The organism is Streptomyces sp. CA-210063, assembly GCF_024612015.1.
In the GTDB taxonomy this organism is placed as follows: domain Bacteria; phylum Actinomycetota; class Actinomycetes; order Streptomycetales; family Streptomycetaceae; genus Streptomyces.
This window is the reverse complement of sequence record NZ_CP102512.1, coordinates 5,457,496-6,376,777: the sequence shown is the minus strand read 5'-3', so window position 1 is coordinate 6,376,777 and position 919,282 is coordinate 5,457,496. Positions and strand designations below refer to the sequence as shown.

Genomic DNA, 919,282 nt, shown 5'->3' with positions numbered 1-919,282 from the left:
GGTCGGCATGGCCAGACCGTGGTAGCCACGGTGCATGTACCACGCGAGGCGGCCACGGAGCTTGATCTTCATCTTGCCCATGACGATCATCGCGACGCCCTTGTGGAGGCCGAGGCCCGCCACCGCACCCTTGTTGGAGTGCGCGTACTCCTTCTGCGGGAAGCCCCGCATGCCGGAGACCACGTTGTCGCCGAGGACCCGGGCCTGCCGCAGCGCGTGCTGCGCGTTCGGCGGGCACCAGGCGTTCTCGACGCCGGCCTTGCGGGCGGCGACGTCCGGGACCTGGGCGTTGTCGCCCGCGGCCCAGATGTAGTCGGTGCCGGTGACCTGGAGGGTCGGCGCCGCGTCCACATGGCCGCGGGGGCCGAGCGGCAGACCGTAGCGGGAGAGGACCGGGTTCGGCTTGACGCCGGCCGTCCAGACGATCGTGTTGGAGTCGACCTCCAACCCGTTCTTCAGTACGACGTGGCCGTCGACGCAGGAGTCCATGGAGGTGTTGAGGTAGACCTCGACCCCACGGCCCTCCAGGTGCTCCTTGCCGTACAGGCCGAGCTTCGGGCCGACCTCGGGGAGGATCTTGTCGGCGGCGTCGACGAGCACGAAGCGCATGTCCTCGCGGGACACGTTCTTGTAGTACTTCGCGGCGTCGCGCGCCATGTCCTCGACCTCGCCGATGGTCTCCGCGCCGGCGAAGCCACCGCCCACGAAGACGAAGGTCAGCGCCTTGCGGCGGACGTCCTCGTCGGTCGTGGAGTCGGCCTTGTCGAGCTGCTCAAGCACGTGGTTGCGCAGGCCGATGGCCTCCTCGATGCCCTTCATACCGATGCCCTGCTCGGCGAGGCCGGGGATCGGGAAGGTGCGGGAGACCGCGCCGAGCGCGATCACCAGGTAGTCGAAAGGCAGCTCGTACGCCTCGCCGACGAGCGGCGCGACGGTGGCGACCTTGCGGTCCTGGTCGATGGTGGTGACCCGACCGGTGAGAACCTCCGCCTTGGGGAGCACGCGTCGCAGCGGGACGACGACATGCCGCGGGGAGATGCTGCCGGCGGCGGCTTCGGGGAGGAAGGGCTGGTAGGTCATGTACGACCGGGGGTCGACGACCGTGACGGTCGCCTCGCCGTAGCGCATCTTCTTGAGAATGCGCCGAGCTGCGTACAGGCCTACGTACCCACCGCCTACTACGAGGATCCTGGGACGCTCCGTGGTGCTCATGCCATCGAGTATGTACCCGCCATCGGGGGGTCGCTCGTGCGCCCCTTCACAAGCTTCCTCACGCCCTCTGCTACACTGCGCGACCCCCATTGCACAGGTCATGGGCGACCAGGGGAACCGACCTCTGAGACCGACCGTTGTCAATGCCGCGTGAACTGCCGTTCCGGGCCCGCGACCCCTCTGAACCGCCCTCCGGTTTCACACGGACGAGACCCCCGTGAGACCCCCTCGGGGACGCCCCGTTGACCCCCCGGAGCCCGCGCAGGCTCTGCACAGCCTCAAAACATCGCTCAACAGGGCCGATTCTCTTGTGAAGAACTTCACGAACTTTCTCGGCGGCGAGTCGACGAGGGGTGCCGGAGCACCCCTCGGACGCGCTCATACGTTATCCGAACAGCTCAGGCGAGGCTACCGGCGAGTAGTAAACACATGCTCACAAGTGCCCCCGGGGCGCAGGGAGGGCAGCGGAACCCGCCCGGGCCTCAAGCCGGCACTCACGCCACGGACCAGGCGATTCCGTCCAGAATGTCGTGTTCGCTCACCACGACCTCCGCCGCCCCGATCCGCTCCATGATCGACAGGAGCACGAGCGCACCCGCCGCGATCACGTCCACGCGTCCCGGGTGCATCGACGGGACGGCCTCCCGCTCGGCGTGCGTCGACCGCAGCAGCCACTCGGTGATCTCCCGGACGCGGTCGTACGGGATCCGGGAGTGGTGGATGGCGACCGAGTCGTACGCGGGCAGATCCTGGGCGATCGCGGACAGCGTCGTGACCGAGCCGGCGAGACCGACGAGGGTGTGCGCCTCCCGCAGGGGAACCCCCTGCTCGGCGAGGTCCAGCGCGGCCTCGATGTCGGCGCGGATCGCGGCGATCTGCTCCGGCCCGGGCGGGTCGACGACGACCCCGTCCCGTACGAGGTGCCGCTCGGTCAGCCGTACGCAGCCGATGTCCACGGAGCGGGCGCCGGCCACCTGGTCGTCGCCGACGACGAACTCGGTCGAGCCGCCGCCGATGTCCACGACCAGATACGGCTTGGCGAGGTCGGCGCGCCCCTTCAGTTCCTTGGTCGCGCCCGTGAAGGAGAACTCGGCCTCCTGGTCGCCGGAGATCACCTCGGGCTCGACGCCGAGGATGTCGAGCACCCCGCGGACGAACTCGCCCCGGTTCTCGGCGTCGCGGGAGGCCGAGGTCGCCACGAAGCGGATCCGCTCGGCGCCGTGCTCCTTGATGACCGCCGCGTACTCCCGGCAGGCCGCGAAGGTCCGCTCCAGCGCCTCGGGGGCCAGCCGGCCCGTACGGTCGACGCCCTGGCCGAGCCGGACGATGATCATCCGCCGGTCCAGCTCGACGAGTTCACCCGTGGCCGGGTCCGCGTCGGCGACGAGGAGCCGGATGGAGTTCGTACCGCAGTCGACGGCGGCGACCCGGGTCACTTGCCGGCCTCCTTCGCGGGCTCCGGCGCGGGCACCACGCACGGGCCCTTCGCCCACCACTCCGGCAGCATCTCGATCGCCTCGTCGCCCAGCGGGTTGACGCCGGGGCCCGCGGCCAGCGAGTGGCCCACGAGGACGTGCAGGCACTTCACGCGGTCCGGCATGCCCCCCGCGCTCGGGAAGCCCTCCAGGACCTCGATCGCGTCGCGGCGGGCGATGTAGTCCTCGTGCGCGGCCCGGTACGCGGCGGCCAGCTCGGGGTCCGTCGCCAGCCGCTCCGTCATCTCCTTCATCACGCCGTTCGCCTCCAGCGTGCCGATCGCGGAGGCGGCGCGCGGGCACGTCAGGTAGTACGTCGTGGGGAAGGGCGTCCCGTCCGGCAGGCGCGGGGCCGTCTCGACGACGTCCGGCTGCCCGCACGGGCACCGGTGCGCGATCGCGCGCAGCCCGCGCGGCGGGCGTCCGAGCTGCTGCTGGAAGGCCTCGACGTCGGCGTCGGTGGGCTCGGTGCGCGGGGTGGGCGGCGGGGGCGTCTGCATGCCTGTAAGTAAATCTCTCTAGAGCTCTGGTCGGTTCACTGGTCGGCGGCGTCGGCCTTGTCGACCCCGTCCCAGACATTGGTGTACCAGGGGCGGTCGGCCGCCCCCTGCGTCGTACGGGACTGCTTCGCCGCGTCCGGGTCGATCATCGTGTAGCCGGTCTCCCCCGGCATCACATAGTGCAGCCGCTCCCGGATGCGCTGCTCGGCGTACGCGTCGTCCTGCCAGCGCGCCTTGAGGTCGCGCAACTCCTCGACCCGCTCGCGCGCCTCCTCGCGCTGCCGCTGCATGTCGGCGATCTCGGCGCGCTGGGAGACGTACTGCCTTATGGGATAGGCGAGCGCCACGATCAGCGAGCAGAGGACGAGGGCGAGCAGGGCGGCCCGGCCGGTCAGCCGGGAGCGGCGGGCCTGGCGCTTGGTCTGGGAGCGGTAGACCCGGGCCGCCGTCTGCTCACCGAGCAGCTTCAGCCGGGTCGCGGTGGAGAAACGGTCCCGGTCCCGGTCCTTCACGGCCATGTCCCGCTTCCCCTTCTTCCGCTGCCTTCTCCTGCGTGCACGTGCGTACGTCCCCGCACACGGTACGGGACCGAGTACGGGGACGTACGTACGACGCTTCCTACTTGCCGTCCTGCTGGTGCGGCGGCGGTGTCAGCCCTTGAAGCGCGGGAAGGCGCTGCGGCCGGCGTACACCGCGGCGTCGTCGAGGATCTCCTCGATGCGCAGCAACTGGTTGTACTTGGCGACGCGGTCCGAGCGGGCCGGGGCGCCGGTCTTGATCTGACCGCAGTTCACGGCGACGGCGAGGTCCGCGATGGTGACGTCCTCGGTCTCGCCGGAGCGGTGGGACATCATGCACTTGAAGCCGTTGCGCTGGGCCATCTCGACGGCGTCCAGGGTCTCGGTCAGCGAGCCGATCTGGTTGACCTTGACGAGCAGGGCGTTGGCGGCACCCTCCTCGATACCGCGGGCCAGGCGCTCGGGGTTGGTGACGAAGAGGTCGTCGCCGACGATCTGGACCTTGTCGCCCAGCTTGTCGGTGATGATCTTCCAGCCGTCCCAGTCGTCCTCGTACAGCGGGTCCTCGATGGAGACCAGCGGGTACGCGGAGACGAGCTCCTCGTAGTACTCGGTCATCTCGGCGGCCGAGCGGGACTTGCCCTCGAACTCGTAACTGCCGTCCTTGTAGAACTCGGACGCGGCGACGTCGAGCGCGAGCGCGATCTGCTCACCGGGGACGTAACCGGCCTGCTTGATGGCCTCGACGATGAGGTCGAGGGCGGCGCGGTTGGACTCCAGGTTCGGGGCGAAGCCGCCCTCGTCGCCGAGGCCGGTGGACAGGCCCTTGGTCTTCAGCACCTTCTTGAGGGTGTGGTAGACCTCGGCGCCCCAGCGCAGGGCCTCGGAGAAGGACTCCGCGCCGATCGGGGCGATCATGAACTCCTGGATGTCCACGTTGGAGTCGGCGTGCGAGCCGCCGTTCAGGATGTTCATCATCGGAACGGGCAGCAGGTGCGCGTTCGGGCCGCCCAGGTAGCGGAAGAGCGGCAGGTCGCTGGCCTCGGAGGCGGCGTGGGCGACGGCGAGGGAGACGCCGAGGATGGCGTTGGCGCCGAGGGAGCCCTTGTTGTCGGTGGCGTCCAGGTCGAACATCGCCTGGTCGATCAGACGCTGCTCGGTGGCGTCGTAGCCGACGAGCTCCGGGCCGATCTGCTCGATCACGGCGAGGACGGCCTTCTCGACACCCTTGCCGAGGTAGCGGTTGGGGTCGCCGTCACGGAGCTCGATGGCTTCGAAGGCACCCGTGGAGGCGCCGGACGGAACGGCGGCACGACCCGTGCTGCCGTCGTCGAGGCCGACCTCGACCTCGACCGTGGGATTGCCTCGGGAGTCCAGGATTTCCCGGGCTACGACGACGTCGATGGACGGCACGAGCATCTCCTTCTTGGGATGTGACGCGATGGCGACTAGAGCCTAACCGCCCCGGAGCCGTCGACACCCGACCGACCGCCCCATGGGCAGACAGACGGTATCCATTGTTCCCATCCGGAACAAAGCGGGGGTGAACACGAGAAGTGAACAGGAGGGGTGAACAGGAGGGGTGAACAGGAGGGGTGAACAGGAGGAGTGAGCAGGAAAGGGGGCCCCGCGGGAAAGACAAAACCCCGCCCCGGTGCGTACGGGGGAATGCGCACCGGGGCGGGGAGCTCGTGGGGACGGGGGGACGGCCCTCACGAGGCCTTCACTATGGAGGACACGGATGTGAGCGGGCTGTGGTTCAGCTGGGGAGCGGCCATTTTTCGGCCCAGCTCAGCCCGGCCACACCCGGTCCGGCCATGCCGGGTCAGCTCAGGTGGAGCTGCTGGCCCGGGAAGATGAAGTCGGCGTCGTCGATGATGTCCTTGTTCAGCTCGAAGAGCTTCTCCCAGCCACCCTCGACGTTCTCCTTCTCGGCGATGGCGCTGAGGGTGTCGCCGCTGACGACCTTGTACTCGCCGTCGCCCTTCTTGACCTTCTTGCCGGTCGGGGTCTCGACGGTGGCGCGCTCGGAGGAGCGGGAGGCGCGGGTCTCCTGGGTGCTCTCCTGGGTGCTCTCCTGCGAGGAGCCGGAGTTCGAGTTGCCGCTGGAGGCGGCGGCGCCGTCGTACGAGGCGCTGGACAGGCCGGTGCCGCAGACCGGCCAGGCACCCTTGCCCTGGCCCGCGAGGACCTTCTCGGCTGTCGCGATCTGCTGGGCCTTGCTCGCCTGGTCGGCGGTGGAGGCGTACTGCGTACCGCCGTAGGCGGCCCAGGTGGAGGCCGAGAACTGCAGGCCGCCGTAGTAGCCGTTGCCGGTGTTGATGGACCAGTTACCACCGGACTCGCACTGGGCGACGGCGTCCCACTCGGAAGCGGTGGCGGCGGAGGCGCTGCCGGCGACCATCAGCGGGGCGGCGATCGCGGCGGCACCGGTGACACCGGCGACGGCGATGGCGCGAGCAGCCTTGGACGGGCGGCGGTGCTTGCCCTTGCTGGAAAACAGCATGGAGAGATCCCCTCACCGACGCCTGCGAGGTGAGCTGTCGGGTTCGGGCCGGTTGAGTTGCCCGGCCACTCCTCCGTGGGAGGCGTGGCTTCACCCCAAGCCGCTCCGTCAACTGCCCGGTGCGGCACTTACCTTGGGTCCCCCGCTCCTGCCTACGGCGCTTGACGCGACGACTGTTCCATGCGGCCGTTGGCAGGATTCGGCGTACCGACCGCAGGGGCCCGCTGTGGCGAGCGGTCACGACCGTAAACACGTGATTCGCCGAATATCAAAGACGATCAGGGGGTCTGTGATTCATCTCCCACCGAGATCAAATCCGACATTCAGGGGCGAACCCCGACCCGAACTCCCGCTACTTTTCGCCCGTTTCGACGCCGACTTCAAGGGTCTGACCGGGAAGGATGAGGTCCGGGTCAGTTCCGACCGTGCCCTCGTTCTCGGCGTAGAGCTCCCGCCACCCGCCGTCCAGCCCGAGCGAGTTCGCGATGCCCGTCAGGCTGTCGCCCGCCCGGACGGTGTACGAGCCGTCCACGGCCTCGCGCGCCGCGTCGCCACCGCGGGATGCGTGACGGCCGGAGGACGAGGAGTCGGCACGGGAGCCGGTACGGGAGTCGCCGGCCGCGTCCGCGTCGGCATCGGTGCTTTCGTCGGCGCTGGTGCCGCGGTGGCGGCCGGTGCCGTTCTCGGTGTCCTCGGCGGCGGAAGAGTCATCACTCTGCCCCGAGTTGTCCGAGTTGTCGTTCTCGGAGTCGTCAGTGGAGGAGCTGTCGGACCCCTTCGAGGTGTCGCTGCCGGAACCGGTGGAGTCATCCGAGTCGATGTCGGCCTTGGTGGAGCCTTCGATGACATTCGCGGACGAGTCCGATGATTCAGATGAGTCAGTCGAACGGGATGAATCAGACGTACCGGATGTATCGGATGATCCGGATGAACTGTCCGAGTTCGACGAACCGTCCGCGGCGCCGGTGTCCACGTCGGCGGAACCGGAGTCACCGGCGAGGTTGTGGAGCACTCCGCAGACGGACCAGACACCGACGCCCTGGTCGGCGAGCACCTTCTCGGCGATCGCTATCTGCTGCGAACGGCTGGCCTGGTCGGCGCTCGTCGCATAGTCGAGGCCGCCGTACTTCTCCCAGTTCGCCTGGGTCAGCTGGAGGCCGCCATAACGCCCGTTGCCGGTGTCCGCGCTCCACGAGCCGCCGCTCTCGCACTCCGCCACCTGGTCCCAGGTGGTTCCGCTGGCCGCGCTCGCGCCGGTGGCGCCGAGGAGTGGGATGGCGATGGCCGAGCCGGTCACTCCGGCCGCGACGAGGAGGGCCGGAGCCTGACGGGGGCGACGGTGACGACCGTTCCCGGAGAGCATGCGGTTGCCTTTCACGCGACAGCAGGGGCCTGTGCGACGGGTGTGGTGGCCCTTCGCACTGACGTGTGAACGTATCGGCAGTCGATCAGTTGTCACAAGTTAATGCAGCGCAGATCACGTGAAGATCACAGAGCTGAGAGAGTGTCATCTCCTGGCGCGGAATGGGGTACTGCTACGGGCCGCTCACAGACCACTCACGGGCTGCTTCCGCGCGACGAATTCCACCGGAAGCGTGCGCAATCCCCGCATGATGAGCCCTCCGCGCCACCTCAAATCGGCCGAATCCACGGCGAGTCGTAGATCGGGGAGGCGGGTGAGGAGCGTCGCCAGCGCGGTCTGGCCTTCGAGGCGGGCGAGGGGGGCGCCGAGACAGTAGTGGATGCCGTGGCCGTAACCGAGGTGCTGGTTGTCGCGGCGGGAGAGGTCGAGGGTGTCGGGGTCGTCGAAACGGGCCGGGTCGCGGTCGGCCGCGGCGAGTACGACGAGGACGGGGTCGCCGGGGGCGATGTCCTCCCCGCCGATCGTGAGGGGCTGCGTGGCGAAGCGCCAGGTGGCGAGTTCGACGGGGCCGTCGTAGCGGAGGAGTTCCTCGACGCCGGTTTCGAGCAGCGCGGTCTCCTCGGCGGCGAGGGATGCCTGGAGGCGGGCGCGCTGTTCGGGGTGGGTGAGAAGGGCGTACGTGCCGTTCCCGATGAGGTTGACGGTCGTCTCGAACCCGGCGAACAGCAGGATGAACGCCATCGCCGCGGCCTCGTTCTCGGTGAGGTGCTCACCGTGGTCGGAGGCGCGGATGAGCCCGGAGATGAGGTCCTCGCCGGGGGTGGGAGCGTCGGGCAGCGCCTCGCGCTTGCGGTGGATGAGTTCGGCGAGGTAGCCGCGCATCTTCTTGACCGACCGCGCGACGCCGCCGCGCGGCCCGCCCCCGTGCCGGATCATCATGCCCGCCCAGTCCCGGAAGTCGTCCTGGTCCTCGCGGGGGACGCCGAGCAGGTCGCAGATGGCGTAGATGGGGAGCGGGAAGGCGAAGTCGTGGATGAGGTCGGCTTCGCCCTGGTCCGCGAACTGGTCGATGAGGTGGTCGGTGAGTTCCTGGACACGGGGGGCGAACTCGGCGACCCGGCGGGGCGTGAACGCCTTGGAGACGAGGCGGCGGAGGCGGGTGTGGTCCGGCGGGTCGATGTTGAGCAGATGCGTCATCAACTCGGCCTTGCGCTCACCGGGGATACCGGTCTTGCCCTTGGCGTGGGCCGGCTCGTCGTGATGTGCGGGGTTCTTGGAGAGGCGTCCGTCGGCGAGGGCCTGCTTGGCGTCGGCGTAGCGCGTGACCAGCCAGGCTTCCACGCCGCTGGGGAGTTTCGTGCGGTGCACGGGGGCGTGTTCGCGGAGCCAGGCGTAGGCGGGGTAGGGGTCGGTGGCGAATTCCCAGGTGAAGAGAGCGGGGGCCGGGGGCGGGGCGGGGGGCTGGTTGGTCACTCGTCGACGGTAGCGGGCGCGTCTTTCCGCGGTGCGGGCAGTTCGCCCAGCCGGATCTTCGCGAAGTAGTGACCTTGCCGGGCGGCTTCATGGAACAACCGCCCTGCTTCTTCCAGCGCTTCCTCCCCTTCCATGTGCTTTGCCAGCGCGTACGCGGCCCAGCCTCCTTCCTCCTCCTGCGCCATGGCCTCGCGAAGGAGCCTCTCTCCCTCCTCGACGGCACCAGTGCGCAGGAGAAGAGTTGCCAGATTCCGGCGCGCGTTGAGATGGCCGGTCTTCATGGCCTCGCGATACATCTGCTGCGCCGCGTCCAGATCGCCCGACACCTGGAAAACGAGGGCGAGGCCGTACAGCGCGGCCGGGTCCTCAAGGGCGACACCACGCCGGAACCAGAGCTTCGCGTCGTCCATGTTGCGCCGGTAGAACATCAGCCGGCCGAGGCTGGTCGCGACTTCTTCCCGACCCGCGTCAAACGCCCTGACGTACCACCCGAGGGCTTGGTTCGTCTTTCCGCTACCGACGAGCAGGTCACCCAGACGGTGCGCCGCCTCGGCGTCACCGCTCTCGGCCGCCCTCCACAACCACCGCTCCGCACGCTCCCGGTGCAACCGCCCCGTCTCGCGTGCCGCGCTGACGCTTCCGCTCTCCGCCGCGGCCTCCAGATACGGCAGCGCCGCCGGCTCGTCGCCGCTGTCCAGCAGATGCCTCGCCCAGGCTTCGGCCGCCCGTGGGTGTCCCCCCTCGGCCGCCCGGCGCAGCAGTTCCTCGCTCTCACCGCCCCCGACGCGGTCCGCGAAGGCGAACATCAGCTCTACGTCCCCCGCCTCCAACCGCTGGTGCAGCGCCGCACGGGCCGCCTCCAGGACGGCGTCCCGGTCGATCCGCGCCCCGGCCTGCGCCTCGTCGAGAAGCAGCCACCACACCCCGTCCGGGACGGGGTCCAGATCCTCCGACCGCAGCGCCTCCGCCACCAGCGCGCCGTACGCCCGCCACGTGCCGGCCTCCTCCCCGGCCAGGAGGAGTCCCGACACCCCGAACATGCGTGTCGTCGCCCACGCGAGGGCGTCCTCGAACGACTCGCGCTCCTCCGTCCCGTACTGCTCCTGGACCCGTCTGAGCAGGTCGGCCGGTACGGCGCCCGTCACGCCGCATCGTGCCAGGTCCACCGCCGCCCTCACCAACAGCTGTCCACGCGGATGCTCGTCCCTCGTCCCTTCTCGCCGCCACTCGTCGAACAGCAGGTGGCCGACCGCGAAGTACGAGGCGGCGCCCTCCTTGCCGCTCCACATGTAGGCCGGGTAGGCGCGCGGGTCGTCGAGGTGCGACAGCCGCCGTAGCTCGGCGTCGGTCCACTCGCGGGGCAGTCGTACCGTGCGGGCCGTGGCCACAACACGGTCGCCGGGGGCGGTCCGCGTCCGGCGGCGGTAGTACTCGTCGGGGCGCATGGTGCCGAGCACGATCGCCCCGAGGCCGGTGAGCTTGCGCAACAGCCTCGGCTCCAGGCCGCCCTCACCGAGGTGATCGGTCAACTCGTCCAGCGAGATCACGTACTTGCCGGGCCTGCCCTGCAACGCGGCGAGCAGGTCGCGCAGGTCCTCGCCGTGATGGGGCGCGTAGAACACATAGCCGTCCAGCGACCGCACGCCCTGCCACGCCGTGTACGACTTGCCCACGTACCGCTCCCCCAGGATCAGCACCAGGCCGCTGTGCGCGAGCTTGGCCCGCAGGTCCTCGTCGCAGTCGCGGGGGACGTACGGCGGTATGTCGGGCTGCCCGGGTATGTGCAGTGTCGCGCTGACGCCGAGCTCCCAGGGCTCGACATCGGCCACCGGCCGCCAGTCGGCCGGGGCAGGAACGGTGCCGTAGTAGTTGTTCTCCGTGTGGTTGTTCTCCCGGGCGACGACCTTGTCGTGGAATTCGGCGTCCCGGAAGTCGTAGTGGTCACCGGTGTACTGAGGCCCTGTCGAGGCCGTGGCGATGTAGCCGGCCTGGATGACGGAGCCGTCTGAGGTTCCGCCCGAGACGGTGTTGACCGTGGCGCCGTCGCCGGTGACGGCCATGCCTATGCTGCCCCCGGCAGCGACCGACCTGCTGCCGCCGGCCTCCACGGAGCGCTCTTCACCCGTCTCGTCTTCCGACTCCCGCTCCACACAAGCCCCCACGCGTCGCAACCAGTCGTAAGGACAACGGTACTAAGCGTCCAGCCCCTCAGCAGCACGCACCGCGTCCCGGTACGCCCGGGCCGCGGCCCGCAGCGCCGCCTCGGGGTCGACTCCGGCCGCCTCGGCTCGTACCGCCATCGCCAGGAGTTCGTAGCCGGGGCCCTCGCCGACCGGCAGCGGGACGTCCAGGCCCGCCGTACGCACCCGGGACGCGAGCTTCGAGGCCAGGGCGAGGCCCGGTTGGCCGAGGGGTATGCCCTCGGTCACCGACTCGCGCCGCTTCTCCACGGCCTTCGTGCGGAGCCAGTGTTCCTTGACCTCCTCCGGGGTCGTGGCCGTGGCGTCGCCGAAGACATGGGGGTGGCGGTGGATGAGCTTGGTGACGATGCCGGCGGCTACGTCGTCGATGGAGAAGGGCGTGTCGGGGTCGTCCTCGGCGATGCGGGCGTGGAAGACGACCTGGAGGAGGACGTCGCCCAGTTCCTCGCGGAGTTCTTCGCGGTCGCCCTCCTCGATGGCCTCGACGAGTTCGTACGCCTCCTCGATGCCGTACTTGGTCAGGCCCTTGTGGGTCTGCTGGGAGGACCAGGGGCATTCGGCGCGGATGCGGTCCATGACCTGGACGAGGTCGAGGAGGCGGGCGCCGGGGAGGTCGTAGGAGGCGGGGAGGAGTTCCAGGGACGGCATCTGGACGCGGCCGGAGCCGGCGAGGCGGGCCAGGCCGTCCGTGAGGTGGGGTTCGCCCTCGGCGGCGGCCACGACGACCACCGTGCGGCCGCCGGCGCAGGCGTCGACCAGTTCGTCGGCCGTCGCGGTCGCCTGCTCGACCGTTATGCCGGCCTCGCGGAGGTAGGGGAGCTGGGGGTGCGCCCCGTCCGCGCAGAGGACGCGGTCGGCCCCGTGCAGCGCCTGCCAGGCGGGCCAGGAGAGCAGGCCGGGCGCGACACGGTGACTGGTGGTGAGCAGGACGACCCGGCCGGGGCCGGGGGCGGAGGCCGTGGTGTCGGCGGCCGGGGTGGCGGGGGCGCCGTCGGGGCGGTGTGCGTTCACCCCACGAACGTAACCCACGCCACGGACGACCTCCGAAGTTATCCACAGGCCGCGGGAACAGGTCCGCCCGACGCCCGCATGCCATGAGGTGCGGACCCGGGCGCCCATAGGGTCGCTAAGCCGTCTCCTGCGTCCCCGTCCGTGTGACCTCCCGCAGCCACGGTGTCTTTGCGTCCACCAGGCCCACGCGGCCGGACTGGTCGACGCCCCAGCTGCCGTAGCGGGGGTTGAGGTCCACGTCGAGTTTCTTGGACGCGTCGGAGAGGGCCTGCCAGAAGACCGTGCCGCCCTCCGGGGTGTTCAGGTCTGCGCCGAGGGCGGTGGAGAGTTCCTGGACCTCGACGTCGCTGCGGAGGCTCTCTTCGAGCTGCTCCGGGGCGACGTTGTAGCGCTGCAGATAGGCCATCTCCAGAGCCTCGGCGCCGCCGGCGTTCTTCTCGAGGTCGGAACGGTACTTCTGGACGTCCTTGCGGGTGACGGTCACGCCGGCGTCGTCGAGCGCCTGGTCGAGGACCTTCTCCAGGACCATGCCGTTGAGGGTGTTGCGGGTGAGGGCGCTGCTCTGGGCGACGACCTGCTGGTACTGGGTCTCGTCGGTGCTGGCGGCGCGCTGGGCGGCGCGTACCGCGTTCACCCGGTTCTCCAGCTGCGAGACCGTGATCCGCTCACCGCCGACGACGGCCGCCGCGCCAGGATGCGCATCGTTTCCGCAGGCGGTGAGGAGCGGGGCCGCGGCGGCGATCGCGGCGGAGAGGAGGAGCACGGTGCGACGGCGGCGGTGCAAGTTGGCCTCCCGAGGAGATTGTGCGGCGGTGCACAAGGTCTTGCGGTGATCGATGGTAGGCAGTGGCCCTGCTCTCGGCCAGCCATTCGACCAACGATTCACGTCGACTTTGGCACCGCCACATGCCACGTCCGGCTCAGCCCACGATCGCCACGGGCGCGTCCCACGCGTTGCGGTCCACGGTGATCGTGTAGCCGCCGCGGGTCTCCTTGCTGTTGACCATGTACTGGTGGGCGCGGTGGTGCCCGGTGTACAGCTTCGGGTCGTACGGCCAGTCGGTGGTCGTCGTGTTGACCTTGTCCCACTTGGCGTACCAGAGGTTGCCCGGCAGGTCGGTGCGGTCGGTGGCGGTGGCGACGGACTTGGCGCTGGAGCTGCTGAAGCCGTAGAAGCCGGAGCGGTACTGCTTGGCGCCGAGCGCCTTGTGCCAGGCGCGGACGTAGGTGAGGACGGCGTTGTCGCAGGCCGTGTCCGTGATGTCGTACGCCTCCATGTCGAGATAGAGCGCGCTGCCCGGCTTCATGCCGAGGGCTGCGGCCTTGGCCACGGCGTCGGCTCCGTCGGCGGCGCCCTGGGAGGCGGCGGTCGACGCGGTGATCACCTCGGGGCTGGAGCCGGTCTGGCAGGGCGGCTGGGCGCCGACGTAGAGCGGGACGAGCCTCCAGCCGAGGGTGTTGACGGACTTCACCCAGGAGGCGGTGAGGTTGGGCTGGGAGCAGCCTCGGTTCTTGCCGCCGACGTAGACCGCCGCCGCGCCGTAGAGGCCGCCCTTCCATGCCTTCATCGCGGCGAGGGAGGGGGCCGTGCAGGTGTCGAAGGCGCGGCCCGTGTAGATCCTGGCGGCGGGCCAGGCGGTGGTGGTGGCGAGGGAGTTCTGCGCGGCGAGACCGGCACCGGCGAGGACGGCGGCGCCGGCCGCGGTCCAGGCGGCGTATCTGAACTTCCTCGACTGCCGATGGCTGGACTTGCTGGACATGAGTGGCCCCACCCTTTGTTCGCTTCGATGTACGCACAGCCAACCGGAGCCGCTTCCGCGTTCGGGAAACTCCGCCTCCGGATCACGACAAACTTCGGCCAAGGTGGCGCAAAACAAGGCCTCCCGTGTGTCCGCCGTGCGTCAGCCGCGCACCTGGCCCAGCCACTGCAACGTGCGCCGGACCTCGCTCGCCAGCGGATGGCCGGGCCCGCGCAGCCGTTCCACGTCGAGCAGCAGGCGGCCCAGGGTCTCGTGGGCTGCGCCGCGGTCGCCGAGGGCGAGGAGGAGGTGGCCTATGCGGCGGCGGACGTCGAGGGAGAGCTCGGGGTCGCCGCCCACGTACTGGTTCTCGAAGTACGGCAGCAGCGAGCGGTACTCGGCGAGGGCCGCGGCCGGTTCGCCGAGCTGTTCGAGGCACTGGGCGGACTCGTAGCGGAAGCGCAGGGACTGCGGGTCGGCCTGGCCGGCCTCGGCGGCGCGCTCGTCGGCGAGGCGGCGCAGCTCGGGCAAGGCGCGGCGGTACTGGCCGTCGTCCATCAGCGTGGCCGCGTACTGCTTGCGCAGGGTGCGGACGACCGGTGAGTGCTCGCCGTGCTGGGCGGCGGCGGCCGGGAGGATCGCGCCGAGGATGTCGACGGCCTGGGTGATGCGGCCCTCGCCGAGAAGCCGCTTGACCTCGTCGACGGCGCCCGCCACATCGGGCTTGTCGGCCGCGGGCGCGGGGTCGGGCGTGGCGGACGGCTGCGGCGCGGGGATGCGGGCGCGGTCCGGCCAGGGGGCGTGCGGGCGCAGGAACGGGCGCGCGGGGTCGAGCGGGGAGCCGGTGGGCATACCGCGCGCGGGGAGCAGCGGGAGGAGTTGTTCGTACGTCTCCTGCGCGGAGGACGGGCGGTGCTGCGGGTCCTTGGAGAGCAGCCGGAGGACCAGGGCCTCCAGGTTCTCGGGCACCTCGGGGCGCAGCCGGCGGACCGGGACCGGCGGCTCGTAGAGGTGGCGGTGGAGGACACCGAGGGCCGTGGAGCCCGTGAACGGGACGTTCCCGCTGAGCAGTTCGTGTATCAGCACACCGAGGGCGTACAGGTCGGTGTACGGGCCGACCGCGCCGCCCATGGCCTGTTCCGGGGCCATGTAGGCGGGGCTGCCGATGGGCGAGCCGGTGTGGGTGAGACGCGTGGTGTCGGTGTCCATGACGGAGGCGACGCCCAGGTCGAGGACGGTGACCGTGCCGTCCTGCTTGACCATCACGTTCCGGGGCTTGAGGTCGCGGTGGATGATCGGCACCGCGTGCACGGCGGACAGCACGGCGCACAGCTGGGCGGCGACCGAGACGGTCCACTGCCACGGGTAGGGGTCGTGCTCGGCGAGATGGTCGGCGAGGTCGGCCCCGTCGACGTACTGCATGACGAGGAACAGCTCCTCGCCCTCGCTGCCCGCGTCGTGCACGGTCACCAGGCCGGGGTGGTCGACCTGGGCCGTGACACGGCACTCGCGCACGAAGCGGCGGCGCAGCTCGTCGGCCTCCTGGCCCGCGACCTTGTCCGGGCGCAGCAGCTTCACCGCCACGCGCCGGTCGAGGCGCTGGTCGTACGCCGTCCACACCTGGCCCATGCCGCCCTGCCCGATGAGCGTGGACAGTTCGTAGCGGCCGGTGATCAGGCGGCCGGTCCCCTGTCCCTGGATCACCGGTCTCCTTCGTGCTTGCGGAGATAGTCACTGAGCTCGTCGAGCTCGGCGCGCACCTGGTCTATGCGGGCGGGCCCCGGCTGGGGCTGAGCCTGCGGCTGCTGTGGGGGCTGCGGCTGGACGGGCGACTGCTGGACCGGCGGGGCGGGTGTGTAGGGCTGCGGGACCTGGACCGGCGGGTAGCTGTAGCCGGACTGCTGCGAGTACACCGTGGTCTGGGCGTACGGCGACGACGGGACCGTCCCGGAGCGGCTGAAGTGGCGTATGTCCGCGGCCAGGTAGTACGCGACGATCGCGATCAGGCCGCCGAACAGCATCGACATGCCGACGTCGCCGCGCCAGGTGGTGAACTCCTCCTTGCCCGGGTCGGTGCCGATGATGTACAGCGTCGCGACGATGTGGACGATCGCGAGGGCGAACAACCACCAGTCCCGGGTCCTGCGGGTCACCGAGGCGAGCCTCAGCAGGCACGCCCAGGCGAGCACGCCACAGCTCATGACCGCGACCACCACGAAGATCACACGCAGTGTGACCTGGCCCCCTTGGTCGGGGCCGGGGGGCGGTGTCGGCGCATAGCCGTGGCCGTGCATGGCTGCTCCTGAGGGCCTGGTGAGAGCGGACGAGCGATGTCGTTCCGAGGGTATAGGTCGGTCACGACATGAGGTCCAGGGTTGTGGACAACCGTTGTAGTACCGCAGTGCTGGTCACGCCGTCCGACGCGGAGTGGTTCCGTCCGGTAGGCGTGATCGGTAAGGGGAGTTGGCCGTGCCGGGCCGGGTGACCGCTCGGTCCGGCGGATCAGTCCGGGGCGACCGTACCGTCCGTCAGTCCGTCGTACATGCCGCGCACGAGCCGTTCGCCGAGGCGGCCTGCCTGGCGGAGGGCGTCCTCGAAGGCGGCGAGGGCGCGGAACCGTTCGCCGAAGCGGAGCTGCTGGTCCAGGGGGAGCCGGGGCAGTTGGAGGCGGCGTACGTCGAGGCGGCTCGCGGTGGAGGCGTAGCTGCTGGCCTGGCGGCTGTTGGCGGTGCCGCGCAGGAAACCGGCGACGAACCACGCGTCGAGCGCGGCCGGATCGGGGCGCAGCAGGGTGAGGTTGCGGCCGAGGGCGGCGCCCGCGGTCTCCTCGTCGATCACCCGCGCGACACCGCCGCCGCCGAGGACGGGGACGACGACGTCGCCCGGCTCCACGAGCACGGGGTCCTCGCCGGTCTCCGGCAGGGTTCCCGAGGGTGCCGTGCCGGCCAGGACGTCGTGATCGGTGAGCACGCGCGCGTGGGGGCCGTTTCCGCCCGTGCGCAGCAGCAGGGCTCCCCCGCGCGCGAGTTCGCCGACCGTGGTGAGCGGCCAGCGCGCGGGCTGCGCGTCGTCGGCGAGCGGCGGGGTGAGGTCGGCGGCCAGACGGAGGGTCTCGCCGAGGCGTTCGCGTACGGCGGTCAGCTCCTCGGCGCCGCCGCCCGCGGCCGGGGGCGGCAGATGCCGGGCGGGAGCCAGGTCCACGTCGTCGTCGAGCAGGTCGATGACCGGCACCGAACGGCTGAGCCCCGGCCGCTCCGCCACCTCGCCCGCCCGGTCGAAGGGCCGCCAGGCGTCGAGCACGGCGGTGCGCACCGCCGCCCAGTCGAACCCGCTCCGCCCCTCGGCGCCGAGCCGCCCGGTGTCCACCAGCAGCAGCTCGGGCCGCACGGGCGCCTTGCCGGGCCGGCGCAGCACCCACAGGTGCAGCGGGATGTTGTACGGGGGTGCGGCGCCCACCGGCAGGGCGATCACGGCGCGCAGGGCGCCGCGGCGCAGCAGGTCGGCGCGGATACGGCGCCCCGAGCGGCGGCTCGCGGCGGCCGGCGGCATCAGCAGGACGGCCGTGCCGCCGTCCTCCAGGCGGGCCAGGGCGTGCTGCACCCAGGCGAGTTCGGATTCCGTACGGGCCGGGAAGCCGTACTCCCAGCGCGGGTCGTAGGCGAGTTCGTCGTGGCCCCAGTTGCGCTCGTTGAACGGCGGGTGGCACAGCACGGCCTCGGCCCTGAGGTGCGCGTAGGCGTCCGCGCGGAGGCTGTCCCCGGGGGCGGTGCGGATGGTGCTCTTGGTGCGCAGGGCGAGGCGGAGCGCGGTGAGGGCGGCCAGTTCTTGGGCGCTGTCCTGCCCGTACAGCTCCTGGCCGGGGCGGGCGGCGACGGCGCGCAGGAGGGCGCCGGTGCCGCAGGCCGGGTCGAGCACCGAGCGGGCGGGGCCGGCGAGTTCGGCCATCAGCTCGGCGAGTTCGCCCGGAGTGAGCGTGTACTGGCGGGGGTTGGCGTCGAGGTGCCGGGCGAGCAGGAACTCGAAGGTCTGCCGCGCGCCCAGGTCGGCCGCGAGTTCGGTGGCGCCGCGCAACAGGGGGATCGAGGGCAGCAACTCGGCCGGCGTGGGCTGGGGCACGGCCGACTCGCGGACCGGGCCGAAGCGCGGAGTGAGCACCTGCCCGAGCGGCTCGGGCAGGATCCGGGCCAGTTGCTCGTCGTCGGGGCAGGCGCTGAACTCCAGCCAGGCCAGGGGGCGGTCATGGAGGTACAGCAGGGCGCAGCCCGCGTGCACCAGGGCGGTGACGGGGCCCTCCGGGTGGCCGGTGACCTGTTGCCAGACGCGCTCCTTCAGGGGCACCTCGGCGAGCTTGCCCTGGTCGCGCAGCCACTCCTCGACCTCGCTGAGCGCGAAGGCCGGGCTGGTCTCGGTGCCGCCGACCGGTTTGGGGAAGTCGGCGTGCCGACGGCGCCAGTTGCTGACGGCGGCGCGACCCACCCCGGCGAGCCGCGCGATGTCCGCTGCGGTGACCTCTGTCCCGTTCCCCTGCACGCGCCCGGCTCCCCTCGTACCTGGTCTGTGGCGTCGAGCATACCGACGTACGCAAGATCTACCCCTACACGCCGTGTACACACTCAAGCTTGTGAACCATGTTGACTCGGTTCACAAGCTCTGCTGTCATTGACCCATCGAACGACGGGCCGCCCGATCCGGGTGGTCACAGGTCGGCTGCGCTGCGTCCTGACACGCACCGCTCACCGACCCGCGAGAACGACACCGCTCGGTCCACTCACCTCACTCATCGATTCCCAGGGGGGAACTCCCATGCGTCGCACCGCACTCGCCGCTCTCTGCATCGCCGCCGCGGCCACCTTCTCGCTCACCGGCTGCCTGCCCGGGGACAAGGACGAGCCGAAGGGCCCGTTCGCCGGGCTGACCGGCGGCGAGATCGCCGACAAGGCCGTGAAGGCCACCTCGGACGCCGATTCGCTCCGGATGAAGGGCGAGGTCCAGGACGACTCCGCCGGCGGCACGGTCCAGATGGACATGGCGATGAACAAGAAGGGCGACTGCGCCGGCACGCTGAGCATGAACGGCGAGGGCGAGGCCGAACTGATCAAGGTCGGCGACACCATCTACATGAAGTACGACGAGGCGTTCCTGCGGGCCCAGTCGAAGGACGCCCCCAAGGAGGAGGCCGACCTGGCCGTCGAGTGGCTCGCCGACAAGTGGACCAAGACGTCCGCGACCGCCGAGGACTCCAAGGACATCGCGAGCTTCTGCGACCTCGACACCGTGCTCGCCGACTTCGAGGACGTGAACTCCGACGCCACGCGGGGCAAGACCACCGAGCTCGACGGCACCCCCGCGATCGTCCTCGACGAGCGTGACGGCAAGGACCGTTACACGCTGTACGTGGCCACCGAGGGCAAGCCGTACCTCCTGCGGGTCGTCAGCAAGTCCGCCGACGAGCCCGGTGACCTCGTCTTCACCGACTACAACAAGCCGGTCCCGGCCGAGGCCCCCAAGGGCAAGGTCATCGACCTGGACGAGGACTTCAGCTGACGCACCCTCCCGCGAGGCGGCACCGCAGCGGCTTCAGTCCGCGTGGAAGCGGGCCGGGGCCTTGGTGGGGTTGCCGCCGGTGGGGAGTTTCTGGTCGGGGCAGGTGGTCAGGACACGCTTCATGGCGGACTGTTCGGCCGAGGTGACCCAGAGGCCGTACTTCTTCTTCACGGCGACCTGGGCGGCCACATAGGTGCAGCGGTAGGCCTTGTTGGGCGGGAGCCAGGTGGCCGTGTCGCCGTCACCCTTGCCGCGGTTGGTGCCCGAGTCGACCGCGAGGAGGTTGAGCGGGTCGTTGGCCAGGGCTATGCGCTTGCTGTCGTCCCATTGCTGGGCGCCCTTCTGCCAGGCATCCGAGAGGGCCACGATGTGGTCCACGTCGATCTTGCTGCGGCCCCGGACGTACGACACGTCCTCGCCGGTGTACGGGTCCGGGTCGAGCACGCCGGAGACCACCGTGCAGTCCCCGTCACGGAACTTCACGTCGTCCAGGTCGCGCTTGAGTATGTCGTCGCGGGTGCCGCAACTGTTGGAGTCCGTGTCGACCCAGGGGCTGCCGAACTCGCCGCGGTCGTAATTGGTCTTGGGCGCCCGCCCCTTGACGGTCAGCGCCTCCGCGGCGGCGAAGGCGGCGCCGCCCTCACCGGAGCCCTCCTGCGGTCCGGCCGAACCCTGCGTGTCCAGTTCGCAGCCGGTGGCCGCGACCATCACCAGAGCGACGACGGCCACCCCACCCCTCAGACGCACCACGCGACACCTCTTCCTTCGTCTGTGCTCTCACCCGGTCCTGCGTGGGGTTCCCCCGTCTTCCCTGCTCGACACCGTAGCGGCCGCCGGGAACCGCGATACCGGCACCCAACAGGCATCGGGTGCACGCCCGGCGTATCTCCGGTGGTGAGGGGGTGAGCATGGGGAGGAGGTCAGCCGGGCTCGGTCAGGAGTCACTCACACCTTTCCGATGCCGAGGGTCGTCTCCGACGGCAGCAGGCCCGAGCCGAGGACCGCGACCCAGAACTCGCCCAGCAGGTCGGCGAGTCGGGCGGTGTCGGACGGGCCGAGGAACTGCCAGGGGGCGGCGGCCAGTCGGTCGGTGTGCCGCTCGACCTGTCGGCGCAGACTCCGGCCGGCCTCCGTGGCCGTACCGTCCGGATGCACCAGGCCGCGTGCCGTGAGGCGGGCGCGGGCGGCGGCCCATGCGTCGGGGCTCCAGCCGCGGCTCTCGAAGCGCTCCACCGAGGCCGCGCCTATAGCGGCGAAGGAGACGAGGGACTCGGCGGGGTCGAGGTCCGCGATGAGCAGGGCCGCGAGGTGGCCGTCACCGCGGTGTTCGCGCAGGATCGTGGCCGCCCGCCAGAGCTGGAGATGCGCGGGTTCGGGCCAGGGCAGCTCGGCGTTGGCCGCGGCCAGGGGGCGGCCCGCGGTGTTCGCGAACCCGGCGGCACGGCGGGCCAGGGCGGCTGCCTCGGCGAGTTCGGGGCTGTCCACCCGGTCGCCGAATATCGCTCGGCAGGTCCGGTCGATCGCCCGGTCCCGGGCCTCCAGCACGGCCTTGGGAGTCGCGGTCCTCCAGGCCGGCTCGATGTGCTCCGCGACCATGCGGGGGCTGAAACTGTAGAAGGCGGAGGCCGTCCGCTCGACCCCGACGGCACCCAACGGCGCCGCCCGGAACGGGAAGTAGCTCGGCCACCGCTCCTCCACGCCGTACCCCAGCGCGGCCGCCTCCTCGAAGGCCTCCGGTGCGTAGTACAGGACGGCGTGCAAGGGCTCCAGCAGGTGCCACATGCGGCGCACCTCGCCCAGGTCGGCCACCTCGCCCAGGTCGGCCACCTCGCCCAGGTCGGCCAGGTCGGCCAGGTCGGCCGGTTCGACACTCTCGGACACGATGACATCCCCCCTTGCCACTCCCCCGGCCGGACCGACCGAGCCGGAACTTGACACTGACTAGATTGCCCGAGCGCCCCAAACTTGTCAACGACTAGATCGAATGTCGCGAGAGGCCTACGCTGTGCCCATGCCCCGCAGCACCACGGCCGATCAGCCTGAACAGCCCAAGCAGCCGAAGCGATCCGAACAGCCCAAGCAGTCCAAGGGGCCCGACCGCCCCTACCACCACGGCGACCTGCGCCGCGCGATCCTCCACGCCGCCCTCGACGTCATCGCCGCCGAAGGGCCGTCGGCGCTGAGCCTGCGGGACCTGGCCCGCCGCGCGGGGGTCTCGCACGCGGCGCCCGCCCATCACTTCAAGGACCGCACGGGACTGCTGACGGCGATCGCGGCGGAGGGGCACGCGCTGCTGGCGGCCACGCTCGCGGAGGCCGGGGACCTGCGGGAGGCGGGCGGCCGGTACGTCCGTTTCGCCCGCGAACACCCCGCGCACTTCCAGGTGATGTTCAGACCGGAGCTGCTGCGCGAGGACGACCTCGAACTGACCACGGCCCGCGCCCTGTCACGCGAGCAGCTGCGCACCGCCGTCACCACCGCGCGCCCCGAGAACCCCGACACCGACCCCCGGCTGGCCGGCATCGCCGCCTGGTCCCTCTCCCACGGCTTCGCCACGCTGCTGCTCAGCGGCAATCTGGCCGCGGTCGTGGGCGACCAGGACCCCGAGGAGGTCTTCCGCACGGCCACGGAGCTGCTGTTCCGATCCACTGCGCCCACGCCCCGACTCGGCCACGAGAGCTGAAGCGCACGACAACCGCAACCAACCCCCGCGGCCACGCCAGCCACGCAGCCACGCAGCCACGCAGCCACGCAGCCACGGCCGGAACGGCCGGAACGGCCGGAACAACCGGAACGGCCGGAACAACCGGAACAACCGGAACGGCCGGAACAACCGGAACGGCCGGAACAACCGGAACGGCTAAGACCCCAGAATCGAAGCCAGGAACTCCCCGGTCCACCCCAGCAGATCCCGCCCGACCAGCGGCTTGCCGCCCACCTTCGCGGTCTTCGGGCGGGGCACCAGCACCTGATGGGCGGCCGGCTTGATGACCGTCCCCGGATACAACCGCTTGAGGCGCAGCTCCTGCGACTCCCGCAACTCCACCGGCGCGAAGCGGATGTTGGTGCCCTGGAGGACGATCTCGCCCACCCCGCAGGCCCGGGCGAGCATGCGCAGCCCGGCCACCAGGAGCAGGTTCTCCACCGGCTCGGGGAGCTTGCCGTAGCGGTCGACGAGTTCCTCGCGTACGGCGGCGACGTCGGCCTCGTTGTTGATGGAGGCGATCGAGCGGTACGCCTGGAGCCTCAGCCGCTCGCCGGGCGCGTAGTCGTGCGGGACGTGCGCGTCGACCGGCAGCTCGATCTTGACCTCGAGCGGCGGCTCCTCCTGGATCTCCCCCGTCTCCAGCTGGCGGCGGTAGTCCGCGACGGCCTCGCCGACCATGCGGACGTACAGGTCGAAGCCGACGCCCGCGATGTGGCCGGACTGTTCGCCGCCCAGCAGATTGCCCGCGCCCCGGATCTCCAGGTCCTTCATCGCCACGTACATGCCCGCGCCCATCTCCGTGTGCTGGGCGATGGTGGCCAGACGCTCGTGGGCCGTCTCCGTCAGGGGCTTCTCGGGCGGGTAGAGGAAGTACGCGTAACCGCGTTCCCGGCCTCGGCCCACCCGTCCCCTCAGCTGGTGCAGCTGCGACAGGCCGAAGGTGTCTCCCCGCTCCACGATCAGCGTGTTCGCGTTCGAGATGTCGATGCCCGATTCCACGATCGTCGTCGAGACCAGGACGTCGAACTTCTTCTCCCAGAAGTCGACGACGACCTGTTCCAGGGCCTGTTCCGACATCTGGCCGTGGGCCGTGGCGATGCGCGCCTCGGGGACGATCTCGCGCAGCCGGGCAGCCGCTCTGTCGATGGATTCCACCCGGTTGTGGATGTAGAAGACCTGGCCCTCGCGCAGCAGTTCACGGCGGATGGCCGCGCCGATCTGCTTCTCCTCGTACGGGCCGACGAAGGTCAGGACCGGGTGGCGCTCCTCCGGCGGGGTGGTGATCGTCGACATCTCCCGGATGCCCGTGACCGCCATCTCCAGCGTCCTCGGGATCGGCGTCGCGGACATCGTCAGCACGTCGACGTTCGCGCGGAGCTTCTTCAGCTGCTCCTTGTGCTCGACGCCGAAGCGCTGCTCCTCGTCGACGATGACGAGGCCGAGGTCCTTGAACTTGGTCTCGGAGGAGAAGAGGCGGTGCGTGCCGATGACGATGTCGACCGCGCCCTCGCGCAGGCCCTCCAGCGTGCCCTTGGCCTCGGTGTCCGTCTGGAAGCGGGACAGGGCCCGGACGTTCACCGGGAACTGCGAGTACCGCTCGCTGAACGTGCCGAAGTGCTGCTGCACCAGCAGGGTCGTGGGCACCAGGACGGCCACCTGCTTGCCGTCCTGGACGGCCTTGAAGGCGGCCCGGACCGCGATCTCCGTCTTGCCGTAGCCGACGTCGCCGCAGATCAGACGGTCCATGGGGACCGTCTTCTCCATGTCCTCCTTGACCTCGGCGATCGTCGTCAGCTGGTCGGGGGTCTCCACGTACGGGAAGGCGTCCTCCAGCTCGCGCTGCCAGGGGGTGTCCGAGCCGAACGCGTGCCCGGGCGCCGCCATCCGCGCGCTGTAGAGCTTGATCAGGTCGGCGGCGATCTCCTTGACCGCCTTCTTCGCGCGGGCCTTGGTCTTCGTCCAGTCGGCGCCGCCCAGGCGGTGCAGGGTCGGGGCCTCGCCGCCGACGTACTTCGTGATCTGTTCCAGCTGGTCCGTCGGGATGTAGAGGCGGTCGCCGGGCTGGCCGCGCTTGGCGGGGGCGTACTCGACGACGAGGTACTCGCGGGTCGCGCCCTGCACGGTCCGCTGGACCATCTCGATGTAGCGGCCGACGCCATGCTGCTCGTGGACGATGTAGTCGCCCGGTTCGAGGGTGAGCGGGTCGATGGTCTTGCGGCGGCGGGCGGGCATCCGGGCGCCGTCCTTGCCGGCCGCCTTCTGGCCGGTGAGGTCGGTCTCGGTGAGGACCGCCAGCTTCAGGGCGGGGTCGATGAAGCCGTAGTCGATCGAGCCGCACGCCACATGCACGACCGACGGGGAGATCTGCCCCAGCTCGGCCTCCAGTCGGGCCGCGATGCCCTCGCTGCCGAGCACCTCGACCGTGCGGGCGGCGGGGCCGTGGCCCTCGGTCACGAACACCGTGCGCCAGCCGTCGGCGAGCCAGCCCTTGGTGTCGGCCAGCGCCTTGGCCGTGTCGCCGCGGTAGGTCTCCGGCGCGTGCATGCCGAGCTTGAGGGTGTCCGCGTCCAGTTCTTCATCGGCGGCGAACGGCGACACCGACCACCACATCATGTCCAGCTCGCGGGCCCGGTCACGGACGTCCGCGATGGACCAGAGGGAGGCCGCGTCGACGTCGATGGGCGCCTCGCCGCCACCGGCGGTGGCCGCCCAGGAGGCCTGGAGGAACTCCTGCGAGGTGGCCACCAGGTCCGCCGCCCGCGTGCGCACCCGCTCCGGGTCGCACACGATCGCCATCGCGCCCTTCGGCAGGACGTCGACCAGCAGTTCCATGTCGTCGACGAGGACCGGAGCGAGGGATTCCATGCCTTCCACGGCGATGCCCTCGGCGATCCTGTTGAGGAGTTCGCCCAGTTCGGGGTGGCGTTCGGCGAGGGCACGCGCGCGGTCGCGGACCTCGTCCGTCAACAACAGCTCACGGCAGGGCGGGGCCCACAGGCCGTGCTCGGCGACTTCGAGGGAGCGCTGGTCGGCGACCTTGAAGTACCGGATCTCCTCGACGTCGTCGCCCCAGAACTCCACCCGGAGGGGGTGCTCCTCGGTCGGCGGGAAGACGTCCAGGATGCCGCCGCGTACGGCGAACTCGCCGCGCTTCTCGACGAGTTCGACCCGGGAGTACGCCGCTGCCGCCAGGGCTTCGATCGTACGGTTGAGGTCGGCCGTCTGTCCCGTGCGCAGGGCGACGGGTTCCAGGTCGCCGAGGCCCTTGACCTGGGGCTGGAGGACCGAGCGGACGGGGGCGACGACCACCGAGACCGGGCCGGTCTCCGGGTCGTCGGGGCTCGGGTGGGTCAGGCGGCGCAGGACCGCGAGGCGGCGGCCGACGGTGTCGCTGCGCGGGCTGAGGCGCTCGTGCGGGAGCGTCTCCCAGGCCGGGTACTCCACGACGCCGTCCGGCGGCAGCAGCGAGCGCAGGGCCGCCGCCAGGTCCTCGGCCTCGCGGCCCGTCGCCGTCACGGCGAGTACGGGGCGGCCGGCGTCGCGGGCGAGGGCGGCCACCGCGAAGGGGCGGGCCGCCGGGGGGCCCACCAGGTCGACGTGGGTGCGGTGGCCGTCGGCTGCCGCCCTGATCGCTTCCGCGAGGGGGGCGTCCTTGACTACGGCGTCTAGCAGACCGTGGAGGCTCATGAAGGGCGGTTCCCGTCCGGGTGGGCAAGGGGGGTGGGACAAGGGGGTGGGGCAACACGAACACCCGGACTCGTGTGACGGGCCGGGGGTGTCCAGGGTACGACGAGCGGTGTGGGTGGTGTGGGGGCTGTGGACAACCGTGGGGGTCTCGCCCCCGCCGCCCCTACCCGTCCCATCACCAGGGGCTGTGCCCCTTCGACCCCCCTTTCTGGGACCCCCCTTTTCTGGGGGCTGCCGCCCCCAGGCCCCCGCCGGGGGATGAGGGGTGGCCGCGGTGAGTGAGTGCGTGACGGAGCGTCGTGGTTGATCGCGCAGTTCCCCGCGCCCCTCGAGGAAGGGGCTTCGCCCCTTCACACCACGGCGCGCCTAACCTTTAGGGCAGCCGTCGCCCCTGTCCCATACCGAACGTGAGCATCCATGGCCCCGACCGCCCCGACACCCTTGGCGCTCATACCCGGGCCGGTCACGGTCTCGCCCCCGCCCCGTGACCGGCGCTTCTCGCTCCAGCGGCGGGAGCCGTACGTGCTGGCGGTCGTGTTGTTCGTGGCGTACACGGCGGTTTCCGTCGGGCGGTACCGGCGGATGGGGAACCGGTCGTGGGATCTGGGGATCTTCGAGCAGGCGGTGCGGGCGTACGCGCACTTCCAGGCGCCGATCGTCGATCTGAAGGGGCCGGGGTACAACGTTCTCGGGGATCACTTCAGTCCGGTCACCGTCCTGCTCGCGCCGTTCTACCGGGTCTTCCCCTCACCCGTGACGCTGCTCGTCGCGCAGGCCGCGCTGTTCGCGCTGTCGGCGATACCGGTGACGCGGGCGGCCACGCGGCTGCTGGGGCGGGCGCGGGGGCTCGCGCTGGGGGTGGCGTACGGGCTGTCGTGGGGGCTGCAGAAGGCCGTGGACTTCGACTTCCACGAGATCTGTTTCGCGGTTGTGCTGATCGCCTTCTCCCTGGAGGCGCTGCTCCGGCACCGGTGGCGCGCGGCGCTGCTCTGGGCGCTGCCGTTGGTGCTGGTCAAGGAGGACCAGGGGCTGACGCTGGCGGTCATCGCGGTGGTCGTCGCGCTACGGGCCCGGCGGCACGGTTCGCCCCGGGTGGTGCCGTACGCCGTCGCGGTCGCGTCGTTCGGGGCGGTCGCCACGCTGCTCACCTTCACCATGATCATCCCGGCCTTCAACACCGCGGGCGTCTCCGACTACCTGTCCAAGGTCGGCGACGCCGGGCCCCTCACCGGCGCGGACATCAAGATCCGCACCGTTCTCTGGCTGCTGATCCCGACCAGCGGACTGCTCGCCCTGCGCTCCCCGATCCTCCTCGCCGTCCTCCCCACCCTGGGCTGGCGGTTCGTCTCCTCCGACCACCACTACTGGGGCACGGACTGGCACTACAGCGCCGTACTGATGCCGATCGTCACCCTCGCCCTCGTCGACGCGCTCACCACCGCCCGCCACAGCTCCCGCCCGTGGCTGCGTTCGTACGCCGTCCATCTGCCCACCGCCGTCGTCGCTGCGGCGCTCGCGCTGACGACCGTGCTGCCGGTGGGCGCCCTGACCGAGGCCGACGCCTATCGGGTCCCGGCCGATGTCCGGGCGGTGGAAAAGCTGCTGGACACCATCCCGGACGGGGCCACCGTCGAGTCCAACGTCGGCCCCATCAGCCGGCTGACCTCCCGCTGCCGCGTCTTCTGGATCGGCCGGGCCAAGGGCCTCGCCCCCGACTACATCGTCTTCAACAACGCCTCGCGCTGGGTGAAGGACGTCCCCGGGTACGCCCGTCAGCTGCATCCGCGCGACCGGTACGAGCTGCGGGGCGTCATCCAGGGGTACGTGCTGCTGAAACGCACGTCCCGATAGGCGCCTCCCCTCAGGCACCCGGACGCCTCCTCTCAGGCACCCGGACAACGGTGGAACCCGGCGCCCGGAAGCATCCGCTTCCCGGCGCCGGGCTCTCCCCCGGTTCCCCCGGTTCCCCCGTGTCCCCCGTGTCCCCCGTGCTCGGTGGCTACTCGGTCGCGATCGCGTTCAGTACGTTCATGCGGCCCGCCCGGAACGCCGGCACCAGCGCCGCGAACAGGCCCACGAAGGCCGAGCCGATGAAGACGCCGATGATCGTCGGCCAGGGGATGTCGAGGACGTTCAGGCCCTCCAGGGCGAGGAGTTGCTGGGCGGTGGCGCCCCAGCCCATCCCCAGGCCCAGGCCGAGCAGCGCGCCGAAGAGGGCGATGACGACCGACTCCAGGCGGATCATGCGGCGCAGCTGGCGGCGTGAGAGGCCGATGGCCCGCATCAGGCCGATCTCCCTGGTCCGCTCGACGACCGACAGGGCCAGGGTGTTCACGACGCCCAGGATCGCGACGATGATCGCGAGGGCGAGCAGGCCGTAGATCATGTTGAGGAGCTGGTCGATCTGGCCCTTGAGCGCTTCCTTGTAGTCGGTCTGGTCGCGGACCACGTACTGCGGATAGTCGTGCAGCGCGTCCTTGAGGGACTTGTACGCGGCCGCCTCCTGGCCGTCCTTCGCCGAGGCGAAGAGCATCTCGTCCAGGGGCATCTTGTCGGCGGGGACGTACTTGGCCATCGTGTCGATGGAGGTGTACATGGCGCCGGCGTCGATGACGACATCGCTGCTGGTGATCGCGCGGACGGTCAGCTGGGCCGTGGACCCGTCCTTGAAGTCGACGGCGATCTTGGAGCCGAGTTCGATGCCGTGGTCCTCGGCGAACGTCTCGTGGACGGACATCGAGTCGGGCTTGTAGGCGTCCGGCAGCTTGCCCGCGACGACCTCGGTGGCGAGGTCGGTGGCGTAGCTCGGGTCGGCGGCGGTGATCGCCGCCTCCTTGAGCGTCTTGCCGTCGGGGGTGGTGAAGTCGGCCTGCGTCCACTTGTACTGGGTGACGTTCTTGATGTCCTCGGCGGACTTCGCGGCCTTGACGGCCTGCGGAGTGATCAGCTGGCCGGCGTCGGACTGGATGATGAAGTCCGTGCCGACCGTCTTGTCGAGCTGATCGGTGGCCGAGGCGACCATCGAGGAGCCGACGACCGACAGACAGGCGACCAGGGCGAGGCCGATCATCAGGGCGGCGCCCGTGGCCCCCGTACGGCGGGGGTTGCGCAGCGCGTTGCGCTCGGCCATGCGGCCTACGGGTCCGAAGGCCCGCAGGACGACCGTGCCCAGCACCCGCACCACGGCGCCGGCGAGCAGCGGGCCGATGACGACGAAGCCGATGAGGGTCAGGACGACCCCACCGCCCAGCCACAACGAGCCCTCGCTCGCCTTGTCGGCGGCGGACACCAGGTACAGGCAGTAGCCGCCGGCGCCGGTCAGGAGCAGGCCGATCACGGCCCGTACCACTCCGGCCCTGGTGTCCAGCGGAGCGCCGGCGTCGCGCAGGGCGGCCATCGGGGAGACCTTGCCGGCGCGCCGGGCGGGCACGTACGCGGCGAGGACGGTGACGACGATGCCGAGGAGCAGGCCGACCGCCGGGGTGGTCCAGGCGATGGTGAGGTCGTCGGTGGACAGGTTCATGCCGGTGGCGCTCATCAGCTTCATCAGGCCGATGGCGAGGCCGACGCCGCCGGCGACGCCGAGGACCGAGCCGAGGACACCGAGGAGCAGCGCCTCGACGAGGACCGACCGGTTGACCTGGCCGCGGCTGGAGCCGATGGCCCGCATCAGGCCGATCTCGCGGGTCCGCTGGGCGACCAGCATCGAGAAGGTGTTGATGATCAGGAAGATGCCGACGAGGAAGGCGATCCCGGCGAAGCCGAGCATGGCGTACTTGATCACGCCCATGAACTCGCCGACGTCCTTGGCGTTGGCGTCCGCGATCTCCTTGGCGGTCTGCACCTTGTAGGCGCCGCCCAGCTCGGCGGCGACGTTCTTCTTCACCTGCGCGTCCGTGAAGCCGTCGGCGGCGGTGATGTTGACGTTGGTGTACACGTCGGTCTCGCCGACGAGGGTCTTCTGGGCGGTGGCGGTGTCGAGGTAGAAGATCGCGGCGCCGGGGTTGGTGACGGTGAAGTCGGCGATCCCGGAGACCTTCGCCTCGTGCGTGCCGACGGCCGTGATCACGCCGATCTCGTCGCCGAGCTTCAGGCCGTGCTTGTCGGCGGTGTCCGCGTCGACCATGATCTGGTCCGGTCCGCGCGGGGCGTTCCCGGACGCGATCTTCATGGTGCGGGCGTCGTTGGCGTTCCAGTTGCCGACGATGGTCGGGGCGCCGCTGGTGGGCGAGAGGCTGTCCTTGTCGGCGTTCACGACCGTCACCGAGGTCGTGAAGACGGTCCCCTCCGCCGACTTCACGCCGTCCGCGCCGCCCACCTTGTCGACGACGGACGCCGGCAGGACCGGCGGCTTGCCGTTGTCGGACTGGGTCTCACCGCTGTCCGAGGCGCCCTTGGCGCTGACCGTGACGTCGGAGGCGGTGGCCGCGAACAGCTTGTCGAACGTCGTGCCCATCGTGTCGGTGAAGACGAGGGTCCCCGTCACGAACGCGACCGACAGCATGACCGCGATGGCCGACAGCGCCATCCGCCCCTTGTGCGCGAAGAAGTTGCGCATCGAGGTCTTCATGACACTCATGACGTACGCCCCCGGGCGTCGAAGTCCTTCATGCGGTCGAGCACGGCTTCGGCGGTGGGCTTGTACATCTCGTCGACGATGCGGCCGTCGGCCAGATACAGCACACGGTCCGCGTACGAGGCGGCCACCGGGTCGTGGGTGACCATCACGATGGTCTGGCCCAGCTCGTCGACGGACGTGCGCAGGAAGCCGAGCACCTCGGCGCCGGCCCGCGAGTCCAGGTTGCCGGTCGGCTCGTCACCGAAGATGATCTCCGGCCGCGCGGCCAGTGCCCGGGCCACGGCGACGCGCTGCTGCTGGCCGCCGGAGAGCTGGTTCGGCCGGTGCTTGAGCCGGTCGCTCAGCCCGACGGTGTCCACGACCCGCCCCAGCCACTCCCTGTCCGGCTTCCGCCCCGCGATGTCCATGGGGAGCGTGATGTTCTCTATCGCGTTCAGCGTCGGCAGCAGGTTGAACGCCTGGAAGATGAACCCGATCCGGTCCCGGCGCAGCCGCGTGAGCTTCTTGTCCTTCAGCCCGGTGATCTCGGTGTCGTCGAGATAGATCTGACCCGACGTCACATTGTCGAGTCCGGCGAGGCAGTGCATGAGGGTGGACTTGCCGGACCCCGAAGGGCCCATGATCGCGGTGAACTGTCCCCGCGCGATGTCCACATCCACCTGGTCGAGGGCGACGACACGGGTCTCACCGGACCCGTACGCCTTCACGACCTGCCGCGCCCGCGCGGCAACGGCCGTAGTCCCTCCAGTACCCCCGTGCCTGGTGATGGTCACAGCCGATGTCACGGTATGTCTCCTATGTCGGTCAGCAGATGAGCCGTACGAAGTGAGGTGCCGAGTCCTGCGAGGTGATGTGCCCCTGAGTCTGGTCCCCCGAGGGGGCCCGGCGCGCTGGTGCCCAGCGCAGTCTTCTGCGGGGGAAAACCCCACCCCCGCCGGTCCGGTGCACCGCCCCCCACATCCGGTGCACCGCCCCCCAGCGGCGTAAAGCCAGGTTAAGGACCGGAGCCGCCCCGTCTCGTCCTCCGGCGGTACGACCGCTCCCCGAGCCCTTGTACGGAGACACCCCTAAGGGATGTCGGCCAAGGGGAGGAGACGGCCTCGGGGTTCACCTCCTCCTTCCGGCGCGGTCAGCTTGCACCCTGCCGTGGCGTGAGGCTCAAGTGGCATGGTGGTCGGCGGCAGATAGGTGCAAGGGGAAGGCATCCGGTGGACGACACGCGACCCGCGATACGCGATTCGGCACAGCACACCGGAACCGGCCGGCGAAGAACCGTCACCGCCGCCCTCATGCTGGCCATGGGCCTGGCCGCGGTGGACTCCACGATCGTCTCGACCGCCGTCCCGCAGATCGTCGCCGACCTGGGCGGCTTCTCCGTCTTCTCCTGGCTCTTCTCGGGCTACCTGCTGGCGGTGACCGTCACCCTCCCCCTCTACGGCAAGCTCTCCGACACCTTCGGCCGCAAGCCGGTCCTCATCGTGGGCGCCGCCCTGTTCCTGCTGGGTTCGCTGCTGTGCGCGCTGGCCTGGAACATGGGCTCCCTGATCGCCTTCCGGGTCATCCAGGGCCTGGGCGGCGGGGCGCTCCAGGGCACGGTGCAGACGCTGGCGGCCGACCTCTACCCCTTGAAGGAACGCCCCAAGATCCAGTCCAAGCTCTCCACGGTGTGGGCGGTGTCGGCGGTGGCGGGCCCGGGAGCGGGCGGAGTCCTCGCCACCTACGCGGACTGGCGCTGGATCTTCCTCATCAACCTGCCGCTCGGCGCGGCGACACTGTGGCTGCTGGTCCGTCATCTGCACGAGCCACGGCGGGAGTCGACGGGCCGGCCCCGGGTGGACTGGGCGGGCGCCCTGACCGTCTTCGCCTGCGGCGGCGCCCTGCTGACGGCGCTGGTGCAGGGCGGGGTGGCGTGGGACTGGCTGTCGTGGCCCTCCCTCACCCTGCTGGGCACGGGAGTCGCCCTGATCGCCCTGCTGGTCCTGATCGAACGCCGGGCCGCCGAGCCGATCATCCCCGGCTGGGTGTGGCGCCGCCGCCCGATCGCGGCGGTGAACCTGGCGCTGGGTGCGCTGGGCCTGCTGATGGTGGCACCGACGGTATTCCTCGCGACCTACGCCCAGTCGGTGCTGGGCCTGGCGCCGGTGGCGGCCGGTTTCGTCGTCTCCGTCTGGTCACTGAGCTGGCCGGTGTCGGCGGCCCTCAGCCAGCACGTCTACCGCCGCATCGGCTTCCGGAACACGGCGGTCCTGGGCATCGCGGCGGCGGCCGCCCTCCTCTTCGCCTTCCCGCTCCTTCCCTACCCGGGCGAGGCCTGGCAGCCGGCGCTGCTGATGCTCCTCCTGGGCGCCGCGCTGGGCCTCTTCCAGCTCCCCCTGATCATCGGCGTCCAGTCGAGCGTGCGGTGGGAGGAGCGGGGCACGGCCACGGCGTCGATCCTCTTCTGCCGCCAGACGGGACAGACCCTGGGCGCGGCGCTGTTCGGGGCGGTCGCGAACGGCGTGCTGGCGTCCCGGCTGGGTGGCGCGGGAGACCTGGACGCCGTCACCCACTCCCTCGACGCCGGCACGGCCGCGGAGCCCGTCCGCCGCGCCGTCGCGGACGCGGTCCACGCCGTGTACCTGGGCGCTGGATGCGCGGCGACGGTGGCGCTGGTGGTGCTGCTGGTGGTGGCGCCGCGGAGGTTTCCGGTCCTGAAGGACTGACCACCCTCGCACCCACGGCGGTCCCGGAAATCAGGGCCATCGGGACTCCCGGGGCCATCGGGAGGGGACGGCGACACCACGCCCCGGGCCGCCGGTCACGCCACCGACGGTCACGCCTTCGACGGCATCGATCTCACCGAGGCCATCGCCTCGGTCCGTGACCAGCTCGTCGAGGCCGCGACGCGCGCGACCGGACAGCCGGTGGTCTTCGAAGTGGGCACCATCGAGATGGAGTTCACGCTCGAACTGCGCAAGGAGACGAAGGCTGGCGGCCGGGTCAAGGCATGGGTGGTCGACGCCGGGGCCGACGCCGCCCGCGCCACCGGCCGCACCCACCGCGTCGCCTTCACCCTCACCCCGCGCGACTCCCGCACCCACGCTCCCTGGCTGGTCGGCGACGACGACCCGGGCAGCACGGCGGGATTCGGCGAGGCCCCGCCCGTTCCGCGCCCCGCCCACCCCACCCGATGACACCGGCGGACAGCCCCGCGAGCCGTGCGGTCGTGGTCCTCGGCGACCGCCAGGGCAGCGGCGTCGCGCTCAACGGACGCCTCGTGCTGACCTGTGCCCACGTCATCGGCGGCAGCACCGCGCCGCAGGTCGCCCACCCCCGGCGCGCCCACCGCACCACCGCCCAGGTCATCTGGTCCGACGAGGAGCAGGACGCCGCGCTGCTCCTCACCGCCGAGGAACTGCCCTGCGCCGCGTACGCGCACGAGGTGCTCCGCGAGATGCCACCCGACCCCGCGCTCACGGCCCTGACCCTGTCCACCCCGTACATCACCTCCGTGGCATCGATCCCCGTCCACCGAGGTGTCACCCGGCTCTCCCTGCCGGTGCAACGGCTGGTCGACACCCAGGGCCTCGACGCCTGGGAGTCACTGACCTCCCTCATGCTGCCCAGCCCCCTGAACACACGCGGGTTCTGGGACTTCATCCGCGAGTCCGGCCGCGTCTCGGAGGTCGACACGACCGTGCAGTCCTTCTCGGAGTCGTTCTCCGAACCGCGTCACCTCGGCGTCCTGCCCGGCGTCAAGTCCCTGCGCCTGCGGCAGGTCACCGACCTGAGGGGGGGGTGGAGCAACTCACGGAGGTCTTCCCGTCCCTCACCAAGCTCGCCCTCACGGCCCCCACGGGCCACCGGCTCTCCGCCGAGGACCCGAGCCTCACCCTCCTCACGAAAGCCCGGCCGGACCTGGAGATCAGCCTCACGCACCCGGCCCCGGCCGCCCACGGCTGACGCGAGGGAAGAACACGCCGCCCGCCACGGCACGGTGGTGATCACTGCCACGGCGTCTGCTCGCCCGGAGCCTGGCCGGTCAGCGCGGTCAGACTGCTGCGTACGTGGTCCATCTGCGCCCGCACCTCGTCCCACCGTTCCCCGTGCTCCCGCAACACCCGCTCGGTCTCCGCCACCACCCACTGCTCGCGCCGCCGCGCCTCCGCGATCAGCTCGGCGGCGCGGGCCTCGGCGTCGCCCTGCAGCCGTACCGCGGCCGCCTCCGCGTCGGCGAGAGCCCGCTCGGCCTCGGCGGCGGCGGCCTCCGCGCGGGCGGCCCGCTCGGCGAGCCGGGCGACGAACACGGCCTCCCGTTCGGCGACCTCCCGCTCGATGTCGGCCACCCGGTCGTCGAACTCCTTGTCCAGTTCGGCGAGCATCCCCTCGGTCCGCTCCCGCACCTCCCGCAGCGCGGACAGCGCCTCGCCCCGCCCCTCCTTCACCGCGCGCCGGGCCGCGATCCGCAGGTCGTCGGCCTCGGCCTGGGCGGCCAGCAACCGGTGCCGGGCCCGCTCCTCGGCCTCGCCGCGCACCTCGTCGGCGTAGGCCTGGGCGGCACCCCGCAGCCGCAGTCCGGCCTCCTCCGCCTCGGCGACCATCCGCCGGGCCTCCTCGCGCGCGCCCTCACGGACGGCCGTGGCCTCCTCGACACCGAGTTCGAACAGTTGGCGGGCGCGCCCGCCGAGCGCCTCGTACGTCTGCGGGGTCAGCCCGGCGACCGTCTCGCGCAGCCGGTCGAGGTCCGCGCCCATGTCCCGGGCCAGCACGGTCAGCCGGGCGGCCCTCTCCCACGCGGCGTCCCGGTCCCGCCACAGGGCCGCCGCACAGGCGTCGACCTGGTCGGGGCGGTAGCCACGGCGTACGACGTCGAACTCGAAGCCATGGGGTGCCGTCGGTGCGCTGCTCATGCTGGGCCCTCTCCGCCGGACGCACACGAAATGATGATTTCGCGCACATCTTGATGTATCGGACGGAAGTGTTCATAACGTGACACTCCGTACGAGGGACTCGGGAGGCGCGGCCGGGCACGCGGAAGGGCCCGACCCGGTCGTACGAGACCGGGTCGGGCCCTTGCGACGTGCGTGTGGCGCGGCGGCCGTCAGCCGCGACGGATCACAGCAGCCCGTCCCACATCTGCTCCAGCAGCACCGACCACCAGCTCTCCGGCGAGGCGAGCGCCGCCGGGTCGAGGCCGGCGAGCTGCGCCTGGAAGTCGACGGTCCAACGGCCCGCCTGCTCCTGGTTGAGGCCGAACCGCAGCCGCCACATACGGCCGAGGAGAGCGAGGCAGCGCGCGAACTCCGGCAGCCCGGTGTTCACGAACTGCGGCGGTACGGGCGCACCGCCCGGCCCCGCCTCCACCGGCACCGCCACGATGTTCGCCGTGCCGTACTGCACACACAGCGCCTTGCCGAAGTCGCTGCCCATCACCAGGTACGAGCCCGCGTCGGCCGCCGGCTGCACACCCCGCTCCTGCGCCAGCTCCGCCAACGTCGGCACCGGACGGCCCGGCTGGGCCTGCGCCCAGAAGAACGGGCCCATGTCCACCGGCAGTCCCGCCACGACCAGCGTGTGCGCCACGATCGGCGGAACGCCCTGCCGCGACACCGCCTGCTGGTCGAACCGGAACACCCCCGGCCCGAACGCCGCCGCCAGCTCCTGCCCGATCGCCTCCGGCGGGACCGGCGGAGCCGGCTGCACCGGCGGCAACGGCGCACGCACCGGCGCGAGCCGCGCCGGACCGTCCGCGACCTGGTGCAACTCGCCCTGGTGCGCGATGAGTTGGGCCATGCCCTGCTGCCGGCTCGCATGGTCCTTGCCGTACGGGGCGATGGACGTGATGCGCGCGTTCGGCCACTGCTCACGGATCATCCGCGCGCAGTACGCCCCCGGCAGCTCACACGACTCCAGCTCCGTGTGCAGCTCCAGCACGGCCTCCGGCGGGATGTTCAACCCGCGCAGCTCGTGGAAGATCTGCCACTCCGGGTGCGGCGTACCCGGCGCCGAACGCCGGATCACCTGCTGCTCGGAGCCGTCCGGCGCCCGGAACCGCAGCACGGCCTGGTAGCCGGGCCCGACGGTCGGCTGCCCGGCGGGCGGCTGCGGATAGCCGTACGCCGGCGGGGCCCCCATCGGCGGCCCCGGCTGACCGGGCATCGGCCCGGGCTGACCGGGCTGCCCCGGCATCCCCTGGGGAGCCCCCGGCGGCATCCCGGGCGGACCGGGCGGCTGCGGCGCACCGGGACCGCCGGGCCCGCCCACCGGCGGCCCGGCCAGCATCGTCTCGGCATGGTGTACGGGGCCGGGGGCACCCGGCGGCATCCCCGGATGACCCGGCTGCCCCGGAGCCCCGGGCGCGCCCGGGCCGCCCACCGCGGGCCCGGCCAGCATCGTCGCCGCGTGGTGCACGCCGCCTGCGGGTGTACCGCCGGGCGGGTTGGGCGCGCCGGGAGCGCCGGGGGCACCAGGACCGCCCGGCTGACCGGGGGCCCCGGGGACACCGGGCTGACCCGGAGGACCAGGGACGCCAGGACCACCCGGCTGACCCGGAGCACCGGGCGGCCCCGGCGGGAGCGGCGCGCCCGGGCCGCCGATCGCGGGCCCTGCGAGCATCGTCGCCGCGTGGTGCATGCCGCCCGGGGGCGTACTCCCGGGCGGATTCGGCGCGCCGGGACCGCCCGGCTGACCGGGAGCCCCAGGGGAACCGGGAGCTCCGGGCCGACCCGGAGCGCCGAGACCCTCCGGCCCGTCCGGGCCGAGGGAGGAGACCAGTTGGGTCGGCACGTACCCGCCCGCCGGAGTGCCCGGTGCACCGGGCCCGGACTGCGGCGGAGGCGTGGCGCCCGGGCGGGCGCCCGGCGTCCCCGGGGTTCCGGGCGGAGCCGGAGGCGGCGGCGCCCCAGGCCCGGCGCCCCGGCGCGGAGGCGGTGCCGCCTTGCTGGTGGCGGCGTCGGCGATGTCACCGGCATGGGGCGGCAGCGGACGCCCCGGCGGCGGCGTACCCGGACCCTGCGGACCACCGGGACCCTGCGGATAGCCGTACGACGGCCCACCCGGAGGCGGAGTCCCCGGACCACCGAGACCCTGCGGATCGCCATAGGACGGCGCGGGCGGCGGAGTCCCCGGACCACCAGCACCCTGCGGATACCCGTACGACGGCGCACCCGGAGGCGGAGTCCCCGGACCCGCCGACGGCGGCTGCTGATGCTGCTGTGGCTGCGAAAGGCCGCCCGGCGCACCCGAGCCCGGGCCGCCCACAGCCGGCGCCACCGTCGTACGCGGGAGCTGGCTGCCCCCGGAAATCAGCGCCGTCTTGGCCTCCGGCAGCGTACTCGGCGCCGGGGCGTCGTCCCGGTCGTTCACCTCGGACAACTGCGGCGCGAACACGGTCTCCGGCAGCGGCACCGAACGGTCGTCCTCGGCCTCGGCGTTGGTGTCCGTCCCGGCCCACGGAGTCGCCCCGGCGGGCACCCCCGGCACCGCGTCGCGCGGCTCGGCGTCCCTCGGCGGCACCGCGTCCCGCACCTCGTCGTCCGCCGGCGCGGCGGCCGGCCACGGCGTGGCGTCGGCCGGTGCCGCGGGCACCCCACGGCCGGCCGAAGGCGACTGCCCCACCGGCCCCGGCATCGTCTCGGGCATCGAACCGCCGCCCCCGGACACCCCGCCGGCGCCCGAGGAGCCGGAACCACCCGCATCAGCCGCAGCCGGACGAGACCCGGCACCGTCAGAGGCACCCGCACCCGCACCCGACCGGCGGTCCGGAATCCCCAGCTTGTCCGCCGCGTCCTGCAACCACTCCGGCGGAGTCAGCAGGAACGACGTCTGGTTCAGATCCACCCGGGCCGGAGGCGCGGGCGCGGCGGCCGGAGCCGCGTCCGTACGGCCGTACTCCTCCTCGAACCGGCGGATCACCTCACCCACCGGCAGCGACGGCCACAGCGTGGCCTCCCCGCTGTCCCGGGCGATGACCAGCCGCTGCGCGCCACCGTCGGACCGCGGACCGTCCGCCCGGTCCTCGGCCCACACCACGAACCCGAGGTCGAACTCCCGCACCCGCACCTCACGGTGCTGATAGCCCGGCAGATCCCCGTTGATCCACTCCTCTGCGCGCTCCTGCGCCTGAGCGAACGTCACCATCGAAAACTCACTCCCCCACCGAAGACACCGAGGCGCCCGCGGCGACCGGCACGGCCCGTGCGAAGCCACCGTCCACCATCAGGTTCGCCACCGTCTCCAGTTCCGGCGGATTGCCCGCCAGCCGGGACAGGAACGCGTCGAAGTCCTCACCGGCGGGGAGCAGCAACCGCTCCACCCGCTCGGCCGGCGGCCACGACGGATCGACATCACGGGCGTCGTCGTACGCGCAGAACCAGACCGACCCGATCCGGTCGCCCTTCACCTTCACCGCGAGAATCCCGCCCTGCGCGAACCCGACCGCCAGATAGTCCTTGGTGAGATGGTCCCGCAGACACTTGTTGACGTACACGAGGTCGTTGACCGCGGCCTCGTCCCGCACCGTGAAGAACGGCTGGTCCACCAGCAGCCCCAACTCCGCGTCGAGGGCCGCCCCCACGGGAGCACAGCCTCCCGCCGCCTTCAGGAACGACCGGTACGCGCCCGGCAGCCGGTACCCGAGGTCCTCCTCGACCCCCTGCACCTGCGTCTCCGTCACCGCCACCGCCGACGACTTCGGCAGCCCGAAGTGCGCCGGCCGGGTCTCCTGCAACGGCCGCGTGCCCCGCTTGTGCTGGTCCACGCGCGCCGTCGCTATGCCACCGTGATGCCGAAGCAGCGCCTTCACCTCGACCGGCACCAGCTCCAACCGCCGCCCGCCCGGCGCGTGATGCCACGTCCAGCCGTGCGGCGTCGCCACCGGCGGGATCGTGTCCCACAACTCGTGCCCCGTCGCCGCCAACGCCGCGTTCGCGGACACATAGTCCGTCAACCGCAGTTCATCGACCCCGAACCCCTCCGGAGGATCGGCGATCTCCGCCGCGGCACGGGCATAGGGCGAGAAGTCCGGATAGCCGTGCGCGTCAACACGGACACCCCTCGGATGACGCGCGGCCCGGACCGGGTCCGGAAACTGCACGACCTGCCCGGCGTAGGCCGCGTTCGGCGGCGCGGCTTGCTGCCCGAGCCGACCTGTCGTCATGGCGGTTGCCCCCCTGCGGCGTTCTGTGTGACCTGTTCTGGCTGGCTGCGAAAAGGCCCGCGTACGGCCCGTTCCGGTTCCCCCGATCCGCCCCGAACCCACCCTCGATCAGCCCGTGAACAGCCCTCGACCGATCCCTCGGTCTGCTCTCGGCCTGCTCTCGAACTGCCCTCGAACGCGGGACCCGTACGGATCGCGGTTGTCGACAGCCTATGCGGTACGGCGACACCGGTCACCGGGCCTCCGCTTCCGTGACCAGCCGTCACACCACCCTTACGCAACGCCGAAGCCCGGGCGTGTCGCACCGCCCCAGCTTCCGCACCGGCCACACCGTTTGGCACTCTGTGTCCGCTGGCGGGGGATGTAATAGGAGGGGATCACGATCATGAGCGCGACGCAGGCGGGACCTTCGGGTGACCCTCGCATCGGCTGGAGCACCGCGGAACAGCCACACGCTCCCGCCCTCCTCCACCGCCGCGACGGCATCCTGCCCACCGTGGCCGCCGCCCTCTCCGTACGCGGCGAGACCCTCACCGGCACCGCCGCCCGCGGCGACCAGGCCCCGCCCCTGCACCCCCTGGTCCAGGAGTTCCTCGACTCCCTCGCCACCGACCGGCGCGACCGCTTCACCGGCCGCTGCGCCGAGGCCATCCTCATCTCCCGGCACATCACCAGCGCCGACGCCGGCCGCAGCAAGCGCGCCGCCCGCAGACCCATGACCAACGGCGAGGCCCGCAAGATCCTCAAGCAGGCCAAACTCACCACCCGCCACATCCGCGAGGACGGCGACCCCCTCCACGGCGGCTTCGCCCCGCCCTGCCGCTCCTGCACGGCCCTCAGCGCCCACTTCGGCGTCCGCATCGTGGACCCGACCCAGGAGAACTGAGCGGGAACCCACTCCCCTGAAGATCGCGTCTGAAAACAGGAAACCGCCCCGGGAACGCCGGCCCACCTGGTACGCCAATGTCCCAGCGAGACTCCCGACCAGAGTGCGAACCACCGACGAACCCCCGACGAACAAAGGGCAGATGCACACCGACCGCACCTCCACGCGCTTCTCCGTACCCGTCGACGCCGCCCTGCGCGCCGCCGGATGGCAGCCAGGCCGCTGGGACATAAAGCAGGCGGAGATCTGGGCCGACACCCTGCGTGAGCACACCTCCCCCGCCGGCCACCGCCACGCGGTCTTCCCGGCGGCGGTCGAGGCCTGGGCCGAATTCGGCGGCCTCCACCTCACCGCCCAGGGCCCCGGCCGCCAGCTCGCCCCCGCCGACCTCCACCTCGACCCCCTGCACGGCCTCCACATGGCCCGCACCCTCGGCGACCTCGGCCGCGCCCTCGACACCGAGGTCTGCCCCCTCGGCCACGAAACCGCCACCCGAGCCCTCATCGCCATCGACACCGAAGGCCGCACCTACGCCCTCGACCACACCGGCGACTGGTACCTGGGCCCCAACATCGACACAGCCCTCACCACCCTCCTCGCAGGCCTCGACCCCACCCGCCTGACAGCAGGCTGATCGGGCTGGACAAGCCGTCCCAGCTGCGGGCAGTCGCGCCGCCGCACTTCCACATGGCCGTCCCCAACTGCGGGCAGTCGCGCCGCCGCACTTCCACATGGCCGTCCCCAACTGCGGGCAATCGTGCCGCTGGGGCGGCACGGGTGGGCGCAGCGGCACCCTGCACGCGCCGGCAAGCGAAACCCACCCCCGCCCAGCCGAAGCCGCCGGGTGCCCCAAAAACGAGGTCCGGCCCCGGCGCCGGGTCACCACCCAGGCAACCCCTACGCCGCCGGAATCACCGCAGACACCCGAAACCCCCCAGCCTCCGTGGGCCCGGACACAAAAACGCCCCCCAGCTCAGCCACCCGCTCCTTCATCCCGAGCAACCCGTTCCCCCCACTCGGCAACCGCGCGGCCCCCGCCGCCCCCGGCTCCGGCGGCGGCCCGTTCTCCACCTGCATCGCGATCTCCGCCGCCCGATGCGCCAACCGCACATGCGTCTTCGCCCCCGCCGCATGCTTGTGCACGTTCGTCAACGCCTCCTGCACCACCCGGTACGCCGTCTGCTCCACCTCCGCCGCATACACCCGCACCTCCCCCTCCACCGACAGCTCGACCACCATTCCCGCGGCCGCCGACTGCCCCACCAACACCTCGAGCTCAGCCAGACAAGGCCCCTCACCCAACTCGTCCTCGGCCCGCGACGCGGCGGCCGCGGCAGCAGCCCCCACCGCCGCCAGAGGCACCGGCACGGACACCGGCTCCACCCGCGCCATCGACGAGAACCCCTCCCCCGACCGCAACACCCCGAGCATCTCCCGCAACTCGGTCAACGCCTGCCGCCCCATGTCCCCCACGAGCGCCGCGTTCCTGACGGCCTTCTCCGGATCCTTCCGAGCCACCGCCTGCAACGCCGCCGCATGCACCACCATCAACGACACCCGATGCGCGACCACGTCATGCATCTCCCGGGCGATCCGCGTCCGCTCCTCCCCCCGAGCCCACTCCGCCCGCTCCTCCGCCCGCTCAGCGAGCAGCTGAAGCTCCCGTTCCAGGCTGTCGGCCCGCTCCCGCAAGCTCTCCATCAACCGCCGCCGCGCCCCGACATACAGCCCCAGCAGCACCGGCGGCGCGGTCAGCCCGATCGCCATCGTCAGCGCCAGGAACGGCGCGAACGCCTCCCCGCCCCCGACGGCCCCGTCCCCCCGCAGATCGCTCTGCGTGGCCTGCACGAACCACACGATGAACACACCGGCGAACGCCATCCCCGACAACGCCCCGATGATCCGCCGCGGCGCCTCCGACGCCGCGAGCGTGTACAGCCCGACGAGCCCCATCAGATACCCCATCTGAGCAGGCGCGACAGCGATGAAGACCAAGACGACGGCAACGGGCCACATCCGCCGCACCAGCAGCACGGACCCGGCTGTCGCCCCGAACACCACCCCCACGGCCTCCGGCAACGCGGCGTCCCGGGCGAACTCGACACCCTCCACCGCACACTCGACCGCCGACACCAACGCCAGCCCACCGTCGAACAACGCCCCACGCCACCGCTCCCACCACCACGGCCCGGCTCTCTCCCCCGCCCCGGCCCCGGTGTGGTGATCTTCCCCCGTCGTGGTCATACACCCAAGCCTACGTTCGAGCGCCCCCGCTTTTCCGGCGAGTTTCCCGTACTGACCTACACCCCACGGCCACGCCGACTTCGAGATTTCGCGGCTGCCTGGTCGGCTACGCACTCAGCAGCGCCGACCTATACCGTCGCGTGGAAGGCGCCTGGTGCGGCATAGTAGGAGGCGCCACTCGACGGCCTGACTAAATGTCCGGTTTGGTCGAAATTAATCCCCCGTGGTGTAATTGGCAGCACTGTGGCTTTTGGTGCCATCTGTCCGGGTTCGAGTCCTGGCGGGGGAGCTTCCACATGTTCGGGTCCTCACCCAAGTAAACGGGTCAGGACCCACTCACATTTCCCCCTCACAACGCCCCGGTATCCTGCGGATGTCCACACCCCACTTCATCCACAGCCGAAGGGCATCCCCGTGAGCGCAACCCGCCCGGCAGCCGTCGTCGTACTCGCAGCGGGTGAGGGCACCCGTATGAAGTCGGCCACACCCAAGGTTCTGCACGACATCTGCGGCAGATCGCTGGTCGGCCATGTACTCGCCGCCGCGCGCGAACTGGACCCGGAGAACCTGGTCGTGGTCGTCGGGCACGCCAGGGAGAAGGTCACCGCGCATCTCGCCGAGATCGACCCCGGCGTACGTACGGCGCTCCAGGCGGAGCAGAACGGCACCGGGCACGCGGTGCGGATGGGGCTGGAGGAGCTCGGCGGGGTCGTCGACGGGACCGTGGTCGTCGTCTGCGGTGACACCCCGCTGCTCACCGGCGAGACCCTCCGCCGGCTCTCCGCCACCCACTCCTTGGACGGCAACGCCGTCACCGTGCTGACCGCCGAGGTCCCGGACGCCACCGGCTACGGCCGTATCGTCCGCGACGGCGCCTCCGGTGCCGTGACGGCCATCGTGGAGCACAAGGACGCCACCGAGTCGCAGCGTGCGATCCGTGAGATCAACTCCGGGGTGTTCGCGTTCGACGGCCAGCTCCTCGCGGACGCGCTCGGCAAGGTCCGTACGGACAACAGCCAGGGCGAGGAGTATCTGACCGACGTCCTCGGGATCCTGCGGGAGGCCGGGCACCGCGTCGGGGCCTCCGTGGCCGGCGACCACCGGGAGATCGCCGGGATCAACAACCGTGTGCAGCTCTCCGAGGCCCGCCGCATCCTCAACGACCGGCTGCTCACCGACGCCATGCTCGCCGGTGTCTCGGTCATCGACCCGGCCACCACGTGGGTCGACGTCACGGTCACGTTCGAGCGGGACTCCGTGATCCACCCGGGCACCCAGCTCCTCGGCGCCACGCATCTCGCCGAGGGCGCGGAGGTGGGGCCGAACTCGCGGCTGAAGGACACGAAGGTCGGGGCGGGCGCGCGGGTCGACAACACGGTCGCGGACGGTGCCGAGGTGGGACCGCAGGCGACCGTGGGGCCGTACGCGTACCTGCGTCCGGGTACCCGTCTCGGACTGAAGTCCAAGATCGGAACGTACGTCGAGACGAAGAACGCGAACATCGGTGAGGGGACGAAGGTCCCGCATCTCTCCTACGTCGGTGACGCGACGATCGGTGAGTACACGAACATCGGTGCGGCGAGCGTGTTCGTGAACTACGACGGCGAGCACAAGCACCACACGACCGTCGGTTCACACTGCAAGACGGGTTCGGACAACATGTTTGTGGCGCCCGTCACGGTCGGGGACGGCGCGTACACCGCTGCCGGGTCCGTGATCACGAAGGATGTGCCGCCCGGTTCGCTGGCCGTGGCCCGTGGCCAGCAGCGGAATATCGAGGGTTGGGTGGCTCGTAAGCGCCCGGGGAGCGCGGCGGCGAAGGCGGCCGAGGTGGCTTCCCGGGAGGGGGAAAGCGAGAGCTGACCGGAAACGGGTGCGTCTGGGACGGCGTACCGTGATAAGTGCAGATCCGCACCGCAGCTGAGCGGCTGTCGCGTGCCCAGCTGAGACACCTGAGGAGACAGTGCTGTGACCGGGATCAAGACGACCGGCGAGAAGAAGTTGATGTTCTTCTCCGGCCGCGCCCACCCCGAGCTTGCCGAGAAGGTGGCCCAGCAGCTGGGTGTCGGGGTCGTCCCGACGAAGGCCTTCGACTTCGCCAACGGTGAGATCTACGTCCGTTACGAGGAGTCGGCGCGTGGCGCGGACTGCTTTGTGATCCAGAGCCACACGGCTCCGATCAATCAGTGGATCATGGAGCAGTTGATCATGATCGACGCGTTGAAGCGGGCGTCGGCCCGCTCGATCACGGTCATCGTGCCGTTCTACGGTTACGCGCGGCAGGACAAGAAGCACCGTGGTCGTGAACCGATTTCGGCGCGTCTGGTCGCGGATCTGATGAAGACGGCGGGTGCCGACCGCATTCTGACCGTGGATCTGCACACGGACCAGATCCAGGGTTTCTTCGATGGTCCGGTGGATCATCTGTTCGCGCTGCCGCTGCTCGCGGACTACGTGGGCCGGAAAGTGGACCGGGCCAAGCTCACGGTGGTGTCTCCGGACGCGGGTCGTGTGCGGGTGGCGGACCGTTGGTGCGACCGGTTGGGTGCGCCGCTGGCGATCGTGCACAAGCGGCGTGACAAGGACGTGGCGAACCAGGTGACCGTCCATGAGGTCGTGGGTGAGGTCAAGGGTCGGGTGTGTGTCCTGGTGGACGACATGATCGACACCGGTGGGACCATCTGTGCCGCGGCGGACGCGCTGTTCGCGCATGGTGCGGAGGATGTCATCGTGACGGCGACGCACGGTGTGCTGTCGGGTCCGGCGGCGGACCGGCTGAAGAACTCGAAGGTGAGTGAGTTCGTGTTCACGGACTCGCTGCCGACGCCGGGTGAGCTGGAGCTGGACAAGATCACGGTGCTGTCGATCGCGCCGACGATCGCGAGCGCGGTGCGTGAGGTGTTCGAGGACGGTTCGGTGACGAGCCTGTTCGACGAGCAGTAGAGATCGTGCGATAGGCATCGTGCGGTAGGCATCCCGCGGTAGAGATCGTTTTGGGTACGGCCTCCCCCTCCGAGTAGACTGCTCCAGTTGCTCGGCGAGGGAGGCCGTACTCCGTTTCACGGACCGTACGGCGATCCGTTATCGACGCGCTCTTCGTAGCAGGCCGTTCGTGGCCGGGTGACCACGTCCCTTCCTGTTCTACGAGGAGTGATCATGTCTGAGGTAAAGCTCGTCGCGTCGACGCGTACCGAGTTCGGCAAGGGTGCCGCCCGTCGTATCCGTCGTGACGCCAAGGTTCCCGGTGTTCTGTACGGTCACGGTTCCGACCCGCTGCACCTGACCCTGCCGGGTCACGAGCTGCTGCTGGCGCTGCGTACGCCGAACGTCCTGATCTCGCTGGACATCGACGGCAAGACCAACGAGCTGGCGATCCCGAAGTCCGTGCAGCGTGACCCGATCAAGGGTTTCCTGGAGCACGTCGACCTGCAGCTGGTGCAGCGGGGCGAGAAGGTCAACGTCGAGATCTTCGTGCACACCGAGGGTGAGCTGGCCCCGGGTGGCAACCTGCTGGAGCACGTCCTCAACGCGCTGCCGGTCGAGGCCGAGGCCACCCACATCCCCGAGTCGGTCACGGTCTCCGTCGAGGGTCTGACGGCCGGTGACTCCGTCCTCGCCAAGGACATCCCGCTGCCGTCGGGCACCAAGCTGGGCGTCGACGGGGAGACCGTCGTCCTCCAGGTGCTGGCCGCCCAGGCGGAGGAGCCGTCGGAGGAGTCCGCCGAGGGCGAAGCGTCCGCCGAGGCCTGATCCTCAGCTCTGTCATCGGTTCGTCAGCCGCTGTTCCCTTCAGGGAGCAGCGGCTGGCGCGTATCAAGGAGACATGCACGTGACGACCGATCCGAGTGTGCCCTGGCTGATCGCCGGCCTGGGGAATCCCGGGCCCGAGTACGCGGCGAACCGGCACAACGTGGGGTTCATGGTGGCCGATCTGCTGGCGGAGCGGATCGGGGGGAGGTTCAAGCGGGCGGGGAAGGCGCAGGCGCAGGTCGTGGAGGGGCGGATCGGTCCGCCGGGGCCGGGGAACCGTCGGGTGATTCTCGCGAAGCCGATGTCGTACATGAACCTGTCGGGTGGTCCGGTGACCGCGTTGCGGGACTTCTACAAGGTGCCGGTGGCGAACATCGTCGCGATCCATGACGAGCTGGACATCGACTTCGGGACGCTGCGGCTGAAGCTGGGCGGTGGTGACAACGGTCACAACGGGTTGAAGTCGATGACGAAGGCGATGGGGCCGGACTACCACCGGGTGCGGTTCGGGATCGGTCGTCCGCCGGGCCGTATGCAGGTCGCGGACTTCGTGCTGAAGGACTTCTCCTCCGCCGAACGCAAGGAGTTGGACTACTTCGTGGACCGGGCGGCGGACGCGGTGGAGTGTCTGGTGATCGACGGGTTGGAGCGGGCGCAGGGGACGTACAACTCCTGAAGCAGGCCGTAGGTCACCGAGCCGTACGACTCCTGAATCGATCCGGACAAGTCAGGATTCGGCCGTCCGCCGTGCTGGCCTGCGGGAGTTGACCGACCGCACTGTCATGGCCAATGATCCCCGCCATGCCCGACACCAAAGCCCCCGCTCCCCGCTCGCGGCGCCGTCCGCGCCCGGGCGGCGGTGGCGCGTCGGTCGCGCTGCGGTACGCGCGGCTGGGGGCGATGGGTGTCGTGACAGTGGTGATCCTGATCGCCGGGGTGTGGGGTTCCTGGGGCTGCGCCCAGCACGTGATGCTGAGCAAGGGGCGCGAGCAGGGGACGATGACGGTGTCCCGCTGCGGCGGCGAGATCTGCTGGGGACCGTACGAGCCGGTGTCGACCGGCTCGCTGGCCCGGAAGCGGGTCGACATCGAGCGGACGGTGGCGGTGGAGACGGGTGAGACGTACACCGTCGTCGTGAAGCCGGGCAGCAGCGATGTCGTACGGACGGGTCCGGCGGGCCTGTTGCACGCCTGGGTGCCGTTGGGTGGAGCGCTGTTGCTGGCGGCGGTGGTCGTGGCGGGTGGGCTGCGGATGGTGCGGTCGGCGTGGGCGCTGGGCGGGCTGGGCGTCGCGCTGATCACGGCGGCCTGGGTGGCGCTCTGAGGCGGGTTCGCGGCTGACGACCCGGTGGGGGCTGGTCGCGCAGTTCCCCGCGCCCCTGAAAAGCAGGGGGCTGCGCCCGCTGCTTTTCAGGGGCGCAGGGCCTGGTCTTTCAGGGGCGCGGGGAACTGCGCGAGAAGCCCCACCGGCCGTCAGCCGCGAACGAACCCTCCGAAGTCAGCCCGTGTTGCGCAGCCCCGCCGCGACCCCGTTGACCGTGAGCAGCAACGCCCGCGCGAGCAAGGGATCAGCCGCCTCCCCCGCCGCAGCGGTGTCGCGCTGGCGCTTGAGCAGGGCGACCTGGAGGTAGGAGATCGGGTCGAGGTAGGCGTCGCGGATGGAGAAGGTCTGCTGGAGGACGGGGTTGGCGTCCAGCAGCTTGTCCTCGCCGGTGATCCGCAGGACCTCGCGGACGGTCAGCTCGTGTTCGGCCTGGATGGTGGCGAAGACGTGCTTGAGGTCGTCGGGGACGAGGGTGTCGACGTAGTGCTGGGCGATCCGCAGGTCCGTCTTGGCGAGGGTCATCTCGACGTTGGAGAGGAAGTTGCGGAAGAAGTGCCACTGTTCGTGCATCTCGTCGAGCACGGTGTCGAGGCCCGCGTCGCGCAGGGCCTTCAGGCCGGAGCCGACGCCGAACCAGCCGGGCACGATCTGCCGTGACTGGGTCCAGCCGAAGACCCAGGGGATGGCGCGCAGGCCGTCGAGCCCGGCGCCGCTGTCGGGCCTCCGCGAAGGCCTCGACCCAAGGTGCAGGTCGGCGAGCTGGTCGACGGGCGTGGAGGCGAAGAAGTACGACGGGAGGTCGGGGTCCTCGACGAGTCGGCGATAGGCGGACTCCGCCGCGTCGCTGACCAGGTCCATGGCCGCGTCCCAGCGGGCGAGGGCGTCCTCGGACTGGCGCGGGGCGGTGTGCAGGGCGGAGGCCTGGAGGGTGGCGGCGACCGTCAGTTCCAGGTTCTCCCTGGCCAGGGACGGGACGAGGTACTTGTCGGAGATGACCTCGCCCTGCTCGGTCACCTTGATCTCGCCCTCCAGGGTGCCCCAGGGCTGCGCGAGGATCGCGTCGTGCGAGGGGCCGCCGCCACGGCCGACGGTGCCGCCGCGGCCGTGGAAGAGCCGCAGCCGTACGCCGTACCGGTGGGCGACGTCGCGCAGGCGGCGCTGGGCGCGGTGGATCTCCCACTGCGAGGTCGTGATGCCGCCGAACTTCGAGGAGTCGGAGTAGCCGAGCATGACCTCCTGGACGTCACCGCGCAGGGCGACGAGCCGCCGGTAGGAGGGGTCGGCGAGCATCTCTTCGAGGATCGTGTCGGCGGCCTTGAGTTCGTCGGTCGTCTCCAGCAGCGGGACGATGCCGATCTTGGCCCAGCCGGCGTGCAGGTCGATGAGGCCTGCCTCGCGGGCCAGAACCGTGGCGGCGAAGACGTCGTCGGCGCCCTGGCACATCGAGATGATGTACGACTCGATGACCTCGGGGCCGAAGACGGCGAGCGCCTTCTTCACGGTCTCGAACACGCCGAGGGTCTTGGCGCCGGCGGCGTCCAGCGGCGCGGGCGTGGGAGCCAGCGGCCTTCTCGACCTGAGTTCGCGGGCGAGGAGCTTGTGGCGGTACTCGCGGGGCATGTCCTCGTACCGCCAGGACTCCTCGCCGAGACGGTCGAAGAGCTGGCCGAGGGCGTGGTGGTGGGCGTCGGCGTGTTCGCGGACGTCCATCGTGGCGAGCTGGAGGCCGAAGGCGGAGAGCGTCCGGATCGTGCGGTTCATGCGGCCGTCGGCGAAGAGGCCGCCGCGGTGCTCGCGCAGGGAGGTCTGGATCAGCGTCAGGTCGCCGATCAGCTCGGACGTGCCCAGGTAGTCCCGGCCGGGCTCGTGCGGGATGCCCTTGGCCAGGCGCTCCTTGGTGTTCTCCAGCTTCTGCCGGATGCAGGTGGCCTTGAGGCGGTAGGGCTCCTCGGCGTTGAGACGCTTGTAGCGGGGGCTGATCTCGGGCAACGCCTCCAGGTCGGCCTGGAGCGAGGTCAGCAGCTCCTCCGTCGCACCCGTGTAGCGGATGGAGTTGGAGAGGAAGCCGCGCAGCTCGTCGATGAGGTCGAGGGCGTCGTTGATGCCGTGCTCGTGCTGGAGGATGAGGACGTCCCAGGTCACCTGGGGGGTGACGTTGGGGTTGCCGTCGCGGTCGCCGCCGATCCAGGTGCCGAAGGTGAGGGGGCGGGTGGCGTCGGGGAGCACCACGCCCACGCGCTCCAGCTCGGCCGTCAGGTCCTCCAGGACGTCGCCGACGGCGCCCGCGTGCAGCTCGTCCAGGTAGTAGATGGCGTTGCGGGCCTCGTCGGCGGGCTCCGGGCGCACGACGCGGAGCTCGTCCGTCTGCCAGACGAGGTCGATGTTCTCGGCCAGCCGGGTGTCGCAGCGGCGGCGGTCGGACTCGATGACGGGGGTTTCCAGAAGCGCGGCGATGCGCCGGAGCTTGTTGAGTACCGACCGGCGTGCGGCCTCGGTGGGGTGGGCGGTGAAGACGGGGCGGACGTTGAGGTTCGCGACCGTCTCGCGCAGGTGCTCGGGGTCGGCGTCCTTCAGGCGATCGGCGGTACGGGCGAGAAGACCGCCCTCGGCGGCACGCCGTGCCCTCAGCTCGCGGCCGCGGTGCACCTGTTCGGTGACGTTGGCCAGGTGGAAGTAGGTGGAGAAGGCGCGGACCAGCTTGGCGGCGGTCTCCAGTTCGGTGCCGCGCAGCAGGTCGGCGGCGGCTTCGCCGTCCTCGCGGGTCAGGCGGCGGACGCGCTCGACCAGCTCCAGGAGTTCGGGGCCCTCCTGTCGTACAAGGGTCTCGCCCAGTAGATCGCCCAGGCGCCGGATGTCGGCGCGCAGCTCGCTGCTGACCGTCGTGGTCTGGTCGTCGGCACTGCTCACAGGTGCGGCTCCTTGCAGTGTTGAAGCTTCTCTGGAGGGGAACCCGGACAGGCACCCGGCGGCTGGGCGCCTGTACGGGCTTGGCATCCGGGCAGGATTCAGAGCGGACCGCGCTGTCCGACCGACTCCAGGATAGGTGGCCACTTGGACGCGTCTGGCGACAGGTGCCATGTCTGCGGCACTGAGTGCCACATACCCGCCGATGTGGACTGCTCCACCTGGACCCGCAGGTCGGTGGTCTCTTGCCGCCCGGCACCGCGCTGCCATACTTACGATGCCGTAGGTTACGGAACCGTAGGGAAAGCTGACAGGTAGCTCCCTCACGCTGTTGCCACAGGCACCTCCCCCCTTCTCCACCCTCGACCCCACAAGGGGACGCCCCATGAGCACAAGGTCCGATGTGATCGAAGAAGCCTCGAACGCGACCGATTCCCCAGCCTCCGGCGCGACCGACTCCCCCACTCCGTCCGCGACGCTGGGCGGCGAGCAGAAGCGATCGATCGAACAGCTCACGCTGCTCCTCTTCATCACCGTCCCGTTCCTCGCGCTGCTCGCGGCGGTGCCGCTGGCCTGGGGATGGGGCGTGAGCTGGCTGGACATCAGCCTGCTGGTGTTCTTCTACTACCTGGGCTGCCACGGCATCACGATCGGCTTCCACCGGCATTTCACGCATGGTTCGTTCAAGGCCAAGCGTCCGCTGAAGATCGCGCTGGCGATCGCCGGCTCGATGGCCGTCGAGGGCCCGTTGGTCCGCTGGGTGGCCGACCACCGTAAACACCACAAGTTCTCCGACGCCGAGGGCGACCCGCACTCGCCGTGGCGTTTCGGTGAGACGGTCCCCGCGCTGATGAAGGGCCTGTGGTGGGCCCACATCGGCTGGATGTTCGACGAGGAGCAGACCCCGCAGGACAAGTACGCCCCGGACCTGATCAAGGACCCGGCGCTGCGGACGATCTCCCGTCAGTTCATCTACTGGACGATGCTCTCCCTCGCCCTTCCTCCCCTGATCGGCGGTCTGGTGACGATGTCCTGGTGGGGCGCGTTCACGGCGTTCTTCTGGGGCTCGCTCGTCCGGGTGGCGCTGCTGCACCACGTGACCTGGTCGATCAACTCGATCTGCCACGCGGTCGGCAGGCGCCCCTTCAAGTCCCGCGACCGCTCGGGCAACGTGTGGTGGCTGGCGGTCCTGTCCTGCGGCGAGTCGTGGCACAACCTCCACCACGCCGACCCCACCTCCGCCCGGCACGGTGTGGAGCGCGGCCAGCTGGATTCCTCCGCGCGGCTCATCCGCTGGTTCGAAGTGTTCGGCTGGGCGTACGACGTCCGCTGGCCGTCACGCTCGCGTATCGATTCCAGGCGCATCACGGGTGAGGACGGCTCCCGGCAGCGGAAGGCGCCCGTCGAGGCGGCATGATTGACGCCGTGGCGACCGACTCCAGCAGCACCCCGAGCAACGACAAGCCGCGGCGTACGCGCCGCACCCGGATGACGGGCGCCGAGCGCCGAGCGCAGCTGCTGGAGGTCGGCCGCGCCCTCTTCGCCGCCAAGGGCTTCGAGGCCACGTCGGTGGAGGAGATCGCGGCGAAGGCCGGGGTCTCCAAGCCGGTGGTGTACGAGCACTTCGGCGGCAAGGAGGGCCTGTACGCGGTGGTGGTGGACCGTGAGATGAGCCGTCTGCTGGACATGGTGACCAGCTCCCTGACGGCAGGGCACCCCCGCGAGCTGCTCGAACAGGCCGCCTTCGCACTCCTCGACTTCATCGAGGAGTACACGGACGGCTTCCGCATCCTGGTCCGCGACTCGCCCATCCCGCAGTCGACGGGGTCCTTCGCGTCCCTGATCTCCGACATCGCCACGCAGGTCGAGGACATCCTCGGCCGAGAGTTCAAGAGCCGCGGTTTCGACCCGAAGCTCGCCCCGCTGTACGCCCAGGCCCTCGTCGGCATGGTCGCCCTGACGGGCCAGTGGTGGCTGGACGTCCGCCGCCCGAAGAAGGCGGAGGTCGCGGCGCACCTGGTCAATCTGGCGTGGCACGGCCTTGACGGGCTCAACCAGAAGCCGCGGCTGATTGGACACCGGAAGAGTTAGTGGGGGGGGCGCGGTTGTCGGTCGGGTGCGGGTGAGTGGGGGCTGATCGCGCCCACGCGGCGGTAGCCGCAGATCCAACACAGCCCCGCGCCCCCAAGAACCCCGGGCGCCCCACCCATGCCGTCAAGGGGCGCGGGGAACTGCGCGAGCAACCACGACGCACCCGCAGCCCCGTACGCACCCGAACCCCTACGGCGAACCGGGCCCTTCAGCCGGCCTCTTCCACATCCTTCGCGCTGAGCGCCAGCTCGTTGTTCACGGTGAAGTACGGCCTCACCCGGGTCCGCCCCCGCTCAAGGTGCTCGAACACCCGCGCCGGCACCAGATCCGTCTTCCGCCGCTCCACGACATCCCCACCGATCCGCCCCACCGGAACGTCTCCCAGCCGCAGATCCCACAGATCGTGCTCGACACTCCGCCGAGCCATGATCTCGCCGTACGGAACGGTGAACCGGACCCCCCGGTCCCCCACAGCCCACGCGGCCACGGAGAAGTCGTACGCGGTATCGGCCCGGGAGACGACCCGGACCGTGGCCCCCTCCCCCACCGGACCGGCGGCGCCGTACACCGTCGCGCTGACGGTCACCGACGCCTCCCCCACCTCGACCGTGTCGATCTCGGCATGCGCCGGCCGTAGCCACGTCCGCAGGGCGAGGAACCCGTCGGCGGTCGCGTACGGAATCCACGCCCCGACCCCCCGCTGATCGACGCTCGGTGCCCGCCCGACCAGCGCGGCCTGCTCCACGAGCCGCACGGCCGGCCGTACTCGCTTGTTCGTGCCGCGCGGCGCGACGTAGCAGTCCCAGCGGCCTTCGGCGAGGGTGTGCTCGGCCCGGCGCAGGGTCGCCTGAGCCACGGTGTTCGGGGCGTCGGCGCTCGGCAGTACCGGCACGCGGATCTGCCGTTTGGCGGGGTCGCGGCGGAGTCGGGCGATGAGGTCGAGGGGCCCGGCGGGCAGCTCGGCGGGGTCGAGGAGGACGGTCATGCCGCCGTCGGTGGTCGCGCGGGCGTGCAGGGTGGGTGTGGGAGCGCTCCCTTGAGGTGCGGCGACGGCCTTCTGGGAGCGCGGGCGGAGGGTGCGGGCGGCGAGTTGTCTCAGCCGGGCCGCGCCGTCCCATCTGCGGCGCCGGGACTGGGACAGCTCCTCGAAGAGGGCCTCGTAGCGGCGGGCGATGGTGGCGGGCGCGTACGCCTCGGCCCTGTCGAGGGCTCCCTTGCCGAGCCGTTCGCGCAGGGTCTCGTCGGTGACGAGCCGCTTCAGCGCGTCGGCGTAGGCGTCGACGTCGCCGTCGAGGGGGACGAGCAGGCCGTCCTCGCCGTGGGTGATGATCTCGCCGGGCCCGTGCGGGCAGTCCGTGGCGACGACCGGGACCCCGCAGTGCATGGCCTCGACGATGGTCATGCCGAAGGACTCCATGTCGGAGGAGACGGCGGCGACGGCGCCCTTGGCCCACTCGGTCTCGATGGGGGAGACCGCTCCCATGAGGAACACCCGGTCGTGCAGTCCGAGCCGGTCGATCTGCTCCCGCAGGTTCTCCTTCTGCGGGCCGCGTCCGTAGATCCGCAGGGTCCAGCCGGGATGTTCGGCGGCGACCTTGGCGAAGGCGTTCACGAGTCGGTCGTACCGCTTGATGGGGATGAGGCGGCCGGCGGCGACGATGACCTGGGAGTCCAGGGACGACCGTACGACGGCGGGGGCCTGGACCCCGTTGGGGACGCAGACGATGGTCGTGGTGACGTCGGGCAGGGCGGCGCGGTACTGGGCGGCGTCGGCCTCGGAGACGGTGACGTAGGCGTCGAGTCCGGCGATGGCCTCGTTCTGGTGGGTGCGCAGCGGTTCCCGGTACTGGTCGAGGCTCAGGTGTTCCTGGCCGACGCGCAGATAGCGGCGGCGTCCGTCGCGGGCGAGATAGCCGTTGAGGTCCGGGCGGGTGGCGATGACGACGTCGGCCTCGGTGCGGGCGAGGAAGCCGCCGATGCGTTCGTCCTGAAGGGCGGTGTAGGGCAGGTTTCCGGTGGCCCCGCTGTACGGGAACATCGTGCCGGGCAGCTTGGTGAGTGGGTGGTCGCCCTCGTGGCCGGGGCTTTCCTCCCGCAGGTCGATCAGCGAGGTCAGGCGTACGCGCGGGTCGAACGGCAGGGCCGGTTCGTCGCGGGAGATGTGGACGCTGACGACCTCGACGTCGTGCCGGTCGGCGAACGCGGCGGACAGGTTGGCCGTCGAGCGGATGGTGCCGCCGATCCCGAAGGCGTTGTTGATCAGAAAGACGATCTTCACGTGTGTTTCCCCCTGGAGCCCGCCCGGCGCGGGCGGCATCGCGTCCGCGGCTCCTGGCGGTCCGGTCGGGACGCCGGGGCTGTGCGCGGGCACGGCGATTTACATCGTCGGTGAATAGGAATTAATGGACGCAGCACGAATCGACCGACCGGGAGAGACATGTTCGAATGCGCACGGGAACGCATCGGAAAAGAAATCCCGGTCGGCGACGGAAAGAATAGTGACGTGCGTCACGAAACGACGCAGGAACGCGCCGAGCAACTCAGCAGAAGCTCACTGGCCCGAATCCCCCCTGGTCAAGGCAGCCTCCCCCGCTACCCCTGCATGAACATCCAAGACAACAGAAAGTGAAGTGAGGATATAGTCATCACAAACCGAAGCCAAAGAACATTATCAGCCAGACCTGAGCCGGAGATACCGGACTCGGAATATCCCGCTCCACTTCGAGTTACGGACTTTCGAGCGGAGCGGGCCGCAGCGGGGTCGTTTCCAGAACCTCCGCCGCCATTCGCCCGGCCGGGCCCGCCGTCTGTTCCGCGATGCGCCGGAAGGTGTCCTGGGCCTGCCGCGCGGGCCATTCCGCCGGCAGATGCCGGCCGGGCAGCCGGGGGTCGGTGCGAATGATGCGCAGCCATTCGGCGACCAGCCGCAGCCGGGTGGCGATCGGGTCGGCGGCGGCGAGGTCGGCGGTGGTCCACCGCTTGTCGAAGGCGACGTATCGCGCGGCCAGGGTCTCCAGGTCCCAGCTCTCGCGGATCATCAGCCCGACGTCGGTGAACTCGTCGGCCCGCGCGTGGAACACCTTCACATGCGCGTCCAGCCCGAGCCCGGAGACGATCTCCCGTACGTCCACCCGTCCCGGCGCGATCCACAGCCCGCTGTACAGGGCGCCGAACCCGGACCAGGTGAGCCGGGAGCGCAGATCATGCCGCTGGCGCTGCCAGGACTCGGGGAGGGAGAAGCCGAGGAGGGTCCAGGTGCCGTCCCAGTCCTCGTTGACCGCGCCGTCGCGCCAGATGCGCTGACCGCCGTCCCGCAGGACGTCCGCCGCGTGCGGGGTGAGCCCGAAGAACATCTTCCGGCCCTCCCGCTGCCGCCGCAGCAGCCCCCGGTTCACCATCCGCGTCAGCGTCGACCGCACGGCCTGCTCACCCGTGCCGACCCGTCCGAGCACATCGATGATGCTCCCCGAGTACACCCCGAGGTCGCCCTCCCCCCGGTCCAGCACGTGGTTCCCGAAGAAGGAGAGCACAAGCGACTGCGGCCGCGGCTGCGGCGCGTCCACGACCTCGGCGTCCAGCGTTTCCAAGGGGTCCAGGATCTCGTCCTCCACAGCGGTAAGAGTACGGCGACCGCCCACACGTGGTCAGGGATCGGGGCCGGTGCGGTCCGGGGTACGGAATCGGAGCGCCGGGCTCCGACCGCGCCCCGAGAGGGGCGCGGGGAACTGCGCGAGAAGCCCCACGCGGCCGCAGCCGAACGACGCCCCGCAGCCCCCCGACCACCACCCCGAGCGGGGCTCGGCCCACCGACCTAGGAGGCCACCTCCTCCTTCGCGGCCCCCTCCCGGAGGGACACCTCGCCGAGCGACTCCCGGTGCGTCTCCCGTACGAACCACACGGTCACCGCGGTGATCACCGCGCCTCCGCACACCAGCAGCGAGATCGGCGTACTGGACCCGCCGTTGGCCGCCACCAGACTCCCGGCGATCATCGGCGAGAACCCGGCACCGATCAGCGTGGCCAGTTGGTACCCGAGGGACGCCCCGGTGTAGCGGACCTTCGTCCCGAACATCTCGGTGAGCAGCGCCCCCAGCGGCCCGTACATCACGGACTGCGCGAAGCCGTGGCCCAGGACGACCGCGAGGATCAGCAGTCCGGGTGACTTCGAGTCCACCAGCGCGAGCACGGGGAAGGCGAGCGCGGCGGAGGCGATGGCTCCGGCGAGGACGACCGGGCGGCGGCCGACGCGGTCGGAGAGCGCCGACGCGCACGGCAGTACGACGAGCGCGACGGACGCCGAGACGGTGAGCGCGGTCAGCACCTGCGGCCGGGGATAGCCGATACCGGTGGCGTACGAGATGAGGTAGCTGGTCAGCAGGGACTGCGCGGTGAAGGCGCCGATGCCGACACAGGCGGCGAGCACCAGCGCGCGCGGTCGGCGCAGTACGTCGACGATCGGCATCCGGGCCTCGGCGCGGTCCTTCTTGACCTTGGTGAAGAGCGGGCTCTCGACGACCTTCAGCCGGACGAAGAGGCCGACGCCGAGCAGGACGACGCTGAGCAGGAACGGCACGCGCCAGCCCCACGCCGCGAACTGGTCCCGGGGCATCGCCACCACGAGCGTCACGACGACCGAGGAGAGCAGGGAGCCGAGCGGTGCTCCCATCTGCGTGAAGCTGGACCACAGCCCACGCCGCTTCTCCCCGGCGTGTTCGACGACCATCAGGGTGGCGCCGCCCCATTCACCGCCGATGGCGATGCCCTGCAGCACCCGCAGGGTGATCAGCAGCACGGGCGCCCATACGCCGATGGTCTCGTAGGTGGGCAGCAGGCCGATCAGGAAGCTCGCGCCACCCATCAGGCCCATGGTCAGCAGCAGCATGGACTTACGGCCGAGCCGGTCGCCGAAGTGCCCGAAGATGATGCCGCCGAGCGGGCGGGCCACATAGCCGGCGGCGAAGGTGCCGAACGCGGCGATCGTGCCGACGGCCGGGTCGGCGCCGGGGAAGAACAGCTGGCCGAAGACGAGCGCGGCGACCGTTCCGTAGACGAGGAAGTCGTAGAACTCGACGGCCGTACCGAGCAGCCCGGAGAGCGCGACACGACGCAACTGCCTTGTCCGCAGCGCCTGTTCGGCCTGCTCGGCGGGGTTGGGGAGGGGGGACGGGGACATGCGGGTCTCCCTGGAGCTAAGGGGGAACGAGGGAGGAACACCGCGAAGGTAGGCGCGCATCTGCCCGCCGTCAATATTTTGCACAACATCGACATCGCCGACCGGCCCTCCGCGATGCCCCCCGCACACCGCGCGCGGGCGGCTTCGCGCTCTCCGTCATGCCGAGGACGCCGAAGCAGTACGCCTTCAGCCGGCCCTTGACTCCGATGGAGTGGTGATCACCGGCCGGCCTGCGGCTTGTGGGCGATGGCGAAGATGCGGCGGAACGGGTACGGCGTGCCGTGGGGGGTAGAGGGATAGGCCTCGCGCAGGGCCGTGCGGTAGTCGGTGAGGAACGGGGCGGCGTCCGGGCCCAGTTCGGTGAGGACCGGTCGCAGTCCCGTTCCCTTGACCCAGTCGAGGACCGGGTCCTCGCCCTGGAGGAGGTGGACGTACGTGGTCTCCCAGGCGTCGGCCTCGCAGCCGAGGTCGGCGAGGGCGGTGAGGTAGCCGACGGGGGTGTGGACCGCGTCGTCGTGACGGAGGGTGTCGCCGAGCCGGTCCCGCCAGCGGGCGGAGTGGGCGAGTTCGCGCATGAGGCGGTGGCTGGGCGAGTCGAAGTTGCCGGGGACCTGGAAGGCGAAGGTGCCGCCGGGGGTGAGGGCGTCGATCCAGGCGGGGAAGCGGTCGAGGTGGCCGGGGACCCACTGGAAGGTGGCGTTGCTGACGATCAGGTCGTACGGCTCCGGGGGCACCCAGGTGCGGACGTCCGCCGCGGCGAAGTCGATGCGGCCGCCGCCCGGGGTGGGCCCCTCGTGGTCGACGTGGGCCTTGTCGAGCATCTCCGGCGAGTTGTCGTACCCGGTGATGCGCGCGGTGGGCCAGCGGTCGGCGAGGAGGCGGGTGACGTTGCCGGGGCCGCAGCCGAGGTCGGCGATGCGCGGGGCTTTCGCGGGCGGTTCGGGGATGTGGGCGAGCAGGTCGACGAAGGCGCGGGCACGGTGGCCGGCGTGCCGCAGGTACTGCTGGGGGTCCCAGGTGGGGGTGGTGGCGGGCATGGGGGACTACCTCCTCGTGACTCCTCCGGGCTCCGATACCTGCCGGGCGTCACCCGTCGGCTCCGGACGACTCCACTGTCGCGGGGCGAATATCTCGAAGTCAAGAGACTTGGCCCTAACTTTCTCGATCTCAAGAGACTTCATGTCGACACAACCACTACACTGATCGTCATGGAGGACGAGGTCGATCGGCTGGTCGCAGCGTGGCGCCGGGAGCGCCCCGACCTCGACGTGGAGCCGCTGGAAGTACTCAGCCGGGTGAGCAGGCTGGCCCGGCACCTGGATCGCGCGCGCCGGCTGGCGTTCGCCGAGCACCAGCTGGAGCCGTGGGAGTTCGACGTGCTGACCGCGCTCAGGCGCGCCGGAAACCCGTATCAGCTCTCCCCCGGTCAGCTGCTCACGCAGACGCTGGTGACCTCCGGCACGATGACGAACCGTATCGACCGGCTGACGAAGAAAGGCCTGGTCGAACGGCTGCCCGACCCCAGTGACCGCCGGGGCGTCCTCGTCCGGCTGACGGACGAGGGCCGGGACCGCGCGGACCAGGCGCTCGCCGGACTCCTCGACCAGGAACGCGCGATCCTGGCCGAGCTGTCCCACGCCCAGCGGAGCGAACTGGCCGGCCTGCTACGCCAGTTGACCGCCCCGTTCGACAACATCCCCGGCTGAGGGCCTGCCCGGGCGGACCCTGCCGGTGATCAGGCGCTGCTACTTTCCTCCGGCATGATCCGCCCGGCAGGCCCCAGATCGACCGGCCCGACACCCGCCCGGCGCGCGAGCGCGACCGCGGCGAGGGTGGAGTGCACGCCCAGCTTGCCGAGGACGTTCTGCATATGCGTGCGGACGGTGTGCGGGGAGAGGAACAGGCGCTCGGCGACGGCCTTGCGCCCCAGCCCCGCCACCATGCACCGAAGTACTTCCCGCTCACGTGGGGTGAGGGACTCGACGAGCCGCTCACTCTCCGTGCGGTGCTTGCGCGCGGCGGTCAACTCCCGCAGGACGCCGGTGAGAAGCGCGGGCGGCAGATGGGTCTCGTCGCGCAGCACACCGCGAATGACCGTGAGCAGCCGGGACAGCGAGCAGTCCTTGGCGACCCACCCGGACGCCCCGGCCTGCAGGGCGAGCGCGGCCCGGCGCGGATCGTCCTTCTCGGCGAGGACGACGGTCCGTACGCTCGGCTGTCCCGAACGCACGCCCGCGACCAGCGATATGCCGTCCACGAGCCCGTCCTCGCCGCCGTCGGACACGGGTACGGCGGCCGGACGCACGCCTGGGACATGGGCATGGCCCCCCAGGTCGGCGTCGACCAGAAGCACGTCGAACTTGCGCCCTTCCGCCGCCGCGCGGTCCAGACAGCGCAGCGCGGCGGGACCGCTGCCGGCCGCGGACACGTCCACGTCCGGCTCCGCGGCAAGGGCCGCGGCGAGCGACTCGGCGAAGATACGGTGGTCGTCGACGACCAGGACTCGGATGCGAACCACTGAAACCCCCACTGGTCGGGGGACGACCGGCGCGAGTACGGCGCCCGGAGCGCTCCCCGGTTTACACCTGGGACGGGGCGTCGCAGCCGCACGGCCGCCGCCGTGCTGAACCGCTTACCCCCACTCCGGGCGTCGTACCCGACTGTCTCGCCCCCTGATCACACCGGCCCCCACCGGCGCTGTTCATCAGAGTAAGGCCGGGTGGCAGGAGCGGAAGGTAATTTGCAGAACTGGTTGTCCAGCACGTTTATGGTGTGCCACATGTTTCGTATTGAGACAGAAGTCGACAAGGAACGAAGCCAATTGCTGCGTTCCCGACTGCGTGCCGACAACACCGCGGCCTCGCCGGTCCTCCAGAAGCTGCGCGGAACCCCCGGCGCACGGGAGGTTCCGCTCCAGGTCTGGGCCCTGGACGAGGCGGGTGATCTCGCCGGCGGCCTGGTCGGCCACACCTGGGCCACCTGGCTCCACATCACCTATCTCTGGGTCGACGAACACCACCGGGGAGCGGGCCTCGGCTCGCATCTGCTGTCGTGGGCCGAACGCACGGCCGCCCACGAACGCGCCAGCCGCTCGGCCCGCGTGGAGACCTGGGACTTCCAGGCACCGGAGTTCTACAAGCGCCTCGGCTACGAGGTGGTGTGCGTGATCCCCGACTATCCGCCGGGGATCACGGAGTACACACTGACGAAAAGGCTCGGCTGACGGCCGCTCCGGGAAGGACTGCCGCCGAGGTCAGGACACCCGTCGCGCCCCCGCCGACGGCACCGCCACGAAGACGCGGGGTGCCGTGAAGCCGGCCGCGGCGAAGGCCTCCTCGATCGCCTTGGTGATCGTGTCCGCGGTCGTCGCCTCGACGAGGACGATCGCGGAGCCGCCGAAGCCGCCACCGGTCATACGGGCGCCGAGGGCGCCCGAGGCGACGGCGGTGTCGACGACGAGGTCCAGTTCGGGGCAGGAGATGCGGAAGTCGTCGCGCAGGGAGGCGTGGCCCTCGATCAGGACGGGGCCGATCGCGCGGGTCTCGCCCGACTCCAGGAGGGAGACGACCTGTTCCACCCGGTGGTTCTCCGTCACGATGTGGCGGACCAGGCGGCGGACCTCCTCGTCGTCGCCGAGGCGGTCGAGGGCCGCGTCCAGTTCGTCGTACGCGACGTCCCGCAGCGCGTCGACGCCGAGCAGGGCGGCGCCCTTCTCGCAGCCGGCGCGGCGCTTGCCGTACTCGCCCTCGCTGTGGGAGTGCTTGACCTGGGTGTCGACGACGAGGAGCTGCATGCCCTCGGCGGCCAGGTCGAAGGGGATCTGGCGCTGGGAGAGGTCCCGGGTGTCGAGGAACAGGGCGTGGCCGGCCTCGCAGCACGCGGAGGCGGTCTGGTCCATGATGCCGGTCGGGGCGCCGACGTAGACGTTCTCCGCGCGCTGGCACAGGCGGGCCAGCTGCCAGCCCTTGAGGTTCAGGTCGAAGAGGTCGTTGAGGGCGAGGGCCACGACCACTTCCAGGGCCGCCGAGGAGGAGAGGCCGGCGCCCGTCGGGACCGTCGAGGTGAGGTGGATGTCCGCGCCGGTCACCGCCGTGTGGCCGGCCTCGCGGAGGGCCCAGACGACGCCGGACGGGTACGCCGTCCAGGCGCGGTCGGCCTCCGGGGTCAGCCCTTCGAGGGACAGCTCGACCACGCCGCCCTCGACGTCGTCGGAGTGCAGGCGCAGCAGTCCGTCCGTGCGCCGGGACACCGCCGCGACGGTGGTGTGCGGGAGGGCGAAGGGCATGACGAAGCCGTCGTTGTAGTCGGTGTGCTCGCCGATGAGGTTCACCCGGCCCGGCGCGGCCCACACTCCCTCCGGCTCCGCCCCGTACAGCTCCTCGAACCGCTCGGCGACGACGACAGCCTCGCTCATCCCCTGACCCTGACCTTTCCGTACTCAACCGACGAACAACTGGATCGACCGACGAACTGGCCGACCCGGCACACTACTTGGCGTGCGACAGCGCGAAGACGCCCTACTCGGCGTGCGCCTGCGCGAACTTCCAGGCGTCCGCGACGATCTCCGCGAGGTCCGCGCGGGACGGGTTCCAGCCGAGCCGCTCGCGGGCCGTGGCGGCGGAGGCGACCAGGGTCGCCGGGTCGCCGGCGCGGCGGGGCGCGACCACCTCCGGGATGGGGTGGCCCGTCACCTGGCGGACGGTCTCGATGACTTCCCGCACCGAGAAGCCGTTGCCGTTGCCCAGGTTGCAGATGAGGTGCTCGCCGGGGACGGCGGCGTCCACCGCCAGCAGGTGGGCGTCGGCGAGGTCGGCCACGTGGATGTAGTCGCGGATGCAGGTGCCGTCCGGGGTCGGGTAGTCGTCACCGAAGACGGAGATCGCGTCCCGCCTGCCCTGCGCGACCTGGAGGACCAGCGGGATGAGGTGCGACTCGGGGTCGTGGCGCTCACCGCAGGAGCCGTACGCGCCGGCCACGTTGAAGTAGCGCAGCGAGACGGCACCCAGGCCGTGGGCCGCCGCCTCACCCGTGATCATGTGGTCGACGGCGAGCTTCGACGCACCGTACGGGTTGGTCGGCTTCGTCGGCGCGGACTCGACGATCGGGGTCGTCTCCGGCTCGCCGTACGTGGCGGCCGTGGAGGAGAAGACCAGCTTGCGGACGCCCGCCTCGCGCATCGCGCCGAGCAGCGCCATGGTGCCGCCGACGTTGTTGTCCCAGTACTTCTCGGGCTTCACGACGGACTCGCCGACCTGCGAGAACGCGGCGAAGTGGAGGACGGCGTCGAAGGAGGCGTCCAGCCACTTGGCGGCGTCGCGGATGTCGCCCTCGATGAAGGACGCGCCCGTGGGCACGCCCTCGCGGAAGCCCGTGGAGAGGTTGTCGAGCACGACGACCTCGTGGCCCGCCTCCAGCAGATGCTGGGCGACCACGCTGCCGACATAGCCCGCGCCACCGGTGACCAGGTACTTACCGCTCATGAACTCGCTACCTCTCGCAATCGCTCGGCCGCGCGCTCCGGCGGCACGTCGTTGATGAACACGTTCATGCCGGATTCGGAACCCGCGAGGAACTTCAGCTTGCCGGAGGTGCGGCGGATGGTGAAAAGCTCGAGGTGGAGCGCGAAGTCCTCACGCTGCACGCCGTCGAACTCCTCCAGCGCGCCGAACGGGGCCTGGTGCCAGGCCGCGATGTACGGCGTCGGAGGCTCACCTTCGCCGAAGATCCGGTCGAAGCGCCTCAAGAGTTCCAGATAAACCTTGGGGAATTCTGAGCGCGCGTCCTCGTCGAGCGCGAGCAGGTCGGGCACGCGGCGCTTCGGGTAGAGGTGGATCTCGTACGGCCAGTGCGCCGCGTACGGCACGAAGGCGGCCCAGTGCTCGGTCTGGAGCACGATCCGCTCGTCGGCGAGCTCCCGTTCCAGGACGGCGTCGAAGAGGTTCTCGCCGCCGGTGGCGTCCTTGTGGGCCGCGAGCGAACGCAGCATCAGGGCGGTACGGGGCGTGGTGAAGGGGTACGCGTAGATCTGCCCGTGCGGGTGCCCCAGGGTCACACCGATCTCGGCACCGCGGTTCTCGAAGCAGAACACCTGCTCCACGGAGGGGAGATGCGACAGTTCTGCGGTGCGGTCGGTCCACGCCTCCAGGACGAGACGGGCCTGCTCGTCGGTCAGGTCGGCGAAGGCCGCGTTGTGGTCCGAGGTGAAGCAGACGACCTCGCAGCGGCCGGCGTCACCGGCCAGCGACGGGAAGCGGTTCTCGAACACCACGGCGTCGTACGAGGAGTCGGGGATCTCGCTGAGCCGGTCGCCCTCGGAGGGGCAGAGCGGACATTCGTTCGCCGGGGGGTGATAGGTGCGCCCCTGGCGGTGCGAGGCGATCGCGACGGAGTCGCCGAGCAGCGGGTCCCGCCGCACCTCCGAAGTGGTGACGGTGCGCTCCAGGGGCCGCTTGTCCACCGCGTCGCGGACGGTGTCGTCGCGCAGGTCGTAGTAGATCAGCTCACGACCGTCGGCCAGCCGGGTCGAGGTCTTCTTCACGCCGGACTCCCCATCCGTACCGCATCAGGCAATCGATACATCACATCGACTCATCAAACAGAACCGAACACATCAAAGCACAAGTCCCCACCCTCGTCACCATCAAAATTAAACAAAGATCACCAGAATGCCAACTGAAGCGAGCTGCGCATGGAGAAACCCGCCGAACTCGCGGCCGAGCTACGGCTCCCCGTCGACTGGCTCGACTACACGATCCTCGCCCTCTACTTCGTCGTCGTCCTCGGCATCGGATTCGCCGCCCGGCGGTCCGTGAGGACGAGCCTGGACTTCTTCCTCTCCGGGCGGTCCCTGCCGGCCTGGGTGACGGGCCTCGCGTTCATCGCGGCCAACCTCGGCGCCACCGAGATCCTCGGGATGGCCGCGAACAGCGCGCAGTACGGCGTCTACACCACGCACTGGTACTGGATCGGCGCCATCCCGGCCATGGTCTTCCTCGGCCTGGTGATGATGCCCTTCTACTACGGCAGCAAGGTCCGGTCGGTGCCCGAGTTCCTGCTGCTGCGCTTCGACCGGGGCGCGCATCTGCTCAGCTCGGTCCTGTTCGCGTTCGCCGCGATCCTGATCGCCGGGGTGAACCTGTACGCCCTCGCCATCGTCGTCGAGGCGCTGCTGGGCTGGCCCGAGTGGGTGTCGATCGGCGTCGCGGGGGTCTTCGTGCTGGCGTACATCACCCTGGGCGGTCTCTCCTCGGCGATCTACAACGAGGTGCTCCAGTTCTTCGTGATCCTGGCGGCCCTCATCCCGATCACGGTGCTGGGCCTGAAGAAGGTCGGCGGCTGGGACGGCCTGTCCGACTCACTGACGCGAAGCCATGGGCCCGACTTCGTGACGGCCTGGGGCGGGACAGGCATCGGCAGCGACAATCCACTGGGCGCGAACTGGCTGACGATCGTCCTGGGCCTCGGCTTCGTGCTCTCCTTCGGCTACTGGACGACCAACTTCGCGGAGGTGCAGCGCGCGCTGTCCGCGAAGAACCTCTCGGCGGCCCAGCGCACCCCCCTCATCGCCGCCTTCCCGAAGATCTTCATCGTCTTCCTGGTGATGATCCCGGGACTGGTCGCCGCCGTACTGGTCCCGCGGTTCGGCACCGCCGAGTCGGGCTACCAGTACAACGACGCGATCCCGTACCTGATGGAGGACCTGCTCCCGAACGGCGTCCTCGGCATCGCCGTGACCGGCCTGCTGGCGGCGTTCATGGCGGGCATGGCGGCGAACGTCTCGTCCTTCAACACCGTCTTCACCAGCGACATCTGGGCGAAGTACGTGGTGCGGGACAGGGAGGACGCCTACTACGTGCGCTTCGGCCGCCTGATCACGGCGATCGGCGTACTGGCCTCCATCGGAACGGCCTTCCTGGCGTCCTCCTTCTCCAACATCATGAGCTACCTCCAGACGCTGTTCTCCTTCTTCAACGTGCCGATGTTCGTCGTCTTCATCATCGGCATGTTCTGGCGGCGCGCGTCGATGAAGTCCGGCTTCTGGGGCCTGCTGGCCGGCACGACGGCGGCAATGATCAACTACTTCGTCCTCTACAAGCAGGAGATCATCGACATCCCCTCCGACCAGGGCGCCAACTTCGTCTCCGCGATCGCGGGCTTCGTGGCGGGCGCGGTGGTGATGGTGGCGGTCTCGCTCTTCACGGCCCCCAAACCGGAGGAGGACCTCCAGGGCCTGGTCTACGGCACGCGCTCCCCCGGCATGGACGAACCGCCCGGCGAGGGCGACGACGCGTGGTACCGGAGGCCGGCGCTGCTGGGCTGGGGCGCGGTCGTCCTGGCTGCGGCGTGCTACATCCCGTTCTCGTTCTGACACCGGAGGGTTGATCCACATGTCCGAACACCCCGGCTCCTCGGGCTCTTCCGGTCCCCCCGAGCACCCCGGTTCCTCCGGGTACTCCGAGCGCGACGTCCAGCGCGAGGTCACCGAACTCCAGGGCAAGTCCGCCACCGCCGCCCAGCTCTTCGACATCCGCCGCATCATCGGCGGCCTCTTCGTCGTCTACGGCATCATCGTGACCCTCGCCGGCATCACGGCCTCCGACGCCGACATCGACAAGGCGGAGGGGGTCAACATCAACCTGTGGACGGGGGTGGGGATGCTGGGGCTGGGGGTTTTCTTTCTGGGGTGGCTGTGGCTCAGGCCTACGCCTCCACCGGTGGATGTGGAGCGGGTGGCGGGGGAGGACTCCGAGTGAGTGAAGGCCGGAGTTCATCCCGGCCCTCACACGTCACTCGGGGGCGAAGATGTCAGCCGGGTCCGTCACTTCGTAGGCGCGGTCGCGCAAGATCTTGAGCTTGTCCAAGTCGGTGGTCGCCAGGATCTTGCTGCGAACGGCGGGCGGCGCCTCGATATCTCGCCAGTAGAGGAGTCTCAGGACCAGGCGCTGCAGACGGCGCTGCTCAAAGCTTTCCACATAGCCTTCGGTCCAGGCCCTTTCCGCAGCTTCCAGCCATGCTCGTCGTGCCGACGGGTGCCAGATGTGCGGGGGCAGCTTCCATGGAGTCCGGTCGTTCTCCGAGCCCGCGTTCGCCGCATCAGGCTTCGTCGTCATCGAACAGGTCTGCCGCGTCGGTGACGTCGTAGGCGCGGTCCAGCCAGACCTGGAGCACCTCGGGGTCGGTGCAGCTGCGCACGCGCTCCCGCACGGAGTCCGGTACCAGGATGTGACGCCGATCCAGGGTGCGCAGGATGCCCGCGATCCGCTCCTCCACCCGCACCTCTTCTCGCAGCTTCACCGCGACCGGGTTCTTGAAGAAGTAGTTCACCGGCATCATCAGCTCCCTCCACACCTTCTTCGCCTGGGCGTCCACCAAGCCTGACTCGACAAGCTCCGCGAACACCGACGCAGTGTCAGGGTTCACGGTATCCAGAACCGCTGCGAGTGGTTCCAGTATCGCAGCGGCATCCCGGCCTTTACCATGCGTGATCGCCGAAAACACCGCGAGGGTGACATCCCGCGCCACCTCCGCCTCGTCCGCGATCACCGGCACGTTGTCCGGCCCGAGGACGAGCGGCCGTACGACCAGCGAGGCCCAGTCCGGCAGACCGAACCGGATGGGCTGGGCGGCCCATCGGGCGGTGGCACGGCTCTGGGTCATGACGATCAGCACCGGCTCGCAGCGGTACTTCTCGTGGAGGTACGCGAGGTAGTACGGCCAGCTGCCCCGCTTCCTGTCGTCCTTCTCTCCCTGCGATTCCAGGACCAGCAGGAAGGCGCCCTCGTCGGTGTCCACCCGCACCAGGCTGTCCACCCGGCGCTCCACCGGAGCGATCTCCGTCAAGTCCGTGTTGACCACGGAGATCGAGCGAGGCTCCGGAAACGGCACGTGGAACAGCCTCCGGAAGCTGCGGATCATGCCGTCGGTGTCCTTCTGGCAGATCTGATGCAGCGCCTCGTGCGGCGAGCTGACCATCGGATCTCCTTTCTGTCGGCGTGTTCAACGAGCTACGCGGCCATCAGTTCGCACCACACGTATTTGCCCCGGTGCCCGAACCGGGACGACGGCTGCCAGCCCCATACGTCCGTGCAGGCGCGTACGAGGGCGAGGCCTCGGCCGTCCTCCGCGCCGGGCTCCGCCAACCGGCCCGGAGGTTCCGGTGGTTCGGGGTCGGCGTCCCAGGCGCCGATCCACAGCGCGCCACCCGACCAGCGCACGCGGAGGGCCGCGGGGCCCTTGGTGTGGCGTACGGCGTTGGCGATCAGCTCTGTGGCGAGGAGTTCGGCGGTGTCCAGGAGGGCGGTGAGGCCGTGCATCGTCAGGATGAGGCGGAGGGTGCGCCGGGAGACGGTGACGGCTCGGGGGTCCTGGGGGATGTGGAGGACGTACTCCCAGGGTTTGGAGTCGTTTTCGGGCATGGGTCAGCTCCGTGGAGGGGGTGGGGAGTTGGTCGGGGCGGGCGGTGGCATTGCCTCAGCCGTCGTGGCGTGACGGAGTGGTGCGCTTCCGGGGGCCCGGCGTTCCGCAGCGCGTGCTGCGCGTCACTGACAGTAGGGCCACATTTTGGGCCCAGGCAAGTCGTTGCCGTAATCTTCCCCTCGAACGAGACACTGCTTCACAGCAGTTGGGGAGGAAGTCATGCCGCGCAGGCAGCAGCCCACCGCACGTCAGGAGCGCCTCGGTGCCGAACTGCGGAAACTGCGTGAGGCCGCAGGGTTCAAGGGACGTGAAGCCGCCGCCCTACTCGGGACGGACTCGGCACAGATGAGCCAGATCGAGTCCGGCACGGCGGGCGTCAGCAAGGAACGCGTACGGCAGATGGCCGCCCATTACTCCTGCACGGACAAGGAATTGATCGACGCGCTGGTGGCGATGGCCGGCGAGAAGGCGTGCGGCTGGTGGGAGGAGTACCGGGGCCTGCTGCCCACGTCGTTCCTGGACCTCGCCGAGCTGGAGTACCACTCCACGTATCGGCTCGACGTGGAGTTTCTGCACATCCCCGGCCTCTTCCAGACAGCGGACTACGCCCGCGCCGTCTTCGGGTATCGAGTTCCCGAGCTTCCAGAGGCCGACCTCGACCTGCGCGTGCGGCACCGAACACAGCGCCGGGTGATCATCGAGGAACCCGGCCCAGTCTCGTACGAGGCGGTGATCCACGAGGCCGCGCTGCGCATCAGAGTGGGAGACCGTGCCGCCTCACGAAGCCAACTCACGCGCATCCTGGACCTCTCCGAAGCGGAACACATCAGCGTGCGCGTCATCCCCTTCGACCTGGACGGCTTCGCCGGAGCCACGAACGGCATGACGTACATTGGCGGGCCGGTACCCAAGCTGGACACCGCGCTGCGCGACGCGCCGCAGGGCGCCGCCTTCATCGACTCCGAGGCCCAACTCACCACTTTTCGAACGCTTTTCCGTAAAGTGGAGGCTGCGTCACTCGCCCCCGAGCGGTCGCGTGACTTCATCCACAGGTTGACGAAAGAGCTGTGAGGCGTGCCGTGACCACCCGCGACAACTGGCAGAAGTCGTCCTTCTCGGGCAGCGGTGACGGCAACAACTGCGTCGAACTGGCCGCCATATCACCCCACTTGCTCGGCCTCCGTGAATCCGACACCCCCACCGCCATCCTCACCACCACGCCCGTGCCCGTCACGGAACTCCTCCGCGCAATAAACTCCGGCAGGTTCACCCCGCGCCGCCCGTGATCACCGAAGCTCTTCGGACGAAGGAACCGTGAGGCAGCCCATGATGAGCCCCGGCACCTGGCAGAGATCGACGTTCTCCGGAGGCGGCGAAGGAGACACCTGCGTCGAACTGGCCGCAGCCCCCGACTACTGGCAGAAGTCCACCTTCTCCGGTGGCGCCGAGGGCAACGCGTGCGTCGAAATCGCCGCCTCCCCCGCCACCCTCCACCTCCGCGAGTCCGACACTCCCACCACCCACCTCAGCACCACCCCCACCCCCCTCGCCAGCCTCCTCCACCGCATAAAGGCCGGCCGCCTCCGTACGGCGGACTGAGGAAAACCCCCGTCGGCGCGCGGGGGCCCGCCGGATGGCAGGGCCGGAACGGGCGTTCCTACGGTGGTCGCATGCCTTCCCCCACGCCCCACGCCGCCGGCCGAACGACCGCAACGTCAGCCCTCGGTCTCGCCCTCGCGCTCCTCGCAGCGCTCGCCCCAGCCCGTGCCCAAGCCACCACCTCGGACCCCCTGCAACGTGACGCTGACGCCCTACGGGACACCGGCGTGACCGGGGTGTCCGTGCGGCTGGACGCGCCTCGCCGCAAACAGACCGTGCTCAGTGGCGTGGGCAACCTCGCCACGGGGACGCCAGTGCCGCCCGCCGGGTACATCCGTATCGGCAGCACGACCAAGACGTACGTCGCGACCGTGGTCCTCCAACTCGTCGGCGAGGGGCGGCTGTCGCTGGAGGACAGCGTGGACCGGTGGATGCCGGGGGTGGTTCGGGGCAACGGCAATGACGGGCGGCGGGTCACCGTCCGGCAACTCCTCCAGCACACCAGCGGGCTGCCGGACTACACCGCGGACGTCGTCCCGGACATGAGCGCCGCCGGATACCTCAAGCACCGCTCGACGACGTACACCTCGGAGCAGCGCGTCGCGTTCGCCATGACACACCCTCCCGTCTTCGAGCCGGGGGCCCGCTGGGAGTACTCCAACACCAACTACATCCTGGCCGGCATGGTGATCGAGGCGGTCACCGGCCGGACCTGGGACCAGGAGGTGCGGGATCGGATCCTGCGCCCGCTGGGGCTCACGCACACCTACGCGCCGGGCGACGACCCGCGTCTCCCCCGTCCCCACGCCCGTAACTACCAGCAGTTCCAGCCGTCCGAGTCGGGGGGCGGCCTCATGACGGACACCACCCTCGCCTACCTCCCGTTCGACGGAGACGCCGACGGCTCGATGATCAGTACGACCGCCGACACCAACCGCTTCTTCTCCGCGCTCCTGAGCGGCAAGCTCCTCGCCCCCGCCCAACTCGCCGAGATGCGACGCACGGTCGCCGTGCCCGACGCCCCCGACGAGGTGCCGGGCTCGCGCTACGGACTGGGGCTGGCGTGGACGCCGCTGACCTGCGGCGGCGGCTACTGGGGCCACAGCGGCAGCGGCTTCGGCTATCTGGCGTGGCCCGCGACCACGCCAGACGGCCGGGTCTCGGTCACCGTCTCCGTACACAGCCGGCCGGGCGACGAGGCGACCGCCGTACGCCAGATCCGGGGCATCACGGACCTGATCGACCACGCCGTGTGCGCCCAGAAACAAGTGTCCGCACCGTCTCACGACACGCCGTGAAACGGCCGATCGGGATGGGACTCGCGAGCCAATAGGTAACCGTTGGCCGGATGCGCCGACAGCATCGGAAGCAGCCGCCGGGGCCGAGGCCGAACCCCTACCCCCCCACCCCCGGCGGAGCCTGCGGCACCGGTCCCGCCCGGTCCAGCAACCCCGTGCGCGCCGCCAGCGCCGCCGCCTCCAGCCTCGACCCCACCCCCAGCTTCATCAGCACCCGCTGCACGTGCGTGCGGGCCGTCGACGGGGCGATGCCCATGCCCGCAGCGATCAGTCTCGTGTCCTCGCCGTCCGCGACGCGGACCAGGACCTCGACCTCGCGGGGCGTCAGCATCTGCAGGAGTCGTTGGCCCTCGTCGTCCGGCTGGGCGGCGGGGTTCAGCAGTTCGCTGAAGGCGCTCTGCAGCAGTTGCGGCGCCACCGCCGCCTCTCCCGCGCGGGCCTTCATGATGGCCCGCTCGACCCCCTCGATGCGCTCGTCGTGCCGGACGTAGCCCGACGCGCCCGCGGCGAACGCGGCCGCGATGCCGCGCGGGCTGGGTACGGGGCCGAGGACCAGTACCGCCACCTGCGGACGCTCCCGCTTGATCTTCACCACCGGGTCGAATATGCCCGGCTCGGCGGGTGTCGCCGTGCCGAGCAGGCACACCTCGGGTGCCCTTGTGATCACCAGCTCCGCCGCGCCCGCGGCGGGTGCCGCCGCGGCGAGCACCCGGTGCCCCCGCAACTTCAGCGCCGAGGCCAGCGCCTCGGCGAGCAGTCGGTGGTCGTCGACCACCATGAGCCGCACTCCCATCGAGCCAGCCACCCCCCAGTCCCCCCAATGGTTGCCAACTATGGCTGCCCACCGGTGCTCACGGACAGAAGCCCCCCGACTTCCCCGTCTGCTCCCCCGCTCTCATGCCCCCGGAAGCTACACGCTTGTTCGACGTTGCGCTCCCCCTATCGGAGAGAAGTGCCCCGGATTACCGAAATTCCCTCCGATTCGAGCGTGATGAGGGATACGTCCACGGCCCCGCCCCTGAGCTGGGACGGGGCCGTCGAGCGAGGCCGAGGGGGCGCGTGGGGTTACTTCGCCCCGAAGCCGAGCGCCGTGTACTCCTTCTCGTCCTTCGAGTACGGCTGGCTGACGAGTTCCTTGCCCATGAAGAGCCGTCCGTCGGTGTAGAGGAGCTCACTCATCGTCGGGACCATGCTGCTGATCGTGGAGCGGACCGTGTCGGTGGCCGGGGTCTCCAGGAGCACCGTCTGCTTCAGCGTCTTGCCGTCGACGGAGACCACCTGGGAGCCCTTGTCGTACGGGCCGTCCTTCCAGGCGATGATGTTCGGCCCGTCCATGCGGATCGGGAACAGCTCGTAGTCGTCGCCCGCGTCGACCCGGTCGCCGGTGGACTTACCGGTGGCCAGCGAGAAGGAGACGATCTCGTTGGTCGAGCTGTACGAGCCGGTGCCGTCGTGGTTCTCGGTCGGCATGTACACCTTGTCGTTGCCGACGTAGATGCCCTTGCAGGCCCAGACGCCGCGCACCGGGCACTCGTAGTTGTACTTGTCGTCCGGGATGGAGATCTTGGCGCGCAGCTTGCCGCTCTCGTCGAGCGAGAAGATGTCGGTCGTGCCGGTCAGCGGGACGTCGCTGCCCGTCACCACACCGAAGACCACCGGGTTGGTGGAGATGATCTTGGCTCGCTGGATGCCGGACGGCACCTTGTAGGTCCACTTGACGCTGCCCGACTTCGGGTCGAGCAGCTGGATCTCGAAGGTCTCGCTGCCGTAGTCGCCGCACTTGCGGACCGCGATCAGCTGGGCGCCGCCCGCGTAGCCCTCGTCGGTGCACTCGCCGACCTTCGGCGACCACAGCACCTTGCCGGAGTTGACGTCGAAGGCGGCGCCGCCGGAGTAGCCGCCGGCCGCGGCGACCGTCGTACCGGAGATGGTGACCTCGCCGAACGGCACCTTCTCGCCGCTCAGCTCGGAGCTCTTGGTCCACAGCTCCTTGCCGGTCTCCACGTTGAACGCGGTGACCTCGGTGCAGGGCTGGCGGTCGTCCTTGTTCTTGCGCTTGGCCGCCTCCGTCACCACGACGGCGACGCCCTCGGTGGTGACCTCACGGGAGCTCGCACAGGTCTGACCGGTCAGGTCCAGCGTCCACTTGGACTTCCCGCTGTCCGGGTCGTAACCGATGATCTGGTTGACGGCGGCCTTCGCGTACGTGGTCTTCGTCAGCCAGGAGCCCTTGACGCTGTCGATCTGCAGCTTTTCCTTGACCTCGTGCGCGGGCACCTGGAAGAGGATCTTCGCGCCGGTGCTGGACGGCACCTTCTCCTGCGCCTCGGTCGGCACCTCGACGCCGCCGGTGGACGAGCCGCCGGACGACGACGTGCCGCCGTCGTCGCCCTTGGGGTCGTTCTTGCCGCCGGTCGTGCCCTCCGAACTGGCGGTGTCCTTCTTGCCGTTGTCGTCGTCCCCGGCGGAGGTGGCGACATAGACGCCGCCGCCGACGATGAGCGCGATGGCCGCGACCGCCGCGGTGATGATGATCGCCGTGGAGTTGAGCTTCTTCTTGCCGACCGGGGCCTGGCCCACCTGCGGCTGCATCGGCATGGTCTGCGGCTGATAGCCGTACGGCTGCTGGCCGTAGGGGCCCGGCTGCGGCTGCTGGCCGTAGGGGCCCGGCTGGCCCGGCTGGCCCGGGTAGCCGTAGCCGGGCTGGGGCGGAGGCGTCTGCTGCGGGTAGCCGTAGCCGGGGCCCTGCGCGGGCGGGGGGCCCTGCGGCGGCTGGGCCGGCGGCGGGGTCTGCTGGGCCGGGGGTGCCTGCGGGTAGCCGTAGCCCGGCCCCTGGGCGGGCGGGCCCTGCGGCGGGGGCGTCGGGGCGCCGAAACCGCCCTGCGGCGGGGGCGTGGGCGCGCCGAAGCCGCCCTGCGGCGGGGCGTCCTGCGGGGGCTGGGCGGGCGGCTGGTTCGGGGGCGGGCCCGGCGGCTGGTTCGGCGGGGGCGGCGGCTGCGTCATGACGTGGATACCTCGGAGCGGATCTGGGTGGACGGATGGGGGACGAACGGGAAGGGTCGGGAGGTCACTTGCCGTAGGCCAGCATCAACTTCTCCTTCGCGTCGTCGGCACCGTTCAGCAGGGTGTTGGAGATGTAGAAGCGCCCGTCCACGTAGTCGACGGCCTCCCTGTAGAAGGTGCTCTCGATCTTCGCGGCGCTCGCCGGCAGTTGCAGGAGCTTGGTCGCCTTGTGGTTGCCGCCGGTCGTCGGGAAGGACACGACCTGGCCGCCCTCGCCCTGCGACGGCTCCACGTACGCGATCAGCTTCGAGCCGTCGATCTTGACCGACGCCATCACCGCGTCGGAGGAGGGGGACTTGACGCGCCACTTCTCCTTGCCGGTCGCGAGGTTCAGCGCGACGATCTCGTTCGTGCCGTCCTTCTCCTCGGTCGGCAGGTAGACGGTGTTCGCGTCGGCCGCGACGCCCACGCAGCTCTGGATGTCGCGGGTGATGATCCCGCCGTCGCACTCGGGCGCGAACGGCTCGGCGGCGGGGTCGACCTGTGAACGGATCGAGCCGTCGGCCTTCAGGGTCGCGATGTTCCAGGTGTTGTCTTCCTCATTGGTGAGGTAGAGGACGAGCGGGTCCACGGAGTACGCGTGCTCGACCCGCCAGCCCTTGGGGACCTTCCACGTCCACTTGGCCTTGCCGGTCTTCGGGTCCAGCTCCTGGACCTCGTCGTGCTCCTTGTCGGTGGTCACCGCGCAGGAGGAGAGGGAGATCAGCCGCGTGCCGCCCGCGAACCCGGCCGGGTAGCAGGACTGGCCGTAGTTCTTCTTGTCCCACAGCTTCTTGCCGGTGTTGACGTCGTACGCCGTCCCGGACTGCGAGCGGCCCACCATCAACGTGTCACCGGTGACGGACAGCTGCACGCTGCTGGCGCTGTCGAACAGGTCGCTCTTCTCCAGCTCCGCCGACCAGCCCTTCTCGCCGGTGTTCAGGTCCACCTGCTGGAGCTGGTCGCACTCGGCGTTCGCCGAGGTGGTCTTCTGGTACGAGATCACGACCCGGCCGCCGGAGGTCGCCTCCGGGGTGACCGAGCAGACCTTGCCGGGGAACTCGATCGGGTCCCAGGCAGGGTTCCCGTCACCGACGTTGTAGGCGAAGAGCTGCTTGTACGCCGGCTTCACCGCGACCTTGTCGGTCACCCACAGGCCGGGGGCGTTGGCGCCGGAACCGGGGGCGTCGGGCGCGCTCTTGTACCAGAGCACCTTCGCCTCGCCGGCCTTGCGGTCCGCGTTGAGGTCGGAGACGTCGACGTCCTCGGCGCCGTCGCCGCTGCCGTCGCCCTTGTTGACGGGCTGGGTGGGCGAAGGGGTGGGCTTGCCGTCCCCGGTGGGGCTCGCGCTCTCCTTGGCGACCGGCTTCTTCTCGCCGTCGTCACCGAGGCTCGTCACCGCGAACACCGTGCCGCCGACCACGAGCAGCGCGGCCACGGCGGCGCCGACAATCATCGCGGGCTTGCCCTTGAAGGGGTTCTTCGAGCCTCCGCCGCCGTCCGGCGGGGTGGGCCCGCCCGGGTACTGGGGCTGCGGGTAGCCGTAACCGGCCTGCGACGCCGGGTTGTACGGGCCGGGCTGCGCGTACGGCCCCGACTGCTGCGGCTGCGCGTACGGGCCGGGCTGCTGCGGCTGGGCGTACTGACCGGACTGCGCGGGCTGGGCGTACGGGCCCTGTTGCGCGGGCGGTTGCTGGGGGTAGCCGTAGCCGGGGCCCTGCGCGGGCGGGCCCTGCGGCGGGGGCGTCTGCGGGTAGCCGTACGGCGGTTGCGGCGGTTGCGGCTGTGACTGGTGTGGTGGGTGCTGCGGAGTTCCGAAGCCGCCCTGCGGCGGCTGATCGGGTGGCTGAGTCATCAGCGCTTTCCCCCTGTTCGCTGCTTTCGAGCCACCCGTGGTCACGCGTGGTGTCGCTTCTCAGACTGTTGAGACTCTTCTCAGACGGCTCTTTCTATCACTGCGACGCTCCCACGCACGGGGCCGGTCGCTCCCCTGTTCCCAAGGGAGAACCGGCCCGTGATGCCCTCGTTACGCTCCTTCACGCCCCCTTCACGGGACGTGCGCGCCGTGCGCGATACGCCATTTGAAGGCCAGGGAACTTATGAGCGCCGGTCAGGAGTCGCGCCCCTCAAGGGGCGCGGGGCTGTGTCGATATGCGGCTCCGCCGCGTGGGCGCGAGCAACCACGAACAACCCGCACCCGCACCCGCACCCGCACCCGCACCCGCAATCGAACACCGCACCCCACGGCGACTGGGCGAACCCTCACGCTTCCTCGGCGAGTTCCAGCCACCGCATCTCAAGCTCTTCCTTCTCGGCGCCCAACGCCCGCAACTCCCCGTCGAGTTCCCCCACCTTCGCGAAGTCCGTCGCGTTCTCCGCGATCCGCGCGTGCAACTTCGCCTCCTTCTCGGAGACCTTGTCCAACTGCCGCTCGATCTTCTGGAGTTCCTTCTTCGCGGCCCGGGCGTCCGCGGCGTTCTTCTGCGCGGCCTCGGCGGCGGGCTTCACGGCCACCCCGGCGGAGGCCGCGGCGGCCTCCTCCATCTTGTGGCGCCGCTCGATGTACTCGTCGATCCCGCGCGGCAGCATCCGCAGCGTCGCGTCGCCGAGGAGGGCGAACACCTTGTCGGTCGTGCGCTCGATGAAGAACCGGTCGTGGGAGATCACGATCATCGACCCCGGCCAGCCGTCGAGGAGGTCCTCCAACTGCGTGAGGGTCTCGATGTCGAGGTCGTTCGTCGGCTCGTCGAGGAAGAGGACGTTGGGCTCGTCCATGAGCAGCCGCAGAATCTGGAGCCGCCGCCGCTCACCACCGCTGAGGTCGCCCACCGGCGTCCACTGCTTCTCCTTGTTGAACCCGAAGGTCTCGCAGAGCTGCCCCGCCGTCATCTCGCGCCCCTTGCCGAGGTCGACGCGGTCGCGGATCTGCTGCACGGCCTGGAGCACCCGCCAGGTGGGGTCGAGCTCGGCGACCTCCTGGGACAGGTACGCGAGCTTGACGGTCTTGCCGGTGACGACGCGTCCGGCGGCGGGCTGCTTCTCGCCGTCGCTGCGCGCGGCCTCGGCCATGGCCCGCAGCAGGGAGGTCTTGCCGGCGCCGTTGACCCCGACGAGTCCGATCCGGTCGCCCGGCCCGAGGTGCCACGTCAGATGCTTCAGCAGCACCTTCGGCCCGGCCTGCACGGTGACGTCCTCCAGGTCGAAGACGGTCCTGCCCAGCCGGGACGACGCGAACTTCATCAGCTCGCTGGTGTCGCGCGGCGGCGGCACGTCCGCGATCAGTTCGTTCGCCGCCTCGACCCGGAACCGCGGCTTCGACGTACGGGCGGGCGCCCCGCGCCGCAGCCACGCCAGTTCCTTGCGGACCAGGTTCTGCCGCTTGGTCTCCTCGGTGGCGGCGATGCGCTCCCGCTCGGCGCGTGCGAAGACGTAGTCGGAGTACCCGCCCTCGTACTCGAAGACCGAGCCCTTCTGCACGTCCCACATCCGCGTGCACACCTGGTCCAGGAACCACCGGTCGTGGGTGACGCAGACCAGCGCGGAGCGCCGCTCACGGAGGTGCTGGGCGAGCCAGGAGATGCCCTCCACGTCGAGGTGGTTGGTGGGCTCGTCGAGAACGATCAGGTCCTGCTCCTCGATGAGCAGCTTGGCGAGCGCGATACGCCGCCGCTCACCGCCGGAGAGCGGGCCGATGACGGTGTCGAGCCCCTGCGGGAACCCCGGCAGGTCGAGCCCGCCGAAGAGCCCGGTCAGTACGTCCCGGATCTTGGAGTTGCCCGCCCACTCGTGGTCCGCCATGTCCCGGATGACCTCGTGCCGGACGGTGGCGGCCGGGTCCAGGGAGTCGTGCTGGGTGAGCACGCCGACGTGGATGCCGCCGGAGTGGGTCACGCGCCCGGAGTCGGCCTCCTCCAGCTTCGCGAGCATCCGGATCAGGGTCGTCTTCCCGTCCCCGTTCCGCCCCACGACGCCGATCCGGTCCCCTTCGGAGACGCCGAGCGAGACCCCGTCGAGCAGGGCGCGGGTGCCGTACACCTTGCTGACGTTCTCGACATTGACCAGGTTGACGGCCATTACTCTCCTGCCACGGGGACGATCGACCCTCCAGGGTAGTCCGCGGGGCGGAGGGGTGTGACGGGCGGCGGGGTGGGGGGCGGGGGTGGGACCGGGGCGGGACGCCGCGACCGGGGGCGGGGACTGGGGGCGGACATACTCAGGGCCGGGGGCCGGGGGCCGGGGGCCGGGGGCCGGGGGCCGGGGGCCGGGGGCCGGGGGCCAGAGGCCAGAGGCCAGGTCCGCCCCGTCGCCCTCCCAGCGGCAGCGGCCCTCCACACGCCACACCCGGTAGACCCCGTACGACGGTCCCGCGCCACCCGCTCCTACTCGCGTGAGGAATGTCCCGTACTCCTCGGCAGGCGCACGCCCATCTGCGCTTCCAGCTCGGCCGGCGAGTCCTCGGCAAGAGGTTCCTCCAGGCCCCGCCCGTGCCCGAGCTCCCCGAACGCCGCGCCGTCGGCCGACGCGGCACCTAACGCCGCGACCCGCTGCCGTACGTCCGCCCACCCCTGATCACCCAGGCACCGATGGCGCCGACAGGAGCGGGGAGCGGTGGGGGAGCAGCCGTGCCCCCGTCCCGTACGCCGAGCCCAGTAGCCCCGGATACTCCCGCCGGCAGACGACCCCGGCGCCCCCGCCCGGCACCGTGGTGCGCATGAAGACAAGCCGTCCCGTACGCCGGGGCTTCCTCGTCGTCCATGTCGCCGCCTCCGCCTGCTGGCTCGGGCTCACGCTCGGGCTGCTCGCGCTCGGGGTCACCGCGGGCACCACCGGGTCCTCGGAGACGGTGGAGGCGTCCGTCCGGGCCATGAAGCTGTTCGCGGACTGGCTCCTGATCCCGGTCGCGCTCCTGACGTTCGGCAGCGGGCTGGTGCTGTCGCTGGGCACCCCGTGGGGGCTGGCCCGGCACCGCTGGGTCTGGACGAAGTTCTGGCTGACCCTGGCCACCCTCACCGCCACGGTCTTCGCGCTGCGCCCCGGCGTGAACTCGGCGCTCACCGCCGTCGCGGCGGGCGGCCCGCTGCCCGACGCGGGAGACGTGCTGTTCGGACCGGTCGTCTCGCTGACCGCGTACGTCTTCATGACCGCCATCTCGGTGCTGAAGCCCTGGGGCCTCACCAGGCGTGGCCGTCGGCTGCGGCAGGCCACCGCCCGCGGCGAGCGGGCCGCCACGGGGCGCACGACTCGGACCGAGGGCCCCGGCCGCGCGGCCGACAGCGTCGCCGCGACCGCGTCGACGACCTCGACCGGGAGCCGCTCCTCGACGACGCGGGCAAGCCGCTGACCTTCGCCGGCTGGTACCCGGACCGGCACCATGGGGTTGGGATGGTGGAGCCTGCTGCCGGCAACTCTGCTGGTGCCTTCCTTGGCCCTGGCCATGCGCTTCGCCTGGACCGTGCTCCGCCCTGAGTCCGAGGGCCGCCCTGAGCCGGAACCGGAGCCCGAGCCGGAGCCCGAGCCCGAGCCGGAGCCCGACCCACAGCCGGATCCGAGGCGACTGCGAGGGTAGTGGCCCCCACTGCGGCGCCGGCAGGCAAGCGGCTCGCCGCCGACCCGGCCGACCTCGTCGCCCCCGACGGCTCGACGTACCGCCTGAAGAGCAGCAGTTCGTCAGAAAAGTTCGTCGGAAAAGGCCGTGCGCCCCGGGGAATCATCACCCGAGGCGCACGGCAGTCCTGTGGGACCCCTACGGCCGCTGCCGCTGGATCAGCGCCGACGCCGGGGCCAGAGAGCGCCCGTCGGGGGCCGACTCCTGGTGGACGGGCATGTCGTCGCGGATCAGGTTCTCGGGGATGAAGACGGCCGCGGCGACTCCTCCGTTGGTCGACTGGCGCAATTCGACGCGCAGACCCTGGCGGTCGGCGAGCCGGTTCACCACGATCAGACCGATCTGCTTGGCGTCGAGGAGGTCGACCTTCTCCGACTGGATCTTGCGGTTGGCGTCGGCCATCGCCTCCTCGTTCATGCCGAAGCCGCTGTCCTCGACCTCGATGAGGACCCCGTCGCGCAGCCGGGCGGCGCGCAGCTGCACCTTGGTGGAGGGCGGGGAGAACGCGGCGGCGTTCTCGACGAGTTCGGCGAGCAGATGGATGACGTCGGCGACGGAACCGCCGTTCAGCGACACACGTGGTGCGGCCCAGATCTGCACGCGGGTCGCGTCCTCGATCTCGGCGACGGCGGCCCGCAGGATGTCCGACAGCGCGATCGGGTCGCGCCAGCCGCGGCCGGGGGCGATCCCGGACAGGATGAGCAGCGACTCGGAGTGGCGCCGCATCCGCGTGGCGAGGTAGTCGATGCGGTAGAGGTCGTACAGCTCGGCGTGGTTCTGCTGTTCCTGCTGGCGCTGCTCCATCACGCTGAGCAGGTCGAGCTGGCGGTGGAGCAGCACCTGGCTGCGGCGGGCGAGGCTGACGTACACCCCGGAGATGCCGCTGAGGAGTTCGGCGCGCTCGGCGGCCGCCTTGAGCGCGGCCCGCTGCACCGCCGTCAACGCGGTGCCCACCTGGGCGAGTTCGTCACCCGCGAGGCGCCGCATCGGGGCCTCGGCGTCGATGTCGACGCCCTGCCCGGCGTGCAGCTTGCGCATGGCCTGCGGCAGGCGCCGGCCGGCGACCTCGAGGGCGGAGTTGCGCAGGTCGAGGAGTTCGACGATGAGGCCGCGGCCGACGCCCACGGAGACGAGGAGCGACAGGAGCACGCCGACGAGGCCGAGGACGACCGCGACGCCGGAGGCGCCGAGCGAGTCCCAGCCGAAGGCGTCCGCCTTGGCCGCCGCGCCCGTACCGGCGGCCTCCTCCGCCTCGGCGAGGCCCTTGAGCACGGTCGTCGAGGAGGAGTCCCAGTCCCGCAGCACGGCCGCCGACACGGCTCCCGCCCCGGCGTCGGTCACCCGGTCCTCGACCTCGGCGAGGGTGGTGTAACCGTCGCTCTCCAGCAGCACGTTGTAGGCGGGCTGGTGCTCGGGCTTGAGGTCGGCGACAGCCGGCTTCAGCAGCTCGCGCTGGGTGGCGACGGCGCCGATGAACTGCGCGTACTGCTCCTTGGTGAGCGTCCCGGAGGCGGTGGCGGCGGCCAGCAGCGCCTGCTCGCGGGCGACGGCGTCGCGGGCGCGGGAGAGTTCGAGGACGACACGCGCCTCGGAGGTCGCGTCGGTGCCCTTCTCGCTGGTGAGCGCACCGGTCACGGCGAAGGCGTGGTCGATGACCGCCGAGTACTGGGTGTACGCCGTCGACACCGCGTCCTTCGCCCCGGACGCGGTGGTCTCCGCGCGCAGGGCCGCCAGGTCGCTGAAGTCGGCTTCGAGGGCGTCCAGGCGTTTGGGCAGACCGCTGTCGATGAGGCCCGCGTCCGAGCTGGAGGAGTTGAGGCCCGCGCGGAGCTCCGTCACGGCCTTGTCGGTGGTCTGCTGGTCGGCCCGCAGTTCGTCCAGGCCGGTTTCGGTGCGCTTGGCCGCGTACCGGATGGCGGCGGTCCGCTCGGCCTGCAGGGCGGTCACGAACTCCGCGACCGGCGCGAGCAGTTCGCTGTTGACGTCCTTGGCACGCTCGGTGTCACCGATGCTCGCCACGGTCGTCACGGCGGCGTAGCTCCACAGCGCCATCAGCGACACGATGGGCAGCATCAACAGGGCGACGATCTTCGCCCGCACGGATCTGGGTCGCAGCCGGGCGGTCATTCGGAAGATTTGCATGGGGACCTCGCTCGGAAAGGGCGGCTCAAGCGCCCCGTATGGGGCGCGGGGAACTGCGCGACCAGCCCCCACCGGGCCCGCAGATGACAACGGCGCTCAAAGCGGACCGCTCACGCAGTCGAAAGCTCAACCTCACGCAGCAGTTCATCGGCGAAGGAAGACTCCGCACGTTTGCCCGTCGGCGACAGCGCCACATACGCGGAGGTCAGGAAGAGGAACGACCCCAGCAACACGGCGAGCGGGAACAGGAACTCCGTGGCCGTGGCCCCCGCCAACTGGGCCGTGCTGGGCGCGAGATCGATGCTCACGGCGTACATCGCGGTGTAGTGCATGCTGCTGACCGCGAGCCCCATCACGAGCGCGGCGATCGCGGCGAGCACCCCGCCCCGCACGATCAGCGTGAGCGTCAACGCGGCGGTCGCGGCGACGACCGCGATCACCACGGAGGCGATGACCAGGGACGGGTTGTAGCTGACCTCGCCGTGCAGGTTGAGCGCGGCCATGCCGGTGTAGTGCATGGCGGCCACGCCGAGCCCGGTGCCCAGGCCGCCGAAGGCCACCGCCCGGACCCGGGAGCGGCCGTAACCGGCGGTGAAGACACCGGCGCTGACCACGGCGATCGCCATCACCAGGCTGAGGACGGTCATGGGGACGTCGTAACGGATGGGCGTCCCTTCCACGCCGAAGCCCATCATCGCCACGAAGTGCATGGTCCAGATGCCCGAGCCGATCGCGAACGACGCGAGGGTCAGCCAGTTCCGCTTCGAGGCGCCCTCGGCCTCAAGTGCCCTGACGGTGCAGCGCAGTCCGAGTGCGGAGCCGACGCAGGCCATGACGTAGGAGAGGACGGGGGTGACCCATCCGGCGCTGAAGTGGTCCATGTGTCCCATGAAGGAACCCCTCTCGCCCGCCGCGCGGACGACACCGTGCGCACGGGAAGTACCGCCGGTAACGAGTCACCGGGGATCGAGATCATGCCACTCGAAAACGACGGGCATACCGATCGAAAGGGACCACAAGGGACTTGGGTGAACATTAAAACGCTGTGGCGTGGGTTACAAACTGAGAGGTTTGGCAAACCAATGCGCGACGTGCACATTTCCTCCACCGGACCACCCCGGTCAAGCACTTGACCGTTTGGCACGACCAATGAGTTCCACCAGCGACCACCCGGCGACCGTCATGGCCACCGCCATCGGCGCGGTCACCTGGACGGCGATCAACAGAGCCGAACGCCCCTCGAACAGCCCGCCGAAACCGACCATGGAGAGCCCGAGCACACCGAAGAGACACAAGGTCACCCCGAGGGCCGCGGCGGGACCGGAATACGCCCCCGGCCTGCGCGAACCACTCGCCCGGGACGACCGTGCGGCGGGCCGCTCGAAGCTCCGGAAGGCGGTGACGAGGACCGCCGTGAGGACGGCCGCGGCGGCGATCCGCAGGGGCAGTTGGGCCCACCAGGCACCCGTCGCGGGCGCGGGCAGCGGCACATCCAGCGCGAGCAGGACGCCGTACACCCCGAGCATGGCCGAAAGATGCCACAAAAACGCCGTCATCGAGATGCCGTTGGCCGCCACGACCGCCCGCCACACCTTCGGCCGCTCCAGCCACCGCGTCACCGGCCCGCGCAGCCACTCCACCGCGCCGACCAGCCACAGCCCGTGGCACAGCAGCGCGAAGGTCGGCGGCGCCATGTTCGACACCTTCTCGCCCGGCATCCCGACCATCGACAGCGGATACGGCCCGTACGCCACCAGCAGCGCGGCCCCCGCGAGCCCCGCGCCGGCGAGCAGATACGGCCGTGTCAGCCGCCCGTCGGCCCGCAGGAACCCGAGTTGGTGGATCGCGAGCCACACGAAGGCGAAGTTGAGGAACTCGACGAACGGCACGTCGAGCGCGAACCGCAGCACGTCCACGAGCGCGGCGGCCGCGACCAGCCCCCCGAACGCGCCCCACCCGTACCTCTCATGCAGCTTCAGCAGCGGCGGGGTGAAGGCGACCATCGCGAGATAGATCCCGATGAACCACAACGGCTGCGCGACCAGCCGCAGCGCGACGTCGAGCAGTCCGCCGCCTCCGCCCGCGAGTTGGAGAAGGACGGCGGCGGCACCCCACACACCTATGAACACCATGGTGGGGCGGAGGAGCCGCTGAAGACGGGCGCGGAGGAAGGCGGGGTAGACGGATGCCCCCTCATCCGTCTCATCCGTGCTCTTTCGGCTGAGCGAGCGGTAGGAGAGGGCGTGCGAGAAGCCGCCGACGAAGAAGAACACCGGCATGATCTGCAGGGCCCAGGTGAGGATCTGGAGCCGTGGCTCGACGGCGAGGAGGTTCCCCACCTCGACCCGCCCGTCACCGCCGGTGGTCACGGCCGCCATCAGCCAGTGGCCGAGGACGACCGTGCCGAGGGAGGCGACGCGGAGGAGGTCGACGTACCGGTCTCGGGTGGACGGGGTGACGGCGGCGAGTTCTCTCGCACTCACGCTTGCACTCATGGGAGTACGGTCGCGCGGGCGCCCGGGCGGGCATCAGCGCTCCCGTACTCAACTCACGTCTGAGTACGTCGCGTTCGCGGGACTCACCGGACTCACCGGACTTATGGAATGACTGTCGCGCCCGGTGCGGGCGAGGCGGCCACCCGCGCCGCCCTGCACGTGCCGGACGCGAGGAGCCCCTGAGCGATGGCGCGTGCCGACTCGGCGTCCCGGGCGAGGAACGCCGTGGTCGGCCCCGAGCCGGAGACGAGCCCGGCGAGGGCGCCGGCCGCGCGGCCCTCGGCGAGGGTGTCGGCCAGCTTCGGGAACAGCGAGAGGGCGGCGGGCTGGAGGCCGTTGGAGTCCGGCAGGAAGTCCGCGAGGGCGTCTACGTCGCCCTTGGCGAGCGCGTCGATCAGTACCTGGGAGGCGACGGGCTCGGGCACGACGTCGTACTCGTGGAGCCGGTCGAACTCGCGGTAGACGGCCGGGGTGGAGAGCCCGCCGTCGGCGACCGCGAACACCCAGTGGAACGAGCCGCCCACGTCGAGGGGCCTCAGCTGCTCGCCCCTCCCGGTCCCGAGGGCTGCCCCGCCCACCAGGCTGAACGGCACATCACTCCCCAACGCGGCGCAGATGTCGAGGAGTTCGTCGCGCGAGGCGTTCGTGCCCCACAGGGTGTCGCAGGCGAGCAGCGCGCCGGCCGCGTCCGCGCTGCCGCCGGCCATGCCGCCGGCGACGGGGATGTCCTTGGCGATGTGCAGGTGCACGGCGGCCTCGATGCCGTGGCGTTCCGCCAGCGCGAGCGCGGCGCGGGCGGCGAGGTTCGTACGGTCCAGGGGGACCTGGTCGGCGCCGGGGCCCTCGCAGGTGACGGTCAGCTCGTCGGCCGGGGTGGCGGTGACCTCGTCGTACAGCCCGACGGCGAGGAAGACGTTGGCCAGGTCGTGGAACCCGTCGGGCCGGGCGCCGCCGACCGCGAGCTGCACATTGACCTTGGCGGGGACGCGAACGGTGACGCTCACGGCTGACGGGGCTCCTTGTTCCGGGTGCTCGCGACGGTCTGGGTGCTCTCGACGTTCTCGGTGCTCTCGGTGCTCTCGACGTTCTCGGTGCTCTCGGCGTTCTCGGCGTTCTCGGTGCTTTGCGTGCTCTCGGCGTTCTCGGTGACGCGGTTCTCGGCGATGGCCGCGAACTCCTCGACCGTCAGGGACTCGCCGCGGGCCTGCGGGGAGACGCCGGCGGCGACGAGGGCGGTCTCGGCGGCGGCCGCGGAACCGGCCCATCCCGCGAGAGCCGCGCGCAGCGTCTTGCGCCGCTGGGCGAAGGCCGCGTCGACGACCGCGAACACCTCGCGCCTGGTGGCGGTCGTCTTGAGCGGCTCCGTCCGGCGGACCAGCGAGACGAGCCCGCTGTCGACGTTCGGCGCCGGCCAGAAGACCTTCCGCCCGATCGCCCCGGCCCGCTTGACCTCCGCGTACCAGTTCGCCTTCACCGACGGCACGCCGTACACCCTCGAGCCCGGCCCCGCGGCGAGGCGGTCGGCGACCTCCGCCTGGACCATCACGAGGGTGCGCTCGATGGTCGGGAAGGTCTCGAGCATGTGCAGCAGCACGGGGACGGCGACGTTGTACGGGAGGTTCGCGACGAGGGCCGTGGGGGCCGGGCCGGGAAGCTCCGTGACGTGCATGGCGTCCGAGTGCACGAGGGCGAAACGGTCGGCACGCATGGGCATGCGGGCGGCGATCGTCGCGGGCAGCGCGCCGGCGAGCACGTCGTCGATCTCGACGGCCGTGACCCTGTCCGCGACCTCCAGCAGGGCGAGGGTGAGGGAGCCGAGGCCCGGGCCCACCTCGACGACCGTGTCCTCCGGGCGGACGTCCGCGGTCCGCACGATCCGGCGCACCGTGTTGGCGTCGATGACGAAGTTCTGGCCGCGCTGCTTGGTGGGCCGCACGCCGAGCGCTGCCGCGAGTTCGCGGACGTCGGCGGGGCCCAGGAGGGCGTCGGGGGTGGGGCTGGTCACGGCACCTAGGGTACGGGGCGGGGGGTGCGCCTCGGTTCTTGGGCGCCTTGGAGCTCGGGGGGCGGTACGTCGGCGGGTGCGGGTTCGTCGTGGTGGCTCGCGCAGTTCCCCGCGCCCCTTGACGGCATGGGTCGCGCCCGGGGTCTTTCAGGGGCGCGGGGAACTGCGCGACCAGCCCCCACCCACCCGCACCCGAAAGCCCACCCCTCGGGGTCGAAGGGGCGGCAGCCCCTGGGGATGGGACGAGTAGGGGCGGCGGGGGCGAGAAAGCCTGCCTCAGCCGCGCAGGCGGGCCCCGCAGTGCGGCCAAGGACTCGCCCCCCGCTGGACATACAGCTTCTTCGCGCGGAGGGTCTGTTCGGCGGCGGGGGCGTCCTGGGGCCGCCCCTGGCCGCCGAGTCTCTGCCACGTGTGGGTGTCGAACTGGTAGAGGCCGCCGTACGTGCCCGAGGGGTCGACCGCGTTCGGACGCCCCCCGGACTCGCACGCCGCCAGACCCGACCAGTTCAGCCCCTCCGCCCCCCGCACGGACGTGGGCACCGGCTTCGTCCCCACCTTGACGATCCGGTCCTGGGGCTCACGCACGACCTCGGTCCGCAGCAGCCGGGGCCGCTGCCTGACCCCGTTGACCGTGCGGAGCGCGTACGTGACTCGGCGGGTACCCGCGTGCCCGGCGCGTTCGACGACCTCGGTGCCCCGGAAGAGCGAGGGATCCTCGCTGCGGCGCACCTGGAACGGGATCGGCTCCTCCCGGACCTCCTTGGACCCGGTCACCCGCAGCACGGTCACGGTCTGCCCGTCGCGCGGGAAGCTCGACCACGCGACGGAGGTGGTGTCCTCCCCACGCAGAGTGACCCCGGCCTGCTCCACGGCCTCCCCCACGGTCGCCGCGTTCGTACGGATCGTCCGCGTCCGCCCGTCCGCCATGATCGTGACGGTCCGCTCGGTGCGGACGTCCAGTTCCAGCCCCGTCCGCCCGATGCGCTGGGAGCGCGAGGTCGACACGTACGCGCCCTCCGCACGCACCCCGAGCTGCTGGAGCGCCCCGTCCACCGTGCGGGCGGTCGTCCAGACCCTGCGCCGATGGCCGTCGAGGGTGAGGGCGACGGGCCGCCCGTAGTGCACGGCGACCTCGTCACCGCTGCTCAGCGCGGTACCGGGGGCGGGGGCGACGACGTCGTGCGAGCCGAAGGCGACCCCCTCGTCGGCGAGGAGTTCGCTGACGTCGTCGGCGAAGGTGTGCAGCGTGCGCGGCCGCCCGTCGACGGTCAGCTCGATCGCCTTGTCCTCCGCCACGAACGCGGAGGTCCCGCCCGCGAGGAACGCCACCACGAGCGCCTGCGGCAGCAGCCGCCGCAACGAGGTCGGCCGGTCGGCCACCCGTCGGCGGCGCACGGCCCGCCGGGAGCCGCCCCGGCCGGCCGGCGTCGGGGCCGGATCAGGGCGGCCTCGCAGGTCTTCATAGGCGGGCCGGTACGTGTCCTCGTGGACCCCGTACGGCAGCGTCTCGGCGTCGCACGCCGGCTGCCGATCCGTACCGTCCGGGTCATAGGTCTCCTGCGACGACGACTGCACGTTGCTCACGACGACACGCTCCAGAGGGGATCCGGGTCCGGGTCGGGCGACGTGAACCTAGCGGACTCCGGTCACCCTCCAAAGCAACGTGGTCACGCAGTGTCGCGACACGGGCCGCTGATCATCTTTTTGGGTCCCCCTGACGGCTGACGAAACGTGACCCGTCAGTAATCGAACGCCCTCGCCGTGTTCGCCGCGATCGCCGTCGCCAGCGCGTCCTCGTCGATGCCCCGCACCTCGGCCATCGCCCGAACCGTGACCGGAATGAGATACGGCGCGTTGGGCCGTCCGCGGTACGGCGCGGGCGTCAGGAAGGGCGCGTCGGTCTCGACGAGGACGAGTTCGAGCGGCGCGACGGCGAGGGCGTCGCGCAGCGGCTGGGCGTTCTTGAAGGTCATGTTCCCGGCGAAGGACATGAAGTAGCCGTGCCCGGCGCAGATCGCGGCCATCGCCGCGTCGCCGGAGTAGCAGTGGAAGACGGTCCGCTCGGGCGCGCCCTCCTCCTTCAGGATCCGCAGCACGTCGTCGTGGGCGTCGCGGTCGTGGATGACCAGCGCCTTGCCGTGGCGCTTGGCGATCTCGATGTGCGCGCGGAACGACCGCTCCTGGGCGGCCTTGCCCTCCGGCCCGGTCCTGAAGTAGTCGAGCCCCGTCTCCCCGACCCCCTTGACCTGCGGCAACGCGGCCAGCCGGTCGATCTCGGCGAGGGCCTCGTCGAGCGCCGCGTCCCCGCCGGCCGTCCGCGCGCCCTGCCGGGACCAGCCGTCCGGGTCGCCGTGCACGATCCGCGGTGCCTCGTTGGGATGCAGTGCGACGGTCGCGTGCACGGCCTCGTACCGCTCGGCGGTCTCGGCGGCCCAGCGCGAGCCCTTGATGTCACAGCCGACCTGTACGACCGTCGTCACCCCCACGGAGGCGGCCTTCGCGAGGCCCTCCTCGACCGTGCCGGACTGCATGTCCAGATGGGTGTGCGAATCGGCGACCGGCACCCGGAGGGGTTCGGGAAGCGGGGGCGCGGCGTTCTTGTCGTTCTTGCCGGACGCGCTCTTGCCGGAGGCGTTGCCGGAGTCGTTCGAAGGCATGCCCCGATCCTACGAATCGCACGATCGGGGCATGCCCTCCAGGCTCGCTGGGGGAGGGTCAGCTCGCCTTGCGGTGGAACGTGTGCAGCAGGTCGGCCAGGTGCCAGTGGTGGTGCTCCTCGGGCTTCGCCGCGTCGGACGCCGTCGCGTCCGTCTCCGCCGGGCGGGGCTTCGGCAGGTGCCGCCGCCGCTCGGCGTCCCGCACCGACGACACCTGGCCCGCCCGCATGATCCGTACGACATGACCGTCGCAGTTCTGGCACGTGGGCCTGGACAGCGGGGACGGCACGACCTGACCGTCGGCCACGTACATCACGAAGTCGCGCCCCTGGGCGTCGTTGTGGTGCTCTATCTCGTACGACTGCTCCCAGCCGTGCCCGCAGCGCATGCAGGCGAACGCATACGACTCGTGCACGATGGCGGTGGCGGTGTCGCGCAGTACGGCCCGCTCCACGGTTTCGGTCATTGCCAGCTCCTCTTGTCCGCTGGACGGTGAGAACGTGTACGTCCTCACCACCAAGTGGACGCCCGCGCCGACCCCAAGTGCAGCCGATCTGCCGACTGTTGAAGCCGTTTTGGCCTTCCCTTGTGGGAAGGCCGTCTGCGCGAGGGCTGTACTTTGCTCGGCTTTGCCAGGGCATGGGGCGGGGGGTTGTTCCGGGGAGCGCCGTAGGGGTTGGGGGTGCGTTGTCGGGTGCGGGTGGGTGGGGGCTGGTCGCGCAGTTCCCAGCGCCCCTTGGCGGCATGGGTCGCGCCCGGGGTCTTTCAGGGGCGCGGGGAACTGCGCGAGCAACCACGATCCACCCGCACCCGGCGAACGACACGCACCCCCTACGACGCCGAACGCTTGGAAGCCACCACCGCGTCGAACACTTCCCTCTTGGGCAACCCGGCCTCCACCGCCACCGCCGCGATCGCCTCCTTGCGCCGCTCCCCCGCCTCCTCCCGCACCCGGACCCGCCGCACCAACTCCTGCGCGTCGAGTTCCTCCGGCCCCTTCTCCGGCGCGCCCTCCACGACGACGGTGATCTCCCCGCGCACACCGGCCGCCGCCCACTCGGCCAGCTCCCCGAGAGGCCCCCGCTTGACCTCCTCGTACGTCTTGGTCAGCTCGCGGCACACCGCGGCCCGTCGCTCGGTCCCGAACACCTCGGCCATCGCCGAGAGCGTCGCGTCCAGGCGGTGGGGCGCCTCGAAGTAGACGAGTGTGCGCCGCTCCTCCGCGACCTCGCGCAGCCGCCCGAGCCGCTCCCCGGCCTTGCGCGGCAGGAACCCCTCGAAGCAGAACCGGTCGACGGGCAGCCCGGACAACGCGAGGGCGGTCAGCACCGCGGACGGCCCCGGCACGGCCGTGACGCGGATGTCCTTCTCCACGGCCGCGGCGACGAGCCGGTACCCGGGGTCGGAGACCGACGGCATCCCCGCGTCCGTGACCAACAACACCCGCGCACCCCCCACCAGCGCCTCGACGAGCTCCGGCGTACGCGCGGCCTCGTTGCCCTCGAAGTAGGACACGATCCGCCCGCCCGGCTGCACACCCAGCGCCTGGGTGAGCCGGCGCAGCCGCCGGGTGTCCTCGGCCGCGACCACGTCCGCACCGGTCAGCTCCTCGGCAAGCCGGGGCGGCGCGTCCGCGACGTCGCCGATGGGGGTGCCTGCCAACACAAGGATTCCTGTCACACCCCCATCCTCCCAGCCGGCGCGTGATGGGGGCGAAGCCCCCATCAGGGGCGCGGGGAACGGCGCGACCAGCCACAACCCACCCGCAGCCGCCGTACCGCAGGCACCCCCATCCCATGAGGCGCCCACGGCCTACATCCCCGTCCCACGGGACTCCCACAGCCGTGTTCCCTACGATGGCGCGGTGACCAGTACCGCGTCCTCCACGGACACCCGGCAGGACCAGGCCACCGAAGAGCAGCGGCCGTCGTGGCAGCAGCGCCTGCGCCGTTTCGGCTACGCGGCGCCGCCGAGAGTCGACGTCCGCGACCGACTGATGCCCCCGTACACCCGGCCGAGCCCGCGCGTGTGGGCCGTGCTGGGGCTGCGCGAGGAGCTGGGGGCGCTCATCGCCCGCTGGTCGGCGTGGGGCGGTCCGCTGCTGGTGACGCTGGTCGCGGGGCTGACGCGGTTCTACAACCTGGGCAGTCCCAAGGCGGTGATATTCGACGAGACGTACTACGCCAAGGACGCGTGGGCGATCGTCCACCGCGGGTACGAGGTCAACTGGGCCAAGAACGCCAATGAGCTGATCCTCCAGAACAACGGGAACGTCCCGATCCCGACGGACCCGGCGTATGTGGTGCACCCGCCCGTCGGCAAGTACGTCATCGGGCTGGGCGAGCTGATGTTCGGGTTCAACCCGTTCGGCTGGCGCTTCATGACGGCCCTGCTCGGCACGCTGTCCGTGCTGATGCTGTGCCGGATCGGCCGCCGTATCTTCCGCTCGACGTTCCTCGGCTGTCTCGCGGGCGCGCTGATGGCGGTGGACGGCCTGCACTTCGTGATGAGCCGCACGGCGCTGCTCGACCAGGTCCTGATGTTCTTCGTCCTCGCCGCGTTCGGCTGTCTGGTCATCGACCGCGACCGGGCACGGAAACGACTGGCCGAGGCCCTCCCCCCGGACGGCGACGGAGTTGTACGCCCCAACTCCCTCATCGCCGAGACGACCCGCCTGGGATGGCGCCCGTACCGCTGGCTGGCCGGTCTCTGCCTGGGCCTGGCCCTCGGCACCAAGTGGAACGCCCTGTACTTCCTGGTGTTCTTCGGGATCATGGCGGTGCTCTGGGACTACGCGTCCCGCAAGGTCGCCGGCGCCCGCCAGCCGCTGATCGCCATGCTCCAGCGCGACCTGGGGCTCGCCTTCCTGTCCACGGTCCCGGTCATGATCGCCACGTATCTGGTCTCCTGGACCGGCTGGATCCTCTCCCCGGACGACGGCACCGGCGGCTACTACCGCAACTGGGCCGCGACCGAGGGCAAGGGCGGCTGGTTCAGCTGGCTGCCGGACTGGCTGCGCAGCCTGTGGCACTACGAGCACGCGGTCTACGAGTTCCATGTCGGCCTGTCGTCCCCGCACACGTACGAGTCGAACCCGTGGAGCTGGATCGTCGTCGGCCGCCCGGTCTCGTACTTCTACGAGTCCCCGTCCCCCGGCAACGACGGCTGCGCGGCCGACACCGCCGACAAGTGCGCCCGCGAGGTCCTCGCCATCGGCACCCCGCTGCTGTGGTGGGCCGCCGCCTTCGCGGTCCTCTACGTCCTGTGGCGCTGGCTCTTCCGCCGCGACTGGCGCGCCGGCGCGATCGCCTGCGGCATCGCCGCCGGCTACCTCCCCTGGTTCTTCTACCAGGAGCGAACGATCTTCTTCTTCTACGCCGTCGTCTTCCTCCCCTTCCTCTGCCTCGCCGTCACGATGATGATCGGCGCCATCCTCGGCCCCCCCGGCGCGACGGAACGCCGCCGCGTCGCCGGCGCGGCCGGCGCCGGCGTCCTGGTCCTCCTGATCACCTGGAACTTCATCTACTTCTGGCCCCTCTACACGGGCCAGGCCATCCCGATCGACAGCTGGCGGTCACGGATGTGGCTGGATACCTGGGTCTGATGGCCTGAATCCGGTTCTCCCGGTCCGCCGGGCTAACAATCAGGGAACACACAGGAAGCATCCGCCCCACCCGTCTCGTCACCGTGCTTACAGTGAGCCACAGTAAGCGTTTTCTGAACGCGTTCGAAAAAGGGGGGCGCTTCATGCGCAAGGGGGTCAAGGTCGCCATAGTCGGCAGCGTGTTCGCCGCGATGGTGGGGGGCGCCGGGTACGGCGGGTACAACTTCGTGACCGCGCTCAACGGGGGCGGCGGCGGTACGGAGAAACGGACCGGGCCGCCGAGTGCCGACGAGGTCCAGGAGACGTCGGAGAAGTTCTTCGCGGCCTGGGAGAAGGGCGATTCGGCCACGGCGTCGTCGTACACGAACGACGAGGTGGACGCGGGAAAGGTGTTCGGCAGCTTCGTCGTCGACGCGCGGATCGACGATGTGAGGATCGAGCCGGGGAAGCCGACGGGGACCGGCGGCCGGACCGTCCCGTTCTCCGTCGCGGCGACGGTGTCGTACGACGGGAAGAGCAAGGAGCTCGCGTACAAGAGCGAACTGACCGTCGTACGCGGGAAGACGACCGGGCGTGCGCTGGTCGACTGGCAGCCGTCCGTCGTGCATCCCGAGCTGAAGGCCGGTGACACGTTGTTCACCGGGGAGGCCGCGGCGCCGCCCATCGAGGCCGTGGGCCGGGACGGCACCGTGCTGACCAAGGAGAAGTACCCCTCCCTCGGGCCGATCCTCGACACCCTGCGCGAGCGCTACGGCGATGACGCGGGCGGCACGCCCGGTGTCGAGCTGGGTATCCGCCACACGGCCGCGGAGGCCGGCGACACCACGCTGCTGACCCTCGCCGAGGGCAAGGCGGGCAAGGTGGAGACGACGATCAGCGGGCGCGTGCAGGCGGCGGCCGAGAAGGCGGTCAAGAAGTACGCCGAGTCGTCCGTGGTCGCGCTGCGGCCCAGCACCGGGCAGGTGCTGGCGGTCGCCAACAACCGTCAGGACGGCTTCAACGCGGCCTTCCAGGGCGAACTGCCGCCCGGTTCCACCATGAAGATCATCACCGCCGCGACCCTCATCGACAACGGCGTGACCTCGATGAACGGCCCCGCCCCCTGCCCGGACACTGCGACCTGGCAGAGCCAGACCTTCAAGAACCTGCCGGGGCTCAAGGCCGACGAGACGCCGAACGCCACGCTCGCCAACAGCTTCATGCGGTCCTGCAACACGGCCTTCATCAAGCTGATCGACGAGGGGCCGATGAACGACGCGTCGCTGACCGAGGAGGCCCAGCAGCGGTTCGGGCTCGGCAGGGACAACTGGAAGACGGGCATCGTCTCCATGGACGGCAAGGTGCCGCCCTCCAGCGGGCCGAACCGGGCCGCCAACGCGATCGGGCAGGGCGACGTCCTGATGAACCCGCTGAACATGGCGTCGGTGACGGCGACGGCGATCACGGGACAGTTCCGGCAGCCGTACCTGGTGTCGCCGGAGCTGGACGACCGGCAGCTGGCCACGGCGAAGGGGCTGAAGGCCGGCACCTCCTCGCAGTTGAAGCAGATGATGAGGCTGACCGCGACGCAGGGGACGGCCGCGGACGTCATGTCCGGTCTCGGTGGGGACATCGGGGCGAAGACCGGATCCGCCGAGATCGACGGGAACGCCGAGGCGGACAGTTGGTTCACCGGGTTCCGGGGGGATGTCGCCGCCGCGGCCATGTCGGAGGGGGGCGGTCGTGGGGGTGAGGCGGCCGGGCCGATGGTCGTGGATGTGCTGAAGGCGGGCGGGTGAGTTTGCGGGTCGCGCCGTAGGGGTGCGGATTCGTTGCGGGGTGCGGGCTCGTCGTGGCTGGTCGCGCAGTTCCCCGCGCCCCTGAAAAGCAGGGGCTGCGCCCCGTGCTTTTCGGCCCGCAGGGCCGTGTCTTTCAGGGGCGCGGGGAACTGCGCGACCAGCCCCCACCCACCCGCACGTACTTCCGGCCGAACCCACGGAGTGACCCGCGGGACTCTAGGGTGGTGGTTCTCGTTGACGGACGAGAGGCAGCCGGGGGCAGCGGAAGGTCGGGAGCGTGGGTAAGAGAAGGCGTGTCGACGAGCGCAAGACTGTGAAGTCGTCGACGGCGGGCAGGTCACGGCGGCACGTCGTGCTGGGCGGGATCGCGGTCGTGGCCCTCGGCGGCGGGGCGTTCGCCGTGTACACGGTGTTCGGCGGTGGCGCGGCGGCCAACGACCGTTCGGCCGACGCCAAGGCCGTGAAGAGCGGGCCGCTGTCCGCCGGCGAGGTCCGTACGGCCGCGACCGCGTTCCTCACCGCCTGGCAGAAGGGCACCGTCGCGAAGGCCGCCGCCGCCACCGACGACTCGGCGGCCGCGAAGACCGCGCTGACCGGCTTCACCAAGGACGCCCACATCAAGGACGTCACCCTCACCCGCGGCAAGCGCTCGGGTGACAAGGTGCCGTTCACGGTGAAGGGCACGGTCTCCTACAAGGGCACGGAGAAGCCGCTGACCTACGCGTCCGCCCTCACCGTCGTACGGGCGGAGAAGGACGGCGAACCGGTCGTCGACTGGCAGCCGTCCGTCGTCCACCCCGACCTCGACGAGGGCGACCGGCTGGTGACCGGCGAGGCGGGCACACCCCCGGTGAAGGCCCTCGACCGGGACGGCGGCGAGCTGACGACGAAGAAGTACCCGTCGCTGGGCTCGGTGCTGGACGGCCTGCGGGAGAAGTACGGCAAGAAGGCCGGCGGCGAGGCGGGCGTCGAACTGCGGGTCGTCCGGGCCGATCCGGCCAAGGACGCCTCGGCCGAGTCCGACGAGCAGTCGGGGACCTCCGAGAAGTCCACGAAGGAGAAGGCAGCCGACAAGACGCTGCTGGAGCTGAGCGAGGGCACGCCGGGGGAGCTGAAGACGACGCTCAGCCCGTCGCTCCAGGCCGCCGCCGAGGAGCAGGTCAAGTCCACGAAGAAGGCGTCGGTGGTCGTGATGCGCCCGTCGACCGGCGAGATCCTGGCCGCGGCGAACTCCAGCAGTTTCAACGTGGCGTTCCAGGGCTCGCTCGCCCCCGGCTCCACGATGAAGATCGTGTCGTCGGCGCTGCTCATCGACAAGGGCCTGGCCTCGACGGACAAGGTCCACCCGTGCCCCAAGTTCTCGTCGTACGGCGGCTGGAAGTTCCAGAACGACGACAAGTTCGAGATCAAGGGCGGCACGTTCAAGGCGAGCTTCGCGCGCTCCTGCAACACCGCCTTCATCTCCCAGGCGAAGGAGCTGGACGACGACTCCCTGACCCGGGAGGCCCAGCAGGTCTTCGGGCTCGGCCTCAACAACTGGGCCATCGGGGTGTCCAGCTTCGACGGCGCGGTGCCGGTGCAGAGCGACGCCCCGATGGCGGCCTCGCTGATCGGCCAGGGCGGGGTGCGGATGAACCCGCTGAACATGGCGTCGGTGGTCTCCACGGCCAAGACGGGCGTCTTCAAGCAGCCCTATCTGGTCCCGCCGTCGGTCGACGGCCGCCCGCTCGCGACCGCCTCCCGGCCCATGTCGGACGCCGTCCGCTCCCAGCTCACCGAACTCCTCCAGTACACCGCCGCGGCCGGTACGGCGGCCGAGGCGATGTCGGGCCTCGGCCCCGACTACGGCGCCAAGACCGGCTCCGCCGAGGTCGACGGCCAGAAGCAGCCCAACGGCTGGTTCACCGCCTGGAAGGGCGACCTCGCCTCCGCCGGAGTCGTCCAACAGGGCGGCCACGGCAGCGAGTCGGCGGGCCCGATCGTGGCGGCACTCCTCAAGGCGGGCAGCGGAGGCTGAGCGGTACGGCGCCGGCCGCCGGGAGCCTTCAGGTTCCGGGGGCGGCCGTGCGGTGCCTTCGGTTGTGGAGGGGCTTCTTCTCGTACGACTCGGGTGACGGGTCCAGGCACCAGTCGAACATCGACGGCCAGGAACCGTAGCCCGCGTCCAGGTCGAGATGGGCCTCACCCCGCAGCACGTCGGCGGGCAGGTCCAGCGGTACGGCGTACGTCGCGGCCGCGCCCCGCGAGCAGTACGGGTCGTTGTCGGTGCCGACGACCCGGGTGTACGAGGCGGCCGCGGCCAGCCGTGCGGGCGCCGGCTCCGGCGGGGCGAACTCGGCGATCTCCGGGTGCTCCAGGGCGACTTCCGGTGCGGGCGGGGCGACGAGCAGGACGCGGTCGACGGGGCCGGACAGCACGTCGTCCCGCGCGACCGCGTGCAGCCACAGCAGACACGCCAGGCTGTGGCAGACCACGGTGATCCGCCGCCCCGCCAACTCCCCCAGCAGCGCGTCCAGTTCCGCCAGCCATCGCTCCAGATCCGGGTCGTCCGGCTCCGGCAACTGCGGGTACGCGACCTCGTGGCCCAGATCGGTGAGCCGGTCGGCCAGCCAGTGCTGCCAGTGCTCGGCCGGCCGATGGTTCTGCCAGCCGTGCAGGATCAGGAAGGCGCGGGTGCCGTCGGCGGGCGGGGTAGGCGGAGTCTCTGTCATCCCCTGATCGTCAGCGAAACGGATCTGCCGGTCCAGTGCCGTCTCTGTGGCCGGATGGGTTGTCGGTCGGGTGCGGGTCCGGTGGGGGCTGGTCGCGCCCACGCGGCGGAGCCGCACATCGACACAGCCCCGCGCCCCTGAAAGCACCGGGCGCGACCCATGCCGCTCAGGGGCGCGGGGAACTGCGCGAGCAACCACGAACCACCCGCACCGGCCCGACAGCCTCAACAACCCACTCGCATGGCCCGTACACCCACCACTAGCGTGCCGGACATGACCAACGCCGCGCAGGACACCGAGGGCTCCGGAGCCCACCCCCGTTTCGCCGAGGCCCGCCCCGAGGTCGTACGGGAGATGCCCGGATGCGAGCCGCACGCGTGACGCCGGTCGTCACCGCGGCGGTGCTGCTCGCCGCGGTCACCCACGCCAGCTGGAACGCGATCGCGCACAGGATCACGGACAAGCTGGTCGGCTTCACGCTGATAGCCGGCGGCGGCGCGCTGATCGGGTTCGCGATGGTGCCGTTCGTGCCGTTCCCGGAGGCCGACGCGTGGCCGTATCTGATCGCCTCGACGATCGTGCACCTCGTGTACTACGTGCTGCTGATGACGTCCTTCCGGCTGGGCGACTTCGGCCAGGCCTACCCCCTCGCACGCGGCTCCGCGCCCCTCGTCGTCACCGTCCTCGCCGCGGTCTTCGCGCACGAGGTGCCGGACGGCTGGGCGGCGGCCGGCATCCTGCTGAGCTGCGCCGGGCTGACCGGGGTCGCGCTGTGGGGCCTGCGCGGCGGCCGGCCGCACTGGGCGGCGATCGGGGCGGCGCTGGCCACGGGCCTGTCGATCGCCGCGTACACGGTCGTGGACGGCCTCGGCGTACGGGCCTCCGGGTCCACCCTGAGCTACATCGCCTGGCTGATGGCCCTGGAGGGGCTGGCGATCCCCGCGTACGCGGTCTGGCGCTGGCGCGGGCAGACGGTCGCGATGCTCCGGCCGTTCGCCGCCGTGGGGCTCCTCGGCGCCGCGCTGTCCGTGGCGGCGTACGGGCTGGTCCTGTGGGCCCAGACGAAGGCGGAGTTGGCGCCCATCGCGGCCCTGCGGGAGTCGTCGATCATCGTGGGGGCGGCGATCGGGGCGGTGTTCTTCAAGGAGCGGTTCGGGGCGCCTCGGCTCGTGGCGGCGGGACTGCTGGTGGTGGGGATCGGGCTGATGCTGCGGGCCGGATAGGCCGTGCGGGACGGGCAGGCCGTGCATCGGCGGGCGTGGAGGAGCACTCTGGAGAGAGCGGTTCCGGAGGTGATCGTCATGATGAAAACCGCAGTCGGATGGCACATCGAGCTGGAGTTCCAGGAGGACGATCAGCGCACACGGGCGGCGGCCCTCGTACGGCTTCCCGACGGGAAGGAAGTACGTGCCCACGGCTACGCCAGCCGCCACCACACCGACCCCAATCAGCCCCGGGTCGGCGAGGAGATAGCCGGGGCGAGGGCCCTGAACGAGCTCGCCATGAAGCTCCTCACCAAGGCCCACGACGAGATAGACGAGGCATCGGGGCGGACGTCGCACCCGATCGCCCTCTGAGTACGGCCGCGCGACTGGCTCGCAGCTGTTCATGGACGTCCGTGGCTGCGGGCAGTCGTGCCGCCGGGCGCCCAACGGCCCGAATCCGGCGCTGTGGTTGACTGACCCCGTGTTGCACGAGTCGGTCTTCCGTACCGTGGACCTCCCGGTGGGCGGCCGGTTCGAGGCCTGGGCGGAGCTGCTGGGGAAGACGCACGCACCGATGGGGCTCTCCCCGATCCCCCTGTCGGCAGCCGACCGCCCCGACCATCCGCCGGCGGACTACCACGCCCACCAACGCCTGATAGCCCTGGGCGACGTGACGATATGGCCGGCCACCTTCGACCCGATCGTCTTCCGCCGCACCCCGAAACTGATCCGCCAGTCCGACCCGGAGAACTTCCACCTCTCCCTCCTTCTCCGGGGCGAGGGCGCGGCCACCTGGGGCAGACAGCAAGTCGCGTACGGCGCACAGGACTTCCACGTCAACTGCACCTCGATGGCGTACGAGATCCTGACCGGGACCGAACCGGTCACCACCGTCGGCATCGAGATACCGCGCTCGCTCGTCGCCCTGCCCGCCCGGCACGCGGACCAGGTGATCGGCAGCCGCCTGTCGGGACGGGAGGGCGTCGGCACGCTGCTGGCGCAGTTCCTGATGCAGCTGGCGGCCGACACGACCCCGTACCGCCCGTCCGACGCGCCCCGCCTCGGCACGGTCGTCGCCGACCTGGTCACCGCGCTCTTCGCGCACGCCGTCGACGCGGAACCGCGGCTGACACCGGAGGCCCATGGGAGGACGCTGCTCCTGAACGTCAAGGCGTTCATACGGCGCCACCTCGGCGACCCCGAGCTGACCCCCACGACGATCGCCGCCGCGCATCACATCTCGCGCAGTTATCTGCACCGGCTCTTCCAGGCGGAGGGCCTCACCGTCGGCGCGTACGTCCGCGACCAGCGGCTGCGGAACGCTTACCGCGACCTCACCGATCCCGACCCGGTGCTGCGGGCCACGCCGGTCCACGCGATCGGCGCGCGCTGGGGGTTTCCGCGTGCCGCCGAGTTCAGCAGGGCGTTCCGTACGGCGTACGGGGTGCCGCCGAGTGAGCTGCGGCGCGGGGTGACTTCCAGCCGGGTGGCCGGGAGTGGACGCGTTGCCAAGTAATCGTGGACCGTCAGCCAACGACACGGGAGGGACTTCGGCGCATTCTGGTGATCGCCGCCGCGGAGGGCGGCTGTCCGGATCATCGGGGTCGGGCCAGGACACCACGGGGGAGCCCTGGGCCGGTCTGGTCGCTCGTCCGTGACGGTCGCTCCGCGGTGTCGCTCCGCTGGGTAGACCGCCTTATAGCTCGGGAGGACCTCTCGGCGGGCGGGTGCGGGTCGTTCGTGGTTGATCGCGCAGTTCCCCGCGCCCCTGAAGAAGGGGCTGCGCCCCCTTTCAAGCCCCCAGGCCCTCCCTCACCGCCCTCACCAGCGCCTGGGCCCTCGGGTCCGCTGTCACCGTCTTGCGGTAGCCGTTCGTGACGTAGCCGAAGGCGATGCCCGTGGCGGGGTCGGCGAAGCCGAGGGGGCCGCCTCGGCCGGGATGGCCGAAGGAGCCGGGGCCCAGGAGCGGGGAGGCGGGGCCGTGGAGCATGTAGCCGAGGCCGAAGCGGGTGTTGATGACGAGGACGCGGTCGAGGCCGGCGGACTCCTCGGCGCGGGCCGCCTCCATGGTCGTGGGGCCGATCAGCCGTACGCCGTCGACCTCGTCGATGAGCGCCGCGTAGAAGCGGGCCAGGCCGTCGGCGGTGGCGATGCCGTTGGTCGCGGGGAGCGCGGACGCGCGGTACGCGGGGTCGTTCTGGTCGGGGAACGGGGTGATCGCGGCGAAGGCGCGGCGGGTGAGGGAGTCCGGGTCGTCGTAGGCCTCGGTGACCGAGCGCTTGGCGCGCACGCGTAGGCCGCCCGTGGACTCGGGGGCCGATTCCAGGCGGCCGGCGCGGCCCACCCGGCCCGTCGCCGCCACCGACTCCGGAAGCCCCAGCCAGAGGTCCGTGTCCAGCCCCAGCGGGGCGGCGATCTCCGACGCGATCCACTCGCCGGTCCCCCGCCCGGTCACACGCCGGACCAGTTCGTCGAGCAGCCAGCCGTACGTCAGCGGGTGGTAGCCGTGGTCGGTGCCGGGCTCCCAGGCGGGGGCCTGGGCGGCGACGGCTTCGGGGCCCCGGCGCGGGTCCAGCGCCTCGGCGGGGGTGAGGGGACGGTCGAGGACCGGGAGGCCGGCCCGGTGGTTCAGGATGTGCCGGACCAGTACGCGGTCCTTGCCGTGCGTCTTGAACTCCGGCCAGTACCGGCCCACCGGCGCGTCCAGGTCCAGTTCGCCGCGCTCGGCCAGCATCAGCGGTACGGCGGCGGCGACGCCCTTCGTCGCGGAGCGCATGATCTGGGCGGTGCCGTGCTGCCAGGGCTCGGCGCCGTCGACGTCCCGCGTGCCGCCCCACAGGTCGACGACCTTGCGGCCGTGCCGGTACACGACGACGGCCGCGCCCCGCTCGCCGAGCGTCTCGAAGCCTCGTAGGAACGCCGCCCTGACCGGCTCGAAGCCCTCCGCGACAGTGCCGTTCACGTCCACGCCCGCACTCCCTGTCCGTTCGTCCGCGGCCATGGTGGCCCTGGGGGGAACACGCGCTCGCGGGCGGGGATTCCGTGGATGGTCAGCCCAGCAGAATCGTGACCTCGATGTTGTCGCGGGTCGCGTTCGAGTACGGGCAGACCTGGTGGGCCGCGTCGACGAGCTTGGCGGCGAGGTCCTGGTCGATGACCGGGAGGGAGACGCTGAGGGCGACGGCGAGGCCGTAACCGCGCTGCTTGTTGGGGCCGATGCCGACCTTCGCGGCGACGGTGGAGCCGGTCAGGTCGTAGCCCTCGCGGCGGCCGACGAGGACCAGCGCGTTGTGGAAGCAGGAGCTGTACCCGGCGGCGAACAACTGCTCGGGGTTGGTGCCGTTGCCGTCACCGCCCATCGCCGGCGGCATCGCGACCTTGAGGTCGATCTGACCGTCCTGGCTGGTGATGTAGCCGTCCCGGCCGCCGTGCGCGGTGGCCTCGGCGACGTACATGATCTTCGTCGGACGGGTGTCCGGACGCGCCTCCGTCGCGGCGTCGTCAGTCATTCCTTGGCCTCCCCCAGGACGAGCGCGTGGCCTTCCCCAGGACAGGCGCGCACGAATGCATCGTGCACAAGGTACCGGCTGGTAGGGCCATCTTGGTTACCAGGGGGTAGTAACCAGGGGTAACCCAAGGTCACCGCTCAGCGGCCGGCCGCCTTCGCCGCGTGCGCCGTCAGCTCCCACAGTTCCGCGCGCAGCCGCGCCACCTCGGGGCCGTCGAGCCCCGTGGCGGCGGCCAGCGTGGTGGGGACGGCGGCCGCGCGGTCGCGGAGCTGTTCGCCGCGTCCGGTGAGTGCGACGCTCACCGAGCGCTCGTCCCGCAGCGACCGCTCCCGGCGGAGCAGCCCGGCCGACTCCAGCCGTTTCAGCAGCGGCGAGACCGTGCCGTAGTCGAGCCGCAGGGCGCCCGCGAGGTCCTTGACCGTGGTCTCGCCGCGCTCCCAGAGGCAGAGCATGACCAGGTACTGCGGGTAGGTGAGGCCGAGTTCGTCGAGCAGCGGGCGGTACGCGGCGGTGACCGCGCGCTGGGCCGCGTACAGCGCGAAGCACAACTGCTCGTCGAGGAGCAGCGAGCCGTACCGTTGCCCTTCGGGTTCCTCATGAGTCGTCACGGGGCCCATTGTCGCGTGCGGGTGGGTGGGGGCTGGTCGCGCCCACGCGGCGGAGCCGCATATCGACACAGCCCCGCGCCCCTGAAAGATCCCGGGCGCGCCCCATGCCGCCAAGGGGCGCGGGGAACTGCGCGAGCAACCACGACGCACCCGCACCCGGCGTACGGCCCGCACCCCCGAGCTCTAACCCGCCCTCACCGACCGCGGGTCGAACCCGAACGGCAGTTCAAGGCGATGCGCCCGCATCAGCTCGTCGTCGCCGAGAAGTTCCCCCGTCGCCCCGTCCGCCGCGATCACCCCTTCGCTGAGGATCAGCGAGCGCGGGCACAGTTCGAGGGCGTACGGCAGGTCATGCGTCACCATGAGGACCGTGACGTCCAACGACCGCAGAATATCGGCGAGTTCGCGGCGGGACGCGGGGTCGAGGTTGGAGGACGGCTCGTCGAGGACGAGGATCTCCGGCTCCATGGCGAGCACGGTGGCGACGGCCACCCGGCGGCGCTGGCCGAAGGAGAGGTGGTGCGGCGGCCGTTCCTTGAACTCGGCCATGCCGACCTGTTCGAGGGCCTTGTCCACCCGGGCCTCCAGCTCGGGGCCCTTCATCCCGGCCGCGGCGGGCCCGAAGGCCACGTCCTCCCGCACGGTCGGCATGAACAACTGATCGTCGGGGTCCTGGAAGACGATGCCGACCTTCCGCCGGATCTCGGCCATGTGCCGCTTGCCCACCGGCATCCCGGCGACGGTCACCGTGCCCGCGCCCCCGGTGAGGATGCCGTTGAGATGCAGGACGAGAGTGGTCTTGCCGGCGCCGTTCGGCCCGAGCAGGGCGACCCGCTCGCCGCGCCCGACGGTGAAGTCGACGCCGAAGAGGGCCTGGTGGCCGTCGGGGTAGGCGAAGGCGAGGCCGGCGACTTCGAGAGAGAATGTCACGAAACTCTCCGAATGCCACTGCGCGATCGGGTAACGTCGATGGCGAACGGTGCATAGCGAGAACCAAGCATGCGCATCCCTTTTGGCGTTCATATCATCCGGGCTGGTCTCAACCCGACTGGTGTTGATCGTGTGAGACTTGATCATCCGCTGGATGACCGAGCGGCGTGAGCCAGGAATCCCTCTTGTTCGCAAGAGGGAGGAGTCAAAGGGTCCATCCCAGCAGACAGACAACGAGGGCCGCGCCCGGAAGCTCGAAGGCGTAGGACCACTGCGCCCGGGACGCGGTCACCTCGTCGATGACGGGCATGGTGCCGGCGTACCCCCGGCTGATCATGGCCAGATGGACCCGCTCCCCACGCTCGTACGAGCGGATGAACAGCGCTCCCGCCGACTTGGCGAGCACGCCCCAGTGCCGTACGCCGCTCGCCTCGAAGCCGCGTGACTCGCGGGCGATCCGCATCCGCCGCATCTCGTCGGTGATGACGTCCCCGTACCGGATCATGAAGGACGCGATCTGGACGAGCAGCGGCGGCAGTTTGAGGCGCTGGAGGCCGAGGAGGAGTTCGCGGAGTTCGGTGGTGGACGCGAGGAGGACGGAGGCGGCGACGCCCAGCGTGCCCTTGGCGAGGACGTTCCAGGCGCCCCAGAGCCCGCTGACGCTCAGGGACATCCCCAGCACCTCGACCCGCTCGCCCTGCGCCACGAACGGCATGAGCACGGCGAAGGCGACGAACGGGATCTCGATCAGCAGCCGCCGGAGCAGGAACCCGGCGGGCACGCGGGCCGTGTACGCGACCCCGCCGAGGAGCACGGCGTACAGCCCGAACGCCCACATCGCCTCCCGTGGCGTCGACACCACGACCACCACGAAGGCGAAGACGGCCGCGAGTTTGGTGTGCGGCGGCAGGGCGTGCACGGGCGAGTGCGCGTGCCGGTAGAGCTTGTGGGCGTGGCCGGCGCCCATGTCAGGCGTTCTCGGGCACGGAGGCGGGGGACGTGGCGTCGCTCTCGCCGGTACGCCGCTTGCGTACGGCCCAGAAGATCCCCGTCCCGGCGACGACCGTGACGCCGACGCCGATCACGCCCGCGAGGCCGCCGGAGAGCCGGGCGTCGGTGAGGCCCTCGACGCCGTAGTCGGCGAGCGGGGAGTCGGCGGCGGCGTGGTCCTCGGCCTTGGCGTCGATGCCCTTGTCGGCGGCGACCTTCTCCAGGCCGTCGGGGCTGGCGGAGGCGTAGAAGCTGACGACACCGGCGAGGAGGAGGGACGTGCCGAGGCCCGCGAGGATCAGCTTGCGGGGCGATCGGGCGGCGACGGGGGCGAGCGCCGGCTCGGCCGCGGGCGCGTCGACCAGTTCGCCGTTGACGCGCAGCTTCAGCGGGGCGGTCAGGCCGCGCGCGCCGTACACGAGGTCCGGGCGTACGGCGATGACGGCGCCGACCGTGGCGGCGGTGATCGCGGCCTCGCCGATGCCGATGAGGGTGTGGACGCCGACCATGGCGGTGAGGACCGAGCCGAGCGGCACGTCCGTGGTGCCGCCGATCGCGTAGACGAGGGTGAAGGCGGCGGCCGCGGCGGGCACGGAGATCAGGGCGGCGACGAACGCGGAGACGGTGACGGAGCGCCGCACCTTGGGAAGGATCTTGACGAGCCCCCGGAAGACGACGTACGCGACGACGGTCGTGACGACCGCCATGATGCTGATGTTCACGCCGAGGGCGGTGAGGCCGCCGTCCGCGAAGAGGATGCCCTGCATGAGGAGCACCACGGACACGCAGAGGACCCCCGTGTAGGGGCCCACGAGTATCGCGGCCAGGGCCCCGCCGAGCAGATGTCCGCTGGTGCCGGCCGCGACCGGGAAGTTCAGCATCTGCACGGCGAAGATGAACGCGGCGACGAGTCCGGCGAGGGGCGCCGTGCGCTCGTCCAGTTCACGCCGGGCGCCGCGCAGGCTGACGGCGACCGCACCGGCGGCGACGACTCCGGCGACCGCCGAGACGGGGGCGTTGATGAATCCGTCGGGGACGTGCATACGAGGGCTCGCTCTCCTGGTCGGGGGCCGGGCCACCGGGTGGGGACGCGCCGACCGGGGTGCCGGTCGGCGGTGGCTGGAACCTCACGATGATAGAGCCTTATTGCGACTCTCTTGCAAGAGCGCCTCGTAGCTGATTAGCGACCGATGGGCGAGCGCGGTGCACCCCTTCCGGGGGCGCGGCGCGGAAAATATGCGACATTGGAGAGGCAGCGGACAGCGGATTTACAGCTTCCGCATGGGTCACTCAGCGTGAGGAGCCGCCCGATGTCTGTCACGGTCGAGCAGTACGCCCGGGCCCATGTCGTCACGGACTCCCCCGAGGACCACGACACGGTCCCCGTCATCCTCCGCTACGACGCCGACACCTCCGCGGTCCGCGTGGGCCTCCCCGGCCCCGCCGAGTGGGCCTTCCCCCGCGACCTCCTCGAACGCGGCCTGCGCGCCCCCACCACCGCCGGCCAGGTGAGCATCTGGCCCTGCGGCCGCGTCCAGGCCGTCATGGAGTTCCACTCCGCCCAGGGGGTGGCGGTGATGCAGTTCGACACGAAGGCGTTGATCCGCTTTCTGCGACGGACTTATACGGCGACGCCGGTGGCGCACTGACGCGCCCCGCGGGCTGCTGATGTCGTCGTACGCGCTCGGTGGGGTGTGGGTCGTGCGGCATGGGCAGAGCATCGCGAATGTGGCGTACGCGGAGGCGGAGGGGACCGGTTCGACCGGCTTGCCGTTGGCGGGGCGTGACGCGGATGTGCCGTTGTCGGAGCTGGGGCGGGCGCAGGCCGGGGTGTTGGGCGGGTGGCTCGCGGGGGTGGCCCGCGAGGGCGGCGGGCCCGACCTGGTGGTCTGTTCGCCGTACGCGCGGGCCCGGGAGACCTGGGAGGTCATGACCGCCCGTCCTCGGGTGCCCTCCCCTCCCCTCCTGATCGACGAGCGGCTGCGGGACCGGGAGATGGGCATCTTCGAGCTGCACCCACCGGCCGCGCTGCGCGCCCGCGCACCCGAGGAGGCCGCACGGCGCGAACTGCTGGGCGAGTGGGCGTACCGGCCGCCGGGCGGTGAGGCCCTGAGCGATGTGGCGTTGCGCGTACGGGACTTCGTGACCGAGCTGGACCGGGTGGCCCCCGGGCGGCGCGTGCTGCTGATCGCGCACGACGCGATCGCCGTCGCCGTCCGCTTCGTCCTGGCCGGCCTCGGCGCGCCCGCCCCCGAGGCGCTGCCGCCGGTGCCCAACGCGTCGGTGTCCCACTGGAACGGCGACGGCGGGCGGCTGCGTCTCGTCCGGTGGGGCGACACCGGGCACCTCGCCTGATTCGGCAGCCGCCGAGAGACCTCATGATCTGCCGAATCAGCCCGGGTACCACCGTGTACGCCGGGTTACACCGGCACGGTGAGCGTGGCCGTGTAGCCCTTGTCGGTGCTTCCCTCGATGGTGGCCAGCTGCTGGTCGTAGCCGTCGCTGAAGATGTTGTCGGTCTCCAGGGAGAGCTCGCCGAGTTTCTGGACGCTCTCGCTGTAGCCGTCCGTCGCGTACACGGTGTCGCAGACGTCCTTGGGGAAGGCGAGCTGCGAGGTGGCGACGATGTTCTGGGCGGCGGTGGCGTCGTCGATGCTGCCGTACACCTCGAAGTGGATGTGCGGCCAGCGGCCCGTGTAGCAGGCGGGGAAGATCGACGTGAAGGTGACCTGGCCCTTCTCGTCGGTCTCCTGGACGCCGCGCAGGTAGTTCTCCTCGGTGACGCCCTCGGAGTAGAGGGAGTAGAGGCCCGCCCGGTCGCAGTGCCACAGGTAGACGGCGGCGCCCTCCTTCGGCGTCTCGCAGCCGGACGCCTGGTCCACGACGGTCAGGGTGATCGTCAGCGGGATGCCCTCGGCGACGCCGCCGGCCGAACCGAAGCTCTTCGTGATGTCGCTGCGGACGACTCCGCTCTCTTTGAGGACGTTCACTCCGTTCGAGCCGTCGCCCGGGTACGGTCCGGCCGTCTCCTCCGGGATGACCTCGCAGTCCGAGCCGGAGGAGGAGGACGTGCCGGAGGAGGACGAGCCGGAAGGGGACGACGAGGACGCCGAGGACGACGCCGAGTCCTCCGAACCCGGACTGCAGGCCGCCAGGAGCGGGGCCATGCTCGCCCCGGCCAGCAGTCCGATCATGCGGCGACGGGCGAACATGGGGAGGTCGTGGACGAGCCCTCCGTCGATCTCGTGCTCGTCGTCGTGGTGGTGGCCGCGGCCTTGACTACCGGTCTTCTCGCTCATGGTGTGCCTGCGCGCTTTCTCGGGTTCCCGTCATGGAATGCGCGCTGATGCTATGAGCGATTGCTGTGCGATTCCCATCAGCCCGCCCAGAAGTTCTTGAGGAAGCGGATCCGGGGGGGCGAGCGGGTAGGTCCAGAGCACGCAGAAGCCGGTGAGGGCGCCCGTCCCCACGGGCCCTCACCGGCGGTCCTGCTCGGCAGCCGTCCGTCGCGTCAGGCGCGGACCAGCTCCCTGTCCTCGTCGTCCTCGGCCGCGTTCTTCGAGGCGGCTTCATCCCGCGTCCGCAGGCCCTCACCCTCGACGTCGACGTTCGGGATGGCGCGGTCGAGCCACTTCGGCAGCCACCAGGCCTTGTCGCCCAGCAGGGCGAGGACGGCCGGGACGATGGCCATACGGACGACGAACGCGTCGAAGAAGACGGCGATCGCGAGGCCGAAGCCGATCATCTTGATCATCGACTCGCCGGAGCCGATGAAGCCGGCGAAGACGGCCATCATGATCGCCGCAGCGGCCGCGACCACCCGGGCGCTGTACTTGAAGCCGGTCACCACGGCCTGGTTCGGCTTCTCGCCGTGGACGTACGCCTCGCGTATGCGGGTCACGAGGAACACCTCGTAGTCCATCGCCAGGCCGAAGACCACGCCCACCATGAAGATCGGCATCATCGACATGATCGGGCCGGTCTCCTCGACGCCGATGGGTCCCGCCAGCCAGCCCCACTGGAAGACCGCGACCACGGCGCCGAGCGCGGCCAGCACGCTGAGCAGGAAGCCGAGGGCCGCCTTCAGCGGAACCAGGATCGAACGGAAGATCACGATCAGCAGGAGGAAGGCGAGACCCACCACCAGCGCCAGGTACGGCAGCAGCGCGTCGGTGAGCTTCTGCGAGAAGTCGATGTTCATCGCCGTGGCGCCGGTGACCAGCACCTTCGCGTCCGTGTCCGCCGTCACGCCGACGCCCGCGTCACGGATGGCGTGCACCAGGTCCTCGGTCTGCGTCGAGGCCGGCTCGGATTTCGGGATCACCGTGATCATCGCGGTGTCGCCCGCCTTGTTGAACGTCGCGGGGGTCACCGTCACGACGTCCTTGAGACCCTTGATCTCGTCGGTCACCGCGGTGGCGGCTTCCTGCGGGGACGCGCTGTCCTTGGCGTCGACGGCGACCATCAGGGGGCCGTTGAAGCCGGGCCCGAAGCCCTCGGACAGCAGGTCGTACGCCCGGCGCTGCGTGGTGGACGTCGGCTGCGAACCGTCGTCGGGCAGGCCCAGCTCCAACTGCGTGGCCGGGAGCGCGATCGCGCCCAGGCCGACCACGCCGAACAGCAGCACGGCCACCGGACGACGGACGACGAAGCTCGCCCAGCGGGAGCCCATGTTGGGCTTGATCACGGCGGATGCCTCGACGGATTCCTCGGTGGAGCCCTTGACGGATTCCTCGGTGGAGTCCGTCGTGGAGCCCTTGGTGGAGCCCTTCGCCTTGCCGCGTCCGAGCAGCTTGCCCTTCTCACCGGCCGGCCGGACCTTGCGGCCCGCGTAGCCGAGCAGCGCCGGGACCATGGTGAGGGCGATGAGGACGGCGATGACGACCGTGCCCGCCGCCGCGAGACCCATCTTGGTCAGCATCGGGACGTTGACGACCGCGAGACCGGCCAGCGCGATCACGACCGTGAGCCCGGCGAAGACCACCGCCGAGCCTGCGGTGCCGACGGCCCGGCCGACCGCGTCCTCGCGATCCCGGCCCTCGGCCAGTTCGGACCGGTAGCGGGAGACGATGAACAGCGCGTAGTCGATACCGACCGCGAGACCGAGCATCAGGGCGAGGGTGGAGGTGGTGTCGCCGAGGTCGAGCACGTTGGCGAGGGCGGTGATGGTGGAGACGCCGATGCCGACGCCGATGATCGCCGTCAGCAGCGGCAGCCCGGCCGCGACGAGCGAGCCCAGGGTGACGACGAGGACGACCGCGGCGAGGGCGAGGCCGATGATCTCGCCGGTGGCCGCCGTCTCGGGCTCGGCCTGGAGGGCGTCACCGCCCATCTCGACGGTCAGCCCGGCGTCCTGCGCCTTGTGCGCGGTGGTCTCCAGAGCCTCCTTGGTGGAGTCCTCCAGCTCCATGGCCGGGACCTTGTACGTCACCGAGGTGTAGGCGACCGTCCCGTCCTTGCTGACCGCGTTGGTGGTGAACGGGTCGCTGACGGCGCCGACTTGGGAGCCGTCGCCCAGTTCCTTGACGGTCTTCTCGACGGTCGCCTTGTTCTCGGCGTCGGTCATCTTCTCGCCGTCGGGCGCCTTGAAGACGACTCGGGCGGTGCCGCCGTCGGCACTCATGCCGGGGAAGCGCTCCTCCAGCAGGTCGAAGGCCTTCTGCGCCTCGGTGCCGGGGATGGAGAAGGAGGACGGGCCCGCGGCGGGCGCGGAGGCGGCGCCGACGCCCGCGAGCGTCAGCAGTGCCACCCAGAGCAGGGCTACGAAATGTCGTCGCCGGAAGGCGAGCCGACCCAGTTTGTAGAGAAATGTGGCCACGGAGCGGTACTCCCGTTCAAGTCGTGGAGGTGCAGGAGGGCAGGGGTGATCAGCCCGTGTACGGACGTACGGGTGCACGGACGTACGGGTGTACGGGGACAGGGATGATCGGCCCGACGACGTGAGCGGTCGCGTCAGGTGGAGCTCAGCCGCGCATCAGGGACGGCGACTACGCGGGGGGGTCAGTCGGTCGGTGCGGCGAGGGCGGGGAGGACCACGGCGTCGATGTACGAAGCGAGGAAGGCCTGCGTCGGCGGCTGGTCCTCGATGAGGCCCCGGGCGACGAAGGCTCCGATGAACATGTGCAGCACGTACGCGGCGGCCGGGTTGTCCGGGCGGACTTCTCCCCGGTCGACGGCGCGTTGCAGCACACGACGGATCTCCACCATCTCGGGCTCGATGATCAGCTCACGGAACGCCTTGAGGAGGTCGGGATTCCCGTGGATCGCCATGGCCAGCCCCCGCATCAGCGCGGAGTTCTGTTCGATGGCGCAGTCGTCCTGGCTCCTCACCAGCGCGTGCATGTCGCCGTGCAGCGACCCGGTGTCGACGGAGGAGATGTCGGGGCCCGGCTTGTTGTGCCGCATGGCCTTCGCCACCAGCTCGGCCTTTCCGCCCCACTGGCGGTAGAGGGTGGCCTTGCTGGACCGGGTGCGAGCGGCCACGGCGTCCATGGTGAGGGCGTCGTAGCCGACCTCCCGGAGCAGGTCGAGCACGGCCGCGTACAACTCGGCCTCGCGCTCGGGCGTGAGCCGACTGCGTCGCGCCGTCGCGGTCTCAGTCATCCCACTCCCCTTGCTCCGGCTGGACGTTCGAGACGACAAGGCTACCGGCCACGCGCCATCGCCCGGCCTGAACACCCCGCTCCCGAACGAAACGGTTTCGTACGCCTCTGAAGATACCCCGAGAGGCGCCCACCCTGTCAACGAAACGAAACGGTTTCGTTCGTGTCCTGGGTCACCTGGTCACCGTGGTCACGTGGTCACCTCGGTCACGCGGTCGATTCGCCGCGCCAAGTTGCCGGTGTCCGTCCCGAGGAAAAGCATGGGTAGGTGAGCGACGAGTACGAGCAGGCAGCCGGCAGTGACACGTACGGGACCACCGCCGGAGCATCCGGCTACCTCCGCTTCCCCCACCTCAGCGGCGACCGCCTCTGCTTCGTGGCCGAGGACGACCTGTGGCTGGCCCCGCTCGACGGCTCGGACCGCGCCTGGCGGCTCACCGTCGACCGTACGAAGGTCGCCACCCCGCGCTTCTCGCCCGACGGCCGGCACATCGCGTACACGAGCTGGCGCAGCATCGCCCCGGAGATCCATCTGACCCCGGTGGACGGCGGCCGGCCCGCACGACGCCTCACCTACTGGGGCAGCCCCGACACCGAGGTACGCGGCTGGACGCCCCCTGACGAGTCGGGCCGCTCGGAGATCCTGGCCGTCGCCTCCCACGGCGAGCCCTTCTCGTACTTCACCTGGGCCTACAAAGTCCGTCTCGACGGCGAGCCGGGCCGCAAGCTCCCCTGGGGCCCGGTCTCCGACATCCAGGTCGCCGAGATCGACGGCGAGCGCCGCACGCTGCTGCTCACCGGTACGCCCCCGCACGAGCCGGCCTCCTGGAAGCGCTACCGGGGCGGTGCGACGGGCCGCCTCTGGCTGCACGGCGAGCGGCTGCTGGCCGACCTCGACGGGCACCTCCACTCCCCCCTGTTCGTCGGCGGCCGTATCGCCTTCCTCTCCGACCACGAGGGCATCGGCAACCTCTACTCCTGCGCGTACGACGGCTCCGACCTGCGCCGCCACACCGACCACGACTCCTTCTACGCCCGGCACGCGGCGAGCGACGGCACCCGGGTGGTGTACCAGTGCGCGGGCGACCTGTGGATCGTCGACGACCTCGCCCCGGGCTCCTTCCCGCGCCGCCTCGACGTACGGCTCGGCGGGTCGCTCACCGGGCGGCGGCCGTACCAGGTGCCGGCCGCCCAGCACGTCGACGGCCTCTCGGTCGACGACACGGGCCGGGCGAGCGCGGTCGTCGTACGCGGCAGCCTGTACTGGCTGACCCACCGCGACGGCCCCGCCCGGACCATCGCCGACACCCCCGGCGTACGCGTCCGGCTGCCCGAGATGCTCGGCTCCGGCGGGCAGGTGGCGTACGTGACGGACGCGGACGGCGAGGACGCGATCGAGATCGCCTACCTCCCCCGGGCCACCGGCGACCGCGAGCCCCGCCGCCTGGCCTCCGGCGACCTGGGCCGCGTCCTGGAACTGGTGTCGGACCCGGGCGGCGAGCGCCTGGCCATCGCCGCGCACGACGGCCGTGTCCTCCTCCTCACGGTGTCCGAGGAAGCGGCTGCCGCCGCGGGCACCGAGGAATCGAACGGTGAGGTCACCGAGCTCATCACCTCCCTCAACGGTCCCGTCCGCGACCTCGCCTTCTCCCCGGACGGCGCCTGGCTGACCTGGTCCCACCCGGGCATCGGCCGCACCCTCCGCCAGATCAAGATGGCCCGGATGAAGGACCGGCTCATCGTCGACGTCACCAACGGCCGCTTCGAGGACGAGAACCCGGTGTTCACGCGCGACGGCCGCTACCTGGCCTTCCTGTCCTGGCGCGGCTTCGACCCGGTGTACGACGTCCACACGGGAGACCTGTCCTTCCCCCTCGGCTGCCGCCCCTACCTGGTCCCTCTCTCCTCCGCCACCCCCTCCCCCTTCGCCCTGAACCCCGACGGCCGCCCGGTGGCCGGAGGCATGGACCCGACCGAGGACGAGGACACCGGCTCCACGGTCACCGTGGAGATCGAGGGCCTGGAGAACCGCGTCACGCCCTTCCCGGTCACCGCCTCCAAGTACTCGGCGCTCTGCCCGGTCAACGGCGGCGGCCTCGTCTGGCTGCGCTGGCCGATCTCGGGCGCCCTGGGCGAGACCTTCGCCAACCCGGACGACATGACCGGCCGCCCGACCCTCGAATACTTCAACATCAGCAAGGCGAAGAAGTCCGAACTGGTCGAACACCTGGACTGGTTCGCGGTGAGCGGCGACGGCTCGCGGCTGGTCGTGGTGGACGACGTCGAGCTACGGGCCGTCCCCTCCACCGAGCCCGGCGACAGCGACTCGACCGTCTGGATCGACCTGCGGCGCGTGCTGCACCAGGTCGACCCGGGGGCGGAGTGGCGCCAGGCGTACGCGGAGGCCGGGCGCCTGATCCGCGCGTACTTCTGGGACCCGAAGATGAGCGGCATCGACTGGGACGGGATCCTGGACCAGTACCGCCCGCTGGTCGAACGGGTGGCGTCCCCCGACGAGTTCGCGGATCTGCTGCGCGAGGTCCTCGGCGAACTGGGCACGTCCCACGCCTACGTCTCTCCCGCGCGCCGCAACGAGGGCCCACCCCACTACCAGCGCCGCCAGGGCCTACTGGGCGCCAACTTCGTCCGCAGGGACGAGGGCTGGGTGGTCCGCCGTATCCTCCCCGGCGACTCGTCCGACTCCAAGGCCCGCTCACCGCTGGCCGGCCTGGGCATCCGGGAGGGCGCGGCCCTGACCCACGTGGACGGCCGCCCGGTGGATCCGGTGACGGGACCGTATCCCCTCCTCGCCGGCGCGGGCGGTTCGACCGTCGAACTGACCTTCACCCCGGCGGAGGGCGAGGGCCGCTCCCGCCGTGTGGCCGTGGTCCCCCTCATCGACGAGCGCCCCCTGCGCTATCAGGACTGGGTGGCCAAACGCCGCGAGGTCGTACGGGAGCTGAGCGGCGGCCACTGCGGCTACCTCCACATCCCGGACATGGGCGGCTCCGGCTGGGCCCAGTTCAACCGCGACCTGCGCATGGAGGTGTCCCGCCCCGCCCTGATCGTCGACGTACGCGGCAACGCGGGCGGCCACATCAGCGAACTGGTCGTGGAGAAACTCACCCGTACGATCCTGGGCTGGGACTTGACGAGAAACGCCCAGCCGGTGTCGTACGCGTCGAGCGCCCCGCGCGGCCCGGTCGTCGCCCTGGTCGACGAGGCGACCTCGTCCGACGGCGACATGATCACGGCGGCCTTCAAGCTCCTCGAACTCGGCCCCGTCGTCGGCCTCCGCACCTGGGGCGGCGTCGTCGGCATGACCGGCCGCCACCAACTGGGCGACGGCACCGTCATCACCGTCCCCATGAACGCCGCCTGGTTCGACGCGTACGGCTGGTCCGTCGAGAACCGAGGCGTCACCCCCGACCTGGAATCCCTCCGCACCCCCCTGGACTGGGCCGAGGGCCGCCACACCCAACTCGACGCGGCGGTAACCCTGGCCCTCGACCTCCTGAAATCCCACCCCCCAACAGACCCCCCCACCTACACGAACGTCCCCACCAGATCCCGCCCCCCTTTGCCCCCCCGAGCCCCGTAAGGGGCACGAGGAACTGCGGGCCCCGTAAGGGGCGCGAGGAACTGCGCGATCAACCACAACAAACCCGCACCCGCCACCCCACAGAACCCCCCGAGCTATAAGGCGCTCAAGGGGGTAGAAGGGGCACAGCCCCTGGGGATGGGAATGGGTAGGGGCGGCGGGGGCGAAGACAAAAGTGGGGCACCCTCACCAACAAGGGCACCCCACTCGAATCCGGCCGCTAAGCCGAGCAGAACTCAGATGTCATAGTCCTGCTGAAGCCGCTCCTCGGCTTCACGCTGCTCCCGCTCCCGCTCACTCTCCTGCGGCCGACGCTGCGGCTGCCCATGCTCACCGGGCCGCGCACCGGGCCGCTGCCCCGTCCGCTCACGCTCCTGCCGCACACGCTCCTCCGGAGACCGCCCACGCGACTCCTCCGGCGACTGACCGGACTGACCGGACTTGCGCTTGGCCTGCTGCTTCAACTGCTCGGCCTTGTCCTGGAACTGGTCCTTCATGCCCATGTGGATTCACTCCCGTTTCGGGTGAGGGGATCGGGCCTCGACCAGACAAACACGCCCGGACATTCAGCGCATTTCGATCAGTAACGCTCAGTCACCCGCCCCCGGCACGCCAACCCCCCGCCCAACCCCCCGCCGCCGCTCATCCGCGGCCCCACCGGCCCCCACCAACCCCGTGGACACCCCACGAAGCCGCGACTCGAACCGCCGTACCTCCCGCGGCGCGAACGCCCCGATCAGCCCCGGGAGATAGCCGCGCACCCCCTGCATCCCCCGCAGCCACCCCTGCCCGTACACATGACTGGACCGCCGCTCGATCCCGGCCACGAGCCGGTCGACGGCCGGCCCCAACGGATACGTCTTCCCGGCCGGCCAGGGCAGCCGCTCCCGCAACTCCCGCAGCGCCTCGTCCTTGTCGGCCCCGCGCACCATGTCCGTGTCGGTCCAGGACAGATACCCGACCCCGACCCCCACCCCCTGGTGCCCCACCTCGGCCCGCAGACAGTGCGCGTACGCCTCGACGCCCGCCTTGGACGCGCAGTACGCCGTCATCATCGGCGCCGGAGTGATCGCCGCGAGGGAGGCGATCTGGAGCAGATACCCCCGGCTCTCGATCAGCGCGGGCAGGAACGCCCGCCCCGTGACGGCCGATCCGACGAGGTTGACCTCGATGACGCGCCGCCAGGAGTCCGGGTCGGAGTCGACGAAGGGCCCGCTGTTCGCGACGCCCGCGTTGGCGACGACGATGTCGACCCGCCCGAACCGCTCCTTGACCTCGGCGGCGACCCGCGCCATGGCCTCGTGGTCGGTGACGTCGGCGTGCCAGTACTCTCCCCCACTCTCGGCTTCGCTCGAGCGGGAGGTACCCCCACCGCCGTACAGCCGTTCGGAGACCCGCTTCAGTTCGTCCGGTTCGAGCCCGACCAGCGCGACCCTCACTCCGCGCACCGAGAGCTTGCGCGCGAGGAGTTCCCCGACGCCCCGCGCGGCCCCGGTCACGACCGCGACCCGTCCCTCCAGGGTGCTGCCCCTGCTCATGCGCCCGTCTCCTCCAACTCGTCCCGCGTGGTCCGTCCATACGCCGTCACCAGCCCGCGTATCCGGGCGGTGACCGCCTCCGGTGCCTCCACCGGCGCCATGTGCCCGACCCCGGTCAGCTCGCTCACGCCCACGCAGTCGGGCAGCGCGGCGGCCAGCGCCCGCGCGTGCACGGGCGGGGTCATCCGGTCCGCCGTGCCCACGACGACGGCCGCCGGAACCGTCAACTCCCGTACGCCCTGGTCGAGATCGAGCGAGTCGAGGACATGCGACCAGGCGTGGCGCACCGGCGTGGGACACGCGTGCACGATCCGCGCGCACGCCTCGACCATCACCGGCGACGAACCGGGGCCCATCGTCGCGTACTTGAGGATCCGCCGGGCGACCGGTGTGACCGGCCCGAGCGGCGCCCGGGAGCCGAGGATCCTCCGGGTGAGCCAGGTGCGCACCCGACCGGGCCGCAGGGGCACGACCAGCGACTCGGCGACCAGCTTCGAACTGCCCGTGCTGCACAGCAGGACCGCCGCCGCGTGCTCCCGGAAACCCTTCCGCCCGGCGGCCGCCATCAGCGTCATCCCGCCCATGGAGTGCCCGACCAGCACCGCCTTCTCGCCCGGCGCGAGCGTCGCCGCGAGCACCGCCTCCAGATCGTCGGCGAGGGTGTCCGCGGTGCACACGGCGGAGGCGGGACTGCGGCCGTGGCCGCGCTGGTCGTAGGCGACGACGCGGTGGTCGACGGAGAGGTCCCGGATCTGTGCCGCCCAGTACGCCGTCGAGCACGTCCAGCCGTGCACGAGCACCACCACCGGCGCGGCCGTGTCGTCGAGGGGTCCGTGCACCTCGACATGGAGCCGGGCCCCGTCGGCGGACACGGCCGCCGACTCCCGTACGGCGACGGGCGGGGCGTAGGGCCCGTGCTTCACATGGGTCAGTCGGGTCACGCGCCCGCCTCCACCTTCGCCGTGTTCCAGTTCCTCGCCCCGCCGGTGTTCTCCGTGCCCGGCCGGGGCGCCCGCAGCACCTCGTACTCACTCAGCTCGACCCGCCGGGTGGCACTGCGGAACTCAGCTGTCGTCCCCGGCCAGAGGGTCGTGTTGCGGCCGTTCGCGTCGCGGTACCAGCTGGTGCAGCCGCCCGTGTTCCAGACCGTGCGTTCCATGCGCCGCTGGACCCGCTCGTTCCAGGCCGCCACGGCGGCGGGCCGGGCGTCGAGGGCCACCCGGCCGCCCAGCACGTCCAACTGCCGTACGAAGTCCGCCATGTAGGCGAGCTGGGACTCGATCATCAGGATCATGCTGGAGTTCCCGAGCCCCGTGTTGGGCCCGATGATCGTCATCCAGTTCGGGAACCCGGCGGCGGAGGCCCCGCGCAGTGACCGCATCCCGCCGTCCGCCCAGGCCTCGGCGAGTGTTCTGCCGTCGGCGCCCACGACCCGGTCGGCGATGGGCATGTCGGTGACATGGAACCCGGTGCCGAAGACGATGGCGTCGACCTCGGCGGTGGTCCCGTCGGCGGCGACGAGCGTGGAGCCGTCGACCTCGGCCAGCCCGGAGGCGACCACGTCGACGTTCGGCCGGGTGAGCGCCGGATAGTAGGTGTTCGACAGGAGGATGCGCTTGCAGCCGATGCGGTAGCCGGGGGTGAGCCGGGCGCGCAGGGCGGGGTCCTCGACGGTCCGGGCCAGGTGCCGCTTCGCCACCCGCTCGACCACGCCCAGCACCTCGGGGCGCTTGGTGAAGGCCTGGACCTGCAACTCCCGGATGCCCCACAGCAGTCCGCGCCGGGCCCGCGCGGTGAAGGGCAGCTGCCGGTGCAGCCACCGCTCGACGCCGCCGATGGCCCGGTCGACGCGCGGCAGCACCCAGGGCGGGGTCCGCTGGAAGAGGGTCAGCCGGCCGACCTCGGGCTGGATCGCCGGCACGATCTGGATCGCGGAGGCCCCCGTACCGATCATCGCGACCCGCTTGCCGCGCAGGTCGTAGCCGTGGTCCCAGCGCGCGGAGTGGAAGACCCTGCCGGGGAAGGAGTCGAGCCCCGGCAGCTCGGCCCCGGTCGGGATCTTCGGGTCGGAGAGCGGCCCGGTGGCGGAGACGACGACATCGGCCGACAACGGCCCGCCGCTGGTCTCGATGTCCCAGCACAGCCGCTCCGCGTCCCACCGCATCATCGTCACCTCGGAGTCGAAGCGGAGGTGCGGCCGGAGCCCGAAGACGTCCGCCACCTGCTCCAGATAGGCCCGGATGTGCTCCTGCCCGGAGAAGGCGCGCGGCCAGTCGGGGTGGGGCGCGAACGAGAACGAGTAGAGGTGGGACGGCACATCGCAGGCGCACCCCGGGTAGTCGTTGTCCCGCCAGGTGCCGCCGACGGAACCGGCCCGCTCCAGGACGACGAAGTCGGTGATCCCCTCGCGCCGCAGCCGCACGGCGGCCCCGAGCCCGCCGAAGCCGGACCCGATCACCGCCACCCGCACATGCGGTCCCCGCTCCCGCCCGTTCCCGTCCCTGTGCTCGCCCATCCGGTACCTCCACGCCTCATCGCGTGCGCACACCGCGTTCGCACCTCTTGTCCGCGCCAGTAATCACTGGCGCAGTGGGGAGCGTAGGGCAGGACCGTACCGCTGGGTAGGGGTCGGTCGCTGCCGAGTTACCGGCGGTACAACATAGGCTTCCCGCGTGGCAGACGACGGCGAGCGACACGAGTACCGCATGGAGGAGCTGGCCGGGATGGCCGGTATCACCGTCCGCACCCTGCGCTTCTACCGGGAGCGCAAACTGATCCCGCCGCCCCGCCGCGAGGGCCGTATCGCCTGGTACGACGACACGCACCTGGCCCGGCTGCGCACGATCTCGGCGCTGCTGGAGCGTGGCCACACCCTGAGCGGCATAGCGGAGCTGGCCGAGGCCTTCGACCAGGGTCGTCACGTGGGCGAGCTGCTCGGCCTCGGCGCCCCCACCGAGGAGGTCCCGGTCCACCTCTCCCCCGAGGAACTCGCCGACCACTTCGGCGACCAGGCGACGTCGGAGAACCTCTCCGCCGCCCTCGACCTCGGCTATCTCGCCACCGACGGCGGCGAGATCGTCCACATCAGCCGCCGCCTGCTCGACGCCTCGGCCGCCCTGGTCCGCGAGGGCGTCCCGCTCGCCGACGTCCTCGCCGCCGGCCGCCGCGTACGCGAACACGCCGAAGCCCTCGCCGCCCTCTTCACCGACCTGGTCCTCACCCGGCCCGGCCGCACCCCCGAGGACCTCGAACGCCTACGCCCCCTGGCGAAGGCCGTGACGGAGGCGGAGCTGTCGATGGCGCTGGACAGGCGATTGCGGAAGTCGACATATGAACAAAGCCAGAATGGCTAGCCGCAGGCAAAAAATCACCCATTAGAGGGACGGAGAATCGTTAAACCCCGCACACCACGTGGGCTAATGTCTTCCCGAGTCGATCGATCACACGCCCTAACTTCGGATACTCGCTCGAATCGGGAGAGAAGTGCGCACGATTACCATGCTGCTCGCCACGGCCGTCATTTCGGTCATGAACATGACCGCCGCACACGCCGAGTGCATTTGGTAGCCCCACCGGCTCTCACGAGCCGGTAGCACCCCAGTCGTCGAACAGTCGACGCAGCTCAGCAGCCTCCCCGTTCGCCCCGAGACTCCGGTACATCGCCAGCGCCCGTTCCGCGTGGGCGCGGGCGGACGGGGTGCTGCCCATACGAAGATGCGTTCGGGAAATACCAGCCAGCGCCCGCGCCGAACACAGCGAATAACTGTGCTCGTGTGCTATGGAAAGCGCGTTCTGGTAGGTCTCCAGCGCGAGACCGAACCGCCCCTCCTTGTCATACGTGTCAGCAATTCCGAGGAGAGCCCTCTGCCTCTCGTACGCATTATCAATACGGCGCGCGACCTCCTCGGCGGCCCGGAAGTGGGAGAGGGCCTCCTCCGTGCGTCCGGAACCCGCGCAGGTCTCCCCCAGGCAGATCAGAGTGTTGACCTCACCGATGGCGTCCCCGCCCGCCCGGTGGCTGGCCAGAGCCCGCCGGAAAGAGGTCAGCGCCCGCCCCGGCTGACCGGTGGCGGAGTACACGGCACCGAGGTTGGTGTCCAGAATCGCGATTTCCTTCTTGCCGCCGACCTCCCGCATCAGGCCCATGGCCCGCTCGTAGTGGTCGCGGGCCTCCTCATGGAGCCCCAGGGCGAGCCGGATGTCGCCGAGGTTGTTCCAGGCGAGGGCCTGGCCGTGGCGATCGCGCAGCTCCCGGGTCATGCCCAGCATGGTCCGGAAGCAGTGCGTCGCCTCGGCGTACTCCGCCCGGTGCACCCTGGCCGTGCCCTGCACATTGAGGGTCGCGGCCACGCCGTGCCGGTCGTCGACCGCGCGATAGAGCACGAGGCACCGGTCCAGTTCCCGCAGGCACGCCTCACCGCGGCCCGCGCCGAGATGGGCGCGGCCGATTTCGAGGAGGGCGTCGGCGCGGCCCCGGGGATCGCCGAGCTGCTCGAACAGGGTCAGCGCCTCGGTCGCGGCGGCGAGGGCCGCGCTGTGGTTCTCCCGGGCCAGGACGCTCGCCCGTTCCACCAGCAGTTGGGCGAGGGCCGCCCGGTCCTCCCCCGAGCGGAGTGCGGTGAGGGCCGCGGCATGCAGTTCGGCGGTGATGTCGTGCGTACCCCAGCGCTGGAGACAGTGCGCGAGGACGTGTGGGAACAGAGCGGCGAACTCCGGGAACTCCGTCGCGGCCGTGCGCGCCACGGCCAGCAGGTTGCCCCGCTCCACCGTCAGCCACACCGACGCCTCGTCGGCGGCGGAGTCGGCGCGCGGACCCGTGGTGAAGCCCGGCGCGATCGGTGCCGTCAGCTCCGGCGGAACCGGCCTTCTGCGGCGCCGCGGATGAGCCAGCCGGTCCGCACGGTCGGAGGCCGTGAGGTAGTAGGACATCAGGCGCCGCAGTGCCGCGCCACGCTCGGCCGGCGGGTCCTCCCGTCGGCTCAGACGACCGCCGAACGCGCGGGCCAGATCATGGAGTTGATAGCGGTCCCGAACCGGCTCGTCCAGCAGGTGGCGGTCCAGCAGGGACTCCGCCGCCCGGCGCACCGCCCCCGGCTCGACGTCCCCGGACAGCGCCATCGCGGCCTCCAGCGTGATGTCGGGGCCCGGATGCAGCGCCAGCCTGCGGAACAGCCGGCGCGCCGGGGCGTCCAGGTCGGCGCAGGACATCTGCAGGGCCGCGGCGACGCGTTCGTCGAACTCCTCCAGCCTGTCGCCGGCCCCCTCCAGCCGGTCCGCGACGTACTCCAGGTCCCAGGTGTCCCGGTGCCGGAACCGGCTCGCGTGCAGTTGCAGGGTGAGGGGGTGCCGACCGCACAGTTCCACGACGCGGCGCAGGGCCGCCGTGTCGGAGACCCGGGCCGCCCCCGCGATCCGGGCGAAGAGCGCACCGGCCTCGGACACGGACAGCACGTCCAGGAACAGCGAGGTGGCGCCGTCCAGTTCGGTGAGCCGGTTACGGCTGGCCACGATCGCGCGGCAGTCCGGCGAGCCGGGCAGCAACGGGCGTATCTGTTCGGCGTCCCGGGCGTTGTCGAGCACCACCAGCACCCGGTGCTGGGCGGTCCACTCACGCCAGAGCGCGGTCCGCTCGTCCAGCGTGACGGGCAGCGGATCGGGGACCCCGACGGTGTGCAGCAGGAACGCCAGGGCGTCCGCGGGATCGTAGGGCGGCTGGTCGCCGTAGGCACGCAGGTCCACGTAGAACTGGCCCGCCGGGTAGCGCCCACGCAACCGGTGCGCGGCGTGCACGATCAGCGCGGACTTGCCGACTCCGGGCATACCGTGCACCACATCGACCGGCAGCGCCGTCCCGTTGCCGTCGGGAACACGGTCGGCGAGCAGGATGTCGAGCTCGCTCGTACGGCCCGTGAAGTCCCTGGTGTCACGCGGCAGGCTGCTCCCCGGATGCCTGGTCCCACGATCGGCCGCCCGCACGCCACCACCCTGGCCGGCCCCCGGCTCCACGGCCGCCGGGCGGTGCGCCCGCAGGCCCGGGTCCTGGCCGAGGATACGGAGCTGCAGTTCCTGGAGTTCGGTGCCGGGGTCGATGCCGAGTTCCTCGCTCAGCCGGTGACGCGTGGTGCGGTAGAGGTTCAGCGCCTCGCCGTCCCGGCCCGACCGGTACAGGGCCAGCATCAGGGCGGCGACCGCCTGTTGGGCCAAGGGGTTCAGGGAGACGAGCTCATGGAGTTCGCCCAGCAGGTCGGCGTGGCGGCCGAGCTCCAGCTCCAGCCGGATGCGCTCCTGTCGGATGTGGCGGTGGTCCTCGGTCAGCCGTGCCCGGGCGGAGGCGGCCCAGTCGCCGGTGAACTCCGCGAACGGCTCGCCCCGCCACAGTGACGCGGCGGTGTGCAGCAGACCGACGGCGTACTCCCGGTCACCACGCCCCGCCGCCGTGCGAGCCTCGTCGCGCAGCCGTCGCAGCCGTACGAAGTCCACGTCGTCCGCCTGCTGGACACGCAGCCGGTAGCGGCGTGGGGACGTACGCTCCAGCTGCGCCAGCTCACCGACAGCGCGACGCAGCCGGTTGCGCAGCCGGGAGAGATAGGTGTGCAGCGTCTCCACGGCGGTCACGGGCACTTCGTCGTCGTCCCAGACGCGTTCGACGAGCGTATCGACGGCGACCGGATCCCCCTGGGCGTACAGCAGGACCGCCAGCACCCGGCGCTCCTTCAGCGATCCGAGCGGGTACTGCCGTCCCCCGTGCCACAGTTCGAGCGGCCCGAGCGCAAGAAGGTGCACCACTTCCCCCAGGTGGTTCCGCTTCTTCCAGACGTTTCCCAGCGGCGTTGCGTAGAGGCGTCGCGCCACATTCGGGTGGTGCGCGTCCGCCCGGGCGCTGCGCTTCTTTCCTCGCGCCGGCGGTCTCCGCACGGACGCCCGGCGGATCGCACACCTGTCCACCCCGTGTCTCACTGTCGCCACCGCGACGAACGGAACAGAGGTGTAAAGCGGGGCGCATGGTCGCGCGAAGGGGCGCACAGGGCCGACGGGGACCGGCGTACGCGGAAGGTGCAAGTTTTCTGCAAGCCCGCCGTCATACCGCCCGGGGAGACCCCACTCCGTGGCCGCGTACGGCTTTCCGGCCGCACCTCAACTCTGGTGATTCACGGGGGAGTTCACATGAGTCTGTTGATGCAGGACGCCGAACGGCGTCCTGCCGTGCCCTTGCGTCTGGATGTCGAACGCTGGGCGACCTTCCGCATCCGCAAGCGGGTGCTCGCGGTGGTGCACACGGTGACCTCCGCCCGGCGGCTGCTGGACGCGGTCCGGCTGCTGGAGGGCGACCCGCGGGTGCAGGTCCTGTTCACGGTGGCCGGTGACGTCTTCAACCACGGCGTGGACGAGTTCCTGGAGAACACCAGGGCCCTCGTCGTGCCGTGGGGCCAGGCGGTGCACACCCGCTTCGACCTCGCGCTGGCCGCGAGCTACGGCAGCCTGTACGAACTGAGCGTCCCGGTGATCGTGCTCCCGCACGGCGCCTCGTACAACAAGCGCGTCTCCGTGCCCGACGACCGTCGCGGCCGTCTCCCCGCGGTGCGCGAGGTGTACGGACTGGGCCGGCAGTGGCTGGTCCGCGACGGGGTGGTGGTGCCCGCGGCGATCGTCCTGGCCCATGAGGACGACCGCACCCGCCTCGGCCGGGAGTGCCCCGAGGCGCTGCCCGTGGCCGAGGTGGTCGGGGACCCCTGCTACGACCGCGTCGCGGCGAGCCTGCCCGCGCGGGACCTCTACCGCAGGGCGCTGGGCGCGGCGCTCCGGCAGGAGCTGGTCCTCGTCTGCTCGACCTGGGGACCCGACTCGCTGCTCGGACGCCACTGGGACCTGCTGGAACTGCTGGCCGCCCAACTCCCGCGGGAGGACTTCCGTATCGTCGTCATGCTGCACTCGAACGTCTGGAACGCGCACAGCGAGTGGCACATCCGCAGCGCGTTCGCCGGGCTGAGCCGCTGCGGCGTGGGCCTGGTCAGCCAGCACGCGGAGTGGAGCGGTGCCGTGGTCGCGGCCGACTACATCGTGGGAGACCACGGCTCCGTGTCGCTGTACGGGGCGATGACGGGCGCCCGGCTGCTGACCGCCGGCTCCCCCGACACCGATCTCGATCCCTCCTCGCCGATGGCCGAGCTGCGCTCGCTCGCGCCCCGGATCGACATGGGCCGGCCGCTGCTCCGCCAGCTGCGGCAGAGCGCCGCCGCGTACCGCCCGGACCGGTACGCGCGCGTCGCGGCCCGGATCAGTTCGGAACCGGGCCGGTTCGCCCGTCGGATGCGCGCCCTTCTCTACCGGAAGCTGCGTCTGCGCGCTCCCGTCGCACGGCCCGCCCCGGCGGCAGCGGTACCGCCGGTCCTGGTGCGGTACGACGAGCCGGGGGGTGCCGAGTCGTGAGTGCGACGGAGAGACGGGCGCCGGGGCCGTGGGCCCGGTACGTCCGCGTCCTGGCGCCGGGACCGGCCGCCGGACCCGCGGTCGTCGACGAGCATCTGCGGGTGGAACTGCCCGCGCCGCGGCCCTGGCCCGCGCTCGCCGATGTGCTGGTGGCGCCGGGGGCGGGACACGATGCGGCCGACGCGCTCGCCGTCGGCCACCCGGGCGCGGCGGTGGTCGCGGTACACACCGGGGCCGGGAGGTGCTGGCTGCGCGTGGGCCCGTACGGACACGTGCCGATCCGGCTGACCCTGACCGAGCGGCACGCGGCCCGCTGTCCCTGGCCGGTCTGGGCGTCCCTGGCTCATGCGCGGCTGGTCACGGACGCACGGTGAACGGCGTCCCCGGCGACGAGGACCGTGGCCGGGGACACCGGTCCGGTCACCGGAACGGTCGGCCCGGTCGCGGCCGGCGCCGGCTGCGGCGCCACGTCGACCCGGTACCCGACAGCAGTGGCCGCCATACCGCGTGCCCTGGTCACCCACCGGCCTCGCCCTCACCCCCGACCCCGCCCTCGACCTCGCCCCCGCCCTCGACCTCGTCCCCGACCCCGCCCTCGACCTCGTCCCCGCCCCCATCCCCATCCCCATCCCCATCCCCATCCCCATCCCCATCCCCATCCAGCAGCCGCAGGCGCTCGCGCAGCCCCTCGGCCTGGCCCGGCTGGTTCGCCGCGACGGCCAGGGTGAGCGCCTGGTGGTAGCGCTCCCGGGCGAGGGCACGCTCCCCGCGGCCCTCGGCGACCTCGGCCAGGGCCCGGAGTGCGCGGGCCGTCTCGGAATCCGCCCCCACGGCACCGAGATCGGCGAGTGCTTCGGAGAGCAGGCGCTCCGCCTCGTCGAGCCCGCCCCGGAGCAGGGCGGACCGGCCGAGCAGGGTGGCGGCCCGTGCGGCGTTGTAGGGGTCGTCCACGGCCAGCAGCACGGCCCGTGCCGCGGCGGCACCCTCGGCGGCCCGCTCCGCACGGCCGAGGGTGAGGTCGATGTCGGCCGCGTTGAGCCGGGCGAGCCCGCCCGCCCGCTCGTCCCCGTGCCGGGGGAGTTCGACGGCCGCGCGGGCGAACAGCGCGGCCGCTTCGTCCAGTTGCCCCAGGCGCTGGTGGGCCAGTCCCCGATAGTTGAGCGTACGGGCGTGGCCGAGCAGGTCCCCGATGGACGAGAAGAGCCCGGCCGCCTCCTCGAACATCTCCAGCGCCCGCCCGTGCCCGCCACGCCCCAGCTCGCCCTGGCCCCCGGACGTCAGCATCCGGCACGCGGCCTGGGTGTCGCCCACCTCGCGCGCCGCGACCAGCCCCTCCTCGTACGCGGCGAGCCACTCGTCGTAGTGCTTGCGCCGGATGAAGAGCGGCCCCATGGCGTCGGCGAGCTGCCAGCAGGCCTCCGCCGCACCCGCCGCCCTGGCGTGCCGGATCACCGCCATCAACTGGGGCAGTTCCCGCTCCAGCCAGTCCAGTGCGGCCCGTGGTCCGGGTCCGGGGTCCCCCTCGACCACCGGGCCGGGCCCGTAGGACCGTTCCCGCAGCGGGTGGTACGGATCGACGGCCTTCTCCGCCCGGGTCGCGGTGGCCACATAGTGGTCCGCGATGCGCCGGAACACCGCCGCCCGTTCCTCGTCGGGCTCGTCCTGCGCGGCCTTCTCGGCGGCGTGCAGCCGAACGAGGTCGTGAAAGCGGTAGCGGTCCTCTCCCGTGTCGATCAGCAGATTGGCGTCGTACAGGTTCTCCAACGACCTTTCCGCGTCGGGCGGGCCGAGGCCGGGCGCCCCGGAACCCGGCTCACCGGGGGCGTGCCCGCGAGCCAGGACCGCCTCCGCGACCGCACTCCCGAACTCCCTTCCGGGGTGCACCCCGAGCAGCCGGTAGAGCCGCGCCGCCGTCTCGGGCAGACCCCGGTACGACAGATCCAGCGCGGCGCGCACACCGTGGTCGCCGTCGATCGCGAGCGCGTCCAGCCGCCCGTGCTCGGCGGCGAGGGCCCGCACCATCGTGGTGATCCGTCGGCCCGGCCGGGCGGCGAGCCGCGCTCCCGCGACGCGCACGGCGAGCGGCAGTCCCGCGCACAGCCCGACGAGGGCTCGGGCGTCGTCGGTCTGGGTGGCCACCCGGTCGTCGGCGAGGGTCGCCGCGAGCAGTTCCACCGCCGCTTCCTGGGCGAGTGGCTCCACCTGCATCTGGTGGCAGCCCTCGAGTGCCAGTCCGGACATCCGCGTCCGGCTGGTCACGAGGGTGACGTTCCGGCCGCCCGGCAGCAGCGGCCGTACCTGGGCCGCCGTCGCCGCGTCGTCGAGCAGGACCACGATGGCGCGCTCGGCGGTCAAGGAGCGGTACAGCGCCGCCCGTTCCGCCGGACCGTGGGGCACCTGTCGTGGCGGAACTCCCAGGCCACGCAGGAATCCGCTCAGTACCTCGGCGGGGTCGGCGGGCCCGGCCGGCGACTGGCCGCCCAGGTCCGCGTACAACTGGCCGTCCGGGAAATCCGGGCGCAGCCCGTGCAGCCAGGACAGGGCGAGGGCGGTCTTGCCCACCCCGCCCAGTCCGCTCAGCGCGGCGAGGACGGGATGGCCCCGGCCGGCGGCAGCGGCCCGATGCTGTTCCAGTCTCCGGAGTTCGGCCCTGCGGGCGGTGAGGGGAAACGCGGGCGGAAGCTGCCACGGCAGCGGAGCGCGTGGCCGGGGTGCGGCCGGATCGCCGGTGCGGACGTGGACGTCGCCGTGCACGACGGCGGCCTGCACACTGGCACCGTGCACGACGCCGCTGAGCTCGTTGTGGCCGCCCCGTTCCTGCCCCCGCACGTCTCCGCCCCTCCGGCCGGTAAGCACCGTCCTCTGGGGGTGAGTATTTCCGCACAGCAATCGAACAACCGGTGCCGAGCGGCGTAGCGCGTCAGAGACCTGTGACGTTGGTCGCCCGCCGGTGCCAGGTCACTCGTACACCACGGTGACGGGCGCGTGGTCCGACCACCGTTCGGCGTGCGTGGCCGCCCGCTCCACGTACCCCTTGACGGCCCGGGCGGCGAGGCCGGCCGTGGCCACCTGGTAGTCGATGCGCCAGCCGGTGTCGTTGTCGAAGGCCCGCCCCCGGTAGGACCACCAGGTGTAGGGCCCCTCGACATCCGGATGGAGGGCGCGCAGGACATCGACGTACGCCCCGTCTCTCTCGTCGAACACCTGCGAGAGCCACGCCCGCTCCTCCGGCAGGAACCCGGAGTTCTTCTGGTTCCCCCGCCAGTTCTTGAGGTCGGCCTGCTGGTGGGCGATGTTCCAGTCGCCGCACACGACGACCTCACGCCCGTCCGCGGCGGCCCGCTCCCGCAGCTCCTTCAGATGGGCGAGGAACTCCCCCATGAACCGGACCTTCTCGTCCTGCCGCTCGGTCCCGACCTCACCGGAGGGGAGGTAGAGGCTGGCCACGGTGACCCCGGGCAGGTCGGCCTCGACGTACCGTCCGCTGCCGGCGAACTCGGCCGATCCGAAGCCGACCTGGATCCGGTCGGGCTCGCGGCGGCTGTAGAGCGACACCCCCGCGCGCCCCTTGGCGACGGACGGGGCGTGCACGACATGCCACCCTTCGGGCTGCCGCACCCCCTCGGGCAGCTGCTCCGGCTCGGCCCGCACCTCCTGCAGGCACAGCACATCCGCCGAGGTCCCGGCGAGCCACTCCACGAAGCCCTTCTTCGCGGCGGCCCGCAGCCCGTTCACATTCACCGAGGTCACGGTCAGCACAGCACTCTCCTGTGTAGCAGAGGGCACGTACGCTACCCGGCACGTACGCCGCCGTTCGCCTCCCCCACCCGTCCAGCGACCGCGCGCCCCGCCACCGCCGCCCGTTCCCGGCCGAACGGGCTCCTGTCCGGCCGAACCCCCGCGAACACCTGAAACGACATCCCGCATAGATGTACGATGCATGACATGTTTATCCGCCGCGTACCCTTCGACCACCCCGACGCCGTCAAGCTGAACGACGAGGTCCAGGCCGAGTACAGCGTCCGCTACGGCGACGACGGCGACGCCACGTACATGGACCCGGCGCACTTCGTACCGCCGGCCGGGCTGTACCTGATCGCCTACGACGAGCACGGCAGACCTCTCGCCACGGGCGGCTGGCGCTCCCAGGAGACCAACGACGAGGGACACCAGGACGGGGACGCCGAGATCAAGCGTATGTACGTCACCCCCGAGGCCCGCGGTCTGGGCCTGGCCCGCCGCATACTCGCCGAACTGGAGTCCGACGCCCGTGCGGCCGGCCGCACCCGCATGGTGCTCGAAACCGGCACCAAGCAGCCCGAGGCCGTGTCCCTCTACACCTCCAGCGGCTACGAGCCCTGCGCCAAGTTCGGCTACTACCGCTTCCACGAACTGAGCCTGTGCTTCGCGAAGCCGCTCCACCCCTGACCACCGGCGCGTAAATCCCCGTGCCCGCGACGGCGTTGGCCGCCTACGGTGTCCGCGTGACGAAGAACAACCGTCTACGGCGTCTCGTCGTGGGCGACACCACCTGGCACTGGACGGTCCGCCAACTCCGCCACTCCCGACTCCACTCGAGCGGGAGGGACCCCCATCGCGTGGCCTACGACCACTGCCGCCTCAAGCTGTCCCTCTACCCGCAGGGCCCCCGGCGGCGACGCCTGGTCCTGGTCTTCGGCCCGTCCGAAGACCGAGTGGTGTCGAACTGCTACTTCGACTCCGGCGCCCTGGTCCGCCTCCCGGACCACACCTACCTCAACCTCCACGAGCCCGGCACGGTCCGCCGCCTCCTGGACGCCGCCGCCCCGAACCTGGACCTGGACCCGTCGTCCCAGACGGTCGAGGTGGATGGCTGGCCGTACTTCGACGCGATCACGGAACCGGTTGCGGCAAGCTCCTGACGAGCGCCGCCCGCCGCCCGCCTGACAACACGTCAGAGCCCCCAGTGGTGATCACCACTGGGGGCTCTGAGCTGCGTGGACCTGTGGGGATTTGAACCCCAGACCCCCTCGATGCGAACGAGGTGCGCTACCGGACTGCGCCACAGGCCCTTGCAACGAGTGAAACTCTAGCATCCCCATCGCGGTGCTTGGAAATCCGTTCCCGGGCGGCTCCCGGTGCGGCTGCGGACCGGCTCCTGGCTGGTCAGCGGAGTGGAGGCCGGGGGGGGCGAGGGTCACTCGTTGGCCGCGCGGGGGCGGTCGCCGTCCTCGTACTGGTCGAAGAGGGGCGTGCGGCCCCGCTCGCGGGAGCGTCGCGCGGACGCGGCCCGGCGGGCGTCGGAACGGCCGCCGGCGGGAGCGTCGCCCGCGTCGCAGGCACCGCCGTCGTCCGCGCACTCCTCGCCGCCGTGCTCCCCCTCAGCGGTGGTCGAGGCGGCGCCCGACTGGCCGTGCGGGTCGGCCGCGCTGGAGCGCGCGGAACTCCACGCGTCCGGGGCGCCGAGGTCGACACCGGAGGTGGCCCGGGGGGCCACCGGCGCCGTGACGTACGTCGGGAGCGGCACGGGGACCGGGTCCCAGCTGTCGCCCTGGGCGGGCCGCCGCTGGCGCTCGCGCTGCTGGTCGACCCACTCGGCGTGGTCGGTCTGCTCGACGAGGGCTCGGCGGTCGGCCGCGAGCGCGTTCAGCTCGGTCCGGGACTCCTCGTTCTCTGGACCGTCCTCCGGTTCGTCGGTGTCCACCGGGTCCGGCATCGGCCGCCGCCGCTGGGGCTGGCGCTCCCGCAGCCGCTGCGCCGCCGCCTCGGCCTGCCGCCGGTCCATCGTGTACGCGAACCGCTTCAGCTCCTGACGGCGCAGATGCGCGATGTACGTGCTCAGCAGCACCGCCGGTACGGCCGGCGCCCACAGGAAGGCGAGCCCGCCGACCGCCGCGACGACCGCGCCGAGCGTGAAGGCGAGGAAGAGCATCACGGTCGTACGCCGCCGGCGCGCGAGCACCTTCAGGCGCCGGGCCCGCGCGACGGCCTCCGCCGAGTCGCCCCGGCGCGCGCCCGCCGTCTGCTTGCCCGGACGCTTCGCGCGGGCGGGGGCGGGCACTGCGGCCGCGCCCTGCTTGGCCGACGGTTGGCCGCCCTGCTGCGGCACCGGCGCCTGTGCGTGCACCTGTGCCTGTGCCTGTGCCTGTGCCTGGGACGCCGATTTCGCCGCCTGCGCCTGCGCCTGCTGCGGTGGCGACTGCTGCGGTTGCTGCGGCTGCTGCGGTGACTCACCCCGCTCCACCGGCAGTTGTGCCCTCGTGTGCTCCCGGTGCGGAGGCATGGCGAAGGCCCGGACGTCCACCGAGTCGGTGACGCCGTCCGGTTCGGCGCTGGGCTCCCCCTCCTCGGTGGAGCGCGCCCGCAGGTCCTTGGCGTATCGGCGCTCCATCCCCGCCCGGCCGGAAAGCAACCGGATGGCGGTGCTGAAGCGTTCCGTCGGACGGGCTTCGTTCAGCTCGTCCTGCCTACGGAGCCACATCGGCACCAAGTAGGCGGCCCAGGCCCCGACGATGACTGCGTAGATGAGGCCGCTGCTGCTCACGCCTCACACGGTAGAGGGGTTTGCGTGAGGCCATCCGCCAATTGAGCCGGTGTGTCGCACGATCTGGCTGATATTTCGAGCTTTTTTTGTGACCGATCCGATCAGCGGGCCGCCGAGAGCGCGAAATTAACGTGCCGAGAACGGTTCGACTCGTTCAACTCGATCGCCGACCGAACCCTTTATTCGAACACTCATTGCATTTACGGGGACTGTCCGGGCTTGCCCGCGTCGGAGCCCGCGTTCCGGGCGTTCCGTGCCCGTTCCCGCTGCCAGCGGGCGAGCAGACCCTCCGGGACCTCTTCGGCGGTGAGCGCGAAGACGAGATGGTCGCGCCAGGCGCCGTCGATGTGAAGATATCGTGGACGAAGGCCTTCCTCGCGGAATCCGAGTTTCTCCACGACCCGTCTGCTGGGCCGATTCTCGGGGCGAATACAGACCTCGATGCGGTGCAGTCCGACGGTCCGGAAGCAGTGGTCCACGACGAGCGCCACCGCCGTCGGCATCACTCCCCGCCCGGCGACCGACTCGTCGACCCAGTAGCCGACATGTCCGGAGCACATCGAGCCCCAGGTGATCCCTGCGACCGTCAACTGCCCGACGAGACGCCCCTGGTACTCGATCACGAACGGCAGCATCCGGCCCGCGTTCGCCTCCGCCCGCAGATGGCGGACCATCTGACGGTACGTCGGCCGGTGCGCGATCGGTCCGCTGGGCGTGGGCGGCGGAATGGTCGCCTCCCAGGGCCGCAGCCAGTCCCGGTTGCGCCGGTTGACCTCGCGCCAGGCCCGCTGGTCGCGCATCCGTATGGGCCGGAGGACGACATCGCCGTCCACCAGCGCTACGGGCCAGGATGGGCTGTTCAGCTCGCACCCCCGTGGCTGGGTCTGGGGTGGTCGCCGCCGCGGAGCTGGTCGACGGCGTGGGTGAGCAGGGGTCCCAGTACGGCCAGGCCGTCCCGTACGCCACCGGTGGAGCCCGGCAGGTTCACGATCAGCGTCCGGCCCGCGACTCCGGCGAGGCCCCGGGAGAGAGCCGACGTCGGCACCTTGTCCCGGCCGTACGCCCTGATCGCCTCGGGGATGCCCGGCACCTCGTGGTCGAGGACCGCGCGGGTGGCCTCCGGGGTGCGGTCGGTGGGCGAGATTCCCGTACCGCCGGTCGTCACGATCACGGCGTACCCGGCGTCGACGCCCGCCCTGAGGGCCGCCTCCACGGGGTCGCCGTCGGGCACGACCTGGGGCCCCTCGACGGTGAACCCGAACGCCGTGAGCCCCTCGGCGATCAGGGGCCCGCCCCGGTCCTCGTAGATCCCGGCGGCGGCGCGGTTGGAGGCGGTCACGACCAGCGCGCGGTACGGCGCGGCGGGCGTCGACCTGGGTGACGGATCATGGGCAGCACGCGTGGCCCGGGGTGACGGATCGTGCGCGGCGGGGGTGGGCCGGGGCGAAGGGTCGTGCGGGGCGGCGCTCATGACCGGCTCCAGTCGCCCGACTTGCCGCCCGTCTTCTCCTCGACGCGGACGTCCGTGATGACCGCGCCCTTGTCGACCGCCTTGACCATGTCGATCACGGTGAGGGCTGCGACGGTGACCGCGGTGAGGGCCTCCATCTCGACGCCCGTACGGTCCGTGGTCTTCACGGTGGCGAGGATCTCGACGGCGTCGTCCGCGACCGACAGGTCGACCTTGACGCCCGACACCGACAGCGGGTGGCAGAGCGGGATGAGGTCGGGGGTGCGCTTGGCGCCCATGATCCCGGCGATGCGCGCGGTGGCGAGGGCGTCGCCCTTGGGCACCCCCTCCCCACGGAGCAGTTCGACCACCTTGGGTGAGACCAGGACCCGGCCGCTGGCGCGGGCGGTGCGCGCGGTCACGTCCTTCCCGGAGACGTCGACCATGCGGGCGGCGCCCGCCTCGTCGATGTGGGTCAGTCGGTCCTGCGGCGTACTCATGGTGGTGTGGCGCTCCCGGTCGGGGCCCGTCGCGGTGCGGCGCGCGGTCTGTTGTGCGCGACACGGTACGCCACCCTCGACGGTTCAGCCGAGCAGGATGACCTCGACCTCCGCGCCGGGCTCGACCGACTCGGTGTCCTCGGGGATCACGATCAGCGCGTCGGCGTGCGCGAGGGCCGCCACGAGGTGCGATCCGGCGCCTCCCACAGGCGTGACCTGGCCGTCGGCGTACGTCCCGCGCAGGTACTGCCGGCGCCCTGCGGGCGAGGTCAGCGCCTTGGGGGCCTGGAGGGTCGCCATGGCCGCCGGCCGGTGGACGTCCTCGAGGCCCATCAGGGTGCGGATGGCGGGCCGGACGAAGAGTTCGAAGGAGACGTACGACGACACCGGGTTGCCGGGGAGGGCGAGCAGCGGAGTGTGGTCGGGGCCGATGGTGCCGAAGCCCTGGGGCTTGCCGGGCTGCATGGCGAGCTTGCGGAAGTCGATGCCGGTGCCCTCCTCGTCCTCGTCGCCGACGGACTCCAGGGCCTCCTTGACGACGTCGTACGCCCCCACGCTGACCCCGCCGGTGGTGACCACCAGGTCGGCGCGGACGAGCTGGTCCTCGATGGTGGAGCGGAGGGTCTCGGCGTCGTCGGCGACGGCGCCCACGCGGTAGGCGATCGCGCCCGCGTCCCGGGCGGCTGCGGTGAGGGCGAAGCTGTTGGAGTCGTAGATCTGGCCGGTGGCCAGCGGCTCGCCCGGCGGGATCAGTTCGCTGCCGGTGGAGAGCACCACGACACGCGGGCGCGGGCGCACGCGTACGGTCGCCCGGCCGATGGCGGCGAGCAGGCCGAGCTGCGGCGGGCCGAGGATCGTGCCGGCGGCGAGGGCGCGGTCGCCGGCCCGTACGTCGCTTCCCTTCGCGCGCACGTGCGCGCGTGCCTCGGCTGCGCGGTGCACGGCGACCTGGCCGGTGGCGTCCTCGGGGCCGGCGCTGCGGGCGCGCATCCCGGAGACGGGTCCCTCGCCGAGGCCGCCGTCGGTCCACTCCACCGGGACGACCGTCTCCGCGCCGGGGGGCAGCGGGGCGCCGGTCATGATGCGGGCGGCCTCGCCGGGGCCCACCTGCGGCTGCTCGGCCTGGCCCGCCGCCACGTCCCCGATCACCGTGAGCACGGCCGGGAACTCCTCGCTCGCGCCCGCGATGTCCGCGACCCGCACCGCGTACCCGTCCATCGAGCTGTTGTCGAAGGGCGGCAGTGACACCGGCACCGTGACGTCCTCGACCAGGACACAGCCCTGGGCGTCGAGAAGCTGCAGCTCGATGGGTTCCAGGGGGTGGACCGTGGCGAGGATGTCCTCCAGGTGTTCGGTCACCGACCAGAGGTGGCCTGGGCCGGTGGTGCGGGTCGCGGTGGTGCTCAAAGTGACTACATCTCCTCGGCTACGTAACTGCGAAGCCAGGTCCGGAAGTCCGGTCCCAGGTCTTCACGTTCGCATGCGAGTCTGACAATGGCACGCAGGTAGTCGCCGCGGTCTCCGGTGTCATAGCGGCGGCCCTTGAAGACGACGCCGTGCACGGGGCCGCCGACCTTCTCGTCCGCGGCGAGCTGCTGGAGGGCGTCGGTGAGCTGGATCTCGCCGCCGCGGCCCGGCTCCGTCTTGCGCAGGACGTCGAAGATCTGCGGGGCGAGGACGTAGCGGCCGATGATCGCGTAGTTCGACGGGGCGTCGGCCGGGTCCGGCTTCTCGACCATGCCCGTCACCTTGACGACGTCGCCGTCCTCGGTGGCCTCCACGGCCGCGCATCCGTAGAGGTGGATCTGCTCCGGTGCGACCTCCATGAGTGCGATGACGCTGCCGCCGTGCCGCTCCTGGACCTCGACCATGCGCTTGAGGAGGGGGTCGCGCGGGTCGATCAGGTCGTCGCCGAGGAGGACCGCGAAGGGCTCGTCGCCCACGTGCGGGGCGGCGCACAGAACGGCGTGACCGAGGCCCTTGGGGTCGCCTTGGCGGACGTAGTGCATGGTCGCGAGGTCGCTGGACTCCTGCACCTTGGCGAGCCGGCCGGCGTCGCCCTTCTTCTGGAGGGCGGACTCCAGCTCGTAGTTCCGGTCGAAGTGGTCCTCGAGGGGGCGCTTGTTGCGGCCGGTGATCATCAGGACGTCGTCGAGCCCCGCCGATGCGGCCTCTTCGACCACGTACTGGATCGCCGGCTTGTCCACGACCGGCAGCATCTCCTTGGGAGTCGCTTTGGTGGCCGGCAGGAACCGGGTCCCTAGACCCGCCGCGGGGATGACAGCCTTGCTGATCCTGGGGTTCGCCTCACTCATGCGCCGAACCTTATCCGGTGCCTTTGTGGGGAATCTGTGGCTCCGATGAATTCGCTCTCATATGAGCCGATTACGAATATTACTGGAGCAACCTGTGAGCCCGATGAGACCCGAACCGGAGCTTTCCAAGCGATTGTTGCGCCGAGAGATCCTCCTGGTGAGGAATGGGTTGACGCCGGATGACGTCCGGAAAACGACGGGCGCTCTTGCCGACCGGGCCCTCGATCTGCCCGAGCTGGCGCACGCGCGCACGGTCGCGGCCTACGTCTCCGTGGGGAGTGAGCCCGGCACCCTCGCGCTCCTCGACGCACTCCGCGCGCGGGGCGTGCGCGTCCTGCTGCCGATCCTGCTCCCCGACAACGACCTGGACTGGGGCGCCTACGAGGGAGAGGCCTCCCTCGCGCGCGTGCGGCACGGCGGCGGCCGTATGACCCTCCTGGAACCCGCCGGCGACCGACTCGGCCCGGACGCCGTGACCACCGCCGACGCGGTCCTGCTCCCGGGCCTCGCCGTGGACGCGCGCGGGATGCGCCTGGGGAGGGGCGGCGGCTCGTACGACCGTGTCCTGGCCCGACTGGAGCGCGCGGGCGCGGACCCGGCCCTGGTGGTGCTGCTGTACGACACGGAGGTGGTCGACCGGGTGCCGGAGGAGGAACACGACCGCCCGGTGCACGCGGTGGTGACCCCGTCGGGGGTACGCCGGTTCCGGTGATCCGAACGTGAAAGTGGCCTCCACGCGTGCGTGGAGGCCACTTTCCCTGCTCAGGCGGGAGTCACGGCTTCAAGAGGAGCGTGTCGCTCGTGTCGCTCTCGACCGCCTTGTCCGAGAACGACCACGTGAGCAGCTCGCCCTTGGCCCACTTGTCGGTCTGGTCGGTGTAGTGGGCGTTGTACGCGTGCCCGGAGGCGCCGGTGAGGTTGATCCACTTGGACTTGTCGAGGTCCCCGAGGTTCACCACCATGCGCATCGAGGGCACCCAGACGACCTCGTAGCCGCCCGCCGCGTTCCAGCCGGTGGCGTTGACCGTGGCCTCGCCGCCGCCGAGCTTCCAGGGGCCGCGGTTGAGCATGTACTGGAGGAAGCCGGGGCCCTCGGTGCCGAGGGTCTGGTTCTTCAGGAACAGGCGGTGCAGCCGGCCCCAGTTCCACGTGTCGATGTCCTTGCCGAGCTTGGCGGTCAGCTCCCAACGGGCGTCCCGCATGGCCCGCTTGAACAGCTCGTCACGGGTGTCGACGGCCTTCTGGGTGCGGGTCTTCGGCGTGGACCACCAGTCGTTGTCCTCGTCGTCGATGATCCGGCGGACCACCTCGAACCAGCGGTCGCCGCCGTCCGGCTGCGCCTGGTCCGCGTCGCGCTTGCCGCACTCGCGCACCCGCTGGTCCTCGTCGGCGGGCCCGGTGGTGCCGACCGGTTCGACCGACAGGCACTGGCCCTCGACGCGCAGTTCCTTGGGCAGCTTGTCGCCGAAGGCGAGCTTGAGGATGTTGCGCCAGACCGAGTTGAAGTACGCGGCGGCCGCCGAGTCGGCGTCCTGGGTGTAGTCCCAGCCCTCCAGGAGCTTCTGCGCCTGGCGGACTTCCTTGTCGTTGACGTCGATCTTGAGCAGCAGCGGCACCAGCAGCTTGGCGATCTCGCTGCTGTTGTCCATCTGCATCTGCCGCATGTCGTCGGTGGAGATCTTGCCGCCACCCTTGATCTTCGACTCGATGAGGCTGGTGATCCGCTGCGCGCGCGTGCCGTAGCCCCAGTCCTTGGTGAGCGTGTACGGGTACTTCTCGCCGACGACGGCCTGGTTCGCGGTGACGATGTAGCCGCGCTCCGGGTTGTACTCGTAGGGCAGTTCGTCCTGGTCGATGTAGCCGGTCCACCGGTACGTGGTGTCCCAGCCCGGCGCGGGCACCGAGCCGTCGCCCTCACCGCGGGTGGGGATCCTGCCGGGCAGCTGGTAGCCGATGTTGCCCTCGGTGTCGGCGTAGGTCAGGTTCTGCGAGGGGACGTCGAACAGGGCGGCGGCCGCGCGGAAGTCCTCCCAGTTCGCGGCCCGGTTCATCGCGAAGACGGCGTCCATGGAGGTGCCGGGGTCGAGCGCGGTCCAACGCAGGGCGATGCCGTAGCCGTCGCCGCGGTCGGGGGCGTCCTGGTCGACGGTGGCCTTCTTGCCGACCTGGACGAGTTCGTCGTTGCGGTCGGAGAGCAGGGGGCCGTTGTTGGTGGTGCGGACGACGATCTTCTTGGAGGTGCCGCCGGCGACCTCGATGGTCTCCTCGCGGGTGTCGAAGGGCAGCACCTTGCGGCCGTACTCGTAGCCGTCGCCGGTGAGCTTCTCCAGGTAGAGGTCGGTGACGTCGACGCCGGAGTTGGTCATGCCCCAGGAGATGTCCGCGTTGTGGCCGATTATCACTCCGGGCATGCCCGCGAAGGTGTAGCCGGCGACGTCGTACTGACACTTCTCCGAGACGGCCTTGCAGTGCAGGCCCATCTGGTACCAGACCGACGGCAGCTGGGCCGACAGGTGCGGGTCGTTGGCGAGCAGCGGCTTGCCGGTGATGGTGTGGTCGCCGGAGACGACCCAGGAGTTGGAGCCGATGCCATTGCCGTTCACACCGACGGCCTCGGGCAGGTCCTCCAGGACGTTGTAGAGGCCGTCCAGCTGCGTCTGGAGAGCCCCGGAGTCCGTTGAGGTACCGGCGGCGGTGCCCGTGCCCGTTCCCGCGGTGTCGCCGGTGCCCTGTGTGGAGCCGTCGGTGCTCTGCGCGGACTGCGACCCGCCCGTCCCGTCCGACCAGGTCTCGGTGAGCTCGTCGTACGAGCCCTCCTGCACGATCGTCTTGTTGCGGTCGTACGGGTACTGCGGGTACAGGTCGGCGATCTGGCGGGGGCCGAGGCGGCTGGTCATCAGGGCGCGGTCGATCTCGTCCTGCATGTTGCCGCGCAGGTCCCAGGCCATCGCCTTCAGCCAGGCGAGCGAGTCGACCGGGGTCCACTCCTCGGGCTTGTAGTCGTTGGAGAAGCCCAGGGCCGCGTACTCCAGGGAGATCTCCTCGCCGTCCTTGCCTGCGAGGTAGGCGTTGACCCCCTTGGCGTACGCGTCGAGGTACTTCTTCGTCTCCGCCGAGAGCGTCTTCTCGTACTCCTCCTCGGCGATTCCGTGCCAGCCGAGGGTGCGCAGGAACTCGTCGTTGTCGACCTGGCCCTCGCCGAACATCTCCGAGAGGCGGCCGGCCGTCATGTGGCGGCGCACGTCCATCTCGTAGAACCGGTCCTGCGCCTGGACGTAGCCCTGTGCCATGAACAGGTCCTCGTCGGAGGAGGCGTAGATCTGCGGGATCCCGTAGCCGTCGCGCTTGACGTCGACCGGTCCGGACAGACCGTCCAGGGCTATCGAGCCCTTGGTCTGCGGGAAGGAGGCACGCACGGTCGAGACGGACCAGAACGCCCCGAAGCCGACGCCACCGATGATGGCCAGGACCAGGACGATCAGGAGAAGTCGGCCTTTGCGCCCCTTCTTCCTGCCGGACTTGCCGGACTGCTGGCCGGAGGAGGCGGTGGTGTCGGTGGGCATCGCTGTCCTTGCTGTCCTAACACGAGCGGCAGGTCGGGCTGTGCTTTGTACTGAACGCTGGAGCAACCATAGGCGCAGGGCCCGACACGACTTGACGCGGAGTCGGGAACTGGCGCGGACGGCCGTTCGATCTTGCCCTCGAAAGCGTCAAGAAATCGTCAAGAGTTAGGTAAGGTAACGAAGTACTTGCACTGACTTAACCGCAACGCACGGTTTCCGTGATCGGCTTCGCATGCCTCCACGCGCGCGTGCCCTGATCCGGTGATCCGGTGCTCGGCATTCCCACAACCGGAACCACGTGCGGTTCGGCGAGAAAGGTACGGCCCTCTGACTGTCCACGACCTCAACCAGCTCCTGCTCGTCTGCTCGCTCGTCCTGTTGGTCGCGGTCGCCGCGGTCCGGATCTCGTCGCGCAGCGGGCTCCCCAGCCTGCTCGTCTACCTGGGCATCGGCATCGCCATGGGCCAGGACGGCATCGGCGACATCCACTTCAACAACGCCGAACTGACCCAGGTCATCGGCTACGCGGCCCTCGTCGTGATCCTGGCGGAGGGCGGCCTCGGCACGAAGTGGAAGGAGATCAAGCCGGCCCTGCCGGCCGCCAGCTCACTGGCGCTGGTCGGAGTCGCGGTGAGCGTCGGCGTCACGGCCACGGGCGCGCACTACCTGATCGGTCTCGAGTGGCGGCAGTCGCTCATCATCGGCGCGGTCGTGTCCTCCACGGACGCGGCGGCCGTCTTCTCGGTGCTGCGCAAAATCCCCCTCCCCGCGCGCGTGACGGGCACCCTGGAAGCCGAGTCCGGCTTCAACGACGCCCCCGTGGTCATCCTCGTCGCCTCGCTCTCCATGGCCGGACCGGTCGAACACTGGTACGTGCTGATCGGCGAGATAGCGCTGGAGCTGGCGATCGGCGCCGCCATCGGCCTCGCGGTGGGCTGGCTGGGCTCGTGGGCCCTGAGGCACGTGGCGCTGCCCGCCTCCGGTCTCTACCCGATCGCCGTCATGGCCATCGCCGTCGCCGCCTACGCGGCCGGCGCCCTGGCCCACGGCAGCGGATTCCTCGCCGTCTACCTGGCCGCCATGGTCCTCGGCAACGCCAAGCTGCCGCACTGGCCTGCCACGCGCGGCTTCGCCGAGGGGGTCGGCTGGATCGCCCAGATCGGCATGTTCGTCCTGCTGGGCCTGCTGGTCACCCCGCACGAGATGGGCGACGACATCTGGCCCGCGCTCGTCATAGGGCTCGTGCTGACCATGGTGGCGCGACCGCTCAGCGTCATCGTCGCGCTGACGCCGTTCCGGGTGCCGTGGCGGGAGCAGACGCTGCTGTCGTGGGCCGGGCTGCGCGGCGCCGTGCCCATCATCCTGGCGACGATCCCCATGGTCAGCGGGATCGAAGCCAGCCGAAAGATCTTCAACATCGTCTTCGTCCTGGTCGTGGTCTACACCCTCGTCCAAGGGCCGACGCTGCCCTGGCTGGCCCGCAAGCTGCGCCTGGGCGGCTCCGGCGACGAGGCCGCCGACCTCGGCATCGAATCGGCGCCCCTGGAGCGGCTGCGCGGCCATCTGCTGTCCGTCGCCATCCCCGAGAAGTCCCGTATGCACGGCGTCGAGGTCAACGAGCTGCGGCTCCCCGCGGGCGCCGCCGTCACCCTCGTCGTCCGCGACGGCACATCCTTCGTGCCCCTGCCGACCACGGTGCTGCGGCGCGGCGACGAACTGCTCGTCGTCGCCACGGATCCCGTCCGCGACCAGGCGGAGCGCCGCCTCAGGGCCGTCGGCCAGGGCGGCAAGCTGGCCGGGTGGCTGGGGACGGGGAACGGGAACGGGAACGGCGGTACGCATCGCGGCGAGACCGGTCGCGGCGGGGCGGGGCGTTAAGAACACGTTTCACACTGTTCACACCCTCTGAAATCGAGGGTACGACCGCCCGTGGTGCCCCCTTTCACAGGCCCCCCCGCCGGTCGCCCTGTACGATGAAGGCGCACTTGATCGGACCAACTCTGTCTGACGCAGAGCTGGCGCGACCGTATGGCGGCCGAGACGCCCCTCACCGTGGGCCCGGCATCTACCGCAGTGGCGCAAGAGGACAGCTCTCGGCGCCCGATCCCCGTGAACCCGGGGGCGCGCTACCAGGCGGCGGAAAGGCACGGCCGTGGCATCCACGGTCACCTCGAACACCTCTAGGGCGTCCCGCCCGGGCTACGGGCAGCTGCTGCGCACCCGTGGCGCGTGGACGTTCCTCCTCCCCGGCTTCGCGGCCCGCCAGCCGTTCGCGATGCTGACCCTCTCCATCGTGCTGCTGGTCCAGCACACCACCGGCTCCTACGGGGCGGCCGGCGCCGTCGCCGCCGTGACCGGTGTCGCCATGGCCCTGTTCGCCCCGTACAGCGGCCGTCTCGCCGACCGTCACGGCCAGCGCGCCGTCCTGATCCCCGGCATCCTCGTCCACGGAGCGGCGGGTCTCTCCCTGACGGCGCTGGCGCTCGCGGACGCCCCCTTGTGGGCGCTCTTCGCCGCCGCCGTCCCGACGGGTGCCTCGGTGCCGCAGATCGGCCCCATGGTGCGGGCCCGCTGGGGCGTCAAGCTCCAGGACTCGCCCCTGATGCCCACCGCGGCGGCCTTCGAGTCCGTCACCGACGAGCTGACCTTCGTGCTCGGCCCGCTGGTGGCGACCGCGCTGTGCACCGCCGTGCACCCGGCCGCCGGTCTGCTCACGGAGGCCGCGCTCACCCTGATCGGCGGTCTGCTGTTCGCCGCCCAGCGCGGCACCCAGCCCAAGGTCGTCTCCATGGCGCACGCGCGCGTGGAGCACGTTTCCGCCCTGTCCCTCCCCGGAGTGCGTGTCCTGATCGTCACCTTCCTGGGCATCGGTTCCGTCTTCGGCGGTATGCAGGTCTCGCTGGCCGCCTTCTCCGAGTCGATCGGCGAGCCCGGCCTGAACGGCGTCCTGTACGGCGTCTTCGCCGCCGGCAACATGCTCTCCGGCATCGTCTGCGGCGCGATCGCGTGGAAGGCCACCCCTCAGCGACGCCTGATCGTCGGCTACACGGCCCTCGCGCTGGTGGCCTCCGCCCTGTGGACCGCCGACTCGGTCCTGGTACTCGCGGCGCTCGGCCTGCTGGTCGGCATGTGCATCGCCCCGGCCCTGATCACCGGCTACACCCTGGTCGACAGCCTTGTCCCGGCGGGCGCCCGCACCGAGGCCTTCACCTGGCTCACCGGCGCCGTCGCCCTCGGCCAGGCCGCCGCCGTCACGGCCGCCGGACAGCTGGAGGACCGACTGTGGGCCGGCGCCGGATTCCTGGTCCCGATGGCCGGTACGGCACTGGCGCTGGCGACCCTGCTGGCGCTTCGCACGCGGCTGGCGACCAGGCCCCGGAGCCGTACCGTCGCGCGTGTCGTCGGTCACCGAGTGCCGGTGACAGTGGACTGAACCCCTGGGAATAGGTCACTATGGATCGTCGTTAGCACTCATCGAGTGAGAGTGCCAGGAGGAAGAACCAGTGCCGACGTACCAGTACCAGTGCACCGAATGCGGTGAGGGCCTCGAAGCGGTGCAGAAGTTCACCGACGACGCCCTGACCGAGTGCCCCAGCTGCAACGGCCGCCTCAAGAAGGTGTTCTCCGCGGTCGGCATCGTCTTCAAGGGCTCCGGTTTCTACCGGAACGACAGCCGCGGCTCGTCGTCCAGCAGCAGCCCGGCGTCGAAGTCGTCCACGTCGGACTCGAAGTCCTCCTCGGACGCGAAGTCCTCGTCCACGTCGTCTTCGTCGTCCTCCGACTCGAAGCCGTCGTCCTCGGGCTCTTCCTCCGCAAGCAGCACCTCGGCCGCATAGCGCTGCCGTCCGGGACCCTGCCGTCGTACGACGACCGGCGGGGTCTTCGGCGTTTCCGGGCCCGGTTAAGGTGCGGGCATGGCGAACACGGAGCACGTGGGGAACGGAGCGGGGCCGGCGGGCGGGGCGGCGGGTCCGGCGACAGGGATGACGGGGGCGGCCGGCTCGGCCGAGGCGACCGGGGCGGCTGACGACGGCTTCGAGTCTGAGGTGGCCGGGGCTGCTGGAATGGCCGGGGCATTCGGTGCGTCGGGGTCCGAGATGACCAAGGCGTCGGGGACGGTCGGCGCGTCGGAGGCAGGCCTGGCGGAGATCGGTGTCATCGGGGGCTCGGGGTTCTACTCCTTCCTCGACGACGTGACCGAGATACAGGTCGACACCCCCTACGGGCCGCCCAGCGACTCCCTCTTCCTCGGCGAGATCGCCGGCCGCCGGGTCGCCTTCCTGCCCCGCCACGGCCGTGGCCACCACCTGCCGCCGCACCGCATCAACTACCGCGCCAACCTGTGGGCCCTGCGTTCCGTCGGGGCGCGCCAGGTGCTGGGCCCGTGCGCGGTGGGCGGCCTGCGACCGGAGTACGGGCCGGGCACGCTGCTCGTCCCGGACCAGCTGGTGGACCGCACGAAGTCCCGCGCCCAGACGTACTTCGACGGCCTCCCGCTGCCCGGCGGCGCCATCCCCCACGTCGTCCATGTCTCGCTCGCCGACCCCTACTGCCCCGTCGGCCGCAAGACCGCCCTGGAAGCGGCGCGCGGGCGCGACTGGGAACCGGTGGACGGCGGCACCCTCGTCGTGATCGAGGGCCCCCGGTTCTCCACCCGCGCCGAGTCCCTGTGGCACCAGGCCCAGGGCTGGTCCGTCGTCGGCATGACCGGCCACCCCGAGGCGATCCTCGCCCGCGAACTGGAACTCTGCTACACCTCCCTGAACCTCGTCACCGACCTCGACGCCGGCGCCGAGACCGGCGAGGGCGTCTCCCACGAGGAAGTCCTCCAGGTCTTCGCCGCCAACATCGACCGCCTCCGCGGCGTCCTCTTCGACACGGTGGCCTCGCTGCCGCCGAACGGCACGCGGGATTGCCTGTGCTCGAAGGCGCTGGGCGGGATGGATCCCGGGTTCGAGCTGCCGTAGCGGGAAGCCGCGCAGATCCGGGGGTTCGAGCTGCCGTAGCGCGAAGCCGCACAGATCCGGGGTTCAAGCTGCCGTAGTGGAAGGCCGCGCCCGCACGTCCGGCGCGGCGGTGGGGGCGGAACTCCTCGTTCGGGTGGCGGAGTTTTCCACAACCGGTGAGTAGTCCACCGGCCCCGACACGTTCCGCCGCGAAGCCTCATCGTGGGACCGCAAGCCGATCTCACACAGCAGGTGGTGACCCTCCCATGCCCCGTCCCTCATCCTCATCCATGTCCTCGCCCTTGGCCTCGCCCTCGCCCGGATCCACGTCCGCCCGCCTTCCTTCCTGGGCTGCCGGCCCACCCGGCACCGACGCCCCTCCCACCTGCGAGGTCCCGCACTTCGCCCCGCTACGGGTACGCGGCGGCGCCCACCGCCTCCGCCGCCTCGCCCGCTGCCGAAGGCGAGCCATGGCCGCGGGTCTGGCGGTGACCGCCGCCGCCATGTTGGTGACGGGGGCGGGCCCGAGGGAGGCCGAACGGGTAAGGGGACACCCCGTGGCCGACCCCGTCCCCGAACGCCCCACCCCCGCCGAGACGGTGACCGCACCGGTACGCATCGCCGACGGCGCGACGGTACGGCTGCTGCGCCCGGGCGACCGCGTCGACGTGATCGCGGCCGAGGAGTCCGCGACGGGCGTCGGCGCCGCGCGGGTCGTCGCACGCGGCGCCCGTGTGTCCAAGGTGCCGGCTGCGAGCGCCACCGAGAGCGGAGCCCTGGTCGTCCTGACCGTGCCCCGCCACACGGCGGCCCGGCTTGCCGGCGCGGGCGCCACCTCCCGCCTGGCGGTGACGCTGTGGTGACCCCGAACACCGTTGCGGGCACTCGCGCCGGCTCATCGCAGACCGGTCCCCACCCGTCAAGTCCCACGATGGAGGGACCCGATGGGCCACCCGGGTCACGCCCTGCCGTAGGTTGCGGAGTCGTTTGTTCCACAACCAGCGCAGAGAGGCCTCGTGGTGAGCGAGAAGAAGGAGCCGAGCATCCTGGAGGGCTTCAAGGCCTTCCTGATGCGGGGGAACGTCGTCGACCTGGCCGTCGCCGTGGTCATCGGCGCGGCCTTCACCAACATCGTCAACTCGGTGGTGAAGGGGGTCATCAACCCACTGGTGGGGGCGTTCGGCACCAAGGACCTCGACAGCTACAGCTCCTGCCTCAAGGGCATCTGCACAGGCAGCGGTGCCGACGCGACCGGCATCCAGATCCGGTGGGGCTCAGTGTTGGGAGCCACCCTCAGCTTCGTCATCACCGCGGCCGTCGTCTACTTCCTGATGGTCCTTCCCATGGCCAAGTACCTGGCCCACCAGGAATCCCGCCGAAAGGCGAAGGAAGGCACGCACGAGGTCATCGAGCTGACCGAGCTGGAGGTGCTCAAGGAGATCCGCGACGCCCTGGTGGCCCAGCGCGGCTCGGGCCACGACCGCGACTAGCGGCAGGGGCAGTAGGGGTCGGCGAGCGAGACTTCGAAGCCTTTGGCCGACGATGTCGTCAACTCAAGGTCCTGGGCCGACGGTGTGAGCGGCCCAAGGCCTTCGTCCGACGGTGTCAGCGGCTCGAAGCCATCGGCCGGCAGTGTCGGCGACTCAAGACCTTCGGCCGACGCTGTCAGATGTGGTGGGGCGGCTTCTCGTCGAGGAAGCGCTTCAGGTCGGCCGCGCTGTCGCCGCCGTCGCCGGGCCGGTCGCCCCACCCGTGGTCCGTGTCGTCGGACGACGGCCGGGTCAGCGGGTCGTCGAAGACCAGCGCGGCCTTGGGGTCACGCGGTCCGGGGGCGGGAGCAGTACTCATGCCTCCAGAGTACGGCCCCGGGCATGGACAACCTTCCCGCCCTGCCCCTCCCCCAGCCCGCCCGCACCCTCACCGGGCCTGTCCGCGCACTCCCTCTGTCCGCCCCTGCACTTGTGAACACCTGACCGAGAATTCCACCGGGATTTCTGGTGTGCTTGGCCCCATGACGCCCCGTTCCACGCCCTCGCCTCCCCCGGCACCGGAGCCCACCCCGAGCTCCGCCGCGGCCGAGGCGGCGGCTTCGGCTTCCGTCTCCCCCGGCGCCGGCCGGCCACCGGTGCGCAGGCTGGTCGCGCGGGGGCGTGAGGAGGAGCACCGGGTCGCCTCGCCGCTGGAGCTCTTCTTCGACCTGTGCTTCGTCGTCGCCGTCGCCCAGGCGGGCGTCCAGCTGGTGCACGCCGTCGCGGAGGCGCACACGGCCGAGGGCATCGTGAACTACGCGATGGTCTTCTTCGCGATCTGGTGGGCCTGGATGAACTTCACCTGGTTCGCCTCGGCATACGACAACGACGACGTGCCGTACCGGCTGGTGACCCTCGTTCAGATAGCCGGTGTGCTGGTGCTCGCCGCCGGGGTCGCCCGGGCCTTCGAGGACCATGACTGGCTGCTGGTCGTGCTCGGTTACGTGATCATGCGGCTGGGGATGACCGCGCAGTGGCTGCGGGCCGCGCGGACCGCGACGGGTGCCGAGCGGGTCATGGCACTGCGGTACGCGGGTGGCGTGGCGTTGTGCCAGGTCGGCTGGCTGGGGCTGCTGGTCCTGCCGGAGCCGGCGAGACCCTGGCTGTTCCTGGTGATGGCGATCGCTGAGCTGTGCGTGCCGGTGTACGCGGAGAAGGGCTTCCAGACGTCCTGGCATCCGCATCACATCGCCGAGCGGTACGGCCTGTTCACCATCATCGTGCTCGGCGAGACGATCCTGGCGGCGACGGTCGCCGTGAAGTCGGCGGCGAGCGAGAACGACGCGCTGGGCGAGCTGCTCCCGATCGCGGTGGGCGGGCTGCTGATCGTGTTCTCGGCGTGGTGGATCTACTTCACCGTTCCCATCCACGGTCATCTGCGCTCCAACAAGGAGAGCTTCCTGTGGGGTTACGGCCACTACCTGATCTTCGCGTCGGCCGCGGCGATCGGCGCCGGGCTGGAGGTCTCGGTGGAGCAGGCCGTGCACAAGGCGCACATCTCCACGCTGGCGGCATCGGCCGCGGTGACCCTGCCGACGGCGTTGTATCTCCTCTCCGTATGGGCGCTGCACGCCCGCCACTCCAAGGTGGGCACGGCCCAGCAGACCGTCCTGCCGCTCGCCGCGCTGGCCGTGATCGTGTGCACGTTCCTGGGCCACTGGGCGGTCCTGGCGGCGGGCATCGTGTCGGCCGTGACGGTCGCGGTCGGGGTGGCATTCACCGCCCGCGACCACAGCACCCACAACGCCCACGAAGCCCACGAAGCCCACGAGCCCCACAACACTCGGGAGAGCCATGGCGGTTGACGCTCTGACCGATGTCCCCGGTCTGCGGGTCGGCCACGCCACCCGGACCGGCGAGGGCTGGCTCACGGGTACGACGGTCGTGCTGGCTCCGGAGGGCGGCGCGGTCGCGGCCGTGGATGTGCGCGGGGGCGGGCCCGGCACCAAGGAGACGGACGCGCTCGACCCGCGGAACCTGGTGCAGAAGGTCGAGGCGCTGGTGCTGACCGGCGGCAGCGCGTACGGGCTGGACTCGGCGTCGGGCGTGATGGCCTGGCTGGAGGAGCGCGGACGCGGTGTGCGGGTCGGCCGCGATCCGGCGCACGTGGTGCCGGTCGTCCCGGCCGCCTGCGTCTTCGACCTGGGCCGGGGCGGGGACTTCAGGGCCAGACCGGACGCGGCCACCGGCCGGGAAGCGGTCGAGGCCGCCGCCGCGAGCGGGCTCGGTGCCCGGGTGGCGGAGGGATGCGTGGGTGCGGGGACGGGGTCGACGGTCGGGCTGCTCAAGGGCGGCATCGGCACCGCGAGCACGGTGCTGGGCTCGGGGATCACGGTGGCCGCGCTGGTCGTGGCCAACGCGGCGGGCTCGGCGATGGATCCGGAGACGGGGGTGCTGTACGGGGAGTTGTTGTCGCAGGGGCGTACGGCGTATCCGGCACCGGAGGTCCATGAGGTCGCTCGCCGACGGCTCGCCGAGGCCGCCGCGAAGAGCCCGCCTCCCCCGCTGAACACCACGCTGGCCGTCGTGGCCACCGACGCCGATCTGACCCGCTCCCAGGCCCAGAAGCTGGCCGGCACGGCGCACGACGGGATCGCCCGCGCCGTACGCCCCGTGCATCTGCTCAACGACGGGGACACGGTGTTCACCCTGGCGACGGGCGCCCGGCCGCTCCCGCCCGAGGCCGGTCCCCTCGCGCTGAACGAACTCCTCGCGGCGGGCGCGGACTTGGTGACCCGGGCGATCGTACGGGCGGTGCGGGCGGCGGAGTCGGTGGACGGGCCGGGCGGAGTGTGGCCGTCGTACGGGGAGTTGTACGGGAGGGGTTGAGGGGGCGGGAGGGGAGGGGGAGGGGGGAGGGGCCCCCAACGCCCCCGGGGAATGGGGAGACCGGTAGCTCCAGCGGTGTCGCCGGTGGCGATTGTCCCGGTTCTGTCACGTGATGCCGACGGGTGGGGACGGTGGGAACCCGCTCGGCCGTCGTTCGCTCCTTCTTCACGTACCGGAGGGGATCACGTGGATCGCGTGGACATGAAGAAGCTGGAGCAGATCGTGACGAGGCCGAAGATTGCTGTGCGGCGTGCGACGGTGGCCTGTGCTGTGCTGGTGGTCGGTGCGCTGACCCTCACCGGCTGCGGCGGGGACGCCCAGGCCGACAACAAGGGGGGCGGCAAGGGGACGTCGACGCAGGACACGTCGGCGCGGATCACGATCTCGGCGAAGGACGGTGCGACGGACGCGTCCATCAACGCGACCGGAGTGAAGGTCAGCGGGGGCAAGCTGACCGAGGTGACGATGACCGCGGCGGAGGGCGGCGCGGTCGTGGCGGGTGAGATGGCGGCGGACGGGCGGTCCTGGAAGCCGAAGGAGCAGTTGGAGCGCGGGACGAAGTACCGGATCTCCGCGACCGCGAAGAACGCCGAGGGGAAGACGTCGGCGGCCAATTCCATCTTCACGACCGTGTCGACGGCGAACAGCTTCATCGGGACGTACACGCCGGACAACGGCACGACGGTCGGGGCCGGGATGCCGGTGTCGTTCACCTTCGACAAGGCGATCACGGACCAGAAGGCCGTGCAGTCGCACATCACGGTGACGTCGAGCAGCGGGCAGGAGGTGGTGGGGCACTGGTTCGGGGCGCAGCGGCTCGACTTCCGGCCGGAGGAGTACTGGAAGGCCGGGTCCAAGGTCACGATGAAGATCGATCTGGACGGTGTGGAGGGCGCGAACGGCGTCTACGGCGTGCAGGACAAGACCGTCACCTTCACGGTCGGCCGCTCCCAGGTCTCCACGGTCGACGTCAACACGCAGACCATGACGGTCGTACGGGACGGGAAGACGATCAAGACGGTGCCTATTTCGGCGGGCAGCGCGCAGAACCCGACGTACAACGGTCAGATGGTGATCTCGGAGAAGTTCACGCAGACGCGGATGAACGGTTCGACGGTCGGGTTCGGCGGGGAGTACGACATCCCGGATGTTCCGCACGCGATGCGGCTGACGACCTCGGGCACGTTCGTCCACGGCAACTACTGGTACAGCAGGTCCAACCCGCCGTTCGGACGGCAGGGCACCAGCCACGGCTGTGTGGGCCTCGCGGATGCCCAGGGGGCACAGGGCGACACGCTCGGCAAGTGGTTCTTCGACAACTCGCTGATCGGTGACGTCGTGGTCGTCAAGAATTCCCCGGACGACACGGTCGCGCCGGACAACGGCCTCAATGGCTGGAACATGTCGTGGAGTGAGTGGACGGCGGGGAGCGCCATCTGACCTCGGGGTTCCGGGAGTTCGTCGGGCCGTGCGGGAACCAACCGCGCGGCTTCGGCGTTTAAGGGACGTACGTTTTCTCGGTTCCCGGACATGATGTCCGACCGAGGGGCTACGGTATGCACCCACAAGGTGACATGCAGCAACGCCGGGAGAAACCTTGAGCGTTCCGTACGAGACGGCAGCGTACGAGCCACCCGAGTCGCCCGAGTCTCCTGAGGAGCACCTCGCGCGACTCCTCGGCCGCGCCCTGAACTCCTTCGAGCTGCCCGACGAGACCATACGGCAGCTCGACTGCGCTCTCGCGCACGACAGCTCGCTGCACTCCGCGCACTACAGTTCGGGGCTGCACCGGGCGACGTATCGGCACACGTGGCTGCTCGCCGACGGCTCCGCCGTCACCCTGTGGGAGCTGGTGCACAACACGGTGCCCGGCAGTGACACCCAGCACGAGGTGTACACGGACGACGAGGAGCTGCGGGCCGCCACCGCGCGGCTGCCGCTGCCGCCGGACGCCCCCGACTTCGAGTTGCCCACGATGGTGGAGCTGGCGGCGTTCCCGGAGCCGCGCCACGAGTATGTGCCGGACGACTCGGCGGACCACGCCCGGCGGCTGTTGCGGCGCGCGGAGAACCCGGACCCTCCCGGGGACGAGCTGGCCACGCTGCTGCTGCGGACCGCGTTCGCGCACGAGATCACCCAGGCCTTCGGCCGCCCGCGCCGCCCCGCTCGGCGGGGTCGGCCCGGGTTGAGTTTCTCGCTCTACGAGCACGCGTTCCTGCTCACCGACGGGCAGGAGATCTCTCTCTGGGAGGTCGAGCACACGGCCACGCCGGACGGACGCCATATGTGCGAGGTGTACTCGACGGAGGACGCGGCCCGGGACGCGATGGAGCGGCGGGCGGGGATGCTCGGCTGATCCGCGGGGATGCTCGGCTGATCCGGCTGGGGTCTCGGGCGACCTCGGCGGATCGTCTACCGGCGGTCGTCGCTGAACTGGCGGGCCAGGAAGGCGAAGGCGTCCTGTTCCGCCGGGGTCAGTTCCACGTGCTCCACGTGCGGACCCTTGCGGCGCTGGTGGGGCAGGGCGCGCAGGCGCTGCCCACGATTGCGGGCCAGTTCGGCGAAGCGGCCGCGGTGGACCTCGCGGTCCCGGCGCAGAACGCGGACGAGCACGGCGACCCAGATGACCGCCGCGAGGGCGAGGGCGCTCACGCCCACCAGCTGGAGGACCGACACGTGCTCAGGCATGCCCTCCAGTAGACACCACCGGATGGGACTTTGAGCCCGGACCGTGACGTATCTCGCAGGTACGGCGTACAAGTCACAGGGGTTGTAAAGGCGCCCAAAGGGGCGCGTGAGGCTCACTTGGACATGCGAACGGCCGCAGTCCTCTCTGGCGAGGGCTGCGGCCGTCGTACGGTCACGGGTTCAGGCCGTGACCGGCGTTTCCCACGGGTGGTGCTCAGTCGCTCAGGCCGCGACCGGCTCCTTGGTCTCCGTCTTGGCGGTGGCGGGGGCGGATTCGGGTGCCGTGCCCGGCTGGGTCTTGCGCATGCCCTTCAGGACGATGACCAGGCCGGCCGTGATCGCCGTGCCGACGGCGATGGCCAGCAGGTAGAGGAAGGGCTGGCCGATCAGCGGGGTGACCCAGATGCCGCCGTGCGGGGCGCGCAGGGTGGAGCCGAAGGCCATGGCGAGCGCACCGGTGACCGCGCCGCCCGCCATGGAGGCGGGGATCACGCGCAGCGGGTCGGCGGCGGCGAAGGGGATCGCGCCCTCGGAGATGAAGGAGGCGCCGAGGACCCAGGCCGCCTTGCCGTTCTCGCGTTCGGCGCTGGTGAACAGCTTCTTGCGGATCGTGGTGGCGAGGGCCATGCCGAGCGGCGGGACCATGCCGGCCGCCATGACCGCCGCCATGATCTTCATCGCGGAGTCGCTGGGGTCCTGTACGGCGATACCGGCGGTGGCGAAGGCGTACGCGACCTTGTTGACCGGGCCGCCGAGGTCGAAGCACATCATCAGGCCGAGGAGGACGCCGAGGAGGATCGCGTTGGAGCCGGAGAGGCCGCTCAGCCAGTCGGTCATGCCCTTCTGTGCTTCGGCGATGGGCTTGCCGATCACCACCAGCATCAGGAAGCCGACGATCAGCGAGGAGATCAGCGGGATCACGACCACCGGCATGATGCCGCGCAGCACCGGCGGGATCTTGATCCGCTGGATTCCGAGGACGACCGCGCCGGCGATCAGACCGGCGGCCAGACCGCCGAGGAAACCGGCGTTGATGTTGAAGGCGATCATGCCTCCGACGAAGCCCGGCACGAGACCTGGACGGTCCGCCATGCCGTACGCGATGTAACCGGCGAGGACCGGGATCAGGAAGCCGAAGGCGACTTGACCGATCTGGAGCAGCAGGGCCGCCCAACTGTCGACCTGGAGCCAGTCGAAGTGTTCGGTGACCGGCTTGGCCTCGGTGATCTCCCAGCCGCCGATGGCGAAGCCGAGGGCGATGAGCAGACCGCCCGCCGCGACGAAGGGGACCATGTAACTCACGCCGGACATCAGCCACTTGCGCAGCTTGGTGCCGTAGCCCTCGCCGGGCTCGCCCGCGCGGTCGACGGGGGTGCCGGGGCGGGCGGCGGCCGTGACCTCGCCGCGCTCGGCCTTGGCGCGGACGTCGGTGATCAGTTCGGCGGGGCGGCTGATGCCCGCCTTCACGCCGACGTCGACGGTGGGCTTTCCAGCGAACCGGTCCTTCTCCCGTACGGGCACGTCGTGGGCGAAGATCACGCCGTCGGCGGCGGCGATGACGGCCGGGTCGAGGCGGGTGAAGCCGGCGGAGCCCTGCGTCTCGACGACGATCTCGACGTCACCGGCGTCGCGGCCCGCGTTCTCCAGCGACTCGGCGGCCATGTAGGTGTGCGCGATGCCGGTGGGGCAGGAGGTGACGGCGACGATACGGAAGGGGCGGGCCTCGGCGGCGGGTGCCGTCGGGGCGGGGGCCGCGGCGGCGGGCTTGTCCGTGCTGCCCGCGGCGGCACCGGTGGAGGCCGTTCCGACCGGTGCCGCCGCGGAGTCTTCGGTGCTCTCGGGGCTTTCGGGGCTCCCTGTGGGCTGTGCGTCCTCGTCGCCCCGGATGAGTGCGGCGGCGCGGGCCGCGTCGTCCACGGCGCGGAGCGCGTCGGTGAACTCGGTGTTCATCAGCTGGCGGGCGAGGGAGGACAGGATCGTGAGGTGGGCGTCGTCGGCGCCCGCCGGGGCGGCGATCAGGAAGATCAGGTCGGCGGGACCGTCCGGCGCGCCGAAGTCGATGCCGGCCGCGCTGCGGCCGAAGGCGAGGGTCGGCTCGGTGACGTGCTCGCTGCGGCAGTGCGGGATGCCGATGCCGCCGTCGAGGCCGGTCGGCATCTGCGCCTCACGGGCGGCCACGTCGGCGAGGAAGCCGTCCAGGTCGGTGACCCGGCCCTTCGTCACCATGCGCTCGGCGAGGGCACGCGCCGCCGCTTCCTTCGTATCGGCGGACAGGTCGAGGTCGACCAGGTCCGCGGTGATCATCTCGCTCATCGCGGGCTCCTTCGCACGCGTATCGCCCGGGGGGTGTGGTGGGCGGGGGTGGGGACGGAAGTGTGGGGGGCGCGGGCCGCTGGGGCCGACGGGGTGCGGTGCTGCGGAAGGGTGGTGACTAACTCGTGGTCACCGCCGCTCGGGGCCGCCCGGAGCGGGCGTATCGGGCTCATGACACCGGCTCCGTGAGCATCCGGTCCGCCGGTACCTCCGCTGTCACCGTCACCGCGGCCGGGTCCAGGTGGGCCGGGGTCGGCATGACGCTGCCGGGGAGTTGTACGGCGGCGGCGCCGTGGGCGACGGCTGAGGCGAGGGCTTCGGGGCCGTTGCCGCCGGCGATCAGGAAGCCGGCGAGGGAGGAGTCGCCGGCGCCGACGTTGCTGCGGACGACGTCGACGCGGGCGCTGCCGAACCAGGCGCCCGAGGCGTCGACGAGGAGTTGCCCGTCGGCGCCGAGGCTGGCCAGGACCGCGCCGGCGCCCATCTCGCGGAGTTCCTCCGCGGCCTTGACGGCGTCGCCGACGGTGGCGAGCGGGCGGCCCACGGCCTCCGCGAGTTCCTCGGCGTTCGGCTTGACGACGTCGGGGCGTTCGCGGAGCGCGGCCAGCAGGGCGGGGCCGGAGGTGTCGAGCGCGATGCGGGTGCCGGCCGCGTGGGCGCGGGCGACGAGTGCGGCGTACCAGGACGGGGCGAGGCCGCGCGGGAGGCTGCCGCAGCAGGCGATCCAGGAGGCGTCGGCGGACTGGGCGCGGACGGTCTCCAGGAGGAGTTCCTCCTCGGCGGCCGACAGCTCCGGGCCGGGCGCGTTGATCTTCGTCAGGACGCCGTCGGCCTCGGCGAGGGCGATGTTGGAGCGGGTCGCCCCGGCCACCGTCACCCGGGCGACCTCGATGCCCTGCGCGTCGAGCAGGTCGGCGACCAGTGCGCCCGGTGCGCCGCCCAGCGGTAGTACGGCCACGGTGCGGCGCCCGGCGGCGGCGACCGCGCGGGAGACGTTGACGCCCTTGCCGCCCGGGTCCATGCGTTCGCCGGTGGCCCGGATGACCTCGCCGCGGTCGAGGGAGGGGACCTCGTACGTGCGGTCGAGCGACGGGTTGGGGGTGACGGTGAGGATCATGAGCGGTCTTTCCGGCCGTTGGTGCGGTCCGTGGCGGAGCCGCTGAGGGGCTCGGTGCCCGGGACGCGCAGCACTTCGGTGCCCTTGCGTTCGATGGCGAGGGCGTCTTCGGGGCTCAGTCCGGTGTCGGTGATCAGCAGGTCCACATCGCTGAGGTCGCCGAAGCGGGCGAAGTGCTCCTGGCCGTGCTTGGTGGAGTCGGCGAGCAGTACGACGCGCCGGGCGGCGGCCACCGCCGCCCGCTTCACCGCGGCTTCGGCGAGGTCGGGGGTGGTCAGGCCGTGCTCGACGGAGAAGCCGTTGGCCGCCACGAAGAGGACGTCGGCGCGGATCTCGCCGTAGGCCCGCAGTGCCCAGGCGTCCACGGCGGCGCGCGTGCGGTGGCGGACTCGGCCGCCGACGAGGTGGAGCTGGATGCCGGGGTGGTCGGCGAGGCGGGCCGCGATCGGGAGGCTGTGCGTGACCGCGGTGAGCGCGGCCTCCAGCGGGATGGCGGCGGCGAGGCGTGCGACGGTCGTGCCGGCGTCGAGGACGATCGTGCCGTCGCTCGGCAGTTCGGCGAGGGCGGCCTGCGCGATACGGTCCTTCTCGTCGGCCGCGGTGCCCTCGCGTTCGGCGAGGTCGGGCTCGAAGTCCAGTCGGCCGGCGGGGATGGCGCCGCCGTGCACCCGCTGGACGAGGCCGGCGCGGTCGAGGGCCTTCAAATCGCGTCGGATCGTCTCCGCCGTGACCTGGAACTCCTCGGCCAGCGACACGACGTCCACCCGGCCGCCGTCACGGGCGAGCCGAAGGATCTCCTGCTGCCGCTCCGGTGCGTACATGTCCGTTCACCTCCGACCGATGCCCGATTCTGTGGTTTCGATCGGGAGGCTACGCCCGGATTTCCGAAAAGTAAACAGTTTCGGGCGCGACTCGGACATGATCGGGCTTACGGCGGGAGCGGGGCCCGGTACCTGAGGTGCCGGGCCCCGCTCTCGTCGCCGCCGGTCACGGCACCAACTGCCCCTCCCGCTCGGCCTCGTCCACCGATTCCACGGCTTCGGCCGCCTCGTGGTCCGCCTCCGAGGCTCGCCCCGGCAGGGCGAACATCAGGAGGAAGATCGCCAGCAGGACGGCGGCCACCCAGCCGAGCGCGTACTCGAAGGCGTCCACGAAGGCGGGGCCGATCTCGGCGGGGAGGAGGTGGTCCTCCATGACGCCGAAGAAGACGACGGCGACCAGGCCGAGGCCGAGCGCGTTGCCCATCTGCTGGACCGTGCTGATCAGCCCGGACGCGGAACCCGCGTGCTCACGCGGGACCCCGGAGAGGATCGCGTCGGTCAGCGGGGCGACGATGAGCCCCATGCCCGCGCCCATCACGACCAGCGGGAGCGCCATCTGCCAGGGGGTGAGGGCGAGGCCGTACCGTTCGGACTCCGCCAGGTACAGCAGCACGCCGGCCGCCATCAGCAGCGCGCCCGCCTGGAGGACCTTGCGGCCGAAGCGCGGGACGAGCTTCTGGACCGACACCCCGGCCGCGACCGAGACGGCGAGGGAGAAGGGGATGCCGGTGAGGCCGGCCTTCAGGACGCTCCAGCCGAGGCCTGTCTGAAGATAGAGCGTCCAGACGAGGAAGAAGACGCCGAGGGCGATGCCGAAGACGGTCTGTACGGCGATGCCCGCCGCGAAGCTCTTCACCTTGAACAGCGACAGTTCGATCAGCGGGGAGCCGTCCCGCGCGGTCTTGCGCCGCTCGTACGCCACCAGCGCCGCGAACACGACCAGCGAGCCGGCCATGGAGATGTGTCCCCACAGCGGCCAGCCCGTCTCATGGCCCCGGGTGAGCGGGTAGAGCAGCATCAGCAGACCGCCGGTGACCAGGGCGACGCCCACGAGGTCCAGCTTCAGGGCGTGCGGGGCCTTCGACTCGGTGATGAAACGGCGGCCCAGGATCAGGCCCGCGACGCCGACCGGGAGGTTGATCAGGAAGATCGCCCGCCATTCGAGGCCGAACGGGTTCCACTCGATGAGCAGGGCGCCGAGCAGCGGGCCGGAGACCGCGCCGAGGCCCACGATCGCGCCGAACAGCCCGAACACCTTGCCCCGTTCGTGCGCCGGGAAGGTCGCGTGCACGATCGACAGCACCTGCGGCACCATCAGCGCGGCGGTCGCGCCCTGCGCGATCCTCGCCGCCACCAGCATCTCCGGGTTCGCGGCGAGGCCGCACAGCGCGGAGGCGAGGGTGAAGCCGCCCATACCGAGGAGGAAGATCCGCCTGCGGCCGTGGATGTCGCCGAGTCGGCCGCCGGTGACGAGGCCTGCGGCGAAGGCGAGGGCGTAGCCGGCGGTGATCCACTGGATCTGGCTGAACGTGGTGTGTTCGCTTCGCTGGATGGAGGGGATGGCGATGTTGACGATGGTGACGTCGACGAGGTCCATGAAGGCGGCGGTCATGACGATGGCGAGGGCGATCCAGCGTCGGCGGTCGGCTCCGCGGTCGGCTCCGCCAAGGAGGGCTGGGTCCAGCGCCGTTGGGGTGGCTGTCGTGGCGTCACCGCGGGTCGTTTGTGGCTGGTCGCGCAGTTCCCCGCGCCCGTTCGGGGCGCTCGTGGTCGAGGTCATGCTTCGAAACTAGACGCCCATTAGGTCAGATTGCGTCCTACTTCTGCGGCATGCTCGGGTCATGACGACAGGGAAATCGCGGATAGGGAAGGGGCTCTCATGACCACCGACACCCCCGGCCGGCTCCTCCAACTCCTCTCCCTCCTCCAGACACCCCGCGAGTGGCCCGGTGGTGAGCTGGCCGGGCGGCTCGGGGTTTCGCGTCGTACCGTGCGGCGGGACATCGACCGGCTGCGGGAGCTGGGTTATCCGGTGCAGGCGACGATGGGGGCCGACGGCGGATATCGGCTGGTGGCCGGGAAGGCCATGCCCCCGCTCGTGCTGGACGACGAGGAGGCCGTGGCGATCGCGGTGGGGCTGCGGGCCGGGGCCGGGCACGCGGTGGAGGGGGTGGACGAGGCCTCCGTACGGGCGCTCGCCAAGCTCGAACAGGTGCTGCCGTCACGGCTGCGCCACCGGGTCTCCACACTGCAGGCCGCCACCACTCCCCTGACCAGCGGCGACGGGGCGACCGTCACGCCCGAGACGCTGACCGTGATGGCCTCGGCGGTGGCGGGTCAGGAGCGGTTGCGCTTCGCCTACCGTTCCGGGGACGGCACGGACTCGCGCCGCCACTGCGAGCCGTACCGGCTCGTTTCGACCGGCCGCCGCTGGTATCTCGTCGCGTACGACCTCGACCGCGCCGACTGGCGCACCTTCCGGGTCGACCGGGTCGAGGAGCCCTTCGCCACGGGCGCCCGGTTCACGCCGCGCGAGCTGCCGACGGGGAGCGCGGAGGAGTATCTGAAGCAGTCGATGTACCGGCGGCAGGAGACGTACGCGTTCGATGTCACCTTCGCCGCGCCCGTGGAGTTCATCGCGGCCCGGCTGCCCCGCTGGTTCGGTACGCCCGAACCCGTCGACGAGCACAGCTGCCGGCTGCGGGCGTCCGTCGGCGACTCCATGGAGTGGCTCGCGGTACGGCTCGCCATGGTCGACTGCGAGTTCACGGTGCACGAGCCACCGGAACTGGTCGGGTATGTACGGGAGTTGGGGGCACGGCTGACGCGGGCGGCGGGCGGCGCCGAAGAGTGAGGCGGGGGCTGAAGGGGGCCCCCTGACGTGCGCGTATGGCACCGCCGTGCCCGCGGTGGAGTGTGCCGCTGTGACACAATCTGCCCTTCGGGTCACCCCGGGGTTCAGGTCCGGGGTGGCCCTTTGATCTGCCCGGACGCCTTGGGCCGAGCCGGGCCGGGCCGCCCTGACGAAAAGGAGCCGGGCTCCGGCGCCGGGGGGGGAGGCGCCGAAGCCCGGCTCTCGGAGAGTCCCGGCGCTGGGGGGAGAGCGTCGGGACTCGGCCTCGGGTGGCTTCGCATCACTGCGGCTTGCGGTCGGTCGGCTGCGGTTCGCTTCGGCTTCGGTCGGCTCGGCCTTGGTCGGCTCGAGTCGGCTTCTGCCAGCTGCTGTCGGCTCCGGTGACGTACGACGGCGTACGGCGGCACAGGCTTCGCTTCGGTGCGTTGCGGTGCCCCGACTCCCTCGGACTCCGGGTCCCGGGCCTGGCGGCTCCGGGCCCGGTGAAGTCGTGGGCCCGGAAGTCTTGTGCCCCGGGATCGGGGAGTTGAAGCGGCGTAGAACGGCCAAGGTGTGGCGAAGAGTGGCCGACGCAGGGCCGTACGCCGGGCCGGACCCCGCGGCGGCCCCGGGGGGAGGGGCCGTACGGGGTCCTGGTCTGCGCCGGTCTCCGGTCCGGGGAGCCGAGCCTTGGGCCGTGTCGAACCATCAGCCGCCCTCGGACACACCGGCCCTCGGACACACCGGCTCCTTGGACACACCGGCTCCTTGGACACACCGGCCCTTGGACACACCGGCCTCGGGCCGGATCAGGCTGCCGCGTCGAAGCCCGTGTCGCGGGCGAGCTTCTTCAGTTCGAGCAGGGCGTGCTTCTCGATCTGGCGGATGCGCTCGCGGGTGAGTCCATGCTCCTTGCCGACCTCCGTGAGGGTGCGCTCGCGGCCGTCCTCGATGCCGTACCGCATCTTGATGATGGAGGCGGTGCGCTGGTCGAGGCGTCCGATCAGGCTGTCCAGCTCCTCGCTGCGCAGCAGCGTGAGCACGGACTGCTCGGGCGAGACCGCGGAGGTGTCCTCCAGCAGGTCACCGAACTGGGTGTCGCCGTCGTCGTCCACCGACATGTTCAGCGAGACCGGGTCGCGGGCCCAGTCCAGGACGTCGATGACGCGGTCCGGGTTGGAGCCGAGCTCGGTGGCGATCTCCTGGGGCTCGGGGTCGCGCCCGTGTTCACGGTTGAACTCGCGCTGGACGCGGCGGATCCGGCCCAGCTCCTCGACCAGGTGGACGGGCAGCCGGATGGTGCGCGACTGGTCGGCTATCGAACGGGTGATGGCCTGACGGATCCACCAGGTGGCGTACGTGGAGAACTTGAAGCCCTTGCGGTAGTCGAACTTCTCGACCGCGCGGACCAGGCCGGCGTTGCCCTCCTGGATGAGGTCCAGCAGGGGCAGGCCGCTGCGGGGGTAGCGCCGGGCGACGGCCACGACGAGCCGCAGGTTCGACCGTATGAAGATGTCCTTGGCCCGCTCGCTGTCGGCGACGAGGGCCTGAAGCTCCTCGCGGGTGGCGTCCGCCCTGGCCTCCTCCTCGCCGTCGAGGATCTGCTGCGCGAACACACCCGCCTCGATGATCTGGGACAGCTCGACTTCCTTGGCGGCGTCGAGCAGCGGCGTACGCGCTATCTCGTCGAGATACATGCCGACCAGGTCGCGGTCGGCGATCTCGCCGCCAGAGGCGCGAACGCTGCGAGCCGCGTCGGTCCGGCCAGAGGACGAACGACGAGCGGCGACGGCACGGGTTGCCATGCGTGCTCCCTTGCGATGGTGGGCTGGCAGGGTCGTATCTGGTCCTACATAGGTCTTGATGCGGCCGCTCGGACACTCTCCCGAGTGCCCTGCTTCCGAAGGAAACAACGACTGGAATCAGGACAGAATTCCCAACCCATCCCACTATTTTTCTGATCTTGCAGTACCCTGTGCCGCCACGGGAGGTGGCGGGATGTCGGCGGAGTCCGCAGAGGTGCAGGTCAGACCAGGAGTCGAGACCGACCTCAGCGCCCTCACCGACATCTACAACCACTACGTCCGTGAGACGCCCACCACATTCGATACCACCGTCTTCACTCCGGAAGAGCGCCGCCCTTGGCTCCTCTCCCACCTTGAAGACGGCCCGCACCGCCTGATGGTTGCCGTCTCCACGGGCTCACAGCGGATTCTTGGGTACGCCACGAGCAGCGCGTTTCGCGCGAAACCGGCGTACGACACCTCGGTGGAGGTGTCGATATATCTCGCCCCGGACGCGGGCGGCCGGGGCGTCGGCACACTGCTGTACAAGACGCTGTTCGAGGCACTCGCGGGTGAGGATCTGCACCGCGCGTACGCCGGCATCGCCCAGCCGAACGAGGCGTCGGCCCGGCTGCATGAGCGGTTCGGGTTCCGGTACGTGGGGACGTACCGCGAGGTGGGGCGGAAGTTCGGGCGGTACTGGGATGTGGCCTGGTACGAGAAGGAGCTCTGAGCCGGCCGCCCGGCAGCCCTACCCGAACTGCACCGACCGCTTCGCCAGTCCCAGCCAGAATCCGTCGATCACCGACTTCTGGGCGTCCAGTTCGCCGGCGGCCTCGGCCGCGCCCATCGTGACGAAGAGAGGGGCGAAGTGTTCGGTGCGGGGGTGGGCCAGTTGGCCGGCCGGGGACTTGTGGAGGAAGTCGAGGAGGGCGTCCCAGTCGCGGGATTCGAGGGCTCGGTGGCCCCAGTCGTCGAACTCCGTGGACCAGGTGGGGGTGCCGGGCTGGCGGAGGGCGGCGAGGTTGTGGGTGAAGAAGCCGGAGCCGACGATGAGGACGCCTTCGTCGCGGAGGGGGGCCAGCTTGCGGCCGATGCCCATCAGGCGGACCGGGTCCAGCGTCGGCATGGAGATCTGCAGGACGGGGATGTCCGCGTCCGGGTACATCTCCACCAGGGGGACGTACGCGCCGTGGTCGAGGCCTCGGTCCGGGATGTCCTGGACGGGGATGCCGGGGGCCTGGAGGAGCTTGCGGACCGAGGCCGCCAGCTCGGGGGCGCCGGGGGCTCCGTACCGCACCTTGTAGTAGTGCTCCGGGAAGCCCCAGAAGTCGTAGACGAGGGGGACCGGGTCGACCGCACCGAGGGCGAGGGGGGCCTCCTCCCAGTGGGCGGAGACCATGAGGATCGCCTTGGGGCGGGGCAGGGTCGCGGACCAGGCGGCGAGTTCGCCGGGCCAGATCGGGTCGTCGGCGAGCGGTGGGGCCCCGTGACTCAGATAGAGGGCGGGCATGCGCTCGGCGGTGGCGGCGGACATAGGGGTGACTCCCTCAACACACGCGCGACGCACACGGCACACACCTGTACTTCTGAGCTCACACGCCTCGGCGGGGACGGTGGTCGCTTCTTGTCTCCATGGTCTTCCTTCGCGCCTTCCGGCGCTTGAGACTCCCCCCAACTCCCCAGTAGTTGAAGTCTCAATATTTATTATTTCACCTTACATCTCTATAGTTCAAATTTCAAGAAGAAGCCTCGTACAGTGGGGGTATGAAGACCGACTCCGCCGATCAAGAACCCCGCTGGCTCAGCGAAGAGGAGCAGCGCACCTGGCTTGCCTATGTGCACGCCACGACCCTTCTCGAGGACCATCTCGACCGCCAGTTGCAGCGCGACGCGGGCATGCCCCACCTCTACTACCACCTTCTCGTGGTCCTGTCCGCGGAGCCGCAGCGGCGGCTGCGGATGACCGAGCTGGCGATGCGGACGAAGATCACGCGGTCGCGGCTGTCGCACGCCGTGGCCCGGCTGGAGAAGAACGGGTGGGTGCGGCGCGAGAACTGCCCCGTGGACAAGCGGGGGCAGTTCGCGGTGCTGACGGACGAGGGGTTCGAGATGCTGTCGAAGAGTGCGCCGGGGCATGTGACGGCGGTGCGGCAGGCGCTGTTCGACCGGTTGTCGGCGGAACAGCAGAAGTCCCTCGGCGAGATCATGGGGATCATCGCGGAGGGACTTCAGCCGACGGAGGCCGGTGCGGATTTGCCTTGGCTTCGGTAGGGGCGATCTAGCGCGCTGGTGAAACCGTCAGTGAGCGATCACCGGGATCTTCGCCTCGTCCGTCGCGTTCTCGCCGTCTCCCGTCGTCGCCGTCATGTCCGGCTTGCCCGTCGTGACGAGGGTGAAGGCGATGGCGGCGGAGGCGACGAGGATGGCTACGGCGAACCAGATGGCGTTGGTGTAGCCGTTGACCATGCCCTGGAGTTGGACCAGTTGGGCGGCCGACTTCGAGGTGGCCGAGCCGATGTGGTCCTCGATGTAGGACGTGGTCGCGGAGGCGGCGATCGTGTTCAGAAGGGCCGTGCCGATGGCGCCGCCCACCTGCTGGGAGGTGTTGACCATCGCGGAGGCGACGCCCGCGTCACGCGGCTCGACACCGTGGGTCGCCAGCGACATCGCCGGCATGAACGCCGTGCCCATGCCGAGGCCGAGCAGCAGCTGGGCCGGCAGGAGCAGACCCGTGAACGAGGAGTCGATCTCCATCTGGGTGAGCAGGAGCATGCCCAGGCCGGCGACCAGGAAGCCCGGGGCCATCAGCAGGCGCGGCGGGACCCGGGTCATGAGGCGGGTGCCGATCTGGGTGGAGCCGATGATCATGCCCGTGATCATGGGCAGGAAGGCGAAGCCGGTCTTGACCGGGGAGTACCCCTTCACGATCTGCAGGTAGTAGGTCAGGAAGAGGAAGAGGCCGAACATCGCGATGATCGCGAGGCCGAGCGAGAGGTAGACACCACCGCGGTTGCGCTCGGTGATCACGCGCAGCGGCAGCAGCGGGGCCTTGACCTTGGACTCGACCAGCACGAAGGCCGCGAGGAGCGCCACGGAGGCGACGAACAGGGAGACGGTCGTCGAGTCGCCCCAGCCGTCGGACTCGGCCCGCGTGAAGGCGTAGACCAGGGTGACCAGGCCCAGGGTGGACAGGACCACGCCGGGGATGTCGAGCGGGGAGCGGTTGCGGCCGCCCGCCGGCTCACGGATGACGAAGTACGCGCCGACCGCCGCGATCACCGCGAACGGGATGTTGACGAAGAACGTCCAGCGCCAGTCCAGGTACTCGGTCAGGAAGCCGCCGAGGATCAGGCCCACGGCGCCGCCGCCACCGGCGATCGCGCCGTAGATGCCGAACGCCTTGGCGCGCTCCTTGGCGTCGGTGAACATCACGGCGAGGAGGGAGAGCGCGGCGGGCGCGAGCAGCGCGCCGAAGGCGCCCTGGAGCGCGCGGGCGCCCAGCATCATCGCCTCACCGGTGGCCGCGCCGCCCAGCGCGGAGGCGCCGGCGAAGCCGATCAGGCCGGTGACGAAGGTGCGCTTGCGGCCCCACAGGTCGGAGATGCGTCCGCCGAAGAGGAGCAGACCGCCGAAGGCCAGCGCGTACGCGGTGATGACCCACTGGCGGTTGCCGTCCGATATCCCCAGGTCCTGCTGGGCGGACGGGAGGGCGATGTTCACGATGGTCGCGTCGAGCACGACCATCAGCTGGGCGAGGGCGATGAAGACGAGCGCTTTCCAGCGGTTGGAGTGCGAGTCGTCCACCGATTCGGGGACGCTGCGGACTGTTTCAGACATGGGGATACCCACTTCGGGACTTCGTGACGGAAAAATCGGTATCGGGTGGCGGAAAGCCGGTGGCGGAAAGCCGGTGGCGAAAAGCCGGTGGCGAAGAGTCGACGGTGAAAGGTCGACCGTGAAAGGTCGATGGCGAAAAGAGCGTCTAGAAGTGGCGGCTTGTCGTCGTCGACGGCCGTGAGGTCGGTGAGTCGGGTCGAGCCCGGGTCGGATCAGGTCAGGTCAGGGCCGGCACGGCCTCCGCAGGTCCTCCATGGTCACGGCGGTGCCGGGCAGCGTGGAGGGGGCCGGGGCCCGCAGACCGTCCAGGAACAGCTGCAGGTGGCGGTGGACGAAGCGGTCGACGCCCGTGCACTGGGTGCCGGCCGGAGGCCTGCTGAGCTGGCTGACGGCGATCATCAGGTCGCCGACTCCCACGTCGGCGCGGAGCTGACCGGCGTCCCGGGCACGCTTCATGATCCCTTCGACCTGTTCCTCCAGCCGCTCGCGCGCCGCCTCCAGGTCGGGGTGGTGCTTGTCGAACGTGCTCTGGACCATCGGGCAGAGCGCGCTGACCCGCTCGTCGGCGGAGGTGTGCACGAAGCGCGACAGCGCCTCGAACGCGTCCCCGGTCTCGGTCAGCGCGACCTCGGCCGCGAGGGCCGTACGGTCCATGACCGAGCAGATGACCTCGCGGACCAGTGCGTCGCGGTCCGGGAAGTTGCGGTACAGCGTGGCGTTGCCGACGCCGGCCCGGCGGGCGATCTCGTCGAGCGGCACGTCGGGGCCGAACTCCACGAACATCTCCCGGGCGGCGGTGACGATCCGCTCCCGGTTGCGCAGGGCGTCGGCCCGCGGGCGGGCCACCTTGCGACGTACGGCGGTGGCGGTCTCCACGACGTACTCCTCTTCCTGATCCAGTGAAGTGGGGGGATGTCCGGTGACTATCCGGGGATGGAGTCCCCGTTTCGCTCGGACACCTGGCTAAACGGGGAAACGGTCCCCGGTTATTTCCCGCCCCGGAGCACTTCCTCTGTGACCTGCGTCACTGTGTCACGACGGGCCCGGGTCCACGTTCGGCCCTTCCAGCGCGCGCCCGCGCACCCCTCGACACAGGGTGATCGAAAGGGTGCAGTCTCGTCACCGGGCGGCTGCCGTGGAGCGAAGGGCGTGTGTATGCAGCAGCCGTTCCGCAGAAACGGGATACCTTCGCGCCGGATACGTCCGTCCCAGCCGCCTCGCGCGCGGCGGAGGGCGCACCGGATACGTCCGCGCCGCGTCGTCGCGCTCGCTTCCGTGACCGCCCTCACGCTCGCGGTCAGCACCTCCGCCGGCACCGGGCACCTGATGGCGAAGGAGAGGACGACGGCCGCGGGGGCCACCGCCCTCCCCCGCGGTTCGGCACTCGGTCCCTGCATGATCCGCGGCCCGCTCGGCACCCAGATGTCCGAGGGCATACCGACCCCGCCCGGCTACTCACGCTCCACCGGCACAGTGCGCGCCCTGAACCTGATGATCGACTTCTCCGACGCGCCCGGTGAGGGCAGCGCGATGGACCGCTTCGCGGAGTTCGCCCCCCAGACCCAGAAGTGGTTCCGGACCAGCAGTTACGGCCGTATCGACTACCGTCCCGAGGCCCCGCTCACCGAGTGGCTGCGGATGCCGAGGTCCTTCCGTTCGTACGGCATAGAGCGCGGCGCCCCCTTCGACCCCGGCTACCGCCGGCTGGTCCAGGACATGGTGCGGGTCGCCGATCCGCTGGTGGACTTCCGGTCGTACGACCTCGTCAACGTCCTCGTCACCCCGAACGCGGGCCCCTCCGCCCTCGACACCGTCCTGTCGGTGACCTTCGCCGGCAACCGTGAGGCGCCGGTCGCGGACGGTGTCCCGGTCGCCAACACGTCCTTCGTCTACAGCCGCCAGGACGACGGCTCGGGCTCGTACGACGAGACCGGCTACCGGGTCCTCCCCCACGAGAACGGCCATGTCTTCGGGCTTCCCGACCTCTACACCCACGAGGGCGGGGGCGCGGTCGGGCACTGGGACATCATGAGCGAGGACTGGGGCGTCGACAACGATCTGCTGGGCTGGCACAAGTGGAAGCTCGGCTGGCTCGACGAGAGGCAGATCGGCTGCGTGGCCGGAGTCGGGAGCGCCGAGTACACGCTGTCCCCGCTGGCCGAACCCGGCGGCGGGAAACTGGTCGTGGTCCCCCTCAGCTCCCGTACCGCGTACGCCGTCGAGCTGCGTACGCGGGCCGGGAACGACGCGGCGGTGTGCCGGCCCGGTGTGCTCGTCTACCGGGTCGACGCGACCGTCGACACCGGGAACGGGCCGATCAAGGTGTACGACTCGCGGCGTGACAGCGGGGGGTGCACGCGCAGCCCCAATGTCCACGCCGAGCTCTCCGACGCGCCGTTCGTGCCGGGGGAGTCCTTCAAGGACGTGCGGGCGGGGGTCGAGATCGCGGTGGAGGGGGTGGATGGCGGGGGGAACCATCGGGTGGTGGTGAGGCGGGAGTGACGGTGGGTGGGGGGGGAGACAGGGGTGCGGTGTCTAGGGTGGGTGGGTTTGTGCGGGTAGGTGGGGGTTGCTCGCACAGTTCCCCGCGCCCCTGAAAGACCAGGCCCTGCGGGCCTGGAAGACGACCGTCCTGCGGGCCGAGAAGCACGGGGCGCAGCCCCTGCTTTTCAGGGGCGCGGGGAACTGCGCGAGCAACCACGACGAACCCGCACCCGCCCGATCACAGGCACCCCCGACACCTTGGGCACCCGGCCCAGCTGCGCAGCATTACCGTGGCCCCATGCTCCCGAACGTCACCGCGGCCTCCCTCTCCGCACCGCCGGAGGCCGTCGCCCCTCTCATGCGGGGAATCACCGTGCTGCGTCGGCTCACCGAGGCGGACGGGACGCTGAGTCTGAGCGGGCTGGAGAAGGCCACCGGGCTCGCGCGTTCCACGGTGGACCGGATCACGGCGACGCTGGCCCGGATGGGGTACGTACGGCTGGACGGGCGGGACGCGGTCCTCGCCCCCCGTCTGATGGAGCTGGGCAACGCCTACCTGGCCGCTATCCGTCTCCCCCGCCTCCTCGACGCCCACGCGGACGCCCTCGCCGACGAGCTGGACGAGTCGGTGTCCCTGGCGGTCCGCGACCGGGACGGCATCCGTTTCATCCACCAGGCGACCCGCCGCCGCGCGATGTCCCTCAGCTTCCGTATCGGCGACCTGCTCCCCGCCGAACGCACGGCGCCCGGCCCGCTGTTCGCCACCGAGTGGGACAGCGCCGACTGGGCACGCTGGCGGGCCCGCCGCGAGGCCGATCCCGAGGGGCGCGGATTCCCGGCGGTGCCACCGCGCGGCGGCGCGTACGACGACTTCGAGGCCCGTACGGCTCGGGCGGGCGCCCAGGGGTGGGCGCTGGACGACCAGTTGATCGAGCCGGGACTGGTGGCGGTGTCCGTACCGGTGCGGGATCCGCGTACGGGGCGGGTCGCGTGTGTGGCGAGCGTCGTCAGCCACACCAGCCGGCACACCGCGGAGTCGCTGCGCTCGACGTTGCTGCCGCGGCTGCGGGCGACCGTGGCGGCGATGGAGCGGGCGCTGCGGGAGCGCCGGGCGGTCGCCACCGCGGTGGACGGTTCCCCGGCGCCCTCCGGGCTCGCCGCCTGGACGGGGGCCTCCAAGCAGGAACTGGGCCGGGAGTTCATCGAGTCGCTCGCCCGGGGGCTCACCGTGATCACCTCCTTCGGCGAGGGCCGGGCCGAACTGACCCTCACCGAGGTCGCGCAGGCCACCGGGCTCGCCCGGGCGACGGCCCGGCGTGCGCTGATCACGCTCGAACACCTCGGATACGTCGAGTCCCGCGACCGTGTCTTCCGCCTCACGCCCCGGGTGCTGGGCCTGGGCTTCCCGCCCCTGTCGATGCTGCCCCTCCCCCGGATCGCCGCCCCGCATCTGGCCGAGCTGTCCGAGCGCGTCCATGACTCGGCATCCCTGGCGATCCTCACCGAGGGTGGGGACGAGGTGCAGTACACCGCGCGGGTCGCCACCAGCCGTGTCATGAGCGTCAACATCACCCTCGGGACGCGGCTGCCGGCGTACGCGACCTCCCTGGGGCGGGTGATGCTCGCCGATCTGCTCCCGGAGGTCTCCCTCCCGGAGCGGCTCATCCGGCTGACCCCGCACACGGTCACGGACCGGCGGGAGCTGCTGGCCGTCCTGGAGGGTGTGCGGGTCGCCGGGTACGCGCTGGTCGACGGGGAGTTGGAGGAGGGGTTGCGGTCCATCGCCGTGCCGGTGCGGGAGGGGGGTGGGGGTGGGCGGGTTGTCGCGGCGGTGAATGTGGCGATGCACAGCAGTCGGCGGAGTGTGGAGGAGTGTGTGGGGGATGTGCTGCCGGAGCTTCGGGTGACGGTGGGGCGGATCGAGGGGGAGTTGGGGGTGGCGGGGATGTTTCGGCGTGTGCCAGGGGTGTGACCCGTTTTTTCTCGCCCCCGCCGCCCCTTCCCGTCCCATCCCCCAGGGGCTGCGCCCCTTCGACCCCCAGCTGCGGGTGCGTTGTGGTTGCTCGCGCAGTTCCCCGCGCCCCTGAAATGCAGGGGGCTACGCCCCTGCATTTCACCACCCACGGGCCCTCAACCGTCCCTGAACACCTACCCGTTGACGCCCGTGTACCGGCGCAGGCTCCAGTTCCACAGCAGCCGTGACAGGACGAAGGCCGTGAGGCCGATGAACGGGGAGGCCACCGCGAGCGCCTCCGGTACGCCCATCGCGTCGCCGTGCCCGGTGAGTACGCCGGCCGGGAAGTAGGCGATGAAGGCGAGCGGTACGACGAAGGTGAACGCGGCGGAGGCGGCCTTCGGGAGGATGCTGAGGGGGTAGCTGCCGAAGGTCCCCATCAGCTCCTCCAGCCACTGGCTCCAGTACGAGGTGGCCGGGAAGTGGAACGCGGCGGCGGCGAGGGCCGTGAAGAGCGCGGCCTCGACGAGCATGCCGCCGAGCACGCCCGCCACCACGTACGTGATCCGGCCCGCCGTCCAGTCGAGGGAGCTGCGCTGGAGGGCGGCGACGAACAGACCGACCGCGACGACCAGGTCGCCGATGGCGTTGACCGGGAAGAAGGTCAGCTGGATCTGCCGGTAGACCGGCATCGGACGGATCAGGCAGGGCTCGACGATCCCCTCCTGGACGAGGATGTTCATGTACTGGACCCGGCCGAGGAACAGCACGTACAGCCCGTGGGCGAGCATGCGCATGCTGGCGATGAGCAGCACGTCGGAGCTGGACCAGCCGCCGAGGCCGGGGAACCGGGTGAGCAGTACCGAGGCGAAGACGACGATCGAGACCTGCCAGATCGCCCCGACGGCGACACCCATCAGGAATTCGCCCCGGTACTCCAGCCGGGCCTTGAAGTTGAGCTTGGTGATCCGCCAGACGACCCGCCAGGCGTGCGCGGTCCCGGGCGTAGCGGTCCCGGGCGTAGCGGTCCCGTGTGGAGTCGTCATGGTCATCCTCCCTGGGCCACGACGCGTCGGCCGGCCCGGTCCCAGAGCCGGCGGGTGAGCAGCGCGAGCAGCACGATCCAGACGGCCTGGATCGCCAGCTGCCCGAAGGCGTCGTCGACGGTGATCCGCCCGACGTAGAGGGAGAGCGGTACGCCGAGGGTCGCCTGGAACGGCAGGAACGCGCTGAGCGTGATGAACCAGTCCGGGAAGTACCAGAGCGGCGCGTACACACCGGAGAGCAGGTTCTGCGCGAAGATGAGGATCAGCAGCGCCGACTCGTTGCGCAGGGTCCAGAAGCACAGCAGGTCGACCAGCATCATCACGTAGTACAGGACGACTTGGCCGAGCAGCATGCTCACCGCGAAGACCCCGGCCACCGCGAGGGAAGCGGGCGGGGCGACGACCCCCACGGCGAGACACAGCACGTATCCGGCGAGCACCCAGCCGAAGCCGTACAGCTGGTCGCCGAGGGCGCGCAGCGCGTAGTAGCGCTGGGGTTTGATCGGCCGCAGATACCAGTAGACGATCGTGCCGAAGCGCAGATGCTGGATCACCATGTCGCGGCCCGCGCTCCGGTCGAGGCCGCGGATACGGTTCGCGAGCACGGCGAGTACGGCGTAGCCGACGGCCTGGGTCTCGTTCAGCCCAGCGCTGGAGTCGGTGTTCGCGTACAGGCCGCGCCAGAGGTAGACGACCAGGCACACCTGGACGAGGAGCCGTACGGCGGTGGCGGTCATCCGGGGCGGGGTGAGCAGTTCGCCGCGTGGCGTGATCCAGGCGATGCGGTGGGCGCGCGCCCACCAGGTGGTGGTGGTCGTAGGGGTCTCGGCCGGTGTCCCGGTCGTGGCCGGCATGGCTCAACCGCCCTGGGCGGCGGCGGGGGTGACGGTGGCCGGTTCCTGGGCCGGTACGTCGCTGAGGTAGGCGGCGCGCATGACGTCCTCCAGGTCGTTCTCCTCCAGTGCGAGGTCCGCGACGCGGAACCGCCCGATGATGACCTTCAACGCCTCGTGCACGGTGGGCGCGTCCTCCCCGACCGGCCCGAACACGACTCTCGGCCCCTCGCGCCGCAGCACACCGATGCCGGCGAAGCCGGGCAGCGGGACGGGGCCGGGCAGTGCGGCGGTTCCGTCGGGAGAGGCGGGGCCGCTCGTTCCCTCGCCGCGCTCGATCTCCTCGACGTCGGCCGGGTCGGCGAGGGTGGCCCGGACCTGCCAGGTGCCGCCGAAGCGCCGTCGGATCTCCTGGAGCGGGCCGTCGAGCACGATCCGGCCGTGGTTGATCAGCACGACCCGCTCGGCGAGGCGTTCCACCTCGGTCATGTCGTGGGTGGTGAGCAGGACGGTACGGTCGCGCTCCTCGACCTGGTGCCGCAGGAACCGCCGTACCTGCTCCTTCACCACCACGTCCATGCCGATGGTGGGCTCGTCGAGGAAGACGACGGGCGGGTCGTGCAGCAGCGACGCGGCGAGATCGCAGCGGACCCGCTGGCCCAGCGACAGATGGCGGACGCGGGTGTCCCAGAACTCGGAGAGTTCCAGCAGCCCGTCGAACTCCTCGATTCTCGCTCGGAATTGAGCCTCGGGCACCCCGTAGATGTCCCGCAGGATCTCGAACGACTCCCGGGCGGGCAGATCCCACCACAGCTGCGTCCGCTGCCCGAACACGGCCCCGATGTTGTGGGCGTTGCGCTCCCGGTCCCGGTGCGGGACGACCCCGGCGACGAGTGCCTCGCCGGAGGTGGGTGTCAGAATCCCGGTGAGCATCTTGATCGTGGTGGACTTCCCGGCCCCGTTGGGACCGAGCAGAGCGAGCAACTCCCCCTTGCCGACACTGAATTCGACGTCCTGCACCGCGGCCTTGGCCACGCGCTGCGGACTGACGAGCGACCTGAGCGCACCCGCGAAACCGGGTCGCCGAACGGTCGTCTGGAACACCTTGGACAGCCCGCGCGCCTCGATCACGGCAGACAATGGCATCACATCCGTTCACATCGATACGTCCGGAGATGCATCCGGAGATACACCCGCAGATACACCCGGAGATATGTTCGGAGATACGTTCGGAATTTCGAACACCTTCCGGAACAACGGCGGCATGCTAGGCCCCGCGCACCAGAGGAGAGAAACGAATTGTTGGCCGTCATCGTCACCGAGAGCCTCAAGGACCCCGCCCTCCTGCGGAAGGTCCCGGGCATCGAACTCAAGCGCTACACCCTGCCGCTCGATGACGGCCCCGTGGAGATCATCGAACTCGACATACCCAGACAGGCCACGCAGGAAGCCTGCCTCCAACTCGCCGCGGCACTCCGCCCCGAGCGCTACTACGCGCACCTCCAGGACGCCCACGTCATGTACGTCGTCTTCCCCCACACGATCTCGGTCGTACGCCGCTCCGACCCCGCGTCCGAGGCGGCGGCCCAACGCGTCGGCGCCCTCTTCTCCGTCCCGCTCGCCCAGATGAACTTCCTGGAGATGTTCACCACCACCCGCCCGGGCATCTCCACCCCGTGGTGACTCGCGCGGTTCGTCGGGGTGTCGCGCCAAAATGGAGAGGGCGATCCGATCGCTAGACTCGCGGTCATGACCCCTGGCGCCCAGCACCCCGACGGCCCCGCCGCCCAACCCCTGCGCAGTGACGCCGAGCGCAACCGGGAGCGGATCATCGCCGCCGCGCGGACGGTCTTCGGACGGGACGGTCTGGGCGCCTCCATGGCCTCCGTGGCCCGCGAGGCCGGCGTGGGGATCGCCACCCTCTTCCGCCGCTTCCCGACCAAGGACGACCTGTTCGACGCCGTCTTCTCCGACCGTATGGACGCCTACGCCGACGCGGTCACCACCGCCCTCGAAAACCCCGACCCCTGGCAGGGCTTCACCGGCTACATCGAGGCCGCCTGCGCCATGCAGGCCGCCGACCACGGCTTCGCCGACGTCCTGACCACGACCTTCCCGGGCGCCAAGGCGATGGAGAAGCGCCGGAACGAGGCCTACGAGGGGATGGTGCGGCTCATCGACCGCGCCAAGGCCACGGGCCGGCTGCGCGAGGACTTCGACTCCTCGGACCTGGTGCTGCTGCACATGGCCAACGCCGGTGTCGTCAGCGCCACCGGCGACGCCGCCCCCGACGCCTGGCGCCGCGTCGTCGCCCTGCTGATCCAGTCCCTGGAGGCCCCGGCCCGCGGCCCCCTGCCCGCCTCGCCCGAGCACGACGCCCTCTACCAGGCCATGCTCCGCGCCGGCCGGGCGGACGTCACCGCACCGGAGCCGGGGAAAAGCAGCTGACTTCGGCAGCGCAAGCGTGAAGCCTCTCGGCCTCCGCGTAGGAGGACATGGCGTCCGGCACGCCGCCGGCTCGCCTCAGTCCGCCAGCATCTTGAACGTCCGTTGGTGCCAGACGAGGGGACTGCGGTCGTCGTCGGCCATCAGGGCGAGCACCCGCAGCACGATGATGTCGTGGTCGCCGGCCGGATAGGTGTGCTCGATCGTGCACTCCAGCCAGACAGGCGCGCCCTCCAGGAAGATCGCGCCGGATGCCGATTCCGCCGTGCCGAGGCCGGCGAACCGGCCTTCCTTGCTGGGGGAGGCCAGTTGCCGGGCCTTGCCGCTGTGCTCCTCGCCCAGGACGGACACTCCGATCGCCTGCGCGCGGGACAGCACCGGCCAGGTCGTCGAGGTGTGCTGCACGGCGAAGGAGACCAGGGGCGGGGAGGCGGAGACGCCGACGGCGAACGACGAGACGATCATGACGCTCGGGTCGCCGTGGACGCGGGCCGAGAGGGCGGCGACTCCTGAGGGGAAGGCGGCGAACGCTCTCTTCAGCTCGCCGGGATCCGAGGTGAGGGCTTCCATCGTCGTCATCGTGCGGTCCTCGTCTTCGCGGTGTCGAGCACGGTCCGGCCCCACCGCCCGACCCAGCGGGTGAGGGAGTCGTCCGTCGTGTAGGTGGAGTCGAGCTGGTAGAAGCCCTGCGCGGGGCAGGTCGCCCCGAGTTCGACGAGCACGGGTTTGAGCGTGAGTTCGGGGGCGAGCGCGTGCGCGGGTCCCGCACCGAGCATGAGGGGCAGCGCGACCTGGCCGGCGAGGCCGGTCTCCGTGGGGAACTGGTCGAGGAAGAGCTTGAGCAGACCGGTGTAGGTGCCCTTGTAGGTGGGGGACGCGGCGATCACGAGGTCGGCGGAACGCACCCGCTCGACGGCCGCGGTGACGTCCGGGTCGCCCCAGCCGAGCAGGCCGGCTCCGAGCGCGGTGACTTCGAGGACCTCGCAGTCGAGGTCGAGGGCCGTGGCGAGGCGTTCGGCGGCATCGCGGGTGCGCGAGCCGGCCTTGGGGTTTCCGATGACGGCGACGGCCTTCATCAGGCGACTCCTGTGGGTAGGTGGGGCGCGGCGGCGGACGCCGCGGGCGAGTCGGCCCCGGGACGGTCGACTCGCAGGGACACGGAGGCGAGGAGACAGAGCAGTCCGGCGGCGGCGAGTCCGCCGAGGGTGGCGGCGTAGCCGAACCCGGCCAGGAGGACGGCGCTGACCGCGCTGCCCAGCACCGCGCCGAGTTGCTTCATCGCGTTGAAGGCTCCCGAGGCCGCCCCGACCTCGTCCGGGGCGACCGTGGTCACCGCCGCGATCGACAGGGGTGACCAGACGAACGAGTTGCCCACTCCGTACACCGCGAAGGCCGCGGTCAGGGCGGGGATGGGCGCGTCCGTCGCGACGAGCACCGCCGAGGCTCCGATGGACAGGACCAGCGCGGACGATCCGACGGCGGCGACGGCACGGGGTCCGATTCCGTTGTTGAGCCGGGCCGAGACCGGAGCACCGAGCAGGCACACCACACCCATCGGTACGAGGGTGAACGCCGCCGCGCCCGGGGCGAGCCCGCGCTCCTGCTGGAGGTAGAGCATCAGGGGGATCATGGCCGAGCCCGCGCAGAAGGCCGCGGCGGCGCCGCCCCAGGCCGCGATGACGAAGCCGCGGCTGCGCAGCAACGCGACCGGCACGAGCGCGCGTTGTCCGTCGCGGCGCTGCAGCCAGACCACGGCCGCGACGACCAGCGTGCCGGTGACGGTGAGCAGCCAGCGGGGTACGCCCAGCACGTCGGCGCTCGCGGCGTCCGTGCCCTGGACGCCGAGGACGAGCGCGCCCACGCCGGTGGCGTTCGCGCAGATCGCCCACACCGGGATGCCCGCCTTCTGCCGGGGAAGGGCGGGGACGAACACGGCCACGGCGGCCATGGCGGCGACACCGACCGGGACGTTGATCCAGAACACCGCGGGCCAGCCGCCGACGGCGACGAGCAGGCCGCCGACGAGCGGCCCGGCGGCCACCGCGGCTCCGCCGACCGCGCCCCAGATGCCGAGCGCGACGGCGAGACGCGGCGGCTGGAACAGCGCCTTGATGAGGGTGAGGCACTGCGGTGTCATCAGCGCGGCACCGATGCCCTGGGCCACCCGCCAGCCGATGAGTGCCTCGACGGTGGTGGCCAGCGCGCACAGCAGCGACCCGAGCGTGAAGGCCGCGAGTCCGATCAGGTGGACGCGCCGGTGGCCGTAGCGGTCGCCCAGCCGTCCCGCGGTGATCAGGGGGACCGCGTAGGCGATGAGGTAGCTGCTGTTGACCCAGATCGCGAGGGTCTCGCTGGTGTGCAGGCCGGTGATCAGCGCGGGCAGCGCGACCGAGGTGACGGTGCTGTCCAGCAGCAGCATGAAGAACCCCGCGCACAGGCTGCCGAGGGCGAGCCAGTGGCGTCGCTCGCTCCCTGCGGTCATCTCACACCGCCAGGTTCTCGCGCAGCGTGGCGCCGGCGTGGGCCGGTGCGAGGGCACCGCGGCGGCGCAGCTCGGGCAGCAGCAGCTCGCTGATCTCGGTGAATCCCGAGGGCATGGCCAGCGGGCTGGAGATCATGTAGCCGCCGCGTGATCCGGTCGCGGCGAAGTTCTCCTGCAACGCGTCGGCGACGGTGGCGGGGTCGCCGATGACGCTGTGGTCGAGACCTGTGGCCCTGCCGCGGCCGTGCGCGAAGAACTCGCCGCGGCTCATCGTGTGGTCCTCGCCGAACTCCGCGATGAGCGAGCCGACGAGGCCCGCGGGGCTCGCGTTGGCGGCGACGATCTCGTCGCGCAGCTCGGCCAGTCGGAAGGACCTCGGCAGCGTCGACAGGTCGTAGCCGGCGTTGTGCGACAGGTAGGTGGCGACGGCTTCCTCGTTCCAGAACTCGTGCACCGAGTCGCGGCGTGCCCGTGCCTCGGCCGTCGTGCGGCCGACGATGACCTGGGTGGCCCAGAGGATGCCGGTACGGTCCGGGTCGCGCCCCTCGGCGAGGAGCGCCTCGTCGAGCAGCTTGCGGTGGCGCTGCTGGGCGTTGAGGTTGCCGCCGAAGCCGAAGACGAGATCGGCGAGCCGTGCCGACGCGGCGATGCCGCGGGGCGAGTTGCCGGCCTGCACGATCAGCGGGTGGTGCTGCGGACTGGGTACCGACGCCAGCGGGCCCTTGACGGTGAAGAAGCGTCCCTCGTGGTCGATCGGGCGCACCTTCGCGGGGTCGGCGAAGCGGCCCGTGTCCCGGTCCCGCACGATGGCGTCGGGCGCCACCGAGTCCCACAGGGCGCGGCAGACCGCGACGAACTCCTCCATGCGCTCGTAGCGCAGGTCGTGGTCCATCAGCTCGCCGAAGCCGTAGTTCGCCGCGTCCGCGCCGCGTGTCGACGCCACCACGTTGAAGGCGATGCGGCCGCTGGTCACGTGGTCGAGCGAGTTCAGCAGCCGGGCGACGTAGAAGGGGTGCATGAACGTCGAGGAGTACGTCAGTCCGAAGCCGATGCGCTCGGTCACGGTGGACATGGCCGCGATGACCGGGGACATGTCGTGGCGCGGCCACTGGATGCCCCACTCCACGGCCGGTTCGATGCTCCCCCGCCAGGTGCTGGGGATGCCGCTGCCGTCGCCGAAGAACAGCATGCCGACGCCGGCCCGTTCGGCCGTCCGCGCCAGCTCCATGTACATGCGTACGTCCGGGAAGTCCAGCCCGACCCAGGAGCCCTGCCGGGCCCACGCGCCCTCGGTGTGGGTGAAGGAGAGGTCGTAGCCGATGTGCATGCCGGTCACCGTGCCGCCTTCTTCCACAGGTCGACGACCTCGTCGGTGTCGCTGAGCACGGCCACGTTGAGTTCCAGCTGGGTGAGGGCCGCGGCGTGGACGTCGAGGTCGTAGGCGGCCGTGGCGTCCCGGGGGACGACGACGGGCCAGTCCAGTTGCAGGGCGTCCTGGGCGGTGGCGTGGACGCAGCACTCGCTCGTCAGGCCCACGACGGTGAGCCAGTCGCAGCCGGCCGCGCGCAGCCGCGCGTCGAGGTCGGTGCCGAGGAAACCGCTGTAGCCGCGCTTGACGACGCGCGGTTCGCCTTCGGCGGGCGTCACGCGGTACCACTCGGCTCCCGGTGTACCGAGGACGCAGGGCTCGGCAGGGCTCATGGGGGCGTCGTAGTCGCCCCCGCGCAGCCAGTTGCTCGAACGCCACGGCCGTGCGGGCTCACTGCCCAACTCGACCCAGACGACGGGTACTTCGGCCGTGCGGGCGGCGTCGACGAGGGCGCCGACGCGGGTGACCGCCTGGTCGAGGGCCGACAGGGCGGCATCCGTCAGGCCGTGGTCCTTCAGGCATCGCGGATCGGCGAAGTCGCGCTGCACGTCGACCACGACCAGTGCGGGCCTGCTGCCGGGCCGGGTGAGGTGGGCGAGCTGTCTGTCCCGCAGGTCGGACGTCATCCCGCCACCTCGTCACGGGCGCGCAGGGCCGGCAGCACGGTCTCGCCGAACAGCAGCATGTCCTCGTCGTACTCCGGGAAGATCAGCATGAGCCCGTCGAGGTCCGCCTCGCGCACGATGTACTCGATGTGCTCGGTGACCGTCCGCGTCGATCCCGCGACGTACGGGGTCTGGAACGCGGCCTCGCCGCCCGCGTCATCGGCCCACGCGCGGGCCTGGTCCTCGGGGATGCCCCAGGTGCGGCGCATATGGGCGAGTGCCTCGCGGTCGAGGCCCGCGCCCCATTCCCTGACCTTCTTGGCGGCCAGCTCGTCGGTCTCGTCCTGGACGACGGTGAGCATCGAATAGGTCTTGCAGACACGTCCGTTGGCCTTCGCCCGGGCATGGACGTCCGCCGAGAGCACGCGCATCTCGTCGAGGCTTTCGGCGGCGAGGAAGGCACCGTCGGCGTACGTGGCCTGGAAGCGTCGGGCCTCCTCGGACCTGCCCGCGTTGATGAGGGTCGGGCGGGTGGCCGGATGCGGACGGGACTCGCAGTCGACGAGGTCGAAGTACGGCGTGCGCATGGTGACGGAGTCCTCGGTCCACAGCCGGGTGACCGCCTCCGTCCACAGCTCCGTCATCCGGTAGCGGTCCTCGTGGCTGAGCCGCGGGTCCCACTCCCCGAACTGCTCGAACTCGCCCGCGTAGGAGCCGTTGACGATGTTCAGGCCGGCGCGGCCGCCGGAGATGTCCTGGAGGGTGGCGAACATCTTCGCGGCGACGGCGGGGTTGTGGACGTTCGCGTGCAGGGTCGCCCAGATCTTGACGCGACTGGTCGCCTCGGCGAGCGCCGCCATCATCGTCATCGACTCCAGCGAGCGGCCCCAGTGGTCGGTGCTGCCGCCGAAGCCGCGCCACTTCGCCATCGACATGACGAAGTCGAGGCCGATGTTCTCCGCGTGCAGGGCGGCTCGCTTGTTCCACTCGTAGCTCGCCTCGGGATGCGGGGCGGTCGTGGACAGCATCCATCCGCCGTTCCCGATGGGGAGGAAGATTCCGTATTCTTTCGCGGGCACGTGTGTGCGCCTTTCCGTGAGATTCCTGCGGCTACGGGGCGGGCCAGACCAGCTTGTCGGCGGCGTGGATGTTCTTGACGTACGAGGTGTCGAACCATCCCTCGGCCCGGTCGGCGGTCACGCTGTCGGGCACGATCTCGAACCGGTGCAACATGTCGACGATCCCCTCGACGTTCTTCGGGTCGACGGCGCCCAGCGGCTGTCCGGCCGTCGGATGGTCCTTCACGACCTGAGTCTCGGTCTTCCAGATGGCCGTGTTCAGTTCCTTGTCGTACGTCGGCCCGGACAGCTGCGCCGCATACCCGACGCACTCGGCGATGTGCTCGTCGCCGGCGCCGCAGTAGTCGTAGGCGTGCAGGGCGGCGCGCAGGATGTCCTCGACGGCGTGCGGGTGCGCCTTGGCGAACGCCGGGTCGACCGCCATCGCGCCGAGCGAGCTCGGGACGCCGTAGTCGATGGGTTTCCACACCGTGACGGCGTCGCCGGCCGCCTTGAGCTGGTTGGGCTCGTTGGAGACGAACCCGGTGAGGGCTTCGAGGCCGCCCTGTCCGCGCGGCAGTACGGAGGGGTCGTAGCCCTGCTTGACCAGCTTGAGCGAGTCCCACTGGACTCCGGCCTTGATCAGCATCGCCTGGACGGTGGCCGGTACGTAGCCCTTGTGGCCGACGACCTTGCCGTCGAGCTGGGTCAGCTTGGTGATGTCCTTGTTCGTCATCAGGACTTCGAGGCCGGCGTTCGAATATGAGGAGATGCCCGTGATGTCGATGCCGTTGGCCCGGGCCTGGATGACGTCCTGCTCGGCGACCGGACTGACGGTCGCCTGTCCGCTCGCGAGCAGCTTGGTGTTCTGCGCCGTGTCGCCGGTGCCGGGCTTGAGGACCACGTTCAGGCAGAGGTCGTTGAAGTAGCCGAGCTTGCTCGCGGCGATGTACTCGAGGATCGACACCGACGACTGGTACTGGTAGCCCGACAGATAGGTGATCGTGCCGGCGGCCTTGTTCTCGGCGCACCGCTCGGCGGAGATCGCGGATCCTTCCGGGCCGGTCGAGGTGCCGGCGCCGGCCTCCGAGCCGCATCCGGCGACGCCGGTCGTCAGCGCGATCGCGGCGAGGGAGGCGAGCCCGGATCTCATGAGACGGGACTGCACGGGTGACATGGGTGACTCCGAACTGGCGGTGGCCGCCGGGGAACGGTGCGGATGAGGGCATGGGTCGCCGAGCCCCCGCCATCGCGGGCGACGGGTTGCTGTGCTGGGGTGAGCCGGGTCAGTTGTGGGCGCTGTCGTGCCAGTGGAGGACGCGGCGCTCGACCAGCGTCACGGCGAGCAGCAGCAGCACACCCATGACCGCGAGGACGAGGATCGAGGCGTATACGACCGGCAGCTGGTTCATGGACGAGGCCACGCTGATCGCGGTGCCGAGGCCGTGGGTCGATCCCGACGCCGACATCTCGGCCACCACGGCGCCGACGATCGACAGGGGGAGGACGATGCGCAGCGCCGCGAACAGGTACGGCAGCGCGTTGGGGACGCGCACGTGCCACAGCAGCTCGAAGCGGCCGGCATCCATCGTCCGGTACACCTGCAGCACCTGCTGCGGCACGGACCGCAGACCGGCCGCGGTGTTGATGAGGATCGGGAAGAAGCAGATCAGGCCGGCGATGACGAGTTTGGGCAGCGGGCCGAAGCCGAAGGCCACGACCAGGGCGGGTGCGATCGCCACGAGCGGGGTGACGTTGAGCACGACGGCGATCGGCATGACGGCCCGGCGCAGCAGCGGGAGTTCGGTCGTCAGCACCGCCAGCGCGAACGCGGCGACGAACCCCATCGCGAGGCCGGCCACCGCCTCACCCAGGGTGACCAGGGCGTTGTCGACGTAGTAGCCGAACTGGGTGGTGAACGAGCTGCCGATCTCGGGCAGCGGCGGCAGCAGGTAGGGCAGTTGCCCGGCTCCCCACTGCCACAGGACGGCGAGGAACGCCAGCATCACCAGGAGGGGCGCCCACACGGAGGGACGGATCCAGGCGATCCGGGACCTCGGATGCCTGAGGCTGAAGCGCGACGGTTCGGTGGGCTGTTCCGTCTCGGTCGCCAGGGTGGTGCGTTCGTCGGTTACGGTCATCTCCACGCCCCGCTCATGCGGCTTCGCCGTGCCAGGCACGGCGCAGTCGGTCTCGGATCAGGTCCTCGTACTCGTGGAAGCGGCGCTCCCCGAAGAGGCGATCACCGCGTGGCCGGGGCAGGTCGACGTCGATGACGTCCACGACGCGGCCGGGGCGCGGGGCCATGACGACCACGGTGTCGGAGAGCCGGACGGCCTCGGACACGGAGTGGGTGACGAACAGGACCGTCGTCTTCAGCTCGTCCCACAGGTCGAGCAGCTGGTCCTGCAGGCTCTCGCGGGTGAACTCGTCGAGCGCCGAGAACGGCTCGTCCATGACGAGCACGTCGGGCCGCAGGCCGAAGGCCCGTACGATCGCGGCACGTTGCCGCATGCCGCCGGAGATCTGGGCCGGAAGCTTGTCCATGGCCTCGCCGAGACCCGCCTTGACGAGGAGTTCCCGCATGTCGGGGGCGGACGGCGCGGTCTGGCGCTCCCCGAAACCGGCGATGCGCTCACGGCGTCTGGCCGACCCCTTGTTGATCTTCTGCGGCAGAGTGACGTTCCGCAGCACGGACAGCCACGGCAGCAGGGCGGGGCTCTGCGGCACGAGCCCGATCATCTTGGCGGCGCAGGCCTGCGCCGGGGGCACGCCGTGCACCCGGACCTCGCCCCGGTCGGGCTGTTCGAGGCCGGCCACGATGCGCAGCAGTGTCGACTTGCCGCAGCCGCTGGGCCCGATGAGGCTGACGAAGCGGCCGGGCGGCACCGTCAGATCCACGTTGTCGAGGGCATTCGTCGCGGACGACCCGAATCCGTAGACCCGGTGCACCGACCGCAACTCAAGTGCTGGCGTGCCAGTCACCTTCACGCTCCCATCCATGTCGCGAGCACGAAGGCCCGATCCTGGAAGTCGGAGAGCGTGCGTAGCGAGTGCGGGAGACTGCCACGCGGAAATCCGCTTAGGTGCCTCCGACCGTAGGAGCCCTGTGTTTCACCGCCCCACCCCGCCGCGTTTCGGGGACTTTACGTCCGGGGCGGCAGTGTTACGGCCGTGCTGCCGTCGAAGACGTAGATCTCGATCCCGAGGTCGGCCGCCGCGCGTGTCACCCAGCCGCCGAGTGCCTGCACGATCAGCTCGGTGACGAGGAGTACGGCGCGCTCGGCGGTCGGGACCGAGTCCCGCAGCCAGAGCAGCTTGAACATGTCCGCCATGACCTTGTTGCGGTAGGCGGGCTTGTACGCGCCCTGATTGCTGACGAGTTGGACGAGCACGCGGCCCGCGGTGTCGATTCCCTCGACCTCGACGCGGCTGCCGTCGGGCAGCATGAGCGGCTTCGGACGCAGCTCGGTGCCGAGCCGGTCGCCGAGGGCGAGCAGCATCCGGCGCTCGACGGAGCCCTCGGTGAACCGGCTCCACTCCGTGGGGGCGTCAAGGATGGTCAGGTGGCGCATCTGCCGGAGTCTAGGAATCGCCCGTTTCGCTCGTGTTTCACGCCGCCGGCGCCGTACTCGCCCACAAGCCGCCGCACCGCCCCAGTCCCGGCAGCCGGTTTCGGCTACCGAGTTCCCTTGTACAAATATGCTTAGCTTCACGTAAGGGGTTCTGGCGGCAGGAGGTTCATGGTGGCTCGGTACTCCCAGCGCGGGGTTGAGCGCCGGTGAGGGCGTTCGTCCTTTTCGGTCCCGGTGAGGCCGGGGTGGTGGAGGTCGACGCTCCGGTGGCCGCACCGGGCGAGGTCGTCGTCGACGTCGCCCGTGCCGGTGTCTGCGGCACCGACGTCGAGTTCTACACCGGGGAGATGGAGTATCTCCGCGAAGGTCACGCGCGGTTTCCCATGCGCTTGGGACACGAGTGGTCGGGCACCGTCTCCGCCGTGGGGGACGGGGTCGACCGGTCGTGGATCGGACGGCGGGTCATGGGTGACACCATGCTCGGCTGCGGTCACTGCCGCCGGTGCCGAGGCGGGATCCAGCACGTCTGCGAGGCACGCCAGGAGGTGGGCATTCGCGGCGGCCGGGCAGGCGCCCTCGCCGAGCGGCTGGCCGTGCCGGCCTCGTCGCTGCACGTCCTGCCCGACACCGTCGACGACGCCATGGGCGCGATGGTCGAGCCCGGCGGAAACGCGCTGCGGGCCGCGCAGGCGGCCTCGATCAGGCCCGGAGACCGGGTGCTCGTGCTCGGACCGGGCACCATCGGGCTTCTGGTGGCGATGTTCGCGCGGCGGGACGGCGCCGAGGTGCACCTCATGGGCCGTCCGGGGGGTTCGCTGGAGTTCGCGGCGACGCTGGGCTTCGATGCCGCCTGGACGGAGGACACGCTTCCGGATCTCCCCTACGACGCCGTGATCGACGCGTCCAACGCGCCGGAACTGCCGGCGAAGGCACTCGAACTGATCGAGCCGGGAGGGCGGGTCGTCTACATCGGCGTCGCGGGGAGCCCGAGCCTGATCGACACGCGGTCGCTGGTGCTCAAGGACGTCACGGCCATCGGGATTCTCAGCGCGTCACCGGGACTCGACGCGACGATCGAGGCCTACGCGAAGGGCGAGGTGGACCCACGTCCGCTGATCGCCGAGACGGTCGGCCTCGACGGGGTCGACGCCGTGCTGGCGGGAAAGCGGCCGACCGGCGCCGGTCCCGGGCCCAAGATCCACGTCGCACCGGACCGGCAGGGCTGAGCTGCGGGGCGGCGACAGGCGGGGCGACGGCAGGCGGGGCGACGGCAGGCGGGGCGACGGCAGCCTGATGGCCGGCGTCCTCTTCGTGGGCACCCATCGTGATCATCCACCGTGATCAACCACCGTGATCAACCACGTCTTCCGACGGGGTCGGTGAAATGACGACCGTCGCGGCCTCGCGGCTGCTCAGGCCGAGTCGCTCGGGGCGGAGCCCGCATTCCACCCGTCGGCCTCGGCGAAGCGCTCGACGACCTCCTTGAGCAGGATCCGCAGCAGTTCGGCGGCGCGGCCGCCCTCCCCGTCGAAGATGGCTTCGGCCACCCCGAGGTGGAGTTCGATCGACTTCTCATCGGGCGTACTGGGCATCAAGTGGTAGTCACTACGGCCTATGAGGCCGGTGGTGAAGGTCGGCTCCAGCGCCGTGAAGAGGTGGTTCCGGGTGCCACCGAGAATGAGCGAGTGGAACCGGACGTCCTGTGCCGTGAAGGCGGCGATGTCATCGGCCTTCGCAGCCATCTCCTCCGCGCAGAGCAGCAGTTCGGCGCGTTCTCGTCGTGTGGACGCCGCGCACATGTACTCGGCCGCGACAGGCTCGATCGCGTAACGCAGCTGAGCGAGCGCGTGCAGTTCGGTGGCGCGGGTCTTCTCGTAGGCGAGCCGCCATCCGATCACGCGCGGGTCCAGGGCGTTCCAGTCGCGGTCTTCCCGCACCGTCACACCGACGCCGCGCGCGCTGCGCAGCAAGCCGAGGAACTCGAGGACCCGGACGGCCTCACGCACGACACTGCGGGAGACACCGAACTCCTTCTCCAGGTCCTCCACGCGAACCAGATGCCCGGGCGGCAGAGCGCCACTGCTGATACGGAACCCCAGTTCATCCAAGAGTGACTGAAATCTTCCGCTCGCCGCGGATCCTCTGGGCACCTCGGGCTCGGACACAAGAGCACTCTACGCGACGAGATGCGCACCAGCTGCCGAGTGCCGGGACATGAGCATACTTACCCGGAGCCTGCGTTGCTGAGGCCGTGATGCTTGTATCTACTTGTCTCCCCTGGCATCCATGCGTGTCTCTCCTGGCATCCATGCGCTCGCCAGCAGGAGACAGCTCTGGCCACAGCAAGAACCTGCCAGGGTCGCAGGGTGGCTCGTATGCTTTTCTCCGTTGTCCGTACGGGCCTGGTTCCCGTTCACCGAGAGGACGTCCGCTGCGATGCGTCTGTTGCTCACCCGTCATGGCCAGACCACGTCCAACCTCACGCATGCCTTGGACACCGACGCACCGGGAGCGGAGCTCACCACGCTCGGGAGGCAGCAGGCGGAGGAGCTGGTAGGGCGTCTCGCGAACGAGCCGATCGACGCCTTGTACGTCTCGACGCTGCGGCGCGCCCGGCAGACGGCGGCGCCTCTGGCCCGGGAGCGCGGGTTGCGGCCCGTCGTACGGGAGGGCCTGCGCGAGCTGAGCGCGGGCGATCTGGAGATGAACCGGGACGCCGAGTCCGTGCAGCTGTATCTGAAGACGGTGATGGCATGGGCCTCGGGGCAGACGGACCTGCGCATGCCCGGAGGAGAAACGGGCGAGGAGGCCCTGACCCGTTATGACGAGGTCATCGAGGAGATAGCCGGATCGGGGGCGGACGGCGCCGCCGTCGTCAGCCACGGCGCGGCCATCCGCACCTGGGCAGCCGCCCGGTCCCGCAACGTCGACGCCGCGTACGCCGCCCGGCACCCGCTGGAGAACACCCACATCGTGGCCATGGACGGCGATCCACGGCGCGGCTGGACAGTGACGCACTGGGGCGGACAACCGGTCGGCTGACCACCGCCCCGACGCGATCACGCAGAACCACGTGGCCGTCCGGGAGCACGATCGTCGGCGCCGAACCCACCAAGGGGCGGGGCCCGTGGAGCGGGGAGGCGGTGGCCACGGACGGCTCTGCGGCCAGTGATGACCACCTCCGACATCGACGACTACGTCTACGAGGCGCTGCACGCCGGGGCCGACGGCTTCCTGCTCAAGGGAGCGCAGGTCGGCGAACTCGTTCAGGTGATACGGGTGGTCGCCGCCGGTGACGCGCTGCTCGCGCCGTCCATCACCCGCCGCCTCATCGAGGACGTGGCCCGGCGCCGCCCCGTCGCGTCCACAGCCCCCCGTCTACGGCTGAACGGGCTTACGCCCCGGGAGAGTGTGACGTGCGCACCCCTGCCCGCGCCCCAGCGTCACCGCGCCCTGACCACGGACCGGTTTCGCAGGAGCGTGACCCATGCCCCAGCCCATCGACCTCGATCTTCCACGACTGCTCCCCCACCTGGATCCTGCGCGCCCCGCGCGACGACGGCACCGGTTCCGATGATCCTCTTCACGCCGCGATGACGCCGGCGTACCACCCCCTAGCCAGGGTTCAGTCGCATGGAACCCGGGTGGTCTCACGCTGGTGCGGATGGTGATCAGCCGGTTCGGGTTGTCCTCCGCACGTCTCTTCTCGTGTACGCCGGGAGTCGTAGCGAGATAGCACCACAGTGTGTTTCGCCCGCCTCGGCAGTCACGAAATGGTCGCTCCGTCCCGGAAGTTGATCGAAAGGAACGGCCATCGTGCGAATAGGACGCATAGCCCCCCTGCTCGCCGTGGGGGTCACGGCGACGCTGGTCCCCGCCCTCGCCCCGGCGCAGGCATCGGCGGCGGAACCGCTGAAGAGATTCGAGAACCAGAAGCCCGCGTGGCACCGATGCGACGCGTCGCAGCCCGCCGCGTACCAGTGCGCGACGATCAAGGTCCCGCTCGACTACAGCCGCCCCGGCTCCAAGACGATCAAGCTGGCCATCTCCCGAGTGAAGACCAGCGTCCCCGGCAAGCGGCGCGGCGTGATCCTCTTCAACCCCGGCGGTCCGGGCGGCGAAGGCCTGAGCATGCCGGTCGGAATGAAGCCGTTGATGCCCAAGAACGTCCGTGAGCGGTACGACCTCATCGGGTTCGACCCGCGCGGCGTGGGCCGCAGCAGCCCGGTCACGTGCGGTCTCACGGACACGGAGCAGAACGACGAACGCCCCTACAAGCCGGAGACGTTCAACCAGGACGTCAAGTGGGCCCGCACCGTCGCCGACAAGTGCCGTGCCAAGAACGGCGACAGGCTGCCGTACATCACCACCCGCAACACCGCCCGCGACATGGACGTCATCCGCGCCGTTCTGGGCGAGAAGAAGATCTCCTACCTGGGCATCTCCTACGGCACGTACCTGGGTGCCGTCTACGCGCAGATGTTCCCCAAGCGAACCGATCGCTTCGTGCTGGACAGCGCGGTCGACCCCGCACGGGCCTGGCGCGGCATGATCCAGATCTGGGCGGAGGGCGCCGAGCCGGCCTTCACCCGCTGGACGAAGTGGACCGCGCAGCGCCACCGCACCTACAAACTCGGCAACACCCCGGCCAAGGTGAGGAAGACGTTCTGGAAGCTCATCGCCCAGGCCGACCGCACTCCCCTCGTGACCGCTGACGAAAAGCTCACCGGGGACGACATCCGTGCCACTCTCCGCGACGTGTTCTTCTACAGCCCCAAGGACGCGGCCGAGACGGTCGTCGAGTACAAGAAGATCGCCGGCGGCCACGCGACCTCCCACCGCTCCCCCACGCTGGAAGATCAGCAGGGACTGCGCCGGTCCGCGGCTTGGGCCGCGGAGGTCCCGGACGACAACCAGCCCGCCGCCTTCTGGGCCGTGGTCTGCGGCGACACCGCGGCCTGGCCGCGCGACCCCGAGCAGTACCGGCGTGACGCGATCCGGGACAAGGCCAAGTACCCGCTCTACGGCGACTTCGCCTCCCACATCAAGCCCTGCGCGTTCTGGGACAAGCCGGCCGAGCCCGTCACCACGGTGAACAACAAGGTCGGCCTGCTCACCGTCCAGAACCAGTGGGACTCCCAGACGCCCCTGGCCAGCGGCCTCGGCATGCACCGCGCCCTGAAGGGCTCGCGCATGGTGTACGTCAAGGGCGGCCTGGACCACGGCGTCTACGGCGTACACCCGGGCTCCTGCGCCGACCGCACCGTCAACGCCTACCTGAGCAGCGGAAAGCTCCCTGCACAGGACGTCACCTGCAAGCCGCCCGGCCGCCAGAACCCCGGCGCCAACCAGCACATCACCCCGACGCCGCAGCACACATCGGATACGCCCCGCTTCTGACACTCGACCGAAGCTGGCGCCGGCGCCCGTACCGAGCCCAGCCCAACTGCCCCCCCCTTCCGCCCACCCCGCACGGACGGCCGCACCACCCAGGAGTCACCTGCCACCACCAGGCCACCCGCTACACTGTCGGCGGTGGCGCAGCCGTTGTCGGCCGTGCTACCACAGACCTGTCGGGACCCAACGGATCGAGATTCATCCAGCTTCGGACGAATTTCAGACACGTTTTCCGACAGATCCCCGCCTTCGTAGCTCAGGGGATAGAGCACCGCTCTCCTAAAGCGGGTGTCGCAGGTTCGAATCCTGCCGGGGGCACAGCGCATTACTGCTCTGACCTGGTGTTTCTCCCCCAAGGAGGACTCCTACTCGGCCTCGGACGTCTCGTCCGGGGCCGTTTGCGTGAGCGGTGCGTGAGCGGATGAGTCGCCAGGCCCCGATATTTCCCCCGACGGATCAGCATCATCCGGCATGGACTCCGGGCCAGGCTTTTCCTCGCCGTCGGGTTCAGGCTCCGCCTCCGGAGTGGTGTTCTCGGAGGTGGCGCGGGCGCGCGGTACGAGACGAGCAGCGGCCTCGGCGATGGCGAGGTCGGCCTCGGGGAGCAGGCTCGTGTACGTGTCGGCCGTGATGATGATCGAGGAGTGGCCGAGCATCTCCTGGACGTCCTTCAGGTCGGCCCCGGCCGCGTGGGCGAGGGTCGCGGCGCCGTGGCGGAGGTCGTGGAGCCGGACCGGCGGGAGGTCGATCTCCTCGTACAGCTCGATGAACCGCCGTGTGACATTGGCGGGGTGGAGCATCTCACCGTTTTCCTGGGTGAAGACGCGGCCGGTCTCCACCCAGGCGTTCTCCCACTCCTTACGGTCCTGGTCCTGCTGAGCGCGGTGCCGCTTGAGGGCCTGGACCGTGTCGGAGTCGAGCGCGATGGTCCGTGCGCCGACGTCGGTCTTGGGGTCGTCCTCGTACACCTCCCAGCCGTCCACGACGGGTTGCTTGGCGACGGTGATGAGACCGGCGTCCAGGTTGGTGTCGGTCCACTTCTGGCCGCACGCCTCGCCCCGTCGCAGCCCGCGGCCCGGCCCATCACCACCACCCGGCTCGCACACGCCCAGCTCACCCAGGGCGCCCCCGACGCCGCCACGGCCACCGCGATGAAGGTCCCCGCCGAAACCGCCACCCAGCACGCCCGGGTAACGCGCATGCTGCAGGAGTTCGGGGCCGCGCTACGCGCCACCGCGCCGGGCAGTTCCACCGTGCAGACCTGGACCGAGCACACCGCGCCTGGAGGATGGCCCATGACCACAGCGCCCGCCATCGAACTGCGTACGTTCACCGACCTCAACGCCGTCCGCGGAGATCTCCTCGACGTGTACGCCGAGGTGCGCGCCCCCCTGCTCCATATGCCGAACCACGCGGTCACCGCGTTCGGCGAACGCCTGGACCGGCACGGCACCGAGCCGGGGTTCGTTGCCGTCCTCGCGTACGCGGACGGGCATCCGGTCGGCTACGCCTACGGCAACACCATCGAGCACGGCGACCGCTACTGGCAGCGCACCAGCCCAGCGCCGGCGAACAAGTACACCAAGCATCCGACCATGGCCCTGAAGGAGATCGGCGTCCGGGACGCCTGGCGGAAGACCGGCACCGCCCGGCGTATCCACGACGCCCTCCTCGCCCTGCGCCGCTACTGGGAGCACAACCACCCGGGCGAACCGATCGAGGACTACCTGCGCCGAGGCGGGCTGCTGAGCCGCTTCAGCGCCGCTGCCGCCCTGCCCCAGCAGATACAGTCCGCCCTCAGCGACGTCGCCCAGGGCCATGCTCCTGCCCGGCACCGTCGGGGGCGCGCTCGGCCACGGGGCCGGTGCGCTCATCAAGGCGTCACGCGAGCGGCGCCAGTCCGTACGCGCCCTTGCTGGCTGCTCGCGCCTTGCCGACCTCCTGGAGGCCGAGCCCGACCTGGAAGCCCTCAGCTTCTACCCGCACCTTCTCGCCTGGGACCTGGCCCAGCTCCCGGCCGACAGCGGCGCACTGCCGGTGATCCTGTTGGACACCTTCGAGGACACCGGTGACCGCACCCACCGCGACTTCGAGCGCCTGCTCCAGCGCGTCGTATGGCTGATGCCCAACGCATTCTTCGTCGTCACCAGACGCAACCGCCTCCAGTGGGCGGAGACGAGCCTGGAAGGGCAACCGCCGGACCGGCCGTCTTCGAGTTGGCGGCTGCATTCAGCCGGGGGAGGTGGGCGCGTCGTGAGGAGGTCACGCAAGGAACCTCAAGGGAGTTGCTGGCTGGCTGGCTACGGTCAACACGCTCACCTGGCCTTCGCTGAGGGCTGCCGGCGCGCGTGGCTAGCCGGTTCTTCTTCCTCCGCCTCGGGCTCTTCTTCCTCCTCCTCTTCCTCCTCCTCTTCCTCTTCCTCCGCCTCGGGCTCTTCTTCCTCCTCCTCTTCCTCCGCCTCTACCTCCTCCTCGTCACGCGGCTCCTCTTCCTCCGCCTCTTCGAATTCGTCCTCGGGCTGCTCTTCGCCCTGCTCCTCCTCGTCCGCGGCCTCCTCGTCGCGCACTTCCTCATCGCTGCGCACCACCTCGCCGTCGCGCACCTCGCCCCGCCACCCCTCGACCTCCTCGGGGTGCAGAAGTACCTGGCTCATGGCCTGCCGGCGGAAGTGCTTCAGTTCGAGCCGTGCCCTGCGGCCCTGGGCACGCCAGAGGTTCCCGGTGTGCTCGAACATGCCCTGCGGGTGGTACTGCAGAACCAGCAGGATCCTGGTGAGGTGCGGCCCGGCCTCATGGAAGGTCACCGCCCCGTCGACATGGCCCTTGTCACCCTTCGACTCCCAGACGATCAGCTCGTCCGGCACCTGCTCGATGACGGTCGCCTTCCACTTGCGGTGAGAGAGGAAGATCTGCGCCTTCCAGTTCGTCACCGTCTCGGATTCCTGCTCGACGTCCTCCACCTTCTTCATGAAGTTGGGGAAGTCCTCGAACTGCGTCCACTGGTTGTAGGCGTCGGAGACGGGAAGGCCCACGTCGATCTGTTCAACGATGTTGACGACCTTGAGCTTCTTGTTCTTCTTGTCACCGCCGCCCAGGGCGCCGGACAGCGTCTCCTTGACCTTGTCCTTCGCCTGGGAAATGGCGCCGCCAACGGCGGACTTCAGGAAGTGTTTGCCCCCCGCGAGCGCCAATTTGGATTTGAGACCGCCACCCAGTCCCCCGCCGTGAGCCAGATCCTGGACCTTGTCCGTCATATTGGCGACTGCTCGCTCTCCGAGGGCGGCGAGGAGGTTCTGCGTTTCTTCCAGCAACCGGTCGGTAGGCAGTTCTTTGGTCAACGTGCCCAGGCCGCCCGAAGCCTGACCGTCGGTTCGTTCAGCCATACGTCATCACCCTCGGCCTCGCTGTGCGGACCCGCCACTACCGGACGACCCGGAACTCGCGGTCCTGCGGCTACTGGCGGTCTTGCGGCTCGTGCTCTTACTGTTGCTCCCGCGGGTCTTCTTCTTGTCCGCAGCGGGAAGAGTGGCCCGCGTCCTCGTACGGCCGCCGCTGGGGGCCCGGGTCTGCGCAGAGCGCCCCTTCTCCCGCTGCTTGGCCTTCTCGGCCGGCTCTTCCTTCTCTTCTTCCTCGCCCGGCTCCTCCTCTTCCTCCTCTTCCTCGCCGCGCGGCTCTTCTTCCTCGTCGCGGGGCTCCTCCGCCTCCGGTCCGGCGCGAAGCGACGAAGCTCGTCGTTGCATCCGGTCGCTCAATGAGTCGATGCGACTGCCGACCGCAGCCACGGCGGCCGTCTTGCCCGCCGACAGCAACTCGTCACGCAAGGTCTGCGTGAGCTTGTTGATCTCGGGGGACTTCAGGAGATCTGCCCCTATCCCGCCGCCGCCAGAACGGAGGCGACTGCCCGCCGCTATGCCGGCAAGCGGCAGCGCCCACCGCATCTTGTGCGAGCGTCCGAGGAGGTAGGCGCTGGCGAGGGCTACTGGTACCTGACCGTTCTTCATGGTGTCTGTCTCCTCCTGCATCGGATCGATGCACTGCCGGAGACCCCGCACTCGCGTCGGATCGTTTCAGGCTCTGGCCACGTGTCGTCTGCGAGGTCTTCCCGAGGCGTCCCGAATCTCGTTCTGTCACCTCCCGACCCCTCCCACAGAATGCACACTTATATCCGATTATTCAGCATTCGGCATGTTTGTCCACGCGCAGGTCTACAGGGGCCTCGCGTCGCGTGGATCGCCTGGCCGGCGGGCGGGCTCCTCCACGGCAAGTCGGGCCTGCCACCGCAAGTCGGGCCTGCCACCGCACCTGGCACGGTTCCACCTGGTCGGCGAGCCTCTGCTGGAAAACGTCAGGCGGGCCGTTCGGTCGCAGGCTCCCCGACAATGCGACACCAGTACCAGCAGAGACAACGACACGGCTCTCAGCGGCGGACCTTGGCCCGCTCCTGTCGACCTTGCGCTGAGCATCCTCCACAGCCTGGATCTCGATCTCCCGGAGCACCCGCCGAGGATGTCCTCCGGCAACCGAGCGCTTGCGATCAGCCCAAGTGCACTGCCGACCGGACGTGCTGTAGCCGAGCTCGATCACGAGCTTCCCGGAGCGCTCCGGATCAGGGAACTGCGGATATTCCTGCTGGACCGTGACGGCGTAGGTGAACCCGCAGACGAGCACACCCAGCTCGCCTTCGTGTCGCGAGTAGCGCGAGGGGAAATGCTGCCTGTTGTAGGTGTACGTACGGCTGCGATGGTGATCGGCGACCGGGTGATCCTTGATCCCGTGTCCCCGCCGTACGGCTTCCGCGACAAAACCCTGGAACAGCAGTAGCGCCCGCCCGAGCGCGGACGGCATCGCCAGCCGCCCCTCGTCATCCCGCAGAGCCACCGCAACCGGGTGTGGGGAACGAGTTGCGCGGGCACTCGGACCGGTGGCGGGCGATGCGCTTGCCCTGCGGGGCAGGCCGTGCCGCTTCGCGCAGTCGATGACGAGTCGCCACTCCGTCAGCTCGTCCTCGTCGGGCTCAGAAATCGTGACGCGCCCTTCGGCGACAAGCCGCTCGACGAGGTCCCTCGCCTTGGCACGCCGCGACCCGGGCGACGGGCCTCTCGCTGTACGGCATTGGGCTCTGCCCGTTGCCGCGGAGCGGGGGCTGTCGCCAGCTACTGAGGCGGCACCTGGCCTTCCCCGACCGGAAGCGCCCCCGTGTCACCATCGGCGTGGTCAGGGTGATCCGGGTGATCCAGGTGATCCGGGTGATCCAGGTGATGGCCGTGCTCAAGATAGAAGCCCCCGGCCTGCGTGACCCGCACCCGGACGCCCGCATCACCGCATTGACCGTCACCAACCCGCGGTCACGCAACGCGTACACCGAGCGCGATTCCGGCGATGAGCAGGGTCAGGAAGAGGACCATGACGGGATGCCTCCGGCAAGGAACTGCGCGGGATCTGCGTGGCCTCTCGAGTACGGCGGGACACGCTGTGACTGTGCTCGGTGTCGCGTCGGCCTTGGAGTGGTACGTGACGGCCCCTGCACACAGGCCGCTACCAAACAGCGGCGGCATCCGCTTTGGCCCAGGGATCTCAGGCGGTGCGTCGGGCGCGGTGGCGGGCTTCCCGGAGTCGGACCTTCGAGGGGAGGTGGTCCAGGCCGGCCGAGTCCCGTGCGTGTGCGAGCGTTTCCCGGCTCAGGTGTCCCAGAGTCCGCGCTGGATCGGCGTGAGGCTCCAGCAGCAGCCGTACGCGTGCGGTGGGAGCGGTACGTCGGCCCGTCAGCCGTACATGAGCCCGTGAGACCCCGTCCAGGGCTTGCGCCTCTTGCTCGATGGCGTCCTCCAGCGTGCGGCCGTTGAGTCGGGCCGCCGCGCCGTCCTCGCTGTCGACAAGGACCTGGCCCAGGCGGTGTGCGCGTTGCGCGAGGAGCCACCACAGCAGCAGGGCCAGCAGCACGGCGAGCACCGCGATGACGGTCGGCCACCACCAGCCCTCGTCCCGCCACCGGGTGCGTCCCTCGATGCCCAGCACCACATCGTCCGGTCCGAGGAAGGGCCACCAGCCCGGCATGCCGAAATCCCAGTGGCGCTGCAGATCCAGCCCGCCCAGCAGGACGCCGCCGCCCAGGGCGAACAGTCCGAGGCCGAGAAGCCCCAGGAGCACCCGGTTCACTGTCTTGAGCATCAGGATCGCCTCAGTCCTTCGGGCGCCGGACGTGCACGGTCAGCGTGGGTTGCCGGGCGAGACGCAAGGACCTCACGGTTTCCCCCAGCGTGGCGTCCAGGTCCGCGCGGACCTCCTCAAGGTCGCGGAAATGTGCCCGGGCCCGGGCTTTGACCTTCCGCCGGCCGACAGCGATCCGTGCCGACCGGACACCGGGTACCTGCACGGCCCGGTCGCGCAGAACCAGGGCGGCCGCACGGCGGTCGAGCCCGGCGCGGACCTCCTCCGTCCTGGGGATGCCGGTGGGCCGCCGCATGGACAGCAGCCTGCGCAGACCCGGCGTCACCGCCAGCAGGAAGAGCCACAGACCGAGGGCCATCGCCACGGCGGCCCCGACGATCATCCAGGTGTCGTCCAGTGGCCGTGTGGCCAGTTCCTCGGCGAGCCGCCGCCGCCAGCGCATCGCGTTTCGGCCTGCCCGCACCGAGACCACGTCGTACAGGAGCAGTCCCGTGGCCGCGGCGGACAGCAGGGCAACCACGGCGGCGGGAATCCGCCGCGCCGACCAGAAGCGGCGCGCCGGCCGGCCTGATTCGTCCCTCGCCGCCGTCGCATCCGCGCCCGTCCCCGGGGGGTCGTCGGCGGACGGAGCCGCCGGTCCGGAATCGGCGGGAGGGGCGCTGTCGCCGGTCGGCTGCCGCCAGGTGTTCGCGCTCATCTCACCCTCTCCCCGTCCGTGTGCCGCGTATGCGCCGAGTGCAGCCTCTCGACCGTCACCACGAGGTCGGACACCTCCATGCCGGCCCATGCCCTGATCCGCTCGGTGACCTCCCGGCGCACCGCGGCGCACTGCGCCCCGATGTCGGACGGATAGCCGAGCTCGACGGTGATACGCATCCGCGCCTCGCCGAGCACCGCCTGCCGCCTGTCGGCAGACTCGGCGTCCGGCCCTGCGGGGTTCCGCTCCGGTGCCCGCCGCACGGATGTGTTCACGTGTGGCGTGCGGCGGCCGGGTGGTACGTGGCCGGTCGGCTCGGTGAACCTGCTCAGCGCCTCACGCGCCACCCGGGAAGCGATCTTCGCGACGACCCGGTCGGCGACGGTGATCGCGCCCCGCTCCCCACGGGGGACACCCGGACGCCGATCCACTTCACCGGTCACTGCCGCCAGTCCCCCCGAGTCCGCCGCCGGTCGTCACGAATCCGCTCCTGCCGATCCCGGCGGCGGACGAAATCGCCCGGCTCGAGATCACCTTCCATGAAACGCCCGAGCACGAGACCGACGACACCCAGCCCCAGCACCAGCACGAAAGCCCAGAAGTCACCGAAATACGCGGCGAAACCCAGCGCCATTCCGGCCATCAAGCCCACCACGGCCCTGCTCATTTCGCGCTCCTTCACTCAAGCGGGCTGCCGCCCCGGCTACTGGATCCGCTGCCGCTCCTCCCCTTCGTCCTCCTCGTCGGGCAGCTTCACGTCGCTGACCATGATGTTGACTTCCACGACCTCCCGACCCGCCATCCGCTCCACCGCGGAGATCACGCTCTCCCGCACCGCAGCGGCCACGTCCGTGATCGCGACGCCATATTCGACGACGAGCTCCAGATCGATGGCCGCCTGCAGCTCTCCGACCTCGACACTGACCCCGCGCGTGACGGACTTGCCACTACCGGCACCAGGCATGCGCTCCCGCACGGACCCCATCGAGCGCGCGAATCCGCTGCCGAGGGCATGGATGCCGCGTACGTCCCGTGCCGCCATTCCCGCGATCTTCTCCACCACCACATCGGCGACGGTCGTCCGGCCGCGAGAACCGGGCGCGACGCCCTGCCTTACGCCGGTGTTCTCTGTCATCGAGGTCATCGAGGTCATCGAGGTCACCCCTCCCTCAAGAAGCCCACTTTGCACCCTTTACTAAGATTATATTCTCGTTAGGGCGTTTTGCTCGATATGCATACTGTGAGGCGGAGTGGTCCAACGAGGGGCCCGAGCGTCCCTGCCCGGAGCCCTCGCGGACACTCCGGGCTCCGCAGTGCGGCAGGAAGAGAACCCGCGGCCATGGAGAAGGAGGGTGAGAGGCCGGTGAAAACCGAGGCGTGGACGCAGGCAGTACGGCATCAACTCGACCTGGGCAGACTGCTCCCGCTCGGCGGGCCCGACGACGGGACATGGATCACCGAGCAAGCGGCCGTCCGGGCCCTCGGGCGCGCGGCCGCTGAGATTCCCAGTGTCCGGCTGGAGACCCTGCGCATCGGGTCGGCACCGCTCGAGCCCGTATCCGAGCCAGCCGTCCGTCCGCCGGCCAGCGCGCTACCACCCGGCCCGCTCAGGATCGAAGCCGCCTTTACAGCATCCCTCGGGCAGCCACTGCCTGAGACCACGGACCAGTTGAGGAGCACACTGCTCAACGCGGCCACCGAACGGCTCGGCCTGGCCACCGTGACAGCCGACCTGCGCGTCACCGATCTCCATGAGGGCCCGGAGACAGGCGTGAAGCCGCGGACCGCAGAGAAGGCCATGAGGCCCCCGCCGGAAGCCGCAGCCGCAGCCGCGCGAAGCTCGGCCCCGGCGACCGGAACAGGATCCATGCGGGGGCCCATCAGTGAGCTGGCCGACGTCGCAGCGGCCGTTCCGGGCGTCGCCCGCCTCACCACCATGCTGGGAAGCCACCCGGTCAAGGTGGAGAACCATGACGATCCACCCGGCCGACACATCGAGGTCCACCTCGCGGTCGCCTCCGGACACCATCCACTGGAAGTCGCCCGCGCCGTCCGGGCAGCGGTAGCCAGCGAAGCCACCAGTAATACCCCGGGCCCGGTGACCACCGCCGTCCTCATCACAGAAACCGCAGCCTAGCCAGACGTCAACGGCAGGCTCGACGCGCTGGGCCTGATGCCGGTCCCACTTCTCCGGCCTCACCCTCGGCGCAGGCCGCACCGCGGCCACCGCCTGGCCCCGAACACGCAGACACCCGCCTCGGCCTTGCCATTTCTACTGTCGAGGCTTCAGCGCTCTCCGGATCAGCAGGAAGGCCGCAATGGCAATCAGAGCGACCCCCATGAGGATCACGATTGCCCCGAGGATGCCCAGGAGCGTCCCAAGCAGAATCAGGATGGTCCCGATGATGAGAAGAAACATCGCGAGGACGGTCACGGTCGCCTCCTGTCCCCCTCCGACTCTGACTCCTCCCGGCCATCTATCGCAACATTTACGGACAAATCAACCAGTTTACCGCCCTCGCCGGTGCCCGCCTCGCTGAGTCCGGCCCACTCACGGGCTGGCCTCGGTTCTGCCATGAAAGCGCGCGGACCGCTCCAGAAGCCCTGCCTGTCCTGTCACGGTGTGAGACATGCCCGGCAGGGAGATCGCACTCAGATAGAGGGCCTGCACTCGAAGCAGACGTCATCCTTGTTCCAAGGTCGCGCGATGCGCTTCCCTCAGGGGGCAGCGCATCCCTACCTAGGCACGGTCTCAGCGGCTCCCGGGGCGGCGCAGAGCCATCTACATCCTTGGGGGAGCGTTTCACCATCATGAACAGAAACATCATGGTCCATCCCCCGCCCTCGGAGACGTCGGGCAGTGACTTCGCCCGATTGTCGAGAAAGATCGCTGATGTCGGCCTGATGGGACGCCGTCCCGGCTATTACGCACTGCGGATCACAGTGGTGGCCGGCCTCTACGTCAGTGGGTGGGCCGCCGTCGCACTCATCGGCGACAGTTGGTGGACGCTGGCAGTCGCCGTCTTCCTGGCCGTGGTCTTCGGTCAGGTCGCCCTGCTCGCCCATGACGCGGCACACCGTCAGGTGTTCCGCCGACGCCGGGCCAGCGAGGTGTCCGGACGGATCGCCGGTGCCGGTATCGGGATGGGATACGGGTGGTGGCAGGACAAACACACCCGCCACCACGCCAACCCCAACCATGCAGCCGGCCTGCATGGGCACAAGTACGCCGTCGACGCCATTCTGGCGGCTGTGGCCGGGCGAGAAGCCGTGCAGGGAGCTCAGGCAACCGTCTTCACCTCCGACACCGACGACATGAATCAACTCCTCGCGGGACGCCCCGTGCGAGTCGAGAAGGTCTGACGAGACGCCGCCTGTACCTCACTCCGGCCCCTCGCCGCCCCCTGAACAACCCGTGCCCTCGTCGGACAGCATCCACCGGCTACACCGCCTGAGGCAGGTGTTGACTCTCCCTCCAACTTGAAGATGGCGGCTGGCTCTGGATCGCTCCTCAGCGGTCAGCGGTCAGCGGTCAGCGGTCAGCGGTCAGCGGTCAGCGTGCGAACGGGCCGCCCAGCCGCGCATACGACAGCTTCAGGGTCGTCACGGAGTACGTCTTGGAGCCCGTCGTCGTGATGCCCGACGTGGAGCCCTTGAGCTGGTGGACGAGGCCCCAGCGGTCCTCGTACCCCAGCTGCTCGTTGGTGTCGATCATCAGGTCGGCGCGGCCGTCGCGGGTGTAGTCGGTGAGCTTGAGGTAGGCGCCGAACTGGTCATCGGTCTCGGGGGCGCCCGCGACGCCGGAGGTGTCCTGGGTGTAGGACTTGGCGCCGGTGCCGGTCAGGCCACCCGCGCGGCCGAGCAGGACGGTGACCGAGCCTGCGTTGCGCTTGGTGCCGATGTCCTCGCCGCGGGCGCCGACGGCGAGGTCCGCGTAGCCGTCGCCGTTGACGTCGCCGACGGCGATGGCGGAGCCGAAGTAGTCCTCGTTCTCCGAGGAGCCGGGCACTCCGGTGGTGTTCTGGCTGAACTTCACCGGCTTGCGGGCCGTGTTGGGGCCGCCGGAGCCGCCGTACTGGACGGTGACGTAGCCGCGCTCGCCGTCGCCCGGCTCGTAGCCGCGGCCGATGGCGAGGTCGCCGTAGCCGTCCTTGTCGAAGTCGCCGATGGCGAGGATGTCGCCGCCCTGGTGGCCGCCGTCGTCCGGCACCAGCACCTCGCCCGCACGCTGGGTGAAGGTGCTGCCGCCGCGGTGGAAGTAGGCCCGCAGGTTGATGTCATTGCCTGCCTGGAGATCCAAGCCGAGCATGTACAGGTCGGTCGCGGCGTCGGCGGTGACCCGGCCGGCGACGAGGTTGGGGGCGTGCAGATAGCCGTAGCCACCGCCCAGGGAATCCCAGCCGCTCTTTCCGCCGGTGCGCGTGAAGGGGCCCTTCAGGAGGACCACGCCCGCCCGGCTGTTGCTGGTCACGGCGAGGTCCGGGTCGCCGTCGCCGTCGAAGTCGCCGGAGACCACGTCCTCGCCGAGGTGGTCGCCCTGGTTCTCGTACTCCTGCGGGACGGGCGAGTTGAAGACCGTGCCCGAGCCGAGACCGTTGGCGCTGCCCCAGACGACGGTCAGCCCGCCCCGGGACTGGATGGTGCCGACGTCCTCGCCGGGCGAGGAGACGACCAGGTCGGCGTAGCCGTCCCGGTCGAGGTCGGCGGTGACGGCGGCGGCGCCCCACCAGTCGTCCTCCTCCACCGCGCCGGGGATGCCGGGCGAATCCTGGTGGATGGTCTGGACGCGGGTGCCGGGGCCGGTCGACGTGCCATAGACGACGGTGACCCGGCCGTCCTTGCCGTGCGAGCCGCCGAGCATGACGAAGTCGCGGTAGCCGTCGCCGTTGAAGTCGTCGGACAGCTTGGCGGGGGCCGCCGACGCCGCGGGGGCCGTCAGGAGCGGTGTGCAGACCGCTGCCGCGAGGGCCACGGCAGCGGCGAGGGCGGTACGTCTGGCGCGCATGGGTCTCCGTTGTCGAGATCGTGCTGTGAGCGACCTGTTGATCTGATCGACTGCGCTCTACGACGTACGCGGCGGCCGAATGGTTGTACCTACGCTCTGGGACAGCTCGAGAGCAGCTCTCCGGCGACGGCTACCGCGACAGGGAGAACCGTGGCTCACACCGTCAGCGGCACCGGAGGGACCTACGGCCTTGGGCGAACGCGCCAGGCAGGGCCGGCTCCAACGGCTGGGGCTTTGGGAGCCGCCCGTCAGAGGCTGATCACTTCATCAAGGCTGTCCCGCCATCTCGACTGTCCCGCCCGATACAGCGAAGAGGTACAGCAACCCCAGCAACCAGCAGCGCCCGACACTGGCCCTCACCGCTCTCCGCACAGCCTGTATGACCTCCGATGACAGATCGCTGTAGAGCTACGGATCAGAAGGCTTCGACATTCGTGGCTGACATCAACGACGCCGGACACGGGCGTACCCCAGCGGCTCTGTCCGGCCGTCGCACCAGCCGACGGCCGCAGCGGGAGCGGGAGCGGGAGCGGATCGAACTCCTAAAGCGGGTGTCGCAGGTTCGAATCCTGCCGGGGGCACAGAGAAAAGGGCCAGCTCAGGAGGGGTTTCCTCCCAGGCTGGCCCTTCGGCGTTTCAGGGCGGGCCACTACGGGCCTGCAGAGTCCTCGCCGGAGGCGTCGGAGGTCGCTCCCCCACCACCCCGGATCATGGCGCCGAGCCGGTCGGCGATGGCCCGGTCGCGGTCGCTGGTCATGTGTTGATAGATCAGCGCGGCCCGGGAGCTGCTGTGTCCGCGTCACGGCGTTCCGCCCAGTCCTTCAGCGGTTCGTCGTCCATCCTGGCGCGCAGGGTGGTGAGGATGACGCCGCCCGGTCGCACCTGTCCCAGTGAGCCCGGGGAAATGACGTCGCCGTTGAGCAAGGTGATGCGTTCCCTCATCTGGTCCGGACTCTGAACGCGGAGCCATCGCGAGGTGTCGGGCGCCTTCCCGAGATCCCGAAGTCCAGGTGGATCCCGCTTCCCTCGCCCTCTCGTGCCTGGGCCATGTGCCGACCCGTCACGAACGCCGTCGGTCCGGGCGAGTGCGGGGTTTCTCTGGATCGGGCTGCCGCGAGGGGGAACTGTTCGGCTCCGTCATGCGAGCCATCTTCTGGGCCGGCGCACGTGGTGCCGTACTCGGGCGGTCGCTTTTGAGTGCTTCACGTACCGTGCGATGCCTCGGATATGCGCGCGCCACCGCGTTTCTGCACTGTCCACATCCTGGGATTGGGCGGCTTCGGACCGTCCACCACACGACGCGAGGACTACGCTGCTGTACGAACGTCCCAGACCCCGGCGTCATGCTGTTGCTGAACACAGATGGCTGCGGGGTGCGGACTGTTCGTCTGTCACCCGGCGCATCCCTGGAGGGAACTGGGTGGGTCCTCTGTCCTGCCGCGCAGGCTGTCGGACCGGCCGTTGCTCCGCCTCCGCCGAACGTACGCCCCTGCCGGGAGGACGCCCAGGATGCCGGGACTCCGGCACCACCGCGCCCGCTGCCGGAGGGTCTTCTGAACCGAGGCGTCATGCCCCTTCCCCAGCTCACCGTGTACCGCCAGGACCGAGAGAATCGGGCGCTGATCACCCTGTCCGGTGAGATCGACCTGGAATCCGTGCCCTTGGTACGCGCGTCCCTGGAGCGGTGTCTGCGGGACGGTATCCGCGCCATCGACGTCGACCTCATCTCCGTCACCTTCTGCGACTGCACCGGACTCAGCGCATTCCTCCGCGCCGCGCAGCAGGCCACCGTGGTCGGCGGGACCCTGCGACTGCACCATCCGCCACCGACGCTGGCTCGGATTCTCGACCTCGCCGGCTGCGGGTTCCTGCTCCTCGGCCTACCGTTCGGACACGAGCCACCTCCTCTCGTGGACACCCCGGCCACGCCCGTTCCAGCCTCGCCGCACGGGCCTGTCCCACTTGCGCCTGTTCTCTCGGGCGATGCGCGATGACGGCCGAACCCGGGCGGGGACAGTCACGGAAGCCGGCGGAAGGTGCGCCCTCCGCCATGGCTCCGGTGCGGTTGCGTCGGCTGAACGGTTGGCTGGTGGAGGGCCTGCGTGAAGAACTGGCGGATCTGTATGGGGAGTCCCGCGTAACGGCGCCGGGTGACGCATACCGCCGTCCCGGCCGCCAGAACTTCTTGGCCCGTCTCACCACGGACATGCGCCGGCCGGGATTCGCCATGGTGATCGGCGAGATGGACGGACTGATGGGATGCGCCTTCGGATTCCCGATACGCGGCGACGGCTCCTGGTGGTTCGACTTCGAGGGAGCATTGCCGTGCCGCATCGATCAACTCACGGTGTCCGGCAGCGTCTTCGCGTTCGGCGACATCATGGTCCGGCCGCACCCGCAGGACCGGGCTCTGGCCCGTCGTCTGCTGGAGCGGCTGCTGACCGACCACCAGGCATCAGTCGGCGCCACGCTGGTGGACCGGGCCGATCGCCCTACTCTCGCTGCGCTTCGCTCCTGGGGGTGGACGGACGTCGGAGAGCTTCGCAGGCCGGCCGGTCCCACCACGTTCCGCGCGCTGGTATTTCCCGTCGGGGAACGAACCGGGGCGAGGGTGGACGGCCTTGTCGTGACGCGTGGAGGCGGTGGCCCGGGTGGGGCCTGACAGGCGGTCGGTCCGCATTCGGATGCTGGTGGCCGAGCAGGCGGTCAGGCATGGTGCCCGGGTCGGTGTGGTGGACGTGTGCACTGCGGCCGTGGCCGCGCTGCCGGTCGGCGGGGCCGGGCTGTCGGCGATGTCCCGGTCCGCGCCGAGCCATCCGTTGTGCAGCACCGACGACATCAGCGAGCAACTGGAAGAGCTCCAGCTCACCCTGGGCGAGGAGCCCTGCGTGGACGCCTTCCTGCACGGCTCGGCCGTCCTGACACCCGATCTGCTCACCCGTGACCTGCAGGACCGCTGGACGGTGTTCGCCGACGCGGCCCTGGAAGCCGGAGAGGAAACCTGACGCATGGGTGCCGACCGACGAACATGCCGTACTTCCCGCCCCTTCAGACAGGGATTAGTCTCAATCGAGGGTGCCCACGATGGATCAACAGCTTCTGGCCAAGACCTTCGTCGAGCTGGCCGACAATCTGGTCGCCGACTTCGACCTCATGGACTTCCTGCGCCTGCTGACCGACCGCTGCGTGGGCATGCTCGACGCGAGCGCCGCCGGGGTGCTGCTCGCCGACCGTGACGGCAAACTCCGCGTCATGGCCGCCTCCGACGAACAGGTGCGACTGCTGGAGCTCTTCCAGCTCCAGAACGACGAAGGCCCCTGCCTCGAGTGCTTCCGCACCGGCGCACCGGTGATCATCCACGACCTGACCCGGGAGGTCGACCGCTGGCCGCGTTTCGTCACGGCGGCCCACCGCAGCGGATTCGGGGCCGTCCAGGCCCTGCCCATGCGCCTGCGGGACGAGACCGTGGGCGCCCTGAACCTCTTCCGTGCCGCCCCCGGCCCCTTCGACCCGCCCGCCACACTCATCGCCCAGGCGCTGGCCGACGTCGCCACCATCAGCCTGCTGCAACAACGCACAGTCCACCGCGGCACCATGCTCAACGAACAGCTGCAGGCGGCGTTGAACAGCCGGGTACTGATCGAACAGGCGAAGGGGAAACTCGCCGAACGCCAGGGCATCGACATGGAGCAGGCGTTCACCGCGCTGCGTGGTTACGCCCGCGCCCACAACCGGCGCCTGGCCGACGTGGCCCGCGCACTCATCAGCGGATCCGAACCCCTCACCGGTCTGGGGGCCTGACCGGCGTCACGGCAGGGCCACCAGCCTGCACGGCCGCAGGGGCCCGGCCTGAACACTTTGGTGATGGCGTCGGCGATGGGCAGTTGGGCGTCCCCGGCACAAGACTGTTGCGGTGCGCAACCACTGCTGGGTGCTGCACGGCCTGATCGGGCGGCGCCAGTAGGCGCAGCGGAGGCCATTGGGCTCAGCCACCAGGGACGTCGTCACACCGCCCTCCTGCGATCGTGGGCCTCGGCCATCACCTGGTCGCGCAGGCGCGCACAGGTGCGGGTGATCAGACGGGAGACGTGCATCTGCGAGAGACCGAGTTGCAGGGCGATCCGATCCTGCGTCATCTCGCAGAAAAACCTCATGTAGAGGATCTGTCGTTCGCGTTCGGGCAGTGCCCGCAGCAGCGGGCGGAGCGCCTCACGGTTGACGATCAGGTCGAAGCCGGGCTCCGTGGCACCAAGGGTGTCGGTCAGCGGGTGGCTGTGCTCAGAGCGGCCGGGTACGGCGTCCAGGGACAGGGAGGTGAAGCTCTCCAGCGCCCCCTCGCCCAGCCGCACCTCCGCCTCGGTAAGGCCGGTGTGCGCGGCGATCTCGCGGACGGAGGGGTCGCGGCCGTAGAGCGAAACGCACTCATGGCCGGCCGTGCGGACCCGGCCGCGCAACTCCTGTACACGTCGCGGCACATGCACGCCCCAGAGGTGGTCCCGGAAATGTCGTTTCACCTCGCCGAGGATCGTCGGTATGGCAAAGCTCGGGAAGGCGGTGCCGCGGCTCGGGTCAAAGCGGGTCACCGCCTTGACCAGCCCCAGTTGGGCGACCTGCTTGAGGTCTTCGAAGGACTCGCCGCGATTTCGGAAGCGCCGGGCGAGCCGTACGGCCATCGGCGCCCAGGCGCACACCACCTCCTGCCGCAGCGCGGACTTCTCCAGACCGTCCGGGAGAGCGGCGATACGGCGGAACGCGGCAGCGGTGTCCGGGGCGTCGTCGTAGGGGTCTGCGCTTCGTGGGCTCTGCTCACGTGCGTACGTCATCTGTGTGCGTTCGTACGACATGGGCACGTGTCTCCCTGATCGGTGGCGTCGCTCACCGTGGGAGCCGGCAGACCGCAGCACATTGGGGAGCAGCGACAGCTGCTCCCACGGGCGTGCCTCCGGTCTGAAGCACAGCGGACGAGTGCCCGGCATGCCGTTCTCAAACGGGTCTGCACAACGCAACTGCGGCTGCTCGGGGTTGGTTGCGGGCGAAAGCAACGGGCGCGGCGACGCCCCGGCCGACATCCGCGCCGTCGGCGACGGCCGTCCCTTCGCCCACCCCGGCGCGTCGCCGTGTTCCTCACCGCCCTGGACAAGCCGGCCGGCGCCGTCACCGTCCATCCGCCGGCGCCACAGTGGCCCCCCGCACCCAACGAGCCCCGGCGCGGCACCGGTCGGGGGCTATGCTGCTGAACAGACGTCCCAGACCCAGGCGCCGCACCGCCCATCGGCCACGATGGCACTCCCGCACGTTTCCGGTCTCCTGAACCGAGGCGCCCCATGCAGACTCCGCGGCAACCCCACGAACCCGAAGGCTCGAAGCCGTCCGCCATGGACACGGTGCGGCTGCGCCGGTTGAACCGCTGGCAGGCCGAGGGGATGCGAGAGGACCTGGCGGATCTCTACGTGGAGTCCTCCGCCACCCCGCCCGGCCAGGAATTCCAGGATCGGCAGGAGTTCCTGCGCCGTCTGGCACACGACGTACAACAGCCCGGATTCGACATGCTGGTCGCCGAGGCGCAGTCCCTGACCGGCTGTGTCTTCGGATTCCCCGTGCCGCGCGACGGCTCCTGGTGGCGGGAGTTCGAGGGACCTCTGCCGCAGAACCTCGAGCAACTGACCGCCTCCGGCCATGTCTTCGCCATCACTGAAACCGTTGTCCATCCGCATGAGCACGCTCACGGGCTCGCTCGCCGCCTGCAGGAGCGTCTGCTCGCCGACGATCAGGCTTCGCTCGGCGTCACCTTGGTGGATCAGTCCGACCGTCCGGCCCGTGCCGCCTTTGAGACCTGGGGCTGGCAGGAGGCGGGGCGGATCCTCCGCGCACCGACCGTCCTGTGCGTAGTGCTTCTGCCCCTGGGAGAGCGCACGACGGAGCATCCGGACGGCCTCGCCCACAACGCCCGGACCCAACGGCCCGAGTAGCCGCCCGCGCCAGGCCGGACGCGGCGCCTACGCAGGCGTGGAGGGGCGCCGGAACGGGAGCGACGGAGGATCGCGGCAGTGCCTCGTTGTGACATCCGTCGATGTTTGAGATTCTCCGGCCGGGCTACTCAGGAGGGGCGTCCGACGGCCGTCCTGGACGAAGACACCGGAGAGTCGAGCTCACAGCTCCCGGTGTCGTCCTCTGGAGCACGCACACCGTCAGTCATCTCCGGTCCGCCAGATGGAGGCTCCGCAGTGTTCGGCGCAGCTCCCGCTGCATCGGCTCCGGAAGCGTCCGGTCCTTCGTCGTGGCGACCAGAGCCGCAGCCACGTCCCGGAGCTTGATGTTGCAGTGCTGCGACACGTCCACCAGCACGTCCCAGGCCCTCTCGCTGGAACACGGCGCCAGGGCCATCACCATGCCGCGCGCCTGGTCGATCACCGCACGGCTCACCAGCGCGTGCTCCAACTGCTCGTTCTTGGCACGTAGTTCGACGACCTCGGACAGCAAAGCCGCGTCCCCCGCCGAAGGCACAGTTCTCAACAGTCCCTGTTCTTCACTGGGCGTGGTCAGCTGGTGCATGGTGCGTACCTCACAGGGCAGTCATCCTGTCCGTGGGCGGTCAGCGACGCGCCAGTTGCCGTTCGCCGGCCGCACCGGGCTTGTAGGCCAGTCCGTAGTGCTTGAAGATCGCTTCCTCCTGCTCGGCGGGCAGCACGTCGTCGGTGCCGATCGAAGGGGCCTGCTTCACCAGCGCTTTGACATAGCCGACCCTGAGATAGCCCGGCCCGGCGATCGCGTCCTCAAGGGGCACGAAGACCAGCCGGTGCCGGGTGGGCAGTCCGGTCCGTACCGTGGCCATGGCCGGCTCATCGGTGGTGGTGTCCACATAGACCGCCTCCAGGACACCGATCTTGTGCGACTCGGTATCGACGACATCGCGGTCGCGCCATTCTCGGACGTCGGCTGCGTGAATCATGGCCTCTCCCTACCTGGACGATCCGCCTGGTTGTCGTGAGCCGCGCCCCTGGTTTTCCGCGTGAAATCGCCGCAGCGTACGACGTAGCGCCCGCTGCATGTGTTCCGGGAGCTGCTTGCCCTCCCAGGCGGCGACCAGGGCCGCGGCCACCTCCGGAAGTCTGGCGTCGCACTGCCGTGAGACATCCACCAGCAGCTTCCTGGCCGCCCCGCGGCGGCAGGGGGTCAGGACCATCACCATGCCGCGGGCCTGGTCGATGACCGCACGTCCGGCCAACGCCCGCCGCAGCTGATCGTTCTCGGCGCGCAGTGCGACGACGTCCTGTCCCGCCGGCGTGTTCCCCCACGTGGCCTCGGCCCGCAGATCCCACCACTCCTGTTGGATCATGGTTGTGCGTTGCATGGCATGCACCTCTTGACGATCTCGACGTGTCCGGCCCGGCTGAAGCCGTCCGGGAACCGCTGGCTGCCGAACCGCTTCACGGGTCACCTGCGATGTTCGTGGTCCCGACGGTCCTCGCGCCGCCAGCGCGCCCGGTGCTGACGGCTGTAGCGGCGGTCCCAGCGTTCCTGACGATTCCGGCGCTCCTGGTAGTCCCGGTAGTCCCCGAGATCGGAACTGCCGCCACGGCTCAGGCCTCCGCCGCGATCGCGGCGGTAGCGGGTGGCGCCGTAGACCAGCACCGCCGCGGCCACCCACCAGATGGGATTGAGGAAGCCGAAGCCGAACAGGACCACGATGAGGGCGAGGAGCAGGACGAACACGGTGGGCCTCCCCGGGAGCAGAACACAGCATCGATACCGGGGACTGGGGCCTCACCCCACAGCGTAGCCCTGCCCGAAGGTTACGGATACCGTGCGACGTCAGCGCGTCCTGCCGGGCACGGATGGCTACTTGACACCTGTCGGGGAACTGCTGCGAGGACTAGCGTGCGACATGCCGCCCCTGCCCCCGGCAGCGTCGCACCGCCAGCGCGCTCCCCAGAGGGCGCACCCTCTGCATCGGTGCCGGAACCCGCCGCGTCACGAGCGAGGCCGTTCCCGCGCGCGCCCGTCGTCACGATCCCGGCGCAGCTGATGCGCCCCGAGCGGGCAGCGATCTGCTGCCCGCCGCGTCCTGGCACGCCTGGCAAGGGACCGCGGCTTCCCCGACGGCGGAGCAGTTCGAGGACCAGATCGCCGCCCGGTCTCCCCTTCCGGATGCTGCGTCCCCACGCGATGGCCCAGGAGCGGCCGTGGTGGAAGGCGACGGTGCGGTCGCTGTGCTGCCCGTTGGCCAGGTGGATGAGGAGCCAGCCCGCCAGGTTTCCATGGTCCTCACATCCCCATCGGCCGATTCGGGGTCGCGACGGGTGCAGCGGCTCGATCTCCGCCCTCGGGCATGGCTGCCGGGATCCGTGGCCGTGCGGCGGGATCGCGGACCCCGTGCCCTCCCTCGGAGTCCCAGACCGCCTCCACGGCCCGGTCGGTCTCCGTCACCGTCCGCAGACGCGCGGCCTGCTCCATCAGCCGGCTCGCGGTCGACGTGCCCAGGGGGTCGCTCGCGGCGGCCATCAGCCAGGCGGCCGAGACGGGGTCCGTCCGCGGCGGGACCACCAGCAGGTCCCAGCGGCCCACGTGGTACGAGAGCAGCAGCAGTTCGTGCGGATCCTGCTCCGGCAGGAACCAGCCCACCTTCACGACATGCCCGGCGACAGGCACCTTGCGCGGGACGACCGGCCAGTGGGTGGGATTCACCGTGACCCGCGTGATCCGCCCCCACAGCGGTTCCAGTACGGCTGTCAGGGCCGGGAGTTCCGCCCCGAGATCGCGGGAGCGGGGCCACCATGCGCCGTCCAGAAGAGCCGGCGCGGCGCCGACGGGAGCCAGCGACAGGCGGAGAGGAGAAGAGGTGGGGGAGGTCGACGAGAGCCGGTCTTCGTGTGTCGGCGAGAGGGAAATCGTCGCAGTCATGACGCGAACCCTGCCCCGGGCCGACCGCTGCCGACCCGGCCTATTCGATCGCCGAAAACGACACGAGCGTGGTAGCCGGTGCGCGAAATATCCTCGGTACTTTGAGCGTACTCCTCGGCCAAATCGAACGGACGGTGCCGTCGACGGATGAATCGCCCCCTTGCGCTCCCCCTCCGGACGGGCCCGACCCCAAGGTGCTGTCCGGAGAGGACGAGGATCACCAAGCCAGAGACACACGATGCCCGATGGCAACACTGAGCGAGCGGAAGAACTACCGTGAGGCGATCCTGAAAGCCCTGTACGAGGCCACGGAGGGTCATCGGCTCCTTGGCATCAGCGGGACGAAGTTGCGCAGCGAACTCCAGATCCCCCAGCAGGATCTCCCGCCGCCTGCGCTTATCTGGCAGGCGAGGGACTCGCCACGGTCGACTGGGAGCAGGGAAACACACCCGCGTTGGTCTCGCTGACACACCAGGGGATCCGGCTGATGGAAAGCGGGGAGGAGGAACGCGGGTGACACAGGGCGAAAGCCCTTCCCGGGCCGCGCGGAACCGAATGGACACGAGAACCGCGAGACACCGGATGCCTGAAATGTGCACCAGGCATAGCATGAAAGCGGGTCGGCACACTCTCACGTGCGACCGGCCCGGAAGGGCGACCCCGGTGTGTATACGCCGGGGTCGTTGGAGCACGGCGGACGCGGCCGCCGGGGGCAGGGCGTGGTCCGTTCCGCCGATGTCCGGTAGTGGCGCGACCCACGACGTCGTGGACCCGAAGGGGGCGCAGGATCGGCACTCTGGAAGCGGTCTACGCGAACACCACTACCGACCAACCGGCCATGGCCACCGTCTGCCCCTTCGATCAAGACCAGTACCCTCACCCTGGCCCGCTCACCGGCCGACGTGCCCCTGTCCCCGTCGAACCAAGCCCCTTGTGGTGACCGGCGTTTGGGGGCGACGTGCCGGTCATGACGTGATGGGCTCGTTGGACCGGTCGGCGATGCGAGCCTGTACCGGTGGACAGCGTCGTGCCACGCTGATCGCCGTTGCCTGCCGGGTGGATCCAAGACCTGCCGAGTGGATCCAAGAGGGGTGGGGTGTGCGTTGCGACGGGCACCGTGTCGGGATACGCGGTCGGGTGCCGGAGGGGCCAGTGCCATTCCGGCCGGCACCGCCCGCACCGGCTGCGGTTCGACGAGGCCAAGGCACCGGGCCCCCTGGTGAACACCACGTGGACGCAGCCACCCCGATGAGTTCCCCATGCCCCGGGATGAAGGGAAGCGGACAGCGATGACGGACGGTGGGCGGAAGCCGGACCGGATCGGGGTGGACCGGTCGGAGGGGTTTGGCGAACGACTGCTGGGTGTGCTCCTGGACCGGGCCCACGAGATGCCGCCGGAGTTGATCGCCCCGCTCGTCGCGGAAGAGGTGGCCAGGGTCGGGGGGCGGGAGGTCTCCATCCTCCTGCAGGACTACGAACAGGAGCTGCTGGTCCCGCTGCCGGGCCGGGGGCTGAAGGTCGGCGGCCCCGAGTCGGTCGAGGACTCCCCCGCCGGCGAGGCGTTCCTGACCCTCAGAACGGTGGAGGTGCCGCAGGACGGCAGTGTGCGGATGTACCTGCCGCTGCTGGACGGCAGTGACCAGATCGGGGCGATGGCCGTCACCCTGGACAGGGTCGATGACGACGACCGGCGACTGCTGCGCAGACTCGCCGGTCTGGTCGCGGACATGATCGTCACCAAGGACGCCTACACCGACCTGTTCTTCCAGGCCCGCCGCAGCGCCCCGATGAGCGTGGCCGCGGAGATCCAGTGGTCGTTGCTGCCCCCGCTGTCGATGACCGTTCCGCAGGTCGAGGTGGCTGGAATCCTGGAGCCCGCCTACGACGTGGCCGGCGACAGTTTCGACTACGCCCTCAACGGCGACATCCTGCACGTGGCCATGATCGACGCGATGGGCCATGGCCTGGACGCGGCGACCATGGCGACGGTGGCCATCGGCGCCTACCGCCACACGCGACGGGCCCACACCGATCTGTCCCAGGTGTACGCGTTCATGGACAGGGCCGTCAACGAGCAGTTCGGCCCCGACCACTTCGTCACCGCGCAGATGATGGTCCTGGACATCACCACAGGCCGGCTGCAGTGGGTCAACGCCGGCCATCCGGCCCCGCTCCTGATCCGTGACCGCGCCGTGCTGGACCGGCTGGAGGGCCCGACCACGTTGCCGGTCGGCTTCGGCGGTGAGGAGCCGGTGGTCAGCGAGCGGATGCTGCGACCCGGGGACCGGTTGCTGTGCTTCACCGACGGCCTGATCGAGGAGCACCAGGCCGGCGGGGAACAGTTCGGAGAGGAACAGCTCATCGAGTGGACCAACCGGATCCTCCACGACCGCACCGAGGTACGGGCGGTGGTACGAGCGCTCTCCCACGCCCTGAAACACGAACGCGGCGGCACCACGACCGACGACGCGACCATCCTCCTCATCGAGTGGCGAGGCGGCGACGCCGATCACCTCGCCACCCTCGACTGAGCCCGCAACGATGCACCGGCTCCCTCGCTGAAGCCGGCCGCTGACCTGGATTTTCGTACCCAAGGTCGCTGTCAGGCGGACAGACGCGCGGCGATCCCCTGGATGCGGAAAGGGTGGTGGCGGCGCATGAGACGGACCCTGGCCGTCAGGCCGCGGAATCGGTAGCCGTGGCCGGGCAGACGGTAGCCGTGGCCGGGCGGGGACTCCGTGGTCGTCGAACCGCTCGAAGGTCCGCCAGTGACGTGAGGATCGGGTAGGGCCCGGGACTGGTCGGGGGCTTTCGGGAGCCGGTCAGCAGGCAGGGCGCCGGGTGGAGCGCCAGATTGAGCGGGCCGCCAGGTAGAGCAGATCGACGATGAGAAGCAGTACGCCGATGGACATCAGGTGGAGCATGCCGTCGACGGCCGCGCCGATGGCGACCAGAGCGATTCCGGCGGTGAACAGGATCAGGAAGAGGACCATGACGGGATGCCTCCTGGGAAGAACCGTGCGAGATCTGCGTGGTCTCTCGGTACGGCAGGACACACTGTGCCTGTGCTCGTGTCGCGTCGCGTCGCGTCGCGTCGCGTCGCGTCGCGTCGCGTCGCGTCGGCCGAGGGGTGATACGTGACGGCCCCGGCGCACAAGGCCGCCACCATGGTGGTGGCGGCCTCCGCCGACGGCGTGCCCCACCGACCCCAGGGTTCTCAGGTGATGCCGACGACGGCCAAGGCCGGTGTCTTCGAGCACGCCGTCAGCAAAGCGAGTGCGCCAGGCAGCGTGCTGTTCGTTTGATCCTCCGCGTGCCAGAACGCTCGCGTTCCAGGAGTCCTGGGCGCCTCGCGGCCGGTACCCCACGGGGCTTCGGCCCAGGGGATCTCAGGCGGTGCGTTTGGCGCGGTGGCGGGCTTCCCGGAGTCGGACCTTCGAGGGGAGGCGGTCCAGGCCGGCCGAGTCCCGTGCGTGTGCGAGTGTTTCGCGGCTCAGCTGCCCAAGAGCCCGCGCTGGATCGGCGTGAGGCTCCAACAGCAGCCGCACGCGTGCGGTCGGAGCGGTATGTCGGCCCGTCAGCCGGACATGAGCCCGCGATACCCCGTCCAGGGCTTGCGCCTCTTCCTCGATGACGTTCTCCAGTGTGCGGCCATTGAGGCGGGCTGGCGCGCCGCCTTCGCTGTCGACGAGTACACGGTCCAGGCGGTGTCTGCGCTGCGCGAGGAGCCACCACAGCAGCAGGGCCAGCAGCACGGCGAGCACCGCGATCACGGTCGGCCACCACCAGTCCTCTTCCCGCCACCGGGTGCGTCCCTCGGCGCCCAGCACCACATCGTCCGGCCCACGGAAGGGCCACCAGCCCGGCACGTCGAAATCCCAGTGGCGCTGCAGGTCCAGTGCGCCCAACAGCACGCCGCCGCCCAGGGCGAACAGTCCGAGGCCGAGCAGTCCGAGCAGCACCCGGTTCGCCGTTTTGAGCATCGGATCACCTCAGCCCTTCTTGGGGCGCCGGACGCGCACGGCCAGTGTGGGTTGCCGGGCCAGGCCCAAGGACGTCACGGCTTCGCCCAGCTCGGCGTGCAGGTCCCCGCGGACCTCCTCAAGATCTCGGAAATGTGCCCGTGCCCGGGCTTTGACCTTCCGGCGGCCGACATCGACGTGTGCCGACTGGACACCGGGCACCTGCATGGCCCGGTCGCGCAGAACCAGGGCGGCCGCGCGGCGGTCAAGCCCGGCTCGGACGTCCTCTGCCCCAGGGATACCGGTGGGCCGCCGCATGGGCAGCAGCCGGCGCAGTCCCGGCGTCACCGCCAGCAGGAAAAGCCACAGGCCGAGGGCCATCGCCACCGCGGCCCCGACGATCATCCAGACGTCGTCCAGGGGCCGTGTGGCCAGTTCCTCGGCGAGCCGCCGCCGCCAGCGCATCGCATTCCGGCCTGCCCGCACCGCCACCACGTCGTACAGGAGAAATCCGACGGCCGCGGCGGACAGCAGGGCTGCCAAGGCCGCGGGGATCCGCCGCCCGGACCAGAAACGGTGCGTCGGCCGGCCTGATCCATCGATCACCTTCGTGGCGCCCTCGGCCGCCCCAGGGGTGCCGTCGGCGGACGGAGCCGCCTGTCCCGGACCGGGGGAGAGGTCGCTGGCACCGGTCGGCTGCCGCGAGGTGTTCGCGCTCATCTCACCCTCTCCCCGTCCTTGTGCCGCGTATGCGCCGAGTGCAGTTGCTCGACCGATACCGCGAGGTCGGACACCTCCATGCCGGCCCATGCCCTGATCCGCTCGGTGACCTCCCGGCGCACCGCGGCGCACTGCGCCCCGATGTCGGACGGATAGCCGAGCTCGACGGTGATGCGCAGCCGTGCCTCGCCGAGCACCGCCTGCCCTCCGGCGGCGGACTCGGCGTCCCGTCCTGCGCTGGTCCGTTCCGGCGCCCGCCGTACGGATGTGCTCACGTGTGGCGTCCGGCGACCGGGTGGTACGTGGCCGGCCGACTCGGCGAACCGGCACAGCGCCTCACGCGCCACCCGGGCCGCGATCTTCGCGACGACCCGGTCGGTGACGGCGGTCGCCCCGCGCTCCCCGCGGGGGACGCCCGGACGCTCATCGGCTTCCCCGCTCACCGCCGCCAGTCTCCCCGAGCCTGTCGCCGGTCGTCGCGGATCCGATCCTGCCGGTCCCGGCGGCGGACGAAATCGCCCGGCTCGAGATCACCCTCCATGAACCGCCCGATGACGAGACCGACGAGGCCCAGCCCCAGCACCAGCAGAAAAGCCCAGAAGTCACCGAAATACGCGGCGAAACCCAGCGCCATTCCGGCCATCAAGCCCACCACGGCCCTGCTCATTTCGCGCTCCTTCACTCAAGCGGGCTGCCGCCCCGGCTACTGGATCCGCTGCCGCTCCTCCCCTTCGTCCTCCTCGTCGGGCAGCTTCACGTCGCTGACCATGATGTTGACTTCCACGACCTCCCGACCCGCCATCCGCTCCACCGCGGAGATCACGCTCTCCCGCACCGCAGCGGCCACGTCCGTGATCGCGACGCCATATTCGACGACGAGCTCCAGATCGATGGCCGCCTGCAGCTCTCCGACCTCGACACTGACCCCGCGCGTGACGGACTTGCCACTACCGGCACCAGGCATGCGCTCCCGCACGGACCCCATCGAGCGCGCGAATCCGCTGCCCAGGGCATAGGCGCCGCGTACGTCCCGTGCCGCCATTCCGGCGATCTTCTCGACCACCACATCGGCGATGGTCGTCCGGCCGCGAGAACCGGGCGCAGCGCCGAGCCTGACGCCGGTGTTCTCAGTCATCGGGATATTCCTCCCTCGCGAGGCCACAGAGCACCCATTACTCGGATTATATTATCTTTAGTACCTTTTGCGCGGCTCTAGAGCGTGAGACGGGGTGGTCCGACGAGTGGCCTGAGGCCCCTGCCCCGGCCTCTCGCGGACACTCGGGCAGAGCGCCGCGGGAAGAGAACTGCGGCCGTGGAGAAGGAGGGTGAGAGGCCAGTGACCGAGACGTGGACGCAGGCAGTACGACGTCAGCTCGACCTGGGCCGTCTCCTCCCGCTCGGCGGGCCCCACGACGGGACGTGGATCACCGAGCAAGCGGCCGTCCAGGCCCTCGGGCGCGCTGCCGCCGAGGTCCCCGGTGTCCGGCTGGAGTCCCTGCGCATCGGGTCGGCGCCGCTCCAACCCGTGTCCGAGCCGGCCGTCCGTCCGCCGGCCAGCGCGCTACCGCCTGGCCCGCTCACCATTGAGGCCGCCTTCACCGCATCCCTCGTGCGGCCGCTGCCGGAGACCGTCGACGAATTGAGGAGCACACTGCTGGGCGCGGCCACTGAACAGCTCGGGCTGGCCACGGTGACGGCTGACATGCGCGTAACGGATCTCCGCGAGGTCCCGGAGGCAGGTATCACGTCTCGGACCGCGGCGACGGCCATGAGGCCCACGCCGGAAGCTGCGGCCGCGCGGAGCTCGCCTCCGATGACCGGAACAGGGTCCATGCGGGGACTCGTCAGGGAGCTGGCGGACGTCGCGACGGGTGTGACGGGCGTAGCCCGCCTCACGGCCGTGCTGGGCAGCCGCCCGGTCAGGGTGGAGGACCATGATGATCCACCCGACCGACACGTCGAGGTTCACCTCGCGGTCGGCCCCGGACACCATCCACTGAAAGTCGCCCGCGCCGTCAGGGAGGCCGTAGCCGAGGCAGCCACCGCTGACACCCCGGGCCCGGCCACCGTCGCCGTCCTCATCACGGAAACCGCGGCCTGGCGACGGACCTCGCCGGCCACCGTGACGAGTGCCCCCCAGTGATCAGCCGGCCCCCCTTCCCCGGCCTTCCCGCTCCCCTGAAAGCGCGCGGCCGTCGCTCCGCCAGCCCTGTCCTGCCACGGTGTGAGACCTGCCTGGCAGGGAACCCGCATGCGGAGAGGGACGTCGTCCCTGCTCCTCGCGCGATGTGTATCCGCAACGGCGAAAGCGCACTCCTGCCTGTGGCCCGGTCTCAGCAACTCCCGAGGCGGCGCCTGACCATCTGCCTCCTTCGGAGAGAGTTTCAGCGACATGACCACAAACACCACGGTCCGCCCCCCGCCCTCGGAGACGTCCGGCAGTGACTTCGCCCGATTGTCGAGAAGGATCGCTGATGCCGGCCTGCTGGGGCGCCGTCCCGGCTATTACGCAGTGCGGATCACAGTGGTGGCCGCGCTCTACGTCGGTGGGTGGGCCGCTGTCGCGCTCATCGGCGACAGTTGGTGGACGCTGACCCTCGCCGGCTTCCTGGCCGTCGTCTTCGGCCAGGTCGCCCTGATCGCCCATGACGCGGCCCACCGCCAGGTGTTCCGCCGACGCCGGGCCAGCGAAGCATCCGGCCGGATCGCCGGCACCGGCGTCGGGATGAGCTACGGATGGTGGCAGGACAAGCACACCCGCCACCACGCCAACCCCAACCACGAGGAACTCGACCCCGACCTCGACCCCGACCTGCTGGTCTGGTCCCAGGACCAGGCTCGGGCCGCCAAGGGGCTCCCCCGCCTCATCGGCCGCTGGCAGGCGTTCCTGTTCTTCCCGCTCCTCACCCTGGAGGGCTTCAACCTGCACGTGTCGAGCGTGAAGGCGCTGGCCAACCGCTCGTTCAAGCACCGAACGCTCGACGGCACCCTGCTGTTCGCGCACTTCGCGGTCTACATGACCGTCCTGCTCTGGCTGCTGCCGCCCGGCATGGCGATCGCCTTCATCGCCGTCCACCAGGGCCTGTTCGGCGTCTACCTCGGCTCCCTCTTCGCTCCGAACCACAAGGGCATGCCGATCCTGACGGGCGATGACCGCCCGGACTTCCTCCGCCGCCAGGTGCTCACCTCACGCAACGTGCGCGGCGGCCGGTTCACCGACATCGCACTGGGCGGGCTGAACCACCAGATCGAGCACCACCTGTTCCCCAGCATGCCCAGCCCCAACCTGCGCAAGGCCCGAACCATCGTCCGCCGCTACTGCGAGGAACTGGGCGTGGACTACGTCGAGACCGGGCTGATCACCTCCTACCGGCAGGCCCTCACCAGCCTCCATCGGGCCGGAGCACCACTCAGGCGCCCCCGCGTCCCGGCCTAGAGACGCGCTGCCGCAGCCGTCGGTGTCCGTGATGCGGTGACTGACACGGCACACATCGGTCCGCAGGAGCACGGCTATCCGGCATACGGCGACGACTGCGTCACCGTCGACGACGAGCTCTGGTCGGCGGTCGCGGACCCGGCCCGGCGCTACAAGGTTGCCGTCGACTCGTCGTCGGACGAGGCAGGCCCATAATGGTCAGCTTCCAGCGGCGACTACGACGCCTACGGAACAGCGGCACCGACGACACAGTCAGAACCGCAGGGGTTGCGCTCCTCCGGGATCGGAGGAACGGGCGAGGCTTTCCCGGATCACGCTGTCGCTGGCGCGCAGAGCCGCCGGCGGAGGAACCGGCACGGCCCCCAAGGTCGAGCACGAAGACGACGAGGCTGAACATGGCCGATGCTTGCTTTGGTCAGCGTTCTTGGGCCTGCGCACATCGCCGCGCCGGCTGACGAGATCCCACATGCTCTGCGCCGGGAGATGAGGACAGCGGAGCAGCAGCCAGGCGGGCCGCTCTCAGCCGTCAGAGACTTGATGATTCAGCGTCAGCAAGCCTCGCGAGTTTCGCATCCAGCGCTCGTAGCCTGATGGAGGACATCGCCGGACCTGTACGCGGTCAGACCTCAGCTGAGGTGACTGGCGCGACCGTCCCCGGGCAGTCCTAGGCGGACCGACGTCGATAGATGATGAGGCTCCGACCCGCTCAGGCCGGCCCTCACCTCGTACGCAAGCATGCGGCGGCTGTCACCCCGCACGCCATACCGGCCCAGATGGAACGCGCTGAGTGTCCAACTGCGTGACAACGCCGATGCGCTGCGGCGGACAACCACGCACACCTGCGGACCATCACAGCAGGTGAGAAGCACACCGGCCCAAGGACGAGGCACACCCAAGTTGCTTCGGGGCGAAGAGGGAGCCGGGTGTTCCTTCCTTCCCCTTAGACTCCCGGTCGTGGCATATGAGCTGAACTCCCTACTCAGCCGCCTCGTCGGCTTCCGGCTGTACTCGGTGCAATTTGTCTTGGACTATGTCCAACTCCGGTTCGACGGCCCGACGGACGAGATGCCCGTGCTCACATGCGACGTGCTGCCCACCGTCACCCTGTCCGGACAGTGGTTCTCGCCGACGGAGACCGGCTGGACCGACGCACTACGTGGACTCATCGCCCAGAGTGTGACCGCCACTCACGAGAAGACCGGCATCGGGGTCAGGGTCGACTTCGTGACCGGTTGCATCCAGTTCGACCCCGCCGAGAGCGAACTCGTCGGTCCAGAGATCGCGACGCTCAACGGTTTCAGTGATCGCTCCTGGATGACCTGGCGGCCCGGCGAGGATGCCTTCAAACACCTGTAGCCGCAGGTACGGCAGCCCACACGGCCCGCAGTCACAGTGTCGAAGTTGGCGGGGCGGGGGAGATGGACGTGCCAGATGCGTGCCAGCTCGTACGGGGAACAGCGGGGAACAGCGGGGAACACCGGGCACCAACTCTGCGGCGAATCAGCCTCTGTCACCGTTGCGCCACTCCACGATGAGGCGAGAGGCGGCGAGGACACCGGGAGCGGCTGGTCAGGTCGCGCAGGGTGAGCCCTGGGCCTTGCTCGACTCGTCCTGGCGGTAGGCGCCGCAGGCGAGGACGGCCTGCGGGTGGTTGCCCGACTGGCGTAGCAGGACGAGGGTCTTGTCGTGGGGTGGGGCGTTGGCGCCGTCGTAGGAGACGTATCCCGTCGCTCCGTCGAAGGCGATGCCGCTGCCGAGGACCAGCAGGACGGACTTGCGGTCGATGTCCGGGTCGTGCAGTCCGGCCTCGCGCACCGCCTGCGACAGGACGTGGAAGGCGTCGTACGAGACCGCCGAGTGCCCGTCCTGTCGCCAGGGGTCCGTGCCCTCGGTGGTGGCCTTCACATAGGCGTCGTACTCGGCCACGAACTGGCGGGTCCTGTCGCTCGCGCCCGGCGCGTCGGCGGGCAGCCGGTGCGCGGAGTAGTACAGGCGCAGCCAGTCCTTGTTGGCGAAGGCCCCGGTCTGCGCCACGTTGGTCAGCTCGTTGCCGCCGAGCACGGTCAGGTCGCGCCCGGTGCAGGTCCCGGCGGTGTCCATGGAGTTGATGAGCGCGGTGAAGTCCTTGGCCCGGGCCGACCAGTACACGACCGAGTCCGGTTTGTCCTCGAGCGCGTCGCACAGCGCCCGCGCCAACAGGCCGGCGTCGGGCTGGCTGATCGCGCCGCTCAGCGGAGCGGAGCCGAAGTCGCCCTCCTGATTGAAGTCGAACACGTCGTGCGTGCCCTTGAACGCGCTGATGAACTGGCCGGCGAGGCTGTGGCTGTACAGGTCCACGGAACTCTCGATCACGATCGCGTGCCGGGCCGGGGCGCAGACGTTCTCGGCGCCCGGCTCGGCCACGATGTTCTCCGTGTACGCGAAGTCCGCCTCGATCCTGGCCTCGCGCGAGTTGAACGGCGTGGACGGCCAGTAGGTCCGGGTGGCCGGGCCGGAGAGCATCTCGTCGGCGGTCGCGGTGGTGCCGATCGTGGGGATGCCCGCCTCGCCGAGCACCCGGAGGGCGGCCCGGGTCTCGTTCCGGCTCTGCGCGAAGGCGAGGACACCGACGACCCGCTCGCGCGCCGGAACGCTCTCCTCGTCCGCCGTCTCCGCCGTGTCCGCCGTGTCCGCCGTGTCCGCCGTCTCCGCCATCTCCGCGACCAGCTTCTTCGCCTCGCTCTCGGCGTCGCGGAAGGCGACCCCGGCCTGGCGTACCTCCACGTGCAGGGGTATCAGGGAGTCGTCCGCGGCGGCCTCTCTGTTCAGCTTCTCCTGCCACATCGCGATGCCGCGCAGCTCCGGGATCGTGCCGTCGAAACGCGTCTCGTCGTCGGTCTTCGGCGGGTCGGACACGAAGGCGACGACGGTCCGTACGGTCCGGCCCTGGTCGGCGTACTGCGCGACCCGCTTGTTCTGCTCTTCGATGGTCTGCACGGCCGCCTCGTACCAGCCGGTGGTGTCCACCTGTATCGGCTCCGCGGGGGCGGACTCCGCCACGGACCCCGTGCCGCCGAGGCAGTCCCGGGGAGCGGGAAAGATGGGCGGGAGCAGCAGCGCCACCGCGAGCAGGGCCAGGGCGGTCACCCCGCTCGCGATCGAGGACGGAACATACCGGCTGAATCTGAATGTCCGCGTCTTCACGGGCGGTACGGCTACCCCGCGCGCCGCGAGGGCTCCCTCCGAGACGGTGACCAGGACCGGGGGTTCGCCGACGGAGGCGCTGTCGGCGAGCCGCACGCTCGCATCCGGAAACGTGCTCTCGGACGGGCTGCCCAGCTTCTCCAGCAGGGCGTCGGAGGGCACGCCCACGGCGATGACGAGCGGGCCCGGCGGCTTGGCTGTGCCCTGGGCCCGGTGCAGAGAGCGCAGAAAGCGCTCCGCGGCGCGGGCGCCGGGCTCTCCCGCGGGAGGGATCTTCACGAACAGGACCGGACGGCAGGTCCGGCGGCGCCTGCCGGGCAGGATCCGGCCGATACCGGGTCTGCGCAGGTCCTCCAGGAGGGCCCGCAGGACGAGCCAGTCGAACTCCTGTAGCGCCTCCTCGTCGGCCGGGTCGTCCATGAGCTGCACGGAACGCACCGCGGCCACCTGGTCCATCACCCGGAACAGGTTCTTGCTGCCCTGCGCGACCCGCTCCGCGCCGAGCCAGCTCCGCACGACTGTGCGGGAGATGCGGCGGGCCCAGAGCCACCGGGGCAGCAACTGGACGAAGGACAGCCAGCTGAGCTTCGCCAGGAAGCCGGCGATCCCGCCCCCGTCGTCCGGGCCCCCCATCCTGGTGAACGCCAACAGACCGCCCCGCTGGGCCCGCCGCTCACTGGCGTCCTTCCGCAGCGCCGCTTCCATGTCATCGGTGGTGGCCCACCTGCGCGGGTTCGACCTGATGTACTCGACGAGGCCGCACATGACGTTGAACTGCGGGAAGCGGTCGGGCGTCATGTGCTCCGGAGCACTGCGGAACAGCTGTCTCCCCGCGTCCACGGAGAGCAGACCGGAGTCGGGGTCCGCCCTGGCGGAGCCGGCGTCCTCCCTGGTTCCGATGGGCAGATGGGCGTACGGCACGCGCTGACTGAGCGCCCCGGTCAGGGCGGCCACGACGCGGTTCACGCCATTTTGGTACGACGCCTGCGGCACGCGCAGGATGAACAACGGCGGACTCGTCCTCAACTTCGCCCGGTTCGCGTACCTGGGGGCCACGGTGGCCCGGAACTCCCGTACGAAGTCGGTGGCCTGGTCGTTCGGGAATCTGGGGGCGTCGAGAGGTGCAGTCATGAGGAACTCCCCTGGTCGTCCTGATGAACCGCGCCACGAGACGACACTGGCTCCTGGCCGACTGGGCGTGCTGCGAAGCAAGTGGAAAAAGGGATGCGGAGAAAGGGAAGTTGAAGGGTAGCCGCGGTGTGGGCGGGGTCACAATAGGTTGCCGGAAGCGCTTCGACACTCTTCACAACTGTCAGCAGGATCGTGTGGGAGTCGCGGGCAGGGCCGACCCGGGACATGCCCGAGCGGTACGGTTCCCAGGCCGCCCCCGGCCGCCCCGGCCGCCGTGGCTACGCCGCCCCGGCCGCCGTGGCTAGACCGTGGTCCGGGGTGTGGAGTTGAGTTCGCGGATCAGCTGTGGGGTGAGCAGTTCGCCGGCGCGGTCGGCGAGGACGGCCATTTCGTAGCCGACCAGGCCGACGTCACATCCCTCGGCGGCGAGGACGCCGAGGCAGCTGCCGTCGCGGATGCGACCGACCATGAGGAAGCCCCCGAGCATTTCGATCATGACGAGCTTCATGCCGTGGAAGCCGTGTGCCGTCGCCGCGTTCTGGGCGAGGCTGGTGATGCCGGAGACGACTGCGGCCAGGTGGTCGGCGCGATCTCGGCCGAGGCTGTCCGAGGCGGCCATGAGCAGGCCGTCGCAGGAGACGGCGACAGCGTCGGTGACGCCGTCGGTGGTGCGTACGAACTCGGAGATGAGCCAGCCGAAACTCTGGACGGCGGTGGTCATGATGACGCTCCTTGTGTGCTTCTGGCCTCGGCACGGGCGACACCTGCTCGGAAGCCGTTGAGCAGGGTGGAGACAGCGGGCCTGGCGGGTGGGGGTGTGGTGGAGCTGTCCTGCGCGGGGGCGAGCAGACGCCCGGGAAGGACGAGGAGTGCGGAGAGGCCGCCGCCAGGGGTGTCGAAGAGGTGGACCTGCGCCCCTTCGCCGAGGCGGTGGGCGAGTCGGCCGACGACGAGGTGGCCGAGGAACCGGGTGGGCGCGGCGAGCAGGGCTTCCTCGCCGGAGTCGGAGAGACGGGCGCCCGCACGTTCCTTGTCGGCTTCGGACATGCCGATGCCGTGGTCGACGACAGCGAAGCAGTAGGTGTCGTCCTCGGTGTCGTACCAGCCGTGCACCTCGACCTGTTCGGTCGGCGGTGAGAAGTTCAGCCCGTTCTCGATGAGTTCGGCGAGGAGGTGGGCGACATCGGCGACGGCGTGCCCGCGCACCCGCACCGGCTCGACGGCCGCGATCAAGACCCGCCGGTACTGCTCCACCTCGGCGACGGCGGACTGGACGACCTCCAGTCCGTCGGCGGGTGCCGCCGTGGGCCGCGGCGGATTCTGCCCGGCGAGGACCAGCAGGCTTTCGGCGTTGCGCCGCATGCGGGTGGCGAGGTGGTCGAGTTCGAAGAGCTCGGCGAGGGCGTCCGGGTCGAGTTCCTGCCGTTCCAGGCGGGTGATGAGGCTGAGCTGGCGACGTACGAGGTTCTGGTTGCGGCGGCCGAGATTGGCGAGCGATTCGGTGGTGTTGCGGCGCAGGCCCGCCTGCTGGGCGGCCAGGTGGAGGGCGGTGTGTTCGACCTGGCGCAGGGACGCCGCGACCTCGGCGATCTCCGCCGCGCCGCCCAGCGACTGTGCCTCGGGGGTGTCCGGAGTCCCCGTCTGCGGGATGAACTCCCCGAGGTCATGCGGGTTTTGCGGGGACTGCTGGATACGGGCGACGGTCGCGGGCAGCCGATGCCGCGCCACGTCGTGGGCGGCCTCGGCGAGGGCGCGGAGCGGGCGCGTGAGGGAACGCGAGGCGAAGGCGGCGAGGCCCGCGACGAGGGCGGCGATCAGCGTTCCCGCGACGAGGTACGCGGCGAGGCCCAGTTCGGCGTCGTGGCTGAGCCGGTCCGCCCGGTCCCGTACGTCGTCGCCGACCGACTGCTGGACGGCGTACAGATCGTCGACGAGTACGGTCATCGCGTCCCACCAGGGGCCGGCGTCGGCGCGCAGCGCGGAGCCGTCGGCGGCGCCTTCCGCCTGGTTCTCGTAGACGGTGGCGCGTCGGGCGTCCTCGGTGCCGAAGGCGTTCTTCAGGGCGGCGCGCTGGGGCGCGGTGGCGACCTGGCGGAAGCGGGTGAGGGCGGCGACGCGCGTGGCGCGCACCTCGGTGAAGGTGAGGTACTCGCGGCCGTGGAAGGCGCCCTCGGCGAACACGCCGTTGAGCAGACCGCGTTCGAGGGCGACGGACTCCTTGGCCACGGCCAGTTCCTGTAACGCCGCCAGGCTGTCGCGCAGTTGGCGGTCGGCGCGCGTCGCGGTGTCCGCCACCGGGTCGACGGCGTTGAGAGCGTCGACGGCGGTGGTGTAGAAGGCGAGCGTGGCGGCTCGGTCGGCGGTGGCCCTACCCGCGGTGGCCGTATCCGCGGTCTCCGTACCGGCGGTCTCCGTACCGGCGGTCTCCGTACCGGCGGTCTCCGTACCGGCGGTTCCCCTGTCGGCGGCGGCGCGGATGGCGGTGAGGCGGCGCAGGTGTCGCTGGATGACATCCTCGACGGCGGGTTCGGGGCGCATGTCGCGCAGCGCGGTGTCAACGCGGTCGCGCGTGGCGGCGAGCGGTGTGCGGAAGCTCTCCTCGCCGCCCAACAGGCCGTTCGTCAGGCCGCGTTCGCGTTGCAGCTGGTGTACCAGCGCCTGGACCCGCAGGCTGAGGCCGACCTCGGCGCGGGTCGTCCGCGCGTCGCCGAGGGCCTCGGCGCGGTCGTACACGGCCAGACCTGCCACCGCCAGCAGCAAGCAGATCGGCACCGTGATGACCACCGCGACACGGCCTCTGATGCTGCGCCAGCCAGGTATCGGCCGACGGCCTGGCGTCGGTTGGCGGCCTGGCGTCGGTTGGCGGCCTGGCGTCAGTCGGCGGCCTGGCGTCAGTCGGCGGCCAGACGTCAGTCGGCGGCGGCCAGACGTCGGCCGTTCGCCGTGAGTCGGCCGCTCGCGGGAAGTCGATCGGTCGCCGGGGGCCGTTCGGTCGCCCGGGGCCGCCCGGTCGTCAGGGGCCGCCCGGTCGTCGGGAGTCGTTCGGTCGTCGGGAGTCGTTCGGCCACCCTCGCGGCGTCCTGAACCGCCCTTGCCACGACTGCCCTTGCCGATCGCGCCGAGCTTGCCGCGCAGTGGTCGGGATGGCGTCCACACCCTCATGGCTCGACGGTAGTCCGACCGCCGTAGCGGCCGGTTTCCGACCTGTTAGGCCCCGTGGGGACTTCAGTTGCGCCGCCCTCACATCAGAGGCCAGGAGACTGTGACCGCGACGCAGGACAGGAGAGGACTGGGCGTCAGGTGGTCGTCAGGCCGTCGATCAGGCGGTTGAGGAAGCGGGTGAAGGTGGCTTCGGGGGTGAGGGGGCGGCCGGGGGCGGAGAGGACTTCGGCGAGTTCGGGGTGGTGGCCGTCCGCGGCGACGGCGGCGAGATAGCCGGCCTCGGCCGCGGCCCGGTCGGGGGACTGGGCGGTGGCCGCCTGGGTGATCTCGTGGGCGACGTGTCCGGCCACGAACGCGGTGAGCTGGGCGAAGACCTCCAGTTTCGCCGTGCCGTCCAGTCCGGTGGGCCGTAGCGCGGCGGGGGCGTACTCCAGGAAGGCCAGGGTGTTGGGGCCGAGGGTGCGGCGGGTGGAGACGGCGGCGGGCAGCCAGGGGTGCCGGAGCATGAGAGCACGCTGGAGGTGGGCGATGCGCTTCAGGTCGGCGCGCCAGTCGCCGGTCGGGGCGTCCGTGGTGGACAGTTCGCCGCTGACGTGGTCGACCATGTACGGCCTGCTCTTCGCCGAACAGGGCTTCCACGTGGTCCTGCAGAGCTGCCGCGGCACCGGCGGCTCGGGCGGCGTCTTCGACCTGTGGCGCAACGAGGCCGCCGACGACCTGGCCACGGTCTCCTGGCTGCGCGCGCGGCCGTGGTTCGGCGGAACGCTGGGGACGGTCGGCCCGAGCTACCTGGGACATGTGCAGTGGGCCCTCGCCCTGGATCCGCCGCCGGAGCTGAAGGCCATGGTGGTGCAGGTGGGGCTGCACGACCCGTACGCCCTGTTCCACACGGACGGCGCCCTCCTGCTGGAGAACGCCCTCGTGGTCGGCGCGGGCATGCAGTACCAGCACCGCGGCGTCGCCCCCTTCGCGCGAGCGACACTGCGCCTGCAGCGCCGACTGCGTTCCATCGTCGCCGCGGAGCCGCTGCGCGGGGCGTACGCGTCCGCGCTCGGGGACGTGACGTGGCTGGACGAGGTGATGACGCACCCGGACGCCGGTGACCCGTACTGGAGCGGCGCGTCCCTGGCGGAGGCGGCCGAGCGGCTGACGGTCCCCACCAGCCTGATCACCGGGTGGTACGACGCCCTGGCCGACCAGACCTTCGAGCAGTACACCCGGCTCCGGCGGGCCGGCCGCGAGTCCGCCCTGCTCGTCGGCCCCTGGACCCACACCTCCGCACTGCAGCAGGGCTGGCCCGAGGTGTTCGCCGAGAGCCTCGCCTGGCTGCGTGCGCATCTGTGCGGCGAGCCCGCCGGCCTGCGACCGACCGCCGTACGCGTGCACGTCGGCGGCGAGGACGCCTGGCGCGACCTCGCCGACTGGCCGCCCGCCCCCGCCACGACCACCTCGTGGTTCCCGACGCCGGACGGCCGACTCACCCGGCAGGCGCCCGCCCTTCCCGGCGGCGCCACGACTCCCGGCGGCGCCACGACTCCCGCCGCCTCCGCACCGGTGGCGTCCTTCCGCTACGACCCCGCCGACCCCACACCTTCCCTCGGCGGGCCCCTGCTCTCCCGCACCGCCGGCCCTCGCGACAACAGGTCGCTGGAGAGCCGGGAGGACGTCCTGACGTTCACCGGCCCGCCGCTCACCGAACCCCTCGACGTCCTGGGCCCGGTCTCCGCGCGGCTGAGCGTTTCCACCGACACCGGGTACGCCGATGTCTTCGTCCGCCTGTGCGACGTGGATCCGCAGGGCCGCTCCACCAACCTCTGCGACGGGTTGGCCCGCCTGCGGACGAAGGGGGAGGCGCCCTCGGAGGTCGTCGTGCCGATGAGCGTCACCGCCCACCGTTTCCTGCCCGGCCATCGCGTCCGCTGGCAGGTCAGCGGCGGCGCCCATCCGCGCTACGCCCGCGGTCCCGGCACCGGCACGCCCCGGGTGGACGCCGTCGACTTCGTACCGGTGCGGGTCACACTGCACGCCGACTCGTCCCTGATGCTTCCCCACAGCTAGCTAGGGCCCGGACGCGATCGCGATCAGTCACGGGGTGGGCGACGCCGCTCGTCGTCACGGGGTGAGCGATCTTCACCGGCGACGTGAAGCAGTGAGGGACGGGCACACTTGATGGCAGTGTGTGCACTGTGCCGGTAGGCACCACCCGGGAAGGACCGAGATCGTGATCATCTTTGGCACCAAGGGATACCTGTACCAGCTGGCGATACTGACGCTGGTGTGCGGTCGGTGCGGGAACCCCGCCGCGCACACGCTCAGGAAGCGGGTCACGAAGTTCACGCTGTTCTTCGTGCCGCTGTTCCCGATCTCGACCAAGTACCAGACGCAGTGCACCTTCTGCGGCGCCGAGCAGAAGGTGGACGCGGAGCAGGCGGAACGCCTCCAGGCACAGGGCGCGGGCGGCCAGGCCGGTCAGTACAACGGGCAGTCGCAGCAGCAGCCGTACCAGTCCTGAATCCACGGGCCGCGCGGCGGCCGTACGGGCGGCTGAACCGTCGTCCGCGCGGCAGCCCTGTGAGTCCTGAGCCTGTCGGCTGTGGGGAAGCTGTGAGTTCTCTGATTCTCATTCTTCCCTCAGTACTCGCTCAGCGTCGCCCCAGAAGCGGCCTCGACAGTCGCTGCCATGAACGAAATGAACGCGGGAGGCGTCCGGCAGCGCTCGGTCGAGATCGTGGTGCCGGTCCCCACGTCCACGCCGTCCATCTGGACGCCAAGGGCCGGGGCCGCGCGCTGACCCACGTGTGGACCTCCGGTGGCCCGCCCGTACTTGTTCCGTTGCTGTTGGCGAATCCCGCCAGGTGACCGGCAACTGGCTTCTCAGTCTCAGCGACACACCGCGTTCACGGCGTGTCGCTGAGACTCGCGAGCCACTTGACCGCCACCCCGTGAAGGCGCCGACAGCGTTGACGGCGCATGGGGACGCGTGCGCTCGGGCTTCATCCATGGGCCGTCGGCTCGGTGCGGGCGTCGGGGTGGCGGCGGGGCAGTCGGGGGGCCGCCGCCCGGCGTGGGCGGGGTGGCTCCAGCCAGGCCCCCGCGGCCGACGCGGCGGCCAGCAATACGCTCATGTGTTCCGCGAAGTCGGGGCCCGGTAGAGGGAGTTCGAAGTCCGGGTTGTCGACGTAGCCGAGGGCGACGGCTCCGGGGACGTAGTGCATGACCGCGTCGACCAGCTCCGTCCGGGGCGTGGCGGTGCGGTCGAGGTGGGTGAGGGCGCGCAGGACCGTGGGGAAGCTGGCGTCGTACGCGGTCGGGACGCCCGGGTCCGGGACGGCCAGCAGGAACTCGGGGGCCGGGCGGGTGCCGATCTTCGTCTGCTCGCGCCACCAGGCGGCCGCCTCCGCGTCGCCCAGGACCAGGTGCTGGAGGTAGAGGCAGTACGAGGCGAGGTCGTCGCCGGCGCCGGCCGCGTACTGCCACCAGGAGCGGGCGCTGTCCTCGGCGTCGGCGAGTTGGAGGACGCAGCCGAGGACGCGCGCGCCGGGCGGTTCCGGCAGGTGCTCGGTGACGAAATCCTGGAGGGAGTCCGGTGTGGTGTGGGCCAGCACCGTCTCGCACAGGGTGCGCAGATCGCGGGCGGCCATGGCGCTCGTGCCGTCACGCTGTCCGCCGCCGGGGGCCCGGCAGGGAGCGCCGGGCACTATGTCGTGCGGGACGGCCGGCTCGTCCAGGAGGAGGGCCCGGGCCAGAAGTTCGTCGATCGGGGACATCGGAGTTATCGGGGTGGGGATCATTCTGGGGTCTCTCCCAGGTCGTTCTGGGGGTGGAGCGCGGCGGTCAGGGTCTTTCGGGCGTAGCGGTCGGCCGTGTGGACCGAGGCGATCGGGACGCCCAGGACGTCGGCCACGGCGGCGTGGTCCATGCCGCGCAGGTACGTGAGGACCATGACGTCCAACTGGTGCGCGGGCAGCCGGCTGATGGCCTTGAACAGGGCCATCGACTCCTCGATCTGCGCGAACCGCGCCGCTGGGGTCGACAGCACGCTCAGCGCGACCGTGTCGAACGCGGTACGGGCCAGCTCGGGGCAGCCGTCCACATGACAGGCCCGGGCCATCACGCTCTTGCGCAGCACCGACCACGCGAACGGCACCACGTCGGAACTGGCCAGCGCCTCGTCCCACCGGAACCACAGCACGTCAAACGTTTCCGCGACCACCTCACGCGCCTCCTCCTCGCTCACGAAGAGCCGGGCGTAGGCGAGATAGGCGGAGCGGTTGAGTTCGGTGAACGCCTGATGCTCCAACGGGGGTACGGCGGGCCCGGTCGACAGGGCCGCCCTCCGGTGCGGGTTCTGGCTGCCATGACGGCTCTGGATGCAGCCGTCTATCCAGTCCGGCTTCTTCTGCGCCTCCAGCGCGGCGGCCATCCACAGCCGCCGCATCGGCCAGGTCGGTACGTCGAGGACGTCCAGCAGGCCGTAGGTGATCTCCCAGCGCGGGTAACGTCCCGTGCCGCGCAGCAGTTCGGAGATCTTCGACTTCGCCCAGCCCGACCGGTCGCTCAGCTCGCCGATCGTCAGGCCGCTCGCCAGGAACCGGATCCGCAGGGGCTCCAGCCAGGCGCGGTGGGCCGTGCCCACGCCCTCCGCTATCGGCCCCAGCTTCCGGCCCGGCTTACCCGCCGGCGCGCCCCCTCCGGGCCGCCGCGACAGGGACGGCGGGGTCACCCGACGCGCTCCTGGTCATCCGCCACGCGCAGTCGTTCGCCGTTCGCCACGCCCGCTCGTGTCATGCCGGTCAACGCCGTCACAACCTGCTCCGCGCTCAGTACGAGCGTGGGGACCACGGCGGCGGCCGCGGCCGTCTCGCCGACGGCGGCCAGCACCACGCTCCACCCGAGGACCGTCAACAGCACGAGGACGGATAAGACTTGCCTTCTGGACATCGGTACCTTCCAAGCCACATACGTACGTCCGAGAGGCCCCCCTCAGCGGTGCCGACGCGTCGTCGGGGAGCCGGACGTCAGCATGCTGGGCCCACTCACCCTCACGCCATGGCATCCGGGAATCGCGGAACAATGCGGCCGCCCCGCGACAGCGCGCACGGTACCGCCTCCTGGCGCACATCAGCCGTAAAACGTCTGGCAGTGCAGGCTTTCGGGGCGAAGTTCCCGGTTCTCCGGGCGTCCGTTCCGGCGCCACGTCGCATCATGGGCACGCGGGCGCTCCGAGCGCCGAAACCTTCCAGTCCGGGAGGCCGTGCCCCTCGTGCCGATCGAGGAGGGGCAACCCGCTCCCGCCCTGTCCGGTCAGGACGGGCGGGAGACGGGTGGGAGACTGGTGGGAGACGGGTCGGGAGCGGCGGGCCGGCATCCACAGCCCCAGCGTCACCACCACCGACGCCCCCGCCATCACTGTCATCGCCGCGCCCGGTGAGTTCGGGTGAGGCCAGGGCAAGGAGCCCGTCTCCTACGGGTCGGCGACGGTGCCTCACCCGGAGAGGCATGCACGAGTCCTCGTCCGTCCTGCGGCGCCCCGCGAGCCGCCGCTGCGGCCGGTGACCGCTTCCCCGGTCACAGAATTGGTGGAGCCGGAGGGACACGGTCGCTTCGAGCCCTCGCAGATCGCGCGCGGTGCGCCGTGGACGGTGAGGCGGTCGACGACCGCACCTTCCAGCGCGGCCCGCAGCGCGAAGGCCGCGCCCCGGCACCGACTCGCCGTGGTGGCGGTGAGCACCGTGGGCGAAGCGGGTAGGACCGTGACGGGCCCGGCCGTGGTAGGGCCGCCTACGTCCGCGAGGAGCAGTCCGGCGGTGTTGAGCAACTGACGGATCGTCGCGTTCACTGGGTGGCCTCCTCCGCAGAACGCGCGGGACCGGGCGGCTGTCCTCTCGTAGCCTGTCGACGTGACCCGTCATACCCCGCCGCGCCCAGTGGACGTTGAGCAGTTGTTTCCTGAGGTGGCGCCCCTCCGGAAGGAGACTGTGAGGCTTCACCCGCGTGCAGGTGAGCCGACGTGCCGAGACAGCTCGGTCGGAGGCCCGCTGCTGTGGCCAGCCGAGGAGGCCTGGCCGCTCTGCCCCGAGCACGAGAGGTCGCCGATGGTGCCGGTCGTGCAGATCTACCGCAGCGGCGTTCCTGACATCGTCCCGTTTCCCGACGGATGCGATCTGCTCCAAGTCCTGTGGTGCCCACGGAAGCACAGCGGCTTCCGCTGGGTCGTTCCGCACGTCCAATGGCGGAAGGCTGACGCGGTCCGGAAGATGCTGGATGCGCCGCCAACCCCAGCTGAGAGGTGGGAGAACTACGTCCCGCGTCCTTGCGTAGTACATCCGGAGCTGGTGACGGAGTACCCCTACTGGGACCTGCATGACGACATGTGGGACGAGTTGGAGTTCCGATTCCTGGAACTGGACCAGGAGACGGGCTGGGATTACCAGAGCCACCTCTCCACCGCGCCCGGCACAAAGCTGGTCGGATACCCCGGCTGGTGCCAGGACCCAGAGTGGCCTGACTGCGCTGGATGCGGGAATCGCATGGAACACCTGCTGACAGTGGAGAGCACCGAAGCCGATGCCGTGTCCGGGCACGCCTGGACTCCAGTCGAAGAGGGCCCCACGCCTTACGAGGGGCCGGGCCTGGTGCTGGGTGACCTGGGTGGTGTGTACCTTTTCGAGTGCCACACTTGCCCCGGGCGTCCATTCACATACCGCTACGACTGCCCGTAGTTATCGAGGACCCGGCATTGGTTTCCTGCGAGGTCACAGATCGTAGGCGCCCGCTGACCTGCGCAGGGACTCATAGGCCACCGAGGTCCTGGCAGGTCGCGCGGGGTGCTGTGGCGCAGCTCAAGGGGTCTGTGTACGGCCGGTCCGCGTGACGCGTGGCCGCAACCTGCCTGCTCCGGCACCTCCTCTCACGGAGAGGCGAGTTCTCGCACCTGATGCGATTCACATCCCTTTTTCAGCGATAACCTGGGTTATCGCAGATCTCAGCCTCTACAGGTGAGTTGATGCCTCGATGGGCACATCCGCCCATACCGTCTTGCCCACGGGGCGACGGGGAACCGACCCCCAGCGCACGGCCAGGGCGTCCACCAGGAGTAGCCCTCGACCTGACTCACCCTGGGGGTACGACGAGGGCGGGGCCGTGGGCGGCCGCTTCGCGGAGGCGGCGTCCGCGACCTCGATACGAACCAGGCCCGCAGCCGCGTCGAGGGCGAGCCGGAGGCCGAAGTCGCGTCCGGGGACTCGGCCGTGCTGTACGGCGTTCGCCGCGAGTTCGCCGACGACGAGGGCGACCGTGCACGACACGTCCGACGCGGGCGGGTAGCCCCACTCCTCCATGCACCGGACGGCGAGACGTCGGGCGTGTTGCGCACCTCGCGGTGAGGAGACGAACTGCTCGGTGATTGAGGGGAGTTCACGCGACTCGTCTCCCACGGCGGTCGTTCCTGTCAGCACGGCTGGTCCGTCCTTGTCTGTCGAGCTGAGGCATCCCGCGACGTACACGATTCGTCACGTTCCGTGCTCAAGAGTCGTCCGATCGCCCTACGCTCGACAGGTGACACAGCCTTACTTTTCAGGCCGTAAGGAACGGAAGTGACGCTTTGGCCAATGGAATTGACCCCAGCGCGTCGATGGCGGCGCTGTTCGGCGCGCGGGTGCGCAGGCTCCGTACGGCGGCCGGACTCACCCAGGCCGAACTCGGCGACAGGACGCACGTGGTGAGCACCCGGATCACGCAGATCGAGCGGGCGTCCGGAGCGAAGCCGACGCTGGAGCTGGCGCGTGCGCTGGACGCGGCCCTCGGCGCGGACGACCTGCTGGTCGAGTTGTGGCCGTACGTGTACCGGGAGGCGTTTCCGGACTGGTCGCGGAAGTTCATGGAGTACTCGGCGCGGGCGGTGGCCGTCAGGCAGTACGCCGCTCACGTGGTGCCGGGTCTGTTGCAGACGGAGGACTACGCGCGGGCCGTTCTCAGCCTGGACGCTCTGTTGGACGGCGAAGAGCAGTTGGAGGAGCGCGTCGCAGCCCGTATGGGACGTCAGCAGCGGCTGAGTTCGCCCGACCGGCCGGAGCTGTGCGTGATCCTGGATGAGGCGGTACTGAGGCGTCCGATCGGCGGCCATGCCGTGATGCGGAAGCAGTTGGCGCGACTGCTCGACGCTGCGGCGGAGCGTCACATCACCGTGCAGGTACTGCCGTTCGACCAAGGCGGACACGAGGCGATGGGCGGCTCGCTGACGATCCTGACCCTGCCGGACGGCTCAGAAGTGGCCTACACAGAGGGTTCGGACTACGGCCGGCTCATCGAGGAACCAGCCAACGTCAGTCGCTACAAGGTGATTTACGATCGGCTGCGGGCGGCAGCCCTGCCCCCGCTCATGTCACTCGACATGATCCGGTCCACGATGGAGGGCAACTACCGTGGCTCGAATCTCCCGTCCCGATCTGAACGGCGCCGCCTGGCGCAAGAGCAGCTACAGCAATCAGGCGGGGGGCGACTGCGTGGAGGTGGCCGACCAGTTCCGAGGGGCCGTCGTCCCGGTCCGTGACAGCAAGGTCCCGCACGGTCCGGCGCTGTATTTCGACACCGCCACCTGGGCCGCCTTCATAGGCGAGTTGAAGGCCGGGCACCACCGTCCCTGAGGCGGCCGGGCCCCGGCCGCCGTCCGCCTTCCGGGTTCACCGGGCCCTTGTCCGCGAGGGTCCGGCGGGCCACTGACCTCCCCAAAGAACCGGGGGAAAGAACTACCCGCCCACCCACCCTCCCTGGCCGGGAAGCCCTCCGTCACCCGTCCGAGTGACCGGCTTGCAGGCGCGGGACACGGGCGGTTACGTTCGCCGCGACAACCGCAAACAGATACGGCCCCCGGCCGGGATTGCCGTCCCGATCGAGGGCCTGACCGATCAGGAAGAAAGCACCTTCCCGATGGCTGACCCGCAGTCTAACGCGCGCCTGCGCGCCGACGCCGGAGCTCCGACCTCCGGCGTGATCCACGTACGGACCCGCCTCACGGCCGACTTCACCGTGATCTCCAACGCCCTCGCCCAGCGGCGCGGCAGCGCGGTCACGGTCGGCGTCGCGGTGTACATCCTCTCCCTGCCCACCGGCACCCCCGTGAGCATCGCCGCCCTGTGCGAGCACTTCAGCGAGGGCGAGATCCTCATCTCGCGGGCGCTCAGGGAACTCGAAGAGGCCGGATACCTGGAGCGCCGCCGCGAGCGACTGCCCACCGGGCAGATCCGCACCCGCACGTACTTCTATGACGTCCCCGGCGGCGGTCCGGACCTGGATCCGGACCCGGACGGGCCTCCGGAGCCGCCCAAGCCTCGTCGGCCCCGGAAGCAGCCCGCAGCCGCAGCCGTGGAGGAAACGGTGGCCGCGCCCGTCCAGGCCGAGGCGGAGACACCGATCCCGCTCGCCGACGCCGACCCGCAGGCCATCGCCGTACTCGCCTCCCTGCGCCGGGTCGACCCCCGCCTCGTCCTGTCCGCGCGGGAAGCCGTCCGTCTCGCCCCGGCCGTCACCCGGTGGCTCGCGGCAGGCCTCCTGCCCACACAGATCACGGACCACCTCACCGCAGGACTCCCGGACGACCTCCTGGTCCGCCCGGCGGGCATCCTCGCCTACCGGCTCAAGGAGACGCCCCTGCCCGCACCGGCCAGAAGCATGGAGCGCGCGGAACCCGCAGTACGTCCGGCGGTCGGGCGCATGCGGAACTGCGACGGTTGCGACCGGGGGTTCCGCTCGGCGGGAGACAGCCGTTGCCGGGACTGCCGATCCCATGACCAGCTTCGGGCGGCTGGCTGAGCCATGACTCATTCGCTCTTGACCAGCCGAGACACGAGGATGACACTGGTTGTACGACATTTGTCATACACAATGGGAAGGGAGGTAGGAATGGTTCCGAAGACCGAAAAGAAGAGCCGGGCCTCCGGTGCCACACCCAGGAGGCGCACACCGACCGCGGCCTCGACCTCACAGGCGCGCCAACAGCAGGGCGGCAGTGGTGCGACGAGCGTGGCCCAGGTGCGGCTGCGCCCGGATGAGCTGGCGGATCTGCAACAGGTGATGCAGACCCTCAAGCTGCACTCGCTCTCCGACGCCTTGCGCGAAGGGCTTCGGCTGCTCTCTCGCGAGGCGACCGAGGTTGCCGCCTCGCAGGAGATCCGCGACTTCTACCAGGGCGCCCAGGCTCCGACTCCCTCTGGCGTTCTGCCCGCGACGGCGGACGAACTGGCGGCAGCGGACGAGACCGAGTGGTGAACATCGGCTCCGCCCTGAGGGGCGAGGTGTGGGGTTGCGCCCTCCCCAGCCCCGTCGGCCCGCATCCGGTGGTCGTACTCACGGTGAACCGCATTGCCGAACCGCTGTCGGCGCTGACTGTCGCCGTGATCACCGGAACGAGTGGCCCCACCTCCACCCACGTTCCGATCGGTCGTGACTGCGGGGTGACCAAGTACGACGAGTCGTACGTGAACTGCACCGACCTGCACACCGTGGACAAACCAAGGCTTCGGCGGCGTCTCGGCCTGCTGGACCCGGGCGAGATGCGGCGTGTGGAAGAGTGCGTGCGCATCATCCTTGGGCTGGTGTAGCCGGGTACCCGTACCCATAGCGCATCACTCCAGCTACGAACAGGCCATCAAGACGTACACGCCGGTGACGTGAGCCCTGTCCTCTCATCTCGCCCCGCCGCCCACAGCCCCAGCGTCACCGCCACCGACGCCCCCGCCATCACCGTCATCGCCGCCCCCGGCGAGGTCAGTTGGGCCACACCGCCCGCCAGCCCCGCGCTCACGCCCTGCAGCGTGAGCATCCCCGCGGAGTGCAACCCCAGCGCGTGGCCGGTGAGTTCGGGTGGGGTCAGGGTCAGGAGGTGCTGTTGCTGGACCAGGCTCGCGCCGAAGCCGACGGAGGCGAGGGTCGCGCAGACGGCTGCCACGGGAGTGGGTGGGTCGAGGACGAACAGCAGGTACGGGCCGGCCAGGAGCAGCAGAAGGGGCGTGGCGAGGCGGGCCCGCAGCCCGGGCGGGAGGAGGCGGCCGACCGTCACATCGCCCGCCAGCATGCCGAGCGCCGCGCAGGCGAAGAGCAGGCCGGCGCGGTCGGGGGCGTACGCGACGAACAGGGACTCGCAGCCGACGACGAGACCGTTGGGGATCCACAGGCCGAGGTAGAGGCGGCGACGTGGGGCCGACGACCAGAGGAGGGCGTTCGTGCGCCAGGTCTCGGCGACGGACGGGCGGCCGGAGGCGCGCGGGGCGCGACGGGTCAGGCCCGCGAAGGAACAGAGGGCGGCCGTCGCGTACAGGGCCGCCGCCACCAGCAGCGTGACCGCCGGGGACAGGAACGCCACCAGGGCGCCGCCGGTCGCGTACCCGGCGATCTGCGTGACCCCGTGCATCATGTTGAACACCGAGCGGCCGAGCAGATAGCCGTCCTTCGGGAGGATCTCGTTCAGCAGGCCCCAGCGGACTCCGCCGCCGAGCGACGCGACCAGGCCCTGGGCCGCGATCACCGCGAAGACCGTCCACAGGGGCAGACCGGGCAGCGCCAACACCGCCGTACTCGCCGCGAAGACCACGGCCAGGCCCGTCATCGTCGCTCTCGGCGGCAGCCGGTCCGCCGCCGAGAGCAGGGTCGTCGCGCCGACCACCTGGGCGAGGGACGGGCCGAACATGCTGAGGGCGGACAGGAGCGGGGAGCCGGTCGCCTCGTAGACGGAGGTGCCGAGGGCCAGGCCGCCGATCGTGGAGGCGGCGACCTGAAAGGTGGAGGAGAGGAAGAGAGTCGTGAACTCCCTTGTGCGGAACAGGGCTTGGTAACTGCGCATGGGCAATGACCCTCGGGGCCGCCACCCGTCCACCGTAATGTTTCGCGCACACGCGAAAGCCGAGACGAGCTCGCGCCGAACCCCGGAGGTGTCCAGGTGGGCTGGTGGCAGGTCAACGCCGACACCCTCGCGGGCAGCCGTTTCGTCGTCTCACCGCTCGCCGAGACGTTCGCGAGCCTGAAGATGCTGCACGCCGGGACGGGAACGCACCCCGGTGAGCGGACCTGGCTGACGGCCCATCTACCGGCGTACCGAGCCGAGTTGGCCCGCCGCCCCCTCACCGCCCTGCTGATCCGCTCCGGGCTCGGCCAGAAGTGGATCGCCGACTTCCTGACCCCCACGCCCCGCGAGGACGAGACCTTCGCGGACGAGATCGCCCGGGTCCGGGACGCCGATCCCGCGGCCGCCCGCGCCCACCTCACCGTCTCCCTGCGCGGCCCCCTGCCCGCCGCCCTGCACCGGGACGACCTCCCCGCCCGCGCGGCCGACCTCCTGACCTTCGTCTGGGAGGAGACCGTACGTCCGTACTGGGAGCGGCGGCGGCGCGTACTGGAGGCCGACGTGCTCGCCCGGACCGCGCAGTTGGGGCAGGGCGGGTGGGCGGCCGTGCTGGACGCGATGCGGCCGGGGATGCGGTGGCTCGGGGAGAACCGGCTCCAGGTCAATCTCCATGAGTACCCACCTCGGGAGATCTCCGGCGCGCGGCTGGTCTTCGTGCCGGTCACCCCGCAGCGCACCGGGTGGGTGGCGTGGGAGGAGGGGCAGCGGTACGCGGTCGTGTACCCGTGCTCGGGCGTCCTCGCCGACGCCGACGGCAACGGCAACGGCACGACGGCCGTACCCGCCGCCCTCGGCCCGCTCCTCGGTGAGGCCCGCGCCCGGGTCCTCGTCCTCCTCGACTCCCCCATGAGCACCACGCACCTGTGCGCCGTGACCGGGCAGCGGCTGGGCTCCGTCGGCCGTCACCTGAAGGTGCTGCTGGACGCCGGGCTGGTACGGCGCGGCCGGGCCGGACGATCGGTGCTGTACGCACGGACAGCGGCAGGGGAGGTACTGGTGCGGGCCACCCCGTCAGCCCATCCGACGGCCACCCCGTCAGCCCGTCCGACGGCGACCGCTTCAACCCGTCCGGCGGCCACCCCTTCAACCCGTCCGACGACCGCCCCGTCAGCCGATCCGGCGGCCACCCCTTCAGCCCGTCCGACGGCCACCCCTTCAACCCGTCCGACGGCCACCCCTTCAACCCGTCCGACGACCGCCCCGTCAGCCGATCCGGCGGCCACCCCTTCAGCCCGTCCGACGGCCACCCCTTCAACCCGTCCGGCGGCCACCCCTTCAGCCCGCCCGGCGTTTGAGGACACGGAGAACGAGGCCGAAGGCCGACAAGGGGGGTCTGGGGGCGCAGCCCCCAGGGATGGGACGGGTAGGGGCGGCGGGGGCGAAACCTCTTCCGGAGATAGCATCCGCTTATGACTACAGACAACGCTGGCACCTCCGTCCTCGACGTAGAGATCGATGCCCTGAAGGGCGGTTCCGCGGACCTCGCCCAGTACGCCGGGCAGGCCGTTCTCGTGGTGAACGTGGCCTCCAAGTGCGGTCTCACCCCCCAGTACACGGGCCTGGAAGCGCTGCACGCGCGCTACGCCGCGCAGGGCTTCACCGTGCTCGGGGTGCCGTGCAACCAGTTCATGGGGCAGGAGCCGGGCTCGGCCGAGGAGATCGCGGAGTTCTGCTCGGCGACGTACGGCGTGACCTTCCCGATGACCGAGAAGGTCGAGGTCAACGGGGAGGGACGGCACACGCTGTACGAGCGTCTGGTGGGCCACGCGGACGCCGAGGGCCACACCGGTGACATCCGCTGGAACTTCGAGAAGTTCCTGATCGGCCGCGACGGCTCGGTCGTCGCCCGCTTCTCCCCGCAGACCGAACCCGAGTCGGCGGAGCTGGTCGCCGCCGTGGAGAAGGCCCTCGGCTGACGCCCGGCGGGCCGCCGTTGACCTTGCCCCTGGGGTAAGGGGCACCGTCCTTCTCGCCGGGCGGAAGGCGCCCGGCGACGGAGGATGGCCCAGTGAACCCAGTGAACCCAGTGGACCCAGTGGACCCAGTGGACCCAGTGGACCCGCCGGACATGGACGACCTGCTCACCATCGGCGCCTTCGCCGCCCGCGCGCGGCTGTCGGCGAAGGCGCTGCGACTGTACGACCGGCTGGGGCTGCTCACACCGGCGTACGTCGACGAGGTGAACGGCTACCGGTACTACCGGACCGACCAGGTCGAGCGTGCCCGTCTGGTGGCCCTGTTGCGGCAGCTCGACATGCCTCTCGCGCGGATCGCCGAGATCGTGGACGCCGTCGAACTGGACGGCACCCTGGCCGCCGACCGGCTCGCCGCGTACTGGGCCGGGGCCGAGGAACGGTTCGCGTCCCAGCGGACCCTTGTCGCCTACCTCCGTGGACGGTTGTCGGGAAGGGACCCTGGAGTGAACGGCATGGACGAGACATATGGGAAGTTTGTCGTCGAAACGGTCGATACGGCGCCGCAGGTGCTGTTGACCCAGTCGAGGCACACCCTGGCGGACGAGTTGCCGGCGTGGATCGGGGCGTCGCTGGGGCGGCTGGAGGAGGGTGCGGCGGTCTGCGGCGGAACCACCGGGGCGCCGTTCGTGGTGTACCACTCCGAGGTGTCCATGGAGAGCGACGGCCCCGCCGAGTCGTGTGTGCCGGTGGCGGACGAGGGTGCCGCCCGGGCGTGGGCGGCCGAGCACGGGCGGGCCTGGGAGACCGAGGTGCGCGTCGAGCCGGCGGGGCGGCTGGTGTACACCCGGATCACCAAGGCCCAGGTGGCGCATCCGCAGATCCTCGCGGCCTTCGAGGCGGTCGAGCGGTGGATCGCCGGGCAGGGGCTGGAGGTCGTCGGCCCGTGCCGCGAGATCTACTTCGCGGACTGGGACGCGGCGGGCCCCGAGGACCCGGTGTGCGACGTGGCGTTCCCGGTCGCATCCTGACCCTGACACAGCCGTGGCCGCTGCGGCCGTAGGGGTTTCCCTACGGCCGCAGCGGATCGCACACGTCCTGTCGGCCAACTGTCAGTGAGTGATTAGCGTCTACCTCAACACACGGAGAACGTCTGGGAAGACGTCTGTGAAGACCCGCACCCGCCCGCACGAGTCGAACGGAACGGAAGAGCCGCAGTGGCCTTTGCCGAACTGACCCCACGGCGACCCGTCTCGCGCGCCGACGAACCGTCGCCGACGCGCGAGCCGTGGCGCGAGCGCCACCGAGTGCCCCTCCTGGCCGCCCTGTGCGCCCTGCCGCTGTACTTCGTGTGGTGGGCGGTCTTCGCGACCGGTGGTGGCGATCTGGCGGCCCAGGTGGCGTGGGCGGAGTTCGCGAAGACGTACCCGGACTCCGCGGTCAACCTGTTCTGGTACGGCGGACTGCACGCGGCGAACTACAGCGTGCTCTCGCCGTATCTGATGGCGGTGTGCGGCGTCGTCCCGGTCACGCTGGTGTCGGGGCTCTCCGCCTCCTGGCTCGCCGGCATGGTCGTCACCCGCACGGGCGTACGCAAGCCGGTGCCGATCGCGCTGGCGGCGACGTTCTCCCTGTGGTGCCAGGTGGTGTCGGGGCGCTCCACGTTCATGCTGGGCACGGCCTTCGCGATGGGGGCCCTGGTCGCCGTGCTGAGCGGGCGCGGCCGGTGGCGGTTCGCCGTGGCGGCGGTGTGCGCGACGCTGTCCACGATGGGGAGCCCCGTCGCCGGGCTGTTCCTCCTCGTGGTCGGCGCCGCGTATCTGCTGTGCCGCGAGTGGGGCCGGGCGGCGGCGCTGCTCGTGCCGCCGGTGACCGTCGTCGCCGTCACCACCGTGCTGTTCCCCTTCGAGGGCGAGCAGCCCATGGCCTTCAGCCGGATATGGCCGCCAGTCGTGCTGTGCTCCCTGGTCGTGCTGGTCGCGCCGAGCGCCTGGCGGGTGCTCCGCCTGAGCGCCGCGATCTACGCGCTCGGCGTGGTCCTCTGCTATCTGATCCCCACCCCCATCGGCACCAACGTCGAACGCCTCCTGGAGCTCGCGGGCCCGGCGGCCGCCCTGGCGATCTGCCTGCACCGGGGCCAGGCACGCACGGACGACTCCCGGCTGCCGCTGTCCTGGTTCACCCCCCGGCGGCGGATCGTGGCCGGCGCGGTGGCCCTGGTGTTCTCCGTGACCTGGCTGACCGGCAAGACGACCGCCGACATCGTCACCAACACCAAGGTGCCCGAGTGGGCCGTGAAGACCGACGGTGTCGTGAACGAACTGAAGCGGCTCGGCGCCTGGAAGACCCGCGTCGAGGTGGTACCGGCCCGCGACCACCGCGAGGCTGCCATCCTCGCCCCGTACATCAACATGGCGCGCGGCTGGAACCGGCAGGCCGACGTCGAACGCGGCCGTCTCTTCTACGAGGGCCACGGCGGGACGGAGGTGCCCGAGGGCGCCTTCACCCCGGCCGCCTACAAGGCCTGGCTCTCCCAGTGGGCCGTCGGCTTCGTCGTCCTCGTCAACGGCGAGCCGGACGGGCCCGCCGAGCTCGAACACGCCCTGGTGACCAGCGGGCCGGACTATCTGGAGCCCGTCTGGCAGGACGCCAACTGGAAGATCTACCGGGTGAAGAACGCGACCCCGCTGGTCGACGAGCCGGCCTCCGTCGTGAGCGCCGACGGCGCCAACCTCGTCGTCCATATGCCGGAGCCCGGCGAGGTCATCGTCCGCGTCGCCTACTCCCCCTGGCTCTGGGCCGACAACGGCTGCCTCACCGCCGACCGCGAGTCCGACGGCGACCTCACCGAGTTCACCCGTCTGACGGTCCACGAGGCGGGGGACGTCCGCATCAGCTCCCAGTACGGGGGGCCTTCACGGACGACGGCGCTGGAGTGCGAGAAGGAAGCGGACGAGAAGGCGGAGCCGTAGGGCACGCCCTCACGAACGGAAGAGGCGCCCCTCCTGGCTCGGTGGCCTGGAGGGGCGCCTCTTCCGTTCGTGCCGCCCTCTTCCGTTCGTGCCGCCCTGTTCGGTTCGTGCTGCCGTACCGCGGTGGTCAGCTCACTCGGGTCAGCCTCGTGCCGAAGCCGGGTTCGGTGAGGTCCTTCTGGAGGGCGACCGGTACCACGACGCCGTCGCCGGAACCGTCGCCGACGGTCAGGGAGCCCACCTCGGTGCCCGTCTTCGCCTCGTTCGGGATGGACTCGCTCGGGTCGAGTTCGAGCTTGACGGTCTTGCCGGCCCAGCCGACCGCCGAGACGTCCTTCGTGACCACGACCGGGGTCTGTCCGCCGAGCCCGTCGTCGACATATCCGACGACGTCGCCCTTCTTCAGGATCGTGCTGGAGGTCAGGGCGTCCTGGGCGGCGACCATGGCCGTCTTGCTGACCGCGTTGACCGTGTCGATGATCGGCGGCGTGTGCTGCCCGAGGATCGCGCCGACGACGATCACCGTCTCACCGCCGACCTCCTTCGTGGCCGCGAAGAGCAGGTTGCCGCCGGCGGCCGTGGTGGAGCCGGTCTTGATGCCGATGGCGTTGTCGTACGGGACGAGGGTGTTGTAGTTCCGGTGTTTCAGGCCTGAGGGGTCCGTCCACTCGGGCAGCTTGGTGATGTCGGTGAGGGCCTTCATCTGTACCAGCGCGTTGCCGAGCTTGACCTGGTCCTCGGCGGTGGAGACCGTCGTCTCCTTCAGCCCGGAGGGGTCGGTGTACGTGGTGTTGGTCATGCCGAGGTCCTTGGCGGCGGCGTTCATCTTCTTGACGAACTCCTCCTCGGAACCGTTGCTGTCCCAACGGGCGAGCAGCCGCGCGATGTTGTTCGCGGACGGAATCATGATGGCCGCGATCGCGTCGTACTGGGTGAGCTTGTCGCCCTCCTTGACGGTGTTGAGCGTGGACTCGCCCTTGCCGTCCTCGTCGTATCCGCCCTCGGTCTCCGCCTTCGCGTCGACCGGGATCGTCGCGCCCTTCGAGCCGACCTTCATCGGGTGTTCCTTGAGGATGACGTACGCGGTCATCGCCTTGGCGACGGAGCCGATGGCCACGGGCTTCTGCTCGCCGAAGCTGTCCACCGTGCCGATGCCGTTGACGTCCATCCAGCCCTGGCCCTCGCCGGGCCAGGGGAGGGAGACCTTCTCGCCCTCGAAGGCGTACGACGCGTCGGTCGTCAGCGCGAGCGTCGGGGTCGGGAGCGGGCGCACAGCCTGTACGACCGCAAACACGATCGCCAGCAGGATCGCCAGCGGCGTCCAGATCTTGACCCGGCGGATGACCGTCCGCACGGGGGTCTGCCGGGGCGGCGGTGTGTTCGTCAGCTCCGCCAGGAGATCCAGCGGCGGCTTCGGCGGCAGCGGCTGCTGCGTGGTGCGCTCCGGCCCCACCTGAGGAATGGCCCGCGTCGCCTCCGCCGGGCTGAGGGCGGCGGGGCCCTCCGGGGGCTTGGGCGCGGTGGGTTCGTCCAGGGACTTGAGCGCTACGAATTTGCTGGTGCGCTCGACGGGAGGCGCGGCGTCAGCGTCGTCACCCTCGTCACCCTCGGCGTCCTCGGCGGGCTTGGCTGCCCCGCCCCCCAGCTTGAGCATGGTGGTGGGCTGATCCACAGCGGGCGGCCGGGGAGCCCGGAAGATCGCGGTCGGCTGGTCGACCGGCCGATCCGCCTCGGCTCCGCCATCGCCCCCCGACTCCCCACCCGCACCACCCGTGCGACTTTCGTCGTCACCTGCGGGTGGCCCCTGTGGAACGTCCTCACCGTCGGCGGCTTCCGGCTCGTCGTCAGCGACTTCCGGCCCATCGTCCACCACAGGATCGCCGACGTCCGAACCGCCGCCGGTACCGGACGCCGACTCGTCAACAGCGCCGGCCCGCGCGTCGACGGCGAAACCGGGGCCCGCCGCGTCGACGGCGGCGCCGGGCCGTGCGTCGAGGGCGGAACGGGGATCCGCCGCGTCGGCGGAACGGGGGTGCGTCCCATCGGCGGAACGGGGGTCCGTCCCGTCGTCGGCGGCGCCGGGCCGTACGTCTGCGGAGGCGGAGGCGGGTGCGCTCTCGCCCTCCTCGCCAGGCCCCTTGTCAGCGGCGGAGCCGGGCGCTGTGGCGGTCTTCGGCTCGGTGCCGACGGCGGAGCCGGGTGCCGTGGCCGCCTTCGGCTCGGCGTCGGGCTCCTGAGCAGCCTCGGGTTCGGCGTCGTCCTGGGTTTCCACGTCCTCCTCGGAGTCCGCTTCCTCCCCCGCCCCAACTGCGGGCAGTCGTGCCGCTGGGGCGGCACGGGTGGGCGCGACGGCACCCCGCACGCGCGGGTCAGCGTCACCGCCCCCGGCCTCAGCCCCGGCCTCCGGCCCAGCTTCGGCAGCCTCGTCGTCCCCGCTCGGCTCGACCTCGTCGGCGTCGCTGCCGGCCCGCGCCCCCGCGTCGCCGCCAGAGGCACCGTCCAAGCCCTCCACAGCCTCGTCAGCCCCGCCCGGCTCGTCCCCGCTCAACTCCTCGGCGTCGGCGTCGGCCTCACTGCCGGCCCGCACCCCAGCGTCGCCGCCAGAGGCACCGTCCAAGCCCTCCACAGCCTCGTCCGCCCCGCCCGGCTCGTCCCCGCTCAACTCCTCGGCGTCGGCGTCGGCCTCACTGCCGGCCTGCACCCCAGCGTCGCCGCCAGAGGCGCCGCCCGAGCCCTCTGCGGCCTCGTCAGCCCCGTCACCGCCGCCCGAGTCGGCGTCCGACCCGTCGGCGTCCGATCGCCCGGCATCCGAGCCCTCGCCGTCCGCAGCATCGCCCCGGCCTGTCTCCGACTCACCGGTCCCCGGCCCAGCGGCCTCCGACTTGCCGGTCCCAGCCCCAGCGGCCCCCGACTTGCCGGTCCCAGCCCCAGCGGCCCCCGACTTGCCGGTCAACGACCCAACGGTCCCCGGCTCGGCGGAGCCTGCCTCGCCGGTTCCCGGCCCAGCAGTCCCAGCCCTCTCGGCCCCCGACCCCTTGGCCCGCGCCCCCTCGGTGCCCACCCCGTCGGCGTCCTCCGCCCCGGTCGGCCTCAGAGCCTCAGCCTTGGACGCCTTGGACGCCTCGGCCGTCTCGGTCGCCTCGAGGAGTGCCCGCCGGGAGAAGACCGCCGTTGCCTGGTCGACTTTTGGGGCCGGTTCGCGGGACATCGAGATGCGGGGGTCAGGGGTTGGCTCGGTGGAGCCGGAGGACTGGCCCGGGAGGGAGCCGGTGGCTCCGGGGGCCGGGGCGTCCGGGATCGGCGCCTCGCTCCCCGACGTCGACCCCGTCGACGACTCGTACCGCTTCGACCTGTCGGGGGACGTGCCCGCCACCGATGCCTCCTCCCGCGCGCCGCCCGTCCTAGGAGCGCGCGCCCAACCGAACGTGAATCCGAAATCCGTGAAAACCCGCCGCCCGGACACTAGTCACCGCGCGCACCACCGCGCCTCGCCGCTGTCCGAACCATGTACCAGTGTCCTGTGTGCGGGCTTAACCCCTGCGGTAGACGAGAACGACATAGCTACTGGTTCCACTACATTCCGGTCACGCACTCTCGACAGACCAATGTGAGAGGGGTCACCCTGTCATTCATCCACGCGGGGAGGCATGGATGGGCAGGAGCCGCAGAAGTATTCCGGAAGAGCTTCTACTGCTGGCGCTGGACCCGGCCACGGGTACCACCGCACAGCCGCAGTCGCTCGACCTTGGTCTGGCCGGAGCACAGCTAGTGGAGCTGGCGCTGGCCGGACGGATAGCCCCGGACGGGGATCGTATCGCCGTGGTGTCCCCACGGCCGACTGGAGATCCAACACTGGACTGCGCGTTGGAGTTGCTGCGAAGGCGTGGCGCTCCCGTACGGGCGGTCAACTGGATTGGCGGGCCGCGTCTCGGGCTCCGCCAGACCTACCTCTCGCATCTGGAGCGGTGCGGCATGGTGCATGCCGTGGCGGGCCAGATGTGCGGAGTGCTGCCGACGACTCGCTATCAGGCGAGTCAGACCGAGATCAGCCGGGAGATCCGAGCCCGGCTGGACTCCGCGATCCGCACCGGCGTCCCGCCGGACCCGCGGACCGCGGCGCTCGCCGCCCTGGCGCACGCGGTCGGCCTCGGCAAGCACCTGTATCCGGGGAACGAGGGACGCTCGTCCCGCTCCCGGCTGCGGGACCTGATCCGGCACGACCCCATGGGCGGCCTGGTGGCCCACGCCGTCATGGACGTGCAGAACGGCGTGGCCGCGCAGCCACGCCGCAGCCCGGCACCGACCGGCCGTCAGGCCGCCCCCGGCGCCAGGCCACCCGCACCGGAACCCGCACGCGGCGTTCCGATGCAGCCACGCCGCGGCTCCATGGCACGCGTCGTGGCGCACTGAGGCACGGAGGACTGAGGCACGGAGGTGTGAGGTGCCGGGCCCAGAGCCGCGGGCCTGACGCCGACCGCACCAGACGTTCCACACGCTCCACACGTTCCACAGCACCGCTTGCACCGCCGGCACCGGACCAACCGTAGGGACCCCAGGACCCGGTTCGGGAGCCGCAGGCTCGCGCGGGGCGATGAGGCCGTACGTACGACTCCGTACGACGCGACCCCATCGCCCCGCGCGGCCGCATGTCCGGCGAAAGGGGCGGGCGAGGGCCATCCATCCGGCGGAGATCCCTCCGCGGCGGAAAAATACCGGCGCGAACGGCGCATGCGCAGCGCATATCCGCTGTTTTCCAGCGGTACTCGGCACCTTGGTGGCAATCTGCTCAACAGCAGATACGCAATGTAGAGGCACGCAGCCGGAGGTGCACGTCCCGTGGCGTCCAATGTCAATCCCACTGTCAGGCGACGCCGACTGGGCATGGAGTTGCGTCGGCTCCGTGAACAGAAGGGCATGACCGCCGAGGAGGTCGCCGAGCGGCTGCTGGTCTCCCAGTCGAAGATCAGCCGCCTGGAGAACGGCCGCCGCAGCATCAGCCAGCGCGATGTCCGCGACCTCTGCGGGGTCTACGAGGTCGAGGACCAGCGCCTCGTCGACTCGCTGATGCAAATGGCCAAGGACTCGCGTCAGCAGGGCTGGTGGCACGCCTTCGGCGACGTCCCGTACAGCGTCTACATCGGCCTGGAGACGGACGCGGCCAGTCTGCGCGTCTACGACCCCCAGGTCGTCCCCGGGCTGCTGCAGACCCGCCCGTACGCCGAGGCGCTCATCGCGGGCGCGCTGCCCGAGACCACCCCCGGCGACATCGACAGGCGCGTCCAGGTACGGCTGCGGCGACAGGAACGTATCTCCGCGCCGGAGAGCCCCCTGCGGCTGTGGACCGTCCTCGACGAGGCCGCGCTGCGCCGTGTCGTGGGCAATCGCTCCCTCATGCGCGAGCAGTTGGAGTATCTGGTCGAGCAGTCCCAACTCCCGCACGTCACCGTGCAGGTGATCCCCTTCGACCTGGGCGCGCATCCCGGCCTGAACGGGCAGTACGCGATCCTGGAGTTCCCGGACGCGTCGGATTCCAGCGTCGTCTACATCGAGGGCGTCACCAGCGACCTGTACCTGGAGAAGCCCACCGACGTCCAGAAATACAGCGTCATGTACGAGCACTTGAGGGCACAGGCCCTGAATGTGGATCAATCCCGCCAGTTCATCGCGGGTATCGCGAAGGAGTACGCGCAGCTTCGGCCGCAGTGAGTCCTGCCCAAGTCCCACTGAAGGGCCGGAAGATACACCTTCGACACACTCGGAGGGAAGACCCTCATGGAATATGCCACCCACCCGAGTGAATAGTCGCTTCGTCGGCCGATGTTGGCGAGTAGCGTCGATCACGCCAAGGAAATCAACGACCTTGGCGGAAACCGAACTGTGGTCTCCGGAAACGGTCAGCAACGTCCACGGCTCGGCGACAGCAACTCAACGACCAACCGGCAAGCGGAGCAGAAATGGCAATTCAGCAAGGCGCCACGGACACGTGGGTCAAGTCCTCTTACTCCACGGGCAACGGCGCGTGCGTCGAGGTCAAGTCCCCCGTCCTCTCGGCCCTGTCCGTGCGTGACTCCAAGGTTTCCGACGGTCCGACGCTGGCGTTCCCCGCCGACTCGTGGAACGCGTTCGTGACCGAGGTCAGCCGGGGAGCCTTCGACCTCGCGTGACCATGGTTCACCCCAACCATCATCACCACTCCGACAACTTCACATACATCCACTGACAGAGCCCTCTCGACCGGCCCGCCGTCCTGGCCGAGGGGGCTCGGCCTTGCCCGCCCCTCAGCCCGGGGTCACCGCAGCCGGTCCACGTACTTGTCGGTCCCCGGCACCGTGGGAACGAACGGCGCCAGCAACTCCAGTCTCCCCAGCCCCGATTCCGCGAGCGCTTCTTCCCACCCGCCGAAGCACGCCTCCCAGCACTCCCGCGGATCGGCCTCCAGGAACCACAGCAGGGTGAGGCGGGTGTCGACGCCCTCGACCTGCTTCACGTACGACATCCGGTCGAGGGGCAGCGGGGTGGGCCGGAAGACCGTGACCATGGCGGCCGGCGACCCGGCGAGCCGCTTGGGCAGCTGCCGGGCCCGCAGCCACTCCAGCAACTCGGCCCGTTCGGCAGGCCCTTCGGCGTCGATCACCTCGAGGACGAGGCCCGCGTACGGGTGGTCGAGGGCGTGGAAGTCGCGGGGCCCGGCGGCCCCGTCGCGGTAGACGGTCGCCTCGTGGTCCTGGAACGCGGTGAAGACATGCGTACGGTCCTGGTAGACGCGTGCGTCGCGATTCAGCCGTTTGTTGATGGCGACGGTCCACCGCATGTGGTCGTCGTAGCGGCCGTCGGTGATCCAGTACGTGGACAGGTAGCAGCCGGCGGTGACCGGCTGGGCGATCGCCGACTTCTCCGGCGTACGCAGGAGTTGGAGGTCGCGGGTCGCCACCCAGCGGCGGCCCGCGAACATCCAGGGCATCGCCATCGCGCCCGCGTAGTAGTGGTCGTCCTCGTACCAGCGGTTGTACGCGTACTCGTGGCCCGGGTGCGGCTCGACCATGGTGATCAGCGCGTGGCCGGGGTGGACGCCGTACGGGCCTACGGCAGCCAGTTCGGCGTACGTGGCGCTGCGGGTGTCCTCGCTCATGTGCTTCCCCTTCCGTCCACCTGCGGTCGCCCCTACTCTGACGCTCCGTCAGATAGTGCGCCAGAGCCGGGAGGTCTCCGATGTCATTGCTCGCGGGCAAGACCGTCGTCGTCTCGGGGGTCGGGGCCGGGCTCGGACAGCGGGTCGCCGCGGCCGTCGTACGGGACGGCGGGAACGCCGTGCTGGGGGCGCGTACGGAGGCGAATCTCGCCAAGGCCGCGGCGGGCGTGGATCCGGACGGCGCGCACACGGCGTACCGGGCGACCGACATCACCGACGAGGCGCAGTGCGCGGCGCTGGCGGCGCTCGCGCGGGAGCGGTTCGGGGGTGTGGACGCGGTGGTGCATGTGGCGGCCCGGGACAGCTATTTCGGGGGCCTGGAGGACGCGGACTTCACCACGTGGCAGGCGGTGCTGGACGTGAATCTGCTGGGCACGCTGCGGATGACCCGGGCCTGCCTGCCCGCCCTGAAGGCGGCGGGCGGCGGGTCGGTCGTCATCATCGGCACACAGTCGGCGGTGGCCGCGCCCTCGCAGGTGTGGCAGGCGGCGTACGCGGCGTCCAAGGGCGCGCTGACGAGCGCGATGTACTCGCTGGCGCGGGAGCTCGGCCCGCACCGGATACGGGTCAACACCGTGCTGCCGGGCTGGATGTGGGGGCCGCCGGTGGAGGCGTACGTCCGGTTCACCGCGCACGGCGAGGGTGTGCCCGAGGCGGAGGTGCTGGCGCGGCTCTCCGAGCGGATGGCGCTGCCGGAGCTGGCCACGGACGGGGATGTCGCGGACGCGGTGGCCTTCCTGGCGTCCGACCGCGCACGGGCGATCACCGGCCAGTCGCTGCTGGTGAATGCGGGGGAGCTTATGCGCTGACCTGGCCCGTCGATGGGGGAAGCAGGCGCGGGGCTGATCCTTCTCGGCTCCTTTTCGGCCAACTCGTGGTTCATATACATAAACTCAGGTCACCGCTCGGAACTTTTTTACCCGCTCTTGACCTTCCACTTGCTTGCCGTGGGCATGCCACCGAACCCAGAGTTCACATGCCTGACCCTGGCGGCGGACCCTGGAAGGGGGCCCATGAATAGTCTCGACTGGGCCGTGCTCATCGGCTACTTCGGTGTGATGGTCGCGATCGGCGTCTGGTCGCACAAGCGCGTGGACAACGTCAGCGACTTCTTCACCGCCGGCGGCAAGATGCCCTGGTGGCTCTCCGGCATCTCGCACCACATGTCGGGCTACAGCGCGGTGATGTTCACCGGGTACGCCGGTATCGCGTACACCTGGGGCGTCACGTCCTTCGTGACGTGGTCCTTCCCCATCGCCCTCGGCATCGCCATCGGCTCCAAGCTGTTCGCGCCGCGCATCAACCGGCTGCGCTCACGGCTGCATGTGGCGTCCCCTCTCGAATACCTGAAGAACCGTTACAACCTGGGCACCCAGCAGGCGCTGGCCTGGTCCGGCATGCTGCTGAAGATCGTGGACGTCGGCGCGAAGTGGGCCGCGATCGCGACTCTGCTGTCGGTCTTCACGGGCATCTCCCTGAACCAGGGCATCCTGATCACCGGCTCGATCACGGCCGTCTACTGCACGATCGGCGGCCTCTGGGCGGACGCGCTCACGGAGTTGGGCCAGTTCGTGATCCAACTGCTGGCGGGCATCGCGATGTTCATCGCGGTGGTGGCGAAGCTGGGCGACTACGGCGGCTTCTTCGGCGTCTGGGACCGTCCGGAACTGCAGGGCCACGGGGAGCCGCTGGTGGGCCCCTACGGCACGGTCTTCCTGCTGGCATTCCTGTTCATCAAGCTCTTCGAGTACAACGGCGGCATGCTCAACCAGGCCCAGCGCTATATGGCCACGGCGACCCCGCACGAGGCCGAGCGCTCCGCCCGGCTCTCGGCGATCCTGTGGCTGGTCTGGCCGCTGGTGCTGTTCTTCCCGATGTGGATGTCGCCGCTGCTGGTGACGTCGGAGAAGGGCGACGGTTCGGACTCGTACGCCCTGATGACCGAACAGCTGCTGCCGCACGGGCTGTTGGGCCTCGTGATCGTCGGCTTCTTCTCCCACACGATGGCCATGTGCTCGTCCGACGCGAACGCCATCGCCGCCGTCTTCACACGGGACTGCGCGCCGGTGATCTGGCGCCGGGCCCGTACGTGGAGCGAGGGGCAGGGGCTGCGGGTCGCCCGGATCACGACGGTCGTGTTCCTGGGGCTGTCCATGGCGGCGGCCACGCAGGTCAACTCGCCCGCCTTCAAGGACATCATCACCGTCGTCATCAAGTGGGTCGCCGGGCTCATGGGCCCGATGGCCATCCCGATGATGCTGGGTCTGCTGCGGCCGTTCCGGCGGTCGGGGCCGACGGCGGCGCTCACCAGCTGGGCGTGCGGGTTGTTCGCCTTCTGGCTGGTGAACTACCCGATCCACTGGAACGTCGAGGGCGGGGTTCCGCTCCAGTACCAGGTGTCCATCCCGCTGGCGGTGTCGCTGGTGCTGTACATCGTCATCGGCTTCATCAAGCCGGAGGACACGCCCGAGCGGCTCGCGATCATCGAGAAGATCAACACGGATGGGGACGGCGACGGCAGGGGCGGAGCGGGAGCCGCGGCCGCGGTGCCGGCTCCGGGGAAGGATGCGTCCAGTCCTACGGGGGTCTGAGGATCCGATGCCGGCCTGAGCTTGAGAGTGAGGGCCGCCCCGGTGCCGACCGGGGCGGCCCTCGCTGCTGCGCCGGGCGTTGGGGCGGTCCTCGCCGCTGCGTCGGGCATTGGGACGGTCCTCGCCGCCGCGTCGGGCATTGGGACGGTCCTCGCCGCCGCGTCGGGCGTTGTCAGTGCGCGTCGCTAGGGTGCCGCGTATGCGATCGCTGATCACCGCCGTCCGCGAACAGGACGAGGCCGCCCGGTTCCTCACCTGGCCCGGCGACTTCGACCTGGACCGGGGCGACCACGGCGAGGAGGTTCATCTCACGTCGGGCGCCACGCTGGAGGGCTTCGCGGGTGACGGCGCCGGGGGCACGTTCTTCTTCTGCGGCGAGGGCGGCGAGGGCGGCGAGGGCGGCGAGGAACGCCCCGTCCTCTACGCGGACTCCGAAGGAGGCTACTACGTCCTCCTCTCCACGGCGGAGAACGAGCCGTACGATCCGCTGATCGAGAGCTGAGACGCGACCGTCAGTGGGTCGTGGTGTGGCCGTCAGCTGACGTGGGCGGCGATGGTGCGGGCGCACGTCAGGGATTCGGTGTGGGTGGTGTCGACCTCCAGGTCGTAGTGGACGCCCTCGTGGACGATGTTCGCCTGGGCGGCGGCCATTCCCCGGACTCGGTCGCCCCGGGCGATCTCGCGGCCCGCGGCTACGGCGCTGTCGCAGCGGACGCCGACCCACAGCACGTCCAGACCGTCGAGGAGCTTCTGCCAGCGTCGCTGGGAGGCCGCTCCGCCGAGGAAGATGTCGTCGATGATGATCCTGGCGCCCGCGTGGGCCATGGCCACGACACCTTGGGCCCAGGCCTGTTCCAGTGCCCTGAAGTCCGCGCCGATGGCCACCTCGCCGTCCGTCGAGATCTCGATCCCGCCGTCCGACGTCTGCATCCTCGCGGGCATCGCGTCGATGAGGGAGTCGGCCCCGAACGCCAGCCACTGGTCCGGCAGTTCGGCCTGCAGGCACCGTACGATTCCGGACTTCCCCGCGCTGGAGCCGCCGTTGAGGATGATCATCTGAGTCGTCACCGGGTCACGGTAGGACGCCCCGCACGCGACGCGAAACCTCTTTCGGACGCGGCTCTGCTCACGGCGGTGCGCGATCCGCGCGTGGACGTCGTCGTCGCGCTGTCGCCCACGTCCCGGGTCCGGTGCGACGTCGGACCGGGCCGGGACGGAGCGCGACGGCCCTACCGGTCGTTCTGGACCTAGGGCCGGCGTTCGGCCGGGGTCGGGGTGCGGCTGATCGCCCGCGACGGCGCCGGCCACCGGCCGCGTCTGCCCGGCGCCGGCCCACGCACCATGAACACATCCACCGCGTCCTCCGTCTCCAGCCTGAACCCGAGCCGCTCGTACAGGCGGCGGGCCGGGCTTCCCTGGAGCACGTTCAGGCGGACCGGGACGCCGTCGCGGTCGCAGCGGTCGAGGAGATCGCGGAGTACGGCCGTGCCGATGCCGGTGCCCTGGAGTTCCGGGGTCAGGAAGAAGTGCTCCAGCCAGTGGGCGTCGGGGGACGGGCGGAGGGCGACGCAGCCGGCGAACGTGCCGCTGACCTCGATGATCCAGGCGTGGGCCGGGTCGAAGGAGTCGCGGAGGCGTTGGCGGACGCGGTGGGGGTCGTAGCGGCCGAGGCGTTCGAGGTCCGGGCGCATCACGACGGCACGCAGTTCGGCCACGGGTTCGATGTCTGTCAGGGACGCCGGTCGTAGGTTCCAGTCGGCCATGATCTTTCGCTTCGTACCTCTCCCACACTGTTCGTGCTCTTCGGGTCCAGTCGTTCCCGACCCGTTCCTTCAGCCTCGCGGGTACCGCGTCAGCCATCCCGGTACCGCCCCGCCCGGGCCGTGCAGGGCCGGTCCCTGCGTCATCTCCAGGGCGAAGTCGTCGGCGAGGACGAGGATGGTGGGGCGGCCTTCCAGCTCCGCCAGCCAGGCGGGAGGGAGGGCCGTCTCGCCGTGGAGGGCGCCGAGGAGGCCGCCTGTCAGGGCGCCGGCCACCCCCGAGGGGCCGCCGTGGTTGACGGCCAGGCGCAGGCCGTGGCTCACGTCCTCGCCGACCAGGGTGCAGTACACGGCGACGGCCAGCATGCCGTCGGCGGTGCCGTCGGCGGCCAGTCGCTCGACGACGGCCGGGGTGGGCGTGCCCTGGCGTACGGCGGTGACGGCCAGTTGGAGGGAGTCGGCGACAGGCTGGTGGCCGGGGCGGGCGGCCAGCAGCACCTGGGTCTTCTGGACGGCGGCGTCGAGGCTCTCGCCACGGGCGAGGGCGTGGACGATGACGGCGTAGGAGCCGGCGGCGAGGTAGGCGGTGGGGTGGCCGTGGGTCTGGGCCGCGCACTCGACGGCCAGTTGGAAGACGAGCTGGGGCTCCCAGCCGACCAGCAGTCCGAAGGGGGCCGAGCGGGCGGCGGCCTCGGCGCCGCACGCGCCGGGGTTCTTGGGGGCGTCGAGGGTGCCCATGGTCCCGTCGGCGAAGCCCAGGAGGCAGATGAGGGAGGGGTCGCGGCGGGCGTAGAGCCACTCCTCGCGGGCGAGCCAGCCGTCGTCCTTGCGGCGTTCGTCGGGGCCCCAGTCCCGCTGGGTGGCGGCCCAGCGCCGATACGCCCGGTGCAGATCGGTCGGCGGGTGCCAGACGCCGGTGTCGCGGCGGACCTGGGCGCGGATCAGACCGTCGACGGTGAACAGGGTGAGCTGGGTGAGGTCGGTGATGGCGCCGCGTCTGCCGTACGCGGAGACCAGATCGGTCAGCCACTCCGGGCCGTACGCCTCGCCGATCTGTGGCAGGGTCAGCTGGTCGACCGGCGCGCCCAGCGCGTCGCCGACGGCCGCGCCCAGCAGCGTCCCGCGCACCCGGCTGCGGAAGTCCTGCTGTTCGGCCCGCCCCCAGACGGCACCGGCTGTCGCACCCACCCCGGCCTCCTCACGGCCCACCCGCACGTCAGTACGTCAGTACATCCGTACGCCCGTACGGCTCGACAGTCCAGCACTGTAATCGAATGGGAACGGTCCGTTCAGGGCTCTTGACGAGCGCAATTCTCCCGTAAACCACAACCGTTTGGCACTCTCGGTCGTCAAACGATCGAATGTGAACAGCCGATGTAACCGAGTCCAACTCCTGGAGAACCCGTGCCCCTTCGCCACAGCCGTCGCACGACCAGCCTCCCCACCCTCCGTACGAGCAGCCGCAGCAGCAGCCGCAGCCGTACGGTCGCGGGATGCGCGGCCGTCGCCGCCGCGTTGCTGGCTGCTCCGCTCGTCGCCGCCGTGCCGGCCGCCGCGGTTCCGACGGCGCCGATCGCCGACTTCAACGGCGACGGTTTCGCCGACCTCGTGATCAACGCGCCCCGCGCCACCGTCGCGGGCGCCGAGAGCGCCGGCTACGTCTCGGTCGTGTACGGCTCCGTCGCGGGCGCCGACACCGCGCGCCCCCAGGTCATCTCCCGCACCACCTCATGGCTGCCGGCGACCGCCGAGGCGGGCACCTCCTTCGGCCAGACGACCGCCGCGCGCGACCTCGACGGCGACGGCTACACCGATCTCGCGGTCGGCGGCTTCGACGACGCCGACGCGATCCTGTGGGGCTCCCCGAGCGGCCTGGCCTCGGCCACCGCGTTCACCGGCCGGGTCAACCGCGCGGTCGACGGCGACTTCAACGGTGACGGCAAGGGCGACCTCGTCACCACCGGCGACGGCGGCCTCCAGATCCAGCTCGGCCCGTTCACCCGCGCCGGCGCCCCGGCCCAGACCTCCACCCTCGCGAACGACGAGGAGGACGAGATCTGGGACATCACCGTCGGCGACATGGACGGTGACGGCAAGGACGACCTGATCACCACGGGCGGCTTCGAGGAGATGTCGTACCAGGCGCAGTGGCGCAAGGGCACGTCGACCGGCGTGAGCCAGACCGCGAGGTCCACCGGCCACTTCACCCTCGGCGGCGTCGTCGCCGACGTGAACCTGGACGGCTACGGGGACTACGTCGCCCGCGACGTCGGCCAGGTCTCGGAGGTGAGGAACGGCGAGGCCGGCAACGTCCGCGTCGTCTACGGCTCCGCGAACGGGCCCTCCACCCGCACCACGAAGATCACCCAGAACACCGCGGGCGTTCCCGGCGTCTCCGAGTCCGAGGGGCCCGACAGCGACTGGAACGGTGACCAGTTCGGCTACTCCGTCGCCGCCGGTGACGTGACCGGCGACGGCTACCCCGACATCGCGGTCGGCGTCCCCGGCGAGGACATCGGCTCCGTCAAGGACGCCGGGTCGATCGTGCTGCTGAAGGGCGGTGCCGCCGGTCTCACCGGCACCGGCGCCCAGGCCTTCGACCAGTCCGACTCGGGGGTCCCCGGCGCCTCCGAGGCCGGCGACACCTTCGGCGCGTCCGTCTCCCTCCTCGACGTGAACTCCAACAACCGCGCCGACCTGGCCGTCGGCGCGCCCACGGAGGACGGCACGTACCAGGACTCGGGCGCCGTCTGGCTCTTCCGCGGCTCGAAGAACGGCCTGGTCACGACGAATATCGCGTCGTTCGGTCCGGCCGTCCTCAAGGCACCGGAGCAGGACGCGCGGTTCGGGCTCGGGTTCGCGAAGTAGGCAACCGGGCCCCTGCTCCGGCCGGGTCGCCGCCTCGGTGGCCCGGCCATGGCCGTATCTCCGGCCGTACTCATCTCCGGCCATCCTCGGTTTTCCGCCATCAGCGCCTCACATGGTGATCCAACGCGCCGAAAACCACCTGGGGTTGATCCATGCTCACGCACATAGTTGGTCCATGGCTGAAATAAAGACCCCCCGCATCTCACCCCTCCCCCTGGCCTCGACACTGCTCGTCGGCACGGTCGCCCTCTACATGGCGCTCGTCGCGTTCAGCAACATCACCGACTTCGGCACGAACCAGCAGTTCGTCCGCCATGTCTTCGCCATGGACACCACGTTCAAGGACGAGGACCTCATGTGGCGGGCCATCGAATCGAAGGGCATACAGGACGCTGCCTACGTCCTCATCATCATCTGGGAGACGATCTCCGCCCTGATCCTCATCGCGGCCACCTACTTCTGGGCCAGAGCCCTCGGCAACCGCGCCTTCCCCACCGCCCGCCGCTACAGCACCCTCGGCCTCCTCATGGTCCTCCTCCTCTTCGGCGCCGGATTCATCGCCATCGGCGGCGAGTGGTTCGTCATGTGGCAGTCAGACGACTGGAACGGCCTCGACGCCGCCCTCCGCGTGTTCCTGCTGAGCGGCGTGGTCCTGCTGGTGACCTGCCTCCCCACGAACGACCGGACGGCCGACTGACCGACCAACGGCCACACACCCGTCAGCCGTACCACGTCACGTCGCAGACGTACACGCACTCGTGTCGGGGTACGGCGAGGAAGCTGATGAAGCCCCGTCCGCCCAGGAGGTCGAACTCACGCAGACCGCCCTCCCGGTCGGCGGGCCTTCCGACCCGCACGGAACCGTGTCCGAGAGCGGCGAGTTCGGTGGCGAGCCGCTCGATCTCCGCCACGACGCCGGGTGGCAGCCCTGCGGTGATGTACTCGGCGCTGGGGTTGTAGTCCCAGGACCAGTCCGTGGCCGGGCCACGAGCCCACTCCGTCACAGACCTGCCTCGGCTTCGGCGGCCTCCCGGATCGCCCGGATCTCGGCGATGGCCTCGGAGGGATCCTGTTCACCCGTGTCCACGATCCGCTCCAGCTCACGCAGGCGCCCAGCGCGCGCCGGGTGCCGCTCAATCGCGACGAACACGGCCCACGAATGCACGAACGCGCGCAGCGGCGCGAGACTCTGCGTCTGCTGTGCGTTCGTCGTCGCCTCGAACAGGTGCTGGGTGAGTGCCGGGACACGGCTCGGCGCGATCCGGGTGACCGCGGCGCGGAGCGCGTCCGGAGTGAGCTCAGGCATGGGGATCAGCGGTCCGTACGGGCCGTCGCTCTGAGCACTCACGGTGACCTCCGGTGCTGGTGGTTCGCTCCTCGTACGGTACCGGCGGAGGCTCCGGCGCGATGCCGGGACGGCGCGGGCCACCTGATTCACTCGCCGCATGTCCTATGCCACCGCCCGTTCGGCCGCGTGGCGACGGCAGTCGCGGCAGCGGCCCGGGCCGTGGGCGCGGAACCCTCTGTCGCAGCCGTCGCAGTTCTGCATCCGGGCAGGCAGGGCCGTGGCGGCGGTAGTGGTCGACAGCGGCGGACGGGGCGGCGAGACGGCGGGTGGCAGGTCGACGGCGAGGCGATGGGCGAGGAAGGCCGCCGGGCGCCTGAGCGGTTCCTCGGGCAGGCCCTCCGTCAGGGCGCGGAGTACGGCTGTGGGAGAGACCCCGCGCTCCAGCCAGGTGACCACGGCCGATGTGAGGCGGCGTACGTCGCGCTCGGTCAGCAGGAGGCGTGAGTCGTACGTGCGCAGGTCGGCGAGGAGGCGGGCCGCGGTGCGGCGCTGGGGCGAGTCGGCGGTGGGCCGAGGTTCCGCCTCGTCGTCCACCTCATGGTGGGCCGGGACGGGCTTGTCGCCCTCCTTGTCGCCGGTGTCGTCGGCCTCGACCGGCTTCGGCTCGCGGCCGGACTGCTCGGCGTGCGGGTTGTTGTACGAGATCGTGCGTGTCACGATCCGCCCCGACGGCAGACGCTCTCGTAACCGCTTCAGATAGCCGTGCGCCTCCAACTCCCGCAGGGCCGAAGCGATACGCACCTCCCCCTCGCGGAACTTGGCGGCCAAAGCCTTGATCCCGACCGGCGTGCCCTTCGGAAGCGACTGGATGTGGGTCGCCAGGCCGATCGCCGTCAGGGACAGCTCCGGATGCTGGGCGAGGTGGTTTCCGACGACCGTGAAGTGCGTGTCGTGCCGCTCGTTGACGTGTTCGACACCCGATCCGGGAACGGATCCGGGATGCGGGGACTTGGCGCGCGCGGGCGCGCTAGGCTGCGATTCAGCCATGGGGAAGGTCTCTTCTTCCTGATTGGTCAGGCCCTCGTCCGGGATGCCAGTCCCTGCGAGGGCCGAAGTATGTGTGGAGTTGTGTCGCTCGGCAGACGTTGCACCATCGACGGCCCCGCGCGCCAGCCAGATCCGCCACGATCACTCGGGAGGGTGACCGCGCGGGGATGGCGGGGCAGGGCCGGGCCGGTTTCTTTCCCAAGTTCCTTTGGTCTTTGGCGCCGTGACCTGCCGCATCACGGAGTCCCGCGACCCAGCACCGTCAACTCGGCCCACACCGTCTTGCAGCCCGCGGGCGCCTCGTCGACGCCCCAGCGGTCCGCGTAGGCCGCGACCAGCATCAGGCCCCTGCCCGACTCCGCGTCCGTCGCGCCCGGGTCGGGGGTACGAGGGATTCGGTCACCTCGGGCGTCGGTCACTTCTATCCGGAGGCTGCTGCCGGGGCCGGGATCGAGCTTGATCCTCAGCCGGAAGTCCCGCCCCGGTACCCGCCCGTGGAGCACGGCGTTCGACGCCAGCTCGGCCACGACTTGCGCCGCGCCCTGCAACGGCACGCCCCAGTCGTCGAGTTGGCGTTCGGTGAGCAGTCTGGCCAGTCGAGCACCTCTTCGAGTGGCGGACAACTGCACCGTGAAGAGGTACGCACTGCTGGGGACTTGGCGAAGGGTTTCCTGGTTCACGTCACTCAGCGTGGCCGCTCGTTCCTACGCTGAACAGTGACGACCCCGGTACTCGGCGTGACTGTCCGGGTGTCGTGGAGGGCCGTACGGCTCGTACGCGGGAGGCGGGAGGCGGGAGATGAGCAGCATGGAGGACGAGGAGTCCGCGGCCGTACTGAAGGCGGTCGGGCGACAGATCAAGGCGTGGCGCGAGGCTTCGGGAATGCGGCAGTCCGAGCTGGGTTCCGCGATCGGGTACGGCGAGGAGATGGTCTCGTCGGTCGAGCGGGGGCGGCGGGCGCCGAAGCCGGAGTTCCTGGACACGGCGGACGAGGTGCTCGGGGCGGGCGGGAAACTCGCGGCGATGAAGGAGGACGTGGAGAGGGCGCGGTATCCGAAGAAGGTTCGGGATCTGGCGAGGTTGGAGGGCGAGGCGGTCGACCTGGGCGCCTACGCCAGCCACCACATACACGGCCTATTGCAAACCCCGGAGTACACACGGGAATTGTACGCGATGCGGCGCCCCCCTTACACGGAGGATGAGATCGACCGCCATGTCGCCGCGCGTATGGCTCGGAAGACCGTCTTCGAGCGCGTGCCCCGCCCGCAGCTCACCTTTGTCCAGGAAGAGGTGACACTTCGACGGCCGATCGGGGGCAAAATGGTGCTGCGACGACAGCTCGAACGCCTGTTGGAGATCGGTAAGTTAAGACACGCGGTGATCCAGGTGATGCCCACGGACCGTGAGGACCACGCGGGCATGGGCGGCTCGTTTCAGCTGCTGAAACTCCAGGACGGCAAGGCGCTGGGGCACTTGGAGGTCCAGTTCCTCAGCCGACTGATCAGTGATCCACGTGAGGTCCAGACCCTGGAAACGCACTATGGAATGATCCGGGCGCAGGCTCTCCCGCCACGGGATTCGCTGGCGTTCATTGAGAAAGTACTGGGAGAAGAGACATGACGCCCACGCTGAAGTGGTTCAAGAGCAGCTACAGCAGCAACGAAGGCCCTGAGTGCGTCGAGGTAGCCATATCCCCCACCGCCCCCACCGTCCACGTCCGCGACTCCAAGGACCACCAGGGCGCACAACTCGCCTTCACGAACGGCTCGTGGACGGCGTTCGTCGACTCCTACTCCGCCGCGTAACGCGCCTGGAAGCGGGGCCGCCACGAGGAAGCCAAGTGGGCGCGTAGTCCCAGCGACACGCCGCCTGCACGGCGTGTCGCTGGGACCCTCACGCCACTTGTCAATAGGCGAACGGCACTCAGCAGAGGCAGGGCTCCGTGCCCGACCCCAGTTGGTTGATGTCCCTGTCGTCCAGGGCGCCGGCGAAGGCGTGCACCTCGTCGACGTCTCCGTGGAAGTACTCTCCCCAACCGTCGCCGACCTGGGCCCGGCCGACCTGGAGCGGGCCGGAACTCGGCCAGCCGTTGGAGAACCCGGCGGTCGCGCCCGTGTCGATGACACCGTCCAGGTAGAGCTTGATCTTGTCGGTGGCGTCGTCGTAGACGACCGCGATCCGATGTCCCTGGCCCTCGCCGCCGTCAGCCATCGCCAGCTGAGCCACGACCGTCTCGGCGGCGCCGGGCTCGTCCGCGACCGGCATGAGCAGTTGCCAGGCGTACGTGGAAGGCTCGTAGCGGACCCTGAACGCGTCGGTGTGCTCACCACCCTGGGAGAGCACCGTCATCGGGCGGGTCGGCTCGGCGTCCGCGAGGCGTACGACCACACCGATGGAGAAGCTGTCGGACGTGTCGACGACGGGCCCCTCCGTGGCCGCGTGCCCCGTCTCGCCGTCGAGCGCCAGATGGCCGTCACCGACGAGCGCGTACGGCACCACGGGGCAGTCGGGGTCGAGGTCCGGGAGGCAGGAGCCGTCCGGGCCGCGATGGATCGTCGCACCGGAACCCAGCTTCAGCGGCGCACCGCCGCCCTGGTCGGGGCTGGCGCCGTCCGACGCGTCCTCCAGCGACCAGTGGCCGAGCGACCGCGGTGTGCGGTGGGCCAGTTCGGCCGCCTCGTCGGGGACGACGACCCGGTCGTGGACCCTGACGTCACCGAGGCCGCCGTGCCAGTGGCCACGGTAGGAGTCGCCGTCACGGACGCGTCCGATCTGGAAGGCGCCGACGGCTTCGCCGGGTGCGGCCTCGGCCGTCGTACCGACCGCGTCGCCGTTGACATACAGCTGGGCCTCGCCGGTCTCGGCGTCGTACACACCCAGCAGGTGGGCCCACTCCCCGGTCTCGGGTACACCGCCCGACACGCGGGCACCGCCCACGGTGAACGACCAGACGGGCGCCTCGTCGCGGGCCGTCAGACCGAGGGCGAAGCCCGAGGACCCGTCCGCGTCCTGACCCGCGACGGTCATGGTCCGGTCGGTCCGCGCGGGCCGTGCCCAGGCGCTCACCGCGAAGGTCTTCCGCGGGTCGGCGACGGCCGGGACGTCCGGCGTCAGATAGCCGTCGCCGCTGCCGTCCAGGGTGGCCGTGGAGGCGAGGCCCGTGCCCGTGGGAGCCGGACCGCCGAAGGTCACGCCACCGCCGGCGTCGGCCGCGGTACCGGTCTCGGCCGCCGCGGTCGTGGAACCCGCCGGGTCGCCGAGCTTCCAGTGCGCGACGGGGGCCCGGCCGGACTTGACGAAGAAGCGGTACGACGTCTCGCCACTGCTCCGGCCGGCGCGGTCGATGGCGCGTACCGTCAGCGTGTCGGGGCCCGAGGTGAGCGGCAGGAAGGGGAGGGTCACGGAGCCGCCGGGTTCGTCCGGCCGGGCGGTCCCGCCCGGGCCTCGGAGGAAGTCGTAGCGGTAGGCCACGACGTCGTCGGAGGGCGAGTCCATGCTGAAGTGGCCGTACACGCCCACTCCGTCCACCCACAGCACGTCCTGCGGGTACTCGGGGGACGTGACCTCCGCCTTCGCCGGATTCACGTTGTCGTACACGAACTCGCAGGCCGAGCCGCCCCCTTCGGAACTCCAGGGCGACTTCGCCGTGCCGTCGTCGGCCCGGACGTGCCATGAGATGACGGTGTTCGCGGGAAGGTCGTCCCACGGCAGTCCGAAGGTGAACGGGCTGCCCGACGACTTCGCGGTGGTCGTGAGGGTCCTGCGCTGCTCGGTGCCCTCGGCGTCCGTCCACCAGAGCTCGAACTCACCGCTGACGCGCCCTCCGTCGGTGTCGTACAGAACAGCGTTGACGAGAGGCTGCGACTCGGCGAGGAACGCCTTGCCCTCGCCCGCCCCGCACGCCTTGCCACCCGTCTTCAGATCCCGCACGAGCGGCTGCTTCGGCGGCAGGTTCTCCGCCGCGTGCGCCATGCCGGACGTGGTCGCCACCATCGCTGCCACGGAGCACCCCATCGCCAGCAGCACACGGCCACCGGATCTCTTTAACCTCTCCAACTGTCCCCTCCCCTGTGAGCTTCCTCGTGCCCGTGGGTCGCACGGGCCGGAGGAGGCTAACAGGGGGCACGGACACCGCTGAAAGGGTTTTCCGACCTGCTCGCCGCAGACGTCAGTCCAGCACCGGCAGCAGCTCCGGCAGATGTCCGTCGGAGACCTGCGCCGCCTTCTGCCGTTCCTCCGGGACCTCGCCGTACAGCGTCGTCCGCGGCCTCGCCGGGCGCCCCGCCGCGTCCGCGACCGCGATGAGGTCCTTGACCGACTTGTAGGAGCCGTACGACGAGCCCGCCATCCGGGAGATCGTCTCCTCCATCAGCGTGCCACCGAGGTCGTTGGCGCCGGAGCGGAGCATCTCCGCCGCACCCTCCGTGCCGAGCTTCACCCAGCTGGTCTGGATGTTGGGGATCCACGGGTGCAGGAGGAGGCGGGCCATGGCGGTGACGGCTCGGTTGTCGCGCATGGTGGGGCCGGGGCGGGAGATGCCCGCCAGGTACACCGGCGCGTTGGTGTGGATGAAGGGGAGGGTCACGAACTCCGTGAAGCCGCCGGTGCGTTGCTGGATGCCGGCCAGGGTGCGGAGGTGGCCCAGCCAGTGGCGGGGCTGGTCGACGTGGCCGTACATCATCGTCGAGGAGGAGCGGATGCCCAGCTCGTGGGCGGTGGAGACGACCTCGATCCACGTCGCCGTCGGCAGTTTGCCCTTCGTCAGGACCCAGCGGACCTCGTCGTCCAGGATCTCCGCCGCCGTGCCGGGGATGGTGTCGAGGCCCGCCTCCTTCGCGGCGGTCAGCCACTCGCGGATGGACAGGCCCGTCCGGGTCGCGCCGTTCACCACCTCCATCGGGGAGAAGGCGTGGACGTGCATGCCGGGGACGCGGGACTTCACCGCCTTCGCGATGTCGAAGTACGCCGTGCCCGGCAGGTCGGGGTGGATGCCGCCCTGCATGCACACCTCGACCGCGCCGAGGTCCCAGGCCTGCTGGGCCCGGTCGGCGACCTGGTCCAGGGAGAGCGTGTACGCGTCGGCGTCCGTGCGGCGCTGCGCGAAGGCGCAGAAGCGGCAGCCGGTGTAGCAGACGTTCGTGAAGTTGATGTTCCGGGTGACGATGTACGTGACGTCGTCGCCGACCGCCGCCCTGCGGACGTCGTCCGCGATCCGGGTGAGGGCGTCCAGCGCGGGGCCGTCCGCATGCAGCAGGGCCAGCGCCTCGTCGTCCGACAGCTTCGTCGGGTCGTCGGCCGCCGTGCGCAGCGCCTCCCGTACGTCCGTGTCGATGCGCTCGGGCACCATGCCGGGCGCCGCCGCCTCGCGCAGGGCGCCCCAGTCGCCGTAGACCTCGTCGAAGTCGTCGCGGCGGTCGGACGTACGGCCCTCGGTGTCGATCGAGGTGTGCAGATCCGTACGGCCGGCGGCGACGAAGACCTCCTCGGGCTCCTGCCACGGGTGCCCCTCGACGACCGCGTCCGGCAGGGCGAGGCCCGTCTCGGGGTCCGCGAGCGCCCGTACGTGCGGCAGCAGGCGCGGGTCCAGCCACGGCTCGCCACGCGTGACGAACTCGGGGTACACGCAGAGCCGTTCCCGCAGCTCGAAGCCGGCGGCGCGGGACCGCTCGGTGAGTTCCTCGATCTGCGGCCAGGGGCGCTCGGGGTTCACATGGTCGATGGTGAGCGGGGACACGCCGCCCCAGTCGTCGATCCCGGCGCCGATCAGCCGCTCGTACTCGCTGTCGACGAGGTTCGGCGGGGCCTGGATACAGCCGGCGGGGCCCATGATGTGCCGGGCGACGGCCACGGTGGCGACCAGCTCGTCCAGCTCCGCGTCCGGCATACCGCGCATCGCGGTGTCCGGCTTGGCGCGGAAGTTCTGGATGATCAGTTCCTGGATGCCGTGGTACGACCGGGAGACCTTCCGGAGCGCGAACAACGACTCCGCGCGCTCCTCGTACGTCTCCCCGATCCCGATGAGGACACCGGACGTGAACGGGACGGAGGAACGGCCTGCGTCCTCAAGGACGCGCAGACGGACGGCCGGCTCCTTGTCCGGGGAGCCGTGGTGCGGGCCGCCCGGCTCGGACCACAGCCGCGTCGCGGTCGTCTCCAGCATCATGCCCATGGAGGGGGCCACCGGCTTGAGCCGCTGGAAGTCCGTCCACGACATCACGCCCGGATTCAGATGGGGCAGCAGCCCCGTCTCCTCCAGGATCCGGATCGAGATCGCCCGGACGTACGCGATCGTGTCGTCGTACCCGTGCGCGTCCAGCCACTCCCGTGCCTCGGGCCAGCGGTCCTCCGGCTTGTCGCCGAGCGTGATCAGCGCTTCCTTGCAGCCGAGCGCGGCCCCCTTGCGGGCCACGTCCAGCACCTCGTCCGGCGACATGAACATCCCGTGCCCGGCCCGGCGCAGCTTGCCCGGCACGGTGACGAAGGTGCAGTAGTGGCACTTGTCCCGGCACAGCCGGGTGAGCGGGATGAACACGCTCTTCGAGTACGTGATCACGCCGGGCCGCCCGGCCGCCTCGAGCCCCGCGTCCCGTACCCGCGCCGCCGAAGCGGCCAGATCCTCCAGATCCGCGCCGCGGGCCTGGAGCAGCACCGCCGCCTCGGTCACATCGAGCGCCACACCGTCCCTGGCACGTTTCAGCGCGCGCCGCATGGAGTTCTCGGTCGGGCCGGTCCCAGAGTGCGCGGAATTCGTCATCCGTCGAGCATACGAGCGGCTTGGCTCCGCCGGTCGGGCCGGGCGCCTGATAGCTCGGGGGTGCGGGTTTCGTCGGCGGGTGCGGGTCCGGTGGGGGCTTCTCGCGCAGTTCCCCGCGCCCCTGAAAAGCAGGGGCTGCGCCCCATGCTTTTCGGCCGCGACGACCGCTGCTCCTTCAGGCCCGCAGGGCCTGGTCTTTCAGGCCCGCAGGGCCTGGTTTTCAGGGGCGCGGGGAACTGCGCGAGAAGCCCCACCGGACCCGCATCCGCCAGCGAAACCCGCACCCCCGAGCTATCAGGCGCCCTCTGCCACAAACACCCCGTACTCGTCCAACAACCGAAGCACCTCCCCCTCCCCGGCCGCAGGCAACTGCAGCACAGCCTCCTCGATCCCCAGCTCCGCGTAGTACGCCAGCTTCCCCGCACTCGGCAACACCGCGTACGGCACCACCTGGAGCCCCGCCGGATCCCGCCCCGCGTCGGCCCACGCGGCCCGCAGCACCGGCAGCGCCTCCCCCAGCCCCCGCCCCCCGATCGGCAGCCACCCGTCGGCGTACTCGGCGATGTGCGCGAACAGCTTCGGCCCCGCCGCCCCACCGATCAGCGTGCGCGGCCCGACCACCGGCCCCCGTGGCTTCTGCACCGGCTTGGGATGGGCCTCGCTCGCCCGCACGCTCCCGAACTCCCCCTCGTACGCCGTCGGCTCCTCCGCCCACAGCGCCCGCATCAGCGCCATCCGGTCCCGCACCAGCTCACGCCGGGTGCGCCAGTCGACCCCGTGGTCGGCGGCCTCCTCCACGTTCCAGCCGTAGCCGAGGCCGAGGGTGAGGCGGCCGCCGGAGAGGTGGTCGACGGTCGCGATCTGCTTCGCGAGGTCGATCGGGTCGTGCTGGGCGACCAGCGTGATGCCGGTGCCGAGGCCCAGCCGCTCGGTGACGGCGGCGGCCTGGCCGAGCGCGACGAAGGGGTCGAGGGTGCGGCCGTACTCGCGCGGCAGCTCACCGCCCGCCGGGTACGGCGTCGTCCGCTCGACGGGAATGTGGGTGTGCTCGGGGAGGTAGAGCCCCGCGAAACCGCGTTGCTCCAGCTCGCGGGCGAGCCGGGTCGGAGTGATCGTCTCGTCGGTGAGGAAGATCGTCACGGAGATGCGCATGCGTCATCCATAGCGGCTCACGGGAGGGATGTCCATACCGACCGGTCGGCACCCACCCGCCCGCGCCCCCGCCCGCGCCTCCCGGTCGAGCTCCACCGGCGCCGCCCGGGGTCATCGCGCCGGAGGCGACGGCGACGGGACGGCCGCGAGGAGGGTCTGTCTCGCGAGCTCGTCCGTGCGGGCCCGGTCGCCGAGACGGTGGAGGAGGATCCACCGTCCGTCGTCGTGCGCGGCGGCCACGACGGACGAGCCGCGGGTGGCACCGTTGTGCCACCGGATCGAGGGGCCCCGCTGCCAGGAGGGGGCCGGGTCGCCCAGTCTGCGTTCGATGAGCAGGGCGACCAGGATGTGCGCCAGCGTCCGGCAGGTGGACCACATGCCGCCGGCCGGCAGGATCGGCCCGGTCAGCGTCCACAGGGGCCGTGGCCGGCCGAACAGACCGCGCGGTACGAGGCGTTGGCCGGCCGCGGGGGACGCCGTCACCGCGCCCGCCTCCACACCGAGGGGCAACAGGACGTAGGTGTCGACCAGTTGCTGGTACGAGCGTCCCGTGACGGTCGTGAGCGCGTGCCCGAGCACGGCGTAGCCGAGGTTGGAGTACTCCTCCTCCCCCAGCCGGCCGGCCGTCAGCCGGTCCAGGTCGCGCAGCGTCTCCCGCAGGGCCGTCTCCGTGAAGTCGACGTACGGGTCGTCCGGGGGGCCGGTCGGTCCGGCGGGCAGGCGGGGCAGACCCGAGGTGTGCTCGGCGAGGTGCCGCAGGGTGACGCCCGTCCCCCTCGGCACCTCCTCGACGCACTCCTCCAGCGGGGTGTCGAGGCCGACGGCCCCCTCCGCCGCCAGCCGGGCCAGGACGGTTCCCGTGAACACCTTGGTGAGGGAGCCGATCTCCACGAACCGGTCCGCGTCGTGACCGTGGGCCACCCGGTCGTCGATGCCGGCTCCGCCCAGCAGGCAGGTCGGTGTCCGCACGTTCGGTGTCTCCTGTCGGTTGGGGGGCACGGCACAGCAAAAGGTGTAGCGAACTACACCTTGGTTCCGGGAGACCGCTCCCTCATGGCAGCGGGCGCGGCGAGGAGATCATGATCGGCGGAGAGGCCGCGAGCAAACCCATAAGGAAAACTGGCGATTCCCTTCCCTTGCCCCGTCGTTCACCACCGCATACGACAGTGGGACGCACCATCCCTGCACCACCCATGCCATGTCACTCACGACGACCTGGGGAGCAGCAGCATGTGCGACGACCATCACGGCGACGGGTCCGGACTGGGAAGGCGTGCGTTGTTCGTGACGTCGGCCGCCGCCGCGCTTACGTTGGGGAGCGTGACCTTTGGGACGAGCGGCGCCGAGGCCGTCGACGGCGACCAGGAGACGAAGACCATCCGGGGCACCCTGCCGACCGGATCCCCCGATTTCGTGTATCTGCCGGTCGAAGTGCCGGGCGGTGTACGGGAGTTGAAGGTCTCGTACACCTACGAAAGACCGCCCGTCCCGGTCGGCACCGCGGGCAACGCGCTCGACATCGGTGTCTTCGACGAGCGCGGCACCGACCTCGGCGGCAAGGGCTTCCGGGGCTGGTCGGGCGGCGCCCGCTCGGAGTTCTTCATCCGGGTGGACGAGGCGACCCCGGGCTACATCCCCGGCCCGGTCCGCCCCGGCACCTGGCACATCGCGCTGGGCCCGTACACGGTGGCGCCGGAGGGCCTGCCGTACGAGATCACGATCACCCTCACCTACGGCCGGCCGGCCACGCAAGTGAAGCCCGTGTACCCGCCGGAGCGGGCCAAGGGGCGGGGCCGGGCCTGGTACCGGGGCGACTGCCACCTCCACTCCTGGTACTCCGACGGCCGCCGCACCCTCGCCGAGCTGGCGGCGCTCGCGCGGGCCGCCGGGCTCGACTTCATCAACAGTTCGGAGCACAACACCCAGGCCGCGCACGCCCATTGGGCCGAGCACGCGGGTGACGACCTGCTCATCCTGCTGGGCGAGGAGGTCACGACGCGCAACGGCCATGTGCTGGCCCTCGGCGTCGACCCGGGGACGTTCGTCGACTGGCGCTACCGGGCCCGGGACAACCGGTTCGGCAAGTACGCCCGGCAGATCCGCCGCGCCGGCGGCCTGGTCGTCCCGGCCCACCCGCACGCCACCTGCATCGGCTGCAACTGGAAGTTCGGCTTCGGCGAGGCGGACGCGGTGGAGGTCTGGAACGGCGCGTACTCGCCCGAGGACGAGGTCGCCCTCGCCGACTGGGACGGCATGCTCGTGGCGGCCGTGCGCGAGGGCCGCCAGGACTGGATCCCGGCGATGGGCAACAGCGACGCCCACCGCGACCCCGACCCCGTGGGCCGCCCCCAGACGGTCGTGCTCGCCGACGATCTGACCAGGGAGGCCATCCAGGAGGGCCTACGGGCCGGCCGCTCGTACGTCGCCGAGTCCAAGGACATCTCCGTGACCTTCACGGCGTCCGGGGCGCGCGGCGAACACGCGGGCATCGGCGAGCGGCTGAAGGTGGACCCCGACACCCCGGTCACCGTCCGTCTGGAGGCCACGGGTTCCGCCGGCTGCACCATCCGCTTCGTCACCGACCAGGGCGTCCTGTTCACCTCCGCCGAGATCCCGGCGTCCGGCACCGGCTCGGCCCAGTGGCGTACGACGGCCTCGTACGCGGCGTACGTACGCGCGGAGGTCCGCCGGCCGGCGGTGGTCCCGGGCTTCCCTGGCCCGTTGGCGGCCTTCACGAACCCGATCTTCCTCGGGCGGCGATAGGGCGGCGATGGCAGCCAGCGGGAAGTCAGGGGGAACCCGCGTACGAAACACCTGTGTTGGGCCGTAAATTTGGCTCGACACAACTCGTGCGTCTGTACGTCCGTACCGGTGACGCACCTGCACGGTGGAGGAGACGGCGCCCATGACCGATCACGCGACCACGCCCGACGCGGCGGCGGCTACGGCGGCGAAGGAGAAGGTCGACACTTCGGTGCCCGCCTCCGCCCGCATCTGGAACTACTGGCTGGGCGGCAAGGACAACTACCCGGTGGACGAGGCGGCCGGCGACGCGTACGCCGGCGCCTACCCCGGCATCGTGACCATCGCCCGCAGCAGCCGCGCCTACCTGCGGCGCAGCATCCGGCATCTGGTGGAGGTGGAGGGCGTCCGGCAGTTCCTGGACGTCGGCACCGGGCTGCCCACGGCCGACAACACCCACCAGGTCGCCCAGCGCAGCGCGCCGGAAGCGAGGATCGTCTACGTCGACAACGACCCCATGGTCCTCGCCCACGCCCGCGCCCTGCTCTACTCCTCCCCCGAGGGCGCCACGGCGTACGTCGACGCCAGCCTCTACGACCCCGAGGGCATCCTGGAGGCCGCCGCCAAGACCCTGGACCTGTCCCGGCCCACGGCTCTGATCCTCAGCGGCATCCTGGGCCACGTCGGCGACTACGACCAGGCCCGCGACATCGTCCGCCGCCTTCTGGCCGGCCTGCCCTCCGGCAGCTACCTCAACATCAACGAGGGCTCCCGGGGCACCGACCCCGACTACGAGCGCGCCCAGGACGCCTACAACGAGACCGGCGCCGTCCCGTACTTCCTCCGCCCCATCGACCAGATCGCGGCGTTCTTCGAGGGCCTGGAGATGGTGGCCCCCGGCGTCGTGTCGGTACCGCTGTGGCACCCGGACGACACGACCCAGGGCGAGCCGAAGCCGATCGGGCAGCACGGGGGGCTGGGCAGGAAGCCGTAGGGCACGTGGGTGGGCGGCTGGGGTCAGGCGGCTCCGGCCGCCGCGTCGAGGGTGGTCCCGTCCGCCAGGTCGGCGATGACGGCCGCGTGGTCGGAGGGCCATACGCCGTCGACGGGGCCGTCGCCCGCCCGCCGTACGCCGCGCGCGTGCCCCATCCCGCCTGGCCCGGGCGGTCCGACGTGGATGTAGTCGACGCGCACGCTCGGCCCGAAGGTCCCGGCGACGTACGGGTTCGCCCTGTCCCAGGTGGCCGACGGCGCGCCCGCTTCGGCGTACTCCCAGACGTCGAAGAAGCACTGCCCGGGCAGGGCGGGCGCGGTCTTGTAGCCGCCGAGCAGCCGGACCTCGTCGGAGTCGGGCCAGGCGTTGAGGTCCCCGGTGATCACGGGCGGGAAGCCGCCCCCGCCCCGGTGGCGGGCGACGAACTCGACCAGCGTGGTGACCTGGCGGCAGCGCACGGCGGACGCGTCGGTCGCGGAGCTGAGGTGGACCGTGAAGAAGGGGACGGGCGCGCCCGGCGCGTCGAGGAGGGCGTGGAGCGCGCCGCGCCCGCTGTCGCCCTCACCCGTCGGCAGCCCGATGGCGGCCTCCGCCAGGACGGGCCACCGGCTCAGCACGGCGTTCCCGATCCCGACGCTCGTGTCGCCTATACGCCGCTGCCACGCCTCGGGATCGCCGTACGCGCCCCAGGCCCAGTGCATCCCGAGTTCCCCGGCGAGCCACGCGGCCAGATTCTCCCGGTCCCCGTTCTCACCGTCGTGCTCCCACACCTCCTGCAACCCGACCACGTCGGGCCGCAGTTCACGCAGCACGGCGAGGATCGCCTTCTGCCGCTCCTGCCACGGCCCGAACCGCCACCACAGATTCCACGTCATGACCCGCACCGCCACCCACCGCCTTCACCCGTACCCGATCCTGTACCCCGTACCTCCCACACCCCGAGGAGAACCACGCCGATGTCCCGCAATGCGGACCCCGCCGACCATCCGGGCCGTCCGGGCCGTTCAGGCCGTCCAGGCCTCAAGCAGCGCGTCGTCACGGCCTTCCAGCGCCACGTCGCCAACCCGGTCCTCCGCCGCGTCCCGCTCCAGACCGTCCTGGAGACCACCGGCCGCACGTCCGGCCTCCCCCGCCGCACCCCCATCGGCGGCCGCCGCATCGGCAACACGTTCTGGCTCGTCTCCGAATACGGCGACAAGTCCCACTACATCCGCAACATCAAGGCCGACCCATCGGTCCGCGTCCGCATCCGTGGCCGCTGGCACGAGGGCACGGCCCACCTCCTCCCGGACGACGACCCGATCACCCGCCTGCGGACCCTGCCCCGCATGAACAGCGCGGCGGTACGGGTGCTGGGGGCGGAGCTGCTGACGGTGCGGGTGGATCTGCGGGACTGAGGGTGCCGCGGGCTCAGTCCACCACCTGCGGGTCACGAAAGTAGTAGACGACAGTCACGCCCATGCCCCCGGTGTGCGTGTACACGACGGTGATCGCCTCGGCCGAATCGGCGGCGAGCGGTGTCGTGTACGTGTACTCCACGGACGGCGGCCGCCACCCCGGGATCTCACGGCCGGCCGCCGGGTCCCGCGCGATGACCGAAAGCGCGTCCCGGACCACTTCCCGCTCTCCCTCCGTAAGGTCGCCGTACGCCTTCCTGGCGGGCTCGGCCTCCTCCAGCGGGACCTCGCTCATGTGCCGCCGCCTCCGGCACGTGCTTCTTCGAGGGCTGTCATGATCTCGGCCGAGTTCCTGATACGGACCCGGTGGCGATAGGCCCTGACCACGGCCGTGGCGCCCTCGAAGTCGTCCGTCGGGGAGGCACCTATGGCCGCCGCCAGTTCCTCCTCGAACCGCTCCCGGTCACCGGGGAACCCGTACCGGCTGAGCGCGCTGCGCAGGTCGTCCACGGTCCGGATCTCCGGGAGGGGCATCGCCACCCAGTCGTGCTCCTGCGGTGCGCTCATGGTCTGCTCCTGCTGAACGGTCATGGCTCCACCTCCCAGTATCCCTCCGCACGCCAAACCCGTCCCGGTCATCACGCGACGCCCCCGCAGTCGGCCCAGAGCAGCTTTCCGTCGTACGAGACGCCAAGGTCCCGCAGCACGGAGACGCCCAGCTCCTCGGCGCAGGCTCGTACGAGGTGCAGCCCCCGCCCACACTCGGCATCGGCCTCCACGGGTACGTCCCCCTTGAATCCGGGCGGCACCCTCCGGTCCCTGTCCCACACCCCCACCCGAAGCCGCCCACCGGTCTCAAGGACCCGCAGGGCGTACTCCCGCTCGGTGTGCTGATGCGCGTTGGTGAGCAGTTCGGTGGCCAGCAGCTCGGCGGTGGGGGTGAATTCGGCGAGGTCGTGGGCGGCGAGGACGGCACGGAGGGTGGCGCGGGCGACGCCTGGGGACCGCAGGTCACGCGGAAGGCGGAGGATGTAGTCGAGCGACGGGGATACGGTGGCCATGGAAGTCTCCGGTCACTGAGGGGAGTTGAATGGTGCCGATGAGGAGTCGAAGTCGGTGTCGAGTCAATGCCCAGTGGCCGTCGCCGCTCCGTCGAGCGGGGCGCTTCTGGGCGGGGCGCCTACCAGTAAGCTAGCGGCTCCCCACTTAATACATTTCCCATTTCTGCAATCACGTGAGGTTTTACCTCGTGTGGGTGACAGCAACGTGCTGCTTTCCGAGGAGAGTTGGCCCATGGCTCCCAAAACCGCCAGGACCGCCCGCCGCATTCGTCTGGGCACGGAGCTGCGGAGACTCCGGGAACGGGCGGGCTTGTCCGTCACTGAAGGGGCCCGTCAACTCGGCGTCAGTCAGGCGCAGCTCAGCAACATCGAAGCCAGCCGGTTCGGCGTGAGCGCCGACCGGCTGCGTGCTCTGGCCCGCATCTACCGCTGCTCCGACAAGGCCCACATCGACGGCCTGATCGAACTGGCCTCTGAGCGCAAGGGCGGGTGGTGGGAGACATTTCGCGAGGCACTCCCGGCGGCTCTGCTCGACCTGGCGGAGATCGAGCACCACGCCGTCCGGCTCCAGGCGGCCAACACGGCGCACATCCCCGGCCTTCTTCAACTCGCCGACCATGCCCGCGCCATCTATGAGCAGGGCGTGCCGGAGTTCAGCCGCCGTGACATCGAACTCCGGGTGAACCACCGACTACAGCGCCAGGGACTACTGGACCAGGAGCACCCGGTGCCGTACCAGGCGATCATCCACGAGGCCGCCCTCCGCGTGCCCGTCGGCGGTCCCACCGTCGCCAAGCGGCAGCTGAAGCACCTCCTGGTGCAGAGCGAACGCGACACCATCACGATCCAGGTGATCCCCTTCGCCATCGGCGCCTACCCGGGCTCCGGACAGACCTTCCTCTACATCCATGGCGCTACCCCTCGGCTGGACACGGTCTCCCTGGACCAGTCGCACGGCCCAGCCCTTGTCGATGCCGAATCCGCGCTGGACACGTACCGAAATCTGCTGCAACGCATGGAGTCCGTAGCACTTTCCCCGGAACAGACCCGAGACTTCATCCACAGCCTGGCCACCGAACTGTGAGAGGACCCGTATGACCGCCTACGCCTGGCAGAAGTCGTCCTACTGCTCCCAGGGCGAATCCTGCGTCCACGTCGCCGCCACCGCGCCGAAGTCGTCCCACTGCCAAGAAGGCAAAGCCTGCGTCCACATATCCGCCGACCCCACCACCATCCACCTCACCGAAAGCGCCGACCCCACCCAAGCCGTACTCGACGCCGCTCCTTCCGCCTTCGGCGCCCTGCTGCGCTCGCTGAAAGAGAGCCAACACCGCGGCTGACGCTCAACTCCGCGTTCGAAGTCGTCTGGGAACTCGGTGCCCCCACACGGCAGTTGGAGCGACGGTGACGCAGCACACCGGCGGGCCGCCCCCCGTCGCCGCCCCGCCCCCCCCTGTCGTCCGCCCACGCCGCCTCCACGATCCGCAGCCGCACCTCCGGCCCGTAGACGGGCGGCCGGCACGAGCGGGGCCGGTCCTCCAGCCCGGCCAGCCCCTCCCCGGCGTACCGGTCCCGCCACCGCACCACCGTGGAGACATCCTCCCGGACGATCTCCGCTGCCCGCCACGCCGGGCACCCTCCAGCAGTCAGCAGGACTATGTGCGCACGACGGGCAGCACGCTGCGGAATGGTATGCGCACGTACCCGTTCCTCAAGCGCACACCGATCGTCAGGATCAAGCACCATGCCCGGTCAACGGGCCGATGGTCATCGGCGGAACTTCCGCGGCGCACCACTAGGGTCGGTCACCGGTGGTTGGAGCCGAATCTGTCGTCGATGTCCGGAATCCAGAAGCAGAGCTCCAGCGTCTTCAGGCGGTCCCAGTGCCGCACCCGGCGCCCGTGTCTGATTGCGGCGGTCAGGCTTACGAGGAACAGTGCGGCACAGCCTCCTGCCAGCACACGATCGGGCCCCATGACGAGCTCGATCACCGCGACGACGAGCGCGAACACCAGGGCGAGGGCCGAGTTCCGCAACATCAACGCGAGGCCTTGCAGCCGAGTGATCTCGCCCGCTGCCTCCTTGTTGTGGAGTTCCGCCGCAGCCAACAGCAGAGATGCATCAGCGCGCACGAAGGCTCGGTCCCGGGCTTCTGGCACTCTGGCCACGAATTCAAAACGAGCGTTCTCGACACTCCAGTTCCAACGCGGTGCCACCTTGTCCAGGAGGGCACTCAGAGGATAGGCGAGATGCCCCAACAGGTAACTGGCAACGGCGGCTCCGATCACCTGTAGCACTGACGGTGCCGAGGCCAGAGTTGTGGGATCCATGAGGTTCAAGCGTGCGAGCACGTAAATGATCAAGGATAGATGCAGTGCTCCGGGAATGGCATAGGTGAACAGATCGAAGATGCCTACAGCTACGGTCACGATGCTCCCCCTGACTCGCCAAGGCCCCTGACTCTAGTGAGCCTTCGAACGGTCAGGCAGGCTCGTCCCCCATCACCGCCGCAAGGTGGTCGACATCTCGACCGACATATCACGCGGCTGGTGGGGAGACGTTTCGCGAAGTACTCCCGCCCGCAGAAGTCGTCCTACTGCGGCCAGGGCGAATCCTGCGTACAGGTCTTAATCGGTCATACCGTCGGTGGCCGACGCGCCACAAACACGAACTCCTTCCCGGGTCGGTCAGGAGCCTCCCGTACGTCTTCCCGTACGTATCCGCAGGCTGCCAGATCCGCCTCGATCTCGTGTCGCTCGCGGAATCTGAGGGTGGAGTCGGAGGTGAGGCCGGTGCCAGTGCCATCGTCGAAGTCGTGGTGCCAGCGGAACGTCACCAGCGGGCCGGTGACCTCGATCAGCTCGACCCAGCTCTCGACCGTGCCGAAGCCCGGTACGTCGGTGACCGTGTACGAGTCCTCGCGATTCCACGTCTCCCAGGCCCGCCCGGCCGGGTCGCGGGTCTCGAAGACGAGACGGCCGCCCGGTCGCAGTGCCTCGTGGGCGCCCGCGAGGGTTCGTCGCCATACCTCCGGGTCGACGATCGCCTGCGCCACGTTGGCCGTCATCGTGACGAGGTCGACCTGGAGCGGGGGAAGCGCCGTTGCGTCACCGTGGATCCAACGGACCCCGTCCGCCCCCGGTTTGGCCCGCGCGACGTCGAGGGAGGCTCCGGCCGGGTCGAGCCCGACGACCTCCACCCCGCGCTCCGCCAGCAGCAGCGCGAACACGCCCGTCCCGCAGCCGATGTCCAGCACCTGCCTCGCGCCGAACTCCTCCGCGAGCAGAAGGTAGGCGTCCAGGTCACTGCGGTCGGGGTCGAGAGGGTCGTACAGCTCGGCCAGCCGTCGGTCATGGAAGATCTCGTCAGCCATGCGGCCGAAGGTATCGGGCAGAGCCAGCCATCAACTCCCCTCCGCCCGGCCAGAATTCAGGGGACACAGACGCGGAGGCCTTGAAACGCTGTGCGTCGACCGCCGACCGCCGACCAGAGGAACCCGAACCCATGCCTTCTCGCCCGACGACCGTATCCATCACGGAGTTCACCGTCTCCGACGCCGAGGCGGGGCCGTACGGGATCACCGCCGGGCCGGACGGCGCGCTGTGGTTCACCATGGTTCATGCCGGGCGGATCGGCAGGATCACGCTCGCCGGTGAGACCACGTCGTACGCGCTGGAATCGAGCTCCGGTGGGCCGTCGGTCATCGCTGCCGGGCCCGACGGGGCGCTGTGGTTCACGGAGTTCCGGGGGCATCGGATCGGTCGGATCACGACGGACGGAGAGGTCACGTCCTTCCCGTTGCCGACGCCGGACGCCGGCCCGTTCGGGATCGCTGTCGGCCCCGATGGCGCGTTGTGGTTCACGGAGGCGGGGGTCGACCGGATCGGCCGGATCACGACCGAGGGGGAGGTCGGCGAATTCCCGCTGCCGCTCTCCGGGGCGTTTCCGTCGGCCATCGCCGCCGGGCCGGACGGCCGGCTGTGGTTCACGATGAACCAGGCGAACGCGATCGGTGCCATGACGCTCGACGGGGAGGTCACAGTCCATCCGCTGCCGACGCCGAGCGCCGCGCCGGTGGGGATCGCCGCCGGTGGTGACGGGGCCCTGTGGTTCGTCGAGATCGGGGCCGGGCGGATCGGTCGGATCACACCGGACGGGAAGATCGACGCATTCCCCCTCCCGGACCGCGCGTCACGCCCGCACGCCATCGCCGCGGGCGCCGACGGCAGTTGCTGGTTCACCGAGTGGGGCGCCAACCGTGTGGGCCGGATCACGACGGACGGCCGTAGCCACGACATCCGGGAACACGACCTGCCCACCCCGTCCTCGGAACCCCACGGCATCGCCCTCGGCCCGGACGGCTCGCTGTGGACGGCGCTGGAGATCGGCACCGTCGCCCGCGTCACGACGGTGACAGCGGGTCATTCATAGGAGTTCCGAGGGAGCGGCGGCAACCTCAGATCCAGCTCTGAACTTGCGCTTTCGCCTTGTTGCCGTTCCGGGCCCGGTGTCACGATCACGACCTGGCCCGCCACCGACGGGCCGACTGACGGGGGTCGTTCATGTCACGCATGCCACGCCGCACACTCGCCGCCCTGACGCTGCTGTCGGCGGCCACCCTCCTCTCCACCACCGCCTGCTCGTCGGACGGCGACACGGGGACGAACACGCGGTCCGTACGATCGGCCGAGCCGAGCCCGGCGAAAGCGACGCCGGCCGCGGACACCGACGAGGTGTCCGCGGCCGACGAGTTGGCCGAAGGCGCCCCGGACTTGATGGGCGACCGCATGGTCCTGCGTCAGGACCGGACGCGGGACAGCGCGTCCCTGGAGTTCGGCAAGGCGAAGAAGGGCGACGGCGAGGCCCTGGGCATCACGGTGAGCTGCGAGGGCAAGGGCAGGATCGAGGTCGTGCTCCGCCCCATGGACGCCTCCTTTCCCGTGAACTGCCGCGAAGGCCAAGTGACCAGCGTCCACAACGTGTTCGGCCTCGATGGAGCGGACCGCGCGGGCACCGTCTCCGTCACCGCCGCGCCGGGCGTCCGCTGGTCCCTGTCGGTCGGCCGCGGGGAGCCGCCGAAGCAGGACCTCAGCGACTAGGACCGGGCCCGGCGCACTACACCCCTCACCCGGCGGCCACATGGCGAAGCACGACGTCGGCCAGCTCGCCGGGGCCGGCTTCGCCGTCCAGGAAGACCGTGTCGGCGGGCAGGGTGTCGACCGCGGCCGCGCAGGCCGCGATGCGGTCCTTGCACCACCGCCGGACGCGTTCGTCCTGCTCGGGGCGGTCCGGTGTGAAGCTGCGGCCGTCGATCCGTGCGATCAGTACGTCCTCGGGCACCTTGAGGAAGAAGTGCTGGACAGTGAGGCCGGCGGCCCCGATCGCGCCGAACACCTCTTCCACGTAAGAGGGATTGACCAGGGTCATCGGCACCAGCACCGGCCGCCGGTACTCCTCCACCAGCCCGACCACGAACTCGGCCACCTGGCGCCGCCACAGCCGTAGATCCTGGAAGTCCCCGGTGGGCACCTCCACGATCTCCCGCAGGACATAGCCGACCATCTCCGGATCGAACACCACCGCCTCGGGCCACCGCCCCCGCAGCTCCTCCACCAGCGTGGTCTTGCCGCTCCCGAAGGCCCCGTTCACCCACACGATCATCCGTCGACCATCCCTCTGTCGCCTGTTCCGTCCGTGAGTGTCTCCCGTCCGAAGGCCGTGAGTGCGGCGAAGTCCGGTTCGCGCAGGCCGAGTCGGGGATCCACGTGGTGAAGCAGCGCGGAGGCGGCGTGGTGGGCCGTGACGAAGGCCCGGTCGGCGGCGCCGAGTTCGTCGTCGACCCAGGCGAACGGGCGGCCGGCCGCGTGCTCGACGAGGTGCGGGGTCTTCCAGAACAGCCTGGGCACCCTGGCATTCGTGTCCGGCTGCTCGTCGCGTCGTGGCTCCGGCCAGGGGACCACGGGCAGTTCCGGCAGCCCGATGACCGGCCCGATGAACGTGTTCGCCTCGCTGCCCCAGGTCGTCGCCCACACCAGATCGAAGAGTTCGGTCAGGTCGAGCAGCCGGCGCCCGTGGTCCGGGTTGAGCCAGACCCGGAGCGGCTTGACGTACGCCGGGGGCTCCCCGGGGTGTTGGGCGAGCCAGCCGTCCGGCTTCATCCGGTGCGTGGTGTACCCGGCGGGCCGCCGCTCCGGCTTCGCGGCGTACGGGTTCAACGGCCCGTCCACGTCCAGGTAGAGGAGGGGGCGCCTCCTCACCACGGCACCCGGAGCGGCCCGCCGACCGGCAAGAAAAGGGGGCCCGTCACGGCGGCCGGCAAGCCGCCCAGGCGCCGGCGCCATGCCTTCGCCGCACGCTGAACACGCCGCCCAGGCCGCCCACGCCGCTCACCCTGCATTCGAACATCATTGCGCCACCGGCGATCAAAGGGGAAGGGAGCACCCTCGGCCGCGACCACGTTCGTGGCCGCAGACCTCACCCCGGCCAGACGATCGCCTGCACCTCGCTGTACGCGTGCAGCGCGTACGACCCCACGTCCCGCCCGACCCCGCTCTTCTTGAAGCCCCCGAAGGGCGCCTCCATGTTGCGCCCGACCGTGTTGACGCCGACGCCGCCCGCGCGGAGGCGGCGGGCCACTCGGAACGCTCTGGCCACATCCCCCGACCAGACGTAGTCGATGAGCCCGTAGTCGCTGTCGTCGGCGAGGGCGACCGCCTCGTCCTCGTCGTCGAAGGGGAGGACGACGACGACCGGGCCGAAGATCTCCTCGCGGACGACCCGCATGTCGGGGGTGCAGTCGGCGAGGAGGGTCGGCGCGACATAGAAACCCCGGTCGTACGGCGGCCGTTCACCGCCCGTCACCACGCGCGCGCCCTCCTTGCGGCCCAGTTCGACGTACGACTCCACCCGGTCCCGGTGGGCGGCCGAGATCACCGGGCCCACCACGGTGCCCTGAGCGCGCGGGTCGCCCACCGGCAACCTCCCCGCGTACGCGGCCAGTTGGGTCACCAGCCGGTCGTACACCCCGCGCTGCGCGATCACCCGCGTCGGCGCCGTACAGATCTGCCCGCTGTAGAAGGAGAAGGTCGTGGCGATGCCGGCCACCGCCGACCCCACGTCCGCGTCGTCGAAGACGATCGCCGCGCCCTTCCCGCCCAGTTCCATCAGTTGGCGCTTCATCCCGCGCCCGCACACCTCCGCGATGCGCTGTCCGACCGCCGTCGACCCGGTGAAGCTCACCATGTCGACGTCGGGGGAGTCCACGGCCGCCTCGCCGGTCGCCGCACCCGACCCGCTCACGACGTTCACCACACCCGGCGGAACACCGGCGGCCTCCAGGGCCTCCGCCATGCGGTAGACGGAGAGCGGGTCCTGAGGGGCCGGCTTGACCACCACCGTGTTGCCCATGGCCAGGGCGGGGGCGATCTTGCCTGCCGGGTTGGCCCAGGGGTTGTTGTACGAGGTTATGCAGGTGACCACGCCCACGGGCTGGCGTACGGCGAGGGCTCCCATCACGGCCGCCCTGCCGAAGGGGCCCGCCTCGTTGATCTGCGGGGCGATCGGCTCCTCCACCGGCTCCACCCGGGCGTACCGCTGGAAACGGGCCGCGCCCACCCCCACCTGCATGCCTCGTGCGGTGCCGGTCGTCGCACCGGTCTCGGCCTGGGCGAGTTCCGCATACGGGGCGAGGTGGCGTCGTATGTGGTCGGCCGTACGGGCCAGGACGGCCGCCCGCTCGGCGGCCGGGGTCCGTGACCACGGGCCGAAGGCCTCGCGGGCAGCGGCGGCGGCGGCGTGCACCTGTTCCCGCGAGGCCTCCGGCGCCCGCCCGACGACGCCCTCGGTCGCCGGGTCGATCACCTCGTAGTGCCCACCGTCGGGTTCCACCCAGGAGCCACCGATGAACAGCCGCTGGGCGTCGGTCACTTGAGGCTCACCTCGTACTCACCGTCCGCGTGTCCCGCCCGCTGCGCAGCACCTTCCCGGGTACGGCCCCGGTCACCACGTCGTCGCGGATCGCCTCGACGCCGTTGACCCAGACCGCCCGTACGCCGATCGCCCTGGAGTCGAGGCGCGGGCTGTCACCCGGCAGGTCGTGCACCAGGGTGGCCTTGCCGGCGTCGACGCGCTCCGGGTCGAAGAGGACGAGGTCCGCATGCCACCCCTCCCGCACCTGTCCCCGTTCCCGCAGGCCGAAGAGCCGCGCCGGGTCGTCGGTCAGCATCTTCACCGCCTGTTCGAGCCCGACCAGTTTCCGGCCGCGCAGACAGTCCCCGATGAACCTGGTCGTGTACGGGGCACCGCACATGCGGTCCAGATGGGCGCCCGCGTCCGAGCCGCCGAGGAGGACGTCCTCGTGCCGCCAGGTCTCGGCGCGCAGGGTCCAGGAGTCGGGGTCGTTGTCGGTGGGCATGGGCCACAGGACCGTACGGAGGTCGTCGGCCGCGCAGATCTCCACCAGGCAGTGGAAGGGGTCCTGGCCCCGCTCCACCGCGATGTCGTTGACCACCCGCCCGGTCAGCCCCTCGTTCGCCGCGCTGTACGTGTCCCCGATGACGTACCGCCCGAAGTTGGCGAGCCGCCGGAAGACGCCCGCTTCCTTCGAGTCCGCGCGCCGCAGCATCTCCGCTCGCACCTCCGGATCGCGCAGCCGCTCGATCCGCTCGGGCACCGGCAGGCCGAGGATCGGCCCCCACCCGGGGATCAGGTTCAGCGCGCAGAACGTGCCCAGCGACATGTTCATCGGCGTGAGGATCGGCATCGTCAGGGCCACCACGCGGCCCCCGGCCTTCCGCGCCCGCTCACTCGCCTCCAACTGCCTCGGCACGCGTTCGGGGACGGTCGAGTCGATCGTCAGGACGTTCCAGTTGAGGGGGCGGCCCGCCACCGCGCTCATCTCCACGAAGAGATCGATCTCGTCGTCGCTGAACTGGTCCAGACAGCCCGCCACGATCGCCTCGATCTGCGTGCCCTCGTGCTCGCCCACCGCCCGGGAGAGGGCGATGAGTTCGGCGGGCTTCGCATGCCGGGACGCCACCGGCTTGCCGTCCCCGTCGCTGTGCGTCGACGACTGCGTGGTCGACAGCCCCCACGCCCCCGCCGCCATCGCCTCGTGGAACAGCCGCAGCATCTCGGCCAGCTGCTCATCACTCGGCTGCCCGCCGATCGCGTCGGGCCCCATCACATACCGCCGCAGCGCACAATGCCCCACCATGAAGCCCGCGTTGACGGCGATACGGCCTTCGAGGGCGTCCAGATACTCCCCGAACCCGTGCCACGTCCAGGGCGCCCCCTCCTCCAGCGCTACGAGCGACATCCCCTCGACCTTGGACATCATCCGCCGCGTGTAGTCCGCGTCCTCGGGCCGGGACGGGTTGAGGGGCGCGAGCGTGAACCCGCAGTTCCCGCCCGCGACGGTGGTCACCCCATGATTGAGGGACGGCGTCGCGTACGGGTCCCAGAACAGCTGCGCGTCGTAGTGGGTGTGCGGATCGACGAAGCCGGGGGCGAGCACGAGCCCGGCCGCGTCCTCGGACGTACGGGCCTCTTCCGTGATCGTCCCGATGACGGCGATACGGCCGTCCCGTATCCCCACGTCGGCGGTGTACGCGGGCGCGCCGGTCCCATCGACGACGGTCGCACCTTTGATGACATGGTCGAGCATGCCTCTCCCCTCTGGGCGCCTGGTAAGTGTTTTCAGGGGCGCGGGGCTGCATCAATATGCGGCTCCGCCGCGTGGGCGCGACCAGCCCCCACGAACCCGCAGCCGCCGTACAACCTCACCCCGCCGCCCGGAACCGCGAAGTCCTGTGCACAGGATCCGTGTCGATCTTCGGAATCACGTGCTCCCCGACCAACCTGATCGTCTGCAACGTCGCTTCCTTCGGCACCCCCACCGGCAACCCGAAGCTCAGCTGATCCGCCCCGGCCTGCTCCCACCGCTTGCACTGCCGGACCACCTCGTCCGGATCCCCGCAGATCAGCAGCTCTTCCTCGATGAGCAGTTCGATGAACTCCTCGTTGTACTCGGGAAGCGTCTCCGGCCACACCGGGAAGCCGTCCGGCCGCGGGAACGTGTCGTGGTACCGGAAGACGAGCGACGGCAGGTAGTGAAGCCCGCCGTTGACCGCCACGCGTATCGCCTCGTCGTGCGTGGGCGCGCAGATCGCGGTCGTCGTCACCATCACGTTGTCGTTGACGAAGTCCCCGATCGGCTCGGCGTCCACGATCGCGGTCTTGTACTGCTCCAGCACCCACTCCATGTCGGAGACCTTCTGCACACTGAAGCCGAGCACGCCGAGCCCCTTGCGTGCGGCCATGGAGTACGACGGCGGCGACCCGGCGGCGTACCACATCGCGGGGTGGGACTTCCCGTACGGCTTGGGCAGGATCTTGCGCGGCGGCAGTGACCAGTGTTTGCCCTGGAAGCCGACGTACTCGTCCTGGAGCCACATCTTGGGGAACTCGGCGATGGTCTCTTCCCAGATCTCCTTGGTGTAGTTCATGTCGGTCACCCCGGGGATGAAGCCGAGGATCTCGTGGGAGCCGGCCCCGCGTCCGCTGCCGAACTCGAAGCGGCCCTCGGTGAGATGGTCGAGCATCGCGACCTTCTCGGCGACCTTCACGGGGTGGTTGACCTGGGCGAGGGGGTTGAAGATGCCCGACCCCAGGTGAATCCGGTCCGTCGCGTGCGCCAGGTATCCCAGGAAGACGTCGTTGGCCGACAGGTGCGAGTACTCCTCCAGGAAGTGGTGTTCGGAGGCCCACGCGTACTTGAAGCCGGACTTGTCCGCCTGGATGACGTACTCCGTCTCCTCCATCAGCGCCTTGTGCTCCGCGAGCGGGTCGGTCTCGGCCCGCTTGCCCACGTATCCCTGTACAAAGAGCCCGAATTCCAAGGAGGTTCACCGTCCTCAGCCATACCCGGCAGTCGATCTGACAGTACGTCAGATCGCGATACGGCCGACTGTTCCACCGGCCCCGTGGAGCGTCAATAGCTGACGAGCCGTCAGATTAGGCTGACCCCGGCCAGCCAGCCCCCGTCGATCACGAACGGCTGCCCGGTGATGTAGGAGGAGTCCTCGCAGGAGAGGAAGAGGGCCAGCCGGGCGACCTCCTCGGGCCGGCCGATCCGGCCGAGCGGGACGCGCTTGCGGTACAGCCTGTCGACGGCCTCCGCATCCCCTCCGTCCCCCGGATCACTCATCGCGGTGTCGATGGCGCCCGGGCAGACCGCGTTGACCCGGATGCCCTTGCGGGCCAGCTCCAGCGCGGCCACGCGGGTGAGGCCGACGATCGCGTGCTTGGTCGCGGCGTACGCGCCGACGTACGCCATGCCCGTCATCCCGGTGTACGAGGCGGTGTTGACGATCGTGCCGCCGCCGGCCGCCTCGATCTCGGGGGCGAGGGCCTTGATGCCGAGGAAGACGCCCACCTGGTTGACCCGCACGACCTGCATGAACTCGTCGAGGGGGGTGTCGACGAGAGAGTTGAAGCGCAGGACGCCGGCGTTGTTGACGAGGCCGTCGACGCGGCCGTACGCCTGCTTGGCGGCAGCCACGGCGGCGCGCCAGTCCGCCTCCTCGCTCACGTCGAGGTGGACGTAGCGCGCGCCGATCTCCTTGGCGAGGGTCTCGCCCTGGTCGTCGAGGACGTCGGCGACCACGACCTGCGCCCCTTCCGCCCGGAACAGCCGGGCCTCCTGCTCCCCCTGGCCGCGCGCGGCACCTGTGACGAGGACGACACGTCCGTCGAGCTTGCCCATGTGGACTCCCTTCGGGGTGCGTTGGCCGAGGTCAGCGTACCGCTTTGTCTGACGCAGCGTCAGATGCGCGAAGGACGCTTGCATTCGTGACCTCAACTAACCCTCAAGTACTGGGGAGTAGGGATATTTGACCCTGCCGAAGCGATCCGCAAGACCTCAATAATTGTCCATCGAGAGGTAAAGCCACCCCCAAGGAGACAGCGGAACATGGCCAGGAGACGTTTCAGGAACAAGAAGGTCCGCTATGTGGCGATCGGGGCGTCACTAGCGACTGGCGCGGCGGCCGTCACCATACTGCTGCCGTCGGCCAACGCCGCCGAGGAGAAGACGCCTGCGCAGATCATGAGGATGTGCCAAAGGGCTTCGGTACTCAACGGGAAACAGCAGTCGGTCAGGGATTTCAACGGCGCCTTCGCGGACGGTTTCGAGTCCGACAACTGCGATTTTGTCGAGACCAAATTCGAGACGTTCAACGGCCCCGCAGAGAAGGCCTCGATCGACTTCCCCAACTGTGAGCCGAACGCCACAGAGCCCTCCAAGGTGTCCATTTCCTGGGAGTCCGAGGTGGCCCAGGGCAAGGGCAAGCAGATATCCATCGTGCAGGGCGCATCAGCGGGCCTGTTCGGTGCGCTGAGCGGCTCCTGGCAGGTACACAAGAGCAGCCTCGACATGACGACCAACACCGCCAAGGCCGGCAGCAAGGACGCCGTCGAGGTGCCGGTCGGAAAGGTCGCGCACATCGAGTTCACGCCAAAGATGCAGCGCATGACCGGCGAATGGCGCGTGCGGATCGACGCCCGTGAGCCAACCACCGTCCTCAACGGCTCCCCCGAGCAGAACTTCGTCCTCGAAGACGTCGTCGAGGGTCCGAGCATGCTGCCCGGCGCCGCCGGCGCCCCCGGAGTCGTGGACGGCGTCGCCAAGACCGTCTTCGAAGACTGCTGACCCGACCTCCAGCCCTGAACCTGCCCCTCACCAGGAGAAACCCTCATGTCTCGCACCAGTCGTACCAGAAGCCACGGCCACCGCAGCCGGAAGAAGCGGCTCACCTTGATGATCGTCGCGCCCGTCGCCGCCGTCGCGGCCGGCGTCACGCTGATGAACTCGGCCGGCGCCGCCACGCCGTCGGAGGTCTCGGCCGACTGCAAGTCCGACTCCGACAAACTGGAGAACTGCGAGTTCGTCGACGTCCAGTTCAAGCGGAACAGCCTGGGACCCAACGAGCGGGTCTCCGGCATCTCCAACAACTGCGGAAACACGACGGACACCACCAAGTCCTTCAGCGTGAGCGCCTCCGTCACCCGGACCACTCAACTGGAAGAGGGGTTCATCAGTGACAGCGGCATCAAGTTGGGCAATTCCTTCTTCGAGATCGGCGCGAAGTTCCAGACGAAGGAAGTGAACATCACACGCGACGACAAGAAGACCACGTTGGCCTTCGAGCGCAGCGACACCGTCAAGTCGGAGCACATCGGCTTCTTCATGTGGTCCCACAAGCGGACCGACGTGAGCGGATTCATCAAGGCCACGTACAAGGAGGCACAGGACGGCAAGACCGTGTTCTTCTCGCCGAGTGAGGGATCCACCGCCGTCCACGTCTTCTATCCGCAGATCCTGAACAACGGAACCCCGGACGGACGGCTCTGGCTGCGCAATGTGAAGTGCGGCACTCCCGAAGCCTCCGCGCTGCTGAACTCCAGCGGTGGCGTGAGTACGCAGTCCGTGGAGGATGGCGCCGAGGACATCCGCGTGGAGCCCGGTTTCGGTGAGGGCGGCGACGCGGTCACCGATGTGGAAATCCCGCTGTCGGAGATTTCCGCGCAGTAATGGGATGTGAATGGCACCGAATTGAGCCCCCGCAGTGCGCGGGGGCTCTTTTCATTCTCATACGCGAACCACCGGTCTCACAAACGAACCATCGGCGCCGCTCCCAGCCACCGCAGGACCGCCTCCGTACCGCCCCGGGCGTCAAGCTTGGCGTAGATGTTGCTGAGGTTGTTGCGGACGGTCTTCTCGCTGAGCCGCAGCCGCAGTCCGATCTCCTGGGCGCCGAGGCCGGTGGAGAGCAGCTCCATGATCTGCCGTTCGCGGGGCGAGAGCAGGGACCGCAGCCGCTCCCTCGCGTCCTCCTCTTCACCCGGCATCCGTCTGGCCGCGTCCCGGAGAGCGGCGCAGGCGATGGGCGAGAGGTAGGTGTGGCCGACCGTGGCGGCCATGACCGCCGAGGAGAGCATGCAGGTGCAGTAGTCGCCCTCGACCAGATAGCCGGCCCCGCCCCGGAACACCTCCACGACCGTGTCGGTGTCCCGGCGAGGGCTGACGACGATCACCGGCGCGCTCATGGAGCCCATGGCCTCCAGCAGCCCCGCGAAGGAGACCGACGGATCCTCACAACGCAGGACCACGACATCCGCCTCGGTCCGGTGGAGCGCGCGATAGGGCGGCGAAATGAGCAGCGCGCTGCTCACGTACTGGTCGTCGAGGGCCGGCCAGTCGTCGTGCGGCCACTCCCCCTCGGCACAGGCGAGCACGACCGACAGCCCCTGCGAGGACTGCGTCGGCACACGGGGAGAGTTCGCCGGGACGCTGGGAGGGTTCGCCGGGACACGGGAGGGACGTGCGGGTGCAGCCGAAACGGTGGTACCTACATGCTCGTGCTGGGAAGTTCTGACGTGCCGGGGGGATCGCACTTCGCGTGTCCTTCCGCCGAAGCCATGACTCCCCTACATACGTGACTCCGGCGCAAGTTGTTCGAAGTTTCAATAAGGAAGAGCGTGGCTGTCAGACAGGACCCGCCCCACCACGCCGTCACCACAACGGAACCGCCGCCGCGCCGAACTCCCCTTCCTGGCCGCAGAGTTCACTCACGCGGCGACTGAACGGCGGTAGAGTCCGCCCGTGCGTTGAGTTTCCGGGCGGTGGCCGAGTGCCGCCGCAGACGGTGCGGGCGACCCCGATGAGCCCCGACGGGCCAGGGGCCGCCGGTCGGCATACCCGTCGTCACCCCACCGGAGATCACGCCATGACTGCTCAACAGCCCCTCACCTACGACGCGTTCGTCGAACTCGCCACCGCCGACCCAGCTGTCGTCGGCCTCGTCCTCAAGGGTTCCCGGGCCCATGAGGGCATGACCACCGAGCACTCCGACCACGACCTGTACGTCGTCCTCGCCGAGGGCAGGGCGACGGCCCTCACCCGGTTCACCGGACACCGCACACCCGAACTCGACCTCGTCGTCCTCTCCCTCGACGAGTTCCGCGCCGCCGGAATGCCCGGCTTCGAGCGGTACGCCCTCGCCCGCGCCCGGGTCGTGCTCGACCGGCTCGACGGAGCCATCGCCCGGATGCTGGCCGACAAGGCACGGCTCGGCGCCGATGAAGCCTTCCGGGAGGCGGACGGATGGCTCGACGCCTACGCCAACTCCCTCTACCGCTCGGTCAAGAACGACCGCGACGGGCAGGCGCTCGCGGCCCGGCTCGACGCCGCCGACAGCGTCGGGGCTCTGCTGGAGACGCTCTTCGCTCTGGACCGCCGCCCCCGCCCCTACAACAAGTACCTGGAGTGGGAACTCGCCCGCTTCCCGCTGCCCGGCTGGGACACCGGCCTGCTGCTCGACGCCCTGAACCGCGTCTCCGGAACGGGCGACGTGCCCACACAGCGTCGCCTCTTCGCCCAGGCCGAGGCAGCGGCCCGGCGGGCCGGCCACGGCGCGGTGCTGGACGCGTGGGGGGAGGACCTGGACCTGATGCGACCGCGGTAGGAGAGGAGTGGCTGAGGATCTCGGAGATCTCCACCGCGGGCCGGGGGCAGTGGCAGTGGCAGTGGCAGTGGCAGCCCGGAAATCATGTCGCCCGTGCTCGCCTCCTCCGGTACGGTCGCCGGGATCGTTCCCAGGCTGAGAGCAGGTTTCGTCCATGGCATGTCGTATCAGTGAACTCGTGCTCGGTTGCCGCGACCCCGAGGTGCTGGCGCGGTTCTGGTGCGAGGTCCTGGACTTCGTCGTGCTCGATCGGGAGACCGACGGCCCGGTGGTGGAGATGGTGGAGATCGGGCCGCGCGAAGGGTTCGGCGGCCCGCAGCCGACGATCATCCTCAGCCGCAGGGACGAGCCGGAGCCGGGGAAAACCCGGCTGCACATCGACGTCAACGCCACCGACCGCGATCAGGACGCCGAACTCGAACGCCTTCTCGAGCTGGGTGCTCGCCCGGCCGACATCGGCCAGACAGGGCAGGAGCAGTGGCACGTCCTGACCGACCCCGAGGGCAACGAGTTCTGCCTGCTCAAGGCCCGCCTCAACCCACTCTGATCCGGCCCGGCGGCAGCGGTCTGGCGGGCAGCTCCCAGAACGGCCCCTCGGGGGAGCCGAGCCAGACCCGCTGACGGTCGGGGGTGACGGTGAGCCCGAACTCGGTCTGCGGTGGCGCTCCGGCATTCCGCCACATGCTGATCGCCTCCTCGACGGTGTCCCACAGCCCTATCGGGCCGCCCTGTCGCACCAGGAACCCGCCCTCGCCGTCCGCCACAAGCGTGGCGAACGAACTCATGGCCATGGCCACGACGTGGCGCAGCATCGGGCCGCCGCTCGTACTCATCCCGATGTGTTGGGCCCCCGGTACCGCGAGCTGGGCGACGAACTGAGTGGTCCCGTCGGCCAGTACGCCGGGGCCGGCCTGGGCCGGGCGCTCGTCCGCGTCCTGGGCCAGCAGGTCCGCGACGCCGGACAGGGAGGGCGCGGCATGCGGACGGGCGATCATGAACGACACCGTGCCGGGCAGGAACCGGCCTTCGGCCGTCCCGCCCTCGCCGACGGTCAGCTTCACCAACCCTGTTCCCCGTCCGTGAGGCCGCCGGAGGCAGGCGCGGCGCTGCGCGAGGACGGGACCCTGTGAAGGCTGGGCGGTATACCCCGAGAACGGGGCCTCCCGACTCACCATCCGCACCTACCGGATCAGCGCGGACGGCGAGGCCGACGGCCACGCACAGCAGCTCACGGTCTCCAGCGAGCATGACACCGAGCGCCTGCCGAAGTCGCACGAGTGGCCGCCGTGCCGCTGCCCGCGCTGCCGGACCAGACAGGAAACAGAACCCCGGTAGCAAGCCCGGCCCCTCCACAGCCCCAACGATGTGGTTGGCGAATCCCGTCACGGCTGTCAAGTGGCGTGAGAGTCCCAGCGACACGCCGCCTGCACGGCGTGTCGCTGGGACTACGCGCCCACTTGGCTCCCGCTTGGCGATTCGCCAGCAGCATCCCGCCACGGACGGAGGCGGGTGGCTTCTACAGCAACGGCCCCACCTCGGACCCGAACTCCCCCATTTGGTCGACAAGTTCGGTCCGGCTCCGGCTCCGGAACCGCACCTGGATCTGCCCCACCCCCATCGCCGCGTACGCCCGCAGCGACTCGGCGAGCACCTCCGGCCGTCCGCTGACGGTGCGACGCCCGACGTCCCAGCCCGGCTCCCCGACGTACAGCGGCTCGGCGATGGCGCCGATGGTGAGGGGAGCGGTGATGCCGGCCTCCTCGCGCAGGCGTCGTAGGCGGGCGATCTGGGCCGGAAGGCGGTCCCGGGGGTCGCCCTGAGGGAGCCAGCCGTCGCCGCGTACGGCCGCCCTGCGCACGGCGGCGGGGGACGAGCCGCCCACCCAGAGCGGGACGCGCTCCTGGGTGGGGCGGGGGCGCTGGCCAAGGTCCTCGAAGTCGTACAACTTGCCGTGGTGGGAGGGGAATTCGTCCGGGCCCAGGGCCGCTCGGAGCGCGTCGACGCACTCGTCGAGGACGGCTCCCCGGCGCTCGAAGTCGACACCCAGCGCCTCGAACTCCTCCCGTACGTGTCCGGCGCCGACGCCGAGGATCAGTCGGCCGCCCGAGAGGTGGTCGAGGGTGGCGTACTGCTTGGCGGTGAGGAGTGGGTGGCGGAGTCCGACGACCGCGACGTGGCTGAGGAGCCGGACGCGCTCCGTCACCCCCGCCAGGAAGGCGAGGGTGGCGACCGGGTCGTACCAGACCGTGCTCATCGCGGGTGCGAGGCGGCGCGGGATGGCCACGTGGTCGCAGGTGGCGATGTACGCGAACCCCGCCCGGTCGGCGGCCCGCGCGATCTCGGCCAAGTCCTCCGGCCCGGCGTCCGCCTCCCAGGGCTCGGCGTACAGGGTGCTCTGCGACTGGACGGGGAGCTGCATCCCGAAGCGGAGCATCCCGCCGGTCGTGCTCAACGGGCGCTCCCCGGCCCCGCCCACAACCCCTCCCCCGTCAGCCCCAGCAGCTCGATCGCGTTCCGCCGCACGATCCGGTCGACGACATCCGGGTCCAGGTGCCCCATCTGCGCCTCGCCCACCTGGCGGGACTCGGGCCAGGTGGAGTCGGAGTGGGGGTAGTCGGTCTCGTACAACACGTTGCCCACGCCTATCGCGTCGAGGTTCTTCAAGCCGAACGCGTCGTCGAAGAAGCAGCCGTAGACGTGGTCGGCGAAGAGTTCGGACGGCGGTCGGTGGACCTTGTCGGCGACGCCGCCCCAGCCGCGGTTCTCCTCCCAGACGACGTCGGCGCGCTCCAGGATGTAGGGGATCCAGCCGATCTGGCCCTCGGCGTACATGACCTTGAGGTGGGGGAAGCGCTCGAACTTGCCGCTCATCAGCCAGTCGACCATCGAGAAGCAGCAGTTGGCGAAGGTGATGGTGGAGCCGACGGCGGGCGGGGCGTCGGCGGAGGTCGACGGCATGCGGCTCGACGAGCCGATGTGCATGGCCACGACCGTGCCGGTCTCGTCGCAGGCGGCGAGGAAGGGGTCCCAGTCGTCGGTGTGGACGGAGGGCAGGCCGAGGTGCGGGGGGATCTCGGAGAAGGCCACGGCCCGGACTCCGCGGGCGGCGTTGCGGCGTACCTCCGCCGCCGCCAGCTCCGCGTCCCAGAGGGGGACCAGGGTGAGGGGGATCAGACGGCCCCGCGCCGCCGGCCCGCACCACTCCTCCACCATCCAGTCGTTGTACGCCCGGACGCCGAGCAGCCCCAGCTCGTGGTCGGCGGCCTCGGTGAACGTCTGGCCGCAGAAGCGCGGGAAGGTCGGGAAACAGAGGGCCGACTGGACGTGGTTGACGTCCATGTCGGCGAGGCGCTGCGTGACGTCGTACGAGCCGGGGCGCATCTGCTCGTAGGTGATGATCTCCAGTTTGATCTCGTCCCTGGAGTAGCCGACGGCGGTGTCGAGGCGGGTCAGCGGGCGGTGCAGGTCCTCGTAGACCCACCAGTCGCCGATCGGGCCGTCGTCGCCGGGGGCACCCATGACGGGCTTGAAGCGGCCGCCGAGGAACGTCATCTCCTTCAGCGGCGCGCGGACTATGCGGGGACCGATGTCCCGGTACTTCTTCGGGAGCCGGTCCTGCCAGACGTTCGGGGGCTCCACCGTGTGGTCGTCGACGGAGATGATCTTCGGGAAGGGGGTGGTCGTCGCCGTGGCGGTCTCCATGGTCTCCATGTGCGCCACGGTAGCGCCGATCTGACGGCCCGTCAGCTGGTGCGGTGAGGCGTTGATGTGTACGGGGTTCGGCGGGGCCCGTGTCCCGACGGACCCCGGTCCGCCCCGTCGGGGCACGGGGCGCGACACACAACCCCTCGGGTGCGAATCCGCGAGGAAAGCTTGTGTGGACCTGGTGATGTCCCGCGTGGCGACCTGTGATCGAGCTCTCGCACGGCTGACGGATCTGCCATGAACAAGGCAAACTGGCTTCCCTGGGGCCGCTCAGGGGTCAGGGAGGCTGGGGGGACGTCGATGGGTGGTGAACCGGGAGTGCCGGAAGTCGGTGTGCCGCGAGTGCCGGAGCAAAGGGGTCCCGTGGACGATCGGATTCCGGAACCGGACGCCCAGGCCGCGGCCGAGCTCCGCTTCAGCGTGCTCGGGCCCGTGCGGGCCTGGCGCGGCGTCGAGCCCCTGGCCACCGGTTCGCCCCAGCAACGTGCGCTGCTGGCCGCGCTGTTGCTGCGCGAGGGCCGTACGGCCACCGCGAGCGAGCTGATCGACGCGCTGTGGGGCGACGAGCCGCCGTCGCAGGCGCTGGCCGCCGTACGGACGTACGCCTCGCGGCTGCGCAAGGTCCTCTCCCCCGGTGTGCTGGTGAGCGAGTCCGGGGGGTATGCGATCCGGTCGCTGTCCGGCGGCGCGCTGGACCTCGCGGTGGCCCAGGACCTGGCGGCGGACGCCGAGAAGGCCAAGAACTCCGGGGATCCGTGCCAGGCCCGGCATCTGCTGAACAAGGCGTTGGGGCTGTGGGACGGGGAGGTGCTGGCGAGCGTTCCGGGGCCGTACGCGGAGACGCAGCGGGCCCGCCTCGACGAGTGGCGGCTCCAACTCGTCGAGACCCGGCTGGACATGGACCTGGAGCAGGGCTGCCACGCGGAGGCGGTCTCCGAGCTGACGGCCCTCACCGCCGCGCACCCTTTGCGGGAGCGTCTGCGCGAACTGCTGATGCTCGCCCTGTACCGCAGCGGCCGTCAGGCGGAGGCCCTCGCCGTGTACGCGGACACGCGCCGGCTCCTCGCCGACGAGCTGGGCGTGGACCCGCGCCCGGGCCTGCGGGAGTTGCAGCAGCGCATCCTGCAAGCGGACCCGGGCCTCGCGGAACCCTCCGCCCCGCTGGGCCCCGAGCCCGCCGCCGCCCCCGTCCGCCCCGCCCAACTCCCGGCGACCGTCCCGGACTTCACCGGTCGTTCGTCCTTCGTCAACGACCTGTGCGAGGTGCTGGCGGAGGCGTCCGGCGCCGAGGGCCAGGTGATGGCGGTGTCCGCGCTGGCGGGCATAGGCGGCGTGGGGAAGACGACCCTCGCGGTGCATGTGGCCCACCGGGCGCGGCCGTCCTTCCCGGACGGCCAGCTGTACGTCGACCTCCAGGGCGCCGGTTCCCGGCCGGCCGAGCCGGAGACGGTCCTCGGCTCCTTCCTCCGCGCGCTGGGCACCGCCGACTCGGCGATCCCGGACTCCCTGGAGGAGCGGTCCGCGCTGTACCGGTCGGTCCTGGACGGCCGCCGGGTGCTCGTGCTGCTCGACAACGCCCGCGACGCCGCCCAGGTACGGCCCCTCCTGCCGGGCACGGCGGGCTGCGCGGCCCTCGTCACGGCCCGGGTGCGCATGGTGGATCTGGCCGGGGCCCACCTCGTCGACCTGGACGTGATGTCCCCCGACGAGGCCCTCCGGCTCTTCACGAAGATCGTCGGCGAGGAGCGGGTCGCGGCGGAACGCAAGGCCGCGCTCGACGTCGTGGCCGCCTGCGGTTTCCTGCCGCTCGCCATCCGCATCGCGGCCTCCCGCCTCGCGGCGCGCAGAACCTGGACGGTGTCCGTCCTGGCCGCCAAACTCGCCGACGAGCGGCGGCGGCTGGACGAGCTCCAGGCGGGCGACCTGGCCGTGAAGGCCACCTTCGAGCTGGGCTACGGCCAGCTGGAGCCGGCCCAGGCCCGCGCCTTCCGCCTGCTCGGCCTGGCCGACGGCCCGGACATCTCCCTGGCCGCCGCGGCCGCCGTACTCGACCTGCCGACGGAGGACACCGAGGACCTCCTGGAGATCCTCGTCGACACGTCCCTCCTCGAATCCGCGGCTCCCGGCCGCTACCGCTTCCACGACCTCGTACGCCTCTACGCGCGTGCATGCGCCGAACGCGACGAACAGTCGACGGGCGAGCGGGAGGCGGCGATGTCGCGGCTGCTGGACTTCTATCTGGCGACGGCGGCGCAGGTGTACGCGATCGAGCGGCCGGGGGACCGGCTGGTGGACCATCTGGAGCCCACCGAGTATCCGGGCCTGCGCTTCACCGAGGGCTCCGCCGCCCTCGACTGGCTCTACAACGAGGCGGCCTGCCTGCTGGCCTGCGTACGGCAGTCCGCGGGCACCGACCGGCTGCGCCGCGCCGTCGACCTGCTCTGGGCGGCCAAGGACCTCACCGAGTCCGGCGCCAACTCCCACCAGTACGAGACCACCGCGCGCGCCATGTGCGACGCGACGCGGGCGGCGGGGGACGTACGGGCGGAGGGGCGGGCGCGGACGATGCTGACGAACGTTTTACTGGTGTCCGGCCGTATCCAACAGGCGGGAGACCAGGCACAGCTCGCCATGGACCTCACGGCCTCCGCGCGGGACGTCGCCACCAGTTGGGTGGCCAACGACCGGGGTCTCATCTCCATGCACCAGGGCCGCTACGCGGACGGCAAGACCTTCCTGGAGCAGGCGATCGAGGGCTACCGGGCGGCCGGCAACCGGCTCAACGAGGCGGTGACGCTGGCCAATCTCTCCCGCGCCCATCTGGGCATGGGCAACGTCGACAAGGCCATCGACATCGCGCGGCACAGCCTCGACGTGCACACCGAGATGGGCCGGCCGATGCGCCGCGCCAACGCCCATCTCGCTCTCGGTCTCGCGCTGACCAGTGCGGGCCGGCACACCGAGGCGCTCGAACAGTTCTCGGACGCCCAGGGCATCTTCGCCGAGCACCGGCAGCGGCTCTGGGAAGGCAACACGCACTTCCGCATGGCCGAGGCGCACCTCGCCGCGCAACGGCCCGCGCGCGCCGCCCAGCACGCCGAACAGGCCCTCGCCCTGGGCTGTGTCGGCGGCGACCGGATGCGCGGTCACATCGTGACGCTCCTCGGGCGGGCCCTGTCCACGCTGGGGCAGACCGACCGGGCGAACGCCTGCTGGCGGGACGCGATCAGCCTCTACGAGCAGAGCGGCGCCGCCGAGGAGGCCGCGGCCGTACGCACACTGATCGCACCGGCCGCGGCGGCCTGAGGCGACGGGCAAGGGCACGGGCACGGGTAAAAGCGCGGCCCCAGGCGACCAGCGGCCGGCGGCGGTCTGCTCGCACCGGGCGATTGCGGACGTTCAGCATTCGTTTATCTCCGCCCGGCACTCTCATACCTGCCAGACCGTCGCGTCGGGGGGCAGGCGGTCCGCACGGGGGGCGCAACCAGTTAGGGTGCGGCCTCGCATCGCCCGTCCGGCGGCCCTCGGGGGAGCTTCCGGACGGGCGTTCCTGACTCGTCACCACAGCAGAGGAACTCAGGCCATGAGCGACAAGAAGACGGACGCGGACGTCACCACGCTGGACAACAGCATGCCCAGCGAGCCCGCCAAGACCGAGGCCGAGACCATCACGACGATGGACAACAGCATGCCCACGCCGCCGAAGAACCCGGTCGTCAAGCCGCTGGACAACAGCATGCCCAGCGAGCCCGTCAAGACCGAGGCCATCACGACGATGGACAACAGCATGCCCGCCCCGCCCGCCCTCGACCTCGACCTCGACAACGGCAAGTAGGGCCGGCGGCACGCACGACTTCCGTTCCCACGGGGATCGGCCGCGGTGGCGCGGAGGGGGAGCCACCGCGGCCGAGGCATGTCCGGACCTCACCTCGCCACCACCGGCCCCGACAGCAACAGGAACGCCCCCTCATCCCACCCACACCCGCTGGCATCCGTTCGCGCGCCCGACACCCGGGCTTCGCCCCGGCGCACCACCCTCGGGTGTCATGGCTTCCGAGCACACGGGCATCGCGCACGGCCCCGGTACCGCGCATGGCCCCGGTACCGCGCACGCCCCCGGCCGGGCGTACGCCCTGCGTCAGCTCGTACCGCTGATCGCGGTGTTCGTCGTGCTCGTGGACGCGGCCACCGACTTCTTCCCCGACGACCCCCTCACCGGGGTCCTGACGCCGACGCGCCTCGCGGTGGTGGCGGGCCTGGTCGCGCTGGTCCTCCCGGGCGGCGGGCAGGGGTGGGCGCAGCGGGTCCGGAACTTCCGTACGCGGCTCGACGTGCCCGTCGCGGTCCTGCTCCTCGCGGCCCTCACCACCACGTTCCTCGGCGGGCACCCCACCGCCCCGCTGCGCGGCCTGCTCACGGTCGTCGCCTGCTACTACCTCGTCGTCGGCCTGCGCCGCACCCAGCCGGAGTCCTGGCGGGCGATCGGCCTCCTCGCCCTGGCCGGTATCGCCGCCGCCGGGACGGCCGCCTTCTCCCAGTTCACCAACGGCACACCGACCGGTTTCTGCCGTACGGGCCTGCTCACCGACGTCTCCTGCGACGGCGGAGGCACCGGCACGGGCGCGGGCAGCGGTGATGTGCTGATCCGGACCATCGGCACCTTCGCCAACCCCAACCTGCTGGCGGCCTTCCTCGTCCTGCTGCTGCCGTTCGCGCTGCTCGCCGCCGTCTCGCTGGACGAGCGCACGGCCCGTACGGCCGTGGTCCTCGTGGCGGTCGTCGGTTACGGCGCCCTGCTCACCACCTTCTCCCGCGCGGGATACGTCGCGGGTGCCGCCGGACTGCTCGTGCTGGGCGGCGCGTACTGGCTGGCCCCCCGCCTCGCCGACCGGGCCCAGCGGCGCCTGGTGACGGTGCTGGGGTTCGGGTTCCTCGTGGGGGCCGCCGCGCTGATCTCGTTCGTGTCGCGGGCCGGGAACTCGCTGGGCGTGCGCGGACAGGCCTGGAACGCGGCCCTCGACGTGGCCGTCAGCAACCCGCTGGGCGTGGGACTCGGCCGCTCCGGTGCCGTCATCTCCGCCACCGCGCCCGGCGAGCGGACCTTCGTCCACGCCCACAACATGTGGCTCAACTGGCTCGTGGAGACGGGCCCCCTCGGCCTGCTCGGCATCGTCTCGGTGACCGTGGTCGCCTGGTACTCGGCCGGCCGTGCCGCCCGCGCCAAGTCGGTCGTCGGCACCATCGGGCTGGCCTCGCTGACCGGGTTCTTCCTGATGGGCATGATGGACCACCCGGCCAACCTGGACCGGATCGAGACGCTGTTCTGGTTCGTACTGGCGGTGGTGATGGCCGAGGCGCCGACCGGGTGGCGAGGCACCACCGGGCACTCCGCCGTCTCCACCACCTCCACCGCGTCCCGCCCGAGGCAGCCCCGGCACGGCCTCCCCCAGCACGGCAGCGCAACCCCCGGCGCCCCCGTACCCGCACAGCGCTGACCGCCGGCCCAGGCTCCGAGGCCCCGTCAGCCGGTCCTCCGCCCCCGCAGCTCCCCCTTCACCACCTTCCCGCTCGCGTTCCTCGGCAGCTCCCGCACGAAGTCCACCGCCCTCGGCACCTTGTAGTTGGCCATCTCGCGGCGGGACCAGGCGATGAGGTCGTCGGCGGTCAGCAGTGACCCCGGGCGGCGTACGACGTACGCCTTGCCGACCTCGCCCAGGCGCGCGTCCGGGATGCCGATGACCGCCACGTCGGCCACGTCCGGGTGGAGGCCGAGGAGTTGCTCGATCTCGGCGGGGTACGCGTTGAAGCCGCCGACGATGAACATGTCCTTGATGCGGTCGGTGATCCGGAGGTTGCCGGCGTCGTCGAGGACGCCGACGTCGCCGGTACGCAGCCAGCCGTCGGCGGTGACGGCACGGGCGGTCTCGGCGGGGTCCTCGAAGTAGCCCCGCATGACGTTGAAGCCGCGGACGAGGACCTCCCCCGGGGAGCCGGGCGGCAGCGGGGCGCCCGACGGGCCGACGACCCGCACCTCCGTCCCCGGGATCGCCCGGCCGGACGTCGACGCGATCACCGACGGCTCGTCGCCGCGCCGGCACATCGTGACGATGCCGCTGGCCTCGGAGAGGCCGTACGCCGTCAGGACGGTGTCCACGCGCAGCTCCGCCCGCAGGCGTTCGACCAGTTGGAGCGGCACCACCGCCGCGCCCGTCACCACCAGGCGCAGGGCGCTGAGGTCGTAGTCGTCACGGGCGGGGTGGTCCAGGAGGGACTGGTGGAGGGTCGGGGGGCCGGGGAGGACCGAGACCCGCTCGGCCGCCACGTTGGCCATCGCCGTCTCCACGTTGAACACCGGCTGCGGGATCATCGTCGCGCCCCGCATCAGACAGGCGAGCACGCCCGCCTTGTAGCCGAAGGTGTGGAAGAAGGGGTTCACGATCAGATAGCGGTCGCCCTGCCGGAGACCGGCCAGTTCGCTCCACACCTCGTACGCCCGCAGGGTCTGCGCGTGGGTGATCACCGCGCCCTTGGGGCGGCCGGTGGTGCCCGAGGTGAAGACGAGGTCGGACGGGGAGTCGCCGGTCAGCGCCGCCGAACGCGCCCGTGTCTCCGCCGCCGCGACCCCGTCGCCGCTCGCGAGGAAGTCCTTCCAGGTGCGGAAGTCGGCGGGGGCGTCGTCCGCGAGGACCACCACCTGCTCCAGATGCGGGAGTCCGGGCAGCGGGCCCGGGCTCTCGCACACACCGCCCGCCCCCGCCGCCCTCGGGCGACCGCTGTCCGCCCCCGCCGCCCGCCGCAACGACGCCACGTACGACGTCCCCAGGAACGTCCCGGTGATGAACAGCAGCTTCGCCCGGCTGCGGGCCAGCACGTCCGCCGCCTCGCCGCCCTTGAAACGGGTGTTCAGCGGGACGAGCACCGCGCCCGCCGAGACCGCGCCGAGTGCGGAGACGATCCAGTCGAGGGAGTTCGGCGCCCAGATGGCGACGCGGTCACCGACCCGCACCCCGTTCGCGACGCACGCGGCGGCCGCGCGCTCGACCCGCACGCCCAGTTCCGCGTACGACACCCGCGTACGCCCGTCGACGACGGCCTCGACCCCGCCGAACCGCCGGACCGCCGAGCGGACCAGCCCCGGCACGGTCCCCCACTCCACGTCACCGCGCCCCTCCACGTCACCGCGCACAGCAGGCCTCCGTACCCGAGAACCAGCAGCCGGCCAGGTGGCCGACCACTCGGCCGGCCGCTCAGCGCCGACCACTAGCTGACTACCCGTCAGATTAGCTGTACCCTGACGGACTGTCAGCCTCTGGCCGTTTCGGCCGGACAGGCCGGACAGCCCCTGGCCCATGCCCCTGTGCGGAGGTGTGCCCCATGGCCGTGCTCAAGGACGCGACAGCGCTCGTCGGCATCGGCCAGACCCCCTTCGCCAAGCAACTGCCGGAAACAGAACGGGCGTTGGCGTGCCGAGCGATCCTCGCCGCGCTCGACGACGCCGGGATCGCGCCGGACGAGGTCGACGCGCTCGCCTCGTACACGATGGAGGAGACGGACGAGGTCGAGGTCGCGAAGGCACTCGGCCTCGGTGACCTCACCTTCTTCAGCAAGGTCGGCTACGGCGGCGGCGGTTCGTGTGCCACGGTCGCGCATCTGGCCGCCGCGATCGCGACCGGGCAGGCCACGGTGGGCGTCGCCTGGCGGTCCCGCAAGCGCGGCTCGGGCCCCCGCCCGTGGAAGAACACGACGGTCCAACTCCCCACCCCGGCCCAGTGGACCCGCCCGTACGGCCTGCTCCGCCCCGCCGACGAGATAGCCATGCTCGCCCGCCGCCACATGCACGAGTACGGCACCACCCGCGACCACCTCTTCAACGTGGCGCTGGCCTGCCGGAACAGAGCGAACCAGAACCCGGCCGCGATCATGTACGACCGCCCGCTGACCCGCGAGATGTACATGAACTCCCGCTGGATCAGCGAGCCCCTCTGCCTCTTCGACAACTGCCTCGAGACGGACGGGGCATTGGCGTGCGTCCTGGTCTCCGCCGAACGCGCCCGCGACTGCCGCCGCGCGCCCGTCTACGTCCACTCCGCCGCCCAGGGCCTGCCCGCCCAGCACCACGGCATGGTCAACTACTGGAACGACGACCCGCTGACCGGCCCCGCCTGGACCGCCGCCCGGCACCTGTGGAAACACGCGGACCTCACCCCGGACGACATCGACGTCGCCCAGATCTACGACGCCTTCACCGCGCTCATCCCGCTCTCCCTGGAGGGCTACGGCTTCTGCGGCCGGGGCGAAGGGGGCGCCTTCACGGAAGGGGGCGCCCTGGAGATCGGCGGCCGGCTGCCCCTCAACACCTCCGGGGGCGGCCTCAGCGAGGCGTACGTGCACGGCTTCAACCTGATCACCGAGGGCGTACGGCAGTTGCGCGGCACGAGCACCGCGCAGGTGCCGGGGGCGGCGAGTTGTCTGGTGACGGCGGGCGAGGGAGTACCGACATCAGCCCTGCTACTGAGGAGTTGAGGCAGTTGAAGGAGTCGAGGGAGTTGAGGGAGTCGAAGGAGTTGAGGGCATGCTGACCCCCGTCGTGGATGTGGACGGCGCCCCCTTCTGGGAGTACGCCGCCCGAGGCGAACTACGCGTCCAGGCCTGCGCCGACTGCGGCGAACTCCGCTTCCCGCCCCGCCCCTGCTGCCCCCACTGCCGCTCGTTCGCGACCGAGTGGCGCCGGGTCTCCGGCCGGGGCCGCGTCTGGTCGTACGTCCTCCCCCACCCGCCCCTCCTCCCCGACTACGCCGAGCAGGCCCCGTACAACGTCGTCCTCGTCGAACTGGCCGACGCCCCGCGCATCCGCCTCGTCGGCAACCTGGTGAGCGAGCCGGACGCCCGGCTGGACTCGGTACCGGTGGAGCGGATCCGGATCGGGGCGCGGGTGCAGGTGGTGTTCACGTCCACCGGCCTGCCCCAGTGGGTACTGGAGCGACCGTGACCCTGCGCACCACGACGGACAAGGACACAGGCGTAGCGCTCCTGACCCTGGACCGCCCGGAGAAACTGAACGCGCTCGACCTGCCCACGGCGGCGACACTCAGCTCGTTCTGGCGGGAGTTGAGGTTCGACGACTCCGTACGGGCCGTCGTCGTGACCGGCGCCGGGGACCGCGCCTTCTGCACGGGCCTGGACCGGGACGCGGCGACCGCCGTACCGCAGCCGAGCTCCCCGTACACGATCGAGGACCCCCTCCTCAGGATCGGCCCCAAGTCGAACGACCTCTGGAAACCGGTGATCGCGGCCGTGAACGGCATGGCCTGCGGCGGCGCCTTCTACCTCCTCGGCGAGTCGGACTTCCTCGTCGCCGACCCCTCCGCCACCTTCTTCGACCCCCACACCACCTACGGCATGGTCAGCGCCTTCGAGTCCGTCCTCATGGCCCAGCGGATGCCGTACGGGGAGGCCGCGCGGATGGCGCTGATGGGCACCGCCGAGCGGATGTCGGCGCGACGAGCGTACGAGGTGGGCCTGGTCTCGGAGGTGACGGACCCCGGCGAGGCCGTCACCGCGGCCGTACGGTGCGCCGAGGTGATCGCCGGGTATCCGCCGGAGGCGGTCCAGGGCACGGTCCGGGCCTGCTGGGCGGCCCAGGAAGCGGCCAGGGCGCACGCTCTCGCGTACGCCCCACACCTCGTGTCGCTGGGCAACCTGCCGGGAAAACGGCAGGCGGAGCTGTTCGCGGGGCGCAGGCCGGGGGGATTCCGGGTGCGGTGAAGTGAGACCTCGCCGAAGGTCAGCTGGTCGGCTCGGCCTCCGGTTCCGCCACACAGTGGTCGAGCGACGACGCCATGCTCTTCCTCGCCATCTCGATGTCGACCGTCACCTTGTCATCGGCAGGCACGTCGATCTTCCACGTCTCGTCCTTGATCGTGGTGCCGTTCTTGTCCTTGAACGAGACGGCGACCCAGAACGCGGCGTCACTCAGGTTCGGGTTGGTCACCTCGACGGTCGCGTACGGCTCCTTCACGGTCGCGCACTTCACCAACCGCACGGTCGCCGGCTCCAGTTGCTCTTCACCCGAGCCGGTGTCCTCGGTGGACGAGTCGCCGTAGGAGTCGTCGTAATCGTCGTCGTTGTCGTCATAGTCGTAGCTCTTGCCGGACGTACTCCCGCCCGAGGACGAGGAGGACGTGTCGTGGTCCTGGGAGGACGAGCTGCAACCGCCCCCGCCGCCACCGTCGCTGCTGCCGCCGCTGGAGCTGGAACTGCTGCCGCCGCTGGAACCGCGTCCCGTCGAGAACCCGGTCAGCGTGAGCACGACGATCACCGCCATCGACGCGAACTTCAGTCCGCGCGCCCGTGTTTGCCCGTGCATGAGCGGCCCCTTCACTCGGCGGTACGCGACAGGTCGGTCAGCTTGCAGGTGCCGCCACGCGCCGCGAAGGCGCTGTCGTCCACCGAGCCCTCGATCACCTTGACGTTGAGGACCTCGGAGGAACCGGCGGGCACGGACCGGATGACGCCGCCCTCGGTGGTGGCGACGCTCTTGCCGTCGGTGTCCGTGAACTCGACCTCGAACCTGTAGGTGTACGTGCTGGCCGAGCTGCGGTTGGTGGCGCGGACACGCGCGACGAGGCCGTTGTCGTACTCACAGCTCTCGATCTTCAGATCCCTGGCGGCACCCTTGGAGCTGGACGTCCCGCCCGTCCCCGTGGTGGTGCTCCCACCCGTGGTGGTCGTACTGCCGCTGTCGCTGCCGCCGCTGGAGCTGGAGGAGCTGGACGAGGAGGAGCCGCCGGAGCAGCCTCCGCCGCTGGAGCCGCGCGCTCCGGTGAGCGCGAACACGGCGATACCGAATACCGCGATGGCCCGGACATGACGAGACTGCACTTGCTCAACCCCCGTTGAGTAGCGTCGATGTGATGTCGCACCTGCAAATGGGATCACTCCGGTGGGCAGGTGCACGACACCCTAACAGCACGTGGAGCACCCGAAGTCCGTGCTGCCCGGCGCTCACCCGGGCCGTTGGTCAGCGCTCAGAGGTCGTCCACGTCGACCAGCCCGTCCTGGACAGCGCGGGCCACCAGGCTTGCCTTGGTCCGCGCGGGGCGGCCGACGTTCGCGTACTTGATCCGCACCCGGTCCAGATACGAGTTGACCGTCCGAACGGAGATGCCGAGACGCTGCGCGACCAGTTCCTTCGACTCCGACTGGAACCATTCGATGAGCACGTTCTCCTCGCGCGTGGAGAGCTGGGGGCGGTCGGCGCGGGTGTTCGTTCCCAGCGCGCCGGCCAGCGCGGGCGGCATGTAGGGCCGCTCATCGGCTGCTGCCAGCGTCGCCTCGACCAGGTGCTCTCGGCCCTCGCTCTTGGTCAGAAAGGTCGCGGCTCCCAGGTCCAGGCAGGTGAGCGCGGTCTTCTCGTCATCCCGCATCGAGTAGACGACCACGTGTCGCCCGGCGTCGACGAGTCTTCGGAGGCTGCCGAAGGCGGGGCCGCCTTCACCCAGTTGCAGATCCAGGACGACGACGTCGGCCGTGCTGCCCGGCGCGGTCCAGGCCTCCCCCACGGAGCCGCCGGCCGCGACCACGGTGATGGGCCGCCGTGATGCGGCGTACCACATCTCCACACCCGCGAGGATGGCGGGATGGTCGTCGATGACGACCACGCTGACTGGTGCATCGCTACTCATGTCAGGTCAACTCCCGAGGCCGCCGATCTGCTCCAACTGGCCTCCACCCACACACTTCCACCGCGCGTAGTTCTGGCCACGGACACCTTCGCGTCCGTGACCCGGCCGCGCGACGGTGCAGCCTCTCCCGTGTGGCGGCCGTCCGCGCAGTCCACGCCGACCACGCTCACGCGTACCGCCCGGGGGGTCCACACGACAGTCACGCGCGCGGTCGAGCGAGTACGGCCCAGGGTCACCGCCACCGGGTCGATCAACTCCCTGCGTACCTCCACAGGCACCTCACCCGGCCGGCCTCGTACGGCCAGGCTCACCGTCACCCCCTGCTGTTCGGCCACCTCGACGCATGCCCGCAACTCGTTCAGCAGCGGGTCCGTGACGGTATCGCCCTCGGCGAACAGGCGGCGCATACGGGTGGCTTCCACGCCGCACCGCAGCCTGACCTCCTCGTCGTGCGGACTCAGCACACCGTGGCCGAGGCCCACCAGCAGCGGCACGGTCGTCGCCGTCAGCGCGCGGTAACGCTCCTTGTGATCACGCTGCATGTCCTCGTGGATGCGTTCCCGGGTACGCAGTTCCTCCTCCCGAGCGGCCGCGGTCCCCGCTGCCGGCGCCGTACCGTGGAGCAGACGCGCCATGAGGACAGCGACGGAGAGCTGGAAGCCACAGTTGGATATCGCGGAGATCCCCATGGTGGCCGACTCCGCGGCGGTCGGTGCCCCGGACAGCAACACAGCGATCGCGTTGATCCCTACATGTGCCCCGAGAAACGCCGCGAACATCCTGACGCGCAGGTCCGCTGCCAGCAGGAACAGCGCATGCCAGCCGACCGTTGCGAACGCCCAGTCCGCCTCACCCGTCAACCGCTCCGGCGGGAGCGTGAAGGCGCCTACCGCCGAAACGGCCAGCACCCAGCCCAGGCTCCACCCGCGCACCCTCGGCGGGATCCGCCTGCCACGCAGCAGATAGGCGCCCCCGATCGCCACGACGGCGGTGAGGCAGACGAAGGCCGCTGTCTGTGCCCACGCGGGGCGGTACACACCCTGGTAGGTCGTCAGCTGGCGGAGGGAGATGGTGAACTGCCACCCCAGGCTGACCAGCAGCACGGCCAGTTGGGCCCCGTAGCGGAGCTGCCCGCGGATGAAGCGGACGACAGCCGTGTGCTGTGCCTGGACGCGGGACGGGCGCGGTACGTCCGTCACATGCGCTCCACCCCCTGTCCCTGGCGCCCGAGCCCGGTCGTGCCAGCGCCACTGCACGCGGGTCCCCGTGCCGGGATGTGAGGTGACCGTGGCGGAGCCTCCGGCCGCGTGCATCCTGCCGATGATGGAACCGGAGATGCCCCGGCGCCGTGCGGGGACGGACTCCGGGTCGAAGCCGCGTCCCACGTCGGACAGTTCGACGACGGCGCCGTCCCCCTCTGGCCATGCCCTGAGCTCTGCTTCCCGCACCCCGGCATGGCGTGCCACATTGGTGACGGCCTCCCGGACCCCGTTGAATATCGCGAGCCCAGGGCCGGACGGAATCGCGAGCGGGCCGTCGATGTGCGTCTTGAGCCGCACCCTGGCCGGTCCCTCGCCCTCGGGCACGCAGCTGAGCAGCGCCGCGAGGTCGACGCTCCCGGTCTCGAATCCGGGCACGGCTGACAGTGCCTCCAGATCCTGTCTGGCACGTGGAGGCAGCCACGACCAGTCCCGGCCGTCGCCCTGGGAGACCATCAGCAGCGTCGCGCTCGCCGTGTCGTGCAGGGTCGCCAGGTACTCGCGCTCGGTCGCCCTCCGAGCGGCCGCGACCTCCACCTCCCGGCGCACCGCCGCCCTGACCGCGGCCGACCGGTCAGCCGCCCTGGCCAGCGCCCGAACAACGAGGTAGGCGGCCCTCGACAGGACCACCTGGATCAGCATGCGCACGAGTGGGACGACATCCGGGCCGTGCCCCGGCGAGGAGAGGACGTCGCCCATGGCGCAGCCGGCAGCCCCCAACGCGGCCAGGGCAACCCCGGCCACTGGGCGCGTCGCCCACTCGTACTGGAAGGTGATGACGCTGATGCCGACAATCGCCTCCACCATCACATCCGCGCCGTCACCGCCGATCACCGGCTGGGACAACCCCGTCAACACCACCACGGCCGCGTCCAACGTCCACAGCAGGGCGAGCGGGAGCAGGCGCGGGCGGCGCAGCGAGTAAAGGCGCACACCACAGGCGAGGAGAGCGGGCACCAGCAGAGACATCGCCAGGGGAACGTCCGCCGCGTCCGCCGAGACGACGCCCAGCGCACCGCACAGGCAGACCACGGTGGACCGGAACCACACTCCGTACCGCTCGAGGGTCAGGATCAACAGGCGCTCGCTGGACTTGGGGCCGTCCAACGGCAAAGCGACTCCGCGCTTCTTCCCCCCGTGCCCCCCGAGCCACATGGGATCAAGGGTAGTTGAGCCGCGATTTTGTGGGGCGAACGACCGGCACACCCAGCGACCGGGCCTGGCTACTGTCCCCGTAGTACGGGGCCGACGCGGCCATCTCATGGGGGCGACCTCGGTCGCCCAGTCACCTTGAAAGGACCATTCCATGCAACGAATCCGAAGATTTGCCACGCTACTCATAAGCAGCCTGGTGGCCATGGCGATTGCGTTCGCCTCGGCCACTCCGGCGAGTGCCGCCCCTGGTCGGAGCAACAGCGAGGGCACCGTCATCTTCATCCACGGATACGCGTGGAACGGGCATCACGACTGCACCGATTACTTCAAGAAGGCTCGAACCTTCTTCAAGAACAAGCACTGGGACGGAAACCTGTACACGTATGGGTACTACAGAGGCAACTCGAACTGCTCCTACAACTACAAGGGCAGCCGCAACACCTCGCTCAACGAAATCGCTAAGGCGTTCGCGCAGCGAATTGCCAAGAATTACGAGGCGAACCACAGGAAGGTCGACATCGTCGCCCACTCCATGGGCGGCCTGATCGTTCGCACCATGCTCCGCCACGTCGCACTGAAGGGCGGGAAGGATGGCTGGCCGAGGCGCCTCTACATCGAGGATGTCGTGACCCTCGGCACCCCCCACGATGGCACGAGTTGGGCCGAGGGGTGCGACGGGTTCCGCCAGTGCCGCCAGATGGAACCGGGGAGCGATTTCATCAAGACCCTTGGGGAAGGACTCTACCGGTCGGATATGGACACCGACTGGACCCTGATTTCGTCGTTCGACGATGGGGTCGTCAGCGAGGGCTCCGGTGTGGGCGCGAATTCCCAGCACAAGATTCAGTACAGGAATCTGCCCAACGACGATCCCGCCACCCGTGACCACAACTCGCTGACGAAGGTCGACTCAGGCTGGCACACGGCCCGCATCAAGCACAGCAGGTGGAGCGGCTATGCCGAGCACAAGGCACCGCTGGAAAGAGCACGCCTGGCGGTGTATCAGCACTCCGCGAACTGATCTCCACAGCGGCTCGAACAGAAGGAACAATTCCTTTGCGGAAACTCAGAACAACCCTGAGCGCTCTTGCCGCCACGGCCGCGGCAGTCGGGGGTGGCCTCGTCGGCGCACCCGCCGCCCAGGCCGCGGCCACCTGGCAAGCCCACGACAAGATCTGCAAGACCTTCACAGACGCCAACGCCCAGCGCCTCGGTTCGGCCTGCGCGGAGGTGCAGAAGCGCGTCACCGACGCCGGCTCGGTCAACGGTTACCGCGGGAGAGTGACCGTCAACCCCACTGCGGGTAACTGGATGAAGCCGACCACCTACGTCTTCAGCTCGGAACTCGGGCAGGTCTGCTCGGGCGGCTGCGCCCGGCAGACCTCCGCGTGGACCTCCGCGTGGTCCCCGGTCGAGACCTGGGCCGGGACGTACGAGGTTCGGGGCGAGCTGCCCGGCGGCTATACCTTCGACGTCGCTGCCTCCTGGAGCAGTTGGGCACAGGTCGCCAAGAAGTGCGCCACCTACGCCGCCGGCAAGTTCTGTGTCTACCGGCATGAACGCGGCTACCGGGACACCATGCAGGAGCGTGCCAAGCTGACGGTCACCCCGGCCGCCGGCAAGTGGATCGAGCCGCGGTGGGTCCGGGTCGGCACCGTCATGAACGGCACCAACACCTTCAAGACCCGCGAACTCTGCGAACCGTCCTGCACCCGGCGCACCGCCACCTGGTCCGCCACCGTGGCCCGGACCATCCCCGGTCTCGCCAGCCCTCTCCAGCTCTACGCGTCCGCCCAGGTCGCACTCCCCTCCGGAGGCGTGAAGACCATCAAGGCCTCCCTCTCCGACTGACTCCGTCACCACCGCAGGGCCCGGCGGAGCGCGTCGCCGCCTCCATGACCTCTCACGGAACACCACCCCGCCCTGTCACCCATGGACAACTGTCGGTGTCCGAGGCGGCGTGGTTTCCGGCTTCCGGGAATCTGCACAGCGAATACATAGCGGCATCACGCCGTGCGATGCCGCTGCGCAAGGGCATGCGGGATGCCGCTGTGTTGGTGCGAAGTGTCCTGTTCGGGATTCCGTGGGTTCCGGTGGCCGAATTCAGTCGCGTCCCGATACCGCACGGTAGGTAGAGAACGTGTCCCCAAATCGTGTGCGCGCCTGCACGATTGCGTCGTCTGAGCGTTCGACTTCCTGGAGGTGCCGTCCGGTTGATTGGATGCCCGGCCTGCTCCGTGCTTTGATCCTGCGGCCGAGGCCCGCTAGTCCCCAGCGGGGCCGCCCCCCTTATGGATCATCCATACGAAGGGAAGTTTCCCCATGAACTCCGCTCTCCAGGTCGAGACCGTCGAGATCTCCGACGCCCAGCTCGACAACGTCTCCGGTGGTCTGGCCCCGCACGCCAGCCTCGTCGTCGGCCCCACGGCCGTCAGCGACGCGACCGTTCTGACCCAGGTCGAGGGTGTCAAGAACGAGGTCCTGGGCACCGTCGCCCAGTACAACCACCTCAGCGTCAGCGCCTCGCTCTGACCCACAGCCCCGGGCCCCTGAAGGAGCTTCGCTCTTTCAGGGGCTTCGCCCGTCAGGGGACCGGACCCGCCGCCCTCACGACGTCCGGGCCGTCCCCGTCCCCTTCTCCGCGTCCAGTGCGTACACACACCGGTCCTTGCTGCACGCGTACACGACGCCGTCCTTGACCACGGGTGAGCCGGTGATCTCGCCGCCCGTCGCCAGCTTCCACCGCAGTCGGCCGTCGTCGGCCTTCAGGGTGTACAGCAGGTGGTCCGTCGAACCGAAGTGGATGCGGCCCTCGGCCACCGACGGCGCCCCCACGATCTCGCCGCCCGCCTGGAAACGCCACTTCGGCGTACCGGTGACCGCGTCGAGCGTGTAGAGGCCCTTGCCGCTGCCGACGTGGACGTGCCCGGCGGCGACCAGCACCGGCTCGAGGGAGGAGCGGGACTCCGTCGCGATCCTCCACCGGTCCCGCCCGTCCGTCGCGTCGAGGGCGTAGACCGTGCCGAGGTAGTCGGCGAGGTACACCCCGCCGCCCGTGACCGCCGGGCCCGGCGCGAACGTCGGCGCGGACAGGAACACCGCCGGTGCCTCGAAGTGCCAGCGGACGTGCCCGCTCGCGATGTCGATGGCGAGGACGCGGCTGCCGGCGGAGACGTACACATAGCCGTCCGCGGCCGGTGTCATCCGTACCGGGACACCACCGCAGGACGCCGCGTCGCCGATGGGGTACGACCAGCGCTCGTCGCCCGTGCGGGCCTCCAGGGCGCGCAGCCGGGCGTCCTTCCAGACGTAGACCGTGCCGTCCTGGACGACCGGGCCCGCCTCGGGGGACTCGAAGTCGCTCTGGGCGCCGGTCAGCTCCCAGAGCTTCTGCCCGTTGGACGCCTCCCAGCCCTGGACGCCGCCGCCCCGGGTCGCGGTGACGACCGTGCCCCGGTCGGCCTTCAGGGAGTACACCCAGGCCTCCGTCGACAGCCGCCACAGGTCGGCGCCCTCACGGGCGTCGAGCGCGAAGAGGGTCGGGCCGTCGGAGGCGTGGATACGGCCGTCCGCGACCGCCATCGACCAGGCGACGTCCCGGGTCTTGAAGCGGCGGCGGCCGGTGGCCACGTCCAGGGCGTGCACCTCGAAGGAGGTGACGTAGACGAGGTCGTCGGCGACGGACGGGGTGCCCCAGACGTCGTTCGACATGCGGAAACGCCAGGGGCGCCAGCCGGAGGCGGTCGGCTCGGGAGCGGCGGGCGGGGCGGTCACGGAGGGCGCGGGGTCGGCGCCGTTCACGCCGGTGCGCGGCCGGGACCAGGACGCGGCGAGGCCCGCCTCGGGAGGGGGCGCCTTCACGGCGGCCGCGCGGGCGTCGGCGACGCGCGGCCCCGGGCCGATGGGCACCTGACCGCCGGCGAGCCGTACCGGCCCGGTGTCGGGGGCGCCGAGGGAGACGGGCGACATGGGCGCGGGGTCGTACGAGGGCGGGGGCGGCGGTACGGGGGCGGGCGGGCGCGCACCGGCACCCGCCCCGGCACCGCCGCCACTGCTGCGGCCGCCGGAGGTCTGCTGCTTGGGCGCCGGGCGTCCGCCCCGGCGCGTCTCGATCATGCTCACCGCCTTCTCGGGCAGCCACGCCGACGCCGTACCGCTGTCGTCGGAGCCGGAGCCGAAGAGGTGGGGGGCGAGCTGGGCCTGGAGGTCGGCGGGGTTGGGGCGGGCGGTCGGGTCCATCTGCATACACGACTCGATGAGGGGGCGCAGATCGTCCGGGAGGCCGGAGAGGTCGGGGCCCTCGCGCAGCAGCATGAAGACGGTCTCGACGGGGTTGGCGCCATGGAACGGCGCGTGTCCGGTGGCGGCGAACACGAGCATCGAGCCGAGCGAGAAGACGTCGCTCGCTCCGGTGACGCTCCGCGAGTCCTTGGCCTGCTCGGGCGACATGTAGGCGGGCGTACCGACGGCGACGTTCGTCATCGTCAAGCGCGTGTTCGAGACGCCGGACGCGATGCCGAAGTCGATCACGCGCGGCCCGTCCTCGACGACGAGCACGTTGGAGGGCTTCAGGTCCCGGTGGACGAGTCCGGCCCCGTGGATGGACTGGAGGGCCTCGGCCACACCCGCCGCCAGCCAGCGCACGGCCTGGACCGGCATCGGACCGCAGTCATTCACTATTTCTTCGAGCGAGGGCGCGGGGACGTACGCGGTCGCCAGCCACGGCACGGCGGCGCGCGGGTCGGCGTCGACCACGGCCGCCGTGTAGAAACCGGACACCGCGCGGGCCGCCTCGACCTCGCGCGTGAAACGGACCCGGAAGAGCTGGTCCTCGGCCAGCTCCGTCCGCACCGTCTTGATCGCGACGCGCCGACCCGACGCCGAGCGCGCCAGATAGACCAGCCCCATGCCGCCGGCACCCAGCCGTCCCAGCACCTCGAACGGCCCGATCCGCCGCGGATCGTGCTGCGTCAGCTGATCCACCACTTGCCCTGCCACCTCCCCGTACGGACCGCGTCACCCACGTTGTGCACGCGACCCCGTGCAGCGTCTCACCACCGCACCGCCATGGCGGCACGCACCCCGATTCTTCCTGCTACCGGGGGCAGGTTGCTAACCCGGGAGCGGAACGGGGTGTCTCAGGACAAAACCACGTTGTCCGCCTCTCGGGAAGCGGGAGCCCGGATGGTGGGACAACGCGGCGAGCCGCGTACCACCGGCGCACAACCTCGTACGTCTGCCCGCGCCACGGTCGCGGTACTCCTCCCGCGACGGTCTTCACCGGCCCTTGTCCTCCGGCCGGACAGGTGTCGTCTTCTCGCTGGTCAGCCGAGGTCTCCCGGCCGGTGAGGCGTCGTCCTCCCGCTGCTCATCCGGCGTCTGCCCGCTGCTCAGCCGGCGTCTTCGCGCTGGTCGTCCCCCTGTTGCCGCAGATCATCGGGGCGCTGTTCCGGCTGATCGGCCTCCCACGGCGCCTCCCGCCAGGTGTTTCCCTCGCTCTGCTGGAGCAGCGCGAAGGACGCGCCCTGATTGTCCGTGACGACCGCCACATTTCCATACGACGTGTCGAACGGCGGCACCTGCACCCGGCCGCCGAGCCGGCTGACGGCCCCGAGCGCGGCCTCGCAGTCCTCCGTCCCGAAGTGGACGAGGAAGTGCGGCGGCATCTCGGCCGGGTAGACGTCCGTGAGCGTGGCCCGGCCGAAGTCCGGGGCCGCGTCCGGGCCGAAGAGCGCGTCGTGAAACAGGTGCGCGTAGAAGGAGTTGGCCGCCTCGGTGTCGCGGGTGTACAGCTCGGCCCACGCGAACGTGCCGGGTGCGTGGCGCCGCCCGAAGCCGCGGTGCGTACCGGCCTGCCAGAGGCCGAAGACGGCGCCCTCCGGGTCCGTGGCGAGCACGGCCGTGCCGAGCGTGCCGACCGGAGTGGGCGGGGTGATCACCTGGCCGCCGGCCGCGGTGATCCGGGCGGCGAGGGCGGCCGCGTCCGGGGTCGCGAAGTGGACGGTCCAGACGGTGGGGAGGCGGCCGTCGGGCTTGGGGGCGAGGGCGGCGACGGGGGTGAGGGTGTCGGTGGGGGTGACGGCGCTGGTGGGGGTGACGGCGCTGGTGGGAGCGTCTGTGGGGGTGGGAGCGTCCGTGGGGGTGAGGGTGTCGGTGGGAGCGCTCGGGGTGTACGCCCACACTTCGTGTGCGCCGTCTCCGGGGGCCACCCTGAAGGTCCATCCGAAGAGTTCGCCGTAGAACCGTTTGCCCGCTTCCAGATCGGGCAGCTGGGCGTCCACCCAGCAGGGGACGCCCTCGGGGTACGCGACGGCGGCTCCCGTCTCATCGGCCATAGGGCCAAGCTAACGGGCGCTCACGCGGGGCGCTCGTCGGAGGGGTCCGCGCCGGGGGCGGAGATTTCCTCGCCCCCGCCGCCCCTACCCGTCCCATCCCCCAGGGGCTGCGCCCCTTCGACCCCCGGCCGCGGGTGCGTTGTGGTTGCTCGCGCAGTTCCCCGCGCCCCTGAAAAGCAGGGGCTGCGCCCCGTGCTTTTCAGGCCCGCAGGGCCTGGTCTTTCAGGGGCGCGGGGAACTGCGCGACCCAGCCCCCACCCACCCGCACCCGAACAACCCACCCGGCCGCCTTGGCGAAAGAAACCCGCCAAGGTGCCCGCCGGTCACGTCGCGAACCCCTTGGTGAAGCCCGTACTCCCCATTTGCAGTCGGCCGAATCGCGCTCCGATCACCCCTCGGTAAGCTGACGGCATGACAGGACAAGTGCGTACCGTCGACGGCCGCGTGGCCGGCCGGCGAGGGCAGGCGACTCGGCAGAAGCTGCTCGACTGCCTCAGCGAGATGCTCAGCTCGTCGCCCTACCGGGACGTCAAAGTCATTGATGTCGCCCGGAAGGCGGGGACTTCGCCCGCCACCTTCTACCAGTACTTCCCGGACGTCGAAGGCGCCGTCCTGGAGATCGCCGAGCAAATGGCCGCCGACGGCGCCACGTTGACGAATCTCCTCGAGGGCCGCTCCTGGGTCGGCAAGGCCGGCTGGCAGACGGCCCAGGAACTCGTCGACGGTTTCCTGGAGTTCTGGCGCAAGAACGACGCGATCCTCCGCGTCGTCGACCTGGGCGCCGCCGAGGGAGACAAACGCTTCTACAAGATCCGTATGAAGATCCTCAACTCGGTCACCAACTCCCTCAAGGAGACGATCTCCGAGCTTCAGTCCAAGGGCCGGGTCGACAAGGACGTGAACCCGGCGGCCGTCGCCGGTTCCCTCGTCGCGATGCTCGCCTCGGTCTCCGGGCACCAGAAGGGTTTCCAGACCTGGGGCGTCAAACCGGCTGAACTGAAGCCCAATCTGGCCCTGTTGGTCCACCTGGGCATCACCGGCAAGAAGCCCACGAGGTAGCCAGGAGCACCCGGGCTCGCCCCCCGGACGCGATTCCTGTCACTCGGACGGCACCCACCCATGAGGCGTGCCGCCCGCCGCGTTCAGGGGCGACTCGGAGACCCTTCTCGCCGTACGGCCACCACGCCCCGTACGGCCGGCATCACCGACCGTACGGCAACCGGCCCTCAGACCGCCGGCATCACCGCCGTACTATCCGGAACACCCGTATCTCCCGGTCCACCCGTGCCTGATACGTCGAGTACGGCGGCCAGAACCTCAGCAACTCCTTCCATACGGCAGCCCGTTCCTCCCCCTCCAGGAGGTGGGCGGTGACCGGGATGTCCTGGCCCTTCCAGCTGATCTCGGCGTCGGGGTGGGCCAGCAGGTTGGCGCTCCAGGCGGGGTGGCCGGGGCGGCCGAAGTTCGACCCGACGAGGACCCAACTGCCGCCCCCCTCCTCCGGCATACAGGCCAGCGGCGTACGGCGCGGCACCCCGCTCCTCGCCCCGGTCGCGGTCAGCACGACGCCGGGCAGCAGTTGTGCGCTGAGCAGCACCCTGCCCCGGGTCACCCGGTGCACGGCCCGGTCCAGCGCGGGGATGACATGCGGCGCGACCCGGGCGAACACCGGGGCCGACGACACCTTCTGCACCAGCCGTACACCCAGGTCCTTCATCCCCGCCGTCATCCCCGCCGCCATCCCCTGCCCCATCCCCTGCGCGCTCTTCGAAGCCATCAGCCCCGCACCTCCCGCCGCTCGTCCCGCCCGTCGACCGTGAAGACCCCCGCCGCGTCGGCCGCCCGCGCCCGCAGCCGGTGCACCGGCCCGAAGAGCAGCTCGTCGCTCGCGGCCCGTTTGAAGTAGAGCTGCGCCTCGTGCTCCCAGGTGAAGCCGATCCCCCCGTGCAGCTGGATCCCCTCCCCCGCGGCCACCCGCAACGCCTCCAGGGCCTGCGCGAGCGCCAGACCGCCGACCCGCTCGCCCTGCCCGCCGGGGCCGGCCGTGGCGGCGGACCAGGCCGCGTAGTACGCCGCCGAGCGGGCCGCCCGCACCCGCACATACACATCCGCGAGCCGGTGCTTCACCGCCTGGAACGATCCGATCGGCCGCCCGAACTGCTCCCGCTGCCCCACATACGCGACGGTCCGCTCCAACACCCGGTCGGCGGCGCCCACGGCCTCCGCGGCGAGCACGGCGGCGGCCGCGTCCCCGACCTCGGCCAGCGCGGACAGCACATCGACGTCATCATCGGCGCCCAGCAACTCGCCTTCCACGTCGCGGAGTTCGAGCCGAGCGACCGGCCGCGTCTCATCCACCGAGGTCTGCCGCGCCCGCACGAGCCCCGAGCCGGCCGTCTCCCTCCGTACGAGGAAAAGCAGTGTCCGCGAGCGGGCGAACCCCCCGGCATGCGCGGCCACCACCAGCATCCCCGCGCTGTGTCCGTCGAGGACCTGCCCGACCTCCCCGTACAGCCGCCACCCGTCCCCGACGCGTCGTGCCTGGACACCGCCGGCCCGGCCACCGCCGGCCCACTCACCCCGGTTGCCGCCGGTCAGCGCCAGCGCGGCGGTGAGGGCCGTGCCCGGTACGGCGAGGGCGGCGGTGAGCCGGCCGGAGGCGAGGCGGGGCAGCAGTGTGGCGCGCTGGTGCTCGGTACCGAGGGAGAGGATCAAGGGGGCGACGAGGACGGAGGTGGACAGCAACGGCGAGGGGGCCAGCGTGCGCCCCAACTCCTCGACCGCCAGCGCCAGTTCGGTCACCGAGCAACCGACACCGCCGTATGCCTCGGGGAGGGCGAGCCCCGGCAGGCCGAGCTGATCGGAGAGGGCGGCCCACAGGGCGCCGTCGTATCCCTCCCCCGTCCCCACGGCCGCCCGGACCTCCTCCGGACCGCAGCGCTTGAGCAGCAACTCCCGTACCGTGCGCCGGATCTCCTCCTGCTCGGCGGTGAAGCGGGCATCCATGGGCGGTCCCCCTTCTGCTCCTGCTCCTGCACCGCAGCGTCGCAATGCAGTAACTGACGGTCCGTCATATTAGGACGGAAGGCGACCGAAGCACAGGGCAAGCACAGGGCCACCCCCTCGCGATCTGATGTACCGTCAGATTCATGACTGCTGTACCCGGTACCGGCCACGGAAGGGCGACAACCGGCGGCCACCGAAGGGTGGCGATCGTCGGGGCGGCCCTGTCCGACTGCGGCCGGGTGGACGACGCGACCCCGTACGCCCTCCACGCGCAGGCCGCCCGCCGGGCCCTGGCGGACGCGGGGCTGGAGCGCACCGCCATCGACGGTCTGGCCTCGACCGGCCTGGGCACACTCGCGCCGGTGGAGGTGGCGGAGTATCTGGGACTGCGGCCCACCTGGGTGGATTCGACCTCCGTCGGGGGGTCGACCTGGGAGGTCATGGCGGCGCACGCGGCGGACGCGATCGCCGCCGGGCACGCGAACGTCGTCCTCCTCGTCTACGGCTCCACGGCCCGCGCCGACATCAAGGCGGGCCGCCGCACCGGCAACCTCTCCTTCGGGGCACGCGGCCCCCTCCAGTACGAGGTCCCCTACGGGCACACCCTGATCGCCAAGTACGCCATGGCCGCGCGCCGCCATATGCACGAGTACGGCACGACCCTGGAACAGCTGGCCTCGGTGGCCGTCCAGGCACGGGCGAACGCGGTGGCCAACCCCGAGGCGATGTTCCGCACCCCGATCACCGTCGACGACGTCCTGTCCTCCCCGCCGATCGCCGACCCGTTCACCAAGCTCCACTGCTGCATACGTTCCGACGGCGGCGCGGCGGTGCTGCTGGCGGCCGAGGAGTACGTACGGGACTGCCGGCCGACGACCCCCGTCTGGATCCTCGGCACCGGCGAGTGCGTCTCCCACACCACCATGTCCGAGTGGCCCGACTTCACGGTCTCCCCGGCGGCCGTCAGCGGCCGCCTGGCCTTCGAGCGGGCGGGTGTCGGCCCCGCCGAGATCGACTTCGCCGAGATCTACGACGCCTTCACCTACATGACCCTCGTGACGCTGGAGGACCTCGGCTTCTGCGCCAAGGGCGAGGGCGGCGCCTTCGTGGAAAAGGGCCGCCTGACCCTGACCGGCGACCTCCCCGTGAACACGGACGGCGGCGGCCTGTCGGCCCAGCACCCGGGCATGCGCGGCCTCTTCCTCCTCGTCGAAGCCGTACGCCAACTACGCGGCGAGGCCGGCACCCGCCAGATCCGGGCAGCCGACGGCCACCTGCCCCGACTGGCGGTGGCCTCGGGCACGGGCGGGTGGTTCTGCTCTTCGGGGACGGTGGTGCTGGGGCGGGGGTGAGGCTGGCCCCGGCTACCCGTTCGGGTGACGACCGTACGGAGGTGGCCACTCTGCGGGCCTACGTCCGGGCGCTGGGCGGGGAGCTGCGGGTGGTGGCGGACTTCGGGGACGCGGCTTACACGGTCGGCTGACGGCGGTCGGTCGGCGAGGAGGAGAAGTCGACTTCACCGGCGGGACCTGGGCGTGGGCCCTGGCCCAACCCCCGGCTGCACGGCGTCGACAGCCGCCCCGCCCAGCCCACGGACCCGCTCGCCAACGGCCAGGACTGGTATCCGGTGCTGTGGCTGCCCGCGCGGGAGGAGACCACCGCCGGAATATGAGGTGGGGCCGGCGCGCTGAACCGAACCGGCAGACGAAGACGTCCCCGTAGTGGTCCTGGAGGAAGTGGCATGGCACTGTCCCGCAAGGAGCGCGAGGAGTTTCTGGCCGAGGCGCATGTGGCCGCGTTGGCGGTGGACGCCGAGGAGGGGCGGGCGCCGCTCACGGTCCCCATCTGGTACCAGTACGAACCCGGCGGCGACGTCTGGGTCATGACCGGACTGGACACCCGCAAGAACCAGCTCATCCAGGCCGCCGGCCGCTTCACCCTGATGATCGACCGCCTCGAACCCACCATCCGCTACGTCTCCGTCGAGGGCCCCGTCATCGACACGTCCCCCGCCACCCTCGACCATCTCCGCGAGATCTCCGCCCGCTACCTGCCGGCCGAGAAGGTCGACGGCTATGTCGATTTCGCCTCCAAGAACCACGGCGAACAGGTGATCATCCGGATGCGCCCGGAGAGGTGGGTGTCGTCGGACCTGGGCACGGTGTGAGACCGTCCCACCCATGATCGAGCCCCCTTCCCCGCCTCAGTCCCCCTCCCGGGACCAGGACGGGGACCAGGACCAGTCATCCGAGTTCACGCAGGCCCTGCGGGGGTTGCGGGTGTGGGATCCGCAGGTCAGCGCGTTGCCGTTGTTCGACGTGGACGCCGCCCCCGCCGAGCCGCTGCCGCTCTTCACCGCGTGGTTCGGGGAGGTCGTGGCGGCCGGGGAGGTGGAGCCCCACACGATGTCGCTGGCCACGGCGGACGCGGAGGGGCGGCCGGACGTCCGTACGGTGATGTTGCACGACGTGGACGAGCGGGGCTGGCACTTCGCCTCGCACGCGGGCAGCCGGAAGGGACGGCAGCTGGCGGCCCGCCCGTACGCGGCGCTCGGCTTCTACTGGCCCCTCCTCGGCCGCCAGGTACGGGTGCGGGGCCGGGTCACGGTCGAACCCGCCGAGGTCGCCCACGCCGATCTGCACGCCCGCTCGACGGGGGCCCTGGCCGCCGCCCTCGTGGGGCACCAGAGCGACGTCCTGTCCTCGTACGAGGAGTTGGAGCGGGCGTCGGAGGCCGCCTGGACGCGGGCCGAGCGGGAGCCGGACGTGGCCGTGCCGTCCTGGACGGCGTACGTCGTGGAACCGGACGAGGTGGAGTTCTTCCAGGGCGACGCGCGGCGACGGCACGTACGGCTCGACTACCGGCGGGGAGTGGACGGTTGGAGCCGGGAGCTGCTGTGGCCGTGAGGAAGGCTCAGTGGTCGTTCTCCAGGTGCAGCTTGAGGAGGTCGATGCCGTAGTCGCCGCCGTTCGGGGTGCGGATGATGGTGTGGATGTGCTGCTGGCTGGGCGTGCCGCCCATGCCGCCGCCGTTGCCGCCGCTGTCCTTGTTGCCGTAGGCGATCGGGGACTGGGCGTCGTACTCGATGAGGACGACCGGGCTGTGCACGCGGTAGTAGAAGGCCGAGTCGTCGTCGGTCTCGCCGATCCAGTGGAAGTACGTGTCGTCGAGGTGCTCCTCGACCTCCTTCATCTTCACGTCGGCGTGCGCGTCGGCCATGTTGCCGACGTAGACGCGGACGAGGGCGAGGAGCTTGTCGCGCTGGGCGTCGGTCCAGTCCGCGGCGGCGAGGCCCTGGTGGGCGAGCTGGAGGTTGTCCTGGCCGGCACCGGCCTTCAGGTTGTCACCGGCCTTGGACTCGGAGGAGATCACCTTCTTCCGCTGGGCGTCGGAGAGGGCGCGCAGCACGGTCAGACCGGCCGTGGTCTCCTTCTCGAACGTGGTGATCTTCTCGCCGTTGTACGTGGCGGACGTCGGCTCGGAGCCCATGAAGGTCGGGGTCATCACGACCTGGTCGCCGAGGACGAAGTAGTTGATGGCCAGGTGATGGCCCTCGTACTGGAAGCCCCACGGCTCGCTCGTGGACGGCGTGCCCATGAAGGTGAAGAAGTAAGCACCCTCGGTGAGGGTGTCCTTGCCGCCGCCGTTGTACTCCCCGAGGAACGCGTTCAGCTTCATGATGTTCCGGGACTGGGTGAGCCCGTCGGCGGAGAGCGCGGCGCCGAGGAGCGCGTAGCCGAGTTCGCGCTGCTTCTCGGTGAGGTCGCCCATACGGGCGCCCTCACGCTCGTAGCCGTCGACATTGCTCCATGCCAGCCACTCGTCGTCCTCGATGTCGAAGACGGAGGCCTTGCGTTCCGCGCTCGTCAGCCCGTCGAGGAAGGCCTGCGCCTTCTGGACGATCTTGTCGGTGGACACGTCCGTGGAGTGGATGGAGTACAGGTCGTCGATGACCTTGCCGTCGGTCGTGACCCCGACGAAGTCCGCGTACTTGACCGCGCCGGCGCCCGGCCCCATGCCGCCTCCGCCACCGCCGGGCCCTCCGGAGGGCGCCCCGCTCGGGGCGGCCGAGGACGCGGACGAGGACGAAGACGAGGAGGAGGAAGACGAGGAGGAGGAAGACGAGGACGAAGTCGCCGTGCTGGACGAGCCGGAGGAGCAGCCGGTCATCGTCGCCACGGCGGCGACACCGCCGGCGAGCAGCGCCTTGTTCATGAACCAGCGACGGGTGCGCTGGGCTTCGGGGGTGCGGGGGCGGTGGCCGTGGTCGTGGCCGTGCGGGTGGCCGTGGCCGTGGCCGTGCGGGTGGCCGTGAGCATGCTCGTTCTCAGTCATGCGCCCAAGGTCGGGGGCGAAGCTGAAGCATTTCTGAAGTGCGGCTGTGGGCGGGCTGTGCCGGGGCCGTGCAGCCGTTGTCAGGCCTGGTCAGGGCCTGGTCAGGGCCTGACCAGGCCGTCGTCCGCCGCGCCTCAGACCTTCTCCCACACGGACACGTGTGTGGTGCTGTCGTTCGTGAACGGCTCCCTGTTCCAGCCCGACCACCGCTCCCGCAGCCGCATCCCGGCCAGCCGGGCCATCAGATCCAGCTCGGCCGGCCAGACGTAGCGGAACGGGAGGGACCAGTACACCGGCCGCCCGTCGACGACCCTCATGTGGTGCGACCGCATCCCCTGCGTCGCCACGTCGTACGTGTCGAACCCCAGCCGCGTCGGCCCGACGTGGTACGGCACCGCGTCCTGTCCGGGCGGCAGCCGCCGCAGGTCCGGCACCCCGACCTCGATCACGAAGCAGCCGCCGGGCACGAGATGCGCGGCGGCGTTGCGGAAGCAGTCCACCTGGGCGTCCTGCGTGGTGAGGTTGTTGATCGTGTTGAAGACGAGGTAGGCGACGGTGAAGCCGGGGCCGTCCACCCGGGTCGTGGCGAAGTCCCCGATCGTGACACCGATGTCCTCGCCGCCCGGCTTGGCGCGCATCCGCTCCACCATGGCCCGCGACATGTCGATGCCGTGCACCGGCACGCCCCGACGGGCGAGCGGAAGGGCGATACGCCCGGTGCCGACCCCGAACTCCAGCGCCCGCGCCCGCGCCTCGCCCCGTTCCCGCGCGAGACCGGCGATCAGCTCCACGACCGGTTCCACGGCCTCCGTGCTGAACATGTCGGCGGAGGTGTCGTCGTAACGCGCGGCGACGGCTTCACCGAAGTAGCCGTCGGGGTCGTCGCCGTCGTCGTATCGGTCGTCGTATCCCTTGTCGTCGTGGTTGTCGTCGTCGTGGCCGTCGTCGTATCCGTCGTCGTGCCCCTCTTCACGCATGCCGGGACCGTACCGATGCGCACGGAGCGGCCGCACGCGATTTTCTCCGCTCTCTCTCCTCAGAAGGGCCCTAGGGGGTGTTTTGAAAGTCCAGTGCGGTGCCCGCGGTGTTCGGTGCGTGCCCTCGGCGTGCCGGACGAAGGCCCTCGTAGCGGAGCTACTTGGGTCTTTGGCCGGTGCGGCGAGGGTGCGTGCCGGGCGCCGCGGGTGCTGTGCGGGGCTTTCAAAACACCCCCTAGATCCCGGCCGGTCCCGGGTCCGTGGCCAGCCGCGCGTGCAGGTGTGCGTCCCGGAAGGCGTCGTGGCGCCCCTGCTCGAACGCGGCCCCGCGCAAGGTCCCCTCGTAGGGAAACCCGCACCGCTCGGCGATACGGCAGGACACGGCATGACCGACGGCATGGTCCAGTTCGAGCCGGTGGATGTCGAGTTCGGCGAAGGCCCAGCGGGCGGCGAGGTCGAGGGCGCGGGTGGCGACGCGCCGGCCGCGGGCCTCGGGCAGCACCCAGTAGCCGACGACGGCCCTGCGCATGAACCCGTCGATCCCGCTCAGGCCGACATGCCCGAGCGTCACCCCGCTCTCCGCGTCCGTGACCCGGAAGGCCACGGTCTTCCCCTCCATGTCGGACTCCGCCCGCTGCCGCAAGGACTCCCGGGCGCCTTCAGGACTCCCGTCCAGCATCAAGGGCGTGTTCCACCGCTGGAACTCCGGATCGGTACGCCCCCGGAACCACGCCTCGACATCCGCGTCGGACTCGGCGTCCCAGGCACACAGCCGCAGGCCGTGACCGTGCGGCTCGGCGGACGCTCGACGGGCAGGATCAGGGAATCGCTCATCAGTACGGCTCACACCCCCATTGAAACGCGCGGCACCTCATGCCCGCGCGCGGAATACGGGCACCGCGAAGCCACCGGCCTCCCGGAACACGACCTCCAGCGCCATTCCCGCCGACAACCCCCCGTCCCGCTCCCCCCATTCCACGACCTCGCTCATCATCCGCGGCCCCTCGACGAGATCGACGACCGCGGCGACGTACGGTGTGCGCTCCCCGAAGGGCGGCAGATCGTTCCGGTGGACGACGGACCAGGTGTAGAGCGTGGCGCGCCCGGACGCCTCCTCCCACCGCACGTCCTCGCTCCAGCAGTACGGGCAGAACTCGCGCGGAGGGTGATGCACGCGCCCGCAGCCCACCGCCCCGCAGCGCCGCAGGAGCAGCCGCCCCTCGGCGGCCGCGTCCCAGTACGTACGACTGAAGCCGTCGACCTCCGGCAGATCGAACCGCGCGGCGCCACCGCCCACTGGACCCACCCCCATCAGAACAGCCGCCCCATCAGAACAGCCGCCCCATCAGAACAACCCCAGCGCACTGTCGACCGACCACGTCTGCCAGGACATCCCGAACAGCCCCACCACCGAGATCAGCGCCATCATCGAGTTCTGCCCCTGCTCGGCCCAGTCGTGAATCATCAGCACGAGGTAGAGGAGGTTCAGCAACAGCCCGCCGACCAGCGCGACCGGCGTCAGAACGCCGAGGATCAGCCCGAGCCCGAGGGCGAGTTCGGCGTAGGCGACGACATACGCCATGGCCTTGGGCCGAGGCTTGACCACGACATCGAACCCACTCCGCACCGCCTCCCAGCGATGCTTCCCCGCCACCCCGGCCGCCCACGCGATCCCGGCCCCCTCGAACCAGGTCTTCTTGTCCTTGTGCCGCCAACTCTCCAGCCACCACAGGCCGAGCCCGATACGAAGGACCGCCAACCATTCGGCACCAGAGAGCCAGACCGAGTCCATCGACGCCGCCCTTCCGCATCCGGGTGGAGTTTCTGACGGTACGTCAGTTCAGCGGATGGGGGGTGGATGTGCAAGAGGGACGTCAGCGCCGGGTCAGTCGGTACTTCGGGAAGGCGTCGGCACCGCGGATGCGGTCGTCGTCGGGGGCGAAGCCGACGAGACGGAGTTGGAGTCGCGTCACGGAGCCGAGGCTTGTCACATCGACGATCTGGCGGCTGTCGAAGCGCGTGATGACCACAAGTTCGGTCAGGGCGGGAAAGGCCGTCGTCAGATGCGTCAGATCCAACTCCCAGGACGCATCGCAACAAATGACACTCACATGCGTCACACCGGGGTGAGCGAGATTCCGGGGTATGGAGTACTCGGACTCCGACGCGACGAGCACGGAAGTGAGGGCGGGAAGGTCCCGGAGTCGATCCATCCCCTGCGCCGCCCAGCCGAAGAGTCCCAGGTGGGTGAGCCCCGTCCAACCCGCGGCCTGTTCCGCCCAGTCGTCAGGCATGGCGATGAGACTCAGGTCGGTGACACTGGGCAGTGCTGGTGTGGTGAACGGGAGTTCACGGGAATGCGCCGTCCAGAGGCTCGCCAGGGCAGGATCTCTGGTCATATTGCCCAGCGCAAGGCCAGGGCCCCCGAAGAAGAGTTCGGACACCGTGTGTACGGCGGAAAGACCGGCGAATGAAGGGCGGTTCCGCAGAGCCTCCTCACCCAGGTAGAGAGTGTGGACGGAGTGATCATTGGCAAAAGCGGCTGCCGCTTCGGCGGAAACCGCTGTGGCCAACACGAGGGAGCTCACCTGGCCGATGGCCTGCCCATGGTCGAGCTGTTCGGCGGAAGTGATCCTCAGCAGACCCACGTCCAGGTCGACGAGGACCTCGCTGGGGTACTCGGTGCCCGGGAAGCCCTTCCAGACCTGGACGAGGTACATCGCCAGCTGCGGCCGTAGTTCGCGTGGTATCCGCGCCAGGAAGCGGACCGCCTCAGGACCGCCGACCTCGCCGGCCAGGAGGACCACGTATACGCAGAGCGTGGAATCCTCCCACTCGAAGCCCGTCTCGAGCGCCGACAGCAGGTCGGGTCCCGCGGCCGCGTACTGGTTCAAGTCGGAAGTCCCGAGGCGTCTCTTCTTCACGGCCGAGAAAAAGGTCTTCGCGACCCCGGAAGCCAGCGCCCGCCGGTCCGCCTCGACCATCTGCACCGCATACGGAATGCACGACCCCGCCGCCAACCGCATCCGCGCCCGTAGCGTGCGATCGGTCACCAGTCGCAACTTGCGCCGGAACTGCGCGACGAACTCCCCCGTGTCCGCGAGATTGCACTGGCTCATGGCGAAGCGAAGAACATCGCCCCAGGTCTCGTCCCCGGAATGCCCGGCCAACTGCCCGAAGGCCCGCCGGGCCACCATGTCCGTGGCGGCGAGATAGTCCTGGAAGGTCCGGTGGCTGAAGCGGAGGCTGTCCTCGCTCGGCGCGACGAGCAGGCCGCTCCGCTTGCGCAGGGCCTCGCGTATCTCCTCGGCGGTGTAGGTGTCGGCGTCGCGGCCGAGGCTCCGCAGCCGTTCCTCCACCTTCTCGTCGAAGCGCTGGAGGGTGATCTCCCGTTCGCCCTCGGTCGTGAGATACCCGGCGATCCAGGACAGGATCGCGCGCCGCTGGTCGACGTCCAGGTGGGGCAGCGGGTCCGGGACATCCCGTTCCTCGTCACGCAGGCCGAGCATCATGTTGATGGTGCGCGCGTACAGCTCCTGGCGGAAACGCGGGAGCCGGGCGCCGTGCACCTCGTGGAGCTTGCACAGCACCGCGCACAGCAGCGGCGTCGCGGCGAGTGCCGAGAGGTCCTCGGAATCCTCGATGTGCCTGGTGAGGGCGGCTTCCAGATCGGTCAGTCGGCTGATCCGGCGCTCGCTCTCCTCCGCGCCGAAACGGGCAGAGCGCACGCCGACGGCGGCCGCCTCGTGCCACTTGTGGATCAGCTCGGCCCGTTGTCCGCCGTTCAGTTCGAGAAGCTTGAGCTCGGCGAATCCGAGCCGCTGCGGCGGAGGCCAGTCGCGCAGGGCCTCGGGGCGCCCGGTGACGATGATGTGCAGCTGAGGGTGGTCACGGAGCAGACGACTGATCCAGCCGATCACGCCGTCCCGGTGGGCCTCCAGCACCTCGTCGAGGCCGTCTACCAGGAGCAGTGCCCGCTCCTGGTAGAGCATGCGACGGGCCCAGCCGTCGGGCGGCGCGGAACCCACCGCCATCCGGTTGAAGTCGAGGAACCGCTCGGGCTCCGGCGGAATCCCGTCCAGCCCCTCGATCTTCTTCCAGTGCGGCGCGTACATGTCGCGCAGCCTCAGCAGAAAGGGCACGCACCGGTTGAACGGTTCCAGTGGGCCCTGGCAGGAGCGGCGCGCCATGGAGACGGCCAGCCATTCGAGCAGCGTGGACTTCCCGGCTCCGGGATCGCCCCTGAGCAACAGCCGGGTGTTCTTCGGTATCAACTGCTCGATGGGCCGCGCTTGGTCGGGCGCCGTGCTTCCCGAGGCGAGCCAGCCGGGGGCGGGCAGCCCCGCCCGCAGGCTGACGTAGGCGTGCTCGATCCCGATCTCGTCCTCGAGCCCCCGCAGTCCGAGCCCGAACAATTCGATGTGCCCGTACCGCCGGACGACCTCTCTGCGGTACGAGTCCAGGAACCCGGCATCACGGGCGTCCGACTCCGTGATCGGCCGGGACACCCCGAACAGCATGTCGAGCTCGGGCACTGCTTCGAAGAAGGGCGCGATCCGCGCCGCTTCCAACCGCGAGTGCTCCCACCCCGCGGAGTCCCGCAGCACCACCCCCACCAGCCACCGCCCGGCATGGAACACCGGCGCTCCCGACATCCCGCTCCAGGGCGCCGCCCCCTCTGGCGGATGACCGACGAGTTCGAGCGACAGATAGTCGTGGCTCTCGGCACTGTTGGAGGCCACACGGAACGCCGGCTCCAGCGGTGTCACACCCGCCGCGGCCCTGGTCGTGACGGCCGGCAGGCCGAGCGCGGCACAGTCCTCGAACCGGGCGTCGGCCGCCAGCGCGCTGATCTCCACGTCACCCAGCTCACCCGGATCGGCCAGGTCCTCGGCCAGCCGGATGAGGGCGACGTCGCCCTCGATCCGCCACCCCTCCGCCGCCACACTGCGCAGCGTCTGCATCCGGCAGACCCGCACCTCCCCGGCCCCGACGGCTTTCACGACATGCCCGGCCGTCAGGACGAGACGGCCGCCGAGCAGATAGCCACTGCCCCGCACCTCGTCCCCCGCCGTCGTGACGGCGACCAGATGCGCACGGCTGGGATGGCGGACGGTCTTCATCGAACCCCCGGCTCTCGTCGGACGGCACTCGCCCTCACCGGACGATGCGATGACCGGAGTCGGAGTTGTTGATCTCGGGACTCTCCCCGGTGGCCGCCGATATCGGTGTGAGGCTGAGCGTCACCCGGTGCGTGTGCGCCGTCGACCGCTTGCCCTCGGCATCGGCAGTGACCACCCACGCCTTGACCCCGCCCTTGACGCTCCGGTCCCGCGTCAGCGCCACCGTGAATTCGAGTTCGATCGGCCCCACCTGGAATCGGATGTCCGACTCGGGGTCCGAGGCGGCCGCCTCGGTGATCTGCGTACGAAGGGCCTTGACGGCCGAGACCAGATCGATCGGCGCGACGCCGAGGCCGACGTCGTCGGGAGAGTGCGTCATGTACGTGAACCGACCTTTCCACAGGGGAAGTTGCCCACCGCCCATGATGATGCAGCCAACGGCACCACACCCGGAAGATCCAGGCATTCGGCGAAGGGCCGTCCCAGGTCAGCGCCCGGCCGCGGCGTCCGTTCCCACCTCGTACCGGTCTCCTCCGGCCCCGTACAACTCCTCCAGCCCGACGAGCGCCACTCCCCCCTGCTTCGCCTCGGCCCTCAGCGCGTCGCTGAACCCGGCCGCGCTGAAGCACGCCAGCAGGCAGTCCTCCGTGTCCATGCCCCGCGCGGTGAGCAGTTCCCCGGCCCGGCGCAGCCGCTCCAGATGGCCGAGCCCCATCACCGTGCCCCACTTCGCCTCGCCGAGCAGCGCGACCGTCGGCCGGCTTCCCCCGGAGCCCTGCTCGACCGCGGCCACGTCGACCTGGATCTGCCGACGTGCCTTCGGGTCGCTCACCACGCCGCCACCGATCTCTCCCAAGGACGTACGGAGCAGGGAGCGGCCCGGACCAAGGACGTACTCCCGACACATGCCCTCGAAGTGCGGCCCAGCCACCTGCGCCGCGAAGCGCTCCGCCGACCCCGCCCACACCTCCGCCGCCTGGCCGCTCTCCAGCCGCGCCCAGGAGGGGCGCATGACAGCCTCGTAGAAGGTGATCAGCGGTTCGGTGATCCGGTACTGCGACTTCCCGGCCCGGAAGATGTCCGCCTCACGTGCCAACAGGTGGCTGTCTTCCAGGACGTTGAGCGGGTGCGAGATGTCGACGGACTTGCGGCCGATGTATCCCGCGATGCCGCCGCGCGTCGTGTTGCCCTGGGCGACCGCGGCCAGCACCGAGTGGTAGAGCGCGGTGTCGCGGATGTCCGCCTCCTCGGCGAGCAGATAGCGCGCCTCCCGGAAGAGGGGACTGAACGGCGAGAGGACCGTACGGCAGATCCAGTCGTCGAAGTCCCCCAGGCTCGCGGGAACGTCGTCCGCCAGGAACTGGCGGCGGTAGGCGGGCGTGCCCCCGAGAACGGCATGCAGCCGGGCGGCGAGCGCGGGTTCGGCCGTGACACCCCAGAAGTCGGCGGCCGCCCGGTATCCGAAGGGGCGTACGACGAGTTCCAGTTGGGCCCGGCCGCGCAGGGGTGCGGTGCTCGCCAGGAGTCCGCCCATGACGGACATCGCCGAACCGCACAGGAGGAGCCGCATGTGGCTCCGCTCGACCTGGAAGCGGTCGATCTCACGCTGGATGAGCGAGGGAAGCTCCGGGGCGACCTTGGCCAGGTAGGGGAACTCGTCGATGACCACGAGAAACGGTGCGCCGGACGTCGCGGACGAGCCGACGCTTTCCCGGCCGGGAGCGCCTTCCCGGTCGAGGGCACCTCCCCGGTCGAGGCCACCTCCCCGGTCGAGGGCGCCTCCCCGGTCGAGGCCACCTCCCCGGTCGGGGGCGGCGAGCCCGAAGAGGTAGGAGACCGCGTCGCTCCAGGTGGCGAAGGAGAAGGGCACGGGGGAGCGCGCATGATCGGCGAGCGCGGCACTGAACTGGCGGAGGGACTCCGCCTCGGTCCCGGCCGTGGCCCCGAAGTAGAACCCGCCCCGCTCCTCGACGAGCGCCCGCAGGAGATAGGTCTTGCCCATCCGCCGTCTGCCGCTGACGATCCCGAGCATGGCGTGCGGCAGTGGCCGCCCCGCGAAGGCGGTGAGCCCCTTCCACTCCGCGGCGCGATCGAAGACGTGCGACGGCTTTCCCGGCAATCCTGGATGCTGCACATCGACTCCTTAGGAGTGCACTCCTAAGGACTGTACTCCTAATAAGTACACCCGGCACATCACCTCCTCCCCGCATACCAAGCGACCTACGTCACAGACCCCACGCACCCCTCCTACATCCGTGATCAATCCGCAATCAATTCCCGGCTTGACCGAGACCCATCAAGTGAGGGCGCGCATACGCTCAGGCACATGGCCGACTCCAGAGATTCCGCTACCCCAGTGTCCGACCGCCCCGTGTATGTGATCGGCGGCGGGCCCGGGGGGCTGGCCGTGGCGTACGCGTTGCGTGCGCAGGGGGTGCGGGCCGTGGTGCTGGAGAAGGCGGACGGGGTCGGGGCGTCCTGGCGGCGGCACTACGACCGGCTGCGTCTGCACACGACCCGGCGGCTGTCGGCGCTGCCCGGTCTGCCGATGCCGCGCCGCTTCGGCCGGTGGGTGGCGCGGGACAACGTGGTGCGGTACCTGGAGAAGTACGCCGAGGTGCACCAGTTGGAGATCGTGACCGGCGTCGAGGTGTCCCGCGTCGAGCGGAGCGCGGACGGCGGCGGCTGGCTGCTGCACGCCACCGGCGGCCGCGAGCTGACCGGCAGCGCGGTCGTCGTCGCCACCGGCTACAACCACACACCCCACATCCCCGACTGGCCGGGCCGGGACTCGTACGAGGGCGAGCTGGTGCACGCCCGCGAGTACCGCAACCCGAAGCCCTACGCCGGCCGGGACGTCCTGGTCGTCGGCATCGGCAACACCGGCGCGGAGATCGCCGTCGACCTCGTCGAGGGCGGGGCGGGGCGCGTGCGGCTCGCGGTGCGGACGGCCCCGCACATCGTGCGCCGGTCGACCGCCGGGTGGGCGGCCCAGTACACGGCCGTCCTCGTACGGCGACTGCCGGTCGCCCTCGTGGACCGGCTCGCCAAGCCGGTGGCGAAGCTGAGCGTGCCGGACCTGTCGGCGCACGGCCTGCCCCGGCCCGACACCGGCCTCTACTCCCGCGTGAACGAGGGGTCCGTCCCCGTGCAGGACGTCGGGCTCATCGACGCCGTACGGAAGGGGAAGGTCGAGGTCGTCGGCGCGGTCGAGGGGTTCGAGGACGGCAAGGTCGTCCTCGCCGACGGCAGCCGGGTCGAGACCGACGCCGTGATCGCCGCCACCGGCTACCGACGTGCCCTGGAAGGTCTCGTCGGACATCTCGACGTCCTGGACGGACGCGGGAAGCCGGTCGTGCACGGACCGCGCTCCCCCGAGAACGCCCCCGGCCTGTACTTCACCGGCTTCACCAACCCCATCAGCGGCATGTTCCGCGAACTCGCCCTCGACGCCGAGAAGATCGCCAAGACGATCGCCCGGACGGGCGGCGTCGCCACGCGCGACGCGCTCACCGTACGGATCCGCGTCGAGCGCTGAGCGGACGCCGGGACAGCCAACCACGGCACCGGCGGCACTGGCGGTACCGGCGGTACCGGCGGATGGCTGTCCCAGTGAGTCAGACGATCGGATCGAGGGGCTCGATCGGCTCGATCGGCTCTATCTCCGGGAGTTCCGGCAGGGTCGGAAGGTCGGGATACCCCGGGTAGCTGCTCTCGCTCACGACGTACGTGCAGTTGGTGTACGTGTAGCCGGGATCGATGCTCATCCCGTCGGCCTTGTTCTCCACGGCCTCTGTGTCTTCGACGGATTCGTCGGCGTACTTGATGAGGGTGTGGTAGTCGCCGGCGGGCAGGTTGAGGTAGTTGGTCGGGTAGTCGATGCCGCTGTTCGCGCAGGCGGCGTCCGAGGCCTCCGACTCGCTGGAGTACTCGGTGCAGTCGGTGCACGCCGGGAGGTAGACGCTGCCGGTGACCGGGCCGGTGTAGAGAAACTCGACCGCCGTCGGGGCGTCGTTGCTGATCTCCATCGGCATCGTGGCGCCGCCCGGGCCGCGGGAGGGCGGCAGCTTCCGGCCCGCCTCGGGCCGTTCCTCGGCGATCTCCGCGGCGATGGCGATCTGCCGGGCACGCTTCGCGTTCTTGTTGTCCTCGTACATGTCGGCGAAGTCGTTGAGTGTCGCCGCCGCCGCGCCGAACTTGTCGTCCTCGAACTCGTCCACCCCGCAGGCGTAGGCGCCGGACTCCACCGCCTTGCCGGCGGCCGTGCGCAGCCCGTCACCGGGGCTGCCCTCGGGCAGGTCGGCCACGGTCTGGCTGATGACCTGCAATTCCTCGCGGGCCGGGCAGGGGTCGTCGCCCTTCAGCGCCTTGGACTTCTTCTCGATCTCCGCGCTGACGGCCGGTTCGACCCTGGCGGCCGGCGCCGAGTCGGCGAAGTCACGCAGGAGTTCGGCCAGTGCGCCGCCGTTCGCCTCCGCTTCGGTCACGGCGTCGGAGCCGAGGTTCGTGATGCCGCACTCGTAGAGCGACGTGGCAAGGGGCCCCTCTGGCCAGGAGGTGAGGGCGCCGAACCGCATGCCGCTCATCCTGTCGGGCAGCTTCCACAGATACCTCAGCGGTTCCAGAGCCTCGCAGTACTCCTTCTCGCGGTACGGCGCGGCGACGGTGTCGTAGAACCGGTCGAGGCGGTCGGGGATGCGCTGGGCCGCCCGGCTGCCGGGGTGGTCGTCGCCGAGCGCACGGTAGGCCTTCAGCGCCCGCTCGTAGTCCTGCTCGGCCTCGGCGAAGCCGTCCCGCTGCGAGGCGGCGGTGACCAGCCGGTCCGTCCTGGCGAGCCGGTCGAGCAGCATCTGCTGGTACGCCTCTTCCCGCGCCGCCTCGTACCCCACCGCCCCACCGGCCGGCACGGCGAGCAGCACGAGCCCGAGCCCGGCGGCGACCGTCGACCGCCACGGCAACGTCAGCCGCGTACGGCGCGCCAGCCACGCCCCGTGGATCGCGGCGAGCACCAGAACGAGGCCGTACGCCCACACCGCCCCGCCCGGCACCCCGTCCGGGTCGGCGGGCAGCGCGGCCACCAGCAGCCAGCCGGTCGCGATCCAGCACACGGCGGCCTGCGGCCAGCGCCGAAGGAGCACATACCCGAGCCCGAGCCCACTGAGGTTGAACAGCCCCGCCGCCGCGGCCCGCCACGGGTCCCCGGGCACGGTGTCCTCGGGCGCGGCGTCCTCGGGCTCCTCCGGCAGCGTGTAGGTCAACCACTCGGAGGGCGACGGCTCGACGGCCGGCGGTCCATCGGCCGGCGAACCAACGGCCGGCGGACCAACGGGCGGCGGACCAACGGGCATCGGGGGTGGGGGCGGGGGCGGGGGCGGGGGCGGGGGCGACGACGGAGGCTCGGGCAGCGTGGACTCAGGTCCGCCCGACGGCTCTCCCGTGCCACCGACACCCGACGGCTCGACACCCGACGGCTCTTCGGACCCACTCATAACGACTCACTCCCCCAACTGCCGTACAGACAGGGCATCTTGCTCGGTCATAGGCCCTGATGTTCCCGCGGGTGGCCGGGGAGGGGTCCCGAACACAAGGAAGCCGAGGCCCCGTGGCGACCCCGCCGCCAAGCACCCGAAGGCGAACGCAGACGGATGCGGCCGTATACGTCTGACCGCCGCCCGCGCGGGTACAACTTCCTTACTGCCGCGTAACTTTGCTCGCAGACCCATTCCCTGACAGAGCGTCAGTTCAGTAGTCTGAAATCTGACGTAGCGTCAGATACGTGAACGTGAAGGCACCACGCCACTGAATTGGCTGTCATGGCTGTCACACAGGAGCGGGCGGACCGATGCTTGGATCAACCCACGGCACCCTCACCACCGACTCCCGCCGGGCCCGCGCCATCGCCTGCGGCGAGCACCCCGCGCAGGTCGTGCACGGCAGGCCCGCCGAGGCCGGCGACCTGGACGTCAGCGGGCGTCCGCTGTACGCCGCCGTCCCCGATCTGGACCGTTTCTTCCGCCCCGAGTCGGTGGCCGTCGTCGGCGCCTCGGACACGGAGGGCCGGCCGAACACCGGGATCACCCGGCAGTTGCTCGCCTGGTCCGAACGGGTCGGCGCCCGGCTGCACCCCGTGCACCCCACGCGCGAGTCGGTCTTCGGCATCCCCTGCTCCCCTTCCGTCGCCGACCTGCCCGAACGGGTCGATCTCGCCGTACTGCTCCTCTCCGACCCCCTCCCCGTGATCGGCGAACTGGCCGAGGCCAAGGTGAAGTTCGCCGTCGCCTTCGCCTCCGGCTTCGCCGAGACCGGCGCGGAGGGCGCGGCAGCGCAGGAACGGCTGGCCGCCGCCGTGGCCCGCGCCGAAGGCCTGCGGCTGCTCGGCCCCAACACCAACCTCAACGCCTTCGAGCGCTTCCGCGACGACCTCGACGGACCGGCGATCGCGCTGATCACCCAGTCCGGCCACCAGGGCCGCCCCGTCTTCTCCCTCCAGGAACTCGGCATCCGCCTCTCCCACTGGGCCCCCACCGGCAACGAGGCCGATCTGGAGACCGCCGACTTCATCTCCTACTTCGCCGAACGCCCCGAGGTGGGCGCCATCGCCGCTTACGTCGAGGGCCTGAAGGACGGCCGCTCCTTCCTCCTCGCCGCCGACCGGGCCGCCCGGCGCGGTGTGCCCGTCGTCGCGGTCAAGGTCGGCCGCACCGAGACCGGCGCCCGCACCGCCGCCTCCCACACCGGCAAGCTGACCGGCGCGGACGCGGTGGTCGACGCGGCGATGCGGCAGTACGGCGTGATACGCGTCGACGGGCTCGACGAGCTCCAGGACACGGCCACCCTGCTGGCCCGGGCCCGCCGACCCCGCACCCCGGGGCCGGCCGAACCGAGGGCCGAGGGCGTCGTCGTCTATTCGATCTCGGGCGGCACGGGCGCGCACTTCGCCGACCTGGCCACGGAGGCCGGACTGCCCCTCCCCACCCTCTCGGAGGCCAAGCAGGCCGAGCTGCACCAGTGGATCCCCGACTATCTGAGCGTGGCCAACCCCGTCGACAACGGCGGCCACCCCGTGGGCGACTGGCGCGGCCCCCGCATCCTCGACGCGATCCTCGACGACCCGGCCGTGGGAGTGCTGATCTGCCCCATCACCGGCCCCTTCCCGCCGATGAGCGACAAGCTCGCCCAGGACCTGGTGGCCGCGGCGGAGCGGACGGACAAGCTGGTGTGCGTGGTGTGGGGGTCGCCGGTGGGCACGGAAGCCGCGTACCGCGAGACCCTCCTCGGGTCGTCCCGGGTGGCGACCTTCCGTACCTTCGCCAACTGCATCACCGCCGTCCGCGCCCATCTCGACCACACCCGCTTCACCGCCGCCTACCGCTCCCCCTTCGACGAGGCACCGCGCTCCCCCTCGCCCTCCTTCCGCAAGGCGAAGGCGCTGATGCGACCCGGGCAGCAGCTGAGCGAGCACGCGGCCAAGCAGCTGCTGCGCGCGTACGGGATACGCGTGCCGCGCGAGCAGCTGGTGACCAGCGCGGCGGCGGCCGTACGCGCGGCGAGCCTCGTCGGCTACCCGGTGGTCATGAAGGCCTCCGGCGCCCGCATCGCCCACAAGACGGAACTCGGCCTGGTGAAGATCGGCCTGACCTCCGCGAGCCAGATCCGCGACGCCTATCGGGAACTGACGGACATCGCCCGCTACGAGGATGTCTCCCTCGACGGGGTGCTGGTGTGCCAGATGGTCGAGCGGGGCGTGGAGATGGTCGTGGGCGTCACCCACGACGACCTCTTCGGGCCGACGGTCACGGTCGGCCTCGGCGGTGTCCTCGTGGAGGTCCTCCGCGACTCCGCCGTACGCGTGCCGCCCTTCGGCGAGGACCAGGCCCGCGCCATGCTCTCCGAACTGCGCGGGCGGGCCCTGCTGGACGGGGTGCGCGGGGCTCCCCCGGCCGACGTGGACGCCCTCGCGGAGGTCGTGCTCCGCGTGCAGCGCATGGCGCTCGAACTCGGCGACGACATCGCGGAGCTGGACATCAACCCGCTGATGGTGCTGCCGAGGGGACAGGGAGCCGTGGCGCTGGACGCGCTGGCGGTGTGCCGCTGAGCGCCGCCGCACAGCGAGGGCGTCCAGCACACCGCTGACGACCAGCACACCACGTACGACCAGCACACCGAAGACGACCGTCGCACCACGGACGACCAGCACACCGAGGGCATTCATCACTCCCCGTAAAAACAGGAGCACCCACATGTCCGCTTCCCCCCTTGAACATCCCGAAAAATCCCGTGACTCATTGATACTGCACGCCACTGACAACGCCGTCTCGTGGATCACCCTCAACCGCCCCGAGGCGATGAACGCCCTCACCCCTGACCAGCGGGAACACCTCATCCACCTCCTCTCGGACGCCTCCGCCGACCCCGCCGTCCGCGCGGTCGTCATCACCGCGACGGGCCGAGGCTTCTGCGCGGGGGCGGACCTGCGCGGCGCGGCAGCGGGCAGCGGGCAGCGGGTGCCCGGGGACGTGGCGCGCACCATCCGGCTCGGCGCCCAGCGCCTCATCGCCGCCGTCCTCGACTGCGAGAAGCCGGTGATCGCGGCGGTGAACGGCACGGCGGCCGGCCTCGGCGCGCATATCGCCCTCGCCTGCGACCTCGTACTGGCGGCCGAGGAGGCCCGTTTCATCGAGGTGTTCGTACGGCGCGGCCTCGTCCCCGACGGCGGCGGCGCGTACCTCCTGCCCCGCCTCGTCGGCCCCCATCGGGCGAAGGAGCTGATGTTCTTCGGCGACGCCCTGCCCGCCGCCGACGCGGAACGCCTCGGCCTGGTCAACCGTGTCGTCCCCGCCCAGGACCTGGAGAAGACGGCCCGCGAGTGGGCGGAACGCCTCGCCGCCGGCCCCACCCGCGCCCTGGCCTTGACCAAACACCTGGTCAACACCTCCCTCGACACCGACCGCGCCACCGCCTTCTCCGCCGAGGCCGCCGCGCAGGAGATCAACATGACGACGGCGGACGCCCAGGAGGGCGTGGCGAGCTTCGTGGAGCGACGGACACCGCGCTTCCAGGGCCGCTGACAGGACCACTGACGGGGCCGCACGGGGACTTCCCTTCTGACGGACCGTCAGTTTCAATGGGCGATGTGATGGGACACGCGGGAATGGCAGCCGCCGCCGTCCGCTATCTGCGGTCGGACCGGACTCGTACGGCCGCGAGGATGACGACGGGGCCGGTCGAAGCGCTGCCCCGCCCCGAACTGCGCTGCGTCGGCGAGAACGAGCGCGCGCCCGTCGACCAGGCCGAATTCCGGCGCGTACTGGGCAACTTCGCGACGGGTGTCACAGTGATCACCGCCCCGGGGATCACGGCGGTCCCGGCGGCTTCGGGGGCACCGACGGTTTCGGGGGCCCCGGCGGCCGACGACTCCGAAACCAGCGAACGCGCGGGCGGACACCCCAGCGGACACCCCGCCGAACGCGCCGGCGGACACCCCGACGCCCGCCCCGCCGGCTTCGCCTGCCAGTCCTTCTCCGCCCTCTCCCTCGACCCGCCCCTCGTCGTCTTCATGGTCGGCCGTACGTCGACGACCTGGCCCCGTATCGCCCGCGCGGGCGTCTTCTGCGTGAACGTACTCGGCGCGGAGCAGGGCGAGTTGTGCCGGCGCTTCGCGGTGAGCGGCGCCGACAAGTTCGCGGGGGTCGCCCACGAGCCGGCCCCCGCCACCGGCTCCCCCCGCCTCATCGGCGCCCCCGCCTGGATCGACTGCACGATCCACGCCGTGCACACCGGCGGGGACCACCTGATCGTGGTGGGCCGGGTGGAGGCGCTGGGCACGGGCGGCGAAGAGAGCGCGCCCTTGCTGTTCCACCGGGGCCGCTTCGGCGGCTTCACCACCGACTGGTAGTTCGTGCACCAGTCCCCGTGGCAGTGGGCGCCGGTACGCATGCGCCGAGTACGAGACCTACGCCGGGTGCCGGAGAGATCCGGGACGTGCCGGTGACGGGCGACGGCCACACGGCAGGGGCGGACCTCACGGACCGTCCCTGACCACTTGGTTGGCCGCTCCGTCGCAGTTGAGGCACGGTGTCCGCGGAGGCCGGTGGTGGCTACTCTCGGGAAGGAGGCGATACGCCAGCGTGTGCCGAGGGGGAGCCGCATGACCGATCACCCGGACCGTCGCCTGCGCCCCCGAGGTCACAAGGTCACCAACGCGGTCAACGCCTCCGCCGGCGTGGTGGTCCAGGCAGGCCGGATCGACGGCGGGATCCAGGTGACCGGAAGCGCGCCGGGAACCGAGATACCTCGCCAACTTCCAGTGAGCGCGGGCTTGTTCGTGGGGCGCGCCCGCGAACTGGAGGAGCTGGGAAGCCTGCTCCGGCAGCCTACGGTCGGGCAGCCGAGAATCGTGCTGCTCTCCGGTGCCGCCGCCACGGGTAAGACGGCGCTGGCCGCGTTCTGGGGTCACCGGGCCGCCCCCCATTTCCCGGACGGCCAGCTCTATGTGGACCTGAGGGGTTTCGGTCCGGAGGAACCGCTCTCCCCTCTCACCGTCCTCAGCGGCTTTCTGCGCGCTCTGGGGCGGTCGTTCGCCGCCGAGAGCGGGCCGCTGGAGGAACGGGCGGCCACCTTCCGTACGGCGCTGAGCGGCCGCCGGGTACTCGTCGTCCTCGACAACGCCTCCTCCACCGACCAGGTCCGCCCCCTCCTGCCCGGCTCGGACACCTGCGCCGTGGTGGTCACCAGCCGACGGAAGCTGAGCGGACTGGGCGTGCACCATGCGGTGCGGACCGTGGCACTCGGCGTGCTCGGCGGCGCCGAGAGCCTCGCGCTGCTCAATGCCGCGATCGGGGAGCGGGCGGCCGCCGAGAAGGAGAGCGTCGGCCGGCTCGCCGCCCATTGCGCGGGCCTTCCGTTGGCCCTGCGCATCGCGGCGCAGAAGGTCGCCACGCGTCCCACCCGCAGCATCGCCTCGCTCGTCGGCGAGCTGAACGGCATCGGCACGGGGCTGGACCTCTTCGACGCGGACGACGACACCCGCTCCACCCTGCGCGGTGTGTTCTCCTGGTCCTACCGAGGCCTGCCGACGGCCGTACGCGACGCCTTCGCACTCCTCGCGCTGCACCCCGGCGACACCTTCGACCTCCCCTCGGCCGCGGCGCTGCTCGGAACGTCGGGCGACGAGGCTGTCCGTCTGCTGCGCCGGCTGGCCGACTCGCACCTCGTGGACGACACGGCCGGGGACCGGTTCGCGATGCACGATCTGCTGCGCTCCTACGGGCGCGAACTGCACACGGCTGCCGCCGACCCGCCGACGCACGACCCGCACCCGCACCCGCACCCGCACCCGCACCCGCTCGGCGGGTTGTACGACTACTACCTGTCCATGGCGGACCGGGCCGGACGCATCATCATGCCGTACCGCCACCGCTTCCCCCTGGAGACCGGAGGGCGTCCGATCGCGGTCGAGCCGCCGATGACGAGCAGGGCCGACGCACTGCGCTGGATGGACGCCGAGTGGCGCACGCTGGTGGCGCTCTGTCGGCTGGAGGACCCCGTCTTCGACGTACGCCGTTGGCAACTGGCCTACACCCTGCGTGACTACTTCTACCTGGCCAAGCACCTGGACGGCTGGTCGGAGAGCCACTATCTGGCATTGGCCGGATGCGAGCGCATGGGCGACCGCCGTGCCGAGGCCATGACGCGCAACAACCTCGGGCGTGCTCTGCTGGAGTCGGGCCGCGTGGAGGAGGCGGCCCGTCAGTACCGGCTGGCGCACGACCGGTTCGCGGAACTCGACGACGAGCACGGCCTCAGCGATTCCCTGGCCAACCTCGCCTCGGTCCGTCGGCGTCAGGGCGCGTACACCGAGGCGCTGGACCTGCAGCAGCGTGCCCTGGACGTCTATCGCAGGACCGGGGCGATGCGGAAGGTCGGCATCACCCTGCGCAGCATGGCCAAGGCCGAGACCGAGCTGGGTCGTGCCGCAGACGCGACGGGCCACGCGGCCGAGGCGATGACCCTGTTCTCCGCGCTGGGCCTCGACCTCGACGTCGCCCAGTCCGCGTACACGCTCGGTCTGGCCCGGGCGCGGGACGGCGACGACGTGTCCGCCGCCCGGGCCTATGAACAGGCCATCGAGTTCGGCCGCAGGGCCGGAAGTCGGTACGAGGAGGCTCGGGCCCTCCGGCAGCTCGGCTTCCTGTACGCCACCGGGGGACACATCGACGCGGCCCGTGACCGGTGGCAGGCATCGCTGGAGCTGTTCACGTCGCTGGGCGCGTCGGACGCCGATGCCGTGGCCGCGCAGTTGGCGGGCCTCGGCGACGGGCGGCCCGGTTCAGTGGGTGGGGTCCTCGCCCAGCCGGTCGAGGATCCAGTGGTGCAGGATCCTGGCGACCTCCTGGTCCCTGGGACCGACGGTCTCGGGTGACCGTACCGCCCAGTCGTCGATGCCCTCCCGGGCGTCCTGCGCCAGGACCAGAGCGTCGTCGCGCTGCCCTTCGTACTGGTTGGCCGCGGCCAATCCGTGGGCGAGGCACAGGGTCGCGCGCAGCGTCTCGGGGGCGTCCGGGCCGTGGAGCGCGACCTGCCGTTCCTGGAACTCGACTGCGGCGACCAGGAGTTCGGAGAGCAGTTCGTCGTGATCGCCCTCCAGATGGACGTCTTCGGGGCCGACGCCGTCGGGAAGATCGCTCGGCTCGCCGACGGTGGTGCCGGCGCCCTCCGGCGCGGGCAGGTCCGTGAGGCCTCCGTGCAGCAGGGCCCACAGGGTCGTCACGGTGGCCAGATGATCCGGACCCTGTACGCGCAGCCGGTCCGCGTAGAGGGCGTAATGGCTCCAGTCGTCGGGAGCAGCGGTCACGATGCGGTCCTCCTGCGTGCGGTGATGATGTTCTCGCGTGCGTCGAGTGTGTCGGGGTGGTCGTCGCCCAGATGGGACCGGCGTCGCTGCCAGACCTCCTCGAACGCGGTGAGCGCCGCCGCGGCGTCACCGAGGCGGAGGTGGTTGGCGCCGATGCTGAACAGGCTGTCCACCGTGCCCCGGGCGTCACGTCCGGCCGTGTTGGTCCATCGTTCGTGGGCGCAGGTGGCGATGCGCAGCGCGGTGGGCGCCGCGTGGCGGCCGGGTCCTCGGCCGATCGCTATCACCAGGTTGTTCAGGGCCGTCAGGGCTTGCCGGGCGGACGGGCCGTAGCGTCCGTGCCAGCCACGGTAGGTCTCCCACAGCAGCGTGCGGGCCGTGTGGTGGTCGCCGAGCGCCTGATGGGTGTTGGCGAGGTTGTTCATCGCCCACAGGGTGTCGGGATGGGGGTGGTCGAACCGGTCTCGGCCGTGCAGGGCGTCGAGTTCCTCGACGGCCCGCTCCTGGAGTTCGCGCGCTTGTGTGAGTGCTCCGTTCTCCTGCAGGACAGCGCCGAGCCCGACCAGCGCGCGCAGCGTGATGTACGGGTCGCAGAGCGGCGAGGCACGGCACGAGGCGTACAGGGCGCGGAAGTCGTCGACGGCGCCCGCGCTGTCGCCCAGCTCCGAGCGCAGACGTCCGGACTGCGCGACGAGGGACCACTGGCCGTTGTCGACGGCCCAGCCTTCCGGAGCCGCCAGGTTCGCCGCGGCCTGGACGTGCGCCAGCAGGCCGAGCGTACGGAGCCTCGACGCGGCGTCGGTTCCTGTCCGGTCGAGGAGGTCGGCCAGCGTGCGCACGGCCCGTTGGGAGACCTGGCGTCGCGTTCCGTCGCGCAGCAGCACGCGTGCCGCGCGACCGACCAGCGCGTGGACGGAGTAGGTGGCGCCGGAGACGTCCTGGGCCTCCTCGACGAGTCCTCGGCTCTCAAGAGTGCGGATGCCCTCCGTCATGGCCGTCGCGGCGGCGTGCGGGTTCTCGTCCGCGCCGCGGAGTACGGCCGTCAGGAGGTCGTGGGGGATGGGCGCCGCGGCGAGTACGCTCGCGGCGGCGAGCAGGCGGACGGCAGGGGCCGGCAGGGCGTCGAACGCGCGCAGCAGGACTCCGCTGAGCGGGCGGGCGGTCTCCGCGGGCAGATCGTGGCCCAGGTGTTCCGCCAGTTCGAGCACGGGCCCGGCGTCCTCGCGCAGGTCCGCGAGGAGGGAGCGGTAGCCGGTGAATCCCTCCGCCGTCGTCAGCCCGGCGGTGATCTGCAGAGCGAGGGGGTGTGCCCGCAGGTCCGCCACGATGCCGCGAGCGGCGTTGCGTTCCTCGATGTCCTCCTGGTCCGGTCCGCGGTGTGCGGTCAGCAGACGCAGTCCCGGTCTCGGGCCCAGGCCGGACAGAACGATCTCGGTGCGGCTCGTGCCGCGGACGCTGCCGCGGGTGGTGACGAGTGACCTGCCATTGGGGCTGGGGGCGAGCAGGTACGGGTGCTCGCGCAGGCTCACGGAGGCGGGGAGGTCGTCGACGATCCAGAGATAGGGCGGCAGACCGCTCAGGTGGCGGCCCACGAGCTGCCTCAACTCTTCGTCGGTGCCCGCGCGTCCGGACAGGGAGAGACGTGCCGCGATACGTCGCATCTCCGTGTGGAAGCCGGCCTGGACGGCACCGGAGTCGTGCCGGCCCAGGGGGTCACTGCCTGACAGTTCGACGACGAAGACACCGCCGGGATGATCCCGCGCCGCCCAACGGCCGTACTGCTTGCACAAGGTGGTCTTGCCCGAACCTCCAAGTCCCCGTACGGAGACGATGGGTGCACCGCGGTCCAGTGTCCCGCCGGGCTCCTGCAGTGCGTCGTGCAGGGCCCAGAGTTCCTTGCGCCGTCCGACGAATCCGGACTCGCCGGTCAGTTCGTCGGCGATCCAGCTCTGCCCGTCGGTCATCGCGTCGCCGAAGCGCCGGTCGTCGGCTTCCCGTACCTCGCCGACCACGTGTGCGACATGGTCCGCCAGTTCCTCGACCGAGCGGCCCTCTCGGGTGAGCTTGCGCTTCTTGAGCGCCTTGGGCCTGACCTTGGCGGGCGGCACCTTCCAGGTCAGCGGCATGATCCGGCGCATCGCGGTCCCGCCCAGAGCCTTCCCGCAGGACAGGGCGAGGTGCAGTTCGGACCAGCAGTGGTCGCTGTCGTCGAAGCACGGGGTGAGCAGGGGAACGAGGACCCGTGAGCCCAGGAGGGCCGCCTTCACCGACGGCAGCATTTCGTCCTCGGCCCACTCGGGCACCGACAGATCGTCCTGGAAGACGTCCAGCCCCCTGGCACTCAGGGCCGTGTACATGTCGTCGGCCCATTCCTTGCCGTCCGCCCACGTGTAGCAGAGGAAGACGTCGTACAACGAATCCGGGTCTGGAGCAGCGCCACCCTGGTACACGGTCACGTGGGGTCCCATCAGATTCCCGTTCGCTCGGAACGTGACGGCATTCCGAGCAGTACTTGGTCAGGGTGGTGGTGCCGGCCGCGCCAGGTGCGGCCCTCGACATGGTCCATGCCCAGCCCCCGCAGACAGCACTCGCCCTGGCCCGCTGATCCTTGCGCCTAGGGCCCTTCCACCACCACCCCACCCACCACCAGCACGCACAACACGCCCAACGTCCCCCACGTGAGAATCGCCGCGCAGGGCTGGACGGGGCGGCCCGCGTCGGCGCGTACGACCGTGTGGTGCGCTGCCAGGGTCGCGGGCAGGACCGCCGCGTAGAGCGCGAGGCCTGCGAGGTGCCAGGCCGGGACGACCGTGGCGGGAAGTACCCACAGGGTGCAGGCCGGCGGGATCCACCACCAGGCGGTGCGGCCGGTGAGCTGGCGTGCGGTCCAGTGGGCGAGCAGTACGGCGGGGAGGACGTAGCCCACGGTCAGTACGGCGGCCGCGAAGAGGATGAGGAGGAGCAGCAGCGGGGAGAGCAGGAGAGCCCCGAAGGACCCCCCGGGCGCGGTCCTCGGCCCCGGGTCGGCGTCGAGCGCGGAGAGGAACAGCGCGGCGCAGACCAGCGCCCCCTCCACCCCCAGCACCGCCATGGACACCGCCGACGGCGCGGCACCCTTGCGGACCGCACCCTCACCCGCCACCCCGGCCGTCACCATGGACATCACCAGCACCCCTCCCCGCCTACAGGGAGTGTGCCCCGGCCGAAACGGTTGCGCTTCCGGGCCCCCCGCCGAAACGGTTGCGCTTCCGGGTCCCCGGCCGAAACGGTTACCCCGCGCGGCCCCCGGTCGAATCCGCGGCGCGTCGGTCAGGCGACCGCCGCGCTCGCCGTCCCGGCCGGCCGTCGCCGGATCACCAGCGCCATCAGCGCCGCCGCCGCGCACAGCGCGCCCGAGGCGTACCAGACGACGTCGTACGAGCCGAAGATGTCGCGGGCGAGACCGCCGAAGAAGGCGACGAGGGCGGCGCCGACCTGGTGCGAGGCGAGGACCCAGCCGAAGACGATGGCGCTGTCGTCGCCGTAGTGCTCGCGGCACAGGGCCATGGTGGGCGGGACGGTGGCGACCCAGTCGAGGCCGTAGAAGACGATGAAGAAGATCATCGGGAGGTGCACGGCGGGGGCCAGCAGAATGGGGAGGAAGAGGAGCGAGATGCCTCGGAAGGCGTAGTACACGGCCAGCAGGCGCCGGGAATCGTAGCGGTCGGTGAACCAGCCGGAGGCGATCGTGCCGAGGACGTCGAAGACCCCGATGACCGCCAGCAGGGAGGCCGCCGCGGTGATGGGCATGCCGTGGTCGTGGGCGGCGGGGATGAAGTGGGTCTGGATGAGGCCGTTGGTGGAGGCCCCGCAGATCGCGAAGGTCCCGGCGAGGAGCCAGAACGGCCCGGTCCGCATCGCCGAGAAGAGCACCTTCACCGCCCGCCGCGCCGCCCCCGGCACGGGCGCCGGCTTCGGCACGAACTCCTTCGCGCCGTACGGCTTCAGCCCCACGTCCGCCGGATGGTCCCGCAGCAGCAGCCATACGAAGGGGACGACGGCCAGGGCGGCGAGGGCGACGGTGACGGAGGCGGGCCGCCAGCCGCGCTCGGAGACGATCCACGACAGCAGAGGGAGGAAGATCAGCTGCCCTGAGGCGGAGGCGGCGGTCAGGATGCCCGAGACGAGGCCGCGCCGTTCCGTGAACCAGCGGTTGGTGACCGTCGCCGCGAAGGCCAGCGCCATCGAGCCGGAGCCGAGCCCCACCAACAGCCCCCAGCAGAGCATCAGTTGCCAGGGCGAGGTCATCCACACCGTCGTACCGGCCCCGACCGCGATCACCGTCAGCGCGACCGCGACCACCCGGCGGATACCGAAGCGGTCCATCAGTGCGGCGGCGAAGGGGGCCGTCAGGCCGTACAGCGCCAGGTTGATCGACACGGCCGACGCGATCGTGCCGCGCGACCAGTCGAACTCCTGGTGCAGCGGATCGATCAGCAGACCCGGCAGCGAGCGGAAGGCCGCCGCCCCGATGATCGTCACGAAGGTTACGGCGGCGACGAACCAGGCGCGGTGGATCCTGCCGGCGGAGCGCGACTCGGTGGGTTCCTGGCCTGCTGCGACCGTACTGGCGGCTGTCTGGGTCATGCCACCAAGCTTCGGACCTGCGGTGACCGCGAACGAGTGGCCCGAGGGACAGCATTCGTTAGGATCAGGCCATGCCCCAGTCCCTGGCCCGCCACCGCGTCGTCGTCCTCGCCCTCGACGGGCTGCTCCCCTTCGAACTGGGCATTCCGCAGCGCATCTTCGGCAAGGCGCGGGACACGGCCCTGCGACCGCTGTACGACGTCGTCACCTGCTCGGTCCGGCCGCCCGGCCGAGTGGAGACGGACGCCGACTTCGCCGTCCTCGTCCCGAACGGCCCGGAGACCCTCGCCACCGCCGACACGGTCGTCGTCCCCGCCGCGTACGAATACGGCCCGGTCTACGAGGACGGCGTCCTCACCCCCGAACTGGCCGCCGCCCTCGCCCACATCCGCCCCGGCACCCGGCTGGTCTCCATCTGCACCGGTGGCTACGTCCTGGCCGCGGCGGGTCTTCTGGACGGCCGCCCGGCGACCACGCACTGGTACCACGCCGAGCACTTCCAGCGGCTCTTCCCGAAGGTCCGGCTCGACGCGGACGTCCTCTTCGTCGACGACGGCGATGTCCTCACCTCGGCGGGCGTCGCGGCCGGGATCGACCTGTGCCTGCATCTCGTACGCCGCGACCACGGCACCGGCGTCGCCAACGACGTGGCCCGGCGTACGCTCGTACCGCCGCACCGGGACGGCGGACAGGCCCAGTACATCGAACGCCCGCTGCCCGAGCCGCAGACCGCGACGACGACCGCAGCCCGCGCCTGGGCCCTGGGCCGCCTCCACGAGCCGATCCAACTCCGCGACATGGCCGAACAGGAGTCCATGTCCGTCCGCACCTTCACCCGCCGCTTCCGCGAGGAGGTCGGCATCAGCCCCGGCCAGTGGCTCACCCAGCAACGCGTCGAACGCGCCCGCCACCTCCTGGAATCCACCGACCTCTCCATGGACCAGGTGGCCCACGACGCGGGCTTCGGCACGGCCCAGTCGATGCGCCAGCATCTACAGGGAGCACTGGGGGTAACCCCGACGGCGTACCGGCGGACCTTCAGGACAGAGGGGGCTCGACGGTACGAGGGCGCCCCGTGACTCAGCTCCGAGAGTCGGCACGGCCCGTGCCACCCCGCCCTCCCCCGCCTTCCCGGAGTTCACCATCGAAGGTCAGCGGGATCACGTTCCAGGTACCACCGTGCGCGTCCTTGTGATCCCCGGTGTGCCCCTTACCGAGGACGCAGGAAGACGTCTCACTGAAGATCGGAGCCCGGTAGAGCAAGGAGGCCCGGACCCTCCCGCATGTGCCGGTTGTGTCAACGGTCATCGGATCCCACCCCCGACCGGTACTGCGTGGATGTCGCGCGTATCGAGGTCGATGCCGAAGTCCGCAGCCATGACCAGGGCGGCCCGCCTGCTCAATCGGGTGACCCGCTCACGCGCCGCCCAGTAGGGCCGCACCCGAGCCGTATGCGGACCCGTCACCGCCTCGGCGGCTCACACACCCGTGCGGCGCGCGGCCCACTCCCGCGGGCGGCGGTGAGTGCGGCGCGGTGTGGGAGCGGGCGGGAGCGCTCCCAGTCTTCGCGCAGCTCGACACTGAGGGCCCCCGCGCAGAGCCGCGAACTGCAGTGCCATGACGGTTCGCTCCGTCTGCCGGAAACCCGGGATCTGCTGAGACAGGCGCGCAGCCGCGCGGTCAGGCCGCCAAGGCACGGACAAGCATCGTGCCCACTGCCCTGCCGTCTGGAGGGTCGATCAGAGACACGCACACGTGAGAGAAGCCGTGCCCCGTCAGGATGCGCTCCCACTCATCCGGGGTGCGGTCGTGCCGCAGTCCGGCTTTGGCAGGCTTGGGCTCCTGACTGCCTGGAGGCAAATGCGAGAAGGCCAGGATGCCGCCCGGCGCCATACGCGAGCGGATCAGCGGGAGCAGGGTGTCCGGATCGACGAACCACACAGCGCCGAAGATCGAGAGCACTACATCGAATGTCTCGTCCGTCTCGTTCAGGAACGCCGTCGCCTCCGCCGTACGGAACTCAAGGCCCGACAGATCGCCCCAGCGCTCCCGCGCGACCGTCTCGCGGACGGGGGCTACATCCACGCCCAGTCCTGTCGCACCAAGCGTCACCAGATGTGTGAGGTTGCTGCCGCTCCCCGAGCCGAGTTCCAGCACCCGGCGTCCGGCCACGGGACCGAGAACGCTCTCGTTCGGCCCGTGATCGGCGTACAGGGTCCAGTTCAGCCAGGTCGTATCACCCTTGGCGTTCACGGTCCTGCGTGGTTTGCTCCCGACCGCGTATCTGTCCCAGGACTCAGCCAATGACATGCGGTGATCCTTTCCGGCGAGAGGGGCCCACCCTCCAACGTACGGGGGTAGGCCCCAACTCATCTGTTGCTCACTACTACTTCGGCGAGTCGTGACACCCGGCGTGGCACTGGTTGCAGTCGGCAGATGTGAACACGGGCCCGTGGGAGCTGCGCCTACTCGACCGATCGACAGGCCGCGCGAGCATCGAGCGGTACTCGACCACGCCGCAGTGAGGGATCGGGCGCTCCCCCTGGGGGCCGCCCCGTGCGGGCGCCTGGCCGCCGAATCCGCCTCGCCCGGCTGGAAACTGGCAGAGCCGCAAGCCCGCTTTCAAGTTCCCCAAAGCGTCACCACGTTCCCTGCAGGGGCCGGAGGAACGTGGACATCAAGGCGGCGGTGGTGAAGACGACGATGTCGTAGAGGATGTGAACCACGATCGCCGCCCACAGCCCATAGTTGAACAACAGGTAGAACAGCAGCATCCCGATGAACCACGCGTTGACGAGGCGAAAAATGCCCCCAATGCCTTTCTGGTCGTTGTGCATGGCGCGGAAGCCGCCGTTCACCGAGACGATCGCCGCGCCGACCAGCCATTCGTCGCTGGTGAGCTGTGGAGCGAGGATTCCGAGCGTGACCGTGTCGGCCAGTGGCACGAGCACGACCGTGTACAACCACTCCACCAACCCGAATGTGATCAGGTTCAGCAGCGCCAGGCCCGGCGGCGCGCTCAGCAGGAAGAGCCACCGGTAGCGGAGTTCCTCGAAGAATCCCGCGTTCACGCTCTCCCAGACTCCCAGGCCCACGGCGGTGCCGGGTGGGACGAGGCGGGGTATGCCCTGCACGATCGCGATGACGCTGATCAGCAGCGTGACAGCCAAGCCCCAGAGGAACAGGTACCAGGTATCGGCGATCCCACCCGGGATGTCGTTGGGTATCCGCCACACCTCCAAGAACCCGAACGGCTGGTCGATCCAGATCGATCCCACGAGGTAGACGACCGTCACGGAAGCCATGGCGCCCGCGGTGAACTGGGCCTGGAGGAAAGCGGCCCGGAGGCCGATCACGTTGGTCGGCGGGGGTGCGAAGTGCGGGTCGTTGATCCAGGCCATGGCGTCCTCTCGGATGGACAGGTCCGAGATCGCCGACGCAACTGCGGCTCACCACGGTCAGCCGCCGAAGTCGTCCCCCCTCCCGGTCCTTCCAGGGTAGGAGGCGGGCACCGTGGAGACGAGCATTCCGACCTGCCTTTCGCGGCTGTCGGAATTCCCTCAACTCCTCTGGCGAGAAGCGCGGTTCACCGCCCGCGCCGAGCGGCGACATGACCTTGGCCGCCTCTTCGTTCCAGGGCCGGCTCCGTTCGGACATCGGCCGATCGATTTCGGGCTCGGACACTGGCTGCGAAGTCCGGCTGTCGGGGAAGCAGGACGTGGCCGGCGCCTGGCCGCCAAGTCTGGCCCGACTGGTTCGCGCTGGCGAGTGCGCGAGATCGACCGCTTTTGGATCACCCCAGCATCACCACGCGGGGGTACGTGTTCGTGTGGCGGTCAGAAGGTCAGCACCGCCCGTGCCACCCGCCCCTCCCCCGCGTCCTCCGCCGCCTTCGCGAAGTCCTCCACCGGATACGTGGCCGTGACCAGCTCGTCCAGCAGCAGCCGCCCCTCCCGGTACAGCTCGGCGTACAGCGCGATGTCCCGCTGCGGCCGCGACGACCCGTACCGGCAGCCCAGAATCGACTTGTCCAGGTAGAGGGAGGAGACGAGGAAGGACGCCTCGGCGGTGGCGGCCGGAACACCCAGCAGCACGGCCTGGCCCCGCCGGTCCAGCATGTCGATCGCCTGGCGGATGAGTTCGACGCGGCCGACGCACTCGAAGGCATGGTCGGCGCCCGTGGGAAGGATGTCGCGCACGCCCTCCACGGAGGTCAGGAAGTGCGTGGCCCCGAACCGCCGCGCCACCCCCTCCTTCTCCGCGTTGGCGTCCACGGCGACGATCCGCGTGGCCCCCGCGATCCGCGCGCCCTGTACGACGTTGAGCCCGATACCCCCCGCCCCGATCACGACGACGCCGTCCCCCCGGTCGACCCGGGCCCGGTTGAGCACCGCCCCGACTCCGGTCAACACCCCGCACCCGATCAGCGCGGCGGAGGTCAGCGGAATGTCGTCCGGTATCCGTACGGCCTGCACGGCCTTGACCACCGTCTTCTCCGCGAAGGCGGAGTTCGCGGCGAACTGGAACACCTCCCGCCCGCCCCGCGAGAACGGCCGCGTGGGCCGCCCGATCGCCCGACGGCACATGGTCGGCCGCCCCCGGTCGCAGTCGGCGCAGGCCCCGCAGTTGGCGAGGGTGGACAGGGCGACATGGTCCCCAGGCCGGACATGCCGGACCCCCGCGCCCACCGCCTCGACGACCCCCGCTCCCTCATGCCCCAACACCACGGGAACGGGGAAGGGTATGGTCCCGTCCACCACCGACAGGTCGCTGTGGCAGAGCCCGGCGGCCGACACGGCCACCCGCACCTCGCCCGGTCCCGGGTCCCGTACGTCCAGGTCGTCGACGACCTCGGCCCGCGTCCCGTCGAACACCACTCCGCGCATGGCTCCACCCCTCAGCTCAGCCTCTCGGCTCCTTCGGCAGACCGAGCACCCGCTCGGCGATGATCGTGCGCTGCACCTCGTCCGAACCGCCGTAGATGGTGTCGGCCCGGCTGAACAGGAACAGATGCTGGAACGGATCGAGTGCGTACGGCTCCTCCACCGACCACTCCCGTGGCCCGACCGCCGCCCCCGCGCCCCGCACCTCCATCGCCAGCTCCCCGAGCCGCCGATGCCACCGCCCCCACAGCAACTTGGCCACACTCGGCGCACCCGGCTCCGCGCCTCCCTCCAGCCCCCCGAGCGTCCGCAGGGCGTTCCACCGCATCACGCGCAGCTCGGCCCACTGCCGTACGAGACGGTCGCGTACGACGGGATCGTCCGCGGCCCCGCTGTCCACGGCAGCCCGTACGACGTCCCCCAACTCCTTCTCGAACCCGATCTGTTGGGCGAGGGTCGACACTCCGCGCTCGAAGCCGAGGAGCCCCATGGCGACCCGCCAGCCGTTCCCCTCGCCGCCGACCACGTGCTCCGCGCGGGCGTGCGCCCCGTCGAAGAACACCTCGTTGAACTCGCTCGTCCCGGTCATCTGCCGGATCGGCCGTACCTCGATCCGCCCCGGCTGGTCCATCGGCACGAGCAGCAGCGACAGCCCGTGGTGGCGCCTGGACCCCGCCTCGGTACGGGCCAGCACAAAACACCAGTCGGCCTCATGCGCCAGCGAGGTCCAGATCTTCTGCCCGGTGACGCGGTACGACCCGTCCGCCGCCCGCTCCGCCTTCGTCCGTACGCCGGCGAGATCCGACCCGGCCCCCGGCTCGCTGTACCCCTGGCACCAGAGCTCCTCGCCCCGCGCGATCGCCGGCAGAAACCGCCCCTTCTGCTCCTCGCTTCCATAGGCGATCAGGGTCGGCGCCAGCAGCTTCTCCCCGATATGCCCCGACCGCGCGGGCACCCCGGCCCGCGCGTACTCCTCGGCCCAGACAACCTGCTGAATGAGCGTGGCGGTCCGATTCCCGTACCCGCCCTCGCCCCAGCCGATCCCGATCCACCCGGCGGCCCCCAGCGTCCGTTCCCAGGCCCGCCTGTCCTCCCCCACCCCGGCGTGCGCCCCCAGCCACGCCCTCGCTTCCGCCCGGAACGCCTCGTCCTCGTCACTGAACCCGAAGTCCATGCCACCTCCCAGGTGAACACCGCTGATGCCGCCTCGCGCCGCGGGGTAGGCGAGGGGGTGCGTCAGCTGCGGGTGCGTTGTGGTTGCTCGCGCAGTTCCCCGCGCCCCTGAAAAGCAGGGGCTGCGCCCCGTGCTTTTCGGCCCGCAGGGCCGTGTCTTTCAGGGGCGCGGGGAACTGCGCGACCAGCCCCCACACACCCGCACCCGCCAAACCACCCGAACCCCCGAGCCACTAGGCACCCGCGTTCGGCCGCTCCCCGGCGGTCGCCGCCCGAGCCATCCCCTCCACCCGCTCCAACATCGGCATCGGATCCACCCCCACCGCCCCCGGCAGAACCTCCGCGATCCGCTCCGGAGTCCAGCCCCCGTCCGCATACGCCGAGCGCAGCTCCCCCGGCTGCGCCCACACCGCGATCTTCGGCCCGGCGACCGTGTACACCTGCCCGGTGATCCGCTCCCCCCGAGCCCGAGCCCGATCCGACAGCAGGAACACCACGAACGCCGCCACATCCTCCGGCTCACCGATCTCCGTCAACTCGACCGGCACCCCGGCGGACATCCGCGTCCGCGCGACCGGCGCCACCGCGTTCGCGGTCACCCCGTACCGGTGCAGCCCGAGCGCGGCGCTCCGCACCAGCGAGATGATCCCGCCCTTGGCCGCGCTGTAGTTGGCCTGCGAGACGGACCCCTGGTGGTTGCCGCTGGTGAACCCGATCAAGGTCCCGGCCCGCTGCTTCCGCATGACGGCTGACGCGGCCCGGAACACCGTGAACGTGCCCTTCAGATGAGTGGCGATCACCGGATCCCACTCCTCCTCGGTCATGTTGAACAGCATCCGTTCCCGCAGGATCCCGGCGACGCACACGACCCCGTCGATCCGCCCGTACGTCGTGACGGCCGTGTCGACGACCCGCTGTCCGCCCGCCATCGTGGAGATGTCGTCGGCGACGGCGACCGCCTCGCCCCCGGCCGCCTCGATCTCCTTGACGACGGTCTCGGCGACGGAACTGGTGGGCTCGGAGCCGTCGACGGACACGCCGTAGTCGTTGACGACGACCCGCGCCCCCTCGGCGGCGGCGCCGAGGGCGACCGCCCGGCCGATCCCCCGCCCCGCACCCGTGACGGCGACGACCTTCCCTGCCAAGAAGTTTCCCACCCCGGCCCCTTCCCCTCATCGCGGTTCCTGACGGACCGTTAGATCTAACCGGGCCCCGTCAGGCTAGATCTGACGGTCCGTTAGATCTGCTCGCACGGCGATTCTACGACCCGTCAGATACACCCACACAAGCCCCGGGGAGGGCCGATGTCATCGCCCACGGAGTTCACCGCGTTCACCGACATCGCCAAGCGCGTGAACAACTGGGGGCGTTGGGGTCCGGACGACGAGATCGGCACCCTCAACCTGATCACCGACGAGGTCGTACGGGAGGCCGCGGCCGCCGTCCGTTCCGGCCGTCGCGTGCCGCTCGCGTTGCCGCTGCGACAGGACGGCGTGCAGACGGGGATGATGCCGGGCCGGGTGAACCCCCTGCACACCATGGTGCAGATCAACCAGGAGATCTTCGGCCCGGGCACGGTCGCGTGCAGCGACGACGTCGTGACGATGGGGCTCCAGGCGGCCACCCACTGGGACGCGCTGCCCCATGTCTCGCACTCGGGCCGGATCTACAACGGCCGCCCGGCGGACACGATCACCCCGCACGGCGGCGCGACCTTCGCCGGTATCGACAAGGCACGGCACATCGTCTCGCGCGGTGTCCTTCTGGACATTCCGCGAGCCCTGGGCCGTAGCGACGACCGCCTCCCCGGCGATCACGCGGTCATCCCCGAAGACCTGGACGCGGCCGAGGAGTTGGCGGGCACCCGGGTCCGCGCGGGCGACATCGTCCTCGTCCGCACCGGGCAGATCCGGACCTACCTCGCCGGCGACAAGCACGCATACGCCTTCCCGTCACCGGGGCTCTCGCTCCGCGCCCCGGAGTGGTTCCACGCGCGCGATGTCGCCGCCGTCGCCAATGACACCCTGACGTTCGAGATCTTCCCGCCGGAGATCGAGGGTCTGTGGCTGCCGGTGCACGCGCTCCACCTGGTCGAGATGGGCATGCCGCAGGGGCAGAACTGGAATCTGGAAGAGTTGTCCACAGCCTGTGGACAACTTGGGCGGTACGACTTCCTGCTCTCGGCGATGCCCGAGCCGTTCGTCGGCGCCACGGGCACGCCGGTGGCGCCGGTCGCCCTCTTGTGAGCCTCTGTTCCCCGGGTCGGCTGGCGGCGCGCTGCTGCCCGCCCCGAGCACGGCACCGCGCGCCGCCATCCAGCCTCGGCGTACCCGCCCCGCTCCCTGGGCCCAGTCGGGAGCCGACGCCGAAACACGACCCACGCTCGTCGAGGGCCTCCGTCACCCAGACCCTCGTCGTCCCCTCGCGGCGAATCGCTGACCACAAGCGTGATCAAACGGACACGACGCGTCAACACCCGTTCAGGGATCAGCCGGGCAAAACCCGCATGGCGACGGTGCGTACGGAAGCACGTCCCGGCGCACGTTTCGGCTACCCCCGCCGAGCCGCTCACCGCCGTGCGCCGACGCGCAGGCGCGTGCGGCGCCAACGCGACGAGGGTCGGGCGACCCATGCGCCCAATAGCTCGGGAGGACACGACAGACCCGCCTGTCACTGCTGCGGGCAATCGTGCCGCCAAGGGCGGCACGGGTGGGCGCAGCGGCACCCTGCAAGCGCCGGAAAGCACGACCGACCCCCGGCCCACCGCACCCCGGCCCACTGCACACCGGCCCCCGGCCGCCACGAATCAGACCACCTCGCACGAACCAGACCACCTCGCACGAACTAGACCACCTCGTACGCCAACCCCTCGCGCACCGCCAGCCCCTCCCGAGTCACCGCCGCGACCCCCGTCACCGCGCTGCACGCCGGATAGACGGCAGGGGTGACTACCCCGCCCCCCGCAGCCGGCGCCCCACCGGACGCATCCGAGACACCCACCGCCCCGGCCACCCCCGGCACGACCCGGTCCAGCTCGCACCAGATGTGCTTGCCGACGCCCTCGTAGGACCAGCCCCAGCGGTCGGCGAGGACCTCGACGAGGGCAAGGCCACGCCCGCCCGTCTCGTCACCGTCGGCGCACCGCGGTGTCGGCGGGCACGCGCTGGTGTCGGCGACTTCGAGGCGGACCTTGCCGATCGAGCCGTCCCGGAGGCCGGACAGCAGCAACCGCAGCACCGCCGGACGCCCGGTGTGGACGACCGCGTTGGTGACCAGCTCGGAGACGAGGAGGATCAGCGTCTCGGCGAGCGGTTCGTCAACTCCTATCCCGGCCCCGGCGAGCCGTGAACGGGCCCATCTCCGCGCACGACCCACCTCTGAGGGGTCGGGCCGGATCTCCAGCTGCACTTGAAGCACCTGCACCGCTCACACCATCCGAACCGGCGGACACATCGCCGCACGCCCCTCAGGGGCCACGATCGTGGTCATCTGCTGCCTGGCCGACGCCACCGCCGTCGACACCATCGGCACCGGGATCACGGAACGTGATCCCCTTACCGGACAGCATGGTTGACGTACAGTCACCCCAACAAGCGCTTCGGGCATATTCCAGCGCGAAGGAGTACGCATACGGCATACTGTGCGACGCTCATCGCGGGGAGTCGAACAGACCGGAGCGATGAGACTCCGGCCCACTTCACGAGCGGCAGGCACCGCCGGATCCGGGGCCGCCACAGGGGCAACACCGGCTCGGCTCGACCTCTGAACCACTCGCATCCCCCAGAAGGTACCGGAGTACGACTCCGACTCCAGGCCGTGACAAGTCACACCTAGGACACAACCCGGTATCAACGCTCGGTAATTCCGGTATGCCACGTTCCGCGACATTCGGCCGAAGCCCTGCCACACATTTCGCTTCCCATCCTGGTCAGCGCGATCAGCCCGCCTCGGCCAGCAGCTCCCCCGCCAACAACTCCTCACTCTCCGTGATTGATCCGCCACGTTCTGCCCGCACCCACGCGCGCTTCAGACACAGATGTACGTCGGCCTCCCAGGTGAATCCCATACCGCCGTGCACCTGAAGACAGTCGCGCGCGCCGCGCACCGCCGCCTCGTCGGCCAGCAGCCGAGCCGCCGCGATGTCCACCGGATCGGCGGTCACGGCCGCCGCGTACACCGCCGCCCGCGCCACCTCCACCCGCACCAGCAACTCCGCGCACAGATGCTTGACCGCCTGGAACGCCCCGATCGGCCGCCCGAACTGCTCCCGCGTCCGCGCGTGTTGCACCGCCAGCTCACAGGCCCGGACGGCCGTGCCCAACTGCTCGGCCGCGGTGAGCAGCACGAAGAGATCACCCGGGCGGGCAGCAGAGACACCCGCCGGCACCCGGTGCAACGGCGTCAACGGGTCGACCGACCGCAACGCGACCGCCCCGGCCGCGTCCCCCACCACCACATCCGCCTCGTCCAGCCACTCCACCAGCTCCCCACCCCCGACGGCGGTCACCACGACCTCCCCGGTCGCCGCCCCCGGCACGACACCCGCCGCGAGATGCGTGGCCACCAGCGGCCCGGGCAGCAGCACCCGTCCCGCCTCCTCGAACACCAACACCGCCTCCGGCAGCCCGAGTCCGACCCCGCCCTCCGCCTCCGCCAACCGCAACCCGAAGAACCCGGCCGCCCCCAACTCCCGCCACAGCCCCCGGTCCAGCCCACCCCCGTCAACGGCCGCCCACAACGCCTCCGACCCGAAGAGCCGCGCCAACAGCCCTCGCACCCCGTCCCGCAACGCCCGCTGATCCTCGGTCAGTTGAAACCGCATACGGCAACAGCCCCTTATCAACGCCGAGCACGACCTGCCTTTAAGGGGCGCGGGGCTGTATCGACATGCGGCTCCGCCGCGTGGGCGCGATCAGCCACACCCAACCCGCAGCCGCGAATCCACAACACCCCCAGCCCATCAGGCGCCCCACCGTCACCCCTTGGGCAGCCCCAAGATCCGCTCTCCCACGATGTTCCGCTGAATCTCCGACGTCCCCGCCGCGATCGTGTACGACAACGAACTGAGCCGATCAAGAACCCACGGCCGCCCGAGATCGAGCGCACCCGGCCCCAGAACATCCGCGGCCACGTCGTACAACTCCTGACGCACACGCGAGTACCTCAGCTTGAAAACCGACCCCCCCACCCCCGGCACCCCTCCGGAGGCCTCCGCCTCACTCACGTTCCACTGCGTGAGCCGCCACAGCGCCCGGAACTCGGCGTTCAGCCGCCCCAGCCGCCGCCGGACACCGGCGTCGTCCCACCGCCCGTTCACCCGCGCCTCCCGCGCGACCTCCCCCAACACCCGCCGACAGGCGACCACTTCCCCCACGAAGGCGGTCCCGCGCTCGTACGACAGGGTCACCATGGTCACGCGCCAGCCGTCGTTCTCCTCCCCGACCCGGTTGGCGACCGGCACCCGCACCTCGTCGAGGAAGACCTCGGCGAACTCGGTGGAGCCGGCGAGGGTGCGCAGGGGCCGTACGGTCACGCCGGGCGCGTCCATGGGCATCGCGAGCCAGGAGATCCCCCGGTGCTTGGGCGCCGAGGTGTCCGTCCGCACCAACAGCTCGCACCAGTCGGCGACTTCGGCGTGCGAGGTCCAGATCTTCGACCCGCTCACCACGTACGCGTCGCCGTCCCTACGCGCGCGCGTGCGCAGCGCCGCGAGGTCGGACCCGGCGTCCGGCTCGCTGAACCCCTGACACCACACCTCTTCGCCGCGCAGGATGGACGGCAGCCAGCGGGCCCGCTGCTCGGCCGTGCCCTCGGCGGCGATCGTCGGCCCGGCGTGCAGCAGCCCGACGAAGCCCGCACCCACATACGGCGCGCCCGCCTTCTCCGTCTCCTCCAGGAAGATCAGCCGCACGGTCGGGGAGGCGTCCCAGTGGACGTCGGCGTACCCGGCGTCGTACAGCATCCGCTGCCAGCCGAGGTCGTACGCGCGCCGCCCCGGCCAGTCGTCGGGCGACGGCTTCGGCGGCAGCGTCGGCAGCACCTTCGCCAGCCACTCCCGCAGCCGCCCCCGGAACTCCTCCTCCTCGGGGCTGTACGCGAGATCCATTACCCGAGATCCGTCACTTGTCGAAGGCCAGGTCGAGCATGCGGATCGCGTTGCCCCGCATCAGCTTGTAGACCGTCTCGTCGTCGAGGCCCTTCACATGGTCGAGGGCGACCTCCTTCGTGTGCGGGAAGGTCGAGTCGACGTGCGGATAGTCGGTCTCGAAGGTCGCGTTGTCACGCCCCACGACATCCAGCGAAGCGATCCCGTGCTTGTCGCGGAAGAAGCAGCAGAACATCTGCCGGTAGTAGTACGTCGACGGCGGCTCGGGGATCAGGTCCCGCACCCCGCCCCAGGCGCGGTGCTCCTCCCATACGTCGTCGGCCCGCTCCAGGGCGTACGGGATCCAGCCCATCTGCCCTTCGCTGTAGGCGAGTTTGAGGGCCGGGAACTTCACCAGGACCCCGCTGAAGAGGAAGTCCATCATCGAGGCCATCGCGTTGTTGAAGGAGAGCGAGGCCTGGACGGCGGGGGGTGCGTCGGGGGAGGCGGCCGGCATCTGGGAGCTGGAGCCGATGTGCATGTTGACGACGGTCCCGGTGTCCTGGCAGACCGCGAAGAACGGGTCCCAGTAGCCGGAGTGGATGGAGGGCAGGCCGAGGTAGGTGGGGATCTCGGAGAACGTCACCGCCCGGACGCCCCTCGCCGCGTTCCGCTTGATCTCCTCGACCGCCAGGTCGATGTCCCACAGGGGGATCAGGCACAGCGGGATCAGCCGGCCGCCGCTGTCGCCGCACCACTCCTCGACCATCCAGTCGTTGTACGCGCGCACACAGGCCAGGGCGACCTCCTTGTCGTGCGCCTCGGCGAACGTCTGCCCGCAGAAGCGCGGGAAGGTCGGGAAGCAGAGCGAGGCCTCGACATGGTTGAGGTCCATGTCCGCCAGCCGCGCCTTCGGATCCCAGCAGCCGCGCCGCATCTCCTCCCGGGTGATCCCCTCCAGCGTCATCTCGTCCCGGTCGAACCCGACGGCCGCGATGTTCCGCTTGTACGGGAACTTCAGGTCCTCGTAGATCCACCAGTCCGTCGGCTGCCCGTCCGGGTCCATCGTGATCTGGTACTTGCCGGCGATGTACGCGAGCTCGCCGATCCCGGCGGTGAGGGGCTTCGGACCTCGGTCGCGGTACTTCTCCGGCAGCCAGGTGTCGAAGAGGTGCGCGGGTTCGATCACATGGTCGTCGACGCTGATGACGCGGGGCAGTTCGGTCATGGGTTCCCCCACTCGGTTGCCTCAGTTATCCGATTAGAGTATCTGATGGGTCGTCAGATTGCTCCCTGGAACAGGCTCACGTGTTTCTTTTGGCATCCGTAGCGATGCGTTGCCGGTCGATGTCGCCGCGTGTTCGGTATCGGTCCCGGCCTCGGTGTCGCATCTGAGTGCGTGAATCGAATACGTGACCTTTTCACGGGAGCGTCGTTGATCGGATGACAGCACCACGGGCGCGAAGGTGGGGACAGGTGAGCCGGAAGCTGCCGCTCAGCGAGGGCGAAGTGGCCCGGACCGCGTGCGCCCGCGGACTCCTGCGTACGGGTGTGGTGGAAAAGACCGGCGAGGTCCTGTCGGCCGCTGCGCTGACACAGCGGGTCGACTGGGCCGCCGAACCGGTCTCTGGCATGGCCGCCGAACTGCTGGCCGGGCACTGGAACGCCACCGATGTGGACGTGCTCGCCTCGGGTGAGGACGTGGGCGGACGGAAGCTGCCGTCGAACGCGTGGATGGCGCTGCGACGGCTGGGTTGGACGGCCGCCCCGGCCGACGGCGTGAGGGTCAACGACCGGATCGTGCGCATGGCCCAGGAACAGGCCGGGCGCGCCCTGCGCTCGGCACACTGGCGGGCCGAGCTGACGTCCGCGGTCCTTCGGACGTGGCCGTGCGATCCGGGCAGGCGCACACCTGAGGAGTGGGAGCGGGTGCGGGAGGCGGTCCCCGGCGGTCGGCATCTGCCGTCGAGTGTGATCCGCTCCCGCACCCGGCAGATCACCGCCTTCGCCGGCAAGAACGGCCGCCTGCCGACCGGCGTGTTCGAGCTGGAGGCCCCGCCCCGGACGGCGCGGATGCTGCTGCTGTCGGCGTGTGACGGGCAGCAGGCCACCATCGAACGCGGCGAGGAAGACCCGCAACGCGCGCTGCTGCGCCTGAAGTTGCCTACCCGGCCCGACCCGCGCTCCTACCGGGACCGGACCTGGGTAGCCTGCCCCGTCACGCTGCTGCCCACGGTCCCGCCCGGCGCGGTGCTGCACCTGCCCACCCTGCGCATCACGGGCAGCACGGTGCGCGCCGATCTGGCTTACACCCATGCCGTCCCCGGGTCCCGCCGTACCGGCCACATCGTGGCGCTCGGGGTGGACTGGGGCCTGAACACCCTGCTGTCTGCGGGCGCGGCCCGGCTCCACGACGACGGCAGCATCACCGCACTCGGTACAGGAGCCCAGTTCCGAGCCGCACCCCGACCGGGCCGGATGCGGCTGGCAGGGCGACGGCGACCACGGCGCCTGCAACGCATCACCGCACGCGGCCTTGCCCACCAGGCCAGGACCGTCACCGACCGGGCCACCGGGCAGATGATGATCCGCACGGTGGTCGACACACTCGAAACCCAAGCGGTCATCACCCCGACCGCCCAGACCAGCCGGGCCGACCGGTCCAAGACCGGCCCCACCCGGCGGAAACCCACACGCCCCGCGCCCAGGCGACGCAGGGCACCCTCCCCCACCGGCCCCACAAGCCTGGCGGGCAAGCGTCCGGAGGGGCACGCACCAACGGACCGGAGGACACTGCCCCGCGCAGCCCACCGGAACCAGGGCGTGACCACGATCAGCACCCCGACCACCAGCCGACACCGGCCACGAGGAGCAGCACTGGGAGCAGGTTTCCACCTGCACGCTCACGCCCCCCCTCCACAGTGGGCACAACCCATGCCAGACGCTTTGTCTGGCATGGGATGACTGAGCTGATCAGAGACGCTAGTCCCGACCCCCTGGACCGACAAGGCGCCGAGCCCTACGCTCTGCCCACAATCTGACTACCCGTCAGCTTCACGAGGGGGCCGCCGTGAACGACACCGCCCACGCGCTCAGCGAGTCCCGCACGCTCTGGGAGCTGGTCTCCCGCCGCGCCGACCTCACCCCCGACCTGCCCGTCCTCCTCCAGGACGACCGCACGCTGAGCTTCGGCGAGCTGCGTGCCCGCGCCGAGCGGGTGGCGGCCGGGCTGTACGGCATGGGCGTACGCCCCGGCACGGTCGTCGCCTGGCAGCTGCCCACCCGCATCGAGACGGCCCTGCTCTCCTTCGCCCTGGCCCGCCTCGGCGCCGTCCAGTCCCCGGTCATCCCCTTCTACCGCGACCGCGAGGCCGGCTTCGCGCTGCGGGAGTCGAAGGCGGAGTTCTTCGCGGTGCCGGGCGAGTGGCGGGGCTTCGACCACACGGAGATGGCGCGACGGCTGGAAGCGCGGGGCGTCTTCGAGGCGTACGACCGCCTCCCGGACGGCGACCCGTCGGTACTCCCCGCCCCACCGGCCGACGGCACGTCCGTCCGCTGGATCTACTGGACCTCGGGCACCACCTCCGACCCCAAGGGCGTCCTGCACACGGACCGTTCGCTCATCGCCGGCGGCTCCTGCCTCGCCCACGCGCTACGGCTCACCCGGGACGACGTCGGCTCGATCGCCTTCCCCTACGCGCACATAGGCGGCCCGGACTACATGGTGATGCTGCTGCTGTACGGCTTCCCGGCGGTGATGTTCGAGCACTTCGCGCTGCCGGCCGCGCTGGAGGGCTACCGCAAGCACGGGGTGACGGTGGCGGGCGGGTCGACGGCGTTCTACTCGATGTTCCTCGTCGAGCAGCGCAAGCAGCCGGGCGTCCCGGTCGTCCCTTCCCTGCGGCTGCTCGCGGGCGGCGGGGCACCGAAGCCGCCGGAGGTCTATCACTCCGTCGTACGGGAGATGGGCGTGCAGCTCACCCACGGGTACGGCATGACGGAGGTCCCGATGATCACCATGGGGGCGCCGGACGACTCGGTGGAGAACCTGGCGACGACGGAGGGGCGGCCGCCGGCGGGAATGGAGATACGGATCGTGGACGGGGAGGTGCGGCTGAAGGGGGAGGCCGTCTGCCAGGGGTATCTGGATCCGGCGCAGTCGGCGGCGGCCTTCGACGCGGACGGGTTCTTCGTCACGGGCGACCTCGGACATGTCACCGACAGCGGTCACCTGGTGCTGACCGGCCGTCTCAAGGACGTCATCATCCGCAAGGGCGAGAACATCTCGGCGAAGGAGATCGAGGACCTGCTGCACCGGCACCCGGCCGTCCAGGACGTGGCGGTGATCGGACTGCCTGACGCGGAGCGGGGGGAGCGGGTCTGCGCGGTGCTCGAACAGCCGCCGGGGGCCGACCCCCTGACGCTGAAGGAGGTCGGCGACCACCTGCGCGCGGAAGGGCTCTCCGTCCACAAGCTGCCGGAGCAGGTGGAGGTGGTGGACGCCCTTCCGCGCAACGAGACCCTGCGGAAGGTCCTCAAGTACAAGCTGCGCGAGCGCTATGCGTGAACGGCTGTTGACGCACCGTTGTTGGCGAACTGCTATTCGGGCACGGTGAAGTAGCGCGCGAACGCCGTCACGATCTCCGACTCGCTGACCATGCCGTCGGTGTCGGTGTCGAGGGCGGCAGCGGTCGCGGTGGCGATCTGCTCGGGGACGCCGAGGGCCTTGAGGACCCGGGCGGTCTCCGCGACCGTGGCCGTGCCGTCCCCGTCGGTGTCCGCGACGGCGAGGGCCGCGTGCAGGAAGGGGCGGGCGATCTCGGCGAAACGGTCGGGGTTGTCGCGCAGCCGCTTGACCGCGCCGTTCACGAACTCGTCCCGGGTGATGCGCTGGTCGCCGTCCCGGTCCGCTATCCCGGCCATGCCCTGCCAGAAGGCCTCGGCGCCGACGTACAGCGCCTGGCCCTTGTCGGACCGGGCGGTCGTGCCGAACTCGCTGAGAACCGCCTTGGTCGCCACGTTGAAGTCCTCGCGGTCGATCCAGCCGTTGCCGTCCTGGTCGAAGGTGGCGAACCGGGCGGCGATCCTGCGCTCGTACTCGCTGCTGACCATGTCTCTTCGGGCCCGCCTTACGTCAAGTGGGGTGCTTCTCGGACGGAGCGTACGACGTCAGGGCCCGGGGCGGAGCGGGAAAGCGGCGCTTGTACCAAGACTGCGGGAATTCTGGGACAACTGTGTGGCCGCGGTGACGCCGACCGGTGGGGAACGTCATACGTGGGTGCTGTTCAGGCCGACAGAGGGCCGACCTCGTCGTCGGACTCCGTCGCGACCGCCGAGGGGACGTCCGGGTGGACGTCGAAGAGGCGGCGGACGCCGAGTGCGGCGAGCACGCGGTTGACGTGCGCGCCCTCGGCCGGGCCGCCGCCCGCGTGGCCGTCGGCGGGGAGGATCAGCCGGAGATGTCCCCGGCAGGAACGCATCAGCCGCCTGGTGGCGACGAGCACGCCCACACCGCTGGAGTCGCAGAAGACGACGCCGGAGAGGTCGAGGACGAGACTTCGGCGGCCCTCCGCCACCGCCTCGTGCACCCGCTGGCGCAGCACGGGCGACGTCACCAGATCCATCTCTCCCGACACATGCAGCACGGCCCACTCACCGTGCCCGCCATCGGTCACTTCGAACGCCACCGCGATGCCTCTCAGTCGCCGAACCGGAAGCCAATGCACCGCTTCCTGCTGCGCGGCTGCCCCGCCGTCGTTCCATGAAACACCCATGGCCCATCGAAAGCGCGTGGTAAGCGAGCCATTTCAGGGGCCTTTTCGGTGCGATTTCCATCGAGTACGGTCGCATGTGATCGACAATTGATCGTGAACTGATCTGACACGGCCTCAACACGATGGCAAGCCGTCGGATTCGTGCAGGATAGACGCCATACGGTGTCGTACAGGCATACGAAAGGCGGGCAGACGCCCACGTGGGTGGTGTGGAAACAGCTTGCGGAGGAGGTTCATACCACCTTCAACCTTCTGAGGGGCGCACATTGCCATAAAGGGGCGTGCGCGGTCAGCGGTGCCGACTACATTCGGGACGGCAGTGCACACAGGCTGGAACCGGGCATCAGGAACGGCGCAGGTACGAGCAGGGTGAGGGGGCCGCATGGCGACGAAGGACGCACCGCCCCGCTGGGACCGCAGGATGCAGCAGCGACTGGCACACGGCGAGGCGGCGGCACTCGGTGAGTTGTACGACCGGTTCGCGTCCCTCGTGCACGGTCTCGCGCATCGCGTCCTCGGCGACGAGCGGGCCGCCGACTCCCTCACCCGCGAGGTGTTCCTCCACCTCTGGGAGAACCCCGAGGCGTACGACCCCAAGCAGAGCCCCCTGCGCTCCTGGGTCGCGGCACTGACCCACCGCCTGGCCGTGCAGCGGCTGCGCGCCACCGAGACCGCCGCGCTCGCCCGGGGCGGCGAGGGCACCACCGAGGACCTGGAACGCAAGGTCCAGCACGCCTCGGTCGCCGCCCGCGCCGACTACATAGTGCAGGCGATGCCCACGCCGCTGCGCGCCGCCCTGGAACTCGCCTACTTCCAGCGCCGTGACTACCGCCAGACCGCCACCGACCTCGGCGTCACCGAGGACGAGGCTCGCCGCCGCCTCCGCCTCGGCCTCCAACTCCTCTCCACCGCCCATGACACCCGCCCCTCCGGAGCCCCGCCCGAATACGGCGGTGCTCTGTGACCGGCGGGCCGAGCCCCTCGGGGGCCTACGACGAGGAGCCGGACGGCCCGGAGGCCTCGGGGCGGGCGCCGGCGTGGCCCGAGAGCGGGAGGGTGCCTTCGGCCGGGGGGCCACTGAAGGACGGGCCGCCCGACGCAGTCGGTGCTGCGACCAAGGGGCCACTGGACGACGGGCTGGCGGACGCAGGCGGTGCGCGGGAGACCGGCGATTCCCATGGGCCGGAGGGACCAGACGGATCGGAGGGACCAGACGGACCGGAGGGATCGAACGGATCCGACGGGCCGGACTTCGGCGACCCACCAGGCCGCAGTGAGGCGACGGGCGGTGACCGCGACGGGGACCCGGTAGGTCCCGGCGGCCGTGGCAGCGGCCTCGGCGAGCCGTCCGCGCCCGGTGGGCCCCGGGAACCCGACAACGGTGACGGTGGCGGTGGCGGTGACGAGCCGGTCGGGCCTCCGCGTATACCGCTGCCGCGCGCCTCCGTGGAGGACAGCGGGCTGCCCCTGCCGGACCCCGCGCCCGAACCGGCACCGCAGACGCCGCCGGCACCCCCGGCACCCGAGTCGGCCGTACCTCCCTCCCCCGCCCCCCTCGTCCTCGAGCACCGGGTGCTGAAGGCGCTGCTCGGGGCCTGGGCGTTGGCGGTCTGTTCGGCGGAGGAGGCGTTGGCCGTCGAGGAGCACCTCGGGGAGTGCGGGTCGTGTGCGGACGAGGCGCGGCGGCTGCGGGAGGCCGTGGGGCTGCTGCATCCGCCGGAGAGCCTCGATCTCGATCCGTCGCTGCGTACGCAGGTGCTGGACGTCTGTCTGGGCCGGCGTCCGCCGCGCATCCCCGTGCCGCTCTGGGCCGCCCCGTACGACGCCGAGGCCGCGCGGCTGGACGCGTTGCTGCAGGACATCGGGAGCGCGGACTGGCACGCGCCCGTACGGCTGCGCTGGTTCGAGGGCGAGGGGCCGGTGAGCCGTCGTACGACCGTCGCCGGGGTCATCGCCCACCTGCTCACCGTCGACGGCCTGATCGCGCTCGCCCTCGGCCTGGACGACCCGCTGGGCCTGCTCAAGGCGGACCCGGACGACGGCACGCCCATGGCCCGCACCGAGGCGTACTGGAAGGCGTCCCACTTCCCGCCCACCCGAGCCGTCCGCGCGCCCTGGCGGGAGCAGAGCCACGACATCGTCCGCACGACGTCGTTCGCCGACGGCGGCCGCCCGGGCGACTCCGACGGCTCGGGCCTGCTGCCGGTCTCGTACGGCGGCTTCGAGCTCCCCCTGCGGGACGCGATGCTGGACCGGGCGTTCGAGACCTGGATCCACGCGGAGGACATCGCGGAGGCCGTGGACTACCCGTACGAGCCGCCCTCCGGCCGCCATCTGCACAGCATGATCGACCTGGCGGCGCGCATGCTGCCCTCGTCCTTGGCCGAGCGCCGCCGGAACGGGCTGGCGTCCCCGCCCCCGCCCGGCCGCCACCTCGTCCCGGCCGGCACCCCCGGCCGCAGCCTCCGCCTGGAGATCGAGGGCTCCGGCGGCGGCGAGTGGCTCATCCCCCTGGACTCCCCCGCGGCCCTCGGCTCCGCCGACCACGAGGTCGCCCACGTGGCCCTGGACGGCGTCGAATTCTGCCGCCTGACCGCCGGCCACGTCCCCCCGGAGGAGGCGGCCGCGGGCCAGGGCGGCGACAGGCAGGCGATCAGAGACGTCCTGTTCGCGGCGGCGGCGCTGAGCAGGATGTAGCGGAAGGGCTCCTGGTGACCGCCTGGTTCTCAAGGGGCGCGGGGAACTGCGCGATCAGCCACCACGCACCCGCAGCCGCGATCCCGCACGCACCCCCGAGCTACTAGGCGCCCCAGCCCGGCGGAGCCCCTACGCGAAAACGACCGTCCGCCGCCCGTTCATCAGAATCCGACGCTCCGCATGCCACTTGACCGCCCGCGCCAGCGCCTGGCACTCCACATCACGCCCGACCGCGACAAGCCCCTCGGGCGTCACCCCGTGCCCCACCCGCTCGACCTCCTGCTCGATGATCGGCCCCTCGTCGAGGTCGGCGGTGACATAGTGCGCCGTCGCCCCGATCAGCTTCACACCACGCGCGTGCGCCTGGTGGTACGGCTTCGCGCCCTTGAAGCTCGGCAGGAAGGAGTGGTGGATGTTGATGATCTGCCCGTTGAGCTGCTTGCAGAGGTCGTCGGAGAGGACCTGCATATAGCGGGCCAGCACCACCAGCTCGACGTTCTCCTCGCGCACGATCGCCAGCAGCCGCGCCTCCGCCTCGGCCTTGTTGTCCTTGGTCACCGGAATGTGGTGGAACGGGACGTCGTACGACCCGACCAGCTCGGCGAAGTCGGTGTGGTTGGAGACCACGGCCGCGATCTCCACCGGCAGCGCCCCCGTGCTGGCCCGGAAGAGCAGGTCGTTCAGGCAGTGGCCGAACCTGCTGACCATGAGGACGATGCGCATCTTCTCGTCGGCCCGGTTGATCTGCCAGTCCATCTGGAAGGAGTCACCGATCGCCGCGAAGCTGGCCCGCAGCTTCTCCACGCTCACCGGCGCCTCCGCCGAGAAGTGCACACGCATGAAGAACAGACCCGTGTCGTGGTCCCCGAACTGCTGACTGTCCTCGATGTTGCAGCCGGTCATGAAGAGGTAGCTCGACACGGCGTGCACGATGCCCTGCTTGTCCGGGCAGGCGAGGGTGAGGACGTACTGGTCGGCGGGGGCCGCGGCTCGGGTGGACTGCTCGTTCATGCCCGACAGGGTCCCATATGGCGTACCCATGTCGGCAACCGTCCCGAAGACCGGACCACCCGCCCCCGGCAGCCGACGCCCGGTCCGAGCCCCGGCAGCCGGCGGCGAGCCGGCAGCCGAACGCCGCTCTACGCCGCCCTGGTCATGATCCGCAGTACCTCCAGCGTCCGCGGCGGCGCGTCCGGGTCCTCCCCGTCGCTCGCCGAGAGGCGCACATGGGCCTCGCGGGCGGCGCGGACGGCGTCCGGCCAGGCCTCGTGGTCGAGGTACGCGGAGACGGGGGCGTCCGGGCCGACCTGGTGCATGATCCGGAGCACGCGCAGCACGGCGGAGTCGACGAGGGCCGCCTCCTGCGCGTCACGGAATATCGTGCCCACGTACTTCTCGGCGGACCAGTTGTCGAGCCAGGTGTCCTCGACCAGGCGGTACACGGCGTCGGTGACGTCCCCGTACCCGTCGACACCGGCCAGCCAGACGTTCTGCTGGAACGCGGGGTCGGAGAGCATGTGCAGCGCGGAGCGCACATTGCTGCGCCAGCGCCACCACGGCATGTCGTTCAGTGGCATGCCGCCCATGGTGGATGAGCGACGCCCGCGACGGGAAGGGTTCTCCGAACCTTGAACGGTCATCGATCGTGCGTTCCTCTCTGAAACCACTCGAAAATGCGATCGTAGCTCCCCGTAATTCACCTCTCGGCCACCTCGCGTTGACCGTCCGTCACGCCCGGGTTGGTCATGTGGCGGAATCGTGCGGAGCCATGACCGGCTTCCAGGCACGACGGACCACCCTGCCCAAAGGCCTTTCCAAAGGCCTGGTCAGAGCCACCACACTGGCGGCGTGCGCGTCGTTCGTCGCCGGATGCGGGGTCATCCCTGGTACCGCGGGGGGTTCCGGGGACGGCCCCGTCACCGTCATGACCTGGGCCCCGGAGAAGACCGCGGCGACGAACAAGCCGGGCATGCCCGCCATGGCCAAGGCGTACGCCCGCTGGGTCAACGCCAACGGCGGCATCAACGGCCACGAGCTGAAGATCCTCACCTGCAACGACAAGAACGAGACGGTGGCCGCCGCGAAGTGCGCCCGCCGCGCCGCCTCGGAGAACGTCGTCGCGGTCGTCGGCTCCTACAGCCAGCACGGCCGCTCCTTCCTCGCCCCGCTGGAGTCCGCGGGCATCCCCTACATAGGCGGCTACGGCGTCACCGACGACGAGTTCGCCAGCGCCCTGTCCTACCCCGTCAACGGCGGCCAGGCCTCCCTCATGGCCGGCCTCGGCGAACAGCTCGCGAAGGCCTGCGGCCCGGTCGCCCTCGTACGCCCCGACTCGATCGCCGGCGACCAGCTGCCGCTGCTGCTCGACTCGGGGCTGAAGTCGGGCGGCCACGGCAAGTCCGAGGACCAGCTGGCCGCCGAGGACGCGACCGAGTACGGGGGCCACGCCCGGGAGGCCCTGCGGCGGGCCACCACCGACCCGGCCGCCGAGGGCTGCGTCGTGCCCGCGCTCGGCGACCGCACCTTCACCTTCATGGACTCCTTCCGCCGCGACCGCGACGACTACGCGGATGTCCGCACCGGGACCGTCCTCGGCAGCGTCGACCAGACGGTGATCGACGCGACCGGCGGCCGGTCGGGGCCGTACGAGGGGTCGTACGTCACCGGCTGGTATCCGGTGGAGACCGACAAGCGGTGGGACGAGATGAAGAAGGTGATCCGGGAGCACGCCTTCGGTGACAACCGGATCGACCCGGCGGACCCGGGTGTGCAGACCACATGGATCGCGTACACCGTCCTGAAGGCCGCCATCGAGAAGATCGGCGACGGCGAGGTGACCTCCCAGTCGGTCCACCGCGTCCTCGACGAGGGCCTGAAGGTCACCACGGGCGGCCTGACCCCCACGCTCAGCTGGCGCTTCGAGGACCTCATTCCCGCCGCCGGCTTCCCCCGCCTGATCAACCCCGAGGTCACCTTCCAGGTCGTGCGCAAGGGTCAACTGGTCGCCGCCCGACGAGGCTTCGTGAACGTGGAGCAGACCCTGGTGGACGCGGAGGACTGAGCCACCGGGCACCGGGTCCGGGCGCTGGGCCAGGACCGGTGCGGCCGTCTCGGGCGCGGCCACAGGCCTGCTCGGCCGCGGTCCGGCTACAGCTGGACCGCCTGGCGCTCGGTCAGGCCGTACGTCGTGGCGATCGAGTTCCACAGCTTGGCGGCCTTGTTCTTCTCGGCGCTCGCGGTGCCGCTGGCCTGGTTGCCGGCCTGGGTCTGGCCGGTGGTACGGGCCTGGCCCTTCTTGCAGCCCTTCTTCCCGGCTGCCTGGTCGGCCCACGCGGCGTAGTGGTTGTCGGCGGAGGCGGAGGCCTTCCAGGCGTTGGTGAGCGCGGTGGTCAGGGCCGCGTTGTTCGGCAGCTTGTCGACGGACAGCCCGCCGAGCCGGGTGACGAGGTCGTTGCGCTGCTTGGCCGCGTTCCGGAGGTCGGTCGCGGCCTGGCCCAGGTTGGTGCAGGCCTTGATGTTCGCGACCGCCTTGATCACGCTGCTCCGGCTGTCGCCGCTGTCCGCCAGCAGCTTGTCCAGCGCGACCGCCTGCTCCTTCGCCGGATCGGCCGACGCGGACGCCGACTCCTCGGGCGCCCCGGTCGCCGCCGCGGGCTTGTTGTCGCTCTGCGACGAGTCGTTCCCCGACCCGGCCATCAGGGCACCCGCCCCGATCCCGAGAACGGCGATCCCGACCCCGACGAGCGCGATGAGCGGCACCCGGGATCTCGTACGCCCTCCGCCGCCCCCGCTGTCCCGTCTCGCGGAGGCCCGCCCACCGTGGCCGCCGTGGCCCCCATGGCCGCCGTGACCCTGCGGCGTCGGCGCGGCATGGGGGTGCTCGATCTTCGGCAGGTGCTGTGTGGCCCCGGCGGCTCCGCCGTCCCCCGGCTCGCTCCGGAAGAGGCTGTCGAACACGTCCGGCTGCTGCGGCGCCTGCCGCTGCCCCGGCGCACCGTACGGCTGGGGCCGCGCCTGCGCGGCCACCGGCGGTATGTACTGCGTCGCCTCGGCGTCCGGGTTCCCGGCGGGCGCCGAGGGCATGGGCGGGGCGGGCTGTACGGGGTTGCTGGTGGGCGGCAGGGGCCCGGCACCATGGTGGGGCACCCGCCCCAGATACGTCGTCGCGTCGGCCGGCGCCTCCGGCGGCAGCGCGCCCGGCCCGACCGGCGGCAGATACTGCGTGGCGGCATCCGCGGCGGGCGCCGCCGGAGCCACCGGCGGTATGTACTGCGTCGCCCCTTCGTCCACGGGCATGGGCCCGGCGGGCGGCACATACGGGATGTACTGGGTGGCCCCCTCGTCCACGGGCGGCAGCGGCGCACTCTGCTGCGGTGCCGACGCCGCCTCCGACGCCAGGGACACCTCCCCCGCGACCGGCGGCAACGGAGCACCCGACCCCGCCCCGCCATACCCCTCGGCACCGTACGACGCCCCCTGCGCGCCCTCCGGCGGCAACGGCATCCCGCCGCCCTGCCCGCCTTGCCCGCTCTGAGGGCCGTACACGTCCTGCCCACCCTGAGCGCCGTACGCGCCGTACGCGTCGTACGTCCCCTGGCCGCCCCAGTCGGGGGCGGGCGGCGCGCTGTTCCACTGGTCGGCCGCCGGCGGAGTCGGCTCGGCGGCCCCCTCGGGGCCCCACTGCCGCTGCTCCCACGACTGGGCCGGGGCCGGCGGCAGCTGTGCCGGCGGCAGATCACTCGGATGGAGCGGCGCGCCACCGTCCGAGGGCAGCACGATGCCTTCGCGCGCGGTCCGCGCCGAGGGCTCCTCGCCCTGTCCACTCTGCGTCACCGAGACTCCTACGAATGGGGGACTTCCGGAATCATCGCCTCACGCTACCGGGTCCGAGTGACAGCCCGAGCACCACCCGCGCCCCAAGGGGCGCGGGGAACTGCACGACCGGCCACGACGAACCCGCACTCGCGAGACGACCGAAGTACCCCACCCGGAGCGCTCTACGCCGCCTGCAGATCCATCCGCGCCCCGAACTCCCGAACCACCGCCTCCTCCCTGAACGGCTCCAACCGCTGCTGAAAGTCCTCCACGTACTCGGCGCCCCGATTCGACCGAAGCGACCCCAGCAACTCCACGGCCCGCAGCCCCGTGTGGCAGGCCTGCTCGACCTCCCGCTGCTGCACCTGCGCCGTGGCGAGCAGCACATACCCGATCGCCCGCCGCCGCGCCCGCGACTCGGGATGTTTGGCCAACGCCTCCTCGGCCCGCCGCGCCGCCGCCTCCGCCTGCCCCAGATCCCGGTGGCAGTGCGCCAATTCGTCGGCGAGATAGGCCTCGTCGAAGTGCTTGATCCACACCGGGTCGTCCCCGGACGAGGGATCCGCCGCCTCCAACGCCTCCACGGCCCGCCCCGCCGCCGCCTGCGCGGCCCGCGCGTCACCCATCAGTGCGTGCCCCCGCGCCTCCGCCGCGTGGAACATCGACTCCGCACGCGGCGTCGCCCGCCCCCGCGCCCCTTCCTGCGCCGCGCGCGCCAACTGCGCGATCTCCCGCGGGTTTCCGAGCTGCGCGGCGAGATGGCTCATGGACGCGGCGAGCACATATCCGCCGTACGCGCGGTCGCCCGCCGCCTGGGCGAGGCGGAGCGCCTGGATGTAGTACCGCTGGGCCAGCCCGGGCTGCCCGGTGTCGACGGCCATGTACCCGGCGAGCTCGGTCAGCCGGGCGACCGCGGCGAACAACTCCCGCCCCACCGCCTCCCGGTAGGAGCCGGCCAGCAGCCCCGAGACCACGCTGTTGAGGTAGTGCACGACGACCGGCCGTACATGCCCGCTGCCGTACTGGTGGTCGAGGTCGACGAGCGCCTGCGTCATCGCCCGTACGGCCGCCACATCGGCGAGGCCCACCCGGGGCCCCGCCGAGCGGGCCACCTGGGAGTCCGGCGCGGAGATCAGCCAGTCGCGGCTGGGCTCGACGAGCGCGGAGGCGGCGACGGACGACCCCGAGAGGAAGTCCCGCCGCCCCACGTCGCTGCGCCACAGCTCGCAGACCTGCTCGATGGCTCCCAGTACCGTCGGCGAGAACTGGAGGCCGACGCCGGACGCGAGGTTCTTGCCGTTGGCCATGCCGATCTCGTCGATCGTGACCGTGCGGCCCAGCTTGCGGCCGAGGGCCTCGGCGATGATCGCGGGCGCCCGGCCTCGTGGCTGCTGTCCGCGCAGCCAGCGCGCGACGGACGTCTTGTCGTAGCGGAGATCGAGTCCGTGCTCAGCGCCGCACATGTTGACCCGCCGGGCGAGCCCCGCGTTGGAGCAGCCCGCTTCCTGGATGAGTGCCTGCAGTCGTTCGTTCGGCTGCCTGGCGACGAGCGGCCTTGCGGCCATGGCGTACCCCCTGTGGCTGTGGTGCCTTGCCCACGCACCGAGTTGACGTGTCTTCAGCGGTCGATCCCCGTCGCATGGGTGTACCCATGTATCGAAAAGATCCGGCCTCGAAGATCAATGCCCCGCCGACATACCGAAGATGCGAGACATGCCAGGATTGCCGGGGTAAACACGCATGCTGTACCCCACACGTGGCTACCCGGCTCACTCCGTGATCCCGCCTGCGCGCCCCCGACCGTGCACCCATGCGCCCCGGCCCCGAGAACGATGCTCTCCCCCGCGCATGTGACTTCCGTAACCCCTGATGACCGCTAGAGTTGTGTTCATCGTGGAAGAGACCATCGCGGGCCCTGAAGCTGCCCACATCCCGAAGCAGCGTGGTGAATCGCTGCTGGACACCGCCGTTCGATACGCCGAAGAGCGCCACTGGGACGTGTTCCCCGGTACATGGCTGGAAGCCGTCGACGGGGTGCAGCACTGCTCCTGCGGCAACGCAGCGTGCGCCACCCCCGGCGCGCACCCGGCGCGCGAGGACTGGGGGACCCAGGCGACAGGCAGTGCGACCGTCGCACGCCGCCTGTGGTCGAAGCAGCCCACCGCGTCGATCCTGCTGCCGACCGGCCGTACATTCGACACGATCGACGTTCCCGAGACAGCCGGGCTGCTGGCCCTCGCCCGGATGGAGCGCATGGAGCTGACGCTCGGCCCGGTGACCTGGACGCCGGATCGTCGTATGCATTTCTTCGTGCTGCCCGGTGCCTCCGTCAAGGTCCCCGACCTCGTACGGAAGTTGGGATGGTCCCCGCTCGCGCTCGACCTCAAGGCACTGGGTGAGGGCGAGTATGTGGCGGCTCCACCGACGCGGTACGGGTCGCGGGGGGCCGTGCAGTGGGCACGCCGTCCCACGCCGGCCAACCGATGGCTGCCGGATGCCGAGGAACTGATCTCGCCGCTCGCTTACGCCTGCGGCAGGGATGGGCGGCGGTAACGCTCCGGGTGGGGTGCTTCGGTCGTTGCGCGACTGCGGGCTGGATATGGCTGGTCGCGCAGTTCCCCGCGCCCCTTACGGGCGTTGGGCACCCCTTGACCACCGGAAGGGGCAACCGGTGTGAGTGAAGCCGTCGCCGTACGTGTCCACGGGCTCTGGAAGCGGTTCGGGGCCCAAGTCGCCGTCGCCGGGGTCGATCTGGAGTTGCCCGCCGGGCGGTTCATCGGGCTGGTCGGGCCGAACGGGGCCGGGAAGACGACCACACTGTCGATGGTCACCGGGCTGCTGCGACCCGATCAGGGGTCCGTGGAGGTCGTCGGACACGATGTGTGGCGGGACCCGGTCGAGGTGAAGGCCCGGATCGGGGTGCTCCCGGAGGGACTTCGGCTCTTCGACCGGCTCACCGGTCGCGAACTCCTTTCCTACACAGGGCGGTTGCGCGGACTGCCCGGCGCCGAGGTCGACAAGCGGGCCACCCAGCTCCTGGACGTCCTCGACCTCGCGGGCGCCCGGCACAAGCTCGTCGTCGACTACTCGACGGGCATGCGCAAGAAGATCGGCCTCGCCGCGGCGCTCCTGCACAACCCCGAAGTCCTGTTCCTGGACGAGCCGTTCGAGGGCGTCGACCCCGTCTCGGCCCAGACCATCCGGGGCGTCCTGGAGCGGTACACCGCCTCCGGCGCCACGGTCGTCTTCTCCTCCCACGTCATGGAGCTGGTCGAGTCCCTCTGCGACTGGGTGGCCGTCATGGTCGCCGGCCGCATCCGCGCCCACGGCCCCCTCGCCGACGTACGGGGTGACGCGCCCTCGCTGCAGAAGGCGTTCCTGGAACTGGTGGGCGCGAGGGAACGGGACACGGGGACGGATCTGGACTGGCTGGGCGGCGGGGCGGGCGGCCGATGAGCGCGGCGGGCGCCGCGGGCGCCTCGTCGGTGACCTCCGTCGTCGTACGCCTGAAGCTGTCGCTGCTGCGGAACGGTCTGCGGCAGTCGGCCGGGCGGCGTGCCGCGTACGTCTTCTCCGTCGTGTTCGTGCTGCTGTTCGCGGCGCTCCAGCTGATCGGGCTGATCGCGTTGCGCGGCGACGAGCACGCGGCGGCCGTGACCGTGCCGCTGGTGGCGTTGCTGGCGCTCGGGTGGGCGGTGATGCCGCTGTTCTTCCCGAGCGGGGACGAGACGCTGGATCCGACGCGGCTGGTGATGCTGCCGCTGCGCCCGCGCCCGCTCGTACGGGCGCTGCTGGCGGCCTCCCTGGTGGGCATCGGCCCGCTGTTCACCCTGTGCGTGCTGGTGGGGTCGGTCGTGGCGACGGCGCGGGGGGCCGCGGCGTACGCCACCGCCGTCGCCGCCGTACCTCTCGCGCTCCTCGGCTGCGTGGCGCTCGCCCGGGCGGTGGCCGCCGCAAACATCCGCCTCCTGACCAGCCGCCGGGGGCGCGACCTCGCCGTCCTGAGCGGCCTCGTGATCGCGGTCGGCGCCCAGGTCGTCAACTTCGGTGCCCAGCGGCTGGGTTCCTCCGGGCTGGGCCGGCTGGAGCCGGTGGCGGATGTACTGAGCTGGGTCCCGCCGGCGTCGGCGCTCGGCGCGGTGCGGGCGATGAGCGAGGGGGCGTACGGGGTCGGGGTCGCCCAACTGCTGCTGAGCGCGGGCGCGTTGGCGGGGCTGTTGCGGTGGTGGTCACGCACGCTGACCCGGCTGATGACGTCCCCGGACGGCTCGACGCTCCCGGTCGTGGAAGCGGGCCGGACGCGGACGCGCTCGACCGGCCTGAGCCGCCTGCTGCCCGCCGGGCGCACGGGCACCATCATGGAACGCGGCCTGCGCTACATCTGGCGCGACCCGAAGACGAAGGCGGCGTGGGTGACGTCGCTGGCGATCGGTCTGATCGTGCCCGTCTTCAACGCCCTGCAGGGCACCGGCTCGGTCTACTTCGCCTGCTTCGCGGCGGGGATGCTCGGGATCCTGATGTACAACCAGTTCGGGCAGGACACGTCGGCGTTCTGGATGGTCGCCATGACGATCTCGTCCACGCGGGACGCGTACGTCGAACTGCGCGGCCGTGCACTGGCGTTGCTGGTCGTCACGCTGCCGTACGCCACGTTCGTGACCGTCCTGACCACCGCGCTCCTCGGTGACTGGGCCGCCCTGCCCGAGGCACTCGGTCTCTCCTTCGCGCTCCTCGGCGCGATGCTCGCCACCGGTGCCTGGTCCTCCGCGCGCTTCCCCTACTCCATTCCCCAGGAGGGCTACAAGAACGTGGCGCCCGGGCAGGCCGGACTCGCCTGGATCTCCATCTTCGGCGGCATGGTCGGGGCGGCGCTGCTCTGTCTGCCGGTCATCGCCCTGACCGTCTGGGTGAACGTGGCGGAGGGCGGCGGCGCGTGGGCGTGGGTGCTGCTGCCGGTGGGGGTGGTGTACGGGGCGGGGATCGCCGAGCTGGGTCTTCGGTTGGCCGCGCCCCGGACGGCACGGCGGCTGCCGGAGATTCTGGCGGCGGTGAGCAAGGGGTAGCTCTTCGACTGCGGGTGGGTGGGTGGGGGCTGCTCGCGCAGTTTCCCGCGCCCCTGAAAAGCACGGGGCTGCGCCCCGGCTTTTCATCGGCCCGCAGGGCCGTTCAAGGGGCGCGGGGAACTGCGCGAGCGACCACGAACCACCCGCACCCGCGACATCACGCGCACCCCCGAGCTACCAGGCGCACGGCCTCACTCCGACAGGCCGTCCAGGAACGGCTCTATCGCGGAGCGCCACGCGTCCGGCTGGTCGTAGTGGACGAGGTGGCCGGCGTCGGCGACCTCGGCGTACTGGCCGTGGGGCAGGACGCGGACCATCTCCTGGGACTCGGCGCGGCCGAGCTCGCCGTCGAGGCCGCGGACGACGAGGGCGGGGCAGCGGACCTGGGCCAGCTCCTCCCAGTGCGCGTCGTACACCCAGGTCTCGCGGGTCTTGAGCATCTGCTCGGGGTCGAAGACGGGCCGCCAGCCGTCGGGCCCCTCGTGCATGACCTCGGCGTAGAACTCACCGCGGGACGGGCTCGGGCGCTCCACCCAGGGGTCGTCCTCGCCGAACCACTTGCGGACGTCGGCGAGGGTGGCGAAGGGCAGCGGCCAGGCCTTGAACCAGCTCTCCCACTCTCGCTGCGAGGCAGCGCCCAGCGCCGAGGCCCGCATGTCGCAGATGATCAGGCCGCGCACCAGGTCCGGGCGCTTGGCGGCCAGCTGCCAAGCGGTCAGCGCGCCCATCGCGTGGCCGATGAGGACGACCGGGGCGAGGCCCAGCTGTTCGATCGCGGCCTCGACGTCCTCGACGTAGGCCTCACGGGTGTACGCGGCCTGCTCGGGCTTCGCGCTCTGGCCGTGGCCTCGCTGGTCGAGTGCGACGGCACGGTGCCGTTCGGACAGCCAGCGGGCGGTGGGTGCCCAGTGCGAGGCGCGGCCCATGAGGCCGTGCAATAACAGCACCCCGGACCCCGGCGCGTGGTCGCCGGCCCGGTCCGTGCCGCCCTCGCTGCTCCCGCCCCCCGTGATGTCGCCGGCCTTGTCGCCGGTCTTGGGCGGGTCGCCGAACTCCCAGGCGGCGAGACTCACGCCGCCCGCTCCGGTCACGTCGATGCGCCGCACCATTGGCACCCCCCAGACTCTCGCCCGGACCGCTCGCTCCCCGTCTCTCGCTCCCGCTTCGAGCCGGCCGGTCCACTCGTCCCAACTGCTGTCGTACCGCTGTCGTACCGCTGTCGTGCTGCTGCTCCTGCTGCTGCCTTGCCGTCGCGCGCCGCTCGGACGACGGGCACTTGTGTTACAGCGTGCATATCGGTTGACACGTTACGTGTGGGGTGTGCGCGTCGGGTCGGGCACCGGGTCACGCAACGCCACGCCGGTACACGTTATCGAATACACATTCGAAGATGCCGCTCCTGGCGGCAACACCCCTCATTCGAGTGACCCCCCTCGGGGATTGCCCGCCGCCGCCGAGGGGAGATCTTCAACGGGAGGCGGACCGCTCGGGGAAAACGGTCCGAGGGGGATGACCCTGGGAGCTCGGGGCTCCGGGTCAGCACAGGGGAGGACAGGCCCCGGCGCCATACGGCGCCGGGGCCCTCCTCATGTCCACGGCACATCCGCCCCGCCCCTTCCCCTGTCACCCGGAGATCGTCGTCTCGGGCGGCCAAGAGCCCCTCAGGTCATATGCCTCACGCGCAAGCCTCGCACGCGAACGGCCCGAGCGCTGCGATTCGGCGCACTGAGTCTTGGATTCGACGGGATCGCGGACATCGACTCCAGTACGTCACAACTCCCCCGCCCGCAACGGGAGTTGGCGGCCGATACGGACACGCACCGACATGTGTCGAACGACCGCCGACAGGGGGCGACATGGGACGACACCGGATGGCTGGAATCGGTCGGAATCGGTCGGTGCGGCGGTGGCGTGCACGTAGGTCGGCGCGGCGGTGGCGCGTACGCGGGCCGGTGCGGCGGTGGCGCGTGCACGGGTCAGTGCTCGGCCACCCGCACGCGACTCAGCGCTTGGCCACGAACACGTGGGAGGCGACGTCCGCCTCCAGTTCCGCGGCCTCGCCGCCGCTGCCGACGAGGACACCGCCGGCCGCCTCCGTCACGCTCACCACCGAGCCGGGCTGCACGCCCGCGCGCCGCAGCGTGTACATCAGCTGGGCGTCCGTCTGGATGGGCTCACCGATCCGGCGTACGACGACGGTCTTGCCCTCCGTGCCCGGGTCGAGGTCCGCCAGCGACACCATGCCCTCGTCGAGGAAGGGGTCCGCGCCGTCCTTCTCGCCCAGCTCCTCCAGGCCCGGGATCGGGTTGCCGTACGGCGACTCGGTCGGGTGGCGCAGCAGTTCGAGGACGCGGCGCTCGACCGCCTCGCTCATCACGTGCTCCCAACGACACGCCTCGGCGTGGACCTGCTCCCACTCCAGGCCGATCACGTCGACGAGCAGGCACTCCGCGAGGCGGTGCTTGCGCATCACGCGCGTCGCCAGCCTGCGGCCCTCCTCGGTGAGCTCCAGGTGGCGGTCCGCGGCGACGGACACCAGGCCGTCACGCTCCATGCGCGCGACCGTCTGGCTCACCGTGGGGCCGCTCTGGTCGAGCCGCTCGGCGATCCGGGCGCGCATGGGGACCACACCTTCCTCCTCGAGCTCGAGGATGGTGCGGAGATACATCTCCGTCGTATCGATCAGTCCGGACATACGTGCCCCTCGATGAGATTCAGCCGGAGGCTTCGACGGCCACACCGGCTTGCTGCGGCTTGCTGCGCTGGCCTGGACTCAATTCTTACGCATCCGGCTGACAACCGGGCCGCGCCGGTGCGACCACGGCGTTACAACGACCGTCCGAGGCGGGATTTGGCCCCCTTCGACCGCATCGCCGTACGCGGGAGAGCTTGGGGATGAGGGTACGTGGGCGGGTGCGGGTTGTGTGTGGCTGGTCGCGCAGCTCCCCGCGCCCCTTGACGGCATGGGTCGCGCCCGGGGCTTTTGAGGGGCGCGGGGAACTGCGAGACCAGCCCCCACCCACCCGCGGCCGACGAACGCACCCATTGACACCCCAGTGGTCCAGACCTCTAACGTGATCCACGACACTGCGGGCGCCGGGAAGAGGCTGAGGGGTTCACATGGACGACGGGACGCTGGGCGGACGCTTCCTCGACGCGGCCATCGGACTGCTGGCTCGGGTGCGGGACGAGGAGGCGGAGAGCGTCACCGCGGCCGGGGAGATGGTCGCGGACACCGTCGCCGGCGGGGGGCGTCTCTTCGCGTTCGGGGCCGGGCACTCGTCGCTCGCCGCGCAGGACCTCGTCTACCGGGCCGGCGGCCTCGCGCTGATGAACCTGCTGGCCGTACCCGGCGCGGTGGGCGTGGACGTGCGGCCCGCGACGCTCGGCTCGGCGCTGGAGCGCGTCGACGGACTGGCGACGGCCGTGCTCGACACCAGCCCGCTGCGGGCCGGCGACCTGCTTGTGATCATCTCGCTCTCCGGCCGCAACGCGCTCCCCGTGGAGATGGCCACGCATGCCCAGGATCTGGGCGTGAAGGTCATCGGCGTCACGTCGGTCGCGTATGCCACGCAGACGACATCCCGCCACTCCTCCGGCACCTTCCTCAAGGACCACTGCGACCTCGTCCTCGACTCGAAGATCGCGGTCGGCGACGCGGAACTCACCCTCGACACCATCCCCGCGCCCTTCGCCCCGGCCTCCACCGTCGTCACGTCCGCGATCCTCCAGTCGGTCATGGCCACCGCCGCCGCCTCCCTCGCGGACCGGGGCATCGAACCGCCGCTGCTCCGCTCCGGGAACGTCGACGGCGGGCTCGACTGGAACGACCGGGTGATGCGGGAGTACGGCGACCGGATCTTCTACCTGCGCTGACTGCGCCCCTGGGTTCGTGGGAACGTTGAGAAGGGAGGGAAGGAAATCCGGCGTACAACGATTTCGTCCATATCTTGCGCGAAGCAGATGTGGGCTGGGTCACGTTCGAGTTGAATGATGGTGAGTGAGCGAACCGACGCGCCGTACATGCCGTACATGCGGACGCAACGCAGCCTGCAGGGGGTTCAGGTGAGTGCTTCCCGGCGTAGAGGGACCACCGACGAGCTCGGGCCCGACGAGCCCGAGCGGGACGGTCCGACGAACGAGGACACCAAGGACACCAACGACATCGAGAACACCGAAGGCACGGAAGACACGGACTCCGGTGGATCGGATCTTCTCGCCGCCCTGCTGGACGGCATGGACGCCGCGCTGTGCGCGTTCGACGCCGACGGCGTCGTCACCCACTGGAACCGCGAGGCCGAACGGATCCTGGGCTGGACCGCCGAGGAGGCGGTCGGGCGCCGGGGATTCGCCGGGTGGGCCGTACGGACGGCGGACGCCGAGGAGGTCGAGGGGCGGCTGATGGCCGCCATGCACGCGGCCGGCCGGCAGGTCCACGAGTTCGCCCTGGTCACCAAGGACGGCGGGCGGGTCCTCGTACGCACCCAGTCCGCCGCCGTACGCGGGCCCGACGGCAAACCCGCCGGCCTGTACTGCGCCTTCAGCGAGGTCCACGCGCAGATCGACCTCGAACGGTCCATCGCCCTCAGCGAGGCCCTCTTCGAGGACGCGTCCTGGGGCGTCGTCCTCGTCGACGCCGATCTGCGCCCCGCCGTCGTCAACGCGCACGCCGCGCGTGCCCTCGGCATCGGCCGTACGGCGGTCCTCGGGCGCCCGATCGGCGAACTGCTCGCCCAGGGCGTCGAGGAACTGGAGAGCGCCCTCACCCACGTACTCGCCGAGGGCGCACCGCCCGCACCCGCCGAGATCTGGGTCGGCGTCCGCACCCCCGAGGGCGAGAAGCGCCGCTGCTGGCGCAGCGGCTTCCTCCGCCTCGCCTCGCCCCTGGCAGAGGAACCGGTTCCCCTCGGCGTCGGCTGGCTCTTCCAGGACATCACCGAGTCCAAACAGACCGAGCAGGAAGCCGCCCAGCTCCGCTTCCGCGTCAACCAGCTCCACCGGGCCGCGCGCGCCGCCGCCGAGTGCGAGGACCCCGGCGAGGCCGCCACCGTCCACCTGGACTTCGCCCTCGCCGGCTTCGCCGACCACGCCCTCATCGACCGCGTCGCCGGCGGCTCCCTCGCCGACGGCGAAGGCCCCGCCCGCCTCGTACGCGCCGCCGCCACCCCCTCCGGCCAGCCCGGCCCCAGCCACCTCACCGGCCACGCCGGCATCCCCGTGCGCTACGGCCACGGCCACCCCGCCCTCCAGTGCGTCGAACGAGCCGGCTCGGTCCGCGCCAGCGCCGGCACCGCCACCCCCGAAGCCGCCCGCGACTGGGCCACCGGCCGCCAGTGGCCCCCGAACACCGTCCACGCCCTCTGCGCCGTCCTCCGCAGCCGAGGCCGCACCCTGGGCGTCGTCACCTTCCTCCGCAGCGCGGGCCGCAGCCCCTTCGAACGCACGGACGCCGTGTACGCGGAGGACATGGCGGTACGGATCGCCATGGCGCTGGACCTGGAGGCGCTGGAGAGGTCGGTGGAGTAGAGAGGATCGGAGCGGCGAGGAACCGAGCGGCGAGGATCGGAGCAGCGGAGACAGCAACCGGACGGCAGCCGCCGTGGTGCTCGCTGGAACTGACTCGCGTCCGCTCAGCGCCCCGGCGGAGAATCCCCACCATGGCTGTCATCCACCGCACCACCCTCACGCCCACCAAGCTCGAACTGCTCACCGCCTGGCTGCCCACCCGCCCCTGGTACCGGGGCGGCCCCGCCACACCCGAACTGACCAAGGCCGGCGGCTTCCGTCTCGACGACCCCGAGGGCGAGGTCGGCATCGAGTTCATGGTCGTCACCGACACCTCCGGCCCCGCCCCGGTCCACTACCTGGCCCCCCTCACCTACCGAGGCGCCCCTCTCCCCGACGCCGAGCACGCCCTCATCGGCACCACCGAACACGGCGTACTCGGCAAGCGCTGGGCCTACGACGGCTGCCACGACCCGGTCATGATCACCCAGCTCCTGGCCCTCTTCGAGGGCAAGGCCGAACCCCAGACCCAGAGCCTCACGGACACCCCGGACCGCGAGGTCACGTGGTCCTACAAGGGCGACAGCCCTCTGTCCGTGGCCACCCTCACCGCCACCGACACCGACGAGGCCACCGAGCTGCCTGTCCAGCCCGGCACGACCGTCCTCCGCCTGAACCGGGTGCTACGGCCCGGCCCGGTCGACCTGCCGGAGGGGGCGAAAGGCCACGTCACCGGCCACTGGAGCCTTACCGACGACATCCCGGCCCGCGCGGTCTTCGCCGTACTTCGGTAATCCCTCGGCAATCGCCTCGGAAAATCGCTTGAGCGTTCCCGTAGCGCTTCTTAGGGTGTGCAGTACACGAGAGAGGAGGTGGTTCGGCAGATGTATGACAACCGGACGCGTGAGGTGGCTGGGGGCTAGCGGCCCTGCACCACACACAGTGCGGTGCCGGACCAGCGCGTTCAGCGTGCAGCCGGCCCAATCTCCAGCAGTCACCCGACCCGCAGGCTCGCCGGTACGTCCGGCCGGCTCCCCCGTCCTTGTGGCGGAGGGACCCAGAGTCTGCGGGTCGTCTGCGTTTTCCGGCCCGGCGGAATCGGCTAGCGCGCGATGTCGCCGTAGCCCTCGATCTCCCTCGGGTCGCGGGGGCCCGGGCCGATGTAGCGGGCCGACGGGCGGACGAGGCGGCCGGTGCGCTTCTGTTCCAGGATGTGGGCCGACCAGCCTGCCGTGCGGGCGCAGGTGAACATCGAGGTGAACATGTGGGCCGGGACCTCGGCGAAGTCGAGGACGATGGCGGCCCAGAACTCGACGTTCGTCGCCAGGACCCGGTCGGGGCGGCGGGCGTGGAGTTCCGCCAGGGCCGCCTTTTCCAGGGCCTCGGCCACCTCGAAGCGGGGGGCGCCGAGCTCGCGGGCGGTGCGGCGGAGGACTCGGGCGCGGGGGTCCTCGGCGCGGTAGACGCGGTGGCCGAAGCCCATGAGGCGTTCGCCCTTGTCGAGGGCTTGTTTGACGTAGGCGTCGGCGTCGCCTGTTCGTTCGATCTCCTCGATCATGCCCAGGACTCGGGAGGGGGCGCCGCCGTGGAGGGGGCCGGACATGGCTCCCACCGCGCCCGAGAGCGCCGCTGCCACGTCCGCGCCCGTCGACGCGATGACCCGCGCCGTGAACGTGGACGCGTTCATGCCGTGTTCGGCGGCCGAGGTCCAGTACGCGTCCACCGCCGCCACGTGTTTCGGGTCCGGCTCGCCGCGCCAGCGGATCATGAAGCGTTCGACCACGGACTGGGCCTTGTCGATCTCGCGCTGCGGCACCATGGGCAGGCCCTGGCCGCGGGCGGACTGGGCGACGTAGGAGAGGGCCATGACGGCCGCGCGGGCGAGGTCGGCCCGGGCCTGCTCCTCGTCGATGTCCAGGAGGGGTTTGAGGCCCCAGACCGGGGCCAGCATGGCCAGTGCGGACTGGACGTCCACGCGGATGTCACCCGAGTGGACCGGGATGGGGAACGGTTCGGCGGGCGGCAGACCGGGGCGGAAGGCGCCGTCGACGAGGAGGCCCCAGACGTTGCCGAAGGAGACGTGGCCGACCAGATCCTCGATGTCGACGCCCCGGTACCGGAGTGCGCCGCCCTCCTTGTCCGGTTCGGCGATCTCCGTCTCGAACGCGACGACTCCTTCGAGCCCGGGCACGAAGTCGGACATCAGGCGGCTCCTCTTGATGTGTGCGACAGGGGGCTTCCGGCGGGGCCGCGTATATGCGGCCCTCGCCAGAATGTTCCAGCACCTTACGCCTGAGTGCCAGGTTTGGGGAGGGTGCGCGGCACTCAGTGCCACCAGCCTTCCGGTCGGCCGTCGATACGGCAAGATGACCACCGTGAACGATCCCGGTCTGGAACCCGTGCCCGACCCCGCTCGTATGCGCAAGCAGTACCGGGCCGACGGGCTCGACGAGAGCGAGCTGGCCGGTGATCCGATGGAGCAGTTCGGGCGGTGGTTCCGGCAGGCCGCGCAGGAGGGCGCGGTGTTCGAGCCGAACGCCATGGTGGTGTCGACGGCGAACGCCGAGGGGCGCCCCACCTCTCGTACGGTGCTGATGAAGGCGTACGACGAGCAGGGCTTCGTCTTCTACACGAACTACGACTCCCGCAAGGCCCAGGACCTGGCCGGGAACCCGTATGTGTCGCTGCTCTTCCCGTGGCATGCGATCGCCCGGCAGGTGATCGTGACGGGTACGGCGCGGCGGACCGGGCGGGACGAGACGGCGGCGTACTTCCGTACGCGTCCGCATGGTTCGCAGCTGGGGGCATGGGCCAGCGCACAGTCCTCGGTGATCTCCTCGCGGGCCGAACTGGACGCCTCGTACGAGGAGTTGCACGCCCGCTATCCGGAGGGCGAGCAGGTGCCGGTGCCGCCGAACTGGGGTGGTTTCCGGGTGGCGCCGCAGCGTGTGGAGTTCTGGCAGGGGCGGTGGAACCGGCTGCACGACCGGCTGCGGTATGTGGCGGAGGCGGACGGGTCGTGGCGGGTGGAGCGGCTCAGTCCGTGAGGGCTCTTCAGCCCAGTACCTCGTCCAGCAGTGCCGCCCACTGGGCCACCACCTTGTCGCGGCGGCCGGTGTCGTCGGTGAGGAGGTTGGCGAGGCCGAGGCCTCGGGCCATGTCGAGGAGGCCCTGGACGGTTTCGCGGACCCCGGGGACGGTTTCGTCGGCGCGGAGGAGGTCGACGGCGATGCGGTGGGTCTCCCGGCCGACGTGGGCTTCGAGTTCGGTGACGCGGGGGCGGAGCTGGTCCTCGTTGGAGGCGGCGACCCAGAGGTGGAGGGCGGCGCGGAAGAGGGGGCCGGTGTAGAGGTCGACGACGGCGGCGACGACGGCGCGGCGGTCGGCGGGGCCCTCGGGGAAGAGGGCGCGCAGGGCGAGGGAGCGCTCTTCGGCGACGTATTCGACGGCGGCGGTGAAGAGGTCCTCGCGGGTGCGGAAGTGGTGTTGTGCGGCGCCTCGGGAGACGCCGGCGCGTTCGGCGACGACCGAGACCGTGGAGCCGGCCCAGCCGTGTTCGGCGAGGCAGGCCACGGCGGCCTGGAGGAGTCGCTGCCGGGTGGCCCGGCTGCGGTCCTGCTTCGGTGCACGGTCGAACGCGCTGACCATGGTCACACCACCCATTGCGGATCCCGTCTTTCTCGGAAGGCCCTCATCCCCTCGTCCGCCTCCTCGGAGTCGAACAGCCGGGCCGAGAGCCTGCTCAGCCTGCCCGCGTCCAGGTCGAAGGATTCCAGCACCTTAGCCGTGAGCAGCCGTTTCGTCTCCGCCAGGGCTTTCGGGGAGGCTCGGCGCAGTCCGTCGAGGACGGGTGCGAGTACGTCGTCCACATCGGCGCCGTCCGCCGTCAGCAGGCCGATGCGGGTGGCCTCGGCGGGTCCGAACTTCTCGCCGGTGAGGTAGTAGCGGCTGAGGGCGCGCGGGTCGGTGCGGGGCAGCAGGGGCAGCGAGATGACCGCGGGGGCGACGCCGATGCGGACCTCGGTGAAGGCGAACGTGGCTTCGGGGCCCGCGGCGGCGATGTCGCAGGCCGCGAGCAGGCCGAGGCCGCCCGCCCGTACGTGGCCGGTCACCCGGGCGACGACGGGCTTGGGCAGCTTGAGGATCTGGCCGAGCAGTTCGACCAGTTCGTCGGGGTGGGGAGGCTGGCGCAGGTCGGCGCCCGCGCAGAAGGTGTTTCCGGTGTGGGTGAGGAGGACGGCGCGTACGTCGTCGTCCTGGCCGCACCGGGTCAGTGCTTCCGTCAGTTCGCGCACCAGCCTGACGGACAGGGCGTTGCGGTTGGCCGGGGAGTCGAGGGTGAGGGTGGTGACGCCCCGGTGGTGGGCGTGGTGGATCAGATCGGTTTTCGGGTCTGTCATAGGCGTTCCCTGAGTTCGCGGCGGAGGATCTTCCCGGAGGCCGCGCGGGGGACGCCGTCGATGAAGGTGACGAGGCGGACGCGTTTGTAGGGGGCGACGCGTTCGGCGACGTACATCATGACGTCGCCCTCGGAGAGCGTGGCGGCGGTGGGATGGCGGACGACGAAGGCGTGCGGGACCTCGTTGCCGTCGTCGTTGTAGTGGCCGATGACGGCGGCGTCGGCGATGCCGGGGTGGGTGACGAGGAGGGCTTCGAGTTCGGCGGGGGCGACCTGGAATCCCTTGTACTTGATGAGTTCCTTGACGCGGTCGACGACGTACAGCCAGCCGTCGGCGTCGCTGTAGCCGATGTCGCCGGTGGAGAGCCAGCCGTCGGCGTCGATCATGTCGGCGGTGGCCTGGGGGCGGCCCAGGTAGCCCTTCATGACCTGGGGGCCGCGGATGACGATCTCGCCCTGTTCGCCGATGCCGACGTCCTTGCCGGGGTCGTCGAGGGAGACGATCCGCATCTCGGTGCCGGCGATGAGCTTGCCGACGGTGCCGGGGGGTGCGGTGGCGGCCTGGGCGAGGGGGACCAGGTGGGAGCAGGGGGAGAGTTCGGTCATGCCGTAGCCCTGGACGACGGGCGGCAGGCCGAGGCGGGCGGAGCAGGCGGCGGCGAGCTTCGCGTCGAGGGGTGCGGCGGCGGAGAGGACGTGCCGGACCGTGGAGAGGTCGTGGCGCTCGGCGGCCGGGTGTTTGGCGAGGGCGAGGACGATCGGCGGGGCGACGTAGAGGTGCGTGATGCCGTACTTGGCGATGGCCGCGAGGTAGACCTCGAGGTCGAAGCGGGGGAGGACGACGACCGTGGCGCCGAGCCGCAGTGGGGCGTTCATCAGGGCGGTGAGGCCGTAGATGTGGAAGAACGGCAGTACGGCGAGGATGCGGTCGCCGGGGCCGGCCGGCATGACCGGTTCGAGCTGGGCGAGGTTGGTGGCGATGGACCGGTGGGTGAGCATGACGCCCTTGGGGACGCCGGTCGTGCCGGAGGAGTACGGGAGGGCCGCCAGGTCCGTCACCGGGTCGATGTCGACGGACGGTTCGGGGGCGGCGGAGGCGAGCATGTCGATCAGCGAGCGGTGGCCGGGGGCGCTGTCGCAGACGAAGATCTCCCGGATGCCGCCGACGCGTTCGGCGGCCGTGCGGGCGGTTTCGAGGAGGGGCGAGACCGTGACGATCCAGCTCGCCCCGGAGTCCTGGAGCTGCTTCGCCAGCTCTCCCGGGGTGGCCAGCGGGTGGACGGTGGTGACCGTGGCGCCCGCGCGGGTGGCCGCGTAGAAGGCCGTCGGGTAGGCGATGGTGTTGGGGCTGTGGAGGGCGAGCACATCGCCCTTGCGGACACCCGTCTCGGCGAACGCGGCCGCGAGGCGCCGGTGGAAGCGGTCCACCTGTTCGTACGTGAGGGTCGTGCCGTCGATGCCGTCGATCAGCGCGGGCAGGTCGCCGAACTCGGCGGCTCGGCCCAGTACGGCGTCGTGGATGGGGATGTCGACGGGTGGGACGTCTGCGTACTCGCTGCGGAACATGGTTCCTCCTCGCGCCATACGGTGCAGGTGCCGGTCAGTACGACTTGGGCAGGCCCAGGGTCTGGTGGGAGACGTAGTTGAGAATCATCTCCCGGCTCACCGGTGCGATACGAGACACGCGCGCCGCCGTTATCAGCGAGGCGAGGCCGAACTCGTGGGTGAGGCCGTTGCCGCCGAGGGTGTGCACGGCCTGGTCGACGGCCTTCACGCAGGCCTCCCCCGCCGCGTACTTGGCCATGTTGGCGGCCTCGCCCGCCGCCGCGTCGTCGCCGGCGTCGTAGAGGTACGCCGCCTTCTGCATCATCAGGCGGGCCAGTTCCAGTTCGATGTGGGACTGGGCGAGGGGGTGGGCGATCGCCTGGTGGGCGCCGATGGGCTGCCGCCATACGGTGCGGTCGCGGGCGTAGTCGACGGCCTTGGCGAGGGCGTACTGGGCCATGCCGATCGCGAAGGCGGCCGTCATGATGCGTTCGGGGTTGAGGCCGGCGAAGAGCTGGAGCAGGCCGGCGTTCTCGTCGCCGACGAGGGAGTCGGCGGGGAGGCGGATGTCATCGAAGGTGAGTTCGAACTGCTTCTCTGCGGCGCGGAGTTCCATGTCTATCTGGCGGTACTCGAAGCCGGGGGTGTTCGTGGGGACGATGAAGAGGCAGGGCTTGAGGGTGCCGGTGCGGGCGTCTTCCGTGCGGCCGACTATGAGGACGGCGTCTGCCCTGTCCACGCCGGAGATGAAGACCTTGCGGCCGGTGAGCAGCCAGTCGACTCCGTCGCGGCGGGCCGTGGTGGTGAGGCGGTGGCTGTTGGAGCCGGCGTCGGGTTCGGTGATGCCGAAGGCCATGAGGCGGGTGCCGTCGGCGAGTCCGGGGAGCCAGGCTTGTTTCTGGGCCTCTGTGCCGAAGCGGGTGATGACGGTGCCGCAGATCGCCGGGGAGACGATCAGCATGAGGAGGGGGCAGCCTGCGGTGCCGAGCTCTTCGAGGACGATGGAGAGTTCGGTGATGCCGCCGCCTCCGCCTCCGTATTGCTCGGGGAGGTTGACGCCTAGGTAGCCGAGTTTGGCGGCCTCGGACCAGAGTTCGTCGGGGTGGCGGTTCTCTTTGTTGATCGTGGCTATGTATGCGCGGCCGTAGCGCTTGCCGAGGGCGGAGACTGCGGCTCGTAGGGCCTTGTGTTCTTCGGATTCCAGGAGGGGGGACACGAGGGGCTCCTAAGGGGAAGGGGACGTCTGCCAGTAGGAGGGTGCGGGTGGTTGTGTGGCTGGTCGCGCAGTTCCCCGCGCCCCTAGGTGGGCTGGTCCTTGACTACGGCCAGAAGGGCGCCCACCTCGACCTGCTGTCCCACAGCCACGTGCAGGGCTGTCAGGGTGCCCGTCGCCGGGGCCGCGATTCTGTGCTCCATCTTCATCGCCTCCAGCCAGAGGAGGGGTTGGCCGGCCTGTACGGCTGACCCCGGATTCAGGCCATCCGCCACGCGTACGACCGTGCCCGGCATGGGGGCCAGGAGGGAGCCGGGGGCTTGCTGGGTGGTGGGGTCCGGGAAGCGGGGGAGGGCGGTGAGGTGGGTGGTGTTGACGTAGCGGTGGGTGCCGTAGCGCGTCACCTCGAACTTTTGCCGTACGCCCTCTACTTCGAGTACGACGAGGTGGCTGTCGGCGTGGATGACCGTGACTCCGTCGGCCTCCAGGCCGGTGCGGGTGTGGCGGTAGGTGGGCTCGTGTTCCTTGCCTGCCAGGGCGTAGCGCCTGGTCCGGGGCTGGGAGGGGACGTTGCGCCAGCCGCCGAAGCGGGGGTCGCCCTGGGTGTGGGCGTCGGCGAGGGCGGCGGCCAGGGGGGCGTACGGGTCCGGGGTGGGGCTGGTCAGGTCGGGCAGGTGGCGGTCGTAGAAGCCCGTGTCCATGCGGGCCGTCGTGAACTCCTCGTGGCGCAGGGAGCGGGCCAGGAGGTCGCGGTTGGTCGTCGGGCCGTGGATCGTGGCACGGTCCAGGGCGGCGGCCAGGCGGCGGATCGCCTCGGCGCGGGTGGGGGCGTGGGCGATGAGCTTGGCGAGCATGGGGTCGTAGTGGACGCCGATCGCGTCGCCGTCCTCGTAGCCGGTGTCCAGGCGGACGCCGGGCACGGACAGGCGGTGGAGGGTGCCGGTCTGCGGGGTCCAGTCGTGGGCCGGGTCCTCCGCGTACAGGCGGGCCTCGACAGCGTGGCCGCGCGGGCGTGGGGGGTCGGCCGGGAGGGGGTGGCCCTCGGCCATGCGGATCTGTTCGGCGACCAGGTCGAGGGCGAAGACGGCTTCCGTCACCGGGTGTTCGACCTGGAGGCGGGTGTTCATCTCCAGGAAGTGGGCCTTGCCGGCGGAGACGAGGAACTCGACCGTGCCCGCGCCCACGTAGTCGACGGCTCGGGCGGCGCGTACGGCCAGGGTGTGGAGTTCCTCCGTGAGTGCTTCGGGGAGGGCGGGGGCCGGGGCCTCCTCGATGACCTTCTGGTGGCGGCGTTGGAGGGAGCAGTCGCGGGTGCCGAGGGGCCAGATCGTGCCGTGGGTGTCGGCGAGGATCTGGACCTCTACGTGGCGGCCGTTCTCGACGTAGGGCTCGACGAAGACCTCGCCGTCGCCGAAGGCGCTCGCGGCCTCGGCTCGGGCGCTCTCCAGGGCGGCGGTCAGGTCGTCCAGGCGGCGTACGACGCGCATGCCGCGTCCGCCGCCGCCCGCCGCGGCCTTCACGAGGACCGGCAGGTCGTCCTCGGTGACCTCGTGCAGGGGGGTGAGCCCCATCAGCTCCTTGGCGCGGGTCTTGGAGGCCATCGCCTCGATCGCCTCCGGGGGCGGGCCGATCCAGGTGAGGCCCGCGTCGAGGACCTGGCGGGCGAAGTCGGGGTTCTCGGAGAGGAAGCCGTAGCCGGGGTGGACCGCGTCGGCGCCGGCGGCGAGGGCGGCCTTCACGATCAGGTCGCCGCGCAGGTAGGTGTCGGCGGGTGCCGCGCCCGGCAGTCGTACCGTCGCGTCGGCCACGCGCGCGTGGAGGGCGTTCTCGTCGGCGTCGGAGTGCACGGCGACCGTGCGGATGCCCAGCGAGTGGCAGGTGCGGAAGACGCGGCACGCGATCTCGCCCCGGTTGGCGACGAGCACAGAAGTGATCACTGAAGGTTCCTCACATCCGGAAGACGCCGAAGCCACCGCGTGCGCCCTCGTAGGGCGCCGTGTGGATCGCGGACAGGCACAGGCCGAGGACGGTGCGGGTGTCGCGGGGGTCGATGACCCCGTCGTCGTACAGCCGCCCGGACAGGAACATGGGGAGCGACTCGGACTCGATCTGCTGCTCCACCATCGCGCGGAGTGCGGCGTCGGCGTCCTCGTCGTACGGCCGGCCCTTCGCCGTCGCCGACTGCCGGGCCACGATCGAGAGCACGCCCGCGAGCTGCTGCGGGCCCATCACCGCCGACTTGGCGCTGGGCCAGGCGAAGAGGAAGCGGGGGTCGTAGGCGCGGCCGCACATGCCGTAGTGGCCGGCGCCGTACGAGGCGCCCATGAGGACGGAGAGGTGGGGGACCTTCGAATTGCTGACCGCGTTGATCATCATCGCGCCGTGCTTGATGATGCCGCCCTGCTCGTACTCCTTGCCGACCATGTAGCCGGTGGTGTTGTGGAGGAAGAGGAGCGGGATGTCGCGCTGGTTGGCGAGCTGGATGAACTGGGCGGCCTTCTGGGACTCCTCGCTGAAGAGGACGCCCTGGGCGTTGGCGAGGATGCCGACCGGGTAGCCGTGGAGGGTGGCCCAGCCGGTGGTGAGGCTGGTGCCGTAGAGGGGCTTGAACTCGTCGAAGTCGGAGGCGTCGACGATGCGGGCGATCACCTCGCGGGGGTCGAAGGGACTGCGGAGGTCGCCGGGGACGATGCCGAGCAGCTCCTCCGGGTCGTACTTGGGGGGTGCGGCCGGTGCCGGATCGGCGTACGCCTTGCGGTGGTTGAGGCGGGCGACGACGCGGCGGGCCTGGCGGAGGGCGTCGTGCTCGTCGACGGCGAAGTGGTCCGCGAGGCCCGACACGCGCGCGTGCATCTCGGCGCCGCCCAGCGACTCGTCGTCGCTCTCCTCGCCGGTGGCCATCTTCACGAGGGGTGGCCCGCCGAGGAACACCTTCGCCCGTTCCTTGACCATGATCACGTGGTCCGACATGCCGGGGATGTAGGCCCCGCCGGCGGTGGAGTTGCCGAAGACGACGGCGATGGTGGGGATGCCTGCGGCGGAGAGCCGGGTGAGGTCGCGGAAGATCGCGCCGCCCGGGATGAAGATCTCCTTCTGGGACGGCAGGTCCGCGCCGCCGGACTCCACCAGGCTGATGCAGGGCAGGCGGTTGGCGAGTGCGATGTCGTTCGCCCGCAGGGCCTTCTTCAGGCTCCACGGGTTGCTCGCGCCGCCGCGTACGGTCGGGTCGTTCGCGGTGATCAGACACTCGACGCCCTCGACGGTCCCGATGCCCGTGACGAGGGAGGCGCCGACCGTGTACTCGCTGCCCCAGGCGGCGAGCGGGGACAGCTCCAGGAAGGGTGTGTCCGGGTCGAGGAGCAGCTCGACGCGTTCGCGGGCGAGCAGCTTGCCGCGCTCGCGGTGCCGTTCGACGTACTTCTCGCCGCCGCCCGCGAGGGCCTTCGCGTGCTCGGCGTCGAGTGCGGCGAGCTTGGCCAGCATGGCCTCGCGGTTCGCGGTGTGGTCGGGGCCGCCCGGGTCGAGGGCGGAGCTGAGGACGGTCACGGGTGCACCTCGGGAGAGTCCGGGCGGCGGGCGGTCACGGGAGAAGCTCAACGTCGGGAGAGTCCGGGCAGCGGGCGGTCACGGGAGAACCTCAACGTCGGGAGAGTCCGGGCAGCGGGCGGTCACGGGAGAACCTCGACGTCGGGAGAGTCCGGGCAGCGGGCGGTCACCGCAGGGCCTCCGATGAGTCCGGACGGCGGCCGGTCACGGCAGGGCCTCTGGAAGTCCGGGCGGCGGGCGGTCACGGCAGTGCCTCCGGTGAGACCGGACGCGGGCCGGTCACAGGAGGGCCTCCGGTATGTCCAGGTGGCGGGAGCGGAGCCATTCGCCGAGGGCCTTGGCCTGGGGGTCGAAACGGTGTTGGGAGGCGACGCCCTCGCCGAGGATGCCCTCGATCACGAAGTTGAGGGCGCGGAGGTTCGGGAGGGCGTGCCGGGTGACGATCAACTCGGCTGCTTCCGGGAGGAGTTCGCGGAGGCGGTCGGTGGTGAGGGTGTGCGCGAGCCACCGCCAGGCGTCGTCCGTGCGGGCCCAGAGGCCGATGTTGGCGTCGCCGCCCTTGTCGCCGCTGCGGGCGCCGACGACGAGGCCGAGAGGTGCGCGTCGGCTGGGGAGCCCTGCCGGCAGGGGCTCCGGGAGGGGTGGCTCGCCGACCGGCCGCAGTACGAGGGTGTCGGCGGCCGGGGGCACGGGGACCCGGCGGCCGTCGTGGAGGACCGCCGTGTGCTGGACGGCTCCCTGGTCTACGTAGGCCGCCTCGAACACGCCGTAGGGCGCGCCCCTTCCCGGTGGGGCCAGGACGTGGAAGCCGGGGTAGCTGGCGAGGGCCAGTTCCACGGCGGCTCCGCTGAGGGCGCGGCCGACCGCATTCCGGTCGGGGTCGCGGACGACGAGGTGGAGGAGTGCGCTGGCGGTCTCCTCGGTCGGGGCGTCGGGATGGTCGGTGCGGGCCAGTTCCCAACTCACGTGTTCGGGGCGGGACTTGGCGGCGTAGAGCGCGGTCTCCAGCTGGTCGCGGACGAAGGCGGCCTTGCGCTCGATCTCCAGGCCGGTCAGGACGAAGGTGACCTCGTTGCGGTAGCCGCCGAGGCGGTTGAGGCCGACCTTGAGGGTGGGGGGCGGGGCCTCGCCGTGTACGCCGTCGACGCGGACGCGGTCGGGGCCGTCCTGGGTGAGCCTGACGGTGTCGAGGCGGGCGGTGACGTCGGGGCCCGCGTACCGGGCGCCGCCCGTCTCGTAGAGGAGCTGGGCGGTGACCGTGCCGAGGTCGACGAGGCCGCCGGTGCCGGGGTGTTTGGTGATGACGGCCGTTCCGTCGGCGTGGATTTCGGCGAGGGGGAAGCCGGGGCGGCGGAGGCCGGGGCGCCGAAGGCCAACCGGGGCGGACTCGTGGACCTCTTGAGCCTCTTGGACCTCTTGGACCTCTTGGACCCCGTTGAACCCATGAACCTCGTGGAAGAAGGCGTAGTTGCCGCCGGTGGCCTGGGCGCCGCACTCCAGCACGTGCCCGGCGACGACGGCGCCCGCTAGGCGGTCGTACTCCCCCGGGCCCCAGCCGAAGTGGGCGGCGGCGGGCCCGGTGACGAGCGCCGCGTCCGTCACCCGGCCGGTGACCACGATGTCCGCGCCCTCCCGCAGACAGGCCGCGATGCCGAAGCCGCCGAGGTAGGCGTGGGCGGCGAGGGTGCCGGGGTGCAGGGTGGTGAGGTCGTCGCCCTCGACATGGGCGACGCGTACGGGGATGCCGAGCCGGTCGGCCAACTCCCGTACGGCGTCGGCGAGTCCGGCGGGGTTGAGGCCGCCGGCGTTGGCGACGATCCGTACGCCCCGCTCGTGCGCGAGGCCCAGGCACTCCTCCAGTTGGCGGAGGAAGGTGCGCGCGTACCCGGCGGCGGGGTCCTTCAGGCGGTCCCGGCCGAGGATGAGCATGGTCAGCTCGGCGAGGTAGTCGCCGGTGAGGACGTCGAGTTCGCCGCCGGTGAGCATCTCGCGCATGGCGTCGAAGCGGTCGCCGTAGAAGCCGGAGGCGTTGCCTATGCGGAGGGGCCTCACTCGGACTCCTGCTGGGGCTCGCGTCCCTTGCCGGGCGGGCCGGCGAAGGCCTGGGCGATGTCCAGCCAGCGGTCGGCGTCGGACCCTTCGGCGTGGAGGTCGAGGTCGGCGCGGTGGGCCCGCTGGGTGACCAGCAGACAGAAGTCGAGGGCGGGGCCGGTGACGCGGTCGGTCGCGTCCTCGGGGCCGGACGCCCACACCTCACCGGCAGGACCGATGAGTTCGACTCGGAACTCCTCGAACGGCGGGGTCAGTCCGTGCACGCCGAACGCGAAGTCGCGGGTGCGGACGCCGAGGCGAGTGATGTGACGGAGCCGGCCGGTGGGGGCGATCCGGGGAACGCCCAGTGCGTCGGCGATGTCCAGGCCGTGCGCCCAGGTCTCCATGAGGCGGGCGGTCGCCATGGAGGCGGTGGACATGGGCGGGCCGTACCAGGGGAACCGCGCGCCGTCGGGTGCCGCGCGCAGGGCGTCCTCCAGGGCCTCGCGCCCGGCCCGCCAGTCCGCTAGCAGTCGGGCGGGCGGCTTCCCCGCCCCTTCCTCCGCACCGTTGTCCACGAAGTCCCCGGGCGAGGTCAGCGCGTTCTCGACCTCACGGGCGAAGGCGTCCTGATCGGTCACCGCCAGCACGGAGGAGTGGTCGGTCCAGGCGAGGTGGGCGATCTGGTGGGCGACGGTCCAGCGCGGGGCGGGCGTCGCGAGCGCCCACTGCTCCGGGCTCAACTCGGCCACGAGCAGGTCGAGTTCCTGACTCTCGGCGCGGAGATCGTCGATCACGGGCGTGGGGTCGGCCATGGGGGGAGCATGGCAGCGGGACCGGAAACAAGCAAGCGTGCTTGTATTTTTGGGGCGGATTTCTGGGTGCGGACGGACTTCCGGGTGCGGACTTCCGGGTGCGGACTTCCGGGTGCGGACTTCCGGGTGCGGACTTCCGGGTGCGTAAGCTCCAAAAGTGGTTTACAGACCTGACCCAGTCCATTACCTTGAACTACTAAGTTCCACATACTGAACGAAGCGCTCTCGCTCCCCGCTCTTCCTGGACGGCTCCCGTGACACTCCCCAGCGCTGAACAGTCCGCGCCCGCCACCACCACGACGACGACACCGGCCGGCCCCGCGTCCGGCGGTGCTCGCGGGCCGCGTTCCCTCGGGCCGGTCGGCCTGGTGCTGGCCGGTGGGATCTCGGTGCAGTTCGGCGGGGCGCTGGCGGTGAGTCTGATGCCGCGGACCGGGGCGCTCGGGGTGGTGACGCTGCGGCTCGCGGTGGCCGCGCTGGTGCTGCTGGTGATCTGCCGGCCCCGGCTGCGCGGGCACTCGCGTACCGACTGGGGCACGGTCGTCGCCTTCGGCGTCACCATGGCCGCGATGAACGGCCTCTTCTATCAGGCCCTCGCCCGTATCCCCCTCGGCCCCGCCGTCACCCTGGAGGTGCTCGGCCCGCTGGCGCTGTCCGTCCTCGCGTCCCGCCGAGCGGTGAACATGGTGTGGGCCGGGCTGGCCCTCTGCGGTGTCTTCCTGCTCGGCGGCGGGGGCGGCTTCGGCGGCCTCGACCCGCTGGGCGTCGCCTTCGCCCTCTCCGCCGGGGCGATGTGGGCCCTGTACATCGTCTTCAGCGCGCGTACGGGCCGACGGTTCCCGCAGGCCGACGGGCTGGCGCTGGCCATGGCCGTCGCGGCGGTGCTCTTCCTGCCGCTGGGGCTCGTCGAGTCCGGGACGCGGCTCCTCGACCCGACGACGATCGCGCTGGGCGCCGCCGTCGCCGTACTGTCCTCCGTCCTCCCCTACACCCTCGAACTCCTCGCCCTGCGCCGCCTGCCCGCGTCCACGTTCGCGATCCTCATGAGCCTGGAGCCCGCGCTCGCCGCGACCGCCGGGTTCCTGATCCTCGACCAGACCCTCGCCGCCACGGAAGCCCTCGCGATCGCGCTGGTCATCGGGGCGAGCATGGGGGCGGTGCGGACGCAGGTGGGGCGGGGGAAGGCGGGGCGCGGGAAGGCGGGGACTGCGGGGTGAGCCGGGGGTGGTTCGGGCTGGTGGGGTGAGGGCAGTCGCTTTGCGGTGCGGCTCCAGGTCCGGGGCCGGGGCCCGCTGTCGCTTCGACTCAGGCACCGTCCCGCTGCGGCTGCGGCTGCGGTGGTCGTAGCCGCCGCACTGTTGCCGAATCGGCAAAGGGGTTCGTGTGGGGGGTGCGGTCCGCCGGAGGATCGGGGGCACGCACCGCTCACCCGCCCTCGGGAGGATCCATGCCGCAGACGACCGCCGGCACCACCTCGGCCCCCACCTCCGCCTCCGCCCCCAACGCTTCGTCGCTCTCCCCCTCCAACCCGGCCTCCGATCCCCACGCCCGTACGCACCGGCTCGTCCCCTCACCCGCCGGTCGGATCCACCTGGTGGAGCAAGGCAGCGGGTCACTGGTGCTACTTGTGCACGGTTTCCCCGAGTCCTGGTACTCGTGGCGGCACCAGCTGCCCGCGCTGGCCGCCGCCGGCTACCGCGCGGTGGCGATCGACGTGCGGGGGTACGGCCGTTCGTCGCGGCCCTCGGCCGTGGAGGCGTACCGGATGCTCGACCTGGTGGCGGACAACGTCGCCGTGGTGGACGCCCTGGGCGGGGAGCCCGCGGTGATCGTCGGGCACGACTGGGGCGCGACCATCGCCGCCACCTCCGCCCTGCTCCGGCCGGACGTCTTCCGCGCGGTCGGCCTGCTGAGCGTGCCGTACACCCCGCCCGGCGGGCCCCGGCCGAGTGAGGTCTTCGCGCGGATGGGCGGCACGGAGGAGTTCACGGAGGAGTTCTACGTCTCCTACTTCCAGCGGCCCGGCCGGGCCGAGGCGGAGATCGAACCCGATGTACGGGGCTGGCTCGCCGGTTTCTACGCCGCGCTGTCGGCCGACACCATGCCCGCGTCCGGCGCTCCGGACCCGCACTTCGTCGGCCGCGGCGGGGCGCTGCGCGACAGATTCCCGCAGGGCCGCCTGCCCGCCTGGCTCGGCGAGCACGAACTCGACGTCTACGCCGGGGAGTTCGAGCGGACCGGCCTGACCGGGGCGCTGAACCGCTATCGGAACATGGACCGCGACTGGGAGGACCTGTCCGAGCACGCCGGCGCGCCCATCCCCCAGCCGTCCCTGTTCATCGGCGGCACCCGGGACGCCTCCACGACCTGGCTCGCCGACGCGATCGAGGCCTACCCCACGACCCTGCCCGGCCTCACCGCGTCCCATCTCCTCGACGGCGCCGGCCACTTCATCCAGCAGGAACGCGCCGAGGAGACGAACCGCCTCCTGACCACGTGGCTCGCGTCCCTCACCAACTGACGGACCTCGCCCGGCAGTTCGGCCCGTGAACCGGGCTGGGCGGGCGTACTGGCGTACTGGCGGCCACCCGGCCCGGCACATCGCCGGCGAGCGTCGCCGGCCCTAGCGCGCCCCCGCGCCGCCCGGCACGAAGTGGACGGGGATGTACTGGTCGTACAGCCGCACGTTCGTGGCCGTGAAGTCGGCGCGGGTGACGATCGCGCAGCGTACGGTCTCGCCGCAGACCTTGCCGTCGGCGATCTCGGGCCGGAGGTTCAGCGTCGTACGGAACGTGCCGCCCTTCTCGTACGGGAGGGTGATGCCCGGTGTCCCCGTCCCGGTGTCGGTGATGCGGCGCGACGATCCGTCCTGGGCCTCACGGCCACCGAGACAGGGGCCGGGGAGGGTGGTGTAGGTGGTGGGGTCGCCGACCTTGACACCGTCCGGGATCACACAGAAGGCGAGGAAGACGCCCTGCGCCCGGTTGTATCCGGCGCCCTTGACCTTGACGGTGCCGCCGGCGGCGGGCAGGACGACGGGGTTGGCCTTCAGTCGCAGCCGGAAGGTGTCACCGTCGGCGGTGGTGACGGTCCGCTGCGCCTTGCCGGTCAACGGCGTGGCGGCGGCCGTTCCCGCCAGCGGAACCACGGCGGCGAGCCCGGCGGCGATGACGGCGAGGGCGCCGCGCAGCAGGTTCCTGGGCCTCGGGGTGGGGGGTTTCATGGGGGCGGAGGCCATCCCTTCACTTGTGTCACTCGTGCATTACTTGAGAACTGAAGTTCTTGATCCCATGCCTAAGACACGACTGACCAGTAGGCAACGCCGATCAGAGCCATTCACCATTCGGACACGAGACCATCACGGCGGACGGTGACGTCCGGGCGGGCAGGCAGGCAGGCAGCCGGGAAGGTTCATGCAGGGAGCGGCGGTCGGGGCGTCGGGTTCGGCCTCGGTCTCGGCCTCGTCATCCGACTCCGTTGTCGATCGCGATCTCGTAGCGCAGTCGCTGCCGTAGCGCCGGCATGACCATGCGGTCGACCTGGAGGGGGCGGTCGTCGTGGTCCAGGGTGACCCTGGTCAGCCGGAGGACCGGCTCTCCCGGTGCGGTCCTCAGGGTCTCCCGCTCCTCGTCGTCCGGGAGGTCGGCCGTCACGTCCTCGCGGACGAGGGCGCCGACGTGGCCCAGTTCGGCGAGCAACGTGACGGCTCCGCCGGGGATTTTGGCGGTTCCGGCGAGGCGGGTGCCGCGGGCGATGTCGACGGGGTAGTAGGTGTCGGTCAGTTCGTTCGGCTCGTCGTCGAGGAGGATCAGGCGGCGGCGTACGACGACGGTCTCGCCCTCGGCCAGCCCGAACAGCCGCGCCACCTCGGCGGGTGCCGGCACCTCACCGGCGTAGAGAATCCGCTGGGTGCCCCGGCGCCCCTGGGCCGCCGCGTCGGCGCCCCAGGCGTCGCCCTGCCCCTTCTCCCGCCGGGTCAGATACGGCATCGAGGTGCTGACCCACTTGTTCGCGCTCACGGAGCCTCCCGGACGACCGGCCTACATCTCAGCGGACCCTGCCACTTTCGGTCCAGGACCATGCCTCGCCCCGTTCCGGTGACTGATCGAGGTCGGACCGCGCCGTATGCCCCGGGCTCCGGGCTCCGGGCTCGACGGTTCCGCGAGCCCGGGCGGACGTGGTGGGGGGACGCCGGGGGACGTGTCAGCGTGGGGCGTCGGCGAGCAGCGCGTCGATCTGGCCCATGGCCAGGCGCATGCCCTCTTCCATGCCCATGGCCGACATCTTTTCGAGCTGCTCGGTGCTGACGAACGTCGTGACCGTCGTCATGCGCGAGCGGGTTCCGAGCGCCTCGATCGTCACGACGGCATGGGTGGGCTCGATGGTGGTGACGGGCTCGCCGTCATCACCGGCGAAACCGTCGTCGAACTCCAGCCGGTGCGGCGCTTCGATCGCGGTGATCGTCCACCATCCGCGCGCCTTCTCGCCCTCCGGGCCGGTCATGAAGTAACGGGACCTGCCTCCCACCAGGAACTCGTGCTGCTCGAAGGTGGCCGGCCATGTGGGCGGTCCCCACCAGCGCTCCAGCTGGCGCGGGTCCTCCCATACCTGCCATACGCGCTCGGGGGCGGCGTCGAACTCGGCGACGAACGTCAGCGTCAACGCCTCGGTGTCCTTGTGCGAACTGATCACAGTCATCGTTCTGCCTTCCCTTCACCTTCTCGGTCTTCGGCCAGGATCTGTTCGATGCCTGCCGCGCGATGCCGCCAGAGCTCCTCGTACGCGTCGAGGAGACGGGCCGCCCGGCCGAGCGCCGCCATGTCGGCATGCACGATCTGCTCCCTTCCGCGCCTTCTCTTGGTGACGAGCGAAGCACGTTCGAGAACCGCCACATGCTTCTGCACCGCAGCGAAGCTCATGGGGTAGTGCTGCGCGAGCGCCGACACGGACTCCTCCGCGCGGATCACCCGGGCGATGATGTCGCGGCGGGTCGCGTCCGCCAGGGCATGGAAGATACGGTCGGCATCCGCCTCACTCAGCTCTTCTACAACCATATGGTTGTACGTTAGTCCCGGCCGGCCGCCCACGCAAGGACGAACCCCGCGACGCACCCCGCGACACACCCCGCATCGAACAGCGTCCTCACGGCCTCATGCGCCGGCCCCCTCGGTCATCACCGCATCGAGCGCAGAGGTGGGTGTCGGGTGGTGATGCCCGGGGGCTGGAGAAGGGGTGGGGGTTCGGGGCCGGGGTCTTCCGTGGGGACGAGGCCGGCGGTGGTGGGGTCGAAGTCGGGGGGCCAGCGGGTGTGATCGCTGGTGAGGGCACCGGTGAGGCGGGCCTCGGTGAGGTCGGCGGTGGTCAGGTCGGTGCCGCGGAGGTCGGCCAGGCGGAGGTCGGCGCGGTGGAGGACGGCGCCGGACGCGTCGGCCTTGCGCAGGTTCGCCTCGCGCAGGTCGGCCTCGGTGAAGTCGGCCTCGCGCAGGTCCGTTTCGACGAGTCGCGCGCCCCGCAGGTCGGCCAGGGCGAGGCGGGCGCGGCGCAGGATCGCGGTCTTGAGGTCGGCGTGCCGCAGGTTGGCGGAGACGAGGGAGGCCCGGGTCAGGTTGGCGTGATAGAGGCCCGCCGCTTCCAGGCAGGACCGGTCGAGGTTGACCGCCGTCAGCCACAGTCCGTCGCAGTCGGCCCGTCGCAGGTCGGTGACGCTCAGGTTGAGCCACGACTGCTCCCGGGGGTGCAGCAGCAGCACGCCGAGTCCGGTCAGCGCCACTTGGGCGTCGGCCGTCCGTACCTCCAACGGCACGACGTCGTTGATCGGCGTCTCCGCCGCCGGGGCCTCCGGTCCGGTGGGCGGCCAGGGCAGACGCGTACGCAGGTACGCGGCCAGGATGGAGAGGATCGCCTCGCGGTCCCGCGCCGAGTGCTCCGCGATCCGCCACAGCGCGTGGAGCCCGCCGATGCGTACGTCCGGCTTGTCGCTGCCGAGTTGGTCGACCGCCCGGCTGAACCGGTCGGTGACGTAACCCTCCTGGGTCGCGCGCAGACCGTCCTGGCTGACCCGGAGTTGGCGCCAGGTGGCGTACGCGCCGAAGAGCACGGCCAAACCGCCGATGGCTTGCAGCAGCGTCGTACGGACGTCGCTCACGGCCTTCAGCCTGTCCCGCGCGTCCACGCTCGCCCCGGCGAGATCGTGGTCGACCACCGCGCCCGGCAGGACGACGAGTATCGCGCCGAGCGCTATGAGCCCCACCAGTCCGGCGACGGCCACGACGGCCGTCCGTCGCCACCCGGCCTGACGGTCTCGCCACGGTCGACGTCCGCGCTCTGGCCGCCCGGTCTCCATGAGCACGGGAGCCTAGGCGCGGGCCCGCAACCGATCAAGGTGCGTCTCGCGGTGGCGGACTCGGCGACCCACCCGGCTGCCGGGCCGGCGACACGGCGTGTGAGGGGCGGTGAGGGGGGCCACCGGCGGGGTGGGCGGACCTGCCGCTCGGCTTCTGGCGCCGACACCTGTTGTATAACCGGGCGATGATCCTCCACGTCGTGTCACTTGAGGCCTGGTACGCCGAGCCGGACCAGCCGTACGCCCCCGCGTCCCTCGCGGCGGACGGTTTCGTCCACTGTTCTCCCGATGAAGCGACCACCCTGGCCGTCGTCAACGCCTTCTACCGGGAGGCACCACGGCCGTTGCACGCCCTGCTGCTCGACGAGACCCGGCTCGACGCGAGGGTGGAGTTCGAGGCGGCGGACCCGGCCCCGCCGCCCGGTGTTCCCGACGACGTCCTCTTCCCTCACGTCTTCGGGCCGATCAACCGCGACGCCGTCGAGCGGATCCAGGAGATCGAGTGGGACGAGGAGGGGCGGGCGACGGGGCTGCGGGATACGGATGACGTGGGCTGAACGAGCGGCCACCGCCACAGAGGGCCACAAGTCCGGCCTGTGGGAGGGCCGGTCGGCGCCGGAGCGGTCGTAAGACGTGCCGACGCTGCCGGGGTCTGAGCTGCTTCCAGTGGAGTGCGTTCAAGAGCATTCTGGTGATTGGGGGTGAGCGTGGGTGGTCTGTGTCGTGCCGGGCCTCGTCCGTGAAAGCTGTTCGCGGTGGGGAACTGACGTTCTTTCATCGAATGCGTGACCTTCCTGGGTGGCGCTCGTTGGCCTTGGCGAGGAGATCTTCAGGTGGGGCCGGACGGGGGTGACGGGGTGGGTGGGCTGAGGAGCCTGGCGGAGCCGTTCGTCGCGTCCGGCCCCAGTGGCGTGGCTGTCCGTACCCGCCTGAAGCAGCTGACGCCGGACGATGAGAAGGTGTTGCGTCTGGTGGGCGGGCATCTGGGGTCGCTGGCCTCGAAGGACCTCAAGACGCGCTGCCGGGACGGCGTGTCGCATTCCGGTGAGACGTGGGCGGTGCGTAAGCGGGAGCTGACGCCGCTGTCGTCGTCGCGGTGGGCGGGCAGCATCACCAAAGCCACGCACGACCAGTGGGCGCTCGCCCGCCGCTGCCAGCTCGCCCACATCCAGAACCTGGAAGCAGTCGTCCGCACCATCGAGGACCGGCTGACCACTGCGCCGGCCGAGGCCGAGGAGACCCTGGAACGGCTGGTCGACGCACAGTTGGTGGAGCTCGTCGGTGAGGAAGGCGGCTCTTTGCGGTACCGCCTGCACGACCTGACCCGCGTGTTCGCACGGCAACAGGGCGAGGAGGAGGAGACAAGGGACGAGGTGCTGGACTGCCTTGACACCTGCAACGAGATGCAGGACGGCTTCGGCCAGGCGTTGATGCTGCGCACCCTGGGTGAACTCGATCTCGCGATGGGCCGGCCCGAACTCGCGGTGGGTTACCTGCACCGTTCGTTGCAGTGGTGGACGGCGCTGAAGCTGCCCGTGTGGCACGCGCGCGCGTTGCGGGACTTCACGGCCGCCCACGACGCGTTGGCGCGGTCCGACGAGGCCGGCACCGCCCGGAGCGAAGCGGGGGAAGATCCTCTGGCTGCGCGGTAGGAGAAGATCCTCTGGCTGCGCGGTAGTGCAGGGGCGCGGGGGCCACCGCCGCCCGGCGTCGGACCGGTGTGAGGCGGCCACGTGACGCGTGTGCATTTCCGGACGTTTTCCGGGGCGATCATCGGGAGGAGGCTCCCGGCCGCGGCTGCTCCTCCGTCAGTCCCGCCGCCAGCACCTCCGCCAGGTGCAGCCCCCTCCTCCCCGCCAGCTGCTCCAGCTGTGTCCGGCACGAGAAGCCGTCCGCCAGGACGATCGTGTCGTCGGTCGCGTCCCGCACCGCCGGGAGGAGTTGGTCCTCCGCGCAGGCGACCGAGACGTCGTAGTGGCCCTTCTCGAAGCCGAAGTTGCCGGCGAGGCCGCAGCAGCCGCCGCTGAGGTCGCCGGTGAGGCCGGCGGCGGTGCGGAGGCGGCGGTCGGGGGCGTCGCCGAGTACCGCGTGCTGGTGGCAGTGGGTCTGGCCGACGACCGGGCGGTCCACGGCGGGCGGGGTCCAGTGCGGGGCGTGGCGTTCCAGCGCTTCGGCGAAGGTGAGGACCGAGGCGGCGAGTCGGTGGGCCCGGGGGTCGTCGGGGAGGAGTTCGGGCAGGTCGGTGCGGAGCGTCGCGGCGCAGCTCGGTTCGAGGACCACGATCGGGATGGGAGGTACGGCAAGATCCGGGTCCTCCTCCGGCATCCACTGCGGGACGGGGTTCAGGAACAGTTCGAGCAGGTCGAGCGTGCGGCGCAGCACCGCGCGGGCCCGGTCGAGCTGGCCTGTGGAGATGTACGTCAGGCCGCAGCAGACCCGGCCCTGCCGCATCGTGAACAGGGTGCGGCTGAGCTTCAGTTGGGTGAGGGCGACCTCCTCGCCCGCCTCCGCCCTCCGCAGCCAGGCCGGCTTCCGCTTCATCCGGAACGTCGGCGGCACGATCACCTGCAGCCCGGCCGCCTCCAGCACCCGTAGCGCCGCCTGCCCCACGGACGGCGAGAGGTATTCCGTGAAGGTGTCCGTCCACAGCAGCACCGTCGTCGGTGCCTCGTCGTCCTCGTCGTCCTCGAAGTCGTCGGCGGCCTCGAAGTCCACGTCGGCGCCCATCTCGGCGAGCGTGTCCGCCAGTTCCTCCGGACGGAGGGGACGGCCCCTGACATCCCGCTTCCGCCACTTCCAGAAGCCCGAACCGCCGAAGGGGATCTCGATGACCGGCTCATCCCCCAACAGCTCCTCCGCCTCCGCCGCGTCCACCTCCTCCAGCTTGGCCTGTTCCCTGAGCCTCCGCTCGTACCACCGGACGAACGGCACCCTCGCCAGCCGCGGCAGCTCCCGCTCCCCCGCGATCCCGCCCAGCCGTTTCGCCAGGTCGGCCAGAGGGCGTACACCGGCAAGGAAGTTGACCAGTCCGGCCGTGCGTGTGCGGGCGACCAAACGGAGCCACAGCGGCAGCCGGCCCATCGTGTAGTGGGCGGCCGGGCGGCGGCGGCCGTCGTAGTGGTGGTGGAGGAACTCCGCCTTGTACGTGGCCATGTCGACGCCGACCGGGCAGTCGGAGCGGCAGCCCTTGCAGGACAGGCAGAGGTCGAGGGCGTCCCGTACCTCAGCCGAGCGCCAGCCGTCGGTGACCACCTCGCCGGCCAGCATCTCGTGCAGGAGGCGGGCCCGGCCCCGGGTGGAGTGCTCCTCCTCGCCCGTGGCGCGGAAGGAGGGGCACATGACGGCTCCGGACGCCGGACTCACCTCCGTCGTACGGCACTTGGCGACGCCCACACAGCGTCGTACCGCCGCCGAGAAGTCACCGCCGTCGTCCGGGTACGCGAACTCCACCGGCACGGGCTCGCGTGGCAGGACCGCGAAGCGGAGGTTCGAGTCCAGCGGGGCCGGGCGGACGAGCATGCCGGGGTTCAGGAGGTCGTCCGGGTCCCAGACGCCCTTCACCTGCTCGAACAGCCGGACCATCTCGGTGCCGTACATCGTCGGCAGAAGCTCGGCGCGGGCCTGGCCGTCGCCGTGTTCGCCGGAGAGGGAGCCGCCGTGCGACGTGACCAGTTCGGCCAGGTCCTCGGAGAAGCGGCGGAAGCGGGCGACGCCCGGGGCGGTCATGAGGTCGAAGTCGATGCGGACGTGGATGCAGCCGTCGCCGAAGTGACCGTAGGGCGTGCCGCGCAGGTCGTGGGCCCCGAGGAGGCGCCGGAAGTCCCGTAGGTACGCGCCGAGTCGGGCCGGCGGCACCGCGCAGTCCTCCCAGCCCGGCCAGGCCTCGCTGCCGTCCGGCATCCGCGTCGCCGTGCCGCTCGCGTCCTCGCGGATGCGCCACAGGGCGCGCTGGGCGGCGGCGTCCGTCACCACGAGGGAATCCACGAGCGTGTCGGACGCGTCCGCCTCGCGGACGATCGCGTCGGCGTGCGCCCGTGCCTCGGCGGCCGTGTCGCCGCCCGTCTCCACGAACAGCCAGGCCCCGCCCGCCGGGAGGCCGGTCGCCCCCGGCGGGACGAGGTCCGCGGCCATGCCCTCCACGGTCAGTGGGCTGTGCGGCAGCAGGCCGGGGGCCGCCTCGGCCGCCGCGCTCTCGTCGGCGTACGCCAGGACGGCCAGCGCACGCGCGCGGGGTGCCTCGACGAGGCGTACGACCGCCTCCGTGAGCACTCCGAGTGTGCCCTCGGAGCCGCAGAAGGAGCGGGCCACGTCCGCGCCCTTCTCGGGGAGGAGTGCGTCGAGGGCGTAGCCGGAGATACGGCGGGGGAGGTCGGGGAAGCCGGTGCGCAGGCGGGCCAACTCCCGCTCCACCAGGGGGCGGAGGCCGTCCGGCGCCCCTGCCCAGTCCTGCCCCAGTCGTCGTACGTCCCCTCGCGCACCGAGCACCGACAGCTCGCGCACGCTGTCCGCCGTCGTGCCCCAGGCGACCGAGTGGGAGCCGCAGGAGTTGTTGCCGATCATGCCGCCGAGGGTGCAGCGGCTGTGGGTGGAGGGGTCGGGGCCGAAGCGGAGGCCGTGCGGGGCGGCGGCCTCCTGGAGGCGGTCCAGGACGAGGCCGGGCTGGACGACGGCCGTACGCGCCCCGGGGTCGAGGGAGACGAGCCGGTTCATGTGGCGGGTGAAGTCCAGGACCACGCCCGTGCCCGTGGCCTGACCGGCGATCGACGTGCCGCCACCGCGCGCGACGACCGGCACGCCGTGCTCACGGCACACGGACAGGACGGCCGCGACGTCGTCCGCGTCCCGGGGCGCGACCACGCCGAGCGGGACGCGCCGGTAGTTGGACGCGTCCATCGTCATCAGCGCGCGTGCGGTCGCGTCGAAGCCGGCCTCGCCGCGCACGCCGGCCTTCCGCAGCGCGCTCCGCAGCTCCGCCGTGTCCCCATGACCCCCGAGTTCCGTCATGCGTCCCAGGATGCACCCGACCACTGACAGTGACCACGAGGTGACCGAGTGACCGGTGGAAAGACGGCGCGCCGCGCACAGGGAACGTTGGCCGGATTCCGGGGAGCTAACCGGAAACCGGCCAACCGTAGTCACGAAGTCCCATATAGTGACGGCCAATTGAGCACCGATTGAGTACCAGACGTCGCTTCTCGTTCAGGGACCGACCGAGTTACCGCTTCCAGGAACCGACTGCGTTACCGAGTTCAGAACCGACCGAGGACACCAGCCGATGACCGCGCCCAGCCCCCCTCGCTCACCAGGCGAACGCCCCGCCCCGCGCTCAGTCCTTCCGTTACCGCTGGTGACCGCCCTGTTCGCCGCCACCGCGGCCGGCGCCGCGGTCGCGCTGGCGCCGCAGTCCGTGCGGTTGCCGCTGGCGGGCGGCGCGGGCGCGGCCGCGCTGCTGCTCACGCTCGCCGTCGCGGTCGCCGTGCACGCGCGCGCGTCGGTGAAACTGCTGCGTCACCGTCTGGACGCCGTCTCCCGGGACGCCGGTCTGCTGCTCCAGGAGCGGGCCCGGATGGCCGAGGAGTTCGGGCAGGAACGGGGGCGGCTGACCGAGGAGTTCGTGCAGGAGCGGGCGCGGATCGCGGCCGAGTACGCGCGGGAACGGGTCCGGCTGACCACGGAGTCCGAGCGCGAGCGCGAACGGCTGTCCGACGAGCGGGACCGTACGGTGGAGGAGACCGCCCAGGAGCGGGCCCGGCTCACCGAACGCGCCGAGCGGGCCGAGGCCGACCGCACCGCCGTCCTCGCCGTCACCGCCAATGTGGCGGGCCGGATGCAGGCCCTCGCCACCGGCACCCTGGCCGACCTGCGCGCCATGGAGGAACGTCACGCCGACGAGGACGTCCTCGCCGACCTTCTCCACCTCGACCACCGCACCGCCCAGGCGGGCCGTCTCGCCGACTCCGTCGCCGTCCTCGCGGGCGCGCGCTCGGGCCGCCGCTGGGCGCGGCCGATCCCCATGGAGTCGATCCTGCGCGGCGCGATGGGCCGCATCGGCGCCTACCGCCGGGTCCGGCTGCACTCCTCCAGCGAGGCCGCCGTCGCCGGGCACGCCGCCGAGGGCGTCATGCACGCGCTCGCCGAACTCCTCGACAACGCGGCCAACTTCTCGCCGCCGACCGCCGAGGTCCATGTGTACGTCGAGGAGGTCCCGGCCGGCGCGATCATCTCCGTCGAGGACTCGGGCCTCGTGATGAGCGACGTCCAGCTGCGGCGCGCCGAACGCGCCGTGTCCGGCGAGAGCGCCGACCTCACCAGTCTCTCCGGCACCCGCCTCGGCCTCGCCGTCGTCGGCCGTCTCGCCCGCAAGCACGGCCTGAAGATCTCCTTCCGCCCGTCCGCCCGCGGCGGCACGGGCGTCCTGATGCTCATCCCCCAGGACGTCCTCGCGAGCACGACCCCCTCCGCGCCGCCCGCCACCGCGCCCGGCCGGTCGCGCCCCTACGACACCGTCCGCGCCCCGCACGACCTGGACGCCGCCGAACCGACGCCCATGCACGCGTTCCCGACGGACGCCCCTGCCGCGCCCGTGGCCGACCCGGTGGCCGACGCCCTGATCGACTCCCTGTCCGGCTTCAGGCCCGGGACTCCACCCCCTGCCGACACCCCGACCGGCTCCCCGACGTTCGGCTCCTCGTACGACGCCTCATACGGCGCCCCCTACGACGCCTCACGCAACGCCTCGCACGACTCCTCCTTCACCTCGTCGTTCAGCTCTGAATTCGGCTCCGGGTTCGACTCTGGGACCGGCCACGGGATCGGCTCCGGGACCGGCCACGAGGTCGGCTCCGGAGTCGGCTCCGGTTCCGACTCCAGGGCCGGCTCGGGGGCCGTCCCCGACCCCGGCTCCCACCTTGGCTCCGGGCCCGGCTCTCCGACCGCCGCCGATGAGCCCCCCACCGCCTCCGACGCCCTCCCCCGGCGCCGCCGCGGCCGGTCCCTCTCCGAGGCGGAGGCCCGCAGCCGCGCCACCGGAACCTCCGCCCGCCCGGAACGCGCCTCCAGCCCCGCCGAGGACGCCAGCACCGGCGCCATCCGCTTCAGCAGTTTCCGCCGCGCGGTCCGCGGCACGGGCGGCCTGGACCAGGCGTTCGTCCAGGGGACAGCCGCGGGGGACGAGGCTTCCACCGGGATGCCGGGGGCGGCCCCCGTACAGGAGGGCGCCCTGGAACCCGTACGGGATGCCGCTCCGCGTGAAGAGGTCGTACGGCACCCCGAGTTGGAGCCGGTGCGGGAGCTTGAGTGGGGTGCCGTAGGGGGAACGGCCTGGGAACCCGAGCCCGTGCGGGACGCCGAGTGGCAGCCCGAGGCCGTACGGGAGGCCGAGTGGCAGCCCGAGGCCGTACGGGACACCGAGTGGGAACCCGGGGCCGTAGGGGACACCGCGTGGGAGCCCGAACCCGCGCGCGGACTCCCGTGGCAGCCGGAAGCCACACCAGAACCGGCGGCGCGAGGACCGGAAGCCGGGCGAGAGTCGGCGCAGGAGCGGGCCGGCGGGCGAGAGCAGGCGTGGGACCCGGAACCGGCGAGAGAACCGGCGCGGGAACCCGAACCCGGGCGAGAGCAGGCGTGGGAGCCGGAACCCGCGAGCGAACCGGCGCGGGAGCCCGACTCTGCGCAGGAACCGGCAGGGGGACTCGACCCCGCGGAAGCGTCGGCGTGGGGATCCGGACCCGCGGAAGTGCCGTCGTGGGAGCCCGGAGCGGCGACAGCGTCGGCGTGGGAGCCCGGAGCGAAAGGGCTCGCGTGGGAAGCGGAAGCGGCCAGAGAGCTGACGTGGGCGCCCGAACCCGTACGGGAAGCGAAGTGGGAGCTCGATCCGGTACGGGAACTCGCGTGGGAACCCGTACGGGACACACGCCCCGACCCTGACGACGGCACCACTCCCGGCCCCAGCCCCTCTTACCCGGCGACGGGCCCGGACCTGGACCCCGACCCGGCCAGAGCGCGGCCCCCCGCCCCGGACCCGCGCACGCACCCCCACCTGGAAGGCGACCACACCCCATGACCGGCACCGGCATCAGCGCCGACGACAGGCTCACCTGGCTCATGGAGGGGTTGCTGGAACGCACTCCGGGCGCCCGGCACGCGCTCGTCCTCTCGCGGGACGGCCTGAAGCTGTGCCGTACGCCGGAGCTCTCGATCGACCAGGCCGACCAGCTCGCCGCGATCGCCGCCGGCATCCAGTCGCTGTCCCACGGGGCGTCCGTGGAGTTCGGCGACGGCAGCGGGGGTGTGCGGTCGGCGATGGCGGAGTTCTACGGCGGGGTCCTGTTCATCGTGGAGGCGGGCGAGGGCGCGCATCTGGCCGTGGTGACCGACGAGGAGGCGGACGCCGGGCTCGTCGGACACAACATGAGCGAGCTGGTCGAACAGCTGGGCGAACACCTGAGCGCGAAGCCGCGCCGCCCGACGAACACGGCGAGCACAGCCGGCACGACCGACACAGCCAGTACGAGGAGCACAACGAGCACCACGAGCACCACGAGCACAGCGAGCAGGACGAATACGACGAGTACGGCGAGTACGGCAACGACCTCCGCTACGGCTCTGGCGCCCCGTACGTCATGAGCCGGCCCGGCAGGGACGACCTGCCCGACCGGCTCTACACGCTCACCGGAGGGCGCAGCCGGTCCGCGCCCGGAACGCCGTTCGACCTGGTGACGCTGGTGGTCGCGGAGAGCCAGCCGGTGCCGGGCATGCAGTCGGAGCATGTGACGATCCTGCGGCTGACGGAGCGGCCGACGGCGGTGGTGGAGATCGCCGCCGAGCTGCGGCTGCCGGTGAGCATCACCAAGGTCCTGCTCTCCGACCTCCTCGCGGCGGGCCGGGTCAGCGCCCGGCATCCGAACCAGGCCGCACTGATCGATCTGGACATTCTGGAGCAGGTGTTAGTTGGACTTCGCAACCTCTGAGAACGGCAGCGGCACGGGCCACTCCGTACCCGTACCCCTACCCGTCATCGGCGCCCGCCTCCATGCCGAACCCCGCACCTTCTACCGGGAGTTGCGACGGGACCACGGCGAGGTGGTGCCCGTGCTGCTCGACGGGGGCGTACCGGCGTGGCTGGTGCTGGGCTATCGCGAGCTGCACCAGGTGACCAGTGATCCGGAACTGTTCAGCCGGGACTCCCGGTTGTGGAACCAGTGGCCGAACATCCCCGCCGACTGGCCGCTGTCGCCCGTGATCAGCCGGGAGCAGCCGTCGATTCTCGGCACGGTCGGCGAACGGCACCGGCGGCGCGCCGAGCTGATCGGCGAGGCGCTGGAGGCGGTCGACCCGCTCGAACTGCGCGGTCACGCCGAGCGGTTCGCCGACGAGCTGATCGACGCGGTGTGCGGGGTGGGCGCGGCCGACCTGGTGGCGCAGTACGCGGCACTGCTGCCGGTCCGCGTCCTGGCGTACCTCTTCGGTTTCCCGGAGGAGCAGGGTCCGGGCCTGGTCACCGCGTTGAACGACATCCTCGACGGCCAGGACCGCGCGCGGCCGGCCGAGGCGCGGCTGGGGGCGGCGATGGCCCGGCTGGTGGCGGAGCGGCGGGAGCGCCCGGCGGACGACGTGGTGTCCCGTCTGCTGACGAACGCCTCCGCCCACGGTTTCACGGTAGAGGAGGTCACCCATGACGTGATGGTCATGCTGGCAGCCGGGCACCAGCCGACCACCGACTGGATCGGCAACTCGCTCCGCCTGATGCTGACCGACGAGCGCTTCGCGGCCTCCCTCTTCGGCGGGCGCAGCAGCGTCGCCGAGGCCATGAACGAGGTGCTCTGGGAGGACGCCCCCATCCAGAACGCCGCCGGCCGCTGGACCACCCGCGACACCCGCCTCGGCGGCCGCGCCCTGCGCACCGGCGACCTCGTCCTCCTCGGCCTCCAGGGCGCCAACTCCGACCCCCGCGTCCGCACCGACGGCTCCGCCCTCACCGGCGGCAACAACGCCCACTTCTCCTTCGGCCACGGTGAACACCGCTGCCCCTTCCCGGCGCAGGAGATCGCCGAGGTCATCGCGCGGACGGGCATCGAGGTCGTACTGGACCGGCTGCCGGACCTCGACCTCGCCGTACCGGCGCGGACGCTCACGCGGCGGTCCTCGCCCTGGCTGCGGGGGCTGGTGGAGCTGCCGGTCCGTTTCTCGCCCGCGCCGGCGGTCGGCGGCCGGTGAGCCAGGATCGCGGCCGCATCGCGATCTCGGCCGCGTCGCGCCAAGTGGCGAGCTCATGCCTCGGCTGGTGAACTGAAGGCAGGGATCCCTCCACCTCGACATCCCCAGCCCGGGAGCGTCGGCTCACAGCCGGTCCCGGCGGAGCCGACGGAGGGTCATGGGATACGTACTCCACGCCCGCAAGGTCAAGGTCGTCACGGGTCCCCCCGAGGCCGGCCCCTGTCGGGAACTGTGGGCGCACGCCCGGCGCCCGTTCGCCGCCGCCCTGTGGCACCTGCGTAGCCGGTGGCTGCTCCGCCGGGGCGTGAGTCATGCCAGACGGTGGTGGACTCCGCCGGGGACGACCGTGTTGCTCGTGCTCATCATCCTGTTGACCTTGGCGCTCGTCGCGTACGTGTTCAACGCGCTGATGGCCGTCCTTGAGGTGAAATGGGCAAAGAGCCCGGACGACGTCTGCACGGACACGGGCAGAGAGGACGAGGACGACAAGGACGCCGCTTGCGACGCGCTCACCAGCGTGGCGCTCCCTCTGCTCGCCCTGGCCTCTTCCACCCTGTTGTTCCTGGCCTGGCGGCTGTGGGAAGTCCGCCGGTTCTGCACACGTCGGGCGAGGACCGAGCCCGGTCGTCTGGTGCAGACGGCGGGCAGTCTGATGGACGAGGTGGTCGGACGCGACCAGCTGTGCAACGCCATCATGAAGAACCTGGGCGACAAGAAGGTCCGACGACCCCATGTCGTCGTCGGGGGCGTCGGCGTCGGCAAGACCGCGCTGTTGGTCCGTCTCACGCAGAAGCTCGCGGCCGTGGGGGCCGTTCCCATCCCGGTACGGCTGCGCGACATCCAGGGTGAGGAGCCGCTGGACTTCGACGAGTTGGCGCTCGCTCGTTTCCACGAGATGGTGCGGGCGAAGGTACGGTCCGACGGCGATGTCGACAGGATCTGGCGGTGGCTCCGGCAGCGGGCCGACCAGATCGTGGTCCTCGCGGACGGTCTGGAGGAGGCGTACAGCCAGGACCATGCGAGTGGCCGCCGCGACAACCTGATCCGGGAGGCGATACGACGGGCCGGCGAGGAAGGGCTGCCGCTGGTCATCGCCTCACGGCCGCACGACCCGCTGCGCGCGATGCAGGCGGCCGTCTCGGAGCTGGAACCGCTGAGCAACGAGGCGGCGTTGCGTTACATCTCGCGCAGCGGCAGTTGGCGCTCCAACTCGACCCTGCTCGACCGGATCGTGGAGGCCGCCGACATGGCGGAATCCCCCATCTACCTCAAGCTCGCCAGGGACCTGCACAGCAAGGACCTGTTGGAACCCCTGTGGTCCGAGGGCAGGGATCCGGACATCCAGCTGCGCGACAGCTGGAAGTGGCGGGCGGGACTCATGGAGAAGTGGATCGCCGCGCTGGTCGACGGCGACGTCCACCCCGAACTTCCCATCGACCACGACACGAGGCTGGCGGTCGTGGAGTACGTCTCCGCGCTGGCGTGTGTCGGTCTGGCCTCGGACAGCGCCGACGTGAGGTTCGCCGAGCTCGACCCCGACGCAGGCGGCCGGGACGGCAGGCCCGAGCACGACGGCCCACACGGGCGAACGGCCCGGGCGGGCGGAAGGGAGTGGAACGACCTCGTCGCCCAGGAACTGGACCGACGGATGCGGAAGCTGCAATGGCGGCCGGCGGATTACGCCGCGAACCACGACGCCTCTTCCTCCCGTCCGGAGCACAGCTGCTACTTCGAGGAAGCGTCAGGCGGCGACTGGTGGGTGCGCCCCAGGGTCGACATCCGGATGGCCGCGACGTGGGCCACTCGGATGGGTCTGGTCAACGAAATCGGTGACAGGGTCCGCTTCCAGCACAGCATCGTGCAGGCCTATCTCGGTTCCCGCTTCCTGGGCAAGATCTTCGAGTGTCCGCCGGCCGACGGGCAGCCGGACAACGCACACATCACCGGGGCTCTGAAGCAGGGCGGACGGGAACTCCTCATCGCCCTGACGTTCCACTCCCGCTCGCAAGGCGGGAAGTGCACCTGCCGTGATGCCGAGACAGCTGAACTGCGGTGCCCCGTCGACAGGATGCGCGAGCTGTTGAAGAACCAGGCCCGGAACCTCCTGACCGATGCGGGACACGCCTGGTACGTGACCGGGCCGGCCCCGGAGGCCGGAGACGGCGAGCCCGACGACCGTGGCAGTCCGCGTCTGAGGGCACTCGAGGTGTACGGCGCCGCCGTGGAGATCGACAGTGTCGCGGCCGTGCCCAGGCAGGAGCACCTCATCAACGCGATCGAGGAGGACTGGCACCAGCTGGGCCAGGACGAGGACCCCGCGCGGCTCCGCGAGGCGAAACTCGCCCTGGTCAAGCAGTGCGGTACGGCGATACACCGGGTGGCCGCCACCCGGAGCCGCGACCCGGAGAACACGCACACGGCGTACATGCCGTACGGCCTCATGTTCCGGATCGGCCGCAAGGAATCGGACCGCCGCGTGCGCGAAGCGCTGGTCAGGGAGGTGGGAGCAGGCGGCGAACCGGCGTTTCAGGCGGTGTGCGGCTCACTGCAGGCGGCCTGTGCGACGGTGGCGACCCATCGTCAGTGCGGCGGCCAGAGCGTGACGCCCTCGCCGGGAGAGACGGGGGAGACGGGGGAGACCGACCCCGGTGCTCAGCAGTGTCCGGACGAGGAGAAGGAACGGGAGGAATACAGGGCGGCCGAGGCGGAGGCCCTGGCGGAGCGGACGAACTGGAACTGCAACGCCATGCGCGCCTGGCTCCTCCCCCTGCTCGTCGACTCCTCCCTGATGTCCCGCCACCTCGCCAGCCCCCGCGACGACCTGGACAACTGGGTCCGGGTGGCGACCGGGAAGGCCGAGGCCGCGATCCGCGACAGGGCCGGGATCCTCAAGGACGGCTCCGGCGCACCCATCGGCCTCGGGGTGACGCTGGCCCAGGGCTTCAAGTACGCGGCCAACCGGCGCCCCGGCCCCCGGTCCAACAGCAAGGCCCGGGAGTACCTCATCAAGCAGGCCCAGGAGCTGCTGAAGTACAGCACCTTCTGGTACACGCGCCTGACGCTCCTGCACGCTCTGACCTTGTGGAGCCTGCCCGACGACGTCATGGCGGACCAGCCGCTGCGCGGCCACGGGTCGGACCCGAAGGGCCAGGTCAGGGAGTGGCTGTCGCTGGGCGAGGGGAGTCAACGAAGCCGCAAGGAGCACCCGCTGGTGGCGGCGGCCGCGAAGCTGGCGGTCCGCGCGCTGCAGACCCGGCGGCCCGAGCGGTTCCTGTGGATCGACGAGGCGACCGTGGCCTCCAGCATCGGCACCGAGGTCGGGCTGCCCGGGGAGCAGCGCGCCCACAACCTGTGGATACCGCCGTCCAACGGCTGGGGCACCCTGGATCCCACGGCCCAGCAGTTGTTGGCGGACATACTGCTGCTGATGATCCTCGGCGAGCGGTCGTACCGGCCGAAGGACGGTTTTCGCCACCTGGACCTGTGTTCGCGTGAACCGACCCAGATGCCCTCCTGCCTGCTCGGGAACCGCACCCGGCTGGACCCCGTCCGGGGCGCGGAGCGCGCCTCGCAGCCCGGCTCCAACTGCACGGACGACTGCCGGCTGAAGATGTGCCCCTACCCGGCCAAGGTGGAGAACCTGCGCATGGAGTTCAGCGAGGTCTTCTGCCTGCACCAGCGGGACCTGCTGAAGAAGTGGCAGCCCTCGGCGTGGGCTTCCCTGCGGTTCCGGCGGGAGGCCCCGTGGCAGCGCGCGGTGCCCGTCGCCGGTATGCGCCGCTTCTGGGACCAGATGAGCGACCGGGCCCGCGACATCGACCCGGGCACGGGTCCCGTCTCATCCGACGGACGACATTTCGCCCACGTTTCGCGGAGCCGATAGGCTCGCACCCGTGGCTGATATCCAGATCCCCGCTGACATCAAGCCCGCCGACGGACGTTTCGGCGCGGGCCCCTCCAAGGTGCGGACGGAGGCGCTGGACGCGCTGGCCGCGACCGGTACCTCTCTGCTCGGCACCTCCCACCGCCAGGCCCCGGTGAAGAACCTGGTCGGCCAGGTCCGCGAGGGCATCAGTGAGCTGTTCTCCCTCCCCGAGGGCTACGAGGTCATCCTCGGCAACGGCGGCTCGACGGCCTTCTGGGACATCGCGACGCACGGCCTGATCGAGAACAAGAGCCAGCACCTGACGTTCGGTGAGTTCAGCTCGAAGTTCGCCAAGGCCGCGAAGCTCGCCCCCTGGCTCGCCGAGCCGACGGTCGTCTCCTCCGACCCCGGCACCCACCCGGAGCCGGCCGCCGAGTCGGGCGTAGACGTCTACGCCTTCACCCACAACGAGACCTCGACGGGCGTCGCGGCCCCCCTGGCCCGTGTCCAGGGCGCCGACGAGGGCGCTCTCGTCCTGGTCGACGCCACCTCCGGCGCCGGCGGCCTCCCCGTCGACATCACCGAGACCGACGTCTACTACTTCGCCCCGCAGAAGTCCTTCGCCTCCGACGGCGGCCTCTGGATCGGCGTCTTCTCCCCGGCCGCCATCGAGCGCGCCGAGCGGATCCACGCCTCCGGCCGTCACGTCCCGGAGTTCTTCAGCCTCCCCACGGCGATCGACAACTCCCGCAAGAACCAGACGTACAACACCCCGGCGCTGGCCACCCTCTTCCTCCTCAACCAGCAGCTGGAGTGGATCAACGGCCAGGGCGGCCTCGCCTGGTCCACGGCCCGCACGAAGGACTCCTCGACCCGCCTCTACACCTGGGCGGAGGAGTCCAAGTACGCGACCCCGTTCGTCTCCGACCCGGCCAAGCGCTCCCAGGTCATCGGCACGATCGACTTCGCCGACGAGATCGACGCCGCCGCCGTCGCCAAGGTCCTCCGCGCCAACGGCATCGTCGACACCGAGCCCTACCGCAAGCTCGGCCGCAACCAGCTCCGCGTCGCCATGTTCCCGGCGATCGCCCCGGCGGACGTCGAGGCCCTCACGAAGTGCGTCGACTACGTGATCGAGAAGCTCTGATCACTCCCGTACAACCCCGTACGACCCCGCATGAACCCCGTACGAACCGTATGACACCGACTCCCGTACGACGCTGAAGGGCGCCCGGCGACCACCGCCGGGCGCCCTTCGCGTGTCTCACGTCGCCGTACAACTCCTCCCCCTGGCCGCGTGTCTAACGGGGCGACCGGAAAGACCACCCGCGAACCAATCGCCTCGCACAGCCCCGCCGAAGGGTTACCTCCGAATGCGCTCGTACAGAACCCGCTCGTACAGAACCGTCGCCGCCACCGCCTCTCTCGCCCTCGCCCTGGGCGGAGCCGCGCTCGCGGCGCCGACCGCCCAGGCGGCCCCGACGAGCACGGCCGGCGTCGTCTTCGAATCCGGCCTCCTGCGCTACCAGGCCGGCGCCGGACAGTCGAACCGCTTCACGGTCTCCGTGGCGAGGGAGGAGAGGCCCGACTGGGAGTGGGGCTACTGGATCATCACCTTCCGCGACCGGGTGGACATCACCATCGACGCGAGCGCGGCGGCCCAGCGCGACTGCGTCTACCCCGAGGCGACCGATCACAAGGTCGTCCAGTGCGCCCAGGGCGTTCACCCGAGCGGCGAGGACGAGTTCGTCTACGACGTCCGCCTCGGCGACGGCGACGACTCCGCGACGATTCCCGCCGGCTCCCTGTACGCGGGGATCTACGGCGGCTCCGGCAACGACGTCCTGCTGGGCAACGCCGAGGTCGAGCTCTACGGCGAGGACGGCAACGACCGCATCTCCGGCGGCGGCGGTGTCTGGGGCTTCGGTTCCCGGGGCGGCAAGGGCCACGACACCATGACCGACTGCTCGAACTGCGGCGGCGGCGCCGGGAACGACACCCTCACCGGAAGCACCAAGGGGACCTTGACGAGGAACACCCTGAGCGGGGACTCCGGCAACGACACCCTGTACGGCAAGACCGACGCCGACGACCTCTGGGGCGGCGAGGGCAACGACAAGCTGTACGGCGGCCGGGGCGACGACACCCTGCGCGGCCAGCAGGGCAACGACGTGCTCTACGGCGACCAGGACGACGACACACTCTGGGGCAACGGCGGCAACGACGTACTGCGCGGCGGCCAGGGCACGGACAAGCTCTCGGGCGGCCCGGGCAGCGACAAGGTCCACCAGTACTGAACGGGACCGTCGGCTTACGCGAGGCCGGCGGCCTCGATCGCCTCGCGGAGCCGGCGGACCGCTTCGTCCACCATGCCGTCGGCGAGATTGCCGTACCCGAGGACGAGGCCGTGATCGGCGTGGTGGTCGGTGGCGTGATAGGCCGTCAGGTCGGCGACGCGCAGGGAACGGGAGGCCGCGGCGGTGACGACGGCCGCGGTGTCCACGGCGGCGGGCAGCCGGAGGATGAGGTGGAGACCGGCGGCGACGCCGGAGACCGAGGCGTCGGGCAGCTGATCGGCGAGGGCTCGGACGAGGGTGTCGCGTCGGTTGCGGTACCGCTGCCGGCAGGCGCGGAGGTGGCGGTCGTAGGCGCCCGATTCGAGCAGTGCGGCGAAGGCGAGCTGGTCGAGTGGGGAGGGCTGGATCGCTGCCTGGTCGGTGTGGTGGAGGTGATCGGTCCAGCGGGGTGGTGCCACGATCCAGCCGATGCCGAGCGCCGGGGACAGGATCTTGCTGAGCGACTTGAACAGGACGACCCGGGACGGGTCCATGCCCTGAACGGTCGCCACCGGACGCCGGTCGTAACGGAACTCCGCGTCGTAGTCGTCCTCCAGGACGACACCGTCCACCTGGCGCGCCCACCGCAACAGGGCGGCGCGGCGCTCGGGGACGAGCACGGTACCGAGGGGGAACTGATGCGCCGGCGTCGTCAGCACGGCCCGCAGGTCCGGGTGCCGGGCGAGGTCGTCGGTGCGCAGACCGCCGGCGTCCGTGCGGATGGGCACCGTGTCGAGGCCGGCGGCGCCGACCACTTCGCGTAGCCGTGTCCAGCCCGGCTCCTCACAGCCCACGGCGGTGATGCCGTGGGCCCGCAGGGCGTGGCAGACACGGCGTACGCCGTCGGTCACACTCGTGCACACCGTGACGTCCTGCGGGGTCGCGGAGACACCGCGCGAACGGCCCAGATACTCGGCGAGCAGCCTCCTGAGCCGGGGGTGCCCGCCGGCCTGCGGATAGCCGAACTCCGTGAACTCCATGGTCGTCACCTGCGCGCGAACCGCGTCGGCCCACCGCCGACGCGGAAACGCCCGCAGGTCCGGCAGCCCCGGTGCGAGGTCGAAACGGGCCGCGGACGCCTGGTGCGTCGCGGGCCGCCGGGCGCCGCCGTCGGACTCGTTCGACCACCGCACTCGCGTGGCCGACCCGGTACGAGCCTCCAGATACCCCTCGGCGACGAGCTGGCTGTACGCCTCGGTCACCGCCCACCGCGAACAGCCGAGGTCGGCGGCGAGCTGCCGACTGGGCGGCAGCGCGGTACCGACCTCGACCCGCCCCTGCCTGATCACGACCCGCAACGCCCGCTTCACCCGCTCGTGCAGCGGCCCGTCACCGGCCTGTCCCAGGTTGAGCAGGAGGTCCCCGGCCAGATTGGTCTGTGATTCCCGCATGCCATTGGACGGTATCAGCGAGCCATTTCTCCGTAACGTCGAAGACGAACGAAGACGAGCACGAAATGACGACTGCGAGGAGAATGTCGTGGCTTCCGTAAGGCGCTCCCTACCGACCACCCAGACCCACCCCCTGTTCCGCGGCGTGTTCGACACCTGGCTCACCAAGGCCGACGCCCTGTCGGCCCTCCCGAACGCCCCGGTCGTACCGGACCCACCGACCACTCCGGACGCTTCCCGTCAGCTACGGCTGCCCACCTGGCGTCGACTGCGCTCCCGCTTCGGCCGGTACGCCGTGGCCGGGGTCCAAGTCGGACCGCCGTGACACGTCCGCACGTTCGTAGGGCACCCGGCGACCGCCGCCGGGCGCCTCAGCGCTCACGGGCCAGGCGCCGCCCTCGCCCGCGCCTCATGCACGGCTTCACGCAGAGGGACCGCCTCAGCGCACTCCACGCCCAGGCTGACCCGACACCCATTGCCGCACCTCCGCACATGCGTGGCCCAGGCGAGGAACTCCCGCTCATCCACCGCGCGCAGTACCCGAGCGGCACGATCACCCATGGCCCGCCCCCTCGCCCAGGGCGACGATCACATACGTACGCACCGGGTGCCCTGTCTCCCACTGCTCCCAGTCGGTCAGCCCGACAGGACGCCGCCGGCACCCGCCAGTCCCCCGCTGCCAGCACTCCTCCTCTGGCAGCAACGGGAGGCTCCGCCCACTCCACCGCAGCCGCTCGGCCCGCCTCGCCCAGCGCGCCCAACGGGCCCTGCCGGGATTCAGGTGCCATTCGCGGGGCGTCTCCGGAGGCGTATCCGATGCCGGTACGGCGTTGCTGGGGTCCGGCAGGGGCCCGCCTCGGCTGCGTGGCCGTCTGATGCGCAAAACGGCCAGGCTGCCGAGCAACCAGACGATAGGGTTCCGCACGTCGACAGCTCCTTCGCTTGCTGTTGGCACACCGCCCCGCATCGGCCCGCTACGCCGCTGCGGGGCACCTTTGTTTCACTCGCCGACGTTCCCCGCGCCGAATTCCTTCTCGGCCCACACGGTTTTCCCGACACCTTCCGGCCGCACGCCCCACTTGTCCGCCAGGGAGTCGACGAGCCAGAGCCCTCTGCCCCCGCCGTCCAGGCCAATTCGCGCCTCGCACAGCACGGGCATCGCATCGCTCTGGGTGTCCCGCACTTCCACGCGGAAGACGTTGCCGTCCTTTTCGATGGACATGCCGACCCGTCGGCCGGAAGTACCCGGCGCCCGACCGTGAGTTACGGCATTCGTCACCAACTCGCTGATGACAAGCACCAGATCACCCGCGAATTCCTCCTCCCGGCCGATACCGCAGAAGGAGAGGAAGGCGAGGCTGTCCGAACGGGCGCGGGCTACCGAACGGTTGGTGGTGGGATACTGACGGTGTGTGGTGGGTCCAGGCATGGCAATCAGCCCCTCGGGGGGTGCGGCAGAGCGGACAGTGAGCATCCAACTACGGATGCAATCCTGCAACCAGCTCGGCGGGCATGCAACCATGCAGCCCACATGCACTCGTTCGAGTGCTCACCAAGTCACGGGGCAGACAGGTGCCCTGCACTCTGTTATCGCTGCCCAGACCAAGAAGGGGGCACCTCATGGCCACGCGCCGGATCTTGCAGCCGACTGCGCGTCAAGTGCGGCTCGGGTCCATCCTGCGAGGTTTGCGCGAGGACGGAGGGCACGGGAGCCAGGACACCGTTGCCCGCGGACTCGGCTGGTCGGAAGCGAAATTGTCGCGCATCGAGTCCGGGCGTATCGGCATCTCCGATTCGGACCTGAGCTCGCTACTCGATCGCTACAAGGTGCAGGACCGAAGCCTTCGCGGCTACGTGATCGACCTCCGCCGCCGGGGAAATGTCCGCGGCTGGGAGACCGACATCCGCTCGGTGGTGAGCACCATGTACGCCGACTTCATCGGCTACGAATCGGATGCGTCGGACACGTACAACGTTCAGACCACACTGGTTCCCGGGCTGTTGCAGACGTACGACTATGCGGCTGCCGTTCTTGATCAGCACTTTCCGGGCATGGCCGAGGAAGAGCGAACCGAGCGGCTGAGTATTCGAGCAAAGCGGCAGAGCGTCTTCGATCGGCCAAACCCGCTGGTTTTCTGGGGTGTCATCTCGGAGTCGGTGTTCCGGCATGCCGTCGGCGGGCCCGAAGTCATGGCAGCACAACTCGAACATCTCCTCATCATGGCCAAGGAATACCCCGGCACAGTCAACATCCACGTATTGCCAGAAGCCTCAGAGTCTCACGCAGCACTGTTCGGGCCGTTCGTAGTACTCACATTTCCCCAACGCTGGGAGCCTGACGTCGTCTACCTGGAAGGTCTGACCGGCAACAGGTTTCTGGAAGAGACCGACGAAGTCCAGGCGTACAGCCGACTGTTCAAACGGCTCATGATGTCGGCCTCCCTGAGAGGAGCCGAATCATTGGAACTCATCGAACGTCACCTCAATGGATACCGCGAAGGATAGTCAGCCATGTCGCAGCACATAATCCCCAACGCCTCCGAACTGACCGCCACATGGCAGAAGTCATCGGCCTCCGGAGGCGACGGCGATTGCGTCGAGTTCGCCGCCCACGAAAACGGCATAGCCATCCGACACAGCAAGGCCCCGAACGGCCCCGCCCTCCTCTTCACCCACTCCGAGATCGCCGCCATGCTCGCGGGCGCGAAGGCCGGGGAGTTCGACCACTTCACGCAGGGCTAGGGGCCGTTGGCCCAAGGCCCGGCCGTCCCGTCCCGCCAGCCCGTCGCCCCATCCGGCGGGGCGGAGCCACGCCGGACATCAGTGCAGCGCCTCGATCGCCTTCAGAATCAACTCACGCGCCTCGGCGCCGTACACGGTGTGGCGATGCAGTTCCGCCGCACCGTCTTACAGAGGTGTCACGGAATCCCAGCCGCTCGCCGCTGGCCAGGCCACATGTCATCATACGCCGCGTCAAAGAACTGCACCTGCGGCCCGCGCAGCGCGGACCCATCGGCTATCTCGCCCCGGGCCGCCTCGGCAAGGCGGGCTGCATAACGGTAGGCGGCCCCCCGCAGGGGCTCGCTTCTGGCCGCAAGGTCGATCTCCGCCTGCGCCAACCACAGATCATCGACGAGCTGGTCGAGCACGGGATCGGCCGCGGCGTCGCCACTGCTCAAGCGCGCGAGCGCCGCCTTCTCCACCTGCGACGCAATGCCCAGGAACTTCAGGACCGCGCTCTTGAGCTCCGCCCGGTGCGCGGCTGACTCCTGCACTTCGAGCTGCCGGGTACCTGCTCGCGAGACGAGGTACTGACCAAACAGCGATCCGCCCGCGCCGAGCGCAACACCTGCCAGAGACAACAGCGCCGGCCCCAAGGTTCCCCAAGATCCCATGGCTTGAGTCTCTCAACATCGGTTCGCCGCAGCGCGAGCCCGGCTGTCCGCGCGGAATCCCATGGCGCGACGCAGCTCCGGCGTCAAGAATCGCCGGATGCATGAAGTGAAGCTGTCCGACGGGATCATCACGCTGTCCCCGCTGCGCCTGGACGATGTGGAGGCGCACCTCGCGGGCGAGGATGAGCCGTTGGTTCGCTGGCTCAGCGGCGGTCCCGGCACACGCGAGGGTGTCGAAGCGTACATCCGGCACTGCCGGGAGCAGTGGGACACGGCCGGACCACTCCGCGCTTTCGGTATACGGGTAGGCGCCGACGAGACGCTCGCGGGGACGATCGATCTGCGGTTCGCAGCAGAGGGCTTGGCGCCAGGCCAGGTGAATGTCGCCTACGGCCTCTACCCGTTCTGGAGAGGACGCGGCCTGGCCACCCGCGCGGTGCGCCTGGTCTCCCGATACGCGGCAAGTGAGGGCGGACAGGAGGCGGTGATCCGGGTAGAGCCGGAGAACGCCGCATCTGCCGCAGTCGCCCAGCGGGCAGGGTTTACCCCTGGCAAGCACACGCACGGCGAGGACGGGACAGCACTCGACTGGTACATCCGGAGCCTGCGCATCGACAACCAATGACGCCCCCGCTGACCCAAGCCCAGCATGAGGGCGTTGGACACGTGTGACCAGCGATCACGGGACAGCCCTTAGGAACGCAGCACCCGAACGACACTTCAGTCGGGGCCAGGGCCGGATATCCGATGGCCGTCGGGACATTCGGTTGGCAGGCTTCGGTCATGGACTCCCCGCTCAATGACGTGCCGAGTCGGTCCTGGCTCGGTGCCCCGATCGACGCCCGCTCTCTGTTCGCTCCGGAACACGCCGCGCTGATGGCCACGTTGCGCGGCCTCGCGCCCGCAGACTGGGGCAAGGAAGCGGTGCCGGGCTGGACCGTCCACGATCTCGCCGCACACCTCCTGGGCGACTGCTACGGGCGCCTTGCCCGCCACCGCGACGCCCACCGGGAAGGTCCCGCCTTCGCACGGGGCGAGACGCTGGAGGCGTTCATCCACCGCGTCAACCAGGAATGGGTGGACGCCTTCTCCCGGGTGAGCCCGGCCGCGCTCACCGACACCCTCGGCCTCATCGGCGGTCAGACCGCCCGGTTCTTCGAGGCCACCGACCCCGATTCCCTGTCGCTGGGGGTGTCCTGGGCCGGCGTCGACCCGGCACCGATGTGGCTGGACAGCGCCCGCGAGTTCACCGAGTTCTGGACCCATCGCCAACAGATCGGCCACGCGGTCGGCCAGGACACCGATCCTGATCCGCGGTTCCTGACCGTGGTGCTGGACACCTTCATGCGGGCCCTGCCCCACACCCTGCGCGAGGTCGTCGCGCCGGTGGGCACGCAGGTCCAGGTGCGGATCGACGGACCGGCCGGCGGCAGTTGGACGGTCACGGCAACCGGCCACCGCCGCTGGTCACTCGCCGAGCCGGACGCCGGACGTCCCGCCGCGCTCGTACGTCTGGATGCGGAGGCCGCCTGGCGCCTGTGCACCCGCGGCATCCAGCCCGACACCGCCCTCTCTCGCGCCCGCATCGACGGCGACCGCGAGCTGGCCGAGGCCGCCTGCCAGATCGTGTCGATCGTCTACTGACCGACGCCTCAACACGCCGCCCCGGCCATGGCATCCGGTGCGATCCGATCGGGAGTCCCGCATCGCCCCACGCAATGACAAGGGCGCCCGGCGTATCGCCGGGCGCCCTTGTCATTGCCGTACGCGGTGATGCTCAGGCCCGTACGAGGTGATGCTCAGACAGGCGACGCGGTCAGCCGCGGAAGCCGAGGATGCCGTGCAGGGTGTCACCGTTCGTCGCGGCGGTTTCCGGGGCCGTGCTCAGCGTCGACTGCGCCGAGCTCTGCTGCGCGGCCTGCGGCTTCGGGTCGGGCAGCTTCTTGCAGACGGCGTCGACCTTGCCCTTGCCACGCGGCACCTTGCCGTTGGTGAGGTACGTCGCCAGGTACTTGTCGAGGCAGGTGTTGCCGCTCAGCGAGATGCCGTGGTTGCCGCCGCCCTGTTCGACGACCAGGCTGGAGTTCTTGAGCAGCTTGTGGACGGTGACGCCGCCCTGGTACGGGGTGGCCGCGTCGTCCGTCGCCTGGAACAGCAGCACCGGCGGCAGCTTGGAGTTGGCGACATTGACCGGCTTCAGCGACTTGGTCGGCCAGAACGCGCACGGCGCGTTGTACCAGGCGTTGTTCCAGGCCATGAACGGCGCCTTCTTGTACACCGCCCAGTTGTCCTTGGTCCACTTCTTCCAGTCGCGCGGCCAGGCCGCGTCACGGCACTGCACCGAGGCGTAGACGCTGTAGCCGTTGTCGCCGGAGGAGTCGATGGCGGCGAAGTTCTCGTACGCCTCGACCAGCGGATCGGCGTCGCCCTTGTTCACGTAGGCCGCGAACGCCTCGGCGAGGTACGGCCAGTAGCCGTTGTAGTAGCCGCCCGGGAGGAAGGTGTCCTCCAGTTCGGAGGCGCCCACCTTGCCGCCCGCGGGCTTCTTGGCGAGGGCCGCCCGCATGGCGTACCACTTGGCCTCGATCTTCGCCGGGTCGGTGCCGAGCTTGTAGGTGGAGTCGTACTTGGCTATCCACGCCATGAGCGCCTTGTGGCGCTTGTCGAAGGCGTAGTCCTGGTCGAGGTTGTCCTCGTACCAGACGCCCGTCGGGTCGACGATCGAGTCCAGCACCAGGCGCCGCACCCGCTGGGGGTACAGCTTGGCGTAGACCGCGCCGAGGTACGTGCCGTACGAGTAGCCGAAGTAGTTGATCTTCTTCGCGCCGAGGGCCTTCCGGATCGAGTCCAGGTCCTTCACGGCACTGATGGTGTTGATGTACGGCAGGACGTCCTTGTACTTCGTGCCGCAGGCCTTGGCGAAGGACTGGGCGCGCGAGAGGTTGGCCTTCTCGATCGCGGACGTGCTGGGCACGGAGTCCGGGCGCACCGGGTTGAAGTAGCCGGGCTTGCAGTCCAGGGCGGGCTTGCTCTTGCCCACGCCGCGCGGGTCGAAGCCGACGACGTCGTACTGGGCCGCCACCTTCTTCGGCAGCGAGGACGCGACGAACCCGGCCAGCGTCAGACCGCTGCCGCCGGGACCGCCCGGGTTGACCAGCAGCGGGCCCTGGTACGTCTTCGAGGTGTGCGGCACGCGGGACAGAGCCAGCGTGATCTTCTTCCCGCCCGGCTTCGCGTAGTTGAGCGGCACCTTCACCGACGCGCACTGGAGCGTCGGATAGTCGTCCGTGGCGCACTTCTTCCAGGCGACCTTCGCGGCGGCGGCCTGGACGGTGTTCGCGGACTGCGACGCGCTGGCGTTGGCGGGGACGGCTGTGAGCGTCCCCGCCAGGACGACGGTGGCGCCGCAGAACACGGCTGCGCTTCTTCTCATGGCGTTCTCTCGCAACGGTGAGGGGGGTTCAGGTCCGCGAGGTACGCGGCCCGTGCCGCATGGTTCCGGAAGAACGCGCCACACAAGAACGTATTCGACCAAGACTTGACTGAATTGAGTCATTGAGAACGCTCAAGTGACCCACAGAAAGGGGGTGGTTGGGTCAATCCTGAACATCACGCCCCCCACCGACGAGCGCGCCCGGCGAGCACCGGGCGCCCCCATCTCACGCCACGGTCACCCCGCCGCACAGCTCACGCTCGGCGCACCCCCGCCCCCGGGCGCGCCCCCGAAGCCGAAGCTCGCCGAACCTCCGGCGGCTACGGCCCCGTTGTGGGCGGTGTTCGTCGCCGTCACCGTCGCCCCGCTCTGGGTGTACGACGCGTTCCACATGTTCGTCACCTGCTGGGACCCGGGCCAGGTCCAGGTCACCTTCCAGGAGCTGATCGGGGTCGTGCCGGTGTTCGTCACCTTCACGTCGGCGTTGAAGCCGGTGCCCCAGTCGCTGGTGACGGTGTAGGCGGCGGTGCAGGCGGCCGTTCCGCCGCCGGGGCCGCCCGGGTCGTCCGGGTCATCCGGGTCGTCGGGGTCACCGGGGTCGCCCGCCGGGAAGCCCGGGGCCTTGATGCTCGCCAGGTAGCCGTCCTTGACCGTGTCCACGGTCTGCCAGTCGTCCTTCAGAATCCCGCCCGTGTCCCCGGAGTTGGGGTTCCAGGACCAGAAGGTCCAGTGGAAGGAGTCCGAGCCGTGGGTCGAGGTCGAGCGGAGGTAGGTGACCAGGGCGGCCAGCCATCGCTGGTCCACGGTCGACTGGAGCGTCGTACCGAACTCGCCCACCCACACCGGCGCGATGTTCTGCTTGAAGATGTAGCCCCAGTACCTGTCCCAGACGCCGGGCATGTTCGCGGGGAAGGACGGGTCGCTGAACCAGCTCTGCTGGGCGACGCTCGTCGCGTAGTCGTGGGCCGAGTACACCACCCGGTTCGCCACATCCAACTGCACGGGGTACTGGGCCACGCCCATCAGGTTGCCGCCCCACCAACCCGAGACGCCGTTGTACGTCTGGACGCCCTCCACGAGGATCAGCAGGTCGGGGTTGACGGAGAGGACCGCGTTGCCGGCGCGTTGGGCGGCCAGGCGCCAGTCCCTGGCCGTGTCGCCGCAGCCCCAGCAGGCGGGATCGTGGGGCTCGTTGTGGAGGTCGATGCCGATGACCGTCGAGTCGCCTTTGTAGCGGGTCGCCAGCGCCTTCAGGTTGGTGATCCACGTCGTCTCGGGGACGGCCGAGGTGTACCAGAGAGCCGACTGGCCGGCCGCGTCCGGGCGGTGGCGGTCAAGGATGATCTTCAGACCGCTCCGACCGGCGTACGCGACGATCCTGTCCAGAACCTGAAGGGACGTCAGGCCTTGCAGATCGGCGTTCTTGCCGTCGGCGTGGTTGATGCTGTCGGGCATGGTGCCGGACTTGAGGATGTCGTCGCTGTAGGGCATCCGGATGGTGTTGTAGCCCAGCGACTTCATCTGGTCGATCATGCTCTTGTAGTCGCGGGACCAGAGGCCGTGGGTGACGTGGTTGGCGGTCTCGAAGCCGAACCAGTTGATACCGGCGATGCGGACGGGCTGGCCGGACGCGTCCAGGATCTGACGGCCGCTGGTGCGCCAGTAGCCGGCACCGGCTTCGGCCGCGCCGATCTCCGCCGCAACCGCCTCCGGCGCGGTGGCCGCGTGCGCGCCGCCGGTCAGGGGCAGCGCCAGCACGGCGGCGGCCGCGCACAGAACGCCCAGGGTTCTCCGTAAGCTGCGGAACATTTCGCTGCTTCCTCCTCGGGAGGCGCGGGCCCGGAAACGGTGGGAGCGCTCCCACCACCCGCACCCCCCATGGAAGAGGCGCCACATGGACACGTCAAGGCGTCCGGCGTCACCTGGTACACCGGACGCCCTTCCCAGGGCAGGAGCCCTGCCTCACCGGCTCAGCTTCTGGAACCTCCGCACCGCCAGCGGCAGGAAGATCGCCGTCAGCACCACCGGCCAGACCCCGGCCATCAGCAGCGCGTTCTGTTCGATCCAGGCGTCGCCGCCGCCGACCGGCGTCCCGAACAGTTCGCGGGTCGCGGCGGCCGTGGAGGAGATCGGGTTCCAGGCGGCGATCCAGCCCAGCCAGTCGGGCATGAGCTGCGGGGCCACGAAAATGCTGGAGATCATGGTCAGCGGGAACGCGACGGCGAAGAGACCGCCCGCCGCCTCCGGGTTGGGGACCATCAGGCCCAGCCAGACGCCGACCCAGATCAGCGCGAAGCGGAGCCAGAGGAGCAGGCCGAACGCGCCCAGGAAGCCGAGGCCCGCGTCCGGGCGCCAGCCCATCGCGAAGGCCGTCAGCATCATGATGGCCAACTCCGCGCAGGCGACGAGGAGATCGGTCACACCCCGCCCCGCGACCACCGCCGACGGCGCCATCGGCATGGAGCGGAAGCGGTCGATGACACCCTTGGTGGAGTCGTAGACCACCAGCGTCGCCGTGTTGATGAACCCGAAGGCCATCGTCATCACGAACATCCCCGGCATCAGGAAGTCCCGGTAGTCCCCACCACCGGGCACCTGCATGGCGCTGCCGAAGACGTAGCCGTACAACAACACGGACAGGATGGGAAAGCCCAGCTGCCAGGCGATGTTGACCGGCTGGCGCCGGTAGTGGGTGAGGCCGCGCCGGACGATGTTCCAGCAGTCGGCGAGCAGCCAGTACGTACGGCCGTGCGTGCTCGGCGTACTCAGGTCGACGGCGGTCATACGGCGGCCCCCTTGTCGGTGTTCCCAGTACTCCCGGTGTTCGCGGTCTTCTCCGTGCGGTGGCCGGTCAGGCGCAGGAACACGTCGTCGAGGCTCGGCCTGCGCAGGCCGATGTCCTCGACCCGTACGCCCTCGTCCTGGAGGGTGCGCGCCACCTCGGTGAGGGCCGAGACGCGGTCGGTCACGGGTGCGTGGACGCGCAACTCCGTGTCGTCCGACTCCGGTTCGCCGTCCGAGACGCGGGCGACGACCTTCACCGCGCGCGGGATGTCGGCGCGCTCGGCGACGACGACCTCGATGCGGTCACCGCCGACCGTGCTCTTCAGCCCGTCCGGGGTGTCGTCGGCGATCGCCCGCCCCTGGTCGATGACGGTGATGCGCGAGGCCAGCTTGTCGGCCTCCTCCAGATACTGCGTGGTGAGCAGGACGGTCGTACCGCTCGCCACCAATGCCCGTACGGTTTCCCATACTTCGCCCCGGCTGCGCGGGTCGAGGCCGGTCGTCGGCTCGTCGAGGAAGAGGACGGCCGGGGCGAGGATCATCGAGGCGGCGAGGTCGAGCCGGCGCCGCATACCGCCGCTGTACTTGCCGACGCCCTTGTCCGCGGCATCGGTGAGCTCGAACTGGTCGAGGAGTTCGGCCGCGCGCAGCTTCGCCCGCCTCCCGCCCAGATGGAACAGCCGCCCGAACATCTCCAGGTTCTGACGCCCCGTCAACACCTCGTCCACCGCCGCGTACTGGCCGGTGAGGCCGATCCTGGCGCGCACCTCGCGCGGATGCCGCGCGACATCGAGGCCGGCCACCGTCGCCCGGCCGCCGTCCAGGCGCAGCAGCGTGGACAGGATGCGTACGGCCGTGGTCTTGCCCGCGCCGTTCGGGCCGAGGAGGCCGTGCACCGTGCCCTCGCGGACGGTGAGATCGAAGCCGTCGAGCGCCCGCTTCTCGCCGTACCGCTTCTCCAGCCCCTCCGCCCGCACGGCGTACCCGTCGCCGCCCCGGGCTCCGTTTCCGTCGCTCATGAGTCCCCCTTCTCTTCAATTGGGTACACCGTACCCGATTACGCGTACGCCGTACCCAGTTTTTTCCTCGAGGACATAAACTCAGGCCATGACAAGGGGCAAGGGCAGTACGGGTGACGGCGCGAGCAGCGGCCGTACCGGTGGCGGTGCCGTCGGCGGTACGGAGACCAGCGGCAGCGGCGACATCGTCCGCACCCTGCAGCTGCTGTGGGACACCGGCCGGCGCCCCAGCCGTGGCCCCAAGCCGGGGCTCACGCTGGACCGGATCGTGGAGGCGGCCGTCCTGGTCGCCGACGCCGAGGGCCTGGAGGCCGTCTCCATGCGCCGCGTCGCCACCGAGCTCGGCACCGGCACCATGTCCCTGTACCGCTACGTCCCTGGCAAGGCCGAGCTGCTGGACCTGATGCTCGACCGCGTCCAGCGGCCCTCCGAGAACCCCGACGACCTCGGCGACGGCGGCTGGCGCTCGGCCCTGGAGGCCCTGGGCCGCGCGACCCTCGCCCTCTACCAGCGCCACCCCTGGCTGCTCCAGGTCAACCAGTCCCGGCCGCTTCTCGGCCCCAGCGCCCTCGACGGCATGGAGAAGGTCCTCGCCCGTATCAAGTCCATGGGTCTGACCGACCCCGAGCTGATCTCCGCGATCATCGCCGTCGACGGCTATGTCGTCGGCGCCGCCCGCACCCAGCTCTACCAGCGGGAGGCCGAGCGCCGGACCGGCCTGACCGACGCGGAGTTCTGGCAGGCCCACACGCCGGTGATCGAGGAAGTCATGACCTCCGGCCGCTACCCGCTCCTCGCCGGCCTCTCCGAGGACGCCTTCGGCACGGACTTCGACCACTTCGAGTTCGGCCTCCAGCGCATCCTGGACGGGCTGGAGGTGTTCGTCGAACAGCGGGGTGGGGGCGGGGAAGGTGCCTGACAGCGAGGGCGTTCGAAAGGCTGTCTTGCTCGGCGAAAGGCCGCCCAGTCGGCCCAACAGGGCGTCACAGGCTAGGAGTTGACCATGGACGCACCGGACGCACCGGACGCACGCGACCCATCGAACGCACCGGACGCGCAGGACACCGCCAAGCGGCAGCGGGCGATCGGTGACGAGCTGTCGGACCGTTTCTACGAGCGGGCCGACGTGGTGCGGACGCTGGTCGTGACACTGCTGGCCGGACAGCACTCGCTGGTGCTCGGCCCGCCCGGCACGGCGAAGTCCGAGATGGCCAGGGAGCTCACCGGCAGGATCGAGGGGGCGTCCTACTGGGAGATCCTGCTGTCGAAGTTCACCGCGCCGACGCGGATGTTCGGCCCCATCGACGTCGCCGCGCTGGCCCGGGGCGAGTACCGCCAGGTCTACGACAGCCGCGCCACGACCGCGCACATCGCGTTCATCGACGAGATCTTCAAGTGCTCCACGACGGCACTGAACGAGACGCTGGGCTACCTCAACGAGCGGATCTACCACCGTTCCTAAAGGCTGAGCGGGAGTGAGTCCTGTTGCCAGGACTCATGCTCAGCCGAACACCCCGAACGGTGTTGGGTGTTCTGGTCGCCCGCGTTCGCTCCGCGTCCGGGCGGCACGCATCTGGTGCGTGGTCCGGGGATGCGGGGGCGGGTTCGCTCACGCCCGGGGATGCCTGGTCGGGCCTGGGCGGTCCGATGCCCCGCAGGCCGCTGACGGCGGCCGGCGAACTGCTGGCGGAGGAGTTCGACGACGCGGCCCGCAGACGCGGCGACATCGTGATGATCACCGACGACGACTGCGGTGTCACCGAGGAATGGATGCGCGGCTGGAACGACGCCAAGCACCGGCTGGGCTTCCGCGTCTTCGGGGTGGCCGTCGGCGCCCCGCGCGTCGCCGAGGCCGACTCGGTCCTGGACGCCCTGTGCGACAACCTCCGCGCCATCGAGGACCTCACGGACGTCCACGCCGCCGCCGACCTGTTCCGCGTGATCTGACCCGGTCTGCCACCCACCTGGTCGCCGGCGGGCTCAGGACGGCCGGCGCAGCAGCCGCTTGAAGCCCCATACGACGACCACGGCCCCGGCGACGGCGAGGACGCCGACCTTGACCGTGGAGCTGGTGCCCTCGCCGTCCGCCTGGGAGGTTCCGGAGGAGCCGTCCCCGTCGGAGGACTCGGACGACGAGGAGCCGGAGCCGCCGCTTCCGGAGCCTGGCACGTCCCGCGCGACGACCGTGCTGCCCGACCCCTCACTGCCGTACATGATCGTGGAGCCGTCGGTGGTGAAGGTGACCGACTCCCCCTGCCGCTGCAACGGCACGCTCAGCCGCTCGGCCTTCTTGATCTCGCCGTCGTTCCAGTCGTAGAGGATGGCGCCGAAGTACGCGCGCAGGGCGAGCTGCTTGCCGTCGGGCGAGAACGCGCCGTCGGTGACCTCCAGGTCGGGGACGGCGGCGACCTTCTTGAAGACGTTCGTGCCGGAGGCGGAGAGCTCGGCCGGTCCCTCGTACAGCGACCCGCCCGCCTCGTTCTTGTCGGCGATGTAGACCCGCCCGGTCTTCTGATGCACCATCAGCGCCTCCGCGTCCCGTGCCCCGTCCTCGTACTTCACGACGTACTGCGTGGCCTTGACCGTCTGGTCCGTCAGCTCCTTCGGCTCCGGCAGCTCGTAGATCCACACGTACGCCCAGGTGCCGCCGAGGTTGTCGCCGATGTCGCCGACGTAGAGCCTGTTGTCCGGGCCGATGGAGATCGCCTCGACGTCACGCGGGGTGCCGACGCCCGTCAGCGTGACCGTGGCGACCGTCTCGCCGGTCTTGCTGTCCACGGCGTAGAGGAACGCCCCGTCGTCGCTGTCGTTGTGGGTCCAGTAGACCCCCGGGTGCTGCCGCGACGCGGCCAGACCGCTCGACTCGGTGATCCTCGAGTCCTTCATCGTGAACCCGTCGTCGGCGGCGACCGCGGGCGCGGCCGACACGGCGGCGAGCAGGACCGCGGCGAGCCCGGCGAAGCCGGCGAGGAACGGGTGGAGGAAGGGGAGGGGGCGACGGCGCATGGTCCCAAGCCTGCCATCTCACTCCGCTGGGTGGGGTGGGGAGCGCCGTTGGGGTGTCCGGTGGGTGGTCGGGTGCGGGTTGTTCGTGGCTGGGCGCGCAGTTCCCCGCGCCCCTGCGGGGCGCCCTCCACGTGGCAAGGTTCACAGGGCTGTCGGCCCGGACGGCCCCTACCAGCCGGTAGCGATCGTTCATGATGTGCGAATGCTCAGGTTCATGCCCGTAGGCGACTCCATGACGATCGGGAGCGCGGGCGAACACACATGGCGCTACCGGTTCTGGCAGCACCTGTGCGCGACGCACAACGGCCCCTTCAAGATCGTCGGCCCGCGCGAGACGCTCTACGACAAGACGCTGGACGCCCCGACGTCGTACGAGTACGCCGACACCGACCCGCGTTTCCCCCGCGCCCATCTCGCCGGCTGGGGCGAGGGCTGGCTCCACATGGCCCCGCTGATCGCCGGCGCGATCCGCGAGCAGCGCGCCAACGTGCTCCTCGTCTCCCTCGGCCTCATCGACCTGGGCTTCTACACCAACGCCGAGCAGACCGCCGAGAACACCCGCCGCTTCGTCGCGGCCGCCCGCGAGGCGGACCCGCGCGTCCGCATGGTCCTCCTCCCGGTCACCCCGAACGTCCGCGCCGAGTCCGACGCCCCCTTCGCCGCCCAGGTCGCCCGCTTCAACGAACTCCTCGCCAAGACGGCCGCCGACCTCGACGAGCCCCGCTCCCCGCTCCTCCTGGCGTCCCCGCCCCCGTCGTACGACATCCACTGGGACACCTACGACGGCACCCACCCCAACGCCTCCGGCGAACACAAGATCGCGGCGGCTTTCGCGAGCGCGATGCACGAGGCGTGGGGGCTGGGCGGACCGTACGAGCTGTCGTGACGGCCGCGGGAACCCGCTGGGTCCCGAGCGGTCCTCCCCGCGCGCCTGGGCAGGCTTCCTGACCCTGGCCGTCAGCAGCGCGAACGACAGGTTTTCGCCCTACCGGCCGTGTCCTGGCCACCGAACGTATCGTTGTACTGCGCGGCTGTGTGCGACCGAGCGGCAGCCGGGGAGGAGCGCCACGATGACCGTCCTTGAAGACAGGATCGCGATGGCCGAGAGCGACAACACGAGCTGGCTCGACGAGATGTTCGAGCGGCTCGAGAAGATGCCCGTCCCCGAGGGTTACAAGGTCGAGATCGTCGAGGGGACCGTCTACATGTCGCCGCAGCGGGACGTGCACTGGGAGACCATTCTCCTGATCATCGATGCGGCCAGGGATCGCTTCGGGCGACGCTCGAAAGTGTTCTCGGATGTCCGCATCGACTTCCCCGGCTACAAGAACGGTCTCGCCCCGGACGTGGCGAAGCTGCGCGACGGCTCGACGAAGGACGCCGAGGGCCGTTGGCGTCACCAGGACGTGGAGTTCATCGCCGAGGTCATCTCCAAGGACACGGCCATGAACGACTACGGCCCCAAGAAGACCGCGTACGCACTCGCCGAGGTCCCCGTCTACCTCATCGCCGACCCCTATGTGGGCAAGTGTCGCCTGTTCACGCAGCCCAAGGACGGGGACTATGTCAGCGACCTCTCCATCACGTACGGCGGGGACGTCGATATGACCATGACACTTCTCGACCTCACCCTCAAGACCGACGAGTTCCCCCGCGACTGAGCCCGTCGCGTCAAGCCGTCAAAGGCCTGGCCAAGAACCGCTCCCCGGCCGGCCGGTGGCTTGATCGACCGCCTCCCGCCCGCTTGGATGACCCGGTCGGACGCGACCCGCACGGACCGCGTCGAGCGGCGCGACGGCGGGGGTACCGGAGATGGTGGGGGCCGGGCGGGGCGGCGCGCTGGGGCGGGAGTTCCGGTGGCTGTGGGCGTCGTTCGCGGTCAGTTCGTTCGGTACGCGGCTGGCGTTCGACGCGTTCCCCCTGATCGCGGTGCTGGTCCTGGACGTCGGCCCGTCGGAGGTCTCCGCACTGGCGGCGACCGGCCTGGCGGTCGGCGCGGCGGTGGCCGTACCGCTCGGCCCCTGGGTGGAGTTCCGCCGCAAGCGCCCGGTGATGATCACGATGGACCTGGTCCGCTGTGCGGCCCTGCTGACCGTCCCGGCGGCGTACGCCCTCGATCTGCTCACCTTCCCCCAGCTCCTGCTGGTGTCGACGGTCGTCGCCGCGGCCGACATCACCTTCACCGCGGCGAGCGGCGCCTGTCTGAAGTCCCTGGTCCCCCCGGAACATCTCCTGGCCGCCAACGGCCGCCTGGAGGCCACGACCTGGACCACCACCATGCTCGGCCCACCACTGGGCGGAGCCGCGCTGGGCATCTTCGGCCCGGTGACGACCCTCGTGGCCGACGCGGTCAGCTACCTCCTCTCGGCGGCGGGCATCCGAGCGATCGGCGGCAACGAGCCCCACCCGACACGAAACGGGGCGCTACGGAAACCCGCGCCGGGGACCGGACCGCGACCCGAACCCACGACGAGGACCGGCCCGTGCCCGGAACCCACGCCGGGGACCGGACCGCGCCCGGAGCCCGCGCCGGGGGACCACCCGCGACCGGAGCCCACGACGAGGACCGGCCCGCAACAGGAACCCTCGCCACGTGAGCCCGCCACGGGAATCGTCCCGCCACGGGAACCCGAGCCGGGGAATGGACCGCTACGTGGACCCGAGCCGGGGAATGGACCGCCACGAGGGCCCGAGCCGGACAACGCGCCGCCACCGGAGCCCTCGCCGCAGCAGCCCGCGCCAGGAAGCGGCCCGCCGCGCCCCGCCCCCTTGCCCCGTCTCCGCCCCAGCGACCTCCTCGACGGCTGGCGCTACATCCTCACCAACCCGGCCCTGCGTCCCCTCTTCCTCAACACCGTCCTCGTCAACGCCCTGATCATGGTGGCCTCGCCGCTGATGCTCGTCCTCATGGTGGGCCAACTCGGCTTCTCCGCCTGGCAGTACGGCCTCGCCTTCGCCGTGCCCTGCGTCGGCGGTCTGATCGGCTCCCGCCTCTCCCGCCGTCTGGTCGCCCGGTACGGCCCCCGCAGGGTCCTGCTGACCGCCGGGACACTGCGGGCGTGCTGGCCGCTGGGGCTGGCGTTCGTCGGCCCCGGTACCGCCGGTCTCGTCCTCGTCATGGTCGTCGAACTCGGTCTGATCACCTGCATAGCCGTCTACACCCCCGTGCTGGCCACGCGACGCCTCAACGAGACCCCACCGGACCGCGTCGTCCGCACCCTCTCCGCCTGGTCCGTCACCGGCAAACTCACCACCGCCGCCCTGACGGCCCTCTGGGGCCTCCTCGCCGCCGTCACCACCCCCCGCATCGCGATCACCGCCGCCGGCGTCCTCCTCCTGGCGACCCCACTCCTCCTGCTCCCCCACCGCCGACCGGCCCGCCCCACCGAGCCACCCATCAAGAACCCCCGAAACCCCCCTGACACCCAGAACTCTCAGACCGCCCAGAGCCCCCCTAGCCCCCAGAGCCCCCAGAGCCCCCAGAGCCCTCAGAATCTGCCGAAGACCTGAGCCCGAGCACGGCGGCGAACGCCGAGAAGGTGGGCGCCACCACCCGCCACGCGCCATGCCTGGGGTCCGTCCAGAAGTCGCTGCCCACGACCCTGGGGTCCGCCGGATCGGTGCGGTAGTCGAGCGCGAGGGCCACGTCGTCGCCCGGCCGCCGATTGACGGCGACGAGGTACGCCTTCTCGACGTCCATCCAGGGCAGTTCGACGGGCGCCTCCCGCCGGCTGCCCCGCAGCACGTGAAACAGATCGGAGGACGAGTCGTCGGCGAACATGTCCATCGACCGGGACTCCCGCTCCATCTCGGCCACGCTGCCGCAGAAGTGCAGCGGATCCTCGAACCACGGAATCACCCGGCCCATCTCCGCGTCCCCCGGATGCACCCACCGCCCCTCCCGCAGCAATGACACCAACAACGGCGGCACGACCAGTCCCCGAATCCACACGCGCTCCATGGCGCACAGGGTGGCACGGCCCTGTACGCCCGTCGCCGTCAGAACATCGTGGTCAGAACATCGTGGTCAGAGCATCGTGGTCAGAGCATCGTGGTCAGAGCATCGTGGTCAGAACATCGTGTTGTCGTTCGCCGAAGTCGCCGGTACGTCCTGGAGCGCGTCCCAATGCTCGACGATCTTCCCGTTGCGCACCCGGAAGAGGTCGATGACGGCCTGGCCGCGCTCGCCCGGCGCGTTCACGTAGTGGCTGTGGACGGCGACGAGGTCACCCTCGGCGATGACACGCTTCGGGGAGACGGAGAGCTGGGGGAACTGCTGGAAGTAGGCGCCCAGCCCGGCCTTGACCCCCTCCACCCCGTTCGGGATGTTCGGGTTGTGCTGGTGGTACTCGGGGCCCCAGTACTTGTCGACCGCCGAGAGGTCCTTGCGCACCAGCAGCCGGTCGAACGCCTTCGTCACCAGCTTCTCGTTGTACGAGGTCAGCCAGGCCGGCCCCGGCTTGCTGGTCCGCGGCCGACTGACCGTGGAGAACATGTCGTTGCCGTTCGCCGACGACTCCGGCACCTCCTGCACCACGTCCCAGTGCTCAGCGATCCGCCCGCCCTGGAACCGGAAGATGTCGAACACGGCGGAGCCCCGACTGCCGGGCGTCAGCACGACGTTGGAGTGCACGAGGACCAGGTCGCCCTGCGCGAGGACCCGCTTGACGTCGTACTCGGCGTCCGGGAACTGCTGGTTCATCACCCCCGCGAGACCCTTCAACGTCTCCGCCCCGTCCGGCGCGAGCGGGTTGTGCTGGATGTAGTCCGGCCGCACGTAACGGTCCACGACCGCCGTGTCCCCCTCCTCGAACACCCCCTTGAGCACGCGAACGGCGACGGCCTTCTGGTAGCCGAGGCGCGAGGCATCCCCGTACGAGACCCGCTCGGCGGCGGCCGTCGGGGCCGCGACCGCCGGTACGACGGCGACGGTCGACGTGAGCGCCGCGGCCACGAGGGCGGCGACAAGGGTGCGGCGGGCAGGCGTGGTGGGGGTCACGATGGCTCCCATGAATAACTTGAAGTTTCAAGGTGGTGGTACTTACCGAAGGAAAGCACTAACCGTTGGATAGCGTCAAGGTCCCACCCATCCAGGCCGCCACACACCCGCCCCCGCTTGCCTAGAGCGCACTCCACGGCCTTGGCTAAGGAGTCATGAAGTACACACAGCTCGGACGCACGGGACTCAAGGTCAGCCGGCTGGTGCTCGGCACCATGAACTTCGGTCCGCAGACGGACGAAGCGGACAGCCACGCGATCATGGACGCGGCGCTGGACGCGGGGATCAACTTCTTCGACACGGCGAACGTGTACGGCTGGGGCGAGAACAAGGGCCGCACCGAGAGCATCATCGGCACCTGGTTCGCGAAGGGCGGCGAGCGCCGCGACAAGGTCGTGCTCGCCACCAAGGTCTACGCGAACATGGCGGCGGACCCCGACGCCTGGCCCAACCACGACAAGCTCTCCGCCCTGAACATCCGGCGCGCGGTCGACGCCAGCCTCAAGCGGCTGCGGACGGACTACATCGACGTCTACCAGTTCCACCACATCGACCGGGCCACCCCCTTCGAGGAGATCTGGCAGGCGATCGACGTCCTCGTACAGCAGGGCAAGATCCTTTACGTCGGCTCCTCCAACTTCCCCGGCTACAAGATCGCCCAGGCCAACGAGACCGCCGCCCGCCGGGGCGGCACCATCGGCCTCGTCAGCGAGCAGTGCCTCTACAACCTCGCCGAGCGTCGCGCCGAGATGGAGGTCATCCCGGCGGCTCAGGAGTACGGCCTCGGGGTCATCCCCTGGTCACCGCTGCACGGCGGACTGCTCGGCGGTGTCATCAAGAAGGAGGTCCAGGGCGGCCGCCGCACCTCCGGCCGCGCGGCCGAGACCCTCGCCGACCCGGCCGCCCGCGCCCAGATCCAGTCCTACGAGGACCTCCTCGACAAGCACGGCATCGAGCCCGGCGAAGCCGCCCTGGCCTGGCTCCTGACCCGCCCCGGAGTCACGGGCCCGATCGTCGGCCCCCGCACGGCGGAACAGCTCGAATCCGCGATCCGGGCCTCGCAGCTGGACCTGAGCGAGGAGCTCCTGAAGTCACTGGACGAGATCTTCCCCGGGCCCGGCCCGTCCCCCGAGGCCTTCGCCTGGTAGCCCTGTGAGCAGCGACGCCGCCGTCTTCTAGGGGCGCGGGGAACTGCGCGACCAGCCCCCACCGGGCCGCAGATCAGTACGGTCCGCAGTTCCCCGGCTCACCCCACCGAGCGGTCACTTTCCAAGCGCCGCCGCGAGAGCAACCACCGCGAACATCAGCACAAGCACACCGGCCATGATCCGGTTACGGGTCTTCGGGTCCACACCACCGAGCCTAACCGGCCACCCCCGGCCCCCTCAGGCGCCCCCTCAGCCCCCGGCAGCCAGGCCCCAGCGCCCAACGACCTCGTACCGCGGCTGCTCCCCCGGCACCCCCGAGGTCGGCAGGTTGCTGCGCACCAACGCCAGCTCGGCGACGGTCCACGTACGCCCGACGAAACGACCGAGCGCCTCGACGTACGGCCGTACCTCGAACGCCTCCCGGCTGCGGGCCACCGTCAGATGCGGCTTGTACCGGCGGTGCTCCCCCATGTCCACCCCGGCCTTGCGCCCGGCCGCCTCCGCCCGGTCGGCCAGCAGCCGCAGAGCACCCAGGTCGCCCTCCGCCCCCGCCCACAGCGCCCGGCCGTGACCGAACTGCCCGCCGCCCGCCACCGCCAGCGGAAACGCATCAGTCCGGTGCGCGACCCGCGCCAACCGCTCCGACAGATCCGTTACGACGTACGCCTCGACCTCCCCGTAGAAGGCGAGCGTGAAGTGCCACCCGGGCGGCTCGGTCCAGCGCAGCCGGTCAGCATCCGCCCGGCCCTTCAACTCCCCGATCATCAGCCCGAGTTCATCCACGACGTCGGCAGGTGGCAGCACCGCGGCAAACAGTCTCATACCTGTCACCCTTCCAGGGAATGGATCACCTGGCGAGCGCCCCACGACCATGGACGTACGACAGGACGTTCAGCCGTACGCTCCCGCCGGCCGAGGGCGACCGCCTCGCCGGGCTCACCGAGCGGTACACCGCCCGGGTCATCCGGGACGAGTGGCCGCTGCTGGCCGAGCAGCGGGACGACCCGGCGGCCTGGCGGCAGTTCACCGAGATCCGGACGATCATCAACGAGCAGGAACCGGCCACCGGCACCGCCGAGGTCCGCTACAACGGCGCGCTCACGGCCGTGGCCCAGCTCGGCGACGCGCGCCGATGGGGGTCCCCCCGCTCGAGCGAAGCCGAGAGTGGGGGAGTGTGAACGAGGCGGCCACGGCCGGGGTCCCCCTGCTGCTGTGGGCCGCCCTGCTCATCGGCGCCCTCGTCACGCTCGCCTTCGTCTACCTCTTCGGCATGGAGAGCCTGCGCGCCCACACCGGGGTGGTCTTCGCGCCGGCCCTCACCATGGGCGTGATGCTGCTGATCGTGTACGAGTTCGACTACCCGTTCAGCGGCCCGATGAAGGTCGGCCCGACCGCCTTCGAGCTGGCCCTGGAACGGATACGGGAGATCACGTAGCGGAGGCGGACACCGGCTGCTCCTTCGATTCCACCGGCTGCTCCTTCGATTCCATCGAGCCCTTCGGCTCCACCGGCCCTTTCGGCACGAATCGCATCTGCGGACGCCCCTGGTTCCACCCCACCGACAGCCGCATCCCGCCGGCCCTGACGAGGATCAGGCCCACGGTGACCGCGGCGGCCGTCGCGACCGCGCCGCCCGCCAGGAAGCCGACCCGGGGGCCGTACGCGTCGGTGACCCAGCCGGCGATCGGCGCGCCCAGGGGGGTGCCGCCGAGGAAGACCATCATGTAGAGGGCCATGACGCGGCCGCGCATCGCGGGGTCGGTGCCCATCTGGATGGCCGTGTTGGTGGTGACGTTCACCGTCAGCCCGAACATCCCTATCGGCACCATGAGCAGGGCGAACATCCAGTACGCCGGTGCCAGCGCGGCCACGATCTCCAGCAGGCCGAAGGCCAGCGCGCCCCCGATCAGCACGCGCAGCCGCGCGGTGCCGCGGCGGGCCGCGAGCAGCGCGCCGGAGACCGAGCCGACCGCCATGAGCGTGTTGAAGAGGCTGTACGAGCCGGCGTCCGCGTGGAACACGTCGTCCGCGTACGCCGACAGCCAGACGGGGAAGTTGAAGCCGAAGGTGCCGATGAAGCCGACGAGGACGATGGGCCAGAGCAGTTCGGGGCGGCCGGCGACATAGCGCAGGCCCTCGCGGAGCTGGCCCTTGGCGCGTGGGGCACGGCGGACGGGGTTCAGGTCGCGGGTCCGCATCAGCAGCAGGCCGGTGAGGGGCGCGGCGAAGGAGAGGCCGTTGTAGAGGAAGGCCCAGCCCGTGCCCACCGTGGTGATCAGCACACCGGCGACGGCGGGGCCGACCAGACGGGCCGACTGGAAGTTCGCGGAGTTGAGGCTGACCGCGTTCTGCAGGTGCTCCGGCCCGACCATCTCCGACACGAACGACTGCCGGGCCGGGTTGTCGACCACGGTGGCCATGCCCACGGCGAATGCGGCCACATACACGTGCCACACCTGAACATGCCCGGAGAGCGTCAGCACGGCGAGCGCCAGCCCCGTCAACGCCATCGACGTCTGTGTCACGAACAGCAGCCGCCGCTTCGGGAACCGGTCGACCAGCACTCCGCCGTACAGCCCGAACAGCAGCATCGGCAGGAACTGCAGCGCCATCGTCACACCGACCGCCGTAGACGAACCCGTCAGGCTCAGCACCAGCCAGTCCTGCGCGATCCGCTGCATCCAGGTGCCGATGTTCGACACGACCTGCCCGACGAAGAACAGCCGGTAGTTCCGAACCCGCAACGACCGGAACATGGACACCCGCTCACGGGCGACGGGGGCCTCGGGGGCGCTCGCGACCGGCTCGGGCGGCGGCCCGGAAGGTGTGGGTGCGGCGGCGGCATCCGGCCGAGCCGGAGCGGGCCGCTTGAGCAGGCCGGTGGTATCCGGCGGTGCTTCCGGGACGGCGGGCGTGGGCGGGGCCTCGTGGAGGGGCGGGGGCTCGTGGGTGGGTGTCGGTGCGGGGACGGAAGGTGCTCCGGGGCCCGTACTCAAAGGGGTTCGCCTCCTTGCGTGGAACGCGTGCGTGTCCTGCGGTTGCGTAAGCCTCACCGCTCCTGTTCTGTCTGCTGGTTTTCGGGTCGCCCCATGCACGCCTTCTGACGGCGCACGGGCTGTAGGCCGGGGCGTACCGGCGGTCGATCCGGCGCGTCCCCACGGCTCCGGCGCACCCGGTGGCCCGGGCGCCCGGTCAGAGATGGGCGAGCCTCTCCAGCACCGGCGCGGCCGCGCGGAGCTTCTCCCACTCGTCCTCGTCGAGGCCCTCCACGAGGGAGGTGAGGAACGCGTTGCGCTTGCGCCGGCTCTCCTCGAGCATCGCCTCGGCCCGCTCGGTCTGGGTGACGACCTTCTGCCGCCGGTCCTCGGGGTGCGGCTCCAGCTTCACCAGCCCCTTGCTCTCCAGCAGGGCGACGATGCGGGTCATCGACGGCGGCTGCACATGCTCCTTGCGGGCGAGTTCGCCCGGTGTGGCGGTGCCGCAGCGGGCGAGGGTGCCGAGCACCGACATCTCGGTCGGGCTCAGCGACTCGTCGACCCGCTGATGCTTGAGCCGACGGGACAGGCGCATCACGGCCGAGCGAAGCGCGTTCACAGCGGCCTCGTCGTCGCCATGGTTTAGGTCAGGCATGTTCCTTAGCGTAACTCATTACTCTCCCTAACGACCACCGGAACCCCACAGCCGCCGCCGTGAGCCCCGCCACTCACGCCCCTTTACATCCCCGCACACCGAACCGCCCGTCGTCCTCACTCATACGAGTGACTCATACGCAGATCGTGACACGACAGACCAGAGCACCCCTGACCCTCGTACACATGGGGACCACTGTGCTCAGCCTGCGGATAGACGGGGAGCTGCTCGACCGGCTCCGGACCCGCGCGGCGAAAAGGGGAATGAGCGTCCAGGACTACGTGATCGGGACGCTCATTCGCGACGACTTCGACGAGCGCTTCCAGACCGCCGTCGACGAGACCGAGAAGTTCTACGGGGTGACGTGACCCGGGCCGCTCACAAGTGACCGGCCCGCTCCCGGCGGGCCGGCGGCGACGCGTGACGCCGTTCGCGGCCATGACATGCGCGACCGCCCCGGATCTCGCGCGACAGCGTGCTGCCCCGCTCCGAGATCCTGACATAGCGGTCTTCGCGCGTAGACCCATCCGCCTCGTAAGCTGTGCCCCATGGCGAAGTGGATCCCCAAGCACGAGGCACCGGAGCCCCTGGAGGGCCCCATCGTGTCGACCATCATCGGCGGCACGATCCTCTGGCTCGTCCTCTTCGTCGTCCAGCTCCCGTTCTACGGCTGGTACGAGGACCACGGGCACACGTGGTGGGTGTGGACCTGCCTGGCGGGAGGCGGGCTGGGATTCATCGGCATCTACTACGTGCGCAGGCGGGACGCGGCCATCAAGCGGGACGCGGCGCGCAAGGCCGAGGCCGAGGCCGACACGAACGCCGGAGCGGCTGACGTAACGCCGGTCGAACCCGTCGAGTAGCACCTCGCATAGGAGATCCCCACCGGGTCGTACGACCACGGCACCATCCCGCCCCTCCCCCGTCCTCCCCAGGTCGGAACTTTGGCGCACTCGGCGGGTGAACGCCCAAATCCGCACGTACCGTCGAATGCATGACGCACATCGACGCGGGCGCCGACCTCGATCCTGTGCACCCCACCCCCGTCCCGGCCGCCTCGGCCGACGGACGGGCGCGTGGCCTGACGGCCGCCGAGGTCGCGGAGCGAGTCGCCCGCGGCGAGGTGAACGACGTCCCCGTACGGAGCAGTCGCTCCACGGTGGACATCGTCCGGGCGAACGTCCTCACCCGGTTCAACGCGATCATCGGCGTGCTCTGGCTGATCATGCTGTTCGTCGCGCCGATCCAGGACAGCCTGTTCGGCTTCGTGATCCTGGCCAACACGGGCATCGGCATCATCCAGGAGTGGCGCGCGAAGAAGACCCTCGACTCCCTGGCCGTGATCGGCGAGGCGAAACCCAGGGTCCGCCGGGACGGCGTGGCGGCCGAGGTCGGCACCTCCGACATCGTCCTCGGGGACCTCATCGAGATCGGGCCAGGGGACAAGATCGTCGTCGACGGCGAGTGCATCGAGACCGACGGCCTGGAGATCGACGAGTCGCTGCTCACCGGTGAGGCCGACCCGGTCGTCAAACAGCCCGGGGACCAGGTGATGTCGGGCAGTTTCGTGGTCGCGGGCGGCGGGGCGTTCACCGCGACGAAGGTCGGGCGGGAGGCGTACGCCGCCCAGCTGGCGGAAGAGGCGAGCCGCTTCACCCTCGTCCACTCCGAGCTGCGCTCCGGGATCTCCACGATCCTCAAGTACGTGACGTGGATGATGGTCCCGACCGCGATCGGCCTGATCATCAGCCAGCTGGTGGTGAAGGAGAACGACTTCAAGGACAGCGTCGCCCGCACCGCCGGCGGCATCGTCCCGATGGTCCCCGAGGGCCTGGTGCTGCTGACGTCCGTCGCCTTCGCGATCGGCGTGATCCGCCTGGGCCGAAAACAGTGCCTGGTGCAGGAGCTGCCCGCCATCGAGGGCCTCGCCCGGGTCGACGTCGTCTGCCTGGACAAGACGGGCACGCTGACCCAGGGCGGCATGGACGTCACCGGACTGCATCCCCTCAACGGCAGCGAGGAGTCGTACGTACGCAAGGTCCTCGGCGCCCTCGGCGAATCGGACCCCCGCCCGAACGCCTCGCTCCAGGCCATCATCGACGCCTACCCGGACAGCGAGGACTGGCGCTGCACCGAGTCGCTGCCCTTCTCCTCGGCCCGCAAGTACAGCGGCGCGTCCTTCAGCGAGGGCGACGGCGCGTCCAGCACCTGGCTGCTCGGCGCCCCCGACGTCCTGCTCCCCGACGACGACCCGGCCCTCACCGAGACCGAACGCCTGAACGAGGAGGGGCTACGGGTCCTCCTGCTCGCCCGCGTCACCCGCGAGCTCGACGACCCCGAGGTCGCCCGCGGCGCCCGCCCCACCGCCCTCGTCGTCCTCGAACAGCGGCTGCGCCCCGACGCGGCCGACACCCTCCGCTACTTCGAGGAGCAGAACGTACAGGCCAAGGTCATCTCCGGCGACAACGCGGTGTCGGTCGGCGCGGTGGCCGGAAAGCTGGGCCTGAACGGACAGGTGGTCGACGCCCGGCGGCTCCCCGCCGAACGCGACGACATGGCGACGGCGCTCGACTCCGGCACGGTCTTCGGCCGGGTCACCCCGCAGCAGAAGCGGGACATGGTCGGCGCCCTCCAGTCCCACGGCCACACGGTCGCGATGACCGGCGACGGCGTGAACGACGTACTGGCGCTGAAGGACGCCGACATCGGGGTGTCGATGGGCTCGGGCTCGGAGGCGACGAAGGCCGTCGCCCAGATCGTCCTCCTCAACAACAGCTTCGCGACGCTGCCGTCGGTGGTCGCGGAGGGCCGCCGGGTGATCGGCAACATCACACGGGTCGCGACCCTCTTCCTCGTCAAGACGGTGTACTCGGTGCTCCTGGCCATCCTGGTGGTGTGCTGGCAGGTGGAGTACCCCTTCCTCCCCCGCCATCTGACCCTCCTCTCCACCCTGACGATCGGCGTCCCGGCCTTCTTCCTCGCCCTGGCCCCCAACAGGGAACGCGCGAAACCCCACTTCGTACGGCGGGTCATGCGGTACGCGATCCCGGGGGGCGTCCTGGCGGCCGTGGCCACCTTCGCCACGTATCTGATCGCACGTCACTATTACGCGGGCGAGGGCGCGTTGGAGGCCGAGACCAGCGCCGCCACCCTCACCCTCTTCCTGATCTCCATGTGGGTGCTGGCCATCATCGCCCGCCCGTACACCTGGTGGCGGCTCGGCCTGGTCGCCGCCATGGGCGCCGGTTTCCTGCTGGTCCTCGTCGTGCCCTGGCTCCAGGAGTTCTTCGCGCTGCGTCTGGTCGGTACGACGATGCCGTGGGTGGCGGTCGCCATCGCGGCGGGGGCGTCGGCCGCGCTGGAGTTCCTGTGGAAGTGGGTGGACCGGCGGTTCCCGGCATAGCGCCTGCTCGGATCCGCATGACGGAACGGAAATTCCGTTGACCGGGAAGTTACGTGCGCGGCATCCAGGAGAAATGTCGCGACCGTTCCCTGTACGCGATCGAGCGCCGTTGGGGCGGCCCGCGCAGGGAGAGAAGCACGATGACGGAAACCACGGACGCCACCGGCGCGGAGACCGGGAGCAGAGGTACGACGCCCGTACCGATGCCCGAGGGGTACTCCCCCAGGCTCTACAACGAGGACCTGGCCCCGGCCACCGAACGCAAATGGGGCGCGTTCAGCATCTTCAACGTCTGGACCTCCGACGTACACAGTCTGTTCGGCTACTTCCTCGCCGCCAGCCTGTTCCTCGTCGCCGGGAACACCTTCAAGTTCCTCATCGGCATCGGCGTCGGCTCGCTGATCATCTACTGGCTGATGACGCTCATCGGCAACGCGGGCGTGAAGACCGGCGTCCCGTACCCCGTGCTGTCCCGCGCCTCCTTCGGCACCTTCGGCGCCAACGTCCCCGCGCTCGTCCGGGCGGTCGTCGCCACCTTCTGGTACGGCGCCCAGACCAGCGCGGCGGCCGGCGCGATCGTCGCCTTCCTGGTCCGCTACGACGGCCCGAAGAACCTGCACGAGACGAGCACCCTCTTCGACCACACCGGTCTGGAGGTCATCTGCTACCTCGTCGTCTGGGCCGCCCAGCTGCTGATCATCAGCAAGGGCATGGAGACCGTCCGCCGCTTCCAGGACTTCGCGGGCCCGGCGGTCTGGCTGATGATGCTGATCCTGGCGGTGGGCCTGTCGGTCAAGGCGGGCACGCTCTCCTTCTCGGTGGACATGTCCGACGGCGAACTCGCCACCCTGGCCAAGAGCGCCACCGGCCTGGACGTGACCCCCGGCTCCTTCGCCGCGATCGCCGCCATCGCGGCCACGTGGGTGACGTACTTCGCCGCCCTCTTCCTCAACTTCGGTGACTTCGCCCGCTTCACACCGGACGAGAAGACCCTGCGCAAGGGCAACGTCTGGGGCCTGCCGGTCAACCTGATCCTGTTCTCGCTGGTCGCGGCACTGACCACGGCCTCCGCGAGCAAGGTCTACGGCGAGGTCATCCTCGAACCGGCCGCCATCTCCGCCAAGTTCGACAGCGCGTTCCTCGTCCTGCTGGCCGCCCTGACCTTCGCGGTGGCGACCCTCGGCATCAACGTCGTCGCCAACTTCGTCAGCCCGGCCTTCGACTTCGCCAACGTCGCCCCGAAGCACATCACGTTCCGCCGAGGCGGCCTGATCGCCGCCGTCATAGCGCTGCTGTTGTACCCGCTCCACCCGTGGGACAACGCCCCGAGCTTCGTCAACGCCATCGGCTCGACCATGGGCCCGATCTTCGGCGTCCTGGTCGTCGACTACTACCTGCTCCGCAAGGCCCAGCTCAACGTCCCCGACCTCTACAAGGAGCACGGCGAGTACCGCTTCCAGGGCGGCTGGAACATCCGCGCCTTCGTCGCCGCCGCCATCGGCGCGGTCTTCTCCAGCATCCTCCCGGTCTACGGCCCCACCACGTACGGCGCGACCCTCGGCCCGTACTCCTGGTTCATCGGGGTCGCGGTCGCCGGGGTGATCTACTTCGCGATCAGCGGGGCGAAGAGCCCCCTGACGCCGAAGACGGCCGAATAACTCCACACACGAAAAAAAGGGCGTTGCGACCGGTAGCCGGTCGCAACGCCCTTTCCATGCGGCGCGTGGGCCTTACTTCACGTCGACGGCGTCGGCCGCCGCAGTCACGGCCGCCGTGCTCGCGCTACCCGAGAAGACGTAGCGGTACGTGCCGTCGACGGTCGCCTTGACGGTGGTCTTCAGAACGCCCGTGGAGGACGTCTTGACCGTCTTGACGTCCTTGTAGACGGACGTGCCCTTCTTCTTGAACTGCAGCTTCACCGACTGGCCGCCGTAGCCCGCGTACTTCTCGGTCTCCCAGTTGACGCGGGTCAGCTTGCTGGTGACCGTGAGGGTCTTGCCCTTCTTCACCGGCTCCGGCGAGGCGTTGGTGCCCGTCAGCTTGGAGTGGCGCTGGAGCTTGCTGGTGCCGAGCTTGCCCTGCCACTTCTCGCCCGTCAGCTCTCCGCTGCTGTCGTCGGCCTGGATGGCGAGGGCGCCCGCCTTCCAGGTGGCGGCACCGGAGTTCAGGAGGTCACCGGCGGCCGGCCGGATGTCGATGAGCGCCTTGCAGCTGGCGGTGGTCGCGGAGGTGGCCTTGCAGGTCGCCGGCTCGTCGCCGAAGAGGACCGGGTCCGTGAAGGCCTGCCCGACCGAGGTGGGCAGCGACTTGAGGTACAGGAACGGCCCGTTGAGGAAGTTCTCGGAGGTGACGTCGACGCCGGCCGCGTGCTTGAGCGTGTACGTCACCGGCACGGAGACCTTCTTGGTGCCGACGACAATGGCCTTGCCGTTGTTCACCTTCATGCCGGAGAAGGAGACGTCGAGGGTCGCCACGTCCGCGTCGGCGGCGGTGGCGGCACCGAAGGCGGACTGCCCGGCACCGGCGGAGACCGCCTGCCAGTCCGGGACCGCCGAGCCGTCGGCCTGTGCGGCCGGGACGGCGAAGGCGGAGAGAGCGAGGGCGCCGGAGACGGCGGCCACGGTGGCACGAATACGCATGCGTTCCCCCGGTGGAGAAGTGGGCCCGACGGGTGTCGTCACATGGGGCCCGGGGTGACCGCGAGTCCGTTGACCCGCGTGATCTGGTGCGTCGGGGGACGCGCCGGTTCATCCGGCGCGTCCCCTGCCGCGTGAGCCCTGGGGCTCGCTGCTTACTTCACGTCGATGAAGTCACCCGCGGCGTTCGAGGCCGCCGTGGCCGCGGTGCCCGCGAAGACGTAACGGTACGAACCGTCGACGCCCGCCTTGACCGTGGTCGACAGGGCGCCCGTGGAAGAGCTCTTGACCGTCTTGACGGTCTTGTACGAGGACGCGTTCTTCGCCTTGAACTGCAAGACCACCGGCTGGCCACCGAAGCCGCCGTTCACGCCGGTGTCCCAGTTGGCGCGGGTCAGCTTGCTGGTGACGGTGACGGTCGCGCCCTTCTTCACCGGCTCCGGGGCAGCGTTGGTTCCCGCGAGCTGGCTGGCGCGCAGGACCTTGAAGGACCTGGCGTTGTCCTTCTGGACGTAGTTGTTGTCCTTGGCCTGGGCGATCAGCCAGGTCTTCCAGGTACCGGCGACCTTGTTGATGGCGTTCGAACCGGGCGTGAAGGTGAAGTTCGCCGAGCAGGTCGACTTGGTGGAGGTCACCTTCTTGCAGGTGAACGGGTCCTTGCTCGGCAGGACAGCGCTGTCCGCGGTGTCGATGTTCTTGCCGTGGAACAGGTAGCCGGTGGCCATCTTGACGCCGGAGTTGTCCGTGACGGTGAAGGAGAGCTTGACCGTCTTCTTCGCCGTTGAGCCGAGGACGATGGCCTTGCCGCCGTTGACGGAGACGCCGGAGACCGAGATGTTGCCGTACTTGTCATCAGCCTGCGCGGCCGGAGCGATGACGGCGGTCAGAGCCAGGGCACCGGTGATGGCGGCGCCCAGAGCAACACGCTTGCGCAATGTTTTCCCCACGTGGAAGGGGTCCCGCGGCAGGAAGCTGTCACGCGGGGCCCGATGGTCTGGTGAGCCTGGTGGCTCACCAGACACGACACGCGGCTCGGGGGAATGGTTGTACGAGTTGTGAACTAGTTTGGTGAATGTTGCGCAGATCACATGCGCAGGGTTTAAAGCTCCCGTCAGTCGAACCAGCGGTCCCGCGCCAACTCCTGAGTCCTGGACGGGTCCTCCAGCAGCGCGGCCACCTCGAAGCGGCGCGGCCACTGGCCCGCCGCCCAGGCCAGGCCGGCCGCGACGCCCTCCACGGTCGAAGCGTGCAGCACGCCGTCCCGGGTCCGGCGCCAGTCCAACTCAACGCCGTCCACGACCAGTTCCTCGTGTTCGACGTACGACGAGGGCGTGGCCGGGCCCAGCAGGACCCGTACCGACTCCGGTACGTCGTGTTCCGTGCCCTCCGAGTCCACCTCGCCCGTCACCGACTCGCTCAGCCGCCGCACCTGGAACAGCTCGGCCAGCTCGGCGGCCCGCGCGGGCCGTACGGGGAGGAGGGGGACGCCGGAGGTGAAGGGCAGCAGGTCGGGGGAGTCGACGACCACGGCGTCGGCCGCGTCCACGACGGTCACCTCGCCGTCCACCACGGCCCGCAGGTCGTCCGGCAGGGTCACCTGTTCGGGGTCGAGGTCGGCCAACGCGCTGTACAGGCCGTGCAGTTGAGCCGAGCTGACCGGGCGGTCCGGGTCGGCCAGACGGTCCAGCAGCTCGGCGGCGCCGCCCGGCTCGTCCAGGAGCGCGGCCACCGACGTACGCACGCCCAGCGCCCGCAGCACCTGCTCGTCGTCGAAGCCGGTGGCGTCGGCCTCGTCGTACAGGCCGTGCAGAAGCGGGTCACCGCCGGCCGCGAGGAGGCCCGCCGGGCGGCGGCCGTCCAGGACCGGGTTCCCGCGCAACCACCAAGCCGTGTACGGGCGTACGACCTCGTGCGTGCCGTCCGGGAGCAGGATCCGTACGGGCTGGACGAGGGCGTCGCGCAGCGGCGGCCGGGCGAGCAGGGCGAGCGCCTCCGGCCAGCGGTCCTCGTCGACGAGGTCCAGGTCGCGCACGGCCACGAGCTCGGTCGCGACGGGCGGTACCGGGCTGTCCGGGAACCGGTCGAGGATGTCCTCGCACCACACGTCCACCGCGTCGAGCAGCCCCGCGTCGTCGGGTTCGGCGAAGTCCCCGTCGCGCGGCTCCAGTTCGTCCGGGTCGAGGACGACGTCGGTGGCGCGTACGAGGGCGAAGTCGGCCAGGACTCCGCAGGCGGCCAGCGGCTGTTCGCCCCAGCGGTCGGCCAGCTCGGCGTCCACGAAGGCGAGTTCGTCCTGGCGCATGACCTGGGCGAAGGGGCTGCCGGGGAGGACGAGTTCACCGGCGGGGGCCAGTTCGCCGTCCTCGTCGGGGAGGGCGAGGGCGCCGAGCCAGGGCTCGTCGCCCGGGTCGAGGGCGGCGTCGCGGACGAGGGTCAGGACCAGCTCCGCGAGTTCGTCGGCGTCCGGACGGCCGTCCTCCTCGTCCCACACGCCGCCCTCGTCGTCCAGGGAGGCGGCGACGGCGGCCCGCACCTGCGGAGTCGTGAGCACGGCGCGCGGGGTCGCGGGCAGGGCGCCCAGCTTCTCCAGCAGCGGATGCGCGGCGTCCGGGTGCGCGACCTTCAGACCGAGGCGGGCGAGGATCTCGGGGCCCGTCTGCGGCCCGTCGGGGATCGGCAGGAGCACCTGCCGGGGCCCGATCGTGGTCCGCCCGTCCGCGAGCGGCACCGGGAGTCCGGACAACCGGTCCGGGTCGACGCCCGCGAGGCTGTCGTAGAGCCGCCGCCACCAGTCGGGCGCCTTCTCCAGGCCCGCGAGCCGGTCGATCGCGTCACCCAGCGGCACACGCGCGACACCCAACGTCCGCAGCTCGGCACGCCGTTCGAGCCCGGCGGGCAGAAGGCTGGGCAGGACGTCCGCGAGCACCAATACGGTCTCGGCCCCGGCACCCTCGACGACCTCGGCGTCCCGGGGGCAGAGCGCGAAGGGTGCGTCGGCCCACTCGTCGGTCTCGGCGCCCTCGGCGGACGGCATGCCGGAGTCCTCGCGGCCCCGGAAGGGATTGGGGACGTCGGGCCAGGTGTCGGCTTCCGGGGCTTCCACCGCCGCCGCGGCGTCCTGGAGCCGGCCGTCCCGCGCGGGCGGCGCCACCGCACGCGGCAGGAACGCGGTCCGCGGCAGCCGCTCCAGGATCGCCTGACGCAGGGCGCCGTCCAGCTCGCCCTTGCCCAGCGGGCCGGGCACGAGGTCGATGATCCCCTCGGTCACCGGCTGCCAGGCGGCGAGGAGTTCGGCGTACGCGTCCGCCGCGCGCTGCACGAGGAAGTCGGTGAGCGGCCCGGGCGCGGCGTGCCGCCGGGTCGTGTCCAGGGGGAAGGAGGCGATGAGCAGCGCGGGCACGCCGAGGGCCTCGTCGCTGGGTGTGGGCGCGTGCACGACGGGGCTGGTGCGCGGCCGTACCGGCGCGCCGTCGGGCCCGGTCGGCACCGCCCAGGTCACCGACCAGTACGGCCGCAGCCGCTCCTCGACGGGCCGGTCCGCGAGCAGCGGGGCCTCGATCGCCCCGTGCCCGGCGACGGTACGCCAGCGCGTGACCCCGTCCCGCGAGTCCTCCACGACGACGTACGGCCCCTCCACGCGCCGTCGCAACGTCCGTACCTCGCTGGGGCCGTTCTCGACGATCACCTCGTCGAGGCCGGGCAGGGCGAGGAGCAACGCGTCGTCGATCGCGTGCAGCAGCCGCTCGGCGAGATCGGCGGCGGCCGCGTCGCGCAGCGGCAGGATGACGACGGTGTCGTACGGGTCCGGCGCGCTTCCCTCGGCCGCGAACGGCAGCCGCAGCAGCGGCACATGCCCGTCCCGTCGGCGGATCTCGTCCCCCAGCCCCGGGCTGTGCCGGGCGACGTCGGCGGCCAGCAGCCGGGCCTCGGCGAGCGACCACCGGATACCGCCGTGCCGCCCGACGACAGCGGGCTCGTCGGTGACGGCGAGCACGGCGGCGAATCCGACCCCGAACCGGCCCACCGCGCCGACAGCGCGGTCAGTGCTGCCCGTGCTGCCCGTGCTGTCAGCGGGCTCCCGTTTCGCGGACGCGCGCAGTGTGGACAGCGACTCGACGCCGGCCGCGTCGAGCGGGGCGCCGGTGTTGGCGGCGACGAGGACGCCGTCCCGGAGGGTGAGCCGCAGCCGCCCCGGGACCTTCGCCCTGGCCGCCGCGTCGGCGGCGTTCTGCGCCAGCTCCACGACGAGACGGTCCCGGTAGCCGCCGAGGACGAGATCCTCCTCGGCGTTGGCATCCTCACGGAACCTGGCCGGACTGGTCGCCCAGGCATCGAGCACGCCCCGCCGCAGCCGAGCCGTCCCGAACGGGTCCGCACCCTCGGCCGCCGGCCGCACGAACTTGCTCACGGTTCACCTTCCCTGTCGCCTGGATCACGAAGGTACCGCGTCGCTGCGCCGCTTAGGCCGGGCGCCCAGGGGGGTGGGGGTGCCTGTGTGTCGGGCGGGTGCGGGTTGTGTGTGGTTGCTCGCGCAGTTCCCCGCGCCCCTTAACGGCATGGGTCGCGCCCGGAGTCTTTTGGGGGCGCGGGGAACTGCGCGATCAGCCCCCACTCACCCGCACCCGCCCGACAACCCCACCCACCCGAGCTCTCAGGCGAACCTACGAGTGCCCCAGGTCGGCCTCGGCCTCGGTCTCATCGACTCCCACCGGCACCGACCCCGAATCCGGCGACGGCCGCAGCGGGAACGGATCCACCCGCGTCTCGTCGAGCCGCGGCGGAGCCGGCTGCGGCGGCTTCGGCATGACCGCGGCCTCCGAGTGCCCCCCGCACCCGTACGTCAGGGAGACGATCCGCCCGTCCGCCGGCGCGTACTCGTTCGCGCACACCCCGAAGGCCTGCCCGAGCGACCCCCCGATCGGCACGAGGAAGCCGCAGCTCACGCAGGACGCGGGTGCCGCCTGGGCCATCGCGGTCTTCGCCCCGAACCCTTCCTCCCACCGGTCCGCGGCCGTGTGCAGCCCGTACCGGGACAGGACGCGGGCCCGCCGCATGCCCAGTTCCTCGGCGACCGCGGCGATCGACCCCCGGGTCGGCGCGAGCGGCAGATGCGCCGGCGTACCGGCGGTGACCTCGGCGTCCTCCGCCTCGACCAGTTCGGCCATGTCGTGCGAGACCGGGGAGTTCGGCAGCGGCTCGTCCTCGCCGGTGTACCCGGGCTCCAGCCGCAGGTCCTCGGCGTCGGTGGGCAGCAGATCGCCGGGACCCATGTCACCGGGCCGGAGCCGCTCGCTCCACGGCACCCACTCCGGTGCGAGCAGCGCGTCGGGGCCCGGGAGCAGGACCACCTCGTCCAGCGTCACGGACTTCGCGCGGGAGGCCCGGGCGACGGTGACGGCCCAGCGCCAGCCGCGGTAGCCCATCTCCTTGCACTCGAAGAAGTGCGTGACAACACGGTCGCCCTCGGAGACGAGCCCCGCGTGCTCGCCCACCACACCGGGGGCGGCGGCCTCCTCGGCGGCGGAGCGGGCAAGGTCGACGGCCTCGGCACACAGGCGGTCGGGGGTGCGGCTTCGCGTGGTCGCTGCGCTCACAGGTATCGCTTCTCTCCTACGCCGTCTCACGAGTGCGCCTCCCTCGGCGGGGGTGCGGACGGAGCGGACCGGAGGGCCGCGTCGACGTCCGCGCCCGATCGCACTCGGGCGCACCTATGTCATCCATTCTGCGGGATGAACGAGAGGCGCGCGGCCGAGAACAACCGCCGCAGGCGCGCTATGCACGCTACCTTCTCCGAGGCTCCGCGCCCACACCGACGTAATGGTTCCGCGATTCCGCTGCGCTTGGCTTTGGCCGGGGAGGGGGTGGGAGGGGGCTTTGGGAGGCGGGGTCGGCTGTTGGCGGGAAACCGCCGGGGGCTGTGTGAAGGGGGCGCCTTCGAGCTCGGGAGGTGCGGGTCGTCGGGCGTCCGCGGGTGGATCGTGGCTGATCGCGCAGTTCCCCGCGCCCCTTGAAGGGCCTACGGCCCGTCCAAGGGCCTGCGGCCCATCCAAAAGGCCCGCGGCCCGTGCAAGAGGCCTGTGGGCCTCCGAAAGGCGATCGGCCCGCAGGGCCGTCGGCTTTCAGGGGTGCGGGGAACTGCGCGACCAGCCCCCACGCACCCGCAGACAACAAGCGCACCACAGACACCCCCACCCTCGCCCGCCCCCACCGCTCCGGGGCCATATGAGCGGTAAACGCACTACGGCCCCCTTTCTCGGGGCACTATGACGAGGTGACCGGCGCCGAGCGGAGCGAAGCGCGCGGATCGGGTCGGGTGACCGGGGCCGTCCGCTCGGTGGGCCGTGCCCTGCATCTGCCGGTGACAGGGCCGGCCCGCGGCATCCGCAGGGCGACGCACGCGCACGGCGCCGGCGAATCCGGCCTCGGCAAACTCATCGAACTGCACGGTGTGAACGGCGCGGGCGACGTGATGATCACCGTCTCCCTCGCCTCCACGGTCTTCTTCTCCGTCCCCACGGACGAGGCCCGAGGCCGCGTCGCCCTCTACCTCGCCATCACCCTCGCCCCCTTCGCCCTCCTCGCCCCCGTCATCGGCCCCCTCCTGGACCGCCTCCCGCACGGCCGCCGCGCCGCGATGGCCGGCGCGATGCTGGCCCGCGCCCTGCTCGCGCTGGTCCTCGTCGGCGCCGTCGAGACCGGCAGCCTCCAGCTCTACCCCGCCGCGCTGGGCGTCCTGGTCGCGTCGAAGGCGTACGGGGTGGTGCGCAGCGCGGTCGTGCCACGGCTGCTCCCGCCCCGGTTCTCCCTGGTGAAGGCCAACTCCCGGGTCACCCTCTGCGGTCTGCTCGCCACCGGCGTGGCCGCGCCCATCGGCGCGGGACTGCAGGCACTCGGCTCCCAATGGCCGCTCTACGGCGCCTTCGTGATCTTCATCGCGGGTACGGTCCTCTCCTTCACGCTCCCCTCGAAGGTCGACTCGGCGAAGGGCGAGGACATCGCGCTGCTCGCCGCCGACCCCGAGCATCTGCACGGCCCGCACCGCAGCAGCACGCGTCTGCGCCCGGGGCTGCGGACGGTCGGCCCGGCGGTCACCCACGCGCTCGGCGCGAACGCGGCCCTGCGCTGTCTCTCCGGCTTCCTGATCTTCTTCCTGGCGTTCCTGCTGCGCGAACACCCGCTGCACGGGCAGAGCGCCGCCGTCTCGCTGGGCATGGTGGCCGTGGCGGCCGGTACGGGAAACGCGCTCGGCACGGCCGTGGGAGCGTGGGTGAAGCAGCGTTCGCCGGAACTGATCGTCGTCACCGTCGTCGCCGTCGAACTCGGTGTGGCGATCACGGCGGCCCTGTTCTTCGGCACGTTCTTCATCGCCGCCCTCGGCGCGGTCGCCGGCTTCTCGCAGGCCCTGTCGAAGCTGTCCCTGGACGCCCTGATCCAGCGGGACGTCCCCGAACCGGTCCGGACCTCCGCCTTCGCCCGCTCCGAGACCCTGCTCCAGATGTCGTGGGTGGTCGGCGGCGCCATCGGTATCGCCCTCCCCCTCAACGGCACCCTCGGCCTGTCCGTGGCCGCCACGATCGTCGCCGCCGGCTGGCTCACCACGGTCCGCGGCCTCCTCTCCTCCGCCCGCCACAGCGACGCGCCCCGCGCCCGGGTGGCCTGACCCGGCCCGGTGCCGAAAGCGCTCGGGGCCCGGCGAAACGGGGCCCGCCCCGGCCGCCGGACACGGCACGCCGCACCCCACGTAGGGGCACCCCTGGACATGCCCGATAGCCTTCGCCCATGACCTCCCAGCGTTCCCGTCGCGCCGCAGCCACTCTCGGCGCCGTTTCCGCCGGACTTCTCGTCCTGTCGGCCTGCGATGAGCCGACGCCGATGGCGACCGTCACGATCGGCACCGACTCGATCAGTTCCGAGGCCGAGTGCTACCGGACCCTCGACGCCGCACAGGCCAAGGAGTGCGCGCAGGAGAAGCCCTCCGAGTCGATCGAGCTGCCCGAGGGCGAGGTCCTGCGCATCGGTGTCGACCCCGAGGTGGCGGACACGGGCTGGGCCCTGTGGATCAACGGGGAGCAGGCCACCAGCAACACGTTCAAGAAGACGTACTTCTCCTTCGAGGACGCCGCCCTCTTCGCCACCCAGCCCGGCCAGACCGCCGCGAAGTCGCTGACCATCAGCGTCGTCGAGCAGAACGAGGCCGGTTCGGACATCAAGGGCGTGTGGAACTTCAAGCTGACGAACCCGGACGCCTGATCCACGCCCGCCGACGATGCGCATCCTCGTAGCCACCGCGGTCCCCGCCGAACGGGACGCGGTGGCACGGGCGTTCCCGGGCCCCGGCACCGACGTACCCCTCCCGGCAACCACCCTCCACCGCTTCCGGCACACCGGCGACGACGCCCCCGGCTCCCCGCCGTCCCATGACGACACCGGTTCCCTGCCCCCGTCTCACGCCAGCCGGGACAACGGCTCCCCGCCCTCCGGCCCCGTCTACGATCTCCTCGCCGCCGGTGTGGGGCCCGCTCTCGCCGCCGCTTCCACCGCCGCCGCGCTGACCGCCGCGGCCCTGGACGGCAGGCCGTACGCGCTGGTCGTCTCCACCGGGATCGCGGGCGGCTTCCAGCCGGAGGCCCCCGTCGGTTCCCTGGTCCTCGCCGACGAGATCACGGCGGCCGATCTCGGCGCCGAGACCCCCGACGGCTTCGTCCCGGTCACCGAGCTGGGCTTCGGCACGGTCACCCACCACCCGCCGCGGGCCCTCGTCCACGCCGTCGCGACCGCCACCGGCGCCCGCACCGGCACCGTGCTGACCGTCTCGACGGTGACCGGCAGCGCGGACCGCGCCACCGCGCTCCGCGCCCGGCACCCGCGCGCCCTGGCCGAGGCGATGGAGGGCTTCGGAGTCGCCGAGGCCGCCGCCGCGCACACCGTCCCCGTCCTCGAACTACGGGCTGTCTCCAACCCGGTCGGCCCGCGCGACCGCGCCGCCTGGCGCATCGGCGACGCGCTCACCGCACTCACCGAGGCCTTCGGGAAGCTGACGCCCGTACTGGAGAGTTGGGATCCATATGACCCCCATGACCCCCGTGAACCCGGTGATCCCCATGAGTTCTGAGGCGCTGAACGGCACGCTGCGGATGGCGTATTCGCCCTGCCCCAACGACACCTTCGTCTTCGACGCCTGGGCCCACGGCCGGATTCCCGGCGCGCCCGCGCTCGATGTGACGTTCGCGGACATCGACGTCACCAACGCCATGGCCGAACGCGGTGAACTCGACGTCCTGAAGGTGTCGTACGCCGTCCTGCCGTACGTCCTCGACACATACACGCTGCTGCCCTGCGGCGGCGCGCTGGGGCGGGGCTGCGGTCCGCTGGTGCTGACGCGGGAGCCGGGCCCGGACGGTCTGGACCTCACCGGCCGTACGGTGGCCGTGCCGAGCGAGCGGTCGACCGCGTATCTCCTCTTCCGCCTCTGGGCGGCGGACACACTGCCCGGCGGCGTCGGCGAGATCGTCGTACTGCCGTTCCACGAGATCATGCCGGCCGTGCGGGACGGGAAGGTCGACGCCGGTCTCGTCATCCACGAGGCCCGCTTCACGTACCAGAACTACGGCCTCCACAAGCTCGCCGACATGGGCGAGCACTGGGAGGGCACGACGGGTCTGCCGATCCCGCTGGGCGCGATCATCGCCAAGCGGGCACTGGGCGAGGAGACGTTGACGCGGATCGCCGAGACGATCCGTGCGTCGGTCCGCGCGGCTTGGGACGACCCCGAGGTCTCCCGCCCGTACGTCCTCGAACACGCCCAGGAGATGGACCCGGCTGTCGCCGACCAGCACATCGGCCTGTACGTCAACGAGTTCACGGCGGATCTGGGCGAGGACGGCTACGCGGCGGTCAGGGGCCTGCTCACCCGCGCGGCGGCCGAGGGGCTGGTACCGCCCCTCGGCCCGAACGCGCTGGATTTCCCTTAGGTGTGAGGGCTACACGTCCAACTGGTCGGCCACGGCCCGGAGCAGACCCGCGATCTTGTTGCCCGCGGCACGGTCGGGGTAGCGGCCCCGCTCCAGCATCGGCGTGATGTTCTCCAGAAGTGTCGTCAGATCCTGCACGATCGAGGCGAGCTCGTCGGGCTTCTTGCGCTGTGCGGCGGCGACCGAGGGGGCCGGCTCCAGGATCGTCACGGAAAGTGCCTGGTCGCCGCGCTGACCGGCGACGACCCCGAACTCGACCTTCTGGCCCGGCTTCAAGGTGTCGACACCGGCGGGCAGTACGGAGGAGTGGACGAAGACGTCACCGCCGTCGTCGCGGGAGAGAAAGCCGAAGCCCTTCTCGCTGTTGAACCATTTGACCTTGCCAGTCGGCAAAGCACACACTCCCTCGATCGGTCCCGGACGCTCCTGGACACCCGGTTGAACTGCCGTCATGCAACCCTACCGGGGGTCTCTCCAACCCAACACGCCTTAAAACGAGACTGAGCCCCTGCCTGTGTCGGCAGAGGCTCAAAGTGGTGCAGGAAGTGTGAGGGGATTAGCTCTCCTTGGCTTCCACCTTGCTACGGAAGACGGTCGCACGGCCGATACCGTGCTTGGCCGCAACCTTCATGACGCTCATGCCGCCCTCAAGGTCTTCCAGGATTGCCGTACGGTCAATCTCCCTGGGACGTCCCCACGTCTTCAGAGGCACGGCGCCACGCTGGCACTTCAACTCAAGCTGAGCCACCACAGAGCCCATATCGATAGCCAAGAGGGTCTGAGGGTCATCGTCACCGTTGCGAGTGTCGAACGGGAGAGCACCCCCGAGGACCTTGCCGGTAGGCACGTCTGCCGCGTACTCGTCGGAACCTGCGTCTGAGAAGTGTTCTAGTGCAGCACCGCGTTGATCTTTCGGGGGTTCATGCGGCTTTGAGTGGGTGCCGTCGTAGGTCCAGCGGTAGTGCTGAGCGTCCGTGGTGTCGTTTTGGAGCACGAAATCGTCGATGCGGTCGCCGAGGTCCTGGCGCGATGTGAACGCGCCCCGACGTAGTAAACGCCGGGTGAGCGCGGAGAAAAAATCTCCACTTGGTTCAGCCAGGACGCGTGCTTCGGCGTCCAGTGGATGTGGAACCGTGGATACGCCGCGAGCCAGGACCGGGTCTTCTTCGCGGTGTGCGAGGAACCGTTGTCCAAGACCAGGTGGATGTCCAGGTGCGCAGCGATGCTGGAGTTCAGCAGCCGCAGGAACCTGATGAACGTGTCGGCATTGTTCCGGGCGATGGTCTCGGTGATGACCTGGCCGGTGTGGACGTCGAGGGCGACGACGGGACACTGTGCCGTGGCGGAGGTATTCGAACTCCCGGCGGGTGCGCCGTCCCGGTCGTCCGGGCTGGTCGGGATGCTTGCCGGAGCGGGCGGTGATCCCGGTCTTCTCATCGACCGACAACACCACCGAGTCCGCACGACAGTTGCGGTAGACGGCGCAAATGTCGGCGGCGCGGGTGAAGAAGTCCGGGTCGGCCAGGCGCGTGAGCCAGCCGCGGACCAGGTGGGGCTTGAGGTCGACGGCGCCCAGGATCCGTCCGACCTGCGAGGCGGAGACTGCCGGGCCGAAGAGCCGGAGGTGGCAGGCCGGCCGTAAGTGAATCCATGTGCCGTCCGGGCCCGGCGGAGCTGCGGTCGCGGCCGCGATCACGCGCAGCCGGTCGGCGGGGCTGAGCCGGGGACGGCCGCGGGGCCGGGGACGATCGGACAAAGCGGCCATCCGCTCGGTGGCGAAGCGTGTGCGCCAGGCCCGGACAGTGTCCACATGCCGGCCGATCCGCCGCGCTATCGCAGCGTTCGACATCCCTTCGGCACAGGCCAACACCGCCGCGGCCCGTTGGACCGGGCCCGCCTGCTCCGTCCGGGATGCGGCCAGCTCCTCGAACCCGGCCCACTCGTCAGCCTCCAAAACGATCGCGAACGGACTCGCCGGCACCAATCCCCCACCCCCGAGAACAGCCCACCGGTCCGCAGACCTTGGCAGCCCGGCCCGGGGCCCCGGACAGAGCGGCCCCGGCATGATGGAAGCCATGGCGACCCAGAACACGGTGAAAGCCCAAGTGCTACGACAACGCCTTGCCGAGCGGGCCTGGCGCTGGCCGCCCATAACCGAGCTCACAGTTCGCTACCGAGCCGGATTCGCCTACCTCGACGCGCTGCTCGACAACGGCGACGAACTCCCGCTGTGCCGCCTGCGCGACACCGGCGACCCCGACCGGTGGGGCTTCGCCCTCTACACCGACAACACCGGACGCTACGAGGACACCATCCTGCCGACCGGGCACCCGGTCGGCACCCCCGAGGAAACTCTCGACTGGTCCTGCGGCCTGCATCTCGGCGCCCCGGTCACAGCACACCTCGCACGCGGCGAGGACCTCGCCGCTGCGGTGGACATCTGGCGCCAAGCCAATACTGCTCGCGGACGACCGCCCACCGAGCAGCGCATCGCCCGGGTGAAAGACAAGCTCGCCGAACCCGATGCGCTCGTCCTGGTGGCCTCGGTCGGTGATGAGGTGCTCGGCATGGCCTTGGCCGAACCGGGACGCGACCAGGACGGCCACGGAGCGCGGCTGGAAGAGCTGTGCCACATCTCCATGGTTTTCGTCCACCCCGACCACTGGGGACGACGTTTGGGACTGCTCCTTCTCGAAAGCATCTCAGGACACGCCAACAAGCATGGGTACGCACACCTCCAGGTATGGACCGGCGAGAGCAACGACCGGGCGCAACACCTCTACCGACGCGCTGGCTTCACTCCCAGCGGACGCACCCTCCTGCCCGACAGCGGGGAACCAGTGCTCCATTTCGTCCGCCCTGCTTCATAATCCCGAAAGATCAACGCGGTGCCGCACTAAGTGTGCGCAAACTGCTCTGGATAGCGCTACAGCGGGCCGTCGGACCCGCCGGTACCAGCGTCTCTAATCAGCTTACTGATCCCATGTCAGATATAGCGTCTGGCGTGGGTTGTGCCCATCGTGGAGGGGTGGCGTGAGCGTGCAGGTGGAATCCTGCGCCCAGTGCTGCTCCTCGTGGCCGGTGTCGGCTGGTGGTGGGGGTGCTGATCGTGGTCACGCCCTGGTTCCGGTGGGCTGCGCGGGGCAGCGTCCTGCGGTCCGTTGGTGCGTGTCCCTCCGGACGCTTGCCCGCCGGACCCGAGGGGCCGGTGGGGGAGGGTGCCCCGCGTCGCCTGGGCGCGGGGCGTGTGGGTTTCCGCCGGGTGGGGCCGGTCTTGGACCGGTCGGCCCGGCTGGTCTGGGCGGTCGGGGTGATGACCGCGTGGGTCTCGAACTTGTCCACGACCGTGCGGATCACCATCTGCCCGGTGGCGCGGTCGGTGACGGTCCTGGCCTGGTGGGTGAGGCCGCGTGCGGTGATGCGTTGCCAGGCGCCGTGGTCGCGGTCGCCCTGCCAGCCGCATCCGGCCCGGTCGGGGCAGACGGCCCATTTCCAGCCCGGTGTGGTGGGGAGGTCGGGGGCTTTGCGGTGCCGCAGCGGGGTCAGGCACCGCGGGCAGTGGCGGGAGGTGTTGCGGGGCGGGGCGGTGACGACGGCGATGCCGGCCTCGGCGGCCAGTTGCCGGATGCGGTCGACGATCTGGCCGCGCACCGTCTGGGACAGGCGCGTATTCGTGGTGCGGCCCATGCCGCCCGCTTCCATCGACCGCAGGTCTTCCAGGTAGATGACCGTGGCGTGGGCGGCGATGGCCTGGTCCACCACCCAGCGGGCGGCGGCCCGGGCCAGGGCGTCGTTGAGGTGCGAGCGACGGTCGGACACGAAACGGATCTCGTCCCGCAGCACCCCATGTCTGCCGGACAGCTCGTGCTGCTCGTCGGCTCCGATCAGCCGCTGGTACTGGTCGGCCTTGGTGTGCAGGTGTTCCGACAGACGCCGCAACCGGTGCTGCCTGGACAGAACTCCGGCGGCCCGGAACTGGGCCCCCGCCCCCAGCGCGGTGATGCTGCCGTCGTCGTGGAGCCGGGCCGCGCCCGCAGACAGCAGGGTGTTCAGGCCCCAGTCCACCCCGAGCGCCACCATGTGGCCGGTACGGCGGGACCCGGGGACGGCATGGGTGTAAGCCAGATCGGCGCGCACCGTGCTGCCCGTGATGCCCGTGATGCGCAGGGTGGGCAGGTGCAGCACCGCGCCGGGCGGGACCGTGGGCGGCAGCGTGACGGGGCAGGCTACCCAGGTCCAGTCCCGGTAGGAGCGCGGGTCGGGCCGGGCGGGCAACTGCAGGCGCAGCAGCGCGCGTTGCGGGTCGTATTCGCCGCGTTCGATGGTGGCCTGCTGCCCGTCACACGCCGACAGCAGCAGCATCCGCGTCGCCCGGGGCGGGGCCTCCAGCTCGAACACGCCGGTCGGCAGGCGGCCGTTCCTGCTGGCGAAGGCGGTGATCTGCCGGGTGCGGGAGCGGATCACACTCGACGGCAGATGCCGACCGCCGGGGACCGCCTCCCGCACCCGCTCCCACTCCTCAGGTGTGCGCCTGCCCGGATCGCACGGCCACGTCCGAAGGACCGCGGACGTCAGCTCGGCCCGCCAGTGTGCCGAGCGCAGGGCGCGCCCGGCCTGTTCCTGGGCCATGCGCACAATCCGGTCGTTGACCCTCACGCCGTCGGCCGGGGCGGCCGTCCAACCCAGCCGTCGCAGCGCCATCCACGCGTTCGACGGCAGCTTCCGTCCGCCCACATCCTCACCCGAGGCGAGCACGTCCACATCGGTGGCGTTCCAGTGCCCGGCCAGCAGTTCGCCAGCCATGCCGGACACCAGATCAGCTGCCCAGCCCACCCGCTGCGCCAGCACAGCAGCCGACAGCACCTCACCCGTCCTCTCCACCACACCCGCGCGCAGCAGACCACGGGCACAGGCGGTCCGGGCCATTTCACCCTCGCCCAGCGGCAGCTTCCGGCTCAACGGTTCCCCCTTCCCCGCCCATCGTGCTGTCATCCGGTCAACGACACTCTCGAGAAAAGGTCACCCATTCGATCCACGCACTCATATACGACCCGAGACCGACCGACACCGGACACACGGCACGACACCGACAGGCGACACATCGCTACGGATACCAAAGGAAACGTATGAGCCTATTGGTCCGGGAGCAGGTGACAAGACGTCGGCCGACTGTTCCCTCGCGCTGGGAACTACCCTGGTCGGGTGCGTGACAAAACCCAACCGAATTCCGCCGAACCCGGTGACCGGCTGATCCGTGCCGGAGCCATCGTCTTCTTCGTCGGCGCCGTGGCCACACTCGTCACCGTGGCCCCGCTGTTCCTCGGAACGACTCCGTTTCCCACCTACATGTTCGTCCTGAGCATGCTCATGGGCGTCGGATTCCTCATCGCCGGCGCCGGAGTACTCCAGTCCGTCGCGGCGGGGCGCAGAAGGGCGCGCGAGGCGCGTTTCTAGCGCCTACCGGTGGCCGTGACGCGCCAGCCACTCCGGGAAGACGGTCAGGTCCGTGAGGACGACGTCGGCGCCGGCCTCCTGGAGCTCCCGCTCGTCGCAGGGTCCGGTGGCGACGGCGACCGAGTACGCCTGTGCCGTGCGGGCGCCGCGTACGTCGCCGGTGTGGTCTCCGACGTACACGCTCGCGCCGTGCTCGCGCAGCGCCACGGCCTTGGCCTCCGCCCAGAGGTCGCCGACGACCACGTCCGGCTCCATCCCGAGGTGCTCCAGGTGCAGCTTGGCGTTCGGCTCGTACTTGGCGGTGACCACGATCGCCCGGCCACCGGCCGCCCGGACCGCCGCGATCGCCTCCGGCGCGCCCGGCATCGCGGGGGTCGCGGCGATCGCGATCGCCGGGTACATCTCGCGGTAGAGGTCCGCCATCGAGGGGATGTCCGCCGCCGGGAACCAGTACGCCAACTCGTCCGCCAGCGGCGGCCCGAGCCGGGTGATCGCCAGGTCGGCGTCTATGTACGTCCCCGTCCGCGCCGCCAACGCCTCGTAACAGGCGTGGATCCCCGGCCGCGAGTCGATCAACGTCATGTCGAGATCGAACCCGACGGTCAGCACGCGAGAGTCCATGCGGTCCATTGTGGGGCCGGCGAGGTTGTGGGTCGGGTGCGGGTGGGTGGGGGCTGGCCGCGCAGTTCCCCGCGCCCCTGCTTTTCAGGGGCGCGGGGAACTGCGCGAGCAACCACAACGCGCCCGCACCCGCCCACGAACCCCCACCCCCCGAGCTCTCCCGCGTGGCGGGGTCGAAGGGGCGGCAGCCCCTTGGATGGGACGGGTAGGGGCGGCGGGGGCGAGGAAACGCCTGGTCAGCGAGCCCGCTGGGAACGCCAGAGCAGATACAGCGCGGAGGAAACGGCAGCAAGTCGAAGCACCCAGGGCCAGGTCTCCACCAGTGCATCGTTCATCTGCCCCTGAGCGATCGGATCCCCCCACCGCCCATCACTCCGCCCCCACAGCCAGACGATCCCACCCCCGGCCACCACCCCCGGAATCCCCATGACCGCCCATTTCGACTCAGCGGGCGTCAACCTCCGCGAGAGATAGGCGATCAACCATCCCAGCCCCAACGGCACCAGACTCCCCATCACCGCCCCCGCGACCAACAACACCGCGGCCAGCAGCAACAGCGGATTGCTCCACCCCCCACCGACCCCCCGCAGCCGAGGCAACCGGCGCCGCCGAGGCACCTCCTCCTCCGCGTCGACCGCAGAAAGCGCCTCCCCCTTCTCGACGGCCGTCTTCTCGACCACCGCCTTCTTCGGCGCCCCCTCCCCCTCCTCCTTCACCGGCGGCGGCTTCAGCAACTCCGGGATCTCCACACCCCCGACGAACCCCGGCACGGCATCCCCGAGCCCGAACCCGAGATCGTCACCCCCGGGGCCGGCACCCCCACCGACCCGCCACCAGTCGGGCTGCACACCCCCGTCGCCCAACTCGTGCAGCGGAGCGAGATGCGGCGGGGCGGCCCCGTCCCGCACCACCGGCGGCGGCACGTCGTCCGCGGGCCGCGGCCGGGGAACGACCCGCCGCAGACTCTTGGCCAACCCCTTGGGCGGCTCGTCGTCCTCGCCCTCACCGCTCGTCGCCCGCTGTACGGGCACGGCGGCGGCCCTGGGCTCCGGTACGTCCCCGGGGGCGCCCGCGGCCTCGACGACCTCGTCCGGGGTGCCCAGGCGGGCGATGATGCGGCGTACGGCGGCCGGACTGTCGACCGGCGCCTTCGCCCGCCGCCGGTCGATCTCGTCCCGCAGCCCCGACACGAGCCGCATCCGCGTCGCCGACGGCAACTGCCGCTGCTGGGCCAGGTCACCGACCCGGCTCAGGTACTCATAGACGACCTGGTCGCTCTCAATCCCCACGAAGCCCCTCCGGGGTTGGCGCGCATACTCCCCCGACGGTATCGCTTCCAGGCGCCCGGGGTTGATGGGCCACGGCCGCCCCAGCTCGGGTCAGGCACCCGGCCCCGGGCTGAACGAAGTGCGGGGTTCCGCTCACCGGCGCTGCCCGGGTGCCGCCGCCCCCACCCGCGCCGCCCCAGCGGCACGACTGCCCGCAGCCAGGACGGCTGGGACCGCTGGGACGACTGGGGCCGCAGGCACGCTGGAGCCGCAGGCGCGCTGGGCCCGCAAGGCCAGCAGTCCCCGCGCCCCGTAAGGGGCGCGGGGAACTGCGCGACCAGCCACGACCCACCCGCAGCCGCCACACAAGAACCCGCCCCCAGCTACTAGGCGCCCCTGCGGTTCCTGAGGCCGCAGGGGCACAGGAGCCGCAGGCACGCTGGGCCCGCAGGCACGCTGGGCCCGCAAGGCCAGCAGGGCCCGCGCCCCGTAAGGGGCGCGGGGAACTGCGCGACCAGCCACGACCCACCCGCAGCCGCCACACAAGAACCCGCCCCCCGAGCTACTAGGCGCCCCAGTTCGGCACAGCCGCTACCGTTGGCCGGATGAGCCCCGAGCAGCACACCCCCACGGAGACGGCGCCCCCCGGCGGCACCCCCCGTTCCCTGGCGGAAGCCCTACGCGGACGGGACGACCGTTCGCTCGCCGTGCTGCTCCGGGCGCGGCCGGACCTCATCACGCCCGTGCCCACGGACCTGACCCAGCTGGCGACCCGCGCCGGCACGCGCGCGTCGGTCGTACGGGCCCTGGAACGCCTGGACCGGTTCGCCCTGCAGACGGCCCAGGCCCTGGCCGTCGCGGCCGACCCGGCGTCGTACGACGAACTCGCGTCCCTGCTGGCCGGCGACGAGGCGGACCCGGCCGTCACCGCCGCGCTGCCCCACGCCCTCGGCACGCTGCGCGACCAGGCCCTCGTCTGGGGCCCCGACGACCGGCTCCGCCTCGTCCGCACGGCCCGCGAACTCCTCGCCCCCTCCCCCCAGCACCCCTCCCCCACCGGCCTCGGCCCGACCGTCGCCGAGGCCACCGCCGGCATGTCACCGGGGCGGGTCCAGGAGATCGTCACCGAGGCCGGTCTGGCGAGCACGCACGACTCCGTCTCGGCCGTCACCGCCCTCAGCGAACTCTTCACCGACCGTCGCCGTATGGCCGCCCTCCTCGCCTCCGCGCCCGCCGAGTCCCTCGACGTCCTGACCCGCCTGGTGTGGGGGCCGCCGTACGGCCAGGTCACCGCCAACCCGGCGGCCCATCTGCGCTGGCTCCTGGACCGGGGCCTGCTGCTGCCCACCGCCCCGGGCACGGTCGTCATCCCCCGCGAGGTGGCCCTGCATCTGCGGGCGGGCCGCGCGCACCGGCAGGTCCAGCCGGTGCCGCCGCCCGTCGAGGCGGCGGCCGCCCACCGTCCACAGGTTGTGGACGCGACGGCGGCCGGCCAGGCGTACACCGCGCTGGCGACCGTCGAGGAGCTGCTGAAGGACTGGGACGAGGGCGGCCCGGGCGTCCTGCGCGCGGGCGGACTGAGCGTGCGCGACCTGAAGCGGACGGCCGTGGCCCTCGACCTGCCCGAGCCCGTCGCCGCCTTCTGGGTCGAACTCGCCTACGCCGCCGGGCTGTTGGCCTCGGACGGCGAGGCCGACGAACGGTACGCCGCGACCCCCGCGTACGACGAGTGGCTGGAGCTGCCCCCCGCCGAGCGCTGGGCGCGGCTCGCCACGGCCTGGCTGACGGCGACCCGTACGCCGGGGGTGATCGGCGAACGGGACGCCAAGGAGCGGACGTTGTCGGCGCTGGGCCCGGGCCTGGACCGTTCGGCCGCGCCCGAGGTACGCCACCGGGTCCTCGCCCTGCTCGCCGGGCTCCCCGAGGGAACCTCGGCCACCCCCGACTCCGTACTGGCCCGCCTCCACTGGGAACGCCCCACCCGCGGCGCCCAGCAGCCCCCGCAGGCCCAGCAGGCCCAGCAGGCCCAGCAGCAACCCTCGCAGTCCCCGCAACCTGGCGGTCAGCCGCGCCAGGGCGAAGACCTGCGCTCCCGTATCGCCCGCTGGACCCTCTCCGAGGCCGAGTCGCTCGGCGTCACCGGGCGCGGGGCGCTGTCCACGCACGGCCGCGCGCTCCTCGGCCTGCCGCACGAGGCCCCCGCCCCGGCCGAGCTGCCGGAGACCCCCGGCGACAAGCTCCCCGCCCACCACGCCCCCTCCCCAGACCTCGTCGCCGAGCAGGCCGCGGCGGCCTCCCGGGCGGCCCGGCTGCTCGCGCCGCTGCTGCCCGAGCCGTTGGACCACGTCCTGCTCCAGGCGGACCTGACGGCCGTCGCGCCCGGCCCGCTGAAGCGGCCGCTGGCGGACATGCTGGGCGTTCTGGCGGACGTGGAGTCGAAGGGTGGCGCGACGGTGTACCGGTTCACGCCGGGGTCGGTGCGCCGGGCGCTGGACGCGGGCCGCAGCGCCTCCGACCTGCACGACTTCCTGACCGCCCACTCGCGTACGCCGGTCCCGCAGCCGCTCGCGTATCTGATCGACGACGTGGCCCGGCGCCACGGTCATCTGCGGATCGGCGCGGCGTCGGCGTACGTGCGCTGCGACGACGACGCGATGCTCAACGAGATCCTCGCCGACAAGCGGTCGCAGGGGCTCGGGCTGCGGCGCCTGGCGCCGACCGTGCTCGCCGCCCAGGCGGACCCGGCGGCGCTGCTCGACGGGCTGCGCGCGATGGGCTACGCGCCGGCCGCCGAGTCCGCGGAGGGCGACGTCCTGATCACCCGGGCGCACGCCCACCGCACCCCGCCCCGCACGGCCCCGGAGCCCGTCCCGGACGGCCCCCCGGCCCCGGACGACACCCTGCTGGGCGCCGCGATCCGCGCGATCCGCGCCGGTGACCTCGCCTCCACCGCGCCCCGCAGGACGACGGCCGGCGGCCCGGCCCCGGCCGGCGCCCTGCCGCGCACCAGCTCCGCCGAGACCCTCGCCACCATGCAGGCCGCCGTCCTCACCGGCGAGGCCCTGTGGGTCGGCTACGTCAACGCCGAGGGCTCCGCCAGCCAGCGCGTCCTCGCCCCGGTCCGTGTCGAGGGCGGCTTCGTGACGGCGTACGACCACACCGCGGACGAGGTACGGACGTACCCGCTGCACCGGATCACCGGGGTCGCGGAGCTGGCGGACGACACCATCTGAGCGCCCCTCAGCGCCCCGATCCGACCGAGTGGATCAAGCGGTCTCCCGCTCCTCACCCGTTCGGGCGTATGCCGGATTTCATGCAGGCCACCCGGCCATTTCCCCCCGATGAGCGGTCGCGCGGGGGCGTACGCATCGTGGCGGGGGTGGCGGGGCAGCCACCCTGTGTCCGATCGAGATCGACTCCTGCGCTCGAAAGGCCCACACGCACGCATGCGCCCCATCGCCACGCTTCTCGTCTCCGTCGCCGCCGTCGCCCTGGTGGGCGTGCTCGCCTCCCCGGCGGCGGCGAACCCGCCCCTGCCCCTCCCCGAACTCGGCACTCTGGTCGGCGACAGCATCACCCTGGAAGGGCCGTTCGTCCAGAACATCAGCCTGCTGAAGTAGCGCGCCGCAGCCGGTAGCTCTCCCCTTCGAGGCGGACGATCTCGGCGTGGTGCGCTAGGCGGTCGACCAGCGCCGGGGCGGCCCCGCCGAAGATCTCCTCCCAGCGGCCGAGCGGGCGGTCGCTGGTCACGATCAGCGAGGCCCGCTCGTAGCGGTGCGCGACGAGCTGGAAGAGGAGCCGGGCGGTGTCCGGGTCGAAGGGGAGGTAGCCGACCTCGTCGACGATCAGCAGGGGGCATGAGTCGAGGGCGGACAGCTCCTCGGCCAGCCTGCCCTCCGCCCGCGCCCCGGCCAGCCGCGCGGCCCACTCGGTGGCGGTCGCGAACAGCACCCGGTGCCCGGCCTGGCAGGCCCGTACGCCGAGCCCGATCGCCAGATGCGTCTTGCCGGTGCCGGGGGCGCCGACGAACACCACGTTCCGCCCGGCGGCGACGAAGTCCAGCGTCCCGAGCCGCGCCAGCAGCCGCCGGTCGAAGGAGCGCGGGTGCCCCTGGTCGAACTCCTCCAGCAGCTTCCGCGCCGGGAACCCGGCGGCCCGAACCCGCCCCTCGACCCCCGCGTCGGCCCCGGAAGGACCACGCCGGATCTCGTCCGCGTACAACGCCCGCCGGACCTCACCGCCGTACGGCGCGTACGGCACGGGTCGCGCGTCCTCCCCGTACGGCACCCGCTGTGCCCCGTCCCCGTCTCCGTACGACGTACGCCGCGCCTCGTACTGCACGAGCCGCGTCCCGCCCTGCGTGAACCGGGTCTCGTAGGGGGCGACCCGGCTCTCGTACGTCTCGTAGTTCTCGTACGAGGTGGCCTGGGCCGGGATCGGCAGGGGCGCCCGCAGGAGGACGGGGGCGGAGGGTGCGGGGGCGGTGGCGGGGGTCGCCTGAGGCCGGGAACCGGCCGTTCCACCGGCGCCGGGGCCCTGCGGCTCGGCCGGCTCCGTGGGTTCCGTCGGCCGCCGCGGGCCCTTCGGATCGCCGGGCGGCGGGTCCTGCGGTGCCCCGTGGTGGGACCCGTGCCCCTTGTCCTCGCGCAGCATCGGCCCCGACATGTACGCCAGGAGCACCGCCGAGGCGATGAAGGCCATGTGGATCACCGTGCCCCACAGCAGCGCGTGGTGCGAGGTGTGGTGGACGTCCACGAACATCTGGAGCAGATGGACGGAGGAGATGCCCACGATGGCGGTGGCGAGCTTGACCTTCAGCACGTTGGAGTTGACGTGCGAGAGCCATTCGGGCTGGTCGCGGTGGCCCTGGAGGCCGATGCGGGAGACGAAGGTCTCATAGCCGCCGACGATCGTCATGATCAGCAGATTGGCGATCATGACGACATCGACCAGCTTGAGCACCGCGAGCATGACGTACGTCTCGGTGGCACTCCCGCTCACGCACCGGACGATTAACGTCCACAACTCGTTGAAGAACTTGTAGACGTACACCCCCTGCGCGGCGACCAGCCCGAAGTACAGCGGCGCCTGGAGCCAGCGCGTGGCGAAGAGGGCGTAGCCGAGCGTGGTGCCCTGCGGGGAGGCGGACGGGATGACCGGATCGGCGGGGTCGGCCGGTGTGGGTGGCTGCACGGTTCGCCATTCTTCGGAACCATTGCCGCAAATCTGAATTCCGGCCACTCAGGGGAATGAATAGACATCCAATAACACTGGCGAGATGGGGCGGGTTGTACGAGGAAGACCCGGGCAGGACCGGCGGCCGGGCGGAACGATCAGGCACACTGGACGTTTGGCTGTAGCGCCGGAGAGCCCTCGGGCCTAATCGAAAGGGTGTCGCGCGTGAATGGTCCACTCATCGTCCAGTCGGACAAGACTCTGCTCCTGGAGGTCGGCCATGAGCAGGCGGACGAGTGCCGTCGGGTCATCGCGCCGTTCGCCGAGCTGGAACGGGCGCCGGAGCACATCCACACCTACCGGGTGACGCCGCTCGGGCTGTGGAACGCGCGGGCGGCCGGGCACGACGCCGAGCAGGTCGTGGACGCGCTGGTGCAGTACAGCCGGTATCCCGTGCCGCACGCGCTGCTCGTGGACGTCGCCGAGACCATGGACCGCTACGGCCGTCTCACCCTGTCCAAGCACCCGGTCCACGGTCTGGTCCTCACCAGCACCGACCGGCCGGTGCTGGAGGAGATCCTGCGGTCGAAGAGGGTCACTCCGCTGGTCGGCGCGCGCATCGATCCGGACACCGTCGCCGTGCACCCCTCCGAGCGCGGGCAGATCAAGCAGACACTGCTGAAGCTGGGCTGGCCGGCCGAGGACCTCGCCGGGTACGTGGACGGCGAGGCGCACCCGATCGAGCTGGCCGAGGACGGCTGGGCGCTGCGGCCGTACCAGAAGCAGGCCGTGGAGAACTTCTGGCACGGCGGCAGCGGCGTCGTCGTGCTGCCCTGTGGCGCGGGGAAGACGCTGGTCGGCGCCGGTTCCATGGCCCAGGCGAAGTCCACGACCCTCATCCTCGTCACCAACACCGTCTCCGCGCGGCAGTGGAAGCACGAGCTGGTGAAGCGGACGTCGCTGACCGAGGAGGAGATCGGCGAGTACAGCGGGACGAAGAAGGAGATCCGCCCGGTCACCATCGCCACGTACCAGGTGCTGACGACCCGGCGGAAGGGCGTCTACCCGCACCTGGAGCTGTTCGACTCCCGCGACTGGGGCCTCATCGTCTACGACGAGGTGCATCTGCTGCCCGCGCCGGTCTTCAAGTTCACCGCCGATCTGCAGGCGCGGCGGCGGCTGGGGCTGACCGCGACGCTGGTGCGGGAGGACGGGCGTGAGTCGGACGTGTTCTCGCTGATCGGGCCCAAGCGGTTCGACGCGCCGTGGAAGGAGATCGAGGCGCAGGGGTACATCGCGCCCGCCGACTGCGTCGAGGTCCGGGTGAATCTGACCGACTCCGAGCGGCTCGCCTACGCCACCGCCGAGCAGGAGGAGAAGTACCGCTTCTGCTCGACCACCGCGACCAAGCGGAAGGTGGCCGAGGCGATCGTCCGCCGTTTCGCGGGGCAGCAGATCCTCGTCATCGGCCAGTACATCGACCAGCTCGACGAGCTGGGCGCCCACCTGGACGCGCCGGTGATCAAGGGTGAGACCAGCAACGCGCAGCGCGAGAAGCTGTTCGACGCGTTCCGCCAGGGCGAGATCAACGTCCTGGTCGTGTCGAAGGTCGCGAACTTCTCCATCGACCTCCCGGAGGCCACGGTCGCCATCCAGGTCTCCGGTACCTTCGGCTCCCGCCAGGAGGAGGCCCAGCGCCTCGGCCGCGTCCTGCGCCCCAAGGCCGACGGCCACCAGGCCCACTTCTACTCCGTCGTCGCCCGCGACACCATCGACCAGGACTTCGCCGCCCATCGCCAGCGCTTCCTCGCCGAACAGGGCTACGCCTACCGGATCATGGACGCGGACGAACTGCTGACGGAGGGGGCCTGAGCAAAGGCTCCACAGGGCTCCGATCACCCGATCGAGGCATGGCCAGCACCGTCATGCCATCGGTGAAGGGTCCCCCAGGGTCCGTGCGGGCAGGCCCCGCAAGGAGTGGTTGTCGACGATCCAGGTCTTGCCGACGCGCTCGGTCTCGTGCAGGCGGCGGGTCCAGAAGTCGACGGAGGCGGCGGGGAGGGTCAGGGTGCCGAGGGCGACGGTCGCCAGGAAGGCGGTCAGGGCGGTGAGCATGGTCGGGGCCGGGAGGGGGCCGGCCCCGACCATGCTGGCGGAGAGATGGACCAGGAGCGCGAGCAGTGCCGTGTTGCCGAGGACGAAGGCCGCCTTGAGTGCGGGCAGCGGGAGCCAGGTCGTCGGGACGAAGAGAAGGGCGGCGAAAGGGGGATAGGTGGCGGGCAGGCGCCACTCGGTGACCGTGAAGCCGTGGAGATCCGTGCCGTTGCGTACGGCCGCGCCCTGCGCCCGGTGCACCAAGGTGTCGGCCATGGGGGCGCCTTGGGTCACGCACAGCGCGACGAAGGCGGAGAGGGAGGTGGGGAGGAAAACGCCTGACGCGAGGAGTGATCGGTCGGTCACGTGGCGTCGGGTCACGCGACCGGACCTTGACGGTCCGCAGGGGTGTGCACCCCGCGGCTCACCCGGAGGTCACGGAAGCGAACGTCGCCTCACCGGCGGCGTATGCCCGCTTCCTCCGCGTACTCGCCGAGGACGATCACGCCGAACGCGGCGCCCGCGAAGACCTTGACGGCGCGGAGGGCGTCGGCGAGGCGGTGGCGGTGGTGGTGGTCGTCGAGGCCGGTCGCGCCGGGCGGCGGACCGGGTCGGCCGGCGGCCGAGGCTGGGATGAAAGTCGCTGCACTCATGTCTCCATGGTGGAACTTCCGCCGTGGGATTACGTCGGTCTCCGGAGTGAACCCGCTGGGCCCTCTACTCCCTCTCAGGTTCAGCCCACCCGTAATACCCGGGCAGTACGGACCCCCTAGGGGTACGACGCAGGCAGATCCAGGGCAGATCCGGGGCGGCGGAGAAAACCCGTTGGCCTCCGCCCCCTTTCCTCACCTAAACTCTCCGCTCTTGCCCGCCTCCCGTCAGTGGAGTGCCGCCGCCCGGACGGAAACCGGCCGGCCACCGCCGCCAGGCAGAACCCGCCCTCAGGCGGCCCCCAGGTCCCGTAGGCCACCGGAGGCACCCGCATGTCCGCGCACCCCACCGACCCCCTCTCCCGCGAACGCTCCCACCTCGCCGCCTCCCGTTCCGCGCTCCGGGCCATGCGGGAGGACGTGGAGGCGCTGGACATCAGGGACGTCACCGCGAACTGGGTGAACGCGGAGGTCCTGGCGCACCAGATCGGCGAGCGGATCAAGGCGCTGGCCGACCTGAGCCACACCCCGCTCTTCTTCGGCCGGCTCGACTATCTGCACGCCCCGGCCGCGGATCAGGCGGAAGGAGCGGAAGGGGAGCGGTTCTACATCGGGCGGCGGCACGTCCACGACGCCGACGGCGATCCCATGGTCATCGACTGGCGTGCCCCCGTCTCCCAGCCCTTCTACCGGGCCTCCAAGACCGACCCGATGGACGTCGGGCTGCGCCGCCGCTTCGGGTACACCGGCGGCGACCTCACCGCGTACGAGGACGAGCACCTCTCCGACCCCGCCGAGGCCGCGACCACCAGCAAGCTGCTCCAGCGGGAGATCGAGCGTCCGCGCGTCGGTCCGATGCGGGACATCGTGGCGACGATCCAGCCGGAGCAGGACGAGATCGTCCGGTCCGACCTGTCCGGCAGCCTCTGCGTCCAGGGCGGCCCCGGCACCGGAAAGACCGCCGTCGGCCTGCACCGCGTCGCCTACCTCCTCTACGCCCACCGCGAGCGCCTCTCCCGCACCGGCACCCTCGTCATCGGGCCGAACCGCTCCTTCCTCCACTACATCGAGCAGGTCCTCCCGGCGCTCGGCGAGTTGGAGGTCAAGCAGGCGACCGTCGACGACCTCGTCGCCCACGTCGAGGTGCGGGGCACGGACGAGGCGGCGGCCGCCGTCGTCAAGGGCGACGCCCGGATGGCCGAGGTGCTCCGCCGGGCCGTACGGTCGCACGTCACCCTCCCCACCGAGCCCGTCGTGGTCGTCAGGGGGTCGCGGCGCTGGCGCGTACCGGCGTACGAACTGCAGGACATCGTGCGGGAGTTGCTGGACCGGGAGATCCGCTACGGGGCCGCCCGTGAGGCGCTGCCGCAGCGGATCGCGCACGCGGTGCTGGTGCAGATGGAGCGGTCCGGCGAGGCTCCCGACGACCGGGTGCAGGACGCGGTGGCCCGCAACACCGCCGTGAAGGCGGCCGTCAAGGCGATCTGGCCGCCCGTCGAGCCGGCCAGGCTCGTCCTGCGTCTCCTCTCCGACGCGGACTTCCTCGCCGTACACGCGGACGGGATCCTGACCGAGGACGAGCAGAAGACGATCCTCTGGGCGAAGCCCGTGCGGAGCGTGAAGTCGGCCAGGTGGTCAGCCGCCGACGCCGTGCTCATCGACGAGACCACCGACCTCGTGCGGCGCACGCACTCGCTCGGGCATGTCGTGCTCGACGAGGCGCAGGATCTGTCCCCCATGCAGTACCGGGCGGTCGGGCGCCGCTGCACCACCGGTTCCGCGACCGTCCTCGGCGACCTCGCGCAGGGCACGACCCCTTGGGCGACGAAGAGCTGGGACGAGGCCCTGACGCACCTCGGCAAGGCGGAGGCCCATGTGGAGGAGCTGACCGCCGGTTTCCGCGTCCCGACCGACGTCATCACGTACGCCTCCCGTCTCCTCCCCCACATCGCGCCCGGCCTGACCCCGGTCGCGTCGGTCCGGGAGAACCCGGGCTTCTTCGACGTACGGCCGAGCTCGGGGGACTCCGAAGTGGTCGCCGCCTGCGAGGAGTTGCTGCGCAACGAGGGGTCGACCGGGCTCATCGCCGCCGACGCCCGCGTGCCCGCCCTCGCCGAGGCGCTCACGGCGGCGGGCATCGGCCATCTCGCGCCGGGCGAGGAGACGACGTACGAGACCCGCCTCACCCTCGTACCGGCGTCGCTCGCGAAGGGCCTCGAGTACGACTACGTGGTGCTGGACGAACCGCGAGCGGTCGTCGACGGCGAGCCGGACGAACGGACCGGCCTGCGCCGCCTGTACGTGGCCCTCACGCGTGCCGTGTCGGGCCTGATCGTGACCCACGCGGCCCCGCTGCCGCCGCAGCTCGCCTAGGCCGTGTTGGGGAGACCGGCACGGGTGAACGTCAGATGCGTGACCCCGCTGGGCGAGGCGGCGGCCTCGACGTCGTAGTCCTTCTCCAGGCCCTCCAGTCCGTCCCAGAGGCGTACGCCTCGGCCGAGCAGGACGGGGGCCACCACGACGTGCATGTGGTCGATGAGCCCGGCGGCGAAGAAGTCACGGACCACGGTGACCCCTCCGCCGATGCGTACGTCCTGGCCGCCCGCGGCCTCGCGGGCCGCCTCCAGCGCCTCGGCGGGCGGGGCGTCGAGGAAGTGGAACGTCGTGCCGCCCTCCATCTCGATCGACGGGCGGGGGTGATGGGTGAGGATGAAGGTCGGTGTGTGGAAGGGCGGGTTGGGCCCCCACCACCCCTTCCACTCCGGGTCCTCGTGCCATCCGGGATAGCCGAACTTCCCGGCGCCCATGATCTCCGCGCCGATCCCGGGTTTGAACTGCCGTGCGAAGGCGTCGTCGAGGCCGCCGGTCCCTCCGGGCCGGCCGGTCGCCTCGTGCCACCACCGGGTGGCGAACATCCACTCGTGGAGCCCTTCACCGGCGTGGCCGAACGGCGCGTCGCGGCTCTGGCCCTCACCGGTGCCAAAGCCGTCGAGCGAGACGGAGAAGTTGTGGACGCGGGCGAGTGACATGGCTGGCGACTCCCCTTCTTCTGCTGGTCGAGTGCGGCTCGTCGAGTTCCGCTGGTCGAGTTCCGCTGGTCGAGTACGGCTGGCGAGCTTCGTCGGGTCAGCTCGGCCATGAGGGAGATGATGGCCGCCCCGACGCGCTTCGCCTACTCCCGTGACGCCATGGCCGTCACCCGGGGCCGGTGGCCACCCGGATGGGTGTCGCCGTGCTCGACACTCGACGGACTCGCGTCGCGCTCCTCCCCCGTCACCCGGTCCACCTGGCCAGGTCGTCCGGGGTGTCGGGGCTCGCGAAGTGGAAGGGGACCGAGAGGCGGGCGGCCAGGGCTCTGCCGCAGCGGTCGGCGGCCACGGCCGACGGGTGGCCCTCGGTCCCGTCCCCATCCCCATCCCCGTCCCCGTCCCCGTCCCCGTCCTCCCCGAGGTACCGCTCGGCCGTCTTCCAGTGGATGGTGGCCAGTCGGTGCTCCCCGGGCGGGTCGGTCGTCAGGGCCAGCAGCTGCACGAACCAGCCGTGGACCGTGTCGCCGTCCCACACCGCCTCGATGGCGACGACGCGGCCGGGGCAGCCGGCGGCGAGGGCGGCCAGCGACTCCGGGTCGAGGGGGCTGTCGGGGGTGCGGGCGACGCGGTCGCCGTGGTGGGCGTAGCGGTCGTGGACGACGCGTTCGGCGTCATGGAGGCCCAGGCCCAGAGCGCGACCGGCCATGAAGACGACGTGGACCGCCTGGATGTAGGCGTCCTGGAGGACGTACCCGTCGACCTGTTCACGGATGCCGGCGGGCAGCGGCTCCCACCACTCGGACGTGTTCATGCCGCCGAATGTACGTGCACACGCGACGGCCCCCGGCGACCGAGGTCACCGGGGGCCGATCAGGCACGAGCCCTGTCCATCTGCCTACGACACGTGGGGCCTACTTGAACTTGTTGCTGGTCGCCAAGTAGACCTCCTTGGCGTTCTTCCCGAGGCGCGGCCCGGTGATGAACGTGGAGCGGTCGCTCAGGGAGTTGTTGGAGACCAGGTAGGTCTTGCCCTTGTGGCTCATGAACCAGGGGCCGCCGGAGGCGCCGCCGTTCATGGTGCAGCCGACCATGTACTGGGCCGGGTAGCTGCTCGGGTAGCTGTAGCCGAGGACGAAGCGCTTGGTGGCGCCCTGGCAGTGGTACATCTTCGAGCCGTCGTACTGGGCCTCGGCCGGGTAGCCGCGCACCTTCATGTTCTTGACCTTGTTGGCGGCGGGGGCGTTGAACCACACCGGCAGGGCCGAACCGAGGCGCTCCTCAAGGGACTTGGCGCCCTTCTCGGGCTTCACGTGGAGGACGGCGTAGTCGTACGCGGCGGCCACGGTGCCCTCGCTGGCGGCACCGCCCTTGATCCAGGTGCCGGAGGTGGTGGCCCAGTCGGCCCAGGCGATGCCGTACGGGGAGACGTTCTTCGCGCGGTAGTTCTTCGACGCCTGGGCGATGTTCAGCTTGGCGGTGTTGTTGAAGGACGGGACGAAGGCGATGTTGCGGTACCAGCCGCCGCCCTTGCCCGCGTGCACGCAGTGCCCGGCGGTCCACACGAGGTTGGACTTGCCCGGGTGCGCCGGGTCCTTCACCACGGCGGCGGAGCAGACGCTCGAGCCCTGGGGCGTCGTGAAGAAGAGCTTGCCGACCGGCGGGGCGTACTTGTGGTAGGTCGCCTTGACCTTGGCGGCCTTCTGCTTCTTGACCGTGCCGTCGGGCAGCCAGACCTGGGTGGTCTTGCCGCCACCCTTCGCCGTGTTGCCCGCCTCCGCGATCGTCGGCAGCTGGGCCATGTTCTCCTTGGCCTCGGCGATGCGCTCCGGGGTCCAGAAGTCCTCGATGTAGGGGTTGGCGAAGTCCTCCGCCTTGGAGGCCCAGTCGCTGTCGAAGTCCTGCCAGCCACCGTCCTTCCACTTCTGCAGCGCGTCACCGGTCAGCTCGGTGGGCACGCCCTCCGGGAGCTTGAAGCCGCCGACGGTCGTGTCACCGCCGCTCTCGTTCTCACCGGTGTCGATGGTGTCGCCCGCGTCCGCCTGGGCGGTCGTCGGCGCCGAGGCGTTCGCCCCGTTGTCCTCGGTCTTGCTGCAGGCCGTGGTGGTGACCATGACCGCGGCGATCACGGCGGCTGCGGCCGTGAGGCCGCGGCGGCGTATGGATGGCATGGAGCCCGTCCCCCGTTATGGCTGAAAGTTGTCATGCCCCCGCTTGGCCGGGGCGAGACAACTATGCACGCGGGCGGGCGCGGAATGATCTCCGGGAGGCCTCTCGCGGCGACTTCGCACATAACAACTACGTGGCGGATATCGATCCGTGATGTGACGTCATGTCATGGCAGATCCGGGGTTCCGAAGCCCTCGGCCCCCAACTCACAGCGTTGCCACAGTGATTGAGTCTTCATCACTCCGACACCTTCCGACACTTGTGGACTACCGGCGAGTAAGGCGAACCTGACCTGCGCATGCCATCCCCCACCTCGGGATCCCCCCCGCATGGGGATTCCCCGCATCGGCATCCCCCGCGCCGCGGTCCACCAGGAGGACGCAGTGAAGACAAGCTCCCGCACAGGAAGATCCCTGCTCACCGTCGGCGGCGCCCTCGCGCTGGTCGTCGGTTTCGCCGGCAGCGCGTACGCGGCCCCGCCCGCCGCGCTGCCCGCCAACGCGGAGACCCTGGAGACGACCTGGCAGCCGGCCTACGACTACGACACCGACGGCTGCTACTCGACCCCCGCCATCGGCCCCACCGGCACGGTCAACGGCGGGCTCAACCCCACCGGTTCGCTCAGCGGCGACTGCCGCGACGCGTCCGACCTGGACAACACCAACGGCTACTCGCGCTACAAGTGCAACAACGGCTGGTGCGCGATCATGTACGACCTCTACTTCGAGAAGGACCAGGCGGTCGCGGGCAGCAGCATCGGCGGCCACCGGCACGACTGGGAGCACGTCGTCGTCTGGGTGCAGAACGGCACGGCCCGGTACGTCTCGACCTCCAACCACGGCGACTTCACCGTGCACGCCGCGTCCTCCGTCCGCTGGGACGGCAACCACCCGAAGATCGTCTACCACAAGGACGGCATCAGCACGCACTGCTTCCGCCTCGCCACCTCCGGCGACGAGCCGCCGGAGAACCACGAGGGCACCTGGCAGTACCCGCCGCTCGTCGGCTGGAACGGCTACCCGTCGACCGCGATCCGCGACACCCTCGTCGCGTACAACTTCGGCAGCGCCAACTTCGGCCTCAAGGACGGCAGTTTCGCCTCCAACCTCGCGGCGGCGATGCCTTCGGGGATCTCGTTCGACCCGAACGCCTGACGACACGAACGGTCGCGGACCGACGTGAGCACCCCGGGGACGCCTCACCGCCCCGGGGTGGCCCACGGCTGGTGAGCCCTGAGCGTCCCCAGGCGGACGTTCGCCCGCTCGCTCCCCGTGTCCCTCCGATCGGTTGATTCATCCCTCCGCCTGCCGCCATGCTGTCGAGGTATGGGGGAAGCGACGACACCGGTGGCCATCGGCGCCGGCACCGGGGCACAGGTGGTCTTCCATCTCTTCGCCGCGTCGGATCGCGGGGAGACGGGCGCCGCGAGGGATGTGTTGAGCCGGGCCGGTGTCGCGTACGCGGACTTACGCCCGCCGGGCGCCGACGCCCTGGGCGATGACATCCTCACCGGCACCGCCACGGCCGCCGCCCTCGCGGACGTCGTCGCCGCGCTCCGTCACTTCTTCCGGTACGGCATCGCCGTACGCCTCGCGGGGCCGACCGATGTCGTCGTGCGGTCGGATCCCCGCGTCGAGCACGGGCAGATCGTGATCCGCAAGCCACGACGCGACGTGCCCGTACGAGACGCCGGAGCCCTGCGCTCCGCTCTCAACGGCCTCTTCGCACAGGGGGTGCCGGACCCAACGCCCCTCCCCTACGCGCCCAGCATCATGTTCCGCGACCACCAGAACGCCGAGCTCGCCGCCGAGGCCACCCGGCTCGCCCGTGTCTTCACCGACCCGGACTTCGTCAGCGGCGCCGACCCCACCGGCACCCTGCTCGACAACCCGGAGAAGCTGGCCGACATGTCCGGCGGGCCCCGCAGACTGCTCGACCTGCTCCTGCTCGCCCACGCCTTCTCCCGTACCGACGACGGCGATCACCGCGTGCGCGACCCGCGCCTCCCCGACGTGGACGAGGTCCGACGAGCGGCCTCCACCGTCGAGGTCTTCGTCCAGCCCTCCACCGAGCCGGAGTCCCGGGTGCTGGCCCGCCCCCTCGCCGACGGCCGGCAGGGCTTCGTCATCGGACTGGCGCCGCAGACCAGTGATCTGATGGCCAACATCTCCTGGGCCCTGCCCACCCTCTTCGCCGTCACCGGGGAAGCGGCATCCGGCGCCGCCGATCCCGGCTCCTTCACGCCCGCCCCCTTCACGCCCGACCGTGACAGCACCTGGGCCGATGTCGACGACACCGTCGCCTCGTACCTGCGCTCCTGGCGACCCCCGCGCTCCGCCACCCTGCTCCCACCTCGGCCGCTCATCCCGATGGCCATGCCGGAGGGCGAGGTCCGGTACGGGTCCGGGGACCCCTACCTGGTCTTCGACGCGTGCACCCTCTTCCTCATCGCCCGCGAACTCACCCCGATCCTCGAGGGCAGGCTCAGCGACGGGGCCGAGCCGCCCCTGGTGCCGTTCACCGAAGGGCTGCCCCGGGAGGTGCGCCTGGCGACGCAGGCGGACTGCGCGGCATACGTCCACACGATGAACGCCCTCATCCTGGGGGCCGGCAAGGACGGCCCCTTCGTACCCGACTTCGACAACATCCGGCGCCACTTCCATCACGGGCGGCCGAGCCGGTTCGGCCGGACCCGGCGGCTGGAGGAACAGGCGCGGCACGAGGCCGCAGTGGTATTGGCCTGCGTGAGCCGCACGACCGAGGCCGTGCTCAGCTACTACGCCGTGGTCGACATGTTCGCCGCGCTCGCCCGCGCCCGCCGCGACGGCGCCCTCGCCCGCCGACTGGAGGCGATCGGAGACCGGCGCGAGGCGGTGTGCCGCTACATGCTGTGGATCAAGGAGCACGAACTGCCCAAGGCCTGGGGGCTGCGCACCCGGCGGGAGGGGGAGGAGAACGGGTGGGAGCGCGTAGGGGAGTACGTCCGCCATGCGCAGCGGCATCTGGTGCCCACGCTGGTCGATCCGTCCGGCTGACCTTCCGCCGGAGCGGGGACAGCCGCCTCGGTCCGTCGCTACGGTGGCCGTATGAACGACATCACCGTCGGCGAAGCCATCGACCACCTTCGAGCCGAACTGACCGCCGCCCGCGATCGCGCCAGGGACTCCGGTGTGCGCTTCCAACTCGGCGACATCTCCCTGGAGTTCACGGTCGAGCTGCGCCGCGAGCAGAGCGGGAAGGGGTCCGTCAAGGCGTGGGTCGTGTCCGGGGAGGCGGGGGTCGTGAAATCCGAGACCGCCACCCACAAGCTGGCGTTCACGCTGCGCGCGGTGGACCAGGACGGCGAGGGCATCCACATCGGCAACAGCGACGCTCCGACGGGCGGTTTGGCCGGTGGGGGCGGGCTGACCCGGTAACCCGCCCGCAGGCGTACGACGGTGAACGGGGGCACGGATGGAACTGAGTCGTATCGTCGCGGTCCTGCTCCCGGGTGCGGAGCAGCGGTACGGCGGCAACGGAACCGGCTATCTCCTTGGCCGCAGGCTGATAGTGACGGCCCGTCATGTGCTGAAGGGGCGGGACACCTGCCACGTACAGGTGCCCGGCGGTCGCGCCGTACCCTGCACCGTCGTCTGGCGTGGCGCCACTCACGTCGACGTGGCCCTGCTCCTCGCCGAGGCAGACGTCCGCGAGCAGGTCGCCCCGGTCCGCTGGGGGCGGCTCGTCACCGCCCGGCACCAGCCCTGCGACGTCGCCGGCTACCCCGAGGCCGGGCGCCGGGCCGACGGCGGCCTCGATCTCCAGCAGCCGCGCGCCACCCTCGCCCCCGGCACCGGCGCCCTGTCCCACCGCTACACCGTGGAACTCGCCAGCGCGCCGCCCGCCGACCCCGCCCGCCGCACACCCTCCCCGTGGAGCGGCCAGTCCGGCGCGGCCCTCTTCAGCGGCGCGCTGCTGACCGGCGTCGTCGTGACCGACGTCAGCGGCTGGGGGCTGCCGCGCTGGGAGGCCGTACCGGTGTACGCGCTGCTGGCCGACCCGGAGTTCACGGACCTGGTCACCCGGCACACCGCCGCCGCGCCCGTGTGGGAGCCGGCCGACCTTCAGGGCCTCGTCACACCCGCCGAGGGCTGGCGGGTCCGGTCCCCGGCGACGCTGCTGGACCAGCGCGCCGAGGTGGTCCGCTTCCACGGCCGCGAGCACCTGCTGGGGGAGCTGATCGACGACTGGTGCGACGGCGACGGCGTACGGCTCGCCGTCCTCACCGGGCCCGGCGGTGCCGGCAAGTCCCGGCTCGCCCGCGAACTGTGCACCCGGCTGCGCGACCGGCACGGCTGGGTCTGCGGCTGGCTGGACGAGCGCGGCCCGGCCGAGGACCTCGGTGTGCTCGCCGAGGTGGACCGCCCGCTGATCCTGGTCGCCGACTACGCCGAGCTGCGGATCGCCCAGCTGACCGCCCTGCTCACCGTGCTGGACCGACGGCCCGACGGCCGCCCTCCGGTACGGCTGCTGCTCACCGCGCGGGGCAGGGGCGACACCACGGGCGGCTGGTGGGACCAGCTCAGGACCCGCACGCGCGAGACGAGAAACCTGACCTACGACGCCCCGCACCACGAACTGCCTCCGCTGACGGAGTTACCGGACCGCGACGCGCACTACCGCGACGCCCTCACCGACCTCGCCCGGCGCCTCCCCGAGGCACTGCCCCGGGCGCTCAGGGATGTCACCGGTGACTGGACGGGACGCGTCGCCCTCGTCGCCCCGCGCGATGTGAGCGCCCCCGAGTACGGCTCCGCCCTCACCCTGCACATGACCGCGCTCACCGACCTCCTCGCCACCCACCCCGCGACCCGCCTGGACGACACCGGTCTGCGGGTCGAGGAGCAACTCCTCCTGCACGAGCGCGCGTACTGGGAGGACAGCGCCGCCGGCCGTCCCCGACTGGCGGCGGCGGGCCCCGTGTCCCTGGCCGACGCGGTCGGCACGGCGGTCCTCACCGCGGGCGCCGAACCCGCCCTGGCCGCCCCGCTGTTGCGCTCCTCACCCGGCTTCCGCACGGCGGACGCCCCGACCGTGGACCAGGGCACAGCCTGGCTCGCCGAGATGTACCCCGCCCCGGGCGACAGCTGCTGGGGCGCCCTCCAGCCGGACCGCCTCGGGGAGTACCACGTGGGGGACCGGACACGGGCGGACACGGACCTGGTGACGCTGCCGTTGCTGACGTTGGCGGGGGCGGGGGCAGGGGCAGGGGCAGGGACGGCGCTGTCGCGGTCCCCAGCCGACGAGCCGACGCCCGCCGGGGCCCCCGACTCGCGACCCGCCCCGCCGGGCCCTGAGCGCCGCACCGCGTCAGTGGCCGCCCGCACCGGACAGCCGACGTCCACGGGGAGTCCCGAGTCGCCGCCCGCCCGCACCGGACAGCCGACGTCGGCCGACCCCCCGCCGCTCCCCTCCGCCGCCCCCACTCTCCTCGCCACCCCCACGCTCCTCGCCGCCCCCACCCTCCTCGCCGCCCTCGTCACTCTCTCCCGCGTGGCCGAACTCCCCCGCCACTGGGGCCCCGTCGCCCGCGCCCTGGACGAGGCCCTCGCCCGGGACTCGGCCCTCGCCGGCACGGTCATGGAGGCCACCACCCTCACCGAGTCCCCCGAGCCCCTCCTCGACGCCCTGCACCGGCTCACCGACGCTCCCGACACCGACCCCGAGCTGCTGCTGGAGCTGCTCGGCCGGCTGGGCGCGGGGCGCAGCCGGGTGCTCGCCGGGTGGGCCACGCGTACCGCCGCCACGGCCGCGCGGGGGCTTCCCCCGACCCCGCGGGCTACGGCGCTCGTGCACGAGGCGGGGTGGCGGCACGCCGCCGGGGACCACTGGACGGCCGTACGCCGATGCGACGAGGCGCTGCGGCTGTACGACTCCGGCGAGGCTGAAGCCACCCCCGCCGCACGGTTCACCGCGCTGCTGACCATGGCCCGCTCGCACCGCTGGACCGCCGAGTTCGACAAGGCCCGGGCCGCGCTGGACAGGGCCGCCGACCTGGTCGGCACACTTGCCCCGGCCGACCGGGCCCCCGCCGAGGCCGAGATCCTCGGCGAGCGTGCCCGTGTCCTCGTCGGCGCCGGTGACGACGATGCCGCGCGCCCCCTCCAGGAGCAACGCGTCACCCTCCTCAACACCCTTGCCGACGGCGACGACGGTGGCGGCAGCAGCGATCCCGTCGTACTCGAACGTCTCGCGGACGCCGAGGCCGAGCTCGGGCGCACCCTCAATCGCCAGGGCGAGTTCCGTGCCGCCGCCCAGATGCTGTCCGAGCCCACCGCGCAGACCCTGCGGCAGATGGCCGACGAGCGGCCCGACGCCCTCGGCCACGACGCCGTGGGCAGCCTCGTCGGCCGTGCCAACCGGCTGCGGCAGCTGGACCGGTTCGAGGAGGCACTCGCCGTGCTGCGCGACGCGCTCGCCGTCGTCGACCGGCCGGAGAGCCTGGCCACCCCGGTGGCCGCGGAAGGCCTGGCCGTCGTCCTCAACAACATCGGTGGCACGCTCGTCTCCATGGGCAGACCCGAAGAGGCGCTGGAGCCGATCCGCCGCGGGCTGGCCATCCGACGACGCCTCGTCGCGGACGCCGGCGTGCCGAACGAGCTGTTCTGGAACTCCCTCCTCCAGCACGGGTCCGTCCTGACGGAACTGCGCCGCCTCGACGAGGCGCGGCAGGCCTCCGAGGAGTGCCTGGAGGTCGGCTCCGAACTCGTCCGCCGCAAGATCTCCCGCCCCAGGGTGGAGGCCCAGGCCCAGATCATGCTCGCCGAGAACCTGATCGACCTCGCCCGGAGGAACCCCGACCAGCAGGGTGACCTGCGCAGGGTGAAGCGACTCGTCGACCGGGCCGTCCGCAACTACGGCCGCGACATCAAGAACCTCCCGGGCGACCACCTGGGCGAGTACACCGCCCTGCTGTCCGTCGCCGTCGACCTCTACTTCGCCCTCGGTCGGCCCCGGGCGGCGCGCTCCACGATCCGCCGGGCGATGTTCGTCCGCCGCCTCCTGATCCGCCGTGATCCCGAGCAGCACGGCGACCTCGTGGCGGCTCGGCTCGAAGACCGGGCCCAGGAAAGTCTGCGGGCCGGGCAGATGGACAACGCGGAGAGCCTGTTGGGCCAGGCGGTCGCCATCCGGCAGGTACTCCTCGACGTGTGCGGCCTGCCCACCGACCGGTCCGCCCTGGCCGGCGCCCTCAGCCAGTACGGCGGCGTGCTCTCCCAGATGGGCCGTCAGCGCGAGGCCCTGCCCGAGCTGTACAAGGCGCTGGAGCTGACCCGCGAGGTGGAGCCGCACATCGAGCCCGACCAGTACGCGCTGGCCGTCGCGACCTGCCACTACAACCTCGCGGACACCCTCCCCTGGACCGGCGCCTTCGACGAGGCGCTGCGCGAGGTGGCGGCCTCCGAGAAGAGCCTCGCCCCGCTCGCCGACCTGAACCCCGATCTGTACGCGCACGAGATGGCCGACTGCGCCCAGCTGCGCGACTCGATCGTCAGGGCGGCGGAGCACGGTCTTCCCGAACGACGTCAGCCCTGATCCACGGCCGAGCCGTCCCGGTTCAGTCGCCCCGGGTTCTGTTTCCCGCGCGGGCGGCGCGGGCGTCCAGTGCCGTACGCCATTCCCGTACGGCACCGGCGGCGACCGGCGCGGTCCATCCCCCGGGGCGGGCCGCGCCTCCGATGTGGAAGGCGTCGACGCGGGCGGCGCGCAGGCGCGGGACGTGGTCGAGGCGGAGGCCGCCGCCGATCATGAGGCGCTGGGCGTAGCCGGGGTCGCCACGGCGGGCCGCCTCCGCGAGGAGTACGGGCAGACCGTCGTCCACCCCCGCCGCCGAGCCCGCCGTGAGGTAGGTGTCCAGCCCCGGCAGGTCCGCGAGCTGCTTGCGCAGGGCGTCCCGGTCGGCGGCGCGGTCGATCGCCCGGTGGAACGTCCACGGCCGCCCGTCCAGCTCCGCGACCACCCGCTCCACGGCGTGCAGGTCCGGTTCCCCCTGCGGGTCGAGGAACCCGAGCACGAACCCCTCCGCCCCGGCCGACCGCATGTCGCACGCCGCCCGCACCAGCGCGTCCACGTCCCCCGCGGCGAACCCGTCGGCGAGCCGCAGCATGACCCGGACCGGGATGTCCACGGCGGCCTGCACCTCCACGAACGTCGCGACCGCCGGGGTGAGTCCGTCGGCCCCCATGTCCGTGACCAGCTCCAGCCGGTCGGCACCTCCGGTCTGGGCGGCGACGGCGTCCTCGGCGTCGAGGGCGATCACCTCCAGAAGCGCGCGCGTGGCCATGGGGCCCCTTTCGTCGGGCATTGATCGAGTGACGACTACAGGTCTAGTCCAATTTAGCAACAACCCGGACTGTTGGATGCAGTCGTAACGGTTCGCAGGCGGGCGACCACCCTCCGCATCTACCCTCGTTAGGGCGCGCTGCAACAAGACCGGCTGTTCGAGAGGGAGTTGCCCCATGCCCAAGCCGAAGACCCTCGACCCGTCCGAGTCCACCCGCGCCCTGTACGGCGCTGAACTCCGCCATCAGCGGGAGCGGGCGGGGATGTCCCAGGAGGACTTGGGGGCGGCGATGTTCGTCTCCGGGTCCTTCGTGGGGCAGTTGGAGGCCGGACTCCGCCGGATGCGACTGGAGTACGCCAGGTCGGTGGACGAGATCCTGGGGACGGACGGGTTCTTCGTACGGAACCTGGAGGCGGCGCGGAAGTCGCCGTACGAGCACCACTTCGCGGATGTGGTGGAGTTCGAGGGGCTGGCTCAGACGATCAAGGAGTGGGGCCCGACCCTGGTGCCCGGGTTGCTTCAGACGGCGGCGTACACGCGGGCCGTGGTCCGGGCGTACGACCCTGTACTGACGGAGGACATCGTCGAGGAGCGGGTGGCGGCACGACAGGCTCGCGCGCACATCTTCGACGACCCTCGGACGCCCCGGTACTGGGCGATCCTGGACGAGATGGCCCTACGACGCCCGGTGGGCGGCCCGGCGGGCATGGCGGAGCAACTCCGGCACATCGCGGGGATGGTGAGGCGCCACCGGATCATCGTCCAAGTGCTCCCGCTGGCGGAGGGAGCGACCGCCGGAATGCAAGGCATGTTCAAGCTGATGACGTTCGAGGACGCACCTCCCCTCAGCTACACCGAAGGGTCCGAAACTGGCCGCCTGTTCGACGATCCGGCTGTGGTGACCCGTTCCGTGCTGACCTACGATCTGCTTGGGGGTGCGGCGCTGTCGCCTGGCGCGTCCCTCGCCCTGATCGAGCAGGCGGCCAAGGAGTACGAGGATGCGCACCGCTCCCGACCTGAGGACCGCGACTTGGCGTAAGAGCAGCTACAGCGGGGGAACCAGCGGGGACTGCCTGGAGGTCGGCGGCGACTTCACCGGCGCCGCCCTCTCCTGGCGCAAGTCCAGCCATAGCTGCGGCGCCGGCGATGAATGCGTCGAAGTCAGCAACGACTTCCCCGGCATCATCCCCGTCCGCGACAGCAAGAACGTGACCGGCGGTGTGCTCGTCTTCGGCGCCGCCGCCTGGTCGGGCTTCGTCGCGGCGGCCCCTCAACTCCCCGTCGGCGAAGCTCAGGCGTAGAGGTTGAGCTCGGCCTCGGTCGTGCCGGCCAGTTCGTACGACGTGTCGGCGGGCAGGCGGCGGCCCGCGTAGAGCCGTACGAGGGTCGTGGCATCGCCGATGTAGCGCGCGGGCGGGCCGTCGCCGGTCGCCGCGCCCAGCCGCAGGGGCTCGTCCAGGTCGTCGAGGTCGGCGTGGAGCGGAAGGGTCCCGCGTACGCGGGTGACGTGGGCCAGCAGTTCCAGAGCGGGCCCGAGCTGCGCGCCGCCGTACGCCCCCGGCAGGCCCCAGGCGTCGCGTACGTCACCGGCGTGCACCCACTCCCCCAGCGCGATCCCGTCCAGCGCCCCACCGGCCTCGGCGATCACGGGCCCGGCGTCGGTCATCCCCCGCTCCAGCTCGTCCACGACCCGGGCGACCAGCCAGCCGTCCCGGTCGGCGATGTCCCGGTCGTTCGACTCCGGGCTGAACACCCCTTCCTCGAACCGGCCCTCCACCACCCGCGACAGCACGGCCCCGCAGTGCGCGAGCACATGCCGCACGGTCCACCCCGGACAACAGGTGGGCGCCGCGAAGTCCTCCTCCGGGCGCTCCCGCAACAGCGGCACCAGCGCGTCCCGCTCGGCGGCCAGCAACCGGCCGGGCAGCTCGGGGTCCCGTACATCGTGCGTATCGGCAACAGTCATGCCACCCACGCTAGGAGGAGGGGGCCCGCCGTGTCTCGTGTCGGGTCCGGCCACGGCACAATGCCTGCATGTCCGACGCCCTAGACGCATGGGAAGCCCGCTGGGCCCAGGCCCTCGTCTCCGCCCGCGAGGGCGCCCGCGACCCCGACCCGGCCCCCTACGCCGCGAACCTCCTCGAGCGCTGGTCCGAGCCGCAGCGGAAGTACCACACGCTCGCCCACCTCACCGCGGTCCTGGACCACATCGACGTGCTGGAGGAGTACGCCGACGACCCGGACCTCGTACGCCTGGCCGCCTGGTTCCACGACGCGGTCTATCTGCCGGAGCGGTCGGAGAACGAGGAGCGGTCGGCGCGGCTCGCCGAGCGGGCGTTGGCCGAGGCGGGGGTGACGGAGGAGAAGGTAGCGGAGGTGGCGCGGCTGGTGCGCCTCACCGTCACGCACGACCCGGCCGACGACGACCCGAACGGGCAGGTGCTGTGCGACGCGGATCTCGCGGTTCTCGCGTCGGCGCCGGACGCGTACGCCGCCTATGCCGCCGCCGTGCGGGAGGAGTACGGGTTCGTGCCTGACGACGCCTTCCGTGCGGGCCGGGCGGCTGTGCTGCGGCAACTCCTCGACCTGCCAAGGCTGTTCAGGACGCCGTACGGGCAGCGGGAGTGGGAGGAGCGGGCGCGGGAGAACCTGCGGGCGGAGCTGGACGGCCTGGAGGAGGGCTGACGGCGGACCGACGACGGACCGACGACGGACCGACGACGGACTGGCGGTCGGCCGACAGCAGGCCGGTCCTGGTGCGACAGCAGGCCCGGTCCTCGTGAGGGAATGCGATCCCTCAGCCGTCGGTTGCCCATGAACATGCCCCCATCCGCCGCCGCACCTGACCATGACCATGCCCACGCCCGTTTCCGGATTCCGCTCTCCGTCTACGTCCTCGGGCTCGCCGTCTTCGCGCTCGGGACGAGTGAGTTCATGCTCTCGGGGCTGCTGCCGCCCATCGCGGAGGACATGGACGTGTCGATTCCGCGGGCGGGGCTGCTGATCTCGGCGTTCGCGATCGGGATGGTGGTCGGGGCGCCGCTGCTGGCCGTGGCGACCCTCCGCCTCCCGCGTCGGACCACCCTCGTCGCGCTGATCACGGTCTTCGGGTTCGGGCAGGTCGCGGGTGCGCTCGCGCCCAGTTACGGCGTTCTCTTCGCGTCCCGGATCGTGAGCGCGCTGGCCTGTGCGGGGTTCTGGGCGGTCGGCGCGGCCGTGGCCGTCGCGATGGTGCCGGTGAACGCGCGGGCCCGGGCGCTGGCCATCATGATCGGCGGGTTGTCGATCGCGAATGTGCTCGGCGTACCGGCGGGGGCGTTCCTCGGGGAACACTTCGGGTGGCGGTCGGCATTCTGGGCGGTGGCCGTGGCCTCGGCGATCGCGCTCGTCGGCGTCGTCACGCTCGTGCCGGCCATCCCGGTGCCCGACGAGCGGCCCCGGCTCGCCCAGGAGGTCCGGATCTACCGCGACCGGCAGGTCTGGCTGTCCATCGCCGTCGTGGCGCTCGCCGCCGGCGGTGTCTTCTGCGCGTTCAGTTACCTCGCGCCGCTGCTCACGGACGTGGCCGGGCTGGACGACGGGTGGGTGCCTACGGTCCTCGCGCTGTTCGGGATCGGCGCGCTGATCGGCACGGCGGTCGGGGGACGGATCGCGGACGCGCACCTCTTCGGCGTACTGCTCAGCGGAATCACCGCCTCCACGGTGCTCCTCGTCGGCCTGGCCCTGCTCGCCGAGTACGCCGTCGCCGCCATCCTCCTCTCCTTCCTCCTCGGCGTGTCCTGCTTCTACACCGCCCCGGCCCTCAACGCCCGTCTGTTCAACGTCGCCGGAGCCGCCCCCACCCTCGCCGGTGCCACCACCACCGCCGCGTTCAACCTCGGCAACACCGGCGGCCCCTGGATCGGCGGGGTCGTCATCGACGCGGACTTCGGCTACACCTCCACGGCCTGGGCGGGCGCCGCCATCATGGCCGCCGCGATCGCCACCACGGCCGTCTCCCTCCGCCTCCACCGGCGTACGAGCGCCTCCCGCCTCGTGGCCGGGACCGGGTCAGGAACGGAGACCGGGACCGGGACGAGCGGCAGCACCGTAAATCCGGTACGTACGGACGTCTGATCCCTTCTATCCTCGCCGCCATGCGACCAATGGGCGGGGAACAGGTACAGCAAGCCGTCGAACACAGCCTCACGGTGCTGCGGACGGTGGTCGATCAGGACTGGGAGGGCGTCAAGGCGGGGCGGCTGGAGTGGAGTTGCCGGAAGACCGCCGAGCACATCGCGTCGGATCTGATCGCGTACGCGGGACAGCTGGCGGGGCGGGCGACGACGGCGTACGTGCCGTTCGAGATCGACATGGCCGAGTGCGAGGACAACGCCGACGTACTGCGGGTGATCGAGACGACGGGGGCACTGCTCAGCGCCGTCGTCCGTACGACCCCCCGCGAGGTGCGCGCCTTCCACCCGTATCCGTTCCGCTGGGCCGACCGCGAGGGCTTCGCGGCGATGGGCGTCGTCGAGGTGCTGCTGCACACGTACGACATCACGGAGGGCCTGGGGCTCCCGTCGTCCTCGCACGTACCGCCCGTCGGGCTCTGCGAGTCCGTTCTCGCCCGCCTCTTCCCGCACGTCAGGCCCGGTGACGACCCCTGGGCGACGCTGCTGTGGGCCACCGGCCGGGGCGATCTGCCGGGGCGGGTCCCCGTCACCGAGTGGCGGTGGAGCAACCCGCTGCACATCGACGCCGCGCGCATCGTCCTGCAAGGCGTCCATCCGGCCGCCGCCGCCGACCTCGCCGAGGGCGGCACCGGCGGCTTCGACTGGATCGTGGGCGGGCCGGTCGAGGGGACCCGGATCGGCGCGGGGCTGGTGTTCCAGGCGTACGAGGCGGGGGTGCACCGGCCGGAGTGGGGCATGTTCGTGCTCGTACGCAAGGAGGACGGGCTGGCCGTCGGCGCGCTGGGCTATCACGGCGCCCCGGACGAAGAGGGCCGCGTCGAGGTCGGCTACGACCTGGTCGAGGGGGCGCGCGGGCGCGGTTACATGACCGAGGCGCTGGGCGCGCTGGCCGGCTGGGCGCGGGAGCGGGCCCGGGAGCGGGGGGACGTACGGTCGCTGTTCGCGGTCGTCGACAAGGCCAACTCCCCTTCGCAGGGCGTCGTTTCGCGGGCCGGCTTCGAGAAGGTGAGCGAGGACTGGGGCGACGGGGGGCACGGGGAGCAGTGCGCGTACGAACTCCGTCTGCACGCCTGAGGTACGGCTGTAGGGCTATAGGGCTCCCTCAGGCCGAGGGCCCCCGCCGCTTCGGCCTGCGCAGCCCCGCCCCCGTCAGCCGGCGCAGCAGTTCCTTCGAGCCCACCTCCACGGCACCCGCCCGCACGACCTCCGCGTAACGGTGGGACGGGATGTCGTAGTGGTCGCGTTCGAAGGCGCGCTCGGGGATGCCCGTCCGCACGGCGAAGGCGTGCAGTTCGTCGAAGGACACATCGCTCACCAGGTGCGACCACATGCGGCCGTGCCCCGGCCAGGTGGGCGGGTCTATGTAGACGGTCACGGGGACGGGGCCTCTCCGAAGGCCGCGCCCAGCGACCCCAGCGCCGCGACCCGCACGCCCGCCTTGTGGCACACCCACTGCGGATCGGGCCCCAGCTCCGGCTCGACGTCGAGCGCGTGCGGCTCGCCGCCGCCGCAGACCGGGCAGAGGGGCCAGCGGCCGTACCGGTCGAGCAGGGCGTCCTGGACGTCCTGCGCGACGAGCCCGGCGACGTACGCCGCGCCGTCCGGCCACTGCTCGACCCACCAGCGGCGCTGTACGACGGACTCCTCGACCATCGAGACGACGTCCGCCTCGGCGACCTCGCCGGCCGCCAGATCGGCGAGCACGAGGGCGCGGGCCGCGTGCAGCGCCTGCTCGAGGGGGCTCACGGGGTCCACTGGGCCCACGGGGTCCGCGGGATCACTGCTGGGGCTCATGCATCCATTGTGCGCAGCCTTGACCACCCGCCCGAACAGAAAATATCTTTCATAGGTGAGCGATGACGTGAAGGAAATTTTCTCACCGCCGGGAGCCACGGGCACAGGCCGCTCGGCCGACGAGCAGAGCGCGACCGGCGGGAAGAGCGCGGTCGGCGGGAAGAGCGCGGCCGCGCCGCCCGCCCCCGCCGCCCTCGCGGCGAAGGTGCGTACCCTGGCGCCTTCCATGACCCGCTCCATGCAGCGGGTCGCGGAGGCCGTCGCGCACGACCCGGCGGGCTGTGCGGCGCTCACGGTCACCGGCCTCGCCGAGCTCACCGGCACCAGCGAGGCGACGGTCGTCCGCACCGCCCGCCTCCTCGGCTACCCGGGCTACCGCGACCTGCGCCTCGCCCTCGCCGGCCTCGCCGCCCACCAGCAGTCGGGCCGCGCACCCTCGGTCACGGCCGACATCGCCGTCGACGACCCGCTGCCCGACGTCGTCGCCAAGCTCGCGTACGACGAACAGCAGACCCTCGCGGACACGGCGGCCGGACTCGACATGGTCCAGCTCGGCGCGGCGGTCGGCGCGCTCGCCGGGGCCCGCCGCATCGACATCTACGGCGTCGGGGCGTCCGGCCTCGTCGCCCAGGACCTCACACAGAAGCTGCTCCGCATAGGGCTGATAGCCCACGCGCACAGCGACCCGCATCTCGCCGTCACCAACGCGGTGCAGCTCCGCGCGAAGGACGTCGCCATAGCGATCACCCACTCCGGTTCGACGGGCGACGTCATCGAGCCGCTGCGGGTCGCCTTCGACCACGGGGCCACGACGATCGCGATCACCGGGCGGCCGGACGGGCCGGTGTCCCAGTACGCCGACCACGTCCTGACGACGTCCACGGCCCGGGAGAGCGAGCTGCGGCCGGCGGCGATGTCGTCCCGGACGAGTCAGCTGCTGGTGGTGGACTGTCTGTTCGTCGGGGTGGCGCAGCGGACGTATGAGCAGGCGGCGCCGGCGTTGTCGGCTTCGTATGAGGCGTTGGCGCATCGGCATCGGGTCGGGGGGCCTTCGCGGTAGAGCGGCAGAAGGTCCGGGGACGAAACGCCGTAGTCGTCTGCTGGTTCGTCGTGGTTGATCGCGCAGTTCCCCGCGCCCCTGAAGGGGCGCGCTGCCCCCAAGGCACAGTCACACCGCACCGTACGGAATGAGCCCGTCATGCCCACCTCCCCCCACACCTCCGCCCTCCCCAACCACCTCGCCGTACGAGCCGAGTTGGAGTCGCTGACCACCGAGGCGTTCCGCCCGGAGCTGGCGGACATCGATCAGCTCCCCACCCTCGACATCGCGAAGCTGATGAACGCCGAGGACGCGGCCGTGCCGGCGGCCGTCTCCGCGCGGTTGCCCCTCATCGCCGCCGCGATCGACGCGATCGCCGAGCGGATGGCCCGGGGCGGCCGGCTGATCTACGCGGGCGCGGGCACGGCCGGCCGGCTCGGCGTCCTGGACGCGTCCGAGTGCCCGCCGACCTTCAACACGGCCCCCTCCAAGGTGGTGGGCCTGATCGCGGGCGGCCGGGAGGCCATGGTCACGTCGATCGAGGGCGCGGAGGACTCGGCGGAACTGGCCCGTGCCGACCTCGACGCGCTCGCCCTCACGCCCGACGACACGGTGGTCGGCGTCTCCGCCTCCGGCCGCACGCCGTACGCGGTCGGCGCGGTGGAGCACGCGCGCGCGGCCGGCGCCCTGACGGTGGGCCTGTCCTGCAACGCGGCCAGCGCGCTCGCGGCGGCCGCCGACCACGGCATCGAGATCGTCGTCGGCCCCGAGCTGGTGACGGGCTCGACCCGCCTCAAGGCGGGCACGGCGCAGAAACTCGTCCTCAACATGCTCTCGACGATCACCATGATCCGCCTCGGCAAGACCTACGGAAACCTCATGGTCGACGTCCGCGCCACCAACGACAAACTCCGCGCCCGTTCCCACCGCATCGTCGCCCTCGCCACCGGCGCGACGGACGACGAGATCGAAACGGCCCTCACCGCGTCGAACGGCGAGGTGAAGAACGCCATCCTGACCATCCTCAGCGGAGTGGACGCCCCGACGGCCACCCGCCTCCTCACGGAGAACGAGGGCCACCTGCGCGCGGCGCTGGCGGCGGCGACGGCACCGTGAGGCGGGGCCAGGACATGCGTGCATGTCCTGGCCCCGCCGTGGTTGCCGCGGTCAGCGGACCGGGTTCCAGCCGTCGGTGCCGGCCAGGTACTTCTGGGCGGTGTAGTCCGCGGCCTCGGCGTCGGTCAGCTTCGGTGCGTTCGGGCCGACGCCGGCTCCCTTACCGAAGTTGTGGTACTCCCGGAACCGGGCCTGCTGCCAGTGATAGTCGGGCATCATGTCGGTCCACGGCTGCGTTTCCTTGATCATGTAGTCCAGCTCGGTGTCACGGACCACCGCCTGGGGCCAGGCGTCCGGCGAGTTGTGCCACGGCCGGCCGAGGAAGTACGAATCGTTCGGGACGCCGCTGGAAAACACCTGGCTGCCGGTGATGAGGATTCCGTACTTCTTGCGGCGGTCGGTGTTCGGCGCCACGACCGTGCCGCCGGGCCAGTCGTACACCTTGATGAGGGACCGGTCGATCACCGCGGTCGCGTTACCGAAGATGAAGTCCACCGTGCCCTCGATGTAGCAGTCGTAGAAGTACTGCCGGGCCTGGTCCGTGGGTGCGTTCCCCTTGACCAGCAGGGTGTCCTGACGGCCGATGATGTCGACGTTGCTGAACACCTGCCGGTCACCCTTGGCGGCCACCGCGACGGCCTGGGTCTCGTACGGGCTGACCTCCGGGTGGGCCTTGGGGTCGAACCTGTTGGCGATCGTGACGAACGAGACGGTCAGGTCGTCTGCCTTGAAGGTGGCCGTGGCACTGCCCTCCGTGCCCCACTTCGTACCGTCGGGCCTGAGCAGCCCGTGGGCCCTGTTGTTGTAGATGTAAACGTCCTTGTACCCGCTGGCGGACGTGATGGTCAGATGGGTCTTGTTGCTCGGGACGGTGATGGCCTCGCGGTAGATGCCCTTGTCGATGACGATGGTGTGCGCGACGCCGTCCGCGGGCACGGCGTTGATCGCGGCCTGGATGGTCCGGTAGTCGCCGGAGCCGTCGGGCGCCACGATGAACGTGCGGTCCTGAGTGAGCTGCCTCCTGGGCTTGCTGTACCCGGGGAAGGCGTTGGCGACGTACAACACGCTCGCGAACTGGTAGGCCCAGCGAAGCGTCTGCTCGACCATGTCCCCGCGGGAATTCACGGTCCATACGGTCAGGAGGTTCTCGGAGGGGTCGAAGCCGTCCGGGTTGGCCTGGGCGCGGGCGAAGTGATCGCTGATCGTGCCCCACTCGTTCTGCAGGTCGACGAGGCGGCGGTCGATGGTCGTGTGCATGTTGTACGACTCCCAGTCCTCCTCGCCGAACGCTCGCTCTTCGAGCCATTCGCCGGTGTCACGGAGACGGGTGGCCTCGGAGACGAACTGGGCGAAGTACAGCGCCGCCGCGGCCCCGCGCTGTCGACTGGCGTCGGTACCGTCGGCGTTCCACAGGCTCATGGCGTGGTTCTCGGTCTCCACCCGCCCGTACTTCATGGTGTAGCGGGACACGTTCCCCTGGGTCTGCAGGTTGACGTAGCTCGGCGACCTGATCAGCTGCCGAGGTTCGAGCGGCCGTCCGTCAGGGCCGCGCCGAGGTTCCGCCGGGACCTGCGCCTCCCCTAGGGGGCCGAGGTAGTTGTAGCGGCCGTCGCGATCGAACCAGCCCACGAGGTACATGTCGCTCACCCGGAACCGGAGGACGACCTTGTGGCCGTCCTCCGTGATGACGGCGACCTCGGTGTAACCGGAATCCGCGGGGTTGGTGTGCTCGACGGTGAGGCCCGTGCCCTGGACCCGACCGTCCACGCTCGTACCGTCCGGAGACCGCCCGTGATAGGCCACGTTGGCACGGAATTGGTCGAGGAAGCGGCGGTAGTTGTCGCGCGTGGCGGTGGGGCCGTCCAGTCTGAAGATCGGTGTCTCGTCGTCCGCGGCGCTCGCGCTCTGCAGGACGCCCAGCGGGCCGAGCAGGGTGGCGAAGATCGACAGGACGAGCGTGGTCACGATCGATCCGACGGCGCCCGAGCGGGCACGGCCCCTGGTGCGGGGCGGCGGCTGAGGTACCCCCTGTTCGGGGAACGCCGTGATGTCGGTTGGGGGCATGCGTTGTTCTCCAGGTCTCGCTGGGGCTGACATGACCGAGGCTGACAACGCCGCCGTTGGTTCTCACCCCCCTTTCATCAGGGAAAACAATCCCGGGCGGTGCCGCCGGATTGGTTCCGGGACCGTTCCGTGGCTGTCATCAGCGCCACATCTCGGGGGAAAACGGTGACTCCCCGGCGGCGGGAAACGTATGTTTGCCGAGCTTGTGCGGAGCTTTCACATGCTCTGCGGTGCCTGTACGAAAGTGGGGGAGTTGTGGCGCGTCCCGAGAGACCGCTGGACCCGGCGGCCGGCCCGGTGCAGCGCCTCGCCCACGAGCTGCGGGAGCTGCGCCGGGCCGCCGGCAGCCCCTCGTACCGGACCATGGCCGACACCGCGGGGTTCTCCCAGGCAACGTTGTCCAAGGCCGCGGCCGGGACCCGGCTGCCGTCGCTCGCCGTCGTCCAGGGATACGTGCGCGCCTGCGGGGGCGACCCCGGCGAGTGGGAGCCGCGCTGGAAGGAGGCCGAGGCCGAGGTCGCGGGGGAAGCCCGTCACGATGCCGAGGACGCCGCACCGCCGTACCGGGGGCTGGCCCGCTTCGAGCCGGGCGACCGCGACCTGTTCTTCGGCCGGGACCGGCTGGTGGAGGAGCTGCGGAATCTGGTGTACGAGCACCGGTTCGGGGTCGTGTTCGGGGCGTCCGGCAGCGGCAAGTCCTCGCTGCTGCGGGCCGGGCTGATCCCCGGGCTGAGGGAGCAGATCCGCGAACAGGGCTGCCCCGCGGTGCTGCGCATCCTCACCCCCGGCCCACGGCCCGCCACCACCTACGGCCATCTGCTGGCCCCGGCCGAGGGCGAGCCGGACAGCTGGGTGGTGGTGGACCAGTTCGAGGAGGTCTTCACCCTGTGCCGGGACAAGGCGGAGCGGGACCGGTTCATCGACCTGCTGCTCGCCGCCCGCGACCCGGACAGCCGACTGAACGTGCTCATCGCCGTACGCGCCGATTTCTACGCGCGTTGTGGCGAGCACCGGAATCTGGCGGACGCCCTGCGCGGCACCGGCCTCCTGGTCGGCCCGATGACGGCGGACGAACTGCGCGAGGCGGTCGTCAAGCCGGCACAGGCGGCCGGGCTCCTGGTCGAGCGGGAGCTGACCGCGCGGATCATCGAGGAGGTGCTCGACGAGCCCGGCGGCCTGCCGATGCTCTCGCACGCCCTCCTGGAGACCTGGCGGCGGCGCCGGGGCCGGACGCTGACCCTGACCGCCTACCAGGCGGCCGGTGGGGTGCGCGGCGCGATCGCGGCGACCGCGGAGGAGGTGTTCGAGCAGCTGTCACCGGAGCAGGCCCGCACCGCCCGGCACCTGCTGCTGCGGATGGTCGAGCCGGGCCAGGGCACCCCCGACACCCGGCGCCCGCTCACCCGGGCCGAGATCGAGGAGTGGGCCGAGCCCGAGGTGGGGGCGGTCGCGGACCGGCTGACCCGGGCCCGGCTGCTGACCGCCGACGAGGACGGCGTCCAGCTCGCCCACGAGGCGCTGATCACCTGCTGGCCGCGGCTGCACGGCTGGATCGAGGAGGACCGCGAACGGCTGCGCCACCACCGCCGCCTCGCCGAGGCCACCCGCGCCTGGCTGGAGCACGACCGCGACCCCGGCGCCCTGTACCGGGGCACGCGGCTGGCGCGCGCGGAGGAACTGTTCGCGGACGACGACGGCATGCTCACCGCGACCGAGCGGGACTTCCTCACCACCGCGCGGGACGCCCGCGAGGCAGAACTCCGCGCCACCGCCCGCTCAGCGCGGCGGTCCCGGGCGCTGCTGGTCACGCTCTCGGCCGTCCTGGCCGTGGCCCTGGTCGCCGGCCTGGCCGCCTGGGGGGAGCACCACGACAACCAGCGGCGTCGTACCGAAGCGGCGGCCCGCCGCGTCGCCGAGGTCGCCGACGCCCTGCGCACCACCGACCCCCGCACCGCCCAGTTGCTCGGCGTCGCCGCCTGGAACGCCGCCGAGCTGCCGGAGACCCGCCGCGCCCTGCTCGGCGCCCTCGCCCAGCCCGAAACGGACACCTTCACCGACCCGACGCCCGGCAGCAGCCCCACCCGCTTCCTCACCCGCTCCGGCCGCACGTTGCTCCACGCCGACGGCGACACCTGGCGCACCTGGGACGTGGCCACCCACCGCCGGCTCGCCTCCGGACGGCTGCCGGACGGAGGCATCGCCGGGGCCGGTCCCGACGGGCGGCTACTCGCGATCGCCAGGGACGCCGACGTACGGCTGTGGGACACCTCCGCCGGGCGGTGGACCGGGGCGGTCCTGCCGGCCGACAGCGTCGTGGACTTCGGCCCCGACGGCCGCAGCTATGCGGTGAGCAGTCCGTACGACGACCGGGTGCGGCTGCACTCGACCGCGGACGGCACACAACGGTTCGAGACGCGAGCGTCCGGCTTCACGAACGTCACGCCAAGCACCGACGGCCGACTGCTGGCCGTCTGTGCCTCCGGCCGCGCACCGCAGGTGTGGGACGCCGACCGTCGCCGTACAGTGCCCGGCGCCTGGGAGGACGCGGGCGTCCGCTGCGACGACTACTCGACACTCGTGTTCGACGGCCCGGGTGCCGGCGCCGACCGGTTCGCGATGGCCTCCCCCAGCGGCGTCCACATCTGGGACGCCAGGTCAGGACGCCTGATCGCCGACCTCGACAACGAGGGTGTGCACAGCATCGCCTTCAGCGAGGACGGCACTTTCCTGGCCACCGCCGACGCCGGCGAGATCAGGGTGTGGCGCCTCACGGCGGGGGCCGCGACAGACACCCCCACCCCGGTGTTCCGCCACCCCCTGTACAACGAACACCTCTACGGCGGCCTCGCCTGGGACCCCGACCGGCCGCTGCTGCGCTACCTCGAAGGCGGCACCGTCCACACCCTGGACCTCGCCGGCGCCGTCACCGCCGCATGGCGCGAGACCCCCCTGGACGCGGTGCTGCTCAGCCCGGACGGCCGCACCCTCGCCACCGCCGAACTCCCCCACTCTCGGCTTCGCTCGAGCGGGGGGACCCCCATCGGGGACACCGGCTACCGCGTCCAACTGCGCGACAGTGCGGACGGACATCTCCTGCGGACGCTGCCGCCGGTACCCTTGCCCGTGTCGCGCGACCCCGACCAGCCGGTCATCGCACGGGACACCACGCCCCTGCTGGCCTTCAGCCCCGAGGGCGGCACCTTCGCCTACGGCGTCTCCGCACCCGGCCGCCTGACCGCGCCGCAGCGGTTCATGCTCTGGGACATGGCCCGCGGCCACGCGCGGACCACGCTGGACCTGGCGACGCCGTCGTCCGACGGGGCGGTCGTCACACTCGCCCTGGGCCCCGGCGGTCACGCCCTGTACGCCACGCGCACACCCGGCATCGGCGAGCTGAGCCACGAAGTGTGGGACACCGCACGGCACCGCCGAACCGCCCAGTACCCGGACCCGGTCGGCCCTCAGCTGACCGTCCACCCCGGCGGACAGCTCCTCGTCACCTCCGGCCGCAGCGTGCGCCTGCCCTCCGGCACGGTGCGCGCCCACGACCTCGTCCAGGGCGCCGAGATCGGCGCCCTCGCCTTCGCCCCCGACGGCTCCCGGCTCGCGGCGGGCGACCGGACCGGGCGGGTCACCCTGTGGGACGGCGACCTGAAACACCGCGCGGGCGTGCTGCGCAACGTCTTCCCCACCCCGCTCGGCGACACCGCCGAAGCGGTCAGCGCCCTCGCCATCAGTCCCGACGGCCGCACCCTGGCCGTCGGCGGTGACGCCGGCACGCTCCAGCTGTGGGACATCGCCACCCAACAGCCCCTCGGCGGCCCGCTGACCACCCCCGGCGACGCCATCACCTCCCTCGCCTTCAGCCCCGACAGCACCACCATCCACACGGCCGGCACCCACGTCCCACTCCAGCGCCACACCATCGACCCCGCCCGGGCCGTCACCCAGATCTGCGCCCGCACCGACGACGCCGACCTGACACCCGCCCAATGGCACACATACCTGCCCGACGCGCCGTACCGCGAGGTGTGCGGCCACTGAGGCGCGGGGCTTGGCCGAGGCGGCGATGTCAGTGGCGTGTGCGAGTGTGTGTGCCAGAAACGACCTACGTACGGGACACGGGATACGAAACGGAGCCGCACGCCGTGAATCACGCCCAGCTCACCGCCCTCGGCCGAGCCCTGCGCGTCCTCGGGGAGCATGGGGAGGCCCTGACCGCCGAGACCCCCGACGCCCGGCTGCACGAGGTGAAGGCGGACATCAAGCGCGCCTTGGAGCTGCTGGACGACACGGTCACGGCGGCCAAGCCGACGACCCACTGCGCCGAGCATCCGAACGGCCCGGTCGACGAGGAGGCCCCCGACCGCTGCCTGCTCTGCGAGACCCGCCGCCGCGCCGCCCGCCGCTCCCAGCTGAACGACAGCTACGGCCCCGCCCACCCCACCGGCCCGGTCACCCCGACCCCGTCCCGGTACGGCGTACGGGACGACCGCCCCCAGCCCCAGCAGCGCTGGCTCCCGGAAGCGTGGAACGGCCAGGTCTGGCAGCTCTGCGGCACCCCCCGCCGCGACCGCCGCGAGGCCGAGCTCTACCTCACCGCCCAACGCCGCGGCCCCCGCCCCGCCATCGCCTACCGCCTGGTCTACGAGTTCACCGACTACGAGGTCCTGCGCATCTGGGGCGAGCCGGTGCGGGTGGACATCGAGCCGATGGGGAACCTGTAGTGAGGGGGCGGGGCCGATCCGTCGACTCCACGGCTCAGCACGGCAGCCGGCCCTCCCCGTTCACCTGCCGCACCCGCGCCCGCAGCACCTCCCCCGGTGCCGCTTCCCGCGCCGCCTCCGGTGGACAGTCCCACTCCCGCCCGCCACCCACGGGCCGTAGCTGCACATAACCACCCACCTCCCCTATCACCTCGCCGAGCCGCCCATCGCGTACGTCCACGGCGTACGACCGCCGCCGCCCGGTCACGTCTCCGCCGCCTTCCGCAGTACGGCGGCCAGGCGGGCGGCGACCTGGAGGTTGCAGCAGCCCAACTCGACGAGTGGGAAGGGGAGTTCACTGGCGCCGGTCACCGGGTCGACGCGCAGGGACGGCAGGATGACGCCGACGCCGCGCAGGGCCTGGTCGAGCTGTTCGACGGCCTCCTCGGTCGTCCGCGCCAGGATGCGCCCCGTCGTGCCCCGCCCGTTCGCCGCTCTGTTCTTCACGTCCACGCCCTCCACGCTGGGTTTCCGATTCACCACACAGCGTGGCGGACAGCCATCTAGCCTGGCCAGATACGACGCCCCAACATGGGGACTGCTGGACAGGGAGTTGGGCCATGCCGGGACCGAAGGATCTCGACCCGTCGTCGTCGCCGCGGGCGTTGTTGGGGGCGGAGTTGCGCCACGCCAGGGAGAGGGCGGGGCTCAGTCAGGAGGAGTTGGGCCAGCAGCTGTTCGTGAGCGGTTCGTTCGTGGGCCAGCTGGAGTCGGCGGTACGGCGCTTGCAGCCGGAGATCGCGCGACTTATCGATGTCGCGCTGGATACGGGGGACTTCTTCAGCCGGAACTGCAAGGCGGTGGCCAAGTCCAAGTATCCGGAGCACTTCGCGCAGGCGGCCGAAGCCGAGGCTGTCGCTACGAGGATCAGGGAGTACGCGCCCATGCTGATCCCGGGGTTGCTCCAGACACGTGCTTACGCGCAGGCCGTGTGCATCGCGCATCAGCCGACGGCTCCCGACGAGGAGATCGACAAGCTGGTCTCGGCGCGGCTGGAGCGGGCCAAGCTCCTCGACGATCCAACAAAGCCGCTGCTGAGGGTCGTACTTGACGAGGCGGCCCTGCGCCGCGTGACGGGCAGCCCGGCCGTCATGGTCGAGGCCCTACGCCACGTCGCCGGACTGGTTCACCGGCGCCGAGTCATTGCACAGGTGCTGCCGTTCAGGGCGGGTGCACACACGTCGATGGGCGGGGCGATCAAGCTGATGGCCTTCGACGACGCGCCGCCGCTCGTGTACTTCGAAGGCCCCGGAACCGGCAGGCTGGAGGACGACCCGGCCACCGTCACCCGCTACGAACTGGCCTACGATTTGTTGGGGGCCACCGCGCTCTCGCCCCACGAATCTCTGGCCTTGATCGAATCGGTGGCGGAGGATTACGCCCATGAAGATCAGCCCTGAGTACCACCTCCACTCGGTGACCTGGCGCAAGTCGACGTACAGCGACGGCAGCGGCGGCAACTGCCTGGAAGTCGCCGACGGCCACCCCGCTGTCATCCCCGTTCGCGACTCAAAGACCCCCCTCGGCCCGAAGCTCGTGTTCCGGGCCGAGGCCTGGTCCGCGTTCGTCGAGAACCTCAAGCGCGACTGACCCGCCCAAGTGGCTAGAGGTCAGGATCTGACCTACATCGCTCCTACCGTGTGGCCATGAACACCACCACGAACACCCCGACCCCCACCGTGACCACCGGCGAGCGCAGCGACCTCCTGGAGACGCTGGCCAAGCACCGCGACTTCCTGCGCCTCACCACCCGCGACCTCACCGACGAGCAGGCCGGGCGGCGAACGACCGTCAGCGAACTGTGCCTCGGCGGCCTGATCAAGCACGTCACGTCGGCGGAACGAGGCTGGGCGGACTTCATCCTGAACGGCCCGTCGCCGTCGGACGACTTCACCGCCATGACGGAGGAGGACTGGGCCCGGCGGGCCGACGAGTTCCGCATGCTGCCCGGCGAGACGCTGGCCGGGGTGCTGGCCGAGTACGACGACGTCGCCCGCCGGACCGACGAACTGGTCGCGACCCTGCCCGACCTGGACGCCTCCCACCCCCTGCCCAAGGCCCCGTGGTTCGAGGCCGGCGCACGGTGGTCGGCCCGGAGGGCACTGCTGCACATCATCGCCGAGACCGCCCAGCACGCCGGTCACGCCGACATCATCCGCGAGGCCCTGGACGGCTCCAAGAGCATGGGCTGACGCACCGGCAGGCAGGCCCCGAAGCTCAAGCCCCCAGCTCCGAGCCCTCTTTTCAAGGATGGGGAGGTGGGCCTCAACCCACCCTCCCACCCGGTGTGTTGACTTGACGCGTTCGGCTTGCCACGCACGGTGACGATGCTGATACGGTGCCCGCAGACGAAACAGCCCCCGCCAGGTGCTACCAACACCTGCGGGGGCTTGACCTACGAGATCGAAGGATTGATTCGATCCCCATGGCTGATGCCAATCTTAGTGCTGCCTTCCTGCCCGCGCACGCGGTCCCGCACCCTCCGAGCCCCCACCCCATGGCCAACCCGGGCTACGGCAAACGCACCGCCCCCGGCCAACACCCCCGCACGGCCCACGACTTCGCCGACCTCCCACCCCGCGAAGCAGCCATCGCCGCGTTCATCGACCGCCTCCCCGACGGCGCCGACATCTCCGTGAAGACGCTGGCCAAGACACTCCCGTACGGCCAATGCGCGCTCCGCACGGCCCTCAACAGGCTGCAGGAGGCCGGCCACTTGCGGCGGGGCCGCGAGTGCGTGACCACGGACTCGGGCAGCTCCCGCTGGACCACCCGATCGTGGTTCTCCCGTACCGCGCGGGACGACGCCTGGTGGGCGAGATTCACACGGGGCGACGTACCGCAGGAGCAGGAGCCGCAGAAGGCCCCCACTCGTTCCCGCGCCCACATCCTCCTCGCCGCCCTGGGCCGCGCGACCCCCGCGCTCTCCCTCTCCCAGGCGGACTGCGCGGCGCTGGCCCCACTCCTGCTGCCCTGGTTCGAGCGCGGCGCGACCGACGAGTACATCCACCGGGCCCTCACCTCCGGCCTCCCCACCCCGGTCCACAGCCCGGCGGCCATCCTCCGCACCCGCCTCATCAACAAGCTCCCGCCGGAGCCGGAACCGGTCCGCACGCCCGCCCCCGTACGCCCACCCCTCCGCATGCTGGAGTGCGCCAAGTGCCGCACCCCGGGCCACCCGGAGGCCCTGCCGGGCGGCACCTGCGGCGCCTGCCGAGGCGAACGCGCCCCGGCCCGCAGCGACGCGCCCCTGTCCGCCTCCGCAGTCCACACCCGCGCCGCCGCAGCCCGCGCGGCGATGCTCCCCCGAGAAGAAAGGCCGCGCGTATGACCGCTCCAACGATCCGCCGACACCGCCCCGGGGCACCATGGAGGGGAGGAGGCGAGGACATGACCCCCAGCACCACTCAGCGCCCGCACATCTCCGCCGAGGACTTCGAGGAACTGGCCAGCCAGGCCCCCGAGCACGTAGAGCTCGAATTCATCGAAGGGCGGCTGTATGTAAAAGGCGATCACATCGAGATCGAGGACTTCGAGGAACTGGCCCGAAAGGCCCCCAAGGGAGTCCGGCTCGAACTGATCAATGGAAAGCTAGAGGTCAAGCCCATGCCGGACCCTCGGCACGGCGCCATCGCCATGTGGCTCATCCGTCTGTGCATGCAGGAGCGTCCTGAGCTTGCCCTGTACCCGGACCAGGGGCTGAGGATCGGTACCTACCGTAAAGGCCACGCCCGCCCGGACGGCGTCCTGGCGCCCCTCGACCACTTCATCGCCCAAGGGGGCGAATGGTGCGACACCGACGGTGTTCTCATGGTCGTCGAGGTGACATCCCACGACCGTGACACCGACCGACGCGACCGCGTCGAGAAGCCCCAGGGCTACGCGGAAGCGGGCATCCCCGTCTATCTCCTCATCGACCGCGACAACCGCACAGTGGTCGTGCGCAGCGAACCCGAGAACGGGGAGTACCGACAGAGCCCCGTGTATCACTTCGGAGACGTCATCGAACTCCCCGCCCCCGTCAACATCACCCTGAACACCGAGAAGCTCAAGGACTACGCCGACTGACCCGTCCCCGATGCCGGGCCCCTAACACTCGCGGGCCCGGCGTCGTCACCCTGCACTCAGCTCAGCGACCCCAGCGCCGCCGGCTCGAACGCCTTCAGCTCGCCGAAGCGGCCGTCGAGCACCTTCGCCGCCCACTCGGGGTCCTGGAGCAGCGCGCGGCCCACGGCGACCATGTCGAACTCCTCGGCCTCCAGGCCGTCCAGCAGGTCGTCGATGGCCTTGGTCGAGGACCCCTCACCGGCGAACGCGGTGAGGAACTCGCCGTCCAGACCGACCGAGCCGACCGTGATGGTGGGCTTGCCGGTGAGCTTCTTCGTCCAGCCCGCGAGGTTGAGCTCGGAGCCCTCGAACTCCGACTGCCAGTAACGACGCGTGGAGGCGTGGAAGGCGTCGACACCGGCCGCCGCGAGCGGGGTCAGCAGCGCCTCCAGCTCCTCCGGCGTCTCGGCGAGCCGCCCGTCGTACGCCTCCTGCTTCCACTGCGAGTAGCGGAAGATGACGGGGAAGGTCGCGGACACGGAGTCCCGTACGGCCGCCACGATCTCCGCCGCGAACTTCGTACGGGCGACGAGGTCACCGCCGTAGGCGTCCGTACGGCGGTTGGTGCGCTCCCACAGGAACTGGTCGATCAGGTAGCCGTGGGCGCCGTGGAGTTCGACGCCGTCCATGCCGATGCGCTCGGCCTCGGCGGCGGACTTGGCGAACGCGGCGATGACCTCGTCGATGTCCGCCTGCGTCATGGCCCGGCCGCCCTCCGCCTCGGTGCCGTCGACCCGCAGGCCGGACGGACCGAGAACCGGGGCCTCGGGGAAGAGCTTGCCCTGCTGCCGGACGGTCCCGATGTGCCACAGCTGCGGCACGATCGTGCCGCCGCCCGCGTGCACAGCCTCCGCGACCTTCGCCCACCCGGCGAGCTGCTCCTCACCGGCGAACCGCGGCACCCCCTCCTCGTCCCCGGCCGTCTCGTGCCCGACGTACGTCCCCTCGGTCACGATCAGGCCCACCCCCGCGGCCGCCCGCCGTCCGTAGTACGAGGCCACGTCCGCGCCGGGCACACCGCCGGGCGAGAACACCCGCGTCATGGGCGCCATGGCGATCCGGTTCGGAACGGTCAGGCCGTTGATCGTGACGGGGCGGGACAGGATCTCGGCGGCACGGGAGGTGGAAGGGGAGGCGGAGGTGGTCACGTAGGGGCTCCTCGGAGTCGGAGAGGTCGGCACCGGACAATAAGCGGGATACGCACTACATGCGCACGCATATAGTGCCTCTCCACACAACCGCCCCGCCCGCCACCGCATTCCGCCGCCACGCCCCGCCCGCTGTGACCCCGGTCATGCCTACGGGAGTGCTCGGCGGTTCCGGACACGCCCGAGGGCGGCACCCCCTGCGTCCAGGGGGTGCCGCCCTCGGTACTGAAGGACGGTTGATCGACCAGGGTCGATCAGAAGTCCATGTCACCGCCCGGCATACCGCCACCGGCGGGCGCGGCGGCCTTCTCCGGCTTGTCGGCGATGACGGCCTCGGTGGTGAGGAAGAGCGCGGCGATGGAGGCGGCGTTCTGCAGGGCAGAGCGCGTGACCTTCGCCGGGTCGATGATGCCCTCGGCGATCATGTCGACGTACTCACCGGTCGCGGCGTTCAGGCCGTGGCCGACGGGCAGGTTGCGCACCTTCTCGACGATGACGCCACCCTCGAGACCACCGTTGACGGCGATCTGCTTGAGCGGGGCCTCCAGGGCGAGCTTCACGGCGTTGGCGCCGGTCGCCTCGTCACCCTCCAGGTCCAGCTTCTCGAAGACCGTGGAGGCCTGGAGCAGGGCCACGCCACCACCGGCGACGATGCCCTCCTCGACGGCCGCCTTCGCGTTGCGAACGGCGTCCTCGATGCGGTGCTTGCGCTCCTTGAGCTCGACCTCGGTCGCGGCACCGGCCTTGATGACGGCCACGCCGCCCGCGAGCTTCGCCAGGCGCTCCTGGAGCTTCTCGCGGTCGTAGTCCGAGTCGCTGTTCTCGATCTCGGCGCGGATCTGGTTGACCCGGCCGGCGACCTGGTCGGTGTCACCGGCGCCGTCGACGATCGTCGTCTCGTCCTTGGTGATGACGATCTTGCGGGCGCGGCCCAGGAGGTCCAGGGTCGCGTTCTCCAGCTTGAGACCGACCTCCTCGGAGATGACCTCGCCGCCCGTGAGGATGGCGATGTCGCCGAGCATGGCCTTGCGGCGGTCACCGAAGCCCGGGGCCTTGACAGCGACGGACTTGAAGGTGCCACGGATCTTGTTGACGACCAGGGTCGACAGGGCCTCGCCCTCGACGTCCTCGGCGATGATCAGCAGCGGCTTGCCCGACTGCATGACCTTCTCCAGGAGCGGGAGCAGGTCCTTGACCGAGGAGATCTTGGAGTTGGCGATGAGGATGTACGGGTCCTCCAGCGAGGCCTCCATACGCTCCATGTCGGTGGCGAAGTACGCCGAGATGTAGCCCTTGTCGAAGCGCATACCCTCGGTGAGCTCCAGCTCCAGACCGAAGGTCTGGGACTCCTCGACGGTGATGACGCCTTCCTTGCCGACCTTGTCCATGGCCTCGGCGATGAGCTCGCCGATCTGGGTGTCGGCGGCGGAGATGGAGGCCGTGGAGGCGATCTGCTCCTTGGTCTCGACCTCCTTGGCCTGGTCGAGCAGGGCACCGGAGACGGCCTCGACGGCCTTCTCGATACCGCGCTTGAGAGCCATCGGGTTGGCGCCGGCGGCTACGTTGCGCAGGCCCTCGCGGACGAGCGCCTGGGCGAGCACGGTCGCCGTGGTCGTTCCGTCACCGGCGACGTCGTCCGTCTTCTTGGCGACTTCCTTGACCAGCTCGGCGCCGATCTTCTCGTACGGGTCCTCGAGCTCGATCTCCTTGGCGATGGAAACACCATCGTTGGTGATCGTGGGCGCGCCCCACTTCTTCTCGAGGACGACGTTGCGGCCCTTGGGGCCAAGGGTGACCTTGACGGCGTCGGCGAGCTGGTTCATCCCGCGCTCGAGACCGCGCCGTGCCTCCTCGTCGAACGCGATGATCTTGGCCATGTGAAGTGGTCCTCCCGGACAGGGGGTGGATTTCTCCGGACCGCGCTGGCGCCCGCGACGGACGGCCTGCCTGCCTCGTGGTTCCTTGCCCCACATGGCCTGCGGGCCTCACCGACCCGGTCCTCGTTGTCACTCTCACCTTCAGAGTGCTAACGCCAATGATTAGCACTCGGCATGGTCGAGTGCAAGCGCCTCCGGATGATCCGCAGGTGAACGCGCCCCCGCGCGCCTCTCGGCACCCCTCGCACGCGGGAGGGCCCGCACCACAAGCAGGAGGGCCCGCACCCCTGTACGGGGTGCGAGCCCTCCCGAAAAGAACGAAGAACGTCGCTGCGTTGAAACCCGGCGCGTTACTTCAGCCGGCCGCGAGTCGGACCATGTCCGCCTGCGGCCCCTTCTGACCCTGCGAGATCTCGAACTCGACCCGCTGGCCCTCTTCCAGGGTGCGGTAACCGTCCATCTGGATCGCGCTGTAGTGGACGAATACATCCGCACCACCGTCGACCGCGATGAAGCCGTACCCCTTCTCCGCGTTGAACCACTTGACGGTGCCCTGAGCCATGCCTAACTCCCCTATTACTGGCCCTTGCACAGACCCGCACTTCGCGGATCCGGGTCAGACCTCACCCCCCAACGGTTGGGGGTGTGCGCCGGAACGCGTCGACCGCGGCCGAATGTATCTGTCCAACTGCCCTCTGCAACAGGTCAATCGGACGAGAATTCTGGACACGACCGGTCGGGAATGTACGAACAATTCCCCCGAATTCAGGGCAAGTCGGGCCCTACAAAAGGAACGAAACACGCAAAAGCCCTGTGCACTTTGGCTACTTCATATAGGGCGTGCGGCGCGATCAAATATGCGCCCGGCATGGAATCACTACGCCGGTCGATCCGGGTTCCCCAACTCTACCGTGCTCAATCATAGAGAATTGCCCCCTCCGCTTCTCTCGCGGAGGGGGCAATTCGATGAACACTCGGTAATCAGCGTTACCGACGGTTACTACCGACGGGTACTGACCACGGGTCAGCCGCCGGCGACCGCCGGGATGATCGACACGCCCGCACCGTCCGGCGTAGCCGTCTCCAGCCCCTGCTCGAACCGGACATCATCGTCATTCACGTACACATTCACGAACCGCCGCAACTTGCCCTGATCGTCCAGGACCCGGGCGGCGATCCCGTTGTGGTTCTTCTCGAGGTCGGCGATGACTTCGGCGAGGGTGCCCCCTTCCGCAGTCACCTCGGCCTTGCCGCCGGTGTAGGTGCGAAGGATGGTGGGGATGCGAACGTTGACAGACATGACGTGAAACCTCCGGGTACGTGCAGCAGGGTCAGGGGCGCGGGGAACTGCGCGACAAGCCCCCACCTGCCCGCAGCCAAGCGACTAACCGGTCTTACGCAAGACCAGCCTCGCGGAACGATTCAAGGTTGGGCCGAATAGTCGCGGTCAGCCCGGTCCCGGCCACCGCGTCCAACGTCTTCAGACCATCGCCGGTGTTGAGTACAACCGTGGTCAGCGAGGGGTCGAGAACCCCGTCCTCGATGAGCTTCTTCGTGACGCCGACGGTCACACCACCCGCCGTCTCCGCGAAAATGCCCTCGGTCCGCGCCAGGAGCTTGATCGCCTCGACGACCTGCTCATCGTTCACGTCCTCCACGGCCCCACCCGTACGCCGAGCGATGTCGAGCACATACGGCCCGTCCGCCGGGTTACCGATCGCGAGCGACTTCGCGATCGTGTTCGGCTTCTGCGGCCGTACGACGTCGTGCCCCGCCTTGAAGGCCACCGACACCGGCGAGCACCCCTCCGCCTGCGCACCGAAGATCTTGTACGGCTTGTCCTCGACGAGCCCGAGCTTGATCAGCTCCTGCAGACCCTTGTCGATCTTCGTGAGCTGGGAGCCGGAGGCGATGGGGACGACCAGCTGGTCGGGCAGCTGCCAGCCGAGCTGCTCGCAGATCTCGTACGCGAGGGTCTTGGAGCCCTCCGCGTAGTACGGCCGCAGGTTGACGTTCACGAAGCCCCAGCCCTCGCCGGCCGGGTCGCCGATCAGCTCGGAGCAGAAGCGGTTCACGTCGTCGTAGTTGCCCTCGATACCGACGAGCTCGCCGCCGTAGATGGCGGCCATGACGACCTTGCCCTGCTCCAGGTCGTGCGGGATGAACACGCAGGACCGGAGGCCGGCGCGCGCGGCGGCGGCGCCGACGGCACCGGCGAGGTTGCCGGTGGAGGAGCAGGAGAGGGTGGTGAAGCCGAAGGCGCGGGCGGCCTCCAGGGCCTGGGCGACGACGCGGTCCTTGAAGGAGTGCGTCGGGTTGCCGGAGTCGTCCTTGATGTACAGACCGCCGGTCACGCCCAGCTCACGCGCCAGGTTGTCGGCCTTGACGAGCTGGGTCCAGCCGGGGTTGATGTTCGGCTTGGTGGCCACGTCGGCGGGGACGGGCAGGAGGGGCGCGTACCGCCAGATGTTCGCGGGGCCGGACTCGATGCGCTTGCGCAGCTCCTCCGTTTCGTATGCGGAGTAGTCGTACGCGATCTCCAGCGGCCCGAAACACTCCTCGCAGGCGAAGACCGGTCCGAGGGGGACGCGGTGACCGCACTCGCGACAGCTGAGCGCGGCGGCGGGGCCGAGGTCTACGGTGGAGGTAGCCGAACCGGTGGTGGTGTCGGTGGTGCTTGCAACAGTCTGCGCAGCCATGTGAGGCGAGGCCCTTTCTCCTCATCTTCCTCACGACGCACTTCGCCGTGAGACGGATTTGGCACCTTCCCGAGCCGGGAGCCTCGCGGTGCGATCGGCAGTGATCGTCACGAGACCGGCTGGAGGGTTGCCGGGGCTTCAACGGGCCGTATCCCTCTGCCCCTCTGGATGAGCGGTATTTGGTTGTATACGCGGACGAGCCATGACATGTGATGGTCACCAGCGTTGTCCAAGACTGTAACCGAAGGCCAGGACAGTTGAGGAAGCTGTCCGAACCGCGAGATGAACGCAGAGGAGCCGCGCACTGTGCTGAAGGAAGTCGAGCGCTGGCTGAGCACCCGCTCCTGGTCCATGTCCGACCGCCCGCTCCACAAGATCATGGCTGCCAAACGAGCCACGGGCCGGACGGTCAGCGTCGTCCTGCCCGCGCTGAACGAGGAGGAGACGGTCGGCGACATCGTCGCGATCATCCGTCATGACCTCATGCGGCAGGTTCCGCTCGTCGACGAGATCGTGGTCGTCGACTCCGGTTCGACCGACCGTACGTCCGAGGTCGCCGCGGCGGCCGGGGCGAGGGTGGTCCACCGTGACGAGATCCTGCCCCGCCTCCCGGCCCTGCCCGGCAAGGGCGAGGTGCTGTGGCGGTCCTTGTTGGTGACGACGGGCGACATCGTCTGCTTCATAGACGCGGACCTCAAGGAGTTCTCGTCCGACTTCGTCTCCGGGATCGTCGGCCCCCTGCTGACCGACCCCGGCGTCGACCTCGTCAAGGCGATGTACGACCGCCCCCTCGGCTCGGCGGCCGGCCAGGGCGGCCGGGTGACGGAACTCATGGCCCGCCCCCTGCTCAACATGCACTGGCCCCAGCTGGCCGGCTTCGTCCAGCCCCTCGGCGGCGAGTACGCGGCCCGCCGCTCCCTGCTGGAACAGCTGCCCTTCCCGGTGGGCTACGGCATCGAACTGGGCATGCTGGTCGACGCGCTCCACCTGGTCGGCCTCGACGCCCTCGCCCAGGTCGACGTCGGCGTCCGCAAACACCGCCACCAGGACGGTGCGGCCCTGGGCCGTATGTCCGCGGCCATTTACCGCACCGCGCAACTCCGGCTGGCCCGGGGCCACCTGATCCGTCCCGTCCTGACGCAGTTCGAGCGGGGGGCGGAGGGCTTCGAGCCCCGTACGTATTCGGTGGATCTGGAGGAGCGGCCGCCGATGGTGGAGATCGCGGAGTACGTGCGACGAAGGGCCGCGTGATCGAGGAGGGTCGTGGGGTTGTCTGGCGGCTGCGGGTGAGTGGGGGTTGCTCGCGCAGTTCCCCGCGCCCCTAAAAGATCAGGCCCCTGCGGGCCTGAAAGACGACGGGGCTGCGGGCCGAAAAGCCAGGGGCGCAGCCCCTGCTTTTCAGGGGCGCGGGGAACTGCGCGATCAGCCACGACGGACTCGCACCCGCCGTCCCACACGCACCCCCCACCCCTGTAGGCGCTCCTGTATACGGCCGAACCGTACGTTTGACCGGTTCGGCCGCTGGCTAGGGTGAGCCGTATGGCATCAACGCACGGCGCGCGCATCCTCGTCGCCTCCAACCGAGGCCCCGTCTCGTACGCGCTGGACGAGAAGACCGGCGAACTCACGTCCAAGCGCGGCGGGGGCGGACTGGTGTCCGGCCTCTCCGCGATCGACTCGGAGGCAGGCGCGGTCTGGGTGTGTTCCGCACTGGGCGACGGCGACCGCGAGGCCGTACGACGCGGGGTCGGCGAGCCCGGCGTCCGCATGCTCGACATCCCCGCCGACGTGCACCACGACGCGTACAACGGCGTGGCCAACTCCACGCTGTGGTTCGTGCACCACATGCTCTACCAGACCCCACTGGAGCCCGCCTTCGACGCGGAGTTCCGGCGCCGGTGGGCGTCGTACGAGACGTACAACCACGCCTTCGCCGAGGCGCTCGCGGAGGAGGCGGCGCAGGGCGCGGCCGTGCTCGTCCAGGACTACCACCTGGCCCTGGTCCCCCGGATGCTGCGCGCACTCCGCCCCGACCTGCGGATCGGCCACTTCTCGCACACCCCGTGGGCGCCGGTCGACTACTTCCGGCTGCTGCCCGACGACATCGCCGCGCAGGTGCTCGGCGGGATCCTCGGCGCCGACCGGGCCGCGTTCCTCACGCAGCGGTGGGCGGACGCGTTCACGGAGTGCTGTCACGCCGTACTGGGCCCCGGGATCCCGTCCGGCACCCGGATCGGCGTGCACGGCCTGGGCGCCGACGCGGACTTCCTGCGGGCCCGCGCCCACCAGCCGGACGTCGACGACCGCATCGCCGCGCTGCGGGAGCAGATCGGGACGGCCCCCGACGGCAGCCCGCGCCGCACGATCGTCCGCGTGGACCGCACGGAGTTGTCCAAGAACATCGTGCGCGGCCTGCTCGCCTACCGGCAGCTCCTCGACGACCAGCCGTCCTGGCGCGAGCGCGTCGTGCACGTCGCCTTCGCCTACCCGTCCCGGCAGGACCTCGCGGTGTACCGGGACTACACCGCCGAGGTCCAGCGGGTCGCGGACGAGATCAACGAGCGGTACGGGACGCCTGGTTGGACCCCGGTCGTGCTCCATGTGAAGGACGACTTCGCACGGTCGCTGGCGGCGTACCGGCTGGCCGACGTCGCGCTGGTGAACCCCATCCGGGACGGTATGAACCTCGTCGCCAAGGAGGTGCCGGTGGTGTCCGAGGAGGGGTGCGTGCTGGTGCTGTCGCGGGAGGCCGGGGCGTACGAGGAGCTGGGTGACGACTCGGTGGTGGTGAACCCGTACGACGTGGTCGGTACGGCTGTCGCTCTGCATCAGGCGTTGTCGATGGCGGCGGGTGAGAGGGCGGAGCGGACGAAGCGGTTGGCTGCGGCGGCTACCGCGTTGCCGCCGACGCAGTGGTTCTTGGATCAGTTGCGGGCGTTGGAGGGCGCCTGATAGCTCGGGGGGCGAGGTTGTTCGGCGGGTGCGGGTCCGTTGTGGCTGGTCGCGCCCACGCGGCGGAGCCGCAATCGACACAGCCCCGCGCCCCTAAAAGCACAGGGCTCGCCCTCTCGTCATAGGTGCTCGGCGATTGCCGCCAGTAGGTGGACGACTCCCTGCGGGCCGTCCACCACCACGTCCGCCCTCTCCGACAGCTCGGTGACCTCCGGGCTGCCGCTGCAGACCAGCAGGCCCGGGGTGCCCTCGGTCCGTAGCTTTTCGATGGTGGCGAAGGCGGGGAGGTCGCCCAGGTCGTCGCCGGCGTAGAGGACCGAGCCGGCGGCGGTTTCCTTCAGGTGGTCGCGGAGGGCGACGCCCTTGTCCATGCCCGGGGGGCGGAGTTCGAGGACCATGCGGCCGGGTTCGACGATGAGGCCGTGGCGGGTGGCGAGGTCGGTCAGAGGGGCGCGGAGTGCTTCGAAGGCGGCCTGGGGGTCGGTGGCGCGGCGGGTGTGGACGGCCAGCGCTCGGCCCTTCTCCTCGATCCAGGTGCCCTGCCAGGCGCCGACGCGGTCGAGGAAGCCGGGCAGTTCGGCACGGACGGCGGCGACGCCGGGGTGCGGGGCGGGGGCGCTGACCGTGCCGGTGACGGCGTCCCAGCGCTCGGCGCCGTAGTGGCCGAGGACCACGAGGTGTTCCAGGCCGGGGACGCCGGCGAAGCCGCCGTGGCGGACGGCGACAGCGGCCGGGCGGCCGGTCACCACGGCGACGGAGGCGACCTTGGGGGCGAGCGCGGCCAGCGCGGCCACCGCGTCGGGGTGGGCGCGGGCCTGTTCGGGGTCGGGCACGATCGGGGCGAGGGTGCCGTCGAAGTCGAGCGCGATCACCGTACGGCCGGGGCCGGCGAGGATCGCGTCCAGCGCCTCCCGTCCGGCCGGGGTCACGGGGGTCGGCAAGGTGGCCTTGGGGTTCTCTGCGTCCTTGTGGCTGCCCATGGGTCCGACCCTATCCGTCATCTCTCGGCCCGGCGGGCCTCCCGCACTCTCCGCAGCCGGTTCACCGTCACCGGGTCGTGGGCGAGGGCGCGCTCGTCGTCGAGCAGGGCGTTGAGCAGCTGGTAGTAGCGCACCGGGGCCAGGCCCAGGCGCTCCCGTACGGCCCGCTCCTTCGCCCCCGGCCCCGGCCAGCCCTGGCGCTCCAGCGCGAGGATGGCCTGTTCGCGCGCGTTGAGCTCATCCATGCGGACACGGTAACGGAGGGGTGGGACATTGCGCCGGGGAGCTCGGGGGGTGCGGTTGTGTGGCGAGTGCGGGTGGGTGGGGGCTGGTCGCGCAGTTCCCCGCGCCCCTTGACGGCATGGGTCGCGCCCGGGGGCCTTTTAGGGGCGCGGGGAACTGCGCGAGCAACCACACACCACCCGCACCCGCCGAACAACCGAACCCCCCGAGCTCATAGGCGCCCGGCGGCCCGGCGGCCCCCTCAGTCCTCGCGGTCCGCCACAGTCGCCGTCTGCTGCAGTTGCTCCAGCACCGCCCGCGGCTTCGCGTCCGGCCGCACCGCCCGCCCGATCTGCTCCTTGACCGCCGCGCTGACGTCCGCCCAGGACGTCTTGCCGACGGGCGGCAGCTCGGCGTTGGGAAGCTCGTCGAGGAACGGCGTGAGGCCGACGTCGTCCTTGTCCGAGGCCATGGCCTCGGACGCGGACGCGGTCACCGGCAGCAGGTCGTACTCGCGGGAGAAGGCGAGCACGTTCTCGTCGCTGTAGACGAAGTCGAGGAAGTCGCCGATCTCGTCACCGTGGCCGTTCTGCTTGAAGGCCATCATCCAGTCGGCGACCCCCATCGTGGCGTGCTCCCGGCCGTCGACGCCGGGCATGGCGGCCGTGCCGTACTCGACGCCCTGGTCGGCGGCCATGCGCATCAGGCTGGGGTGACCGTTGAGCATGCCGACCTCGCCGCGCGCGAACGCGGCGAACGCGTCGGCGCGGTTGAGCTCGGCGGGGGCCGTGGGCCCGGTGAGGCCCTTGTCGACGAGCTTGTCCTTGAGCCAGGTGAAGGTCCGGACGTTCTCCTCGGAGTCGAGCCGGTAGGTGCCGACGTCGTCGGTGTAGCCGGCCCCGCCGCTGAGCAGCCACTGCATGGTCTCGGCCTGGGCCTCCTCGGGCCCGAGCGGCAGCGCGTACGGCGTCTCGACCCCGGCCTTGTCGAGGGTCTCCGCGTCGGCCGCCAGCTCGCTCCAGCTGCGCGGGGCGCTGTCGATGCCCGCCTCGGCGAAGAGCTTCTTGTTGTAGAAGAGGACGCGGGTGGACGCGGCGAACGGCATCCCGTACGCGACCCGCCGTATCTTGCCCGCGTCGGCGAGCTGGGGGAGGAAACCGGCCTGGACGGGGATGGAGAGCAGGTCGTCGACCTCGTAGAGCCGGCCGGCGGAGGCGTAGTCGGCGTAGGTGCCGATCTGCGCCAGGTCGGGCGCCTCACCGGCGGCGACCATCTCCTTGACCTTGCGGTCGACGTCGTTCCAGGAGTGGACGCTGACGTCGACCGTGATCCCCGGGTTGTCCTTCTCGTACGCCTTGACGAGCGCGTCCCAGTACTTCTGGGAGCTGTTCGCCTTCGAGTCGCCGTAGTCGGCGGCGACCAGCTTCAGGGTGACGCCCGGACCGTCGGCCTCCGAGGCACCGCAGCCCGCAAGCGTCGCCATCAGTCCCAGCGCGGTCAGTGCGGCGAGTGCCGCTGTTCCGCTGCTCCTGACGCCGGTCTTCGTCCGCCGCTGCCACTGTCGCACTCGTACTGCCCCAACCTGTCGTACGGCCCCGCGCACAACAGCCTGGATCACCGGCCCTGCGTCCAAGGCCGTTAATCTCTCAACTTCTCGAACTTCTCCATAAGGTCTACACCACGTAAGTGGACTAGACCTCTCATGGGTCGAAGGGTCACACTGTCCCCCGTGAGACATGTCATCGCCCTCGATGTGGGCGGCACCGGGATGAAGGCCGCGCTGGTCGGGATGGGCGGCGAGCTGCTGCACCAGGCACGGCTCGCCACCGGACGCGAGCGCGGGCCGGACGCCGTCGTCGCGTCCATCCTCGACTTCGCCGCCGAGCTGCGCGCCTACGGCGAGCGGCGCTTCGGCGAGCCCGCGGCCGCCGCCGGGGTCGCCGTGCCCGGCATCGTCGACTCCGAGCAGGGCATAGCCGTCTACGCCGCCAACCTCGGCTGGCGTGACGTCCCGCTGCGCGCGCTGCTCGCCGAGCGCCTCGGCGGCATCCCGGTCGCCCTCGGCCACGACGTGCGCACCGGCGGGCTCGCCGAGGGGCGCGTGGGCGCGGGCCGGGGCGCGGACCGCTTCCTCTTCGTGGCGCTCGGCACCGGGATCGCCGGTGCGATCGGCGTCGACGGCCGGGTGGAGGCGGGCGCCCACGGCTTCGCGGGCGAGATCGGCCATATCGTCGTACGGCCCGGGGGCACTCCGTGTCCCTGCGGCCAGCACGGCTGTCTGGAACGGTTCGCCTCGGCGGCGGCCGTCAGCCAGGCCTGGGCGGAGGCCTCCGGCGACCCCGGGGCCGACGCGGCGGACTGCGCCAAGGCCGTCGAGTCGGGCGACCCGCGCGCCGACGCCGTCTGGCAGCACGCCGTCGACGCCCTCGCCGACGGCCTCGTCACCGCCCTCACCCTGCTTGACCCCCGCACCCTCATCATCGGCGGCGGCCTCGCCGAGGCCGGTGACACCCTGTTCACCCCCCTGCGCACCGCCATCCGCCACCGCGTCACCTTCCAGAAGGTGCCGGCCATCGTCCCCGCCACCCTCGGCGACACCGCCGGCTCCCTGGGCGCCGGCCTCATGGCCTGGGACCTCATCACCCCCACGGCCCCTTCGGAGGTACGCACCTGATGCCCCCCCAACAGCAACGTCCCGACTCCGGTACGACCAGCGCCCCCAAAGGGGCGCGGGGAACTGCGCGACCAGCCCCCACAAACCCGCAGCCGCCACTCAAGGGCCCCTACGTCCTCGAAGGCGCCAACGTCGTCCTCCCCACTGGCACGGTGAAAAACAGCCGAGTGATCATCGACGGCACGAAAATCACCGCACGCGCCCCCGAGAACGCCCACACCATCGACGTCCGTGCCCACTGGGTGGTCCCCGGCTTCATCGACATCCACAACCACGGCGGAGGCGGAGCCTCCTTCACCTCAGGCACCGTCGACGAAGTACTGAAAGGCATCCACACCCACCGCCTCCACGGCACCACCACCCTCGTCGCCTCCACCGTCACCGGCGACATGGACGGCCTCGCCCACCGCGCCGGCCTCCTCTCCGAGCTGGCCGAGCAGGGCGACATCGCCGGCGTCCACTTCGAGGGCCCGTTCATCTCCCCCTGCCGCAAGGGCGCGCACTCCGAGGAACTCCTCCGCGACCCCGACCCGGCGGACGTCCGCAAACTGATCGACGCGGCACGCGGCAGGGCGGCCATGGTCACGCTGGCCACCGAACTCCCCGGCGGCCTCGACTCCGTACGCCTCCTCGCCGAACACGGCGTCATCGCGGCGATCGGCCACACGGACGCGACGTACGAACAGACGGTTCAGGCCATCGACGCGGGCGCGACCGTGGCGACCCACCTGTTCAACGCGATGCCCCCGCTCGGCCACCGCGAGCCCGGCCCGATCGCGGCGCTCCTGGAGGACGAGCGGATCACGGTCGAACTGATCAACGACGGTACGCATCTGCACCCGGCCTCCCTCCAGCTGGCGTTCCGTCACGCGGGCGCCGACCGGGTCGCGTTCATCACCGACGCCATGGACGCGGCCGGCTTCGGCGACGGCCTCTACTCGCTCGGCCCGCAGGCGGTCGAGGTCGTGGACGGTGTGGCCCGTCTGGTGGAGGGCGGCTCCATCGCGGGCTCGACCCTCACCCAGGACCGCGCCTTCAACCGCGCCGTCACCCTCGACCGCATCCCGGTCGAGGACGCCGTCGCCGCCCTCTCCGCCAACCCGGCGAAGCTCCTCGGCCTCTACGACCGCGTGGGCTCCCTGGAACCGGGCAAGGACGCCGACCTCGTACTCCTCGACGCGGACTTCGAGCTCAAGGGTGTGCTGCGGAAGGGCGAGTGGGTGAAGGCGCCCCAACTGACCTGATCGGCCCGGTTGTTGGCATGTGGTGAGCAATGCGGCGGTTGGCCCGGGGGACTGGGCCGACCGCCGCTCTTTTTGGCATGATCGAGCCTCCGCAACAGCTTCCGACGATCGCATTCTGGTCAGTGACGACCGAACGCGCGCAGTCGAATCTCAAGGGGGGTAGGCCCAGGTGATCCTCACGGTCACGCTGAACACCGCTCTCGACATCACCTACCGCGTACGGGACCTGAGTCCCCACGCCACGCACCGGGTGACCGATGTGACCGAACGGCCCGGCGGCAAGGGCCTGAACGTGGCCCGCGTGCTCGCGGCGCTCGGCCACGAGGTGACGGTGACCGGCTTCGTCGGCGGCGCGACCGGCCGGGCCGTCCAGGACCAGCTCACCCACACACCGCGTGTCGTGGACGCGCTGGTCCCGGTCGAGGGAGCGACGCGTCGGACGATCGCCGTGGCCGACGCGAGCGGTGACACGACTCAGCTCAACGAACCGGGCCCGCTCATCGCCCCCGCCGAGTGGTCCGCCTTCCAGGAGGCGTACGTCGATCTGCTGCGCTCCGCCTCGGTGGTGGCCCTGTGCGGCAGTCTGCCGCCGGGGGTGCCGGTGGGCGCGTACGCGGGCCTGATCCGTACGGCCCGTACCCTCGCCGTCCCCGTCCTGCTGGACACGAGCGGCGAGCCGTTGCGTCGCGGGGTGGCGGCCCGCCCGGACCTGGTGAAGCCGAACGCCGACGAACTGGCCGAACTCACCGGCTCCCACGAGCCCGTCCGGGCCGCCCTCGACGCCCGCGGCCGCGGCGCCCAGTCGGTCGTCGCCTCCCTGGGCCCCGACGGCCTCCTCGCCCACACCCCCGAAGGCCACTGGCGTGCGATCCCGCCCCGCCGCTTCCGGGGCAACCCCACCGGCGCGGGCGACTCGGCGGTCGCGGGCCTGCTGTCGGGCCTCGTCGACCGCCTCCCCTGGCCGGACCGCCTGGCCCGCGCGACCGCCCTCTCGGCGGCGACCGTGCTGACGCCGGTGGCGGGCGAGTTCGACCGCGAGACGTACGAGGAGCTGCTGGGGCAGGTGACGGTAACGGGGGAGGTCACGGCGGCCTGAGCGCGTCCTTGTCTCAGGCGCGGACCGTGTCCGGGATCAGCCGTTCTTCAGGTACAGCTGGTCCAGGTTCACGTCGCAGGAGTTGCCGTCCTCGCAGGAGATCTTGATCTCGTTCGTACCCTTGTTGAGCTGGACGGACGCCCAGGTGTACGTCCAGCCTTTCTGGTAGTCGCCCTCCGGGGCGTTCGCGAAGTTCTTGAGGTTGAGCGCGCGGCTCTGGGCCGTGCCATTCACCGTGAGCGTCGCGTTGCCGTCCTTGCCGGGGACGCCGTAGACGACGTACAGCCGGTAGGACGTGGCCTTCGGGACGTCGTCGACCTTCCACGTGATGGACGAGCCGACCGAGTTGAAGTTGGTGACGTAGAAGCCGCCGTCCGACTTGGCGCCGGGGATCGAGGAGTCGAGGCTGGCGGTGCCGCCGAGGAGGAGGGTCTTCGCCTCGGCCTTCGGCAGTTCGGCCGTCTGCGCGTCCGACGACTTGCTGGCCGACGGGCTGGGGTCCTTGCTCTCCTCGGTGGTGGGCGTGGTCGAGGCGCCGGTGTCGTTGCCGGAGGCGTTCTCGTCGTCGCCGCCGAGCATGGCGACGCCGATGCCGATCACCACGGCGGCCACGACGGCGATCGCGCCGATGAGGAGGCCCTTGGTGTTGGGGCCACGGCCGCGGCCACCGCCCCCGCCGTTGCCGTACCCCTGCTGACGGGTCGTCGTGGCGCCGCCGGGGAAGCTCTCGGGAGCCTGGTAGTGCGCGTTCGGCTGGCCGGGGCCGCCCTGCTGCTGGCCGTACGGCGCCTGCTGCTGCGGGACCTGTCCGTACTGCGCCGTGGGGGCCTGCGGAGCCTGCTGGGTCTGCTGCCCGTACTGGCGTTCGCCGACCGGTCGCGCCCGGTTGACCGCGTTCGGGTAGCCGTAACTCGCGCTGGGCGGCTGGGCTCCTCGGGCCTGCCCGTCGGCGTAGAGGTAGCCGAACGGGTCGTCGTCCTCGGGCGTGCTCGCGCCGTTGTTGCCGGGCGTCATCCCTAGGTCTCCTCAGCGGTGCGGTACATACGCGTACGGGTGGCGGGTGGTTGCGTGGGGGTGCAGGAGAGCGAGCCTACCCGCTCGGGCTGGCCCAAACAGGTGACTCAGACCTCATCGTCCCGCCGACGCACCGCCCACCAGGTGTTTTCCAGCCGTGATCAGGCTCTGACCTGGGCATCTCTCCGACTGTCACCGGCGTCACTCCGGCCGTGCGCGGGGTCACTCCGGGCCGCTATCCGGCCCGCCGGTGCTGCCTGGGACGAGATCGTTTCTCGACGTACATCCGCTCGTCAGCTGATTTCAACACCTCGTCCGCCGTGATGCCGCAGTGCGCCCATCCGATGCCGAAACTGGCACCGACGCGCATCGCGCGGCCGTCCACCCGGATCGGCTGGATGATCTCGTTACGGAGGCGTACGGCGAGGTCCTGGGCGTCGGCGCGGCCGAGGCCGTCGGCGAGGACGACGAACTCGTCACCGCCGAGCCGCGCCACGGTGTCACCGTCGCGCACGCCCCGGCTGAGCCGCCGGGCCACCTCGATGAGGACGGCGTCGCCCGCGTTGTGCCCGAACCGGTCGTTGATCGACTTGAACCCGTCGAGGTCGCAGAAGAGCACCGCGAGCCCCTTGGTCCCGTCGTCCCGCTCGCCCTCGGGCGCGACGGCGTGCACATGATGATCGAAGGCGTCGTACGGCCCACCGGCCGCGTGGAAGTCGAAGGCGTGCCCGCCGGCCTCGTACGCGTCGAACGACGGGTGCGGCAGCCGCGGCGGCTGTTCGCCGGCGCCGTGCTCCCCGAACTCCCCCTGCTCCCCGAACTGCCCGAAGGCCGCGTTCATCGAGTCGGCGGCCGCGCCGGCCGGGAGGGACTGGGGGCGCTGGCAGATCCGGGCGGAGAGGCGCGAGCGCAGCTCGGCGGAGTTCGGCAGGCCGGTGAGCGCGTCGTGCGAGGCCCGGTGCGCGAGCTGGAGCTCGCGCCGCTTGCGCTCCTCGATGTCCTCGACGTGGGTGAGCAGGAAGCGGGGCCCGTCGGCGGCGTCCGCGACCACGCTGTTGCGCAGCGACACCCACACGTACGTCCCGTCGCGCCGCCCGAGCCGCAGCTCCGCGCGCCCGCCCTCGGCGGAGGTCCGCAGCAGGGTGCCTATGTCCTCGGGGTGGACGAGGTCGGAGAACGAATAGCGCCGCATGGCGGAGGCGGGCCGCCCCAGCAGCCGGCACAGCGCGTCATTGGTCCGGAGAATCCGGCCGTGCTGCTCACCGCCCATCTCGGCGATGGCCATGCCGGAGGGGGCGTACTCGAAGGCCTGACGGAAGGATTCCTCGCTGGCGCGGAGCGCCTGCTGCTCCCTTTCGAGCCTGACCAGTGCACGCTGCATGTTGGCGCGAAGGCGAGCGTTGCTGATCGCGATGGCGGCCTGGAAGGCGTACATCTGGAGCGCTTCTCGTCCCCATGCGCCCGGTCGCCGACCGTTTCGCGGCCGGTCCACGGAAATGACCCCCAGCAGCTCACCGCAGGAGGCACCACCGGCGCCCGGGGTGTACATGGGCGCGAAGAGCCGGTCGGAGGGGTGCCACTCGTCCTCGAAGCGGGGCGCGGGCCCGTCGGTGTACCACTGCGGTACGTCGTCCTCGTCCAGCACCCAGCCCTCGGTGTGCGGGATGAACCGCAGGTCACCCCAGGACTCGCCCATGGACAGCCGGCGGTCCCAGGAGGCGCGGGAGCCGACGCGGCCGCTGATCAGGGCCTCGGCGGCGGAGTTCCCGGAGAGGGCGGCGACCACCAGGTCGCCGTCGGGGCGGACGAGGTTCACGCAGGCCAGTTCGTACCCGAGGCCGTTGACCACACCGTCGGCGACGGTCTGCAGCGTGTCGGCCAGGCTGCGTGCGGTGTTCATGTCCGCCATCACCTGGTGCAGCTGCCGCAGCGTGGTCAGACGGACGTAAGGCTCCGACTCGGATTCCATGCGTCCTCCCCCCGAGATCTCGTGGCAGCTCCAGGCTCCAGGGTCGTTGTAACCTGCGTAACTCGCGGGCTTACTCCGCTTACAGTTCCCGCTTACAGCTTGCAGCGTCCCCGCCACTGAATCACAGCGCGAAGCCCACTCGGTACACAGGGTCAACAAAATATGGCTCCTGTGACTCAAGTCACAGCAGAAGATGAGCAATTGAGTGGAGTTTATGCGTTTCCCTCGTGCGCTTACTGAACAGAATTCAGAACTCTGTGTAGGCACTGTGCACGGGGTTGACCGGGGGTTTGTCGGCCGCCCTGAGGGGGCCGTGGGAAGGGTGCCGTGGGCGTCCTAGGTCGTAGGTCCGGGTAGAGGGTCGGGCCCTGGGCCGATGTGGCGGGCGGTCGCCGAGGATTAGCGTGCGGGCGTGCCCAAGACTCCGCCCTCGGCTCCGCCGATGACACCGACTCCCTCCGCCGTTCCTCTCGCACCTTCGCCTGTGTCGGCGGAGGGCACCCCTGGCGCCCCCGGTCCCGTCGGCGGCGGGCATGCTGAGGGGGTGAGCGAAGACGAGTTCCGTGCCGCGATGTCCCGGCTGGCGGCGGGTGTGGTCCTGGTGACCGCGCACGAACCGGCGCTGGATCCGGAGGGACCGCGTGGTGAGGACGTCGGCATGACGGCCACGTCCTTCATGTCCGTGTCCCTCGACCCGCCCCTCGTCATGGTCGGCCTCCGCGAGGGCTCCCGCATGGACGACCTCCTCGCCGAGCAGCCCCTGTGGGCCGTCTCCGTCCTCTCCGAGCACCACCGCACCATCGCCGGCCGCTTCGCCATGAAGGGCCGGGTGAGCGACCGCCTCCTCTTCGCGGACATCCCGTACATCCGCGGCGAGGCCAGCGGAGCCCCCCTGATCGCCGACGCCCTCACCACCCTCGAATGCCGCACCGAACAACGCGTGCCCGCCGGCGACCACACACTGGTGATCGGCCGCGTCCTGACCACGAGGGTGCCGGGCACGGACGGCGGCCCGCTGACGTATTTCCGGGGCCGGTACAGGCAGTTGGGCTGAGGTTGCCCCTGATCGGGCTCCGCCCCTTCAGGGGCGCGGGGAACTGCGCGACAAGCCACGACGCTCCGCCACGTACGAACTCACGACAGCCACCCCTTCATCCCCAGCGGGGGCCTGGGGGCGGCAGCCCCCAGAGGTCGGCCCGGGGTCGAAGGGGCAGAGCCCCTGGGGATGGGAACGGGTAGGGGCGGCGGGGGCGAGAAACGAGCCGCTGCACCAAGCCGCCGCGGTGAACCCGTCCGGCGGCCCAGGGTCTGGCCTCACCCCCAGTCGCGCCCCGACCGCCCCCGCTTGGTGTCGGACCGCTGCTTCTTCTCCCGCAGCCGCCGCTCGTTGATCCCCCTCGGGATCCGGGTCGCCCGCCGCGGCCTGGGCGGCGGCGCGGTCGCCTCCGCGAGCAACGCGGCGAGACGTACGGCGGCGGTCTCCCGGTTTCGCCACTGGGAACGGTGCTCGGAGGCCCGCACGCTGACGACCCCGTCGACGAGCCGACCGGCGAGCCGCTCCAGCGCCCGCGCCTTCCACACCTCGGGCAGCGCCTCGGTGTTCGCGAGGTCGAACCGCAGCTCGACCTGCGAGTCGCTGGTGTTGACATGTTGTCCGCCGGGACCGGAGGACCGGGAGAAACGCCACATGAGCTCGGCCTCGGGAAGCGAGACGGAGCCGCGGATGACGTGGGGACCGGACATGCCCCCATGGTCGCGCGAATGTCCGGTCCACGTCACGCGCTTTTCCCCGCCCGGCCCCGAGTAAAGAAAGTAAAAACCGCAGGAACCTCTGGCGCCCCTCCCGACGTTCATAGGGGTACAGGTAGCTTCGTCCCCGGCACGAAGCCCGTAAGGCACGTAAGCAACGAGGGAAGGACTCCCAACCATGGCTGTAAGCCTGTCCAAGGGTGGCAACGTCTCGCTCACCAAGGAGGCTCCGGGCCTGACCGCCGTCACCGTGGGGCTCGGCTGGGACGTCCGCACCACCACCGGCACGGACTTCGACCTCGACGCCTCCGCGATCGCGGTCAACCCCCAGGGCAAGGTCTACTCGGACGGCCACTTCGTCTTCTTCAACAACAAGCAGACGCCGGACCAGACCATCGTCCACACCGGCGACAACCGCACGGGTGAGGGCGCGGGCGACGACGAGGCGATCAACGTCAACCTGGCGGGCCTCCCCGCCGACATCGACAAGATCGTCTTCCCGGTCTCCATCTACGACGCGGAGAACCGCTCGCAGAACTTCGGCCAGGTCCGCAACGCCTACATCCGCATCATCAACCAGGCCGGCGGCGCCGAGCTCGCCCGCTACGACCTCTCCGAGGACGCCGCCACCGAAACCGCCATGGTCTTCGGCGAGCTCTACCGCAACGGCGCCGAGTGGAAGTTCCGCGCCGTGGGCCAGGGCTACGCCTCGGGCCTCGTCGGCATCGCCCAGGACTTCGGCGTCAGCGTCTGACGTCCGGGGCCATCGCCCCACGCCACACCACTGAAGGCCCCGCCGCGACACACCGTCGCGGCGGGGCCTTCGGCTGTCACGTCCACTGCCACGGCGGGGGCCTTCGGGCGCCGTCACACCCGCCAGTCGGCGGTGTACTGGATGTGCAGCGGGGCGGGTACGCGCCGCCGGTGCCGGATCCGTGACCAGGGCCCCGGGCCCAGCTCGACACAGAAGTGCCCGGCGTTCGGGTACCGGTGCGGGAACGACGGGGCCTCGTCGACGAGGCCCCGCAGCGCGGTGCCGTACTCCCGGAACGCGGTGGGGCTGCCCACGACGAAAAGGGTGTGCGCCGCGATGTCGAAAGCGAGATGGTCGCGGTACGACCGGTATCCCCGCCGCCGGTGGTCGATGGCGGCCTTCTCCGGGAAGTCGTGGTCCGGGGTGGCCGTCGTATGGGGCTTGCCGGCGTCGAGCCGTGACCGCACGTCCTTCCACGAGGCGGTCGGAAACCGCAAGCTGTGGTGGACCAGAACCAGGTCGAGCGAGACGGGTTCACCGTCGCCGACGACACCGTCGGGAGCGGGGTTGGCCCGGATCGGCAGATGGATCAGCGACCGGGCGGACCGCGCGGCCAACGCCCACATGGCGACGAACTGTTCCGCGCCACCCCGGTCGGCATACATGGACAGCCAGTGATGGTCGTCATGCAACGCCAACCGTGCCGGGGACGCGGCCGGCCTGACCACCCGGTACTCGTCGCCGCCCAGCCGGACCTTGTGCACACGCACCCGCTGTTCCACACGCCTCCTTCGGACCCAGTGCGGCCGAGGACGAACTGTAGTTCCCGGCACACGACAGGGGATCGAGAAGCTCAGCCCGCCGCCTGGTGTCGGACCTGGTCGATAGCGTGCGGGCATGCTGCTGCTCGAAACCCTCCGCACGGCCGAGGACGGGACCATCCCCGGCCCCCTTCTCGCCGAACTCACCGCCCTGCACGCCTCCAACCGCGACTTCTACGCCCTGAGCGGCGACTTCCCGGACGCGGACGACATCCGTCCCGAGCAGGTGGGCGCGGCGCTGAGCGTGGAACTGGCCAACCCGGACGTGGAGGTCCTGCTCGCCCGCGCCGAGGACGGCAGCGTCGTCGGGGGCGCCATCACCCTCGCCCGGCATCCCGACCCGGCCGACCCCGACCCGTGGATCGGGCTGCTGCTCATCCACGCGGGCGTGCAACGCCAGGGACACGGGCGGCAGTTGGCCGCGCTCGTCGAGGAACGGTTCCGGCGGGCCGGGCGTACCGCCGTACGGCTGGCCGTCCTCGACAACAACCCCGGCGCCCTCGTCTTCTGGACCTCCCTCGGTTACGAGGTCGTCGAGCACCGCCGGGACCGCCAACTGGGGCGTCCCTGCACGGTGTTGCGCAAGACGCTGCGTACGCGACGCCCGGCCGCGCGTGTCGCCGTCCTCGACCCGGAGGGCGCGGTCTTCCTCTTCCAGTACGTCAACGACGAGGTGGGCGCGCACTGGGCCCTGCCCGGCGGCGGCCTGGAGGCGGACGAGACACCGCGCGAGGGTGCCCTGCGGGAGCTCCGCGAGGAGACGGGCTGGACGGACCTGGAGCCGGGCGCCTTCCTCTGCACCTGGGAGCATGACTTCACCCGCGCCGGCATCCCCGTCCGCCAGCACGAGCAGATCTACGTCACCCGGGGCCCACGCCGCGAACCGGTCGGCGGCCCCCTCGCCGCCGCGCGCGCCGAGGAGGGCATCCTGGCCTGGCGCTGGTGGAGCCGCCGGGAACTCGCCGAGGCGGAGGAGGCCGTATGGCCGCCCGAACTGCCGCGGCTGCTGGCGGAGTTCCAGGAGTCGGAGACCTCCGAGAAGTGAGGACCCGGCTCACGCCCCCGGCGGCCTGCCCTCCCCGTACAGCCAGTCCTCCCACACCGGGGTCAGATCGGCATCCGGGGCCGTCTTCTTCGCGTACTTCTCGGCGTACGCGGTGAAGTCGGCCGTGTCCGCGTTGCCGTGGCGGTGGGCGGTGGCCCAGCCCTGGAGGAGGCCGAAGAAGGCGTCGTCGCCGATGGCCTCGCGGATCTTGTGCAGGACCATGGCGCCCCGCTCGTAGACCGGGCTGTCGGAGATACGGGCGGCGCTCGGGGGCTTCGCGGGCGGGAAGTCCCAGAGGGCCTCGTCCGAGGCGGCGTCCTCGTAGTGGTCGCCCTCGTAGAGCGCGTCGAAGATCTCCTGGGCGGTGTCGCCGCCGTGATCCTCCTGCCACAGCCACTCGGCGTACGTGGCGAAGCCCTCGTTGAGCCACATGTCGCGCCAGGTCTTGGGGGTGACGGAGTTGCCGTACCACTGGTGGGCCAGCTCGTGGACGAGGAGCGAGATGTCGGGGACGCCGGGGAAGACGGGGCGGTTCTGGGTCTCCAGGGCGTACGCGACGTCCCCCGGCCTGTCGACGATCGCGCCGGTGGAGGAGAAGGGGTACGGGCCGAAGTTCGCCTCCGCCCACGCCACGACCTCCGGGATACGGCCGAGGACCTCACGGCCGTCCTCGGCCTGGGCCGGGTCGACGGCGACGTACACCGGTAGTCCGCCGCCCTTGCCGACCCCCTTGCCCGCCCCCTCCTCCGCGCTGTCGTCCGCGCTCCCGTCCGCTCCTTCGTCCGCGCTCCCGTCCGCCCCTTCGTCCGCCCTCTCCCCCGCCTTCTCGCCCACCGTCGAGCGGCGGATCTCGTACGTGCCGATCGCGATCGTGACCACATAGCTCGCCATCGGTTCGGCGGTGTGCCAGGAGTAGGTCGTACGGCCGCTCTTGGTGTCCTCGCTCTTCAACTCCCCGTTGGAGACGGCCCGCAGGCCCTCGGGGACGGTCACCGTGAGGTCGTAGGCCGCCTTGTCGGAGGGGTGGTGGTTGCCGGGGAACCATGTCATCGAGCCCGTCGGTTCGCCGAGCGCGAGGACCCCGTCGGCGGTCGGCAGCCAGCCCTCCCGGGAACCGTCCGGGTCGGTGATCGTCTCCGGGGTGCCCGAGTAACGCACCGTCGTACGGAACGTCTCTCCCTCGTCGAGCCCCTGCTCGGGCGTGACGGTGAGCTCCTGCCCCGCCCGCTTCCACCGCGCCGCCGTGCCCTCGACGGTGACCGACTCGACGTCCATCCCCTTCAGGTCGAGGTTGAAGGCGTCGAGGGCGCGCGTCGCCCGTGCGGTGACGACGGCGGTGCCGCTCAGGTGGTCGACCGACTGGGCACCGGTGTCGGTCTCGGACTCGGGCTCGGCGTCGGACGGGGGGTCGTACTTGAGCGTGAGGTCGTAGTGCGTGACGTCGTAGCCGCCGTTGCCGAGCTTCGGGAAGTACGGGTCCCGCAGGCCGGCGGAGCCCCGCGTGCCGGCGTTCCCGCCGCCGCGATCGGCGTTGTCGCCGCCCTCGGTGCACGAGGTGAGGGTGAGTGCCAGCGCGACGGTGAGCAGGGCGGCCGGGACAACCGGTGCGGATCGGGACACGTCGGAGATCCTATGAGGCCATGACACCATCGCCTACGTGCTCGACATCGGCTACGCCCTCTCCAACCGCTTCCCCGATCCACCGCAGACCGACTACCGCCGCGCGGACGTCTACGCCCTGCGACACGACCTCTTCTGCGGTGACGTCTACCTCGCCGACACCAAGGCGGACCGGGAGCTGTCCACAGCCTGGGGATGGGTGCCGGTGCTGGACTTCGCGTGGGCGCTGTGCGACATCGTGGAACAGCTGGACCAGGACCCGGCGGGCTCCCGTGCCTCCCGGCCCCAGTACGCGGAGCTCGACTTCACCGAGTCGACCGACCGCATGCTCTTCATGCGCCGCTTCGGGTGGGTGGACGTCGAGGCGGACTGGATGCCGGCGGACGAGCCGCCGCTGACCTTCTCCCACGCCGAGCTCCGCAAGGAAGCGAGGGACTTCCTGCACGACCTCGTCGCCGACCTGTGCGATCTGCACGACGCCCTCAGCGAGAACCCCGCGATCTGGACCCTCCAGGCCCGCTTCCCCAGGGTCGCCTAGGGCCCGGGATGAGAGGTGTCATCGGTGAGATCGGTGAGATCGGTGAGATCGGTGAGATCGGTGAGTGGGTACGTGCCGGAGCGTCGTGGCTCGTCGCGCAGTTCCCCGCGCCCCCTAAAAGCAAAAAGCACGGGGCGCAGCCCCTGCTTTTTGAGGGGCGCGGGGAACTGCGCGAGCAACCCCAACCCACCCGCACCCGCCCGACAACCCCATCCCCCCGAGCTCTATCGCGTGCGGGGTCGAAGGGGCGGCAGCCCCTTGGGATGGGAATGGGTAGGGGCGGCGGGGGCGAAAAACCACCCCGCCGACACCCCCCTCACCCCTCCACCCGAATCCCCATCTCCCCCGCCAGCACCGGCGCCAGATCCATCAACTGAGCCGCGCTGATCACCGCCCCCGACAACCGATCCACCCCCCGGGCGATCTCCACCGACGCGGCCTCCCGCAGGTCCACGTCGACCAACGTCACCCCAGTCAGATCGGCCCCCTTCAACGCGCACCCCACAAACGCGACCCGCTCCAACCGCGCACCCCCGAAATCCGGCTCGACAAGCACGCAGTCCTCGAAGACGACGTCCCTGAGCCGGGCCTCACGCAGGTTGAGATAGTCGATCTTGCCGCCGCGGACGAGGACACGCTCCAGCACGGCGCCATGCAGCCGCACCCCGCCCAGGCGCGCGTCGACCAGCTCCACGTCACGCAACGTCGCCTCGGCCAGATGCGTGCCGACGCCCCGTATCCCCGTGAGGACGCAGTCGAGGAAACGGGCGCGACGCAGCCGCGTCTCGTCCAGCGCGCAGCCCGTCAGCGCGCAGTCCATGAAACGGGCACCCCCGCCGTCCTGCCCGACGAAGTCCTCGTCCCGGAACTCCAGCCCGTCGTAGTCCCCGTCGGGCTCCAACTCCCCGCCCGCGTACGCCTCCAGCACCGACAACCGCACCTCCGGCCGCCGCGCCGCCTTCACCACCGACCTCGCCCTCACCATGCCCCCCATCGTGCACCCCACCACTGACAATCCACCTGACCTGCGCAAATGAACCGGTGAAGCCCCCACCCACAGCCCCATGTCACATTCCGGCGCCCTCGACCTGTCGTACTCACGGACAGGCCACACAGACCCGAGGGAGCCCAGCCATGCACCGCGCTCCAGCCACGCACGACCCCTCCACCCGCACCCCCGTCCCCCTCACCGTCATCGGCGGCGGTTTCGCCGGGCTCACCGCGGCGATCACCGCCGCCGAGGCGGGCGCGAAGGTCACCCTCTACGAGGCGCACCACACGCTCGGCGGCCGGGCGCGGACCGCGGAGGGGCCGTACCGGACGAACGAGGGGCCGCACGCCCTGTACAACGGCGGCCCGCACTGGACCTGGCTCGGCCAACGGGACCTGATCGGGCCGCTCGCGCCCCTCCCACCCCTGGAGGCCGCCCGGCTGCGGCTGCACCACCGGGGCGCCCTGCGCCGGACCCCGCCGTTCGGAATGCTCAAGCTCCTCCGCCCACGCCGTACGAGCCAACAGGCGCCCGTCGACGTCGACTTCCTCACCTGGGCGACCGAACAGGCGGGCGAGGAGGCCGCGCGTGCCGCCGCCGCCTACTCGGCGGTGGCGCTGTTCCACCACGACCCGGGCTCGCTGTCCGCCGCGTTCGTGCAGGAACGGCTGCGCCGGGCCACGAAGTTGCCCCCGGAGGCGCACTACCCCCGCGGCGGCTGGGCGAGCGTCATCGACCGGATGGCGGCCCGCGCCTGGAACCTCGGCGTCCGCATGGAGACCCTCAGCCGGGTCGACAGCCTCGACGCCCTCCCCGGAACCGGAACCGGCACCGGCACCGGCACCGGCACCGGCAACAGCCCGGTCATCGTCGCCACCTCCCTCGACGCCGCCCGCCGGCTGCTCGGGGACGACTCGCTGACCTGGCCGAGCGGCCGTACGGCACTCGTCGACCTCGCCCTCCGCACCCGCCGCGGCGACGCGTTCGCGGTCTCGGACCTGGACGCGCCCGGCTGGATCGAACGGTTCACCGCACAGGACCGCACGCTCGCCCCGGCGGGCGAGCAGTTGCTCCAGGGACAGTTCCCGATCGCGCCCCACGAGTCGAGGGCCGACGGGGTCGCCCGGGCCGAGCACCTGCTCGACCTGGCCTTCCCCGGCTGGCGGGACCGGGTCACCTGGCGGCGCGAGGCGACCGCGAACGGCCGTACGGGCGCGGTCGACCTGCCCGGCACCAGCTGGCGCGACCGCCCGGCCGTGGACCGGGGCGACGGCGTCTACCTCGCGGGCGACCAGGTCGCGGCGCCGGGAGTGCTCTCCGAGGTCTCCTTCAACAGCGCCCTCGCGGCCGTCTCACTGGCGCTGGGCAGGAGGTCGAAGAACACCCTTGACCTCAAGCGAGCTTGAGGTTGGAGGCTGGGTCCACCGACCGAATTCACCCAAGGGGGGGCCCTCCATGCACGCCATCCGTCTGCACGCCTTCGGTCCGGCCGAGAACCTCACGTACGAGAAGGTCGCGGACCCCGAGCCCGGCCCGGGGCAGGTGCGTATCGCCGTCGCCGCGGCGGGCGTCCATCTGCTGGACGCGGCCATCCGCGAGGGCCTTCCGGGCCCCGGGCCGGCCCCGGAACTGCCCACGATCCCCGGCCGCGAGGTCGCCGGAGTCGTCGAGGCGCTCGGCGAGGGCGTCCCGGAGCTCTGGCTCGGCAAGCGCGTCACCGCCCATCTCGGCTTCGTACCCGGCGGTTACGCCGAGCTGGCGGTCACGGAGGTCGAACGCCTTCACGAAGTACCGGAGAACCTCGACTTCGCCGAGGCCGTGGCGATGATCGGCACGGGCCGTACGGCGATGGGGATCCTGCTCTTCGCCGAACTCGGCCCGGACGACGTGGTCGTGATCCCGGCCGCGGCCGGCGGCCTCGGCACGCTCCTCGTGCAGTACGCCAAGAACGCGGGCGCCACGGTCGTCGGTCTCGCCGGCGGCCCCGAGAAGACGGCCCGGGTGGCGGCGAACGGCGCCGACCTCGCCGTCGACTACACGGACCCGGCGTGGCCGGAGAAGGTCGCGGCGTACCGGGGCAGGACCACGGTCGTCTTCGACGGGGTCGGCGGGGCCGCGGCGCGGGAGTCCGTCGCCCTCCTCGCCCCCGGCGGCAAACACCTCGTCTTCGGCTGGTCGGCGGACGGCATCAAGGACGGCGGACCGTACGTCGTCGAAGGCGTATCGGAGACGGTCCTGGGCGAGGAGATGCGCCGCCGGGCGGGCGGCCCCGACCCCATCCGCACCCTCGAACTCCGCGCCCTCGCCGAGGCCGCCGCCGGCCGCCTCACCCCGGCCGTCCACCGCTTCCCCCTGGCCGAGGCGGCCGCCGCCCACCACGCCCTGGAGAACCGGGCCACGACGGGAAAGGTGGTACTGGAACCGTGACGTCCCCGCCGCCCGGCAGCCCGGCGGCCCATCGGCACGGCCCTGCTGAAGACCATCGGCGGGGCCCCGCTGAACAACCGTCGGCACGGCCTGCCGCACACCATCACCACGGCCCCGCTGAACAACCGTCGGCACAACCCTGCTGACCACCACCACGACCGGCAGCACCGCCTACCGATGCCCACCGATGCCTACCGATGCCGGGCGGGAGATCCGGCCGAATGCCCTGCGTCGCCCTCAGCGCCACCCCGCCACCCGATCGCCCCTCAGTGCCGCCCCGCCACCCGATCCGCCAGCCGCGCCAACCGCGACGACTCCCCCCGACGCGAGACCGCCTCCCGCCGGTCGGCGGCGCGGTACGTGGCATACATCCCCTGCACGCCCACCCAACGCAACGGCTCCGGCTCCCACTTGCGCACCGGGTGGTTCACCCAGGGCAGCGAGGTCAGCTCGGTCTCCCCGCCCTGCCCCGAATCCCGCTGGACGAGATCGCGCAGGGTGCGGGCAGCGAGGTTGCCGGTCGCCACGCCCGAGCCGACACAACCACCGGCCGCGAGCCGCCGCTGGGCCGGAAATCCCATGAAATCCGGGAAGGCGCGCGCGTAGTGTCGGCGGCATGGTCGATGACCTCTCTGTCCCGCCGGACCTGGCCGCCACCCTGGAGATGTTCTTCGACGAGGAGGGCCGGGCCTTCGCCGCGTCCCTCCCCGACCTGGCGGCCGGCTTCCTGGACCGCTGGGGACTACGCCTCGACGGCCGGCCCATGCACGGCATGTGCGCCCTGGTCCTCCCCGTGGTCCACACAGCCGACGGCACCCCGGCGGTCCTCAAGCTCCAGATCCTCGACGACGAGAGCGAGGGCGAACCGGTCGCCCTGCGCGCCTGGAACGGCGACGGAGCCGTACGGCTCCTGCGGTACGACGACGAAACGGGCACCATGCTGCTCGAACGCCTCGACCCGGCCCGGATGCTGTCCCACGAGCCGGACACCCGCGAAGCCGTCCTGGTCATCGCCCGCCTGCTGGCCCATCTGACCGCCTCACCGGCGCCGCCGGCCCTGCGCCGCCTGGGCGACATCGCGGCCGACATGCTGAACCGCACCCCACCCGTCCTGGCCCGTATCCCGGACCCCGCCGACCGCCGCCTGATCGCGGACTGCGCGGCAGCGGTGGGCGAGGTCATCACCGAACCCGGCGACCGCCTCCTCCACTGGGACCTGCACTTCGACAACGTCCTCGGCGCCGACCGCGCCCCCTGGCTCGCCATCGACCCCAAGCCCCTCGCCGGCGACCCCGCCTTCGAACTCTGGCCCGCCCTCGACAACCGCTTCGACCCCGCCGAGGTCCGCTGGCGCTTCGACGCGATGACCGACGTCCTCGCCCTGGACCGCGCCCGAGCGCGAGCCTGGACCCTCGGCCGCCTCCTCCAGAACGCCATCTGGGAAATCGAGGAAGCCCGCCCCCTCCAGCCCGACGACCTGGAAATCGCCCGCCGCCTGCGGTGAACCCCCGGCCTCCAACGGAAAATCCCGGACCTCAGAAGCGCTACCTGAACGGCTAGGGCTCGTGACCGTGCGAGGCGACAACTGACCATTCAACAAACGCGACTTGACGCTCCGACTCAGAATGCACACGGATGACCCAGGGCGTAGCTTGGAAAGACGAGGGGGGGCCTTGAGCGCCGAGTTTCGATCTCGTGCGCCCATTTTCATGGAGGGAGCCCCCATGAAGGAAAAAGGTATACGTCGCGGCGCCTATCGCTCCGCACTCTGGCGGGCGCTGATCGTTCCCGCCGCAACGGTCATAGCAGTCCCCGCCCTGGCAACGAGTGCCCAGGCCACCCACCAGCGGACGGTAACCGGAAGCGCCTCCTTCAGAATCATGGATTATGAGGATTTCGGCTCGAACACGGTCTGCAACCGCAACGTCTCGCTCACCCCTCGCGTAATAACAGTCGGAACTCCCAGGAGTTTCGTGGTCCAGGCCACGTGCGGTGGAGAGATAAGAGTCGAAGTCCACTACAAACTCACACACCAACAGGGTGGCTTCATTCGCGTGACCGAAGGTGTGGTCAAGCTCTTTGAGGGCGACAGCGAAAACACGGGGGACTTGGACGGCGCGTCAGCCTTCGCGAATATCTTCCTCTACCCGGGGCAAAGCGCCTCCAGGGCGATACACGTCCAGAACTGGAATGAAGGGCAGCCCGACGACAAGGCCGACGTGACGCTCACTCTCCGCAACTAACGGCCGGAACGTGCGGACCGGCGTCGACGTCCGCATGGCACAAGGCTCCCGCGCCGTTGCCGGCATGACGGCGATGCCGTCGGCGGTGCTGTCCCAGTCGGGAGTACAGGGCGCGGGCCGGAGCGAGCCAACACCATGAACCCTGGCTCCATCCAGCCGCTGACGACGAAACCCCAGGTCAGAACGTATCTGACCTGGGGTTCCAGTGGAGCCCCCTGTCGGATTCGAACCGACGACCTACGCATTACAAGTGCGTTGCTCTGGCCATCTGAGCTAAGGAGGCGTGGCCCCTCGCGGGGGCGCCCGTGCAGTCTACCCACGCCACAGGGCGCACTCGTCGAAAATTTCCGCGAAGTTCACAGGGGCCCAGGTACTGACAGACCTGGTGAACGGAAGGTACCGTCCTGACCCAATCCACTCCCGTGGACTACACCACCGCGGCATCGCCCGTGGTGGATCACCACCTTTACAACGGATCGTCCGGCACGTTCCTGCCGGTGAAGGGGGCCTACGACCCATGGCCACAGTCTCGTTCGACAAGGCGACCCGGATCTACCCGGGTTCCACGAAGCCCGCCGTAGACGCGCTCGACATCGAGATCGAGGACGGCGAGTTCCTCGTTCTGGTCGGCCCGTCCGGTTGCGGCAAGTCCACCTCGCTCCGCATGCTCGCGGGCCTCGAGGACGTCAACGGCGGCGCCATCCGCATCGGTGACCGCGACGTCACGCACCTGCCGCCGAAGGACCGGGACATCGCCATGGTGTTCCAGAACTACGCGCTCTACCCGCACATGTCCGTCGCCGACAACATGGGCTTCGCGCTCAAGATCGCCGGCGTCAACAAGGCGGAGATCCGGCAGAAGGTCGAAGAGGCCGCGAAGATCCTCGACCTCACCGAGTACCTGGACCGCAAGCCGAAGGCCCTCTCCGGTGGTCAGCGCCAGCGTGTCGCCATGGGCCGGGCCATCGTGCGTGAGCCCCAGGTCTTCCTCATGGACGAGCCGCTGTCGAACCTCGACGCCAAGCTCCGTGTCTCGACGCGTACGCAGATCGCGTCGCTCCAGCGCCGCCTCGGCATCACCACCGTCTACGTCACCCACGACCAGGTCGAGGCCATGACGATGGGCGACCGGGTCGCCGTGCTGAAGGACGGTCTGCTGCAGCAGGTCGACACCCCGCGCAACATGTACGACCGCCCGGCCAACCTCTTCGTCGCCGGCTTCATCGGCTCCCCGGCCATGAACCTGGTCGAGGTCCCGATCACCGACGGCGGTGTGAAGTTCGGCAACAGCGTCGTCCCGGTCAACCGTGAGGCCCTCAAGGCCGCCTCCGACAAGGGTGACACCACCGTCACCGTCGGTGTCCGCCCCGAGCACTTCGACATCGTCGAGCACGACGGCGGCGTCGCCTCCACCCTGTCGAAGGACGCCGACGACGCCCCGGCCGGCCTCGCCGTCACCGTCAACGTCGTCGAGGAACTCGGCGCCGACGGTTACGTCTACGGCACCGCCGAGGTCGGCGGCGAGACCAAGGACCTCGTGGTTCGCGTCAACGGCCGCCGGGTCCCGGAGAAGGGCGCGACGCTGCACGTCGTGCCGCGTCCGGGCGAGAACCACGTGTTCTCGACGTCCACGGGCGAGCGCCTCTCCGACTGAACCGGTCACGTCCGTCGACGCGACGGTTCGCGAAACCACCGACCCGGGATAAATCACCCAGGTTGACGAAAAAGGCCCCGCAAACGCCTGCGGGGCCTTTTTCACTGTCACCAACTACCCCGGCAAATCTGGTCATTTCGACCAGCGTTCGTCAACCCGGTACCCAGAAAACAGCGCTTCAACATCCCCCGTATCGGTGACCTAACGTCGCCATATCACTACCCCGCGCTACCCTCACTCGCGTGAAGCACACCCACACCTACACCCAACGGACGCGGCGCGGCCGCGGCCCCGCCCGCCGGATCGGCCGCTCCCTCGCCCTGGTCCTGCCCGTCGTCCTCGTCCTCTCCGGCACCCTCGCGGTCACCCGGGTCAACTGGTCGGGCGCCGACCCCGCCGACTCGGTGCTCGCCGCCTCGGAGGTCTCCCAGCGCGCCAAGACCCGCGCCCCGCACGAGGTGCTGCGCGACAAGCTCCTCCTGGAACTCCAGGAGGAGGACCCGGGCGTCGCCCTCACCCACCTCCAGCAGGCGGTGAACGGCCGCCCCGCGCTGGCGAGGCACTGCGCCTCCATCGCCCGCGCCCTCGGCCGCGCAGCCGTCCGCGCCTACGGCCCCACCCGCGCCCAGTCGTACGCCCGCCCGGTCTGCGACACGTCCTTCGCGACAGGAGTGGCCGCCCAGTTCAGCTGACGGCCCGCAGGGCACAGGCCAAGCCCCGCAGCGCACAGCTGAGGGCCCCGCAAGGCCCGTACCGGCTCTACCCGGCTCCACCGGCTCCGCAGGACCCCCCAAGGGCTCCAGGGCTCGCACCCCCGTATACCGACCCGTTTCCTCTCCGTATACCGATCCCAGGGCCGTGCTCCCGCGAACGGGGCGCCACGTACAGTTCGGTCATGACCGATCCGAACGCCGCGTCGCGCCCCGTTCAAGCCGTGGTCCTCGCCGGTGGCCAGGGCTCCCGGCTGCGCCCGTACACCGATGACCGGCCCAAGCCCATGGTCGAGATCCCCGGCACGGGCACGCCGATCATCGGCCATCAGCTCGGCTGGCTCGCCGAGGAGGGCGTGACCGACGTGGTCGTCTCCTGCGGCCACCTCGCCGACGTCCTGCAGAAGTGGCTGGACTCGACAGACCTCCCGGTCCGCGTCACCACGGTCGTCGAGACGGAGCCCCTGGGCCGAGGCGGAGGCCTCAAGTACGCCGCCTCCCACCTGCCCCACCCCGACCGCCCCTGGTACGCCACCAACGGCGACATCTGGACCCGCTTCTCGCTCCGCGACATGGCGGACTTCCACACCGAACGCGACGCCCTCGCCACCCTCGCCCTGGCCCGCCCCCGCATCCCCTGGGGCGCCGTGAAGACGGACGGATTCGGCCGCGTGACGGACTTCATCGAGGCCCCGCCCACGACGTACGAGATCAACGCCGGCGTCTACGTCTTCTCCCCGGAGTTCACCGACCTCCTCCCCGCCCGAGGCGACCACGAACGCACCACCTTCCCCCGCCTCGCCCGAGAACGCCGCCTGGCAGGCTTCCCCATCCCCCAGGGCGCCTACTGGCGAGCCATCGACACAGCAAAGGACCTGACAGAGGCAGCGAAGGAACTGGCGGCGCTGGGTCGTTAGAGCGTTAGGCCGTCAGAGCGCTAGGCCTCAGGGCGCTTGACCGTTAGGCGCCGGACCGTCAGACGCCGTGCCGCCAGGCACTGGGGCACTGAGCCGTCAGGCGCCCGGGCGCCAGCCCTGGGGCGTGGGGCGCTGGACCGTTAGACGCTGAGGCACTGAACCGTCAGGCACTGGGGCACCAGGTCGTTAGGCGCCGGGGCGCCAAGTGACCGCCGGTCCCTCAAGGGGCGCGGGGAACTGCGCGACCAGCCACAAACAACCCGCAGCCGCCACCCCACAGCTCCCCCACCCCATAAGGCGCCCCACCCACTCCCCCTCCCGCCAGAACACACAGCAATGGGCCCCGCGCACCACACACGCGGGGCCCATCCACAGAGCAACGCCTCGGCGCAGCCGGCGAAACCTACCCGAGCAACCCCCCCACCAGCCCAGGCTCCCCACCCGAAGAGCTCCCCCCAGTGGACCCCCCGGTGGACCCAGTCCCCCCACCGGTCGTACCGCCGGAGGCCCCCCCACTGGAGCTCGGCCCAGCCGTCGTACTCGGCACCTGCTCAACCGGCGAGGACTGCTGCGGCGGTGCCTGCCCCGCCGTCCCCTGCGTCTGACTCGGCTCCCCCCCGGTGACCGCCCCGGTGTCCCGCGTGGCCCCCGGCGTCGTGGCCTCTTGTGAAGGGCTCGCCGAAGTCGCGCCCGCGGTGGGCGTGTTGGACGCGGAGGGGCTGTCCTGGCGGCGCTTCGTCGGCTCACCCGGCAGCGGCGACCCCGGCAGTTCGTTGCGCGGCGCCTCCCCGGGCCCGGGGACGACGATCCGGTCGGCGTCCCGCACGGCCCCGCCGAGCACGGACCCCACGAGCAGCGTCAGCCCGACGACGATCGCGGTGACGAGCGCGCCCCGCCGCAGCACATAGCGCCGCAGGTCCCAGATGTCGGCGCGCGGCCCGAGCCTGCGCCAAGCGCCGCCCGCGAGCCGCCCGTCGACGGAGTACACCGGCGCGCCCGCGATGACCAGCGGGGACCAGGCGGCGAGGTAGATGATGTCGGGCGTCTCGTAGACGGGAACGGTCTTCCAGCTGACCGTGACGAGCAGCGCGGCCGACAGCAGCGCTCCGATCCCGGCGGCGACCCGCTGCCACAGTCCGAGGACGGTCAGCACGCCGACGACGACCTGGGCGAAAGCGATGACGAGTCCCGAGCCCACGGGGTGTTCGAGGGCGAACTGCCGCAGCGGCTCGGCGACTTCCCACGGGTGCAGCGTGTTCAGCCACTTCACCATGGAGCCGCGCTTGCCGCCGTCGAAGTAGTGCGGGTCGCAGAGCTTGCCCATGCCGGCGTAGATGGAGATGAAGCCGAGGAAGACGCGCAGCGGCAGCAGCACCACGCCGAGGTTCATGCGGCGGCCGGGGTAATAGGCGTGCCGGACGGGCTCGTTGCCGGTCCGGCGCCCGCTCCGCTCGTCCTCACCGCCGTCGCCGCCGTCGCCGTCGCCGTACGACTCCGCGAACTCCCCGTCGGCGTAGGCGTCCTTGCCGTAGCGCGCCTGGTCGTACCGGGGTTCGTCGTACGCGCTGCCGACGCCGCGCATGGTGGGCAGCAGCCGGGTGCCGTCGGGGGCTGCGTGGTCGCCGTGGGTGCGCTGGCTGCCGACGATGGGCGTCTCTACGGTCTCGACGGTCAAGTCGGCCCCGTAGCGCCCACTTTCGGCGCCGTAGCGCCCACTTTCGGCGCCGTAGCGCCCACTTTCGGCGCCGTAACGCCCGCTTTCGGTGTCGTAGCCGCCGCTGCGCGGGCCGTCGACGCGTGGGATGACCTGGGTCGAGCCGGTGTCGCTCAGGGGGTCGGGGGCCCCGCGACCGACGCCCGCGCCGCGGACCGCCTGGAGGAGCCGGTGGGCTCCGGTGTCGTCCGGCGCGGACTTCCCGCTCCAGACGACGGGCGCGCGGCGGCGCCCGGCGGCGGGCGCGCCGGACCGGCCCGCCGTGCCCAGGACGGGGATGCGCGTGGTGTCGTCGCTGGTGCTCAAGTGCCGTGCGATGCGCGGGGACGCCCGCGTGGAGGCGCTCAACTGCACGCGGAAGCTCGCGTGGTTGACGATGACCTGCGCCGGATCGCTCGGCACCTTCACCATGCTCAGCGCGGGAGCGTCGTCGAATCCCGAGTCGAATCCCGACGAACGGTCCCCCGTGGGTGTGCGGGGTGTTCTGGTGTCCACACTCATCTAACCGAGTGACGTGTCGTTAGGACACTGCTTTGACCGCCCGGATCTGTCCGGACCCCGTCAAGGTGATCCAGAACCCCCCGAACCCCAGGCCAGAACCCCTTTTACGCCCGACGCCGAGCCGCCTCGTACAACACAACTCCCGCCGCCACACCGGCATTCAACGACTCCGCCCCACCCGGCATCGGAATCCGCACCCGGTAGTCGCACGTCTCGCCGACGAGGCGGGAGAGGCCCTTGCCCTCGCTGCCGACCACGATGACGACCGGGCCCTCGAGGGCCTCCAGGTCGCCGATCTCGGACTCGCCGTCGGCGGCGAGTCCGACCACGACGACGCCGGCCTTCTTGTAGGCCTCCAGCGCGCGCGTGAGGTTGGTGCAGCGGGCGACGGGCGTACGGGCGGCCGTGCCGGCGGACGTCTTCCAGGCGCCGGCGGTCATGCCGGCCGCGCGCCGTTCGGGTACGACGACGCCGTGGCCGCCGAACGCGGAGACGGACCGGACGACGGCGCCGAGGTTGCGCGGGTCGGTCACCCCGTCGAGGGCGACGATCAGCGGGTCCTCACCCTCGTCGAACGCGGCGTTCACGAGGTCCTCCGGGTGCGCGTACTCGTACGGCGGGACCTGGAGGACGAGCCCCTGGTGGTTGAGCCCGTTGGTCATCCGGTCCAGTTCGGGCCGCGGCGCCTCCATGAGGTTGATGCCGCCGCGCTCGGCCGCGAGCTGCAGCGCCTCACGGACCCGCTCGTCGTTGTCGATGAACTGCTGGACGTAGAGCGTCGAGGCGGGCACGCCCTCGCGCAGCGCCTCGACGACGGGGTTGCGTCCGACGACCATCTCGGACGTGCCCTTGCCGCCCCGGCCGCGCGGCGTGGGGCGGCGTGCGGCCTGCTTCGCCTTGGCGTTGGCGATGCGGTTCGCCTTGTGCTTCTTGCGCATCTCGGCGGGCGGCGTCGGCCCCCTGCCCTCCAGCCCCTTGCGCCGCTGGCCGCCACTGCCGACCTGCGCGCCCTTCTTGCCGGACATGCGGCGGTTGTTAGCGGCCATGACCTACCCGTCTCTGAGAAGCGTTCGTGTGTACGTACGTAATGCAGTGTGCCGCCCGGATGGCCGGGCGGCACAATCGATCAAGAAAGGCTCAGCGCGGGCCGAGCGTCCAGCGCGGCCCGTCCGGACCGTCCTCGATGACCAGACCCGACTGGTTGAGCTGGTCGCGGATGGCGTCCGCGGTGGCCCAGTCCTTGCGGGCGCGGGCGGCCTCGCGCTGCTGGAGGACCAGCCCGACGAGCGTGTCGACGACGCCGTGCGCGCTTTTGTTGAACACAGTCTCGCCGCGGTCGCCGCCGTCCCCGGCCCAGTGCGGGTCCAGCGGGTCGAGGCCGAGCACGCCGAGCATGGCCCGTACCTCGGCGAGCCGTGCCACGGCCGCTTCCTTGTCGTCGGCGGCCAGCGCACTGTTGCCCTGCCGGACCGTGGTGTGCACGATGGCGAGCGCCTGCGGCACCCCGAGGTCGTCGTCCATCGCCTCGGCGAACGCCGGCGGCACCTCGGCCGAGGGCTCGACGACTCCGCCGGCCTTCTCGACGACCCGCTGGATGAACCCCTCGATACGGGCGAACGCCGACTCGGCCTCGCGCAGGGCGTCCTCGCTGTACTCGATCATCGACCGGTAGTGCGGGGTGCCCAGGTAGTAGCGGAGCACGATGGGCCGCCACTGCTTGACCATCTCGCTCACGAGCACCGAGTTGCCCAGGGACTTGGACATCTTCTCGCCGCTCATGGTGACCCAGGCGTTGTGCACCCAGTACAGGGCGAACTCGTCGCCGAAGGCCTTGGCCTGCGCGATCTCGTTCTCGTGGTGCGGGAAGATCAGGTCGAGGCCGCCGCCGTGGATGTCGAAGGCGCTGCCCAGGTACTTGTGCGCCATGGCCGAGCACTCCAGGTGCCAGCCCGGCCGCCCTCTGCCCCAGGGCGTCTCCCAGGTCGGCTCCCCGGGCTTCGCCGACTTCCACATGGCGAAGTCACGCGGATCGCGCTTGCCGGTCTCGCCCTCCCCGGAGGGCTGGAGAAGGTTGTCGAGCTCCTGGTTGGACAGCTTCAGATACTCGGGGAACGACCGCACGTCGAAGTACACGTTCCCGTCGGCCTCGTACGCGTGTCCACGCTCGATCAGCCCGCGCATCATCTCGACCATCTCGGTCACATGCCCGGTGGCCCGCGGCTCGTAGGTCGGCGGCAGGCAACCGAGCACGCTGTAGCCGTCGTTGAACGCGCGCTCGTTCTCGTAGCCGATCGACCACCACGGGCGGCCCTGGTCGGCCGCCTTCGCGATGATCTTGTCGTCGATGTCCGTGACATTCCGGATGAACGTCACGTCGTACCCGCGGTACTCGAACCACCGGCGCATGATGTCGAAGTTGAGCCCCGACCGGATGTGCCCGATGTGCGGGGCCGCCTGCACCGTGGCGCCACACAGGTAGATCGAGACACAACCCGGCATGAGCGGGGTGAAGTCACGAATCTGCCGGGCGCTGGTGTCGTACAGGCGAATAGTCACGAGTCCCAGGGTAGTAGGCCATAGCCCATGCCCTGAGCCCTTCCCCCCAAGGGCCACACATTCGTGACGCATACCCGCCCGCACCCTTGATGGGCCGCAGGCCCAAAAGGGGCGCGGGGAACTGCGCGACCGGCCACGACGCTCCGACACCCGAACAACTCACTCGAGCAGGGGGCTCGGGCGGGGGCCTGGGGGCGCAGCCCCCTGGGATGGGACGGGTAGGGGCGGCGGGGGCGAGGAAATCCCCCGGGTCACCCCAGACGTACGACCAACGCCGTCGCCACCGCCATCAATCCCTCGCCCCGCCCCGGAAATCCCAGCCCGTCCGTCGTGGCGCCCGACACCGAGACGGGCGCGCCCACGACATCGGACAGAACCCGCTGCGCCTCGTCCCGCCGCTTCCCGATCTTCGGCCGTGGCCCGACCACCTGAACGGCCACATTGCCGATGGTGAACCCGGCCGCCCGCACGATCCGCGCCGCCTCCGCCAGCAACGTCACCCCGGACGCCCCGGACCACTCCGGCCGCCCCGTCCCGAAGTGCTGCCCGAGATCACCGAGCCCGGCGGCGGAGAACAACGCGTTGCACGCCGCGTGCGCCACGACATCCGCGTCGGAGTGCCCGGCCAGCCCCGGCCCCTCCCCCTCCCACTTCAGTCCGGCGCACCACAGCTCCCGCCCCTCCTCGAAGGCGTGGATGTCGGTACCGATCCCGACCTGCGGCAACACCACCTGGGGGGCCTCAGAACCCATCGTTCAGCCTCCTGCGCGCCAGAACCGCCTCCGCGAGCACCAGATCCAACGGCCGCGTCACCTTGAACGCCTCCTCGTGCCCGGGCACGACCACGACCCCCAGCCCGAGCCGCTCCACCATGCTCGCGTCGTCGGTCACCTCCCCGGTGACCGTCTCGTGCGCCCGGACCAGGGTCGCCCGGTCGAACCCCTGCGGCGTCTGCACCGCCCGCAGCCGCGCGCGCTCCGGCGTGGCGACGACCGGCTCCGGCGCGCCCTGCGCGTCCGCCGGCTCGACCTCCTTGACCGTGTCGGCGAGCGGCAGCGCGGGCACCACGGCCGGCGCCCCGTCCCGTACGGCCTCGATGACGGCGTCGACCGTGTCGACGGGCACGAGTGGACGGGCCGCGTCGTGCACCAGCACGATGTCGTAGCCGGGTGGGAGCGCGTCGAGACCGAGCTTCACCGACTCCTGCCGCGACTCACCTCCGGGCACGACGAGGAAGTCGGTCCGCTCGGGCAGCGCGTGCGCGTCGAGCAGGGTCTTGACCTCGGGGGCGCCGTCGGGCGGCGCCACGACGATCACCAGGGAGACGGCACGGGACGCGGCCATGGCCCGCGCCGCGTGGATCAGCATCGGGGTGCCGTTCAGCGCGCGTAGCGCTTTGGGGGCGCCCGGACCGAGGCGTACGCCCCGGCCGGCGGCCGGAATCACGGCCGCTGTACGGGTCCCCGTACCGGTTCCGGAAGGCGAAGGGCGCGAATCGTCAGACATCGGTTCCTGTCAGGTTTGTGTGCTCGGCCTACGTGGGTATGGCCACAGCGTGCCGGGCGCGACACCTTGACCGGACCCTTCCGTGACATCTGGTCGAGCCAGCTGCCCGGGCCCGGCACGCCAAGTACGCGTACGAGTACTGATGAGGTACCTGTACTGATGAGCGTCGGGGCACGCCAAGTATCCGGGATCCCATTCCGGCGTACGGCATCCGGGTACGGACATGCCGCAGCGCCCGGCGACAATAGCTACGTCATCGGGCACCGCGGCATTTCCATGTGCTGCGCTGAACGGCTGAGCGGGCTGGCTGCCTGCCTCAGGAGTCAGTTCAGGACGCGAGGACCTCGTCGAGCAGTGCCTCGGCCTTGTCCTCGTTCGTGTTCTCCGCGAGGGCGAGCTCGCTCACCAGGATCTGGCGGGCCTTGGCGAGCATGCGCTTCTCACCGGCGGACAGTCCGCGCTCGCGCTCACGACGCCACAGGTCACGCACGACTTCCGCGACCTTGATGACATCGCCGGAGGCGAGCTTCTCCAGGTTTGCCTTGTAGCGACGCGACCAGTTCGTGGGCTCCTCGGCATACGGCGCGCGCAGCACCTCGAAGACCCGGTCCAGGCCGTCCTGCCCGACCACATCACGTACGCCGACGAACTCCGCATTGTCCGCCGGCACACGCACTGTCAGGTCGCCCTGAGCGACCTTGAGCACCAAGTAGGTCTTGTCCACGCCTTTGATCTGGCGAGTTTCGATGGCCTCGATCAGCGCGGCCCCGTGATGGGGATAGACCACGGTGTCGCCAACCTTGAACGTCATGTGACAGGTACCCCTTCCGTGGCTATCCAGGGTAACACGGAAACGGCGGGTTCTGAATGGCGTTTTCGCAGGTCAGGGCATATCTCGGGGCTTGACAACAGCAACAGGAACGTGCTGCGGGGGCCGAACGGAAGTGGGTATTCGCAGGTCGGAGCGGCTCTCCGGGCGGAGCGAAACGCGTACGGTACACGCACCCGGAGGGCTGCACGAGCGGCCGAACGTCCCGCTTTGTCCGGCTCCAAGTGTGCGACTTCCGCTACTCCGTTCGGTGAGTGGAGTCGGGTACGAGTCGAATCCGGAATTGATCAAGAAGGTTGATCTACGGGGGATGTTCCGCCGTTACCGGATCGTGTTCCTACGCCGTTCTGCCGGGTGATCGATTTTCTGTGGCGCCCCGCATTCCTTACCGGAAATCCGGGACGGCGGCGAAGGGGGCGACAGCGGTATCGGGGGTGGTTATGCGAATGCCGGAGGAGCGTGTGCGTGGTGCGTCCACTCAATTGCTTCCCGTGACTCGTCGGGGACTTGGGGAGGGTCGGGTGCGGCGGCGGCGGAACGGCTCGGTAACCTGAGCCCGCCACAGACCATGTACCGCCCCCGTTCAAGGAGATGCCGCCGCCGTGAGCAGCAGCCTTCGACGCGGCGCCCTCGCCGCCGCCGCCCTCGCGTTCTCGATCGCCTCACTCGCCGCGTGCGCCGCCGGCAGCAATGCCCAGACGCTGGAGATCAAGCCGGACAACGCGGCCACCAGCGTCGGCGACATCAAGATCCAGAACGCGATCGTGGTCACCCAGCCGGGTACCGAGACCAAGGGCCCGGCCGTCGTCTCCGCGACCCTGTTCAACACCAACGCCAGGACCGACCAGACCCTGGACTCCATCACCGTGGAGGGCGCCGGTACCGCCGAGATCACGCCGGTCAAGGGCGAGGGCAGGGGCGGCAAGGTCGTCGTCCCGGCCGGTGGCTCCGTGGTCCTCGGCGGCGAGGGCAACGCCTCCGCGGTCCTGGCGGACGTCTCCGACGCGGTCAAGGACGGCAACGCCCAGCGGGTCACGTTCAACTTCAGCGAGACCGGCGAGGTCGGCCTGCGCGCCTTCGTCGTGCCCGCCGAGCACTACTTCGAGAAGTGGGGCCCGACCGACATCCCCGAGGCCCCCGCCACGAGCGCCTCGCCGTCCGAGGAGACCACCGGCTCCCCGTCCCCGTCCGGCACGGGCTCGCCGTCCCCCGACGAGGGCACCGCCGAGGAGGAGGGCACCGCCGCCGGCTCGACGGCCTCCCCGTCCACCTCCGCCGCGGGTTCCGGTTCCCAGGAGTCTTCCGGCCACTGAGCGCCGTACGCCCGCACACGCCGAAGGGCGGCACCCCTGGGAGGGTGCCGCCCTTCGGCGTAGAACGAGCACGTGGTCGTAGGTCCACGGCTCACAGTCGGTTTACGGCTCGAACTTGTAGCCGAGGCCGCGCACGGTGACCAGGTACCGCGGCGCGCCCGGGTCCGGCTCGATCTTGGCGCGGAGGCGCTTGACGTGGACGTCGAGGGTCTTGGTGTCGCCCACGTAGTCGGCGCCCCAGACTCGGTCGATGAGCTGCATACGGGTCAGGACGCGGCCCGCGTTTCGCAGCAGCATCTCGAGCAGGTCGAACTCCTTGAGGGGGAGGTCGACCTTGGAGCCCGAGACAGTGACCACGTGACGGTCGACGTCCATGCGGACGGGGCCGGCCTCCAGCGCGGCAGGGGTGACCTCCTCGGGCTCGCCGCGACGGCGCAGTACGGCCCGGATACGGGCGACGAGTTCGCGGGAGGAGAAGGGCTTGGTGACATAGTCATCGGCTCCTATTTCCAGGCCCACGACCTTGTCGATCTCACTGTCCTTGGCGGTGACCATGATCACCGGGACATTGGAACGGCCGCGCAGCTGACGGCAGACCTCGGTGCCCGGCAGGCCGGGCAGCATCAGGTCGAGGAGGACGAGGTCGGCTCCGTTGCGCTCGAACTCGTCGAGACCGTCGGGCCCGGTGGTCGCGATGGCGACCTCGAAGCCCTCTTTGCGGAGCATGTAGGACAGGGCGTCGGAGAAGGACTCCTCGTCCTCGACGACGAGCACTCGGGTCACGGAAGGACCTCCGGGGCGGGAAGCGGTTCGTACGGGGATGGGGCGGTGTGAGGCTGTCCGTCCTCGGCGTCGAGGTCCGGGTGCTGGGCCGCGCGGTCGCGGGCCACGCCCGCCTCCGGCAGCCTGAGGGTGAACGTGGAGCCCTGTCCCTCCGAGCTCCACACCGTGACCTCCCCGCCGTGCGAGGCGGCCACGTGCTTGACGATCGCGAGACCGAGACCCGTACCGCCGGTCTGGCGGGAACGGGCCGGGTCCACGCGGTAGAAGCGCTCGAAGATGCGCTCCTTGTCCTTGTCCGAGATGCCGATGCCCTGGTCGGTCACGGCGATCTCGATATGGTCCCCGCCGGGCGCGCTGACCCTGCGGGCGGCTATGCCGACGCGGGTGCGGGCCGGCGAGTAGTTGACGGCGTTCTCGACGAGGTTGCCGAGGGCGGCGGCGAGCTGCCCGCGGTTGCCCCAGACATGCAGCTCGGCGGTGCCGCCCGCCCGTCGCCCGCCACCACCCTGCTCGAGCCCTTCGGGCGCCCCCATGTTCGAAGCCATGGTGATCTGCTTGGTGCCGGCCTGGTGGCGGCAGCGGTCGACGGCCTCGGCGACCAGCTCCTCCACCCGTACGGGCTCGGCGTCCTCCAGCGGGTCGTCGTTCTGCACCCGGGAGAGGTCGATGAGTTCCTGCACGAGGTTGGTGAGCCGGGTGGCCTCGATCTGCATGCGCCCGGCGAACCGTTCCACCGCCTCGGGGTCGTCCGACGCCCCCATGACGGCCTCCGAGAGGAGGGAGAGGGCGCCGACCGGCGTCTTCAGCTCATGGCTGACGTTGGCGACGAAGTCGCGGCGTACGGCTTCTATACGGCGGGCCTCGGTGAGGTCCTCGACGAGGAGCAGGACGAGCCGGGAGCCCAGGGGCGCGACGCGCGCGGAGACGGCGAGCGCCTCGCCGCGTCCCGTGCCGCGCCGGGGCAGATCCAGCTCGACCTGGCGTATCTCGCCGTCCCGGCGCGTGTCGCGCGCCATCTTCGACATCGGCTCGACGGCGAGCTTCCCGCCGCGCACCAGCCCGAGGGCGTACGCGGCGGAGCTGGCCTTGACGACGGCGTCCGCCTCGTCGAGCACGACCGCGGAGGAGCGCAGCACGGAGAGCACGGTGTCGACGCCGGGCGGAAGCACCGGGTCCGTGTGCAGGGAGGTTCTGGTGGGACGCTTCTGCTCGCGCTCGCTGACGCGGAACGCCAGCATGGCGATGACACCGGTGAGCACTCCGGCGATCGCTGCCGCTGCGGCAACCGCCGCGTTCACGTCCATGCATCCAGGTTAGGCACGAGGTCGGACATCTCCACAGCGGTCGGAGGGCGACCTCGAACACTCGTCGCCCAGAGTTCACCTTGGAGCCAGTATTGATTCATTTGGGGTGGCGGAAACGGACGCGTACGGGCCGGAACGTGGGAGCGTGGGGTTCGTCCGGGACCCCGGTCACCGTTCATTCGGTCGTCCTGGCCTGGCGGAACGGCTTTCGGCACGGCTTTTCTGGTTACCCACGAGCAGACGTATGCAAGAGAGGGACACCCTGATGCGGGACGCGTACCACGAGGAACTTGACTCGATCGGTGAGGGCCTTGTCGAGATGGCCCGACTGGTGGGGTCGGCGATCGGACGTGCCACGACGGCGATGCTCGACGCCGACCTGAAGCTGGCCGAGAGCGTGATCGAGGCCGACAAGAAGGTCGACGACCTGCAGCACGACCTGGAGGCTCGCGCGATAGCCCTGCTGGCGAGGCAGCAGCCGGTGGCGACGGACCTCCGTATCGTCGTGACCTCCCTGCGCATGTCGGCCGACCTGGAGCGCTCCGGCGACCTCGCCCAGCATGTGGCCAAGCTCACCCGGCTCCGCTTCCCCGACCGCACGGTCCCGCGCGACCTGCACGCCACGATCCTGGAGATGGGCCAGCTCGCGCAGCGCCTGATGGCCAAGGCCGCCGAGGTGATCATCACCAAGGACGTCGACCTCGCGCTCCAGTTGGAGACGGACGACGACGCGATGGACCTCCTCCACCGCGCCCTCTTCCAGCACCTCATGGACGACCGCTGGCAGCACGGCATCGAGACCGCCGTCGACGTCACCCTCCTCGGCCGCTACTACGAGCGCTTCGCCGACCACGCGGTGTCCGTCGCCAAGCGTGTGGTGTACCTGGTGACGGGCGAGCACGCGGACGAGCTGCAGGCGGACATCCAGCCGGTCACTGGGGTGGAGGGGGCGTAGGGCTTCGGCGGGGCGCCGACGCCCGGGGCCCTGGGCGCCTCCGGCGGTCGGTGGTCCGGCTGCGGCTGGCTCCGGCCGACTGCGGTCCGGCTGCTCGATGCTCCCGGCGCTTCGTGCTCGGGCAGGGCGTGTGGACGCCTCTGTGCGCCGTTGATGCGCCCGGCTGAACGGGCATGCAATTGGGGGCATCCAATGGGCACAGGCACCAGCCTTCGAGGAGGGACCATGGCCGAATCCCCCGCCAGCCCCAGCACGCCCGACCCGACGCAGGTCCGGGACACCCATCAGCCCGCCGACATCAAGATCCTGCCCCTCGTCGGCGCCTGCGGCTGCGGCTCCGGATGTGCGTGCGGGTGCCAGTCCGGCAACCCGTGCCAGTGCGGCTGACCGGCACGCGGTTGCTTTCGTACGCCTCTTCGTACATGGGAGAAGGGGGCCTGTCGCTCGCGACGGCCCCCTTCGCTCACGCCTGGGACAGGTGCGTCACTCATGCACTGGGACAGCTGAGTGTCACTCATTCGGGGGATGGGTGAGCGTCACTTGTCCCGCGTCTCGGGACTGGTGAACGCTCAGCACCAGGGCTCCGAGTCCTGGCGGGCGGCGACGATCTCGACGTGGAGGGAACGGTCGCCCGGCCCCGGCCCTTCGAGGGTCAGACCCGCCATGGCCCCGTCGATCGACTTGGTGAGGCAGTCGCCCGTCCGGTACCGCCACCCATGGGCCTGCGCGGCATCCCGATAGTGCGCGAGAACGCTCTCCCGGTCCCCGCCGTACCGGTACGTCTTCCCGGCGACGGCCGTCAGATCGTCGTCGTCGCACTCCTGGTACGACTCCTCGACCCGGGCCCCGTCCACGCCGTCGTCCAGCACGGGATCCTCGGCCAACGCCTCCCCCAACCGCTCCTCCTCCCGCCCGCACCCGTACTCGACGAGGAAGTACCCGACGGGGAGCCCCACGCCCAGAAGCGCCACCGCGGCCACGACTCCGGCAGTGGACATCCCCACCCTCTGCATACGCATGAGGGGGACGCTAGCGCACGGCCGTTCGATGCCGGGTCACTTCCAAGGGGCCGTCTGCCGAAGGGGTGTCTGCCATCAAGGTGTCTGCCACGAAGGTGTCTGCCACGAAGGTGTCTGCCACGAGGTCGCCCGCGCGGCCGTACGGGAGCAGCATGAAGGGGGAGGGCAAGGAATCGGAAAGGCCGGAAAGGGAAGAAGGAGGTGCGAGCCATGACCAAGTTCATGGACGTCCACCACGGGATGAAGGGCATCACCGCCGACCAGCTGCAGGCCGCGCACAAAGCCGACCTCGACATAGAGAAGGACGAGAACGTCCACTTCGAACGCGCCTGGGCCGACCCCCAGTCCGGCACCGTCTACTGCCTCTCCGAGGCCCCCTCGGCCGAAGCCGTCCAGCGCATCCACGAACGCGCCGGCCACAAGGCGGACGAGATCCACCCGGTACCGCTGACGGTCTGAGCCACCGCACACCCCGTTGGCCGCTCCTCCGCCTGCGCGCGCCCGCGGGCGGGTGGGTGGATAGGGGGGTTTCACATGGCTGTAGTCATGTCGATGCACTGGGCAAGGGCGGCTCCGGAGCAGTACGACACAGTGCGAGACGCGGTCGACTGGGAGGAGATCCCGGCGCCCGGCGGCCAGGTACACGTGGCCTGGTTCGACGATCAGGGGCTCCACGTCACCGACGTGTGGGAATCCCAGCAGGCGTTCGAGACCTTCTTCACCGAGCGCCTCGCCCCCGCGATCCAGAAAGCCGACATCCCGGGCACCCCCGAAACCACCTTCAGCCCACTACACCGCCGCTTCATCGCCCCCGACGTCAGGGGCGCCGCATAGGAACCTCCCACACCGCCCACGGACCCAGCTCACCAAGGTCCGACAAAGCCCCCGACCAACGAAGAATCGCAGATCGGGGGCTTGATCAGCTCTGGGCTCAGCCCTGAATCGGCATCAGTGCCGGTTACTTCTTCTTGCCCTGGTTCTTGACCGCCTCGATCGCCGCTGCGGCAGCGTCCGGGTCGAGGTAGGTGCCGCCCGGGTTCAGCGGCTTGAAGTCGGCGTCGAGTTCGTAGGACAGGGGGATGCCCGTCGGGATGTTCAGGCCCGCGATGTCGGCGTCGGAGATGCCGTCGAGGTGCTTGACGAGGGCGCGGAGGGAGTTGCCGTGGGCGGCGACGAGGACCGTGCGGCCGGTCAGGAGGTCGGGGACGATGCCGTCGTACCAGTAGGGGAGCATGCGGGTGACGACGTCCTTGAGGCACTCCGTGCGGGGGCGGAGCTCCGGGGGGATGGTCGCGTAGCGTGCGTCGGCCGCCTGGGAGAACTCGGAGTCGTCCGCGAGCGGGGGCGGCGGGGTGTCGTACGAGCGGCGCCACAGCATGAACTGCTCCTCGCCGAACTCCGCGAGGGTCTGCGCCTTGTCCTTGCCCTGGAGGGCGCCGTAGTGGCGCTCGTTCAGGCGCCAGCTGCGGTGGACCGGGATCCAGAGGCGGTCGGCGGAATCGAGGGCCAGCTGCGCGGTGCGGATGGCGCGCCTCTGGAGGGAGGTGTGGAGCACGTCCGGGAGCAGGCCGGCGTCCTTCAGCAGCTCACCGCCGCGCGTCGCCTCCTTCTCTCCCTTCGGCGTGAGATTGACGTCCACCCAGCCGGTGAACAGGTTCTTCTCGTTCCACTCGCTCTCGCCGTGGCGGAGGAGGATCAGCTTGTACGGTGCGTCGGCCATGGCTCTGAGCGTAATCGACGGCCTGGATCCACTACACGCCCGGCCGACAGGTGGACAAGCGCACAGACGGGGCCCACCCTCACCGTTCACCGCCGACAGTTGACCGGGGTTGGTAATTGGGTGGCCCCGTTCCAGACGGTCTTCGTAAGGTGTGCTAGCCGCCTTAGCCGCTTACGTTCGTGGGGGACCTTCATGCCACTCGTCGCTGCCAGACGTGCCGTCCGGGAGTCCGTCTCGGGGCTGCCCCGGGAGTTCTGGTGGCTGTGGACCAGCACGCTCGTCAACCGGCTGGGCGCGTTCGTCGCCACCTTCATGGCGCTGTATCTGACGCTGGACCGCGGGTACTCCGCCTCGTACGCCGGGCTGGTGGCCTCGCTGCACGGTCTCGGCGGGGTCATTTCGTCGCTCGGCGGCGGCGTCATGGCTGACCGGCTCGGGCGGCGGCCCACTCTGCTGATCGCGCAGGCCTCGACGGCCGTGTCGGTCGCGCTGCTCGGCTTCGTACAGGATCCCGTCGCGATCGCCGCCGTCGCCTTCCTCGTCGGCGCCACCAGCAACGCCTCCCGGCCCGCCGTGCAGGCGATGATGGCGGACATCGTCCGGCCCGAGGACCGCGTACGGGCGTTCTCCCTCAACTACTGGGCCATCAACCTCGGCTTCGCCATCTCCTCCATGGGCGCCGGGTTCATCGCCGAGGTCAGCTATCTCGCCGGGTTCCTCATCGAGGCGGGGATGACGCTGGCCTGCGCGATCGTCGTCTTCCTGAAGCTCCCGGAGTCACGACCGGAGCGTACGGCGGTGGAGAAGGCCGGCGATGACGAGGTAGGGCTCGGGACCGTGGCGCGCGACGGGCGGTTCATGGGCGTCGTCGGGTTGTCCTTCCTGGTCGCGCTGATCTTCCAGCAGGGGTCGGTCGGACTGCCGGTCGCGATGGGGGAAGCCGGCTTCACGCCTGCCGACTACGGCCTCGCCATCGCCGTCAACGGTGTCCTCATCGTCGCGCTGCAGATCCCCGTCACCCGTTTCATCGAGCATCGCGATCCCGGGCGGCTTCTCGTCGTCTCGTCGGTGCTCGCGGGGTACGGCTTCGGTCTCACCGCCTTCGCCGGGTCGATCGGCGTCTTCGCCCTCACCGTCTGTGTCTGGACCCTCGCCGAGATCGTCAACGCGCCCACCCAGACCGGCGTCGTCGTCCGGCTCTCGCCCGTACAGGGGCGCGGGCGCTACCAGGGCATGTACACCATGTCCTGGTCGGTCGCCGCCCTCGTCGCCCCGCTCATGTCCGGCGTCGTCATCGACCGGTGGGGCGCGGAGTGGCTGTGGGGGTTGTGCGCGGTGATCGGGACCGTGGCGGGGGTGGGGTACTGGGCGCTGATGCGGCGGATGCCGGAGCCTGAGGGGGAGGCCGCGGCCGCCGCGGCCGCCGCGACCGCGGCGGATGCCGCGACGGCCGAGAAGCCCATCGGGGAGATCGTCAGGGAGCCCGTCGTGGAGATCGTCGGGGAGCCCGCCGTGGAGGCCGTCGTGGAGCCCGCCATGGAGGCCGTCGTGGAGCCCGTCGTGGAGGCCGTCGTCGGTGCGGCCGTGGAGGCGCAGGCTCGTACCGGCTCGGTCTGAGCATCCTCACGGATGCGTCCGCGCCCGCTCACGGATGCGTTCGCGCCCCCCTTACGGATGCATCCGCGCCCCCTTCACCACCTTGTCCACGCCGTTCCGCGGCCCGTAGACCGCCAGCCCCACCAGGTCCAACTCCCCCGTCCCCACGGCCCGTACGGCCGCACGGTTGTCCCGGTCGTTCCCCGTGCTGAAGAGGTCGGAGGTGAAGACGGCGCGCGGCAGGGCCCGGGAGAGGGCCCGCGCGTGGGCGGCCTTCAGCACCTCCTTCGTGGCCTCGAAGACCACGACCGGCTGGCGGAACATCGGGAGATACTGCGTGCCGTCGGCGTCCTCGTACGGGTCGCCGATCACCTCGGGGAGCGTCGATCCCAGGCCGCTCACCAGGAAAGACGTGACGTTGAGGCGCTGCCAGGTTTCCAGGTCGTCGCGGAGGAGGACGGCGATCTTGGTGTCGAAGCGGATGGGGGGCTGATCCGGGGAGGTCTCGCTGCTCATGAGATGAGACTGCCGAATGGCGTACGACCCCGTCTTGTACGTTCTTTGCATGCGCCCCCTGCGGCCGAAGTCCCCTCAGCAGTCCCGTCAGCAGTCCCGCCGGCCGTCCCCTCAGCCGTCCCCCCAGCGTGAAGTGTCCGCCTGGCGGCCGCGTGTGCCCGGGATCGTCGAGGTCTTCCACGCGCACTACACCGAGTACGCGTACCCGATGCACGTCCACGACGCCTGGACCCTGCTCATCGTCGACGACGGCGCCGTGCGGTACGAGTTGGACCGGCATGAGCACGGGACGCCGAACGACACGGTCTCGTTGTTGCCGCCGCATGTGCCGCACAACGGGGCGCCGGTGACGGAGGAGGGCTTTCGCAAACGGGTGTTGTACCTGGCTCCGGATTCGAGCGCGCTCGACGAGAGTCTCATCGGGGCGGCCGTGGACAGGCCTGACCTGCGGGATCCCGTACTGCGGCTGCGCGTGGGGCAGTTGCACGCGGCGCTCGCGCGGCCGGGGGACGAGTGGGAGGCTGAGAGCCGGCTGACGCTGGTCGGGGAGCGGTTGCGGAGGCATCTACGGCCTCGGGCCACCCGGGAACCACGGCCCGTCGGTCGTACGGTCGCCCATCGGCTGCGTGAGCTTCTCGACGAGCACGTCGCCGACGGGGTGACCCTGGAGGAGGCCGCGGGGATGGTGCATGCCCACCCCGCGCATCTCGTACGGGCGTTCGGGGCGGCCTTCGGGATCGCGCCGCACCAGTATCTGATGTCACGGCGGGTGGAGCGGGCCAGGCGGCTGCTGCTGGAGGGGATGCGGCCGGGCGAGGCGGCGGTGGCGGCCGGGTTCTACGACCAGGCACATCTGACCCGGCACTTCAGGCGGTGGGTGGGGGTCACCCCTGGTCGCTATCGGGCTGGTCGGCCGCCCCTCGCGTGAGGTGGCTGAACGCGTCCAGGTTCCGCGTCGACTCCCCCCGGGACACCCGCCACGCGTACTCCTTGCGGATCGCGGAGGCGAAGCCCAGTTCGAGGAGGGTGTTGAAGGCGCCGTCGGCCGCTTCCAGGACCTGGCCGAGGAGGCCGTCGATGCCGTCGGGGGTGACGGTGGAGAGCGGCAGCCGGGCCGTGACGTAGATGTCGCCCAGCCGGTCGACGGCGTAACTCACGCCGTACAGCTTGAGGTTGCGTTCCAGGAGCCAGCGGTGGACGCCCGCCTCGTTCTCGTCGGGGTGGCGGATGACGAAGGCGTTGAGGGAGAGGGAGTGCTTGCCGACGATGAGGGAGACGGTCGTCGAGAGTTTGCGGGTGCCGGGGAGTTTCACGACGTAGGTGCCGGGTCCCGGGCTCTCCCACGCCAGCTCGGCCTCGGTGAGGACCTGCTCGATGATCGACACTGCGTCAGCCATGGGGCGAGCGTACCCGCCGGTACGAGCGGGTCGACGACTCACCGGTTGTCGACACTCACCGGTTGTCGACACTCACCGGTTGTCGACACTCATCGGTTGTCGACACTCATCGGTTGTCGGCACTCACCGGTTGTCGACACTCACCGGTTGTCGGCACTCATCGCCAGTCGACACGCATCGGTAGTCGGCGCTCACCGGCAGTCGCCCCTCACCACCCATGACCGACGGCTCACCCGTAGTGGGCCCGTGCCTCACCCGTAGTGGGCCCGTACCCGGTGGCGGCGGTGATCCTGCATGGCCCCCGTGTACACGTCCGCGGTGGCGGCGGCGGCCCTGTCCCAGCCGAAGGACTCGGCGTGGCGGGCGGCGGCCGCGCCCATGCGGGCGGTGAGGTCGGGGGTGTCGGCGAAATCGCGCAGCACGCGCGCGTACGCGACGGGATCGTGGCCCTGGACCAGGAAACCGGTCTGCCCGTCCCGCACGGCGACCGGGAGGCCGCCGACCGAGGCCGCCAGCACCGGCGTACCGGCCGCCTGCGCCTCGATGGCGACGAGCCCGAAGGACTCGCTGTACGACGGCATGACCAGCACGGACGCCGCCCGGAACCAGTCCGCGAGCTGCTCCTGTCCGACCGGCGGCCGGAACCGTACGACATCGGCGATGCCGAGCCGCGCGGCCAGTTTCTGCAGGCCTTCCGGCTTGGCGAGCCCGCTGCCGCTCGGCCCGCCGACCACCGGCACGACCATCCTCGACCGCAGCTCGGGGCGCTCGTCGAGGAGCACGGCGACGGCCCGGAGCAGGACGTCGGGGGCCTTCAGCGGCTGGATACGGCCGGCGAAGAGGGGGATCAGGGCGTCCTGGGGCAGGCCGAGGCGGCTCCGGGCGGCGGCGCGGCCGTCGGCCGGGCGGAAGCGGTCGAGGTTGACGCCCGGGTGGACGACGGCGACCTTGGCCCGGTCGGCCTCGTAGTGGCGTACGAGTTCGTGGGCCTCCTCGGCCGTGTTGGCGATGAGGCGGTCGGCGGCGCGGACGATCTGGGTCTCGCCGATGACGCGGGCGGCGGGCTCGGGCGTGTCGCCGACGGCGAGCGCCGCGTTCTTGACCTTCGCCATCGTGTGCATGGCATGCACCAGGGGGACGCCCCAGCGCTCGGCGGCGAGCCAGCCGACGTGGCCGGAGAGCCAGTAGTGCGAGTGGACCAGGTCGTAGTAGCCGGGGCGGTGGCCGGCCCACGCCTGCATCACCCCGTGCGTGAAGGCGCAGAGCTGGGCCGGGAGCTCCTCCTTGGCCAGCCCCTCGTACGGGCCCGCGTCGACGTGCCGGACCAGCACCCCGGGGGCCAACTCGACCGTCGGGGGCAGGGCGCCGGTCGTGGCCCGGGTGAAGATCTCCACCTCGATGCCCTGCGCGGCCAGGCGCTGCGCCAGCTCCACGATGTATACGTTCATGCCGCCCGCGTCGCCCGTACCGGGCTGGTGCAGCGGCGACGTGTGCACCGACAGCATCGCGACCCGACGCGGCTTCCGGTGCAGCCTCAGCCGCGCCGCCGCGGCCGGGGAGCGTCGCCCGAGCCTGCTGACGTACTGGCTCACGTGGCGTTCCTCCTCGCTCCGGGCATGCCGTTCGGAGGGCATCCGGAGCCCTCTGGTGTGCGGGAACGCCGGAGCAGCCCGTTCCATTTCCTCTTTGCAGAATTATTACCGAGCTTCGCTCAACCGTTCGAGCACTTTGGGGGTGGGGCTGCCCTTCGTCTTTTGACGGGGCTGTCCTTCGTCTTGCAGGGGCGCGGGGAACTGCGCGATCAGCCCCACACAACCCGCACGGCCAGGACGACGACGACAACGGCCAGGCAGCTCGAATGGCACGGGGCCTGGGGTCTGGGTCTGGGGTCTAGGTCTGGGTCTGGGGCCTGGGGCCTGGGGCCTGGGGCAAAGCTCCAGAAAAAGGGCCCACCCGAACTGGCGACACCCTGCAACCCCCGGCCCACATACCCTCGACCCATGGCCCCCCATCCCATCGGCACCGTGACGCGCGGCACCACCAACCCCAACCGCCTCCGCCGCATGGACCGCTGGATCGCCGCCACCCACGGCGCCGAACTCCGCCGCGCGACCACCCCCCTCGCCGTGGACCTCGGTTACGGCGCCGCCCCCTGGACCGCGGTCGAGCTCCTACGCCGTCTCCGCGCGGCGGCGCCCCGTACCCAGGTCGTCGGCATCGAGATCGACCCGGCGAGGGTCGCGGCCGCGGAACCGTACGAGTGCGAGGGCCTGACCTTCCGGCACGGCGGCTTCGAGGTGCCGGTGCCGGGCCGCCCGACCCTCATCCGGGCGGCGAACGTCCTGCGCCAGTACGACGAGGAAGAGGTCACCGCCGTCTGGGCCCGCCTGTGCGCCCGCCTCGAACCGGCCACGCACCACTCCACCGGCGGCACCCACTCCACCGGCGGCACCCACTCCATCGACGGCACCCACTCCACCGGCGGCGGCCCGCGCTCCTCCCACAGCCCCTCCTCCAGCGGCCCGCGCTCCCCCCACAGCCCCTCCTCCTCCAGCGGTCCCCACTCCACCGGCGGCCTGCTCGTCGAGGGCACCTGCGACGAGATCGGGCGTCGGCACGTCTGGGTCGCCCTCGGCCCGGAGGGCCCCCGCACGATCACCTTCGCCACCCGGCTCGGCTCCCTGGACCGCCCCTCCGACCTGGCCGAACGCCTCCCGAAGGCCCTCATCCACCGCAACGTCCCGGGCGAACCGGTGCACGCCTTCCTCCGCGACTTCGACCGCGCCTGGGCCGCCGCGGCCCCGTACGCCTCGTACGGCGCCCGCCAGCGCTGGATCCGCACGGTCCGCGCCCTGAGCGCGGACTGGCCGGTGCGGGACGGGGAGACGCGCTGGCGGCAGGGCGAAGTGACGGTGACGTGGGAGGCGTTGGCGCCACGGGGCTGAACTCCCGCCCAGAGCCACCTTGGTGACACAGAGCAACATTCTCGTGACGCACGGGAACGATCTCCGCGGGTCGTTCGTCACACAGGCGAGGGCAATGTCATGCAGGTGAGAGCAAGGGGGAAACAAGAGGGAGCGAGGAGAAGTGAGTCCTTGCCCACCCCTGTCGCATTGCGCGACGCCATGACACGATCACCCGGGCATCAGGAAGTTACTGACGGTTAACCAGTTCTGTTGGGGTTGGGGGCAAGGGGTATGGGAGCCGGCAAGCGGAGCCTGACCATGGCGGCCGTGGCCGTGGTCTGCGCGATGACCGTGCTGGGCGCACCGGTCACCGCGTACGCGAGCCAGACGAAACCGACCGAGCCGACCCCGAGCCCCTCCCCTTCGGGGACTTCGGACAGTTCCGATACTTCGGGTGATTCAGGTAGTCCGGATACGGCCTCGACACCCGCCTCGACTCCCGTGACGAACGAGGAGTTGGAGGCCGTCCGCGAAAAGCTGGAGAGCCTCTACCACGACGCCGCGGTCGCCACGGACGCGTACAACGCCGCCGAGGAGAAGGCCGACAAGCAGTCCGCCGAGATCGTCGATCTGGCCCACGAGATGGTCAAGGGCCAGGAGAAGCTGGACAAGTTGCAGGACCTCATCGGTGCCGCGGCCCGCGCCCAGTACCGCGGCGGCGGCCTCCCGCCCGAGGTGCAGCTGTGGCTGAGTGAGAACCCCCAGGACTTCCTGGAGGGCGCCGACCGCCTGCGCCAGGGGCAGCTCGCGACCAAGGGCCTGCTCGCCGAAATGACTCAGACCCAGCAGGACTTGGAGCAGTACTCCAAGGACGCCTCCGCGCGCTGGGAGAAGCTGGAAGCCAACCGCAAGGCCAAGGACAAGGCCAAGAAGAAGATCAAGAAGCAGATCGCCGCCGCCGAGGAACTGGAAGCGCAGCTGGAGGACGACGAGCTGGAGCGGCTGGCACAGCTGGAGGAGGACGCCGCGCAGCAGTCACAGGCAGCGTGGTTGGACTCCGGCATCCTCGACGAGATCAACGGCAAGGCGTCCGAGCAGGGCAAGAAGGCCGTGAAGTTCGCGACGGACCAGATAGGCAAACCGTACGAATGGGGCGCCGAGGGCCCCAAGACCTACGACTGCTCCGGCCTCACCAGCCAGGCCTGGGCCGCCGCCGGCCTGACCATCCCCCGCACCTCCCAGGAGCAGTGGAAGCAGCTCCGGCACATCGACATCCAGGACATGCGCCCCGGCGACCTCATCATCTACAACTCCGACGCCAGCCATGTCGCCATGTACATAGGCGACGGCTCCATCATCCACGCCCCTCGACCGGGTCGTACGGTGACGATCGCGGGGGCGGGGACGATGGAGATCCTGGGAGTTGTACGGCCGGATGCGTAGGCGCTCCGCTTGGGGTGGGGGCGCCTAGCGGGTTGGGGGCGACTGTGGTTTGGCGGGTGCGGGTGTGTTGTGGCCGGTCGCGCAGTTCCCCGCGCCCCTGAAAAGCAGGGGCTGCGCCCCAGGCTTTTCGGCCCGCAGGGCCGTGTCTTTCAGGGGCGCGGGAAACTGCGCGAGCAACCACAACGCACTCGCACCCGCACCCGCACCCGCACCCGCCCACGAACCCCATTGCCCGAGTTCTTCCGCGCCCCGAGCCCTTCCGCGGCAGCGGCGCCGCAGTGACCCATCGCACGTGACTCTCACCACCTTCCCCCTCCGGCTCAACCTCGGCCGCGTGACATTCGTCATCCCAGGAGAAAGCCCTGCCATGTCCAAGTGCGGTACAGGATGCGGCATATGACGCTGGCCGATTGCCGCCCGGCGTGCCGCCAACCATTCCGTTGCGGCGGCGCCTGGCGCTAAGGTCCCCGTCGGTGGGTCGAGGTCCCTCGCCCCACCGTGCCCTCGGGGGGAGGGAAGGAACCCAAGACGATGCCCGTACCCGTACCGCGGCAGAGAGCGATCCCGGCCGTGGAGAGTGGTCAGGCGCACGCCGTGTCCGCACCCAGCGGCCCGTCCGGAGAGGGGGCGGCCCTGAACGCCTCGGCCCTGACCCCTGCAGACAACTCCACAAACCCGCCCGGCGCCGCGGGCCCGACGGGCCCCATCGGTCCGACCGGGCAGACCGGCCCCACCAACCTCACGGTCCTCCTCATCGAGGACGACCCGGCGGGTTCCCTCAACGTGCCCGAGCTGCTCGACTCCGCGGGCAAGCCGATCCGCGTCCGCGCCGCCCGCAACCTCACCGAGGCCCAGCGGCTGCTGACCGACGACGTCAACTGCATCCTCCTGGACCTGGCCCTTCCGGCCCCGACCCGCCCCACCGACTCAGGCCCGGGCCCCGGCCCTGGCTCCGGCCCCGGCGCAAACACAGGCACGCACGCAGCCACGGGCACGGGCACGGGTACGGGCACCAACCCCACCCCCGGCACGGACGCCGACGGGGCCGGCCGCCCCGACGACGAACTCTCCGTCCTCAAACACGTCCTGGAACTGGCCCCCCGCCACGCCGTACTCGCCCTCACCGACTCCGGCGACGCCGAACGCGGCGCGGAAGCGGTACGGGTCGGCGCACAGGACTACCTCTTCCGGGACGAACTGGACGGCCGCCTCCTCAGCCGTGCGATCCGCTACGCCGTGGAGCGAAAGCGGTCGGACACGGCCGAGCGCCGGCTCACCGAGTCCAAGCTGCGCGCCCAGGAGAACGCCCGCCTGGAGCGCGGCCTGCTGCCGACGCCCCTCCTTGAGGGCTCGTCGCTGCGGTTCGCCGCCCGCTACCGCCCGGGCCGTTCCCGCGCGCTGCTCGGCGGCGACTTCTACGACACCGTCCGCACCCCCGACGGCACCGTGCACGTCATGATCGGCGACGTCTGCGGGCACGGCCCCGACGAGGCGGCACTCGGCGTGGAGCTGCGGATCGCCTGGCGCGCGCTGACGTTCGCGGGGCTGTGCGGCGACGAGCTGCTGTCCACGCTGCAGCGCGTCCTGGAGCACGAGCGCGAGAACGACGAGATCTTCGCGACGCTCTGCACGGTCGACATCGCCCCCGACGGCCGCCGCGCGGGCCTCTGCCTCGCCGGCCACCCGTCCCCGTTGATCGCCCGCCACAGCCGGGGCGGAGCGACCCCGCCGGCCGAGCTGCTGCCGTACGACAACGGCGGCCCCGCCCTCGGTCTGCTCCCGAACGCCCGCTGGCCGCGCACCCAGATCGAGCTGGGCGCCGCGTGGAGTCTGATGCTCTACACCGACGGCCTGATAGAGGGACGGATCGGCGAGGGCAAGGAGCGGCTGGGCCAGGACGGCATGGTGGAGATGGTCCGCCGCCAGCTGGCCGAAGGCCTGCGCGGCGAGGAACTGCTGCGCGCCGCGGTGAACGAGGTCCGCGACCTCAACGGCGGCGAACTGACCGACGACGTGGCGGTACTACTGCTGGACCGCGACGGCTGACCGACTGCGGCCCTTTCGTACGGCTCGGGTCACCGGCCGCCGCTTCGTACGGCTCGGGTCACCGGCCGCCGTTGTACGGGCCGTACGGACCGTCGCTGCTGGAGCCGCCGCGGCGTCCGCCGCCCCCGCCGGACACCTGCTTGACCGCGGGCCGCACATCCACGATGTACACGATGCTCGCGATGGCGCCGATGATCGGCAAGAACGACAGGAGATGGAACAGATAGCTCACGACGAGGGCGATCCCAAGGATGATCAGCCAGAACACCTTGGTCTGCTTGTCGGCCGCACGGAACGCGTCCTCACGCCGGAACGCGGCGTCGAACAGCCCGAACGCGGCGAGAGCCATCAGGACGATCTTCAGAAGTCCCAGGAACCCCGCGAAGCCCGTCATCAGCATGCCGCCCACACCACCCGTTCCATTCGCTCTTCCGACTGCCGACCGATTCGGCTGATTCGGATGATTCGACTGATTCGCCGATCAACCTGCCGCCGCTACCGACGGCACTCCCACGCGGCCACCGTACCCGTAGAACGGGCCGGCCACCCCAAAGGTGCCCGGCCCGTCTCCGTACCGCGACGTACTGCGGGGATACCGCTCAATCTGTCGCCGGCCCCATCGCCGGCTCCGTCGCCCACTCGGCAGGGTGCCCTGCCGCTTACTTGGCGGGCGGGGTGGTCTTGTTCGAGGTCGTCGCCTTCCGGGCCGGGGCCTTCTTCGCCGGGGTCTTCTTGGCGGCGGGGGCGGGCGCGGCCTGGGCCTCGGCGGGCTTCGCGGCCGCCGGCTCGTCCTTGACCTCGACCGGCTCGGACTTCGGCTCCACGGCGATCGCGAGCTCCTCGATCTCCTCCGCGGCCTCGCCACGCCAGGTCTTCACGGCCTGCTCACCGTGCTCGGCGACCTTCTCGTACGCCTCCCGGGCCTTCACGGCGTACTCGGCGGCGACGCCGACGCTGCGCAGCGCGAAGTCCTGGGCGGTCTCACCGATCTTCTTCAGGTCGGTGTCGAAGGTGCCGAGGATTTCGGTGACCTTGGTCTGGAGGTTCTCCTGAGTCTCCTTGACGCGGGCGGTCGCCTTCTCCTGCACGGCCTTCGGGTCGGTCTGGCGTACGGCGTCGATCCGGGCCGGGGCCTCGGCGCGCAGCTGCTCGACGATGCCGGGGACCTTCTTCGCCTGCTGGAGGGCGAGGTCGGCGGTGCCGGCGGCGAAGTAGAGGGGCGTCGGGTCGGTGACGGCCTTGCGGATGTCGTCGGTGATGGCCATGGTGAGGGTCCTCCCGGTTGGTTCAGCTGAGGGTTTTTTCTGTTGTTCCGGTCCGCGTTCGACGCCTTCGTCGAGTCGTCCGAGTCGTTCGAGTCGTTCGAGTCGTCCAAGTCATCGAGGTCGTCGAAGTCGTCGAGCTCGTCAACTCGCCGTCTGCTGCGGACCGGCGTCGCCGCCGTCGGCCGTACGGGGGCCGGGGTCCGAGGGTTCGTCCGCGTCCGTCGCCATGCCGGCACCGAGGTCGACCTCGAATCCGTTCTCCTTGCGGAAGGACTCGTAGATCTGGAGCAGCACCTGCTTCTGCCGCTCGTTCAGCGTGGGATCGGCGAGTATGACGGCGCGCGTCTCGATCTCGTCCCGATCCCGCTCGGCGTCGAGGATGCCGGCCCGCACATACAGCGTCTCGGCGGAGATCCGCAGCGCCTTGGCGACCTGCTGCAACACCTCCGCGCTCGGCTTGCGCAGCCCGCGCTCGATCTGGCTCAGATACGGATTGGACACCCCGGCGGCGTCGGCGAGCTGCCTGAGCGACAGCTGCGCGTTTCGCCGCTGTTCACGCAGGTACTCACCGAGATTGCCGACGTTGAGCGATGCCATGCCTCCACCATGCCCCACCCTTGCTAACTTTTGCAAGCACCCGCTTGCAAAAGTGCGCTACGCCACGGGGGGCATGGGGCTCGGGGAACTGCTAGACGATGCCCTGTCTCTGCAGAGCAGGTCAGCCCCTGCTCTGGAGCGCGTCAAGGACGTGGGGCCAGGCGGCTGTCCCCAAGAGCGCGTCAGCTTCGGGCGTGCCTCCGTACTGGAAGCGTGGGGATGTCGACGCCGGGCTCTCGCCGGGAAAACGTGGCCGGTGGCCCGCATCGTGGCGGGCGATCAGACGCACCGTGGCCCCGACTGAGCGTCGGCGTTGCGCCAGTTGTTCGGCGAAGGGCAGAGACGGCCACATCGCATCGTCGCCGCCTGCGACAAGCAGCAGATCGGCCCGCGCGTTGTCCACGGGGATCTCCGCTGAAGGGAGCAGATCAGCAAACGTCCGCTCGCTCAGTTCGTACCACCCGCGGATGGCGACCGGCCCGCCGTCCGGCCCTGCAGAAGTCCAGGAATCGTCCAACGGGACGAAGGGCAGCGCCCGCTCTCGCCATGTCCAAGACGATCGATAAGGGTGTCGTGCTCCGTCGCGGCCTGGACCAACGTTGCACCAGACCCGAGAGGTGGGCGACATCGCGATGACGACGTCCACGCGTGGATCGTGCACTGCCGTGAGCAGAGCTGCCTCAGCCCCCTTGGAAGTGCCCACGATGCCGATACGTCGTGCCCCGTTCAACCGGAGGAGGTCGACGGCGGCGGTGAAGGTTTCCAGTGGGATCTCGCAGATCCCCGGGGACTGCCCCGGTCCACCGAACCAGCAGATCGACATGGCCGTCATGCCCTGCTTGGCAAGGATGCGTGCTCTTTCTCGTTCGACACGCCCGCTTGATCCCGCCAGGACCAGGACACCGATGTCACTACCGCGGACGGGAGCTACCAGCACGCCCTCCCAGGGATCGGTCAGCTCGCGCTCAGTGACATCCACATGGCCCCCGTCGGTCCACCTCAACCTGTCAGCGCCGCCCAATCCGCCGCAGAACGCCCGCTCCAGCCAGCCAGGGGGAAGGCGTCGACCGCTTCGAGTAGATCCAGCTCAGCTGGAACCGCCTGCTCGATCTCTTCGTAGTACGGCCGCAGGTAATCGGCGACGAGGGCGACCACCAGGCCGTTCTTGCTCCCGAACAGAGTGGTCAGGGCCTCCTGTGGATCAAAATCCAGGTGCGTATGAGCTGGTTCACACTCGTATACTCGTGCGAACTCAGGGAGGGGGAGGTGGAGACAGTGAAGCTTGCTGAGGCACTGGCGGAACGTGCGGAGGCGACGCGCCGGGTAGAACAGTTGCGAGCGCGCGTCGTCAGCAGTGCGCGGTATCAGGAGGGGGAGGCGCCCGCCGAGGATGCCGCCCAGTTGTTGGCTGAGGCCGGTGAGGTGCTGAGCGCTCTGGAAACGTTGATCCGGCGGATCAACCGGACCAATGCCACCGTGGAGATGGGTCCCGACGGCACGCTCACCGATGCCCTCGCACGCCGGGATGTCCTGCGGTTGCGTCACTCTGTGGTCACCGCGGCGGCGGACGCGGCGGCGGGTAGCGGCGAGCGGGGATACGGCCGGCAACTCCGGTCCGAGCTGATGATGCTGTCCGCGCTTCCGGTCGCGGAACTGCGCGGTCAGGCGGATGTTCTCGCGCGGGAGATCCGCGAGGTCGATGTGCGGATCCAGCGTACGAACTGGGAGGTGGATCTGCTGGACTGAGTAGTCCAGCAGGCGGGGACGATGTGGAGCAGGTAGCAGCTTCGGAGGCGTGCACACACCGAGGGTCGGCGGTTCCGGTCCACTCCTGGTGCGTGAAGAGCAACGCGGGGGTTCGACTCCCCATCAACAGTGCAGCTCAGCACGGCGTACAGGTAAAGGTGCACATCGCACAGCACATCACCACGTGCAGATCCGAAGCGGTGAGGGCGGGTTCGGGGCTTTCCACATCGCGGCACCATGGACAACGGCGATCCGAGGACAACGGGGGCGTGCGATGGCTGATCCGTACATCGTTCTCAACGAGCTCGCCCAGGAGCTTCGGCCGATGCCACAGGGCATCGAGTGGTTCGAGAGCCTCTCCGCTGAAGAGCAGTCCAACACCCTGCGCCTCCTGTCACATTTCTGCGTTCAGGCCCGCGCCACCGCCGAGGACGGCCCGGAAAGTATCCGACGTTCCGGACTTCGCGCCACGCACACACCGGCAGTTCTGATCACACGAGGGCGGATCGACCAGCAACTCGGGAAGATCGCCGGCCTCACTCCCCACGACGAGCGCCTCAAGTCGTTCCGGCTGCTGATCGCGGTGCTGGCCGTAGCCGACGGACGTCGACGGGAGCGCTTCTGCTCCGACGGTTGCGGCCACGAATGGCATCGCCTGTCTGTCGACACCCTTGCCGAAACGCTGACCTGACTCCTCGCGCTGTCGCCCCTACCGGGCCAGCGGCGGCAGGGGAAACATCGCGCTCAGCCGAGGTAGTTTGCGCGCCGCCTCGTCTTCGCTCCGCACGTCCCACTGCTCGCCGAGCGGCCCTCGGCTACGCCCCGCATCGCAAGCCGACCTCGGCAGCCGTGCCCTCTCGTAGCGGACGGCGAGTCTGTTCTCTCAGATCCTCCGGGGCCGATGGGCCGACGGAGTCAGCGGGAGACCGGAGGGTTGCCGCCTCCTGGGGCGGGTTCCTGCGGTAGGCGCAAGGTGAACGTTGCTCCCTTGCCCAGCCCAGCGGATTCCGCGGTGATGTCTCCGCCGTGGGCTCGGGCGATGCCCCGGGCGATGGCCAGGCCGATGCCGCTGCCGCCGGCGGCAGCGGGGCGGCCGGGATGCTCAAGGCGTTCGAAGCGGTGGAAGATGCGCTCGAGGTCGTGTGCGGCGATGCCGATGCCGTCGTCCATGACGCGGACGATCACGTGGTGGCCGGGCGACGGTTCGGTGTGCACGGACAGTGCCACGTGCCCGTGCGGATCGGATGCGGCCAGTGCGTTGCCGAGCAGGTTCACCAGGACCTGGGTGATCCGGTCCGGGTCGCAGAAGGCGACGACGGGGTTGTCCGCGTCCACGACGAGGGTCACCATCTGGTCGTCGTACTGAGGGCGCAGTCGCTCGACGGTGGTTCGCGCCACCATGGCCAGGTCGGTGGGCTCGCGGTGGAGAGCGAAGGCGCCCTCCTCCGACCGGGACAGGCTGGAGAGGTCGCCCGCCAGGCGCTGCAACCGGTGAAGGTCGTCGGTGAGGGAGGCGAACATCGCCTCATCGGGGATGAAGATCCCGTCGGCCATGCCCTCGATCTGGGCGCGTAGGAGGGTGATGGGGGTGCGCATCTCGTGGGCGACCTCGGAGATCAGCCGGGCGCGGCGGCGTTCGGTGTCGGCGAGGGCTGCCGCCAGCGTGTTGACGTCTTCGACCAGCGCTGCCAGGCCCGGCTCGCTGGGGAGTTCGAGGTTGTCGTCGTAGTGTCCCTCGGCGAGCCGGTGTGTGGCGGCGCGCACCCTGTCGAGCGGACGCAGCAGAAACCGGGACAGGGCGACGGACGCCGGGAAGGCCGCGGCCACTCCGAACAGAAGGCCGACCTGCAGGACCACGTCGGCCTCGACATCGTCAAGCCCGAGCCACACCTCGATCAGCGCGCTGATTGCCGCCATGGCCAGCAGTGCCAGGAGGAGCACCGTGACGTGCGAGAGCACCAGCCGGTTGCGGAGCGACAAACGCTCCTGGAGTCGGCGCAGCCGCGCACGGCACCCGTGGTAGGCCGGGAAGCGGGAGGGCGGCATGGGTGGGTGTCCCCTCTAGGCGGGGCGTCCGATGAACCGGTAGCCGATGGTGCGGACGGTGCCCACGAACCGGGGTGCGCTCGCGTCGTCGCCCAGTGCGCGCCGCAGGGTACGGATGTGCACGTCCACGACGCGCTCGTCGCCGAAGAAGTCCTCGCCCCACACCTGGGCCAGCAGGCCGCGCCGGGTGAAGACCCGCCCGGGGACCCGGGCCATCGCAAGCAGCAGGTCGAAGTCGAGGGCGGACAGTTCCACCGTCCGGTCGGCGTCGACGAGGACGGTTCGCGTATCGGGATCGACACTCAAGCCGTCGAAGCGCAGCACCCCGTCCTCGTGGGCCGCCTCAGGCCGGTTGTCGGCGCGCCGCAGGATCGCGCGCACGCGCAGAGCCAGTTCGCGGGGGCTGAACGGCTTGGTGACGTAGTCGTCGCCGCCGGTGGTGAAACCGATCAGCCGGTCGACCTCCTCGTCCCGGGCGGTGAGAAGGATCACCGGGATCTGGCTCGCCTCCCGGATGCGGCGCAGGACCTGGAACCCGTCCAGCCCCGGGAGCATCACATCAAGCACCACCAGGTCCGGCCGGTCACGGGTGACCGCCTGGAGGGCGGACGGTCCGTCCGCGGCTTCGATGACGTGGAACCCGTCCGACTCCAGGTAGCCGCGCACGGTCATGCGGATCTTGGGTTCGTCATCGACGACCAGAACGCGCTGCGTACTCATCGTGCTCGCTTTCCATCGCCGAGGTGGGGGGAAGGGGGAGGGCCGTCATGGCCGCGGGGTGACCGGCGCCGCGGAGGTACAGGGCTTCGAATGCGGCCAGCGTACGGTCGCTGTCGTGGTCGACGACGATCTCCCGGCCGGCCTCGCCCGTCCGGCGCCGGGCCGCTTGGCCGCCTGGCCGCCTGGCCGCCGGATCGTCGAGCAACTCCATGAGGCGGGTGTCGACGGCGCGCACGTCACCGGACGGGAAGAAGTAGCCGTCGCGGCCGAGGCGGACCAGGTGCGGCAGCGCCATCGGCCGCGACGACTCGCTTGCCCGCGGCCACGGCCTCCATGGTGACCAGGCCCCGCAGCTCCGCGCGGCAGGAGAGACGACCCGCCACGTGCGAAGCGCACCTGCGTGAACCGGCTCCCCCATCCTGCGGGCCGCGTTCGCCCGGCGCCGACGCCGACGCCGATTTCCGTCGACGGCCTCCCTGTCGGCCGGCGCCGGCCTTTGCACAGAGCGCCGCCCGCGCCCCGTCGGCGGGGCAGCGGGCGGCGGGCTGGGCGTTCGGTCGCGGCTCAGCGCGAGCCGGCGCGGCGTATACGCGCCCGCAGCTTCGGGAACTGCTCGAGGGCGTTGGTCCGCTCGAGAGCGATCCGCTGGCGCCGGTTGTAGATCTCGTCGACGGTCGGTTCGGGGTCGCCTGCCTTGGGAAGCGGCAGGCTGCCCTTGAGGAAGGGCATCGTCTCGACGTTGTCGGCCGCGTAGAGGTGCCGGGTCGCCGGCCAGTCGCTGCCGAACATGATGTGGTTGTCGGGCACCAGCGACGACAGCGGCTGCAACTGCGCGGCGGTGAACGCCTGCGCGTCGTCGAAGTACATCCGCGAGAGGTACGTGAGGGGGCCTTCCGGCAGCACCTCGTTGAACGGCGGGAAGGCCGAGTGCCGTGTCGCGAGCCGGTAGGCCAGGAACGGCAGTGCCCCGCCGCAGTGCGTGAAGTGCCAGCGGATGTTCGGGTAGTCCCGCAGGACACCGTTGTAGATCAGGCTCGTCATCGCACGGGTCGCGTCGAAGGTGTACTCGAAGACGTTGTTCCCGGCCGGGATGTCGGGGCCGAAGCAGAGCTTGGGAGCCGGGTTGTTCTCCGGGCCCGTCGGGTGGACGTAGACGTAGGCACCGCGGTCATTGAGGATCTCGTACAGAGGCGCGAACGAAGGATCCCCCAGGTAGGTGCCCTTGTAGTTGGTGAGCAGACAGATGCCGTCGAGATCCAGTTCGCCGAGCGCGCGGTCCACCTCGGCCACCGAGCCCTCGATGTCGGGCATCGGGGTGACCGCGAAGATCCCGAACCGGTCACCACGGGTCTGCACGAGGTCGCGGGCCCAGTCGTTGACCGCGCGGGCGGTGGCGCGCCGGTCGTCGACCGGGCCGACGGTGACCTGGAGGTCGCCGAACGACAGGACGCTGGCCTGGATCCGGTACTGGTCCATGAAGGCCAGGTGCCGGTCGACCGACCACGGACCGTACGCCCCGGTGATGGCGCCGAGGAGGCCGTAGCGCTTCAGGTAGTCGTTGTACACGTCGGGGGAATAGTGCGCGTGGGTGTCGATACGCCAGTTGCCCTTCGGCAGCCCCGGACCGGACGCTGCCGCCTCCGGACTGGCCATGGCGGCCGGCACCGTGGCCGCCGCCGCCGTGACAAGCGCCGCGGCCGATGCCCCTTCGATCATCCTTCGACGCGAGATGTTCCGTCGCAGGTTCATTTCCAGTTCCCCTCTTCATTCTGTGCGCGAGTCAGGTCGTATGTGCGTGCGTCAGGTCGTATGTGCGTGCGTCACGGCGCCGTCGCCAGGCCGGGCAGGGCCTGCGCGGGACGGTGATGGTCCCCGCCGTCATGGAGACCGCTGCCTCCACGCGCGGGCGTGCGCGCGGTGCGGGCCGATCGGGGAGCGCAAGCGGGTAAGTCGCTCCTCGGCCGGGCCAGTCGCCGTCAGCAGATCGATCCGGCGCTCATGCGTGGGATGCGGCGCGTCATCGCCGACCCGCCTGCCCAACGGGGTCCACGCGGCTGGCCGACCCCGGACGAGGGAACGCGCCGAGCACGACGGAACCGGGCAGCGCGGTGTCAACCGCCGTAGTCAGGTGTCGAACAGCAGGGTGATCAACGCTGTCCACCGGCGGGACGAGGAGTACGTGCATGACCGCCAGGCAACAGCCGCCTCATAAAGCACGAACCACTCAGCCCATGAAGCTTCCATGAAGCCGATCACCGGACTGGTGCCGCTTCCTGCGGCGGTCTCCTGCTTCTTCCGGATTCAGGTGCCGGCCCCGGCCGCCATGCGGAGGAAGCTGATGCGGCAGGTGAGGCGCTGTCAAGAGCTCTCGGCGACTGCTACTGGGAGTCCTGCTGTGCGTCGGCACGCTCCAGCAGGGGGAGCCACTGGGTCACGACGGCGTCGATGAAGGCGTCGGTGACCTGGCCACGGTCGAGGAAGAGCCGGGCGAGGACGGGCCCGTAGAGCAGGGTGAACTCGTCGTCGCTGATCTGGACGCCCGAAGGCTCCAGCAGCTTGTTGAAGCCGGCGTAGCGGTCCTCGCCTATGCGGACGAGTGCCTGGGCGCTGTCGGGGTCGTGGTCGGCCTGGGCGGTGACGGCCAGAGCCGCGGTTCGCACGGCCGGCACGCTGACGCCGGCGCGCAGGCTCTTCAGCCAGGCGGTGGCCACCTCACGCACGTCGCTGCCCGGTTCGGGGTAGGTGCCGAGGTCGGGGCCTTCGAGGATGAGGTCGAAGAGCAGTGCGGCTCGGGTGGGCCAGTGCCGGTAGAGGGTCTGGCGGGTGACGTCCGCTCGCTCGGCCAGCAGGGCGTAGGTCAGCCCGGCCGGTCCGACCTGAGGCAGCAGTTCTCGCGCGACGGCCAGCACGCGGTTGCGGGTGCGCTGCACGCGCGGGTTGCCCGGGGTCGGCCGGCGGCGATGGAGGGGCTGCGTCATGCCGCCACCCTACCGGCAAATCATACATCAAGTGTGATTGAGGTCACAGTTCGATCCGAATCATACATGGCGTGTGATAGACCTTGGAGAGCAATCACACGCACTGGATGATTCTTGAGTGACGGTGCACATTCGAAAGGCGGATGACCATGTCACCTCGCAACCTGCCCGAACCCACGCTCTCCCGCACGCGCCTCGGTTCCGGCCCCGGCCTGCTCCTCGCCCACGGCGCCGGCAGCAGCCTCGCCGGCACCTACGGCCCCGTCCTGGAAGCACTCGCCGCCCGCCACACCGTCGTCGGCATCGACTACCCCGGCAGCGGCGACACCCCCCGCTCCACCACCCCGCTGTCCGTCGACGACCTCGCCGACCAGCTCATCGCCGCCGCCGACGCGGAGGGCCTCGACCGCTTCGCCGTGTCCGGCTTCTCCCTCGGCGGCCCGGTCGCCATCCGCGCCGCCGCCCGCCATCCCGAGCGCGTCACCGCACTCATGCTGACCGCCGCCTTCCCGTACCGCGACAACCGACTCGCTCTCGCCACCTCGGTCTGGAGCAAGATCGCCGCGTCCGGCGACCGCGAACTGCTCGCCGAATTCCTGCTCATGATGGCCCTGGGCACCCAGGCGCTGGAGTCCATGCCGGCCGAGCAACTGCGGCAGACCCTCGGCTACACCGCCGCCGCCGCGGCCGACGGCAGCTCCGAGCAGACCGTTCTCGTCGGCCATGTCGACGTCCGGGACGACCTCGCCGACATCAGGATCCCCACTCTGGTCATCTCGACCACCGACGACCGGCTCACGTCCACCGCCCTGCACCGCCAGGTCGCCGAGACCATCCCCGACGCCCAGCTCGTGGAAATCGCCACCGGCCACCTGCCGATGCTGGAGCGGACCGACGAGTGGCTGCAGCTCATCACCGACTTCCTCGGCAAGCACGACGCCTGAAAGCGCACCACGGGTGGAGCCACGCAGCGAACGGCGGTGTAGCCCCTCACCCGGACCGCCCATGGGGTTCGTGGACCCACTTCCCCTCTCGAGTTCATGGAGGAATCATGCTCAAGTTCGGCAACCTCGACGAGTCCGCCCACTTCCGCGACCAGCAGAAGGAGAAGGCCGGCCCGGTCACCATCATCAACACGTTCGTCGCTCCGGAAGGCAAGGAGGACGAGGTGGTGGCCGCCTGGACGGACGACGCGGAGTACATGAAGAAGTCGGGAAGCCTTCTTTCGGTGCAGCTGTACCGGGGCATCGGCGGCAGCCGGCTTTTCACCAACGTCGCGGTCTGGAAATCCACCGAGCACCTCCGTGCGGCGCTCGGCACGCCGGAGTTCGCCTCGCACCTGGAGGGCTACCCCGCCGGCACCGTCGCCTACCCGCACCTGTACCAGAAGGTCGCTGTCGAGGGCGTCTGCGAAGGGGAATAGTGACCGCTCCTGCCGGCCGGTACTCGACGTCAGCGGTCGGGACGGGTCGGCGGTGATGGCGGTACCTGGAGCTGTTCCCCAGGTACCGCCATCAGGGCAGGCGAAGCAGCTTTGACTCCCTCAGGGGAAGCGGCAGCATCACCGCAATGTCGTCGGCCCGCTCGACGGGGCAGGACACACGTGGCCATCGGGCACCTGTCGTCGCTGATCGGCACTTCTTCGACCGTTCTGCGGGCGGCCATCCGTCGCCACCAGGGGCTCGTGCGGCTGCGGGGTCACATCCCGGTGGAGCCGTCGATGCATTCGCGCAGGAGATCGGCGTGGCCGTTGTGTCGTGCGTACTCAGCGATCAGGTCCACCATGATCCTGCGCAGTGAGATCGGCTCGCCGGTCCTCTTGCGGATCCCTGTCTCATCCAGCGACGCGGCAGCGGCCGTGATCTGCCTGGAGTGCTCGCACTCCGTCCGCCAGACGGCGAACGCCTCCTCGGCGTCACCTTCCAGGCTGTCGAAGTCCTGGTCCGGGTCGTCGTCGGAGTAGTAGAGGAGCGGAACGTTCTCTCCGGCGAACTGGATGCGGAACCACCAGCGCTCGACGCCGGCCAGATGCCGCACCATGCCATGCAGAGACAGCCCGGAGGGCGGCACCGCCCGTGCGGACAACTGCTCCGGAGACAGGCCGGCGCACTTGAGCTCGAAGGTGGCCCGGTGCCAGTCCAGGACCGCGCTCAGGGTCTCCCTTTCGCCACCGACGGCGGGAGGGGTCGGGCGGGTGTCGTTGTTCCACCGGGTCGCATAGTGCTTGGGGGTGGCTGTGTCGGTCATCGTCTGCCTTCCTGGCCGGGGGACGAGCCGAGTCTGGCAGGCACCACTGACATCGGACCTGATACCTGCGGGCTGTTGCAACTGCGCTGCACTGCGTCTCGGATGAGCGGAAACGCCGAAGCCGTACCGGGTTTCTGCCGCGCCCGTTCCCGCGGCCCGCACAGCGCTAGTGTCGGATCCCGTGATCGTATGGCTGAACGGCACCCACGGCGCGGGCAAGACGACGACCAGTCCACTCGTGCAGCAACTGATCCCGGATTCACGGGTGTTCGACGCCGAGAAGGTCGGCGAGACACTCATGGACATCACGCCCGGGCTGCCCGGGACGGACAACTTCCAGCACTGGCCGCCGTGGCGGCAGCTCGTGGTCGAGACCGCCCGCCGCGTGCTCGACTACACCGGCGGCACTCTGGTGATACCCATGACCGTCCTGGTCGAGCAGTACTGGCGTGAGATCAGTTCGGGCCTCGCCCAGCACGCCATTCCGGTACGGCACTTCGTCCTCCACGCCGACCAGGACACCCTCCGCGGGCGCATCGCCGGCGACACTGTTCTTGGCCCCGACTCCCCGTTCCGTCTCCGATACCTCGAGCCCTACGCCGAGGCGGCCCGCACGTGGCTGCACGGCGAGGCCGAGGTCGTCGACACGACGCACCTCACGCCCGCCCAGGCCGCCCTGCGGATCGCGGAGGCCGTCAGGAGTTGAGGCGGGAGGATCCACGCCTCGTCGCTGCCGCTCTCTTCACCGGCTGCAGGCAGGTGTCGTCGACGTCTGGCGTTTTCAGGACAACGATCTCGGCGGCCGTCCGGTGTCCCTCGTGTCCCGCCCGCTCCCGGCGGATCGGATCGTCGCGCTGCTGGACCGGGCCGGGCTCGTCGTCACCGCGCGCCTGGCCCTGGCGGAAAAGCACTGGGCACACCTACAGCCGGGGAATCATGAAGCATGCGCCCGGATGACTGGCACCTCACCGAAGACGTCGACGACTTTCTCGCCCGAGCCGGAGACTTCCTGCGCTCACAACCCGGCCGGCACGTCATGCCGCTGACGTGGGCCGAGAGAGTGCGAACACGTGGGGCGGAGGCGTTCGGCACCGAAGCCCCGGTCTTCGGCGTGCTGGAGCGAGCGGGCGAGGTCCACGCCGCCTTCCACCGCCTCCCGCCCCGCGCTCTGTGCCCCACCCCGCTCTCGCCCGAGCAGGCCGACTCCCTCGCCGCCCACCTGGCCGCCGCCGGGCACTCCCTTCCCTCCGTCAGCGCGGACCACAGCACCGCCAGCGCTTTCGCCGAGGCCTGGCAGCGGCACACCGGGGCCACGCCGAAAATCCGCGACACTCGGCTCCGTCTGTACCGCCTCGGCACGCTCACCCCACCGGAGCCGATGCCGGCGGGCCGGGGCCGCGTCCTGGGCGAGCAGGACCTCGACCAAGTCATGTTCTGGTGCGGGGAGTTCGCCAAGGCCGTCGGGGAGGACGTCTCCATCGACGCCGGCTCCTGGGCCGGCACGCGCTACGCCGACAAGCGCTACACACTCTGGGAGACCCCGGACGGCACTCCCGTCTCCATCGCGGGCATGAACCCGATGATCGGCGGCCAGGTCCAGGTGGACATCGTCTACACCCCGGCCCACCTGCGCGGTCACGGCTACGCGGGCGCCGTGACCGCGGAGGTGAGCCGGGCCGCGCTGGCCGCGGGCGCGAAGGACGTCGTGCTGTTCGCGGACCGGTCCAACCCCACCAGCAACGCCCTCTACCAGCGCCTCGGCTACCGCACGCTCGCCGACTGGGCCGCGTACGACTTCTCGTAGGCCGCACCGGAAATGCGGTTCGGTTGAGAACCAACGAACTCGCGGCGCAGGACTCCGGTGGGAACGGAGTGACAACGAGCCTACTGACCGACTCGCGCGGGGTGGACAAAGATCACGTGAGCGGCAGACTGGCCCCATGACCTCCGCCGTATCGGACGCCAAGGCCGACCTCCGCTTCTATCTGCAGTCCGCCCGTGACGCCCTGCTGTGGAAGCTCGAAGGGCTCTCGGAGTACGACGCCCGCCGCCCTCTGACGCCGACCGGCACCAACCTCCTGGGCCTGGTGAAGCACGCGGCCGGTGTGGAACTGGGCTATCTCGGGGACACCTTCGGGCGGCCGTCGGGCGAGCCCCTGCCCTGGCTCGACAGTGACGCCGAGCCCAACGCGGACATGTGGGCCACCGCCGACGAGTCGCGCGAGTCAGTCGTGGGGCTCTACCGCCGGGCGTGGGCGCACGCGGACGCGACCCTCGACGCGCTGGCGCTGGACACGGTCGGCAGGGTGCCGTGGTGGCCGGCCGGCAAGGACGAGGTGACGTTGCATCATGCCGTCACCCGGGTGATCGCCGACACTCACCGCCACGCCGGCCACGCCGACATCCTCCGCGAACTCATCGACGGCACGGTCGGAATGAACAAGGGAAACACCAGCGTGCCGACGAGCGACCCGGCGTGGTGGGAGGACTATCGCGACCGCCTGGAGCGCGCGGCCAAGGAGGCCGACCGGCAGGCGTGACTTCGGGCCCCGGCTGACGAGATCGCCGCCCAATACGGGAGGTCGCCGCCCAATACAGAGGCCGCCGCCGAATTTCGTCCGAGTACCGTCGGAGTACCGTCCAAATTCCGCCCGCCCACCGTCCGAATAAGCGTTGCCCATCCCCATCCGCTCCCCTTACCCTTGTCCCCATGACTGCCGGGTCGGCCTTGAGCCGTGAGCGGATTGGTTGCCCGGCCTCCGAGTGAGGCCGAGGCGGGCCAGGGGTCCGCCTATCGAGTTCCGCGCGCTGAACACCGTTCTTCTCCGAACGCCGTTCTTCTCCTCATGCCGCGCTGAGCTGCGCCGCCGCGCGATTCCACACCTTCCGTATTTTCACCGCACATTCCATCGGAACGCGCTGCGGAAATCACCCCTGCCCGAATTCTGCGACAGACCACAGACCACAGACCACAGACCACACCCCTGTCGCCATCCACAGAAAGCAGAGAATGCCCAACCCCTTCAACCAGCAAGTCATCGAAGAGTTCCGCGCCCACCACGGCAACGTCGGCGGCTATTTCGAGGGCGCTCGTCTGATCCTGCTGACCACCACCGGCGCCCGTACCGGCACCCGGCACACCACTCCCCTCGGCTACCTCCCCGACGGCGACGGCACGATCCTGGTGATCGCGTCGGCCGGTGGATCACCCAGGCACCCCAACTGGTACCGGAACATCACGGCCGACCCCCGGGTCACCGTGGAGAGCGGGGCGTTCACCTACGAGGCCGAGGCCGTCGTACTGGACGGCGAGGAGCGGGACCGGGCGTTCGCGCGGGCGGTCGAGGCGGAGCCGGGGTGGGCCGAGTACCAGGCGAAGACGGACCGTACGATCCCGGTCGTCGCCCTGCGTGAACTCCCCGTGGCCGGTCCGCCGAACATCAACGCCGGTTCCCTGGGCGAGGCCATCAAGGTGGTCCATGACGCCTTCCGCCGTGAACTCGCCCTGATCAAGAAGGAGTTGATCGCAAGCAACGGGAAGGCCGGCCTCGGTGCCCAGCTCCGCGTCAACTGCCTCACCTTCTGCCAGGGCCTCCACAACCACCACACCGGCGAGGACATCGGCCTGTTCCCCTTCCTCGCCGACCGTCACCCCGAGCTGGCCCCGGCCCTCACCCGCCTCCACGAGGAGCACGAGCGGATCGCCGCCCTCACCGAGGAACTGCGCCGGGTCGTGACGACCGAGAACGCCGACCCCGTCGCCGTACTCCCGGAGGTGGAACGGCTCATCGCCGAGCTCGAAGCCCACCTCACGTACGAGGAGGAGCAGTTGATACCCGTGCTGGACGCTGTGGCGGTGCCGACGAAGTCCTGAGCGGTGGGATGAGTGACCGGGTGCCGGTGAGCGGCGTGCGAGCCCCCCGGGGGGAGGGGAGATCGGGCTCGCGTGTTCCGCCGCTCACCGGTACCCGATCACCGTAGCCACGGACCCGATCACAAAAGGTGCCAGTACGGTCATGACTCCGCCGTCTTCCGGTAACGGCCGCCGCACGCCCTCACACCCGTACGCCCTCACTCCACACGCATCACCACGGCAACGCGCGCGCGTGCACCACGTCCAGCCGTGACACCGCCCGCGTGAGCACGACATACAGCCGGTGCAGCCCTCGCCCCTCCGCCGCCACGATCGCGGCCGGCTCGACGGCCACGACATGGTCGTACTCCAGACCCTTCGCCTCGCCCGCCCCCAACACGGCGACGCGCGCGCCGAGTTCGCCGGGACCGGTTGTCTCGACCCCGGCCTCGCCGAGCGCCTTCCGCAGCCGTACGACATCCGGCCCATCGGCCGCGATGACCCCGATGGACCCCTCCCGGGCGAGCGCGTCCCGCACGGCGGCGACGGTCTCGACGACGACGCCCTCGCCACCCTCACCCCCTGCCTCCACCCCGTCCATCCCATCCACCCTCCTGATCCTCAACTCCCCGTCCCTCCGCAGGGATCGGGCGGCGGGCACGTCCACCCCCAGACGGCCCAGCAAGCCGTTGGCCAGTTCCACGACGGCCTGCGGCACCCGGAAACCGGTGGTCAGAGGGACGACGTGGGCGTCCGGCTTACCCAGGTGGGTGAGGAGCCGAGGCCAGTCGGAGGCGGCCCAGGGGGTCGTTCCCTGGGCCAGGTCGCCCAGTACGGTCACCGAGCCGAAGGCCGCCCGGCGGCCGATCGCCCGGCACTCCATCGGGGAGAGGTCCTGGGCCTCGTCGACGACGACATGGCCGTAGCCGTCGGGGTGTTCGAGGAGCCCCGCGACCTCGTCCAGGAGGACGAGATCGGCGGCCGACCAGCGGGCCGACCGCCACGTACGCGGGGGTTTCGCCCAGGTGAGCGCCTGCTGCTCGGCCGGGTCGAGCAGCCCCTCCGCCGCGGCGGCGAGCGCGTCGGGGTCCCCGAGCAGCCGCGCCACCACCTCCTCCGGCCGGACCCGCGGCCATACGGCGTCGACGTACGCGCCGACCGGCCGCGACCGGGAGAGGCGGTACAGCCACGCGTTCGGCGGCGGGCCGGCCCGCCGCTCCACCTGCGTCTGCACGAGCCGGACGACCCGCGCCCGGACCCGCTCCCGCCCGAGGCCGTACGGCGGTTCCTCCGCCCGTACGTCCGCCACGATCCGCCGCAGCTCCTCACCGGACACCCGCCAGCGGTACGAACCGTCCGGTACGACAAGGGAGTCGGCGTACTCGGCGGTCACGCCGGCGTACAGGGCCCGGCGGAGCACCTCCGCCATCCGGGCGTCGTGCTTGACGACCGCGGCACGTTCGTCGTCCTCCGCCGTGACCGGGTGCCGGGCGATCTCCTCCGTGATCGTCGACTGCCGTACGCCCGTCTCGCCGAGCGCCGGCAGGACCTCCGAGATGTACGAGAGGAAGGTGCGGTTCGGACCGAGGATCAGCAGGCCGGCGCGGCGGATGCGCTGGGGATAGGTGTAGAGGAGGTACGCGGCGCGGTGCAGGCCGACAGCCGTCTTGCCGGTGCCGGGGGCGCCCTGCACACAGACGGACGTGGTGAGATCCGCACGCACCAGGTCGTCCTGCTCCGGCTGGATGGTGGCGGCGATGTCCCGCATCGGACCGAGGCGGGGACGCTCGATCTCGGCGGCGAGGAGGCCTCCGGGTGGGGCGGAGACCTGGTCATGTGGGGCTCCCTGACCGAGGTGACCTGGATGGCCGGGATGGCCGAGCTGCCCTGGATGCTCGGGATGACCGAGGTGCTCGTCCTCCAGACCCGTGAGGTCGGCCGAGTCACCGCGACTTCCCGGCGCCCACCCGAAGCGCCGCCGGACGGCGACACCCCGGGGATCACGGAGGCTCGCCTGATAGAAGGCGCGGGACACCGGGGCCCGCCAGTCCACGACGAGGGGCGGCGCGGCCGGGTGCTCACTGATCCGCAGCCGACCGATGTGATAGCTCTGCCCGGCGTGATCGGTGGACGCCTGCGCGGCGAAGTCGAGTCGCCCGAAGAACAGCGGTCCTTCCGGTAGTTCCCGCATCTCTTTGGCGTGGCTGCGCAGCCGGTACCCGAGCACCTCCGCGTCGGCCCCCGACGCGGAGACGTCCTCACCGACGACGACCTGCTCCCCCGCTCCCTCGACCATCGCGGCGAGGGCGGCGCGGCAGGTGTCGTGGTAGGTGCGTTCGTGGGCGAGGGCGGAGTGCAGAAGGGCTGGGTCGTGGAGGGCGGGGTCACGCTCGGCAGACGTCATTCCGCCGAGCGTACCGAAATAATGTAACCGAGTTAAATTTCTTACCGTGACTCACCGGGGAGGGTGCGGGCCCCCTCAGCCCGCCGCCCCGAGGGGCAGTGCCTTCTCCAGCCGCCCGAACACCCGCTCAGCGGCGGCCACCGCGTCCCGTTCGACCTCCTCCAGCGCGTCGCCCCGTTCCATCCGCCGCCAGTTCTCCTCCGCCAGCACCCGTCGTACGGCCACGATCTGCCCGGCGGCGACCCGCGCGTCGAGCCCTCCCCCGAGCACCTCGGCGAGCGCTTCCTCGGCCCGCTCCAGATGGCCGTACAGCCGCGCGACCAGCGACGGAGTCCCGTAGACCAGTCGATGGAACGCGAGCACGTTCGGATGGTCGTTCAGCCCGGTCACCGGATCCCGCCGGGCCAGCCCCGCCAGAAAGTGCTCCCGCACCGCCCCCACCACCGACTCGCCCTCGGCCCTCCCCGCGACCACCCGCGCCGTCTCGTCCTCGTGATCGGCGATCCGGTACAGCACGAGGTCCTCCTTCGCCGGGAAGTACCGGAAGAGCGTCGGCTTGGAGATCTCGGCGGCCGCGGCCACCTCGGCCACGGACACCGCGTCGAACCCCTTCTCGACGAACAGCCGAATGGCGACCTCGGACACCGTCTCGTACATCCGCCGCCTCTTGCGCTCCCGCAGGCCGATCTCGTTCATGGGGCGAGCGTACGCAGGTGGGGCTGTCGCGGCGCCCGGCTGTGTGTCAGCCTCCCGCGGCTCTGCCCGTCCTGCCGGTTCCCTCGTCGAGGCGGGGCAGTGCCTGGGCGAGATAGGGGTTGGTCGGCTTGATCCCGAGCCCGAGTGACGCGGTCGCCGAGGCCAGGGTCATGGCGTAGGTGTCCACCGCCCGACGGACGTTCGGGGCGTCCAGACTGTCGCCGGTGACCAGCCGGTCCAGGTCCACGTAGGCGGAGCGGACGGTCTCGATCCACCGGTACACGCGCCAGTCGTCGCGCCATCCCTTGGTGCAGTCCTCCGGCAGCGTCCGGGACCAACGGGTGAACAGCCGGTCCCGGATCTCCGGGAGCGTGGGAGTCAGGTGCATGTGGCGGACCAGGTCGTACAGCGGGTCACCGACCATCGCCATCTCCCAGTCGATGAGGGTCAGACCCGTACCGCCGTTTCGGCGCACCAGGTTCCAGGGGTTGAGGTCGCCGTGCAGCAGAACGGACCGGCGCGGGGTCACCATGTGCCGGTCCAGCAGCTCGCCGAGCCGACGGATGTTTCCGGGCAGCCCCAGCTCCCTCGCGAGCGCGAGCGTCTCCTTGGGAAGTTCGTCGACCATACGCAGCAGTTCGTTGCGCAGCCCCTGCCAGAAGTCATGGCCCAGCGTGTCCGAGCCCAACTCCTCGCAGTCGACCTCGGTCAACTCGCGGAGCTGGTCGACCAGATCGTCCGCCTCGTGCGGCAGCAGGCCCTCCTCCGGATGGTCCGGATGCCGGATCTCGTCGGCCGGGCCCTCGTACGTGTGGATGGTGAACCGATCACTCAGGCTCGAATGGCTGTCCCCCAGGGCCAGCACCCTCGGGGCCCGCACCTTCACCCCGGACTTCTCGATCGCGATCAGGACGGCGTGCTCGTTCAGGAACCGCCGTTCCCGGGGGTTGGCCGAACCCACCTTCCGTCGCACCATGACCGGGAAGGGGATGCCCCGGACCCGCACAGCCGTACTGAGATGGGCGGTCCCCTTGAACACATGGTCCGCCGAGGCGGCGCCCTCCGAGAACAGCGCGTCCCTGACGGCCCACGCGGGGAAGTTCGGGCGCAGGGGAACCCGCTTGTCGGCCTGCCAGGGGATGGACTGCACTCTCCTGTCCCCGATGTGCGGCTTGCCGGTGGACACATACCAACTCACGAGAATCCGTTCGATGGCTCTCGGGTCCGGCACGCTCTTGAGCCGCAGGGGCTCCTCCGCCACCAGCAGGGCCCGATGCACCGCTCGGGTCGCGGCATCGAGGTCCCGTTGATCGAGGTGCCCGCCGAGCGAGGTCACGGCGCGCATCACATCGGGGTAGACGGACTGGGCCTGTTCGAAAGCGACGTAGTGCCTCAGATCGCGCTCGACACCGTTGACCGCCTTGCTGCGCCGCTGCTCCATGGCCGCACGCCACGCGTCCGTCACCTCGGCCCGCTGCTCCCGGGGGTATCCCATCCGCACGAGATGGGTGGCGAGGTCGTGGACCGGGTCACCGTAGGTCGCCAGTTCCCAGTCGACGCAGATCAGCGGGGGGTCACCGTCGTAGGAGAAGATCACGTTGTCGCGGTGCAGATCCGTGTGGAGCAGGCTGAAGGGACGGCTGACCATCGCCGGCACGCGCTCGGCGAACCGGACCATCGCGTCCTCCGGAATGCCCAGGGAGGCGAACAGCCCGCCGAACCTACGCCAGTTGGGCTGCCTGATCTGTTCCTCTGTCGCGAGCGCCAGCGTCCGGAGGAAGGCCCGGCTGTCCCGGTTGGTCCGGGGCCAGGACTGCGGCAGCGGCGGCAGGTCCTTTCTCTTCACCTGGGTCATGTCCGCCAACAGGCCGGCCAGGGCGGAGATCAGATGTGGTTCCAACGGCTTGCCACTGGGGCACATGGTGGACAGCGGCACACCCTGCACATAGCTCAGGACCGTCATGTCCCCGTGCCTGACCAGGCATTGCGGAACATGAGGCAGCACACCGCGGATCGCCCTGAGGATCTCCGCCTCGTCCTGCCAGGTCCTGATCACGACGGGCAGCGCGTCGCGGATCCTGCGCCGGACGGTGACCCGGTCGTGGCCGGCCAGGGCCGGAAGTCTGGAGCCGATCTCCGCCGGCGGCCGCACGACGTGGTTCAGGTTGTGGTGGCCCCGGCTGGACTCCCCCTCGGCCCTCGCGTACGCCACAAGGCTGCTGAACGCGTCGTCCGGCTCCGACCTCGAAGCGGAAGGCCCGGGCACTGGCGAACGGCCCAAAGGTCACTCCTGAAAAATTGTGCACCGCGGTGATGTGCATGCGCCGCGTCATGAGTGGGCACACTGTAGTGCTCCGAACTCGGGCGGCTTGACCAAGTCGGGAAAACAATGCCGGAGTGTGACACCCCCCACCAGCGGGCGGCGCGCGCTCAGGGCGTCCCGGCAAGCCGCCGCCACCATGCGTCGAACCAGGCCTGCCAGCTCTCTATGAACACCGACCCGGTCGAGTTCGGGTCACCGTCGTCGTTGACGTGGCGGGTCAGCGTCGAGCCGAGGCCGAGGACGTCCCACGCGTCGATGCCCGCGTCGTCGTCCGTGGCGTCGTCCAGGAGGATCGGCCGCAGCACCAGTTCGTACGGACCGAGCAGTGCCTCGGTGTTGCGCAGCAGGTACAGCTTGAAGGCCGGCGCCAGCGGGATCTCCTGGATGTCCACCCGCACGGACGGCACCAGCCCCTCGGTCTCCAGGTCCCGCAGGGCCGCGTGCAACGAGGCCGTGTGCCGCTCGGTGATCGTGCGCAACCGCTCCTGGAGCACCCGGTTCAGCTCGGCGATGTCCCGGAGGTCGTCGCTCTCCACCTTCGCCTGCGGATACGGCAACTGGACCGACGCGTCGGGCAGCATCATCCGCAGCTCGATGTGCTCGGGGCTGATCTCCTTCAGGCGGATCCGCTCGGCCTGCAGCCTGATGTGCGCGTCCAGGCTCTCGGAGGTGAGGGTGAAGACGTCCAGTTGCACGACGCGCTGAGCGAAGGCCCGGGAGATGAAGGACCCGAGTGCGGCACGGAGCCGTGGTGTCGCCTGCGGCTGCGTCGTGGAGTGGATCGGCGGCTTCACCACCCGTGACCCGCTGCCCTGACGGGATTCGATCCAGCCCTCGCTCTTCAGCTCCCGCAGCACCCGCTGCACGGTGTCGCGCGAGACCTCGAACTCCTCGGCGAGTTCCCGTTGCGTGGGCAGCAGCGAGCCCAACGGGTACTGCCCGTCGGCCATACGGGCACGCAACGTCTCCAGCAGGGCGAACCCCCTGCCACCGCCATCGCCACGTTCCGCGTTCACATCGCGACCGTACCGCGCCCGGAGAGCCGACAAACCACCCCCAGCCACATTGACAGTCCAATTGGAAGGGTTGCCGCATCTCACCCTGCCGTTAGTTAAGGGATCAAGCAGTCAGGGCACAACCAATTCAAGGCAAGCAGTCCAATTGGGCCGGTTGTTGATCGGTCCACCGGAGACGGGCAGGGGTGGGGTCCCATGGTATTGATCCAACTGGTAGGAGCTGCGGTGATGTTCAGCATGGAGCAGCTCCTCAAGTCGCACTACGGAGTCCTGGGACTCCTGTTCCTGACCCTCTTCGGCATCGGCGTCAAGGCTCGCAACACCACGTGCCTGTTCGCCGGCGCCGTGGTCCTGCTGCTGCTCATGGCTCAGGCCTGACCGCGCACCACCCGCAGCACGGGCTCCAGTGACCTCACCACGACCTGGGCTCCCGCGTCCCTGAGCTGCTTCTCCTTGCAGTCGTTGCGCGCATAGCCAAGGAACGGCACTCCGGCCCGCTCCGCGGCGACCAGGTCCGTGGGGGCATCGCCGATCATCAGAGCGTCGGACGGCGGGGCTCCCAGGGCGCGCAGTGCCCGCATCAGACAGTCAGGGTCGGGCTTCAGCCGGTCGAGTTCGCCGGTACGGCCGTAGACATGATGAGTGAAGCAGTCGTCCAGCCCCCGGGCCTTGAGGTAGTCGGTCACGGTACGCGGGGAGTTGTTGCTGGCCACGGCGAGTCGGCTGCCCATCGCGGACCAGGTGCGTATGAGTGGATCGGCGTACGCGGTGGGCATCGCGGAGGGAACCGCCTTGAGTTCCTGCCGGGTGAGGAGTTCCTCCAACTCGGCCACCAGGTCGCTGCGCGGGTGCCTCCTGTTGACGGCGTACAGCACGACCATGGGGTCCGGATGGACCCGCTCCTCCTCGGTGAGCAGGCCATGCAGCCCTTGCCGTTCCAGCCACGCGACCAGATCCCCGGCCACCCGCTCCGCCGAATGGCCGGCGAACAGACGGCAGACGGGGCCGTCGAAATCGAAGAGAACATAACGAACAGGGGTGATCAGCTCTCGCAGGATATCTGTCTCCACGGTCACCCGTTCAGTCTGCGCTGTATCAGGAGTCACTAGGAGAGTGTCAGGTCCGTCGTGATGGTTTCCCAGAGGGCGTTGAACCACAGCTGGGACTGCTCCACGAACGCGGCGTCACGCAGCCCGGTGCCCTTCTCGAAGGAGAACAGGAGGGACTGGCTGCCGAAGGCGTCGTACATCTCCAGGGTTTCGCCCTCCATCTCCTCCTCGCGCTTCATGAGCATGTAGTAGGCGATCAGGGCTTCCTGGCCGTTGAGGAGGTAGAGCTTGACGGGCGGGGTGAAGGGGAGGGCGCGGAAGGTCACGCGGACGTCGAGCTGGTGGGAGGTGCGCAGGGCCAGGAGGTTGTGGCGCAGGACGCGGATCTGGGCGTTGCGCTGATCGAGCCAGCGCTTGTGGACGGGGTCCTCCTCGTCGGCCTCGCCCCGGCTCTCCACCGGGACCGGGAACGCCAGGTTGATCTTCCGAGAGGGCAGGAGGATGCGTACGTCGATGGATTCGGGGCGGATCGTTCCCTCATGGATGCGGCGGACCGGTTCACCGAGGGCCAGCATCAGGGTCTCGGCGGTGAGGCAGGCCGCGTCGACGCGGACGTGCGGCGCGGAGAACGCCTCGGCCAGGCGGGGGGCGAGGCCCACCATCGTCGGCTGCGGCTCGTCGTCGCGCGTGGTGTGGGTGGCCTCGGCGACCCTGGGCGGGCTGCCCTTGCTCACGTTGCTCAGCAGCCCGTCGTCCTGCAATGCGCGCAGGGCCTGACGGACCGTGCCGCGCTCCACGCCGAACTCCTCCGCCAGTTCGGCCTGGGTGGGCAGGCGCTCGCCCGCCCTGAGGACGCCGCTGCGGATGCGGTCCCGCAGGGTGTCGGCGATCTCCTGGGACGAGAGCTTTCTGCTGCCGTTCACTGCAACGTTCTCCTGGGTCACGACCAAACGCTACAACTCTCACCCATCTTTGGGGAGTTCACGCGAAGGTGGTTACGAGGATCAACCAATTGGGAACCATCTAAGCAGAGTTGGTTGCCAACTTGGTCAAGTTGGCGATAGTTCCCCTCGTCCCGACCCCCCGGTCGTCCCAGCCCCTCGGAGGAGGTACCACCATGCCTGCTGCCATCGCCCTCGTCTCCGCCCTCGTCGTCGTCGCCTTCCAGCGATTCGTCGAGTGGCGCTTCGGCACCATGGGAATCATCGGCCTGCTGTTCCTCACGATCGGGCTGAAGGCGAACAACCACACCTGCAGTTCCATAGGCGCGGTCATTCTGGCACTGATGTTCGCCGGGCCCGCGATGTGATGTCCATCAGCTGGTGAGCAGCAGGTCCGAGCTGATGGTCTCCCAGAGCGCGTTGAACCAGAGGTGGGACTGTTCGACGAAGGTGGTGTCCCGCGGGGCGGCGGTCGCGCCGCGCTCGAAGGCGAAGAGCATGGACTGGGTGCCCTCGGCGTCGTACATCTCCAGCTGTTCGCTGTCCACTTCGGCCTCCTTCCGCTGGACCGTGTAGTACGCGAAGAGCGCCTCCCTGCCGTTCAGGAGGTACAGCTTCACGGGTGGCGTGAAGGGCAGCGCACGGAAGGAGACATGGACGTCTATGCCGTGCGTGGACCGTAACGCCAGCAGGTTGTGCCGCAGGACCTGGCCCTGGGCGTTGCGCTGGGCGAGCCAGCGGCGCTGCAGCCGGCCGTCGACCGAGGCGTCGACCGGGGTCGGGAAGGCGAGCGGGATGTCGCGGCTGGGCAGCATCACCCGGACGTCGACCCTGGCCGGTTTTGTACGCCCCGCGTGAATCTCGCGCAACGACTCACCCACGGCGAGCGTGAGGGACACGGACGTCAGACAGAGGGCGTCGATCTCCACGTGCGGGGCCCCGAACGCGGCGGACACACGCGGGGCGAGCTCCACCATCGTGGGCCGCGGCGCCGCTCCCGGCCCGCCGAACGGGGCCGTGCCGAAGCGTGGGGCGACAGTCGCCGGACTGCCCTGGGAAACGTTGGTGAGCAGGTGCTCCGACTGCAGGATGCGCAAGGCCTGCCGTACGGCCCCGCGCTCGACGCCGAACTCGTCGGCCAGCTTCGCCTGCGTGGGCATGCGCTGTCCCGGTCGCAGCTCGCCGGACCTGATCCGGCCGCGCAACACGTCGGCCACCTCGTGATGTGACCTCTGGGGCCGCCGTGACGACTTCCGCCCATCGACGGCCGCGCGTTCCCGCTCCACGAACAAACACTACAACTTCGCGCCATCTTTGGGCAGTTCAAGGGAAGGTGGTTATGAGACGACTCCACGTGGCAATAAGTAAGGTGGAGTTGGTCGCCAACTTTCACAACATGGTCAAACTTTCAGATGGTTGGTGACACTGGCAACTGCCACACAGACCGACCGATCGACCTCCCTTCCGGAGGGGAGCCGGGAGTTCGACCGGTCCGCACAGCCACAACTGAATGGTCCAGCCACAACTGAATGCGCAGCCACAACCACAACTGAATAGCTACGGATACCGCACACACCAAGGAAAGGTCCCAGTACAGGTCCTCGTAGGGCCTCAGAAGATGTCCGGGCACCACGGGCGCCTGGACGTCCGCAGCAGGGCGTCGGCCACGGAGGCGGCGCCCTTCCGCTGTTCCCGCACCCGGCCGAGCGCGGCGAGCCGTACGGCCGACTCGTCGCCCAGCCACAGCGTCGCCAGGTCCGCGGCCTCCAGGACGAGATCGCCGTCCTCGCGCGTCGGCACGCAACGCGCCCCGTCGGGGCCCGCGTCCAGCCGGTAGCGCCCGTCCGCGAAGCCGTCCCTGTCGACGATCTCCAGCACCAGCGTCCCGGTGGCCGTGTACGTCCGGGCCTCCAGCGCCCGTACGACGTCCAGGATCCGCACCCACAGCCAGTCCGCCTGGGTGGTGACGCTCGCGGCGCGCGGGTCGGGGAAGAAGTGCGGGAGGAGGTCGTCGGGGGCCCGCCAGCCCGACTTGACCTTCGTGATCCAGTCGATCGAACAGAGGTAGTGCCACAGGGCGCGCTCGGCGGCCGAGGTCGTCGCGATCAGCCAGTTCACGTCCGCCGTGTCGTGCGGCTGCTTCCGCTGCCAGTTGTCGTCCGCCTCGTACGAGACGAGGCCCTCGATCTCGCCGGCCGCCGAGCGGTACACCGCGTAGAACGGCTCGTCCCAGGAGGAGCTGACCCGCAGGTCACCGGTGTTGATCCGCCACCAGCGCTCGTCGCGGCTCACCGCGCCGGGCTGGGCGTGGCGGAGCCGGTCGTGGAGGGCGGGGCCGAGGGCGCGTACGGCCGCGCCGTCGACGAGGTCGACACGGCCGCCGTCCGCGGGGCCCGACCAGCGGGGGTCCAGGCCGGTGCGGGGGACGTCGATGGTCCACTCGGTGGCCGAGGTGGCGGGGCCGAAGCCGTAGCGGCCGTAGATCGGGTACTCGGCGGCGATCAGGGTCGCCACGACGTCGCCGCGTTCCCTCGCGGCGGTGAGGTCGTGGGCCATCATCCGGGTCAGGATGCCTCGGCGGCGGTGGGTGGGGCTGACCGTGACGTTCGAGATGGCGTCGGCGGGGACGGTTCCGCCGCCGACGGTGGTCAGCTCCTGGGGGAAGGAGCGGAAGGTGGCCACGGCCGGGGAGGTTCCACCGGTGAGGAGTGCGGTGTGGGTGCGGGACTCGTCGAACGCGGCGAGGGTGCGGGGTGGGGTGATGTGGGACGTGCGGTCCTTGAGCTCCTGGGGGGAGAGGGGGGTCGGAGCGCGTAGGAAGCCGGTGTCCAGGGCGTGGAGCCAGGCGGGGATCTCGTCCTCGGATATGGGGCGTACGGCGATGTCGTGGGAGGAGCTCATGGGGTCACGCTAGGGGGGTGCCGACGGTGGTGTCGCGGAGTTTTCGCCCCCGCCGCCCCTACCCGTCCCATCCCCCAGGGGCTGTGCCCCTTCGACCCCCTTCGGCCTGCGGCCGGGCCTTTTGGGGGCTGTTCGTGAGTCAGTCGGGTGCGGGAGCGTCGTGGCTTGTCGCGCAGTTCCCCGCGCCCCTGAAAGGGGGCTTCGCCCCTTTCAGAAGGTCGGGCGGAGTTCTCCCACCTCTCTGCCTCCGCCCAGCAGCGGGGTGCGGCCGATGGGGGACGCGACCTCGGGGTTCACGCCCAGCAGCGTGAGGGCACGGGCCAGTACGGGCCCCAGGGCCCTGGTCGCGCCGTCTTCGATTTTGAAGGCCAGGGCCCGGCCGTCGGGGAGGGCTGTGGCCTGGACGGCTTCGGCGCCCATTTTGCTGAGGGTGCCGGGGAGGGCGCGCATGAGGTGGGTGTCGTGGCGGCGGGTACCGGCCACGTACTCGGGGTGGGCGCGCATGGCGTCGGCGACACGGCGTTCGGCCGAGTCGGGCGGGGCGAGGACGAAGGAGCGGAAGGCCCGGGCCAGGCCGGTGAGGCTGATCGCCATCAGCGGGGCCCCGCAGCCGTCCACGCCCACCGCCGCCACCCGCTCGCCCGCCGCCTCCTCCACCACCTCGCGGATTAGGCGCTGAAGGGGGTGGTCCGGGTCCAGGTACGACTCGGCCGGCCACCCGCGCAGGGCCGCCGCCGCCAGCATCGCCGTGTGCTTGCCGGAGCAGTTCATGGCCACCCGGTCGCGTACGCCACCGGCGGCCAGGTACGCCTCCGCCTCCACCCGGTCCAACGGCAGGTCCGGCGGGCACTGGAGCCGCGCCGCACTCAGCCCGTGTTCCGCCAGCATCTTCCGTACGAGGTCCAGGTGGAAGTCCTCGCCCGAGTGGCTCGCGGCGGCCAACGCCAGCCGCTCTCCGGTGAGTTCGAGCCCCGCGCGGAGCACCCCGGCCGCCTGCATCGGCTTGTTGGCCGACCGGGGGAAGACCGGCACCGTCACGTCCCCCAGCGCCGCCTGCACCGAGCCGTCCGCCGCCAACAGCACCATGCTGCCCCGATGCCGCCCCTCCACGAACCCGGAACGTACGACCTCCGCGAGCACGGGAGGGGCGACGTCACCGGGGAGTTCTGCGGGCGGGGACGGTATCGCGGGGTTCTCGGACATCGGCGGGGACCTTCCTGTAGGGCGTCATCCGTGCCGCAGCGGCCCCGGGTGCCCCGGAGCCGCCGCGTCAAGCACGTCCCCTACATCACATACGTCGGATACGTCAGATGAGCAGGTCGTCCACCTGGGCCTCGCCCTCACGGTACCGGCGGGCGATCTCGGCGCTGCAGTCGTCGGCGGTGCGCTGGAGGCGCTGGCGACGGCCGGAGATCTGTTGCTCGTGGTGGACGAGGCGGGCCAGGCCGGCGGTGAGTTCGTCGTCGGTGCGGGCCTCGAGGTCGGAGAGTTCGACCTCGTCGAGCATCTCGGCGGCGAGCCGGCGGTACTCCTCGCCGTACGGCGTGCCCACCGTGACGTGGCGGGCCGAGGAACGGTGCCGGGCCGGGGCGTCCGTGAGGATCGCCGAGAGCCGGTCGACGAGCGCCGAGGGCTCTCCCGGGGCCCCGGGGTCCGCCGCGCCGCCCCGGCGGGCCAGCTCGGCCCGCAGGATGTCGATACGGCCCTGGAGCAGCCGCCGCAGATAGCTGAGGTCGGCCTCGTCCCGCTGGGCGTCCCGGCGCAGTGTGCGCAGTGCGGGCAGCCGCAGCCGGGACAGGTCGTGCTCGGCCGGGTCCGGCGGCGGCAGTGGTCCGCTGTCCGTGCGCTGGACCGGTGGCCGGCGGACGCCGGGGGCGGGCCCCGGACTCGTACGGGTAAACGTCGCAGTTCCCGGGGGCTGCCCGGTACTCGATGTGCTCATGCGCCTCAACCGTCCCCTCGACCGGTGTGTGTGAGCATGGTGCCACTCCCGGTGGCCGCTTTGTGACCGAGTCCCCGCGATCCACCCCAGATGGGCGGTAATGGATCAATGAGAAAGACCGGGCAAAGCGCTCTTCAAACCCCCGTGATCACGAACCCCCCGCAAGGATGACCCCCTCGCGTACGGCTGTGGACGTCGGCGGCATGATGGTCGGCATGCGTGCGGTGGTGCAGAGGGTCGACGGCGCGAGCGTCGTCGTGGACGGTGAGACGGTCGGGGCGATCGAGGGCGAGGGGTTGTGCGTCCTCGTCGGCGTGACGCACGACGACACCATGGAGAAGGCGGCGCAGCTGGCGCGCAAGCTGTGGTCCGTGCGGATGCTGCACGACGAGAAGTCGTGCAGCGATGTGGACGCGCCGTTGCTGGTGATCAGCCAGTTCACCCTGTACGGGGATGCGCGCAAGGGGCGGCGGCCCACCTGGAACGCGGCGGCGCCCGGTGATGTCGCCGAGCCGCTGGTGGAGGAGGTCGTCGCCCGGTTGCGGGCGTTGGGGGCGACGGTGGCGACGGGGCGGTTCGGGGCGAAGATGCGGGTGTCGCTGACGAACGACGGGCCGTTCACGGTGCTGCTGGAGATGTAGGGCGCCGGAGCTGTCGCGGGCCGGCGGGAGGGGTCGCCTCCTTGCGGGCGAGTAGGTGGATCTCCTGGAACTGCCGTCGGTCGGTGGGCTGGGGCTCGCGAACCATCCGGGCCACCTCGGCCAACCCGGACTCGCGCAGCATCGCGGCGAGGTGATCAGGGGACCACCGGTAGGCGGGCGCGACCGCGTGATCGAAGACCTGCGTCGGGTGGGACGGATCCTCGCTCGCCGAAAAGCCGACCAGAAGGTGGCCGCCGGGCGCCAGCACACGGTGGAACTCCGCCAGGATGACGGGGAGTTCCCGCGGCGGAGTGTGGATGATGGACCAGCGTGAGAGTACGCCGCCGAGCACGCCGTCAGCGATGTCCAACGCCGCCATCGAGCCCACGTCGAACCGCAGGTCCGGATAGGCCTGCCGAGCCAACTCGATCATCGCGGGAGAGGCGTCAACACCGAACGCCGCCAGCCCCAACTCGTCCAGATGAGCGGTGATATGGCCAGGCCCACACCCCAGGTCCGCGACCTGACCGTCCCCACTCGCACGGACGACCTCGGCGAAGGCACCCAGGATCGCGCGGTCCAGGGGGCTGTCCCGCAGCGAGTCGCGGAACAGCCGCGCATACGTGTCGGCAGCGGCGTCGTAGGCCTCGCCGGTGGCACTGAGGGCATCGTGTTCGACCATGCTCGCGACCGTAGACGTCCCCGCCGCTCCTACGGCTCGACCACGACCTCCTGCGCCGCGGCCGTCGTGTCCGCCAGGAGCCTCGCGTCGATCGCCACGTTGCGCTTGACCAGGGCCAGGGCCACGGGGCCCAGTTCGTGATGGCGTACGGACGTCGTGATGAAGCCGATCTTGCGGCCGTCGGGGCCGTCGTCCGCCAGGCGGAGCTCCGCGCCGCGCGGCGGCAGGTGGACCTCACTGCCGTCGAGGTGGAGGAAGACGAGGCGGCGGGGGGGCTTGCCGAGGTTCTGGACGCGGGCCACGGTTTCCTGGCCGCGGTAGCAGCCCTTCTGGAGGTGCACCGCCGTGCCGATCCAGCCCAGCTCGTGCGGGATGGTGCGGTGGTCGGTCTCGAAGCCCAGGCGGGGACGGTGGTGCTCGACGCGCAGCGCCTCGTACGCGAGGAGGCCGGCCGCGGGGCCCGCCTTCTCCGCGTACGACTCCAGGTCCGTGCGCGGGAGGAACAGATCACGGCCGTACGGCGTCTCACGGACGGCCACGCCCTGAGGGACCTCGGCGATCGAACCGGCGGGGAGGTGGACGACCGCGAAGTCGTCCGTCCGGTCGGCGACTTCGACCCGGTAGAAGAACTTCATCGACTCCAGGTACGCGAGCAGCGCCTCCTGGGTGCCGGGCTCGACGTGGGCCCAGACGGTCGTGCCGTCGTCGACCAGGTACAGCGCGTGCTCGATGTGGCCGTTCGCGGAGAGGATCAGCGCTTCGGTGGCCTCGCCGACGGGGAGTTCGCTGACGTGCTGGGTGAGCAGCAGATGCAGCCAGCTGAGCCGGTCCTCGCCGGAGACGGCGAGGACGCCCCGGTGGGAGAGGTCGACGAATCCGGCGCCGTCGGCGAGGGCCCGCTGTTCGCGGAAGAGGTCGCCGTAGTGGGCGGCGACATCTTCGTCCACGCCCTCGGCGGGGACGGCTCCGGGCAGGGACAGCAGAGGGCTCTTCATACGCCTAAGCCTACGACTCGGTAGTTGAACTCTTGGTTGTCGAATTCTTGCTGGCCGCACTCTTGCGGGAGCAGTCCTCGCAGCGGCCGAAGATCGCGAAGTGCTTCATGTCCGTGTCGAAGCCGAAGGTCTCGCGCAGCTTGGCCGTGAAGTCCGCCGCCACCGACACGTCCGCCTCGATCACGTTCGTGCAGTCGCGGCACACGAGATGGAGGTGGTGGTGCCGGTCGGCCAGGTGGTACGTCGGCGCCCCGTGCCCCAGGTGAGCGTGGCTGACCAGCCCGAGCTCCTCCAGGAGCTCCAGGGTCCGGTAGACCGTCGAGATATTGACCCCCGACGCCGTCTTCCTCACTTCCACGAGGATGTCGTCGGGGGTCGCGTGCTCCAGGGTGTCCACGGCTTCGAGCACGAGTTGCCGCTGCGGCGTCAGCCGGTAGCCGCGCTGCCTGAGGTCGCTCTTCCAGTCGGTGCTCACCACACCACGAGTCTAGGACTACTTGAAGAAGGCGATGCCGTCGTCCGGCATGTCGTCCGGGAGGGCCTTGGCCCAGCGCTCGACGTCCTCGGCGGTGACGACCTTCTTCAGGTGCGCGGACATGTAGGGGCGCAGCTCGACGTCGGGCGTCGACTTCTCGCCGACCCACATCAGGTCGCTGTTCACATAGCCGTACAGCCGCTTGCCTCCGCTGTAGGGACCGGAGGCCGCCGTCCGCGCGACCGCGTCCGTGACCAGGTCGATCTGCGGCTTCTGCTTGGCCAGCTCGCCGTACCAGATCTCGACGACCCCGTCGTCGCGGGTCATGACGATCTCGACCTTGCGGTCGGCGTCGACGCGCCAGAAGCCGGACTCGGTCTCCAGCGGACGGACCTTGTTGCCGTCCTGGTCCAGCACCCAGGTGGCGGAGTGGTACTCCAGGAAGTCCCGGCCGTCGTGGCTGAAGGTGACCTCCTGGCCGAAGTTGCACTTCTCGGCACCGGGGAAGTCGTGGACGCCCGCGCCCGCCCAGTCGCCGAGCAGGAAGGCGAGGGGGACGAGGTCCTTGTGCAGGTCGGACGGGATCTCGATCATGAGTGGCGGTTCCTGGATGTCCTGGGGGTCCTTGGCGTCGGTCGGACGCCGGTCAGCGCTGGCCCTGGTACAGCTTCTTCACGGCCAGACCGGTGAAGGCGAGAACGCCGACGCAGACCAGGACCAGCAGTGCTTCGAAGAAGATCTCCACGGGGTGCTCCTCGGATGAGCGGAGGTTCGGTACTACACAAGGCCGGGCCCCAGCTTACGCGGCTGGGGCCCGGGGCGGTTCGCCAGGTTCGGTGTTCTGCCCGGTCGAGGTTTCGCTCAGTCGACGTTCCGCTCAGTCGAGGAGCTGGCTCTGCAGGACGACCGTCTGCTGGAAGGGGATCGCCTCGGTGGCGCCCTTCCCGGACTGGACGACCACGGCGAGGGTGTCGGCGGCGGAGAGATACGCCTGCCGCACTTGTTCCTCGCCGTACGGCATGCTCTCGACGTACGCGGCGCGCTCGATGTCCAACAGCTCGGAACGTGCGGAGAAGTCCCCGTCCCGGGAGATGGTCCCGTCGGTGCCGCGCAGTTCGTAGCGCGGGCTGTTGTAGCCGGTCAGTTCGAGCGAGAACATCTCGTCCGCGACGGCCGCCGTGTTGAACTGCAGCAGGTAGATCCGGGTGCGGGTGCCGTCCGGCATGGTCCAGCCGCGCGCGGCGATGTGCCGTACGCCGTAGTCGGTGAGCACCTGGCCGAGCTCGTCGGCGGCGTCGTCCTCCGGCGAGAACTCCTTGAGGAAGTCCTTCGTGGGCAGCCAGCCGTCCTCGCCGCGCAACGCCGCGTCCGCCTTCGCGCCCTTCGGCGCCGGCAGGACCAGGTCCCGCAGGTCGGCGTGGTGGGCCCCCGCCTTGTTCGTCTCCGCGAACGGCCCCGGGCTGCCCGACGGCAACGCCGGCTTCGTCAGCGTCGGGTACTCCCACCGCCCGTCCGACTCCGTCGCCAGGCCCGGCACGTCCGTCCGCTCCATGCCGAGGACCCCGATCGCGGCCGTCGTCCCGACCGCCGCGAACACGACGACGGCGGCGGTCCAGCGCAGGACGGCCCGCAGGACGCGGCGGTCCTTCTTGACCGGGGGTGTGGTGGGGAGGGGCTGCGCCTCGGGCATGGGGGGTGCGGATGCCGGTGGTACGGCGGCCGGCGGCTGGGGGGTGGGCTGCTCCTGGGCGGGGACGACCGTGTCCCCCGCGTCGGGAGCGGGCTGCGTGACCGGGGCCTGTACGGCCGGCGGCGGCTCAACAGGCGTGACCGGGGCCTGTACGGCCGGCGGCGGCTCAACAGGCATGGCCGGGGCCTTTACGGCCGGCGGCGGCTCAACAGGCATGGCCGGGGCCTTTACGGCTGTCGGCTGCTCGGCGGCGTTCGTCGGGGTGCGTCGCTCGGCGGGCGGGGCCTGTTCCCGGTCCGCTGCGGGGCCTTCCCGGTCCGTCGTCGTCTGCTGGTCGGTCATACCGCCTCCCCCGGTTCGGAGATGCGGTCGAGCTGCTCGCGGACGAGCCGGGCGACCGCCTTGGTGTCCATCGGCTTGACGCCGTACGCGTCGACGGTGACCAGGACGTCTCCCTGGGCGGCGATGCAGAAGACCGCGTCGAGCTTGACGTCGGAGTCCTTCGGCGGCAGGAAACAGTTCGCGTTCTTGTGACCCTCGATCTTCGGGCCCTTACGGAAGACGTCGAGGATCTCCAGGAAGTCCTTCTGGAACGTCGCGATGTCCTTGACCGCGCCCTTGTTCATCTGGACCAGTTCGACGCCGGCGGTGAACTGGTCCTCCGAGGACTGGGACTCGGCCTGCCCGAGATAGCTGCGCATCGCCATGCCCTGGATGTCCTGGCGGTCGATCTGCCGTTCCAGCTGGCGACGCTGGGAGCGGGGAAGGTCGCGGAGGGACTCCTTGCGCAGGTCCGTGGCCTGGGCGCCGCTGAGCACGGCGTCGGAGCCGAACTCGCCGATGTCGGGGCCCCGCGTCCAGGCGTCGTCGTCGTACGGGACGAGCATGGCGGCGAGGCCGGTCCGCTCGGGGGCCTTCTTCTGTTCGGCCGTGACCTTCGGGAACTTCCAGAGGGGGGCGCCCGGGTCGCGGTCGGCGGCGTCGACGGTTCGCGCGGTGTAGCCGACGGCACCGATGGTGGTGGCGAGCAGCAGCACACAGGCCGCGACGGCGGCGATACGGCCGCGTCGGCGGGGTTTCTTCTCGCTCACGCCGGGGAGTTGCGGCTGGGCGGATTGGTCCGCAGGTGCGTGGGTGGTGGATCGGCCTTCGGCCTCGGCCTCGAACGCCGGACGGGCTGAATCGGTCGGCTCGTGCTCACCCGCCGTATCGGCCGGAAGCTCCGGAAGCTCCGGAGAAGTCTCGTTCACAGCCGCTCCATCTGACGCTCGGCCACGTCGAGGATCTTGGACTTGGGGATGGGCTTGGTGTCGGTGAGCCAGATTTCGAGGGCGATGTCGCCGCGCCAGGCGTGCGCCTCGGCGGTGTAGTAGGGCAGGTAGCCGGGCTCGGTCTCGGGCTGGTTGTGGACGTAGGCCATGCCGTCGCCGGTGCCGGGGACGGGCCAGCTGTCGGTGTCGTCCTCTTCGGTGGCCCAGTAGTAGGCGTTGTCGGCGTTGTCGGAGGCGGCGAGGAGCTCCTCCTGGTGGTACTGGACGAGGCGGATCTCCACCCGGAACGTGCTGCCGACCTGCCAGCCGGTGACGGCCACCCTGCGGAACTCCTCCTCCACGAGCGAGGCGAACGCGCCGTCCGGCTTCTTGTAGAAGCTCGCGTAGCCGGCCATGTCCACCCAGCCGTCGTCACCGGACACGGTCCCGAACCCGGTCGCGCCCCTCGGCTTCTTCAGCAGCAGCTTGCGCAGGTCCCCGTCGGTGCGCACCTTGCGGTCCTGCTCGGCCGAGAGCGGCTCGGGCCCCTTCCCCTTCGCCTGTGCGAGCACCGGCTGCGACAGCGGGGGCAGCTTGGTGGGCTCCCGGTCGGCCTGTACGAGGAAGCCGGTGCAGGTCCCGGCCACGAGCCCGAGGGCGGCCGCCCCGGCGATCAGCGCCGCCGTACGCCCACGCCGCCGCCGCGGCCGGCCGGCGGGAACAGGGGCGTCAGCCGCCTCAGCCGGCGCCGCGGCCATCTCAGCGGCATCGGGCGCTTCCGAGACTCTCGACGCTTCCGGCTCTTCCGGCACTTCCGGCACTTCAGGTACTTCCGCGACTTCCAAGGCGATCCCCCACAGAACGTGAAGCGCGGATTCCGTATCCGCGCACAGGAGACCCATGGCCCACACATCGGGTTGCGCGGGGGTTGATTACGATTCGGACTACCATTCGGCCATGGCGAAGAAGCTCGTGATCAAGGTGACAGCGGGGGCCGATGCCCCCGAACGCTGCTCCCAGGCCTTCACGGTGGCCGCGGTCGCCGTGGCCAGCGGAGTCGACGTCTCCCTCTGGCTGACCGGCGAGTCCGCCTGGTTCGCCCTCCCGGGCCGCGCCGCCGAGTTCGAACTCCCGCACGCCGCCCCGCTCCCCGACCTGCTCGACTCGATCCTGGCCGGCGGCCGCCTCACCCTGTGCACCCAGTGCGCCGCCCGCCGCGACATCACCGAGCAGGATGTCATCAAGGGCGTACGGATCGCGGGCGCGCAGGTGTTCGTGCAGGAGACCCTGGCGGACGACACCCAGGCGCTCGTCTACTGAGACGCCCGTCTACTGGGACGCCCGTCTACCGGGATGCCCGTCCATCGACGGTCAAGGCTGCCGCCTCGGCCGCCTCTTCCCGTCCAGCTCGTCCCACCACTCGTCGGACTTGGGGTCGCCGGAGGGGTCGTCCCACCAGCGGTCGTCGGGGCCCCTGCGGTTGGCGACGACGGCGGCGAGGGGTGGGATGACCATGGCGACGACGCACATGCCCACGGCGACCGGAACCGACCAGAGGCGTACGACACCCCAGGCCAGGACGAAGAGCGCGAGACACGTGCCCATCATGGCGAAGTAGAGGTGGCGCCGGCGGGCGTACATGTCTCCAGCGTAGGCCCGGGCACGGCGAAGGGCCGCACCCCACGGGCTGGATACCCGGGGTGCGGCCCTCAGCTGATCGGGGCCTGCCTCAGACGGCGATCGCGACCTCGGCCAGGCCGCCCTTCTGGGCGACGACCGTGCGGTCGGCGGTGGCGCCGGGGACGAGGGCGCGGACGGTCCAGGTGCCCTCCGCCGCGTAGAAGCGGAACTGCCCCGTGGCGGAGGTGGGGACCTCCGCGGTGAACTCGCCGGTCGAGTCCAGCAGACGGACGTAGCCGACCACGGGCTCGCCGTCCTTGGTCACCTGACCCTGGATCGTGGTCTCACCGGGCTTGATCGTCGAGGCGTCCGGGCCGCCGGCCTTCGCTCCACACATGTCGTACTCCTGAAGGGTGATGAAGATGAAAAGGTCGGTCGGGTCGGTTACTTGTTGGCGCCGAGCTCGATCGGGACGCCGACCAGGGAGCCGTACTCGGTCCAGGAGCCGTCGTAGTTCTTGACGTTCTCCACGCCCAGCAGCTCGTGCAGGACGAACCAGGTCAGCGCGGAGCGCTCACCGATACGGCAGTAGGCGATGGTGTCCTTCGCCAGGTCCACCTGCTCCTCGGCGTAGAGCTCCTTGAGCTCCTCGTCCGACTTGAAGGTGCCGTCGTCGTTGGCGTTCTTCGACCACGGGATGTTGCGGGCGGACGGGACGTGGCCCGGACGCTGCGACTGCTCCTGCGGCAGGTGCGCGGGGGCGAGCAGCTTGCCGGAGAACTCGTCGGGCGAACGCACGTCGACCAGGTTCTGCGAGCCGATCGCGGCGACGACGTCGTCACGGAAGGCGCGGATCGCGGTGTTCTGCGGCTTGGCCTTGTACTCGGTCGCGGGGCGCACCGGAACCTCGTCGACCAGCTCGCGGGCGTCCAGCTCCCACTTCTTGCGGCCACCGTCGAGAAGCTTGACGTTCTCGTGGCCGTAGAGCTTGAAGTACCAGTAGGCGTACGACGCGAACCAGTTGTTGTTGCCGCCGTAGAGGACGACGAGGGTGTCGTTGGCGATGCCCTTCTCCGACAGGAGCTTCTCGAAGCCCTCATGGTCGACGAAGTCACGGCGAACCGGGTCCTGGAGGTCCTTCGTCCAGTCGATCCGGATGGCGTTCTTGATGTGGTTCTTCTCGTAGGCGGTCGTGTCCTCGTCGACCTCGACGACGGCGATGTTCGGGTCATCGAGGTTGGCCTCGACCCAGTCTGCGTCGACCAGGACGTCGCTGCGGCTCATGCTCTTTCTCCTCCGGGGCAGTTACGGCGGGGCGTGCGAGGCGCCTGGCGGCGGTCGGGCCGGGCGCGCACGAGTGTCCCCTGACGGGGCAGGGCGACGGGAAACGCGACAGTCGGGGCTGCCGCTCAGAAAGTGCGACAGAGCATGGCGGCGACGCGGCACAGGTCTACTGCCCGCCGCTTCGTGAGGTCCGCCTGTCGCTTCATGGTTGTCGATCGTAGGGAGCGACGGGCGGGCGTGTCACCGGCATGTCGTATTCTGAGACGCGATCGTCCGGCATGTGAGATATGGGGAGCGTGGGGGCTGCGGTGGCGTTGCGGTGAGCCCCGTCGCTGCCCGTGCGGCCGTCATCACCTCTACGGTACGGACTGCGGCGTCTCGCCTTTCGGACGCCGCCCCGGTACACGGGGGACGCCGTCCGTCGTCCTACCCGGCGAGCTTGACGTTCGAACCCTGCACCGTGATGTCGACGCCGTCCGGGGCCGCCTCGACCTTGTCGAGCTTGATGCCGCCGGGGAGGTCGTCGATGGCCTGCTGGAAGTCGGTGATCGAACGGGCGGCGTCCTCGGCGAGGTCGAGGCCGCCCGCGGAGGGCAGGGAGTCGGCTTGCACCTCGACCGTGTCGCCCTTGACGCTGACGGTGCTGAGGACGGAGACGGTCTGGGGGTCGAGGGCCGGCGGGTCGATCTCGACCGCGACCTTGATCTTGCCCTTGCCGCCGTCGGAGAGGCCGACGACGCGGGCGGTGAAGCCGAGACCGACATCGGTCGGCTCCGACTTGGCGGCCTTGAGGAGCTCGGCGTACGAGATGGTCGCGGTGCCGGTGGCGCTGTCGGCCGTGGCGGAGGAGTAGTCGCTGGAGAAGGCGACGCCGCGCATGGTCGCCTTCAGGTCGGCGATACGGATGCTCTCGCCGGCGTTGCCGGTGCTCGCCTCGTAGTTCTCGATGCCGACCTCGACGTCGTCCAGTTCGCCGCTCGCGACCTGGGTGAGGAACGGGAAGCCCTTGATGGACACGTCGGGGGTGGTGGCCAGGCCCTCGCTGGTCTTCAGCTGCTCGGCCGCCTCGTCCTCGGCGAAACCGACGGCGACGCGGTCGGCGACCACGAAGAGGCCGCCCAGGATCACGGCGACGATGACAAGTATTCGCAGTGCGCGCATGTCTCGGGGTTCCCCACGTAGTCCACTGGGCGGTCCGTCCCGAGACTAATCGCGCCGGGAGGGGCCTGGGGTGGGTTCGTGTGCCTTGTTGATCACCTGTGACAGGACGAATGGGCGCGCCTGACGGGTTTTCGCCCCCGCCGCCCCTACCCGTCCCATCGCCAGGGGCTGCGCCCCTTCGACCCCCAGCCGCGGGCCCGGTGGGGGCTGGTCGCGCAGTTCCCCGCGCCCCTTTTAGGGGCGCGGGGAACTGCGCGAGAAGCCCCACCCACCCGCAGACGACCGACGGCCCCGGGGCCGAAGGGGCAGCGCCCCTGGCGATGGGACGGGTAGGGGCGGCGGGGGCGAGGAAAAGCCCGGTCAGGCCAGCGTGCGGCCCAGCAGGTACACCGCCGGGGCCGCCGCCGTGAGGGGCAGGGCGACGCCCGCGGTGAAGTGGACGAAGCGGGAAGGGTAGTCGTAGGCGGCTACTCGGTGGCCAATGAGGGCGCAGAGCCCGGCCGCGCCGCCGAGGAGGGCACCGGACGTGCCCAGGTCGGTCGCGCCACCCACCGCGATACCCGCGCCGGTCGCCGCCAGCAGGGCGACGACCACCGAGGCCGGTGTGGGGAGCGGCAGCGCGCGGGCCAGGACGGCCACCGCCACCGCGATCCCGCCCACCGTCACCGCGTCCGCCACGGCCGCCAGGTACCCGGCCGCGATGATCGACAGCGCCGCCGAGGCGACCGTCGCCATCAGGCCGTACATCCGCTCGTCCGGGTCCGCGTGGCTGCGCAGGCCGAGCACGATCCCGAGCAGCACCCACACGCCCAGCGTCCCGAGGATCGCGGCGGGTGCGTGCCCCCGGCCGGCCGCGAAGAGGGCCACGTCCGCGGCGAGCGCGCCCGCGAAGGCCAGCACGATGCCCTGCCGGGCCGGCCACATGCCGTTCAGCCGGAACCAGCCCGCCGCCGTCACGGCCTGCAGGATCACCAGGGGTACGGCGAGGGCGTACTCCCCGATCGCGGCGGCCCCGGCCAGCAGCAGGCCCAGAACGGCCGTGATCAGCGCGGGCTGCATCCCGGGCTCGATGATCGGCGACCGGCCCTCGGCCCGCGCCCGCTGGGCGTCGGTGACCCGGGTGTTGCCGGTGACGGTCGCGGGGCCGTAGCCGGGCTCTGGCTCCGCCACGGGGGCGGTCCGGGGCTGGGCCTGAGCCTGCGGCTGGGGCTGGGGCTGGGGCGCGTACTGGCCGTACTGCGCGTACTGGCCGTCCGCCTGCGCCGGCACGTACGCCGTCTCCGTCAGGTCGGCCGCGGCCGCGGTCTGGGCCTGGGCCTGGGCCTGGATCTGGGTCTCCCAGGTCTGGCCCTCCCACTGCTGGGTGTACTGCTGGCTCTCGTCGTAGCCCTGCCACTGCGGCTGCGCCTGGGCCCCGTAGTGCTGGGCCTGCTGGGGCTGCTGGTACCCCTCGTAGCCCTGGTGCCCGTGGTGCCCCTGGTGGCCCTCGTGCCCGTACGGCTGGTTGCTCATGATGTGGGGGTCACCCTCCTGCGAACGGCGGGAGCACCTCGACCGTGCCGCCCTCGGCCAGACGTACCGTCTCATGCTCACGGGTGCCCACGGGGTTTCCGTCGACCAGGAACGAGCATCGCCGCAGTACGCGGGTGAGTTCGCCGGGGTGTCGCTCTCGGGCCGCGGTCAGGGCGTCCGCGAGGGTGGCCGCGTCGTAGGGCTCCTCGGCGATGCCGGCTGCGGCCTTGGCCGCGGCCCAGTAGCGGACGGTGCCCTTTGGCATCTGCGTTCCTCTGTGACTAGTCGTGACAGGGATCAGGCTACGGGGGAGTTCGCGTAGCGGGGAAACCGCGGGTCGGTGGGGGCTGATCGCGCAGTTCCTCGCGCCCCTGAAGAGCCCTGGATCATCAGGCGCCATCGGCTAGCGGGGCGCCGCGCCCGACCCCTTCTTCGTCACCCATCCCCCGATCCGCTCCAGCAGTTCCTCCCCCGCCGCGTTCTCCGCGTGTCCCATCCCCCTCTCCAGCCACAGCTCCCCGTTCTCCCCCGCCGCGGCCGCCAGCATCTCGGGGTGGTCGACCGGGAAGTAGCCGTCGCTGTCGCCGTGGACGATCAGGAGCGGGGTCGGCGCGATGAGCGGTACGGACTCCACCGGGGAGAGCGGGACCGGGTTCCAGTCGCGGTGGTGGATGCGGGTGCGGAAGCCGTAGCGGCCGAGGAGGCGGCCGGTGGGGCGGGTGACGAGCCAGTGGACGCGGCGCATGGGCGCCGTGCCCCGGTAGTACCAGCGGGCGGGGGCGCTGACGGAGACGACGGCGTCCGTGCCCGCGTCCGGGTCCGCCGCGTGGCGCAGGACGATCGAGCCGCCCATCGAGAAGCCGACCGTGGCGATGTGGTCGTGGCCGAGTTCGCGGGCCCAGCGGACCGCCGCGGCCAGGTCGAGGACCTCGCGGTCGCCGACCGTGGAGTGGCCGCCGGATCGTCCGTGGCCACGGAAGGAGAAGGTGATGACGGACCCGTACCGGGCGAGCATCTCGGCCACTCTTCGAACATGCGGACGATTGGCGTCGCCCGTGAAGCCGTGGGCGACGACAACGGCAAGGTGGCCGGAGGATGGCGCTCCGGTGTTGCCGGAGGCGTTGTATACAACGGCTTTCGGGTCGTATACGGCCTCGATGTTCACCCCGTCGTCAGTGCGCAGAAACCTGCGCAAACGGGCTCGGGGCGGCCGCGAAGGGGTTTGATCGGCCGTCTCAGAGTTCGGAATGTCGAAAGATCGCGTCACATGACCTGCCGGACCAGCACTCATGTGGGCTATTCTGCTGGACAGAGGACTCGGGCAACGTAGCCCCCGGGTCCTTTTGTGCTTTCGGTAGCGTTGTATACGAGCGGGAAACGCCAGGTGACCGCAGGTGTACGGGCCCGGGATCGCAGAGCAGAACGCTGTGAAGCTCCACAGTCGCAATCGCTGTGCCGCAGTGCCGCACATGTCCTCGCAGGGACCGAGGAGGAACCAGACGTATGAGTTCTCTGCTGCTCCTGACCAACGCCCTTCAGCCTTCCACAGAGGTGCTTCCGGCCCTCGGCCTGCTGCTGCACAACGTGCGCGTGGCTCCGGCGGAAGGCCCCGCTCTCGTCGACACCCCCGGTGCGGACGTCATCCTGATCGACGGACGCCGTGATCTCCCGCAGGTCCGCAGCCTGTGTCAGCTGCTCCGCTCCACCGGGCCCGGCTGCCCCCTCATCCTCGTCGTGACCGAGGGCGGTCTCGCCGCCGTCACCGCCGACTGGGGCATCGACGACGTACTCCTCGACACGGCCGGCCCCGCGGAGGTCGAGGCGCGACTGCGACTGGCCATGGGCCGGCAGCAGATCGTCAACGACGACTCCCCGATGGAGATCCGCAACGGCGATCTCTCCGTGGACGAGGCGACCTACAGCGCCAAGCTCAAGGGCCGCGTCCTCGACCTCACCTTCAAGGAGTTCGAGCTCCTCAAGTACCTCGCCCAGCACCCGGGCCGTGTCTTCACCCGCGCCCAGCTGCTCCAGGAGGTCTGGGGCTACGACTACTTCGGCGGTACGCGGACGGTCGACGTCCACGTACGACGGCTGCGCGCCAAGCTCGGCCCCGAGCACGAGTCGCTGATCGGGACCGTCCGGAACGTCGGTTATCGATTCGTTACGCCGGAGAAGGCGGAGCGCGCGGGCGACGACGCGAAGGCCAAGGCGGCCCCGCCAAAGGCGGCGGATGCGGACGAGACGGCGTCCCTGGACCCCGCCGAGATCGCGGCCGAGGCGTAGTGGCCGACCCCATCGGGTCCCCGGCGGGCGCCGTACGCACAGCTCCCGCACAGGGAAGCCGGCGTACGCCCTGCCCAGGGGCGTTCCATCCGCGTAGACTCCGCGCGTGGCCAAGGTGACTCGGGATGACGTGGCGAGACTGGCGGGTACATCGACCGCCGTCGTCAGCTACGTCATCAACAACGGACCCCGGCCGGTTGCCCCGGCCACGCGCGAGCGTGTCCTCGCCGCGATCAAGGAACTGGGGTACCGGCCCGACCGCGTCGCCCAGGCGATGGCGTCGCGGCGCACCGATCTCATAGGCATGATCGTGCCGGACGCGCGCCAGCCCTTCTTCGGGGAGATGACCCACGCGGTCGAGCAGGCCGCCGCCGAGCGCGGAAAGATGGTGCTGGTCGGCAACACCGACTACGTCGCCGAGCGCGAGGTCCACTATCTGCGGGCGTTCCTCGGGATGCGGGTCTCCGGGCTGATCCTCGTCAGCCACGCCCTCAACGACAACGCCGCTGCGGAGATCGACGCGTGGGACGCGCGGGTCGTGCTGCTCCACGAGCGGCCCGAGGCGATCGACGACGTGGCCGTGGTGACCGACGACGTCGGCGGGGCGAAGCTCGCCGTGGACCATCTGCTCTCGCACGGCTACGCGTATGTGGCCTGTATGGGTGGCATCGCCGAGACGCCGCTCGTCGGCGACCCCGTCTCCGACCACGTCGAGGGCTGGCGCCGGGCGATGGACGAGGCCGGGATCTCGACCGAGGGGCGCCTCTTCCAGGCGCTCTACAACCGGTACGACGCGTACAAGGTGGCGCTGGAGCTGCTCTCCGGGCCGGATCGGCCGCCGGCGATCTTCTGTTCCACGGACGACCAGGCCATCGGTGTGCTGCGGGCGGCGCGTGAGTTGCGTATCGAGGTGCCGAGCGAGTTGGCCGTGGCCGGGTTCGATGACGTCAAGGAGGCGGCGCTGACTGATCCGCCGCTGACGACGGTCGCGACGGATCGTACGGGGATGGCTCGGGCCGCGGTGGATCTGGTGCTCGATGACGGGATTCGGGTGGCCGGGTCTCGGGGTGAGCGGGTGAAGCTGTTTCCGTCGAAGCTGGTCGCGCGGCGGTCTTGCGGGTGCGGATAGCGTCGTAGCGGGGTGGGTTCGTTGTCGGCTGCGGGTTCGTCGTGGCTGGTCGCGCAGTTCCCCGCGCCCCTTGAAAGCACGTGGTTGCCCTCGTGCCCAAAGCGCACCAAGGCCCACGCCCCTTAAAGGCCCGTTGTTGGCCTCGACCCCCAAGCGCACCAAGGCCCGCGCCCCGAGAAACGGGGCGCGGGCCTTGTCGTGATCGGTTTTCTTAGAACAGCGCGTTGTACTGGTTGTAGCCCGTGCCCAGCTTGATACGGCTGGCGAACAGGGAGGTCGAGGCCTTGTTCGTGCCGGGGTAGAGCCAGAGGGTGCCGCCGGAGTCGCGGGCCATGACGTCGGCGATGGCGTCGCCGGTGACGTCGCCGTTGGTGACGTAGGCCGTGAACGTCCAGCCCGTGCGGGCCTTGATGCGGGGGGACCAGGGGGTCGAGGCCTTGCCGGTGCCCTTGTAGAGGTAGAGCGAGGCGTCGGAGAAGCGGACCAGGAGGTCGGGCTTGCCGTCGCCGGAGAGGTCGCCGCGGCCGAGGAGCTTGGCGCCCTTCCAGGCCTTGTTGATCACCCGGGTCTTGGCGTTGAACTGGCCGTTGCCCTTGCCGGGGTAGAGGTAGACCGAGCCGTCGGCGTCGAGCGCCAGAAGGTCGGGGAGGGCGTCGCCGGTCATGTCACCGGGGATCGCGTACGACTTGTAGCCGCCCCAGACGGAGCTGATCTGCATCCACGTCCACTCCCAGGTGGAGTGGTTCATGTAGCTGCGGTACAGCTTGCCGTCGTTCTTGTCCCGGATGATCAGGTCCTGGTAGAAGTCCCGGTCCAGGTCGGCCTGCATGCCCCAGCTCGCGCTCTGCCAGCCGTTGCCCTGGTACGCGCGCGTGGCGAGCGACGTGCCCTTGCTGTCCTGCTGGAAGAGGTTCCCGGAGGGCGTACGGGCGAGGAGGTCGGCGCGGCCGTCGTACGTCAGGTCGGTGTCGTCGATCCGGGGCTGGGCGGCCCAGGTGTACGCGGAGACCTTGGTGAAGACCGGGTAGGCGCCCTTGGCGGTGCAGCCCGAGACGCCCCACGAGACGATGCCGACGACCTTGCCACCGACCACGAGGGGGCCGCCGGAGTCGCCGTTGCAGGTGCTCGTGGTGCCCTCGTCGCCGCCGGAGGCCGGGGTGCCGGCGCAGACCATGGAGCCCTCGGCGAAGTAGTCCGTGCCGAGGATCGACTTCATGGCGCTGTCGCAGGTCGTGTCCTTGACCAGCGGCAGCGTCGCCTTCTTGAGCTTCGCGGACAGCTGGGCGTCCGCACCGCCCGAGGTCAGGCCCCAGCCGTACACCGTGGCGTTGGTGCCCGCGGTGTAGAGCGCGCTGTCGTCGGACGCGGCCAGGCGCAGCCACTTCTGCTCCAGCGGGCGGTCCAGGGTGAGGACGGCGACGTCGTTCTTGATCGTGCTCTCGTCGTACTTCGGGTGCTCCCAGTCGCGCAGGACGCCCGCGACCGTGCCCGTGGTGTCGTCGTAGAGGTCGGTCGTGCCGGCCAGGACCGCGCCGTTCGTCTCCCAGTCGAGGCCCGAGACGCAGTGGGCGGCCGTGAGGACCTTGTTCGGGGCGACCAGGGTGCCGCCGCAGAAGTAGCCCTCGTCGGTGGTCGAGTCGTAGTAGGCGAGCTGGACCATCCACGGGGCGGTGGAGATGGTCGTCTCGCTGCCGCCGATGATGAAGGGGGACTGGTTCGAGGCGTCCGACGAGTCCTCGGACGCGTCGGCGGAGTCGTCCGTCGCCGGTCTCGCCTGGTCCTCCGCCGCCTTGATCACACGTTGGCGGAGTTCCTTGGCGGAGGCCTTCGGCGCGGTGGGCTGGTCGAGGGTGACGGAGGGCCGGTCCGACGCGTCGGCGGCTGTCGCGGGCTGCGCCGCGAGGACGCCGGCGCCGCTCAGCGCGAGCGCGAGGGCGGCGGCCGGAAGTGCCTTGAAGGCACGTATCACGCAGGGCTCCTGGGATGCGAGGGTGCGGGTGGGTGTCGTGGGCAGCCCGAGCAGGGCGTTACGACGCCGACCGCCCCGTACCCGGTTGTCCCGGCCACGGGTCGTATCGCGGAGCCCCCCTCCGGCTGGGTGATCGTAGGACTCGTACGTCCCGTCGTACACAGGAATCACAGGAATCCCAGGGGTCGGACAAGTATTCGGATGCCGCGTTCCGCGATATCACCGCACGGCAACCTTTTGTTTCCCTTCCGGGCAGTGGCCCAGCGCCTTTACAGGGGGCGTACGAGGTTCTGGCGGGCTTCTCAGGAAGCACTCAGGAAGGTCTCATGGTCGGGCGGCAGGCTCTGAGTCATGACCGAGAGCTTCCGCCGCAGCGGCGAGTACGAGAACCCCCTCCAGGGTCAGCAGCAGCACTCCGGGTACGCCGAGGGCGAGACCCCGCAGCAGCCCGCGTACCTCCAGCAGCAGGCCTCCGCCCCGGTGAACCCGGAGTGGCCGCCCCCGCCGGCGTATGACCCGGCCGCGGCGGCCTCGGCCCCCACCGCGCTCCTCACCGAGCCGGTCTCCTCCGCTTCCGACTCGGCCTCCGTCTCCGCCCCCGCGTCCTCGCCCTCGCCCTCGCCGAGGAAGCGCGCCCGGGGTCCGCTCGCCCTGCTGGCTGCCGTGGCGATCGTCGCGGCGGCGATAGGCGGCGGGACGGCGTACGGCATCCAGGAGCTGACCGGTACGAACACCACCGCCTCCAGCTCCACCAGCACGAGCGTGGTGCCGACCAGCCAGAAGGGCACGGTCTCCGGGGTCGCCACGGCGGTCTCCCCCAGCATCGTGGAGATCAGCGCCAGTTCGAACGCGGGTGAGTCCACCGGTTCCGGTGTGATCATCACCAGCGACGGCGAGATCATCACCAACAACCACGTGATCTCCGGCGCCTCCGAGATCAAGGTGACGACCAGCGACGGCAAGTCCTACACCGCCGAGGTGGTCGGCACCGACAGCAAGAAGGACCTCGCCCTCATCAAGCTGCGGGACGCCTCCGGGCTGAAGCCCGCCACCCTCGGCGACTCCGACGGCGTCAAGGTCGGCGACGAGGTCGTGGCGATCGGCTCCCCCGAGGGTCTGACCGGCACGGTGACCAGCGGCATCGTCTCCGCGCTCGACCGTGATGTGACGGTCTCGACGGACGAGAGCCAGGGTCAGCAGCAGCAACAGCAGGGCGGCGGGCAGTGGCCGTTCGAGTTCGGCGGCCAGGAGTTCAACGGCGACACCGGCTCCTCCACGACCACGTACAAGGCGCTCCAGACGGACGCCTCCCTCAACCCCGGCAACTCCGGCGGCGCCCTCATCGACATGAACGGCAACATCATCGGGATCAACTCGGCGATGTACTCCGCCGCGGACGCCACGTCCTCCAGCGCCGGCAGCGTCGGCCTCGGCTTCGCCATCCCGGTCAACACGGTCAAGTCCGACCTGAGCACGCTGCGGGCGGGCGGCTCGGACTGAGGTCCAGCCCTCCGACCAGGTAGTTCCCTTCCCGTCCCGCTGAGTCCAAGGAGTTCGACATGAACAGGCAGATCGCGCGGATTTCGCACACCGTCGGGACCGCCGGCGACCCGGCCGGGCTGGGCCTCGCCCTCGCGGTGGCGGCCGCACTGCACCCGCCGGTGACCCGCGCCCCCGAGGTGGCCACGGCACCCGCGACCGCCCGCCGCAACACGGCGGCACGGCCGCACCGCCGTACGGTTCGCGGCTGATCCTCACGGGCTACTGCGTGGCCGAGGGAACGTGCAAGGCTAGGGCCGGTACGCGCGCCCCGTAGGGGCGCGGGACTGTGTCACCATGCGGCTCCGCCCCGTGGGCGCGATCAGCCACAACGCACCCCGCCCCGGACCACGCCCCCGAGCCCCCACGGCGCCCCCGGCCCGTAACCGACCCCACCCGAGGAACGACACCACCATGAGCCCCACCGAAGGCGCCCCCGAACCCCAGCGCATCCTCATCGTCGACGACGAGCCGGCGGTGCGCGACGCACTCAAGCGCAGCCTCGCCTTCGAGGGCTACGGCACCGAGGTCGCCGTCGACGGCGCGGACGCGCTGGAGAAGGCGACCGCGTACAAGCCCGACCTGGTGATCCTCGACGTCCAGATGCCGCGCATGGACGGTCTGACCGCCGCCCGGCGGATCCGCGGCGCGGGCGACACCACACCCATCCTGATGCTCACGGCCCGCGACACGGTCGGCGACCGCGTCACCGGCCTCGACGCCGGCGCGGACGACTACCTGGTCAAGCCCTTCGAGCTGGACGAACTCTTCGCCCGTGTCCGCGCGCTGCTGCGCCGCAGCTCCTACGCGGCCGCCGTGGACGAGACGGCCGAGGTGGACGAGGCGCTCACCTTCGCGGACCTGCGGATGGATCTGGCGACGCGGGAGGTCACGCGGGGCGGGCGGCCGGTGGAGCTGACCCGTACGGAGTTCACGCTGCTCGAAATGTTCATGGCCCACCCGCGCCAGGTCCTCACGCGCGAACAGATCCTGAAGGCGGTCTGGGGCTTCGACTTCGAGCCGTCCTCCAATTCCCTGGACGTGTACGTCATGTACCTGCGCCGCAAGACCGAGGCGGGCGGCGAGCCGCGGCTCGTCCACACCGTCCGAGGCGTCGGGTACGTCCTGCGACAAGGCGGCGCGGAGTGAACAAGCTGGTACGCCGGTACCGGTCCCTGCCGATCCGGGCCCGGTTGTCGATGCTGGTCGCGGCGGCGGTGGCGTTCGCTGTGGCGGCGGTGTCGGTGACCTGCTGGTTCATCGTGCAGGGGAAGCTGTACGACCAGATCGACGCCGAGCTCGACAAGTCGCTCCGCATCGGCGGGGCGATCCAGGAGCAGGCCGTGAACGCCATCAACGACTGCACGCAGACCCCGAGCGAGGAGAACCCCCGCTTCGGCCCCCGGAACACCTACTTCCAGGTGGTCCTGGAGAACGGCACACCCTGTGTACTGGAGTTCTCCGCCGGTACGGTCAAGGTCACCCAGACCGACAAGGACGTCGTCAACGCCACGGAGCGCACGCGGGCGATCTACCACAACAGCACCGACTCCGACGGCAACGACGTGCGCGTCATCGCCCAGCCGGTGAGCTTCACCAACGCGCAGACGGGGGAAACGTCCAACGCGGCCATCCTCGCGGCCCTCCCCCTCAAGGGCACCCAGTCCACCCTCAACGACCTCGCCCTGATCCTCCTCCTCGTCTCCGGCATCGGAGTCGTCGGCGCCGGAGCGGCCGGTCTGGCCGTGGCCCGGGCGGGTCTGCGCCCGGTCGACAAGCTCACCGAGGCGGTCGAGCATGTGGCGCGGACGGAGGACCTGGGCATCCGTATCCCGGTGGAGGAGGAGAGCGAGGACGAGGTGGCCCGCCTCTCCCGCTCCTTCAACTCGATGACGAGCGCCCTGGCGAACTCCCGGGAACTGCAACAGCAGTTGATCGCGGACGCGGGCCACGAACTCCGTACGCCCCTGACGTCCCTCCGCACGAACATCGAACTCCTCACCCGCAGCGAGGAGACGGGCCGCCCGATCCCGGCGGAGGACCGCAAGGCCCTGCTCGCCTCGGTGAAGGCCCAGATGACCGAACTGGCGTCACTGATAGGCGACTTGCAGGAACTGTCGCGCTCGGAATCGGGCCAGCAGGGAGGCCGTCACCTCCAGGTGGTGGACTTCCAGGAGACCGTGGAAGCGGCCCTGCGCCGGGCCCGGCTGCGCGGCCCCGAGCTGACGATCACGGCGGACCTTCAGCCCTGGTACGTCCGCTCCGAGCCGTCCGCGCTGGAGCGCGCGATCGTCAACATCCTCGACAACGCGGTGAAGTTCAGCCCCGAGGGCGGCACGATCGAGGTCGCCCTGGACACGGGTGTCCTCACGGTCCGCGACCACGGCCCGGGCATCCCCGCCGACGAACTCCCCCACGTCTTCGACCGCTTCTGGCGCTCACCGAGCGCGAGGGCCCTGCCGGGCTCGGGTCTGGGTCTGTCGATCGTGGCGCGTACGGTGCAGCAGGCGGGCGGCGAGGTGTCGTTGTCCCGTGCGGAGGGGGGCGGGACGGTGGCTACGGTGCGGCTGCCGGGGGCGGCTACGGCTCCGCCGGACGCCTCATAGAGAGATCTTGGCTCATTGCCAGAAAACCTCGTCCACGACAATCTGCGGGTCCTCCGTACGAGGCACGAAGTCGTAGATCAGCCAGCCGTTACAGTCGTCGAAGAAGAAGATCCGGCGCCCCTTCGGATCGTTGGACCGCAGCGGCCGGACACTCATGCCCGCAGGAAGATCCGCATCGGCGTCGACGCCGCGGAGTAGGGGTCCTTGGCCGTGACCAGCTCGGCGCGCGCGTCGTCGACCATCTTCCGCACCTGCTCGGGCAGCGAATCGCGGACAGCCTGGGCTTTGAGTGTCCAGTCCATCTGCCAGGGCGGCCCCATGAATCCGTCGTCGGTCACTGGCCAGGCTCCAGCCGATGTGCCCGGTGTCGAATATTGGACGACTCCTCGATAAGTGCCTTGGCCTCAGCAATGTCGGTGGCCTCTGCCGCACGGTGGTGGAGATCGGTCACGTAGGCGTCGAGCTTCGGATCACGGGCGATCGCGTATTCGACCCACCAGCGGGCCATGAACGCAGGCACGGGGCCAAGATCGTACGTGTCGGCAATCGCCCGCTTCCAATGCTCGTCGAAGTCGGGGAGGAGGAAGGGGGCGTTCTCGACGATGGCCCTGCGCAGCGCCTTCGGGGTCCGCTCGGGCATGGGAGGGATCGCCGGATCGGATTCCGTAGCGTGGGGAGCCATGATCGAGGGCCTCCTTCGTCGTGCCGTGTCTACGACCATAGTCACGCTCACCGCCCCCGCGTGGTTCGTCCACGCACCGGCTCCGGCCACGACGCGTACGGGTCGGCCGAGACGTCCGCCCGTCGGTCGAACTCTTCATCGAAGATCGCATTCACTGCCATGAGGTCGTGCACACCAGTGGCGTTGTCTGGAGCGCCAGGCAACGGGGAGGGGTGACATGGGCGAAGTGGTTGACGGGGAGCGGGGATCGGGGCGGGCCGCGCTCGGTCGGACGCTGCGATTCCTGAGGGAGAAGGCGGGCAAGACGCTGGCGCAACTGGCCGCCGAGACGTCGTACGACAAGAGCTATCTCTTCCGCCTGGAGAAGGGTGAGCGGCTTTCCAAGCGGGCGGTCATGGAGGACCTGGACACCTACTACGACTCCGGTGACCTGCTGGTTCGCTTGTGGAAGGACACGCAGAGAGAGGTCATCAAGGACAAGTACAAGGCGTACATGGAACTGGAGGCGACGGCTCGCATCCTGTGGATGTTCCAGCTCCGCGTACCCGGCCTCTTGCAGACCGAGGACTACGCCCGCACGGTGTTGTCAGGGTTGTCCAGAGCCCAGACAACGGCAGACAACGGCGAGGAGTTCGAGGAACAGGTGGCCGCGCGTATGGGGCGGCAGGAACTGCTCCACCGGCAACCGGCGCCGAGTGTTCGCGTGATCATGGACGTAGGGGCGGTGCGGCGGCCTGTCCGGCCTGCGTCTGCTGCCGTGGACCACCCCCGACGGCAAGCCCTGTTATCTCGACCCGGACACCGCGCACCCCGGGGCCCTCTCCCTCCTCGCCGACAGTGTGGAGGTGTCCCAACTGGGGTCGGCGGAGGAGGTGTTGGCCGGGAGCAGGGCCGTACTCGGGGACGCGGCGGCCGGTGAGAGGGCGGTGCGGTTCGCGCTCACGCGGGCGGCGGAGTCGTTGGAGGACGTGTTGCGGATCGCGGTCAGCAGGGGGCGGCGGATCGGTGCGGATGCCGAAGGTGGTGAGGACGGGGTCTAGTCGACGGCGTTGAGGTGCAGGAACCCGTCGGCGGATGTCGGCTCGGGGGCCTGGGCCAGGGCCCAGGTGGTCGTAGGGCCTTGCACGGCACCCTCGCGGCCCAGGCTGCCGGCGATGAAGGCGTACCGCTCGCCCACCAGCGGCCCCAGGATGGCGCCGGCGCCGTACCAGTTGAGATCCAGGTCGCGCATGCGCATATGGCTGAGGTTTCGCTGGAGGTGGAGGTTGTGGCCGAAGACCAGTGTCGGGCCTCGGCCGGCCTCGATGTCCCGGATGTCGAGGAGGTTCTGGACCATGAGGGCGTCCCGGGTGGCGAGCAGGCGGGATATCCGGACGCTCTCTTCGATGGGCTGCGCCAACTGCCTGTGGTAGCGCAGCAGGCCGAGGCCGGCGGTGAGGTGGGCCCTCGCCCTGAACCACTCGGCGCGTGACGTCGCCGCGATCAGTTCCGGTGCGCGGGCGTGGAACTCGGTGAGCATGTCGTCCGCGAGGGAGCGGAGCGTCTCGGCCTCCGCCGTGGCGCCGATCGACATGGCGGGGTCCAGGACCGCCTCCGTACGGCTCCACCGTTCGTCGTCGCCGGCGAGGCTTGCGATATCGACGACGGAGGCGGCGGAAACGGCGGAGAGGGCGAGGCTTCCTTCGTTGCCCAGGTAGGCGCGGGCGTGTTCGAGGTAGCGGCGCGGGCTGGGAGCGCTCATGTTCTCCATCTCGGCGTCGAAGCCGTGGAAGGAGAGGCGTTCCTCTGCCGGTCGGTCACGGTTGTACTCGCGCATCCAGGTGATCAGTTGCCTGTTGGGGGCCAGTTCGCCGCGGCCGTGGGCGATGCCTTCGCTCATCACCGTGTCGAAGTCGCCGGTTCCCTCCCGGACATGGTCGTTCAGGGCGAGCGCGGGCACGCGATCGGTTTCCAGGGCGATCGAACGGAAGCCGTGGTCGACGAGTTGGGCGAAGAGCTCGTTGCGGATGCGGGGGAAGGCCGGCTCCATGTGCGTCGGTTCGCCGAGGGCCAGCAGGTCGCACGACGGGGTCACGAAGTCTCGAATGTCCTGACTCATGAGACTCAATCGTATCCTTGAAGGTTCCGTTGAGGGTTGGGGAGCTAACGACGAGGAGATCTCGCGTAAAGTCTCAAAGCGGTGACCACCATGCGACCTTCCGACCTCGCCCGCGAGCACGGCCTCTCGACCCAGGCGGTCCGCAACTACGAACGGGACGGGTTCATCCCGGCCGCCGAGCGCACGGACAGCGGCTACCGGATCTACACCGAGGTGCACGCGGCGGCGCTCCGCGCCTTCCTCGCCCTCGTCCCGGCCTACGGCCACTCCGCCGCCGGCCGGATCATGCGCGCCCTCCACGACGACGCGCTCGACGACGCCCTGACGCTCATCGACCGTGGGCACGGCCAGTTGCGCCGCGACCGGGAAACCCTGGATGCGGTGCGCGAGGCGGTGGATCATCTGATGGCGGAGTCCGATGGCGCGGGCACTCCAGGTCGGCCGGTGGACCTCCGCAGCCGGTCAGCGGGCTCCGACACGCTGACCGTCGGCGAACTGGCCCGCCGGCTGAGCGTCACCCCGGCGACCCTGCGGAAGTGGGAAGACTCCGGCATCCTGGCGCCCGAACGCGACCCGCTCACCGCATACCGGGTCTACCGCGCGAGCGACGTCCGCGACGCCGAACTCGCCCATCTCCTCCGCCGCGGCGGTTATCCCCTGGACCGCATCTCCACCGTGGTCCAGCAGATCCGAACGGCCGGCGGCACCGACACCCTGTCCGGCGCCCTGGACGACTGGCGACGGAGACTGACCGCCCGGGGCCTCGCCATGCTCGACGCGGCGACGCACCTCGGCCACTACCTCAGCCACTGCCCCGGTGTGCCCACAGCTCAAGGGCCGGGGCCGTACCGCTAGGCGGCGAGCGCGGCCGGCTCGCCGAGCTGGGCGGCGGCTGTCCGCCAAGCCGCCGTCACCGCGCTGTGCGCGTGCCGCGTGTTCGCGGTGTGGCCACCGGTGAGGCTGAGCGGGGCGCCCACGTGGACGTGCAGGTGCGGGCGGCGCAGCGGTGCGGTGACCAGCCCCGCGAGTTGCTTGGCCGTGTTGCCCGAGGTGACCCGGCGTGCCCCGGCCTGGCCGACCGGGACGACGGGCGCGCCGGTGCGTTCGGCGAGCCGGGACAGGCCGCTGCGGAACGGTTCGGGTGCCGCTTCGGCGGGGTCCTTGCGGAGGGGGATGCCGCCTTCGGCGTAGATGAGGACCGTTCGGCCCGCTGCCAGTGCCGCCGCGGCGAGGTCCAGCGCGCGGGAGGCGCGCGGGTCCCCGCGGTGGACGGGGATGTGTCCTTCGCGGGCGAGCGCGCGGCCGAGCAACGGGGTGCGCCACAGGCCGGCGGCCGCCATGACGACCGGCTGGACGCCGAGGCGGTGCAGCGCGGCGAGAACGATGGCGGGGTCGGCGAGCGAGGTGTGGTTCGCGGCGATGATGCTGCCCGGCGCCAGGCCGGGGCCGGTCTCGGCGGTCACCGTGAGACGTCCGACGGTGGGCACCAGGACGTCGGCGAGGCGGCTCAGCATGCGGGTCTCCCGGTCTCGACGATGATGACCTTCATCGTCGGCGGGCACGCCGCGACCTGCCTGAGTGCTTGTACTCAACTTCGCGGGGGTCCGGTACCCAGACCGCACGCCGGGCTCGGTCGACATACGGGGTGTTCGGGGTGTTCGGGGCGTTCGGCGCGTACGGGGTGTGCGGGGTGTGCGGGGTGTGTGGGGTGTGCGGGGGCGCAAGCCTTGTGGATCTTGCGTGGCGGTTTCGTGACGAGCTTCTGAGGGGGGTCTGAGAAACCTCTGAGGCGGCTGTGATGTCGGTCGTGTTCGCTGCTGGTGAGCTCTTCGAGTTCTCCGTTCCCCCAGACGACAGAACCGGTGACCGCCGACGCCGGCGTACAGCAGTAGGAGCGCACACCCATGCGAACTGCACTCAAGGCACAGCTGAAGAAGAGCGCGCTCGGCGCGGCGGCCACCGCGCTGGCGGTGTCCGGTGTCCTGGCCGGCACCGGCTCCGCCCAGGCGGCCACCGGGCCGGGCGGCGCGACGAACATCCGGGGCGTGGACCCCGGCAACACCGACTCGATGATCGAGCGGCTCTGCGCCCAGAAGACGAGCCTGACCGGCGTGTACGGCGCCCTCAACGTCCGGACCGGCGAGTTCAAGACCCAGGACGAGTACCTGCGGGACATCGTCGGTCTGTGGATGCCTGCCGGTGACTGGGAGATCTTCCGCGGCTGGTGCGGTTACGCACAGTCGTCGACCTGGTCCACCAAGGGCACCCCCGTCCGCACCTCCCCCTGGATCGGCAACCGGGGGTCGAAGGACGACAAGGAGACCTTCGTCAGCAGCTACAGCACCAAGACGTTCGCCAAGAAGAGCGTCGGCGGCTCCATCAGCCTCTCCCTCGCCAAGAGCATCTTCAGCGGCGAGCTCGGTGGCAACATCAACTACGAGTGGGGCTGGGAGAAGACCTCGTCGTTCGAGCGCCGGAGCGAGAAGACGATCCCGCCGTGCCGGCAGATCGCCGTGACGTGGACGCCGTACCAGCGCGTGGTGCGCGTGAACCCGATCTTCTACGTCGAGGACTACCAGTGGAACAAGGGCAACGGCGAGAAGACCGTCCACACCTGGCGCAACCGCTCCTACCGCACGATCTACTCGTACGGCTACTACATTGACGGCACCTCCGACAAGCTCCTCCCCAACGGCCAGCCCGACGGCCGCGACGACAAGTGGGAGGAGAAGCTGGACCCGAAGAGCTGCGCCCGCTGAGGGGGGCCTAGCGGAGGGGGCTCCCGCCGGCGGGGCTGGGTGCGGAGGGGCCCGGGTCGGCGGGGCTGGAACCCGCAGGGCTGGGGCCCCCAGGGCTGGAACCCCCAGGGCTCGGGCTGGGCATCGCGGTGTCGTCGGCCGCGGTGTCGTCGGCCGCCGTGGCGTCAGCCGCCCTCGCATCCGTCGCCGTCTCGTCCGCCGCCAGGCGTTGTTGGAGGCGGAGGTGGCTGAACTCATAGTGCGCGCCCCACTGGCGCAGTACGCCACGGCGGTGGGCCTCCTTGAGGAACCGCATCAGCCGCCAGGGTGCCCGCCCGGTCAGCGCCAGCCAGATGCGGGCCGCGCCCAGCCGCCCCCACGCGCTCAGCGCGAGCGCGTTCGTGCCCACCTGCACCCATACCTCCGTGTGCATGCTGCCCAATGTCGTACCGCGTCCGCTCGCCGAGATCAGCACCAGACAGACCCCGCCCGCGAGCAGCGCGGCGATCGCGCTGCGCACGAGGGTCGCGGCACGGTCGGTACGCAGGGTGCTGCGCGGGCCGGCGGCACGGATCGTGTCGGAGGGGGTGTTCAGGGCACGGTAGACACCCGAGGCGCAGCCGCCGATCAGCCCGACGAGCAGACCGAAGCCGACGAGGGGGCGCATGGCGTCGCACACGATCGTCGCGACGGAGCGGCGTACGAGCCACACCTCGACGTCGTGCGGCAGGGCGACGACGAGATTGTGCGCGTCGACGGGCTCGCCCTTCCACTCGTCGGCCTCACGGCCCGCCCGCGGACTCGGTTCGCCGTGCCAGTCGAACACCCACCGCTGGTCCTTCTGGTAGATCCGTACGCTCCCCTTGGACACGCCGATTTCGCGGTCGTACGAGATCCGGGCGCCGTCGTACACGACGAACGGTGCGGCGAGGGCCGTACGCCGTACGAGCAGGACCTTCCTCGGCTGCGTCGAGCGGACGGAGCGGTTGCCCCCGGTCTCCTGGAGGTGCCAGCCCCCGCTCGCGACGTGGTCGGCCGAGTGGATCTCGTACGCGGCGAACGCGCCGGTGATACCGCCGACGACCGCCCCGGCGCAGGTGCCGATGAGGGTGCAGGCCAGGAGGCCGCGCAGCAGGCCCGTCCGGAAGGCGCGCAGGACGGCGGCCGGGGTGGTGTACTGACCGGCCGCCCGTTCGCCGCGCCGGGCGCCCGCGAGGAGGAGCAGGAGTCCGGCCACGAGACAGGTCAGGGCCGGGACGACCTGGGTGAAGGTGAAGTAGCCGCAGATCGCCAGGCCGGCGAAGAGGACCGCGCCGCCCAGCGCGCGCACGGCCCGTGGCCCGGCCGGGCTGTACGCCCACGGCAGGCCCAGCGGGAGGGGGCGTCGGGACAGGCCGCCGACGGCGAACATCATCGACAGGCTCAGGCCGAAGCAGCAGCCGTTGAGGAACCAGGTGGGGCGCGAGGTCAGTACGGCGCCGAGTCGTCCGCCGACGAGGGGCGGGGCGAGGACGCCCAGGGCCACCGCGACGACCGCGCCCGCGGCCGTCATCGTCAGCGCCATCCGCGCCAACTGCCGTGGCCCCTGCGGCGATCGGGCCGTGGCCGGCAGCAGTCGGGCGAGGCCGAAGCACAGGCCCACCAGAATGCCCGCGAAGTTGAGCACGGCCGACAGCGGGCTGTCCCAGTTGGCGACCACGCCACGGCCGTACACCGCCAGCGGCACCAGCAGCGTGGCCGTGGCGAGCAGGGCCAGCAGCGCCGGGCCGAGCACCCGCAGCCCGGGCGGCATCGCGGCGGGCAACTCCCACCAGGCGAGGCGCCAGACGTCGGTGGCCGTCGGTCCGTTGCTCGTGGTGGCGGGTGTGGTCGTGCCGCCCGTCGTGCCGGGTGGCGTGCCGTCCGTCGTACCGGATGCCCCGCCGCCCGTCGTGCCGGGTGGCGTGCCGTCCGTCGTACCGGATGCCCCGCCGCCCGTCGTGCCTGTGGTGCCGGTCGCGCGTCCGCTGTCGGCCGGTGTGCCCGTGCCGCTGTCGTCCGGGCGGTGGCACGGGAGTTCGCGGGCCAGGCGGCGGAGCCAGCGGTCGGCGCTCTCGGGGGACCAGGGGCTGGTGCCGTCGGCGAACGCGGCCGGGACGAAGGCGTCGAGGAGGTGCTTCTCGATGGCGTCCGGCGTGGGGAAGCGGTCGGTGTCGTTGAGTTCGGAGGGGTCGCGGGAGGTGTCGCCGTAGACCCTGCGGGCCAGGGTCACCATCAGCGGGGAGCGCAGTACGGCGGTCAGGGGCGGGGAGGCGTGGGGCAGGACGCCCGACCAGACCGTGTGCGCGTCGCCGCCCGTGTTCACGCCTCCGCTCGGGTCCCGGTCGCCGTCCGGGTCCCGCTCGCCCGTGGAGCGGGCCGTGCTCCGCAGATAGGCCTCGGCGGCCGCCCGGTCCAGGGGACGCAGCCGCACGACCTCGGCGGACGTCAGTACGTCGGCCCCGCCGCACACGGCTGCCTCCCAGACCGCGGTACGGCAGGTCAGCAGGACGGGGAGCCGGTCGTCGAGGCCGGCGTTCAGGCGCTCCAGCGCCCTCGGGTGGGCCGCCGCGGGGAGTTCGTCGAAGCCGTCGAGTACGGGCAGGATCAGGCCGGCGTCCAGCAGTTCGCGGGCGAGGGTGCGCTCGGCTCGTACGGCGGCCAGGGGCCGGTACTCCGCTGCCAGCCGCTCCGCGAGCCACTCGCGCAGGTCGGCCGCCTCGGGGTCCCAGCCGGCCAGGGAGAACAGCACGGGGACGGGGGCGCCGGCCTGTCGTCCTTCGAGGACGGCCAGGACGAAGCGGATGGCGAGGACCGTCTTCCCGGCTCCCGGCTCGCCCAGCACGACCACACGGCTCGACGGTGGCTCCCGGAACGTCTCCACGATGCGGTCGAGCGACTGGTCGCCATCGCGTGGGACGGGGAGGGAGAGGCCGCCGCGGATGTTGTGGGGGTGGTCGGCGAGCGGCGGACCGACGCGGGTCCAGTGGATGTCGAGGGGGGCGGGGTCCTGTAGTCGACGGCGGCGGAATTCCGTCGACCACTGTTCGTCCACCGCGTCGGCGAGTTCGTCCGCGGCGCGTTGGCGGCGGTCGGTGGTCGGGGTGGGGTCCGGGGCGGGGTCACGGAGGAGGTCGGCGGCGAAGGCGCAGGCGGAGATGACTGCGGAGATGGCCGAGATCCACATCGAGACGCGGTCGGACCTGCTGCCTCCCGTCGCGAGTACGGCGGTCAGGGTGATCAGGGCGGTGGCTGTGATGGCCAGGCCGATGCGGCGTTGCAGGCGTGGTTGGCGTAGGCGTGCCCACATGGTCGTCCCCCCGTGGTGGTGATCCGCTCACTGGCTCTGATGTGAACGAGTGGGGGGTCGGGGGTGCGTCGGGGGCGGGGAGGCGCGCGGAAGCATGCCGGGGGCATGTGCGGCGCGTTTTTTCGCCCTCATTGGATGAGGCCGCAAAAGACAGTTCCCCGCGCCCCCGAAGGGGCGCGGGGCTCTGACATATGCGGCTCCGCCGCGTGGGCGCGATCAGCCACGAACGAGCCGCACTCAACCGACGGCCCAAGACAGCTAGCTGACGATCGTGATCCGGTTCGCCACCGGCGGCGCGATCGGGCTCGCGGCCGAAGAGTTGGCCAGCAAGTACTGCTCAAGCGCGGCGAGGTCATCCCCGCCGACCAGGTCGTTCGTGCCCTGGCCCAGCGTGGGGAAGCCGTCGCCACCGCCCGCGAGGAAGCTGTTGGTCGCGACGCGGTACGTGGCGGCCGGGTCGATGGCGGCACCGTTGAGCTTGATGCTGTCGACGACGACACGGTCCGCGCCGGTCTTCGTGAGGTCGAGCGTGTACGTCAGACCGGACGACGGCAGCAGCACCTTCGGCGAGGCGGCGTTCGTACCGCTCACCTGCTCCTTGAGGACCGAGACGAGCTGAGCGCCCGTGAAGTCCTGCAGATTGACCGTGTTGGAGAACGGCTGGACGGTGAAGCCCTCGGCGTACGTCACCACGCCGTCGCCCTCGGTGCCCTTGGCCGCGTAGGTCAGCGGCGCACGCACACCACCGGGGTTCATCAGCGCGAGGTCGACCTCGGGGTCCAGCGCCTTGCCGTACCAGTACTGCGCGTCGGCGATGAGGTCACCCATCGGGGACTCCGTGCCGGCGTTCGGCACATCGGCGGATATGTAGCCGATCGCACGGTTGCCGATGGGGGCGGCGAGGGTGTTCCACTTGCTGATGAGGTCCGTCATGTCGGCGGCCTTCGCGACGTCACGGGTGACCACGTGGTTCGCGGACTTCACGGCCGTACGCGAGATGTCGCCGGTCAGGCGGTCGTACGTCAGCGTCGTGTCGGTGTAGAGGCGGCCGAAGGACGCGGCCGAGGTGACCATGCGCGGCTTGCCCGCCGGGTCGTTGATCGTGCAGGCGTACGCGGCGTGCGTGTGACCGGTGACGACGGCGTCGACCTTCGACGTCATGTTCTTGGCGATGTCGACGATCGGACCGGAGATGCCGTCACCGGCGCCGGGCGAGTCGCAGTCGTAGTTGTACGCCGTCGAGGCCGGGAGACCGCCCTCGTGGACCAGCGCGACGACCGACTTGACGCCCTGGCGCTCCAGCTCCTTGGCGTACTTGTTGATCGTCTCGACCTCGTCCTTGAACTTGAGGCCCTTGACGCCCTCGGCGGAGACGACACCGGGGGTGTCCTCCAGCGTCACGCCGATGAAGCCGATCTTGACGCCGTTCTTCTTCCACACCCAGTAGGGCTTGAGGAGCGGCTTGCCGGTCTTCTCCTCGATGACGTTCGCCGCGAGGTACGGGAAGTCGGCGCCCGCGAACTCCTCACCCTCGACGTAACAGCCGTCGGTCGGGTGGCAGCCGCCCTTCTGCATGCGGGCCAGTTCCTTGGCGCCCTCGTCGAACTCGTGGTTGCCGACGCTCGTCACATCGAGGTCGAGCCCGTTCAGCGCCTCGATGGTGGGCTCGTCGTGGAACAGGCCCGAGATCAGCGGCGAGGCGCCGACCATGTCACCGGCGGCCGCCGTGATCGAGTACTTGTTGCCCTCGCGGGCGGTGCGCAGATGCGTGGCGAGGTACTCGACACCACCGGCGTTGATCGTCTCGGTGTGGCCGTCCTCGTGGACGTGCGTGACCCGGCCCGAGGAACCGGCCGGCGGCTCCAGGTTGCCGTGCAGGTCGTTGAACGACAGCAGCTGTACGTCCTGGTACCGGCTCGGCTTGTGCTTGCCGGGCTGGTACGACTCCGCCTCACCGGCGCTCGCCGGGATCGCGGCGGCCAGCGCGCCGACGGTCGCGAGGCCGGCGCCGACGGCGAGGATCCGGTTGCGGCGGCTTCTGCGGCGTTGCGCATGGGGTGTGGCTGACATGTGCCCCCCTGAATTCATGAGAAGTAAGAGAAACGTGAGAACAGGCCCCGTCCGGCGGAAGCCTAGAGTCAACGCGCGTAGCGCGGCAGGGGGTTGATGGTTACGACCTGGTTGCCTTCGAGTAGGACTCGTAGCGAAAGGGGACATTCGGCGCCCCGTCAGGGGCGCGGGGAACTGCGCGAGAAACCACAACGAACCCACGGCCGCAAGACCACATGTCCCCGCCGAGCTCGTAGGCACCCCCCACCCCCTCGGGGCTAACCTCATATCCATGACCAGCGACGACACCGCCCGGCCCGCCGGAGGCCGCCGTATCGAAACCCGACTGGACCTCACCCCCAGCCAGAAAGAGGCCGTCCTCACCCTGCTGGACGACGCCGCCCAGGTCGACGGCCAACCCGCGGTGTCCGAGCAGGGCCGCCTCCAACTCCGCGGCGGCCCCCGAGAGGGCGTACGCCACCTCCTCCTCTCCGTCGGAGACGACCTGGTCGGCTACGCCCAACTGGAGGACACCGACCCCGTCGAGGCCCCCGCCGCCGAACTCGTCGTCCATCCCTCCCAGCGGGGCCACGGCCACGGCCGGGCCCTCGGGTCCGCCCTGCTCGCCGAGTCCGGCAAGCGTCTGCGCGTGTGGGCGCACGGCGGCCACTCCGCCGCCCGCCACCTCGCCCAGGTCCTCGGCCTCACCCTCTTCCGCGAACTGCGGCAGATGCGCCGCTCCCTGGCCGATTTCGACCCGCCCGAGCCGGTGCTCCCCGAGGGCGTCACCGTCCGCACCTTCGTCCCCGGCGAGGACGACGCGGCCTGGCTCGCCGCGAACGCGGACGCGTTCGCCCACCACCCCGAACAGGGCTCCCTCACCCAACGCGACCTCGACGACCGCAAGGCCGAACCCTGGTTCGACCCGGCCGGCTTCTTCCTGGCCGAGCGGCGCGGCGGCGAGGGCGAGAGCGGCGGCGCCGAACTGCTGGGCTTCCACTGGACGAAGGTCCACGCCGCCGAGCAGCTCGGCGAGGTCTACGTCGTCGGGGTCCGCCCCGGCGCCCAGGGCGGCGGCCTCGGCAAGGCCCTCACCACGATCGGCCTGCGCCACCTTGCCGCGCAGGGCCTGCCCACCGCGATGCTCTACGTCGACGCGGACAACAAGGCGGCGGTGACCGTGTACGAACGCCTGGGATTCGTGACGTACGAGACGGACCTGATGTACCGCAGCGAAACCTGAACCATCTGCGCGTACCCGGAGTTGTCCACAGGCTGGGGGCGGTGTTGTTGACACCGCCCCCTCTCTTGCACCACCCTTTCACTACTCAATTAGTGAAAGGGTGGTTGTTCGAGTGGTCGAGTACCGCATCGACCGGCGCAGCGGTGTCGCCACCTATGTGCAGATCGTCCAGCAGACCAAACAGGCCCTGCGGCTCGGCCTGTTGGAGCCCGGCGACAAGCTCCCCACGGCCCGCGAGGTCGTGGAGGCCACCGCGATCAACCCGAACACGGTGCTGAAGGCCTACCGCGAGCTGGAGCGCGAGGGCCTGGTCGAGGCCCGCCGCGGCCTCGGCACGTTCGTACGGAAGTCACTGGGCACCACGCCGGTCGACTCCCCACTGCGGGCCGAGCTGGACGCGTGGGCCGTACGGGCCCGGGAGACCGGGCTCGAGCGGGACGACGTAGAGGCGCTTTTCACGTCCGTACTGGACGAACACTTCACGAAAGACCAGCGAGACCAGAAAGATCAGGGGGACGAGGCATGACCGGGACCGCGATGGAGGCGGCCGCACTCGGCAGGAAGTTCGGGTGGCGGGACAAGGGCTGGGCACTGCGCGACTGCACGCTGCGGCTGCCGATCGGACGGGTGTGCGCGCTCGTCGGACCGAACGGCGCGGGCAAGTCGACCCTGCTGGCCCACGCGGCCGGCCTGCTCGCCCCCACCGAGGGCGGCATCAGCGTGCTGGGCACGACCCCGGCGGCGGCCCGCGAGCGCATCGCCTACGTCGCCCAGGACAAGCCCCTGTATCCGCAGCTCACCGTCGCCGAGACCCTGCGCCTGGGCCGCGAGCTCAACCCCCGGCGCTGGGACGCGGCCGTCGCGGAGCGGGTGGTGGACGAGGGCGGTCTCGACCGCGACGCCAAGATCCGCTCCCTCTCCGGCGGCCAGCGCACCCGGGTCGCCCTCGCCCTCGCCCTCGGCAAGCGGCCCGAGCTGCTGCTCCTGGACGAGCCGATGGCCGACCTCGACCCGCTCGCCCGGCACCAGCTGATGGGCACGCTGCTCGCGGACTCCGCCGAGCACGGCACCACGGTTGTCATGTCCTCGCACGTGGTGGCCGAACTGGAGGGTTCCTGCGACCACTTGTTCCTGCTGGGCGCCGGGCGCGTCCGCCTCGCGGGCCCGCTGGACGAGATCCTCGCCGCGCACACCCTGGTCTCCGGCCCGGTCGGCGATCTCGCCCCGCACACCGTCGTCGAGTCGCGTACGACGGGGCGTCAACTCACCGCGCTCATCCGCCCGCGGGGCCCGGTCGGCCCCGGCTGGCAGACCGCCGAGCCGACCCTGGAGGAACTGGTCCTCGCCCACCTGAGGGCACCTCAGGCCCCGGCGCTCACCCTCGACGACGAGGGCGACGCGGACAACGGGCATGACGCCGGCGAGACCGACGGGGCCGACGCGCGGGAGGCCGCCGTATGAGCACCACGACCGTGAAGACCGTGAAGACCGCCGAGGCCCCGGCCTCCCACTCAGTGAAAACGGCCCCCTCCATGACCCCTGCCCGAGGGCTGATCCGGGCGACGCTCCGTCTGCACCAGTCGGCCCTGTGGTTCTGGGGACTGCTGGTGGTCCTCATCGGCGGCGCGCTGCTGTGGGCCGCCGGACCGGGGGTCGACGCGGCCTGGACCGAGTACGTGAAGAGCGGCTGCGCGGAGTCCGACTACTGCCCGGTGAGCCCCGCGTACGACCGCTACGCGCTGGCCGTCACCCTGGGCTCCGTGGTCCTCGTCGTCGCCCCGGCCCTCATCGGCGCCTGGGCGGGCGGCGCCCTGATCGCCCGCGAGCTGGAGAGCGGTACGGCGGAGCTGGCCTGGACCCAGTCCGTCACCCCGGCCCGCTGGCTCGCCGCCAAGCTCGCGGTCCCGGCCGCACTGATCGTCTCGGGGACGGTCCTGCTGACCCTGCTGAACCGCCTGGTGTGGTGGCGGGAGGAGCGGCTGCGCCACGCGCTGGCGACGCGGGACTGGTTCGACTACAGCACCTTCGTGGGCAACGGCATCCTCGCCACCGCCTACGCCCTGCTCGCCCTGGCCCTCGGCGTCCTCGCGGGCCTGCTGCTCCGCCGTTCCCTGCCCGCGCTCGCCGTCGGCTTCCTGGCCACGGCCGCCGCCCTCGGCGCGCTCCGGTCGAACCGTCACCTCCTGTGGCCGGTCGAGACCCGCGTCACCAAGACCGAGCGCCCGCACTGGACGGGCGAGCTGGTCGACCGCGGCCACATCACCACCTCGGGCGAGCGCGTCTCGAACGCGGTGTGCGCTGACGTCTCCTGCGACCGGACCGACGCCGCCGGCTTCTACACCGACTTCCACCCCTCCTCCCACTTCTGGCCCCTCCAGCTCGTCGAGACCGGCATCGCCCTCGCCGTCACCGCCCTCCTCGTCCTGGCCGCCTTCCGTGTGCTGCGCCGCCGTACGGGAGGTGCCCGATGACCGCCACGAGCACGCCCGCCGTCGCCGCGGCACCCGGCCCCCGCCGCGGCCTCCGTCTGCGCGGCACGGCCTGGACCGTGTGGCGTGCGCACCGCTCGGCGCTGCTGGTGTGGTGCGCGTATGTGCTGGCCATGGCCGGATGGCTGCTCTGGCTGCGGATCGTCACGCTGCACGAGATCGACCAGGAGGCGGCCTCGTGCGGAGACAGCGACCCGTGCATCGACGTCCTGGCGGCGATGACGTACAGCTCGGACCTGAGCATGATCGGCACGCTCGTCTCCTACCTCTGCTACGGCGTGGCCGCCTGGGCCGGGGCCGCACTGACCGGCCGTGAGCTGGAGCGGGGCACGGCTCAGCTGGCCTGGACCCAGTCGGTGACCCCGACGCGGTGGCTGGCCGCCAAGCTGGCCGTGCCCGCCGTCGTGCTCGTCCTCGGCACCACCGCGCTGGTCCTGCTCTACCGCTGGGCCTGGGCGGCGGACCGGGGCATGGTGGGCGACGAGTGGTTCTACCCCGACCCGATGGTGAACCGGGGCCCGCTGCTCGTGGCGTACGCCCTGTGCGCGCTGGCCGTCGGCGCCCTCGCGGGCCTCGCCCTGAGGCGGGCGCTGCCGGCGCTCGCCGTGGCCCTCGGCTTCATGGCCTGGTTCCACGTGTTCCTCGACCAGCACACCAGACAGCTGTGGCCCACCACGACGCTCACGGACACGGCCGCGAGCAGGGTGCCGGAGAACGCCGATCAGATCGCCCTCGGTTCGATCACCGACTCGGGCGCCCGGGTCTCCGACCTGAGCTGCTTCAACGACGACGGCGCGAGCGCGGACGCCGTCCGCGCGTGCATGGCCAACCACGAGTTCACCGGCCTGTACGCCGAGGTCCACCCGCCCTCCCACTTCTGGCCCCTGCACCTCATGGCCACCGGCGTCGTCCTCGCCGTCACCGTCCTGGCCACCGCCGCCGCCTTCCGGCTGCTGCGCCGCCGCACGCGCTGACGCGAGACGCCCCGGACTGGCACGCCCTTCCCACGGGGGGAGGGGCGTGCCGGCGGCGTACGAAGGGCAAGGGGCGCACGACGGAGAAACGGCGTGCGCCGGGGCCGCGAGCGTGCCTCCACAGAACCGGCGGTCCTCCCTGCGCTATCCCGCACGTAAGGTCGCCGTAACCGGCCATTCAGACGACCTTGCGACGCTTCCGCAATGAACCCCGTCGTGCCCGAGCCCTCGCCTCCCCCACGCAACGGCCCAAGCAACGGGAAGAGCGCGGGGAGCGGCCTCCAGGAGACCGCGGTCGTCGTCCCGGACGTGACCGCGGACGTCGTCGCGCGCATCGACGCGGACATCGCCCACAACGACGCCGCCAACGCCACCTCACCCGTCCCAGCACTCCCACGGGCCTCGTCCGACGCGCCGGTGATGCTCGCGGCGCGGAAGAATGGTGCCATGAGCCAGTCCAACGCCCAGGCAGCCCAGATCCAGCACGCACAGCCGTCCGTCGGCTCCATAGCCGCCCACCGCCCGCACACGGTGGCGGCCGTGGTCTCCGACCTCGAACCCGACATGGATGCCGACCTCGACGGCTACGAGGAGGCCCCCTACGACGGCGCGCAGCTCCCGCAGGGCCGTTTCCTCGACCGGGAGCGGAGCTGGCTCGCGTTCAACGAGCGGGTCCTGGAACTCGCCGAGGACCCGGACACGCCCCTCCTCGAACGGGCCAAGTTCCTGGCGATCTTCGCCAGCAACCTGGACGAGTTCTTCATGGTCCGGGTGGCCGGTCTCAAGCGCCGTATCGCCACCGGCGTCGCCACGAAGTCCGCCTCCGGCCTCCAGCCCCGCGAGGTGCTGGAGATGATCTGGGCGCGCTCCCGCGAGCTGATGGCCCGGCACGCCGCGACCTTCCACGAGGACATCGCCCCCGCGCTGGCCGAAGAGGGCATCCACGTGGTCCGCTGGAGCGAGCTGACGGAGAAGGAGCAGGCCCGCCTCTTCACGCTCTTCCGGCACCAGATCTTCCCGGTCCTCACCCCGCTGGCCGTCGACCCGGCCCACCCCTTCCCGTACATCTCGGGTCTCTCGCTCAACCTCGCGGTCATCGTCCGCAACCCGGTCTCCGGCCACCGGCACTTCGCCCGCGTCAAGGTCCCGCCGCTGCTCTCCCGCTTCCTGGAGGCCTCCCCCAACCGGTACGTGCCGATCGAGGACGTGATCGCGGCACACCTGGAGGAGCTGTTCCCGGGCATGGAGGTCCTTGAGCACCACACCTTCCGCCTCACCCGCAACGAGGACCTGGAGGTCGAGGAGGACGACGCCGAGAACCTCCTCCAGGCCCTGGAGAAGGAACTGATGCGGCGCCGCTTCGGGCCGCCGGTGCGCCTGGAGGTCGAGGAGTCCATCGACCGGTACGTCCTCGACCTGCTGGTACGGGAGCTGAAGATCTCCGAGGCCGAGGTGTACCCGCTGCCGGGTCCCCTGGACCTCACCGGCCTGTTCGGCATCGGCGCCCTGGACCGGCCCGAGCTGAAGTACCCGAAGTTCATCGCGGGCACCCACCGCGACCTGGCCGAGGTCGAGTCCTCGTCGCCGCCCGACGTCTTCGCCGCCCTGCGCGAGCGCGACGTCCTGCTGCACCACCCGTACGACTCGTTCTCCACCTCCGTGCAGGCGTTCCTGGAGCAGGCGGCCGCCGACCCGGACGTCCTCGCCATCAAGCAGACCCTGTACCGGACCTCGGGCGACTCCCCGATCGTCGACGCGCTGATCGACGCCGCCGAGTCCGGCAAGCAGGTCCTCGTGCTGGTCGAGATCAAGGCCCGCTTCGACGAGCAGGCCAACATCAAGTGGGCCCGCAAGCTGGAGGAGGCGGGCTGCCACGTCGTCTACGGCCTGGTCGGCCTGAAGACCCACTGCAAGCTCTCCCTGGTGGTCCGCCAGGAGGGAGACATGCTCCGCCGCTACAGCCACGTGGGCACGGGCAACTACCACCCGAAGACGGCCCGCCTCTACGAGGACCTGGGCCTGCTGACGGCGGACCCGCAGGTCGGAGCCGACCTGTCCGACCTGTTCAACCGTCTCTCCGGCTACTCCCGCCGCGAGACGTACCGCCGTCTGCTCGTCGCCCCCAAGTCCCTGCGCGACGGCCTGATCGCCCGGATCAACAAGGAGGTCCAGCACCACCGTGCCGGACGTCCCGCGCATGTCCGTATCAAGGTCAACTCGTTGGTGGACGAGGCCCTCATCGACGCCTGCTACCGGGCCTCGCAGGCCGGTGTGCCGGTCGATGTGTGGGTGCGCGGCATCTGCTCCATCCGACCCGGCGTCCCCGGCCTCTCGGACAACGTCCGGGTCCGTTCCGTCCTCGGCCGCTTCCTGGAGCACTCCCGGGTCTTCGGCTTCGGCAACGGCGGTGAGCCCGAGGTGTGGTTCGGCAGCGCCGACATGATGCACCGCAATCTCGACCGCCGGATCGAGGCCCTGGTACGGGTCACCGACCCGGCCCACCGGGCGGCGCTCAACCGCCTGCTGGAGACCGGTATGTCCGACACGACCTCCTCCTGGCACCTCGGTCCCGACGGCGAGTGGACCCGGCACTCGACCGACGCGGACGGCCAGCCCCTGCGCAACGTCCAGGAGATGCTCATTGACGCCCGGAGGCGCCGGCGTGGCACAGCAACACCTTGACCCGACGGACTCCATGGCCGTGACCGCCGATGCCCTCGCCGGCTATCTGCGGGCCCAGGCGACCGAGTTCCTCCGCGCGCTGCGCTCCCACCGCGAGACCGGTGGGGGCGGTGGGGGCACCCCCGCGCGAGCGCAGCCGCGAGCGGCGGAAGCCGGAACCGAGGATTCCACCGCCGCGGCCCTCGCGCTGCGCCGCTCGGCCCGCCGCATCAGCGGCACCCTCCACACCTTCCGCCCCCTCCTGGACGCCGACTGGTCGGAATCCCTCCGCCCCGAACTGGCCTGGCTGTCGGGCACGTTGGGACGCGAACACGCGTACGCGGCCCGCCTGGACCGCCTGGTGACGGCCCTCAACCGCCTGTCGGGGGCGACGCCGTTCCCCTCCCAGGCCACCAAGTCCAGCTCGGCTACGGGCAGTTCCCAGTCGGCGCTGCCCGCCCGCTCCGCCTCTGCCTCCGCATCCGCCTCCGCCGTGGGTGGCCGTTCCACTGCCGCCGCCTCCGCTGTGGGCAGTCGTTCCGCCGGGGCGGAACGGGTGGGCACAGCGGAACCCGGCACCGCCGGCCCAGGTAACCGCCCCGCAGCAACCCCCGACCGCGGCAACCTGACCGTAGGCGCCGCGAAGGCGGGCGCCCTCTTGGACCGCCAGCTCACCCTCGCCCGCACCCGAGCCCACTCCGCCGCCCTCCAGGCCCTCGGCTCATCCCGCTTCCACGCGGTCGCGGACAGCGTCGCCGTCCTCGCCAGCGAGGTCCCCCTCACCCCCACCGCCCCCACCACGGACCTGCGCCCCCTCGCCGCCGCCGCCCACGACCGCCTCTGCGACGCGATCACCGGCCTCCCGCTCCACACCGCCGGCCACCCCTACAACGCCGAGGCCCTCATCCACGGCCTCTCCCCCGACACCGCGCCCCACCCCCAGGACGCCCCCTGGCACCAGGTCCGGCTCCTCCTCCGCCTGCACCGCTACGCCCTGGAGGTCCTCCACCCCGGCGCGGTCCCCGTCGACGTCCGCCTCCTCACCGCGGGCGAGGCCCTCAACCGCCACCGCGACGCCTCCGAGGCGGCCTCCGCGGCGGCCTCCGCGGCCCGCACCCCCCGCATCGCCCCGGCCACGGCCTACGCCCTCGGCGTCCTCCACGCCGACCAGCGCCACGAAGTGGAGGCATCCCGCTTCGCGTTCCAGCAGTCCTGGCAGAAGGAGACGGTGAGCACGCCGTGACCGAGAGCACCGACGCCATCCCGGAATGATCGCTAGTCACGGTGAAAGAACCCGCAGGTCAGAGCCATGACGAGATCGAGGTAGTGATGGACGTCACACCGTTGGTACGTGCCGCAGGCTGCGCCCTGTGGCGCCGGTCGCCCTCCGGCCAAGGCATCGAGCTGGCCTTGGTCTACCGCCCGAAGTGGTCGGACTGGTCACTGCCGAAGGGCAAGCTCAAGCGCGACGAAGAGGCCCGTGACGGGGCCCTCCGTGAAGTCCTTGAGGAAACCGGCATGGAATGCGCCCTCGGCCCGGAACTCCCCACCGTCCACTACACCGATGCTCAGGACCGCCCCAAGCAAGTGCGCTATTGGGCGGCCGAGGCAACCAACGGCATCTTCGCCCCGAACCACGAGGTGACCCGCCTCCTCTGGCTGCCCCCTGAGGCCGCGACGCGGCGCCTCACGCACGAGAGGGACCGAACGGTGGTGTCCTCACTCCTCGAAGCGCTGCACAGGACCGGGACGGACCACTAGGGAGCGTAGGTGGTTGTGATCAGGGGGAAGCTCGCGCCTTGGACCGTCCAGGCAATGACCTGAAGAGGGAGGGATCGTTGAGCCGGGCATGAAGCACACCAAGCGGATCCTTGCCGGGCTGGCCGGCGCAGTGACGGTCCTGAGCATGGCGCCGGTCTCCCCGGCCCACGCGGCTGACGGGTACGACCGATGCCCTGACGGCTACTACTGCATGTTCTCAGGTCTCGACGGCACCGGAGACATGATCGCGCTGAGGACGAACACTCCGGACCTCGCGGCACTCGGCATGAACGACCGGGCCAAATCCGATTGGAACCGGACCGCTTCGACCATCTACCTGTGGTCCGACACCAACTACACCGGCTGCACGGCTGTCACGTCCGCCGGCCCGACCGGCAAGGGCAACCTCTTCCCGACCTATCAGGACTTCTTCAGCTCGGTGCAGTTCGACGGACCGGGCGGCCCGAACTGCGGCACACCGCCCGGCGAAGCCAGCTAGTGCCGCGGAATCAAGAGCGCCCCCCGCTCGACCCAGACAAGCAGAGAGGCGCCCGCTCAGCATAGAAAAGACCCCGACCGCCGCCTCGGCACACGGCCGGTAGTCGGCGGAGAAGGGCCGGTGGCCGGCAGCCCGAAGGCGGGACGTAGCGCGTATGAGTCGCGACCGCCGAGGATGCCCCTCATGGCCACTGACGAGGAAATCGCTCCGACGCGTTCGACGCACTCAATGCCCCTGGTGTTCGGTGCGGGAGCGGTCATCGGCGTTCTGGGCGGGATGATCGGTCTGGGCGGCGCGGAGTTCCGCCTGCCTCTGCTGATCAGCCTGTTCGGGTTCGCCGCACTCTCAGCGGTCATCTTGAACAAGGCCATGAGCCTGGTCGTGGTCCTGGTCGCGCTGCCCGCCCGCCTGGCGGCGGTCCCGGCCTCCGAGGTGGCCGCACACTGGTCCGTCGCGGTCAACCTGCTGGCCGGGAGTCTGCTGGGCGCCTGGGCCGGGGCGGCCTGGGCGGTGCGCATGCGCAGCTCCACCCTCTACAAGGTGCTGGCGGCGCTCATGGTGCTCATGGCCGCTGCCCTGCTGGTCACGCACACGACCACCCTGGGAACCCTTGCGCTGCCGCTGTGGGCTCAAGTGACTTGCGGCATCGTGGCCGGCTTCGGCATCGGGGTCGTCGCGGCGATCATGGGCGTGGCCGGGGGCGAGTTGTTGATTCCGACGATCGTGCTGCTGTTCGCCGTGGACATCAAGACCGCCGGGAGCCTCTCTCTGCTGGTGTCACTGCCGACCATGCTGGTGGCCTTCACCCGCTACAGCCGTGACAACGGCTTCGCGGTGCTGCTCAGCACCAACCTCCGCTTCACCATGGTCATGGCCGCAGGATCGATGGCCGGTGCCGTGCTGGGCGGGCTACTCCTCGGTGTCTTCTCCGACCTGGTGCTCATCCCCGCGCTGGCCGTGATCCTGCTCATTTCTGCCGTCAAGCTCGCCCGCCACGGCTAAGCCTCAGTCACAGCCGTGGCCTCATACGGGTACCGAACGAGCTGGGCAATAGACAGCCCCGCCTCCCCGATCAGGCGGGAGACGGGGCTGGAAGATCTTCCGCGACTGCCGCGGATGACAGAGAAACCAGCAGGTCAGCCATCATCCCGTAGATCTCACACCCCGCTCGCCTCGTGCCCGGCCGCGTCCGTCCGGGCCAGGCTCCGGGCCCGGCGGGCCGGGCCGCGCCAGCCGCAGGTGCATCTCGCCACGCAGAAGCGGCCCTGGTCGACGGTGGTCGTACGGTGCTGCTGCGGGGGTGCCGGCTCGTCCTGGTGCGCCACACCCACAACGTTACCCAAGGCAAGTAAGCGCATTCCGCTTCGCCTCCCCTGCGACGGCCTCACGAGTGCCCCGCGTGACGACCTCCCCCACCCGTCGTTATCCGAACGAGCAGGAGGACCCGGTACGGACCCGGCCAGGGGGTTGGCAGGCGATGGTGACGCGGCGGCACAGCAGGACGGGCGCGGTGCTCGTCGCGGCGGGACTCATCGTCGGCGCATCCGGTGTCACCGGCTGCGCGGGCCGCGGCACCGCAGACGACCCCCTCGCCTCCGACCCCGTCGACCTGCTCCACCGCGCCGCCCCGGCCCTCGTCCGCGCGGGCAGCTCCAAGGCCCGTACGGAGATGGAGATGGCCACCGGCGGCACCCGCGTGACCATCCACGGCGAGGGCGTCTACGACTACGGCAAGCAGCTCGGCAGGCTCAAGGTGCTGCTGCCGCACGACCCCGCCGGCCGCAGCGAGCACCGCCCGATCACCGAACTCCTCGCCCCCGGCGCCCTGTTCATGAAGAACCGCGGCGCGGGCGTGCCCGCCGACAAATGGGTCCGCGTCGACACCGGCACCCTCTCCGACGGCAATCTGGTCACCGGCGGCGCCACGGACCCGTTCGCCGCCGCCGAGGTCCTGCGCGGGACCCGTACGGCGACGTATGTAGGGGAGACCGAGGTCGACGGCACCCGGGTCCGGCACTACCGCGGCACCGCCGACCTCACCACGGCCTCCCGCGCGGCCTCCGAGGGCAACCGGGCCCCCCTGCGCGCCGCGGCCAAGGGCTTCGCCACGGCCAGCGTCCCCTTCGACGCCTACCTCGACGACGAGGGCCGCATCCGCAAGGTCCGCCACCGCTTCAGCTTCGTCAACGGCTCCCAGCAGGGCACGGTCGCCGTCGCCTCGACAACCCTGCTGTACGACTTCGGCGTCCCCGTCTCCGTACGGCTGCCGAGGCCCGAGGACATCTACGCCGGGAAGATCGCGGAGGAGTAGTCCCCGAGGAGGACCGGAGAGGAGGAGTAGCGGAAAGTACGGAGCCGGAAATGGTCCGTTGGTGCCATGCGCCGACTGTGGGCCGCTGCCTACCCTAGGGGGTCGGTGACGGCAGAGAAGAGGTGATGCACGTGGCTCCGGCAGGCGGTACGGCGGTTCAGGACCACGTGGCCCTCGCCGAGATCGAGCTCTGCGGCGACCTCATCATCGCGGCCTCGGCCACCGACGGCGACCGCCTCAGCCCCGACCGCATCGACGAGGTCCTGCGCGTCTGGGAAGAACGCGCCCACGAGGACGAACCGCCCCGGTAGGCGGACAGGCACGCCGGGCGCCGTACGCGGTGGCCGAAAAGCGACCCACGGCAGCACGGCCCCCCAAGTCCGTCCGGTCCTCAGGTCCGCAGCAACCGCCCGATCGCCTTCGTGGCCTCCTCCACCTTCGCGTCGATCTCGGCACCGCCCTTGAGGGCCGCGTCGGCGACGCAGTGCCGCAGGTGCTCCTCCAGGAGCTGCAGCGCGAAGGACTGCAGCGCCTTGGTGGAGGCGGAGACCTGGGTGAGTATGTCGATGCAGTAGACGTCCTCGTCGACCATCCGCTGCAGCCCACGGATCTGGCCCTCGATGCGCCGCAGGCGCTTCAGGTGTTCGTCCTTCTGCTTGTGGTACCCGTGGATTCCACGGTCGTGGTCGGTCACGACACCCGGCTCCACGCCGTCCACGGCGGAGGGAACCTCAGCGCCGGCCCCTGTGGTCGTCATCGCATCCTCCAGAGATATACCCCTACCGGGTATATGGTATCGAAGTTTGGCGGGTATACGCCCTGCGGGCGGCCCCCCTGCCGGTAAATCTGCCTGATGGGCGACACTGGGGGACGGCCCATTAGCCGTGGCCGGATGATGCGCCTAGCATCAGCCTGACCGAAACCAATGCATACCGAGGACCCCACGTGCGCTTTCGTCTGACCCCCAGGGAGACGAGCTTCTACGACATGTTCGCCGCATCCGCGGACAACATCGTCACGGGCTCGAAACTCCTTATGGAACTGCTCGGGGCGGACACCGCCGGCCGGGCCGAGATCGCAGAGCGTATGCGGGCCGCTGAACACGCCGGTGACGACGCCACACACGCGATCTTCCACCAACTGAACTCCTCGTTCATCACGCCCTTCGACCGCGAGGACATCTACTCCCTCGCGTCCTCCCTCGACGACATCATGGACTTCATGGAGGAGGCCGTCGACCTGGTCGTCCTCTACAACGTCGAGGAACTGCCCAAGGGCGTGGAGCAGCAGATCGAGGTCCTCTCGCGCGCGGCCGAACTGACGGCCGAGGCGATGCCCAACCTGCGCACGATGGACAACCTCACGGAGTACTGGATCGAGGTCAACCGACTGGAGAACCAGGCGGACCAGATCCACCGCAAGCTCCTGGCGCACCTCTTCAACGGCAAGTACGACGCCATCGAAGTCCTCAAGCTCAAGCAGATCGTGGATGTGCTGGAGGAGGCGGCGGACGCCTTCGAGCACGTGGCGAACACGGTGGAGACCATCGCGGTCAAGGAGTCCTGAACCCTTCATGGACACCTTCGCTCTGGTCGTGACCATCGGGGTCGCGCTCTTCTTCACGTACACCAACGGCTTCCACGACTCGGCGAACGCGATCGCGACGTCCGTGTCGACCCGCGCGCTGACGCCCCGCGCCGCCCTCGCCATGGCCGCTGTCATGAACCTTGTCGGCGCCTTCCTCGGCAGCGGCGTCGCCAAGACGGTCAGCGAGGGCCTGATCTCCACGCCCGAGGGCTCCAAGGGGATGGGCATCCTCTTCGCCGCACTGGTCGGCGCGATCACCTGGAACCTCGTCACCTGGTACTTCGGCCTCCCGTCGTCCTCCTCCCACGCGCTGTTCGGCGGCATGGTGGGCGCGGCGCTCGCGGGCGGTACGACGGTCTACTGGTCCGGCGTCCTGGAAAAGATCGTCATCCCGATGTTCGTGTCGCCGGTGGTCGGCCTGGTCGTCGGCTATCTGGTGATGACGGCGATCATGTGGATCTTCCGCCGCGCCAACCCGCACAAGGCGAAGCGCGGTTTCCGTATCGCGCAGACCGTGTCGGCGGCGGGCATGGCCCTCGGCCACGGTCTCCAGGACGCCCAGAAGACGATGGGCATCGTCGTGATGGCCCTGGTCATCGCGGACGTCGAGGACTACGGCGACCCGATCCCGGTCTGGGTGAAGATCGTCTGCGCGGTCATGCTGTCCCTCGGTACGTACGCGGGCGGCTGGCGCATCATGCGCACCCTGGGCCGGAAGATCATCGAACTCGACCCCCCGCAGGGCTTCGCCGCCGAGACCACCGGCGCGTCGATCATGTTCATCACGGCCTTCATCTTCAAGGCGCCCATCTCCACGACCCACATCATCACCTCGGCGATCATGGGCGTCGGTGCCACCAAGCGCATCAACGCCGTCCGCTGGGGCGTCGCCAAGAACATCATCCTCGGCTGGTTCATCACGATGCCGGCCGCCGCCCTGGTCGCCGCGACGAGCTTCTGGATCGTGAACCTGGCGTTCCTGTAGGCCGGGTCGGCCCTCCGCCCCGGCCCCGAACGGCGACGGGCCCTCGGCCCCTGCCCCGAACGGCGACGGGCCCGCCCCCGGGAGCCGGGGGCGGGCCCTTATCTACCTCGCGGTGGCACCGCCATGCAGCACCGTGAGGGGTCTTGGGAGGTCGGCCTAGCCGAAGCGGCCGGAGATGTAGTCCTCCGTGGCCTGGACGGACGGGTTGGAGAAGATCCGCTCCGTGTCGTCTATCTCGATGAGCTTGCCGGGCTGCCCGACCGCGGCGAGGTTGAAGAACGCCGTACGGTCCGAGACACGCGCCGCCTGCTGCATGTTGTGCGTCACGATGACGATCGTGAAGCGCTCCTTCAGCTCACCGATGAGGTCCTCGATGGCGAGCGTCGAGATCGGGTCGAGCGCGGAGCACGGCTCGTCCATCAGCAGGACCTTCGGCTCGACCGCGATCGCGCGGGCGATGCACAGCCGCTGCTGCTGACCACCGGAGAGGCCGGAGCCCGGCTTGTTGAGGCGGTCCTTGACCTCGTTCCAGAGGTTCGCGCCCTTGAGGGACTTCTCGACGATGTCGTCCAGCTCGGACTTCTTCTTGTTGCCGACCAGCTTCAGGCCCGCCGCCACGTTGTCGTAGATCGACATCGTGGGGAACGGGTTCGGGCGCTGGAAGACCATGCCGACCTCACGCCGCACGGCCACGGGGTCGACCCCGGCGCCGTACAGGTTCTCGTCGTCGAGCATGACCTTGCCCTCGACGCGGCCGCCCGGCGTGACCTCGTGCATCCGGTTCAGGGTGCGCAGGAACGTGGACTTGCCGCAGCCGGAGGGGCCGATGAAGGCCGTCACCGTACGGGGCTCGACGGCCATCGAGATGTCCTCGATGGCCCGGAAGGAGCCGTAGTACGCGTTGAGGCCGCTGACGTCAATTCGCTTGGCCATGGAAATCACTGCTTCTTTCGCGGGGAACTGGTCGCTGTATGGCCGCGTCAGCGACCGGTCTTCGGGGCCTTCCAGCGGGCGATGCCACGGGCCGCCAGGTTCAGGATCATGATGAAGGCGATGAGCGTCAGTGACGCCGCCCAGGCACGGTCGTACGCCGCACCGGAGCCGCCGCTCTGCTGGAACTGCAGATAGATGTACATCGGCAGCGACGCCTGCGGATCGGCGAAGGGGTTCGCGTTGATGTAGTTCGAACCCCACACCAGCAGCAGGACCGGAGCGGTCTCACCGGCGATACGGGCGACCGCGAGCATCACACCCGTCGTGATACCGCCGATGGCGGTCGGCAGCACGACCTTGAGGATGGTGCGCCACTTCGGCACGCCCAGCGCCAGCGAGGCCTCGCGCAGCTCGTTCGGGACGAGCTTGAGCATCTCCTCGGTGGAGCGGACGACGACCGGCAGCATCAGGATCGTCAGCGCCATCGCGCCGGCGAAGCCGGAGTAGCCCATGTCCAGGATCAGGATCCAGGTACTGAGGATGAACAGGCCCGCGACGATCGACGGAATACCCGTCATGACGTCGACGAAGAAGGTGACGGCCTTGGCGAGCCTGCCGCGGCCGTACTCGACCAGATAGATCGCGGTCAGCACACCGACCGGCACGGAGATCGCCGTGGCGAGGCCGACCTGCTCCAGGGTGCCGAGGATGGCGTGGTAGATACCGCCGCCGGGCTCGGAGGTGGAGACCACGCCCATCGAGTGACTGAGGAAGTAGCCGTCGAGGACCTTCACACCGCGCTTGACGGTCTCGTAGACCAGGGAGGCCAGCGGGATGACGGCGAGGAGGAAGGCGACCCAGACGAGGCTGGTCGCCACGCGGTCCTTGGCCTGTCGGCGGCCCTCGACGCGCGTCGTGATGACGAACGACCCGAGGACGAAGAGGACTCCGGCGATCAGGGCCCACTGGATGGAGCTCTCGAGGCCGGCCGCGGCGCTGATACCGAGGCCCAGGGCGATCGAGCCGGCGGCGACCGCCCACGAGAACCACTTGGGCAGGGACGCGGCGCGCAGCGTGCTCGGGCCCTTGTTGGAGAGGGTTGCGTTGCTCATGCGTTGGCCCCCGAGAACTCCTTGCGGCGGGCGATGATCATGCGGGCCGCGCCGTTGACCAACAGGGTGATCACGAACAGAACCAGACCGGAGGCGATGAGGGCGTCACGGCCCATCTCGGTGGCCTCGTTGAACTTGCTGGCGATGTTCTGGGCGAACGTGCCGCCGCCCGGGTCCAGCAGGCTGGCGTTGATCTCGAAGCTGGAGGAGAGGACCATCGCCACGGCCATCGTCTCGCCGAGCGCGCGGCCGAGGCCGAGCATCGAGGCGGAGATGACACCGGAGCGCCCGAAGGGCAGGACGGCCATGCGGATGACCTCCCAGCGCGTGGCGCCGAGGGCCAGGGCGGCCTCCTCGTGCATCTGCGGGACCTGGCGGAAGACCTCGCGGCTCACGTTGGTGATGATCGGCAGGATCATGATCGCGAGCAGGATGCCGACGGTGAACATCGAACGGGGGGCGCCGCCCTGCCATTCGAAGATGCCGGTCCAGCCGAGGTAGTCGTCCAGCCAGCCGTAGAGCCCGTCGAGCTGCGGTACGAGGACGAGGGCGCCCCAGAGGCCGTAGACGATGGAAGGCACGGCGGCGAGCAGGTCGATCACGTACGCGATGGAGCCGCCGAGCCTGCGCGGGGCGTAGTGCGTGATGAACAGGGCGATACCGACCGCGACCGGGACCGCGATGGCCATCGCGATGACCGACGAGACGACGGTGCCGAAGGCCAGGACCGCGATACCGAAGGTCGGCGGGACCGCGGTGGGGTTCCACTCGAAGGTGGTGAAGAAGTTGGCCTCGTCCTTGCTGATCGCGAGCGCGGCTCGGTAGCTGAGGAACACGGCGATGGCCGCCATGAGCGCAAGGAGGAAAATGCCGGAACCCCGGCTCAGGCCGAGGAAGATCCGGTCGCCGGGGCGGGTCGCCGCGCGTGCGGCGCGCTTCTGCTCGGCGTCGGAAGGCTGTGGGGTGGGGGGAGCAGGAGTGTCTTTTGTAGATATGTCCATCGGGTTCTCCGGTCTGCGGAGCCGTCACGTTGCGGGCGGCGGCTCGGGGCGGAGCCACCCGCGGTGGCGGAAGGCTCCTGGCGGCGGTGCACCGGACGGTGCGGCCCAGTCCCGGTGGGGACTGGACCGCACTCAGGTCAGCTCAGTTCCGAGATGGTCGTACGGACCTTGGTGATGATCTCCTCGGGCATCGGGGCGTACCCGGCCTCGGAGAGCAGCGCCTGGCCGTCCTCGGACGCGATGTAGGTGAGGAAGGACTTGGTGGCGGGCAGGGTCTCCGCCTTGTTGCCCTTGTCACAGACGATCTCGTAGGTGACCAGGGTGATCGGGTAGGCGCCCTCGGCGGTGGGCTCGTAGTTGACCTTCAGCGCGAGGTCCTTGCCCGTGCCCACGATCTCGGCCTCGGCGATGGCCTTGGTGGCGTTCTCGACGGTCGCCTCGACCGGGGCGGCGGCACCGGTCTTGACGTCGACCGTGCTGATGCCGTCCTTGGCGTAGGAGAGCTCCATGTAGGAGATCGCGCCCTTGGTCTCCTTGACGCCCTGGGCGACACCGGAGGAGCCCTGCGCGGACTGGCCGCCCTTGGCCTCCCACGCCTTGCCACCCTCGTACTTCCAGTTGTCGCCGGACGCGGCGATCAGGTACTTGGTGAAGTTGTCCGTGGTGCCGGACTCGTCCGAGCGGTGGAAGGCCTGGATCTTGAGGTCGGGCAGCTTCGCGTCGGGGTTCAGCGCCGCGATGGCCTTGTCGTTCCAGTTCGTGATCTTGCTATCGAAGATCAGGGCGAGGGTCTTGGCGTCCAGGATCAGGTTGTCGACACCCGGGACGTTGTAACCGACCGCGATCGGGCCGCCGACCATCGGCAGGTCGATGCCCTGACCGCCGGAGCAGATCTCCTTGGAGGCCGTGACCTCTTCGGGCTTCAGCGCCGAGTCGGAACCCGCGAAGGCGACCTGGCCCTGGGTGAACGCGGTGATACCCGCGCCCGAGCCGCTGCCCTTGTAGTTGATCACGACGTCCTTGCAGACGCTCTGGTACTGCTTCACCCAGGCGTCGATCGCATTCTTCTGCGCGGAGGAGCCGTCGGCCAGCAGCTGGCCCTTGGCGTCGCCGCAGTCGATGTCGCTGGCGGACGCCGAGCTGCCGCCGGTACCGCTCGCGCCACCAGTGGTGTCGTCCGACCCGCACGCCGTGAGGGTCAGGGCGCCGGTGACGGCGACAGCGCCGAGAGAAAGGGCGCGCAGCCGGTTCTTGCGCTGAAGCTTCACTTTCGGGAGTTCCTTCCAGGAGCCGCCGTCCAGATGGCGGCGTGCGAAGTCGTCGTATCAGCCTCGGGACCTGTCCTGCTGATGCCTCTGGTCCCTCAAACTGCTGTCGCCACGGATCGCGCCGCCCTGTTCAGGCCCGCGCCCCGCACCGGGTAAGGCCGAAATTAGGCAGATCAGGTGAAGCCGCCAATGGACGGAAGTGAACGGCGAGTGAACCCCTGCCGACAGTGCGGTGAGGTAACGGAATGCTCACGGGGAGAGCACGTGAGGATTCCGATCCCGAAACCCCCGAACCACCACATCACCAGCCCCCACGCCACCCACACGCCCCGGGGGTCGACCTGTCCCGATCGCCTCACTGATCCCACGGGGGAGGGGGGCGCCGCCGTGCCTCAGGGGGTCCGGGGGACGGGCGTTCGATGGGGCACCGCCAAGCCAAAGGGCCTCGGGTGGACGGACATTCGGCGGGGCACCGCCGTGCTTCACGGACTCCGGGGGAACGGGCTCGGCGGGGCGCCGCCGCACCTCACGGATCCCGGGGGAACGGGCTCGGCGGGGCGCCGCCGTGCTTCACGGATCCCGGGGGAACGGGCTCGGCGGGGCGCCGCCGCACCTCACGAATCCCGGGGAAACGGGCTCGGCGGGGCGCCGCCGCACCTCACGAATCCCGGGGAAACGGGCTCGGGGGGTGCCGCCGCGCCTCAGGGGTCTTGGGGGCGGGCGTTCGATGGAGTGCCGCCATGCCTCAGCTTCCCCGGGGAACGGGCGTTCGGTGGGCTGGGGGTTGGCGGGAGAATGGCTCATCAGGGAGGGGCTTTCGGGGACGTAGGGGCCCTGAGGGGGGCTCCCGGGGGGCGGAGGGAGGGAGCTCCGGGGGGCAGGGGGTCGTCATCGGGGAGGCAAGCTCCTGCGGGGCGGGGCTCCCGGGACCACTGCCGCCGGCATGCACCGCCTCCGGAAGCCGGTCGGTCACCCGGCGACACCGCCAACGCGGACCACCGCCGCCGGCATGCACCCCCTCCAAAGCCCACCGGCCACCCGACGACGCTGCCAACGCTCCGGCACCTACCCACTCACCACAGCACCCCTCTCCCCCCAGCGGGGGCCTGGGGGCGGCAGCCCCCAGAAGGGGGGTCGAAGGGGCGCAGCCCCTGGTGATGGGACGGGTAGGGGCGGCGGGGGCGAGGAAATCCCAAGAAATGCCCACGCTCACGCACCATGGGAACCCCCATCCCGCCAACCCCGTCTCGTTCCACGACCCACCGCGCGGCGCCCCGGGAGGCACACATGGAACGACGCACCTTCATCGGCGGCGGCGCAGCCGCACTGACCACCCTCGCCACCTCCGCCTGCACAGCCGAACGCACCGGCACCACCACCCAGTCCACGGACACCTCCCTCCGAACAGCCACCGGCACAACAACCGGCGCAGGCGCAGCCGCAACCGCAGCCCCCGACACCGCCTCCAAATCCACCGCCGCCAACTGGTCCGCCCTCGCCCGAGACCTCGACGGCCCCCTCATCCGCCCCGGCGACAAGTCCTGGTCCACAGCCCGCCAGCTCTACAACACCCGCTTCGACAACCTCAAACCCACCGCCGTCGCCTACGTCGCCCACCCCGACGACATCCGCACCACCCTCACCTACGCCAAGGCCCATGACATCAAGGTCTCGATCCGCAACGGCGGCCACTCCTACGCCGGCTGGTCCTCCGGCAACGGCCGGCTCGTCATAGACGTCTCGAAACTGAACAAGGTCCGCGCCTCCGCGAACGAAGCCGTGGTCGGCGCCGGCGCGAAACTCATCGACGTCTACCGAGCCCTGGCCGCCAAGGGCGTGACCATCCCGGCCGGCTCCTGCCCCACCGTCGGCGTCTGTGGCCTCACCCTCGGCGGCGGCCACGGAGTGGCCTCCCGCGCCTACGGCCTGACCTGCGACAGCCTCACCCAGGCCACGCTGATCACAGCGGACGGCACACAACTGATCGCGAACGCCACCACCAACAAGGACCTCTTCTGGGCCCTACGAGGCGCCGGCAACGGCAACTTCGGCGTGGTCACCGAACTCCGCTTCAAGACCCACCCGGCCGCAAAGGGCGTCACCGCGTACCTCACCTGGCCGTGGTCGAAGGCCGCCGCCGTACTGAAGGCCTGGCAGGAGTGGGGCCCGACCCAGCCCGACGAGATCTGGTCGTCCTGCCACATCCAGAACGGAGGCACCCCGTCCGTCTCGGTCGCCGCCTTCTCCCTCGGCACCTACGGCGACCTCGAAAACGCCCTCGACCGCCTGGCCGACCGCGTCGGCACCCCCGCCCGCAGCGTCTCCCTCAAGCGCCGCTCGTACGAGGACGCCATGGAGGGCTACGCGGGCTGCTCCTCCTTCTCGACCGACGCCAAGTGCCACCTGCCCGGCTCGACCCCGGGCCGCTCCCCCGAGGGCGCGCTGCGCCGCGAGACGTACGCGGCCCGCTCGGACTTCTTCGACCGCTCGATCTCCTCGGCGGGCATCCAGACCCTCCTGACCCAGATCACCGGAGTACGAGGCGGAGCCGGCTCCATCCAGCTGACAGCCCTCGGCGGCCAGGTCAACCGCGTCTCCCCCACAGCCACGGCCTTCGTCCACCGCCGCTCCCGCATGCTGGCCCAGTACCTCGCCTCCTGGAAGCCCGGCACCTCCGGCACGACAGCCCAGTCCTGGCTGAACACGGCCCACAAGTCCATGACCCGCCACGCCTCCGGCGCCGCCTACCAGAACTACACCGACCCCACCCTCCCCAACTGGAAAAAGTCCTACTACGGCGACGCGGCCCCCCGCCTCACCACCCTGAAGAAGAAGTACGACCCCAAGAACTTCTTCAACTTCCCGCAGTCCCTGTAGCAGCCAGCCCGCAGCCCTCTTCCCGTGAAGGGCCGCAGGCCCCTTCATGGGGGCGCGGGGAACTGCGCGATCAACCACGACGATCCCGCACCCGCCAACGAACAGAACCCCCCGAGCTATAAGGCGCTCAAGGGGGTCGAAGGGGCACAGCCCCTGGGGGACGGGACGGGTAGGGGCGGCGGGGGCGAAAACCCAGACACGACCCTCAGGCCGCCAAATCCCGCTCCTCCGCAGAAACCCCCTCAACCCGAGCCCCAGAAACCACCGCTCGCCCCTCATCCCGCCCCCGACCCCGCACAACCCACCCCACCCGAGCCGACCGCTCCACCGCCTTCATCACCGGCGTGAGCAGAGCCATGGCAAGCGGCGACAGCAACAGGACAACAGCGGTCCCCAACGCGAACCCACCGATCACATCGGTCGGATAGTGCACCCCCATGTAAACCCGGATGAACCCCCCGAGCAGCCCGACCACCAGCCCGACCACCCCGAACTTCCGGTCGGCGACGAACAGCCCCACCGCCATCGCCATGATCAGCGTCGCGTGATCACTCACGAACGAGTAGTCGGTCTTCCCGGCGACCAACACGTCCAGCCCCTCGTGATCGCGAAAGGGCCGAGGCCGCTCGACGAACCCACGTATCGGCACATTGACCAGCACGGCGATACCGGCGGCGAGCGGCGCCCACACCAACGCGGCGACGGACGACGCGGCATCCTCCCCGCCCCGCCTCCGCACGCTCCACCAGCACCCCAGGATCAGCAGCACCATGACGATGAGAAGCCCGTACTCCCCCACGAACTCCATCACCCGGTCGAGCCAGGCGGGCGCGTCCTTGGCCAGACCATTGATGTCGTAGAGCAGCTCGACGTCGGGATTGGATCCGGATTCAGCGGCAAGTGCGGCATGCGCGGCGAGTCCAGCCATCGTGCTGCGGCCCTTTCGTCGTCGTTCCCGCGACCGCACCCGTACGTGCGCCGCGCTCTGCCACCCCCGTGGTGTGCGTAGTGCTTCCGCGTAAGCGTCAACGCGCTACGTCAAACAGGAACGCACACTCTTCTTCAATGCGTTCCACCCTCCACTGAATGATCACTCAGACGTTATCGAAGAGAGACACGTCTCCGCAGCTCAGGGCAGGGGTTCACGGAGAATTACGCCACCGTCAGACCGTCGTGGGCAGCGCTTTCGCGCCATCTTCGGTGACCCGGGTGGCACCGAAGTAGTCGGGGGTATCAATGGGGTCGAAACGGATGACGGCACCCGTCCGCGGGGCGTCAATCATGTATCCGCCCCCCACATAAATTCCGACGTGCCGAATGGCCCGGGAGTTGGTGAGGTCGTCGGAGAAGAACACCAGATCGCCCGGCAGCAGCTCGTCGCGCGACGGATGCGGCCCGGCGTTGTACTGATCGTTCGCGACGCGCGGCAGCGTGATCCCCACGCTCTCGTACGCCGCCTGCGTCAGCCCCGAGCAGTCGAAGCGTCCGCCCTGCTCAGCGGTACCGGTCCCGCCCCACAGATACAGCGTCCCGAGCTTCTTCTGCGCGTACGCGATGGCCCCGGCCGCCTGCTCGCTCGGATCGACCCGGGTCGTGGGCGCCGCGAAACTCTCCTGCAGCGTCGTGATCGTCTTGACGTAGTTCTGGGTCTCCTTGTACGGCGGGACACCCCCGTACTTGATGACGGCGTACGCCCCCGCGTTGTAGGAAGCGAGCATGTTCGCCGTCGGATCACCGGGCACGTCCTTCACGTACGACGCGAGCTTGCAGTCGTACGAGGCGGCCGACGGAATCGCGTCATTCGGGTCCCAGACGTCACGGTCGCCGTCGCCGTCCCCGTCGAGCCCGTGCGTCGCCCACGTCCCCGGAATGAATTGCGCGATCCCCTGCGCGGCGGCATGGCTCTGCGCCTTGGGATTGAACCCGCTCTCCTGATACAGCTGCGCGGCGAGCAGCGCGGGATTGATCGCGCTGCACAGATTGCCCCACTTCTGCACGAGCGTCTGATAAGCGGCGGGTACGGCCCCCTTGGCCAGCCCGACCGACTTCCCGCCGATCCCGTTGGCAAGGTTTCCGGCGACCAGGTAGACACCCACGACCAGCAGCATCACAAAGCTGAGCCCGGCGCTGCCGGCAGCGATCGCCACGATCCACGCCTTACGCACCGTCAACCGCCCCTCACCGCCCGCCAGTCCGCCGCGGCTAAGTGTAAAGGCGGACTTCCCCCTTAGGAATGATCACCCGACGCCCCCGCAATCAACCCACAACAGCTTCCCGCCCAGACAGACCCCCGACTCCACCATCGCGGAAATCCCCCACCCCTCGGAACAGGCCCGCACCAGCCGCAGCCCCCCGCCCACCCTCGGCATCCTCTTCGACGGGTACGTCCGCCTCGAACCCGGCGGGCACCCGCCAGTCCCGATCCCACACCCCGACCGTCAACCGCCCCCCGCTCTCGAAGACCCGCAGCGCGTACTCCCGCGAGGTATGCAGATGAGCGTTGGTGAGCGGTTCGGTGGCCAACAGCTCGGCGTTGGGGCTGAGTTCGGAGAGCCCATGGGTGGCGAGCACGGCGCGGAGGGTGGCGCGTCCGGCACCGGGAGAGCGGGGGTCGCGGGGAAGACGAAGGGTGTAGCTCCAGGACGGGGATACGGTGGCCATGGAAGTCTCCGATTACAGAGGGGAGTTGGTCGGATACTGCTCCTGACCACTACGGTGGCGGCGAACGGTAAATACATTCACCATTTACTCGTAATTCCATTCACCACCACCCGTGTGGGTGACCAGCGACAGCGAGGAGGCGGGCAGGCCCGTGAGGACCAACCCGACGGGTAGGCAACTCCGCTTCGGCACAGAGCTGCGCAAACTCCGAGAGCGCGCGGGCCTGAGCGTCACGGAGGCCGGTCAACTCCTGGGCATCAGGCAGACCCAGGTCAGCAACATGGAGGCCGGACGCGGGGGAGTCGGCACCGAGCGCCTGCGCACGATCGCCTGCCACTACGACTGCTCGGACAAGGCCCTGGTCGAGGCGCTCACCACGATGACGTCGGACCGTAAGCGAGGCTGGTGGGAGGAGTACCACGAGCTACTCTCCACTCCGCTCCTCGACCTGGCCGAACTCGAGCACCACGCCAGATCGTTGCGCGACGCCACCACGGCCCGCATCCCCGGCCTGCTACAGACCCGCGAGTACGCCCTTGAGATCTTCCGTCAGGCGGTCACCGAACTCTCGCCGCCCGACATCGAGCACCGTCTGTCGTTCCGCATCAAACGACAGGCGATCCTCTTCCGCGAGGACGACCCGACCCCGTACGAGGCAGTCATCCACGAGGCCGCCTTGCGCATGCGGGTCGGCGGTTCCACGGTGTCCCGACACCAGTTGCAGCATCTGCTCGACATGAGCGACCGGGCCCACATCACCCTGCGCGCGATCACCTTCGAGGCCGGGGCCTACCCGGGGTCCGGGCAGTCGATCCACTATGCCTTCGCCCACGTGCCACAACTGGACACCGTCTATCTCGACCAGTCCCACGGCCTCGCGTTCCTGGACGCCGAGGCACAGTTGCACAAGTACCGCATGCTGTTCGACCGGATCGAAGCCGTAGCGCTCGCTCCCGAGAAAACCCGAGACCTCATCCACAACGTGATGCGAGAGCTGTGAAGGGAACGCCCATGAACACACGCTGGCAGAAGTCGTCGTACTGCTCCGAGGGCGCCTCCTGCGTCCACATAGCCGCAGGCAGAGCCACCATCCACATCACCGAATCCGCCGACCCCACCCAAGCCATACTCACCACCGCCCCCTCCTCCTTCACCGCCCTCATCCACACCCTCAAAGAGGAGAAGTCCCCCCGTGTCTGACATCCCCCCGGACCTCGACTGGATCCGCGCCGCCCCCGACGACGCGACCGGCCCCGGCCCCTGGATCGAACTCGCCTTCGGCGAGGGGAACGGCGAGGACGACCCCGAGGCCCCGGTCTACATCCGCGAGACCAGCGACCCGGACAACGTCGTCACGACGAACCGCCGAAAGTGGGACGCGTTCGTACTGGGCGTACAGGCAGGGGAGTTCGACCACTTCGTAGAAGGAGTCGAGGGCTTCGAGCCGACGGTGCGGCAGCCGGAGGCCTAGGAAGGCACCCCGGAGGCCAGACGCGGTCTTCACTCGACCGCGGTGTTGATCACGCAGAAGAGATTGCCCTCCGGGTCCGCAAGTACGACGAAATCCGCACCCTCGGGATACTCCCACTCCACCCGAGCGGCTCCGAGCCCCAACAGGCGCTCCACCTCGCTCTGTTGCTCCTCCGCGCTGTCGGTCCAGAGGTCGAGATGCGTGCGGTCGTCCTCGTCCAGCCAGAGCAACGGCCCGGTGCCGTCGGACGGGGGCAGCACTTCGGGCCGGCCGGGGCGAGGGGTGTGGCCGAGGGCGGTGCTCCAGAAGGCGGAGGCGCGGTCGAGGTCAGAGACGTTCAGAACGATCGATCCGATTCTCGGCATCGGCGCAGGATGGCACGGAGGAGCGGAGGCAGTCAGCCACCCCGAAGCCTCCGGAGCTGACCGGAGACCAACCACGGCTAATCCGCAGCGCGCGGCGCCGGCAAGGCCCGTACGCGGGAGAGCGTCAGCCTCCGCCGCTCCCGGTCGACCTCCGTGACCACAACCACGATCTCGTCTCCCACCTCGACGACCCCGTCCGGCGTCTCGACGGGCTCCTCCGTGAGCTCGCTCAAGTGGACGAGCCCCTCGATCCCGTCGGCCACCTCGACGAAGACGCCGAACGGAATCACCTTGGTGACCCTCCCCCGCAGACTCCGCCCCGCCTCGACCCGGTCGGCGAACTCCTGGAAAGGATCGGGCTCCAGGGCCCGCAACGACAGCCGGGCCTCCCCGTTCCAGGTGTCGAACTGCAGGAACTCGCAGGACACCCGCTGCCCGACCCGGACGACGTCCGAGACCGCCTCGATGTGCCGCCAGGAAAGCTCGGGCACGGTGATGAACCCGACGCCGGGAAAGACCGGATGCCCGGGCCCGTCGTCCAGCGCCACGAACACCCCGAAGCTCTCGATCGACGCGACCGTGCCGGAAAGAACCTCGCCGAGCCGGAGCCCCTTCAGGAACGCCCAGAGTTCCGGCTGCTCGGTGGCGGCCAACGACATCCGGACCACTTCCCCGCCCAGATCCACGGCCGTCACCTCGGCGATGACCCGCCGCCCGACCTCCAGCGCCTCGGCCGCCCGCTGCCCCCACGGCGCGTCCAACGGCCCGATCGACGCCAGCGGACGGTCCGGAAAGCCGTCCAGTACCACCGCCGCCCCGCGCGAACGCGTCACCTCCGCGACGACCCCGCCGCAGACATCACCGACACGTATCCCCTCCAGAAACGCCCGAGCGGCGGCGCCCTGATCACTCACGCTCTCCGGTCCGCTCACCCGCTCCGGCATCCGCCCCCGCGTCCGTCCCCTCGCCGCCCTCGGCTTCGGCTCCCGCCCCGGTGTACGCCGCGATCGTCCGATCCGCGGCCGCCCGGGCGGCCCCCGCCTCGTCCCCATCGGTGACGGCGGCCTCGTACCACCCCTCCCCGCTGAGCGTCACGAACCGCCGCCCCTCGTCCGTCCCCATCCAGGCCATGGCCTCCTGGGAATCGACGGCCGCGCCGGTGGAGAGATGGAGGGCGAGCCCGATGAGCCCCATGTCCCACCCGATCCCGACCGCGCCGGGCCCGAACTCGGCCCACCGCTCGTCGTCGACATGGGCGATGTGTTCGAGCACGAACCGTGCGCGCCCCTCCCCCTCGGCGGTGATCCGCACCTCGATCCAGCTCACCTCGCCCCCGTACTCCCAGGTCGCGGTGAACTCCTTGGGCGGATCGCAACGCTCGACCGTCCCGCCGGCGTTGCCCTCCAGCTGGTACCGCCCGCCGAGCCGAAGCTCCCCGGAGACCGGCAGGAACCAGCGTGGAATCCGCTCTGGATTCGTACAGGCGTCCCAGACGTCCTCGACCGTCGAGTCATATGCCTGACTCACGGTCACCACCCGCGCCTCTCCCGCCTTGAACTCCCGGGTTCCGACCCGACGCCGTACGGCACTGATCTGATGGCTCACGTCGATCACGGTGCTGCTCCTGTCGCTAAGGATGTCGTCAGGGGTCCGGCGCTTCCTCGGCCTCCCGAAGCCTCCGCTCCCGCTTCCCCCGGGCCAGCTCCGTGGCCAGGGCGTCCAGCCGAGGGGTCCAGAAGCGGCGGAAACGGTCCAGCCAGGCGTCGATGTCCCGCAACGGCTCCGAGTTCACCGCGTACAGCCGCCGGGCTCCCTCCGGCCGTACCGTCGCGAAGCCGTTCTCCCGCAGCACCTTCAGATGCTGCGAGACCCCCGGCTGCGATATCCCGAACTCACCCCGGATGACCTCCGAGACCTCCCCGGCGGTCATCTCCCCGTCGACGAGCAGCTCGAGAATCCGACGCCGAACGGGGTCCCCGAGCACATCGAACGCGTGCATGGCAGCCAACGTATCACCACCCACTTATATAAGCCACAGCGAATATCTGTTCCGCGCTGGAACCGCCTCACCCGTTCCTCGGCACGGTCGGCTCAGCGCACGCCGGGCATCGTAGGTACCGCGATCGGTCGGCAGCGTCAGGAGTGTTCGTCGGTGTCAGCAGTGTTCGCCGCGGGACGGATGCGTCGGTACGCCGATGCCCGGCGCCCACAGGTCGCCGTCGTCCCCGGCGCTGATGTCCCACGCCCTCAACTCGTCCGGGCACGTCGCGCCGCGGGCCCGCTCCTCCGCGATCGCCAGCCGTGCCAGGACTCGCGGAGCCCGCGGGTCGGTCTCGGCGAACTCGGCCCGCCACCAGCCGTGTTCGTCCAGCTTCTGCCAGCCACGCTCGCGCATCCGCGTCTGCCACTGGGGTGTCTGCTCCCGGCCCCGGTCGTCGATGGCTATGTGGAACTCACACCCCTCGTCCTCGTGCGTGTACGAGAGGATCATGGAGCGGCCCCACTCCCGGGCGTTCCACAGCTTGAACCCCACCCAGTCACCCGGCGCCTGCACGGGAATCTGCTCGGCCCAGGACGCGAGCATCAACTCCAGCGCGCTCTCGGCGTGTGCCCACGACCCGGCGACCGGCGTCCCGTTGAAGGTCCACGCCGACTCCTCGCCGGGCCCCTTGCGATCGAGCTGCCAGGTGTACGGCAGGTCGCCGAGGCGGTGTTCCCCGTCCGGACCGCTGCGGAGCCCGCCGTCGAAGACGGACCACTCCTGCTTGCCGAGGGCCCAGGAGTCGTACACGGACAGTGCCACCCGCTCGTGGTCCCCGCGCAGCAACAGGGTCCGCTCCCGTGTGGACCAGCGCACACTCGGTCCGTACGCGGCTCCCCCGAGCAGCGTCGGCGCCCCGATCCGCCCCACGATCGCGTCGTACACCGGCCGGAACGCCTCACGGCGCCCCACGAGATCCGCCCCCGGCTCATGGGTGAGCACGACGGTGGGCTCCTGCCCCGACTCCACCGCGGCGTCCGTGAACATGGCCTGCGCGAGATCGGCGGCCCGCACCGCAGCCGTACCGCTTCCGTTCCCGTCTCCCGTGATCGTCATACGAGCCGCCTCAGGACTTGAAGCCGATGACGCCGAAGCCGGGCCGCGACTGCGCATGCCGCAGCCACTGAAGGCACTGCATGACGGCCTCCACGACCTCGGGCTCCAGCGGTGGCGGAGCCCCGTCCTTCGCCTTGGTCGCCTCGAACTGCTCCAGCGCCCGCAGACACCGTTCGTGCGTCCACTCACCACAGCCCGGCATGTACGTCCATGGCAGCGGAGCCGGCAGATCGCTGTCCTCGAACGCCGCCACAGAGACGGCGGTGATGCCCAAGGCGGTCAGCCCCTTGTCCACCACCGACAGCCAGTCGCCCCGGTGCGGGGTGAAGCAGCTGTTGTCCAGGAACGAACCCGTGAGGGAACACAGCCGCTTGTACGCGTACCCGTACTGAAAGGCATGTCCCCGGTCCTCGCTGAAGGGACCCCCGTGCACGACCGCCCGCAGCGCCTCGTAGGACGTCGGCGCCCCGGCCTCGATCTCGGACCGGGACCAGTCGTCGTCACGCGCCATGTCGTCCGCGAACTCGGCCCGTATGACGTCCAGCAACTGCCCATCCCCGGACCCGACCAACGCCCGCGTGGCCCCCACATCCAGCAGATACACACTCAGCGAAGAACTCATGCCCCAAAACGTAGCCCCACCCACTGACAACGCCCCAGGCACACCTCACGTCTCGAACTCGCCCACCCAGGACCGTTCGAGCAGATGCCTGGGCAGGTACTCGGACTCGACCTGGACGGGCATGCCCACGTCGTAGGCAAGGCAGGCGACAGCGAGGGGGCCGAGGGCGACGGCGCCGTCGGTGCTCTGTTCGCGGTCCTCGTCCGCGGTCCAGTACTCCTTGTGGAGCTGGAGCGCCTCGGCGAGTCCGACGTTGAACTGCTCCTCGTCCCGCTTGAGGAATTGCAGAAACAGGTTGAGCGGCGGGTAGAGGACCTTCAGCATCAACTCACGGTCGGCAACCCGGAGCCGGTCCGGGTCGGTGCCCTGAAAGGCTGCGGTGAACTTCTCGCCGAGCCCCGGACGTTCCATCCAGTACGTCTGCAGAGCGTCGACCCAGTCATAGATGTATTCGTCGTAGACCGCCCCGGAACGACGCAGCAGATCGACCGGCACGTCGGACAGGTGTGTCATGCGCTCCTGGTCACGGCAGATGACCGCCAGCCAGAACGCGGTGATCCAGTTACCCGCGTCGGTGAAGTGCTGCGCGCCGATGGCCTGGATCGTTCGCGCCTTGTGCGCGATCCGGCACTCCACCGACTCCTGGTCCGTGGTAGCCGCCTCAAACAGAGCGGAGCCGACCTGCATCGCCGCCACCCAGGCTTCCCAAGTCTCGGATTTGTCGGCGGTGGCATCGTGGAGGCAGTGCAGCGCCGCTTTGCTCAAGGCACTGCTGAAGATCAGACCGAACATCTCGGGATGCTCCGAGAGGACCTCGATCTCTTCGAGCAAGCGCCGGTCAGCCGACTCGATGAAGTCCGTCGGATCCCCGGGCGAAGGCTCCTCGTCCCGTGGCACACGTACGATCATCAGTTGCTCCCGGGTTTGCGGATGTTGAACTGCTGCATCTCGTAGCCAGCATATTTGCCGTCCGGCGTGGCATCCGCCTTGACGAGGACGTAGTCGACCTTCCCTGTGGCGAGGGCTATGCGCAGCTTGCTCGCGAGGTCCGCCTCGGCGCTGTTCTTCGTCCTGTCAGCCCGCTTGTCCATTTCCTTCAGGATGGTCTCGAAGTACTCCCGGGTGCCCTGCTGGACGCGATTGCCCAGATGGCTCGTCCGCTCGCCGATCTTCGCGGTTGTCGACCCCTTGGCCTCGACCACGACGTAGCCCCCACCGGGCTTCTCATAGATCTGATCGAACCGGTTGTTCCCGAAGGCCCCGTCGTCGACGCGCTTCGCTCCCGAATAGCGCTCCGGTATGGCGTGATGCTCCGCGACCCGCTCACCGAACAGCTCGCTCTGCTTGAGCATGTCGCCGTGCAGCGGTGAGTGCGCGGCCTCGGCGGCGTCCATGGCCGCCTCCGCCTCGGCCGTTCGGTTCGCCATGTACTCCTTCTCAGCCCGGGTCAGCGCCTTCTCCGCCGCCTTGTCGGCGGTGATGGCGTCGCGCCGCGTCATCGCCCATTCGTCGAGACGCTTCAGCACACCGCTGTCGACATCCGTCCGCATTCCTTTCCCGTGCGGGTTGGGGTCCATGTACTTCGCCTGGATCGCGGGCGGCAGGTCGCTCTTGGAAATCCATTTGGTGGGATCCGCCGGGTCCCGGACCAGAATGGGCAGACGCTGCCCGAACACCTCTGTCGAGGCGGACCTGCGATAGCCATTGGACCGGTAATGGTCCTTGAACCAGCGCGGATCGTTGTTGGCGAGATCCACATGCCGTTGCATGACGGCCCGCGCGTCGGACTGATCGGAACGTCCCGTCCCCGGCTCGCCTCCGTCGCCGGACCCTTCCTTCGCCCGACCGCCAGGACCGGCCGACTCCTCCCCGAGCCCACCCACGTCACCGGCCGCGTCGTCACCGCCCCGCCCCACATCGTCCAGCCAGCCCGACCCGCCCGAGCCACCCGCCCGGAGCGGCAGACCGCTGCCGCGGCCGCCGCCCGGGGCAACGGTGTCGCCTCCTCGGCCGACGGCACCCGCCCCGTCCCCCACCCGCGTACCCGCCCCGACCCCCGCGGTCTCCCGCACGCCCGACGCGCTCGCAGGCTCCTCGGCCCGAGCCGCGGCCTCCCCCGCCCGCCGCTCCGCCGTAGCCTCGTGCCGGATGCTGTCCAGGGACTCCCGCACCGTCCCGTCGGCGTTGTGCATCACCAACGTCTTGGTGTCGAGGTAGACGACCTCGCCCTTGGGCGTCTCCATGCGGACGGTGTTCTCGGCGGTGAGCCCGGCAGGCAGGTCGTCGGCGAGATTCGGCTGGTCGGCGATCTGATACGTCCCCTCGCCGAGCCTGATGCGCGTGCCGTCGGTGATGCCGCGCAGACTCGCCATCACGTCACTGATCTTCACCCCCGCCGAGCCGACGCCCTTCGCGATGTACGTCATCGGATCGACGATCCGCCCCGCCTTGCCCGCGAACGAGATCGCCTTCGCGATGGCACCCGCCTTGCCGGTCGCCGCCACCGCGCCACCCGCACCGCCCGTGAAGACGGTCGTCAGGACGTTGAAGGTGACGGCCCCGGCGGCGCGGGACGGGTTCTTGCCCCACTGGTCGTACGCGACGAGCGCCTTACCGGTCTCCACCACGGCCGTACGGGAGTCCCGCAGCCAGGACGGCAGCTTGTCGGCCGGAGTCAGCCAGTACGCGGCGCCGAGCGGCGTTCCCGTGATGACGATGCCCGTCAGGAGCTTCCCCAGCCCCGTCCACGCCTGGCCGGCCGCGTCCCAGCCGTCGACGCCCACCAGCGTTCCGAGCCCCCGGATGGTCCCCCACACACCGTCGACGAAGAACCCGACGGCGAAGTCCCAGGTGTGCTCGTGGAAGTAGTACCAGGGGTTGTCCTCCTCGACGGCGTCACCCCACGGCAGTCCGGAGGCGGCATTGAGGTCCTCGGCGCGGTAGCCGTACATGTTCTCTTTGTTCGAGCCGTCGTTGACGACGAGCGGCTCGCCGCCGACCAGCGCGACGATCTTGTTGTAGCAGGCCAGCTCGGCGGCCTGGAAGGCGGTCCAGGCGGCGTTCACCGCGTTGCGGCGGGCCGTGTTCTCGTCGATGAGGTCGCCGTCCGCGACCCACTCGTCGTCGTCCGCGACGCGCCGTTCGAAGGCCGCCGCCTCCTCGCGGAGCGAGTTGAGCTTGTCGACCAGGGGCCGGACCTCGGCCGCGTAGTCGAGCAACGCCTTGGAGACCGTGCCCAGCTCGGTCTGCAGGTCGTAACCGGCTGCCGCGACCGGCGCGGTCGTCGCGAAGAGCTGATCGGCCTCGGGGGCCTTGTAGAAGGGCGCCAGTTGGTTGAAGTTGGCGTCAATCAGCAGACCGGCCGCACCGACCGCCATCCCGTCGAACGCGATGTCCCCGGCGTCCGTCTCCAGCTGCTCCAGATTCCCCGTGAACTCCGGTATCTCGGCCGAGACAACGGGCCTGTCCTCGCTCACGCCTACCCCCGTGGACGCCCTCGCAGATTCGTTCCGTCAACTCGGTGTCCAGCCCCCACACCTGACGCGTGGACAAACAGGGACCCCAGTCGATCATTTGTACCAAAATTGCGATCGCGATCGCATGCACTTTTGGCCAAAGCTCGACCCACACAGACATCCGGGACCCACACACGACCCTTACGTCCACATCAGGCACACTCGAACCCCGGAGAACACCGGATCGACAGATGCCGACAGGTCAGGCCCGACACCCCGTCAGAAGCGGGGCCAGGCAGGGAAAAGGGGACTAACGACGGAACCACACCACAGGTTCCGGTTCACCCTCGTTGCCCGTCGTGATCCGCCGTGATACACAGAGTGACGATACGACCCTTCGCTTACCGTCCCACGTACCCCGTTAGGGGCCCACACGGGCCGGCGGCAAGGGATCCGTACGAAACCCGCCAATCAATGACGCCAAGTCGACATACGACAGCGTCATTGTCGGCGAGAATGGGCCCGACCTCTGCGCACCCGCGCGGAGGCGTGCGATGCGGACGCCGAGGCGCACGCGCCGCACAACCAGCGGAGACAACAGAACTACCCACTAGGGGCGGTGACCTACATGTTCGTTGCGGCCGACAAGGGCGACATCACCACCATCATCGGCGGAATCGCCCCGGACTGGGGGCCTTTCGGCAGCCTGGGCAACGAGGCGCGCGTGATGATCGAGGTCGTGATGGCGGTCGCCATCCTCCTCTGCCTCGGCATCGCGATCTGGGGCGCGGCCAAACAGCGCATCGGCGCGACCGCCCTGCGTGACACCTTCAGCGCCGAACAGGGCAAGGGCCTCATCGTCGCCGGCCTCACCGGCGTCTTCATCATCGGTTCACTGGGCACGCTCTTCACCATCGTGTACGGCATGGCCGTGTAGCGCGGCGGCCTGCCCTCGTCCCGGCCGGGCCGCCGGCTTCGCCCGGTTCCCCTCCCACCCCACCCGTCCGTCGAGCCCACCGGCTGAGGTTGCGTTTCCCTGATGTCGAGTCACCACACCGCGCCCGCGCGGGAACCAGCGCGGCTACCGTCGTACTGCTACGCCTTTCCGTACGACGTCGAAGTTGAAGGGGCGACTGCGGCATGAGTCTCGGCGACGAGCACGGGCACGGCGAGTCCTCGCGCGCCGGTGACGACGGAGCGTACGGGGGCTACGCCGGCACCGGCCAAACCCGCACCCGCCTCCCCGAAGGCGGCGGCGCCCCCCGCCGCCCCCGCTCCTCCTCCAGAAGCCTCGTCACCATCGTCGGCGTAGTCGTCCTCCTCATCGCAGCCATCGCCTTCGCGAACCGCGGAGGAAGCGACCCCGACACCGACAGCACCTCCGGCGGCGACAAGGCGGAAACGGCCCCTACGGCGGCTTCGGGGGAACGACCGGTGGAGACGAAGACGGCCGGGATTCCCTCCGGCTTCGCGCACGACCAGCAGGGCGCCGAATCGGCCGCGGCCAACTACTCCGTGGTGCTGGTCTCGGCCGACATCCTCAAGCCCGTACGGCGAAGTGAGATTGTCCAGCAGGTCTTCGTGGCCGACAAGGTCGCCGATCTGGAGGACAGCCTCGACAAGGCTTATGACACGGACTTCCTGGCCAACGTCGGCTTGGACGAGAACGGCAATGCCCCGTCCGGCAGCACCTACGTCTCACGAACCATGCCGGTCGGCACCAAATCCACGAGCTACTCGGACAACATCGCGACCGTCGAGGTCTGGTGCACCGGTGTATTCGGCATGGCGTCGGAAGACACCACCAGCCCGGTCACCAGCGACTGGTTCACCATGACCCTCCAACTTCGTTGGGCCGACGATGACTGGAAGGTCGACAGCTTCGCGCAAAGGGAAGGCCCCGCGCCGGTCAACGGCGACAACAAGGTCTCAGCTGCCGACGAGATCTCGAAGGCCGCCGAGGAGTACGGAGGGTTCACTTATGCCCGGTAGGTCACACCACGTACTCAGGCTCGCCGCCGTCCTCACAGCCGTGCAGACCGCAGCCGTCCTGCTGGCCACCAAGGCAGCTGCAGCACCCACGCCCTCGCCCTCTCCCTCAGCCTCCGATGACCGCTGCGACCTCATCGTCGGCCCCGCCAAAGACTACTGCGAACGAGAATCCGGCGAAAAAGCCGACACCAGCACCCTCCCCAACGACGTAACCACCACCCTCGACCCCCTCTCCTCCCTAGCCCAAGGCTGCGCCGACGCCGCCTCCTGGACCGTCGACAAGCTCTCCGAAGCCGTCAACGAGACCGCGGACGTCGACTTCACGAACATGACGTTCCTGAAGCAGTACGCCGTCGTCTTCGCGGCCTCGGCGATCCTCACCCTCGTCCTCTGGCTGCTCGCGGTGACGAAGCGAGCAGTACGGGGCGTGCCGTTCACGACCGCGATCTCGGAGGCCATCGGCTTCCTCTGGCTCACCGTGCTGGCGTCGGCCTTCACCCCGCTGATCCTCTACACGGTCGTCTCGGCCACCGACGGCGTCAGCGACGTCATCGCCCAGACGACCGGCAACCAGACGGACACGTTCTTCGGCACGTTCTCGGAGGCCCTGAAGCAGGGCAACGACATCGGCGGCGGCCCGATCATGCTGATCCTGGTGTCGCTGATCTCCATCGTCGCCGCGGGCGTGCTCTACATGGAGCTGTTCCTGAGGGCCGTCCTGCTCTACGTCGGTGCCCTCCTCGGCGTCGTGGTCTACGCCGGCCTCGTCGACAAGGACCTGTGGGGCCATGTCCGACGCTGGGCGGGGATCATGATCGCGATCATCCTCGTCAAGCCGGTCATCGTCATCGTGCTCGGCCTGGCAGGCGCCCTGACCACGGAGGAGGGCCCCGACTCCCTCGCCGCGATCGTCTCCGGCCTCGCCATCATCCTCCTCGCCATCTTCGCCTCCGCGATGATCTACCGCTTCGTCCCGGGCTTCGGCGACGAGATCGCCAACTCCCGCAACAACCGCATCATGCGCGGCGCCGAAGGCAAGGCCGCGGCCGTCATCAGCTCCCCGGCCACCCTCGTCGCCCAGGGCATCAAGACCCACAGCTCCCGGGCCGACAACAACGGCGGCGGAGGCGGAAGCAGCACCCCCCGCCCCTCCAACCCCGCATCCGGCGGCGTGGCCGCCCACAGCTCGCGCAACGCGAACGGAGGCGGCGGACCGGTTCCCGCCACCGCACCCCCGCCCCGTACGAGCCCGGCCAACACCCCCCACGCCAGCAACGCCCGCAACAGCAATCGCACGGGAGGTGAAGGGCGTTGACGACCGAGTCCCACCTGTCCCATCCGGTCACGCCCCGCCGTACATATCTGATCGGCCGCGCCCGGCCGAACGCGATCATCGGCCGGAACCGCGAGTCCGGCGAGATCGCGCTGATCATCGCGGGCGCGTTCCTCGGCATGATGTGCGGCCTCCTCGTCCCGGTGCTCGTCCCCCGCATCGCCCTGCTGACGGGCTTCCCCATGCTGGCGCTGGCCGCGGTGTACGTGCCGTACAAGCGGCGGACGTTCTACAAGTGGTTCGAGATCAACCGCAGTTACAAGCGCAGCCTGCGCAGCGGCACGACGTACCGCTCCACGGCCATGGAGGCCGGTACGCGCCTCGACGGCCGTGAAGTCGAGGTAGGGCCCCCGCCCGGCATCGGCCGCATCACCTGGCTGGCCGCCCCCTTCGGCCCGGACGAGATCGCCGTACTGCTGCACGCCGACCGCCGAACCGTCACCGCGGCCATCGAGATCGAGGGCCCGGGCGTCGGCCTGCGCGACTCCGAGGACCAGGAAGCCCTCGTCGACCGCTTCGGCACCCTCCTCAAGCACGTGGCCAACGGCGACGGCTTCGTCACCCGCCTGCAGATGCTCGCCCGCACCCTCCCGGCCGACCCGGACGCCCACGCCAAGGACGTCGCCCAGCGCGGCGACGAGCGCGCCCCGGGCTGGCTGCAGCAGTCGTACGACCAGCTCCAGTCCATGGTCTCGACGAGCAGCGAGCAGCACCGCGCGTACCTCGTCGCCTGTATGCACTACAACCGCGAGCTGGCCGCCGAGGGTCACGCCATGGCCCGCGCGGCCCGCCCGCAGGGCCGGAAGATGGACAAGGACGCGGGCCTCGCCGTCGTCATGGCCCGCGAGCTGACGGACATCTGCTCGCGCCTCCAGGAGGCCGACATCCGCGTCCGGCAGCCGCTCGGCCAGGGCCGTCTCGCCTCCCTCATCCACTCCATGTACGACCCGGACCACCCCATCGACCACATCCAGGCCATGACCAAGCGCAACGCCTGGCCGGCCGAGCTGGACGCGATGGAGCCGGACTACCTCCAGGCCAAGACCCGCGAGTCCTCCACCCGCGCCCCCTGGTGCCACGCCACAGCCTGGGTGAAGGAGTGGCCCATGACCCCGGTCGGCGTCAACTTCCTGGCACCGCTCCTGGTCCACACCCCGGACGTCATCCGCACGGTCGCCGTCACGATGGACCTCGAACCCACCGAGGTCGCCATCGAGCGCATGCTGACCGAGAAGACGAACGACGAGGCGGAGGCGTCCCGCGCCGCGAAGATGAACCGCACGGTCGACCCCCGCGACGTGGCCTCCCACTCGCGCCTCGACCAGCGCGGCGAGGACCTCGCGAGCGGCGCGGCCGGCGTCAACCTCGTCGGCTACATCACCGTCTCCTCCCGCTCCCCGGAGGCACTGGCGCGCGACAAGCGGACAATAAGGGCCTCGGCCGGCAAGTCGTACCTGAAACTGGAGTGGTGCGACCGCGAGCACCACCGCGCCTTCGTCAACACACTCCCGTTCGCCACCGGAATCCGAAGGTAGGGCTGCCGCGATGCGGGATCATTCGCGCCACACGCAGGTGCCACCGCCGACACCCTGCGTACGGCCACCGGTACGGGGCGTACGGGCCACGGCACCGGGCGTACGCCTACGCCCGGAAGTGCGCGGCGCACGCCCTGAGGGAGGACACTGATGCGCGACCCGCTCTCCGCCCTCACGGACGCCTTCACGTCCTTCCTCTTCGGCAAGGTCGAGACGACCCGCCTCCCGGTGCGCACCTCCACGGGCCAGGCCCAGGCGGTCTACCTCCCGACCGCCGCCCCCGGCCTCGGCGACTCCGGTGTGATCATCGGACGCGAGGTCTACTCCGGCAAGGGCTACATCTACGACCCCTTCCAGCTCTACGGCCAGCAGCTCCCCGCCCCGCACTGGCTCGTCCTCGGCGAGTCCGGCAACGGCAAGTCGGCCCTGGAGAAGACGTATGTCCTACGGCAGCTGCGCTTCCGCGACCGCCAGGTCGTCGTCCTCGACGCCCAGGGCGAGGACGGTGTCGGCGAATGGAACCTCATCGCGCAGGAGCTGGGAATAACTCCCATCCGCCTGGACCCGACGGCCGCCCTGGACATGGGCATCCGCCTCAACCCGCTCGACCCCTCGATCACCACGACGGGCCAGCTCGCGCTGCTCCGCACGATCATCGAGGTCGCGATGGGCCACGGCCTGGACGAACGCTCCGGCTTCGCCCTCAAGGTCGCCCACGCGTACGTCAACGAGACCATCATCGAACGTCAGCCGGTCCTCACCGACATCGTCGAACAACTCCGCCACCCGGAGCCCGAGTCCGCGGAGGCGATGAACGTCGCCATAGACGACGTACGGGCGTGGGGCCTGGACGTGGCGCTGGTCCTGGACCGCCTGGTCGACGGTGACCTCAGGGGCATGTTCGACGGCCCCACCACGGTCGGCATCGACCTCGACGCCCCCTTGATCGTCTTCGACCTGTCCCACATCGACCGCAACTCCATCGCCATGCCCATCCTCATGGCGATCGTCGGCGTGTGGCTGGAGCACACCTGGATCCGCCCCGACCGGAAGAAGCGCATCTTCCTGGTCGAGGAGGCCTGGCACATCATCAACAGCCCCTTCGTCGCCCAGCTCTTCCAGCGCCTGCTGAAGTTCGGCCGACGGCTCGGTCTGTCCTTCGTCGCGGTCGTCCACCACCTGTCGGACGTCATCGACGGCGCGGCGGCGAAGGAGGCGGCCGCGATCCTCAAGATGGCATCAACACGGACGATCTACGCCCAAAAGGCGGACGAAGCACGAGCGACGGGCCGCGTACTGGGCCTGCCCCGCTGGGCGGTGGAGATCATCCCCACCCTCACCCCCGGCATCGCGGTCTGGGACGTCAACGGCAACGTACAGGTGGTCAAACACCTGATCACCGAGACCGAACGCCCCCTGGTCTTCACCGACCGCGCGATGACCGAATCATCCGCCGACCACCTGCTCGACGAGGACGACGCCCTGCGCGCCGCCGAGCTGGAGGCGGAGGAACGGGCAGCCGCGTTCATGGAACAGCACCTGAGCGAGGTCGACGGATACGGCTCCTCCGAGTCCACGGTGGCCTGAGCGGGCCTAACGAGCGGGTCCGGTCGATGACCGGCAGGAACAGGCGAGGGAACGGCGTGAACGGCGGCGGAGGAAACGGCGTGAACGGCGGCATGCGATGAGACCGGACGACCGGCGCCCCGAGCAAAGCGGAGGCGGCATCCCCGACGGGCTGCTGATCGCCCTCCTCGGCTTCCTGGTGGGCATGACCCTGCTGGTCTGGTCGGCCACCGGCCTGGCCGGCCTCTTCTCCCACGGCGCCTGGCCCGACGCCATCACCTTCACCCGTACGCCCCTGGCCGTACGCAGCCTGATCACCGCCCCCCAGGACCTCCCCGCCGCCTGGCCGGACACCCCCGCCGACCAGCTCTCCGGCTACGGCCTCTTCTGGGGCCTCTTCATCAGCCAGCTCATGGTCCTCCTCGTCCTGACCGTCTTCGTGATGGGCACCCTGGCCCGCTGGAGGGCCGTACGAGCGAGAGAGAAGGCGGCCCGGGCACAGGGCAAGGGCTGGCCCCCGAGCGCGCCGACCGAGTCCCCCGGCCCTGCCGCCCCGCACGCCGGGGATTACGTCCACAACACGGGCCAGGCCCCCACCTCGGCGTCCGGAGCCCTCGGAGCGCCGGCAAACCCTGTCCCGCCGCCCGCCGGAGGCCACGGCCAGCACGGGGCTACGACCGCTGCCTCGCCCGCCGGGTCCCCCGCCACACCCTCCACGCAGGTCCCCGAACCGCGCGACGGCGCCACCTCGGCTCCGTTCGCCGCGGTGGCCGGGGCCGCCGCGAACCCCACCGCTCCGCTGCCGACCACGAACGGTACGGGACCCGACGCTCCCCTCACCCACCCCCGCCCCGGAGCCACAGAGCCCTCAGCGGCTCTCTTCACAACGGGCGGCAATCAGCTGAGCGGTTGGGCACAGGCGACCCCCTCGGTGATCCTCGGCCCCGCCCAATCCCGCCGCCCCGCCGCCACCCAGGCCGTACGCGACGCCGAGGGCCCCGCCCTGGTCGTCACCTCCGACCCCACCCTCTGGTCGGACACGAAGGACGCCCGCGCGAAGCTGGGCCCGGTCCTCCTCTACGACCCCGCGCACCGCTGCGACACCCCGGCCCGCCTCCACTGGTCCCCCATCACCGGCTGCGAGGACAAGCCGACGGCGGCGGCCAGAGCGACCGCCCTCCTCGCCCCCATCCGCCCCACGGCGAAGATCGACCAGGCGATGGCGGACACGGCGGAAACACTCCTGCGCAGCTACCTGCACGCCGCCGCCATAGACACCCGCACCATCCGCCACCTGCACCGCTGGGCCCAGGGCAGCAACGTCCAGGAAGCGGTACGCACCCTCCGTACGAACCCGAAGGCGGCCCCCGGCGCGGCGGGCGAACTGGAGTCGGCCCTCACCTCGCACCCCGAACGCCGGGACATCGCGCAGGAATTGACCGCCAGGGCCCTCTCCGCCCTCTCCACGGTCAACGTCCGGGAATCCTGCACCCCGAACCGGGCGGACTCCCTGGTCCTGGATTCCTTCGTACACGAGGGGGGAACGCTCTATGTGGTCGGCGACCCCATCGAGGACCCCAAGGCGAACCCTTCCGCCATGCCTCTTCTGACGGCCCTCGCCTCAAGCGTGGTCGAGCGCGGCCGGCGCATGGCCGAACGGTCATCCTCCGGCCGCCTCGACCCACCACTCACCCTGGTCCTGGACGACGTGGCAGCCGTGGCCCCGCTCCCCCAACTCCCCGGCCTCCTGACCAGCGGCCCCGACCAGGGACTGCCCACCCTGGCCCTCCTCCGCTCCCGAGAACAGGCCAGATCCCGCTGGCCGAACCACGAACTCCCGCTGCCGTAACAGCCGTACGTGCCCGCGGATCAGGAACCGTCACCCGGCCGACTGCTGTCCTCCTGAGACACCGCGTACCCGGGAACGGACGGCCACCGCACGGTCAACACCACCGACTCCTCCTCCGCGACCCAGGAGTGGTCCACCCCGCGCCCCCAGACGACGTAGTCGCCCTGGCGTTCCAGCACGACGCTACGGCCGGGAAAGTCGACACGGAAGCGACCGCTGATCAGCACCTGCAGGGCGGTACGTTCCTCACCCCGGACCCACTGCGCGCGCGTGTCGCCTTGTGGGTGGACACCCCATTTGATCTCCACCTCGTCACTCCGGCGAGGATCACCATCCGCCTTGAAATGTCCGAGCAGCCAGCCCCGGTCCAGCGCCGCGTCCTTGCCCGCATTGCCCACATACACGCTGTCGTCCATGCCGCCGAACGCTAACACCAGCCCGCCCGGCGCCCCCGCCTACGCCAGATCCAACCCATACTCCAGCTCCCGCCCGGCATCCCCCTCCACGATCACTCCGCTCGCCACGAACCCGACCCTCCGGTAGAAGGCCGCGGCCCGCCCGTTCCCCTCATGCACGAACAACCGCGCCCGATCGACCCCGACCTCCCGAGCCCACTCCAACGCGGCCGCGAACAACGCCTCTCCAACGCCCTTCCCCCGATGCCCCTCCCGCAGGAACACCCCCACCAGATGCCCCTGTCGCCGCTCGACGACCTCCCCGAAGAAGTCCCGCACGCCGGCTTCCTCCACGAGCACGGTCACCGTCCCCACCCAGCCGTCGCCCCGGGTCTCCGCAACGAACTGCTGCCGCTCCCGAACCCCCTCCGCGGCCCCCTCGGCCCTCTCCTTCCAGTACGCGTCCGACCGGGCCACGGCATCCTCGTACGTCTCCAGAAAGGCGAGATGCGCGACCGGATCCAGAAGCGCCGCCAGCCGCAGCTCCCGTACCTCCCGCCACTCACCGGCACGAACGGACCGGATCACGTATCCCTCGGGAACACCGCTCTCAGAACTCGACACCACATCCATGCCAACCACCGTAATGGCACCGGAAATGCAGAAAGGCCCACACCGTGAGGTGTGGGCCTTTCTGTAATATTTGTTCGGCGGTGTCCTACTCTCCCACAGGGTCCCCCCTGCAGTACCATCGGCGCTGTAAGGCTTAGCTTCCGGGTTCGGAATGTAACCGGGCGTTTCCCTCACGCTATGACCACCGAAACACTATGAAACTGTCAAACACCCGCACCACCCGCTGTGACCCGGGCGGGGTTGTTCGTGGTTTCAGAACCAACACAGTGGACGCGAGCAACTGAGGACAAGCCCTCGGCCTATTAGTACCAGTCAACTCCAGCGGTTACCCGCCTTCCATATCTGGCCTATCAACCCAGTCGTCTACTGGGAGCCTTAACCCCTCAAAGGGGGTGGGAATACTCATCTCGAAGCAGGCTTCCCGCTTAGATGCTTTCAGCGGTTATCCCTCCCGAACGTAGCCAACCAGCCATGCCCTTGGCAGAACAACTGGCACACCAGAGGTTCGTCCGTCCCGGTCCTCTCGTACTAGGGACAGCCCTTCTCAATATTCCTGCGCGCGCAGCGGATAGGGACCGAACTGTCTCACGACGTTCTAAACCCAGCTCGCGTACCGCTTTAATGGGCGAACAGCCCAACCCTTGGGACCGACTCCAGCCCCAGGATGCGACGAGCCGACATCGAGGTGCCAAACCATCCCGTCGATATGGACTCTTGGGGAAGATCAGCCTGTTATCCCCGGGGTACCTTTTATCCGTTGAGCGACGGCGCTTCCACAAGCCACCGCCGGATCACTAGTCCCGACTTTCGTCCCTGCTCGACCCGTCGGTCTCACAGTCAAGCTCCCTTGTGCACTTACACTCACCACCTGATTGCCAACCAGGCTGAGGGAACCTTTGGGCGCCTCCGTTACTCTTTAGGAGGCAACCGCCCCAGTTAAACTACCCATCAGACACTGTCCCCGATCCGGATCACGGACCCGGGTTAGACATCCAGCACGACCAGACTGGTATTTCAACGACGACTCCACCCGAACTGGCGTCCGAGCTTCACAGTCTCCCAGCTATCCTACACAAGCCGAACCGAACACCAATATCAAACTGTAGTAAAGGTCCCGGGGTCTTTCCGTCCTGCTGCGCGAAACGAGCATCTTTACTCGTAGTGCAATTTCACCGGGCCTATGGTTGAGACAGTCGAGAAGTCGTTACGCCATTCGTGCAGGTCGGAACTTACCCGACAAGGAATTTCGCTACCTTAGGATGGTTATAGTTACCACCGCCGTTTACTGGCGCTTAAGTTCTCAGCTTCGCACGCCCGAAAGCGCACTAACCGGTCCCCTTAACGTTCCAGCACCGGGCAGGCGTCAGTCCGTATACATCGCCTTACGGCTTCGCACGGACCTGTGTTTTTAGTAAACAGTCGCTTCTCGCTGGTCTCTGCGGCCACCCCCAGCTCAAGCAGCAAGTGCTATCACCGGTGATGGCCCCCCTTCTCCCGAAGTTACGGGGGCATTTTGCCGAGTTCCTTAACCATAGTTCACCCGAACGCCTCGGTATTCTCTACCTGACCACCTGAGTCGGTTTAGGGTACGGGCCGCCATGAAACTCGCTAGAGGCTTTTCTCGACAGCATAGGATCATCCACTTCACCACAATCGGCTCGGCATCAGGTCTCAGACTATTGCCAGGCGGATTTACCTACCTGACGTCCTACACCCTTACCCCGGGACAACCACCGCCCGGGATGGACTACCTTCCTGCGTCACCCCATCACTCACCTACTACAGGTCTGGTCCGTCGGCTCCACCACTTTCCTTTCCCCGAAGGGTCCGGAACGGCTTCACGGACTTAGCATCGCCTGGTTCAATGTTTGACGCTTCACAGCGGGTACCGGAATATCAACCGGTTATCCATCGACTACGCCTGTCGGCCTCGCCTTAGGTCCCGACTTACCCTGGGCAGATCAGCTTGACCCAGGAACCCTTGGTCAATCGGCGCACACGTTTCTCACGTGTGTATCGCTACTCATGCCTGCATTCTCACTCGTCAACCGTCCACAACTCGCTTCCGCGGCTGCTTCACCCGGCAGACGACGCTCCCCTACCCATCCCAGCGGGCGTTGGCCCTCATGCTGAAATGACACGACTTCGGCGGTACGCTTGAGCCCCGCTACATTGTCGGCGCGGAATCACTAGACCAGTGAGCTATTACGCACTCTTTCAAGGGTGGCTGCTTCTAAGCCAACCTCCTGGTTGTCTGTGCGACTCCACATCCTTTCCCACTTAGCGTACGCTTAGGGGCCTTAGTCGATGCTCTGGGCTGTTTCCCTCTCGACCATGGAGCTTATCCCCCACAGTCTCACTGCCGCGCTCTCACTTACCGGCATTCGGAGTTTGGCTAAGGTCAGTAACCCGGTAGGGCCCATCGCCTATCCAGTGCTCTACCTCCGGCAAGAAACACACGACGCTGCACCTAAATGCATTTCGGGGAGAACCAGCTATCACGGAGTTTGATTGGCCTTTCACCCCTAACCACAGGTCATCCCCCAGGTTTTCAACCCTGGTGGGTTCGGTCCTCCACGAAGTCTTACCTCCGCTTCAACCTGCCCATGGCTAGATCACTCCGCTTCGGGTCTTGAGCGTGCTACTCAAACGCCCTATTCGGACTCGCTTTCGCTACGGCTACCCCACAACGGGTTAACCTCGCAACACACCGCAAACTCGCAGGCTCATTCTTCAAAAGGCACGCAGTCACGAGGCAAGCACAAGTGCTCACCCGACGCTCCCACGGCTTGTAGGCACACGGTTTCAGGTACTATTTCACTCCGCTCCCGCGGTACTTTTCACCATTCCCTCACGGTACTATCCGCTATCGGTCACCAGGGAATATTTAGGCTTAGCGGGTGGTCCCGCCAGATTCACACGGGATTTCTCGGGCCCCGTGCTACTTGGGTGTCTCTCAAACGAGCCGTTGACGTTTCAGCTACGGGGGTCTTACCCTCTACGCCGGACCTTTCGCATGTCCTTCGCCTACATCAACGGTTTCTGACTCGTCCTGTCGCCGGCAGACGACAGAAGAGAGATCCCACAACCCCGTATACGCAACCCCTGCCGGGTCTCACACGCATACGGTTTGGCCTCATCCGGTTTCGCTCGCCACTACTCCCGGAATCACGGTTGTTTTCTCTTCCTGCGGGTACTGAGATGTTTCACTTCCCCGCGTTCCCTCCACTTGCCCTATGTGTTCAGGCAAGGGTGACAGCCCATGACGACTGCCGGGTTTCCCCATTCGGACACCCCCGGATCAAAGCCTGGTTGACGACTCCCCGGGGCCTATCGTGGCCTCCCACGTCCTTCATCGGTTCCTGGTGCCAAGGCATCCACCGTGCGCCCTTAAAAACTTGGCCACAGATGCTCGCGTCCACTGTGCAGTTCTCAAACAACGACCAACCACCCATCACCCCCGGCAACAACCGGAGTTCACTGGGGCCGGCACTGAAGGCAGCCACACGGCCATACCCTCAGACACCCAACAGCGTGCCCGACACCCTCGCCTCTCTCATCCGTGTTCCACGCCGAAGCAGTACTAACGAACCCGAGAAGACCGAGTGTGCCGAATAATCAACGTTCCACCCTTGAGCAACCACCGCAGAACATTCGCCTGCGTTGTGGCCCTGGACCACCGAGCAAGCTCGACGGCCTAGATGCTCCTTAGAAAGGAGGTGATCCAGCCGCACCTTCCGGTACGGCTACCTTGTTACGACTTCGTCCCAATCGCCAGTCCCACCTTCGACAGCTCCCTCCCTTACGGGTTGGGCCACCGGCTTCGGGTGTTACCGACTTTCGTGACGTGACGGGCGGTGTGTACAAGGCCCGGGAACGTATTCACCGCAGCACTGCTGATCTGCGATTACTAGCAACTCCGACTTCATGGGGTCGAGTTGCAGACCCCAATCCGAACTGAGACAGGCTTTTTGAGATTCGCTCCGCCTCACGGCTTCGCAGCTCATTGTACCTGCCATTGTAGCACGTGTGCAGCCCAAGACATAAGGGGCATGATGACTTGACGTCGTCCCCACCTTCCTCCGAGTTGACCCCGGCAGTCTCCTGTGAGTCCCCATCACCCCGAAAGGCATGCTGGCAACACAGAACAAGGGTTGCGCTCGTTGCGGGACTTAACCCAACATCTCACGACACGAGCTGACGACAGCCATGCACCACCTGTACACCGACCACAAGGGGGCGACCATCTCTGGCCGTTTCCGGTGTATGTCAAGCCTTGGTAAGGTTCTTCGCGTTGCGTCGAATTAAGCCACATGCTCCGCTGCTTGTGCGGGCCCCCGTCAATTCCTTTGAGTTTTAGCCTTGCGGCCGTACTCCCCAGGCGGGGAACTTAATGCGTTAGCTGCGGCACCGACGACGTGGAATGTCGCCAACACCTAGTTCCCACCGTTTACGGCGTGGACTACCAGGGTATCTAATCCTGTTCGCTCCCCACGCTTTCGCTCCTCAGCGTCAGTAATGGCCCAGAGATCCGCCTTCGCCACCGGTGTTCCTCCTGATATCTGCGCATTTCACCGCTACACCAGGAATTCCGATCTCCCCTACCACACTCTAGTCTGCCCGTATCGAATGCAGACCCGGGGTTAAGCCCCGGGCTTTCACATCCGACGCGACAGACCGCCTACGAGCTCTTTACGCCCAATAATTCCGGACAACGCTCGCGCCCTACGTATTACCGCGGCTGCTGGCACGTAGTTAGCCGGCGCTTCTTCTGCAGGTACCGTCACTTTCGCTTCTTCCCTGCTGAAAGAGGTTTACAACCCGAAGGCCGTCATCCCTCACGCGGCGTCGCTGCATCAGGCTTTCGCCCATTGTGCAATATTCCCCACTGCTGCCTCCCGTAGGAGTCTGGGCCGTGTCTCAGTCCCAGTGTGGCCGGTCGCCCTCTCAGGCCGGCTACCCGTCGTCGCCTTGGTGAGCCGTTACCTCACCAACAAGCTGATAGGCCGCGGGCTCATCCTTCACCGCCGGAGCTTTCCACCACCAGGCCATGCGGCCGGTGGTTGTATCCGGTATTAGACCCCGTTTCCAGGGCTTGTCCCAGAGTGAAGGGCAGATTGCCCACGTGTTACTCACCCGTTCGCCACTAATCCCCACCGAAGTGGTTCATCGTTCGACTTGCATGTGTTAAGCACGCCGCCAGCGTTCGTCCTGAGCCAGGATCAAACTCTCCGTGAATGTTTACCCGTAATCGGGTGCACACATCACGAGAGCGGAACAGCCAGGCGGAATAAGCCCGGCCGTTCACAGCGTCCTCGCTGTGTTTTTTCAAAGGAACCTCGCCCCAACCACATGGCCGGGAACGGGGTATCAACATATCTGGCGTTGATTTTTGGCACGCTGTTGAGTTCTCAAGGAACGGACGCTTCCTTTGTACTCACCCGAGCAACTTCTCGGACTTTCCTCCGGGCGCTTCCCTTCGGTCTTGCGTTTCCGACTCTATCAGATCGTTTTCCGATCCGATTTCCTCGGTGCTTTCCAGGTTTCCGCTTCCGCGTTTCCCTTTCCGGCGGTTCCGACTCTATCAGATCCTTTCGGGCCTGATTCCCAGTCAGCGGGGGTTGTCTTCCCGGCTGTTGGGCCGTTCCGACGTTCCAAACCTTAGCGGATCTGCTCGGCAGTTCCCAATCGGGGCTGTCGAACCCAAATCGAATTGAATTCGGGCGCGCCGAATTCATCCCGGCTGGGAGATCGTTCTGGTTGGTTTGTGTGCCGCTTGAGCGGCGGAGGTGCTGTCGCAGAACCGTTACAGCTCCGTGGCAACCCGAAGAACTCTACGGATCGCGGGGTGGACTGTCAAGCTTCCCCAAGGTGACCCACGACCAAACCTCGGGCGCCCTTCAAGCGTACGACTTCAGCCGAGGTCCGTGAGCCGACCGCCGGCATCCGGCTGGGCGTGCTCGACGCGGCGGAGGAGCCGGGTCAGGACCTCGCCCAGGACGGTGCGTTCCAGAGGGGAGAGGTCCTGGAGGAGGTCCTCCTCGAAGACAGAGGCGAGGCGCATGGCCTCCAGCCACTTCTCACGGCCCTTGGGGGTGAGCTCGACGATGACGCGTACGCGGTTGGTCTCGTCGCGCTCCCTCGTCACCAGCCCCTCGGCGACCATGCGGTCGATGCGGTGGGTCATGGCGGCCGGGGTGAGGCCGAGCCGCTTGGCGAGCTCGCTCGGGCCCATGCGGTACGGGGCGCCGGAGAGGACGAGGGCCTTCAGGACCTCCCACTCGGCGTTGCTGATGCCGAGCGCCGAGGTCTGACGGCCGTAGGCGACGTTCATACGGCGGTTGAGGCGGGAGAGCGCCGAGACGATCTTCTCGACCTGGGGGTCGAGGTCCTGGAACTCGCGCTGGTAGGCGGCGATCTGCTCTTCGAGTGTCGGCTCGGCGGTGCCGGGGGTGCCTGGGGTGTCGCCCATGGGCGCAGTATGGCATGCCGTCGCTTGGCCTCGAAGTCCTTCGAGGTGTACTGTTTAGGTTCTAAGTTTTATCTTCGAAGTCTTCAGTGTTGACGCTTGGGCTGGAGAGCTTCCCTTACCTAGGCAGGTGAACGTGACCAGGGGGATGGGCGCAGCGATGCGTCGGATTCATGTGGGCAACGCGCTCGGCGCGTTCGGACTCGGCTTCACCGTCCCGTATCTGTACGTCTATGTGGCGCAGGTGCGGGATCTTGGTTCGATGACGGCGGGGCTCGTGCTCGCGGTCTTCGCCGTGGCCGCGCTGGTGGTGCTGCCGTTCGCCGGGCGGGCCATAGTCCGGCGCGGGCCGCTTCCGGTGCTGCTCGCCGCCCTGGTCACCGCCGCCGTCGGGTCGCTGAGCCTCGGGCTGGCGGCCGGTGCGACGACCGTGCTGCTGTCCGCGGCGGCGCTCGGGGCCGGGCAGGCCGTGACGCAGCCGGCCCTCGCGACGATGATCGTCGACTGTTCGAGTACGGAGAACCGGTCTCGGGCCTTCGCCACGCAGTTCTTTCTGCAGAACCTCGGGCTCGGGGTCGGTGGGCTGATGGGCGGGCATCTCGTCGATCCGTCGCGGGCGGGTTCCTTCACCTTGTTGTTCTCCATCCAGGCGGCGATGTTCCTGCTGCTCGTGGGTGTGATGGCGACCGTGCGGACGCCTCGGGCGCCGAAGGTCGAGGGCGCGTCGGCGGGGGCGGCGGCCGGGGGGAACTGGAAGCGGCTGCTCGGCGATCGGGCCATGGTGCAGCTGTGTGTGCTCGGATTCGTGTTGTTCTTCGCCTGCTACGGGCAGTTCGAGTCGGGGCTCAGTGCGTACGGGGTCGAGGCGGCCGGGATATCGACGTCCGCGCTCGGGACGGCGTTGGCCGCCAACACCGCGGTGATCGTGGTCGCGCAGTTCGCCGTGCTGCGGTTCGTGGAGCGGCGTCGGCGGTCGCGGGTGATCGCGTGTGTGGGGCTCATATGGGCCGTGGCCTGGGGTGTGGCCGGGTTCGCGGGGCTCGGGCAGGTGAGTCAGAGCATGGCGACGGCGGCGTTCGTGTCGACGTATGCGCTGTTCGGGTTGGGGGAGGCGATGTTGTCGCCGACGGTTGCCCCGCTGGTGGCGGATCTTGCGCCGGAGGGGGCGGCTGGGCAGTACAACTCCGCGTTCGCGCTGGTGAAGCAGCTTGCGTTGGCTGTGGGGCCGGTGGTGGGTGGGCCCATGGGGGCGTCGTTGCCTGCGCCGTATGTGGTGGTGTTTCTGCTGTTTTCCCTCGGGATCGTCGTTCTGGCGGTCCGGTTGGGGCGGGAGCTCACGGCGGTTCAGGATCAGCCGGCGTTGGCCAAGAGTCGGGTGGTGGCTCGGGGTGGGGTGGCTTCGGATCCCGCCGTGGTGCGGGGCTGACTTTTTCGCCCCCGCCGCCCCTACCCGTCCCATCACCAGGGGCTGCCGCCCCTTCGACCCCGCACGCGGTCGAGCTCGGGGGGCATGGGTTGTCGGGCGGGTGCAGGGGCGTTGTGGTTGATCGCGCAGTTCCCCGCGCCCCTTAAAAGCATGGGGCGAGCCCGGTGTCTTTTAGGGGCGCGGGGAACTGCGCGGCCAGCCCCCGTCCGCCCGCGCACACCCACGCACCACAGACACCCCCACCCGTGAACTACCCACCCACCTCTCGGGGTCGGAGGGCGAACTCGCACCAGACCGACTTGCCGCCGCCGGGGGCTCGGCGGCTGCCCCAGTTGGAGGCGATGGTGGCGATGATGGCGATGCCGCGGCCTGACTCGTCGGCGGGATCGGCTCGGCGGCGCCGGGGAAGGTGGTCGTCGCCGTCGGTGACCTCGACGATGAGGCGGCGGTCGGTGCGCCGGAGGCGTAGGCGCATGGGTGGGGTGCCGTGTTGGAGCGAGTTCGCGACGAGTTCGCTGGCTGCCAGGACGCCCAGGTCGTGGAGGTCCGGGGGGAAGCGCCAGCTCGTGAGGACGCCGGAGGCGAAGGCCCGGGCCCGGGGGGCCGCTTCCACGCCGCCCAGGAGTTCCAGGGCCGCGTTGCGGAAGAGTTCGCTGTCGGAGCCCGTGCGGGCCGGGTGCTGGAGGACGAGGACGGCGACGTCGTCGTCGTGGTCGGCCGTGACGCCGGTGGAGCGGACCAGGCGGTCGCAGACGACCTGGGGGGTGCCCGTGGCGCCGGCCAGGGCGCGTTCCAGGGCCGCGATTCCCTCGTCGAGGTCCTCGTTACGGCGTTCCACGAGGCCGTCCGTGTAGAAGACGGCCGTGGAGCCGGGGCCGAGGGGGATCGAGCCGGAGGAGTGGGTCCAGCCGCCGGTGCCGAGTGGGGGGCCGGTCGGTTCGTCGGCGCGCAGGACGGTGCCGCTCTCGTCGCGGACGAGGATGGGGAGGTGGCCTGCGGAGGAGTAGACCAGGCGGCCCTCGTTGGGGTCGTGGACGGCGTAGGCGCAGGTGGCGATCTGGTTGGGGTCGATCTCCGTGGCGAGGCCGTCGAGGAGTTGCAGGACCTCGTGCGGGGGGAGGTCGAGGCGGGCATAGGCGCGGACGGCCGTACGGAGCTGGCCCATGACCGCGGCCGCGCGGACGCCTCGGCCCATGACGTCGCCGATGACGAGGGCGGTGCGGCCGCCGCCGAGGGTGATCACGTCGTACCAGTCGCCGCCGACGGCGGTCTCGGTGCCGCCGGGGTGGTAGACGGCGGCGATGCGCAGGTCGTCGGGTTGCTCCAGCTCCTGTGGGAGGAGGGAGCGCTGGAGGGTGACGGCGGTTTCGCGCTGGCGGCGTTCGCTGGCGCGCAGGCGCTCCGCGGCCTCGGCGTGGTCGGTGACGTCGGCAGCGAAGATCAGTACGCCGCCGTCGCTCTGCTCGGCGCCGCTCGGGACGTCGACGGGCGTGCAGGTGATCGTGTAGCTGCGGCCGCTCGGGGCCTTGCGGGACTTGACCGTGCGGGGTCTGGAGCTGCGCAGGACCTGGTCGAGGAGCGGGAGGAGACCGAGAGTGTCCAGCTCGGGCAGGGCCTCGCGGGCGGGTTCGCCGAGCGGGCGTACGCCGAAGGCCGCGGCATAGGCGTCGTTGACGTAGGCCGTGCGGTGGTCGGAGCCGTGCACGAGGGCGACGAGGGCCGGGATGCGGTCGAGGATCTCGCGGGTGGGGAGGTCGTCGACGGCAGGCACGGTCGGCGTGTCGTCCGGGGGGGCGTCGGTCTGCCGTTCGACGCGGGCTGCGGGCACGGAGCCTTCCCCCCGCCGGTCCGGGGTGACCGTGTGTTCGGTCCGCGCTGCGGCGCGGCGCTGCGTACCGGGGAGCCGGGCGCTCCAGCGCGTGAAGTTCACCGAATCCTTGCCTCGTGCCTCGTGTTGTTGTCTGTGGCCGGCTCCGGATCCGGCCGGTGGCCCGGGGGGTTGCCCCGGGGTGCGGCGGTGGGGGACGCCTGGTCGTGGGTGCCGAACGGGTGCTGGGCGAATGTCGAGCGGGTACTGAAGGGGGTGGTTCGTACGGGCTTGGTGGGTGTTGCGTGGGCAAGGGGGTGGCCCCGCCCGGGATCGTGGATCACCTCGCGGACCAGTCTGGCCGACCGGACCGACATCCGTCAGACGTCGGTCTGAACGGTGGAGTTCCTGGATCCGGTCAGGACGACCCCTTCGGGTCCCCAGGAGGCTTTCCACCGGCCGCGAGTTCGAACTCCGCACGGGGATGTTCGAGTGATCCGAGCGAGACGATCTCCCGTTTGAAGAGCCCGGAGAGGGTCCATTCGGCGAGGACGCGGGCCTTGCGGTTGAAGGTCGGCACCCTGCTCAGGTGGTAGACGCGGTGCATGAACCAGGCAGGGTAGCCCTTCAGCTTCCGCCCGTAGACATGGGCGACGCCCTTGTGCAGGCCCAGGGAGGCGACCGAGCCGACGTACTTGTGGGAGTACGTCTGGAGCGGCTCGCCGCGCAGGGAGCGGGCGATGTTGTCGCCGAGGGCACGGGCCTGGCGTACGGCGTGCTGGGCGTTGGGGGCGGTCTCCTTGCCGGGTTCGGCCGTGACGTCGGGGACGGCGGCCGCGTCGCCCGCGGCCCAGGCGTGCGCGACGCCCTCCACGGTCAGTTCGGCGGTGCACTTCAGGCGCCCGCGCTCGTTCAGCGGGAGGTCGGTGGCGGCGAGGACCGGGTGCGGTTTCACACCGGCCGTCCACACGACCGTACGGGTCGGGAAGCGGGCGCCGTCGCTGAGGACGGCGACGCGGTCGGCGCACGACTCCAGGCGGGTGTGGAGGCGTACGTCGATGTTGCGGCGGCGCAGTTCGGTGACCGTGTAGCGGCCCATCTCCTCGCCGACCTCCGGGAGGATGCGGTCGGAGGCTTCCACGAGGATCCACTTCATGTCCTCGGGTTTGACGTTGTGGTAGTAGCGCGCGGTGTAGCGGGCCATGTCCTCCAGCTCGCCGAGCGCCTCCACGCCGGCGTAGCCGCCGCCCACGAAGACGAAGGTCAGGGCGGCGTCGCGGATCGCGGGGTCGCGGGTGGAGGAGGCGATGTCCATCTGTTCGATGACGTGGTTGCGCAGGCCGATGGCCTCTTCGACCGTCTTGAAGCCGATGCCGAAGTCCGCGAGGCCGGGGATCGGCAGGGTGCGGGAGATCGAGCCGGGGGCGAGGACGAGTTCGTCGTACGTCAGCTGCTCGGAGCCCGTGCCCTCCTCCTCGGTGGCGAGGGTGTTGAGGGTCGCGATGCGTTTGGCGTGGTTGATCTCGGTGGCCTCGCCGATGACGACCTTGCACCGGTCGAGGACGCGGCGCAGGGGCACGACGACGTGGCGGGGCGAGATGGAGCCCGCGGCGGCCTCCGGAAGGAAGGGTTGATACGTCATATAGGGGTCGGGGGACACGACGACGATCTCGACGTCACCACGCCCGAGTTCCGGTTTGAGCTGTCGCTGCAGACGCAGCGCTGTGTACAGCCCGACGTATCCGCCGCCGACGATGAGGATGCGCATCGGTTCCTTCACCATCCCATGACGCACCTTGCTCGTTGGTTTGTCCACAGGCCCGGCAATTTGTGTGACCGGTCGCCGTGGGGGCGCGGGGTTGGCCGATTTACCGGCGTGTGAGGCAGATGCGCAGGTCAGATGGTGTGAGCCGGGTGGCAGGAGGGGGCGCAAAGCGGACGTAAACCGCCCGTACTCCGTTCGGGGGGCGCTCCGTGCGGAACGTGCCCCTTCTGAATTGACTCCCTCTCAACTATGTTCGTGTGTCGACGGGGTGTAGGGGGATGCGTTCAAGAGGTTCGGGGCCGGCTCTCCGACGAAGGGAATCGGGGGACCACCGAGGACCTTGGACGCTCGTTCCGCCGCTCCGGCTTTCGATGACGGGGAGAGTCTCCGGGGGGAGACGTCATTACCGGGGGAACACGTATGCATATTCAGGAGTCTCATTGGTCGTCCGCGTCCACCATCGCACCCGGTGGTGCGATCGGCTCGGCGGGCGGCAACGGACGCGGTGACGGAGTGCGTTCCACTCCGCTCCGCGTGGACGCACAGCGCAACCTCGAGCACGTGCTGCGTGCGGCGCGCGAGGTCTTCGGCGAGCTGGGTTACGGCGCGCCGATGGAGGACGTGGCCCGCCGCGCGCGGGTCGGTGTCGGCACGGTGTACCGGCGCTTCCCGAGCAAGGACGTCCTGGTCCGCCGGATAGCCGAGGAGGAGACGTCTCGGCTCACCGAACAGGCCAGGGTGGCGCTCGGGCAGGAGGAGGACCCGTGGCAGGCGCTGTCGCGGTTCCTGCGGACGTCGGTGGCCTCGGGTGCCGGGCGGCTGCTGCCGCCGCAGGTGCTGCGGGTCGGGGTCGCGGAGGACGGGTCCGAGGAGGTCGGCGGGATCGTCGTGGACGAGGCGCGGGTGCCGCAGCAGCGGGTTCAGCCGGGGGCCGAGCTTCGGCTGGTGTCGGCGGATTCCGGTGCGGGTGCCGGGGGCGCCGGTGGCGGGGCCGTGGATGATGCCGGGGCTTCGGCGCTGCTCGAGGTGGTGGGGCAGTTGGTGGAGCGGGCTCGGGCGGCGGGTGAGCTGCGAGCCGGTGTGACCGTGGCGGATGTGTTGTTGGTGATCGCCACGGGGGCGCCTTCCTTGCCGGATGCGGAGCAGCAGGCTGCCGCGTCGGCTCGGTTGCTGGACATCCTGTTGGAGGGGTTGCGGTCTCGGCCTGCCTGATGGTGGGCGGGTGAGGGGTCGTCAGGGGTGGTGTGGGGTGTTTTTTCGCCCCCGCCACCCCTACCCGTTCCCATCCCCAGGGGCGCTGCCCCTTCGACCCCGGATCGCGATCCGGGTGCTGCCGCCCCCGGGCCCCCGCTGGGGATGAAGGGGTGGCTGCCGTGAGTTCGTACGTGGCGGAGCGTCGTGGCTTGTCGCGCAGTTCCCCACGCCCCTTAAGGGGCGAAGCCCCTCTGCATGGCCCCCTCCCATATGCGCATCACTCGTTTGAGTGAACGGCTGTACTGATGTCCGGGGAGGCCCCTCGGACGAGTGGTATGCCCTTGCTGCTAGGGACTGAACAAAAGCCAATATGGCACTCTGACCTGGTGTTCGGGACTGGGTCGGCTGGCGGCGGGGGCTTCCGCGATGGGTGTTGACGGGCGGGACGAGTCGAGGCCGGAGGCGGAGCCTCAGGTGCCCAGCCAAGGGGGGCGTGGGGTTCCGGCGCAGTGGGATCGGTTGGACTTCGGGGTGCTGCCGCCGCCGCGGGGGCCTTCCGATGCCGATCTGATCGAGCGGATGCGGTCGGGGGACGACTCGGCGTACGAGGAGCTGTACCGGCGGCACGCCGAAGCCGTGCGTCGGTATGCGCGGACCTGTTGCCTGGACGCCCACACCGCGGACGATCTGACGGCCGAGGTCTTCGCCCGGATGTTGCAGGCCGTGCGGGGCGGGTCGGGGCCCGAGCACGCCGTACGGGCTTATCTGCTGACGTCTGTGCGGCGGGTCGCCGCCACCTGGACGAGTTCCGCCAAGCGGGAGCACCTGGTCGACGACTTCGCGGTGTTCGCGGCGCAGGCGTCGCGTGGGGCCGAGGTGTCGGACACGACCGCATCCATGAGCTCCCTCGGAGCGGGACTCGATCTCGGGGCGGATGTGCGGGCGATGCACGAGGCCGAGCAGTCGATGGCGATGCGGGCGTTCCGGTCGTTGCCGGAGCGGTGGCAGGCCGTGCTGTGGCACACGGAGGTCGAGGACGAGTCGCCGAGCGAAGTCGCCACGCTCTTCGGGCTGGACGCCAACGGGACGCGGGTGCTGGCCAGTCGGGCACGGGAGGGGCTCAAACAGGCGTATCTACAGGCCCATGTGAGCGCCACGCTCGCGGGGAACTCGGCGGAGTGCGGGCGTTACGCCGACCGGCTCGGCGCGTACGCCCGTGGCAGTCTGCGTACGCGGGCCGAGCGAGGGCTGCGGGCGCATCTGGAGGAGTGTGCGGCGTGCCGGCTGGCCGTCGGGCAGATCAAGGAAGTCGCCGGCGGTATCCCCGCCGTCGTACCGGTCGCGGTCATCGGGTGGTTCGGTGCGGCCGGGTACGCGAAGGTGGCCGCGCTCGTCGCCGGTGGCGCGGGGGCCGGGGCGGCCGGGGCCGCGGGTGCGGCGCCCGCGGCGAGTGGTGGGTCCGGTGGCGCGGGTGCGGGGGGTGGGGCTGCCGCTGAAGAGCTCGGCGCGCCGGCGAAGGTCGGTATCGCGGTGAGTGTGGCCGGGATGGTCGCCGCCGCGGTGGCGCTCGTGCTGGCGGGCGACGACGTGGAGAAGAAGGAACCGTCGGCCAAAGCGCCGTCCTCCCAGCCCGTCGAGGCTTCGCCGGAGCCGGAGCCGTCGGCGCCGCCGGAGGAGGAGCCCGCGCCGGGCGCGCCGCCGGTGGTGGTGGCGATGTCCAAGCCGTTGCCGACGCCGACACCGACACCATCGCCGTCGGTATCACCGGCGCCCTCCGCGAAACCGGCGCCTACACCTACGCCCACTCCGACTCCTTCGCCGACCAAGTCGTCGCCCACACCGACGCCGACGCCCCCTCCCCCGCCTCCACCGGCCGTCCATCAGTGGAACGCGCTGCGGTACGGCGTGCTCGGCGACGGCACCGCGCCCGAGATGCGGTTCGGGGAGAGCAGTTGGGTGTGGCAGCGGTACGGGGTGTCGATCGGTGGGAAGCAGTACGCGAACGGGGTGACCGTGCACGGTCGGTCCTCCGTGACCATCGACCTCAACCGGCGGTGCGGCGCGTACGACGCGCTCGTCGGCGTCGACGACATGACGCACGGCCTCGGCGAGGTCTACTTCTCCGTCTACGGCGACGGGGTCCGGCTGTGGCAGTCCGGGCTGGTGCGGGGTGGGGAGCCGGCGGTTCCGGTCCATGTGGATCTCCGTGGGCGGGAGACGGTACGGCTGGTCGTCGAGCCGCACAGCCACTACGACCTGGTGGCGTTGGCGGACTGGGCGGAGTCCGGGTTCACCTGCGAGTGAGGGCTCGGCGGCGAGGGTCGGCAGTGGTTGGGAGTCAGAGCGGGCGGGGTGATCGCCGCGTGCGCCGGCTGGTTCCGGCGGCTAGGGCTGCCGCCCCCAGGCCCCCGCTGGGGGATGAAGGGGTGGCTGCCGTGAGTTCGTAGGTGCCGGAGCGTCGTGGCTTGTCGCGCAGTTCCCCGCGCCTCTTAAGGGGCACTCCCGTGCGGGGCTAACCCCGTCTCGCCGTCGCCCCCGCTCCCAGTGCGCCTCTCTGCGGCTTGATGCCGGCCGGTACCGCGCGTTGCCTCGCCGGTGTGCCTGTCCAGCAGGTGCCGCGGCGGGAGAGGAGGCGGCGGAGCCAGAGTTCCAGGGAGACCAGGTCGGCCAGGCCGTCCAGGGGGAGGGGTTCGCCCTCGGCCGCCGCGCGGAGGGCCTTGCGGACCACTCGGGCTTCGACCAGACCCGCCTGGGCCAGGAGGGGGGTGTCGAAGAGGGCGATCAGGGTGTCGGCGGCTGCGCGGAGGCCGGTGCGGGCGGCGGCGGCGGAGTTGGCGTGGGAGGGGGCGCCCCAGCCGGGCGGGAGGTCGGTGATGCCGGCGCCCTCCAGGACCGTACGGAGGATGGCGGCGCGGGCGCCCGGCTGGACGCGCAGGGCCTCGGGGAGGGCGCGGCAGGCGCGGACGACCTGGTTGTCGAGGAAGGGGGCGTGGAGGCGTTGGGAGCGGATCTCCGCGGCCTGTTCCAGGATCCTCAGGTCCGTGGCGTGGCGGGCCAGGGCCGCGCGGGCGCGGAAGTCTCCGGGGCGCTGGCCGGGTCCCACGCTCGGGCGGCCGGTCATCGCGCCCAGACGAATCGATACTTCGGCCAGGGCCTCGCCGGTGAGCCAGCGGGCCGCCGGGCCCGGTCTGGCCCAGTTGAGGGCTGCCAGGGAGGCGCCCACCGCGCCTGAGGGTTCCTCGAAGCGGCGTTGCATCAGACGGTCGGCGAGGACTTCCACGCCTGCCCGGTACGGGGTGCGGGCCAGTTTCCGGGCGGCGCCGTACACGCGCGCGGGGACCATCACCGAGCCGTCGGCCCTGGCGAGGGCGGCGACCGGGCGGACCAGGTGGCGGCGTTTGCGGTCCATGAGGAGGTCGGCGAGGCGGGCGGGGTGGGCGTCCAGGACCTGGCGGGCGCCGTAGCCGGTGAAGTGGTCGGCGCTGCCGGAGGCCAGACGGGCGCGGTGCCGGGCGGCCGTCACGAGGGACGGGCCCGGTTCGTCGGTCAGGGGGCCCTCGAGGTCGGCGTACGGGAGTACTTCCTCGCCACCCGTCACGACCACGTGGTGGAGGCGGGGGTTGGCGGCCAAGGTGCCCGCGCGTTCCAGTTCGGCTTCGCGGCCCGAGGTGGCCAGGTCGTTGAAGGTGACGGCGAGGAGGCGTTCGCCGGCGCCCGTGCCGTGGCCGAGGACCGTGCCGGGGGCGCCGGGCAGGCCGGCGGCGAGCAGGGCCAGGGTGCCGGAGGCGGGGCCGCCGGAGAGGTCGGCGCCGATGCCGGGGACGGGCATGCCGCGGGAGGCGCGGCGCTCGGCGGGGCCCATGCCGGGGACCGGGCCGGGGTCGACGTCGGGTACGTGCCGGGGCGCGGACAGGCGGGCCCGTACGGCTTCCACGAGGGCGTCGCGTACGGCGTCGACCGCGCTGGCCGGGTCGGCGGAGGGGGCGGCGACGGCGAGGGACGCGACCGGCTCGTAGCCGGCGATCTCACGGGAACCGGCGCGCAGGATCAGCGCGTGCCCCGGGGGAATGCGGCGCACGCCGTCGTACGGAGTGGAGTCGTGGAGGGCGTCCGGTACGTCGGGGGCGGCCAGCAGGGCAGCCAGGTGCCCGAAGTCGAGGTTGGCCTCGATGAGGTCGGCGAGAGGGAGAGCGGCCGTCGCGTACGCGGTGCCGCCGGCCCAGGGGGTGTAGAAGACCGGGCGCGCGCCCGCGAGGTCGCCGCAGACCGTCAGCCGGCGGCCGACCTGGACGATGGCGGTGTAGCTGCCGGGCCAGGCGGTGAGGTGACGGAGGGCGCCGCCGCGGGCGGCGAACAGGCCCACGCGCAGCTGCTCGTCGGAGGCGCCGCAGATGCCGAGAACGGCGATCTTGGTCTGCGCGTCGGCCTGGACGACGCGCACCTCGTCCGGGCGCCAGTCACCGACGGCCCACAGCGGGTCCGGGTCCCCCCACAGGAGGTGCGAGCCGACCGGATGCACGGTCTCGCCGTCGAGTCCCGTGGCGCCCGCGGACCCGATCACGGGTGCGCCGGCGGCGGTACTGCTCCATCCCACCAACCACCGCATGGACGCCTCCACAGGCTGTGGACAACCAGTGCACCGTACGAACCGGCTCCCATGCTGCCACGAAGGAGGCTTGTCGGAGGGCGTGTGCGATGGCTTGCACACCGGTAAGTGCGCCCCTGGCGAGCCTTGAGCGCTCCCCCGTCAGACCCTCAAGTCGCCCTGGAAGAGGGGTGGTCGACAAAGGTGGACCCCGGGTCTACGACGTGAATGCGCCCCCGGTACGCTCCCCCAGACCACCTAACGCGCCCTGAACAGACGTGGTCGGAGCGGTATTCACCCTCGACGACCACCGTCGATTTTCGGCCAAATCGGGCTCGACGGGCGGAGTGCGCACACCCTCCATACCGCCCCCGATGGCGACTCAGCGTCAACGCACAGTCCGGGAGGCGGAGTTCGCCTCCCGGACCGGTCCGCCGCCCGCGGGGATGTAGGCGGCGGTGTCCCCCAGCCCACTGGATCCAGTACAGCGGGCCGACCCACGCACGACCATGGAACCGCTCCCCCGGTGGCCGGAGAAGAGCGCACGGGCGGGCGCACGGCCACACAGCGGGAGCACGTGACAACACTCCGTACTCTGTCCGCAACTTCGTACGTACCACAATCCCGCCATCCGGATTTGGGCCCCTTAACGCTTGGGATGCGGCGAACTACGCTGGGTTTACGAATGCCGCGTGCCTATGCCGCCGCGGCAGCCGTCTGTTCGAGGGGTGGCGCAATGTCCAGGGAGCAACGCGGGCCGAACGAAAAGCTCGGCGCCGTTCTCGCCCTCGCGGGAATCAGCAACGCAGGACTCGCGCGTCGCGTCAACGACCTTGGCGCTCAACGCGGGTTGACACTTCGCTACGACAAGACCTCGGTGGCGCGGTGGGTCTCCAAGGGCATGGTCCCCCAGGGCGCCGCGCCCCATCTCATCGCGGCCGCGATCGGCCAGAAGCTCGGCCGACCCGTGCCGCTCCACGAGATCGGCCTGGCGGACGCGGATCCCGCCCCCGAAGTGGGCCTCGCCTTCCCCCGTGACGTCGGACAGGCGGTGCGCGCGGCGACGGAGCTGTACCGCCTCGACCTAGCCGGCCGCCGCGCGGGCTCCGGCGGCATCTGGCAGTCCCTCGCCGGATCGTTCGCGGTGAGCGCCTACGCGACACCCGCCTCACGATGGCTGATAACCCCGGCCGACAGTTCGGTGGCGCGCGAGGCGGGCTCCGCGGAGGACTCCGGGTCGCCGCTGAAAGTCGGCCACAGCGATGTGCAGAAGCTGCGGGAGGCCGCCGAGGACGCCAGGCGCTGGGACTCCAAGTACGGGGGCGGCGACTGGCGTTCGTCCATGGTGCCGGAGTGTCTGCGCGTCGAGGCCGCGCCGCTGCTGCTCGGGTCGTACTCCGACGAGGTGGGCCGCGCGCTGTTCGGAGCGTCCGCGGAACTCACCCGCCTCGCCGGCTGGATGGCCTTTGACACGGGTCAGCAGGAGGCCGCGCAGCGGTACTACATCCAGGCGTTGAGGCTCGCGCGGGCCGCGGCCGACGTGCCGCTGGGCGGGTATGTGCTCGCCACGATGTCCCTGCAGGCGACCTACCGAGGGTTCGGCGACGAGGGTGTCGATCTCGCGCAGGCCGCGCTCGAACGCAACCGGGGGCTGGCCACCGCCCGCACGATGAGCTTCTTCCGGCTCGTCGAGGCGAGGGCGCACGCGCGCGCGGGTGACGCGGTGGCCGCCGGGGCGGCCCTGAAGGCCGCCGAGGGGTGGCTGGAGCGGGCCCGTGACGGCGACAACGATCCGACCTGGCTCGGGTTCTACGGCTACGACCGCTTCGCCGCGGACGCCGCGGAGTGCTACCGCGACCTCAAGGCGCCGCGTCAGGTGCGCCGCTTCACCGAGCAGGCGCTGTCGCGGCCGACGGAGGAGTTCGTACGCTCGCACGGGCTGCGGCTCGTCGTGTCGGCGGTCGCGGAGCTGGAGTCGGGCAACCTCGATGCGGCGTGCGAGCAGGGGGTACGGGCGGTGGAGGTCGCGGGGCGCATTTCCTCGGCTCGTACGACCGAGTATGTGAAGGATCTGCTGCATCGGCTCGAGCCGTATGGGGATGAGCCGCGGGTGATCGAGCTGCGGGAGAGGGCACGACCTCTGTTGATGACGCCTGCGTAGGTTTTTGGGCACCTACTCGTCTGCCGGGTTTGTGAGGGTTTTGCGGCTGCGGGTGCATTGTGGTTGATCGCGCCCGCGCGGCGGAGCCGCATATCGATACAGCCCCGCGCCCCTAAGAGGTCGTGACCGGCGTCATGAAGACGTCCCCCGGGTTTGAGGGCATTGTCAGTGGTGCAGTGCACTATCGGAGTCGGGAGGTGGGGCGCGTGCGGAGGCAGGGCGCTTACGACTGTGATGTGCTCGTGGTCGGTGGTGGGATCGTCGGGCTGTCCACCGCGTATGCGATCACGCGGGCGGCGCCGGGCACGCGGGTCACCGTGCTGGAGAAGGAGCCCGGGCCCGCCCGGCATCAGACCGGGCGGAACAGCGGGGTCATCCACAGCGGGATCTACTACCGGCCCGGGTCGCTGAAGGCGCGGTACGCGGTCAAGGGCGCCGCCGAGATGGTCAAGTTCTGCGCCGAGTACGGCATCGACCACGCGGTCACCGGGAAGCTGATCGTCGCCACCGAGAGGTCGGAGCTGCCCCGGCTGCACGCCCTCGTGCAGCGCGGGCGGGAGAACGGGATTCCGGTGCGGGAACTGGGCGCCGCCCAGATCGCCGAGTACGAGCCGGAGGTGCGCGGGCTCGCGGCCATACACGTCGGGACCACCGGGATCTGCGACTTCGTCGGGGTCGCCCGGCAGCTCGCGCGGGCGTCCGGCGCCGAGATCCGCTACGGCGCCGAGGTCGAGCGCATCGACCGGCGGGCCTCGCTGGGGGTCGCCGTACGGATCCGGGGCGGCGATGTCGTACGGGGGCGGGTGCTGGTGAACTGCGCCGGGCTGCACTGCGACGAGGTGGCGCGGCTGACCGGGGACGAGCCCGGGATGCGGATCGTGCCGTTCCGGGGGGAGTACTACGAGCTGGCGCGGCCCGAGCTGGTCCGTGGACTCGTGTATCCGGTGCCCGATCCGGCGTTTCCGTTCCTCGGGGTGCATCTGACGCGGGGCATCGACGGGGGTGTCCACATCGGGCCGAACGCCGTGCCCGCGCTGGCCCGCGAGGGGTACGGGTGGGGGACCGTGCGGGTGCGGGAGCTGGGGGCGACGCTGGCGTGGCCCGGGGCCTGGCGGATAGCTCGGCGGCACTGGCGGTACGGGGCGGGGGAGCTTCGGCGGTCGGTGTCGAAGAAGGCGTTCACCGGGGCGGTGCGGCGGTTGCTGCCGGGGGTCTCTGAAGGGGATCTTGTGCCGGCGGCGGCCGGGGTGCGGGCGCAGGCCGTGCTTCGGGACGGGACGCTGGTGGACGACTTTCTGATTCGGGAGGGGGCGCGGGCGGTGCATGTGCTGAACGCGCCTTCGCCTGCGGCTACCGCTTCGCTGCCGATCGGGCGGGAAGTGGGGAGGCGGGCGCTGGGGGTGTTGGCTCAGGTGTGAGAGGTCGCCCCCGCCGCCCCTACCCGTCCCATCCTGTCCCTGGGGCTGCGCCCCCAGACCCCCCTTCGGCCTGAACGGCCTCGTCCTCAAACGCCGGACGGGCTGGAGATGCCTGAGCCCGGCTGGAAAGCCTCGGGACGTTGCTGGAAAGCCTCGGGACGTTGCTGGGACGGCTGAGGACAGGGCTGAGTCGGCTTGAGGGCAGCGCTCGGTCGGCTTGAGGGCAGGGCTGGGACGGCTTGAGGGTGTTCGAGGCGTCGTAAAATCGACCTCACTGTGTCTGACTCCGCCAATACCCCCGAGACCCGCACCCCCGGTGCCCCCCTTCGGCAGGCCCGGGCCAAGGGTGAGCCTCGGTTTCCCGATGGGCCGAAGGCTGATCCGGCCGGGGCGCACTTCGAGCGGCGGATCAGGAGTTTTCAGCCTCGGCGGAGTCGGGTGACGGCCGGGCAGGCGGACGCGTTGCAGCGGCTCTGGCCCAAGTGGGGGCTCGACATCGATGGGCGGGCGCTCGATCTCGTCGAGCTGTTCGGGAACGAGAAGCCCGTCGTGCTGGAGATCGGCTTCGGGATGGGGGAGGCGACGGCGCGGATGGCCGCCGCCGATCCGGAGACCAATGTGCTGGCCGTGGATGTGCACACACCGGGCCAGGGAAACCTGCTGAATCTCGCGGACCGGGAAGGACTGTCCAACATCCGGGTCGCGAACGGGGACGCGATCATTCTGCTGCGGGAGATGCTCGCGCCCGACTCGCTGGACGGGCTGCGGGTCTACTTCCCCGACCCCTGGCCGAAGAAGCGGCACCACAAGCGGCGGCTGATCCAACCGGAATTCCTCACGCTCGCCGCGTCGCGGCTCAGGCCGGGGGCGATCGTGCACTGTGCGACGGACTGGGAGCCGTACGCCGAGCAGATGCTGGACGTGCTGAGCGCGCATCCGGATTTCGAGAACACCCGGGCCGACGGCGGATTCGCGCCACGTCCCGACTTCCGGCCGCTGACCCGTTTCGAGGGGCAGGGACTGGACAAGGGTCATGTGGTGAACGATCTGCTCTTCCGCCGCGTACAGCAGCGTGAGCAGGAGCGTGAGCAGAAGCAGGACCAGGAGTAGAAGTCCGAACAGCCCCCCACAGGCGCCTGACGAATTGCCCTCACCACCCGGCGGGCCGCACCACGTGCCGTCGCGGGCGGCGCCCATCCCTCGTTAGGGTCAATGCAATGGCCACCAGTCCCCCCTATCCGACGCACCCCGGCGGATCTGCCGGTGGGTATGCGTTCAGGCCCACGCGCTGGTGGCAGCGGAAGAGCGTCCAGTACGGCGCGCTCATCGGTCTGCTCGCGGTCTCCGGGCTCGTCATCCTCGCGCTTGTCCGCGAGCAGACCGGCACGGAGGGGTTTCTTGTCGGGCTGGGGCTCGCGGTGCTGCCCGTGCCGTTGCTCATGTCCGCGTTCCGGTGGCTGGACCGGGTGGAGCCCGGGCCCTGGAAGAACCTGGTGTTCGCGTTCGCGTGGGGGGCGTGTGCGGCGGCGCTGATAGCCATCGTGGCGAACAGCTTCGCGACCCGGTGGATAGCGACCGCTACCGCGGATCCTTCGCATGCCGACGCCTTGGGTGCCACCGTCATAGCGCCCGTGGTGGAGGAGAGCGCCAAGGCCGCGGCCGTCTTACTCGTTTTTCTGTTCAGGAGACGGGACTTCACCGGGATCGTGGACGGGGTGGTGATCGCGGGGGTCACTGCGACCGGGTTCGCGTTCACCGAGAACATTTTGTACCTGGGGACCGCTTTCGGGACGGATCAGCTCAGTGGGGGGAGTGGGCTGGCGTCCGTCACCGCCGCGACCTTCTTCGTGCGGGTGATCATGTCGCCGTTCGCGCATCCCCTGTTCACCGTGTTGACCGGGATCGGGTTCGGGGTCGCGGCGTTCTCCGCGGAGAGGCAGCGGGTGCGGCGGGTGGTCGTGCCGGTGGGTGGGCTGTTGCTCGCCATGGGGATGCACGCGGTGTGGAACGGGTCGGCGACGTTCGGGGAGTACGGGTTCTTCGCGGTGTACGCGGCGTTCATGGTGCCGGCGTTCGGGCTGCTGACGTGGTTGGTGATCTGGGCGCGGCAGCGGGAGTTGCGGAAGGTGCGGGAGGAGTTGCCGGCGTATGCGGCCGCCGGGTGGCTCACGCCGCCGGAGCCGTATGTGCTGGGGTCGATGCGGGCTCGGCGGGTGGCGCGGGAGTATGCGGCGCATCACTTCGGGAAGGCGGGGGCTCGGTCGGTCACGGAGTATGAGGCGTACGCGACGAAGTTGGCGTTTCTGCGGTATCGGGGGCGGCGGGGGCGGGGCGGGGGTGACTTCGTCCTGCGGGAGCGGGAGTTGCTGTTCGAGCTGTGGCGGAGGCGGGAGTTGGCTCGGCCGGCCATGGGGTATGCGGGGCGGGAGGTTGGGCCCCGGGGGTGGTCGGGGTACGGGTACGGCACGTTTGGGTCGGCGGCGTATCCGCAATCGGCGGTTTATGGGGTGCCGACGTATCCCGTGTACAACCCGTATCGGTATTAGGGGAACGCCGGCCGGGTGGGGTGGGGTGTGCTTCTGGTGGGTGGGGCGGGAGCGCCTGGGTCCGGTGGGTGGGGCGGGCGCCTGGGTCCGGTGGGTGGGGCGGGCGCCTGGGTCCGGTGGGTGGGGCGGGCGCCTGGGTCCGGTGGGTGGGGCGGGGGCGCGCCGGGGGGTATCCGTCCTCGGAACGGCGCGGAATCGGTCGCCTGGGAAGTCCAACCTGTTGACGCGCCAACCGCTGCGGGCGGACACCCCCCGACACGCCCCCTTCGCGCCGTACGCGGCCGCCCGCCGTCGGGGTGAGGGTCACCGTCCGTCGCGGCCGCCCGGCAAGTGCCGGTGGGGCGTGCCTCAGTCCCTGCCCCAGCGGACGGTGTCGAAGCTACGCCGAGGCCTCGGTCAGCCTGGTGAGTTCCTCGGGGGTGAGGGTGAGGTCGGCGGAGGCCAGCAGGGGCGGGAGTTGGTCGACGGTTCGGGCGGAGCTGATGGGGGCGGTGACGGTGGGCTGGGCGGTGAGCCAGGACAGGGCGATGGTGGCGTGGGCGACACCGCGGGACTCGGCGATCTCGTCCAGGGCGGTGAGGACGCGGATGCCGGCCGGGGTTTCGAGGTAGGCGCCGGCACCGGCGGCCCGGGGGCTGTCGATCGTCGTGCCGGGGCGGTACTTGCCCGTGAGGAAGCCCATGGCGAGGGCGAAGTAGGGGACGGCGGAGAGGCCCGAGTCGGCGGCGAGGCGCTGGAGGGGGCCCTCGTAGGTGTCCCGGGAGACCAGGTTGTATTGGGGCTGGAGGGCGACGTAGCGGGCCAGGCCTTCGGCCTCCGAGAAGTCCAGGGAGGCCTTCAGGCGCTCCGGGGTGATGTTGGACGCGGCGATCGCGCGGACCTTGCCGGCCTTCACCAGGTCGTCGAGGGCGGTGATGATCTCCTCGACGGGGACTTCGGGCTTGTCGAAGTGGGTGTAGTAGAGGTCGATGTAGTCGGTGCCGAGGCGGGTGAGGGAGGCGTCGGCCGCCGCCTTGATGTTGGCCGCCGTCAGGCCCTGGTACTCGGGGTGCTGGCTCACCTTGGTCGCGATGACCACGTCGGCGCGGTTGCCGCGGGACCTGACCCACTTGCCGATGACCGTCTCGGACTCGCCGCCCTTGTTGCCCTCGACCCACGCCGAGTAGGAGTCGGCGGTGTCGACGAAGTTGCCGCCGGCGGCCGCGTAGGCGTCGAGGACCGCGAAGGACTGGTCCTCGTCCGCCGTCCAGCCGAAGACGTTGCCGCCGAGGGCGAGCGGGAAGATCTCGATGTCGGACGTGCCCAGCTTGCGAAGAGAAGTCATGTGCGACGTCAACCGGTGGGCCAGACGTTCGCATTCCGCCTCAGCGTGAACGGTGCGTGAAGCATCCGTCATCCGTCATCCGTCAGGAGGAGACAGAGGAGAGGCCCCGGGCCCCCGCCGCCCCGCATGACGAACGCCGCGCAGCCCTCATGGGGTTGCGCGGCGTCTCGGGTCCCTGCCGGCCCAACGGCCTTGCGGGGTTGCCGTTCGTTCGGGTCTTACGGGTTCAGGCCCTTGCTGCGCAGCCATGCCGCCGGGTCGATGCCGTTGGCGGAGCCGGCGGCGTGGACCTCCATGTGGAGGTGGGCGCCGGTGACGTTGCCGGTCGCGCCGACGCGGCCGATGACGTCGCCGGTGGCGACCTTCTGGCCGACGCTGACGCCGATGGAGGACTGGTGGGCGTACCAGATCTCGGTGCCGTCATCGAGGGTGAGGACGGTCTTGTAGCCGTAGGAGCCCTCATAGCCGGCCCGCGTGATGGTGCCGCTGTGGACGGCCTTGATGAGGGTGCCGGTGGGCGCGGCGAAGTCGAGGCCGGTGTGGTAGCCGGAGGACCAGTAGGGGCCGGCCTGACCGAAGGTGGAGGTGAGGGTGTACGAGGAGGTGGGAAGCGTGAACTGCTTGGCGAGGGCCTCGAGGCGCTCGGCTTCCCTCTTCGCCGCGGCCTCCTCCTCCGCCTTCTTCTTGGCGGCGGCTTCCTTCGCCTCGGCTTCCTTCTTCTCCTGGGCGGCCTGCTCGGCGGCCTTCTTCGCGGCGGCCGTCTGGGCGGCCTCGGCGGAGGCCTTGTCGAAGGCGTCCTGCTGGGACTCGGCCTGCGCCATGATGCGGGCGCGCAGCGCCTCGCCGGCGTCCGCCGTGCCCTGCTCTGTGTCGGCGGCGATCAGGCCGGCGCTGCTGAGGGGGGTGGTGGAGGCCTGCGGCTCCGCCTCCTCCTCCTTCTCCGTGTCGTCCTCGAAGACCGAACCGACGTCGGGCATCGATATGGACACCGGGGCCTTGCCGGACTGCGCGCTGGCCATACCGGCGCCGCCGACGGCGGCTATGACACCGACGCCGAGAACCGTGGAGCTGCGGGCGAGTCCGCCACGGGCGAGTCCGCCGCCCTTCTTGGCGACGCGGTGCCGGCCGCGAGCGGGGCGAATGGACTCCTCGTTGGGGTTCCACTCCTGCCAGGGGCCCTCGTTGTCGCTGTTGTAGCTGCCGTAACCGAACGTCTGGCTCTCGCCGTCGCGTTGGCTCGGTACGAACGGGGCTTCGGTCGCGGACCGGTTGGACGCCACGTGGGCGTACTCCTTTCCTTCCTTCTCGCCTACCGGGTTAGCTGACGGGTTCGGAGCAGGAAGGTCTCCTACGCGCGTAAACCTGACGTGCTGCCACGACGGTTTCCGCGCGATTCACCCCAGGGTGGTGGTTCCCCGGTTCCCTTGCGGGATTCGGCGCGTGAGCACGGAGCCGTCTCTTGTGACGGCTGGGACGACCGCGCTGCGTTATCGAACGTTAATAGACGCGAGTACTCCATTCCAAGCTGTTCTGGATGATCGTTCCGGCTTTCGCGCAGGACTTACGGGTCATGAGGGGCGGAAAACGGGCGAGTTGACCTTGCCTCTGGAGTAACAAGAGTTCTGACGGCACGTCAGTTGGTATACGGAGAAAGGTCGGGCGGACACGTTCGGTGACATCGATCGTGAACGATGTGAGAGAGACGTGTGGGGAGGCACACGGAGAGGTGCCGAGAAGGGCGCGAGAAGGGCGCGAGAAGGGCGTCAGGGGCGGCGGACCGCCAGGAGCGCCATGTCGTCCGTCGTGCGGTCGCCCGTGTGTCGGCGCACCTCCTCCGCGAGGGTTGTCAACAGGGCGCGCGGGCCGGGGAACGTACGACCGGACAGCCGCTCGGCCGGGTCGTAGAAGACGCCTCGGCCGTCGCGGGCCTCGGAGAGGCCGTCGGTGTAGAAGAGCAGCGTGGCGCCGGGCGGGAATCCGGTCTCCTCGGCGCGGTCCGGCCAGGTGCCCAGGTCGTCCATGCCGAGCGGGAGCGCGGGCTGCGGGGCCTCCACGGTGCGCAGGACGCCGTCGGCGTACAGCAGCAGTGGTGAGGGGTGGCCGCGGTTGACGATCCGGGCGCGGCCGGCGCCGTGCGGGAACTCCGCCAGTACGGCCGTGACGAACCCCTCGCGCTCCACGGCCGCGTCCCGCCGCGCCGCCTCCCGCCGCGCTCCCTCCCGGGCCAGCGCCCGTTCCAGCCGCTGGGCGACCGCTTCGAGCGTCGACTCCTGCTCGGCCGCCTCCCGGAACGCGCCGATCAGCACCGCCACCGCCGACACCGCGCCGAGCCCCTTGCCGCGCACATCGCCCACGATCAGCCGTACGCCGTGGGGGGAGTCCTGCACCGCGTACAGATCACCCCCGATCGACGCCCCGGCCTGCGCCGCCTCGTACCGCGCGGCGATCTCCAGCCCGCCGATCCGCTCCTGCGGCACCGGCAGTACGGCCCGCTGCGCCGCCTCGGCGATCTCGCGGGCGGTGGCGAGCCGGGCGTCGCTGCGGCGGACGAGGCGGTTGATGAGTACGGCCAGTACGGCGACGGTGGTCACCGTCGCGATCTCGGTGATCGCGTCCACGTGGCCCGTGTCGCCGTAGCGGATGTGTACGGCGGTGATGCCGGCGATCGAGACCACACCGGTGATCACCGTGCCGTGCAGCGAGAAGAGCGGGGCCGCCACGAGTGGCGCGGCGGTGAAGAAGGGGACCGCCGTGAACTCGCGCGGGGTGAAGTGGTCGTAGAAGAGTCCGATGGCGATCAGCAGGACCGGGATGACGCGGACGAGCGTACGGGCGTACGAGAAACGCCGGCCGACCGGCTGCCTCGCGCCCTCTCGCTGCCCCACGGATACAGGGTTCACGGGGGTGGGGTGCGGGGCCAGTCGGCGGGGCCGAGTGGGCTAGCGGGCCGGTCGCACCGGTCCGCCCCTGGCTCGTTCCCCGCGTCCTCGTTTCCGTCCCCTTCCCGTCCCCTTCCCGTCCCCTTCCCGTTTCCTCCGGGACTCAGCCGGCCGTCAGTTCGGTCAGCTCCGGCAGGGGGAGCGTGTGCTGGGTCTGGAGGACCTTCGCGCGGAGGTAGCGGACGTTGTGGGCGGTGGTGAAGACGCCCGTGGGGACGCGGTGCCGGACGCCGACACCCAGGTCACGGAGCTGCTGCCCCTTGTCGGGGTTGTTGGAGAGCAGGTCCAGCTCGTCGATGCCGAGGGCGCCCAGCATCTGGGCCGCCGCCGTGTAGTCGCGGGCGTCCTCCGGCAGTCCGAGCGCCGCGTTCGCCTCGTAGGTGTCGAGGCCCTGGTCCTGGAGGGCGTACGCGTCGAGCTTGTTGTAGAGACCGATGCCCCGGCCCTCCTGGCGGAGGTAGAGGAGGACACCGCCACGGTCGGCGATCCGCTCCACCGCCTCGCGCAGCTGCGGACCGCAGTCGCAGCGGGCCGAGCCGAAGACGTCGCCGGTCAGGCACTCGGAGTGCAGCCGGACCAGCGGGGCCGTGCCGGGCGCAGGGTCGCCGAGGACGATCGCCACGTGCTCCTGGCCGTCGACGAGGCCGTGGAAGGTGACCATTTCGGTGTCGACGCCGTAGCCGTCGTGGAAACGCAGCGGTACCCGGACGCGGGCACGCGGGGTGGCAGCGGGAAAGTCGGGCATGCGGGTTCTCCGGTCCTGGTGCGGGTGCCGCCGTGCTTCAGATTTGAAGCACCACGCTCGGCAGGACTCTAACCCCTGCTTCAAATTTCAAGCAACCCGTTTTGAGGTGCCTCACATTCCCGCAACACAGGGAACTCGCGGTGGGCCTACTGACCGGCCTGGCTCGACGGACACGCACGGCGGCGCCACGGCAGGTCGTCGGAGCCGGTGGCCCGGGGAGCGCCGCCCTGGATCGCCGTCGCGATGGACGCGCAGATCTCCTCGAACTGGCCGATCTGCTCGGGGCTGAGGTGGTCGAAGACGGCCTTGCGGACCGTCTCGACATGGCCCGGCGCCGTCCGCTCCAGCAGGGCCATGCCCTCGTCGGTGAGCACGGCGACACTGCCCCGCTTGTCCCACTGGCAGTCCTCGCGCCGCACCACGCCGTCCTTCTCCAGCCGGGTCACGGCGTACGTCAGACGGCTGCGCGTGATCTTCAGGCGCTCGGCGACATCGGTCATCCGCATCCGGCGGTCCGGCGCCTCGGAGAGGGCGGACAGCACGGAGTAGTAGAGGTGCGGCAGACCGGCTTCCTGCTGAAGCTGCCGGTCGAGCGCGTCCTCCAGGAGGGAGCTCGCGGCCACGTAGGCGCGCCAGGCACGCTGTTCCTCGGGGGTGAGCCAGCGGGTCGTCATACGTACAGTGTAGTTATTGTTTAAAACTTGAACCAAGCCCACCGCCATCACGGTCACCGTCAGGGAGCGCGTCCATGCCCCAGCCCTACGTCCTGTTGTCCGCCGCCGTCTCCCTCGACGGCTTTCTGGACGACACCGGGCCCGAACGGCTGCTGCTCTCGGGCCCGGCCGACTTCGACCGGGTCGACGAGGTGCGCGCGGCCAGCGACGCCATCCTGATCGGCGCCGGCACCCTGCGCACCGACAACCCCCGGCTGCTGGTCAACTCCCCCGAGCGCCGCGCGGCCCGCGTCGCCGCCGGGCTCCCGGAGTACCCGCTGAAGGTCACGGTCAGCGCGTCCGGCGATCTGGATCCGGCGGCCCAGTTCTGGCACACGGGCGGCGAGAAGGCCGTGTACACGACGGACAAGGGTGCGGAACGGCTGCGCGGGCTGGGCCTGCCGGCCGGACCCAACGGCGTGGACGTGGTGTCCCTCGGCCCCGACCTGGAGTGGACGGCCGTCCTCGACCACCTCGGAGACGTACGCGGCATCCGGCGCCTCATGGTCGAGGGCGGTGGCCGCGTGCACACCCAGCTGCTCCAGCAGGGCCTCGCGGACGAACTGCAACTGGCCGTCGCCCCGGTGTTCGTGGGCGAGTCGGACGCGCCGCGCATGTTCGGCACGGGCGCGTACCCCGGCGGACCGAAGAGCCGGCTGCGCCTGCTGGAGACCCGGCCGGTCGGCGACGTCGTCCTCATCCGGTACGTCCCCACCGTCCCCGGCACCGGCCCTGCCGTCTCCGCCGCCGACCGGCACTGGCTGGCACTGGCGTGCGACCTGGCCGCCGAGTGCCCGCCCTCGCGGACCGCGTTCAGCGTGGGCGCGGTCGTGGTCGCCGAGAACGGTACGGAACTGGCGCGCGGGCACTCCCGCGAGGACGGCGACCCCGTCGTCCACGCCGAGGAGGCCGCCCTCGCCAAGCTCGACCCCGCCGACCCGCGCCTCGCCTCCGCCACGGTCTACAGCAGCCTGGAACCGTGCGCCCGCCGCGCCTCCCGCCCCGCGCCCTGCGCGCGGCTCGTCCTCGAGGCGGGCGTACGCCGCGTCGTCACCGCCTGGCGCGAGCCGGACACCTTCGTCGCGGACGCCGCCGTCGGCAATGCGGTGCTCTCGGCGGAGGGGGCCGACGTCGTCGTCCTGCCGGAGTACGAGGAGCGGGCGAAGGCACCCAACAACCACTTGGTGGGCTGAGTGAATCCGTGGTGATCGGCGGTCGTCGTTAACCCGTGTGCTTGGGGTCCCGCGGATGGCGTACACTGGTTTCAACGACGCGGGGTGGAGCAGCTCGGTAGCTCGCTGGGCTCATAACCCAGAGGTCGCAGGTTCAAATCCTGTCCCCGCTACTCAAGGCCTGGGGCCCGGAATCCGACAAGGATTCCGGGCCCCAGGTGTTTGTACACACTCTCCTGATGTCTGTACTCCCCTGATGTCTGTACCCCTGTACTCCCCTGATGTCTGTACCCCCTGATCAGGCGCTGCGGGCCGCCGCCACCGCGTCCGTGTAGAGCTCGCGGGTGAGGTCCTCCGGGGTGATGCCGAGGTCGGCGAGTACCGAGCGGATGTCGTCGAGGGCCGCGGTGAGCTCGGATTCCTCCTGGACCAGGGTCTCGACCTCCAGGAACGTGCCGTCCAGCTCGGGGACCCGTACGAGGGTGGCGAGCAGCTGCCGGCCGTACGCCTCGAAGGCATGGCTGCGGCACCGCTTCTCGAACACGATCGCCGGTACGTAGCCGAGGTGCTCCAGGATGGCGTGCGCGATCTGTGAGTCGCCCACCCGCGTCTCGTACTCGGGCTTCGAACCGGACGCCTCGTCCACCACGGCCGCCTTGAAGGTGAGCAGGGTCCGCCGGTCGCCCGTGCCACGATCGACCACGAACCGCAGCCGCAGTTCCTCGTCCCGCGCGCGCAGGCTGCCGTCCGGCAGGTCGTAGTACGTGTCCTGGTACGTCTCGGACCGGCCCTCGGCCCGCTCGTCGAGCGCCCGCGCGACCGCCTCCGGCGCGCGGACCCGCGCCTTCAACTCCGCCTCGATCACCAGCCGTTCCTTTCCTCACACCGCTCTCCCCTCCCTCTTACTGTCCCGTCCGACGGCCCTGGGACGGGAGATGGTCGGCGGTCGCGCCGACCTTCCCTCCGGGGTGTGGCTCGTTACACCCCGGGGCGGGTGAAAGCGCGGCTCACCGCTGGGCGGGGATGTTCAGCGGTTGACCGCGAAGACCGTGCCGCTGTCGTTGCCGACGTAGACCGTGGCGTCGGTCGCCGTGGGGGAAGAGCGGATGTCCGCGCCGGTGCGGTACGTCCACAGGCGCTTACCGGTGTCCGTTCGTACGGCGTAGAGGTTGCCGTTCTTGCTGCCGACGTACACGGCGTCGCCGAGGACGGCCGGTGAGGAGTAGACGATGGCGCCGACGGTGAACTTCCACTTCTGCTTCCCGGTGAGGGCGTCGACGGCGTACAGGTTGCCGTCGTCGCTGCCGACGTAGACGACTCCGCCGGACACGGCCGGCGAGGAGCCGACTCCGCCCCGGGTGGCGAAGCTCCAGAGGAGCTCGCCGGTGTCGCAGTTGACGGCGTAGAGGTTGCCGTCGTAGCTGCCCACGTAGACGACGCGGTCGGCGACCGCCGGTGAGGACTTCACGTCGCCGTCGGTCTTGAAGGCCCAGCGGCGTTCGCCGGTCGCCGCGTCGACGGCGTAGAGCCGGGAGTCCTCGCTGCCGACGTAGACCTTGTTCCAGGCGACGACCGGGGACGAACGGATCCGGCCCTCGGCGGCGAACGTCCACTTCCGGTCACCCGAGCGGGCATCCACGGCGTACAGCCGCGCGTCGTCACTGCCCGCGTAGACCACTCCCCCGGCGACCACGGGTGAGGAGTTGACCTCGCCGCCGGCGCTGAACTGCCAGCGCTGCTCGCCGGTCTTCACCTCGACGGCGTAGAGGTGGTAGTCGGCGCTGCCGAAATAGGCCAGACCACCGGCCACGGCGGGACAGGTGTAGACGCCGTTGCCCGTGCCGAACTGCCAGCGCGGCTTGCCGGTCTCGGCGTCCAGGGCGTACATGCTCCCGTCCTTGCTGCCGGCGTACACCAGCCCGCCCACGGCGAGGAGGGCGGGCGCCACGGGGCCGCCGGTACCGCGCCGCCATCTCAGGTCTCCCGGGCTCGGCACGCCTCCGGGGTCCTTCAGGGTGCCGTTGTCCGAACCCTTGTCGGGGTCGTTCTCGCCGCGCCCCAGCAGGTACGTGCCCACACCGACGGCGGCGACGCCGCCGGCTCCGGCGAGCACGGCCAGCACGCGGCGGCGGGTCGGGGCGGGGGCGGCACGGTCTCCCGCGCGGGCCGGGCTGAGCGGATCGGAGGCCGGCTGGGGTTGCTCGGGGCCGTTGGTGCCCTCGATGCGCTCGGGGCGCGGCTGTGACCGCCCGTCGATCCAGGTGGGCGGGCCGGCTGGGGATACGGGACCGGAAGCGGGACCGGGAACGGGAGCGTCGACACCGGCACCGACGCCGACACCGACACCGGCATCGGCATCGGAGTGGCGGGGGTCCGCAGGAACGCGGGGGTCCACCCGGCCCCCGGTCGGCGCGGTCCGCGTAACGGGTTCCGGCACCAGCGTCCCGCCGATCCCACCGGCCTCACCGGCCCCGCCGGGCCCGGCTGTCTCCCCCGCACGCCGCACCGAAGAGGCGACGGACTCGGGGAGCCAGGCTCCGCCGTGGAGGGCGAGGGTGACGGTGTCCGTGCTGTACTCCGCTTCGGGCGCCGGGAGGATACGGCGGGCGAACTCGGCGAGCAGTTCCGCGACGGTGGGCCGACGGGCCGGAACCTTGTCGAGACAACGGCCGAGCAGGGGACGCAGACCCGCGGGGACGCCGGACAGGTTCGGCTCGTCATGGACCACGCGAAAGCCGACGCCGAGGGACGGACCGGACCCGAAGGCGCCCTCGCCGGTGGCGGCGAAGACGAGTACTCCACCGAGGGCGAACACATCGGCGGCCGTACCGGCCCGGCCACCCGTCAGCTGCTCGGGCGACATGTACGCGGGCGTGCCGACGACGACTCCGCTGCGGGTGAGCGAGCTCGATCCGGCGCTGATCGCGATCCCGAAGTCGATCACCTTGGGCCCGTCCGGGGCCAGCAGCACATTGGAGGGCTTCAGATCACGGTGGACGAGGCCCGCGGTGTGAATGGCCTGGAGCGCCTCGCTCAGGCCGGCCCCCAGGGCGAGCACCGAGGACTCGGGCAGCGGTCCGTGGCGCGCGATGGTGTCGTCGAGCGAGATGCCCGCGACATGGACGGTGGCCAGCCACGGCGGGTCCCCGTACGGATCCGCGTCGACGACCGCGGCCGTGAACGCCCCGCTGACGGCCCTGGCGGCCGCCGCCTCCCGGGCGAACCGCTGCCGGAACTCGGGGTCGTAAGTCAGTTCGGGCCGGATGGTCTTGACCGCGACCGCGCGGCCGCCCGGCGACAGCCCGAGGTAGACCCGCCCCATCCCGCCCGCGCCGAGGCGGCCCACGATCCGGTACGGCCCCACCTGCCGAGGGTCGCTGTTCTCCAACGCCTGTGCCATGGGCCCCCCTGCCCCACCTGAGGGCTTTCGGCCCCCCGGATGCCATCTCGTCCATGATGTCCGCCACACACGGAATCCGCACCTCACTGTGCGGTCGGACGCGGCAGACGGACGCGAAGGTTCCCGTTCTTCGACGTGAGCCGTACGCCGAGGCTGTCTCCCCTCTGCCTCCGCTCTGCCTCCGCTCTGCCTCCGCTCTGCCTCCGCACGCTCGGCGTCAGCTCCGCCGCCCTGCCGTCAACTGTGGGCCCGTGCCGTGAGGTAGGGGTCCCGGCGGAGGACCTCGCGGCTGCCGAGGAGGGTGCCGGCGGCCAGACCGACGGCGGGCATCAACAGCGCCGCGGCCACCCAGGCCGGTCCGGGCAGGGCGTCCGTGCGGGCGATGGGCAGTCCGAGCAGATCGCTGAGCGGACCGGCCAACCCCACGGACGCACACGTACCGACGACCACACCCAGTACACCGGCCGCCCCGCCGGAGAGCATGGCCTCACCGAGCAGGATCCGCCGCAGCTCGGGCCGCCCGGACCCGAGGATCCGCAGAACGGCGAACTGCCCGACCCTCGCCCGCGTACTGTCCGCCGCCCGAACCACCCCGAGCGCGACGGCACCCACCGCCAGAACCAGCACCCCGACCCGCATCGCGAGATCCGCCAACCCGAAGAGACCGGGCAGGTTACGTACGCGATCGGACACCGGAGACGCCGAGAACCCGTCCCTCTGAAGCGACTCGGTGACGGCGGCCACCTGCTTCTGATGCCCGACCAGCACGACGGCGGACCGCGCACCCTCCCTCGCCCGGAAGGTCTCCGGCGTCTGCCCGGCCCGTGCCGCGGCCAGCAGCGCGGCCGTGTCCTCGGACACATAGGCCACGTCGGGCCCGTCGGCCTGCCAGGAGGGGTCGTAGAGGGCGATGACCTTCAGCTTGATGATCTGGGTGGTGCCGGACGCCACACCCGTGGCCTTCGTGTACCCGAAGGCCACGGTACGGCCGAGGAGCGGCGCGAAGTCGGTCCCCTGCGCGGTGGCCGGCAGCACCACCTGGTCCCGACCGAGCCCTTCGGAAGCCGCCGGAACCTTCCCCTTCACGGCGGGCAGATCGTCCCCCGGCGTCAGCGTGTGGGCGGCCAAGTCATACGTCCCGTCCTCCTCGGCATACAGCACGGACGGGTAGTCGGCGACGACCTGCCGTACACCGGATACCTGCCCGGCGTCCCGCAGAGCCGAGGTGGTGAGCGGGCGGACCGACGCGTCACCCTCGAACGAGGAGAGTTCGATCTGGGTGAGGCCGCCCGACCCCAGTACGTCCCGCTCGACGGCACCGGCGGCCCCGGCCGCCACCCCCGCGGACGTGGTCAGCAACGCGGCCAGAACCGTGAGCGTCGGCAAGGCCCTGCGCAGCGAACGCCCGTCACGCGTCCACGTGTACAGACTCCAACGACTCATCCGAGGCTCTCCTCACGGGCATCCTCAAGGCCCTCCTCACGGCTGTTCCCGAGGCTCTCCTCACGGCTGTTCCCGAGGCTCTCCTCACGGGCGTTCTGCCGGGGAACGGCGGACAGCACTCCCCCGTCGAGCACATGCCGCTGGTCACAGGTCCCGGCGACGGCCGCGTCATGCGTGACGAGCAGCACGGCCGCGCCCCGCTCCGCGCACGAACGCAACGCGTCCATCACCGAGTTCGCCGTCCTGGGGTCGAGGCCCGAGGTCGGCTCGTCGGCCAGGATGAGCACCGGCTGCTTCACGGCCGCCCGTGCCACGGCGATACGTTGCCGCTGCCCACCCGAGAGTTCGGTGACCCGGGAGTCGGCCAAGTCCTCCATACCGAGGTCACCGAGCAGCGCCCGGGCCTCCCTACGGTGCCGGGCGAGCCGGGGGCCGAAGGCGGCGGCCACGTTCTCCCACGCGTTGAGGAAGGGCAGCAGCCCGAGATCCTGCAGAACGATGCCGATCGACCGCCGCCGCAGCAGATCCCGGTCGGCCGCGGCCAGCGCCCCGGTGTCCTTGCCGGTGATGTGCAAGGAGCCCGCGGCCGGCGACAGGATCAGTCCGAGCAGGGCGAGCAGGGTGCTCTTGCCGGAACCGGACGGCCCTTCGACGGCAGCCGTCGTTCCCGCGTCGAGAGTGAGATCCGCACGGGTCAGACCACCGCCGGACGCGTAACCGAAGGCCAGGCCTTCGGCTACGACGGCGGGTGGGGAGGCGGTGTTCATATGACGGTGTCCTTCTGGAGTGGGGGGACGGAAACCGGGTGGGGCCAGGAGGCGAGGGCCGCGGGCTCTGAAGGGTCGAACAGGCGAAACAGACCAGGCAGGCCAGGCAGGCCAGGCAGGTCAGGCGAGGAGGTAGTACGCGGCCCTGGTGGCGTCCGCCGAAGCGGTGCCGCCCGGCGAGGCGGCGTACAGGTCGGGGAAGTTCGCGTCGCGGTAGCGCTGAAGAAGCCCCGGCAGCTCGTCCCACAGTTCCTGCGGAATGCTCTGCTCGGAGACGAGCGCCGCTTGGACCGCGTCCGAGGCGGTCACCAGGTCCCCCTCTCGCAGCGCCTTCCGGGCCTGGGCGACAAGATCGGTCCCTTCGGTGAGCCGTTCCGCCTGAGCCGTACACCCGGCATCCGCGAGCACCACGACGATGCGCAGAGAACGGGCCGACAGCGCGGCCCCGCCCTCGCCGTCCGGCACCTCGACGGCCGTACGCCCACAGCCCAGCCCGAACTCCGCGCGCGCGGCCAGGGCGCCGTACCAACCACGCTCGTTCGCCGTCGTCAGACGTGCCGGCACCCCCAGCCGAGCCGCCTCCGCGATCCCCTTCTCGGCCTGGGGCCCGCAGTTCAGGGCCAGTCGATGGCAAATCATGGCGAGCAGCAGCCGGTCGGACGGTTCGAGACCGGCGTCCGAGCCCATCCGCGTCAGCCGCCTCTTGAGCCAGTACGGCGTGTGCTCCCGCTGGGCACTGGCGGTCAGGGCCCGCGCGGCGTTGTACGTGGCGGTCAGTGTCCCCAGTTGGGTCGGCGACTTGGCGACGAGGCCGTCGGACCGGACACGCGCCACCGGCGCGGGAAGTGAACCAGCGATGGTGTCGGCCCCGTCGCCGCCGACCGTGAGTGCACGGCGGACCAGCCATCGCGTCTGCGTGTCGGAGTCCTTCAGGTAAGGCATCAGGCAGACACGCGTCTGCCGAGTCAGCCGATGCCTCAGCAGGGTCAGAGCGGCTCGCTGGATGGGCTCGAAGCCGGTGCAACCGGCCGCCAACCACCTATCGGCACCCCGAACAGCCCCTGTCGCACGAGCCCGTACACCAACGGCCCGCAGCGCCTCGACCGCGTAGAGCACCGGCACGGCCTGCTCGGCCCGAGCGGTGTCCGCCGCGAGCGTCTCCACCGCGGCCCGAGGCACGTCACCGTCACGCCCCAGGCAGGTCAGGGTGTGGAGGAAGGCAGCCCGTGTGGCGAGCGAGGTCGGAGCGTCGTCCTCTTCGTCCGGCGCGGTCAGATAGCCGAACGCCTCGCGCTCGGCCCGCTCGCGAAGCCCGGCCTGTTCCAGGACGGTTGCCGCGCCGTTGGTCTCGGCCCCCTCGGAGTCCGGGGATCCCGTCAGTGAGAGGCACACGTAGTGGGCCCGCCATGCCGGGGTGTCCAGGACGTCGGTACGGGCGAGGTCGGCCAACGCGGCGTGCCGGAGCTCGGGTACGTCGGGCACATCGGCCGCCCCGCCGCCTCCTCGGTGCCGAGCGGCGAGGGCAGCCTCCAGACGCCCGTACGCGGTCGGGTACAACGCGGGATCACGCCCCACATCGGCGCGGGTGGCACGTACGAGGTCGTTCGCTCCGCGCAGGGCGTCGAGTTGCTCGGCCAGATCACCACCGGGCGGCTGGGGCCGATCCACCGGCCCGCCACCGAACACCGACGCGCTGAGAGCCGCCGCGGCGGCCACCACCCCCACGGCCATGAGGCCCCGGCCACGACGATCCACGCGCTCAGTCACCGCTCAGTCGTTGGCACAGGCCGAAGCGAACGCCTTGACACCTGACTTGAAGGCACCGCCGTCGGAGCAGGTGGTGATGCTCGTGTTGAGCGAACCTCCCGGGTCGGCGATGCCGCTGATGTCGGCGATCCAGGTGTTCTCGTTCGTCCAACTGACCTGCCGGGTGCTCTCACTCACCTGCGTGCCGCTGGGGCTGAGCGCGAGCGTCGCCTGCCAGCCGTTGGCCTTCACCGTCGCCGTATTGCTGATCTTGCTGACCCGGTACTTCGCGCCGCCCTTCATGGTCTTCGTGGACGTCTTGAAGGAACACTTGTCCGTATAGGCGTTGCACTGCCACGCAGTGACTTCAACCCTCGCCCCCGTCCCGGGCAACGGCGTCGCCCCGGCATCCGAAATGGCGACGGTCGGCACAGCGGACCCCACCACCAGAATCCCGACGAGCCCCGACGTCAGCAGAATCCTCTTCATATGCCCCTCCCCGCGTTCACGGCACACACATGCAGACATGTCGCCCCAACCAGGCGACGAACTGTATATGTTGCGCAAATACTGAAGAGTGACCGAAAAGTGACGCAGAGAATCCCCACACAGCCCCTGAAGAAACCATCAAGCGGCAAGCGCAGCCCCCACTGACGACCACAGCCCGAAAGCCAGATGACCGGTTTCAGCCACCGGACAGTCGGCATTGTTCACACCTGAGCGTGACGGCGACTGTCAGCGGAAGCGGCGGAAGAAGGCCCGGACGTCTGCGTCCCTACCCTGGGCGCCGTAACGGTCGTAGCCCCGCCGCATGCCCTGCGACCAGCCGGGAGCGGTGGGTTCGTCCGGCCACCGGGTGGCGTCGAGCCGTGCGGCCAGGTCGTTCAGGCGTACCGGGCCGCAGGCGACCAGCGCTCCGAGGTGGTGCGACGTCAGCGACCGTGGGCAGCGGCGCTGTGTCAGGTCGACATGTATGAGATGAAGGCGCTGACCACCAGGAGCGTCAACACACCGACGCCCACCCAGCCGAGCACGATTCCGGCGGTGGCCATGCCCCCACCGCTCTCGTCGCGTTCCCTGATCTGTTTGCGGGCCACGTAGCCGAAGACCAGCGCGAGGATGCTGCCGATCCAGTAGATCCACAGGATGCCCAACACCATGGACGCGACGGCCAACCCGTTGGTCTGAGGGGGTCGTGCGTAGTAGTGGGGAGGGTAAGCGGGCCCAACGGCGTACGTCGGCGCTTCCTGCGGCGGCGTCGGCGGCACCGGGGCACTCGACGGGGACTGGGACGGGTTCGGGTTCGGGTCGTTCACCTGCGGGTCCGGGTCGGATGGCGTGGTCCCGGGGCCTCCTCATGACGCGAGCGTGACGGGAGGTTGCCATGCCACAGGCGGGAGGGGTCCCGGATGCGGGGACGCCCCAGAGGCCCGGAAACGAAAACAGCGCCCGAGCCGGCCGAAGCCGACTCGGACGCCGCGTGCCCCGGCGCGTCCGACAACCGGCTGCCTACTTGCCCCAGATCTCGCGGTACGCCTGGCGATAGCCCTCGGAGTCCCAGGACAGTGCGCCGCCGCTGTTGGAGGCGGTGGCGATGTGGACAGGGGCGACGTATCCGCTGTCGGCTCTGCCGGAGAAAGCGCGGTTGAACTCGTCGATGATCTGCCAGCTCTGTTCGGAGAGGGGCTCGGGCACGGTGGCGGCCTGGTACTCCCTGCCGTTGATGCGCCGGAAAGCCGACGGGTCGCCGTCGCCGGCGCCGATGTTGAACGGGGCCCCGGCGCCCTGCCGGCCGCCGGCGCGCAGAGCGGTGGCGGCGTGCTCGAAGTAGAGGTCGTTGATGGCGGCGGAGTGGGTCCACTCGCTGCCGAAACGGGAGAGAAGGGAAGAGACCGCCTCAACGGTGCGGCTGTTGGCCTGGGGGATGGGGATGTCCTCGTAGCTCAACAGCCTGACGTCGGAACAGGTGGCGAGCTCCTCCTTGATCAGTTCGGACTTGCGCTTGGCGAAAGGTATCGACGCATCGGTGAACAGGACGACGCCCGCGCGACCGTTGGACCGGGCGATGATCCAGTCGGCGCTGATCTTCGCGACGTCCTCGACCCTGGTCGTGATGTTGCTGAAGAGCTCCGGGTCCTCGCTGGGGCCAGGGGCACCGACGGCGTGCCAGCCGATCAGCGGGATACCCGCGGCGTTGGCCTGACGGACCTGCTGGGCAGTGGATTTGGGGTCGAAACCGCCGATGACTATGCCGGCGGGCTCCAGGGCCACGGCCTCGTCGAAGGCGGCCTTGATGCCGGCGGACGTGCCCTGGCCGTTGATGACGCGGACCTTCCAGCCGATGACCTTGGCGGCCTCCTCCACACCCTGGGCGACGCCGGTGACACCGGGGTTGGCCAGGGTCTGGGCGACGAAGACGATCGTCTTGCCGGGAACCGCCCGGGGGCCGGTGGTGGGACCGTCCCACGGTGCGTCGACGTCTTCGGCCTTCTTCACCGCCGACTTGGCATGGGCGAGGACAGCGGGGCAGCCGGGCTTGGCGGAGCCGGCGGTGGCTGCGGCGGTGGTCGAACCGCTGTCGCAGCCGACGACGGCGGTGGCCAGGGCCAGCAACGCGGCGGCCGACGCGGTCGCCTGGCGGGTGGCGTGCACGGGGGTCTCCTCAACAGGGCAAAAGGGGGGACGGGGCGAGTGGGGGGAGGAGATGGCCGAAGGCGCCGACGGTGCCCACGGAGGCTGCCAGGGCGTAAGCCGGGGGGAATGTAGCAGGGTGCGCGTGAACGTCCGACGACACGACGACACGACGCCGCACGCCTCCGCACGACGCCGAGGTGACGATCTGCCACCGAGCCACGGCGAGCAAGGCGCCGAGCCGCGGCGCGTAAGGCGCCGACGATGCCGACGACTTACGCGCCTCTGATGCCGTCGACCCTCGTCAACTACGCCACCCCGCACCGGACATGGATCGGCTGCGGACCCTACGGCGACGAAGCATCCATGTCCGCACATAAACCGAGAAACATTTTGTAATCAACTCTTGATGGCATATTGCCAGTCGAACCTCCCGCCCGAACGATAGTCTCCGCACGGCCAGTTTCGGACACATGGCGCAATCACTTCGTACCTACCAGCGATGGGCGCGCCAAAAGTGTCACGCTCCGCTCCCGGCAGTTCGCGGTCCGGCACGAACGGCACCTCGGTCACCGCTCAGGAACACGACGAAGGAGGCCCCGGGTGTCCGCGAAGACAGTGGACCCTCCCCCGCTCTCGGCTTCGCCCGAGCGGGGGGAACACGACCTCGCACCCGCCCCGCCGGGGCCCGCGCAGGCGACGCCGCCGTTGCGCCGGAGAGCGGGAGCCGTGCTCGACCGATGGCCGTTCCGGCGGAAACTCAACGTCCTGGTGAGCGCGCCCATCCTGGTCGTCGGCCTGCTGCTCGGCGCCGGTGTCGTCGACCAGGTGGGACGGGCCCGGGACGCCGGCCGGATCGCCGACCTGGTGCGCGACAGCGAGCAGGTCGCGAGGCTGATCAACGACGTACAGGCCGAACACCGGCAGGCGCTCGTGCTGTCGGTGCGGTACGAGTCGGCCCGCCCCGGAGCCGCCCTGCCGTCGCCCACCGACTACCGCCAGGCGCAACAGGACACCGACGCACGGGTCGCCGCCGTGCGTTCCGCGTTCGGGTCGGACCTGCCGGCCGAGGAGAAGCAGGCCCTCGAGTACATCAGCGGTCTCACCGTCCTGCGCGACAAGCTCGGACGGGGCTACGTTCCCGCCGCCAACATCGATCCCGCGTACGCCTCCGCGGTCGACTATCTGATCGACGGCATCGGCCTCGACCGTTTCTCCGGCACCTCGTCGTCGTCGGTCACCACGCTGCTCGACACGCTGTTGCGCGCCGACTCCGCCCACGCCGCCTATGAGAGCGCGGTGTTCTCCGCGCAGACCCGTGACGCCAACGCTCTCACCGAGTACTCCCGCGCGGTCGGCGCCCACGCGCTCTACGACCACCAGTCCGACCGGTTCGGCCGGATCGCCACACCGGACCAGGTCCTGAGCCTCAGCGGCATCGAGCGCAGTGCCGAGCAGAGCGGTATCGAGTCCCAGTTCGCGGCGCTCCAGATCGATCCGAGTTCCCTTCAGAACCAGACACCGCAGCAACTGCGCAAGGAGATCGCCGCCGGGGCTCAGCAGGCCGAAACCCGCCTCGGCATCACCCGGTCGCTGATCCGTCAGATCGCCGCCCGGGCCGACGCCGTCTCCGCGAGTGCCCTGCGGGAGGCTCTCGTGCTGCTCGGCCTGGCCCTGCTCGGCTTCGCCGTCTGGCTGGGCTTCTCCATCCTGGTCCGGCGCTCGGTCGTACGCCCGCTGGCGGCACTCACCGGCGCCGCCCAGCAGGTCGTCGACGTGGCGGGGGAGGAACTCGCGCGCGTCGCGGACGACGAGGCCGCCGACAGCACTCCGCTGCGTCCGCGGGCGATCCCGGTCCCGGTCCGTGACGAGATCGGCGAGTTGGCCGAGGCGTTCAATCAGGTGCAGGTCACCGCGGCCGCGCTGCTGGAGCGGCAGGTGCTGAGCCGCCGCAACGTCGCCGAGATGTTCGGCAACGTCGGCCGAAGGGTCAGCAACCTGACATCACGTCAGCTCTTGCTGATCGATGCCGCCGAACGCGAGGAGACCGACCCCGAGCTCCTCGAACAGCTCTACCGCATCGACCACATCGCCGTACGCCTCCAGCGCAACGCCGACAGCCTGATGCTGCTCGCCGGCATCCGGGAGACCGGCGTCGAGGCCCGGCCGACCCCTCTGGCCGACGTCATACGCGCGGGGCTCGGCCGGATCGAGGGATTCCAGCGGGTGTCGCTGCGGGCCGAGGCGGACGTCACCATCGCCCCCGACATCATCGGCGACCTCACCCTGATGCTCGCCGAACTGCTGGAGAACGCGGTCGCCTTCTCCCCGTCCCATACGCCCGTCGAGGTGGCCGTCCGCCCCGGCACCGACGTCACTTCGGACGGCGGGGCGCTGATCGAGGTCATCGACCACGGCCTCGGGATGAGCGCGGAACGCCTCGCCGAGGAGAACGCCCGCCTCGTCCGCCGGGAACGGCTCGACCTCGTACCGACCAGGGTGCTCGGGCTCTTCGTCGTCGGCAGCATCGCCCGGCGCTGGGGCATACGGGTGATGCTGAGCCGCACGCCGGGCGGCGGGGTCACCGGCACCGTGTGGATCCCCTCCGCGCTCCTGTTGACCATGAGCTCGGTGGACCCGGTCCCGCCCCGGGCCACGGGCCCGACCGGAGCCGTGGCGGCCTTCCCGACGAGGTCCGCAGCAGCGCCCGAGCAGGAGGCCGTCGCACTCGTGAGGACATCCAGGACAACGCCGCCCGCGGCGGAGCCATTGACCGACGCGACGCAAGCGCACGAGGACGCGGCGCCGGCGCACACGGCGCACAAGGACGCGAGGTCGGCGCACACGGCTCACGAGGACGCGACGGGCGACGAGCAAGGCCGCCCGGGAAGCGTCGGCACCGGAACCGGGCACCCGGGCCCGGACGAACACCGGAACCGGGAGCCCCGGCCCGCCCGGCCGGCCCTCGCCACCGAAGCCCAGCCGACAGATCCGTCGCCGCAGGTCCTCCCCCGACGCGTCCCCGCCCGCACCCGCACCCGCACGGACGGGGTCACCACCACGGACAGGGTCTCCACCACGGACAGGGTCGCCCCCACAGACGGGGTCGCCATCGCCGAGGAGCCCACGACGGATGCTTCCCGACCGCTGCGGAGGCGGGTACGCGGAGCGACCCTCGCCAGGACCGCCCCACCGGCCGACCGGGGGAACCCGGCCGTACGGCCCCCCGTCGACGCCGACGCGGTCCGCGCGGAACTCGAGGACTTCGAGGCCGCCGTACGCAGGGCGGAGCAGGACAGCGCCCTGAGCGGGACGGAGTCGGCACCATCAGCGCACCAGGAAACCCAGAAGGAGTCGGGCAGTGACCACGTCGACAGGTGACAGCAGTTCCGAACAGGCGATACCCACCGATCTGCGAACCGCCGCGGCCGATTTCACCTGGCTCCTCGACCGGTTCGCCTCGGACACGGCCGGCGTCGTCGACGCCATCGCGGTGTCGTCCGACGGCCTGCTGATCGCAGCCTCCCGACTACGCGACCATGCCGACTCCGAGCGCCTCGCCGCGATCGTGTCCGGTATGACGAGCCTCGCCGCTGGCGCCTCCGGCAACTACGGCCTGGGCGGGCTCAACAAGGTCATCATCGATCTGGAGGGCGGCCATGTGCTGGTGTCGGCCATCGGCGGCGGCGCGGTCCTCGGCGTGGTGACCTCGAAGGAGGCGAAGCTGGGCAACATCGCCTATGAGATGACCCTCTTCGCCAACCGGGCCGGGGCCGCGCTCACCCCCCAACTGGTGCTGGAGCTGAAGAAGAGCGTCGGTGCCACGCCGGCCGGCTGACCGTCCGAACGCCAGGGCACGGTTGCAGGGACTTCGGAAAGGGATCGTGATGGCCGTCGGTGGACCAGAACCACACGATGCGGCGGAAGCCGTCGGCAACTCACCGGAGCATTCCCCGGAGCCGGTCGGCCGCGCCCCCGCCATCCGTCCGTTCCTGCTGACCGCCGGCCGGGTGTCGGGAGGTGGCACCGCGCTGCCCATCCCCATCGAGACCCAGGTCGTGTCGACGTCGGCCGGGCTGTCCGTCCTCCACACGCTCACCTTCGAACACCGCGACATCATCGCCGCCTGCCGACAGCCTCAGTCCGCGGCGGAACTCGCCGCCCAGCTGCGGTTGCACCTCAACGTGGTCCGTGTGCTGGCCGAGGACCTGTGTGCCGCCGGGCATCTGGCGATCCACAGGCCGAACGCCAGAGCGGCCCAGGATCTCTCCGTACTGCGAAGGGTTATCGATGGTCTCCGCGCCGTCCCCGATGCACGGGGCACACTCCGTGACTCCGGTTGAACAGCCTCCGCTGCCGGTCAAGTTGGTCATCGCCGGTGGCTTCGGGGTCGGCAAGACCACGGCCGTGGGCTCGATCTCCGACATACGACCGCTGACCACGGAGGCCGCCATCACCGAGGTCGCGGCCGGCGTGGACGATCTCACGCACACTCCGGGCAAGACCACCACCACGGTCGCCATGGACTTCGGCTGCATCACCATCGACCCGACGCTGAAGCTGTACCTGTTCGGCACGCCGGGCCAGGACCGGTTCGGCTTCATGTGGGACGACCTGGTCGAGGGCGCCCTCGGCGGTCTGGTGATCGTCGACACCCGCCGCCTGGACGACTGCTACGCGGCGGTGGACTACTTCGAGCACAAGGAGCTCCCGTTCGCGGTCGCCGTCAACGCGTTCGACGGGGAGGTCGGGCACGATCTGGACGAGGTGCGGTGGGCACTGGACATCTCGGAGCACGTACCGCTGATCGTCTTCGACGCCCGAAGAACCGGCTCGGTACGGGACGCGCTGCTGGTGGTACTCGACATCGCCCTGTCCCGCGCCCAGGAGGCGGCGGCAACCTAAGGGGTCCCCCCAGCAGCGCATTCACTCCGGGGCCGGAGGCGAGCGAGATGTCAGGGCACCGTTCAGCCACGAGGGCCGTCGCTGCGCGCATTCCGGTCAAGCACGTGGTGAGGGCCCGCCGATACCGGCGGGCACCCTCACCTCAGGCCGCGGCCGATGGATTGGGCGATCCGCCGACGCGGCGGTATTCGGCGTTGATGCGCTGAGCTTCTTCGAGTTGGTCTTCGAGGATGATGATCCGACAGGCGGCCTCGATCGGGGTGCCCTGGTCGACGAGTTCACGCGCGCGGGCTGCGATGCGCAGCTGGTAGCGGGAGTAGCGGCGGTGCCCGCCCTCGGAGCGCAAGGGTGTGATCAGTCGTGCTTCGCCGATGGCGCGGAGAAATGCGGGAGTGGTACCGAGCAGTTCGGCGGCCCGGCCCATCGTGTAAGCGGGGTAGTCGTCGTCATCGAGACGGCCCAGTGACTCGTCTGCTGTCATCTCACCTCTCTGTGGAACGCGTGGAGGGGCCTTGGTGCCGTACGGCACCAAGGCCCCGAAGGAACTACAACACCATCTGCCGGCCCTCGTGCTGCACCGGCCTTCTGTTTCCACACACCCGTCCGATACGCCGACGGGGGTACGGGGATCGCGGATGCGTGACCGGAGACCACCTACCTATCGATGTCCTGCGGTACCCGGGCTCAGGTCTTCTGCCCGGGCGATCCTGATGGCGCTCGACTCCTCCGTTTCTTCCCTCTGAACCAATCGACTGCGGTCCTACTCATGGCGGCCCCTGATCACCGCGGGCCACCCGGTCCGGCCGTGAGTCCCGTCGCCATGTGCAACAACCTGGGCTTCGAAACTCCACCACCGCACCGTCATGCGTGTACTGCTGCCCGGCAGTTCGTGTCTGCCGGGCTTCGCTCGATCTCGGCTACGAGAGAAACCATAATGATCCGAGAACCCAATGTCTACTCCGGCAAGCATAGATTTTCGCGATCTCGACGATGAGGTATTGCCCTCCGCCCGTCTACGGATGTGGGGACAGCCCGCAGCGCAGGCCCGGCGGCCGGCTGAGACTCACAGCCGGCCGCCGGGCTTCCGGTGAGGCCGTCGACCGGCGCGGCGCGTCGGCGGTGTTCCCCGGTCCCCGGCGCGCACCTGCCGCCACCGCCCAAGCCGCCTGGACGGACCGCTGGATAGAATCCGCTCTCATGCCGAAGCCTGACGAGCTGATCGTTCACATCGCCGCCCTGGTGGAGTCCGGGCGAAGCAATCAGATGTCCCTGACCGTGGTCACCGGTGGTGCTGTCATCACCGGTCGACTGGCTCCCGAAGCCCTGTGGAGGCAGAGGGTGTCGGAGGTGCTGACGGATTCCACCCACCTGGCCGGGTTCTCCACCGTTTTCGACACCCCCGCGAAGGGGGACGGGCCGCCCACGCATCTGCACTTCCATGTCGCCCGGATCCTGCAGGGCACGGTGGGGATCCCGGAGACGGGCGGAATGTACCGTGTTGCGATCGAGGACGTCAGTGCCTGGACCGTGGGTGATTTCAGCTACTCGGACCACTGACCCGCCACCGCACCGCTCACCCGCGGGCCCGAAAACAAGACAGCGCCCGAGCCGGCCGAAGCCGACCCGGACGCTGCGTAGCAGGTCAGAGGGGGTACCCCCACCCGCGAACCGTAGGCCCTGTGGGACTCGAACCCACAACCAATGGATTAAAAGTCCTGGCCAAAGCTTGTTGGGTGGTTCCGGTCGCTGGTTCGGTGTCCGGAAACAACTGGTCAGAGCATGTGCGCCGTGAGTGCCGATCCGCCGCGCGGCGGGTTGTGTCACACCGTCCGCTCACGCATCGCTCACGCATGTGGGGCGTTCTCACCTGCGGCGGAGTGGGTGTCTCTGGGCGGCTGTCGGACGTGCGTCTGTAGGATCTCGTGACTCCTACCCTAGGCTCAGGCTGTGACCTGCGGCTTCTCGTGAAATCTCACGCCGCGTCTGGCAGTTCAGCTCAGGACCGTGTCCAAGTCCTCGCCGTGCTCGCCGAGCCGTATCCGCTGGCGTGTGAATACCAGCTGACGCGGCCCCTGACGGGCCGTCGGCTAGATCATGCAGGCCACACCGGTCGAATCGGAAAGACCGTCAACTCCCATGCTGCGGCAGCTCGGATGGCTGTACGCTCGTATCATCGCCGCCGCTGAGGGCGATCTGTTTGGCAGTTGGTGGACACCGCGGTATCCACCGGCAGGACCTGAGTACGCCGCTCGCACGGGCGGGTACCCGGATTCCGCCTACAGATCACCGAAGCGACGCCGGGTCAGCCCCGTGATGGACCGCGGTCCTCACCGAGGCGGGCACGGGTGCGTTGCGCTCCGATGGCGCTCTGCTCGCGTACGCCGGTCACCGGCCGCGAGCCCGCCTCGCGCCGGCCCATTCGATTAAGGCCCTGTGAGCACCATCGACATCCCTGACGAGCACGACGACATCGACGGTATCGAGGTCATCGATATCCGCTCCGGCGACCGCTCGACGCCGTTCGAGCACCGCGTCGAGCCGGTCAGCAAGACCACCAAGGTGATCAAGTTCCTTGAGAACCACCCCGACGTCCAGATCTCCCCGGCCGCTGTCCGCCGGATCGCGTACGGCGCGGTCGAGCCCGGACTCCTCGAAGGCGCCCGCCTGGAGCGCCACCGCGTCGAGACGGGCTGGCTGAGCGTCCTCACCTACCGCGCGTACACGCTGATGCTGTCCCCCGCGATCGAGAACGACCGGCTCCTCGACGAGGCCCACTACGCGGCCGACCCGGACACCAGCAACCAGCAGCGGGTCCTGTCCATGCCCACCGCGCACGACACCGACGCCACCCTCGTCTACGCCGACGCCATGGACGACCTCCTCGCCGCCATCGACCGGGCGTCCAAGAGCGTGAGGAAGAACAACCCGCAGGAAGTCGGCCGGCGCATCGTGGAGCGGTCCCTGACGGCCGTCCCCGCCACCTTCCGCAACCCCGGACGCCACCCCGACGACGACCTAAGCCTCGTCGACGGCAACAGCCGCTGGGCGGCCTGCACAGCCGACATCAAGGTCCCGGCCAGCTCGATCCGCCCCACCAACGCCAAGGACCCCGACAGCTTGCTTCCGTCCCACCTCATGCGGCTTCCCCTCGCCGAGCGGCGGGACCTCGTCCGGGAGATCGTCAAGAACGCCCACCGCGACATCAACGCCAACACCGGCACGAGCAAGGCCGCCCGCGCCAAGCGCGACCAGGCCGCCCGGCTCCTCAACGCGATGACCGTCCCGGTGCAGGTCATCGTCGGCTACACCGACGACAACCCGTCCATGCGCATGGGACGCTTCCCCGTCGCGGTCCGCTCGCTGCTGATGCGCATGAACATCGGAGTGAAGGAGTTCAAGGAGCCCTCGAAAAACGGTGTCACCGCCGAGGAGATCGTCACCGCCCTGTTCGACGCTGGCGAGCTCGGCGACAACGCCCAGGCCGTGCGAGACGTCCTCCTCGGCCGCGCCGACGTCACCGACGCCATGAAGTCCCTCGGACTCAACCCCGCCTTCCGCGACCTGCGGTTCACGTTCGTCGTCCAGCAACTCACCCGCAAGGAGCCCCGGCTGAACGCGGTCATGGCCGCGAAGCTCGACAAGCGCCGCCTCCAGGTCACCCACCGCAGCGGCCCGATCGTCGAACTCGGCCTGCGCTCCTACTCCAGCTTCCCCAAGGAGAAGCTGGCGCCCGTGCGCACCGCGCTGGACACCGGCTGCCTGTGGCAGGCCCTCGCCAACCACGAGTGGACCGTCGAGAACATCGACAATGACCAGGCCGTGGACGACCTCCTGGAGCGCGCCGACAACGGCGACGTCCCCGCCCGGCTGCTCCTCGGCGTGCTCGCCATGGTCACCCTCGTCACCAGCGGCTACCTCCTCGCGCCCGGCGGCTCCGCCGAGCAGATCGTGGGCAACATCAAGATCATGCGCGCCGGCGTCGGCACGGTCATCAAGACCGTCCTCGACACGAAGGAGGGCCGGCAGGTCCTCGCCGACGCGATCAAGCGGATCCGGGCCAGCCTGCCCCCGCGATGGTGGGCCGACGGCCACCTAGTCGAGCGCGAAAAGTGGAAGGGCAGCGACTTCAACGCCCACCTGCGCCTCGCCGCCAACCACGGGTTCAACCCCGAGGGCCACCAGAACGACCCCACTGCCACCGAACTCGAGGACAAGGCCCTCACGGCCTTCCAGACCTCCCTCACCACGGCCGCCTCCGACCTCGACGACCTGATCGCCCTGCGCAAGATGAACGGCACCACCACGGAACTCTCCTGGACCGTCGTGGAGCCGTCCTTCAAGCAGCTCAGCTTCATGGGCAACGACCTCGCCCGCATCGCCGAGGGCGAGCCGCGCTGATGACCGAGACCACCTGGGCCGGCGTCGTCACCGTCACCGACGAGCGGTACGCCATGCTCGCCCGCCTCGCGGGCCCGTGGCTCCTCGAACCGCAGCCCGAGCCGATCCCCATCGGCGAGGACTCCGGGTACGAGGACAAGGCCATCTACATCGCGGTCAACCGCAACGGCAACGCCTGCTACTGCGGGAAGACCGCCCCCACCCGGATTCTGAACCGAGGCGCCACCGCGACCAGGCTCAGCCAGCACATCAACGGCAGCCCGTCGAAGCGGGACGAGTGGGTTGAATACTGGGTGATCCCGCTGCGTGACGCTACCCCAGGCCATGTCGTCTCCGTCCTGGAAAAAACCGTGGCCGCCCGCCTCGGCATCCCGCTCGTGCACCGGACGCGCGTACTGCGCCAGCGCACCTGATCCCCGGCCGGTCGAAAACACGGCCGGTACCTGAAACCCACGTGGGCCCCGCACCGGGAAAACGGTGCTGGGGCCCTGCGTGCTGCGAAGGGCCCCAGCCGGACCTTATGGACTCGGGCGAGGACTCCAACGGCTAAGCCGCCGTCAGTGGATGTGTAGTCCGTGTGAATCGGATCGCTTCGAGTCAGTGCGCTTCCTGCGGTTCACCGCAGACGGTACACACGCCAGGCTGCATGATCCCGTCGTGGAAGTCATGGTAAAAACGGCCTGGCCCGTCGTAGTCGCGCAGCGCCTTGCCCGCGCAGTCCCGGTAGTCCGCGATCCGGCACCGGCCACAGCAGTCGTGACTTGTGATGGAATCCTTCGCTTTCTTGCTGCACGCATTGTGGCCGCACGCCCGATACCCGCCAGAGCCGCTGTTCCAGTGGGTTCCGAAGCTGCCCGGGTCGTCGCGAAATCTGCGGATGACCGCCTCGTCTGACTCGCTGGCGGCACGCGGCCGTGCGTTAACGACGAGTTGACCGACTACGGCTGCGCCCAGAGTGGCCCATAGCCATTTGCTACGCATCTGTTCCCCCTTGGGGTGGGTTCAGCAGCGACGGTATCGACTGCCGCCGCTAGCCGCGATAAGTACCTGACAAGAGGCACCTCCACCCCACATCTTTCGTGTCGACTGGGAGGTGCCCCACGGCGCCACCGTTGCTATCGCCGTCGGCGTCTACGGCAGGTGACGCGTCTTTTGGCGCTTCGGTCGCTTCTCAACCGGGATCAAACCCCGGCGGATCTTCATCAGATGCTCGTCTTTCGTGTTCTCGCGCACTGCGAGACGGCTCAGGATTCGATGCTGCGTTTCCGGAGTCCAGAACACCTCGAGACGCTTCCGAGCGCGTGTGATAGCGGTGTAAAAAATACTGTGGGAGATGCTCTCTTCATTGGCATCCGTGATGACAACCTTGACTGAGTCGTACTCAACACCCTGTGCCTTGTGGATCGATACGGCGTAAGCGATCTGAAACGGCACAATGGTGGTGACGGAGTCGTCGTCATCATCACTATTACCGCGCTCGAAGACATCGAACTGGACAGTCGATCCTTCCACCCAACGCAGACCTGTGAAGAGCACATCGTCTTCAGTGACATCCCGTTCGAGATTCACATCGAAAGTGATACGGCCGGGCGCGCGATCGATCTTAACGATCCTTCCCTTTAGGTTGTTGAAGATGACTGGGCTGAACCGATCAGACTCATTGAAAAGTACGGGATCTCCGACCTTGTAGGTGGACTCGCTCCAGGTCACAGCTGAATTCGGGTTGCTCGCCTGTAGGAACCGGTTAACGTTGTTGATGCCATACAGGCCGTCATAGTTAAGGCAAAGCACGATCTCGTCGTCGCTTCTATGTTGGAAGAGTGAGTCTCCCAGAATCGTCGAGTAGCCATTCTTTGAGAGCGACTCCTCGATATGGTCGTCGAGGTTCCGCACTCTGTTCCACAGCGTGAGGAGGCCCTGATCGGTCGTCCTGAAGGGCTGTGTGAGTTCGAATACAGACTCGCTCGGGATGTACGACCGGATGATGCTGAACCAGTTGCCAAACTCAATCGACTCGATCTGGTATACGTCGCCAACCAGCACGAGCAGATCGAAGGGTGTGTTCTCAAGTACATCGAGCAGGCTTGCGTTGCTCACGGTGCTGCACTCGTCGATTACCAGAACGTCGTACGTGGCTCCGAACGACGTGCCGCTGCGCACGTACTTGCTAATCGTGCTGAACTCGGAATTCGGCGCCTGTACTCGTCTCTTCAGGTTGTCGACGGCCGGATTGGTATGTGCCAGGAAGAGTTTCCGCGCGCCCTCGAAGTAGTTCGCGATGTGATTCACCATCGTCGATTTTCCCGTACCGGCCGCGCCGTAGATAAGTGCAACATTTGAGTGCTCGAACAACTTGGTCAGAGCTGTAGCCTTCAACGGGTCATCAATGACGCCGGGGTTCGCGTTAATCCATGTCTGCACGTCGCTGCTGTGGTGGGGGACGCCGCTAGCAGAGATTTCCCGGAGTTTGTTGATGATCGAGACCGTGTCGTCCTCATAACCGACGATGAACACATGCCCATTTGATTGAGCCAGCTTCCTTCGCGCGTGTCGTTCTGTTGGTGGAAGCATGCGGTTGTGTTGCGCGATCAACTCGCCGAGGTCACCGAGGTCCTCCAGCTCAGCTATCGGCGTATAGATCACGCCGTGCTGCTCGACATTGCTCCTGACCCGTCTGGCTAGCAGCTCGTGAGGCCGAGTCCTGGCATCCAGACTCTCGGCAAGGTCCCCAAAGCGCGGGTTATGTCCGCGTGGTGATGTGCAGAACGGCATCGTGTCGAAGGGCCTGCAACCCCAAGATACGCGTAGCCCGGAGAGTGCAGAACACTTTTCGACATCGAACTGCGCCTTGATAATGCGGTTGTTCATCCGCAGCATGAGATAGCGCAACAGGTTAGAACCTGGCCGGTTGTTGCGGATGAGGGACCGTGCACGGTCAAGGACTGGAAAGATGACCTCAGCTCGTTGAGTGCCGACTAGTGCTGCTGCCGAGCAGCGGACGCCGCCCTGGGGCACAACATCAGACGACAATAGAACCACTCAAGAGCCGACAAACGCTCCTATTCTCAAGACTGCCCTGCTTGCCACACCGGCTCATGACCCGACCTGGACGGTCCCGAGACCAGAGGCGGCTCGCGCCACCCTGACCGCCCGTATGAGGCCACAAGCGGCTGACAGATGCGGGGGCATCCATGCGGCTGCGCGCGCCAGATCAGAGTGGATGTGTGTGCATCCGGGTCGTGTCCCGCTTCGTGGTGTAAGCGACCTTGCTCGGCGCGTTCCGGTAAGCCGCGCGTCGGCCACCCCATGGGACACGGCTGCCGGGTCGCGAAGCGGCTGACCTGCCGTCAGCGCCATCCGCGGTCCCGAGCTGCGCCGATGCGGCGATGACCTGCGGATTCCGGCGCCTTGATCCGCTACACCACCTGGCGGGACACCACCTGCATCCGCGCCAGACAGTGCGGGGTCGGCGCGCAGCATGGCGTCCTGCGCCTGCTCGAACGCACGGCGGGTGCCGGTGCGGTCCTGTGCCGCTCCGTGGATGGCGCCCTGGCGGGCCAGGCCGAGGGAGGCGAACAGAAGGTCTCTGCGGGGGTGAGGTGCAGGTTGCGGGCGACGTCGTTGGCGGCGAAGGCGTCCGCCGGTCGGCCCATATGGCGGCCGTTCCGGAAGATCACCGGCCCGGCATCCCGTCAGGCGATACGCCGAACCTTGCGCGCGGCCCTGAACTCCGCGATCGCCCAGCAGCTCATCACCTCCAACCCGGCGTCCCACGTCGAGTTGGAGTCCGGCAAGCGCCCGAAGCCACTCCTCGGGACCGATGAACGAGTCCGGCGCTGGCGCGAGACGGGCGAGATCCCCGGGCCCGTGATGGTGTGGACTCCGCAGCAGTTCGGCGCCTTCCTCGACGCTGCCGAGGGAGATCGCCTGTACGCGATCTTCCACCTTATGGGTACTCGCGGCCTCCGTCGCGGCGAGGCGGTCGGCCAGGACTGGCACGAGATCGACCTCAACGCCGGGCTCATCACTCCCGCCAAGGAGATCGTGGTGGACGGCTGGGACCTCTACGAATCCGAGCCGAAGACGGACGGCAGCGCCAACACAATCGCGCTCGACAGCATGAACATCGTCGTCCTCCGTGACCACAAAACTCGCCAGGAGAAGGAGCGCGCCAAGTGGGCCACCGCCTGGCAGGACACCGGGAAGACATTCACCAAGGAGGACGGCTCCTGGCTCCACCCGGAGACGGTCTCGGAGACCTTCCGCCGCATCCTCGCCACGACCGATCTGCCGCCCATCACCCTGCGGGACCTGCGCCACGTCGCCGCGACGCTCACGCATGGAGGCGGCGGCGACATCCACGCCGTGAAGGAGACCCTGCGGCACTCCACCATCACGCTGACCTCGGACACGTACACGAGCCTGCTACCCGAACTGGACCGTGAGATCGCGGAGAAGGCTGCCGCTCTGGTTCCCCGTAGCCACCGTTCCGGAGGCCAGTGAGCCTCAGGCTTCTCAGGAGCGGCCGGGCCCGCGGAAGACGAGGAGCAAGCGGGCAGTCAGTTCCTCGGCAAGTTCGCCGCTACGGCCGACAAGCATCGTGGCGGTGACCGCTTCCTCCGGATCGACCCTTACGGGAGCATCACTCCTGTGCGAGAAGGTGGCGTGAGTGGGGTTGACCGCGCTAAGGCGCTCAACCATGACCATCCTCGGGTTCTCAATACCGACCGCCGGCGCATAGGCGGGAGCGGTAGGTACGTCGATGGCCTCCAACAGTGACAGCAGGGTGGCGATTCGCTCCTGGGTGTGTTCCTGATCGAGCACGAATCCAATACCCGGATGCGGCAGGGACTCCCAGGCACTCCGCTGGCCGGATCGAGTGATCGCCAGCCCTGCTGATCGTCCGTTGCGCCCGGTCACCGAGGCAACCGTCACCTCGGCGCTGCTTTGTGTCTCGACTCGTTCGGTGTTCGAGAACAACCCGTTCCCGCGCCCCAGGTTCACCAGTTCATCGGCCAACTGCTGCATGCGGGTCGCGGTGACTCTGCTCGTCACCGAAACAGGCGCCAGGTGAATCTCCAGCAGGGCAGGAGCACTCGTGTACGCGCTCGATGGCACGAGGTCCCGGTGCCAGGCCAGGCTGGTGGGCTGATCGAGGGGTTGCCAGATCAGCTCATCGGTAGGCTCATCTTCACTGACAGCCGTTTCTGGGGCTGACGGGACATCTGCCGGGGTGAGGTGAGCAATCACTTCGGCCGTGAATGACGCGGCATTCTCAGCGGCGATCCCTTGCAGACCGACGCTGTCGGTGCTCTGTTTGGTCCCGTCCGCCCGATCGCTGACGCCTCGAATCATCAGATGAGGGACCCCTTCAGCCTTATGAGCGGCATTGGCGAACCCCGCAGCCTCCATTTCGACTGCGACGGCGCCGTTGTAGTGCTCGTCCAAGAAGACCCGCAGCGGCGAACCAGCTGGAGCGTTTACTACGACGTCGCCTGTCACGATGGGCTTGAAGTGCACCTCCGCAGAGCCCCCAGAGTCCTGTGCCAAGTTCGCGGCCCAGGCGCCCACGTTGTCCACGTACATCGCCACTTGTTGAAGCGAGTAGGAGGCTTCCCAACCCCGCGGGCGCGCCTTGAACCCGTCCGGATCCTGCTTCCCGCCGTGATACGAGTACACCTCAATGGCGACCACCACATCGCCAGGGGAGACATCCGCCTTGAGCGATCCTGCGATTCCAGTGAAGAAGACCGCCTCGGGCTGGAAGAAGTTAATCGCTCGCTCGGTGATGACAGCTGCTGAGTCGTTGCCAGCCCCTGTGACCGCCAGGCAGACGGTCGTGGATGTGCCAGCCAGTCGCCCACACTCGAAGATGGTGCCAGCGTGATCGACCCGCCTAGGCTCCTCCAGCAAGCGGCGCATCGCCCGGTACTCCAGGGGCAGCGCAGTCAGTACGACGACCTTCTTCGTAGGTGGAACCACGACCGCCCCCTTGCCACTGCCTTCGCGCACGTCTCGCGCTCCTACCGTAGACGGAGCGGGACCGCACCAGACTGGCAAGAGTGGCGTGTCACCAGTGGTATCAGAAGCCGCGCGGATACATGCGTGTCCTGTCCCTGCTCGAACATCCGCTCACGCATCGCTCACGCACGTACCCGGAAACGAGTCAGCGCCCGAGCCGGCCGAAGCCGACCCGGACGCTGCGTAGCAGGTCAGAGGGGGTACCCCCACCCGCGAACCGTAGGCCCTGTGGGACTCGAACCCACAACCAATGGATTAAAAGTCCACTGCTCTGCCAATTGAGCTAAGGGCCCAGGCGATGTTGCGTGATGTTGCCTCCCCGAGCATAGCCGGACGCGGCCGGGAGTCCGATCGGGTATCGGGGTCCCGGCCGCGTCGAAGGGCCGTAAAAAGGTTCGCCGCAGAACAGAACGGGCGGAAGATCGGCGGAAGTCGGGCGAGTTGGCCGCGCCCGGGCCCCGACTACGGGTCGATCGGCTCCGGCGCCCCCTTCCGCGCCGCCTCCCGGGCCATGCTCCGTTCGTGCCCGGGGTTGAGGAACCAGTGGCGGGCGGAGGCGGCCCACCAGATCGCGGCGAAGCCCAGTACGACCAGCACGGCGATGGGGGCGTAGTTGAAGTTCTCCCAGGTGACCGGGGACAGCTGCGGAAGCATGAACAGGACGGTGATCACGAAGACCCAGATCACCGCGATGACGCCGATCGTGCGCGACCAGCGGCCCAGATGCCAGGGTCCCCGCTCGAAGGCGTCGCCCTTGCGCAGCCGCAGCAGGGTCGGGATGACGTAGGCGATGTAGAGGCCGATCACCGCGATCGATGTGACCGCCGCGTACGCCGTGACATTGATCAGGTAGGGGAGGCCCAGCAGCAGCGCACCGCCCGCCGCCAGCCAGACCGCCGCCACGGGGGTGCGGGTGCGGGGGCTGACCGTGTGCCAGACGTGGGAGAACGGCAGGGCGCCGTCGCGTGAGAAGGCGTAGATCATGCGGCTGTTCGCGGTCACGGAGGCCATGCCGCAGAAGAGCTGGGCGCCGATGATGACGAGGAGCAGCAGTTTGCCGCCGGTCGCGCCGAGCGCGTCCAGGAGGATCTGCGCGGGCGGCACGCCGGTCTCCGAGGCGAGGGCGCCGTCGTAGGACTGGATGGCGAAGGTGAAGCCGAGGAGGAGGACGAAGCCCGCCACCCAGGACGTCCAGATGGACTGGACGATGCCCTTGGGGCCGGCCGTCGACGCGTCGTGCGTCTCCTCGGTCATATGGGCGGACGCGTCATAGCCGGTGAAGGTGTACTGCGCCATCAGCAGACCCAGCAGCACCACGTACAACCCGCTGCTCCAGCCCGTGTTGTTGACGAACTCGGTGAACACGAAGGACGCCGACTGGTGGTCGTCGGGGACGATCACGAGCGCGCCGACGATGACCACGACGCCCACGACGTGCCACCACACGCTGATGCTGTTCAGCAGACCGACGATGCGTACGCCGAACGTGTTCAGGAGTCCGTGCAGCAGCAGGATCGCCGCGAACAGCAGGATCGTCCGGCCCGGCGTCACCTCGAAGCCGAACTCCAGGTTCAGGTACGCCGCCAGGAAGGACGCCGCGCCGAAGTCGATGCCGGCGGTCACGGCGACCTGACCGAGCACGTTGAACCAGCCCGTGAACCACGCCCAGGCGGCCGCGCTGCGCTCGGGGGCCAGTCGATGGGCCCAGAAGTACAGGCCCGCGGAGGTCGGGTAGGCCGAACAGATCTCGGCCATGGCCAGGCCCACGAAGAGGGTCATCAGGCCGACCGCGACCCAGCCCCAGGTGATCACCGCAGGCCCGCCGGTGTTCATGCCGAACAGGTAGAGCGTCATACAGCCGGACAGGACCGAGATGATCGTGAAGGAGACCGCGTAGTTGGAGAACGCGGACATACGGCGGGCGAGGACCTGCGTGTAGCCCAGCTGGGCTAGCCGTTCCTCGTCCGACATCGGTGCCGGCACCGAGACCGAGTCCGGTGCCGAGGCCCCGGGAGCCCCACGGGCTATGTCGTCATCTGTCATGCCCCCAGCAATTCCCTCACCGGGGACGTGACATGCGCCACACCGTGGCCGAAAACCGGCTGGGACGCGGGGGAGGCAAGACAGAAGGGCCCGTACGACCGGAGTCGTACGGGCCCTTCCCTGTGTCAGCCGTCAGCCTGCATCACACATCAGCCGGCATCACACGCGCATCGGCTCAGCCGTTGCGCTTCCAGCGCGGCTTGTCGTCACGACGGCCGAAGGAAGAGCCGGTGCCGGTGCCGGTGCCAGTACCCGTGCCGGTGCCGCGGTGGTCGTCACGACGGCCGTACGGGCGCTCGTGGCCGCCGGAGCGGAAGCCCGGGCGGTCGCCCTGACGGTCACGGTTGAACGGACGGTCGCTGCCCCGGTGCCCGCCGCGCTCGTCGCGACGCTCGAAGGTACGGCCGCCACGGTCGTTGTCCCGACGGAACCCACCGGCACTGCCACCACGGTCGTCGCGGCGCTCGAACGTACGACCGCCACGCTCACCGTCACGACGCTCGAACCCACCACGGTCGTTGTCCCGACGGAAGCCGCTGCCGCCGCTGCCACCGCGGTCGTTGCGGTCGTTGCGGTCGAAGGAACGCCCACCACGGTCACCGTCACGACGGTCGTCCCGGCGGTCGTTGTCCCGGCGGAAGCCACTGCCACCCCGGTCGTCGCGACGCTCGAAGGTACGGCCGCCACGGTCGTTGTCCCGACGGAACCCACCGGCACTGCCACCACGGTCGTTGCGGTCGTTCCGGTCGAAGGAACGCCCACCACGGTCACCGTCACGACGGTCGTCCCGGCGGAACCCACCACGGTCGCCACGGTCGTTGTCACGACGCTCGTAACCGCCGTTGCCCCGCTCCTCGCGGCGCTGACGCGGCTGGTCGTACGAGGGACGCTCGTACGACGGCTGCTCGACGATCGCGACCGGGGCCTCGACCGACGCGCCGTCCTCAGCGACGGCGACGGCGGCGGTCTCCGCGGCAGCGGCGGCGACGGCCGCCTCCGGGTCCTCGCCCCGCTCCCGCGCGGCACGCGCGGTCAGCCGGTCGGCCTCCTCGCGCAGTTCGGCGGCGCGGCGCGTGGCCCGCTCCAGCTGCTTGCTGAGGTGAGCGACCTCACGCTCGGCCTGCTGTGCGGCGTTGCCGGCGGACTCGGCCTGGACCTCGGTCATCGACCGGGCGCCGGTGATCTCGGCGACCTCGGGTTCGAACGTCGTACCGCCCTGGATGATGTGACGCCCGGCGTCGACGCCCGCGTCCTCCATCAGCCGGAAGATCTGGCGGCGCTGGTGCGGCAGGGAGAGGGACACGACCGTGCCCGTACGCCCGGCACGCGCCGTACGGCCGGCCCGGTGCAGGTAGTCCTTGTGGTCGCCGGCCGGGTCCACGTTCAGGACCAGGTCGATGCCGTCGACGTGGATGCCGCGGGCGGCGACGTCGGTCGCGACGAGCGCGTTGACGTAGCCCTTCTTGAAGTCCTCCAGCACACGGGTACGGGCGCCCTGCGTCATACCGCCGTGCAGCGCGTCGGCCTTCACACCGGAGTCGCAGAGCTGCTCGGCGATGCGGTCGGCGCCCAGCTGCGTGCGGACGAAGATGATCGTGCGGCCCTTGCGGGAGGCGATGGCGGCCGTGACCGGCGCCTTGTCCTTCGGCTTCACGATGAGGATGTGGTGCGACATGGTCGTGACGTTGCCCTGGGCGCTGTCGACCTCGTGCGTGACCGGGTTGGTCAGGTAGCGCTTGACCAGGGTGGAGATCTCGTTCTCCATCGTCGCGGAGAACAGCATCCGCTGGCCGCCGGCCGGGATCTGGTCGAGCAGCTCGGTCACCTCGGGCAGGAAGCCCAGGTCCGACATCTGGTCGGCCTCGTCGAGCACGGCGACCTGGACGTTCTCCAGCGAGCAGGCACCGCGGTTGATGAGGTCGCGGAGACGGCCCGGGGTGGCGACCAGGACGTCGACGCCCCGCTCCAGGGCGTAGATCTGGTTCCCCATGGAGGTACCGCCGCAGACGACCTTCATCTTCAGCCCGAGGACGTCCCCGTACGGCTGCAGCGCGTCCGCGACCTGCATCGCGAGCTCACGGGTCGGCGTGAGGATGACGGCGCGCGGCTTGTGCTTCTCGGTGCGGCCGCCGGCCAGCGAGGCCAGGGTCGGCAGACCGAAGGAGAGGGTCTTGCCGGAGCCGGTACGGCCGCGGCCGAGGATGTCCTTGCCGGCCAGGGCGTCCGGGATGGTCGCGGCCTGGATCGGGAAGGGGACGGTCACGCCGTTCTGCGCGAGCTTGCGCACGATGCCGTCGGGGAGACCGAGGGTCGCGAAGGTGACCTCGGGGGCCTTGGGGGCCTCCTCGACGGAGACGTTGTCGATGCTCTCGACGTTCTCGACGTCTTCACCGTTCTCGGGCACGACGACGTGATCAGTACTGGAAATGGACATGCGTATGCGAAACCTTCCGGAGTCTCGTCGGCACGCGCCCGTCAACTCCGTGATTCGCACACGACCGCCTCTATGCGGTCCGCCACGGCAAGGGAGAGTACGCGCCACACGGCGCGCTCTGCAGTGGCGCCGGGCAAATGGGATCAAACGATCTACCACCATACGCACCCACCACCCCTCAAGGCAAACCGAGCGGATACCCGCAGGTCAGGCCAGGAACTGCCCGGCCCGGATGTGTGCGATCGGGCCGATCGGAGGGGGGAGGAGCGAGCGGTGAGAGGTCGCTGGGGTGTGGTCCGGCACGGGGAATCGTGACGGGGTTCTCAGTACAACTTACGGGGGAGGCCGATAATTCCGCGGCCTGACGAATGACAGGACTCAGTGGGGGTCCCGGGGGCGCAGCGCCCCTGGCGGGGTCCGGGGCGGAGCCCCGAAAGGGGCGCGGGGAACGGCGCGACCAGCATCCACCCACCCGCTGCCGCCGAACCACCCCACCCGACCAGCCCCGCCCAACCGCCGGAGGCCTACGCCGCTTCCCCCGCCCGAGGCGCCGGCTCCCGCTCCACCAACTGCGCCCCCTGCTCGTGCGCGGACGACGACGGCTCGGCCGAAGGCTCCGGCGACGGCGACTCCACCGGCTTCGTCGGCTCCGGCTCAGGCTCCACCACCGTCGGCGTGGGAGTCGGCTCCCCCTTCGTCGGCTCGGGCTTCTCCGGCCGCTCCCCCTTCCCCTCCTCCTTGCCCCCCTTGGGCGGCGCCGCCTTCCCGGACGGCTTCGCGGCCCCGGAGGCCGACGCCGACGGGGACGCCGACCCGGACGCGGAAGGGTCGGGCGAGGCGGAGGCACGCCCCTTCCGCTTCCCGGCCTGGTACCCCGTACCGCCTCCGCCCGTCACCGCGGTGCCCCCGTCCGGCTTCTCACCACCCGGCTGTCCCGCGGAGGGCGACGGCCCGGGCTTCCGCCCGTCGTCCCCCACGCTCATACAGCCGGCGGCTGCCGCGACGGCCATGACCGTGGCGGCCAGACGGACGGATACGTTCAAGGCGCGCACAGCGGCCACCTCCGAAGGGGGGCGAAAGAGGAGTCCCCCTGCCCAACTCCCGCCGCCCACAAGAAGACACGCGCCGACCGAAGCCCCGTGCCCCTACGAGTGCCGTGCCTCACAACCCCCGGTCGAAGCCGCGCCCCGGAGAGGCGCGGGGAACCGCACGGACCAACTCCCCCACACCCGCACGTACCGGGAGCCCACGCCCCACCCCGCGGCTATCCGTACCCCAGCGCGTGCAACCGCGCGTCGTCGATCCCGAAGTGATGCGCGATCTCATGCACCACGGTCACCTCGGTCTCGGCGACCACGTCCTCCCGCGTCTCGCACATCCGCAGCGTCGGCCCCCGGTAGATCGTGATCCGGTCCGGCAGCACCCCCGCGTACCACTCCCCGCGATCCGTGAGCGGAGTCCCCTCGTACAGCCCGAGCAACTCGGGGTCGGCGGTGGGCGGCTCGTCCTCGACGAACACCGCCACGTTGTCCATCAGCCGCGTCAGCTCCGGCGGGATCCGGTCCAACGCCTCGGCGACCAGTTCCTCGAACTCCTCGCGCGTCATCTCCAGCACACGGCCATTGTCATGCACGACCCGCGCGTACGAGAGACACGAGCAGCAAAAGCAGCACCACTCCCCGACCCCCACCCACCCCGCCGCATATCCACCCCCACCCATGGGCATACGGGACCAATGGCCCGCGTCCCCGCCGCCCTAGCCACCGCCGCCAACGCTCTGCGTACGACCCTGAGCCGTATCCCCCAGGCCATGCCGCAGGCCCCCCGCGCCCTGGCGCGGCACTATCGCTCGCGCCGCACGCTCCCGACCCTCGAACTGGTCCACCACCCCCACCCCTGGGGCCGCGCGTTCGGACTGGTCGCGGTCGTCCTGCTCGGCGCCTGGCTGGGCCTGCTGATCGTGGGGAACGTACGCACCCCGGTCGGCCCCATGAACACCACGATGACCCTGCGCCCGTCCTTCACCGGCGGCACGAAGATCAACGTCTCCCCGCTCGGCGCCCTGGAACTGCGCAGCCACAACGCCCCCGTGCGCCTGGACGTGAACGTCGACCAGCTCGACCCGGACCGCGCCCAGGCCCTGGTCGACCACCCGGAGCGGATCTCCGGGCTGCAGGAGGAGATCGCCTCCGACGTCGAGCACGGCACCCGCGACCTGGCCATACGCTCCGGCGTCGCCGTCGTCGCCGGGGCCACCACGCTCGGCCTCGCCGTCTACCGCCGCCCCCGCCGCGCCCTCGCCGCCGGCGGCCTCGCCTTCGTACTCCTGGCGGGCGCCGGCGGGACCGCTGCGGCCACCTGGAACCCGAACTCCGTCCTGGAGCCGAAGTTCTCGGGCCTGCTCTCCTCCGCGCCGTCCATCGTGGGCAACGCGCGCAGCATCGTCACCGAGTTCGACGTCTACCAGAAGGAGTTGGCGCGCCTGGTGACGAACGTGACCAAGCTGTACGACGTCACGTCCACGCTCCCCGCGTACCAGCCCGACCCGACCACGATCCGCGTCCTGCATGTCTCCGACATCCATCTGAACCCCGCGAGCTGGAAGATCATCGCCTCGCTGGTGGAGCAGTACGAGATCAACGTCATCGTCGACTCCGGCGACACCATGGACCACGGCACCGCCGCCGAGAACGCCTTCCTCGACCCGATCGCCGACCTCGGGGCGCCGTACGTCTGGGTCCGCGGCAACCACGACTCGCGGGAGACCCAGCGCTATCTGGAGGGCATCGACAACGCGCACGTCCTCGACGAGGGCAAGGCGGTGAGCGTGGGCGGGCTGCGCTTCGCGGGGATGGGTGATCCGCAGTTCACCCCGGACCGCTCGGGCGGGAAGTCGGGCCTGCCCTCGGAGGAGGCGGCCGGGCAGCGGCTGGCGGAGTCCCTGCGCGCCCAGAAGGCGGCGGGCACCCCCGTGGACATCGCGATCGCCCACAACCCGGACGCCGCCCGGGAGACGGACGGCGACGTCCCCCTCGTCCTCGCCGGGCACCTCCACCACCCCGAGATGGAGATCCTGGACGAGGGCACCCGCCTCCGTATCGAGGGCTCGACCGGCGGCAGCGGTCTGCGCGCCCTGGAGCAGCAGTACCCCGACCCGATCGAGGCGTCGGTCCTCTACCTCGACCGCGACACCCGCCGCCTCCAAGCCTGGGACGAGATCAAACTCGGCGGCCTGGGCCTGACGACGGCCGAGGTCAGCCGCCACCTGCCGAAGGAGAACCAGCCGGGGGCCGAACCCGGGGACGAGCAGTCCCCGTCGCCCTCCGGAAGCACGGCGACCGAGGAGTCCCCCAGTGGCCCGTAAACCGCCGCGCGAGCGGTCCCGTAAACCGTTTTGGCGATACCTCCCGCCACCCCGTATGCTTCTCACGTCCCCGACGCGCTGAGAAGCGCCCAGGCGGGCCGATAGCCCTCATCGTCTAGCGGCCTAGGACGCCGCCCTTTCAAGGCGGTAGCACGGGTTCGAATCCCGTTGGGGGCACGCAACACTCTGTGCGAGACTAGTCCCGCACAAGCTTGGTCCTGTGGAGCAGTTTGGAGTGCTCGCCACCCTGTCAAGGTGGAGGCCGCGGGTTCAAATCCCGTCAGGACCGCTGGTGTTTCACGTGAAACACCGCGGCTGGGTAGCTCAGTTGGTACGAGCGATCGCCTGAAAAGCGATAGGTCGCCGGTTCGACCCCGGCCCCAGCCACATCGAACGAAGACCCCCTCCGGGCAACCGGAGGGGGTCTTCGTGTCTCACGAAGCGGGCACGGAGCGGGCATGTAGCGGACCGGACGCAAAAGCGTTCGCCCCTCGTTTCCCGGAGGTGAGATCCTGGGTCGCGTATGTCCACTCACCCCGCCCCCGCCTTCGGCGCCCTCGCCCCCCGCCTGGCCGAGCTGTCCCTGCGCGACGCGCACCGGCTCGGGCGCAGACTCGAAGGCGCACGCAAGATCCGTAAGCCCGAGGCCCGGGCCGCCGTTCTCGCCGAGATCGAGGCGGAGGTCGCCAAGGGCGAGGTCCGTATGGCCGAGCGCGCCGCGCGCGTGCCGGCCGTCTCGTATCCCGAGCAGCTGCCCGTCAGCCAGAAGAAGGACGACATCGCGGCCGCCATCCGCGATCACCAGGTCGTCATCGTCGCGGGTGAGACCGGCTCCGGGAAGACGACCCAGATCCCCAAGATCTGTATGGAGCTGGGGCGCGGCGTGCGCGGCATGATCGGGCACACGCAGCCCCGTCGTATCGCCGCCCGTACGGTCGCCGAGCGTGTGGCGGAGGAGTTGCGGACGCCCCTGGGCGAGGCCGTCGGCTGGAAGGTCCGCTTCACCGACCAGGTGAACCCGGACGCGACCTTCGTGAAGCTGATGACGGACGGCATCCTGCTCGCCGAGATCCAGACGGACCGCGAGCTGCGCGCCTACGACACGATCATCATCGACGAGGCCCATGAGCGGTCCCTCAACATCGACTTCCTGCTGGGCTACCTGGCCCAGCTGCTGCCCAAGCGCCCCGACCTCAAGGTCGTCATCACCTCCGCGACCATCGACCCCGAGCGCTTCTCCCGGCACTTCGGGGACGCACCGATCGTCGAGGTCAGCGGCCGTACGTACCCGGTCGAGGTGCGCTACCGCCCGCTCCTCGAAGAGGACGGCGACGACTCGGACCGCGATCAGATCACCGCGATCTGCGACGCCGTCGAGGAGCTTCAAGGGGAGGGCAAGGGCGACATCCTGGTCTTCCTCTCCGGGGAAAGGGAGATCCGCGACACCGCCGACGCGCTGATCAAGAAGAACTACCGCTTCACCGAAGTACTCCCCCTCTATGCCCGGCTCTCGCACGCCGAGCAGCACCGGGTCTTCCAGCCGCACACCGGCCGCAGGATCGTTCTGGCCACGAACGTCGCCGAGACCTCCCTCACGGTCCCCGGCATCAAGTACGTGATCGACCCGGGCTTCGCCCGCATCTCCCGCTACAGCCACCGCACCAAGGTCCAGCGGCTGCCGATCGAGCCGATCTCCCAGGCCAGCGCCAACCAGCGCAAGGGCCGCTGCGGCCGTACGTCCGACGGTGTGTGCATCCGGCTGTACTCCGAGGACGACTTCGAGGCCCGCCCGGAGTTCACGGACGCCGAGATCCTCCGTACGAACCTGGCGAGCGTCATCCTCCAGATGACCGCGGCCGGCCTCGGTGACATCGAGAAGTTCCCCTTCATCGACCCGCCGGACCACCGCAACATCCGCGACGGCGTCCAGCTCCTCCAGGAGCTCGGCGCGCTCGACCCGGCACAGAAGGACGCTCGCAAGCGTCTGACCGAGATGGGCCGCAAGCTCTCCCAGCTGCCCGTCGACCCGCGCCTGGCCCGGATGGTCGTGGAGGCCGACAAGAACGGCTGTGCCCGCGAGGTCATGGTGATCGCCGCCGCGCTGTCCATCCAGGACCCGCGCGAGCGCCCCGCCGACAAGCAGGCGCAGGCGGACCAGCAGCACGCCCGCTTCAAGGACGAGACCAGCGACTTCCTGGCGTTCCTCAACCTCTGGCGGTACATCCGCGAGCAGCAGAAGGAGCGCGGCTCGTCGTCCTTCCGCCGGATGTGCAAGCAGGAGTATCTGAACTTCCTGCGCATCCGCGAGTGGCAGGACATCTACAGCCAGCTGCGCACGGTCGCCAAGCAGATGGGCATCCATCTCAACGAGGACGACGCGCCCGAGCAGCATGTCCATGTGTCGTTGCTCGCCGGCCTGCTCTCGCACATCGGCATGAAGGATGTGAAGGAGGCCGGGGGAGAGGGCGGGAGGAACACGGGGAAGAACGAGTACCTGGGCGCGCGGAACGCCAAGTTCGCGATCTTCCCGGGCTCCGCCCTCTTCAAGAAACCCCCGCGGTTCGTGATGTCGGCGGAGCTGGTGGAGACGAGCCGCCTCTGGGCGCGCGTCAACGCCAGGATCGAGCCCGAGTGGGTCGAACCGCTCGCCGAGCACCTGCTGAAGCGCACCTACAGCGAGCCGCACTGGGAGAAGGACCAGGCGGCCGTGATGGCGTACGAGAAGGTCACGCTCTACGGCGTACCGATCGTCGCCCAGCGGAAGATCAACTACGGTCGCGTCGACCCGGAGGCCAGCCGCGAGCTGTTCATCCGCAACGCGCTCGTCGAGGGCGACTGGCGTACGCACCACAAGTTCTTCGCCGACAACCGCAAGCTCCTCAGCGAGGTCGAGGAGCTGGAGCACCGGGCCCGGCGCCGGGACATCGTGGTCGACGACGACACGCTCTTCGACTTCTACGACCAGCGGGTCCCCGAACACGTCGTGTCGGGCGCCCACTTCGACTCCTGGTGGAAGCACAAGCGGCACGAACAACCCGACTTCCTGGACTTCGAGCGGGAGATGCTCATCCGGGAGTCGGCGGAGGCGGTCACGAAGGACGACTACCCGGACTCCTGGCGCCAGGGACAGCTCAAGTTCCGTGTCACCTACCAGTTCGAGCCGGGAGCGGACGCCGACGGCGTGACCGTCCACATTCCCCTCCAGGTCCTCAACCAGGTCACGGACGAGGGCTTCGAATGGCAGATCCCGGGTCTACGGGAGGACGTGGTGACGGAGCTGATCCGTTCCCTCCCGAAGCCGATCCGCCGGAACTACGTACCGGCGCCGAACTTCGCGCAGCGGTTCCTGGCCCAGGCGGTGCCCCTGCAGGAGCCGCTGACCGTGACGATGGCCCGTGAGCTGAAGCGCATGGTGGGTGTACCGGTCACGCCCGAGGACTTCGACTGGGCCCGGGTCCCCGACCATCTGAAGATCACCTTCCGGATCGTCGACGAGCGACGGCGGAAGGTGGCCGAGGACAAGGACCTGGAGTCGCTGCGCGTCGAGCTGAAGCCGAAGGCGCGCCAGGCCCTCTCCCAGGCGGCCGCGGCCACGGCCGAGCGCCAGGGCGGCGAGTCCCTGGAGCGGAAGGGTCTGACGGACTGGAGCATCGGCTCCCTCACCCGCGTCTTCGAGACCCGCCGGGCCGGGCAGCCGGTGAAGGCGTATCCGGCGCTCGTGGACGACGGACCGACGGCGAACACCGTCTCCGTACGTCTCTTCGACACGGAGGCGGAGCAGACGGAGGCGATGTGGAAGGGCACGCGCCGGCTGATCCTGCGCAACATCCCGGTCAACCCCGCGAAGTTCGCGTCCGAAAAGCTCACGAACGCTCAGAAGCTCGCTCTGTCGGCCAATCCGCACGGTTCGATCCAGGCGCTGTTCGACGACTGCGCGATGGCGGCGGCCGACAAGCTGATCGCCGACTTCGGCGGGCCGGCGTGGGACGAGTCGTCGTACCGCAAGCTGTACGACAAGGTGCGCGCCGAGATCGTCGACACGACCGTGCGGACGGTCGGGCAGGTGCAGCAGGTCCTCGCCGCCTGGCAGGCCTGTGAGCGCCGTCTGAAGTCCACGCGGAGCCCGGCCCTCCTCGCCAACCTCGCGGACGTACGGGGGCAGTTGGACGCCCTCGTGAAGCCCGGGTTCGTGACGGAGGCGGGGCTGCGCCGTCTCCCGGACCTGATGCGCTATCTGGTGGCCGCGGACCGCCGGCTGCAGCAGATGCCGACCGGCGTCCAGCGGGACACCTCCCGCATGGAGAAGGTCCACGAGATGCGGGACGAGTACGCCTGGCTCCTGGAACAGCTGCCGCAGGGACGGCCTATCCCCTCCTCCGTCCTGGAGATCCGCTGGATGATCGAGGAACTGCGCGTCAGCTACTTCGCCCACGCCCTCGGCACGGCGTATCCCGTCTCCGACAAGCGGATCGTGAAGGCGATCGACGCGGCGGTGCCGTGACGAGGCCCGCACGCTGAGTGAGTTCGACCGCGAGGCTCCCGCTCCTGTACAGTCTCTTCTCGCAGGCCAGCGCGGCAACACGGCGCGGATCTGCGAAACCTGGTCCTGTGGAGCAGTTTGGAGTGCTCGCCACCCTGTCAAGGTGGAGGCCGCGGGTTCAAATCCCGTCAGGACCGCACGATGACGAGAGGCCCGCATCCGGTATGGATGCGGGCCTTTCGCCGTGCTGCGGGCAGCCGGCTTCTCCCGCCTCCGCCCCGCCCAAGAGCTCGGAAAAACAGGGTTGTTGGGTGAGTGCGGGTCACGTGTGGCCGATCGCGCGGTTCCCCGTGCCCCTGAAGGGGCCTGCGGCCCTTCAGGGGCGGCGCTGGGGGTTGACGGCGTCACATTCCACCGGTACCTCAGATTCAGGGCCCACAGACCCCCGGAGGTGGCGCATGGCGGCGTCCGCTCGGCACGAGACCCGCGCACTGCTCCGTGCTCATCTGTCGGCCGCCTCCTCGTACCGCCACCTCACCCCCCACTGCCCGATCTGCCACCGGCTGCTGCGGCTGGCGACGGAGCCCGGGGCGGGCGGCGAGGACGGCATCGAAGGGCCCGCGGAGGACGAGACGCCTTCCAAGGCGTGAGACTCGCCCGACAGGGAACACACTCGGCGAGGGCGTGTCGCGCTCAACTCCCGTACCCATTACCGCAGATGCCGCTCGGGCAACAAGGACCCCGACATGTGACGGGTGTCACTGCAAGAGTTTCCAGAAGGTCGCCGTTTACAGGTCCCCTACAACTGGTCAATTTAATATGTGCAATTGCACCACTCACCGAGAGCCTGCACAGGAGATCCGACACCCCTCCCCAGAGTCCGACAAGCCCGCGCACAACCTGCCGCTCCCAGACCCGAAATCGGTAGGCACGCGCCTCCCTCGCCACCCCGCCGCACGCCCCGCGCGCCCCCACCACACATCCACACGCCCCCGCGCACAAAAAAAGATCGCGCTGGACCCGGCGGAGTCCAGCGCGATCTACGACGCACCCTTGTTGCTTGCCTGACGACGTCCAGGAGGCGGGTGGCCTCCTGGAAAGCTATGAGTGGCTCGGGCGTGGGACCTGTTGGGGCAGGACCCGCGTCGCTTGGAGCTGTGTGAGCGGTGCTTCTGGGCTCTCGGCCGATTGGGGGACCAGCCGAAATGCCCTGCTATGCGGCGGTTCAGGCCTCGCTGCGCTGCTGCGGAATGCCCGCGAGCAGTGCGCGGACCTCAGCCTCGCGGTAACGGCGGTGTCCGCCGAGCGTACGGATGGACGTGAGCTTGCCGGCCTTCGCCCACCGCGTGACCGTCTTGGGGTCGACGCGGAACATGGTGGCGACCTCAGCCGGGGTCAGCAGCGGCTCGGCATCAGGGGTGCGAGCGGTCATGAGCGGCCTCCTCGGGAGAACCGAACCTTCTCGGTTCTTTCCTCTAAATTCTGCACCTTGACCCGCGTTGCCCGAAATGGCGGACGCGAGTCGAGTCGGTTATAGGACGAACGGCTTGTCCTCGGCACTACAACTACACCATCTGTCCAGCCGCGTCGGCCAAACCGATGGAATTGCCCTCCCAGGTGTTCATCAGCGACGGATGCCGATGGACCATGCCATAGCGGACAGTCACGCCACTGTGACGATCAGTCACAGTGGCGTGCAGGAGTCACAAGACCCCCCAAAGCGTGCAATGCTGAGATTCCACCCATACGTGGGCAGAAGGAGCCTCCCCCGGGCTCCTTGTCCTATTTTGACACGAGGAGGTGCGTAAGAGGCAAGGCCCGCGTAAGTGCAATCCGTCACGCTTGGCGCCTGCTTGATACAAAAGCCCGGATCGGGACCTACGTCCCGTGATGGCGCCCCTGTGGAACTTCGGTGCGTCAAGTCTGGGCCAAGGGTGGACAGTTCACCATGCTTCGGCTTTCGTGGAAAGCCTTTTCCCACTGGCCTCACAAGTCACAAGTACGGCTGAGAGGTTGAGCCGGTTCAACCGGTTCGGCCCGGTTCAGCTCACCGAGCGCCGACTCAGTTCGCCGAGCGCCGGTCCCGTACCGCCCGCCAGCGCTCGACCAGACGCCCGTACGCCTCCCCGGCGGCGAGGCCGTCCCCGGTGCGGAGGGCCTCGATGCCCTCGGCGACGTCGGCGGCGGAGTGGTCGCCGTCCAGCTCGTCGGCGGGCAGGACGTGCACGAGACCGCCGTAGTCCAGCTCGACCAGCGAGCGCGGGTGGAACTCCTCCAGCCAGCGGCCCACGTCGATCAGACCGTCGATGAGCGGCCCCTCGTCGATCGCGTCCCGCAGCGCCCGCAGACCGCGCGCCACGCGCCGCCGGGCCTCCACCATGGGCGTGCGATAGCGAAGCACGGGCGAGCTCTCGCCCGAGCCCTTCTCGTACGTCCGCTCCTCGTCCGAGACGAGGACGAACCAGTTCAGCGGCACCTGCCAGGTCGAGGTGCGGATCCACGGCCGGGCGTCGGGGTTGCGGACCATCCAGCGCTCGTAGTCCTGGCTCGCCTGCCGGCGCACCAGCGGCGGCAGCACCGCGTCCAGGACCGGGGCGGGCAGCTCCTCGGCCAGGTCGCCGAGCGCCTGCCAGCCGCGCAGCCGGGTCCGCCAGGGGCAGATATGGACCACCCCGTCGACGTCCAGCACGAAGGCGTCACTGCTCTCGTGCACCGGCACCGGGACCGGCGGGACGGGCAGCAGATCGGCCAGCGAGCGGCGCAGCTCCTCCTGGTACGAGGGCCGGTCCGGGCGCCGGGCGTAGCGGGCCCAGTGGCCGCGCTCGGGCTCGGGGAAGGCCGCCAGCGGCTCGTACACGCGGAGGTAGGACGCGTACGGGACGATCACCGAGGACACCTTGGGCACGCCTGCTCCCTCCCCCGGCTGCCACCGGGGAAACCTGCCGAACCCGCACACCGGCGGGCCGGAAAACTGTGCGGATCCCACCACGGCCGTACTCCGGAAGTGGGGTGATCCTGAGGCTGCGCCGCTGTACGGCGGACGCAGGCTCTAATCTCATGCTCACAGACCCCGCCACCCGTACGGGAGCCTGTCACCCCACCGCCGCTTCTTACCCAGGAGTCACCACAGTGACCGACGTATCTGACGGCGTCCTGCACACCCTGTTCCAGTCGGACCAGGGCGGTCACGAGCAAGTCGTGCTCTGCCAGGACCGGGCCAGCGGCCTCAAGGCCGTCATCGCCATCCACTCCACCGCGCTGGGCCCCGCTCTCGGCGGCACACGCTTCTACCCGTACGCGACCGAGGCGGAGGCCGTCGCCGACGCGCTGAACCTCGCGCGCGGGATGTCGTACAAGAACGCCATGGCCGGGCTCGACCACGGCGGCGGCAAGGCCGTGATCATCGGTGACCCCGACCGGATCAAGAGCGAGGAGCTGCTGCTCGCCTACGGGCGGTTCGTGGCCTCGCTGGGCGGCCGCTACGTCACCGCCTGCGACGTCGGCACGTACGTCGCCGACATGGACGTCGTGGCGCGCGAGTGCCGCTGGACGACGGGCCGGTCCCCGGAGAACGGCGGCGCGGGCGACTCGTCCGTCCTGACCGCCTTCGGCGTCTACCAGGGCATGCGGGCCTCCGCCCAGCACCTGTGGGGCGATCCGTCGCTGCGCGGCCGCAGGGTCGGCATCGCGGGCGTCGGCAAGGTCGGCCACCACCTCGTGGAGCATCTGCGGGCGGAGGGCGCCGAGACCGTGATCACGGATGTGCGCGAGGACGCCGTACGGCGGATCCTCGACCGTCACCCGGAAGGGGTCACCGCCGTCGCCGACACCGACGCGCTCATCCGCACCGAGGGGCTGGACATCTACGCGCCCTGCGCGCTCGGCGGGGCCCTGAACGACGACTCCGTGCCCGTGCTCACCGCCAAGGTGGTGTGCGGCGCCGCCAACAACCAGCTCGCGCACCCCGGTGTCGAGAAGGACCTCGCCGACCGCGGGATCCTCTACGCGCCGGACTACGTGGTGAACGCCGGCGGGGTCATCCAGGTCGCCGACGAGCTCCACGGGTTCGACTTCGAGCGGTGCAGGGCGAAGGCCGCGAAGATCTACGACACCACGCTGGCGATCTTCGCACGTGCGAATACAGATGGTGTTCCGCCGGCCGCCGCGGCCGACCGGATCGCCGAGCAGCGGATGCACGAGGCGGCCGCCCGGCGCCGTCGCTGACCCTGCGCGGGGGCGTCGTACGGCGGTCTCGCGGCGGTCGTACGGCGTCGGCCGGTACCCGTCGGCGGCTTTAGAGAGAACTCTCACTTCCGTCGGCGGGTCGCTCGCCGAGAAACGGTTAAAATCGCGGTTGACCAGCGAGGACAGGGCTCATCGCGGGTTCTGGGTACCGGCACGTCCTGCGGGCGACGTACCGTATGGGCGTGGGCTCAGGTACCGTGGAAGCCCTACGGACCGGTCTCTCCACGGAGAGCCCGTTCCAGATCATGAACGCGTGTCAAGACTCTGGGGCCGTCGAGCCCCGTCACCGAGGGGGTCGAGCCATGGGGCGCGGCCGGGCCAAGGCCAAGCAGACGAAGGTCGCCCGCCAGCTGAAGTACAACAGCGGCGGGACTGACCTGTCGCGTCTGGCCAGCGAGCTGGGCGCATCGACTTCGAGCCAACCTCCGAACGGCGAGCCGTTCGAGGACGACGAAGACGACGACGACCCGTACGCCCAGTACGCGGATCTCTACAACGACGACGATGAGGACGAGGACGACGAGTCCGGTCCCGCGTCGCATCGTCGCGGAGCTTGACGCCGTACCGCTGCGCTTTGCCCGGTCCGGGCGGGTTACCACCGCCGGACCGGGTTTTGTGCGGTTGCACTCCGCTTGGGGCAGGGGCGCCTAATGGGTTGGGGGCCACTGTGGTTTTGGCGGCTGCCGGTTCGTCGTGGTTGCTCGCGCAGTTCCCCGCGCCCCTTTTAGGCCTTCGGCCCATCAGGGGCGCGTTTACTGTTCAGCCCCGTGCGTAGTCGCCCACCAGTTCCGCGCCCGTTGCGTGGTCGTTGCGGTCGGTGATTTCGCCTGCCACCCAGGCCTCGACGCCGCGGTCGGCCAGCGTTGTCAGGGCCACGTCTGCCGACTCCTGCGGGACGATCGCGATCATGCCTACGCCCATGTTGAGGGTCTTCTCCAGCTCCAGGCGTTCGACCTGGCCCGTCTTGCCGACGAGGTCGAAGATCGGGGCCGGGGTCCACGTGGTGCGGTCGACCGTCGCGTGGAGGGTGTCGGGGATGACGCGGGCCAGGTTGGCGGCGAGGCCGCCGCCGGTGACGTGGCTGAAGGCGTGGACCTCGGTGGTGCGGGTGAGGGCCAGGCAGTCCAGGGAGTAGATCTTGGTGGGCTCCAGGAGCTCCGCGCCGAGGGTGCGGCCGAGTTCGGCGATCTCGGCGTCCAGGGAGAGACCGGCCTGGTTCAGCAGGACGTGGCGGACGAGCGAGTACCCGTTCGAGTGAAGGCCGGAGGCCGCCATGGCGATCACCGCGTCACCCGTACGGATACGATCCGGGCCGAGCAGCCGTTCCGCCTCGACCACGCCCGTGCCGGCGCCGGCGACGTCGAAGTCGTCCGGGCCGAGGAGGCCGGGGTGCTCGGCGGTCTCGCCGCCGACGAGGGCGCAGCCGGCGAGGACACAGCCCTCGGCGATGCCCTTGACGATGGCGGCGACACGCTCGGGGTGGACCTTTCCGACACAGATGTAGTCGGTCATGAACAGCGGTTCGGCGCCGCAGACCACGATGTCGTCCATCACCATCGCGACCAGGTCGTGGCCGATGGTGTCGTAGACGCCCAGCTGACGCGCGATGTCGACCTTCGTGCCGACGCCGTCCGTGGCGGAGGCGAGCAGCGGGCGCTCGTAGCGCTTGAGGGCGGAGGCGTCGAAGAGGCCGGCGAAACCGCCGAGGCCGCCGAGGACCTCGGGGCGCTGCGTCTTCTTGACCCACTCCTTCATCAGCTCTACGGCGCGGTCGCCCGCCTCGATGTCGACGCCCGCGGCTGCGTAGCTGGCACCAGTTGTCTCAGACATGACGGTGAGAACTTTCGTGTCGTACTGCAGATAAGCGCAGGTAAGAAGGTGTTACCCGCTGTCTACGGGCTGTCTTACGGGCGACGGATCGCGTCGGCCGCGGCCGTGGCGGCGGGCCCGGCTGCCAGCTCGGTCTCCAGGAGCTGCTTGCCGAGCAGCTCGGGGTCCGGCAGGTCCATCGGGTACTCGCCGTCGAAGCAGGCGCGGCAGAGGTTCGGCTTGGCGATGGTGGTCGCCTCGATCATGCCGTCGAGGGAGATGTACGCCAGGGAGTCGGCGCCGAGCGAGGTGCCGATCTCGTCGACCGTCATGCCGTTGGCGATGAGCTCGGCGCGGGTGGCGAAGTCGATGCCGAAGAAGCAGGGCCACTTCACGGGCGGCGAGGAGATCCGGATGTGGACCTCGGCGGCGCCCGCCTCGCGGAGCATCCGGACCAGGGCGCGCTGGGTGTTGCCGCGGACGATCGAGTCGTCGACGACCACCAGGCGCTTGCCCTTGATGACTTCCTTCAGCGGGTTCAGCTTCAGCCGGATGCCGAGCTGGCGGATCGTCTGGGAGGGCTGGATGAACGTACGTCCGACATAGGCGTTCTTCACCAGACCCGCACCGAACGGGATGCCCGAGGCCTCCGCGTAACCGATGGCGGCGGGGGTGCCGGACTCCGGGGTCGCTATGACCAGGTCGGCGTCGGCGGGGGCTTCCTTGGCGAGCTTGCGGCCCATCTCCACGCGGGAGAGGTACACGTTCCGGCCGGCGATGTCGGTGTCCGGGCGGGCCAGGTACACGTACTCGAAGACACAGCCCTTGGGCTTCGCGTCCGCGAATCGGGAGCTGCGCAGACCGTTCTCGTCGATGGCGATGAACTCGCCCGGCTCTATCTCGCGGACGAAGCTCGCGCCGCAGATGTCGAGGGCGGCGCCCTCGGAGGCGACGACCCAGCCGCGCTCCAGCCGGCCGAGGACCAGCGGGCGGATGCCCTGCGGGTCACGGGCGGCATACAGGGTGTGCTCGTTCATGAAGACCAGGGAGAAGGCGCCGCGGACCTGCGGGAGGACCTTCGGGGCGGCTTCTTCGACGGTCAGTGGCCGGCCGTCCTCGTCGACCTGGGCCGCGAGGAGCGCGGTGAGCAGGTCGGTGTCGTTGGTGGCCGCGACGCGGGGCGTACGGCCCTCCTGCTTGGGCAGGTCGGCGACCATCTCGGCGAGCTGGGCCGTGTTGACCAGGTTGCCGTTGTGGCCGAGCGCGATGGAGCCGTGCGCGGTGGCACGGAAGGTGGGCTGGGCGTTCTCCCAGATGGAGGCGCCGGTGGTCGAGTAGCGGGCGTGACCGACCGCGATGTGACCCTGGAGGGAACCGAGCGAGGTCTCGTCGAAGACCTGGGAAACGAGGCCCATGTCCTTGAAGACGAGGATCTGGGAGCCGTTGCTGACCGCGATACCCGCGGATTCCTGGCCCCGATGCTGGAGGGCGTAGAGCCCGAAGTAAGTGAGCTTCGCGACCTCTTCGCCCGGAGCCCAGACACCGAAGACGCCGCATGCGTCCTGGGGGCCTTTCTCGCCGGGGAGAAGGTCGTGGTTGAGTCGTCCGTCACCACGTGGCACACAACCGAGTGTAGGCGAGATCGCGCACCGGTCCGAATCCGGTGATCTCGCCCGACCCGGTTCCCGACTGCGGGCGGCCGCAGGTCACTTTGCGGCGACGGCACCGATGCCCGCGTTGTTTTCGCTGGTCAGCGTGATAGCGCGGTGATCGATCCGGTACTCCACCGTGCCCTTGAAGAGCTCCAGGAGGCTCCGTTCGGCGGCCATGAGTGAGTCGGAGCACATCTTGCGGGTGGTCCGCGGATTGCCGAGGGTGATCTTGTCCTCGCTCACCGTGGCCTTCGCCGACACCTCGTTGCAGCCGAGGCTTCCTTGGAGCGTTCCGGCCTTCTTGTCGAGGGTGAACCAGGCCTTGCCCTGGGCGGCCTCGGGGAGGGAGGTGGCGACGTCGTGGTCCATGAGGGAGTCGATCCGCCACTTCGTGCCGTACAGCTCGGCGGGCTTCTCCTCGCTCAGCTTCACGGTGTCGCCGTCGCCCGTGGTGAGCGTGAGCGTGCCGTCGGTGGTCTCGGCCGTGAACTTCCCGGCGTCGAGTGTGCGGGCGAAGCTCTCCTCGAACTTCATCGGGACGTCGCCGCAGGCCATCTCGGTGGACCGGGCGGTGTCGAAGTCGATGCCGTCGTCCTTGAAGGCGGCGGTCGAGCCGAAGGTGTTGCAGCCGTAGTTGCCGTCGACCTCGCCGTTGTCGGCGATCTTGAGGTACGCGCCGTCGGGGGCCTGTTCGGTCTTCCCGCCCACGGTGAGGCTGTCGACCTTCCAGCGGACCCCGGTGACCGAGGCCTTCGAGGTGTCCGAGCCGACGTTGCCGCTGCCGGAGTCGCCGGCCGACTCGGTGCCGCAGGCCGCGAGCAGCGGAAGCGGAAGCAGGGCCAGGGCGGTGAGGGTCAGTCGCTTGTCCATGGCGGTGGGACGGGTGGGGTGCATGGGTGGTTCCACCGGGTTTTCCTGGGTGGTGCCGCCGGGCTCTGCGGGAGCCGGGCTCAGCCCATGAGGGGCAGCAGCCCGCTCAGGTCCGCCCGTTCGCCGCTCGCGGAGACCTTCGCCTCGTCCAGGGCGCCGGCCCACCCCAGGCGGCCGGTCGCGAGGCGGATCCAGGTCAGCGGGTCGGTCTCGACGACGTTCGGCGGGGTGCCCCGGGTGTGCCTCGGCCCCTCCACGCACTGCACGACGGCGTACGGCGGGATCCGCACCTCCGTCGAACCGCCGGGCGCCCGCGCGGCGAGGGTGTCGGCGAGCAGCCGGACGCAGGTGGCGAGGGCGTGCCGGTCGTACGGGATGTCGAGGCCGGGGACGGCGGCGTTCAGGTCGTCGGTGTGGACGACGAGTTCGATGGTGCGGGTGAGCAGATAGTCGTCGAGCATCATGCCGCCGGCGCGGGTGTCGATGACCCGGTCCTTCGGGGTCACGGCGAGCGCGTCACCGATGCGCTGCCCGGCGCCGGCGTAGAGGGCGACGAGGTCGGGGTTGGCCTCGGCCAGGTGGTGGCTGCCCTCGGCGACGGCGTCGGCGTACGTGGCGGTCACGGAGGCGTAGTCGAGCGGGCCGAACTCGGCCTTGGCGGGCTCGTCCCGGCCGAGGGCACGGCTGACGCTCTCGACGGCCATGGTGAGGTGCGCGGCCAGGTCCCGCACGGTCCACTCCCCGAGCCGGGTCGGCAGCGCGAGCTGCTCGGCGGTGAGGGTGCCCACGGCCTCCCGTACGTTCCCGAACTGGGCCAGCACGGCCTTGCGGGTCTTGGCCGGGTCGTAGGTGCGGGGGCGTTTCTTGGCCGGGGGCATGGTGGGGAGCCTATTCCGAGGGGAGCGCGGCCGGGGTACTGATGGTGTGGACGGCGGGGTCGCCCTCCCGAGGAGGCCGGTGTCGTCCGGCAGGCCGCCGACGCATTCGGCGTACCAGTGGCAGGATCCCTTCGCCGACGCGGCTCCTTCAGCTGCGCGTCCGGTATCCACAGCCTGGGGAAAGAGGTGTGCTTCAGGGTCCTGACGGCGTTGGCCTCGCCGTCGCCGGGTTTCGTGCGGACGGTGAGCGCGAAGTGGCCGTACGAGGGGCCGAAGCCGGCGCCGGTCACTGACAACGAGACCACCCGGCTATCGGCGGGCTGTCACCGGATCGGCACCGTCCGTTCTCCGGGTGGACAGTGCGACGTGGTGTGACGTAAGTCTCCCTGATCGATCATTCGTTCCTCTTGGGGCGCATGCTCGATCAGGGGGACGAGAGGTGTTCGAGACCATCGCCGACTTCTTCGGCGGGCTGAGCAACGGACAGATGTGGGCGGGCGCCCTGGTGTGTGCCCTGTCCGCGAGCCTCGGGGCGTACTGGCTGGACAAGTACCAGGGTTGGCGGCGGATCAGCTGGAGCGAGGTCTACAACGGGCCCATCAACAAGCACATCAACAACCAGCCGCCGCCCGGCATGTGGGAGATCCACTGGCAGGGACGGCAGATCAGCGAGGGCAGTCTGGTCATCCTGGAGGTGCGCAACTCCGGGGTGCAGCCGCTGGAGCCGGAGCACTTCGCCGCTCCGCTGACCTTCCGGTTCGAGGGCAAGAAGGTCGTCCACTTCAAGGTGCGCGACGCCCACGAGCCCCTGGAGAGCGCCCTGCGCCCCTTCGTGCGCGCCGCCATCCAGCCCGAGCCGGCCGACGGCGACGACGCGCGGCAGCCCGTACCCGAGCCGACCGACACCATCACGCTGCCGCTGTTCACCCTCAACCGGGGCGAGCACTTCCGGCTGCTGGTGCTGGTCGAGGACGACGGCACCGGCACCACGAACAAGCCCAAGATCACCCACACCGGGAAGCTGCGGGGCGGCCGTATCAAGTGGAGCTTCGGGCGGGCCAGGCGCCGGTTGGCCACCGCCATCGTCATCCTCCTCGTGGCCTCCCTCAGCGTCGGCACCGGCGTCTACGCCAACAACAGAAGCCTCGCGCTGAACGCCACGTGCTCCCCGGGCACGCTCACCCTGACGGGCTCGACCGCCTTCTCGCCCCTGGCCCACCAGGTCAAGGAGGCGTACGAGGAGCGGTGCCCCGGGGCCAGGGTGGAGCTGCGGCCGAGCTCCAGCGAGGAGGGGCTGCGGGCGCTGGCGGAGCACCCGGCCGACGAGACCATCGCCATGGTCGACAGCGTGGCCGGGCAGAAGCCGGAGCAGGGCTACGACGCCCACCACGTCGGGGTCCTCGTCTTCGCGGTCGTGGCGAACGAGTCGCTCGGCAAGGACCTCACCAACGGCGAGTCCCTCTGGGACAAGGGCCTGAGCCAGGAGCAGCTCCGGCAGATCTTCTCCGGAGGCACGCTCGGCGACACCGAGGGCCGCCTCACCAGCACCCCCGTGGCGGTCATCCGCTCCAACGGGTCGGGCACCCGGAACGTCTTCGAGAACCGGGTCCTCGGCCCCGTTCCCGCCCTGTCCAGCGCCGACGCCTGCCCCCGCCCCGCGCCGGGCCAGGAGGACACCGGCAACGAGAACCCGCCCCGGATCTGCTGGGTGCGGTCCACGCTGGAACTGCTCGACTACGTCAACCGAACGCCGAACGCCATCGGGTACGCCGAGGCCGACGCCCTCCCCTTCTACCCCAACGTCCGCACGGTGCCGATCAACAGCACGGCCCCGACCCGCGAGAACGTCCTCAACGGCAACTACAAGTTCTGGGCCTCGGAGGTCCTCTACACCCAGCCGGGTGCCACGGGCCTCCCCCGCAACTTCCTCGACTTCCTGCGCAGCCGGGGCGTGTCCAAGCTGCTGGAGGGCCAGGGGTTCCTGCCGTGCCGGGATGTGGAGGACTCCCGGGACACCGCGATGAGGTGCTGAGCGGCACAAGGCCGCCGCTCCGGACCCACTAGGGAGCCCGGAGCGGCGGCCTTGAGGCGTCGTGCCGACCGGCGTTACGCCAGCAGCGCCGGGATCGTGCCCTCGTGGGCGGTGCGCAGCTCCTCCAGGGTGAGGGTGAACTCGCCCTGGACGTCGACCGAGTCGCCGTCGACGACACCGATACGGGTGGCCGGGAGGCCCCGGGCGCCGCACATGTCGTTGAAGCGGACCTCTTCGGAGCGGGGGACGGCGACGACCGCACGTCCCGCCGACTCCGACAGCAGGAAGGTGAACGCGTCCAGGCCGTCCGGGACGATCAGACGCGCGCCCTTGCCGCCGAGCAGGGCCGACTCCACGACCGCCTGGATCAGGCCGCCGTCGGAGAGGTCGTGCGCGGAGTCGATCATGCCGTCGCGGGAGGCGGAGATAAGGATCTCGGCCAGCAGGCGCTCACGCTCCAGGTCGACCTGCGGGGGCAGACCGCCCAGGTGGTCGTGGACGACCTGGGACCAGGCCGAGCCGCCGAACTCCTCACGGGTGTCGCCGAGGAGGTAGAGCAGCTGGCCCTCCTCCTGGAAGGCGACCGGCGTGCGCCGGGCGACGTCGTCGATGACGCCCAGGACCGCGACGACCGGGGTGGGGTGGATGGCCACCTCGCCCGTCTGGTTGTAGAGCGAGACGTTGCCGCCGGTCACCGGGGTGCCCAGCTGCTGGCAGGCGTCCGCGAGACCGCGTACGGCCTCGGCGAACTGCCACATGACCGCCGGGTCCTCGGGAGAGCCGAAGTTCAGGCAGTCGGAGACGGCGAGGGGCTTGGCGCCGGTGGTGGCGACATTGCGGTACGCCTCCGCCAGGGCCAGCTGGGCGCCGTGGTACGGGTCCAGCTTGGCGTAGCGGCCGTTGCCGTCCGTCGCGATGGCGACGCCGAGGCCGCTCTCCTCGTCGACGCGGATCATGCCGGAGTCCTCGGGCTGGGCGAGCACCGTGTTGCCCTGCACGAAGTGGTCGTACTGGCTGGTGATCCAGGACTTGGAGGCCTGGTTCGGGGAGGCCACCAGCTTCATGACCTGGTCACGAAGCTCGTCGCTGGTCGCGGGCCTCGGCAGCTTGTTCGCGTCGTCCGCCTGGAGCGCGTCCTGCCACTCGGGGCGGGCGTACGGGCGCTCGTAGACCGGGCCGTCGTGCGCGACCGTGCGCGGGTCGACGTCGACGATCTTGCCGCCGTGCCAGTAGATCTCCAGACGGTCGCCGTCGGTCACCTCACCGATGACCGTGGCGATGACGTCCCACTTGTCGCAGATCTCGAGGAACCGGTCGACCTTCTCCGGCTCGACGACCGCGCACATGCGTTCCTGCGACTCGCTCATGAGGATTTCCTCGGGCGAGAGGGTCGAGTCACGCAGGGGTACGTCGTCGAGGGTGACGAGCATGCCGCCCGAGCCGTTCGAGGCCAGCTCGGACGTGGCGCAGGACAACCCGGCCGCGCCGAGGTCCTGGATGCCGACGACCAGCTTCTCCTTGAACGCCTCCAGGGTGCACTCGATGAGGAGCTTCTCCTGGAAGGGGTCGCCGACCTGGACCGCGGGGCGCTTCGACGGCTTGGCGTCGTCGAAGGTCTCGGAGGCGAGGATCGAGGCGCCGCCGATGCCGTCGCCGCCGGTGCGGGCCCCGTAGAGGATGACCTTGTTGCCCGCGCCGGAGGCCTTCGCGAGGTGGATGTCCTCGTGCCGCATGACGCCGATGGCACCGGCGTTGACCAGCGGGTTCCCCTGGTAGCAGGAGTCGAAGACGACCTCGCCGCCGATGTTCGGCAGGCCCAGGCAGTTGCCGTAGCCACCGATGCCGGCGACGACACCGGGCAGGACGCGCTTGGTGTCCGGGTGGTCCGCGGCGCCGAAGCGCAGGGGGTCGACCACGGCGACCGGGCGCGCGCCCATCGCGATGATGTCGCGGACGATGCCGCCGACGCCCGTGGCCGCGCCCTGGTAGGGCTCGACGTACGAGGGGTGGTTGTGCGACTCGACCTTGAAGGTGACCGCGTAGCCCTGGCCGACGTCCACGACACCGGCGTTCTCACCGATGCCGACCAGCAGCGCGTCGCTCTGCGGGGCCTTCTCGCCGAACTGGCGGAGGTGGACCTTGGAGGACTTGTACGAGCAGTGCTCGGACCACATGACCGAGTACATGGCGAGCTCGGCACCGGTGGGCCGGCGGCCGAGGATCTCCACGACCCTCTCGTACTCGTCCTTCTTCAGGCCCAGTTCGGCCCAGGGCAGCTCGACGTCGGGGGTCGCGGCCGCGTGCTCGACCGTGTCCAGAGGCGTCCGGCTCATGCGTTGACCAGCTTCTTGAGGATCGAGGTGAAGAAGGGGAGGCCGTCGGTGCGGCCGGTGCCGATGAGCGGCTCCACGGCGTGCTCCGGGTGCGGCATGAGACCGACGACGTTGCCCGCCTCGTTCGTGATGCCGGCGATGTCGTTGAGCGAGCCGTTCGGATTGAAGTCGAGGTAGCGGAAAGCGACGCGGCCCTCGGCCTCCAGCTTGTCCAGCGTGTACGGGTCGGCCACGTAGCGGCCGTCCATGTTCTTCAGCGGGATGTGGATCTCCTGGCCGGCCTCGTAGTCGGCGGTCCAGGAGGTCTGCGCGTTCTCCACCCGCAGCTTCTGGTCACGGCAGATGAAGTGGAGGTGGTCGTTGCCGAGCATCCCGCCCGGGAGGAGGTGGGCCTCGGTGAGGATCTGGAAGCCGTTGCAGATGCCGAGGACCGGCAGTCCGGCCTTCGCCTGCTCGATGACCGTCTCCATCACCGGCGAGAAGCGCGCGATGGCACCGGCGCGCAGATAGTCGCCGTAGGAGAACCCGCCGCACAGCACCACGGCGTCCACCTGGTGGAGGTCCTTGTCCTTGTGCCAGAGAGCGACGGGTTCAGCACCGGCGAGCCTGATCGCACGCTGCGTGTCCCGGTCGTCGAGACTGCCGGGAAAGGTGACGACGCCAATACGAGCGGTCACTTTCCTGCCTCCGCGACTTCCTCGACCTTGACGGTGAAGTCCTCGATCACGGTGTTGGCGAGGAAGGATTCCGCCAGTTCGTGGATGCGGGCGAGCGCGGCGCCGTCCACCGGTCCGTCCACTTCCAGTTCGAATCGCTTTCCCTGACGTACGTCGGAGACACCCTCGAAACCGAGGCGCGGCAGCGCGCGCTGCACCGCCTGGCCCTGGGGGTCGAGGATCTCCGGCTTGAGCATGACGTCGACTACGACGCGTGCCACTGGCACTCCCGGTGTGTGGTGCTGAGCAGGTTCCTTCAGACTACCCGTACAGAATTTCTACGCGAGTAGATTCGTAGGAAACTACAGGGATTCCCCGTGACGGCGGTCACGATCCGGTATCGAGTGATCACCCTCGCGAAAACTTCTGGGAAAGATCCCGGATCCCTATTGCGCGAGGGACACGCGGGCGGATTAAGTCTGTCTTCACATTCCAATGCCGGGCACTGTACAAATGAATTGGCAATAGCCGATACTTTGCCCAAATAACAGCCGGACAGCCGACATCTTCCTGACGTCAGGGCACGTCAACGGAGAGATGTCGCACGAAGGGACCGATATTCGTGGCGCAGCGTGTCGTGGTCACTCTCTCCGACGACATCGACGGCTCGGAAGCGGCGGAAACGATCGCCTTCGGACTAGACGGCAAGTCGTACGAGATCGACCTGAACGAAGCCAATGCCAAGCAGCTGCGTAAGGCGCTCGCGCCCTACGTGGAGGCCGGCCGCAAGCGGTCGAAGTCGGGCAAGGCGTACAAGCAGACCCAGATCGCCCCGGACCCGGCGGCCGTCCGCGCCTGGGCCCAGGCCAACAAGATGGAGGTCCCCGCACGCGGCCGGATCCCCAAGAAGGTCTACGAGGCGTTCGCCGAGGCGCAGTAGGCGCCCTCAGGCCGGCCGGTTCTCAGGGTTCGTCAGCGAGCCCCGAGGACGGTCGACTCGAGCCCCGGGGACAACCGACTTGCGTTGCACCCCGGCGGATCAGCTAGAGTCTGGAGCACGCCGAGGGGCAAGGCCGAAAGGCCCGGCTCACCGGAGTCACGCGGGTGTAGTTCAGTAGCAGAACATCCCTCTTCCAGAGGGAAGGCGCAGTGTGCAATTCCTGTCACCCGCTCTGGATCACTTACCGACCACTGTTGTGGATGAGGTAAAGTAGTCCTAGCGCCGATCGGTGAGAGCCGGTCGGAGGCAATGCGGACGTAGCTCAGTTGGTAGAGCGCAACCTTGCCAAGGTTGAGGTCGCCAGTTCGAACCTGGTCGTCCGCTCGTGAAAGAAGACCCCGGTCCAGTGGACCGGGGTCTTCTTCGTGTTCCCCTGCCGTATCCCGCGTCATCTCGCGTCATCCCGCTTCTGACATTTGTCATGTCGAGTGATGACACCGCGCACTGCTGTCCGGCCCGTGGCGCCGAGACGCTGAAGGCATGAAGACGAACGGGCACGAGGGCGTGAACACTCACGATCACGAGAACGTGATCGAGGTCACCGACCTGCGGCGCGTGTACGGGGGCGGTTTCGAGGCCGTACGGGGGATCACCTTCTCCGTGGGCCGGGGAGAACTCTTCGCGCTCCTGGGCACCAACGGCGCGGGCAAGACATCGACGGTCGAGCTGCTGGAGGGACTCGCGCCGCCGTCCGGCGGCCGGGTGCGGGTCCTCGGGCACGACCCCTACGGGGAGCGCGCGGCCGTACGCCCCCGGATCGGCGTGATGCTCCAGGAGGGCGGCTTCCCCTCCGAGCTGACCGTCGCCGAGACGGTACGGATGTGGGCCGGCTGCACCAGCGGGGCCCGGCCCGTCGGGGAGGCACTGGAGATCGTCGGGCTCGGGCGGCGGGCCGGCATCCGGGTCAAGCAGTTGTCCGGCGGTGAGAAGCGGCGCCTCGACCTGGCGCTCGCGCTCCTCGGGCGGCCCGAGGTCCTCTTCCTGGACGAGCCGACGACCGGGCTCGACGCGGAGGGCCGCCAGGACACCTGGGAGCTGGTACGGGAGTTGCGCGACGGGGGGACGACCGTGCTGCTCACCACGCACTACCTGGAGGAGGCGGAGGACCTGGCCGACCGGCTCGCCATCCTCCACGAGGGCACGGTCGCGGCGACCGGCACCCCGGCCGAGGTGACCGCCTCCCAGCCGTCCCGCATCTCGTTCGAGCTGCCCGCCGGGTACTTCCTGGGCGACCTGCCGCCGCTCGGCGAGTTGGGCGTCACCGGGCACGAGGAGGACGGGCGCACGGTGGTGCTGCGCACGAAGGAACTCCAGCGGGCGGCCACCGGGCTGCTGCTGTGGGCCGAGCGGGCGCGGGTCGAGCTGGCGCGGCTGGAGGTCCGGTCGGCCTCCCTGGAGGAGGCGTTCCTGCGGATCGCCCGGGAGACGGCCGCCAAGTCGCGGGAGAAGGAGCCGGTCTCATGAGCACCCTCACCCACACCGGTCGTACGGACCTGAAGAGCGGTACGACCCTCAAGAGCCGGATGACCGCCCTCGCCCGCGCCGAGCTGACCCTGCTCGGCCGCAGCCGGGCCACGCTGTTCACGGCGCTGTTCGTGCCGTTGCTGCTGCCGCTCACCGTGCGTCAGGCGGCCGACGGGATGGACCTCGCGAAGGCGGGGCTGAGCGTCGGGACCGTCATGCTCCCCGCCGCGATCGGCTTCTCGCTGCTCTTCGCGATCTACACCGCCCTGACCAACGTCTACGTCGTACGCCGTGAGGAACTCGTCCTGAAGCGGCTGCGGACCGGTGAGCTGCGCGACCCGGAGATCCTGGTCGGGGCCGCGCTGCCCTCCGTGGGGATCGGGCTCGCGCAGTGTGTGCTGATGGCGATCGGCTGCACGGTCCTGCTCGACGTCGGCGCCCCGCCCGCGCCCCATCTGGCCGTGCTGGGCGTGCTGTTGGGCGTCGTGATGTGCGTGGCGCTGGCGGCGGTCACCGCGAGCTTCAGCCGTACAGCCGAGAGCGCGCAGGTCACCAGCCTGCCGGTGATGTTCGTGTCGCTGCTCGGATCGGGCATCACCGTCCCGCTCGAAGTGCTGCCGGACCGCCTGGCGTCCGTCTGCGAACTGCTGCCGCTCAGCCCCGTCATCACGCTGGTGCGCGGCGGCTGGACCGGCGACCTGAGCGCGTACGACGCCCTGGGCGCCGTCGCCACCGCGCTGGCCTGGACCGTGCTCGCGGTGTTTGCTGTACGACGGTGGTTCCGCTGGGAACCGCGCCGATGAGGGGAGTTGGGCCATGCGGGGGCCGGGGCCATGGTGGCGGGGGAAGAGCACACCGGCCAAGGTGGAGACGTATACGCGGTGGTCGTTCCACTCGTTCGCGGTGATCGAGGTCTTCGCGTTCGGGCTGCCGCTGCTCAGCAGGGTGCCGCTGCCGCACTCGGGCTGGCTGTTCGTGCTGGTGTGCGCCCACGGGGTGCTCGGCGCGACGACCGGGGCGCGGGCACTCGACTGGGTGCGAGGCACCCGCGAGCAGCCCCTGCGGCTGATGTGGGCGCTGGGCGTGGTCAGCGTGCTGCTCGGCAGCGTCGCGTTCGTCCTCGCCGACCGCGGGAAGGCCGACGACACCGCCACCGTGCTGGGCTCGATGTTCGCCGGTGTGATGACGTTCGGCCTCGGCCTCATCACACTCGGCATCCGCAGCCGACGGCGCGTGCTGTACCTGATCGCGGGCTTCGCGGGCGGCTCCGGAGCGCTGGCCCTCGCCCTGGGCGCACGCCCTGCCCACGCGCTGGCCACGTCGGTCGCGGTGCTGGCCGGCACCTCGTTCTTCGCCTTCACCTCCGTCTTCTCCGTCTGGCTTGTCAGGGCCGTCTACGAACTCGACGCCGCCCGCGAGACCCGTGCCCGGCTGGCCGTCGCCGAGGAACGGCTCCGGTTCGGGCGCGACCTGCATGACGTGATCGGCCGCAACCTCGCGGTCATCGCCCTGAAGAGCGAGCTGGCCGTCCAGCTGGCCCGCCGGGAACGGCCCGAGGCCGTCGAGCAGATGATCGAGGTCCAGCGGATCGCGCAGGAGTCGCAGCGCGAGGTGCGCGAGGTCGTACGGGGCTATCGCGAGGCCGACCTCGCAGTCGAACTCTCCGGTGCGCAGGGTGTGTTGGAGGCGGCCGGCATCGGCTGCTCGGTCGACGGGGAGGACACCGCCGGGCTGCCCGGCGAGGTGCAGTCCGCGCTCGCCTGGGTGGTGCGGGAAGGGACGACGAACGTGCTGCGGCACGGGAACGCGGGGCAGTGCTCGGTGGTGTTGAGGGTGACGGAGGGGCAGGTGGTGCTGACCGTGGAGAACGACGGGATACGGGCAGTCGGGGACGGGGACGGAGAGGGGACCGGGGACGTCGGGCGTTCCGTCGGCGCCGGGTCCGGGCTCGCCGGGCTGCGGGAGCGGCTGACGGTCGTGGACGGGACGCTGGAGGCGGGGCCGGTGGGCGGGGACGCGTTCCGGGTGGTGGCCCGGGTGCCGCTGGCCTCGGGGGGCTCGGCGTCGGCGGGGGGCTCGGCGTCGGCGGGCTCGAGATCGGGATCGGGATTGGGCAAGGCTTCGGGATCGGCTTCGGGATCGGCTTCGGGATCGGCTTCGGGGGGCGCGGCGGCTGTGGCCGGCTCGGCGGTCGTACGAGGGGGCGCGTCATGACGGCCGTACCGGAGGCAGTGGCGGGGGCGGGGCGGCCCGTGCGGCTGTTGCTCGCCGATGACGAGCATCTGATCCGGGGGGCGCTGGCCGCGTTGCTGGCGTTGGAGGACGACCTGATGGTGGTCGCGGAGGCGGCGAGCGGGCCGGAGGCGCTGGCGATGGCGCTGGCGCACGAGCCGGATGTGGCGGTGCTGGATCTCCAGATGCCGGGGGCAGACGGTGTGAAGGTCGCCACATCCCTGCGGGCCGAACTGCCCGGCTGCCGGGTGCTGATCGTCACCGGACACGGGCGGCCGGGGCATCTGAAGCGGGCGCTTGAGGCGGGTGTGCGGGGGTTCGTCCCCAAGACCGTCAGCGCGCAGCGGCTCGCGGAGATCATCCGGACCGTACACGCGGGGAACCGTTATGTGGACCCGGAGTTGGCGGCCGACGCGATCTCCTCCGGGGACTCGCCGCTGACCGCCCGGGAGGCCGAGGTCCTCGAATTCGCCGCCGACGGGGCACCCGTCGCGGAGATCGCCGAGCGGGCCGCGCTGTCCCAGGGAACCGTACGGAACTACCTGTCCTCCGCCGTCTCCAAGCTGGGCGTGGAGAACCGGCACGCGGCGGTGCGGTTCGCACGGGAGCGAGGTTGGGTATAGTAGGCCTCGCGCCACGGCGCAGCGCGGACGTAGCTCAGTTGGTAGAGCGCAACCTTGCCAAGGTTGAGGTCGCCAGTTCGAACCTGGTCGTCCGCTCGTGAAAGAAGGCCCCGGTCCATCGGACCGGGGCCTTCTTCGTGGTGCATGGCCTTACGACCAGCTCGTTCCGGTCAGGCGCTCGTACGCCTCCACGTACTTGGCGCGGGTCGCGGCGACGATCTCGTCCGGGAGCGGCGGCGGGGGCTGCTCGCTCCCGCGGTCCCAGCCGGAGGCCTCCGAGGTCAGCCAGTCGCGGACGAACTGCTTGTCGAAGGACGGCTGGGCACGGCCCGGCTCCCACAGATCAGCCGGCCAGAAGCGGGAGGAGTCCGGGGTGAGGACCTCGTCGGCGAGGACGAGGGAGTCGTTCTCGTAGCCGAACTCGAACTTGGTGTCGGCCAGGATGATGCCCCGGTCACGGGCGATGTCCCGGGCTCGGCTGTACACGGCCAGGGTCGCCTGGCGCAGGTGGGCGGCGGTCTCCGCGCCGACCTGGCGGGCGACCTCCTCGTACGACACGTTCTCGTCGTGCTCGCCGACGGCGGCCTTGGTGGCCGGGGTGAAGATCGGCGCCGGCAGCTCCGAGCCGTCGACCAGGCCCTCGGGGAGGGCGAGACCGCAGACGGTACGGGTCTGCTCGTACTCGGCGAGGCCCGAGCCGGTGAGGTAGCCGCGGGCCACGGCCTCCACCGGGATCATCTTGAGCGACTTGCAGACGAGCGTGCGGCCCGCCCAGTCGGCGGGGGCGCCCGGTGGGAGTTCGGTGCTCAGGACGTGGTTCGGGACCAGGTCGACGAGCTGGTCGAACCACCAGAGGGACAGCTGCGTGAGGACGCGCCCCTTGTCGGGGATCTCCGTCGGCAGCACCCAGTCGAACGCGGACGTTCGGTCGCTGGCGACCATCACGAGGTCGCCCGCCTCGTTCTGGTACAGGTCGCGCACCTTGCCGGTGTGCAGATGCACCAGGCCCGGAACCTGAAGAGGCTCGGGCTTTTCTACGAATCCGGACACGGTTCCTCCCCGTGGTGATGTCCAAGTGGCTCGATTGTCCCGTATCCGGACGACCGATCTCGGCCAGGGGTTGGGGTGTGTGCGCTCAGTCCCGTTTGCAGATGCGGTCCAGAAGGTTTGCTGTGGCGCGCTGGACGCGGGTGTCGACGTGGCCCGGGCGGTCCAGAGCCGGGGACCAGGCGAACGTTCCGGATGCGAAGACCCAGGCGCCGGAGGGGGCCCGGTAGAGGGAGGTCTCCTGGTGGCGGACGACGTCGTCGGCGTCCCGGTACGGGGAGTGGGCGAGGAGTATGCGGCCCTGGTGCTCGGGGAGCGGGGTGCGCGGGAAGTAGCGGTCGGCCTCGCCCGCGACCATGCCTTCCAGCTCGTCGTTCTCGTGGGCGCCGGTCGCGTCCCAGAGCCAGTGGTCGGCGTTGCGCACGACCAGGGGGTGGGGTTCGGGGACCCGGCCCTCGTACTGGATGCCCATCAACTGCTGCTCGGGGCGGTCGATTTCGCGCCACAGTGCGGGTTTTCCGGGGCCCCGGCGTTTTCGGCAGGTGAGGAGGCGGTCGGGGACACCGGACGGGGACGGGCTCAGCTCCACCTGCCAGTACATGGTGTTGGAGGAGAGGAAGACGAGGGAGGTGCCGGTGTCGCGGGCGAGCTCGGTGGTGCGGCGCATCCGCGGGGACCAGTACTCGTCGTGGCCCGGGAAGACCAGGCCCCGGTAGCGGGAGGGGTCGACGCGGCCGGAGTGCAGATCGCGGGCGTCGGCGTAGGCGAGGTCGTAGCCGTAGCGCTCGGCCCAGCGGATGAAGTCGTAGGCGTGGCCGACGTGGAGGGGGAGGCCGGCGCCGGCGTACGGGCGGTCGAAGGAGACGGTCGTCGCCGCGTCGGACTCACCGAGCAGCCGGCCGTCCTCGTCCCAGGCGTGGTAGAGGCTGGCGCCCGTGCGGCCGTCCTCCGGGTACAGGTTGTACGCCTGCCAGGTGATGTCCGGGAGCAGGAGCAGCAGGTCGGCCTGGCGGTCGTCGCGGATGGTGAACGGCACGTGGGAGCGGTAACCGTCGGCGGTGGTGAGGACCGCCACGTACGCGCCGACGTTCCAGTAGCTCGGGATCTGCAGCCGCCAGGAGAGCCACCAGTGGTGGCAGGAGACCGTGCGGTCGGCGGTGAGGGGTGGCGGCTGGACGATGCCGGAGAGGCGGGGGCTGGTGGTGATCTTCGCCGCGCCGTCGCCGCTGTAGTGGCCGACGCGGTAGATGTCGACGCCGAATTCCTGGGGCGGGTCCACGGTGATGTGGAAGTCGATGGACTCGCCGGGGGCGGCGACGCCGGTCGCCGTGAATCCCTTGATCTGCCGGTGCACGTCGTCGGCGGAGCGCGGGCCCGGTGGGGTGCGGGGGGCGGGGATGTGGGTGCGGGTGCGGGTGCCTTTGGTGGGTGCGTCGGGCTCCGGCGGGGCTGGGTCCACGTACCAGGGGACCACCTGGCCGGTGTCGTCGAAGTACGTCACATTGCCCCGTAGCCAGGGGACCGGGCCCTGGCCGAAGGGGTCCGTCACGGCGTGGGCGAGTGCGCCCGATTCCCAACGGCGGATGTGATGGTGCTCCGAGCCCATGAGTTCTCCCCTCCCTCGTCCCCCGCCAGCTGTCGCAAGCCCTTGCTACGTACGCGATCGGTTCCCAGCACATCACATTACGCACGCACTCCGTCACCGTTCGTTGTGAATTGGTGGGAGTGGAACGGGGGGGTCCGGATGGGGAGTCGGGGAGTGGGGGTGGGTGGGGGCGCGGTGGGGGGTCGTGGTGGGTGCTGTGGGCGGTGTCGGCTGGGTGGTCGGTGGGGTTGGCCGCGTGGGGGGGGCGGGCGGTGTGGGTTGAGGCCGTGGTCGGTCCCCGGGGGGGGCGGACCACGTGGGGTGAGGCCGTGGTCGGTTGGGCTCAGACCAGGCGGACCGGTTTCTCCGGGCGGACGCCGAGGCGGCGGAGCCAGTCGCGAAGGGGGGCGGGGTCGCCGTCCTCCAGCAGGGTGAGGACCCGGGGGGTGAGGTCGGCTGCCCGTTCGCCGTTGACGAGGAGGGAGGGGCCGTCCAGCCAGTCGAGGCCCGGGGTGGCGCCCGCCGTGTCCATCGCCGCGCAGCAGACCATCGCGGTGACGTGCTCCGCCAGCAGCTCGCGGCCCGTACGGGGCGGCTGCATCGGGAACAGCGGCAGCAGCCCGTCGTCCCACAGGGCCCGGTCCGGGCCTTGCGCTTCGGCTCCACCGGGCCCTGTGGCTACGGCCACCGGGGCCGCCGCCTCCTCCCGCGCCAACTCGGCGGTCAGGGCGGCGGCGAGGGCGGATGACTGCGCGTTGGCGAGGCCGGGTTCGTCCTCGTCGTCGGGGTGGTCGTCGACGTGGCCCTCGGCGTCGGCGTCGGCGTCCCGGTGGGATATGTGGTGCCCGTCTGGTTCGTGGGCGGGGTGGTGCTCGTGGTCGTGGGCGTGGGCGGCTTCGGGGTGCGGCTCACGGTCGTGGGTGGCTCCGGCGTCCGGCCCGCGCCCGGCGACGGCATCAGTGTCCGGGGATCGCTTGGCGGCGTCAGCGCCAGCGGCTCGCTCGCCGACGACTTCAGGGCGCGACTCACCCCCACCAGCAGCCCCATCACCCGAGGCGCGCTCAGCGACGGCACCAGCGCCCATGGCTCGCTCACCGACCGCTTCAGGGCGCGACTCACGCCCGCTGGCGGCTCCGGCGTCCAGCTCACGCCCGCCGATGGCTCCAGCGTGCGGCTCACGCCCGCCGGCGGCTCCGGCGTCCCGCTCACGCCCCCCGGCGGCTCCAGCATCCCGCTCACGTTCGCCGGCATCAGCGTGCGGCTCTCGACCGTCGGTGGCCTCGGGGGCGTGGGTGGTGGGGGAGGCTGTCAGGTGGTCCAGTACTCGGGACAGCGTGGGGCCGCCGGGGGCCGGGCCGGTCGGGTCCGTGCCTGTGCTGCCTGGTGTGTGGCGGACGCCCAGCGCGTCGAGGACGCGGTGGAGGCGGGACGCGTCGGTGCGCCATTTGCGGTCGACGACCTCGTCCGGGTACTCCTGCCAGTTGACCGGGGCCCAGTCGGGCCCGGACTCGGCGGGGCCGCCGTGGAAGAGGCGGGCGGCGAGGAGGGACGCGGCCTCGTCGATCGTGCCGGGCTCTTCCAGGAGATCGCAGGCGGGGCGCTCGCCGAGCCGGGAGGCGAAGCCCTCGGCGAGGCGGTCGCGGCGGGACAGCTCCGTGAGCGCGGCGACGACACCCGCGTCCAGGCGGGACGGCCAGCGACCCATCCGCCAGGCGGGCAGCGCCACCCGGGTCAGGAGGCGGTCCCAGCCCGCGTAGGCCAGGCCGACCTGCTCCTGGGCGACGATCCGCAGCCCGTAGTCCACAGCCTGTGCACGCTCGGCCGCCGCGGCGGCGACCCCGCGCTCCATCTCGGCCGCGTGCCCTCGGCAGCCGCGCAGGAGCAGCCGGGTCACCCAGCCGACACCGGCCAGCACGGTCCGGACGAACGGACCACGCGTCGGTGCCGAGCTGACGGCCACGGCGGCGTCCAGCCCGCGTACGAAACGGCGGGCCGCGGCTATGTCCGGGTGCGCCGACGGTCCCGTACCCGCGACGACCGGTGCCAGCACCGCCCGGAGCTCACCGACCCGCATCCACCACAGGAACGGTGAACCGATGACGAGCACGGGGGCGGTGGGCGCGCGGTGCCGCCCCGGCGAGGACAGTCCGGACGGCGGTCCGGGCGACGCCGATCCGCGTGCGTCGGCCATCTCGTCGCCCCTGTCGCCGGTGGCACCGCCGGCGCGACTGTCGGCTTCGTGGGTCGAGGACGGGGCGGGCGGCGCGTGGGACGGGTGGGTGCGGTCCTCCAGCCAGCTGTCGCAGTCCGGGGTGAGCGCTATCGCGGAGGGCGGCGGGACGTCGAGGCGGTCGGCCAGGTCCCGGACCAGGCGGTACAGATCGGGCGCGGCCTCCTCGGTGATCGAGACCGTGGGGCTCACGGCGGGCCGGGCACGGGCGACGACGAGCGCGATGCCGGCGGCGGCGAGCAGCACGCCGGCGGCGAGGCCGGACACGATCCAGCTCGCCACGGACCAGCCAGAGCCGGTCAGATGGCCGGTGGACCCGCCGACCAGCAGGACGACGGCGACGGCCGCGGGCAGCAACGCCACGGCCAGGGCCCTGCTGCGGACGCGCAGCACGGCGAGGGCCCGGGAACGCGCGGCCTGCGCGCCCGCCTCCTCACCACCTGCCATACCGGTCACGACCCGACGTCACCCCCTGCTGTCCCGTGCGGCGCCCACCGCGACGACTGCTCGTCACCGTGGTCGCCGCCGAATGCCCTGTCGTTGCTCACTCCCCCACTGTGGCACCCACCACTGACATCGCAATGCCGGTGGGCCAAGTGCCGGAACACTTGCGCCGCACCCTAGTTGGGGCCCCGGCCGTCGTCAGCCGGATAGGCCATCGCTCACTCGATGGAATGGCTTTGGGGAGAGGTGAATGACGCTGGGCAAGGATGGGGCCCCGGCTTCCGGCGGATTTTCCAGGGGTATCTGGGGTGTCCGAGGGATTCCGGAGCCTGGGGTTCGTACCCGTTGATGATGCTTCGCAAGCGGATGTCGCGAAGGGGACGGATGCGTGCGGAAGGGCGTGGAGGGGCGTGGAAGGTCACGGGCGCGCGGCGGGGGCGACGGGCTGCCGAGCGCACCCTGTTCGGCCGCCGTCAGCCGGTCGGGGCGGGGTTGGCGACTGCCGGTCAGTGCACCGACCGGCACCGGTCAGCACGCCTCGGTGGCCGCCCCCACCAGCCATCACGCCTCGATTGCCGCCTTCGCCGCGATGTCCGAGCGGTGCTGGGAGCCGTCGAGGTTGATGCGGGCGACGGCGGTGTACGCGCGGTCGCGGGCCTGGGTGAGGTCCTTGCCGGTGGCGGTGACGGAGAGGACGCGGCCACCGGCGCTGACGACGTCGTCGCCGACGCGCTTGGTGCCGGCGTGCAGGACGTACGCGTGCGGGGCGTCCACGGCGGCGACCTCGTCGAGGCCGGTGATGGGGTCGCCGGTGCGCGGGGTGCCGGGGTAGTTGTGCGAGGCCACGACCACGGTGACGGCCGCGTCATCGCTCCAACGGAGGGGTTCGAGGTCGGCGAGGGTGCCGTTCGCGGCGGCGAGCAGGACGCCGGCCAGCGGGGTCTTCAGGCGGGCCAGGACGACCTGGGTCTCCGGGTCGCCGAACCGCGCGTTGAACTCGATCACCCGTACGCCTCGGCCGGTGATCGCCAGACCCGCGTAGAGCAGACCGGAGAACGGGGTGCCCCGGCGCCGCATCTCGTCGACGGTCGGCTGCAGCACGGTCTGCAGGACCTCGTCGACCAGCTTCGGGTCGGCCCACGGGAGCGGCGAGTACGCGCCCATGCCGCCGGTGTTGGGGCCCTCGTCGCCGTCCAGCGCGCGCTTGAAGTCCTGCGCGGGCTGGAGCGGGAGGACGGTCACGCCGTCGGTGATCGCGAAGAGGGAGACCTCGGGGCCGTCCAGGAACTCCTCGATGACGACCCGGCCGCAGGCGAGCGCGTGCTCACGGGCCTGGGCGAGGTCCGACGTCACGACGACGCCCTTGCCGGCCGCGAGCCCGTCGTCCTTCACGACGTACGGCGCACCGAACGCGTCCAGGGCCTCGTCGACCTCGTCGTGGGTGGTGCAGACGTACGACCGCGCTGTGGGTACGCCGGCGCCGGCCATGACCTCCTTGGCGAAAGCCTTGGAGCCCTCCAGCTGCGCGGCCTCCCCTGAGGGGCCGAACACCGGGATGCCCGCCTCGCGCACGGCGTCGGCGACACCGGCCACCAGCGGGGCCTCCGGCCCCACGACCACCAGGCCGACCTCCAGCCGGGTGGCCAGCGCGGCCACGGCGGCGCCGTCCAGCGCGTCGACCGAGTGCAGCTCGGCCACCTCCGCGATGCCCGCGTTGCCGGGCGCGCAGTGGAGTGCGGTGACATCGGGGTCGAGGGACAGCGAACGGCACAGCGCGTGCTCACGAGCACCGGTACCAATGACGAGGACCTTCACGGGGTCAGCCTAACCGGAGGGGGCGGGGGGCTTTGTGGGGGCTTCCGAAGAGTGGGATGGCGGGGGTTTGTTGGATCGCATGAAAGTCCGTGCGTGCCCAGCACACAGGCATCGTGGCAGGCGTCTCCCCACGGCGAGGGGTGCACGAGGGGTGCACTGGGGGTGCACTGGGGTGGGGGACTTCGCCGACGGCGCGCGCCCCCGCCCCCCGAGGTCCCCTATTTCCCGTACGTGTTTCCCGTACGGGAAACACGTACGGGTGGCGCGACACCCTCCGACGCGCAACCGCCCGCAACCGACCGCAGGTGAACCGGGAGCTGGCGCAGGTGAACCGGGACCTGGCGCAGGACCGGGGACCGGGTGGGACACACGCCGCCGCGCACCGTCAGCTGCCGGACCTGGCCCGCGCCTCACGACAACCCCGCTCGCTGCTCGCCCCCTACTCGTTCGCGATCTCCTCCACCACCGTCGCCCCCAGTTCCCGCACGATCAGTTCGTGGCCGGAGAGGGCGGACTCGTCGAGGTCGGGGTCGTCGTCCTCGGGTGTGTCGTCCTCGGGGGAGACGGGCGGGGGTTCGGGGGCCGGGGGCGGTGCGGCTGCGGGTGGAGCGGCCGGGGTCGGCTGGTGGGACGCGGCCGGGCCCGGGGATGCCGGGCGGGGAGCCGGGGCCTGGGGCGCGGCGGGACGGGACGCCGGGGCCGGGGAGCCGCCGTAGCCGCCACCAGCGCCACCGCCGCCGTAGCCGCCACTCGCAGCGCCACCGCCGCTTCCGTATCCGCCACCGCCGTAGCCACCGGCGGCCGGCGCGGGAGACCCGTAACCGCCGGGGGCGCCCGGCGGAGGGGCCGAGCCGCCCGAGGTGTCGATGACCGCCTCGATCTTCCAGTGCACGTTGAACTGCTCGGCCAGCGCCGCCCGCAGTACGTCCTCGCTGCCACTGCTCGCGAAGTTGTCGCGCGCTCCCGCGTTGACGAAGCCGATCTGCAGGGTCGTGCCGTCGAACCCGGCCACATGCGCGTTCTGGCTGAGCAGGATCCAGGTGAAGCGGCGGCGGTTCTTCACCGTCTCCAGGATGTTCGGCCAGAGCATGCGGGGGTCGGGGCCGCCGGGGGCGGGGTTGTAGGCGGCCGGTGCCTGGGGGGCCGACGGGGAGCCGGACTGGGCATACGCGGCGGGCGGGCCCGACGCGGCAGGCGCGGCGGACTGGGGCGGAGCGGTCGGGCCGGGGGCGGATCCACCACCGGCGGGCGCGGCCGTCGGCCACCCGCCGGGCCGGCGCCCACTGCCCGCGGCGGCCGGGGTGGGCCAGGAGCCGGGGGAGGAGCCGGCAGAGGTGGGGGCGCCTGGTGGGGAGGCGGGCGCGTTGGGGTGGGCGTTCGCGGGCGCGGCCGGAGCCCCCGTCGCAGCGGCCGGCGCGATCGGCGCGGTCTCCTGAGGGGTGGCCGGAGTCACCCCGGCAGGGGCACCCCCACCCGGACCAGCCTGGCCGCCGCCGGCGCCCCCGGCACCGTACGCATCCGAACCAGCACCCGGGCCCCCACCGGGACCCGGCGCGGCACCACCAGCACCCGTCACACCTGTCACATCCGACGCGCCAGGCGCACCCGGCGCCCCAGCCCCCCGGACCGCAGCCCGGGCCGCCGCGGCCCCGCTCCCCGCCGGAACCTGGTGGGCCTGCGGAGTCGGCGAGGCCTGCGGAGCCATGCCGCCCATGGGGGCGCCCGCTCCCCCGTGGACGTCGGGCCCGGGCACGTACCCCATCGCGGGCCCTGTGCCCGCGCCGGAGAAGTTCACCCCGCGCTCCAGGCGGTCCAGGCGGGCCATGACGGACCGTTCGTCGCCGTAGGTGGCGGGGAGGAGTACGCGGGCGCAGATCAGTTCGAGCTGGAGGCGGGGTGAGTTGGCGCCGCGCATCTCGGTGAGGCCCTCGTTGACGAGGTCGGCGGCGCGGCTGAGCTCGGCGGCGCCGAAGACGCCGGCCTGGGCCCGCATCCGCTCCAGGACCTCGGCGGGCGCGTCGATGAGGCCCTTGTCGATGGCGTCGGGCACGGCGGCCAGGATCACCAGGTCCCGCAGCCGCTCCAGCAGGTCGGCGACGAACCGCCGCGGGTCGTTGCCGCCCTCGATGACCCGGTCGACGACCTCGAAGGCCGCGGCCCCGTCCCCGGAGGCGAAGGCCTCGACGACCGAGTCGAGCAACGACCCGTCCGTATAGCCGAGCAGCGACGTGGCCATGGCATACGTCACGCCCTCGTCCGTCGCCCCCGCCAGCAGCTGGTCCATGACGGACATCGAGTCACGCACGGAGCCGGCCCCGGCGCGCACGACCAGCGGCAGGACACCCTCCTCGACCGGGATCTTCTCCTTGCCGCAGACCTCGCCGAGGTACTCCCGCAGCGTGCCGGGCGGGACGAGCCGGAACGGATAGTGGTGCGTACGCGACCGGATCGTCCCGATGACCTTCTCGGGCTCGGTGGTCGCGAAGATGAACTTGAGGTGCTCCGGCGGCTCCTCCACGACCTTCAGCAGCGCGTTGAAACCGGCCGACGTGACCATGTGGGCCTCGTCGATGATGTAGATCTTGTACCGGCTGCCCGCGGGCCCGAAGAAGGCCTTTTCCCGCAGCTCACGGGCATCGTCCACACCACCGTGCGAAGCCGCGTCGATCTCGATGACGTCGATCGAACCCGGCCCGTTCCGCGCCAGGTCCTGGCAGGACTGGCACTCCCCGCAGGGCGTCGGCGTGGGCCCCTGCTCGCAGTTCAGACACCGCGCCAGGATCCGCGCGCTCGTCGTCTTGCCACACCCACGCGGACCGCTGAACAGGTACGCGTGATTGACCCGGTTGTTCCGCAGCGCCTGCTGCAGCGGGTCGGTGACATGCTCCTGCCCGATGACCTCGGCGAACGACTCCGGGCGATAGCGGCGGTACAGCGCGAGAGACGACACACATACGAGGTTATAGGCGCCCACTGACAACGCGGACCGCCACGGGACGGCCACAGGACCACTGCGGGATCGCGTGGGACCGCCGTGGGACGAGGGCTGAACCCGAACCGGCGCCAGGACGTGCGCGGTGGCCTCCCCCGCCGCGACCCGCCGCCTCGACGACCTCCGTGGACGAGTGGGTGTTCCTGCGGGCGCACCACGGCGGAACATCAGTGAGAGCGGGGTCACGGCCAACAGCGGCAACGGCTGAGGCGATCGGCGGTGGCAGTACCGGCGGCCATGAGTGAGGCCTGGAACCCATCGGCCAAAGGCCCCCAGAACAGCGAAGACCCCTCACGCACCCGCCAGAGCCAACCTACCCTTGCTGCCTTCCGGCCCTGGGGGAGTTCAGTCAGATAGCGCCGCGTGAGGGGCTGACCCCAGCCTACCCGATCCCCGGGGGCCGCCGACCCGCCTCCCCGCCCTCCCTCTCCCCTTGATCACCCGCCCTCGAACGAGTTCGCAAGCACCCTCCGCCGTCATGTAATGTTCCTGGCGGAGGATTCGCCTAGAGGCCTAGGGCGCACGCTTGGAAAGCGTGTTGGGGGCAACCCCTCACGAGTTCGAATCTCGTATCCTCCGCCAGTGCCTCACCGGGCACGATGTCGAAGGGCCCCACCGTTCGCGGTGGGGCCCTTCGTCGTTGTCCGTCTCAGTTTCCGTCTCAGTTCGTTTTCGGGAGCTCCCACAGAGCGTCGCCGACTTGCTGCGCGACCTGACGGAGCATGGTCCCCGTCACGTGCATGTACCGAGCGCGCATCCGGGCCGCTCCCCCAGGCTCCCAACCCATGATCGAGTCGATCACAACGTCCGGGACACCGAGGATCAGAAGGACGGTCGCGGCGGTGTGGCGAGCGTCATGGAGACGGCCGTCCCGTACGCCCGCGTCCCGAAGCAGCCGCTTCCAGACGTGGAAGTCGGTGTTCGGGCTCAATGGTCCGCCGACCGGCGAGGCGAAGACGTAGCCCTTGCCCTCCCAGTCACCACCGGCCGCGATCTGCTCCCGCTCCTGGGCTTCCTGGTGCTGGCGGAGAATCTTGATCAGCGGATCGGGCAGGCCGATGGTTCGCCGTCCCGCACGTGACTTGGTGGACTTGTGCTCGCGCCGGGTCTGCTCGCGCTTGGGGCAGTAGCCCGCCTTCCGGCCGCACGGGTTGGCACCGCAGCCGTGCGCGTACTTCGGGCGGAGCCGGTTCTTACGGATGCGTGCGTATCCCGCCTCCAGGTCGACGTCTTCCCAGTGGAGGCCGAGCGCTTCCCCTTGGCGGAGGCCGAGGGCCAGGGCGACGACCCAACGCGCGCTGTTGCGAAGCTTGGCCGCCTCGACGAGGAGTCTTTGCACCTCCTCGATCGTGTAAGGCTCGATGTCTTCTTCTTCGAGACGGGGAGCCTTGGCGATCTCCGCCGCGTTCGTGGCGACGTGCCCGCGTCGGACTGCCTCGCCGAGGGCGACCCGGATCGTCCGGTGGGCGTGGTGGGCGGTGCCGGCGGAGCTCCCGGACGCTTGCATCTTCCGGTAGAAGCGCTCCAGGTGCTCGGGCTCCAACTTGGCGAGCTTGTGAGCGCCCAGGCCGGGCACGAGGTGAACGCGTACGTCGACCTCGTACCCGTCGTACGTGTTCTCGGAGACGTACGGCTTGGCGATGTTCTCGACCCAGTGCTCAAGCCAGGCTTGGAGCGTCCAGCTCTGTCCCGGCTTCCTGAGCTTCTTGTCATCTCGCGCCCGCTCCATCTCGCGGACGGCCTTGGTCACTTCGGCCTTGGTCTTGCGCTCGATGTGGCGGCGGTCGGGCTTGCCGTCATCTCGGACGCCAACGGTCACTCGTCCGTGCCACTTGCCGTCCTTGCCGAGGTAGATCGACGAGGCACCGTTGGGCTGACGGGTGCGGTTCTTCTCTGCCATGGCGTCGTCCCCCTCAGGCCGCTTGAGCGGGTCGGTGGCGCAGCTTGGCCACGTAGGCGGGCACGGCATCGGACGGGACTCGGCGCAACCGTCCCACCATGACCGACTCGATCTCTCCGGCCAGGACGAGCCGGAAGCACGTCGTACGGCCGATACGGAGACGTCGGGCCGCCTCCTCCACTGTGAGGAGAGCCAAGGACGGGTCGCAGGGGTCAGTCCTGAGGGTGGTGACTTGGGGCTCAGCCATGGGTGGGCTCTCCTTCCGTTCCGGGGGCGGGTTCGAGGGATGCGGCAAGCCAGGCTTCGGTGTCGGACAGGCCGGTTCCGGCGAAGACCCAGTGGGCGAGGACGTACGTCGTGTCGGGCGTTGGTCCGTCGGCCGTTGCGGCTTGGGTACGGCGCCATTCGGCGCGGGCGTCGCGGAGGGCGCCGAGGGTGGTGGAGTAGCGGCGGGATTTGGTGGAGAAGTGGCCGCGGAAGCCGAGCATGTGGGCCCAGGCGCGGAGGCGGAGGTGTTCGAGGCTTTCGCGTGCGCCGAGGGTCCAGGCGGTTCGGATGAGGCGGCGGGCGTGGTCGCTGATGTCGAGCTGGGCGAGTTCGGCGGCGAACTTGAGCGGCCGGTCGAGAGCTCCCGTGGCGGTTTCGGCGCCCTTGGTGGCGTACTTGGCGATGTACGACGCGACCGCGCGCTCGGTCAGCTCCTGGCCGTCGTTGAAGTCGGCGGAGCGGATGGTGCGGACGTCGAGTTGGCGGCCGAAGGTGAAGATGTGGGCGCGGCCGTCGATGACCGGGCCGTCCACGCGGACCCTGGCGGCGGCGGTGCGGATGGCGTCGGTGAGCAGTTCCGGGGTGGCCCAGGCCGGGGGTGGGGTGTCGCCGCCGCGGGGCCGTCGATGCGGATGACGGCGTGGAAGTGGACGGCGCCGCGCTTTTGGTACTCGGCGACCTTGGCGAAGGAGACGCGGGCGTGGTCGCGGAAGCGGCGTTGTGACAGGCCCGCGCGCTTGGCGACCTCCCGGCGCAGGTAGGTCGAGAAGCGTCGCCACAGCGGACCCGCATGCGCGTTCCAGAGAACGGCCGCTTCGTAGTCGTAACTCTCTGGATCGAGCGAAGTACCGAGTGCCTCGTCGTCCTGGTCGTGGCGGATGCCGCAGCGACACGGGCGCCCGCTGGAAGGGCGGTTATGGACCGGGCCGAAGCTCGGCGCGGTGAAGGTGGCGAAGACACGCGGGTGGGTGGCGACATGTTCGGGGACGCCCTTGCCGCCGCGCAGGCCGGAGGTGATCAGGTGGAAGGTGTCGCGGCGGTAGACCTCGGAGCAGGCCGCACACCGAGTCGTACGGCGGTTGTTGCAGCGCACGAGGAGTTGGCCGGCCGGGAGGTCGGCGGAGTCGAGGTGCTGGAGGACGCGGCCGATCTCACCGGTCGTGGTGTCGACGTCGTGCTCGGTGCGGTGGCCATCGAGACGGATCGGGTTGACGCAGCCGCCGAGCCCGGAGAGCTGACGGAGGATACCGGGCAGGGTCCCGTGCTCGGCCAGCTTCGCGAGTTCCGGGAGCGGGGGCGGTGTGGTGCGGGTGAAGATGGCGATTCTCCTTCTGACTGGCTCGGTCAGGAGTGATGGCCCCGGGGCGGCGGATGCTTGGTCGTGTGTGCCGCCCCGGGTGCCGGGCGCGTTCAGCGCCGGTTCTGCTCGCGGATCAGGGAGCGCAGGACCACGGCCGCGATGGCCACGGAGACGGCCGAGACGGCGACGGCGGCCAGGAGCGCGGTGAGGACGACACCGCCCACGACCACGGCCGCCACGACTCCGGGGCTGATGGAGACCGCCGGGAGTGAGCGCCGTGCGGGCGCCGGATCGGCTGGGGCGTGGGTGTGTGCGGGCGGCGGGGTGGGGCTGTCGGGGTATTTGGGCAGGAACACGGTCCGACTCTCCTCATCTACTCGTCTAGGCATGTGAGCCGTTTATGACGTCCACGCCGGAGCGCGTGCCGGATTCGATGGCGGGGGCGAGGAAGGTCTGCGAGAGGTAGAAGCCGAAGAGGGCAATCAGTACGACGACCCAGGTGCGGACGCCGAGGAACTTGACCGCGCCCCAGGCGAAGAAGCCGAGGACGACGACGAGCGGCAGGCTGACGGTCACGGGTGCGGGTCCCTTCAGCGGACGGGGCAGCGGTGGGTGCGGGCGGCCAGCTCGGCGGCGGCGCGGCTGTCGTAGTCGGCGGAGAAGCCGCAGCGCGGAGCCGTGCAGGCGGCGGTGTGCTTCTCACGGCCCCGGCCGTCGTACGACGTGGCGACCTGGACGGGGCCGATGCGGGTGACGTTGCGGAAGCGGCGGTTGGGCATGATCAGTCCTCCTGTCGCAGGCTGGGGCCGGGGAAGTCATGCAGGATGCGGGCGGCTTCGGCGGGGTCCGTGACGCGGTCGGCGGCTTCTTCGGCGAGGAGCCGGGCCAGCGTGGTACGGCCGCTGACGGCCATCTCGCGGGCCGCTTCGAGGTAGTCGGCGGCGGTGTTGAAGCAGAAGAGGGGCACAGGTCAGCTCCCGGTCGGGGCGAGGTGGGCGGCGATGGCTTCGGCCATGGGCGCGGGGACGCCGAGGCGAGCGCGGAGAGTCGAGGTGTCGATGGGCGTTCCGGTGCGGCTGTGGTGCTCGGCAGCGACCTTGCGGGCATGTTCGACAAGGGCGGCCGGGACGGGCACGGCGGGCAGCTCGGGCGGCGGCTCGATGGCCGGTGGTGTCGGCGGCGGTCCATCGGGAACGAGTTCGGGCGCGTCCTCCTGGTCCACGGTGCCGTCCGTGTCCTCGGCGTCTTTCTCGGCCGTCGTCGGTGTGGAGTGGGCGAGCAGTGTTCCGCCGAGGAAGGCGACGGCGGGCCAGCCCGCGACGAGGATGCGCAGCCAGGCCGGTACGTCGTTCAGGTCGAGTAGGCCGGCGGTGGCGACGTTCGCACCGAGGGAGGCGGCGAGGGCGATGACGAACCAGCACCACCCGGCCGCTTTCGCCTCACCCGAGCGCAGTCGGCGCCAGGCGGCGACGAGCAACAGGTCGACCGAGACGGGATAGGCCCACGCTTTCCACCCGCCCTGACCGGCCGCCATAGCGATGTCGTGCAGGTGGGCGAAGGACAGCGCGGCGGCGATAAGCGCCTGGACGAGCACCGCGTCGACACGGGCCAGTTGGGCGCGCATGATGCGGCTCCTTTCCGGATTCAGGCATGGCAGGGGTAGGGAGTTGGCGCGAGTCGGTCACGCCGACCGGGGTGACGGGTGAGCGAAGGTCAGTCGGTCACCGGGTGCGGCTGCACTGCCGGGGCCGAGGACTCGACGGGCCGTACGGGGGTGTCGGGCCGGAAGGGCTTCAGCGCGGGCAGGTCGGGCACCAGGTGGGCCGAGTCCCGACAGATCCCGGCGGCGGCGCCGAGGGAGAGGTACGGCGTGCGGATGCGGGACCAGCCGCCGGAGGTGTCACCGGCCACGGCCAGGCCGGGCAGTTCGGGAGCGATGGCGCAGGCGGCGAAGACCGCTTCGGGGGCGATGTCACCGAGGGCCATCTTCGCGGAGGCTTCGTCGTTGACGCGGTGGCAGACCCGGCCGGTGAGCTGGGCGCGGAGCATGGTGGCGCCCTTGCCCAGCTCAGCGCCGAAGCGCTGTCCGCAGACCTCCAGGTAGATCCCGGCAGCGCGGCCGAGCTGGGCAAGGCGGATGAGCTGAGTGACCATCTCGTCCCGCCGTTCCTCGTCCCTCTTCGTCGCGACGAGGAAAAGTTCCGCCACCTCGTCGACGAACAGCACAACCGGCACGGGGCGTTCGCTCTCGGGCAGGCCCCAAATGTCGGAGGTGATCTCCTCGTCGGGTGTGCCCGGGGCGATGCCCTGCCGAGCCTTGATCAGGTCGTATCGGACCTCCATTTCCTTGACGATCACGGGCAGCAACTCAGCCGCCTCGTCGGGATCGGTTGCCAGGGCCGAGAGCCGGGAGGCGAACGGCGCCAGCTCCACACCCCGCTTGCAGTCGATGCCGACCAGAGCGACGGACTGTCGGGCGAGTCCGGTGATCAAGTGGCGCAGATACATGGACTTGCCCGACAGCGTGGCGCCGAGGGTGAGTTGGTGCGGGATGGTGCGGTAGTCGCGCACGAACGGGGTCGCGTCCTCCCGCAGCGCCACAGGAACCTTGAGGAATTCGGCGATGGACTTACGAGGCATCCGCACGTTCCGCAGCACGTCGAACCCGACGATCCGAAGTTCGACCACACCCGGCCTGACGGTCGAGACGTACACGGCGTGAACGCCCCAGGCATGCCGCAGCCGTTCGGCCGAGGCGGCGACATCGGCGGGTTCCTGACCGGGAGCGAGCCGGAGGCGAAGCCGCAGCCCGGTCGCCGTGGGCCGGATGATGCCCCAACGAGGCGGTACCGGCCGGACCTCCCGGCGAGTGGTGGCCTTGACGGCGAGGACCCGCAGCCGGGACGGCGCCACGGTCAGCCCGCACGCCTCCATGACCGAGCCGTACGAGCCGAGGAGCCGGGCGGTGGATATCGGCAGGCCGACCGTGGGCCAGTACACGCGGGGGTGCTTGGCCCGGGTGTAGGCGGCCCCGCCGCCGAGTGCGGCGACAGGACCACCCACTTCCAGAAGTGTCACCAGATCGGACATCAGGCGGTGGCCCCCATGGCGGCCGGGAAGGCAGCCGGAGTCACGGCGGCGGCGCGGAAGGCGATGCCGTGTCGCTGCTGCCCGTTGAACACGGATTCCCACGGCCGGGCGACCAGCCCCGGCAGCGAGACCGGCGCCCCCAGCGTCAGCCCTTCGGCCACGCCGCCTTCCGGCACGGTGACCTTGACCAGAGACGATTCCCCGTCCTCGATGTAGACGACGCCGAGCGTCATCAGCGCTTCCCCACTGACGGCGTCCTTGGCGATCTCGCCCGTCTGCCGGTCCCGGACCTTGGGTTCAGGAGCCTCAGTCAGCAGGATCGTTGCGGCCGAGGTCTCAACCCGAATGGTGCGCAAGGCAATTCACCCATCTACTCGTCTATACATGATGCGGTCTGCGAACCCGATCTCCGGGCTCATGCGGACCACCCTGCCACACCACTTACCCACTCGTCTATACGAGTATGCCTGTTGGGGTGTACGAGTCGGAGAAATGTCCCCCACGCACCACCGCAAATCACCTCATCACGTCGCAGGAAGCTGATACGACAGCACGTACGCATCCGCCGCCATGACGGTGTCGCAGACCTCCACGGCTCGCCCTTCGGCGTCGAAGGCGGTCCGGATCAGGTGGATCACCGGCACGCCGGAAGCCAGCCGCAGCGTCTTTACCTCAGCGGGCGAGGGCATCCGGGCACGAATCTCCTCCTCGAAGTGGTCGAGGCGGTGGCCCAGCTCTTCGAGGCGGGCGTAGATGCCGCCGGGCCCCGGGTTGGGCTCAGCGATGGGAGTACCGCGCGCGATGTCGAGCGGTAGATACGAGGTGGCGAACTCGACCGGCCGCCCATCGAGCAGATACCGGCGCCGACGCGCCAGCACCCGCCGCACGGACCCGAGCCGTGTCGAGACGTCCTGACTGGCCTTCTCTTCCTTCACCTCAAGGCTGTCGACCTGGGGGTGACTGCCGGCCGCGTTGGCCTCGACGATGAAGGCCGCCTTGCCCTGTTCCCGGTGGCGCCGGGCGAACCGGTCGGAGGCGAGTCGCCGCACGGGCGGCCGTGGCCGGACGAAGACACCCTTGCCGTGCTCGGCGTGCACGAGTCCTTCGCCCTGGAGGACGGAGAAGGAGTTGCGGACCGTCATCCGGGATACCCCGTAGTGGTCCACAAGCTCGGCTTCCGAGGGCAGTTTTTCACCCTCCTTGAACCGCCCGCGGTCGATGGCCTCGCGCAGCTGGTCGGCGATCTGCCGAAAGACCGCACGATCACTCGTGGGATCGAGGTCACCGAGGAAGCCTGAGGGAAGAGAGGGCACGTGTACTCCTTTAGATATCTAGACGAGTGGGCGTTTGTTGTTGCTACGGTGGAGAGCCTAGCCAGCCGAGAGGGCCGAGGAACGTGAGCACCGACCGTCCGCACTCCGTGAGCGTCGCCGGAGTCATCGTCGACGACCAGGGCCGTGCCCTCTTGATCAAACGCCGTGACAACGGCAAGTGGGAACCCCCGGGCGGAGTCCTCGAACGCGAGGAAACCCTCCTCGAAGCCCTGCAGCGCGAAGTGCTCGAAGAGACCGGGATCAAGATCGCGCTTCCCGCGACCCTGACCGGCGTCTACAAGAACATGACGGGCCTGATCGTCTCGCTGGTCTTCCGCTGCGAGGCGGCCGACGGCACACCGACCACTGGCGATGAGACCCGCGCACTGCGCTGGGCCACCCGTGAAGAAGTCACCGAGCTTGCCGACGAGGCATACGCGATCCGCGTCCTGGACGCATTGGACGCGGCATCCCCGCCGGCCATCCGCGCCCACGACGGCGTGAAACTCGTCTAGCCCGAACCCGCTGCACATGGCGGCCTACCAGCATGAAGGAACTTGTATGCACGAGTATACGAGCACCGCCCGGGTCTGGGGACTCACTTGCCCAGGATTTCCGGAAGAGGTGAGCCGGGCCCGCCGCTGGACACGCGACATCCTGCGCGGATCGCCCATGGCCGAGGACGCCGAGCTGATCGTGAGCGAGCTGAGCGCGAACGCGATCCTCCACACGGCCAGCGGCATGGAGTCCGGCAGCTTCCATCTCGCCTTGGCGGTCTCCCGGCAGGTCATCGCTCTGTCAGTGACGGACGGCGGAGGAACCGGCACTGCACCCAAGGCCGAGCACCAGGACGGCGAGGCCGAACACGGCCGGGGCCTGGGCATGGTCACCGCACTCGCCCACCGAGTCGTCATCCACGACAGCAACGGCGGATACACGGTCACCGCGGAACTGTTCACCGGCACCCGACCGGGAGACCACCTGTGCTGAACGGCGAAGCCCGCCGGGGCTACTGGTGCGAGTGCTGGACCGAAGACCTCACCGACGAGGGCGAGTTGGTACTCCGGGCATCCTTCGACGCCTACTCCGCGCCCCAGGCCGACCGATGGGTTGCCGTCGCGCTCCGCACCATCTCACCGGCATTCGACCCGGAAGCATCCGAGCAGGCATGGCAGTGGCTGTACGACGGCCGCATAGAAACACGACGAGCCCTCCTGCGCTCCGAGCCCTGCACCGTGTCGGTCACCTTCGACTCGACCCGCATCACCTGGACGATCCGACCAGTGATTTTCCTGCCACTCGCACACCGACAGGGCACGGAACTTCTGGCCTGCGCATACGACTTCAAGCCTCACACCGGCCGCTCGAACCAGCCGCCGAGGTGCGGTTGAAGCGCCTGCTCTAAACGATCTCCTGCTAGGCGATCGCCGAGATTGTTTGGCGAGCTACCACCCGAACTCAGAGGGCCCGACGACTCGGGCGTTGACCTGTGCCGCCAGCCAGGCGGCACGATCGTCATGGCCGGGTCGCGTGTGGACGAAGACCGTGTGCTCGGCCGCCCACTTCTCGCAGTGGATGTCCCGGCTGTTGCACGCGACCTGCAACTCGGCGTACTTGTACTCCTCGTCCAGTCCGAGTTCAGGCACGGCCGGCCACTTCATGTCATGCCACAGGACGTAACACCTGGTGACGGCAGCCCAAGATTCCATGGCCTCACGCGCCTGCTCGAAGCTCTCCACGGCCAGGGACACACTCGCGGGCCAACCGGTACGGCCCTCCCCGTACCACTCAACCCTCGCTTCAGGCGAAGCCTCGCTCAGGCGCCGCAACACATCCTCGTCGCGTGCCCATGCGTCAAGGTAAGCGCCACCCGATCTGTACCAGGACGCGACTGACAGCAGCTTCTCGGCAAGCCCCAACGCTTCATCCAGATCCACGGTATGCAGCACAGGCCACGCACGTGTGTTCCCCATGGCGGCATCCTGCCAGAACGATCATCCTCCCTGGCGGGCCCAGACAGCCAGCCCGAGGAACGCGGTGTCAAGCATCAGGTGAAGCCGAAATGTCAAGCATCTCCCGGGACCAGACAAGCCCCAGCAGTCCGACTGCGTTACAACTTTCTCTACTGGTTCAAGCCCCGGCTGCGCTCCGCTCCGCCGGGCGCGCTCCCGGCTCCGCTCCGCCCTGCGCTCCTGCCTTCGGCCCGCTCCGGGCGCGCTGCGCCGACGCGCGCCCACATGTGGGTAGGGCCGGGGGGCATGGGGTGATCACCGCAGGGTGGCAGCACGTCACAGCAGTGCCTCCGGCGGGGGCGCTCAGGCTCCGAGATGGCGGGGGCGCCGTTCGCGGGTGCCGGCCGTGAGTGGCGTGCGTGGGAGGCTCCCATCCCGCCTGCCATCGACCCAGGCAGAGCCGAGCAGACGCGGCCCATGGCGTCCAGGTCGTTCGTACAGTGGCGCGCTCCACCTGGACGCCATGAACCACGCCCGCTCCACGGTGTGTGGGCCGACGGCAGACGGGATGGGAGCCGGGGAGCGTGGTGGTTGCTGCGCAGAACCGGCGATCCGGGCAGCCCTGATCTGACAAGCTCTGATGGCCAGTGGTAACTCCCGGGGGAGGAGACTTTTGCCTGTCAACGCGTGGTGGTTGGGTGACCCCGCCGAACGATTTTGGCTGGAGATCACCAACAGGCAAGACATCGGACACGATCTGCTTGCACCAAAAGTCAACGACAGTGGCGCCGAGTATTGGTCATATTCACTAGTTCAATACGTCCGACCCGGCGACTTTGTCTTGCACTGGGACAAGAACCACGGTCCCGGTATCGTTGGTTATTCGCGTGTCGTAGGGGATCCGTTCTCCTCCACGATTACATGGCAGAGTCGCGGCACGTATGGTCGTCAGCGCACCGCATCAGGTCCCGAGCCTGCATGGCAAGCACCTCTCGGTGGTTACCAGCGACTCAAAGTACCTCTGAAACAGGAACGCTTGCGGGCGCTTGAGCCTGCGATAAGGCAGGTGCGGGACCTGCTTGCTGCCTCTGTCGAGGGTCCGACTTACTTTCCATTCGCCATTTCTGAGAAACGACCCGTTCGAGCAGCTCAAGGGTACCTGACCAAATTGCCCCGCGCTCTCGTAGAGGCTATTCCGCTGCTATCCGAACTGCACCAGTCCGCCGCATCCGAACCATACGAGGCCGAGTCCTCGACGCACATCCGGGCGTCCGGCAAGAAGTCGAGCAGCAGCGGGTACGGACGGCAGCAAAACACGGCACGTCGGCGAGCAGTTGAGCGATATGCGGTAGACCTCGTGATGAACCACTATGGGTCGCTAGGCTACGAAGTTGATGACGTAGGCGACCGATGCCCGTGGGATATCACAGCCCGCCGCGACGGAACCGAGCTGCACATAGAGGTGAAAGGCAGCACGACCGAGCGGGAAGTCATCGACCTTACAGAAGGCGAGGTTCGCCACGCAGAGGACAGTTCCGCATGCCTCATTGTCATAGACCGCATAGAGATCGACAGTGAGTTGCGCTGCTCAGGCGGCCGTTGGCGAGTCTGGCAGAGCTGGACGCCGGCGCGTGACTCTCTGGTCCCCACGGCCTATCGCTACCCACTACCCAACGGTGGGATATCTGGCCCACCTCCAGGGTGACCGGGCAGCATCCCAGGCCAAGGACCCTCCGGAGTTGCCTGCTGTACAGCAGCGAAGTACAGCAACTACGGCGACCGCAAGTGACCGTCACCGCCCCCAGGTGACCGGCTGACCAGCCGAGGTGACCTGAGGCGACCGCCCCGCCGGTGGTTCGCATCGATTCGAAATGGAGATTTTCTCTATGGCCAGCAGTGCAGGACCAGAGCCCGCGCCAACATGTTCGTTCGACGGCTGTTACCGGGCTCATGCCGCCAGGGGACTCTGCCAGACCCACTGGGCCCAGAAGCGTCGCGGAAAGGATTTGCAGCCCATTAAGATCAGATCTAAGAAGACTGGAAAATGTTCCTTTCCTGGATGCGACCGACCTGACGTAGCCTTAAACTTGTGCAGCGGCCACTATGTACAGCAGAAATCAGGAAAAAGCCTGACACCAATTCGTCAAATAATCCCACGACAGGGGATCTGTAAATTTCCCGACTGCCCCAAGAGCGTGCATACAAGCGGTCTATGCCGCGGACATTACGGACAGTGGCAGCGAGGTGAAGGGCTTAGAGCTTTCAGGCAGCCACAATTGACATGCAACATCGAAGGGTGCGCCGACCGGCACTACGCCCTCGGGTGGTGCAAGAAACACCACGGGCGCTTTAGGAAGCATGGAGACCCCACTAAATATCTCGTGAAGGTTGAAAAGAAGCGAAACTTGGAGGATGGCCGCCGCCTGTGCTCTGCATGCCGACGCTATCTGACAGTCGATCAATTCACCGGAACGACAGAGCGAAGAAACACATACTGTATCCGCTGCAGCGTTCTTAGGAATTATGGAATGAATCACTGGGACTATATCATCATGTTGATTTCCCAGGGGATGGGATGCGCCATATGCGGAACGCGGGATCCTGGATACGGTAAGAAATCATTCGCCGTCGACCATGATCACGCCTGTTGCTCAATCGAGAGACCCGTAAACAGTAAACGCACTTGCGGTAAGTGCGTCCGGGGGCTGCTTTGCGATTCCTGCAACACGGGGATTGGCAGATTCAATGATAATCCAGACGCTCTACGTATCGCGGCCAACTATCTAGAGGCACGAAGCCGTCCGAAACGTGTAACCAGCGTAGGAGCAAGATACGACAGGCGTGATTAGGCGCACCCGTGGACTACCCGTGGACGGATCCGATCCGACCACACGAGTACTGAGTACTGGGCGCCTACCAGCAGCTTCGCCTAAGGATGAGTGCGGGCCCTCCGGAGCCGTGTGTGCAGGTTCGAATCCTGACGGGGGCACTCAATGCAAGAGGCGCCTATAGCAGCGTGCCCTGGTAGGCGCTTCACGGACCTTCCTTCCCATGTTTCCGACTTTCGGTTGCGATCGCTTCGAGCTCTGGAGGGAGAAACTGAATGAAGTGCGATGCCCTACCCCAGCCGCGGAAGGATACGAGACCTCGAATCACTCTAGAGGCGAGTTCCTCATCACCAGCCGAAGCTGCAATTGACACAAATTCGGCCACCTCACGATCAGCGACTATCTCAACCAGCGACTGGATCATTCCCTCTCGAACCTCCCACATCGCTTTCTCACCCAGCAGCTGGTAGAGATCCCATCGATGCTTACTTGAGTGGCCACTTCCGTAACGAGCGACAAGGATGGGAACACCCTCGGGACAATCAAGCGAGAGGAATTCTTGGATCATCAGCAGAACAGTGTTCGGAGAATCAGGCCAAACATTGTCAGAATTCCAAGTGTTTCCCACCTTCCAGCCGTGGCCGCCTTTGTGTAGCGAGACGAAGAGCTCGGCTGTTTCCGCAAGGGGCCTTTCATCCCGAACGACCCTGACCAAGGTAGCTGCATAACTTGCGGCACCAGCTCGCATCATCAGGTCAGCAAGTTGGCAGACGTCGAAGATGGGTCGCACTCTGGCGAATGCGCCCACGAAGATTCCACCCTCTGCCGGAAACCATCCGTCGTCTGAAAAATCCGGAAGAAGGGAAGCCAAAGCTGGAACACGAGAGGGTTCTAAGCGTTCAGCTAGCCCTTCCAGCAGTCCCTTGGCGAAATTAACCCAAGCCCGCTCCTTCAGTTTGTTCAAAATCTCGACGATGGATTCTGGAGGCCGCTTTTCGGCCAGCTCCACGACGGGAGTTACATCACCCGAAGCGCTAGCTTCCTCAAAGGCTCGGCCTATGGGATCTCTCGAGTAGGTTTCAGTGACCGCCTCCACAAATGGTTCCTCTGCCGCAGTCCAGAGAGCAATGAACCGCGAACTCTCGGCATCCTCTCCGGGACTGTTAATCGCCTGACTGGCCAAAACGCGAACTAGGCTGTCCAATTGCTTGACCGTAGGCCACCGCCGCCCAGAGAGGATCTGTGAGACCAAATCTCTGTTCATAGTCGCACTGAGATCGTCTCGCTTGTGGACCTCGGTACTTATGCTGCGGACGCCCGGGGTGTCAGCTAGGCGGTAGAGCTTGTGTAGCTCAATGAGCACGTCGCGTCTTGGACCTGGAGACACTTGGTCCGTTCCGGGCAGGGAGACCCCCCGAGCACCTCTGGTGGACATGCGTCGTACCCCGTCTGTAAGTGTCTGTAAGTGTCAGCAGGTGTCCAATACGCTAGATGAGTCAAAGGCTCTGAACTGCGCGAACGACCAATCTTGTCTTGAAGCTGTCACCGAGTTGCCAGCCACTCCGCGCGTCGCCGCTCAATGGAGATGCAGTCGCGGGGCCCTCCAAGGAACGGGCTTCCCCACGCCGCGCTGCGAGCTGGCCAACCAACTGGAGGACAGGTGACAGGACAGCGCCCGAGTGAGCGCCATGAGACGGGACGTCGGACAGTAGGGAAGCAACTGCTTCTCGCAACCCTCGGCGGGCTCTGCTCTACGGCCGGCAAGCGAGCCTTGGAGTGGTGGCTGGGTTGGTGGGGCGGAGACTGAGTCTGCCGCTCGGCACAGCTGACACCCGGGCGATGGAAGCCCCTTCGTGTGAGGGGCGTGATGATCAGAGAAGCCCGCGCCCCTTGCGTGGCTTCTTCGCAGGTCGAAATCATCGGCAGGGTCTCAGTGAGCGTGCTTTCCGGAGCCGTTGCAGTACAGCAACCATCATGGCCTCAGCTGACTGCCAACAACCGGAGACAGCCGGCTGGCCAGCCCACCAGACCTCAATAGCCACCCAGCCGAGAGTTCGGGACAGAGGGGTTGCGCCGCTAAGGGGCGTCGCATGGCCGACGACGCCCCGGCTTGTCCTGAGTGCAGACAACCCTTGGAGTCCGGCAGTCTCGTCCTGTCCAGGCGAGACGACGGCCGGAGGGTCTGCCGATCTTTGTGGCGGGGTGCTGGCCGGCACACCTGGTGGCGGTGGACGGATCGGCCAGAGGAACCGTTGGAAGTCTGCACAGCTCCGGAGCTGTGCAGACTTCCAACGCTGACATCAACGAGGCCGGACGGCGGCATACGACAGCAGCCTTGGACGACCGCCTGATCAGCCGACGGAGGCCCCAGGAGCGAGCGTAAATAGAACTCCTGAAGCGGTGCTCATCCGTCGCGATCACTTGGAAGCCATGCGCGCCGTCCGTGATTGGCCCAGGACTCCTGGGTCGGGAGTCAGACTGCTGTCTGAACCGCTCCCAGGAACTCGGTCCACGAGGGCGTCTTCTGGCGGGGCAGGGCGTGTTTCAGGCTGAGTTGCAGTGTGCGGCGCAGGGGATGGGGGGACTGCATGATTGCGTCATTCCGGGCCGCGAGGCGGGCGAGTTCGGCCGGGGTGGGTAGTCGGTCGCTTTTGGCTCCGTTGCAGGTGGCATGTGCGGGGGCAAGGTTCCACAGGGCGTCCAGATCTGGACCGTGCCAGGAGCCGACGCTGTCGAAGCGACGCATCAGGGAGAACGGGAAGACATGGTCGACGGCTATGGCATCGTCCGGGGTCAGAACATCGCCACAGATCAGGCAGCGGCCGTGTTGAAAACCGACCGTGGCGTCAACGATGCCGGTCACCGAGCGGCGTCGGCGTTTGTCGGTGATCTTAAGGGTGTCCCAGTCGACCGTGACGCCCTCCTCGACGAGGCTGCGCCCGACGCCGGCAGCGAAGGAGCTCTCCACGACGCTCCAGCGTGCACCCAGCTCCGCGGCCAGGCTTGATGCTTGCTCCGACTGCGCCAGTCGCAGCAGGTCAGGAGTCAGGCGCACGATTCGCTGCCGTCCCGTCCCTGCCAGCTCGTAGAAGGTGTGGGGCACCGCGGTTTCACCGCGGAGATTGTGGAACTTCTGCATCACCATCATCGGCATGGAACGCACTGCGGCCGCCAGCAGACGCTCGGTGGGCCGACCGGCCTCCAGCGTCACGGCTCTCTCCTGCTCAACGACGGTGAGGAAGTCTTTCTCGCCCAGCTCCACCGTCGGCGGCGCCTGCGGGTCCTGGGCCAAATGCTGCACCAGGCCCAGGCTGTAGGCAGCGGCGAGCTCGGCAATGGAGATTTCCTCTCGCCCGGTCCGCCCGAACTCCAAAAGCGCTTGGCCGAGGGCGAATTTGTAGGTGCGCGAGTTGGCCCCCATCAGCACTGCCAACCGCCACGACGCGCGCGCCGAGGAATCCTGGGCGTAGAACTCGCGCCCGCTCACGCGGCCCCCTTGCGCAGGACAACCGTCTGCCACCACACATCGGCACGGCCGAGCCGGTCCGCGCCCTCTTCTACCAGTCGCACCAACCGCAGCGTCGCTCGCTCCCCGTCCCGCACGACCTCCTCCGCGGGCACATCGAACATCACCCGGTCTGTCGGCGGGACTCCGCGCCGAAGCGAGACGACCAGCAGCCCCGCCGGAGCCAGCAGCGTGATCAGCCGCTCCATCGCCTGCCCACGCTCGGCCGGCGCCAGGTGCATCCACACAGCCGACAGCAGCACCAGCTCAAAAGGCCCTTGCAGGTGGGACAGTGCGGGCAGCGAGTCCTTGACCCAACGGACGTCCTCGCACGGGTTGAGGCTCTGCGCGACCTCCCGAAGCTCACGGACCGGCTCCGCTGCCACCACCTGGTAACCGCGCCGTGCGAGTGCCACGGCGTCCCGCCCAGTGCCAGCACCTACGTCCAGCACCTTCGCCGGCGCCGGCGGAAGCAGATCCAACACCCCGCCATGCACTTCCTCGAAGGTGACGCTCCCGTACCTCTGCCCCAGCAATGCGGCACGCTGCGCGTAGTAAGGCTGGACGCCCGCAGCGGGATGGCCCACCGCCGACGGCTCGCCGAGGTGAGGGAAGTTCTCGCCTGTACCAACCATGGCCTCAAGCTACGGGACCGCACCGACAACGGCCGACGCATGAAGACGAAGGGTGGGTGCGGAGTCATTCAGCACCCCGGCAGACGTGCCAGCACCGTGCCAGGTCGTGCGGGAAGCCACGGGGAACACCGGGGCTTGCAAGCCGTGGACGTCAGGCGTCGACACCGTCACACCGCAGGTCAGCATGCTTCCAGCCCCTTAAGCACCCAAGCTTCCCAGGCTCAGGGCTTCGGCCTCCGGATACGCAGTGGCCACCTGACGCGTGGTTCTGTAGCTTGCCCCCATGACCGACAACCGAAGGGGCAATGCCGCGTAGGCGCCCGTCAGCCCTGCGGGGCGACCTCGCTATCCGCCCCTGGAGGCGGCGACGGTACCCGTTCATTGATCGCCTTTCAGGATCTTGCACAGCTGACCTGCGTCGGCTAGAGCGGACCCGCTTCTGGCCCGAAGCCACAGAAGAAGCGTTCTGGCACTGGCAGGCCTATGCCCATGGCCCCCTCAGACAACTTGTAGACCCACTCACAGGTCCCGATTGCGGCATCCCTGAGTGCGGGTGTTACGGCGCCAGCTTCCGCGAGCACCTCGAAGCCGTGCTTCACGCACTGCCCAGGAAGAGCGCGCGTGAGTTGCGCGCCCTCGTTTGGGCCCTCGACGGGAAGATTCTGGCAAGGGCCAAGGTCATCCCGGCTGACAGCCTGAACGTGCCATGGTGGCGAGGTCAGCTCTAGGACCACAGGCGGCCGTCTCAGTTTCCGTCTCATTCAGCCCCGTTCACGGCCGTTCAGGCGAGACCCTCAGCCGTCCCCGCGTCGACAGCCGGCCGCTCATGAACGCAGGTGAACGCCCCCGTACACACCCCACGACCCCACCAACACAGTTGGAAAGCGTGGCGGTCGCCGTGGACACCTGGGCCCCGACACCACGAGTGAAGGCAGCTAGGTTGAGGCCGTGGACGATGACGCGATCACCATCAGGCTCACGCACGATCAAGCGTTCGTGCTGTCGGACTGGCTGTACCAAGTGATGTTCCGGTCCGACGACCTTGAGGGGATCATTCGCGACCGAGCCGTCTGGTCACCGATCCACACGATCTCAGGCACGCTGGACGGGACGCTGGCCGAGGTCTTCATGCCCGACTACACCCAGCGGCTCGAGGCTGCCCAGGAACGCCTCCGGGTCAGCATGTACGGAGAAGCCGACGAGTCGGCGGCATCAAGCGAGGACGCGGCCACCGCACCACAAGCGCACCAGATAGAGCGGGGAACAACGGGGAACGACGGTGAATGCGGCCAAGGGCAATGAGACCTGGTCCTGGACATCAGCCCAGCTCAGTGCCTGAACGGGCCGCGAATGATCGCAGCTTCCCAAGCTCAGAGCGCGAGTTCGATTCTCGTCACCCGCTTCACAATGAAAGCCCAAGTCAGCGACTTGGGCCTGTTTGTTGTCTAGACCTGTCTAGGTGTCTCGTGCCCGCTCCGTGCCCGATGCCTGTTCATCGGCCTTGGCCGCAGCCTTCCGCCGTTCAGCCTGCATCAGGGAGTCGAGCCCGGAAGCGACCTCACGTTGGCGCTCGGAGTCCGAGTGCTGATAGATGCGCGCGGCCCTATCCGTGGACTGGCCGACACGCACCACCGTGTCCTTGAGCGTCGCGCCCAATCGGGTGGTCAGGGTGTGTCCGGTGTGACGAAGATCGTAGAACCGGACATCGGCCGGCAGTCCGACCACGCTACGGGCCTTGCGCCACTCCCGGCCGAAGGTCGAACGACGGAAAGGCTTGCCCCGCTCGCCCACGAACAACAACCCGCCCGGGGTCTTCTCCGCGTACCAAGCGAGCCAGGCATGGATCAACATGAGTCGATTGAGAGTGGTGGCGCCCTCCCGTACCTTCTGGAACATGGGAGAGGGACGGGACGTCACCAACAACGTAAGTAACGGCGTGAGCGGCCATGTGAACGGGCCCGTGGTCCAGGCTGGATCCATCAACGGCAATGTGATCCTGCCTGCTACGCCGAGCCCAGAGGAGGCAGAGTTACGTGCTCGCTGGTCGGCACGCACGAAACGAATCCTGGACGCCGAAGATGCAGAACGTGCAGCACGCTACGCCCAGTCTCAGTTTCAAAGACAGAGATTCCTCAAGAAGGCACGTCGTGGAATCTACGGGTCTGTCGTATGGATCCTTTTCGGCCTGTTCCTGGTTGTCGGTGGTCACGGATCCGGGGGCGACAGCACGCGAGTGATGTGGGCGTCGATTGGGTGGTTCGACGTGGTGATCGGTTTCGGATTCCTGGCGAAGCACTGGTTGGCTCTTCGACGCTACCGCTGAGTCCCGGATTGAGCAGCTGATCAACCGTTGTCCTTCAATACGTCTGACACTTGGCGCCACACGTGCGCAGTCGAGTGGATCACGTACCGCAGCCCGTCGCAGGAGCGGTCGTGGCACTTGATCGGCTTGTCCTCGCCGCGTGCTGTGGTCTCTTCTGGCCAGGCGTAACCGGGCAGCTCGTCGAGGAGTCCCCGGCATGATCGATGTACGCGCAACAGCCCCGAACCGAGCGCGGTCGACACGCTGCGGATGCCGTTGAGCACCTCGTTGTTCGCAAGGGCGACGACGGGATGCCTGTCTGTCCACAATTGAGTGGAAAAGCTCGTCGCGGACGGGTCAATAAACGTCCACTCGGGAACGACCTGCTGCTCGTCGAGCCATGCGCTCACGGCGCGGCTGAACTGCGCGTCGGTCATCTGTCGGTGTGCGGCTCACGAGTTGGGGCGCCACTCGTTGACCGCGTACAGCCGGTCGTTGGCGCCGAGGCCGTACAGGATCGCCGAGAACTGGTTCGCGGTTCCGTAGTCGATGGCGACCCAGTACCGGCGCATCGGCGGCAGTTCGTCAACGACGTGCCGCTGCTCGTCGAACATATCGTAGACCGCGCCCTCGGCGATCACCCAGGTGCCCTCGATCATCCGGCGGCGCCAGAGTCCGACGCACTCGGCCCGCAGCGCGTCGATGTAGGCCGCGGAGAGGCTCGGGTTGTCGTCGAGCCGGATGTGCCACGAACGCGGGTCGACACGGTGCACAACCAGCCGGTTCCCGCCGAGCAGTGCAGCGACGTTCGCCTGCTCGTACCCGGTCACAGCGAGGTACCACTGCGTTTGCGGCGTCGGCCCGTCCGGCACACCGGCGAGCCACTCATCGAGCTGGTACGCGCTGCAGGTTTTGATCTCCAGCAGGCTGGACGGTCGAACCACGAGCGCTTTCGAGAGGGGTTGTACGAACGGTTGCCGAGGTTCTGGGACGAAACCAGGAAAGTACGAGAGGCCAATCCTGCATAGCTGATGGGCGAGCAGGTGGCGCCAATCGTGTGCAGTGGCATGGACGGCGTAGCACAGGGCGTCGACGCTGTGGTCGTCGAGTGTCAGGGGGTACGGTGGCGGCCTCAGATGCTGCAAAGGTGGTTCGATGGAAGCGGAGTTGGTGGCACTTGCTGCCGCAGGCGCTACGACATTGGTTCAGCAGATGGCGGTGGACTCCTGGGCACAAGCTCGTGACCGGATGGTGTCGTTCTTCTCGCGTCGCGGTGGTGGTGAGGAAGACGTGATCGAGGGGGAGCTGGAGACCTCGCGCGGAGAACTGACGGCGGCAATGGAGGCCAGCGACGAACAGACCGCCTTGGATGTCCAGGCGGAGTGGCGTACACGATTGCGGCGCACTTTGCTGGCAAATCCGGCCGCAGCTGCCGAACTGCGGTCAATGATTGATGACTTGGCGCCCCCAAAGGGTGATCAACAGGTCGCGGATGTCCATAACACGATCAGTGGGGGCGTACAGCACGGCCCAGTGATTCAGGCTGGCAACGTGGGCTCGCTGAGCTTCGGGACACCTTTCGGTCAGACCTGAGCCTGGCGGCAGTACGGGGCCCACGCCGGCGACGGCCACGGTACGCCGCTCTCCGGGAAGGCGAAGGGGGCGGTCACCAAGTGTGCTCGCGGGCATTGGCATCGGCCGCTTCGATGGTGATCTTGTGAGTCAAGCGCGTATCTTCCGCCTCATGAGCGAACAGCCGTCCATACGCAACGAGTTGAGTGGAAGCGTCGGGGGCCACGTCGTGCAGTCCGGTGCTATTCACGGCGACGTTGTGTTCACTTCGCCCGCTGCGCCGGTGGACCCGGAGGCAGTGGAGACGCAACGACGTTGGAGCGAACGTCAGCGGCGCATCCTCGATGAAGGGACCGCCAAAGAGGCGGCAGAGCAGCGCAGGTTTGAAGACTACGTCAGGGTCATTCACAGGAAGCGACGTTGGAACTTGTGGTTGCTGTTGGTTGAGGGTCTGGCCGTGGCGCTGGGGTATCTGCGCGCGTTCCCCTCGGCTGCGCTCGTTGGCGCCTTGGGTATTCTGTTTGGGCTGATCTCCCTGTTCGGCTGGGTCCACTGCTCCGTGCTCTTGTGGAGGGCCCGGACGGGGCGGACTATCCCGGTTCCCCGGCATCGGTGGATGTGGTGAGCCGGTGGCGTCACTCGTGCGCATTGGAGTGCACGACGTAGCGCAGCGCGTCGGCGCTGTGGTCGTCACGCTTGATCGGCTGGTCCTCGTCGCGGTCGGATGCTGCGGGGTCCCATGCGTAGCCCGGTAGCTCGTCGAGCAGCCCGGTGCATGGGCGGTGGATACGCATCAGCCCGAAGTCGAGGGCGGTCGACACGGATCGGATGCCGTCGAGGACGTCGTTACGAGCCGGTGTAGTGCCGAGGTGCCCGCCATCGTCCCGCTTGATTGCGGGGCGCCGGTGGTGCTTCTAGGGCAGACACCGAGATCAGCCTCATGACCGAGGCATCCGACCTGGCGGTCCTCGAAGTCAGAACCCGAGAGCTGAGCGCCGACTACGTACGAATCACCTCTACCGACACACCGATGGCGAGCAGGTTCTACGAAAGGGCCCAGCAGCGGATACAGCAAGGCGCGGCCGAGTAGTCGAGTTCGGGACAAGCAGCCAGTACCAAGCAAGAGCTTGGGCCAGGCAATGGCGGTTCACGACGAGACGGGGATTGTGGACTATCCGTGGACTCGTCCCGCCTGATCAGCTAGGTGCAAGGCCGTGACCTGCCGCGTTGCCCTGCTCCCAAGCGGCCTCCGGAGCCGTTTCCTCTGGCCCATTGGGGACCAGCACGGTACCGCTGCGCACCAATGGGCACCCACGCTCATGCTCGCTGCTGCTCAGACGAGCCCTCGCCGAGTATGTCGCGACCATTCTCGAAGGCGCCCTTCAACGAGCTCTCCAAAATGCCCGCCATAATAGACAGAATGCCGCCGGCTGCCCCCGGCTGAGAGCTGAGCGGTGCTTCAAAAGTGGTCAGCCGGATGATTGCCCCGATGGCCGACTTTTTCTGATACAGCAGGACATCAGATGTCTCCACCGCGGGCAGCGGGCATGATCCCCGGTCATGGCCGTCGTGGGCTCCGGGACACAGGTATCCGATGTCTTGGGACTGCAGCCACTCCTGCAGCTCGCGGCGCCGTGACTCGCTCAGGCGCTCCCAGGTTGAGTCGAACTCATTCTTGATCCATTTCATGTTAAAGGCCGAGATACCGTTGTTCTCGGTGAGCTTGTCGTTAATGGCTTGGGGAGGCATGGCGGCTCCAGGTAGCAGGTGCAGAAAGAGACCAGGATGCCCGAAAGTAGCCAGACGCGGAGGGGCGATGGCCCATCCTGCGACGTCTGGACAGCGAGCCCAAGGCGGTACCGGATGGCAACGGAGTTCTAGCGCACCAGATCGGGGGTGCATCGAGGCACACGCGCGCCTGATCGGTTGGCGTACCCGCCATCGTGGCTGGCTTCGTCGGCTGCGGCACAGACGAACCGCGCACCGCACCACTCAGCAGATGTCAGCCCACCTAGCCCGGCTCGAACGGGCTGGCCCCCTCCACAAGGGGCCGATGGTGCGGGTGTACAGCGAGCCGGCCGACGCAGGCAGACTGATCGTAGGGCAGCGATCAGCGCGAACGCACCGGTGTTTCCCGTACCGGAGGAACACCAAGGGTGAGTGTCTAACTGCGTGACAACGCCAGCAAACAACGGCGGACGAGCGCGGACGGCAGCGGACCATCAGCGCAGGTGAGAGATGCACCAGCACAAGGACGAGTGCCCGCCCAAGTTGCTTCGGGACGAAGAGGTCGCTCCGTTATGGTGCGCCGCGTGATCAACGAGGCCCCGACCTGTCCTGCATGCAGCCAGCCCATGAAGTCTGGTGGCCTGCTGCTCACCGAACGGGAGGACGACGGCCGGCGGACCTGCCGGTCGCTGTGGCGGTGTGCCGATCGGCATATCTGGTGGAGCTGGGCAGACCGGCCGGATGAACCATTGGAGGTCTGCCCGGCCCCAGGGCTGTTCCGCTGACATCCAACGTTGACATCAACGAGCACGGACGGCGGCGACAACCAGCGGCCATGCACGGCGCCAGTGCGCGAGGCGAGTCCCCACCACGCCGGGCTCAGATCGAACTCCTAAAGCGGGTGTCGCAGGTTCGAATCCTGCCGGGGGCACCAGTCCAGAAGGGGGGCCACCTCCGAAAATTTCTGAGGTGGCCCCCCCCCTTCTGACATCCAGATCTTGCCGCTAACTGGTTGGCAGGAGTGCGACCGGGCGGACCGCAGTGAAGTCCTGAGACTCGTCGCGGGTGGCGGAGAGCAACAGCAGCCACTCGTCGCAGCCCTGCCACGGAGATAGGTCGCCGCCACCTCCTCGCACCACCCGCGGTCCGTCGCCGGTACGGGCACGTGCGTCCGCCGGCGCGTCCGTGAAATGCGGGATCCACACATCGGCGCAGACCTCGTTCGCCGACCCCATCGCCGCCAAGCCGAAGGCGTTCTCAGCCGCGGCTGTGCGCTCCTCGTCGGCAAAGTCGTCCAGCACATGGTCCTCGTCCGGCTTTCCGTCCCCTCGGAAGGTCAGAGTGGTCGTCCCTGCCCGGGCCGCGTACTCCCACTCCGCCTCGCTGGGCAGCCGGAAGGGCAACGCCCCGAGCAGGTCGTCCAAGTCGTCCTCGAAGCGGGCCGTGCTTGCATCCGAGTCGGCGAAGCTGTCCTCGTACTCGGGCAGCCAGTGCCGCGCTTGCGCCACCGTCAGCGGATGGCGGGCGATCAAGAACGGCTCAACCCGCACTTCTCGTACCGGCCGGGCATGGACAGCACCGGCGAAGAACGCTTCGAGGTCGTCATCGGCGCCGTCGGACCGCTCAATGGCACGAACCGCGTCCAGTTCCGCGTCGGACAGACCCATCAGGAACGTCCCACCGGGGACAGCCCGGAAGACCACTCCGGAAGGGGTGTGCCGCCACGCCGGTCGACCGGCCACTATCTCGTGAGCCCACATGGTGCCGGACGCTAGCAGCCGGGCATCCCGGGCGAGGGAGGAGGTCCGGGAAGGGAATGTGGTCAGCTGATCACCTCCTGGAGGCCGCAGCTCCGCACCACTACCGCACCAGATCGAGCGGGGAGGGAACCACGGTGAAAGCCGACAGCACCTGCGAGAGTGCAGGTCAGCCATCAACGCAGGTCAGCGCCCCGATTCAGCCTCGAATGATCGCAGCTTCCCAAGCTGAGAGCGTCCCGGCAGGTGCCGTTCTTGCTGTCGGCAGACACCCCTCGTGGAGTCAATACAGTGCCTCTCATGGACTGGACTGCACCTCTGAGTGCCATAGCCGGTGCGCTTGCCGGCATCGTCGCAACGTTCGTCGTGGACCGGGACCGCTGGAAACGCGCCCAACAGGCCGACGCACAGACCGTTCTGCGCGAGACCTTCGTGACCTACCTCGCCCACTTGGCCCGCGCGACCGAAGGCATGCGTTTTGCCGCCGAGGCAACCTACGACATGCCGGAAGAACGCAGGCGTGCAGTCCGCGCGGCATTCTCCGAGTCTGGTCTGTTCGAGCAGCGCTTCGGCCTAACAATGCTCGCTCCGCCACGTGTAGTGGAGTTGGGCGTCGACGCGTTCCGCACCGTCCGTACGCTACGTGACCTTCTCGCAGACGGCGCGCACGTCACTGACGGAACCTTCCAGACCGCACAGCACACGTACTACAAGGCCGCCCAGGCCGCAGCAGCGGCCATGCGCCAAGAACTTGGCATCCCCGAGCTCCCGTTCGTCCCTCTGGCATCCAGCCACGATGAACGCAGTCAGACACAGGCCTGAGCTCCAGAGTCTGCAAGCCCTCATAGCCTGCCCGGCCGTCTCAGTTTCCGTCTCGTTCAGCCCCGTTCACCACCGTTCAGGCGAGACCCAGAGCCGCGCCAGCGCCGATGGCCAACCGTCCATGAACACAGGTGAACGCCCCCGCACACACACCACCGCCCCACCAACACAGTTGGAAAGCGTGTTGGGGGCAACCCCTCACGAGTTCGAATCTCGTATCCTCCGCAGCCGCCTGACCAGGCAAAACGAAGTGCGGGACCGCGAATCGCGGTCCCGCACTTCAGTGTGGGTGGTTGCAGTTTTGGCTGCATTTATATCGGACATTGCGGCTATTCCGATCACGCTTAGTGGTGTACGCCCGGAACCGCCTGCTGGATCGACTTCGCTGGGGATCTCTGCTGCTACGGGGGAGGCTGCGAGGACTGCCCGGGGCGGGTCATCTCCGCCAGAGGGCTGCGGACCGTGGCGCCTGACAAGGCTGGGAGGCCCAGCTACGGGAGTAGACGATCTTCGCTTCACCCGGAGCCCGTTGGTGTGTTCGAACCCGCGCCTCGCCTTGCCGGGCGCTGACACGCCGATGCGCTGACATCACAGCGCGGCGAGCTGACCGCCGTCGACCGCGACGCAGGAACCGGTCTGGAAGCTGAAGCCCGACGAGGCGAGGGCGAGAGCGGCGGTCGCCATTTCCTCGGGCTTGGCCATGCGGTGGAATGCGGGGACGCCCTGCTGCGCGAACTGGGCTTTCAGCTGGGCCCACTGCTCGTCGGACACCCCGTCCGGCCGGTGCACATCCAGCATCGGGGTGTCGGTCATCCCGGGCGACAGGGCGACCACGCGAATGCCGTGCTCGCCGTTCTCCAGGGCGGCGGCCTGGACCAGACCCGTCAGGCCGTTCTTGGCCGCGGTGTAGGAACCCAGACCGGCACGGGTGGCCCACTGGTTCGTGGAGCCGGTCACCAGGATGACGCCGCCGCCGAGCCTGCGCATGTGCGGAATCTCGAACTTGAGGGCCAGGAAGACCCCGCGCGTGTTGGTGACGGCGACGTCGTCCCACTCCTCGACCGTGACCTCATGCAGGTCCGTGAAGGGCTTCTGGATGCCGGCGTTGTTGAGGGCGACGTCCAGCCCGTCGTACGTCTCGACCACCCGGTCCACAAAGGACTTCACCTCGCCCGGGCGGCGCACATCGGCCTTGATGTACGTCGCTTCTCCGCCTGCTTCGCGGATCTCCCGTTCCACCTGCCTGCCCAATCGCTCCCGGCGTCCGCAGAAGCCGACCTTGGCGCCTTCCCCGGCGAAGGCGACGGCCGCAGCTCGCCCGATACCCGAGGTCGCCCCGGTGATCAGGACCGTCTTCCCCGCGTACGCCCCGCCCTTGTCCGGGGCGTTCGGGGCAGCCTTGGCGCCGCCTGCCCCGAACGCGAGCCCCGCGGCTGCTGCGGTCGTACCCCCCAAGACGGTCCTGCGCTTCATGGTCGCCCTCCCAGTGCTCGTGTGGTGCCGACTGCCGAGCACTCTCCGCCGACTCATGCTCCCGTGCACCCGCGGAAAGGAGGTCGGCCGTGACCTACGAACGGTGGTGGTGCAGTGCGTGAACACCGACTTTCGTCGACTGTGCGCACGGGCCACGGTCCCTACGATGTGCGAATGGCAACCACGGTGATGAGCGCGATCACAAAGCCGCGAGGGCGCGGTTGGCGGTGGAACGGCCGGGAACTGAGCGGCGGCCAGCTGCGGCTGCTGCTGGCCGCCGGCTTCGCGTTGGTGTCGTACAAGTCGGTGCGCGAGGCGCTGACCGTCGATGCCGGGATCATCGCCGGCCGGGGGGCCGGCCTGGCCGTCGCTGTCGTGCTGTGCGCCTCACTGCTGCTGTGCCGCAGACTGCCGGTGGCGGTCACGGTCGTCGCCACGGCCGGGTTCCTGCTGGAGAGCCAGATGTGGCCGGCCCTGGTCGCGCTCTACAACCTGACCGTGCGGCGACCACCGACCCTCGCGCTCGCCCTGACCGGTGTGGCCGTCCTGCCCGTCCTCTTCGGGCCGGTGCGGGAGCTCCTGAACATGCCGCTGCTCACCTTCATGCCGTGTTCCTCCCTGCTCATTCCGCTCGCCTTCGGCCTGGCCTCCCGCAACCAGCGGGACATCAACCGGCTCCTCGCCCGCCGTCTCGACGACCTGGCAGCGGCGAACCGGCTGCGTGACGACCGGGTACGGCTGGCCGAACGCGCCCGTATCGCCCGTGAAATGCACGACGTGCTCGCCCACCGCCTCAGCCTGCTCGTGCTGCACTGCGGAGTGCTCCAGCGGCGCGGTGCGGAGGTGTCCGAACCCGTACAGGAGCGGCTCGGCCTGCTCCGCGATACCAGCGCCCGCGCACTGGACGACCTGCGCTCGGTGCTGGGCGCGCTGCGCGACCAGGAGGGGCCGGTGCCGCTGGCCCCCACCGCCGACGACATCCCCGCGCTGATCGCGCAGGCCGAGACCGCGGGTACCCGGGTACGCGGCACCCGCGCCGACACCAGCGACTTGGCCGCGCTTCCGGCGACGGTGCGGTTCGCCGTGCACCGGATCGTCCAGGAAGCGCTCACCAATGCCCGTAAGCACGCCCCGGGGAAGCCGGTGGACCTCACCGTCGCCGTCGAACGCACGCGGGTGGAGGTACGGGCCGAGAACGCCTGCCCGGTCGTCCCGGAAGGTTTTGGGACGGAGGAGGCGGCTCCGCACGGCTACGGGTTGGTGGGGGTCGCCGAGCGTGTGGCCGCCCTGAACGGCGAGTTCGCAGCGGGCTTCGCCGGGGCGGACCGCTTCCTCCTGCACGCCGTGCTCCCCGTGACCTCGCGCACGCCTGAACCGGACGCCCAGGAGACCAAAGCGGGAGCGGCAGCACAGTGAACGCAGTGGGAGTGATCCGGGTCCTGGTCGTCGACGACGACCCGTTCGTCAGAGCGGGACTCTCCGACCTGGTGGCGACCGACGACGGCCTGGAGCTGGTCGGCGAAGCCGCGGACGGGCGCGAGGCCGTGGACCAGGCGCGGCGGCACCGTACGGATGTCGCGCTGGTCGACATCCGTATGCCCGTCATGGACGGCATCGCCGCGACCAGCGCGCTGCGTGCGCTGCCGCACCCGCCGTCGGTGGCCGTCCTCACCACCTTCGACCTGGACGAGTACGTCTACGGGGCGCTGGAGGCGGGCGCCGCGGGCTTTCTACTCAAGGACACGCCCCCGGACGACATCCTGCGCGCGATACGTGTCGTCGCCGACGGCGGCGGCATGCTCTCCCCCGCCGTCACCCGCACCGTCATCAACCGCTTCCACCGGCCCGACGCCTCCCGCACCCGTGCCGCCCGCACGGCCGCCGCGCGGCTCACCCCACGCGACCGCCAAGTCCTGGACGCCCTCGCCGACGGCCTCACCAACGCCGACATCGGCGCCCTGCTCGGCCTCCGCGAGTCCACGGTGAAGGCGTACGTCAGCCGCATCCTCACCGAGCTGGGCGTCACCAACCGCGTCCAGGCGGCCATGGTGGCCCACGACCTGCGCGCGTGACAGGCGACGGGGCGGGGACCGTGCCGGACATCGGCGTGCCCGCGGACGAGTACAAGGATCTCGGCTGGTGACGTTTGCACGATCGGACGGTGAATCCGGCGGATGAGGATCTGGGCTTCTGACCAGGCAGGATGCGCTATACCGTGGTTGCAGTTCTGGTTGCATTCACCGCCGTACAGCACCGTTCGGAAGCCTCACCATCCCCGGCTGCACTGCAGGTCAGGACACCCCCGGCCACCGTTGAACACACAGACGAACATTTGGAAAGCGTGTTGGGGGGCAACCCCTCACGAGTTCGAATCTCGTATCCTCCGCAGCCGCCTGAACAGGCAGGCGCACGCCCCGCGACTCCCGGCGGACGGGGCGGGATCGTGCTGCCGTGCGACACGCACCGCCCCTTTAAAGCTCGCTGGTTTCGCACTTCCACGGCTGGAGCGGGTCGCGTGCGCGGCACCTGTGCGGGTCGCGATGGTTGTGACCGCCCAGGCTGCGGACTGCTTGAGCAGTACGGGTGGCGGTCTCCCGCAACGGTGCCGGCTGTACCGGGCTTCAGGCGGCGTACGGCCCCGAGGAGCTGCTCAGCGCCTGGCGGCGCAAGGCGTGAGCAGAAGCTGGGAACCTGGGCACGTACCGCGATCAGCCATGTCCAGCCCAGCGGTGGGGCCGGGACAGTCGTGCTGTCCCGGCCCCGTCGTGGTTCACCTCGCCGCGGGGGCGAGGGTGCCGCCGGTGGATGGTGGGCCTGTCACCTCACGTGCGGTCACTTCTTGCCCGGCCAGACGGGGTTCCATCCGTCGGTGCCCGCCAGGTACTTCTCGGCGGTGTAGTCGGCGGCCTCGGCGTCGGTCAGCTTCGGCGCGTTCGCTCCGGCGCCGGCTCCGAGGCCGGAGTTCCGGTACTCCTTGAAGCGGGCCCACTGCCACTTGTAGTCGGGGACCATGTCGGTCCACGGCTGCGTGTCATTGACCTGGGGGTACACCACGGAGTTGCGGACCACCGCCTGGGGCCAGGCGTCCGGCGTGTTGCGCCACGGCCGCCCGAGGTACATCGAACGCAGCGGCGACTTGCCGTCGGAGACGATGTCGCTGTCGGTGATGAGGATGCCGTACTTCTTGCGGTAGTCGGTGTTCGGCGCCAGGACCGTGCCGCCGGGCCAGCTGAGCATCTGGATGTCGGACCGGTCGATCACCGCGGTGGCGTTGCCGAAGATGAAGTCGACCGTGCCCCTGATGAAGCAGCTGATGAAGTACTGCCGGGCCTGGTCCGTGGACTTCGGCGCCTTGACGAGCAGGGTGTCCTGGGTGCTGATGATCCGGTCGTTGACGAACACCTGCCGGTCGCCCTTGGCGGCGACCGCGACGGCCTGGGTCTCGTACGGGCCGATCTCCCGGTGGGCCTTGGGGTCGAACGTGTTGACGATCGAGATGCCCGAGACGGTCAGGTCGTTCCCCTGGAAGGAGGCCACGGCGCTGCCCTCGGTGCCGTACGGGGTGCCGTCGCGCTTGCGCATCCCGTGGGCCCTGCTGTTCCAGATGACGACGTCGGAGGGGTTGCCGGTAGCGCCCTGGATCATCAGGTGAGGCTTGTTCTTCGGGACGCTGATGACCTCGTGGTAGGAGCCCTTGTTGATGCGGACGACCTGCTGCTTGGTCGCGTTCGCGGGAACGGCGTCGATCGCGGCCTGCACGGTCCTGTAGTCACCGGAGCCGTCGGGGGCGACGACCAGCGTGTTCTCCTGGTCCAGCTTTCTCCTGGGCGGCATCTTGCTCATGGGCCCGAGGACGGTGAAGAGCAGGCTCGTGTACACGCTCGGGCTGGTGAAGTAGACGAGGTTCCACTCGAACGTCTTCGTGTCGGGCATGTACTGCCAGATCCACTGTGACCGGGCCTGCTCCGGTGGGACGCTCTGCTGGTTGCCCTCCATGGTGTTGACGTCGTCGCTGAACTCGCGCCACCGGTTCTGCATCGACGCGTAGCGGCCGTCGAGCTGGTTGTGGGCGTGCGGGACCTGGGAGGCGGCGATGAAGTTGGCCATGGGCCGGAAGCGGGCCGCCTCCGAGACGGCCTGGGCCATCGTCAGGAAGGCGCCGGCCTGATCCCGGGCCTCCCGCCCACTGGCGTTCTCGCCGGCGTGGATCAGCGTGAGCACCGCGCTGTTGAACGTGCCCTGGCTGTAGTCCCTGTGGGTGCGGTCGTTCCGTTCACCGACCATCCGCTCAAGCCGGATGTAGCTGCCCCCGAACGGCGCTCGCACCGGCTGGCGGCCGTTGTCGTCGCCGTCGCCGCGGACCGGCGGCATGGGCTGGTCGTCCACGTAGTGGTACTGCTCCTGACCGCGAGCGCCGGCCCACCAGCCCATGAGGTACAGGTCGGAGCTGCGCAGCCGCAGTGTCACGAACCGCTCGCTGTGCTGATCCTCGACATCGACGTTGATGTAGTCGTCCATGTGGAGGTAGTCGGAGCCACTGGTGTCCGCGCTGCCGCTGGTGTGCATGATCTGCCGTGAGCTGCCCGGAACCGAGGGGTCCCGCTCAACGTTCACCGCCCTGCTGACAGCCTCGATGAACACCTTGTAACTCTGCCTGTCGGCGACCTTCCAGCGGGCGATGCTGGCCTTCTCCGGCGCGGACGCGCTCGCGCTCTGCAGGACGCCCAGCGGGCCGAGCAGGGTGGCGAAGATCGACAGCACGACCGTGGTCACGATCGATGCCACGGTGGCCTCGCGGGCGCGGCGACGGGGCGGTGACGGCGGTGGCTGAGGTGCCCCCTGTTCGGGGAGCGCCGTGATGTCGGTAGGGGGCATGCGCTGTTCTCCAGGTACTCGGTGTGCCGGGGATCCAGGGACTCCGGGAGGCCCGGGAGTCCGAGGTCCGGGCTGATGTGGCCGAGGCTGACAGCGCCCACGTTGTTGCTCACCCCCCTCTCATCAGGGAAATCAATCCCGCGCGGCGCCGCCGGATTGATTCGCGGGCCGGTTCCGCGGCTGTCATCAACGCCACATCTCGGCGGAAACCGGTGACTCCCGAGCGGCTGAAGAAATATGTTTAGCGGCCTTACGAATCACTTTCACGAGCCTTTCACCGCTCTGCGGAACCTGTACGGAAGTGGGTGAGCCGGTGGCGCGTCCCGAGAGGCCGCTGGATCCCGGGGCGGGCCCGGCGCAGCGCCTCGCCCATGAGCTGCGGCAGCTGCGCCGGGCCGCGGGCAGCCCGTCGTACCGGACCATGGCCGACACCGCGGGGTTCTCCGCGGCGACGTTGTCCAAGGCCGCGGCCGGGACCCGGCTGCCGTCGCTCGCTGTGCTCCAGGGGTACGTGCGCGCCTGCGGGGGCGACCCCGGCGAGTGGGAGCCGCGCTGGAAGGAGGCCGAGGCCGAGGTCGCGGGGGAAGCGCGGCAGGACGCCGAGGACGCGACGCCGCCGTACCGGGGGCTGGCCCGTTTCGAGCCGGACGACCGCGACCTGTTCTTCGGCCGGGACCAGCTGGCGGAGGAGTTGCGGGAGCTGGTGTGCGGTCACCGGTTCGCGGTCGTGTTCGGGGCGTCAGGCAGCGGCAAGTCCTCGCTGCTGCGGGCCGGGCTGATACCCCGGATGCGGGAGAAGATCGCGGACCAGGGCGGCCCGGCGGTACTGCGCATCCTCACCCCGGGCCCACGGCCCGCCACCACGTACGGCCATCTGCTGGCCCCGGCCGAGGGCGAGCCGGACAGCTGGGTGGTGGTGGACCAGTTCGAGGAGGTCTTCACCCTGTGCCGGGACCGGGAGGAGCGCGACCGGTTCATCGACCTTCTGCTCGCCGCCCGGGACCCGGGCAGCCGGGTGCGGGTGGTGATCGCCGTACGCGCTGATTTCTACGCCCGCTGCGCCGAGCACCGGGGGCTGGCGGACTCGCTGCGCCGGGCGTCCCTGCTGGTCGGCCCGATGACGGCGGACGAACTGCGCGAGGCGGTCGTCAAGCCGGCACAGGCGGCCGGGCTCCTGGTCGAGCGGGAGCTGACCGCGCGGCTCGTCGAGGAGGTGCTCGACGAGCCCGGCGGCCTGCCGATGCTCTCGCACGCCCTGCTGGAGACCTGGCGGCGGCGCCGGGGCCGGGTGCTCAGCCTTGCCGGGTACCAGGCGACAGGTGGGGTGCGCGGCGCGATCGCGGCGACCGCGGAGGAGGTGTTCGAGCAGCTGTCACCGGAGCGGGCCCGCACCGCCCGGCACCTGCTGCTGCGGATGGTCGAGCCGGGCCAGGGCACCCCCGACACCCGGCGCCCGCTCACCCGGGCCGACATGGAGGAGTGGGCCGATCCCGACGTACCGGTGGTCGTGGACCGGTTGACCCGCGCCCGGCTGCTGACCGCCGACGAGGACGGCGTCCAGCTCGCCCACGAGGCGCTGATCACCTGCTGGCCGCGGCTGCACGGCTGGATCGAGGAGGACCGCGAACGGCTGCGCCACCACCGCCGCCTCGCCGAGGCCACCCGCGCCTGGCTGGAGCACGACCGCGACCCCGGCACCCTGTACCGGGGCACGCGGCTGGCGCGCGCGGAGGAACTGTTCGCGGACGACGACGGCATGCTCACCGCGACCGAGCGGGACTTCCTCACCGCCGGGCTGGACGCCCGCGAGGCGGAGCTCCGCGCCGCCGCCCGCTCAGCGCGGCGGTCCCGGGCGCTGCTGGTCACGCTCTCGGCCGTCCTGGCCGTGGCCCTGGTCGCCGGCCTGGCCGCCTGGGGGGAGCACCACGACAACCAGCGGCGTCGTACCGAAGCGGCGGCCCGCCGCGTCGCGGAAGTCGCCGACGCCCTGCGCACCACCGATCCGCGCACCGCCCAGTTGCTCGGCGTCGCCGCCTGGCGCGTCGCCGAGTCGCCGGAGACCCGCCGCGCCCTGCTCGGCGCCCTCGCCCAGCCCGAAACGGACATCTTCACCGACCCGACGCCCGGCAGCGGCCCCACCCGCCTCCTCACCCGCTCCGGCCGCACCCTGCTCAGCGCCGACGACGGCACCTGGCGCACCTGGGACGTGACCACACGCCGCCCGCTCGCCTCGGGCCGGCTGCCGGACGGAATCGTCGTCGGAGCCGGTCCCGACGGGCGGCTGCTCGTGATCGCCGCCGACGACGACGTACGGCTGTGGGACATCTCCGCCGGGCGGTGGACCGGCCCGGCACTGCCGGCCGACGCCATCGTGGACTTCGGCCCCGACGGCCGCGGCTACGCGGAGAGCAGTCCGTACGACGACCGGGTGCGGCTGCACTCGACCGCGGACGGCACACCGCTGTTCGAGACCCGGGTGACCGGCCGCGCGAACATCGCGCCGAGCACCGACGGCCGGCTGCTGGCCGTCTGCCCCACCGGCCGCGCACCGCAGGTCTGGGACACCGCCCGCCACCGCACCCTGCCCGGCGCCTGGGAGGACGCGGGCGCCCTCTGCGACGACGACCACTCGATACTGGCGTTCGGCGGCCCGGGCGATGCCGCCGACCGGTTCGCCCTGGCTTCTCCCAGCGGCGTCCACGTCTGGGACGCCGCGTCCGGACGCCGGATCGCCGACCTCGCGGACCCGGGCGTGCACAGCCTCGCCTTCAGCGAGGACGGGGCTTTCCTCGCAACCGCCGACGCAAGCGAGATCAGGGCGTGGCGCCTCACCTCCTCCACGACAGACGCTCCCGCCCCGGTCTTCCGCCACCCTCTGTACAACGAGCATCTCTACGGCGGCCTCGTCTGGGACCCCGACCGGCCGCTGCTGCGCTACCTGGAAGGCGGCACCGTCCACACCCTGGACCTCGCGAACGCCGTCACCCCCGCTTGGCGCGACGCCCCCCTGGACGCCGCGCTGCTCAGCCCGGACGGCCGTACGCTCGCCACCGCCGAACTCCCCCACTCTCGGCTTCGCTCGAGCGGGGGGACCCCCATCGGGGACACCGGCTACCGCTTCCAGCTGCGCGACACCCGCGACGGGCGCGTGCTGCGGACGCTGCCGCCGGTACCCCTGCCCGTGTCGCGCGACCCCGAGCAGCCGGTCGTCGCGCAGGACACCCTGGCCCTGCTGGCCTTCAGCCCCGAGGGCGGCACCTTCGCCTACGGCGTCTCCGCACCCGGCCGCCTGACCGCGCCGCAGCGGTTCATGCTCTGGGACATGGCCCGCGGCCACGCGCGGACCACGCTGGACCTGGCGACGCCGTCGTCCGACGGGGCGGTCGTCACACTCGCCCTGGGCCCCGGCGGTCACGCCCTGTACGCCACGCGCACACCCGGCATCGGCGAGCTGAGCCACGAAGTGTGGGACACCGCACGGCACCGGAGAACCGCCGTGTACCCGGACGCGGCCGGCGCCGAGCTGACCATCCGCCCCGACGGGCAGCTCTTGGTCACCGCCGACCGCACGGTGCGCCTGCCCTCCGGCACGGTGCGCGCCCACGACCTCGTCCGGGGCGACGACATCGGCGCCCTCGCCTTCGCCCCCGACGGCTCCCGGCTCGCGGCGGGCGACCAGACCGGGCGGGTCACTCTGTGGGACGGCACCCTGAAACACCGCGCGGGCACGCTGCCCAGCGTCTTCCCCACGTCGCTCGGCGACACCGCCGAGGCAGTCAGCGCCCTCGCCATCAGTCCCGACGGCCGCACCCTGGCCGTCGGCGGTGACGCCGGCACGCTCCAGCTGTGGGACATCGCCACCCAACAGCCCCTCGGCGGCCCGCTGACCACCCCCGGCGACGCCATCACCTCCCTCGCCTTCAGCCCCGACAGCACCACCATCCACACGGCCGGCACCCACGTCCCACTCCAGCGCCACACCATCGACCCCGCCCGGGCCGTCACCCAGATCTGCGCCCGCACCGGCGACGCCGACCTGACACCCGCCCAATGGCACGCGTACGTGCCCGACGCGCCGTACCGCGAGGTGTGCGGCCACTGAGGCCGGGGCGCCGGGCCGGGCCGCTGGGTCTCGGAAGGGTTGATTCCTCCCTTGGACGGGGTTGGGCACCAACTCGCGCCGACAAAAGACTGCTCGCAGCCGGCCTCACGGCTACCGACCGACCGCCCGGCCCCACACGTGTGGTCCCGCATCCAACGCGCAAGGACGTAAGAATCGTGCCCACCATCAAGAAGTGCCTCCTGACAGGCGCCGCCTTCGGCATGGCGATCAGCGGCCTGACCCTCGCCTCCGCCCCGGCCGCCATCGCGTCGACGGACGTCAACGGCGTACACGACTGGCTGCTCCCGAACATGTGCCAGAACGGCTCCAACCGGAGCGGACAGAGCCTCTGGTACTACAACGTCGACACCAAGCAGCTGCTCGACAGAAGCCGTGGAAGCGTGGGGCACACGCCGGTCTGGCGGTACATCGGCGGCAGCAAGGCGGGAAACCGCTACGCCATGAACCCGGGCTGGCGTGAGATCAAGGGCCACTGCTTCTACCCCGCCTCGTCCTCCTGGACGTATGAGGGGAGGCAGACGGCGTACTCCGACCAGGTGACCAACTGCTCGCAGGGCGGCAACGTCAGCGAGCGGGTCGACCAGAGCTACAGCACGACGACGACCACCACGAAGACGGTGAACGGCAGCCTCAGCGTCAGCCCCAACGTCAGCAAACTGTTCGGGGTCGGCCTCGGTGCCGAGTTCTCGTACTCGTGGGCCTACGGCAAGACCGTCGGCTGGGGCCGTTCCGTCAACATGGACGTCCCGCCCGGCCGGACCGCGTGGCTCACCGCGGCGCCCATCAAGCGCGTGGTGCGGGTCAACCCGCACTTCTGGATCGACGAGTACAACTGGTACGACGGGACCCAGAAGAAGGGCCACGACAAGTGGGGCATCAACGGCACCCAGCGAGACATCGTGGACCGCAACTACTACTACGACGGCACGTCCGACGTGCTCCGCAACGGGCAGCCGATGTTCAAGTTCTACAAGCACGACCGTGCGAACAGGTCGGGTGAATGCCGGCGCTGAGACGCCGCCGCTCCCGAAGACCCGGAGTGCCCGCCGGCCCGTGGCCGGCGGGCACTCCGGGTCTCTCGTATCCTCCGCAGTCGTCTGAAGAGGCTCGACGAAGGGGAGGCGGTGCTTGTCAGGCGGGACCGAACTCGCGCTCGTGTGCGACGCGGTCGGCGGTTTGCTCGGTGTGTCGGGAGCGGGTGAGAGCGCGGCGGCCGAGGGCTGTGGCGATCAGCCCCAACGCGATGGCCCCGATGGCTCCCACCATCCCGTTGCCGGTGCCGGGACCACCGCTGGAGGTGGCCAGATGCAGCGCCGCGAGGGCCGTGCCTACCAGCCCCACGGCCATGGCTGACCTGGCGGCGGTGCGCGCGCTGCCGGTGCTGATGCGGCCGGCGACGCGGGACAGGGCCAGCCGGCCGAGGGCCACGCCGATCAGCGCCACCCCGAGGGCGAGGTTGGCGCCTGTCCGTCCGTCACCGATGACTCCGCCCTCGGCGGCCGTCATCAAGGCATCTGTCGCGCTCATGCCACTCTCCTCCTTCATGCTTGGCATACTCCGAGATGTGCCTGTGCCTTGAGCGTGCCTGTCGACCGCCCTGCCGGTCGTCCGGCGAACGCGGTCACTTCGGACTGCCGCCGACGCCGCAGCCCAACGCCGCGGATACGGCAGGCGCCGTGCGACTACCGCGGGTGCGGTAGCCGGCCACTCGTCCGCGGGCGGGACTCGCCCGCGGCGGCGCCCGGCTAGGGTGCGCGCATGGACACAGGGCGTTTTCGTGTCCCGGCCGGTGCCATGGACTGGGCGATCGCCGTCAGCGTGGCGGCACTGCTGCTGGGAACCGGGTTGTCCGGGCAGCACCCGGCCGGGGAGCGCGCGCTGTTCGGCTCCGTGCTGCTGGCGGCGGGCGGTCTGGCGCTGGTCGCGCGTCGTAGGGCTCCGATTGCCGTGCTGGCTGTCACCGGCCTGTGCGCGGTGGCGTACGAGGCGGCGGGTTTCGAGGTGCTCGCCGTCTCGTACCTGGTCGCGGTGTACGGCGCCGTGCGGGCCGGGCACCGTGCCCTGACGGTGGCGGTGTCCGTGTCCCTGCTCGTCGTCCTCCCTCTCACGGCGCTGGTCTTCCGCGACGGGCCGACGCGCGAGGCGTTCGCACAGGCCCGGACCGTACTGGAGATCGCCTGGCTGATCGCCGCCTTCGCCGCCGGGGAGGCGCTGCGGCAGGCCGAGCGGCGGGCGGACGAGGCCGAGCGCACCCGGGAGGAGACCGCGCGGCGCCGCGCCGACGAGGAACGGCTGCACATCGCGCGGGAGCTGCACGATTCCCTCACCCACCAGATCTCGATCATCAAGGTGCAGTCCGAGGTCGCCGTCCACGTGGCCCGCAGACGCGGCGAGCGGGTGCCCGAGACGCTGCTGGCGATCCGGACGGCCGGACGGGAGGCGACCCGGGAGCTGCGCGCGACCCTGGAGGCCCTGCGCGACGACGACACGACCCCGCCGCAGGGCCTCGAGCACGTACCGGAACTGGTGGAGCGCGCCCGTTCGATGGGCCTGGACGCGACGCTGACGATCGAAGGGCAACGGCACGACGTGCCGGCCGCGGTCGGCCGGACCGCCTACCGCATCGTCCAGGAGGCGCTGACCAACACCGCCCGGCACGCCTGTGCCACCACCGCGGCAGTCCGGATCGAATACCGATTCGACACGCTGTCTGTCCAGGTGGACGACGACGGCAAGGCCACCCCCGATGACACCCCTGCCCCCGGCCTCGGGCTGCTCGGCATGCGCGAACGCGTCACCGCCCTCGGGGGCCGGCTGCGCGCGCGGCCGCGCGCCGAGCACGGTTTCACCGTCCAGGCCGAACTTCCCGTGGAACGAGCCTCATGATCCGTGTCCTGCTGGTCGACGACCAGCCGCTCATCCGCAGCGGCTTCCGCGCGCTGCTCGGCCTCGAAGACGACATCGAGGTGGTGGCCGAAGCCGCTGACGGCGCAGAGGGTCTGGCGCTCGTCGAGGAGCATCTGCCCGACGTCGCGCTCATCGACATCCAGATGCCGGTCATGGACGGCATCGAGGCGACCCGGCGCATCGCCGCGGACCCGGCCCTGGCCGGCGTGCACGTCGTCATGCTGACCAACTACGGCATGGACGAGTACGTCTTCGAAGCGCTGCGTGCCGGCGCCGCCGGGTTCCTGGTCAAGGACATCGTGCCGGAGGATTTCCTGCACGCCGTCCGGGTCGCCGCCCGCGGCGACGCCCTGCTCGCCCCGTCCATCACCCGCAAGCTGATCCACCGGTACGTCACCCAGCCCCTCCCCACCCCCGGGACGGCACTGGAGGAGCTGACCAGCCGTGAACGCGAAGCGGTCGCCCTGGTCGCGCGGGGCCTGTCCAACGACCAGATCGCCGACCGCATGGTGATCAGCCCGATGACCGCGAAGACCCACGTCAACCGGGCGATGACCAAACTCCACGCCCGCGACCGGGCCCAACTCGTGGTCCTCGCCTACGAGTCCGGCCTGGTCGCCGCGCGGGGCCGCTGACATCCGGCCATCCGGGCACCTCCGGCTCTCGGAGGTACGGAGTTGTTCGTGATCGCCGACTGGGCTCAGCGTTGTTCATGATCGCCGCCTGGGCTCAGCCCGTTACCGAGTCCCATGGGATCGTCCGGTACGGATCCGGCTCCTGGTCGGGGGTCAGGGCGGTGGGGCCGTACAGCCAGTCGGTGAAGCCGTAGTCGTAGGTGTCGCGGGAGCGCAGGAGGGCGTTGCGTCGCAGCCGGTTGATTCCCTCGTGGTGCCAGAGGTCGCCCCATGCTCGTGCCGTGGTGACCACACGGCGGCAGTGCTCGGGGCGTACGGCCTGATAGGCGGTGAGGACTTTCTCCCAGTCGACGCCCGAAGGGGTGTCGTACGGGTCCGCCCGTTGGGCGTCGACGTGTTCGGCGAGGACCCAGCCGTCCTCGATGGCCATGACGGCGCCCTGGGCCAGGTACTGCAACGGTGGATGGGCCGCGTCACCGAGGAGGGCGATACGGCCGCGGACCCAGCCGGTGATCGGGTCGCGGTCGAACATGCGCCAGCGGCGGTCGCGCCACATCAGGGGCAGGCCGCGCCGGATCGGGTCGCACATGCCGTCGAAGGCACGGTCGAGTTCGTCGGGTGTGCCCCAGTCCGCCTCGCCGGCCAGGGCCTTGGGCGACTCGAAGACGGCGACCTGGTTCAGCATCCGGCCGCCGCGCAGCGGGTACCGCACGAAATGGCAGCGCGGTCCGACGTAGACCACGACGTCCTTCTCGTGCTCGTGCACGCCGTTGCCGCGCGCCTGCTCGACGGGGATCGCCGCGCGGTAGGCGACGTACGCGGAGTTGACGGGCTCGTCGTGGACGAGAAGCCGTCGCGCGACCGAGTGGAGCCCGTCGGCGGCGATCACCACGTCGGCCTCGTCGGTGCGGCCGTCGGCGAACACCGCCCGGGCGCCGCCGTCGACGTTCTCGTACGAGACGCAGTGCGCGTTCGTCACCAGGTCGACGCCGAGGCGGCGGCAGGCGCGCAGGAGGAGGCCGTGCAGGTCGCTGCGGTGGATCACCAAGTAGGGGAAGCCGTAGCGGCGTTCGAGGTCGGCCAGGTCCAGGCGGGTCAGTTCGCCGGCGTCGACCGCGTCCTTCATGAGGATGTGCTCGGGGAGCACGCCGAGCGCGACGGCCTCGTCGAGGAGGCCGTACGCGTCGAGGATGCGGGTGCAGTTCGGGGCGAGCTGGAGGCCCGCGCCGACCTCGCCGAACTCCGCGGACCGCTCGTACAGCCGTACCCGCAGACCCTTGCGGGCGAGGGCGAGGGCGGCGGAGAGGCCGCCGATACCGCCGCCGATGACGAGGACGTCGGGACGGCTTGGCGTCAGCGGACTCATGTCCTTCTCCTTGATGGCACGGGCCTGGTCACAGCCATGGCGGCAGGGGTTCGGCCGGGGTGCCGTCCGGCGTCGTGACGCCCTCGTACGGGCGGCCGGCCAGGTACGCCGTGACCTCGGCCGGGGTGCCGTGGACCGTGGGGACGGCGGTGCCGCCGCGCTTGGCGAGGATGTCGACGCGGAGTTCGGCACGGAACTCCGCGGGCAGGTCGGCGAACCGCACACCGTCGTCGAGGTCGACGGCGTGGACGAGGACCTCGCGGGCGCGCAGCCAGGGGATCTCGCTCGCCGGGACCGTACGGCCCTGGGCCGTCACCACCTCCGCCCGCCACTGTTCGGCCGTGAGCGCGGCCATCGCGTCGGTCAGGGTCTGGGCGGACTCCTCGAACCAGGCGGTGAGCCGGGCGCCGGAGAGCCGCGCGCCCGTCTCGATGTCCGCGCCGCGTTGGCCGGGGGACGTGTACATGGGGGTGGGTTCGCCGGTGCGCGCCCAGTGCACGAGGTTGCCGAGGGCCTCGGCGTTGCCGGCCAGGTGGGCGACCAGGTGCTTGCGGGTCCAGCCGGGGAGCGTGGAGGGGGCGTCGTAAGACGTTTCGTCGAGGCCGACGAGGACCTTGCGGCACAGGGCGGTGCCCTCGGCGGCCCAGGCGAGAGTGGTCTTGAGCTCCCTCATCGCGGGCCGTCCCCTCGTGGGCCGTCCGCGATCACGGTGTTCTCCAGTCGGCCCAGGCCCGTGATCTCGGTGATCACCGTGTCGCCGGGGTCGAGGAACACCTGGGGCTCGCGGGCGTGGCCGACGCCGCCCGGGGTGCCGGTGGCGATGATGTCGCCGGGGTTCAGGCGGATCATCGTGGAGATGTAGCGGACCAGGTCGACGGGGTCGAAGAGCAGGTCGCCGGTGTTGTCCCGCTGCATCAGGCGGCCGTTGACCGTACAGCTGATGTCGAGTGCCGGGCGCGGGCCGCCGAGCTCGTCGGATGTGACGAGGTACGGGCCTACGGGGGTGGTGGCGTCCCAGTTCTTGCCCTGGAGCCATTCGCGGGTGCGGAACTGCCAGTCGCGGCACGTGATGTCGTTCAGGACGGTGAAGCCGGCGATGGCGGCCGCCGCCTCCGACTCGTCCGCGCGGCGGACCGGTCGGCCGATGACGACGGCGAGTTCGGCCTCCCAGTCGAACTGCCCGGTCTCGGCGGGGCGGCGGATGTCGTCCCGGGCGCCGATCAGCGTGTCCGCGAACTTGCTGAAGAGGGTGGGGTGTTCGGGCAGGTCGCGGCCCATCTCCTTGATGTGCTTCTGGTAGTTCAGGCCGACGCACACCACCTTGGTCGGGCGCGGGACGAGCGGGGCGAACACGGCACCGGTGGAGGGGTGGCGAGGGCCGTCGGCGGTCGCGGCGGCGGCGAGCCCGCCAGGTGCGGCGAGGACGGCGCCCACGTCGGGCAGGCCGAGGTCGACGAGGGCGTCGCCTTCTACGCGTACGGCGGCGGTACGGCCGTCAAGGCCGCCGGGGGCGGCAGGGTCGGCAGGGTCGGCGGCGGCGTCGAGGCGGATCGTGGCGAGCTTCACGCGTGGCTCTCCTCTACGTGGCTGCGGAACAGGTTGAGCTTCGTGAAGATCGGCGCGTCGCCGAACTGGAACAGGTCGAGGGCGCCGGAGTCGGAGTCGGACGGGGAGGCCTCGGAGCGGATCGAGAGGGGTGCCCAGGAGGGGACGACGAAGAGGTCGCCGCGCTGGACCGACCAGGAGAAGTCGCCCACGGTCACCCGGCCCGACCCGTCGAACACCTGGTAGACCGACGACCCCGTCTCCCGGCGCGGAGCCGTCTGCGTACCGCTGCCGATCCGGTGGAACTGCGCGCGGATGGTCGGCAGGACGTCCTGGCCGGTGGTGGGGTCGGTGTAGCGGACCAGCGCGTGGCCGGGCTCGACGGTGCCGGAGTACCCCGCGCGTTCCAGCTCCAGCTGGTCGGTGAGGGCGGCGTCGGTGGCGGCCCAGGGGTAGCGGAGCAGCGGGGTGCCCGCGCCGGACTCGGTCCGGGGCCCGAGCTGGGAGACCGGTGCCAGCCCGGGGTGCCCCCACAGCCGCTCGGAGCGGGAACGGCCGGGCGCCCGGCGCTCCTCCTCCGACAGCTCCTCCCGCCCGAAGTCGAAGAACTGCGCCTCGACGTCGTACTGGAAGGGGATGTCGAGGCCGTCGATCCAGGCCATCGGCTCGTCGGCCGCGTTGTGGTGGGCGTGCCAGTGGAGGCCGGCCTGCGGCAGGAAGTCGCCGCGCCGCATGGGCACCGGGTCGCGCTCGACGACCGTCCACACGCCCTCGCCCTCCACGACGAACCGGAAGGCGTTCTGGGTGTGGCGGTGCTCGGGCGCGTTCTCGCCCGGCATCAGGTACTGGATGGCGGCCCAGAGCGTGGGGGTGGCGTACGGCCTGCCGCCCAGGCTCGGGTTGGCCAGCGCGATCGCGCGCCGCTCCCCGCCCCGCCCGACCGGCACGAGGTCACCGGACCGGCCCGCCAGGTCGAGCAGTGTCCGCCACTCCCAGCGGTGCGGCTGGGCCTTCGACCGGGGATGGGGCGGCATGAGGTCGCCGATCCGCGTCCACAGCGGCACCAGCAGGGCCTTCTCGAAACCCCGGTACAGATCCTCCAGCTCCGGGGTGACGGGCGGCTGGTCCGGCCGGTCCTCGGCGGTGAGGGAGACGGGAGAGGTGGCAGAGCCGGGAGAGGTGGCAGAGCCGCGAGAGCCGGCGTGCGGCTCCATGTCGGTGGCGGTGCCGGTGGCGGTGTCGGTCATACGGGAACGGTGCGCCGCACGGGCCACGGGAGAACAGTAGATTCTGCACAGCGGAACAGCGGAACAGCGGAACAGCGGACCGACGGAACAGCGGAACAGCGGACCGACGGAACAGCGGAACAGCGGACCGGCGGAAACAGCGGACCGGCGGACCGGCGGACCGGCGGAACACACGGAGATGGAGGCCGGCGTGGCCAAGCCCATGAAGAACCCGCCCACCTACGGCGTCACCAGCGTGGACCACGCGCTCCAGCTCGCGGTGATTCTGCAGGTGGAGGGCCCGATCACGGTGTCCGAGGCGGCCGAGCGGCTCGGGGTGGCCCGGTCGACCGCCCACCGTCTGCTGTCGACGCTCGTGTACCGGGACTTCGCCGTCCAGAACGAGGACGACCGCACCTACCGCGCCGGGCCCGTCCTGGAGGTCGCCGACCGGGCGCAGTCGGACGTCACGGCCCTCCGGGCCGCCGCGCTCGGCCCGCTGCGCACCCTCGTCGACACCCTCGACGAGACCGCGAACCTCACCATCCGCACCGGCCGGACCGTACGGTTCATCGCCTCGGTCGAGTGCTCCCGGGCGCTGCGGGTCGGCAACCGGGAAGGCATGGTCTTCCCGGCCCACCAGGTGACCGGCGGCCTCATCGCCCTGGCCGCCCTGACGGACGACGAGCTCACCGCCCTCTACGCCCCGGCCCCGGCCGATCCCGCCGAGGAACGCCCCGACCTGCCCAAGCTGCGCGCCGAGCTCCGCGCCGTACGGCAGACCGGTGTGGCCCTCAACGTCGAACGTTCCGAACGCGGCCTCGTAGCCGTCGGCAGGGCGGTCACCGACGCCGACGGCCGCACCGTCGCCGCCGTCTCGGTCTCCATGCCGAGCGTCCGCCACTCACCCGACCGGCTGAAGGAGGTCGTCACGGCCCTGACCACGGCCGCGGAGGCCATCTCGGCCGCCCTCGCCGACGCTCACTGAGCCGTACCGGCCAACAGCCGGCGCCGTACGTTCTCACTTGTGCGGGTGGCGGGTGTCGGTCGGGGCGTTCTCGGTCGTGCCCGGTATCGGTCGTGCCCGGTATCGGTCGGGGCGTTCTCGGTCGTGCCCGGTATCGGTCGGGGCGTTCTCGGTCGTGCCCGGTATCGGTCGGGGCGGCGGATCACTCAGGCGTGCCCTCGACGTCGACGACCTCGTCGAAGCTGGCGAAGTACGCGGCGGCCATGTCCTCGTCGGCGTGGCCCTGGGCGGCGGCGCGGGCGAGGCGGTCGGCGCCGGCGGCGGCCAGATCGAGGCGTACGCCGTGCCGCTGCCCGGCCTCGACGATCAGGCGGGCGTCCTTGGCGGCGGTGGCGACGGCGAAGGAGGCCGGGGAGAGCCGGCCGTCGAGGATGAGGGCGGACTTGGCACGCAGATAGCCCATGTCGAGCGGACCGCCCTCGATGAGCTCGAAGAAGGAGTGCGGGTCGACGTCGAGGGCCTTGGACAGGGCCAGGACCTCCCCGGCCGCGTTGGTGGCGGCCAGCACCCAACTGTTGGCCACCAGCTTGAGCCGGGTGGCCGTGCCCGCCGCGCCGTCCTCGCCGGTCCAGACCGTACGTGCGCCGACGGCGCCGAAGACGGGCGTCACCGTCCCCCGGCCCTCGACCGGCCCCGCGGCCAGCACCGTCAACTGCCCGGCCTCCGCGGGCTGGCGCGTGCCGAGGACGGGCGCGTCGAAGAACACCAACCCGTGCTCACCGGCCAGCGCGGCCAGTTCGGCGACGGCCTCGACACCGGCGGTGGTGGACTGGACCCACGCCGCGCCGGGGCTCAGCCCGGCCGCCGCCTCACCCATCACGTCCAGGACGGCGGCCCCGTCGTACAGCATGGTGAGGACGACATCCGCCCCCCGCACGGCCTCGGCCGGACTCCCGGCGATCCGCGCACCGTCGGCGGCGAGCGGCTCGGCCTTCTCGCGGGTACGGTTCCACACCCGTACGGCGTGACCGGCGCGGACGAGGTTGCGGGCCATCGCGGCACCCATGATGCCGGTACCCAGGACACTTACGGTGAGCTTGTCGGTCATGAGATCAACTTCCTGCCGCGTACAGTGCGTTCGCAGTTTCGCAGCCCGGGGTGGGCGTGGGGACGGTACGACACCGGGCACGAACCTAATCGTCGGCCGCGGCGACGAGACCGTCGAGCCAGGGGCCGGCCGCCACGACCTGGTGATCACCACACGGCGACCACGCGGCCGGGCGTCGGCCTCGGTGCCCCTCACGGACGAGGAGTACGTGCTGGTCGCGGGCCGGACGTGGGGCGAACGGGTCGGGCGGCACCCGGCGGCGGACGACCTGTGCACGGTCCTGCGGGACGTCCCGCTGGTGGCCTACGCCGAGGACCTCCCTATCGCCCGCCGTTACTGGCGAACCGTCTTCGGCAAGCCCCTCACCGCCCGTGCCGCCCTCACCGTCCCCGACCTCCACGCCGTCGTGGCCGCCCTCACCGCGGGCTCCGGCTACAGCGTCCTCCCCCGCTCCCTCTGCGAGCAGCACCTCACCGCCGGCACGCTCACCCTCCTCCACGACCCGGAAGAACCCCCGCTCAACACCCTGTTCCTCGTACAACGCCCGGGCGCGGACACCAACCCGGACGTGACGAGGGTGGGGGAGGCGCTTCGGGGGGCGGCGCGGGGTTGGTAGGTGGCGCGCAGGCGGGGTTGAAGGGGCGCGGCCCCTGGGGATGGGAAGGGGGAGGGGCGGCGGGGGCGCAACAACCCGTGCGACCGACACGGCAATGGGTGAGGGTGAGCCATGACAACCAGCGAAGCGGTGGAACCCCCCGACGGCCTCGACGTACGCCCGGCCTCCGGGTACATCGGCGCCGACATCCACGGCGTCGACCTCGCCGGCCCCCTCGACGACGACACCATCGCCGGCATCCGCGCGGCCCTGCTCCGCTGGAAGGTCGTGTTCTTCCGGGAACAGAAACTGGACCACGCCGGACAGATCACGTTCGCGCGCCGCTTCGGTGAGCCGATCCGGCTGCGGTCGAGGGGCTCGGTCTCACCCGCCGAGCACCCGGAGATCGAGACGACGGCCGACCGTCAGGAACTGGGCCGCAAGCACGGCATGGACCAGGCCGAATGGCTGGAACGCCGCCGCCACTCCACCCTCCGTGGCTGGCACGCCGACCACACCGCGCGCGTCGACCCGCCCGCCCTGACCCTGCTCCGCGCCGAACGCGTGCCCCCGTACGGCGGCGACACCACCTGGGCCAACCTCGCCACCGCCTACGCGGGCCTGTCCGAGCCGGTACGCCGTTTCGCCGACGGGCTGCGCGCCGAACACCGCCTCGGTGTCGGCTATCTCGCCCGCTCCGGCACCGATCCCTACCTCCGCCACCTCCAGGACCACCAGGTCGCGTCCGTCCACCCGGTCGTCCGCGTCCACCCCGAGACCGGCGAACGGATCCTGTACGTCAACCCGTACTACGTCGAGAACATCGTCGACGTGACCAGGGCGGAAAGCCGGCTCCTCCTCGAGATGTTCGTCGAGCAGATCACGCGCCCCGAGTACACGGTCCGCTTCCGCTGGGAGCCGGGTTCCGTGGCCCTCTGGGACAACCGTGCCACCGTCCACCTCGCCCCCAACGACACCGCCCACCTGGACTTCCCGCGCATCATGCACCGCGTCATGGTCGCGGGGGACCCGCCCGTGGGCGTCGACGGCACCCCGTCGAAGTCGCTCTGCGGCGCGCCGCTGCACGACCGGAGCGAGTAGCGGCCGGTGGAGGACGAGTAGCGGCCGGTGGAGGGCAAGCAGCGGCCGGTGGAGGGCAAGCAGCGGCCGGTGGAGGGCAAGTAGCCGACCCCCCGATTCCGGGTAACCGGCCCCCATGGGTCACGTACTCGTCGGAACCTGCTCCTGGACGGACCGCGCGCTGCTGGCCAGCGGCTGGTACCCGCGCGGCCGTCGCGACGCCGAGCCCCGACTCCGTTACTACGCCGAACAGTTCCCGGTCGTCGAGGTGGACTCCAGCTACTACGCCCTGCCCAGCCGCCGCAACAGCCTCCTCTGGGCCGAGCGGACACCCCCCGGATTCCGCTTCGACATCAAGGCGTTCTCCCTGCTCACCGGCCACCCGACCCGCCCGACGGCCCTGCCCGAGGACCTGCGGGAGGGGCTACGGGAGGGGCTACGGGAGAACAGGCGCGACGGGACCCCCGAGTTACCCGAGCTACGCGAGTTACTGGACCGGGTGTGGGAGCGATTCACCGATGCCGTCGAGCCCCTGCGGACGGCCGACCGACTCGGCGCGGTCCTCTTCCAGTTCCCGCCGTGGTTCGCACCGGGGCGGCCGGCGCGGCGGGCGGAACGGACGCTGGAGGAGTGCGCCGAGCGTACGGCCGGCTGGCCCGTCTCGGTCGAGTTCCGGCACCCCGGGTGGTGGCGGGGCGAACAGGCCGACCGGACGACGGCGTTGCTGGCCCGGCTCGGCCTGATCGCCGTAGGCGTCGACATGGCACGGGACCTGGACGCCTCCCTGCCTCCCCTCGCCCCCGTCACCTCGCCCGAGCTGGCCGTCGTACGGTTCCACGGGCGCAGCCCCGCCTGGGGCACCGGCAGCAAGGAGGACCGTTTCCGGTACGCCTACTCCGAGCCCGAACTCGCCGAGTGGGCACCCCGGTTGAGGGCCGCCGCCGAACAGGTCGACGAACTGCACGTCCTCTTCAACAACTGCTGCGCCGACGCGGCCGTACGAGCGGCGGAGACGATGCGCCGGGTGCTCGCCGCGACGTGACCATCTAGTGCCGCGTCAGCCAAGGTTTGTCCGTCAAGGAGCGGCGTCCGGTGCGTGCTCTCGGCGTGCCGGCCGGAAGTCCTCGTCGATGGACCGGACGTACTTGGGCTTTCGGCCGGTGCGGCGGTGGGGGCCCCTCCCGTTCGAGCGAAGCCGAGAATGGGGGAGCGTGCCGGGCGTCGCGACGGGGCGAACCTTGGCTGACGCGGCACTAGCTCACGCGTACGGACTTCTCCACCGTGACCTGGTCGATCTCCGTCGTCCGGACCGTGAGCTTCATCGTCCACTTGCCGGGCAGGGGGAGCTGGAGGGTGTCGGTGGCCCAGTAGCCGCCGCGGTTGGTGAGCTTCGCGTCGATGGGGCCGATCTTCTGGGCCCGCAGGGTGAAGGTGAGGCGCAGTTCGGGGACGGTCGCGATGCCGTCGTCGGGGCCGAAGACCACGGCCTGCACGGAGTTCTTGCCGACGCGCCCCGGGCCGAGGTCGATCTGGACCTTGCCGTGACCGTTCGGGGTGCCGACGTCGAAGGGGACCGTCGTCGAGGAGGACGTGACCGCACCGGCCGCCGCCCCGCTCGCACTCTCCTTCGCGATCTCCGCCGCCGCCCGGCCGGGCAGGGTCCCCGTCAGCACGGTGGTGATCACCAGGACCACCACGGCGACGGTGAACTCCGCGAGCACGGAACGCCGCAGGCCCTGGCGCCGCTGATCGGCCGACGCGTCAGCGTCGCCGCCACCCTGGTGACCCGGGCGTACGTCGTCGGCTGCCTCGTCCTCCGCGACCCGCGCCACGGCCCCCACCCGCTCGGGCACCCGCGCCGCAACGGCAACGGCCACGGCCACGGCCGATCGCTCGGTGACCTCGGGCTGCTCGACGGCCTTCGTCGACACGGCGGTCTCAGCCTGCTCGACGGCCTTCCCCGAAACCGTCCCCAACCGCCCCGTCCCCAACCGCCCCGTCCACCGCCGCGAGACCCCCGCCGCCGCCAGCAGAAGCGCCACCGCGACGAGCTTGGCGACGAGGACCTCCCCGTACGCCGTGGAGGTGAAGGCGGACCAGGAGCCGAGGCCGCGCCAGGACTGGTAGACGCCGGTGACGGCGAGGACGATCACGGAGGCGAAGGCGAGGCGGGAGAAACGGTTGACCACGGCAGCCGACAGGGACCTCGGCTCCCGGTACAGCACAGTGAGCAGGGCGGTCAGCCCGCCCAGCCAGACAGCCATGGCGAGCAGGTGCAGCACGGAGGAGGTCATCGCGACCGGCACCTGGATACCGGCGGAGGCGTGCTCGGCGGCCGCCCAGGTACCGGCGAGGCCGACGGAGAGCAGGGCCCCGCAGACGAGCGAGCCCCTCCCCCATGCCGCCGCCTGCTCCTGCCGCTCCTGCAGTTCCTGCAGTTCCTGCTGCTCCTCCCGCTCCTCCCGCTCCTGCCGCTCCTGCCGCTCCTGCCGCTCCTGCCGCTCCTGCCGCCGCCGTACTCGTACGAGGAGGAACGCGGCCGCCGCGAGCAGCGCCAGCCGGGCCAGCAGCGCGAGTCCCGGCCGGCTCGCCATCGTCTCGCGCAGGACGGACGGGTCGAGAGCGGCCCCGATGCCGCTGCCCCGCTCGTACGGCCCCCGGAGCAGCAACAGAACCGCCGTGGCGAGCAGCAACGCCAGCCAGCCCGCCGACAGCAGCTTGCGCAGTACCTCGCTGGAGCCTCCGAGCACGACCGTCAGGAAGAAGGTCACACCGATGAGGAGGGCGAGGGCGCCGTACGCGAAGTAGCGGGTGATGTCGTAGAGGGAGGCGGTGAGCGGGTCCTCGGCGAGGTCGGCGGGGAGGACCGCCGAGGTCGCGGAGGGTTCGCCGACCGAGAAGATCAGGGCACCCGAGATCGGGTGGCTGTCGGCGGAGACCACCCGCCAGGCAATCGTGTACGTGCCGTCGTCGAGGCCGGTGGGGAGGGTGACACGTGCCGTGTCGGAACGGCCGCCCGCGCGCCCCGGCTTGCCGGTGTCGACCGCCCGGTTCTCCGGGTCGACGACGCGGATGGAGTCCTCCAGGAGGCTTACCGACTCGGTGAAGCGGAGGGTGACGTCCCGGGGAGCGGAGTCGAGGACGCTTCCGTCGGCGGGGTCACTCCCTTTGAGAGCGGCGTGCGCGGACGCCGTCCCCGCCCCGCCGAGGAGGAACAGGACCAGCACGGTGCCCAGCAGCACCAGGCGCTGAACCCCTCGGCCCCGGCCGCCGGTTCGGCGTCCGTACCCACCGATGGCCCCGCCTGTTCCGCCATATCGCCTCGTGCCTCTTTCCTTGCCGGCGTGCCTGACGCTGCTCCCGCCGCTGCTCCCGCCGCTGTTCCCGCCGCTGTTCTTGTCGGCGTGCTTGACGCTGTTCCCGTCCGTGTCCGTGTCCCTGGCCCTGTTCTCGACCAGGTCCCTGTCCCTGCCTTGGCCCACGTCTTGCTCCGGATCCACTGTCGCCGGCTCTCGGACTCCTCGGATACGTACGCACACCGCGCACACCGCGTTCAACGCGACCGGCCCCGGCCTGCCCCCCGCCCGGGCCTACGCCCGCCCCAGCTCCGCTATCAGGTCGGCCCGGTCCGGATACAACCTCGCCAACTCCCCGGCGTCCCCGTGCTCGTACCCCTCGAAGGTGAACCCCGGCGCCATCGTGCACCCGAACAACGTCCAGCCCCCGTCGCCGCCACCGCCCAGCACCCGCGCGCCCATCCAGGTCCCGGCAGGCACGACGTACTGCACGTACTGCCCGTCCAGCACATCCGGTCCGAGGACGACGACCCGCGAGGAGCCGTCCGGGGCGAGGAGCAGTATTTGGAGCGGATCGCCGAGGTAGAAGTGCCAGATCTCGTCGCCGGGCAGCCGGTGCAGCGCGGAGTAGTCGCCCGGCTCGGTGGTGAGCAGGGCGACGATCGCGGTCCCCTCCGGCCGCCCGTCGCCCCGCACGGGCCCCGCCCAGGTCTGGCGGAAACGCCCGCCCTCGCGCGGTATGGGCTCCAACTCGTAGTGCGCGATGAGGTCTTCAGGAGTCACCCGCCCGAGGCTACGCCCCGCGCCCTGACTACTGACCGATCACCGTCTCTCTCCTCAGGAACGCCAACCGCGCCCGCTTCTCGGGCAGATACACATCCGGCAGATCGATCTCCGGCAGCACGACCACCGGCCCGCACTCGAACCCCTGCCGCGCGAACCGCGCGATCGCCTTCTCGTTCCGCTCGTCCGGATCGACGACGATCCGCCGCCGGTCCAGCCCGACCAGCGCGTACGACGTGAAGGCCGCGAACACCGAGGCCGACCACCCCGGCCGCGCCCCGCCCTCCCCGGCAGGCGCCAGCAGCACATGGACGCCGATGTCCCCGGGCTCGACCTCGTAGCACTCGCTGACCCGGTCGGCCTCCGGCTCGTACGTCTGCAGCAGCCCGACCGGCTCGCCGTCGCGCACCGCGAGATAGGCGTGGTGCGTGTCGAGGGTGTCCAGGTGCTCGTAGACCTCCCGCACCTGCTCCTCCGTGAGCCCGTTCATGCCCCAGAACCCGGCCCGCGCCTCACTCACCCACCCATGGACCACCTCGGCATCGGCCTTCGCGTCCAACGGCAGGATCCGCACGGTCCCGAACCCGTCGACCACCTGCTCATGGACGGCCGCACGGCCGCCGTACGACTCAACGGTCATGGCGCTTCTCCTCGCTGTTCCGGTTGCTGTCGTGGCTGTTGTCGTCTCCGTGGCTGTCGTCGTCGTCCTTGGTGAGGCGGGCCCAGTCGGTGACAACAGGCACGAGATCTCCCTTGAGCCACAGGGGGAGTTGGTCGCGGTGGTGGGCCGATCCGCCGACGCCGGACGCCCCGAACGGCACCACCCAGAGGCTGTCCTCGCGCCGGGCCAGGTCCCAGACGTACCGGGCGGCGGGCCCGCGAGCGCTGAGGTCGGTGACACCGGGGACGGCCGAGGTGCAGAGCACACAGTCGTGGTCACCGGCCAGCCCCGGCTCGTCGTAGGAGTGGGAGGAAGCATGGGTGTCGCCGTCGCCCGGGAGCGCGCGCCACGGCGCGAGCCGATGGCTGTCGCCCCAACGCCCGGCCTCGACACAGGCGACCTCCTCCAGCGCCTCCCGTACGAGCGCGGCCCGGTCGATCCCGTACAACTCCTCCGCCCTGAGCAGATGTTCGAGCGCGAACCCGATCCGAACGGTGAGTGAGAGCCACGGCCGGAAGACCTCGGGATACGTCGGCGGTACGGCCAGCGCCGCGAAGGCGGGCTGCGCCGCGAGCCGCCGTACGACCGCCCCGCGCAACGCCGCGTAGGCCGCCGCCTCGACACTGTCGGCGTCCATCCGCCGGTCCCACCGCAGCAGCCGCTCCCGCAGCCCGGCCGCGGCCGCGGTGAGGGGCGCCGGTCGGTCGGGGGCGGCCTCGGGGGTGGCGGCCTCGGGGGTGGCGGCCTCGGGGGTGGCGGCCTTGGGGGTGCCGTGGGCGTCGACGAGTGCGGCCACATGGTCCAACAGGGGCCCGGCGGAGGCCAGATGGGTGTCCATGTGGATGGTGGGCATGTCCGGGGCGGACCACATCCGCTTCTCGTCCAGCATCGCGCGGATGCGTTCGGCGCGGTGCGGCGGGGCGAACTCCACGCCCAGCGGGGTCGCCGGGCCACGCTGGTTGGCCATGACGGCGACGCCGTCCTCGAACGTGCCGTACGGCGTCTCGTGCCATCCCTCCCACTCGTGCCCCGGCTCCCAGGCCGCGACGATCCGCGTCCGGTTGTCCCGGCTCCGCACGGGCACGCGTCCCGCCACCCGGTGCAGTACCCCGCCCCGCGTGTCCGCGGCCTGCACGACGTTCACGGGCTCGGCCCACCGGTCGAACGCCCGGTCCACATCGCCGACTTCCCGGGCCCGGAGCAGGGGGAGGAGCGCACTGAGCCCGAGATCCTCGGTGACGCGGGGCGGGTAACGGAGGCTGATGGGGCCGACCGGCTCGGAGTCGGAGCCGGTGCGGCCGTCGGAATGGAGGTCGGAGTGGAGGTCAGAGTGAAGGTCGGCGTCGGGATCCAAGCCCCCGATGACGACGGGACCGCGCGCGGTCTCGATCACTTCCACCTCGACGGGCTCCCCACCCGCGACCTCGATGATCTCCACATGCCGATGCACGGCCGCCCGCCACTCGCCGTCCGGATCGAGCGCCTCCACGACGCCCCCGTCCCCGCCCTCCTGAATGGCGCCCCCGTCGGTCCGGCGGATGCGCAGTCGCTCCCGGTACAGGTCCTGGTAGTCGGCCATGGCGTTGGTGATGGCCCAGGCCACGTCACCCGTGTGACCGAAGTGGGCGATGCCGGGCATGCCCGGGACGGCGAGGCCGACGACGTCGAACTCGGGGCAGGAGAGGTGGATCTGCTGGTAGACGCCGGGCTCCTCGATGAACCGGTGTGGATCGCCGGCGATGACGGCCTGCCCGGTCGCCGTACGGGAGCCGTCGACGAGCCACCCGTTGCTGCCGGAGGTGGCGGGCCCGTCGGTGGCGAAGAGCCCGACCGCGTCGGCGCCGAGATGCCGTACGGCCTCCTCGCGCCAGAGCTTGGCGGGGAACCCGGCGAACAGGACGTGCGTGGCGAGCCAGACACCGAGCGGATGCCAGGCCTCCCAACGCCCGGGGACGAGCCCGACCCGCTCGAACTCGGGCGCGCGCCGCCCGCCTTCGACGAGCCCCTCGTTCACGCCGTCCACATACGCCTGAACCCAGTCGGCGGTCTCCGGGTCCGTTCTCTCCAGCCTGGCGAAGCATCTTCGGGCGGTGTCGGCGAGGCGGGCCCGTCTCGCGAACCGGTCCCAGCCGAGGGCGTCGACGCCGAGGAAGGCGGCCGAGGTGCCCTGGACGCGGTGGCGTTCGACCTCCAGTTGCCAGGCACGGTCGAGGGCGGTGACGCGGCCCTGTGCGCGGGCGAGTTCGCGGACGTCGGCGGCGCGGAGGTGAGGAATACCCCAGGCATCGCGATAGGTCCCGCATGCCTCGTGGCTCAAAATGTTCGCCTGGGCGCACCCCTGCGTCCGACCGATGTCACGCATCCCCATCTCCCGCCTGTGATTTAGGTAAGCCTCACCTAAGCAGCCTGTGATCGAAGCGTACGTGAAGGGTGCAGAAGCCATGGGGCAGGGGCACGGCTGGAAGGGAGCGGTCCTCGAGCTGCTCCGTGCGAAGGACTTCGTCTTCACGGTGACGGGTGCGGAACAAGTCACCGAGCACTACCGCCGGCTCCACCTCACACACCCTGGTCACCCCCGACCCGACCGCCGGCACCTCCAGCCTGCCGGAGGCCGGGCTGCGGGGTGTCGCTCGGCGCGCGATCATCGGGGCATGGACGTCACCCTGCACCTCGCCCAGGACCCCGAGGCGGACGAGCTTCTCGGCCGCAGTCCGCTCGCCGCGCTGGTCGGCATGCTGCTGGACCAGCAAGTGCCGATGGAGTGGGCGTTCAAGGGGCCCTGGACCATCGCCCAACGGCTCGGCGCGGACGACCTGGACGCCCACGAGATCGCGGCGACGGACCCGGAGTCCTTCGCCGCCCTGCTGTCCGCCAAACCGGCCGTGCACCGTTACCCCGGCTCCATGGCCAAGCGGATCCAGCAGCTGTGCCAGTACCTCGTCGACCACTACGACGGCGACGCGAGCGCGGTCTGGCAGGACGCGACAACCGGCAAGGAACTCCTCTCCCGTCTGGAATCGCTGCCCGGCTTCGGCCGCCAGAAGGCCCAGATCTTCCTGGCCCTCCTCGGCAAACAACTCGGCGTCCACCCCACCGGCTGGCGCGAGGCCGCCGGCTCCTACGGCGACCCCGACTCCTTCCGCTCCGTCGCCGACATCAAGGGCCCCGACTCCCTCGCCAAGGTCCGCGCCCACAAACAGGAAATGAAGGCAGCCGCCAAGGCCGAAAAGGCCGCGAAGCCCTCCGCCAAGTAACCCCCCAAGCACGCGAAACTGCCGCCCGGCCCCGAAAGGGGCGCGGGGAACTGCGCGACAAGCCACGACGGACCCGCACCCACCCACGCACCCAAGACACCCCCACCCGGAACCCCCTCGCGAGCACACCCTCGCGGCGCCCCTCCGGCAAAACCCCGGAGAACCCCAGGAGAAGCCCCGGCAAGTCACCGGCGACACCGCACAGGGACCACGTAAAGAACGCGCGGACAACCCGAGAGTGCCCCACCAAGCACTCACGACCCCCACCGAACCCCCACAAAATTACCGTTTCACCCCGTTTTGACGGTCTTTTCCGGGCCCCCACTCCGCCGCCATGGCTGCGCCCGGAACGTCTCGACCGGTAGGCTTTCCGTGTGATCTTCAAGCGCATCGGAAACGGCCGGCCGTACCCCGACCACGGCCGGGAAAGCACCCGGCAGTGGGCGGACGTCGCGCCGCGCCCGGTCCGCCTCGATCAGCTCGTGACGACCAAGGGGCAGCTGGACCTGGAGACCCTCCTCGCCGAGGACTCCACCTTCTACGGCGACCTCTTCGCGCACGTGGTGAAGTGGCAGGGCGATCTGTACCTGGAGGACGGCCTCCACCGCGCGGTCCGCGCGGCCCTCCAGCAACGCCAGGTGCTCCACGCCCGCGTCCTCGAACTGGACTAGCCAGCCCCGCACAGGCAGCCCAGCCCCCCGGTCAGCCGTCACAGCAGCCCCGTAGACAGCCGCCGCGACAGCCGCCACGGGCACCTCCGCGACGATCCGGACGCCCCGCGGTTGGCCCTTTCGGGTTGGACTGCAGCGCGGTCAATGATCATCTAGTAGGCATCGCCGTCCAACGGCACTACGCTGCGCCCATGAGCATGCTGACTCCTCCCGGCATGGGTGGCCAGTACCGGATCACGGGGGCCAAGTACCCGCGGCTGCGGCGACCCAGGAGGCGCCGCAGGCTCGTGCTCGCGGTCGTCGCGTCCGTGACCGCGCTGGGCCTCGTCGGCTGGGGAACCCTGCAGCTCATCGACGTCTTCACCGGCGACACCGACCAGGCGGCCGCGGCCGGCCCGAAGGCGGATTGCGCGTCCCGGGTGAGCCCGTCCCCGACGGCGAGCGGATCGGATGGGAAGTCCGGGGACTCCGGGAAGTCCGGGGCGTCCAAGTCATCCGGGGCGTCCGGGTCATCCGGGGCGTCCGGGAAGGACCTCCCCGCCCCCGGCAAGATCACCGTCAACGTCCTCAACGCCACGCCCCGCGCCGGCCTCGCCAAGGAGACCGCGGACGAGCTGAAGAAGCGCGGCTTCCGCATCGGGAACGTGGGCAACGCGACCGAGGAGTACGACAAGAAGGTCAAGGGCGCCGCGCTACTCCTCGGCGCGAAGGCCGCCGAGGAGGCGGCGCTGCCCGTCCTCAACACCCAGCTCACCGGCGCCCAGCTGAAGACCGACGGCCGCGCGAAGGCCACCGAGGTCGACCTCATCATCGGCACCGGCTTCAAGTCCCTCAGCAAGCAGAAGGACGCCGACAAGGCCCTGGCCACCCTGACCAGCCCCGAGCCGACGTCCACCGCCACGAAGACCTGCTGAACCGAGCCCCCTGACACGAAGACCCGCTGAACCGAGCCCGTGAAGAGCCCCCGTACGAAACCGTACGGAGCTACTCGGCGGAGCCGTACAGCCGGTCGCCCGCGTCTCCCAGGCCCGGCACGATGTAGCCGTGCTCGTTGAGGCGCTCGTCGATGGCGGCGGTCACGACCGTCACCGGCGCGCCCGCCAGCTCGCGCTCCATGATCTCGACGCCCTCGGGGGCGGCGAGCAGCACCACGGCGGTCACGTCGTCCGCGCCACGGGCGATCAGCTCACGGATCGCGGCGACCAGGGTGCCGCCGGTGGCGAGCATCGGGTCGAGGACGTACACCTGACGCCCGGAGAGGTCCTCGGGCATGCGCGTGGCGTACGTGGAGGCCTGGAGCGTCTCCTCGTTGCGGATCATGCCCAGGAAACCCACCTCGGCGGTCGGCAGGAGCCGGACCATGCCGTCCAGCATGCCGAGGCCGGCCCGCAGGATCGGCACGACGAGCGGGCGCGGGTGGGAGAGCTTGACGCCCGTGGTCGAGGCGACCGGCGTCGTGATGTCGACCTGCTCCGTGCGCACGTCCCGCGTGGCCTCGTAGGCGAGCAGGGTGACCAGTTCGTCGGCGAGACGACGGAAGGTCGGGGAGTCGGTGCGCCGGTCGCGCAGCGTGGTGAGCTTGTGAGCGACCAGGGGGTGGTCGACGACATGGAGACGCATGTCCACAACAGTAACTGGGGCCACAACGCCCAGCGCCCGTCCCCGCCCCCTCCCCGCCCCCTCCCCGCCCCGCCACCCGCTTCACCCTCCCGATCACCCTTCCGATGGCATCAATCCCCCCGCCGGAGGGAAAGTGGGATGAACGTAGACGGACTGCCGAGCCGACGCCGGACGGTGGTGAGCCCATGGCAGACGTGGACGACGGTTCCCCGCGACAGCGTGACAGCGGCAGGGGGGACGACAGGCGGACCGATCAGGAGCATGCTGCCGACCAGCGGCAGCGGGCCGAGCGGGGGCGCATGGTCGACGGAACGACACGGCCGACGAACGACGGCACGACACAGACGACCGGCAGGACGGCGCATACGTCTGACCGGGCGGCACAGACGACCGGTGGGACGGCGGGGAAAGGCGCACGGCCCGCGCAGACGCCTGACCGGGCGGCACGCACGACAGGGAAGGCGACACGCACGCCCGGGAAGGCCACACGCACAACCGGCGGGGCAGCACCCACAACCAGCCGGGCTCAGACAGCCAGTGAGGCACAGGAGCTCCAGGGGGAGAACGACGCCGCTCGTCGGCGGCGGCGGGCGCAGTTCCTGCGGGAGCTGACCGAAGCGCGCGAGCTACGCGACCGGGTCCAGCCGCGACGCGCCAAGGCCGCCCGGCTCCGCCACGCCATGCGCATGCGCACCTTCCGCTGGTGACCTCGGCCGGACAGCACCCCGCCACCCTGGGCCCCCACCCACCCCTTGGCTTCCAGGGCCTTCCCCCCTCCCCACTCCGCCCAAAGGACCCCCCACCCCGTCTCCCGGGGTACGCGTGGGCCGTTCACGGGGTGGCCGTGCGGATGCGGCCAGGAACTCCGCGTACGATCCGCTGGTGGCGGCAACAGGTGCGCAGGTGAACGGCGGACCAACCGGCGATCAAAAGAGCCGGACACAGGGAGCCGAAGACGTCCCCTGGGCGCTCTGTTTCTGCCACGATTCCGAGTGGGTGGGGCTCGGACCGCAAGCCTCCCCACCCACAGCCTCCGCCGGGGGGACCCCCAACCGGCACACCTATGACCAGTGGGAGAGTCACGGTGTACTTCGCCGCACTGCTCGCGCGCACCGAAGACGGGTGGGAAGCGAGCGACACAGAGCTCGACGATGTGGAAACCCTGTCGGATCTGGCCGACCTGGCCCGTGAAGCCTCGCCCGACGACGACACGGTGCTGGTGCTCATCGAGCAGGAGGACGCGTGGTTCGGCGTCGTCCGCATCGATGGCGAGGAAGACCCTCGTATCTACGTGTCCGATGCCGCCGCCGCTGCCCGCAGCAGCTACGGCGAGATCCTGCTCACCGACGAACTGCTCGGAAGGGAGCCCGGCGACGACGACCCCGACCTGGACGCCCTCGACCTCGACGGCACGGAGGACGGTGAGACCGACGGAGCCGACGACGATGACGACGCCGCCCCGGCCGCCGAGGCCGTGCCGCACAGCCCGGTCGGCGACAGCGAGATCCTCGACGACCTGGGGGTGAGCGAGAAGGAGCTGCGCGCCCTCGACGCCGACGACGCCCTCAACTCGATCGCCGAGGCCCTCGGAGCGTCCGAGGTCCTGGAGACGGTCCGCTAGGACCATCCGCTACGTTCCCGGAGTGACCGAAGCAACCGACCCAGAGGCACCGGGCCCCGATCCGGTACGCGACCGCTGGCGGGCCGCGATGCGGCTCGCCCTGGCCGAGGCAGGGCGGGCCGCCGAGGGCGGTGACGTACCGGTCGGTGCGGTCGTCCTGTCCCCGGACGGCACGACCGTTCTGGCCACCGGTCACAACGAGCGCGAGGCGACCGGCGACCCGACCGCCCACGCGGAGGTGCTCGCCGTCCGCCGGGCCGCAGCGGAACTCGGCGCATGGCGGCTGACCGGCTGCACGCTCGTCGTCACCCTCGAACCCTGCACGATGTGCGCGGGCGCACTCGTGCAGTCCCGGGTCGACCGGCTCGTCTACGGCGCCCGCGACGAGAAGGCCGGCGCCACCGGCTCCCTCTGGGACGTCGTACGCGACCGCCGGCTCAACCACCGTCCCGAGGTCGTCGAGGGCGTACTCGCCGACGAGTGCGCCCGCCTCCTCACCGACTTCTTCCGCACCCGTTGACGCCCCGTCGACACCACCCCCGTACCGGGCCCGATACCGATTTCAAAGCACGCCCCACCTTGTTGTAAGGTCTCTCTCGGTAGCGTGTCCGAGCGGCCGAAGGAGCTCGCCTCGAAAGCGAGTGTGGCGCAAGTCACCGAGGGTTCAAATCCCTCCGCTACCGCAGGTAGAAGGGGCGCCCGGTTCATCGAACCGGGCGCCCCTTCGGTTTCCGTCTCAGTTTCCGTCTCAGTTGCTCCGAGTGGAACCCCGATGAAACCCCTTCCGCCTCGTCTCTCGACCTTGTTTGGCGAACCGCCCACGCCCGATCGGCGGGACCCATAGGCTTCGTCCGGGTGGCCGTACGTCACGCCAACCAGTCCCTCAGATCACGTCCCATGCCCGACAGTCGGGCTTCGATCTAGAGGAGACTCATGGAAGGCAACAAGTGCGAACATCCCCCCTCCGAACCGACTCGGGAGACCGAGACGGCGAAGGGGAAGCCGGAACCGACTCGGGAGACCGAGACGGCGAAAGGGAAGCCGGAACCGACTCGGGAGACCGAGACGGCGAAGGAGAAGCCGGAACCGACTCGGGAGACCGAGACGGCGAAGGAGAAGAAGGGCCTGAACTGGGCTGCGGGCTCATTCGCGCTCAACCTGTGGCGCACTATGCGCGACTGGTGGAACAACAGCGAGTGACCACAACCTCAGCTCAGGCCCTCCCGGTATGACTGCGTTAGCAGTCTCCCTGCCTAGAAGCAGGGATTAGTGCGTCCTGGTACGACGCACCGGAGGCCGCACGCCGAATGGCGCTGCGGCCTCCGTCTTTGGGGGAACAGCGTCTGAGTAAGTCAGGTACCAGCTTGGTGGCGGGTCCAGAGCTGGTCTGTCGGGTGTTCCTCTGTTTGGGTTTTCTCTGGTTGCTCTCCAGAGATCGTTGCAATCAGTGCCTTGGCGGGTGACACGAGGTTTGCACCGTCAGCGTAGCGGCCCTTCCTCCCTTGCGAGGGAGGAAGGGCTCACAAAGTTGCTTGCCGGGAGACGTTTCCACTTGAGGCCCCCAATCGCTTCGCTGGGCTGACCTGCGAGAACCGGTAGCAAGCCAGCATTACTCCCTGCTTACCTCCGCAGCAACGCCGCAGGCTCAGCACCAGACAGAGCAGGCTCCACCTGCCTACCTCCGCAGCAACGCCGCAGGCTCAGCACCAGACAGAGCAGGCTCCACCTGCCTACCTCCGCAGCAACGCCGCAGGCTCAGCACCAGACAGAGCAGGCTCCACCTGCCTACCTCCGCAGCAACGCCGCAGGCTCAGCACCAGACAGAGCAGGCTCCACCTGCCTACCTCCGCAGCAACGCCGCAGGCTCAGCACCAGACAGAGCAGGCTCCACCTGCCTACCTCCGCAGCAACGCCGCAGGCTTCAAGCCTGCATGCTCACTCTGTCGAGGACGCGTCTTCGCCGGTGTGCTCTGGCTCAGGAGCCCAGATCAGCCCATCAACCCGCCGGGCGACGTCGTTCCGGACGGAGTCCACCATGTGTTGGTACCGCGCGGCCATGGCCGTAGTGGACCATCCCATGAGCCCCATGACAGCCCGCTCAGAGACTCCGAGAATCAGCAGAACCGTGGCGGCGGTGTGCCGGGCGTCGTGGAGTCGTCCGTCTCGCACCTTCGCGTCACTGAGGAGGTCCTTCCAGTCGTCGTAGTCTGTTCGGGGGGATGTGCCCTGCCCGGTCGGCGTCGCAAACAGCCACCCCTCATCCGTCCAGTCGTCTCCAGCCGCCGCGCGTTCGGCGGTCTGCTTGGACTGATGTACCCGGAGCAGATCGACGAGCTGTGCGGGTAGACCGACCGCGCGCCGTCCCGCACGGGACTTCGTGTCGGCCGTCTCGGGGTTCGTCCGCTTACGCTGCGGGCAGTAGCCAGCCTTCCTGCCGCAGGTGTCTCCGCACCCATGGGCGTAGCGTGGCCGGCGGCGACTACGCCGGACCATCATGACGCCCCGTTCCAGGTCTACGTCAGACCACTTGAGGCCCAGTGCCTCCCCCTGCCGCAGACCGAGCGCGAGCGCCACGGCCCAGCGTGCGGAGTTCCGGCGGTCGTCGGCGGCCCGCAAGAGCCGCTGTACCTCGTCGACGGTGTAGGGCTCGACTTCCTCTTCCCGGACGCTGGGGGCCTTGGCGAGTTGGACGGGGTTCCGCCCCAGGTGGCCACGGCGTACCGCCTCGTTCAGTGCGGTGCGGAAGGTGCGGTGAATCTGGTGGATTGTTCCGGCCTTACGGCCGTCGATCATCATGTTTCCGTAGAAGCGCTCGATGTGTTCCGGCCTCAGCTTGTCCAGCCGGTGTGAGCCGAGCGCGGGGATCAGGTGCTTCCGGACGGCGACGCCGTAGCCGACCATGGTGTTCTCGTTCACCGCGAGGGGCGCGATCGTCTCGACCCAATGGGTCAGCCACGTCGTGACGGTCCACGCCTTGCCCGGCTTGGCCAGGGTCTTGGCCTCGCGCTGCTTCTCCAGTTCACGGACGGCCGCTGTCACTTCGGCGCGCGTCTTGCGTTCGACGTGGCGCCGGTCGGGGCTGCCGTCATCGCGTACGCCGACGGTCACTCGTCCGTGCCACTTCCCATCGTTGCCCAGGTAGATGGAGGATCGGCCGTTGGGCTGGCGGGTGCGCTTCTTCTCTTCTGCCATGCGTACTCCTCAGGCGGCCTGGACGGCGGTGACGGTGGCGGTGCGGTTCTGCTTCTTGCGGAGGCGGGTGACGAACTCGGGGATGGCGTCGACGGGGACCCGTCGGAGGTGGCCGACGGTGATGGACTCCAGCTCTCCGGAGCCGACAAGCGCGAAGCACGTGGTCCGGCCGATGCGGAGACGTCGGGCGGCCTCTTCGACGGTGAGCAGGGCGAGGGTGGGATCGATGGAGTCGGCGAGTTGGGCCGTGTCCATGTGGTAGCTCTCCTTCGTCGCATCGCAGCGGGGTTAGCGGACTTGCTGAGGCAGAGGAGTTGTTTCGGGGGCGCGCCTGTCCGAGGCTTGGATTTCTGCGTCATTGCGTCATCAGCGTCACTCGCGCTTCTGACCTGCCGTTTTGCGTGACGCGGCGGTAAGGGGGTGCGTCATCGCAGCGTCATGGGCTGCGTCATCGCATGACGCAGATGACGCAGGATGACGCAGACACCGCCGTCTGCGTCATGCCTGTTGCCGCAGGCCAGGGGCCGTTTCTCCGCCTGCATGACGCAGATGACGCAGCGCTTCCCTCTTAGGACAAAAAAAGGGGGTGTCTGTTGTCGTTCGGTGCGCCTCACAACGTGAAGAAGGAGCCGCACGCGGCACGACCTTTGAGCGGCGCACGCGCCGAACAGCAAGAGGAGCACGCGTGGGCGGTGGTGCTCCTCTTGCTTGTCCGTGCGGGCGATGGTCGCGGGTCAGACCACCCGTTGCTGCTCGTGTGGGGGCGGGGCGGTCGGGCGGGTCATTTCGAGGTAGCGGCCCTCGCTGGTGCGGCCCGTGTCGATGAGCAGACCGCGAGCGGCAAGGGTGGGCTGGAGGCGCTTGAGCCGGTCGGAGAGGACTTTCCCGGTGGTCGGCCACCCCTTGGGCAGGGCACGCAAGTCCTCGCCGCTGTAGAGGCGACTGAGGCAGTGCAGCCACTCCGTGGACGTCATCCGCTGCGCCCCGCCCGGCTCGATGGTCTCGGCATGCCGAAGGACGGTCTGCGCGAGGAGGTCACCCTCGATGACGTCGTCGTTGAGGTCGTCCAGGCTGGCCCGGTAGGCGCTAAGAGCTCCGAGACCGGTGGCCGCGTCGAGCTGCGCGCACAGGTGCGCGAAGTCCGCCATCCGCAGATCGGTGGGCGTCTCCGCCTCCACCGCACGGACCTTGACCGTCAGGTCCAGAAGAGACCCGAGAACGACGGGCAGCACCTCCGCGTACTCCGCCCAAAGCTCCGCCTCGGTCCGCCGCACGCGGGGCCGCTCCAACCGCAGGGGCAGGAGCCGTTCGGCGAGGTCGGGGCGGATGACGCCCACGTCGATACCGGTGAGCAGCAGGGGGCGGCGGTAGCCGACGCGGAAGACGTCCCCGTCGGTGAACAGGGCCCGCTTGACGCTCTCGGCTCCGGTGACGATGCAGCACATGGCGTCGGACAGGTCCGGGGTCATGTGGGAGAGGTTGTCCAGGGCGGTGACCCATCCGGCCGCCACCGCTGCGATCAGGTTCTCCTCATCCTTCGGGGCCCGCCGAAGGTCGCCGCTCATGCCCTCAATGATCCGCACGAGCATTCGCCCGCCGGTGGACTTGCCCGCGCCCTGCGGGCCGGTGAGGAACGGCGCGGGGACCGGCACGGAGGGTCCGAGGCAGCCGATGAGCCAGGCGATGGCCAGGCATTCGGTCTCGGCGTTGGCAAAGTTGCACAGCCGCATCAGCAGGTCGATGCCCTTGCCGTCGGTGTCCTTGACGGGCAGGGGCAGTTCCCCTGTGAGCTGGGTGCGCCGCCAGCAGACTTCGCGGGGGTCGGGGGTGAGGATGTCCCATCCGGTGGGGTGGATGCGGACGGACTGCCCGTCGTCGCGGCCCAGGTCGAGCCACGTCGCCCCGTCGAACCCGGGCGCCACGCGGATGTTCACGGCATGCGTGTCCTCGTACAGCGCGAGCGCTTCGATCAAGTCCAATGCCTCCTTGAGCGCGGTCCCGTTGAACACGCCGACCCCGTCCCTGTACATGCCGACGATGAGTTCTTGGCGATGACTGCCCGTCGTGCCCTGGGAGCGCATCGGCCGGGCCACGGGGTGGCCGTTGCGCTGCGCGTACACGGTTCCGTCGGCGGTGCGGAAGTAGCGGAAGTGCGCCTGCGCGTAGTCGGCGATGATCTCGCGGGCAGGGTTCTTCTCGTCCTCGGCCATGGTCACAGTCCCAACGTGGTGCGGGCGTTGGTCCACGCGTCGGTGCAGTGTCGCGCCGATTCGCCCTTGGCCTGCGCGGCGGTGAACAAACGCGACACGTGGGCGTCGGTGAGGCAGCCACACCGGCCATGGGTGGACAGCACGGCGAGGAAGGCCCGGTAGACGGTGGCGTGGACCGCGCTGCGAGCCTCGGTGATCCGCTGCTCTGCCATGGCGATGCCACGGTCCAGATAGGCGGGCGTGCGGTGACGGCACTGCCCGCTTCCGGACCGCGAGGGCACGGTGACGGCGGGCGGCGCCGGCCGGACCGTGCAGGGCTTGCTCACGGCCAGCGCGCGCACGGCGTCCGGCAGGTGGGCCATGGTGCCGGTACCGAATCCACGCCAGCGGGCGTAGGCCATCGTGGACTTGATGTCCACGCCGGGGCGGACCGCGTTCGCGGACTGCATCCGGCCGAGGTAGAGCCAGTGCTCACCCCGGGTGGTGGGCACCGTCTGCGTGGCGGGCAGGTTCTCGTGGGCCCACGAGATCGCGTCGGCGTTGTCCAGGTCGACGACCGTCAGCCCCGCCCCGCCGGGGTGGTAGGCGACCGCGCTCGCGCGCAGCCATGCCCGGCGCCAGATGCCGGAGTTGATGACGTCCGGGTCGGTGGTCGCGGCGGCCCAGCCGTGGCAGGGTCCGGGGCAGGTGCACGGTCCGAAGTTCTTCATGTTCGGCCGGCCGCCGCACGCGTTGTCCTGGCAGCGGCGGCAGTTGCCGAATGGGACCTTGCCCGCCCGCAGCGGCAACACAGGGATCTGCGAGGCGGCCAGATCGAGGGCGGTGCGCAGGTGCTCGCTCATGCCGCTACCACCTCCTTGAGCGGCCTGGCCGCGAATGTCGGCGGGGTGCGTCATGCGGCTGCACCTCCGTCCGTCCACAGGCTGAGGAGGCGGGTGCTGTAGTTGTCCATGGCGGCGTTGAAGGCTTCCCGGTCGCCGGTGTCCAACGCGTGCTGGAGGGCGGCGGTCTCGGGGGTGGGTCCGGGGTCCGGGATGCCGTCGAGGTCGCGGTCGAGGGTGTGCAGCAGGGCGCGGGTCAGGTACCGGTCGAGGAACATGCGGTGTTCGATCAGGACCATGGGCGGTCCGGGGGTGATCAGGACCAGGACGGTGCTGCCGTCGGGGCGGGGTTCGGTGCGGACCATGGTCACCCGCTCGGTGCCGTCCGGCACTCGCGGAATACTGGTGTGGTCGGTCATGCTGAATGTCTCCAGTTCCTGTGACAGGTGCTGAGTGACAAGGGCGGCCCCGCTTCTTTGGCGAGACGTGGGGGCCGCCCTTGGCGTAGCTAGGTGTTCTTGGTGCGGGACAGGCGGAAGGTGAGGCCGCCGACGCCGATGGGTCCGGCGGCGGTGGCGATGGCAGTGAGGGCGTGGGCGGTGGCGTCGAGCAGCGTGCACAGGGCGACGACCAGGCCCCAGGTGCCGACCGCCGTGGCGCCGGCGACACCGATGGCGATGACGACGGGGCGCCACGGAATGCCGTTGCTGTCGGCGGCCTGGACGACGATGACGACCGCGTGGCCGGTGGCTTCGGCGCGGCGCCAGTCGTCGGCGGGGACGTGCGGGGCGATGATCCCCGGCGGGTCACGGTGCGACATGCGGAATCCCTTCCGGTGCTGGGTTGGGGAGGCAGGGGCACCCCTACCGGGAGGCTCCTTGAGGGGGTTCTCGGGGGTTGACCTGGGGTGCCTCCCCGCCTCCCCGAAACGTTGTTTTTGCTGATCAACGCGGGGGAGGCAGGAGTGGGGAGGCGGTTGGGGAGTTCTCCCCGCCTCCCCACGGCGGGAGGGTGCGCCTCCCCGCTACTGGGAGGCGGAAGTGGAACCGTCCGCGTCACGTTCGGCGAGAGCGTGGGCGATGTCCTCGGTGCGGACGACCATGCGCCCGTGGGACTTCTTCGCCTCGGTGCCGGCCGCGTCCAGGACGCGCGTGAGGTCGCCGAACGACCAGCGGCCGTAGGCCTCGGTGTCGAGGGCGGACAGGCCCTTGATGACGTCCTGGGTGAGCATGCGCTTCTCCGCCCCGAGGACGGTGAGGATGTCGGCGAGCGGGTCACGCTGCTCGCCACGCTCGACGGCGCGCAGGGTCGTCACTCCGTCGCGCAGGGCCTTGGCGCGGGCGGCGACCTCGGCGGCCGGTTCGTCGTCGATGAAGTGGGTGCGGACGGTGATGAACGACTGGCCCTTGGGCATCTTGATGCCGTCGGTGGAGACCACCAGGGTTCCCTTGTCCAGGCCCTGACGCAGCATGTGCGGGGCGGCGCCGTCCTCGACCGCCTTGTCCCCCAGCGCCATCTTCGACTGTGACTCCGAGCCCAGCACGAGGGAAGCCCGGGTGTGGGCACCCTCGCGCACCAGCTTGGGAAGGTTCTGGTCGGTGGGGTCCTGGGTGCCCTGCCACATCAGGACGTCGACCGCGCGGCCCTGATTGTGGATCGTGCGCACGGCCATGAAGTAGCGGGAGGTGGCCTTGGACCCGCCGTAGGGCCGCTTCTGGTCGTCGACGGCCGGGCACATGAACGCCTTCTGCGCTTCGTCCACCAGGACGATGAGCGGCGGGAACGTCGCGGCGGGGTCGTCACGGCGTACCTCGATGCGGCGGTTCATCTCCTTCACCGCGTCCTCGACCATCTCAGTCGCCTGGATAACGTGATCGTCGGACGGGCCCTCGATCAGGATGTCGGCCACGCCCTCGAACATGCTCCAGTCACCGACACCCTTGAGGTCGGCAAGCCAGAACTGCACCGACCGGTCCAGCGCCACCCACAGAGCGAGCGCGCGCAGGGCGGCGGTCTTGCCCTGATTCGAGCGACCCGTGATGAGCAGGTGCCGCTGATACACGCTCAGCTCAGCGGCATCCCCGCGCAGGTCCTGCCCCCACGGCGCCTTGCCCTTGGCGTAGTCGGCGGTCATCGTCTCGTCGGTGACCAACGGGGACGGCCCGATCGGCTCATCCAGCGCACCCGAGTCCGCGATCCACAGCCGCACCGTGCGGGCGGCCTCGGGGATCGTGATGAACACCTCGTGCTCGTGCCGGGACAGGTTCTCTGCCAGCTTGCGCCGACGCTGCTGCACCTCGACCGTGGAGACCTCCAGCGGCAACAGCACGTCGACTTCGACACCGCATCCGGCCATCACAATCGGCGAGAGCATCGCGGCGCCCCCGTCGTCCATGTCCTTGATGGCCTTGCGTAGCGCGGACAGTCCCAGGTGCCGCAGCGCCTTGACCACGATGGACGGGGTGATCAGCTCACCCTCGCTTGAACGGACCCGGGCGGGAAGCGCCCACTGCGGTGCGGCCTGCTGCTTGCTGCCGACCGCCCACAGCGCGAGCAAGGCGAGGAAGGGGCCGATCGAGATGAGCGGGCCCCACACGACCTGAACGATGCGGATCAGCAGGGCGATGAAGTCGATGGTGGCCGACAGCGGGGTGACGACGTCCTTGACGTCGCCGTTGCTGATGGCCATGACCACACCGAGCCCGACCAGGACACCGATGCTCATGCCGGTGCCGACGGCCAGGCCCTTGGCGGCCTCCACGGGGGAGTGCAGCAGGTCCATGCGGCGGTGATGGCGGGCGGCGCGGAAGCGCTGCAACCGCTCCTCCCACTCCTCCGCCGCCTCCAGGTTCCCCGCCGCTTCCGCCGTGCGGATCATGCGCTCGTAGCGCGACCCGGTACGCCCGTCCCAGGTACGACGGGCCACAATCCGCGCCCCACCGGCGATGTAGGCGCCGTGACGGACGACCACGCGCCCGGCGTTCTTGGTGCGCTCATCGGTGGCCACCCGCTTCACCGCGCGGCCGGAGCGCACCCACAGCGGAACCGGCCGCACCGGGGCGGGCTCGGGGACGACGGTCAGCACCGTAGGCGCCGTCTCGTCGACGGTGGCCGGGTCGGTGGGCTTGTGGAGGTGAACGACGTTCTCAGACATGCTGGAACTGCTCCTGACTACCCCTTCGGGGGCGGGAGTTGAGGAAAAAGGGCCGGGGTGGCCGTGTCCGTGGAAAGAGGCGGCCACCCCGGTACGGCTGGTCAGAACCAGCCGGACGACTTCTTGGCGGCCTTGGCGCGCGCGGCCTCGGTGATCAGCCGCTGACGCTCGCCGTGCAGGGCCATCAGCTCGGCGCTCAGCCGCGTCTCGACGGCGGAGCCGATGGAGTCCATGCGGTTCTCTGCGCCGGTCGTGCTGCGACCCTTGTGGACGCTGCGCGCACCACTGGCCATGGCGCGAGTCATCGACAGGCGCTCACGGCTGGTCAGCGGCCACCACTCGCCCCGGCGGACCGCTTCCAGCTTCTTCGCCGTCCGCTCGATCTCACGGTCCAGGCGGCGGATCTCGGAGTTGCCCATGGTCAATGGCTCCCTTCCGGCCCGTGCGAGCCGGGGTAGGCGCAGGGCACGCAGGTGCCGAGCGAGGTCGGGATGCAGTAGCTGTAGGTGATCTGGCACTTGGGGCAGGTGCGGCGGGCGAGCATCGCCAGGGCGAGCGCGCCCCACTTGCGCGAGGTCATCGGCCGTACCGGCTTGGCGAGGTCGATCCGGTAGAGGTAGGCGACCAGCGGGCCGCGCCGATGCCGGCCGCGCATGACCTGAGCGGCCACCGGCTGACCACCCGGACGCAGGCCCAGCGCCCGCAGACCGCGCCGGGTGGCGTAGCCTTCCGGCGCGTACTTCCACGGGTAGGTCGGGATGCCGTAGTGGTCGCCGTCTGGGTCGAAGAACGCAGCACGGGCCACCATCACGCGACCTTGGCGGCACGCTCAGCGAGCAACGTGTCCCGCAGCGTCCGCGCGTTCACCGGAGAGGTGCGGAGCGTGCGGCGGATGCCCTCTGCGGTCACCTTGGCGTCCGGCCAATCGGCCGTCGCCGTCCGTGCCTCGTCCAGGAGTTGAGTCGCCGTCCGGCGCGGCCGGGCGGATCGAGCCGACTCGGGCACTCGACCGGTGGCCCGACGGGTCGGGGTCGACTCCGCCGCGACCGTCCGCTTCTCGATCGAGGCGACTGGCGTCCGGTCGACCGCCGGGGCGATGACCGGTACGGGCTTGAGCGGGAGGGTCGACTTCGTGAAGTCGACCGCCACCGGATCGGGCACCCGCACCACCGTCGCCGTGATCGGCTCCGGGGTCGATTCCGGCAGGTCAGCTATAGACCGTTTACTCACTATCTCGGTAGATTCCTCCGCATTCGCGACCGGGGTAGGAATCGGGGTGGGGCGGTGGTGCAGCACCTTGGCGACCAGGTCGGAGCCGAAGTAGATCGACCCGACCGGAAGCGATGTCGCAAGCAGCACCAGCGCGTAGTTCGCCGCGTCCCAGTCGGCCAGCCGTCCCCAGTCGACCGATGCGCCGTGCAGATCCGGCACGAGCCCGTGCACGTAGTTGAGGACCAGCGAGGCGAGGGTGTAGGTGCCCAGCACCCGCAACGCAAACTTACGGTCGTCGTCGACCAGCACCAGCGCCGCGACCAGCGCGAGCGCCATCAGACCGTCGACCACGAACGGGTACAGCGTCGCGGCCGTGGCATCCGCGCCGATCGCGCTCGCCACATCCCGCAGCGCGTTCCACGACACCCGAAACGCCATGCCGACCACGACGACCAGCGCCAGGACCAGCGCTGCCTTTCCCTTGCGGTTGAGGTTCATCGCGCACCGCCCCGCAGGCGCCGCAGACGACGAGCGTGCAGCAACCATCCGGCGACTTGAACGGCACCGCCGCCCGCGACCACGACCTTCCACACGTGCTCGTGCGTCACCAGCGATCCGACGGTGGCGGCCAGCATGACGGCCCCGCCCAGCACGATCAGCAGCAGGGCGAACCCCTGCGGAGCCGAGGTGGCGCTCATGCCGCACCCCTCACCACAGCGATTACAACGGCGAGCACGAGCAGCGCCCCACCGACGCAGGTCAGATCGATGGCGCGGCGCAGGCCGGTGAACTTGGCGACCGCGAGCCGGGACAGGCCAGCGATGTCCGCGCTGCGGTCGACGTCGGCGAGCGTGGCGGTGATCTCCTCGGCGGTGAGCGTCGCCCACAGCGGGAAACCGTGCCGGCCCCGCAGGTTCGGCCGCACCGACCGCAGCAGCAGACCAGCCGCCACAACCAGCGCCGCCATCCCGAACCCGCCCACCACGTAGGTGACGGAGTTGAGCGGCATGTCCTTGGCGACAGTCCACGCACCGGCCAGCACCGCGCCGATGAACGCCAGCAGCAGACCGGTCTTCGCGTCGGTCCGCGCGATCTCCGCCTTGACCTCGGCGTGCGCGGCGGTCAGGTTGTGCTCGGCGGCGCTCACAGGTCCGCCTCCCACGACTCACGGCACTTCGCGCAGTCGGGCGGGCACCCCTCGGCGCCGGTTTGCGGACCGAGCAGGTAGCGGACGGCGAGGACGCCCAGGGCGAGGACGGCGAACACCGTCGTCCACCGCTGGTCGCGGGCGACGAACTGAGCCCAGACCTCCGCAGCGAGCAGCGGGAGGACGAGGGCGTACATCAGGCCCCGGCTCATGCGGCACCGCCTGCCGTGCGGTCGGCGGCGGTGCGGTTGGCCAGCGCCCGCCGCTCCTCCAGCACCTTGCCGAACGCCCGGCGCAGACGCTTGGCGTCCACCTCGTTCGGCGCGTGGTTGAGCGCGATGATCTGCGCGTCGATCAGGTCGACCTCCGCCAGGATCAGCGGGGACTCCAGCTCGATCGCGTCCAGCTCCGCGTTCGTCGGCTCGATCCAGTCGGTGAACGCGGTAACAACGTCCTGAACAGTGACGATGGTCTTCATGGGTCGTGGTCTCCCTAGCAGGTGAAACGGCCCGAACAGCGGCTCCGGTGTTCCAGCACCGGAGCCGCACGCCGTTGAAGTCGGAAACCTTCCGGCTCCCCTCAGCCCCGCCCGTACGACAACCGCGCAGAACGCGGTGCCGGACGGGCGGAGGAGGCAACCGGCCGCAGGCGCCATTCGGGCACTGCGGACATGCGCGGTTCGTATGCCGCGCGGCCGTCTTTTCGACTCGGGGAGACGGGGCCCACCTATGCAGTTCTCAATCCCTTGGCGCTCACTTCGTACTCACCCCTGCGGGCTTTCCTCCGGGCACCGTCAATGCAGGTCAAGCAGCCACGGCGGAACCTCCCCGACTTGCTTAGGGGGGGTTGCCGTCCCGCTTGATAGGTACGGTAGGCAAACCCAGCGCTGCGCGCAACCCCCTCTCGCGATAGAGTCTGATAGCCCCCCTAGGCGACGATTGGAGAGTTGTGCACGACGACGTGGAGCAGGTGTCGGGGATCTCGGACCCGGTCGACCGAGCCAAAGCCGCAATCGACCTGATGGCGCGGTATCAGAGCCGGGTGAATGAGCTGTCCCGCATCCGGCGCGAGGCGATCGAAGAGGCGCAGGCGGCCGGCATGACCCAAGCCGAAATCGCGACCCGCCTAGGCGTCAGCCGGGGGCGAGTGGGTCAGCTTGCGTCCGCCGGCCCTCCGCCAGAGCGGGCGTTCTTCGGCACGGACATGGTCACCGTGTCGGTCGCCGGCATGTATGAGGCGGGCAAGGGGCCCGATCAGAACCCCAGCGAAGTGATCACCCGCGAAGACCTCAACAACTTCGAGCACCTGCGCAAGCTGGTGATCGGCATGAAACTCGACGCACAGTACGAGGTGATCCCACCGACCGGGATCGTCAACCTCAACCGGGACAACCACGTCGTCATCTGCGGTCCGCGCCGCTCCCCGATCGTGGCCCAGGTGCTCGAAGGAGACGACAGCCTTCGGTTTGCGAAGGACACCGCATGGCACTTGGTGGACCAGGTCGCAGGAAAGGAGTACCGGTCGCCCGCCGACGAAGACGGGTCGGACGGCGACATTGGTTACCTGGGACGGCTCCCCCGCCTGGACGGCAAGGGGACGTTCCTCTATATCGCAGGCATCCACGCCATCGGGGCGAGCGGAGTCGTTCACTTCCTCGAAAACAATCTGGCAGAGCTTTACCGAGAGGTCCGTACGCGGCGCTTCTCCACCCTTATTTCGTGCCGTTACGACCCGCAGACGCTCGAAGTGCTGGAGAGTCGACGCGTCACCCCGCTGTACCGACACGAGGGCTGAGCATGCGCGTCGCCATTGACACCCAACCTGGTGGAGCCGGTCCCAACGAAGATTGGGTGGCCGGTACGCCGACTCTCGCCGTGGTGCTGGACGGACTCAGCACGGCGGGTCTGGACACGGGATGCCGCCACGGCGTCCCGTGGTTCGTGGCCCACCTCGGCAGTCAGCTTGTCGCCGCACTGGCAGAGCCGAGCGCTTCGCTCGCGACCGGCTTGGCGGGTGCGCTCGAACGGGTGGCGGCGCTGCATCCCGAATGCGACTTGAGTAACCCAGGAACGCCCTCGGCAACGGTCGCAGTCCTCCGAGAACGGGAAGACTTCATCGATCACCTGGTCTTGGCTGACTCCCCGGTCGTTCTCGAAGGACACCAGGACTTCACCGTGATCACTGACCTTCGCGTGGACGAAGTGCTTCCCGAGCTACGAGCCGAAGTCGAGCAGTACGAGACCGACACGGCAGACCACAGGGAGGCTCTGCGGCGATTCGTGACCGCACAACGCCAGACCCGCAACACGCCTGCCGGTTACTGGGTCGCTGCCGCCGGCCCGGAAGCGGCAGATCACGCGCTTGTCGGCAGCACCCCCACCGAGGACGTACGCGCCGCAGCGGTCCTGTCCGATGGCGCGTCGCGTCTCGTCACTGAGTACGCCATGGCGACGTGGCGCGAAGTCTTCACGACGCTCCGAACCGAGGGACCGCGCGAGCTGATCGATACCGTCCGGAAGGTCGAAGCCACAGACCCGACGGGGCGACGGTGGCCGCGCTACAAGTCGGGCGACGACGCCTCCATTGCCTTCTGCCAGTGGTGATTGCCGCAGGTCAGTAACGACCGGCGCCGTCTCAGTCCGTCTCAGTTTCCGTCTCATTCACCCCGGTCCAGCGCCGTTCATAGCCGTTCGCGCGTCGGGCGGGAGTACGGGAATGAACGGGGTTGAACAGTCCCGGATCATGCCCTGACCAGCACGAACAGACCTCGAAAGCGAGTGTGGCGCAAGTCACCGAGGGTTCAAATCCCTCCGCTACCGCTGAAGAAGGGTCCCGTCGTCAGACGGGGCCCTTCGTGCGTTTCCGGTCTCTCGCGCGAACGCATGATCGGGTTACACTCGCCGCCGACAAAGAGGACCCATGGGGCCCACAGGGCACAAGAGGCGGGGGAGGCCGCGGTGGCGGTGCAGGGGAAGAAGATCGCGCTGTATGTGCTCGTGGTCTTCGTGCTCTACGTGATCATCACGGACCCGGCCAAGGCCGCCGACTACGTCCAGATAGGGTTCGAGGGCGTCTCGAACGCCGCCCAGTCCATCGGCGACTTCTTCACCTGGATCGCCGACGGGGCCGACTAGCACCAGCACGTCGTACGACCTTCCCGGAGCGCCCATGATCCGCCACCTGGTCCTCTTCAAGCTCAACGAGGGCGTCGAGCGCGACGACCCGCGCGTCGTGAAGGGCGTGGACGCCTTCCGCGCGCTCGAGGGCAGGATCGAGGGCATCCGCTTCTGGGAGCTGGGCTGGAACGTCAGCGACCGCCCCATCGCCTACGACTTCGCGATCAACTCCGCGTTCGACGACACGGACGCGCTGCGCGCCTACGTCGAGCACCCGGACCACCAGGCGGGCGTGGCACTGTGGCGCGAGTTCGCCACGTGGGTCATCGCCGACTACGCGTTCTGAGTCGCACGACGCCTTCCGAGTCGCACGACGCGTTCTGAGTCGTACGACGCCTTCCGAGTCGCACGACGCGTTCTGAGTCGTGCGACGCCTTCCGAGTCGTACGACGTATGCGCGCCGTACGACGCCTTCCGATCCATACGGCCGTATCTTCCGCCCCACGCCCGAACAATGCCGGGCTTTTTACACCCAATTGCCCTTCCCACCCTCAACTCTCGCTCAACACGGCGATATGCGGTGCTTGATCACAGTGCACATGTCTTGTGATGCTATGACCGCTTTTGACGGTTGAGTTGATGGATGAAGAGGTGGCGTTGACCGTGTCGGCCAGTACTGCGCCTCCCCAGGAAGACGTCCCGACTCCCGATCCCGCGCCGGCCCAGGTCACGGCCCCCGTCCCGGAGAAACGTCGCGGCGCCGACACCCGGGCGCTCACCCAGGTGCTCTTCGGTGAGCTGAAGCATCTGGTGCCGGGCACCCCCGAGCACAACCGTGTGCGCGGGGCGCTCATCGAGGCGAACCTGCCGCTCGTGCGCTACGCGGCCGCCCGCTTCCGCTCCCGCAACGAGCCCATGGAGGACGTGGTCCAGGTCGGCACCATCGGGCTGATCAACGCCATCGACCGGTTCGACCCGGACCGGGGCGTGCAGTTCCCGACCTTCGCGATGCCGACCGTCGTCGGCGAGATCAAGCGGTACTTCCGGGACAACGTCCGTACGGTCCACGTCCCGCGCCGGCTGCACGAGCTGTGGGTGCAGGTGAACGGCGCCACCGAGGACCTCACCACCGCCTTCGGGCGCACCCCCTCCACCGCCGAGATCGCCGAGCGGCTGCGCATCACCGAGGAGGAGGTCCTGTCCTGCATCGAGGCGGGACGCTCGTACCACGCGACCTCACTGGAGGCCGCCCAGGAGGGCGACGGAATGCCGGGGCTCCTCGACCGGCTCGGCTACGAGGATCCCGAGCTCGACGGCGTCGAACACCGCGACCTCGTACGGCATCTCCTCGTCCAACTCCCCGAACGCGAACAGCGGATCCTGCTGCTCCGGTACTACAGCAACCTCACGCAGTCGCAGATCAGCGCGGAGCTGGGGGTCTCCCAGATGCATGTGTCGCGGCTGCTGGCCCGGAGCTTCGCGCGGCTGCGGTCGGCCAACCGGATCGAGGCGTAGGCGCTCCGCTTGGGGGGCCGGGTGCCTATTCGCCTGCCGGGTCCTGTGGGTTTGCGGCTGCGGGTTGGTCGTGGCTGGTCGCGCAGTTCCCCGCGCCCCTTTGGGGCACTGCCCCAGCCCTCCTGGAATGAGTGACCGTCGGTAACCAAAAACCGCCGCACCATCACGGATGGACCATGGGGCACACGGGGCGCACAAAGGCAGGCGGGGCGCACAGAATCGGCCAGCGGGACGCGTGTGCAGGCCATGGGCGTAACCGAATGCGCTGTCGAGGTATCCCCGGGGAGAGCGAATCGCTCATCACCCCTCTTTGTGGCCGTTCTGGGCTGAAAGCCCATCAGACCTCCTGTTTCCAGGGCCTATTCACCCTCTCCATGTCGACATGTCACTACATCGTGTTGCCGACGTGTGACATTCTCTCCCCAGCGCGTTTGCCGTGGCCTCGCCGCCGGTATTCAGGTGGAGGCTGCGTTCCTTACGACGGAGCGTCCGCCGCGACCGTCCGCGACCCAAAGGGGGTGGCATGTCCGCAGACCAGGGCAGCTCGAAGGTGCTCACGCTCGACAAGAGCGAGACCGCGCCCGACGCTATCCAGGCCCCTCAGGACCTTCAGGCGCTTGAGGACCTTCCCGGTCCCCAGGCTCCTCCGGTGACTGACCTTCCGGCCTCGTCGGCCTCGGCGAACATCGACACCCGCACCCTGTCCCGCTCCCTGTTCCTGCGGCTGGCCGCACTCGACGAGAACAGCCCCGAGCGTGCCTATGTCCGGGACACCCTCATCGAGCTCAACCTCCCGCTGGTGCGTTACGCCGCCGCCCGTTTCCGGTCGCGCAACGAGCCGATGGAGGACATCGTCCAGGTCGGAACGATCGGCCTGATCAAGGCGATCGACCGCTTCGACTGCGAACGGGGCGTGGAGTTCCCGACGTTCGCGATGCCGACGGTCGTGGGCGAGATCAAGCGGTTCTTCCGCGACACCTCGTGGTCGGTCCGCGTTCCGCGCCGGCTCCAGGAGCTGCGCCTGGCCCTCACCAAGGCCAGCGACGAGCTGTCCCAGAAGCTCGACCGCTCCCCGACGGTCACCGAACTCGCCGCCGTACTGGGCGTGTCCGAGGAGGACGTCGTCGACGGCCTCGCGGTGGGCAACGCGTACACGGCGTCGTCGCTGGACTCCCCGGCCCCCGAGGACGACGGCGGCGAGGGCTCCCTCGCGGACCGCCTCGGCTACGAGGACACGGCGCTGGAGGGCGTGGAGTACCGCGAGTCCCTGAAGCCGCTGCTGGCCAAGCTCCCGCCCCGCGAGCGCCGGATCATCATGCTCCGCTTCTTCGCGAACATGACGCAGTCCCAGATCGGCGAGGAGGTCGGCATCTCCCAGATGCACGTCTCCCGCCTGCTCACCCGGACCCTGGCGCAGCTCCGCGAGGGCCTGATCTCCGACTGAGTCCCTCGGGACGCGTTGACACGTGACCGCCGGGCTGCCCTTGAGAGGGCACCCCGGCGGTTGTCGTGCATATAGGTAGGTACGTAACAGGTGGGTGGACGAGTGCGGGTCGTATGGGGTCGCTCGCGCAGTTCCCCGCGCCCCTAAAAGCGCCGGGTGCCACCCATGTCCTCAGGGGCGCGGGGAACTGCGCGACCAGCCACGAACAAACCGGCAGCCGCAAGATCACAAGAACCCGGCAGCCGAGTAGGCACCCCACAGCCGGGCCAAGCGCTTACACCAGCGCGAGCCACACCACGGCGGCCACCACAGCCACCGCCGCGATCACACCGACGATCACACCGACCCGCGGCCCCGATGGCGCCGCAGCCGTCTGCCGACCCCCCGCAGGCGTCTCGTCGACGAAGGCGCGGAACATCTGGGTGCTGCCCGCGGGGTCGTAGTTGCCCTGGGGGCCCTGGTTGTCAGCCATGGCCCGAGACCTTAGCGAATCGGGTATCCGGGGCCCAACCCCGCTTCCGCCCGCGTGACCTTCGGATCGTTCTCCTTTGCCAAGACTTGGGCCGTGAACGTCCGATTTCGTTTGCCTGTAGCAACCATCCAGTCCTATGGTTGCTCTAAGCAACAATAAGGGAGGGGCTTCATGGCCGGGCAGGCGCACTACGAGGAGCTGGCCCGTCAGCTCAGTGCCATCGGGGCCGTGAAGCGGGAGATCGGACGGATGCTGCCGTACGACTGCCCGGGCGGATCGGCGGGAGTCCTGACCCTGCTCGGTCGGCACGGCGACATGCGGATGAGCAGGCTCGCCGAGCTGCTCTCGGTGGACATGTCGGTGACCAGCCGTCATGTCGCGCATGTCGCCGAGCGGGGCTGGATCGAACGCCTCCCCGACCCGGCGGACAAACGCTCGCGCATCCTCCGTCTGACCCCCGAGGGCCGGGCCGTGGTCGCCGAGCTGTACCGGCGCAGCAGCCGGCTGATGGCCGAACGGCTGAGCGACTGGTCCGACGACGAGGTCGGACAGCTCGCCCGGCTCCTGGGCCGGCTGCGCGAGAGCTTCGACGCCACCGCGCCGCCCCGCACGCCCGTGTAGCGGGCCGCGAGCGACAGACCAGCAACCCGTACACCCGCAAAGAGCACAGGAGAAGGAAGCCCCATGGCAACAACCACACCGGCCGGTGTGCGGGCTCACGCCAAGCACGGAGGCGGCACCGCCAAGGGTGCCCCCCACAGCGGTGGCGACGACGCCCCGATGACGCACCGGCAGATCATGGAAGCGCTGACCGGGCTGCTGCTCGGCATGTTCGTGGCGATCCTGTCGTCGACGATCGTGTCGAACGCGCTGCCGGACATCATCAAGGACCTGGGCGGCGGGCAGAGCGCGTACACCTGGGTCGTGACCGCGTCGCTGCTCGCGATGACCGCGTCCACCCCGCTGTGGGGCAAGCTCGCCGACCTGTTCTCCAAGAAGCTGCTGATCCAGCTGGCCCTCGTCATCTTCGTGCTCGGGTCGGCCGCGGCCGGACTGTCCCAGAACGCCGGGACGCTGATCGCCTTCCGCGCCGTCCAGGGCATCGGCATGGGCGGGCTCTCCTCGCTGGCGCAGATCATCCTCGCGGCGATGATCTCCCCGCGCGAGCGCGGCCGGTACAACGGCTACCTCGGCGCCACCTTCGCGACCGCCATGGTCGGCGGCCCGCTGGTCGGCGGTGTCATCACCGACACCGACTGGCTCGGCTGGCGCTGGTGCTTCTACGTCGGCGTGCCCTTCGCGATCGTCGCCCTGATCGTGCTCCAGCGGACCCTGCACCTGCCGGTCGTCCGGCGCAAGGTCAAGGTCGACTGGGCGGGCGCGCTCCTCATCACCGCCGCGGTCTGCCTGCTGCTGATCTGGGTGACGTTCGCCGGTGACAAGTACGACTGGGTGTCCTGGCAGACGTACGCGATGGTCGGCGGCACGCTCGCGCTGCTCGCGGTCTTCGTGCTGGTCGAGGCGAAGGCGAGCGAGCCGATCATGCCGCTGCGGCTGTTCCGCAACCGGACGATCGCGCTCGCCTCGCTGGCCTCGCTCTTCGTCGGTGTCGCGATGTTCGCGGGCACCATCTTCTTCAGCCAGTACTTCCAGCTGGCCCGCGACAAGTCCCCGACCATGTCCGGCGTCCTGACCATCCCGATGATCGCCGGCCTGTTCGTCTCGTCGACCGTCTCCGGACAGGTCATCACCCGCACCGGCCGCTGGAAGGCCTGGCTGCTCGCCGGCGGTGTGCTGGTGACCTCGGGCCTCGCACTGCTGGGCACGCTGCGCCACGACACCGAGTACTGGCACGTGGCGATCTTCATGGCCCTGCTCGGCCTCGGCGTCGGCATGATGATGCAGAACCTGGTGCTGTGCACGCAGAACCAGGTGGCCCCGAGCGATCTGGGCGCCGCCAGCTCGGTCGTCACCTTCTTCCGCTCCCTCGGCGGCGCGATCGGCGTCTCCGCGCTGGGCGCGGTCCTGAGCCACCGGATCACCAACTATGTGGAGGAGGGCATGGCCGAGCTGGGCGTGTCCGGCTCCTCCACGGGCCACGGCGAGATCCCCGACCTGGACGCGCTGCCCGCGCCGGTCCGCACGGTCATCGAGAGCGCCTACGGCCACGGCATCGGAGACGTCTTCCTCTACGCCGCCCCCTTCGCCGCCCTCGCGCTCGTCTTCTCCCTCTTCATCAAGGAAGTGCCGCTGAAGACCAACGGGGCGCTCGCCCCGGCGGCCGAGACCAAGGCGACGGGGACCGACGGGGAGAGGGACGTGCCGGACGCGTCGCCGGCTCCGGCCATGGCCATGGCCGCGGTGACCGCCGCTTCCGCCGAGACGCAGGCTTCGGCCGAGACGCGGTCTTCGGCCGCCGCCCCGGGATCGGGCGACGGCAGCGGAAGCGGTGACGGTGGCGATGGCGGTGGCGGGATTCCCGTACGGGGTCACGTCCGCGGCGCCGAGAGCGCGCCCGTGCCCCGGGCCGCCGTCACCCTGATCTCGCTCGGCGGGCGGCAGCTCGGCCGTTCGGTCGCGGGGGCCGACGGGGCCTACGCGGTGGACGCGCCCGGCGCCGGGTCGTATGTGCTGATCGCGGCCGCCGACGGGTTCCAGCCGCAGGCGTCCACGGTGGTCGTGAACGGCGAGCCGGTCGCGTACGACATCCTGCTGAGCGGTACGAGCGGGCTGAGCGGTGTGGTGCGGGCCGCCGGGGCCGGGGAGCCCGTGAAGGACGCCATGGTCGTGGTCACCGATGTGCGCGGAGACGTGCTGGCCGGCGGGATCACCGGTGAGCAGGGCGAGTTCGGCTTCGGCGAGCTGGTGCCGGGTGGGGTCACCGTCGCGGTGAACGCCCCCGGGTACCGCCCGCGTGCCCTGCCCGTCGAGGTCGGCGGCACCGGCGTCACCCGGATCGAGGTCGACCTGGAGGCCGGGGCCCGGCTCCAGGGGGTCGTACGGGCGCCGGGCGGGCCCTTGGCCGACGCCCGCGTGACCCTCGTCGACGCGGCGGGCAACGTGGTCGGCACGGCCACCACCGGCGCGGACGGGGCGTACGCCTTCAGCGACCTGGACGGCGGGGAGTACACGGTGATCGCCACCGGGTACCCGCCGGTGGCCACGGCCCTGACGGTCGCCGGCCCCGGCGTCGATGGCCACGACATCGAACTCGCCCACCCCGGCGAGTAGTTCGAGTAGATGAACCACCGGCCGGTGGAGCCACCCCCGCTCCACCGGCCGGTCGCATGCTGAGGAGTGGGACCGACATGGGACTGACCGGACTGACCGCGAGGATCCGCACCCGGGACGGATGGGCCGTGTCGCACGCGGTCGTCACGGTGACCGACATGACCGGTACGCAGCTGCTGCGGGCCGAGGCGGACGCCGAAGGGGGCGTGCACGACCCCACGGCGCTCGCGCCCGGCGCGTACACCGTGATCGTCACGGCGGTCGGATACGCGCCGTTCGCCGCGGGCGCCCTGGTGACGGCGAGCGGTCGGGCGGAGATCGGGACGGTCACCCTGTCCCGGCTCGGCGGCGCGGAACTGCCCCCGCCCGGGCACTGGACCATCGACCCCGCCCACTCCTCCGTCGCCGCCATGGCCCAGCACCTCGGCATCTCCAGCGTCCATGGCCGTTTCACCGACTTCTCGGGATCGATCGAGATCGCCCCGAGCCCGGACGAGGGGACCAAGTCCCGGGTGGAGGCGGTGATCCGGGCCGCCTCGATCGACACGGGGAACGCGATGCGGGACCAGCATCTACGGTCCCCGGACTTCCTGGACGTCGAACGGCACCCCGAGCTCACCTACGTCTCGACAGGCCTGTCCCCCGCCGGCCCCGACCGCTGGACCGTCCACGGCGAGCTGGGCATGCACGGGGTCGTACGGCCGGTCGACCTGGACCTCGCCTACCTCGGCACCGGCGCCGACCCCTGGGGCGGCACGCGAGCCGCCTTCCGGGCCACCACCGAACTCCGCCGCGAGGACTTCGCCATGAACTACAACCAGGTGGTGCGGGCGGGCATCGCGGCGATCGGTACGACGCTGAGGGTGGAGCTGGACATCCAGGCGGTCCAGGGCGAGACGCTGCCGCAGGCGCAGGCATAGCTCCAGGTACGCATGACAGGGTCAGGCTCGCGGGGCGGTGAGGGCCTAGGCTGCGCCTCATGGCACGGAACATCGCGACCAACACGACCGTCTCCCTCGAAGACCTGCTCGACTTCGTACGCCCCCGGCACCGGGCGCTCCTGCTCACCCGACGAGCCGACGGCAGCCCTCAGGCCTCCCCCCTGACCTGCGGCGTCGACGACGCGGGCCGCATCGTCGTCTCCACCTATCCCGAGCGCGCCAAGACCCGGAACGCCAGGCGGGACGAGCGCGTGAGCGTCGTCGTCCTCAGCGACGACTGGGACGGCCCCTGGGTCCAGATCGACGGCACGGCGGAGGTCATCGACTCCCCCGACTCGGTCGAGCCGCTGGTGGAGTACTTCCGGAACATCTCCGGCGAACACCCGGACTGGGACGAATACCGGGCGGCGATGATCAAGCAGGGCAAGTCGATCATCCGGATCACGCCGGTGAAGTGGGGTCCCGTGGCCACGGGCGGTTTCCCGGCACGGCTGGTGGCCGGGGAGTAAGGGGTCCGCGGCTGGTGGCCGGGGAGTAAGGGGTCCACGGCTGGTGGCCGGGGAGTCGGGGCTCCGCGGCTGGTGGCCGGGGAGTCGGGGCTGGTGTCCGGGGGCGGTCAGCCCCGTTCCGCCATCACCTCGATGCCGGCGACGAGGGTCTCCAGGGCGTAGGCGAAGTCCCGTTCGCGCATCTCCTCGACGGTGTCGCCGCCGCGGGCCTCCATGAGGTCCGCGGACTGCTGGACGACCTCGTGGTACTCGGGGCTGTCGGACACCGCGCTCATGGCATGCCGGAAGTACTCCTCCTGGGTCATCCCGGCGGTGGCGCAGCGCTGCACGAAGTGGCCCTCGATGGTGCCGAAGCCGTACACGAACTGGAAGACCGCCGAGATGGCACCGGCCTGGCCGCGCGTGGGCAGACCGGTGCGGCGGATCACGCGCTGCACGGCGAGCGAGAAGTCCAGCGAGTGCGGGCCGATGTTGAGGAAGGTGCCGGCGAGGGGCGACACCCAGGGGTGGCGGACCAGCACCGCCCGGTACTGCCCGGCCAGCGTGCGCAGCTGGTCCCGCCAGTCCTCGTCGGACTCCTCCGGGGGCAGCCGCATCTCGCCGAACGCCCGGTCCAGGGCCAGTTCCAGCAGGTCGTCCTTGGTGTCCACGTACCAGTAGACCGACATCGCCGTCACGTTCAGCTCGGCGGCCAGCCGGCGCATCGAGAACTTGGCCAGCCCCTCCGCGTCCAGCAGCCGCACGGCCGTCTCCGTGATCCGCTCCCGGTCCAGCCCCGACGGCTGCCCGCCCCGCCCCGCCCGCGCCTCACCCTCCAGCCAGACACTGGCCCGCGCGACGCCTTCGCCCCGCCCGGCAACCCTCACCATGACGCACCTTCCGAGATGTGATGCTGACGTTCCTTCACTGGTGACGATGCTAGGCGGGTGGCGGCGGTGAATGCGCGGCGCATGCGCCACCTGGGGGCGCGCGCAGCGCGCTTCCAGGGGCGCGGGGAACTGCGCGATCAGCCACGACGTACTCGCAGTCGCACACTCACCTCACCAACCGAGTCAGTGGGCGACCACCAACTCCGCATCCCCCTTCTCCGCCCTGCGCAGCAACCCCGCCGCCACCAACCCCCCAAGCAACACAGCCACCGCCCCCACCAGCAAACTCGTCTCCACCCCGGAGGAGAACGCGGACATCACCTCCGCCTTCTCCGCCGCCGTATCCGCCACCGCCAGCGCCGCGGGCAACGACGCCGCCGCCACGGAAACCAGCGCCGCGAACCGGGAGTTGAGCACCGCCCCCAACACGGCCACCCCCAACCCCGTCCCGAACTCCGCGAGCGTGCCGTTGATCCCGGCCCCCACCCCCGCCTTCGCGGGCGGAATCGCGCTCATGATCGCGTGCGCCATCGCCGGGTTGGCGATCGCGCAGCCCACCCCGATCAGCACCAGCCCGAGCAGGGTCCCGGTGTAACCGCCGGAGGCCATCGTCGCGATGGAGACCAGACCGCCGGACATCAGCACCATGCCCAGCGCGATCGACACCGGCATCCCGAGCCTGGCCGTCCACTTCGCCGACAGCCCGGAGAAGTTGAGCGCGACGACGACCAGGGCGAGGGGCGCGGTCCGCAGCCCCGCCTCCAACGCGTCGTAGCCGAGCACGAACTGCAGATGCTGGGTCAGCAGGAAGAGCGCGCCGCCCATGCCGAAGGTGATGAGGACCGCTCCGGCGACGGCGCCGGTGAACCGCCGGTCGCGGAAGAAGTGCGGGTCCAGCATGGGGTACGGGACACGGCTCTCCCAGTACGCGAAGGCCGCGAGGACGACCACGGCGACGGCGGCCGTGGCCAGTACCTGACCGGACGTCCAGCCGTGCTCGGGGCCCGAGATGATCGCGTAGACGAGGGCGGTCATGCCTATGGTCGACAGCAGCGCGCCCAGCAGGTCCGGCCGGTCGCCCTGCGGGTTCTTCGACTCGGGGACCAGGGCGATCACCGCCACCAGGCCCAGCGCGGCGACCGGCAGGTTGATCAGGAAGATCGCGCCCCACCAGAAGTGGCCCAGCATGAAACCGCCGAGGAGGGGACCGGCCGCGAAGCCGAGGGCGTTGACCGCGCTCCAGATGCCGATCGCCTTCGGCTGCTCCTCGGGCGCGAAGATCTGCATGGCCACGGCGAGAGTCGTGGTGAGCAGCAGCGCACCGCCGACGCCCATCCCCGCCCGTGCGGCGATCAACTGCCCGGTGGACTGGGCGAGTCCGGCCACCAGCGAGCCGATACCGAACAGCACCAGGCCCGCGATCAGCAGCTTCTTACGGCCGTAGCGGTCGGCCGCGCTGCCCGCGGTGAGCAGCAGACCCGACTGCACCAGCGAGTACGCGTTGATCATCCACTGGATGTCCGACGTGGTCGCCCCCAGCTCCTCGGTGAGGGAGGGGATCGCCACGTTCAGCACGGTGTTGTCCAGCAGCACGGTGAGCTGGGCGAGACAGATGACCCCGAGGATCAGCCAGCGCTGGGGGTGGCCCTGGGCTATGGCGCCAGGAGACTCGGTCGGGGTGGCGGGGGTCGGCATGTTGTACACCGTAGAACAGCTCCTATACGGCGTACAAAATGATGTCCGGCGGCGCACAAATCGGCATACAAATCGGCGTGTGGCATCGGTACGCATCGTTACGCATTGGTACGCATTGGTACGCATTGGTACGCATTGGTACGCATTGGCGTACGAAAAGGGCGGTGGCCCGGGGGTTCGTCCGCACCCCGGGCCACCGCCCCGCTCACCGGCCGACCGTCAGCTGTCGCTCTTCGGCTGCGTCAGGTCGTAGAACGTCGTGCCGTCGACCGTCACCGACTCGAAGTTCTCCTGGACCCAGGAGGTGATCTGCGAGGAGGTGCCATCGCTGCTGCCGCCCATGCCGCCGCCGGAGCCGCTGGAGATGAAGTAGTGGATCTCGCCGCCCTCCACGTACTTCTTGAACTCCGCGAGGGTCGGGGACGGGTCGGTGCCGTTGAAGCCACCGATCGCCATGACCGGGTCGCCGGTGGAGAGCTGGTAGCTCGCCGCGTTCTGGGCGCCGATGGCGGCGGCCGCCCAGGTGTAGTCCGACACGTTCTTCTCCAGCAGTTCCTTGGCCTCGTCGCTGACGGAGGTGCCGTTGATCAGGCCGCCCATACCGCCACCACCACCACGACCGTCGCCCATACCACCGCCGCCGGGGCCGGTCTGGGTCTGGCCGGTGCCCTGGCCCTGCTGGTTGCTCTGGCCGCCGCCGGTCGGGGGCTGGCCCATCTGGCCGTTGCCGGTCTGACCGTTGCCGTTCTGGCCGCCCTGCTGGTTGTTCTGGCCCGGCATACCGCCGCCACCGGGACCGCGGCCCATGCCGCCACCGCCGCCGGGGCCGCCGCCCATGCCACCACCGGTGGACGGACCAGCCGTCACGATCGAACCGGTGTGCCCCTCGTTGAGGGTGGTGAGGGTGTACGCCGTCGGGCCGGCGACCGCCGTGACGAAGCTGAGGCCGACGACCGCGAGGGCCAGCTGCCGGCTGAGCCTGCCGACGAAGACCAGGCCGAGCGCGGCGACCAGACCGCCGACGAGCACGACCCACTTGAGCCAGGGCAGGTAGTCGGAGGAGCGGTTGAGGAGGACGTAACCCCAGACCGCGGTGGCCGTCATGGCCCCCGCCATCGTGATCGTCGCCCAGAACTTGGTCCGCCGGTCCCACAGGAGCGCGGCACCCATACCGATCAGCGGTGCGATGTAGGGGGCGAGGGCCACGGTGTAGTACTCGTGGAAGATGCCCTGCATGAAGCTGAAGACCACCATGGTGATCAGCAGCGAGCCGCCCCAGAGGAGGAAGGCCGCGCGGGTGGCGTCGGTGCGCTTGAGCTTTCGCGTGGCCCAGATCGCGGCGCCCAGCAGGATCAGCGCGGCCGGGATCAGCCAGGAGATCTGGCCGCCGATGGAGGAGCCGAACATCCGGTCCCAGCCGGTCTCGCCCCAGTTGCCGCCGCCACCGCCACCGCCACCGACGCTGCCGGTCTCCTCGCCGTTGAGGCGGCCGAGACCGTTGTAGCCGAAGGTCAGTTCAAGGAAGGAGTTGTTCTGCGAGCCGCCGATGTACGGGCGGGAGGACGCGGGCCACAGCTCGACGATCGCGACCCACCAGCCACCGGCGACGACCATCGCGAGCCCGGCGAGCAGCACCTGACTGACCCGCTTCTTCACCGAGGCCGGTGCGCAGAAGACGTACACCAGTGCGAGGACCGGCAGGATCAGGAAGGCCTGCAGGGTCTTGACGAGGAAGGCGAGGCCGATGGCGACACCCGCCCAGACCAGCCACTTCGTCTGTGCCTTCTCCATCGCGCGGAGCGTGCAGTGGACCGCGGCGGCCATCAGCAGCGCGAGGGCCGCGTCCGGGTTGTTGAAGCGGAACATCAGCGCGGCGACGGGCGTGAGCGCGAAGACCGCCATGGTGATGAAGCCGGCCGTGGCGTTGAAGCGACGGCGTACGGCCGCCCACAGCACCCCGGCGGTGGCGACGGCCATCAGGACCTGCGGGAACAGGATCGCGAAGGAGTTGAGGCCGAAGAGCCGCACCGAGAGCGCCATCGGCCACAGCGAGGCCGGGGGCTTGTCGACGGTGATGGCGTTGGCGGAGTCCAGCGAGCCGAAGAAGAAGGCCTTCCAGGACTGGCTGCCCGCCTGTACGGCCGCCGAGTAGAAGGAGTTGGCGTAGCCGGAGGCCGTGAGGTTCCAGGTGTAGAGGCCGCCGATCAGCAGCAGCGTGAGGAGGAAACCGGGGCGTATCCAGCGGTGGTCCTCCGGGCGGCCTCTCCACAGCCGCTTCGCGAAGGGCTGCCTGGGATCACCGGCGTCGGGGGCCGTAGGCGCGTCGGGCGCTTCCGGAACCACCACTTCCTGCACGGTTGTTGTCGCCTCGGGCGGTCCCCAGGAGGGCTCCGCACCCCCCGGCCCGCTCGTTGTCTCGAACTGCGTGGTCATCGTGCGTTCCTCGAATCCTGATCGTGCGGGCGCACCGGCCGCATCTGCGTGGTCGCGTCCCCCCGCGTGCGGTCCGCGGCTTCACCGGCGCGGAACTGGGTCGTGGTGTACGGGGCGTTCGTGTACGGGGCGTTCGTGTACGGGGCGTTCGTGTACGGGGCGTTCGTGTACGGGGCGTTCGTGTACGGGGCTTGGGGCGCCGTCGCGTACTCGGCGCGGTGGTTCTGGGGCGCCGCCGGGCGCTGGGCCATCGGCCGGGCCATCGGCTGGACACGGTCCTGGTGGCCGTAGGGCCCGGGTTGTCCCGGGCGCACCGCTGCGGACGTCGCGTACGTGGGCGCGGCCGGGTGGTGCGTGGTGACGACGGTCGAGGCCGCGGAGGCGCTCCCGTCGCCGCGGTCCGGGAACACCCACGCCCGGAAGAGCAGGAACCGCAGCACCGTCGCCGCGAGGTTGGCGGCGATGAGGACCGCCAGTTCCGTGGAGTGCGCGGGGTCGGAGGTCGCCGCGTTGAGGGCGGCCAGCGAGCCGCTGGTGAGGGCCAGGCCGATGCCGAACACCACCAGGCCCTGGACCTGGTGCTTGACGACACCGCTCCGGCCGCGGACGCCGAAGGTCAGGCGCCGGTTGGCCGCCGTGTTGGCGATCGCCGAGACCAGCAGGGCGAGCGCGTTGGCGATCTGCGACCCCGAGAACGTCCGGAAGCCGCTGTAGAGGAGCAGGTAGAAGAGAGTGGAGAGGCCGCCGACGACGCAGAAGCCGAGGAGTTGGCGGGCGAGGCCGCGCGGCACGTCCTGGATCTCGCGGTCGCGGGGGTCGTCCCCGAACGGCCGGGCGAGCCGGTCCAGTGCGAGGGACCCGGTGGCCAGCGCCTTCCCCACCCGCCAGACGCCCTTGAGGTCGTCGGTGGCGGTCTTCACGATGTGGACGGTGGAGTCCGGGTCGTCGACCCAGTCCACCGGCACTTCATGAATCCTGAGCCCGGCCCGCTCCGCGAGCACCAGCATCTCGGTGTCGAAGAACCACCCGGTGTCCTCGACGAGCGGCAGCAGCACCTGGGCCACGTCCCGGCGTATCGCCTTGAACCCGCACTGCGCGTCCGAGAAGCGGGCCTGGAGCGAGCCACGCAGGATCAGGTTGTACGCGCGGCTGACGAACTCCCGCTTGGGGCCGCGCACCACCCGCGAGGAGCGGGCGAGCCGGGAGCCGATCGCGAGGTCCGAATGGCCGGAGATCAGCGGGGCCACCAGCGGCAGCAGGGCGTTCAGATCGGTGGACAGGTCCACGTCCATGTAGGCGAGGACCGGCGCGTCGGACACGGACCACACGGTCCGCAGGGCCCGTCCGCGCCCCTTCTGTTCGAGCCGGAAAGACGTGACCTCGGGGAGCTCCGCCTCCAGCCGCGCGGCCACCTGGGGGGTGGTGTCCGTGGACGCGTTGTCCGCGATCGTGATGCGGAAGGCGTACGGGAAGGTGCGCGCGAGATGCTCGTGCAGTCTGAGGACGCACGGCTGGAGGTCCTTCTCCTCGTTGTAGACGGGGATCACTACGTCCAGGACAGGCGTACCGGCGTTTCCGGCCGGGAGGTGCTCCCGCGCCGGCAGGGTGCCGGGAGAAGAGTCGGTTCGCATGACAAGTACATTCGCGAGCCGCTCTGTTATGCCCGTGTGCTCACACTGTGCTGTGACTGTGAGTCCGGTTGCCAGTGTGTTGCGTCGGTCGCATCGAGCTCGCCGTCGTAGTGCACGTCGTCGAGCTGCCAGTTCGCCGCGTCGTCGTACAGCGGCACATCCCGTCCGAGGGCGGGCAGATGCACCGTGAACACGGTCCTGCCGGGCACGCTGTCGACCGTCACGGCACCGCCGTGCGCGTCGGCCACGGCCTGCACGATGGCGAGCCCGAGCCCGGTCGAGCCGGAGGCCCGGGAGCGCGAGGAGTCACCCCGCGCGAACCGTTCGAACACATGCGGCAGCAGGTCCTCCGGAATGCCCTGTCCGTCGTCCTCGACATCGACGCACAACCACGGCCCACGCCGCTGGACGCGTGCGGTGACGGTCGTCCCGGGTGGGGTGTGGGTACGCGCGTTCGCCAGGAGGTTGACGAGCACCTGCTGAAGTCGTGCGGCGTCGGCCGACACGAGCGCGGGTACGTCCGGCAGGTCGAGCCGCCAGTTGTGGCTCCGCCCGGAGACACGCGCGTCGCTGACGGTGTCCACGACGAGCGGGATGAGGTCGGTCTGCTCGAACTGGAGCGGTCGTCCCGCGTCGAGCCGCGCGAGCAGCAGCAGATCCTCGACGAGCATGGTCATACGCCCGGACTCGGACTCGATCCGGCCGAGCGCGTGCCGCGTGTCGGGCCCGATCTCCTCTCTGCCGCGCCTGGTCAGCTCGGCGTAGCCACGGATGGACGCGAGGGGTGTCCGCAGCTCATGGCTGGCGTCCGCCACGAACTGCCGTACGCGCGTCTCGCTCTCCTGCCGCGAGTGCAGGGCGCCGTGGATGTGGTCGAGCATCCGGTTGAGGGCGGCACCGACCTGGCCGACCTCGGTGTGCGGGTCGGTCTCGGACGCCGGCACCCGCTCGTTGAGGGTCACTTCGCCGGTGTGCAGCGGCAGTTCGGAGACACGGGTCGCCGTGGAGGCCACCTTGCGCAGCGGGCGCAGGGCCACGCCGACGAGGACGGAGCCGGCGATACCGGCGGCGATGAGACCGGCGCCGGTGACGCTGAGCTCGACGGCGATGAGAGTGTTGAGGGTGTCCGTGACGGTCTGGGTGGGGAGGGCGACGTAGAAGTTGCCCCTGTTGCCCTCGATGTACGTGACCCGGTACTCGCCGAGGCCGGGGATCTCCACGGTGTGGACGCCGGTCTTCGACACCTTGCCGAGAGCGGTCATCTGCTCGTCGTCGAGGGCGTTGGTGACCATGCCCTCGAAGCCCTCACTGTCGGAGGTCTTCTCCTTGGCGACCACGGCGTCGGTGATCCCCCCGGCGCTGCTCACCTGGGCGACGACGGTGTTCTCCTCGGTACCGCCCTTGTTGATGAACCCGTACGGCCCGTCCGGCGGGGGCTGGCCGCCGCCGCCCCCGAACTTCTTCGGGCCCCCGGAGGCGCGCATGGCGACCTCCGTCACCTGATCGTTGAGCTGGTCGTTCAGGCGCTCGCTCAACGCGACCGTGGTCACCGTCCCGATGACCGCACACACCACCGCGACCAACGCCACCACGGAGACGACGAGCCGCGTACGCAGCGTGCGCGGCTGTCGTCCTCGCCTCAGCTTCGGCTGCTTCTGCGTACGGGTCCGTCGTCGTCCGCTCATGACGCGGCGGGCTTGATCAGATAACCGGCCCCACGCCGGGTGTGGATCATCGGCTCGCGCCCCGCGTCGATCTTCCGCCGCAGATACGAGATGTACAGCTCGACCACGTTGGCCTGGCCGCCGAAGTCGTACGACCACACACGGTCGAGTATCTGGGCCTTGCTGAGCACGCGCCGCGGGTTCCGCATGAGGAAGCGGAGCAGTTCGAACTCGGTGGCGGTGAGGTGGATGTTGTCCCCGCCGCGCGACACCTCGTGGCTGTCCTCGTCGAGCATGAGGTCGCCGACGACGAGCACGGAGTCGGAGCGGCGGTCGGCGGCGCCGGAGCGGCGGATGAGCCCGCGCAGCCGGGCCACGACCTCTTCGAGGCTGAACGGCTTGGTGACGTAGTCGTCACCGCCGGCGGTGAGCCCGGCGATCCGGTCCTCGACCGCGTCCTTCGCGGTGAGAAAGAGCACAGGCACGTCCGGCAGCTCGCGCCGCAGCCGCCCGAGGACGGTCAGCCCGTCCATGTCGGGCAGCATCATGTCGAGTACGACGGCGTCGGGCCGGAAGTCCCGGGCGGTCTGGATGGCACCCGTGCCGTCCCCCGCACTCCGGATCTGCCATCCCTCGTAGCGCAGGGCCATGGACAGCAGTTCGGTGATCGACAGCTCGTCGTCCACCACAAGCACGCGGACGGGGCTCCCGTCCGGCCTCAGCAGTTCGGTGCGCCCCTGGGGCGAGGTCGTGGTCATGCTGGACACCTTGTCGGGGCCCCCTGAGAACACCCTTTCCGGAACCTGTGATTTTTCTGAGAAACGCACAGGCGCCTCTCAGGCAACCCTTGGGAAGATCCCCGACTTCTCGGACAGCAAATCCGCCGACCAGCGCCTTTCTGATCTTTCCCACGGCATTCGTTGGGCCCGCTCACCGCGAACGCACAGTTCCACGGCCGCAGGAAGCGCTTCGTACGGCCATGATCTGACCCCGCCTTTACGCAAGCACCGTCATGCTTCGCGCTCTCCACTCTCCGCGCTCCCCTCTCCCCCTCACAGAGCCGCGTCTCAGAACAGCCCGTCCTGCACGCCCCCGTCCCCTCGGCTCTTCAACTCCCGTACGGGCACGGTGACTACGTCACGGGCTCGCTCACCGACGGGAGCGGTCAGCTCCCACCCGGTCATGAGGCGCGTATCGAGAACGAGGACTCCCCGCCCGGTGGCCAGATGCAGATCGGGCCCGGCGGCGGCTAGCACCTCACCGCCCACGACCCCACCCGCGACCAGCTCACTCACCACCCCGTCGGCGGCCGGCAACCCGTCCAGCCCGAACACCCCGAAGTGATCGACCGCCCGGAACGGCACCGGCTCCAGCGACTCGGGCCACCCATGGAGCCCCAGGGCTCGCCCGTGCAGCGCCGCCAGCTCCCCGACGCGTTCCTCGACGGCGGGCAGGCCGGCCCTCACGATCCTCTTCTCGGCGTACGGAATCCGGTCCGGCACCTTGAGCGCGGCCCGCAGCACCTCCTCCGCCCGCCGCGCGGCCATCAGCGGCCCCCGCCCGAGCCACCCGAAGCAGACCGCCCCCTGCTCCAGCAGCCGCGCCGACCCCCGCTCGACCGCGGTGATCCCGACCTTCACCATCCCGGGCCCGAACCACGCGAGATACACGTGATACGGCCGCGGATCATCGGCGATCGTGTCGGCTGCCACGGAATGCGCCCGATCGAGTCGCGCACACTCCTCGCACCGGGCCCCGGTACTCCGCCCCGGCACTCCCGCCCGCACCGGACACGCGTTCCCCCGGGCGCCGACGCAGGTCCGCCGCCCGGCACCGACCACCTCGAACGCCACCACCTTCCCCCGGGGCAGAGCGCTCCTCCGCCCGCCTTCCCAACCCAGCAGCGGCCCGTCCCCACTCCACCGCAGCCCCGTACATCTCCACGCGTGTGCCATCTCTCACGACATTAGAGGGCACCACTGACAACGGCCGTGCCCGGCGATGACGCCGTTCCCCGGACACCATGGACCGACGCACCGCCATGAACACACCGAGGGCCCCGGATCTCTCCGGGGCCCTCGGCCCACTTCTCCGTCGCTGTGCGCGCTTTCCAAGTCTGTCGGCGGGGCGGCGGGCGTCCCGGGGGAGGGGACGTAAACCGTGGCGGGCCTTGCCGTGCGGGACTGTGCTGATGTCTCGGGCCTACGGACCACGAAGCACCTCGTGGTGACCGTCGTAGACGCTCCAGCGGATGTCTGGTGCCGGCACGGCCCTGCCGGCGGTTGCTCGCGCGCCGTCCCGTGAGGGTGCGGCCGCGCTGTCACGTGCCGGAGCTAGCCGGCCTTGCGTCGAGTCATGCTCATGTCCGGGATGAACGCCGTCTCGTCCTCGGTCGGGAAGAACTCGACCTCCCCGAAGTCCGGGGCCTGGAAGGGGTTCATCGTCGGGGGCGGCGATGCCGCAGTGGCATGGCGGGGCGCCCCTTCCGGAGCGGAGAACAGCGAGGTCGGTTCGATGAGAGGTCTCCCATTCGGTACAGGGCCGTCGAGGCACCTGGCGTGCCGTGACCGGGCACAGCGGTTCTACAGCTTGCTCATCTTGGTGTACGGACTCAGGATCCGCTGCTGCGCCGACCCGAAGTCGACGAGCGCCGCGATCCCGTCCTCGATGCCGATCACCCGGCCGAGGCCGTACATGTCGTGTGTGACCTGGTCGCCCACAGCGAACTGCTTGGGAGGCGGTGCCACCGGGGCCTTGAAGGGACTGGTAGGCAAATAGCGCTTCTGTGCACCTGGCTTTGTCATTGTGACCAGTATGCGCCTCGCGGGGGCCCTTGCGGCCAGTACTTACGCCGAGGGCCCCGGATCACTCCGGGGCCCTCGGTCTGTGTGCACTCGGCAGGATTCGAACCTGCAACCTTCTGATCCGTAGTCAGATGCTCTATCCGTTAAGCTACGAGTGCTTGTGTTGTTTTCCTGCCGGTCCTGGTCCTTTCGGCCCGCTCGCGGCGACAGGAAGAACATTACATGACTGCCGTCGCCATGTGAAATCCGTTTGCCATACCCCTTGTGACCTGGGGAAACGGCCTGTGGGGCCCTGCGAAGCAGGGGTCGCGACGACTCGGAACGACGAAGCCCCGGTCGGGTGGACCGGGGCTTCGGTGATCAAGCGCGGAGGCGGAGGGATTTGAACCCTCGATGGGATTGAAGTCCCAAACCGCATTAGCAGTGCGGCGCCATAGACCGGACTAGGCGACGCCTCCAGCACAACCGCCCGCGCGAGCGCGAGTGGTGCGTGCAGATGATGACACAGCCGAGTGGGCTGTCACCAATCGCCTCCCACGGTACTAGGCGGAGAGGCCGCAGGGCAAAGCCGTATGGCACGTGGGGAGGGGGTCTGGGGAGGTCGGGGCGGGGTGGACACGGGGCACGGCGGCGCCGCAACCGTGGGGCCGGCGTGGCGTTAGTCAGGTCATGTCGCAGAGCCCTCCCACCCTTGTTCCCGCCTCCCCTGTTCCCGCCTCCCCTCGTCAGGCCGTCGCGGCGGAGAGGACTCCGGCCGTCCTGGGCCGGCTGTTCCTCGGTGCCGCCGCCTCGCTCGCCGCGGCCGCCGCCGGCACGCTCTCGCCGGTGGCGCCGGCCGCGTACGCCGCCGAGGCGTTGTCGCGTACCGCGCTGCCCACACCCGCCTTCGGTCCCGGCGACCGGCTGACCGTCACGGTGCGGGAGGCGGGAGGCGGGGCGGACGGGACGTTCGAGTTGCGGTGCCATCCGGACGGGGGCAGCCACCCGGACGTGCGGGAGGCGTGCGGCCGGCTCGACCGACGGACGACGTGGGGGAAGGATCCGTTCGCCCCGGTCCGGCCCGGCACCCTGTGCACGATGCAGTACGGAGGACCCGCCACCGCGTATGTCACCGGGACCTGGGCCGGGCGCCGCGTCGACGCCCGCTTCGGCCGGGGCAACGGCTGCGAGATCGCCCGCTGGGACGCGCTGGTGCCCGTACTGCCCGACCTCCGCGTATAGGCGACGCGGCTGCGGCTGCGGACGGGAAAGGGGAACGGGACCGCGGCCTCGGCCTCGACGATGGAAACGAGCCACACGACGAGCACGACGGCTGACCCCCTCGGCGCCCGCCCACAGTCCGTACGTATGTGCCGCGAGAGGGGCCGTCCGGCAAAACACACGGTCACGGCATCCCCGTTCGCACAGTCACGGCATCTCCGTATGTTCGGTGTGCGACCTCCCTCTCATCCGGCGTCGCGAGCGCAACCTCTGCCCGTAGACTCCCTCGCGTGACACGTTGCGGGCCGGTTGGCAAGATGGCCATGGCCCCCGCGGTCGGCAAGGTGCGGTAACAGGGAGGAAGCGTCTCGTGAGCAGCAGGCCATCCCGAGGCGCTGCTCGCCTCGCAGCCATACTGGACGCGCTGCCCGACGCGTTGGTGCTGGTCAACGCCAATGGGACCGTCGTCAACGCCAACACGATCGCGCTGGAGGCCTTCGAGGCCCCGGGGACGGCTCTCGTGGGGCGCGGGCTGCTCGATCTGCTGCCGGAGTTCGACTCCCGGCTCATCCCCGGATCCATGCGGCGGCCCGCCACCATGGACCCGGCGGGGCGGACCAAACCGACCCGCATGATCGCCCGCCGGACCGACGGCAGCGAGTTCCCGGTCGAGGTAACAAGCGCGAATCTGGAGAACGGCCAGCAGGCGTACGACGGTTACGGCTCCGCCAATGACGAGCTGCTCATGCTGGTCGTACGGGATCTTTCGGGCACCGTCGACACCGAGGCCGAACTCGCGCGTTCGCAACGGCAGACCGAGATGATCCTGCGGGCCGCGTCCGAGGGCGTGGTCGGGACCGATACGGACGGGCGGATCGTCCTCGTCAATCCGGCCGCCGCTCAGATACTGGGTTATCGGGCCAGTGACCTCGGAGGACGTGAGCTGCACACGCTGGTGCTGCACTCGCGCGAGGACGGCGCTCCCTTCCCGTACACCGAGTCGCCGCTCGCGGACACCTTGCGGTCCGGACGCAAGCACCGGGTGCGCGGGCAGGTGCTGTGGTCGAAGAACGGCGAGAAGGTGTCGGTCGATCTGACGACCGCGCCGGTGCGCGACGGGGACCAGCTCGTCGGGGCCGTGATGACGTTCACCGACCGGCGGCCGTACGACAGGCTCGCCGAGGAGAAGGACTCCGAGGCCGAGGCCCACGCGGAGGAGTTGGAGCGGCTCACCAAGGAGCACGCGGAGGAACTCGAGAGTGTGCGGGAGAAGCACACCGCCGAGCTGGCCGAGCTGAGCGAACAGCAAGCCGAGGAACTCGCCGCCGGGGACGAGCGGTACGCGGCGCTCGGGGAGCGCGAGAAGGACCGTTACGAGGCGCTGGCCGCGCGGCACGAGCAGTTGCTCGCCGTGCTGGGCACCTCGCTGCGCGGCCCGCTCGACCAACTCCGCGCCGAACTGGGCACGCTCGCCGCCGACGACGCCGGGCAGCTGTGGCCCGAGGCCAACCAGGTGCTCCACCATCTGACCGCCGGGTACTCGCGGATCACGACGCTCATCGACAACGTGCTCGGCTATCAGCGGATCGACGCGGGCGAGGACGTTCTCGACCGCAGGGCCGTCATGCTCGACGCGGTCGTCGCGGCCGGTGTCGACGGGGCCGTGGAGCTGGTCGGGCCGGGGCGGGTGCAGTTCGCCGTGCACGCGCCGCCCATCGAGGCCGAGGTGGACCAGACGCGGCTCGCGACCGCGCTCGCGCACCTCGTCGCGGATGTCGCCGGTGTCGACGCGACGGGCAACGCGCCCCTGTCCGGCGGCGGCTACATGGACAACACCGTCGTCGTGGCGGCCGCGCAGCGCGGGGAGGTCGTGCGCATCGAGGTGCGCGGGCCGTACGCCGGGGGAGACCCGGTGCACCAGCCGATCGTCCAGGGGATCGTGCGGGCGCACGGCGGTGTGCTCCAGACGGTCGAGGTGCCGGGGATGAGCGGCAGCGCCTATGTGCTGGAGGTGCCGCTGGGCGGCGGTGCCGGGGCGGTGCCCGCCCAGGCGCTTCCCGCCGCGGTTGTCGAGACCGAGCCTGACTCCGGGGCTGGTTCCGGGTCTGTGGCGACCGGTGCCGAGGTCTCCCTCCCCGAGCAGGCCGGCGGTGGTGGCGGGCGCCGACGTGCGCGGCGGTCGTCGGTGGACGCGTTCCTGGACAGCGAGGACGCTCCCGAGGATCGTGAGGCGGAGACCGCCGTCGCGCCCACCGGGCGGCGCAGGCGACGGGCGGCGGACGCGGCGGGCGAGGTCCCGGCCGCTGCCGGTGAGGGTCCCGTGCCCGCGCAGGTCGCCGAGGGCGAGGGCTCCGGGGGTGGCGGGCAACAGCGTGGACAAGCCGCCTCGGCCGACGCCGCCGGTGAGTCCGTGGCCGCCGAGGGTGCGGTCGTCACGGCGGCCGAGCATGCGGCGGGTGCCGCTGCCGCCGCCACCGGGCTGGGCGGGACGGTGCCGCCGCAGGGCGTGCCCGCGCCCAGCGGGCGCCGCGCGCGCCGGGAGCCCGGACAGAACGCGTTGCCGCCGGCGCTCCCCGCCGGGCCGAGCCCCGCCGACGCCGCTTCCGGCGAGGCGGGCGGCGCCCAACAGCCCACCGGGCGCCGTCGTCGCGCCCTCGCCGGCCCTGAGGAGCGTGCCGCCGCACCCGAACCGGGCGCGCGAGCCGTCTTCGCACTGCCACCGGCCGAGGCCGACCGGGGACCCGAGTACGGGCAGTCGGCCGGGCTCGGGCCGGTGCCCGTGCCCCCGGGGCCGGGCGCGCCCATGCCGATGCCCATGCCCATGCCCATGCCGATGCCCGCTGGAACTGCCGCGCCTGCGCAGGGCGGGGAGGACGGGTACGAGGGTGAGGGCGGCCAGGGTGTGGCTGCTGCGGCTGGGGGGATGGGGGCCGCCGGTGGTGGGGCGGTTTCTGCCGGAGGGGCGGTTCCTGCCGGAGGGCCAGTGCCCGCCCAGGGGGCTGCGCCCGCCCAGGGGGCTGCGCCTGCTGGAGTGCCCGCGCTCGCCGGAGGAGCTGTGCCGGGCGGAGGAGCTGTGCCGGGCGGAGGGCTTGTGCCGGCCGGTGGTGTCGGGCAGCAGGTAGGCCAAGGCGCCGGGGCGGCGGGCGTCGTTGCCGGGCCGGGGGGCGTTAACCCGCAGGGACACGTTGCCGGGCCTGGAGTCGTCGCCGGGCCGGGTGGCGGTCAGGCGCACGGTGGGGGCCAAGTCCCCGGTGCCGGTCAGGCGCACGGTGCGGGTCAGGTCGCCGGTGCCGGTCAGGCGCACGGTGCGGGCCAAATCCCCGGCGCCGGTCAAGCGCACGGTGCGGGTCAGGTCGCCGGAGCCGGTCAAGCACCCGGCGCGGGCCAAATCCCCGGCGCCGGTCAAGCGCACGGTGCGGGTCAGGTCGCCGGAGCCGGTCAAGCACCCGGCGCGGGCCAAATCCCCGGCGCCGCTCATGCTCCCGGTGCGGGTCAGATCGCCAGTGGCGGTCAGGCGCCCGCTGCCGGTCAAGCCCCTGTCGCGGGCCAAGTCCCCGGACCCGGCCAAGTCCCCGGACCCGGTCAGGCCCCCGGTGTCGATCAGGCGCCCAGTGCGGGCCAAGTCCCCGGTGCAGGCCAAATCCCCGGCCCCGCTCAGGCCCCCGGTGCGGGACAGGTCGCCAGTGCGGGCCAAGTCCCCGCCGCGGGCCAAATCCCCGGCGCCGCTCAGGCGCCCAGTGCGGGCCAAATCCCCGCCGCAGGCCAGCTTCCGGGTGCCCCGGCCGGTGGTGTCGACGACGGTCGGCATGACGCCGCGCCGCACAATCCGGCTGACGACCACACACCGCCGCAGCCGCACCCGGTGCCCACGCCGACGGGTCGCCGCCGGGCGGTACGGCAGCCCGCGCCTCAGCAGGGTGACGGCGTCGCCACCGTGGCGCCCGGGCAGGGGGTTCCTGCCCAGGGCGTTCCCCCGCAGGGAGGACCGGGTCAGGCGGTGCCCGCGCAGGGCGTACCGGTGGGCGCCGCGCAGCCCGTGCCCGCCCAGGGTGTTGTTCCGGGTGGCCCGCAGCCGACGCGGGCAGCTCCCGGCCAGCCCGTTCCGGGTGCGGTCACCGCCGCACAGCCCGTTGCTCCGCAGGGAGTTCCGGGGGCCGCCGGGCAAGCCCACCCTGGGCAGGCCGCCCCCGGACAAGTGGTCGCACGCCAGGCCGCCGCTGGACAGGCAGTCGCCGCACAGGGCGCCGTACCGCCCCAGGCGGTCCCCGGTGGTCCGCAACCGGTGCCCGCCCCGGCCGGAGCCCTCGGCCGGTCCGTCACCGTGTCGGGAGTTCAGGGCGTTCAGGGCGTACAAGAGGTGCAGGGCGGCCCGGCCGTGCAAGGCGGCCCCCAGCCCGTGCCCGCCCAAGGTGTGCCCGGTGCCCCGCAGGCCGTCCCCGCTCAGGGCACGGTCGGCTCTCCCCAACCGCAGCCTCAGCCCCAGTCCTGGCCGGACGCCCACCAGGGGACTTCCGGCGCCGGCATCCCCGTAGCCGCTCCGCAGGCGGCGCTGCCCCCGCAGTCCACCCCTTCCTCGGGCACTCCCCTGCCGCCGGAGGTCGCCGTACAGCAGCAGCCGCGCGCCGCGCAGCCGTTGCCCGCCGAAGCCTCGGCCCCGGCTACGCCCGCGACTCCGGCCGCCTCCGCCACCCCCTCAGCACCCGCTCCCGCTCCCACCCCCTTCGACCCCAACTCGACCCAGGGACGGGCGATCAGCGTGCGGACGCTCGGCCAGGGCGTACCGTTCGCCCGCCACGGCGGCCCTCAGGCACAAGCCCAGGCCCAGGCCCAGGCGCAGGCCCAGGCGCAGCCTCAGACCGGAGGCACTCCCGCGCCGAACCAGCCCGGTGGGTCCGGCAGACGTCGCAAGCTCGGGACGCGGCCCCAGCCGACGGCCGACCGCCCGGAGTCGGGCGCGCGCCCGCACCCGCAGTCCACCCCGTCCAACGGCACCGGCGTAGGCACCGGCCAGACCCCGCCCCCCGCCCAGGCGGCCCAACCGCAGCAGACGGCGGCTCAGGCGCCGCAGCCCTCCCTGGCCGGACAGGTTCCGCTGCCCCAGCAGCCCTCACTCGCCGGGCAGGTCCCGCTCCCGCCGCAGCAGCCCTCACTCGCCGGGCAGTCGCGGCTGACGGGTCGTACGGAGGGTGCCGGGCGGTCGTACGCCATAGGGGCCCCCGACGAGAACGCGGACGAAGGGCCGGAGCCGCTGGACGGTCCCGGGGGCGCGGTGGAGGTGCCCGACCAGCCGCATCCGCAGCCGATGGACGACGAGTTGCCGCCGGAGCCGCTGGACAACCCGCGCCGGCTGCTGGTGTGGCCCGCGCCGGACGTGTCGACCCACCAGGCGCTGAGCGACCGCGGCTACCGGCCCGTCATCGTGAACTCCCGCGAGGACGTCGACGCCCAGATCGCCGCCTACCCGGCCGCCCTGTTCGTCGACCCGCTGACCGGGCCCATCACCCGTACGGCACTCCAGTCGCTGCGTCAGGCCGCCGTGGCTGCCGAGGTGCCTGTCCTCGTGACGGCGGGGCTCGGCCAGGCGACACGGGAGGCGGCGTACGGGGCCGACCCGGCCATCCTGCTGAAGGCGCTCGCGCCGCGCGACTCCGAGCAGCATCCGCCGCGTGTCCTGCTCATCGAGGAGCACGCGGAGATCGCGCTCGCCCTGACCGCGACGCTGGAACGGCGTGGCATGCAGGTCGCGCGAGCCGCGTCCGACGCGGACGCCGTCACGCTGGCCGCGCAGATGCGGCCGAACCTCGTGGTGATGGATCTGCTCCAGGTGCACCGCCGCCAGGCCGGAATCATCGACTGGCTGCGGACGAACGGCCAGTTGAACCGCACCCCGCTCGTCGTCTACACCGCCGCCGTCGACCCGTCCGAACTCCCGCGCCTGGCCTCGGGGGAGACGGTCCTCTTCCTCGCGGAGCGCTCGACGAGCCCCGAGGTGCAGACCCGGATCGTGGACCTGCTGTCACGAGTAGGTACGAACTGAGTCAGGTACGAACTGAGTCAGGTATGAACTGAGTCAGGTAGGAACTGAGTCCTCGTGTCAGGGCAGTGGGGGCGGTGTTTCACGTGAAACACCGCCCCCACTGCCCTGTGCGCAAGCCCTACGTCAGCCCTAGATCTGCGTCACGTCCAACGCGCCCTCGGCGTACTGCCTCCGCAGCACCTTCTTGTCGAACTTGCCCACGCTCGTCTTCGGCACGGCCTCGATGATCGTCCAGCGCTCGGGCAGCTGCCACTTGGCGATGTGGCCTTCGTCGGCGAGGAAAGAACGGAGGGCGGCGAAGTCGGCGGTCGAGCCCTCCTTCAGCACGACGGTGGCGAGGGGACGTTCGCCCCACTTCTCGTCCGGTACGGCCACGACGGCGGCCTCGGCGACGTCCGGGTGGGCCATGAGCGCGTTCTCCAGCTCGACGGAGGAGATCCACTCGCCGCCCGACTTGATGACGTCCTTGGCACGGTCGGTGAGGGTGAGGAAGCCGTCGGGGCTGATCGTGCCGACGTCGCCCGTCTTCAGCCAGCCGTCCTCGCTGAACTTGTCGTCCGGGCGGACGGGTTCGGCGCCCTGACCGCCGTAGTACGCGCCCGCGATCCAGGGACCGCGCACCTCCAGCTCACCGGCGGATTCGCCGTCCCAGGGGATGCGTTCGCCGCCGGGACCGGTGAGGCGGGCCTCGACGGAGGCGGGGAAGCGGCCCTGGGTGAGGCGGTACGCGAACTCCTCCTCCGAGCCGGCCTCGATATGGGCCGGCGGCCGGGCGATCGTGCCCAGGGGGGAGGTCTCCGTCATGCCCCAGGCGTGGCAGACGCGCATGCCCAGCTTGTCGAAGGCCTCCATGAGGGAGGGCGGACAGGCCGAGCCGCCGATGGTGACCTGGGTGAGCGAGGAGACCTCACGCGGGCGGGCGGCCAGCTCGGCGAGCAGGCCCTGCCAGATGGTCGGGACGGCGGCGGCGTGCGTCGGCTTCTGCGTCTCGATCATCTCGGCGAGCGGGCCGGGCTGCAGGAACCGGTCCGGCATCAGCATGTTGACGCCGGTCATGAAGGTCGCGTGCGGCACACCCCAGGCGTTGACGTGGAACTGCGGGACGACGACGAGGGAGAGGTCCGCGTCCGTCAGGCCCATGGACTGGGCCATGTTGATCTGCATGGAGTGCAGATAGATCGAGCGGTGGGAGTAGACGACGCCCTTGGGGTCGCCGGTGGTGCCGGAGGTGTAACACATGGCCGCGGCCGTGCGTTCGTCCAGCTCGGGCCAGTCGTACGTGGTCGGCTTGCCGGCGATCAGGTCCTCGTACTCGTGCACCTGGACGCTCGCTCCGGCGAGCAGCGACCGGTCGCCGGGCCCGGAGACGACGACGTGCTCCACCGGCTTGAGGTGCGGGAGGAGCGGCGCGAGGAGGGGGAGCAGCGAACCGTTGGCGATGATTACCCGGTCGGCGGCGTGGTGGACGATCCAGGCGAGCTGCTCGGGGGGCAGCCGCAGATTCAGGGTGTGGAGGACGGCCCCCATGGAGGGGATCGCGAAGTATGCCTCGACATGCTCCGAGTTGTTCCACATGAGAGTCGCGACCCGTTCGTCGCCGTCGACTCCGAGGTCGTCGCGCAGGGCGTGTGCCAGCTGCGCGGCGCGGGCGCCGATCTCGGCGAAGGAGCGGCGATGAGGCTCAGCCTCGCCGGTCCAGGTGATCACCTGCGACGTCCCGTGGATGACCTGTCCGTGGGTCAGGATCCTGGAGATCAACAGCGGTACGTCCTGCATGGTGCTCAGCACGGCGTCCTCCCGGGGCGGCTCTGCCAACGCGGTGGTAACGGTCGCGCTGATTCTGCTCGCATACCGAGCGGTATGTCACTAGGTCACAGGATGATCGATCAGAGAGAGTCATCCGGCGAGCCGGTTGCGTGAAGCCGCCTGACCGGCCAACGAACGAGCTACCGCACGGGTTCCAGCTCGGGGTCCTCGCGCAGCTTCCCCAGCGCGCGCGACACCGCCGACTTCACCGTGCCGACCGAGACGCCGAGGACCTCGGCCGTCTGTACCTCGCTCAGGTCCTCGTAATACCTGAGGACGACCATCGCCCGCTGCCGCGCCGGCAGCTTCATGATCGCCCGCCACATCGCGTCGTGCAGCGCCTGCTGTTCGGCCGGGTCCGCGCTCTGGACCCCCTCGGGCTCGGGCAGCTCGTCGCACGCGAACTCGTCCACCTTGCGCTTGCGCCACTGCGACGTGCGCGTGTTCAGCAGCGCCCGGCGCACATAGCCGTCGAGGGCCCGGTGGTCCTCGATGCGCTCCCAGGCGACGTACGTCTTGGCCAGCGCGGTCTGCAGCAGGTCCTCGGCGTCGCTCGGGTTCGCGGTCAGCGACCTGGCGGTGCGCAGCAGCACCGGCTGGCGGGCCTTCACGTACGCCGCGAACGACGGGTACGACAGGTTCGTCAGGCTCGACAGGGCCGGCCGGGTCGAGGTCGATCGGGCCGAGGTCGGCCGGGTCGAGGTCGCTCGGGCCGGGGTCGAGAGAGTCCGCGTCACGGGTGCAGCGGCCTTCGAAGCGCTGGTGCAGACGGGTGTGGTCATGGCTCCACGCTAGGAGCGGGCCCCGCCCGGCGGATCGGCCGCAGGTCCCGAAGACGAATCCCCCTCAGGTTGTAGGAGTGGGGCAGGCCCCACCTACTGAAGGTGGATGAACGGCCCCCATGTACTGAGGGTGTACCCCTGAGAAGCACCTGCCCGGGTTGTACGGCACCGGGCCCGGGGTACCTGATGCTCCCCTCAGCCGCCGCACCCCGACCGCTCACCCGTCCGTTCCCAGCACCAACCCCGAGGTCGGCACGCCCGTACCCGCCGTGACCAATACCCGTTCCGCCCCCGGGACCTGGTTCACCGCGGTGCCGCGCAGCTGCCGTACCGCCTCCGCGATGCCGTTCATGCCGTGCAGATACGCCTCGCCGAGCTGCCCGCCGTGGGTGTTGAGCGGCAGCCGCTCCTCCGCCACGAAGTCCGCCGCCTCCCCCGGCCCGCAGAACCCGAACTCCTCCAGCTGCATCAGCACGAACGGCGTGAAGTGGTCGTAGAGGATGCCCACGTCGATGTCGTCCGGGGTGAGCCCCGAGGTCCGCCGGAGCTGGCGGGCGACGACGCCCATCTCCGGCAGCCCGGTGAGGTCGCTGTCGTAGAAGCCGGTCATCTGCTGCTGCGCCCGGCCCGCGCCCTGGGCGGCCGCCACGACCACGGCCGGCGGCCGGGGCAGGTCCCGGGCCCGTTCCAGGGAGGTCACGACGAGCGCCTGGCCGCCGTCCGTCTCCTGGCAGCAGTCCAGCAGCCGCAGCGGCTCGACGATCCAGCGGGAGGCGGCGTGCTCGGCGAGGGTGATGGGGCGGCCGTGGAAGTACGCCGCCGGGTTCGTCGCCGCGTGCCTGCGGTCCACCACGGCCACGTGCCCGAACGCCTCGGGGGTCAGCCCGTACGCGTACAGGTACCGCTGGGCCGCCATCGCCACCCAGGACGCGGGCGTGAGCAGCCCGAACGGCAGGGTCCAGCCGAGCGCCACACCCTCCGCCGACGGCTCCCGGTGCCGTACGCCCGACCCGAACCGCCGCCCCGACCGCTCGTTGAACGCCCGGTAGCAGACCACGACCTCCGCCACGCCCGTCGCCACGGCGAGCGCCGCCTGCTGGACGGTCGCGCACGCGGCGCCGCCGCCGTAGTGGACGCGGGAGAAGAAGGACAGCTCGCCGATTCCGGCCGCCTGCGCGACCGTGATCTCCGGGCTCGTGTCCATCGTGAACGTCACCATCCCGTCCACGTCCGCCGGCGCCAGCCCCGCGTCGTCGAGCGCCGCCCGCACCGCCTCCACGGCCAGCCGCAGCTCGCTGCGCCCCGAGTCCTTGGAGAAGTCGGTCGCGCCGATCCCGACGATCGCCGCCTGTCCGCCGAGCCGGTCCTTGGTCCGTACACTCATTCGACGTCCTCCGTCGTGACCGGAAGCGTGCCCCGGACTGTGACCGGTCCCGGGCTCGGGCTCGGGCTCGGTCCCAGGCTCGGTCCCAGGCTCGGGCTCGGGACCGTGACGGTGACCGTGCCGGTGACGTGTCTGCCGATACCGTTGTCGCCGATGACCCTGACCGTGGCCGTGTGGCCGTCGGTCGCCTCGATCGTGCCGGTCAACACCATCGTGTCGCCGGGGTAGTTGGGGGCGCCGAGCCGGATCGCCACCTTGCGAAGGACGGCAGTCGGCCCGAAGTGGTCGGTGACATAGCGTCCCACCAGCCCGTTCGTCGTCAGGATGTTCATGAAGACGTCCGGCGACCCGCGCCGCCGCGCCAACTCCGGGTCGTGGTGCACGTCCTGGTAGTCGCGCGAGGCGATGGCCCCCGCGACGACGAGCGTGCGGGTGATCGCGATCTCCAGCGGCGGAAGCGCCTCCCCGGCCCTGGCCCTCACGCCCGCGCTCCCTCGTCCGCTGCTCCCACCGCTCCCACCGCTTCCGCCACTTCCACCGCTTCCACCGCTTCCGCCGACTCCTCCGCGCGGAACACCGGCAGCTCCAGCTCCTCGTCGTAGCGCACGAATTCGAGCCGTACGGGCATCCCGATCCGCACCTTGTCGTACGGCACCCCGATGACGTCGCTCACGATCCGGACCCCTTCCGCCAGCTCGATCAGCCCGACCGCGTACGGCGGATCGAAGGCCGGGAAGGGCGGGTGGTGCATGACGACGTACGAATAGACCGTGCCGTCGCCGCTCGCCTCGACCGTGTCCCACGCGGGCGAACCGCACGCGTTGCAGCCCGGCAGCCAGGGGAGACGGAGCGTGGCGCAGTCGGCGCAGCGCTGGATGAGGAGACGGTGGCGTGCGACGCCTTCCCAGAACCCGGCGTTGTCGCGGTTGACGACGGGGCGGGGACGCCGGGGCTGTGGTTGCTCAAGCTGGGGCTGGGGCTGTTCGGACTGGGGCTGGGGCTGCTCGGGCTGGGGCTGGGGCTGTTCGGACTGGGGCTGGGGCTGCTGGGGCTGGGGCTGGGGCTGTGCGGGCGGGGGTTGGGGCTTCTCGGGTGCGGCGGTCGGCGCGTACTTGAGGATCCGGAAGCGGTGGGTGCCGACGAGTTCGTCGCCCACGCGCACATCCATCCGGCTCGTGACGAAATACCCGGTGCCGAGCTTCGTGGTCTTCCGCTCCGACACCGACTCGATGACCGCGTCGAAAATGATCTCGTCCCCCGGCCGCAGCGCCCGCAGATACTCCTGTTCGCAGTCGGTGGCGACGACGGAGGTGCACCCGGCGCGGTCCAGCAGCGCGAGGAGTTCGTCGTACGCCGGCGCGCGGGTCTCGTGCCCGCTCAGCCCGCCCATCGTCCACACCTGGAGCATGGTGGGCGGGGCGATGGCGTCCGGGCCGGTGTAGGCGGGGTTGGTGTCCCCCATGGCCTCGCACCAGTGCCGGATCATGGGCGAGTTGACGGGATCCTTGCCACGGCCGCCGAGGACGGCCGCACGCCCCTCATAGGCCTTGAGTCGTACGGACAGGTCCTCGACCATCGTGCCGCAGCCCCCTCCGAAGTATCTGACTGTCCGTCAGATTGAAGGAACTGTCGCCCCAACTGTCAAGGTCGCCGAAACGCCTGTGCGGCGGTGCCGAAGCACCGCCGCACAGGCGTGTCACACCCCACAAACATGTCCCACACGTCCTGCGTCCGAGGGGCGGGACCTCAGGACCGGGGTGACCTCATCCGTCCCCACCCCCGGTCCCCCGAACCGCCCCCGGTCGCCTCACCAGAGGTTGGTGAAGCTGACGACGGCGTTCTTCTGGTCGATCGCCGTGAGGCCGGAGCCGTTGACCTGGGCGGTGTTGTTCTGGTTCGAGGCGCCGGAGCCGTTCGCCTGCTGCTGCGAGGTCGACGAGTTGCCGTTGTTGTCGTGACCGACACCGCTGCCGACGAGGTTCGCCACGCCCGCGTTCGATCCGTTGTCCGCGATGGCGCCGTTGTCGGCCGTCGCGACGCCGGTGAACAGGGCGGCGGCGAGCGGAAGCGCCGAGACGGCGGCCAGAACGCGGGCTGTACGGATGCTTGCCATGTGTGTTTCCTCCAGGGCTTTCCACAAGTACGGGTTGCCCCAAGGCAGTTGGCCGACCGCCTCGGTACTGGTCTTCGACGTCGCGAATCCAGAATTGCCCACCGAATCCCCGGCGAACCATCCCGGAAGCCCTGATTCCCCCTGAAGCGTGATGACAAGTCGATAAACCCTCTTGGATCAAGGAACTCGCAGCTCAGGCGCGATAAGCCCGCCGAACGGCAACAAGGTCGAGCGGAACAAGGGGAGTTGCGTTCCGACACCTTTCCAGCCAATCCACGCACGGACCCCCACGACCGAAAGGAACCCCCGAACCCCCCTTCCCTTTATCGAACATGCGTACGAACATAGAAGCATGGCCACCATGGACCGGCAGGCCACCACCCTGGCCCTGGCGCACGCCCTCTCCGCCGCCGAACGCGGACTGGCGGTGATCCCCCTGTCCCGCTCAAAACTCCCGGCCCTACGCTCCCCCCACCGGGACGACCCCGCCCCCTCTCCTTCTCCCTCTCCCTGCCACGGCGAATGCGGCCGCTTCGGCCACGGCGTCCACGACGCCTCCACCGACCCCCACCGCGTCCGCGAACTCTTCGCCGCCGCCCCCTGGGCCACCGGCTACGGCATCGCCTGCGGCGTCGGTCCCCACCACCTGATCGGCATCGACCTCGACACCAAATCCGGTACGGACTCCTCGACCGCCCTGCGAGAACTGGCCCTCCGCCACCTGTTCACCATCCCGGAGACGGTCGTCGTCCTGACCCCCAGCGGCGGCCGCCACCTCTGGCTCACCGGCCCGCCCGACGTCGTCGTCCCCAACTCCGCGAGCCGTCTCGCCCCCGGCATCGACATCCGCGGCGCCGGCGGCTACCTCGTCGGCCCCGGCTCCCGCACCGACCACGGCGTCTACGGCACGGCCCCCGGCACGGCCCACCTGCCCCCGGCCGCCTGCCCCCCGGAGCTGCTCCGCCTGCTCCTCCCACCGCCGCGCCCGAACACCTCCCACAGGGCCGGCGGCCACGGCCACGGCCTGATCCACTTCGTCCGGACCGCCCAGGAGGGCCAACGCAACACCCGCCTCTTCTGGGCCGCCTGCCGCGCGTACGAGAACGGCCTCGGCCCCGACCTGACGAACGCGCTGGTCGAGGCGGCCGTCCACACGGGGCTCACGGAACGGGAGGCGAGGTCGACGATCGCTTCGGCGGCGCGGATGTCGGGGCGGGGGGTGTGATGCGGATCAACCGAACTGCCCCCTCACACAGACGACCGGCGCCCATGTCACAGGCGCCGGTCGTTGGAAGAACTGGGCCTACGACCCCCGTCACCACGGAACCCCCCGGGCGACGACCCCACTACCGCGGCGGATCCTCGCGGCCGGGCTCTGTCTGCCCCGTCTGCCCTGTCTGCCCTGTCTGCTCGGAGCCCATCTGCCGCCTGAGCCTGTCCTGAGCCGTGTCGACCTGGCCGCTGTACTTCCCCTGCGTCCGCTCGTCGACGTAGTCGCCGGCCTTGTCGACGCCCTTCCCGGCCTGCTCCTCGTGGCCCTTCAGCATCTGCTTGAGCTTGTCCATCACAGACATCACGGCTCCTTCCGCCGTTCGCCATCCCCTCCAGAATCAGCACCCCTCCCACAGGCCGCATCCCGTACACACGCCGAAGGGGCGCCCCGTAACCGGGACGCCCCTTCTGACCAGCAAGTTTCACTCACCTACGGCGGTGGGTGTGGGATTTGAACCCACGGTGACATCGCTGCCACGACGGTTTTCAAGACCGTTCCCTTAGGCCGCTCGGGCAACCCACCTACGCCCCGGCCACCTGGGACGGAGCGGGTACAGCGTACCGGCACCGAGCGTTTCGCGGGGGCGTGGTCCACATCGGGGCCGCGCCCCCGCCGCGTTACTGCTTCCAGGCCCAGTGCAGGCGGTCGAGGCCGCTCTGGTTGTTGAGCTTCAGGGTGAGGCGGGTGCCTGTGCCCTGGAGGGTGGTGAGGGAGTAGGTGTCGCCGTTGCGCAGGCCGGGCCAGTAGACCGAGCCCAGGCCCAGCTCCCGGATGGTGTCGGTCGCGGCCTGGATGTAGGCGACTTCGTTGGAGCCGTTGACCGGGCCGTTGTAGTCCAGGCCGGTCGTCATGGAAGCGCCGAACTCGTCCAGGATCGTGCGGGAGGCGCAGTCGCCGATGCGTTCCTTGAAGTCTGCCTTCCACTGGTCGACGCTGGTCCAGTCGGTGTGCCAGAAGCCGTAGTTGTGCAGGGCGATCCGGGTGCCGTCGAGCCGGCTGTCGGCGCACACGGGCTTGACGTCCTCGCTGTACTTGATGCCGCCGACGAGGACCCGGTCGCGGGGGATGAAGCGGTGCCTGGTCAGCCAGTTCGCGGCCACGTCGCGCCACTCCTGGGAGGTGTAGCCGAACGGCTCGTTCATCGGCTCGAAGTACACCTTGGGGTTGCCGGCGTAGGCGGAGGTGATCCGCGCCCACATCCGGTCCCACGAGGCCTGGTCGTCGATCTTGCCGTCCTTGGCGTTGTCGGCCTCCCAGTAGCCCAGGACGACCTTGAAGCCCTTGGCGGTGGCCGCGTCGATCGCGCCCCGGTACGACTTCCAGAAGGAGCCGTTCACGGAGGTGGGATTGACGGGCAGACGGACCGTGTTGGCGCCGAGCTCGGCGAACCCGCCGATGATCGCCCTGGACTTGGCGTACGTCGTGGCGTAGCTGTCGGAGGTGGACAGGCCCGAGGGTACGACCGCGTCGTCGGCGTAGTTGTCGCGCGGATCGGCCCAGTTGACCCCTTGGAAGTCACTGACGGGCGGCGGCGAGGCGTGGCGGGAGGCGGCTGCGGACGCGGGGGAGGCGAGGGCCCCGCCGAATGCCGTGACGCCGGCCAGGAACGCCCCCAGGCAAGCTGTCCCGCGATGGCTCTTTCGTGACACGACATCCCCTTCTGGGCAGTTGCGTCCGCGAAACCTCGACTGCAGGTCGGCGGCTCTGTGGCTCCCGCAAAGTAGAAGAGATCCCGAACAGAGGTCAACACATCTGCACACCAAATTTCATCAAGAACCCAGGGTCACGGATGCAGGCCCGCTAACTGCCCACGGCCAGCCCCGAACCCGTCAGCCGTACCCGGACGCCGTCCTCCTCCACGCGGACGTCCCGCAGCCGTACGTCCCCGTGCTCCGGCTCCGGCAACTCGAAGGACAGCGACAGCCGTTCGGCGAGGACCGGGCGGGTGAGCCGGGACAGGGCGTCGAGGAGCGCCGGGTCGAGGCCCAGGCCGCGGAGCACCTCGGGGTTGTCCAGGGCCAGGTCGATGAGGTTGAGGCCCTGGGCCTGGCGGGTGAAGCGCGGGGAGCCGGTCAGTTCGGCGAGCTTGCCGTCGTCGTTCAGGGCCTCGCGCACGGCCGGCCGGGACATCCCCAGCCGCCGCACGATCGCCGGGACCGACAGCAGCGCCTTCGCCTTACGGGTCTCCCGGGCGAGGTCGGCGGATGCCTTCGGCGTCAGGTGCAGGCCCTCCGAGGCGCGCGTGCCGGGGCGGTAGGTGGCCAGGTCCCCGATGTCCAGGCGCATACCGCCGATCTCCGTGGCGATGCCCCGCTCGCCCTGCCGCTGGATCGTGGCCTCGGCGCGCAGCCTCAGGTCGTGCCCGGCGACCGGCAGGGTACCGCGGGCCCGGACCCGGTCACGGCCGTCTCCGGTGAACGTCACCTGGGACGCGCCGAGTTCGCGATTGAGGTCGGCGAAGGACAGCAGGACGTCGCCGTCGAGCCGGGGGACGCGGGCGCCGCGCACGGAGGTGAGGCCGTCGGCGTCCAGCCGTATGTCATGGGCCGTGGCCGACACCTTCGCCAGCGACACCCGGTCGGCCGCCACGTCCGGCACGGTCAGCCGCACCGAGTCCAGCCGCTGGTCGGCGAGTTGGGTGAGGAAGGGGAAGCCGCCGATCTCCACCTCGGGCGCCGCGGCCAGGTCCAGCCGGTCCTTGAGGGTCTCCGCGGTCCTGTGCTCGGCGTACAGCAGTGCCCAGCGGTCGCCGAGGGTGACGAATGCGGCGAGCACGACCAGGCCCACCACCGCCTTCACCGCGAACGGCAGCCCGGCGAAACGGCCCCGCCGACGCCGGCCGCCCCGCCGGTGGACGGGAGGGGTCCACTCCGGTTCCCGCTCCGGCTCCGGTTCCCGCTCCTGTTCGGCCCACTGACCGGTGGTGCCCTCGCCGAAGAAGACCTCCAGAGAGGTGTCCTCCAGGGGGCCGTCGTCGAGGGCGCCGAGTTCGTCGTAGGGGTTGCGGGGCGCTTCCGAGCGGTCGTGGGGTGGCGCTTCGGAGCGGTCGTGGGGACGGTGACGCGGATCCATGCGGTGGGGGTTGCGCATCGATTCATCCGAACACGCGCACCACCCCCGCCCGCAACCTGAACCCCGGGGATGCGATGTAGTTCACGATCGCGATCCGGGCCGCCTACGGGGATTCAGGTCGTCAACGCGCCCTGGAGGAACACGACTGACTGGAGAACGCGGTCGCTGTCGGCGCGGTCCGCTGCCCGCAACACCGCGCCGCAGCACCCGTGATCAGGAGTGCCGCGGCGCAAGGGTGTGACGACGGAGAACGGGTCAGCTGTCGCCCTCGCGTTCGCCGAGGGTGACCTCCGCTGTGCGGGTCTTGCCGTCGCGCTCGTAGGTGAGGGTGACCTTGTCGCCGGGGAGGTGGGTCCAGATCTCGCCGATGAGGGTGGGGCCGCTGTCGACGACGTGGTCGTCGAGCTTGGTGATGACGTCGCCGGGCTTGAGGCCGGCCTTGTCGGCGGGGCCGCCCGGGGTGATGGAGTCCTCGCCGGACTCGGTGATCTTCGCTCCGCCGGTGCCCTCCTCCAGGGAGACGGAGGCGCCGATCACCGGGTACACCGGCTTGCCCGTCCTGATCAGCTGCTGGGCCACGTTCTTGGCCTGGTTGATCGGGATGGCGAAGCCGAGGCCGATGGAGCCCGCCTGGCCGGAGCCGAAGCTGCCGTTGCTGGCGGACTGGATGGCCGAGTTGATGCCGATGACATTGCCCCGGGCGTCGAGGAGGGGGCCGCCGGAGTTGCCGGGGTTGATCGACGCGTCGGTCTGCAGGGCGCTCATGTACGACGCCTTGCTGCTCGACGAGCCGTCGCTGGAGGCCACCGGGCGGTTCTTGGCGCTGATGATGCCCGTCGTGACCGTGTTCGACAGGCCGAAGGGGGCGCCGATCGCGATCGTCGAGTCGCCCACCGCCACCTTGTCGGAGTCGCCCAGAGTCAGGGGCTTCAGATCCGTCGGCGCGTTCTTCAGCTTGATGACCGCCACGTCGTAGCCCTGTGCGTGGCCGACGACCTCGGCGTCGTACTTCTTGCCGCTCGGGAAGGTGGCCGACACCTTGCCGCCGTCGACGGCCTCCGCCACCACGTGGTTGTTGGTGACGATGTGGCCTTCCTTGTCGAACACGAAGCCGGTGCCCGTGCCGCCCTCGCCGTCGCTGTTCGACGCCTCGATGGTGACCGTGCTCGGCAGCGCCGCGGAGGCCACGGCGGCGACCGTACCGGCCGCGCGCTTGACGTCACCGCCGTTCTGCGAGGCCGAGACGGTCGTGGAGCCGGTGGAGGTGTCATTGCGGTCGGCCAGCGTGTAGCCGATGCCGCCGCCGACCCCGCCCGCGACCAGCGCGGCCACGAGGATCGCGGCGATCAGACCGCCGCGCTTGTTGCCCGGCTTGGGGGCCGGCTGCTGCGTCTGCTGCCACGGGGAGCCCCAGCCGCCGTCGCCGGAGCCTCCGTGGCCACCAGGACCACCGGCGCCTCCGGCCGCGCCCGCGTTTCCGTACGCGCCGCTGCCGTCCGCGTACGCGCCGCCGGCGCCGTTGTCCGCGTACGAGGGGACGGCGGGCGGTGGCGGGGGCGGCCAGGCCGCGTCGGGCGCGGAGGACCCACCAGGCCCACCGGGCCCGCCGGTTCCGCCCACGCCACCGGTCCCGCCGGTCCCGCCTGCGCCACCGGTCCCGCCGGGTGCCTGTCCGTAGCCCCCGCCGACCGCCTGGGCCACGCCCTGGTCCTGTGGCATGCCCTGGCCCTGGCCCGCTGCCGCCGCGTAGCCGGGCGCCCCTGCGGACACCAGCTCGGGATGCGGCTGCTGTGCCGTCGGCTGCTCCGCATGCGGTACCTGCGCCACCGGCGGCTGCACCGCGGTCGCGCCCGGCTGCGGGGCCGTCGGCGGGACCGGCGGGAGCTGCGTCGTCGGCGCGTTGTCGGCGGGGATACCGGCCGGGGCCGCCTGGGCGGTGGTCTCCGCCGGTGCCGCGCTCGGCTCGTGCGCCGGGGCCGGCGCGGAGGCAGCGGGAGTTTCCACCGGCACGGGAGGTGCGGACGGGGCCGGGGGTACCGCGGTGCCCTCGTTCTCGGTGCTCACAGCTTTTCTCCTCGATCCACGGCTTCAGCTTGTCGGCGGTCGACTGTTCTTGGTCGCACATGAGGCTGTGCGTGACCGTTGTATGCGGTCAGCTTTTCCCACGAGCCGTCAGGGCACCATAAGCGGTTTCTGTGGGTCCGGGACCTTCCTTTATATAGGATCTATCGGACTAATGGCGTGTACTGTGCGTACAGACCAGGTCGTCCACCGTCACCACCCCCACGCGTACCCCGCCACGGTGGCACCATGACGCGGTGACCCACGCACCACAGCTCCCGATTCAGGTCGTCGCCCACCGGGGGGCCTCCGAGGCTGCCCCCGAGCACACCCTGGCCGCGTACAAGAAGGCGATCGAGGACGGGGCGGACGCCCTCGAATGCGATGTCCGGCTGACGGCGGACGGCCACCTCGTCTGTGTCCACGACCGACGCGTCAACCGTACGTCGAACGGTCGCGGCGCGGTCTCCGCCCTGGAACTCGCCGACCTGGCCGCCCTGGACTTCGGCTCCTGGCGGAACGGCGACGAGGCCCCCGACTGGGAGGTCACCCCCGAGGACCGGGCGGACACCTCCGTCCTCACCCTTGAACGCCTGCTCGAACTCGTGGCCGACGCCGGACGCCGGGTGGAGCTGGCCATCGAGACCAAGCACCCCACGCGCTGGGCCGGTCAGGTGGAGGAGCGGCTGCTGGTCCTGCTGAAGCGGTTCGGTCTGGACGCGCCGGAGCCGGCCGCCGAGTCGGCGGTACGGATCATGAGTTTCTCGGCGCGCTCCCTGCACCGCGTCCGGGCCGCGTCCCCGACGCTGCCGACGGTCTATCTGATGCAGTTCGTCTCACCCCGGCTGCGCGACGGGCGACTGCCCGCCGGTGTCGGGATCGCCGGCCCCTCGATCCGGATCGTGCGCAACCACCCCGCGTTCATCGAGCGCCTGAAGAAAACCGGCCACCAGGTGCACGTGTGGACCGTGAACGAGCCCCAGGACGTCGACCTCTGTGTCGAGCTGGGCGTCGACGCCATCATCACCAACCGTCCACGCGCGGTCCTCCACCAACTCGGCCGCTGACCGCACCCCCTCCAGGTCACCACCGAGCGAACGGGCTCCAACAACTCCGAACACCCCGATATCGACAACTCCGCACACGACCTCCCCGACGGCTTCGAACACGCTTCTGTTCACATCTGCGAGCACTCCGCCGAGCCCTGCCACCGCCGCCGACCGCTCTTGACGGAGGTAAGAATTCCGCCAAGACGGCCGGACCACACCCGAGGACAAGTCGGCACATCGGGGGCGAAATTCAGCCAGACGGCTACGGGGAGTGCACCGGCGCGTTCGGTCCGTATTCGATCGTTACGAGTGCGTCAGAGCACGTGTGTTGGCCGGTTTCCAGTCCAGTCCAATGGGGCATTCACACCGTGGCGTGGGGCGAAGGAGGTCTCGGGGGTGGCGTTGGTGGTGGCACAGGAGGTGCCCACGTCGTCGAGCATGGCCGTACCCCATGGCCCTGCGGGCGTGGGGGAAGCGAGGCACCGGATGCGCGATCAGTTGCGCGACGGTGGTGTGGCGGAATCGGTCATCGACGACGCCCTGCTGATCCTTTCCGAACTACTCAGCAATGCCTGCAAACACGGCAGGCCGCTCGGCGACGCCCTGGCCGGTGACGGCGATGTGCGCTGCGCCTGGCGCGTGGACCCCTCGGGGCGGCTCACGGTCGAGGTGACGGACGGCGGTGGTCCGACCCGTCCGGTTCCGTCCACGCCCTCGGTCACCGCACACGGCGGCCGCGGGCTGAACATCGTGACGGCACTGGCCGACGACTGGGGCGTGCGCGACGACGCCCGCGGCGAGGTCACCGTGTGGGTCGTCGTCCAGCACGACGTCCTCCGCGCCCACCGCCGGGACGACTTCGCCACCCGCGTGGCGGCCCCGTCGGTCTCCGCCCTCCCCGACCTGGACTTCGCGGACGCGTTCGACGACATGGACTGACCGCCGGTCGGGCGCGACCCGGCCTGAACGACCCGGCTTGAACCACCGGTTCCGGGACGACTCGGTGCGTTGTCCACAGGGTCCCGTCGGGCGTCGTACGAGCGGCTAGGCTCGCGCCAGTACGAGACGAGCCGTGATCGGGAGACACCCACGATGGCCAAGAAGCGACCCCACACGAAGGCCAAGCGCCCACAGGACACCGGCGGAGTCGGCGCCGTAGGCGCTGATGGGCAGGTTCCGGTTGTCGGCGCGCGCGAGCAATGCCCCTGCGGCAGCGGCCGCCGTTACAAGGCCTGTCACGGCCGGGCCGCCGCCCAGGCGGTGACCGAGCTGGTGCGGCGACCCTTCGAGGACCTGCCGGGCGAGTGCGACTGGGTCGCGCTGCGCGAGCTGGTGCCCGCCGCCACCGTCGAGCTGAAGCTGAAGGACGCGCTCCCCGAGGGCGTCCCCTCGGTCACGCTCGCCACCGTCCTGCCGATGGCCTGGCCCGCGCTGCGCCGCGACGACGGCACGGTGCTGCTCGGCCTGCAGAACGACACGGCGTCGGGCGACATCAGCCGCGACCTCGCCGACACCCTCCAGCGCGCCCTGGTCGCAGAGCCGGGCACTCCGGTTCCGGGCCGACGCGCCCCGGCCGACGGTCCGCGCCTGCAGGACCTGCTCGACCCCGAAGGTGAGTTCGAGCCAGTTGTGCACTCGGGCTTCGAGTTCTGGGTCCCGGACACGGAGAACGCGACCCCGGAGGTGACCGCCTCCCTGGAGCGCGCCAACTCCGCGGCCATCCCGACCGTGAAGCTCGCGGGCGTCGACTCGGCGTACTGGTGCGAGACCCCCGAGAAGAACCACCTGCGCTGGGTCATGCCGCACGCCGAGGAGCGGCTTCTGGACGCTCTCGCGCGGCTGCACGCGGCCGGGCGCTCCGGCCTCGGCGAGGGCACCCGGCTGGTGGGCTCCTTCCGTGCTCACGGCCTCACCGTGCCGGTCTGGGACCTGCCGAGCGGGGTCGGCGCGGACGACATCGAGAAGCCAGCGGCCGAGTTCGCCGAGCGGCTCGCCGCCGCCCTGGCCGACGAGTCCCCGCTCACCGCGGACGAGCGCCGGGCACGCGGCGGACTCACCAACCGACAGGTCACGCTCAGCTGACATTCGCTCCCGGGCCGACCGCGCGGCCGGCTGATCGAGTGCGTTCGAAGTGTGGTGACTCCTGTCACAACTCCCCTACGTGACAGGCAAATTCGTGTCCGAATAGCCAAGACCGAATTTGCGAAGCGCCGATCTCTTGTTACGGTTCCATTAGCCCGGTTGCTGGTGCATCCCCCGTCGCCAGCAACCGGGTCTTTTCATGCCCGGGCTCCGGAGCGCCTCCGCTGTACGGAACCCCTCTGGGCGTCAACCCCCTTACGAGCGGCCCGAGTTGCTCCCTGAGCGCAGCAACAGCGGCCCACTGCCGTCGGGTGCCGCGAACTCCGCCACGGCCGTGTACGCCCCCGTACCGCCCCGCGTGCGCTCCCTCGGCGTCTCGCACGCCCCCGGCTCGTCGTGCGCGCCCACGGCGCAGTGCATGCGTACGGTGCGCCCGCCGGGCGCCATCAGGCTGAGGACCGAACTCAGCTCCCGCCCGGTCGCGTTGCGGTAGTAGGTGCGGGCCCATGTCTCCTCACCCTGAGTGAGGACACACGTCTGCGCCTCGATGCCGTCGGGGGAGGTGAGTTCGGGGCCGCAGCGGGCGGCGGTGGCGAGTCCGAGGCCGAGCGGCTCGCGCGAGGACCGCTCGGGGCCGTCCGCCGCGTCGACCCCGTCCGCCGCCTTCTCGTCCGCCCCGCCCTCCTTCGGATCCACGCGCCCGGAGGACTCCTGGACATCCCCGCCGGGCCCGTCCGCGCTTCCGTCGGCACCGCTGCCGCCCCCGGCCCCGAGTCCGGCGGCAGCACCGACGCGCCCGGCGGCACGATCGAGTGCGGAGGGGAGAGCGGGCTCGGAGGTGAGGGCGCGTTCGGACGTACGTACGTCGCCGAGCGGGCCGGCGGAGGCGGCGAGCGGCAGGCCCAGCGCGACCGCGACCGCCGCGGTCAGTCCCGCGAGGCGGAGTCGGCGCGGATCCGGCCCGCCGTCCGCCGGCTTCGGTGCTCGGTGGCTCCGGAGCGGGGGAGCGCTGTGGCGACCGCGCGACGACGGAGCCCCTTGGCCCCCGGGAAGACGCTGCATGTGCGGAAGATAACGACCGACCGGGGGCGCCCGGTCCCCCGCGCGCCGGGCGGGCTCAGAACTCGGGCGCGCTCACACCCGTACGAGTGAGGGCGTCGACGACCGCGTCCACGACCGCCTCGACGTCGGGCACCCAGGGCGCGGCCGAACCGGGCAGCGGTGCGCGCTCCCAGCGGATCGAGCCGTGGCCGGTCTCGGAGGGGGGCAGGGCCAGATAGCCGCCCTCGCCGTGGAAACGGAGGGAACCGGGCACGAAGTCCTTGGCGTAGAGCAGCTCGCCCAGCTGCTCCATCGAGTACGGCGCCACCAGGATCGCCCAGCGGTGCGGGGCCGCGACCACGGGGCCGAGGCGCATCCCCGTGCGGTCGAGCGCGGCGAGGGCACGGGAGGCGGCCAGGGCCGGCAGGCTCACCGCGCAGGGGGCGCTGCCCCCGGTGGCCAGCACGATCGGCGCCGTCGGCCGGTTGTTCCACCACCAGCGGACCATGCGCTCATCGGTGGTGGCGGCCAGCAGGCCGGGATCGAAGGGGTGAGCGCCGGGCACCACGCACTCCGGGTCCGGGCAGCCGCAGCGGGCACGCCCCTGCGGGTCCGGCGCCACCCCCGGGAGTACGGGCCACTGCCATTCCGTCGCGAACGTCAGGGCCTGCTCAAGAAGCTCGGGCCTCCCGCCGTTGCGCCTGGACAGGAGCCTGCGTCGCTTTCCGGGGATCTCGCGCATGAGCGCTCGTCCTTTCCGTTGCACGCATGGCAACACCGTGGGGTCACTCACAACATGTGTCGTTCACTTCACTGTGCGTACCTGTCGGCGCGTCACACCCCTGTCGCGGACAAGGGGAACTCCTGCGGGCCGAGCTCGGTTACGTCCGCGTCCATCGCTTGCGTCGACTTGCGTCTGTCAAAAGCATGGCCATGGCGCAGGGGTGGCGGCGCCTGGCGTTTTGCTGTCCCGCGTGTGCTCGCCGCCTCCGCCACGGGAGGATGGGGCTCGGTCGTCGGTGGATAGGACGCCCGGTTCCGTCGCCAGGTTCCGGGTGGCCTCCGCCACCCCTGGTCTTCACCGAGTACGTACCCATCACGACCGCTGTGACGCTCTGTTGAACAAGGCCAGTCGACCTCAATACACCGTTCACCACAACACTTTTTAGCCAACTTCGCATTTTCCAGAGGACTGGACAAGAAGGGGACAGGAGTCCAACGGTGTCTCACGGACACCAGATATCCCAGCAGGACAATGCTGGACATCCCCTCACGAGTGCGTGTACATGTGGAGACACTGCTAGCGGCGCAGAATGACATGGGGGTTTGCGATGCTTTTGAGCAATACGCACCGGTCGGAAAGCCGGACACCATGAACGCCCCTCACCCTCCGAAAGTGGCTGGAATCGATTCAACGGTTCCCTCCCCCGCACACACTGTCGCGCCCACGCCCGTGGCCCCGGGCACCCCCTCGGCCACTCCCGCCACAGAACCGGGCACCGCTCCGGGCGCCGTTCTGCAGGACAGACTCGCGGGCTGGGTCTCGGACCTCACGACGCTGCACGAACTCACCGAACGTCTGACCCGCACGAACTCACTCGACAGCGCCCTGAAGGAAACCCTGCACGCCGGAGCCGCCCTCGTCGGCGCCCGACGCGGTCTCGTCGTCCTGGAACCGGGCGACGGACTCGGCCCGGACACCACCATCGGACTCGGCCTCGGCCGCGCCGATCTCGGGCACATCGAGACCGTGCCGCGCAGCTCCCTGCCGTACGGCCGCATCCTCGACGGACTGCCGGGCGGCGACGGCGAGATCGCCCAGCCCGACCTGTTCGCCGAGGACGGGCTCCACCCCCGCCACCGCGAGGTGGCCGCCCGGCTCGGATACGCGGCGAGCTACGCGCTCCCCCTGTCCACCGAGGCGGCCGGCCGCCGCGGCGCCGCCGTCTGGCTGTACGACGAGCCCGCGGAGCCGGTCGAGCGGCAGCGGCACCTCGCCGGGCTCTACTCGCGGTACGCCGCCGAGCACCTGGCGCGGCTCGTCGAGGTCGAGCGCACGCGCGCGTGCATGGCGACGATCGCCGAGGAACTGCTCCCCTCCCGGCTGCCCCGCGTCCCCGGCGTCCAGCTCGCCGCCCGGCACCGCACCGTGCCGCGCGGCGGCGGCGACTGGTACGACGCGCTGCCGCTGCCCGACGCCGCGCTCGGCCTCGCGGTCGGCTCGGTGACCGGGTCCGGGCCCAGCGCGATCGCCGCGATGGGCCGGCTGCGGGCCTCGCTGCGCGCGTACGCCGTGATGGAGGGCGAGGACCCCGTCGCCGTCCTCTCCGACCTGGAGCTGCTGCTGCGCCTCACCGAGCCCGCCCGCTCCGCCACCGCGCTCTTCGCCTACGTCGAGCCGGCGCTGCGCAAGATCACGCTGGCCGGGGCCGGGCACAGCCCGCCGCTGGTGATCGGCGAGCGGCGCACCGAGTACGTGGAGACGTCCCTGTCGGCGCCTCTCGGCATGCTCGCCTGCTGGGAGGCGCCCAGCGTCGAGCTGACCGCCCAGCAAGGAGAAACCGTCCTGCTGTACACCGACGGCCTCCTCCAGCGCACCGGCGAGCCCGTCGACCGCGCCTTCGCCCGCCTCCACGCGGCCGCGGCAGGCGTCCCCCGGGCCCTGCGCACGGACCCCGGCGCGATCGCCGACCACGTGCTGCGGACCGTCCTGCCGCACGGGCTCGACGAGGGGGCATCTCCCGGTCGAGCGAAGCCGGGAGCGGGGGAGGGCGGCGCGGAGGACGTGGTGCTGCTGGCGGCACGGTTCGAGTAGGCCCTCCTGGAGGACCTCCGGTCGTGCCTGCGCGGTCGCCTCGGGCCAGGCACGCCGAGCCTTTTCGGCTGCTTCGCGTGAGCATTCGGTGACCAGCGGTAAGAGGTGCTTCGGCCCTGGGCCCCCTTCGGTGCGACCGTACGATGGACGAGGTCCAGTGCCGTATCTAGGAGGATGACCGTGGCGGACGAGCTCGTACCGCAGACCCCGGAAACCGAGGCCGGAGCCGAGGCCGAGGAGCCGATCAAGCAGCGGAAGAACGGCCTGTACGCGGGCGTCTCGGACGAGCTGGCCGAGAACATGAAGTCGGGCTGGGCCGACACGGAGCTGCACGGGCTGGAGCCGATCGCCCAAGCCGCCGAGACCGCCGCCCGCCGCGCCGCGCTCTCCGCGCGCTTCCCGGGCGAGCGCCTGGTCGTCCCCTCGGGCAATCTGAAGGTCCGCTCGAACGACACCGACTACCCCTTCCGGGCGTCGGTGGAGTACGCGTACCTCACCGGCAACCAGACCGAGGACGGTGTCCTGGTCCTGGAGCCGGTGGGCGAGGGCCACGAGGCGACGATCTACCTCCTGCCGCGCTCCGACCGCGAGAACGGCGAGTTCTGGCTCTCCGGCCAGGGCGAGCTGTGGGTCGGGCGCCGGCACTCGCTCACCGAGTCGGAGGAGCTGTACGGCATCCCCGCCGCCGACGTGCGCGAACTCGCCGACACGCTGCGCAAGGCCACGGGCCCGGTCCGGGTCGTGCGCGGCCATGACGCCGGCATCGAGGCGGCGCTCACCGACAAGGTCACCGCCGAGCGCGACGAGGAACTGCGGATCTTCCTGTCCGAGGCGCGGCTGGTCAAGGACGCCTTCGAGATCGGCGAGCTGCAGAAGGCGGTCGACTCGACCGTGCGCGGCTTCGAGGACGTCGTCCGCGTGCTGGACAAGGCCGAGGCCACGTCGGAGCGCTACATCGAGGGAACGTTCTTCTTGCGTGCCCGGGTCGAGGGCAACGATGTCGGCTACGGCTCCATCTGCGCCGCCGGCCCGCACGCCACCACGCTGCACTGGGTCCGCAACGACGGCCCGGTCCGCTCCGGCGACCTCCTCCTGCTGGACGCGGGCGTCGAGACGCACACGTACTACACCGCCGACGTCACGCGCACCCTGCCGGTCAACGGCACGTTCAGCGAGATCCAGAAGAAGATCTACGACGCCGTGTACGACGCCCAGGAGGCCGGTATCGCCGCCGTGCAGCCGGGCGGCAAGTACCGCGACTTCCACGAGGCCGCGCAGCGCGTGCTGGCCGAACGGCTGGTCGAGTGGGGGATCGTCGAGGGGCCGGTGGAGCGGGTCCTGGAGCTGGGGCTGCAGCGCCGGTGGACGCTGCACGGCACCGGGCACATGCTCGGCATGGACGTCCACGACTGCGCCGTCGCGCGCGCCGAGTCATATGTCGACGGGACCCTGGAGCCCGGGATGGTCCTCACCGTCGAACCCGGCCTGTACTTCCAGGCGGACGACCTGACCGTGCCCGAGGAGTACCGGGGCATCGGCGTCCGTATCGAGGACGACATCCTGGTGACGGAGACCGGCAACCGGAATCTGTCCGCGGGGTTGCCGCGCCGCTCCGACGAGGTCGAGGCGTGGATGGCGTCGCTGAAGAGCTGACGGCGCCCGTTGTCGTCTGCGGGTGAGTGGGGCTGGTCGCGCAGTTCCCCGCGCCCCTCAGCGGCATGGGTCGCGCCCGGGGTCTTTCAGGGGCGCGGGGAACTGCGCGAGCAACCACGACTCACCCGCACCCGCCCACGAGCCCTCACCGCCCGAGCGCTATCGCGTCCACGAACAGCGCGCCCGCCAGCAGCGACCCGCTCCCACGCGGACTCCATCCCCGCCCCTGAAGGTCCGTGTCGAGGGTGGTCAGGGCCTCATGACCGGCGTCAGTCGTCGTACCCCCCGCATCGATGACGGCCCGCGCACCCGCCTGGACGTGGCGAAGACCGTGGGGCCCGGCGGTGTAGAGCAACTCGGTGTCCTGGAGGGTCGACATGACCGTCAGGAGCGCGTCGAGGCGGGCATACGGCTCCGGCGTCCCCGCCGTGCGGGCCTCGGCCAGCACGTCCAGCGCCCGCCGCACATGGGGAAAGCCCGCCCGGGCCTCGCCCCGGGCCCCGGCCGCCCCGTACTGGGCGGAGACGGACGACCCCCGGGAGGGCCGCCGCGGCGCCCGGCGGTCGGGATGCGCGGCGATCTTCTTCGCGGTGGCGGCCAGTTCGCGCCCCCGGGCGCCGGGCTCCATGGCCGCCGCGGCGACCAGCAGCCCGAGCACCCAGGTGGCACCGCGATGCCCGCCCCCGGCGCGTTGCACGGAGTGTTCGGTGCAGCGCCCGATCGCGCCGAGCTCGGCCCGGAGTTCGGGCGTCGCCGCACCGTTGCGGCGGGCACAGGCCGCCATCGCCGCGAGGCCGGGCACCAGTGCCTTCGCCGACCAGCGCAGGGCACGGTGGTCCTGCCGGGTGACCCGGGCACCGAGGTCGCGCGGGTCGGGCAGTCCGGGCTTGGGCGACAGTTCCAACTGCCAGGTCAGCGCGGTCACCGCGGCCTGCGCCAGCGTCTCGTCCTCGCGGCTGCTCATGGGCGTACCTACGAGGCCGACTCGGAGGCCGTGGCGCCGTCGGTCGGGGCGTCCGTCGGGGGCTCGCCGGAGGGGGGCGTACCGCCCTCGCCGCCACCGCCGCTGCCGGCGCCGGTGTTCTCGGCGTCGGGGTCGATGCCGAGGGTGAGGAAGCCCTTGTAGCCGCGAGCCGGGTCGGCCTTCTTCACGGGCTTGAGGGTGAGCAGGCCGCTGGAGGCGCCGCCACCGTCGTAGACCATGTCGTTGTCGAGGGTGGTGTAGCTGCCGCTGTGCTGGGAGTACGGCTCGAGCGTGAAGATCTCCTGGGCGATCTCGTCGTCGAAGAAGAACTGGCCGGTGTGGTTGACCTTGCCGCCCTCGTACGTGCCGTCCTCCTTCTCGCCGCCCGTGTGCACCTTCACGTGGATGTGGCAGGTGCGCGGGGTGTACCAACCGGGGAAGATGGTCTCGAACTTGACGACCCCGTTCGCGTTCGCGATCTGGTAGCCACGGAGGTAGGTGGCGTCGTCGGCGGTCGAGCCGTCCTCGCTCTCGGCGGGCGCCGAACCGCCGGGGTTCGCGGTGGTGTAGCCCGAGTAGTAGCCCCAGGCGTCGCAGTGCCAGATCTCCACGGCCGCGCCGGGGACCGGGGTGCAGCCGTCGGTGGCGTCCACGACCGTGAGGCGCAGCGTCAGCGGGACACCGCTCTTGCCTTCGGTGATGTCCTTCCGGACCAGGGCGTTCGAGGTAGTACGGCCCCTCGGTGACGCTCGACATCAGCGTCATGCACGCGTCGCTGGTGCTCGTGGCCTCCGCCGTGGCCGTCGCCTCGGTGGTGGTCGTCGCCTCGTCGGCGAACGCGGACCGGTAGCCGGCGACCGCGAGCCCGCCGGCCGCGACCGTCCCTCCGGTCACCGCGAGAGCGCGGCGCCGGGTGATCGTTTTGCTTTTGTGGTTTCCCGTCATGGCAGTGAAGTTAGGGACGCAGTCCGTCAGCGGGTTTGGCCGTGGCTGTGCGGGGACTGAGAGTGCTGAGAACACTGAAGCCGCCCGGAATGTCACCTCTGCCCCCAACCGCCGTACTCCCCGGCAGGCGGTGAGACGGTTCTCACGTTTGCCGACCCGCATGCGGACGAGGCTTGTGGTGCCGTCCGAAGCACTCCTCGGCGTCGGCTATGTTCTGGTCGCGATCAGTGGACGACCGAATATTCGGCACCGTTCGCCCCGTCGACCGCTAACTTCTTCTGCGGTCGGTGCATGAGTGAGCAATTCCTGTCGGCATCTGCTTCATTGAGCCGCAAGACTCCGCAACCCCGTCAGTTTCCACGCACAGATTGATGAGGTCCCCATGAACGCATCCCTCGACCCCACGGCCGCAGAGTCAGGGACTACGGCCGCCGACGGTCCCGAGCGGGTGTCCTTGGTGCGGTTGGCGGCGCAGAGCAGCGGCGCGCTGTCGCCCGCTCTGACCCGCGCCGTATCGAACGGCGTCGAACGGAGGGGTCCGGGAAGGGTCGCGGTGGCGGCTTTCCAGTCCTCCGTCTGACAGCCGCCGAAACGCGACGACACCCGCATGACCGTCATGGGCCGACCGCACCTGCCGTTGCGCCAGTTCGTGCTGAAGATGCACAGTCGCTGCGATCTCGCCTGCGACCACTGCTATGTGTACGAACACGCGGACCAGAGCTGGCGCGGTCGGCCCCCGGTGGTGTCGGACGAGGTCCTGCGCGCCACGGCGGAACGTATCTCCGAGCACGCGAAGACCCATCAACTGGACGCCGTGCACGTCGTGCTGCACGGCGGCGAACCCCTCCTCGCCGGCCGGACCCGGCTGCGCGGGGCCGCCGCCGAACTGACCGCCGCCCTCGACGGCGTGTGCGAGCTGGACCTGCGGATCCACACCAACGCCGTCACCCTCGACGAGCGGTTCCTGGACCTGTTCGCGGAGTTCGGGATCAAGGTGGGCGTCTCGCTGGACGGCGACCGGGCCGCGAACGACCTGCACCGCCGCTACGCCGACGGACGCAGCAGCCACGACCGGGTCCTCAGAGGCATCGCCCTGCTCAACCAGCCCCGCTACCGGCACCTCTTCGCGGGCATCCTGTGCACCATCGACCTGCGCAACGACCCCGTCGCCGTTTATGACGCGCTCGCCGAACTCGCCCCGCCGCGCGTCGACTTCCTCCTCCCGCACGCCACCTGGGACGAGCCGCCGCCGCGCCCGGCCGAGGACACCGACGGCACGGCGTACGCGCGCTGGCTGCTGGCCGTCCACGACCGCTGGACCGCGACCGGCCGCACCATGGACGTCCGTGTCTTCGACTCCGTCCTGCGGACCCTGCGCGGCGACAGCAGCCTGACCGAGTCCCTGGGGCTGGCCCCGGCCGACCTCGCCGTGATCGAGACCGACGGGACCTTCGAACAGGCCGACTCCCTGAAGACCGCGCACGACGGCGCCCCCGCCACCGGCCTGGACGTGTTCGCCCACTCCCTGGACGAGGTGGCCGCGCATCCGGGCATCGTGGCCCGGCAGCAGGGCCTCGACGGGCTGGCCGAGCAGTGCCGCGCCTGTCCGGTCGTGCGCTCCTGCGGCGGCGGCCTCTACGCCCACCGGTACCGGTCCGACGGCAGCGGATTCCGCAACCCTTCCGTGTACTGCTCCGATCTGCTGTCCCTCATCACCGACCTCCGGGACCGTCATATGACCGACCAGTCCGTCCGGCCGGCGCTCGCCGAGCACCACCTCGCCGAACTCGCCACCGGTCGTGGCACGGCCGCCACCGTGGATCTGCTGGCCCGCCACCAACTCTCCCTGGTCCGCGAGTTGCTGGGGCATGTGTGGCACGAGACGACGCACACCCCGCAGGGCGAGGACGCCTGGCGGACGCTGACCGTCCTCGACGGCGAGGCACCCGAGTCGGTGGACCGGGTCCTGGCCCACCCCTATGTACGGACCTGGGCCCTGCGCTGCCTCGGCGGCGACGCGGAGGCGGCCGCGACGGCCGTACACGGGATCGCGGAGATCACCGCGGCCGCCGCGCTGCGCGCCGGGCGCGCGGAAACGGTCGTCGTCCCGGTCCGCGACGGCCTGCTGCGTCTGCCCACGCTCGGGACGCTGACGCTGGAGGCGGGCATCGAACAGGCCGAGGTCCGCACGGACGCCGACGGCTGCACGGTCCACGCGGGCGGCCGGACGTACACGGTGGGCCGGACGGGCGCCAAGGACCCCGCCTGGCAGGGGACTCGGCGGTTCGACCTGGACGGCTGGTCCGTCGCCCTGGAGGACACCGACCCCTGGCGGGACTGCCACGGCCACCCGGCACACCCCCGGCTCACCGAGGGCGAGGCCGAGGCGTGGCGGGCCGGCCTGACGGCGGCCTGGGCCTGGATCCGCCGCGAACTGCCCGAGTACGCCCCGGGAATCGCCGCCGGGCTCCGCGTGATCACCCCGCTGCTGCCCTCGCCCGAGAACGCCGACCTCAGCTCGGCGGCCCGCGACGCCTTCGGCGCGGTGGCCATCGCCCGCCCGGGCACACCGGAGACGCTGGCGCTGCTGCTCGTCCATGAGTTCCAGCATGTGAAGCTGGGCGCCGTACTGGATCTGGTGGACCTCCACGATCCGGCCTGCGAGACGCTGTTCTACGCGCCCTGGCGGGCCGACCCGCGCCCTCTGGAGGGGCTGTTGCAGGGGACGTACGCGCATCTGGCGGTGGTCGACTTCTGGCGGGCACGATGGCGGGGCGGGGGCGGCCGTGACGCGGAGGTGCGGTTCTCACGGTGGCGGGACCAGACGGCTCAGGCGGTGGAGACACTGGCGACATCGAAGGCGCTGACGGAGGACGGGGAGCGGTTCGTCGCCGGGCTCCGGGAGGCGCTGGCCGGGGACGCGGTGAGCGTGGACGCACTGCGGGCGGCCCGACGGGCGGCGGAGGAGCACCGGCGGACTGTTCGGCCGCCGGGACATTGAGCCGGTTCGGCATATTCCACGGGCCGCCGCGCTCTTCCTACACTGAGGAAAGTCACCGGGCATCGGGGGGCACGGGTGCGAGGAGATGCGGCCAGGGGCGGCGGAAGCCCTTATTTCTTCCTCAGTTATGCGCACACGCCGCGAAATGACGCCGGTGACCTCGATCCGGACGTCTGGGTGAAAAAGCTGTACGACGGGCTGTGCGCCCACATCATGCAGATGACCGATCTGCCGCGGGGCGCGAAGGCCGGCTTCCTGGACCAGGGCATGGCGGTCGGCACCCGCTGGACGGACGAGCTGTCGGAGAACCTCGCGCGCTGCAAGGTGTTCGTGCCGCTGTACTCGCCGCGCTACTTCCGCAGCGAGCAGTGCGGCCGGGAGTGGTGGGCCTTCACCCAGCGGCAGATCAGCCACCGGGCGCGCGGCGGTGAGGCCCGGGGGCACGCGATCATCCCCGCGTTATGGGTGCCCGTGGAACTCGCCCAGCTGCCGCACGCGGCCAGGGACCTCCAGTTCAACCACGTGTCCTTCGGCCAGGACTACGCGGAGGAGGGCTTCTACGGGCTGACCAAACTCCGCTACCTCCGCGACGAGTACGAGCGGGCCCTGTACCGGCTGGCCAAGCAGATCGTGCAGGTGGCCAAGACGACCGAGCTGGACGAGGGGCAGGTGTACGACGAGTACGAGTCGCTGCCCAGCGCGTTCGGGGCCCTGGGCCATCCCCCGGAGTTCGACATCTCGGTCCTGGCCTGCACCCGCGCCGATCTGCCGCCGGGCCGCGCGCCCGACTGCTACGGTCCACTGCCGCGCGACTGGAACCCGTACCACCCGGCGTCGGCCCGGCCGCTCGGCGAACACGCGGCCGACCTGGTGCGCACCATGGACTACAAGGTGAACATCGGGGACTTCGAGAAGGACGCCGACCGTCTGCTCGGCCCGGGACCGCCCCGGGCGCCCGGACTGCTGCTGCTCGACCGGTGGGCACTGGGCTCCGCCCGGGGCCGGGAGCTGATGGAACGGCTGTGCGAGGAACAGCGGCCGTGGATCAGCGTGATGATCCCCAGGTGCGACGACGACGCCGGGTCGGCGCGGGACAAGAGACTGACCGCGCTCACGGAGAAGGCCCTGGCCACGCGGACGACGGAGGGCAGCGGGCACCGGACCCTCAACGGCGGCATCCGCACCCTGGACGCCTTCGGGAACGAACTGCAGACGGCCGTGAAGCAGGCCGTCGCCTCCTACGAGGCACACGCGCGGACCTTTCCGCCGTTGGGACCCCGCACCGGACCTCCACGGCTGAGGGGCCCGGCGGATCTGAGCGGCTAGGCCCGGTGTCACCGGGACGTACGGGCGTACGGGCGCAGGTGGGGAACGGGCGTACGGCAAGGGCAGGTCGGACGGGCGGAGGACGGCAGGCGCATGACGGAGAACCGCAACGGCACGGTGATCACGTTCTACTCGTACAAGGGCGGCACCGGGCGGACCATGACGCTCGCCAACGTGGCATGGATCCTGGCCGCGAACGGACACCGCGTCCTGGTCGTCGACTGGGACCTGGAGGCGCCGGGCCTGCACAAGTTCTTCCACCCGTTCCTGAACCCCGCCATGCTCCGGGCCACACCCGGGCTGATCAACATCATCGACGACTACCGGCGGCAGGCCCTGCTCGACCTGCCCGACCGCGCCCCCGACTGGCACCGCAGGCACGCCCGGGTCCGGCCCCACGCGCTCACCCTCGACTGGGCGTTCCCCGAGGGCGGCAGCCTGGACTTCCTGTCCGCCGGGCGGCGCCACGACGACTACCCGCTGGTCGGCAACCTGGACTGGGAGCTCTTCTACGCCAGTTACGGCGGCGGCCAGTTCTTCGACGCGATGCGCTCCGACATGCGACGCCACTACGACTACACCCTGATCGACAGCCGCACCGGCCTCAGCGACCTCGCGGACATCTGCACCGTGCAGATGCCCAACACGCTGGTCGTCTGCTACACCCTCAGCGGCCAGAGCATCGAGGGCGCCGCCGCCGTCGCCCAGGACATCCGGGAGCGGTTCGGCCACAAGGGCATTCGCATCCTGCCGCTGGCCATGCGCATCGACCTCGGCGAGAAGGACAAGCTCGACGCGGGGCGCGCGCTGGCCCGGGAGCGCTTCGCCGGGCTGCCGGCCGGCCTGGACGGCGAGCGGCTCACCGACTACTGGTCGTCGATGGAGATCCTCTACCAGCCGTACTACGCCTACGAGGAGATCCTGGCGGCCTTCGGCGACCCGCCGAAGACGGCCAACTCGATGCTGAGCGCCTGCGAACGGGTCACCTCCGTCGTCACCGAGGGCCGGGTCACCGGGCTGCCCCTGATCGGCGAGGAGAAGCGGGCCCGGTACAAGGCCGCCTACACCCGGCGGCGGCCGCTGCCGGTCTCCCGGCTGGTCCTGTACTACGTCTCCGAGGACCGGATGTGGGTGGACTGGCTGGAGTCGGTGCTGCGGGACGCCGGGTTCGAGGTGGCGCCCATGGACGTCCGGGCGCTGCCTCAGGACGCCGACGCGCTGCCTCGGGACGACGACCGGGACGGGGCCGACGGCGAGGACACGTCCGACGGCTCGGAACGGCTGCTCGCCGTGGTCTCCCACGCCTTCCTCAACTCCCGCCGTGCGCGCCGGGCCTGGGACGACGCCGTACGCGTCCGGGGGCGGGGGCCGCGGAACCGGCCGGTGGCGGTGCGCGTCGACGACGTCCGGCTCAGCCTGCCGCAGTCCGGCCGGGGCGCGCTCGACCTCAGCCGGCTGGACGAGGAGCGGGCGTACACCACGCTGCTCACCGGCCTCGACCACCCGGACGTCCTGCCCGCACCGCCCGGCGGCGCCGCGCGCTTCCCCAACACCGGGACGCGGATCTCCAACGTCCAGCCCCGCTACCCGTGGTTCACCGGCCGCTCCCCGATCCTGGACCGGCTGCGCGAGCGCCTGGTCAGCGACCGCTCCGGGCAGCGGCTGCCGCAGGTGCTGCACGGCCTGGGCGGGGTGGGCAAGTCCCAGCTGGCCCGCGAGTACGCCCATCGGTTCAAGGCGGACTACGACCTGGTGTGGTGGATCGACGCCGAACAGCCGGACCTGGTCCCGCCGAAGGTGGCAGCGCTCGCCCGGGAACTGGGCCTGCCCGTCGGCGACGACGTCTCCGAGGCGGCCGAGGCGGCCATGACCGCCCTCCGGCAGGGGAATCCGTGCGCGCGCTGGCTGCTGATCTTCGACAACGTCCCGGACCTGGACCGGGCGCCGCACCTGTTCCCGGATCAGACCGGGGCCCCGCAGGACCACGTCTACGGCCACATCCTGGTCACCACCCGCGCCCGGCCCGGCTCGACCCTGGTCCAGTCGCTGGAGATGGAGGTCTTCACCCGCGAGGAGAGCGTGGAGCATCTGTGCCGCCGGGTGCCCGGGCTGCGCGAGGCCGACGCGGACCGGGTCGCCGACGCGCTGGGCGACCTGCCGCTCGCCGTGGAGGTCGCGGCGGCCTGGCTGGAGGCGACGGCCACCCCGGTGCACGAGTACATCGAGCAGCTGCGGGAGCAGTCCACCCGGGTGCTGTCCGTGCAGGAGGCCGTGGACGCCGTCGAGTACCCGTCCTCCGTCGGCGTCACCTGGAACATCTCCATCACCCGGCTGCGCGAGGAGTCCCCGGCGGCGGCCCGGCTGCTCGAACTGTGCGCCTTCTTCTCGGCCGAGCCCATCTCGATGTCCCTGATCAGCAGCGACGCGATGATCGACGCCCTGCTCCCGTACGACCGGGACCTGCGCGCCCGCTACATGCTCGGCCGCGTCACCCAGGCCCTGAACCGCTTCGCCCTCGCCAAGGTCGACTCGGCCGACAACTCGATCCAGGTGCACCGCCTGGTCCAGGCGGCGGTACGGGACAGCCTGGACGACCAGCGGTACATGCAGACCATGCACGAGGTGCACCGCATTCTCGCCGCCGCCCGGCCGCGCGAGGGTGCCGTGGACGATCCCGCACAGTGGCTCGGGTTCGAGGTGATCTGGCCGCATCTGACGCCCTCGAAGATCCGCGAGTGCGCGGAGGAGGGGCCGCGCCAGCTGATGGTCGACCGCGTCCGCTACCTGGGCAGGCGTGGCGAACTGCACGCCGCGCGGACCCTGGCCACCCAACTCGACGAAAAATGGACCGAGTTCGCGGAGGCGGACGACGAGCAGATTCTCAACCTCCGCTTCCAGTTGGCCAACGTGCTGCGCGCCCAGGGTGAGTACCAGGCCGCGAGGGCCATGGACGAAAGCACCCTGGACGGCCGACGACGGCTCTTCGGAGAGGGGCACCCGAGCATCCTCATCGCCTCGGGCAGCCTCGCCGCCGACTACAGGGCGCTGGGCCGCTACAAGGAGGCCCTGGAACTGGACCTGCGGATCCATCTTGGCTTCAAGGAGATCTTCGGCGAGGACCACGGGCGCACGCTGTCCGCCGCCAACAACCTGGCCATCGACTTCCGGCTGGGCGGCGACAGCGAGACCGCCCGCCGCCTCACCGAGGACACGGTCCGCCGCCGTACCGCCCTGCTGGGCCCGACGCATCCCTACACCCTCGCCACCAAGGGTCACCACGCACGCGACCTGCGCGACCTCGGCGACTACCGGACCTCCGCCGAGCTGCTGCGCGAGGTGCGTGAAGGGTTCGAGCAGGTGTTCAACCCGGGTGTGCCGGAGGTGCTGCAGGCCGACAAGAGCCTCGCCGTCTCGCTGCGCAAGGCGGGCCGTATCGCCGAGGCACTGCGGATCACGGAGGAGACCTGGAAGACGTACGCCCGCTATCACGACCGCTACGGCAGCACCATCCCCGAGGTCCTGGCCTGCGGGCTCAACCTCGCCGCGGACTACTTCGTCACGGACCCCGAGGACGGTCCCGCGCGGGCGGTACGGCAGGTCGAAGAGGTGCTGGACGGGTATCGGGACTCGTTCGGCGCCGAGCATCCGTTCACCATGTACTGCTTCAACAACCTCGCCATGTACCACCGGGTCCTGGGGAACGCGGAGAAGGCGCAGGAGCTGAGCCGCCACGCCCACGACGGCCTGGCGGCGACCCTCGGCGACGACCATCCGGCCGTCCTGTCCGCCGCCCTCAACCTGGCCAACGCCTACGGGGACCTGGGCCTGCACGAGCGCGCCGAGCACGGGGAACGCCAGGCCGTGGAGGGGCTCCGCGAGCGTTTCGGCCCCGACCACCCCGATGTGCTGGTCGGCACGGCCAACCTCGCGATCACCCTCCGGGACACCGGCCGCACGGAGGAGGCTGACCGGCTCCACAAGAAGATGGTGACCCGGCTCTCCCAACTCCTGGGCACCACCCACCAGGTCACAGCGCTGGTCCGCTCCTGGCAGCGGGTGGGGCGGGACTTGGAGCCGCATCAGATCTGAGGGGCGTGGAGGGGGCGGCGGGGTGGGGTGGGTGCCGGGGGGGTGTGTGGGGCGGGTGCGGTCGCGTGCCGGGGCGGAGAAGGGGCCGTCGCGCGCCGCGGGGTGTGGGGCCGGGTGCGGGCGTGTGCCGGGGTGGGGCGGGGCCGTCGCCGCGCCGGGGCGGGCGGAGGGGCGTGGCCAGAGAGAGCGCGGGCACGGCCGTCGTGCCGGAGCGGGCGGGCTACACCGCCACCAACGGCGCGCCCTCGCGCCACTTGAGGATCTTGTCGAAGCTGACCACCGCGCCGCCGCGGCCCGGCTTGTTGCCGATGTGGACGTGGTCGGCGAGTTCACGGATGAGGCCGAGGCCCCGGCCGTTCTCGTCGTCGGTGTGGGCCGGGCGGACCGGGTGGCGGTGGGGGAACCCGGGTCCGGAGTCGGCGACCTCGATACGGCATTTCTCGCCGTCGAGGTAGGCGGTGACCCGGTACGCCTCGGACGTACCGCCCGCAGCGACCGCGCCCCCGTGCTCGACGGCGTTGGCACAGGCCTCGCTGAGGGCGACGGAGAGGTCGTAGGAGACGTCCGGGTCGACGCCCGCCGTCTCCATCGTGCCCATCAGCAGCCGCCGGGCGAGCGGCACGCTCGCAGCCTCACGCCGCAAATGGAGTGACCACCAGATGCTCATGCTCCAGCCTCCTGGCCGCGGCTCGACATACCGTTACGTATTGCCGCCAACGCCCCCGCGCAATCGCCCGGAACCCGTCTCTCCGCCCATACGGCGGATGCGCCCACCTCACAATCGGTGTATGCGGACCGAACCCTTCCGAATCACCCGTCACTTTCGACCCTCCGACCCACCTTCAGGGACGCGGCGACGGCACGTCCTGACGAGACACGGACGACGCGGGTTTTTGGGGCGCGGGGAATTGTGCGTCCTGTGGGGACGCGGGGAAGGCGCGTCCTTGGGGGCGCAGGGAAGGCGCGTCCTTGGGGGCGCAGGGAAGGCGCGTCCTTGGGGGCGCAGGGAACTCCGCGCACTTAGGACCGCCGGGACCCACGCTCTTGGTGCGCAGGGAACTGCGCGACAAGCCACACCCACCGCACACCCCACCCCCTACCGCGCACAAACCCCCACACCTGAACACCGGCTCAGTTCCCCCCGTACCTCCCGTCATGACCCGGCAACCCCAGCGGAGCACCCCGATGCGATGATGAGCCCGCCATGACTGCCCCCCACCCCCACCGGCAAGGCACCCCGCGCCGATCACGCGCCGGAGGTGATCTCCGGCTTCTGCGGGCCGCGGTGTTCGCCGCGGTCTGCGTCGTGCTGGCCGGAGCCGGGCACGCGCTCGCCTCGTGCGCGACGATCCCGCTGTGGAGCCTGGGCGTCGGATTCGCCGGCGTCTTCGCCGTCGCGGCCGCGCTGGCCGGACGGGAACGCTCGCTGGCGGGGATCGCGGGAATGCTGGCGGTGGGCCAGACCGTGCTGCACACCTTGTTCGGGCTGGGCCAGCACGGCACGGGGACGGCGGCCGCGTCAAGGACCGCCGAGACCCTGGACGCGCAGCTCGTCGAGCGCGCCGCCCGGTTCGTGTGCGGCACGACCGCGGCGGCCCTGAGCCCTACCGAGGCCCGGCGGATCCTCATCGACGCCGGGGTCGGCGGCACGCACGCCGTGCACGACCCGGCGGACGCCATGACGACCGCGGCGGGCTCCTCCGCCGCCGTCCTGCCGTCGCTGCCCATGCTGCTCGGCCATGTGCTCGCGGCCGTCGCCGCCGGATGGGTGCTCCGCCACGGCGACCTGGCGCTGCTCCGCCTCGTCCGGCTGTCGGCCCAGGAACCGCTCGTACGGTCCCTGCGCGGGGCACTCGCGCTGGCGCGGGCCCTGCGATCCGGGCTCCCGGGTGCGCCGGAAGCCCTGTCGCGCGCCCCACGCGCCGCCACGTACGCGGCACCGGCGGCCCTGCGGACGACCGCCCTCCAGCACACGGTCGTCCGGCGCGGCCCGCCGACCGCCGCGCCCACCTTCGCCCTCGCCGCCTGACACGACGCGCACTCACTCCACACAGCACCTGGGGGGACGCCGTCGTACGGCGTCGGCACGCGCGCACCGGTTCCGCTCCCGGCTCTCGGCGCGCGCCGCTCCTCTCCCTCGCTTCTCCCTCATTCACTGTGGAGTGTCACCAGTCATGAAGACTTCTCGTATCGCCGCCGTCGGCGCCCTCGCCGGTTCGGCCGTCCTCATCCTGTCCGGCCCCGCGTTCGCACACGTCAGCGTCGCGGCGGAGGGCACGGCGGCCAAGGGCGGCTACGCGACCGTCAACTTCAAGGTCCCCAACGAGCGCGACAACGCCACGACCACCAAGCTGGAAGTGAACTTCCCGACCGACCACCCGCTCGCCTCGGCCCAGCCGGAGGCCATTCCCGGCTGGAAGATCGAGGTCACCAGCGCCAAGCTCGACAAGCCGGTCGAACTGCACGGCGAGCAGATCGACGAGGCCGTCTCCAAGATCACCTGGACCGCCACCGGCGACGGCATCGGGAAGGGCTTCTTCCAGAAGTTCCCGGTCTCCATCGGCCAGCTCCCCGAGGACACCGACGAACTGGTCTTCAAGGCCGTCCAGACGTACTCCAACAAGGACGTCGCCCGCTGGATCGAGGTCCCGCAGGAGGGCCAGGAGGAGCCCGAGAACCCGGCGCCGGTGCTCGCGCTGTCCGCCGCGACCGAGGACCACCACGGCTCGGCCGGCTCTTCCGACTCCTCCACCGCCTCGGACACGTCGGAGGACGCCGCGGACGCCGAGGCCGCGTCGAACGAGACCGCCGCGCCCGCCGACACCAGCGACACCACCGCCCGTGTGCTCGGCATCGTCGGCATCGTCGTCGGCGCCGCGGGTGTGGCGTACGGCGTCCTGGCCGGCCGTCGGCGCACGAACGCCTGAGGCTCGGGCCCTCCGGCCTTCTTCCTCCTTCCCTCGGCGCGCACGCGGACGTCGTACGCCCCCGTGCGCGCCGGGGCTCGAACATCTGGGACATTTTTCTATGCGCACGAACACGAAGAAGAAGACGTTCGCGGCCGGCGCCCTGCTCGTCGCGGCCGTCCTCACCCTCTCCGGCTGCGGCACGGGCGACGACTCCACGACGTCGGTCGCCGAGGTCTCCGACACCGGCCCGCGCAAGGCGGCCACGGTCCTCGACCAGCCGTTCACCAAGCCGGACCTGGTCCTCACCGACACCAACGGCACGTCGTACGACCTCCGCAAGGAGACCGAGGGCAAGCCGACGCTGATCTACTTCGGCTACACCAACTGCCCCGACATCTGCCCGCTGACCATGAACAACCTCGCGGTCGCGAAGAAGGAGGTGTCGAAGAAGCTGTCGAAGTCGGAGCTGGCGAACCTCCGGCTCGTCTTCGTCACCACCGACCCCGAACGGGACACCCCGGCGGAGCTCGGCAAGTGGCTCAAGGGCATCGACTCCGAGATCGTCGGCCTGACCGGCGACTTCGACGAGATCCAGGCCGGCGCCCGCACCCTCGGCATCTCCATCAACCCGCCGACCAAGGACAAGAACGGCAAGACCGTCTCCGAGCACGGCACCCAGGTCATCGCGTTCTCGCCGAAGACCGACGGGGGCTATGTGCTGTACGGCGAGGACGCGACCGTGCAGGACTACGAGAAGGACCTGCCGAAGCTGCTCAAGGGCGAGAACCCGTGAGGCGTCGGCTCGCCGGACGTGGGGTGGCCGCCACCGGCCTGGTCGCCGCCGCCGCGCTCGTCCTGACCGGCTGCGGTTCCTCCGACTCCTCCGGTTCCGCTGATTCCTCCGGTTCGTCCGCCGCGAAACTGTCCGTGAAGGCCGCCTACATGCCGCAGCCCGTCACGGACTCCATGGCCGCCGGCTATCTCGTCATCGAGAACGACGGCGGTACGGCGGACGAGCTCACCTCCGTCACCAGCGACATCGCCCAGGACGTCACCGTCCACGAGACGACCGGGCAGTCGATGCAGGAGGTCGCGGGCCTGAAGGTCCCCGCCGACGGCGAACTCGTGCTCAAGAGCGGCGGAAACCACCTGATGTTCGAGAACCTGAAGCGCAAGCCGAAGGAAGGCGAGACGGTGTCTCTGCGGTTGAACTTCACCAAGTCCAAGGCCATCACGGTCGAGATGCCCGTGAAGTCGGCGACGTACCAGCCGACCAGCGGCCACTGAGGGAGGTAGCACCGTTGAGCCGGTTGAGGCCGTTGCTGTTGCTGTTGTTCGCCACCCTCGGAGCGCTGCTCGCCGGTGCCGTGCCCGTCTCCGCGCACGCCGCGCTGACCGGCAGCGACCCACAGCAGGGTTCGGTGGTCCAGGAGGCGCCGGGGCAGGTGTCGCTCACGTTCTCCGAGAAAGTCGCGATGTCCGACGGCTCGGTGCGGGTGTACGACCCCAAGGGCAAGCAGGCCGACACCGGCGACGTCACCGACCTGGGCGGCAACAGCTACGGCGTCGAGCTGCACTCGGGGCTGCCCGACGGCACGTTCACCGTCACGTACCAGGTCGTCTCGGCGGACAGCCACCCCGTCTCCGGCGCCTTCACCTTCTCCGTGGGGGCGCCCTCCAAGACGACGGTCGCCGTACCCGAACAGGCGGTCGGCGGCGGGGTCGTCGGCGGCCTCTACGGGTTCGCGCGCTACCTCTCGTACGCCGGTTTCATCCTGCTGGTCGGCGGCGCCGCCTTCGTGCTGGCCTGCTGGCAGCGGGGTGCCGGGGTACGGCCCGTGCAGCGGCTCGTGGTCTCCGGCTGGCTCGCGCTGACCACCGCCACCCTCGCGATGCTGCTCCTGCGCGGCTCCTACACCGGCTCCGGCAAGCTCGGCGACATCTTCGACCTGGATCTCCTCGGCCAGGTCCTCCAGACGAAGACGGGCGCGGCCCTGGTCTCCCGGCTCCTGCTGCTCGCCGCGGCCGCGCTGTTCATCGCGGTGCTCTTCGGGGCGTACGCGCGGCGGGACGAGGAGGTCGAGGCCCTCGACGGGGAGACCGCCGAGGGTGCCGGTGGCGCCGCGGAGGCGCCTCGGGGTCGTACGCCCGCGGCCGATGACACCTCTGGGAAGGGCGCCTCCAAGAAGGACACCTCCGAGGACACCGCAGAGGACTCCGAGGACGACGACTCCCACCATCGGGACCTCACCTTCGGGCTCGCCATCGGCGGGGGCGTGGTCTCCGCCGGTCTCGCCGCGAGCTGGGCGATGGCCGAGCACGCCTCGACCGGCATCCAGACGGGCATCTCGATGCCCCTGGACGTCCTGCATCTGCTGGCCGTCGCCACCTGGCTGGGCGGCCTGGCGACCCTGTTCGTGGCCCTGTTCCGAGCGCCCGTCGACGCGCAGATCGAGACGGCGGCCGTACGACGGTTCTCGCGGGTCGCGTTCGGCAGCGTGCTCGTCCTGACCGCGACCGGTATCTACCAGTCGTGGCGCCAGGTCGGCACCTGGTCGGCGCTGACCGGCACGTCGTACGGGCAGCTGCTCCTCGTGAAGATCGGCCTGGTCGCCGTACTCGTCGGGATCGCGTGGATCTCCCGCCGGTGGACCGCCCAGTTGGCGGAGGCGCCGGCCGTGGTGGAAGCGGAAGCCGTACCGGAGAAGGAGCCGGCGGCCGCGCATGTCGCCGCCGGCGGTTCCGAGCGGGCCGTCCAGCTCGCCCGGCAGCAGGCGGCGATGGCGAGCGCGCGTGAGAAGCGGATACGGAACGCCGACCCGGGCCGTACGGGTCTGCGTCGGTCCGTGCTGGCGGAGGCGGGCGTCGCCGTAGTACTCCTGGCCGTCACAACGGTCCTGACGGCCACCGAGCCGGGGCGCACGGTGGAGGAGGCCAAGGCGGCCAACGCGGCCGTGACGCAGGAGGCCGAGCAGGCCGGGGCGCTGGCGCTGGACATGTCGTTCGACACGGGCGGCAAGAACGGCCAGGGCGTGGCCCGGCTGGAGATCGACCCCGCGCGCGTGGGCGCCAACGAGATGCACGTCTACGTCCAGAGCCCCGACGGCAAGCCCTTCGACGTCCCCGAGGTGAAGGTCGCCTTCACCCTGGAGGAGAAGAAGATCGGCCCCCTGCCCGTCGTCCCCGACCGCATCACCGCGGGCCACTGGACGGCGGACGGCGTACAGATCCCCATGGCGGGCGACTGGAAGATCGAGATCACCGTACGGACATCTGACATCGACCAGGTGACCGTCAGCAAGAACGCGAAGATCGGCTGAAACACACCATGGCTGACCAGTCCACGACGGTCCCTTCCGAGGGGAACGACACCACCGGAAACAGCACTGTCGAGCCAGGCTCCACCTCCCCAGGGGCGCGGGGAGCTGCGCGAGCAACCACGAACGACCCGCAGTCGCCGTCCGGCCACGCGGAACTACGGCGAGAGAGCGACATCCCGCCCGGGATCCCCGCGAACGGAACGATCACCCGGCGCCGCCTGCTCGGCACCGCCGGCGCGACCGGCCTCGCACTGGGCGCGGCAGGCGGCGCCGCCGGATACGCGGCAGCCTCCTCCTCCGCTTCCTCCTCCGAGAAGGCGACCCCCCTGTCCTCCCTCGGCGCGGGGGAGGTGATGTTTCACGTGAAACATCAGCCGGGGATCACCACGCCCCTCCAGGCCCGTGGCCACCTCGTCGCGTTCGATCTGGCCGCCGGGGCGGGGCGCAAGGAGGCGGCCGCCCTGCTGCGCCGCTGGTCGGACACGGCCCGGCGACTGATGGCGGGCGAGGCCGCGGCCCAGGACGACACGGGCATCGCCCGTGACGCGGGACCGTCGTCGTTGACGGTCACCTTCGGCTTCGGGCACAGCTTCTTCGCCCGCACCGGTCTGGAGAAACAGCGCCCGGACGCCCTGGACCCGCTGCCCGACTTCTCCTCGGACCATCTCGACAAGACACGCAGCAACGGCGACCTGTGGGTGCAGATCGGCGCCGACGACGCGCTCGTCGCCTTCCACGCCCTGCGCGCGATCCAGAAGGACGCGGGCAGTGCGGCCCGGGTGCGCTGGCAGATGAACGGCTTCAACCGTTCGCCGGGCGCCACGGCCCACCCCATGACGGCACGCAACCTGATGGGCCAGATCGACGGCACCCGCAACCCGAAGCCGACCGAGTCCGACTTCGACGAGCGGATCTTCGTGCCGGCGTCCGCCTCACCGGACACCTCCGGCGACCCGGCGTGGATGGCGAACGGCTCCTACGCCGTCGTACGCCGCATCCGCATGCTCCTCGACGACTGGGAGCAGCTCTCGCTCAAGCAGCAGGAGGACGTCATCGGGCGCCGTAAGTCCGACGGGGCGCCGCTGAGCGGGGGCACGAAGGCGACGGAGACGACCGCGATGGACCTGGAGAAGACCGACTCCCAGGGCAACCTCCTCGTCCCGATCAACGCGCACGCCCGCATCACCCGCCCCGACCAGAACGGCGGCGCGGCCATGCTCCGCCGCCCCTTCTCCTTCCACGACGGAATCGACGCGGACGGCACCCCCGACGCGGGTCTCCTCTTCGTCTGCTGGCAGGCCGACCCCCTCCGCGGCTTCGTCACCGTCCAACGCAAACTCGACCGCGGCGACGCCCTGTCGAAGTTCATCCGCCACGAGTCGAGCGGCCTCTTCGCGGTACCTGGGGGCGCGGCTGAGGGGGAGTACGTGGGGCAGAGGCTGCTGGAGAGCTAGTGCCGCGTCAGCCAAGGTTTGCCCGTCAAGGAGCGGCGTCCGGTGCGTGCTCTCGGCGTGCCGGCCGGAAGTCCTCGTCGATGGACCGGACGTACTTGGGCTTTCGGCCGGTGCGGCGGTGGGGGCCCCTCCCGTTCGAGCGAAGCCGAGAATGGGGGAGCGTGCCGGGCGTCGCGACGGGGCGAACCTTGGCTGACGCGGCACTAGCCACTCGTTCGTCGGCCGCCGGCCGGGTGCCGGGGCGCGGGGCGTCGGGATGTCGGGGAGGCGTGAGGGCGCCCCCAGGGCCGTACGTCTCTCTCAGGGGTGGTGGGGCGGGATCCGTGCGCCTGGGCCCTGCCAGGCCCATTAGGGTGAGTCCATGCCAGCCAGCTACGTGTACCTCGGCCCCGAAGGCACCTTCACCGAGGTCGCCCTGCGCACCCTGCCGGAGTCCGCGACCCGCGAGCTCATCCCGATGGTGTCCGTCCCCGCCGCCCTCGACGCCGTCCGCAACGGCGAGGCCGAGGCCGCGTTCGTCCCGATCGAGAACTCCGTGGAGGGCGGCATCACGACCACGCTCGACGAGCTGGTCGCCGGCGCACCGCTGATGATCTACCGCGAGGTGCTCCTCTCGATCACCTTCGCGCTGCTGGTCCGCCCGGGCACCAAACTCTCGGACATCAAGACGGTCACCGCGCACCCGGCAGCCCAGCCGCAGGTCCGCAACTGGATGAAGGCCAACCTCCCGTCCGACGTCGTCTGGGAGTCCGCCGCCTCGAACGCGGACGGTGCCCGCCTCGTCCAGGAGGGCCGTTACGACGCCGCCTTCGCCGGTGAGTTCGCGGCCTCGCGGTACGGCCTGGAGGCCCTGGAGACCGAGATCCACGACGCGGAGAACGCCCAGACGCGGTTCGTCCTGGTCGGCCGCCCCGCCCGGCCCGCCGCCCCGACCGGCGCCGACAAGACCTCCGTCGTCATCTGGCAGCGCGACGACCACCCCGGCGGACTGCGCGACCTGCTCGGCGAGTTCGCCGTCCGCGGTGTCAACCTCATGCTGCTGCAGTCCCGCCCCACCGGCGAGGGCATCGGCAACTACTGCTTCGCCATCGACGCCGAGGGCCACATCTCCGACCGCCGGGTGGCCGAGGCCCTGATGGGTCTGAAGCGCGTCTGCCTCCAGGTGCGCTTCCTCGGTTCGTACCCGCGTGCGGACGCCACGACGGCGAAGATCCGGCCCACGCTGCCGGGGACCTCCGACACCGAGTTCGTGGCCGCGTCGGACTGGGTGGCGCGCTGCCAGGACGGCCGGTTCTAGGACAGCCCTGCCGCCGGTCCTACCTGCTTATTTTCTTTGTCCACAGAAGTTATCCACAGGTGGGCTTCTCGACCTGGGGACAAGTCGACACCATCGCGCCACTCAGTCGACAAATCACCTTCGTGGGTCCCTCTGCGTCCACAACCCCGTAGGTCACCCTTCGTCCACGCGTCTCCTCCAGTCAATCCATTAGAGCGACCCATCCCTGCGCGAATCCACTCGAAAGTGGGCATGAGGGTGGTTTGAGTCGGGAATCATCGAGCCGACGCCCGCCTTCCCGACGATCTCCTCCGGTTTCCACAGATCTTTCGCACAGCCTGTGGATAACTTTCCGGCGCTGTGGATTTCTGTGGACAGCCGATCCCCAAGTCCCTTATGCCACAAGGGAGTCGAGTCAATCAGGCGCCACATCCGTGTCCCCTTTCAGGGTGTCTGACCCCAATTCGTTGACTTTCCTCGACGCCCACGGGCATCTGCCACCACCGTCGACATTTGGTTCACATCGCCATAGAAGCGGCGTACAACGAATTCAAGTCGTGGGCCGGAACCACGCACCGGTAGCCTTGAGGGGTGATTGACCTTCGCCTGCTCCGTGAGGACCCCGACCGTGTGCGCGCGTCCCAGCGCGCCCGTGGAGAGGACGTCGCGCTCGTCGACTCCCTCCTGTCCGCCGACGAGCGGCGCAGGTCCTCCGGCGTCCGCTTCGACGAGCTCCGCGCCGAGCAGAAGTCGCTCGGCAAGCTGATCCCCAAGGCCTCGGCTGACGAGAAGGCCGAGCTGCTGAAGAAGGCGAGCCAGCTCGCGGCCGACGTTAAGGTCGCCGACGCCGAGCGCGACGCGGCCGCCGCCGAGACCCAGGAGCTCCTCCTCCAGCTCGGCAACCTCGTGCACCCCGACGTCCCCGTCGGCGGCGAGGAGGACTTCGTCACGCTGGAGACGCACGGCGAGATCCGCGACTTCACGGCCGAGGGCTTCGAGCCGAAGGACCACCTGGAGCTCGGCACGATCCTCGGCGCCATCGACACCGAGCGCGGCGCCAAGGTCTCCGGCTCGCGCTTCTACTTCCTGACGGGCGTCGGCGCCCTCCTCGAACTCGCCCTGGTCAACGCGGCGATCGCCCAGGCCACCGCGGCCGGATTCACCCCGATGCTGACCCCGGCGCTGGTCCGCCCGCAGTCGATGGCCGGCACCGGCTTCCTCGGCCAGGCCGCCCAGGACGTCTACCACCTCGACAAGGACGACCTGTACCTGGTCGGCACCTCCGAGGTCGCGCTGGCGGCGTACCACATGGACGAGATCCTCGACGCCGACCGCCTCCCCCTGCGCTACGCGGGCTTCTCCCCCTGCTTCCGCCGCGAGGCCGGTTCGCACGGCAAGGACACCCGCGGCATCTTCCGCGTCCACCAGTTCGACAAGGTCGAGATGTTCTCGTACGTCGCGCCGGAGGACTCGCAGGCCGAGCACCAGCGCCTGCTGGACTGGGAGAAGCAGTGGCTCACGTCGCTGGAACTGCCGTTCCGGGTCATCGACGTCGCCTCCGCCGACCTCGGCTCCTCGGCCTCGCGCAAGTTCGACTGCGAGGCGTGGATCCCGACCCAGGGCAAGTACCGCGAGCTGACCTCGACCTCCGACTGCACGGAGTTCCAGTCGCGCCGCCTGTCGATCCGCGTCCGTGACGGCAAGCAGGTCAAGCCGCTGGCGACGCTCAACGGCACCCTCTGCGCCGTCCCGCGCACGATCGTGGCGATCCTGGAGAACCACCAGCAGGCCGACGGCTCCGTCCGCGTCCCCGAGGTCCTGCGCCCGTACCTGGGCGGCCGCGAGGTGCTGGAGCCGGTAGCCAAGTGAGCGCAGCGGCTGCCGCCGGGGACCCCGCCGACTCCCCCGACTCCGGGAAACCCAAGGTGTCGGAGTCGTCCGAGGTTGCCTCGGGCTTCCCGTACAAGCTGATCGCGACCGACCTCGACGGAACGCTCCTGCGCTCCGACGAGTCGGTCTCCCGGCGCACCCGTGAGGCGCTCGCCGCGGCCACCGCGGCGGGCGCCGCCCACATCGTCGTCACCGGCCGGGCCGTCCCCTGGACCCGCCACATCCTCGACGATCTCGGCTACCGGGGACTGGCCGTCTGCGGCCAGGGCGCACAGGTCTACGACGCCGCAGAGCACCGTCTGCTCACCGCCGTCACCCTGGACCGGCAGCTCGCCGCCGTGGCCCTCGCCAAGATCGAGGCGGAGACCGGCCCACTGCGCCTGGCTGCCAGCCGCGCGGGACTGGAGGGCGAGATACTCGTCGGCGCCGGGTACGCCCTGCACGGCTCGCTCCCCACCATTCCGCTCACGGACGTGTCCGACCTCTGGGCGGCCCCGCTGAACAAGATCTACATACAGCACCCCACCCTGACCTCCGACGAACTCGCCGAAGCCGCCCGTCAGGCCGCCGGCGGCTTCGTCACCGTCGCCATGGCCGGCGAGGGGATCGTCGAACTGCTCCCCCTCGGCCTCACCAAGGCCACCGGTCTCTCCCTCGCCGCCCGCCGCCTCGGCGCGAAACGCACCGACACCATCGCCTTCGGCGACATGCCCAACGACATCCCCATGTTCACCTGGTCCACCCACAGCGTGGCCATGGCCAACGCCCACCCCGCCCTCAAGGCGATCGCCGACGAAGTGACCTCCTCCAACGAGGACGACGGCATCGCCGAGGTACTGGACCGCTTGCTCAACTAGAAGCCGGGCGAACGGTGTGCGACCCGGCGAAACGACGTCGGCCGGAGGTCGGCCGGCACTACAGGGAGTTCATCCACGGGCTACCGATCTGGTGGGAGCCGACGACTCCGAGAGGCGCCGTAGCGGGCGGAACCGGAACCAGCGGCTCAGCCGCGGGGTGGCTCTCCACTTGGCCGCCCCCCATCTGCGGGCAGTCGTGCCGCTGGGGCGGCAGGGGTGGGCGGGTACGGGTGGCGGGTACGGGTGGCGGGCACGGGTGGCGGGCACGGGTGGGCGCAGGCGGCGCCCTGCCGGCGCCGGTGAGCGAAACCCCTCCCCGGCCGACACACCACCGCCGGGGACCCTCAAGAACGCCCCCGAGGCCCAGCACAGCCCTGTGAGCCTCCGTACACGTACCCCCAGCCCAAGAATCCGGCCAAGTCACAGCGACAGCGAAACGGCGGAGGATGCACGAATCGAACGTGCGCGGGCACAACCCGACCACGGCTTAGCAAGCCGGTGCCTTACCACTCGGCCAATCCTCCGGGTGGGCGGCCCACGCGAAGCGATTCGCGCGCTCGAAGCGGCCGCCCCGGGCAACTCCCCGCTGGGGGGACGGACTCGACGGAGGGGTAACTACTCCGGAGCCCGCCGTGCGCTGCCCTGTCGGGAACTCGACGTACTGCGCCTGAAGGACAGCATCGCCTGGCTCCTCTCCCAGAACATGGCGCCGGCTCGACCCGGCGGCCCGGACATCAACCACTGTGCCCGGCAGCCGAGTTGCACGCCACCGAATATCCACCGCACGACTGTCCGCCGCGCGACGCGGTCACCGGCGGCGCCACCTGCGTCGTCGAGCCTTGCTGAAGAACCACCCGGCGGGCGGCTCGTCCGACCGCCAGGGCTGGGGATCGGGTGCCTGCTGCCGCCAGCGCGCCGCGAGCATCCGCGCCCGCGCCGACGGCTCAGCCGTCTCGGCGGACCGTATGAAGTCATCGTCCAGGACGAGGCCGTCCCAGCCATCCCCGCCCGCGCCCCCGTCACCGGCCGCGGGCTCGGGCCCGGGCCCCGACATGGATCCGGCTCCGGCCTCGTCAGCCGGTCCACCCCCGGCACCCGATACGGCCCCGGAGCCCACTCCGACTCCGGCCCCGGCGCCCAACCCCGTCCCGGAGCCTGCCCCGACTCCGGCCCCGGCGGCCAGGCCAGGCCTGGGGTGCGCTCCGGCCTCGGCCGTACCCTCCGTCACCCTGCCCTGCGCCTCGCCGCCGTCGGGCGACACCTCCGCTGCCATCCCCGTTCCTCCCGCCTCCTGGCCGCCCTTCATGGCCGTGTATGCCCGGTCGTTTCGCCTCGCCCAGTGTGCTTGGACGGGCGTGAAGCCCCGGTCAAGATCAAGAGGGGTGGTCCTCCAGGGCGGGCCGCCCCGGAGGGTTCCGTCACTCCTCGCCGGCCAGCTTCAGCGTCCGCAGCTTCTGCCCCGCGTACCAGGTCGCACCCGCGGTGACGACCGTCAGCAGGACCACCGCGGTCGGCAGCCCCACATCGGACGTCACGAGGCCGCCGTCGGTGACCTTCTGGGCGACGGCGAGCGCCCACTGCTGGACGCTGAGCGTGCGCGCGCCGTCCACCAGGGACCCGAAGAGCGTCTCCCAGACGAGCGCGTAGACGAGCCCGAAGACGACCGCGTGCCGGGTGACCGTCCCGAGGAGCAGGAACATCGCCGCGTACGCGATCGAGGCGACCAGCGCCGCCACCGTGTAGGCGACCGCGATCTGCTGTCCGTTGCCGTTCAGGATCAGGCCCGCGAGCAGTGTCGGTATGGCCGAGAACGCCATGGTCACGGCGATCGCCACGATCAGCTTCGTGCAGATGATCGTCGACCGCTTCACCGGCTTGGCCAGCAGATACACCACCGAGCCGTCGTCGATCTCCGGCCCGATCGCGCCCGTTCCCGCGATGACGCCGATGATCGGCACCATCGTGGCGAGGGCGAATCCGCCGAGCAGGTCCGCGGCCACTTGGTCGTCGGCGCCGCTCAGGACGCGCACGGCCACGGACAGCACGATCAGCAGGGCGGGCAGCGCGCTGAGGATGAGGGCCCGACGGCGGCCGAGCAGAGCCCGGTAGGTGAGCCGGGCGACTGTGGGGTCGTACATCTTCGGCCTCCTACGCCGCGACGAGATACGAGAAGACGGACTCGAGGGACTCGTCCGACGGCGAGACCGTCAACAGACGGATGCCATGGTCCCGGGCCACCCTCGGCAACAGGGTCGTGAACCGGCCGAAGTCGACGGCCTGGACGCGCAACGCGCCCTCGGCCAGGTCCACTTCGATCCCGGCGGTCGACGGGTCGGCGATCAGCGCGGCGGCCAGGGCACGGTCGTCGCTGGAGCGCACCAGGTAGCGGTGCGGGCGGTCGGTCATCAGGCGGCGGATGCGCCGGAAGTCGCCGCTCGCCGCGTGCCGTCCGGCGACGATCACCTCGATGTGGGCCGCCAACTGCTCGACCTCTTCGAGGATGTGGGACGAGAACAGAACCGTGCGGCCCTCGTCGCCCATGCGCCGCAGCAGATCCATGAGCTGCATGCGCTGGCGCGGGTCCATGCCGTTGAACGGCTCGTCCAGCAGGAGCAGGGACGGTTCGTGGACCAGGGCGGACGCCATCTTCACGCGCTGGCGCATGCCCTTGGAGTACGTCGAGATCTTGCGGTCCTGCGCGTACTCCATCTCCACCGTGGCGAGCGCCCGCTGGGCGGCCTTCGCCCCGAGGCCGTGCAACTCGGCGTTGGCGACGACGAATTCGCGGCCCGTGAGGAAGTCGTACATCGCCTCGCGCTCGGGGACGATGCCGATGTGCTTGTAGATCTGCTCGTTGCGCCACACCGGTTTGCCGTCGAGCGTGACGGAGCCCGTTGAGGGGGCGAGGAAGCCGCCCATCATGTTGATGAGGGTGGACTTGCCGGCGCCGTTCGGGCCGAGGAGGCCGGTGACGCCGGGGCCGATCGTCATCGTGACGTCGTTGACCGCCACCACGTTGCCGAACCAGCGTGAGACGTGGTCGATGTTGAGCGTGGTCACAGCCCGACCTTTCGGTAGCGGCGCATCAGCAGGCCGTAGGAGCCGGCGATGAGACCCAGGACGACGAGGAGATAGACGACTCCCTGCCCGCTGGAGGGGCCGTGTCCGCCGGGAAAGGCGGAGGTGGCGCCCAGGAAGGCGGTCTGTACACCGTCTATCAGCGTGATCGGCGAGAAGAGGCCGAGCCAGGGCACCGCTTCGGTGCTGGACTGCACATCGGCGATGGCCTGGACGACGGACACGGCCCCGTAGGAGATGGTCAGCACGGCGATGACGGCCGCGATGCCGAAGCCGCGGCGCGGGGTGACCGCCGAGATCACCAGGCCGATGCCGGCGAAGAGGAGCGACAGCAGTGCCACGGACACCAGTCCCTGCGCGAATCCCTTGGTCTGGTCGGTGAAGTCGAGCTTGGCCAGCAGCGCGCCCACATAGAGCACGAGCAGGGGGACCGCGGTGAGGACGAAGAGCGCCGAGGTCAGCGCCGCGAACTTCGCGCGGACGTAGTCGGCGGTCTCGATCGGTCGCGAGAAGTACAGCGGGACCGTCTTGAAGCGCAGGTCGCGCGAGACGGACTGCGGTGCCTGGGAGGCGACGTAGAGGCCGATGACAGCCTGCATGATGACCGCGTAGTCGGTGTACTTGATGGGCAGGTCGTTGGCCTGGGTGGCGACCGAGACCGCCACCATGATGGCCGCCGGTACGCACATCACCGCGAAGAGCAGCATGGGCAGCACCTTGGACTTGGCCGAGCGGCCCAGCCCGTACGCGCCACGCAGGGACTGCGAGTACAGGGAACGGCGGGCATATGCACGGCCCAGGCGGGGGCCGTCGTAGGAGCGGTATCCGATGTTGTGGATGCGGCTCTGTTCGCCCGCGCGTGCGGGCTGTCCACCGGTGAGGGCCGATGCCTGTGCACCGTGCTGCTCAACCGCCATGGCCGACCGCCTCCTTCCGTGCGTCCTGGGCGCTCCGGGTGCCCGTCTGTTCGTCGTTGTCCGTGAAGACCTCGGCGATGTGGTGCCTGCGCTGCTCCATGCGGACCAGGCCGAGGCCCAGGTCGGCGACGAGGTCGCGGACCAGGTCGTAGGTCTCCTCGCCCTGGGCGGTGAGGAGCAGGATGTGCCCGGCGCCCGGGAGGCCGCTGCCGTCGGAGACGGTCACGCCGCGCGCGTGGAGGGCCTCGCGCAGCGCGCCGGTGCCGTCGGGATGTTCGTCACTGTCGGTGACTTCGACGGCGAGGGTCGCCGTGCTCTGGGTGAAGTCCCTGGTGGAGCTGGACCGCAGAAGCTTGCCGCCGTCGACCACGACGACGTGGTCGCAGGTGCGCTCCAGCTCACCGAGCAGATGGGAGGTGACCAGGACCGAGATGCCGAAGTCGGTGTGGATGCGGCGGATGAGGCCCAGCATCTCGTCCCGGCCGACCGGGTCCAGGCCGTTGGTCGGCTCGTCCAGGAAGACCAGCTGCGGGTCGTGCACCAGGGCCTGGGCGAGCTTCACCCGCTGTTTCATGCCCGTGGAGTAGCCGCCTATGGGGCGGTACCGCTCCTCGTACAGACCGACATGGCGCAGGGTGTCCGCGGTGCGCTCGCGCGCAGCGGTCGGCGGGAGGCCGGACATGCGGGCCATGTGCACGACGAACTCGGTGGCCGAGACGTCGGGTGGCAGGCAGTCGTGCTCCGGCATGTACCCCACCCGCTCGCGGATGGCGCCGCCTTTGGTGGCGACGTCGAGGCCGAGCACCTCGGCACGCCCCTCCGAGGCGGGGGACAGACCCAGCAGGATCTTGATCAGTGTGGACTTGCCGGCGCCATTGGCACCGACGAGTCCCGTCACACCGGGTCCGATGTCCACGGAGAGCCGGTCAAGAGCGGTCACCCTCGGGAACCGCTTGCTCAGGCTTTCGGTCGCGATCACAGTCACGATTTAGACATTAGGGGCGCGGGTCGCCGCAGTCGTCACCCCGCAGAGCTGTCTGCGTCTCACTCTCGAGTCGTACGGGGCCGTAGGGGGCGTCAGCCGCCGGTCCCCCTAGGGGTCACCCTGAGGTCGAACAACCGACGGGCCCGAGCCGCGCGGCAGTGGCCGCCATGAGGAGGAACGACCGACGTCGCCGTTTCGTGCCCGCCTCCGCCCCTGCCTTCGTTCCGCCGGTTTTCCAGGGGCCTCGCACCCTCCTATTGACGCAGCCACCAATCACTGTCACATTCATCAGTGTCACCTTGCGAACACGGACCGTAGTCGATGGAGACAGGTGGGCCAGTGACATGACGTCGCCACGGACGGGCGGACTCGCTGCGGAGCTCCGGGAGTTCAGGCAGGTGCAGACCCTCGCGTACGAGTGCGGGGAAGAGGTCGCGGCCCAGCTGAAGCCGGGTGTGACCGAGCGCGAGGCGGCGCGGATGCAGCGCCGCCGGCTGCGCGAGCGCGGGGTGCGGGACTGGTTCCACCTGCGCTTCGCCTGGTTCGGCGACCGCACGGCGTTCGTGAACTTCCGCTGCAGTTCTTCCCCACCGATCGCCGCCTCGAAGCGAGAGGAGATCCTGGCCGTCACCGACTCCGCGGATCCCCGGGAGAGCGCGTTCCGGCTGGACGACGACCTGCCGCGTGTCCGGCGGTGGGTGGAGGAGAAATACCGATGAGCGAAGGGGGACATGTGACAGGGCTCGATGGCGCGCGGGAGCGCCTGGTGCGGGCGGACGGAGTCGAGTTGTGCGTCGCCGAGCTGGGTGACCCCGGGCAGCCGACGGTCCTGCTCGTGCACGGCTACCCCGACACCAAGGAGGTCTGGTCAGAGGTCGCCGTACGGCTCGCGGAGCGCTTCCACGTGGTGCTGTACGACGTGCGCGGCCACGGCGGGTCGACGGCGCCGAAACCGTTGCGCGGCGGGTTCACCCTGGAGAAGCTGACGGACGACTTCCTGGCGGTCGTGGACGCCGTCAGCCCCGACCGGCCCGTGCACCTGGTGGGGCACGACTGGGGGTCGGTGCAGGGCTGGGAGTTCGTGACGGTCGAGCGCACCGAGGGACGCGTCGCGTCGTTCACCTCGATGTCCGGACCGTCCCTCGACCACTTGGGGCACTGGATCAAGCGGCGGGTGAAGCGCCCGACCCCGCGCCGGATCGGTCAACTCCTCGGCCAGGGCGCCAAGTCGTGGTACGTCTACGTCCTGCACACGCCCGTGCTGCCCGAGCTCGCCTGGCGCGGCCCCCTCGGCAAGTGGTGGCCCGGCCTGGTCCGGCGGGCCGAGAAGCTGCCGCGGGGCGACTACCCCAGCCCTTCGCTGCCCACGGACGCCGCGCACGGGGCGTGGCTGTACAGGGACAACATGCGAGCCCGTCTGGCTCACCCCCGTGACGACGCGTACGCGCACGCGCCCGTGCAGCTCATCACGCCCCTGGGAGACAAGTTCATCTCCGAACAGCTCTACGACGACCTGGAGTCGTGGGCTCCGCAGCTGACCCGGCGCACCCTGCCCGCCAAGCACTGGATCCCGCGCACACGGCCCGACCAACTGACCGCCTGGATCACCGAGTTCGTCATGGCCACCGAGGGCGGACGGCCCGCGCCGATGGCCACCGGGAAGTACACGGACCGGTTCGGCGGGCAGTTGGTCCTGGTCACCGGCGCGGCCGGCGGAATCGGCCGGGCCACCGCCTTCGCGTTCGCCGAGGCCGGCGCGCGCGTGATCGCCGTCGACCTGGACGCCGAAGGAGCGGCCCGCACCGCGGAATTGTCCCGGCTGATCGGCGCTCCCGAGGCCTGGGCGGAGGCGGTCGACGTCTCGGACGAGCAGGCCATGGAGAAGCTCGCCGAGAAGGTCGCCGCCGAGTACGGCGTGGTGGACGTGCTGGTGAACAACGCGGGGATCGGGCTCTCGGGGTCCTTCCTCGACACCACCGCGGAGGACTGGCGGAAGGTCCTCGACGTCAATCTGTGGGGTGTGATCCACGGCTGCCGGCTCTTCGGGAAGCAGATGGCCGAGCGCGGGCAGGGCGGCCACATCGTCAACACCGCCTCGGCCGCCGCGTATCTGCCTTCCAGGACGCTGCCCGCGTACAGCACCTCCAAGGCGGCCGTGCTGATGCTGAGCGAGTGCCTGCGCGCCGAGCTGGCCGGGCAGGGCATCGGGGTGTCGGCGATCTGCCCGGGCATCGTCAACACCAACATCACCTCGACCGCGCGCTTCGCCGGCGTCGACGCGGAGGAGGAGAAGCGCCGGCAGCGGAGGACCGCACGGCTGTACGGGCTGCGGAACTACCCGCCGGAGAAGGTCGCGGACGCCGTCCTGCGCGCGGTCGTGCGCAACCAGGCCGTCGTCCCCGTCACCCCGGAGGCCCACGGCGGCCGTTTCCTGTCCCGCTTCGCCCCGAGAGCGTTGCGCGCGCTCGCCCGGCTGGAGCCGCCGCTGTGAGCCCCCAGGACGAGCGGCACAAGAGCGGGCACTGCACGAGCGCCCCGCGCAGGGTCTCCTTCGGCTGGGAGAAGACCGCGCTGCACTGGATCCCCGGCGAGCCCACCGCCACCCACGTCATCAATGTGCTGCATCTGCCGCTGCCGGCGGGGGAGCGGTGGTTCGTGAAGGTCTTCAAGGAGGGGCTGCCGTTGGTCAGGGACGCCGAACTCCTCAAGGAGGTCAAGGGCTTCATGGGGCAGGAGGCGACGCCCAGCGTGCAGCACGCGTATGTGCTGAACCATCTCGCGGCGCAGCGGCTCGACACCGCGGACTTCACGAGGCACGTCGATTTCCTCTTCGAGAAGCTGCTCGGTGAGGCACCTCCCCTGGGGGCGCCGGTTCCAGCCCGGGAGTGGCTGCGCTTCCGGCTGTCGGTGATCGCCGCGATCGAGCAGTTCACGGCAGTGCTCGGCGACTGGGTGCTGGCCGCCGAGGGACCGGGCCGGGTCGGACGAGGTCATGCTCGACCTGTTGCGCCGGCACGGCGCGGAGGAGGTCGAACACCGCGCGGTCGCCTTCGACATGTTCCGGCACTGCGGCGGCCGGGGCCGGCAGCGCTACGCCCGACGGGTCGCGGGCATGGCGGTCACGGCGCCGGTGATGCTCTACATGTGGGCGTGGGGCGCCGCGTACCTCATACGGCACGACCCGAAGCTCGCCGGACGCCTGCGCCACTCGCTCGCCGCGCACAACAGGGCCGTACGCAAGGGCCTGTTGCCCACATGGAAGGAGCTCGGCGCGGCCGTCCCCCGCTATCTGCGCCGCTCCTACCATCCGCCGCAGGAAGGCTCGCTGCGCAGGGCGGTCGAGTATCTGGCGAAGTCGCCCGCGGCACGCACCGGGGCGGGCGCGAGCGCGCGGGCGCGTCGGCGTAACCGCCGACGGACAGCGCGGGGAAACACAGGGAGGCACGACAACCGTGAACGACGAACCAGCCGGGGCCGCGTACCGCATCGAGGATCTGGCGCACCACAGCGGTGCGACGGTCCGGACGATCCGCGCCTACCAGGACCGCGGACTGCTCCCCCGCCCCGAGCGGCGCGGCCGGGCCAACGTGTACTCGGACGCCCATCTCACCCGGCTGCGCCAGATCGCCGACCTCCTCGACCGCGGCTACACCCTGGCCTCCATCAAGGAACTCCTGGAGGCCTGGGACGCGGGCCGCGGCCTCGGCGGGGTGCTCGGCCTGGTCGCGGAGGTCGACGGACCGTGGACGGACGAAGAGGCCGTACGCATCTCGCGGGCCGAGCTGGTGGAGCGGTTCGGCGGTGCTCCGGACGAGGCGGCGGTGGCGGACGCGGTCGAGCTGGGCGTGTTGGAGCTTCTACCCGGCGAGGAGGACCTGTTCCTCGTACCGAGCCCCCAAGAGCTGGCTGTGGCGGCCGAGCTGCACGAGGCGGGAGTGCCGTTGTCCGCGATCGCGGACCATCTCAGGGAGTTGAGGGGGCAGGTCGAGCACATCGCCACCCGTTTCCTGGAGTTCACCACCGAGCATGTGTTCGCTCGCTACCTCGGGCAGCACCAGCCGCCGAACGAGGCCGACGCGGTCGAGGCGGCGACGCTCGTACGACGGCTGCGGCCGCTCGCCCAGCAGACGGTGGATGCCGAACTCGCACGCGCGATGCGGCTGTTCGCGACCCGACAGCTGCGCCGTCACCTCGATGCGGACGCTCCCGCCGAGTCCGCCGACGGGTCGTGTTCCCTACGGATCCCGGCGTCCACAATGCGGGCCGTGGAGAAGCTGGTTGGCCCGGAGCAGGCCTCGGCCTTCATCACGGCGGCCACCGAACGGGAGGTACAGTCACGCACCTTGGACACGCTTGCTGCAAATATGCGCGAAAGCAACAAACTTGGCCAATCGTCATGAATGGGATGGGGAGTTGTCCACAGATTCTTCAATTCCCCTGTGGATAACTACACTTGGTTGTGGATCAAACATCCGGATCAAAATCAAGTGCGTGACGCGGGTCTCTCCATGCACGCTGGCGGGATGAACGAACGACGTACCGTGAGGGTGTCGAAGTATCTCTCCAAGCACCTGAGACACCAGCCGGAGCGGATCGGGCTCACGCTCGACGAGGGTGGCTGGGTCCGGATCGACACGCTCATCGAGGCGGCCGCCGCCCATGGCTTCCGCTTCACGAGGGCGGAGCTCGACCACGTGGTCGAGGCCAACGACAAGAAGCGGTTCGCGGTCGAGGGCGACCGGATCCGCGCCAGCCAGGGCCACACCGTCGAGGTCGATCTCGGCCTCCCCTCGGCGACCCCGCCGCCGTACCTCTACCACGGGACCGTGGCGGCTTACCTGGGCGCGATCCGGGCCGAGGGCCTGCGCGCCATGAACCGGCACGACGTACACCTCTCGCCCGACCGTGAGACCGCCACCCGCGTCGGTGCCCGCCGCGGTCGCCCCGTCGTGCTCTCCGTGGACGCCGGCGCGATGCACCGCGACGGCCATGTCTTCCGTGTCAGCGCCAACGGGGTGTGGCTGACCGAGGCCGTGCCGCCCGAGTACCTGCGGTTCCCCGAATCGTCCTGAGCGGGACCGGCCGTGATCCGGCCTGCCCAGACCCGACCGGACCTGCCCGATCCTGATCATTCGCTGCTGTCCGGACCGGTCGGGCCATCCGGTGACTGCGCTTACGCTCGACGTATGAGTCTGCGTCTGAGCACCGTGATCCTGCCGTACGTCCGCTGGCACGAGGGCGGCCGTGCCACATGGCAGCGGGCCGAACAGCTCGGGTTCCACACCGCGTTCACGTACGACCACCTGTCGTGGCGGACCTTCCGGGACGGGCCGTGGTTCGGCGCCGTGCCGACCCTGACCGCGGCGGCCGCCGTCACCGACCAGCTGCGCCTCGGCACGCTCGTGACCTCGCCGAACTTCCGGCACCCGGTGACTCTCGCCAAGGAACTGATCTCCCTCGACGACATCTCCGGCGGTCGGTTCACCCTCGGCGTCGGAGCGGGCGGCACCGGTTTCGACGCCACCGCGCTCGGCCAGGAGCCGTGGAGCCCGCGCGAGCGCGCCGACCGGCTCGCCGAGTTCGTCCCTCTGCTCGACCGGCTGCTCACCGAGGACTCCGTCTCTTACCAGGGCGACCACTACGCGGCCCACGAGGCGCGCAACATCCCCGGCTGTGTCCAGCGCCCCCGGCTGCCCTTCGCGGTGGCCGCCACCGGACCGCGCGGGATGCGGCTGGCCGCACGGTACGGGCAGGCATGGGTGACCACCGGGGACCCCAAGCTGTACGAGACGGGCACCCCCGAACAGTCGGTTCAAGCCATTCGCGGGCAGGTCGAGAGGCTGGCCGACACGGCCGCCGCGCTCGGCCGTGACGCGGCCCGGCTCGACAAGGTGCTGCTCACCGGTTTCACCCCGGACCGCGGCCGACCTCTGGAGTCACTGGACGCGTTCGTGGACTTCGCGGGCCGCCACGCCGAGCTGGGCTTCACCGACATCGTGATCCACTGGCCGATCCCGGACTCGGACTTCGCCGCGGACGAGAAGGTGTTCGAGCGGATCGCCATGGAGGCACCGGCCCAGCTGGCGTGAGAGCGCCCCGGAGCAGTCGCGGGCCGAGGGCGTGCGCGGCGGGTCATAGAGGCGCGAGGACAGCCGGTCGTAACAGCGCAGCAGGAGCGCGGACAAGGACGGTAATCACTCACCTGTGCGGGCGCCCGCACGACCGTGCGCGCACATACGCGACAATGGGACCCGTGACCTCAGCGACGAGACAGCCCGAGACCCCGGCCCCGACCGTCCCGCCCCGGCTGATAGCCACGGATCTCGACGGCACCCTGCTCCGCGACGACAAGTCGGTCTCCCCCCGTACCGTCGCCGCCCTCGCGGCCGCCGAGGAGGCCGGCATCGAGGTCTTCTTCGTGACCGGCCGCCCGGCCCGCTGGATGGACGTCGTCAGCGAACACGTCCACGGCCACGGCCTCGCGATCTGCGGCAACGGCGCCGCCGTGGTCGACCTCCACGGCGGCCCCGGCACCCACCGCTTCGTCAAGGTCCGCGAGCTGGCCCGGGAGAACGCGCTCGACGCCGTACGGCTGCTGCGCGAGGCCGCACCCGGCACCGTGTACGCGGTCGAGCAGACGTACGGCTTCAACCAGGAGCCCGAGTACCCGAAGCTCCACATGGAGATCCCCGACACCCTCGCGCCCGCCGAGAAACTGCTGGCCCCGGGCGGTGTCGCCGACGACGAGCCGGTGCTGAAGATCCTCGCGTACCACCCCACGATCGACCCCGACGACTTCCTCACCACCGCCCGCATCGCCGTCGGCGACCGGGCCACCATCACCCGCTCCAGCCCCAGCGCCCTGCTGGAGATCAGCGGCCCGGGCGTCTCCAAGGCCAGCACCCTCGCTCTGTGCTGCGCCGAGCGCGGTATCTCCCACGAGGAGGTCGTCGCCTTCGGCGACATGCCGAACGACGTCGAGATGCTCACCTGGGCGGGCCAGTCGTACGCCATGGGCAACGCACACCCGGACGTCCTCGCGGCGGCCTCCGGACGGACCGTCGCCAACAACGAGGACGGCGTCGCGGTCGTGATCGAGCGGCTTCTCGCGGAACGGCTGTAAGCCGTACCGGAAATCCGTATCGGAGCGGCTACAACTCCACCCCGTGTCTCCGCAGCCACGGCACGGGGTCCACGCCCGACCCCAGCTCCGGCGTGACCCGTACCTCGAAGTGCAGATGCGGCCCGGTGGAGTTGCCCGTGGTGCCCGCCTGGCCGATCCACTGCCCCGCGGCCACGCGTTCGCCCTGGTCGACGGTGACGGCGGCGAGGTGCGCGTACTGCGTGTAGTAGCCGTCCGCGTGCTGGACGACGATCTCGATGCCGAAGGCGCCCCCACACGACACCTTCACCACGCGTCCCGCCCCGACCGCCCGCACAGGCGTGCCGATCGGCACGGCGAAGTCCTGCCCGGTGTGGCGACGGGCCCAGCGTTCACCGCCGCTGCCGTAGCCCGCGGAAAGCTCGTACGTCTCCACGGGCGCGACCCACGACCTCGTGCGGCCGCCGGTCGGCTGGTCCAGCCGGACGGCACCCCGGCAGGCCCCGGCCGCGGCCGCCTCGTCGGCCTGCCCCTGGAGTGTCCACTGCGCCTCTTCGAGCTTTTCCTGGATCGCCTGCTTGATCTCGGCGAGTTCGGTGTTCCGCCGTTCCAGCGTCTGCCACGCCGTCGCGGCCTTCGCCTCGTCCGCGGCGAGCCTCGCCTCCGCTCGGCGGCTCTTGTCCACGGCGTTGTTGACCGCAAGATCCGCCTGCCAGACGGCCCGCTGACCCCGCATCAGCTGCTCGGGGTCCTCCGCGAGAAGCATCTGCGCGGTGTACGGCACCCCGCCGCCCTGACGGTACTGGGCGCGCGCGATCCGGCCGAGGTCGGCGTTCAGTACCGCGATCTGCTTCCGCTCCCGCACGAGCAGCCTCTCCAACCGCTCCGCCTTCGCCTTCTGCGACTCCGCCGCCCGCCGCCCCGCCTCGTACCGCTGCGTCGCCACCGCCGCTTCCTCGAACAACCGCGTCACCTGGGCGCTTGGGCCGGCCTCACCAGGGCCGCCCGAGGCCCCGCCGTCACTCTCGGCCGCCGTGGGCCGGGCCACGAATACCGCCGCGGCGCACAGCACCACGGCGACGAACAGCGGGCGTCGGCGAGAGAAGCGCATGTCAGCGATCGTGACCCGGTCCGACGCCGCAGTCCTCTTCGAGTCATACGTCTGGGGGACGGAGTGCCCCGGACGGGTCACGGCACTGCGCCGAACAGGGGCCTGACCGCACGGTGTTCGGCGGGGAGGCTTGCGGACGAGAGGCGCGTCACACGGCAGCGGCCCCGGCAGCGCGGCGCTCAGTGAGGCGCCTGCCCAGTGAGGACGGCCGCTCAGACCTCCACCAGCAGCTCCCCCGCCGCTTCCCGCTCCACCATCGTCCGCAAGGGACCGTCCAGCGCGGCCAGTTCCGCGTAGGTGCCGCGCTGTGCGACGCGTCCCTCCGCCAGCACGACCACCTCGTCCACGGCGTCGAGCCCGGCCAGCCGATGGGTGATCAGCACGGTCGTCCGGCCCTCGGTCGCGGCCAGCAGATCCGCGGTGAGCGCGTCGGCGGTCGGCAGGTCCAGGTGCTCCGCGGGCTCGTCGAGGACGAGGACCGGGAAGTCGGCCAGCAGCGCACGGGCGAGGGCGAGCCGCTGACGCTGGCCGCCGGACAGCCGCGCCCCGTGCTCGCCGATCAGGGTGTCCAGCCCGTCGGGCAGTCCGTCGACCCAGTCGAGCAGCCGTGCCCGCGCGAGCGCGTCCCGAAGCTCCGCCTCGTCCGCGTCCTTCCGGGCGAGCAGCAGGTTCTCGCGCACCGAGCTGTCGAAGAGGTGCGCGTCCTGGGCACACAGTCCCACGAGCCGACGTACGTCGTCCCCGTCGAGCGCGTACGCGTCGACGCCCCCCAGCGTGTACGTTCCCTCGCGCGCGTCCAGGAACCGCAGCAGCACCTGCGCGAGCGTGGTCTTGCCCGCCCCCGAGACACCGACCACGGCGATCCTGCGCCCCTCTTCGAGGGTGAGGTCCAGCCCGGCGAGCGCGTCCCGGTCCTGCCCGGCGTACCGCGCTCCGAGCCCTTCCAGCCGCAGCGGGAACGGCGACACCGGCGCTTCGGCCGGCTCCTCCGGTTCGCGTACGGGGGCGGGGGCGTCCAGCACCTCGTACACGCGCTCCGCGCTCCTGCGCACCCGCTGGCGGAACTGGGCGGCAAGCGGCATCCCGAGCACCGCCTCGAACGCGGCCAGCGGGGTGAGTACGACGACGGCCATGGCCACCCCGCTCAGCCGCCCGTCGACGACGGCCTGGGCGCCGAACAGCGCGGTGGCGGTGACGGTGAGCCCGGAGACGAGCGCGGTGAGCCCGTCGCCGAGCGCGGTGGCGGTGGCGGCCCGGGAGGCGATCCGGGTGAGATCCCGGTCGGCCTGGCGCGTCTCGGCGGTACGGGCGGGCAGGGCACCCGCGACCGTCAACTCGGCGGTGCCGGTGAGCAGATCGGCCACGCGAGTGGCCAGCACTCCGCGGGCCGGTGCCAGCCGGTGCTCCGCCCGCCGAGCCACGGCCCCGGTCACGAGGGGCACTCCGGCCCCGGCGGCGAGCAGCCCGACGGCGAGGGCGGCGCCGGCCTCCGGCAGCAGCCAGGCGGTGAACCCGATGGAGGCGCTGGACACGGCCACCGCGGCCCCGGCGGGCAGCAGCCAGCGCACCCAGTAGTCCTGCAGGGCGTCCACATCGGCGACCAGCCGCGACAGCAGGTCGCCCCGCCGGGTTGTCCGGAGCCCGGCGGGCGCCAGCCGTTCCAGCCGCCGGTAGACCGCCACCCTCGTATCGGCCAGCATCCGCAGCACGGTGTCGTGCGACACCAGCCGCTCCGCGTACCGGAACACCGCCCGCCCGATCCCGAACGCCCGCGTCGCCGTCACCGCGACCATCAGATACAGCACCGGGGGCTGCTGCGAGGCCCGCGAGATCAACCACCCGGACGTCGCCATCAGTCC

General features: G+C 70.4%; 799 protein-coding genes, 19 tRNA genes, 3 rRNA genes, 1 other RNA gene, 24 pseudogenes and 3 riboswitches (2 of these 849 running past the window's edge). Of the genes and pseudogenes, 375 read left to right on the top strand and 471 right to left on the bottom strand.

Annotation, left to right across the window (positions count from 1 at the left end; genetic code table 11):
• The 15 genes from JIX56_RS27960 to JIX56_RS27890 all read right to left on the bottom strand — a co-directional run.
• Positions 1-1,212, bottom strand: partial view of an NAD(P)/FAD-dependent oxidoreductase gene (locus JIX56_RS27960; RefSeq protein WP_257544592.1) — the 5' portion only. The gene continues 174 nt to the left of window position 1, outside the view; 1,212 of the gene's 1,386 nt are visible here — the first part of the coding sequence; its start codon is at positions 1,210-1,212; its stop codon lies beyond the left edge, outside the window.
• Positions 1,213-1,706: 494 nt separating this feature from the next.
• Positions 1,707-2,648 (bottom strand): Ppx/GppA phosphatase family protein, encoded by a 942-nt coding sequence (locus JIX56_RS27955; RefSeq protein WP_257544590.1) that lies wholly within the window; start codon positions 2,646-2,648, stop codon positions 1,707-1,709.
• Positions 2,645-3,187, bottom strand: a complete 543-nt coding sequence (locus JIX56_RS27950; RefSeq protein ID WP_257544588.1) for a DUF501 domain-containing protein — start codon at positions 3,185-3,187, stop codon at positions 2,645-2,647. The genes JIX56_RS27955 and JIX56_RS27950 overlap by 4 nt, the downstream gene beginning before the upstream one ends.
• Before the next feature lie 35 nt (positions 3,188-3,222).
• A complete protein-coding gene (locus tag JIX56_RS27945; protein ID WP_257544586.1) occupies positions 3,223-3,705 on the bottom strand; it encodes an FtsB family cell division protein in 483 nt (160 codons plus the stop codon).
• A gap of 132 nt (positions 3,706-3,837) precedes the next feature.
• Complete coding sequence (gene eno / locus JIX56_RS27940) at positions 3,838-5,124, bottom strand: phosphopyruvate hydratase (protein WP_257544584.1); 1,287 nt, start codon at positions 5,122-5,124, stop codon at positions 3,838-3,840.
• 406 nt (positions 5,125-5,530) lie between these two features.
• Entirely contained in the window at positions 5,531-6,211 is a 681-nt protein-coding gene (locus JIX56_RS27935) for a LysM peptidoglycan-binding domain-containing protein (protein WP_257544582.1), read from the bottom strand.
• A gap of 4 nt (positions 6,212-6,215) precedes the next feature.
• A riboswitch (cyclic di-AMP (ydaO/yuaA leader) is annotated at positions 6,216-6,381 on the bottom strand.
• A 182-nt stretch (positions 6,382-6,563) separates the two neighbouring features.
• Positions 6,564-7,574, bottom strand: a complete 1,011-nt coding sequence (locus JIX56_RS27930; protein ID WP_257544580.1) for a LysM peptidoglycan-binding domain-containing protein — start codon at positions 7,572-7,574, stop codon at positions 6,564-6,566.
• A 183-nt stretch (positions 7,575-7,757) separates the two neighbouring features.
• Complete coding sequence (locus JIX56_RS27925) at positions 7,758-9,047, bottom strand: cytochrome P450 family protein (RefSeq protein ID WP_257544578.1); 1,290 nt, start codon at positions 9,045-9,047, stop codon at positions 7,758-7,760.
• Complete coding sequence (locus tag JIX56_RS27920; RefSeq protein WP_257544576.1) at positions 9,044-11,197, bottom strand: tetratricopeptide repeat protein; 2,154 nt, start codon at positions 11,195-11,197, stop codon at positions 9,044-9,046. Before JIX56_RS27920 ends, JIX56_RS27925 begins: the two co-directional genes overlap by 4 nt.
• Positions 11,198-11,239: 42 nt before the next feature.
• On the bottom strand, positions 11,240-12,259 hold the full coding sequence (locus JIX56_RS27915; RefSeq protein ID WP_257544574.1) for a nucleoside triphosphate pyrophosphohydrolase: 1,020 nt from the start codon (positions 12,257-12,259) through the stop codon (positions 11,240-11,242).
• Between the two features lie 115 nt (positions 12,260-12,374).
• Positions 12,375-13,043 carry a SurA N-terminal domain-containing protein gene (locus tag JIX56_RS27910; RefSeq protein ID WP_257544573.1) on the bottom strand — a complete coding sequence of 223 codons (669 nt, stop codon included), beginning with the start codon at positions 13,041-13,043 and terminating at the stop codon, positions 12,375-12,377.
• Positions 13,044-13,179: 136 nt separating this feature from the next.
• Positions 13,180-14,019: a glycoside hydrolase domain-containing protein gene (locus tag JIX56_RS27905; RefSeq protein ID WP_257544572.1), complete on the bottom strand. Its 840-nt coding sequence runs from the start codon at positions 14,017-14,019 to the stop codon at positions 13,180-13,182.
• 141 nt (positions 14,020-14,160) lie between these two features.
• Complete coding sequence (locus JIX56_RS27900) at positions 14,161-15,654, bottom strand: serine/threonine-protein kinase (RefSeq protein ID WP_257551161.1); 1,494 nt, start codon at positions 15,652-15,654, stop codon at positions 14,161-14,163.
• Between the two features lie 44 nt (positions 15,655-15,698).
• Entirely contained in the window at positions 15,699-16,292 is a 594-nt protein-coding gene (locus tag JIX56_RS27895; protein ID WP_257544571.1) for a hypothetical protein, read from the bottom strand.
• A gap of 208 nt (positions 16,293-16,500) precedes the next feature.
• A complete protein-coding gene (locus JIX56_RS27890) occupies positions 16,501-18,528 on the bottom strand; it encodes an N-6 DNA methylase (protein WP_257544570.1) in 2,028 nt (675 codons plus the stop codon).
• Between the two features lie 273 nt (positions 18,529-18,801).
• On the opposite strand from JIX56_RS27890, the gene JIX56_RS27885 reads away from it, so the two are divergent.
• Positions 18,802-19,542, top strand: coding sequence for a hypothetical protein (locus JIX56_RS27885; RefSeq protein ID WP_257544569.1), 741 nt, complete (start codon positions 18,802-18,804; stop codon positions 19,540-19,542).
• Positions 19,543-19,575: 33 nt separating this feature from the next.
• Here JIX56_RS27885 and JIX56_RS27880 read toward each other — a convergent pair whose 3' ends face one another.
• A complete protein-coding gene (locus tag JIX56_RS27880) occupies positions 19,576-20,292 on the bottom strand; it encodes an HNH endonuclease family protein (RefSeq protein ID WP_257544568.1) in 717 nt (238 codons plus the stop codon).
• 195 nt (positions 20,293-20,487) lie between these two features.
• Positions 20,488-21,324: an SCO6745 family protein gene (locus JIX56_RS27875; protein WP_257551159.1), complete on the bottom strand. Its 837-nt coding sequence runs from the start codon at positions 21,322-21,324 to the stop codon at positions 20,488-20,490.
• A 229-nt stretch (positions 21,325-21,553) separates the two neighbouring features.
• Here JIX56_RS27875 and JIX56_RS27870 point away from each other — a divergent pair, with 229 nt between their 5' ends.
• Positions 21,554-22,225: a TetR/AcrR family transcriptional regulator gene (locus JIX56_RS27870; RefSeq protein ID WP_257544567.1), complete on the top strand. Its 672-nt coding sequence runs from the start codon at positions 21,554-21,556 to the stop codon at positions 22,223-22,225.
• Positions 22,226-22,402: 177 nt separating this feature from the next.
• Here the strand turns inward: JIX56_RS27870 and mfd are convergent, their stop codons facing one another.
• Positions 22,403-25,936: a transcription-repair coupling factor gene (gene mfd / locus JIX56_RS27865; RefSeq protein ID WP_257544566.1), complete on the bottom strand. Its 3,534-nt coding sequence runs from the start codon at positions 25,934-25,936 to the stop codon at positions 22,403-22,405.
• Positions 25,937-26,353: 417 nt separating this feature from the next.
• On the opposite strand from mfd, the gene JIX56_RS27860 reads away from it, so the two are divergent.
• The gene (locus JIX56_RS27860) at positions 26,354-27,787 is read left to right on the top strand and encodes a DUF2079 domain-containing protein (protein ID WP_257544565.1); all 1,434 of its coding nucleotides are present in this window, start codon (positions 26,354-26,356) and stop codon (positions 27,785-27,787) included.
• Positions 27,788-27,935: 148 nt separating this feature from the next.
• Here JIX56_RS27860 and JIX56_RS27855 read toward each other — a convergent pair whose 3' ends face one another.
• Together JIX56_RS27855 and JIX56_RS27850 are read right to left on the bottom strand one after the other, a co-directional pair.
• On the bottom strand, positions 27,936-30,515 hold the full coding sequence (locus JIX56_RS27855; protein WP_257544564.1) for an ABC transporter permease: 2,580 nt from the start codon (positions 30,513-30,515) through the stop codon (positions 27,936-27,938).
• A complete protein-coding gene (locus tag JIX56_RS27850; RefSeq protein ID WP_257544563.1) occupies positions 30,512-31,300 on the bottom strand; it encodes an ABC transporter ATP-binding protein in 789 nt (262 codons plus the stop codon). The genes JIX56_RS27855 and JIX56_RS27850 overlap by 4 nt, the downstream gene beginning before the upstream one ends.
• A 423-nt stretch (positions 31,301-31,723) precedes the next feature.
• Here JIX56_RS27850 and JIX56_RS27845 point away from each other — a divergent pair, with 423 nt between their 5' ends.
• From JIX56_RS27845 to JIX56_RS27835, 3 genes are all read left to right on the top strand, one after another.
• A complete protein-coding gene (locus JIX56_RS27845; RefSeq protein ID WP_257544562.1) occupies positions 31,724-33,217 on the top strand; it encodes an MFS transporter in 1,494 nt (497 codons plus the stop codon).
• Between the two features lie 126 nt (positions 33,218-33,343).
• Positions 33,344-33,688 carry a trypco2 family protein gene (locus JIX56_RS27840; protein WP_257551158.1) on the top strand — a complete coding sequence of 115 codons (345 nt, stop codon included), beginning with the start codon at positions 33,344-33,346 and terminating at the stop codon, positions 33,686-33,688.
• A 604-nt stretch (positions 33,689-34,292) separates the two neighbouring features.
• Positions 34,293-34,457 carry a hypothetical protein gene (locus JIX56_RS27835; protein ID WP_257544561.1) on the top strand — a complete coding sequence of 55 codons (165 nt, stop codon included), beginning with the start codon at positions 34,293-34,295 and terminating at the stop codon, positions 34,455-34,457.
• Between the two features lie 41 nt (positions 34,458-34,498).
• Here JIX56_RS27835 and JIX56_RS27830 read toward each other — a convergent pair whose 3' ends face one another.
• The 3 genes from JIX56_RS27830 to JIX56_RS27820 form a co-directional block, all read right to left on the bottom strand.
• Positions 34,499-35,404 (bottom strand): cellulose-binding protein, encoded by a 906-nt coding sequence (locus JIX56_RS27830; protein WP_257544560.1) that lies wholly within the window; start codon positions 35,402-35,404, stop codon positions 34,499-34,501.
• 205 nt (positions 35,405-35,609) lie between these two features.
• On the bottom strand, positions 35,610-38,633 hold the full coding sequence (locus JIX56_RS27825) for an SUKH-4 family immunity protein (protein WP_257544559.1): 3,024 nt from the start codon (positions 38,631-38,633) through the stop codon (positions 35,610-35,612).
• A 7-nt stretch (positions 38,634-38,640) separates the two neighbouring features.
• The gene (locus JIX56_RS27820) at positions 38,641-39,651 is read right to left on the bottom strand and encodes an SMI1/KNR4 family protein (RefSeq protein WP_257544558.1); all 1,011 of its coding nucleotides are present in this window, start codon (positions 39,649-39,651) and stop codon (positions 38,641-38,643) included.
• 385 nt (positions 39,652-40,036) lie between these two features.
• Between JIX56_RS27820 and JIX56_RS27815 the strand changes: the two genes are divergently transcribed.
• Positions 40,037-40,537, top strand: coding sequence for a YwqJ-related putative deaminase (locus JIX56_RS27815; RefSeq protein ID WP_257544557.1), 501 nt, complete (start codon positions 40,037-40,039; stop codon positions 40,535-40,537).
• 142 nt (positions 40,538-40,679) lie between these two features.
• A complete protein-coding gene (locus tag JIX56_RS27810; RefSeq protein ID WP_257544556.1) occupies positions 40,680-41,171 on the top strand; it encodes an SUKH-3 domain-containing protein in 492 nt (163 codons plus the stop codon).
• Positions 41,172-41,434: 263 nt separating this feature from the next.
• Here the strand turns inward: JIX56_RS27810 and JIX56_RS27805 are convergent, their stop codons facing one another.
• Positions 41,435-42,781, bottom strand: coding sequence for a sensor histidine kinase (locus JIX56_RS27805; protein ID WP_257544555.1), 1,347 nt, complete (start codon positions 42,779-42,781; stop codon positions 41,435-41,437).
• Positions 42,782-42,998: 217 nt separating this feature from the next.
• Here JIX56_RS27805 and JIX56_RS27800 point away from each other — a divergent pair.
• From JIX56_RS27800 to JIX56_RS27775, 6 genes are all read left to right on the top strand, one after another.
• Positions 42,999-43,070, top strand: a tRNA-Gln gene (locus tag JIX56_RS27800).
• 125 nt (positions 43,071-43,195) lie between these two features.
• Positions 43,196-44,644 (top strand): bifunctional UDP-N-acetylglucosamine diphosphorylase/glucosamine-1-phosphate N-acetyltransferase GlmU, encoded by a 1,449-nt coding sequence (gene glmU / locus JIX56_RS27795; RefSeq protein WP_257544554.1) that lies wholly within the window; start codon positions 43,196-43,198, stop codon positions 44,642-44,644.
• Positions 44,645-44,749: 105 nt separating this feature from the next.
• Complete coding sequence (locus JIX56_RS27790; protein ID WP_257544553.1) at positions 44,750-45,724, top strand: ribose-phosphate diphosphokinase; 975 nt, start codon at positions 44,750-44,752, stop codon at positions 45,722-45,724.
• 213 nt (positions 45,725-45,937) lie between these two features.
• Complete coding sequence (locus tag JIX56_RS27785) at positions 45,938-46,531, top strand: 50S ribosomal protein L25/general stress protein Ctc (protein WP_257544552.1); 594 nt, start codon at positions 45,938-45,940, stop codon at positions 46,529-46,531.
• 73 nt (positions 46,532-46,604) lie between these two features.
• On the top strand, positions 46,605-47,207 hold the full coding sequence (gene pth / locus JIX56_RS27780; protein ID WP_257544551.1) for an aminoacyl-tRNA hydrolase: 603 nt from the start codon (positions 46,605-46,607) through the stop codon (positions 47,205-47,207).
• Between the two features lie 125 nt (positions 47,208-47,332).
• On the top strand, positions 47,333-47,854 hold the full coding sequence (locus JIX56_RS27775; RefSeq protein WP_443031892.1) for a hypothetical protein: 522 nt from the start codon (positions 47,333-47,335) through the stop codon (positions 47,852-47,854).
• 174 nt (positions 47,855-48,028) lie between these two features.
• Here JIX56_RS27775 and ppc read toward each other — a convergent pair whose 3' ends face one another.
• Positions 48,029-50,761: a phosphoenolpyruvate carboxylase gene (gene ppc, locus JIX56_RS27770; RefSeq protein ID WP_257544549.1), complete on the bottom strand. Its 2,733-nt coding sequence runs from the start codon at positions 50,759-50,761 to the stop codon at positions 48,029-48,031.
• A gap of 382 nt (positions 50,762-51,143) precedes the next feature.
• Here ppc and JIX56_RS27765 point away from each other — a divergent pair, with 382 nt between their 5' ends.
• Together JIX56_RS27765 and JIX56_RS27760 are read left to right on the top strand one after the other, a co-directional pair.
• Complete coding sequence (locus JIX56_RS27765) at positions 51,144-52,175, top strand: acyl-CoA desaturase (protein ID WP_257544548.1); 1,032 nt, start codon at positions 51,144-51,146, stop codon at positions 52,173-52,175.
• Positions 52,172-52,849, top strand: a complete 678-nt coding sequence (locus tag JIX56_RS27760; RefSeq protein WP_257544547.1) for a TetR/AcrR family transcriptional regulator — start codon at positions 52,172-52,174, stop codon at positions 52,847-52,849. Before JIX56_RS27765 ends, JIX56_RS27760 begins: the two co-directional genes overlap by 4 nt.
• 208 nt (positions 52,850-53,057) lie before the next feature.
• Here JIX56_RS27760 and JIX56_RS27755 read toward each other — a convergent pair whose 3' ends face one another.
• The 4 genes from JIX56_RS27755 to JIX56_RS27740 form a co-directional block, all read right to left on the bottom strand.
• A complete protein-coding gene (locus JIX56_RS27755; protein ID WP_257544546.1) occupies positions 53,058-55,127 on the bottom strand; it encodes a glycosyltransferase family 4 protein in 2,070 nt (689 codons plus the stop codon).
• 448 nt (positions 55,128-55,575) lie between these two features.
• Complete coding sequence (locus tag JIX56_RS27750) at positions 55,576-56,460, bottom strand: PaaX family transcriptional regulator (protein WP_257544545.1); 885 nt, start codon at positions 56,458-56,460, stop codon at positions 55,576-55,578.
• Positions 56,461-56,660: 200 nt separating this feature from the next.
• Complete coding sequence (locus JIX56_RS27745; RefSeq protein WP_257544543.1) at positions 56,661-58,022, bottom strand: MFS transporter; 1,362 nt, start codon at positions 58,020-58,022, stop codon at positions 56,661-56,663.
• 218 nt (positions 58,023-58,240) lie between these two features.
• Positions 58,241-59,059 (bottom strand): trans-aconitate 2-methyltransferase, encoded by an 819-nt coding sequence (locus tag JIX56_RS27740; protein ID WP_257544541.1) that lies wholly within the window; start codon positions 59,057-59,059, stop codon positions 58,241-58,243.
• A gap of 171 nt (positions 59,060-59,230) precedes the next feature.
• Here JIX56_RS27740 and JIX56_RS27735 point away from each other — a divergent pair, with 171 nt between their 5' ends.
• The gene (locus JIX56_RS27735; RefSeq protein WP_257544539.1) at positions 59,231-59,728 is read left to right on the top strand and encodes a MarR family winged helix-turn-helix transcriptional regulator; all 498 of its coding nucleotides are present in this window, start codon (positions 59,231-59,233) and stop codon (positions 59,726-59,728) included.
• Between the two features lie 29 nt (positions 59,729-59,757).
• On the opposite strand, the gene JIX56_RS27730 is transcribed toward JIX56_RS27735, so the two are convergent.
• Entirely contained in the window at positions 59,758-60,540 is a 783-nt protein-coding gene (locus tag JIX56_RS27730; RefSeq protein WP_257544537.1) for a LuxR C-terminal-related transcriptional regulator, read from the bottom strand.
• Between the two features lie 249 nt (positions 60,541-60,789).
• Here JIX56_RS27730 and JIX56_RS27725 point away from each other — a divergent pair, with 249 nt between their 5' ends.
• Positions 60,790-61,245, top strand: a complete 456-nt coding sequence (locus tag JIX56_RS27725; RefSeq protein WP_257551157.1) for a GNAT family N-acetyltransferase — start codon at positions 60,790-60,792, stop codon at positions 61,243-61,245.
• Positions 61,246-61,275: 30 nt separating this feature from the next.
• Here JIX56_RS27725 and galK read toward each other — a convergent pair whose 3' ends face one another.
• From galK to galT, 3 genes are all read right to left on the bottom strand, one after another.
• Entirely contained in the window at positions 61,276-62,436 is a 1,161-nt protein-coding gene (galK, locus tag JIX56_RS27720) for a galactokinase (protein ID WP_257544535.1), read from the bottom strand.
• 103 nt (positions 62,437-62,539) lie between these two features.
• Positions 62,540-63,502, bottom strand: a complete 963-nt coding sequence (gene galE / locus JIX56_RS27715) for a UDP-glucose 4-epimerase GalE (RefSeq protein WP_257544534.1) — start codon at positions 63,500-63,502, stop codon at positions 62,540-62,542.
• Positions 63,499-64,560 (bottom strand): galactose-1-phosphate uridylyltransferase, encoded by a 1,062-nt coding sequence (gene galT / locus JIX56_RS27710; RefSeq protein ID WP_257544532.1) that lies wholly within the window; start codon positions 64,558-64,560, stop codon positions 63,499-63,501. Before galT ends, galE begins: the two co-directional genes overlap by 4 nt.
• 150 nt (positions 64,561-64,710) lie before the next feature.
• Here galT and JIX56_RS27705 point away from each other — a divergent pair, with 150 nt between their 5' ends.
• Positions 64,711-66,390 (top strand): sodium:solute symporter family protein, encoded by a 1,680-nt coding sequence (locus JIX56_RS27705; RefSeq protein ID WP_257544530.1) that lies wholly within the window; start codon positions 64,711-64,713, stop codon positions 66,388-66,390.
• 19 nt (positions 66,391-66,409) lie between these two features.
• Positions 66,410-66,775: a hypothetical protein gene (locus JIX56_RS27700; RefSeq protein WP_257544528.1), complete on the top strand. Its 366-nt coding sequence runs from the start codon at positions 66,410-66,412 to the stop codon at positions 66,773-66,775.
• Between the two features lie 33 nt (positions 66,776-66,808).
• Here the strand turns inward: JIX56_RS27700 and JIX56_RS27695 are convergent, their stop codons facing one another.
• Genes JIX56_RS27695 through JIX56_RS27685 form a run of 3 tightly spaced genes read right to left on the bottom strand, consistent with a single transcriptional unit; the run spans position 66,809 to position 68,437 of the window.
• On the bottom strand, positions 66,809-67,132 hold the full coding sequence (locus JIX56_RS27695) for a hypothetical protein (protein ID WP_257544526.1): 324 nt from the start codon (positions 67,130-67,132) through the stop codon (positions 66,809-66,811).
• A complete protein-coding gene (locus JIX56_RS27690) occupies positions 67,116-67,994 on the bottom strand; it encodes a hypothetical protein (protein WP_257544524.1) in 879 nt (292 codons plus the stop codon). Before JIX56_RS27690 ends, JIX56_RS27695 begins: the two co-directional genes overlap by 17 nt.
• A 32-nt stretch (positions 67,995-68,026) precedes the next feature.
• Positions 68,027-68,437, bottom strand: a complete 411-nt coding sequence (locus JIX56_RS27685; RefSeq protein ID WP_257544522.1) for an ATP-binding protein — start codon at positions 68,435-68,437, stop codon at positions 68,027-68,029.
• A gap of 220 nt (positions 68,438-68,657) precedes the next feature.
• Between JIX56_RS27685 and JIX56_RS27680 the strand changes: the two genes are divergently transcribed.
• The 4 genes from JIX56_RS27680 to JIX56_RS27660 all read left to right on the top strand — a co-directional run bounded on the left by JIX56_RS27680 (position 68,658) and on the right by JIX56_RS27660 (position 71,335).
• Positions 68,658-69,509: a helix-turn-helix domain-containing protein gene (locus JIX56_RS27680; RefSeq protein WP_257544521.1), complete on the top strand. Its 852-nt coding sequence runs from the start codon at positions 68,658-68,660 to the stop codon at positions 69,507-69,509.
• Positions 69,510-69,517: 8 nt separating this feature from the next.
• Positions 69,518-69,724 carry a DUF397 domain-containing protein gene (locus JIX56_RS27675; RefSeq protein WP_257544519.1) on the top strand — a complete coding sequence of 69 codons (207 nt, stop codon included), beginning with the start codon at positions 69,518-69,520 and terminating at the stop codon, positions 69,722-69,724.
• Between the two features lie 28 nt (positions 69,725-69,752).
• A complete protein-coding gene (locus JIX56_RS27665) occupies positions 69,753-70,037 on the top strand; it encodes a DUF397 domain-containing protein (RefSeq protein WP_306819884.1) in 285 nt (94 codons plus the stop codon).
• Between the two features lie 71 nt (positions 70,038-70,108).
• Positions 70,109-71,335, top strand: a complete 1,227-nt coding sequence (locus tag JIX56_RS27660; protein WP_257544517.1) for a serine hydrolase domain-containing protein — start codon at positions 70,109-70,111, stop codon at positions 71,333-71,335.
• A gap of 97 nt (positions 71,336-71,432) precedes the next feature.
• On the opposite strand, the gene JIX56_RS27655 is transcribed toward JIX56_RS27660, so the two are convergent.
• From JIX56_RS27655 to JIX56_RS27640, 4 genes are all read right to left on the bottom strand, one after another.
• Positions 71,433-72,128, bottom strand: a complete 696-nt coding sequence (locus JIX56_RS27655; protein ID WP_257544515.1) for a helix-turn-helix transcriptional regulator — start codon at positions 72,126-72,128, stop codon at positions 71,433-71,435.
• 272 nt (positions 72,129-72,400) lie between these two features.
• The gene (locus JIX56_RS27650; RefSeq protein WP_257544513.1) at positions 72,401-74,338 is read right to left on the bottom strand and encodes an outer membrane protein assembly factor BamB family protein; all 1,938 of its coding nucleotides are present in this window, start codon (positions 74,336-74,338) and stop codon (positions 72,401-72,403) included.
• 64 nt (positions 74,339-74,402) lie between these two features.
• Positions 74,403-76,232: an outer membrane protein assembly factor BamB family protein gene (locus JIX56_RS27645; protein WP_257544511.1), complete on the bottom strand. Its 1,830-nt coding sequence runs from the start codon at positions 76,230-76,232 to the stop codon at positions 74,403-74,405.
• A gap of 407 nt (positions 76,233-76,639) precedes the next feature.
• Entirely contained in the window at positions 76,640-78,451 is a 1,812-nt protein-coding gene (locus tag JIX56_RS27640) for an ABC-F family ATP-binding cassette domain-containing protein (RefSeq protein WP_257551154.1), read from the bottom strand.
• Between the two features lie 320 nt (positions 78,452-78,771).
• Here JIX56_RS27640 and JIX56_RS47695 point away from each other — a divergent pair, with 320 nt between their 5' ends.
• Both JIX56_RS47695 and JIX56_RS27630 read left to right on the top strand, forming a co-directional pair.
• Positions 78,772-78,909 carry a hypothetical protein gene (locus JIX56_RS47695; RefSeq protein WP_306819883.1) on the top strand — a complete coding sequence of 46 codons (138 nt, stop codon included), beginning with the start codon at positions 78,772-78,774 and terminating at the stop codon, positions 78,907-78,909.
• Between the two features lie 179 nt (positions 78,910-79,088).
• Positions 79,089-79,718: a DUF2269 domain-containing protein gene (locus JIX56_RS27630; RefSeq protein WP_443031891.1), complete on the top strand. Its 630-nt coding sequence runs from the start codon at positions 79,089-79,091 to the stop codon at positions 79,716-79,718.
• 402 nt (positions 79,719-80,120) lie between these two features.
• Here the strand turns inward: JIX56_RS27630 and JIX56_RS27625 are convergent, their stop codons facing one another.
• The 9 genes from JIX56_RS27625 to rsmI all read right to left on the bottom strand — a co-directional run bounded on the left by JIX56_RS27625 (position 80,121) and on the right by rsmI (position 90,961).
• Complete coding sequence (locus JIX56_RS27625) at positions 80,121-82,124, bottom strand: sensor histidine kinase (protein ID WP_257544509.1); 2,004 nt, start codon at positions 82,122-82,124, stop codon at positions 80,121-80,123.
• Between the two features lie 110 nt (positions 82,125-82,234).
• Positions 82,235-83,014, bottom strand: coding sequence for an MHYT domain-containing protein (locus JIX56_RS27620; RefSeq protein WP_257544507.1), 780 nt, complete (start codon positions 83,012-83,014; stop codon positions 82,235-82,237).
• Positions 83,015-83,245: 231 nt separating this feature from the next.
• A complete protein-coding gene (locus JIX56_RS27615; protein ID WP_257544505.1) occupies positions 83,246-84,619 on the bottom strand; it encodes an acyltransferase family protein in 1,374 nt (457 codons plus the stop codon).
• A 101-nt stretch (positions 84,620-84,720) separates the two neighbouring features.
• Positions 84,721-85,623, bottom strand: a complete 903-nt coding sequence (locus JIX56_RS27610) for a 4-(cytidine 5'-diphospho)-2-C-methyl-D-erythritol kinase (RefSeq protein WP_257544503.1) — start codon at positions 85,621-85,623, stop codon at positions 84,721-84,723.
• Positions 85,620-86,624 carry a 16S rRNA (adenine(1518)-N(6)/adenine(1519)-N(6))-dimethyltransferase RsmA gene (gene rsmA / locus JIX56_RS27605; RefSeq protein WP_257544501.1) on the bottom strand — a complete coding sequence of 335 codons (1,005 nt, stop codon included), beginning with the start codon at positions 86,622-86,624 and terminating at the stop codon, positions 85,620-85,622. Before rsmA ends, JIX56_RS27610 begins: the two co-directional genes overlap by 4 nt.
• A gap of 276 nt (positions 86,625-86,900) precedes the next feature.
• A complete protein-coding gene (locus JIX56_RS27600) occupies positions 86,901-88,208 on the bottom strand; it encodes a resuscitation-promoting factor (RefSeq protein ID WP_257544499.1) in 1,308 nt (435 codons plus the stop codon).
• A 155-nt stretch (positions 88,209-88,363) separates the two neighbouring features.
• Positions 88,364-89,281: a TatD family hydrolase gene (locus JIX56_RS27595; protein WP_257544497.1), complete on the bottom strand. Its 918-nt coding sequence runs from the start codon at positions 89,279-89,281 to the stop codon at positions 88,364-88,366.
• Between the two features lie 58 nt (positions 89,282-89,339).
• Positions 89,340-89,747 (bottom strand): hypothetical protein, encoded by a 408-nt coding sequence (locus tag JIX56_RS27590; protein ID WP_257544495.1) that lies wholly within the window; start codon positions 89,745-89,747, stop codon positions 89,340-89,342.
• 365 nt (positions 89,748-90,112) lie between these two features.
• Positions 90,113-90,961, bottom strand: coding sequence for a 16S rRNA (cytidine(1402)-2'-O)-methyltransferase (gene rsmI / locus JIX56_RS27585; RefSeq protein WP_257544493.1), 849 nt, complete (start codon positions 90,959-90,961; stop codon positions 90,113-90,115).
• A 184-nt stretch (positions 90,962-91,145) separates the two neighbouring features.
• On the opposite strand from rsmI, the gene JIX56_RS27580 reads away from it, so the two are divergent.
• From JIX56_RS27580 to JIX56_RS27570, 3 genes are all read left to right on the top strand, one after another.
• The gene (locus JIX56_RS27580) at positions 91,146-92,885 is read left to right on the top strand and encodes a dolichyl-phosphate-mannose--protein mannosyltransferase (protein ID WP_257544492.1); all 1,740 of its coding nucleotides are present in this window, start codon (positions 91,146-91,148) and stop codon (positions 92,883-92,885) included.
• Between the two features lie 143 nt (positions 92,886-93,028).
• A complete protein-coding gene (locus JIX56_RS27575) occupies positions 93,029-94,663 on the top strand; it encodes a penicillin-binding transpeptidase domain-containing protein (protein WP_257544490.1) in 1,635 nt (544 codons plus the stop codon).
• A 277-nt stretch (positions 94,664-94,940) separates the two neighbouring features.
• On the top strand, positions 94,941-96,680 hold the full coding sequence (locus tag JIX56_RS27570) for a penicillin-binding transpeptidase domain-containing protein (RefSeq protein WP_443031889.1): 1,740 nt from the start codon (positions 94,941-94,943) through the stop codon (positions 96,678-96,680).
• Between the two features lie 28 nt (positions 96,681-96,708).
• On the opposite strand, the gene JIX56_RS27565 is transcribed toward JIX56_RS27570, so the two are convergent.
• Complete coding sequence (locus JIX56_RS27565) at positions 96,709-97,374, bottom strand: RBBP9/YdeN family alpha/beta hydrolase (RefSeq protein WP_257544488.1); 666 nt, start codon at positions 97,372-97,374, stop codon at positions 96,709-96,711.
• A gap of 377 nt (positions 97,375-97,751) precedes the next feature.
• Between JIX56_RS27565 and JIX56_RS27560 the strand changes: the two genes are divergently transcribed.
• From JIX56_RS27560 to JIX56_RS27550, 3 genes are all read left to right on the top strand, one after another.
• Positions 97,752-98,597 carry a DMT family transporter gene (locus JIX56_RS27560; RefSeq protein WP_257551152.1) on the top strand — a complete coding sequence of 282 codons (846 nt, stop codon included), beginning with the start codon at positions 97,752-97,754 and terminating at the stop codon, positions 98,595-98,597.
• A 78-nt stretch (positions 98,598-98,675) separates the two neighbouring features.
• Complete coding sequence (locus tag JIX56_RS27555) at positions 98,676-98,951, top strand: DUF1876 domain-containing protein (protein WP_257544486.1); 276 nt, start codon at positions 98,676-98,678, stop codon at positions 98,949-98,951.
• A 109-nt stretch (positions 98,952-99,060) separates the two neighbouring features.
• Positions 99,061-100,095: a helix-turn-helix domain-containing protein gene (locus tag JIX56_RS27550; protein WP_257544485.1), complete on the top strand. Its 1,035-nt coding sequence runs from the start codon at positions 99,061-99,063 to the stop codon at positions 100,093-100,095.
• Positions 100,096-100,371: 276 nt separating this feature from the next.
• Here the strand turns inward: JIX56_RS27550 and JIX56_RS27545 are convergent, their stop codons facing one another.
• From JIX56_RS27545 to JIX56_RS27520, 6 genes are all read right to left on the bottom strand, one after another.
• The gene (locus tag JIX56_RS27545; RefSeq protein WP_257544484.1) at positions 100,372-101,547 is read right to left on the bottom strand and encodes a serine hydrolase domain-containing protein; all 1,176 of its coding nucleotides are present in this window, start codon (positions 101,545-101,547) and stop codon (positions 100,372-100,374) included.
• 82 nt (positions 101,548-101,629) lie between these two features.
• Positions 101,630-102,088 (bottom strand): organic hydroperoxide resistance protein, encoded by a 459-nt coding sequence (locus JIX56_RS27540; RefSeq protein ID WP_257544483.1) that lies wholly within the window; start codon positions 102,086-102,088, stop codon positions 101,630-101,632.
• A 137-nt stretch (positions 102,089-102,225) separates the two neighbouring features.
• A complete protein-coding gene (locus JIX56_RS27535) occupies positions 102,226-102,705 on the bottom strand; it encodes a MarR family winged helix-turn-helix transcriptional regulator (RefSeq protein WP_257544482.1) in 480 nt (159 codons plus the stop codon).
• A gap of 174 nt (positions 102,706-102,879) precedes the next feature.
• A complete protein-coding gene (locus JIX56_RS27530) occupies positions 102,880-103,626 on the bottom strand; it encodes an energy-coupling factor ABC transporter ATP-binding protein (RefSeq protein ID WP_257544481.1) in 747 nt (248 codons plus the stop codon).
• A 205-nt stretch (positions 103,627-103,831) separates the two neighbouring features.
• A complete protein-coding gene (gene cbiQ / locus JIX56_RS27525; protein ID WP_257544480.1) occupies positions 103,832-104,593 on the bottom strand; it encodes a cobalt ECF transporter T component CbiQ in 762 nt (253 codons plus the stop codon).
• 1 nt (position 104,594) lies between these two features.
• Entirely contained in the window at positions 104,595-105,659 is a 1,065-nt protein-coding gene (locus JIX56_RS27520; RefSeq protein WP_257544479.1) for an energy-coupling factor ABC transporter permease, read from the bottom strand.
• 267 nt (positions 105,660-105,926) lie between these two features.
• On the opposite strand from JIX56_RS27520, the gene JIX56_RS27515 reads away from it, so the two are divergent.
• Together JIX56_RS27515 and JIX56_RS27510 are read left to right on the top strand one after the other, a co-directional pair.
• On the top strand, positions 105,927-106,265 hold the full coding sequence (locus JIX56_RS27515; protein ID WP_257544478.1) for an SsgA family sporulation/cell division regulator: 339 nt from the start codon (positions 105,927-105,929) through the stop codon (positions 106,263-106,265).
• A 19-nt stretch (positions 106,266-106,284) separates the two neighbouring features.
• A complete protein-coding gene (locus JIX56_RS27510; protein ID WP_257544477.1) occupies positions 106,285-106,971 on the top strand; it encodes a histidine phosphatase family protein in 687 nt (228 codons plus the stop codon).
• A 65-nt stretch (positions 106,972-107,036) separates the two neighbouring features.
• Here JIX56_RS27510 and JIX56_RS27505 read toward each other — a convergent pair whose 3' ends face one another.
• The 3 genes from JIX56_RS27505 to JIX56_RS27495 form a co-directional block, all read right to left on the bottom strand.
• Positions 107,037-107,915: an intradiol ring-cleavage dioxygenase gene (locus JIX56_RS27505; protein WP_257544475.1), complete on the bottom strand. Its 879-nt coding sequence runs from the start codon at positions 107,913-107,915 to the stop codon at positions 107,037-107,039.
• Positions 107,916-108,127: 212 nt separating this feature from the next.
• Positions 108,128-110,434: an MMPL family transporter gene (locus JIX56_RS27500; protein ID WP_257544473.1), complete on the bottom strand. Its 2,307-nt coding sequence runs from the start codon at positions 110,432-110,434 to the stop codon at positions 108,128-108,130.
• A 182-nt stretch (positions 110,435-110,616) separates the two neighbouring features.
• Positions 110,617-111,219 carry a TetR/AcrR family transcriptional regulator gene (locus tag JIX56_RS27495; protein WP_257544471.1) on the bottom strand — a complete coding sequence of 201 codons (603 nt, stop codon included), beginning with the start codon at positions 111,217-111,219 and terminating at the stop codon, positions 110,617-110,619.
• Positions 111,220-111,594: 375 nt separating this feature from the next.
• On the opposite strand from JIX56_RS27495, the gene JIX56_RS27490 reads away from it, so the two are divergent.
• Complete coding sequence (locus JIX56_RS27490; RefSeq protein WP_257551151.1) at positions 111,595-114,819, top strand: S41 family peptidase; 3,225 nt, start codon at positions 111,595-111,597, stop codon at positions 114,817-114,819.
• A gap of 236 nt (positions 114,820-115,055) precedes the next feature.
• On the opposite strand, the gene JIX56_RS27485 is transcribed toward JIX56_RS27490, so the two are convergent.
• From JIX56_RS27485 to JIX56_RS27470, 4 genes are all read right to left on the bottom strand, one after another.
• On the bottom strand, positions 115,056-115,322 hold the full coding sequence (locus JIX56_RS27485; RefSeq protein WP_257544469.1) for a hypothetical protein: 267 nt from the start codon (positions 115,320-115,322) through the stop codon (positions 115,056-115,058).
• An 87-nt stretch (positions 115,323-115,409) separates the two neighbouring features.
• Positions 115,410-116,357 (bottom strand): SDR family oxidoreductase, encoded by a 948-nt coding sequence (locus JIX56_RS27480; protein WP_257544467.1) that lies wholly within the window; start codon positions 116,355-116,357, stop codon positions 115,410-115,412.
• Positions 116,354-117,298, bottom strand: a complete 945-nt coding sequence (locus tag JIX56_RS27475) for an alpha/beta fold hydrolase (protein ID WP_257544465.1) — start codon at positions 117,296-117,298, stop codon at positions 116,354-116,356. Before JIX56_RS27475 ends, JIX56_RS27480 begins: the two co-directional genes overlap by 4 nt.
• Positions 117,295-118,872 (bottom strand): flavin-containing monooxygenase, encoded by a 1,578-nt coding sequence (locus tag JIX56_RS27470; protein ID WP_257544463.1) that lies wholly within the window; start codon positions 118,870-118,872, stop codon positions 117,295-117,297. Before JIX56_RS27470 ends, JIX56_RS27475 begins: the two co-directional genes overlap by 4 nt.
• A gap of 190 nt (positions 118,873-119,062) precedes the next feature.
• Between JIX56_RS27470 and JIX56_RS27465 the strand changes: the two genes are divergently transcribed.
• A complete protein-coding gene (locus tag JIX56_RS27465; RefSeq protein WP_443032068.1) occupies positions 119,063-119,710 on the top strand; it encodes a MerR family transcriptional regulator in 648 nt (215 codons plus the stop codon).
• Positions 119,711-119,936: 226 nt separating this feature from the next.
• On the opposite strand, the gene JIX56_RS27460 is transcribed toward JIX56_RS27465, so the two are convergent.
• Complete coding sequence (locus tag JIX56_RS27460) at positions 119,937-123,209, bottom strand: AfsR/SARP family transcriptional regulator (protein WP_306819882.1); 3,273 nt, start codon at positions 123,207-123,209, stop codon at positions 119,937-119,939.
• A 312-nt stretch (positions 123,210-123,521) separates the two neighbouring features.
• Here JIX56_RS27460 and JIX56_RS27455 point away from each other — a divergent pair, with 312 nt between their 5' ends.
• Both JIX56_RS27455 and JIX56_RS27450 read left to right on the top strand, forming a co-directional pair.
• A complete protein-coding gene (locus JIX56_RS27455) occupies positions 123,522-124,784 on the top strand; it encodes a hypothetical protein (RefSeq protein ID WP_257544459.1) in 1,263 nt (420 codons plus the stop codon).
• The gene (locus JIX56_RS27450) at positions 124,781-125,158 is read left to right on the top strand and encodes a hypothetical protein (protein ID WP_257544458.1); all 378 of its coding nucleotides are present in this window, start codon (positions 124,781-124,783) and stop codon (positions 125,156-125,158) included. Before JIX56_RS27455 ends, JIX56_RS27450 begins: the two co-directional genes overlap by 4 nt.
• 142 nt (positions 125,159-125,300) lie before the next feature.
• Here JIX56_RS27450 and JIX56_RS27445 read toward each other — a convergent pair whose 3' ends face one another.
• Positions 125,301-127,613, bottom strand: coding sequence for an ATP-binding protein (locus JIX56_RS27445; protein ID WP_257544456.1), 2,313 nt, complete (start codon positions 127,611-127,613; stop codon positions 125,301-125,303).
• 129 nt (positions 127,614-127,742) lie between these two features.
• Positions 127,743-128,543 carry an exodeoxyribonuclease III gene (locus JIX56_RS27440; RefSeq protein WP_257544454.1) on the bottom strand — a complete coding sequence of 267 codons (801 nt, stop codon included), beginning with the start codon at positions 128,541-128,543 and terminating at the stop codon, positions 127,743-127,745.
• A gap of 186 nt (positions 128,544-128,729) precedes the next feature.
• On the opposite strand from JIX56_RS27440, the gene JIX56_RS27435 reads away from it, so the two are divergent.
• Both JIX56_RS27435 and JIX56_RS27430 read left to right on the top strand, forming a co-directional pair.
• Positions 128,730-129,212, top strand: coding sequence for a GNAT family N-acetyltransferase (locus JIX56_RS27435; protein ID WP_257544452.1), 483 nt, complete (start codon positions 128,730-128,732; stop codon positions 129,210-129,212).
• A gap of 56 nt (positions 129,213-129,268) precedes the next feature.
• Complete coding sequence (locus JIX56_RS27430) at positions 129,269-129,685, top strand: hypothetical protein (RefSeq protein WP_257544450.1); 417 nt, start codon at positions 129,269-129,271, stop codon at positions 129,683-129,685.
• Positions 129,686-129,761: 76 nt separating this feature from the next.
• Here the strand turns inward: JIX56_RS27430 and JIX56_RS27425 are convergent.
• The 7 genes from JIX56_RS27425 to galU all read right to left on the bottom strand — a co-directional run bounded on the left by JIX56_RS27425 (position 129,762) and on the right by galU (position 135,572).
• Positions 129,762-129,835: transfer RNA gene (locus JIX56_RS27425), tRNA-Ala, on the bottom strand.
• Positions 129,836-129,960: 125 nt separating this feature from the next.
• The gene (gene sepX, locus JIX56_RS27420) at positions 129,961-131,307 is read right to left on the bottom strand and encodes a divisome protein SepX/GlpR (RefSeq protein ID WP_257544448.1); all 1,347 of its coding nucleotides are present in this window, start codon (positions 131,305-131,307) and stop codon (positions 129,961-129,963) included.
• Positions 131,308-131,507: 200 nt separating this feature from the next.
• A complete protein-coding gene (locus JIX56_RS27415) occupies positions 131,508-132,140 on the bottom strand; it encodes a GNAT family N-acetyltransferase (RefSeq protein WP_257544446.1) in 633 nt (210 codons plus the stop codon).
• 26 nt (positions 132,141-132,166) lie between these two features.
• On the bottom strand, positions 132,167-132,778 hold the full coding sequence (locus JIX56_RS27410) for a MogA/MoaB family molybdenum cofactor biosynthesis protein (RefSeq protein WP_257544445.1): 612 nt from the start codon (positions 132,776-132,778) through the stop codon (positions 132,167-132,169).
• Positions 132,775-133,257 (bottom strand): cyclic pyranopterin monophosphate synthase MoaC, encoded by a 483-nt coding sequence (gene moaC / locus JIX56_RS27405; RefSeq protein WP_257544443.1) that lies wholly within the window; start codon positions 133,255-133,257, stop codon positions 132,775-132,777. The genes JIX56_RS27410 and moaC overlap by 4 nt, the downstream gene beginning before the upstream one ends.
• A gap of 84 nt (positions 133,258-133,341) precedes the next feature.
• A complete protein-coding gene (gene glp / locus JIX56_RS27400) occupies positions 133,342-134,664 on the bottom strand; it encodes a molybdotransferase-like divisome protein Glp (protein ID WP_257544441.1) in 1,323 nt (440 codons plus the stop codon).
• A gap of 5 nt (positions 134,665-134,669) precedes the next feature.
• Positions 134,670-135,572, bottom strand: a complete 903-nt coding sequence (gene galU, locus JIX56_RS27395) for a UTP--glucose-1-phosphate uridylyltransferase GalU (RefSeq protein ID WP_257544439.1) — start codon at positions 135,570-135,572, stop codon at positions 134,670-134,672.
• Between the two features lie 103 nt (positions 135,573-135,675).
• On the opposite strand from galU, the gene JIX56_RS27390 reads away from it, so the two are divergent.
• Positions 135,676-136,284 carry a 5-formyltetrahydrofolate cyclo-ligase gene (locus tag JIX56_RS27390; protein WP_257551149.1) on the top strand — a complete coding sequence of 203 codons (609 nt, stop codon included), beginning with the start codon at positions 135,676-135,678 and terminating at the stop codon, positions 136,282-136,284.
• A gap of 61 nt (positions 136,285-136,345) precedes the next feature.
• On the opposite strand, the gene JIX56_RS27385 is transcribed toward JIX56_RS27390, so the two are convergent.
• On the bottom strand, positions 136,346-139,135 hold the full coding sequence (locus JIX56_RS27385; RefSeq protein WP_257544437.1) for a penicillin acylase family protein: 2,790 nt from the start codon (positions 139,133-139,135) through the stop codon (positions 136,346-136,348).
• A gap of 264 nt (positions 139,136-139,399) precedes the next feature.
• Here JIX56_RS27385 and JIX56_RS27380 point away from each other — a divergent pair, with 264 nt between their 5' ends.
• The 6 genes from JIX56_RS27380 (at position 139,400) to mscL (ending at position 145,571) form a co-directional block, all read left to right on the top strand.
• Positions 139,400-141,013 carry a potassium/proton antiporter gene (locus tag JIX56_RS27380; protein ID WP_257551148.1) on the top strand — a complete coding sequence of 538 codons (1,614 nt, stop codon included), beginning with the start codon at positions 139,400-139,402 and terminating at the stop codon, positions 141,011-141,013.
• 274 nt (positions 141,014-141,287) lie between these two features.
• A complete protein-coding gene (locus JIX56_RS27375) occupies positions 141,288-142,568 on the top strand; it encodes an MFS transporter (protein ID WP_257544436.1) in 1,281 nt (426 codons plus the stop codon).
• Positions 142,569-142,638: 70 nt separating this feature from the next.
• Positions 142,639-142,971, top strand: coding sequence for an FmdB family zinc ribbon protein (locus JIX56_RS27370; protein WP_257544434.1), 333 nt, complete (start codon positions 142,639-142,641; stop codon positions 142,969-142,971).
• A gap of 261 nt (positions 142,972-143,232) precedes the next feature.
• Positions 143,233-144,102 carry an S-methyl-5'-thioadenosine phosphorylase gene (locus JIX56_RS27365; protein ID WP_257551147.1) on the top strand — a complete coding sequence of 290 codons (870 nt, stop codon included), beginning with the start codon at positions 143,233-143,235 and terminating at the stop codon, positions 144,100-144,102.
• Positions 144,103-144,371: 269 nt separating this feature from the next.
• Positions 144,372-144,944: a hypothetical protein gene (locus tag JIX56_RS27360; protein ID WP_257544432.1), complete on the top strand. Its 573-nt coding sequence runs from the start codon at positions 144,372-144,374 to the stop codon at positions 144,942-144,944.
• Between the two features lie 156 nt (positions 144,945-145,100).
• The gene (gene mscL, locus JIX56_RS27355; protein WP_257544430.1) at positions 145,101-145,571 is read left to right on the top strand and encodes a large conductance mechanosensitive channel protein MscL; all 471 of its coding nucleotides are present in this window, start codon (positions 145,101-145,103) and stop codon (positions 145,569-145,571) included.
• A gap of 175 nt (positions 145,572-145,746) precedes the next feature.
• Here the strand turns inward: mscL and JIX56_RS27350 are convergent, their stop codons facing one another.
• A complete protein-coding gene (locus tag JIX56_RS27350) occupies positions 145,747-145,929 on the bottom strand; it encodes a hypothetical protein (protein WP_257544428.1) in 183 nt (60 codons plus the stop codon).
• 163 nt (positions 145,930-146,092) lie between these two features.
• Between JIX56_RS27350 and JIX56_RS27345 the strand changes: the two genes are divergently transcribed.
• From JIX56_RS27345 to JIX56_RS27330, 4 genes are all read left to right on the top strand, one after another.
• The gene (locus JIX56_RS27345; RefSeq protein ID WP_257544427.1) at positions 146,093-147,415 is read left to right on the top strand and encodes a low temperature requirement protein A; all 1,323 of its coding nucleotides are present in this window, start codon (positions 146,093-146,095) and stop codon (positions 147,413-147,415) included.
• Positions 147,405-148,439 (top strand): P1 family peptidase, encoded by a 1,035-nt coding sequence (locus JIX56_RS27340; protein ID WP_257544425.1) that lies wholly within the window; start codon positions 147,405-147,407, stop codon positions 148,437-148,439. The genes JIX56_RS27345 and JIX56_RS27340 overlap by 11 nt, the downstream gene beginning before the upstream one ends.
• Before the next feature lie 222 nt (positions 148,440-148,661).
• Positions 148,662-149,879: a L,D-transpeptidase gene (locus JIX56_RS27335; RefSeq protein ID WP_257551145.1), complete on the top strand. Its 1,218-nt coding sequence runs from the start codon at positions 148,662-148,664 to the stop codon at positions 149,877-149,879.
• Between the two features lie 157 nt (positions 149,880-150,036).
• The gene (locus JIX56_RS27330; protein WP_257544423.1) at positions 150,037-150,795 is read left to right on the top strand and encodes a DUF6227 family protein; all 759 of its coding nucleotides are present in this window, start codon (positions 150,037-150,039) and stop codon (positions 150,793-150,795) included.
• 56 nt (positions 150,796-150,851) lie between these two features.
• Here JIX56_RS27330 and JIX56_RS27325 read toward each other — a convergent pair whose 3' ends face one another.
• The 5 genes from JIX56_RS27325 to JIX56_RS27305 form a co-directional block, all read right to left on the bottom strand.
• Complete coding sequence (locus tag JIX56_RS27325; protein WP_257544421.1) at positions 150,852-151,127, bottom strand: hypothetical protein; 276 nt, start codon at positions 151,125-151,127, stop codon at positions 150,852-150,854.
• 222 nt (positions 151,128-151,349) lie between these two features.
• Entirely contained in the window at positions 151,350-153,440 is a 2,091-nt protein-coding gene (locus JIX56_RS27320; RefSeq protein WP_257544419.1) for a PTS fructose transporter subunit IIABC, read from the bottom strand.
• Between the two features lie 169 nt (positions 153,441-153,609).
• Positions 153,610-154,557 carry a 1-phosphofructokinase gene (gene pfkB / locus JIX56_RS27315; protein ID WP_257544418.1) on the bottom strand — a complete coding sequence of 316 codons (948 nt, stop codon included), beginning with the start codon at positions 154,555-154,557 and terminating at the stop codon, positions 153,610-153,612.
• A complete protein-coding gene (locus JIX56_RS27310; RefSeq protein ID WP_257544416.1) occupies positions 154,554-155,378 on the bottom strand; it encodes a DeoR/GlpR family DNA-binding transcription regulator in 825 nt (274 codons plus the stop codon). Before JIX56_RS27310 ends, pfkB begins: the two co-directional genes overlap by 4 nt.
• Positions 155,379-155,544: 166 nt before the next feature.
• The gene (locus JIX56_RS27305; protein ID WP_443031888.1) at positions 155,545-157,158 is read right to left on the bottom strand and encodes an MFS transporter; all 1,614 of its coding nucleotides are present in this window, start codon (positions 157,156-157,158) and stop codon (positions 155,545-155,547) included.
• 99 nt (positions 157,159-157,257) lie between these two features.
• Between JIX56_RS27305 and JIX56_RS27300 the strand changes: the two genes are divergently transcribed.
• Positions 157,258-158,232 (top strand): helix-turn-helix transcriptional regulator, encoded by a 975-nt coding sequence (locus tag JIX56_RS27300; RefSeq protein ID WP_257544414.1) that lies wholly within the window; start codon positions 157,258-157,260, stop codon positions 158,230-158,232.
• Between the two features lie 788 nt (positions 158,233-159,020).
• On the opposite strand, the gene JIX56_RS27295 is transcribed toward JIX56_RS27300, so the two are convergent.
• A complete protein-coding gene (locus JIX56_RS27295) occupies positions 159,021-160,016 on the bottom strand; it encodes a sigma-70 family RNA polymerase sigma factor (protein ID WP_257544412.1) in 996 nt (331 codons plus the stop codon).
• 193 nt (positions 160,017-160,209) lie between these two features.
• Here JIX56_RS27295 and JIX56_RS27290 point away from each other — a divergent pair, with 193 nt between their 5' ends.
• A complete protein-coding gene (locus JIX56_RS27290; RefSeq protein WP_257544410.1) occupies positions 160,210-160,728 on the top strand; it encodes a GNAT family N-acetyltransferase in 519 nt (172 codons plus the stop codon).
• Positions 160,729-160,746: 18 nt separating this feature from the next.
• Here JIX56_RS27290 and JIX56_RS27285 read toward each other — a convergent pair whose 3' ends face one another.
• Complete coding sequence (locus JIX56_RS27285; RefSeq protein ID WP_257544408.1) at positions 160,747-161,532, bottom strand: dioxygenase family protein; 786 nt, start codon at positions 161,530-161,532, stop codon at positions 160,747-160,749.
• Positions 161,533-161,762: 230 nt separating this feature from the next.
• Here JIX56_RS27285 and JIX56_RS27280 point away from each other — a divergent pair, with 230 nt between their 5' ends.
• Positions 161,763-162,269 (top strand): MarR family winged helix-turn-helix transcriptional regulator, encoded by a 507-nt coding sequence (locus JIX56_RS27280; RefSeq protein ID WP_257544407.1) that lies wholly within the window; start codon positions 161,763-161,765, stop codon positions 162,267-162,269.
• Between the two features lie 27 nt (positions 162,270-162,296).
• On the opposite strand, the gene JIX56_RS27275 is transcribed toward JIX56_RS27280, so the two are convergent.
• Complete coding sequence (locus JIX56_RS27275; protein ID WP_257544406.1) at positions 162,297-163,835, bottom strand: MFS transporter; 1,539 nt, start codon at positions 163,833-163,835, stop codon at positions 162,297-162,299.
• A gap of 222 nt (positions 163,836-164,057) precedes the next feature.
• Positions 164,058-164,711, bottom strand: a complete 654-nt coding sequence (locus JIX56_RS27270) for a TetR/AcrR family transcriptional regulator (protein WP_257544405.1) — start codon at positions 164,709-164,711, stop codon at positions 164,058-164,060.
• Between the two features lie 279 nt (positions 164,712-164,990).
• On the opposite strand from JIX56_RS27270, the gene JIX56_RS27265 reads away from it, so the two are divergent.
• Both JIX56_RS27265 and JIX56_RS27260 read left to right on the top strand, forming a co-directional pair.
• A complete protein-coding gene (locus JIX56_RS27265; protein ID WP_257544403.1) occupies positions 164,991-166,337 on the top strand; it encodes a M6 family metalloprotease domain-containing protein in 1,347 nt (448 codons plus the stop codon).
• Positions 166,338-166,617: 280 nt separating this feature from the next.
• A complete protein-coding gene (locus JIX56_RS27260; RefSeq protein ID WP_257544401.1) occupies positions 166,618-168,291 on the top strand; it encodes an IclR family transcriptional regulator domain-containing protein in 1,674 nt (557 codons plus the stop codon).
• Positions 168,292-168,467: 176 nt separating this feature from the next.
• Here the strand turns inward: JIX56_RS27260 and JIX56_RS27255 are convergent, their stop codons facing one another.
• The 3 genes from JIX56_RS27255 to JIX56_RS27245 all read right to left on the bottom strand — a co-directional run bounded on the left by JIX56_RS27255 (position 168,468) and on the right by JIX56_RS27245 (position 171,292).
• The gene (locus tag JIX56_RS27255) at positions 168,468-169,319 is read right to left on the bottom strand and encodes an ABC transporter permease (RefSeq protein ID WP_257544399.1); all 852 of its coding nucleotides are present in this window, start codon (positions 169,317-169,319) and stop codon (positions 168,468-168,470) included.
• Positions 169,320-169,321: 2 nt separating this feature from the next.
• Positions 169,322-170,056, bottom strand: a complete 735-nt coding sequence (locus JIX56_RS27250) for an ABC transporter permease (RefSeq protein WP_257551142.1) — start codon at positions 170,054-170,056, stop codon at positions 169,322-169,324.
• A gap of 120 nt (positions 170,057-170,176) precedes the next feature.
• On the bottom strand, positions 170,177-171,292 hold the full coding sequence (locus JIX56_RS27245; protein WP_443032067.1) for an ABC transporter ATP-binding protein: 1,116 nt from the start codon (positions 171,290-171,292) through the stop codon (positions 170,177-170,179).
• A gap of 159 nt (positions 171,293-171,451) precedes the next feature.
• Between JIX56_RS27245 and JIX56_RS27240 the strand changes: the two genes are divergently transcribed.
• Both JIX56_RS27240 and JIX56_RS27235 read left to right on the top strand, forming a co-directional pair.
• Positions 171,452-171,835 (top strand): hypothetical protein, encoded by a 384-nt coding sequence (locus JIX56_RS27240; RefSeq protein ID WP_257544396.1) that lies wholly within the window; start codon positions 171,452-171,454, stop codon positions 171,833-171,835.
• Positions 171,836-171,901: 66 nt separating this feature from the next.
• Positions 171,902-172,600, top strand: coding sequence for a TetR/AcrR family transcriptional regulator (locus tag JIX56_RS27235; RefSeq protein WP_257544395.1), 699 nt, complete (start codon positions 171,902-171,904; stop codon positions 172,598-172,600).
• Between the two features lie 75 nt (positions 172,601-172,675).
• On the opposite strand, the gene JIX56_RS27230 is transcribed toward JIX56_RS27235, so the two are convergent.
• The 10 genes from JIX56_RS27230 to JIX56_RS27185 all read right to left on the bottom strand — a co-directional run bounded on the left by JIX56_RS27230 (position 172,676) and on the right by JIX56_RS27185 (position 181,686).
• On the bottom strand, positions 172,676-173,176 hold the full coding sequence (locus JIX56_RS27230; protein WP_257544393.1) for a flavin reductase family protein: 501 nt from the start codon (positions 173,174-173,176) through the stop codon (positions 172,676-172,678).
• Positions 173,173-173,673: an NADPH-dependent FMN reductase gene (locus JIX56_RS27225; RefSeq protein WP_257544391.1), complete on the bottom strand. Its 501-nt coding sequence runs from the start codon at positions 173,671-173,673 to the stop codon at positions 173,173-173,175. Before JIX56_RS27225 ends, JIX56_RS27230 begins: the two co-directional genes overlap by 4 nt.
• Positions 173,673-175,079 (bottom strand): MFS transporter, encoded by a 1,407-nt coding sequence (locus JIX56_RS27220; protein WP_257544389.1) that lies wholly within the window; start codon positions 175,077-175,079, stop codon positions 173,673-173,675. The genes JIX56_RS27225 and JIX56_RS27220 overlap by 1 nt, the downstream gene beginning before the upstream one ends.
• 1 nt (position 175,080) lies before the next feature.
• Complete coding sequence (locus JIX56_RS27215) at positions 175,081-176,406, bottom strand: NtaA/DmoA family FMN-dependent monooxygenase (RefSeq protein ID WP_257551141.1); 1,326 nt, start codon at positions 176,404-176,406, stop codon at positions 175,081-175,083.
• 5 nt (positions 176,407-176,411) lie between these two features.
• Positions 176,412-177,074, bottom strand: a complete 663-nt coding sequence (locus tag JIX56_RS27210) for a cysteine hydrolase family protein (RefSeq protein WP_257544387.1) — start codon at positions 177,072-177,074, stop codon at positions 176,412-176,414.
• The gene (locus tag JIX56_RS27205) at positions 177,071-178,132 is read right to left on the bottom strand and encodes an LLM class flavin-dependent oxidoreductase (RefSeq protein WP_257544385.1); all 1,062 of its coding nucleotides are present in this window, start codon (positions 178,130-178,132) and stop codon (positions 177,071-177,073) included. Before JIX56_RS27205 ends, JIX56_RS27210 begins: the two co-directional genes overlap by 4 nt.
• Positions 178,133-178,163: 31 nt before the next feature.
• On the bottom strand, positions 178,164-179,288 hold the full coding sequence (locus JIX56_RS27200) for an ABC transporter substrate-binding protein (protein ID WP_257544383.1): 1,125 nt from the start codon (positions 179,286-179,288) through the stop codon (positions 178,164-178,166).
• Positions 179,289-179,397: 109 nt separating this feature from the next.
• Entirely contained in the window at positions 179,398-180,252 is an 855-nt protein-coding gene (locus JIX56_RS27195; protein ID WP_257551140.1) for an ABC transporter permease, read from the bottom strand.
• A 13-nt stretch (positions 180,253-180,265) separates the two neighbouring features.
• Positions 180,266-181,096 carry an ABC transporter ATP-binding protein gene (locus JIX56_RS27190; protein ID WP_257544381.1) on the bottom strand — a complete coding sequence of 277 codons (831 nt, stop codon included), beginning with the start codon at positions 181,094-181,096 and terminating at the stop codon, positions 180,266-180,268.
• Between the two features lie 161 nt (positions 181,097-181,257).
• Positions 181,258-181,686: a hypothetical protein gene (locus JIX56_RS27185; RefSeq protein ID WP_257544379.1), complete on the bottom strand. Its 429-nt coding sequence runs from the start codon at positions 181,684-181,686 to the stop codon at positions 181,258-181,260.
• Positions 181,687-181,892: 206 nt separating this feature from the next.
• Here JIX56_RS27185 and JIX56_RS27180 point away from each other — a divergent pair, with 206 nt between their 5' ends.
• Entirely contained in the window at positions 181,893-182,912 is a 1,020-nt protein-coding gene (locus JIX56_RS27180) for a zinc-dependent alcohol dehydrogenase (RefSeq protein WP_257544377.1), read from the top strand.
• Between the two features lie 186 nt (positions 182,913-183,098).
• Here JIX56_RS27180 and JIX56_RS27175 read toward each other — a convergent pair whose 3' ends face one another.
• Positions 183,099-183,794, bottom strand: a complete 696-nt coding sequence (locus JIX56_RS27175) for a FadR/GntR family transcriptional regulator (protein ID WP_257544375.1) — start codon at positions 183,792-183,794, stop codon at positions 183,099-183,101.
• A gap of 328 nt (positions 183,795-184,122) precedes the next feature.
• Here JIX56_RS27175 and JIX56_RS27170 point away from each other — a divergent pair, with 328 nt between their 5' ends.
• The 4 genes and pseudogenes from JIX56_RS27170 to JIX56_RS27155 all read left to right on the top strand — a co-directional run bounded on the left by JIX56_RS27170 (position 184,123) and on the right by JIX56_RS27155 (position 187,401).
• Positions 184,123-184,728, top strand: a complete 606-nt coding sequence (locus tag JIX56_RS27170) for a histidine phosphatase family protein (RefSeq protein ID WP_257544373.1) — start codon at positions 184,123-184,125, stop codon at positions 184,726-184,728.
• Positions 184,729-184,833: 105 nt separating this feature from the next.
• Positions 184,834-185,097: pseudogene (locus JIX56_RS27165) on the top strand (DNA-binding response regulator); the annotation flags it as partial.
• A 405-nt stretch (positions 185,098-185,502) separates the two neighbouring features.
• Positions 185,503-187,086: an alpha/beta hydrolase gene (locus tag JIX56_RS27160; protein ID WP_257544372.1), complete on the top strand. Its 1,584-nt coding sequence runs from the start codon at positions 185,503-185,505 to the stop codon at positions 187,084-187,086.
• A gap of 242 nt (positions 187,087-187,328) precedes the next feature.
• A tRNA-Arg gene (locus JIX56_RS27155) sits at positions 187,329-187,401 on the top strand.
• Between the two features lie 47 nt (positions 187,402-187,448).
• On the opposite strand, the gene JIX56_RS27150 is transcribed toward JIX56_RS27155, so the two are convergent.
• The gene (locus JIX56_RS27150; RefSeq protein WP_257544370.1) at positions 187,449-188,189 is read right to left on the bottom strand and encodes a tyrosine-type recombinase/integrase; all 741 of its coding nucleotides are present in this window, start codon (positions 188,187-188,189) and stop codon (positions 187,449-187,451) included.
• Here JIX56_RS27150 and JIX56_RS27145 point away from each other — a divergent pair.
• Positions 188,160-188,377, top strand: a pseudogene (locus JIX56_RS27145) (hypothetical protein); the annotation flags it as partial. The gene JIX56_RS27150 and the pseudogene JIX56_RS27145 overlap by 30 nt on opposite strands.
• A 1-nt stretch (position 188,378) precedes the next feature.
• A pseudogene (locus JIX56_RS27140) lies at positions 188,379-188,765 on the top strand (GNAT family N-acetyltransferase); the annotation flags it as partial.
• A 633-nt stretch (positions 188,766-189,398) separates the two neighbouring features.
• On the opposite strand, the gene JIX56_RS27130 reads toward JIX56_RS27140, so the two are convergent.
• The gene (locus tag JIX56_RS27130) at positions 189,399-190,466 is read right to left on the bottom strand and encodes an SRPBCC family protein (RefSeq protein WP_257544368.1); all 1,068 of its coding nucleotides are present in this window, start codon (positions 190,464-190,466) and stop codon (positions 189,399-189,401) included.
• A 6-nt stretch (positions 190,467-190,472) separates the two neighbouring features.
• On the bottom strand, positions 190,473-191,084 hold the full coding sequence (locus JIX56_RS27125; RefSeq protein ID WP_257544366.1) for a hypothetical protein: 612 nt from the start codon (positions 191,082-191,084) through the stop codon (positions 190,473-190,475).
• Positions 191,085-191,589: 505 nt separating this feature from the next.
• On the opposite strand from JIX56_RS27125, the gene JIX56_RS27120 reads away from it, so the two are divergent.
• Positions 191,590-191,904: a hypothetical protein gene (locus JIX56_RS27120; protein WP_257544364.1), complete on the top strand. Its 315-nt coding sequence runs from the start codon at positions 191,590-191,592 to the stop codon at positions 191,902-191,904.
• Positions 191,905-192,657: 753 nt separating this feature from the next.
• Here JIX56_RS27120 and amaP (JIX56_RS27115) read toward each other — a convergent pair.
• The 5 genes from amaP (JIX56_RS27115) to JIX56_RS27095 are packed head-to-tail and all read right to left on the bottom strand — an operon-like array spanning position 192,658 to position 195,083.
• Positions 192,658-193,251, bottom strand: a complete 594-nt coding sequence (gene amaP, locus JIX56_RS27115) for an alkaline shock response membrane anchor protein AmaP (RefSeq protein WP_257544362.1) — start codon at positions 193,249-193,251, stop codon at positions 192,658-192,660.
• Between the two features lie 10 nt (positions 193,252-193,261).
• A complete protein-coding gene (locus JIX56_RS27110) occupies positions 193,262-193,948 on the bottom strand; it encodes an alkaline shock response membrane anchor protein AmaP (RefSeq protein ID WP_257544360.1) in 687 nt (228 codons plus the stop codon).
• Positions 193,945-194,391 carry an Asp23/Gls24 family envelope stress response protein gene (locus JIX56_RS27105; RefSeq protein WP_257544358.1) on the bottom strand — a complete coding sequence of 149 codons (447 nt, stop codon included), beginning with the start codon at positions 194,389-194,391 and terminating at the stop codon, positions 193,945-193,947. Before JIX56_RS27105 ends, JIX56_RS27110 begins: the two co-directional genes overlap by 4 nt.
• A complete protein-coding gene (locus tag JIX56_RS27100) occupies positions 194,388-194,615 on the bottom strand; it encodes a hypothetical protein (RefSeq protein WP_257544356.1) in 228 nt (75 codons plus the stop codon). Before JIX56_RS27100 ends, JIX56_RS27105 begins: the two co-directional genes overlap by 4 nt.
• A 36-nt stretch (positions 194,616-194,651) precedes the next feature.
• A complete protein-coding gene (locus tag JIX56_RS27095) occupies positions 194,652-195,083 on the bottom strand; it encodes an Asp23/Gls24 family envelope stress response protein (protein WP_257551139.1) in 432 nt (143 codons plus the stop codon).
• Between the two features lie 228 nt (positions 195,084-195,311).
• Here JIX56_RS27095 and JIX56_RS27090 point away from each other — a divergent pair, with 228 nt between their 5' ends.
• On the top strand, positions 195,312-196,085 hold the full coding sequence (locus JIX56_RS27090; RefSeq protein WP_257544354.1) for a hypothetical protein: 774 nt from the start codon (positions 195,312-195,314) through the stop codon (positions 196,083-196,085).
• Positions 196,086-196,220: 135 nt separating this feature from the next.
• Here the strand turns inward: JIX56_RS27090 and JIX56_RS27085 are convergent, their stop codons facing one another.
• Positions 196,221-196,382 carry a hypothetical protein gene (locus tag JIX56_RS27085; RefSeq protein ID WP_257544353.1) on the bottom strand — a complete coding sequence of 54 codons (162 nt, stop codon included), beginning with the start codon at positions 196,380-196,382 and terminating at the stop codon, positions 196,221-196,223.
• 377 nt (positions 196,383-196,759) lie between these two features.
• Here JIX56_RS27085 and JIX56_RS27080 point away from each other — a divergent pair.
• Positions 196,760-197,149 (top strand): annotated as a pseudogene (locus JIX56_RS27080) (fatty acid desaturase family protein); the annotation flags it as partial.
• Between the two features lie 352 nt (positions 197,150-197,501).
• Here JIX56_RS27080 and JIX56_RS27075 read toward each other — a convergent pair.
• Together JIX56_RS27075 and JIX56_RS27070 are read right to left on the bottom strand one after the other, a co-directional pair.
• Positions 197,502-198,953: an FG-GAP and VCBS repeat-containing protein gene (locus JIX56_RS27075; protein WP_257544351.1), complete on the bottom strand. Its 1,452-nt coding sequence runs from the start codon at positions 198,951-198,953 to the stop codon at positions 197,502-197,504.
• A gap of 768 nt (positions 198,954-199,721) precedes the next feature.
• Positions 199,722-199,895 carry a hypothetical protein gene (locus JIX56_RS27070; RefSeq protein WP_257544350.1) on the bottom strand — a complete coding sequence of 58 codons (174 nt, stop codon included), beginning with the start codon at positions 199,893-199,895 and terminating at the stop codon, positions 199,722-199,724.
• A gap of 626 nt (positions 199,896-200,521) precedes the next feature.
• Here JIX56_RS27070 and JIX56_RS27065 point away from each other — a divergent pair.
• The 4 genes from JIX56_RS27065 to JIX56_RS27050 all read left to right on the top strand — a co-directional run bounded on the left by JIX56_RS27065 (position 200,522) and on the right by JIX56_RS27050 (position 202,754).
• Complete coding sequence (locus tag JIX56_RS27065) at positions 200,522-200,947, top strand: STAS domain-containing protein (protein WP_257544348.1); 426 nt, start codon at positions 200,522-200,524, stop codon at positions 200,945-200,947.
• A 56-nt stretch (positions 200,948-201,003) separates the two neighbouring features.
• Positions 201,004-201,615 (top strand): hypothetical protein, encoded by a 612-nt coding sequence (locus JIX56_RS27060; RefSeq protein WP_257544347.1) that lies wholly within the window; start codon positions 201,004-201,006, stop codon positions 201,613-201,615.
• Positions 201,605-201,958, top strand: a complete 354-nt coding sequence (locus tag JIX56_RS27055; protein ID WP_257544346.1) for a hypothetical protein — start codon at positions 201,605-201,607, stop codon at positions 201,956-201,958. The genes JIX56_RS27060 and JIX56_RS27055 overlap by 11 nt, the downstream gene beginning before the upstream one ends.
• Positions 201,959-202,037: 79 nt before the next feature.
• Positions 202,038-202,754 carry a GAF and ANTAR domain-containing protein gene (locus tag JIX56_RS27050; RefSeq protein WP_257544345.1) on the top strand — a complete coding sequence of 239 codons (717 nt, stop codon included), beginning with the start codon at positions 202,038-202,040 and terminating at the stop codon, positions 202,752-202,754.
• Positions 202,755-202,957: 203 nt separating this feature from the next.
• On the opposite strand, the gene JIX56_RS27045 is transcribed toward JIX56_RS27050, so the two are convergent.
• Complete coding sequence (locus tag JIX56_RS27045; protein ID WP_443031887.1) at positions 202,958-203,797, bottom strand: SigB/SigF/SigG family RNA polymerase sigma factor; 840 nt, start codon at positions 203,795-203,797, stop codon at positions 202,958-202,960.
• A gap of 480 nt (positions 203,798-204,277) precedes the next feature.
• Here JIX56_RS27045 and JIX56_RS27040 point away from each other — a divergent pair, with 480 nt between their 5' ends.
• On the top strand, positions 204,278-204,922 hold the full coding sequence (locus JIX56_RS27040; RefSeq protein WP_257544344.1) for a hypothetical protein: 645 nt from the start codon (positions 204,278-204,280) through the stop codon (positions 204,920-204,922).
• Positions 204,923-205,145: 223 nt separating this feature from the next.
• Here JIX56_RS27040 and JIX56_RS27035 read toward each other — a convergent pair whose 3' ends face one another.
• The 5 genes from JIX56_RS27035 to JIX56_RS27015 all read right to left on the bottom strand — a co-directional run bounded on the left by JIX56_RS27035 (position 205,146) and on the right by JIX56_RS27015 (position 207,854).
• Positions 205,146-205,505 (bottom strand): ANTAR domain-containing protein, encoded by a 360-nt coding sequence (locus JIX56_RS27035; protein WP_257544343.1) that lies wholly within the window; start codon positions 205,503-205,505, stop codon positions 205,146-205,148.
• A 40-nt stretch (positions 205,506-205,545) separates the two neighbouring features.
• Positions 205,546-205,902 (bottom strand): PRC-barrel domain-containing protein, encoded by a 357-nt coding sequence (locus JIX56_RS27030; RefSeq protein WP_257544341.1) that lies wholly within the window; start codon positions 205,900-205,902, stop codon positions 205,546-205,548.
• A 9-nt stretch (positions 205,903-205,911) separates the two neighbouring features.
• Positions 205,912-206,304: an ANTAR domain-containing protein gene (locus JIX56_RS27025; RefSeq protein ID WP_257544339.1), complete on the bottom strand. Its 393-nt coding sequence runs from the start codon at positions 206,302-206,304 to the stop codon at positions 205,912-205,914.
• 83 nt (positions 206,305-206,387) lie between these two features.
• Positions 206,388-206,666 carry a hypothetical protein gene (locus tag JIX56_RS27020; RefSeq protein ID WP_257544337.1) on the bottom strand — a complete coding sequence of 93 codons (279 nt, stop codon included), beginning with the start codon at positions 206,664-206,666 and terminating at the stop codon, positions 206,388-206,390.
• 552 nt (positions 206,667-207,218) lie between these two features.
• The gene (locus JIX56_RS27015; protein ID WP_257544335.1) at positions 207,219-207,854 is read right to left on the bottom strand and encodes a DUF5994 family protein; all 636 of its coding nucleotides are present in this window, start codon (positions 207,852-207,854) and stop codon (positions 207,219-207,221) included.
• A gap of 245 nt (positions 207,855-208,099) precedes the next feature.
• Here JIX56_RS27015 and JIX56_RS27010 point away from each other — a divergent pair.
• Positions 208,100-208,371, top strand: a pseudogene (locus JIX56_RS27010) (hypothetical protein).
• A gap of 772 nt (positions 208,372-209,143) precedes the next feature.
• Positions 209,144-210,385 carry a PP2C family protein-serine/threonine phosphatase gene (locus JIX56_RS27005; RefSeq protein ID WP_257551135.1) on the top strand — a complete coding sequence of 414 codons (1,242 nt, stop codon included), beginning with the start codon at positions 209,144-209,146 and terminating at the stop codon, positions 210,383-210,385.
• 291 nt (positions 210,386-210,676) lie between these two features.
• Here the strand turns inward: JIX56_RS27005 and JIX56_RS27000 are convergent, their stop codons facing one another.
• The gene (locus JIX56_RS27000; RefSeq protein WP_257544333.1) at positions 210,677-210,847 is read right to left on the bottom strand and encodes a hypothetical protein; all 171 of its coding nucleotides are present in this window, start codon (positions 210,845-210,847) and stop codon (positions 210,677-210,679) included.
• Positions 210,848-210,991: 144 nt separating this feature from the next.
• On the opposite strand from JIX56_RS27000, the gene JIX56_RS26995 reads away from it, so the two are divergent.
• Positions 210,992-211,159: a hypothetical protein gene (locus JIX56_RS26995; RefSeq protein WP_257544331.1), complete on the top strand. Its 168-nt coding sequence runs from the start codon at positions 210,992-210,994 to the stop codon at positions 211,157-211,159.
• Between the two features lie 84 nt (positions 211,160-211,243).
• Here JIX56_RS26995 and amaP (JIX56_RS26990) read toward each other — a convergent pair whose 3' ends face one another.
• The 5 genes from amaP (JIX56_RS26990) to JIX56_RS26970 are packed head-to-tail and all read right to left on the bottom strand — an operon-like array spanning position 211,244 to position 213,671.
• On the bottom strand, positions 211,244-211,837 hold the full coding sequence (amaP, locus tag JIX56_RS26990) for an alkaline shock response membrane anchor protein AmaP (RefSeq protein WP_257544329.1): 594 nt from the start codon (positions 211,835-211,837) through the stop codon (positions 211,244-211,246).
• A gap of 9 nt (positions 211,838-211,846) precedes the next feature.
• On the bottom strand, positions 211,847-212,536 hold the full coding sequence (locus JIX56_RS26985) for an alkaline shock response membrane anchor protein AmaP (RefSeq protein WP_257544327.1): 690 nt from the start codon (positions 212,534-212,536) through the stop codon (positions 211,847-211,849).
• The gene (locus JIX56_RS26980; RefSeq protein WP_257544325.1) at positions 212,533-212,979 is read right to left on the bottom strand and encodes an Asp23/Gls24 family envelope stress response protein; all 447 of its coding nucleotides are present in this window, start codon (positions 212,977-212,979) and stop codon (positions 212,533-212,535) included. The genes JIX56_RS26985 and JIX56_RS26980 overlap by 4 nt, the downstream gene beginning before the upstream one ends.
• Positions 212,976-213,203, bottom strand: a complete 228-nt coding sequence (locus tag JIX56_RS26975; RefSeq protein ID WP_020115651.1) for a hypothetical protein — start codon at positions 213,201-213,203, stop codon at positions 212,976-212,978. Before JIX56_RS26975 ends, JIX56_RS26980 begins: the two co-directional genes overlap by 4 nt.
• 36 nt (positions 213,204-213,239) lie before the next feature.
• A complete protein-coding gene (locus JIX56_RS26970; RefSeq protein ID WP_257544324.1) occupies positions 213,240-213,671 on the bottom strand; it encodes an Asp23/Gls24 family envelope stress response protein in 432 nt (143 codons plus the stop codon).
• Positions 213,672-213,872: 201 nt separating this feature from the next.
• Here JIX56_RS26970 and JIX56_RS26965 point away from each other — a divergent pair, with 201 nt between their 5' ends.
• From JIX56_RS26965 to JIX56_RS26950, 4 genes are all read left to right on the top strand, one after another.
• Complete coding sequence (locus tag JIX56_RS26965; protein WP_257544322.1) at positions 213,873-214,679, top strand: hypothetical protein; 807 nt, start codon at positions 213,873-213,875, stop codon at positions 214,677-214,679.
• A gap of 249 nt (positions 214,680-214,928) precedes the next feature.
• Positions 214,929-215,972 carry a fatty acid desaturase family protein gene (locus tag JIX56_RS26960; protein ID WP_257544320.1) on the top strand — a complete coding sequence of 348 codons (1,044 nt, stop codon included), beginning with the start codon at positions 214,929-214,931 and terminating at the stop codon, positions 215,970-215,972.
• Between the two features lie 36 nt (positions 215,973-216,008).
• Positions 216,009-216,167, top strand: a complete 159-nt coding sequence (locus tag JIX56_RS26955; RefSeq protein ID WP_257544318.1) for a hypothetical protein — start codon at positions 216,009-216,011, stop codon at positions 216,165-216,167.
• A 759-nt stretch (positions 216,168-216,926) separates the two neighbouring features.
• Complete coding sequence (locus JIX56_RS26950; protein ID WP_257544316.1) at positions 216,927-217,328, top strand: hypothetical protein; 402 nt, start codon at positions 216,927-216,929, stop codon at positions 217,326-217,328.
• Positions 217,329-217,541: 213 nt separating this feature from the next.
• On the opposite strand, the gene JIX56_RS26945 is transcribed toward JIX56_RS26950, so the two are convergent.
• The 4 genes and pseudogenes from JIX56_RS26945 to JIX56_RS26930 all read right to left on the bottom strand — a co-directional run.
• Complete coding sequence (locus JIX56_RS26945) at positions 217,542-220,286, bottom strand: ABC transporter substrate-binding protein (RefSeq protein WP_257544314.1); 2,745 nt, start codon at positions 220,284-220,286, stop codon at positions 217,542-217,544.
• 301 nt (positions 220,287-220,587) lie between these two features.
• Positions 220,588-221,007, bottom strand: a complete 420-nt coding sequence (locus JIX56_RS26940) for a roadblock/LC7 domain-containing protein (protein ID WP_257544312.1) — start codon at positions 221,005-221,007, stop codon at positions 220,588-220,590.
• Positions 221,004-223,058, bottom strand: coding sequence for a nitrate- and nitrite sensing domain-containing protein (locus tag JIX56_RS26935; RefSeq protein ID WP_257544310.1), 2,055 nt, complete (start codon positions 223,056-223,058; stop codon positions 221,004-221,006). The genes JIX56_RS26940 and JIX56_RS26935 overlap by 4 nt, the downstream gene beginning before the upstream one ends.
• 524 nt (positions 223,059-223,582) lie before the next feature.
• Positions 223,583-224,053 (bottom strand): annotated as a pseudogene (locus tag JIX56_RS26930) (TetR/AcrR family transcriptional regulator C-terminal domain-containing protein); the annotation flags it as partial.
• Between JIX56_RS26930 and JIX56_RS26925 the strand changes: the two are divergent.
• Positions 224,037-225,506: pseudogene (locus tag JIX56_RS26925) on the top strand (CocE/NonD family hydrolase); the annotation flags it as partial. The pseudogenes JIX56_RS26930 and JIX56_RS26925 sit on opposite strands and share 17 nt — an antisense overlap.
• A gap of 160 nt (positions 225,507-225,666) precedes the next feature.
• Positions 225,667-225,960: a zinc ribbon domain-containing protein gene (locus JIX56_RS26920; protein WP_257551134.1), complete on the top strand. Its 294-nt coding sequence runs from the start codon at positions 225,667-225,669 to the stop codon at positions 225,958-225,960.
• Between the two features lie 481 nt (positions 225,961-226,441).
• On the opposite strand, the gene JIX56_RS26915 is transcribed toward JIX56_RS26920, so the two are convergent.
• The 5 genes from JIX56_RS26915 to JIX56_RS26895 form a co-directional block, all read right to left on the bottom strand.
• Positions 226,442-227,215: a hypothetical protein gene (locus tag JIX56_RS26915; protein WP_257544308.1), complete on the bottom strand. Its 774-nt coding sequence runs from the start codon at positions 227,213-227,215 to the stop codon at positions 226,442-226,444.
• A gap of 20 nt (positions 227,216-227,235) precedes the next feature.
• Positions 227,236-228,171 carry a sigma factor-like helix-turn-helix DNA-binding protein gene (locus tag JIX56_RS26910; protein ID WP_257544307.1) on the bottom strand — a complete coding sequence of 312 codons (936 nt, stop codon included), beginning with the start codon at positions 228,169-228,171 and terminating at the stop codon, positions 227,236-227,238.
• Positions 228,168-228,389, bottom strand: a complete 222-nt coding sequence (locus tag JIX56_RS26905; RefSeq protein WP_257544305.1) for a hypothetical protein — start codon at positions 228,387-228,389, stop codon at positions 228,168-228,170. Before JIX56_RS26905 ends, JIX56_RS26910 begins: the two co-directional genes overlap by 4 nt.
• A 544-nt stretch (positions 228,390-228,933) precedes the next feature.
• Entirely contained in the window at positions 228,934-229,287 is a 354-nt protein-coding gene (locus JIX56_RS26900) for a hypothetical protein (protein ID WP_257544303.1), read from the bottom strand.
• A 1,153-nt stretch (positions 229,288-230,440) separates the two neighbouring features.
• The gene (locus tag JIX56_RS26895) at positions 230,441-230,905 is read right to left on the bottom strand and encodes an ATP-binding protein (protein WP_443031886.1); all 465 of its coding nucleotides are present in this window, start codon (positions 230,903-230,905) and stop codon (positions 230,441-230,443) included.
• A 176-nt stretch (positions 230,906-231,081) separates the two neighbouring features.
• Here JIX56_RS26895 and JIX56_RS26890 point away from each other — a divergent pair, with 176 nt between their 5' ends.
• From JIX56_RS26890 to JIX56_RS26870, 5 genes are all read left to right on the top strand, one after another.
• Positions 231,082-231,999 (top strand): helix-turn-helix domain-containing protein, encoded by a 918-nt coding sequence (locus tag JIX56_RS26890; RefSeq protein WP_257551132.1) that lies wholly within the window; start codon positions 231,082-231,084, stop codon positions 231,997-231,999.
• The gene (locus tag JIX56_RS26885) at positions 231,953-232,093 is read left to right on the top strand and encodes a DUF397 domain-containing protein (RefSeq protein ID WP_306819881.1); all 141 of its coding nucleotides are present in this window, start codon (positions 231,953-231,955) and stop codon (positions 232,091-232,093) included. Before JIX56_RS26890 ends, JIX56_RS26885 begins: the two co-directional genes overlap by 47 nt.
• A 283-nt stretch (positions 232,094-232,376) precedes the next feature.
• A complete protein-coding gene (locus tag JIX56_RS26880) occupies positions 232,377-233,258 on the top strand; it encodes a hypothetical protein (RefSeq protein WP_257544300.1) in 882 nt (293 codons plus the stop codon).
• Between the two features lie 90 nt (positions 233,259-233,348).
• Positions 233,349-233,714, top strand: a complete 366-nt coding sequence (locus tag JIX56_RS26875; protein WP_257544299.1) for a hypothetical protein — start codon at positions 233,349-233,351, stop codon at positions 233,712-233,714.
• A complete protein-coding gene (locus JIX56_RS26870; RefSeq protein WP_257544297.1) occupies positions 233,711-234,046 on the top strand; it encodes a type II toxin-antitoxin system PemK/MazF family toxin in 336 nt (111 codons plus the stop codon). The genes JIX56_RS26875 and JIX56_RS26870 overlap by 4 nt, the downstream gene beginning before the upstream one ends.
• Before the next feature lie 47 nt (positions 234,047-234,093).
• Here JIX56_RS26870 and JIX56_RS26865 read toward each other — a convergent pair whose 3' ends face one another.
• Entirely contained in the window at positions 234,094-235,284 is a 1,191-nt protein-coding gene (locus tag JIX56_RS26865; RefSeq protein ID WP_257544295.1) for an MFS transporter, read from the bottom strand.
• 96 nt (positions 235,285-235,380) lie between these two features.
• Here JIX56_RS26865 and JIX56_RS26860 point away from each other — a divergent pair.
• From JIX56_RS26860 to JIX56_RS26845, 4 genes and pseudogenes are all read left to right on the top strand, one after another.
• Positions 235,381-236,349, top strand: a pseudogene (locus JIX56_RS26860) (DUF5937 family protein); the annotation flags it as partial.
• Between the two features lie 404 nt (positions 236,350-236,753).
• Positions 236,754-237,260, top strand: a complete 507-nt coding sequence (locus tag JIX56_RS26855) for a glutathione peroxidase (RefSeq protein ID WP_257544293.1) — start codon at positions 236,754-236,756, stop codon at positions 237,258-237,260.
• Positions 237,261-237,412: 152 nt separating this feature from the next.
• Positions 237,413-238,288 (top strand): MerR family transcriptional regulator, encoded by an 876-nt coding sequence (locus tag JIX56_RS26850; RefSeq protein WP_257551131.1) that lies wholly within the window; start codon positions 237,413-237,415, stop codon positions 238,286-238,288.
• A 276-nt stretch (positions 238,289-238,564) separates the two neighbouring features.
• Complete coding sequence (locus tag JIX56_RS26845; RefSeq protein ID WP_257551130.1) at positions 238,565-240,229, top strand: hypothetical protein; 1,665 nt, start codon at positions 238,565-238,567, stop codon at positions 240,227-240,229.
• A 127-nt stretch (positions 240,230-240,356) separates the two neighbouring features.
• On the opposite strand, the gene JIX56_RS26840 is transcribed toward JIX56_RS26845, so the two are convergent.
• The gene (locus JIX56_RS26840; RefSeq protein WP_257544291.1) at positions 240,357-243,602 is read right to left on the bottom strand and encodes a D-alanyl-D-alanine carboxypeptidase; all 3,246 of its coding nucleotides are present in this window, start codon (positions 243,600-243,602) and stop codon (positions 240,357-240,359) included.
• Positions 243,603-243,880: 278 nt separating this feature from the next.
• Between JIX56_RS26840 and JIX56_RS26835 the strand changes: the two genes are divergently transcribed.
• The 3 genes from JIX56_RS26835 to JIX56_RS26825 all read left to right on the top strand — a co-directional run bounded on the left by JIX56_RS26835 (position 243,881) and on the right by JIX56_RS26825 (position 246,393).
• Positions 243,881-244,639: a GOLPH3/VPS74 family protein gene (locus tag JIX56_RS26835; RefSeq protein WP_257544290.1), complete on the top strand. Its 759-nt coding sequence runs from the start codon at positions 243,881-243,883 to the stop codon at positions 244,637-244,639.
• Between the two features lie 426 nt (positions 244,640-245,065).
• Entirely contained in the window at positions 245,066-245,935 is an 870-nt protein-coding gene (locus JIX56_RS26830; RefSeq protein ID WP_257544288.1) for a helix-turn-helix domain-containing protein, read from the top strand.
• Positions 245,936-246,183: 248 nt separating this feature from the next.
• Positions 246,184-246,393 carry a DUF397 domain-containing protein gene (locus tag JIX56_RS26825; RefSeq protein ID WP_257544286.1) on the top strand — a complete coding sequence of 70 codons (210 nt, stop codon included), beginning with the start codon at positions 246,184-246,186 and terminating at the stop codon, positions 246,391-246,393.
• 125 nt (positions 246,394-246,518) lie between these two features.
• Here the strand turns inward: JIX56_RS26825 and JIX56_RS26820 are convergent, their stop codons facing one another.
• Positions 246,519-247,358 carry a hypothetical protein gene (locus JIX56_RS26820; protein ID WP_257544284.1) on the bottom strand — a complete coding sequence of 280 codons (840 nt, stop codon included), beginning with the start codon at positions 247,356-247,358 and terminating at the stop codon, positions 246,519-246,521.
• Positions 247,359-247,438: 80 nt separating this feature from the next.
• Here JIX56_RS26820 and JIX56_RS26815 point away from each other — a divergent pair, with 80 nt between their 5' ends.
• The 3 genes from JIX56_RS26815 to JIX56_RS26805 all read left to right on the top strand — a co-directional run bounded on the left by JIX56_RS26815 (position 247,439) and on the right by JIX56_RS26805 (position 250,511).
• The gene (locus tag JIX56_RS26815) at positions 247,439-248,227 is read left to right on the top strand and encodes an SDR family oxidoreductase (RefSeq protein WP_257544282.1); all 789 of its coding nucleotides are present in this window, start codon (positions 247,439-247,441) and stop codon (positions 248,225-248,227) included.
• Between the two features lie 204 nt (positions 248,228-248,431).
• On the top strand, positions 248,432-250,009 hold the full coding sequence (locus JIX56_RS26810) for a sodium:solute symporter family protein (protein ID WP_257544280.1): 1,578 nt from the start codon (positions 248,432-248,434) through the stop codon (positions 250,007-250,009).
• Between the two features lie 199 nt (positions 250,010-250,208).
• Positions 250,209-250,511 (top strand): hypothetical protein, encoded by a 303-nt coding sequence (locus JIX56_RS26805; protein ID WP_257544278.1) that lies wholly within the window; start codon positions 250,209-250,211, stop codon positions 250,509-250,511.
• Between the two features lie 32 nt (positions 250,512-250,543).
• Here the strand turns inward: JIX56_RS26805 and cpt are convergent, their stop codons facing one another.
• The 3 genes from cpt to JIX56_RS26790 form a co-directional block, all read right to left on the bottom strand.
• Positions 250,544-251,077 carry a chloramphenicol phosphotransferase CPT gene (cpt, locus tag JIX56_RS26800; protein WP_257544277.1) on the bottom strand — a complete coding sequence of 178 codons (534 nt, stop codon included), beginning with the start codon at positions 251,075-251,077 and terminating at the stop codon, positions 250,544-250,546.
• A 179-nt stretch (positions 251,078-251,256) separates the two neighbouring features.
• Positions 251,257-251,772: a GNAT family N-acetyltransferase gene (locus JIX56_RS26795; RefSeq protein ID WP_257544275.1), complete on the bottom strand. Its 516-nt coding sequence runs from the start codon at positions 251,770-251,772 to the stop codon at positions 251,257-251,259.
• Between the two features lie 69 nt (positions 251,773-251,841).
• Entirely contained in the window at positions 251,842-252,957 is a 1,116-nt protein-coding gene (locus tag JIX56_RS26790; protein ID WP_257544273.1) for an ADP-ribosylglycohydrolase family protein, read from the bottom strand.
• A gap of 216 nt (positions 252,958-253,173) precedes the next feature.
• On the opposite strand from JIX56_RS26790, the gene JIX56_RS26785 reads away from it, so the two are divergent.
• Positions 253,174-254,637: an FG-GAP-like repeat-containing protein gene (locus JIX56_RS26785; RefSeq protein ID WP_257544271.1), complete on the top strand. Its 1,464-nt coding sequence runs from the start codon at positions 253,174-253,176 to the stop codon at positions 254,635-254,637.
• Between the two features lie 175 nt (positions 254,638-254,812).
• Complete coding sequence (locus tag JIX56_RS26780; protein WP_257544270.1) at positions 254,813-255,334, top strand: DUF2165 domain-containing protein; 522 nt, start codon at positions 254,813-254,815, stop codon at positions 255,332-255,334.
• A gap of 22 nt (positions 255,335-255,356) precedes the next feature.
• On the opposite strand, the gene JIX56_RS26775 is transcribed toward JIX56_RS26780, so the two are convergent.
• The 4 genes from JIX56_RS26775 to JIX56_RS26760 all read right to left on the bottom strand — a co-directional run bounded on the left by JIX56_RS26775 (position 255,357) and on the right by JIX56_RS26760 (position 257,652).
• Positions 255,357-255,641, bottom strand: coding sequence for a hypothetical protein (locus JIX56_RS26775; protein WP_257544269.1), 285 nt, complete (start codon positions 255,639-255,641; stop codon positions 255,357-255,359).
• Complete coding sequence (locus tag JIX56_RS26770) at positions 255,638-255,985, bottom strand: DUF6247 family protein (RefSeq protein ID WP_257544268.1); 348 nt, start codon at positions 255,983-255,985, stop codon at positions 255,638-255,640. Before JIX56_RS26770 ends, JIX56_RS26775 begins: the two co-directional genes overlap by 4 nt.
• A 102-nt stretch (positions 255,986-256,087) precedes the next feature.
• Positions 256,088-256,972, bottom strand: a complete 885-nt coding sequence (locus tag JIX56_RS26765; protein ID WP_257544267.1) for a helix-turn-helix domain-containing protein — start codon at positions 256,970-256,972, stop codon at positions 256,088-256,090.
• A gap of 236 nt (positions 256,973-257,208) precedes the next feature.
• Positions 257,209-257,652: an ATP-binding protein gene (locus JIX56_RS26760; protein WP_257544266.1), complete on the bottom strand. Its 444-nt coding sequence runs from the start codon at positions 257,650-257,652 to the stop codon at positions 257,209-257,211.
• 127 nt (positions 257,653-257,779) lie between these two features.
• Between JIX56_RS26760 and JIX56_RS26755 the strand changes: the two genes are divergently transcribed.
• Together JIX56_RS26755 and JIX56_RS26750 are read left to right on the top strand one after the other, a co-directional pair.
• The gene (locus JIX56_RS26755) at positions 257,780-258,592 is read left to right on the top strand and encodes a helix-turn-helix domain-containing protein (RefSeq protein WP_257551129.1); all 813 of its coding nucleotides are present in this window, start codon (positions 257,780-257,782) and stop codon (positions 258,590-258,592) included.
• Positions 258,589-258,777, top strand: a complete 189-nt coding sequence (locus tag JIX56_RS26750; RefSeq protein WP_257544265.1) for a DUF397 domain-containing protein — start codon at positions 258,589-258,591, stop codon at positions 258,775-258,777. Before JIX56_RS26755 ends, JIX56_RS26750 begins: the two co-directional genes overlap by 4 nt.
• 118 nt (positions 258,778-258,895) lie before the next feature.
• On the opposite strand, the gene JIX56_RS26745 is transcribed toward JIX56_RS26750, so the two are convergent.
• The 4 genes from JIX56_RS26745 to JIX56_RS26730 form a co-directional block, all read right to left on the bottom strand.
• Positions 258,896-260,965 (bottom strand): LamG domain-containing protein, encoded by a 2,070-nt coding sequence (locus JIX56_RS26745; RefSeq protein WP_257551127.1) that lies wholly within the window; start codon positions 260,963-260,965, stop codon positions 258,896-258,898.
• Between the two features lie 175 nt (positions 260,966-261,140).
• Positions 261,141-263,726 (bottom strand): bifunctional FO biosynthesis protein CofGH, encoded by a 2,586-nt coding sequence (locus tag JIX56_RS26740; RefSeq protein WP_257544264.1) that lies wholly within the window; start codon positions 263,724-263,726, stop codon positions 261,141-261,143.
• Positions 263,727-264,020: 294 nt separating this feature from the next.
• Complete coding sequence (locus JIX56_RS26735; protein WP_257544263.1) at positions 264,021-264,878, bottom strand: LLM class F420-dependent oxidoreductase; 858 nt, start codon at positions 264,876-264,878, stop codon at positions 264,021-264,023.
• Between the two features lie 111 nt (positions 264,879-264,989).
• Complete coding sequence (locus JIX56_RS26730; protein ID WP_257544262.1) at positions 264,990-265,847, bottom strand: serine hydrolase domain-containing protein; 858 nt, start codon at positions 265,845-265,847, stop codon at positions 264,990-264,992.
• 261 nt (positions 265,848-266,108) lie between these two features.
• On the opposite strand from JIX56_RS26730, the gene JIX56_RS26725 reads away from it, so the two are divergent.
• Together JIX56_RS26725 and JIX56_RS26720 are read left to right on the top strand one after the other, a co-directional pair.
• Positions 266,109-267,641, top strand: coding sequence for a CehA/McbA family metallohydrolase (locus tag JIX56_RS26725; protein WP_257544261.1), 1,533 nt, complete (start codon positions 266,109-266,111; stop codon positions 267,639-267,641).
• Positions 267,642-267,783: 142 nt separating this feature from the next.
• Positions 267,784-268,614, top strand: coding sequence for an SAM-dependent methyltransferase (locus JIX56_RS26720; RefSeq protein ID WP_257544260.1), 831 nt, complete (start codon positions 267,784-267,786; stop codon positions 268,612-268,614).
• Between the two features lie 23 nt (positions 268,615-268,637).
• On the opposite strand, the gene JIX56_RS26715 is transcribed toward JIX56_RS26720, so the two are convergent.
• Positions 268,638-269,489 (bottom strand): endonuclease/exonuclease/phosphatase family protein, encoded by an 852-nt coding sequence (locus tag JIX56_RS26715; RefSeq protein ID WP_257544259.1) that lies wholly within the window; start codon positions 269,487-269,489, stop codon positions 268,638-268,640.
• A gap of 81 nt (positions 269,490-269,570) precedes the next feature.
• Here JIX56_RS26715 and JIX56_RS26710 point away from each other — a divergent pair, with 81 nt between their 5' ends.
• On the top strand, positions 269,571-270,011 hold the full coding sequence (locus JIX56_RS26710; RefSeq protein ID WP_257544258.1) for a nitroreductase family deazaflavin-dependent oxidoreductase: 441 nt from the start codon (positions 269,571-269,573) through the stop codon (positions 270,009-270,011).
• Between the two features lie 13 nt (positions 270,012-270,024).
• Here JIX56_RS26710 and JIX56_RS26705 read toward each other — a convergent pair whose 3' ends face one another.
• The 3 genes from JIX56_RS26705 to JIX56_RS26695 are packed head-to-tail and all read right to left on the bottom strand — an operon-like array spanning position 270,025 to position 271,072.
• Complete coding sequence (locus tag JIX56_RS26705) at positions 270,025-270,306, bottom strand: hypothetical protein (RefSeq protein WP_257544257.1); 282 nt, start codon at positions 270,304-270,306, stop codon at positions 270,025-270,027.
• Positions 270,303-270,602, bottom strand: a complete 300-nt coding sequence (locus JIX56_RS26700) for a hypothetical protein (RefSeq protein ID WP_257544256.1) — start codon at positions 270,600-270,602, stop codon at positions 270,303-270,305. The genes JIX56_RS26705 and JIX56_RS26700 overlap by 4 nt, the downstream gene beginning before the upstream one ends.
• Before the next feature lie 47 nt (positions 270,603-270,649).
• Complete coding sequence (locus tag JIX56_RS26695) at positions 270,650-271,072, bottom strand: ATP-binding protein (RefSeq protein ID WP_257544255.1); 423 nt, start codon at positions 271,070-271,072, stop codon at positions 270,650-270,652.
• Between the two features lie 232 nt (positions 271,073-271,304).
• Here JIX56_RS26695 and JIX56_RS26690 point away from each other — a divergent pair, with 232 nt between their 5' ends.
• Both JIX56_RS26690 and JIX56_RS26685 read left to right on the top strand, forming a co-directional pair.
• Positions 271,305-272,156, top strand: a complete 852-nt coding sequence (locus JIX56_RS26690; protein ID WP_257544254.1) for a helix-turn-helix domain-containing protein — start codon at positions 271,305-271,307, stop codon at positions 272,154-272,156.
• A 10-nt stretch (positions 272,157-272,166) separates the two neighbouring features.
• Positions 272,167-272,412 (top strand): DUF397 domain-containing protein, encoded by a 246-nt coding sequence (locus JIX56_RS26685; protein ID WP_257544253.1) that lies wholly within the window; start codon positions 272,167-272,169, stop codon positions 272,410-272,412.
• Here JIX56_RS26685 and JIX56_RS26680 read toward each other — a convergent pair.
• From JIX56_RS26680 to JIX56_RS26670, 3 genes are all read right to left on the bottom strand, one after another.
• Positions 272,312-272,818 (bottom strand): helix-turn-helix domain-containing protein, encoded by a 507-nt coding sequence (locus tag JIX56_RS26680; protein WP_257544252.1) that lies wholly within the window; start codon positions 272,816-272,818, stop codon positions 272,312-272,314. The genes JIX56_RS26685 and JIX56_RS26680 overlap by 101 nt on opposite strands.
• Before the next feature lie 59 nt (positions 272,819-272,877).
• Positions 272,878-273,501: a hypothetical protein gene (locus JIX56_RS26675; RefSeq protein WP_257544251.1), complete on the bottom strand. Its 624-nt coding sequence runs from the start codon at positions 273,499-273,501 to the stop codon at positions 272,878-272,880.
• Positions 273,502-273,707: 206 nt separating this feature from the next.
• Entirely contained in the window at positions 273,708-274,445 is a 738-nt protein-coding gene (locus JIX56_RS26670) for a class I SAM-dependent methyltransferase (protein WP_257544250.1), read from the bottom strand.
• 131 nt (positions 274,446-274,576) lie between these two features.
• Here JIX56_RS26670 and JIX56_RS26665 point away from each other — a divergent pair, with 131 nt between their 5' ends.
• Positions 274,577-275,503 carry a Vgb family protein gene (locus tag JIX56_RS26665; RefSeq protein ID WP_257544249.1) on the top strand — a complete coding sequence of 309 codons (927 nt, stop codon included), beginning with the start codon at positions 274,577-274,579 and terminating at the stop codon, positions 275,501-275,503.
• A gap of 131 nt (positions 275,504-275,634) precedes the next feature.
• Entirely contained in the window at positions 275,635-276,171 is a 537-nt protein-coding gene (locus JIX56_RS26660) for a hypothetical protein (RefSeq protein ID WP_257544248.1), read from the top strand.
• Between the two features lie 25 nt (positions 276,172-276,196).
• Here JIX56_RS26660 and JIX56_RS26655 read toward each other — a convergent pair whose 3' ends face one another.
• From JIX56_RS26655 to JIX56_RS26630, 6 genes are all read right to left on the bottom strand, one after another.
• On the bottom strand, positions 276,197-276,733 hold the full coding sequence (locus tag JIX56_RS26655; protein ID WP_257544246.1) for an AAA family ATPase: 537 nt from the start codon (positions 276,731-276,733) through the stop codon (positions 276,197-276,199).
• Entirely contained in the window at positions 276,730-277,329 is a 600-nt protein-coding gene (locus tag JIX56_RS26650; RefSeq protein WP_257544244.1) for a hypothetical protein, read from the bottom strand. The genes JIX56_RS26655 and JIX56_RS26650 overlap by 4 nt, the downstream gene beginning before the upstream one ends.
• A 217-nt stretch (positions 277,330-277,546) precedes the next feature.
• Complete coding sequence (locus JIX56_RS26645; protein ID WP_257544242.1) at positions 277,547-278,998, bottom strand: aldehyde dehydrogenase family protein; 1,452 nt, start codon at positions 278,996-278,998, stop codon at positions 277,547-277,549.
• A gap of 7 nt (positions 278,999-279,005) precedes the next feature.
• Positions 279,006-280,736, bottom strand: coding sequence for an N-acyl-D-amino-acid deacylase family protein (locus tag JIX56_RS26640; RefSeq protein ID WP_257544241.1), 1,731 nt, complete (start codon positions 280,734-280,736; stop codon positions 279,006-279,008).
• A gap of 115 nt (positions 280,737-280,851) precedes the next feature.
• Positions 280,852-281,970: an LLM class flavin-dependent oxidoreductase gene (locus JIX56_RS26635; RefSeq protein WP_331595929.1), complete on the bottom strand. Its 1,119-nt coding sequence runs from the start codon at positions 281,968-281,970 to the stop codon at positions 280,852-280,854.
• A 110-nt stretch (positions 281,971-282,080) separates the two neighbouring features.
• Positions 282,081-282,836, bottom strand: a complete 756-nt coding sequence (locus tag JIX56_RS26630; protein ID WP_257544239.1) for an SDR family NAD(P)-dependent oxidoreductase — start codon at positions 282,834-282,836, stop codon at positions 282,081-282,083.
• Positions 282,837-283,043: 207 nt separating this feature from the next.
• On the opposite strand from JIX56_RS26630, the gene JIX56_RS26625 reads away from it, so the two are divergent.
• Both JIX56_RS26625 and JIX56_RS26620 read left to right on the top strand, forming a co-directional pair.
• A complete protein-coding gene (locus JIX56_RS26625; RefSeq protein WP_257544237.1) occupies positions 283,044-283,781 on the top strand; it encodes a hypothetical protein in 738 nt (245 codons plus the stop codon).
• A gap of 45 nt (positions 283,782-283,826) precedes the next feature.
• Positions 283,827-284,663 (top strand): hypothetical protein, encoded by an 837-nt coding sequence (locus JIX56_RS26620; RefSeq protein WP_257544235.1) that lies wholly within the window; start codon positions 283,827-283,829, stop codon positions 284,661-284,663.
• A gap of 77 nt (positions 284,664-284,740) precedes the next feature.
• Here JIX56_RS26620 and JIX56_RS26615 read toward each other — a convergent pair whose 3' ends face one another.
• On the bottom strand, positions 284,741-285,400 hold the full coding sequence (locus JIX56_RS26615; RefSeq protein ID WP_257544233.1) for a response regulator transcription factor: 660 nt from the start codon (positions 285,398-285,400) through the stop codon (positions 284,741-284,743).
• 458 nt (positions 285,401-285,858) lie between these two features.
• On the opposite strand from JIX56_RS26615, the gene JIX56_RS26610 reads away from it, so the two are divergent.
• Both JIX56_RS26610 and JIX56_RS26605 read left to right on the top strand, forming a co-directional pair.
• Positions 285,859-286,596 carry a hypothetical protein gene (locus JIX56_RS26610; protein ID WP_257544231.1) on the top strand — a complete coding sequence of 246 codons (738 nt, stop codon included), beginning with the start codon at positions 285,859-285,861 and terminating at the stop codon, positions 286,594-286,596.
• Positions 286,597-286,750: 154 nt separating this feature from the next.
• Positions 286,751-287,143, top strand: a complete 393-nt coding sequence (locus tag JIX56_RS26605; RefSeq protein ID WP_257544230.1) for a VOC family protein — start codon at positions 286,751-286,753, stop codon at positions 287,141-287,143.
• Here the strand turns inward: JIX56_RS26605 and JIX56_RS26600 are convergent.
• From JIX56_RS26600 to JIX56_RS26590, 3 genes are all read right to left on the bottom strand, one after another.
• Entirely contained in the window at positions 287,130-287,657 is a 528-nt protein-coding gene (locus JIX56_RS26600) for a hypothetical protein (RefSeq protein WP_257544228.1), read from the bottom strand. The genes JIX56_RS26605 and JIX56_RS26600 overlap by 14 nt on opposite strands.
• Positions 287,658-288,112: 455 nt before the next feature.
• The gene (locus JIX56_RS26595) at positions 288,113-289,015 is read right to left on the bottom strand and encodes an LLM class F420-dependent oxidoreductase (RefSeq protein ID WP_257551125.1); all 903 of its coding nucleotides are present in this window, start codon (positions 289,013-289,015) and stop codon (positions 288,113-288,115) included.
• 29 nt (positions 289,016-289,044) lie between these two features.
• Entirely contained in the window at positions 289,045-290,307 is a 1,263-nt protein-coding gene (locus JIX56_RS26590) for an amidohydrolase family protein (RefSeq protein WP_257544226.1), read from the bottom strand.
• Between the two features lie 294 nt (positions 290,308-290,601).
• On the opposite strand from JIX56_RS26590, the gene JIX56_RS26585 reads away from it, so the two are divergent.
• The 3 genes from JIX56_RS26585 (at position 290,602) to JIX56_RS26575 (ending at position 295,796) form a co-directional block, all read left to right on the top strand.
• Complete coding sequence (locus JIX56_RS26585) at positions 290,602-293,607, top strand: AfsR/SARP family transcriptional regulator (RefSeq protein WP_257544224.1); 3,006 nt, start codon at positions 290,602-290,604, stop codon at positions 293,605-293,607.
• A gap of 277 nt (positions 293,608-293,884) precedes the next feature.
• On the top strand, positions 293,885-294,136 hold the full coding sequence (locus tag JIX56_RS26580; protein ID WP_257544222.1) for a hypothetical protein: 252 nt from the start codon (positions 293,885-293,887) through the stop codon (positions 294,134-294,136).
• Between the two features lie 211 nt (positions 294,137-294,347).
• Positions 294,348-295,796: an O-antigen ligase family protein gene (locus JIX56_RS26575; RefSeq protein ID WP_257544220.1), complete on the top strand. Its 1,449-nt coding sequence runs from the start codon at positions 294,348-294,350 to the stop codon at positions 295,794-295,796.
• A 26-nt stretch (positions 295,797-295,822) separates the two neighbouring features.
• Here the strand turns inward: JIX56_RS26575 and JIX56_RS26570 are convergent, their stop codons facing one another.
• Positions 295,823-297,487, bottom strand: a complete 1,665-nt coding sequence (locus tag JIX56_RS26570) for a fatty acid--CoA ligase family protein (protein WP_257544218.1) — start codon at positions 297,485-297,487, stop codon at positions 295,823-295,825.
• Between the two features lie 188 nt (positions 297,488-297,675).
• On the opposite strand from JIX56_RS26570, the gene JIX56_RS26565 reads away from it, so the two are divergent.
• From JIX56_RS26565 to JIX56_RS26555, 3 genes are read left to right on the top strand one after another with little or no spacing between them, the layout of a single operon-like run.
• A complete protein-coding gene (locus JIX56_RS26565) occupies positions 297,676-298,824 on the top strand; it encodes a lipid-transfer protein (RefSeq protein ID WP_257544216.1) in 1,149 nt (382 codons plus the stop codon).
• A 49-nt stretch (positions 298,825-298,873) separates the two neighbouring features.
• On the top strand, positions 298,874-299,290 hold the full coding sequence (locus JIX56_RS26560) for a Zn-ribbon domain-containing OB-fold protein (protein ID WP_257544214.1): 417 nt from the start codon (positions 298,874-298,876) through the stop codon (positions 299,288-299,290).
• The gene (locus JIX56_RS26555) at positions 299,287-300,066 is read left to right on the top strand and encodes an enoyl-CoA hydratase/isomerase family protein (protein ID WP_257544213.1); all 780 of its coding nucleotides are present in this window, start codon (positions 299,287-299,289) and stop codon (positions 300,064-300,066) included. The genes JIX56_RS26560 and JIX56_RS26555 overlap by 4 nt, the downstream gene beginning before the upstream one ends.
• 19 nt (positions 300,067-300,085) lie before the next feature.
• Here the strand turns inward: JIX56_RS26555 and JIX56_RS26550 are convergent, their stop codons facing one another.
• The 4 genes from JIX56_RS26550 to JIX56_RS26535 form a co-directional block, all read right to left on the bottom strand.
• Positions 300,086-300,667 carry a hypothetical protein gene (locus JIX56_RS26550; protein WP_257544212.1) on the bottom strand — a complete coding sequence of 194 codons (582 nt, stop codon included), beginning with the start codon at positions 300,665-300,667 and terminating at the stop codon, positions 300,086-300,088.
• Between the two features lie 11 nt (positions 300,668-300,678).
• Positions 300,679-301,182 carry a hypothetical protein gene (locus tag JIX56_RS26545; protein WP_257544211.1) on the bottom strand — a complete coding sequence of 168 codons (504 nt, stop codon included), beginning with the start codon at positions 301,180-301,182 and terminating at the stop codon, positions 300,679-300,681.
• A 146-nt stretch (positions 301,183-301,328) separates the two neighbouring features.
• The gene (locus JIX56_RS26540; protein ID WP_257544210.1) at positions 301,329-301,985 is read right to left on the bottom strand and encodes a response regulator transcription factor; all 657 of its coding nucleotides are present in this window, start codon (positions 301,983-301,985) and stop codon (positions 301,329-301,331) included.
• A complete protein-coding gene (locus JIX56_RS26535) occupies positions 301,982-304,399 on the bottom strand; it encodes a sensor histidine kinase (protein ID WP_257544209.1) in 2,418 nt (805 codons plus the stop codon). The genes JIX56_RS26540 and JIX56_RS26535 overlap by 4 nt, the downstream gene beginning before the upstream one ends.
• Positions 304,400-304,601: 202 nt before the next feature.
• On the opposite strand from JIX56_RS26535, the gene JIX56_RS26530 reads away from it, so the two are divergent.
• The 3 genes from JIX56_RS26530 to JIX56_RS26520 all read left to right on the top strand — a co-directional run bounded on the left by JIX56_RS26530 (position 304,602) and on the right by JIX56_RS26520 (position 306,931).
• Complete coding sequence (locus JIX56_RS26530) at positions 304,602-305,420, top strand: esterase/lipase family protein (RefSeq protein ID WP_257544207.1); 819 nt, start codon at positions 304,602-304,604, stop codon at positions 305,418-305,420.
• 35 nt (positions 305,421-305,455) lie between these two features.
• Complete coding sequence (locus JIX56_RS26525) at positions 305,456-306,250, top strand: hypothetical protein (RefSeq protein ID WP_257544205.1); 795 nt, start codon at positions 305,456-305,458, stop codon at positions 306,248-306,250.
• Between the two features lie 471 nt (positions 306,251-306,721).
• Positions 306,722-306,931, top strand: a complete 210-nt coding sequence (locus tag JIX56_RS26520) for a hypothetical protein (protein WP_257544204.1) — start codon at positions 306,722-306,724, stop codon at positions 306,929-306,931.
• A 75-nt stretch (positions 306,932-307,006) separates the two neighbouring features.
• Here JIX56_RS26520 and JIX56_RS26515 read toward each other — a convergent pair whose 3' ends face one another.
• A complete protein-coding gene (locus JIX56_RS26515; protein ID WP_257544202.1) occupies positions 307,007-309,385 on the bottom strand; it encodes an outer membrane protein assembly factor BamB family protein in 2,379 nt (792 codons plus the stop codon).
• A gap of 404 nt (positions 309,386-309,789) precedes the next feature.
• A complete protein-coding gene (locus tag JIX56_RS26510) occupies positions 309,790-310,734 on the bottom strand; it encodes a VOC family protein (protein WP_257544200.1) in 945 nt (314 codons plus the stop codon).
• A gap of 411 nt (positions 310,735-311,145) precedes the next feature.
• Between JIX56_RS26510 and JIX56_RS26505 the strand changes: the two genes are divergently transcribed.
• Positions 311,146-311,793: a TetR/AcrR family transcriptional regulator gene (locus JIX56_RS26505; protein WP_257544198.1), complete on the top strand. Its 648-nt coding sequence runs from the start codon at positions 311,146-311,148 to the stop codon at positions 311,791-311,793.
• Positions 311,794-311,974: 181 nt separating this feature from the next.
• Here JIX56_RS26505 and JIX56_RS26500 read toward each other — a convergent pair whose 3' ends face one another.
• Both JIX56_RS26500 and JIX56_RS26495 read right to left on the bottom strand, forming a co-directional pair.
• Entirely contained in the window at positions 311,975-312,463 is a 489-nt protein-coding gene (locus tag JIX56_RS26500) for a nitroreductase family deazaflavin-dependent oxidoreductase (RefSeq protein ID WP_257551124.1), read from the bottom strand.
• 47 nt (positions 312,464-312,510) lie between these two features.
• Complete coding sequence (locus tag JIX56_RS26495) at positions 312,511-313,740, bottom strand: acyl-CoA dehydrogenase family protein (protein ID WP_257544196.1); 1,230 nt, start codon at positions 313,738-313,740, stop codon at positions 312,511-312,513.
• Between the two features lie 143 nt (positions 313,741-313,883).
• Here JIX56_RS26495 and JIX56_RS26490 point away from each other — a divergent pair, with 143 nt between their 5' ends.
• The 3 genes from JIX56_RS26490 (at position 313,884) to JIX56_RS26480 (ending at position 316,646) form a co-directional block, all read left to right on the top strand.
• A complete protein-coding gene (locus tag JIX56_RS26490) occupies positions 313,884-315,092 on the top strand; it encodes a thiolase C-terminal domain-containing protein (protein WP_257544194.1) in 1,209 nt (402 codons plus the stop codon).
• A 389-nt stretch (positions 315,093-315,481) separates the two neighbouring features.
• A complete protein-coding gene (locus JIX56_RS26485) occupies positions 315,482-315,907 on the top strand; it encodes a pyridoxamine 5'-phosphate oxidase family protein (protein WP_257544192.1) in 426 nt (141 codons plus the stop codon).
• A 13-nt stretch (positions 315,908-315,920) separates the two neighbouring features.
• Positions 315,921-316,646, top strand: a complete 726-nt coding sequence (locus tag JIX56_RS26480; protein ID WP_257544190.1) for a pyridoxine/pyridoxamine 5'-phosphate oxidase — start codon at positions 315,921-315,923, stop codon at positions 316,644-316,646.
• A gap of 7 nt (positions 316,647-316,653) precedes the next feature.
• On the opposite strand, the gene JIX56_RS26475 is transcribed toward JIX56_RS26480, so the two are convergent.
• The 8 genes from JIX56_RS26475 to JIX56_RS26440 all read right to left on the bottom strand — a co-directional run bounded on the left by JIX56_RS26475 (position 316,654) and on the right by JIX56_RS26440 (position 326,309).
• On the bottom strand, positions 316,654-318,075 hold the full coding sequence (locus tag JIX56_RS26475; RefSeq protein ID WP_257544188.1) for a DUF3500 domain-containing protein: 1,422 nt from the start codon (positions 318,073-318,075) through the stop codon (positions 316,654-316,656).
• A 134-nt stretch (positions 318,076-318,209) separates the two neighbouring features.
• Entirely contained in the window at positions 318,210-319,052 is an 843-nt protein-coding gene (locus tag JIX56_RS26470) for a class I SAM-dependent DNA methyltransferase (RefSeq protein WP_257544186.1), read from the bottom strand.
• Positions 319,053-319,287: 235 nt separating this feature from the next.
• Complete coding sequence (locus JIX56_RS26465; protein ID WP_257544185.1) at positions 319,288-319,899, bottom strand: GNAT family N-acetyltransferase; 612 nt, start codon at positions 319,897-319,899, stop codon at positions 319,288-319,290.
• 24 nt (positions 319,900-319,923) lie between these two features.
• On the bottom strand, positions 319,924-320,364 hold the full coding sequence (locus tag JIX56_RS26460; RefSeq protein WP_257544183.1) for a Zn-ribbon domain-containing OB-fold protein: 441 nt from the start codon (positions 320,362-320,364) through the stop codon (positions 319,924-319,926).
• A 33-nt stretch (positions 320,365-320,397) separates the two neighbouring features.
• On the bottom strand, positions 320,398-320,844 hold the full coding sequence (locus JIX56_RS26455; protein WP_257544182.1) for a DoxX family membrane protein: 447 nt from the start codon (positions 320,842-320,844) through the stop codon (positions 320,398-320,400).
• 82 nt (positions 320,845-320,926) lie between these two features.
• A complete protein-coding gene (locus JIX56_RS26450) occupies positions 320,927-324,175 on the bottom strand; it encodes a serine protease (RefSeq protein WP_257544181.1) in 3,249 nt (1,082 codons plus the stop codon).
• A 34-nt stretch (positions 324,176-324,209) separates the two neighbouring features.
• Positions 324,210-324,554, bottom strand: a complete 345-nt coding sequence (locus JIX56_RS26445) for a trypco2 family protein (protein ID WP_257544179.1) — start codon at positions 324,552-324,554, stop codon at positions 324,210-324,212.
• A 108-nt stretch (positions 324,555-324,662) separates the two neighbouring features.
• Complete coding sequence (locus JIX56_RS26440; RefSeq protein ID WP_257544177.1) at positions 324,663-326,309, bottom strand: AAA family ATPase; 1,647 nt, start codon at positions 326,307-326,309, stop codon at positions 324,663-324,665.
• Between the two features lie 192 nt (positions 326,310-326,501).
• Here JIX56_RS26440 and JIX56_RS26435 point away from each other — a divergent pair, with 192 nt between their 5' ends.
• Positions 326,502-327,713, top strand: coding sequence for a flavin-containing monooxygenase (locus JIX56_RS26435; protein WP_257544175.1), 1,212 nt, complete (start codon positions 326,502-326,504; stop codon positions 327,711-327,713).
• Between the two features lie 79 nt (positions 327,714-327,792).
• Here JIX56_RS26435 and JIX56_RS26430 read toward each other — a convergent pair whose 3' ends face one another.
• Complete coding sequence (locus JIX56_RS26430) at positions 327,793-329,433, bottom strand: hypothetical protein (protein ID WP_257544174.1); 1,641 nt, start codon at positions 329,431-329,433, stop codon at positions 327,793-327,795.
• Positions 329,434-330,017: 584 nt separating this feature from the next.
• Between JIX56_RS26430 and JIX56_RS26425 the strand changes: the two genes are divergently transcribed.
• The 4 genes from JIX56_RS26425 to JIX56_RS26410 all read left to right on the top strand — a co-directional run bounded on the left by JIX56_RS26425 (position 330,018) and on the right by JIX56_RS26410 (position 336,596).
• Positions 330,018-332,270: an acetate--CoA ligase family protein gene (locus JIX56_RS26425; protein WP_257544172.1), complete on the top strand. Its 2,253-nt coding sequence runs from the start codon at positions 330,018-330,020 to the stop codon at positions 332,268-332,270.
• A 145-nt stretch (positions 332,271-332,415) separates the two neighbouring features.
• On the top strand, positions 332,416-333,243 hold the full coding sequence (locus JIX56_RS26420) for an enoyl-CoA hydratase/isomerase family protein (protein WP_257544170.1): 828 nt from the start codon (positions 332,416-332,418) through the stop codon (positions 333,241-333,243).
• 68 nt (positions 333,244-333,311) lie between these two features.
• The gene (locus tag JIX56_RS26415; protein ID WP_257544168.1) at positions 333,312-334,070 is read left to right on the top strand and encodes a flavin reductase family protein; all 759 of its coding nucleotides are present in this window, start codon (positions 333,312-333,314) and stop codon (positions 334,068-334,070) included.
• Positions 334,071-334,322: 252 nt separating this feature from the next.
• The gene (locus JIX56_RS26410) at positions 334,323-336,596 is read left to right on the top strand and encodes an ATP-binding protein (protein WP_306819880.1); all 2,274 of its coding nucleotides are present in this window, start codon (positions 334,323-334,325) and stop codon (positions 336,594-336,596) included.
• Here the strand turns inward: JIX56_RS26410 and JIX56_RS26400 are convergent.
• The 4 genes from JIX56_RS26400 to JIX56_RS26385 all read right to left on the bottom strand — a co-directional run bounded on the left by JIX56_RS26400 (position 336,504) and on the right by JIX56_RS26385 (position 341,654).
• Complete coding sequence (locus JIX56_RS26400; RefSeq protein WP_257544166.1) at positions 336,504-337,028, bottom strand: hypothetical protein; 525 nt, start codon at positions 337,026-337,028, stop codon at positions 336,504-336,506. The two genes, JIX56_RS26410 and JIX56_RS26400, sit on opposite strands and share 93 nt — an antisense overlap.
• A complete protein-coding gene (locus tag JIX56_RS26395; RefSeq protein WP_257544164.1) occupies positions 337,025-339,484 on the bottom strand; it encodes a tetratricopeptide repeat protein in 2,460 nt (819 codons plus the stop codon). The genes JIX56_RS26400 and JIX56_RS26395 overlap by 4 nt, the downstream gene beginning before the upstream one ends.
• A gap of 158 nt (positions 339,485-339,642) precedes the next feature.
• On the bottom strand, positions 339,643-340,191 hold the full coding sequence (locus JIX56_RS26390) for a hypothetical protein (protein ID WP_257544163.1): 549 nt from the start codon (positions 340,189-340,191) through the stop codon (positions 339,643-339,645).
• A gap of 146 nt (positions 340,192-340,337) precedes the next feature.
• The gene (locus JIX56_RS26385) at positions 340,338-341,654 is read right to left on the bottom strand and encodes an MFS transporter (protein ID WP_257544161.1); all 1,317 of its coding nucleotides are present in this window, start codon (positions 341,652-341,654) and stop codon (positions 340,338-340,340) included.
• Positions 341,655-341,725: 71 nt separating this feature from the next.
• Here JIX56_RS26385 and JIX56_RS26380 point away from each other — a divergent pair, with 71 nt between their 5' ends.
• The gene (locus JIX56_RS26380; RefSeq protein WP_257544159.1) at positions 341,726-342,733 is read left to right on the top strand and encodes a GlxA family transcriptional regulator; all 1,008 of its coding nucleotides are present in this window, start codon (positions 341,726-341,728) and stop codon (positions 342,731-342,733) included.
• Between the two features lie 601 nt (positions 342,734-343,334).
• Here the strand turns inward: JIX56_RS26380 and JIX56_RS26375 are convergent.
• The gene (locus JIX56_RS26375; protein ID WP_257544157.1) at positions 343,335-343,907 is read right to left on the bottom strand and encodes a class I SAM-dependent methyltransferase; all 573 of its coding nucleotides are present in this window, start codon (positions 343,905-343,907) and stop codon (positions 343,335-343,337) included.
• 182 nt (positions 343,908-344,089) lie between these two features.
• Here JIX56_RS26375 and JIX56_RS26370 point away from each other — a divergent pair.
• Positions 344,090-344,179: pseudogene (locus tag JIX56_RS26370) on the top strand (XRE family transcriptional regulator); the annotation flags it as partial.
• A gap of 114 nt (positions 344,180-344,293) precedes the next feature.
• Here JIX56_RS26370 and JIX56_RS26365 read toward each other — a convergent pair.
• From JIX56_RS26365 to JIX56_RS26350, 4 genes are all read right to left on the bottom strand, one after another.
• A complete protein-coding gene (locus tag JIX56_RS26365) occupies positions 344,294-345,055 on the bottom strand; it encodes a hypothetical protein (protein WP_257544155.1) in 762 nt (253 codons plus the stop codon).
• Between the two features lie 435 nt (positions 345,056-345,490).
• Positions 345,491-346,540, bottom strand: a complete 1,050-nt coding sequence (locus JIX56_RS26360; RefSeq protein WP_257544153.1) for a Zn-dependent alcohol dehydrogenase — start codon at positions 346,538-346,540, stop codon at positions 345,491-345,493.
• Between the two features lie 16 nt (positions 346,541-346,556).
• The gene (locus JIX56_RS26355; protein ID WP_257544152.1) at positions 346,557-347,711 is read right to left on the bottom strand and encodes an acyl-CoA dehydrogenase family protein; all 1,155 of its coding nucleotides are present in this window, start codon (positions 347,709-347,711) and stop codon (positions 346,557-346,559) included.
• Positions 347,712-347,943: 232 nt separating this feature from the next.
• Positions 347,944-348,867: an SDR family NAD(P)-dependent oxidoreductase gene (locus JIX56_RS26350; protein ID WP_257544150.1), complete on the bottom strand. Its 924-nt coding sequence runs from the start codon at positions 348,865-348,867 to the stop codon at positions 347,944-347,946.
• Positions 348,868-349,014: 147 nt separating this feature from the next.
• Between JIX56_RS26350 and JIX56_RS26345 the strand changes: the two genes are divergently transcribed.
• The gene (locus tag JIX56_RS26345; protein WP_257544148.1) at positions 349,015-349,956 is read left to right on the top strand and encodes a cyclase family protein; all 942 of its coding nucleotides are present in this window, start codon (positions 349,015-349,017) and stop codon (positions 349,954-349,956) included.
• Positions 349,957-350,554: 598 nt separating this feature from the next.
• On the opposite strand, the gene JIX56_RS26340 is transcribed toward JIX56_RS26345, so the two are convergent.
• The 4 genes from JIX56_RS26340 to JIX56_RS26325 form a co-directional block, all read right to left on the bottom strand.
• Positions 350,555-351,118: an ATP-binding protein gene (locus JIX56_RS26340; RefSeq protein WP_257551123.1), complete on the bottom strand. Its 564-nt coding sequence runs from the start codon at positions 351,116-351,118 to the stop codon at positions 350,555-350,557.
• Between the two features lie 529 nt (positions 351,119-351,647).
• Complete coding sequence (locus tag JIX56_RS26335; RefSeq protein ID WP_257544146.1) at positions 351,648-352,532, bottom strand: acyl-CoA dehydrogenase family protein; 885 nt, start codon at positions 352,530-352,532, stop codon at positions 351,648-351,650.
• 153 nt (positions 352,533-352,685) lie between these two features.
• The gene (locus JIX56_RS26330) at positions 352,686-353,816 is read right to left on the bottom strand and encodes an acyl-CoA dehydrogenase family protein (protein WP_257544144.1); all 1,131 of its coding nucleotides are present in this window, start codon (positions 353,814-353,816) and stop codon (positions 352,686-352,688) included.
• A gap of 13 nt (positions 353,817-353,829) precedes the next feature.
• Positions 353,830-355,023: an amidohydrolase family protein gene (locus JIX56_RS26325; RefSeq protein ID WP_257544143.1), complete on the bottom strand. Its 1,194-nt coding sequence runs from the start codon at positions 355,021-355,023 to the stop codon at positions 353,830-353,832.
• 248 nt (positions 355,024-355,271) lie between these two features.
• On the opposite strand from JIX56_RS26325, the gene JIX56_RS26320 reads away from it, so the two are divergent.
• Both JIX56_RS26320 and JIX56_RS26315 read left to right on the top strand, forming a co-directional pair.
• Positions 355,272-356,759, top strand: coding sequence for a hypothetical protein (locus JIX56_RS26320; protein WP_257544141.1), 1,488 nt, complete (start codon positions 355,272-355,274; stop codon positions 356,757-356,759).
• A 106-nt stretch (positions 356,760-356,865) separates the two neighbouring features.
• Positions 356,866-358,362, top strand: a complete 1,497-nt coding sequence (locus JIX56_RS26315) for a class I adenylate-forming enzyme family protein (protein ID WP_257544139.1) — start codon at positions 356,866-356,868, stop codon at positions 358,360-358,362.
• Positions 358,363-358,394: 32 nt separating this feature from the next.
• Here JIX56_RS26315 and JIX56_RS26310 read toward each other — a convergent pair whose 3' ends face one another.
• Entirely contained in the window at positions 358,395-358,907 is a 513-nt protein-coding gene (locus JIX56_RS26310) for an EF-hand domain-containing protein (RefSeq protein WP_257544137.1), read from the bottom strand.
• Positions 358,908-359,080: 173 nt separating this feature from the next.
• Complete coding sequence (locus JIX56_RS26305) at positions 359,081-359,488, bottom strand: STAS domain-containing protein (protein WP_257551122.1); 408 nt, start codon at positions 359,486-359,488, stop codon at positions 359,081-359,083.
• 463 nt (positions 359,489-359,951) lie between these two features.
• On the opposite strand from JIX56_RS26305, the gene JIX56_RS26300 reads away from it, so the two are divergent.
• Together JIX56_RS26300 and JIX56_RS26295 are read left to right on the top strand one after the other, a co-directional pair.
• Positions 359,952-360,533 carry a sigma-70 family RNA polymerase sigma factor gene (locus JIX56_RS26300; protein ID WP_257544136.1) on the top strand — a complete coding sequence of 194 codons (582 nt, stop codon included), beginning with the start codon at positions 359,952-359,954 and terminating at the stop codon, positions 360,531-360,533.
• A 173-nt stretch (positions 360,534-360,706) separates the two neighbouring features.
• A complete protein-coding gene (locus JIX56_RS26295; protein ID WP_443032066.1) occupies positions 360,707-362,266 on the top strand; it encodes a zf-HC2 domain-containing protein in 1,560 nt (519 codons plus the stop codon).
• 129 nt (positions 362,267-362,395) lie between these two features.
• Here the strand turns inward: JIX56_RS26295 and purU are convergent, their stop codons facing one another.
• Together purU and JIX56_RS26285 are read right to left on the bottom strand one after the other, a co-directional pair.
• Positions 362,396-363,277, bottom strand: coding sequence for a formyltetrahydrofolate deformylase (purU, locus tag JIX56_RS26290; protein WP_257544133.1), 882 nt, complete (start codon positions 363,275-363,277; stop codon positions 362,396-362,398).
• 128 nt (positions 363,278-363,405) lie between these two features.
• Positions 363,406-363,906 carry an SCO4402 family protein gene (locus JIX56_RS26285; RefSeq protein WP_257544132.1) on the bottom strand — a complete coding sequence of 167 codons (501 nt, stop codon included), beginning with the start codon at positions 363,904-363,906 and terminating at the stop codon, positions 363,406-363,408.
• 128 nt (positions 363,907-364,034) lie between these two features.
• Between JIX56_RS26285 and JIX56_RS26280 the strand changes: the two genes are divergently transcribed.
• On the top strand, positions 364,035-365,327 hold the full coding sequence (locus JIX56_RS26280) for an ABC transporter substrate-binding protein (protein WP_257544130.1): 1,293 nt from the start codon (positions 364,035-364,037) through the stop codon (positions 365,325-365,327).
• Positions 365,328-365,413: 86 nt separating this feature from the next.
• On the opposite strand, the gene JIX56_RS26275 is transcribed toward JIX56_RS26280, so the two are convergent.
• Both JIX56_RS26275 and JIX56_RS26270 read right to left on the bottom strand, forming a co-directional pair.
• A complete protein-coding gene (locus JIX56_RS26275) occupies positions 365,414-367,099 on the bottom strand; it encodes a hypothetical protein (protein ID WP_257544128.1) in 1,686 nt (561 codons plus the stop codon).
• 164 nt (positions 367,100-367,263) lie between these two features.
• A complete protein-coding gene (locus tag JIX56_RS26270; RefSeq protein ID WP_257544126.1) occupies positions 367,264-368,646 on the bottom strand; it encodes a transcriptional regulator in 1,383 nt (460 codons plus the stop codon).
• 304 nt (positions 368,647-368,950) lie between these two features.
• Here JIX56_RS26270 and JIX56_RS26265 point away from each other — a divergent pair, with 304 nt between their 5' ends.
• From JIX56_RS26265 to JIX56_RS26255, 3 genes are all read left to right on the top strand, one after another.
• Positions 368,951-369,634 (top strand): bifunctional DNA primase/polymerase, encoded by a 684-nt coding sequence (locus tag JIX56_RS26265; protein WP_257544124.1) that lies wholly within the window; start codon positions 368,951-368,953, stop codon positions 369,632-369,634.
• A gap of 120 nt (positions 369,635-369,754) precedes the next feature.
• Complete coding sequence (locus tag JIX56_RS26260; RefSeq protein ID WP_257544122.1) at positions 369,755-370,537, top strand: ABC transporter ATP-binding protein; 783 nt, start codon at positions 369,755-369,757, stop codon at positions 370,535-370,537.
• Positions 370,534-372,144 (top strand): transporter, encoded by a 1,611-nt coding sequence (locus JIX56_RS26255; protein WP_257544121.1) that lies wholly within the window; start codon positions 370,534-370,536, stop codon positions 372,142-372,144. The genes JIX56_RS26260 and JIX56_RS26255 overlap by 4 nt, the downstream gene beginning before the upstream one ends.
• Before the next feature lie 191 nt (positions 372,145-372,335).
• On the opposite strand, the gene JIX56_RS26250 is transcribed toward JIX56_RS26255, so the two are convergent.
• Together JIX56_RS26250 and JIX56_RS26245 are read right to left on the bottom strand one after the other, a co-directional pair.
• Positions 372,336-373,253 (bottom strand): alpha/beta fold hydrolase, encoded by a 918-nt coding sequence (locus JIX56_RS26250; protein WP_257551121.1) that lies wholly within the window; start codon positions 373,251-373,253, stop codon positions 372,336-372,338.
• An 893-nt stretch (positions 373,254-374,146) separates the two neighbouring features.
• Entirely contained in the window at positions 374,147-374,839 is a 693-nt protein-coding gene (locus tag JIX56_RS26245; protein WP_033525889.1) for a metal-dependent transcriptional regulator, read from the bottom strand.
• Between the two features lie 425 nt (positions 374,840-375,264).
• Between JIX56_RS26245 and JIX56_RS26240 the strand changes: the two genes are divergently transcribed.
• The 3 genes from JIX56_RS26240 (at position 375,265) to JIX56_RS26230 (ending at position 378,443) form a co-directional block, all read left to right on the top strand.
• Positions 375,265-376,020, top strand: coding sequence for an SIS domain-containing protein (locus JIX56_RS26240; protein ID WP_257544120.1), 756 nt, complete (start codon positions 375,265-375,267; stop codon positions 376,018-376,020).
• A 189-nt stretch (positions 376,021-376,209) separates the two neighbouring features.
• Positions 376,210-377,670: a PAS domain-containing protein gene (locus tag JIX56_RS26235; RefSeq protein WP_257544118.1), complete on the top strand. Its 1,461-nt coding sequence runs from the start codon at positions 376,210-376,212 to the stop codon at positions 377,668-377,670.
• 131 nt (positions 377,671-377,801) lie between these two features.
• Complete coding sequence (locus tag JIX56_RS26230) at positions 377,802-378,443, top strand: maltokinase N-terminal cap-like domain-containing protein (RefSeq protein ID WP_257544117.1); 642 nt, start codon at positions 377,802-377,804, stop codon at positions 378,441-378,443.
• A gap of 308 nt (positions 378,444-378,751) precedes the next feature.
• On the opposite strand, the gene JIX56_RS26225 is transcribed toward JIX56_RS26230, so the two are convergent.
• Complete coding sequence (locus JIX56_RS26225) at positions 378,752-379,852, bottom strand: citrate synthase 2 (RefSeq protein WP_257544116.1); 1,101 nt, start codon at positions 379,850-379,852, stop codon at positions 378,752-378,754.
• Positions 379,853-380,015: 163 nt separating this feature from the next.
• Between JIX56_RS26225 and pdxH the strand changes: the two genes are divergently transcribed.
• Entirely contained in the window at positions 380,016-380,696 is a 681-nt protein-coding gene (pdxH, locus tag JIX56_RS26220; protein WP_443031884.1) for a pyridoxamine 5'-phosphate oxidase, read from the top strand.
• Between the two features lie 7 nt (positions 380,697-380,703).
• Here pdxH and JIX56_RS26215 read toward each other — a convergent pair whose 3' ends face one another.
• From JIX56_RS26215 to JIX56_RS26180, 8 genes are all read right to left on the bottom strand, one after another.
• The gene (locus JIX56_RS26215; RefSeq protein WP_257544115.1) at positions 380,704-381,312 is read right to left on the bottom strand and encodes a TetR/AcrR family transcriptional regulator; all 609 of its coding nucleotides are present in this window, start codon (positions 381,310-381,312) and stop codon (positions 380,704-380,706) included.
• On the bottom strand, positions 381,300-382,049 hold the full coding sequence (locus JIX56_RS26210; RefSeq protein WP_257544114.1) for an enoyl-CoA hydratase family protein: 750 nt from the start codon (positions 382,047-382,049) through the stop codon (positions 381,300-381,302). The genes JIX56_RS26215 and JIX56_RS26210 overlap by 13 nt, the downstream gene beginning before the upstream one ends.
• Complete coding sequence (locus JIX56_RS26205) at positions 382,046-383,614, bottom strand: 4-coumarate--CoA ligase family protein (protein ID WP_257544113.1); 1,569 nt, start codon at positions 383,612-383,614, stop codon at positions 382,046-382,048. The genes JIX56_RS26210 and JIX56_RS26205 overlap by 4 nt, the downstream gene beginning before the upstream one ends.
• Before the next feature lie 34 nt (positions 383,615-383,648).
• The gene (locus tag JIX56_RS26200) at positions 383,649-384,809 is read right to left on the bottom strand and encodes an acyl-CoA dehydrogenase family protein (protein ID WP_257544112.1); all 1,161 of its coding nucleotides are present in this window, start codon (positions 384,807-384,809) and stop codon (positions 383,649-383,651) included.
• A gap of 83 nt (positions 384,810-384,892) precedes the next feature.
• Entirely contained in the window at positions 384,893-386,743 is a 1,851-nt protein-coding gene (locus JIX56_RS26195; RefSeq protein WP_257544110.1) for an acetyl/propionyl/methylcrotonyl-CoA carboxylase subunit alpha, read from the bottom strand.
• 10 nt (positions 386,744-386,753) lie between these two features.
• Positions 386,754-388,352 (bottom strand): acyl-CoA carboxylase subunit beta, encoded by a 1,599-nt coding sequence (locus JIX56_RS26190; RefSeq protein ID WP_257544108.1) that lies wholly within the window; start codon positions 388,350-388,352, stop codon positions 386,754-386,756.
• Positions 388,353-388,631: 279 nt separating this feature from the next.
• A complete protein-coding gene (locus tag JIX56_RS26185; RefSeq protein WP_257551118.1) occupies positions 388,632-390,347 on the bottom strand; it encodes an acyclic terpene utilization AtuA family protein in 1,716 nt (571 codons plus the stop codon).
• Positions 390,348-390,400: 53 nt separating this feature from the next.
• Entirely contained in the window at positions 390,401-391,198 is a 798-nt protein-coding gene (locus JIX56_RS26180; protein ID WP_257544106.1) for a TIGR03084 family metal-binding protein, read from the bottom strand.
• A gap of 254 nt (positions 391,199-391,452) precedes the next feature.
• Between JIX56_RS26180 and JIX56_RS26175 the strand changes: the two genes are divergently transcribed.
• Positions 391,453-392,415: an EamA family transporter gene (locus JIX56_RS26175; RefSeq protein WP_257544104.1), complete on the top strand. Its 963-nt coding sequence runs from the start codon at positions 391,453-391,455 to the stop codon at positions 392,413-392,415.
• A 230-nt stretch (positions 392,416-392,645) separates the two neighbouring features.
• Positions 392,646-393,719 carry an alpha/beta fold hydrolase gene (locus JIX56_RS26170; RefSeq protein WP_257544102.1) on the top strand — a complete coding sequence of 358 codons (1,074 nt, stop codon included), beginning with the start codon at positions 392,646-392,648 and terminating at the stop codon, positions 393,717-393,719.
• Between the two features lie 102 nt (positions 393,720-393,821).
• On the opposite strand, the gene JIX56_RS26165 is transcribed toward JIX56_RS26170, so the two are convergent.
• From JIX56_RS26165 to JIX56_RS26145, 5 genes are all read right to left on the bottom strand, one after another.
• Complete coding sequence (locus JIX56_RS26165; RefSeq protein ID WP_257544101.1) at positions 393,822-394,421, bottom strand: hypothetical protein; 600 nt, start codon at positions 394,419-394,421, stop codon at positions 393,822-393,824.
• Positions 394,422-394,662: 241 nt separating this feature from the next.
• Positions 394,663-395,217: a GntR family transcriptional regulator gene (locus tag JIX56_RS26160; protein WP_257544100.1), complete on the bottom strand. Its 555-nt coding sequence runs from the start codon at positions 395,215-395,217 to the stop codon at positions 394,663-394,665.
• A 184-nt stretch (positions 395,218-395,401) separates the two neighbouring features.
• Complete coding sequence (locus JIX56_RS26155) at positions 395,402-395,896, bottom strand: SRPBCC family protein (RefSeq protein ID WP_257544099.1); 495 nt, start codon at positions 395,894-395,896, stop codon at positions 395,402-395,404.
• Entirely contained in the window at positions 395,893-396,252 is a 360-nt protein-coding gene (locus JIX56_RS26150; RefSeq protein ID WP_257544097.1) for an ArsR/SmtB family transcription factor, read from the bottom strand. The genes JIX56_RS26155 and JIX56_RS26150 overlap by 4 nt, the downstream gene beginning before the upstream one ends.
• A 119-nt stretch (positions 396,253-396,371) precedes the next feature.
• The gene (locus tag JIX56_RS26145) at positions 396,372-397,466 is read right to left on the bottom strand and encodes a pentapeptide repeat-containing protein (RefSeq protein ID WP_257544095.1); all 1,095 of its coding nucleotides are present in this window, start codon (positions 397,464-397,466) and stop codon (positions 396,372-396,374) included.
• A gap of 260 nt (positions 397,467-397,726) precedes the next feature.
• Between JIX56_RS26145 and JIX56_RS26140 the strand changes: the two genes are divergently transcribed.
• Both JIX56_RS26140 and JIX56_RS26135 read left to right on the top strand, forming a co-directional pair.
• Positions 397,727-398,098 (top strand): DUF952 domain-containing protein, encoded by a 372-nt coding sequence (locus JIX56_RS26140; RefSeq protein ID WP_257544094.1) that lies wholly within the window; start codon positions 397,727-397,729, stop codon positions 398,096-398,098.
• Between the two features lie 300 nt (positions 398,099-398,398).
• Positions 398,399-398,755, top strand: a pseudogene (locus tag JIX56_RS26135) (IS200/IS605 family accessory protein TnpB-related protein); the annotation flags it as partial.
• A 556-nt stretch (positions 398,756-399,311) separates the two neighbouring features.
• Here the strand turns inward: JIX56_RS26135 and JIX56_RS26130 are convergent.
• Positions 399,312-402,545, bottom strand: coding sequence for an FAD-binding and (Fe-S)-binding domain-containing protein (locus tag JIX56_RS26130; protein WP_257544092.1), 3,234 nt, complete (start codon positions 402,543-402,545; stop codon positions 399,312-399,314).
• A 271-nt stretch (positions 402,546-402,816) separates the two neighbouring features.
• Here JIX56_RS26130 and JIX56_RS26125 point away from each other — a divergent pair, with 271 nt between their 5' ends.
• The 7 genes and pseudogenes from JIX56_RS26125 (at position 402,817) to JIX56_RS26095 (ending at position 413,918) form a co-directional block, all read left to right on the top strand.
• Complete coding sequence (locus JIX56_RS26125) at positions 402,817-405,603, top strand: ATP-binding protein (RefSeq protein WP_257544090.1); 2,787 nt, start codon at positions 402,817-402,819, stop codon at positions 405,601-405,603.
• Positions 405,600-406,001: pseudogene (locus JIX56_RS26120) on the top strand (roadblock/LC7 domain-containing protein); the annotation flags it as partial. The gene JIX56_RS26125 and the pseudogene JIX56_RS26120, both read left to right, overlap by 4 nt.
• Positions 406,002-406,162: 161 nt before the next feature.
• Entirely contained in the window at positions 406,163-406,510 is a 348-nt protein-coding gene (locus JIX56_RS26115) for a DUF742 domain-containing protein (RefSeq protein WP_257544089.1), read from the top strand.
• Positions 406,491-407,756: a cytochrome P450 gene (locus JIX56_RS26110; RefSeq protein ID WP_443031883.1), complete on the top strand. Its 1,266-nt coding sequence runs from the start codon at positions 406,491-406,493 to the stop codon at positions 407,754-407,756. The genes JIX56_RS26115 and JIX56_RS26110 overlap by 20 nt, the downstream gene beginning before the upstream one ends.
• A 157-nt stretch (positions 407,757-407,913) precedes the next feature.
• Positions 407,914-411,639 carry an NACHT domain-containing protein gene (locus JIX56_RS26105; RefSeq protein WP_257544088.1) on the top strand — a complete coding sequence of 1,242 codons (3,726 nt, stop codon included), beginning with the start codon at positions 407,914-407,916 and terminating at the stop codon, positions 411,637-411,639.
• 10 nt (positions 411,640-411,649) lie between these two features.
• Positions 411,650-412,768 (top strand): phosphoserine transaminase, encoded by a 1,119-nt coding sequence (gene serC, locus JIX56_RS26100; protein WP_257544087.1) that lies wholly within the window; start codon positions 411,650-411,652, stop codon positions 412,766-412,768.
• A 226-nt stretch (positions 412,769-412,994) separates the two neighbouring features.
• Positions 412,995-413,918 (top strand): calcium-binding protein, encoded by a 924-nt coding sequence (locus tag JIX56_RS26095; protein WP_257544086.1) that lies wholly within the window; start codon positions 412,995-412,997, stop codon positions 413,916-413,918.
• A 14-nt stretch (positions 413,919-413,932) separates the two neighbouring features.
• Here the strand turns inward: JIX56_RS26095 and pdxR are convergent, their stop codons facing one another.
• Entirely contained in the window at positions 413,933-415,348 is a 1,416-nt protein-coding gene (gene pdxR, locus JIX56_RS26090; RefSeq protein ID WP_257544085.1) for a MocR-like pyridoxine biosynthesis transcription factor PdxR, read from the bottom strand.
• Positions 415,349-415,436: 88 nt separating this feature from the next.
• Between pdxR and JIX56_RS26085 the strand changes: the two genes are divergently transcribed.
• Entirely contained in the window at positions 415,437-415,673 is a 237-nt protein-coding gene (locus tag JIX56_RS26085; protein ID WP_257544084.1) for a hypothetical protein, read from the top strand.
• A gap of 675 nt (positions 415,674-416,348) precedes the next feature.
• On the opposite strand, the gene JIX56_RS26080 is transcribed toward JIX56_RS26085, so the two are convergent.
• Complete coding sequence (locus tag JIX56_RS26080) at positions 416,349-416,777, bottom strand: ATP-binding protein (RefSeq protein WP_257544082.1); 429 nt, start codon at positions 416,775-416,777, stop codon at positions 416,349-416,351.
• 191 nt (positions 416,778-416,968) lie between these two features.
• Here JIX56_RS26080 and JIX56_RS26075 point away from each other — a divergent pair, with 191 nt between their 5' ends.
• A complete protein-coding gene (locus JIX56_RS26075) occupies positions 416,969-417,853 on the top strand; it encodes a helix-turn-helix domain-containing protein (protein ID WP_257544080.1) in 885 nt (294 codons plus the stop codon).
• Between the two features lie 6 nt (positions 417,854-417,859).
• On the top strand, positions 417,860-418,090 hold the full coding sequence (locus JIX56_RS26070; protein ID WP_257544078.1) for a DUF397 domain-containing protein: 231 nt from the start codon (positions 417,860-417,862) through the stop codon (positions 418,088-418,090).
• 176 nt (positions 418,091-418,266) lie between these two features.
• Here JIX56_RS26070 and JIX56_RS26065 read toward each other — a convergent pair whose 3' ends face one another.
• Entirely contained in the window at positions 418,267-418,743 is a 477-nt protein-coding gene (locus JIX56_RS26065; RefSeq protein WP_257544076.1) for a hypothetical protein, read from the bottom strand.
• A 97-nt stretch (positions 418,744-418,840) separates the two neighbouring features.
• Here JIX56_RS26065 and JIX56_RS26060 point away from each other — a divergent pair, with 97 nt between their 5' ends.
• Both JIX56_RS26060 and JIX56_RS26055 read left to right on the top strand, forming a co-directional pair.
• Positions 418,841-419,368, top strand: coding sequence for a GNAT family N-acetyltransferase (locus tag JIX56_RS26060; RefSeq protein ID WP_257544074.1), 528 nt, complete (start codon positions 418,841-418,843; stop codon positions 419,366-419,368).
• A gap of 158 nt (positions 419,369-419,526) precedes the next feature.
• Positions 419,527-420,387: a maleylpyruvate isomerase family mycothiol-dependent enzyme gene (locus JIX56_RS26055; protein WP_257544072.1), complete on the top strand. Its 861-nt coding sequence runs from the start codon at positions 419,527-419,529 to the stop codon at positions 420,385-420,387.
• A gap of 172 nt (positions 420,388-420,559) precedes the next feature.
• On the opposite strand, the gene JIX56_RS26050 is transcribed toward JIX56_RS26055, so the two are convergent.
• The 4 genes from JIX56_RS26050 to JIX56_RS26035 all read right to left on the bottom strand — a co-directional run bounded on the left by JIX56_RS26050 (position 420,560) and on the right by JIX56_RS26035 (position 425,979).
• Positions 420,560-422,176, bottom strand: a complete 1,617-nt coding sequence (locus tag JIX56_RS26050) for an alpha/beta hydrolase (RefSeq protein WP_257544070.1) — start codon at positions 422,174-422,176, stop codon at positions 420,560-420,562.
• A gap of 237 nt (positions 422,177-422,413) precedes the next feature.
• Positions 422,414-423,985, bottom strand: a complete 1,572-nt coding sequence (locus JIX56_RS26045; RefSeq protein WP_257544068.1) for a cellulase family glycosylhydrolase — start codon at positions 423,983-423,985, stop codon at positions 422,414-422,416.
• Between the two features lie 153 nt (positions 423,986-424,138).
• A complete protein-coding gene (locus JIX56_RS26040) occupies positions 424,139-424,960 on the bottom strand; it encodes an ABC transporter permease (RefSeq protein ID WP_257544066.1) in 822 nt (273 codons plus the stop codon).
• Positions 424,957-425,979, bottom strand: coding sequence for an ATP-binding cassette domain-containing protein (locus JIX56_RS26035; protein ID WP_257544064.1), 1,023 nt, complete (start codon positions 425,977-425,979; stop codon positions 424,957-424,959). The genes JIX56_RS26040 and JIX56_RS26035 overlap by 4 nt, the downstream gene beginning before the upstream one ends.
• Positions 425,980-426,067: 88 nt before the next feature.
• Here JIX56_RS26035 and JIX56_RS26030 point away from each other — a divergent pair, with 88 nt between their 5' ends.
• The 3 genes and pseudogenes from JIX56_RS26030 to JIX56_RS26015 all read left to right on the top strand — a co-directional run.
• Positions 426,068-426,898: a TetR/AcrR family transcriptional regulator gene (locus JIX56_RS26030; RefSeq protein ID WP_257544063.1), complete on the top strand. Its 831-nt coding sequence runs from the start codon at positions 426,068-426,070 to the stop codon at positions 426,896-426,898.
• A gap of 84 nt (positions 426,899-426,982) precedes the next feature.
• Positions 426,983-427,432, top strand: a pseudogene (locus JIX56_RS26025) (AAA family ATPase); the annotation flags it as partial.
• A gap of 203 nt (positions 427,433-427,635) precedes the next feature.
• A pseudogene (locus tag JIX56_RS26015) lies at positions 427,636-427,926 on the top strand (hypothetical protein); the annotation flags it as partial.
• 33 nt (positions 427,927-427,959) lie between these two features.
• On the opposite strand, the gene JIX56_RS26010 reads toward JIX56_RS26015, so the two are convergent.
• Complete coding sequence (locus JIX56_RS26010; protein ID WP_257544062.1) at positions 427,960-428,985, bottom strand: WD40 repeat domain-containing protein; 1,026 nt, start codon at positions 428,983-428,985, stop codon at positions 427,960-427,962.
• A gap of 202 nt (positions 428,986-429,187) precedes the next feature.
• On the opposite strand from JIX56_RS26010, the gene JIX56_RS26005 reads away from it, so the two are divergent.
• The 3 genes from JIX56_RS26005 to JIX56_RS25995 all read left to right on the top strand — a co-directional run bounded on the left by JIX56_RS26005 (position 429,188) and on the right by JIX56_RS25995 (position 432,495).
• Positions 429,188-429,871, top strand: a complete 684-nt coding sequence (locus JIX56_RS26005; protein ID WP_257544061.1) for a GDSL-type esterase/lipase family protein — start codon at positions 429,188-429,190, stop codon at positions 429,869-429,871.
• Between the two features lie 184 nt (positions 429,872-430,055).
• The gene (locus tag JIX56_RS26000; protein WP_257544060.1) at positions 430,056-430,646 is read left to right on the top strand and encodes a Uma2 family endonuclease; all 591 of its coding nucleotides are present in this window, start codon (positions 430,056-430,058) and stop codon (positions 430,644-430,646) included.
• Positions 430,647-430,797: 151 nt separating this feature from the next.
• Positions 430,798-432,495 carry an MFS transporter gene (locus JIX56_RS25995; protein WP_257544058.1) on the top strand — a complete coding sequence of 566 codons (1,698 nt, stop codon included), beginning with the start codon at positions 430,798-430,800 and terminating at the stop codon, positions 432,493-432,495.
• Here the strand turns inward: JIX56_RS25995 and JIX56_RS25990 are convergent.
• Positions 432,440-432,946, bottom strand: a complete 507-nt coding sequence (locus JIX56_RS25990) for a hypothetical protein (RefSeq protein WP_257544056.1) — start codon at positions 432,944-432,946, stop codon at positions 432,440-432,442. The genes JIX56_RS25995 and JIX56_RS25990 overlap by 56 nt on opposite strands.
• Before the next feature lie 108 nt (positions 432,947-433,054).
• Positions 433,055-433,984, bottom strand: coding sequence for a nuclear transport factor 2 family protein (locus tag JIX56_RS25985; protein ID WP_257544054.1), 930 nt, complete (start codon positions 433,982-433,984; stop codon positions 433,055-433,057).
• A 155-nt stretch (positions 433,985-434,139) separates the two neighbouring features.
• Between JIX56_RS25985 and JIX56_RS25980 the strand changes: the two genes are divergently transcribed.
• Complete coding sequence (locus JIX56_RS25980; RefSeq protein ID WP_257544052.1) at positions 434,140-435,132, top strand: aldo/keto reductase; 993 nt, start codon at positions 434,140-434,142, stop codon at positions 435,130-435,132.
• Positions 435,133-435,381: 249 nt separating this feature from the next.
• On the opposite strand, the gene thpR is transcribed toward JIX56_RS25980, so the two are convergent.
• Positions 435,382-435,954, bottom strand: a complete 573-nt coding sequence (gene thpR, locus JIX56_RS25975) for an RNA 2',3'-cyclic phosphodiesterase (protein WP_257544050.1) — start codon at positions 435,952-435,954, stop codon at positions 435,382-435,384.
• Between the two features lie 20 nt (positions 435,955-435,974).
• On the opposite strand from thpR, the gene JIX56_RS25970 reads away from it, so the two are divergent.
• Complete coding sequence (locus JIX56_RS25970; RefSeq protein ID WP_257544048.1) at positions 435,975-436,310, top strand: bestrophin-like domain; 336 nt, start codon at positions 435,975-435,977, stop codon at positions 436,308-436,310.
• On the top strand, positions 436,307-436,567 hold the full coding sequence (locus tag JIX56_RS25965; protein ID WP_257544046.1) for a bestrophin-like domain: 261 nt from the start codon (positions 436,307-436,309) through the stop codon (positions 436,565-436,567). Before JIX56_RS25970 ends, JIX56_RS25965 begins: the two co-directional genes overlap by 4 nt.
• Here the strand turns inward: JIX56_RS25965 and JIX56_RS25960 are convergent.
• Both JIX56_RS25960 and JIX56_RS25955 read right to left on the bottom strand, forming a co-directional pair.
• Complete coding sequence (locus JIX56_RS25960) at positions 436,560-437,888, bottom strand: MFS transporter (RefSeq protein ID WP_443032065.1); 1,329 nt, start codon at positions 437,886-437,888, stop codon at positions 436,560-436,562. The two genes, JIX56_RS25965 and JIX56_RS25960, sit on opposite strands and share 8 nt — an antisense overlap.
• A gap of 436 nt (positions 437,889-438,324) precedes the next feature.
• Positions 438,325-438,762, bottom strand: a complete 438-nt coding sequence (locus JIX56_RS25955; protein ID WP_257544043.1) for a MarR family winged helix-turn-helix transcriptional regulator — start codon at positions 438,760-438,762, stop codon at positions 438,325-438,327.
• 185 nt (positions 438,763-438,947) lie between these two features.
• Between JIX56_RS25955 and JIX56_RS25950 the strand changes: the two genes are divergently transcribed.
• From JIX56_RS25950 to JIX56_RS25935, 4 genes are all read left to right on the top strand, one after another.
• Positions 438,948-439,130 (top strand): BrnA antitoxin family protein, encoded by a 183-nt coding sequence (locus JIX56_RS25950; protein ID WP_257544041.1) that lies wholly within the window; start codon positions 438,948-438,950, stop codon positions 439,128-439,130.
• Positions 439,131-439,310: 180 nt separating this feature from the next.
• Complete coding sequence (locus tag JIX56_RS25945) at positions 439,311-439,625, top strand: DUF2530 domain-containing protein (protein ID WP_257544039.1); 315 nt, start codon at positions 439,311-439,313, stop codon at positions 439,623-439,625.
• Between the two features lie 131 nt (positions 439,626-439,756).
• On the top strand, positions 439,757-442,165 hold the full coding sequence (locus JIX56_RS25940) for a cation-translocating P-type ATPase (RefSeq protein ID WP_257544038.1): 2,409 nt from the start codon (positions 439,757-439,759) through the stop codon (positions 442,163-442,165).
• A gap of 140 nt (positions 442,166-442,305) precedes the next feature.
• Positions 442,306-443,823, top strand: coding sequence for an NCS1 family nucleobase:cation symporter-1 (locus JIX56_RS25935; protein ID WP_257544036.1), 1,518 nt, complete (start codon positions 442,306-442,308; stop codon positions 443,821-443,823).
• Between the two features lie 72 nt (positions 443,824-443,895).
• Here JIX56_RS25935 and JIX56_RS25930 read toward each other — a convergent pair whose 3' ends face one another.
• The 4 genes from JIX56_RS25930 to JIX56_RS25915 form a co-directional block, all read right to left on the bottom strand.
• Positions 443,896-444,804 carry a hypothetical protein gene (locus tag JIX56_RS25930; protein WP_257544034.1) on the bottom strand — a complete coding sequence of 303 codons (909 nt, stop codon included), beginning with the start codon at positions 444,802-444,804 and terminating at the stop codon, positions 443,896-443,898.
• Between the two features lie 152 nt (positions 444,805-444,956).
• The gene (locus JIX56_RS25925) at positions 444,957-445,736 is read right to left on the bottom strand and encodes a calcium-binding protein (RefSeq protein ID WP_257544032.1); all 780 of its coding nucleotides are present in this window, start codon (positions 445,734-445,736) and stop codon (positions 444,957-444,959) included.
• 176 nt (positions 445,737-445,912) lie between these two features.
• On the bottom strand, positions 445,913-449,209 hold the full coding sequence (locus tag JIX56_RS25920; RefSeq protein WP_257544030.1) for a sacsin N-terminal ATP-binding-like domain-containing protein: 3,297 nt from the start codon (positions 449,207-449,209) through the stop codon (positions 445,913-445,915).
• A 253-nt stretch (positions 449,210-449,462) separates the two neighbouring features.
• Complete coding sequence (locus tag JIX56_RS25915; RefSeq protein WP_257544028.1) at positions 449,463-450,395, bottom strand: DUF3027 domain-containing protein; 933 nt, start codon at positions 450,393-450,395, stop codon at positions 449,463-449,465.
• Between the two features lie 719 nt (positions 450,396-451,114).
• Here JIX56_RS25915 and JIX56_RS25910 point away from each other — a divergent pair.
• The 4 genes from JIX56_RS25910 (at position 451,115) to JIX56_RS25895 (ending at position 454,772) form a co-directional block, all read left to right on the top strand.
• Positions 451,115-452,461, top strand: coding sequence for an MFS transporter (locus JIX56_RS25910; RefSeq protein ID WP_257544026.1), 1,347 nt, complete (start codon positions 451,115-451,117; stop codon positions 452,459-452,461).
• Positions 452,462-452,580: 119 nt separating this feature from the next.
• Positions 452,581-453,051: a hypothetical protein gene (locus tag JIX56_RS25905; protein ID WP_257544024.1), complete on the top strand. Its 471-nt coding sequence runs from the start codon at positions 452,581-452,583 to the stop codon at positions 453,049-453,051.
• 16 nt (positions 453,052-453,067) lie between these two features.
• A complete protein-coding gene (locus tag JIX56_RS25900; protein WP_257544022.1) occupies positions 453,068-453,913 on the top strand; it encodes a futalosine hydrolase in 846 nt (281 codons plus the stop codon).
• The gene (locus JIX56_RS25895; protein WP_257544020.1) at positions 453,903-454,772 is read left to right on the top strand and encodes a 1,4-dihydroxy-6-naphthoate synthase; all 870 of its coding nucleotides are present in this window, start codon (positions 453,903-453,905) and stop codon (positions 454,770-454,772) included. The genes JIX56_RS25900 and JIX56_RS25895 overlap by 11 nt, the downstream gene beginning before the upstream one ends.
• Positions 454,773-454,781: 9 nt before the next feature.
• On the opposite strand, the gene JIX56_RS47690 is transcribed toward JIX56_RS25895, so the two are convergent.
• The 3 genes and pseudogenes from JIX56_RS47690 to JIX56_RS48090 form a co-directional block, all read right to left on the bottom strand.
• The gene (locus JIX56_RS47690; RefSeq protein ID WP_306819878.1) at positions 454,782-455,165 is read right to left on the bottom strand and encodes a cold-shock protein; all 384 of its coding nucleotides are present in this window, start codon (positions 455,163-455,165) and stop codon (positions 454,782-454,784) included.
• 495 nt (positions 455,166-455,660) lie between these two features.
• Positions 455,661-456,209, bottom strand: a complete 549-nt coding sequence (locus JIX56_RS48095) for a transposase (RefSeq protein WP_443032064.1) — start codon at positions 456,207-456,209, stop codon at positions 455,661-455,663.
• Positions 456,210-456,357: 148 nt separating this feature from the next.
• Positions 456,358-456,837 (bottom strand): annotated as a pseudogene (locus JIX56_RS48090) (helix-turn-helix domain-containing protein); the annotation flags it as partial.
• Between the two features lie 10 nt (positions 456,838-456,847).
• Here JIX56_RS48090 and JIX56_RS25880 point away from each other — a divergent pair.
• Positions 456,848-457,642: a GNAT family N-acetyltransferase gene (locus tag JIX56_RS25880; protein ID WP_257544016.1), complete on the top strand. Its 795-nt coding sequence runs from the start codon at positions 456,848-456,850 to the stop codon at positions 457,640-457,642.
• 97 nt (positions 457,643-457,739) lie between these two features.
• On the opposite strand, the gene JIX56_RS47685 is transcribed toward JIX56_RS25880, so the two are convergent.
• Positions 457,740-459,731 carry a zinc ribbon domain-containing protein gene (locus JIX56_RS47685; protein ID WP_306819877.1) on the bottom strand — a complete coding sequence of 664 codons (1,992 nt, stop codon included), beginning with the start codon at positions 459,729-459,731 and terminating at the stop codon, positions 457,740-457,742.
• A gap of 243 nt (positions 459,732-459,974) precedes the next feature.
• Between JIX56_RS47685 and JIX56_RS25870 the strand changes: the two genes are divergently transcribed.
• Positions 459,975-460,226: a hypothetical protein gene (locus JIX56_RS25870; RefSeq protein ID WP_257544014.1), complete on the top strand. Its 252-nt coding sequence runs from the start codon at positions 459,975-459,977 to the stop codon at positions 460,224-460,226.
• A 3-nt stretch (positions 460,227-460,229) separates the two neighbouring features.
• Here the strand turns inward: JIX56_RS25870 and JIX56_RS25865 are convergent, their stop codons facing one another.
• The gene (locus JIX56_RS25865; protein ID WP_443031882.1) at positions 460,230-460,856 is read right to left on the bottom strand and encodes an HAD family hydrolase; all 627 of its coding nucleotides are present in this window, start codon (positions 460,854-460,856) and stop codon (positions 460,230-460,232) included.
• 227 nt (positions 460,857-461,083) lie between these two features.
• Positions 461,084-462,136 carry a hypothetical protein gene (locus JIX56_RS25860; protein WP_257544010.1) on the bottom strand — a complete coding sequence of 351 codons (1,053 nt, stop codon included), beginning with the start codon at positions 462,134-462,136 and terminating at the stop codon, positions 461,084-461,086.
• Positions 462,137-462,720: 584 nt separating this feature from the next.
• On the opposite strand from JIX56_RS25860, the gene JIX56_RS25855 reads away from it, so the two are divergent.
• Together JIX56_RS25855 and JIX56_RS25850 are read left to right on the top strand one after the other, a co-directional pair.
• Complete coding sequence (locus tag JIX56_RS25855) at positions 462,721-465,348, top strand: helicase C-terminal domain-containing protein (protein ID WP_257544008.1); 2,628 nt, start codon at positions 462,721-462,723, stop codon at positions 465,346-465,348.
• Positions 465,349-465,561: 213 nt separating this feature from the next.
• On the top strand, positions 465,562-465,735 hold the full coding sequence (locus JIX56_RS25850; protein WP_257544006.1) for a hypothetical protein: 174 nt from the start codon (positions 465,562-465,564) through the stop codon (positions 465,733-465,735).
• Here the strand turns inward: JIX56_RS25850 and istB are convergent.
• A complete protein-coding gene (gene istB / locus JIX56_RS25845) occupies positions 465,719-467,308 on the bottom strand; it encodes an IS21-like element helper ATPase IstB (RefSeq protein WP_257544004.1) in 1,590 nt (529 codons plus the stop codon). The two genes, JIX56_RS25850 and istB, sit on opposite strands and share 17 nt — an antisense overlap.
• A 207-nt stretch (positions 467,309-467,515) precedes the next feature.
• Between istB and JIX56_RS25840 the strand changes: the two genes are divergently transcribed.
• On the top strand, positions 467,516-469,162 hold the full coding sequence (locus tag JIX56_RS25840) for a DNA repair helicase XPB (protein WP_257544003.1): 1,647 nt from the start codon (positions 467,516-467,518) through the stop codon (positions 469,160-469,162).
• 60 nt (positions 469,163-469,222) lie between these two features.
• Here the strand turns inward: JIX56_RS25840 and JIX56_RS25835 are convergent.
• Positions 469,223-469,660: pseudogene (locus JIX56_RS25835) on the bottom strand (glycosyltransferase 87 family protein); the annotation flags it as partial.
• 179 nt (positions 469,661-469,839) lie between these two features.
• Complete coding sequence (locus JIX56_RS25830; protein WP_257544001.1) at positions 469,840-470,037, bottom strand: hypothetical protein; 198 nt, start codon at positions 470,035-470,037, stop codon at positions 469,840-469,842.
• Between the two features lie 330 nt (positions 470,038-470,367).
• Here JIX56_RS25830 and JIX56_RS25825 point away from each other — a divergent pair, with 330 nt between their 5' ends.
• Positions 470,368-472,407: a HelD family protein gene (locus tag JIX56_RS25825; RefSeq protein WP_257543999.1), complete on the top strand. Its 2,040-nt coding sequence runs from the start codon at positions 470,368-470,370 to the stop codon at positions 472,405-472,407.
• On the opposite strand, the gene JIX56_RS25820 is transcribed toward JIX56_RS25825, so the two are convergent.
• From JIX56_RS25820 to JIX56_RS25810, 3 genes are all read right to left on the bottom strand, one after another.
• Positions 472,404-473,063, bottom strand: a complete 660-nt coding sequence (locus JIX56_RS25820) for a dihydrofolate reductase family protein (RefSeq protein WP_257543997.1) — start codon at positions 473,061-473,063, stop codon at positions 472,404-472,406. The genes JIX56_RS25825 and JIX56_RS25820 overlap by 4 nt on opposite strands.
• A 244-nt stretch (positions 473,064-473,307) precedes the next feature.
• The gene (locus tag JIX56_RS25815) at positions 473,308-473,874 is read right to left on the bottom strand and encodes a hypothetical protein (RefSeq protein ID WP_257543995.1); all 567 of its coding nucleotides are present in this window, start codon (positions 473,872-473,874) and stop codon (positions 473,308-473,310) included.
• A gap of 100 nt (positions 473,875-473,974) precedes the next feature.
• Positions 473,975-475,231: a trypsin-like serine peptidase gene (locus JIX56_RS25810; RefSeq protein WP_257543993.1), complete on the bottom strand. Its 1,257-nt coding sequence runs from the start codon at positions 475,229-475,231 to the stop codon at positions 473,975-473,977.
• A gap of 327 nt (positions 475,232-475,558) precedes the next feature.
• Between JIX56_RS25810 and JIX56_RS25805 the strand changes: the two genes are divergently transcribed.
• The 4 genes from JIX56_RS25805 to JIX56_RS25790 all read left to right on the top strand — a co-directional run bounded on the left by JIX56_RS25805 (position 475,559) and on the right by JIX56_RS25790 (position 482,804).
• Positions 475,559-476,383 (top strand): NPP1 family protein, encoded by an 825-nt coding sequence (locus JIX56_RS25805; RefSeq protein ID WP_257543991.1) that lies wholly within the window; start codon positions 475,559-475,561, stop codon positions 476,381-476,383.
• Positions 476,384-476,554: 171 nt separating this feature from the next.
• The gene (locus JIX56_RS25800) at positions 476,555-478,264 is read left to right on the top strand and encodes a hypothetical protein (RefSeq protein ID WP_257543990.1); all 1,710 of its coding nucleotides are present in this window, start codon (positions 476,555-476,557) and stop codon (positions 478,262-478,264) included.
• 51 nt (positions 478,265-478,315) lie between these two features.
• Positions 478,316-478,645 carry a trypco2 family protein gene (locus JIX56_RS25795; RefSeq protein WP_257543989.1) on the top strand — a complete coding sequence of 110 codons (330 nt, stop codon included), beginning with the start codon at positions 478,316-478,318 and terminating at the stop codon, positions 478,643-478,645.
• A 37-nt stretch (positions 478,646-478,682) separates the two neighbouring features.
• A complete protein-coding gene (locus JIX56_RS25790; protein ID WP_257543988.1) occupies positions 478,683-482,804 on the top strand; it encodes a tetratricopeptide repeat protein in 4,122 nt (1,373 codons plus the stop codon).
• A 22-nt stretch (positions 482,805-482,826) separates the two neighbouring features.
• Here JIX56_RS25790 and JIX56_RS25785 read toward each other — a convergent pair whose 3' ends face one another.
• Complete coding sequence (locus JIX56_RS25785) at positions 482,827-483,552, bottom strand: copper homeostasis protein CutC (RefSeq protein WP_257543986.1); 726 nt, start codon at positions 483,550-483,552, stop codon at positions 482,827-482,829.
• 175 nt (positions 483,553-483,727) lie between these two features.
• Between JIX56_RS25785 and JIX56_RS25780 the strand changes: the two genes are divergently transcribed.
• Complete coding sequence (locus JIX56_RS25780; protein ID WP_257543985.1) at positions 483,728-484,591, top strand: helix-turn-helix domain-containing protein; 864 nt, start codon at positions 483,728-483,730, stop codon at positions 484,589-484,591.
• Entirely contained in the window at positions 484,551-484,853 is a 303-nt protein-coding gene (locus JIX56_RS25775; protein ID WP_257543984.1) for a DUF397 domain-containing protein, read from the top strand. Before JIX56_RS25780 ends, JIX56_RS25775 begins: the two co-directional genes overlap by 41 nt.
• On the opposite strand, the gene JIX56_RS25770 is transcribed toward JIX56_RS25775, so the two are convergent.
• Complete coding sequence (locus JIX56_RS25770) at positions 484,844-485,518, bottom strand: maleylpyruvate isomerase family mycothiol-dependent enzyme (protein WP_257543983.1); 675 nt, start codon at positions 485,516-485,518, stop codon at positions 484,844-484,846. The genes JIX56_RS25775 and JIX56_RS25770 overlap by 10 nt on opposite strands.
• Positions 485,519-485,586: 68 nt before the next feature.
• Here JIX56_RS25770 and JIX56_RS25765 point away from each other — a divergent pair, with 68 nt between their 5' ends.
• The 3 genes from JIX56_RS25765 (at position 485,587) to JIX56_RS25755 (ending at position 488,801) form a co-directional block, all read left to right on the top strand.
• Positions 485,587-486,237 carry an HD domain-containing protein gene (locus JIX56_RS25765; RefSeq protein ID WP_257543982.1) on the top strand — a complete coding sequence of 217 codons (651 nt, stop codon included), beginning with the start codon at positions 485,587-485,589 and terminating at the stop codon, positions 486,235-486,237.
• A gap of 189 nt (positions 486,238-486,426) precedes the next feature.
• On the top strand, positions 486,427-487,668 hold the full coding sequence (locus tag JIX56_RS25760; protein WP_257551114.1) for a Cmx/CmrA family chloramphenicol efflux MFS transporter: 1,242 nt from the start codon (positions 486,427-486,429) through the stop codon (positions 487,666-487,668).
• A gap of 29 nt (positions 487,669-487,697) precedes the next feature.
• Positions 487,698-488,801, top strand: a complete 1,104-nt coding sequence (locus tag JIX56_RS25755) for a GNAT family N-acetyltransferase (protein ID WP_257551113.1) — start codon at positions 487,698-487,700, stop codon at positions 488,799-488,801.
• A gap of 28 nt (positions 488,802-488,829) precedes the next feature.
• Here JIX56_RS25755 and JIX56_RS25750 read toward each other — a convergent pair whose 3' ends face one another.
• Positions 488,830-489,102 (bottom strand): DUF4031 domain-containing protein, encoded by a 273-nt coding sequence (locus JIX56_RS25750; RefSeq protein ID WP_257543980.1) that lies wholly within the window; start codon positions 489,100-489,102, stop codon positions 488,830-488,832.
• Positions 489,099-489,521, bottom strand: a complete 423-nt coding sequence (locus JIX56_RS25745) for a hypothetical protein (protein WP_443031881.1) — start codon at positions 489,519-489,521, stop codon at positions 489,099-489,101. The genes JIX56_RS25750 and JIX56_RS25745 overlap by 4 nt, the downstream gene beginning before the upstream one ends.
• A gap of 55 nt (positions 489,522-489,576) precedes the next feature.
• On the opposite strand from JIX56_RS25745, the gene JIX56_RS25740 reads away from it, so the two are divergent.
• Complete coding sequence (locus tag JIX56_RS25740; protein ID WP_443031880.1) at positions 489,577-490,581, top strand: MurR/RpiR family transcriptional regulator; 1,005 nt, start codon at positions 489,577-489,579, stop codon at positions 490,579-490,581.
• Between the two features lie 138 nt (positions 490,582-490,719).
• Positions 490,720-491,676, top strand: a complete 957-nt coding sequence (gene murQ / locus JIX56_RS25735; protein WP_257543978.1) for an N-acetylmuramic acid 6-phosphate etherase — start codon at positions 490,720-490,722, stop codon at positions 491,674-491,676.
• Positions 491,677-491,727: 51 nt separating this feature from the next.
• Here murQ and JIX56_RS25730 read toward each other — a convergent pair whose 3' ends face one another.
• A complete protein-coding gene (locus JIX56_RS25730) occupies positions 491,728-493,740 on the bottom strand; it encodes a pectinesterase family protein (protein ID WP_257543976.1) in 2,013 nt (670 codons plus the stop codon).
• Positions 493,741-493,995: 255 nt separating this feature from the next.
• On the opposite strand from JIX56_RS25730, the gene JIX56_RS25725 reads away from it, so the two are divergent.
• Positions 493,996-497,784: an nSTAND1 domain-containing NTPase gene (locus JIX56_RS25725; RefSeq protein WP_257543974.1), complete on the top strand. Its 3,789-nt coding sequence runs from the start codon at positions 493,996-493,998 to the stop codon at positions 497,782-497,784.
• A gap of 104 nt (positions 497,785-497,888) precedes the next feature.
• Positions 497,889-498,467, top strand: coding sequence for a hypothetical protein (locus JIX56_RS25720; RefSeq protein WP_257543972.1), 579 nt, complete (start codon positions 497,889-497,891; stop codon positions 498,465-498,467).
• A gap of 34 nt (positions 498,468-498,501) precedes the next feature.
• Here JIX56_RS25720 and JIX56_RS25715 read toward each other — a convergent pair whose 3' ends face one another.
• Entirely contained in the window at positions 498,502-498,714 is a 213-nt protein-coding gene (locus JIX56_RS25715; protein WP_257543970.1) for a hypothetical protein, read from the bottom strand.
• Positions 498,711-498,953, bottom strand: a complete 243-nt coding sequence (locus JIX56_RS25710) for a hypothetical protein (protein WP_257543968.1) — start codon at positions 498,951-498,953, stop codon at positions 498,711-498,713. The genes JIX56_RS25715 and JIX56_RS25710 overlap by 4 nt, the downstream gene beginning before the upstream one ends.
• 113 nt (positions 498,954-499,066) lie before the next feature.
• Here JIX56_RS25710 and JIX56_RS25705 point away from each other — a divergent pair, with 113 nt between their 5' ends.
• The 5 genes from JIX56_RS25705 (at position 499,067) to JIX56_RS25685 (ending at position 502,574) form a co-directional block, all read left to right on the top strand.
• The gene (locus tag JIX56_RS25705; protein ID WP_257543967.1) at positions 499,067-499,906 is read left to right on the top strand and encodes a helix-turn-helix domain-containing protein; all 840 of its coding nucleotides are present in this window, start codon (positions 499,067-499,069) and stop codon (positions 499,904-499,906) included.
• A complete protein-coding gene (locus tag JIX56_RS25700) occupies positions 499,890-500,096 on the top strand; it encodes a DUF397 domain-containing protein (protein ID WP_257543965.1) in 207 nt (68 codons plus the stop codon). The genes JIX56_RS25705 and JIX56_RS25700 overlap by 17 nt, the downstream gene beginning before the upstream one ends.
• 56 nt (positions 500,097-500,152) lie before the next feature.
• Positions 500,153-500,698, top strand: a complete 546-nt coding sequence (locus JIX56_RS25695; protein ID WP_257543963.1) for a DinB family protein — start codon at positions 500,153-500,155, stop codon at positions 500,696-500,698.
• Positions 500,699-500,931: 233 nt separating this feature from the next.
• Positions 500,932-501,837 carry a hypothetical protein gene (locus tag JIX56_RS25690; protein WP_443031879.1) on the top strand — a complete coding sequence of 302 codons (906 nt, stop codon included), beginning with the start codon at positions 500,932-500,934 and terminating at the stop codon, positions 501,835-501,837.
• Positions 501,838-501,896: 59 nt separating this feature from the next.
• Positions 501,897-502,574: a Uma2 family endonuclease gene (locus JIX56_RS25685; RefSeq protein ID WP_257543961.1), complete on the top strand. Its 678-nt coding sequence runs from the start codon at positions 501,897-501,899 to the stop codon at positions 502,572-502,574.
• 56 nt (positions 502,575-502,630) lie between these two features.
• Here the strand turns inward: JIX56_RS25685 and JIX56_RS25680 are convergent, their stop codons facing one another.
• From JIX56_RS25680 to thrC, 5 genes are all read right to left on the bottom strand, one after another.
• Positions 502,631-503,761, bottom strand: a complete 1,131-nt coding sequence (locus tag JIX56_RS25680; protein ID WP_257543959.1) for an NADH:flavin oxidoreductase — start codon at positions 503,759-503,761, stop codon at positions 502,631-502,633.
• Positions 503,762-504,015: 254 nt separating this feature from the next.
• Positions 504,016-505,638 (bottom strand): chaperonin GroEL, encoded by a 1,623-nt coding sequence (gene groL / locus JIX56_RS25675; RefSeq protein ID WP_257543957.1) that lies wholly within the window; start codon positions 505,636-505,638, stop codon positions 504,016-504,018.
• 355 nt (positions 505,639-505,993) lie between these two features.
• Positions 505,994-506,200 carry a cold-shock protein gene (locus JIX56_RS25670; RefSeq protein ID WP_005486335.1) on the bottom strand — a complete coding sequence of 69 codons (207 nt, stop codon included), beginning with the start codon at positions 506,198-506,200 and terminating at the stop codon, positions 505,994-505,996.
• Between the two features lie 462 nt (positions 506,201-506,662).
• Complete coding sequence (locus tag JIX56_RS25665) at positions 506,663-506,938, bottom strand: MoaD/ThiS family protein (RefSeq protein ID WP_257543955.1); 276 nt, start codon at positions 506,936-506,938, stop codon at positions 506,663-506,665.
• A gap of 94 nt (positions 506,939-507,032) precedes the next feature.
• Complete coding sequence (gene thrC / locus JIX56_RS25660) at positions 507,033-508,337, bottom strand: threonine synthase (RefSeq protein WP_257543953.1); 1,305 nt, start codon at positions 508,335-508,337, stop codon at positions 507,033-507,035.
• A gap of 18 nt (positions 508,338-508,355) precedes the next feature.
• Positions 508,356-508,512, bottom strand: a riboswitch (SAM riboswitch).
• Positions 508,513-508,643: 131 nt separating this feature from the next.
• Here thrC and JIX56_RS25655 point away from each other — a divergent pair.
• On the top strand, positions 508,644-509,588 hold the full coding sequence (locus tag JIX56_RS25655) for a glucosyl-3-phosphoglycerate synthase (protein WP_257543951.1): 945 nt from the start codon (positions 508,644-508,646) through the stop codon (positions 509,586-509,588).
• 288 nt (positions 509,589-509,876) lie between these two features.
• Complete coding sequence (locus JIX56_RS25650; RefSeq protein WP_257543949.1) at positions 509,877-511,289, top strand: alpha,alpha-trehalose-phosphate synthase (UDP-forming); 1,413 nt, start codon at positions 509,877-509,879, stop codon at positions 511,287-511,289.
• Between the two features lie 119 nt (positions 511,290-511,408).
• Here the strand turns inward: JIX56_RS25650 and otsB are convergent, their stop codons facing one another.
• The 3 genes from otsB to JIX56_RS25635 all read right to left on the bottom strand — a co-directional run bounded on the left by otsB (position 511,409) and on the right by JIX56_RS25635 (position 513,974).
• Positions 511,409-512,269: a trehalose-phosphatase gene (gene otsB / locus JIX56_RS25645; RefSeq protein ID WP_257543947.1), complete on the bottom strand. Its 861-nt coding sequence runs from the start codon at positions 512,267-512,269 to the stop codon at positions 511,409-511,411.
• A 17-nt stretch (positions 512,270-512,286) separates the two neighbouring features.
• Positions 512,287-512,514 carry a DUF3263 domain-containing protein gene (locus JIX56_RS25640; RefSeq protein WP_257543945.1) on the bottom strand — a complete coding sequence of 76 codons (228 nt, stop codon included), beginning with the start codon at positions 512,512-512,514 and terminating at the stop codon, positions 512,287-512,289.
• Between the two features lie 239 nt (positions 512,515-512,753).
• On the bottom strand, positions 512,754-513,974 hold the full coding sequence (locus JIX56_RS25635; protein ID WP_257551109.1) for an extracellular solute-binding protein: 1,221 nt from the start codon (positions 513,972-513,974) through the stop codon (positions 512,754-512,756).
• Between the two features lie 219 nt (positions 513,975-514,193).
• Here JIX56_RS25635 and JIX56_RS25630 point away from each other — a divergent pair, with 219 nt between their 5' ends.
• From JIX56_RS25630 to JIX56_RS25620, 3 genes are all read left to right on the top strand, one after another.
• Positions 514,194-515,165, top strand: coding sequence for an ROK family protein (locus JIX56_RS25630; RefSeq protein ID WP_257543943.1), 972 nt, complete (start codon positions 514,194-514,196; stop codon positions 515,163-515,165).
• Positions 515,165-516,409, top strand: a complete 1,245-nt coding sequence (nagA, locus tag JIX56_RS25625) for an N-acetylglucosamine-6-phosphate deacetylase (RefSeq protein ID WP_257543941.1) — start codon at positions 515,165-515,167, stop codon at positions 516,407-516,409. The genes JIX56_RS25630 and nagA overlap by 1 nt, the downstream gene beginning before the upstream one ends.
• 169 nt (positions 516,410-516,578) lie before the next feature.
• A complete protein-coding gene (locus JIX56_RS25620; RefSeq protein WP_257543939.1) occupies positions 516,579-517,505 on the top strand; it encodes a 1-phosphofructokinase in 927 nt (308 codons plus the stop codon).
• Positions 517,506-517,541: 36 nt separating this feature from the next.
• Here the strand turns inward: JIX56_RS25620 and JIX56_RS25615 are convergent, their stop codons facing one another.
• Together JIX56_RS25615 and cdgB are read right to left on the bottom strand one after the other, a co-directional pair.
• Positions 517,542-518,519 (bottom strand): CBM35 domain-containing protein, encoded by a 978-nt coding sequence (locus tag JIX56_RS25615; protein WP_257543938.1) that lies wholly within the window; start codon positions 518,517-518,519, stop codon positions 517,542-517,544.
• Positions 518,520-518,754: 235 nt separating this feature from the next.
• Positions 518,755-520,488: a diguanylate cyclase CdgB gene (cdgB, locus tag JIX56_RS25610; RefSeq protein ID WP_257543936.1), complete on the bottom strand. Its 1,734-nt coding sequence runs from the start codon at positions 520,486-520,488 to the stop codon at positions 518,755-518,757.
• Between the two features lie 442 nt (positions 520,489-520,930).
• On the opposite strand from cdgB, the gene JIX56_RS25605 reads away from it, so the two are divergent.
• Positions 520,931-521,542: a flavin reductase family protein gene (locus tag JIX56_RS25605; RefSeq protein ID WP_257551107.1), complete on the top strand. Its 612-nt coding sequence runs from the start codon at positions 520,931-520,933 to the stop codon at positions 521,540-521,542.
• A gap of 260 nt (positions 521,543-521,802) precedes the next feature.
• Here JIX56_RS25605 and arfB read toward each other — a convergent pair whose 3' ends face one another.
• Complete coding sequence (gene arfB / locus JIX56_RS25600; RefSeq protein WP_257543934.1) at positions 521,803-522,231, bottom strand: alternative ribosome rescue aminoacyl-tRNA hydrolase ArfB; 429 nt, start codon at positions 522,229-522,231, stop codon at positions 521,803-521,805.
• A gap of 184 nt (positions 522,232-522,415) precedes the next feature.
• Here arfB and JIX56_RS25595 point away from each other — a divergent pair, with 184 nt between their 5' ends.
• A complete protein-coding gene (locus JIX56_RS25595) occupies positions 522,416-522,991 on the top strand; it encodes a TerD family protein (RefSeq protein ID WP_257543932.1) in 576 nt (191 codons plus the stop codon).
• A gap of 113 nt (positions 522,992-523,104) precedes the next feature.
• Here the strand turns inward: JIX56_RS25595 and JIX56_RS25590 are convergent, their stop codons facing one another.
• On the bottom strand, positions 523,105-523,773 hold the full coding sequence (locus tag JIX56_RS25590) for a hypothetical protein (protein ID WP_257543930.1): 669 nt from the start codon (positions 523,771-523,773) through the stop codon (positions 523,105-523,107).
• 115 nt (positions 523,774-523,888) lie between these two features.
• Here JIX56_RS25590 and JIX56_RS25585 point away from each other — a divergent pair, with 115 nt between their 5' ends.
• Positions 523,889-524,857: a bifunctional GNAT family N-acetyltransferase/NUDIX hydrolase gene (locus tag JIX56_RS25585; protein ID WP_257543928.1), complete on the top strand. Its 969-nt coding sequence runs from the start codon at positions 523,889-523,891 to the stop codon at positions 524,855-524,857.
• 9 nt (positions 524,858-524,866) lie between these two features.
• Here JIX56_RS25585 and JIX56_RS25580 read toward each other — a convergent pair whose 3' ends face one another.
• Positions 524,867-526,507: a M1 family metallopeptidase gene (locus tag JIX56_RS25580; protein WP_257543926.1), complete on the bottom strand. Its 1,641-nt coding sequence runs from the start codon at positions 526,505-526,507 to the stop codon at positions 524,867-524,869.
• 7 nt (positions 526,508-526,514) lie between these two features.
• Here JIX56_RS25580 and JIX56_RS25575 point away from each other — a divergent pair, with 7 nt between their 5' ends.
• Complete coding sequence (locus JIX56_RS25575; RefSeq protein WP_257543924.1) at positions 526,515-527,015, top strand: hypothetical protein; 501 nt, start codon at positions 526,515-526,517, stop codon at positions 527,013-527,015.
• 316 nt (positions 527,016-527,331) lie between these two features.
• On the opposite strand, the gene JIX56_RS25570 is transcribed toward JIX56_RS25575, so the two are convergent.
• Complete coding sequence (locus JIX56_RS25570) at positions 527,332-528,000, bottom strand: pentapeptide repeat-containing protein (protein WP_257543922.1); 669 nt, start codon at positions 527,998-528,000, stop codon at positions 527,332-527,334.
• A 149-nt stretch (positions 528,001-528,149) separates the two neighbouring features.
• On the opposite strand from JIX56_RS25570, the gene JIX56_RS25565 reads away from it, so the two are divergent.
• Together JIX56_RS25565 and JIX56_RS25560 are read left to right on the top strand one after the other, a co-directional pair.
• A complete protein-coding gene (locus JIX56_RS25565; protein ID WP_257543920.1) occupies positions 528,150-529,412 on the top strand; it encodes an FAD-dependent oxidoreductase in 1,263 nt (420 codons plus the stop codon).
• 49 nt (positions 529,413-529,461) lie between these two features.
• Positions 529,462-530,433 carry a zinc-binding dehydrogenase gene (locus JIX56_RS25560; RefSeq protein ID WP_257543919.1) on the top strand — a complete coding sequence of 324 codons (972 nt, stop codon included), beginning with the start codon at positions 529,462-529,464 and terminating at the stop codon, positions 530,431-530,433.
• Positions 530,434-530,699: 266 nt separating this feature from the next.
• On the opposite strand, the pseudogene JIX56_RS25555 reads toward JIX56_RS25560, so the two are convergent.
• Positions 530,700-530,984, bottom strand: a pseudogene (locus tag JIX56_RS25555) (FAD-dependent oxidoreductase); the annotation flags it as partial.
• A gap of 65 nt (positions 530,985-531,049) precedes the next feature.
• Between JIX56_RS25555 and JIX56_RS25550 the strand changes: the two are divergent.
• Complete coding sequence (locus tag JIX56_RS25550; RefSeq protein WP_257543917.1) at positions 531,050-531,937, top strand: aminoglycoside phosphotransferase family protein; 888 nt, start codon at positions 531,050-531,052, stop codon at positions 531,935-531,937.
• A 220-nt stretch (positions 531,938-532,157) separates the two neighbouring features.
• Positions 532,158-532,676 (top strand): hypothetical protein, encoded by a 519-nt coding sequence (locus JIX56_RS25545; protein WP_257543915.1) that lies wholly within the window; start codon positions 532,158-532,160, stop codon positions 532,674-532,676.
• A gap of 206 nt (positions 532,677-532,882) precedes the next feature.
• Here the strand turns inward: JIX56_RS25545 and JIX56_RS25540 are convergent.
• Positions 532,883-532,959: transfer RNA gene (locus tag JIX56_RS25540), tRNA-Thr, on the bottom strand.
• Between the two features lie 234 nt (positions 532,960-533,193).
• Between JIX56_RS25540 and JIX56_RS25535 the strand changes: the two genes are divergently transcribed.
• The 3 genes from JIX56_RS25535 to JIX56_RS25525 all read left to right on the top strand — a co-directional run bounded on the left by JIX56_RS25535 (position 533,194) and on the right by JIX56_RS25525 (position 535,957).
• Positions 533,194-534,330 (top strand): ABC transporter ATP-binding protein, encoded by a 1,137-nt coding sequence (locus tag JIX56_RS25535; protein ID WP_257543913.1) that lies wholly within the window; start codon positions 533,194-533,196, stop codon positions 534,328-534,330.
• A gap of 242 nt (positions 534,331-534,572) precedes the next feature.
• Positions 534,573-535,022, top strand: coding sequence for a hypothetical protein (locus tag JIX56_RS25530; RefSeq protein ID WP_257543911.1), 450 nt, complete (start codon positions 534,573-534,575; stop codon positions 535,020-535,022).
• Between the two features lie 203 nt (positions 535,023-535,225).
• Positions 535,226-535,957, top strand: a complete 732-nt coding sequence (locus JIX56_RS25525) for a nucleotidyltransferase family protein (RefSeq protein WP_257543909.1) — start codon at positions 535,226-535,228, stop codon at positions 535,955-535,957.
• Between the two features lie 403 nt (positions 535,958-536,360).
• Here the strand turns inward: JIX56_RS25525 and JIX56_RS25520 are convergent, their stop codons facing one another.
• The 6 genes from JIX56_RS25520 to JIX56_RS25495 all read right to left on the bottom strand — a co-directional run bounded on the left by JIX56_RS25520 (position 536,361) and on the right by JIX56_RS25495 (position 543,045).
• Positions 536,361-538,166, bottom strand: coding sequence for a DoxX family membrane protein (locus JIX56_RS25520; protein WP_443032063.1), 1,806 nt, complete (start codon positions 538,164-538,166; stop codon positions 536,361-536,363).
• Between the two features lie 110 nt (positions 538,167-538,276).
• On the bottom strand, positions 538,277-539,218 hold the full coding sequence (rlmB, locus tag JIX56_RS25515) for a 23S rRNA (guanosine(2251)-2'-O)-methyltransferase RlmB (protein WP_257543906.1): 942 nt from the start codon (positions 539,216-539,218) through the stop codon (positions 538,277-538,279).
• 91 nt (positions 539,219-539,309) lie between these two features.
• Entirely contained in the window at positions 539,310-540,728 is a 1,419-nt protein-coding gene (gene cysS, locus JIX56_RS25510) for a cysteine--tRNA ligase (protein WP_257543904.1), read from the bottom strand.
• A gap of 251 nt (positions 540,729-540,979) precedes the next feature.
• Positions 540,980-541,480: a 2-C-methyl-D-erythritol 2,4-cyclodiphosphate synthase gene (gene ispF / locus JIX56_RS25505; RefSeq protein WP_257543902.1), complete on the bottom strand. Its 501-nt coding sequence runs from the start codon at positions 541,478-541,480 to the stop codon at positions 540,980-540,982.
• Complete coding sequence (gene ispD / locus JIX56_RS25500; protein ID WP_257543900.1) at positions 541,470-542,234, bottom strand: 2-C-methyl-D-erythritol 4-phosphate cytidylyltransferase; 765 nt, start codon at positions 542,232-542,234, stop codon at positions 541,470-541,472. The genes ispF and ispD overlap by 11 nt, the downstream gene beginning before the upstream one ends.
• Positions 542,235-542,562: 328 nt before the next feature.
• Positions 542,563-543,045, bottom strand: a complete 483-nt coding sequence (locus tag JIX56_RS25495) for a CarD family transcriptional regulator (protein WP_003953493.1) — start codon at positions 543,043-543,045, stop codon at positions 542,563-542,565.
• 620 nt (positions 543,046-543,665) lie between these two features.
• Between JIX56_RS25495 and JIX56_RS25490 the strand changes: the two genes are divergently transcribed.
• A complete protein-coding gene (locus JIX56_RS25490; RefSeq protein ID WP_257543898.1) occupies positions 543,666-544,376 on the top strand; it encodes a copper chaperone PCu(A)C in 711 nt (236 codons plus the stop codon).
• A gap of 102 nt (positions 544,377-544,478) precedes the next feature.
• On the opposite strand, the gene JIX56_RS25485 is transcribed toward JIX56_RS25490, so the two are convergent.
• Together JIX56_RS25485 and JIX56_RS25480 are read right to left on the bottom strand one after the other, a co-directional pair.
• Positions 544,479-545,159 (bottom strand): response regulator transcription factor, encoded by a 681-nt coding sequence (locus JIX56_RS25485; protein ID WP_009340348.1) that lies wholly within the window; start codon positions 545,157-545,159, stop codon positions 544,479-544,481.
• Positions 545,156-546,463, bottom strand: a complete 1,308-nt coding sequence (locus JIX56_RS25480; protein ID WP_257543896.1) for a sensor histidine kinase — start codon at positions 546,461-546,463, stop codon at positions 545,156-545,158. The genes JIX56_RS25485 and JIX56_RS25480 overlap by 4 nt, the downstream gene beginning before the upstream one ends.
• Positions 546,464-546,728: 265 nt before the next feature.
• On the opposite strand from JIX56_RS25480, the gene phoU reads away from it, so the two are divergent.
• Both phoU and JIX56_RS25470 read left to right on the top strand, forming a co-directional pair.
• Positions 546,729-547,418: a phosphate signaling complex protein PhoU gene (phoU, locus tag JIX56_RS25475; protein ID WP_257551106.1), complete on the top strand. Its 690-nt coding sequence runs from the start codon at positions 546,729-546,731 to the stop codon at positions 547,416-547,418.
• 225 nt (positions 547,419-547,643) lie between these two features.
• Positions 547,644-547,805 (top strand): hypothetical protein, encoded by a 162-nt coding sequence (locus tag JIX56_RS25470; protein WP_257543894.1) that lies wholly within the window; start codon positions 547,644-547,646, stop codon positions 547,803-547,805.
• A 182-nt stretch (positions 547,806-547,987) separates the two neighbouring features.
• Here JIX56_RS25470 and JIX56_RS25465 read toward each other — a convergent pair whose 3' ends face one another.
• The gene (locus JIX56_RS25465; protein WP_257543893.1) at positions 547,988-548,437 is read right to left on the bottom strand and encodes a hypothetical protein; all 450 of its coding nucleotides are present in this window, start codon (positions 548,435-548,437) and stop codon (positions 547,988-547,990) included.
• A 210-nt stretch (positions 548,438-548,647) separates the two neighbouring features.
• Between JIX56_RS25465 and JIX56_RS25460 the strand changes: the two genes are divergently transcribed.
• Both JIX56_RS25460 and JIX56_RS25455 read left to right on the top strand, forming a co-directional pair.
• Positions 548,648-548,896, top strand: coding sequence for an SCO4226 family nickel-binding protein (locus JIX56_RS25460; protein WP_257543891.1), 249 nt, complete (start codon positions 548,648-548,650; stop codon positions 548,894-548,896).
• A 75-nt stretch (positions 548,897-548,971) separates the two neighbouring features.
• Positions 548,972-549,271, top strand: coding sequence for a hypothetical protein (locus JIX56_RS25455; protein WP_257543889.1), 300 nt, complete (start codon positions 548,972-548,974; stop codon positions 549,269-549,271).
• A 124-nt stretch (positions 549,272-549,395) separates the two neighbouring features.
• On the opposite strand, the gene JIX56_RS25450 is transcribed toward JIX56_RS25455, so the two are convergent.
• On the bottom strand, positions 549,396-550,157 hold the full coding sequence (locus JIX56_RS25450) for a phosphoglyceromutase (RefSeq protein ID WP_257543887.1): 762 nt from the start codon (positions 550,155-550,157) through the stop codon (positions 549,396-549,398).
• A 192-nt stretch (positions 550,158-550,349) separates the two neighbouring features.
• Here JIX56_RS25450 and JIX56_RS25445 point away from each other — a divergent pair, with 192 nt between their 5' ends.
• Positions 550,350-551,774, top strand: coding sequence for an MDR family MFS transporter (locus JIX56_RS25445; RefSeq protein ID WP_257543885.1), 1,425 nt, complete (start codon positions 550,350-550,352; stop codon positions 551,772-551,774).
• Between the two features lie 51 nt (positions 551,775-551,825).
• Here JIX56_RS25445 and JIX56_RS25440 read toward each other — a convergent pair whose 3' ends face one another.
• Positions 551,826-552,269: a DUF2000 domain-containing protein gene (locus JIX56_RS25440; protein WP_257543883.1), complete on the bottom strand. Its 444-nt coding sequence runs from the start codon at positions 552,267-552,269 to the stop codon at positions 551,826-551,828.
• Between the two features lie 49 nt (positions 552,270-552,318).
• Here JIX56_RS25440 and JIX56_RS25435 point away from each other — a divergent pair, with 49 nt between their 5' ends.
• Complete coding sequence (locus tag JIX56_RS25435) at positions 552,319-553,197, top strand: AraC family transcriptional regulator (RefSeq protein WP_443031878.1); 879 nt, start codon at positions 552,319-552,321, stop codon at positions 553,195-553,197.
• On the opposite strand, the gene JIX56_RS25430 is transcribed toward JIX56_RS25435, so the two are convergent.
• Both JIX56_RS25430 and mshA read right to left on the bottom strand, forming a co-directional pair.
• Complete coding sequence (locus tag JIX56_RS25430; protein ID WP_257543881.1) at positions 553,154-553,666, bottom strand: YbjN domain-containing protein; 513 nt, start codon at positions 553,664-553,666, stop codon at positions 553,154-553,156. The two genes, JIX56_RS25435 and JIX56_RS25430, sit on opposite strands and share 44 nt — an antisense overlap.
• Positions 553,667-553,917: 251 nt before the next feature.
• Positions 553,918-555,258, bottom strand: a complete 1,341-nt coding sequence (gene mshA / locus JIX56_RS25425) for a D-inositol-3-phosphate glycosyltransferase (RefSeq protein ID WP_257543880.1) — start codon at positions 555,256-555,258, stop codon at positions 553,918-553,920.
• A gap of 408 nt (positions 555,259-555,666) precedes the next feature.
• Here mshA and JIX56_RS25420 point away from each other — a divergent pair, with 408 nt between their 5' ends.
• The 3 genes from JIX56_RS25420 to JIX56_RS25410 all read left to right on the top strand — a co-directional run bounded on the left by JIX56_RS25420 (position 555,667) and on the right by JIX56_RS25410 (position 560,061).
• Entirely contained in the window at positions 555,667-556,611 is a 945-nt protein-coding gene (locus JIX56_RS25420; protein ID WP_257543878.1) for a class I SAM-dependent methyltransferase, read from the top strand.
• 252 nt (positions 556,612-556,863) lie between these two features.
• A complete protein-coding gene (locus tag JIX56_RS25415; protein ID WP_257543876.1) occupies positions 556,864-558,015 on the top strand; it encodes a C40 family peptidase in 1,152 nt (383 codons plus the stop codon).
• Positions 558,016-558,546: 531 nt separating this feature from the next.
• A complete protein-coding gene (locus tag JIX56_RS25410) occupies positions 558,547-560,061 on the top strand; it encodes a PP2C family protein-serine/threonine phosphatase (RefSeq protein WP_257543874.1) in 1,515 nt (504 codons plus the stop codon).
• Between the two features lie 58 nt (positions 560,062-560,119).
• On the opposite strand, the gene JIX56_RS25405 is transcribed toward JIX56_RS25410, so the two are convergent.
• From JIX56_RS25405 to JIX56_RS25385, 5 genes and pseudogenes are all read right to left on the bottom strand, one after another.
• The gene (locus JIX56_RS25405) at positions 560,120-560,461 is read right to left on the bottom strand and encodes a DUF2516 family protein (protein WP_257551104.1); all 342 of its coding nucleotides are present in this window, start codon (positions 560,459-560,461) and stop codon (positions 560,120-560,122) included.
• Positions 560,462-560,720: 259 nt separating this feature from the next.
• The gene (locus tag JIX56_RS25400) at positions 560,721-561,326 is read right to left on the bottom strand and encodes a hypothetical protein (RefSeq protein WP_257543872.1); all 606 of its coding nucleotides are present in this window, start codon (positions 561,324-561,326) and stop codon (positions 560,721-560,723) included.
• A 141-nt stretch (positions 561,327-561,467) separates the two neighbouring features.
• Positions 561,468-561,923: a helix-turn-helix domain-containing protein gene (locus JIX56_RS25395; protein WP_257543871.1), complete on the bottom strand. Its 456-nt coding sequence runs from the start codon at positions 561,921-561,923 to the stop codon at positions 561,468-561,470.
• A 121-nt stretch (positions 561,924-562,044) separates the two neighbouring features.
• On the bottom strand, positions 562,045-562,902 hold the full coding sequence (locus JIX56_RS25390; RefSeq protein ID WP_257543869.1) for an acyl-CoA thioester hydrolase/BAAT C-terminal domain-containing protein: 858 nt from the start codon (positions 562,900-562,902) through the stop codon (positions 562,045-562,047).
• A gap of 77 nt (positions 562,903-562,979) precedes the next feature.
• Positions 562,980-563,114 (bottom strand): annotated as a pseudogene (locus JIX56_RS25385) (TetR/AcrR family transcriptional regulator); the annotation flags it as partial.
• A gap of 84 nt (positions 563,115-563,198) precedes the next feature.
• On the opposite strand from JIX56_RS25385, the gene JIX56_RS25380 reads away from it, so the two are divergent.
• Both JIX56_RS25380 and JIX56_RS25375 read left to right on the top strand, forming a co-directional pair.
• The gene (locus tag JIX56_RS25380) at positions 563,199-563,669 is read left to right on the top strand and encodes a DIP1984 family protein (protein ID WP_257551103.1); all 471 of its coding nucleotides are present in this window, start codon (positions 563,199-563,201) and stop codon (positions 563,667-563,669) included.
• A 274-nt stretch (positions 563,670-563,943) separates the two neighbouring features.
• Complete coding sequence (locus JIX56_RS25375; RefSeq protein ID WP_257543867.1) at positions 563,944-564,360, top strand: DUF5958 family protein; 417 nt, start codon at positions 563,944-563,946, stop codon at positions 564,358-564,360.
• A 224-nt stretch (positions 564,361-564,584) separates the two neighbouring features.
• On the opposite strand, the gene JIX56_RS25370 is transcribed toward JIX56_RS25375, so the two are convergent.
• The 5 genes from JIX56_RS25370 to JIX56_RS25350 form a co-directional block, all read right to left on the bottom strand.
• The gene (locus JIX56_RS25370) at positions 564,585-565,715 is read right to left on the bottom strand and encodes a sensor histidine kinase (protein WP_257543865.1); all 1,131 of its coding nucleotides are present in this window, start codon (positions 565,713-565,715) and stop codon (positions 564,585-564,587) included.
• Between the two features lie 15 nt (positions 565,716-565,730).
• Positions 565,731-566,435 carry a response regulator transcription factor gene (locus tag JIX56_RS25365; RefSeq protein ID WP_257543863.1) on the bottom strand — a complete coding sequence of 235 codons (705 nt, stop codon included), beginning with the start codon at positions 566,433-566,435 and terminating at the stop codon, positions 565,731-565,733.
• The gene (locus JIX56_RS25360; protein WP_257543861.1) at positions 566,404-566,730 is read right to left on the bottom strand and encodes a glycosyltransferase; all 327 of its coding nucleotides are present in this window, start codon (positions 566,728-566,730) and stop codon (positions 566,404-566,406) included. Before JIX56_RS25360 ends, JIX56_RS25365 begins: the two co-directional genes overlap by 32 nt.
• Before the next feature lie 269 nt (positions 566,731-566,999).
• On the bottom strand, positions 567,000-568,151 hold the full coding sequence (locus JIX56_RS25355) for an amidohydrolase family protein (RefSeq protein WP_257543859.1): 1,152 nt from the start codon (positions 568,149-568,151) through the stop codon (positions 567,000-567,002).
• 662 nt (positions 568,152-568,813) lie between these two features.
• Positions 568,814-569,413: a TetR/AcrR family transcriptional regulator gene (locus JIX56_RS25350; RefSeq protein ID WP_257543857.1), complete on the bottom strand. Its 600-nt coding sequence runs from the start codon at positions 569,411-569,413 to the stop codon at positions 568,814-568,816.
• Between the two features lie 149 nt (positions 569,414-569,562).
• Between JIX56_RS25350 and JIX56_RS25345 the strand changes: the two genes are divergently transcribed.
• Positions 569,563-570,357, top strand: a complete 795-nt coding sequence (locus tag JIX56_RS25345; RefSeq protein WP_257543856.1) for an alpha/beta fold hydrolase — start codon at positions 569,563-569,565, stop codon at positions 570,355-570,357.
• Positions 570,358-570,464: 107 nt separating this feature from the next.
• Positions 570,465-570,836 carry an antibiotic biosynthesis monooxygenase family protein gene (locus tag JIX56_RS25340; protein ID WP_257543854.1) on the top strand — a complete coding sequence of 124 codons (372 nt, stop codon included), beginning with the start codon at positions 570,465-570,467 and terminating at the stop codon, positions 570,834-570,836.
• 275 nt (positions 570,837-571,111) lie between these two features.
• Here JIX56_RS25340 and JIX56_RS25335 read toward each other — a convergent pair whose 3' ends face one another.
• Positions 571,112-571,660 carry a DinB family protein gene (locus JIX56_RS25335; RefSeq protein ID WP_257543852.1) on the bottom strand — a complete coding sequence of 183 codons (549 nt, stop codon included), beginning with the start codon at positions 571,658-571,660 and terminating at the stop codon, positions 571,112-571,114.
• Between the two features lie 181 nt (positions 571,661-571,841).
• On the opposite strand from JIX56_RS25335, the gene JIX56_RS25330 reads away from it, so the two are divergent.
• Positions 571,842-572,366, top strand: a complete 525-nt coding sequence (locus JIX56_RS25330; protein WP_257543850.1) for an AAA family ATPase — start codon at positions 571,842-571,844, stop codon at positions 572,364-572,366.
• Here JIX56_RS25330 and JIX56_RS25325 read toward each other — a convergent pair.
• Complete coding sequence (locus JIX56_RS25325) at positions 572,356-572,571, bottom strand: hypothetical protein (protein WP_257543848.1); 216 nt, start codon at positions 572,569-572,571, stop codon at positions 572,356-572,358. The genes JIX56_RS25330 and JIX56_RS25325 overlap by 11 nt on opposite strands.
• 32 nt (positions 572,572-572,603) lie before the next feature.
• Between JIX56_RS25325 and JIX56_RS25320 the strand changes: the two genes are divergently transcribed.
• From JIX56_RS25320 to JIX56_RS25310, 3 genes are all read left to right on the top strand, one after another.
• On the top strand, positions 572,604-573,464 hold the full coding sequence (locus JIX56_RS25320) for a GNAT family N-acetyltransferase (RefSeq protein ID WP_257543846.1): 861 nt from the start codon (positions 572,604-572,606) through the stop codon (positions 573,462-573,464).
• Between the two features lie 136 nt (positions 573,465-573,600).
• Positions 573,601-574,200: a DinB family protein gene (locus JIX56_RS25315; protein ID WP_257543844.1), complete on the top strand. Its 600-nt coding sequence runs from the start codon at positions 573,601-573,603 to the stop codon at positions 574,198-574,200.
• A 470-nt stretch (positions 574,201-574,670) separates the two neighbouring features.
• Entirely contained in the window at positions 574,671-575,534 is an 864-nt protein-coding gene (locus JIX56_RS25310; protein ID WP_257543842.1) for a nitroreductase/quinone reductase family protein, read from the top strand.
• 211 nt (positions 575,535-575,745) lie between these two features.
• Here JIX56_RS25310 and JIX56_RS25305 read toward each other — a convergent pair whose 3' ends face one another.
• From JIX56_RS25305 to JIX56_RS25290, 4 genes are all read right to left on the bottom strand, one after another.
• Complete coding sequence (locus JIX56_RS25305; RefSeq protein WP_257543840.1) at positions 575,746-577,917, bottom strand: HelD family protein; 2,172 nt, start codon at positions 577,915-577,917, stop codon at positions 575,746-575,748.
• A gap of 75 nt (positions 577,918-577,992) precedes the next feature.
• Positions 577,993-578,613 carry a TetR/AcrR family transcriptional regulator gene (locus JIX56_RS25300; protein ID WP_257543838.1) on the bottom strand — a complete coding sequence of 207 codons (621 nt, stop codon included), beginning with the start codon at positions 578,611-578,613 and terminating at the stop codon, positions 577,993-577,995.
• 46 nt (positions 578,614-578,659) lie between these two features.
• Positions 578,660-580,825, bottom strand: coding sequence for a phosphotransferase family protein (locus JIX56_RS25295; RefSeq protein WP_257543836.1), 2,166 nt, complete (start codon positions 580,823-580,825; stop codon positions 578,660-578,662).
• A 218-nt stretch (positions 580,826-581,043) separates the two neighbouring features.
• Complete coding sequence (locus JIX56_RS25290) at positions 581,044-581,952, bottom strand: GntR family transcriptional regulator (protein ID WP_257543834.1); 909 nt, start codon at positions 581,950-581,952, stop codon at positions 581,044-581,046.
• A 228-nt stretch (positions 581,953-582,180) separates the two neighbouring features.
• On the opposite strand from JIX56_RS25290, the gene JIX56_RS25285 reads away from it, so the two are divergent.
• Positions 582,181-582,330: a hypothetical protein gene (locus JIX56_RS25285; RefSeq protein ID WP_257543832.1), complete on the top strand. Its 150-nt coding sequence runs from the start codon at positions 582,181-582,183 to the stop codon at positions 582,328-582,330.
• Here JIX56_RS25285 and JIX56_RS25280 read toward each other — a convergent pair.
• Both JIX56_RS25280 and JIX56_RS25275 read right to left on the bottom strand, forming a co-directional pair.
• Complete coding sequence (locus JIX56_RS25280) at positions 582,321-583,058, bottom strand: HAD family hydrolase (RefSeq protein ID WP_257543831.1); 738 nt, start codon at positions 583,056-583,058, stop codon at positions 582,321-582,323. The two genes, JIX56_RS25285 and JIX56_RS25280, sit on opposite strands and share 10 nt — an antisense overlap.
• Entirely contained in the window at positions 583,058-583,951 is an 894-nt protein-coding gene (locus JIX56_RS25275) for a GntR family transcriptional regulator (protein WP_257543829.1), read from the bottom strand. Before JIX56_RS25275 ends, JIX56_RS25280 begins: the two co-directional genes overlap by 1 nt.
• Before the next feature lie 167 nt (positions 583,952-584,118).
• On the opposite strand from JIX56_RS25275, the gene JIX56_RS25270 reads away from it, so the two are divergent.
• On the top strand, positions 584,119-584,310 hold the full coding sequence (locus tag JIX56_RS25270) for a hypothetical protein (RefSeq protein ID WP_257543827.1): 192 nt from the start codon (positions 584,119-584,121) through the stop codon (positions 584,308-584,310).
• 6 nt (positions 584,311-584,316) lie between these two features.
• On the opposite strand, the gene JIX56_RS25265 is transcribed toward JIX56_RS25270, so the two are convergent.
• The 4 genes from JIX56_RS25265 to JIX56_RS25250 form a co-directional block, all read right to left on the bottom strand.
• Positions 584,317-585,234 carry a winged helix-turn-helix domain-containing protein gene (locus tag JIX56_RS25265; RefSeq protein WP_257543825.1) on the bottom strand — a complete coding sequence of 306 codons (918 nt, stop codon included), beginning with the start codon at positions 585,232-585,234 and terminating at the stop codon, positions 584,317-584,319.
• Positions 585,235-585,553: 319 nt separating this feature from the next.
• Positions 585,554-586,843, bottom strand: a complete 1,290-nt coding sequence (locus JIX56_RS25260) for a GNAT family N-acetyltransferase (protein WP_257543823.1) — start codon at positions 586,841-586,843, stop codon at positions 585,554-585,556.
• 210 nt (positions 586,844-587,053) lie between these two features.
• Complete coding sequence (locus JIX56_RS25255) at positions 587,054-588,046, bottom strand: asparaginase (RefSeq protein WP_257543821.1); 993 nt, start codon at positions 588,044-588,046, stop codon at positions 587,054-587,056.
• Positions 588,047-588,149: 103 nt separating this feature from the next.
• Positions 588,150-588,785, bottom strand: coding sequence for an RsiG family protein (locus JIX56_RS25250; protein ID WP_257543819.1), 636 nt, complete (start codon positions 588,783-588,785; stop codon positions 588,150-588,152).
• 215 nt (positions 588,786-589,000) lie between these two features.
• On the opposite strand from JIX56_RS25250, the gene dtd reads away from it, so the two are divergent.
• Entirely contained in the window at positions 589,001-589,426 is a 426-nt protein-coding gene (gene dtd, locus JIX56_RS25245; protein WP_257551101.1) for a D-aminoacyl-tRNA deacylase, read from the top strand.
• Here dtd and JIX56_RS25240 read toward each other — a convergent pair.
• The 7 genes from JIX56_RS25240 to JIX56_RS25210 all read right to left on the bottom strand — a co-directional run bounded on the left by JIX56_RS25240 (position 589,404) and on the right by JIX56_RS25210 (position 595,276).
• Complete coding sequence (locus JIX56_RS25240) at positions 589,404-590,108, bottom strand: class I SAM-dependent methyltransferase (RefSeq protein ID WP_257543818.1); 705 nt, start codon at positions 590,106-590,108, stop codon at positions 589,404-589,406. The genes dtd and JIX56_RS25240 overlap by 23 nt on opposite strands.
• 29 nt (positions 590,109-590,137) lie before the next feature.
• Positions 590,138-591,103, bottom strand: coding sequence for a CAF17-like 4Fe-4S cluster assembly/insertion protein YgfZ (ygfZ, locus tag JIX56_RS25235; protein WP_257543817.1), 966 nt, complete (start codon positions 591,101-591,103; stop codon positions 590,138-590,140).
• 10 nt (positions 591,104-591,113) lie between these two features.
• A complete protein-coding gene (locus JIX56_RS25230; protein WP_257543816.1) occupies positions 591,114-591,581 on the bottom strand; it encodes a Fur family transcriptional regulator in 468 nt (155 codons plus the stop codon).
• A 15-nt stretch (positions 591,582-591,596) separates the two neighbouring features.
• Positions 591,597-592,172: an FABP family protein gene (locus JIX56_RS25225; protein WP_257543815.1), complete on the bottom strand. Its 576-nt coding sequence runs from the start codon at positions 592,170-592,172 to the stop codon at positions 591,597-591,599.
• Between the two features lie 283 nt (positions 592,173-592,455).
• Positions 592,456-593,268, bottom strand: coding sequence for a hypothetical protein (locus tag JIX56_RS25220; RefSeq protein WP_257551099.1), 813 nt, complete (start codon positions 593,266-593,268; stop codon positions 592,456-592,458).
• 338 nt (positions 593,269-593,606) lie between these two features.
• Positions 593,607-594,518: a hypothetical protein gene (locus tag JIX56_RS25215; protein WP_257543814.1), complete on the bottom strand. Its 912-nt coding sequence runs from the start codon at positions 594,516-594,518 to the stop codon at positions 593,607-593,609.
• Entirely contained in the window at positions 594,515-595,276 is a 762-nt protein-coding gene (locus JIX56_RS25210) for a hypothetical protein (protein WP_257543813.1), read from the bottom strand. The genes JIX56_RS25215 and JIX56_RS25210 overlap by 4 nt, the downstream gene beginning before the upstream one ends.
• Before the next feature lie 199 nt (positions 595,277-595,475).
• Between JIX56_RS25210 and JIX56_RS25205 the strand changes: the two genes are divergently transcribed.
• Entirely contained in the window at positions 595,476-595,838 is a 363-nt protein-coding gene (locus JIX56_RS25205) for a DsrE family protein (RefSeq protein ID WP_257543812.1), read from the top strand.
• A 51-nt stretch (positions 595,839-595,889) separates the two neighbouring features.
• Here JIX56_RS25205 and JIX56_RS25200 read toward each other — a convergent pair whose 3' ends face one another.
• The 7 genes from JIX56_RS25200 to JIX56_RS25170 form a co-directional block, all read right to left on the bottom strand.
• Positions 595,890-596,159, bottom strand: a complete 270-nt coding sequence (locus tag JIX56_RS25200; RefSeq protein ID WP_257543811.1) for a DUF3099 domain-containing protein — start codon at positions 596,157-596,159, stop codon at positions 595,890-595,892.
• Between the two features lie 88 nt (positions 596,160-596,247).
• Positions 596,248-596,535, bottom strand: a complete 288-nt coding sequence (locus JIX56_RS25195; protein WP_031121416.1) for a DUF1416 domain-containing protein — start codon at positions 596,533-596,535, stop codon at positions 596,248-596,250.
• Positions 596,536-596,582: 47 nt separating this feature from the next.
• Positions 596,583-597,422, bottom strand: coding sequence for a sulfurtransferase (locus JIX56_RS25190; RefSeq protein WP_257543809.1), 840 nt, complete (start codon positions 597,420-597,422; stop codon positions 596,583-596,585).
• Positions 597,423-597,848: 426 nt separating this feature from the next.
• Complete coding sequence (locus tag JIX56_RS25185; protein ID WP_257543807.1) at positions 597,849-598,583, bottom strand: LmeA family phospholipid-binding protein; 735 nt, start codon at positions 598,581-598,583, stop codon at positions 597,849-597,851.
• Positions 598,584-598,943: 360 nt separating this feature from the next.
• Positions 598,944-600,095: a hypothetical protein gene (locus JIX56_RS25180; protein ID WP_257543805.1), complete on the bottom strand. Its 1,152-nt coding sequence runs from the start codon at positions 600,093-600,095 to the stop codon at positions 598,944-598,946.
• A gap of 10 nt (positions 600,096-600,105) precedes the next feature.
• Positions 600,106-600,360 (bottom strand): MoaD/ThiS family protein, encoded by a 255-nt coding sequence (locus JIX56_RS25175; protein WP_257543804.1) that lies wholly within the window; start codon positions 600,358-600,360, stop codon positions 600,106-600,108.
• A gap of 138 nt (positions 600,361-600,498) precedes the next feature.
• The gene (locus tag JIX56_RS25170; RefSeq protein WP_257543802.1) at positions 600,499-601,386 is read right to left on the bottom strand and encodes an alpha/beta hydrolase; all 888 of its coding nucleotides are present in this window, start codon (positions 601,384-601,386) and stop codon (positions 600,499-600,501) included.
• Between the two features lie 212 nt (positions 601,387-601,598).
• Here JIX56_RS25170 and JIX56_RS25165 point away from each other — a divergent pair, with 212 nt between their 5' ends.
• On the top strand, positions 601,599-602,378 hold the full coding sequence (locus tag JIX56_RS25165; RefSeq protein ID WP_257543800.1) for a response regulator transcription factor: 780 nt from the start codon (positions 601,599-601,601) through the stop codon (positions 602,376-602,378).
• A 106-nt stretch (positions 602,379-602,484) separates the two neighbouring features.
• Positions 602,485-603,507 carry a LacI family DNA-binding transcriptional regulator gene (locus tag JIX56_RS25160; RefSeq protein WP_257543798.1) on the top strand — a complete coding sequence of 341 codons (1,023 nt, stop codon included), beginning with the start codon at positions 602,485-602,487 and terminating at the stop codon, positions 603,505-603,507.
• 211 nt (positions 603,508-603,718) lie between these two features.
• On the opposite strand, the gene JIX56_RS25155 is transcribed toward JIX56_RS25160, so the two are convergent.
• Positions 603,719-605,476 carry a trypsin-like serine protease gene (locus JIX56_RS25155; protein WP_257543796.1) on the bottom strand — a complete coding sequence of 586 codons (1,758 nt, stop codon included), beginning with the start codon at positions 605,474-605,476 and terminating at the stop codon, positions 603,719-603,721.
• A gap of 351 nt (positions 605,477-605,827) precedes the next feature.
• On the opposite strand from JIX56_RS25155, the gene JIX56_RS25150 reads away from it, so the two are divergent.
• The 4 genes from JIX56_RS25150 to JIX56_RS25135 all read left to right on the top strand — a co-directional run bounded on the left by JIX56_RS25150 (position 605,828) and on the right by JIX56_RS25135 (position 609,621).
• Complete coding sequence (locus tag JIX56_RS25150) at positions 605,828-606,976, top strand: S1C family serine protease (protein WP_257543794.1); 1,149 nt, start codon at positions 605,828-605,830, stop codon at positions 606,974-606,976.
• Between the two features lie 59 nt (positions 606,977-607,035).
• Positions 607,036-607,227, top strand: coding sequence for a hypothetical protein (locus JIX56_RS25145; protein WP_257543792.1), 192 nt, complete (start codon positions 607,036-607,038; stop codon positions 607,225-607,227).
• 202 nt (positions 607,228-607,429) lie between these two features.
• Positions 607,430-608,164, top strand: a complete 735-nt coding sequence (locus tag JIX56_RS25140) for a response regulator transcription factor (RefSeq protein WP_257543790.1) — start codon at positions 607,430-607,432, stop codon at positions 608,162-608,164.
• Complete coding sequence (locus JIX56_RS25135) at positions 608,161-609,621, top strand: sensor histidine kinase (protein WP_257543789.1); 1,461 nt, start codon at positions 608,161-608,163, stop codon at positions 609,619-609,621. Before JIX56_RS25140 ends, JIX56_RS25135 begins: the two co-directional genes overlap by 4 nt.
• 12 nt (positions 609,622-609,633) lie before the next feature.
• Here JIX56_RS25135 and JIX56_RS25130 read toward each other — a convergent pair whose 3' ends face one another.
• From JIX56_RS25130 to JIX56_RS25120, 3 genes are read right to left on the bottom strand one after another with little or no spacing between them, the layout of a single operon-like run.
• A complete protein-coding gene (locus JIX56_RS25130) occupies positions 609,634-609,777 on the bottom strand; it encodes a hypothetical protein (protein ID WP_257543787.1) in 144 nt (47 codons plus the stop codon).
• A complete protein-coding gene (locus tag JIX56_RS25125) occupies positions 609,774-609,959 on the bottom strand; it encodes a hypothetical protein (RefSeq protein ID WP_257543785.1) in 186 nt (61 codons plus the stop codon). Before JIX56_RS25125 ends, JIX56_RS25130 begins: the two co-directional genes overlap by 4 nt.
• Entirely contained in the window at positions 609,956-610,303 is a 348-nt protein-coding gene (locus JIX56_RS25120; protein ID WP_257543784.1) for a DUF6247 family protein, read from the bottom strand. Before JIX56_RS25120 ends, JIX56_RS25125 begins: the two co-directional genes overlap by 4 nt.
• A 217-nt stretch (positions 610,304-610,520) precedes the next feature.
• On the opposite strand from JIX56_RS25120, the pseudogene JIX56_RS25115 reads away from it, so the two are divergent.
• Both JIX56_RS25115 and JIX56_RS47680 read left to right on the top strand, forming a co-directional pair.
• Positions 610,521-611,042 (top strand): annotated as a pseudogene (locus tag JIX56_RS25115) (Scr1 family TA system antitoxin-like transcriptional regulator); the annotation flags it as partial.
• 4 nt (positions 611,043-611,046) lie between these two features.
• Positions 611,047-611,343 (top strand): hypothetical protein, encoded by a 297-nt coding sequence (locus tag JIX56_RS47680; RefSeq protein ID WP_306819946.1) that lies wholly within the window; start codon positions 611,047-611,049, stop codon positions 611,341-611,343.
• On the opposite strand, the gene JIX56_RS25110 is transcribed toward JIX56_RS47680, so the two are convergent.
• A complete protein-coding gene (locus tag JIX56_RS25110; protein WP_306819876.1) occupies positions 611,340-612,401 on the bottom strand; it encodes an erythromycin esterase family protein in 1,062 nt (353 codons plus the stop codon). The genes JIX56_RS47680 and JIX56_RS25110 overlap by 4 nt on opposite strands.
• Before the next feature lie 90 nt (positions 612,402-612,491).
• On the opposite strand from JIX56_RS25110, the gene JIX56_RS25105 reads away from it, so the two are divergent.
• Entirely contained in the window at positions 612,492-613,256 is a 765-nt protein-coding gene (locus JIX56_RS25105; protein WP_257543780.1) for a TioE family transcriptional regulator, read from the top strand.
• On the opposite strand, the gene JIX56_RS25100 is transcribed toward JIX56_RS25105, so the two are convergent.
• On the bottom strand, positions 613,253-613,915 hold the full coding sequence (locus JIX56_RS25100; protein WP_257543778.1) for a lysophospholipid acyltransferase family protein: 663 nt from the start codon (positions 613,913-613,915) through the stop codon (positions 613,253-613,255). The genes JIX56_RS25105 and JIX56_RS25100 overlap by 4 nt on opposite strands.
• Positions 613,916-614,305: 390 nt before the next feature.
• Between JIX56_RS25100 and JIX56_RS25095 the strand changes: the two genes are divergently transcribed.
• Positions 614,306-615,160: a hypothetical protein gene (locus JIX56_RS25095; RefSeq protein WP_257543777.1), complete on the top strand. Its 855-nt coding sequence runs from the start codon at positions 614,306-614,308 to the stop codon at positions 615,158-615,160.
• A gap of 7 nt (positions 615,161-615,167) precedes the next feature.
• On the opposite strand, the gene JIX56_RS25090 is transcribed toward JIX56_RS25095, so the two are convergent.
• Positions 615,168-618,467, bottom strand: coding sequence for an NACHT domain-containing protein (locus JIX56_RS25090; RefSeq protein ID WP_257543776.1), 3,300 nt, complete (start codon positions 618,465-618,467; stop codon positions 615,168-615,170).
• Positions 618,468-618,725: 258 nt separating this feature from the next.
• On the bottom strand, positions 618,726-620,537 hold the full coding sequence (locus JIX56_RS25085) for a bifunctional metallophosphatase/5'-nucleotidase (RefSeq protein ID WP_257543774.1): 1,812 nt from the start codon (positions 620,535-620,537) through the stop codon (positions 618,726-618,728).
• Positions 620,538-620,808: 271 nt separating this feature from the next.
• On the opposite strand from JIX56_RS25085, the gene mshD reads away from it, so the two are divergent.
• The 10 genes from mshD to JIX56_RS25035 all read left to right on the top strand — a co-directional run bounded on the left by mshD (position 620,809) and on the right by JIX56_RS25035 (position 631,145).
• Complete coding sequence (gene mshD, locus JIX56_RS25080) at positions 620,809-621,759, top strand: mycothiol synthase (protein WP_257543772.1); 951 nt, start codon at positions 620,809-620,811, stop codon at positions 621,757-621,759.
• A gap of 112 nt (positions 621,760-621,871) precedes the next feature.
• Positions 621,872-622,285 carry a GntR family transcriptional regulator gene (locus JIX56_RS25075; RefSeq protein ID WP_257543770.1) on the top strand — a complete coding sequence of 138 codons (414 nt, stop codon included), beginning with the start codon at positions 621,872-621,874 and terminating at the stop codon, positions 622,283-622,285.
• Entirely contained in the window at positions 622,282-623,220 is a 939-nt protein-coding gene (locus tag JIX56_RS25070) for an ABC transporter ATP-binding protein (protein WP_257543768.1), read from the top strand. The genes JIX56_RS25075 and JIX56_RS25070 overlap by 4 nt, the downstream gene beginning before the upstream one ends.
• Positions 623,217-624,230, top strand: coding sequence for an ABC transporter permease (locus tag JIX56_RS25065; protein ID WP_257543767.1), 1,014 nt, complete (start codon positions 623,217-623,219; stop codon positions 624,228-624,230). Before JIX56_RS25070 ends, JIX56_RS25065 begins: the two co-directional genes overlap by 4 nt.
• Positions 624,227-625,222: an ABC transporter permease gene (locus tag JIX56_RS25060; protein WP_257543765.1), complete on the top strand. Its 996-nt coding sequence runs from the start codon at positions 624,227-624,229 to the stop codon at positions 625,220-625,222. Before JIX56_RS25065 ends, JIX56_RS25060 begins: the two co-directional genes overlap by 4 nt.
• A gap of 447 nt (positions 625,223-625,669) precedes the next feature.
• Positions 625,670-627,904, top strand: coding sequence for an RNA degradosome polyphosphate kinase (locus JIX56_RS25055; RefSeq protein ID WP_257551097.1), 2,235 nt, complete (start codon positions 625,670-625,672; stop codon positions 627,902-627,904).
• Positions 627,885-629,126, top strand: a complete 1,242-nt coding sequence (locus JIX56_RS25050; RefSeq protein WP_257543763.1) for a CHAD domain-containing protein — start codon at positions 627,885-627,887, stop codon at positions 629,124-629,126. The genes JIX56_RS25055 and JIX56_RS25050 overlap by 20 nt, the downstream gene beginning before the upstream one ends.
• Positions 629,127-629,212: 86 nt before the next feature.
• Positions 629,213-629,644 carry an NUDIX hydrolase gene (locus JIX56_RS25045; RefSeq protein WP_257551095.1) on the top strand — a complete coding sequence of 144 codons (432 nt, stop codon included), beginning with the start codon at positions 629,213-629,215 and terminating at the stop codon, positions 629,642-629,644.
• Between the two features lie 88 nt (positions 629,645-629,732).
• Complete coding sequence (locus JIX56_RS25040; protein WP_257543762.1) at positions 629,733-630,143, top strand: peptidase inhibitor family I36 protein; 411 nt, start codon at positions 629,733-629,735, stop codon at positions 630,141-630,143.
• Positions 630,144-630,326: 183 nt separating this feature from the next.
• On the top strand, positions 630,327-631,145 hold the full coding sequence (locus JIX56_RS25035; RefSeq protein ID WP_257543760.1) for a sulfite exporter TauE/SafE family protein: 819 nt from the start codon (positions 630,327-630,329) through the stop codon (positions 631,143-631,145).
• A gap of 155 nt (positions 631,146-631,300) precedes the next feature.
• Here the strand turns inward: JIX56_RS25035 and JIX56_RS25030 are convergent, their stop codons facing one another.
• A complete protein-coding gene (locus JIX56_RS25030; RefSeq protein ID WP_257551566.1) occupies positions 631,301-631,468 on the bottom strand; it encodes a hypothetical protein in 168 nt (55 codons plus the stop codon).
• Between the two features lie 152 nt (positions 631,469-631,620).
• Here JIX56_RS25030 and JIX56_RS25025 point away from each other — a divergent pair, with 152 nt between their 5' ends.
• Positions 631,621-632,454 carry a hypothetical protein gene (locus JIX56_RS25025; RefSeq protein WP_257551093.1) on the top strand — a complete coding sequence of 278 codons (834 nt, stop codon included), beginning with the start codon at positions 631,621-631,623 and terminating at the stop codon, positions 632,452-632,454.
• 125 nt (positions 632,455-632,579) lie between these two features.
• Complete coding sequence (locus tag JIX56_RS25020; RefSeq protein ID WP_257543758.1) at positions 632,580-632,765, top strand: hypothetical protein; 186 nt, start codon at positions 632,580-632,582, stop codon at positions 632,763-632,765.
• Positions 632,766-632,845: 80 nt separating this feature from the next.
• On the opposite strand, the gene JIX56_RS25015 is transcribed toward JIX56_RS25020, so the two are convergent.
• A complete protein-coding gene (locus tag JIX56_RS25015) occupies positions 632,846-633,211 on the bottom strand; it encodes a metal-sensitive transcriptional regulator (RefSeq protein ID WP_257543756.1) in 366 nt (121 codons plus the stop codon).
• 188 nt (positions 633,212-633,399) lie between these two features.
• Between JIX56_RS25015 and JIX56_RS25010 the strand changes: the two genes are divergently transcribed.
• Both JIX56_RS25010 and JIX56_RS25005 read left to right on the top strand, forming a co-directional pair.
• Positions 633,400-634,020, top strand: coding sequence for a DUF47 domain-containing protein (locus JIX56_RS25010; RefSeq protein WP_257543754.1), 621 nt, complete (start codon positions 633,400-633,402; stop codon positions 634,018-634,020).
• 7 nt (positions 634,021-634,027) lie between these two features.
• Positions 634,028-635,026, top strand: coding sequence for an inorganic phosphate transporter (locus JIX56_RS25005; protein WP_257543753.1), 999 nt, complete (start codon positions 634,028-634,030; stop codon positions 635,024-635,026).
• Positions 635,027-635,182: 156 nt separating this feature from the next.
• On the opposite strand, the gene pstB is transcribed toward JIX56_RS25005, so the two are convergent.
• The 4 genes from pstB to pstS form a co-directional block, all read right to left on the bottom strand.
• Positions 635,183-635,959: a phosphate ABC transporter ATP-binding protein PstB gene (gene pstB / locus JIX56_RS25000; protein WP_257543751.1), complete on the bottom strand. Its 777-nt coding sequence runs from the start codon at positions 635,957-635,959 to the stop codon at positions 635,183-635,185.
• A gap of 47 nt (positions 635,960-636,006) precedes the next feature.
• Entirely contained in the window at positions 636,007-637,071 is a 1,065-nt protein-coding gene (pstA, locus tag JIX56_RS24995; RefSeq protein WP_257543749.1) for a phosphate ABC transporter permease PstA, read from the bottom strand.
• Positions 637,068-638,072, bottom strand: coding sequence for a phosphate ABC transporter permease subunit PstC (pstC, locus tag JIX56_RS24990; RefSeq protein WP_257543747.1), 1,005 nt, complete (start codon positions 638,070-638,072; stop codon positions 637,068-637,070). Before pstC ends, pstA begins: the two co-directional genes overlap by 4 nt.
• 137 nt (positions 638,073-638,209) lie before the next feature.
• A complete protein-coding gene (gene pstS, locus JIX56_RS24985) occupies positions 638,210-639,340 on the bottom strand; it encodes a phosphate ABC transporter substrate-binding protein PstS (protein WP_257543745.1) in 1,131 nt (376 codons plus the stop codon).
• A gap of 1,287 nt (positions 639,341-640,627) precedes the next feature.
• Here pstS and JIX56_RS24980 point away from each other — a divergent pair.
• On the top strand, positions 640,628-642,217 hold the full coding sequence (locus tag JIX56_RS24980; RefSeq protein WP_257543743.1) for an FAD-binding oxidoreductase: 1,590 nt from the start codon (positions 640,628-640,630) through the stop codon (positions 642,215-642,217).
• A 205-nt stretch (positions 642,218-642,422) separates the two neighbouring features.
• Here JIX56_RS24980 and JIX56_RS24975 read toward each other — a convergent pair whose 3' ends face one another.
• The 3 genes from JIX56_RS24975 to JIX56_RS24965 all read right to left on the bottom strand — a co-directional run bounded on the left by JIX56_RS24975 (position 642,423) and on the right by JIX56_RS24965 (position 644,878).
• Positions 642,423-643,145, bottom strand: coding sequence for a phosphatase PAP2 family protein (locus JIX56_RS24975; protein ID WP_257543741.1), 723 nt, complete (start codon positions 643,143-643,145; stop codon positions 642,423-642,425).
• A 235-nt stretch (positions 643,146-643,380) separates the two neighbouring features.
• The gene (locus tag JIX56_RS24970) at positions 643,381-644,325 is read right to left on the bottom strand and encodes a C40 family peptidase (protein WP_443032062.1); all 945 of its coding nucleotides are present in this window, start codon (positions 644,323-644,325) and stop codon (positions 643,381-643,383) included.
• Between the two features lie 148 nt (positions 644,326-644,473).
• On the bottom strand, positions 644,474-644,878 hold the full coding sequence (locus JIX56_RS24965; protein WP_257543737.1) for an ATP-binding protein: 405 nt from the start codon (positions 644,876-644,878) through the stop codon (positions 644,474-644,476).
• Positions 644,879-645,029: 151 nt separating this feature from the next.
• On the opposite strand from JIX56_RS24965, the gene JIX56_RS24960 reads away from it, so the two are divergent.
• From JIX56_RS24960 to JIX56_RS24950, 3 genes are read left to right on the top strand one after another with little or no spacing between them, the layout of a single operon-like run.
• Positions 645,030-645,878, top strand: coding sequence for a helix-turn-helix domain-containing protein (locus tag JIX56_RS24960; protein WP_257543735.1), 849 nt, complete (start codon positions 645,030-645,032; stop codon positions 645,876-645,878).
• 11 nt (positions 645,879-645,889) lie between these two features.
• Positions 645,890-646,078, top strand: coding sequence for a DUF397 domain-containing protein (locus JIX56_RS24955; RefSeq protein WP_257543733.1), 189 nt, complete (start codon positions 645,890-645,892; stop codon positions 646,076-646,078).
• Positions 646,071-646,349 carry a DUF397 domain-containing protein gene (locus JIX56_RS24950; protein ID WP_257543731.1) on the top strand — a complete coding sequence of 93 codons (279 nt, stop codon included), beginning with the start codon at positions 646,071-646,073 and terminating at the stop codon, positions 646,347-646,349. Before JIX56_RS24955 ends, JIX56_RS24950 begins: the two co-directional genes overlap by 8 nt.
• Before the next feature lie 29 nt (positions 646,350-646,378).
• Here JIX56_RS24950 and JIX56_RS24945 read toward each other — a convergent pair whose 3' ends face one another.
• The 8 genes from JIX56_RS24945 to JIX56_RS24910 all read right to left on the bottom strand — a co-directional run bounded on the left by JIX56_RS24945 (position 646,379) and on the right by JIX56_RS24910 (position 653,909).
• The gene (locus tag JIX56_RS24945; protein WP_257543730.1) at positions 646,379-646,714 is read right to left on the bottom strand and encodes a VOC family protein; all 336 of its coding nucleotides are present in this window, start codon (positions 646,712-646,714) and stop codon (positions 646,379-646,381) included.
• 77 nt (positions 646,715-646,791) lie between these two features.
• Positions 646,792-647,628 carry a S1 RNA-binding domain-containing protein gene (locus tag JIX56_RS24940; protein ID WP_443031877.1) on the bottom strand — a complete coding sequence of 279 codons (837 nt, stop codon included), beginning with the start codon at positions 647,626-647,628 and terminating at the stop codon, positions 646,792-646,794.
• Complete coding sequence (locus JIX56_RS24935; protein WP_257543726.1) at positions 647,621-648,328, bottom strand: SRPBCC family protein; 708 nt, start codon at positions 648,326-648,328, stop codon at positions 647,621-647,623. The genes JIX56_RS24940 and JIX56_RS24935 overlap by 8 nt, the downstream gene beginning before the upstream one ends.
• Positions 648,329-648,356: 28 nt before the next feature.
• Positions 648,357-648,713: an ArsR/SmtB family transcription factor gene (locus JIX56_RS24930; protein ID WP_257543724.1), complete on the bottom strand. Its 357-nt coding sequence runs from the start codon at positions 648,711-648,713 to the stop codon at positions 648,357-648,359.
• A gap of 156 nt (positions 648,714-648,869) precedes the next feature.
• A complete protein-coding gene (locus tag JIX56_RS24925) occupies positions 648,870-649,811 on the bottom strand; it encodes a hypothetical protein (protein ID WP_257543722.1) in 942 nt (313 codons plus the stop codon).
• A 10-nt stretch (positions 649,812-649,821) separates the two neighbouring features.
• The gene (locus tag JIX56_RS24920; RefSeq protein ID WP_257543686.1) at positions 649,822-650,433 is read right to left on the bottom strand and encodes a DUF7691 family protein; all 612 of its coding nucleotides are present in this window, start codon (positions 650,431-650,433) and stop codon (positions 649,822-649,824) included.
• A 45-nt stretch (positions 650,434-650,478) separates the two neighbouring features.
• On the bottom strand, positions 650,479-651,342 hold the full coding sequence (locus tag JIX56_RS24915) for an immunity 49 family protein (RefSeq protein WP_257543684.1): 864 nt from the start codon (positions 651,340-651,342) through the stop codon (positions 650,479-650,481).
• Positions 651,342-653,909 carry a hypothetical protein gene (locus JIX56_RS24910; RefSeq protein WP_257543682.1) on the bottom strand — a complete coding sequence of 856 codons (2,568 nt, stop codon included), beginning with the start codon at positions 653,907-653,909 and terminating at the stop codon, positions 651,342-651,344. Before JIX56_RS24910 ends, JIX56_RS24915 begins: the two co-directional genes overlap by 1 nt.
• Before the next feature lie 607 nt (positions 653,910-654,516).
• Here JIX56_RS24910 and JIX56_RS24905 point away from each other — a divergent pair.
• The 6 genes from JIX56_RS24905 to JIX56_RS24880 all read left to right on the top strand — a co-directional run bounded on the left by JIX56_RS24905 (position 654,517) and on the right by JIX56_RS24880 (position 662,163).
• On the top strand, positions 654,517-654,825 hold the full coding sequence (locus JIX56_RS24905; RefSeq protein ID WP_257551092.1) for a hypothetical protein: 309 nt from the start codon (positions 654,517-654,519) through the stop codon (positions 654,823-654,825).
• A 203-nt stretch (positions 654,826-655,028) separates the two neighbouring features.
• Positions 655,029-655,880, top strand: a complete 852-nt coding sequence (locus tag JIX56_RS24900; protein ID WP_257543680.1) for a hypothetical protein — start codon at positions 655,029-655,031, stop codon at positions 655,878-655,880.
• A complete protein-coding gene (locus JIX56_RS24895; RefSeq protein WP_257543678.1) occupies positions 655,870-657,195 on the top strand; it encodes an energy-coupling factor transporter transmembrane protein EcfT in 1,326 nt (441 codons plus the stop codon). Before JIX56_RS24900 ends, JIX56_RS24895 begins: the two co-directional genes overlap by 11 nt.
• The gene (locus JIX56_RS24890; RefSeq protein ID WP_257543676.1) at positions 657,192-658,748 is read left to right on the top strand and encodes an SCO6880 family protein; all 1,557 of its coding nucleotides are present in this window, start codon (positions 657,192-657,194) and stop codon (positions 658,746-658,748) included. Before JIX56_RS24895 ends, JIX56_RS24890 begins: the two co-directional genes overlap by 4 nt.
• Before the next feature lie 150 nt (positions 658,749-658,898).
• The gene (locus tag JIX56_RS24885; protein WP_257543675.1) at positions 658,899-660,335 is read left to right on the top strand and encodes an ATP-binding protein; all 1,437 of its coding nucleotides are present in this window, start codon (positions 658,899-658,901) and stop codon (positions 660,333-660,335) included.
• Positions 660,336-660,432: 97 nt separating this feature from the next.
• The gene (locus tag JIX56_RS24880) at positions 660,433-662,163 is read left to right on the top strand and encodes a type VI secretion protein (RefSeq protein WP_257543673.1); all 1,731 of its coding nucleotides are present in this window, start codon (positions 660,433-660,435) and stop codon (positions 662,161-662,163) included.
• A gap of 20 nt (positions 662,164-662,183) precedes the next feature.
• On the opposite strand, the gene JIX56_RS24875 is transcribed toward JIX56_RS24880, so the two are convergent.
• From JIX56_RS24875 to JIX56_RS24850, 6 genes are all read right to left on the bottom strand, one after another.
• On the bottom strand, positions 662,184-662,579 hold the full coding sequence (locus JIX56_RS24875; protein WP_257543671.1) for a signal peptidase I: 396 nt from the start codon (positions 662,577-662,579) through the stop codon (positions 662,184-662,186).
• Between the two features lie 39 nt (positions 662,580-662,618).
• Positions 662,619-663,191: a GNAT family N-acetyltransferase gene (locus tag JIX56_RS24870; protein ID WP_257543669.1), complete on the bottom strand. Its 573-nt coding sequence runs from the start codon at positions 663,189-663,191 to the stop codon at positions 662,619-662,621.
• 72 nt (positions 663,192-663,263) lie between these two features.
• Positions 663,264-663,380 (bottom strand): 5S ribosomal RNA (rrf, locus tag JIX56_RS24865).
• A 93-nt stretch (positions 663,381-663,473) separates the two neighbouring features.
• A 23S ribosomal RNA gene (locus tag JIX56_RS24860) occupies positions 663,474-666,595 on the bottom strand.
• Positions 666,596-666,903: 308 nt separating this feature from the next.
• Positions 666,904-668,429, bottom strand: a 16S ribosomal RNA gene (locus JIX56_RS24855).
• The 16S, 23S and 5S rRNA genes sit together here, the layout of an rRNA operon.
• 676 nt (positions 668,430-669,105) lie before the next feature.
• Positions 669,106-669,663, bottom strand: coding sequence for a MarR family winged helix-turn-helix transcriptional regulator (locus tag JIX56_RS24850; RefSeq protein WP_257543667.1), 558 nt, complete (start codon positions 669,661-669,663; stop codon positions 669,106-669,108).
• Between the two features lie 145 nt (positions 669,664-669,808).
• Here JIX56_RS24850 and JIX56_RS24845 point away from each other — a divergent pair, with 145 nt between their 5' ends.
• A complete protein-coding gene (locus tag JIX56_RS24845; protein ID WP_257551091.1) occupies positions 669,809-671,086 on the top strand; it encodes an MFS transporter in 1,278 nt (425 codons plus the stop codon).
• Positions 671,087-671,336: 250 nt separating this feature from the next.
• Here JIX56_RS24845 and JIX56_RS24840 read toward each other — a convergent pair whose 3' ends face one another.
• Together JIX56_RS24840 and JIX56_RS24835 are read right to left on the bottom strand one after the other, a co-directional pair.
• Positions 671,337-673,016 (bottom strand): ATP-binding SpoIIE family protein phosphatase, encoded by a 1,680-nt coding sequence (locus tag JIX56_RS24840; protein WP_257543665.1) that lies wholly within the window; start codon positions 673,014-673,016, stop codon positions 671,337-671,339.
• Between the two features lie 295 nt (positions 673,017-673,311).
• Positions 673,312-674,676, bottom strand: coding sequence for an NAD(P)/FAD-dependent oxidoreductase (locus tag JIX56_RS24835; RefSeq protein WP_257543663.1), 1,365 nt, complete (start codon positions 674,674-674,676; stop codon positions 673,312-673,314).
• A 402-nt stretch (positions 674,677-675,078) separates the two neighbouring features.
• Between JIX56_RS24835 and JIX56_RS24830 the strand changes: the two genes are divergently transcribed.
• Positions 675,079-675,870 carry a TetR/AcrR family transcriptional regulator gene (locus tag JIX56_RS24830; protein WP_257543661.1) on the top strand — a complete coding sequence of 264 codons (792 nt, stop codon included), beginning with the start codon at positions 675,079-675,081 and terminating at the stop codon, positions 675,868-675,870.
• Between the two features lie 408 nt (positions 675,871-676,278).
• Complete coding sequence (locus JIX56_RS24825) at positions 676,279-678,156, top strand: sigma-70 family RNA polymerase sigma factor (protein WP_443031876.1); 1,878 nt, start codon at positions 676,279-676,281, stop codon at positions 678,154-678,156.
• A gap of 208 nt (positions 678,157-678,364) precedes the next feature.
• On the opposite strand, the gene JIX56_RS24820 is transcribed toward JIX56_RS24825, so the two are convergent.
• A complete protein-coding gene (locus JIX56_RS24820; RefSeq protein WP_257543659.1) occupies positions 678,365-680,458 on the bottom strand; it encodes an asparagine synthase-related protein in 2,094 nt (697 codons plus the stop codon).
• Between the two features lie 715 nt (positions 680,459-681,173).
• Here JIX56_RS24820 and JIX56_RS24815 point away from each other — a divergent pair.
• The 4 genes from JIX56_RS24815 to JIX56_RS24800 all read left to right on the top strand — a co-directional run bounded on the left by JIX56_RS24815 (position 681,174) and on the right by JIX56_RS24800 (position 686,562).
• Positions 681,174-682,598, top strand: coding sequence for an MFS transporter (locus JIX56_RS24815; protein WP_257543657.1), 1,425 nt, complete (start codon positions 681,174-681,176; stop codon positions 682,596-682,598).
• 206 nt (positions 682,599-682,804) lie between these two features.
• Entirely contained in the window at positions 682,805-684,016 is a 1,212-nt protein-coding gene (lhgO, locus tag JIX56_RS24810) for an L-2-hydroxyglutarate oxidase (protein WP_257543655.1), read from the top strand.
• A 276-nt stretch (positions 684,017-684,292) separates the two neighbouring features.
• A complete protein-coding gene (gene trmB, locus JIX56_RS24805) occupies positions 684,293-685,126 on the top strand; it encodes a tRNA (guanosine(46)-N7)-methyltransferase TrmB (RefSeq protein ID WP_257543653.1) in 834 nt (277 codons plus the stop codon).
• 107 nt (positions 685,127-685,233) lie between these two features.
• Complete coding sequence (locus tag JIX56_RS24800; protein ID WP_257543652.1) at positions 685,234-686,562, top strand: PrsW family intramembrane metalloprotease; 1,329 nt, start codon at positions 685,234-685,236, stop codon at positions 686,560-686,562.
• 379 nt (positions 686,563-686,941) lie between these two features.
• On the opposite strand, the gene JIX56_RS24795 is transcribed toward JIX56_RS24800, so the two are convergent.
• From JIX56_RS24795 to JIX56_RS24775, 5 genes are all read right to left on the bottom strand, one after another.
• The gene (locus JIX56_RS24795) at positions 686,942-687,886 is read right to left on the bottom strand and encodes an aldo/keto reductase (RefSeq protein ID WP_257543650.1); all 945 of its coding nucleotides are present in this window, start codon (positions 687,884-687,886) and stop codon (positions 686,942-686,944) included.
• A 218-nt stretch (positions 687,887-688,104) separates the two neighbouring features.
• Positions 688,105-689,166, bottom strand: a complete 1,062-nt coding sequence (locus JIX56_RS24790; RefSeq protein ID WP_257543648.1) for a M23 family metallopeptidase — start codon at positions 689,164-689,166, stop codon at positions 688,105-688,107.
• A gap of 11 nt (positions 689,167-689,177) precedes the next feature.
• A riboswitch (cyclic di-AMP (ydaO/yuaA leader) is annotated at positions 689,178-689,335 on the bottom strand.
• 314 nt (positions 689,336-689,649) lie between these two features.
• Positions 689,650-690,771, bottom strand: a complete 1,122-nt coding sequence (locus tag JIX56_RS24785) for a PP2C family protein-serine/threonine phosphatase (RefSeq protein WP_257543646.1) — start codon at positions 690,769-690,771, stop codon at positions 689,650-689,652.
• Between the two features lie 157 nt (positions 690,772-690,928).
• On the bottom strand, positions 690,929-691,570 hold the full coding sequence (locus JIX56_RS24780; RefSeq protein ID WP_257543644.1) for a GTP cyclohydrolase II: 642 nt from the start codon (positions 691,568-691,570) through the stop codon (positions 690,929-690,931).
• A 146-nt stretch (positions 691,571-691,716) separates the two neighbouring features.
• Positions 691,717-692,244 (bottom strand): MarR family winged helix-turn-helix transcriptional regulator, encoded by a 528-nt coding sequence (locus JIX56_RS24775; protein ID WP_257543643.1) that lies wholly within the window; start codon positions 692,242-692,244, stop codon positions 691,717-691,719.
• Positions 692,245-692,318: 74 nt separating this feature from the next.
• On the opposite strand from JIX56_RS24775, the gene JIX56_RS24770 reads away from it, so the two are divergent.
• Positions 692,319-693,476, top strand: a complete 1,158-nt coding sequence (locus JIX56_RS24770) for a dihydrofolate reductase family protein (protein WP_257543642.1) — start codon at positions 692,319-692,321, stop codon at positions 693,474-693,476.
• Positions 693,477-693,554: 78 nt separating this feature from the next.
• Positions 693,555-693,628: transfer RNA gene (locus tag JIX56_RS24765), tRNA-Met, on the top strand.
• A gap of 125 nt (positions 693,629-693,753) precedes the next feature.
• On the opposite strand, the gene cyaB is transcribed toward JIX56_RS24765, so the two are convergent.
• The 8 genes from cyaB to JIX56_RS24725 all read right to left on the bottom strand — a co-directional run bounded on the left by cyaB (position 693,754) and on the right by JIX56_RS24725 (position 703,463).
• Positions 693,754-694,320: a class IV adenylate cyclase gene (gene cyaB, locus JIX56_RS24760; protein ID WP_257543641.1), complete on the bottom strand. Its 567-nt coding sequence runs from the start codon at positions 694,318-694,320 to the stop codon at positions 693,754-693,756.
• 162 nt (positions 694,321-694,482) lie between these two features.
• Positions 694,483-696,855 (bottom strand): beta-alanine-activating enzyme beta-propeller domain-containing protein, encoded by a 2,373-nt coding sequence (locus tag JIX56_RS24755; RefSeq protein ID WP_257543640.1) that lies wholly within the window; start codon positions 696,853-696,855, stop codon positions 694,483-694,485.
• A gap of 237 nt (positions 696,856-697,092) precedes the next feature.
• The gene (locus JIX56_RS24750; RefSeq protein ID WP_257543638.1) at positions 697,093-698,298 is read right to left on the bottom strand and encodes an ABC transporter permease; all 1,206 of its coding nucleotides are present in this window, start codon (positions 698,296-698,298) and stop codon (positions 697,093-697,095) included.
• Positions 698,295-699,065 (bottom strand): ABC transporter ATP-binding protein, encoded by a 771-nt coding sequence (locus tag JIX56_RS24745; RefSeq protein ID WP_257543636.1) that lies wholly within the window; start codon positions 699,063-699,065, stop codon positions 698,295-698,297. Before JIX56_RS24745 ends, JIX56_RS24750 begins: the two co-directional genes overlap by 4 nt.
• A 120-nt stretch (positions 699,066-699,185) precedes the next feature.
• A complete protein-coding gene (locus JIX56_RS24740) occupies positions 699,186-700,832 on the bottom strand; it encodes a hypothetical protein (protein ID WP_257543634.1) in 1,647 nt (548 codons plus the stop codon).
• 3 nt (positions 700,833-700,835) lie between these two features.
• Positions 700,836-701,243, bottom strand: coding sequence for a hypothetical protein (locus tag JIX56_RS24735; RefSeq protein WP_257543633.1), 408 nt, complete (start codon positions 701,241-701,243; stop codon positions 700,836-700,838).
• A gap of 527 nt (positions 701,244-701,770) precedes the next feature.
• Positions 701,771-701,986 (bottom strand): DUF4190 domain-containing protein, encoded by a 216-nt coding sequence (locus tag JIX56_RS24730; protein WP_257543631.1) that lies wholly within the window; start codon positions 701,984-701,986, stop codon positions 701,771-701,773.
• Positions 701,987-702,320: 334 nt separating this feature from the next.
• A complete protein-coding gene (locus JIX56_RS24725) occupies positions 702,321-703,463 on the bottom strand; it encodes a substrate-binding domain-containing protein (protein WP_257543629.1) in 1,143 nt (380 codons plus the stop codon).
• A 582-nt stretch (positions 703,464-704,045) separates the two neighbouring features.
• Here JIX56_RS24725 and JIX56_RS24720 point away from each other — a divergent pair.
• From JIX56_RS24720 to JIX56_RS24705, 4 genes are read left to right on the top strand one after another with little or no spacing between them, the layout of a single operon-like run.
• The gene (locus tag JIX56_RS24720) at positions 704,046-706,823 is read left to right on the top strand and encodes an ATP-binding protein (RefSeq protein WP_443031875.1); all 2,778 of its coding nucleotides are present in this window, start codon (positions 704,046-704,048) and stop codon (positions 706,821-706,823) included.
• Positions 706,804-707,280, top strand: coding sequence for a roadblock/LC7 domain-containing protein (locus JIX56_RS24715; RefSeq protein WP_257543627.1), 477 nt, complete (start codon positions 706,804-706,806; stop codon positions 707,278-707,280). Before JIX56_RS24720 ends, JIX56_RS24715 begins: the two co-directional genes overlap by 20 nt.
• Before the next feature lie 49 nt (positions 707,281-707,329).
• The gene (locus JIX56_RS24710; protein ID WP_257543626.1) at positions 707,330-707,785 is read left to right on the top strand and encodes a DUF742 domain-containing protein; all 456 of its coding nucleotides are present in this window, start codon (positions 707,330-707,332) and stop codon (positions 707,783-707,785) included.
• The gene (locus JIX56_RS24705) at positions 707,733-708,347 is read left to right on the top strand and encodes a GTP-binding protein (protein WP_257543624.1); all 615 of its coding nucleotides are present in this window, start codon (positions 707,733-707,735) and stop codon (positions 708,345-708,347) included. The genes JIX56_RS24710 and JIX56_RS24705 overlap by 53 nt, the downstream gene beginning before the upstream one ends.
• Positions 708,348-708,489: 142 nt before the next feature.
• On the opposite strand, the gene JIX56_RS24700 is transcribed toward JIX56_RS24705, so the two are convergent.
• The gene (locus JIX56_RS24700; protein ID WP_257543622.1) at positions 708,490-708,828 is read right to left on the bottom strand and encodes a MerR family transcriptional regulator; all 339 of its coding nucleotides are present in this window, start codon (positions 708,826-708,828) and stop codon (positions 708,490-708,492) included.
• A gap of 716 nt (positions 708,829-709,544) precedes the next feature.
• On the opposite strand from JIX56_RS24700, the gene JIX56_RS24695 reads away from it, so the two are divergent.
• The 3 genes from JIX56_RS24695 (at position 709,545) to JIX56_RS24685 (ending at position 713,158) form a co-directional block, all read left to right on the top strand.
• A complete protein-coding gene (locus JIX56_RS24695) occupies positions 709,545-709,904 on the top strand; it encodes a hypothetical protein (protein WP_257543620.1) in 360 nt (119 codons plus the stop codon).
• An 876-nt stretch (positions 709,905-710,780) separates the two neighbouring features.
• Positions 710,781-712,745 (top strand): hypothetical protein, encoded by a 1,965-nt coding sequence (locus tag JIX56_RS24690; RefSeq protein ID WP_257543619.1) that lies wholly within the window; start codon positions 710,781-710,783, stop codon positions 712,743-712,745.
• Entirely contained in the window at positions 712,745-713,158 is a 414-nt protein-coding gene (locus JIX56_RS24685; protein ID WP_257543617.1) for a hypothetical protein, read from the top strand. The genes JIX56_RS24690 and JIX56_RS24685 overlap by 1 nt, the downstream gene beginning before the upstream one ends.
• Positions 713,159-713,342: 184 nt before the next feature.
• Here JIX56_RS24685 and JIX56_RS24680 read toward each other — a convergent pair whose 3' ends face one another.
• The 3 genes and pseudogenes from JIX56_RS24680 to JIX56_RS24670 form a co-directional block, all read right to left on the bottom strand.
• Positions 713,343-713,726, bottom strand: coding sequence for a hypothetical protein (locus tag JIX56_RS24680; RefSeq protein WP_257543615.1), 384 nt, complete (start codon positions 713,724-713,726; stop codon positions 713,343-713,345).
• Between the two features lie 150 nt (positions 713,727-713,876).
• On the bottom strand, positions 713,877-715,613 hold the full coding sequence (locus JIX56_RS24675) for an ATP-dependent DNA helicase (RefSeq protein ID WP_257543613.1): 1,737 nt from the start codon (positions 715,611-715,613) through the stop codon (positions 713,877-713,879).
• Positions 715,614-716,204: 591 nt separating this feature from the next.
• Positions 716,205-716,404: pseudogene (locus JIX56_RS24670) on the bottom strand (XRE family transcriptional regulator); the annotation flags it as partial.
• A 211-nt stretch (positions 716,405-716,615) separates the two neighbouring features.
• Here JIX56_RS24670 and JIX56_RS24665 point away from each other — a divergent pair.
• The gene (locus JIX56_RS24665; protein ID WP_257551088.1) at positions 716,616-717,248 is read left to right on the top strand and encodes a site-specific integrase; all 633 of its coding nucleotides are present in this window, start codon (positions 716,616-716,618) and stop codon (positions 717,246-717,248) included.
• 12 nt (positions 717,249-717,260) lie between these two features.
• Here JIX56_RS24665 and JIX56_RS24660 read toward each other — a convergent pair whose 3' ends face one another.
• The 6 genes from JIX56_RS24660 to JIX56_RS24635 form a co-directional block, all read right to left on the bottom strand.
• Positions 717,261-718,757, bottom strand: a complete 1,497-nt coding sequence (locus JIX56_RS24660) for a 5'-methylthioadenosine/S-adenosylhomocysteine nucleosidase family protein (protein ID WP_257543611.1) — start codon at positions 718,755-718,757, stop codon at positions 717,261-717,263.
• A 229-nt stretch (positions 718,758-718,986) separates the two neighbouring features.
• Positions 718,987-719,059, bottom strand: a tRNA-Lys gene (locus JIX56_RS24655).
• Positions 719,060-719,228: 169 nt separating this feature from the next.
• Positions 719,229-720,809 carry an amino acid permease gene (locus JIX56_RS24650; protein ID WP_443031874.1) on the bottom strand — a complete coding sequence of 527 codons (1,581 nt, stop codon included), beginning with the start codon at positions 720,807-720,809 and terminating at the stop codon, positions 719,229-719,231.
• A gap of 175 nt (positions 720,810-720,984) precedes the next feature.
• Entirely contained in the window at positions 720,985-723,243 is a 2,259-nt protein-coding gene (locus JIX56_RS24645; protein WP_257543609.1) for a DEAD/DEAH box helicase, read from the bottom strand.
• Between the two features lie 524 nt (positions 723,244-723,767).
• Positions 723,768-724,295 (bottom strand): hypothetical protein, encoded by a 528-nt coding sequence (locus tag JIX56_RS24640; protein ID WP_257543607.1) that lies wholly within the window; start codon positions 724,293-724,295, stop codon positions 723,768-723,770.
• Positions 724,296-724,507: 212 nt separating this feature from the next.
• Positions 724,508-724,858, bottom strand: coding sequence for a metallopeptidase family protein (locus tag JIX56_RS24635; protein WP_257543606.1), 351 nt, complete (start codon positions 724,856-724,858; stop codon positions 724,508-724,510).
• 120 nt (positions 724,859-724,978) lie between these two features.
• Here JIX56_RS24635 and JIX56_RS24630 point away from each other — a divergent pair, with 120 nt between their 5' ends.
• From JIX56_RS24630 to JIX56_RS24600, 7 genes are all read left to right on the top strand, one after another.
• On the top strand, positions 724,979-726,607 hold the full coding sequence (locus JIX56_RS24630; protein WP_257543604.1) for a metallophosphoesterase family protein: 1,629 nt from the start codon (positions 724,979-724,981) through the stop codon (positions 726,605-726,607).
• Positions 726,608-726,711: 104 nt separating this feature from the next.
• Positions 726,712-726,784 (top strand) — tRNA-Glu (locus JIX56_RS24625).
• Positions 726,785-726,821: 37 nt separating this feature from the next.
• A tRNA-Asp gene (locus JIX56_RS24620) sits at positions 726,822-726,896 on the top strand.
• Positions 726,897-726,920: 24 nt separating this feature from the next.
• A tRNA-Phe gene (locus JIX56_RS24615) sits at positions 726,921-726,994 on the top strand.
• Positions 726,995-727,130: 136 nt separating this feature from the next.
• Positions 727,131-731,108: an ATP-dependent RNA helicase HrpA gene (gene hrpA / locus JIX56_RS24610; RefSeq protein WP_257543602.1), complete on the top strand. Its 3,978-nt coding sequence runs from the start codon at positions 727,131-727,133 to the stop codon at positions 731,106-731,108.
• 101 nt (positions 731,109-731,209) lie between these two features.
• Positions 731,210-731,284 (top strand) — tRNA-Asp (locus JIX56_RS24605).
• A gap of 261 nt (positions 731,285-731,545) precedes the next feature.
• Positions 731,546-731,737, top strand: coding sequence for a DUF6274 family protein (locus JIX56_RS24600; protein WP_257543600.1), 192 nt, complete (start codon positions 731,546-731,548; stop codon positions 731,735-731,737).
• A gap of 575 nt (positions 731,738-732,312) precedes the next feature.
• Here the strand turns inward: JIX56_RS24600 and bldC are convergent.
• Together bldC and JIX56_RS24590 are read right to left on the bottom strand one after the other, a co-directional pair.
• Positions 732,313-732,519 carry a developmental transcriptional regulator BldC gene (gene bldC / locus JIX56_RS24595; RefSeq protein WP_003949541.1) on the bottom strand — a complete coding sequence of 69 codons (207 nt, stop codon included), beginning with the start codon at positions 732,517-732,519 and terminating at the stop codon, positions 732,313-732,315.
• 630 nt (positions 732,520-733,149) lie between these two features.
• Positions 733,150-733,992: a hypothetical protein gene (locus tag JIX56_RS24590; RefSeq protein ID WP_257543598.1), complete on the bottom strand. Its 843-nt coding sequence runs from the start codon at positions 733,990-733,992 to the stop codon at positions 733,150-733,152.
• A 224-nt stretch (positions 733,993-734,216) separates the two neighbouring features.
• Between JIX56_RS24590 and JIX56_RS24585 the strand changes: the two genes are divergently transcribed.
• The gene (locus JIX56_RS24585; RefSeq protein ID WP_257543596.1) at positions 734,217-735,311 is read left to right on the top strand and encodes a Leu/Phe/Val dehydrogenase; all 1,095 of its coding nucleotides are present in this window, start codon (positions 734,217-734,219) and stop codon (positions 735,309-735,311) included.
• A 323-nt stretch (positions 735,312-735,634) separates the two neighbouring features.
• Positions 735,635-735,889, top strand: coding sequence for a DUF3073 domain-containing protein (locus tag JIX56_RS24580; RefSeq protein ID WP_257543594.1), 255 nt, complete (start codon positions 735,635-735,637; stop codon positions 735,887-735,889).
• A gap of 202 nt (positions 735,890-736,091) precedes the next feature.
• Here JIX56_RS24580 and purM read toward each other — a convergent pair whose 3' ends face one another.
• The 4 genes from purM to JIX56_RS24560 all read right to left on the bottom strand — a co-directional run bounded on the left by purM (position 736,092) and on the right by JIX56_RS24560 (position 740,541).
• Positions 736,092-737,162, bottom strand: a complete 1,071-nt coding sequence (purM, locus tag JIX56_RS24575) for a phosphoribosylformylglycinamidine cyclo-ligase (RefSeq protein WP_257543592.1) — start codon at positions 737,160-737,162, stop codon at positions 736,092-736,094.
• Between the two features lie 74 nt (positions 737,163-737,236).
• Complete coding sequence (purF, locus tag JIX56_RS24570; protein ID WP_257543590.1) at positions 737,237-738,763, bottom strand: amidophosphoribosyltransferase; 1,527 nt, start codon at positions 738,761-738,763, stop codon at positions 737,237-737,239.
• Positions 738,764-738,847: 84 nt separating this feature from the next.
• Positions 738,848-739,663: an META domain-containing protein gene (locus JIX56_RS24565; protein WP_257551085.1), complete on the bottom strand. Its 816-nt coding sequence runs from the start codon at positions 739,661-739,663 to the stop codon at positions 738,848-738,850.
• 80 nt (positions 739,664-739,743) lie between these two features.
• Positions 739,744-740,541, bottom strand: a complete 798-nt coding sequence (locus JIX56_RS24560) for a maleylpyruvate isomerase family mycothiol-dependent enzyme (protein WP_257543588.1) — start codon at positions 740,539-740,541, stop codon at positions 739,744-739,746.
• Positions 740,542-740,980: 439 nt separating this feature from the next.
• On the opposite strand from JIX56_RS24560, the gene JIX56_RS24555 reads away from it, so the two are divergent.
• Positions 740,981-742,573 (top strand): substrate-binding domain-containing protein, encoded by a 1,593-nt coding sequence (locus JIX56_RS24555; protein ID WP_257543586.1) that lies wholly within the window; start codon positions 740,981-740,983, stop codon positions 742,571-742,573.
• A gap of 74 nt (positions 742,574-742,647) precedes the next feature.
• Here JIX56_RS24555 and purL read toward each other — a convergent pair whose 3' ends face one another.
• The 3 genes from purL to purS are packed head-to-tail and all read right to left on the bottom strand — an operon-like array spanning position 742,648 to position 745,843.
• Positions 742,648-744,906, bottom strand: coding sequence for a phosphoribosylformylglycinamidine synthase subunit PurL (purL, locus tag JIX56_RS24550; protein WP_257543584.1), 2,259 nt, complete (start codon positions 744,904-744,906; stop codon positions 742,648-742,650).
• A complete protein-coding gene (purQ, locus tag JIX56_RS24545) occupies positions 744,903-745,583 on the bottom strand; it encodes a phosphoribosylformylglycinamidine synthase subunit PurQ (protein WP_257543582.1) in 681 nt (226 codons plus the stop codon). The genes purL and purQ overlap by 4 nt, the downstream gene beginning before the upstream one ends.
• Entirely contained in the window at positions 745,580-745,843 is a 264-nt protein-coding gene (gene purS, locus JIX56_RS24540) for a phosphoribosylformylglycinamidine synthase subunit PurS (RefSeq protein WP_257543581.1), read from the bottom strand. Before purS ends, purQ begins: the two co-directional genes overlap by 4 nt.
• A 341-nt stretch (positions 745,844-746,184) precedes the next feature.
• Between purS and JIX56_RS24535 the strand changes: the two genes are divergently transcribed.
• The 8 genes from JIX56_RS24535 (at position 746,185) to JIX56_RS24500 (ending at position 750,977) form a co-directional block, all read left to right on the top strand.
• Positions 746,185-746,502, top strand: a complete 318-nt coding sequence (locus JIX56_RS24535; protein ID WP_257543579.1) for a histone-like nucleoid-structuring protein Lsr2 — start codon at positions 746,185-746,187, stop codon at positions 746,500-746,502.
• A gap of 160 nt (positions 746,503-746,662) precedes the next feature.
• Positions 746,663-746,734: transfer RNA gene (locus tag JIX56_RS24530), tRNA-Gly, on the top strand.
• Between the two features lie 79 nt (positions 746,735-746,813).
• Positions 746,814-746,886, top strand: a tRNA-Gly gene (locus tag JIX56_RS24525).
• Between the two features lie 156 nt (positions 746,887-747,042).
• A complete protein-coding gene (locus JIX56_RS24520) occupies positions 747,043-748,026 on the top strand; it encodes an ABC transporter ATP-binding protein (RefSeq protein WP_257543577.1) in 984 nt (327 codons plus the stop codon).
• Positions 748,023-748,829: an ABC transporter permease gene (locus JIX56_RS24515; protein ID WP_257543576.1), complete on the top strand. Its 807-nt coding sequence runs from the start codon at positions 748,023-748,025 to the stop codon at positions 748,827-748,829. Before JIX56_RS24520 ends, JIX56_RS24515 begins: the two co-directional genes overlap by 4 nt.
• 13 nt (positions 748,830-748,842) lie before the next feature.
• A complete protein-coding gene (locus tag JIX56_RS24510; protein ID WP_257543574.1) occupies positions 748,843-750,240 on the top strand; it encodes a sensor histidine kinase in 1,398 nt (465 codons plus the stop codon).
• On the top strand, positions 750,237-750,881 hold the full coding sequence (locus tag JIX56_RS24505) for a response regulator transcription factor (protein ID WP_257543572.1): 645 nt from the start codon (positions 750,237-750,239) through the stop codon (positions 750,879-750,881). The genes JIX56_RS24510 and JIX56_RS24505 overlap by 4 nt, the downstream gene beginning before the upstream one ends.
• A gap of 23 nt (positions 750,882-750,904) precedes the next feature.
• A tRNA-Gly gene (locus JIX56_RS24500) sits at positions 750,905-750,977 on the top strand.
• A gap of 54 nt (positions 750,978-751,031) precedes the next feature.
• Here the strand turns inward: JIX56_RS24500 and JIX56_RS24495 are convergent.
• The 6 genes from JIX56_RS24495 to ffs form a co-directional block, all read right to left on the bottom strand.
• The gene (locus JIX56_RS24495) at positions 751,032-751,931 is read right to left on the bottom strand and encodes a phosphoribosylaminoimidazolesuccinocarboxamide synthase (protein WP_257543570.1); all 900 of its coding nucleotides are present in this window, start codon (positions 751,929-751,931) and stop codon (positions 751,032-751,034) included.
• An 85-nt stretch (positions 751,932-752,016) separates the two neighbouring features.
• Positions 752,017-753,534 (bottom strand): N,N-dimethylformamidase beta subunit family domain-containing protein, encoded by a 1,518-nt coding sequence (locus tag JIX56_RS24490; RefSeq protein ID WP_257543568.1) that lies wholly within the window; start codon positions 753,532-753,534, stop codon positions 752,017-752,019.
• A 322-nt stretch (positions 753,535-753,856) separates the two neighbouring features.
• On the bottom strand, positions 753,857-756,190 hold the full coding sequence (locus tag JIX56_RS24485) for a hypothetical protein (protein WP_257551084.1): 2,334 nt from the start codon (positions 756,188-756,190) through the stop codon (positions 753,857-753,859).
• 558 nt (positions 756,191-756,748) lie between these two features.
• Entirely contained in the window at positions 756,749-758,002 is a 1,254-nt protein-coding gene (gene purD, locus JIX56_RS24480; RefSeq protein WP_257543566.1) for a phosphoribosylamine--glycine ligase, read from the bottom strand.
• Between the two features lie 439 nt (positions 758,003-758,441).
• Positions 758,442-760,952 carry a DNA polymerase III subunit gamma and tau gene (locus JIX56_RS24475; protein WP_257543564.1) on the bottom strand — a complete coding sequence of 837 codons (2,511 nt, stop codon included), beginning with the start codon at positions 760,950-760,952 and terminating at the stop codon, positions 758,442-758,444.
• A gap of 321 nt (positions 760,953-761,273) precedes the next feature.
• Positions 761,274-761,370, bottom strand: an RNA gene (ffs, locus tag JIX56_RS24470) — signal recognition particle sRNA small type.
• Positions 761,371-761,488: 118 nt separating this feature from the next.
• On the opposite strand from ffs, the gene JIX56_RS24465 reads away from it, so the two are divergent.
• Positions 761,489-761,576 (top strand) — tRNA-Ser (locus JIX56_RS24465).
• 79 nt (positions 761,577-761,655) lie between these two features.
• Here the strand turns inward: JIX56_RS24465 and JIX56_RS24460 are convergent.
• From JIX56_RS24460 to JIX56_RS24410, 11 genes and pseudogenes are all read right to left on the bottom strand, one after another.
• The gene (locus tag JIX56_RS24460) at positions 761,656-762,894 is read right to left on the bottom strand and encodes a tyrosine-type recombinase/integrase (RefSeq protein WP_257543563.1); all 1,239 of its coding nucleotides are present in this window, start codon (positions 762,892-762,894) and stop codon (positions 761,656-761,658) included.
• Positions 762,895-762,907: 13 nt separating this feature from the next.
• Positions 762,908-763,141, bottom strand: coding sequence for an excisionase family DNA-binding protein (locus tag JIX56_RS24455; RefSeq protein WP_257543561.1), 234 nt, complete (start codon positions 763,139-763,141; stop codon positions 762,908-762,910).
• Positions 763,134-764,416 (bottom strand): annotated as a pseudogene (locus tag JIX56_RS24450) (replication initiator). Before JIX56_RS24450 ends, JIX56_RS24455 begins: the two are co-directional and overlap by 8 nt.
• Before the next feature lie 155 nt (positions 764,417-764,571).
• Entirely contained in the window at positions 764,572-764,817 is a 246-nt protein-coding gene (locus tag JIX56_RS24445; RefSeq protein ID WP_220651654.1) for a SpdD protein, read from the bottom strand.
• A gap of 25 nt (positions 764,818-764,842) precedes the next feature.
• Entirely contained in the window at positions 764,843-765,037 is a 195-nt protein-coding gene (locus JIX56_RS24440; RefSeq protein ID WP_033531893.1) for a hypothetical protein, read from the bottom strand.
• Positions 765,038-765,051: 14 nt separating this feature from the next.
• Positions 765,052-765,243, bottom strand: coding sequence for a mobile element transfer protein (locus tag JIX56_RS24435; RefSeq protein ID WP_149824736.1), 192 nt, complete (start codon positions 765,241-765,243; stop codon positions 765,052-765,054).
• Positions 765,243-765,428: a hypothetical protein gene (locus JIX56_RS24430; RefSeq protein ID WP_037705489.1), complete on the bottom strand. Its 186-nt coding sequence runs from the start codon at positions 765,426-765,428 to the stop codon at positions 765,243-765,245. Before JIX56_RS24430 ends, JIX56_RS24435 begins: the two co-directional genes overlap by 1 nt.
• Positions 765,429-765,431: 3 nt before the next feature.
• Entirely contained in the window at positions 765,432-766,085 is a 654-nt protein-coding gene (locus JIX56_RS24425) for a DUF2637 domain-containing protein (RefSeq protein WP_257543559.1), read from the bottom strand.
• An 89-nt stretch (positions 766,086-766,174) separates the two neighbouring features.
• Positions 766,175-767,551 (bottom strand): FtsK/SpoIIIE domain-containing protein, encoded by a 1,377-nt coding sequence (locus JIX56_RS24420; RefSeq protein ID WP_257543557.1) that lies wholly within the window; start codon positions 767,549-767,551, stop codon positions 766,175-766,177.
• Positions 767,551-767,907: an SCO3933 family regulatory protein gene (locus JIX56_RS24415; protein ID WP_046709300.1), complete on the bottom strand. Its 357-nt coding sequence runs from the start codon at positions 767,905-767,907 to the stop codon at positions 767,551-767,553. Before JIX56_RS24415 ends, JIX56_RS24420 begins: the two co-directional genes overlap by 1 nt.
• 168 nt (positions 767,908-768,075) lie before the next feature.
• On the bottom strand, positions 768,076-768,864 hold the full coding sequence (locus JIX56_RS24410; RefSeq protein WP_060903208.1) for a GntR family transcriptional regulator: 789 nt from the start codon (positions 768,862-768,864) through the stop codon (positions 768,076-768,078).
• 107 nt (positions 768,865-768,971) lie between these two features.
• On the opposite strand from JIX56_RS24410, the gene JIX56_RS24405 reads away from it, so the two are divergent.
• From JIX56_RS24405 to JIX56_RS24395, 3 genes are read left to right on the top strand one after another with little or no spacing between them, the layout of a single operon-like run.
• Positions 768,972-769,379, top strand: coding sequence for an NUDIX hydrolase (locus JIX56_RS24405; protein ID WP_257551083.1), 408 nt, complete (start codon positions 768,972-768,974; stop codon positions 769,377-769,379).
• A gap of 46 nt (positions 769,380-769,425) precedes the next feature.
• The gene (locus tag JIX56_RS24400; RefSeq protein ID WP_257543556.1) at positions 769,426-769,854 is read left to right on the top strand and encodes an ATP-binding protein; all 429 of its coding nucleotides are present in this window, start codon (positions 769,426-769,428) and stop codon (positions 769,852-769,854) included.
• The gene (locus JIX56_RS24395; protein ID WP_257543555.1) at positions 769,848-770,255 is read left to right on the top strand and encodes a hypothetical protein; all 408 of its coding nucleotides are present in this window, start codon (positions 769,848-769,850) and stop codon (positions 770,253-770,255) included. Before JIX56_RS24400 ends, JIX56_RS24395 begins: the two co-directional genes overlap by 7 nt.
• A 54-nt stretch (positions 770,256-770,309) precedes the next feature.
• Here the strand turns inward: JIX56_RS24395 and JIX56_RS24390 are convergent, their stop codons facing one another.
• Positions 770,310-770,510 (bottom strand): hypothetical protein, encoded by a 201-nt coding sequence (locus tag JIX56_RS24390; RefSeq protein ID WP_257543553.1) that lies wholly within the window; start codon positions 770,508-770,510, stop codon positions 770,310-770,312.
• A gap of 946 nt (positions 770,511-771,456) precedes the next feature.
• Between JIX56_RS24390 and JIX56_RS48085 the strand changes: the two genes are divergently transcribed.
• Both JIX56_RS48085 and JIX56_RS24385 read left to right on the top strand, forming a co-directional pair.
• Positions 771,457-772,521, top strand: coding sequence for a DUF3883 domain-containing protein (locus JIX56_RS48085; RefSeq protein WP_443031873.1), 1,065 nt, complete (start codon positions 771,457-771,459; stop codon positions 772,519-772,521).
• 166 nt (positions 772,522-772,687) lie between these two features.
• Entirely contained in the window at positions 772,688-773,665 is a 978-nt protein-coding gene (locus JIX56_RS24385) for an endonuclease VII domain-containing protein (protein WP_306819875.1), read from the top strand.
• A 184-nt stretch (positions 773,666-773,849) separates the two neighbouring features.
• Here JIX56_RS24385 and JIX56_RS24380 read toward each other — a convergent pair whose 3' ends face one another.
• The 3 genes from JIX56_RS24380 to JIX56_RS24370 form a co-directional block, all read right to left on the bottom strand.
• Positions 773,850-774,848 carry a hypothetical protein gene (locus JIX56_RS24380; RefSeq protein WP_257543551.1) on the bottom strand — a complete coding sequence of 333 codons (999 nt, stop codon included), beginning with the start codon at positions 774,846-774,848 and terminating at the stop codon, positions 773,850-773,852.
• Positions 774,849-776,117: 1,269 nt separating this feature from the next.
• Positions 776,118-777,131 (bottom strand): HNH endonuclease domain-containing protein, encoded by a 1,014-nt coding sequence (locus JIX56_RS24375; RefSeq protein WP_257543549.1) that lies wholly within the window; start codon positions 777,129-777,131, stop codon positions 776,118-776,120.
• Positions 777,128-777,784, bottom strand: coding sequence for a class I SAM-dependent methyltransferase (locus JIX56_RS24370; RefSeq protein WP_257543547.1), 657 nt, complete (start codon positions 777,782-777,784; stop codon positions 777,128-777,130). The genes JIX56_RS24375 and JIX56_RS24370 overlap by 4 nt, the downstream gene beginning before the upstream one ends.
• Before the next feature lie 948 nt (positions 777,785-778,732).
• Here JIX56_RS24370 and JIX56_RS24365 point away from each other — a divergent pair.
• The gene (locus JIX56_RS24365; protein ID WP_257543545.1) at positions 778,733-779,086 is read left to right on the top strand and encodes a hypothetical protein; all 354 of its coding nucleotides are present in this window, start codon (positions 778,733-778,735) and stop codon (positions 779,084-779,086) included.
• A gap of 153 nt (positions 779,087-779,239) precedes the next feature.
• On the opposite strand, the pseudogene JIX56_RS24360 reads toward JIX56_RS24365, so the two are convergent.
• Positions 779,240-779,617: pseudogene (locus JIX56_RS24360) on the bottom strand (tyrosine-type recombinase/integrase); the annotation flags it as partial.
• 61 nt (positions 779,618-779,678) lie between these two features.
• On the opposite strand from JIX56_RS24360, the gene JIX56_RS24355 reads away from it, so the two are divergent.
• Complete coding sequence (locus JIX56_RS24355) at positions 779,679-780,107, top strand: hypothetical protein (RefSeq protein WP_257543544.1); 429 nt, start codon at positions 779,679-779,681, stop codon at positions 780,105-780,107.
• Positions 780,108-780,127: 20 nt separating this feature from the next.
• On the opposite strand, the gene JIX56_RS24350 is transcribed toward JIX56_RS24355, so the two are convergent.
• Together JIX56_RS24350 and JIX56_RS24345 are read right to left on the bottom strand one after the other, a co-directional pair.
• On the bottom strand, positions 780,128-780,523 hold the full coding sequence (locus JIX56_RS24350) for a hypothetical protein (RefSeq protein WP_257543542.1): 396 nt from the start codon (positions 780,521-780,523) through the stop codon (positions 780,128-780,130).
• A gap of 15 nt (positions 780,524-780,538) precedes the next feature.
• A complete protein-coding gene (locus JIX56_RS24345) occupies positions 780,539-781,030 on the bottom strand; it encodes a hypothetical protein (protein WP_257543540.1) in 492 nt (163 codons plus the stop codon).
• 211 nt (positions 781,031-781,241) lie between these two features.
• On the opposite strand from JIX56_RS24345, the gene JIX56_RS24340 reads away from it, so the two are divergent.
• Positions 781,242-781,679: a hypothetical protein gene (locus tag JIX56_RS24340; protein ID WP_257543538.1), complete on the top strand. Its 438-nt coding sequence runs from the start codon at positions 781,242-781,244 to the stop codon at positions 781,677-781,679.
• 151 nt (positions 781,680-781,830) lie between these two features.
• Positions 781,831-782,283: a hypothetical protein gene (locus tag JIX56_RS24335; protein ID WP_257543536.1), complete on the top strand. Its 453-nt coding sequence runs from the start codon at positions 781,831-781,833 to the stop codon at positions 782,281-782,283.
• Positions 782,284-782,293: 10 nt separating this feature from the next.
• On the opposite strand, the gene JIX56_RS24330 is transcribed toward JIX56_RS24335, so the two are convergent.
• The 3 genes from JIX56_RS24330 to JIX56_RS24320 all read right to left on the bottom strand — a co-directional run bounded on the left by JIX56_RS24330 (position 782,294) and on the right by JIX56_RS24320 (position 785,146).
• Positions 782,294-782,452: a hypothetical protein gene (locus JIX56_RS24330; protein WP_257543534.1), complete on the bottom strand. Its 159-nt coding sequence runs from the start codon at positions 782,450-782,452 to the stop codon at positions 782,294-782,296.
• A gap of 523 nt (positions 782,453-782,975) precedes the next feature.
• Positions 782,976-783,407, bottom strand: a complete 432-nt coding sequence (locus JIX56_RS24325; protein ID WP_257543532.1) for a hypothetical protein — start codon at positions 783,405-783,407, stop codon at positions 782,976-782,978.
• A gap of 983 nt (positions 783,408-784,390) precedes the next feature.
• On the bottom strand, positions 784,391-785,146 hold the full coding sequence (locus tag JIX56_RS24320) for a formylglycine-generating enzyme family protein (RefSeq protein WP_257543530.1): 756 nt from the start codon (positions 785,144-785,146) through the stop codon (positions 784,391-784,393).
• Positions 785,147-785,443: 297 nt separating this feature from the next.
• Here JIX56_RS24320 and JIX56_RS24315 point away from each other — a divergent pair, with 297 nt between their 5' ends.
• Positions 785,444-785,965 carry a hypothetical protein gene (locus JIX56_RS24315; protein ID WP_257543528.1) on the top strand — a complete coding sequence of 174 codons (522 nt, stop codon included), beginning with the start codon at positions 785,444-785,446 and terminating at the stop codon, positions 785,963-785,965.
• 588 nt (positions 785,966-786,553) lie between these two features.
• Here the strand turns inward: JIX56_RS24315 and JIX56_RS24310 are convergent.
• Positions 786,554-787,438: an SDR family NAD(P)-dependent oxidoreductase gene (locus JIX56_RS24310; protein WP_257543526.1), complete on the bottom strand. Its 885-nt coding sequence runs from the start codon at positions 787,436-787,438 to the stop codon at positions 786,554-786,556.
• A 174-nt stretch (positions 787,439-787,612) separates the two neighbouring features.
• On the opposite strand from JIX56_RS24310, the gene JIX56_RS24305 reads away from it, so the two are divergent.
• Together JIX56_RS24305 and JIX56_RS24300 are read left to right on the top strand one after the other, a co-directional pair.
• Positions 787,613-788,854, top strand: coding sequence for a sensor histidine kinase (locus JIX56_RS24305; protein WP_257543524.1), 1,242 nt, complete (start codon positions 787,613-787,615; stop codon positions 788,852-788,854).
• 11 nt (positions 788,855-788,865) lie between these two features.
• A complete protein-coding gene (locus JIX56_RS24300) occupies positions 788,866-789,510 on the top strand; it encodes a response regulator (protein WP_257551081.1) in 645 nt (214 codons plus the stop codon).
• A 760-nt stretch (positions 789,511-790,270) separates the two neighbouring features.
• Here the strand turns inward: JIX56_RS24300 and JIX56_RS24295 are convergent.
• Positions 790,271-792,313: a pectinesterase family protein gene (locus JIX56_RS24295; RefSeq protein WP_257543522.1), complete on the bottom strand. Its 2,043-nt coding sequence runs from the start codon at positions 792,311-792,313 to the stop codon at positions 790,271-790,273.
• Between the two features lie 313 nt (positions 792,314-792,626).
• Between JIX56_RS24295 and JIX56_RS24290 the strand changes: the two genes are divergently transcribed.
• Together JIX56_RS24290 and JIX56_RS24285 are read left to right on the top strand one after the other, a co-directional pair.
• Positions 792,627-796,415: an nSTAND1 domain-containing NTPase gene (locus tag JIX56_RS24290; RefSeq protein WP_257543520.1), complete on the top strand. Its 3,789-nt coding sequence runs from the start codon at positions 792,627-792,629 to the stop codon at positions 796,413-796,415.
• Positions 796,416-796,591: 176 nt separating this feature from the next.
• Positions 796,592-797,449: a hypothetical protein gene (locus JIX56_RS24285; RefSeq protein WP_257543518.1), complete on the top strand. Its 858-nt coding sequence runs from the start codon at positions 796,592-796,594 to the stop codon at positions 797,447-797,449.
• Positions 797,450-797,567: 118 nt separating this feature from the next.
• On the opposite strand, the gene JIX56_RS24280 is transcribed toward JIX56_RS24285, so the two are convergent.
• Positions 797,568-797,963 (bottom strand): DUF6223 family protein, encoded by a 396-nt coding sequence (locus JIX56_RS24280; protein ID WP_257543516.1) that lies wholly within the window; start codon positions 797,961-797,963, stop codon positions 797,568-797,570.
• Between the two features lie 231 nt (positions 797,964-798,194).
• Between JIX56_RS24280 and JIX56_RS24275 the strand changes: the two genes are divergently transcribed.
• Positions 798,195-799,322, top strand: coding sequence for a sensor histidine kinase (locus JIX56_RS24275; protein ID WP_257543514.1), 1,128 nt, complete (start codon positions 798,195-798,197; stop codon positions 799,320-799,322).
• Positions 799,319-799,978, top strand: a complete 660-nt coding sequence (locus tag JIX56_RS24270; RefSeq protein ID WP_257543512.1) for a response regulator — start codon at positions 799,319-799,321, stop codon at positions 799,976-799,978. Before JIX56_RS24275 ends, JIX56_RS24270 begins: the two co-directional genes overlap by 4 nt.
• Positions 799,979-800,072: 94 nt before the next feature.
• Here JIX56_RS24270 and JIX56_RS24265 read toward each other — a convergent pair whose 3' ends face one another.
• From JIX56_RS24265 to JIX56_RS24250, 4 genes are read right to left on the bottom strand one after another with little or no spacing between them, the layout of a single operon-like run.
• Positions 800,073-801,344 carry an FAD-dependent oxidoreductase gene (locus JIX56_RS24265; protein ID WP_257543510.1) on the bottom strand — a complete coding sequence of 424 codons (1,272 nt, stop codon included), beginning with the start codon at positions 801,342-801,344 and terminating at the stop codon, positions 800,073-800,075.
• Positions 801,345-801,372: 28 nt separating this feature from the next.
• Complete coding sequence (locus JIX56_RS24260) at positions 801,373-802,017, bottom strand: maleylpyruvate isomerase family mycothiol-dependent enzyme (RefSeq protein ID WP_257543508.1); 645 nt, start codon at positions 802,015-802,017, stop codon at positions 801,373-801,375.
• Positions 802,014-802,910, bottom strand: coding sequence for a fumarylacetoacetate hydrolase family protein (locus JIX56_RS24255; RefSeq protein WP_443031872.1), 897 nt, complete (start codon positions 802,908-802,910; stop codon positions 802,014-802,016). Before JIX56_RS24255 ends, JIX56_RS24260 begins: the two co-directional genes overlap by 4 nt.
• The gene (locus JIX56_RS24250; RefSeq protein WP_443032061.1) at positions 802,907-804,103 is read right to left on the bottom strand and encodes a cupin domain-containing protein; all 1,197 of its coding nucleotides are present in this window, start codon (positions 804,101-804,103) and stop codon (positions 802,907-802,909) included. The genes JIX56_RS24255 and JIX56_RS24250 overlap by 4 nt, the downstream gene beginning before the upstream one ends.
• A gap of 223 nt (positions 804,104-804,326) precedes the next feature.
• Between JIX56_RS24250 and JIX56_RS24245 the strand changes: the two genes are divergently transcribed.
• Positions 804,327-805,103 (top strand): IclR family transcriptional regulator, encoded by a 777-nt coding sequence (locus JIX56_RS24245; protein WP_257543504.1) that lies wholly within the window; start codon positions 804,327-804,329, stop codon positions 805,101-805,103.
• A gap of 181 nt (positions 805,104-805,284) precedes the next feature.
• On the opposite strand, the gene JIX56_RS24240 is transcribed toward JIX56_RS24245, so the two are convergent.
• Entirely contained in the window at positions 805,285-806,190 is a 906-nt protein-coding gene (locus JIX56_RS24240; protein WP_257543502.1) for an NAD(P)-dependent oxidoreductase, read from the bottom strand.
• Here JIX56_RS24240 and JIX56_RS24235 point away from each other — a divergent pair.
• From JIX56_RS24235 to JIX56_RS24225, 3 genes are all read left to right on the top strand, one after another.
• Complete coding sequence (locus JIX56_RS24235) at positions 806,147-806,806, top strand: substrate-binding domain-containing protein (protein WP_443031871.1); 660 nt, start codon at positions 806,147-806,149, stop codon at positions 806,804-806,806. The two genes, JIX56_RS24240 and JIX56_RS24235, sit on opposite strands and share 44 nt — an antisense overlap.
• A gap of 111 nt (positions 806,807-806,917) precedes the next feature.
• Positions 806,918-807,886 carry a TauD/TfdA dioxygenase family protein gene (locus JIX56_RS24230; protein WP_257543500.1) on the top strand — a complete coding sequence of 323 codons (969 nt, stop codon included), beginning with the start codon at positions 806,918-806,920 and terminating at the stop codon, positions 807,884-807,886.
• Positions 807,887-808,001: 115 nt separating this feature from the next.
• Positions 808,002-808,907 carry a DUF72 domain-containing protein gene (locus JIX56_RS24225; RefSeq protein WP_257543498.1) on the top strand — a complete coding sequence of 302 codons (906 nt, stop codon included), beginning with the start codon at positions 808,002-808,004 and terminating at the stop codon, positions 808,905-808,907.
• Between the two features lie 211 nt (positions 808,908-809,118).
• Here JIX56_RS24225 and JIX56_RS24220 read toward each other — a convergent pair whose 3' ends face one another.
• The 4 genes from JIX56_RS24220 to JIX56_RS24205 all read right to left on the bottom strand — a co-directional run bounded on the left by JIX56_RS24220 (position 809,119) and on the right by JIX56_RS24205 (position 814,967).
• Positions 809,119-811,107, bottom strand: a complete 1,989-nt coding sequence (locus JIX56_RS24220) for a copper resistance CopC/CopD family protein (RefSeq protein ID WP_257543496.1) — start codon at positions 811,105-811,107, stop codon at positions 809,119-809,121.
• 348 nt (positions 811,108-811,455) lie between these two features.
• Positions 811,456-811,944 carry a cupin domain-containing protein gene (locus tag JIX56_RS24215; protein WP_257543494.1) on the bottom strand — a complete coding sequence of 163 codons (489 nt, stop codon included), beginning with the start codon at positions 811,942-811,944 and terminating at the stop codon, positions 811,456-811,458.
• A gap of 28 nt (positions 811,945-811,972) precedes the next feature.
• The gene (locus JIX56_RS24210; protein WP_257543492.1) at positions 811,973-812,584 is read right to left on the bottom strand and encodes a GNAT family N-acetyltransferase; all 612 of its coding nucleotides are present in this window, start codon (positions 812,582-812,584) and stop codon (positions 811,973-811,975) included.
• A complete protein-coding gene (locus tag JIX56_RS24205; RefSeq protein ID WP_257543490.1) occupies positions 812,574-814,967 on the bottom strand; it encodes a penicillin acylase family protein in 2,394 nt (797 codons plus the stop codon). Before JIX56_RS24205 ends, JIX56_RS24210 begins: the two co-directional genes overlap by 11 nt.
• Positions 814,968-815,256: 289 nt before the next feature.
• Here JIX56_RS24205 and JIX56_RS24200 point away from each other — a divergent pair, with 289 nt between their 5' ends.
• From JIX56_RS24200 to JIX56_RS24190, 3 genes are all read left to right on the top strand, one after another.
• A complete protein-coding gene (locus tag JIX56_RS24200) occupies positions 815,257-815,859 on the top strand; it encodes an HhH-GPD-type base excision DNA repair protein (RefSeq protein ID WP_257543488.1) in 603 nt (200 codons plus the stop codon).
• Between the two features lie 374 nt (positions 815,860-816,233).
• Positions 816,234-816,530, top strand: coding sequence for a type II toxin-antitoxin system VapB family antitoxin (locus JIX56_RS24195; protein WP_003999914.1), 297 nt, complete (start codon positions 816,234-816,236; stop codon positions 816,528-816,530).
• A 215-nt stretch (positions 816,531-816,745) separates the two neighbouring features.
• Positions 816,746-817,444 carry a LytR C-terminal domain-containing protein gene (locus tag JIX56_RS24190; protein WP_257551077.1) on the top strand — a complete coding sequence of 233 codons (699 nt, stop codon included), beginning with the start codon at positions 816,746-816,748 and terminating at the stop codon, positions 817,442-817,444.
• Between the two features lie 70 nt (positions 817,445-817,514).
• On the opposite strand, the gene upp is transcribed toward JIX56_RS24190, so the two are convergent.
• Positions 817,515-818,150, bottom strand: a complete 636-nt coding sequence (upp, locus tag JIX56_RS24185; RefSeq protein ID WP_257543486.1) for a uracil phosphoribosyltransferase — start codon at positions 818,148-818,150, stop codon at positions 817,515-817,517.
• 1,084 nt (positions 818,151-819,234) lie between these two features.
• Between upp and JIX56_RS24180 the strand changes: the two genes are divergently transcribed.
• The 4 genes from JIX56_RS24180 (at position 819,235) to JIX56_RS24165 (ending at position 820,971) form a co-directional block, all read left to right on the top strand.
• Positions 819,235-819,771: a tRNA adenosine deaminase-associated protein gene (locus JIX56_RS24180; RefSeq protein WP_257551075.1), complete on the top strand. Its 537-nt coding sequence runs from the start codon at positions 819,235-819,237 to the stop codon at positions 819,769-819,771.
• An 88-nt stretch (positions 819,772-819,859) separates the two neighbouring features.
• The gene (gene tadA, locus JIX56_RS24175) at positions 819,860-820,291 is read left to right on the top strand and encodes a tRNA adenosine(34) deaminase TadA (protein WP_257551073.1); all 432 of its coding nucleotides are present in this window, start codon (positions 819,860-819,862) and stop codon (positions 820,289-820,291) included.
• 78 nt (positions 820,292-820,369) lie between these two features.
• A tRNA-Ser gene (locus JIX56_RS24170) sits at positions 820,370-820,454 on the top strand.
• Positions 820,455-820,704: 250 nt separating this feature from the next.
• Positions 820,705-820,971, top strand: coding sequence for a hypothetical protein (locus JIX56_RS24165; RefSeq protein WP_257543484.1), 267 nt, complete (start codon positions 820,705-820,707; stop codon positions 820,969-820,971).
• A 735-nt stretch (positions 820,972-821,706) separates the two neighbouring features.
• On the opposite strand, the gene JIX56_RS24160 is transcribed toward JIX56_RS24165, so the two are convergent.
• The 14 genes from JIX56_RS24160 to JIX56_RS24095 all read right to left on the bottom strand — a co-directional run bounded on the left by JIX56_RS24160 (position 821,707) and on the right by JIX56_RS24095 (position 831,985).
• Complete coding sequence (locus JIX56_RS24160; RefSeq protein ID WP_257543482.1) at positions 821,707-822,963, bottom strand: tyrosine-type recombinase/integrase; 1,257 nt, start codon at positions 822,961-822,963, stop codon at positions 821,707-821,709.
• A 9-nt stretch (positions 822,964-822,972) separates the two neighbouring features.
• Positions 822,973-823,218, bottom strand: a complete 246-nt coding sequence (locus JIX56_RS24155) for an excisionase family DNA-binding protein (RefSeq protein ID WP_257543480.1) — start codon at positions 823,216-823,218, stop codon at positions 822,973-822,975.
• A 479-nt stretch (positions 823,219-823,697) separates the two neighbouring features.
• On the bottom strand, positions 823,698-825,173 hold the full coding sequence (locus tag JIX56_RS24150; RefSeq protein ID WP_257551072.1) for an ATP-binding protein: 1,476 nt from the start codon (positions 825,171-825,173) through the stop codon (positions 823,698-823,700).
• A gap of 2 nt (positions 825,174-825,175) precedes the next feature.
• On the bottom strand, positions 825,176-826,015 hold the full coding sequence (locus JIX56_RS24145; protein ID WP_257543478.1) for a bifunctional DNA primase/polymerase: 840 nt from the start codon (positions 826,013-826,015) through the stop codon (positions 825,176-825,178).
• 50 nt (positions 826,016-826,065) lie between these two features.
• Positions 826,066-826,413 carry a hypothetical protein gene (locus tag JIX56_RS24140; RefSeq protein WP_257543476.1) on the bottom strand — a complete coding sequence of 116 codons (348 nt, stop codon included), beginning with the start codon at positions 826,411-826,413 and terminating at the stop codon, positions 826,066-826,068.
• An 89-nt stretch (positions 826,414-826,502) separates the two neighbouring features.
• A complete protein-coding gene (locus JIX56_RS24135; RefSeq protein WP_257543474.1) occupies positions 826,503-826,814 on the bottom strand; it encodes a hypothetical protein in 312 nt (103 codons plus the stop codon).
• Positions 826,815-827,018: 204 nt separating this feature from the next.
• Positions 827,019-829,148, bottom strand: a complete 2,130-nt coding sequence (locus JIX56_RS24130; protein WP_257543472.1) for an FtsK/SpoIIIE domain-containing protein — start codon at positions 829,146-829,148, stop codon at positions 827,019-827,021.
• Positions 829,149-829,249: 101 nt separating this feature from the next.
• Positions 829,250-829,567, bottom strand: a complete 318-nt coding sequence (locus tag JIX56_RS24125; protein ID WP_257543470.1) for a hypothetical protein — start codon at positions 829,565-829,567, stop codon at positions 829,250-829,252.
• 2 nt (positions 829,568-829,569) lie between these two features.
• Positions 829,570-829,956: an RRQRL motif-containing zinc-binding protein gene (locus JIX56_RS24120; protein ID WP_257543468.1), complete on the bottom strand. Its 387-nt coding sequence runs from the start codon at positions 829,954-829,956 to the stop codon at positions 829,570-829,572.
• Positions 829,956-830,858, bottom strand: coding sequence for a DUF2637 domain-containing protein (locus tag JIX56_RS24115; protein WP_257543466.1), 903 nt, complete (start codon positions 830,856-830,858; stop codon positions 829,956-829,958). The genes JIX56_RS24120 and JIX56_RS24115 overlap by 1 nt, the downstream gene beginning before the upstream one ends.
• The gene (locus tag JIX56_RS24110) at positions 830,855-831,058 is read right to left on the bottom strand and encodes a hypothetical protein (protein WP_257543464.1); all 204 of its coding nucleotides are present in this window, start codon (positions 831,056-831,058) and stop codon (positions 830,855-830,857) included. Before JIX56_RS24110 ends, JIX56_RS24115 begins: the two co-directional genes overlap by 4 nt.
• A complete protein-coding gene (locus JIX56_RS24105) occupies positions 831,055-831,507 on the bottom strand; it encodes a Pycsar system effector family protein (RefSeq protein ID WP_257543462.1) in 453 nt (150 codons plus the stop codon). The genes JIX56_RS24110 and JIX56_RS24105 overlap by 4 nt, the downstream gene beginning before the upstream one ends.
• Positions 831,504-831,719, bottom strand: coding sequence for a hypothetical protein (locus JIX56_RS24100; RefSeq protein ID WP_257543460.1), 216 nt, complete (start codon positions 831,717-831,719; stop codon positions 831,504-831,506). Before JIX56_RS24100 ends, JIX56_RS24105 begins: the two co-directional genes overlap by 4 nt.
• Entirely contained in the window at positions 831,716-831,985 is a 270-nt protein-coding gene (locus tag JIX56_RS24095; protein WP_257543458.1) for a DUF6284 family protein, read from the bottom strand. Before JIX56_RS24095 ends, JIX56_RS24100 begins: the two co-directional genes overlap by 4 nt.
• A gap of 470 nt (positions 831,986-832,455) precedes the next feature.
• On the opposite strand from JIX56_RS24095, the gene JIX56_RS24090 reads away from it, so the two are divergent.
• The 6 genes from JIX56_RS24090 (at position 832,456) to JIX56_RS24065 (ending at position 837,582) form a co-directional block, all read left to right on the top strand.
• Positions 832,456-833,301 (top strand): sigma factor-like helix-turn-helix DNA-binding protein, encoded by an 846-nt coding sequence (locus tag JIX56_RS24090; RefSeq protein ID WP_257543456.1) that lies wholly within the window; start codon positions 832,456-832,458, stop codon positions 833,299-833,301.
• A 2-nt stretch (positions 833,302-833,303) separates the two neighbouring features.
• Positions 833,304-834,110: a protein phosphatase 2C domain-containing protein gene (locus JIX56_RS24085; protein ID WP_257543454.1), complete on the top strand. Its 807-nt coding sequence runs from the start codon at positions 833,304-833,306 to the stop codon at positions 834,108-834,110.
• Between the two features lie 354 nt (positions 834,111-834,464).
• A complete protein-coding gene (locus JIX56_RS24080; RefSeq protein ID WP_257543452.1) occupies positions 834,465-834,641 on the top strand; it encodes a hypothetical protein in 177 nt (58 codons plus the stop codon).
• Positions 834,642-834,675: 34 nt separating this feature from the next.
• Positions 834,676-834,969, top strand: a complete 294-nt coding sequence (locus JIX56_RS24075) for a Dabb family protein (protein WP_257543450.1) — start codon at positions 834,676-834,678, stop codon at positions 834,967-834,969.
• A gap of 293 nt (positions 834,970-835,262) precedes the next feature.
• Complete coding sequence (locus tag JIX56_RS24070) at positions 835,263-836,138, top strand: RNA polymerase sigma factor SigF (protein ID WP_257543448.1); 876 nt, start codon at positions 835,263-835,265, stop codon at positions 836,136-836,138.
• A gap of 523 nt (positions 836,139-836,661) precedes the next feature.
• Positions 836,662-837,582: an RNA polymerase sigma factor SigF gene (locus JIX56_RS24065; protein WP_257543447.1), complete on the top strand. Its 921-nt coding sequence runs from the start codon at positions 836,662-836,664 to the stop codon at positions 837,580-837,582.
• A gap of 274 nt (positions 837,583-837,856) precedes the next feature.
• Here JIX56_RS24065 and JIX56_RS24060 read toward each other — a convergent pair whose 3' ends face one another.
• Positions 837,857-838,054, bottom strand: coding sequence for a hypothetical protein (locus tag JIX56_RS24060; protein ID WP_257543445.1), 198 nt, complete (start codon positions 838,052-838,054; stop codon positions 837,857-837,859).
• Between the two features lie 171 nt (positions 838,055-838,225).
• Between JIX56_RS24060 and JIX56_RS24055 the strand changes: the two genes are divergently transcribed.
• From JIX56_RS24055 to JIX56_RS24040, 4 genes are all read left to right on the top strand, one after another.
• A complete protein-coding gene (locus JIX56_RS24055) occupies positions 838,226-838,675 on the top strand; it encodes a MarR family winged helix-turn-helix transcriptional regulator (protein WP_257543443.1) in 450 nt (149 codons plus the stop codon).
• Positions 838,676-838,738: 63 nt separating this feature from the next.
• Complete coding sequence (locus JIX56_RS24050) at positions 838,739-841,285, top strand: MFS transporter (protein WP_257543441.1); 2,547 nt, start codon at positions 838,739-838,741, stop codon at positions 841,283-841,285.
• A gap of 77 nt (positions 841,286-841,362) precedes the next feature.
• Positions 841,363-842,205, top strand: a complete 843-nt coding sequence (locus JIX56_RS24045) for a YceI family protein (RefSeq protein WP_257543439.1) — start codon at positions 841,363-841,365, stop codon at positions 842,203-842,205.
• Between the two features lie 59 nt (positions 842,206-842,264).
• The gene (locus JIX56_RS24040; RefSeq protein ID WP_257543437.1) at positions 842,265-842,735 is read left to right on the top strand and encodes a PPOX class F420-dependent oxidoreductase; all 471 of its coding nucleotides are present in this window, start codon (positions 842,265-842,267) and stop codon (positions 842,733-842,735) included.
• A gap of 107 nt (positions 842,736-842,842) precedes the next feature.
• Here JIX56_RS24040 and JIX56_RS24035 read toward each other — a convergent pair whose 3' ends face one another.
• From JIX56_RS24035 to JIX56_RS23990, 10 genes are all read right to left on the bottom strand, one after another.
• Entirely contained in the window at positions 842,843-843,604 is a 762-nt protein-coding gene (locus tag JIX56_RS24035; RefSeq protein WP_257543436.1) for a TetR/AcrR family transcriptional regulator, read from the bottom strand.
• Between the two features lie 183 nt (positions 843,605-843,787).
• Positions 843,788-845,299, bottom strand: coding sequence for an MFS transporter (locus tag JIX56_RS24030; RefSeq protein ID WP_257543434.1), 1,512 nt, complete (start codon positions 845,297-845,299; stop codon positions 843,788-843,790).
• 219 nt (positions 845,300-845,518) lie between these two features.
• On the bottom strand, positions 845,519-847,732 hold the full coding sequence (locus JIX56_RS24025) for an ArnT family glycosyltransferase (protein ID WP_257543432.1): 2,214 nt from the start codon (positions 847,730-847,732) through the stop codon (positions 845,519-845,521).
• Positions 847,729-849,363: a glycosyltransferase gene (locus JIX56_RS24020; protein WP_257543430.1), complete on the bottom strand. Its 1,635-nt coding sequence runs from the start codon at positions 849,361-849,363 to the stop codon at positions 847,729-847,731. Before JIX56_RS24020 ends, JIX56_RS24025 begins: the two co-directional genes overlap by 4 nt.
• A 26-nt stretch (positions 849,364-849,389) precedes the next feature.
• Positions 849,390-851,048: a sensor histidine kinase gene (locus tag JIX56_RS24015; RefSeq protein ID WP_257543428.1), complete on the bottom strand. Its 1,659-nt coding sequence runs from the start codon at positions 851,046-851,048 to the stop codon at positions 849,390-849,392.
• Positions 851,045-851,785, bottom strand: coding sequence for a response regulator transcription factor (locus tag JIX56_RS24010; RefSeq protein WP_257543427.1), 741 nt, complete (start codon positions 851,783-851,785; stop codon positions 851,045-851,047). The genes JIX56_RS24015 and JIX56_RS24010 overlap by 4 nt, the downstream gene beginning before the upstream one ends.
• Before the next feature lie 309 nt (positions 851,786-852,094).
• The gene (locus tag JIX56_RS24005) at positions 852,095-852,982 is read right to left on the bottom strand and encodes a DUF2797 domain-containing protein (RefSeq protein ID WP_257543426.1); all 888 of its coding nucleotides are present in this window, start codon (positions 852,980-852,982) and stop codon (positions 852,095-852,097) included.
• Between the two features lie 627 nt (positions 852,983-853,609).
• Positions 853,610-853,831 (bottom strand): hypothetical protein, encoded by a 222-nt coding sequence (locus tag JIX56_RS24000; protein WP_257543425.1) that lies wholly within the window; start codon positions 853,829-853,831, stop codon positions 853,610-853,612.
• 85 nt (positions 853,832-853,916) lie between these two features.
• Positions 853,917-853,989: transfer RNA gene (locus tag JIX56_RS23995), tRNA-Arg, on the bottom strand.
• A gap of 209 nt (positions 853,990-854,198) precedes the next feature.
• A tRNA-Ser gene (locus JIX56_RS23990) sits at positions 854,199-854,289 on the bottom strand.
• Between the two features lie 211 nt (positions 854,290-854,500).
• On the opposite strand from JIX56_RS23990, the gene JIX56_RS23985 reads away from it, so the two are divergent.
• Together JIX56_RS23985 and JIX56_RS23980 are read left to right on the top strand one after the other, a co-directional pair.
• Positions 854,501-855,052: a subtilase-type protease inhibitor gene (locus tag JIX56_RS23985; RefSeq protein ID WP_257543423.1), complete on the top strand. Its 552-nt coding sequence runs from the start codon at positions 854,501-854,503 to the stop codon at positions 855,050-855,052.
• Between the two features lie 349 nt (positions 855,053-855,401).
• Positions 855,402-861,068: a PAS domain-containing protein gene (locus JIX56_RS23980; protein ID WP_257543421.1), complete on the top strand. Its 5,667-nt coding sequence runs from the start codon at positions 855,402-855,404 to the stop codon at positions 861,066-861,068.
• Between the two features lie 129 nt (positions 861,069-861,197).
• Here JIX56_RS23980 and JIX56_RS23975 read toward each other — a convergent pair whose 3' ends face one another.
• The 6 genes from JIX56_RS23975 to JIX56_RS23950 all read right to left on the bottom strand — a co-directional run bounded on the left by JIX56_RS23975 (position 861,198) and on the right by JIX56_RS23950 (position 867,153).
• Entirely contained in the window at positions 861,198-862,856 is a 1,659-nt protein-coding gene (locus tag JIX56_RS23975) for a long-chain fatty acid--CoA ligase (protein ID WP_257543420.1), read from the bottom strand.
• A 158-nt stretch (positions 862,857-863,014) separates the two neighbouring features.
• Positions 863,015-863,656, bottom strand: a complete 642-nt coding sequence (locus JIX56_RS23970; RefSeq protein ID WP_257543418.1) for a SigE family RNA polymerase sigma factor — start codon at positions 863,654-863,656, stop codon at positions 863,015-863,017.
• Positions 863,657-863,873: 217 nt separating this feature from the next.
• Complete coding sequence (locus JIX56_RS23965) at positions 863,874-865,040, bottom strand: lipid-transfer protein (RefSeq protein ID WP_257543416.1); 1,167 nt, start codon at positions 865,038-865,040, stop codon at positions 863,874-863,876.
• On the bottom strand, positions 865,037-865,522 hold the full coding sequence (locus JIX56_RS23960; RefSeq protein ID WP_257543414.1) for a MaoC/PaaZ C-terminal domain-containing protein: 486 nt from the start codon (positions 865,520-865,522) through the stop codon (positions 865,037-865,039). Before JIX56_RS23960 ends, JIX56_RS23965 begins: the two co-directional genes overlap by 4 nt.
• Positions 865,519-866,616: a bifunctional MaoC family dehydratase N-terminal/OB-fold nucleic acid binding domain-containing protein gene (locus JIX56_RS23955; RefSeq protein WP_257543412.1), complete on the bottom strand. Its 1,098-nt coding sequence runs from the start codon at positions 866,614-866,616 to the stop codon at positions 865,519-865,521. The genes JIX56_RS23960 and JIX56_RS23955 overlap by 4 nt, the downstream gene beginning before the upstream one ends.
• A 231-nt stretch (positions 866,617-866,847) precedes the next feature.
• Entirely contained in the window at positions 866,848-867,153 is a 306-nt protein-coding gene (locus tag JIX56_RS23950) for a hypothetical protein (protein ID WP_257543410.1), read from the bottom strand.
• A 352-nt stretch (positions 867,154-867,505) separates the two neighbouring features.
• Here JIX56_RS23950 and JIX56_RS23945 point away from each other — a divergent pair, with 352 nt between their 5' ends.
• A complete protein-coding gene (locus JIX56_RS23945; protein WP_257543408.1) occupies positions 867,506-868,378 on the top strand; it encodes a bifunctional DNA primase/polymerase in 873 nt (290 codons plus the stop codon).
• Between the two features lie 121 nt (positions 868,379-868,499).
• On the opposite strand, the gene JIX56_RS23940 is transcribed toward JIX56_RS23945, so the two are convergent.
• The 5 genes from JIX56_RS23940 to JIX56_RS23920 all read right to left on the bottom strand — a co-directional run bounded on the left by JIX56_RS23940 (position 868,500) and on the right by JIX56_RS23920 (position 873,562).
• On the bottom strand, positions 868,500-868,727 hold the full coding sequence (locus JIX56_RS23940) for an antitoxin (RefSeq protein WP_257543406.1): 228 nt from the start codon (positions 868,725-868,727) through the stop codon (positions 868,500-868,502).
• Positions 868,728-868,861: 134 nt separating this feature from the next.
• Positions 868,862-868,948: transfer RNA gene (locus JIX56_RS23935), tRNA-Ser, on the bottom strand.
• Between the two features lie 95 nt (positions 868,949-869,043).
• Positions 869,044-870,075 carry a glycoside hydrolase family 5 protein gene (locus tag JIX56_RS23930; protein ID WP_257543404.1) on the bottom strand — a complete coding sequence of 344 codons (1,032 nt, stop codon included), beginning with the start codon at positions 870,073-870,075 and terminating at the stop codon, positions 869,044-869,046.
• A gap of 151 nt (positions 870,076-870,226) precedes the next feature.
• Positions 870,227-871,516: an LmeA family phospholipid-binding protein gene (locus tag JIX56_RS23925; RefSeq protein WP_257543402.1), complete on the bottom strand. Its 1,290-nt coding sequence runs from the start codon at positions 871,514-871,516 to the stop codon at positions 870,227-870,229.
• Between the two features lie 237 nt (positions 871,517-871,753).
• Positions 871,754-873,562, bottom strand: a complete 1,809-nt coding sequence (locus JIX56_RS23920; RefSeq protein ID WP_257543401.1) for a S1C family serine protease — start codon at positions 873,560-873,562, stop codon at positions 871,754-871,756.
• 254 nt (positions 873,563-873,816) lie between these two features.
• Here JIX56_RS23920 and JIX56_RS23915 point away from each other — a divergent pair, with 254 nt between their 5' ends.
• The 3 genes from JIX56_RS23915 (at position 873,817) to JIX56_RS23905 (ending at position 876,690) form a co-directional block, all read left to right on the top strand.
• Positions 873,817-874,626, top strand: coding sequence for a glycerophosphodiester phosphodiesterase (locus tag JIX56_RS23915; RefSeq protein ID WP_257543399.1), 810 nt, complete (start codon positions 873,817-873,819; stop codon positions 874,624-874,626).
• A 291-nt stretch (positions 874,627-874,917) separates the two neighbouring features.
• The gene (locus tag JIX56_RS23910) at positions 874,918-875,547 is read left to right on the top strand and encodes an ATP-binding protein (protein WP_257543397.1); all 630 of its coding nucleotides are present in this window, start codon (positions 874,918-874,920) and stop codon (positions 875,545-875,547) included.
• A 153-nt stretch (positions 875,548-875,700) separates the two neighbouring features.
• Complete coding sequence (locus tag JIX56_RS23905) at positions 875,701-876,690, top strand: SEC-C domain-containing protein (RefSeq protein ID WP_257543396.1); 990 nt, start codon at positions 875,701-875,703, stop codon at positions 876,688-876,690.
• A gap of 255 nt (positions 876,691-876,945) precedes the next feature.
• Here the strand turns inward: JIX56_RS23905 and JIX56_RS23900 are convergent, their stop codons facing one another.
• Together JIX56_RS23900 and JIX56_RS23895 are read right to left on the bottom strand one after the other, a co-directional pair.
• Positions 876,946-877,620 carry a hypothetical protein gene (locus tag JIX56_RS23900; RefSeq protein ID WP_257551070.1) on the bottom strand — a complete coding sequence of 225 codons (675 nt, stop codon included), beginning with the start codon at positions 877,618-877,620 and terminating at the stop codon, positions 876,946-876,948.
• Between the two features lie 187 nt (positions 877,621-877,807).
• A complete protein-coding gene (locus tag JIX56_RS23895; protein ID WP_257543394.1) occupies positions 877,808-878,473 on the bottom strand; it encodes a bifunctional DNA primase/polymerase in 666 nt (221 codons plus the stop codon).
• A 513-nt stretch (positions 878,474-878,986) separates the two neighbouring features.
• On the opposite strand from JIX56_RS23895, the gene JIX56_RS23890 reads away from it, so the two are divergent.
• Positions 878,987-880,546, top strand: a complete 1,560-nt coding sequence (locus JIX56_RS23890; RefSeq protein ID WP_257543392.1) for a PP2C family protein-serine/threonine phosphatase — start codon at positions 878,987-878,989, stop codon at positions 880,544-880,546.
• Positions 880,547-880,720: 174 nt separating this feature from the next.
• Positions 880,721-882,199 (top strand): aminopeptidase P family protein, encoded by a 1,479-nt coding sequence (locus JIX56_RS23885; protein WP_257543390.1) that lies wholly within the window; start codon positions 880,721-880,723, stop codon positions 882,197-882,199.
• 145 nt (positions 882,200-882,344) lie between these two features.
• On the opposite strand, the gene JIX56_RS23880 is transcribed toward JIX56_RS23885, so the two are convergent.
• Both JIX56_RS23880 and JIX56_RS23875 read right to left on the bottom strand, forming a co-directional pair.
• The gene (locus tag JIX56_RS23880; RefSeq protein WP_257543388.1) at positions 882,345-883,163 is read right to left on the bottom strand and encodes a triphosphoribosyl-dephospho-CoA synthase; all 819 of its coding nucleotides are present in this window, start codon (positions 883,161-883,163) and stop codon (positions 882,345-882,347) included.
• A gap of 8 nt (positions 883,164-883,171) precedes the next feature.
• A pseudogene (locus JIX56_RS23875) lies at positions 883,172-884,108 on the bottom strand (intradiol ring-cleavage dioxygenase).
• 382 nt (positions 884,109-884,490) lie between these two features.
• Between JIX56_RS23875 and fxsA the strand changes: the two are divergent.
• From fxsA to fxsT, 4 genes are all read left to right on the top strand, one after another.
• The gene (gene fxsA / locus JIX56_RS23870) at positions 884,491-884,688 is read left to right on the top strand and encodes an FxSxx-COOH cyclophane-containing RiPP peptide (protein WP_257543385.1); all 198 of its coding nucleotides are present in this window, start codon (positions 884,491-884,493) and stop codon (positions 884,686-884,688) included.
• A gap of 27 nt (positions 884,689-884,715) precedes the next feature.
• On the top strand, positions 884,716-887,109 hold the full coding sequence (locus tag JIX56_RS23865) for an FxsB family cyclophane-forming radical SAM/SPASM peptide maturase (RefSeq protein WP_257543383.1): 2,394 nt from the start codon (positions 884,716-884,718) through the stop codon (positions 887,107-887,109).
• Positions 887,110-887,184: 75 nt separating this feature from the next.
• Complete coding sequence (locus tag JIX56_RS23860; protein ID WP_257543381.1) at positions 887,185-888,435, top strand: TIR-like protein FxsC; 1,251 nt, start codon at positions 887,185-887,187, stop codon at positions 888,433-888,435.
• A gap of 93 nt (positions 888,436-888,528) precedes the next feature.
• A complete protein-coding gene (fxsT, locus tag JIX56_RS23855) occupies positions 888,529-892,524 on the top strand; it encodes an FxSxx-COOH system tetratricopeptide repeat protein (RefSeq protein WP_257543379.1) in 3,996 nt (1,331 codons plus the stop codon).
• A gap of 220 nt (positions 892,525-892,744) precedes the next feature.
• On the opposite strand, the gene JIX56_RS23850 is transcribed toward fxsT, so the two are convergent.
• Positions 892,745-893,191: an ATP-binding protein gene (locus JIX56_RS23850; RefSeq protein WP_257543378.1), complete on the bottom strand. Its 447-nt coding sequence runs from the start codon at positions 893,189-893,191 to the stop codon at positions 892,745-892,747.
• A 537-nt stretch (positions 893,192-893,728) separates the two neighbouring features.
• Between JIX56_RS23850 and JIX56_RS23845 the strand changes: the two genes are divergently transcribed.
• From JIX56_RS23845 to JIX56_RS23805, 9 genes are all read left to right on the top strand, one after another.
• The gene (locus JIX56_RS23845; protein WP_257543376.1) at positions 893,729-894,553 is read left to right on the top strand and encodes a hypothetical protein; all 825 of its coding nucleotides are present in this window, start codon (positions 893,729-893,731) and stop codon (positions 894,551-894,553) included.
• Positions 894,554-894,698: 145 nt separating this feature from the next.
• Complete coding sequence (locus JIX56_RS23840; RefSeq protein ID WP_257543374.1) at positions 894,699-895,451, top strand: YcnI family copper-binding membrane protein; 753 nt, start codon at positions 894,699-894,701, stop codon at positions 895,449-895,451.
• A 100-nt stretch (positions 895,452-895,551) separates the two neighbouring features.
• Complete coding sequence (locus JIX56_RS23835; RefSeq protein ID WP_257543372.1) at positions 895,552-896,226, top strand: SCO family protein; 675 nt, start codon at positions 895,552-895,554, stop codon at positions 896,224-896,226.
• Positions 896,223-896,720: a copper chaperone PCu(A)C gene (locus JIX56_RS23830; protein ID WP_257543371.1), complete on the top strand. Its 498-nt coding sequence runs from the start codon at positions 896,223-896,225 to the stop codon at positions 896,718-896,720. The genes JIX56_RS23835 and JIX56_RS23830 overlap by 4 nt, the downstream gene beginning before the upstream one ends.
• 14 nt (positions 896,721-896,734) lie before the next feature.
• Positions 896,735-898,753, top strand: a complete 2,019-nt coding sequence (locus JIX56_RS23825; protein WP_257543370.1) for a copper resistance CopC/CopD family protein — start codon at positions 896,735-896,737, stop codon at positions 898,751-898,753.
• An 8-nt stretch (positions 898,754-898,761) separates the two neighbouring features.
• Complete coding sequence (efeB, locus tag JIX56_RS23820; protein ID WP_257543368.1) at positions 898,762-900,207, top strand: iron uptake transporter deferrochelatase/peroxidase subunit; 1,446 nt, start codon at positions 898,762-898,764, stop codon at positions 900,205-900,207.
• Positions 900,208-900,568: 361 nt separating this feature from the next.
• Positions 900,569-901,504: a prephenate dehydratase gene (gene pheA, locus JIX56_RS23815; RefSeq protein ID WP_257543366.1), complete on the top strand. Its 936-nt coding sequence runs from the start codon at positions 900,569-900,571 to the stop codon at positions 901,502-901,504.
• Between the two features lie 570 nt (positions 901,505-902,074).
• Positions 902,075-903,352 (top strand): serine--tRNA ligase, encoded by a 1,278-nt coding sequence (serS, locus tag JIX56_RS23810; RefSeq protein ID WP_257543364.1) that lies wholly within the window; start codon positions 902,075-902,077, stop codon positions 903,350-903,352.
• Positions 903,353-903,408: 56 nt separating this feature from the next.
• Entirely contained in the window at positions 903,409-904,230 is an 822-nt protein-coding gene (locus JIX56_RS23805; protein ID WP_257551068.1) for an HAD family hydrolase, read from the top strand.
• A 440-nt stretch (positions 904,231-904,670) separates the two neighbouring features.
• Here the strand turns inward: JIX56_RS23805 and JIX56_RS23800 are convergent.
• The 6 genes from JIX56_RS23800 to JIX56_RS23775 all read right to left on the bottom strand — a co-directional run bounded on the left by JIX56_RS23800 (position 904,671) and on the right by JIX56_RS23775 (position 909,204).
• Positions 904,671-904,754 (bottom strand) — tRNA-Ser (locus JIX56_RS23800).
• Between the two features lie 284 nt (positions 904,755-905,038).
• Entirely contained in the window at positions 905,039-905,503 is a 465-nt protein-coding gene (locus JIX56_RS48080) for an SGM_3592 family protein (RefSeq protein WP_443031870.1), read from the bottom strand.
• Positions 905,504-905,648: 145 nt separating this feature from the next.
• Positions 905,649-906,368 carry an ABC transporter permease gene (locus tag JIX56_RS23790; protein WP_257543362.1) on the bottom strand — a complete coding sequence of 240 codons (720 nt, stop codon included), beginning with the start codon at positions 906,366-906,368 and terminating at the stop codon, positions 905,649-905,651.
• Positions 906,369-906,378: 10 nt separating this feature from the next.
• Positions 906,379-907,290 (bottom strand): ABC transporter ATP-binding protein, encoded by a 912-nt coding sequence (locus tag JIX56_RS23785; protein WP_257543360.1) that lies wholly within the window; start codon positions 907,288-907,290, stop codon positions 906,379-906,381.
• Positions 907,287-908,225 carry an ABC transporter permease gene (locus JIX56_RS23780; protein WP_257543358.1) on the bottom strand — a complete coding sequence of 313 codons (939 nt, stop codon included), beginning with the start codon at positions 908,223-908,225 and terminating at the stop codon, positions 907,287-907,289. Before JIX56_RS23780 ends, JIX56_RS23785 begins: the two co-directional genes overlap by 4 nt.
• The gene (locus JIX56_RS23775) at positions 908,215-909,204 is read right to left on the bottom strand and encodes an ABC transporter ATP-binding protein (protein ID WP_257551065.1); all 990 of its coding nucleotides are present in this window, start codon (positions 909,202-909,204) and stop codon (positions 908,215-908,217) included. Before JIX56_RS23775 ends, JIX56_RS23780 begins: the two co-directional genes overlap by 11 nt.
• Before the next feature lie 350 nt (positions 909,205-909,554).
• Here JIX56_RS23775 and JIX56_RS23770 point away from each other — a divergent pair.
• The 7 genes and pseudogenes from JIX56_RS23770 to JIX56_RS23740 all read left to right on the top strand — a co-directional run.
• Positions 909,555-909,817, top strand: a pseudogene (locus JIX56_RS23770) (M24 family metallopeptidase); the annotation flags it as partial.
• Positions 909,818-909,925: 108 nt separating this feature from the next.
• Positions 909,926-911,701, top strand: a complete 1,776-nt coding sequence (locus tag JIX56_RS23765; RefSeq protein WP_257551064.1) for an SDR family oxidoreductase — start codon at positions 909,926-909,928, stop codon at positions 911,699-911,701.
• Positions 911,698-912,607 (top strand): annotated as a pseudogene (locus tag JIX56_RS23760) (metal-dependent hydrolase); the annotation flags it as partial. The gene JIX56_RS23765 and the pseudogene JIX56_RS23760, both read left to right, overlap by 4 nt.
• Before the next feature lie 55 nt (positions 912,608-912,662).
• Positions 912,663-913,610 carry a MerR family transcriptional regulator gene (locus JIX56_RS23755; RefSeq protein WP_257543356.1) on the top strand — a complete coding sequence of 316 codons (948 nt, stop codon included), beginning with the start codon at positions 912,663-912,665 and terminating at the stop codon, positions 913,608-913,610.
• A 123-nt stretch (positions 913,611-913,733) separates the two neighbouring features.
• On the top strand, positions 913,734-914,282 hold the full coding sequence (locus JIX56_RS23750) for an RNA 2'-phosphotransferase (RefSeq protein WP_257543355.1): 549 nt from the start codon (positions 913,734-913,736) through the stop codon (positions 914,280-914,282).
• A gap of 114 nt (positions 914,283-914,396) precedes the next feature.
• The gene (locus tag JIX56_RS23745) at positions 914,397-915,299 is read left to right on the top strand and encodes an LLM class flavin-dependent oxidoreductase (protein ID WP_257543354.1); all 903 of its coding nucleotides are present in this window, start codon (positions 914,397-914,399) and stop codon (positions 915,297-915,299) included.
• A 164-nt stretch (positions 915,300-915,463) separates the two neighbouring features.
• Positions 915,464-916,333 carry an HAD family hydrolase gene (locus JIX56_RS23740; protein WP_257543352.1) on the top strand — a complete coding sequence of 290 codons (870 nt, stop codon included), beginning with the start codon at positions 915,464-915,466 and terminating at the stop codon, positions 916,331-916,333.
• Positions 916,334-916,361: 28 nt separating this feature from the next.
• Here the strand turns inward: JIX56_RS23740 and JIX56_RS23735 are convergent, their stop codons facing one another.
• Positions 916,362-917,423: a M23 family metallopeptidase gene (locus JIX56_RS23735; protein WP_257543350.1), complete on the bottom strand. Its 1,062-nt coding sequence runs from the start codon at positions 917,421-917,423 to the stop codon at positions 916,362-916,364.
• Positions 917,424-917,635: 212 nt separating this feature from the next.
• On the bottom strand, positions 917,636-919,282 hold the end of the coding sequence (gene cydD, locus JIX56_RS23730; RefSeq protein WP_257543348.1) for a thiol reductant ABC exporter subunit CydD. 1,851 nt of this gene lie beyond the right edge of the window; 1,647 of the gene's 3,498 nt are visible here — the last part of the coding sequence; its start codon lies off the right edge, out of view; the stop codon is at positions 917,636-917,638.

Excerpts from the sequence above, each read along its gene's own strand:
- JIX56_RS27950 (WP_257544588.1), bottom strand. The coding sequence starts at position 3,187 with ATGCAGACGCCCCCGCCGCCCACCCCGCGCACCGAGCCCACCGACGCC.
- JIX56_RS27945 (WP_257544586.1), bottom strand. The coding sequence starts at position 3,705 with ATGGCCGTGAAGGACCGGGACCGGGACCGTTTCTCCACCGCGACCCGG.
- eno (WP_257544584.1), bottom strand. The coding sequence starts at position 5,124 with ATGCTCGTGCCGTCCATCGACGTCGTCGTAGCCCGGGAAATCCTGGAC.
- JIX56_RS27935 (WP_257544582.1), bottom strand. The coding sequence starts at position 6,211 with ATGCTGTTTTCCAGCAAGGGCAAGCACCGCCGCCCGTCCAAGGCTGCT.
- JIX56_RS27930 (WP_257544580.1), bottom strand. The coding sequence starts at position 7,574 with ATGCTCTCCGGGAACGGTCGTCACCGTCGCCCCCGTCAGGCTCCGGCC.
- JIX56_RS27905 (WP_257544572.1), bottom strand. The coding sequence starts at position 14,019 with ATGTCCAGCAAGTCCAGCCATCGGCAGTCGAGGAAGTTCAGATACGCC.
- JIX56_RS27895 (WP_257544571.1), bottom strand. The coding sequence starts at position 16,292 with ATGCACGGCCACGGCTATGCGCCGACACCGCCCCCCGGCCCCGACCAA.
- JIX56_RS27885 (WP_257544569.1), top strand. The coding sequence starts at position 18,802 with ATGCGTCGCACCGCACTCGCCGCTCTCTGCATCGCCGCCGCGGCCACC.
- JIX56_RS27875 (WP_257551159.1), bottom strand. The coding sequence starts at position 21,324 with ATGTGGCACCTGCTGGAGCCCTTGCACGCCGTCCTGTACTACGCACCG.
- JIX56_RS27870 (WP_257544567.1), top strand. The coding sequence starts at position 21,554 with ATGCCCCGCAGCACCACGGCCGATCAGCCTGAACAGCCCAAGCAGCCG.
- mfd (WP_257544566.1), bottom strand. The coding sequence starts at position 25,936 with ATGAGCCTCCACGGTCTGCTAGACGCCGTAGTCAAGGACGCCCCCCTC.
- JIX56_RS27860 (WP_257544565.1), top strand. The coding sequence starts at position 26,354 with ATGGCCCCGACCGCCCCGACACCCTTGGCGCTCATACCCGGGCCGGTC.
- JIX56_RS27855 (WP_257544564.1), bottom strand. The coding sequence starts at position 30,515 with ATGAGTGTCATGAAGACCTCGATGCGCAACTTCTTCGCGCACAAGGGG.
- JIX56_RS27830 (WP_257544560.1), bottom strand. The coding sequence starts at position 35,404 with ATGAGCAGCGCACCGACGGCACCCCATGGCTTCGAGTTCGACGTCGTA.
- JIX56_RS27825 (WP_257544559.1), bottom strand. The coding sequence starts at position 38,633 with ATGGTGACGTTCGCTCAGGCGCAGGAGCGCGCAGAGGAGTGGATCAAC.
- JIX56_RS27820 (WP_257544558.1), bottom strand. The coding sequence starts at position 39,651 with ATGACGACAGGTCGGCTCGGGCAGCAAGCCGCGCCGCCGAACGCGGCC.
- JIX56_RS27815 (WP_257544557.1), top strand. The coding sequence starts at position 40,037 with ATGAGCGCGACGCAGGCGGGACCTTCGGGTGACCCTCGCATCGGCTGG.
- JIX56_RS27810 (WP_257544556.1), top strand. The coding sequence starts at position 40,680 with ATGCACACCGACCGCACCTCCACGCGCTTCTCCGTACCCGTCGACGCC.
- JIX56_RS27805 (WP_257544555.1), bottom strand. The coding sequence starts at position 42,781 with ATGACCACGACGGGGGAAGATCACCACACCGGGGCCGGGGCGGGGGAG.
- JIX56_RS27785 (WP_257544552.1), top strand. The coding sequence starts at position 45,938 with ATGTCTGAGGTAAAGCTCGTCGCGTCGACGCGTACCGAGTTCGGCAAG.
- pth (WP_257544551.1), top strand. The coding sequence starts at position 46,605 with ATGCACGTGACGACCGATCCGAGTGTGCCCTGGCTGATCGCCGGCCTG.
- JIX56_RS27775 (WP_443031892.1), top strand. The coding sequence starts at position 47,333 with ATGCCCGACACCAAAGCCCCCGCTCCCCGCTCGCGGCGCCGTCCGCGC.
- JIX56_RS27765 (WP_257544548.1), top strand. The coding sequence starts at position 51,144 with ATGAGCACAAGGTCCGATGTGATCGAAGAAGCCTCGAACGCGACCGAT.
- JIX56_RS27760 (WP_257544547.1), top strand. The coding sequence starts at position 52,172 with ATGATTGACGCCGTGGCGACCGACTCCAGCAGCACCCCGAGCAACGAC.
- JIX56_RS27745 (WP_257544543.1), bottom strand. The coding sequence starts at position 58,022 with ATGTCCCCGTCCCCCCTCCCCAACCCCGCCGAGCAGGCCGAACAGGCG.
- JIX56_RS27740 (WP_257544541.1), bottom strand. The coding sequence starts at position 59,059 with ATGCCCGCCACCACCCCCACCTGGGACCCCCAGCAGTACCTGCGGCAC.
- JIX56_RS27735 (WP_257544539.1), top strand. The coding sequence starts at position 59,231 with ATGGAGGACGAGGTCGATCGGCTGGTCGCAGCGTGGCGCCGGGAGCGC.
- JIX56_RS27725 (WP_257551157.1), top strand. The coding sequence starts at position 60,790 with ATGGTGTGCCACATGTTTCGTATTGAGACAGAAGTCGACAAGGAACGA.
- galK (WP_257544535.1), bottom strand. The coding sequence starts at position 62,436 with ATGAGCGAGGCTGTCGTCGTCGCCGAGCGGTTCGAGGAGCTGTACGGG.
- galE (WP_257544534.1), bottom strand. The coding sequence starts at position 63,502 with ATGAGCGGTAAGTACCTGGTCACCGGTGGCGCGGGCTATGTCGGCAGC.
- JIX56_RS27705 (WP_257544530.1), top strand. The coding sequence starts at position 64,711 with ATGGAGAAACCCGCCGAACTCGCGGCCGAGCTACGGCTCCCCGTCGAC.
- JIX56_RS27700 (WP_257544528.1), top strand. The coding sequence starts at position 66,410 with ATGTCCGAACACCCCGGCTCCTCGGGCTCTTCCGGTCCCCCCGAGCAC.
- JIX56_RS27695 (WP_257544526.1), bottom strand. The coding sequence starts at position 67,132 with ATGACGACGAAGCCTGATGCGGCGAACGCGGGCTCGGAGAACGACCGG.
- JIX56_RS27690 (WP_257544524.1), bottom strand. The coding sequence starts at position 67,994 with ATGGTCAGCTCGCCGCACGAGGCGCTGCATCAGATCTGCCAGAAGGAC.
- JIX56_RS27685 (WP_257544522.1), bottom strand. The coding sequence starts at position 68,437 with ATGCCCGAAAACGACTCCAAACCCTGGGAGTACGTCCTCCACATCCCC.
- JIX56_RS27680 (WP_257544521.1), top strand. The coding sequence starts at position 68,658 with ATGCCGCGCAGGCAGCAGCCCACCGCACGTCAGGAGCGCCTCGGTGCC.
- JIX56_RS27660 (WP_257544517.1), top strand. The coding sequence starts at position 70,109 with ATGCCTTCCCCCACGCCCCACGCCGCCGGCCGAACGACCGCAACGTCA.
- JIX56_RS27655 (WP_257544515.1), bottom strand. The coding sequence starts at position 72,128 with ATGGGAGTGCGGCTCATGGTGGTCGACGACCACCGACTGCTCGCCGAG.
- JIX56_RS27650 (WP_257544513.1), bottom strand. The coding sequence starts at position 74,338 with ATGACGCAGCCGCCGCCCCCGCCGAACCAGCCGCCGGGCCCGCCCCCG.
- JIX56_RS27645 (WP_257544511.1), bottom strand. The coding sequence starts at position 76,232 with ATGACTCAGCCACCCGATCAGCCGCCGCAGGGCGGCTTCGGAACTCCG.
- JIX56_RS27640 (WP_257551154.1), bottom strand. The coding sequence starts at position 78,451 with ATGGCCGTCAACCTGGTCAATGTCGAGAACGTCAGCAAGGTGTACGGC.
- JIX56_RS47695 (WP_306819883.1), top strand. The coding sequence starts at position 78,772 with ATGTCCCGTACTCCTCGGCAGGCGCACGCCCATCTGCGCTTCCAGCTC.
- JIX56_RS27630 (WP_443031891.1), top strand. The coding sequence starts at position 79,089 with ATGAAGACAAGCCGTCCCGTACGCCGGGGCTTCCTCGTCGTCCATGTC.
- JIX56_RS27625 (WP_257544509.1), bottom strand. The coding sequence starts at position 82,124 with ATGCAAATCTTCCGAATGACCGCCCGGCTGCGACCCAGATCCGTGCGG.
- JIX56_RS27620 (WP_257544507.1), bottom strand. The coding sequence starts at position 83,014 with ATGGGACACATGGACCACTTCAGCGCCGGATGGGTCACCCCCGTCCTC.
- JIX56_RS27615 (WP_257544505.1), bottom strand. The coding sequence starts at position 84,619 with ATGAGTGCAAGCGTGAGTGCGAGAGAACTCGCCGCCGTCACCCCGTCC.
- JIX56_RS27595 (WP_257544497.1), bottom strand. The coding sequence starts at position 89,281 with ATGCCTTCGAACGACTCCGGCAACGCCTCCGGCAAGAGCGCGTCCGGC.
- JIX56_RS27590 (WP_257544495.1), bottom strand. The coding sequence starts at position 89,747 with ATGACCGAAACCGTGGAGCGGGCCGTACTGCGCGACACCGCCACCGCC.
- JIX56_RS27575 (WP_257544490.1), top strand. The coding sequence starts at position 93,029 with ATGCGCAAGGGGGTCAAGGTCGCCATAGTCGGCAGCGTGTTCGCCGCG.
- JIX56_RS27565 (WP_257544488.1), bottom strand. The coding sequence starts at position 97,374 with ATGACAGAGACTCCGCCTACCCCGCCCGCCGACGGCACCCGCGCCTTC.
- JIX56_RS27555 (WP_257544486.1), top strand. The coding sequence starts at position 98,676 with ATGATGAAAACCGCAGTCGGATGGCACATCGAGCTGGAGTTCCAGGAG.
- JIX56_RS27540 (WP_257544483.1), bottom strand. The coding sequence starts at position 102,088 with ATGACTGACGACGCCGCGACGGAGGCGCGTCCGGACACCCGTCCGACG.
- JIX56_RS27535 (WP_257544482.1), bottom strand. The coding sequence starts at position 102,705 with ATGGGCCCCGTGACGACTCATGAGGAACCCGAAGGGCAACGGTACGGC.
- cbiQ (WP_257544480.1), bottom strand. The coding sequence starts at position 104,593 with ATGGGCGCCGGCCACGCCCACAAGCTCTACCGGCACGCGCACTCGCCC.
- JIX56_RS27520 (WP_257544479.1), bottom strand. The coding sequence starts at position 105,659 with ATGCACGTCCCCGACGGATTCATCAACGCCCCCGTCTCGGCGGTCGCC.
- JIX56_RS27515 (WP_257544478.1), top strand. The coding sequence starts at position 105,927 with ATGTCTGTCACGGTCGAGCAGTACGCCCGGGCCCATGTCGTCACGGAC.
- JIX56_RS27510 (WP_257544477.1), top strand. The coding sequence starts at position 106,285 with ATGTCGTCGTACGCGCTCGGTGGGGTGTGGGTCGTGCGGCATGGGCAG.
- JIX56_RS27505 (WP_257544475.1), bottom strand. The coding sequence starts at position 107,915 with ATGAGCGAGAAGACCGGTAGTCAAGGCCGCGGCCACCACCACGACGAC.
- JIX56_RS27495 (WP_257544471.1), bottom strand. The coding sequence starts at position 111,219 with ATGACTGAGACCGCGACGGCGCGACGCAGTCGGCTCACGCCCGAGCGC.
- JIX56_RS27485 (WP_257544469.1), bottom strand. The coding sequence starts at position 115,322 with ATGGGCATGAAGGACCAGTTCCAGGACAAGGCCGAGCAGTTGAAGCAG.
- JIX56_RS27480 (WP_257544467.1), bottom strand. The coding sequence starts at position 116,357 with ATGAGCAGGGGCAGCACCCTGGAGGGACGGGTCGCGGTCGTGACCGGG.
- JIX56_RS27470 (WP_257544463.1), bottom strand. The coding sequence starts at position 118,872 with ATGGGCGAGCACAGGGACGGGAACGGGCGGGAGCGGGGACCGCATGTG.
- JIX56_RS27465 (WP_443032068.1), top strand. The coding sequence starts at position 119,063 with ATGGAGGAGCTGGCCGGGATGGCCGGTATCACCGTCCGCACCCTGCGC.
- JIX56_RS27455 (WP_257544459.1), top strand. The coding sequence starts at position 123,522 with ATGAGTCTGTTGATGCAGGACGCCGAACGGCGTCCTGCCGTGCCCTTG.
- JIX56_RS27435 (WP_257544452.1), top strand. The coding sequence starts at position 128,730 with ATGTTTATCCGCCGCGTACCCTTCGACCACCCCGACGCCGTCAAGCTG.
- JIX56_RS27410 (WP_257544445.1), bottom strand. The coding sequence starts at position 132,778 with ATGAGCGCCGCCCCGCACGACCCTTCGCCCCGGCCCACCCCCGCCGCG.
- moaC (WP_257544443.1), bottom strand. The coding sequence starts at position 133,257 with ATGAGTACGCCGCAGGACCGACTGACCCACATCGACGAGGCGGGCGCC.
- galU (WP_257544439.1), bottom strand. The coding sequence starts at position 135,572 with ATGAGTGAGGCGAACCCCAGGATCAGCAAGGCTGTCATCCCCGCGGCG.
- JIX56_RS27390 (WP_257551149.1), top strand. The coding sequence starts at position 135,676 with ATGAGACCCGAACCGGAGCTTTCCAAGCGATTGTTGCGCCGAGAGATC.
- JIX56_RS27385 (WP_257544437.1), bottom strand. The coding sequence starts at position 139,135 with ATGCCCACCGACACCACCGCCTCCTCCGGCCAGCAGTCCGGCAAGTCC.
- JIX56_RS27365 (WP_257551147.1), top strand. The coding sequence starts at position 143,233 with ATGACCAAGGCGTCGGGGACGGTCGGCGCGTCGGAGGCAGGCCTGGCG.
- JIX56_RS27360 (WP_257544432.1), top strand. The coding sequence starts at position 144,372 with ATGTCCTCGCCCTTGGCCTCGCCCTCGCCCGGATCCACGTCCGCCCGC.
- JIX56_RS27350 (WP_257544428.1), bottom strand. The coding sequence starts at position 145,929 with ATGAGTACTGCTCCCGCCCCCGGACCGCGTGACCCCAAGGCCGCGCTG.
- JIX56_RS27345 (WP_257544427.1), top strand. The coding sequence starts at position 146,093 with ATGACGCCCCGTTCCACGCCCTCGCCTCCCCCGGCACCGGAGCCCACC.
- JIX56_RS27340 (WP_257544425.1), top strand. The coding sequence starts at position 147,405 with ATGGCGGTTGACGCTCTGACCGATGTCCCCGGTCTGCGGGTCGGCCAC.
- JIX56_RS27325 (WP_257544421.1), bottom strand. The coding sequence starts at position 151,127 with ATGCCTGAGCACGTGTCGGTCCTCCAGCTGGTGGGCGTGAGCGCCCTC.
- JIX56_RS27320 (WP_257544419.1), bottom strand. The coding sequence starts at position 153,440 with ATGAGCGAGATGATCACCGCGGACCTGGTCGACCTCGACCTGTCCGCC.
- pfkB (WP_257544418.1), bottom strand. The coding sequence starts at position 154,557 with ATGATCCTCACCGTCACCCCCAACCCGTCGCTCGACCGCACGTACGAG.
- JIX56_RS27310 (WP_257544416.1), bottom strand. The coding sequence starts at position 155,378 with ATGTACGCACCGGAGCGGCAGCAGGAGATCCTTCGGCTCGCCCGTGAC.
- JIX56_RS27305 (WP_443031888.1), bottom strand. The coding sequence starts at position 157,158 with ATGACCTCGACCACGAGCGCCCCGAACGGGCGCGGGGAACTGCGCGAC.
- JIX56_RS27300 (WP_257544414.1), top strand. The coding sequence starts at position 157,258 with ATGACCACCGACACCCCCGGCCGGCTCCTCCAACTCCTCTCCCTCCTC.
- JIX56_RS27295 (WP_257544412.1), bottom strand. The coding sequence starts at position 160,016 with ATGGCAACCCGTGCCGTCGCCGCTCGTCGTTCGTCCTCTGGCCGGACC.
- JIX56_RS27290 (WP_257544410.1), top strand. The coding sequence starts at position 160,210 with ATGTCGGCGGAGTCCGCAGAGGTGCAGGTCAGACCAGGAGTCGAGACC.
- JIX56_RS27285 (WP_257544408.1), bottom strand. The coding sequence starts at position 161,532 with ATGTCCGCCGCCACCGCCGAGCGCATGCCCGCCCTCTATCTGAGTCAC.
- JIX56_RS27280 (WP_257544407.1), top strand. The coding sequence starts at position 161,763 with ATGAAGACCGACTCCGCCGATCAAGAACCCCGCTGGCTCAGCGAAGAG.
- JIX56_RS27275 (WP_257544406.1), bottom strand. The coding sequence starts at position 163,835 with ATGTCTGAAACAGTCCGCAGCGTCCCCGAATCGGTGGACGACTCGCAC.
- JIX56_RS27265 (WP_257544403.1), top strand. The coding sequence starts at position 164,991 with ATGCAGCAGCCGTTCCGCAGAAACGGGATACCTTCGCGCCGGATACGT.
- JIX56_RS27260 (WP_257544401.1), top strand. The coding sequence starts at position 166,618 with ATGCTCCCGAACGTCACCGCGGCCTCCCTCTCCGCACCGCCGGAGGCC.
- JIX56_RS27255 (WP_257544399.1), bottom strand. The coding sequence starts at position 169,319 with ATGACGACTCCACACGGGACCGCTACGCCCGGGACCGCTACGCCCGGG.
- JIX56_RS27250 (WP_257551142.1), bottom strand. The coding sequence starts at position 170,056 with ATGACCGCCACCGCCGTACGGCTCCTCGTCCAGGTGTGCCTGGTCGTC.
- JIX56_RS27235 (WP_257544395.1), top strand. The coding sequence starts at position 171,902 with ATGACCCCTGGCGCCCAGCACCCCGACGGCCCCGCCGCCCAACCCCTG.
- JIX56_RS27230 (WP_257544393.1), bottom strand. The coding sequence starts at position 173,176 with ATGACGACGATGGAAGCCCTCACCTCGGATCCCGGCGAGCTGAAGAGA.
- JIX56_RS27225 (WP_257544391.1), bottom strand. The coding sequence starts at position 173,673 with ATGAAGGCCGTCGCCGTCATCGGAAACCCCAAGGCCGGCTCGCGCACC.
- JIX56_RS27220 (WP_257544389.1), bottom strand. The coding sequence starts at position 175,079 with ATGACCGCAGGGAGCGAGCGACGCCACTGGCTCGCCCTCGGCAGCCTG.
- JIX56_RS27215 (WP_257551141.1), bottom strand. The coding sequence starts at position 176,406 with ATGCACATCGGCTACGACCTCTCCTTCACCCACACCGAGGGCGCGTGG.
- JIX56_RS27210 (WP_257544387.1), bottom strand. The coding sequence starts at position 177,074 with ATGACGTCCGACCTGCGGGACAGACAGCTCGCCCACCTCACCCGGCCC.
- JIX56_RS27200 (WP_257544383.1), bottom strand. The coding sequence starts at position 179,288 with ATGTCACCCGTGCAGTCCCGTCTCATGAGATCCGGGCTCGCCTCCCTC.
- JIX56_RS27195 (WP_257551140.1), bottom strand. The coding sequence starts at position 180,252 with ATGACCGTAACCGACGAACGCACCACCCTGGCGACCGAGACGGAACAG.
- JIX56_RS27185 (WP_257544379.1), bottom strand. The coding sequence starts at position 181,686 with ATGCGCCACCTGACCATCCTTGACGCCCCCACGGAGTGGAGCCGGTTC.
- JIX56_RS27170 (WP_257544373.1), top strand. The coding sequence starts at position 184,123 with ATGCGTCTGTTGCTCACCCGTCATGGCCAGACCACGTCCAACCTCACG.
- JIX56_RS27130 (WP_257544368.1), bottom strand. The coding sequence starts at position 190,466 with ATGGCTGAACGAACCGACGGTCAGGCTTCGGGCGGCCTGGGCACGTTG.
- JIX56_RS27125 (WP_257544366.1), bottom strand. The coding sequence starts at position 191,084 with ATGAAGAACGGTCAGGTACCAGTAGCCCTCGCCAGCGCCTACCTCCTC.
- JIX56_RS27120 (WP_257544364.1), top strand. The coding sequence starts at position 191,590 with ATGTCCTCCGGCAACCGAGCGCTTGCGATCAGCCCAAGTGCACTGCCG.
- amaP (WP_257544362.1), bottom strand. The coding sequence starts at position 193,251 with ATGCTCAAGACAGTGAACCGGGTGCTCCTGGGGCTTCTCGGCCTCGGA.
- JIX56_RS27110 (WP_257544360.1), bottom strand. The coding sequence starts at position 193,948 with ATGAGCGCGAACACCTGGCGGCAGCCGACCGGCGACAGCGCCCCTCCC.
- JIX56_RS27100 (WP_257544356.1), bottom strand. The coding sequence starts at position 194,615 with ATGAGCAGGGCCGTGGTGGGCTTGATGGCCGGAATGGCGCTGGGTTTC.
- JIX56_RS27095 (WP_257551139.1), bottom strand. The coding sequence starts at position 195,083 with ATGACAGAGAACACCGGCGTAAGGCAGGGCGTCGCGCCCGGTTCTCGC.
- JIX56_RS27075 (WP_257544351.1), bottom strand. The coding sequence starts at position 198,953 with ATGCGCGCCAGACGTACCGCCCTCGCCGCTGCCGTGGCCCTCGCGGCA.
- JIX56_RS27070 (WP_257544350.1), bottom strand. The coding sequence starts at position 199,895 with ATGAGGGAACGCATCACCTTGCTCAACGGCGACGTCATTTCCCCGGGC.
- JIX56_RS27065 (WP_257544348.1), top strand. The coding sequence starts at position 200,522 with ATGCCCCTTCCCCAGCTCACCGTGTACCGCCAGGACCGAGAGAATCGG.
- JIX56_RS27060 (WP_257544347.1), top strand. The coding sequence starts at position 201,004 with ATGGCTCCGGTGCGGTTGCGTCGGCTGAACGGTTGGCTGGTGGAGGGC.
- JIX56_RS27050 (WP_257544345.1), top strand. The coding sequence starts at position 202,038 with ATGGATCAACAGCTTCTGGCCAAGACCTTCGTCGAGCTGGCCGACAAT.
- JIX56_RS27045 (WP_443031887.1), bottom strand. The coding sequence starts at position 203,797 with ATGTCGTACGAACGCACACAGATGACGTACGCACGTGAGCAGAGCCCA.
- JIX56_RS27040 (WP_257544344.1), top strand. The coding sequence starts at position 204,278 with ATGCAGACTCCGCGGCAACCCCACGAACCCGAAGGCTCGAAGCCGTCC.
- JIX56_RS27035 (WP_257544343.1), bottom strand. The coding sequence starts at position 205,505 with ATGCACCAGCTGACCACGCCCAGTGAAGAACAGGGACTGTTGAGAACT.
- JIX56_RS27030 (WP_257544341.1), bottom strand. The coding sequence starts at position 205,902 with ATGATTCACGCAGCCGACGTCCGAGAATGGCGCGACCGCGATGTCGTC.
- JIX56_RS27025 (WP_257544339.1), bottom strand. The coding sequence starts at position 206,304 with ATGCAACGCACAACCATGATCCAACAGGAGTGGTGGGATCTGCGGGCC.
- JIX56_RS27015 (WP_257544335.1), bottom strand. The coding sequence starts at position 207,854 with ATGACTGCGACGATTTCCCTCTCGCCGACACACGAAGACCGGCTCTCG.
- JIX56_RS27005 (WP_257551135.1), top strand. The coding sequence starts at position 209,144 with ATGACGGACGGTGGGCGGAAGCCGGACCGGATCGGGGTGGACCGGTCG.
- JIX56_RS27000 (WP_257544333.1), bottom strand. The coding sequence starts at position 210,847 with ATGGTCCTCTTCCTGATCCTGTTCACCGCCGGAATCGCTCTGGTCGCC.
- amaP (WP_257544329.1), bottom strand. The coding sequence starts at position 211,837 with ATGCTCAAAACGGCGAACCGGGTGCTGCTCGGACTGCTCGGCCTCGGA.
- JIX56_RS26985 (WP_257544327.1), bottom strand. The coding sequence starts at position 212,536 with ATGAGCGCGAACACCTCGCGGCAGCCGACCGGTGCCAGCGACCTCTCC.
- JIX56_RS26975 (WP_020115651.1), bottom strand. The coding sequence starts at position 213,203 with ATGAGCAGGGCCGTGGTGGGCTTGATGGCCGGAATGGCGCTGGGTTTC.
- JIX56_RS26970 (WP_257544324.1), bottom strand. The coding sequence starts at position 213,671 with ATGACTGAGAACACCGGCGTCAGGCTCGGCGCTGCGCCCGGTTCTCGC.
- JIX56_RS26960 (WP_257544320.1), top strand. The coding sequence starts at position 214,929 with ATGACCACAAACACCACGGTCCGCCCCCCGCCCTCGGAGACGTCCGGC.
- JIX56_RS26945 (WP_257544314.1), bottom strand. The coding sequence starts at position 220,286 with ATGACTGCACCTCTCGACGCCCCCAGATTCCCGAACGACCAGGCCACC.
- JIX56_RS26940 (WP_257544312.1), bottom strand. The coding sequence starts at position 221,007 with ATGACCACCGCCGTCCAGAGTTTCGGCTGGCTCATCTCCGAGTTCGTA.
- JIX56_RS26915 (WP_257544308.1), bottom strand. The coding sequence starts at position 227,215 with ATGTCCCCGATCGACGAACTTCTGGCCCGGGCCCTCCTCCTGGACGAG.
- JIX56_RS26905 (WP_257544305.1), bottom strand. The coding sequence starts at position 228,389 with ATGTCCAGAAGGCAAGTCTTATCCGTCCTCGTGCTGTTGACGGTCCTC.
- JIX56_RS26890 (WP_257551132.1), top strand. The coding sequence starts at position 231,082 with ATGGCGGCGCTGTTCGGCGCGCGGGTGCGCAGGCTCCGTACGGCGGCC.
- JIX56_RS26880 (WP_257544300.1), top strand. The coding sequence starts at position 232,377 with ATGGCTGACCCGCAGTCTAACGCGCGCCTGCGCGCCGACGCCGGAGCT.
- JIX56_RS26875 (WP_257544299.1), top strand. The coding sequence starts at position 233,349 with ATGGTTCCGAAGACCGAAAAGAAGAGCCGGGCCTCCGGTGCCACACCC.
- JIX56_RS26865 (WP_257544295.1), bottom strand. The coding sequence starts at position 235,284 with ATGCGCAGTTACCAAGCCCTGTTCCGCACAAGGGAGTTCACGACTCTC.
- JIX56_RS26855 (WP_257544293.1), top strand. The coding sequence starts at position 236,754 with ATGACTACAGACAACGCTGGCACCTCCGTCCTCGACGTAGAGATCGAT.
- JIX56_RS26850 (WP_257551131.1), top strand. The coding sequence starts at position 237,413 with ATGGACGACCTGCTCACCATCGGCGCCTTCGCCGCCCGCGCGCGGCTG.
- JIX56_RS26835 (WP_257544290.1), top strand. The coding sequence starts at position 243,881 with ATGGGCAGGAGCCGCAGAAGTATTCCGGAAGAGCTTCTACTGCTGGCG.
- JIX56_RS26825 (WP_257544286.1), top strand. The coding sequence starts at position 246,184 with ATGGCAATTCAGCAAGGCGCCACGGACACGTGGGTCAAGTCCTCTTAC.
- JIX56_RS26820 (WP_257544284.1), bottom strand. The coding sequence starts at position 247,358 with ATGAGCGAGGACACCCGCAGCGCCACGTACGCCGAACTGGCTGCCGTA.
- JIX56_RS26815 (WP_257544282.1), top strand. The coding sequence starts at position 247,439 with ATGTCATTGCTCGCGGGCAAGACCGTCGTCGTCTCGGGGGTCGGGGCC.
- JIX56_RS26810 (WP_257544280.1), top strand. The coding sequence starts at position 248,432 with ATGAATAGTCTCGACTGGGCCGTGCTCATCGGCTACTTCGGTGTGATG.
- JIX56_RS26805 (WP_257544278.1), top strand. The coding sequence starts at position 250,209 with ATGCGATCGCTGATCACCGCCGTCCGCGAACAGGACGAGGCCGCCCGG.
- JIX56_RS26795 (WP_257544275.1), bottom strand. The coding sequence starts at position 251,772 with ATGGCCGACTGGAACCTACGACCGGCGTCCCTGACAGACATCGAACCC.
- JIX56_RS26780 (WP_257544270.1), top strand. The coding sequence starts at position 254,813 with ATGGCTGAAATAAAGACCCCCCGCATCTCACCCCTCCCCCTGGCCTCG.
- JIX56_RS26765 (WP_257544267.1), bottom strand. The coding sequence starts at position 256,972 with ATGGCTGAATCGCAGCCTAGCGCGCCCGCGCGCGCCAAGTCCCCGCAT.
- JIX56_RS26755 (WP_257551129.1), top strand. The coding sequence starts at position 257,780 with ATGGAGGACGAGGAGTCCGCGGCCGTACTGAAGGCGGTCGGGCGACAG.
- JIX56_RS26750 (WP_257544265.1), top strand. The coding sequence starts at position 258,589 with ATGACGCCCACGCTGAAGTGGTTCAAGAGCAGCTACAGCAGCAACGAA.
- JIX56_RS26745 (WP_257551127.1), bottom strand. The coding sequence starts at position 260,965 with ATGGTGGCGACCACGTCCGGCATGGCGCACGCGGCGGAGAACCTGCCG.
- JIX56_RS26740 (WP_257544264.1), bottom strand. The coding sequence starts at position 263,726 with ATGACGAATTCCGCGCACTCTGGGACCGGCCCGACCGAGAACTCCATG.
- JIX56_RS26735 (WP_257544263.1), bottom strand. The coding sequence starts at position 264,878 with ATGCGCATCTCCGTGACGATCTTCCTCACCGACGAGACGATCACTCCG.
- JIX56_RS26725 (WP_257544261.1), top strand. The coding sequence starts at position 266,109 with ATGTGCGACGACCATCACGGCGACGGGTCCGGACTGGGAAGGCGTGCG.
- JIX56_RS26720 (WP_257544260.1), top strand. The coding sequence starts at position 267,784 with ATGACCGATCACGCGACCACGCCCGACGCGGCGGCGGCTACGGCGGCG.
- JIX56_RS26715 (WP_257544259.1), bottom strand. The coding sequence starts at position 269,489 with ATGACGTGGAATCTGTGGTGGCGGTTCGGGCCGTGGCAGGAGCGGCAG.
- JIX56_RS26710 (WP_257544258.1), top strand. The coding sequence starts at position 269,571 with ATGTCCCGCAATGCGGACCCCGCCGACCATCCGGGCCGTCCGGGCCGT.
- JIX56_RS26705 (WP_257544257.1), bottom strand. The coding sequence starts at position 270,306 with ATGAGCGAGGTCCCGCTGGAGGAGGCCGAGCCCGCCAGGAAGGCGTAC.
- JIX56_RS26700 (WP_257544256.1), bottom strand. The coding sequence starts at position 270,602 with ATGACCGTTCAGCAGGAGCAGACCATGAGCGCACCGCAGGAGCACGAC.
- JIX56_RS26695 (WP_257544255.1), bottom strand. The coding sequence starts at position 271,072 with ATGGCCACCGTATCCCCGTCGCTCGACTACATCCTCCGCCTTCCGCGT.
- JIX56_RS26690 (WP_257544254.1), top strand. The coding sequence starts at position 271,305 with ATGGCTCCCAAAACCGCCAGGACCGCCCGCCGCATTCGTCTGGGCACG.
- JIX56_RS26685 (WP_257544253.1), top strand. The coding sequence starts at position 272,167 with ATGACCGCCTACGCCTGGCAGAAGTCGTCCTACTGCTCCCAGGGCGAA.
- JIX56_RS26680 (WP_257544252.1), bottom strand. The coding sequence starts at position 272,818 with ATGGTGCTTGATCCTGACGATCGGTGTGCGCTTGAGGAACGGGTACGT.
- JIX56_RS26670 (WP_257544250.1), bottom strand. The coding sequence starts at position 274,445 with ATGGCTGACGAGATCTTCCATGACCGACGGCTGGCCGAGCTGTACGAC.
- JIX56_RS26665 (WP_257544249.1), top strand. The coding sequence starts at position 274,577 with ATGCCTTCTCGCCCGACGACCGTATCCATCACGGAGTTCACCGTCTCC.
- JIX56_RS26660 (WP_257544248.1), top strand. The coding sequence starts at position 275,635 with ATGTCACGCATGCCACGCCGCACACTCGCCGCCCTGACGCTGCTGTCG.
- JIX56_RS26655 (WP_257544246.1), bottom strand. The coding sequence starts at position 276,733 with ATGATCGTGTGGGTGAACGGGGCCTTCGGGAGCGGCAAGACCACGCTG.
- JIX56_RS26640 (WP_257544241.1), bottom strand. The coding sequence starts at position 280,736 with ATGCTCGACCATGTCATCAAAGGTGCGACCGTCGTCGATGGGACCGGC.
- JIX56_RS26630 (WP_257544239.1), bottom strand. The coding sequence starts at position 282,836 with ATGGGCAAGCTCGACGGACGTGTCGTCCTCGTCACAGGTGCCGCGCGC.
- JIX56_RS26625 (WP_257544237.1), top strand. The coding sequence starts at position 283,044 with ATGGCCAGGAGACGTTTCAGGAACAAGAAGGTCCGCTATGTGGCGATC.
- JIX56_RS26620 (WP_257544235.1), top strand. The coding sequence starts at position 283,827 with ATGTCTCGCACCAGTCGTACCAGAAGCCACGGCCACCGCAGCCGGAAG.
- JIX56_RS26610 (WP_257544231.1), top strand. The coding sequence starts at position 285,859 with ATGACTGCTCAACAGCCCCTCACCTACGACGCGTTCGTCGAACTCGCC.
- JIX56_RS26605 (WP_257544230.1), top strand. The coding sequence starts at position 286,751 with ATGGCATGTCGTATCAGTGAACTCGTGCTCGGTTGCCGCGACCCCGAG.
- JIX56_RS26595 (WP_257551125.1), bottom strand. The coding sequence starts at position 289,015 with ATGCAGCTCCCCGTCCAGTCGCAGAGCACCCTGTACGCCGAGCCCTGG.
- JIX56_RS26590 (WP_257544226.1), bottom strand. The coding sequence starts at position 290,307 with ATGGAGACCATGGAGACCGCCACGGCGACGACCACCCCCTTCCCGAAG.
- JIX56_RS26585 (WP_257544224.1), top strand. The coding sequence starts at position 290,602 with ATGGGTGGTGAACCGGGAGTGCCGGAAGTCGGTGTGCCGCGAGTGCCG.
- JIX56_RS26580 (WP_257544222.1), top strand. The coding sequence starts at position 293,885 with ATGAGCGACAAGAAGACGGACGCGGACGTCACCACGCTGGACAACAGC.
- JIX56_RS26575 (WP_257544220.1), top strand. The coding sequence starts at position 294,348 with ATGGCTTCCGAGCACACGGGCATCGCGCACGGCCCCGGTACCGCGCAT.
- JIX56_RS26565 (WP_257544216.1), top strand. The coding sequence starts at position 297,676 with ATGGCCGTGCTCAAGGACGCGACAGCGCTCGTCGGCATCGGCCAGACC.
- JIX56_RS26560 (WP_257544214.1), top strand. The coding sequence starts at position 298,874 with ATGCTGACCCCCGTCGTGGATGTGGACGGCGCCCCCTTCTGGGAGTAC.
- JIX56_RS26550 (WP_257544212.1), bottom strand. The coding sequence starts at position 300,667 with ATGCACGGGCAAACACGGGCGCGCGGACTGAAGTTCGCGTCGATGGCG.
- JIX56_RS26540 (WP_257544210.1), bottom strand. The coding sequence starts at position 301,985 with ATGAGTAGCGATGCACCAGTCAGCGTGGTCGTCATCGACGACCATCCC.
- JIX56_RS26535 (WP_257544209.1), bottom strand. The coding sequence starts at position 304,399 with ATGTGGCTCGGGGGGCACGGGGGGAAGAAGCGCGGAGTCGCTTTGCCG.
- JIX56_RS26530 (WP_257544207.1), top strand. The coding sequence starts at position 304,602 with ATGGCGATTGCGTTCGCCTCGGCCACTCCGGCGAGTGCCGCCCCTGGT.
- JIX56_RS26520 (WP_257544204.1), top strand. The coding sequence starts at position 306,722 with ATGAACTCCGCTCTCCAGGTCGAGACCGTCGAGATCTCCGACGCCCAG.
- JIX56_RS26510 (WP_257544200.1), bottom strand. The coding sequence starts at position 310,734 with ATGGCCGATGAGACGGGAGCCGCCGTCGCGTACCCCGAGGGCGTCCCC.
- JIX56_RS26505 (WP_257544198.1), top strand. The coding sequence starts at position 311,146 with ATGACAGGACAAGTGCGTACCGTCGACGGCCGCGTGGCCGGCCGGCGA.
- JIX56_RS26500 (WP_257551124.1), bottom strand. The coding sequence starts at position 312,463 with ATGACGGCGGGGATGAAGGACCTGGGTGTACGGCTGGTGCAGAAGGTG.
- JIX56_RS26495 (WP_257544196.1), bottom strand. The coding sequence starts at position 313,740 with ATGGATGCCCGCTTCACCGCCGAGCAGGAGGAGATCCGGCGCACGGTA.
- JIX56_RS26490 (WP_257544194.1), top strand. The coding sequence starts at position 313,884 with ATGACTGCTGTACCCGGTACCGGCCACGGAAGGGCGACAACCGGCGGC.
- JIX56_RS26485 (WP_257544192.1), top strand. The coding sequence starts at position 315,482 with ATGGCACTGTCCCGCAAGGAGCGCGAGGAGTTTCTGGCCGAGGCGCAT.
- JIX56_RS26480 (WP_257544190.1), top strand. The coding sequence starts at position 315,921 with ATGATCGAGCCCCCTTCCCCGCCTCAGTCCCCCTCCCGGGACCAGGAC.
- JIX56_RS26475 (WP_257544188.1), bottom strand. The coding sequence starts at position 318,075 with ATGACTGAGAACGAGCATGCTCACGGCCACCCGCACGGCCACGGCCAC.
- JIX56_RS26470 (WP_257544186.1), bottom strand. The coding sequence starts at position 319,052 with ATGCGTGAAGAGGGGCACGACGACGGATACGACGACGGCCACGACGAC.
- JIX56_RS26460 (WP_257544183.1), bottom strand. The coding sequence starts at position 320,364 with ATGGGGGTGGGTCCAGTGGGCGGTGGCGCCGCGCGGTTCGATCTGCCG.
- JIX56_RS26455 (WP_257544182.1), bottom strand. The coding sequence starts at position 320,844 with ATGGACTCGGTCTGGCTCTCTGGTGCCGAATGGTTGGCGGTCCTTCGT.
- JIX56_RS26450 (WP_257544181.1), bottom strand. The coding sequence starts at position 324,175 with ATGAAGACCGTCCGCCATCCCAGCCGTGCGCATCTGGTCGCCGTCACG.
- JIX56_RS26445 (WP_257544179.1), bottom strand. The coding sequence starts at position 324,554 with ATGACGCACTCTCCCGACGACGTCGGCCTCGGCGTCGCGCCGATCGAT.
- JIX56_RS26435 (WP_257544175.1), top strand. The coding sequence starts at position 326,502 with ATGGCCGACTCCAGAGATTCCGCTACCCCAGTGTCCGACCGCCCCGTG.
- JIX56_RS26425 (WP_257544172.1), top strand. The coding sequence starts at position 330,018 with ATGCTTGGATCAACCCACGGCACCCTCACCACCGACTCCCGCCGGGCC.
- JIX56_RS26420 (WP_257544170.1), top strand. The coding sequence starts at position 332,416 with ATGTCCGCTTCCCCCCTTGAACATCCCGAAAAATCCCGTGACTCATTG.
- JIX56_RS26415 (WP_257544168.1), top strand. The coding sequence starts at position 333,312 with ATGGGACACGCGGGAATGGCAGCCGCCGCCGTCCGCTATCTGCGGTCG.
- JIX56_RS26410 (WP_306819880.1), top strand. The coding sequence starts at position 334,323 with ATGACCGATCACCCGGACCGTCGCCTGCGCCCCCGAGGTCACAAGGTC.
- JIX56_RS26390 (WP_257544163.1), bottom strand. The coding sequence starts at position 340,191 with ATGTCCATGGTGACGGCCGGGGTGGCGGGTGAGGGTGCGGTCCGCAAG.
- JIX56_RS26385 (WP_257544161.1), bottom strand. The coding sequence starts at position 341,654 with ATGACCCAGACAGCCGCCAGTACGGTCGCAGCAGGCCAGGAACCCACC.
- JIX56_RS26380 (WP_257544159.1), top strand. The coding sequence starts at position 341,726 with ATGCCCCAGTCCCTGGCCCGCCACCGCGTCGTCGTCCTCGCCCTCGAC.
- JIX56_RS26365 (WP_257544155.1), bottom strand. The coding sequence starts at position 345,055 with ATGGCCTGGATCAACGACCCGCACTTCGCACCCCCGCCGACCAACGTG.
- JIX56_RS26360 (WP_257544153.1), bottom strand. The coding sequence starts at position 346,540 with ATGCGCGGAGTGGTGTTCGACGGGACGCGGGCCGAGGTCGTCGACGAC.
- JIX56_RS26355 (WP_257544152.1), bottom strand. The coding sequence starts at position 347,711 with ATGGACTTCGGGTTCAGTGACGAGGACGAGGCGTTCCGGGCGGAAGCG.
- JIX56_RS26345 (WP_257544148.1), top strand. The coding sequence starts at position 349,015 with ATGTCATCGCCCACGGAGTTCACCGCGTTCACCGACATCGCCAAGCGC.
- JIX56_RS26335 (WP_257544146.1), bottom strand. The coding sequence starts at position 352,532 with ATGCGGTTTCAACTGACCGAGGATCAGCGGGCGTTGCGGGACGGGGTG.
- JIX56_RS26330 (WP_257544144.1), bottom strand. The coding sequence starts at position 353,816 with ATGGATCTCGCGTACAGCCCCGAGGAGGAGGAGTTCCGGGGGCGGCTG.
- JIX56_RS26325 (WP_257544143.1), bottom strand. The coding sequence starts at position 355,023 with ATGACCGAACTGCCCCGCGTCATCAGCGTCGACGACCATGTGATCGAA.
- JIX56_RS26310 (WP_257544137.1), bottom strand. The coding sequence starts at position 358,907 with ATGGTCAGCAGCGAGTACGAGCGCAGGATCGCCGCCCGGTTCGCCACC.
- JIX56_RS26300 (WP_257544136.1), top strand. The coding sequence starts at position 359,952 with ATGGCGACGAAGGACGCACCGCCCCGCTGGGACCGCAGGATGCAGCAG.
- purU (WP_257544133.1), bottom strand. The coding sequence starts at position 363,277 with ATGAACGAGCAGTCCACCCGAGCCGCGGCCCCCGCCGACCAGTACGTC.
- JIX56_RS26285 (WP_257544132.1), bottom strand. The coding sequence starts at position 363,906 with ATGACCGTTCAAGGTTCGGAGAACCCTTCCCGTCGCGGGCGTCGCTCA.
- JIX56_RS26280 (WP_257544130.1), top strand. The coding sequence starts at position 364,035 with ATGACCGGCTTCCAGGCACGACGGACCACCCTGCCCAAAGGCCTTTCC.
- JIX56_RS26270 (WP_257544126.1), bottom strand. The coding sequence starts at position 368,646 with ATGGCCGCAAGGCCGCTCGTCGCCAGGCAGCCGAACGAACGACTGCAG.
- JIX56_RS26265 (WP_257544124.1), top strand. The coding sequence starts at position 368,951 with ATGACCGCTAGAGTTGTGTTCATCGTGGAAGAGACCATCGCGGGCCCT.
- JIX56_RS26255 (WP_257544121.1), top strand. The coding sequence starts at position 370,534 with ATGAGCGCGGCGGGCGCCGCGGGCGCCTCGTCGGTGACCTCCGTCGTC.
- JIX56_RS26250 (WP_257551121.1), bottom strand. The coding sequence starts at position 373,253 with ATGGTGCGGCGCATCGACGTGACCGGAGCGGGCGGCGTGAGTCTCGCC.
- JIX56_RS26245 (WP_033525889.1), bottom strand. The coding sequence starts at position 374,839 with ATGTCCGGACTGATCGATACGACGGAGATGTATCTCCGCACCATCCTC.
- JIX56_RS26240 (WP_257544120.1), top strand. The coding sequence starts at position 375,265 with ATGGACGACGGGACGCTGGGCGGACGCTTCCTCGACGCGGCCATCGGA.
- JIX56_RS26230 (WP_257544117.1), top strand. The coding sequence starts at position 377,802 with ATGGCTGTCATCCACCGCACCACCCTCACGCCCACCAAGCTCGAACTG.
- JIX56_RS26225 (WP_257544116.1), bottom strand. The coding sequence starts at position 379,852 with ATGTCCGACTTCGTGCCCGGGCTCGAAGGAGTCGTCGCGTTCGAGACG.
- pdxH (WP_443031884.1), top strand. The coding sequence starts at position 380,016 with ATGACCACCGTGAACGATCCCGGTCTGGAACCCGTGCCCGACCCCGCT.
- JIX56_RS26215 (WP_257544115.1), bottom strand. The coding sequence starts at position 381,312 with ATGGGTGGTGTGACCATGGTCAGCGCGTTCGACCGTGCACCGAAGCAG.
- JIX56_RS26210 (WP_257544114.1), bottom strand. The coding sequence starts at position 382,049 with ATGACAGACCCGAAAACCGATCTGATCCACCACGCCCACCACCGGGGC.
- JIX56_RS26205 (WP_257544113.1), bottom strand. The coding sequence starts at position 383,614 with ATGTTCCGCAGCGAGTACGCAGACGTCCCACCCGTCGACATCCCCATC.
- JIX56_RS26185 (WP_257551118.1), bottom strand. The coding sequence starts at position 390,347 with ATGCGCGAGATGCTCACCGGCGGCGAACTCGACGTCCTCACCGGCGAC.
- JIX56_RS26180 (WP_257544106.1), bottom strand. The coding sequence starts at position 391,198 with ATGGCCGACCCCACGCCCGTGATCGACGATCTCCGCGCCGAGAGTCAG.
- JIX56_RS26170 (WP_257544102.1), top strand. The coding sequence starts at position 392,646 with ATGCCGCAGACGACCGCCGGCACCACCTCGGCCCCCACCTCCGCCTCC.
- JIX56_RS26165 (WP_257544101.1), bottom strand. The coding sequence starts at position 394,421 with ATGAAACCCCCCACCCCGAGGCCCAGGAACCTGCTGCGCGGCGCCCTC.
- JIX56_RS26155 (WP_257544099.1), bottom strand. The coding sequence starts at position 395,896 with ATGACTGTGATCAGTTCGCACAAGGACACCGAGGCGTTGACGCTGACG.
- JIX56_RS26150 (WP_257544097.1), bottom strand. The coding sequence starts at position 396,252 with ATGGTTGTAGAAGAGCTGAGTGAGGCGGATGCCGACCGTATCTTCCAT.
- JIX56_RS26140 (WP_257544094.1), top strand. The coding sequence starts at position 397,727 with ATGATCCTCCACGTCGTGTCACTTGAGGCCTGGTACGCCGAGCCGGAC.
- JIX56_RS26130 (WP_257544092.1), bottom strand. The coding sequence starts at position 402,545 with ATGACGGAACTCGGGGGTCATGGGGACACGGCGGAGCTGCGGAGCGCG.
- JIX56_RS26125 (WP_257544090.1), top strand. The coding sequence starts at position 402,817 with ATGACCGCGCCCAGCCCCCCTCGCTCACCAGGCGAACGCCCCGCCCCG.
- JIX56_RS26115 (WP_257544089.1), top strand. The coding sequence starts at position 406,163 with ATGAGCCGGCCCGGCAGGGACGACCTGCCCGACCGGCTCTACACGCTC.
- JIX56_RS26105 (WP_257544088.1), top strand. The coding sequence starts at position 407,914 with ATGGGATACGTACTCCACGCCCGCAAGGTCAAGGTCGTCACGGGTCCC.
- JIX56_RS26095 (WP_257544086.1), top strand. The coding sequence starts at position 412,995 with ATGCGCTCGTACAGAACCCGCTCGTACAGAACCGTCGCCGCCACCGCC.
- pdxR (WP_257544085.1), bottom strand. The coding sequence starts at position 415,348 with ATGCGGGAATCACAGACCAATCTGGCCGGGGACCTCCTGCTCAACCTG.
- JIX56_RS26080 (WP_257544082.1), bottom strand. The coding sequence starts at position 416,777 with ATGCCTGGACCCACCACACACCGTCAGTATCCCACCACCAACCGTTCG.
- JIX56_RS26075 (WP_257544080.1), top strand. The coding sequence starts at position 416,969 with ATGGCCACGCGCCGGATCTTGCAGCCGACTGCGCGTCAAGTGCGGCTC.
- JIX56_RS26070 (WP_257544078.1), top strand. The coding sequence starts at position 417,860 with ATGTCGCAGCACATAATCCCCAACGCCTCCGAACTGACCGCCACATGG.
- JIX56_RS26065 (WP_257544076.1), bottom strand. The coding sequence starts at position 418,743 with ATGGGATCTTGGGGAACCTTGGGGCCGGCGCTGTTGTCTCTGGCAGGT.
- JIX56_RS26060 (WP_257544074.1), top strand. The coding sequence starts at position 418,841 with ATGCATGAAGTGAAGCTGTCCGACGGGATCATCACGCTGTCCCCGCTG.
- JIX56_RS26055 (WP_257544072.1), top strand. The coding sequence starts at position 419,527 with ATGGACTCCCCGCTCAATGACGTGCCGAGTCGGTCCTGGCTCGGTGCC.
- JIX56_RS26050 (WP_257544070.1), bottom strand. The coding sequence starts at position 422,176 with ATGAGAAGAAGCGCAGCCGTGTTCTGCGGCGCCACCGTCGTCCTGGCG.
- JIX56_RS26045 (WP_257544068.1), bottom strand. The coding sequence starts at position 423,985 with ATGTTCCGCAGCTTACGGAGAACCCTGGGCGTTCTGTGCGCGGCCGCC.
- JIX56_RS26040 (WP_257544066.1), bottom strand. The coding sequence starts at position 424,960 with ATGACCGCCGTCGACCTGAGTACGCCGAGCACGCACGGCCGTACGTAC.
- JIX56_RS26035 (WP_257544064.1), bottom strand. The coding sequence starts at position 425,979 with ATGAGCGACGGAAACGGAGCCCGGGGCGGCGACGGGTACGCCGTGCGG.
- JIX56_RS26030 (WP_257544063.1), top strand. The coding sequence starts at position 426,068 with ATGACAAGGGGCAAGGGCAGTACGGGTGACGGCGCGAGCAGCGGCCGT.
- JIX56_RS26010 (WP_257544062.1), bottom strand. The coding sequence starts at position 428,985 with ATGCGCCGTCGCCCCCTCCCCTTCCTCCACCCGTTCCTCGCCGGCTTC.
- JIX56_RS26005 (WP_257544061.1), top strand. The coding sequence starts at position 429,188 with ATGCTCAGGTTCATGCCCGTAGGCGACTCCATGACGATCGGGAGCGCG.
- JIX56_RS26000 (WP_257544060.1), top strand. The coding sequence starts at position 430,056 with ATGACCGTCCTTGAAGACAGGATCGCGATGGCCGAGAGCGACAACACG.
- JIX56_RS25995 (WP_257544058.1), top strand. The coding sequence starts at position 430,798 with ATGGTGGGGGCCGGGCGGGGCGGCGCGCTGGGGCGGGAGTTCCGGTGG.
- JIX56_RS25990 (WP_257544056.1), bottom strand. The coding sequence starts at position 432,946 with ATGGAGCGCGTGTGGATTCGGGGACTGGTCGTGCCGCCGTTGTTGGTG.
- JIX56_RS25980 (WP_257544052.1), top strand. The coding sequence starts at position 434,140 with ATGAAGTACACACAGCTCGGACGCACGGGACTCAAGGTCAGCCGGCTG.
- thpR (WP_257544050.1), bottom strand. The coding sequence starts at position 435,954 with ATGAGACTGTTTGCCGCGGTGCTGCCACCTGCCGACGTCGTGGATGAA.
- JIX56_RS25970 (WP_257544048.1), top strand. The coding sequence starts at position 435,975 with ATGGATCACCTGGCGAGCGCCCCACGACCATGGACGTACGACAGGACG.
- JIX56_RS25960 (WP_443032065.1), bottom strand. The coding sequence starts at position 437,888 with ATGTTCCGGTCGTTGCGGGTTCGGAACTACCGGCTGTTCTTCGTCGGG.
- JIX56_RS25955 (WP_257544043.1), bottom strand. The coding sequence starts at position 438,762 with ATGCCTGACCTAAACCATGGCGACGACGAGGCCGCTGTGAACGCGCTT.
- JIX56_RS25950 (WP_257544041.1), top strand. The coding sequence starts at position 438,948 with ATGGGGACCACTGTGCTCAGCCTGCGGATAGACGGGGAGCTGCTCGAC.
- JIX56_RS25945 (WP_257544039.1), top strand. The coding sequence starts at position 439,311 with ATGGCGAAGTGGATCCCCAAGCACGAGGCACCGGAGCCCCTGGAGGGC.
- JIX56_RS25940 (WP_257544038.1), top strand. The coding sequence starts at position 439,757 with ATGACGCACATCGACGCGGGCGCCGACCTCGATCCTGTGCACCCCACC.
- JIX56_RS25935 (WP_257544036.1), top strand. The coding sequence starts at position 442,306 with ATGACGGAAACCACGGACGCCACCGGCGCGGAGACCGGGAGCAGAGGT.
- JIX56_RS25930 (WP_257544034.1), bottom strand. The coding sequence starts at position 444,804 with ATGCGTATTCGTGCCACCGTGGCCGCCGTCTCCGGCGCCCTCGCTCTC.
- JIX56_RS25905 (WP_257544024.1), top strand. The coding sequence starts at position 452,581 with ATGACCTCCCAGCGTTCCCGTCGCGCCGCAGCCACTCTCGGCGCCGTT.
- JIX56_RS25900 (WP_257544022.1), top strand. The coding sequence starts at position 453,068 with ATGCGCATCCTCGTAGCCACCGCGGTCCCCGCCGAACGGGACGCGGTG.
- JIX56_RS25895 (WP_257544020.1), top strand. The coding sequence starts at position 453,903 with ATGAGTTCTGAGGCGCTGAACGGCACGCTGCGGATGGCGTATTCGCCC.
- JIX56_RS48095 (WP_443032064.1), bottom strand. The coding sequence starts at position 456,209 with ATGAGAAGACCGGGATCACCGCCCGCTCCGGCAAGCATCCCGACCAGC.
- JIX56_RS25880 (WP_257544016.1), top strand. The coding sequence starts at position 456,848 with ATGGCGACCCAGAACACGGTGAAAGCCCAAGTGCTACGACAACGCCTT.
- JIX56_RS25865 (WP_443031882.1), bottom strand. The coding sequence starts at position 460,856 with ATGGACCGCATGGACTCTCGCGTGCTGACCGTCGGGTTCGATCTCGAC.
- JIX56_RS25855 (WP_257544008.1), top strand. The coding sequence starts at position 462,721 with ATGAGCCCCGAGCAGCACACCCCCACGGAGACGGCGCCCCCCGGCGGC.
- JIX56_RS25850 (WP_257544006.1), top strand. The coding sequence starts at position 465,562 with ATGCGCCCCATCGCCACGCTTCTCGTCTCCGTCGCCGCCGTCGCCCTG.
- JIX56_RS25830 (WP_257544001.1), bottom strand. The coding sequence starts at position 470,037 with ATGAGTGCAGCGACTTTCATCCCAGCCTCGGCCGCCGGCCGACCCGGT.
- JIX56_RS25825 (WP_257543999.1), top strand. The coding sequence starts at position 470,368 with ATGTCCGCGCACCCCACCGACCCCCTCTCCCGCGAACGCTCCCACCTC.
- JIX56_RS25820 (WP_257543997.1), bottom strand. The coding sequence starts at position 473,063 with ATGTCACTCGCCCGCGTCCACAACTTCTCCGTCTCGCTCGACGGCTTT.
- JIX56_RS25815 (WP_257543995.1), bottom strand. The coding sequence starts at position 473,874 with ATGAACACGTCCGAGTGGTGGGAGCCGCTGCCCGCCGGCATCCGTGAA.
- JIX56_RS25810 (WP_257543993.1), bottom strand. The coding sequence starts at position 475,231 with ATGCCATCCATACGCCGCCGCGGCCTCACGGCCGCAGCCGCCGTGATC.
- JIX56_RS25805 (WP_257543991.1), top strand. The coding sequence starts at position 475,559 with ATGGGGATTCCCCGCATCGGCATCCCCCGCGCCGCGGTCCACCAGGAG.
- JIX56_RS25800 (WP_257543990.1), top strand. The coding sequence starts at position 476,555 with ATGGGGGAAGCGACGACACCGGTGGCCATCGGCGCCGGCACCGGGGCA.
- JIX56_RS25795 (WP_257543989.1), top strand. The coding sequence starts at position 478,316 with ATGAACGACATCACCGTCGGCGAAGCCATCGACCACCTTCGAGCCGAA.
- JIX56_RS25790 (WP_257543988.1), top strand. The coding sequence starts at position 478,683 with ATGGAACTGAGTCGTATCGTCGCGGTCCTGCTCCCGGGTGCGGAGCAG.
- JIX56_RS25785 (WP_257543986.1), bottom strand. The coding sequence starts at position 483,552 with ATGGCCACGCGCGCGCTTCTGGAGGTGATCGCCCTCGACGCCGAGGAC.
- JIX56_RS25780 (WP_257543985.1), top strand. The coding sequence starts at position 483,728 with ATGCCCAAGCCGAAGACCCTCGACCCGTCCGAGTCCACCCGCGCCCTG.
- JIX56_RS25775 (WP_257543984.1), top strand. The coding sequence starts at position 484,551 with ATGCGCACCGCTCCCGACCTGAGGACCGCGACTTGGCGTAAGAGCAGC.
- JIX56_RS25770 (WP_257543983.1), bottom strand. The coding sequence starts at position 485,518 with ATGACTGTTGCCGATACGCACGATGTACGGGACCCCGAGCTGCCCGGC.
- JIX56_RS25765 (WP_257543982.1), top strand. The coding sequence starts at position 485,587 with ATGTCCGACGCCCTAGACGCATGGGAAGCCCGCTGGGCCCAGGCCCTC.
- JIX56_RS25755 (WP_257551113.1), top strand. The coding sequence starts at position 487,698 with ATGGGCGGGGAACAGGTACAGCAAGCCGTCGAACACAGCCTCACGGTG.
- JIX56_RS25745 (WP_443031881.1), bottom strand. The coding sequence starts at position 489,521 with ATGAGCCCCAGCAGTGATCCCGCGGACCCCGTGGGCCCAGTGGACCCC.
- murQ (WP_257543978.1), top strand. The coding sequence starts at position 490,720 with ATGCCCACCTCCCCCCACACCTCCGCCCTCCCCAACCACCTCGCCGTA.
- JIX56_RS25730 (WP_257543976.1), bottom strand. The coding sequence starts at position 493,740 with ATGCCCCCAACCGACATCACGGCGTTCCCCGAACAGGGGGTACCTCAG.
- JIX56_RS25705 (WP_257543967.1), top strand. The coding sequence starts at position 499,067 with ATGCCGGGACCGAAGGATCTCGACCCGTCGTCGTCGCCGCGGGCGTTG.
- JIX56_RS25700 (WP_257543965.1), top strand. The coding sequence starts at position 499,890 with ATGAAGATCAGCCCTGAGTACCACCTCCACTCGGTGACCTGGCGCAAG.
- JIX56_RS25695 (WP_257543963.1), top strand. The coding sequence starts at position 500,153 with ATGAACACCACCACGAACACCCCGACCCCCACCGTGACCACCGGCGAG.
- JIX56_RS25690 (WP_443031879.1), top strand. The coding sequence starts at position 500,932 with ATGGCTGATGCCAATCTTAGTGCTGCCTTCCTGCCCGCGCACGCGGTC.
- JIX56_RS25685 (WP_257543961.1), top strand. The coding sequence starts at position 501,897 with ATGACCCCCAGCACCACTCAGCGCCCGCACATCTCCGCCGAGGACTTC.
- groL (WP_257543957.1), bottom strand. The coding sequence starts at position 505,638 with ATGGCCAAGATCATCGCGTTCGACGAGGAGGCACGGCGCGGTCTCGAG.
- JIX56_RS25670 (WP_005486335.1), bottom strand. The coding sequence starts at position 506,200 with ATGGCTCAGGGCACCGTCAAGTGGTTCAACGCGGAGAAGGGGTACGGC.
- JIX56_RS25665 (WP_257543955.1), bottom strand. The coding sequence starts at position 506,938 with ATGTCTGTCAACGTTCGCATCCCCACCATCCTTCGCACCTACACCGGC.
- thrC (WP_257543953.1), bottom strand. The coding sequence starts at position 508,337 with ATGGCTGCGCAGACTGTTGCAAGCACCACCGACACCACCACCGGTTCG.
- JIX56_RS25650 (WP_257543949.1), top strand. The coding sequence starts at position 509,877 with ATGGCATCAACGCACGGCGCGCGCATCCTCGTCGCCTCCAACCGAGGC.
- otsB (WP_257543947.1), bottom strand. The coding sequence starts at position 512,269 with ATGGGCAGCCACAAGGACGCAGAGAACCCCAAGGCCACCTTGCCGACC.
- JIX56_RS25640 (WP_257543945.1), bottom strand. The coding sequence starts at position 512,514 with ATGGATGAGCTCAACGCGCGCGAACAGGCCATCCTCGCGCTGGAGCGC.
- JIX56_RS25635 (WP_257551109.1), bottom strand. The coding sequence starts at position 513,974 with ATGGCGACGCTTGCGGGCTGCGGTGCCTCGGAGGCCGACGGTCCGGGC.
- JIX56_RS25630 (WP_257543943.1), top strand. The coding sequence starts at position 514,194 with ATGGGTCGAAGGGTCACACTGTCCCCCGTGAGACATGTCATCGCCCTC.
- nagA (WP_257543941.1), top strand. The coding sequence starts at position 515,165 with ATGCCCCCCCAACAGCAACGTCCCGACTCCGGTACGACCAGCGCCCCC.
- JIX56_RS25615 (WP_257543938.1), bottom strand. The coding sequence starts at position 518,519 with ATGACGCCCGGCAACAACGGCGCGAGCACGCCCGAGGACGACGACCCG.
- cdgB (WP_257543936.1), bottom strand. The coding sequence starts at position 520,488 with ATGGAATCCGAGTCGGAGCCTTACGTCCGTCTGACCACGCTGCGGCAG.
- JIX56_RS25605 (WP_257551107.1), top strand. The coding sequence starts at position 520,931 with ATGACACCGACTCCCTCCGCCGTTCCTCTCGCACCTTCGCCTGTGTCG.
- arfB (WP_257543934.1), bottom strand. The coding sequence starts at position 522,231 with ATGTCCGGTCCCCACGTCATCCGCGGCTCCGTCTCGCTTCCCGAGGCC.
- JIX56_RS25595 (WP_257543932.1), top strand. The coding sequence starts at position 522,416 with ATGGCTGTAAGCCTGTCCAAGGGTGGCAACGTCTCGCTCACCAAGGAG.
- JIX56_RS25585 (WP_257543928.1), top strand. The coding sequence starts at position 523,889 with ATGCTGCTGCTCGAAACCCTCCGCACGGCCGAGGACGGGACCATCCCC.
- JIX56_RS25580 (WP_257543926.1), bottom strand. The coding sequence starts at position 526,507 with ATGGTGTCATGGCCTCATAGGATCTCCGACGTGTCCCGATCCGCACCG.
- JIX56_RS25570 (WP_257543922.1), bottom strand. The coding sequence starts at position 528,000 with ATGGTGAGGGCGAGGTCGGTGGTGAAGGCGGCGCGGCGGCCGGAGGTG.
- JIX56_RS25565 (WP_257543920.1), top strand. The coding sequence starts at position 528,150 with ATGCACCGCGCTCCAGCCACGCACGACCCCTCCACCCGCACCCCCGTC.
- JIX56_RS25560 (WP_257543919.1), top strand. The coding sequence starts at position 529,462 with ATGCACGCCATCCGTCTGCACGCCTTCGGTCCGGCCGAGAACCTCACG.
- JIX56_RS25550 (WP_257543917.1), top strand. The coding sequence starts at position 531,050 with ATGGTCGATGACCTCTCTGTCCCGCCGGACCTGGCCGCCACCCTGGAG.
- JIX56_RS25545 (WP_257543915.1), top strand. The coding sequence starts at position 532,158 with ATGAAGGAAAAAGGTATACGTCGCGGCGCCTATCGCTCCGCACTCTGG.
- JIX56_RS25535 (WP_257543913.1), top strand. The coding sequence starts at position 533,194 with ATGGCCACAGTCTCGTTCGACAAGGCGACCCGGATCTACCCGGGTTCC.
- JIX56_RS25525 (WP_257543909.1), top strand. The coding sequence starts at position 535,226 with ATGACCGATCCGAACGCCGCGTCGCGCCCCGTTCAAGCCGTGGTCCTC.
- rlmB (WP_257543906.1), bottom strand. The coding sequence starts at position 539,218 with ATGGCCGCTAACAACCGCCGCATGTCCGGCAAGAAGGGCGCGCAGGTC.
- ispF (WP_257543902.1), bottom strand. The coding sequence starts at position 541,480 with ATGGGTTCTGAGGCCCCCCAGGTGGTGTTGCCGCAGGTCGGGATCGGT.
- ispD (WP_257543900.1), bottom strand. The coding sequence starts at position 542,234 with ATGTCTGACGATTCGCGCCCTTCGCCTTCCGGAACCGGTACGGGGACC.
- JIX56_RS25495 (WP_003953493.1), bottom strand. The coding sequence starts at position 543,045 with ATGACGTTCAAGGTTGGCGACACCGTGGTCTATCCCCATCACGGGGCC.
- JIX56_RS25480 (WP_257543896.1), bottom strand. The coding sequence starts at position 546,463 with ATGGACGTGAACGCGGCGGTTGCCGCAGCGGCAGCGATCGCCGGAGTG.
- phoU (WP_257551106.1), top strand. The coding sequence starts at position 546,729 with ATGCGGGACGCGTACCACGAGGAACTTGACTCGATCGGTGAGGGCCTT.
- JIX56_RS25470 (WP_257543894.1), top strand. The coding sequence starts at position 547,644 with ATGGCCGAATCCCCCGCCAGCCCCAGCACGCCCGACCCGACGCAGGTC.
- JIX56_RS25465 (WP_257543893.1), bottom strand. The coding sequence starts at position 548,437 with ATGCGTATGCAGAGGGTGGGGATGTCCACTGCCGGAGTCGTGGCCGCG.
- JIX56_RS25460 (WP_257543891.1), top strand. The coding sequence starts at position 548,648 with ATGACCAAGTTCATGGACGTCCACCACGGGATGAAGGGCATCACCGCC.
- JIX56_RS25455 (WP_257543889.1), top strand. The coding sequence starts at position 548,972 with ATGGCTGTAGTCATGTCGATGCACTGGGCAAGGGCGGCTCCGGAGCAG.
- JIX56_RS25450 (WP_257543887.1), bottom strand. The coding sequence starts at position 550,157 with ATGGCCGACGCACCGTACAAGCTGATCCTCCTCCGCCACGGCGAGAGC.
- JIX56_RS25445 (WP_257543885.1), top strand. The coding sequence starts at position 550,350 with ATGCCACTCGTCGCTGCCAGACGTGCCGTCCGGGAGTCCGTCTCGGGG.
- JIX56_RS25440 (WP_257543883.1), bottom strand. The coding sequence starts at position 552,269 with ATGAGCAGCGAGACCTCCCCGGATCAGCCCCCCATCCGCTTCGACACC.
- JIX56_RS25435 (WP_443031878.1), top strand. The coding sequence starts at position 552,319 with ATGCGCCCCCTGCGGCCGAAGTCCCCTCAGCAGTCCCGTCAGCAGTCC.
- JIX56_RS25430 (WP_257543881.1), bottom strand. The coding sequence starts at position 553,666 with ATGGCTGACGCAGTGTCGATCATCGAGCAGGTCCTCACCGAGGCCGAG.
- JIX56_RS25420 (WP_257543878.1), top strand. The coding sequence starts at position 555,667 with ATGGCCCCCCATCCCATCGGCACCGTGACGCGCGGCACCACCAACCCC.
- JIX56_RS25415 (WP_257543876.1), top strand. The coding sequence starts at position 556,864 with ATGGGAGCCGGCAAGCGGAGCCTGACCATGGCGGCCGTGGCCGTGGTC.
- JIX56_RS25410 (WP_257543874.1), top strand. The coding sequence starts at position 558,547 with ATGCCCGTACCCGTACCGCGGCAGAGAGCGATCCCGGCCGTGGAGAGT.
- JIX56_RS25405 (WP_257551104.1), bottom strand. The coding sequence starts at position 560,461 with ATGCTGATGACGGGCTTCGCGGGGTTCCTGGGACTTCTGAAGATCGTC.
- JIX56_RS25400 (WP_257543872.1), bottom strand. The coding sequence starts at position 561,326 with ATGGCCATCACCGACGACATCCGCAAGGCCGTCACCGACCCGACGCCC.
- JIX56_RS25395 (WP_257543871.1), bottom strand. The coding sequence starts at position 561,923 with ATGGCATCGCTCAACGTCGGCAATCTCGGTGAGTACCTGCGTGAACAG.
- JIX56_RS25375 (WP_257543867.1), top strand. The coding sequence starts at position 563,944 with ATGGCTGATCCGTACATCGTTCTCAACGAGCTCGCCCAGGAGCTTCGG.
- JIX56_RS25370 (WP_257543865.1), bottom strand. The coding sequence starts at position 565,715 with ATGCCGCCCTCCCGCTTCCCGGCCTACCACGGGTGCCGTGCGCGGCTG.
- JIX56_RS25365 (WP_257543863.1), bottom strand. The coding sequence starts at position 566,435 with ATGAGTACGCAGCGCGTTCTGGTCGTCGATGACGAACCCAAGATCCGC.
- JIX56_RS25360 (WP_257543861.1), bottom strand. The coding sequence starts at position 566,730 with ATGGCGCTGCCGCACCTGGTCCGCCTCGGCCGCGACGGCTACTTCTTC.
- JIX56_RS25355 (WP_257543859.1), bottom strand. The coding sequence starts at position 568,151 with ATGATCGAAGGGGCATCGGCCGCGGCGCTTGTCACGGCGGCGGCGGCC.
- JIX56_RS25350 (WP_257543857.1), bottom strand. The coding sequence starts at position 569,413 with ATGACGCAGCCCCTCCATCGCCGCCGGCCGACCCCGGGCAACCCGCGC.
- JIX56_RS25345 (WP_257543856.1), top strand. The coding sequence starts at position 569,563 with ATGTCACCTCGCAACCTGCCCGAACCCACGCTCTCCCGCACGCGCCTC.
- JIX56_RS25340 (WP_257543854.1), top strand. The coding sequence starts at position 570,465 with ATGCTCAAGTTCGGCAACCTCGACGAGTCCGCCCACTTCCGCGACCAG.
- JIX56_RS25335 (WP_257543852.1), bottom strand. The coding sequence starts at position 571,660 with ATGACCGACACAGCCACCCCCAAGCACTATGCGACCCGGTGGAACAAC.
- JIX56_RS25320 (WP_257543846.1), top strand. The coding sequence starts at position 572,604 with ATGCGCCCGGATGACTGGCACCTCACCGAAGACGTCGACGACTTTCTC.
- JIX56_RS25315 (WP_257543844.1), top strand. The coding sequence starts at position 573,601 with ATGACCTCCGCCGTATCGGACGCCAAGGCCGACCTCCGCTTCTATCTG.
- JIX56_RS25310 (WP_257543842.1), top strand. The coding sequence starts at position 574,671 with ATGCCCAACCCCTTCAACCAGCAAGTCATCGAAGAGTTCCGCGCCCAC.
- JIX56_RS25305 (WP_257543840.1), bottom strand. The coding sequence starts at position 577,917 with ATGACGTCTGCCGAGCGTGACCCCGCCCTCCACGACCCAGCCCTTCTG.
- JIX56_RS25300 (WP_257543838.1), bottom strand. The coding sequence starts at position 578,613 with ATGAACGAGATCGGCCTGCGGGAGCGCAAGAGGCGGCGGATGTACGAG.
- JIX56_RS25285 (WP_257543832.1), top strand. The coding sequence starts at position 582,181 with ATGTTCAGCATGGAGCAGCTCCTCAAGTCGCACTACGGAGTCCTGGGA.
- JIX56_RS25270 (WP_257543827.1), top strand. The coding sequence starts at position 584,119 with ATGCCTGCTGCCATCGCCCTCGTCTCCGCCCTCGTCGTCGTCGCCTTC.
- JIX56_RS25260 (WP_257543823.1), bottom strand. The coding sequence starts at position 586,843 with ATGAGCTCCTCCCACGACATCGCCGTACGCCCCATATCCGAGGACGAG.
- JIX56_RS25255 (WP_257543821.1), bottom strand. The coding sequence starts at position 588,046 with ATGTCCGAGAACCCCGCGATACCGTCCCCGCCCGCAGAACTCCCCGGT.
- JIX56_RS25250 (WP_257543819.1), bottom strand. The coding sequence starts at position 588,785 with ATGAGCACATCGAGTACCGGGCAGCCCCCGGGAACTGCGACGTTTACC.
- dtd (WP_257551101.1), top strand. The coding sequence starts at position 589,001 with ATGCGTGCGGTGGTGCAGAGGGTCGACGGCGCGAGCGTCGTCGTGGAC.
- JIX56_RS25240 (WP_257543818.1), bottom strand. The coding sequence starts at position 590,108 with ATGGTCGAACACGATGCCCTCAGTGCCACCGGCGAGGCCTACGACGCC.
- ygfZ (WP_257543817.1), bottom strand. The coding sequence starts at position 591,103 with ATGAAGAGCCCTCTGCTGTCCCTGCCCGGAGCCGTCCCCGCCGAGGGC.
- JIX56_RS25225 (WP_257543815.1), bottom strand. The coding sequence starts at position 592,172 with ATGATCGAGATCCCGTCCGACCTGCACAAGGACCTCGTCCCCCTCGCC.
- JIX56_RS25220 (WP_257551099.1), bottom strand. The coding sequence starts at position 593,268 with ATGCCCGAGGCGCAGCCCCTCCCCACCACACCCCCGGTCAAGAAGGAC.
- JIX56_RS25210 (WP_257543813.1), bottom strand. The coding sequence starts at position 595,276 with ATGGCCGCGGCGCCGGCTGAGGCGGCTGACGCCCCTGTTCCCGCCGGC.
- JIX56_RS25205 (WP_257543812.1), top strand. The coding sequence starts at position 595,476 with ATGGCGAAGAAGCTCGTGATCAAGGTGACAGCGGGGGCCGATGCCCCC.
- JIX56_RS25200 (WP_257543811.1), bottom strand. The coding sequence starts at position 596,159 with ATGTACGCCCGCCGGCGCCACCTCTACTTCGCCATGATGGGCACGTGT.
- JIX56_RS25195 (WP_031121416.1), bottom strand. The coding sequence starts at position 596,535 with ATGTGTGGAGCGAAGGCCGGCGGCCCGGACGCCTCGACGATCAAGCCC.
- JIX56_RS25190 (WP_257543809.1), bottom strand. The coding sequence starts at position 597,422 with ATGAGCCGCAGCGACGTCCTGGTCGACGCAGACTGGGTCGAGGCCAAC.
- JIX56_RS25185 (WP_257543807.1), bottom strand. The coding sequence starts at position 598,583 with ATGCGCGCACTGCGAATACTTGTCATCGTCGCCGTGATCCTGGGCGGC.
- JIX56_RS25180 (WP_257543805.1), bottom strand. The coding sequence starts at position 600,095 with ATGAGCAACCAGCCGTACGGGCACGAGGGCCACCAGGGGCACCACGGG.
- JIX56_RS25175 (WP_257543804.1), bottom strand. The coding sequence starts at position 600,360 with ATGCCAAAGGGCACCGTCCGCTACTGGGCCGCGGCCAAGGCCGCAGCC.
- JIX56_RS25170 (WP_257543802.1), bottom strand. The coding sequence starts at position 601,386 with ATGAGTGCTGGTCCGGCAGGTCATGTGACGCGATCTTTCGACATTCCG.
- JIX56_RS25165 (WP_257543800.1), top strand. The coding sequence starts at position 601,599 with ATGAGTTCTCTGCTGCTCCTGACCAACGCCCTTCAGCCTTCCACAGAG.
- JIX56_RS25150 (WP_257543794.1), top strand. The coding sequence starts at position 605,828 with ATGACCGAGAGCTTCCGCCGCAGCGGCGAGTACGAGAACCCCCTCCAG.
- JIX56_RS25145 (WP_257543792.1), top strand. The coding sequence starts at position 607,036 with ATGAACAGGCAGATCGCGCGGATTTCGCACACCGTCGGGACCGCCGGC.
- JIX56_RS25140 (WP_257543790.1), top strand. The coding sequence starts at position 607,430 with ATGAGCCCCACCGAAGGCGCCCCCGAACCCCAGCGCATCCTCATCGTC.
- JIX56_RS25130 (WP_257543787.1), bottom strand. The coding sequence starts at position 609,777 with ATGAGTGTCCGGCCGCTGCGGTCCAACGATCCGAAGGGGCGCCGGATC.
- JIX56_RS25120 (WP_257543784.1), bottom strand. The coding sequence starts at position 610,303 with ATGGCTCCCCACGCTACGGAATCCGATCCGGCGATCCCTCCCATGCCC.
- JIX56_RS25110 (WP_306819876.1), bottom strand. The coding sequence starts at position 612,401 with ATGAGTCAGGACATTCGAGACTTCGTGACCCCGTCGTGCGACCTGCTG.
- JIX56_RS25105 (WP_257543780.1), top strand. The coding sequence starts at position 612,492 with ATGCGACCTTCCGACCTCGCCCGCGAGCACGGCCTCTCGACCCAGGCG.
- JIX56_RS25100 (WP_257543778.1), bottom strand. The coding sequence starts at position 613,915 with ATGCTGAGCCGCCTCGCCGACGTCCTGGTGCCCACCGTCGGACGTCTC.
- JIX56_RS25095 (WP_257543777.1), top strand. The coding sequence starts at position 614,306 with ATGCGAACTGCACTCAAGGCACAGCTGAAGAAGAGCGCGCTCGGCGCG.
- JIX56_RS25090 (WP_257543776.1), bottom strand. The coding sequence starts at position 618,467 with ATGTGGGCACGCCTACGCCAACCACGCCTGCAACGCCGCATCGGCCTG.
- JIX56_RS25085 (WP_257543774.1), bottom strand. The coding sequence starts at position 620,537 with ATGTCAGCCACACCCCATGCGCAACGCCGCAGAAGCCGCCGCAACCGG.
- mshD (WP_257543772.1), top strand. The coding sequence starts at position 620,809 with ATGACCAGCGACGACACCGCCCGGCCCGCCGGAGGCCGCCGTATCGAA.
- JIX56_RS25070 (WP_257543768.1), top strand. The coding sequence starts at position 622,282 with ATGACCGGGACCGCGATGGAGGCGGCCGCACTCGGCAGGAAGTTCGGG.
- JIX56_RS25065 (WP_257543767.1), top strand. The coding sequence starts at position 623,217 with ATGAGCACCACGACCGTGAAGACCGTGAAGACCGCCGAGGCCCCGGCC.
- JIX56_RS25060 (WP_257543765.1), top strand. The coding sequence starts at position 624,227 with ATGACCGCCACGAGCACGCCCGCCGTCGCCGCGGCACCCGGCCCCCGC.
- JIX56_RS25055 (WP_257551097.1), top strand. The coding sequence starts at position 625,670 with ATGAGCCAGTCCAACGCCCAGGCAGCCCAGATCCAGCACGCACAGCCG.
- JIX56_RS25045 (WP_257551095.1), top strand. The coding sequence starts at position 629,213 with ATGGACGTCACACCGTTGGTACGTGCCGCAGGCTGCGCCCTGTGGCGC.
- JIX56_RS25040 (WP_257543762.1), top strand. The coding sequence starts at position 629,733 with ATGAAGCACACCAAGCGGATCCTTGCCGGGCTGGCCGGCGCAGTGACG.
- JIX56_RS25035 (WP_257543760.1), top strand. The coding sequence starts at position 630,327 with ATGGCCACTGACGAGGAAATCGCTCCGACGCGTTCGACGCACTCAATG.
- JIX56_RS25025 (WP_257551093.1), top strand. The coding sequence starts at position 631,621 with ATGGTGACGCGGCGGCACAGCAGGACGGGCGCGGTGCTCGTCGCGGCG.
- JIX56_RS25020 (WP_257543758.1), top strand. The coding sequence starts at position 632,580 with ATGCACGTGGCTCCGGCAGGCGGTACGGCGGTTCAGGACCACGTGGCC.
- JIX56_RS25015 (WP_257543756.1), bottom strand. The coding sequence starts at position 633,211 with ATGACGACCACAGGGGCCGGCGCTGAGGTTCCCTCCGCCGTGGACGGC.
- JIX56_RS25005 (WP_257543753.1), top strand. The coding sequence starts at position 634,028 with ATGGACACCTTCGCTCTGGTCGTGACCATCGGGGTCGCGCTCTTCTTC.
- pstB (WP_257543751.1), bottom strand. The coding sequence starts at position 635,959 with ATGGCCAAGCGAATTGACGTCAGCGGCCTCAACGCGTACTACGGCTCC.
- pstA (WP_257543749.1), bottom strand. The coding sequence starts at position 637,071 with ATGAGCAACGCAACCCTCTCCAACAAGGGCCCGAGCACGCTGCGCGCC.
- pstC (WP_257543747.1), bottom strand. The coding sequence starts at position 638,072 with ATGGACATATCTACAAAAGACACTCCTGCTCCCCCCACCCCACAGCCT.
- JIX56_RS24980 (WP_257543743.1), top strand. The coding sequence starts at position 640,628 with ATGGAACGACGCACCTTCATCGGCGGCGGCGCAGCCGCACTGACCACC.
- JIX56_RS24975 (WP_257543741.1), bottom strand. The coding sequence starts at position 643,145 with ATGGCTGGACTCGCCGCGCATGCCGCACTTGCCGCTGAATCCGGATCC.
- JIX56_RS24970 (WP_443032062.1), bottom strand. The coding sequence starts at position 644,325 with ATGCTGCTGGTCGTGGGTGTCTACCTGGTCGCCGGAAACCTTGCCAAC.
- JIX56_RS24965 (WP_257543737.1), bottom strand. The coding sequence starts at position 644,878 with ATGGCCACCGTATCCCCGTCCTGGAGCTACACCCTTCGTCTTCCCCGC.
- JIX56_RS24955 (WP_257543733.1), top strand. The coding sequence starts at position 645,890 with ATGAACACACGCTGGCAGAAGTCGTCGTACTGCTCCGAGGGCGCCTCC.
- JIX56_RS24945 (WP_257543730.1), bottom strand. The coding sequence starts at position 646,714 with ATGCCGAGAATCGGATCGATCGTTCTGAACGTCTCTGACCTCGACCGC.
- JIX56_RS24930 (WP_257543724.1), bottom strand. The coding sequence starts at position 648,713 with ATGCACGCGTTCGATGTGCTCGGGGACCCCGTTCGGCGTCGGATTCTC.
- JIX56_RS24925 (WP_257543722.1), bottom strand. The coding sequence starts at position 649,811 with ATGACGATCACGGGAGACGGGAACGGAAGCGGTACGGCTGCGGTGCGG.
- JIX56_RS24920 (WP_257543686.1), bottom strand. The coding sequence starts at position 650,433 with ATGAGTTCTTCGCTGAGTGTGTATCTGCTGGATGTGGGGGCCACGCGG.
- JIX56_RS24915 (WP_257543684.1), bottom strand. The coding sequence starts at position 651,342 with ATGATCGTACGTGTGCCACGGGACGAGGAGCCTTCGCCCGGGGATCCG.
- JIX56_RS24905 (WP_257551092.1), top strand. The coding sequence starts at position 654,517 with ATGTTCGTTGCGGCCGACAAGGGCGACATCACCACCATCATCGGCGGA.
- JIX56_RS24900 (WP_257543680.1), top strand. The coding sequence starts at position 655,029 with ATGAGTCTCGGCGACGAGCACGGGCACGGCGAGTCCTCGCGCGCCGGT.
- JIX56_RS24895 (WP_257543678.1), top strand. The coding sequence starts at position 655,870 with ATGCCCGGTAGGTCACACCACGTACTCAGGCTCGCCGCCGTCCTCACA.
- JIX56_RS24885 (WP_257543675.1), top strand. The coding sequence starts at position 658,899 with ATGCGCGACCCGCTCTCCGCCCTCACGGACGCCTTCACGTCCTTCCTC.
- JIX56_RS24880 (WP_257543673.1), top strand. The coding sequence starts at position 660,433 with ATGAGACCGGACGACCGGCGCCCCGAGCAAAGCGGAGGCGGCATCCCC.
- JIX56_RS24875 (WP_257543671.1), bottom strand. The coding sequence starts at position 662,579 with ATGGACGACAGCGTGTATGTGGGCAATGCGGGCAAGGACGCGGCGCTG.
- JIX56_RS24870 (WP_257543669.1), bottom strand. The coding sequence starts at position 663,191 with ATGGATGTGGTGTCGAGTTCTGAGAGCGGTGTTCCCGAGGGATACGTG.
- JIX56_RS24850 (WP_257543667.1), bottom strand. The coding sequence starts at position 669,663 with ATGGGCGACACCCCAGGCACCCCCGGCACCGCCGAGCCGACACTCGAA.
- JIX56_RS24845 (WP_257551091.1), top strand. The coding sequence starts at position 669,809 with ATGGGCGCAGCGATGCGTCGGATTCATGTGGGCAACGCGCTCGGCGCG.
- JIX56_RS24835 (WP_257543663.1), bottom strand. The coding sequence starts at position 674,676 with ATGGTGAAGGAACCGATGCGCATCCTCATCGTCGGCGGCGGATACGTC.
- JIX56_RS24830 (WP_257543661.1), top strand. The coding sequence starts at position 675,079 with ATGCATATTCAGGAGTCTCATTGGTCGTCCGCGTCCACCATCGCACCC.
- JIX56_RS24825 (WP_443031876.1), top strand. The coding sequence starts at position 676,279 with ATGGGTGTTGACGGGCGGGACGAGTCGAGGCCGGAGGCGGAGCCTCAG.
- JIX56_RS24820 (WP_257543659.1), bottom strand. The coding sequence starts at position 680,458 with ATGCGGTGGTTGGTGGGATGGAGCAGTACCGCCGCCGGCGCACCCGTG.
- JIX56_RS24815 (WP_257543657.1), top strand. The coding sequence starts at position 681,174 with ATGTCCAGGGAGCAACGCGGGCCGAACGAAAAGCTCGGCGCCGTTCTC.
- JIX56_RS24800 (WP_257543652.1), top strand. The coding sequence starts at position 685,234 with ATGGCCACCAGTCCCCCCTATCCGACGCACCCCGGCGGATCTGCCGGT.
- JIX56_RS24795 (WP_257543650.1), bottom strand. The coding sequence starts at position 687,886 with ATGACTTCTCTTCGCAAGCTGGGCACGTCCGACATCGAGATCTTCCCG.
- JIX56_RS24780 (WP_257543644.1), bottom strand. The coding sequence starts at position 691,570 with ATGCCCGACTTTCCCGCTGCCACCCCGCGTGCCCGCGTCCGGGTACCG.
- JIX56_RS24775 (WP_257543643.1), bottom strand. The coding sequence starts at position 692,244 with ATGACGACCCGCTGGCTCACCCCCGAGGAACAGCGTGCCTGGCGCGCC.
- JIX56_RS24770 (WP_257543642.1), top strand. The coding sequence starts at position 692,319 with ATGCCCCAGCCCTACGTCCTGTTGTCCGCCGCCGTCTCCCTCGACGGC.
- JIX56_RS24755 (WP_257543640.1), bottom strand. The coding sequence starts at position 696,855 with ATGGCACAGGCGTTGGAGAACAGCGACCCTCGGCAGGTGGGGCCGTAC.
- JIX56_RS24750 (WP_257543638.1), bottom strand. The coding sequence starts at position 698,298 with ATGAGTCGTTGGAGTCTGTACACGTGGACGCGTGACGGGCGTTCGCTG.
- JIX56_RS24745 (WP_257543636.1), bottom strand. The coding sequence starts at position 699,065 with ATGAACACCGCCTCCCCACCCGCCGTCGTAGCCGAAGGCCTGGCCTTC.
- JIX56_RS24710 (WP_257543626.1), top strand. The coding sequence starts at position 707,330 with ATGGCCGTCGGTGGACCAGAACCACACGATGCGGCGGAAGCCGTCGGC.
- JIX56_RS24705 (WP_257543624.1), top strand. The coding sequence starts at position 707,733 with ATGGTCTCCGCGCCGTCCCCGATGCACGGGGCACACTCCGTGACTCCG.
- JIX56_RS24700 (WP_257543622.1), bottom strand. The coding sequence starts at position 708,828 with ATGACAGCAGACGAGTCACTGGGCCGTCTCGATGACGACGACTACCCC.
- JIX56_RS24695 (WP_257543620.1), top strand. The coding sequence starts at position 709,545 with ATGCCGAAGCCTGACGAGCTGATCGTTCACATCGCCGCCCTGGTGGAG.
- JIX56_RS24685 (WP_257543617.1), top strand. The coding sequence starts at position 712,745 with ATGACCGAGACCACCTGGGCCGGCGTCGTCACCGTCACCGACGAGCGG.
- JIX56_RS24680 (WP_257543615.1), bottom strand. The coding sequence starts at position 713,726 with ATGCGTAGCAAATGGCTATGGGCCACTCTGGGCGCAGCCGTAGTCGGT.
- JIX56_RS24675 (WP_257543613.1), bottom strand. The coding sequence starts at position 715,613 with ATGAACAACCGCATTATCAAGGCGCAGTTCGATGTCGAAAAGTGTTCT.
- JIX56_RS24665 (WP_257551088.1), top strand. The coding sequence starts at position 716,616 with ATGGTGTGGACTCCGCAGCAGTTCGGCGCCTTCCTCGACGCTGCCGAG.
- JIX56_RS24650 (WP_443031874.1), bottom strand. The coding sequence starts at position 720,809 with ATGACAGATGACGACATAGCCCGTGGGGCTCCCGGGGCCTCGGCACCG.
- JIX56_RS24645 (WP_257543609.1), bottom strand. The coding sequence starts at position 723,243 with ATGTCCATTTCCAGTACTGATCACGTCGTCGTGCCCGAGAACGGTGAA.
- JIX56_RS24630 (WP_257543604.1), top strand. The coding sequence starts at position 724,979 with ATGGCCCGCGTCCCCGCCGCCCTAGCCACCGCCGCCAACGCTCTGCGT.
- hrpA (WP_257543602.1), top strand. The coding sequence starts at position 727,131 with ATGTCCACTCACCCCGCCCCCGCCTTCGGCGCCCTCGCCCCCCGCCTG.
- JIX56_RS24600 (WP_257543600.1), top strand. The coding sequence starts at position 731,546 with ATGGCGGCGTCCGCTCGGCACGAGACCCGCGCACTGCTCCGTGCTCAT.
- bldC (WP_003949541.1), bottom strand. The coding sequence starts at position 732,519 with ATGACCGCTCGCACCCCTGATGCCGAGCCGCTGCTGACCCCGGCTGAG.
- JIX56_RS24580 (WP_257543594.1), top strand. The coding sequence starts at position 735,635 with ATGGGGCGCGGCCGGGCCAAGGCCAAGCAGACGAAGGTCGCCCGCCAG.
- purM (WP_257543592.1), bottom strand. The coding sequence starts at position 737,162 with ATGTCTGAGACAACTGGTGCCAGCTACGCAGCCGCGGGCGTCGACATC.
- JIX56_RS24565 (WP_257551085.1), bottom strand. The coding sequence starts at position 739,663 with ATGGACAAGCGACTGACCCTCACCGCCCTGGCCCTGCTTCCGCTTCCG.
- JIX56_RS24560 (WP_257543588.1), bottom strand. The coding sequence starts at position 740,541 with ATGCCCCCGGCCAAGAAACGCCCCCGCACCTACGACCCGGCCAAGACC.
- purL (WP_257543584.1), bottom strand. The coding sequence starts at position 744,906 with ATGAGCCGGACGCCTCTGGACACGGTCGAGCACGCGGCCGCGACCCCC.
- JIX56_RS24520 (WP_257543577.1), top strand. The coding sequence starts at position 747,043 with ATGAAGACGAACGGGCACGAGGGCGTGAACACTCACGATCACGAGAAC.
- JIX56_RS24515 (WP_257543576.1), top strand. The coding sequence starts at position 748,023 with ATGAGCACCCTCACCCACACCGGTCGTACGGACCTGAAGAGCGGTACG.
- JIX56_RS24510 (WP_257543574.1), top strand. The coding sequence starts at position 748,843 with ATGCGGGGGCCGGGGCCATGGTGGCGGGGGAAGAGCACACCGGCCAAG.
- JIX56_RS24505 (WP_257543572.1), top strand. The coding sequence starts at position 750,237 with ATGACGGCCGTACCGGAGGCAGTGGCGGGGGCGGGGCGGCCCGTGCGG.
- JIX56_RS24490 (WP_257543568.1), bottom strand. The coding sequence starts at position 753,534 with ATGGGCTCGGAGCACCATCACATCCGCCGTTGGGAATCGGGCGCACTC.
- JIX56_RS24485 (WP_257551084.1), bottom strand. The coding sequence starts at position 756,190 with ATGGCAGGTGGTGAGGAGGCGGGCGCGCAGGCCGCGCGTTCCCGGGCC.
- JIX56_RS24460 (WP_257543563.1), bottom strand. The coding sequence starts at position 762,894 with ATGGCAGAGAAGAACCGCACCCGTCAGCCCAACGGTGCCTCGTCGATC.
- JIX56_RS24455 (WP_257543561.1), bottom strand. The coding sequence starts at position 763,141 with ATGGCTGAGCCCCAAGTCACCACCCTCAGGACTGACCCCTGCGACCCG.
- JIX56_RS24425 (WP_257543559.1), bottom strand. The coding sequence starts at position 766,085 with ATGCGCGCCCAACTGGCCCGTGTCGACGCGGTGCTCGTCCAGGCGCTT.
- JIX56_RS24420 (WP_257543557.1), bottom strand. The coding sequence starts at position 767,551 with ATGTCCGATCTGGTGACACTTCTGGAAGTGGGTGGTCCTGTCGCCGCA.
- JIX56_RS24400 (WP_257543556.1), top strand. The coding sequence starts at position 769,426 with ATGCACGAGTATACGAGCACCGCCCGGGTCTGGGGACTCACTTGCCCA.
- JIX56_RS48085 (WP_443031873.1), top strand. The coding sequence starts at position 771,457 with ATGGCCAGTGGTAACTCCCGGGGGAGGAGACTTTTGCCTGTCAACGCG.
- JIX56_RS24385 (WP_306819875.1), top strand. The coding sequence starts at position 772,688 with ATGGAGATTTTCTCTATGGCCAGCAGTGCAGGACCAGAGCCCGCGCCA.
- JIX56_RS24370 (WP_257543547.1), bottom strand. The coding sequence starts at position 777,784 with ATGGTTGGTACAGGCGAGAACTTCCCTCACCTCGGCGAGCCGTCGGCG.
- JIX56_RS24355 (WP_257543544.1), top strand. The coding sequence starts at position 779,679 with ATGGGAGAGGGACGGGACGTCACCAACAACGTAAGTAACGGCGTGAGC.
- JIX56_RS24350 (WP_257543542.1), bottom strand. The coding sequence starts at position 780,523 with ATGACCGACGCGCAGTTCAGCCGCGCCGTGAGCGCATGGCTCGACGAG.
- JIX56_RS24340 (WP_257543538.1), top strand. The coding sequence starts at position 781,242 with ATGGAAGCGGAGTTGGTGGCACTTGCTGCCGCAGGCGCTACGACATTG.
- JIX56_RS24335 (WP_257543536.1), top strand. The coding sequence starts at position 781,831 with ATGAGCGAACAGCCGTCCATACGCAACGAGTTGAGTGGAAGCGTCGGG.
- JIX56_RS24330 (WP_257543534.1), bottom strand. The coding sequence starts at position 782,452 with ATGCGTATCCACCGCCCATGCACCGGGCTGCTCGACGAGCTACCGGGC.
- JIX56_RS24325 (WP_257543532.1), bottom strand. The coding sequence starts at position 783,407 with ATGCCTCCCCAAGCCATTAACGACAAGCTCACCGAGAACAACGGTATC.
- JIX56_RS24320 (WP_257543530.1), bottom strand. The coding sequence starts at position 785,146 with ATGTGGGCTCACGAGATAGTGGCCGGTCGACCGGCGTGGCGGCACACC.
- JIX56_RS24315 (WP_257543528.1), top strand. The coding sequence starts at position 785,444 with ATGGACTGGACTGCACCTCTGAGTGCCATAGCCGGTGCGCTTGCCGGC.
- JIX56_RS24310 (WP_257543526.1), bottom strand. The coding sequence starts at position 787,438 with ATGAAGCGCAGGACCGTCTTGGGGGGTACGACCGCAGCAGCCGCGGGG.
- JIX56_RS24305 (WP_257543524.1), top strand. The coding sequence starts at position 787,613 with ATGGCAACCACGGTGATGAGCGCGATCACAAAGCCGCGAGGGCGCGGT.
- JIX56_RS24295 (WP_257543522.1), bottom strand. The coding sequence starts at position 792,313 with ATGCCCCCTACCGACATCACGGCGCTCCCCGAACAGGGGGCACCTCAG.
- JIX56_RS24280 (WP_257543516.1), bottom strand. The coding sequence starts at position 797,963 with ATGAGCGCGACAGATGCCTTGATGACGGCCGCCGAGGGCGGAGTCATC.
- JIX56_RS24275 (WP_257543514.1), top strand. The coding sequence starts at position 798,195 with ATGGACACAGGGCGTTTTCGTGTCCCGGCCGGTGCCATGGACTGGGCG.
- JIX56_RS24270 (WP_257543512.1), top strand. The coding sequence starts at position 799,319 with ATGATCCGTGTCCTGCTGGTCGACGACCAGCCGCTCATCCGCAGCGGC.
- JIX56_RS24265 (WP_257543510.1), bottom strand. The coding sequence starts at position 801,344 with ATGAGTCCGCTGACGCCAAGCCGTCCCGACGTCCTCGTCATCGGCGGC.
- JIX56_RS24260 (WP_257543508.1), bottom strand. The coding sequence starts at position 802,017 with ATGAGGGAGCTCAAGACCACTCTCGCCTGGGCCGCCGAGGGCACCGCC.
- JIX56_RS24250 (WP_443032061.1), bottom strand. The coding sequence starts at position 804,103 with ATGGAGCCGCACGCCGGCTCTCGCGGCTCTGCCACCTCTCCCGGCTCT.
- JIX56_RS24235 (WP_443031871.1), top strand. The coding sequence starts at position 806,147 with ATGATGCCGGTACCCAGGACACTTACGGTGAGCTTGTCGGTCATGAGA.
- JIX56_RS24240 (WP_257543502.1), bottom strand. The coding sequence starts at position 806,190 with ATGACCGACAAGCTCACCGTAAGTGTCCTGGGTACCGGCATCATGGGT.
- JIX56_RS24230 (WP_257543500.1), top strand. The coding sequence starts at position 806,918 with ATGACAACCAGCGAAGCGGTGGAACCCCCCGACGGCCTCGACGTACGC.
- JIX56_RS24225 (WP_257543498.1), top strand. The coding sequence starts at position 808,002 with ATGGGTCACGTACTCGTCGGAACCTGCTCCTGGACGGACCGCGCGCTG.
- JIX56_RS24210 (WP_257543492.1), bottom strand. The coding sequence starts at position 812,584 with ATGACCGTTGAGTCGTACGGCGGCCGTGCGGCCGTCCATGAGCAGGTG.
- JIX56_RS24205 (WP_257543490.1), bottom strand. The coding sequence starts at position 814,967 with ATGCGTGACATCGGTCGGACGCAGGGGTGCGCCCAGGCGAACATTTTG.
- JIX56_RS24200 (WP_257543488.1), top strand. The coding sequence starts at position 815,257 with ATGGACGTCACCCTGCACCTCGCCCAGGACCCCGAGGCGGACGAGCTT.
- JIX56_RS24190 (WP_257551077.1), top strand. The coding sequence starts at position 816,746 with ATGGGTGGCCAGTACCGGATCACGGGGGCCAAGTACCCGCGGCTGCGG.
- upp (WP_257543486.1), bottom strand. The coding sequence starts at position 818,150 with ATGCGTCTCCATGTCGTCGACCACCCCCTGGTCGCTCACAAGCTCACC.
- tadA (WP_257551073.1), top strand. The coding sequence starts at position 819,860 with ATGCGGCTCGCCCTGGCCGAGGCAGGGCGGGCCGCCGAGGGCGGTGAC.
- JIX56_RS24165 (WP_257543484.1), top strand. The coding sequence starts at position 820,705 with ATGGAAGGCAACAAGTGCGAACATCCCCCCTCCGAACCGACTCGGGAG.
- JIX56_RS24160 (WP_257543482.1), bottom strand. The coding sequence starts at position 822,963 with ATGGCAGAAGAGAAGAAGCGCACCCGCCAGCCCAACGGCCGATCCTCC.
- JIX56_RS24155 (WP_257543480.1), bottom strand. The coding sequence starts at position 823,218 with ATGGACACGGCCCAACTCGCCGACTCCATCGATCCCACCCTCGCCCTG.
- JIX56_RS24150 (WP_257551072.1), bottom strand. The coding sequence starts at position 825,173 with ATGGCCGAGGACGAGAAGAACCCTGCCCGCGAGATCATCGCCGACTAC.
- JIX56_RS24145 (WP_257543478.1), bottom strand. The coding sequence starts at position 826,015 with ATGAGCGAGCACCTGCGCACCGCCCTCGATCTGGCCGCCTCGCAGATC.
- JIX56_RS24140 (WP_257543476.1), bottom strand. The coding sequence starts at position 826,413 with ATGACCGACCACACCAGTATTCCGCGAGTGCCGGACGGCACCGAGCGG.
- JIX56_RS24135 (WP_257543474.1), bottom strand. The coding sequence starts at position 826,814 with ATGTCGCACCGTGACCCGCCGGGGATCATCGCCCCGCACGTCCCCGCC.
- JIX56_RS24130 (WP_257543472.1), bottom strand. The coding sequence starts at position 829,148 with ATGTCTGAGAACGTCGTTCACCTCCACAAGCCCACCGACCCGGCCACC.
- JIX56_RS24125 (WP_257543470.1), bottom strand. The coding sequence starts at position 829,567 with ATGGGCAACTCCGAGATCCGCCGCCTGGACCGTGAGATCGAGCGGACG.
- JIX56_RS24120 (WP_257543468.1), bottom strand. The coding sequence starts at position 829,956 with ATGGTGGCCCGTGCTGCGTTCTTCGACCCAGACGGCGACCACTACGGC.
- JIX56_RS24115 (WP_257543466.1), bottom strand. The coding sequence starts at position 830,858 with ATGAACCTCAACCGCAAGGGAAAGGCAGCGCTGGTCCTGGCGCTGGTC.
- JIX56_RS24110 (WP_257543464.1), bottom strand. The coding sequence starts at position 831,058 with ATGAGCGCCACCTCGGCTCCGCAGGGGTTCGCCCTGCTGCTGATCGTG.
- JIX56_RS24100 (WP_257543460.1), bottom strand. The coding sequence starts at position 831,719 with ATGAGCCGGGGCCTGATGTACGCCCTCGTCCTCCCGCTGCTCGCTGCG.
- JIX56_RS24095 (WP_257543458.1), bottom strand. The coding sequence starts at position 831,985 with ATGAAGACCATCGTCACTGTTCAGGACGTTGTTACCGCGTTCACCGAC.
- JIX56_RS24085 (WP_257543454.1), top strand. The coding sequence starts at position 833,304 with ATGCGCGTCGCCATTGACACCCAACCTGGTGGAGCCGGTCCCAACGAA.
- JIX56_RS24075 (WP_257543450.1), top strand. The coding sequence starts at position 834,676 with ATGATCCGCCACCTGGTCCTCTTCAAGCTCAACGAGGGCGTCGAGCGC.
- JIX56_RS24070 (WP_257543448.1), top strand. The coding sequence starts at position 835,263 with ATGGATGAAGAGGTGGCGTTGACCGTGTCGGCCAGTACTGCGCCTCCC.
- JIX56_RS24065 (WP_257543447.1), top strand. The coding sequence starts at position 836,662 with ATGTCCGCAGACCAGGGCAGCTCGAAGGTGCTCACGCTCGACAAGAGC.
- JIX56_RS24060 (WP_257543445.1), bottom strand. The coding sequence starts at position 838,054 with ATGGCTGACAACCAGGGCCCCCAGGGCAACTACGACCCCGCGGGCAGC.
- JIX56_RS24055 (WP_257543443.1), top strand. The coding sequence starts at position 838,226 with ATGGCCGGGCAGGCGCACTACGAGGAGCTGGCCCGTCAGCTCAGTGCC.
- JIX56_RS24050 (WP_257543441.1), top strand. The coding sequence starts at position 838,739 with ATGGCAACAACCACACCGGCCGGTGTGCGGGCTCACGCCAAGCACGGA.
- JIX56_RS24045 (WP_257543439.1), top strand. The coding sequence starts at position 841,363 with ATGGGACTGACCGGACTGACCGCGAGGATCCGCACCCGGGACGGATGG.
- JIX56_RS24040 (WP_257543437.1), top strand. The coding sequence starts at position 842,265 with ATGGCACGGAACATCGCGACCAACACGACCGTCTCCCTCGAAGACCTG.
- JIX56_RS24035 (WP_257543436.1), bottom strand. The coding sequence starts at position 843,604 with ATGGTGAGGGTTGCCGGGCGGGGCGAAGGCGTCGCGCGGGCCAGTGTC.
- JIX56_RS24030 (WP_257543434.1), bottom strand. The coding sequence starts at position 845,299 with ATGCCGACCCCCGCCACCCCGACCGAGTCTCCTGGCGCCATAGCCCAG.
- JIX56_RS24025 (WP_257543432.1), bottom strand. The coding sequence starts at position 847,732 with ATGACCACGCAGTTCGAGACAACGAGCGGGCCGGGGGGTGCGGAGCCC.
- JIX56_RS24020 (WP_257543430.1), bottom strand. The coding sequence starts at position 849,363 with ATGCGAACCGACTCTTCTCCCGGCACCCTGCCGGCGCGGGAGCACCTC.
- JIX56_RS24015 (WP_257543428.1), bottom strand. The coding sequence starts at position 851,048 with ATGAGCGGACGACGACGGACCCGTACGCAGAAGCAGCCGAAGCTGAGG.
- JIX56_RS24010 (WP_257543427.1), bottom strand. The coding sequence starts at position 851,785 with ATGACCACGACCTCGCCCCAGGGGCGCACCGAACTGCTGAGGCCGGAC.
- JIX56_RS24005 (WP_257543426.1), bottom strand. The coding sequence starts at position 852,982 with ATGGCACACGCGTGGAGATGTACGGGGCTGCGGTGGAGTGGGGACGGG.
- JIX56_RS24000 (WP_257543425.1), bottom strand. The coding sequence starts at position 853,831 with ATGACAAAGCCAGGTGCACAGAAGCGCTATTTGCCTACCAGTCCCTTC.
- JIX56_RS23985 (WP_257543423.1), top strand. The coding sequence starts at position 854,501 with ATGTCGCAGAGCCCTCCCACCCTTGTTCCCGCCTCCCCTGTTCCCGCC.
- JIX56_RS23970 (WP_257543418.1), bottom strand. The coding sequence starts at position 863,656 with ATGACCACACCCGTCTGCACCAGCGCTTCGAAGGCCGCTGCACCCGTG.
- JIX56_RS23965 (WP_257543416.1), bottom strand. The coding sequence starts at position 865,040 with ATGAGTGTACGGACCAAGGACCGGCTCGGCGGACAGGCGGCGATCGTC.
- JIX56_RS23955 (WP_257543412.1), bottom strand. The coding sequence starts at position 866,616 with ATGGTCGAGGACCTGTCCGTACGACTCAAGGCCTATGAGGGGCGTGCG.
- JIX56_RS23950 (WP_257543410.1), bottom strand. The coding sequence starts at position 867,153 with ATGGCAAGCATCCGTACAGCCCGCGTTCTGGCCGCCGTCTCGGCGCTT.
- JIX56_RS23945 (WP_257543408.1), top strand. The coding sequence starts at position 867,506 with ATGGCCACCATGGACCGGCAGGCCACCACCCTGGCCCTGGCGCACGCC.
- JIX56_RS23940 (WP_257543406.1), bottom strand. The coding sequence starts at position 868,727 with ATGTCTGTGATGGACAAGCTCAAGCAGATGCTGAAGGGCCACGAGGAG.
- JIX56_RS23925 (WP_257543402.1), bottom strand. The coding sequence starts at position 871,516 with ATGCGCAACCCCCACCGCATGGATCCGCGTCACCGTCCCCACGACCGC.
- JIX56_RS23905 (WP_257543396.1), top strand. The coding sequence starts at position 875,701 with ATGGCCAAGAAGCGACCCCACACGAAGGCCAAGCGCCCACAGGACACC.
- JIX56_RS23895 (WP_257543394.1), bottom strand. The coding sequence starts at position 878,473 with ATGCGCGAGATCCCCGGAAAGCGACGCAGGCTCCTGTCCAGGCGCAAC.
- JIX56_RS23890 (WP_257543392.1), top strand. The coding sequence starts at position 878,987 with ATGCTGGACATCCCCTCACGAGTGCGTGTACATGTGGAGACACTGCTA.
- JIX56_RS23885 (WP_257543390.1), top strand. The coding sequence starts at position 880,721 with ATGACCGTGGCGGACGAGCTCGTACCGCAGACCCCGGAAACCGAGGCC.
- JIX56_RS23880 (WP_257543388.1), bottom strand. The coding sequence starts at position 883,163 with ATGAGCAGCCGCGAGGACGAGACGCTGGCGCAGGCCGCGGTGACCGCG.
- fxsA (WP_257543385.1), top strand. The coding sequence starts at position 884,491 with ATGAACGCATCCCTCGACCCCACGGCCGCAGAGTCAGGGACTACGGCC.
- JIX56_RS23865 (WP_257543383.1), top strand. The coding sequence starts at position 884,716 with ATGACCGTCATGGGCCGACCGCACCTGCCGTTGCGCCAGTTCGTGCTG.
- fxsT (WP_257543379.1), top strand. The coding sequence starts at position 888,529 with ATGACGGAGAACCGCAACGGCACGGTGATCACGTTCTACTCGTACAAG.
- JIX56_RS23850 (WP_257543378.1), bottom strand. The coding sequence starts at position 893,191 with ATGAGCATCTGGTGGTCACTCCATTTGCGGCGTGAGGCTGCGAGCGTG.
- JIX56_RS23845 (WP_257543376.1), top strand. The coding sequence starts at position 893,729 with ATGACTGCCCCCCACCCCCACCGGCAAGGCACCCCGCGCCGATCACGC.
- JIX56_RS23840 (WP_257543374.1), top strand. The coding sequence starts at position 894,699 with ATGAAGACTTCTCGTATCGCCGCCGTCGGCGCCCTCGCCGGTTCGGCC.
- JIX56_RS23835 (WP_257543372.1), top strand. The coding sequence starts at position 895,552 with ATGCGCACGAACACGAAGAAGAAGACGTTCGCGGCCGGCGCCCTGCTC.
- efeB (WP_257543368.1), top strand. The coding sequence starts at position 898,762 with ATGGCTGACCAGTCCACGACGGTCCCTTCCGAGGGGAACGACACCACC.
- pheA (WP_257543366.1), top strand. The coding sequence starts at position 900,569 with ATGCCAGCCAGCTACGTGTACCTCGGCCCCGAAGGCACCTTCACCGAG.
- JIX56_RS48080 (WP_443031870.1), bottom strand. The coding sequence starts at position 905,503 with ATGGCAGCGGAGGTGTCGCCCGACGGCGGCGAGGCGCAGGGCAGGGTG.
- JIX56_RS23790 (WP_257543362.1), bottom strand. The coding sequence starts at position 906,368 with ATGTACGACCCCACAGTCGCCCGGCTCACCTACCGGGCTCTGCTCGGC.
- JIX56_RS23780 (WP_257543358.1), bottom strand. The coding sequence starts at position 908,225 with ATGGCGGTTGAGCAGCACGGTGCACAGGCATCGGCCCTCACCGGTGGA.
- JIX56_RS23765 (WP_257551064.1), top strand. The coding sequence starts at position 909,926 with ATGAGCGAAGGGGGACATGTGACAGGGCTCGATGGCGCGCGGGAGCGC.
- JIX56_RS23750 (WP_257543355.1), top strand. The coding sequence starts at position 913,734 with ATGAACGAACGACGTACCGTGAGGGTGTCGAAGTATCTCTCCAAGCAC.
- JIX56_RS23745 (WP_257543354.1), top strand. The coding sequence starts at position 914,397 with ATGAGTCTGCGTCTGAGCACCGTGATCCTGCCGTACGTCCGCTGGCAC.
- JIX56_RS23735 (WP_257543350.1), bottom strand. The coding sequence starts at position 917,423 with ATGCGCTTCTCTCGCCGACGCCCGCTGTTCGTCGCCGTGGTGCTGTGC.